Origin of the sequence: Salinimicrobium sp. 3283s, from assembly GCF_039602225.1 — a bacterium.
Classification (GTDB): Bacteria; Bacteroidota; Bacteroidia; order Flavobacteriales; family Flavobacteriaceae; genus Salinimicrobium; species Salinimicrobium profundisediminis.
The window spans coordinates 2824182-3702683 of the sequence record NZ_CP143631.1 but is presented as its reverse complement, the minus strand read 5'-3'; the positions used below and the strand labels follow the sequence as shown (position 1 = coordinate 3702683).

Sequence of the window (878502 nt, the reverse complement as noted above, 5' to 3'; positions counted from 1 at the left end):
AAATTATCTGAAAAAAAAACGTTTGCCTACTTGAAATTTAACAAAAATTTTAGCATACTTCGTTCACTGTGAAAGTACAAAACCGAATCAAATAATTCATTAAAAAAATCATGAAAAGCCACTTCACCTATGTTAAAGTTCGATATGCAGAGACAGACCAAATGGGAGTCGTGTATCACGGCAACTATGCACAATATCTGGAAATTGCACGTATTGACTGGCTTGATGCTCTGGGGATCTCGTATCGAAAAATGGAAGAAGACGGTGTGATGCTGCCCGTGTATGAACTTAACCTCAGGTTTAAGAAATCTGCCAAATTTGATGACAAATTAAAGATCGAAACCCGCCTAAAAAGAAAACCCGGAGTACGTATTGAATTTGAGTACGAAATCTTCAATCAACATGGGGAACTGCTCACCGAAGCTGAAACTACCCTCATCTTTGTTGATATGGAAAAGAACAAACCCATCAGGTGTCCGCAACACATTCTTGAAAAGCTCGGGTTTTAATCTTCCAGTTCTTTAATCGTTACTTTATAGGTAGCGTCAAATTTTTCGTAGATCCTTTCGGCTTCACTTTTTCTAACCGAAATAATGATCTTGCAATCCAGTTCAAGAATTTGGTCAACAACATTTAAATTGTTTTCCTTGATCACCCGCATCACTTTATTCATTTCGGGATAGTCAAAAGAGATCTCAAACTTCAGGTCGATGGTGCGGGTAACGATATTAGATTCCTCCAGCGCCATTTGGGCAGCAGTTTTGTAGGCGTTGATCAATCCTCCAACTCCCAGTTTTACCCCGCCAAAATATCGTACTACCACAATAAGAATATTGGTAACTTCAAAGGATTGGATTTGTCCGTAAATAGGCATTCCGGCCGAATTTGAAGGTTCGCCGTCATCATTGGCCCGGTAGTGAAAATCGCTTTTTCCAAGTTGCCAGGCATAACACCAGTGCCTCGCAGAGTGGTGCTTCTTTTTAACCTCCTCAAGCAATTCCTTTATTTCTTCTTCGGAAGTTACAGGAAAAGCATATCCAAAAAACTTACTGTTCTTATCTTTAAAAAGGACTTCTGCTGAAGGTTTGGTGATGGTTTTATAAGTGTCTTTTACATCCATTCTTCAGAAGTTGCGATTAAAATAATACTGGCAACTGCCAGCAATATCCCAATCCAGTTCTTGGGTAACATCCTTTCCCTGAACAAAAGAATTCCAAGGAAAGTAGAGATCATTACAATAGCGACATTGTTCACCGGAAAAATTGTAGAACTTTCCATGCCCTCTGTACGCAGGGCGAGCACCAGGAAATAAATAGAACCAAAATTCGGGATTCCCAAAGCCACGCCGCCAATGACATTTTTGAAGCTGAAGTTTAATTTTCCACTTATTTTCTGAAAGAGAAGAATAAAAATTCCAATAATTCCCGCAATCGCAAAAATAGTTGAAGAGAACAGGGCAACATCGGCTTCGGCGACATAAGAAGTCTCCAAAAATTTAAGCGTGCTGTCAATAATTCCGCTGCCAAAGAACACCAGGAGCGGAAAAACCAGGTTCCTTTTTTTGATCTTTATTCCCTCTTTCTTTTTGATAGAAGTGAGGTAAACCGCCACCAGGGCGAGTACAATTCCGATGATCTTGGTCAAACCTGTGCTTTCATTATATAAAATGATCCCGAAAAGTACAGGAATGGCGACCGACATTTTGGTAGCGACAGAGACTACCGATAATCCGCTTTTTTGAGTGGTAAGTGCCGCCAGGTAAAACACCGCGATAAACATAAACCCGAGAATAAAGGTTCCTAAAAACCAGGCTTCCGAAACCACTTTTGACACATTTAGGGGTTGCCGGTCTACCAGCATTCCCGCCGAAAAAGCGAAAAAATAATTGAAAATAATGGCTTGTAACGTGTTGATCTTAAAGCGCTCAAAAAGTTTAAAGATTACAAAGATCACACTTGAAGAAAGTACACTTAACAGCAGGTAGATCAAAACAATTCGCTTTTAATGGTGAATAGATCGACCACATCCTCATTTACAGGATCAATATTCCAGGTGTGAATGCCCAGTTTAGCAGCCGCTTCGGTATTTTCTACAGTGTCGTCAATAAAAAGTGTCTCTTCCGGATTAAGATCGTGTTGTTGCAGTACAAAAGTGTAGATTTCAGGATCGGGTTTTCGAAGGTTGATCTCCTGGGAAAGGTAAAATGCATCAAAGCAGTTTTTAAATTCTTCAAAAAACGAAATATTCTGCTTCACCCAGTCAATATGAATATGGTTGGTGTTGCTCAGCAAAATGAGTTTGTATTTCCCCTCTTCTTTTAACTGCTGAAGAAATTCCAGCCGGTGCTTTGGAAAATCAATCAAAATGGAATTCCAGGAATTCACAAATGCTTCTGAAGTCAACAGCGGAAAAGATGCGCAATACCCTGAAATGAATGCTTCCGAAGAGATTAAACCTTTTTCATAGGCCATGTTTTGCTGCAGCATTTCCTCTGAAAAATGGGATATTTCGAACTTCTTTAATTCCCGTGCCGTGGCTGGTTTATCGAGGTTGAGAAACACATCTCCAAAATCAAATATGATGGTTTTAATCATTGAAAATAACTTTTAGGTGGTCCTGATCCACTTTTGTTTCAGAAATAAGCCTGCCGGTCACTTCGGGAGCTTTTATTCCCTCTTTAAAATGTGTTTTTCCGGTGAAAATCCGGGCTTCATCCCATAAACCGGCATCAATAAAGGTCTGCAGGGTTTGCCGGCCGCCTTCAATGATCACCGACTGGATTTCGTGACGGAAAAGTACTTCACAAACCTGTTGCGCAAGGTCTTCCTTGAAATCCAGGGTCTCAAAAATGACATTTTTGGACAAGATTTTTTCTGAAGGATCTTCAGTAAGAACTATAGTCTTCACCGATCCGTCAAAAAGGTGAGAATCTTTCGGAATTCTCAGGTTTCTGTCCAGCACAAGCCTAATCGGGTTATTTCCCTGCCACAGCCGGGTGTTGAGTTGAGGATTATCGGCTACTGCAGTGTTCGTGCCCACCATAATCGCCTGTTCTTCGGCGCGCCATTTGTGAACCAGCTGTTTTGAGTATTTCCCGGTGATCCAAACGGGCTTTCTTTCGGCATTTTTGAGAGGTAAGGGTGCTAAAAATCCGTCGCTGCTTTGAGCCCATTTCAGAATAATATAAGGGCGTTTTTTCGTGTGAAAGGTAAAAAAGCGTTTGTTGAGTTCGCGGCATTCCTGTTCCAGAACACCCACTCTCACCTCGCAATCGGCATCCATGAGCTTCTTAATTCCCTTGCCGGCAACTTCCGAAAATGGATCTACAGTGCCAATCACCACTTTTTTGATTCCGCAGTCAATGATCAGGTTGCTGCAGGGTGGAGTTTTTCCGTAATGGCTGCAGGGTTCCAGGCTCACATAAATAGTAGACTTTGGAAGCAGACTTTTATCTTTTACCGAATTCACTGCATTTACTTCGGCGTGAGGTTCCCCGGCTTTTTGATGCCAGCCTTCGCCAATAATCACCTCATTATGAACAATAACACTGCCCACCACAGGGTTGGGATAGGTCCTTCCCAGTCCGTTTTGCGCCAGCTGAATACAGCGGTTTATGTATTTTTCATGTATCTTCACCGTCACAAAAATAGCATTTAATAGAGATAATGAGCAGTTATGTAATACGGGAAATTAAACCCGAAGATAATGAGCAGGTTAAAAACTTAATAAGGAGTGTGCTGGTAGAAATGGGGGTGCCAAAAGTGGGAACAGCTTACGAAGATGCCGCCCTTGAAGATATGCATGCCGAATACAACGCGCCAAAAAAGGCATATTTTGTTGTTGAAGATAAAGACAGGATCATTGGAGGCGCGGGAATTGCACCTTTGGCTAACTTTGAAGGGGCTATTTGTGAACTTCAAAAAATGTATTTTTTACCTGAAGTGAGAGGAAAGGGTGTAGGTGCTCAAATGATGACTACCTGCCTGGAGTTTGCCAAAGAGCAGGGGTTCCAAAAATGCTATATTGAAACCCTGCCTTATATGAAACAGGCGCAGAAGCTTTACCTTCGTTCAGGTTTTGAGTCTTTGGAAGGTCCGCTGGGCGATACTGGCCACTACAACTGTAATGTTTGGTTGATAAAGGATCTTTGATCCTAAATTCCAAATTCCAAAGATGATTTGAAGATTTGGGAATTTGAAGATTTGGGAATTAAAGTTCTCAATCAGGGGGATTTAGTAGAATCTGCGGAAATCTGCGAAATCTGCGGGAAATCCTTTATAGAAAGTCTTTGCGCTCTTTGCGGAAATATTTGCGCCTTTTGCGAGAAAACAGACCAGTTAAAAAGAATGAAAATAACTGCCTTTAAAAATACCTTTTTTGACACCCTGGAAGGAGAGTATCCTAAGGAGGAAATTGGTTCTTTCTTTAATATCCTGCTTCAGGAGTTTACCGGACTCACCAGGTTGGATCTTGCTTTGGATCCGCAGCGGGAACTTTCGGAAGAAACTGAGGAGAAGCTCAGGGCTGCTTTGCAAAGGCTTCAGCAACATGAACCCCTTCAGTATATTATAGGGACTACAGAATTCTTCGGATTAAATTTTCAGGTAAATTCAAACGTGCTAATTCCGAGGCCGGAGACCGAGGAGCTGGTGCAATGGATGCTCGACGACCTTAATGCTTCCGAAGGAATAAAGATTTTAGATATAGGCACCGGTAGCGGCTGTATCGCAATTTCCCTCGCAAAACATTTACCCAAAGCCGAAATCACAGCCATAGATATTTCTGAAAAAGCCCTGAAAACAGCAAAACTCAATGCCGGTTTAAATGAAGTAGCGGTGAACTTTATTCATAAAGATATTCTTGCTGCTGAAGGGCTGCCTTCAAAGTTTGATGTAGTAGTTTCCAATCCGCCTTATGTGCGGGAGCTCGAAAAAAAAGAGATGCAGCGCAATGTGCTCGAGCATGAACCTGAAACAGCACTTTACGTAAAAGACCACGACCCGTTGATCTTCTACCGAAAAATCACAGAGCTGGCGGCCGATAACCTTGAACCGGGCGGGAAACTTTACTTTGAGATCAACCAGTACCTGGGAAAAGAAACGGAAGCACTTTTAGCAGAAAAAAATTTCGCAACCAGCTTAAAAAAGGATATTTTCGGGGTAGACCGCATGCTAAGAGGAATAAAATCATGAGAATCGAATTTCTGAAACTTTACACTCCAAATGTCCAGGCGCAGTTCCGCTTTTATAGCGAAGTGCTGGGGCTGCCGGTGGAAAAGATTTCCGAAGAAAATTTCCGGGTAAAAATGGGGTTTTCGATCCTCGAATTTGAAGAGGACAAAAACGCCACGCCTTATCATATTGCATTTCATATTCCGGCGCATCAGGAAGAAAAGGCGTTGCACTGGTTAAAGCAGCGGGTGGAAATTCTGCCCGATGATGGCAATGAAATTATTGATTTCCCCGCATGGCAGGCGAGATCGGTTTATTTTTATGACAAAGATTCGAATATCCTCGAATTTATTTCCCGCCGACATATGTATGAATCTGCTTCCGAAGAATTTTCTTCAGCAAGCATCAAAGGCATCAGTGAAATTGGGCTTGCTACCTCGAATGTGGAAAAGCAGTTTAATTTTTTGAATTCTGAATTTGGCCTCACAAAGTTCACCGGAGATTATGAGCATTTTTGTGCCACTGGTGATGATGAAGGGCTTTTCATTATCATAAACAAAGAACAAAAAGACTGGATACCCGTTGGGGATAAAGCCTATCCATCTCCTTTTGAAATAAAAATATCTCTCCAAAATGCCATTTTTGGAGCCTCATTTAAGCACGAAAGACTAAGTCTTCTATGAAACCTGAAGAAAAAATAAAAAAGCTGCGGGAAGAACTTCACCGCCACAACCACCTGTATTACGTACTCGATAAGCCGGAAATATCCGACTATGACTTTGATCAAAAACTAAAGGAGCTACAGGAGCTTGAAGAGAAACATCCCGAATTTTATGACGAGAACTCCCCAACTTTAAGGGTTGGTGGGGCTGTCACTAAGAATTTTGCCACCGTGGTGCATGAGCACAGGATGTATTCACTTGATAATTCTTATTCTAAGGAAGACTTGGAAAACTGGGAGAAAAGAATAGAAAAACAGGTTGATGGAGAGGTGAATTTCACCTGTGAATTGAAGTATGACGGGGCATCAATTAGTCTTACCTATGAAAAAGGGGAATTTAAGCAGGCCGTTACCCGCGGCGACGGGATTCAGGGCGATGATGTAACAAATAATGTACGAACCATAAGGTCTGTTCCTCTAAGACTGAAAGGTGATTTTCCCGAAAAATTTGAGATTAGGGGCGAAATTGTGCTTCCGTACGAAGGTTTCGCCCAGCTTAATGCTGCGCGAGTGGAGGCCGGAGAAGAGCCTTATGCGAATCCGCGAAATACAGCTTCGGGAAGCCTGAAGTTGCAGGACAGTGCCGAAGTGGCCCGGCGGCCTTTAGATTGTCTTTTGTTCAGCTTAACCGGAAACCTTCCGGGGATCAAGTCGCAGTATGAAGGGTTGGAAAAAGCGAGAGAATGGGGCTTTAAAATTCCTGCGGAAGCTAAACTGGCCAAAAGCCTGAAAGAGGTGATGGAGTTTGTGAATTACTGGGATGTGCACCGGCACGATTTGCCTTATGAGACCGATGGGGTAGTGGTGAAAGTTAACAGCCTGCACCAGCAGGAAGAGCTGGGGTACACTGCTAAATCTCCACGTTGGGCCATGGCTTATAAATTCAAGGCCGAGCAGGTTTCCACTAAGTTGAACAAGATCAGTTACCAGGTGGGCCGCACAGGAGCCATAACTCCGGTGGCAAACCTGGAACCCGTACAACTTGGAGGTACAACGGTGAAAAGAGCATCCCTTCATAATGCCGATCAAATTGAGAAACTCGATGTTAGGGAAGGCGATGAGGTTTATGTGGAAAAAGGAGGAGAGATCATTCCGAAGATCGTTGGAGTAGATTTTACTAAAAGAGATCCGGATTCAAATCCCACTCAATATATCACCAATTGCCCGGAATGTGATACTGAGTTGGTGAGAAATGAAGGAGAGGCGCAGCATTATTGTCCTAACTTTAATGGTTGTCCGCCACAGATCATTGGAAGAATCCAGCATTATATTTCCAGGAAAGCGATGGATATTGAAGGTCTGGGAGGGGAAACAGTGGCACTTCTGGTCAATGAAGGCCTCATAGGAAACTACGCCGATCTCTATGAGTTGAAGAAAGAACAGATCCTGCCGCTGGAGCGTATGGCTGAAAAATCGGCTGAAAATTTGATCAATGGGATAGAGAACTCAAAGCAGATCCCATTTGAACGGGTACTTTTCGCCCTGGGAATCCGCTATGTGGGGGAAACTGTAGCCAAAAAGCTGGCGAAGGAGTTTAAAAACATTGATGCTTTGAAAAATGCAAATCAGCAGGAATTAGAAAATGTTGATGAGATAGGGGAGCGAATTGCCGAGAGTGTGGTGGAGTTCTTTGCAGATGAAGAGAACCTGAAAAACGTGGAACGACTGAAAGGTTACGGCTTGCAATTAGAGATTTCTGCCGAGAAACTTGCCGGACAAACGAACAAACTGGAAGGCCAGACCTTTGTGGTTTCTGGAGTATTTGAAATGTCGCGCAATGACCTCAAGAAGCTCATTGAAGACAATGGTGGAAAAGTTTCAGGCTCTATTTCTTCAAAAACAAGTTATGTGGTAGCAGGCGAAAATATGGGCCCCAGCAAACTTGCAAAAGCTGAAAGTCTCCAGATCCCAATCATTGATGAGAAAAAATTTCTCAAAATGATTGAATAACTTAATAACTAGGCGCTGAAAGAAAGTATGGTGGTTAGTATCACTGAAAGAATTACAAAGATGGTGAACATCGATCTCTCCTGAAAATCGAAGTGGTCATAGCTTTTTTGAATTATTCTTTTAATCATGGCAATTTTTTTATTACAATATCATTTTCAACTAAATAAGAGCGGGCAAATTTAAATTTTTATTCAGTTGCAGCTGCTCCAGAATCATATTTTAACCAAATTTTATTCTTCCCTCATCATTTGTTCTTATTAAAGAATGTAATATTCAGGTATAGGTTATTCATTATCAGTAAGTAGGCCTGTATTTGGCGTGCAAAAGTATTATATTTCCTGCAGATTATTTATGATCCAGATCACTTAGTTATTCCAAAAAAAATCATTAAAATTATGAATGATTTAATAAGTGGTATGATAGTGCAGGAATAATCCTATCTGGTTATTTACGAGAATCTTTCAGTGAGGACTGTATGACCTTGAAATAAGGTGAAAACTCGCTAAGATTTTAAATTGATAATTGATATATAAAGTTGGTAAAGACTTATTTAGAGGATAATAGTTAAAATTGAGGTAGCTAATAATGCTGTCTTAAAAAAAGTCTATTTTCGCTAATTAATGTATTTCATCGATAAAATAATGATTTCGTCGAGTATGTCTGAAAATGCAGTTACTAATAATGTTGTTCTTTTTTCCTCTTCAGACAGTTGTTTTGCAGATGTAGCTGACGTGTTAAAGAAAGAAAACCTGAGGATACTTTCAGAGAAAGAAGAGGTTATTGATGCCGTTCATTTTCGAAATAAGAGCCGTCCCAGCCTAGTAGTTGCTGAATATCAGGAGAAGCTGGATGCTGTTTACAGAGATCTCATCAAGAGTATACCAATTCCGCTGGTTCTAATAATAGGTCCTCAAGACGAAGAGAAAGCTATTGATCTTTTAGAGGCAGGAGCTTATGATTACATTTTTCGAGATCGGCTAAAGAGACTTCCCCTGGTTCTAAATAAAATAAAGGTAAGAAACCGAAAATCGGCCGGTAAGTCCAAAATGACCTACCAGTCAATTTTTGAGAATAGTATAGACGCAGTCATTTTTACCGTACCCGGTGGTCGTATATTGGCTGCGAATCCTTCGGCATGTAAGATGTTCCAAAGAACATCTGATGAATTGTCTGGATTAGGGCTTCGGGGAATTATTGAAGAAGAGAATGCCATTTTGAAAGAACTTCTGGAACCCAAAAGTTCAGAAGCCGGTTTTGTGGGGGAAATGATCCTGAAAAGAAAAAATGGCGCTACATTTCCTGCAGATGTTTTTTCCGCAGTATCATTCCACGAAACAGAGAATGCCAGAACCGCAATAGTCATCATCCGCGATATTTCGAGAAGAAAGACAGCAGAGGAAGAGTTACTGCTGTCAAAGAAGAATTATGAACATTTGTTTGAATTCAATCCGCTTCCAAACTGGATATTTGATCTTGAAACCCTCGAAATCCTGGCAGTTAACCGGGCCGCAGTGAAGTATTATGGATATACAAAAGAAGAGTTTTTAAATTTCCATCTCAGTGATCTCCGGCCTCAGGAAGAAATTCCGGTACTTACTGCCAATTTGCAGCGTATAAAGGATGAAAAGGGATTGCTTAATGTGGGTAATTTCATTCATAGGAAAAAAGACGGCTCTTTAATTACTGTTGAAGTGCACGGGTACAGTATTCTCTTTAAAGGCAGGAACTGCCGGCTGGTAACCGCTATTGATATCACCGAGAAAGAGAGGATCATTCAAAAGCTTGAAGATAAGAGCAAGAAACTTCTTTGGGCCGAAGAACTGGCGAAATTTGGTTATTGGCAGGTAGGGGTGAAGGGGGATAACTTTTTTTGGAGTGATGAGGTTTACAGGATTTGGGGGCGAAAAAAAGAGGATTATAACCTAGATTTTGAAGGTTTCCTAAAAACCATACATCCCGATGACCTAGAGACTTTTCTACATGAGCGCGGTGTCGCCCTTTCCGGAAGTAAGGATATGGATTTTGAACACCGGATTGTCCTGCCCGATGGTAGTATCAAATGGGTGCATGAAAAAGGAAAACTGGTTAAAAATAACAGGGGAGAACCGGTAAAGCTGGAAGGTTCTATACAGGATGTGACAGACTATAAGAATGCGATGCTCAAATTGAAGCAAAGTGAAAGCAGGCAACGTGCTATTCTTAAATCACAAACGAACTACCTTACCAGAATAGATCTTCAAGGGAAGTATTCTTACGTGAATGAAAAATTTATTACTGATTTTAACTGGATCTCCCCCAATGGAATTTTAGTGGGTAGAAAAGCTATTGAGACTGTGATGGAGTATGATCACCTCAAAGTAAGCAGTGCCTTTAAAAAATGTTTAGCTAATCCCAATGTTGTTCACCAGGTAGAAATTGATAAGTCACAGGAAGGCGGAAAAGTTAAACCTACCCTCTGGGATTTTATATGCCTCACAGATGCCGAAGGAAAGCCTGTTGAACTACAGGGAGTGGGAATTGATATTACCGACAGGGTAGAGGCAGAGCGCTCCCTCAAGGAAACCAATGCCCGTTATGAACTGGTTTCCAAAGCTACTTCAGATGCTATTTACGATTGGGATATACAAACTGATCATCTCTTTTGGGGAGAAGCATTCTATGTTTTGTTTGGTTATTCTCAGCAAGATTTTTCTCTCTCAATTGATTCCTGGGCAAAAAACATACATCCCGACGAAAGGCTTGTGATTAATGAAAGCCTGTCCCGCACCTTAGAAGGTAGCGAGAATCATTGGGAAGCAGAGTACAGGTTCCAAAATGCAGATGGAAAATACTCTTTTGTAGTAGAAAAAGGTTTTATTCTTAGAGATGAAAATGGAAAAGCACTACGTATGGTTGGCGCTATCCAGGATGTGACAGAAAGAAAGAAACTGGAAGAACTCCTGGATGAAGCTTCAAAGCTTTCACGTATAGGGAGTTTTGAATTTGATTTTGTTCAGGACACCGTGTACTGGTCTCCGGTTACCAAAGAGATCCATGAAGTGGCACCCGATTTTAAGCCCGATCATGAAAAAGGGTTCCTCTTTTGTAAGGAAGGTGAAAACCAGGAGCGAATGAAAGCGGCACTTAAAAATGCTGTTGAAAATAATGTGCCTTACGATCTTGAAGTGCAGATTGTTACTGCAAAAGGCAATGAGTGTTGGGTGAGGAAGATTGGGCGTCCCACTTTTGTTGACGGTAAGTGTATAAGGATCAATGGCAGCGTGCAGGATATTTCTAATATCAAGAATTCAGAATTAAAAGCTTTAAAAGCATCAGAAGAAAAGCAGACCATCCTTGAAAGTATTGGTGATGCGTTCTTTACGGTTGATAATGAATGGGTGGTGACCTACTGGAACCAGCATGCAGAGAAATTACTTGAAAGTAATAAAGACCGCATTCTTGGAAAGAACTTTTGGGAAGTTTTTCCCGATGCCGTTGGTACTAAATTCCATACCTGCTACTACAAGGCTTCAAAAGAGCAGATCATCGTTGATTTTGAGGAATATTTTGAGAGGGTGAACAAATGGTTCGATGTGACTGCATATCCTTCTAAAGGTGGATTATCGGTCTATTTCAGGGATGTGACCGAAAGAAAAGAATCGGAGTTGAAGATCATCGAGCTCAACAAAAACCTGAAAGCCTATACTGAAGAACTTGTTTCGGCAAATAAGGGACTTGAACAGTTTTCGTATATCATTTCTCACAATTTACGCGCTCCTGTAGCAAACATCATGGGGTTGGGAGAACTGCTGAAAGAGGATTACCCTTTGGAAGTAAAAACACAGTTTCAGGAAGAGCTGCTTTCTAACGTCGAAAGATTGGACACTATCATCAAAGACCTGAATAATATACTTCAGGTTAAGGTAGATATGAGTGAAAAGAAGGAGCCTATTGTACTCAGTGAATTGGTTGAAAGTGTGCAATCGGGTATCGGGCAGGTTATTCAGAAGGAAAATGTTCAAATTATCACAAACTTTTCCGAAGTACCTTATATAAATTCTATCAAGACCTATCTACATAGCATTTTTTATAATCTTATCTTTAATAGTATCAAGTACCGCCGACCCGAAGTTTCTCCTGTAATTGAAATTACTTCTGAAGAGAAGTCGGGTAATGTATGTATTACTTTTAAGGATAACGGGATGGGGATTGACCTTTCAAAAAAGGGGAATCAAATCTTTGGCCTTTATAAACGCTTTCATCATCACGTAGAAGGAAAAGGTATGGGGCTTTTTATGGTAAAGACCCAGGTTGAGCTTTTAGGAGGTGAGATTCAGGTGACGAGTGAAGAAAATAAAGGGACACAATTCACTATTGAATTTAAGCATGAAAACAGTAGAAACAAGTTAGAAAATGAAGAAGCCGAGGCAGTATATAATAGTTGATGACGACCGCACAAATAACCTTATTTGTGAGTACGCCGTTAAAGGTTATGATCCCGGTGCTAAAGTGATAAGCTTTACTAACCCTGAAGCTGCCCTCATTCATATTGAAAAGGAACTTAAAGCTGAAGGCCAGGTGCCTACAGTGTTGTTTGTTGATGTTAACATGCCCGCTATGTCGGGTTGGGAATTCCTGGAAGAGCTGGAAAAGTTAGATCACGGAATAAAACAAAAATTCACCATCTACATTTTATCGTCTTCAACTGAAGACTTTAATGAGGAGAGGGAACAATTTCCATACGTTGCCGACTTCCTTTCCAAACCCCTTTCTAAAACCAGCCTGGAACAAATTCAGCCGTAGGTACTCAAAAATGACATTTTTGAGAAGGTTTTTTTGTTGGTCTTAATTACGCTTCTCTGCAGGTGATATTATTCCAAAGATCTCAAAAACAGCTTTTGAGTCTCACATTTAGGATTGGTATCTTTTCTTATTAAAAACTGCTACACAATAATAGCGGCGCCCCCGCCATTCTTCTTTCCTGAAGAATCTAAGTAGAAATCTATCCTGCCAATGTTGACACCGGCCCAGCCAACCTGGTTGATCAATACCTTTTCACCTATTGCATTTAGTGCTACAGTAGGTTTGGGAAGAAAAGTATGGGTGTGTCCTCCTATGATCAAATCTATATCTTTAGTAGCTGCTGCGAGTTTTTGATCACTTACTTTATCGTCCCGGTATTCGTAGCCCAGGTGGGAAAGACAAATAACCAGTTCGCATTTTTCCTCTTCCCGTAGTTGTTTGACAATGGTTTTTGCAGTGTCGATAGGATTATGATACTCGGTCTCTTTATAATGCTTTTTTGCGACCAGGCCTTTAAGCTCTATACCTACACCAAAAACGCCAATTTTTATCCCGTCCCGTACAAAAACCTGGTAAGGCTTGATTCGCCCTTCCAAAACAGTGTTGTCAAAGTTGTAGTTGGCATTTATAAAAGGAAATTTGGCATGTGGCAGTTGTGCCAGCAAACCATCAATTCCATTATCGAAATCATGGTTGCCAATAGTTGCGGCATCATACCTCATTTTACTCATCAGCTTAAATTCGAGTTCGCCGCCATAGTAGTTGAAATAAGGTGTCCCCTGAAAGATATCCCCGGCATCGAGCAATAGGGTATGGGGATTCTCCTGTCTAATTTGATTTATAAGGGTGTACCTGCGGGCAGCTCCGCCCATACCTGGATATTGTGCGTGGCCATTATCAAAAGGTTCAATATGGCTATGCACATCATTGGTGTGTAAAATGGTAATGTGCTTTGGCTTTTTAGCAGCCGTAAACGATAAAAGGCCTAAGCTGCCTATTCCTGCAAGAGCACCTGCAGCGGCTGTACTTTGTATAAACTTCCGTCTTTCCATTACTCTACTTTGATAAAACGTTGATCTCTCACCGGCTTAAGGGTATCCTTTACTTTAAAATAATCAATTAGCAAATTCCTGATCTTATAGTCAAGGTTGGTTGCTTCTTCAGCCTTTAAAAAGAAGTTCATATTGTCACCACCTTCAAGGAGATAATCATTTGTAGCAACATAATAGGTGGCCGAATCCTCTAAAGGTTTCCCCTGAATCAAAACTTTCTTTATGCTGTTGTCTTTTTCAAGTTGCAATTCAATGCCCGCCACAGGATGAGCAGTGCCCGAATCTATAAGGTAATGGATCATTTCTCTCACGGCTCCTCCTTTTAGTGCTGCAACAACTACTTCATTTTCAAAAGGCATTACCTGGAAGGCACTTCTTGTAGTCACATCACCTTTGGCAATAGATGATCTTATTCCGCCATAATTGAGCAGTACAATATCTATGTTCTCTCCTGTACGCTTGTTAAAAATGGGATTTGAGAGTTCTATTAAGGCATCTGCCATAAGGTTGCCTATGGCTGTATTGTACCTCCCGTCAGACTTGCTGAGGTTATAAGGAAGATAAGCTAAGACTTCTTCCATCTCCTTATTTATGTGCTCTTTATATGGGGTGATGAAATTTTCAAGAGAATCGTTAGCCGGTATGTCGGGTGTTATTTCAAGCTGTTTTCCTTCAATGCGGGCCGGTGTGTAATTGTCGTTGAATTTACATGCCCCGGCTGTCAACAGCAAAAAGAGTAGGTATCGCTTCATTTATATTACATAAAAAGACAAAAGTATAAGTTTTAGTAAAAGAAAGGTAAATTATGATTCTTTTTTAAAAGAAGTCTTCTGTGAATTTTTACAAATTGTTTATCTCTTAATCAAAAAAAGTTCTATTTTTCTACTCAATTAGCTGAACTGCTAAACATTGTAATTGCAAAGAGTGAAAACAAGTCAAAAAGTATTTTTCTTATTCATGGTAGTGGGTGTGCTTTTTGTTGTTGGCTCTATTCTTAGGCTTGATATCCTTACTGTTCCTACAACATTCCTTTTAATTCCGGTGCTCATTCTATTTTACAGGGTTAAGGTGAAGAAATGGTTCCTGCCAATGGTCATTGCATTGCTTTTATTTTACGTTCGCGATTTATTGATGCTCGAAGGACTTTCTGAGAACTTAATTCCTATTCTTTGGTGCTTTGGCACTGCCCTGGCCATTCTTTATGTTTTTGCGTTGGCGGGTTTTAGATGGGGCAGGATTCATGTGGTGGAATTTATTTCTCTTTTGATCATGTTTGTTTTCCTCGGATTCCTTTATTATACCATAAACCAGCTTTTGCCCCAGGTGCTTCCTTCTCACCGGGTGGAAGCCTCTCTTTTTATTCTGCTGCTCATCACTCTCCTGGCAATATCTTTTACACAGTATATTCTCAAGTCTCATTATGCCTCTTTGTGGCTTATGCTGGCTTCGGCCTGCCTGGTCTTATCTGAGCTGTCCCTGTTCTTTAAATTATTTATTATCTCAGATATTAGCGTGACTATATTCTACCCTTTATTTCATGTAATTGCCTTCTATGCAATGGTGCAACATGCAGTTCATCGGAGAAAAAGCACCTTTCTTCCGGGTTTTTGATGAAGTATTCTCTTCAGAAGGTATTTTTTAATCCGTTTTTCTTAAAATTTATGACAATAAAATTTATTCTTAGCAAAATTCCTATATTGCACACAATTTTCCTGATGAATGAAAAAAAAGGTTATTCTTTCACTCCTGGCAATCTCTGCTATTTGCGTTAACCTTACGGGTATTTTTAAAGATGACTTTTTTCTTAGAAAGTTAGGAGAGATCCTTTTCTTCTTCCCGCTAATCCTTTATTACCTGCGGAAGATCCCTTTTAAGAACTTCAATTTTCTTATGTTCCTTAGTATGGCAATGGGTGCAACCCTTTTTTCGTGGGGTGGCAGCCTGTGGTATTTTGAACATATTAAGTTGGGAATGTGGCTTATTGGTTACATCTTTTTGGCCCGGGAAGCCATTAAACACACTGAATATGAAAGGGGCAACCGCTTTACCACCCTTTATTTTATTAGCGTAATAGCTATTTATGTTTACCTGTTATGGGTTCATATTATTGAGATTGAACGCAACCTTGGGCATGAGCTCGCCTTCTGGATCTATGTGCTCTACTACCTCAATATTCTCTTTGTTGCCATCACTGCACTTGTATATTATTTAAATTCTTTTTCAAAAAAGTCCGTTTTCTATATCTGTTTTGCTCTTTCCTTTATTTTTTCAGACATTTTGCGCGATATGGAGGTTTTCTACTTTAGAGATCTGAGTGTAGAGATCGTGGCAGCGCTTATAAAGTTTGCCGCAATCAAACTCGTTTTTCTCTTTTTTGTGACCCCCGAAAAAAAACTCAGGCTTTTGCACCTGGTATAGCCTAAAATAGGCGGGTGCGGTTGCGTTTGGTAATAAGAATATCTATAATTTTGCCCGGTGAAAATTCAGGAAATAAAGTTCGCTTTAGCGCGAAAAAAATGGCGGTCTCAGGCAGGTAATTTTGCTGAAAAAAAGAGGTTTCAACTCGGCCTTATTCTTGATGCTGAAGATGAGCAGGCAATTTTGCCATTTTTGAAGCTACAGGATGATCTTTCCCTTCAAAAGCAGCAGGTTTGTTTTGTTTTTTGCCGCGAAAAAGGTTTCAAAAATGACATTTTTGAGTACCCAGTGATCTCTAATGCCGACTTCAGCTGGAATGGCAGGATTTCTGAAGGTGCTTCAGCATTTTTGAACACTCAGTATGAAGTTTTGATTTCTTTTACTGCTGAAGAAAATAAACTGGCAGATTTTCTCGTTTCGGTTAGCCTGGCACAGTTAAAAGTAGGAAGGAAAAGTAATGATGAAAATGCCATTTTTGACCTGAATATTTCCGCAGAACTTTCAGAAGCTGAAGTTTTTGTACATGAACTAAAAAAATATCTGAAAAATATTAAATACAGCAACCTAAATGAATAAATTTATTGGTACGGGTGTTGCCTTAATCACCCCATTTAAAGATGACCTTTCCGTAGATGAGGAAGCGCTAAGAAAGCTGGTGAATTTCCAAATTGATAACGGGATAGATTATATGGTGGTTTTAGGAACTACCGGCGAAAGCGCAACCCTTACTGCCCAGGAAAAACAACTCGTTATTGATACGGTAGTTTCAGAAAACAATGGTCGTATTCCTTTAGTACTGGGAATTGGCGGGAATAATACTGCCAAAGTTTGCGAAGAGGTTTCCAGCACCAATCTTTCTGCTTTTGATGCAGTATTATCGGTTTCTCCTTATTACAACAAACCTTCCCAGGAAGGCATTTTTCAGCATTATAAAGCAGTGGCATCGGCATCGCCAAAACCCATAATTATGTATAATGTGCCGGGTAGAACGGGGTCTAATATGCTGCCCGAGACGGTAAAGCGACTGTCGCAGGTTGAGAATATTATTGGGATCAAAGAAGCTGCGGGAGATATTGTGCAGGCTATGAGGATTATTGATGCGGTACCCGCCAGTTTCCTGGTGATCTCGGGAGATGATATGGTAACATTGCCTATGGTTCTTGCCGGTGGTCATGGGGTGATCTCGGTGATTGGACAGGGTCTTCCGGCCGAGTTCTCTAAAATGGTGCGCCTGGGTCTTGAAAGAAAAGTAGATGAAGCTTACCAGTTACATTATAAAGTGGCACCTTCGATAGATCTTATTTTTGCTGAAGGAAATCCTGTAGGGATAAAGGCGCTGTTGCAGATGAAAGGAATTGGAAAGAACAAGCTAAGGCTACCGCTGGTTTCTTCAACCGACAAACTGAACGAAAAAATCGAAACCTTTTTAGGTAATTTCTAATTCATAAACCGGCAGAAATCCTTTGGTTTAAGGCGAATTTATGCTGGAACTAAAGTTTTTATAATAAAGCAGAAAAGAGTATTTTTGCCAGATGTTAAAATTCAGGATGAAAAAAGTAATCTTATTATTAAGTGTAATTTTCCTCTTTACCTCTTGTGGTGAATACCAAAAAGTTTTAAAGAGTAAGGATACCGGTCTAAAATATTCAACTGCAGAGAATCTGTACAACGAAGCCAAGGCAGGCGAGGGGAACTCCCGAAGAAAATACAGGAAAGCACTCAGGCTGTTTGAGCAATTGGTGCCCGAGTTCAGAGGTAAGCCACAGGGCCAGAAACTTACCTTCATGTTTGCTGATACTTATTACGAACTTAATGATTACTTCCTGGCAGGCTACCAGTTTGAGCGGTTTGTGGAAAGTTATCCTGAAAGTGAAAAGCTCGAAGAGGCTGCTTTTAAAGGAGCAAAAAGTTACTACTTCCTTTCGCCGGCATACTATCTTGATCAAACCGAAACCATAAAGGGGATTAGTAAAATGCAGGAGTTCATTAACCGCTTTCCCGAAAGTGAAAGAATGGATGAAGCTAATAAGCTAGCCACAGAGCTTAGGGTAAAGCTGGAGCGAAAAACATACGAAATTGCCAAACAGTATCACCATACAGAAAGTTACGTAGCGGCAATAACTGCATTTGATAATTTTATTTCTCAATACCCGGGTTCTCCCTTTAGAGAAAAGGCCCTGTATTACAAGTTTGAGTCGGCTTATCTTTACGCCATCAACAGCTACGCTTATGCCATGCCCGAAAGGCTTGCAAATGCACGGGAATATTTTGAAGATTACCAGCGATATTATCCCGAAGGAGAATATATTGAGATGGCCAATACTGCTTTAAAAGACATTGAAACAAAAGAACAACAATTATAAATCTGAGACGAGAATATGATAGATCTAAAGAGAACGGATGCTCCACTAAACACTACGACGCTTGATAAGAACAAGATCGACTCTACTACTAACAATATTTATGAGGCGATCTCTATAATTTCTAAAAGAGCTACGCAAATAAACGGCGAGATCAAGAAAGAACTTCTTGAAAAGCTTGATGAATTTGCTACTTACAACGACAGCCTTGATGAGATCTTTGAAAACAAGGAGCAAATCGAAGTTTCTAAATTCTATGAAAAACTACCTAAGCCACATGCACTTGCGGTTCAGGAGTGGCTGGAAGAGAAAATCTACTATCGCAACACAAAGAGCGAAGAATAAAAAGCTATGTCTGTAATAAGCGGCAAAAAAATACTTCTCGGCGTTACCGCGGGTATAGCCGCTTATAAAACAGCATTTCTGGTACGGCTGTTTGTTAAAGCCGGGGCGCAGGTGAAGGTGATCATGACCCCTGCAGCCAAAGAATTTGTGACCCCTCTTACCTTATCCACCCTTTCCAAAAATGCAGTTATCTCATCTTTTACCAAAGAGGAAGACGATAATGATGAATGGAACAATCACGTGGAAATGGGCCTTTGGGCCGATCTTATGCTAATTGCACCTGCTACTGCCAATACCCTTTCAAAAATGGCACAGGGGCACAGCGATAATTTTTTACTTGCTACCTATCTTTCTGCACGATGCCCGGTTTATTTCGCCCCGGCTATGGATCTTGATATGTATAAGCATCCTTCTACTTTAGAGAACTTTGAAAGTCTCAGGTCATTTGGAGATATTATGATCCCGGCTACTTCGGGGGAGCTGGCCAGTGGTCTAACTGGCGAAGGCCGTATGGCCGAGCCCGAAGATATCGTGAAGTTCATTGCAAATCATCTTGCTGAAAATCTTCCGCTTTACAACAAAAAGGTACTAATTACTGCGGGGCCAACATACGAAGCTATTGATCCTGTACGTTTTATAGGAAACCATTCCAGCGGAAAAATGGGCTTTGAACTCGCTGCGGCTGCACATGCTGCCGGAGCTCAAGTCACCTTGATTTCGGGGCCAACACATTTAGAGAACCCAAATGAAGATATAAAGATTATTAGGGTGCAAAGCGCTGTGGAAATGTACAATGCTGCTACAGATCATTTTTCTGAAGTAGATATTGCCATTGCATCGGCTGCAGTGTCTGATTATCGCCCTAAGATTTCGGCTTCTCAAAAGATCAAGAAGTCGGCAGAGACTATGGAGCTTCAGCTGGTAAAGAATCCTGATATATTAGCCTCTCTTGGAGAATTGAAAAAGCATCAGCTACTGGTCGGGTTTGCTTTGGAAACTGAAAATGAAGAGGAAAATGCAAGTGGGAAGTTAAAGAGGAAGAACCTCGATTTTATTGTTCTCAATTCTTTGAACGATTCGGGTGCAGGCTTTAAGTCTGAAACCAATAAAGTAAAGATCCTCTTTAAGGATGAGAAAGTAAAAGCTTTTCCGCTGAAGTCAAAAAGAGAAGTGGCTCAGGATATCCTGAATGAAATAATCCTGTTAATAGATGAATAGAATAATTCTTTTCTTGTGTGTCTTTTGTTTCAGCCTTGCCGTAGGGGCGCAGGAGCTAAATTGCCAGGTAGTGGTGAATTCTGAACAAACTGGCCAGGCAAATGCATCGATATTTAAGACCCTGCAAAACGCCATTAGTGAGTTTGTGAATCAAACGCGCTGGACAGACAGGGAATTTCTTCCGCAGGAGCGTATCAACTGCAGCATGTTCATCAACATCAGCAGCTATGACGGCAATAAATTTTCAGGAAGCATTCAGGTGCAGTCGTCCCGTCCTGTTTTTGGTTCTACAATGATCACGCCTGTATTCAACTTTAACGATGAGCAGCTGGCTTTTAATTATTCCGAATATGAGCCGCTTGAATTTAGTCCCAATCAATTTGATTCAAACCTGGTTTCGGTAATTGGTTTCTATGTGTATACCATTCTGGGGCTTGATGCCGATACCTTTAGTAAACAGGGAGGAACACCTTATTTTCAAACTGCCAACCAGGTTGTAGGTACTGCACAGCAGAGCTCTTATAGTGGCTGGAAAGGCACAGACGGCAATAGGTCCCGTTACCAGCTCAACGCCAATTTACTGTCAAATACATATTCCGGCTATCGCGATGCGCTTTACACCTATCACCGCAATGGCTTAGATGTAATGCACATGTCTCCTCAAGAAGGGAAGGAAGCCGTGGCCGGGGCAATAATGGATTTGCAGCGAATGAATAGCCGTCGCCCCAACTCACTTTTACTCCGTACTTTTTTTGATGCCAAGGCCGACGAAGTGGAACAAATCTTTAGTGGTGGCCCTCAGGTAAACACCCGGGAGGTGGTAGAAGCCCTCAACAATCTCGCCCCTACTTTTTCTGAAAGGTGGTCTAATATTATATATTAATAGTTTCGGCACGGATTACAAATCCGCGCCAACTGATTGTTGTTCCTTTTAAATTTATATGATCAGTCAGGTCGAGCGGAGTCGAGACCTCTATTTTTGGTTAAAGGTTCGGTACAGATTACAAATCCGCGCCAACATAGCTGCAAAAATTGCCATTTTTGAGAGGATCTTTAAAGTTTTAGCTATAACATAGAAGTTAGAGTTTTTAAACTGTAGCTTTCGCTATTCGAGTCGTTAGCAATAATCTATAAAAGAGTGGTTTAGTATAACTTTAGAATCGAAATGGATATAATATCGTATTTTTGTATAAATTTAGATTACACCAGTAACAATGTATTTATCAATTGATATAGAACAAATGGCTCGTCCTGTTGTTAAAAACGCAGGTAGAACCTCTCTTATATCAAGATTTTTGCACTTTTTTTTAAACAGAAGTTTAAAGAGCTTTTGTCAGGAATTAGATTCCTTTATTCTCTCTTTAGAAGGTTCTTTAAAACATATAGAGAACCTTGATGAAGATGGAGCTATGAAACTCTTACAATCTACAAAAAAGACGATTTCAAAAATGGATGAAATTGGTGAAGAGCTTCAGAAGGTTAGCTATTTCGAAAATCAGAATGTAAAGGAAAAATATATCTACATGCAAAATATCCTTTACAAAATTGAAGGTCGTTTACATCGGATTACTTTTCAAAACAAGAAAAAATTTTCTTCGGAAGATTCTTTAAAGAGGGGAGTGATTAAAATGAATTCGAAATACACCGAAACACTTCTCGTAAAATAAATGGCAGTTTTTAAACGAGGAGACATCATAGAAGTTTTTTTTGATCTTCCTTACAGTAAAGAAACAAAAACGCACCCCGCTATTATTATTTCCAACGAAGATGTATACGACGCTGACGAAATTTATATATGCGTTATGATGACGTCATCGTCCGAAGAGGATCTTTTTACTTTTGAAATTAAACAGGAGATGTTGCAACGGCAAAACAACAAAATCTATAGTCAGGCAAGGTGTCATTTAATTACGTATGTTATGGAAAAGCATATCGTGGGTAATTATGCGAAGAACTCATTGAAGCCTGCTGCTGTGAACAGGCTTATTGCCCGAATTAATGAAGTCTCATTAGAAGATTTTTCATGAGGCCAGGCGCAATAATGGCTATCCAAAATTGCCATTTTTGAGAGGATTGGATTCTTTCAGAAGAAATTCCTTCTTTGTCGGGATGATTTTTTTCTTCGGAAATTAATCTGCCAAATTTGGTGCCTGCCATTTGATTCTTTTAAATTTGCTCCCTGTTAATTGCTTACTGCCCATAGAATTTTGCCTTATCTTTAACCAAAATTTTCATTCTCTTGCTTACAAGCCTTTCTATAAAAAATTACGCTCTAATTGAAGATATCCAAATGGATCTTCAAAGTGGTTTTACAATAATAACAGGAGAAACCGGGGCGGGTAAATCTATTATGCTCGGGGCTCTTTCCCTTCTTTTGGGTAAGCGTGCCGACTACAGTGCAATAAGGGACAAAGAAAAGAAATGTGTTATTGAAGGAAGCTTCAACATTTCCTCTTATGATCTAAAAGCTCTTTTTGCTGAAGAAGACCTCGACTTTGAAACACAAACTATTATAAGGAGGGAAATTCTTCCTTCTGGCAAGAGCAGGGCATTTATAAACGATACTCCTGCAAATCTTTCTTCTCTCCAGGTGCTTGGGGAAAGACTGCTCGATATTCATAGTCAGCACGAGACTTTGAGCCTGGGTGATAACGATTACCAGTTCCTGGTCATCGATTCCCTGGCGGCAAATGCTTCCAGGCTCAAGCAGTATCAGGCCGAAATGCAGCAGCTCAAGGTGCTTCAAAAACAGCTACAGCAGTTGCGGGAAGAACAGGCGCAGGCTACCAAAGAATACGATTACAACCTTTTTCTGCTTACCGAACTGCAGCAGGCAAAGCTGGTAACAGGAATGCAGGAAGAACTTGAAGAGCGCTATGAAGAGCTGAGCAATGTAGAGCAGCTTACCGATCAACTTGGGAGTGCTGTAAATCACATTCAGCAGGAAGAGATTGGTGCCGCCGCCGCTTTAAGGGAAGCAAAGAACAATTTGCAGCGCATTTCGGGTATTTCAGGTAATTACCAGCAGCTTTTTGAGCGGCTGCAAAGTCTGAATATAGAATTAGATGATATAGCTACCGAACTCGAATCGGCTTTAGATAAGGTGGAGGCTAATCCGGCAGAGCTGGAGCAGGTGAATGCAAGGCTTCAGGTGTTGTATAACCTTCAGAAGAAGCACGCAGTTGCAACTGTAGATGAACTAAAACAAATCGAGGAAGAACTCGTAAAGAAAGTAGCAGTTTCAGAAAATGCCGAAGAAGAAATAGCACATTCAGAAAAAGCCATTTCAGACAAGAAAGAAGAACTACATAAAATAGCAACAGATCTACACGCTGCACGAAAAAGTGTGATCCCGAAATTTGTAAAGGAAATCGAGACCATACTTGCCGATCTTGGAATGCCCAACGCTACACTAAAAATTGAGCTGGAGCAGCAAAAAGACTTTTTTCACAACGGGCAGGATAAACTTAACTGGTTGCTGGCAGCCAACAAAGGCGGGAGCTACAATGATATTAAAAAGGCTGCTTCGGGCGGAGAATTGTCGCGAATCATGCTGGCAGTGAAAAGTATACTCGCCACTTACAGCAAGTTACCTACCATTATATTTGATGAGATAGATACAGGGGTTTCGGGCGATATTGCTCAAAAGATGGCTGGTATTCTTCAAAAAATGGGAAAAAACATGCAGGTTATTGCTATTACACACCTTCCGCAAATTGCCGGAAAAGGGGACAGGCACTTCAAAATTTATAAAGAAGATGCCGTTAACAGCACCATTACCAACATTAAGGAACTCAGGGGAGAAGAGCGGGTTGAAGAGCTGGCCATGATGCTGGGTGGCAAAAACATTAGCGATTCTGCCGTCGCCCATGCGAAAGCGCTTCTGAATTAAAAGATGTTTATTATATTTACCCGCTTAATAAAAACTATAAAACCAAACCATGTCATATAATCTACTTAAAGGAAAGAAAGGGATCATCTTTGGAGCCTTAGACGAAAACTCTATTGCCTGGAAAACCGCTTTGCGTGTACATGAAGAAGGAGGAGAATTTGTACTTACCAACGCGCCTATTGCCATGCGAATGGGAAATATTAAAGATCTTGCCGACAAGACAAATTCGCAAATCATCCCTGCAGATGCTACCAGTGTAGAAGACCTGGACAATCTTGTAGATAAAGCCATGGAAATTCTTGGGGGGAAACTCGACTTTGTACTGCATTCAATTGGAATGTCGGTCAATGTTCGAAAAGGGAACCATTACACCGATATGAATTACGATTTCACCACCAAAGGTTGGGACGTATCGGCTGTATCTTTCCATAAAACCATGCAGAGCCTTTATAAAAAGGACGCCATGAACGAGTGGGGAAGCATTATGGCGCTTTCTTATATCGCTGCCCAAAAAGTATTCCCAGATTATAACGATATGGCCGATAACAAGGCATATCTTGAATCTATTGCCCGTAGTTTTGGATATTTCTTCGGAAAAGAGAAAAAAGTAAGGGTAAACACCATTTCCCAGTCGCCCACGCCTACTACTGCAGGTACCGGCGTGAAAGGTTTTGACGGATTTATCGCTTATGCCGATGAAATGTCACCGCTTGGAAACGCAACAGGAATGGATTGTGCAAATTATATTGTGACCCTGTTTTCAGACCTTACAAAAAGAGTTACCCTGCAAAATCTTTTCAACGACGGTGGTTTCTCTAATATGGGAGTGAGCCAGCAGGTGATGGAAGCTTTTGTAAAGGGAAAAGGAGAGTAAGCTAGTTCAAATATCGATAGTAAGAGGTCTTAAAAATGTCATTTTTGAGGCCTCTTATTTTTTGGTGCCTGTCCCACTTTCTTTAATACATTTGTGCTATGAAGCTGTCCTTCTCATTTATTGTTCCCGTTTACAATCGCCCGGCCGAGATCAGGGAGCTGCTGCAAAGCTTGTGTGAACTCGACTACGGCAAAGCCTTTGAAGTGGTGATCGTAGAAGACGGTTCTACAATCTCTTCGGAAGAAGTGGTGCAGCAATATGCCGGAATGCTGAAGATCAGCTACTTTAAAAAGCCGAATTCAGGTCCCGGTGATTCCCGTAACTACGGAATGGCCCGGGCTGCCGGGAACTACTTTTTGATCCTGGATTCTGATGTACTTTTGCCGCCGCATTATCTTACTGAAGTTGAAAAAGAGCTGCAGCAGGATTTTGTTCATTGTTTTGGCGGTCCCGATGCCGCTCATGAAGGTTTTAGTGACCTGCAGAAGGCGATAAATTATACCATGACCTCTTTTTTTACTACCGGCGGAATTAGAGGAGGAAAGAAGATGCTGGGAAAATTTGAACCCCGCAGCTTTAATATGGGATTGTCAAAAGAGGCGTTTCTTGCCAGTGGTGGCTTCGGAAGAATTCACCCCGGCGAAGATCCCGACCTGGCACTTAGGCTCCAAAAAGGGCATTTTTCAAGCCGGTTATTTCCGGAAGCTTTCGTGTACCACAAGCGGCGTATAGACTGGGAGAAGTTTTACCGGCAGGTGAATAAATTTGGGATGGTAAGGCCAATTTTGAATAAGTGGCACCCAGAGTCGGCTAAGATCACGTACTGGTTTCCGACTTTATTTAGTTTTGGGCTTGTGGCAGCTGCGATTTTTGCCTTTTTTGGATGGTATTTGCCTTTGTGGGTCTATGTGGTGTATTTGCTCGTACTGTTCTTTCATTCTTTGGTGCGTAACGGCAGTATTAAAATTGCAGGTTTTTCTATTGTAGCTGCTCTCGTACAATTTCTGGGTTATGGGTTTGGTTTCTGCAAGTCAACCTGCTATCTTAGGATGTTCAACATGGATCCGGAAGAGAGGTTTCCAAAGCTATTTTTTAAACATGCTCAATAGGTTTAAAACGGTTACAAAGGCGCGGTTTAAAAAAACCGACTTCAATTCATTTTTGTTCTTTCTGTTCTTTGCGATCGTGATCTGGATCTTTGTGCAGTTTTCAAAGCAGTATAGTGAAGTGATAGAAATTCCTGTGGAGTATGTGAACGTGCCGCCAGATAAACTGCTGCTCAACAATCCTGAAAGCCTTCAGTTAAGGGTAGAGGAGAATGGTTTTACCGTTGCCTGGTTCTCACTTTTTGCACCCACCATAACTATAGACCTTGCACAGGCCTATGTAGCTGACGGTAACCTGGTGTACGATCTTATTGAAAACAGGGCTCAGCTTCAGTCTCAACTGGAGCTCGATATGGATGATAACCAATTCCTGAAGGAGGTGCTCACCGTGAATTTTGAACAGAAACAGGAAAAAAAGCTGCCGGTGATCTTCCGAAGTAATATTGAGTACGCCGCCGGATATTCGGCTGTAAGTGATCTTCAGTTTACACCCGACTCCATTATGGTGAGCGGCCCAGATAACGTTTTAGATACCCTTTCGAGGCTTCTTACCGAGCCGCTTAGCCTTGCAAAAGTAAAGAACGATAGAGAAGGGGCAGTGTATCTTGATACCACTGCACTTCCAAATGTCACTTTTTACAACAACAAAGTGGAGTATAGCCTGGATGTTGAAAAGTTTACTGAAGGAAAGGTGCAGGTGCCTATTGAAATTATGAATGTGCCGCGAGGGCTTAATGTGGTGATATTTCCGAAGGAAGTGGTTTTGTTCTACCAGGTCAACCTGAAGGAGTTTAATAAAGTAACAGCTTCAGATTTTAGAGTGGTGGTAGATTTCAACGAGGTAAGGGGCGAGCAGGATTTCCTTATTCCCCAGGTGATCAAAAAGCCCGACTTCACCTCAAACCTTCGGCTTAATGAGAAGAGAATTCAGTTTATTATTAAAAAATGAAAGTAGTAGGACTTACGGGAGGTATTGGAAGCGGAAAAACTACTGTTGCGGGTTTCTTTAAAGAACTTGGTATTCCGGTTTTTATCGCCGATGATGAAGCTAAACTATTAATGGTTAGCAACAGTGAGGTAAAATCGGCCGTACAAGCACTTTTTGGAGAACACAGCTATAAAAATGGGCTGCCCGAAAGAAAATATATTGCTTCAAAAGTCTTTGGAGACCGCGAGAAACTTGAACAATTAAATGCTATTATACACCCTGCTGTGGCCCGGCATTTTGAATCCTGGAAAGAAGAGCAGGTGGCGCCCTATGTGATCTATGAAGCAGCCATTCTGTTTGAATCCGGGGGATATAAAAAGTGCGATTTCAATCTCCTTGTCACGGCCCCTTTAGATCGAAGGATTGAAAGGCTCAAAAAACGCGACAAATCTACCCTCGAAGAAATCGAAGCCAGAATGAACAACCAGTGGAGTGATGAAGAAAAGGCGAAACTGGCCGACTTTATCATCGAAAATAAGGAGCTCTCCAGCACCCGTAAAGCAGTGCACGAACTACATGAAACCCTCGTCTAGAGCGCGTAAATACTGGATTTCTTTTGTTAACTTTTGGTTAAAGGGTATTTTGGCTAAATGTTAAAATCATACTTTTGAAGATATGAACAAAAAGATATTTTTTCTTTTGGTGGTTCTCATGAGCCTCTCTCTTATAGGAATTATATTTGTTCAGGGATTTTGGATAAAAAATACAGTTGAGAGCAAAGAAGAGCAGTTCTCTTTTAATGCTAAACAGATACTGCGAAGAGTAGCTAATGAGGTAGAGAATAACGAGCTGGAGAACTACTATTTCGCGATGCAGGAATTGGTAGACAGTTTGGGGGCGCAGGCAGACAGCGCTATTATAAACGAAATATTTGAAGAACAGCAAGAATTCTCAGATGATGTTTACCTATCTTCACAGGGAAGTTTAGAGGAAGATTTTAAGCTTTCTACCGCTTTTCTGGATGCATCTGTTGATACCGTTCAGTTTAAAAAGTTGATTAACCGGAAGGTGTCAAAGCTGGTGGAGAACGACAGTATGAATGAGAATATGCTTTCTACCACTGGCAGGATCAACCGCATCTTTAGGATGAAAGATGTAGAGAAGGAATTTATCCGTTCCACTGTGAGCGAATATACGAGCAGGAAACCTCTGCATGAGCGGGTTTCCAGGTCATACCTTGAAGACTTGATCCAGACGGAGCTAAGCAACAGGGGGATGAATACCTCTTTTGAATACGGTATTTACGGTAATGGTTTGGCTACCAAGGTACAGTCAGATAATTTTGAACTTGATGCTAGGACCACTTACAGGGTGCCTATTTTTACTTCGGGAAATAGCAGTAACAATTACCAATTGTTCGTAAATTTCACTGAAAAGAAACAGGTTGTATTGTCTTCCATTACTTTGATGGCGGCTTTATCAATTATTTTTACACTTATTATTGTGATAGCTTATTCCAGTGCGCTCTCTCAGTTGATAAGGCAAAGACAGATATCCGAGATAAAAACGGATTTTATTAATAACATGACGCATGAGTTCAAAACTCCTATTGCGACAATAAATTTGGCGCTTGATGCTATTAAGAATCCGAAGGTGATGAACAACCCCGAAAAGGTGGCGCATTATCACCGCATGATAAGGGATGAGAATAAACGAATGCATGCCCAGGTAGAAAACGTATTGCGAATTTCCCGGCTCGAAAAGAACGAACTGGACCTTAAAAAAGAAAGACTTGATTTGCATGAGTTGATTGAAGAAGCAATCACCCATGTAGAGCTAATAATAGAAGACAAACAAGGGTATGTGCAAACCCATTTTGGGGCTTTAAGAGCTTCCATTCTGGCAAACCCGACCCATTTTACCAATGTAATAGTGAACCTGCTGGACAATGCAGTAAAATATTCTCCAGATACACCAAAGATTGATATCTATACCGAGAATGTCAAGAACTACATTGTAATGAAGGTACGTGACCAGGGAAGCGGAATGACGAAACCTGTGCAGAAAAAAATATTTGAGAAGTTTTATCGTGAGCATACGGGCGATATCCATAATGTGAAAGGCCACGGCCTGGGTCTTGCCTATGCAAAGCGTATCCTTGATGATCACCACGGACAAATTAGCGTGGAAAGTGAAAAAGGAAAAGGAAGTACATTTATAATTAAACTACCACTAATATCTTAATTTATGGAAACTGAAAATAAGAAGATTTTACTAGTTGAAGACGATCCAAACTTTGGAACGGTATTAAAAGATTACCTGGCCATGAACGATTATGAGGTCACTCATGCCAAGAATGGAATGGAAGGATTTGAAAAGTTTAAAAAAGACGATTTTGATCTTTGCATTCTTGATGTAATGATGCCTTATAAAGATGGTTTCACCCTGGCCAAAGAAATACGGGAAAAGAACGAAGAAGTGCCAATTATCTTTTTAACTGCGAAAGCAATGAAAGAAGATGTGTTGAAAGGTTACAAAGTAGGGGCAGATGACTACCTCAACAAACCTTTTGACAGTGAGGTACTGCTTATGAAGATCAAAGCCATTATGCAGCGTAAAGCTACAGATAGTGTGGCCGATAGCAAGCAGTTTGAATTCCAGATTGGAGATTTTCACCTCAATTCAAAGCTCCGCTTCCTTACGTTTAGGGATGAAGAGCCTTCAAAACTTTCTCCAAAAGAAAATGAATTGCTGCGCCTGCTCGCCTTACATGAGAACGATCTTATGCCAAGAGAGCTTGCACTAACAAAAATTTGGAGAGACGACAACTATTTTACATCCCGAAGTATGGATGTTTATATTGCCAAGCTGCGTAAATACCTTAAAAAGGATGAGAACGTTGAGATCCTTAACATTCATGGGGAAGGATTCAGGCTTGTTATAAGAAATAAAGAAGAAGCACAGAGTTAACATATTAGATTTCAGTTTCTAAGTATTTGGGCCTTGCTGCAGTTAAGCTGCAGCAACGTCCTCATATTTACATGTTAACATTTTCCTGCCCGGGGGTCTTCGTTTACTTACTTATATTTGCGTGTAACCTGCACTAAATGAGGAGACTTCATGCCATCCAAAAATGTCATTTTACTGCCGTACTCCTGCGGCATTTTTTTGGTTGTGGCCGAAATACAAGAGGGCTCAAAAATGCCATTTTTGAAAGGTTATTTCTTCTTTTTTTTCTTCTGAATTGTGGGGCTTTATTACATGCACAGAATGGAGTTAATATTTCCAGTTCTGAAAATAGTCCTACCCAACAAAACCCAATACCAATCAATTTTGAATTTGACCAACCTATAAATGGGTTTGATCTTGGGGATGTAACCAGGTCTGGAGGTTCATTGGATAATTTTTTTGTTGAAACTCCAGAATATATTAAAGAGGACAGTTTAAGTTTACTTCCAAGAGTAGGAGCATCCAATTATGAAGATGCAATTCTCTCTTTAGATTTGAATTCAAAAGGGGAATTTTTTGCATTGACGGTTGGGAACGGGATTATGAAATTTGATGAAAATGGTATTGTGGATCCTAACTTCATCACATATAAAACTTCCTATTCAGGCAAAGAAATCTTGCGACCGTTTGATTTAGTCATAGATAGTAAAGACCAAATCTATATAGCAGATTCGGAAAACTGCCGAATTCTAGTTTTTAATTCAAACGGTAATTTAGATAATATAATAGGAGGTAATTGTAGCACTGCTAATCCTGGCAAGGATGAATTTAGTCGTCCCTTTGGTTTGGCTATTGATGAGGCTGATAATTTATATGTTGCAGATTCAGATGACAATTCTGTACACGTATATTATGCAGATGGACGATATGATAAGTTTCCAAAACCTGGAGATGAAAAATTAGTTAATCCAATTAGATTGGATGTGGATAATAAAGGTAAAATTTATATCACTGATCGAGGGGGAGCAAATGGAAGAGTCATAATTTTTAATTCTTCTTTGCAATATACTGGGAATACTATACCTGGAGGTAATAATGAGTTGAATTCACCCGGTAGTGTGGTTGTCGATGATTATGGATTTATTTACGTTGCAGATCTCGGGGATGTGAATTTTAGTGATTTTTTAGAAGTAGATCCAAATAATTTCGCTGCAATATTTGCTCTAGTATTTCAATTGGCAGGTGGTGATTATTCCATACAAGTTTTTGATTCTTCTTTTATACATCGAACAACAATTGAAAGTGAAATTCAAATTCCATTAGATTTAGCTCTTGATGAATGTGGTTTTCTCTTAATAAATGAAGCCCGTATAGATATTGGACGGCTGAACATTGAATTTGGTTTGGAATATTTTAATCGGCTCCCCGATATCTTCACAGCTGATCTTACTATAGCCGAAGAATGTACACCTGCCACAGTTTCCGTAGAGGCAGGAGTTGGTGTAGATATAGAATGTCAACCTATTCCTGCTCAGGTTTCAAATACTCTTTCTATGGTATGGGATCAAACTGTACCTGTAATAGATTGCACTCCGCCTGAAGTTGTTCTCCCCAGGAACGGACAAGGAAAATACATACTTCCAGATTATAGTAACCGGGTAAGTGACAACTGTGATCCCAATGTAGCTGTAACTCAAACTCCTTCACCAGGAGAAATTACCCAGGGCGGCCAGGTAATTATCTCTGCTGAAGATGCTGCCGGTAATATTTCTTCCTGTTCTTTTACGGTCAAACTTGAAGCAGCTCCTCAAACAACTTTTTCATGTCCCGATCCTAATGATATTCCTGAACTCGAACTGGATGCCAATTGTACATATGAAGAAACAGATTTCAGTTATTTATTATCAGATTTTCAAAACTTCATTAACGAGGAATATCTGGTGCAAACGGAAACCAGACAGGGGAATGTTCTGAAAGTAAATATTAAAGTTTATGATGGCGAGAATGGAAACTTTGTAAATGAATGCATTTTTGATGTGAAACTAATTGACGAGACCCCTCCTACCATAACCTGTCCACCAGATGTGAATGAAACCGTGCCCCTGGGAGTGACAGGTAAAATAGTGAACTATACAGTACCTACCTATGGCGATAATTGTTCAGGAGTCACAATGGAGCAAACAAACGGTCTTCCAACAGGAAGCGAGTTTCCAGTTGGACAAATTATAACAAACACCTTTGTTGTTACAGATGCTTCCGGAGAAACTGCCACCTGTAGTTTCACAGTTACCATAACGGCAAGTAATGATGAGGAAGATCCGGTGATCACATGTCCCACAAATATTGAAGTATTAGCCGATCCCGAAGAATGTGGAGCGGTGGTAGAATACAATTTGCCCACAGCTACCGATAATGACGGGGAACCGGCTATAACTATTTTTAATAGTGGTCCCGTTTCAGGTTCGTTTTTCTCCGTGGGGGACACCTACATTGAATTCGAGGCAAGGGATGCAGCTGGTAATATTGACACCTGTACGTTGACAATTACAGTAAAGGATGAAGAAGCCCCTGTCTTCACCACCTGTCCCCAAGGTACTCAAAGAACTATTACCGCCGTTAACGGTCAATTTCTTGTTCCCGATCTTAGTGGAGAAGTTGTAGCTAGAGATAATTGTACAAGTGATGCCATGATTACTTACATTCAGGAACCGAAAGTGGACGAGGAAATATTTTCGGACACAACATTAAAAATTTATGCTTCCGATGAATATAATAATCAATCTGTTGCGTGTGAGATTCAACTGATTATAGATGATGATGAGGATGAACTGGAAATTACCTGTCCCGGAAATCTTACTCCTTCCTTTGAAGAGAATTGTTCTTTTGAGCTGCCAGATTATACCAGTTCAGCGACTGTAAATTCATCCACAGCCCAAATTACTCAGGATCCTCCTGCAGGTACTCTAATTTACGGCAGAACAGAAATTACACTTACTGCGACTGAAGGCGGCGAGACTGCTGAATGTTCTTTTACAGTTGATCCTGTTGATGACGTCAAACCAATCATTAATTGCCGCGATGACCTAGAAATTCACCTGAACGAAAATGGCTTCGGGGTAATTCCACCCGAAATATTGTTATCCACTATAGAAGACAATTGCGGAATAGACAACATAAGCCTGAACAAAAGCCGTTTTGAGACTTCAGATGTGGGAGAGAATGATATTTTGGTAACTGTAGAAGACGTGAATGGGAATGTCGCAACCTGTGAGGCTACCGTGAACGTGGTGCCTTATGATCCTCTTAAAGATATGGGGTGTGTAGATGCAGTTGAATTGGAACTTGATCAAAATGGATATAGAGAATTAAATCTCACCTATACCGGCGAAGAGGAAGACATTCAGCTCGAATTGAGTAAAATGGATTTTACCTGTGATGATATCGGCTTGCCTCAAATGATCACTGCTACGTATAACGGTCAATACACCGGAAGCTGTGAAGTAGAAGTGACCGTTGTTGATAAATTGGCGCCCCGGGTAAATTGTATTTCCAAAATTGATCTTGTACTGGATGCAAACGGTCAGGGGCAATTATCTGTTGAGGATGTAGACCTCAATTCTACCGATAATTGTAAGATCGAAGATATGTCTTTGAGCAAAAACAATTTTACCACCGAAGATGTGGGTACTCAGACTGTGCGGTTTACAGTAACCGATGCTTCCGGAAACTCCGATTTTTGTGAGGTTGTCGTAAATGTGAGACCATTTATGGGCACGGGCGGTGATCTCAATTGTGTAGAGGAAGTCGTTCTGCAATTAAACAACGACGGAAATGCCATTTTAAAGGCCGAAGATTTGTTTGACGGTGATTCGTCGGATATTGATTTCTATGGGGAAACCACTTATACCTGTGAAGATTTGGGTACCAATTATATTACATTTTCCAAAATAGATGACTCCTCTCAAACTTGCGAGATAAGGGTAGAGGTAGAGGATAATATAGATCCTGTTGCCCATTGTAAGGCAGACTATGTGTTGACCCTGGGTGCAAATGGGACTGCAACCCTTTCTCCCGAAAACTTTGGTGCTGGCTCTACAGATAACTGCGGAATTGCCTCCATGAGCCTTAACCGTACCTCCTTTACCACCGCCGATTTAGGGCAGCAGCAGCTGCTGCTTACCGTGACAGATAATTCAGGAAATGTGGGTACCTGCGAGACACCTATTCTGGTGCAGCCATATGAAGAAAATCCTTCGGGTATTGAGTGTAAGGCACTTTTTGTACTTGCGTTAAATGCGAATGGAAGTGCCCAGCTACAGCCACAAGACCTGTTTACAGGAGGTATGAGCGGCACTTATAGTGTGAGCCAATCTATTTTCACCTGTGAAGACCTGGGAGAAAACGAAGTGGTACTTTCCTATTCTACCGTGAATGGAAGTGGTTCCTGCACAGTAAAAGTGATGGTTGAAGATCCGCAGATTGTGTGTGATTCGTCTCCGGCACCCGAGCGCGATTCTTTGATCATGTACCCCAACCCCGGTGATGGTTTGATAAGCTTCGAACTTTCTCCCGGGCTGCAAATAAACAGGATTGAAATCTTCGATTTTAGAGGCCGGTTCCTTCGCGAGCAGCAATATGACAACAGTCAGCCCATTCCAGATTATCAGCTTGATTTAAGTGCTTACCAGGCAGGAGTATATCCGCTTGTGATCTACACCAATGGGCGAGAGTACTTAAAAAGGGTAATTATAAAGTAATTTTTTTCTGAATAGCAGTGATGATCTCGTTGGGAGGCGTTTCTGCATCAAACCAGTTGATAGTTTCATTTTTCCTAAACCAGGTGAGTTGTCGTTTCGCAAACCTTCTGGTGTTCTTTTTTATTTCACTTACCGCAGTTTCAAGATCCCATCGTTCTTCGAGATATTTGAAAATTTCCTTATATCCCACCGTATTTAATGCATTCAGTTCCCGCTTCATAAAAAGTGCTTTTACTTCCTCCAAAAGGCCCTGTTGCATCATGATATCAACCCGGTGGTTAATGCGGTCATAAATAATTTCGCGTTCCGCAGAGATTCCCACGTATAAGGTGTCAAAAAAGCGGTTTTTTGAGTTCTTTTTTCTGAAGTCTGAATAAGGTTTCCCGGTGCCCCTGCAAATTTCCAGTGCCCGTATTACCCGTTGCGGATTCTGTAGATCAACTTCGGAATAATACTCCGGATCAAGGGTTTTGAGTTCCTCCTGAAGGGTTTCCAGTCCTTTTTGCTCCAAATTCTCCTTCAAATTAAGCCTGATTTTCGGATCTACTTCCGGAAATTCATCAAGACCTTTTACTACCGCATCAATATAAAGTCCGCTGCCGCCAACCATCACCACCACGTCGTGCTTCAAAAATAACTCCTGAAGACGTTGTATGGCATCACGTTCAAAATCTCCTACAGAATAATCTTCTTCCACAGAAATATGCTGAATAAAATGATGCCGTGCAGCTTTTAACTCTGCTTCAGAAGGTACCGCAGTACCTATTTGCATCTCTTTGTAGAACTGCCTTGAATCGGCCGAGATAATTTCAGTATTAAAATGCCGGGCAAGCTCAATTCCCATAGATGTTTTTCCAATGGCTGTAGGGCCTACAACGGCAATGAGGTATTTCTTATTCATTAAGGGGATTTCCGCAGTTATGACAGTATTCTGCCTTATCGAGGTGTTTGGTTTCATTACAATATGGGCAAACCTGCGTGTTCACAGGAATTTCCCTTGCCGAGGCACGGCTGAATTCAGAAGTCACAATTCCGGTGGGAACAGCAATGATACCATAACCGGTAATCATGATCACCGAGGCAATAAACTGCCCCAGGGGAGTCACGGGGTGAATGTCACCAAAGCCCACCGTGGTAAGGGTCACTATACACCAGTAAATGCCTGTAGGGATGCTGGTGTAACCATTTTCGGGCCCTTCAACCAGGTACATCACCGTGCCCATAATGACACATAAAATAACCACTGCATACAGGAAAACCAGGATCTTTGCGCGACTGTTACGCAATGCAAGTAAGAGCCGGTTTGACTCTCCAATATACCTCGTGATTTTTAAAATTCTGAAGATACGCAGCAATCGCAAAGCCCTCACAGCGAATAATAGGTTATGCCCGCCTCCCAGGATCGCCAGATAGGTTGGCAGGGTAGAGAGGAGGTCTACTATGCCGTAAAAACTAAAAATATAGCGGGTTGGCCGGTTAATTACAATAATCCGCAGCATGTATTCTATAGAAAATATGATGGTGATGATCCATTCGGCTGTATAAAACTGCCAGTAGTATTTGTCACTCATGCCGGGGATGCTCTCCAGCATAACCAGTACAATACTCAGTACAATTACCAGGAGCAAACCAATATCAAAAGCTTTTCCCGCAGGCGTATCGGCTTCATAAATAATTTCATGAAGTTTACTTTTCCAGGAAGGTATGTTTGTTTGGGCCACGCAAATTGAATTACAGCCTAAAAATAGGATTTTTCAGGAGAACCTATTTATTTGGAAGGGGAATTGTTTTATAATTAAAGCTTTACAGCTAAAAAAACTTAAGGTTTTTTTACACTTTTTCCCTTACCAGAATTATTGAATGTTCCTGTATGTTAAGTAGTTCAGAGAAAAACTTCTGAAAATAAGGATAGAACCCAGCGCTATAAACAGATTGAGGGAATGATACTCTACAGTGTATAATTGCAGAATGATCATTTACCTTTTGGGTCAGGAATTGTAATGAGCCACCTTTTTCAGGAAGACTTATTCTCCTGTTCTCGGGAAATTCAACGAATTCGTGTGTCTCGGGTATAACAAGGCTGATATTGTAGGTGTAAACATCTTTATACCCAAAATCAATGGGATAGGTTCTTTCCTTTAGTTTAAAGGGATTTTCTTTAAAAAACTTAAAACTGAAAGGATTCATATAGATCAGGTCGTTGATCTTCTGGCTGGAGTTATGAAGATTGAAAGTGATTTTTACCTTGTCCTCTATCTTTTCAGGAACTGCCACAAGACTTCTGGTATGGGAATTTGCATTTGTGAGGGACTGAAAGATCTCTTCGGGTTGGATCTCGTCCAACTTATTCCTGACTGCAAGTGCGTGGTAGCCGGAAAAATTATGAATTGAATTTCCGGTTGTGGTTCCATTACTGTTTAGCTTTATAGAATCCTGAATAGTAATAGTGGAGTAGACTTCTGGTTCTATGTCTACCCAACGGCTACCATTCTCAAAATCCAGTAGTCTTCCATACTTGTTTAGAGTACGAAAAGGGATAACACCAAAGTCTGTATTTTTCTCGGTAGCATCCAGTAGGAAAGTCTTTCCGTCAATATCAAGCTGCACCATGAGGTAATTAAATTCAGAAAGTACCGGGTATAATTTAGTGGGCATTCCATTTTGTCGGGTAGAGCTTAATAGGGGAAGAACATTGAATCCTTCTTCGACATAAAGATTATGTAGCAGGATGTTTATAGCCGAAACATTGCCAGTCTTATCTTCAAGAAGTTCTTTAATACTTACATTTCTGTAAATATTGTATTCCCCGTTCCACTTATAATTACTTTTTACAAACTCGAAGATCTCCCGCGCTTTTTCAAGATTATTTGCTTTACTACTTAAACTTTCCGGAAGAACCTCGCGTACCCATTTGGTCTTTCTAAGCTGTTTTCCCAGGTCATTATCATTTTTGAGCTCGCGATCAACATCCTTCCAGGATTTTGTGAATTTTTTCACCCGGCCGTCAGGGTAAAGAATCTCCTCAAGCTCATATTCTATACGGGAAATAAAATTGAATTTGGAAGTAAGATATTCCTCTTCTTTAAAGGCAGGAATATTTTTCATCACGTATTCAGACCGGCTACAGTCGGCCTGCCCCGGAATTCCTTCTATAGAAAAACAGTCTCTTTTAATCTCATTGTTCTCCACATCAAGCGGCTGCTCTCCTATTTTTTTTATGTGATACCTGTAATTCCCCGGAATATCGGCCAGATAACGACTATATACTTTAGGAATGCTTTCCTGAAACCACCAGGTTTCGAAATTGAAATAATAAGGAGATTCTTTTTGATATGAATATACCAGAACTGCTCCCGGTTGCACCGAGGGGAAAGTAAACTTTACAATATTGTATTCAGGATTTTCTTCAGTATAAATGAGAGCAGGGTCGAGGTGGCGAACCTGTTGCTTCCCGTTTTCCAGGTAATAGGTGGTAGCTTTAAGGTCGTGTAACTCTTCCTCTCCATTATTTCCCTTAAAAAGCTTTATCTGCACACTGGCATGAGGAAAACCTTCTTTGTTGAGGATCTTGATCTTTGCTTTATAGTCGGTAAGAAGGTTGTAATCTCCTGAAGACTGGAAGCGGCTGTAGCCATCTTCATAGATGTAAAAGGCATTTGCAGTAGAGTCTTTACTGTAGACTGTTGCCTTAAGTTCGTTAAAAATTACATCTGGGTTCTGAGTGTTGAAAAAATCCTGGGCAGAAAGTGCTGCTGTAAATAAAATAATTGGGAGCAGTAGATATTTATTCATGCGGATGAAGATGGATGATTTTTAAACGATTGTTCTTCCTCAAATAATTCTGAATGATTTGCTGGGCATCCCGGTCATTTTTCATAGGTGTAATGATCGATTTTATGATCTCCAGATTGTTCAACTGATAGTTGAGGTTAAAGTACCCAATCCCTTTAAATTCACCTTCTTCGACTAATAATGCACTCTTTTCATCAATATCCCTTCCACGGTCAATCACCAGCATATTTTTCTTTTCATAGCTGTAGGCCTCAAGTACCTTTCTTACCCGCTCATTATATTCTGAAGCGCCTTCTTCTCCCGCACAGGCCCCGCGGCATTCTTTCATGTTGTAGTTGAAGCAGCTGCCGGCGCCTTCATAAAAGCCGGTAAAGCTTTGGCACAACTCGTACTCCTTAAGGATCTTTTCTAAAGTAGATTTTGCCTGTTGCAGGTTGGTAAAAGCCGTAATATATTTCTTGCGCCCATCAATTTTACCAATCCTTAAATGAATATAACCTTCATTGTCTTTGGCCTGGTAAAGGGCATGAGAAAAAAGGGAGCGTTTTGTAGATCTATTGTATTTGGGTTTGTTGCGCTTTACTTCTTCATTTTCTTTGAGCAAAGCATTTAATTCATTTCCTGTGGCTTCATAGCTTACAGAAGCAACTTCTTTCTGAATTTCCCGTGATTTCTTGTTATCACTTGTGAAGTGCTGGTTTACCCTTTTCTTGATATTCTTGCTTTTTCCAATAAAGATGATGTCTCCATCTTCATTGTGCAGGTAGTAAACCCCGGTAATTGAAGGTAGTTCGTCCAGCAGCTGTACCAGTTTGGTGTTCATCTTCAGCTTTGGCGCATTGCGAACCGAACTCTTTAAAATCTCTTTTTCTGAATCTTTGGCAAGCAGCATCTTGAAGAGCTTGACCGTGGCCTGGGCATCGCCGGTAGCCCGATGTCTGTCACTTAAGGGAATACCCAACGATCTCACCAGTTTTCCGAGGCTGTATGACGGTAAGCCGGGGATAAGTTTTTGGGAAAGTTCTACAGTACAAAGACTTTGCCTCTCATAATCGAAACCCAACCTGCGGAACTCGGTGCGCAGAATTCGATAATCGAACTTGGCGTTGTGTGCCACCAAAATAGCCCCCTCTGTGATCTCTAGAATGCGCTTTGCAACTTCAAAAAATTTAGGAGCATTCCTGAGCATGTCATTATTAATGCCGGTAAGACCAACAACGAATGGCTGAATGGGTATTTCAGGATTAACTAAGCTAATGAATTGATCAACGATTTGATGACCGTCAAATTTATAGACAGCAATTTCAGTTATTCCCTCTTCATTATATTTCCCACCGGTAGTCTCTATGTCTAAAACTGCGTACAAATGCTATTTCTTCTTAATTGTAATTTCTTTCGCCAAAAATGGCGCTTCCCACTCTTATCATCGTGCTTCCACACTCAATTGCGATCTTATAATCGCCGCTCATGCCCATTGATAAAGTATGCAGGGAGTTATACCTTGACTTAAAGTTATCAAAAGTAGTCTTTAAATAACTAAATTCCTTTTTTATCTTCTCTTCTTTTTCAGTGAGAGTAGCCATTCCCATTAATCCAACCACCTTAACGTGAGTCATCTCGCGGTAGGCTTGTGACTGTAATATGCTGTCTGCTTCATCAACATCTATTCCATATTTAGTGTCTTCTTCGGCAATCTTTATTTGCAGAAGACACTCTATGGTTCGGTCGTACTTTTTTGCCTGCTTCTCAATTTCCTTCAGCAATTTCAGGGAATCTACGGCGTGAATAAGGTTCACATATTCTGCCATATATTTTACCTTGTTGCGCTGCACGTGGCCCAGCATGTGCCATTTGATATCTTTAGGCAGGTTTTCCCATTTTTCGGTCATTTCCTGGATCTTATTTTCACCAAAGATCCTTTGTCCGGCGTTATAGGCTTCTAAAATGTCACTTTCGGGTTTTGTTTTGGAAACAGCAACAAGAGTGACTTCTTCAGGAATTTCTGCTTTAAATGATTTGATGTTCTCTGCAATGTTCATAGCTCTAAAATTCATACACGGTAAGACCGCTTCTTAGTTTTGGCTCAATACAGGTGCTTTTTGGGGGCATGGTTAACCCGGCATCTGCAATTTGCTTTATTTCTTCAATAGTTAATGGCAACATCCCAAAGCCAACGGCAAATTCGCCTTCATCTACAGCCTTTTTCACGTCAAAAGTTTCATTTCTTCCGGGAAGATATGATATTCTATTGTCGTTTTTGAGGTCTGTAATATTCAAAATAGGTCTAAGCACCTTTATAAACAGGATGTAAGGATCGAGGCTGCTTAGAGAATCTGTAAACTCATAGTTTGTTCTTCGCAGGTAAAGCGAATAATATTCTCCATCCAAATACATCGAAAAATGATGTTTTTTGGAAGGTTTATAAAATTGCGTGCCCCTGTTTTCTATGCGAAACCACTCGTCTAGCTCAATTAAGAATTCCTCTTTCCCAAGTCCGTTAAGGTCGCGAACCAGTCTGTTGAACTCATATAGCTGCAGGTTGCTTTCGGCTATCATATAGCTCAAAAAGAAATTATAAGGTTCTTCTCCGGTATGATTGGGGTTCTTTTCTCGCGACTCTTTTGCCAACAGCCATGACGAGGCACTGCGGTGGTGGCCATCGGCGATATAAATCGCTTCCATGCGCTCAAATTCCTTTCTAATTTGTTCCGTTTTATCAGGATCATCTACAATCCACATGTAATGTACATCACGGTTCAAAGAAGAAAACTCATATTCGGGCCGCTCCTGCATTACCGCTGTAGTGATCTCGTTTATCACCGGGCTGTCAGGATAAGTGAGCAACACTGGTTCAGTATTGAAGCCCACCGTCTTCAGGTAATCTTTAAAAAGTTGTTCCCGCTGAGAAATTGTATCCTCGTGCTTTTTGATCACATTATTTTCATAATCCAGTGCACTTGTGGCCGCGATAATTCCGCAGTAAGCCTGGTGCCGGGAAATAGTTTTATAAATATAATATGCCGGCTTTTCATCCTGAATAAAAACTTCTTCTTCTTTAAATTCAAGGTAGCGGTTCTTTACAAGCTGAAACCGCTCACTTCCCGATATTTCCTTCTGAAATTTATATCCCGGATTAATAATATGCAGAAAAGAAAATGGATTGTGCTCCAGCTGAAACCTCACTTCTTCCACCGAATATTCCTGATATGGTCTCGAGGCCACAAGGCCCACCTTATCCCGGGAAGGCCGTACTGCCCTGAAAGGAATTATTTTTGCCAAATGCTGCTGATTAAATAAGTTCGAAAAATACCATTTTTAAGAGGTAAACTGGCCAGAGACTTTTTCGGCTTTCCTGCTTTCAGAATAGTCATAAAAACCTTCTCCCGATTTCACTCCAAGTTTTCCTGCCTGCACCATATTTACCAGGAGAGGACAGGGAGCGTATTTTGGATTCTTAAAGCCGCTGTACATCACCTCGAGAATAGAGAGGCAAACATCAAGCCCAATAAAATCGGCAAGCTGTAGCGGACCCATAGGATGCGCCATGCCCAGTTTCATAACCGTATCAATTTCCTGAACTCCCGCCACCCCGTTGTAAAGGGTTTCAATAGATTCATTGATCATTGGCATAAGAATGCGATTGGCCACAAACCCCGGATAATCATTTACTTCAACAGGTTCTTTTTTCAGCTTTTTTGAAAGCTCCATGATGTTTGAAGTTACCTCGTCACTGGTGTTGTAGCCACGAATGATCTCCACCAACTTCATCACCGGCACCGGATTCATAAAATGCATTCCAATTACCCTTTCAGGATTTGAAACTACCGAGGCAATTTTGGTGATAGAAATTGAAGAAGTGTTCGATGCAAGTACGGTTTCTGAAGAGCAGGTTTCATCCAGCTGTTTGAATATTTTCAGTTTGAGATCTACATTTTCTGTTGCGGCCTCTACAACAAGATCTACATTTTTCACACCTTCTGAAATTTGGGTAAAAGTGGTGATGTTGTTGAGGGTATTGGTTTTATCTTCTTCAGAGATCTTTTCTTTAGAAACCATGCGGTCAAGATTGCCCGAAATGGTTTTCATCCCTTTCTCCAGGCTTTCTTCTGAAATATCTATAAGATTTGTTTTATAACCAAATTGGGCAAAAGTATGGGCAATTCCGTTCCCCATTGTTCCTGCACCAATAACTGCAATATTTTTCATAAAAGATATTAGTTAAATGAGTTAATAATCTGTTTTGCCACACGCAGTGCCTGTGTTCCCTGTTCAAGGCTCACTATTGGCGTGGTGTTGTTCTCAATGGCGGCGGCAAACGAATTTAGTTCTTCTAAAATGGCATTATTCGGGTTCACTTCCGGATTGTCAAAATAGATCTGTTTTTTTAGACCTTCGGCATTTTGAAGAATCATATCAAAATCTCCGGGAACTTCAGGAGCATCTTTCATTTTCACGACCTCGCATTTCTTTTCGAGAAAATCGACCGAGATGTAAGCGTCACGTTGAAAGAAGCGGGATTTACGCATGTTTTTCAGGGAGATCCTGCTGGCTGTTAAGTTTGCAACACAACCGTTCTCAAAAAGAATCCGTGCATTGGCAATATCGGGAGTGTCACTAATAACTGAAACTCCGCTGGCCTGTATTTCCTTAACTTCAGATTTTACCACGCTAAGAATAGCATCTATGTCATGGATCATAAGGTCGAGTACCACCGGCACATCTGTTCCCCGCGGATTAAATTCCGCCAGGCGATGGGCCTCGATGAACATAGGGTTCTCAAACTTATCTGCAACCGCCTGGAAAGCGGGATTAAATCTTTCTACATGACCTACCTGGCCTTTAACATTGTATTCTTTAGCCAGTTTAACCAGCTGTTCGGCCTCTTCTACCGTGTTGGTAATAGGCTTTTCTATGAATAAATGTTTTCCTGCTTTTATGGTCTTTTGGCCCACTTCAAAGTGAGAAAGGGTAGGAGTGACCACATCAACCACGTCTACGGCGGCTATGAGATCGTCTAAATTGTTGAAATATTTATATCCAAACTCTTTCTGAACCTTGCGGCCACTGTTCTCATCTATGTCGTAAAAGCCCACAAGATCATATTTTTCAGATTCCTGGAGCAAACGCAGATGGATTTTTCCTAAGTGTCCTGCACCCAGGACGCCGGCTTTGAGCATAATAAATGGTTTTCAACAAAAATAACATTTCTTGGACTAAAGCCAATGCCAATTAGGAGTGAATAAAAGCGGCAAATCTCAAATTTTCTTTAACCTGAGGTAATCTTTATGTAATTTTGGCCTTCAAAACTTAAAAGGTGCGAAAGGATACGCTCAAACATCAGGGAAAGAGGTTACAACTGGCAAAGGTCGTGGAAGATAAAGGGATCAGGGATGAGAAAGTTCTTGATGCCATTAAAAAGATCCCCCGGCATTTGTTCATGGATAGCAGCTTCGAAGATCATGCGTACCAGGATAAGGCTTTTCCAATTGCTGCCGATCAAACTATTTCCCAGCCTTATACTGTTGCTTTTCAAACTGAAGTGCTGCAGGTAAAAAAAGGAGATGCCGTGTTGGAAATAGGTACTGGAAGTGGTTACCAAACTGCCGTTCTCTGTGAGTTGGGTGCAAAAGTTTACAGCATTGAAAGACAACTTGAATTGTTCAAGCGCACCAAGCTCTTTCTTTCAAAAATAGGATACCGCCCAAGATATCTGGCTTTTGGTGACGGTTATAAAGGGCTGCCCGATTATGCCCCTTTTGACAGGATCATTGTAACAGCTGGTGCTCCTTTTGTGCCGAATCCTTTACTGAGTCAGTTAAAAGTTGGAGGAAGAATGGTCATTCCCGTGGGAAAAGACACTCAAATAATGACACTTTTGGAAAGAAAATCTGAAACAGAATTTGAAAAAACCGAATTCGGAAATTTCAGGTTTGTACCGTTGTTGGAAGACAGGAATTAGTATTCAGTATTTAGTGATCAGTTGGCAGTTTAGAAGAGCCAGGAGCCAAGAATCAAGAATCAAGACTTTTGAATCTGCGGGATCTGCGGGAAATAAAAATTTAGTAGGCAGTGCCCAGTATTCAGTAGGTAGTAGCTTTAGAAAATAACTTGAATCTTAAATCTATTTGGATTTTGGTGCTTGGAATTTGGTGCTTAGAGCTTGGAATTTCAAACTCATAACTTTGAACTCCTAACTCTTAACTTCACCCCTACTTATACTCCTTCTTGATCCTGTCCAGTTTACGTTTGCTTTCCCTGTCTTTGATGGTTTCGCGTTTATCATAAAGTTTTTTACCCTTGGCAAGTGCAATCTGCATTTTTGCGAGTCCGCGGTCATTGATGAAGAGACGGAGGGGAACAATGGTCAATCCGGAATTTTTCACTTCTTTTTCCAGCTTTCTTAACTCCTTGCGGTTAAGCAGAAGTTTACGGGCGTGTTTGGGATCGTGGTTGAAGTAGGTGGCGTGAGAATACTCCTGCACCGTCATATTAATGACAAATAATTCACTGTTGGAGAACTCACAAAAACTCTCGGCTATAGAGGCTTTTCCCTCTCTTATAGCTTTTATCTCGGTACCGGCCAGTTTTATTCCTGCAATATATTTGTCAAGAATTTCGTATTCAAACTTGGCTTTTCGGTTCTTAATGTTGATGTCGTTCTTCATATCAACAAAAATAATAAGCTTTGGCGAATTACCCGTGTTTTTAGGGAAATCTTAAAAGGCGGAGTTTTAATTTCAGTTTGAGCCCCAGATTCGGTATTTTTGTTTCTTTACAATCCCCCGTCATGAAAAAATACTTGGTACTCCTGTTTGTTCTGTCCCTGGCTTCCTGTAATGAACAAGCTCCTCAATCTAAAGCCGATAAGATCATAGCAAAAGCTGTTGAAAATGCCGGAGGAGAGAAGTATAAAAAAGCAAATATTGAATTCCGGTTCCGGAAAAATATTTACACCAGTACCCGCAATGACGGAAAGTTCGAACTCACACGAAGAATTACCGATTCTACGAACACTACCTATGATGACATCTTGAATAACGAAGGTTTTAGGCGCTTTCAGGGAGAAGAGCAGCTCAGTTTATCTGATTCTCTTTCCGAAGCTTATGCCGAAAGTGTCAATGCGGTGCATTATTTCGTACAATTGCCTTTTCGCCTGAATGACGATGCGGTAATTAAAGAACTTGTGGGGCAGGATACCATCAACGGCAAAGTCTACCACGAGATCAAAGTCACTTTTGAGCAGCAGGGTGGAGGAGTAGACCATGAAGATATTTACATGTACTGGATCGAAAAAGATGATTTTACCATAGATTACCTGGCCTATCGCTTCTTTGTGAATGACGGCGGAATTAGATTTAGAAAAGCAGTAAACCCACGAATGGTAAACGGAATCCGGTTTGTGGATTACGAAAATTATAAAACCGATAAGCTATCTACTCCCTTAGAAGAGCTTGATGATATGTTCGAAAAAGGGAAATTAACCACGGTTTCTAAGATTGAAAATGAAATTCTGAAGGTTGAAATTCAGGATTAATTTTTAGACCATCCGAGATTGCTCCTGAAATTTTCGCAATAATCTTTTGTAGCGGGGCCTGTTGTAACGCTGCACGATAATAGGGTAAAGATTCAGCAGTACATTGAGCACGATGAGCCATAGTGCTTCCCTCCAGGTATTTGCTACTATAAATATTACCAGCATTACGATAAGAAATATTATCGCGTGTCCGGCTTCAGAACTGCGGGACCCCTGTTCAGCACGCTTTAAAGCTTCTTCCTTTTTGTTGATCTCAAGGTCTTTGCGGCTTATCTTTTCCCAGCCCGTCCATACCATTAATTTCCTGTACAGATGTACCCCCGAAGAACCTGTAGATGTGTCCTTTTTTCTCAAATTGCAGGGTATTGAAATAAACCGATTTATATTTCCACTTAAAAATAGAATCCAGATAGGTGTACCAGGCCATCAGGATAAAATTGAGTACCCAGGCAAAAGTAAAATCTGTAAAACTGGTTAAAACACCTGTTAGATAGCAGAATTTAATAGAGACTGAAGTTGCTAAAAAATGCTTTAATTCAATAAGCTGCCGTATTCTGATTCATCAAGATCCTGATATTTATTTTCTCCCAGCAGCAGGTTTACAAATGCAGGATTGGTATTGCTGTGCCCCACGACGAGTACCGTTTTTCCTTTTGTCTTCTTCTGAAATTCGGGATCGTTTAATTTTTTGGGATCGTAAATGTCTATCTTCTTCTGTTGCTTATCGGCCACCGCCCTGGCGGTATTCATGGTGCGATGGTAATTGCTGGAATAGATAAGGTCAAACTCAACTTCTTCAAATACTTCAGCCCATTTAGCTGTCCGTTTTATCCCGGCTTCAGAAAGTTGCGGATTCCGGTCTTGCGGATCGGTCATTTCCTTTTCGGCATGACGAATAAAATAATATTGCGTGGTAGCTTCCTGCAAAGGTGGTGCTATAGGATTTTCATAAGTTTCTCCTAAAGATAGAATTGAAAACAAAAAGATGAAAAAAGTACGCATAGATTAGCTTTTTGGAACAAATTCCATGAGAATGACCTGGTTGAGCTGCTGCCCCATGGAGTTGAAGTTATTATCAGAAATAAGGATAAGGCTTTGATTGCCGTTAGGAAGTTTGGGGCCAAAGGTGATGCCCTCAATGTTATCAATGATTTCCTGGCTCAGGTATTTTTTTGCCCATTTAAAATCGTAAAGCAAAGTTTTCTTTGCAGGATTATTAAAGGAGACACGAAGATTATTGATATCTAAAGTATTTGTAGCCAGGCTGGCATCTACATCAAATATTCGCACAGTATTGCCTTTTTGACCATGACCGGCTGCAAAACCTCTTTCCAGGATAAGAAACTTGTTGGGGGCGTACTCTAAAAGATCGGTAACGCCATTTACTGCAAAATAGAGCCAGGGTATTTTTGCTATTCTTTCTAAACGGTAGGGGAATTGCTTTACAGGTTCTCCGGTTTTTTTGTCGAAATAGGTGATGCGTACCGGCGATTTTGTGGGATAAAGCTTAGGTTTTGGTCCATCAGTGACCAAAGGAAGTTCCATGGCCGCCCATATTCCTTTTTGATCAAAGGAAGCGGCAAGTGCTTCAAGCGTTCCGTTATTTCTGGGCTTCTTGATACTTTCAGCTAAAAGATTTGCGGGTACAGCAAAAGAGTCGACGTAATTTCCCTTTTTTGACACCCTAAAGAGCATAGGGTCTTTTTTATTATTGATATTTCCTTCGCTGGAAAGCACAAAATTGTCTTCTTCAGCCTGGAAGAGAATACTTTCTAGATCCAGATGTTGCTCCTTGAGGCTTTCATGTTCTTTATTCAGAAGAATTACATCAGAAATAACTATCGTATCGATCTTTTCTTCGGAAATAGCCATGTTAGCCACATAAATCCGCGGCATAGAAGGCTGGTCGCTTACCATATAAAATTTCCCTTCCTGGTAATCGATGCCCGAAAGGCCGCCAACCTCTGTACCTTTTACAGTAAGGTTGTCGGTAATATTATAATCGTCTAAAAACTTTACCTGTACGTTTGAAGTACTACCTATTCGGGAACTTTTACAGCTAAAGAAGGCTGTGGCTATAAGAACTAAGAAGAATGCTTTTTTCATGCCGATAAAAATAACAAATTCTTAAGAGCAAAATAAGACTTTTTTAGCGGCAGGGCAGCCCTTGTTTAGCTACTTTCGATAAGAACCATTAAAACTTAAGTTATGAATGATGACCAAATTGAAGGAAAGTGGAAACAGATCAAAGGACAGTTTAAGCAAAAGTACGGAGATCTTACCGATGATGATGTAACCTATCGTGAGGGTAGATTTGATGAAATGCTTGGGCGCCTACAGGAAAAGACCGGCCGCAGCAAGGAAGAATTGAAGAAGGAAATTGACAGATGGTAGGATTTTCCTGGAATAAAAAATGGCCCCGATTAATTGGGGCCATTTCTATTATTGGGCGATTTCTTGGTGGTTTCTAAAGACCAGTTCGTCGTCAAAGCAATCGAGCAGCACAATACTATCGGTATGTATTTTACCGCTTAAGATCTCTTTGGAAAGTTTATTAAGTACTTCTTTTTGCAGCGTTCTTTTTACCGGTCTTGCCCCGTATTGAGGATCAAAACCTTTGTTTGCCAGGTTTGCAATGGCTTCTTCGGTTGCATCAAGAGTAATACCTTGTTTCGCAAGCATTTTGGTTACGCCTTTCATTTGGAGACCTACAATTTGCTTGATATCCTTCCTGGTAAGCGGTGCAAACATCACGATATCATCAATCCTGTTTATAAATTCTGGCCGCACGCTCTGTTTTAGCAGGGCCAGCACTTCAACTTTTGCGCTTTCCATCGCAGTTTCAGTATCTTTAACCGTGTCAAATTTTTCCTGGATAATGTGAGAACCCATATTTGATGTCATAATAATAATGGTGTTCTTAAAATCGGCCAGGCGTCCTTTGTTATCAGTAAGCCTTCCTTCATCAAGTACCTGCAAGAGGATATTAAAAGTGTCGGGATGGGCTTTTTCTATCTCATCAAGCAGGATCACCGAATAAGGTTTTCTCCTTACCGCTTCGGTAAGCTGCCCACCTTCATCGTAACCTACATATCCCGGAGGCGCACCAACAAGCCTGCTCACAGCGTGGCGTTCCTGGTACTCACTCATATCAATACGGGTCATCGCACTCTCGTCGTTAAAGAGATAATCGGCAAGAGCTTTGGCCAATTCGGTTTTACCAACTCCGGTAGTACCCAAAAACAGGAAGGAGCCTATAGGTTTCTTTTGGTCCTGTAACCCTGCCCGGCTTCTGCGCACGGCGTCACTTACGGCCTCTATGGCCTCGTCTTGCCCTACCACTCTTTTATGAAGTTCGTCTTCCAGTTTGAGAAGTTTCTCCCGTTCGGTTTGTAACATTTTGGTAACCGGAATGCCTGTCCATTTAGCTACAACTTCAGCAATATCTTCGTTGGTGACTTCTTCTTTGATCAAAGATTTTCCCTGCTGATTCTCTTCCAGTTGCTTCTGAAGTTCGGCCAGCCTTTCCTGTTCTTCCTTGATCTTACCATAGCGCAGTTCGGCTACTTTTCCGTAGTTGCCTTCTCTTTCGGCACGCTCGGCTTCAAGCTTATAATTCTCTATATTCGATTTTGCCGTCTGGATGTTGTCTACAACATCTTTTTCATTCTTCCACTGGGCATGGAGTTCGTTGCGTTCATCTTTGTAATTGGCAAGATCGGCTCTCAAAGCTTTTAGCTTATTCTCGTCATTTTCCCGCTTAATGGCTTCCATCTCTATCTCAAGCTGCATGATCTTTCTGTCGAGCACATCGAGTTCTTCAGGTTTGGAGTTGATCTCCATTCTTAGCCTGGAGGCTGCTTCGTCCATTAAGTCTATGGCCTTATCGGGTAAGAACCTGTTGGTAATGTAACGTTGCGACAACTCAACAGCCGAGATGATTGCCTCATCTTTGATGCGAACTTTATGGTGGGTTTCATACTTTTCTTTGATTCCGCGTAAGATAGATATGGCACTCTCTGTATCGGGCTCATCTACCATTACCTTTTGAAAACGTCTTTCAAGGGCTTTGTCCTTCTCAAAATACTTTTGATACTCATCTAAAGTGGTTGCTCCAATAGCGCGCAATTCCCCTCTTGCCAGGGCAGGTTTTAGAATGTTGGCTGCATCCATGGCGCCCTGGCCACCACCGGCACCTACAAGAGTGTGAATCTCGTCAATGAACAGCACGATGTTCCCTTCGCTGGAAGTTACTTCTCTAATGACTGCTTTTAGTCTTTCTTCAAATTCCCCTTTATATTTTGCACCGGCAATCAAAGCTCCCATATCAAGGGAATAGATTTGTTTATCCTTGAGGTTTTCGGGAATATCACCTGCAACGATACGATGGGCAAGACCTTCGGCAATGGCGGTTTTACCCACACCGGGTTCTCCCACTAACATTGGGTTATTCTTGGTTCTTCGCGACAGGATTTGCAATACCCTGCGTATCTCTTCATCGCGCCCAATTACAGGATCAAGCTTTCCTTCTTCGGCCAGTTTATTGAGGTTATTGGCGTATTTATTCAGGGAGTTATAGGTTTCTTCGGCACTTTGGGAAGTGACTTTTTCTCCTTTTCTAAGTTCTTCAATTGCAGCCTTTAAACCTTTTTCGGTGGCACCCTGGTCTTTCATGATCTGGGCTACTTTACTTGAAGATCCAAAAATGGCTAAAATAAGGTGCTCTACAGAAACATATTCATCTCCCATTTTCTTAGCTACGGAAGATGCATCAGTAAGTGTTTTGGATGCTTCGCGCGAGAGCATAATATCTCCGCCGCTCACCTTCGGAAAATTCTGAAGTGTCTTGTCCAGGATCTGCTGAAAGAGACTCACATTAATATTGAGCTTCTTCAGAAGAAAAGGAGTAACATTCTCATCTACTAAGGTAATTGCTTTGAATATATGTTCGTTCTCTATTTGCTGATGCCCTAACTCCTGCGCCAGTTGCTGGGCCTGCTGAATGGCCTCCTGACTTTTTATTGTAAAATTATTTAAGTTCATAGTTGATCTTTTTGTTTAGTTTTAGCAAAGCATGTACCAGTTCAATAATGCCGACAAAATGGCTGATATTTTGCAGAATCTAATGACTTTTTGTCTCTTATAGAGATGCTAAAGTTAAGGCCCTGTAACCGAATTATCAGATGATTTTACTATTTTACAGAGTTCAATAAACGTGTAACTAAAGCCTTCAAAAATGGGATTATTTGATAAAGTTTTTAAAAGTGAAAGAGATATTGTGAAGAAAGAAATTGTGGAGGTGCCGTGGCACGCTCTTACTGAAGAGAAGCAACTTGAGGAGATCGAAAAAGAATCTGATTCACAACCTGTAGTGATTTTCAAACATTCTACCCGCTGCGGAATCAGCCGAATGGTATTAAACAATTTTGAGCGAAGTTATGATCTGCCAAAAGATGAAGAAGTGAAACTTTACTTTCTTGATCTCTTAGCGAACCGCAACATCTCTAACGCAGTGGCCAGTCGCTTCGGCGTGAGACATGAAAGTCCGCAGATGATCATCCTTAAGAATAGAGAAGTAGTTCATCATTCTTCACATCAATCTATTGAAGTTCAGAATATAAAAGATCAACTGTAGGTTAATTTTTTCTCAATTATGATCAACGCTAAAATCCGGTTAAAGATTTTATAATCAATGTTTTAAGAGGTGGTTTCTAAGTATATTTAAAGGTATTAATCTAAGAACCTTAAAAATAGTAATTATGGAAGAGAGAAGAGAAGATCGCAACCGCGATCACAATGAAGAGCAAAGACGTCACCAACAGGAAGAAGAAAGAAGGAATCCGACGCAACAGGCCGCAGGTGACCGTGACAAGCAAAGGCAGGAAGATGCCGAGAGAGAAAGAGATATAAATCGTGATCAAAACAGAGAAGATCGCAATAGTAGAGAAGAGCGTATATAGCACCCTTTTCCTAAAGAAAAGAGCCGCAAAATATCATGTTTTGCGGCTCTTTTTAATTGGTTGTTGTAGACTTATTTTTTCTTTGGCTCAAAAACAGGAAGCAGTTTTGTGCTTACCTCTCCAAATCCTATCCTGTAGTCATCTTTTTGGCAGAAACCACGCATAGTAACAGTATCGTTGTCTTCAATGAAAGTACGAGTGCTACCGTCAGAAAGTTTTACGGGTTTTTCACCTTTCCATGAAAGTTCAAGCATAGATCCGTATGAGTCGGGCGTGGGGCCCGAAATTGTTCCCGATCCCATCATGTCGCCAGAAAGTACAGGGCAACCGTTCACGGTGTGGTGAGCGAGCTGCTGGCTCATATTCCAGTACATGTGTCTAAAATTAGATTTAGAGACCCGTGTTTCTTCAGCATTCTCGGGCTGTATGAATACTTCAAGTTCTATATCAAAACTCTTTTTACCTGTAGATTGAAGGTAAGGCAACAGTTTCTTTTCAGGTTTTGGGCTTTTTACCCTAAAAGGTTCAAGCGCATCTAAAGTAACGATCCACGGTGAAATGGAAGAAGCAAAATTCTTGGCCAGGAAAGGCCCTAAAGGCACATATTCCCAGGTTTGAATATCGCGCGCACTCCAGTCATTAAAAAGCACAAGTCCAAAAATGTAATCTTCGGCTTCGTCTATAGGAATGGGTTCCCCCAGGTGGTTGGCATCGGTAGTGATAAAAGCCATTTCCAGTTCAAAATCCACTCTTTTTGAAGGTCCAAAAACAGGCTCATCGGCATCCTTTGGTTTGGTTTGTCCCTGTGGGCGGTGAATTGGGATGCCACTGGGAACTATAGAAGAACTTCTCCCGTGGTAACCTACCGGAATATGAAGCCAGTTGGGCAGCAATGCATTATCTGGATCGCGAAACATGGTACCCACATTGGTAGCGTGCTCTTTACTGGAATAAAAATCGGTATAATCGCCTACCTGTACAGGCATTTGCATTTCAATCTCATCCAGGGTAAAGAGAACAACCTGCCGGTGTTCTTCATTATCGCGAAGGCTTTCATTGCTGGTGTCAAAAATTTCAGCAATACGATTCCTTACAAGTCTCCAGGTTTTTTTTCCGTCAGAAATGAAATCGTTCAGGGTATCCTGTAGAAAAATATCGTCAGTAAGGGGGATACCTTCAAAATAACCCAACTGGTGCAGGGCACCCAGGTCTATTGCGGTATCTCCTATACGAGTTCCAATGGTGATGATATCATCTCTTGTAAGAAAAACTCCAAAGGGGATGTTTTGTATGGGAAAATCAGAGTTTTCGGGTACTTCCAGCCAGGTTTTTCGTGTAGGGTCGTTAGCTGTAATGGACATAGTAAATGTTGGTATTTTGTTAAAATCAATTCGAACCAAATATATTATTTTCTTACTAAGAACCGAATGTATTTGCTATTTTTGAGTATTATTTAACGTAAAAAATGCATATGCAACGGGATAACGAATTATTTGATTTAATTGACGCAGAAAAGGAGAGGCAACTTAATGGTTTAGAGTTAATTGCCAGTGAAAATTTTGTAAGTGAACAGGTACTCGAAGCTGCCGGTTCTGTACTTACCAATAAATACGCCGAAGGTTACCCGGGTAAAAGATATTACGGTGGGTGTGATGTGGTAGATGAGGTTGAAAATTTGGCGATCGATAGATTAAAAGAACTCTTTAATGCCGAATATGCGAACGTGCAACCGCATTCTGGATCTCAGGCCAATACTGCTGTTTTTCACGCCTGTATGAAACCCGGTGATAAATTCCTTGGTTTCGACCTTTCTCATGGCGGACATTTAACTCACGGTTCTCCCGTAAATTTCTCCGGAAGACTTTACAATCCTGTATTTTATGGTGTAGATAAAGAAACCGGACTTATAGATTATGACGAAGTTCAAAAAATAGCTGAAAAAGAGAAACCCAAAATGATCATTGCCGGTGCCTCGGCATATTCAAGGGAAATCGACTACAAGCGTTTTAGAGAGATTGCCGACAGTGTGGGCGCCATACTTTTTGCAGATATCGCACACCCGGCAGGTCTTATAGCTAAAGGTTTGCTTAGTGATCCTATTCCTCATTGTCACATCGTTTCCTCAACCACTCATAAGACTTTGCGCGGGCCTCGCGGCGGAATTATCATGATGGGAAAAGATTTTGATAATCCTTTTGGCGAAACTCTTAAGAACGGAAGTCCTAAAAAGATGTCTATGCTGCTTAACAGCGGTGTATTCCCCGGAAATCAGGGTGGGCCTTTAGAGCATATTATTGCAGCCAAGGCTGTGGCTTTTGGTGAAGCCCTTACAGATGAATTCCTTCATTATACGGTACAGGTGAAGAAAAATGCCAAGCGTATGGCTGAAGCATTCATGAAAAAAGATTACCAGGTGATCTCGGGTGGAACAGACAATCACATGATGTTGATTGACTTGCGCAACAAGGACATCTCTGGTAAAGAGGCCGAAGAAGCTCTTGGAAAAGCTGATATTACCGTGAACAAGAACATGGTGCCTTTTGACGATAAATCTCCTTTTGTAACTTCAGGAATACGAATTGGAACTCCGGCGGTCACCACCCGCGGACTCAAAGAAGCCGATATGGATACTATTGTTGACCTTATTGACCGCGTGATCACTAATTATCAGGATGACGAGAAGCTTGAAGCGATTAGACAGGATGTAATTAACCTTATGCAGGGAAGACCTCTCTTTCAGATGTAAGGGAACAAACAATTAAAGTAAATATTAACGCTGCCTTAGGTCTCAAAAATGGGATTTTTGGGCAGCGTTTTTTATTTCTGAAGTTTTATTAATTCTGCGGAAGTGCAGGTTGGGGATAGATAAATATCAGGGCCTCATTTCCTTCCGAAGTTGTCGTGAAAAGCTGAAAATCGACTGTTTTACTCCCTTTTATGGAAAACGTTACGCAGTTCTTCGATGATTTTGGTGGGTTTCTTTGAATGGGCGTCCAGCAGGCACCACATAGATTTTGCCGCAACTAAAACGTCACCGTTTTTGGCACTTTTGATGTTTACAAACCTTTCAGAAGTGACAAAAGTGGTCTCTCCCACATAGGTTTCTATAATAAGGTCATCTCCCAAAAATGCCTGTTTTTTGTAGTCTATTTCGTGGCGAATCACCACCCAGATAAAGTTTTCTTTAAGCTCATCGGTAGCTCGAACTTCCCAGTGCTCTTTTGCGATATCCTGTATCCACTGCACGTAACGTACATTGTTCACGTGGTTGAGGTCATCCAAATCTTCTTCGGAAACCGTTCTTTTATGTGTGTATGTTTCTGCAGGTACTACCATTAGTTCTCTATTATTTTTACTTCAAAAAGTGTATCCCAGTCTTTTCCGGTAACGTAAAGTTTCTTGCTCCCGGGGTCGTATGCAATGCCGTTGAGCACATCGTTTACCGGGTCAAGATCGGCGGTGTTTCCCAGTTGGTCGCGTAAACCAGAGAAGTTGATCACTCCTTCTATAGCGCCATTCTTCGGATTAATTATTGCAACCCCGTCTTTTTGATAGGTGTTGGCGTAGATTTTTCCATCTACCCATTCCAGCTCATTGAGCTGTGTGGCAATGGTGCGATTGGTTACCGTTTGAATATAATCTGTCTCTGGTAGGGTAGGAGAAGCGGGGTCTAAAAACCATATTTTTTCGGTACCATCACTTTTATACAGTATATTACCGTCATTTGCCAGCCCCCAGCCTTCTTTACTTTTTTCATAATTAAACTCTCCGGTCTTCTCGAAAGTCTCTACGTCATAAATAAAACCGACTCCTTCTTTCCAGGTGAGTTGATAGATCTTATTATTGAGTATGGTAATGCCTTCAGCAAAATATTGAGTAGGAATGTCAATTTTTCTTTGAACTTCACCCGTTGTGAGATCTACCAGCCTTAGAGAAGAACTTCCATAGTGGCCGGTACTTTCATAGAGTTTATTTTCAAAGAATTCCAGTCCCTGGGTGTAAGCATCGGCCTGGTGTGGATATTTATTGATGATCTCGTAAGTATAGGTAACAGGGGCAGCGTCATTAAAAAGGGTAATTTCCTGTTGCTTTTCAACCACTTCCCCATTATTATATATACGAGCATTTAGCTGCCACTTGCCCAGTTTTTCTCCATCAAAAGTGTGGTTAAGGGATTCTCCCCCTACAGTTTTTGCTAATCTTTGTTCTCCCAGAAAGTAAATCACAGAATCTTTTTCTCCGTTTACCTGCGCCTGCAGGCTTTCGCCAAGTTTAAATTCCTTCTTGTTTTCTTCTATTTTTAAAGAATAATTGTTTTCTGATTCATTGGAGTCACTTCCGCAGGAATGCAAGATTACACCCAATGCCATCAAAAAGAGAGGATTATATACCTTCATGTTTCACAGTAATTTTTATGGAAGCTAATTTAAAGAATTCAGCTTAAAAATTACTTGCAAAAAACATGAAAGGTTGTATATTTGCCCCGGCAAGTCCCACACAACCAGCTCCTGCTGAATCCCCCAGGGCGGGAACGCAGCAAGGGTAAGCGGTCGTAGCGGTGTGATGTGGGTAGCTTGCCATTTTTTGTTTCCAATAGTCTGGATTTATTGCATCTTTGCAGCATGACAGAAACAGCTTCAAAAGTGGTGCTCGTAACAGGAGCATCTTCAGGAATTGGAAAAGCTATTGCCAATTTTCTTCAATCAAAGAACTATACCGTTTTTGGAACCAGCCGTAATCCGTCGGGGCGGAATTCTGCCTTTCCTCTGGTCGCGCTCGATGTTACCAAACCTGAAACCATCACCGCTGCCGTGGCTGAAGTTATTGCTTCCGCAGGAAAAATTGATGTACTTATCAATAATGCGGGGGTTGGTATTACCGGCCCAATTGAAGAAACGCCCGATGAGGAAATAAAAAAAGCTTTTGATACCAATTATTTTGGGCCCATAAATGTCATTAAGGCTGTATTGCCTCAAATGCGGAAAAACAACAGTGGTCTTATAATTAATGTAACTTCCATCGCCGGATATATGGGATTGCCTTACCGCGGAATTTATTCGGCTTCAAAAGGGGCGCTGGAGATCACTACCGAAGCTTTTAGAATGGAGCTGAAGGATTCAAACATCAAAATGACCAATATAGCCCCGGGAGATTTTGTCACTAACATTGCGGCGGGAAGGTATCACGCGCCGGTAATAGCAGGTTCTCCTTATGAAAAGCCTTACGGCAACACGCTTAAGATTATGAATGAGCATGTAGACCAGGGTAAAGATCCCAATATGATGGCCAAAGTGATCTACGGCATACTTCAGGAAAAAGATCCAAAAATACATTACAAAGTAGGGGAGCCGCTGCAAAAGTTCTCTATTGCTTTAAAGCGCATACTGCCCGATAAATTGTATGAGCGCCTACTCTTAAAACATTATAAGTTGTAGTTTTGCAGAAGGTTGAAAAATGGCATTTTTCAGCAGTATTTAATCATTTATAACAACACACTATGAAATTTTTTATCGACACAGCAAACCTTGACCAGATAAGGGAAGCCCAGGATCTTGGGGTCCTTGACGGAGTGACTACCAACCCTTCTCTTATGGCTAAAGAAGGTATCACCGGGAAAGACAACATCATTGCCCATTACAAGAAAATTTGTGAGATCACTACCGGAGATGTTAGTGCCGAAGTGATTGCGACCGATTTTGAGAATATTGTAAAAGAAGGAGAGGAACTTGCCGCTTTGCATGATCAAATTATTGTGAAAGTGCCTATGATCAAAGACGGTATTAAAGCCATCAAATACTTTAGCGATAAAGGAATTAAAACAAACTGTACTTTGGTATTTTCGGCAGGTCAGGCGCTTTTGGCAGCCAAAGCCGGTGCAACTTATGTTTCTCCTTTTATCGGGAGACTTGATGATATCTCAACAGATGGTTTGAACCTTATCATGGAAATACGCCAAATATATGATAACTACGGGTTTGAAACCGAAATTCTTGCAGCTTCGGTGAGGCACACCATGCACGTAATTGACTGCGCTAAAATAGGTGCCGATGTAATGACCGGTCCACTTTCGGCGATCACAGGTTTATTAAACCACCCACTTACTGATATTGGTCTTGAGAAATTCCTTGCCGATCATAAAAAAGGGAACTAAGGTTCCAAAAATGACATTTTTTAAAGCCTTTTTTCTTCGGAAGAAAGGCTTTTTAATGGAGAGCATTTTGAGGAGCCAGGATTAAAATTTGGATGAAGATAGATTGTTATTTTACGTTTTTACTACTGAAGCATCTATTAAAAAAAAATCTTTAAGCACATATTGCTGAAGGATTTTGAGAGAATACTAACGGGTTGGGAAAATTCAGGTTCCAAAAATGGCATTTTTGACAACTTCTTCTTCGGAAAAATTTTTTTAGTTGAGGAAGGCCAGAAGCCTAGATTCAAATTCGGGTGAAGAGAGGTACACGTCGCCCACTTCTACTACTGAAGCATCGTTCACAAATAACATTTTAGTGAGGAAATACTGAAAAGCTTCCTTGTGGATCCTGGCGGGCGCCAGCTGAAATTCGGTTGCCGGGTCGTAGCCATTTTGTCTTACAGCAACTCTCCAGGCGGGTTCTTCAGAAAGATCGAGATTGATGCCTATAAAATCTACTTCGGGATATTTTTTTCGGTAAAGATCTATTACCTGGTGTTCATTCTGGTAACTTTCATCATAAACAGACCAAAGAAATATCACGGTGGGCCTTCTAATGATATCCTGTGTAGTGACGAGCTCCCCCTCCATATTGAGCAGGGGGACTGCTGCCAGTGAGGTGCCGGGAAGGTAGGCCAGTTGTACCGCGGCCAGGTTTTCCAGTTTTTCAAGATTTTCATCAGGGAAGTTAAGGGCCTCAAGTTCGTCGAGAATCGAAACTATATTCTCCTTGTTTTCTGCCATGATGATACCTCTTACGGCAATTTTTTCCAGTAGCTGTTCCCTTATCTTTGGCACCCTAATAAGTTCGCCGGCTTTGCGAAGGCGGGCTTTTACATTGGCAACATCGGTAAGGCTGTAACAATCGGCCCCGTCTAAATTACTATCGGCACACCAGGCCAGGGAATAGTTAATAAGATAGTTCTCCAGTAGCCTTTTATAACCGGGGCTGCACTGAATATTAACACAGTTAAAATCGATTTCTTCTCTGTAATCGTGAAAATTGGCTGGGAATTGTCGGGAGTAGTCACGATAGTATTTGTTTACGAGATAAGTGTAACGCTCCCTGAGATCATAATTCTCATAATTGATGATCTCCCTTGCCAGCTGGTTGAATTCTTCTGAAAAATTTTTCTTTTCGGAAATTGCGGCCAGGTAATTTATTCGATCCTGCCTTATAGAATCGGCTTTTTCAAGAAAAACAGGGGGGGTGTACTTATGAAAGTTGAGCAGGAGTTGGGAGTTGTTCTCATCTTTTAAGAACATTTCAGCCATAAAATTGTTCTTCGCATTGCCTTTTCCGCTGAAGTGGAGAGATTCATCAAATGCTAAAGTATTGGCTCTTAGCAGCAGGCTGTCTCCCGGAGAAATATAAATATTCTGAGTTTCGGGCTTATGTTGAAGTATATACAGGCCTTCCTTTGCATTCTCGATTTTGTAGTTAAATCTATTGTTTTCATCGAGAGTTACCGTATCAAGAACTTCCCCCTGGTGTTTAACGACCACATACTCTAAGGTAGGATTAATAATCTCCCCTCCAATATAAGCATATGAAGGACTGGTAGTTAAATTGTTACAGCTGGAAATAAAAAAGCTGAGGCCCAGTAAAACCAGTGCTGGTAAGGCATCATGTAAAATATGTAAACTATTGCTTTTCAAAATTTTTGGGGGACAAATAGCGGATAGCAAATGTAGACCCGAAGCAACAACAGCGATGTTAACTCCTCGTTAAATAGAGAATTATAAAAGTTAATGTTTTAAGGGATAAGCTTAAATGGCTACTTTTGCAAAAATTTAGAAAAGACTATATGTTATCAGTTTCAAATTTATCTGTTCAGTTTGGGAAAAGAGTGTTGTTTGATGAAGTGAACACCACCTTTACCCAGGGCAACTGTTATGGAATTATTGGTGCCAATGGTGCCGGAAAATCTACTTTCTTAAATATCCTTAGCGGGAAGTCAGAACCTACTTCGGGCCACGTACACCTGGAGCCGGGAAAAAGAATGTCTGTTCTCGAGCAAAACCATAACCTTTATGACGAATACCCTGTATTGGAAACCGTCATTATGGGAAATAAGCCTCTCTATAACATCAAAAAAGAGATGGACGAGATCTACGCCAAAGAAGATTTTGGGGATGCCGATGGGGAAAGAGTAGGAGTGCTACAGGTTGAATTTGAGGAAATGAATGGCTGGAACGCCGATAGTGAGGCTGCTGCCCTGCTTTCTAACCTTGGTATAAAAGAAGATAGCCACTACACGCTTATGGGCGATCTTGATAACAAACTTAAGGTTAGGGTACTTTTGGCGCAGGCACTTTTTGGTAATCCTGATGTATTGATCATGGATGAGCCAACAAACGACCTGGATTATGAAACAATAAACTGGCTTGAAAACTTTCTTGCCAACTATGAAAATACAGTGATAGTAGTATCTCACGACCGTCACTTCCTGGATTCTGTTTGTACCCACGTTTCTGATATCGACTTCGGAAAGATCAACCATTACAGTGGTAACTATACTTTTTGGTATGAGTCTTCACAGTTGGCAGCACGCCAGCGGTCTCAGCAGAACAAGAAAGCTGAAGAAAAGAAAAAGGAACTTGAAGAATTTATTCGTCGCTTCAGCGCCAACGTGGCAAAATCTAAGCAGGCTACTTCCAGAAAGAAGATGATCGCAAAACTTAATATTGACGATATTAAGCCTTCAAGCCGAAGGTATCCTGCGATTATTTTTGAAAGAGAAAGAGAAGCCGGGGATCAAATTCTAAATGTAGAAGGCCTTGAGGCTTCTATTGAAGGGGAAACGCTATTTAAAGACGTGAATATTAATCTTGCGAAAGGAGATAAAGTAGTGGTGTATTCAAAAGATTCACGAGCTACTACAGCTTTCTACGAGATACTTAATGAAAAGGAAAAAGCCGTATCGGGTAAATTCAGTTGGGGAATTACTACCAACCAGTCTTATCTGCCCTTAGATAACTCCGAATATTTTGACAATGACCTTACTCTGGTTGACTGGTTGCGCCAATGGGCTAAAACCGAAGAGGAAAGGGAAGAAGTTCATATCCGCGGATTCCTTGGCAAGATGATCTTTAGCGGTGAAGAAGCTTTAAAAACAGCCCGGGTGCTCTCTGGAGGTGAAAAAGTGCGTTGTATGTTAAGCCGAATGATGATGATGAGGGCGAACGTACTTATGCTCGATGAGCCTACCAACCACCTAGACCTGGAATCTATTACGGCATTCAACAATTCCCTTAAGAACTTTAAGGGTACTGTGATGTTTACCACTCACGATCATGAATTTGCACAGACAGTTGCAAACAGGGTAATTGAATTAACTCCTAACGGGGCTATAGATCGTTACCTTACTTTTGATGAGTACATGAGCGATCCTAAGATCAAGGAACAAAGGGATAAAATGTATTCTAAGTAATATAAAAAATAAGAGGCTGTCTAAAAAAGCTTTACATCTATGTGATGCTATTCTAAATTGCATCACCCTGCTTAATGAGAAGTAGGATAAATGGTGTGAATTTTTAGACAGTCTTTTTTTATGCTTCTTTGTCTTTCCAGAAGAACTTGTACAGGTCAAAACCTCCAAGAACAATAAAGCCTATGGCAATGATTATCCTGAAGGTGGTATACTCTGCACCTGTAAGAAAGGTGTATATGCGGTAGCCTCCATAGCCCAGGAAAGCAAGACCCACAACCAGGTTGAAATAATTTTTTCGGGGAGCAGCAGTCATTTAATTAATCACTATCAGGAAAGGTTTCATTAGTGATGCGCAGGGCCTTTTCATAATCCTTTGATCTGGCGAAGAGCAAAACCTGTCCGGGTAAACCACCACCAAAGCCGGCTCTTAATCCGGAATCAAAATCATTTCGTACCCGGGTAGCGATCCCTTCTTCTTCAAGTAAGTTCTGCAGGTGTTGCACATTTACTTCACTCCCGGTATAAACTCTTTTGTATTCTTGTTGTTCTTCGTCGCTCATATAATGTTATTTTCCTATAAATTTAAGAATAGGCAAATGACTTCAGGAGTATTTAATTTGAGTTTAACATTTGTATCAGGCATTATAGAATTTGCTGTTCCAGTTTCCCGAACTAAAATTTTTTCCGAGGCTAATTCCGTAGAAAAATATCAGCGCAACCATAGATTTAAAACAGTACATGTAAATAATAAGGAATTGCGAAGTCTCCCTGAACTGAGAGAAGAAAAGTTCCCTGACTCCAAAAGAGAGCAAAAAGCTGGAGAGGAAACAAAAGATCAACAGGTTTTCAAGATTTTTAAGCGGCCACATCAATAGTTTTCTCAAAGGGTGCATATCGGTACCCCATTTGTGGAGAAGATAGTAGTACCCGTTGCCTAATGGCGCAAAGAGCATAGGATCATCGGCATTTTCAAGCCTGAAATATTTGGCAGGGGCAACTATTTTAAAACCTTGCAGAGAAATTCTGTGTTTCTTTTCCACTTCCTTAACTGCGCTTACCGCTTCAGCAGGTAGATCTCCTTTAAAAAATTTGGTGTCGAGAAAGCGGAGCCTAAAATCTACACAGATCTTTTTAATCTGGTTTTCATGAAAGATCTTTTCAGTTTGCAGTAAATCGAATACCAATGGGTTTGAAATTGATTCTTCGGCGCTCCCTTCAGCAATTTTACGCAGGATCTCTTCTTCTGAATTTTCCTCTCTTTTCAGGATCTTCTTTACTTCCTCCAGCACTTCCTGTTCTTTCATCTCCTTCCGGCGCAGCAGCTCCATCTCCCTCTGAAGGTTTGTTCTCTCTAGCAGCATTTTCTTTTCCGTTTAGCAGCTAAAAATAGCGAATAACAGCAAAACATGCAAAAAATCGCATTTTTGGCTATGTTTTAAGGAATCCTACTGTTAAATTTAAGAGGTGATGGTTAAATTCATTTTAAACCTGCAGTTCTATTTATCCATTAGTAATAGATGCGCTAAATTGAGGATAACGAACTTTAAAACCCTCAAAAAATGAAAATTTTTAGACACTTTTTAAGCCTGAGTATCCTGGCAGGAATCCTCCTGGTTGGTTGCGGGCCCAAAGTAGATACCAACAAAAGAACGGCGAAGAGCTTAAACAGTTATGAGAGCTATGCCTTCTTACCCAACCAGGATACTATACAAACTTCTGTTTATGACAATGCGCAGGTGAATGAAATAGTTATAGATGAAATTCGGCAGAATATGCAGGACCTAAATTACAGGCTAGATCGCAATCAACCCGATCTCCTGGTGTATTATCACCTAATGTTAGACGAAGAAATGGCGGTGAATGCAAATCCTGTTTACACCAACTACAGTTATTACCGTCCCGGATTTTACGTAGGGCCATACTATAGAAATTATGCTTATAATAACTATTTCACCGTTCCCAGAATTGCAGGAAATAGTGTACAGCAAGTACCATATAAAGAAGGTACCATAGTGATTGACCTTATTGACCGTCGTACCAATGAGATTGTATGGAGAGGAAAAGCCGAAGATGTTGTTTCTCCCGCCAATCTTAGTGAAGAATTAAGGACTTACGTAAATGCCATTTTTGACAGGTTACCAAAGTAAACCTTGAGTAAACCTGAATGCTGATTGGAAACAGTATTTAAAAAATTGCAAAGAAAAGAGGTCGTCTAAAAAGTAATTTTTAGGTGGCCTTTTTTCATGATAAGATTTTCAAGGAGGGTTTTTCCTTTTTCACGTTGTAGTGAGCATTGAAAAAGTTGGTTATATAGCCCCCTCTAGACTATATTGAACTTCTTTAAATTGTGTGCCATCGCTATTAACCCTATTTCGGTGGTTACTTTCTCCATACCCCGGAGCATAAACCGTTTGAAGCCCATATTTTGTTTAATATTTCCGAAGACGGCCTCTACATCCCAACACCTGCGCTTACGATGAGCTATTCCTTCGTCGCTAAGCAGTAGTTTTTTTGCTTTCTCTTTCAGGCGGATCAGGTTGTGGTTGCGTTCAATGATCCTGTTTCCCTTGGCTTTATAACAGCTACCCCGCAAAGGACATCCCTGACAGTTCTGGGCCTGGTAGCGGGGGATTTGCTGAATAAAACCATTTTTGGTTTTCCCTTCGTAGGTATGAGTTTTTCTCATCGCCTGCCCCATGGGACAGTAATAAGTATCTGTTTCTGGATTGTAAAAGAAGTTGTCGGGATGAAACGGGTTTTCCCTGTACTTTTTATCCCGCTGCTCTTTATGGAAGTAATTGTATTTTACAAAAGCAGTAATGTTCTTGTCTTCTAAGTCTGTATAGTTTTCTTCGCTACCATAGCCCGCATCAGCGGTAAGTGTTTCAGGAGTTTGACCGTAGGATTCGATATGATCTTTAAGGTGCTCTTTTAAAGTAGTAGTATCAGCAGTAGTTTGAGCAAGGGTGTAGTTGGTGATAAACTGGTTGTTGGTAGAGGCTTGTAAATTATATCCCGGCTTTAACTGTCCGTTTTGCATATAATCATCCTTCATGCGCATAAAGGTGGCATCGGGATCTGTTTTACTGTAGCTGTTTCTCTTCCCCAGGATAGCTTCCTGTTCAGTGTACTTCTCCAGGTTTTTCGGCCAGTTTTTTTTGGCATAGTTTAGCTTTTGTCTGACCTTTTTATCTACCTCTTTATCCTGCAAAGCCTGATTGATAGTATCAATGGTCTGTGCTACTTTTTCAGGATCGATCTCTTCAAAGTCGGGCTGGTTAGGAAGCATCTGTTCTTCCGCATAAACCTTCTCAACATAGGCCCAGAGTTCCTTGAGCTGTTTCTTAATTCGCTCTTTACTGGTCTTGATGGATTTGCCCCATACAAAGGTATGGCGATTGGCATTGGCCTCTATTTTGGTGCCATCTACGTAGAGTTCTTTGAGAGATAGCACTCCCTGTTCAGCCAGTAATACAACTACCTGATTGAAGATGTTTTTAAACTTACCCTTTAATCTTTTGCCTCTGAAATCATTGATGGTGTTATGATCTGGCTTGCTTTGTCCGCTAAGCCACATAAAATGAACATTCTCCTGTAGTGCCTGTTCAATTTTTCTTGAGGAATAAATGTTTCTCAGGTAAGAATAGATCACCACCTTTAGAAGCATCCGTGGATGATAGCTGGAGGTGCCTCCTCCTTTATAGCTCTTCGCAAGAGCGCTAATATCTAAATGATCTACAATGGTATTGACAATCCGGACAGGGTGATTTTTCGGAACCAGATCATCATAGCTTGGGGGAATAAGACTTAGTTGGTTCTGATGATAAGTCTTAAAAACTACTTTTCTGCTCATACTTTAAAAATAAGCAGCTCCACCTTTTTATACAAAAAAAGACTGCCTTTTCAGACAGCCTCTTTTTCTTTATCTGGGCTAAAGCCCTGCTTTTATCTAAGCTCTGCACCCAATTGCTTTTCAAGGTTTTGTTGCAGCTTGCCCATTATTTTATCAATTTGTTTATCGGTAAGGGTTTTTCTTTCATCCTGCAGGATAAAACTCACTGCATAACTCTTCTTTCCTTCCGGAAGGTTAGCCCCTTCGTACACGTCAAAAAGATTTACATCCTTAAGAAGATCTTTTTCAGTTTTAAAAGCTATGTCATGAATTTGTTCAAATTTCACAGCGTCATCAAGCAAGAGAGCAAAATCTCTTCTCACCGCCTGAAACTTGGAAATATCCCTGAATTTATTCTGTTGGTCTTTAGAAGTCTCTACCACCATATCCCAGTTGAAATCGGCATAAAGCACTTCCTGATTTATGTCGAAGTTTTTAAGGATCTTTCTTTTGATCACTCCAAATTCTACCAGTCTCACATTATTAAAGCTGAAAGAAATTCCTTCAGAAAAAACGTCATTTTTGACAGGTGAGGTTTTAAGGTCTCTTATGCCCAATCTTTCCAAAACTGAAGTCACTACACCTTTAAGGTAGAAAAATTCCCCTTTTTGAACAGCATGGGTCCAGGTCTCGCTATTCCTGTTCCCCGAAATGAAGATAGAAAGGTGTTTCTTTTCTTCCCGGCCGCTGTTGTAGTTGTGATAGGTCTTTCCGAATTCAAAGAACTTAAGATCGGCTCTTTTGCGGTTCAGGTTGTAGCTCACTGCCTCAAGGCCCGAGAACAATAGCGACTGCCGTAGCACAGAAAGATCCTGGCTAAGCGGGTTAAGCATTTTTACCACATGTTCTTCCTTCAACTGCTCACTAAGGCCCAGGTGGGAAGGAGTAGTAAGTGAATTGGCCATAGTTTCAAAAAATCCCTGCCCTACAAGCTGTCCGGCAATTAAATTCTGAAGTTTGTAATCTTCAAACCTGGTGGAATTGGCGACAGAGGCATTGATCTTATCTCCAAATTCAATGTTGTTGTAACCATAAACCCTTAGGATCTCTTCAATAACATCGGCCTCTCGTTTTACGTCTACACGGTATGGCGGTATGGTAAGGCCCATTCCGGTTTCGGTAACGTTGTTCACTCGTATTTCGAGCGAAGCAAGAATAGATTTGATGGTTTCTTTAGACAGGTTTTGCCCAACAAGAGAATTGATCTTTTCAAAAGTGAGGAAAACAGGGAAGTCTTCAACCTTTTTTGGGTAATAATCGTCAATATCACTTGAAACACTTCCTCCAGCCAGCTCCTGTATGAGCAATACTGCTCGTTTAAGAGCATATTCGGTTATGTTGGGATCAATACCTCTTTCATATCTAAAGGAAGCATCGGTATTTAAACCATGGCGTTTGGCTGTTTTTCGAACAGTTACTGGATTGAAATAGGCGCTCTCAATAAAGAGATTGTTGGTTCCCGATGTTACCCCACTGCTAATTCCGCCAAACACACCGGCTATAGCCAGTGGCTTTTCGGCATCACATATCATAAGGTCTTCTTCATGCAGCTCTCTTTCAACTTCATCTAGCGTAGTGAATTTTGTTCCTGCCTCTAATGTCTGCACAATGATCTCATTTCCTGAGATCCTGTCGGCATCAAAAGCGTGCAGGGGCTGGCCTAGCTCATGCATCACGTAATTGGTCACATCTACAACATTGTTCTTTGGAGCGATTCCAATTGCTTTAAGCCTGTTTTGCAACCATTTTGGGGATTCTGATATTTCTACCCCTGTAATGGTCACTCCGCAATAACGGGGTGCCAGTTCGGGCTTGACAATTTTCACCGGAATCCTTCGGCTGCGGCTGTCAATATGAAAACTACTTACCGAAGGGGTAATTAGCTCCTGGGGTTCTCCCTGTTGTTGTAGCCCCGCTTTAAGATCGCGCGCTACTCCCCAGTGGCTCATAGCGTCGGCACGGTTTGGAGTTAAACCTATTTCGAACACATGGTCGTCTTCAACTTCAAAAAGACTGGCTGCCGGGGTGCCCACTTCAATACTGGAATCGAGTACCATTATGCCGTCATGGCTTTGTCCCAGACCCAGTTCATCTTCGGCACAAATCATCCCGTGACTGCTTTCGCCTCTTATTTTACTTTTCTTGATTTCCCAGGGAGAACCTTTTTCATCGTAAAGGGTAGTGCCTACTGTTGCCACCGGTACTTTTTGTCCTGCTGCTACATTAGGTGCCCCACAAACAATTTGAACCGGTTCGCCATTACCCAAATCTACAGTGGTAACTTTAAGCCTGTCGGCGTTGGGATGGGGTTCGCAGGTAAGTACTTCTCCTACCACTATGCCCCTAAGGCTCCCTTTTACACTTTGAAATTCATGAATACCTTCTACTTCAAGGCCCAGATCTGTGAGCAGTTCTCCTGTTTCTTCAGGATTACGATTAACTTTTATGAATTGTCTAAGCCAGTTATATGAAATCTTCATTGAACAAATTTTTCGAGCTGCAAAGATAGTATTACCATTGATTTTGACATAATAAAAAAGGGAAGAGCAGCAATGTCAACTATAAAAGACTAATTTCTGAAAAACAAAGCTGTTTCAGGATTGCTGTAACGCCCTGAAGTATTCATCTAAAAGAAGATAAATTTATGTTTAACTGATGTAATTCCAGATATTCTTCTCCTTTATAAGCTGAGAGTAGGTGTAATTAACGATCTTATTCTTCTCAAGTTCCAGGCCTGGATCTTCTTTTAGAAGTTGCAATGCGTAATGCCGGGCAGTTTTTAGGATATCATTATCCTTTACAATATCTGCGATCTTTAAGTTGAGCACACCACTTTGCTGGGTTCCCATAAGATCGCCCGGGCCGCGGAGTTTGAGATCTACTTCAGCAATTTCAAATCCGTCGGCAGTGCGTACCATGGTTTCAAGGCGGGTCTTGCTGTCGTTAGAAAGTTTATGACCGGTCATAAGGATACAAAAACTCTGTTCGGCACCACGGCCCACGCGGCCTCTTAGCTGGTGTAGCTGGGAAAGTCCAAACCGCTCTGCACTTTCTATGATCATCACACTGGCATTGGGCACATTTACACCCACTTCAATTACTGTAGTGGCTACCATGATCTGCGTTTCGCCTTTTACAAACCTGTCCATTTCATAATCTTTATCGGCAGGTTTCATTTGCCCGTGTAAAATGGAGATCTGGAACTCGGGCATGGGAAATTCGCGGGCTATACTTTCATAACCGTCCATAAGATCTTTGTAATCCATGGTTTCCGATTCCTGGATGAGCGGATACACAATATAAATTTGTCTTCCTTTTCTAATTTCATCCCGAATAAAAGCAAAAACCTTCAGCCTGTTGCTGTCATAGCGGTGTACAGTCTTGATTTCTTTCCTGCCTGGGGGCAATTCGTCAATTACAGAAATATCAAGGTCTCCATAGAGGCTCATCGCGAGCGTTCGCGGTATTGGGGTGGCGGTCATTACCAGCACGTGGGGCGGCAGGTGGTTCTTTTTCCAGAGCCTTGCTCTTTGTGCAACACCAAACCTATGCTGCTCATCAATAATGGCCAGGCCTAGATTTTGAAATTGAACTTTTTCCTCGAGCAGCGCATGGGTGCCAATAAGTAGATGTAATTCTCCACTTTCTAAAGCGGCATGGATTTCTTTTCTTTCTGAAGTCTTTGTTGAACCGGTGAGTAGTTTAACCTTGATCCCCAGATTAGTAACAAGTTCTGATATCCCGTTAAAATGCTGGGTAGCCAGAATTTCGGTGGGGGCCATTAAGCAGGCCTGGAATCCATTATCCAGTGCCAGCAGCACGCTCATCAAAGCGACAATTGTTTTTCCCGATCCCACATCTCCCTGCAGCAAACGGTTCATTTGGGCACCGGTGCCCAGGTCTTTTCGAATCTCTTTGATTACTCTTTTTTGTGCGTTGGTGAGTTCAAAAGGAAGGTGCTTTTCATAAAACTCGCTGAAATGGGAACCCACTTCTTCAAAAGGAAAACCTTTGATCTTTTTCTTCCTTATCAGGTTCTTGATCAACAGCTGAATTTGTATGTAAAAAAGCTCTTCAAACTTTAAACGGAACTGCGCCTTTGCCAGTAACTCCTGGCTCTTCGGAAAATGAGCATTAAAAAGTGCCTCGGCTTTGGGTAATAAATGAAGTTCCTCTATAATGTCCTGCGGAAGTGGATCAACAAATTTATTGCCGCTCTCCAAAAAAAGTTGCTGTACGCAGCGGCTAAAAACCCTGTTGGTAATGCCCGATTTTCCTAATCTTTCTGTAGAAGGGTACACAGGTTGCATGGCGGTGCGCAGGTTCTTTTTATAATCTTCAACCAGCTCCATCTCGGGGTGTGGCATGCTAAAAAGGCCATTGTACCAGGAAGTTTTCCCAAAGATCACATACGGAGTGTTGAGCTTCAGGTTTTCACGAATCCATTTTTGACCGCGAAACCATACCAGCTCCATCTTTCCGGTATCGTCAACAAAATCGGCTACCAGGCGTTTTCCTTTCTTTTGTTCCACCGTTCGCAGGTGTACTATTTTTCCTACGATCTGCACTTCCGAAGAATTCCTTTCCAGCTGGGCAATCTTGTAAAAGCGGGTTTTATCGAGGTAGCGGTTTGGAAAAAAATTAAGCAAGTCACCGTAAGTGTTCACTCCAATCTCCTTCCGCAGAATTTCGGCCCGGTTTGGGCCTATGCCTTTTAGATAGTCAATGGGAGTATGCAGTAGTGGTGGATTCATGTAAACGAAGATAAAAAAAAGCCTTTTAGGAAGGTAAGTTTTTACAGGTTTGAGCAGGTAGTGTATATTTGAACAATGAAAAGCTCCTTTTTTCTTGTTCTGGCGATAGTAATTAGCACTGCGACCTACGCACAACAGTCGGCGGCTGTAGATTTCAAACATCTAAATGCCGAAATAAGTATTTACCCCTCAAAAAAGGCAGTTTCAGGGAAAATTCTTTTCAAATTTGACATTTTAGAGGCTGTAGATTCTATCTTTATTGATGCCCGAAAAATGGCATTTTCGGATGTGCTTCTGAATGGTAAGAAAGTTAACTTCGGAAGTGATCAAAATAAATTCTGGATCACCGGAAATTTTTCTCCCGCACAAGATCAGCAACTTCAGCTGAAGTATTCGGCTACACCCGGTCAAACCCTTTATTTTATTTCGAAGAAACCCGAAGCAGCAGGGCAGCAGGATTACCAGGTATGGACGCAGGGCCAGGGAAAATACACTTCTAACTGGTTACCAAGCTTTGATGATACTTCAGAAAAACTGGAATTTGACCTCACGTACATCTATCCTTCCGGGAAAATGCTGATCTCTAATGGAAGTTTAGTGGCTTCAGAAAAGATCAATGACACGCTTACGCGCTGGGAATTTGATATGATGAACCCAATGAGCAGCTATCTTGTTGCGATGGCAGCTGGAGATTTTAAAGAGGTGAGGCATATTGAAAATGATATTCCCATGATCTTTTATTATCCCGAAGGCATGGAAGAGAGGGTGGAGCCCACCTACAGGCATACCGGTTTTATGATGGATTTTTTTCAGAGGGAAACCGGCGTGGCATATCCATGGCAGAATTATAAACAGGTTCCTGTCCGTGATTTTTTATACTCCGGAATGGAGAACACCGGTACAACCATTTTTTCAGACATTTTTCTTGTAGATTCTATAGGCTATCACGACCAGAATTATGTGAATGTGAATGCTCATGAGCTGGCCCATCAATGGTTTGGAAATCTTGTAACGGCTGCTTTTCATGAAGATCACTGGCTGCAGGAAGGTTTTGCGACCTATTATGCTTTACTTGCCGAAAAGGAAATTTTTGGGGAAGACTACTATTACCGGAAACTCTTTAAAACCGCTGAAGAGCTAAAGGAATTAAGTGACAGGGGCAAGGGGGAAGCCGTAGCTGCCAAAAATGGCAGTTCTCTTACATATTACCAGAAAGGGGCGTGGGCTTTGCACATTTTGAACGAGAAAATAGGAAAGACTGCTTTTGACACGGGGGTAAAGAATTTTCTTGAAAAGCATAAATATTCAACCGCCACCACTCAAGATCTCATAGATGAAATGGAAGCTGCCAGTGGGCAGGACCTTTCGGGTTTTGTAAATGACTGGCTGAAGCAATCGGCTTTCCAGGGAACACAGGCGCTGGAATCTTTGAGAAAATCTCCTTTTATTCAGAAGTACCTTGCATTGGCTGCGGTCAAACCACTACCTGTTTCAGAAAAAAGGAATTTGTTACTGCAGGTACTCAGTTTTCCGGTAAACGATTATCTGGGGCAGGAAGCGGTACTGCAGCTGGCTCTGGAAGATACTACGCTGGTAAGTGACCTTTATAAAAAGGCATTTTCAAGCGGAAATCTTTATACCAGGCAGGCCATAGCTTTTACATTACAAAACGTGCCACAGCAACTAAAACCGGAATATGAATCTCTGCTGAATGATGCGTCTTACCTCACCCAGGAAATGGCGCTCTACAACCTGTGGATGTCTTTTCCCGAAGACAGAGCGGCTTACCTGCGAAAAATGGCAAATACAGAAGGCTTTCTTGACAAGAACATCAGGACCCTTTGGCTAACGCTGGCCCTCGCTACTCCGGGATTTGAAATGGCTTCTAAAAACAAATATATTGAAGAACTGAGAAGTTATACGGCTCCTCATTCCCGTTTCCAGGTGCGGGAAAGAGCGTTTGGTTTCCTGTACCAGTTAAATGCTTTTGATGAGCAGAGTTTAGCCAACCTCAAAGATGCCACCACTCACCCAAACTACAGGTTCAGGGAATTGGCCAAAGAGCTGCTCAAAACTTTACAGGAAGCAGAAGGTCTGTAGTTTATAGTCTGTAGTTTATAGTCTGTAGTTGGTATTCTGTAGACCTTAAACCTTAAACCTTGAACTAATTTTTTGGCGGAGTGATCATGATATGAGCGCGATGGGTACCGGGATCCATGATCCAGGGCATACCCGGGGCGAATGGTTTTTCGGGTAGTCCTGTAGATTCGGCTGTGGCATAGGGAATATAGATCACATACCTGAAGTGCCCGTCGGTGAGCTCTCCGGTTGCCGCATTGTAGTTTTCTTCACTACCGGTAAGGATCGTGGTCATTGCCGGGGAATCGGTTAAAGACAGGGAACCGGCTTCAGCTTCTCTTTTTCTTGTTTCCCGCTTTTCCATTTCCCCTGTTCCCTGGGCAGCAAGTTCCCTGCCGCGGGCCATAAATGGTTCCAGTTTGTTGGAATAACAAGACACATTAATTCCTTTTTGAGCTGGGTCATCGGCCAGGCATACCAGGTGATTTGTGCCCTCACGTAAAACGATCATTTCTCCCTGTTCATTAAAGCCATAGACCATTGCACCGTCACGAAGTTCTTCGGGTGCTGCAAGCGTTGCAGTCTTTATCTGGATCTCTGCCGGCAGCACTTTTGTCTGCGCATTTAAAATGGATGTGAAAAGCAGGGATAGAATGAACAGGAAAGATTTCATAACTCATGTTTTGAAAATGAAGAACTTAAAGATAACAAAAAGAAGTAAAGCCCCCTGCCAACTTTCGGGAAAAGAGGAATAAGTTACAGTCTTAAAATGCTGTAATAAATAGATTTTTAGTAATCAGGGTATCCTATGAATGAAGATTTCAAAAAAAAATAGATAGTTAAGAAGCAGTTAAAAAAAACTGCTTTAAAATTATTCAAAGAAGTTTTGATAATCTCTGGATCCAGTCTGGAGATTGTTAATTTCTTTAATATTTTTTCTAATCTTCAATCGCTGCTTTCGGTTATTTATCAGTAGGAGGATAAGTAATAAAATAACTATTCCGGCAATACCAGTAAGAAAGTATTCCATAATTGTTTCTAAGTTATGACTGTAAAGCTAACTTAAAAAATGCATAAAGCCTTCATGGAAATTCTTAAAATATTGTTATTCAGCCCTATTAATTCCAGTCCAGCAATCTTTGCTCGCCATCAATTTTTTTAATATCGGTGATATCCTGAGACATTTCAATAACCCCTCGATATGTTTTTTGAGCGTCACGTACCGCAAAGTACCTAATGTAAATTAGCCTGCCTTTAAAGTTTATCCAGAAGGAGGCTTCATTTTTATTCCCTTTTTTAAACTCTTCCAGAATTTTTAATACCGTACCTACACTTTTTGGAGGGTGGCAAAATTTTACTTCCCTGCCTATAATTCCGGCGCTTCGCGGAAATACACGTTCTTCACCACGATTATAAAAGATCACTTTATCATTTTCATCAACATAAGTAAGATCGAGAGGCATGGTCTTTAACAGCAGGTTCACCTGGTCTACGGTCATATAGCCCTCGTCATAATGGGAGGCGTTTTCAGTATCAAAAGAAAGTTCCCTTTTGGTATGGTCCTGTGAGGGGTGAATGTATTCCTCTTCCTCTGTTTCAGGATATTTTGGAGGATGGGAGGGAAGCATCCATCCAATTTCTTCTTCACCTTTCCTCACGTTTTTCCAGTCTTCTTCGGTAAGTAAGCTGAGAGCGTTCGGGAAAAGCACATTTTCTTCAACCAGCAGGAGCCTGAAAATACTGCTTACCAGATACTGCGCATCCCGGGAAACTTCAGCAAATTCCCTGGCTTCAATCTTTTTTCTAAGCAGCCGGAATTGCTCCCGAATGGTATCGTGAAATGACCACATATTTTTGGAAGGGCCTGTCCAGCCTTTTTGCTCAAGTACAGGGAAAAGCTGATTTTCTTTGCGTTCAAAACGACGCTCTATCTGCTGAAGCTGATTAAATATATTGTAGAATTTCTGATCTTCGGCTTCGGAACTTGTGTCCATTAGCTCCTGACCTAACTTCTGTATCAATTCTTTTTCTTCGGAATATATAGTAACGGGATGCCCCTTTGGTAATGCTGAAATTTCTGTGCTTGCGCTCATGATCCATTAATTTTCAGCAAAGAAAACGGATAAAATTGTCCTGATTTATGACCCAGGTCACATGAAGAATTTATTCAGAAGATTTCGTCATGCAGTTCCATGGTTTTAAAGAGTCAGGTAAACATAAGAGGGGTCAAAAATGCCATTTTTGACCCCTCGTATTTTATGCTCTCACGCTAACTGGTTTAAGATTCAAACCCTAAAAAGCAAAGGCTGAGATTAGAGCAATTTTTTGATGTCTTTTTCCAGGCCCGAGGGTTTTGTGGTGGGCGCAAATCTTTTGACAGGTTTGCCATCGCGGTCAATCAGGAATTTTGTGAAGTTCCATTTGATCTTGCTGCCTAAAATGCTTCCGAGTTCTTTCTTGAGGTACTTGAAAAGAGGATGTGCATTGTCGCCGTTCACCTCTATTTTAGAGAACATCGGGAAGGTGACCCCGTAATTCACCACACAGCCTTCAGCAATCGATTTTTCGTCACCCGGTTCCTGTTTTCCGAATTGATTGCAGGGAAAGCCAAGAATTTTGAGCCCTTGGTCCCGGTAATTCTTATAGAGCGCTTCAAGACCTTCAAATTGCGGGGTAAAGCCGCATTCTGAAGCAGTATTTACTATCAGTACCACTTTTCCTTTATACTGTTCCATGAAAACATCATTAGCCTGTAAATCTTTTGCGGTGAAATTGTAAAACTGACTCATAAAAATACCTTTTTGTAAAGGTAAGAGATTTAGCCTTAGCTAAAAAAGACTGTGAAACCCTTTCGTATAAAGATCAACATGTTGTGAATGCGTAAAGCAACAAATCAGGGCATTCTTTAGTAGATTTTGGCAGGAACCTATTGAGTAGAGTAGAAATGATTATAAAAAACGAAACCCGATAGTTTGAATTTCTTCAGGGACAATCGGGAATAAGATAATACAAATATAATCTATATTGTTTTTAACAATTAGGTTATAGTCTCTCCAACAACGCTTCCTATTGATTTAATAGGCAATCAGGTATGCCCGTTCAACTATTTTATGAGATATTATTTCTCCCCGGAATAAGATGACCAGAATCATATTTTCTTTTCAAAAATGACATTTTCTTTGCCACATAATTCTGCCGGGTGGAACAATCTGCTGCGGCTACTATTTATTGGAGAAAGCTCATGAACAAGAATTCAGGAAAAATGGAATTAATGGCACCTGCGGGAAATTTTGAATCCCTTCAGGCTGCTTTAGATAACGGTGCAGATGCTATTTATTTTGGCGTAGATCAACTCAACATGAGGGCCAGGGCTTCTATAAATTTCACCATGGACGATCTACCCGAGATCGTGAAAAGATGTGAAGAGAAAGGCGTGCGCAGCTATCTTACCTTAAATACCATTGTTTATGATCATGACCTTTCCCTGATTAAAAACCTGCTTTCCGCAGCAAAATCGGCGGGAATTACGGCCGTGATTGCCAGTGACCAGGCAGTGATCTCTTCGGCTCGAAGTATGGGTATTGATGTGCATATTTCAACGCAACTCAACATCACTAACATTGAAACTGTTCAGTTTTACAGCCTTTTTGCTGAAACTATGGTGCTTTCGCGGGAACTGAGTTTGAGACAGGTTAAGAAGATCACCGAAGAGATCCAAAAAGAGCAAATTAAAGGCCCTTCCGGGGAACTCGTAAAGGTGGAGATCTTTGGGCATGGTGCATTATGTATGGCTGTTTCGGGGAAGTGTTATTTGAGCCTGCATTCGCATAACTCTTCGGCCAATCGCGGCGCCTGTAAACAAAACTGCCGGAAGAAATACACGGTTATCGATCAGGAATCGGGTTTTGAAGTTGAGATCGATAATGAATATATGATGTCTCCAAAAGACTTGTGTACTATCAACTTTTTGGATGAAGTGAAAGATTCTGGGGTGCAGATTCTCAAGATTGAAGGCCGTGGCCGGGCTCCGGAATATGTGGCTACAGTGACAAAAGCTTATCGTGAAGCCATAGATTCGTTGAATGATAATACTTTTTCCGAAGAAAAGGTGGCAGATTGGATGGAGCGGCTAAGTACTGTGTACAACCGCGGATTTTGGAGCGGGTATTACCTGGGCCAAAAAATGGGGGAATGGAGCAAAACTACAGGTTCACAGGCTACACAAAAGAAAGTGTATGTGGGCAAGGGAGTTCATTACTTTCCAAAAGCCGGAATTGCCGAGTTCAAAATTGAAGCTTACGATATTAAAAAAGGAGACAAAATACTGGTTACGGGGCCAAGTACCGGTGCGCAGGAATTTGAGCTGGAAGAAATGTTTGTGAACGACCTGCTTTCAGAAAAAGCCGGAAAAGGCGACAGCTGTACCATTAAGGTTCCGTTTAGGGTGAGGCTTTCAGATAAGCTCTATAAAATGGTGGAAGCTTAATGGTTATAGTCACCCTGCAACGGAATAAGTGCATTGGCTGCAATTACTGTGTAGAACTTGCGCCGGGGCAATTCCAGATGTCCAAAAAAGATGGAAAAAGCGTCCTGCTGAAGTCGAATGACCGCAAAGGTTTCCATACCCTGAAATCTGCAGATCATTCTATTCAGGAACCTTGCGAGGCAGCTGCAAAAGCCTGCCCGGTAAAGATCATTTCAGTAAAAGAGAGGTAAGAAAAAAGGCTGTCTAAAAAGTCATTTTACGCACCCTTTTATAATTTGGGATGAGGTTCAATAACTTTAGAGACAGCCTTATATGCTTCTTTAGAAGGGAATTACTTCAGAAGAAATCAACCGGTATTTTTCAATCCGCTGGCAAGTGCAGTGGTAATCTGTAACAAATGCGTTACGAGTTTATCATCTTTTGTGCTTCCTTTTGTTTTTCTCCATTCCTCCAGATTCTTTATTTGCAGGCGGTGAAGGGAAATTAAAGCATCATTACGGCGGTTAAGGTTATCTAAGAGGCTTTGTCTTCTTTGTTGCCTGCTTCGGTCAAACATGGCTTCAATCTCCTGCAGGCCATTAGAATGTTCAACCTTAATAGTTTCGGTGAGCTCGGTTCTTACGCGCTCATCTTTTACAAGAGAGGCATAAGCTTCCATCACTTCGGGTTCGGCGTTCATAATGTTAGTTTCTACCTGTATCAATATGTACCTCAGGAAAGGCCACTCCTGTGAAACTTCTCTTAGCTGCCGGTAGTAATCTGGATTTTCAGATTTCAATCTTTGCAGGGCATAGCCAATTCCAAACCAGCCGGTAATATTGAATCTGGACTGGTTCCAGCTAAACACCCACGGGATTGCCCGTAAGTCATTGAGCGTTCTTGTACCGGTACGTCTTGCAGGGCGGGAACCAATTTTGCTCAATTCCAATACATCTATTGGAGTAGCCTCCCCATAAAAATTGAGGAATGCCGGGTGGGCGATAAGCTCCTGATATCTCTCTTTGGAATATTCGGCCAGCTGCCTCAAAGCATCAATTGGATAATTCTTCTTTTTGGCCGGGTACATCCTGTTGCCTGTTTGCAGCGCAGATCCAGACAACAACATTTCAAGGTTGTAGGTTGCTGTAAGCAAATTGGCGAACTGCTGTGCGATGGTTTCTCCCTGTACTGTGAGTTTCATTTCCCCGCTCATACTTCCTGAGGGCATACTTTCAAGGAAACGGTGATATTTTCCGCCACCCCTGCTTATTGTTCCTCCAATACCATGGAAGAACCTTAGTTCTTTACCAAGCCTGTCTGCCGTTTCGGTAAGGGTTTTCTCAGCACGATAAATATTCCATCGGCTGGCAATGATACCTCCGTCTTTGTTACTGTCACTATACCCCAGCATTACTTCCTGCGGACTTTCACTATGGTTAGAATAAGCCGGATGGGTGAGGAAGCTTTCCAAAATTTCTCCGGAAGCTTTAAGGTCATCTATGGTCTCAAATAACGGAACCACCTGGAAGGTCTTCCTGTCGATACCAACTTCCCTAAAGAACAGGTAAACTACCAGAAGGTCGCTCAACTGCCGCGTCATACTTACAATAAAAGAGCCCACGCCGTGCGGCCCGTATTTATCGGTATGTTTCTTCACCACTTTATAGCTGTCCAGCACCTGGTCTGCTTCTGGACCAAAAGACCGTCCTGTAATAGCAAACGGCCGCTCGTGCTGTAGTTCTTCAGAAATGAATTTTATACGTTCTTCTTCAGTCCAGCTGCGGTAATCGGTAAGATTAGGAAATGCCACCCGCAGCATCTGTTCCATTGCCTTATCGTGAAATTCGCTGTTTTGTCTTATATCGAGTCTTGCGAGGTGAAAACCAAAGCATTCTACCATGCGCTGCACGGGGAATAGCAAATCATCAACAATGCGTTTTGCACCAATTTCGAGGAGGCTGGCTTTAAGCAGTTCCAGGTCTTCCATAAGGTCTTCGGGGCGCCTGTAGCTGTTTTTAAGGTCATCATCTACCCTGGTATGCTCCAGCTTTAGAGCAATAAGGCTCACAAATTGCCGCCATGGTTCGTGCGGATTTCGTTCAAGTGCTTTGCTGCCTTCTTCTGCCAGGCTTTGAGCCATTTCTTCAATGGCTTGCTGTAAGGGTTTGGAAGCTTTATTGCTAATCCCTGAGAAACTCATGCCTGCGGCGAGATGCTCCAGTTGCTCGTGCACCAGGAGAAGAGCCGATTTACGGTGTTCTGTCAGGGTAGATTTTGTAACAGAGGCGGTCACATAAGGATGGCCATCACGGTCTCCACCTACCCAGGTTCCAAATTGCAGCCCGGGAAAGCGAAGCGTTTCAGGATTAAAGCCCATGTTGCTCCAGCTTTGCTTAAGCTGAATATCACTCTTTTTTAATACCTGTGGAAAAACTTTGCTGAAGTAGTGCATTACATTACTTCTTTCCATTTCTACAGTGGGCTTTTTGAGGTACACCTCGCCGGTGCGCCACCATCTTTCCAGAAGGGTTTTAATATCCTGGGCTATAATGCTCCTTTCGGTAAAAGAATAGGAAGTGTTTTCCAGTTTTATGAGGTTGAGGTATATTTCCCTGTGCAGCTCAAGAATGGAAATCCTTTTAGTTTCTGTAGGATGTGCCGTAAGAACCGGAATTAATTTCACCTTGGTGATGATCTCCTGCATTTGATGTTCACTAAGGCCCTGGGACTTCCAGCGTTGAAAGGTCTCGCTCCAGGAACCGCGAATAGATTCCATCCCGTTGCTGTCGGTTAGTTTTCGGCGGTATTGTACTGCGGCATTTTCTTCTACCAGGTTCATGAGTTGGAGATAGATGCTAAGCACCTGGATCTGCTTTTCTTCGAGCGCAAGATTACTGGAAAAAGCATCCTTGAGATCCTCATGTCTGGTCAATAAGCTGGCAAGTTCATGCTCTCCCAAATCCTTGAGGACCTGCTGGAAGCAATCGGTAAGAAATTGCATGTCCTGCTCAATTTTAGTAAATACTTTCGTATTAGGGGTATTGTTCATTTTCATAGGGTTTTTGAGTACTCTATTTGAACTCCCAATTTAGGAAATTGTTAACGATTTCTAGCCTTTTTGGCCGACAAAAATTTCCTTTGCTGCCTTTATTTACAGGCTTTTTCAGAATAATGGCCGAATTTATAAGGTGATTGTGATTGCGAAAACGTTATAGGAATTTCTTCAAATTTTGTTACCTTTTAAATAGATAAAAAGAATACTTATGAAGACCGAAACATATCATTTTAAAGATGACGGGGAAATTCCAAATAATCAACTTCCTGTCATTATATATAAAGGTATTTTTTCAGCAAGAGGAGATGAAGCGGCACAATGGCTTGAAAAGAAATTTGCTGAAAACAACTGGATGAATTCGTGGAGAAACGGAGTTTTTGATTATCACCATTACCATAGCAATACTCATGAAGTTCTGGGAGTGTACTCGGGTGAAGCTTTGCTGCAACTGGGTGGTGAAAAAGGGCAAAAACTGAAGGTGTTTGCCGGAGATGTAATTATAATTCCTGCCGGGGTAGCTCATAAGAATCTTGGTAGCGATGGTTTTGCAGTAGTGGGTGCCTATCCCGAAGGAAGGTCGCACGACATGAACCTGGGGAAGAAAGAGGAACGCCCAAAGGCAGATGAAAATATTGCAAAAGTGCCAATTCCGAAGTTTGACCCCATAGAAGGAAGGGAAGGTGCATTAATAAAAATTTGGGACGCACCTAAATAATTCCTTTTTATTGATTCTGAGAGAAATATGACGTGATCTAAAATTCATTTTGACGTATCACACGAATTAATTACAACTAAAACGATTGAAGCAACAATTTTTTAATACTAATTTAACCTTTTGATATGCTGGTACTTAGGGTTTAAGATTTACTTTCGTTCAGATCAAATTACCCAAGTATTTAAGAGCGCTATATATGAATAATTTTCTTTTTGTTGCTTCAGAGAATGATGCCATTGCTAACTGTAAAGTAGGAGGGGTAGGAGATGTTATTCGCGACGTTCCAAAACAGATTTCAGAGCGTGGAGATCGGGTGCACGTTGTGGTTCCATCTTATTCCAGGCTCCACAAAAGTGGAACTTTTAAGGCTTCACTTCAGTTAAATTTACGCGGAATATCTTATACCGCACAACTCTATGAGGTGCCGGCCAAAGAAGAAGATAAGAACATTAGCCACTATGTAATTCACCACCCCGAAATAGAAATGGGAAACCTGGGTGGCATTTACCATCATGATCCCTTTGAGCCATTTTACAGTGACGTTATTAAATATACCATCTTTTGTACAGCGGTAGCCGAAGCAATTAAACAAAAGCACTTCGGAAAGCTTGATATTGTGCACCTGCACGACTGGCATTCCAGTTTGTTGTTGTTTCTTAAAAATTATCATCCGCAGTATTCCTGTCTTAAGAAGAACAGGTTTGTTTACTGTATACACAACCTGGCATTACAGGGAATTCGGCCGTTTGAAAATAATTATTCTTCCCTGCAAAACTGGTTTCCGCAACTCGAAATAGATCGTGAAGCTTTGAAAGATCCAAGATATGCCGATTGTTTTAACCTTATGGCTATTGGAATAAGATATGCCGATGCTGTACATACCGTTTCACCTTCCTACAAGCAGGATGTGCTTTTGCCCAGCGCTGCTCCCGAATTTATTGGAGGTGAAGGGCTAGAAAATGATTTGAGACAGGCCGACCGCGAAGGTCGTTTTCACGGTATTCTCAATGGATCAGATTATCGTCCTGAAACCCTGGTGAAAAAAAACCGGTTGTTCCCCAATATTGCTACTGCCATCTTCAAACAACTTCAGAAGGAACAGGATAGGGAAAAAGCAGCTTTTTTGGCACATACAGGAGAGAAGATCGTTCCTTTTCTGAAGAAAAAACCAAACTTTATAAGTGCCAGTGTGGCGAGGCTTACTGAACAAAAGTTCTATTTCTTTAAGCGCTCTCCCGAAGCTCTTTTGGAAATTCTTGACAGGCTGGAAGAAGTCAATGGCATTTATGTACTTCTTGGTACTGGTGCGGCCGATTATGAGCAGCTGTTGCGGGATATAAGCTATAAAAGAAAGAATTTCATTTTCATCAATGCCCAGTGCGAGCAGGTGGTGAATTCTATCTATAGAGATTCTGATCTTTATTTTATGCCAAGCCTTTTTGAGCCTTGCGGGATCAGCCAAATGCTTGCCATGAGAAACGGGCAGCCCTGCCTGGTGCACCATACCGGCGGACTTAAAGATACGGTACAGCATGTGCACACAGGTTTCGCCTTTGATGGCAAAACCTACGATGAAAAAGTCTATAACATGGTAGAAAGTTTTAAAGAAGCTCTTTATTTCTTTGAAAATGATAAGACTGTGTGGAAACAGATAGGCCTCAACGCGCGTAGAATGCGATTTACCTGGAAGAAATCTGTAGATGAATACTATAAACTTCTTTACACATTCAATCCTGCCGACGTAAGGGTAGCCTGATGAAAATTTCTGGCTAAAAGCCTTTTCTAGTTTAGGGTTTTATAATTTTTCCTGATAATTTCAGAAAAGCAGTTTTCTTTTCCTGAGTTTATCAGGAATTTTTTTATTGCTGTGGAGCAAATTTCAGGTTTTAAAAAAGGATTGTGAAAATGCCATTTTTGGAACCTTAGCATAATTCAGCTTAAACTTTAGGAACTGGTTTTCAGTAGATTTCACTAAAACACGAACTCATATTTTATATTTAGTATTTTTTCCCCTTCCGAAAACCTTATAGGTATTTTAATGCCTCAATCTTTTTCTATTAATTTTTGTTAGTACCCGGAAAAGTATATTTTTGCCGCCTCTTATGACGAGCACAAAACAAATATCCGTTTCACCGGTTACTCCGCCCTGAGATAATTTTCCTTCTCACTTTCCTCCCTTTTTCACATGGGGAGTTACTTTCTATTATTAATTCTTTTGACAATATTTAGATGAAAAAGATCTTCAACCTGTTTGATTTTTCACAAAAAGTAGATTACAAAATTGAAATTCTTGCGGGTCTCACTGTAGCACTCGCGCTTATCCCCGAAGCTGTTGCCTTTGCGATGATAGCCGGACTTTCTCCTTTAACAGGGCTTTACGCAGCTTTTGTTATGGGGCTGGTAACTTCTATTTTGGGTGGTCGCCCCGGAATGATTTCTGGTGCCACAGGAGCAGTTGCCGTTGTAATTGCTGCTCTGGCCGTATCGCACGGTGTAGAATATGTTTTTGCTACCGTAGTCTTAGCCGGAATCCTGCAAATCCTGGCAGGAGTTCTAAAGCTTGGAAAACTCATAAGGATGGTGCCACATTCGGTGATATTCGGGTTTGTGAATGGCCTGGCCATTATCATCTTCACCTCTCAGTTAGACCAGTTCAAGACAGTTAACGAAGCAGGAGAACTTGTTTGGATGACTGGCGAAAGTTTGTACATCTTGCTGGCACTAGTACTGCTTACCATGGTTATCATCTGGGGATTACCTAAACTTACAAAGGTATTTCCATCTTCGCTTGCCGCAATTCTGGCAATTTTTGGTATTGTGGCACTTCTGGGAATTGACACCAAAACCGTGGGAGATATTGCATCGATAAAAGGAGGGTTCCCACCGTTTCACATTCCAATGGTGCCGTTTACATGGGAGGCTATCGTTCTTATTTTTCCTTATGCAGCAATAATGGCTGGGGTAGGACTTATTGAAAGCCTGTTGACCCTTAACATTGTTGATGAGATCACCGAAACCCGCGGCCGTGGAAATAAAGAGTGTGTGGCCCAGGGTACTGCCAATATTTTATCGGGCTTCTTTTCTGGAATGGGAGGTTGCGCCATGATTGGTCAAAGCCTTATCAACGTTTCTTCGGGTGCAAGAGCACGACTTTCAGGAATTATTGCAGCGGTAATGCTCCTTGTTTTTGTGATGTTTGCCGCAGATGTTATTGAACTTCTTCCTATGGCAGCGCTTACCGGCGTAATGATTATGGTTTCGATAGGTACTTTTGAGTGGGCAAGTTTGAGGACTTTCCGCAGAATGCCAAAGAGTGATGTGCTGGTAATGGTGCTGGTAACTTTTGTGACAGTAGTACTTCACAACCTCGCACTGGCAGTGCTGGTGGGAGTAATTATTTCGGCCCTGGTCTTTGCATGGGACAATGCAAAAAGAATCCGTGCCCGTAAATATATGGACGATAAAGGCGTGAAACACTACGAGATTTACGGACCGCTTTTCTTCGGAAGTGTGGCAGCTTTCAATGAGAAATTTGATGTGCTTGGAGATCCTGAGGAAGTGATTATCGATTTTTCTGAAAGCCGGGTGGTAGATATGTCGGGGATTGAAGCTTTAAACAAGCTTACCGAACGTTACCTGAAACAGGGTAAAAAACTGCATCTTAGGTATTTGAGTCGGGACTGCCGGCAACTTCTAAGAAATGCCGATGAGATCATAGAGGTAAATATTCTTGAAGATCCCACCTATAAAGTGGCTGTAGAAAGGTAAAATATTTCGGTTTTTCTATCTCTCTTTTACCTTAATTTAGAGGCGCTTTCATCAATCAATTCAGAAAGTTAACATGCGCAATTTTATATAAGTTTAGAAGCAGGATAGCAGTGTTTATCATACTAATTCCTCTGAGGCTAGCCTCAGAGGAATTAGTATGTAAAGTTCAATTTAAAATCTCATATAAAAATCCACTCTTTCATTAATCAAAACTTGATTTCAGGTTTAATCAAATTTTGAAAATAGACTAATGCTTCCAAAAATTCGTATGATCTAAAGGAGTAAATAATTTCGGCCTGAGCTTATTTTAGGTTCTAAAATGCTTCTTTATTTTACTCTTAGTTGCTCATTTCAGGATTCAGTTTATAGATATAGGACCATCTTTGCTTAATCGTATCAAACCATAAATTCCATAATTCACTTGCTTTTTCTTCTCCTACCGCATCTGTGTAAATTTTTGCCGGACTATCTTTTTTGATGTCAATGTCAGCGTATCCCATATAAGGTTCAACCACCATGAAATTTGGTGTATCGGGTGCTCCTAGTTGAAAATTGAACCAAAGGCCACGGGGCAAACCTTCCTTCTCCTTTATAGCATTAGTCACCTCACTTATAACTTTTTTAAAAGTACTTTCATTATGTACTTTGTAGTAGGTTACCCATATATACTTTATGTTCTCGGGAGTACTTCTGCTAACCTCTGGTAGTGTGCTGGCTACTCTGGTATTTACTTTTTCGATGTGAGGCAGAATATGATTTAACAGGGCTATGTAGCATTCGTTATCTACCTTATCTTTTTTTTCCATTTCCGCCCAACTTGAATTTCTGCCAGTCATGATATAAACCCTTCCTTCTCCCTGCTGCCTGAACCACATACTCCATTTCTCCTTCCCATTATGTTTGAGATAACAATCTTTCCATTTTTTCACCCCTTCTATAAACCGGGAATTGTGTCCCTGTTTAACTGTGATTTCTGTAGTATGCAGAATTTCACTTCCTCCATTCTGTGCAAACAGCACATCCATTCCCATTGTTGCAATAAGAGCTATTGCAATAAAAATTTTAATTGTTCTCATGATTTTTTGTTTAAGGATTAATAATCAGTTTTAATAGCCTTAAGTAACTGATTATCATGGGTAATGGAAATCGATGTAGGACTAAGGCATCAAATTGCTGTCCGAAAAGGGAAGATTAATAAACGAAGGGATTATATGGTTTGTAGCCGCTTAAGCAGCTCCTCTTTTGAAGGTTTACTAACAGGAATAACTTTTCTGCCTATAACTATATGGCTGGTGGCTACTTCCTTGACCTGGGAGATATTGATGATATAGGAGCGGTGAACCCGAAGGAAATGCTTTGAGGGAAGTTTTTTATTCATTTCCTTTAGGGTAATTACCACTAAATACTCTTTGTTTTTTGTAAAGATGCGGCAGTAGTTGCGTTCGGCTTCAATAAAAAGAATGTCCTCAATGCACACTTTAACCATTGAATTCAAATGCCGTACAAAGATGCAATCGCTCAAAACAAAACTTTCATCTCTTTGATATACTGGATTTTTACTTTCTTCACTTTTGCAAATTGTCTGGCTTATAGTCAATTCAATAGCCCGCTGGAGATCCAGCTTCTTAAATGGTTTTGCAATAAAGCCGTAGGGGTGGGTATCTTTAGCACTGTTAAAGTGGGCATCATCAACATTGGCGGTGAGGTAGATCACTGGAATATCCTGCTTCTTTTGTATAAGACGGGCAGTTGCTATGCCGTCTAAATGGCCTTTTAAATTTATGTCCATCAAAATGATATCGGGCGGGTTATCGTTTACATGTATAAGCGCTTCCTCCCCGCGTGGTATAATCCCCATCACCTCATACCCCAGCTCGCTAAGTTGGAGAGAAATATTTGCGGCGATGACCATTTCATCTTCCACGATCAATAATTTGATTTTTTCGCTCATTATGCACTTTTCTGAATACTAAAATCAAACGCTACCCGGGTTCCCAAATCACTATATTCCTGCATTTTGCCATTTAGTTGCCGCGTAAGTAATTGTATTAATTGTGAACCAAATCCGGTGCCTTTAGGAGCAACTCCTGCAGTCTTACCTATCCCGTTATCTCTCACTTCGAGCTTCAAATTATAATTGCTGTCCTTTTCAAGACTAATATTAATAACCCCCCGTTGATCTTGTGGAAAGGCATATTTGAGTGCGTTGGTAAGCAGCTCATTGACAATTAAGCCAATAGGAACGGCAGTATCAACATCCAGTTCGAGGTTGTCCATTGCACATTCAATTTTGATGCGGTCTTCAGCATTAAAGGAATCCAGGATTCCTTCACTCAGGTTTATGAAGTAATCTTTCATTTCAATACTACCAAGATTTGTTCCCTGATATAATTTTTGATGAATGATCCCCATAGACTGCACCCGGTTTTGACTGGCAATCATGGCTTCCTTAGTGGCAGGGTCTTCTATTTGAGCTGACTGCAGGGAGATTAGGCCTTTTACCATTTCCAGATTATTCTTTACGCGATGGTGTATTTCTTTTAGGAGCAGCTCGTTCTCTGCATTACGTTTATCCAACAGTACATTTTTATGGGCCAACTCATCATTTAGTGCTTTTAGCCGCTTATTGCGGCTTTTTTTAAGTCTGAAGTTATGATATAATAGCCCCAGTACTAAAGCCGCAATAAGCAGGATAGTAAGATAAATAGTTTGTTGTTGTTGTTTAGCACTTAGCAGTTCTGCCTGGTCTATAATGTCTTCCTGTAATTCATTCTCACGAAGACTCCTTTCGTTTCTTTCTACTTCAATGATATCATTAGCCTCAGACCATGCGATGTAGTATTCAAGAGCTTTTTTGTAATCGCCCTTCTGTTCATGGGCACTATATAATTTGTTGAGAAAATATGCGGTATTTGCTTTTGTATTAATTGCTATCGATGAATTTCTGGCTTTTTCATAATAGGCAATTGCTTCATTATAATTGCCTTCAGCCATGTATATGTCTCCTATCCGGGAATGTGCAAATTGGTAAACATCAATGGTAGTGAGATTATATTCTTCTAATAACCGGATGGTCTTGTTTAAATAATCTTTTGCTTCTTCATATTTTTCCCTCCTAATGAGGTTGTTGCCCATTGAATAGTAGTACCAGGTGTGATGAAAGGGATTGCCTACCTCAGGCAAGAGCTTTCCCATTTTCTGTACGTAATAGTCACTTGAATCAAGATTGGATTCGGAATAATGGTAGGATAAAAGTTTATAGGCAACAGCAAGGGCCTCATTTCTTTCAGGATAAATTGAGGTTTGATATCCTATCATGCTCTTCCTTAAATATTGAAAAGCTTTTTCCTGCTCTTCTGGTAAACCATATTGAGAAAGGAATCTGCCTTTATCTTTCAATATTTTAAGCTGAATTTCAGGCCGTTTATCATTCTCCAGGAGGTTCAATGCTTTCACGAAAAGCTCCAGTCCCTCTTTTGGTTCTCCTCTTATAATTTTTATTAAGGCCCAATTGATTAACAGGTCATATCCCAGCACTTTATCTTTCTTGCTTTCCGGAATATTTTCATAATAAGACCAACCTATAGGTGCCAGAGAATCTACCACATTAAAATTGTGCGACCTATTAGCTCTGTCTGTAATATCACGATATAAATTAGCCAAACGTTCATATTGTAGAGGTTTGCTGTTCTGGAGTAGTTGCGCGGCCTTATCAAAATAAAAAACCGTACTGTCCCGGTTAAAGTGGGGCATTTGTTTAAACCATAGTGCCTTGTCCTGGTAAGTTCTACTTAATGCAGCAACTTCATTAGGGGAGAGATTTTGGGAAACATTTAATTCAGAAACCCTTTTTTCGCCTTTTGTGGTTTGGAGACTTTGGGGAAGGGCACTCATATACAAGAGCAAAGCAGTAAACCATATATAAGATCTAATAATCAAGTTTATCATTGCTTTGCCTGTTAAATTGATTTATCAATATTCTTAAAGACTTTAATTTAATTGCTTTTGGCAACAAAAACTGAAGCTGTAATAAACCATAATAATTGATATGGTTTATTTTATAAGTAGGCATTGGATAATTTGGGAAAGTAAATTTTAAAGTAACTGGAAATATACAACAATCTTTGATGAAAATAGATGTTTATTTTATATAAGTTGTTGAAATACAGGACTTTTAATTAGTTAGGGCCAGTATTTGATAATAAAACCGGATTCTTAGAAATTGGTTCCCGATAAAACTAAAGTTCACTTCTTTTGCAGGCATTCCAACTTATAGCCCTGGCAAAATCTTAAGAAATTCAGCATCATTTACTTCTATTCTTAAATAAGCTTGTCAAAAATTCACTTTTACCAGATTTAATTCCTAAATTAAAATCAAAAGTAATTTTTGATATGAAATCCAGAGATGTAGAAGATTTAGAGTTCGATCCTCTTCCCTCGATAATGAATAAAGCGCTGCGCGTAAACCTCAATGAAAATATCTACGGCACCTTTGCCGAAATTGGTGCGGGGCAGGAGACTGTGCGTAATTTTTTTAGAGCAGGAGGAGCATCGGGTACCATTGCGAAGACCATGAGTGCCTATGATAAAGATTTTAGCGACGCCATCTACGGTATTGAATCTGATGCGCGCTATGTGACCGAGGCAAGATTAAAAAGCATGCTTAGGTATGAAACCGATCTTCTTGAACAAAGAATTTTGAGGGAAAAACATCCCGATAAACTCTTCTTTAGTTATGCCAATACAGTTGCTACTATAGATTTTGCCAAGAAATATAAAGGCCACGGCTGGTTGGGGATTAGATTTCAGACTAAGCCAGAAGAAGAATTCAGTGAGATCATTATTCATGTTCAGTTTCATGAGAATAATGCCGGGCTGCAGCAAATTACCCTGGGCACTATGGGTACAAATTTGATCTACGGGGCCTTTTATCAGTATGATAACCCCAAAGTGCTTTTGCAACATTTATATGATCATCTCAACAATGATCAGGTAGAGATTGACATGATCAATTTTACAGGGCCTGTTTTTAAAGATGTAGACAACCGCCTTATGAGCCTGCAGCTGGTAAAGAATGGGATGACCCAGGCGGTGATGTTCGCTTCAACCGGAAACAACGTACTTCCGGCCAATGAACTTTACAAAAAGAATATCCTCACCCTTAGAGGTAGTTTCAGGCCTGTTACCAAAGTGAATATGAACATGTTTGAACAATCCCTCAAATTGTTTCTGAATGAAAAAAAGGTGAGTGAGGAAAAGACCGAAGTCATTTTTGAAATCACACTTTCTAATCTTAGGTCTGAAGGAGATATCGATGAAAAGGATTTTCTCGATCGGGCCGATCTGCTGGGATCTTTGGGGCAAATGGTAATGATCTCAAACTTCCAGGAGTACTATAAAGTTGTGGAGTATTTCTCTCAGTACACAGCCGAAAGAATGGGGCTTACCATGGGAATAAATATATTTTTGGCACTGTTTGACGAAAAATACTACCGGCACCTTAGCGGGGGAATTCTGGAGGCCTTCGGAAAATTGTTCTTCCGGGATCTAAAGATCTACCTGCACCCGTTAAAAGATCCCGAAACAGGTGAGATCATCACCAGTAACAACCTTAAAGTGCATCCACGAATGAAGGAGTTGTTCAAGTTCTTCAAAGACAACGGCAGGGTTGTGGATATTACAGACTATGATCCTGAAATCCTCGATATTTATTCGAGGGAAGTACATCAAATGATTGTAGACGGGGAACCGGGCTGGGAAGAGATGTTACCGCCAAAGACCACAGAGATGATCAAGGAAAAACGACTCTTTATGGCGCAGGAGTAAATTCATTACCTGTCGAAAATGTCATTTTTGACAGCCTTTTCTTCAGAAGAAATTTCAGGATCAGCAGAGATGGTTTCAGCTGAAAAGTCCTAAAGTTATCTTATAACTTAGTTTATTGTGTCAGCATATTTCAATTTTTTCTTATTTTTTGGAAAAAGCAGCTATGAAAAAACACAATAGATCTATAGAGAGTTATTTTGAGTCAATAGGTGCCGGAGCCAGTGATGTTGGCCTGAGTAAAGAAGACATAAAAAAGGACTTTTTGCATAAACTTTTCTACCATCTTGGAAGAGTACCTGCCTTAACAACTCCTAACGACCTTTATACTGCTATGGCCCTAACCATACGTGACAGGGCGCTGCGGAAGTTTGTAAGGTCAACCGAAGAGTTCACACAACAAGATGCGCGCGGCGTTGCTTATTTATCGGCCGAATATCTGCCGGGACCTCACCTAGGAAATAACTTACTCAACCTTCAAATCGTAGAGGAAACAAAAGAGGCTTTAGCCGAACTCGATCTTGACCTTGATGAGATCCTGGATCAGGAAGGCGAACCCGGATTGGGTAATGGCGGCCTGGGCAGGCTTGCATCCTGCTTTATGGATTCCCTGGCAACCCTTGCAATACCTTCTATTGGGTACGGCATTAGGTATGAATTCGGAATTTTTAAACAGGAGATCAGGGAAGGCTGGCAAATGGAAACTACAGATAAGTGGCTTCATAGCGGCAATCCCTGGGAAATAGTGCGTCCCGAAATTTCTTATGTAGTAAAATTTGGCGGCAGAACAGAGCACCGTACCAATGGACAGAACCGGTATGAAGTAGACTGGTTACACGACTCTGAGATCAAAGGTACTGCCTACGATACCCCCATTTTAGGATATCAAAGTAACGGTATCATCATGCGTCTTTGGAAGGCTGAAGCTGTAGAATCCTTTGATTTTTCTGTCTACAACATGGGTGATTATTACCGGGCGGTAGAGAAGAAGCTGCGTTCTGAGAATATTACCAAAGTACTTTACCCAAACGATGAAAATCTTTCGGGAAAGGAATTGAGGCTTAAGCAGCAATATTTCTTTGTGTCTTGTTCCTTACAGGATATGATCCACCTTCACACCACCCAGGGTAGGGAATTAAAGAACTTTCACGAGAAGTTCGCGATTCAGCTTAATGATACCCACCCGTCAATTGCGGTGGCCGAGCTTATGCGTTTGTTGGTAGATGAGCATGAGATGGAATGGGATGAGGCCTGGAACATCACCCGGCAAACCTTTGCTTATACAAATCACACCCTGCTGCCCGAGGCTCTTGAAAAGTGGACGGTTTCCCTCCTCGGAAGAATACTGCCACGGCACCTGGAGATCATTTACGAGATCAATAGTCGCTTTTTGGAAGAATTGAGAGATAAGGGTTATAGTGGTGACCAAATTGCCCGTATGTCTCTTATAGATGAGCAGGGAGAGCCTTCAGTGAGAATGGCCCACCTCGCAACAGTAGGAAGTTTTAAAGTGAACGGTGTTTCTGAACTGCACTCCCGGCTTTTAAAGTCACAGGTGCTGAATGATTTTGCCGATTTATGGCCCGGTAAGTTTACTAATGTTACCAATGGGGTGGCACATCGCCGGTTTGTGGCAGTGAGCAATCCAGGTTTAGCCAATCTTATTTCAGAAAAAATCGGCTTCGGGTGGCTAACAAATCTCAGCAGTCTTAGCGAACTGGAGAAATTTGCCAAAGACGAAAAGTTTCAGCAGCGATGGAGAGATGTAAAACTTCAGAATAAAACAGCTTTAACCCGGTTTATTGAAGAGCAAACCGGGGTGAAGGTAGATCCTGATATGCTCTTTGATGTGCAGGTGAAAAGGATCCATGAGTACAAAAGGCAGCACCTCATGGTGTTGCATATCATTGATCTCTACCTGCGGATCAAAGATGGAAAAACAGAAAATATAGCCCCTTCTACTTTTATTTTTGCCGGAAAAGCAGCACCCGGCTACTTTCTTGCAAAACTGATAATACGTCTTATCACAGCTGTGGCTGATCTTGTGAATGACGATGAAGAGGTGAACAAGCTTATTAAAGTGGTATTTCTGCCCAATTTCAATGTCAAACAGGCCCAGAGAGTCTATCCCGCTGCCGATCTTTCGGAACAGATCTCGATGGCAGGTAAAGAAGCTTCGGGTACAGGAAATATGAAGTTTGCGCTTAACGGGGCGTTAACCATAGGAACTCTTGATGGGGCAAATGTAGAGATACGGGAAGAAGTGGGGGATGAGAATTTCTTTTTGTTTGGTCAAACTACCGAAGAGATACAGCAAACCAGGCGTGAAGGTTACCGGCCTTATCAGTATTATGAAGAAAATGAAAAAATAAAAAGGGTTCTGGACTTTTTGGTGTCGGGAGAACTTGCGAATGGCGATAAAGACCTGTTTAAACCTCTTTATCATAATTTACTCCAACAGGATCCTTATCAGCTTTTAAAGGATTTTGATTCGTATTGTGCTAAAAAAGAGGAAGTTTTTAAAGTTTGGAACGATCAGGAAGAATGGACTAAAAAATCTATTCTGAATGTGGCCAGAATGGGTAAATTCTCTTCAGACCGTTCTATTCAGGATTACTGTGATAGAATATGGCAGGTAAAACCAGTTAAGATCCAGGAATAATTTCAGCAGAAAAAGAAGGGGTCGAATTATTATTCAGTCCATAGTTTTCCCACAAAATAAGTCCGTGCTTTCCCTGCGACTTCAACCCTTTCTTTTTTATCTCTGCACAAGAGTTGGCCACCGCGTTCAGACAATTGCATGGCTGTCATTTCATTTTTGCCAAGTACTTCACTCCAGTAGGGGGTGAGGGAACAATGTGCAGAACCCGTCACAGGATCTTCAAATACCGAAGCTCTCGGGGTGAAGAATCGGGAAACAAAATCACACTGGCTGCCTTTTGCAGTGACAATGACGCCACCGGTACCCAACTCGAGTTGATCAAAGTAAGCACGATCAATCTTAATATCTTTTACTTCCTGTTCGCTGTTGTAAACTAAAACGTAATCGCGAGCTTTCAGAATTTCCTGTGGCTGTATGTTAAGGGAATCTTTGAGAAGCTGAGGTAAGGTGGTGGAGGCAGGTTTTCTTGCCGGGAGGTCTAGCACATAAAGATCACCGGTTACCTTTACCGTAAGGGTGCCGTTAGAGGTCTCAAAAATGATACTTTGCCCCGGGTATTTCCTGATTTCTTTTAAGGCATGTGCAGTAGCCAGTGTGGCATGACCACAAAGATCCATTTCCATTTCGGGGGTAAACCATCTAAGGTGGAAGGTATAGCCTAAATCTACGAAAAAAGCCGTTTCGGCAACTGCATTTTCCCTAGCGATTTTCAGAAGGAGATCATCGGGAAGCCACTCAGATAAAGGTACTACACAGGCCGGATTTCCACTAAAAAGTCCGTTTGTAAAAGCATTGATTTGATAAACGTGTAATTGCATGATTAAAAATAACAATTAACCGGCAGGGATTCTGCTTTTCAAATAGTATTTTCTTTACTCCACCGCTATACCTTCCAAAAAGGGCAAAAAATCACAGTGTTTTCATTATTTCAGAAAAGATCTTATACGACTTCAGCCTGTCGTTGTGATCAAAAATGTGAGAAGCGACCATCACTTCGTTTACTCCTGTTTCTTTAAGGAACTTTGAGGTTTGCTCTTTCACTGTTTCTTTACTTCCAATAAAGGCATATTTCAGCATTCTCTGGAAAGCAGGATTTGCGGCGAGGTCTCTCAATTCGCTGTTCATTTTGACCGGAGGCTGCATATAATCTATATTTCCCGTCATTACGCCCAGCATCATTTTGATGAGGGTAGTCGAAATATTTTCGGCTTCTTCATCGGTGTCGGCTGCAATCACATTAATGCAGGCAATAGTGTAAGGCTTATCGAGGTATTTTGAAGGCTGAAACTTGTTATAATAGATATTCAGCGCTTCAAAAAGTTGTGCCGGCGCAAAATGGCTGGCAAAGGCATAAGGCAGGCCTTTTTCTGCGGCCACGTGTGCACTGTCGGTACTCGAACCCAGTACGTAAATAGGAACATCAACTCCTTCGGCCACTGCAGCGCGCACCTGGGATTTGGCGTTCTCTGCTGAAAAATACTGCTGAATCTCGCTTATCTCTTCCGGGAATTTATAAACCGCCTGCATCCGGTCACTCCTTATGGCATGTGCGGTGACCTGATCTGTACCCGGGGCTCTTCCCAGGCCAAGATCAATCCTGTTTGGGTAAAGGGAGCCAAGCGTTCCAAATTGTTCAGAAACTATAAGAGGAGAGTGGTTTGGCAACATGATTCCGCCGCTGCCCACTCTTATTTTTTTGGTGCCTCCGGCGATATGGCCAATAAGCACAGAAGTTGCCGAACTGGCTATACTTACCATGTTGTGGTGTTCTGCCAGCCAAAACCGTGTATAGCCCATGTCTTCAGCTTTTTGGGCAAGATCAAGGCTGTCTTTAAAAGTTTGTTCAATAGAGGAACCGGCACCCACACTGGCGAGTTCTAGTATAGAATATGGAATAGAAGTAGTATTGTGAGACATAGCAAAATTCAGTTTTAATCAAAGATCGGGATAATACGAAGAATAAGAGAGAATGAAAAATAGCTTTTTTTGATGCTTCAATCGAGATTACCTTATTCGGTAAAAAATCAGATACAAGAAGGAGTTCAAAAGCTTTTTCTGAAGTTCTAAAAAAGTGCTTTTTCGATCTTCTTTACCTGAATTACTTCGGAATAAATTCAGTTCATAACAAAATGCGCTAATAGCTTTCCTTCCGAAGCACTTCTAATGGCGGACTTTTAATTACGCTTATGCTGTTGGTGAGCCCAATAAATATAACCAGTAGGGTAATTGCCGGAAAGAGCACCAAAAATGGAAAAATAGAAGGCGTAAAAACACTGTCAAATAACAGCCAGGCGAGCAACTGACTGCTTAACAGGGAAAGCAGGATGCCCGATAATGTTCCCAGCGCTCCTAAATAAAAATATTCCAGGGCAAGAATTTTTAGAATTTGAAAACTCCGGGCGCCAATAGTGCGCAGCAAGACACTTTCTCTTATTCGCTGAAATTTGCTGGTGCGAACGGCCCCAAGAAGCACAATGATGCCGGTAAAAATGCTGAAAAAGGCCATGAAGTTAATGAGCCATGCAATTTTATTCAGAAGATCTTCTACTACCGAAATGATTTGCCTGAGATCGAGAATAGAGATATTAGGAAAAGAACTCACCAGTTGCTGTTGTAAAGCTGCACTTGCATTATCATTTGGAACTTTTGTAGTGATTACGCGGAATTGTGGCGCATCTTCCAAGACTCCCCGCGGGAAGACTATGGTGAAATTTGGTTCCATCTGGCTCCAGTCAACCGCCCTCATACTCTTCACTTCGGTATTCATCATTACTCCCTGTACATTGAAGGAAATTTTATCTCCAACTGCCACCTGTGCATCTTCAGCAAAATTATCACTTATTGAAATAGGGATGAGGTTAGTATCATCAACCTGGCGAATCCATTCTCCGGCGGTAAGGGTTTCAGAATTTTTTAAGGAGTCGGTATAAGTTACCCTGAATTCATGATTAAGCACCCAACGGTTAATCCCCGAGGTAGAATCTTCCCTTATCTGGTTTACGGTTCTTCCTTTAATGCTCTGTATGCGCATAGTAACAATGGGAATATTATTAAGTACCGGGCTCCCGCTATTCTTAATAGTTTGTGCCACCGCCTTTGCCTGCTCCGTCTGTACATCAAGCAAGATCATATTTGGGCTGTTCTTTTGTGCATCTAAAGAAGCCTGTGCAAGTAAAACATCTTTGGTAAAATAGAGTGTGCTAATTAAAAAGGTTCCCACTCCAATAGCCAGTACCAGGGTCAAAGTCTGGTTTTGAGGCCTGAATAGATTCTGAAGGCTCTGCCTTGCCGGAAAACCCCAGGCGGCAGGGAAATTTTTCCTGATTAGCTTCATGAATAGTGTGGCAATGCCCGCAAGTATTGCGAAGGTCACAACAATTCCCAGCACAAAGGCCAAAGAGTATTTCCAGTTTTGCAGCAGCCAGTAAGAGAAAAGAAGGATAAAAAGAAAAATGCCTGCCAATACAGCAAGTTTGGCTTTTCCTTTTTTAGGGTTGCTCTCAGATTGTACTCTTAGGGCCTGTAAAGGGGAGACGTACAGCGTACCAATAAGCGGAATTAAGGCAAACAAAACTGCCATAAACAGCCCCAGCAAAATTCCTAAAATGATGATTTGAGGTTTAAAAGTAACCTGGATGCTTACCGGTAAAAGACCTTCGAGCAGTAAAGGAAATAGCTGCTGTAAAAGCAAGCCTGCTATAGTGCCTATAATTCCACCAAGAACGCCCATAGCTGCAATTTGAAGGAGGTATATCATAAAAGACTGCCTTCTTGTTGCTCCCAGGCATTTTAAGATTGCAACCGATTTCAATTTACCTTTAATGTAAATATTTATTGCACTTGCAATCCCTACGCACCCAAGAAGTAAGGCTATAAAGGCTACGAGGTTGAGAAATTTCCCAAAGTTGTCGTAACGCCTGCCAAGTCTTTCACTGGTAGCGGTGTGGGTGTCAAGATCGGCTTCCAGTTTGTCCAGTTGTGGGCCCAGTATTTCGTCCAGCTGTTCAAGATCTGAATTTGCTGCTGCGGTGAAATAGTAATCATAAGAGATACGGCTCCCGGTTTGAATCAGGCCTGTTTCTTCGATTATATGATGAGGAATAACAACAGGTGGGGCTACAGAGCTAAAGAATGAATTGCTGCCGGGAATGGATGTTAAAGCTCCGGCAATGGGCAGGGTTACTTTTCCTATTTTAATACTGTCGCCTGGGTTTAGTTTGAACTGGCGCATTGCAGTGGCATCAACCAAAGCGCCGCCGGTTTGCTGATAGGTCTTTCCTGCCGTAGCAGGGTGGGTTTCCAGCTCTCCATAAAAAGGGAAATCGCCTTCAATTCCTCTTACCTGCACCAGCCTGGTCGTGCCATTTCGGGGAAAGGCAGCCATCGAGGTAAAACTTATTTCCCTGGCAGGGGCACCTCCTAAAGAATCAATAATAGAAAGTACTTCAGGAGTGGGAGCCTGGTCAAGGTCAATTCTATAATCGGCACCCATCATGGCTTTAGATTGCAGTGCGATATTGTCTTTAAGGCTTTCTCCAAAAGATTGTATAGAAACCACGGCAGCAATCCCCAAAATAATCGAGGCCATGAAAAGGCTCAGTTTGCGGCCACTTGCTTTTCCGTCGCGCCAGACCATTTTTATTAGCCAGTAGAAGCTCCCGGTGTTAGTGCTGCTCATGAGTCTCTACAATTTTTCCACCTTTGAGGTGCAGAATACGCTGTGTCATTTTTGCGAGCTCAAGGTCGTGCGTGACGATGATCAACGTGGTTCCTGCCTGTTTGTTGAGCTCAAACAAGAGTTCAATAATTTTTTCTCCTGTTTCGGCATCGAGATTTCCTGTGGGTTCATCGGCGAAGAGGATGGTGGGCCGGTTCGAAAAAGCCCTGGCTACTGCTACCCGCTGTTGTTCCCCGCCCGAAAGCTGTGAAGGATAATGATCAAATCGGCCGCCCAGGCCAACTTTTTCGAGTAAATCTTTTCCAACTTCCGAAGCATTTCTGGCACCCTGTAGCTCAAGCGGAACAGCAACATTCTCTAAAGCCGTTAAAGTGGGAAGTAATTGAAAATCCTGAAAGACAAAGCCGACCTTTTGATTGCGGAGTACTGCCCGCTCATCTTCTGAAAGCGCAGTCAACCCGGTGCCGCAGAGTTCAATACTGCCGCCATCGGGCTTATCCAGCCCCGCACAAAGCCCCAACAAGGTGGTTTTACCGCTGCCCGAAGGCCCCACAATCGCAAAGGTTTCTTTCTCTTCAACATCAAAACTTATGTCGTGGAGCACGGTAAGCAACCTTGAGCCGCTCGAAAAGCTCTTCTTCAGGTTGTGCACGTTCAATATTTTTGTCATCTTTAGTTCGCTTTCAAAAAAAGCAAAATAAGAAATGATTTTCACTTCAAGCCTGTAGCCATGAGAAACCTGTTGTTTTTGCTATTTTTGACACTGCTGTTATTTTCTTCCTGTAAACAAACCGAAAAAGAAGCGCATGAGGCTGAGGTAAATGTTGCTTCGGAAGTTGAAAATGAAACTGAAGATACTGAAGCTTCCGAAGATATTGAAGACACGGGTACTATTCTGTTTTTTGGAGACAGCCTTACCGCAGCTATGGGTCTTGATCCTGCTGAAGGTTATCCGGCAGAAATTCAGAAGATCATCGATTCCCTGGGGCTTAATTACAGGGTGGTAAATGCCGGACTTAGTGGGGAAACCACCGCGGCCGGAAAAAACAGGATCAACTGGGTGCTTAACCAGGAGGTTGATGTTTTTGTACTGGCTCTGGGCGCTAACGATGGCCTTCGCGGAATTGCAGTAGAGGAGACCCGGAAGAACCTGCAGGCCATTATTGATATGGTGCGGCAAAAAAATCCTGATGTGGAGATCATCCTGGCCGGAATGCAGATTCCGCCGAATTTAGGAACAGAATACACTACAGATTTTAAGGAACTCTTCCCCGAACTGGCCCGGCAAAACAATATTCATCTTATTCCTTTTTTACTGGAAGGAGTGGCAGGTGATCCAGAGCTTAACCAGCAGGATGGGATTCATCCAACAGCCGAAGGTTATGATATTGTAGCTATGAACGTGTGGGAAGTTCTTGAACCTGTAATTACAGAAAAAGATTAGGTGTCAAAAATGGCATTTTTGACAGGTCTTTCACAATGTGTTATTAGTTGTAGTGCTTTTATTTTTCAGTCCCATATTCCCGGGCGGGTAACTTTCATTGCTCTTAAGTACGAAAGAAATTGTCCTGCGTGAACAGATTCATGATAACCTATTCTCAATAAATATTTTCCCAGGATTTTCATTTCTCCATTTCCGGGATGAACAATGTGGGTTTCACTTAATTCGGGATCAGAAAATTTTTGAATACTTTCTAAAAATGCTTTTCTATAGGGTTCGGCAAATTCCAGTTCGTCAGAAACACTAACAAAAGGTCTATTTTCACAGGGTGTTTTATAATTCAACATACTCCCATTGTTGATTATAATATTCCATCCATAATCAGCTTCTAAAACGTGCCTGATCATTTCAATTGCAGTCATTGCTTTTTCGTCAGGTTTCCAATTGTAATAGTTTTTAGGAAGTGCTTTCCAAATCTTTATACTTCTTTGCCTTATTTCTGAAAGATTTAAAATGATAAGTTCCGATTGGGTCATTTTCTTAAATTTTAAAAACTCGAATAACGCAAGTTGCGGCTTGGGAATACAAGTTTATCAGTTAAATACTGTTTTTAAAAGGTAGTCAAAAGTGCCATTTTAAAGAAGTAATCCACAATTTGTGTTATTTACTATAGCCAGTTTTTTCAATAATTTTCTTGATCTCTTTTTTATTTGGTAGCCATAGCCATAGTCCGATAATTCCTGTAAATATTGACATTTTGAAGTTGTCATTATTTTTCTTTTTAGAAACAGGTATATATTTTCGCTCAAAAGATCTGAAACGATATGAATAGATTAACTGGTAAATACTTAGGATAATTCCACCGAAAAATATTGCTGTGAACCAAAGGGTTATTAGGCCACTGTCCGTTATTTGGTTTTTTAGGATAAAAATAAAACCACCTATTAAAATTATTCCGATAAATCCAAGATAAAGTGCAGTTAAAACTATTAATCCGATCCTAAATCTTCTAATATCGGATCTAAATTTGTCTGGATGTAGAACTGCAAAATACACTTAATAAGATTTTACAATAACTTTTTAAATTGCCCACAACGGTCTTGGTTACGGCAAGTGGCGTGGAGTAGGGACGCGTCCTTGTCGGCTTAGTTGGTTTTTAATTGGTCTCTAAAATAGCACTTTTCACTATAATGCCCGCTATTTGCTCGTAACCGATGTTGTGCGCTGGCATTCTTCTAAATTTTTATTCTTTTTCAGTTTCTTTATCGTAAATCGAAAATGAGATTTCTTCCATACAGTTTTGACAATCTATCATTCTTAATTTATAATCTGATAGGTCAATATTAAATAAATGATCTGAGTCCCTGTGGACGGAAATGTTTCTACCATCTAAATTTATAAAGTTCATTTGATCAATTTGATAGAGATTTTTATCTACTTGAATTATTTTTATGAAAATTTGTTTATTATCACTCAAACGGGATACAGAATCGAAAATATTTCTCATACTTGGGATTATTTCCAAGTGAAAATTTAAGGAATCTATTTTTCTAGAATATTTTATTATGTGTTTATTGTCAGATATTTTCATCTGAACTTGGTAGTTTTCATTTTCAGTAAATGAATCATATTTGTCTGATTCTTGATTCTGTGCAGAGGAGTTACTCCAAAAAATCATCCTAAGAAATATAAAGAAAATACTTTTCATCTTTTAGCAGGATTTTTTTTGCTTGCGCACAACTTCCGAATAAAAATAAAAAACTATAAAGAATATTCAGGATTGATGTGACTCAGGATGTTGGCCTTTGTCTATTTTTTCTTCGGCCCATTCTTTTTCTTCTTCATCGGGTTCTTCGGTTTCACCATTGCCATTTTTCTCTACGTTTTCAGGTTGATAGACAAGTTTAATGAACATAGGGAAGTGGTCTGATCCCATTTTTTCCAGTCTTTTTAAGCTGAGCAGCAGAAAATCGCTGCTGTGGAAAACATGGTCCAGAGGCCACCTGAAAACGGGATATTGTGCATGAAATGTATTGTAAAAGCCACGACCAATACGCGGATCAAGTAGTCCGCTTAAACGAAGGAAAAGTTTCGTGGTCCTTGACCAGGCCACGTCATTAAGATCTCCAAACACGAGCGTAGCATTTTTACCATCTATTTCTCTTCCTACCAGCAGTAGCTCTGCATCGCGATTTGTGGAAGTATCATCTTCTGAAGGGCTTGGAGGCTTGGGGTGAAGGCAGTGAATATTTACCTTTTCTCCCGATCTTAGTTTTACCTTACCGTGAATTGAAGGAATTTCTTCTGAAATGATATATTTAACATGAATATCCTCCAGCTCAAGTTTTGAGTAGAGGTGCATTCCGTAGAGGTTTTTAAGCGGAATCTTTACCGTATAGGAATATTCTTCTTCTATGCGACTTAGCTCTTTTTCCCATGTTTCATCACTTTCGAGGGTAAGAACAAGGTCGGGGTTCTCCCGAATTATGAGTTTAACGAGCTTATCGTATTTAGTATTGGTTGTAAGTACATTGCTCACAAGTATTGACACCTGTCTTTCTACCTCCTTTCCCCGGTATACTTTTACCTGTTTTGAAGCCAGGTAAGTGTAGGGATAGATCTTTGTTGCCTGGTAGATAAAGCTTAATCCTACCACCACGGTTATGATCGTCTCCCATATCGAACTAAAGTCGAAAGCTACGGCATTGTAGATCATCACCGCAAGGATAAGAACACTTATCTGCAATCTGGGAAAATCGAAATCTCTAATCCACCACTGGTCAAACCGGCTTATTGAGGCCGCTGTGGGAAACAGGATAATAAAACTGAGGATGTAAGCAGTTACTTCTGCAATATTCATATTCTTGGTTAAGATGGCTGCTTCAAATATACTGTTTTGTGTTTATTTGAAAACCTGCACAGTTCTTTTCTTGCTGAATTCTTTTAAACTCAAGCTGCTAAGGGTGCAGCAGCGGGAAATATTGAAATAAAAAATCTCAAACGTTTTCGTTTTTTTTAGTGAATTACGGTTTTCCGTAATAGAACCTGAATTGTTTGTCTTAATTTTGGGGCAAAGAAAGTCATTAAAGTGGGTTTACCTGTTCAAAGAGCGATGTTTCAAAAGGTACTTGTAGCAGAAGATATTGACAGTATTAACCTGGCAGTTGCCGGATTACTGAATGATCTTGGAATATGCACGGTAGAACATGCCCAATATTGCGATGAAGCCTGGTTGCTTTTTAAAAAGGCAAAAAGGGAAGGGAGTCCATTTGATCTTCTTATTTGCGACCTGTCTTTCAGGCCCGATCATCGTCCTGAGAAATTAAGGTCGGGTAAAGAGTTGATTTCAGCGGTTAAAGAAGAAGACCCCGATTTAAAGGTGTTGGTAAACACTATTGAAGATAATCCACAAACTGTTCGCACCCTTTGGGAATCGGGTAATATTGATGGATATGTCTCTAAAGACCGGCATGGAATGCGCGACCTCAGGGAGGCAATTCAGGCGGTCAACAAAGGTGATAAGTACAATTCTTTGCGCATTGAAAGACTTTTGAGAGACGACACTATTTTAATTCTGGGAGACTGGGAGATGGAACTTTTAAGGTCTATTGCTACAGGCTACACGCAGGATGAAATAGAGGGAGATTTTAAAACAAGGGGAATAACACCAAACAGCAGGAGTTCTATAGAAAAAAGACTAAAAGAGCTTCGCGAAGATTTTGGAGCCAATACAACCCCGCATTTAGTGGGTATATTGAAAGATCTTAAATTGATCTAACTAGATAAAGAAAGGCCGTCATTTTCTGCCATGCTTCCGGGAATGTAGGGTAACCGGAATGCTCGTAGAGAAGGCGGCTTCTTTTTTGACTTGTTTTTGCTCTCAACTCTTATTGAAGTATCTCCATAGGATATGATTTCGTCTGGTTTAGTACAGAAAACAGGCATACTCCCAATCATTGCAACCAATCTTTAAAATCTTTCACGCGTTCCCGGCTTACTATGATCTGTTCCCCATTGTAATCCTTCAGTTTTACTTCAAGCCGCATATTTGAATAGGTGAGTATGTCTTCAATAGCCTCCATTGCGATTATGAATTTTCGACTCACCCTGAAGAATTTTTCAGGATCTAATTCAGGTTCCAGCTTGTCCAGGCTGCCATGCAGCAGGTAGCTTCTGTTTCCGGAAGTATGGAGGTAGCTGGCTTTATTTTCGGAATAAAAACAAACAACTTCTGAAACATCTATGAGTTTTAAATGCTGCCCCACCTGTATGGAGAAGCGCTTCTTAAAACCTGAACCGGGGATGTTTAGCAGAGATTTAAGCTCATTAAAACTTACATTAACATCCCTTTTTTGATGGTTGTTTTGAAACTTTTTAACCGCGGCTGCCAGCTCTTCGTCATCTATAGGCTTCAGGAGGTAGTCTATACTATTTAGCTTGAAAGCCTGTAGTGCATATTCGTCATAGGCAGTGGTGAATATTATTGGACTTTTAATTTCAATATCTTCAAAGATTTCGAAGGAAAGCCCATCGCTCAACTGGATGTCCAAAAAGATTAAATCGGGGTGCTGGTTTTTTAAAAACCAATCGCGGGCTTCCTCAACAGAATGCAGGGTGGTTCTTACTTTTACTCCCAGGCTCTCCAACATGCGCTGCAACCTTCGCGCAGATGGTTTTTCGTCTTCAACAATAACTGCTTGTATCATCTATAAAAATTTATTCCCAGGTGTTTCTTTGTTCTTTATCCATAATTTCCCTGATTTTTCGCTCTTCCCAGTTCTTTCCGAAGAAAACATCGGGACCAAAAACATTACACCAATGAAAAAATAGTCCAATTCCCCAAAAGAAGGCAGTGAAGTAATTACCCAGATCCTGCATGCCTTCAATTAAGCCTCTTCCTCTTGTATTCACTGCAATAATGGCAATATTAATAAACAGGTACACCAGCATGTGCACATAAAATCCTTTAATTTTTTTCACCCTTTTTTTAGCGAGTTGATACTGAAAGGATTTATCATTTGTTTCCATTAGTTCCAGGTTTTTGTGCATTGTTTTTCTTTTTCCATCAATTCCTGTATTTTTCGTTCTTCCCAGTTGGCACCGTAACCAAAGACCGAGAAGCCATGAATTACAAGTCCAAGACCCCAGCCTGCCATTGGAAACCAGAACCACTGGAAGTCCCAATAAGTATAGTAGTTAACTAAAACGAGCCCAGGGATCACGAGACAGTAAGAGATTAAATTGCCGTAGAATTCCTTAATCTCTTTTACTCGTCGCTTAGCTTTAAAATATGCATTGTTTTCTGATATATTTTCTGTTTTCATGATGTTGATTTGTTTGGTGAGTATCGGAATTTTTACTGAAAATTTCTCTGAGTCTTTAATAATCTGGACTTCCCGTCGGGTTACAAGACCATACCGGCTAACGATGTTTTGTAGCCCTACTCCCGCACGTTTTTGTAAAACTTCTTTTTCCTGAAGGTTGTTCTCCAGCACCAGGTAACCGTCTTCTTCAAATATTTTAATGCGCAGAGGTTTGTTTTCACTCACTACGTTGTGTTTTATAGTATTTTCCAGCAACAATTGTAATGATAAAGGAACAACTTTGGCTTCCGGGGTTGAAAGTTGCCCGGGAACCTCAAAATAAATGCTGTTTTCAAACCTCATTTTTAAAAGGTTTATATAGGTCACCGCAAATTTAATTTCCTCCTCAAGGTCTACCAGCTCCTTGTCTTTTTGCTCCAGTACATACCTGTAAATCTTGGAAAGACCGGTAGTGAATTTTTGAGCCTGCTCCGGATTTTCTTCAATAAGGGAAGTAAGTACGTTAAGACTATTGAATAAAAAATGCGGATCAATTTGATTCTTAAGGCTCTCAAATTTCGCTGAAGCATTCCCTGCAATAATTTTTTGTTCTGTAACTCTTTTATCCTGGAGTGCTTTATAAAAATACACCAGATGAAAAATAAGCGATATAAAGGCGGTTAAGAATAAGGGAAAAAGATAATAGCTCAGCTTTTCATTGGCTAAGAAATGCTGTACCGTGAAGCCCTGGAAAAGCGTCTCATCTATAAGCCTGCAAAGAAAAAAGCCTATCATTGTAAGCACAATAGAACCCACAGCTGCCAAAATAATCCTCATTAAATTCGCTCCCTGCCATCCAATCTTCCTGGCAAAAAGGTCGAAATAGGTTGAGTTTAGAGCGGTGAGAACGAAAGAATAAAAAAAGTATGTTCCCCATACACTCCAGTCCATTATGTTTTTCCAACGGTGTGCACCAAAAAGGCTATTTATGAGAACGAGTCCTGCACAAATAATAATTGAGATCTTTATGATTTTGAGAATTTCTTTCACTTTTTTAATATTTGAGATGAGCTAATTTCGGTTCTTTTCCGGTTTTTTAAATATATATTTTTTTTTGGGTACTGTTAAAGACTACTTATTGTTACATGTCTGTTCAATGAGCTTTTTCATTCTTTCTTCTCCCCATGCGGGAGCCACTGTGGGAGCGTGATCTTCTTCTGCAAAGAGCTCAAGCCCTGCTTCTAAAGTAGGACAATATTTAGTGGGATCTTCACCATAGTAGGCTGCAGTGCCCATATCCCATTCAGTTTTTGAGAGAAATAACCGGGGGTTGTCTGGGGCTAATTTAGAAGCTTCAGAATAAATTCCTGAAATCACAGGCGCCAGTTTCATCCCGTAGGTTGAAGGATCAATGGTTAGCCTTGAGGTGTGCAACATGGCCTGTAGGATCATGATCTCTACTTTATCGGCATTACGGTTTTTTGCTTTGTCAAGTAAATTCTGGGCTTCTGTAAGCATTTGTTCTTTTTGGACTCTGTTGGTCACAGGGAAGCTTTCTACGATCTTAATTTGTGATGCATAATAATACGGAAGCCAATTTTCTGCTTCGGCGCCGGCAATACGTTCAAAAAGATTGGCTGCCTCTTCGGGTTTTTGATCTTCCCATAGCTCCAGGGCTCTGGTCATTTCCTGCTCATATTGTGTCTGGGCGTTTAAACCAATAGCAGTAAAAAGGGAGAGGGCGATAGTGATGATAAATGCTTGCATAATGAGGTGGTTTTACGGTTAATATTAAAATCTATTTCGAAATTGCAGTTTTTTTGTTCAAGCCTGAATTCATTTTTACTGAACTGTAATATTTTAATGATGAGCTGAAACCTTTAGAGATTTTCCAGTTGATTTTTGCTTTTATTACTGCTGATGGTCCAGAAGAACCCGACAAAGAAGAACCTATCGGCTGCCGGGGTAATTGCCTGCCTCTCAAAAATGCCATTTTCGTCAGCCGTTTTTGCGTAATCATAGTTAAAGACGTTCCTGCTACCCAAAACATTGGAGACAGAGAAATAAATGATCTTTTGCTGACTAAGTAGATATGCCCAGTTAAAGCTGAGGCTATTGTAGTTTTTCGTTTTCCTATTCATAAATCCTGAAGTATTGAGATCTTCATAAGGCCTTCTCGAAGCGAAGGTATAGGTGAGACCCGCCTGACTCCTTAATTCCTCAATCCAATATTTTGTCACCAGGCTTACTGTGTGGTTGGCGACAAATTGTGGAGTGGTCTTTATCGGGAAATTTCTAAAATCCCGTTGTGAGTCAATGAAACTGTAAGAGATCCAATACTGCAGGTTTTCGAAACTTTTATCATCCCTAAAAAAGAAATCAGCACCACGGGCGTAACCGTATCCTTCATTGGTATAAGCACTATTATAGCCGGGTTCGGGCGTATTGAACTTAATGAGATCATTGTATTCTTTGTGATATGCTTCTGCCCGTAAAATGTAACCGGGGCGCGTCCATTGATAATTTAGAATGTAATGCGTAGCGGTTTCAGGCTCCAGGGTTTGATCAAATTTCAGTAAATCATTTTCAGGCTGTTGCAGGTATTGTCCGTAGGCCAGGGAAAGCTGTCCGTCTTTTCCGGTTTTCATAGCCATTGAAAGTCGGGGTAACCAGTAAAACTGTTTTTTTAAGTCCAGATAAGTACCACGGAAACCCGTTTTAAGCGCAAATTTTTTACTGAATATAAAATCGGCTTCAGCAAATCCTGCTGAAACTTCGGGTTTAATCTGAAGCTCTTCAAGATTTTCAGAAGCAATAAAATCTTCAGAAAAAGTTTTATATATATACTCTCCTCCGAAGTAAAGTTTGATACGATTGCTGAACCTTTTGCTCATTTTCAGTTTTAAATTGGCAGCCAATTCCCGATTTTCAATTTGGGTGAGGTCTATATCAAATTTGTTGCGGCTGTATGAGGCGCTTACTCCGTGGTTAAAACTCCAGCCATTCCCAAGAGCCGATTTATAGGAAAGGTTGGTGTAGAGGTTTTCATTTCTCAGGCTAAAGTTTACCGGCTGGGGTTGGTCAATATCGGGTTGAAGTACTTCGAGGTTGGTAAGCTCATAAGCAGTATACCACTTAAAAATGCCATTTTTGCTATGCTTTCTGTAAACACTTTCACTGCTAAAACTCTGGTATGGTTTTTTAAACTTTGCCTGCTCGTTATTGGGCACTAATTTAAGATAAGGGAAAAGGTTGATGTAACCTGTATTTAAAGAGAGGGAGGATTTTTGCCATTTTTGAGTGTGTCCCAGCCCGACACCTACACTCATGAGCGAAATATTGGTTTCAGTTTGGTCTGGTTCGGCAATGGTATTCGGAGTAAAACCCCTGAAAGTGCCTGTCCATATTCGGCTGAATAACCACCTGTAGAAAAAGTTATTCCGTCGAAAAGAAAAGGGGAGTATCTCCCGCGACTGGGCAGGTTATTAGCAGAAGAAGTATAAGGTTGGAATACCCTGAGCCCATCAATAAAGACTGCGGTTTCTCCGGCTGTACCTCCTCTTACAAAAAGACGGCCATCTTCTCCTACCGGCTGAGTGCCGGGAAGGGTTTGTAAAGCGGCCATAAGATCTCCTGCCACCCCTGCCGTGGTAACTACATCAAGAGGTTTTAACACAGTGACTTTAGAGTTGTCTCCCGCAGAAAATGTGCCTGCGCTAAGAGTAACAGCATCAAGAGCCGTAACATCTTCCCTTAGCTTTATAAACAGGTGCTGCGCAGTGTTTACCTGTATCTTTTTGCGTGCGGTTTCAAAAGAAATGTAGGAGATCACGAGGATTTGTTCCCCCCGGTTTTTAGTAGAAAAAGAGAATTCTCCAAAAGAGTTTGTAGTGGCGCCATCATAGGTTCCTTCCAGGTAAACGTTGGCACCGGCAATTGGCTGCTCGTTCCGGTCGGTTACTTTTCCGGAAATTTGATTCTGGGCCTGCAGCGATAATGTAAGGAACAATCCCACCAATGTAAATACCGACTTCATCTTATTAGTTTTTGTAAAGATGAACAGCTTACAATGTTTGCAGAACTAAATTCTACTGAATGGAAGGATTTTAAAGATGAAGTGTGTTTTCAGAGGAAAGTAGTTTTTCTGGGTAGAGTTAGAGCAAAAACCAGAAGATGAAAATTATAGTTCCAAGACTAATAATTCCGGTGAAGATCAATTGACCTTTTAGAAATAGCCAATCCCAGTTAATTTGCGCAAGATATGCCTCAAGGAAAACTTTTTTGTATAATCGTTTTTCTCTTAATCTCATAATTGTGGTATTTGGTCATAGCTATAGAAGCAATACCAATTCCATTTTGAAGAAGCAAGAAGAATAAATACTATGAAATACCTAAAGCTATATGTGGCGAAGAGGTTTAAATGCCTTATTTACAATAGATTGTGTTTTGTGTAAGTGGTTTCATACAACCCTGTCGATATGTAAATTTCTCCATATAATAATGGCTGAATATGGGGATTTAGCCAATAGATTAACAAAAAATGATGAATTTTTCCACAGAAAGGTGTAGACTAGATAAGAACTAAATTTCTTTGCGTTATTCGTTCATGGGCTTGAACACAAAAAAAGAGGCTCCTTTCGAAGCCTCTTGATTGTCAATCTCTAATTGGATTAGAGAGATTTGAGTTCTTTTAATTCTGGTTATTTTCTTCTGATAATCGCAGGCACCTTATCAAGGTACATTCTCTGGTAGTAAGGTTCAAACATTTCTCCGTCTCCTACAATTTTCAGGGTGCTTTCTGATCTTTTTTGTTGGGCAGAAGCTGCGGCGGCTGGTGAGATTCCCTGTATATGGTTTAAAGCTGCCTGTAAAAATGGTTCATCGGGACTTCCCAGTGTACCAAGATTATTAATGTCTTCCCTCATTTCTACATCAGGCTTCAAGCCGTTAAAGTAATCGGATTTTCCATTGGCGTTGGCCGATTTTAGTACAAGCGGTTGTAGGGCATAGGTATGGTTCTTATTTACTTCGGTATCTTTGGAAAAGTCTTCACTGTCATACAAGGTTACCGAAGCCTGAAATTTACCAGTTGTTGTTTCGCCTATCTGTACTACCTCAATGTAAGGTTCAAGTCCGTTGATGATAAGTTCGCTGGCCGAAGCTGTACTCGCTGTAGTTAAAACATACACTTTTGAAAGGTTAAGACTGTTTATGGTCTCACCGGTTCTTATTTTGCTGTCAAATAGATTCAGCAATCTCTCGGGAGCATTTTCTTCAAAATATTTCTGGTAAGTCTCATTCCACATTTCCTGCATAAATACTTCTCCTTCAAATTGACCGGTGATCATGCTGGCAAGATCTACGGCAGATTCTACATCTCCACCGCCATTGTACCTAAGATCAAGAATGAGTTCATCAACGCCCTGGCTTTTAAGTTCGCCAAAAGCCTGGTTCAATTCGTCATCAAAGTTCCCAATAAAGCTGTTATACATTAGGTATCCCACCTGTATCCCGTCTACTTCAAGAGTTTTCACCACTTGAACCGGGTTTGCAGTGTATGAGGAATGATCAAGAGTAACAGTTTCGTCTGTAAGTACCAGCGTGTTATTTTCCACTTTTCCAATGTTAATGGTAAGGGAGTTTGAATCGAGTAGAGACTCTAGATTGTTTAAGGTGATTTTTTCTCCGTTTATTTCTGTGAAAATAGTTCCGCGGGTAAGACCGGCTTCGGCGGCAGGAGTATTAGGAATAACATACTGAAGAAATCCGAAGAGGTAATTGGTACCGGTAATTCTACCCAAACCAAAATCCATTCCGGCTGTACTGCTGCTTACGCCATTAAATTGATCTTCAAGCGCCTTATAGTCATCTGTAATAAAGCTGAATTTATCGCTGGAAGACTTAAGACTCTCAAAAAGGGATTCCGGAGTGCTGAAGCCAGCGAGATAATCAAGTTTTTCATCTTCAGAATTAAAATAATTATCGGTCAGAACATCAACATCTGCTTTATAAAGGTAGATCTCGTTCATTCCCGAATAGATGAAGTCTTCGACTTCCAGCTCCTGTGCCACCACATTTTCCTCCGGATTCTTCGATGTAGGTTCTTTTTCAAGAACTTCATCGTCTTTAGAACAGGATGTGAAAATGAAGGCAAACGCGGCAAATAGTAAGGTGAAGTTTTTAATCTTCATATAGATGTGAGTTTTAGTAGTTAGGTAGATACTTAAAAAGCTGTGTGTTTACTTTAAAGCAGCAACCGTGCCAGAATAAGTTAAATGGTGTAGGCTAAGATCATTACGGGCTTGAAAGGGCAAATGCTTCTGAAATATTCAGGAGTAATACCTTACAAATTTAGCTAAAGCAGGTAAATTTTTCTTTCCGAATTTAAAATAATTTCTTCCGAAGTAACCAGTGAAAAATTAGGTGTCAAAAATGCCATTTTTGAGAGGTAATTTCAGAAATATTCAGTTTAAATCATTCTTTTTTTGCTCTTCCTGTTCTCTTTTGTGTACCTGCTTTCTAAGCTTGATCACAGTGTACACAGCAACAGCAATTAAAACTACTCCTGAAATAATGGCAAAACCCCATGCGGTACCCGACATAATTATTTTTTTCTAAAATAGTAAAATCATTTTAGATACTATTTCTCACATAAAAATAAATAAGGCCCGTAACTATGGACAGGGAAAAGCTTAGCAGGGTGCCAATAAGTACGTATTCGGTAAGTTTCCTGTCTTTAGCACGGGTAAGGTCGCTAAAACGTAAAATTGATTTGGCTGCAATGAGCCAGCCAATTGCCGGCCATTGCTGGATGACGATAAATGTAAAGACCAGCAGGCGTTCAAGTATTCCAATATATTTACCGGCCTGGGGCAGGGATTCATTTTCTTTGTCTTCAGGCAAAACCCAGCGATTCATTAACAGCCTCATTATGATTGCAGCCACGGGACCAAGAAATACTATGCAGGTAATGAAAAGCAGTACCACAGGCTGAAGGAATTCCCCCGGTTCTATGGTAAATGCGTGGTAGCTGTAGGTTACTGCAGCAATAACCAAAATATGTGCTACCTGATCAAAAATGAACAGTTTTCCTTTGTGGTAATGCTCCTCAAGATGTAGCTTAAGCAGGTCTATAAAATAGTGAGTGACCACAATTATAAGCATGCCCAGCCAATAAGTGAAGTTGAAGCCCAGCAGCGCCAGCATTACAAAGAAGTGAATGGCAATATGAGCGTAGAGTAGAGGAGAACGATGTTTTTTTTGCCTTTTTTGAGCCACCCAGCTGTCAGGTTGTAACAGGAAATCACCCAGGAGGTGAGCCAAAAGCAATTTTAAAGCAAGTGCTGTCATGGGCGATCAAATTTTTTACGATAAAAGTTTTCAAGCTGCATTATTTCGTCAAACCCACCCCGTTTCAAGGCTTCACTTAAACTACTTTGGGATTTGTTTAATTGTTGAGCCAATTCCGTCTGACTCTTTTCCGGGAATTTAAGAAAAACAGTAATGGTTTTGGCTACAGTAGCACTCCAGTTGTTCATAGTGAGCAGGGCCAGGGAAAAGAGCAGGTTGAAAGTTTCGTCTTTTTCCTGATCTCCTGTACGAATTCCCAGATGTTGCTTTTTTAGATTTTCAAAGCATTCTCCCGAACGAATAAATGCTGAGCCGTTAGATTCACTAATTTTCCTGGCCTTATACTCCTGCTCTCCAATTCCAATTGCCATTCTTACATCAAGCCCCGAAAGTTGCTTAATTCCCGCTTTGATCTGGAAAGCAGCATAAAGGGCTTCTTCAGGATCTAAAATAAGTTGGAAACTATCGCCTCTGGTAATTTCCCATTCCTGAGGTTCCTGGCCGTACTGCTCCAGTATTTCCTTAAGAACAGGAAGCCAGTGTGCTGCCGGCTCGGCTCTTGAATTTACAATATCTCCTGTGATTACTGCTTTCATAGTTTAAATATCGGGTTAATATCCGATATATGCAAATATAGGCTTATAACCCGATAATTTATATTATCGGAATTAAAGCCGATAATATTACTGAGAGTTGGAGGCTCAAAAAAAGCTATAGTTTTAAAGATCAGATGATCCATATATCACTTGAATTACTATTTTTAACGAAATTTTATAATTTACACTTGTGAAATCACTTTACGCCTTTTGCCTTCTATTTGTTCTTGCTTTTTTACCTGCTACTTCGCGTCCCATTGACGGGGAATTGGTAATTCGGCTTCAGGAGGATGAAAAATTGACTGGTACTTTTTCAGGAGACATTGATCAGCAGACTTCTGTGCATCTTTTGTTTTTGAAGAACAAGAAAGATGATCATTATATAGTTAAACCTTTTTTTATAGATGCCCACAGAAACATCACTGCATTAGAGACCTCGGTTTTTAAAGAAGAACCTTCTGTAGTTTCCTATCATTTAAAAGATGACATGCTCACGTTACTTCTTCAGCAGGGAAAAAGAAAAGAACAAAATCTGGAGATCCTGGAGTTTAATACTCTTAATGGCGATGTGCAGCAATTTACAGTGGCCAATTTCAAAGAACCTTACCTTCTTTTGAGAACCAAAGAGAAAACCTTTTTGCTGAACAAAGAGGATGACCAGGTTGAAGTAGTCACCATTTTGGGAGCCGGGGAACCACAAAAAACAACATTGAACCTTACTAACGTTTCAAAAGAGACCATAGAAAAATTATTTAAAGAGAAACCGGAAACCATTAATACGGAAGAATTTGTAGAACATGGTTCAATTTTACCCTCAAAACTTTACTATTCGGGTGATAAATTAGTTTTTGATTACAAATCTGAAGAGGAGTATTTCATTTTGACCGTTGACCCAGCCAGTGGAGCACATAATGTTTTTAGTACAGAGTTTAAAGATATTGAAAAGGTTAAGGAAGTGAATTCTTATATCTACCAGAACAAAGCTTTTCTTTTTATAAACAATAGAGAAGATTTGATCCTTAGAACATACGATATTGAAAGTCAGGAGTTATTGGGAGAATTAAAACTGCGGGAGGAATATATGACTAATGACGAACTACAAAAGGTGATTAAGAAGAGTTCCAGGAAGAATTTCAGCCTTACTGCAACTGTAAACGAGGGGTTGGAAAATACCCTGTTGATCAACCTTGATTGTGTAGCTACCTACGAGTATTTTTACCATTATAACTGGTGGTGGCACCACACCATGTTTCAAAATATGATGATGCAGCAAATGCAAATATCAAAACCAAATTTGCCTTTTGGTCCAAATGTAGGGGAAGATAACGACCTGTATTTTTATTATTCTTCCCGGCCTGTACAACTTGTAATGGATCAAAATCTAAAATTTATAAAGACTTCTGCTGGTACACCTGTGCGGCCACAGTTCAACAAGAGCAAGTACCTCGATATTTTCGAGAATAATGATATGGTAAAAGAGGAAACTATTTCTTTTACTTCAGGTTCTGTTAGAACAATATATTTTTCTGAAGTAACAAAAGCAGTACACCTTAAGATCTTTGACTAATATAAAAAGCGTCTGAAGGACACAAACACTTCTTCAGAAAGAAAATAAGAGTATTAAACTCCCTGATAGAAGCCCGGCTATAGTCGGGTTTTTTTATGCACAATTCTTTCGATCTATAGCTGGATTCCCGGGACTGTATGACAAATATCATTATTTAAGCCTTAGAGAGTGAGTATCTTTAATGTGCTGGTTAGTAAATGTTTTAAGCTGAAATGACGGAAACCAGTCACAGCTCTCTTTAGAAAGACCTGGAAGACTAAAAAATTTCAGAGTCTTTATAATAGTAAGTCAGGGAGCCTTCCAATTGCAAGTTCCAGAGGATTAATCCTCTTGATATAAAGCTTTAGTAGTTAATTTCTAAATCTACTGTTATGCAAATCAAAAAGAACCCAAAAGCAGATCTTGGAAGAAGGAGCATGATTTTTTTCCAGGTGGGACTTATAATAATGCTCGGCCTCACTTATTATGGTTTGGAATGGAGATCTTATGGCAGTGAAGATGTTGACCTTCAGGAAGTGCAGGTGACCGATTTTGACCAGGAAGATATTCCAATTACACAACTCAACACCCCTCCACCGCCTCCGCCACCTCCACCCCCGCCAATGCCCGAAGTGATAGAAGTTGTAGAAGACAAAATGGAGGTTGAGGAAACAGAGATACGCTCTACCGAAACCAGCCAGGAAGATAAGATAGAGAAGATCATTGAGGTAGAAGAAGTGGCCTATGAAGAGGAGGAAGAAGAGATTGAAAAAGTGCCTTTTATGGTCGTTCAACAAATACCAACTTACCCGGGTTGTGAAGGTATTAAGAACAAGGATGAGCAGAAAAAGTGTATGTCTCAAAAGATCGATGCCCATGTAAGGAAGCATTTCAATGTACGTATTAGTGAAGAACTGGGGCTCACCGGCATGAACAGGATCTATGTTGTCTTTAAGATCAATGAAAAAGGAGATGTTGCCGATATTAGGGCACGAGGGCCCAATAAGAGGCTGGAAGAGGAAGCAGCACGTGTTGTGAGGTTGTTACCCAAAATGATTCCCGGCAGGCAAAGAGAAAAGCCGGTATCAGTAGAATACTCCCTGCCAATAATGTACGAAGTACGGGACCAAATTTAAATCTAAATAATATGACCAAAAAACCCCTTCAAGGTTCTCACTTTGAAGGGGTTTTATATTAACAGCAATGATTACAGCTAATTTGGCTGAACATCAACGCGAGATTAAAACCTGTTAAATTGCAGCTTTCTTTTCTTCTTTTTTATAGGCATCTGAATGAACATTGGCAACAGCTCTTCCCGATGGATCGTTCATATTCCTGAATGATTCATCCCACTCTAAAGCTGTAGGCGTACTACAGGCTACAGATGGTACCGATGGGACCGAGAGGGCAGCGGCATCACTCGGGAAATGTTCAGTAAAAATTGAGCGGTAAAAGAACTCTTCCTTGCTCTTTGGCGGTTGAACCGGGAACCTGAAATGCGCATTCTTAAGTTGCTCATCACTTACTTGTGTATTCACCATTTCCTTAAGCGTATCTATCCAGCTGTACCCAACTCCGTCAGAGAATTGTTCTTTTTGCCTCCAGGCCACACTTTCGGGAAGATAGTCTTCAAAAGCTTTTCGCAGCACCCATTTTTCCATGCGTTCACCATTGATCATTTTGTCCTGAGGGTTAATGCGCATGGCAACATCCATAAATTCTTTATCCAGGAAGGGTACTCTCCCTTCAATACCCCAGGCACAAAGCGATTTATTGACCCTAAGACAATCGTACTGGTGTAGTTTATCCAGTTTTCTCACGGTTTCTTCATGAAACTCTTTGGCATTGGGAGCCTTGTGAAAATACAGGTAACCCCCAAAAATCTCGTCTGCACCTTCTCCCGAAAGCACCATCTTAATCCCCATGGCTTTGATAGCCCTGGCCATTAGATACATAGGCGTGGAAGCCCTTATCGTGGTCACATCATAAGTTTCCAGTTGATAAACCACGTCTTTAATGGCATCAATACCTTCCTGAATGGTAAATTCTATTTCGTGGTGAACCGTATCCAGGTGCTCTGCTACTTTTTTGGCCGCAGCAAGATCGGGTGAACCTTCAAGACCAATGGCGAAGGAGTGAAGTCGTGGCCACCAGGCAGCATCGGCATCGTCACTCTCAATTCGTTTATCTGAATATTTTTTTGCTAAGGCTGAAGTGATCGATGAATCAAGCCCCCCGGAAAGAAGCACCCCGTAAGGAACATCACTCATCAATTGCCGGTGTACGGCAGCCTCAAGGGCCTTCCGCAGTTCAGCGATGCTGGTTTCGTTGTTCTTTACGTTCTCATAATCCATCCAGTCTCTTTGATACCAGCGTTGAAAACCTTCTTCTTCACTTGATAAATAATGTCCCGGAGGAAATAATTCTATCTTGGTGCAATGGCCTTCCAGCGCCTTTAGTTCTGAAGCCACGTAAAAGGTTCCGTTGGCATCCCAACCTATGTAAAGAGGGATAATCCCCATGTGGTCGCGTGCAATTAAGTACTCATCTCTCTCGGCATCATAAATAGCAAAGCCGAAGATCCCATTCATTTCGTCAAGGAACTTTGCACCTTTATCCCGGTAAAGCGGAAGGATCACTTCACAATCAGATTCTGTCTGGAAATTATAAGTTCCTTCAAACTGCTTACGCAGTTCCCGGTGATTATAAATTTCACCATTGGCAGCAAGCACCAGATTTTGGTCTTCACTTATTAAAGGTTGTTTTCCAGAAGTAGGATCAACTATAGCCAGTCTTTCATGGGCCAAAATAGCTTTTTCGTTACTGTAGATCCCGCTCCAATCGGGCCCGCGGTGACGCAGGCATTTCGCCATACTTAAAAGGCGGGGCCTTAAAGATTCAGAAGATTCTTTTAATTCGAAAGCACATACAATTCCACACACAATAATCTAATTTTAAATTTGTATACGATGAGTCACAAATATCTAATAAAAATTTAGTAAGACTAATATTTAGAACAATAATTTTCTTTGAATTAGTTAAAATTGTTATGGAAAAACCAAATTATTACTGAAGAAAGAAACTCTAAAATGCCATTTTTGAGGGGGCTAACCTGAAGGAGATTAGGTGAATTAAAACCAGGAGTAAATTTGAGTGTTCGGGTAGCCCGAATCTTAAACACAAATTCTGAAAATATATAGAAATATTCATTGTGTTGAAGTTCAGGTGTTAAAGAAATAGTTTTTCAATTTGTGAATATCTATTACTGAATTCTTTTAGGAACACCTGTCTAAAATGATATTTTTGGCACCCTAAAAAAATGAACTATGAGCGTTATTTGGTATGAATGTAAGGTGAAATACAGAAAAACACATGAGACGGGAGAGCAGAAGGTAACAACCGATACTTACCTGCTTGATGCGGTATCTTATACAGAGGCCGAATCTCGAATCACAGAGGAGATGAAAACCTTTACCAACGAAGACTTTAGGATCATGAACATCAAAGTGGCGAATTTTTCGGAAGTTCATCCTTTTGAAAATTCCGACAGATGGTTCAAATCAAAAGTTTCCCTGATAGCACTTGATGAAGAGAGCGGTAAAGAAAGAAAAACGAATATTTACCTGCTTGTCCAGGCCAACGATATTAAAGAGGCTTTTGAGAACACTACTACTGCAATGGCCGATACTATGGGAGATTACACCATTCCCGCAATTACCGAATCTCCCATCTTAGATGTTTTCCCATACTTTACAGGAGAAGAAGAGCAGTTAGAAAAATTTGGCGTTGTTGAGACATCAAATACTTCGGAAGACGATTTTGCCGAAGAAATTTCAGAAGAAGTTTCAGAAGAATCAGAAGCGGTTTAACTTCAGTCATAACAGGCTTCCAAAAATGGCAAAAATACCTCCTCTTTCAGGAGGTATTTTTATTTCAGAAGTAATGTAGCTCAGGGTTAGGATTTTTCAGAAGAAAGAGAAAACGGGTACGCGATAGGATTTTTTCCGTTCTTATGGATTTTTTCCTACAATTTTAAAAATAATTGCTACTTTTACTTTTTTGAAATTCATGAAAGAGCAGTTATTTGCAGTTACTGATGTCGAAACAACAGGAGGCGGGATTAATGGAAACCGCCTTACAGAAATTTGCGTGGTGCTGCTTCGCGGTTCTAAAATTGTCGACAAGTTTACCAGCCTTATCAATCCCGAAAAAGAAATTCCGCGCCACATCACCGGTTTAACCGGAATAGACAATGCTATGGTTGCCGATGCTCCAAAATTTCATGAAGTAGCTAAAAAGATTGAAGAGATTACCCGAGATGCCATTTTTGTAGCGCATAATGTGAATTTTGATTACAATGTACTTCGCAATGAATTTAAGGAGCTGGGATTTGATTACACTCGTAGAAAACTCTGTACTGTTCGCCTTGCCCGCAAACTTATGCCGGGGTTATTTTCCTACAGCCTGGGGAGGTTGTGCGATTCTATTAATATTCCTATTTCCAATCGCCACAGGGCCGAAGGGGATACCGATGCCACAGTGATTCTTTTTCAACGCCTGCTGTCGTTAGATGATGATTATAAGGTGATCAATTCTTTTTTGCATGTACGTTCGCGACAGGCCACTTTACCGCCACATCTTGATGCCGAAGAAATTCACAGTCTTCCCGAAAGTCCGGGGGTCTATTTGTTCAAAGACCGGCAGCAAAAAGTGATCTATGCCGGGAAAGCTATTGACATTAAGAAAAGGGTGATCTCCCATTTCTACGATCGTATGAGCAAGGAATATGAACTGGGGCAGGAAACTTATTCTATTGACTACGAAACTACTGGGAATGAGCTGATGGCTTTGCTGTTGGAAGCAGAATGCATTAGAAAGTATTATCCCAAATTTAACCGGGCGCAAAAAAGGCCGGGGCCGGTATTTCAAATTGTAAGCTATACTAACCAACGCGGTATTTTGCAGCTGGCTATAGAAAAGACCAGCAAGCGTAGGAAATCTATAGGCACTTTTTATAGTCGTAGCCTGGCGCAGGAAAAACTAGAATATTTATGTCGTGAGTTTAAACTCTGCCCAAAGTACTGCAGCCTTCAGGCTAATGTAGAACAGTGTAGGCATTATGAAATAGTGAGTTGTGAAGGTATATGCACCGGGGAAGAGGAGATTGAATCGTACAATAATAAGGTAACGGCAGCTATTGGTTCCCTTACAGAAGAATCTTCCACATTTGTGATAAGGGAAAAAGGAAGGCACTATGAAGAGGAGGCATTTATATTGGTAAAGGCAGGAAAATATTCGGGTTACGGCTTTATAGATGCTGACACGGCAATAAGTGGCCCCGATGATCTTGAGCCTTTTTTGAAGCCACAGCCGGCCACGTATCACACCAACAAGATCCTGAGCAATTACATGCGGAAGCAGGGAAAACCCAACGTGGTATTTTTTAAAACTTCTGAAGAAGCTTCAGAATTTAAACCGGAAGTAAGAACCAGAAAAAATGCCAGGATCATGGCTACTCACGGCACACTTTCGCTTTTTGAATAATGAAATAATCAGTTGAAAATTTGCCATTTTTGACACTCCTGTTGAAGTAAGTCCTTTCAGAAGAGTGTATAAAAAACTAAAAGTTACCGAATTGCTTCAGTAACTTTTAGAACAGGAGGGCTAGATCTTGAATTAAATAATTTAAGCGGCTTGTTTCTTCACCGGTAGTTCACGGGTTAACCAGCCTCTTCTATTAGCTGTGGCCATGGCATAAGGGGTGATCCAGAACAATCCGAAAGTATAAAAGATACTGTACGAATAGGCCCAAAAAGCTTCAGCAATATTGTATTTCTTCGCATAAAAGAAAGCCGGCAGACTGGAGAAAATTAAGATACTTAAGAGGGTAGAACTAATGAACAACACCGGGTGCAGCACCAGTAACACGATCATGATAAAGAATAACGGATAGGCGGTTAACATGTGCATCCATTGGTTAAGAAGTAAAAGTCGGGTACCCAGTTTTGATCCATTCCGGAAAGGTTTAAATGCAAACTTGGTCATCATAAGGTTTTCCCGCACGTTGCTTCGTTCCCAGCGGGTAAACATCTTGTGCAGACTGCTGAATTTTTCAGGAATGTTGGTAAGAACATAAGCGTTTCGCTGGAACAGAACGTGATAACCCTGCTTAAGGATCATGTTTGTCATGGCCCTGTCTTCACCAATATCTGTAGGTTGCCCCATGAACTTTTGGTTGATCCATTCGGGAAGACAGTTCATTACGGCTTTGCTTCTATAGGCTGCAAGAGCACCGGGAGTACATAGTACCGATCCCAAAACACTTTGTGCCGAACGTATAAATTCAAAACTGAAAACAAAACTCACGTTCAGCATACGTGGGATGATGGCTTTTTGATTGTTGAGTACACGAACATTTCCTGCAACTGCCCCGCAGTCTTTATTGATGACGAATGGGGAGACCAGGTTGCGAAGCGTATCTTTTTCAACTATAGAATCACTGTCTACCGTGACAAACACCTCGCCTGTGGCAAGATTAAATCCGCGGTAAAGCGCATGTCTTTTTCCCTGGTTGGTAGGTTGTTGATAGATATCAACGCTCTCTCCCAGCAATTCTTTTGCTTTCTTCATCCATTCCCAGGTGTCGTCTTTACTGCCGTCGTCAATGGCGATTAGCTGTAGTTTTTCTTCGGGATAAAGGCTATTGGTTAAACTCACCAGGGTGTCATACACCTGCCTGCCTTCATTATATGCGGGTACAATAACAGTACAGGCCGGCAATTCTTCATCGGTCACCGAATCAACAGGTTTATACCGAAAGAATAAACTCCCAACGTAAGCAAGGAAACCCATCCTGAAAAGTAACAGGAAACCCGATACAAACAGGAGGATCATACCGCCAATGGTATTCATTCTTCCAAGGTTCATTTGCTCAAACTGCGGCTGAAGCAGATATACAGTTAAGGCTCCTCCAAGTAATAACAGGAATGTACCCGCTAAAGTGAACAGGTGCCTTTTGGTAAAAGATGCCTTTTGGTAATTTTCCGGGACCTGTTGGGTTGCTGTAGCATCTTGCTGCGTAGCTTTAGTAACATCAGGTTTTCTAAAAGAAGCGGATGAAGTTAATTTTAAGTCTCTTGAAATCATATAGAATTATGTACTTATTTCTGTTTAAACTTTCTTGTAAGAGATGGTTTTCTCCGGGAAAGGAAGTACCAATTCACATACCAAATCTAAACAGGTGATAATGAAGGGGGATTTTGCAGTAACTGGGGAAAATAAGTGGGAGCAGGTGAGAAAGTTGTGGATTAAATCCACAATAATCTGTTTTAAAACCCGCAAAGAAAGGTAGGAGTTCAACAATAAATATAGGAATAGTTAGAAATGGGATTTATTGTTGACACAACTTGTACTGCAGTAAAATAAGAAAAAAACCCTCAGCAATTTTGCTAAGGGTTTTTTCTCCATTCTTGTTACGAGTAAAAACCGGTAGATCTAAACAAATGTTCTTTCCCCCCAGAATAACATTTGACAAGCCGAAGTTAATCAACTCTTTCACCTCCCAATCTTAACTCAATAGAATTTCTGATGAAGCTAAGATAAAGAGGAATAATATCTTTTGAAATACCTATTTATAGGTATTTTTTATGCACTTCTTCAGAAGGTGTTGATTGCTTTTTTATAGTAGAGCCTGAACCTATTGAAAGCACTTACAAAATAGTTTTATCAAGACTGATGGCTTCAAAAGTTTACTTCCAAAAATGCTATTTTTGACACCTCTTTTATTTATGTGAGAAAATCTTCAAGAGGAATTCAGAGGTTAGAAATCTTCCTTAAAAATTCATAAAGAATTAAACCTTCGTAAATCAACGTGAGACAAACGCTTCAATTTCAGTAAAATAAACTAGGAAACTTTTTTTGTTTTTTAGTTTATTTTGGCCTTATCTTTGCTTCGCTTTATACGATTAAAGAAATTAAAACAAGAGTGAAATGAAGAAATTACTATTAGGCTTGCTTTTTACTACCGGCTTCGCCTTTGCTCAAGATCCTGTAGAACTGGATCTAAATGAGGCCGTAAGCTACGCCCTGGAGCATAAAGCTGAAGCTGAAAAGGCACGGTTAGACATAAAAAGTGCCGATGCAAAGATTGCCGAGGTGAGAGCCAGTGCGTTGCCAAACCTTTCGGCAAGTGCAAACACCACTTATAATCCCCTTTTACAGGAGAACGTTTTGCCGGGAGAGATCTTTGGGATGCCGGGCGAAGATATCGCGGTAGCTTTTGGAAAGGAATGGACCTCAAATGCCACAGCACAGTTAACACAAACCCTTTTTAATCAGCAGGTATTTACCGGTCTAAAAGCGGCAAAATCTACCAAAGAATTTTATCAGCTTAATGCTCAACTCACCAATGAAGAGATCATTGAGCGGGTAGCAAATGCTTATTACCAGGTATACCAGGCACAGCAAATGCTGGAAAATTTACAAAGTAACCTGGAGCTTACAGAACAGACTGTAGAAATTGTACAGGGTTTATTTGAAAACGGCCTGGCGAAGAAAATTGATTATGATCGTACCAAAGTGGCACTAAATAACCTGATTGCCAACAGGCAACAGGTGCTTAACTCTGTAGCCCTTAGCGAGAATGCTTTGAAGTTCATGATAGGTATGCCTATTGGGCAGGAAATTAGACTTCCGGAGCGGACTTTTGATCCGGTCATTTTGCCTGAAATCAATCCTCAAATGGTTGAACGAACCGAAGTACAGCTTTTAAATAAACAACTGGAACTACTTAACTGGCAGAAGAAAGCCAGTATTGCTGAGTATTATCCTTCTCTGGCATTAGTGGCCAACTACGGATGGCTGGGACAGGGAGATGTTATTCCTGTTGGAAACGGTGAGGATAAAGGTGTTTACTGGTCCGATATGTCGGCTATAGGGGTTAATCTAAGTATCCCCATCTTTAATGGAGGGGCAACCAAAGCAAGAGTAAAACAAAACCAGTTTGAGATTGAAAAAGCCCGTGAAGACCTTGAAGATACCAAACTTGCAATGGAGCTGGCCCATGCCAATGCGGTAGCTCAATTAGAGAACAATTTACTCACTATTCAAACTCAGGAAGATAACGTTGAGCTGGCCCGTGAGGTATTTGAAGATACGCAAAACAACTACGGTCTTGGTCTTGCCAGTCTTAATGACATGCTTGACGCCGAAAGAGATTTAGCTGAAGCGAAGAATAACCTTACCAACGCCCGACTTGATTACAAACTTGCCGAAGTGCAGTTATTGAGATCACAGGGACAATTAGAAACACTTACCAATAATACTTTATAAAATGAAAAAGAAATCCATCATAACAATAGTAGCGCTTGTAGGAGTTGCTGTAGCTTTCTTTCTAATCCTTCAGAATAACAAAAGCAAAAACGAAGCAGAATTAGAGATTGTAGCTCAAAAGAATACTGAAGTTTCAGTAAGAACTGCAAATGTGACAAGTGAAAATATAAGTGGACAGTTCACCGTAAACGGAACTTTTGAGCCTGAAACCCGGGCGAATATTTCCGCAGAAATGGGTGGTCAAATTGTTGAGATCTATGTAGAAGAGGGAAGTGAAGTGAAAAAAGGGCAGGTTGTTGCCAAACTTTCGGGAGATAAGATCAATGTAAACGTCAATAATGCAAAAGCAAATCTTGACAATGCAGAATCTACTTTGAGTAGATATGAAGCAGCTTTTCAAACCGGAGGTGTAACCGCCGTTCAGCTTGACCAGGCACGTTTACAGGTGCAAAATGCAAGAGCACAATATAAATCGGCTCAACTTAGCTCGGGAGATACCAATGTGCGTTCAAAAATAAGCGGTATTGTAAACAAGAAGATGGTAGAAGAGGGAATGGTAGTTGGTGCCGGTACGCCAATCATCGAGGTGGTAAATATCTCTTCGCTTGAACTTAGGGTTGAAGTAGATGAAGCTTTGGTAAGCCGTGTCCAAATTGGTGACACCGTGAATGTGGTGCCAAGTGTAACAAAAGATACCATTAAAGGAAAGATAAGCTTTATAGCTCCTGCTTCAAACGGAGCCTTGAAATTTCCTGTAGAGATCACAGTTGAGAATGAGAATGGGCAAAGAAAAGCAGGGATGTATGCTACTGCGGTTTTCAATGAAACTGGAAATGACAATGTACTTACTATTCCAAGAGAAGCCTTTGTGGGTAGTGTAAGCGATAACAAGATTTTTGTGGTAGAGAACGGAACTGCACAACTCAAGGAGATACAGACAGGGATTAACTACGGAGATAAAGTGCAGGTTACTGCCGGACTTAATGAAGGAGATGTAGTGGTGACCAGCGGACAAATTAACCTTACCGACAATACTGCGGTAAACATTCTAAAATAAGAGAAAATGAAATTAGCAGAAGTTTCTATTAAAAGGCCCAGCCTGGTGATTGTAATGCTTGCATTACTTATCATAGGAGGACTTTTTAGCTATAGTCAGCTCAACTATGAGTTGATCCCAAAATTTGAAGTGAAGGTGGTCACAGTGATGACCGTCTACCCCGGGGCATCGCCGGCCGAGGTGGAGAACACGGTTTCCCGAAAGATAGAAGACGCGGTTTCTTCCCTTGAGAACATCAAGAAGATCCAGACAAAATCTTTTGAAAGCTTGTCGGTAGTTACCATTCAGTTTAACAATGATGCCGATGTTGACTTTCTACTTAATGAAGCCCAGCGTAAGATCAACTCCATTAGGTCTGACCTGCCAGAGGATATTGACGAGCCATCGCTCTCCCAGTTCTCACTTTCAGACTTACCCGTGGTAAGCCTTGGGGTTACAGGTAACCTTTCAGAAAATGAGCTTTATGAGTTGATAGATCAAAAGATTGAGCCTGCTTTTTCAAGACTTTCGGGGGTAGCACAGGTGAACGTTGTTGGTGGCCAGGAAAGAGAGATTAGGGTAAATATTGACCCAAACAAACTTGAAGGTTACGGTCTTACCGTACCACAGGTACAACAAATTATTACAGCTTCCAACCTTGACTTTCCTACAGGAAACCTTACTACCCGTGAAAATACCACGCTTATCAGGCTTTCAGGAAAAATCCAGTCGGTTGATGAGCTTAGAAATCTGGTAATTGCATCTCAGAATGGCCAGAACATTCGGTTAACAGATGTTGCTGAAGTTCAGGATACTCAAAAAGAAACAGAGAAAATTGCCAGGATTAACCGTCAAAGTACCATTTTACTACAGGTTCAGAAGCAAACAGATGCCAATGCGGTAACTGTAAGTGAACTTGTTCAGGAAAAAATGGCCGAATTAGAGCAACAGTATGCAGATCAAGGCATTGAACTTACCATGGCAAATGATACGTCTACCTTTACCCTTGCAGCAGCCGATTCGGTAATCAAAGACCTTTTGATCGCGGTAGGGCTTGTGGCCTTTGTAATGCTTTTCTTCCTGCATAGTTACAGGAATGCGCTTATCGTGATGGTGGCAATTCCAACCTCGCTTATCGCAACATTTATAGGAATGTTATTGCTTGGTTATAGTTTGAACCTCATGAGTTTACTTGCCCTTTCGTTGGTGGTAGGTATCCTGGTAGATGATGCGATTGTGGTGATTGAGAACATTCACCGCCACATGGAGATGGGTAAAAACAAAGTACGTGCGGCTTATGATGGAGCAAAAGAGATTGGGTTTACAGTAACTGCAATTACCCTGGTAATTGTGGTGGTGTTCCTGCCTATTGCCCTTAGTAGCGGACTTGTTGCCAACATTATTGCACAGTTTTGTGTGACGGTAATTATTGCCACCTTGTTGTCGTTACTGGTTTCATTTACCGTGGTGCCATGGCTTTTCTCCAGATATGGAAAACTGGAACTCATTAGTGGCGATTCTTTCTTCGGAAAAATCATTCACCATTTTGAGAAGGGGCTTACGTGGTTTACCGAAGAAGTTACCAAGATCCTTAACTGGTCTCTTGATAATAAAATTAAAACCTTCGTTATAGTGTTTGTGCTGTTTGTGAGCTCTATAACTTTAGTGGGTATGGGTTATATCGGGTCAGATTTCTTCCCGAGGACCGATAGAGGAGAATTCCTTGTACAGCTTGAAATAGACAAGGATGCTTCTATAGAGGAAACCAATTTTATTACCCAAAAAGCAGAAAATTATCTTGCACAGTTGCCCGAAGTTGAGCGTATGATCACTACTGTTGGGCAGTCAAGTAGTGGAGGAATGGGTGGTGCACAGGCTACCAATTACAAATCAGAAATCAACGTTACCCTTGTAGATAAATCTGAAAGAGATGATAAAACAAATGTCTATGCGGCTAAGCTAACCCGCGCCCTGGAGCAGGAATTGGTGGGCGCTAAGGTAACTACCGTACCTGTGGGCATAGTGGGGGCTGAAGAAGCACCATTGCAAATGACCGTTACCGGAAATTCTTTTGAAGATGCCATCACTTATGCTGAAGCTGCTGAAGAAATTCTGCGGAATATAGACGGGGCGACAGAAATTGAACTAAGTGTTGAAGAAGGTAACCCTGAAATTTCGGTAAATGTAGACCGTGATAAAATGGCATCTTTAGGACTTAATGTTGCCGTGGTGGGGCAAACCCTGCGTACTGCCTTCAGTGGAAATACCGATAATAAGTTCCGTACCGGAAGCACCGAGTATGACATTAACATCATTTTTGATGAGGCTTCAAGAAACAATATTGAAGATGTAAGGAATATTCAGTTTATAAACAATCAGGGGCAAAGAATCAACCTGTCTCAGTTTGCCGACATTACTTATGAATCTGGCCCTTCTTTGCTGGAGCGTTATGACCGTTCACCATCTGTGACCGTTAAGGCCCAGACTGTGGGTAAAACTACCGGTGCTGTAGCACAGGAATGGGAAGAGAAACTGGCCAGTGTAGAACAGCCTAAAGGAGTAGACTGGACCTGGGGAGGAAACATGGAAAACCAGAGTGAAGGTTTTGGAACGCTGGGTATTGCCCTTTTAGCTGCAATTATGCTGGTGTACATGATCATGGTGGTGTTGTATGATGACTTTGTGAAACCGTTTATTGTATTGTTCTCCATTCCGCTTTCGTTTATCGGGGCATTATGGGCACTTGCACTCACCAATAACAGTTTGAATATTTTTACCATTCTGGGAATCATTATGCTTATTGGATTGGTTGCCAAAAATGCCATTCTGTTAGTAGATTTTGCCAACCACAGGCTGGCACACGGTGAGAAAATACGCGATGCATTGATCCAGGCGAACCACGCCCGTTTACGCCCTATTTTGATGACTACCATTGCGATGGTCTTCGGGATGTTGCCAATCGCCCTTGCATCGGGTGCAGCGGCCGAGATGAGTAACGGTCTTGCAATTGTGATCATTGGGGGGCTTCTATCCTCTCTTTTCCTCACACTGGTTATTGTGCCGGTTGTGTTCATGATCTTTGTGAGACTGGAAGAGAAGTTCACTAAGAGCGAAAAGAATAATTATGAAGAGTTGATGGTGGCCGATTATGAGCACGTCGATCCTAAACATGAACTGGAGTTCTAAAAATGGCAAAAACTGGCTGCATTTTTTTGCGGTCAGTTTTTCTTTTTTCCTTCTGCTTTAAATTGAGAATTTTAGAAGGAGGAACTCATCAAAAATGAAAAACAGGAAATAATGGAAAAGGATATTGAATTTTTAGAGAAGGTTTCAGAACTTTTTCTGGAAAATGGTGCAAAATCCGTCACCATGGACGATATAGCCAGCGAATTTAAGATATCCAAGAAGACGCTGTATCAAATGTACAGGAACAAAGAAGCCCTTCTTGAAGAAGTGCTGGTCTATAAACTGGAAATTGTTATCTCCAAAATGCGGAATCTCGATGAGACCGTTGAAAATGCAGTAGAAAGAATGTTTTCCAGAGATAAAGGTATGATTAGGGCAGCAAAAACAAATAACTCCCTCATGCTACGGCAGCTTATAAAATACTACCCGCAGATCTTTAATAAGCATATGCTTAATTTTTCTGAAAAGCTTTCAGAAATCCTTATTCACAACATTGAAAGGGGCCGTAAGCAGGGGCTTTACAGAGAAGACTTTGATGCCGATTTATATTCAAAGCTCTTCTTTCAGTTAATTATGACTTATGATAATTCTCCCTTCTTGGATACTACCCATATCTCAAGGGAAAGGTATCACCAGGAAACTTTAAGCCTTTATATGAATGCCATTACAACTGAAAAAGGAAAAGAGGTACTGAAGAAAATGAAAGGCAGCTTCTGTTAAATGGCAAAAAACAAGATCATGCAAAAAATTCTATCTAAGCGACTTCAAATATGTTTTGCAGTCTTCTTCTTTTTGTCCTTTTACAATACTTCTCAGGCGCAACGTGTGACAAGAGAGCAGTTAAAGGATACACTTTTACCTTCATTTTCGGCCTATCGCGATAATTATTTTATTACGGGAGTACCCCTGCAAAATGATATTTCTAAGACCACGGCAGATGCGAAATACCAGATAAGTTTTAAACAATTGGTCACCAGGCACGTGCTTCCATTTCAAACCCAGTTGTTCTTGACCTACACCCAAAAATCTTTTTGGAATATCTATGAATTCTCCAGTCCTTTTCAAGATGTGAATTTTAATCCGGGTATTGGGTTGGCTTCAGGTATTTATAACAGGAACGACGAGTTGACGGGAATTGCCGAATTCAAACTTGAACACGAATCTAACGGCCGCGAAGGTGAAGCCTCAAGGAGTTGGAACAGTATTATCCTCACCTACAACGCCCGCCTTAACAATAAGACTATTTTGACCCTGAGAGGCTGGCTCCCTTTTGGCTACAGTGATAACCGCGACCTCATAGATTATATAGGATATGGCGAAGCCAATTTGTCTTATGACCTGGCTCCAAAATGGAACCTGGAAGTATCTGCCCGAAAAGGTGCCCAGTGGGACTGGAAAGGTAATATAAGGTCAAGGGTCTTCTACAGGATATCAAAAAGTACCAATCAACACCTCATGCTGGAGTGGTATGTAGGTAATGCCGAAAGCTTAATTGATTACCACGAATATGAGAATATGATTAGGATTGGCTATGCCATAAAATCCCCCGACCTAAACTTGCTGAGAGGCAAGAAGACCAAACCGATTTATGAGTAATTCTGAATCCGGACAACAAAATGACTTTTTAGCGCTTTTTTCTTCAGAAAGAAGCAGCATTAACCCCCGAATAAGAATAATATGAATTCATTCCCTAAACTACTCCAATACCAGGAAGTTTTATCAATCTGGGCTGGATCAAAAATAAAGACAAACGAAGACTTTGAAACTTATTGTGACTGTGATTTTGATTTTATTGAAATCCTTCTTCTTTTTGAGAGCAGGTTTTCCTTGAATCTTTTGGAAAGTACGGTTGTACGTCAAGACTTTCAAACGGTCAGTAATTTCTTGGTATGGCTAACACGGCAGCCAGGAGCTGCCGGATCATATATTCCTTTTCAAACCCATGAGCCTGAAATATGGCATGTTTCCGAAGTTTTGTAGGATGGGAGGATTGGATAAGTTCTGCAGGATCTGAAATATATATAATGTTTATCTGAGGAGATATATTTTAGAGAAAACTTGGAGAAAGCCCGGGATCAATTTCCGGGCTTTTTATATTAGTAATGATTTCTGAAGGTGTTGATTTAGCATAGCAGAAACTAAACTTGACAACATTAACCATGCAAATTGAGATTAAATTCTTACTAAGACAAAAAAGTGTGTAATTTTGTTTTTGTGCGCAATGTGGGCAATTTGTAGGCTATATAAAGATCATCACAGTTCCAAGTTATAGCTCAGCCCGCAACAGATGCAGGCACTTTATACTCCATTTAAAAACTACTTCAAGACAGGTAAATGAAGCAATTTTCTTTAATCCTGATACTCTTCTTACTTAGTGTGGCAGCTTCTTCACAGGAAGTAATTGATCGTTACGGTGCGCTAATTCGTTCTAATGTTAGTGAAGCCAATGTTTATTTGATTTTTACAGGACATGAGCATTATGAGGGCTTTGAACATGTGCTGGAGGTGCTGAAAAAGGAGGAAATACAGGCTTCCTTTTTTCTCACCGGAGATTTTATAAGACAGCACCGTGAGCTGGTAAAAGAGATTGCCGCAGCAGGTCATTTTGTGGGGGCGCACTCCAACAGGCATCTTCTATATAACGATTGGACCAAGAGGGATAGCTTACTTTATTCACCTGCTACAATTAAAAAAGACATCATAGATAATCTGAAAGAACTCGAAAGCATAGATATTTATCCTGAAGTTTTTATGCCTCCTTATGAATGGTACAACCAGGAAGTGGTGGAGATCGCTGCGGAAGCAGGCCAGCGCACTATAAATTTTAGCCCCGGAATACGAACCAATGCCGATTATACAAGTCCCGATATGGCCAACTATCTCTCCAGCCAAGAAATTTTGAAGAATCTGTATCATTACGAACAGGAACATGGCTTAAACGGATTTCATATCCTTATTCACCCCGGAACCAGTCCGCTTAGAAAAGATAAACTTTACCTGAACCTCGATTCAATTATCAGTGAATTAAAAGAAAGAGGTTATCATTTCTTCAGGTTTATGTAAGGCAACAAAAAAGGACGTACTGTAAATTCCTTACTTTTCCTAAAACTATACTTCTTTGCAACTGGGTAGAGTAGCAGGATCTTCCCGAAGAAACAGCTGGGAAAAATGTAGTTCCAAAATGCCATTTTTGGAAGGAAAGTTCTACTTTACTTTCTGAAAATCAGTTTTTTAAAACTTGTAGGTAATAGTCTTGATGGTAGACGTATTTCCAGGCTTTACTTTTTTATAAGGTATATTTTATGAATCTGCTCTCTTTCTTTTAACAGTCTTTTTATCAAATTGTAGATAGCTTATTTTAATTTCAGAATTAAACCTAATCAACAAAATTTATGAAAGATAATAAGAAAGAGACTTCAAAAAAAATTGAAGACTTAAAGAAGAACACCTCTAATCCAAAGGGGAAAACAATGACCACCAATCAGGGTTTAAAGGTAAATGACACCAACAATTCTTTAAAAGCTGGAGCACGTGGTGCATCATTATTAGAAGATTTTATTCTAAGGGAGAAAATTACTCATTTTGACCACGAGCGCATTCCCGAGAGAATTGTACATGCCCGCGGAAGTGGCGCTCACGGATATTTTGAGCTTTATGAGAGTCAGGAGAAATATACCAAAGCAGGCATATTTACTGACACTTCAAGAAAAACGCCGGTATTTGTGAGGTTTTCAACGGTTGCCGGTTCTAAAGGATCGGCCGATCTTGCCCGTGACGTGAGGGGTTTTGCTACCAAGTTCTATACCGATGAAGGGGTGTTTGACCTGGTAGGGAACAACATGCCCATCTTTTTTATTCAGGATGCCATGAAGTTTCCCGATTTGATCCATTCGGTGAAACCTGAACCCGACAGGGAAATTCCGCAGGCAGCTTCGGCGCATGACACTTTTTATGATTTCGTTTCTCATACTCCCGAAACCCTGCACAATCAAATCTGGTTGATGAGCGACAGGGCGATCCCGAGAAGTTTCAGGATGATGGAAGGTTTTGGGATTCATACCTTCAGGTTAATAAATGCAGAAGGAAAATCCCATTTTGTGAAGTTCCACTGGAAACCATTACTCGGAGTAAAATCGGTGACCTGGGATGAAGCGGTGAAAATTCACGGTGCCGACTCAGATTTTCACAGGAGAGACCTGTGGGATGCCATAGAAGCCGGCCAGTACCCGGAGTGGGAATTAGGATTTCAAATAGTTCCCGAAGAAGACGAACATAAATTTGATTTTGACCTTTTAGACCCTACAAAACTGATTCCGGAAGAAATGGTACCGGTACAGCGGATTGGGAAAATGACACTTAACCGCAATCCCGATAACTTCTTTGCAGAAACTGAACAGGTGGCATTCCACCCGGGGCATGTAGTGCCGGGAATTGATTTTACAAACGATCCTTTGCTGCAGGGAAGGTTATTTTCTTACACCGATACCCAACTTTCAAGGCTGGGCAGCCCAAATTTTAATGAAATTCCAATTAATCGTCCCGTCAACGAAATTCATAACAATCAGCGGGATGCCCATATGCGTATGACGGTGAATAAGGGTAAGACAGCTTATTTCCCAAATTCAATTGGCGGCGGTTGCCCTCACCTGGCAAAAATAGCCGAAGGTGGGTTTAGCCATTATGAGGAGCGAATTGATGCCAAAAAAGTTAGGGAACGAAGTGAGAGCTTCAATGACCATTTTTCGCAGCCTGCGTTGTTTTACCGCAGTTTAACCCAGCATGAGCAGGAGCATGTGGTACAGGCTTATTCTTTTGAACTGGGCAAATGTACTTATGATCATATTAAGGAGCGAATGCTGTACATACTGGCCCAAATTGATGAAACCCTGGCATCAAAGGTGGCTTCAAATCTGGGAATGGAAATTCCTTCAGAAATTGAACGACCGCTAAACCAGGCTATAGGAGCCGATGCAGATGTTGAAAAACAACAGCCGGGGCCTAAAAAGAACTATCTCGATAAATCTGAAGCTTTGAGTCAGGAGTTTTTGCCTTCCGAAGGAATAGCTACACGAAAAATTGCCGTTTTGGCAGGCGATGGCTTTAGTGAAAGTGACTACAACAAGATGAAGAAACCCCTGGAAGAAGCTGGAGCCATGGTGCAGATTGTGGGCACCCACGGCGGCAGCATTACCTGTGACAAAGGTGATTCTCACAAAGTTGCTCATGCACTTATGACCACAGAAAGTGTGGTGTTTGATGCACTTTACATTCCCGGTGGCAAAAAGAGTATTGATGCCCTCATGAAACAGGCAAAAGCCAAAAAGTTCATCAATGAAACTTTGAAGCACTGCAAGGCTATCGCTTTAGATTCTGAAGCTGAAAAGCTCTTTGATGCAACCTATGGTAAAGATTTTAAAGGTGATGAAGCGGTGATTATAAATGGAAAACCGCAGAAATTTATCGATGCCATTAGCAAACACCGTAACTGGAAGAGGGAAAAAGCAGCCATGGAAATTCCTGCTTAAAATCCTGAACACTTAATCAAAAAAGGGTTTAACTTAAACAGGTTAAACCCTTTTTTGATTAAGTTATTTCCTTTTGCTATTGAGGTATTTTCTTACAGGGATATCATAGGCCACCATGGCAATGTAAGCCACTCCAATCAATAAAATGGTACCTAAAGAGATGATGAGAAAGGTCTGGGTTTCTCCCGGCTGGTAGTTGGTGTAATAGTTCCCAAACATCCAGATGACTGCGTAATGCGTCATGTATAGCGGATAGGAAATATCTCCCGAAAATTTGCAAAATCTTTTTAACCTTCTTGAAAGGCTAGAACCTGCACCAAGCGAAATAAGTAACGGGAAATAGAAAAGCACAATCGCCGTTTCTATCATCCAATTCATTTCAAAGTAAGGCATAACAAAAGCCAGGGATAATAGTAAAGCCAGGAAAATAAAACCAATCTGATTTTTTATCACCCAGTTGTAACGGAAGATTAATAGCCCCATCGAAAAAGAGTAGGAGATTCGCGCACAGCCATCCCAAAAATTCTCTCCCGTCCATCCTCCTAATAAGTTACCTGCGCTATAACTTACATAGCCAAGAGCTATGGCTGCCAGCAGGGTTACTACAAGCAAGTAGCGGCGGCTTAACCTGTAAAGAACCAAAGCGTATACAATATTGGCCACATATTCCCAGAACAAAGACCAGGAAGGGGCATTAAGCCCAAAAAGATTAAACGCCCTGTCTTCCATGACCGGAAGAGGAATAAGAAAAATAGAACATAAAAAGATAAGAATAATCCTTCCGGTGCCATAACCTTGTGCATCAAGGGCAAAAGGATCAAAAAGAAGTGCCAGGAGCCCCAATACCGAACCCAGGATGATTAGAGGGTGCAGGCGGATCAATCTTGACTTGAAAAATTCCCAGGTCCCAATTTTTTGAATGCGGTCATCATAGGCATATCCAATTACAAATCCCGATAAACAGAAAAAGAAATCGACTGCCAGGAAACCATGACCAATAAAATTCTTGCTAAAATCGGGATATACCCATTCCATAAAGTGAAATATTACAACTGCCAGTGCCGCTACACCTCTTAGCCCGTCGAGTATTAAAAAGTGCTTTTTTGATTTAAGATTTTTGGTCGTGGGTGAGGAGAGAGGAGGGGACGAAATTTTAAACATTACTAAACAGGTAGGTTTGGTAGATTACTTTAGAAATTAGATAAAAGTTAAAGTTAGGATAAATTATTTTTATTTTAAGCTTACTTAAATAAATAATTTATGAAAGTCTTAGAAGATAGGATACAAATTGGTTAAATGCAATGAGATGAAAAGTTATTTATTAACGCCTCTAGCAGAATTGGCCAAAAGCTTTAAAGTGCTAATAGTTGGTTCTGGTTTTGTACCACATCGTTCACAAATACAAAAAGGGGTCAAACCAACAGGTTTGATCCCTTTTTTCCTTTAAACTCAATTTCAAATAATTTTTAAACAATGGCAGGGAATGTGAGCAGGGGAGATGGGCTGCATGACTGCATTCTTTTAATCCTGTCCCTTACAATTCCTCTTTTGAAGAGGTTCATATTCCTTTTTTCGGGCATTAGAACAATATCGGGTTCTTCTTTTTCTATGGCTTTGCGAAGAGTATCAAAAACTTCCGAAGAATAGAGTGTTCTGTAGGAAATTTTTGGATAAGGAATTTCCTGTTCCACTTTTTCCTGGAAATCCTGAAGCTTTTGACGTGCCTCATCTTCTTTGCGGTGGGTAATGTGAACAACTTCAATACTGGCCTCTAGAGATTGGGCCATAGGGATCAATTCTTTGAGATAAATAAGTTCCTGATCGTCTAAAGTGCTGGCAAAAAGGATCTTTTGAGGCTGTTTAAAACGGTATTGTGGCGGTACAGCCAACACAGGCAAAGAAGATTTTCCAATCATTTCGCTGGTCGTGGTACCCACGAGCTTATCCTTTAGTTTACTGGCGCCACAAGCCCCCATAACGATCACCCTTACCTGAAGGTCTTTGGTGAATTTCAGGATCTCTTCGGCTATGCTGGAGCCAGAAACCACTGCGGGAGAGATGTTTTGGGGCTGATAATTTTCTTTTAGATGTAGCTTGCAAAAATCCTGAAGCTCTTTTTGGTGGTCTTTTAAAAAATCCCCTTTTGGTCTCTCTACTTCATAAGAAGGATAAACATGAAGAGCAATAAGGTCGTCTCCCATGATTCGGGCGAGTTCAGCTGCATATTTTAGCGCAGCCACAGAGTTGCTCGAAAAATCGGTTGCGTAGATTATCTTTTTCATGATTTTGAATTTACCTGTTTAAAGGTAAGACCATAGATACCAATAAAGTATGATTATTATCAGGTTGTAAAAATATAGTTGCTTTCCAGATTAGGTTCCAAAAATGCCCTTTTTGAAGATCATTTATTTCTGCTGAAAAAACTGAACTTTTTTCTTAATTTCCGAAGCTGTTTGTATGCTGAAACTGACTTAAAAATATTCTTCGGAAGCACTTCTGCTGAAAAAATCTTCTAAAAATGACAAATATTTGCCTTACCGGCCAAGTTCCTGTAAAAACTGAAAGCTCCTTTACACAAATTAACGCTCTACATTCTTCGTTGCCTGAAACTTCCCTTATTTTTGCCTTTTTTCAATAGTAAAGGATATGGATTATTTAAAAATAAAGCTCGTGGTAAGCGACATGGATGGAACTTTGTTGAACAGCAAGCACGAGGTGAGTCCGCAGTTTTTAAGGATTTTTAAAGACCTGCAGGAGCAGGACATTAAATTTGCCGTGGCCAGTGGCAGGCAGTATTATAGTCTTAGGGAGCGAATGGACGAGATTAAAGATGAGCTTATTTACATAGCCGAAAATGGAGCTATTGTAATGCAGCATGAGCAGGAATTACACGTTGTACCTATGCAAAAAGAGGTAGTGCACGAACTTATACAGGAAGTGCGAAAACTTGAAAATAAGTATCTAATTCTCTGCGGAAGGGAACAGGCCTACATTGAAAGTACAGCTCCCGAATTTATGGAGCCGTTTCTTAATCATTATGAGAAATACAAAGTGGTAGATGACCTGATGGAAGTAAAGGACGACCTTTTTCTAAAATTCACTATTTGTGATCTTTCAGGAGCCGAGAAAAATTCCCTGCCTCACCTAAAGCATTTTGAAGATCGTCTGCAGGTAAAACTTTCCGGAGAAATTTGGATAGATTTTAACCATAAGGAAGCTCAAAAAGGAAATGCGCTCATTGCCGTACAGGAGCAGATGAACATTAAGAAAGAAGAAACGGTTGCTTTTGGAGATTATCTAAACGACCTGGAATTATTTGAACATTCGGGCTACAGCTACGCTATGCAAAACGCACATAAAGAAGTGAAAGCCGTGGCTACGCACCACGCCGGCAGCAATGACGAACTGGGAGTGGAAAAGGTACTGGAAGAGCTGCTTGAAGGCTTAAAAGCTGCCAAGGCGCAGTCTTTATAGATACTTGCAGAGTATAAAACCAGAAGATCAGGATTTCAGAAAATAAAAAGTCGCCTCAAAAGCTGTAATTAACACCTGTAACTGTTTCAGGGTGTCAAAAATGGCATTTCAGGCGACCTTTTCAGTTTAATACAACCTATTAGTAAGTTGCAGGTGTTCCCGGTTGTGGTAATGATTTCTGAATAAATTCCCTCACATCATCATTGGCCTTTTTAAGGTCCTCATTCCGAAGGTACATCATATGGCCGCTGCGATATCCTTTAAAGCTTAACCTGTCGCGCATCTTTCCGCTGGGATCCAGCTGCCACATGGTATATTTTGCATCAAAATATGTGGTTGCCCCATCAAAATACCCACTCTGAATAAGCACATCAAGGTTAGGATTCTGAGCCATGGCCTGACGCAGGTTTTCCCCGGTATTATCGCGGCTTCGGTCCCATGGGTGCACGGGCCCAAACATATAATAGGTAAGGTCTGTCTTGAATTTAAGGTCATTCCTAAGATAATGATTGATTGCCGGAGTAAAAGAATGTAGCCATGAGGTGAGTTCAGCATTATAATCGGGGGAATCTCCGGCTTCTTTGCGGTCTAAGCCAACATAGCGGGAATCAAGTCTTCCCACGGTCATACCTTTTTGATCTCTCAGCAAATCTTTCCAAAAATAATTATAGGGTACTTCTAAATTATGCTGAAGAATTTCCTTCTCAGAAATTCCGGAATAGCGGGCCATAGTTGAAGCCACTTCTTCTTTCTTGTCCTGCTCCAGGAATCCTCCTTTGGCAAGAGCAGGAAGTAATTCATTTATTGCGTATTGTTCAACTTCGGGAAGCAACTCTTCCAAATCCCTTTTTTGAAGATCTTGCGGAAGCAGGTTGTGGTACCATGCGGCGGCAGTAAAGTAGGGGAGTCGGTTTGCGACTTCTACAGGGCCTTCACGGTCTATTCCAATATCTGTAGGAGAAACAAGGATTACTCCATTTAAATACATCCACTGTGAATTCTGAAGTTCGAGGGCCAAACCGGAAACCCGGGTAGTTCCATAGCTTTCGCCAATCAAATATTTTGGAGACAGCCAGCGGTCATACCTGGTCACAAAGGTGTTGATCCATTTTGCGAGATAGCTAACATCGGCATTCACACCAAAGAACTGGTCCCGATTCTGTTTTTTCTCACCTTTTGGCTCAATGATCCTTGAAAACCCAGTATTTACAGGGTTAACATAGACAATATCGGCAATATCAAGAATTGAATACGGATTCTCTTTTGTGCCGTAAGGCTGAATAGGGAAACCCTCAGGATCTATCTCCAAAACTCGCGGGCCAGTATAGGCAATGTGCATCCAGACAGATGCAGAACCAGGCCCACCATTAAAGGAAATCACCAATGGCCGGTTCTTTAATTCATTAATACCACTGCGTTTGTAATAGGTATAGAAGAGACTGGCAATGGTTTCACCATCTTCATTCCAAACAGGTTGCATACCTGTGGTTGCCGTATAGTCAATTCTCTGCCCGTTTATGTTCACCCTGTGGGAGGTAACTACAGTAGTGTCAACAGGGATCTGGACGTCCTGTGCCCGGACTTCGGCATGTAAAACAGCAAATAAGATTGCGAGGAAAGTAATTTTTTTCATTTCAGGTTCTTGGTTAAAAAACCTAAAAATAGAAAAAATCAGAAGAACCTGCGCCGTTTTTTAGAAGCTGTAACTAAAGGACAGCCCCTGGAATTCATTTCCCCTTATATCGACTCCCATAGCCGGAGATACCTGAAAATTCTGTTCATCCCTCTTGTGAAGCTCCGGAATAAGAATTCCGCTTGCTGCACCCACAGCATATCCTACTATGTTATCGGTGAGGAAGTGTTTCCCGGCTTCGGCCCTTAAGTAGGCCACCCAGGCAGGAACAATCGCTGCTGCAGTCCACACATACGGTTTCGCTGCCGAATCCGGATAGAAATCATTGTAGATCTTGGCCGCAAAAAAAGTAGCGGAGGCCGTAGCTGCAGTATGTCCTGCAAAAAAGGATCTTTGCGCCCCACTTTCCCTACGATCTTCTTCGGGAACAGAGGTGTTATATGCTAAAGGTCGCGCCCTCTCTACCAAACCTGCAGAAATAGTATATAAAGCTCCTGTTGTAGCCATACTTTCCAGGAACATTACTGAAATTTGTCCGGCGTTTGACCGCATATTGCCATCTGCCACCATCATAATTACAGGAACTGCAAAAGACCCATAAAAAGGATAGTAGCTTATCTTATCGGCCCTGTCACTGTGATTTCCCGCCAGAAAACGGTCTATACCCGGCACATCATCTTTTGATAAATCGTTAAGTTCTTCAATAGTGAGATCATCCTTGTCCTGGATCAATTTAAGACCCAGCACGTTTAAACCTAATCCCACACCCACCCAGGGAGCATCAAGCTTCCAGCTGATCTTGTATGGGGATTGGGAAGTATCGCTATTGGAGGTGGAAAAAGATTGAGAGTAAGTAGAAAAAGTAAAGCAAAAAAGTAAAACTATAACACAAATTGATTTCTTCATCTTTTGGGAGTTTTAATCAAAGCTCGTTTTTTTACTTTTTACAACCTGAAGCATTAACGCAATTATAAGAGTGATAGCAAGGGTTTTCAGAAAATTTTCAGAAAACTAACCTTCTTTCTGAGAGCTTCAATCCATTAGTGAAGAAAACTTTTTGTTTAAGTTTATTTAAAAATATTAAAACAAAACTTACCTTTGGAAAAAGATTGCTATGAAAATATATCAGTTACACACTGTTCAGAAATTACCGATTTCTTTGGAGGAGGCGTGGAAATTTTTTTCCAGTCCTGCAAACCTCAAAGTAATCACACCGCCTTACATGGGTTTCGATATTATATCGGGAGGGGATAGGTCAATGTTTGCCGGACAAATCATTCAATATATAGTTACTCCCGTAGCCGGAATTAAAACAAAATGGGTGACAGAAATCACTCATATCAAAGAACCTTATTATTTTGTAGATGAACAGAGGTTTGGACCTTATGCTCTTTGGCACCATAAACATTTTCTTAGGGAAATAGATGGCGGCGTAGAGATGGAAGATATTATAGATTATAAACTTCCTTTTGGAATAATAGGGCAGGCAGTTCATCCTTTGATGGTCAAACCCAAACTGGAGGAAATCTTCAACTTCAGAAGAAAGAAACTTATTGAATTGTTTGGGAGCTATAAAAAAGAGGCCGTTTAAATTACCCTTTTTGGCACCTCTCTAAAAGAAGCATAAAAGCAATTTAAAAGGCCTGTTTCAGATCTTATCTTAAAATCTTATTCCTGCGAGTTTAGATCTTTTGAGCTGATTTTTGTTTGTAGTGACTAAACAGATCGTGCTCTTTGATCATCGCTGTGGTTTTTTCGGGCAACATATCTTCCCATCCACCTTTACCTTCAGCAATTAATTGTAATACTTCCCTGGAGAAAATATCTAAAATAGCCGGATCGTAATTTGTAATATCCACAACCTTTCCGTTGTATTTGAAGAACTTGTACAGTTCCTTCATTCTTGGATGTACTTTCAGGGTATCACTGGTCGTAATTTCGCCGGTCTCACGATCTTTGAACGGATATAAATAGACCTTAAGATCTTTAAAGAACAACTTTCCGAATGCCTCCAGGATCCCTCCACTCAGGTGCCTGTAGTATTTCTCATCAAATATATCTACCAGGTTGTTTACACCCATTGCAAGCCCCATGCGTTCTTTGGTGTAGCGGGAGAAATATTCTACAACCTTATAGTACTCCTGGAAGTTTGAGATCATCACGGTTTGACCTAGGGAGCATAGTAATTCTGCCCTGTCCATAAAATCCCGTTCATCAATTTCTCCTTCCGCCCGAAGGTTTGAAAGGGTGATCTCAAAGATCACTTCTGTATTTTCTTCAGAAACCCTGTTCTCATTGAGGAAAAGTTCCAAAGAGCGCTTGTACATGTCCATATTCACCTTGGTCACCGGTCTAAAGCTACCGCGCAAGGCCAGAATGTTCTTTTTGTAAAGGATCTTAGCTGGTAAAACGTTATTCCCATCGGGGGCGAACATTACCGCCTCTGTCATTCCGTTTTTAACCAGTTGTAAACTCATCAACCTGTTATCGACCTTTTCAAATCGAGGGCCCGAAAAGTTGATGGTATCAATCTCTATCTGGTCTTTATCTATGTGGTCGTAAAGATAACGGAGTAATTTCTTCGGGTTATCATATTTATAATAAGCTCCGTAGATCAAATTCACTCCCAGGATCCCTAATGTGTTTTGCTGCAAGCGAGCATCGTTTTCGTGGAAGCGCACGTGGAGACTGATCTCATTGTAATCTTCTTCAGGATGCACCTGGTATTTAATTCCTACCCAGCCATGACCTTTATATTTCTTGGCAAAATCAATGGTGGCCACTGTGTTGGCGTAGGTGAAAAATAATTTGTTGGGGTGTTTTTCGCGGGATATCCTTTGCTCAATGAGATTGGTCTCATGTGTGAGCATTTTTTTTAAACGTTCTTCGGTGACATATCTTCGGTCGTCTTCTATCCCGTAAATTGCATCACTAAAGTCTTTATCATAGGCGCTCATGGCCTTTGCAATAGTCCCTGAAGCACCACCGGCTCTAAAGAAGTTACGTACAGTTTCCTGCCCGGCACCTATTTCAGAAAAAGTTCCGTAGATATTTTCATTTAGGTTGATGCGTAAAGCTTTACTCTTTATCGACGGGACATTTTCAAATTCCCGGTCACCCATTATAGTTATTGGCATAGCTATTTTTTTTGTACAAACTTGTTCCTTTGTAGGAACGGCTTAGATCGTAGTCAAAGGTACTAAAATGGAGGGCTAAACAAAAAATAATACTTAGTTTTGTGGTAAAATTAAGAGCATTGAAAGTTACGTTTTTAGGTACAGGAACATCACAAGGAATACCCGTTATAGGTAGTGACCACCCGGTTTGTAAAAGCGAAGACCCCAAAGATAAAAGGTTACGGGTTTCGGTTCTTGTTGAAGTAGACAACCACAATATCCTCATTGACTGTGGACCGGATTTCAGGCAACAAATGCTCACTAATAATGTGCAGCGAATAGATGCTATTTTATACACCCATGAACACAGTGATCATACTATTGGGCTGGATGATATACGGCCTTATTTCTTCAGGCAGGGAGATATTCCGGTTTATGCTCATGAAAGGGTAATGGCTTCTTTACGAAAACGGTTTGAGTACATTTTTGCTTCAGAAAATAAATATCCGGGTGCACCCAGTGTACAGGAACATATTATTGAAAATAAGGCGTTCCCCGTAAAAGGGATAAATATTATTCCCGTAAACGTGATGCATAACCGGGTACAGGTTTTTGGTTTCAGAATTAGAGACTTTGCCTATATCACAGATGCAAAGACCATAGAAGAAGAAGAGGCTGAAAAGCTAAAAGGAGTAGATGTGCTGGTTGTAAATGCGCTGCGGAAAGAACCTCACCATTCCCACTTTAATCTACAGGAAGCCTTAGAGTTTATAGAAAAAATAGGGCCAGACAAAGCCTATCTCACTCACATAAGTCAACATATGGGTTTTCATGAAGCGGTACAGGCCGAACTTCCCAACAATGTGTTTTTGGCCTATGATAACCTTCAAATTGAAATTTAATGCGCAAGAGTTTTTTAATGTACCTGTTTGTTTTTACTGCTTTACTGGCGGTAGTCTTTTATATGAATGGGTCTAAAGTACTGGCATCTAAAGAAAAAGAAATAGAATATCTAAAAAAGGAACTTGAAGAGCAAAGAGCGAATGCTCAACCTGTCGCAGAAAATGCTTCACAGGAAAAATCCTTTTCGTTAGCCTCTAATGAGGAAGCGCTTTCATACCTCGAAGACAGGGGGCTTGATCCTGCCGATGTAATGAACAAGGTAGAGGAAGCTCTTGTAAGCAGAAACGCGGTAGATGCCGATAACGACCTTATTCCTTATGAAGGCATGAATGGCCCTTTCAGAATTAATAAGGTGAAACTGCTAAACCATAAATGGGCCATAGCAAGTTTTACCGATGGTCTTTATTGGGGTGACCTTTTTGTTAGTTTTGAAATTGACGACAATGGCACAGTAGAGATTTTTACTGAAAAAGCCCTGTTGTATCCCCGCAATTAAAGGTGCTCCTTAAGCCATTGTTTGATCTCCATAAGATTTTTTGGCGCAACGCCATGACCTACAGGAAATTCTGAATAAGTATTCTCAATATTTAAAGTATCCAGGAAAGGTGCCGTCTTACGGGCCCATTCCACAGGGATTACCTGATCTACCGTACCGTGGGAACTGTAAACTGAAAGTCCTGAAAAATCATTGTTTTTATATCCTTTTTTTAGGATTTCCTTATTGATATACCCGCTAAGGCCAACCACGTTTTTGATCTTTTCGGGATATGAAAGTGCCACACTAAAGCTGAGGATACATCCCTGGCTGAAGCCAAGTAATGTAACATTGTTGGCATCTACGGGATATTTTTCGGTTACTTCATCAATAAACTGAACGATCTTTTCTCTCGAGATCACTGCCTGATCATCATCACTGAATTTACCGTTGCTGCTGCCATCCCAGTGAATCGCATACCAGGCATTGCCATATGGAGGCAGGGGATAAGGTGCCCTTACAGAAATAATAAAAAGCTCCTCGGGCAACTCGTCTGCAAAAGAAAATAGATCTTCTTCATTGCTTCCGTAGCCATGTAGCATGATGAGCAAAGGGGCCTTTTCTACAGTTTTTTTGGGTTTTCTGACTAAATGATATAGGGTGAATGTTTCTGCTTCCATTAATTTATTGTGCTAAACCAATTTTGAAATTGTTTTCCTAAAATGGGTACTTCGTTCTTTTCTCCCTGTATGGCAGCAAGTAAGCCATAACCCCATAAAATGATGATAAAGAGGTAAAATGGTGCCGAAATAAGCCAGGTATTAAACCACGAAACTATTATTCCCAAAAGGTAAAAGGTGATGTGGATTCCCAGCGCCTGCCGAATGTGAAAAGAAGCAAACGGGTTCTTTGAATCATTGTTGAGAAAGTAAGCAATAATAGTTCCTATAATAGTAAGATAGGCCCAAATTGCTGCAGCTTTCCCCTGGTTGGCTACACTGTCCATAAGAGATAATTTAGGGGTAAATTTACGTAATTCTGCGCTTCCTTACCGGTCTTAAGAAGCTAAATATTCTTCACCTACCAGAATACCGTGTACTTTACCCTTTAATTTTTTTCCAAGGAAGAGGCTGTTTTTTGATGCACTCAAAATATGCTCTTTTTGAAAGGTATATTCTCCTTCAGGATTAAAAAAACTGAAGTTGGCAGGAAGCCCTTCGTCAATGACTCCTTCGCCAAGCCCAAATCTCCATTTGCCCGAAGTAAGCAATTTCACTGTGGTCTTAATTGAAAACAACTGCAGTAAAGCGCCCAAAGCCGATTCCAGCCCCAGGGTTCCAAAAAGGGCATTATCGAACTCCACTTTTTTATGTTCAGAATCCATAGGGATGTGGTCGCAGGTTATCATATCTATAGTTTCATCTTTTACTCCCGCAATAAGTGCCTTGATATCGCTTTTGGTTCTTAAAGGTGGAAGCACTTTGGCATTGGTGTCAAATTCATGCAACATTTCATCTGTAAAAAAGAGGTTATGAATAGCCACACTGCAAGACACATCCAGCCCTCTTTCTTTAGCGTCCCTAATGAGTTCTACAGATTTTGCTGTTGAAATGGTAGGGATGTGAAGTTTACCTCCCGTGTATTCCAGGATATAAAGATCTCTAATGATTTGCAATTCTTCAGCCAGGGCCGGAATTCCCTTCAGGCCAAGTTGGGTACTGTTCTCATGTTCATTTACCTGCCCTTGAAGCGCTATCCTTTCTTCCTGCGGAAATGACATCACCAATCCGTCAAAATTCTGGGAGTACTGCAGGGCAAGCTTCAAAAGATTGGGATTGGAAACAGGTTTTTTAAAATCTCCAAAAGCCACCGCGCCGGCCTGTTGCATATCGTAAAGTTCGGCCATATCACGACCCTCGCTTTTGCGGGTAAGTGCCCCAATTGGCAGCACAGTTACCGGCTGCTTTTCAGCTTTGTTTTTAAGATAAGTTACCGCGCCTGTGTTATCGGTCACCGGGTCATTTCCGGGGTTTAGGGCAATGGCTGTGAATCCGCTTTTAGCTGCTGTTTTTAGTCCGTTTTTCAAAGTTTCCCTTTCTTCAAATCCCGGCTCCCCAAAAGAAACACTACTGTCAAACCATCCCTGCGAAACATGAAGATTATCAAATTTTATTTCAAGATCGGCTTTTTTGACCTTGATTTCTGGTGCTATTTCTGCAATGAGACCATTCTCTACCAGGATGTCCATGACCTTGTTGTTGTACGGACTTTCGTTATCAACTATCCGGGCAGATTTGACGAGTATTTTCATTTGAGGAATTTTAGAATTAGTATTTCAGCAAGTAGGAAAACAAGAGTAAAAATAACAAACCATTTCCAAAAGCTATCGACTTCATTCGCCGATTTTATAAAAGAAAAAGCTTCGGAAATATTTTCGTGCACAAGAAGATCTTCCTGTCCCTGCAACCTGTTGAGTACAGGATCACTTTCACTGCGAGGCACATTAAAACTGAAGGTTCTCAGTAGCTTTTCGTCCTGTAGTACTTTGTAGTGGCCGGGAGTTTTCGGTAAGTCATCCAGGGTAAGCTCTACCTTATTCCTGAAGCTTTGCTGCTGCGGAATAAAAGTGCTTTCAGAAGATGATAATTTAAGGATCTCATCCTTCTGAAGTTCAGCCTGAAGCGAGATTTTTTGTGGTTTGCCAAGTACATTGTAAAGACTTGGTCTTGAAATAGCCAAATTACCAATGTTATAGAAGGTGGGAACAATAAGCGGAGAGTTCTTAAAGTTGGAATTTTCCCGGTTCAATGCTGCCGTAAACACAAAGACATTGTCTTGCTGAAAAAGAAATGGTGCTCCATTTTGATACTCTAAAATACCCGGAACACTCCTGTTTAACAGATATGAGCTTTGAACACCGGGATATTCAAAGTTTGTGACTTTTTCATTAAAAACACTGCTGTAAAGCGGATGCTCAAAACTGATATCTGTAATTAATTTATACTGAATATTTAAATCCTCAAAAAGGGGCAAATTCAGGTTGCGCAGCAATACGTTGTAGTCTTCATTTTTTCCCTGTGTCGGCGGAATAATAACAACCACCGCACGATCTTCAATTACCTGCTGAAGGCTGCTTATCAAAGCAAAAGGTAATTGATTCAGCTCATTCAGAATTACCAGGTTGGCCCGGGAGAGGGCATTGTAATCTGCGTTGTTTTCAGGAAGTATTGTGAGTTCAAACTCATCGGGACCATAGATCCTTTGCAGGTAATCTACTTCGCGGTCGCCAATTGCCACTACCTTCACCGGCGGAATTTCGTTGATACTAAAGTACAGTCGGTTGTCAAATTGCAATCCGTTATCTTCAATCTCGATTCTTCCGTCAGGAATTACATCTGTATCCAGGTTAAATGTGGTATTTCCTTCAGTTCCCTCTTGAAGTTTAACGGTTTTGCGGGCGAGCATCCGGTCGCCGTCATAAATTCCTAGCGCAATTTCTTCCTGCCTGTCTCCAACTGCCGAAAAAGAAACCTGGAGTGCAGTCTGGTTTAGACCTGCATTTGTAACCCATGCCGAATCGATCATTGCATTGTGAACCCGCTCGGAGATCAACTGGACCAGGTGCGTAAAAATGCCATTTTTGAGAGAAATAACAGAATCCTGTAAGTGCTGAAAATCAGAAATTGCTATAAAATTCTTCTGAAGGTTTCCCGCAGAACCAATAAGATTGTTTGCCTTGAGAGCCACAGTTTCCCAGGAAAGTTCTTCGGGAGCAAACTCAATCTCCTGAAGCCTTTCCCGAAGCGTACTTCCCGGGATATTTCTGAATTCTTCGTTGTTGGTGAACAAAGTTACCTCTTCGTCTTCAGCAATATTTTCAAGTAAATCCTGCACACTGCGTTTTAAAAGAATTCCGTTTTTACCCCGCGCCTGCATGCTGTAAGAATTATCGAGATAGATCACTGTTTTGGTCTCCTCAACTGTCCCTGAAGCGGGAGGGAAGTAGGGTTGTGCGAAGGCCAGCACAAGGCATGTGAGCATGAGAAGCCTGGTGCAAAGGACCAAAAATTTCTTTAAGCGCGAACTCTGGCGGGTTTGTAAAACGGCTTTTTTGAGGAACCTTACGTTCGTGAATGGGGTTGTCTTAAACTTTCTTAACTGAAACAAATGCACCAGGATTGGAATCACCAGCACAACAAGGGCGTAAAGCAGTTCAGGATGTTTAAAGTACATGCGCAGGCATTCTTTTGTCAAATATAGAAAAAGGCTTCAGCAAGACCTTTTTATTTAATCTTTAAAACTTCCGAAGTGAACAATATTTCAGTGTTAACTGTCTACTTCAGCTTAATAGTTCTCAAAAACCCCAAGCCCGAACAATGCAAAATCATATTTTACAGGATCTTGCGGGTCTAACTTTCTAAGGTTATTATCCAGCTCCAGCAAAGCTTTGGCGTCATTCTGTTTCCGTTTTAAGAGCCCCAGTTTCCTGGCAACGTTTCCCGAATGTACATCAAGCGGGCAACTGAGTTGCGCCGGAGAAATGCTGTTCCAAATGCCAAGATCTACATTTCTGCTGTCATTTCTTACCATCCATCGCAGGAACATATTGATCCTTTTGGCTGCAGAATTCTTCAGCGGATCGCTCACATGTTTTTCTGTCCTCTTCTCATGAGGCAGCTCAAAAAATACTTTCTTAAACTCATGGATTGCAGGCTGTAAATTATCTTTACCTGAATGTTTACTAAAGATGTTTTCCATGCCATTGTGCTCCCTGTAAATATGCTGAAACGCCTTGATGAAGTAAATAAGATCGCCGCCATTGAAGGTGCGATGCACAAATTTCTCAAGCTTTTCCAGCTCTGCTTCGGAATGATTCTGCACAAAATCATAGGGTGCAAATTCCAGCAGCTCCATCAAATAATTGGCATTCTTTAAAATGCTTTTACGATTGCCCCAGGAAATCGTAGCGGTCAAAAATCCTGAAATTTCCATGTCTTCTTTCCTGCTGAACAAATGCGGGATTTGCACAGGATCTGTTTCAATAAATTCTGAAGTATTGTATTGGTCAACCTTAAAATCGAGGAATTCTTTAAGTTCTGTTGAATTCATTTACCAGGTTTTGGATGTGAGATTTGAGATGTTAGACGTGAGAAATTAGACGTGAGATTTGAGGTTTAAGGATATTGAATCTTTAACTTTAGACCTTAAATTATCTTGCCGTCTACCATAGTCAGCTTTTTGTCGGCCATATTGGCCAGCTCTTCATTATGGGTCACGATTACAAAGGTTTGCCCAAATTCTTCCCGAAGATCAAAAAAGAGCCTGTGCAGATTTTCAGCCGACTCAGAGTCCAGGTTTCCTGAAGGTTCGTCGGCAAAGATCACTCCAGGATTGTTTATAAGCGACCGCGCCACAGCGACACGTTGCTGCTCACCGCCGCTCATTTCGGCCGGTTTGTGATCGCCCCGCTTTGAAAGGCCAAGGAACCCCAGTAATTCTTTAGCTCTTTTTTCTGTCTGGGCTTTATCTTTATTCCCGATATAGGCCGGGATGCATACATTCTCAAGAGCTGTAAACTCGGGCAACAGCTGGTGAAACTGAAATATAAATCCGATATTTTCATTTCTGAATTTCGCCAACTCCTTTGAAGAAAGGGAATAGACATCTACGCCATTTACCTTGAGGACACTGTTGGTATTGCGATCGGGTTTTTCAAGGGTCCCAAGAATTTGAAGCAGGGTGGTCTTCCCGGCCCCCGAAGCTCCTACAATAGAGACAATTTCGCCTTTAGGGATATGCAGGTCTACTCCTTTTAGAACATGCAGGTCATTGTAACTTTTATGGATGTTATGTGCTTCTATCATGGTATGTTGTTACAATATTAAGTTTAAATTATGCTGTTTATGCTGCTGTAATCCAGATAATATACAATTCTTAGCGAAAGATTATGCCTCGCCGGTTGTTTAAAAAGATTTTCTACACTTTCAAAATAAGCCAGTTCACTTTGCTTGTCTACATTGAAAATGGAATTGCGATAAAGCAGGATCATCTCACTGCCGGGAGCAAAACGCCACTGGTAGCTTAGATCGAGATTCCACACATTAAAATTTGCATCGGGATCGTTTGCTTCATCAACCTTGTAGTTATAGGAAACCAGCTCCCCGTTGTCCTGTAGACGACTGAAGCTGTCATAGGCGAAATTTGCTGAAGACCAGAAGTTCCTGAAACTCAAATTAAGGGCCTGCCGATTGGTAAAGTTGTAGCTGCCCTGCAGGGAATTTTCAATGCTCTTCATATCACGGGTGCCAAAAATGACATTTTTGGGCAGCAATGCTACAAAACTCACCCGCTCATTTTCCTCCATAAATTCAAAGGAATAAATAAGCATAAACCTGTTGCTAACCCTAAAACGGGGGCTAAAGCTGAAGTTGAGTTCCCCGTGCGGGCTACCCAGGTACTTGTTGTACCCAAGGCGCGAATCTATCGCAATTCTTTTGCGGTAATCTGAAGAGATCCAGGCTTCAGCTGCTGCATTTTCAGGATATTCGATGAAGGAATTATTCCGGCGGGGCTCAAAAAAGTCCTTGAAAGGTGTACTGTAATTAACATTACCTCCAAAAGCGAACCTTTCGCGGGTCATTCCGAAGAAACTCGACCCAAAGTTGTTGGTAAGTGCAATATCGGGATCATAGCGCCGCTGATGGTCGCCATAGAACTGAATATTGTACTCATTGAAAATTCCGTGGGGCTCAAAAATGCGGTAGGAGGTTTCCCAGTTGAAGTTGCTGTAGTTACTGATGAAATTAAGCCCCAGGTCATTGATGTCATAGGTCTTATTGGCAAATTCATGGGAGATCCCATACCTGAATTTTCCCTTGGTTCTCGCAAAAGCCAGCTGTGAAGCAAATCCTGTCTTGTTACTTTCGGCATAATTGATTCGGCTCATCTTTGCTTCCCCCGAAAAATTAAAGGAACTGCCACGGTTATAAACGTCAAACAAAAAACCGGAAACATTGGCATCCCTGAACTTTCCTTCTCTAATCACATTGGTATTGATGAGAGAAACAGACGATTTTTGATCAAACTGCTGGTCGAGTACAAAAATGTTGTAATTCGCCAGTGGCTCGGTAACAAGCTCTCTTTGTTCGCCCGTCGTTTTGTTGTAGTACCTTGCCTTTTGCCGTTCGGTAATAGCATTAAAAAACCCTATCCCAAGTCCGCTTTTGGTTCTTCCGGAGATCTTTAGCGCGTTTAGAAGGTTGGTGGTTTCTGGATTTTCTATTATTTCCTCGTTTTCGAGTCGGGAATCCTGCGCGTTATTAAAACCCAAAGGCGTATCACCTATACGCCGGGAATAGAACAGGTCACCTTTGGTAAATAGCTCGGTTCCTTCAGTAAAAAAGGCCCTGTTTTCACCAAAAGTCTGTTCGAAAGGCCCAAGATTCAGTTCGACTTCATCATAGGCGGTCTGCCCAAAATCAGGGATTAGCGTGGCATCGAGGGTAAAGGCATCGCTAATTCCGTATTTGAGATCCATTCCAGCATTGAATGCCGTTGTGGTTTCATCGTCAATATAATCTACTTCCCCTGAAACGTATGGGTAAAAACTCAGTCGTACCGGAGCGTCAATATTTTCTATCCCCTCTAAAATGCCATTATAATGGGTGCTTTCCCCAATAGATTTGTCGATGTAATTCCAAACATAAGTTTCATTGAGGTGGCTAATGTGCCTTCCCAGCTGCATGCTCCACAGCTGCTCTTCACCGCCTGGAAATCGCAGGGCAGAGTAGGGGATCTCCATCTCTACGAACCAGCCCTTTTCATTTAAAGAAACCCTTGCTTCCCATACCACATTAAAGGCAAAATCTTCATTGTCCCTTTTCATTTTGGCATCGGCGAGCGTACCCGCGGCGGTGACGTAAAACCGGGTCTGGTTCTCGCCATCATTGTAAGTATTGAGATCAAAAAAGAAATAATCGGCAGTAGGCAGGTTATCGCGCTGCGCAAATTCGCGCCTTATTTTAGAAAGTTCGTTATCGTAAAGATAGGCTGCCACGTAAATAGCTTCATCGGTATAGGCTATTTTTACCTGGCTGGGGTGTGTACTGCGGGAAGGTTTACCATCGCCGGGCTCGTACATTACAAAATTTCTGGCTTCGGGAATAGCTTTCCAGATTTCATCATCCAGAATTCCATCAATCTGTGGTTTATCTTCAATTCTGGTAGCTGTGTAGATCTTTTTCTGCGGAAGTTCATTTTGTTGACCAAACAGGAATCCTGTTATTAAAAGAAAAAAAGGTAACAGCAGATATTTACAGAGCATAGGGTGTTATTAAAGGCGAATTTATCCCGTAATGCAATGTTACGAAATCCTGAAATTTTATAATTGGAAGGTTCGTTGTTTTTGCCTATTTTTTGGAAAAACTAAATATGGAAGAAAAACAAATGGAAAAGGCAACTTTGGCCGGAGGATGTTTTTGGTGTACCGAAGCGGTCTTTCAACGTATAGAAGGTGTGAAACAGGTGACTTCAGGCTTTACCGGGGGCCATATTAAGAATCCGCCTTACCGTGAAGTGGTGACCGGAAGAACCGGGCATGCAGAATCTATAGAGATAAAATTTGATCCCGAAATTGTCACTTTTGAAGAGTTACTGTACATGTTCTTTGCCACGCATGACCCAACAACGCTTAACCGGCAACAAAATGATGTAGGTACGCATTATAGGAGTGCTATATTCTACCATTCTGAAGCTCAAAAAGAAACCGCCGAAAATGTTATAAATAAACTGGAAGAAGAAAAGACATTTAAAGATCCCATAGTTACTGAGATCGCCCCGGCGGGTGAGTTTTATGTAGCCGAGCAGGAACATCACGATTATTACAACCAAAACAGGAATCAGCCATATTGCCGGGTGATCATTGATCCCAAAGTTCAGAAACTGAAACATACGTTTTCAAAGAAGGTAAAAGCTGAATCATAAAAATGGCACTTTTCTTGTATTGATATTAGAAAATAAAAAAATAGATGGAAACCAATAAAAAAAAGTTATTGATCAAAGGCCTGGTTTACGATGCTATTGGTATGGCAAGTGGAGCAGTTCCGTTAGTTGGGGGATTCCTTGATCTTTTGTGGGCTCCTTACGCCGCCAGGAAAATGTCGGTTATGTATCCCGGCAAAAAGGGGAAATTAGCCTCTGTTCTGGTATTTATTGAAGAGATTTTGCCATTTAGTGATATAATTCCAACATTTACTTTAATGTGGCTATACACCTTTGTATGGCAAAGAGAAGATGATTTTGGAGAACTGCGGCCTATTGAAGTTAGAGTGAAGTAGTTGAATTGATATAAAATGAAAAAGCCGGTTGTTTTAAGAACAACCGGCTTTTTTTATGCTGGATTTTAAAATTGAAATCCTACTCCCAAAGATATATTTCTTCCCATGTTGGGTATACCATCAGGTTTTAATCTCGAAAGATGAGAGATGTAGGTTTTATCAAGAAGGTTTGTTCCTGCCAGTTTCACCTGCAGCTCTACAGAATTTAAGGCTATAGAAGTCCCTATTCCCGCATTTAAAAGAGAATAACCAGCAGTTTCAGTCTCGAAAAGTCCGGTTCTGCTCTGATCAAAGACTGACTTTAAGCTAAGGCTTACATAAGCATCTTTAAATATTTCTCCATCAGTAATTTCTGCCCAAATTGTATTTTGAATAGATTGCGCCGGAATAAGAGGAAGATAATCCCCGTTATCCTGTTCTCCAATGACGAGCTCGTAATTACTTTCAAGGTGCAGCCAGTCGAGAGGGTGTGGATGAATATGCAATCCTACTTCTCCACCATAAAGTTTTGCATCTTGCTGCAGGTACTCAAAAACAGGATTTTTATCAATAAATTCTCCTGTGGGATTTAAGAAAATGTAATTATTAATAGCATTGTAGAATCCGTTAGCCGAAACTTCAAAGTGCTGATTCCTGAATTCGAGCGCAAGATCTATCTGATAGTTCTGTTCGTTCACCAAATCTGAATTTCCAATCTCGAACCTGTTGGTGCCGTGATGACTCCCGTAAGAGGTGAGCTCGGCCAGGTTTGGAGCTCTGAATCCGGTGGCTAGGTTGAGCCTGGAGGTAAAATTAGAAGTGATATCCATCTTTACTCCCAAAGCACCATTATAACTGTTGAATTCCCTTTCTAAAGCCGGCACTTCAGTTTCCGTATCATGATTTTCATAAGCTTCAGAAGAAATTTTTCTGAAGTCGTACCGCAAGCCTGCCTGAAAATCTAATTTTTCAAGGTGGTAATGTGTGGTAGCGAGTACGCCGGCATCTGTGGTGCGGGCATCGGGGATTAGGATCTCCTCAGCCATGTTCTCATTAGACTGGAACATCCCCTGCACCCCTACAATGGTCTCAAATTTTCCATGGGCCGGGAAATGGTATTTTACATCATAATTAAGGGTTTCAAGATGCATTTCGAGGGCTGGTTCCCCTTCTGCATGTCCTTCATGTTCCTCATGTTCTTCATGCTCTTCATGTTCATGATCTTCTTCATGCCCGTGCTCTTCATGGTGAGCATCTTCAAACTCTTTTCTGTTGTTAAAGAGGTAACCTATCTTCACATCCAGGCTTGACTCGTCAAAATAAAAAGAGTTGTCAAGGCTTAAAATATGGTTATCTACCTTCTGGTAAGGCAGCATTTTACTTTTTGAAGTGCTTTGAATTCCTATTTCTTCAGGAATTCCCGCAGTGCTGCTGTTGATGTTATAGCGAAGATCACCTTTATAATTTTCATCCCGGTATCCTACACCACCTTTAAGATCGTATTCCGTAAAGCGGGTATTGGTGACTCTTCTGCCGTCTCCTGTTTCATAGTCGCTGTGCGTGGCAAGGTTTCCACGAACCAGGAACTTGAATTTTTCAGCTGATGTTTTCACACCTGAGTTAGCTTCAAAACCTTCGGTATTGGAATAATAAGCGGTTTCAGCATCAAATTCGGTTTCCCCCTGTGGGGCAAAACGTTCAGGATTCAAATACAAAACACCGCCCAGGGCATCGCTTCCGTAGAGAAGGGAAGCAGGGCCTTTAATTACTTCTACGCTTTCAATCCCCGAACTGCTCAAGCCCAGGCCGTGTTCATCTCCAAACTGTTGGTTCTCCAGGCGTACTCCCTGCGCGTAGACCAGCACCCGATTAGAGCTTAAACCGCGAATAACGGGCTTCCCTATAGAAGTGCCTGTAGTAATGGTTTCAACACCTGCAATCTGGCTTATGCCTTCGGTAAGACTGCTGGTGCCTGAACGCTCCAAGCTTTCACGCGTTATGCGTTCTACTTTCATGACATTCTCGCTTTGCAGTTGATGAAAAGGAGTAGAGACAATGATTTCTTCCATCTCTATTGCAGTGGGAAAAAGCTCGATTTTAAGCTCCCCGGCACCCGGAAGTTCAAATTGATAGGTTCGGGTACCATATCCCAGAGAAGAAATAACAAGAGCATAGTTGCCCGCTGTCAAATTATCTAATGTGAATTCTCCGGAAAGGCTGGTAATGGTACTTCGTTCTGGCTTTTGAAGCTTAATGGCAGCTCCTATTACAGGTTGCTCTGTATTTGCATCTATGACAATGCCTTTGGCTGAATATTGACTATAGCCGGTAGTGACTGCTAGTAACAGCAGCCCAAAAATGATATTTTTCATGGGTATTTTAAATACGTTGTTAATTCAAAAAATGCTTCAGTAAATCTTACGCAAGGGCCGGGGGTGCTCTTAACGAGAAATGAAGTTTTTGAAACGTACTTAAATATAGATACTCCTTCTTTAAGTGAAGGCTTTCTACCTGTGGTTCATACAATGACCAGGCGACAGCAGGAGGGAAGGAGAAAGGATTTTGCTGAAAGTGAAATATATCGCAATCTACAGTATCCTGATGTATATGAGATTCGGCGTAATGATTACAGGTGTAATGCTGGTGGCCCGCAAAAATATGCGCAAGGTCTACTGCCGAAGGGAAGAGGATCAACCCGGTGAACAGGACCAGTGATATTTTTTGCCACAGCTTCATGTTACTTCAGGATTCTGCCTAAACCTAATCGGGAAAGCATATTTTTTTCAAATTGCCAGAAAAATCTGAATTGTCCAAAAAGCCAGCCATACAGTACCAGTAAAACCTGGTAAACCGGAAATATCATGAGTATGCGCAAGGCGTAATAGCTAATTGCACCTATAAGATCTGCTGGAAAGCTCATGCGGTTGAGCCCTATGAACTCCAACACCGGTCGCGCTACGAACAGGGATGAGGAACCTGTAAGACCGAAAACGATGAAAATAATTAAAATTTGCCAGTTGGAAGAAATCCCCCAACGTTGCTTCAATTTGTTCATGCGGCAAATATAAAAAAGAATATTAATAAGTGAGGTCCTGGGTGAGGTTTATAGACATCTGGTTCACAATCTTGTAGGTACAGAAAACCGCTGATTGTATTTTTGGGAGAGGTAAACAAAGTAATTATACAGCTTGTAATTCACCTCGTAGCCGTAATTAATATCGGGGTCATAATTGATTTCCATCTCGTAGATATTCGGATTGTAAAGCTGAGGGCTGCGAACCCTATTATTATAATCGGTGACCAGAAATTGGTTCTTGTTTTCGAGATAACTCTGGGAGTGGTAACCTTCGGGCCGTGCCACAGAATTTAGAAAGTAGGAGTAGCCCGGATCAATTATAATGATCTCATACTCCAGGCTATCATTGGCTATTCGCACGGTATCATTTTGAACCCCGGCTTCTTCAGCGCCAAAGTTCCTGTTCTTCGTAGAAGAGCAGCTATAAATGACAAGTCCGGCAAAAAGTATGTACAGCAGGTTTTTCATATTTTATCCTTTAAAGAAATCGCCCAATCCTTTGGACTTATCTTTACTACCAAAGATCTTGCCAGCAACGTCTTTAGCAATTTTTCCGCCTTTATCTGAATCCATAAAAGTCTCGAGCATAGATTGATCGTGTGAAGAATTGGTTCCCAGTACAGAACCTACAAGACTGGCCACACCGCTACTGCTTTCGATATTTTCTTTCCTCTTTTGTTTTCCCAGGATACCCATGATCACAGGTGCAGCCATTTGAAGAAGTTTATTCACTTTAGCCGAATCCATTCCTATTGCTGAACCTACAGCTGAAGCTATTTTTGACTGGCTGCCGCCAAGTACATGCCCCAGAATCCCCGATCCTTCTCCCAACAAACCTGAAAGTCCGCCACTGCCAATCTTATCGAGTACAGAACCGTCATGTTTGTCTTTATTCAATTCCTTATTCAGGTTTTCTGCACCTTCCGAAGAACTTGTATTCTTTTTCAAGGCACCCATGATCATAGGCAGGGCCATACCCAGAGCCGATTTCACCTTATCTGGTGATTCATTCACTTCTTCACTGGATTTATGAATAAATTCCTTTCCTTTTTCAGTGTCTAAAAAATCTAATATTGAAGCCATCTTTTTTCTTTTTAATTTACAAAAAATAAGATGCGCTTTTAAACCGAAGTTGAGTTTTAACCAAAAAAAATGCTTCCTTTAACAGAAGCATTTAAAATATTTATACTTAATAATGAGTTATGTGAGCACCTTTATGATTTCATTGGCCAGTTCAAAACCAATTCTTTCCTGGGCTTCTTTTGTAGCCGCACCAATATGAGGGCTAAGAGAAACGTTGCCATTCATAAGCACTTTAATTGCTGGGCTCGGCTCCTGCTCAAAAGTATCGAGGCCTGCAAAAGCCACTTTTCCGCTTTCTAATGCTTCTATAAGTGCCACTTCGTCTATTACACCACCCCTGGATGCATTTATAATTCCAACCCCATCTTTCATCTGTTCAAACTCTTCTTTTCCCAGAACAGGCTCCTTTTGTGCCGGAACATGAAGGGTTATAAAATCTGAATCCATTATCAGCTGCTCTACTGGCTCGGTCTTAATTGGAATTTTTATTTCCTGATGGTTATAAAACTCCAGTGTGATCTCTGCTTCCCCTTCGGTACTATCACTGGCGATGACCTTCATCCCAATACCCAGAGCGATCTTTGCAACCTCTCTGCCTATTCGGCCAAAGCCAATGATCCCAAGGGTCTTCCCGCGTAATTCGCGACCACCGGCATAGCTTTTCTTGAGTTCCTTAAAACGGGAATCTCCTTCAAGCGGCATATTCCGGTTGGAGTCGTGTAAAAACCGTACTCCGCCGTAAAGGTGTGCAAACACCAACTCGGCTACAGAAGCCGAAGAAGCTGCAGGTGTGTTGAACACATGCACTCCCTTGCTGCGGGCGTATTCAACATCAATGTTATCCATTCCCACGCCTGCACGGCCAATGATCTTCAAATTGGGGCAGGCATTGATGAGCTCTTTGCGCACCTTGGTGGCACTGCGAACTATGAGCCCCGAGATTTCTTTTTCATTAAGGAAATTAGCCAGTTGCTCCTGGGCTACTTTGGTAGTTATAACTTCAAATCCGGCTTCTTCGAGTTGTTTTTTACCCCCCGAAGCAATACCGTCGTTTGCTAAAATTTTCATTTAAAAGATTTATTTTTAAGCTTTTCTTTCCAGTTCGCTCATCACGTCTACCAGCACCTGTACACTTTCAAGCGGAAGAGCATTGTACATTGAGGCGCGGTAACCTCCAACACTGCGATGCCCGTTAAGACCATTAATTCCTGCCTCTTTCCACATAGTGTCAAAAGTTTCCTTAAGGTCGTCGTTTACCAGGTTAAAAGTAGCATTCATATTTGAACGATCTGCCTTCTCTGCATAGCCTTCAAAAAGGGGATTTATATCGATCTCTGAATAGAGAAGATTTGCTTTCTTTTCGTTTTGTTCTTCAACTCCAGCAATACCTCCATTGTTCTTAAGCCATCTTAAGGTGAGCATAGAAACATACACCGCATAAACTGCAGGAGTATTGAACATACTGGCTTTATTGAGGTGTATGCGATAATCCATCATAGAAGGGACTGACCTGTCTACCTTACCAAGAATATCTTCTTTTATCACCACAAGGGTAGTACCTGCAGGCCCCATATTCTTTTGTGCTCCTGCGTAAATGAGGTCAAATTTAGAAAAATCCATTTGCCGTGAGAAAATATCACTGCTCATGTCACACACCATTGGTTTTGGTGTATTCGGAAATTCCTTTATTTGTGTACCATAGATCGTGTTGTTGCTGGTGCAATGAAAATAATCTACATCTGAAGGTATAAAATAACCCCTAGGGATATATTTAAAATCTCTGTCGGCCGATGATGCCACTTCGGCAACCTCTCCAAAGAATTTAGCTTCTTTAATGGCTTTTGTACTCCAGGTACCCGTATTGAGATAAGCTGCTTTTGTTTTCAGCAGGTTATATGGAGTCATAAGAAACTGCAGACTTGCACCGCCCTGGAGAAAAAGGGCTTTGTATCCTTTGCCTTCCAGCCCCAGTAATTCTAAGGCCAGGTTGCGGGCCTCTTCCATTACATCAACGAAGTCTTTACTTCGGTGTGAGATCTCGAGAATTGATAAGCCTGAGTTATTAAAATTTAATATTGCCTGTGATGCCTCCTCAAAAACTTCCTGTGGAAGTATGCAGGGTCCGGCACTATAATTATGTTTTTTCATACTTGTGTTTTAACAGTTACAAATATGAGAAAATCAAAAGCATTTTCCTGTTATTGAAATGATAATTTAGGACAACTTACAGCCGAAGATCGGGCTTTTTAGACTTCTTCGGTTAAAAAGTGGAGGGTGTCTACATTATCTGCATAATCCCAAAGTTGCGGATGCTGGGTATTGCCAAAACTTACTTCATTTTCAACAACTTCTCTTCCAACTACACATTGAATCTCCTCTTTCCTGCTGTCAAGCTCCTTTTGAAGTGCTTCCATATCTTCATAAGTTTCATAGAACAGTGTGGCGATAGGAGAGTTAAGGGATTCGTCTTCTTTAAGAATGAGAAACCCGTTCTCCAGTAACTTGAACTGGCTCATTAAATATACCGCCTTGTTATAATCATAGTTGTTGGCATATTTCGCCTGATTTATAATAGGGTTCCAACTGTATACGGCTTCAAAAAAGGCATTAAAGTCATAGTTTTTTGGAACATATAATTTGGAAACGTTTCTGCAGCCCAAACCGTAATACCTGAAAATATCTTCAGCCAGGGCCGAAAGTTCTTCGGAAGTCTCATTTCCGGTAAGCACAGCTACCGAATTGCGGTTCTTCCTGATGATGGAAGGCTTTCCGGAGAAATAATATTCAAAATAACGTGCAGTGTTATTACTTCCGGTAGCAATAATGGCATCGAAATTTGTCATTTTTGACGCCCCATCGGCAGAGTCGGGGAGAAGTTCAATCTTTTCCTGCCATTCAGGAGCAATTGTTTTGAGATAATCGGCTATTACGGGCAAAAGCAGCTTATCGTTAGAAGATTGTTTCACCAGCACCTTGTGGCCACTCACCAGCACCGAAATAAAATCATGAAATCCCACGAGTGGGATGTTCCCGGCCATGATGATGCCCACGGTTTTTGGTTCAACTTCAGAAAAATCATAGCCAGAAAGCCATTTTTGAAGGTTATCTGAAGTGAGCGCCTTGCTCCATTGTTCCAGGCTAAAAAGCACATTTTCAAGGGTAAACCAGCCGTTGTAATGCACCGCTCTTTCTATTTTTTCCTTCAGCAGTTCAAAATAAGGATCGTTGTGTGGCAGGCTTTCATCTTTCTCAATTCCCTGTCTTTTAAACTGGTTTAAAAAACGTCCCAGGCTTTCCAACTTTTCTCTACGTTGCTCGATTGTCATCTCCTTATTTGTTTAAGAACGGATTTGGCTTTAAATTTGTGCAAATTTAGAACAAAAATAAGCTATGGCAATTATTATAACCGACGAATGCATTAACTGTGGCGCTTGTGAACCTGAATGCCCAAACACGGCTATTTATGAAGGTGCAGATGACTGGAGGTATGCAGACGGAACAGATCTTAACGGAGACGTTGTTTTACCCAGTGGTAAGGCAGCAAACGCCAATGAAGCAAATGAACCGCTTAGCGATGAGATATATTATATAGTACCCGATAAATGTACCGAGTGTGTTGGTTTTCACGATGAACCCCAATGTGCGGCTGTGTGCCCGGTAGATTGTTGTGTGCCCGATCCTGCTAATGAAGAATCACAGGAGCACCTTATGGCAAAGCAAAAATTTATGCACCACGATTAATTTTTAAACAATCGAGAAAGGGTCTGGAAGAAAGACTTTTTAAAAACAAAAAAGCCCGCAATATGCAGGCTTTTTTTATTCTAAGGGGGTAAATACTCCGAGGCTTGCCTCGTTAGTAAATGTTTAAAGTCTGAAAACGTGTTCTCCTATATAATGCTCCGTGGGCTTGCCCCGGAGAAATTTACTTCTAATAGAAAGGTGATTATTTGATCTCTACTACTTCAAGATCAAAGATAAGATCTTTCCCTGCCAGTGGATGGTTTCCATCTACAACAATAGAATTCTCTTTTACTTCCTTCACCACAAGATTCATTTCACGGCCATCAGGACTTTTAGAAACAAGTCCCATTCCTGGTTCCGGCTTAATTTCGTCAGGTAACTGGCTTTTGTCAACTTCCTGAATCAATTCTTCCCTTGGAGCACCATAAGCTTCTTCAGAAGGAATCTCAATTGTTTTCTTTTCACTCACTTTCATGTCGAGCAAACCATTCTCAAACCCGGGAATTAACTGTCCCTGTCCCATAGTAAATTCGATTGGTTCTCTTTCCAAAGAACTGTCGAAAACCTGGCCATCGGTAAGTTTTCCGGTGTAGTGTACTCTTACAGTGTCATTTGCTTTAACCTGACTCATAATAAATGTTTATTTTTTCAATTAAATATTCGGGAAATGGAAATTAAACAGAAAATAAAAAGGAAGTACCTTTACAGTGCTGAGGAATAACTCATTTCAAAAAAACAAAGATACCATTAATAAGATGGACGACCAAAGAAACAGCCTTTTAGTCCTTTTCTTCTGAAAAAAATGTGCAGTAGCTGAAAATAATCAGCAAAAAAATGAGTTTAGATACTTAATTTTAAAATCTCTCTTAAAAGAGGGTTAAGACTGAAGCCTTAAATTGTTTAATGCCTTATTTTTTATTATGTTGGTAACTATGTTCTCTGTAAAGCTTATTTTAAAGTTCTTGTTGCTGCCTGTAACGATGATGGTTGCGCTGGGAAGCTGTGAGGAAATTGAAGATGAAAAGCTGAATTTTGATGACTGGCAGAAAATAAGAGTGACAGCCTCGGCCTATAACTCGTTAGGGAAACAGGGGGAAGGAAATCCTATGATCACTGCATGGGGAGATACGCTAAACCCCGGGGTACAGTCTATAGCTGTGTCAAGAGACCTTATGAAAAAAGGGCTCGATTATAAAACTCCAGTAAAAATTGAAGGTTTTGAAGGGGTATTTATAGTGAACGACAAAATGCACCCAAGATGGAGAAATAAGATTGACATTTATATGGGGGCCAATAAAGAAAAGGCCCTTAAGTGGGGTAGAAGAAAAGTAGAAATCGCTTTTCCCGCCAAAGATGAGCCGGGAGGATAAAAACAACTCTAATGGTACAGGTAACAAAAAAGTACATCAATGAATTTGTTGAATTTTTTAAAAAACATGTTACCAGGAGTAATCCGGATTTTCCATTTTACCTCTTAATTTTTATTGCTTTTCTTATCTTCGTTCTCGGTACAAACCTCTTTGTTGAATTGACCGAAGAAGTGCAGGGTGAAACCATAGATCACTTTGACAGCCGGGTTACAGACTATGTGACTTCCTTTAGAACTCCCGCTTTAAATCAATTTTTTCAATTCGTGACCGACCTCGGTGATGTCTATGCCTATATAGTCGCCACTACCATTGCCGCTATTTTCTTCTTTTTAAAACTCCGGAACAAAAAATTCATATTTCAGCTTTTAGGGGTGCTTATATTATCAGCCCTGGCTAATATTGCTTTAAAGAAAGCTTTTGACCGTGCCCGTCCCACTATTGAGCATATGGTGGTAGTAGAAACCCTTAGCTATCCTAGCGGCCATGCCATGAGTGCAATGGCTTTTTATGGTTTCCTTACGTACCTGGTATTTCAAATTAAAATGAGCAGGATACTTCGGGTATTCCTGGCCGTACTATTCACTTCCCTTGTTTTCCTTATTGGTCTAAGCAGAATATATCTTGGGGTACATTTTCCTTCCGATGTTATTGGAGGTTTTGTAGCCGGACTTATATGGGTGGCTTTTTGTGTTATCCTTTTCAATATTATAGACCTTTTACGCCAAAAAAAGATGCGCAGAAATAAAGCTGAAGAAGAGGAAAATCTTGAAACCGGGTGATTGATTTTTGATTGATTAGGATTATTAATTTCACATCAGTTTTTCTCTCTTTCATCCCATCTCTAAATGAGCCCAAAGATCATATACAATTCTACACCCTACATGGTGGCAGAGTTTATTGTTTTTTACGTCTTTTTTCCCTTCCTGGCCACCGCCTTTCTTGACGGGTGGTACAAGATAATTCCCCTGGTGCTCATCGCGCTACTGTTTCTATTTCTACTACTCAAAGACCCCACTTTTGACAGGAAGGTACTTACAAGATTCAACACAAAATATCTAGGTAAAAGTTTTGGCAGGATGATCATTATCACCATACTTCTGGTGTGGTTTACTTTCTGGATCTTTCCGGAGTTATTTTTAGTATATCCTGTAGAGAATTTCCAGAGCTACGTAATTACCTTCTTTTTATATCCCCTGGCATCAGTTTTTCCGCAGGAGATTATTTACCGGGTGTATTTTTTTCACAGGTATCATGAAGTAGTACCCGAAAAATACCTTTTAATGCTCAGTAATGCCATTGTATTTGGCCTGGCACATTTTATCTACGCCAACTGGGTAGCACCCATCGCGACCTTTTTAGCCGGCTGGATCTTTATCTATAACTACTACCAAACACGAAGCCTGCTTAACGTGAGCCTGGAACATTATTTATATGGGCTAATCATGTTCACCATTGGGTTTGGTTACTTTTTTCAGTAGAAAAAAAGGGCTTAGATCCCAAGGTTTGAAAGGAGCCACCATAAGATAATAAACACTATTATAGTTCCAAAACATCCACATCCGGTCTTTCCTCCCAGTTTTTTTGCTCCCCATCCTGCCAACAGGGCTCTAATGATCTTTCTCATACCAATTCATATTTTAATTAAAAGTAATAGGATACCTACTTTACAATGTCATGTTTAAGAAATTTTTAGCGACCTGCTGTTTAAATGTATAAAAACAAAAATCACTATCTTGAAAAGAAAAAGATGAGACATTTCTTATTATTGTTGCTTCTTTTCGGAATCACCGCGACAGCACAGGAACAGAACAAAACTCCCGAAATTAAACTAACAGGATTCAGCCATCCCGAATCAATAATCTTTGATGAAGGAACGGCATATTTTTATGTTTCGAATATGGCCGACAAAGCAGAAGGTGACGGATTCATTTCAAGGATCTCCAGGAAATGGCAGGAACAGGAACACAATTGGATCACAGGACTAAATGACCCTAAAGGACTTCTTATTAACGGCGACCGACTCTATGTAACCGACGTAACCAATATTGTTGAAATGGATCTGCATACAGGAGAGATCATAAGACGAATCCCTGTGGAAGGCGCAAAATCGCTGAATGATCCAGCAATAGATGAAGAAGGAAATATCTTTTTTTCAGATCTTGTCGGGAACAGCATATATAAGATGAATCAAGCCGGGGAGGTAGAGCAGTGGCTTAACAACACCGACCTGGAGAGACCTAACGGTCTATTTGTAACACCAGATAATATCCTGATTGCTGCCTGGGGCGAAAACCAGAATGGTAATATTTTGAAAGTAGATCGTGGCACTAAAGAGATCAGTAAAATAACTGGAAACGGAATCGGTAATATGGATGGAATACAGTCCGCAGCTACCGGAACATATTATATCTCAGATTGGGCAACGGGCAACATCTATAGTATAGATATGCAAGGAAATCTCACGAAGGAGTTTACTTCCGAAAAAAGCTCGGGAGATATTTTATATCTCAAAAATGACAAAAAAATGTATCTCCCAATGAACCATCAGGATGAAGTGTGGATCTACAACATGAAATGATCAGGTTGTTTTAATCTCGTTCATCAGCAAAAATGCCTGATTTACATATTCCTTCTCAAGGAAAATTGTGAAATAGTTAGACGTAGAAATAATCTCATAGACAGGAATTCCTTCGTAAGCCAGCAGCTTAAAAATGTAAAAATAAAGTCCTACGGTCTTCGTGTTCTTTTCGGGCAGGGCAATGGTGATAGAAGAGAGTTCTTCAGAAATACTCACCAGTTGTTCTTCTTTAAAGATCTTCTCAATCACCGGCTGCAGGCTCGTAGACACCAAAAAATTACTTTCCTGGAAGTTACTTGAGTAGTTTAAAAATATCCCGGTTTGGTCTTTAATAGCGTGTAGCAACTCAGCTTTTCGGGCAATAATGTTTTGAGAGTTCAGGTAGGTGTATTCCGTGATCCCCGAACGCACAATCATGTCACCCAGCTCCCTGAAATTTTTGGTAGTAAATTTGCTCCTTTTGGGGTGGTACCTGCGTAGTGCCATAATTATAGAACCCTGCTTTACCGGTTTTCTCATTTCTTTTTCCACCTGCGGCTGCAAATCGGCAGCCAGAGAACTGAAGTTAATGATGTTACGGGCAAGGGCATCATCCAAAAAAGGCTGATGTTTTATGATGTCATGGACACAGGTACTTATGGTTTTCATTGTTAAATAATATACAATTTGTACAAAGATATGAAAAAGAAGTCATTTTTTTTAATCTGCCTTTTCCATCTATTAATTATGCAGTCTGAAGTTAAGATATGAAAGTATTAAAATTTGGAGGGACTTCTGTCGGCTCTGCGGAAAGCATTCGCAATGTAAAAAATATTATTCAGGGTCAAAAAGGCCGGAAGATTATTGTGGTCTCAGCCATGTCTGGGGTCACCAATATGCTGGTAGAATTATGTGAAACCAGGAAGAACGGTAAGCCTGAACAGGCTGAAGCCATCCTGCTGGAACTTAAACTGAAACACCTGCAGCTTATTGAAGAGCTTATCGTTTCTCATGAAGCAAAACGCATGGCCGAAAATCAATTCCTTGAGTTGTATGAACAACTCGAAGAGGCGCTTCAGCAAAACCCTTTTTCAGATGCTGTTATCGTCACATTTGGGGAAACATTTTTGAGCCTTATTTTCTCGCATTACCTTGAAGAAGAGAGCGTGTTTAATACCCTCCTGGATGCCAAGAACTTCATGCATATCTCAAATGTGGAGAATCCAGAGATTGCCACTGTTCAAAAACTTATAAGGCAGAGCCTGCAAAGGGAAGTTACCAATGAAATTTATGTAACCCAGGGTTTCGTTAGAATTGATCGCAACAGGAACATAAGTACCCTAAACCGGGGAGGAAGTGATTATACGGCGACCATAATTGGAGCTGCTGTAAATGCTACCGAAGTACAGATCTGGACCGATATTGACGGATTTCACAATAATGATCCGCGTTACGTGTCCGAAACTTCGGCACTCACAAACCTTACTTTTGAAGAAGCTGCCGAGCTGGCCTATTTTGGCGCAAAGATCCTTCATCCACAAACGGTTTCTCCGGTAAAGGAAAAAGGCATTCCCATTTACCTGAAGAATACCTTTACACCAGAAGCACCAGGAACCTGTATTTCAGATAAATATCACACTTTAGGACTTAAAGCTATTTCGGCAAAAGACGGTATCACAGCCATCAAGATAAAGTCTAACCGTATGCTTATGGCTCATGGTTTTTTAAGAAAGATCTTTGATGTGTTTGACAAACATGAGACGTCTATAGACATGATCACGACTTCAGAAATCGCGATTTCCCTTACCATCGATAATCCCGTAAACCTGGATAAGATCCTTTCTGAACTCGACGAATACGGCGAGATCACCGTAGATTCAAATCACAGCATTATTTGTGTTGTGGGAGAAGGTGTGATCAATGACCACGAGACTTTCAGGCTGTTTGAAATCCTTAATGATCTTCCTGTGAGGATGATCTCCTACGGCGGTAGCAGCAACAACATTTCGCTGCTTGTAGATACGCAGAACAAAGTCAAGGCATTACAGCTTTTGCACCAGAAACTTTTTGAAGAAAAGCCATTAAAAGTAACCTAGTCGCTCACTTCGAGTTGTTAGTTTATTTGTTTGGAAGGAGTCGCCCGTTTACGGGCGATTCCTATTTTTGGCCTCTATGTATTTTGAAAGATATTTTGTGCTATTCAAAGAATGATGCTGTAACATGAGTCCGGTAAAATTCGAATTTCTATGCTGCTGAAGTCCGCCGTTTAGCTCCTGAAGCCTTTCTTTAAACCTGCTGCGATGTTCTTCTGCTGAAAATTTTTCATTTAAGATCCTGAACCCTTTTTCCTGTGCTTCTTGCCAAATGATCTCGTTTTCATGAAGATTAACAGCCGCATTGGCAAATTCTGAAGGGTCATCGCTTATAAAGCCATTCCAGGGAAGGTCTCCGGCCATGCTTTCAGCTCCAACAGAGGTTGTAACCGTGGGGGTGCCCACCTGCATGGCATCTGTAAATTTCCCTTTTATACCCGCCCCAAACCTGATAGGAGCCAGGAGAACCCGCGCTTTCTGGATTTCTGTCTTTGCTGAAGTTGCCCGCCCATGTACAATAAAACCTTCCTTCTCGTTATGAAATTGCAGGATTTGCTGCGGAATATAGGCCCCAAAAATGTGGATTTTTGCCTCCTTTAATTTATTTCTGATCAGTGGCCATATTTCAGTTTTTAAGCGAACTACAGCATCCCGGTTGGGTTCATGAAGAAAATTCCCGATGCTCACAAAGTCCTGCCGTTCCTGAAATTGATGAAGATCCGCTTTCTTTTCTTCGGAAATCTGTTTCAGCATAAATGGCAAATACAGCAATAGCTGCTGTGGCACTCCAAAAGTATGTTGAAGTAGATCCATCTCTGCTTCTGAAATGATAAGGCTTAGATCACATCTATAGATACTGGCAATTTCCCTTTTTGCCACCTCTGTAAATAACGCTGAAAGAGAGAGGTCTTTTCCGGTTTTTGTGGCTTCCTGCCTTGCCTTGCGTAAAAAGTGCAGATCTTCGGTATCGAGGATCCTTATGGCTTCAGGACATACTTCAGCCACCCTCCAGCCAAATTGTTCTTCCATCATAAACCTGTCAAAAATGACAATTTCAGGAGATATTTTTGAAATAAAGGCGTCGAAGTTCTTGTTGTTGAGCTCAATTTTTTCCGAAGCAATTCCGAAGGAAGAAAGATCGGCCATAAAATCGGTTTTTGCAGCTGTGGTAGCGAAGGTTACAGCATAACCTTCAGCAAGAAAAAATTCCAGCAACTGCATCATTCTGGCGCCCGCAGCCGAGGATTTTGGTTCGGGCCAAACGTAGCCAATGACTAAAAGGTGTTTTTGTGACATGCTCCAAAATTAACAGGTTTTAATAGACTTTTTGAATTGTGCCGCTAATTTGTGACCTTTAAGAAAAACAGAACAATGAGCCGCGGATTTGTAAAAGAAGAAGACCAGGAAGAAGCACCGTTTATACCCCCAAGAGCATCTTTGCCTGCGGGAGTGACCAACTACGTGACGCCACAAGGGCACAAACAGCTCCTGGAAGAGCGGGAATCCCTCGAAAATGAGAGAAAAGGCCTTGATATAAGTAGCGATAAAGAACGGCGCCACGCAAAAGCAGTAATTGACGGTAAATTAAACCTGCTGAACGAGCGGCTTGCTTCTGCAAGAATACTGGAACCAAAAGACCAACCTGAAAATGAGGTGAGATTTAGTGCTACGGTCACTTTTAAGCCACTAACGGGCCCGCTACAGGGAAAAGAGCAGGTTTTTACTGTTGTGGGAGTAGATGAGGCAGATATTAAGCAGCGAAAAATAGCATTTTTGGCACCTCTTGCACGGGCACTGACCGGAAAAAAGGTGGGCGAGAAGGCGCAGGTGCAAATGGGTGGTGCGATGCAGGAACTTGAGATCATCAACATCACTTACACGTAAACTAAATTCTCTTCTGAAAGGCTTATCCAAAACTTTGGTAAAAATTACCTTCCTAAAATGCCATTTTTGATACCATAAGATTCAGCTTTCTGAAAAAATCAATTATTCAGAAGGGGAGAGGATGAATTCCAGCGTATCTTCAATATCGCCGTATTCATCAACTTCGATCTCAAAGTCAATTTTGTCGGGAGCCGCTTTATAGTTGAGGGTTTCGAGCTGTTGTGCATCAATTTCAGCAGTATATTTTCCGGGAGCAAGCCCCAGGTAGCTGAAATATCCGTCACCCTCACTTAATAATTCCGCAGCTTTATTTCCGTTTGCATCGATGATGTTTATAAGTATACGGCCCTGTCCGCGAAGGGAATTGCCGTTTTTGAAGTAGACCATACCACCAACTTCACCCATGACCTGTACCGGCACATAAATCTCTTTGAAGTGGTTGGGCTGCGTCTTCACCAGGATCTTAGGATTTGGGATCTTCCAGGCGATATTGTCGAGACTAAGAGGATCGAGTTCAATCATAAGGTCGATATAAGGCTGCAGCTCGGTGATTCGCAATACCGTTTCATCGTCGTTATAACTCACCCTGCCGCTGCGGTTTTTAAGTTCAAGCCCGGCCACTCCCGGTTCCATAGGATCTTTAATCCCGTTTTGGTTGAAGTCGAGAAAGGGAATGATGCTCACTGCTGCACGAGACATGGCGGTACGGTTACTGGCCGCGATATAGCCGGTATTGTCATCGAGCATGAGGCTACCCCTGGCCGATTGTACGAAAGAAGAATTTCTGTTCCCTATCCGTGAAGTGGCCGAAGTTTGAGCAAAATTAAAAGCATAGCGCAAGCCTACTTCAAAGATATGGGCATCTCTCAAAAAATTGTTTTCGTATGCGAGGTTAAGAAAGCCTTGTTTGAACATAGGCCGTTCCAGTTCAACGATCATGTTATTGAACCTGTCGCGGCTAAAGTCATACTGAAGTTGAGGAGACAACAGGAACTTATAGGGCATGCGATAAGTTTGAGATAAAGAGCTGTAAATAGTAGGCTCCTTCATCCTGTCGTTATACAGGCCATAAGATGTAAAGTTGGTGCTCACGCCAAAAACCGCACCCGATAAAAGGAGCTGTGCAGTGGTGAACTCGGTTGTGGGCATTATGATCTGGTTCACACTAAAACGACTAAACAAAGAAAAATGTTTTGTGCGAATAGGCGTAGAGAAGCTGAGTTTTCTTTCTTCCAGGTAATTGAAATTTACTGCCGTTTGATCTTCGTTGTAATTGATATAATTCAAATCTACCTGGAAGTTGCGCGGAGACTGATAGCTCAATAAAGCCTCTCCTTTTACACCATACATATATTCTCCAGAGAACAGCAGGCCTGAAGCAATTCTTGCTGAAGAGTTGACAAACGGCATTACTTCGCCACTTTCTACTTCCGAAAGATATTCTACCCCGCCGCCAATAGTTATGGCGTTATTTAACCCATAATTGAGGTTAAGGCGGCTAAAGCGGTTCCAGTCGTCACTTTCTACTACCCCGGCGCTAAGGGTATATTCCAGCTCATTTTTAGGTACAAAATTGTAAGGGATGTTAATCACCCGGTCTTCGGTCCTTTCTTCTCCCCACGGGCCATAAAACCGCAGACTCACAGCGGTATTGCCATACATGAGCGGAACTTCAAAACTGTAAAACCCCGAAGCATCGGCTTCTGTAAATGATACGAGCACATTGTTTACATATAATTCAACCGTCCATCGCGGTTCAGTGTAATCACTGAGCAAATAAGTACCAAAAGACCTGCGGTTTTGAAGCGGACTATTGGTGAATTGCACCCCCGAAACCGGGGCAAAAAGGGAAGAAGTGGCCCGGCTAAAGATCCTCCCGGCGGTGACCTGAGACAGGTACTTGTTATCGGTATTTACATAGCGCCACTGGTAAAACTGGTTACGTGATGAAAACGGCAGCCTGCTGGAATAATTGAGCATAAGATTGGTTTCCCCACCAAGAAACATGGTGCCCAACCCCAACGTAAGGCGATTGTCATTCTCAAAGTTGGTTTGCTGAGTAGTCACCACTCCCCAGTCTAAAGTACCGGGTTTAAAAAAGGGATAGCGGGCAGGGATAAGTGTATCTGGAACTACCACGCCCTTTACCCGATCAAGATTCTCTCTCATTTTTTGAAGGCGCATTTCCTTCATCACCGGTAGCTCCTTGTCTGTTTCAAGTTTTAGAGAAAGGCTTCGGAAGGAAAACTGGGTATCGAGGCCAAATATGCTTCCGAAGTAATTTGATTTGAGATACTTTACGGAAGGAGTGATCAAAACGTCATTTTTGGAGAGCCTGAAGCTCTCTCCTTTATATGTGATTTGTGGCTGCTCCCAGTTAATAGTATAGGTAGAATCGGGGTGAATGATGAATCCGCTTAGAATACCTCCATCGATTTCGTGCTTGATGTTTAGAATTTCAAACAGCGTGGTAACCGGCAAAAATGCATCTTCCCCCTTTATCGCGATAGGAATTTCATAGGTGCCCAACCTGGGAATGTTCATTTCTACCGAAAGTTCGTCGTAATCGGGATAATCTTCTTGAGCGAATGCAGTGCCAAGGCTCAGGAATAACATGCGCGTTAGCCACAACTTCAGAACTTCAGAGAGAGAAAGACGAAAAGGAGAAAGCATTGTGGTTGGCGTGCTATTCGTGAATGAAGGTTAGGGTAAAAGTACCGTTGTAATTTCCTGCTGGCCCGGCCTCCCCACTGGGGATATTCAATTTTCCGCCTACAATAACTTCGTGAGGATTGGTGGTGGTAATAAAAGTTTGGCCAGTACTGATATCAAAAAACGGATCAATATTTAAAGTGACGTTGCTGCCCGCGGGCCCCGAAAGTAACACCTTACTTACAGGTTGAATTTGCAGAAGTGTTCCCGGATTGGCATAGACGTCAAAAATGGCATAATGAGGGCTGTTTCCCAGGTTAAGTAAATACACATCGGTATCGGCCGAACGATCGCCGTTTGGAGTGAGGATGACGTTACCACCGGCATTTCCCACAATAAAAGCCCCAAAGTTAAGTCCCTGGGCATTTCTCACCTCTACACTCACGGGAATAGGCGGATGCTCCTGTGCAGCTGCTTTGTGAAAGGGGATAATTAGCAGGCTGAAGCTAATGAATAAGAAGAAGCTTTTTCCCGTCATTTTTTACTCTTTAAAGATTACTTTTTTGGTTTGGCTTTCTTGTTCTGTTTCGAGCGTCACCAGGTAAATTCCGGCTGCCATGCCACTAAAGGTAAGTACATCTTTACCAGAGCCTCTCTTGGTTTGAAGCACCTGGCCTGCCATGCTGCTAAGAATCACTTTTCCTTCAGCATTGTTAGGCAAATTCAGGCGTACCAATACCTGCTCATTTTTGGTGTACACGGTAAAATCTTCCATCGCAAGTTCCATTTGTACAGGCGACAATTTTTCCGAAGCAAACATTAAAATAAATTGGTCGTTATTTTGCCCTTTTTGAGAGGTAAAGGAATAAAGAGGATCCCGGTCCAGATCGCGCAGCACCTTCTTTTTCATGTCTTTGAGATAAACATGAAGGGAAGGGAACAGGTTTCTCGTTTCGGCAAGTTCAATGATCATTTCGCCAGACCTTTCTGCTGAAATCCCTAACGGAATCTCCATAGTTTTTATAGAAGCCCTCGAAATTGCATTTATTGACAGTTTTTCCCTTTTGGAGGTGAGGCTATAGAAACTGGGAACATTTACAGCAGTATTCAGCAGTTTTTGCGCATCCAATTCCTTCTCAAATTGTGGGGTACCACCCTGGCTAAAATAGATCACTGTGGCATCGGCATCCTTTTCCCCCTTGAATCCTGCTGTTAGTCGGATTTGTGGAATTTCAGCTTTATTTCTTGTTTTATAATACTGCTGTTCTGTTTCGTTACCAACTCTATAGCTGTTATTGAATTGCAGGGTGGCTGTTACAGGATGAATTCCGTCAACAGGGTCACTCACCCTCACAAAGAATCCCTGCATCGATGGGATAATATTCGAAGACCGTCCATCTGTTGAAACCCCCTCGACGTAGGAAGTGTAGGTTCCGGTATATCTATCGCCTGCAGTGGCAGTAAAGAAATGAATTCCATTGTCAATACCTTCCATATTGGCGACCATTAAATTCCAGTCAATAGGAGAAGGATAGGGATTTCCTACAAGATTAAAGCCATTGGTATAGGTTCTGTTATTATTTTGAAGAGCGACACTTACCGGTCCGTTATTGACTATCCCGGATAATTCCAGCGTCATAGTACCTGCTTCTCCCAAAGGATTTATAGCATAACCAAACCCTGGTTTAAAGCTTGCAGTTGAATCCAGGTACTTTTGCCAGCCTGTAAGGTCATTTCCTGCTGAATCTTCCCTGTTTTCCAGGTATTCATAAAGGTGAGGAAAACCGGTTTCAGGATTTGTGAGATCAAAATTGGCAGCAAGATCAGCCACAGTTGAATTTTGAAAAGGACTGCTGAAGTATTTGTAACCAAATGCATTTGAAAGGTAACGCTGCATGTGTACCGTATCCAAAACCTGACCATTTCCTCCTCCTTCAATAAAGGCTGTTCTAGTGCTGTTTGAAAGAAGGGTAAGTTTATTACCTGTATAAAATTTTCCTCTTATAACATGAAGAAGACCTTTAATATTAATACTTGCTTCTGAAGTAACATCTATCGCATTCGACAGGTATAAATTTTCGATGAGATCTTTATCAAAAAAACCTTGAGGTATGGTTTGAGACACTTCGGAAGCAAAGATAACCGATCCAAATTCTGCATTAAATACGCCCTGGTTTACTGCCTGGCCTGCAATACCAAAAAGGTTTTGCTGAATATCGACAGAAGCACCACTTTCAATAATTAGGTTTCTTGAAAGCCCTGAATCTCCATCAAGAATTATAGGATAGTTGCCAAGGCCAGAAGGTATGCGCACATCAGTTTCAAGTGTGGGTACTGTGCTACAATTCCAGTTGGCAGGATTGTTCCAGTTGGTGTCTTCAGCTCCCGTCCATAAATTCTCCTGTAGTACGGTTATAGTTACCGTATGATTTTCATTATTGACGCAGCCATTGGCATCTTCAACGGCTGTAATATTTATAGTTGTGGTGACAGTTGGGCTAAATGCATAAGATAAAGAAGAGGAGGAAGTTGGTATCGAAAAAACAGCTCCATTCATGGTTCCCCGCACAGTCCATGGACCCGTTCCTGAAAGACTACCGGTTATATTAATTGTTTCTCCTATACAAATAGTTGTGTCTGTACTGGTGGCAGTTAGTGCGGGTAGGGGATTGACTATAATTTCAACCACATTTGATAAGCTAGGTTCGCACATAGCAGAAGATACACTTCTTCTAAACCAGGTGGTCTGCGATAGTTCGCCGGGATTGTAATCTATAGTGTTGTTAGTTCCTGTGGCAGGATCAAATCCACTTTCGGGGCCAGTTGTACTACTTTCCCATATATAAGAATAAGTGCCACTTCCACCTGTAGGTTGCGAACCCTTGATTTGAGAAGCAATACTGGCTGAACAAATATTACGTGTTTCTCCTGAATAATTAATGCTATTATTAGATATACTTAAAGGTTGTGGATTAATAACAACATTTGCTGTAGCAGAAGACACACATCCACTTGAATTTGTAACGGTATATTTATAGTTACCGGGTAGGAGTCCGGTTATTTTTTTATTAGTACCTGAACCCGAAATTGCTCCCGGATTGATGGTCCATGATCCTGAGGGTAAACCGCTTAATGATACACTACCTGTTGCTGATGTACAGGTGGGTTGTTCAACAAATCCTACTACAGGTGCAGAGGGAGTTGCTGGTTGTGGGTCAATCACAACAGGTTCTGAAGAAAAGGAAGTACAAATTCCATCAATTGAAAATAATTGTGACTGTGGTACAATTTGATTTGCCTGGTTTGCACTAGACCAATAAAGCTGGACTACTGCCTCACCAGTGTTTTCGTAATACTCCAGTTTAATATCATACTTAAAACCAGCAGTAAGACTTATTGTGCCATTATTATAAACGGCTGCGTGGTCGGTCCAATTGTCAATAATAAGACTACCGTTTATCCACAACCTAATTCCATCATCACTTTGTGTGGTAAAAGTATAATTCTCTGTATAACGTGGTTGTATTTGCCCTGTCCATTTTACTGAAAAATTATCGTTGTTAATAGGTGATCCAGGATTTCCACTTCCCCAATTAAAATTAATAGTAGCATCTTTACGTGTAATTGAGGGAGCACCTGAGAGATATCTATTATTGAAATATTCTGCTTTTAAACCAGTTGTAGTATTTGGTACATCAACAGTGTAAGTATAATTTCCGGGGGTAAGACCGGTAATAGTTTTGGTAGTTCCTGATCCTGTAATTCCTCCCGGATTAATCGTCCAATTTCCTGAAGGCAATCCACTTAGGGTTACACTACCTGTGGCTATTGTACAAGTTGGCTGCTTTCTAGACGACACTATTGGTGCAGGAGGGTTAGGAGGTGTATCAATTGTCACATTTTCTGAAGCAGGAGAAGTACAACCAGTTTCATTGGTCACTGTATAATTGTAATTGCCGGATTGAAGTCCAGTAATAATTTTATTAGTTCCTGAACCAGTAAAACCGCCTGGATTAATAGTCCAGTTTCCTGAAGGTAAGCCGCTAATGGCTACACTACCTGTAGCTGTTGTACAAGTGGGCTGTATGATTTGTCCAATAATGGGTGCAGCCGGTACTGTAGGCGGTGGATTAATCACCACATTAGCCGAAGCAGAAGAAATACAGCCATTAGCATTAGTAACCGTAAAAGTATGGGTGCCAGCAGAAAGTCCTGGAAAAGTTGTGCTGGTACCTGTTCCTGTCTTTGTTAGTCCCCCGGGTGATTCGGCTATTGTCCAGCTTCCTGTCGCCGGTAAGCTATTCAATATAACACTCCCTGTTGATGTTGTACATGTTGGTTGTGAAATGCTGCCAATGGCAGGAGATATAGGCCCGGCATAAATAGTGAAAGGATCAGAAGTTACTGAAGGTACGTCAGGATTTGTAGATCGAACACCTATTGTATAACCTGAACCAGGCGGAAATGCAGCAGGAGGAGTAATTTTAGTACTTAAACTAATAGTCCATTCTCCAAATAAACTTGTAGTTTTATCCGATTTAAACAGGGTACTATAAACAATGGTTCCTGACTTTTGTAACTCTATGTAATAATTAGTATTTGAATCGAAATTTCCAAAAATAATGGCTTTTGTAGCATCGAAAGTCACTTCTAATTGATTGCTACACACAGGCGAACCTGACACAATGGGTTTACTAATACTCTGCCCCTGCACAAAATAACTCCCCAACATGAAGATGCAAAGCGAAAGATAACGCATAAGAGAAGGGGGGAGGTTCATTTTAGAAGAAGTAGAGGTTTTTTCTATAGGTTATGGAACATTAAAGATTATAACTTTCTTTCGCAAGTGTTTGTCCCTGCTCTTCGAAATATGAGACTTCTAATTTCCCCTGACTCAAATCAACTTCTCCCGCATTTCGGAGCTCGAAGGAGAAATTTCTTTTATTGTTGGGAGTGTAAACAGAAACACCTTTGACAATTCCTACTTCAGTTTTTTCACCCTTTGGAGAAATATGATCCACTTTTATATTGCCGTAAACCGACATGTTACCCGAGCGATTAAGCACCAAAGATAATTTCGGGTTCTCAGTGTTCCGGTGGAGTTGGATATCTTCTAAATTTAATTGTGTAGTCGATTCCCCCTGCCTGATTATAATAGGAATACTAATCCCAAATACAGTCTTAATATTAATGGAAATTCCGTCGCTTTCTTCCGTTTCTTCTGCTCCGAGTGCGGTTTGATCTTCTACTGCCCTAAAGTACATGTGAGATCTATACTCTCCCTGCTCCAGGTTTCCGGTACGGGTGAGTTGAACTCTAATGGTCTGAGCTTCGTTTGGCGCCAGGGTCACCCTTCGCGGGAAATACCGGAGAAAATCCTGTGCAAATCTCTGGCCTTCTTCTGGAGTGTCTACCTGTTCGAAGCTGCCGTCTTCAGTCATCTTGTAATTGACAAAAGAAACCGCATAAACGGCGGTATCACTTCCGGTATTGGCAAGGTTGATCTCCTGGGATCTTTGAGAGCCATCAAAAACCAGTCTCTTTGGCATGATCATTAGATCACCCTGTGCTAAGGAAATTTCAGGAAGAAATGAAATTAAAATAAGAACGCAAATTGAGAGTATTTTTTTAATCATTTGGGGGCTGAATTCTGTTGAAATTTTACCTGCTACAAATGTAAGTAAAAGAAGACAAGAAAGTTAAGGATTTCCTAAAATTAATTATAGGATACGGTAACATTAAAGCCGGTGGAATTTGTGTAAAAACCGGAAGCCTGATTTGCTTCTAAATTTAATCTTGCACCAATCTTTATTACATCTGAGACTAACCCTTCTTCAGGAAGAACAGTAAAGTCATTTATAATTAGTTGATGATCGGGATTTTCACTGTTGTAGAGAGTGAAAGATTCAGGCAGGCTAATAGCGTAACTATTATTCCCATGGGTAACCACTGCTTCTGCAGGATTTACCGTACCGGGAAAAGAAGAGGAGATTTGTACCCCCTGGGCCACCCTGTTACCTTCGGGAGAGAGGATAACACTTCCCGGGGTATAAGAACTTACTACATTTCCAAAATCCAGGTCTACAGTCTTATCTATCCTAATGGGTTCTATTATTGTCGCCCGACTCGTAACCGTTGCCGAGGCTGATGCCTGGGCAAGGATCTCTGTTGAGAACAACAAGGAAAATAATATGAAAATTATTTTAGCCATTAACAGGATTAGATTTAACCAGAAGGTTTTTAAGAAATTAAATTGATCTACAAGTAAAAAACGCCGCCACAAGGGGCGGCGTTATATATAAATTCTTATAAGGTTTTTTATTCGTAAGTTACGGTAACACTTACTTCACCCGTGTAGGCTCCTTCAGTTTGACCGGCATTCACTGTTAAAGCACCACCCACGTATAATTCGATAGGGGTTGATCCATTCCCTGCATTTCCTGTGGCCTTAAGATTATGATCAAATGCTACAGGCATATCTACAGCACCATCAGCATCGCTTGTAAGTAAATTTGTAGACGAAAGCGCAACACTATATGTGTAATCTGTGGCAGCAATAACATTAAACTTTGCCGCTGTCGCAGTATTCCCAGTTAATGCTAAAACTTCTTCATTAGTAGAGGTTCTAGTTCCAGCAGCTGTTGCTGCAATGGTAACAACACCTCCAGCTTCGTTTCCAATTAATCTACCAAAATCCAGATTGGTAACAGGAGTAATAGAAATAGGACTAACAACTTCAGCATTTACAGTCGCAGAACTAGTAGCTGTAGCGCTATTCTGAGCGAAAGTAGTTCCAGTAATAAGAGCGAATAAAATAAAAGTAATTTTTTTCATGATGTAGGTTTTTTTGGGTATTATAAATTTAATTTGGGGTTTCATTTATTTAACGATGCAAACGTACACCCTAAAGAAAGCTCCTACAAAAAAACTCGATGACAGCGACAGAAACTCGTTGAAATACACTTAATATGATCCTGATCATGTTTAAGATTTAAAGCTTCAAAGCGTCTGTTTAGCGGCTTAAAACACTTTATTATTCTGAAAATCAGAAAATTAATAAGTGTTTTCCACAAAATTTGATATATGAGTTGTATTTGGATGTTTTAGCCCAAATCTGTTTAAAGTTGATTTGCGTAGGTCACATCAATTACCACCTGGACCAGAATTACAGTCACTACTATTATAATGGTATAAAAAACTGTTCTGGCAATGTTCCCGATCGATTGTTTGGATAAATGTTTCACTTTTGGATAGATATACTTAATAATCTCTTTTTCTTTTGACGCAATAGCATAGTTGATCAAGCCAAACCGGCTCAATCTATTTGTAGGGATTATGTAAGTAGGGATTGTGATCTATATACAATAACTATAGATCAATACAAAGATGCAGTAAATTGGAGAGCTATAAAAGAATAATCGGTAGTTGGATAGAATACTCGTTCAACTACGCAACTAAAATATTCCTGGGAAAATTCCTCCTTCATTAGTTAGCAGGCGAGAAAAAAAAGATTAATTGTAGTTAACAGTAACGTTCATAGGAGCCTTACTGTTGTAAACTCCCGGAGTTTGATGAGGATTAACAGCCAGGGTAGCACCCACCATTATAATCTTAGCTCCTCCATCAAAATTTCCGTTTTGAGCTAAACTACTTGTAAAGTCTTTAATGATCATGCTTTCTGTACCATTGGCCAGTACATATTCTCCTTCAGGCAGCGTGAGAGAAAAAGCAAAACCGTTTTCTCCTGTCACTTCAAAAGCAGCAGCAGAGACATTGGCTTCACTGTCTAATGAAACATTTCCGGTGGTAAGCCTGGTGTTGTTGGGCGTAAGGATAACTTCTCCTCCGGTACCAGCATCAAGGTTTGCAAAATTCATGTGTGATGTAGTAGTGATTCCAATAGGCTGGATAATCGTAGCCGAAGCAGTAAATGAGGCAGACGCACTGGCCTGGCCAAATGCTAATGCCCCAAAAAGGGAAAATAATATGAAACTAAATAAACTTTTCACCGCTTTTTTTCTTATTTCAATATTAAGAAAATTTTTTGATTCAACTAGATTAAGTGATCATAAATATCGATGAAATACACAATTAGATTAACTACAACGATGTCGCTGTAAAACAATTATTTATACAGCTTATTGGTGAGTTAACGATCCTGGTTCACCGGGATCTTCAATTTTTTTCATCTCAGATACCGGGAATTTTTAAAAAATTCTTCTAGTTATGACTTCTGAGACCATAAAAAGGAATCACCGCACAAGGCTTGTGATACAGTTTAGAATGAAATATTTACTCTTAAAATCCTGAGGGAAGAAAATGCTCTTGAGTAGAAATGTACTGTACCAGGATCTTTTTGAAATCATCGTATCAGTTTTAATGATATAGAATTTTTATTCCAGCTTTTGGCTGACCAGCTTCCAAAGTAAGATTTGGATCAGTTTTTCTCCTATATATAATAGGGTATAGCGAATACAGCAACTTCTTTATTGGAAAGTATTTTTATTTAAGCACAAAAAAAGAGGCCGTGTGGCCCCTTTTTAATATTAAAAGTTATTTTATTCTTAGTTGTTGGAAGAATCTACCGGCTGTGCAGGGGATTGTTCTGAATCTAAAAGTGCAAGGAATTTATCAAGGTTTGGCAGGATAACAATTCTTGTTCTTCTATTTAGTGCCCTGTCTTCTTTGGTCTCGTTTCCGGCTACAGGTTTGTAGCTGCTGCGTCCTGCTGCAATTAACTTTTCGGGCTCTACATTAAAACGGTCCTGCAATACTCTCACGATCGCAGTAGCACGTCTTACACTCAATTCCCAGTTATCCTGAATGTAGGAATTTTCTACCATTGTTTGAGAATCTGTGTGACCTTCTACCATTACTTCCATAGCTGGTTCAGATTTAATAACTTCTGCAAGCTTTTCTAAAAGGGGATATGCATCTCTGCTTACTCTGTGGCTTCCGCTTCTAAAAAGTAATTTGTCAGATACATTGATCATCACTACTGTTTTGTCTACAGTAATGTCAACATCGTCTGAGCTTCCGCTGCTTATCTGGTTTTCCAGGTTATGAGCCACGGCCAGGTTAATAGAATCTTCTAAAGTCTCGGCTCCGGCAAGTTTTTCGGGATCAACATTTCTTAATGTTTCCCGCATTTTACGCTTATTGGCATTAGACATTGCCGTAAGCTGGTTCATTTCCAGTTTCTGGTCATTCTCTTCTGTGAGTGAGTTGATCTTTGAGTTGTAATCTGCCACTCTTTCTTCGATGGCACTTAATCTTTCTTCAAGTCTTTCTTTTTCTACCTGAGTTTCCTGAAGATTACTTCGGGTGTTGTTATAATCTTCCTCAAGGGCTACGTACTTCTTTTTTGAAACACAAGAAGTCAGCATTGTCGCTGCAAGTACCGTTACGGTAAGAGCTTTTTTCATAATTTTTGGTTTTTGGTTTAAAATTCGAGCTAATGATTTTAAGCTTCGAAACTTCAAACGGGTTATAGCTGCCGAAATTATATAAAAGGCTTTTTCAGGTGTCTGGTTTTAACGAAAGATTATTAGTTACCGGCCGTTGTTGCTAAATTATTCCTAAGAAAATAGCTACTTCAGGAGAAATTTTTATCTTTTTCGCGTAATATTTCCGTAGAAAATCTCTCGTTAAAACGCCATTTTTGGAAGGTGTTGTTTTCCAGAGATTTAATCCAAGGAATTTTTAAGATTTACATTAAAAGGAATAAATTAGAGCAATAGACCGTCAATACTTGGAAACAGACAAAAATAAAAAGGAAAAGAAACCAAAGGGATCAGGGATTAAGTTGTTCTTTAAAATTATTCTTGGCATTTTCATTTTCATTTACCTTCTCATACTTTTCATCCGCAGTCCCTGGGGCCAGGGTATTATTGTAGATAAGCTTGTAAATTATATTGAGAACAAGACAAACACTGCAGTAGAGGTAGATAGGCTCTTCATTACTTTTGGAGGTGATCTTAGCGTAGAAGGGCTCTTTCTTGAAGATGAAAAAGGTGATACCCTTTTATATTCGCGGGAACTCGAAGCCGACATTTCCCTGTTACCCCTTATTAAAGGCAAAGGTTTTTATCTCAACAGCCTGGATTGGAATGGGGGAGTGGCCAATATTGAGCGCACAGATACTATTGAAGGTTTTAACTTCCAGTTTCTTACTGAAGCATTTGCCACGGCCGATACTACTGCTACTACCACGCCCGCCGATACTACTGCCCAGGCTATGGAAATTAAGCTGGGCGATCTCAATCTTCAACACCTGAAACTTAATTACAACGATCAATATTTAGGTATTGATACCAAAATAAGGTTAGGAAAGCTGGTAGTAGAAATGCAGGAATTTAATCTGGACGGTATGGAATTTGCTGCGGGTGACCTTATTTTGGAAAATACCCGTTTTAAATACGCTCAAACTAAACCAGCTCCCGAATCGGAAGAGGAAAATGAAACTCCAATGCCCCGATTTTCTGTGGAGAACCTGGAAATTTTGGACGTGGCCGGTTCATATACATCTGTTCCAGGCGGAATGGTTGCCGATATAGATCTATCTCAACTCTTACTGGAATTGCCAGAAGCCGATCTTGCTAATAATACTGTAGTAGTCGACAGATTTGCCCTCAAAAATTCCAAAATTTACATAAACAATACAGCTTCTTCCACTCCCGCGGCAAAAGATACTACTGCCGTTGCCGTTGCTGAAGAATATCAGCCTTTTGAATGGCCTCAATGGACGGTTAATGCTAAAAATCTAAATCTGAAGAATAATAACTTCAGGTATTGGGTGAATAACAACACCCCCAAAAAAGGCATTTTTAACCCTGAAGCAGTAGGCCTTCGTAATTTGAATCTCGAAATTCCTGAACTGGTATTGGCTAATGAGACTTTAGAGGCCCGCGTAGCAGTTCTGAATTTTGAAGAAGCATCGGGTCTCCTGCTTAACAAAACCCAATTTGCACTTTCGGTCAATGAAGAGAGGGCACTACTGGAAGATCTTCTGCTTCGGCTGAATGGAAATCTCATAGAAGGAAGTTTACTGGTTAATTACAGGTCGCTCGATTCTTTTATAAATAACCCGGAGGGCGCCACGGTAGATTTGAACCTTCCGCAGTTTAACCTTGACCTACAGGATCTCTACAGATTCCAACCCGATTTACGGCAGAACAACTACTTCGCCACACTTGCCAAAAAAGGCATTTCGGGCAGTCTTTCTGCTGAAGGAGAACTTTCCGCAGTAAAAATTGAGCGGGCAAATATTGACTGGGGTGGCAACACCTCTCTTGTGGCTACCGGAACTATTTACAACACCACCGATGTTGACAACCTGAGGTTTGATATTCCGCAGCTAAGGCTTCGGTCTTCACGGGCAGATCTCCATGCTTTTATCGAGGAACAGAACCTGGGAATTGAGCTTCCAAAAACTTTAAATCTGGCAGGTAGCTTCAGTGGTAGTCCTGAAGATATTACTATTGATGCCATTTTGAATTCTTCCGCAGGAAAAGTAAGTGTAGAAGGACGTTTTGTAACCGCTCCAAAAATAGCATTTAGCACAGACCTTAAAGTAACCGAACTGGAAGTTGGCCAATTGCTACAAAATAAGTCACTCGGTGCGGTTAGTCTCGATATACAAGCCAGGGGCAGCGGGGAAGACATTAATTCCCTGGACGCTGTAGTTGATGGTACAATTGGCCGTTTTGAATACAATCAATACGTTTTTAACGATATCAACATTTTTGCTGAATTAGAAGACGGCGAGGGTTTTGCCAAGATGGCCTACAAAGATCAAAACCTGAACATGGAACTCGAGAGCTTTGTGCTACTCGATTCAATAGCGCCTGAAGTGAACCTGACTCTTGATATTATAGGTGCCGATCTACAGGCACTTGGTCTTGCTGCAAAACCTGTGAATGCTGCCATGGAATTAAAAGGGACTTTTGAGGGAAATACCGATAAATTTGATGTCACTGCGACAGTGAACAATGGTGTTTTTGTGTATGACAATGAATCTTACCTTTTAGGAGACCTTGATCTTCTTGCTCATGTAACACCCGATACTACGTCCATGCAAATTGAAAATAGAATTCTGGACCTCAAGCTGTTTTCTAACGCCGGGCCGCAGGATTTTATAAGTGCTCTAAGCCGCCATTACGACAGCTACTTCAGCAACGAACAGATATTAGATACAGTGGGGAACCCGGTAATTATTGACATGGCAGCTACAGTCGCACCATCTCCAATCCTCGAGGAAGTATTTCTTCCGCAGCTGGAAGCTTTTGATACCATTGCCGTGAAGGTTGATTTTAACGAGCGGGAAAAGACACTGGTAGGAAGTGTAGAGATCCCTTACCTAAACTACTTCGGAAGTGAGATTGACAGTCTTGACTTTTTTGTGGATTCAAACCCGGAAGAACTATTTTTCAGCTTCGGACTTCAAAGTCTTGATGCAGGCCCGCTGGCCATTAAAAAAACCAGTCTTGAAGGGGTGTTGGTAGATGAAGAACTCAACCTTGATTTTCTTTCCATTTATCAAGACCAGCCCCTAATGAAAATTCAATCTTCTATAACCAGGAGCAATGATATTGTAAGGGTGAATATAGCTTCAGATAGCCTTATTCTTAATTCCAACAGCTGGCAAATTGATCCTGAAAACGAAATTCTCATTGGCGACAGCGCCTATAATTTCAACAACTTCAGGCTTTCGAGAAATAATCAGGAGTTAAAAGTAACCAATGATCTGGCCCAGGTTCAAAAAGAGCATATTGCAATACAATTTCAGAATTTTAACCTGGCGGCCTTGTTCTCCTACCTCAACCCCGAAGCCGTATTGGCCTCAGGAAATATCAATGGCGACTTTATTATTGAAGAACCCTTTGAAGATACGGGGCTACTTGCCGATCTCACTATAAATGATTTTGGGGTAATGGATGTTCCGCTGGGTGAACTTTCTCTTGACGCCGAAGCGGTTAGCTTTAATAAATATACTTTAGACCTGGCCGTGACTGGAAATGCCAACCTCCAACTTACCGGCTCGTATCTCGCCGATGAACAAGGCGGAAACCTTGATATGTTCCTCGACCTCGAGAGGATCCCTATGGAGGTGGTAGAAGGTTTTTCACTGGAAGAGATCAACAATACCAGCGGTAGTTTATCTGGAGAATTCACGGTAACCGGCGATCCTCTGGCACCTAATTATGACGGTGCGCTTAATTTTAATGATGCACAATTCACGGTGTCTATGTTAGATGCACCTTTCACCCTTAGGGATGAAACGCTGCGCATAGATACCACAGGCGTATACATGGATAATTTTGAAATGAGAGATGTGAATAACAATGCCTTTGTATTGAATGGCGCAGTACTCACCGAATCCCTCCTTAACCCTGAATTCGACTTAAGTTTTACAGCGAATAATTTCACAGCTCTAAGTTCCACCGAAGAAGATTTTGATCTTTTCTACGGAAAATTTGTGTTTGACGCCACAGGTTCTGTCACCGGAAATCTGGAGCTTCCTAACGTTGAAATTGATCTTGAAGTTTTGGAGGAAACAAACATCACTTACGTAATTCCTGAAGCCAGCGTAGAACTCGAAGAAAGAGAAGGCGTGGTTGTGTTTGTAAATAGGGAGAATCCAGACCGCATTCTCACCCGCAGGTCAACAGATGATGAAAATGTGGCCTTTTCGGGCTTCGCGCTCAATTCATATATTTCACTTCAGGAAGGGGCTACTTTTAGTGTTGTGATCAACGAAGAAACCGGAGACCACTTTCAGGCAACCGGAGACGGGGATATTCTTTACGACATCTCTCCCAATGGCCGAACTACAATGACAGGTAGGGTAGAGTTAAATGATGGATATTATGAAATGAGTCTCTATAACCTGGTAACCCGAAGATTTGATATTATGGATGGGAGCACCGTAGTGTGGGCAGGAAACCCGCTTGATGCCGATCTCAATATTACCGCTGTATATGAAGTGGAAGCTGCAGCCGCCGGACTTATGGCTTCACAGCTGCAGGGTGCCGATCTAAGTGACAAGGATCAATACAGGCAGGAACTGGACTTTTTGGTGTATCTAAAAATAGGAGGGGAGATCTCTGCACCAAAACTTTCTTTTGGGCTCGATATGCCCGAAGGAGAACAGGGATCTTTAGGAGGCCAGGTATATGGTAGGGTACAGCAAATAAATCAACAGGAAAACGAACTCAATAAGCAGGTTTTTTCACTCCTGGTACTCAACAGGTTCTTTCCTACAACCGGTAGTGACGGCTCTGGAGGAGGTACTCTTTCCTTTGCCCGCGATAATCTCAATGAAGCCCTTTCTGATCAACTCAACATATTCTCTGACCGCCTGCTGGGAGAAACGGGTGTTGACCTCAATTTTGGCCTTGACACCTTCACCGACTACCAGGGAGAAAATCCGCAAGAAAGGACCCAGCTGGATATCACAGCCCAAAAGAGTTTTATGGATGACAGGTTGGTAGTAAGCGTGGGAAGTGAAGTAGATGTGCAGGGCAGCAGCCCGGTTGAAGAAAGTACGCCGCTCATTGGCAACGTGAGCCTGGAATACCTGCTTACCCCCGAAGGACAATTCAGGTTAATGGCCTTTAGGAGGAGCAGCTATGAGAATGTCATCGACGGGCAATTGATTGTAAGCGGACTTGCTTTGATCTTTACTCAGGAATTCAACAAGTTCAGGGAATTGTGGAATGAAGTGGCCAAAAGCGATAAAAAGGCAAAAGAAAAATCCGGTAAAGACCAAGCAGTAGAAGAAAAACCCGGAAAGGGCAAATTAGAAGAAGAACATTCGGGAGATGGAAAATCTGAAGAAACTCAACCTCAGGAATAAAAAATGAAGTATAGGATAGAAACCATTATCGTCACTCTTTCAATTCTGCTATTCCTGCAAGGGTGTAGTGTGAAAAAATTTATTCCGGAAGATAAACTCTTATATACCGGTGCCGATCTGGAGTTACAGTCTGACGATCCTATTGAGCAGAAAAAGGATCTAAAGAACCAGCTTCAGGCATTGATAAGCCCAGATCCTAACTCAAAGATCCTGGGCTCGCGCATAGGTCTGTACTTCTACTATAAGGGACAGAAGGAAAATCCGGGTTTCATCAACAGGTTTTTGAGCAAAAAGTTAGGACAGGAACCTGTATATCTTTCAGATGTTGACCCGTTTCAAACAGAAAAACTTCTAAAGAACAGGCTGGAGAACAGGGGCTATTTTTACAGCCGTGTAAATCATTCTGTCAACGAAAATGAAGAAGACAAATTAGCTCATATAAAATATACTGCCGTCCTGCCGGAGAACCCTTACATCCTGGAAAATTATCAGATGGATACGGATAGCCTCAAAATTTACAGGGAGATTGAAAACACCTTATCAGAATCTCTTCTACAGTCGGGTGAGAAATTTAATCTTTCGCTCTTAAAAGCCGAACGAGAACGTATTGACGCCGCTCTAAAGCGCCAGGGCTATTACAATTTCAGCTCAAATTTTCTCATTTTTGAAGCCGATACAAATCAGTATGACCGCAAAAAATTCGATCTTTTCTTAAGGCTCAAGGAAGAAGTCCCACCTGCAGGAACAAAACCCTACATCATCAAAGATGTAAATGTATACCCCAATTACGTTATAGGAACAGATTCCCTGGAACGTGACACTACAAGATTTAATGAAAGAAGTTACATACAGGATAAGGTTTTCTTTAAACCCGAAAAGCTGGATCCTTTTATACTCCTTCACGAAGGAGAACTCTATTCTCCCGAACTTTCGGGTAAAACAAGCAGGAGGCTTACTTCTTTAGGCACCTATAAATTTGTAAATATTCAATACGATGAAATAGATTCTATCGCTACAGACAGTGTAGGATATTTAACTGCAAATATTTACCTCTCGCCTATGAACAAAAGGGCTATACGGGCCGAGTTACAGGCAGTGACCAAATCAAATAATTTTGCAGGCCCGCATCTTACTGTTACTTACACCAACAGGAATCTTTTTAAAGGAGGGGAAATATTGAATGTCACCGCAAAAGGAGGTTATGAGTGGCAGCTTTCAAAACAAAACGATATTGGGAACAGCAGTACCGTATTAGGCCTGGAAACAGCCTTAATTAGCCCCAGGATGTTATTCCCTTTTATTAATATCAGGAGTAACTGGTTTGATTACTCTATCCCAAAGACCAAACTTGCCTTTGGGTTTGAATATCTAAACCGCAGTCAGCTTTTCAGCCTGTTTTCGGTGACCGGGAACTTTGGATATGTCTGGAAGGCCAACCGGTTTATTACTCATGAGCTCAATCCCTTATCTGTAAATTATTCCAATCTAAGCAATACCACTAAAGCTTTCGACGACATACTCGGTGAAAACCCCTTTTTGAAGAGTAGTTTTGATCAACAATTTATTGCAGGACTCACTTATTCTTTTACTTACAACGGAATGATCGATGAGCTGGAGACGCATCAGTTCTATCTCAATTCTAATCTTGAAGTAGCAGGAAACCTCCTTGATTTACTTAGCAGTGGAGCCACCCCAAGAAAGTTCCTGGGTATGGAGTTTGCCCAGTTTTCTCGTATTGATGCCGATTTTAGATATCATTTTAATTTCGCCCCGCAGCAGACACTTGCAGCAAGGTTGTATGGCGGAATTGGTATTCCCTACGGAAATTCGGAGGTCATGCCCTTCAGCCGGCAGTTCTATTCAGGTGGGCCTTACAGTGTGAGGGCTTTCCAGATTAGAGGCCTCGGTCCCGGTTCTTATGACCCCGAAGGGGATGGAGTTCCCTATTATGACAGGATGGGAAACCTGCGGTTGGAAGCGAATGTAGAGTATCGTTTTCCTGTTTACCAATTCCTCAAAGGAGCTGTGTTTGTTGACGCCGGAAACGTTTGGAATACTGAAGAAAACTATGTTGAGTTAGATGAAAAACCCACAGAACAGCAAACCTTACTTCTTGAAAAAGGCGTTTTCGGGAAAGATTTTATCAGCGAACTGGGGATAGGTACGGGGATAGGATTGAGAATAGATATTCAGAATTTTGTGATCAGGTTTGACCTTGCCGCACCGTTACATACCCCATGGCTTGCAGAAGGAGAACGCTGGGACTTTAAAATCAGTGAACCCGTATTCAACTTTGCGGTGGGATATCCTTTCTAATGTTGTTTCTTAGATCCAAAGCACAAATCTCCCGCATCACCAAGTCCGGGAACTATGTATCCTTTTTCATCTAGATTTTCGTCAATAGTAGCTACCCATAGATGAGAATTTTCGGGAAAACTTTTTTCTAAATATTCAATTCCTTCCCTTGCAGCTATGACAGATACCAGGTGGATTTGCTTCGGTTTTCCCATTTTTTCAAGTGCCTGCAAGACATTGACAAAAGATCGGCCGGTAGCCAGCATTGGGTCGGCCAGGATCAACGTTTTTCCTTCAAGTGAAGGGGAGGCAAGATATTCTACCAGGATCTCAAATTCTTCATCATCATTAGGATGATGGCGATAAGCTGAAATAAAGGAATTATCTGCAGCATCAAAATAGTTGAGAAGGCCGGTATGAAGTGGCAGGCCAGCTCTAAGAATGGAGCAAATTACCAGCTCTTCCTTGTGCAGGGGCACATTGGCTGTTCCCAGAGGCGTTTGAATTTCCTCTTCCTGAAACTTCAGGTTCTTACTAAGTTCATATCCAAGGATCTCTCCTAATCTTTCAATATTCCTTCTGAAGCGAAGCCTGTCGGTTTGAATATTTACATTCCGAAGTTGAGCAACAAATGTATTGGCGATAGAATTCTTTTCGAGTAGATGATGAACGTGCATAAAATTGGTATCTGTATGAAGGAAGCCAAAGTTATAAATTTTTACACCAAATCCTTTCATTTTATAAGGTTTGAAAAAGGGGATTTTGAGACAGGATTTTTCTGCGGCATTTTCTCTAAAGTCTTTTTTAATAAGCCATTGTGCCTTCTACAGGTTACTGCGTGGTTACCTGATTCAAACAAAGGTTTTTTATTGTATATTTAGATTCATATTCCATTGATTTACAATCATTTTTAATTTAATCGTGTTTAAAATGACTGAAAAAGAAAAATTTTTAAGGGAGGTGAACAACGCCTACGAGAATTGGGATGAACAATTTTTTATGGAGCGTATTACTGACGATATCTATTGGGAAATTGTAGGGGAGAAAGATATTTCGGGTAAAGCTGAATTTAAGGAAGTGCTTGATCGTATGAAAGAAATGCCTCCTGTAGAAATCGATGTTCAAAATGTCTTTTTAGACAACCTACACGGAATTGTTAGGGGAGTGGTAGTGAGTAGGAACAGGCTGGGCCAGAAGAAACACTACGGATTTTGTGATATTTATAAATTTGCTGAAGGTGGGGAAAAACTTCGTCTTTCGGGCATTACCTCTTATGTGATAGATATAAGCCGGCATATCCAGTATAAAGAGAACTGTTAATAGAAAGAGGCTGTCTAAAAAGCTATACTCATAAAGCTGAAATTATTTCAGGTGTTTCTGTATTTCAAAAGAAAATAACAGATCCTGAAATGTCTTCCGAAGCATGGAACAAGAACTTTTTAAACAGCCTTTCAACTTTATTTATCTGAATCGTTCCTGGTTTTTTTTGAAGGATCCTGGTACTTCTCGGCTTTTTCTCCTTTGTACACGGTATCGGTTTGTGATGCTATATTGTCATTTGAGTTGGCCGAATCCTTAGGCTTTCTTTCCTGTTCCACGTCCTGTGGTTTATTTGTTGTGGGGTTGAATTTTCGGTCATCCTCACCAGGAACGTCGAGATCTTCGCCCGCATAGTCTATTGGCTCTTCCCTGTCTTTAAAGTAATCTCCCTTTTTTTGATCCTGGCTCTGGTTGTTAAGCACATTTTTATCTTCGGGGGTAATGTCCGGGTTATAATTACTTCCTTTATCGCGGGTCATATCTTCCCGGTTATTTTTAGGTTGTTCTTCTTTCTTTGTCATAATTATAATTTTATTTTAAATTACAGATAATCTTATTTTTACCCCATCTTTGGCGGTTAAAATGCCGTTAAATTTTAGTGGGCACAATTATAGAAAGTTGATATACTTCTATTTTTGGTTAAGTTTTTGATATTTGAATGCTGAAGAATATACCGGAGATGAAAAAACTATTATTACTTGTTTTCTGTCTGGCCTTTCATGTGAGTCAGGCTCAAATTGATAATCCTACAGCTCCCACAAAAGCTCCGGGAGAACTTATGGCTCCCAAAACCGGAAGTGAATCATCATCTTTAAAAAGATCTTCAGGGAATCACAGCCTTAGCTCAAAAAAGGGAATTTTGGCAACCGAAAGTGAAGCCATGAAACTGGGAAAAAAAGAAGAAAAATCTTTCAACATGAGAACAGATCAAAATGGACTCATGACCTTTAAAGGCAAAGACTTTACTCCCAAAGCGTTTACTAAAGATAAAGAGGCTCTTGAAGAATTCCGAAGAGATCAATATTTGGGAGATTTTAAAACTACAGGAGTTTTTGTGGAATTATACTGCCGTGACCATGAATATGTAGACGGCGACAAGGTAAAGATCTCTGTGAACGGGGTAGTGATTAACAGGAATATGTCTCTTGGCGCAACCTACACTCCAATAATGGTGAAACTGGACAGCGGTCTCAACAATATTGAATTTGAAGCTCTTAATCAGGGTACAAGTGGTCCAAACACCGCCGAACTCCGCGTCTATGACGATCAGGGGAAGGAAGTGATAAGAAAGGAATGGAACCTTCTTACAGGTTCTAAAGCAAACCTGGTGGTGGTAAAGCAATAGGGCTTACTAAAGATTTCCCTGAAATAGGTTGTAAATGTTAAAACCAAACAGTACCAGGATAGAAATAAGGGCTAAGACTGTGGGGATAGGAATATTTTTTACGTTGAATTTTATATAGAACGGGGGTTTTTGATCTTTCTCTTTTCGTTTTTTATGCCTTAGGTTCAATAAGGCAATATTCACCATTGCGAAAACAATAAAAATAAAGATATTGCTAATGCTTGCAACTACCTTAAGGTTTCCAATCAACCCAAATCCTATGGCCACTAAACTAATGGCAATAATTGCATAATTTGGGGCATTCCCAATTCCCGAAATAGTGGTGAACTTTTTGAGCCAGGATTTATCACTGTCTCTGGCCACATCGTAAAGCAGCCTTGACGTGCCCAATATATTACTCAAAATAGTTTTACTGGTAGCAAAGAGCGCTATGATCACCAGAGATGTTGCGGCCCATGCTCCCAGTTTTGCTTCAATAACTGCGGCCAAAGGTCCGTTAGAATTTGATAACTGCTTCCAGTCGAGCACACTTACAGAGCTAATTGCGATCAACACGTAAACCAGGAGTACAATAAGGCCGCTCATGATCACAGCCTTTGGCATATTCTCTTTTGGGTTCTTTGTCTCTTCGGCCATTTTCACAAGGTCTTCAAAACCTATATAACTAAAAAAGATGAGGGCGCCACCGGCAAAAAGGCTGGTCCACCCGCCGCTGTTAGTTTCCAGGAGAGGAGTAGTGCCAAATTCAGGAATACTCACCACGACCACTGCTGCCAATCCTATTAATGTCACTATTGTGGCAAATGCATTAAAATAGGAACTGTACTTTGCACCAATAATGTTGAAAAATCCCATTAAGAGTATAATGCCAATTATCAGGATCCAATTAGGAACATCTACAAGTCGGCTTAAGTAATCTGCAAAACTTATGGCTATGGCTGCAGCAGCTACGATTCCTGTAAACACTATAAAAATAGACATCGAAAAAGCCGTTTTTTTCCCCAGTCCCTGTTTCATGTATTCAAAACTTCCACCAGAATCGGGATATCTACTTACAAATTCGGCGTATGAAAGTCCTGTGAGCAGCGCCACTGTGGCTGCTATTACAAAACTCAGCCACAACATATTGCCACTAAGACCGGCAGCTTTACCTATAATCGCATAGATACCTGCACCTACAATTCCGCCCACGCCAAACATGAGCACATCCCAAAATCCCAGACTTCTTTTTAGTTCTTTTTCTGCCATTGTGTTATTTAAAATTTTTCAGGTAGTAACTAATATAAATTTTCATTTAAACCGGCCTTCAGGTTTAACACGAACTAAACAAAAACCTAACAAACTTTAAGCTGAAGCAGCAATAATACAGGCTATTACAAGGAAATAAGGAACGAAATGAATAGTATTTTTTGTAAATTAGAGAGAAAATCAATTACTATGAAAAAAGTTCTTATTGCGATAGATTATAATCCCGTCTCAGAGAAAGTAGCACAAAAAGGATATGAACTGGCACAAAATCTCAATGCCGAAGTATGTTTATTACATGTACTTGATGATGTAGGTTTCTACGGAACACAGTATCCTACTTTTATGGGGTACGACGGCTATTCAGGCATGGGGCCTGACCTTGATGTAGCGATGGAAATGAAGAACATAGCAGAAGAATTTATGAATAGTGCGAAGAAGCATTTAAACGACCGGCAGGTAAAAACCCATATAGCCGAAGGTCCCACGGCTAAAACTATTCTTAGTTACGCCGAAGAGTGGGGAGCTAGTTTACTGGTTATGGGCACCCACAGCCATTCGGTTCTCGAAAAACTTTTTCTGGGCACAGTAGCCGAAAAGATACTGGAGAAAACAGAGATACCGGTTTATCTGGTACCGGTAAAGGACAAAGCTAATTGAGAAATCTAAGACTTTGAATTATTTCTTATGCTTAAAAAACAAAAAGAAATGATAACTTTGTGTCCTAGTGCGAGTTTTGAAAAATACTGGTAATCTTCTTCTCCAATTTTTCCAATTTTGTTTTTAAACTTCACCTAAAAATTTTATATTCAATTTTAAAATCCAATTAAACCGCTAATGGCAAAATCACAACAGACGTACAACAAGATCGAAAAAGAAAAGAAACGCTTGAAAAAGCGCGAAGAGAAAAAGAAAAAGAAGGAAGAGAGAAAAGCAAGTGGAGATTCTGTCTCTGAATTTGCGTATGTAGATGAATTTGGAAATCTAACGGAGACCCCGCCAGATCCTTCTCAAAAAATCGAAGTTGACGCTGAAAGCATTGAAATTGGAATTCCGAAAAAAGAAGATTCAGACGAAGAAAACGATTTTAGTAAAGAAGGGAAAGTTTCTTTCTTTGATCACTCCAAAGGCTTTGGTTTTATTCTTGACAGCACCACCCAGGAAAAGTATTTTGTACACGTTACAGGTCTTATAGATGAGATCGACGAAAATGACAAAGTAACTTTTGAACTGGAAAAAGGACCAAGAGGAATGAATGCTGTAAGAGTAAAAAAGATTTAAAAAAATCCCTTTTTTGGAAGGTATAAAAGAGCGGCAGTAAATATTTACTGTCGCTCTTTCTGTTTTTATGATTTTAACCAGCTGTGGCGTAACTCCATTTGTTCCCCGTTAGGGTTCATGATCTCTACAAGGCGTTTACCTGTAGACATGGGTTCCACTACTTTGCCTTCGATTTTCAGTTCTTCACCACCTCGTTCCACAACAAATTCTATAGCATCACCAACAGACCATTTTGCAGCATCTCCAATAAGATCATATACGTTTTGAACATTATAGGTCTTCCCGTTGACAGATTTTATCACATCTCCGCCCATAAGATCCAATTCTTCAAAAAAGGTGCTTAATTCCACATCATCACGTAGTACAATCTCTCCATTTTCATTTACTGTAATAAATGGGGTAGAAGGATCTTTTAAGAAATAATCTACAGCAACCTGTCCCTGCCGCATTTCCAGGCCTACTCTTGTAAAGAATTGATCATAGGGAATAGGCGTTGTGCCGCTCACATAAGTGTTCAGGAATTCTCCAATTTCGGGATAAGTAAGTTCAGTAATAACCGGGAATAGTTCTTCATCTTCAAAAGGTTTATCCTTACCATACATTGTGGTAAGTTGCTTCATAAGATCAAGCAGCCCCATTTCTCCATTGCTCAATTCGCGCAACCTTATATCCAGGGCCATTCCAATAAGAGCTCCTTTTTGATAAACGTTATAATAGCTGTCTTTATATTCATCTTCCAGAATATTACGACTCATCTCAGTAAAAGACATACTGTCGTCAAACCTTTGAGATACCGCTATCTTTTCCTGTATCCTATCGTAGAAATCCTGGTTTGAAATAAGCTTCTGCTTTACCTGGAAAAGGTTTGCAAAATATTCGGTAACCCCTTCGTAAAGCCACAGATGCCTTGACATTTGCGGATCGTTGTAATCAAAATAATGAACTTCTTTAGAATGTACTCCCAGCGGGGTCAAAATATGGAAGAATTCATGAGAAACTATATCTTTAAGAGACTCGTCAAGGCTTTCTTTTTCCATTTCTTCAGGCATAACCACAACAGTAGAGGTGTGGTGTTCAAGCGCTCCAAACCTGGCAGCATCGCCATCACCAGGGGTGGCTGAAAGGTAAAGGAGAATCGCATACTTGTTGGTATCATCAATCTCGCCCAGAAAATCTTTTTGTGCCGTGATCATTTTTTCCATTCCAGGTTTAAAATCCTGTGCATTGAACTTCTTTGTAGGCGAGTACACGTGCAACAGCACATCCATTTGATCTACTTTAAAGCTCACAGTATCTGGTGCCGCGTACATGATAGGGTTATCGGTCACTGCAAAATACCGGCTGGCACGAAAGATATCCTTAGTTACTCCCGGCTTAATTTCTGAAGATTGAGCAAGATCAAAAGCACTTCCTGCATAAAGATCGTTTGCTCTAATGATCTCCAGTTGATAAGGTTCTTCGGTAAGATCATTAAAGTACCCTACAAAGCCGTGAAGATTCAGAAGAAAGTTTTTTCCTTCATTGATGTTTGTTCCGGCCATAGAATATATGCCACCTTCCCCTGAAACGTCAAAAGTATCATTCATCCAGTAGGTTACTTTATCAAGCCTGGTGGCGTTTGAAATGCCCCAGCTGTTCTCGTCATAAACCGTTACAGGCAATTCATTTCCTTTGTGATCATAAGCCTTGAGATCTTCGGCATAGGCGCCATAATTGGAAGTAGAGTAGGTGCCGGGCACCATTTTAGGAATGTAGAAAATTATGGTTTCGGTATTTATTTTGCCGGGGTCTACAGTCACCATGACCTTGTCATCTTTTACATTAACCAGGTCTAAAGTGGCAAGAACAGGTTCTTTTTCAGAAATTGTAGATTGTGAAGTTTTGCATCCCAGCGCGAAAGCTGATATCGCCAGAGCATAGACTATTTTTTTCATTAAGTTTTTAATTTATAAATAAGACTTGTCATTTAGTGAAACGTTACAAAGAAGAACGAATTGCTAAAACTACTCAATTATAGGTTCAGGCTTAATAAAGACCATTATTTATGATATTTATCATGTAAAAGCTAAAAAACTCATTTTTTCTGAAAAAATAAGACAGGAAAACAATAAATTTAAAGGAGTAAATTTTAGTATCGAAATCCGGGACAAATGTGTAATCGTCATGCTCTTCTTCAAAATTTTCACCGGAATTCTCTCATTCTCTTTCCTTCTTGTTTCATTAAAATCTTAAAAGATGAAAATTTACGATGAAAAACACATCAAAAATGTAGTTCTTGTTGGCGCTCATAACAGCGGTAAGACTACTTTGGCAGAGACTATGTTATTTGAAGCCGGCTTAATAAACAGGCGGGGTACTGTAGAAGCTAAAAATACAGTATCAGATTATCATGACATTGAACACGAAAAAGAAAACTCGATCTTTGCTACCCCGCTACATACCGAATGGCGTAACTACAAGATCAACATCATAGATACTCCGGGACTTGATGATTATATTGGGGAGATCATTTCTTCCATTAGAGTGGCAGATACCATAGTTACTGTTCTTAACGGCCAGTATGGTGTAGAAGTTGGCACAGAGATTATCTGGAACTACATTAAGGGCTACCACAAGCCAACTGTGTTTGTAATCAATCAGATTGACCATCCGGGGCTTAATTTTGAGAGTAGCTTTAACAGCGTAAAAAGCCTGGTGGGTAATGGGGCAGTTAAAATCCAGTATCCGTTGATAAAAGACGGGGCTCAATGTATTATTGACGTGCTCAAGATGAAAATGTATAAATTTTCTTCGGAAGGAGGAAAACCCGAAAAATTTCCTATTCCTGAAGATCAACAATCCACAGCTCTTGCCCTGCACAATGAATTAGTAGAAAAAGCGGCTGAAAATGACGAGGAATTAATGGAATTATTCTTTGAAAAGGGCACACTTAACGAAGATGAAATGCGAAAAGGAATAAGGGCCGGTATGCTTAATTATGACCTTTTCCCGGTCTTCTGCACCTCTGCATTAAATGATATGGGAAGTGGAAGACTCATGGGCTTTATTGATAATGTGGCCCCCGCAGCAATAGATCTTAAACCCGAAATAAGTGTAGAAGGAAAAGAAATCTCTCCAAAAAGGGCAGATTCCCCTGTGCTTTTTGTTTTTAAAACAGTACATCAACCAAACCTGGGCCAGGTAACCTTTTTTAAAGTAAAAAGGGGGGAAGTGAAAGTAAATGATAAGCTGGTGAACTCCAGAAACGGAGAAACAGAAGTTCTCAACCAGCTTTTTATTATGGATGGTAAAGAAAGAAATCCTATTCAAAAGCTGGTGGTAGGCGATATAGGAGCCACTTTAAAACTGAAGCATACCGAAACAAATGACACTCTTGCTGCTTCGGAAGAAGGAATTACGATAAAGCCGATAAATTATCCGCAACCACGGATAAAGAGGGCTGTAGCGGCAGTAAATACAAAAGATGAGGAAAAGCTGAGCGAGGCATTAAAAAAGATACACAGTCAGGATCCCACCGTAGATATTTCTTTTTCCAATGAATCCAGACAGTTGATACTATCCTGCCAGGGCGAACTTCATCTAGCTACTATAGACTGGCTGCTTAAAAATATTTATGGTGTGGAAGCCAGTTTTGAAAAACCGAAAATTGCTTTTAGAGAGACCATTCAGCGTTCTTCGGCTTCAAACTACAGGCACAAGAAACAATCTGGTGGTTCTGGGCAGTTTGCAGAAGTACATCTAAAGATCGAACCCTGGGAGGAGAATATGCCCGAACCTGAAGGTTTTAACATCAGAGGAAAAGAAGAGATCGATCTTCCGTGGGGTGGAAAACTGGTGTTCTATAACTGCATTGTTGGGGGGGTGATAGATCAACGCTACCTTCCATCGGTAATGAAAGGGATCATTGAAGTAATGGAAGAAGGGCCTTTAACAGGTTCATACATCAGGGATGTACGTGCTATGGTCTATGACGGAAAAATGCACAGTGTAGATTCCAATGATATTTCTTTTAAAATTGCTGGGGCTCATGCCTTTAAAAAGGCATTTTTGGATGCAGATCCCAAACTACTGGAACCTGCTCTTGATCTCACACTGAAGGTGCCCGAAGAAATGGTGGGCAATGTTATGACCGAGTTACAAAGCAGGCGTTCCATTATTCAGGGAATAGAAAGTGCAGACCATTACCAGGTTTTAAAATGCGTGGCGCCCGAAACTGAATTATTTGGATTCTCAACCGAACTTAGATCCCTTACAAAAGGAAGAGCCACCTTTAGTACCAGTTTTAACGGATATCAGCCCGTTCCTGCTAACATTCAGGATCAATTGACCACTAAGGAACTGGTACAATAACAGTTTAAAAAATTAAGAGGTGAAGTATTAAATTCTAAAAACAATTTCTTTTCAACTTTTTATATTTAATTCACCTGAATAACAGGCAACTACCCCATGGTTTTATGTGGCTTTCTGAAAAATATACAAACCTTATTTTCAGAAGAAAAGGGAATAATTAAGGTTGATATTCTATTGAAAATGAGGGCTTATTAAGAGCCTCGGTAATTTTACTTACTTTTAAAAAATATAATGTACAATTAATGAAAGCAGAAGAATTACAGGGGCAATTAGAAGAAATGAAAACCTACATAGCGTTTAAGACTCAGAAAAATCCTGAAATTTCTAAAGCACCGGTAGGCTGGCACCTCGCACATAGTTTAAAAGTGATACATTCTATTCTTAGTTCTCTTGATATATCAGATCCTGCTCAATATAGAAAGACCTTCAGCTGGAAAAAGGAACTGGTTTATCTCACAGGAAAAATTCCCAGGGGGAAAGCCCGGGCCCCAAAAAAGGTAATTCCGGAAGATAATATTTCCGAAGAAGAGCTGCGGGATCAAATATTCAAAGTCAGCCGTAAGATCACCGGGATTTCAAAGCTGCCTAAAAAAGCCTTTTTTGAGCATCCATATTTTGGGCACATCAAAAGGGATGAAACGGCAAAGTTCCTTGTAATCCATACTGAACATCATCTTAAGATCATTCGGGATGTGGTTGGCAGCAAGACAAAATAATTTTCCCGATGTAAGAGGTATGTGAACAAAAAAGCAGCCTCTCAAAAATGGCATTTTTGAGAGGCTGCTTTGGGAATAAATCGTACTTAATCCCTGAACTGTGGTTGCAGTTCCTCATCTTTTAGATGCTTGGCATAAAAGCCCATCATGGCCTCATAAAGGTCAATCCGGTTTTCTTCTTTTCCGAAGCCGTGGCCTTCACCATATTTCACCATGTAGGGAACGTCTACACCTTTAGCCCGAAGCGCTCTCACAATCTGGTCTGACTCATCAATGTTAACCCGCGGATCATTGGCACCCTGTACCACGAACAAAGGCTTCTTGATCTTGTCTATGTGGAACACGGGCGAAACTTCATCCATAATGGCTTTTTCTTCAGGCACATTTTCGTCATACCAGATTTCCCTCAAAATCTTCTCATAAGGCTTCCAGTAAGGAGGAATGGTTTCCATAAAGGTGAAAAGGTTAGAAACCCCAACATAATCCACACCCGCAGCGTAGAGATCGGGAGTTTTGGTAAGACCTCTTAAAACGGCATATCCACCGTGGCTACCGCCATAAATAGCGGCCTTATCGGGATCTACCCAGCCCTGCGCAATGACGTATTTTAATCCATCTTCCACGTCATCCATGGCTTTTCTTCCGATTTGTTTAAAACCTGATTCCATAAATTCACGACCGTAACCACCCGAGATCCTGAAGTTCACCTGCAGGGTTGCGTAGCCACGGCTGGCAAACAATTGCGCCTCGGGATTAAAGCCCCAGGAATCCCTTATTCCCTGCGGACCCCCGTGAGGATTGACAATTACGGGCACCTTTTTACCGTCAACAGCAGCTTTTGGGAGCGTAATGTAACCGTGTATGGTTTTGCCATCCCGGCTTGTAAAGGTAATTGGCCTCATTTCGGCCATATCTTCTGCCTTGAGCTGGGGCATAAGGTTGTACAGCAGTTCAAAATTATCCTGGGCTACATCATAAGACCAATATTCGCCATACAATTTATCACTTTGTAGAAAAACCAGGTATTTTGATTCGTCATCGGTTTTGTCGGCTATTGAGTACTGCTTATCGGGAAATTCGCTGGTGATTCGGTTGTGCAGTTTTTTATAGTAGTCGCTAATGGGAACAATTTCCCGCTTTTCCCCTTCAAAAGTGTAGTAATCGAGTTCATAATTACGGTGACGTGAAAGGGAAACTCCTGAAATATCATAATTGTCGTTTGTAAACAACTTTTTGATCACCTTATCTTCCTTAAGGTCATACAGGTAAACTGTGTTTTTGTCGGTTTCAAGGTTTGAAACCACATAGGCATCATGTGGATAATCTGTGGCGTAATTTAAAGTCGGATTAAAAGTGTCTTTCCAGTTGATTTGCTTAACTATTTCAAACTCCTTACTATCCACATCTTTTTTGTAGTAAAGATCCATATTAACACCTTCACGTAGACGTACAAAGCCTCTCAATGTACCATCTTTATCAAAGAGGTAGTTCATGATAGGATTTGCGATATCATCATTGCTGTAAAGCTTTTCAAGGTCACCTGTCTCGATGTTAACCTTGTAAGGTTCAAAAACCTGCGCATTCTCTTTGTTCATGGAGACGATAACGTAATTTTTGTCATCTTTTAAAAGATCGAGGATTTGGGTTTGAACACCTTCAAAAGGGGTGAGATCCATGGTATTGGAGCCATCTACATCTGCTGCATACAAATGATAATTCTCGTTTCCGCCTTTATCCATCACATAGAGTAACCTGTCTTCATTAGCCCAGCCATAGCCCCGAACCAATTCATCCTCCTCAACAATTGCCCGGGTGATCTCATTTGTTTCCAGGTTTTTTACAAAGACATGGTTCTTCGCATTTTCATCTTTTTCCCGGTACGACATATACTTGCCATCGGGTGAAAATTGAAAAGAACTCGCCTTTGGTTTGGCAAAGTAGTCTTTCACATCATATTTGTAGTTCCCCTGGTCGTAAGCCGACAGCTGCTCCAGTTCTTTTTCTGAAGAAGGCAGGGTAGGGTCCCCGGGAACAGTTTTCTCTACCTTGTTGAGCACCAGTGGAAATTCCTGTCCCGCCTGTTTAAAGGTACCATTTATAGTTTCCCCCTCAAGGGTACCGGTATAAGTAGCCCCAATTTTTGAATAGGAGAGGACCATCTGATTATTTTCGAGCTCAACCTTATCGAGAGGTAAACCAAATGCCCCCTGTAATGGGCTATCCATAGTGCCCGAAAGAGAGTCGTTTTCTTTTGTGATGTCGAATTTAAGCGGTAATTCAGTTCCCTGAACGTTTAATTTTCCTTCCCAGGTTCCTGTAATTTCCTGAGCCTGAATTCCATTAATTCCGGTGACCACAGAAAATATAAGAATAGAAGACATTTTTAATAATTTGTTTTCCATGTTTATACAATATCGGTTAGTGCGGATAAATTAGTTCTTTTTTAGGAACTATAAATAATCCAATGAAGTCATTTTATTCACAAGGGAGTTTTACGGACATTATATTATTTGTCCATGAAGGTATTTGTAATACTTCAATCTTAAAATGATAGCGGAGTTCCCGTTAGCTCTTTGATTGGAGCAATTGCCATTTACTCATCATGATGTGGCGTCGTTTACTAAAGGCCGTTGTACCTGGACAAGGCAGAAATATTTCCAGTTTCCTATAAACTTCCCAGTTATATAATTGCACTATAATTTATATTATGTAAAATAGAATATTTAAGAAATATATTATTTCACCTCTTTTCCCTATTCCTCCCGTTTCTATTAATTATAATTGTGTGCAGTGTTATGCCTTTAAATTTCTTTATTTTAGTCTTACCGACTTAAATAAAAATCATTCAGGATCTTTCTTTACAATCTGGCCGTCGTAACTTATCTGATCCCTTTGTGAAGATGTTACTGATGTGTTCGTATTCCCATTCGAAAAAATAATTATTCTAAAATCCATGTTCTCACTTTCATTATTTCCGCGGAAAAAGATCCGAACCTGATTCTTTCCTGGTTTCTCCTCGATTTCCAAATCTTTTAAAGGCCCATCGTATTCAATTGCTCCTGAAGAACCATAACCACCCCCAAACTGCCTTTCTCCAAAGAAAGGTAAAAATACTTCTACACTATCTTCTTCAAAGGTAATGTGGTTTGGGTTTCCAATAAGATTGACTCTACTATATTTAGCAGGATTTGCCCAATCATTTTCGATCTTAAAATCAAGATTTTGCACCTTCTCCAACATTTGTCTGTATTCAGCCGAAGTTTCACTACTCCTGTTCGAGCTACCACAGGCAACCAATATTAAAGCCAGAAATAGCAATAAAAACCGTCTTTTCATAATTACATTTATTTTTTAAAATTAAAATACAAAATTTTAAAGGTTCATAGCCAATTTTTTGTATTCCTTCTAATCCTTTTGTTGTAAAGTTAAAGTCTTCTCAAATATGCTGAAATTAATATTCTCTTGACAGCATTTAAGAAATATAAACAGGACATTAAGGTCTGTAAACGGGGGCCTTTAGAGGACAAATCGAACTGCTATGAACATTGAAAAATTAACTGTATTTGGGGCCGGAAAGTTTGGAGCACGGTTAGCTTTCCACATTGCCTACCAAAACATTGATGTAACTGTATATGACCGTGATTATGGACTATTGGAAGAAGCCCGAACCCGGTTTCGGGAATTTGCCGATTATTATGAGCAAAACTTCGAGGCCTCAAAAGAAAATGTAGAAGCTGCACTGGCCAATATTGCCTATTCTATGGATATTACAGAAGCGGCTGGTAATGCCCATTTAATCATAGAGGCTGTTGCTGAAGATCTTGCAGCCAAAAGGAACTTTTACAGGGAACTTCAAAAAACAGCTCCCAAAAATGCCATTTTTGTGACTACTTCTAAAGGTTTAGATCCCGAAATGCTGGCCAGGATTTCCGGCCGGCCAAATAAATTCCTAACCCTCCACTTCACCGGAAACTTAAAAGAAATTTTATCCATAGAAGTTATTAGCTTACCCAACACACGCGAAGATATCTTAAGTTCTGTAGTACAATTCTCTGAAGATATTGGTATGGAAGTGCATGTCCGGCATCTTGAACAACAGGATTAAAATATAAGAAGCCCGGTCAACAACCGGGCTTTTCAATTCAGCAATTTCTTTTTTTTACTTTACCTGCTTTCTGGGATTATCGGTAACTGTATTTTCTTTTACGGCGTTCACCTCCCGGTTTTTGAGTTGTTCCTTAAACTCATTAATGATTCCACCTTTAAGCAGCACCTGGATTTGCCTGTCACTCATGCTGTGCCTGGTCTCAATTTCTATATTCTGGCCATTTTTCTTATTGATCACCACCCGAATATTGTTCCTGTTCTTCACGTCTTCACGCAAATTTAAAAGGCTTACTTCATCTCCCTGCTCAATCTTGTCGTAGTCGGCAATATCAATGAATTCTAATGGCAATATTCCGAAGTTCACCAGGTTTTGCCAGGCAATTCGGGCATAAGAATTTGCGATCACCGCGATTTGCCCAAGATATTTTGGTGCAAGTGCCGCATGTTCCCGGCTCGACCCCTGTGCGTAATTGTCCCTGGCAACCACTATATGTCCGCCATGACTTTCTTTTGCTTTTTGCGCCCTGTCGTAAAAAGTATCATCAATTACCGAGTACGAGAACTTGCTTATTTCGGGTAGATTACTTCTAAAAGGAAGTACTTCTGCCCCTGCTCTTAAGATCTCATCGGTAGAGATGTTATCGCCCATTTTCAGCAAAACAGGTACATCACAGGCCTCTCTTAACGGCTCAATATATGGTAAAGACTTAATGTTAGGCCCTTTTTTAAGCTCTACCTGCGATCCATCTTCTGCCGGTGCAACCAGCATCATGGTATTGATAAGCTCTTTTTCGGGAAATTCATATTTGGGATACTTCATACCGTAAAGCTTCTCAAGGTCACGCGGATCTGTGATCTTTCCTGTTAATGCTGAAGCCGCTGCAGTTTCTGGACTACACAAATATACCTGGTCATCTTCAGTTCCCGAACGGCTCGGGAAATTCCGCGGCATGGTTCGTAAACTAATGGTATCTGACGCCGGCGCCTGCCCCATACCTATACAACCCATACAACCCGATTGATGGAATCTCGCTCCTGCTGCAATGAGTTTTTCAAAACCTTTATTGGCAATTAAATTCTGTATTACCTGCCTGGAAGTGGGATTAACATCAAAAGACACTTCTTCCTTTGTAGCCTTACCGTCTACAATAGCTCCTGCCACCCAAAAATCCCGCACTCCGGGATTCGCCGATGATCCTATCACCACCTGCCCTATTTCCATACCTTCTACCTCTCTTACAGGAACAACGTTCCCGGGGCTGGTTGGTTTGGCTATAAGCGGAATTAGATCGTCCAGTACAATTTCGTCTTCCAGGTCGTAAGAGCAACCTTCATCGGCAACCAGTTCGATCCAGTCTTCTTCCCTGCCCTGACTTTTCAGAAATTTCCTGGTCATCTCATCACTTGGGAATACTGTGGTTGTTGCACCCAATTCGGCTCCCATATTGGCAATCACATGCCTGTCCATAGCGCTCAATTCTGCCAGGCCGGGACCATAATATTCTATCACCTTCCCTACTCCACCTTTCACATCATACCGGCGAAGCATCTCCAGGATCACATCTTTAGCACTCACCCAGTCGGGCATTTTTCCGGTGAGCTTTACTCCCATTACCTGTGGCATTTTTACAAAATAAGGTTGGCCCGCAATTGCTGCAGCCACATCAAGGCCGCCTGTTCCTATAGCAAGCATTCCCAGAGATCCGGCTGCGGGCGTGTGGGAATCTGATCCTACCATGGTCTTTCCGGGTTTTCCAAAACGTTCCATATGTACAGGGTGGCTCACTCCATTTCCCGGCCTGCTGTACCAGATGCCGAATTTTTGCGACGCCGATAGCAAGAAAGCGTGATCATCGGCATTTTTAAAGTCGGTTTGTAACAGGTTGTGATCCACGTACTGTACGGCGACTTCAGTCTTTGCGCGATCTAGCCCCATGGCCTCAAGTTCCAGTTGCACCAGGGTTCCTGTAGCATCCTGCAGCAAAGCCTGGTCTATTTTGATTCCTATCTCCTTTCCCGGCGACATTTCGCCCTTCAGAAGATGTTCTTTAATTAGTTTTTGAGTAACGTTAAGCTTAGACATTTTTCGAAGATTTTATTCCTTTTAAATTATCAAATTTCCTACGGAATGGTGGGTGGTTTAACAATATCTTATAGTTCAGGTTCTTAACTTTTATTTTAAAATAGAAAAGGACTACCCGAAAAGCATCTTCCATATACGTTTGCCGGAACTTTTAAGGCTCATTAGATCCTAAAAATTGAAGCCAACGCGAAAATACTTCAGGGAATAGTCCCGTCCTGCAATCAAAAACCGCCACAAGGCTTTTGCAAAAGACCCGTGGCGGCAACTATTTTATTATGTGCTGTTTCCTAGAGGTTTGGGTTGCTTCCGCCTTCCCCGGTATTTCCTAATTTCACTATCAGGTCTTTTTGCTGCCCTTCAGAAAGATTGAATTTTGGTTTTCCTTTGTAAGGAAAGAAGTATCTAAATTCTTTCATGTAAGTCCTCCAGGTCTCGCCCATGCCACGATTCTTGTTCTCACTACCTGTATCGGCTCTCTTAATATCATCACCTTCGGCGTCATAAGGAGTAGCTTCAACAGTATTTCCGGCGAAGATCATTCCTTCATTAATTTCAGAATAGATCACCGCTGTTTCGCCCGTTTTTGAAGGGAAATCTGTGAGGTTTATTGAAAAGTGCTTAAATATGTCATTTTTGGAGTTGATATCGCGCACATTGAAATCGAGGTTTGCATTATTAACCGGATGGCTAAAAATAGGTGCCCCCCCTGCATCTTCAGAAATTTCTTTAAGCGGCGCATAAGTTTTTTGCAGCGCATCTTTATGGGTCACAAGGATCCCTTTGATCTTATAACCTTCTTCTACCAGGTGCCTGATACCTTCTTTGGCTCCCTGCGCCGTAGTATCTATAAGGAGCATATCCTGCCTGTTCAAATGCCTTATAGCGTACCCCTGGGCACCATTTTCCATTTTAATAATAAAAGTATCGGGAATCATTTTATGAAATTTTCCCGCTTCAGCTTGTTGAATAAATTCGGCCGACTGGCTGCTAATAACTTCCTTCTTATCTACACTCTTCATTTAGTTCTGGTTTTTGGATTCAATTAAAGATACAACTGCACCCAAAATCGTCCAAAGCCCTTAAGAGTGTTTAACTGTGGTTTCACAGTTAATTAACGACAGGCTGTAAGCGTAGAATCTGCCGTGCCCGCTCAATGAAAACCGGTTAAAGAAGAAACTGTCATTACCTGTCAAAAAAGGCATTCCAAAGCGGTCTTTAATTAGCTGGACTTCCCGATATTCAAGGGCAAACTCTTCTGAAACTCTTTTTTTAAGCTGCTCTTTTACTTCGGAAGAAGAGGCTTTAAAAATGGCATTTTTGACACCTGAGCCTCTATTTTTTTCTGCGGAAGTTAGGATGTAATCTGAAGTTATTTCTGAAGTAGTGTGGTAAGTATGGTTTTCAATTTCCACTTCGCCTGAAGCAGTTTTTAAAGTGAGTACCGCAATTTCACATTTTTGGGCCAGCCAGTTAAGCTGGCGTGGTAAATCATGCTCCCGTTGATGAGCTTTATATGCGGCTTCTTTCATGCTCCATAAAAGCCATACCTTCTTATCGGGATTTACTGATGTGTGGATAAGCTCCTGCTCTGATGATGAAAAGGCCTTGTTTAAAAAACCTTTCCGGCGCCAGTTACTTTGCCGCGCCGCCAGTTCCAGGTCAACCACATCATTCCCTATCACTTTTCCCGCTGTTTGGTTTTGATGATCTCTACAGCATCATTCACTGTGAGCATATTGTCCATAGAATCATTATCAATGGCGATATTGAATTCATCTTCCACATCAAGCACTATGTCTACAAGGTTAGCCGAATTGATCTCCAGGTCTTTTATAAAATCTGTATCCTTACTAAAATCCTGAAATGCCAAATCATTCTGTACATAAGGTTTCACGATTTTTTTAAGGCAGTAAATAATTTCTTTTGTTTCCATTTCTTATGGTTCAAAGTTTAAAGTTTAATGTTCAAAGTTTTCTGACCACTTTCTTCTATTCTTGGAATTTGGTGCTTGTAATTTTGATCCAGACCTCACAGGTTTCAAAAACCTGTGAGGTCTTTAATTATTCTTTCCTGAGCCCCTTTGGATTTGGTGCTTGTAATTTGAATTTTTAAATCATCTGAATTTACTAAAAATTGCCACGGCATTGACATCTCCAAACCCGAAACTTGCTTTCGCCACGAGATTTACCTCTCTAAAAAGGGATTTCTGCGGAACTTTTTCCCGGCTGGTGATCTCTTCGATTTCCGGATGCAGGTCTTCAGAGTTTTGATTTCCGAAGATAAAATCTTCAGAGATCTGGAGAATACTCGCTACACTTTCCACACTTCCGGCAGCGCTAAGGCAATGGCCTGTCAGGCTTTTTAAACTATTGATATACGGGAAATCTATTCCTTTCAACTCAAGGGCTTCACTCCAGTTTTTCACTTCTGTAGCATCCATTGAGGTTGCGGTGAGGTGACCGTTTATGGCATCCAGTTCGTCACCTCTTACTCCGGCGTCAAAAATGGCATTTTTGATACATCTTTTTACGCCTTCAGAATTCGGGGCCGTCATAGAACCTTTATTCCTTTGTCCGCCACTGTTTATATGACCTCCAAGAATTTCAGCATAGATCTTCGCGCCTCTCTCCAGCGCCGATTCCAGATCTTCAACAACCAAAGCTCCCGCCCCACTCCCGGGAACAAAACCCGCCGCCGATTCGCTCATGGGTCTGGATCCGGCTTCAGGATGGTCATTGTACTGGTGTGGCAGGATCCTCATGGCATCAAAACCGCCCCACACATAAGGGCCGCTGTCGCTACAACTTCCTGCCAGGATACGTTTGGCCTTTCCAGCCCGTATTCTGTCAGCAGCCATTAGAATAGCTTCTGTTCCTGTAGTACAGGCCGAAGAATTCGTGGTGACCTGGTTACCGCAAGCCAGCTTGCTGTTGAGATAGGCACTAATCCCGCTGGCCATGGTTTGGATGACACTTGTACTGCCAAGACTGCGGGTGTTTTTGTCGTCAATTAAATGGATCGCTTCGCGAAATTTATCAACTCCCAGGATCCCGGTTCCAAAAATGATCCCATTATCCCAATCTGTTTCTGCTTCGGGGCCTAGCGGTAAGCCGGCATCTTTCCAGGCATCAACACCCGAGATCACTCCGTAGAGGATGCCGCTGCTGTTAAGCCCCCGAAGCTCCAGATTTGTGAAATATTCCTGCAACATTTCCTCCGGAATTTCAGGCTGCCCGGCAATCTGGCACCTGAACTTCAGGCGCTCCAGTTCCGGCTGAAATCTAATTCCGCTTTTACCGTTCTTGAGCGCTTCAGAAAATGCGGCTAAGCCCACACCATTTGGCGCAGCCACGCCCATACCTGTAATTACTACCCTTCTGTTCATTCAGCTTTTATCATTCCTGAAATTTCCCCTCTGCATACGAGCTTTTCTTCAGCATTAAACATTTGTACTTTACACTTCAACTTATTAAACCTAAAATAGATCTTTTCAGAAACTACAGTCACTTTTTCCCCGGGCTGCACCGGCAAAAAATAATCTATTGATGCATTTGATAAAGCCACACCAAAACTTCCCAACTCTTCATTCTTCAGCAGAAAAATTCCGAGGCAAACTACGCCAATTTGTGCCATACATTCGGTAAGGATCACTCCCGGAGTCACCGGATTATCTTTAAAGTGCCCCCTGTAAAATTCGGCATCTTTCTGAAAAGTATAGGTGCCTAAAATGCCATTTTCAGACACTTCTTTTAGTTCATCAACAAACAGAAAAGGTTCAGAATAAGGAAGTAAATTTATAAGATATTCAAAGTTCAAAATTCAAAGTTAAAAGTTAAAAACTGCCAACTGACAACTGATCACGCCAACTTACTTAAGATGTTCCCCTCCGTTTACCGGAATCACGGTACCGGTGATCCAGCTCGCTTCATCTTTACTCAACAAATAAACTGCATTTGCTACGTCTCCCGGAGTGGTAAGCCGTTTAAAGGGATTCCTTTTTAGCGCATGTTGCCGCAGCGTTTCATAACCCGGAATTAATTCCAGGGAACGCGTAACTGTTACGCCCGCCTGAATACAGTTTGCACGAATACCTTCCGGTGCAAACTCGAGGGCGATGCTGCGGGTTATGGCCTCCAAAGCCACTTTAGCTGCCGACACTGCTGCATAGTCTTTCCAGGCCTTGATGTTCCCTTCGCTGGTAAAAGATAGTATTCTTGCATCTTTTGCAAACAAACCGGCATCATAAATAAGCCTCGTCCAGTCGTACAGGCTAATGGCCATGGCGTCTATGGTCTGTTGAAAATCGTCGTTGCGCAAGGTTGGTTCTTTCCCCAGCATAGACTTCAGGTTTCCTTTAGAAATGCTGTGCAACATGGTGCGGACTTTCCCAGAGTCTCCAAGAATTTCCTGCATTTCCTGCTTTATCTCTTCCCTTCGGTCTTTTCGGGTGGCATCGCGGTTAAAGGAATGCAGCTGCACCCCCAGCTCCCGAATCTCATCAAAAGCCGATTTTATCTCGGGCAGGTCGTCCTTTCTATCGCGGTGCACCACCAGAATGTTCATACCATGCCGGGCAAGTTTTTTGGCCGAAGCAAAGCCAAGACCGCTGCTTCCGCCAAGTACGAGTGCCCAATAATTCTTTCCTTCAAATTCCTTTACCATTCTAAAAGTATTTTTTGAGCCGAAAATCCGGGGCCAAAGCTTAGCATAAGCCCCTGCTCCCCTTTTTCTGTCGGGCAATTTAAAAATCTTTCCAGGACATATAAAACAGTTGCGCTGCTCATATTGCCGTACAGCCGCAACACTTCCTTGGTATCGTCTATATTCTTACCTAATTTACCAAAAAGTTCTTCAACCGTCTGCACAATTTTTTTTCCGCCGGGATGAAAAATCAGGTGATCTATTTTTTCAATGGAAGAATTGTGCTTTTCAAGAAAAGGATGAATGATCTCAGGAAAATGATCGGCGATGGTTTGAGGCACAGCCGGGTCGAGTACCATTTTTAGTCCGGGATCGGTGAGGTCAAAACCCATCAGGTGAGTAGCATCAAAGAAATGGTACATGTCCTCCCCTACTATTTTGGGACCTTTCGCATCTTCTTCCGAAGACATTAGCACGCAGGCAGCGCCGTCACCAAAGATCGCAGCACTCACCATATTTGCCATCGAAAAATCTTCCAGCTGAAAAGTAGCCGTAGGGCTTTCAACTGCAATAACTGCAGCTCTTTTCCCCGGATTTGCTTTCAAAAAATTGTTGGCGTAGATCATTCCCGAAATCCCGGCGGCACACCCCATTTCGGTCACCGGTAGCCTCGTAATATCCTGCTTCATTTGCAGTTCGTTGATAAGAAAAGCATCTAAAGAAGGGATCATGATGCCGGTGCAACTCACAGTGATGATAAAGTCGACAGAATGGGCTTCCCAACCGGCTTGTTCCAGCCCCTTTTTTAGCACAGCAGATCCCAGCTTTTTTACCTCCCTGCTGTAAATGCGGTTCTTATCTTCAAAAGAAGTCGCCGTAAAAACCTCCGACGGCTCCATTATAGAATATCGCTTGTCTACAGCAGCTCCTTCAAAGATCTTGATCACTTTTCTCCTGTATCTTTCCTCCTGCCCATCAAGCCAGGTCTCCACAAAGGGAATTACCTCTGTGGTCTCACGCGAGTAAGGTGGAAGTTGTTTTGCTACTGTCGCTATTCTAACACTCATTCTTTATGATTATTTATATAAGATCCATTGATATCTAAAAGCCCATTTTTCGTTGATCTCCTGCCGACTCACCGCCAGGTCTTTTGCAAATGCCTGCAGCTCTTCTTTTTTGAAACTTCTCAAAATAGAGGTGAGCCCGTCTTTGCGGTTGATCTCCCTTATTCCAAAAGCCGTACAAAAAGCCTGAAAAAGGTAGTATGCTCTTCTGCTTCTTTTAAGATCATTAATAACTATTCCCAGCCCGGCTTTTTGAGTAAAAAGCTTCATTAATTCCTTTATTTGATCATCTGAAAAATGATGCAGTGTCAAGGTACACAAAATTATTTCTGCTTCCTGCCGCGCAAATTCTTCCGAAAAAACATCCATTCCTTTAAAAGAAACTTCAGGATAAGCAGCTAAATTTTTCTCTGCAATCTCCATAGCGTTCTTGTTCGCATCAATTCCCAGCAGTTCAAATTTTTGCCCGGTCTTTCGCCCATACTTTGCTACTTCTTTAAGAATGCTGCCGTTACCACAGCCCACATCAATGATCTTTACCGGTTTTGTGTAAGAGCAACTCTTAAGAAGTTTCTCCACCCCTTTTACCGTAATTTTATTGCCGCCTAACCACTGGTTCACAGTGTCGAGGTCTTGCAGGGTCTTTTCCAGTTCTTCCCCCTGCATCTCAAGATCATCCATGATCTCTTTTTGGCTGGATCTTTCTTTGGTGTTCACCATTACGCTATAGGTTCTCCATGTGTTTGTTTTATGATTTTGGGCAAAAGGAACGGAGCTCTAGAAATTAAAGCCTGAGAAATTTCTGCCAGGTTTTCTCTTAACAGCACCTTTTGAAGCAGCGATGCGGTTTTAAATCTCCTGCTGAATATTTTTTCCCACCGCTGTTTGTAAGCAGTTTCCATTTCCTGCCGATGGCTTCGAGTATCAATATGTTTTATAAATTCTTCGGAAGCTATTTTGGCGCTGTGGATCGCTATGGCCATTCCATTACCGCATAATGGATGTATAAGCCCTGCGGCATCTCCCAGCATAAGTACGTGATCTTTCACTGCTTCTTTTTTGCTGAAGGAGATCTGTGCGATAGTGAGCGGTTTTTCAAATACCGGAACAGCTTCGGCTAAAAACCTATCTAAAAAGGGGTTTTTCCGAAGTACTTTTTCATTGAATTTATCCGGATCTTTGTAATTTTTAAAGCTCTCATAGGTGGCGAGATAACACATATTGATATTTCCATTCTCGGTTCGGGAGAGTCCGCAGTAACCGCCTTTAAAGTTGTGCAAACCTACCAGGTCATCAGGAAAATCCTTCAGCCGATAGTGATTTTTGACTGCGACCCAAGGTGCGGATTCTTTAAAAAAATTCCGTTCCAGGTTCTTATCAAGCAGCGATCTTTTTCCGAAGCTGCCAAAAACATAATCTGCAGTATATTCAGCTTTTGAAGAAACTACCCGAAACTTACCTTCCAAAAATGTCATTTCCAGCACCTTTTCCTGGAGAACTTCCACGCCGTTGGCTTTAGCTGTTTCAAAAAGCAGGTTATCAAGGGCGTAGCGGCTCACGCCAAGCGCACCCATAGGTAAATCAACGTCCATAGCCTTTCCGGAAGGCGTGCTGTAACGCAACCTGTCTATTTTTTTCGGATTTAGATCCCTCCACGGGATTTTTAGCTCATCAAAATAAGGAATCACCTCGCGGGACAGATATTCCCCACACACTTTATGGCGCGGAAAAGTATCTTTCTCAAAAAGAGTGATTTTTTGCCCTTTTTGAGCCAGGTGAATGGTGGCAGTTAAACCTGCGAGTCCGCCCCCTGCGATGATGATTCGGTTGCTCATTTTTCAGATAATATTTGATATAAAAAAACCCGGAAAAACCGGGTTTTTTTACTTTGAACCGGACTCTTAATTACCGGCCTGTCTTCTTGCTTCTTCTTTAAGCTCTTCGTTGGCAACGATTGCAAGCTCAACTCTACGGTTCTTTGAACGTCCTTCTACAGTAGAATTGTCGTACTTAGGTTGAGACTCACCATACCATTTGGTGTCGATCCTTCCGCCAGAAATTCCCTGGCTGGTAAGGAAGTTTGTTACAGCCTGTGCCCTGTTCTTAGAAAGCGTTAGGTTGTAAGCATCACTACCGGTACTGTCTGTGTGCCCTTCAACTAAAATGTTTGTATCGGGGTATTCCTGCAGAATGTTGGCAAGTTTTTGAAGTGCCTCACGAGACTGCCCCTCAATGGCATATTTTTCTGTAGCAAAATAAATACCGCTGGTTTCATCAAAGGTCACGTTAATACCTTCACCAACTCTTTCAACTTCAGCTCCGGGGATCTCCTGTTCAATTTCCTGAGCTTGTTTATCCATTCGGTTACCAATATAAGCTCCGGCAGCACCACCTACAACACCACCAATAATGGCGCCCAGCGCGGTATTCCCGTCTCCTACATTATTACCCACAACCCCGCCAAGTACGGCACCACCTGTGGCACCTATAACGGTTCCTTTTTGTTTGTTATTGGCATTTCTTGTAGCATCACAACCCACGAACATAGTAAGGGCAGCAAATAAAAAAGCAAATAATCTGTTTTGTCTCATTTTCATAGTATTCTCAATTATTTATTAAAGTTCATTTTAATTGTAAACGGTTTGCCTTCAAAAGACACTGTTTGTTCCCAGGTCATTTGACTGCCCGAAAGATGGGTAAGGTTGATCCTGTAACCCGTATTACCGGTAACCGATTTATGATCGGAATTGGTAGGCTTAAACATAAGGTCATAATTACCCATTGCGGCGTTAGACCCGTCAATTGACCAGATAAAGAATTCGGTTTCTGAGGGACAATTAAGCCCTGAAACCACATAAGAACCTGTGTTATTATTCGAAATAAAGTTCCATGTACTGCCTTCCAGACACCTGGCAGGGACATCGTTTAAAAGGGAAACCTGTACATTCTGGCTGTTCCCGGGGTAAGTAATACTGGTTAACTGCCAGTCGCCATTCATGGTTGCCCTGGCTTCATTTGCCACCTTGCTGGAACCGCAGGAGGCAAGAAAAACCACACTTAAAATTAAAAAAACAATCTTTTTCATGCTTCTGTTTTTACTGAGTCAAAAAAAATCCAATGCCAGGGCTAAAAAAAGCCTTTATGACATTGGATGATGCTTTTTACAATTATCTTCTAAAAAGTCTACTTATCAATGCGATTACAAGTAGAACAAGGAAAATGTAAAAGATGATCTGCGCAATATCGGCAGCTCCTTCAGCAATTCCTCCAAATCCAAAGATGGCGGCAATAATTGCAATGATTAAAAAGATAACGATTAATCGTATCATAATTTAAAGTTTTAGTGATTAGTTATCTCTAAATTACGTTGAGACCTTGCGGCAGACAAAAGATTATTACTTATTTAACAAGTTTTTTGTAAAGAAATCCTAACAAAATCAACTTACCGCCAATTCTTTCTTAATACTTCAATAACTCCAGAATTTTCTCCTCAAATCTCTTTTTTGGAAGGTAGCCTTCTTCAAGCGCTTTTGAGAATGGTATTGGGGTTTCAAGGCTACCCACCCGTATTACCGACGCATCGAGAGCTTCAAAACACTCCTGGGCGATCATGGCTGCAATATCAGAACCTATTCCGCCGAAGACACTATCTTCCTGAAGGATAATTACTTTTCCTGTTTTCTTTACTGAAGAAAATATGGCTTCAGTATCCAGCGGCTGCAGGCTCCTTAAGTCAAGAAGATCGGCATCTATATTGGGGTGAGCGTCGAGAGTCTCCAGCGCCCAATGCACCGCCGCGCCAAAGCTTATCACTGTTACATCCCGGCCCTCGCGCAGTAAAGCTGCTTTTCCAAAGGGTAAGGTATAGTAATCTTTAGGCACTTGCTGGCGTATACTGCGATACAGCGCCTTGTGTTCAAAGAAAAGTACAGGATTGGGATCGTTAAAAGCTGTGTTCAATAATCCTTTGGCATCATAAGGAAAAGCTGGATAAATCACTTTTAAACCCGGAGTCTTGGTAAACCAGGCCTCGTTCGTCTGACTGTGGAAAGGGCCGGCTCCTACACCTGCACCACAAGGCATCCTAATCACCACATCGGCCTGCTGGTTCCAGCGGTAATGTACTTTTGCCAGGTAATTCACTACAGGATTGAACCCGGAACTCACAAAATCGGCGAACTGCATCTCCACCATCGCTTTCATTCCTTTGATAGAAAGCCCCATGGCGGTTTCTACTATCCCCGACTCACAAATTGGAGTGTTACGCACCCGTTCGGTCCCAAACTCTTCGACGAAATTTTCGGTTATTTTAAAGACACCGCCATATTCAGCTATATCCTGCCCCATGAGCACGAGGTTTTCATGCCGCTGCATTGATTGCCTTAATCCCTGAGATACAGCATCTATAAACCTAAGCTCTTCTGTTTCTTCGGAATGAGTAAATTCTTCATAATGAAACTCTTGATACACATCATTTAACTCTTCAGTTTCATTGAAATCTATACCGGCTTCGGCATTTGCCTTTTTTAGATCTTCATCTATTTCCTGCTTGATTTCCGCTTTGTATTGGTTGTCCAGATTTTCAGAAAGCATTTTTTCAGCTAATAAAAATTCCCGGAAGTTATCTACAGGATCTTTAATTGCCCACTGCTGCATCAGGTCATTAGGAACATATTTTGTTCCGCTGGCTTCTTCATGACCCCTCATTCTAAAGGTCTTGAACTCCAGTAAAACGGGGCGCGGATCTTTTCGCATACTTTCTGCCAACCTGGAAACCTTTCCGTAGACCTCTAAAATGTTATTTCCGTCAATAATATGAGATTCCATACCATAACCCACAGCACGATCGGCTATATTCTCGCAATTATACTGCTGCGAAGTGGGAGTAGAAAGCCCATAGCCGTTATTTTCTACACAAAACATCACCGGCAGCTGCCATACCGAAGCAATATTTAGGGCTTCGTGAAAATCCCCTTCACTCGTGCCGCCTTCGCCTGTAAAAACTGCAGTGATTTTTTGCTCTTTTTGAAGCCTGTGAGCAAGAGCGATACCATCGGCAACCCCCAATTGAGGCCCCAAATGGGAGATCATTCCCACAATTTTATATTCCTGCGTACCAAAGTGAAAACTGCGATCCCGGCCTTTGGTAAAACCCGAAGCTTTTCCCTGCCATTGGCTAAATAACCTGTACAACGGGATTTCTCTGGCCGTAAAAACCCCCAGGTTACGGTGCATGGGCAGGATGTATTCGTCTTTTTGAAGAGAAAGCGTGACACCAATAGATATAGCCTCCTGGCCAATCCCGCTAAACCATTTTGATATTTTACCCTGGCGTAAAAGCACCAGCATTTTCTCTTCGATGAGCCTGGGCTTAAGCAATTCCCTGTAAAAAGCGAGGAGCTGCCCGTCATTAAAATCTGTTCTGTCGAATTCTATATCAGGTTGAAATGAAGTTTCTTTAATTTTCATAATTAAGCATTGGTTCCTCAAATGTACTTAAAATAGGATTCGTTGTTATTAAGAAAAATTTAAAGCCCACGACACTCTTCTTATTTTATTTAACTTTGTGTGGTATCTAAAAAATGATCCTATGGAGATGAACAATATACCCAGTGTTAACCTGGCCGACTTCCTGTCTGATGACCCAAAGAGAAAGCAAAAATTTGTAAATGAGATTGGTAAGGCTTACGAAGAAATAGGTTTTGTTGCTTTAAAAAACCATTTTTTGAGCGACAATCTTGTGGATGAGCTATATAAAGAAGTGAAGAATTTCTTTGCCCTTCCACTTGAAACCAAACAGAAGTATGAAATTGAGGGGCTTGCAGGGCAACGCGGATATATTTCCTTCGGAAAAGAGCACGCTAAAGGCAAGAAAGAGGGAGATCTTAAAGAATTCTGGCATTTTGGACAGGAGCCTTCAAAAGATGCAAATCTTACTGAAGAATATCCTGAAAACGTGCAGGTAGAAGAGCTCCCCGATTTTAACCACACCGGGATGGAAGCATACAGAATGCTGGAAAAAACAGGGATCTATGTGTTAAGGGCTCTTGCACTATACATTGGCCTGGACGAGTTCTATTTTGACCACTGGGCCAGTAACGGGAACAGCATTTTGAGGCCCATTCACTACCCTCCTATCACCGAAGAGCCTAAAGGTGCCGTAAGAGCCGGAGCTCACGGAGACATCAACCTTATCACGCTTTTAATGGGGGCTTCTACCGGAGGGCTCCAGGTGTTAAGAAAAGACGGGGAATGGATAGATGCTATTCCGCAGGAAGATGAGCTCGTGATCAACGTAGGAGATATGCTGGAGCGGCATACCAATAACAAACTGAGAAGTACGATACACCGGGTGGTGAATCCTCCAAAAGAGCAATGGAGCAATCCGCGTTATTCCATTCCGTTCTTTATGCACCCTCGCAGTGAAATGCCACTAAATTGTCTTGAAGAGTGTATAGATGATGAACACCCAAAAGCTTACCCCGATATTACTGCCGGAGAATTCCTTCATCAAAGACTGGTAGAAATAGGACTCAAAAAATAGTTTTTTATGGCTAAGAAAAAGATGGGGCTGGAAGACCTGGGAGGATTTGTTTTCTCTACAGATAAAGATTTTACTCCTGAAAGCCACAATGAAGAGCAGGAAGAAAGTTTAGCTCCACAAGATCAACTTCTGGAAGCCCATTATAGCTCCAAAGGGCGGGCAGGAAAGAAAGTGACTGTGGTAAAGGGGTATGTTGGCCCGCAAGAAGATCTCGATGCCCTGGGCAAAGACCTGAAAAAGAAATGCGGTGTGGGAGGCTCTGTTAAAGATGGTGAAATTATAATTCAGGGAGATGTTAGAGATAAAGTAATGTCTTACCTTAGAGAGCTTGGTTACAAAGTAAAGCGCATTGGGGGTTAAAGATATTTTATGGAGGAAAAGAAAATACTACATATTACCAACGGGGACGATCTTTCTGAACAAATTACCAATCTTTCAATTCCCGGAGATGTAATCACCTGGAGGGAAATGCTATGTGAAGGCCCTACAACTTTTGATGTGGGAGACGAAGACTTTGTGTTGCGCAGAAAAACTTTTCTTCTTGAGAAGTACAATATTTCTGAAGAGCAGTACCAGGAGGAGTTTCTTAGTGAACTGGTAAAACTGGCAGCCATCAATAATTATGATGAAATAGTGTTATGGTTTGAGTTCGACCTCTTTTCACACATGAACATGCTTGCCCTTATTAGCTTCCTGCTTCAGAATAAGAAAAATGGACCTTTCTCTTTAGTGTGTAGCCGTAAACTAAAAGGCGAAGCAGAAATGACTGCCCTTTCGCAGCTTTCAGATAAAAATCTTAACGAACATTATAAATATAGGATTCCACTTGAAAAGGCCGATATTCAAACCGCACAATTAATTTGGGAGCTGTACTGCAGTAAAAACCCAAAACGGCTTATGTCGGAAATCAAGAAGACCACAAACTTTGAATATTTGTCAAGTTCTATTAGAGCCCATATTGAGCGCTTTCCTAATATAAATACGGGATTGAATTCCCTGGAAATTAACGTCTTAAAACTCATAGAAGAACACGATATTAAATCGCAGCATCATCTTTTAGGCTATGCCCTTCAATATCAGGGTTATTACGGCTATGTAGATGTACAGATGCAGCGGATCCTTGAAAAGCTTAACCCTTTCTATGAAACTTCAGCAGAAAAACTGAAACTGAATGAAGATGGCCTTAAAGCATTAAAAGGCACAAAAAATTATTACCAGAACCTAAAAGATGACGAATGCTACGGCGGTGTAAGAAAGTACGACTTTCTTTATGACCCCGTTTCACACGATCTACTAAAATTATAACATGAATCATTTAGCAGCATCAGAATTAATTCTGAACAAAGACAACAGCATATATCACCTCAATTTAAAACCCGAACATCTTGCCGATACCGTTATTTTGGTGGGAGACCAAAACCGGGTAGATAAGATCACGAAGCACTTTGATAAAGTAGAAATAGCTGTTAAGAAAAGAGAGTTCCACACCCAAACCGGAATTTATAAGGGTAAAAGAATATCGGTGATCTCTACAGGAATTGGTACAGACAATATTGATATTGTACTCAATGAACTTGATGCACTTGTCAATATCGACTTTGAGACCCGCGATATGAAAGCCGAAAAAACCAGCCTTAATATTATTAGAGTTGGAACTTCGGGGTCTATTCAAAAAGATATACCGGTAGACTCTATAGTAGTGAGCGAGATGGCCGTTGGTTTTGATAACCTTCTCCATTTTTACCAGAGCGATGAAGTACAGCTTCAGGATTTTAATGAGGCCATAGAAGCGCACCTTGGCACTTATGAAAGAAACAGTAAACCTTATGTGGTACCGGCCAATGCTTCACTGGTAGAGCAATTTATGAGCGAGCAGGTATTTGCAGGTTTTACAGGTTCAAATTCCGGGTTTTATGCCCCGCAGGGCCGTGTTCTCCGACTTCCCTTGAGAGATGACAACATGAAAGATAAACTGGCAACATTTAGTTTTAAAGGAAAAAAGATCACCAACCTGGAGATGGAAACTTCAGCGATTTTCGGGCTTTCAGCAATGTTGGGCCATAAAGCTTTATCTCTTAATGCCATCATCGCGAACCGGGCAACCGGAAACTTTACCAAAGATGGTGCACAGGCAGTAGAGAATACCATAAAATATGCTCTGGACAGGATAGTATCAGCCTAATTTCATTTAACAGAATATTAAAAGCCCTCGTACCTCATATTCGTATTTTTGACGAAACCCCTCCGTATGTTAAAGCCTGAAGAGAAAATTAAAAGGCACCGCGATTTAAATTGGTTAAGTTTTAATGAGAGAGTGCTGCAGGAAGCACAGGATAAGACCACACCTCTTTACGAGCGGCTAAAGTTCCTGGCTATTTTCTCCATGAACCTCGATGAATATTTTCGGGTTCGCGTTTCCCAGCTAAGGCAAATGAAACGGGTAGAGAAAAGCATCAGGAAAAAGCTGGCCTTAAAGCCGAATAAGACGGTAAAGGAAATACTCAAGGAAGTAAGGGAGCAACAGGAAAAGTTCGGTATGATCTATAGAGAAGAGATCATCCCCGAGCTGGAGACCGCAGGCATACACCTGGTACACAGGGAAGATTACAATGCGCACCAGGAAGAATTTGCACACAGGTATTTTAAGAAAATACGAAAGTGCATCAATGCTACTACAACAAGCGCTTTTGGTGGCGAAGAGCTTTTTTTGGAGAATAACAGCCTCTACTTTATGGTGTGTTTCGGGGATAAATCGGAGTTTGGAATTGTAAATATTCCGACAGATGAATGCGAAAGGTTCATCACTTTTTCTTCGGAAACAGAGGAGTATAAAATATCATTTTTAGATGATATTGTAAAAGTAAACGTACCGAAGTTATTTCCTGATAAAGAAATTACCGGAATTTACGAGATCAAGCTTTCCCGGGATGCGGAGTTGTATATAGATGATGAAGTAGACGGATTGCTGGCCGAGAAGATCTATGAATCTTTAGAACAACGCACCGATGGCCAACCTACGAGATTGCTTTATGACTCCCATATGCCGGAAGAAGATCAAAAAATACTGCGGAAGCGGCTTAAACTTGGAAAAATTGACATGATGCCGGGTGGCAGATATCACAATTTTAGTGACTATTTTTCTTTCCCTGATCCCACAAATAATCCGGCCTTACATTTTGAAGAATGGCCCACGGTAAAACATTCTGTTTTGGAAACTGCTGAAAATTATTTTGAGGTCATTGCAAAAAAAGACCAGTCGGTTCATTTTCCTTACATGTCTTTTGAATATGTAGAACGCTTCATACAGCAAGCCGCACACGACCCACAGGTAAAGGAAATAAAGATTTCCATTTACAGGATTGCCGATGAATCTGTAGTTACTTCTGCCCTTCTCTCGGCACTCAAAAATGGCAAAAAACTCACTGTCTTTATTGAGGCTAAAGCCAGGTTTGACGAAAAGAATAATATCGACTGGGGTAGAAAGTTTGAAGAAGAAGGGGCTAAAGTTATCTATAGTTACCCCAAAATTAAGGTTCATTCCAAGATCCTGCTGGTTTCCAGGGAAGAGAATGGAGAATTAAAAGACTACGCTTATATTGGTACAGGTAATTTTAACAGCAAAACCTCAAAAATTTACTGTGACCATGCAATATTTACCGCACATGAGAAGCTAACAAGCGAACTCTCACGGGTTTTCCTGGTGCTTGAAGGGGAATTAATTATCCCGCGGGCAAAACACCTTCTCATTTCGCCATTTTCGACCAGGAAGTCTTTTGCAGACATGATCAACCGGGAAATTCAGAATAAAAAACTTGGCAAAAAAGCTGGGATCAAGGCTAAAATGAACAGCCTTGAAGATAAGGAGATCATCGACCTTTTATATGACGCCAGTGAAGCAGGTGTAGATATAAGGCTCCTGGTTAGGGGCTTTACATGCCTGGTGGCAGGGGTTGAGAACCTTAGCAGCAACATCTACATGACCAGCATAATTGACCGTTTTTTAGAACACGGCCGCATTTACATCTTCGAAAATGACGGAAAGGAAGAGCTCTTTTTTGGTAGTGCCGACTGGATGACACGAAACCTGGATCGCCGGATAGAAGTGATCGCACCCATTTATGATGAAGATATCGCAAAGGAATTTAAAGATATCCTTGAAATACAATTTAACGATAATGTAAAGGCCAGAATTCAGGATCCCACAGAAAAGAATAATTTTGTAGCGGCCAAACCGGGAGAAAAAGAAATAAGATCACAGTACCAAATATACAAGTACCTCAAAGAAAAACATGCCTCATGAGAAATATAAAAGTTGGAGGAGTACCAGAACATTTCAACCTGCCATGGCACCTTTGTATTGATGACGGAACATTTAATAACAACGGTCTCGATCTTAGCTGGCGCGATTTTCCCGACGGTACCGGGGCTATGTGCAAGGCCTTAAGAAATAAAGAGATTGATGTTGCCGTTATTCTTACTGAAGGTATTATCAAAGATATTTTACACGGAAATGAGGCACTTATTGTACAGGAATACATTGCTTCTCCACTAATTTGGGGAATACACGTAGCTGCTGAATCAAATTTTGAGTCGGTGGAAGACCTGAAAAATCAAAAAGTGGCTATTAGCCGGTATGGGTCGGGTTCACACCTGATGGCGTACGTAAACGCCCGAAATATGGGCTGGGATACCTCAAAACTTGAATTTGAAGTTGTGGGCGACATCAACGGGGCTGTTAAAGCCTTAAAGGAAGGAAGGGCAGGTTATTTTATGTGGGAACACTTTACCACGAAACCTCTCGTAGATCAAGGAGTGTTTAGAAGAGTTGGAGATTGCCCTACCCCCTGGTCCTGCTTTGTAATTGCCGTAAGAAAAGACTTTTTTGAGGCAGACCAGGCAGGAATCCTCACCATGCTCAAGACACTAAATGAGGTCACTAAAAAATTTAAGGAAATCCCAAAAGTCGAGCTCGCACTAGCTAAAAAATACGACCAAAAAGTAGAGGATATTGAGCAATGGCTTAAGATCACTACCTGGAGCCAAAAACAAATTTCTGTGCTTGAGATCCAGAAGGTACAGGAGCAGCTCCTGGAGCTTGACCTTATCCCGGAGACCAAAGACAATTACTATTTTTTACCCCGATAAATGAATATGAAAAAGATCAATTTTTTGACATTTTTGACACTCCTGCTTCTGGCGACACCGGGAATAGCCCAGGAAAGAGCATTTATGCAGGATACTTCTCAAACTGAAACAGAACCTGCATTCCAGGAAGAGATCATCTTCAAAAGGGATACAACCAAAAGCGAGGCACACCTTAATGTGCTTAACCTGTTGGTTTTTGGGGCACTTGATGTGGGGTACGAACGCCTTATTAGCGATCACACTTCTGCCGGAGTCGAGTTCTTCTCAAAAGTCTTCAATAAGAACGAAGGCGAAGATGTAGATCTTTCTGAAGTCTATTCCAAAGATTTTTCAATTACCGGAAAATTTAAATATTTTCTGAAAGATGACCGGGTTGGCCGCGGCTATTATGCCGAAGCCTTTGGGATGTTCTCTAATGGAAATAACGAAAAAGAGGTTGAAATAAGAGATTCAACCACCGGAGAATTAAAGACCATAGAAGCCGACCTGGAATATACCGATATCGCTATTGGAATAGGTGTAGGTGGAAAATTTGTTGCCAAACAGGGCTTTCTAATTGATGTATCTTTTGGAATAGGCAGAAACCTCTTTGATAAAAATTCTCCCGATATCGTCCTGCTCCCCACGGTTAACGTAGGTTACAGGTTCTAATTACCAGGCTATGGGTTCTTTGCCTATAGATTTTAGAAATTCATTGGTTTTGCTAAAATGCCTGTTCCCAAACCAGTAGCCTCTATTCGCTGCTAATGGAGAGGGGTGCCCGCTGGTAAGCACTAAATGTTTTTTGGAATCAATTTTACGGCCTTTCTTTTGTGCAGGGCCACCCCACAGGAGAAATACCAGGTTTTCCCGCTCATTTGACAAAGTGGAGATCACGGCATCTGTAAATTTTTCCCAGCCTTTCCCCTGGTGAGAGCCGGCCTGCCCTGCCCGCACTGTTAGCGTGGCATTTAGCATTAATACCCCCTGCTCTGCCCAGTGTTTCAGGTTGCCATGTCCAGGCAAAGGTGTTCCTAAATCATCGCTAATTTCTTTAAAAATATTTACTAAAGAAGGTGGAACTTTGGTTTCTGGCTGCACAGAAAAACACAAACCATGGGCCTGCCCGTAACCGTGGTATGGATCTTGCCCTATAATTACCACTTTAGTTTCCTCAAAAGAAGAAAGTTCAAAGGCTTTGAATATGTTATCGGGATGAGGAAAACACTGATTCGCCTCATATTCGGCAGACACAAATTTTAGAAGATCCTTAAAATAAGGCTTTTCAAGCTCGTGATTTAACTTTTTTTTCCAATCTGGGGTGAGGTTAAAGGTCATATTATTGGTTAAATTGCAGCTTCCCAAAAATAGGGAATTTTTCTATGATCAAAATTACAGCCAAGACTCTTCAGGACCTTGAATTTCCTACAGTATGCCAGCAAGTTAGCAGGTATACGGTCACAGGTCCCGGTAAGAATAAAGCGCTCGAAATAGCTCCTTTTTCAAGTTACAAAGAAACCATTTTTGCGCTTCGAAAAACTAATGAATATGTGTCTTCGTACCAACAGGAAAGTCGTATTCCCAATCATGGCTTTGATGCTATAGACCAGGAAATAAAATTCCTGGGGATTGAAGAGACCCGGCTGGAGGCTTCGAGTTTCAGGAAGATTGGCTCAATTTCAGAAACATCGAACATCCTCATCAGGTTCTTTGAGAAGTTTGAGGAGATTTATCCCTGTCTTCACGAAACTGCTTCAGAAGTAGAGTATACTCCGCTCATCATTGAGAGAATCAATCAGGTAATTGATCGATTTGGAGAGGTAAAAGATGACGCTTCTCCCCTGCTTCAGGAAACACGCAGAAAGATTGGGCATGTAAAAGGGCAAATTAACTCCAGCTTTGGGAGTGCTCTTACCCACTACAACAACCTTGGTTATCTTGATGACATACGCGAGACCGTAGTAGATAATATAAGAGTGCTTGCAGTCTCTGCCATGCACCGGCGAAAGGTTAAAGGCGGAATTTTAGGGAATTCTAAAACAGGAAGCATTGTATACATTCAGCCCGAAACCACCTATAACTACACCCGCGAACTGAACAACCTGGAGTATGAAGAAAAGGAAGAAATAAAGAAGATCCTGAAGGAGCTAACAAGCTTTGTAAGGCCTTATCGCAGTTTACTGATAGACTACCAGGAATTTCTGAGCAACATAGATGTTATTGCTGCCAAGGCAAAGTACGGGATGGACATGAATGCCGTAATGCCCAAGATTTCGCGCGATAGGGAAATTGAATTAATAGATGCTTATCATCCGCTGCTTTTGCTTACCAACAGGAAGCAGAATAAAAAGACCTATCCGCAGACCATTGAGTTGAGCAGTGATAAACGCATTATCGTAATTTCAGGTCCTAATGCCGGTGGGAAAAGTATTACGCTCAAAACCATGGGGCTTTTACAGCTCATGGTGCAAAGTGGTTTGCTTATTCCGGTACACGAATACAGCAGGATGTGCTTTTTTGACAGGATACTTACAGATATTGGCGATAATCAAAGTATTGAAAACCACCTGAGCACATATAGCTACCGCTTAAAGAACATGAATTACTTTCTGAAGAAAGTAGATGATAAAACACTTTTCCTGATAGATGAATTTGGTACAGGAAGTGACCCGGAACTGGGAGGGGCTTTGGCTGAAACTTTCCTGGAGGTCTTCTATGAAAAAGAAGCTTTTGGAATTCTCACTACCCATTATGCCAACTTAAAGATGCTGGCCAATGAGCTGCCGCATGTTATCAATGCAAACATGTTGTTTGATGCAAGAACCCTGGAACCGCTTTACAAGCTGCATATGGGAGAAGCCGGAAGCTCCTTCACCTTTGAGGTAGCCCAAAAGAACGGAATTCCCTACAGCCTTATCAACCGGTCAAAAAAGAAGGTAGAACGGGGAAAAATTAGGTTTGATAAAAGTATTGCCGACCTTCAGAAGGAACGGTCAAAACTTTCGAAGACAACAACAGCTTTAAAGACCAAAGAACAAAAAACAGAATCTGAAAAGAAAAAGCTGGAAGAAACAAACGCCCGAATTCAGCAGAAACTGGAGAATTTTCAGGAGTTATACGACAGCAATCAGCGGTTAATTTATTTAGGTAACAAGATCAATGAACTGGGTGAAAAATATTTTCAGAATAAAAAGAAAAAAGAGCTTATTGCCGAATTCCTGAAGATCATAGAAGTAGAGAATTCCAAGCGAAAAAAAGTTTCACCTAAAGAAAAAAAGGTGGAAAAAGCGAAGGAAAAGAAGGTGATGCAGGAAGCTGAAAAGAAGGTGGAAGAAATTAGAAAAAAGAAAAAAGAAAAGCAGGAAAAAGAGATTAAAGAAGAAGTTGCAAAGCCAAAACCGGTTTTAAAGGTAGGAGACAGAGTGCGTATGCAAGACGGGAAAGCCGTTGGAAGCATTGACAGTATTGAAAAAGGAAATGCTAAAGTGAATTACGGCATTTTCACTACTTCGGTTTCTGTAGACCAGTTGGAGCTCGTGCAACGAAAAAAATAGAAAAAGAAAAATTATGGTAAATTTCCCTGAAAACAAGAAGATCATCCTTTTTGATGGTGTTTGTAATCTTTGCAACAAAACGGTACAAACCATCATTAAGAATGATGTAAATGATGTATTTCGATTTGCACCCCTTCAAAGTGATGTGGGCCGTCAAATCATTAATGAAAAAGGAATAGATACAGAAAACCTGGATTCGGTGATCCTTATCGAGCCCGGGGTGGCATATTATCACAAATCGACCGCTGCAATCGAGATCGCCCGACATTTAAAAGGCTATTCCTGGCTAAAGTATTTTAAGTCCCTACCCGAAGGTCTTAGAGATGGCGTATATAGCCTTGTTGCTAATAACAGGTACAGCTGGTTTGGAAAGAAGGACACTTGTATGGTGCCCACCCCAGAGCTACAGGCTTTATTCCTGAAATAGACTTTAAAGGTTTAAAGTTTAAAGTTCAAATTTCAAACCTGAATAATGGACTTAGGCCGAAGCGTTGAGTACTATAATTTATTGCAGTATAAAACCCGGAAAAGATCATTAGCCTGAAAAAAGTAACCATCTTCAGGCAAAGTCAGAGGTCAAACTGATCACTGAGCACCGATACTGATCACTTATAACTTATTTAAGGTTGCTTAATAGGAATTTAAGCTTGTCATTAGTGTTCCTGTTCTCCTGAAAAGAATGAGGAAAGTGGGTGTTCTTTTGAGCAAGTTCTTTTTGCTGAAGCTTTTCGATAAGTTCGGCATCTTCAAGAGCCACCTTACCGGTAAGCAGTAGCCCCATGTCTTTTTTAGCAGCATAATAGTCGTAGACCTTTTTAAGGCCGGGCAGGTATTGGTAATCTTTGGTAAATCCGCCGCCGCGGTGTGCTCTTAAGGAAATTAACCAGGAGGTTTCCCGGTCAAGCTTGTACTGGCTGTACAAGAGATCAAAGGTATCGCTAAAGCTGTAGCCTTTTATGAGGCTATCGGCAGCAAGTACCCGGTATGCCAGTTCCTTTACCCTTTTTAGACTTAGACTGTCGCTCATATATTCGCTAAAAATCCCGAGTCCGGCCTGGGTAGGATGATTATTGGCGAAGCCGTGAGAAAAGATCCTCAGGGTTTGGTCTAATCCGTTGAAGGTGGTGAGCATGTTCACAGAGATCTCGTGATTTGAAAGGACTTTGAGGTCATTGTCACTGAATTTCCTGTTTTTCTTGACCACCAGTTCCCCCGAATTTAATGCCATGGCAGCTCCGGTGATACTATTACTCTGTCTTATCCGGAATTTAAAAGGATATCTCTCCCCAAAAGCCTGAAAATAAGCCTGCGCCTGATCGGCATTATAGCGGGGCACCATTTCTTCGGCGTCTTCCTCTTTGTGAAAATGAAGGATGAATTTGGCATTTTTGACATCCTTCTCTGTAGGTGTTCCAAATACCCGAAGCGAATTGTAAAAGAACTTTTTTTCTTTACCCACTGTAGCCACACACTGCACCAAACCAGAATATTCATAAACAGCATCGTAGTACAGTTTATAGATATCTTCATCGGGAATATCTTCGAGCCTTTGGCTGAATAATTCCCGTTGCAGCGTATAGGGATCAAACTTGAGTTTCCTGTATTTGAAAACCGGATCTTCTGAAAATTTAGAGCCAAAAAATCGCTTTTTTTCCTGCTCGATATTCAATGGATTCAAATAATTGAGTACATCGATCTCCCGAACAAGGCGGTCTAGATTCTGGTCAATTTGCAGAAGCGTTTTGTAGTAACTGCGGGTTTTATCGGTCATTACTGAACAAATTCAGGTTAAAAATTAATCCCGCGCAAATACAAGAAATTCCTGTAAGCCTCGCAAGCTTTAAGTGTGAAAAATGACGGATTACATGGATAAAAAATCCTTATTTTTCTTTAGAGATCTTTTCCTTTTTTGGAAGGTAATCATCCCACTTTCTTTCATGTGGTTCTCCCAGTTTATCTACAGATTTTGCTACCATCATAGAAACAGCAGCATCTCCTGTAACATTCACCATAGTACGGCACATATCTAAAGGCCTGTCTACAGCAAAAATGAGAGCAAGACCAGCTTCGGGGATCCCGGCCTGGGCAAGTACAATCACCAGCATCACCATTCCCGCACCCGGTACTGCCGCCGAACCAATAGACGCCAGGGTGGCTGTGGCAATAATTCCCAGTTGCGCACCAATAGAGAGATCCATACCAAAAGCCTGGGCAATAAAAACTGCTGCCACGGCCTGGTATAAGCTGGTACCATCCATATTTATTGTAGCTCCAATTGGCAGAACAAAACTGGTAACCTCTTCGTGCACGCCCAGGTGTTCTTCGGTCCTCTCCATAGTTACGGGGAGGGTCGCCGCACTTGAACTGGTAGAAAAAGCTAAGAGCTGTGCGGGGGCAATTCCGTTTTCAAAGAAAGACGGGGTACGCCCCGTAAAGATCCAGACCAACATCATATAAACCCCAATCATTAGAGCAAGCCCTACAAGCACCGTTACGGCGTACATTGCAAGCGCTGCAAAAAGATCGGAACTGGGAGACTCTACCACCAGAGCAGCCAGAAGAGCAAAAACCCCATACGGCGCAGCCAGCATGATAAGGTCAATTAATTTGAGAATAACTTCGTTAAACCCGTCAAAAAAGGCTTTTACGGGCTTCGCTGTTTCTTCGGGTATTAAGATGAGACCAATGCCAAAGAAGATTGCAAAAAAGATTACCTGTAACATATTCCCGTTATCACTGGCTGCCGCAAATATGTTCCCGGGAACAAGGTCTTCCAGGGCCTGCAACGGCCCGGCTTCTTTTTGCCGCTGTGCATCGGCAATACGCACATTGGCATCACCTTCATAACTCGTAATAAGGTCGTTTCGGGTGTCTTCGGCAATTGCAGCACCCGGCTCAATGACGTTGACCATCACCAGACCAATTGTTACTGCGATCACCGTAGTTGCAACATAAATGAGAATTGTACGGGTTCCCATTTGCGACAACTTCGAGATATCTTTTAAATCGGAGATACCTTTTATCAGGGACGCCAAAATAAGAGGCACTGCAATTAATTTTAAGGCATTGATGAAAATATTTCCGAAAGGTTTGATCCAATCACTAATAAATTCGGCTCCCCAGGAAAAATTGGTCATTAGAAGGGCGAAAATCACCCCAGCGGCCATTCCCAGTAAGATCTGCCAGTGCAGCGCTAATTTTTTCATACTAAAGTATCTCTGAAATTATATTTTTGATGTTTTGTTCAACAAATAAAAATCGGCGAGAACCAGAGCCGCCATTGCTTCTACAATAGGAATTGCCCGCGGCACCACACATGGGTCATGCCTGCCCTTGCCCTGCATTTCTACCTCTTGCCCTTCAGCATTTATGGTCTTTTGTTTTTGCATAAGGGTAGCTACGGGTTTAAAGGCAACCCTAAAAGTAATATCCATACCGTTAGAAATACCTCCCTGGATTCCTCCGCTAAAGTTGGTAATCGTAGAGCCATCGGTTCGAAAATGGTCATTGTGCTCACTGCCTTTCATAGACGCACCTGCAAAGCCGCTTCCATATTCAAATCCTTTAACGGCATTTATGGAAAGCATGGCACCCCCCAAAGCGGCATGAAGTTTATCAAAGACAGGTTCACCAAGCCCAACGGGAACATTAGAAATCACGCACTCCACTACTCCCCCCACAGTATCTCCCTGCGACCGGATTTGCTTAATGAAAGTTTCCATTTCTTTGGCAGTTGCAGGATCGGGACATCGTACCGGATTCTTTTCTATTTCAGAAAGATCCAGCTCCTCAAATTTCTTCTGAAGCTTAATATCTCCTACCGCAGAAGTATAGGCGGTGAATGTAACGTCTTTCAACAATTGTTTTGCGATGGCTCCGGCCGCTACCCTACAGGCAGTCTCACGGGCCGATGATCTACCTCCACCCCTGTAATCCCTGTTGCCATATTTTTGATCGTAAGTATAATCAGCATGAGAAGGGCGGTACACATCTTTAATATGTGAATAGTCATTTGACTTTTGGTTGGCATTTTCTATGATAAAGCCAATAGGCGTACCTGTTGTCTTCCCCTCAAAGATACCCGAAAGGAATTTTACCGTATCGGGTTCTTTGCGCTGGGTTACGATAGAAGATTGCCCGGGTCTACGCCTGGCCAACTCCTGCTGTACCTTTTCGGTGTCAATAGGGAGTCCGGCGGGACATCCGTCAATCACTCCGCCGATAGCCTGGCCATGTGATTCCCCAAAAGTGACAAGTTTAAATAGATTTCCAAAGGAATTTCCGGCCATTGAAGGTGATTTTGAGCAAATGTAATTTTTTAAGCCAAGATTTAAAAATGTTTATTTAAGAGCCGCAGCCATTATCACTACAGGATGAAGGGCCTTTTTACCGGTTCCGTCATAAATTTGATGACGGCAGCTGGTTCCGGGAGCAGCAATAACTGTCTCTGCGGAAGCTTTTCGCACTGCAGGGAACAGCGTTTGTTCGCCAATCTGCATACTTACCTCATAATGCTCTTTTTCATACCCAAAAGAACCTGCCATACCACAACAACCTGAAGGGATCACGGTTACTTCAAAATTCTTCGGAAGGTTGAGCATCACAAAAGTATTCTCTACACCCGCCAAAGCTTTCTGGTGACAATGGCCATGTAATTTGATCCGTTTCTTTTCCGAAGAAAAGGAATCGGCAGTAATATTTCCGGCGATGACTTCTTTCTTAAAAAACTCTTCGAGTAAAAAGGCATTTTTAGATACTTTCATGGCAGCCGCCTTATCATCGGCCAGCCTCAAATATTCATCCCTAAAGCTCAATATTGCTGAAGGTTCCAGCCCGAGCAACGGACGCTCTTCAGAAATAATATCCTTGAAGATTGAAACGTTTTTATTGGCTACTTCTTTGGCTTCCTTTAAAAAGCCTTTTGAAATAAATCCACGCCCACTTTCAGGATGTTCTATAATTTTCACCTCATAATTGAGCCCTTCAAGCAGTTTTATTGCAGCCACACCAACTTCAGAATCAAGGTAATTGGTAAATTCATCGTTGAAGAGATAAACGGTTTTAATAGGCGTGGTAAGCTTTCTCTCATTCTTTTTATAATAAGAAGAAAGGGTTTGCCGGGAAAGAGCAGGCAAACGTCGTTGTGGCGCAATACCCATTGATTTCTTTATAAGCCCCCCCGTAAGCGCATTTGAAAACATAAGGTTCGAAAAAGGGGAAAATCGCCAGGTCTTTTTGTTGAGGGCAGCGTTGAATGCAAAAGCTTTTGAACGCAGCGAACTGCCGTTGGTACTGTTGTATTGATACTGAAATTCTGCTTTATAAGCGGCCATATCAACATTAGAAGGACATTCACTTTTACAACCTTTACAGCTAATGCACAGGTCAAGAACTTCCTTTAACTCTTCATGATCAAACTTATTTTGTTTATCAGAATTTGTCAAAAATTCCCTCAAAGCATTGGCCCGGGCCCTGGTGGTATCTTTTTCATTGCGGGTGGCACGGTAACTGGGGCACATTACGCCACCTGCTTCGGCAGGTTTGCGGCAGTCGCCACTACCATTACAATTTTCAGCCCCTCTTAGAATCCCGAGAGAATCGGAGAAATCCATAATCGTTTCGATTTCGGGCTCTTTTCTACCCGGCACGTACCTTAGGCTCTCGTCCATTGGGGGAGCGTCAATGATTTTCCCCGGATTAAAAATATTATTTGGATCGAAGATGTTTTTTACCCTTTTTAAGAGGTTGTAATTCTCTTCTCCTATCATGAGCTGTATAAACTCGGCCCGTACCCTGCCATCACCGTGCTCCCCACTCATAGAACCCCCGTATTTTTTAACGAGGGCAGCCACTTCTTCAGTAATTTTTCTGAAAAGCACCACATCATCTTCCTTTTTAAGGTTAAGGATAGGTCTTAAGTGCAGTTCCCCTGCGCCGGCATGAGCATAGTACACCGCATCCTGCCTGTAATTGAGCATTAATTGGGAAAATTCTGAAATATATGCAGCAAGATCTTCTACCGCCACAGCTGTATCTTCTATACAAGCCACGGCTTTACGGTCACCTACAATGTTCCCGAGAAGCCCCAAACCTGCTTTTCTTAATTCCAGCGCAAGATCTATGGTTTCATTCCGAAGTACCGGAAGCGCATAGGCAAGTCCGGAATCCGTAAGGGTTTTTAGGAGTTCGGCAGTACGGTTTGTCAATTCTTCTTCTGAAAATGCTCTTATTTCGAGCATGAGGATAGCTGCCGGGTCACCTTCTATGAAAAAACGATTTTCGCGGTATTTAAGACTATTCCGGGTACAATCCAGGATCACCTTATCCATCATCTCACAGGTGAACAGGGAATGCTGCATTGCCGGTACAACCGCCTGCAGGCATTTTTCCAATGACTCAAAATGTGCAGCGATCATTACAGCATTTTCCGGTGGCAGTGCATCGAGCTGCAGGGTAATTTCGGTAGTAAAAGCCAAAGTACCTTCGCTACCAGACAACAGTTTACAAATGTTGATCTTATCTTCATTTCCTCCCAGAACTTCAGCCGGCAGCAGTTCATCTACTGCATAACCTGTGTTGCGGCGGTGGATCTCCGGTTTTGGAAAACCTGCTGTGATTTGGTCACGCACTGCTTCAGGCTTAAGCTCTTCATAAAGCTTCCGGTAGATCTCACCTTCCATGGAATCCAGCTCCATTTTTTTTCGGAATTCTTCCGAAGAAATTTCAGAAAAAACAGCCTCTGAACCATCACTGAGCAGCACTTTCATTTCCACAACCTTTTCGCGCGTGGTGCCATATTTGATAGAAGTGGTTCCGCTGGAATTATTACCAACCATTCCACCTATCATACAACGGTTTGAGGTAGAAGTATTGGGCCCAAAGAACAGCTTGTGAGCCTGCAGGTACCTGTTAAGGTCATCGCGAATCACTCCCGGCTGAACTTTAACTGTTTTCTTATCAGTATCAAGTTCAAGAATGGAAGTGAAATATTTTGAGACATCAACTACAATACCTTCCCCTACACACTGCCCTGCAAGGGAAGTACCGGCTGTACGAGGAATGAGCGACGTATTATTTTTATTGGCAAAAGAAATAAGCTGCTTTATGTCTTCCAGATTTTTTGGATAGGCTACAGCGAGAGGAATAGTGCGATAAACAGAAGCATCTGTTGCGAAAATCCTTCTCCATAGGGCGTCATAGAAGAGTTCACCTTGCAGGTCTTGGTCGAGTTTTTTAAGCTTTTGATTCATAGGGGAGCAGTAACAGGTTATGGCAGCCTGATTTACAGGCTATTATTAACATTAACATTTAATTAGCGGAGGTAAGGGGTAATCGATATATCAGATAGTCTAATTTTGTAGGAACAAATTAAATGAAAAGATATGAAAAAAATCGTTTTACTAACCTTATGTATTTTTGGTTTTAGCCTTTCTTCACAAGCACAAAATATTGCAGATCATGCTTTGGGTTTACGTTTGGGAGACAATGATGGATTTGGAACAGAAATTTCTTATCAACATGGATTGTCAGAAAACAACCGACTTGAACTGGATTTGGGTTGGAGAAGCAGAAATGACCTTGATGCCTTTAGACTAACAGGAATTTACCAGTGGGTTTGGAACCTTGAAGGCGGATTTAACTGGTATGCCGGTGCCGGTGGTGGATTAGGTTCTGTTGATACTGGTGATGACAGTGACTTTTTTGTTCTAATCGCCGGGGATGTGGGTATTGAATATGATTTTGATTTCCCCCTACTCCTATCTCTTGACTTTAGACCTGAAATTGGATTCAGTGATTACAATGATGATCTTGGATTTGATATAGCGCTGGGGATTAGATACCAGTTCTAGACATAACAATTATCATAAAAAAGGCTCCCGGAATTAATTTTTGGGAGCCTTTTCTTTTTGGGTAATATCTAAAGCTTTTTGATAAAGGTTTTCGTAGAGAGGAACAACCGAGTATACATCAAAAATAAATGCCTGTTTACGTGCATTTTCTTTGAACCTTTTAAGGGTGGCATCATCTTGAAGTATATGAATTGCATTGGCTGCCATTTCTGATACCTCTCCCACATCACTTAAATACCCCGAAAAGCCCTGCTTATTAACTTCGGGCAGACCTCCGGTATTTGTTGAAATTACTGGCACCCCATTCACCATAGCCTCAAGGGCGGCAAGCCCAAAGCTTTCTTTTTCTGAAGGCAAAAGAAAAAGATCGGAATAGCTCAATACCTGGTCAATCTCATGAGATTCCCCCAGGAATAACACCTTATCTTCCAGTGCTAACTCTTGCACCAGTTCTTCGGCCATTTCTCTTTCAGGCCCCTGCCCTACCATGATAAGCTTCGATTTGAGGTTTTTCTGAATTTCATAAAAGATCATAATCACATCCCTTACCCGTTTTACCTTTCTAAGATTACTTACGTGGGTAATGATCCTCTCATCACTTTGAGCCAGCATACTTCTTTGGCAGTTGCTAATAGACTGGGTATATTTTGTGGTATCTATAAAATTGGGCACTACATCAATCTCGCGCTTTACGTTAAAAAGACGCAGGGTATCTGCCTTAAGGCTTTGAGATACCGAAGTAACAACATCACTGCTATTAATACTAAAAGTAACTGCCGGTTTATAGAAAGGGTGGTTGCCCACCAGCGTAATATCGGTTCCATGAAGGGTGGTTACCATTGGCAGGTAGATTCCTTCTTCCTCAAGCATTTTTTTTGCCATGTAACCTGCATAGGCATGAGGTATGGCATAATGTACGTGCAGCACCTCAATTTTATGCAATTTCACCATATCTACCAGCTTGCTGCTTAAGGCAAGCTCGTAAGGCTGATAGTGAAACAGAGGGTATTCGGGTACATTAACTTCGTGAAAATGTATATTATGAGAAAGCTGTTCAAGCCTTACCGGCTGCTTATAAGTAATAAAATGTATCTCGTGCCCTCTGCGGGAGAGTGCCATCCCCAATTCGGTAGCTACCACACCACTTCCCCCAAAAGTAGGGTAACAAACAATGCCTATTTTCATGTATTAACGATCTATGGCTTCGTAAATAAGTTCCTGAATATTTGATCTTATGCTCTCCCTTGTCAACTTATTGTTCTGGACAGAGGGATGAATTCGATTTGCTAAAAATACGTAAACTATTTCTTCATCGGGGTCTGCCCAGGTAAAAGTTCCTGTAAAACCGCTATGCCCAAAGCTGGTCATTGAAACACAGCCACAGGTAGGGCCATAATTGCCTAACTGGGGCTTGTCAAAACCAACTCCCCGTCGCACATCGTCATCGCAGTAATAACACGTATTGAACTTGTCTACAGTTTTTTGGTCAAAATAATTTATTCCTCCATACTGGCCACCGTTTAGGTACATCTGCATGATCTTGGCAACATCATTAGCATTAGAATAAAGTCCTGCCTGCCCTCCAATTCCGCCCAAAAGTGCAGCACCTTCATCATGGACGTATCCCTGCAAGAGCTGATTTCTCCACGACCTGTCATTTTCGGTGGGAACAATTCGTTCTTTTGGAAGCTTTTGAAGAGGTAAATAGGTAGTGTTATGAGCTCCCAAAGACCTGTAAAAATGATCTTGAGTAAGATATTCCAGGGAGGTGCCATAGATATCTTCCATATAGAACTTCAGCAAATAAAAAGGAAGATCACTGTATTTATAAGCCTTTCGCCTCTCGAGCGGGCTATCTTTAATAGTTTTAAGCACAGAATCTCTAATGTCATTCCTCACGTACATCTTTTCGGCTATTTGTATGCCGAAGCCCCTATCCTGTTCAGTACGAATAAATTTCACATCGGGCCTTTTTGTCTTTTGATCTATGGTCATGCGATGAAAGGGAATCCAGCTCTTGAGCCTGGCATAATGCGATAACATATCGAGAATGGTGATGTTTTGTTTATTGCTTCCGCGGAAGTACGGCAACATTTCACCCAGTGTTGTATTGAGATCAATCTCATCCTTGTCTACAAGCTCCATGAGAAGCGGAAGCGTAGCAAGTATCTTGGTAAGGGAAGCAAGATCGTAAACGTCTGAAGCTTTCACAGGTATTTCTTTATCGTAAGTATGATATCCTGCATTTCTTTCATAGATAACTTTTCCCTTTCTCGCCACAAGCACCTGTAAGCCGGGGGTCATTTTATCATCTATCGCCTTTTCTATAAGTTCGTCAATCTTTCTTAGCTTATAGGAATTCATTCCTACCTGCTCGGGCAGGCCGTAAGAAAGACGATTAAGAGTGCCCGTTTTATAGCCGGTGCCAACAGGGAAATTATTTCCGGCACTTACCGGCAGTTTCCCTTTAGCCTCTATAGCACCAAAGATCACCTGTGCCGCTTTTTGTTGAGCGAGTTCCGTATTTTGATAAGCCACCTGTATGGCTTCAAAATTACCTGTAGTTCGCAAATCAAGCAAAGCATACGGACTTGTGAAAACATTTAGAATAACCCGATTCTTTCTCGCTACTTCGTACAACCAGGTCTGCTGCTTCTCGTTCATTTTAAATCCGCTCCAGGGGGAAGCCGAAGACTGATGATATCCAATAATCACCTGATTGTACGACTCCAGCTTGTCTAGCAATTCGTTCAGGTTTTCTGCGGAAACCGAATCTACCTGTGCGTAGCGATTTAACTGCTCAAAAAAGGCATTTCCGGGGTCTTCTCCAAAATGAACATAGGCAATTTTGCTGGTTTCCAGATCTTGTAACGGAATGAGAGACCGGTCATTTTTAATGACCGTCATGGCGTTCTCATAAAGCTTATGCGCAAGCACCTCGTTGCGAATACTGTTAAGCTCTTCAACAATATAAGTTGGATCTACAGGTTCATAGTGATCAAGACCAACTTTGTATTTGGCAAAAAGGATCTTTCTTACCGAATGCTTCAGGCGCTCTTCGGTAATTAATCCTTTATTGAAAGCTTCTATGATCATTTCTGAAGCTTTAGGTACATCTTCAGAAAAAAGCAAAATATCGTTTCCTGCCAAAAAAGCCGCCAGTTCTATCTCACCGGGTTCATCAAAATCGGCAACTCCTTTCATATTGAGCGCATCAGTAATGATGAGCCCGTTAAAATCCAGTTCCTCTTTTAGAATTCCCGTGACTATTTTGTGCGATAAACTGGAAGGAAATTGAGCGCGTTCTTCCAGGCTGGGAACATTGAGGTGAGCAACCATGATACTTCCAAGCCCTTCAGAAATCATCTTTCTATAAGGAAACAATTCCTCCCTGAATATCCTGTCGCGGGAAAAATCAATGGTGGGTAAAGTTTTATGAGAATCCCGTTCTGTATCTCCATGTCCCGGAAAATGTTTGGCGCTGCCAAGCACCCCTTCCCTTTGCATGCCTTTTATGAAAGCAATGGATTTACTGGCAACGTTATTCTTATTTTCCCCAAAAGACCTGTTGCCAATAATAGGATTTTTGGGGTTGGTATTAATATCCACTACCGGGGCAAAATTCATATGAACGCCCAGTCTTTTGGAGTGTTTTGCAATACTCGCACCCACTTCGGTAATTAAACTTTCATCTCTTATTGCTCCCAAAGTCATATTCCACGGAAAGGCATAGGTAGAATCAAGACGCATTGCCAGGCCCCACTCGGCGTCCATACCTATAAGCAGCGGAATTTTGGAAAGCTCCTGAAGTTCATTGTGAACCTTTACCTGCCTTTTTGGACCTCCTTTTGAAAAGATGACCCCGCCCACATGCTGCTGGGCCACCAGTTCTTTTGCCTTTTCAATTTTTGATGCAGGGTCTGAAGAAAAAACATCGATCATGAAAAGCTGCCCCACTTTTTCCTGTAGCGACATTGCATTATAAATGCTGTCTACCCATTGCCGCTGCTGCTCTACATCTTCAGCAATTAAAGGCCGGCTTTGAGAATAGGAAATTTGGGTAATAAGGATAAAGGCCAAAAACAGGCCTGAAAGTTTGGGCTTGCAAAAACTCATTAATTAAGAAAGCGCTTGTGCCAGCTCTCAGATGCAGGCACTTCCCAATCTGAAAGGTATTCGGCTTTGTTATTTACCAGGTTATTAAAAACGATCGTTTTTGGAGAAACAGCTTTGTTTTTTGCCATTTTTCTGAAATCGGTCAGAGTTTTATAAGCCACGAATTCTCCCTGCTTATAAGAGACATTCATCTTGTCGAGAAGATCTACATCGTAGTCTTTCTCCAGCTGCTGAATGAACCGTACAGAATCATCTATGGAACATCCGGTAGCTGCATTCATTTTTTGATCGAGCGCCAGGATGATAAATCGTCTGTAACGCATTTCAAAAGAAGCTTGCAGGTTGGCACCGTGGGCAGTCCACTGCTCTATAAAATATTGAATCTTTTCTTTAATTTCAGCTTGCTCTTCCTCTGTAAAAGAGCGATTTGCCTGATAGATCCAAACTCGGGAACTTTCAGGTAGGGTATCAAATGGGACAAACATTATTTGGAAATTTTTAGAGAAACAAAAATAAGAGATTTGGAGTCGGGAATCCAATTTGAGAAGGTTAAAATTCTCCCATTCCCAGATATTTAAAGGAATCCTTTCCCAACGAACTAACACTAAGGTTGTGAGCTGATTTTAATCATAATTTCTCCACGTGCACTCACCTAATTTTGTAAGATGGAAATAAGGGAGAAAGAACTTTTTACGGTAGCCAGAAACCTAGGGTTTTCTTCGGAAGCATATCAGCATCACGAGCTGGCAGCATGGCTTCGCGAAGAAAAGCAAATACATGTGGAAGTTGGTGCCATTTGGGATGAGCTTACTAACTGTGTTGAATCTTATGTATTTACCATTACTGCACCTATAGTAATTTATTACACGCAACCAATCTATACATCGGGAGGAAAAACATACGACGAAATGCTTTTTAGAGGACTCACTGAGGCTGTCTTTCTTTTGCAGCAATACAACCTTCAAAAAGATGTGAAAATACCTGATGACGAGGCGGTGATTGCCTATCTAAAAGGCTACGGAGACAAGGATAAGCAACTTCCTGCCCCAAAATACCGAACCAATCTTGAAAGATACGCTTATTTACAGGGCAAACAGGGGGATTATATTGAAGAAGGATTAACGGAAGATGATATTCTCATTCTAGTGAAGAATATGCGTCCGGAGGAAATACAGCTGCGCCTTGAAAAGGATCTGTAAAAAAATAAGGTGCTAAAAATAACATTTTTAGCACCTTATTTTTAAAACTTAGCTGCACTACAAATCTTCGGCAGAGGCAATCATTTCAGCAATATCCATAACTGCGATATTATCCTCCCTATTCTTGGCCTTAACCCCGTCGGTCATCATTGTGTTACAGAAAGGACAACCTGCAGCAATAACTTCGGGTTTTACATCTATGGCCTGCTCGGTACGGGCAACATTCACATCTTCCTTACCGGGTTCGGGCTCCTTGAACATTTGAGCACCCCCGGCACCACAGCACATGGCGTCTTTTTTACATCTTTTCATCTCTACCAGCTCCACCTCAAGCTTTCTCAACAAATCTCTCGGGGCTTCGTAGATGTCATTTCCACGCCCCAGGTAACACGGGTCGTGAAAAGTGATTCTTTTGCCTTTAAATTTCCCACCTTCAACAGTTAGCCGTCCTTCTTCAAGCAAAGATTTTAAAAAGGTGGTATGGTGCATTACTTCATAATTACCGCCAAGACCGGGATATTCGTTTTTTATAATATTGAAGCAGTGAGGACAGGTGGTTACGATCTTCTTGATCTCATACCCGTTCAAAACTTCAATATTTCCGGCAGCCTGCATTTGGTAAAGGAATTCATTTCCGGCACGTTTCGCAGGGTCTCCAGTACAACTTTCTTCAGTTCCTAAAACAGCAAAATCTACATTTGCTTTACTCAGAAGTCTTACAAAAGCCTTGGTGATTTTCTTAGCCCGGTCGTCAAAGCTTCCGGAGCAACCTACCCAAAAAAGGACTTCGGGTTGTTTTCCTTCGGCCATATACTCTGCCATGGTTGGCACTTTGATATTTTCTGCCATTTTATTTTTTGTTATAGCCTCAAAAAGGCCATTTTATTACTTAATTTTCTGTTGCCCAGTTTAAGCGGTCCATTTGGTTGTAAGGCCAGGGCGCTCCGTTATTTTCAATGTTTCCAAGGGCATTATTTAAATCTGCAGGTCCGGCACTCTGTTCCATCATAAGGTACCTTCTCATTTCAACAATGATAGAAAGTGGATCAATCCCTACGGGGCAGGCCTCTATACACATTTGGCACGTAGTACAGGCCCAGATCTCTTCCCTTTGAATATGATCGTCAAGAAGCTGTTTCCCGTCATCTACAAATTTTCCATTCTTATTGATGTTCTCCCCTACTGCTTCCAAACGATCGCGGGTATCCATCATAATCTTTCTTGGAGAAAGCAATTTACCTGTATTATTAGCGGGACATTGATCTGTACATCGGCCGCATTCGGTACAGGTATAGGCATTCAGCAATTGTACCCTGTTAAGGTCAAAAACATCTGATGCTCCAAATTTTTCGGGTTCTCCTGCTTCTTCCCCTTCCGGTTCTGCGGGTGCAGCAAAAGGATCGGCATCAGGATCCATCATAAGTTGCACTTCTTTAGTAACCGCATCTATATTGTCAAATTCAGCTTTCGGCTTAATTTTAGAATAGTAGACGTTTGGAAAAGCCAATAAAATATGAAGGTGCTTAGAGTAGTATAAGTAATTAAGGAAGAAAAGAATACCAAGTATATGCAACCACCAGGCTGTTCTCTCGATCAAAACAAGGGTGGAATCACTAAAACCATCAAGGAGTGGAAGTAAAAAGCCACTAACGGGAAATGCCCCTGCAATCTCCCCGTTTGCCATAGCGTAATGAGGCGCCAGATTTAACTGCAATTGATAATCGGCCGCATTCATGATTAGGAAGAGCGACATGAGTACCATTTCAAAATAGAGAATGTAGTTAGCGTCATTCTTCGGCCATTTGGTAAGCTCCCTAGCTTTGAACCTGTAGATATTCAGGACATTTCTTCTTATCCAGAAAATAATCACTCCTACCAGTACCAGCAAGGCAAGAATTTCAAAAGCCCCTATAAGAAACCTGTACGGCGTACCGGCAAAAGAAAAGATCCTGTGAGTCCCGAAGATCCCGTCAATGATAATTTCAAGGACTTCGATATTGATAATAATAAAACCTACATACACGATCACGTGAACGATCCCCGACACCGGCCTGCGCACCATTTTGTATTGCCCCAGGGCAATTTTGGCCATTTTCCCCCACCTTTTGGAAGGGTTATCTGTCCTGTCGATCTCCCGACCTACTTTGATATTCCGAATCATCCTCCGGATATTGCGAATAAAAATACCTATCCCTATTGCCAGAGCAAGGATAAAGGCGACTTGTGCAAGGATCTGCATGGTTAGTTATTTTAATGAGTCTTCCGGCGGCGAATAAGGACCGGGGTTTTTACCAAAGATAGAAAAATGTACGTAACGTTTAGGATTCAATTTCACGTCTTGTATCAATTCATCCAATTGGTTGGTCGCTCTTTCAAGATTATTAAAGACCGCAGGATCATTAATTAACTTCCCGGCAGTACCTTCACCCGAATTCAATTTATGGGTAACAATTTCGAAATTACTCACGGCAGATTCAATATCATCTGTTACTTTATTAAAGTCAAATGCCACAAGAGTATCAGAAAAATTACTCAGGTTTGTAGACATATGGTCTAAATTCGTGAAGGTGCGATCTAACTTGGGAGAGTTGGTATTTAAGATACCTTCTACACTCTGGGCCGAATTATTAAGCGAAGCAATAGTAGCATTTAGGTTAGCAATACTATTCTTGAGATTTTCCCGGGTTGTGGGATTCATGACTTCATTAAAAGAATTCACTAAAGAATCTGTGCTCACAATTACCTTTTCAATCTTTTCCTGAAGCGGCGTGAGCCTTTCATTTACCAATTCCAGTAGACCTTCTTCTATCGCACTTTGTAACGTGTCACCAGATTGCGCCATTTCACCTTCTTCATATTTTGGGATAATGGCCAGAGACTTACCTCCTATGAGTCCTCCCCCATAAATTTCGGCTACACTGTTTTCAGAAAAAGGAAAAGAATTATCTACCAGAAAAGTAACTACAAGTTTACCTGAAGTATCCAGGAAACCAATATTAGTCACATTTCCAACTTTAAGCCCATTGATGGTTACAGGAGATGAGGGCGAAAGTCCCTCTACGTCGTTGTAGACAGCATAAAAAGTCCTGCTGGAATCAAACCAGTTTTTGCCTTTTAAAAAACTATACCCAAAAATGAATAGAAGAATGGCTACAATAGCCAAAAGAGCGGTTTTTACCTCTTTAGTATATTTCACAAAGATTGTCCTATTTGATGAGAGACAAATATAAAATTTATATAGTAAAGAAGGTCTATTTCATTTTTGTTTTTAACGCCTCATTAACGCTGATCTTTTCATCTCCCCGAAAGGCAACTATATAACTATCTGGATATCCCGCGCGTTTAGCCTTCGCATGCAGGTCCTGTACCTGTGAATAACTTGACGTGCCTCCATAATAGTATTTAAACAATTTCCCTTCTTTGTTTCTCGAGATCTCCACCAAACCTTTGAAGTTTCTGGGGCTGGGATCCAGCTTTTTACCGGTAGCTGCCAGTTGTACGCGAAAGGTAATACCATCATAAACATCTGAGGGCGCTTTTTCGGGTTCCTGGGTAAGTTCTACGGGAGGGTTAGCTTCCAGATGGTCCAGCATTTCGAGATTCATGGAGCTCTTATAATCTTTTACTGCACGCACAATAGATTCGGCAATAGCTGCCTGGCCCGAAGCGCTATTTAGGTAAGTACCCTCACTTTTATTACTCAGGAAACCTGCTTCAATAAGAACGCTTGGCATATAGGTCTCCCTTAACACAAGGAAACCTGCCTGCTTTACACCTCTGTTCACCCTCTTATTGATGTTGGTGAAATTCTTTTGTACCAAATCGGCCAGGAGAATACTTTGGTCAAGATATTCTTCCTGCATTAAGGTAAGGCCAATATAAGACTCGGGAGAATTAGGGTTGAAGCCATCATAGGTCATTTCGTAATCTTCTTCCAGGAAGATTACCTGGTTCTCTCTCATGGCCACTTCAAGGTTATCCTGGTTACGGTGAAGCCCAAGCACGAAAGTCTCGGTACCCTGGGCCTGAGATTTGTGACCATTCATATGTATAGAGATAAAAAGGTCAGCTTCGGCTTTATTTGCTATCTGTGCCCTTCCGGCAAGAGTTACAAAAACATCCGATTTCCGGGTGTAGATCACCTTGATATCTGGGATTTTTTCAAGCTCGGCACCCACTTTAAGCGCAATGTTCAAAGCAATTCCTTTTTCTTTGAAGCCATTCCAGGAGTTACCGGGATCATGACCCCCATGGCCTGCATCTATAACCACCACAAACTTTTCCCGCGGAGGATCAACTTCTTCCGAAGCAGCTAAAACAGGATTAATGACACTAAGAAATATTAAAATGATAAAGAAATTCGTTTTCATATGGAAATAACGGTTCATTGGGGTGGTTATTATTTTTCGATAACTCAAAAGGTACCTTAAAAAATATATGTAATTTTGAGACTTCAAAAAACGAGCCACACCATACAAAAATAGCATAAGTACCATTGCGAACAAAGATACTTTACATACTTTCCTGCTGTATTTTCACGCTTTCTTTAGCCACGAAATCTGCAGCACAGGAAATCAAGACGAATGAAGGTATCCGCATTCCCGCTGAACGTGAGCCTGTGCAGCCTATAATGGATTCTGTGAGGATTGAAGCACCTGTTCCCGTCATCACGCTTACCCGTAAGGACAGCATTAAACCAAAAAAAGAAATCCTGGCAGACAGAGTGACTTACACTGCCGAAGATTACATGCGCCTTAGCCCGAGGGAAAACAGGATATACCTATATAATAATGCCGAAATAACTTATGGCGACATCAATATAACCGCCGGAAGGATTGTACTCGACAATGAGACCAACGAGGTCTATGCCTACGGAATAATTGATACCGCAGGAGTTTACACGCAAAAACCGGTATTTACCCAGGCACAGAGCGTAGTGCGACCAGATTCTATCAGGTTCAACTTTGATTCGAAAAAAGCTCTCGTCTTTAATTCCCGAACCGAACAGGGGGAATTTAAAGTGCTGGGAGAGATCACAAAACGTGAGAATGACTCGGTGTACTACATGAAAAATGTAAAATTCACCACCTCTCCAAATGAAGAAAATCCCGATTACTATTTCTACGCCAGAAGGATCAAGTTAGTTCCTGATAAAAAAATCGTTTCGGGCCTTGTGAACATGTACATCGCCGATGTACCCACACCACTTGGTTTGCCTTTTGGGTATTTCCCTATGACCGACGAGCAGACTTCCGGATTTATAATTCCATCTTTTGGGGACGATAACAACCGCGGATTTTACCTGCAAAACGGTGGGTATTACTTTGCCATAAGCGATTACGTCGATCTAACCGTGCTGGGTGATTACTATACCAACGGGAGTTACGGGTTAAGAATGGAGTCTTCTTATGCCGTGCGATACAGGTTTAGAGGAAACCTTAGCTTTAGATATGAAAAGCTGATAAACAGTGAAAGAGGTTTTCCCGATTTTTCTGAATCAACCATTTACAACCTTCGGTGGAACCACTCCCAGGATTCAAAGGCTAACCCTTCTTCGAGATTCTCGGCATCTGTAAACCTTGGAAGCAGCGATTACTACCAGGCATCTACCAATCAAATGAACACAGGAAACAGGCTAACCAATACCCTGAGTTCTTCGGTCTCTTATTCAAAGACCTTTAATATTCAGCCGCAAATCAACCTGAGTATTGCTGCCACGCACAGCCAGAACACCAATACTGAAAAGATAAACATGACCCTGCCAACAGTGCAGGCGAGCATGGCCCGGGTCTACCCTTTCGAGCCAAAGGTAGGTGCCAAAAAAGGCATTATTGAGAACATTAATTTTCAGTATAATTTTAGAGGAGAGAACAGGTTTCAAACCACCGATTCCCTTTTCTTCAAACCAGAGATGTTCGAAGATGCCATTTTAGGGGCCCAGCATTCCATTCCTCTTACCACAAACTTTAAATTGTTCAACTATTTAAGTGTTAGTGCCGGAACAAATTATACTGAATCATGGGTTTTCAGAACATATGACCGCTCATATGATGAAGAAGCCCGAAGAGAAATTGTTGATACCGTGAGGGGCTTTGATTCCTTTCGCACCTATAACTTCAACACCAGCATAGGTACCACGATCTACGGAACAAAGAATTTTAGCGGAAAGGGGAAATATCAGGCAATTCGGCACGTAATGCGCCCTTCGATAAGCTATAATATAAATCCTGGGTTTGAGCATTATTACGACGAATATATCATTCCGGAATCTGAAGACCGGGAAGAGCGTGTGGTAGAATATTCAAGGTTCCAGGGCTCTCTGTACGGGCCTCCCGGAAAGCTGTTTTCCAGCTCTATCGGCTTCTCTTTGAGCAACACTTTCGAGGCAAAGGTAAAAGATTCGGCCGATGCCGAACCCAGAAAAGTAAAGCTGCTTAATAACCTGAACATTAGCACTTCATATAATTTAGCAGGAGATTCACTAAAACTCTCTCCTATTAGCGTACGCGGAAGTCTTCCGGTGATTCAAAACAAACTGGACATAAACTTTGGGGCCAACCTGGATGTTTATGCGCTGAATAATGAGAACCGGCGTATTGATAAACTGAACATTCAAAATGGCGGAAGTCTCTTCAGGCTTACCAATGCTAATATGAGCTTTGGATATTCCTTCTCCAGCCGCGATTTTTCAGGAGGAAAAGAGAACGTAAACCGGCTCGAAAATCAGACCTTCAGAAATGGCGGGCGTCCAGATGACCTTTTTGGAAAGGATATGGACATAGATGGTTCTTTTTACGACGAACATGAAGCCGATATGGCCGAAGAAGAAGAGGAAGCAGAAAGCGAGAACAGCTGGTACAACTTCAATATTCCCTGGGACCTGCGCCTTGCATATACCCTTAACTATAGTAACAGTGCCAGGCAGAACGATATTTCCTCTCATTCCCTCATGTTCTCGGGAGACGTTGAACTTTCCCCTAAATGGACGGTAGGTGCCTCCTCGGGTTATGATTTTGTGAATACCGGCTTCACCCATACACAGTTGAGATTTGCGAGGGACCTGGAAAGCTGGAGAATGACCTTTAGCTGGACGCCTTTCGGGGTTTACAAGCAGTGGAACTTTTTCATCGGAATCAAGTCTTCTCTGTTGAGAGATATCAAGTACGAAAAGAGAAGGGAAAGAGACAGAAGATTATAATTTCTTATCTTTAACTTATGAAAACAATTATCAAGACCAAAGATGCTCCCGCACCCATTGGAGCTTACAACCAGGCCGTTTTAAGCGGAAATACGCTGTACATATCGGGCCAAATTGCAATAAACCCTGTAAACGGTGAACTACAGCAGGAGACTATTGAAGACGAAACAGAACAGGTAATGCGCAACCTTAAAGCCATCCTGACTGCAGCCGAAATGGATTTTGAGAATGTAGTAAAGAGCTCCATCTTTATAAGTGACATGAATAACTTTGGCCGCATCAATGCCGTTTACTCCAAATATTTTGATGAAGAAACAGCCCCGGCCCGCGAAACTGTAGAGGTTGCAAACCTTCCGAAGTTTGTGAATGTAGAAATTAGTATGATCGCAACAAAGTAGAACAACAGTTGCAACAACTCAAAAAACAGGCGTCAAAAATGCCATATTTGACGCCTGTTTTTTTTAGAGGTCATCGGCTCCCGGGAATTTGATGTAATCGGGCGCCAGACTTTTTTGTTCCTCTACAGGCCCTTCCATCTCTTCTTCCTTGAGTCCGGAAGTTGATAATTCGGTATCTACTATTTTCCGAAGCAATTCTTTAAAAGTATCAAAATCTACCTGGTAAGACAGCCCTACTCCCTGGGTAAAACCAAGTTCTTCTCCCAGGTACTGAATGTTGTTCTCCCTGTTAAAGATCTTTGCCCGCAGGTTTCCTTCTTCATTTAAAAGAAATTCTATCTCCAGGTTTCCAACAATAACGGTCTCTGTAACGCCGCCTACCGGCACCCCAACCTGCCCATTGATAAGCACTCTTTCACTAATTTGGGTTGAAAGTGTCACCCCAAACCTGTCGGCCATAGATTGTTCGGGGGTGCGAACGCCCTGCTCGTAGTTAAGGCCTACCTGAAAAGTTCCTGATTCATCTGAAAGCAAATTGTTGAAGAAACCCGAAGCGCTCTCAAATAGGTTTCCTGCCCAAAGGCTTCCCGGGCTCCCGGCAAGAACATTTTCAGTATAAAATTGTCCGAGCGTGATTAGTGAAAATGCCTGAATTTCTGTATTTGTGCTGGTTTCAATTTTATATTCAAGCTCTGATCGCACTGCCGAAGCCACGTTTGGATATTCGAGATCAAAGGAGATGTCTGGTTGTAAAAGCTCCCCTTCAAGATTGATCACCACATCTACAGGAATCCTTCGGCTTATACCTGGATTATCCAGAACAATTGCAGGGTTGGCGTGGGCTTCATAAACTGCACTGATATTAAGATCGGCCAGAGCAGGGTTGCCGTTCCAGTTAATGCTTCCCCCCGGCCGCACCTGGAACCTTTTCTGAAGCGCCCCGTAGTTAAAGATATATTCCCCCGTATTGGCAATAAAGTCACCCCACATATTGAATTTTCCGAGGGTATTGATCTCTATCAGCAAAGTTCCGGCTCCTCTTCCACGCAAGATACTTCCGTCGATATCGAGTTCTACCAGGGCATCATTGGTAACATCGAGATCAAAATTGAGTTCCAGCCCTTTCACTTCCTGAAATTCGAGCTCTTCCCCTGCCAATCTTGCCGCTTTTTCCTCGGGACTTAAAAAGTGTATAAAAGAATTGTCGCCAGTGCTTTCTGAATCACTTATGGGGATTTTAAAGACTGTTCCTCTACGTGTAGCCCCCACCACATCAATGGTAAGCTCTGAAGTTGGGCCGTAAATAGATGCATTGCCACCAATGAATCCTGTACCGTAATAAAGGGCTTCTTCATCATATTCGGTATCGAGTACCAAAAGACGGTCTGTAGAAATATTCAGCCCCAAGATCCAGTTGCTAAAGTTGGTATGAGAGATGGTGCCGTCAAGAACACCTTTGGTATCAAACCTGGTATCGGTAATGGTTATCTCATCAAAATCGAATTGTTGCTCGCTCAGGTTTACAACAGCACCTTCTTCAAAAGCATAGTCTACCTCCAGGTAAGGAATTGACAGCCCGGCTTGATTGAGGTATAACCTACCATCAATATCCGGATTCTTATAACTTCCGGTCACATCGGCATCTCCCGACACTTTACCTCTAATATTACTTATCACATCTTTCCCTAAAGGACTAAAAGCTGCCAGGTCGAAATTCTTTAGAGCTACTTCCAGGTCAATTTCAGGGGAATTTCCTTCTACCACAATCTCCCCAATAGCCGATAAAGATTCCAGCCCCTCATTACGTAGCGTGGTATTGATGTTGTAAAAACTCAAATCCCTGTTCCCCATAACGTCAAGGTTGAGCACGCCCAGCATTTGATCATTTATTGAAAGGTCTTTAATGGTAAGGGAAGTATTAGGATAATACGCTCCATCCTGCTGCAATACGTTCAAAGAACCGTTGACGATCCCTCCCATTTCCAGATTATTGATTTCGGGGGTGATCTTATGGAGATCTACCTGATCAAACTCCAGCTGAAAATCTTTGTACGTAGTATCCCGCATTTGACCGGAAAGCCGAATTTCTTCATTTTCATGGCTTAGCACCAAAGAATCTATCCTCACATTATTAAAACCGTTAGAAAAGATGACCCTGTTAGATTTATTTCCCTCTTCGTTGAGATGCCACACGCTTTCCTTAAACTTAACATCAGAGCGCTGCAGCCCAACCACCGAATTATTATTCTCATTGATGGTGTGATACAGGTTGATATTAAACTCATCATTGCTCCTTGGCCCGCCTTTAAATTCAGATCGCATATACAGCGTATCATTAAGCGTAACATTAATAAGGTTAAAATCCTTGATGTTGTAAAAACTGGTGGCGACGCTATCTACCTCAATAAATGTATTGAAAAGCGGGTTGGAATTGTCTACCTGCACATTCACCTTGTCAAAAAGGTTATCAAAAGCTTCAATCCTGGGAGAGCGAAACGCTAAGCGAAATTCAGATTCATCAGACTCCACACTTCCACGGATGAAAGTATTGGGAGCTAAAGTAATTTCAGGATAAAAAACCTCTACTATCTTGTTATAAATATCAAAGTCGAAATTGAGATATTGATTGGTGGTGATCTTGTTGGGGCGATAATTGGTATAAAGGCTACCCACCGCATTTTCTACCATTGCCGGTACTTCGGTGACATCAAAAATACCTTCTATGGTTCCATTGATCACATCGGGAGAATGTATTTCAATCGTCCTTACCGGCCCGTCAAAACTCGAAGCAATGTTTAAATCTTTAAACATGTAGGTATCATTCTCATTTCGGTAGGAAGTATTAAGAAGATAGATCTCCCCCTCAAAGTTGTTGAGGTTAGTCCCTTCCATGTTCATGATCACATCCCCTTTAAAAACCGAGACACTGTCTCTTTTCACCAGGTTCATGGCTGCAAGGTTGGCGTAACCAACAGAAGCTTCAAAATCATAGATGTTAGTCCCGGCCGAGAAATCTGCCAGCCCATTGAACTCCATTAGGAGATTGGGGTCTCGCGAAATGAGATTTCCGTTAAACAGCGGTGCTTTTAATGTCCCTCTAAGCTTGAGGTCTTTATAGGCGTACCCCTTGTAGACAAGTCTGGAAATACTGCCCTGAATCTGCGTATTAAGTGTTTCGGTGGTAAAACCACGCCCGTCAAAAGTGACATTTAGAGAGGTGGTTCCCAGGTCTTTTAAATTGGCCAGCCGCCCAACATCAAATCTCTTAGCAATAAGCTGCCCCTCATAAGAAATAAGCCCCGCGTCCTGGAAACCCCACATTTCAAGATCTACAACAGCGGTACCTAACTGCGAGAACAAATTTGCTTTTGTAGTTAAAGCGTCTTCAGAAACAAATATATCTCCCTCCAGCAGCACATTGCCTAATTCCCGTAGTGCTACAGGCAATTTATCCTGCAATAGACCGGGCAAAAGATGAATAAGATCGTAATAATTGGTAGAAAGATTGGTCAACTCCCCGTCAAGGGAAAACTCATTTTCTTTAGCCGATAATGAATTTCTTATTTCCAGTTCCCCCTCAAGCCTGGTTCGGTCGAGTCCGGCCATTTTAAGGTCCGAGAGGATAAAATCGTTTAAGATACCATCAAGAACGGTAGAGAAATTGATTTTTTGATCGCTGCCAAACTTATCGTAAAAAGGCTGAAGGTCATTTGTAGATATTGTTGACGGTCTAAACACAGCCTTAACCGGAACCTTATTTATAAAACCCGCAAAACCATTGGTAATATCAAAACGAATATCTGAATCAATTTCTGAATACGGAGTCTCTATATGCAGGGCCTCAAGGGCCATTTCTTCGGAAGTATAGCTAAAGTTTGTGCTTAAATGATCAATGCGAATTCCACGGTTTTCAATCCCTGAAAGCCTCTCGATATCTACATAAACATCAGAATTTTCAACCAGGAGATCGCTGACTAAAATATTTAGTTGGTCAATTTCTATTACTTCAGGATAATTCAGGTTTTCATTGATGTAACTGAATCTTCCGTCAACAACTTCAAGCTGATTGATAGCCAGCACAAAGGGAGAACTTTTTTTCTTTTTCTGATTTTTAAGCTTTTTCAGAAAAATATTCAGGTTATCCCGCTCTTCCCCTTCATAGACTTTCATATCCATCACGAGCTCATTAGCCATGGTTGCTCCCAGAGTAGGATTGTTGTTGTAAATACTTCTTAGGCTGGTTGCCGAAGTTTTTATTTTTTCAGAATAAATGAGTGTGTCCTGGTGATGGTCAAGAATAAGCACATCCTGCAACTTAAGCTTGCCGCTGTAGGTAAGCCCCACCCGGCCTATGCTAATATCCACATCTTTAGACTCCTTGAGGGAAGTTGTGATCTTACGGGCAACAAAAGTTTGTACCGAGGGAATAGAAAATACGATCAACAAAATGATGAAAAGCAGCAGCAGCGAGAGCAGCGTTTTACCCAGTATTTTCCAGAATTTTCTGATAGGATTTTTAGTTATAACTTTGCGAGCAATATTAACAATTTTCGGGCCTAAATGCTAAGGATGACAACACAAAATATTTATATACTCGGCATTGAATCTTCCTGTGACGACACTGCTGCGGCCGTATTACACAACGGAAAAATCCTTTCCAATGTTGTAGCCACCCAGGAAGTTCATCAAAAATACGGCGGCGTGGTGCCAGAACTTGCTTCACGTGCCCACCAGCAAAACATTGTTCCGGTTATTCACGAAGCCCTTTCGAGGGCCGGTGTTACCAAAGAAGAGCTATCGGCTGTTGCCTTTACCCGTGGTCCCGGCTTGATGGGTTCCCTCCTTGTGGGCACCTCCTTTGCAAAGTCCTTATCACTGGGGCTGGGCATTCCGCTTCTTGATGTTAACCATATGCAGGCGCACATTCTTGCCCATTTTATCGATGAAGAAGAATTCCAAAAGCCACAGTTTCCTTTTCTGGCCTTGACTATAAGTGGAGGCCATACTCAAATTGTGAAGGTGAGCGATTATTTTGAAATGGAAGTGATTGGAGAAACTTTAGACGATGCAGTAGGCGAAGCCTTTGACAAGAGCGCTAAGATCCTAGGCCTCCCTTATCCCGGCGGCCCACTGGTAGATAAAAAGGCACAAACGGGTAACCCAAAAGCTTTTCCTTTCCCTAAACCAAAAGTTGATGGATTAAACTTCAGCTTCAGTGGTTTAAAAACATCTATCCTTTATTTTATTCAGAAACAACTCAAAGAAGATCCACAGTTCATTGAGAAAAACCTTGAAGATATTTGTGCTTCCATTCAGCATACCATTATCGGGATTTTAATGGACAAGCTCAAAAAAGCCGTAAAACAGACAGGAATAAAAGAAATCGCCATTGCCGGAGGGGTTTCAGCCAACAGCGGCATAAGAAAGACCCTTCATGAGGCGCAGGCAAAATATGGCTGGAAAACTTATATTCCGAAGTTTGAATATACCACAGACAATGCAGCGATGATCGCCATTGCGGGGCATTATAAATTTATTTCTGAAGATTTTGCCCACATGGGGATTACCGCTAAAGCAAGAATAAAAATGTAAACCATGCAGCTATTTTTTCAGCCCGAAGTATCAGAAAATGATAAGGAAGTTCGCTTTTCCAAAGAGGAGAGCCGGCATATTGTGAAGGTGCTGCGAAAGCGTGAAGGAGATCGCCTGCACCTCACCAATGGCAAAGGCTGGATCTTTGAAACCGAAATAACACTCGCAGAAGCAAACAATTGTTCTGCCCGCATTTTACAAAGTGAAAAAGAAGCCCCGCCTGCCTATCATTTGCACCTTGCCGTTGCCCCTACCAAGATGAACGATAGGTACGAGTGGTTTTTGGAAAAGGCTACAGAAATTGGCATACAGGAGATCACTCCTGTAATTTGTGACCACAGTGAGCGAAAAGTTGTAAAACATGAGCGCTTTCAAAGAGTGATACAGAGTGCCTTAAAACAGTCTTTACACACAAGGTTCCCTGTGCTGCATGAACCAGTGAGTTTTAAGGAGTTTTTAGAAAAAGAACATTCAGGCGCAAAGTTCATAGCGCATTGCGAAGACTCACAACCCAGGAAGTTACTCTCTAAAAGTCTCAAAAATGGCATTTCAGCAACGATTCTTATTGGGCCCGAAGGAGATTTTTCAGAAGAAGAGATCAGCAGCGCATTAAAAGCCGGATGGCAGCCTGTAAGCCTTGGCAACAGCAGGTTGAGAACCGAAACTGCCGCAGTAGTTGCCTGCCACACCGCGGCTTTGATCAACGAAGAAGAATAAGCTTCTTTTTTGCTATTTTAGAGACATGAAGAAACTGCTGCTATTTTTTATGCTTTTTACCACCAGCCTTGTGCTGCAGGCGCAACAGGTGGCAGTGTTAAAATACGGCGGCGGGGGTGACTGGTACGGCAACCCCACAGCGCTTCCCAATCTCATTGAGTTTTGTAATCAAAACATCAATACTTCCATTGAGCCTGCGCCACAGCCCGTAGAACCCGGCAGTACAGATATCTTTCAGTATCCGTTTATTCACATGACAGGGCATGGCAATGTGTACTTTACGCCCGAAGATGCCCAGAACCTTCGGAAATATCTCCTGGGAGGAGGTTTTTTGCATATTGATGACAACTACGGCATGAATGAATTTGTTCGCAGGGAGCTTAAAAAGGTATTTCCCGACAAAGAACTGGAAGAACTCCCGGCTTCTCATCCCATTTTTTCTACAGCATTCAACTTCCCCAACGGCTTACCAAAGATCCACGAGCACGACGGACTCCGCCCACAGGCTTTCGGAATTTTTGAAAATGACCGACTCCTTTGCATTTTCACCTTTGAAAGTGATTTGGGCGACGGCTGGGAAGATCAACAGGTACATAATGATCCGCAGGAAGTGCGGCTAAAGGCACTCCAAATGGGTGCCAATATTGTTAAATTTGCTTTTTCAAATTAATGCAGGCAACCCACCACTCCACTTCTTTTAAGAAAAAACAATTTCCGGTGATCCTTGTGCTGGACGGAATATCAAGTCCGGCGAACATAGGCAGCTTTTTCAGGTTAGGCGACGCTTTTGGTATTGAGAAACTTCTCATTTGCGAGAGCACGGTAGACCTTCAAAGCAACAGGTTGAAAAGAACCGCAAGAGCCACAGTTAAAAATGTAGGTTTCGAGGAATGTGAAGATTCTGAAGCAGCTTGCAAACAATTAAAAGAAGCGGGATATAAAATTGTGGCTATTGAAGTAACTTCAGAAAGTATTGCCCTCCAAAAATGTCATTTTAATGCCGAAGATAAAATTGCACTGGTGCTGGGAAATGAACGTTTGGGAGTTAGAAAAGAGATCCTCAATTTAGCCGATAGTATCTTACATATCGACATGTTTGGCGAGAACAGCAGCATGAACGTGACCCATGCCGGTACCATTGCACTTTTTGAAATCACAAAAAGGCTGCAGCCAGTTCCATGAGAAATAATATATTTACCACGTGAACGAAAAAGAGCTTTCCTACGGTATACTTCGTGCTATTGCCATTATTTTGGGAGTGGCTTTTCTGCTTTATTTCCTGTACCTCATTCAATCGGTACTGGTATACATCGCCATTGCGGGTGTCATCTCGCTTGTAGGACGGCCGGTGGTGCTGTTCCTTAAAAACCATCTCAAGCTGCCCAACAAACTCGCCGTGATTATTGTTCTTCTTTTGGTACTACTGAGTTTTATTGGTTTGATCACCATCTTTATCCCTATCGTGGTAGAGCAAAGCAAGAACCTAGGCCAAATAGATATGGATGCCTTTACTCGTGATTTGAACGAACTCAACAACCAGATTAATAACTATTTTGGCGTAGAAGAAATCAATATTATTGAAGGCATCAAACAAACAGAATTTGTAAGAAATTTTGACCTGGCTATTATTCCGGGTTATCTCAATAGTTTCTTCGGGATATTGGGAGCCGGTATTATCGCGGTCTTTTCCATCATTTTTATATCTTTCTTTTTCCTGAAAGACAGTCGGCTTATGCTCAACAGCATTCTTGTATTTGCCAACCGGGGGCATGAAGACAAGTTCCAAAGGATTTTTAACAAGATTAAAGTATTACTGTCCCGTTATTTTGTTGGGCTAACAATGCAAATTACCGTGCTTTTTATATTATATAGTATACTGCTCTCGCTGTTTGAGATCAACAACCCAATTGCCATAGCATTTATTTGTGCTTTTTTAAATATTGTACCTTACCTGGGCCCCATTATCGCCGGAATCTTAGTTTCATTATTTGTGATTTCGAGCAACCTGGGAGCCGATTTTCAAACCATCATCCTGCCACAGCTCATTTACGTGATGTCGGGGTACATGGTTTGTCAATTGATAGACAATTTTATCAATCAGCCGCTTATTTTTGGTGCCAGCGTGCGCTCACATCCTCTTGAAATATTCCTGGTGATCCTCATTGCGGGGCTTACTTCCGGAATTATGGGAATGGTGGTCGCAGTACCATTTTACACCGCGATCAAGGTTATTGCCAAAGAATCTTTAAGCGAATACAAGATCGTAAAACGGCTAACGCGAGATCTCTAATTTGAATCGGGCGCTTCTAAATAGCGAAGTTCAGGAGTTTCTTGAAGAGCAATACAAGACTGAGGTGTCAAAAATGGCATTTCGGGGCAGCCCTTTTGAAGACCTATCCACTCAGGAGCTGCTGGTACAACTTTCGGGCAAGAAAAGAGCTGAGAAGAAGTTACCGTTGTGGTTCAAAACCCGAGGCATTATTTACCCTCCTAATCTTAATTTAGAGCAAACATCTTCCGAAGTTACTGCACAATATAAGGCTTCTCTGGTGGCAGGAACGAGTTTGGCCGATATTACCGGCGGTTTTGGGATAGACAGCCATTATTTTTCAGAAAAAATAGATAAAGTGTGGCATTTTGAGCTAAATCCTGAACTTCAGGAAATCGCTGCACATAATTTTGAAATATTAGGTGCCAAAAATGTCATTTCTGAAGCCCGTGATTCTCTGGATTTCCTGAAAAATACTTCGGAAAAATTCGACTGGCTCTACATTGATCCTTCCCGGCGGGATGAGACCGGCGGAAGAGTATTTTTTCTATCAGATTGTTTACCCAACGTGCCCGAAAACCTCAAATTACTTCAGGAAAGAGCCGGAAGTATACTTATAAAGACGTCTCCCCTGCTCGATTTACAGGCGGGGCTCAATGAACTCCAAAATGTCCGGGAAATACATATTGTGGCGGTAGAAAATGACGTAAAAGAGCTGCTCTGGATCCTGAAGAAGAAAACTTCGGAAAGCATCACGATCAAAACAGTAAATTTTCAGAAGAAAGAGAAACAGGTTTTTACCAGTACGTTTGACAATGATCTTCCTGAAGTTTACAGCCTGCCCGAAGATTACCTTTATGAACCCAATGCAGCGATCATGAAAAGTGGCCTTTTTGGGGCTCTTGGAAATGCATTTGGGCTTGAAAAACTTCATCCCAACACCCAACTCTACACTTCTAAAGAACCTGTATATTTTCCCGGAAGACGATTTAATATTACACGAATACTGCCTTTTAGGAAGAAACAGCTAAAAAAGGATCTTCAACTAAAGAAAGCTAACATTACCACCCGTAATTTTCCTGAAAGCGTCGCAACCCTTCGTAAACTTCTTAAAATAAAGGAAGGCGGAGATGCTTATTTGTTCTTTACCACGCTGCAAAACGAAGAAAAGGTTGTGCTGGTGTGTCAAAAAGGCTAAAAATTTCAACTATTCCAGGGGCATCTTGTTGGAAACTGTTGCTTTAGAACCCTGTACTTTTTTTGATTTCAACTTCCGCAGAAGATCACGCGGTGCTATGTAAAAAACCTTCATAAACACGAACCCTATATTGAGGAGGGTTATTCGTGCCACATCCTGCCATGGCCTAAAATGAGTTACGCGCTCATTGGGATCATAAAGTACTTTTACCGGCAGATTGATCACCTTCACGCCGGCCCAGGCAGCTTTTACAATGACTTCTATTTCAAGTTCAAAACGGGATGTATAAAGGCTCAGGGAATTGACGGCTTTAAGAGGGTACAACCTGTAACCGCACTGTGTATCTGTTAATTTTATACCTGTCTCTACCCAATACCAAAAGCTAGAAAAACGGTTACCAATGCTGCTTTTATCGGGCACCGAGGGATCATCCATTTGACGGGAACCAATAACCAGAAGATCCGGGTTGTTAGGGAGGTGTTCCTCCAGGGCATCAAGAAAAACATGAAGATCATTAGGAAAGTGCTGCCCGTCTGAATCCATAGAAATAGCGTATACATAGCCCAGGCTGAAAGCCTCTTTAAAACCCTGTTTAAGGGCGTTCCCCTTGCCCTTATTCACGGGGACATGAACGACCCTAAGAAAAGGAAAATTTCCCAGGATTTGAGAAGTACCGTCGGTAGATCCATCATTGATCACAATGATATTATTTGTGTACGTATGCACGTCATCAATTACCCTTTGCAGGGTTTTGTGATTGTTGTATGTGGGTATGAGCACGCAACAATGAAGCATATCAAATCTGGATTGGTATAAAGGCGGATTGATCAAAAAATGAGTTTGTTACAAATTTAAAAAACTTCAGGATTGTATTTTACAGGGAGGGCAAAAATAGCAAAAACTGCGGGTTTTCCTGCATTCTGAATTGTCTTCCCTAAAAACTTTGAAACTCCTCAATTACCCTTCAAAAATGCTATTTTTGAGAAGGTATATTTTCTTCTGCTACTGCCGCGAAATATCTTAACCCAAAATATTTCAGACAAAAACTTCCAGTTTTATTTTATTTCAGCATTAATTACTTCGGAAATAACTTCAGTAAAATTGTATAACAGCTGAAGTTGGAGCAATGTAAGTCATTAATAGCAGCTTTCACTCATCTTTAAACAGAATGGTATAGCTAAGATAGATTCCCACAACTGCAGCCAGCAGGAAGAACAGGATGGCAAATCCCGGATACCCGAAGATGATAAAATTTGACGGAACCTGCATTAACATTGCGGCACCAACAATCATTGCTGCAATTATGAGCCCCAGGGTGATTCTATTTGCAACTTTTTGGAAGCCATCGGTCAGTCGCTTTTCATCAATTGCATCGATCTTGAGGCGGAATTCATTTTTGGCCAGGTTATCGGTGATCTTATCAAAACGATCGGGCAGATTTTCTACCAGTTTTTTAGAATCGAGCAAGATCGAAAAAATTTCTTCAGGTTTTAGTTCGTTGAGCATTTTATCCTGAAGCAGCTTATTCATGTAACGCCTTACTGCCTCCCTCAAGTCATATTCGGGTGCTAAAAATGCGATAATCTGGTCCATGTTGAGGAGGATTTTTCCGAGGATATTGACCTCTACCGGAAGATGTATGCCATTCATGGCGGCGCTTCTGTTCATTTGGATCAACAATTTTCCGGTTTGCATATCCTGTGCAGTGCTATGACTACTTTCCTGCACCATGATGCTTATGTGCCGCCTGAATTCTTTTTGCGTGGCATGTTCGGTAATTTCACTCATGTTGAGGAGATTATCGGCAATCTCTTCCCCGTCATTCTTGCTTAACCCCAACAACAAGCGGAGCAGGTGATCTTTCATCTTCCTGGTGAACTGCGCCACCATTCCCAAATCTATAAGGGCGATCTTTTCATTTTCCAAAAGATGCACATTGCCGGGATGAGGATCTGCATGTACAAATCCGTCAGACACTATTTGCTTTAGGTAAGCTTCAATAAATTCATCGACCAGGGTCGTATAATCGTTTTCAGTTTTTTTAAGAGGAGAAATGCTGGTGATCTTCTTCCCTTTTACGTATTCCATTGTGAGAACACGAGAGGTGGTATAATCGGGAATAGGCTGAGGAACTATTAACCTTCTGTACTCTTTAAGATTTATTCCAAGGGTAACCAGGTTGTTTGCTTCTCTCAAGTAGTCAAGTTCATGCAGCATAATACGTCTCAATTCTGCCAGGACATCACTAAAACCGTATTTTTTACCCACCTCGGTATGCTTTACAGCCAAACCTGCCATTTCCTCGAGCGTATTGAGGTCTTCCATAAACTTTTTCCTGATCCCGGGCCTCTGGACTTTTACAGCGACTGTTTTTCCCGACCTGAGTTCGGCCCGATGAACCTGTCCTATGGAAGCACTTGCCAACGGCTCTTCCTCGAAAAAATTAAAGGCTTTTGAAATCTTGTTACCCAGCTCCCCTTCTACAATTTCCCTAACCTCTTCAAAAGGAATAGTGGGAAGATCATCCTGGAGGGAAGCAAGAGCTTCTAAATACCTGTCGGGCAAAAGATCGGGACGTGTAGAGAGCAACTGCCCCAACTTGACGTAGGTTGGTCCCATTTGTTTAAGATCCTCGACCAGCTCTTCGGGAGATTGCTCATAATCTTTAAAAGTGCGGGCCGTTTCTTCTTCCATTGCGTTTGAAGCAGTCTCATTTAAAAGATCGCTGTTCCAATACTTCAACATGAAGCTTAAAAACTTTTGATAACGCTCAAGATTTTCGGGGAGAATAGACATAAAAGCGAATTAATTACAAAAACTATGATGATTCATTCAATTCTTCCTAAAAATAGGATATTAAAAATCGCTTAAGGAGGCTTTTATAATATTTTAACTGTGACAGCCCCCTGTGTGAGTAAGATGGTGGAAAGATTTGAAAAAATGTTGAGGAGGGTGAATTTTTATGGGATCACAACAGGCTGGCAGAAAATCAATTAAGAAAATTCCTTTTTAAAGCGAGTAAAAAAGTTAAAAAAGGTTTGCACACAAGTATCTGAAAACATACATTTGCAACCGCAAAATATTTGCAAGTTCATATACAAAATTAGGAGAGTTGCCAGAGTGGTTAATGGAGCAGTTTGCTAAACTGTCGACGAGCAATTGTCGCGTGAGTTCGAATCTCACACTCTCCGCTGTAAGAATTCAATATTCTTAATTGAAAATTGAATTTTTCGGGGTGTAGCGTAGCCCGGTTATCGCGCCTGCTTTGGGAGCAGGAGGCCGCAGGTTCGAATCCTGCCACCCCGACTTAGTTAAAAAAACCTGCACGAAAGTTCGGGTTTTTTTTTATGGAATCACCGCAGGGTCCCCCGATACTTATAGGAATGCCATTCCCGACGAACATAAAAAGCAGATATAACACACTTTCAATCTATTGATTTTCAGTGTTTTTTTAATATCAAATGAATTCACCCTGTTTAATGAATGATTCGGTGAATACTTCTTTACATTAAATGGCTACAAGTAAATTGTGCTTTATATTTTCCCTGATATTGAAAGCCAAAGCAACTGATAATTTCTATCTCTACAAGCTTTAATAAAACCTGCACCACATCGTTTAAAAACTGTTGTATAGTCTTTTGTGCTTCTGTATAGTTATTAGGATAAAATATTATATATTGTTAATAATTTCACAATATTGATCTTAAATTATCTAAGAAAATATCGAGCAGAATTGGCAAAAAAGAATAAACCTATAATAGAACTAAAGAAATGAGAAAACTTTTAATCGCTTTCTTTTTCCTTAATTTAGGAAATTTACAGGCGCAAAAATCCTATTCTTATAAAGCTACTTACAGTTTAGAATATCAGGAAGATTCCACTGATCAAAGTTCTATAAAATCTGAAACCGTTGTGCTTTATTTAGGAAAAGGCCACTCGCGATATTCAAGTTTGGGTAAAGCGGTTAAGGATTCTTTAAAAGCATATATAGAAGCTTCGAATATAAGTAAATCCGAGTCTTTTGAAATTTTAAACCAAGCTCCGGAAACGGAATTTCACTACAAGATCTTTAAAAATTATCAGGATAATGAACTTATTTTAGCTGAAATTATAACGGTAGATAAATGGAGATATAAATATATACAGAACCTAAACACGATCGATTGGAAAATTCAGCCAGAGAATAAAGATATTTTAGGGTTTAGCGTTCAAAGGGCTACAGGCTCTTTTGCCGGTAGAAACTACGTCGCATGGTTTGCGCCACAATTACCATTTTCAGACGGGCCCTATAAATTCAGCGGTTTGCCGGGACTAATTTTAGAGATTTCAGACCTGGAAAATCATTATCATTTTAGCTTAACGGGATTTGAGGAATTGGCAAATCCGATAGATAAACTATTGGATCTGAATAGTTATAAAGTTCTATCTCAAGAAGAACTAGATCAATTTCGAGATGATCATAACCGTGACCCACTTGCCGCATACCAAAATGCAGGAGTCAGATTCGGTTTTAGAAACAAAGAGGATGAAGCTAAAACAAGGAAAGCACTATACGAAAAATATAAAAAGCACAATAATCCAATTGAGCTACAGCCATAATAAATTAGCATCAATCAAAAACAATCAAGCGATTGGATCATTTTAGAAAGATTTTCTTTTTCCTGATATCAATATTCATCACTTCTATAAGCTGTTCTCAAACTGAAATTTCGGGACAGGTTTTTGGCGATCAGGATGAAAAACTTAGTGGGGCAACGGTAATGGTCAGTAAAGATTCTGTTTCTTCGATCTTAGCTTATGGTATTTCAGATGCGAATGGAAAATTCGAAATAGCCGTCAAAAATGGGAGTAATTCCTTATTTTTAAAGGTCTCGCACATGGGTTTTGGCACTTTTAAAAAAACAATTCAGAATAAAGCCCAGACACTGGAAGTTAAGCTTTCACCTTCTTCAGAATCTTTAAAAGAGGTGATCGTGAAATCTGAAATTTTGCGGCAACATGGCGATACGCTTAGTTTTTCAATAGCTGCCTATAAAGGTAAAAATGACCGGGTAATCGCTGATGTTTTGAGAAAATTACCGGGTATCGATATTCGGCCAAACGGACAGATCTTTTACCAGGATGAGCCTATCCAGAAATATTATATTGAAGGTTTAGATCTATTAGAAGGGCGTTATAATGTGGCGAATAATAACCTTTCTGCCGAGGCGGTTTCCAGAGTCGAGATCCTGGAAAATCATCAGCCGGTTAAAGTGTTGGATAGTTTGGTGTTTTCCGAGCGTGCTTCGCTAAATATCAAGCTTAAAAAAGATGTTACTTTTAGCGGAACAGCCACCGCCGGGATTGGTGCAGCGCCTTTGCTGTGGCAAACAAAGGTAACGCCGATGATCTTCACCAAAAAACAACAGGCGATCGTTACCTATCAAAGTAATAATACCGGGAGCGACGTCTCGGGCGAAATTCGCAATTTTTCGATCAAATATGCCGGGGAAAACTTTGATATCGATAATAATGATTGGCTTTCGATCGAGAATGTTTCAGCGCCTCCATTTTCTACGGAACGCTGGCTGGATAATAATGTACATCTAGGTTCAGCAAACATTTTACATCGTATTAAGGAAGATATCGATCTAAAGCTGAATATTTCTTATCTCAATGATTACCAACAGCAGGATGGAGTTACGCAAACTCGATATTTTACACCTACAGATACGATTGACGTGGTAGAAAACACCAATAATGATATTTTTTTAAGCAAGTTAGAGGGACTACTCACCTTAGAGAACAATGCCAATAAAAATTACCTGAAAAATCAATTAGAATTTAATGGGTCCTGGAATGCCAATCGCGGTTTGATCGATCGTACCGATACACAAATAAAGCAGCAGCTGGAAAATCCTTTCTTCGGAATTAAAAACGATCTACGCCTGCTTCGGACTATAGGAAAACAGCTAATTACTTTTAATTCAAATACAGGATTTACCGAAAATAATCAGGATCTACTGGTACAGCCAGGACAATTTGAAGCTATTTTTAATGAGGGTGGTCCATACGGGAAAATTCAGCAACTGGTTTCTTCAAGAAAAATATATACCGATAATTCGGCGGGATTCACCAAAGCACTCGGCAAATTTACCATGTCGCCAAAATTTGGATTTTCGATCCAGAATCAGCAATTAGATACCGATATCTTGATAGAAGGAGAAGAGGTTTTAGAAGCCGATTTTAAAAACAGAAACGAATTTGTACAAACTTCGGTGTATTTGAAAAACTCTTTCAGATTTAAAAGTAAGGATCAAACCTGGAATTTGCGTTTGAGTACACCGCTTGAATTTAAAAGTTTTCACCTTGAAGATGATAATTTTGAGGATAGCAGAAATCTGGATCGTTTGGTTTTTGAACCTAATTTTTTTGTAAAAAAGAAAATCTCAGCCTTTTGGGAGGCAAATGCTTCAGCAGGATTGCGTTATAATTTTGGAGAACTTCAGCAATTATATTATGGTTTTTTACTCTATGGCTATCGAAATTTAAATCGGTACAACGCCCCAATTTCCGAAGAAATACAGCAAAATTATAGCGGAGGCCTTAACTATCGGAATCCGTTAAAGCAATTGTTTTTAAATGCCTCTTACTCGTATGCGTATTCTGAAAATAACTTGTTGTACAGTTCTAATATTGGGGAAAACGGAACGACAATTTTAGAAGCTGTGGCTCGCAATAATAGTTTCGATAATCATAGCTTTAGAGCCGGCGGAAGTAAATACTTTAGGAAACTAAAAACAACACTTAAGTTGAATGTTTCATATAATTTATCAAAGCGGCAACAGCTTTTAAATAACACGCTGGCCGAGGTGAATACGCAAAGTTTTAACCTACGAGGAAGTGTGGAAGCCGAAATTTTGAGTTGGCTAATTGCGAGTTATTCAGGTAATTTTTCAACGTACACTTCGGGTTTTGAGGCTAACAATTTCCAACAAATAGAAAACCAGCAACATATGCTCGATCTATATTTTTATCCTAAGGATAATCAATATATAAGTGTCAGTGGCGAATATTACGACAATTCATTATCTGAAAAGGGTGATAATTATTTCGTGAACCTGGACTATCAGTTTACTTTTCCAAAATCCAAAATGGATTTGAATATTAGTTGGCGAAATGTTTTGAATATCGATGAATTTATTAATGCTTATAATAATCAGTATTATTATGTAGAAAGCAGTTATAGGTTACGGCCATCACAGGTGTTAGCCACCTTAAAATTTACCCTATAAAATGATTAATTTCACCAAAAATTGTCCTATCGGATTAGCAGGGTTAAACTTTTAAGATCAATTACATTAAAATTTATTAATATTTTGTTTTACAAGTTCCGTCCTTAAATAAGAATGGTGAGTTTCAGAAGTCACATTACAATATTTTTTGCTGCCTTTAACTGCTTTAAACTGGTTGCAATTCAATATATTCTTCCTGCATTTCTTCATCAAAATCAATATTAAATCCGTCGGTTGAAGTCCCTTCCGATTCATTTTTGTGAGATTGATAAAGAGTGTGGAATTGCGTTTCTCACCCAATACTCGCTCTATACTCTAAAGGAGATAAATCTGTCTTACTTTTAAAAAGTTTATGAAAGGATTGTGGGTATTCAAAACCTAACTTAAAGGCAATTTCCGAAACATTCAGGTCTGAAGTGCTGAGTAAGATTTTGGCCTTTTCTACTAATTTTTGTTGGATGTGTTGTTGAGCACTTTGACCGGTGGTACTGCGAAGCATATCGCTTAGATAATTCCTGGATATATTCATTCTTTCGGCAAAATACCCCACACTGGGAATTCCTTCTGATTCTTCAAAATAGGAATTTAAAAGTGTTTCGAAATTTGAAAGTAAGGAGCTATTTGCCTGCTTGCGGGTAAGGAATTGACGGTTATAAAATCTATTGGAATAAGTAAGTAGCAATTCAATTTGTTTGATGATGATGGAGTGCGAAAATGTGTCGATAGAAAATTGACTTTCTTTAGAAATATCAAGTAACAATTGGTTGATGGTGTTTTCTTCGTCTATAGATAAATGTAAAGCTTCGTTAAGATTGTAGGAGAAAAAACCATATTCTTGAATTTCCCTGCTCAACGAAAATCCCTGTAAAAAATCTGGATGTATTGTTAGCCAATAACCTTCCAGTTCCCAGTCATCCCTAATTTCGGTAATGATTACCTGTTTGGGGGCATAAAAGGTCATAATACCTTCATCAAAATCAAAATGTTGTTGCCCATACCGCATTTTACCTTTAAAATTCTTTTTGATGGCAATGCAATAAAAGCCATAAGTCACGGCTTCCAGTTTTTCATCATCGTAGCATTTAATCTTCGAAAAATCGATTAAGCTAATTAACGGATGCTTTGGCTTTGGCAATTCCAAAAGTTGGTGAAGCTCATGGATAGAGCGAATGGCATAGGGTTTAATCGCTGTCAAATTTATTGATTAGGAAATTGAAAAGCCAATAACAATTTAATCAAAATCTGTCGATAAGGTAAGTGATTTCCAGGTTTCAAATTCGGCATCTTCTTCTTTTCTCTTTTGGGTTACCAGTTTATAAGTATCAGGTCCTAACAGTAAATGAAGCGGTGGTTTGGGCATCTCTGAAATTTTCACCAAAATCTTCACCAGTTTTTCCGGATCTCCCGGTTGTTGACCGCTATGTTTACTCCACATTTTTTCTGCTTCATCCACACCATACACGTCAATTCTGTTTTTAACATAATTGATGGAATCCATAAATTGGGTTCTAAATTGCCCTGGTGCTACCACCGTCACTTTAATACCAAAGTTATTTACTTCCTGCGCCAAAGCTTCTGAAATACCGATCATTCCAAACTTGGCCGCATTATAACTTGCGGCTTTTTCAAAACCAACATAACCGGCATTAGATGAAATATTAATAATATGACCACTTTTTTGTTTGCTGAGATAGGGCATCACATTTCGAATGATATTCACCGCTCCAAAGAGATTGACATCCATGGTAGCCCTAAATTCTTCATCGGTCATTTCTTCCATACTTCCCACAAGGCTGTAACCGGCATTGTTCACCACAACGTCAATTTTACCCAGTTTTTTAACAAGTCTGTCAATTGTCAGTTTCACCTCTTTATCGGAAGTGATATCTAATTGTACCGGATACAGGTTTTTCTTATTTTGGTTAATTTCTTTTTCAAGAGCATTGATGTTTCTACTGGTTGCTATTACTGTATGCCCTAATGAGAGTACTAGTTTTGTTAGATCAAGGCCTATTCCTTTAGATGTTCCTGTAATGAGCCATACTTATTGATTTTCTGTATTCATAAGATTATGTTTTATTTCTGAATACAAAGTTGAAAATGATTTGCTACTGAATAGTATCCGTATTACTGAGGGTTGTAGTGTAATTACTGATTACTTCAAATTGCGCCGGCAACTTCTATGTGTTACCTACCTTTAAATTTCCGTGGAATTTTCTCCTGTTTCAAGATGGCTTTTTAGCAAGAAAAAACACTCGAACTGACGGAAGTAGGAAGAAACCCCTCGTCAGTTCGAGTGATTTCTGAAGTCGACAGGCGAAAGAAATTGTATCGAGAATACGAGGAATTAGGAACTTTCAAACCGGTTCTCTATAAATTTTCCCGGAGTCTCCTGGTGATGGAAAATATTTACATAGAAAAATGTAAATAAAACTTGACATTAAAAATATTTACTATCTTTGTCAAGTAAACATGACATAAAGTAAACTTTTAATTACGTTATTATGAGAAAAGAACGAAAAATAAATCTCTACCGGCTAGCCGCCTGGACCTGGAGCTGGGTCGCTACCCTGGCAATTGCCACCTTTGGTCCAAAATACATTTGGGATGATCATACAGTTTTAACGACTCTTGCCGTTTTGGTAAATTTCTCCAACGGTGTTTTAATGATTATAGCAAACAGGAACCTATTTAATAACTTTGATGAACTCGAACGCAAAATCCATTTGGAGTCCCTTGCCATGACACTTGGCTTAGCAGTCGTGGCGGGATTGTCCTATTCTTTACTGGACACTACCAACCTCATAAGTTCTGACGCAGAAATAAGCAACCTGATTTTATTCATTGGGGTCACCTATTTGATCTTCGTTATTATAAATGCAAGAAGATATAAATGAAAAACAGAATAAAAGTATTACGGGCTGAGCGTAATTATACCCAGGAAGACCTAGCCGATATTGTGGGAGTATCCCGCCAAACTATTAATGCTATTGAAAAAGAAAAATTCGACCCCAGTTTGCCCCTGGCTTTCAGAATTTCAAAACTTTTTAAACTGTCAATCGAAGATATATTTTATTTTGAAGATGTATCATAGAGCATTCTAAATACATTCGGTTCCCGATATATCCGCCTCTGTTCTCGATACTATTTCCCCCTCGCTCATGCCCGGTGAAAATCACTCGAACTGACGTGTAGAAGACAGAAATTAAAAATTCCCCATCCCTTAAATAAGGCCATATTCACAAAAAGGGCGTAATATAACAAACTACTATGAGGCAATCTCAAGTTCAAAATTATGTACATCTTATATTCAGCACTTTTAAAGTATCTTTAGGCTATGCAGCATCCAAATGAAAAGCTTATTATGGATTTTTACCAGGCCTTCCAAAACGGGGATCCAAAAGCTATGAACGCCTGTTACCATAAATACATAGTCTTTTATGATCCTGCTTTTGGACATATAAAGGGAGACCGGGTGAGAGCCATGTGGTATATGCTTCTGGAAAAAAGCAGGGGTGATCTAAAGGTAAGCTTTAGCGATATACAGACCAATGATCATTACGCAAGTGCCAAATGGAGCGCCAGCTATTATTTCGGGCCGCAAAAACGCAAGGTGACAAATAAAGGGATTGGAACATTTTACATTCAGAACGGGAAGATCCTGCAACATACAGATCATTTTGACCTTTGGCATTGGTCCCGGCAGGCTCTTGGTTTTAAAGGTTTTTTGTTAGGATGGACCAAATCGATGAAACTTAAGGTCCAACAGGAATCCAGTAAGATGCTCTCCCGCTACCTTCAAAAAATGCAATCTCTGGAAGAGGATGCCACCTAAATTTTCTCAGAATATTCCAGCTCAACTGGATCCAAAAAGAAGACGCCCGCGCCGCCATTCGGTTAGCAGTAAAAAAAGAATTACGTGGCAAAGTGCAATTTTCTGAACTCGATAATTTACTGAGGGAAGTAATTGAGCAGGCAGAGAGGCATTACAGGGACTGGCCGATGGAGGCTTAAAATTAAACAATTACATAAGATTGAAAAAACGTCATATTATACCACTATACCTAAACTCATGAAAAGAATTTTTACATTATTCCTGTTGATCGGCAGCACTTTTGTCGGCTACTCTCAAAATTATAATCCGCCGCAGGGCGTGTCGGAATTTAAGACCATGAGCAGCAAGATCCTCAATACCGAAAGAAGTTATTCGATCTACCTTCCCAAAAGCTATAGCACAGATACAGAAAGAAAATATCCTGTCCTCTACCTCCTGCACGGCTTGTACGGCAGCAACATAGACTGGGTAGAACGAGGACATGTAAAGGACGTAGCCAACCGGCTCATCAATGCTGAAGAAGCGGTAGAAATGATCATAGTAATGCCAGATGCAGGAACAGACTGGTATGGTTATTTCAACATGAATGGGTGGGCCTATGAAGATTACTTCTTTAAGGAGTTGATCCCACATATAGAAAAGACCTACAGAACAATTCCCGATAAAAAGCACCGCGCGATTGCCGGACTCTCCATGGGCGGCGGTGGATCTGTCGTTTATGCACAGAAACACCCGGATATGTTCTCCTCGGTCTATGCCATGAGCGCCTGGCTAGGAATCGAACCCGGCGGCGGAATCCAGGATGCAGATGAAAAAGGCAAAGAATTGAACAGGACCGTCCTTGAAAACCATGCGGTAGAATTTGTCTCCAATGCTGATGCAGAAACACAGAAAGAACTAAAGGATATCAGGTGGTTTATAGATTGTGGGGACGATGACTTCTTACTTCCAATCAACCTCGATTATTACCGCGCGATGCAGAAGGCTGAGATCCCTTCCGAACTAAGGGTAAGAGATGGCGGCCATGACTGGGAATACTGGCATTCTGCGCTTTATCGTGCCCTGCCTTTCGTTTCAACCGGATTTCTGCGTTAGGCTGGTTTAAGGTTTGGGAAGAAAAACCTCCAGCTCGACTAGACCAAGAAAGAAGACGCCAGAGCCGCCATTCGGTTAGCGATCAAAAAGAATTACGCAGCAAAGTACCATTTTTGGCACTGGAATATTTACTGAAGGAAATTATTAAACACTAAGAGGAACAGTACAGGGACTGGCCGATGGAGGCTTAATTTTTAAATTTTTTTTAGCGCCGGTAGCCACTTCGATAATTTTGTTCGTCTTAATTCCCCTGGAGGTTTCAGATTTGATTTTTTCTATGGTGGTCTGGTGACCAGCTCCTATCGGTCCTTTTTGGGCAATAGGCACCTATGCTTTTTTATTAAGTTGTTCCTGAAAATTTTCCAGATACTTTCCCAAATGCAGCCCATCAACAAGCCCATGATGAGCCTCTATTGATACAGGAAGATATTTTTTGTTATCACGAACAGCAAATTTTCCGAAAGTGATTTTAGGCACAGATTCTTTTTTGTCATGGTTACTCGGATGCAAAAGTCCTGTGAAAGAATGCCAGGGAAAGGTAGAATGACGGATAAGGTCTTTCGTGATATCATCATTGTTCAGCCTCAATCCTGTTATAGATTTAACAGCTGCTATTTCCTTTTGCAGGTCTTCATTAAATATCTCAAAGCTTTCGCTGAAAGGTATAAATGCAAAACCAAAGGTGCCATCTTCTCTGCCAATTGTGGTTCCTGCATGTATAGTATCAAAAGCTACTACCTCTTCATTGATTATCCGATATTTTAGCTCGGTTACTGAATTTACCGCAATCATTGATTTATGTAGATAATAGGCGAAGAAGGAAATACCGGCATCTACTGAAAATTTATAAGCCCCGGTACATTCAACCTCTGTTACTATGCCAAACATTGGATTGGCCATTTTTGAGAAGAATTCATAATGTTCCCTCCTGTTCCATTTGTCGATGTCAATAACTCTCACTCTCTACTTTAATTTGGAGCTGCTAAGTTAGGTCATTAATCCGGGATCGGGTTCAGGTCTATTCTTTGAGTAGAAAGCCTGCTTACCGTGTTTCAATAGCTGTCGATCTTAAATAAATTCGGTTTTTTTCAGAAGAGTCTTAAAACAACGAAACCCCTAGTAAAACTAGGGGTTTCAAGTTGTGATCGCGAGAGGATTCGAACCTCTGACCGTCTGCTTAGAAGGCAGATGCTCTATCCAACTGAGCTACGCGACCATTAAAGCGGTGCAAATATAATGAGCTTTTTAAAAAACACAAGCAAAAATATTATTTAATTCTTCCTTTTTATTTAAGTAAAAGAGCTTCAGCATCTTATTTATGAAGGTATTTTTTATTTATTAAGTAATGCGACCATTATTCATTTGAAAGTATCTGTTTTAGCCCTGTAGCTCCTTCTCAGAATATCTAAAAGTACTACTAAATCTTTGCTAAACTTCAGCTAATACAGGGGTGTTTATTCTTCAAAAACTTACGAATCGGTTAAATTTACCTGTAAGGCATTTTTACTGGGAGCACAAGCTAAAACTAATTTCATCCTCCCAAAAAAAGCAAAACCTATTATGGAAGTAAGCACATCTAAAGAAACACAACCATTTGATGAAAACTCCATTCAAAAACTTATAGAGGAACTTCAGGAAAAGTGCGAAATAGAGAAGCACCTGCCGGGAGGTGGCTATCTGCATATGAGCGATGAACTTCCTTATTTAGTGATCTACAGAGATCTTAAAGATAAGGAGGATGAAGAAAAAGACCGGGCAACTGTACGCCTTATTTTAAGTGAAGCCTCTTTTCTAATTATTGGAGATAAAGATTTTGAAGGCTACCAGCGGCTTATGTTCAGCCTGAGTGAAGCCATGTCTTCAAAATTTAAATCATTTCTTCTGCTCGAAGTTTTTGCAGGAGAGTCAGGCAGCCGCGGATTTAAGATCAAGGGGCCTGCACAAAAGCTCTCAACTACAATTAATGTGTTTAAGGAGGAACTGGATGAGATGAATGCCGGCTACAGCGCCTTAAATTTTACTGATACCGAAATAGAGGATTCCCTGGAACGTCAACCCCCGGGACAACCACCTCTTTTAAGCCTGGAACAATTAAAAGACGCCGGATGTCTACTCATTGGCCTTCAGGTACCACCCGTTTACCGCAGCCAGGATGGAGAAGAATACCCCGTTTTCTTTAGAAGCTTTAAAGATAATTTTGTGGTTGCCCTACATAAGACGATTTACGACTTTATAAGGATTCAAACTTCCAGCGGAGTGAAGAGTTACAGAGCCCTGGGGCAAAAGAACCTTCAGGAAAAGGTATTGGAAATTGACCGGGAGTTGGCCGAAATTGAATCTTCCTACCAATTTCTATGGTTGGTTTCCCCTGCCAATATTCGAACTATAAAAGAGACTTTTTTCAAAAGTAACTATGAAAAGGTTCTTAACTATCACTACAGGCTTTTACCATTTGACCCCGATGTTCTCAAAAGAAAACTTTATAACTTAAAGATCGAGGAAGTAGATGACCCTGCACTTTCTTACATTTTTCGGGAAAAACGAGAAGAACTCGATCTCCAGATAAGCATGCTTACCGAAAGAGGTCTTGATAGTTTTTTCTATAACAGTATGATGCTCTATGGAAAAATTAGTAGAGAACTTCAAAGGGAGGCCGAGACAATTCTAAAAGAAGTTCCTGAACAGGAACAGCAGGATTTTGAGAGTATACTCAAAGCTGAAGATTTTGAGGTTCTTGCTCACAAGGAGTTTGAGTACTTCCGCGGGCAGGATGAGAATTTTTCCAGTAAAGTACATGTGCGCGATGATGTCAATATTCTTATGGTCTCTCGTGGAGAACTTTATTTACCAAGTGATTACAAGCTCAATGCGAATGAAACTAAAGCTTTGATCCAGCACGAAATAGGCACACATGTCCTCACTTACTACAATGGAAATAAACAGCCCCTAAGACTACTTTCTATTGGCCTTACCGACTATGACACGCTTCAGGAAGGTCTGGCAGTGTTATCTGAGTACCTCGTAGGCGGACTTACAGGTAACAGGATGAGAACTTTAGCTGGCCGGGTTGTAGCTGCTTCGGCAAGAATGCACGGGGCCGATTTTCAGGAGGTATTCCGTCTGCTTTACAACGACTATAATTTTACAGCGCAAAGGGCATTTAATATTACATCCCGAATTATGCAGGGAGGTGGTTTTACAAAAGACATTTCCTACCTCAAGGGGCTGGTACAACTCAAGAAACACCTTGAAGAAGGTGGGGAATTAAGCCCTCTTCTTACCGGAAAGTTTTCACTTGAGCACATGCAGATAATCAAAGAATTACAGGATAGAAGGGTACTTTCCCCTCAAAAGCTTACTCCTCGCTATTTACATTCAGAAGAGACTAAAGAGAAACTTCAGCAAATAAGAAAGGGGATTCCTCTTTCACAATTGATCAACGCATGAAAATATGTTTTGTAGTAAATAGTGTGGAATCTGAAGGTGCCGGCACCACGGTTTACATGATGCATGAAGCCTGGAAAAGGAATCATGACGTTTACTTAATGGGAGTACAAAATTGAGGTTGAAAATTTCTCGGATGTCATCATTGAGTCCATCGAGAGAAAAATTGAATATAAGAAGCATTATGGCACCGGAATTTCCAACCGCGAACTTGCAACAATGGAATAGAATATTTTAAAAATTTATCAATTTAACCGGGAGCGATCCCCTAAAAGAAATCATTAATGAAAATATGTTTTGTAATCAATAGTGTTGAGACTGAGACCTGTGGTACCACAGTGTACCTTATGCAGGAAGCCCGAAAACGTAAACATGATGTTTATGCCATGGGCGTGGGAGATTTTTTCTTCGAACAGGATAAAGAACTTTGTATAGAATCTACTTACCTGCCCAAAAAGATTGAAGCAAAAACTCCTAAAGAATACCTTGAACTGTTGCAAAGCGATAAAGCCAAAAAAGAGAGAATCACAGCTACAGATCTTGATGTGCTTTTTATAAGGAACAATCCTACCGAAGAAGGTTCTTCCCGTCAATGGGCCGAGCAGGCCGGGGTTGCTTTTGGCCGCATGGTACAACAGGAAGGCGTACTGGTACTCAATGATGCCTATGCCCTGTCTAATGCTTTTATTGATAAATTATATTTTGAGGAGCTTCCGGCAAGCATCAAACCCTACTCTATCATCACCCGGAAAAAAGAAGATGTATTGGAGTTCTTTGAAAACCACAAGAAAAAAATGGTGCTCAAACCTTTAGAAGGCTCGGGAGGAAGAGATGTGTATTTGATCGATAAGAACGAAAAGAACCTGAATCAAATCATAGAAAACCTCTCTAACCAGGGCTACATCATCGCACAGGAATACCTGCCCGCAGCAAAAGAAGGTGACGTGAGAGTTTTACTTCTGAATGGCCGGGTCATGGAAAAGGATGGAAAATACGGAATCATCAAAAGGGTCACCGGAGAAGGAGAATTCCGTAGTAACTTTAATCAGGGAGGTACAGGCGATAAAAGTCCGCTTACAGACGAGATGAAGCGCATCATTGAGATCACTGCTCCTAAATTGATTAGGGACGGATTATTCTTTGTAGGCCTCGATATCGTAAAAGACAAACTTATCGAGATCAATGTGCTTAGTCCCGGCGGAATGGATCACTTTGAAGAAATTGGTCTTCCTGATTTTTCTGATGTGGTTATAGATGCTATCGAAAAGAAAGTAGAATACAAAAAATTGTATAAAGGCCAGATATCCAACCAGGTATTGGCAACAATGGCGTAACAAAAAAGCAAAAAATGAAAGAGAAAACCCGAATCATAGGAGAATATACCAGTAATAAAGAAGGGCCTTTGCTGTTTGTAACTGCCGGGGTTCACGGCAATGAACCCAGTGGTGTAAAGGCTTTAAAAAAGGTATTTTCTGAACTTGAAAAAACAAAACCTGAAATTAAAGGAACAATCGTTGGCGTTATGGGTAATAAAGCAGCGCTTGAAAAAGACCAGCGATACATCGATGAAGACCTTAACCGCACCTGGACCGAAGACAATGTGACAAACCAGGATCCCGAAACCCAGGAACAGCGGGAAATGCACGAGATCATCAACGTTTTGGAGGGCCACCCCGAAAGTCAGTACTCCAAACGCTATTTCCTTGACTGTCACACTACGTCATCAGACAGCCTGCCCTACATATCGGTACAGGATGTGCATGACAATGTTAAGTGGTCTCAAAAGTTTCCCACTTACATCGTGAAAGGCTTCAGCGATATCGTTTATGGCGCTATAGATCATTATATGAGCCGCACCGGCTTAACAGGCTTTGTCTTTGAAGCCGGGCAGCACACGAATGAAGCTTCCGTAGAAAATCACGAGGGAATGATCTGGCTGGCTCTAAAACATGCTAACGGACTTGATGTGGAACAGGTTTCCTGCTATCCCGAATGTGTAGAGCGATTCACCGAAAAGAATGCTCCTTCACAAAAAACCTTTGAAATTGTTTACCGGCACGAGATCAAAAAAGGCGACAGCTTTAAAATGGAACCCGGATTCAAGAATTTTCAGAAGATTAAGAAAGGACAATTGCTCGCCACAAGTAATGGCGGCGAGATAAAGAGCGAGTGGGACGCCTACATCTTTATGCCCCTGTATCAATCTCAGGGCAACGACGGATTCTTTATTATTGAAGAAGTATAAAAAAATTCCCTGTCAAAAATGCCATTTTTGACAGGGGATTAAAAAGATTAAATATTTAAGGAATAAAAGCCTTTAGCGGATCAAAAATTCTAATGAAACCGGGGTTTTTGAAGCTACAGGCTCTCCTTTTTGTTCTAAAGATCCATCCTCTTCAATTTTAAATACTGAAATATCTCCTGAATCCTGATTGGCGGCATATAAAAAGGCTCCATCAGGGGAAATGGCAAAATTTCGGGGGGTTTTACCGAGTGTAGAGGTGAAATTTGGATTGCTCAGTGCTCCTGAAGCAGCATCTACCTCATAAGAAACAATGCTGTTGTGCCCGCGATTAGAAGCGTAAAGGAATTTCCCTGAAGGATGCAAATGAATATCAGCACCCGAATTATTTTCTGAAAAATCTTCGGGAAGGGAAGAAATATTCTGAATAAGCTCAAGTCCCCCATTTTCCAGCACCTTAAAAGCGCTTACACTGCTGTTGAGTTCATTAATTGAATAAGCAAAACTGCCATTTTTGGAAAGTGTAAAATGCCTGGGGCCCGCACCTTCATCCAGGGCTACAAAAGCCTGCTCTCCCGGAACTAATTTGCCTTGGTTTTCATCAAAATCATAGATCCAGATTTTATTATTGCCCAAATCTGCAACGTATGCGTGCTTATTATCAGCGGAAACAGTGACCGAATGAGCATGAGATTCCTCCGGATTTTCAAGATCTATTCTTTGCTGTTTCTTCAGAATACCATTTTCATCCACTTTGAACAACATTACTACTCCGCCAGAATAATTCGCTACAAAAACATATTTACCAGATTCATCAGTAGTTACGTGAGCCGGCGCAAAGCTTTCCGTAGAAAGTTTGGAGAGTTCTTCTAAAGAGTCGTTTTCATTAATCTTGTAAGAATAAATAAAACCCGATTCAGCATCTCCGGGGCCTAATTCGCTCACTGCAAATAGCAGTTTTCCATCTTTTGAATCCTTTACAAATGAAGGATTAATCACTTCAGCAACGGTTTTGCCCTCCGTGAGTTCGCCTGTCTGGCTGTTTTGGTAAAGCGTATAAATACCTTTAGCCTTACCGTCTACATGACCCTCTTTTTTAGTGTATGAACCCACAAAAATTGTATTCATAGTATCAGCTTTTGGATCATTGGGAATAACGTCATTTTGGGATTGGTTTTTTCCCTGATTGCAGGAGGCAAGGCTAGCAATAAGGCCAGCTGCCAGAAATTTGATGGTTGAAATTCTCATAATTAGGTTTATTTAAAAGTAAAACTTTTTGTGAGAATCTTCGGGATTATTTAGGAAATGGCAATAATGAAAAGTCCGGTAAGAATGATGCTAATCCCTATTACCCTGTTCCTGAAGTTCTTTTTTTCATTCAGAAAGAAAAAGGCATAGAGGATAATAAAGACGGCGCTCGACCTTTTAATCGTGACCACGTACGGCACCAGGATAAGCTGCAGGGCAAACATGTGGGCCAGCACACTGGTGGTCCTGAAAAAACCTACCATGAACAGCGGGCCTTTCCGGTTTTTTATTTGTAGCCAGGGTTTCTTTGACTTCCACAGCAAAATGGGAACGAGGTACATCAAGATCGTAAAATCTTTCGTGAACGCCCAAAAAACTGGCGAAGTCTCCTCCACTCCTATCTTGTCAAGGTTGGCCGTAATACTCCAGATGAAAGCCACTGCAAACATATATCTTGCTCCCTGATTCTTCAGCAGGGAAACGAAGGGCGCAAATACCTTTTTTGGATCCTCACTCAAATTGGAAATATAAGTCCCTACCACAATAAGGACAATCCCTATCAACCCTAAAGCGTTAGGAAATTCGCCCACCATAATGGGTGAAGTGATGAGCATAAACAGCGGCGTCAAAGTGATAAGCGGAAGTGTCACCGAAATTTCGGACCTCTTGATAGCTTTAAAATACAGTAAAATCACCATTAGCTGCAGCAAAGAACAGCCAAGTAGCGCCCACAAATAGCGTGTGGAAATAGATTCAAACCCGAAGTAAAAAACCACCGGGATCAAAAGAAGGCTTTGTACCAGGTGCATAGAAAAAGCCGCCGTGTATTCATCTATGTGATGAAGGTTGTGCTTACTGGTGATATCCTTTAAAGCTTCAGAAATAGCGGTTCCAAAAGCCAGTAAAAATCCTAGCATGCTGTCATTTTTTAGTCGGCCGGGAAAGCCATAGTTCCCATGATCGCATTTGCGTTTTGGCCGGTGTCCATTCTGCTGAATTGCACTACCACAGGGATGTTCGAACGGACATAGCAGCCATAATTTCTCTCCAGCGCAACTGCTTCGGGATCTATTAGGTCGTTGATCCTGATCTTTCGGAGGCGTTGCGGCTTTATTTTTACTTCATAAGTGCCCACAGGCGCCTGATTCTCGTAAAATATGAAGATCTCGATATTTGCTTCTTCTTCGGAAGTATTAAGTACCGAAATTTTATCGTGGCTGTTGAACATAGGTTCTTCTCCCGTTGAATCAAACGGAATTCTTCCGCCGGAAAAAGCCCAGTTAAGTTTCCCGATTTTCCTCATTATTCAAAGTTAAAGAGTTCATTCATATAAGGTGTCAAAAAGGTGCTTTTAGGGTCAAATTTTTTCCTTGTCTCCTGAAATCGATTCCAGTGAGGATAAAGCTTTTTTTATAAAGGTTTACAGGATAAACAGGATTTTAGTTATTAAAAAAAAGATAAATTGTCATCTTTCATTAACATCATCTAAAAGAATATGATTTTGGTCATACTCTTCCGGGTATCATAAGGTTAGCTTTGCATCCTAATTCTAAAGATCATGGACAAACCAACACCAATTAAGAGGCACGATGCTTTAAAACCGCTTAGCAGAGACCATCACCACGGATTGTTGTTGTGCTGGAAGATTAGAGAAGGATTAAAGAGAAAGATCGAATTAGACCGGATAAAAAAGTATACCGACTTTTTCTTTACTTCTCAACTAAGGCCGCATTTTAGATTTGAAGAATCTGAAATATTTCCTCTTTTAGGAGATGGTCATTCCATGAGCACAAGAGCTGTTAACGAGCACTCCCGGCTGGAATTTTTGTTTAAAGAGGAAGCCAGTAAAGAGATGTTCCATTCCATAGAAAAAGAACTGAACCGGCACATCAGGTTTGAAGAGCGGGAGCTTTTCAGGGAGTTGCAGGAATCCGTTTCTGAAGAAAAGCTTCAGAAAATAGCAAATAAAGAGGAAGAAATCATCACCCCCGATCCCGATGACTGGAGCGATAAGTTTTGGCAGTAAATCTTAAAACTTAAAGCCACCGCTTTCGTCTAAAATAAAATAGCATCCCTATAATTAAAAAGAACATCGCAATCAATAAAACAGGATAACTGTACCTGTATTCGAGTTCGGGCATATATTCAAAATTCATCCCATAGATCCCGGCAAGAAAAGTAAGGGGAATAAAGATAGAAGCCATAATGGTAAGTACTTTCATGACTTCGTTCATTTTATTGCTTATGGTGGTCATATACATATCCATGAGGCCCCAGGTCATTTCCCGGTAGATCTCAATATTTTCTGAGACCTGCAGCATGTGATCATAAAGATCGCGTATGTAATTGAGGGTTTGCTCCTGTATAAGGTCATGATCTACTTTTTCAATACGGCTTACCACCTCCCGCAAAGGGTTTACGGCACGCCTTATCCTTAACATGGTGCGTTTTAATTCCTGGATCTCAAGTATGGTGTCATCTTTAGGTTGTGCATCAAAAACCCGTTCTTCCATGGCTTCTATTTTATCGCTCATATCGTCTACAACTATAAAATAGTGGTCTACAATAGCGTCTAAAAGGGCAAAAACAAGATAGTCTGCACCCCTGCTTCTTATACGGCCTTTCGCCTGAGAAAGTCTCTCCCGCACCCCATTAAATACATCTCCGCCGGCTTCCTGGAAAGTGAGCACATAATTCCTGCCCAAAACCATGCTTATATGTTCGTTTTCCAGCCGCCCATCTTCCCGAAAGTATAGCATTTTTGCTACTATGAAGAAGTAATCTTTGTATTCATCAATTTTAGGGCGCTGGTTGGTATTCACAATATCTTCAATGATCAAAGGATGCAGGTCATAGTACTTTCCAATCTTTTCAATCTCTTTTGTATTGCTTAGTCCGTCGATATTTATCCAGGTAGTACGGTCTTCTTCCTCAAATTGAAAAGCATCTTCGGGGTTTTTTGAAGTAAACCTTTCATAATTGTCGGCATTGTAATCTATTACTTCGAGTAACGTCTCCACCTGCTCTTTACGCCCCACATAAGTAACGGTCCCGGGGGCCTGGTGAAGTGCCTGGTTCGATTTTGGCCTTTTAGAAAGGTAGCGGGTTCTTTTAACCATAGAAGAATATTTTTTTAAATGTAAGAATTTCCGCGTACCTGTAGGCTGTGAAAAAATGTTGTATTTAACAAGTTCCGGGCATTGGGCTTTGGCTTGCTTTCATTTTATTTGCATCATGGTTGAAGAGGCAAAATTAATAGGCACATTAAAGGAATATTTTGGTTATGACAGTTTCAGGCCACAGCAACGGGAAATCATCAAGGCTGTTTTTGAAGGTCGTGATAACCTGGTGATCATGCCCACAGGTGGCGGAAAATCTATTTGTTTTCAGCTTCCTGCCATTTTGCTTCCGGGTATTACTATTGTGATCTCTCCGCTTATCGCCCTTATGAAAGATCAGGTAGATGGGCTTACCGCTAATGGAATTTCAGCAGCATTCCTCAATAGCAGTCAGAAAGAACAGGAGCAGCAGGAGATCTTCCGGAAGATTGAGAAAAATGAGATCAAACTTCTTTATGTAGCACCCGAAAGTCTTCAATATGTAGACGCTGTTTTTTCTGCGGGCAATATCAGCCTTATTGCTATTGATGAAGCCCATTGTATCTCCAGTTGGGGGCACGATTTCAGGCCGGCATATACTCAGTTGGGATATCTTAAAAACCGCCATCCAGAAACTCCTGTGATCGCTCTCACTGCCACAGCCGATAAAGCCACGCGCCAGGATATTTGCGATCAACTCAATATCCCGCACGCCACACATCACCTCTCTTCTTTTGACAGAAAGAACCTGAGCCTGGAAGTGCGTCCCGGCACCAAAAAATTTGAGCAGATTCTGGCATTTTTGAAAGGTAGAAAATCTGAAAGTGGTATCATTTACTGCTTAAGCCGGAAAAATACTGAAGAACTCGCAACCAAACTCCAAGAAAAAGGTTACAAGGCCGAAGCTTATCACGCCGGATTATCACATAATGAGAGGATACAGATTCAGGAAGATTTCATCAATGACAGCAATGACATCATTTGCGCTACCATCGCTTTTGGGATGGGTATAGACAAGTCTAACGTGCGCTGGGTGATACATTATAATATGCCAAAGAACCTTGAAGGTTACTATCAGGAGATTGGTCGTGCCGGGCGTGACGGATTACCTTCTTCTACCCTGCTCTTCCACAGTTATGCCGATGTGGTGCAGCTACAGAAGTTTGCTGAAGGATCGGGGAATGCCGAGATCCAGTTGGCGAAACTGGAACGCATGAAACAATATTCTGAAGCTCTTAGTTGCCGCCGAAGGATTTTGTTAAGCTACTTTGGAGAAATTATTTCTGAAGATTGTGGCAACTGCGACGTGTGTAAGAATCCGCCCGAATTCTTTGACGGTACCATACTTGCCCAAAAAGCCCTTTCTACAGTTTACCGGCTGAAAGAACAGGAGCCAATTTCTATGGTCATAGATGTGCTGCGGGGAGCCCAAAACGCACAGGTGCTCGAAAAAGGTTATCAGGGCCTCTCAACTTATGGGATCGCCAGCGATGTGTCCTGGCGAGACTGGCAGCAATATATTATCCAATTGATCAATCAGGGTTACCTGGAGATTGCATTTCACGATCAGAACAAGATCAGGCTCACAAGCCTTGCCAAAAATGTGCTTTTTGAGCAGGAAAAAGTTTCTTTAGCCGATGTCACCCAGGCCGAACTCAAGAAACAACCCGTTGTTGCCGAAAAGACTTCAGAAAATACCCTTTTTGAGAGGTTAAGAAAGCTGAGGCTCGAGCTATCCAGGGAAGAAGACATCCCGGCATACCTCATTTTCAATGATGCCACCCTCAAGGAAATGGAGAAAGAACGCCCAATGACCGATGAAGATTTTATGCAGATAAGTGGGGTAGGTCGCCAAAAAATGCAGAATTACGGGTACCGGTTCATCAAGGAGATCATTGCCCACAGCAAAGAAAAACGGGAGAAGAAAACCCGTAAAAAAGGCAATACTTATAAAGAAACACTCAGGTTGTACCAGGAAGGAATGAGTATTGAAGAAATGGCGCAGGCAAGAAACCTGGCTGCCACCACCATTTTTTCCCACCTTTCTAAACTTTATGAAAGTGGTGAGAATGTAGATCTCAAAAAATATATTTCAGAAGCAGATCTTGAAGCAGTTCGCAAGGCACAAAAAGAACTTGATGATCCTGACGCCCTAAAACCCTACTTCGAACATTTTAAAGAAGAAATGGACTACGGAACTATTCGGGTAGCATTGACAATATTGAATAAAGAAAACTGAACTTAGAAGTACGAAGTTAGAAGTACGAAATTAGAAGTGTGAAGTTAGAAGTTAAACCGCGCAACCCGCAACTCGCAACCCGCAACCTGCAACCCAATTTTGCAACCCGCAACTTCATTCAAAATCCACTTTGTTTAAGATGAGTCCGCTGCCGGGGGCGATGTAGTTCATGGGCATTTTTACTTCCGGTGTCAGGCTTCTTTCTATGTCGGCAATAGAAAATTCGCCTCTTCCCAATTGTACCATGGCTCCCATTATTAACCTTATCTGGTTGCGCAAAAATCCCGTTCCGGTAACTTTTAGCAGGTAAGATTTATCGGGAAAGAAACTGGCGGTGATCTTTGTGTTCAGCAAAATTTCGCAGGTATCAATCTCACGTTCTACTACAGTATGCGGGGTGGGTTTGGTGCAGTAATTATGAAACGAATGTTTCCCTTCAAAAAGACGGGCTCCCTGCATCATGAGGTCAACATCGAGAATTTCAGGAAAAGTAGCCATAAGAGGTGCTGCAAAAGGATGGCTCTTTCTTCCGAAGGAAAACAGGTACAGGTATTCCTTTTTCTTTGGGTGTTGGATGATATTGAAAGCGGCATCAACTTCTTTAATACTTAATGCCCGAATATCCGGAGGCAGATTTTGATTGAAAAGCACCAGGAAATCGGCCATATTCTCTAAAGGTTCGTGGTCTATGAATAATTCAAAAGCCGACTCATGTGCAGAGACCATGGCATCGGTTCGGCTAGAGCCCAGGATTTTGAAGTGGAGCTCCCCCAAAACAAATTTGAGGGTCTTTTTAACGAGGCCTTCCACAGTTTTTAAACCCGGCTGTCTTTGCCACCCATGCAGCCTGTACCCCAAATACTGTATTTTAATTAGGTAGTAGTAACGCTGTTGCTTCACAATTTTTGTTTGTACGAATTTAAAGCAAAAACTCCGCATGAGCCCCATGAACAAAAGCTTTGTTCCAAAAGTCTTTAACTTTTACTTAGAATAGATTGGGCTGCTGATTTTGTACCTTCACTTTTATGGAACAATTACGCAACTCTAAGGGGAAACAAATACTTCTTTATGGAACATTAACCATACTCGCTTTATACTTCCTGTTTCAGGGGCTTGCAGATGCAAGTGGTTTTCTCATTCCGTTGACCACAGCCGTGATTCTTTCTCTTCTCATGATACCGCTGTGTAGGAAGATGGAAAAATCATTTTTGAATCGGATGTCCTCTTCCCTGGTAAGCACTTTCATTATTTTCCTGGCTTCCGTAGGTTTTTTCGCCATTATATCAATGCAGGTGAAAACGGTGGTAGACGACTGGCCAAAGATCAAGGAAACAATGGCCCCAAAAATCGAACAGGTGAAGGCTTTTTTACTGGAGCACACCCCGCTGGAGCAGCAGGATATTGAAAGTTCTGAAAAAGGCAGCCCCGTTCCTTATATGAGCGAAACCTCCAATGCAGGTAAAAAAGCTGCTTCTTTTCTCAATAATACCATCAGTTTTTTTGGTGACTATCTTATCACCTTTATATATATCTTCTTTCTGCTAAACTACAGGCACCGGTTTAAGCGTTTTTTGTTACTACTCTTCCCCGACTCCCGAAGGCATGAGGTAAAAGATATTATTGAAAATTCGGCCAAAGTCACCCGAAAATATCTCGTGGGGAAACTTATTCTCATCGGATTTTTAGCAGTTTTATACGCCGTAGGCCTCGGAATTTCGGGCGTTAATAATTTTATTCTAATTAGTATCCTGGCGGCTGTGCTTAGCCTTCTTCCTTACATTGGTAACATTGTAGGGTTTGGGTTGGCCCTGATCTTTGGGTATCTTGTATCTGGAGAAACAGGCGTTCTTATTGGGATTATGATCACATTTGCAGTGGCACAATTTGTAGAAAGTTATATTTTGGAGCCTTATGTGGTAGGCGACCAGGTAGATCTTCACCCTTTCTTTGTTATACTGGCAGTAATCATTGGCAGTATGGTGTGGGGCATCCCGGGTATGGTGTTATCTATACCCATACTCGCTATCATTAATGTGGTGTTTAGTAGTATTTCTCCTCTAAAACCCTTTGGTTTCCTGCTGAGTAAAGACGATGATAAAGATTAAATGGAATTCACTACAGCCCAACAATTTGAAGGATTTTTAAGTACTTCTGAAATCTTTACTGAAAATGCCATTTTTGACTACCCGCTCTACCGCACCACCGGTTTAACTGCGGGCAAAAATCTTCCTGCTGTCCCTGCACCCACGGCAACAGTACTGGGAAAGCGGATGGAGCACTTTTTTGCCTGTTATGTTGCTCATTTTACTTCGGAAGATGTTGTACTTCAAAATCAGCAGATCATTCAGGAGAAAGAAACGCTTGGAGAAATAGATTTTTTGCTGAAGGAAACTACTTCAGAAGAAATTTTTCACGTAGAACTAATCTTTAAGTTCTATATCTACGATCCCGACACTGGTTTTTCAGAAAAAGACCATTTAATAGGCCCTAACAAGCGCGACAGCCTTAACCGAAAGCTGGAAAGGCTTCAAAAAAGGCAATTCCCGTTGCTGTTTAAGGAAGCTACAAAAAATATGCTTCAGGCTTATGAGATAGATCTGCAGCAGGTGGTTCAAAAAATGTGTTTTAAGGCTTCCGTTTTTCTTCCGAAGAAATTGAAGCCTTCAGCTTTAAAAGAAATCAATCCAGATTGCATTGCCGGTTTCTGGATAAGAGCTTCAGAATTCACTTTTGAAGACTATGGAAAAAATGCCTTTTTTAGTCCGAAGAAGAAGTTCTGGCCGGTGCTTCCGGAGCATAACCACACCTGGTACTCATTTGAAGATATTGAAAGACAAATTTCTCCTCTTCTCACCGATAAATTTTCTCCTCTACTCTGGATGAAGACACCTAACGGCAGCTACCAAAGGCTTTTTGTGGTGTGGTGGTAATTTCTTAGCAGAAAATTAACGGCAAACCCCAGGCTAATTAAGGAAAAATTATGACCGGCAGCCCTACGGCTTTTTTGGCATCTTAGTATCTTAAGTACGCAATTATAAATCAAGGAAAAAACCCGATTCTAAAGGTGTTTTTCCGTAAAAACCGACAGATCATGCCAATTTTGACAAAAGAACAATTTGAGGACTTAGCAAAATTTGACAGCAATCCTTGCGTCTCAATTTTTATCCCTACAGTAAGGGCCGGAAAAGACGTTCTCGAAGAAAAGGACAAGATCAATTTAAAAAGTCAATGGAAAAAGGCCGTTGAGGAACTAAAAGCAATGGGATACCCACAGGATAAGATAGAAAAGATGGGGAAGCCGGTGAACGACCTGATGGACGACAGTGATTTTTGGCGACATCAAAGCGACGGACTCGCCCTGTTTCTTGCCGACGGATTTTCAAAACAGTACACCTTACCCATTTATTTTGAGGCTTACACTTATGTTGCAGACCATTTTTATTTAAAGCCGCTGGTGCCAATGTTTAATGGAGATGGAATGTTTTATTTGCTCCACTTACAGTTGGATGAGGTAAAACTCTATGAGGCCACTCCATATTCTATAGGAGAGGTTAAGATCGATGATCTTACGCCCAATCAACTCGAAGACAGGGTTGGGTATGATTATGAAGAGAAGAATAGCAAGCACAAAACCCAACGAAATAGTGTGGGCGCAAACCCACAAGGCACTTCTACCCAACATGGTTATGAAGCCGCAAGCAGGGATCGCAAAAATGAGATTTTACGCTTCTTTAGGGCAGTAGACAAGGGGATTTACGAAATTCTGCACAACGAGAGCGTTCCGCTTATAGTTGCCTGCCAGGATTCTTATTTCCCAATTTACCAGGAGGCCAGCCGATATAAAAATCTGTACCCAAAACCTGTACCCGGAAACCCTGAAGCCGATCATAACAGTATTTTTAGTCTGCATGCAGCGGCACTGGAAACTCTTGAGCCACACTTCAGGAAAGACAGAGAAGATAAAATGAAGCAGTTCAATGACTTGAACCCTTCCCGAACATCATCCCAGGTTTCAGAGATCATTCCGGCTATTTTTGAAGGAAAGGTCGATACGTTGTTCCTTCAGAACCGCGAAGACATTTGGGGAGATTACAATGAAAAAATGGCTTCGGTAGATGTTCATGAGGAGAAAAGAAACGGCAGTGTTTCGTTGATGAACCTTGCCGCTGTAAAAGTACTTCAGCAAAACGGAAAGGCTTATCTCATAGAAAAAGAGTTTATGCCGAATAAGGATTCTAAAGTAAACGCTGTTTACCGATATTAGTAATGATCTGAAGAAGGCATTCTGAATAAAAAAGCTGCCTTAAAAGCTTCCCGCCGATCTTTCTGAAGAATTTAAAGATCATATAGATATAATCTTCAAAAGTAAATAACCTAAAACAGGTTTAGATTGGCGAAAATGGCTTTTAAGGCAGCTTTATATTTATGTATAGTGGGCAATTTTGCCGGTAACTTCTTTGTAGAAATCTTTGATCTTAATAAAATCCTGCTCCTTATCATCTGAGGGATACAAGGGGCCCGAGACTTTTACACTTTTACTTCCAAAGTCGAACGCTACCATAATGATAGGCACTTCGGCTTTTTTAGCGATATAGTAAAATCCGGTTTTCCACTCCCCTACTTTTTTCCTGGTACCTTCGGGAGCAATTGCCAGGCTAAATTCTTCCCTCTCATTGAAAAGGCTTGCAATAGCTTCAACCTTCTTCTGTCCCGGAGTTCTATCTAAAGCGGTACCGCCCATCCATTTGAAGTACCACCCAAAAGGAGGTTTAAATAATTCTTTTTTGGCTACAAATTTAATGTCTACCCCCAGAATCCGTCGGACTAAGAGCCCCAGATAAAAGTCGTGCCAACTGGTGTGCGGCACCACAATAACCACTGCTTTTTTAAGATTGGCGGGCCAGCTTCCGTAGAATTTCCAGCCCATGATCTTAAAGTATATGAATTTAGCCAGCCAGTTCACTCTCCCTATTGCTCTTGGTGATCTCTCCTGCCCTTCTTTTTCTCTCTTCGTAAAGCAATCCTAATTCCCTTCCGGTTTGGCCTTTTACAGAGGTATTTTCTTCGGCCCTTCTTATAAGGTAAGGCACAACTTCCTTTACAGGGCCAAAAGGCACCAGTTTGGCCACGTTATAACCGGCTTCAGCAAGGTTATAGCTAATGTGCTCACTCATTCCGAAGAGCTGGGAAAACCACACCCTGTCGTCATTTTTTTCAATGTTTTTATCTTCCATAACCTGTAAGGCCAGGTAGTTGCTCATCTCATTGTGTGTGCCGATAAATACCGAAATATCTTCTATGTGCGCCAGGCAATAAGTAAGCACCCCGTTATAATTTACATCGGTGGCTTCTTTGTTCTCACAAATAGGCGACAAATATCCCATTTTTGAAGCCCTTTCATTTTCCTTTTCAATATATGCACCGCGCACTATCTTGGCTCCTACAATAAAGCCCTGTTCTTTGGCGCGGCTGTGCAGGTCTTTGAGATACTGCATCCTGTCCCAGCGGTAGCATTGCAGGGTGTTAAAGATTATTGCGCGCTCGCGGTTGTATTTAAACATCATTTCTTCCATAAGCACATCGGCAGCATCCTGCATCCAGCTTTCTTCGGCATCGGCAAGCAACCTTACGCCCTGTTTGTAAGCTTCGTCGCAAATCCTGTTCACACGATTTTTTACGCGCTGCCACTCTTCTTCCTCTTCGAGGGAAAGATTGGCATTTGCAGAGACTTTTTGCCAGAGTTCAAAACGGCCAATCCCCGTGGGTTTAAAAACCGCAAACGGCAGCTCGTCCCGTTTAGAAATAAATTTTACAATATTGGTCTTGCGTTCAATTGCCTTATCAAATTCACTCTCTTTTTCCTTTCCTTCTACGGAATAATCGAGAATGCTATGCAAGTTTTTACTGTACATTTTTTCAATGGTAGGAAGGCAATCTTTTTCGGTTACCCCACCACAGAATTGGTTGAAAATGGTCTTTTTAATAAGCCCCTCTACCGGCAAATGTGCTTTAAGAGCAAGGTTGGTCATTGCAGTACCTGTTTTGACCAATAGTGGCCGGTCAATCATCTCAAAGAGAAAGATGGCACGGTTTAATTCTGAATCAGTTTTTAGTTTAAAAGCTGTCTCAGTATCATTAAATATCTTCTGTGTGATCATTTCTTAAAATTGGGTTTACAAAGATAATTATTGGATGGAGATAGTTAGGATTTTTCTCCTTATTTTCGAAGCCTTTAACGTGTATTTATCAAAAGGATCCATGACTAAAACCTCTACAGCATCTCCCGTACTTTTTAACCAAAAAGGATATGACCATTTCCATGAATTTTTAGGGCAGGAAAACTTTACCAAAATCTTTATTCTGGTAGATTCCAATACCCATGTTCACTGCCTTTCTTCCTTTCTTCAAAAACTCGAAACCCAGCTTGAAGTTGAAGTTTTGGAAATTGAAGTTGGTGAGGAAATCAAAACTATAGAAACCTGTAGTTCTTTATGGGAAGCATTATCAGACCTGGGAGGAGATCGCAAGAGCCTTTTGGTCAACCTTGGCGGAGGTGTGGTGACAGATCTTGGTGGTTTTGTTGCAGCAGCCTTTAAAAGAGGTATTGCCTGCGTTCACTTCCCCACTACCCTGCTCTCTATGGTTGATGCGGCTTTAGGCGGAAAGAACGGAGTGAACCTTGGCGCATTGAAGAACCAGGTGGGTATTATTAGAAAACCGGAAATGGTAGTTATAGATATGACATTTTTGGAAACCTTAGCATCCAGTGAAATGCGCAGTGGGCTCGCCGAAATGCTTAAACACGGATTAATTGCTGATGAAGATTACTGGAACCGTCTAAAATCTTTAAAAGATCTTGACCTTACAGACCTTGAAGACCTGATTAAGGAATCTATAGTGATCAAAGAACAGGTAGTAGCACAGGATCCTTTAGAAAAAGGCTTACGGAAAAGTCTGAATTTTGGACACACCCTGGGTCACGCAATCGAATCTTACTTTCTTGAAAATCCTGCAAAACAAAAATTATTGCATGGGGAAGCCGTTGCGGCAGGAATGGTTTTGGCAGCTTATTTATCGACAGAACTTGAAGGTTTCCCAAAAGAAAAAAGAGATGAGATCAACCATGTGATCCACTCCATTTATGGAAAAACCGATTTTACAGAGGAAGATCAAAAAAAGATCATCAACCTGTTGAAATTTGATAAAAAAAATGAGGGAGGAAAAATAAATTTTGTTCTTTTGCGACAAATTGGAGCACCGGTAATTGACCGGGAAGTACCAAATACATTAATCCATGAGGCTTTCAGGTATTACCTTACTCCTCAGGAAGATGCACAATCAGAGTAAAGAACAGAGTTTAAATTTTTTATTTATTTTAACGGTGGCGGAATTATGAATCATTATTTTCGCTTAGAAGGAGGCCTTAAAACTTACTTATGAAAAGAATCATTGTTGATTACAAAAAGCTTACTCCCGAAATTTTGGGATTATTGGTTGAGAAATATCCTGACGGGTATGATGATGATCAAATCATCTCTTTTAAGAATGCAAAAAACGAAACAGTTGAAGCTGTAGAGGTACGAACCGAAGACAGTATTTATCTTGTAAAAGTTAGTACCCGTCTTGAAAATTCCATGGCGAACTATGATGAAGAAGACTATGATGATTCAGATTTCAATGAACCTATTGTAGATCTTCCGGAAAAGAATGACGATGTGGAAGAAGACATGGATGATATGGATGCTGACGAAGATGATTCCGAAGATATCTAAAAGAATCTAACAAAAGAAAGCCGCCGGTAATTTATACTGGCGGCTTTTTTATTAAAAATATTACCTGCGAATACTAGGCGTGCTGGTCTTCATGCTTACCTTCTTTGATCTCTTCAATAAGTTTTGAATTAAAAGCCGGTAGATCATCAGGATTTCTACTGGTTACAAAACCTTCGTCTACCACTACTTCCTCATCAACCCAATTTGCACCGGCGTTAATTACGTCGTCTTTCATTGAATTGTAAGAGGTCATAGTTCTTCCTTCTACCACTCCTGCACTAATGAGCGTCCAGGGTGCGTGGCATATCGCAGCTACAGGTTTCTTTTGCTTAAAGAAATCGCGTACAAATTGAAGAGCCTCCTCATTTGTTCTTAGATTATCGGGATTCATAACCCCTCCCGGAAGCATAAGTGCATTATAGTCGCTTGCACTCACCTCACTAACGGTTTTATCGACGTTGTATTCTTTAGACCAGTCGGTTTCATTCCAGGCCTTGATTTTGCCTTTTTTGGGACTTACAATGTGAACTTCAAAACCTTCATCTTCCATAGCTTCTTTTGGAGAAGTTAATTCTACCTCTTCAAATCCATCAGTCGCTAAAATAGCTATCTTCTTATTCATTTTTTTAATTTTTATGTTCAACAATTATTTAAGGGAAGATAGGCACTAAGCCTCTTTTTCTGTATTAAGAAGCCTATAAAATCTAGAAGTCTAAGGTTAAATTTTATTAAGAGGAGCTATTTTTTTGCCTCCTCATTCATTTTGCGCTGTTTTTGGCGCTCTTCCTCCTCATCTAGGTGTGACTGCAGGGTATCAAGAATCCTTTTTTCATCTACCAGTTGTCCGCGTTTTTCTTCGAGCCTTTCAAGCTCCTGGTAAATGGCAGGTTCGGCATATTCGTTTGGTTCCACTTTTTCTTTTTTATAAAGGGCATACTGCACGGTAAATTCAGCTCCAAAGAATACAATTAAGCAGGTATAATAAACCCACAGGAGAATAAGAACTACCGAAGAGGCACCCCCATAGACAGAACCCGGATTACTTTGACCAAAATAGAACCCTATGAGGTATTCGGCTACCAGAAAAAGGCAGGTAGTGAGCATGGCCCCCAGGTAAGTAGTCTTCCATCTTAGCTTAACATCGGGTAGCCATTTAAAGATCGCAGCAAAGAGAGACATAATGATGGTGAAGGAAAGGGCAAAATTTAGCACCTCTAGGAGAAAAGTGGTAATTACAGGAGCTATAGAAGCAACATAATCTTTTATAGCTGCCAATACTGCCGAAATGACCAGAGAAACAAGAAGCAGCAACCCCAGGACGAATACCATCCCCAAAGAAATTATGCGGTTAATGATAATCCTCTTCACCGTATTCTTTTTTACTGCAATGTTCCAGATATTATTCATTGCAGCTTTTAACTGGAAAAATACCCCGGTGGCACCAAAGATCAGGAAAGCAAATCCAAAGATAACAGCCCATGTAGAGGTTTGATCAAGTGCGGCGTTCGCTACCATTCCTTCAATGGCCTGGGCCGCTTCCACTCCCACAAATTCGCCTATTTCCCTGGTGATCCTGCCCTGTACGGCTTCTTTTCCAAAGAAATATCCTGCAACCGTAACAACAATAATGAGTAAGGAAGGCAGTGAGAAAAGCGCGTAATACGCTATAGTAGCACTCCTGGCCCATGGATCATTCCTGTTCCAGCTAAAGTAAGATTGCTTTAAAAGCCTCCAGAAGGAGTTTAATTTCCGTTTAATAAAGCCCATAAGCTGAATGTAGTTAAAATGAAAGTAATAAAAAAACCCTCCAAACTAATAGCCTGAAGGGTTTTTAATAAGAATTTAGTACACTATAAGTTCTCAAAAATAGAATGCATAAGCCTTTTCTTATCGTTGATGCTCTCTTCAAGAGAAATCATTGTTTCTGTACGGTAAACACCTTCAATATCATCGAGCTTGAAAATAATATCTTTTGCATGCTGAGTATCTCTTGCCCTAATTTTGCAGAACACATTGAATTTGCCAGTAGTAACGTGAGCTACAGTTACATAAGGAATTTCATTAATGCGCTCTAATACAAATTTGGTTTGGGAAGTGTTTTGTAGAAAAATTCCAACATAGGCTATAAAAGCATAACCCAGCTTCTCGTAATTAAGTGTAAGTGACGAACCAAGAATAATCCCTGCTTCTTCCATTTTCTTTACCCTAACGTGCACTGTTCCCGCTGAAATATTAAGTTTTTTTGCGATATCAGTGAAAGGGGTTCGCGTATTGTCGATCAACATATTGAGTATTTGGTGATCGGTTTCATCTAATCTAAACTTTGCCATATCTAATCTTTTGAAGATTCTCCTTGTTTTTAAACGAAGTACAAAATTAATACAAAATAATTAGATTATAGTCAATATTCATTTAATATGCGGCGGATTTATTGATAACTTCTCTTTATTTAACAAAATTATCTCTACTATATCGTTTTCGATAAGCGGGGTTTCGTCGGATTTTTCTACCTCCTGGCCCTTACAATCAATTTCTAAATGCCCAAAAAAGTTCAAATCATCTTCAATAATATGTACCACGGGTTCAAAAAGTACATCTCCGGCTTTTATTTTTTCTGAATACTGTATCCCCACATCTACTTTTTTCCCTTCCACCAGTGCATTCCGAAGAATGATGTCGAGAAAACTTTTCTTGTTCCCGGGAATTTCAAAATAGTCTTCTTCTTTTTGTTGAATAAAATCTCCGGTTGCAACGGCTTTGACAGCTGTAAGTAATGACAGGGTAAAATACTTCCTGGTTTCTTCCCTTAAATAATCTCCCTGAAAATGTCCGCATTCAAACAAGATTGTTGGCACGTGCTGCGCCTGAAAGTAATCTCCTGTGCAATTAAGATTAAAACTATCATCAAATCTTCCTACCTGCCCCGGAATAACTTTTTGTAGCTCTTTATTCATTGCAGCAATGATTTTCATAGCCTTTATTCGCACTTCAGTAACCGTTCTTGCTTCATCCATTGAAGGAGCAAGAAAAGAGAGCGTAGCAGGTAGATTGAAGTCTCCCGCACCAAAGATGGTCCTTTGATCATGAAGGTTAAAACAGAAATCTGGCTTAAAGTCCTCAAAAGTTTTTCTGAGCACTTTACTTTCAGGTTCATTGATCTCTTTCGCATCGCGGTTGAGATCTACTGTGTTTACGTTTACACGGGTATATCTAGCTGCACCGTCTGGATTGATCATAGGAAGTATTAAAATGGTACAATCCGCAAGTATATTCTTTACCACATCCAGTTCTGCATAAACTTTCAGGAAGTTGAGCAAGTCTACAACTCCTTTTGTGGTGGTACTTTCATTGCCGTGCATCTGCGACCAGACCAAAATCTTCTTTTTACCTGCACCCACAGTTATTCCAAGAATAGGAATATTAAGGAAAGATCTTCCAACTTCGGTTACTTGATAATGCTCTTTTAAAACTTCCAAAGCTTCTTCCAGCTGCATATACGTAATATATCTTCCGTATAATTTTTCAGATTTAAACTCATCATAATTCTCAAGAAATTCTTCTGTTGTCATCATGTTTACAAAAGTAAATAATCCAAAATTTACAATCGTAAACAGGAGGAAATGTTTTTACTGTATACTTATGTAAACATTCAGTTCCCGTCTGTAAATCAGGTGATAGGAATATTTCCTTGTGAAAATTTTATATATAATAATAAGCTGTATTTTAGTTATTTATGTCGTTTTATATAAAGTTATAATACATATGATTATCCCTGTTTAAAGCTGGTGTTGGAGAATCCATTTTAATTGATTACTTTTGTAAACAACCTATTTTTTTACTCCTGTTTACAATGGTGAACACTGAAGAATTTACAATTCGACTTAATAAGGTTATGGAATACTACGACCTTTCGGCTGCTTCATTTGCCGATAAAATAGATGTGGGTCGCTCCTCCATTTCCCATCTTCTATCTGGCAGAAATAAACCGAGCCTGGATTTTGTCATGAAGATCATTAATGCTTTTCCGGAAGTTGAACTTTACTGGCTACTTAATGGAAAAGGAAGTTTTCCGAAGGAAAGTTCACCTTCCAGGAATCGGGAGAAAGAAGATAATCAGAGGAAGGAATCTGAAGTGCAGGATCTATTTTCTACTACTCCCCCCGTGACCGAAAAAGAATTTACTGCTCCTTCCCTCTCTAAAAAGATAAAAAAGGTGGTCATTCTTTATGAAGACGGTACTTTTGATGCCTTTGAAAATTGAGAAGCATCAAAAAAGGTTTTAAATTTGCAGCATGAAAAAAATCTTGTTGGGCATTCTATTTCTTTGCTGCCTTAGCTCCTGTTATCAGGCAGAACGTAACTGTAAAGATTTTAAGACGGGAACCTTTGAATTTGAATCTTATCTTGAAGGGGAACTGGTAAAAACCCGTTTCGTGAGAAGTGATAGTATCGAAATCGATTATTTTAGAGGCCAGGTTGATACTTCTTCTATACGATGGATCAACGACTGTGAATATATACTCTCAAATTTAAACCCTAAAAACAGGGCTGAAGAAAAGCCTATTCACATGAAGATCCTCACCACTAAAAACAATACATACACCTTTGAATACGGATTGGTGGGAGAAACGCAGAAACAGCGTGGAACCGTTGTAAAGGTAGAGTGAAGTAGTCTGTAGACGGTAGACGGCAGTCTGTAGAATCTTAAGATGAAATATATTCCTAGGGCTTGATAACTACCCAATTTACTCCTTAGACATTACTCCTTAGACCTTTCGTGGGGTTTTACTTCTTTTTAAGCAGGTCGTTTTGTTCCTGCATCAATTTATTGAGGTTTGTAAGCAGCTCAATATCTTTTGGCGTGGCTACAGTCTTATCTTTAGGATCTTCGGCTTTTCTTCTAAATCTATTCATCAATTTTACCACCAGGAAAACGGTGAAGCCAATGACCAGAAAATCGATAAATACTTCGATCATGAGTCCGTAACCCACCGCAATTTCCTCTACAGCATCTACTCCCTCGGTTCCGGGGATCGCTTCCCGAAGCACATATTTCCTGTCGGCATAAGTGATCCTTCCGGTTATTAAAGAAAGCGGAGGCATGATGATTTGCTTTACCAGTACATCAACTACGCGGTTAAAAGCAGTACCAATTATGATACCCACCGCCATGTCTATCATGTTGCCTTTTACGGCAAACTCCTTAAATTCTTTGAGTAATCCCACAGCCATTATTCGTCAAAAAGTCTTATTTGAGTTTCATCTCCACCCGGGTTCTCTTTGTGAAGCTTTGTTTCAGAAAAATCAGGTGCTTTAGCCTGTCCTTCCACACGCTCTTCTCCTTCCACTTCCATATCTTCGGGAGCGGTTTCTTCAGGCTCAATAAATGGCTTCGGATCCAGGAGATTCACCTGTTTTACTTTTTCTGAAGTAAGCTGGTTTCCAAGGGCTTTAATACCTTTTATCGAAATGAATTCTTCAAGTTCAACAAGATCGTTGGGTTTCTGATCTTTCCCCCTGATTTTTGTATAAACTACTTCTACCACCGGAAGATAATCGGTAGAAACGATCTCGAGATAAGACTTGGGATGTTCTCCTATGAAGTTTTCTTCTTTTTCTTCATTTTCTATAATAAAGCGTTTCACATAGAACTTCTCCTTTTCTCCTTCCCAATAAATAGCTGAAACCGGCTTTTTTGGAGACCACTTTTCAAGTACTATAATATCTTCATCAAAACGCGTAGTGAGCTCGGGTTTAATAGTTTTGGCTATACCATTTTGAGTAATGATCAAAAGCCTGTCTTCTCCCTTAAACTCGCCCAGCAAATCTCCTCTCTCGTCTACATTGAGCCTTCTCACAGTGTCATCAAACCAGATTCTTCTTGGTTTAAGTGTAGAAACCCCTTCCTCTTTGAGGTCAATTTTTTTGACCGGGTACTTAGTCACTATATTTCCTTTTACCGCCCTGCCTTTAATAGCCATGTCGGCAAAATCTACTTCGAATTTTAATTTCTTGATACTTCCTACCTGCCTTAGGTAGACCATAACTACTTCGGCCTCGCCATTTGGATTTGCAGAAAAATAAAGCACTTCTGAACCTTTCTTGCCCTGGGTAAGATCATACTCCCTGTCGCGGGTTACCGAGGTCACTGCAAACCTTTTGATATAGGAAGCCCCACCTTTACCATCTTTATAGATCATGTTATAGATGGTGCGGCGGTCTTTCTTTTTAAAGATTGCCACGTGAATAATGTCTTTCCCTATAAAGGTCTTGGCGTCTACTCTGGTAACGATCATTTTCCCTTCGGCAGTAAAGCAAATCACATCGTCAATATCTGAACAATCGGTCACATATTCATCTTTTTTGAGGGCTGTGCCCACAAAACCTTCTTTACGGTTTACGAATAGTTTTGTATTTCGTATAACTACTTTAGTTGCTTCAATGTCGTCAAAAAGGCGCAATTCGGTCTTTCTTTCTTTACCTTCACCATATTCTTTCTTTAAGCGGTTAAAATATGCAATAGCATAATCTACCAAATGATCAAGGTGGTGCTTTATCTGCGCAATTTCGCCTTCCAGAGCTTCAATTTTCTGTTGTGCTTTATCAAGATCAAATTTAGAGATACGCTTGATCCTTATTTCGGTAAGCCGCACAATATCTTCTTCGGTCACTGCACGCTTCAGGTGCGTGATAAAGGGCTTTAATCCGCGGTCTATAGCTTCAATCACACCTTGCCAGGTCTCTTCTTCCTCAATATCGCGGTAAATCCTTTTTTCGATAAAAATCCGTTCCAAAGAAGCAAAATGCCATTGCTCCTGGAATTCCTCCAGTTTTACCTCCAGGTCTTGCTTCAGTAAAGCAAGGGTATGATCTGTAGATCTTCTAAGGATTTCTGATACCCCTAAAAAGGCCGGTTTATTTTCAATGATGATGCAGCTCAAAGGTGAAATAGAAACTTCACAGTTTGTAAAAGCATACAGGGCATCTATAGTTTTATCGGGAGACATTCCCGGCGGTAAATGGATAAGGATCTCAACTTCACTCGAAGTATTGTCTTCAATTTTCTTGATCTTGATCTTTCCCTTATCATTTGCCTTAAGGATAGAATCAATTAATGTAGAAGTATTGGTGCTAAAAGGTATCTCCTTTATCACCAGGGTGTGCTTATCAAGTTGAGAGATCTTTGCCCGCACTCTCACACGGCCGCCTCTCATCCCATCATTATAATTGGTGATATCGGCAATACCTCCTGTAGCGAAATCGGGAAATAGTTTGAATTTCTTTCCCTGCAAGTGCTTTATACTTGCCTCAATAAGTTCAATGAAATTGTGAGGCAGGATCTTTGTACTTAAACCCACGGCAATACCTTCGGCACCCTGAGCAAGCAATAACGGGAACATCACCGGTAAATTTACCGGCTCTTTTTTTCTTCCGTCGTAAGAGAGCTGCCACTCGGTGATTTTCGGATTATAGACTACATCAAGGGCAAATTTTGAAAGCCTTGCCTCAATATATCTTGCTGCTGCAGCCCCATCTCCTGTAAGAATGTTACCCCAGTTCCCCTGGGTGTCTATCAAGAGGTCTTTTTGGCCTACCTGTACCATGGCATCACCTATACTGGCATCCCCGTGAGGGTGGTACTGCATGGTATGCCCCACAATGTTTGCAACTTTGTTATAACGTCCGTCATCAAGATCTTTCATAGAATGCATGATACGACGCTGCACGGGTTTAAATCCGTCTTCTAAAGCAGGAACCGCTCTTTCAAGAATTACATAAGAGGCATAATCCAGGAACCAATCTTTGTACATTCCGGTAACTTTGGTAAGCACCTCGTTGTTCTCTGTATTATTCAGCTCTTCGTTTTGCTCGAACTGTTCGTCTTGATGATCGTTTTGATTCTCGTTCTCCATTTAAGCCCTCGCTTTGTTTTTCTCCAGAATTTTGGCAAGTGACATTTCTAAAGCTTTTACTTTCTTGCCCGTTAAAAAGGTGATATTATATTTATAGTGCCTGTACCCTCTACTATTCCTTGAATGAATGTAAATGTGCAGGCGTTTGTAGAAAAAATAATTCTCTATCCTAAAATTCTTCAGTTTTGACTTTGGCACCTCGGTTCTTTGTTCCCTGTAATGCATGAATTGCGACACAAGGGCACCATTGCTTTTGAAGTTGATGGTTTCTCCATCACTGTCAAATTCGAATTTTTTTCCGACTATAAAAATATAGACCGCCACTACAATAGCGATACCATTAGGAATTAAGCTACTGTAATTAAAAGGAACATCATCATATTTAAGTTCAACAGATGCAAATGCATTTGTGATAAAAACCGCCACTACAATGATATAAATTGAAGGGATAATTCCGGTTTCTTTCCTGTTGTTGAACTTCATTCTATTCGTTGATAAGATCCAGTTCCACTTTAAGGTTATCTATAATAAACTCCTGCCTGTCGGGCGTGTTTTTTCCCATATAAAAACTCAGGAGTTCTTCAATACTCATATCCTTATCGAGCATCACCGGATCAAGCCGAATATTATCTCCAATAAAATGCTTGAACTCATCAGGTGAAATTTCCCCAAGTCCCTTAAATCGTGTTATTTCCGGCTTTCCTGAAAGTTTTGCAATAGCATCCTTTCTCTCCTGTTCACTATAACAATAAATAGTCTCTTTTTTATTCCTTACCCTGAAGAGTGGCGTTTGCAGAATATACAAATGGTTCTCTTTGATCACCTCGGGGAAGAATTGTAAAAAGAAAGTGATAAGCAATAACCTGATGTGCATTCCGTCTACATCGGCATCGGTAGCAATCACGATATTGTTATACCTAAGGTCTTCCATAGACTCTTCGATATTCAATGCCGCCTGCAGCAGGTTAAATTCCTCGTTTTCGTATACAATTTTTTTGCTAAGCCCGTAACTGTTCAGCGGCTTACCTTTTAAACTGAAAACAGCCTGAGTATTCACATCTCTTGATTTCGTGATCGATCCACTCGCCGAATCTCCCTCGGTGATGAAAAGTGTACTTTCAAGATATCTTTCTTTTTTGCTGTCTCCCAGGTGAATCCGGCAATCTCTTAATTTTTTATTGTGCAGGCTTGCTTTCTTAGCCCGGTCTTTTGCCAGTTTCCTAATACCCGAAAGTTCCTTTCGCTCCCTTTCGGCCTGCAGGATCTTTCGTTGCAGCAAATCGGCTGTTTCAGGATTTTTGTGCAGGTAATTATCCAGCTGGGTCTTTAAAAAGTCATTGATGTATGTTCTAACAGTGGGAAGGTCTCCACCCATGTCTGTAGAACCAAGTTTGGTTTTGGTCTGGCTTTCAAAAACCGGCTCCATAACCTTTATACTTATTGCTGAAACTATGGACTTCCTAACATCACTGGCCTCAAAATTCTTTCCGTAGAATTCCCGAAGCGTTTTTACCACAGCCTCTCTAAAAGCCGCAAGGTGCGTTCCTCCCTGGGAAGTATGCTGCCCGTTCACAAAAGAATGGTACTCTTCGCTGTACTGGGTTTTACTGTGGGTGATCGCCACTTCAATATCATTACCTCTAAGGTGAATGATGGGATAAAGCCGATCATCTTCATTAATGCTATCAGATAAAAGATCGGCCAGGCCATTTTCTGAATAGAATTTTTCCCCATTGAACACTATTGTCAACCCCGGATTGAGGTAAACGTAGTTCTTCAGCATTTTTTCTATATACTCAGAACGGAATTTGTAGTGCTTAAAAATAAGCTCATCGGGGGTAAAAGATACTTTGGTACCTCTCCTTCTTGAAGTTTCATCCAGCTCCTCTTCATTGATCAGGTTCCCCTGTTCAAATTCGGCCGATTTAGAGCGGCCATCACGGGTAGACTCTACCCTAAAATTGCTGGAAAGGGCATTAACTGCCTTTGTTCCAACCCCGTTGAGTCCTACCGATTTTTTAAAGGCACGGGTGTCATACTTTCCTCCCGTGTTCATTTTAGAAACCACGTCAACCACTTTTCCTAACGGAATTCCACGCCCGTAATCACGTACGATGACCCTTTGGTTCTGTACAGAAATTTCTATGGTTTTCCCTGCGCCCATCACGAATTCATCAATACAGTTGTCTATAACTTCCTTTAAAAGAATATAGATACCGTCATCGGCGCTGGAACCATCCCCGAGTTTCCCAATATACATCCCGGGTCGCATACGAATATGCTCTTTCCAGTCGAGCGAACGTATATTGTCTTCGGTATATTTAGTTTCTTCGATCATAGCTGTTTCCTGCGGTTTCGTGGCTAATATAAGCTTTCCCCAAAAAAGTTGAAACCTTCGGGGTACAAAATAATTAACAATTGTTTCACAACTGTGGGTTCAAGGTTTTAAGTTTAAAGTTCCAGCTCGCAATCCAAAAAAATCCAGGGTGTGAACCCTTCTGAAATATCCTTTTACAAAGTGAAAAATTCAGACTTATTAATTCCAGATTCAGGATTAACGGTCTTCGTAAAACACCTGTCAAAAATGACATTTTTGATAGGTGTTTTTCCTGTAAAATCTTCCATTACTAAAAAGACCTCACAGGTTTCCAAAACCTGTGAGGTCTAATATTTTCTATAGTCTACCGTCTACCGACTATAGACTATCGACTAACTAAACGTTGAACCTAAAATGCATCACGTCCCCGTCTTTTACGATGTATTCCTTCCCTTCTACCCGCATTTTCCCGGCTTCTTTCACTTTTGCTTCGCTGCCAAAACTTACATAGTCATCATAAGCAATAACTTCAGCCCGAATAAAGCCTTTTTCGAAGTCGGTGTGAATCACCCCGGCTGCCTGTGGCGCGGTAGATCCAACAGGTATAGTCCAGGCTCTCACTTCTTTTACACCAGCTGTAAAATAGGTTTGCAAATTCAGAAGTTTATAAGCGCCGCGAATTAACTTGGCCGATCCCGGCTCGTCAAGCCCGATGTCCTGTAAGAACATTTGGCGTTCTTCATAATCTTCAAGTTCGGTAATATCTGCTTCTGTACCCACGGCAAGCACCAGTACTTCGGCACCTTCCCCTTTCACAGCCTCTTTTACCTTATCTACATATTCATTTCCTGAAACCGCATCAGTTTCATTCACATTGCACACGTACATCACGGGTTTATCGGTGATGAACTGCAAAGGCCTTATAAATTCTGCTCTTTCTTCTTCTGTAAGATCTACAGCCCTAACCGATTGCCCGGCTTCCAAAGCATGTTTCACTTTTAAAAGCGCAGCCTCTTCTTTTTGAGCTTCTTTATTTCCGGTTTTAGCCGCACGTTTTACCTTTTCCAGCTTTTTATCGGCTGTTTCAAGATCCTTGAGCTGCAGTTCCATATCAATGGTTTCCTTATCTCTCACCGGATTGATATTACCATCAACGTGAACAATATTTTCGTTATCAAAACAACGCAATACATGAAGAATAGCATCGGTCTCGCGGATATTGCCAAGAAATTGATTTCCTAAGCCTTCTCCTTTGCTCGCTCCTTTTACAAGACCAGCAATATCGACTATTTCAACGGTTGCCGGAAGTACACGCTCCGGATTCACCAGAGATTCAAGTTTCTCCAGGCGCCTGTCTGGCACGTTCACCACCCCAATATTTGGCTCAATGGTACAAAAAGGAAAATTGGCACTCTGGGCTTTGGCATTTGAGAGGCAATTGAATAAAGTTGATTTTCCAACGTTGGGTAGTCCTACAATTCCGGCTTTCATATAATATTGTTTGATGCTCTTTTTGGCGGGTGCAAATATAGGTATATGAAATGGAATTTTAAGCCGCTCAAATCCATCTGATATCTTCGGAAGATTTAAACATCAAAATCCCTTTCAAAAATGGCATTTTTGACACCTTATTTTAAGTTGGTTTTAAAAATTTCTTCGGAAGTTTTTCAGGTATTTCGCCCCACCCGAAGCAGTATTGGAAAATTCACTTCCCCCACTTCCCCAAAACTCTTCTGAAGGTCTTCCTTCACAAGATCTACCGGATTCTGCTGATGCTCCTTTTGATAAGCCTTAACGGCCGACCAGGTGTTGAGATAGCCAATTAACCGCTCAAAACTCCAGTTTTGCTTCATTTCAATCTTAGGCGCTTCAATTTCCTGAAACGGAAACGGTATCGTGCGATACTTTTCTTCCAGGAAACGGCGCTCAGGAGACCAGAATGGTCCAATAACATCATTATAAAAATGCCTGATGATCTCATCAGTTTCGGCGTTACTTCTGAAGAGGGCGTATCCAAAAATGGCAATTACCGCATCCTTTTTTAGCACCCGTTTCACTTCGGAATTGAACTTTTCAAAATCGAACCAATGCACTGCCTGCCCCACCGTCACCAGATCGAAGTGTGCATCGGGAAAAATGGTATTTTCTGCAGCCTGTTTGGTGTAATGAATATTGGGTCTTTGCACCGCCTGAGACAATTGATTGATACTAATATCGGTGGCATAAACCTGTTCAAAAAAAGCAGCCAGCTCTCCCGCCACCTGTCCGTTGCCCGTACCACAATCCCAGGCCCGACCCTTTTCGCGGCAAAGCTTCCGAAGAAAGTTGTAGAGTTCTGCAGGATATCCCGGCCGGTATCGGGAATAATTTTGAGAATGAGAGGAAAAAAGGTCTTTCATAATATCACGAAGAAATAATCATAGGAATATTAAGAAAATTTTAGTAAATATGTAAAGTCATTCAAATTTCTTCCCTACAAGCCTGAGTGACAGTTATTCTTTTTGTATTTCTACTACGAAAAATATAAAAAAGAAAAAGCGACCCGCAAAGGCCGCTTTAAATGTTTTCACAACGGAATAATCCTTATTGTGAATTGCTTCAAAATTGTAAAACGAATATAGAACAAATATTTATATGAAAAAAATATTAGGGTTGGATTTGGGAACAACCTCTATCGGCTGGGCTTTAGTGAATGAAGCAGAAAGTGAAAAAGAAACTTCATCTATAATTAAAACCGGAGTGAGGGTTGTTCCTCTCTCAACCGATGAACAGATCAGCTTTGAAAAAGGACAGAGTATTACTATTAATGCGGATAGGACACTGAAAAGGGGGATGCGCAGAAACCTGGACCGCTATAAAATGCGTAGAAATGCTGTTGTAGATATCCTCAAGGAAATTAGCTTTATATCTGAAACTACAAATCTGGCTGAAGTGAATGAGAATTCAACTTTTTCTACCTATGCGGCCAGAGCCAAAGCACCAAATGAAAAGATTTCCAAAGAGGAATTTGCGAGGGTTCTTTTAATGATCAATAAAAAAAGAGGGTACAAAAGCAGTCGTAAAGCCAATAATGAGGAAGAAGGACAATTAATTGATGGAATGGCTATTGCAAAAAAGCTATATAATGAGAATCTCACCCCGGGACAATTATCTTTCCAACTTTTAAAAGATGGTAAAAAAACCCTTCCAGCTTATTATCGATCTGATTTACAAGCAGAGTTTGACACCATATGGGAATTTCAAAAACAGTATTATCCTGAGAGTTTAACTACAGAGCATCAGGAAAATCTCTATGGAAAAAATAAAGGAGATACGATTAAATACTTCGAAAAGACAATGGGCCTGGAACGTGCTGAAAATAAAGGTGCAGACAAAAAGCTCCAACCATATGAATGGCGGCAAAAAGCCATTAAAGAAAAACTGGAACTTGCTGAAGTTACATTTGTTCTTACTGAGATAAATAATCAAATAAATCAATCCAGTGGTTACCTGGGTGCTATTAGTGACCGTAGCAAAGAATTATTTTTTAACAATCTAACCGTAGGACAGTATTTATACAACCAGCTGAAAGAAGATCCTCATGCTTCTTTAAGAAATCAGGTTTTTTACAGACAGGATTATATTCATGAATTTGATGCTATCTGGAAAGAACAGGCAAAACATTATAAAGAGCTGACAACGGAAATTCGGGAACAATTAAGGGACATTACAATTTTCTACCAGCGGCGATTAAAGTCACAAAAAGGTCTTATTAATATCTGTGAATTTGAAGGAATTGAGCGAATAGTAACTATTGATGGTGAAAAAAAGAAAAAATTAGTAGGGCCAAGAGTTGCTCCAAAATCCTCTCCCGTCTTTCAGCAATTTAAAATCTGGCAGAATATTAATGCTATTCGAGTAAGCAAGCGTAATAATGAAACTGTTGTTTATGAACTTGAAGAGGAAACCAAAAAAGAACTTTTCAAAGAATTGAATTGGCTCAAACAAATGACCGATAAGATATTTCTTGAATGGCTTTTCAAGGATTCGGAGGATAATCCTAAAGAATGGAAACTCAATTTTAAGCATTTGGAGGGAAACAGAACGAATGCAGAGTTACTGGAAGCTTACAATAAGATTTTAGAGAGTGAAGGTTACGAGAAAGTAATTTTCGGTAAACTTCCTGCAGAGGATAACCTTTTAGCATTAAAAGAATGTTTTAAAACCATCGGCATAAATCCTAATATTCTCGATTTTAAAATTGACTTAAAAGGTGATGATTTTGCCCAACAACCATCATATGAATTATGGCATTTGCTGTATTCTTATGAAGATGATAATTCTCCTACTGGAACGGCCAGTTTACTTCAAAAATTACAGGATAAATTTGGTTTTAAAGAAGAACATGCGCGCTTGTTAGCTGGAATATCCTTTCCTAAAGACTACGGCAGTCTTAGTGCTAGGGCAATGCGAAAAATCATTCCCTATTTGCAAGAGGGTTTTACATATGATGAAGCCTGTTCACGTGCTGGATATAATCATTCCAATTCCATAACCAAAGCAGAAAATGAGTACAGGGAGCTGAAAGAAGAACTTGAAATTCTCAAGAAGAATAGTTTAAGAAATCCCGTGGTAGAGAAAATCCTTAACCAGATGATCAATGTGGTTAATGCCATTATTAAAGATCCCGAATTAGGAAGACCGGATGAAATAAGGATTGAATTGGCCAGGGAACTAAAGAAAACAGCTCAACAGCGTAGTGAAATGACCAATCAAATAGCTAAGGTCACAAAAGATTATCAGGAAATTAGAGAGCTTCTTAAAAAGGAATTTGGTTTAACCTATGTTAGTCGAAAGGATTTAATAAAATACAGGCTTTACAAAGAATTAAAAGCAACCGGCTATAAAACACTTTATTCTGGAACTTATATAAAACCTGAAGAACTTTTTACCAATAAATTTGATGTAGAGCATATTATACCGCAATCCCTTCTTTTTGATGATTCCTATTCAAACAAAACCCTTGAATTGCGCGATGTAAATCTTGAAAAAGGAAATGAAACGGCATTGGATTATTGTGAGCGTAAAGGCTGGTTGGAAGATTTCAAAAAACGTGTGGAGGATGTTTATTCCGCTGGAGATATTAAATATATGAACCGTAAGAAGCTTTTAATGACAAAAGCTGAAATTCCCGAAGGTTTCCTAAACCGGGATTTAGGTAATTCTGCATATATCGCCCGCCAATCTGCTCAAATTCTTTTAAATATTACAAGGAAAGTAAATTTAACTTCAGGAACTATAACTTCTAAATTAAGGGAAGACTGGGAACTGGTGGATGTTCTTAAGGAATTGAATTTTGAAAAATACAAAGCTCAGGGACTTACTTATACTGTGGAAAACAGACATGGCAAAGAATTAAACCGAATCACAGATTGGACCAAAAGGAACGATCATCGGCATCATGCTATGGATGCCATAACTGTAGCTTTTACAAAACCAGCCTATATTCAATATCTCAATAATATGAGCGGGAATAGCGATAAAGGTGGTGAGTTTTATGGGATTAAGGAAAAATATACATATCGAGATAAGGAAGGCGGCCGAAAATTCGTAAAACCATTTAATAATATTCGGCAGGAGGCAAAAAAGCATCTGGAATCAATATTAATCTCTCATAAAGCAAAGAATAAAGTCGTCACCAAGAACAAGAATAAGATAAAAGAAAAGGGTAAGGGAAATTTTAAAATCAAAACCGAACTTACACCAAGAGGGCAATTGCATAAAGAAACTATCTACGGAAGTTCCAAAGAATACACCACCAAACTTGAAAAGGTTGGAGGAACATTTGATACGGAGAAAATAAATACCGTTGCCAAAAAGAAGCATCGGGAGGCCCTGTTAAAAAGGTTAAAAGAATTTGATAATGATCCAAAAAAGACATTTACAGGGAAGAATAGCCTAGCTAAGAATCCGGTAAAATTAAATGATAAAGGAGCTACTTTGCCTGAGAAAGTAAATACAGTGAGTTTGTCTAACCGATTTACAATTAGAAAAAATATTACTCCAGATTTGAAAATAAATAAAGTAGTAGATGTTGGAATTAGAAAAATCCTTCAGAAGCGTCTGGAAGGCTTTGGAGGAAAACCCAAAGAAGCTTTTTCCAATTTAGATGATAATCCGATTTGGTTAAATGAGGAAAAAGGCATAACATTAAAAAGAGTTACTGTCACAGGAATAAGGAACGCTCAATCATTACACAACGCCAAAGATCATTTAGGTAAAGAAATATTAGATGAAAATGGAGATACTATTCCTGTGGATTATGTCGAATTGGGAAATAATCATCATATAGCAATTTATGAAGGTCCACAGGGAGAATTAGAAGAAGACGCAGTTTCCTTTTATGAAGCTGTAATAAGAAAGAATCAAGGGGAGGATATAATCAAGTATAATAACCAAAAAGGCTGGAAATTAAAATTCACTTTAAAACAAAATGAAATGTTTGTTTTTCCTTCAGAGGAATTTAATCCAAACGAAATTGATTTTTTTGATATAGAAAATCAAACTATGATTAGTAAAAATTTATTTCGGGTTCAAAGTATAAGCTCTAAGTACTACATATTTGCACATCATTTAGAAACAGAGCCAATAAATGGAGATACTTTCAAAAATAAAAAACAACTATCGGGGATAACTTATCAGTTTATTCGTACTGAAAAAAAATTAAAAGGTATTCAGAAAGTTAGAGTAAACAATTTAGGAAAAATAGTACAGGTAGGGGAATATTAGAATTAGAAAATAGATGATCAAACGCACCCTCTTTTTCGCCAATCCGGCTTACTTAAGCACCAAAAATGAGCAGCTGGTAGTTTCTTTTCCAGAAGAAGGGAAGGAAGAAAAGCGGGTACCCATCGAGGACATTGGAGTGTTGGTCCTGGAAAACCCACAGATCACTTTGACCAATGGCTTAATAACAAAGTTGATCCAGAATAAAGCCGCAGTGGTGAACTGTGACAAGCAACATCTCCCCTGCTCCATTTTACAGCCCCTGGTGGGGCATACAGAACAAACGGAGCGGTTCAGAAACCAGTTAAACGCCAGTTTACCGCTAAAGAAAAATCTCTGGCAGCAAACAGTAAGCGCAAAAATTGGCAATCAGGCTATGCATCTTTTCAGGAGAGGAAAAGAGCATAAAAAACTGGCGCGTTGGGCAACAGAAGTTAAGAGCGGCGATACCGAAAATCATGAAGCCATTGCCGCGGCTTTTTACTGGCAAAACATTTTTGATGTTAAAGGATTTAGCCGATACCAAAAAGGCATTCCCCCTAATAACCTGCTTAATTATGGCTACGCCATTCTGCGTGCTTTAACAGCCAGAGCTTTAATTGGCAGTGGGATGCTTCCGGGCGTGGGGATTTTTCACCGAAACAAATACAATGCATTCTGCCTGGCCGATGATATTATGGAACCCTATCGCATATATGTAGATGAACTGGTATATGAAATAGTGGAAAGCGGGGAAAAATTGGACAAGCTGAATACCTGTTTGAAAGCTGAACTTTTAAAAATACCGGCTATAGATGTCGTAATTGATGATAAGGTGAGTCCGCTCATGGTAGCTATGAGTCGAACCACCAATTCGCTGCAGGAATGTTTTGCGGGTATGAGCCGGAAAATTTTATATCCGGTTTATGAATAGATCCCGACTCAGCTCGATCTGACAATTGTCAGGCTACATTAGAATTGAGCAGAGTTCCATTTTATTAGTTTTAAATATGAAAGACCGTTTTTCACGTTTAAACCAATACAGAAGTATGTGGGTACTTGTATTTTTTGACCTGCCAACAGAAACCCGAACAGAACGAAAGGCTGCCACGCGTTTTCGGAAAAATTTATTGGATGATGGATTTGGCATGTTCCAGTTTTCCATCTATACCAGGTTTTGTCCAAGTCGTGAGAATGCGGAAGTACATATTAAACGTACCAAGAACAATTTGCCAAAAAAAGGGAAGGTTGGAATTATGCAGGTGACCGACAAGCAATTTGGGATGATCGAACTTTTCCATGGCCAAAAGGAGACTGAAACAGAACAACCTGTCCAGCAATTGGAACTATTCTAACAGATTTTACAAATAAAAATATCAGGTCGATCGGAGTCATACCCTCAATTTTATCCGTCATTTTTTAATCCTAATAAAAGACTTAAGGCACAGAATACCAGCTTTTTATAGCGGGTATCCTGTGAATCCTAAGCTAAAAATACAATTCTGAAAGCAATTCACAACCAGTAATAGGGTATTCCTTTGATGGATATTCCTGTGAATCCTAAGCTAAAAATACAATTCTGAAAGCAATTCACAACCGGAGACAGGAACAGCCTCAACTTCTAACCCCTGTGAATCCTAAGCTAAAAATACAATTCTGAAAGCAATTCACAACGGAAAAGTAGGTAATGGTTTTGGTTTTAACCCTGTGAATCCTAAGCTAAAAATACAATTCTGAAAGCAATTCACAACACTGGTTTTGAGATATACGATTACCTAAAACCTGTGAATCCTAAGCTAAAAATACAATTCTGAAAGCAATTCACAACCTAAAAAAAGTAATACTTTATTTGATGATCCTGTGAATCCTAAGCTAAAAATACAATTCTGAAAGCAATTCACAACCTCAAAAGTATTTCCAACCTCAGACGCTATCCTGTGAATCCTAAGCTAAAAATACAATTCTGAAAGCAATTCACAACTATTTAAACGAAAATCTTAAATATTGTGAACCTGTGAATCCTAAGCTAAAAATACAATTCTGAAAGCAATTCACAACGGTGGCATCCTCATTTACATGTTTTGTATCCTGTGAATCCTAAGCTAAAAATACAATTCTGAAAGCAATTCACAACAAAGAAGAGATACAGACTTACATGGATTGGCCTGTGAATCCTAAGCTAAAAATACAATTCTGAAAGCAATTCACAACAGAAACGCTTCCTATTAATCTGAAGGGGTTCCTGTGAATCCTAAGCTAAAAATACAATTCTGAAAGCAATTCACAACCTACGATCGTCTCATATATTCTTTATGCCGCCTGTGAATCCTAAGCTAAAAATACAATTCTGAAAGCAATTCACAACGGGAGTGGAGAAGCGCAAACAGTAAACGGGCCTGTGAATCCTAAGCTAAAAATACAATTCTGAAAGCAATTCACAACACTCCCTTTACTTCTCTGAAGTCTGCCTGGCCTGTGAATCCTAAGCTAAAAATACAATTCTGAAAGCAATTCACAACATGTAAAAAAATCCTTCTAACAACGTGATACCTGTGAATCCTAAGCTAAAAATACAATTCTGAAAGCAATTCACAACACAGGAATACCACTCCCGTTATCGGTTTCGCCTGTGAATCCTAAGCTAAAAATACAATTCTGAAAGCAATTCACAACCCTGTTGGGTACCTCTTATTTGCTTTTCTACCTGTGAATCCTAAGCTAAAAATACAATTCTGAAAGCAATTCACAACAAAAATGACGGACTACAAAAGAGCCTTTGTCCTGTGAATCCTAAGCTAAAAATACAATTCTGAAAGCAATTCACAACGGAGGTATACAAGGCGACACAGGAGACCCACCTGTGAATCCTAAGCTAAAAATACAATTCTGAAAGCAATTCACAACAAGAAGCATCCTATCCATAAAACCGTTTTCCCTGTGAATCCTAAGCTAAAAATACAATTCTGAAAGCAATTCACAACCTGGAACTTCTCTAACTCTTTGTAGTAATTCCTGTGAATCCTAAGCTAAAAATACAATTCTGAAAGCAATTCACAACTTTGGGTTGTTTGATCCCTGGTGAATCGTACCTGTGAATCCTAAGCTAAAAATACAATTCTGAAAGCAATTCACAACAGCAGGATCACTGATATTGAAACCGGGGAACCTGTGAATCCTAAGCTAAAAATACAATTCTGAAAGCAATTCACAACTGCTGTAGTAAGACCATTTTCAAATCCAAACCTGTGAATCCTAAGCTAAAAATACAATTCTGAAAGCAATTCACAACACTGAAGTTTCAAAATTTGTCTATGAATAGCCTGTGAATCCTAAGCTAAAAATACAATTCTGAAAGCAATTCACAACGAAGAACCAACTGAATTGCAAAAACTACAACCTGTGAATCCTAAGCTAAAAATACAATTCTGAAAGCAATTCACAACGGGGCGCACGTTGTCCAGGTTCCAATGAGCCTGTGAATCCTAAGCTAAAAATACAATTCTGAAAGCAATTCACAACATATTAAGAACGTAAAAAAACCCGTTAACGCCTGTGAATCCTAAGCTAAAAATACAATTCTGAAAGCAATTCACAACAAACCAAGTTGATGACCTACACGCCGTGTACCTGTGAATCCTAAGCTAAAAATACAATTCTGAAAGCAATTCACAACAACTACACCACCACCTACACCGTCTTCATCCCTGTGAATCCTAAGCTAAAAATACAATTCTGAAAGCAATTCACAACTAAGGGAGGCTCACAGGCCGGCACCACTTACCTGTGAATCCTAAGCTAAAAATACAATTCTGAAAGCAATTCACAACAAGCTTGGAGTTCGGGTATATGCTTTGAAACCTGTGAATCCTAAGCTAAAAATACAATTCTGAAAGCAATTCACAACGGCTGCAAGGTTATATTTACCAGCTGGCTATTTCGGTTCGAATTGTGCCAGTGATTTCGGTCGGTTAGTGCCAGGTATTTCGGTTTGAATTGTGCCACTTTTTGGCAATACTGAAAGTCATAACGGCTCAAATTGTGCCAGTCGTATCGGTTCGTTTTGTGCCACTTTGAAAGATCAAGTAATATCTTGTTGCAAAACTGTAATAAGATATGGCCAACACCCTTGATCCGATGGACTTAAAACAAATTATTACCTTGAGCCTGGATGGTTTTAGCAATCGTAAGATAGCTACCACTCTAGGCATCTCCCGCAACACGGTCAACAGCTATATGAAATTTTTCACGGCCAGTGACTATTCATTTAAAGAACTACTTTCCTTTGACAATGCACATCTGAGTGCGCTTTTTCCTTCACATACTACTATTGATAATGAGCGGCATGATGAACTGATGCTATATTTTGAGGGGGTCAATAAGGCCCGGAATCATCCTGGGTTTACTTTTCTGTACCATTATCAGGAATATGCGCAGCAGGCTTCCCAGCCGTACAGCTATACGCAGTTTATGGAGCATTATCGGCGTAAATATGCCAAGGTCAAAGGTTCCATGAAACTCGAACATGAAGCCGGTAATGAAATGTACATTGACTATGCGGGTAAAAAATTACATGTCGTTAATAAAGAAACCGGAGAAGTCATTCCTGTAGAGGTATTTATAGCAATTCTTCCCAACAGCTAGTATACTTACGTAGAGGCTAGCTTAAGCCAAAAACGGGAGGATCTTATTACTTCTTGTGGTAATGCATTACAGTTTTATGGAGGTGTTCCAAAAGCCATAGTCTCAGACAACTTAAAATCTGCAGTGACCAGAGCCAGCAAATATGAGCCGGAGATCAATCGGAGCTTTAAAGATTTTGCTCGCCATTATAACTGTGTGATCAATCCCACCCGCAGTTATGCACCGCAGGATAAAGCTCTGGTGGAGAATGCAGTGCATCTTGTTTATCAGCGTATTTACTATCCCCTGCGGGAGATGACCTTCTTCTCTTTACAGGATCTAAACCGGGAGATAAAGCGCTTACTTGTTGGCTATAATAATCTACTGTTCCAGCGAAAGGAAGCCAGCCGTAGAGAACTGTTTCAATCAGTAGAACGTGAGTACTTAAAACCCCTGCCAACATCTGCCTATGAAATCAAAGACTATAAACGGGCAAAGGTGCAAAAGATGGGATATGTATACTTCTCTCCAGATAAAAGCTACTACAGTGTTCCCTACCGCTACATCGGTAAAAAGACCCTGATCCATTATACCAAAACTGTGGTCGAGGTTTATTACAATCACGTTCGAATAGCCCTGCATCATCGAAATCCAAGTAAAGGAAGCTACAATACAAATACAGATCATTTAAGTAGCACCCATAAAGGTTATACCTCCTGGAGTCCTGAATACTTTAAAAACAAAGCCGCTCCTCACGGAGCTCACGTAGTGAATTGTGTAGAAAAGATACTTGCTGACAGTGAGTATCCTGAAACAGGCTATAAGCGGGTGATGGGCCTTATCCAGCTCCATAAGTCTTACGGTTCTAAAAGACTTGATAATGCTTGTAAAAGAGCTTTACAGGCAGATGCGACTTCTTATATGCGTATCAAGAATATCCTAAAGAACAACCTTGACCAAAGCTCTCTTTTTTATCAGGATCTTGAAGAAGATAAAACTCATATCCCATCCCATCAAAACATCAGAGGTGCCGCTGCTTATCAATAAATCATTTTAATCCAGAAATATGAATAACAATCAGACTATTGAAAAATTAAAACAAATGCGACTGGGGGCTATGGCTCAGCTACACCTTCAGCATGTAAAGAACAACCAATTAAACGATATCACTGCCGATGAATATCTGGCACTACTCACAGACCATGAGTGGGAGGATCGCCAGAACCGGAAGATAGATCGTCTTTTTAAACAGGCAAACTTTAGGCAGAAAGCAAGTCTTGCTGAAGTGAACTATTCTTCCAATCGTAACCTCGACAAGAACATGTTTGTTCGTCTGGGATCCCTGGATTTTATAGCTAAAAAGGAAAACCTTATACTGACCGGTGCCTCCGGAGTAGGCAAAAGTTATTTAGCACAGGCCTTAGGTCATCAGGCCTGCATGATGGAATATAAAACCATCTACTCAAACACTGCCCGTCTATTTAAGAAGTTAAAACTCAGTAAAATTGATGGAACCTATCTCAAAGAATTAAATAAACTACTTAAAGCAGATCTGCTCATCCTTGATGATTTTGGACTTCAAGCCTTCGACAATCATGCAAGAGAGACCTTAATGGATATAATCGATGACCGATACAATAAAACATCTACCATATTATCCTCTCAAATACCGGTATCTGCATGGTACGATATTATAGGGGAAGGAACTATTGCTGATGCAATCCTGGACAGGATAGTAAACTCCTCACATAGGATAGATCTCAAAGGAGAATCATTAAGAAAAGGAGTTCTGAAAAACGAGTAACATTAATTTTTTATATAATTGCATGATCTTTTAAAGTGGCACTGTTTGAACCGAAATCAGTGGCACGGTCCTTCCGAAATAGCCACCAGCGAAGTTCCTGTGAATCCTAAGCTAAAAATACAATTCTGAAAGCAATTCACAACGAGGTCAAAGATGGGTTAAGCCAAGAATTACCTGTGAATCCTAAGCTAAAAATACAATTCTGAAAGCAATTCACAACTGGTTTAGAATATACCCACTTACTTTTACCCCTGTGAATCCTAAGCTAAAAATACAATTCTGAAAAAGAATAAATTTAAAATCATAAAAATTCTACTTCAGCTAAAAAGCTTACTCCTTAAAAATAGCATTTTCAGCAGACTTTTTTCCGAAGAAGAAAAAGGGATCAAATGAGCAGCTTCAACTGATTTTCATCAGATTTTCACGACTTTTTAACCCAATGCGCCAAACAAACTTTTTTATATACCTTACTTTTGCACCAGAATTTGAAAACTATGAACAAAGGACTTTATATAGCGACTTTAGAGCCAAACAGTGGAAAATCTTTGATTTCCCTGGGCCTTATGCGGGCCCTGTTAGGGAAAACGGTCAAAGTAGCCTATTTTAGGCCAATAATCAATGAAGAAAAGCCGGGAAAACTCGATAACCACATCGATACCGTCCTTAAATATTTTGATCTTCCCATGTCGTACGAAGATTCTTATGCCTACACCAGGAATGAGGTCATTCAAAAACGCAACGAAGGAAAATCGGGTGAGATTATTGATACCATTATAAGGAAGTACAAAAAACTTGAAGAAACCTTTGATTTTGTGCTGGTAGAAGGCAGTGACTTTTCGGGTGAAGGCAGTGTTTTTGAATTTGACGAGAACGTAAATATCGCCAAAAACCTGGGCCTTCCGGTGATTATAATCGCCAGTGGTCGTGGCAAAACTAAAGAAAGCCTTATGGGAAGCCTGCAAATGGCCTACCAAACGTTCATGAAAAAGGATGTGCAGGTGATCGCTATGGTAAGTAACAAGATTGAACTTGAGAACCTTACTATTGCCACCAACGGCATGAGGGAATTTTTGCCAGATGATGTCGCTGTATTCGCCCTGCCTCTTATAGATATGCTTGCAAATCCAACCCTAAAGGAGATCGTGGAAACCCTTGATGGAAAGGTGCTTTTTGGGGAAGAGTTTCTCGACAACCAGTCGGGAAGCTTTAATGTGGGTGCCATGCAGCTACGGAATTACCTGAAACATCTCAAAAACGAAAGCCTGGTGATCACCCCGGGTGACCGTGCCGATATTATTCTTGGAGCCCTGCAGGCCCATATTTCCAGTAATTATCCGAGAATTTCGGGGATCATCCTCACAGGAGGATTAATTCCTGAAGATTCTATTATTAAATTAATTGAAGGCCTTTCTCAGGTAGTGCCTATTATTTCTGTAGAAGAAGGAACCTTTAGCGTGACCAACCGCGTGGGTGCTATAAATTCAAACATCTATGCCGACAGTACGCAGAAGATAGAGACATCAATCAGCACTTTTGAAAAATACATAAATATAGATCCTCTTATTGAACGTTTCTCGGGCATTCAGGCTAAGGGCCTTACCCCCCGCATGTTCCAGTACAGCCTTGTAAAACGGGCACAGCAGCAACGCAAGCACATCGTATTACCCGAAGGGACAGACGAGCGCATACTTACTGCTGCCTCCCGCCTCATAGCTATGGATATTGTAGATCTTACCATCCTTGGAGATCAGGAAGAGATCAAAAAGATGATCATGAACCTGGCTATTCCTGTAGACCTGGATAAGCTAAATATCATTAACCCTACTACATCTGACTATTTTGACGATTACGTAAACACTTTTTACGAGCTGCGTAAGCACAAAAACATCAATATGGATATTGCCCGCGACCTTATGAGCGATGTTTCCTACTTTGGTACCATGATGATCTACAAGGGGCATGCCGACGGGATGGTTTCGGGAGCGGCTCATACCACCCAACACACCATTCGGCCAGCACTTCAATTCATCAAAACAAAACCTGGGGTATCGGTAGTGTCATCGGTGTTCTTTATGTGTCTAGAAGACCGGGTTTCGGTATTTGGAGATTGCGCAATAAACCCGAATCCTACTGCCGAAGAACTGGCTGAAATATGTATATCTTCTGCAGAAAGCAGTAAAGCCTTCGGAATTGAGCCTAAAATTGCAATGCTCTCCTACTCCTCCGGAAGTTCAGGAAAAGGAGAAGATGTTGACAGGGTTCGCGAAGCCACTGAAATTGTGAAGGTGAAACGACCAGATCTTAAAATAGAAGGCCCAATACAATATGATGCTGCAGTTGACCTTAATGTAGGCCGAAGCAAATTACCGGGATCTGAAGTGGCAGGACAGGCAAGCGTGCTTATCTTCCCTGACCTCAACACCGGGAACAATACCTATAAAGCGGTACAGAGAGAAACAGGCGCATTGGCCATTGGTCCCATGCTACAGGGACTTAACCAGCCGGTAAATGACCTTAGCCGTGGTTGTACTGTAGATGATGTCTTTAACACAGTAATTTTAACAGCAATTCAGGCACAAGGACTTTAAATGTATAAGGTTTAAGGTTTAAAAGATAAAAATTTCAAATTCAGGATTGAGTACTCCACCTACAACAGGTAAAAAAATAAACTCAATTCTCAATACTAAATACTCATTACTAGATAAATGAAAAATATACTGATAATAAACTCCGGAAGTTCTTCTTTAAAGTTCCAATTGATCGAAATGCCTTCAGAGAAAGTGCTGGCTTCTGGATTGGTTGAAAGAATTGGACAGGCTTCAGGTAAAATACATTACAAGTCTGAAGCATTTTCCACTTCCGAAGAGATGGAGATAAAAGATCATTCTGTAGCATTAAAGGAGGTGACAAAACATCTTATGCACAATGACCACGGTGTGATACATGATCCTGCCGATATTCCTGCTATTGGCCACCGTGTGGTTCATGGAGGTGCAAGTTTCTCGGATACTGTGGTCATAGACGAAAAGGTAAAGCAGAAAATAGAACAGCTGTTTTCACTGGCACCACTTCACAACCCTCCAAACCTAAAAGGTATACAGGTAGCTGAAGAGATCTTTCCCCATGCTACCCAGGTGGCGGTATTTGATACAGCTTTTCACCAAACCATTCCAACCTGCGCCAGTAAATATGCCATTCCAAACGAGCTTTTTGAGAAGAAAAAGATCCAGATGTACGGATTTCATGGTACCAGCCATAAGTATGTTTCAGAAAAAGCCAATGAATATCTTCAAAAGGATCATTCCAAGATCATTACCGTGCATTTGGGTAATGGATGCAGCATGACAGCGGTAAAAGATGGAAAAAGTATAGATCATACATTAGGGTTTGGTCCTGTGAACGGCCTTATCATGGGTACGCGCAGTGGGGATATCGACCAGTCGGTGATTTTCTACCTCATTGAACAATTGGGTTACACTGCGAAAGAAGTCAGCGATCTGCTCCATCACAAAAGCGGAATGCTGGGGCTTACCGGCTACAGTGATCTCAGGGATATTGAAGACCAGGCTGAAAAAGGAAATAAGGAGTGCCAGTTAGCTCTTGAAATGAACGCTTACCGCATTAAAAAATATATTGGTGCCTATGCAGCCGCCATGAATGGGCTGGATGCAGTGGTTTTCACGGCCGGTATTGGAGAAAATTCCGACGTAATTAGGAAACTTGTGTGTACCGATATGGATTACCTGGGCCTCTCACTTGATGAAGAGAAGAACAGTGTTCGGTCAAAAGAAATGAGGAATATTGGGAAAGAAGAATCTAAAGTTAAGATCCTGGTTATTCCTACAAACGAAGAACTGGAAATTGCCAAGCAGACCATTTCTTTCGTATAAATACCTTTTAAAAATGACATTTTTGAGCGGTGAGGTTTACACAAATAAGTGTGCCTCCCCGCTTTTTACTTTTGCAGCAAATACACTGATATCTTCTTCTAATTCTTTCCTGAACTTCTGCTTTAGCGGCTGCACAGAAAAATGTACAGGGCAGGGTTGCTCCGAGCTGCATTTCTTTAGCCCCAGCACACAATCATCAAGCCGGTTAGTACCATCAATAATATTAATCACTTCTATCAAAGGAGTTTTCAAAGCTTTTGCGGTAAGGTAAAATCCGCCGGTAGGCCCTTTTGAAGAAGAAATAATATTTTCACGGGACAGGGACTGCAATAATTTAGAGAGAAAAGGCGAGGGCAGCTTTATTGCTTCTGCAATTTCCTTTGCTCTTATCTTTTTTTGTTCATTAGAATGAACGGCCAGGTAGAGCACGGCATTCACGGCATATTTACTGGAGCTGGATAGCATATTTTTGTAAAATTTGTTTCATTAGATCTGAATTTAAAATCAGGGGAAAGCAGCCAAAATTAAATTAATCATCCTACATATCATATTTTCCCGGTCTTAATTAGGAGTTTTTTATCTTTTTACCTTTATATAGCTTTGCTCCTTCCCTTTTCGGCCTAACTTCAAAGGTACTTATTTCTTCATTACAATATTTAAAGGCCTTATTATCTTTTTATCTTATATTGTTATAAATTTATAAGACTTAACCCCATAACCACTATCATTATGAAACTAAAATTCTACTTTTTTTTAGCCTTTTTAGCTCTTTTACTTAATGCCTGTGGTGAAAAAGAACAAAAGGAAAAAATTAAAATAACCGACCAAAGTACTGCAGTACAAAAAGAAGTGGTACAGGAAGCAGCTTCTACCACTGCTGAAGTAGATGATATGCAGAACAAAGGCGTTGGGCCTATAGATAATTTGAACCTTAACGAAACCATAGATGAAGCTATGGCAGTTCGCGGAAAAGAATTGTTTAACAATATGTGTACAGCCTGCCACAAAATGGATCAAAAATCAATTGGCCCTGCTCTTGCAGGAGTGACTGAAAGACGCAGCCCCGAATGGATTATGAACATGATTTTAAGGCCAGAGAAAATGATCAAAGAAGATCCCATTGCCAAAAAATTACTCATAGAATCAAATATGGCCGTTATGGCAAATCAAAATATGAGCGAAGAAGAAAGTAGGGCAATGCTGGAGTATTTTAGAAGTTACGACCAGGAAAATTAGCCTGATATGATATTCTTAGAAGATTTTTTGAGAGCTTTTATATCATCCTGATTGAATATTTCGACATATTTATATAATAGTATAGGTATCTGTTCCAAATCTCTAAAGTGGTGAAAAACATGACTTTTAACCCTTTGTTGAATATTGTTTAACAGCAATTAGGAGCCTGTAGCAGCTCATTTTGGTAACTTGAAGTCAAGATTAAGTTTAACCAAAAACCAATACAATGAGAAATCAGGAATTTTTAAATAAGTTATCAAACTGTATCAACCACTGCAACTATTGTGCAGATGCCTGTCTTGATGAAGACAACCTCAAAAAAATGGTTGATTGTATTAGAAAAGATAAAGTGTGTGCCTCTGCGTGTGCTTCGCTTGCCGATATTTTAGCCATTAAAGGTGCCAACGCCACAGGACTGGTAAAATACTGTGAGCAGGTGTGTAAAGAATGTGCCGAAGAATGTGAACAACACGAAACACAACACTGCCAGGATTGTGCAAAAGCATGTCGAGAATGTGAAGAAGCCTGCAAAAAATATTTAGCAGCGTAAAGATTCGATTATTATTAGTAGAGGCTGTCTCAAATTCGATCAAGATCTTTTGAGACAGCCTTTTTTGTATAAACTATCTTTGTACTTAATTATTCCCAGTTCAATTTTTCCATTCAACTTCAGTAAGATCTGAAATCATTACTGATAGAAAAGCACCGCTATTTTTCCTTTCAAAATTGGCATTTTTGAAGCGTATTTTACTGCGAAATTCTTCCATATAATTCATTTTGTTCGTAAAGTTCTTCTGCCCTTTTATAGGGAATCTCTCCTGAAGTAATTCGCCATGACCAGTTTCCCTGTGTACTACCCGGCGTGTTCATTATGGCTTCGCTGCCCAGCCCAAGAATATCCTGCAACGGCAGGATAGCCACAGCTGCTACCGATTGTAATGCCATTCGGCAAAGCACCTCATGAACATTATTTTCTGTGACTTTTTGGCCTGTATATCGCTCCAAATGCTCCCTCACCTCTTTTCCGCTGTCTGTAAACCAGCCCACGCTAGTGTTGTTATCATGGGTACCTGTATAAACTATACTATTAAAATCGTGATTATACGGGAAGTATGGGTTCTTCCGGTTGGTATCTCCAAAAGAAAACTGCAGCACCTTCATGCCCGGAAAATTAAACTCCTCCAAAAGGTCATACACCGCCTGGTCTAATAATCCCAGATCTTCTGCGATAAAGGGCATGTCAGGGAATTCGGTTTTTACCTGGTTGAAGAAATCAATTCCAGGAGTTTCTGTCCATTTTCCGTTTATCGCGGTCTTCTCCCCTGCCGGCACTTCCCAATAATCGGCAAAGGCCCTAAAATGATCAATTCGCACCACATCAAACAAGAGCAGGTTTTGGCGCAGCCGCTCTTTCCACCAACTGTAGTGGTTTGCTTTGAGCACTTTCCAGTCGTAAACCGGAGTTCCCCATAATTGCCCGGTTTTACTGAACAAATCTGGCGGCACACCCGAAATATGTGTCGGTTGTTTTTGATCATCCAGTTTAAAAATTTCAGGATTCGCCCAACAATCGGCACTATCATGATTTATATAAAATGGTACATCTCCAAAGATCTGGATTCCGTTATTGTGGGCTTCCAGTATTAAACGGGACCATTGCGAGAAGAACAGGAACTGCACAAACTTTTCCCGCTCAATTTGATCTTTTAATTCATTTCGGGCCTTTTCCAGGGCTTCCGGTATCCTGTCCCGCAGTTCAGGTGGCCAGTCGGTCCAGTTTTGCTTGTCGTACTTGTAACGCAGGGCGAGGTAAAGACTGTAATTTTCGAGCCAGTCGGCATGAGTTTCACAAAATTCAGAGAAATCGGGATCTACTGTACCGGCCGACTTAAATTTGCTGTAAGCCGCATCAAAAACTTGGTTTTTGTACGTCACTACGGTGTCAAAAATGACTTTTTTAGCCTGCATTTCGGGAGGTACAGGGAAATCCTCCAGGTTGACATAACCTTCTTCTTCCAGCAACTGCGGACTAATCAACAAAGGATTCCCCGCAAAAGCCGAATGACTGCTGTAGGGGGAATGATGATAAATTCCGTCTGTAGGATTAAGCGGAAGGATTTGCCAGTAGGTATAACCCGATCTTTTCAGGAAATTGAGGAACCTGAAGGCTTCGGGCCCCAGGTCTCCAATCCCAAACCTGCCGGGCAAAGAGGTGATATGTAAAAGAATTCCACTGCTTCTTTTTAGTTTCATATTAATTGTTCTTTTTTAAAAGTGCAACGGGAAAGCTGCTGAAAAGCTTTTGAACTTCAATTTCTTCGGAAGAAAAATCTTCTTCAGAAATGGCATTTTTGAAAGTTCCCTTTAGGTTTTCAGGCAAAATTATTTTCAGCTCCTGTTTCTGGTCTTTAATCTGAAGATCTTCAGTAAAAAGATGGGTGACCATGACCGGCACAATAACCAGAACCGTATTTTTTTCATCCTTCCTGGCAAAAGCCACTACGCTTTCGCGCAATTCCCCTTTAACTTCCAGCGGTATATATTCCCCTTTTTCAAAAGTACTGGGTATTTCCCTACGCGCTTTAAGTGCCCGGTGCAGGCAGTACATCTTGATCTTTCCTGAAGTGTAATCTCGCTTCAGGTTCTCAAGATGCTGCCCGGATGCTTCGGGAGTTACTGAATCAAATTCGGCCAGATATTTTTTCCGAAGTTCATAATCTACAGGCCGGCGGTTATCTGGATCTACATAGCTCAGGTCCCAAAGTTCGGTACCCTGGTAAATATCGGGAATTCCAGGGGCGGTAACTTTCAGCAGAGATTGAGAAAGTGATTTTATTGCTCCGTATGCCGAGATCTTTTTATGAAACTGGGTAAATGATTTCTTGAAAGACAGGTTTTTCAGCAAAGCTTCAAGAAAATCATATACTTTATTTTCATAGTCTTCATTTGGTGCAGCCCATGACGAATTTTCCTTGGCCTCGCGAAGTACCTTTTGCAGGTAGGCTGTAGATCGCTCTAAAAATTCTTCTCCCGGTTCGCCAATATATGGCCAGGCTCCTATGAGCATCTGGAAAATGAAATACTCTTCATTTGCATTGGGAACAGCAGGATCTTTTCTCACATTTTTGGCAATCTCCCTCCAATCGGCTACTTTTTGAAACCACTCTTCTCCCACTTCACTCAATACATCGAGCCGCATGCGGGCATCTTCCCCACGTTTGGTGTCGTGAGTCGCGGTAGCATTGATAGAAAGCGGAAAATCTTCGAGCCGTAACTTCATCCGCTCATGAAAGCCATTTACCGAAAGCCCAAAATTCTCGGGAGAATCTCCTACTTCATTGTGGGAGATCAATTCATTATAAATATAAAAGGTAGTGTCTTCAACGCCTTTGGCCGCCAAAGGTCCCGTGAACTGCTGACACCGCTGCAGGAATTGCAGCATGTTTTCACGGTCTTTTTTTGCCTCTCCCAAGAAAATATCTTTAAACTTTTCCAGCTCATTTTTAAGATCGGGCTTATGTGCGGCAGCAGTTTTAAAAGCTGCATCAATGATCTTTTTTTGCCTCTTTCTCAAGGGAAATTCTTCAGGATAAATGCGATATACAGGAAAGGCAGCCAAAAATGCCCCCAAAGCCTGCTTGTATTTTTCTTCTTTTTCGAGAAGATTGAACTTTAAAGCCAGCTCCCAAAGGTTTTTATATTCGCCCCCCATTCTCTCTTCCAGGATAAACAGCTTTTGCTCATACACCAGGTCATGATAATCTTCCTGCTTTGGGTAAAGTGCCTGGTAAGCGTCAAAAAATTCATTCTCACTCTTAGGGTTGGTAAGCAATTGATTTACAGTCGCTAAAAATCCATATCCACTAGTGCCTTCTACCGGCCAGTGTACAGGTAATTTTTCATCCCATTCCAGGATCTTTTCTATAGTGATGTAAAAATCGGGGCCCAGATTTTCCCGAAGCCTTTCAAGATAGGCCTTTGGATCCAGGAGTCCGTCGATATGATCTATGCGCAGGCCGTGAATTAGATCTTCCTCACACAACTGAAGTATGAACCGGTGATAACTCTCAAAAACCTCTTTGTCTTCCATTCGTAAGCAAATGAGATCATTTATGGTAAAGAATCTGCGGTAATTAATGTTGGTTTCGGTCTCTTTCCAGTGAGCCGGTAAAAAATACTGTTCTTCGAGGATCTTCCTAATTTTTTCTTCGGAAGCATTGATCTCTTCTACTCTATTGTCAATTTTACTTCGGAAGTCCGGATCTTTGTCATACTCCCTCAGGAAATATTCTTTCAATTCTTCCCAATTCTCACTTTCAGCCGAAAAATTCCTGAATTTATCCTGCCATTTTTCACCGAATTCATTTCCGAGGATTTCTGCGTAAGAACGGGCGGAGGCCATATATTCATGATCAAAATACCTGAACAAAAATCCCCTTTTTGACACCCTAAGCTGTAATTCTTTATTCTTAATGACCTCGGGCAGGGGGTTCCCAAGAAACGGGGCCATAACTTTTCCTGATTGTTCCCAATCTATATCGAAGAAATTATAGTGCAAAGATTCGGGGCCAAGTTCAAAGATATCCTGCAACCAGATGTTGTCTCCGTCAAAAGCCATGTGGTTGGGAACGATATCCTGAAGCCATGACATCTTCTTCTGTTTGAGCCTGTTACTTAGATTCCTGAAGGTATCAAGCCTTCCAATAGCTTTATTGAGTTTAAACGGATTGGTAATATCATAGCCGTGGCTGCTCCCCTTGCGCGCCTGAAAAAAAGGTGCCGAATAAATGGTAGAAATTCCAAGTTTCTCAAGGTAGTCGAGAATTTCATTGAGATCTTCAAGCGTGTAATCAGGGGAAAGCTGAATTCTATATGTAGAAACAGGATTTTTCATTCGACAGTGAGGTTAACAGATTCTTCAAGCTCCTGGAAGGCCGGCACCCATTTTACTGCGATTTCATCTCCTTCTTCACTCCGCTCAAGCATGTCCTGATAATGTTCTTCTTTTATGCCAAAAGTGATATTCTGTGCCTGCCATTTTTCGGGAGATAACGGCGTATCTTCCAGCATTTGAAGCAGGGAATTAACTTTTTTCAGCAATTTAAGATCTAACGGATTTTTCTCGAGTTCCAGCATTTTTTCTGTCAGGCGACGGTCAACAAGGAAGTTTAGGGTCACCATGTCAAGGTTAGCCTGTATAGATATTGCTGATTTTATTTGGAGCTCCAGTTTTTTAAAGTTGCAGTCTTTCTTCTTGAGTTCTTTTATAAGCCTGTTGTTAACGGCCATTTCTACAGGTAATTTAAGCCTGGAGGGAACCCGCATGTCAATCTCCTGGAAGGTTTTCAACAAAGGATAGGTGTTATCATACAACTGCTGCATAGCACCCTCGGCCCCTTTCAGGTTGTTTTCCATCACCTGTTTCATAATAAGATGTTGCTCATCCCTGAACAAATGCCAGAAGGAGTAATTGTGATTTCCGAAGTGAGTATCCATCAAATTGAAAATCTCGTAAATATTTCCTTTTTCGAAATAGAAGGACATTTTATTGTGCAATTCTTCAAGGGATTCGGCGTCTATATACTGCCTCACTCCCCCAAAAATATGGTGATCTCCCATGTATAGTACGGCATACGAGATATCAAGCTTTTCCCAGGTAATATCGCTGCGAAACTCTGTACGGGCAATCATTAGTTTTTGTTTTCCGGCCTCATAATAGTGACTGGCTTTGGTAGTAGCAATAAAATTATAAAGCGTCACCTCTTCGGGAAATTCTTCAAAAATAGAAGAGATGGCATAGTGGGCTCCAATCCTTATCATATCGAGCTCCATCGGTTTCACAAAAAGCTCGTAAGCCTTATGCACAGTACCATATTCCGGAATATTACTCGGTATCCTCTTGAGCGATGCTACAAAATCTGGCTCGTAACTGTCGCCACTTACTTCTTCAGCCAGCTGCACAGCCCGTTGTGCATAGAAAATATCCTGCATAGATTCAATGCCGCTCACCTCGTCAAAGAACCAGCCACAACTGGTGTACATCAACATAGTGTGGTACTGCATTTCCAGTAGCTTGAGCAGTTTCACTTCATCTTCTTCGGAAAGCTCGCCTCCAAAATTTTCTGAAAGAAAGTTCTTTACATTACTGTTTTCCCGGTTGAGGATCACCTGTATATATTTATTTCTCACTTCCCAGGGGTTGGAAGTATAGGGTTGCATTTGCTTTTCATAAAGAACTATGAGTTTCTCCCGAACCCCGTCAAAAGCCTCCCGCAGGGGTTTACGCCACTTTTGGTTCCAGTCTTCATTGCCGCCGGTGTTACAACCACAGTCGCTGCGCCAGCGTTCTACGCCATGATAACAGCTCCAGGAGGTATCTTCAATAATTTGTGCTTCATATTCGGGAGGAAACTTTTCCAGGAATTCTCCGTAAATGGTAAGATTTACATCTTCATCCTCTTCCAGCGAATGCAGGCAATAAGAAAGAGCCATTTCCCCCAGCTTATGATGGTGACCGTAGCTTTCGCCATCGGTTGCTATATGCACCAGTTCCATTTTGTCGTGATCGGCAACCTGGCCTTTAAGCCTATCGGCAAAGGCTTCCCCGTTATTGAGCAACCCTTCAAACGCCACTGCCTGTGAAGCCGGGCCGTCGTAAAAGAAAAGGCTTATTTCATTGCCCGAAGGCAGCTTGCAGGTATAGGCACGGCGGGTGTTTACTTTGGCACCTGTGGCGTCTTCCCAGTCTTTTGTGCCAATTTTTCTCACCTGTTTAGCCTGATACGGCGATAAAATGGTGAATTTTATACCGTGTTTTGCCAGCATTTCGAGCACATCGGTATTCACGGCGGTTTCTCCCAGCCACATGCCTTCGGGCATACGGCCGTAGCGGGATTTAAAATCCTCGATTCCCCAAATTACCTGTGTTTCCTGATCCCTCTTATTGGCCAGCGGCATGATAAGATGGTTATAAGCCTGGGCCAGGGCGGCGCCATGACCCGAAAATGTTTCCTGGCTCAGCTTATCGGCTTCCAGGATGGCCTCGTAAGTTTCGGGAGTTTCATTTTGCATCCAGGCCAGTAAAGTAGGCCCAATATTGAAACTCATCCAGGCGTAATTATTCATGATCGCCTGTATTTTTCCCTCCTCATCTAGGATCCTGGAAGCAGAATTTCTCACATAACATTCTGCGTTAATCCTGTGATTCCAGTCGTGGTAAGGGTATGCCGATTCCTGTATCTCTACCTTGTTCAACCAGGGGTTTTCTCTTGGTGGCTGGTAAAAATGCCCGTGCACACATACATATTTCTTGCTCATAATATTTTTTAATTAGTTAGTGATCCCTCCGGGAACTTAGGTTCCAAAAAGGGCATTTTTAAAGGATCTTTTTAAGATTTGTAAATCAAAACAGCCTCAGGGGGCACAGTAATATTTTCTGGATCTACAAGCTCGTCCAACTCCTTGTTTCCACCCCATTTCTTATCTGCAGAACAAATGAGGACCTGTGGATTTACTTTTTCTGAAGTTTTTTCTGAATAAACCGATTTTCCGAAGTTATAGATCCCGATTAAAGCTGAATTTCCTTCCTGTGCAGAAACCTTCAGAAGATTTTTGCCTTCAGAAGCTTCAAAAATGGGATTTTGATGACCAAACATCTCAAAAGCACCGTCTTTCTTCAGTCTTATTAATTCTTTGTAAAAGTTGAAGAGCTGATCTTGTTGCGCATCTTTCTGAAAATCCCAGTTCAGTTTAGAATTTTTGAAAGTAGCTTCGGCCTGCGGATCGGGAAATTCTCCTTCAGAATGAGAGTGAAAGAAGTATTCAAACTCATTTTTCCGACCTTCCTGCACTGCTTTTACAAGATTAGGGTCACCATGACTAATAAAGTACTGAAAGCGGTTCTTTTCCCCAAACTCCTCTCCCATAAAAAGCATAGGAACAAAAGGGGCTGAAAGTAAAGTTGCCGCAGCCAGCTTCTGTTTATCAAAACTGACCAATTCGGCCATTCTTTCTCCCAAAAGCCGATTGCCCACCTGGTCGTGATTCTGGATACATACCACGAAATTTGATGGCTCCATTCCTTCAGGATTGTTGCCTATGCTACGTTTGCGAAAGGGGGAATAAATGCCATCGTAGATAAAAGCCTGTTTAAAGGATTTCGCCAGGTATTCCATTTTTCCGAAGTCGGCATAATAACCTGCGTCTTCACCTGTTAGCACCGTATGCAGGGCATGGTGAAAATCGTCAACCCACTGGCCTTCAAGTCCAAATCCGCCGCTCTCGTAGTCTTTTATTAATTTAGTGTCGTTGAGATCACTTTCGGCAATAAGCGCATAACTTCTTCCTGTTTTTGCCTCCAGCTCATCGGTTTTCTCGCTCAATTCTTTAAGAAAATGCCTCGCTCCCCTGTCTATGATCTCATGAACCGCATCGAGCCGCAATCCGTCAAAATGGAAATCTTCAAGCCACATGAGGGCATTCTGTTTAAAATGATGCCTTACCTGATCGGAATATTCGTCATCAAAATTAAGGGCACTACCCCACGGGGTGTGATATTTATCTGTAAAGTACGGGCCGTATTGGGAGATGTAATTTCCTTCGGGACCAAGGTGGTTGTACACCACGTCGAGGATTACGCTAAAGCCCCGGGCATGACAGGCGTCTATAAGTTTTTTAAGGCCTGCAACGCCCCCGTAGCTATCTTGCGCCGCGAAGGGATAAACCCCATCGTAACCCCAGTTTCTCGTCCCGGGAAATTGCGCAATGGGCATAAGTTCGAGTGTGTTTATGCCCAATTCTTCAAGATGATCGAGCTTATCGATTACCGCCTCAAAAGTACCTGCTTGGGTAAAGGTGCCCACGTGAAGTTCATAGATGATCATTTCTGAAAGCTTCCTGCCCTTCCATAGCTCATCCTGCCATTGATGGGCCTTATGGTCTACTACTTGTGACCAGGAATGAACGCCTTGGGGTTGTGAAAGAGAAGCAGGATCGGGAAATTCATCTTTGTGGTCAATGCGGTATTTATATGTTGCGCCCGGTGTGATATTTTGAACTTCTTTAGACCAGTAGCCTTTTTCGTCCTTTATAAGAGCTTCAAAGTTTCCTGATTTTTCGAAGTGTACTTCAACAGATTCGGCAAAAGGTGCCCATATGCAAAATTCAACTTTTTTATGTCCTATATATACTGCACCGACTTTCTTTCCCATAAATATCTTTCTTCCTGAATTTCAAATACACTCAAAGCTAAGAAGGATAAAATGGAAGATTTAATGTTTAATAGTTTTTTAACTAAGGGTGTGCATATACTTACCTAAATTTAAGTGTTTTAGAATGCAGACAGACCCGAAATCACTGGCATTTCGGGAAATAATCAACCATTTATCCAATAAAATCACCCTATGAAAATTAATGGTCATAAGCGAGTTAGTATTAGAAATGTAAAACCCCAAATTGACTGTGGAAAATACCCTATAAAAAGAGTTGTAGACGAAGACATTAAAATTGAAGCCGACATCTTTGGAGATGGTCATGACAAGGTGGATGCTGTACTTCTTTTTCGCAAGAAAAAGAAAGGCCGGGGTCGTGAGAAAAAATGGCAGGAACAGCCTATGATCTTTGAGGGCAACGACCACTGGAGCTCAACCTTTGCTTTGGGAGAGATCGGAGATTATGAATATACCATAGAATCATGGGTAGATCATTTTTTAACCTGGCAGGATGGCCTTAAGAAAAAAGCCGCCGCCAATCAAAATCTCAAAACTGAGTTACTTATAGGAGCCGAACTTATGGAAGAAGCCCTTCCCCGCGCCTCTTCACCCAATAAAAAGAAGCTGAAAGAATGGATTGAGCTCTTGCGGGATGAAGAGCATGGGCAAAGAGCGGTTTCTGAAGCTTTAAGCGACTCAGCTTCAAAAGCAATGTATGAATCAAGAGATCGCGACAAAGCTTTCCCATACGACAAAACTTTGGAGGTAAGAGTAGAAAGAAAAAAAGCCCTCTTTAGTGCATGGTATGAATTCTTTCCACGATCGGCCTCTCCCGATAAAGGTAAGCACGGAACTTTCAGGGATTGTGAGAACATACTTCCTGAGGTGTCAAAAATGGGATTTGACACTATCTATTTTCCGCCAATCCACCCAATAGGACGCAGCCACCGTAAAGGCATTAATAATGCTACGGAAGCCGAGGAAGGAGATCCCGGCTCACCCTGGGCTATTGGAGCCAAAGAAGGTGGTCATAAAGCCATTCATCCCGAATTGGGAACTATGGAAGATTTTACCCGACTGGTAAAAAAGGCTAAAGATATGGGGATTGAAATAGCACTAGATTTTGCTATACAGTGTTCCCCAGATCATCCTTATGTTAAAGATCATCCACAATGGTTTAAATGGAGGCCTGATGGTACAGTACAATATGCCGAAAATCCGCCGAAGAAATACCAGGATGTACTACCGGTAAATTTCGAAACAGAAGACTGGGAGAACCTTTGGGATGAATTAAAAAGTATTGTAGAATTCTGGATTGATAAAGGGGTTACGGTATTTAGAGTTGATAATCCGCACACCAAGACCTTTCCTTTCTGGGAATGGTGCATAAGCGAAATCAACAAAGACCACGAAGGAATAATTTTTCTTGCCGAAGCTTTTACACGGCCCAGAGTTATGGAAGAGCTGGCAAAAATAGGCTTTAACCAGTCTTATACGTATTTCACCTGGAGAAATACCAAAGAAGAATTTGAGGAATATCTCACCGAACTCACCAAAACGGAAGTGCGGGAATACTACAGGCCTAATTTCTGGCCCAACACACCTGATATTCTTCCTATTTCCCTGGAGCACAAAGAGGAGCCTTCTTTCCTTATAAGATTGATCCTGGCAGCAACAATGTCTTCTAATTACGGTCTCTACGGACCCGTCTTTGAATTCGGACTCAATGAGCCCTACCCCGGAAAAGAAGAATATGTTCATTCCGAAAAGTACCAGATCTACCATTGGGACTGGCACCGGAATACCCGTATCAAGGAGATGATTAGTATCCTGAACAGGATAAGAAATGAGAACGAAGGACTACAAACCACCTGGAATATAGAATTCTGTAAAACAGATAATGATCAATTGATCTCTTATTCAAAGGTTGATAAAGATGGTAACAACAAATTGATCATTGTAGTCAATCTCGACCCTCACCATACACAATCTGGCTGGGTAGAAGTTCCTCTCGAAAGGCTGGAAATTGGCGATCATGACTCCTATTCGGTGAAAGACCTATTAACAGGAGCCAGTTATATATGGCAGGATGCATGGAATTATGTAGAGCTGCACCCAAGGGCCATTCCCGCACATATTTTAAAAGTTGAAACTAAGAAACCAATACAGTAAAAAAGATATAACCAATGATCAAACCACTGCAAGCGAGCGATCAGGAAACCTGGTATAAAGATGCTATTATTTACGAACTGCACATTAAAGCCTTTTTTGATAGCAATGGTGACGGCATAGGAGATTTTGAAGGTCTCCTGCAAAAGCTGGACTACCTGGAAGACCTGGGGGTCACCGCAATATGGCTGTTACCCTTTTATCCTTCCCCCCTTAGGGACGATGGTTATGACATAGCCGATTATTACAGTATCAATCCTTCTTACGGAGATCTTGATACTTTCAAAAAATTGATAGATGAAGCCCATGAACGGGGATTAAAGATCATCACCGAGCTGGTAATTAATCACACCTCAGACCAGCATCCCTGGTTTCAGAAAGCACGCCACGCTCCCGTAGGTTCTCCCGAAAGAGATTATTACGTGTGGACCGATGATCCCACAAAATATAAGGACACCCGAATCATTTTTACAGATACCGAACCTTCAAACTGGACCTGGGACCCTGTTGCACAGCAATATTTCTGGCACCGTTTCTTCAGCCATCAACCAGATTTAAATTTTGACAACCCAAAAGTACAGCAGGAAGTTTTTGATGTGCTCGATTTCTGGTTTGACCTGGGTGTAGATGGCTTCAGGCTTGATGCAGTACCTTATCTTTTTGAAAGAGAAGGCACCAATTGTGAAAACCTGCCCGAGACCCATGAATTTCTTCAGAAGCTAAGGGCACATGTAGATAACAAGTATGAAAATAAACTTCTGCTTGCAGAAGCAAACATGTGGCCCGAAGATTCGGCGGCATATTTTGGAGAAGGAAATGAATGTCATATGAACTATCACTTCCCCATTATGCCCAGGATGTTTATGTCGGTCAAAATGGAAGACAGGTATCCTATTATGGATATCATTGACCAGACACCAGAAATTCCTGAGAACTGCCAGTGGGCCATTTTTCTTCGGAATCACGATGAATTGACCCTGGAGATGGTTACCGATGAAGAAAGAGATTACATGTACAAAGTCTACACTAAAGACCCGCAGGCAAAGATCAACGTGGGGATACGCCACAGGCTGGCTCCCTTGCTTGAGAACAATCGCAACAAGATAGAGTTGATGAATGTACTGCTGTTCTCCCTTCCCGGTACCCCGGTGATCTATTACGGAGACGAGATAGGTATGGGTGATAACTATTACCTGGGAGACCGCGATGGGGTGAGAACACCAATGCAATGGTCGTCTGACCGTAATGCAGGGTTCTCCCACGCCAATCCGCATAAGCTTTACCTTCCGGTTATTATAGATCCGGCATACAAGTATGAGTCTATAAATGTTGAGACCGAACAGATGAACTCTTCTTCACTATTATGGTGGATGAAGCGGATCATTAGTATGAGAAAAAAATATAAGGCCTTTGGCCGTGGTGATATTAATTTTCTTTCGCCAAGTAATGCCAAGATCATAGCTTACACCAGAACCTTTGAAGATGAAGACATTCTGGTATTAGGAAACCTTTCCCGCTTCCCGCAGGCAGCCGAGCTAGACCTGGAAGCTTATGAAGGCTATATTCCCGTAGAGGTCTTTAGTCACAATAAGTTTCCAAGAATCACCGAGCATCCTTACCTGTTTACCATGGCGCCTCACGGTTACTACTGGTTCCAGTTACAAAAAGAGGAAGGCCATGTAGCACAATCGGAAACTCCGGCTTTGAGCATTGATAATTGGGAGCAACTTCTAAATAATAAGACCAAAACCAAATTAGAACAAAATATACTTCCCGGGTACCTCAACACCTGCCGCTGGTTTGGGGGCAAATCAAGAGTCATTCAGAGTATCTCTGTGGTGAACAAGGTAGACATACCCGTAAAAGATATTCCGTCAACTTTAATCACTATTGAAGTGAGTTATAATGACGGACTTCCCGAGGTTTATCAGCTGCCACTCAGTTTTATGAGTGAAACTTTAGAAGATGCATACAAGGATATTCCGGGTAAAGGAATTATTGCAAAACTTAAGATAGACGAGGAAGAAGGTTATCTCTTTGATTCGGTTTACAGCGAGAACTTCAGAAATGTGCTCTTCAGAAATATTAAAAAAGGAAGAAAACTTAATAGCGGGCGTGGTAACCTGGTATTCTATCACAGTGAAGATCAATTTGATGCTGAAGCAGAAAAGGTTCATTCCAAGATCCTTAATGCAGAGCAAAGTAACACCTCGCTTATTTTTGACAACAGGTATTTTTTAAAGTTGTACAGGAAACTTGATAACACCATTAATCCAGACCTGGAGATTACCCGATATCTTACTGAAAAAACAGAATACAAGAATTCCCCCCGATTTGTGGGAGCAATTGAATACAAACCCGACCCCAAGAACATCATCGTGTTGGGTATGATGCAAGATCTGGTACCAAACCAGGGAGATGCATGGGATTATACAAAGGATGCCTTAAACCGTTTTTTTGACAGGGTACTCACCTTGCCAAAAGACCAGGAGTACGAACCAATAGCGCATACGCTGAGCCCGCTCTCCTACCAGGATCTTTCAGAAAACATGAAAGAATTACTGGGGGCTGTTTTTCCCGAAAGAATGTTCCTGCTGGGACAAAGAACCGCCGAGATGCACAAGGCACTGGCAGCAAACCCAATGGAGGTAGATTTTGAGCCGGAACCTTTCTCTTTGCATTACCAGAGATCATTATTCTCTTCTTTGCAATCCCTTACGCGGAATGCTTTCCAAAACCTGCAGAAGAGTATTAAAACCCTTCCGAAGCATATTCAGGAGGAAGCACAGGAAGTATTGGATATGAAAGCAGAAGTGCTTAACACCTTCAAAAAAGTCTATGACCACAAAATTCCTATAATGAAAATCAGGACCCATGGGGATTATCACCTTGGCCAGGTTTTATGGACAGGTAAAGACTTTGTAATAATTGATTTTGAAGGAGAACCGGCCAGGTCCTTTAGTGAAAGAAGATTAAAGCGTTCGCCGCTGCGCGATGTAGCCGGTATGGTTCGCTCCTTTCATTACGCTGCCTATAGCAGTATAATGGAATCTGAAATTGACGATCATAACAAAGAAGGAGAATTAGACACATGGGCCGATAACTGGTATTATGTGGTCACTAAAATTTTCCTGGAAGGTTATTATAAGCATGTAGGGGAAAATGATTTCATACCACCAGACAAGGATGACACCGAGATCCTCATGCAGATCTTCCTGCTTGAAAAAGCAATCTACGAGATGAACTACGAACTAAACAACCGGCCAGACTGGGTCTTGATCCCGCTTAGGGGAATTAAATCATGCATAAAACAATAAATCATGGCTAAAAAAGAAAGTAATAAAAAAGATATAGATAAAAATATTTCAGGCACCGGAAAAGCTCCGAAAGGCCCTGTAGACAAGGGCAAAAAATCTGCTGAAGAATCGGGAGACGTAAAAGGGCCTAAAGGTATAGGTAAAAAGCCTTCGGAAAAAACAGAACCTAAAAAAACCTCTTCAGAAAAGTCGGCTTCAAAAAAAGAAGCGGTTAGTAAAAAGGCATCAGGTAAAGCTGAAGCTTCTGAAAAAAAGTCGACAAAATTGAATACAGGTTTGCCGAAGACAATGATGCCTGATACAGACGCTGCAGCCAATCCGAAGCCAAAAAAACAGGCTGCCAAAAAAACATCAGCAAAGAACAAATCTTCTTCTAAAGAAGGAACTAAATTAAATACAGGTTTGCCAAAAACCAAGATGCCCGATGCAGATGCCGCGGCCAATCCGAAGCCAAAAAAACAGGCTGGAAAAACTTCCGCAGAAAAGAAAAAATCAGGAACTACTTCTAAACCTGCCAAATTCCAGAAGCCTCTAACCGATGAGCAGGTGCCCGATGTTGCCGCCCCTGCAACCAAGGTAACCACTACACCCCAGGAAAATCCCGAGAAAAAGACCGGCACTAAAAAACCAGCTGATAAAAAAACAAATAAGAAAAAAGCGGATTTAAAAACCGGAGAAAAACAGGCAGAAAAGAAACCGGCAAAGAAGATGTCCCGGCAGAAAAAAATTGAGGGAATTAGTGCGGAAGAAAAAATGAAGCTGCCCAACACCTCCCCTTCTGAAGATCTTAAAGACGCAGCAAAAGAAACTGCCGATAATATAAAAAAGAAGGTCACTCCAAAAAAGGGCACCAAAAACGACCTCGAAAAAATGGCTAAAGATCTTCTTCCTGATGCCGAAGATATCGAAAACATGAAAGATGCAGCAGGCAGTTTTGCCGAAAAGCTCATTCCCAAAGCCGAAAAAGCAAAGAAAAAAGTAGAGGAAATCATACCCGATAAGGAGGAAGTGATGGCGGCTGCACAAAAAGCCAAAAAACAAGTAGAAGATCTTACCACGGATAAAAAAAAAGAGCAGAAATCATCTTCAGACAAGCCGGTAGAAGCCACTTTACTTACTGAATTTGATATTCACCTGTTCCGCGAAGGCAAACACTACCATCTTTACAACAAGTTGGGATCGCATCTTATGGAATATATGGGTACCGAAGGAGTTTATTTCGCTGTTTGGGCCCCCAATGCTGAAAAAGTTGCGGTAGTGGGAGATTTTAACAATTGGGACAGGGAATCCCACCCCATGAAAGCCCGTTGGGATGGTTCCGGGATATGGGAAGTGTTTATCCCGGGTGCCAAAAAGGGCAGTTTGTACAAGTATTTTATCAGGTCAAACAACGGTTATGAAGCCGATAAAGGAGACCCTTTTGCTTTTCAATGGGAAACCCCACCAAATACAGCTTCTGTGGTATGGGACCTTGAGAACACCTGGAAAGATAAGGTCTGGATGAAAGACAGGCAGAAAAAAGAAGGCAAGCCACAACCAATGTCGGTTTACGAGTTGCACCTGGGATCCTGGAAACGTGTTCCCGAAGATGGGCTTCGTTCTCTTACATATTTAGAACTGGCCGAGCAACTTCCAAAGTATATCAAAGAAATTGGATTCACACACGTAGAATTCATGCCAGTGATGGAGCATCCTTTCTTTGGTTCGTGGGGCTACCAGATCACCGGCTACTTTGCTCCTTCCAGCCGCTTTGGTACTCCGCAGGAATTTATGCAGCTTATTGACAGTCTTCACCAGGCAGGAATTGGAGTGATACTGGATTGGGTTCCATCCCACTTCCCTTCAGACTTACATGGCCTGCACTATTTTGATGGCACCTATCTATATGAACATGCCGATCCTAAAAAAGGTTTCCATCCAGACTGGCAAAGCTACATCTTCAATTACGGACGTAATGAAGTGCGCTCGTTCCTTATAAGTAACGCAGTATTCTGGCTGGACAAGTTTCATGCCGACGGACTGCGTGTAGATGCCGTGGCCTCTATGTTATATCTGGACTATTCGAGAAAAGAAGGCGAATGGGAACCCAATGAACACGGCGGAAATGAAAATCTGGAAGCGATAAGTTTTCTGAAAGAATTTAATGAAGTAGTTTATAAGGAATTTCCTGATGCCGTGACCATTGCTGAAGAATCTACCGCCTGGCCCATGGTTTCAAAACCTACCTATATTGGAGGCCTTGGCTTCGGAATGAAATGGATGATGGGTTGGATGCACGATACACTGAAGTATTTTAGTGAAGATCCTATCAATAGAAAGTACCACCAAAATACCATCACTTTTAGTTCGAATTACGCTTTTACTGAAAACTTCATGCTACCCCTGTCACATGATGAGGTGGTGTATGGAAAACAGGCTATTCTCAATAAAATGCCGGGAGATGAGTGGAACAAATTTGCGAATCTTCGCACCTTGTATGCGTATATGTACGCCCACCCCGGTACGAAACTCCTGTTTATGGGTGCAGAATTTGGCCAAACCACCGAGTGGGATCACGATTCCAGCCTTGCGTGGCATTTAACCAATGAGAATTATCACCGCCAAATCCAGGAGACCTTTAAAGAACTCAACAAACTGTACAAAAAGGAACCTGCACTCTACGAAAAGGCTTTTTCACATGAAGGGTTTGAATGGGTAGATATTAAAGATGAAGAGAATAGTATTATTAGCTTTTTAAGAAAAGGCAATGATCCTAAAGACAACATTCTCGTTGTGTGTAATTTCACACCATTACCCCGTGAAAATTACCGGATTGGAGTTGAAAAAGCAGGAAAATGGAAAGAGATCTTCAATAGTGATGATAACAGGTTTGGCGGTAGTAACGTGAAGAACGATGGAGAGATAGAAAGTACAGAACTATCAGCCCACGGGCAAGATAATTCTCTATCCCTCACCATACCACCAATGGGTGTTATCTACCTGAAAAAGGCTTAAGAAAGTCTTCATATTCATAAACAAAACTGCCCCGGGAAATCCCGGGGCAGTTTTTTAAGTAGTGATTGATCCTTAGTTAATAACTACTTTTTTAGTAAACTCTTCTTCTCCCCTGTAAAGTTTTACAAAATACTCTCCCGATGGAACTCTTGAGAAATCAAGAGACTTTTGGAAATCCTTACCAGAAGCTTTGACAGTGGCCAGGATCACTCCAGAACCATCTTCAACGGTCATATTCAAAGGCTGCTTGTCGGGGTTTGATATGTAAACATTAAGAACTTCTTCGTGAGTTCGAAAATGTGGCTTCCCTATAGTAGAAGAACTTCCAAGGATTTTTACCCCTTCAGAAGATTTCTGGATCTTCCATGTTTTTGTCGCTAACCTTTTATCCACCTTTAAAAAGTAGATCCCCTGCGGCACCATTTCAAGGTCCAGCCTCTTGTTATACTTTCCACCTCTTACCAGGTCATCCTTGTAAAGCGTTACGCCATATTGATCTTCAAATAAAATAACCGTTCCCAGATTCAAATTAGAAAGGTCTACTAACAAAGTTTGCTCTCCATTTAATCTTACCTCCTCCTCTTTTTCCATATCACCTGCATAAGAATAGGTGGAAAGGAAAAAAACAATTACTGCAATGTTTTTTAGCTTTTTCATAATTTTCATCGTTTTAGTTAATAGATTAGATATTACACAACAAACATAATCACTTATCTCCTTTGCAAATAGATCAAAATTGGCACAAAAGTGTTCAAAATTGATATTAATAAGGCTCACTAAAACGTTATAGGTTAAATATGCACCTATAGCGGGTAATTTTGCAGAAGTAGAGTATTTTCATTCAGATTAAATTTCATTCAAACTTTACTCCTATTTATGAATATTAATGTAAAACCTGAACTGGAAAAAATTGAACCTGCTTTTGGAAGTTCTATTTTGTATAGAACCTATAATAAGAACCACCAAAACAGGAAACATACCTTTTGGCATTATCATCCCGAAATAGAACTGGTTTACGTGAATAGAGGATCAGGAAAAAGACAGATTGGAAGTCACATCTCCTACTATCGTGACGGGGATCTTATGTTAATAGGTTCCAATCTTCCGCACTGTGGCTTTACAGATGGGCTTACAGGTAATGAGAACGAAACCGTGATACAGATGAAACCCGATTTTTTGGGAAATAGTTTTTTCGAACTCCCCGAAATGAAGAACATAAAAGCACTTTTTGAGAAGGCAACCATGGGAATTGTCTATTATGGGGAGTCAAAAAAGGATATTGGAGAGAAAATGGAATCTCTTGAAAATAAACCTCCTTTTCAACGCCTTCTTGGACTTCTTGAAATTTTACACCTAATGGAAAATTCCACGGAATATTCTGTGCTGAATGCAAAGGGGTTCCTTCTGGAAACCGAATTACAGGACAATCACAGGATCAATAATATATTCAATTTTGTAAAAGAAGAATTTCAACGCCCTATTAGCCTTGAAGAGGTTGCCGGTAAGGTGAGCATGACTGTACCGGCTTTCTGCAGGTATTTTAAGAAAATTACAGGGAAAACATTTACCCAATTCGTAAACGAGTACCGGTTGGTGCACGCTGCCAAATTACTTCATGAGAAACAGGTAAGTATAACGGAAGTGTGTTTTGAAAGTGGATTCAATAATTTTAGTCATTTCAATAAGCAGTTCAAAAAGTTTACGGGAAAATCTCCTTCCCATTACAGAAATGAACTTAAGGTAGTTTTAACCTGATTGCAGGCTAATTCTTAGTCAGAAAATTGTATCTTCAAAAATCCTGAAATAGTTATAGAAAAAAATCACTATCGTGGGCCATTTTAACAAAGTAAGTGAAAGAACACAGCAGTAAACATGTTCGCTACTCCTTTGTTACAAATATGAAATCACTTAAAAACCAAACCAAGTATGAAAAGAAAAGCAACAGCCGTATGGAACGGCACGATCAAAGAAGGAAAAGGAAATTTATCTACTCAAAGTCAGGTACTGCAAAAAACTCCCTATTCCTTTCACACCCGGTTTGAAGATGAAAAAGGAACAAATCCTGAAGAGCTTATTGGAGCTGCACATGCCGGCTGTTTTACTATGCAGCTTTCGGCCAATCTTAGTAAAGAGGAATTTAATCCGGTTGAACTTGAAACAAAATGCGAGATCACCTTTGAGGATGGAACCATCAAGAAGTCTCACCTAATTCTCACAGCAAAAGTACCCGGCATCTCGCAGGATAAATTTAATGAGCTGGTGAAGCACGCTAAAGAAAATTGTCCTGTTTCAAAACTGCTTAATACAGAAATCACCCTGGACTCTACCCTCAACGGTTAAGAGGCCAATCATGACATCAATCTGGAAAGCGCTTCAAAAATGACATTTTTGAAGCGCTTTTCCATTTTATTCTTTTGAACAAACTTTTGATTAACCTCCAGCTCAATGCCCAAATATTGCTGCGGAAATTTTTGGCGGAGGTAAGTAGTAAATCCGTCATCAATCCCCAAATAGGGATAATTGAATCTTACCCGGAAATTTTCATTCTGCTGAAGAAGACTTTCTTCAAATCTTTCACAGAATTTCACTTCACTCTTACGGGCGGAATCAAAGAGCAGGCCAATATCAGCATTTCTTACCTCCCCGTTGAGCTCTGGCGTAAAAGTATGAACCGAAATATGTACAATTTCTTTGCTTGCTGAAATAAGATCCCCAATCCTGCTTTCAATATAAGTCCGGTATGGGATATAAAATTCCTCCAGAATCTGCTCTTTTTGAGCCTCCTGAAGTTGGGCTGTAAATTCTGAAAAAAGCTGCGGATGGCCCAGCGAACGGTTAGGTTCCACCAAAAGCCTGCTTATCATATATTCCTGCCTAAAAACTGCCAAAGGTGAAAGCTCCTGGAATAGATCTAATGCTCCGGGATCATATCCCCGGTGCGTTTCCAGCACTTCCTGCGCTTCTGAAAACAGTTGTTCATATTCCTGCGGAATTTCATTTCCGGCGTGTTCACAGGTTAGTATAAGATTCAAAGCTTAGTTTTAGTGGTTAATTTCAGAATAAATTACTGGTAGTTACACCTCGAAGAACCTGTTTTCCTGAAGACAATTCCCCAATTCCTCATAAACTTTTGTGATCTCTGCTTTAGATGGATTCTCACCCAAAGTTTTAAGGATCCTGGTTGAAAGGCTTCCGTGCTGCAGTAAAAACTCGATACTCTTCTGGTGTTTTTCAGAAATATTTTCTTTTACAAGCGAATAGATCCTATTCCATATTTCTTTCACTGTACAACCAGGTAGTAAATCGAAAATGTCAGCAAATTCAGATTTTTGGATAAGGGTTGCTTCAGCATCTACGATCACATCATTAAAGATTCCAAAAAGGGCATTTTCATGCCAATTTTTTTGATCTTCCAGAGACACCAATTCTTCACTAACCAGCAACTTCAGGGCTTCAATGATGAGTACTGCTATGGCAACATCAGCTTTTGGGCATTCCTGCAGGTCTATCACTCTTATTTCGATAGCCCCACGATCAAAGCGGGCAATAGCTCCCCTTGAATTCAGAAAATGATGATCGAGAATATTCTCAGTATCATGCGGTTTTATTGCCTTATTGATAGGTTCAAAAATCCCGCTGTAATAATCCTTTTTTGAAAAGAGTTGTTCGGGAATGACTTTACCGGTCATCTCCGGAATTTCTTTTTGATTGGTTTTATATACATGCATCCGGGCATCTTTAAAGCCGGTAAGTTTTCCCTCAAAAATGGGCGAACTGGCGCTTAATCCAGGAATTACTGGTAGCAGGATCCTTACCGCAGCATGTAACTTCTCAAATTCTACATCTCCCAAAAATGGCAGATTTATATGCATACTTTGAACATTGCTCCAGCCATGCCCCCTACAGTCAAAAATGCGATTGTAGAGTGCGTATATTTTGCTGTAGTTGTGCTGCCACAACTGCATTTCTGTTTCGGGATCCATGAGAGGATGAGCCGCTGTGGGTAGCAGTTTAGCATTAAATTCCTTGAGCAAATCGTTGATTTCGCCAACATTTTCAGCAAAAAGATCATCCAGGGTATCAAGATTGGCGGTAGGCCCATTGGTTTTTAATTCCACTACATGTGCTACAAGCTCATTGCTCCATTCTATCTTACCATTTTCAACATCCGAAGTTAAAGCACCATTCTTTTTGGTCAATAATTTATCTACAACCGGCTTCACTTTCATTGTGGCAGCGTCTACCAACATGTACTCCAGTTCTATCCCGTAAACTCCAAAAAGCTGATAACTCATTCCGATTTCTTTTCAAGGCGATTTTTAAGAGCAGTAATAATTTCGGTATAAATTTTATCACCATAGAAACGATCTTCTACCCCAAAATCTATGTTTGGATTGTCATTGATTTCTATGACCAGAGGTTTTCCATTTACTTCCTTTACATCAATTCCGTAGAGACCTTTTCCCATAAGCCTTGCCGAACGAAGAGCTACATCCATGATCTTCTTTGGAACTTCATCAATAGACATTACGTCTGCATTACCTTCCTGGTCATCTTTTTTGCTGGCATTCCAGTTGTAGATCTGCCAGTGGCCTTTGGCCATATAGTAACGGCAGGCAAAGAGCGGTTTATCATCCAGAATACCTATTCTCCAGTCATAATCTGAAGGCGTATATTCCTGTGCTATTACAAGTTCAGATTTTTTAAGCATCTCCCCCACCAGTTTTTCATATTCTTCGGCAGTAGCAGCTTTTTTCACCCCAAAAGAAAAGGTAGAATCAGGGGATTTCAAAACCAGCGGAAGTCCGGTCTTCTCAATAACGTTATTGCGGTTGTCTTTGTGAACAATGATAGTTTTAGGAGTGGGAATACCTGAATTCTCAAGGGCTTCGGCCATAAAAACTTTATTACAGCACTTAAGGATAGCATCGGGATAATCAACGATGGCTATATCTTCCTGTTGGGCTTTGCGGGCAAAAGCATAGGCTTCATTGTTCACCTCTGTACTTTGCCTGATAAAAAGGGCGTCAAAAGACGACAGCCTTGAAAGATCTTTTGGAGAGACAAACTCTACATAAAAGTTCATTTTTTCGGCAATCTCTACAAATTTCTTTAGAGCTTTAGGATTACTTGGCGGCGCAGGATCGTGATCTTGCACAAGGATTGCCAGGTCGTACTCAAAAGTTTCATTTTTAGGGGTATCATAACGCTTCTTTGCAAAATACTGTATGGCAAACTGCCTCATAGCATCCCGGTGTTCATTTGGGATCTCTACTTCAGATAAAGCTTTAATAGATTTGATATTCCACCTGTTGGTGTAAGAGAACTTTACTCTCAAAAATGGTATTTGAAAGTGCCGGTGAAACATAGCACTCAGTTCCCTGTATTTTTGAGCAACATTCTGCCCAAAATAAATACTAAGCGTAAACTCGGCTGACTTAATTCCCTTTAAACTTTTTTGAATAAGATCATCAAATTCATCTGAGACGATCTTAACAAGCTTTGGTTCCCGTAAATCTACCAGGTTCATCACAGTAGGAATTGCGAGATGCCCACGAGCCTCAGCTAAAAGTGAAACATAATACCCTTTACTTTGGTAAGAATAATCCTTACATAAATTAAAAATACGTGCTTTTTTAAGACGGGCATATTCAGGATTTGTAAGATAGTCCCTGGCCGAAATCACCTCCATATTCTCAAGTGCAAGGTTCCAGTTTTCGGGATTATTTACAACTAAAAATTTCTTCATTAAATGGTTTAAATATATTCAAAGGTATATCAAAATTCTTCTGAAAATTCGGTGCCGGAATTTTTTTTCAAAAAGCTTAACTAAAAGTAAAACTTCCTTTTTGAAGACCTTTAAAATAATGGTTTATAATTTGTTAACCTAATATTTTTATCCGACAAACATTTTGCGGCAGATTGCATTGAGGGTTTGAAAAAACTGAAGGTTTGAAAGAGTTCAATGCCTAAAAGAGCTATATGAACCAGTAAATTTCTCCGGGGCAAGCCCACGGAGCATTTTAGTGGAACACGTTTTCTAACTTTACAACATTTACTAACGAGGCAAGCCTCGGGGTATTTACCCACCTATGAATAAAAAACCTCCCGGCAAGGCCGGAAGGTTCTTATTCAATGGAAGCAAACAGATCTTGCTCTATATTAGCCCCGAAATATTTCCTTCCAAATCTATATTTATATTCTCTGATGCAGGGTGTGCCGGTAATCCGGGCATACGCATCATATCTCCTGTAATAGGGATCAAAAATCCTGCACCGGCGGCGATCTCAATCTCCCGAACTGTTAGCGTAAAACCTGTTGGTCTTCCTATAAGCAAAGGATTGTCTGACAATGATTTTTGGGTTTTAGCAATGCAAACGGGTAAATGATCTAATTCAAGATTGGAAATAGTCTTTAGATCCCGTCTTGCTTTTGCAGCGTATTCAACCCTATCGGCCCCATATATTTTTTTTGCAATGGTCTCTATTTTATTCATAACCGAATCTTCCCAATCATAAAGTGGTGTAAAGTTAGAGCGGCCTTCTTCAATCGCTTCTACCACCTTTTTTGCCAGATCAAGAGCGCCTTCCCCTCCTTTTGCCCAGCCATCAGAAACTGCAACTTTTATATTCAGTTTTTTAGCCATGTCTATGATCACCTGTATCTCTTCATCACTGTCACTGTAGAATTTATTTATGGCTATTACAGGAGTGATATTAAAGAGACGGGCATTTTCCAGATGTTTCTCTAAATTGGGTAATCCTTTTTCTAAAGCCTCTACATTTGGAATAGTGAGAGAAGAAAGAGGTACCCCACCATGGTATTTTAAAGCTCGTATCGTCGCGGTCATTACCACAACCCTGGGAGTAAGGCCTGCGCTTTGACATTTAATATCCAGAAATTTTTCTGCACCAAGGTCAAAACCAAATCCGGCTTCGGTGACTGTATAGTCAGAAAGACTCATCCCCATGCGGGTGGCGATCACAGAATTAGTTCCCTGAGCTATGTTGGCAAACGGACCAAGGTGGATTATAGCAGGGTTCCCTTCTATAGTTTGCACCAGGTTAGGTTTAAGAGCATCTTTTAAAAGCGTAGCCATGGCACCTTCAGCATTGAGATCGCGGGCATAAATAGCTTTCTTATCAAAGGTGTAGCCAATAAATATGTTTCCCAAACGCCCTTTTAGGTCCTCCAGGTTTTCAGCAAGGCACATAATGGCCATAATTTCGGAAGCCGCAGTAATATCAAACCCACTTTCTCTGGGAATTCCTGAACCTGTTCCGCCAAGTCCTATCACGATATTTCGCAGGGAACGGTCATTAACATCCATCACCCGTTTTAGGGAAACCGTCCGCGGATCAATTCCTAAATTATTTGTTTTTGACTGAATATTATTATCTACAAGAGCTGCCAAAAGATTGTGAGCTTTTTCAATAGCCGAAAAATCTCCGGTAAAGTGAAGGTTGATGTCCTCCATGGGCAAAACCTGTGAATATCCTCCTCCGGTAGCGCCGCCTTTTAATCCAAAAACAGGGCCTAATGAAGGTTCTCTCAGCACTACAGTGGTTTTCTTACCAATCCTGTTCATAGCTTCTGAAAGACCTATAGAGACGGTAGTTTTTCCTTCTCCTGCCGGAGTTGGTGAAATAGCCGAAACAAGAATTAAATTGCTTTGTTTTATTTTGTCCTGATCAATATTGTGCAGCGGTATCTTAGCCTTGTATTTCCCGTACATCTCAATATCATCTGGATCAAGGCCAAGTTTCTGTGCTATTTCTGTAATGGGGGTTAATTGAATTTTATGAGCGATATCCAAATCGGTGAGTGGAGAAGTTGTCATCATATTCCTTCAGGCTTTAGATTTACAGGTCAAAAATATGATGAAACTATAGCTCTAATAATGATCACTATCAGGTTTTCGTACTTTTTTCAAACGTTTTCGTCAACTTCAGGTGACCGCTTTATAAAAAGAATCAATATGCTCCTGATCCCCACTCACAAATACAAGGTCTTCTCTTAGTAATTTGACGTTGGGAAATACTGTTTTTATCATTTGCCCTTTTCGGGAAACCGCGAGGATATTGACCCCATAGTTCTTTCTAACATCAACTTCTTCAATAGTCTTTCCTACTACAGCACCACTATCTGCCATCACTCTCACGCAGCTTATCTTAAAATCGGGAATAGTTGAAGATTTGAAAGTCTGCAGTCGTTTGTGGGACTGGAAGACCTGGTAATTATCTGCTCTAACTGAATCTATTAAATTTTCCAATTCATCGAGGGGTACAAGAAAATTGGTTAAAACCCGTGAAAAGATTTCAATTGAAGTTTCAAACTCTTCGGGAATTACTTCATCGGCACCCAGCCCCAGTAGGGTCTCTATCTCTTTCACATACCTTGTTCTTACTACAATATGCACAGAAGGAGAAATATGCCTGATATTGGAAACAATGGCTTTGGTAGCGCGAGGATCAGAAATAGCAACAACCACAATACGCGCTTTATTTACATGTACAGCTTCAAGCATGTGCTCCTGCACTGCATCTCCATAAATTATGGGTTCTCCCCTGGCCTTTTGCTGTCTCACGATCTGCGGATTAAGTTCCAGGATCATATACGGGATATCGGCATACTTAGCTGCTTTTGCAAGGTTAGCGCCATTGATCCCATACCCGATTATAAGCAGGTGATCTTCGGGCTCTTGAGCATCCTGTCGGGAAAGTGAAACTGTCCGATGAGAACCCGGTGCTATTTTCCTCAAAATATAATTCGTGGTCCTCCCCGAAAAAAGAAAAACAAAAGGCGTGAGCAGCATGGTAAACACCGAAACCGAAAGAAAATACTGGTTCATTTCCTCCGAAAGTAGCCCACTTTCTATACCAATCCTGGAAAGGATAAAGGCAAATTCCCCCACCTGGAACAATGCCATTCCTGTCAACAATACGGTTCTTATAGGATAATTAAGGGCTGCTGCGGTAAGGGAAACCACTCCTCCTTTTAATATAAATACCACCACGACCATAAGCATGATCACCGCTGCATTTTTCATAAAGAAGTCCAGGTCAAGCAGCATCCCGATGGAGATAAAGAAAAAACTGATGAACAGCTCCCTAAAGGGAAGAATGGTACTTGTAGCCTGGTGACTATAATCTGACTCCGAAATAATAAGACCTGCCAGGAAAGCTCCAAATGCAAGAGAGAGTCCTGCAGATGCAGTGATAAAAGCCACTGTAAAACAAAGTGCGATGGTAGCCAGTAAAAACAATTCCTTACTTTTAGTCTGGGCAATAAGGTACATGGCCCGCGGCACCAAATATTTTGCTCCAACATAGGTCAAAGCTAATACCAGGGCACTTTTAAGAACAAGAAGAAGCACTTCATTATAGAGATCACCTGTAGTTCCGGCCATCATGGGAGTGATCAACATCATTGGCACCACTATCAAATCCTGAAATATTAAGATTCCAAGAGCCATACGTCCATGAGGTGCAGTGATCTCATTGCGGTCATACAAGATCTTTAGCACAATTGCTGTGCTGGAAAGTGAAAACAGGAAGCCCATGAATACGGCCTCGTTCCAGGAAAAGCCGAGTACAGAAAATATAAATGCAGTTACGATAATACTCAATCCCACCTGAAGCAAACCACCTAAAAAGACAGTTCGTTTCATTGACGCAAGCTGCTTGATTGAAAGTTCCATTCCAATAACAAACATCAACAGGATCACCCCAATTTCGGAAAGGATCTCTATTTGCTCAGGGTTTTCAATAAGCCCGAAGCCAAAAGGACCAATAATGATCCCTGTAACTAAAAATCCCAACACCGATGGTAACCTTAATCGCTGTAGTAAAAGCACAACAACTACAGAGAAACCAAGTAATACCACAATGTCCTGGAGTAATGGAAAATGCATGTTCAATCAAATTTTGTAATGCCTAATTTATTGAATTCTGCCCTAACAAAGGGGATTTATCGGGGATGAATAAGAGATAAATTAAGTTTTAAAAAACCATGATGACAAGTATAATCCTGTGCTTCAGGAATTTTGTATAGGATTTAAGAATCTACGGATTCAAATTTTATAAATTATGATCTCCAAAAAATCTTTAGATGTTTGGCATAAGCGACATTCCAAAATTTCTGCTGGCATTTTTCCTGGTACTGCCCCTTATTTCAATCTTACATGAAGCAGGGCACGTGTTCTTTGCCTGGCTTATGGGCGCAAAGAATATCCGTATTGTAGTGGGAAGTGGAAAACCTGTCTTTAACCACGGAATATTGGAAATTAGACAGTATTACTTCTGGTATGGGTTCTGCACCTTCGAGAATATTGAACGCAAAGAGAAGCTGGCGAATATTTTAATTTTTTCGGGGGGTGCCCTTTTTAACCTTCTTAGTACCATCGCAGTGATACTGTTAGTTGAGAATGATGTTCTAAGTGCCGGAATGCTTACCTATCAATTCACGTATTTCTCCATGTACTATGTTTTCTTTGCTCTCCTGCCCATGCTTTATCCGGGAGGAAATTTTAGTGATGGTAAGGTGATCCTTGAACTTTTAAAGAATAGAGAAAAAATTGTAAAGGAGCGTACATATCGTATACAGTGCAAAGCGGAAAATGAAAAATGGAAGGTCCTCAATCACCGTAATGAATTGATACAAACCTTTGATAAAGAAGAAGATGCACTGGATAAAGCCCGAAAATTGGCTCAGGAGCATCGCCCCAGCCGTATTATCAGGATTAAAGGAGATGATGAAAAAGAAATTCAGAATTATCCCCGAATCCCTTTATAGCGCTATTTTACCACCCACAGTGGCACATTCAGGTTTGCATTGAACAATTCCTCGGTCATGGTACCCACAGCGAAAGGAGAAAAAGTGTTACCTCCTTTATCTGCTACCATAAGGAGGTCTACCGGCGAGTTCCGAAGGTTTGCAAGTATCTTCTGTGCTGCTCCCGATTCTCTTCCCATAAAAATGAGAGGCTCAATGTTTTCGGAATAATTCAGTTTCTTCAGGAATTTATCAAATTTTTCTTTCACATGCTTTTCCACTTTTGGCCCCATTGATTCGGGCGAAACATATGGAGAAAATTGTACGGGCACACTGTAAACATGAACCACCTTCAGCAGTACGTCCCCTCCCTCCTGCAGTTCTTTGGTTCTGCTGAAAACTTTTCGGGAATCCTGTGAAAAATCGGTTCCTGCCCAAATAACCTCTATTTTTTCATGGGCAGATGCAGGAACAGCCAAAAGGTCACATCGCAGCAACCTCAGCAGTTTACTACTCACTACTCCTGTTCCTTTCTCATGCTTCTTGTTACCAACCACAGCCAGATTGATACTGTACTTGTCAACGATGTACTTGAGAAGGGATTCGCTGTAAGGATCTTCAGAAATAAGCACCTCCCAGTTTGCAGAGGCCGAAAAATGTGTTTTTACTTTCTCATTTAATTCATCCCCAATCACCTCATCCAGGTTCACATCCTTCAGGTGTTCTTCAAAAAGCTCAGAGATCTCGTATTTCTTGATATTGTGTACAAAATAAACGTTCTCTGCCTGCAGCTTTTCAGCAATAAAAGACGCATAGGTAATTAGTTTTTCATCTATAGCTGAAAGATCCAGGGCGACAAGAATATTTTTGATCTTTTTCATGACTGATTTTCTTTATGGGTTCCTCCTCTTTTTTTGATAATATCTGAAATTACTTCTTCATAACTTTCTAATTCCTTCTGCGCCTTTTTCTCTTCAGATTTTAAGTATTCATCCCGCACGCCAATATAGAGGGAATAACACATGAAGAGCAGGATAAAAGCAAAAGGCAACCCGGTTACTATTGAGGCTGTTTGCAGCGCCTGCAAACCTCCCCCTATTAATAGTACGGCTGCAATGGCACCTTCGGCTACTGCCCAGAAAATACGTTGCCCTACAGGGGCATCTATTTTTCCTCCCGAGGTTAAACTGTCTACTACCAAAGAACCTGAATCTGACGAGGTGACGAAAAAACCTGCGATTAAAATGACTCCGATAATATTTAATACCACCGAAAAAGGAAAGTCTTCAAGATATACAAAGAGCGCAGTGGCCACATTATCATCAACAGCATTAATGATAGTTTGGTCTCCTAAAAGTGCCTGCTGAATAGAGGTACTCCCAAAGGCTGTGATCCAGAAAAAAGTAAGAAGCGAAGGCACAACCAGCACTCCCAGAATAAACTCTTTTATGCTACGCCCCTTTGAAATTCGGGCGATAAACATCCCTACAAAAGGAGACCAGGCAATCCACCAGCCCCAGTAAAAAACGGTCCATGCGTTTTGCCAGTTATTGCCGGTGTAGCTTTCTGTCCAGGATGATATTTCTAAAAAGCTATAGAAATAACTTCCGGTGTTTTGAACGAAAGACTGAAAAATGAAGATTGTTGGCCCCAGTACTACCACCAGAAGCAATAGCAAGACCGCTATTCTCATATTCCATTCACTCAGGAATTTGACGCCTTTATCTACACCCAGCACAACAGAAATTGTGGCAATAGCCGTAATGATCGCAATAAGGCTTACCTGGGTAATGATACCGCTGTCCAATCCAAAAACATGGGCTAGCCCTGCTGCTATTTGCTGTACACCCAGCCCCAGGGAAGTTGCCAGTCCAAAAAGAGTAGCCAAAACAGCAAATATATCAATGAGATCCCCTCTTTTTCCGTAGATTTTATCGCCTAAAACAGGATAAAAAACTGAGCGTATGGTGAGTGGCAACCCGTGGGAATAAGTGAAATAAGCAAGTGAAAGCCCTACAAGAGCATAGATTCCCCAAGCATGAAAACCCCAGTGTAAAAAAGTGAAATTCATAGCTTCCTGCGCAGCAGCGGGCGTGCCACCCTCTGTTAATGGCGGATTCATAAAATGTGTTACAGGTTCGGCAATACTCCAGAATAATAGCCCAATACCCATCCCTGCACTAAAAAGCATGGCAAACCACGAGAGAGTCTTGAACTCGGGTTTTGCGTCCTTTCCGCCTATTTTAATATTTCCGAATTTACTAAAGGCAAGGTACAGCACAAATATTAAGTAGATGTTGACGCATAAAACAAAGAACCAACCTCCGTTATTGGAAACGAAAGCCTGAATAGCATTAAAATATCCTTCGGCCTGCTCCTCGAAAATAAGGGTGAGTGCTATACTTATAATAATGATAATAGATGAAGTGAAAAACACAGGACCATTGACGTTGAGGCCCATTATAGATTTCCTTTCATCACTTCTTACGATCTTTTTTGCCATGGTCTCTAAATTTTAATTCGTCTCTCCGGACTTAAAAATAATATCCGAAATTAATATTGAACCTCGCTTCCCACTTTGCATCGGGGTTTCCTGCGGCAAAGTCATTCACAAAATTCCCGCCCAGCCAGGAATGGTTATATCCGGCGGCATAATCTATATACGTATACAGGTTACCTGCTGAAATCAATACTCCTGTAACATTCATAAATGAATCTTCAAAAGAAGCCGGCTTTTTCTGCATGTACCCAAAATCATTATAGAACTGTAAATTGGATACCGGCCCCCAACTCACCGGTACGTCGCGGGCAATTGCAAGGGTATAAAGATTGAAATCGGAAGCTACTTCGTAAGGAGCCCCATAAGCCGCCATGGTAATGATCTCTCGTGAAACACCTTCTGCATTATTGGGATTATGAGAAACCAGCATGGCTTCGGTCTTAAGATTCCACTGCTTAAAATCGGCTTCATAATGCGCAGCCAAAGCGTAATGGTCTCCCTTTCTTTTGGTATTGATGTTATAGAGTCCGCCGTATTGGGCTGAAACTCCAAGTCGCGACTTTAAACTGTCTCCCCATTTATAGAGCAGCTTGATATTTCCCTGATGTACTTCCTTATTATTCCCCGCCACATCATAAGAATACCTGCTGGGAGAAACCACTGAAGCATCTCCAAAATTCAACTCCTCGGCATTTTTAAAATAGGCTATCTGGTATTCCCATTTCTCCCCCAGGTTCATATACTTTATTCCCATATCGTGATCGTCCTCCAGTCCCATATAATACCCAAGGTTAAAGAACCAGTTGTGGGAATTGTATTGCTGTATCCCTAATGGAACCTGTGTGAGACCTACCTGCAGCTCCTTAGTTTCATTAAACCGGTAACCAAACCATCCCTGCTTTAACATTCCGCCGCCAAAAGCTTCAGAATAATGACGGAATTCGGCATTCACATAGATCCCACGATATGCAGCTACAGCATTGATCCTGAACATGTCATAACCAAAGTCTCCGCCCCTGCTTTTCTGTTCGGGTTTCCAGGAAGAAAGATTGTAATTGAAACGTAATGCACCCCCTATTTTGACTTCAGGGGATTCCTGCGCCTGCACAAGATTCGAAAAGAAGCAGCCCCACAGGAAAAATAAAAAGATTAAAATTCGTAGAGGTTTTTTCACGGAATAATTTTGAATGAACCTCTAAATTAAGTTGAATAGTATGGAAAGTACCTTTAAAGGCCTATAAAATATTGTTAAGACGCCTGTTCTACGACTTTAAATGTCTGAAAAATGATACAGAATCAATTCTTTTCTGAAAATGTAAAAACTTCCAACACGTCCCAGGTTTTTCCATTGTGTTTAAAGAGAGTTAACGCATCCACCTGAAATTCAGCTGAAAAAATGCCATTTTTGAACTCCTGCCACACTTTTGGAAACTTCTGATAAGTGAGATCCCGCGTGGCTAGAGTAACATGAGGATGCAGCTTCTCCGGATGGTTGGGAGGTAGTAATCCTGATAATTTCTGAAGTAAGTTTTCATGCAGACTGATTACAGGCTCATGGTTTACCACATTGATAAAGATGGTGCGCTGTTTAAAATGCCCAAAATCACTGAGGGCTATAGAAAATGATCTATGATCTTGTGAAACCGATCTAAGACAGGTAATAAATTGTGTTTCCTGGTCTTCTGAAAGCCACACAGGTGGAATAAGAGTGATATGGGCTGGTAATTTGAGTGCATGCGCAACCTGAAACTTTTCTTTGATCTCCAGTTTCATATTCTTCACCTGCTCTTTCACTGCTGTGGGAGGAACGAGGGCTACAAAATAAAGAGCTCTTGAAAATGCCATTTTTGGAAGCTTATACCATGCGGGTCAATAAAGTTTTACCCTTCATTTTTTCCCGCCTGTCACAAGCCGATCCTATCATTACTCCCATTAGCAACCCTCCCAGAGGGCTGTAATATTTAAAACTTGATTCTGTATAGAAGAAAAGCAATAAAAGTAGAATGAAGCCTGCCCCCAGCCCTACACGCATACCTAACAGGGCGCAATAGCCTTCGGGAACCAAACCAAAATCTGTACGTAGAAATTTAACCAGATTTTTAAGGTGAGCCTGCAGTTGCTCATCACCATTATTTCCTTCCAGGTTAATGTCTTTGAACATAATATCCAGCTTGTGTTCAAGTGGTGCCAATTTTTCTGGCGGAAAATTCTTGTATTTCACCTCCTGAAGGATGGTACTAAAACGCTGCCTGATCTTTACCGACTCTGTTGTGCCCGGTGCTGCCGTGTATCGGTCTAACCGTTGAATGGCCTCCTCTATTCTCATTTTTTTGAAAGTATGCGCTTGTTACCTGTTTGACGCATATTTGAGAAGGAAGTTACTCTAAAAACACCTCTTTTATAAAAAAACAGCAATTATTTTTTAAAACCCTGTGTGGCGTTGGCCTCAGAAGTAGTACAATTAAAAAACTATTTATATCCTGCCGCCTGCAGGTTAAACAATTCCGAATACAGCTTATTGTTTTGCATAAGTTCTTCGTGAGTTCCCAGCTCAAGTACAGCCCCATCTTTTAACACCATAATTCTGTCCGCAATTCTCACTGTACTAAAACGATGTGAGATAATCACGGCCGTTTTGCCCCGGGTAAGTTTAATAAACCTGTCAAAAGCTTCAGTTTCGGCACGGGCATCAAGAGCCGAGGTAGGTTCATCGAGGATCAGGACTTCGGCATCTTTCATATAAGCCCTGGCAATGGCAATCTTTTGCCACTGGCCGCCAGATAGGTCTTTTCCCTGCTTGAACCTTTTGCCCAGCTGTTGGTCATATCCAAAAGGCAGTTCACTTACAACCTGGTTTGCTAGGCTTTTTTCGGCTGCCCCTTCTATACGGCCCTGGTCATTAATTTCGGTGATCTCGCCCATGGCAATGTTTTCCCTGAGGGTGAGTTCAAATTTTACAAAATCCTGAAAAATAACACCGAAGTACCTTTGATAAGCCGCCCTGTCAAATTGTTTTACAGGAATGTCATCAAGTAATATTTCACCTTCAGTGGGTTCGTAGAACTGAAGCAGTAATTTTATAAGTGTCGTTTTTCCGGCCCCGTTCTCTCCAACAAACGCAAGTTTCTCCCCGGCTTTCAGCTTAAAATTAATGTTTCTCACCACCCACCTCTCAGATTTCGGATATTTAAATCCTACATTCCTGAATTCAAAGCCCTCTTTAAGTTCCTTCGGAAGCGGAGTTTTACCTCCTGAAGCCGATTCGTGATAGGAAAGGTCAAGAAATTCGAAATAATCCTGAAGGTATAGTGCGGTCTCGGTGATTGCGGTAAAGCGGGTGAAAAATCCCTGCAGCTTTTGCCTTAGCCGGTTAAACGACCCTGAAAGAAAAGTTAGATCCCCCAGGGAAAAAACTCCTGCCACGGTTCTAAAAATGATGAGCACATAGGCCCCATAATAAGCTGTGGTGCCAATAACGTTGAAAAAAGATCCCCAGCCGGCACGCTGCTTCGCCAGTTGTTTACTCTGGGTGTAATAAAGATCAGACAATCCCTTGAACCTGTTGGCAAGATAGTCTGAAAGACCAAAAAGCTTCACCTCTTTGGCGGTCACATCACTGGCCCCCGCGTACCTCAAATAATCGAGCTCCCGCCGTTCCTGCGTCCAGCTTCTGGCCAAAGAATAACTGGTACCGCTAAATTTAACCTCGTTGATCATGGTGGGAACGATAGAAACTACCAGCAGAATAATAAGCCAGGGTTCAAAAACCACCACTCCCGCCAGTAAAGTAGCGATCACTATAATATCTTCGGCCTGGGTAAGAATGTTAGACATCAAGCCAACCCGACCTGTGGTTTGCTGGCGTGCCCTTTCAAGCTTGTCGTAGAATTCTGAATCTTCGAGTTCATCAAGGTTTACTTCGGAAGTTTTCCTGATGATCTTTACTGAAGTATTAATTGAGTACTGGTCTCCTAATAATGCGTCGCTCAGGTTAATACCCCGGCTAAAAAGGTCAGACAACACAGCCAGGGCAAATTCGGCTGCCACCAGTGCCCAGAGGTGATCAAGGTCTTTGACATCTGCCGCTATTTGTACTACCACCTCATCAATAATTAATTTTCCCACCCAAAGCATAAGCACAGGCAATACAGCATTTGTAAGGCGAAGAAAAATATTCAGGTAAAAAAGCCGCGGATTAACTTTCCTGATCTCCCCGAAGAATCGCGGCACAAATTTTAGGGAAGCAAAACTCTCCCGGAATTTAAATTTATTGGGTTCAAGCGATTTTTGGGGTCGTGGCAAATTATTAAAGTATTAGGTTAAGTAACGGCTTAAGCCTGCTCAAAAATAGCATTTTTGAGGCAGATTATACTCCGGGAATACAGGAAGTGAATTCGCGAGAAAGAAAATTTGAAAATGTAGAACTAAAAGCTACTTCGGAAGGATTGTAGTAGCTGGAAAGCTTCAGTTTATCAATATTTAGATTAAATTGTTGCTTCAAAACACCCATTTTTCACTTCCGGAAGCATTCTACTTCAGTAGTTTTTATTTCAGTCTTGAAGGAAAACATTTTCAGAAATAATAAACACAGAAGTTTCAGAAAAGAGCTTTAAAAATGCCATTTTTGAGACCCCAGAAGATCACATCACGGAAAAATTCCGAAGAAATTTCAGAAAAATTATTAGACAAAATACCAGCCGTGACTGCCTGCCACCGCTCCAAAAATGGTGATAAGGCTTAACACCAGTAAAACCCAGTGGGCGCGGTGAATAATCCTAAAAGCCTTTTCGGGGTCTTCTGCAGCGTATTTCCTGAATAGCCTGTGTAAAAAGAAAGGTTCAAGAATAAAAAGGATCACGGTGAAAATGATCCATACCAGGATCATTGCGTGAATCCACCAAAACCGCGGGTCAAGCAGTCTTTCCCAGCCGTAAAGGTGCAGCATATAGAAACCTGTAAGTGCTGTGAGCAGGGTGGTGATTTTTGCCTGTAGCGAAAATCTTCCTTCAATCTTTTCAAAGGTTTCCATCTGTTCTTCCCTGGAACTCATTCTCTTTACCGCCGGAATGATTACGGTAGTGACCATAGAAACTCCACCTATCCACACAACAACTGCCAGGACGTGAAGTACACGGGCCAGGGTTAAATATTCCATAGTGAGAGTGCTCTTTTTAGGAGGTTAATGCTGATAAAATTAGAGGAAACAGCCATGCCTCCTGCCGGGCATAACATACCTCTCAAAAATGTTATTCACCTTTCTTTTTATCACCATTTACAGGCCCGGCTTCGGCAAGGTAAAAATGATCAAGACTGAAAATAAAGGTAGCCCAAATGATAACCAGTACCACCGAAACAGTGATGCTTACAGTGCGGCCCAGGTAATATCCCATAAAAAAATCGGTAAGGATGGGCAGGGCTGCGGCGGGCAAAATTCCCACAACGGCAAGTAAAATTCTCCTGCGGGCATCTACAATTAGTTCTGCACCACAATTTCTACATTCCCAGGGGGAAAACACATTCTGAAAAAAGTGCTTTTTAAGGTGCAGCCAAAAGGAATACTTGTAACCACAGTTAGGACAGGTTCTTGCTTTCATGATGTGTAATTTATTGCGGGAGGCAAAAGTATTGAAGTTTCTTATAAATAAGTTAAAACTTTTAAAAATTATAGACTTAATTGAGCGCTAAAACTTTTCCTAAAAACTTTAGCGCTTAGTTATTTACTTTTTATTTCAATGTTTCTTCAAGCCATTTGAAAAATTCCTTTTGCCATACAATTGCGTTTTGCGGATTTAAGATCCAGTGGTTTTCCATAGGAAAATAGAGCAGTTTACTTTTAATTCCACGTAACTGTGCTGCCTGGAAAGCTTCCAGCCCCTGCCCTATGGGTACGCGAAAATCTTTTCCGCCCTGTACGATCATGATGGGTGTATCCCATTTTTGTACAAAGTTCACCGGATTAAAATCGGTATAGGCTTTGGGAACAGGGTCTTGCCAGTAAGCGCCACCCATATCTTTATTTACGAAGAAAAGTTCTTCGGTAGTACCATACATGCTGCGGGTATTGAAAATTCCGTCGTGAGCAATGAAGCTTTTAAATCGGCCTTCGTGCATTCCGGCAAGAAAAAACACGGAATAACCCCCGTAGCTTGCACCTACTGCACCCAGGCGGTCTTTATCTACATATTCCTCTTCACTTACGGCATCAATAGCCGATAAATAATCCTGAATATTTTGTCCGCCCCAGTCGCCGCTTATTTGTTCATTCCACGCTACGCCATGGCCGGGCATTCCCCTGCGGTTTGGTGCTACCACGATATATCCGTTTGCAGCCATTAACTGGAAGTTCCACCTAAAGGAATAGAACTGAGACAAAGCCGATTGTGGCCCGCCCTGCAGGTAAAGAAGGGTGGGGTACTTTTTATTAGGATCAAAGTCGGGAGGATAGATCACCCAGGTAAGCATCTCCTTCCCATCGGTAGTGGGAACCATCCGCTTTTCAACCCAACTCATTTTTATTCCGTCATAAAACTCATCGTTCACGTGGGTAAGCTGGGTAAGGTCTCCTGTTTTGAGATTAACCGTATAAATTTCGGCTGCATGGTTCATATCGGTCCTGGTGACTACCAGGATATTTCCCGATTGCCCTATCATTCCCGTTAGATCAAACTGACCTTGCGTGATCTGCTTAACTTCAGAAGCTTTTTTGGAGAATGGATCAATTTCAAAAAGCTGCTGGGTGCCTTTTACAGGGGCCAGAAAATAGATCTTTTTGCCATCATTACTCCACGAAAAGCTATTCACTGTTCCGTCCCACTGCTGGGTTAGATTTATTTTGCGGCCGTCTCTCAACACGATAATGTCATTCTTATCGGCTTCATATCCAGGTTCGTCCATTTGCAGCCAGGCCAGAACACCATTTTTGGAAAACGCCGGCTGAGTGTCGTAACCTTTATTTTCTGAAGTAAGATTTTCGGTAGTTCCTGTAGCTATATCATAGACATAGATGTCGGTATTTGTGCTAACGGCATAATCTTTTCCTTTAAGCTTCTTAGACACATAGTACACTTTGGTGCCATCATTGTTCCAGATATAATCTTCGGGCCCTCCAAAAGGTTGCAAAGGAGTATCGTGAGGTTCGCCTTCCATGATATCGATCTCTGCCTGGGTTGAAGTATTATGAAGGAATAAATGGCTGTAATGTCCATCTTCCCAGGTATCCCAATGCCGATAATTGAGGTCGTCATAAATATATACGTCAGATTTTTTGAGATCGGGGTAGAAATCTTCTCCTGTAACAGGCTCCACTTCCACTTGCTTCGGAATGATCTTCCATTCCCCTGTAGGTGAAGTTTTTCCGTCGCTGTAAATGCTATCGATACTTTTGACGGCAACCGGCTCTCCTCCTTTTAGCGGGATTACAAAAGTTTCTGAAGTGCCTTGGTTTTCAACCATATCATAAGATCGGGTCCTGAAAATGACACTTTTGCCATCCTCTGTCAATCCCACGCCCGATACGCGATCAATAGACCACAGCTTCTCGGGGGTCATTACCTGGGCGTTAGCGCTAAAGCCGAAGGCTATAAACAATAGAAGGATAAATAAGTTTTTCATGTTTGAATTTATTAATACCGGTAAATTCCCCCGGGAACTTTATGGGGTAAAAGCCGTTAAATTGATATGTTAAAAATAAGAAAAAAGCCTGATGTAGAGAGGTGAAAAATTCCTTGCAACCAATTACCGAAGGCGAAACAGCAATACCTTTTCCTCTTCTCCTGGAAAGCTTATTTCTTCAGCACACTGCATTCCCAGTTTTTCCAACAGCTTTTGAGAAGCGAAGTTTTGTTTAGAAGTTATACCGGTGATTTTAAATTGAGGGATTTCTGCCTTTGCAAACCTTAAGAGGCACGATGCAGCTTCAAATCCATAGCCCTGTTGCTCATATTGGGGTAAAAAGGCAAAACCTATATCGAGATCACTAAAGCCGTTCCTGACATTGAGGCCGCAAGTACCCAACTTTGCCCCATCGGCTTTGCGAATCACAACGTTATTGGTAAAACCCAATTTTTCGAGCTGCGGCAGCATTTTTTCGACGATGTATTCTTCTGCTTTTGCAATACTGGTAATATTTCGATCTCCAATGTGTTCAAGCCATTTTGGGGTGTTGAGAAGCTCGTAAATAAAAGCGGCATCTTCTCTCCCGGCAGGCCTTAGATAAAGCCTCTCAGTTTCATATAAGGAAACAGGTCTCATGAAAAAACAGAAGGGATTTTTGTCATTTTTGAATAGTTTACTCAGATTTTTCAGCCGGTAGTTTGCTGAAATACTTCAGTAGGCTCGAATTCCGCTTTTGGCGCTATTACATTCAGAAAAAACTTCAGAAATAACTGCTTCCACTTCAGAAGAAATCTTCAGAAGGAAAAAATTTCCGAAGTGATAAAACAACGAATATTACCTAAGATGCGGAGAAACCTTTGGGTTTAGATCTTTCAGAAAAAGATTGAGCTTTTGCAAGGATTCAGTTTCTATGAAATGCTTCTCGATACGCATTGATTCGTTGTGAGTTTCAATTTTATAGCTATCCATATACCGCCTCACCCTTTTGATATCTGATAAAGCAATGCTCTTAGGGATAATAGTATGCCTTATAAGCCGGTCTTCGCGTATGGTGAGGTATTGATATTTTTGGCGGTAATAAGATGTACCTGCCTGAAGGATCCCCAAAAAGATCCATAAATAGCTAAATACTGAACTGCTATTGATGTAAACAGCAAAAAAACCTAACCCAATCATGGTAAGGCCGTACCCGTAGTTGTTCCTGATGACGCTTTTGCAATATCTAATTTTCATGACCTGCACTTTTAAAGTGTTACTTCGGACTCAGTAATTCCTGTTAAATTTTTAACAAGGTATAAATAACAAAATAAATATCCGAATCAATAGGGAAAAACCTGCATCAAGATCTTCAAAACGTTAGAATACAATAACATGGGAATATCGAAGTACAGTACTCTTTCATGTCCTAAAGCTTCCCAAATCACAAGAGAAAATAAATTAGTATTTTGAGCCATTCAAACAAAATCCAAATTTTTATGTTCTCAAAAAAATACCTGCTTGTATTTTTTGCGGCCTTTGCTGCAAGTGCACAATCTACTGATGATGACCTTTTAAAAAAGGCTCAGGAGATCCACCATGAAGTAATTACAATAGACACCCACAACGATATTAATGTAAATAATTTTACTGCCGAAACAAACTACACCCAGGATCTTGACACCCAGGTTAACCTGCCAAAAATGGAAAAAGGAGGGGTTGATGTCACCTGGTTGATTGTCTATACCGGGCAGGAAGAACTCAATGCTGCAGGTTACGAGACGGCGCATAAACAAGCGCTCTCAAAATTTGAGGCCATTCACCGGCTTGTAGAAGATATAGCTCCAGAACAGATGGGCCTGGCCACCACCAGTGCCGAAGTTCGCAAATTGGTTGCACAGGGAAAGAAAGTGGCGATGATTGGCGTAGAAAATGGCTACCCTATTGGGACAGACCTTGACAACGTTGAGAAATTCTATGATCTGGGCGCGCGCTATATGTCTTTATCTCATAACGGGCACAGCCAGCTTTGTGATTCAAACACCGGCGAAGCTAATAATGAGTGGCTACATGGCGGGCTAAGTGATTTGGGGAAAGAAGTTGTAAAGGAGATGAACCGCCTGGGCATGATGATAGACGTTTCACACCCTTCTAAAGAATCTATGCGCCAAATGATCGAGCTGTCTAAAGCTCCAATTATTGCTTCACATTCTTCGGCAAGAGGTTTGTGCAACCACAGCCGAAACCTTGATGATGAGCAGCTGCAGTGGTTAAAAGAGAACGGCGGGGTGATTCAAACAGTAGCTTTTGACGCTTATCTCAATACCGAAAAGAACAATGCTTATGATGCTGCGGTGAATAAAGTTTATGCTGAAGTAGGTAAAAAAGTAGGTTTTGAGCTCCTGCCCCGTACTGAAGTATGGCAAATGGAAGAGGAAAAGCGCAGTGCCTACTATGAAGATTTCAGAAAAGTGAGAAAACTGGCCGAACCAAAAATCAAGAAATTAAAAGAAAAAGTTCCACCGGTAGGCATAGTAGATTTTGTAGACCACGTAGATTACCTGGTTAAGAAAATTGGGATAGACCACGTGGGGATTAGTTCAGATTTTGACGGTGGCGGCGGAATTGAAGGCTGGAGTGATGCCTCTCAATCTTTAAATGTGACTCTGGAGTTAGTCAAAAGAGGCTATACCAAAGAAGATATTGCTAAACTTTGGGGCGAGAACTTACTGCGGGTACTTGATGAAGTACAGGCCGTAGCTCAAAGTCTGCAGACGAAGTAAAAAAATACTACGGAACAAAAACTGCCTGAGATTTGCCCTTTTAAATACCTAAAAGGCTATTTTCAGGCAGTTTTTTATTTAAAAAAGGAATCTCGAAAAGAGAAATATTCAAATATTTCTGAAAACAGGTCTTTTTAAAGCTGACTTCAGCAGAAGAAGGGCTACAGGAAATACTAAAATAACTTCAGAAAAAATTATCTTCAAAAATGCCATTTTTGAGAGGTAAAAAGATCTTAAGCCTTTGACTTTCTCACTTTTTTATCCCAATAAACAAAGGCTATAAAAAGAACAAGACTTATTATAGACGTCCAGATAAGACCCGTTTTGAGACGCTCATAATCTCCTCCCAAATAAGCAATAAAAATAATGAGGGGTGATATACCCAGCATGGTGGCGCCAATGAATTTCCAGTACCCCATTCTTAAGACTCCGCCTACAAAACTAATGGCATCATTAGAGAGGAAAGGACTAAGCCGGACAACAATTACCGTCCAGAAGCCGTAATCATCAATAAAGTCTGATATCTTTTTTTCAGTTTTATGCCCCACCAGTTTCTCCACGATCACAGGCCCAAAGTAGCGACCAATAAAATAACCGATGCTGGAAGCCAGGAAAACAGCTACAAACAAGATTGCAGCTCCTGCCCATGGCCCGTAAGCCAGTACGGTCACTACCATGAGCAAAGGGGTAGGAATTACCAACAGGAACATTTGCAGGACCATGGTAATGATGATTACCACCGGCCCAAACCACCCGAATTGAGAGACCCACTGCCGCGTACGCTGCTTATCGCCACTGGTAAGCACATCCCAGCCGTTATTTAGAAATTCCTGCACCTGCGGTATAAAGAAATAACTTAGTACAAGTGCCACAACAATCGCAAGGGAAATATATAATGGGGCTTTACTCTGCTTTACAGAAGGGGTTTCAATAGGATCGGGCATAAATTATTTAGATGTTATGGTTACACGGTGAATGGTTCCCGGTTCACCTTCACTGGAGATATACAAATTCCCTGAACTGTCAAAAGCAAGACCTTCAGGCTGCGGAAATGCCTTTTGATCGAGCAGGTGGAATTCTTTGGGAGTTCCCGAAGCATCTAAAATTAATAACCTCGGCTCCCGGGCTTCAAGAATAAAAATTTCCCCGGTTTTGGGATGTATTGCAACTTCGGAAGGAAAAAATGATTCCCCACTTTTCTCTTCTCTAATCTCGTTAAAGATCTCCTCCTCAAAAGTCAGGGTGAACACCGGCGTTTCATTCACTTCCATAGAAGGTAACCGGGCGGCATAAATACCTTTTTGATCTTCAGAATTGGGGTCAAGAACTTTTACGGCAAGCAAAAGCCTGTCTTCAGCTTCATCATAAAATAATCCTTCCATATCATTTTCTTCAGTAAAAAACGTATCGAAGGTTTTCACCTGTGCTGTATTCATAAAATCTTCTACCTCGTAAATTTTTCCGTTAGCTTCGAGCACATACGCCGTATTTTCTTTTATCGCTATGCCTTCAAAATCCCCATTTGCTGTAAATTCAATTTCCTTTTCAATCGTTGAGTCATCGAGGTTATAAATAAAGATGCTTCCTTTTTCATCCTGCACACAGGCAATTTTATTTGAACCTAAATATGCAATACCCGAAACTTCAGCCAGTTGAGGTGGCAAATCCCAGGTTTGGTCTATGGTAATATCTTTAGAAATATTGGCCTGGTATTCTTCGACCTCTTTCTCATAAGTGAATATAAAAGCTGCCGATAATAGCAAAAGACCAGTGGTAATAAGGAATACCGTTTTATTATGTCCCATTCTTTTCATAGTTTAAAAGTAGAAAAATTAATACTCGGGCAGAAAGATTTTAATCTTTCCTTGAAAAACATTAGCAGGGTTTTAGGAAATCTCATTTCCTAAAGTTTTTTAAACTTGAGGACTTTTTTTTGTAAGTCTTCGTTTATTTGACAGACATTTAACCTATGATTTTGAAAAACCTGCAATTGACGCCTGTAAAAAAATGGGTGTTAGGGATCTCACTAACATTTATCGCCCTTTTTGGCTTCTTTTTCCTGAGTATTTACTGGGGTTGGTGGGGAAAGTTGCCCGATACTGAAGAACTGCGGAACCTCAACCAGAATGAAGCCACAGAAGTTTTTTCTTCGGAAGGAAAACTACTGGGGAAATATTACATTTTTGACAGGCAGCCGGTGCTCTATGAAGATCTACCTCAACATCTAATAGATGCTCTTATTGCGACCGAAGATGTAAGGTTTTATGAGCATTCGGGAATTGACAATCGCAGCCTTCTGCGTGTATTTTTCAAAACCATTCTCATGGGAGATGAATCTTCGGGAGGCGGTAGTACCATCACTTTACAACTTGCAAAAAACCTTTTTGGCCGAAAAGATTACGGCCACCTTAGCATTGTGGTTAATAAAGTGAGGGAAGCCATCATTGCACAACGGCTGGAAGATATTTATTCAAAAGAGGAGATCATCAAACTTTACTTTAATACGGTTCCCTTTAGTGACAACACCTACGGAATAGAAAGTGCGGCCATGAAATTCTTTAATTCCGGCACAAAAGACCTTACCCTCGATGAAGCTGCAACCCTGGTGGGCACGCTAAAAGCATCACATTATTACAACCCGCGGCTTTTTCCCGAAAGAAGCCTGGAAAGGAGAAATGTGGTGCTGTCTCAAATGAACAAGTATGGTTACCTTCCTTCCGAAGAATATGTGAAAAACCGGGTTAAACCCCTGAAATTGGATTATCAGTACTTCAGTAACAATGATGGGGTGGCTCCTTACTTCAGGTCACAGTTAAAAAAAGAACTCAGTAAGATCCTTGACACTCTTGAAAATGAGAAGGGAGAACCATACAACCTTTACAGGGATGGCCTGCAGATTCACACCACGATAGATTACCAGATGCAGCAGCTGGCAGAAGAAGCCATGAAAGAACACATGACTTCGCTGCAGCAGCAGTTCGAAAAAGCATACGGCAAAAATGCACCCTGGAAAAGAGAGGATATTTTAAACGAAGTACTTCAAAACAGCAAACAATATAAAAACCTTGCTGCTGCCGGCTGGAGCCGGGAGAAAATCATGGATTCCCTGCACCGCAAAACCGAGATGGAATTGTTTGACTGGGGGCAGAAGAAATTGCTTTCAGCCAGTATAGCCGATAGTTTACAGCATTACATGAAATTCTTAAACATGGGAATGATCAACCTGGATCCTTCAACCGGGGCAGTAAAGAGCTGGGTGGGAGGAATAAATCACAAGTATTTCAAATATGATCACGTCTCTCAAAGCAGGCGGCAAATTGGCTCTATTTTTAAGCCAGTGGTCTACACTGCAGCAGTTGAAGCCGGTATAGACCCCTGCACTTATTATTCGGTTAGGGAAGTGACCTATGAGGGTGGCTGGACTCCTTCCAATTCGGGTAGCGAGGAAGAAGATCCTTATACCAAATATCCCATGGCTACAGCTTTAGCGCAATCTGTCAATACTATTGCTGTAAAAGTGCTTTTTGACGTGGGGCTTGGAAATGTGCTTACCCAGGCCAAAAAGATGATGTTCCCAGATGATCTTCCCGCCTACCCTTCTATTGCTCTTGGAACGGCCGAAATGAGTGCCGCCGAACTCGCCGGCTCATTTTCGAGTTATGTGAATCGTGGGAAAGCGGCCAAACCTTATTACCTCACCAAAATTCTGGATAAGTACGGCAATGAAATCGCCACATTTGAACCACAGGTTGCGGCACAACCTGCTTTCTCCAATACCACACGACAGGTGATGATAGAAATGATGAAAGGCACAGTGAATTCGGGAACGGCGTCAAGATTGAGATACAAGTATAATTTACCCAACGATATTGCCGGAAAAACAGGCACTACCCAAAATAACCGTGACGGCTGGTTTGTGGGGATCACACCAAAACTGATCTCTGTAACCTGGGCAGGTACCGATGATGCAAGGATTGGCTTCCCGTCTACCTATTTAGGGCAGGGAGCAAATTCGGCTTTACCGGCTTTTGCCATACTCCTGCAAAAGATGAATGCCAGGCCTGAATTCAGCGACATCACCCAGGCAAAATTTGCAGCACCTTCTTCTACGGTACAAATGATGCTCAATTGTGAACCCGAAAAAAGAGATAACTTCCTGGAAAGACTTTTCACTAAAGGAGACAAGCCTAAAAAGGCCAAAAAAGAAAAAAAAGGCCTGTTTGGTAAGATCAAAGGCCTGTTTAAAAAGAATAATTAAGTGGAATATAAGGTTTGAATTGATCTTTATATTCAAATACTATATTTTGCTGCTAATTAAAGGCCAATCGCTTCCGAAGCATAAAGGACAACTGAAATACCTACGAAAAAAGGGTGTCAAAAATGCTATTTTTGACACCCTTTAAAATTTTAGTTTCAAGAGAAATTTCCTGGAAATATTAAAATGTCGCCTGATTAATTTTTTGCCGCAGCTTCCTCATATAATCTTCCCTAAGCCAGTCGCGGTAATTTTTGGTGCTGTTGCTTATACAGTAAGAGTACTTGCGTATACGGTAGGCTATATCTTCTTCAAGCTCTTTAGCTAAAAGACGGGCATCAAAGACATCTTCACTGTTTTCTACACACATGGTAGTATGCTGGTCTAAAGAACGCTCGAGAACTGTTTTAGATTTAAGTCCTTTTTTAATGATATCGTCGTATTCTTCATCTACATCAAAAGACACATCTTTAGTGTTTGCAAATTTCTTCCGAAGTTCTTTTGGCATTTCATATCTAAAATTCTGCTCAATTTCTTCGTCGCTTACCAGGTTCTCAAGGAAGTAGTCTGGAGATCTAAAAATTTGCTTCCAGTCAATAGGTGCACTCCAAAGGCCAAAGCGTGCAGCATTGTTTCCAAGATCTATAACCGAGAATTCGCTTTTTCCGGGTAGTACACGGGAACCACGACCAATCATCTGGTAGTAAAGAGTAAGAGATTTTGTAGCCCGGTTCAAAATAATCGATTCCACCGAAGGTTCATCAAAACCAGTTGTAAGTATACTCACCGAAGTTAAAATAGCATCGGGTTTTTTCCTGAACCAGCGTAAAATGTCTTTTCTATCCTGTTTGCTGGTGGTATTGTCAAGATGCCTTACATCATAACCTGCATTTCGAAAAGTCTCGTATACCTCTTTTGAAGTGTTTATCCCGTTATTAAAAATAAGAGTCTTCTTGCCCTGAGATTTTTCCATGTATGCATCGAGAAGCTTCTCCTGCATGCTAAAATTAGAATACAGTTCTTCGGAAGATTTCACGGTATAATCACCATTTATACCAACCTTAAGCGTAGACAGGCCTACATCATAGCTATAGGTATTGGCCTTTGCCAGAAATCCTTTAGAAATTAAGCTGCTTATAGAATCGCCCACAATAAGTTCCCGGTAATTATCTTTCATGGGAAGCTTGATATTTGAGCTAAGAGGCGTGGCTGTAACCCCAAGGATAAAACACTTATTAAAGAATTTAAAGAGCTTTCTAAAAGAATTGTAATGAGCCTCGTCAATAATCACCATTCCCAGGTTGTCTAACTCTACTTTGTCGTCGTTAAGGCGATTGTTAAGAGTTTCTACCATGGCGACAAAACACATATATTCATCCTGGTCTGGCAGCTCTTTGATGCTGGAATTAATGATCTTGTTGTGCACCCCAAAACCGGTGAGCATTCGGGAAGTTTGCTTACAAAGCTCTATTCTATGGGTAAGGATAAGCACCTTTTTATTGGTACGCTGAATATATTCCCTTACTATTTGTGAAAATATTACTGTTTTGCCCCCACCAGTAGGAAGCTGGTAAAGAAGGTTGTAGCGTTCGGGATGAGCTTCGAGCACCTTAAATATCTTATCGATATCCTCCTGTTGGTACTCATAAAGTTCCTTGTCCATTTTTTTCTCAACGATCCCGAAAGTGTCCTGCGTCATCTATTTTTTTCTTTCAATTGCAATTTTGCAAAAATAGCTGAAATAAAGGTTCATCCAAAAATTTAGACCAAAAAATCCTGATAAAGAATTTTTTACGTTTAACAATCTTCTCATTTTAAATGAGTTATCTTTACAAATGGATTCTTTTCCTGCCCCAGGTTTTCGTTTTTGTTAAGTCGGGATTATGTATGTGGAGTAAACGAAAACAAATAAAGCTTATAGCGTCTTTACGTGGTAATAAATTACTTAAAGACCTTCCGCAGGAAGACCTTTTGAAGCTTCTTTCTGAAATGGAGGAAGTGGTGTGGCCAAAACATACCTGTAACATCAATAAAGACAGGACCTTCTATTATTTTCACTTTCTGGTATCGGGCAGGTTAAAAGTCTACCAGATTGAGCAGAATACTGGAAGGGAGTTCACCTTTTTTCTTCTGGGAAATACTGATGCCTTTGATATTCTCTGCCTTCTTGACGGATATGAACACAACGTTTATTACGAAGCCATAGACCGGGTTGTGCTTTTATCTCTTCCTATGGAAAGAATGAAAATATGGGTATCAAACCATCCCGGGGTCAACAAAAACCTTCTACCATATATGAGTAATCAAATGAGAATTCTGGAAGAGTACGCCTCAAACGTCACATTAGTTGATATTTCTACCAGGTTAGCCAGGCTTATATTGAGTAACATAAACAAAGAATCGCGTGAACTGGAGTTGATCAATGATCTTTCTAACGAAGAGCTGGCCAATTTAATTGGTTCTACCCGGGCAGTAGTAAACCGACATTTGCAGGAGTTCAAAAATGATGGGATCATAAGCCTTGGCCGGCAAAAAGTTGAGATAAAAGATATAGGTTTGCTTCTCCTGAAGGCTAATAAAAACGGGGCTTCAGCTCCTTAATACTTTAACACGATATGCTACCTGGGTAGTATTTGATCCCATTTGCTCATAGTACTTTTATAAGATATTAATCCAAAATATATGAGCTATGAAAAAATTAATTTTTGGAATGTTCCTGTTTGGTTTTATTGCCACAGGTAATTCACAGATCCTTTTAGAGGAAACAAAGATCGAATACCAACCGGTATCATTGGCACTAGATCAAGAGTCCCACCAGCTTTCGATTGAACTACCCGAAAAATTGTCGGGGGAATTTCAGCAAAACCCATTGGCTTTTATGAAAACCAGGTTTAATGTACAAAAGTTCTTGAAAGATAACGAAGAAACAGATTATGATGCTTTTGAAGTTTTTTTCAAAAGCAAAAAAGGGTATTTAAAAGCCTCTTTTAACAAGACTGGAGACCTTATTTCTTCAAATCAGAAATTTAAAAACATACCCCTGCCCCAGGATGTGCGTTTAGAGGTCTTTAGACTTCACCGGAATGCTATGATAGAAGGTACAAAATATACCGCATTTTCAAAAGGATGGGATATTACTAAAGAGATCTATAGAATAAAAATTAAAGATGGTGACAAGACTCGCAGAGTCCGCATCAATAGGAACAATGACCAATTATCTCTAGCCGGATTCTAAGAATAAAGAACTAAAAAAAGAGACGCCGAAAAGCCATTTTTGACACTTCAGGTTTACTTCTTTTAAAATTTAAACCCGAACGTAGATAATAGTTTTCCGGCAGTCTTTTATTTTTTTTCAAAAAGATCTGAAGACAGGTAGCGATCTCCTCGGTCACAAACAATACTTACCACTACCCCGCTCTCAAGTTCGCTACACAGTTTCACGGCAGCCGCAGCAGCACCTCCGCTGCTCATTCCGGCAAAGATCCCTTCTTCCTCGGCAAGCCTTGCAGTCATAGTTCTGGCTTCCTGTTCATTTACTTCCATAACGCGATCTACCTTGCTTTCATCAAAAATAGAAGGTAAATATTCTTTAGGCCATTTTCTTATTCCGGGAATACGGGCGTCATCACCGGGTTGTACACCTACTATTTGTACATTTTTGTCCTGTTCTTTCAAAAAGGTAGATGTTCCCATTATGGTACCTGTAGTCCCCATAGAAGAGACAAAATGTGTAATCTTATTATTTGTATCCCGCCAAATTTCAGGTCCTGTTGTGGCGTAATGGGCCTGCCAGTTGTCATCGTTTCCAAACTGGTTGAGCATAAAATAATTTCCTTCTTTCATCCTGGCTTCAGCAAAATCCCTCGAACCTTCAATACCTCCTTCGGCGCTTGTAAGAATTACCTTTGCCCCGTAGGCTCTCATGGTCTGTACTCTTTCAGCAGTAGAATTTTCGGGCATTACCAGCTCAATGTTCAGCTGCAGTAAACGGGCCACCATTGCCAGGGCTATTCCGGTATTTCCGCTGGTAGCTTCAATCAGTTTGGTTTCACGGGTAATATTTCCCCTTTCCAGAGCTTTTTTGATCATATTATAGGCGGGCCGGTCTTTCACGCTACCTCCGGGGTTTTGCCCTTCGAGTTTAAAATATAGCTCTACCGCAGGATTCTCAACCAGTTTTTGTGCCCTCACAAGAGGCGTATTTCCTATAAGATCTAATACTGTTCGATTCATTTCTGAAGATTTTTAATTTTTATTACCGGGTCATGGGTGACAAATGAATTGGCCGGAACTGTACGGGTAAGCCAGGCATTCCCCCCAATGATACTATTCGCGCCAATAACCGTCTCCCCACCAAGTATGGTAGCATTGGCATAAATTGTCACGTTGTCTTCAATGGTAGGATGCCGTTTCTTATTGCGCAATTCTCTTTCTACGTACAAAGCCCCCAAAGTAACCCCCTGGTAAATTTTCACATTGTTTTTTATAATGGTTGTCTCCCCAATTACCACACCTGTGGCGTGATCAATAAAAAAGGAATCGCCAATCTGCGCCCCGGGATTAATGTCGGTCCCTGTTAATTTGTGTGCACATTCTGTCATTAATCGCGGCACCAGCGGAAGATTCATTTTATAAAGCTCATGACTAAGGCGGTATACTGCGATAGCAAAAAAACCGGGATAAGAAAGGTATACCTCTTCTACAGAATTCGCTGCCGGATCGTTGTTTGCTATTGCAATAGCATCCAGATTAATCTTTTGAAGCAGGTGGGGCAATTTACTGCAGTACTCTTCCCATATTTCTGAACAGGATTTACCCGGCTCCCAACACACCAAATCCCCCAGCTCCTTAAAATCGGCAGCCAGCTTATCCAGATTATCTTCTACGGGAGTATCCTTGTCAAACAAGGTATAAAATAGATTTTGGGTAAAAGCTTCAGCTTTAGTCTTGATCCTGAACCTTAGGTTTGTATTCTTCTTTTGAGCGGTAATTTGCTTAATTATGTCCTCGTGGTTCATACAATTCAGTTGATTTGTAAAATTACTAAATAGCTGCTCAATGCAGGTAGAGCTTTACTACTGATTTTTCGATAAAAAAATTAACTATAAAAGAAAGGTTAAAAAAATCACATCTTAACACTTTGTATCTCAATGTGTTGTACTTTTAGTAGTGACATTAATCAAAAACTTTTAACCATGGCACAAGATCAAAAAAAACAGAACGAGAAGCAGGACAAAAAGAGTGAAAAGTCTACTCAAAAAACTGAAAGACAGCAAACCAAAAAATAAGCCTGTCTTTTATATTACATGTTTGTATTTTTTTAGGCCACCTCAAAAGGGTGGCTTTATCTTTTCACACCCATGGTTTTTTGAAGCCCTTCACTCATCTCCAATAACCATTTGAGCCTGTCTGTAAGAATATGAACTTCCTGTAATTTCTCACGTACGCCTTCTTTCTCAACGCTTTCATCTTTCTCAAGATCAAGTAGCTCCTGGTATAGATTTTCATAAAATGTGGCAGCCCTGTCAATCTCTTCTGAAAGATCTTCTTTTTGAGCCTCATCATTTTTTACTGAAGCCTGTAAATTAGCTTTGATAGCCGATAAATAGTTGGCAAAATGAGCTGAAGCCTTTGTAGTGGGATGAGATCGTATAAACGTACCCAAAGAAACTGTAGCCGAAAGAAACTCCTGGTTGAGTGATACGATCCTGAAGATTTCCTCAAGATGTTTTTTATCTGTCTTTGGCTCCTGCGCCATGCGTTGAAAAGCGGCATTTAAATCTCCCATCGCCAAAAAAGCTTTTTTTCTTGCGAGGCGATAAGACGCAGGCAAGGCTGACTTATGATTATAAAAAGCTTCTACTTCTTTAAGAAAGGAAAGGTTTGCCTTTATACTTTCTCTTATAAAATTCTGAATAAGTGTATACTCCCATGTAGGCCAAAGAAACTTAGCTCCCAAAAATGCCAGCCCAGCTCCCACTACTGTATCCAGTACCCTAAACTCAATTACTTCAAGAACATTTGGTTTTAAAAGGCTGTAGACAAAAATTACATTAAGCGTAATAAATGCCGCTGCAGTCTTGTAATTGCGCTGTATCATAGAATGGGCAAGCACCAGGCATATTACCGCAAGGATAGCGTAGACGGTTTGATTTCTTATAAAGAAAACCAGAGAAATAGCCACAGCACCGCCAATGAGGGTACCATAAAGCCTGTGTTTAAACCTTTCCTGAGTGAGTGCATAGCCAGGGCGCATAATAACCAGGGTGGTCAATAAGATCCAGTAGGCGTTTTGTACTGCAAAGAATTCCCCAATTACATAACCCAGGGCCATAACAACCGTCAACCGCAGGGAATGTCGAAATATTGGAGACTTGAAGTCTAGATTATCCTGAAGCGTTTTGAAGTTATAATCTGGAGTGGTGAGAAATTTGGCAGCATCTTTCCTTCCAAGCTTTAGCTTTTCATCACCTTTCCACTCTTTCATAAGCCTCATTAAGGAAAGTAATTTTTGATGCTGTTTTTCCTTAAAATTCAGGAAGTTTCGGTAAACGAGTAAAGCTTCAGCATCAGTTGATTTATTGGCCGACGCCTCAAATTCTTTATATGCTTTCCAGGCTTGTCTTCTTTTAATTAATAACTCACCTTCTTCAAGGTTTAGAAATTTGTTTTGAGGTGTCTGTCCAAGAATCCTTAAATGAGCAGCCATTACCAGGCTCCATTCCTGGATGTGCTGGATCTTATCTTCATGAGAAACAAATAAGGCTCTCATTCTGGAAAAATTTACAGGATGTGCCATTCCCAGTTCCAAAATATCAACCAGTTCCATAAAGATGAGCAGCCTTTTTCTCACCATTTCCGATCGTCCAAAATTCTTTCTTCGGGTTATAACAAGTTCCCGAATAATCTCGTGCTTTTCATTAATGGACGTTTGCAATGCAAAAAGCTCTTTTTCAGCCTGCTCCCGCTTTTCATCTGTAACGCTCATAAGATGGGAACGCTTCTCCAGGTATTGAGCTGTAATTTCAAAGACATCCCTTAGAAGCTGGTCTGTTTCCCGTCTCTGCAATAAATAATGGAAGAAAAGCGAAAATAAAAGATACCATACACCACCCATCCCAATCCAAAATGCGTGGAGGAGAATACTTCCTTCCGCAGTGACCTGGGTCATACTTAACACCACTGCAAATAATCCCGAAAAAGCAATGAGCGAAGCCCTGAACCCAAAGACCGAGATCATGGAGTAATGAAAGATCTGCAATACCAGTACAACAATAAAAAAGACAGGATATGCCAGAGAGAGGCCTGTGAGAATGGTGGCAGCTACGGCAATAGCAATAGATAAAGAAACACCTATCACCCGGCGCCTCAAACTTCCCGGCACGTCACTGGGAGAAGTGAGTAGCACCCCAACTGCCATGGCGATCCCTATTTTTATTTCTCCCATTTGAGAGGTGACCAGTAAGGGTACGATAGCTGCAACAGCAAACCGGATTCCTTTAGAGAATTCGCCCGTCTTCAAAAGTGTAAAAAAGGACTGCAGTTGCCTATAAAGATTCAAAAGAAGTGAAGTTTCTGCAAAATTACATGCTTTACCAAAGCAGACGCAGCAAAATTGAATAAAATGATGACCCCATGAAGAATTTAACCTTTAATTAGTATCTCAGCTTTGGCTTTAGCCCCCGTGCGTTGTAATTTTAAGATCCATCAAAAAGGCCGAATTGACAGGCCATTCCAAACTTTAATTAAAAAAAGAACTATGAAGATTTTAATGGTTTTGACTTCTCATGATAAATTGGGAGACACAGGTAAGAAAACAGGATTTTGGGTAGAAGAATTTGCTGCACCTTATTATGTACTTGCAGATGCCGGTGCCGAGATCACCCTTGCATCGCCAAAAGGGGGCCAACCTCCCATTGATCCATCAAGTACTACCGAAGACGCGCAAACCGAAGCCACAAAGCGTTTTGATAAAGACGATGACCTGCAAAAAAAGCTTTCGCTTACAAAAAAACTGGAAGACGTTGACGCTAAAGAATTTGACGCAGTATTTTATCCAGGTGGTCACGGTCCGCTTTGGGACCTTGCAAATGATCTAAAGTCGATTGCACTTATTGAAGCTTTTAACGAGCAAATGAAACCTATGGCTTTTGTTTGTCATGCCCCCGGTGTACTGGCAAATGTTGAAGATCACAAAAACCCTTTAGTAAGAGGTAAAAAAGTTACCGGCTTTGCAAATTCTGAAGAAGATGCAGTGGGCCTTACCAATGTAGTTCCTTTTCTTGTTGAAGATAAAATGAACCAGTTGGGAGCAGACTACAGCAAAGGTGACGACTGGAGTTCTTACGTACTGGTAGACGGCAAACTAATAACCGGACAAAACCCGGCTTCTTCTGAAAAAGCAGCCCGCGAACTCCTGAACATGCTTCAAAAATAAAAGCAGCCTATGGCTCAAAAAGAAAAATCTGTTACCGAAGTAATCAAAGAGCATGAAGCTTCCGGAAAGTATTTTGATGTAGACGGCATAAAAACCTTTGCATTAAAATACGGCCGGGGCGAACCTGTTCTTTGCCTTCACGGAGTTCCTACTTCATCTTTTTTGTATAGAAAGGTACTAAGGTCTCTGGAGAAGAAAGGTTACAAAGGAGTAAGCATAGACATGCCGGGACTGGGATTAACAGACAGACCTGATAATTTTGATTATTCTTTTTCTAACCTGGCCGATTTTCTTTATAAAGCTGCTAAAGTCCTTAAGCTTAAAAAGTTTCATCTCGTAGTTCACGACGTGGGAGGGCCAATAGGTTTTGCACTTGCTGCAAGACATGCCAATCGCATCATGTCCCTCACCATTCTCAATACCTGGGTAGATGTAGTGAACTTCAAGAAACCGGTAGTAATGAGGCCTTTTGAAAAAAGGGTGTTGGGAGAAGCAGAACTTAAAATGATAAGCCATGTCACCTGGCCTGTAATGTTTAAACAAATGGGCGTGGTGAATTCTTCACGCATAAGTACTTCTGAAATAAACGCCTATGTAGATCTTCTAAAAAGGGAGGACAATGGAAAAGCCTTTTTAAAGATCATGAGGAACTTTGATCATTCCAAGGAGTTTCGTGATCTGTGCTACAAAGCTGTTCAGACTAAAGAATATCCTGTACAGGCTATTTGGGGTGCAAAAGATCCGGCGTTGCAGCTGGAAACTTATGGCGAGGAAATCAAAAAAGTGGCGGGGCTAAAAGAGGTCCACACCTTAAGATCCCGGCACTTTCTACAGGAAGAAGCCTGGTTGGGAATTGCTGATAAGGTGATAGACCTGGCACAATCTGCGCAACTTAAGACAGCAAAAAAGGAGGTTTAAACCTCCTTTTTTGATACTTATAGTTTTTATACTTCCCGTTATTTTTTAGGTGGCGTTGTTGGCCTAATCTCTATTTTGCTAGGCAAAGCCCTTTGGTTCATTTTCAACAGGTCTACAACTAACTCTCCAATATCTTCTTTCTGAATTTTCCAGGCATCTTCGTCTCCCGGATTGTGATCATTAAAATGTGTAGCTACAGAACCAGGCATAATGGTAGTTACCTTGATTTCGTAATTCCGAAGATCGAGCATAGCAGCCTGAGTGAATCCTGTTACTCCAAATTTACTTGCATTGTAGGCAGAACCCCCGGCAAAGAAATTTGTACCCGCCAGGCTGGAGATCGTAAAAATGTACCCCTTGCTTTTTTTCAGTTCGGGAATAGAAGCCTTTAAGCTATAAAAGACACCGGTTAAATTTGTATCTATAGTTTGTTGCCACTGCTCGGGTGTGAGATCTTCTATAGAGCCAAAATGCCCGACTCCGGCATTAGCCACCACAACGTCCAGCTGCCCCCATTTGTCGGTTACCTGTTTTATGGCCGCTTGCTGACTCTCAAAGTTTCGCACATCGGCTTCAATTCCAATCACTTCGGCTTTTCCGTTTTTGGTAATTTCTTTTGCGGCCGATTCTGCTTCTTCTTTATGCCTGCTGGTAATCCCTACTCTTACTCCCATAGCAGAAAGAGCAGCTGCAATCCCGTATCCAATTCCTTTACTTCCGCCAGTAACGAAAGCTACTTTATTTTCTAAATTATTCATTTGTATTTAATTTTATTCAGCCTAAAGCTACCAAATATGTGGAGCAAATGAGACCACAAAGCTTTTAAGACTTTGTTAATTCTTCCGAAGAGGGGCAGAAAACCAAATTTTAACTTCTAAGAGAAAAATCTTTAAAATTACTAACACAAATTACACGCAGAATCAATTATCTTTGCCACCTTTCCGAAGAGACCTAAAATAGCGGTTTTTTGGAAATTTAGTTTAATTATTCATAAAATACTGTAATCGTTGGAAAATCCTAAGGCACAAAAACTTCTGAATAAAATACAGCGCGACCTTATGCGCAATGGTATTATTACTAATACTATAGTTGAAGATTTAAAGGAGTTGCGGCCATATGCTGTTGAGGAAAAAAGCCCGCTACTGGCTAAGGTGATAAGGCTTACTTATGAGCACATTGAAGCGCACAACACCTTTGACATTCCAATTCCTGATGACGAACCTGTTGAAGGTTTTGAAGAAGAAACTCCCAGCAGTGAAGGTTTTGATCCTGCCGAGAGCCTGGATTACCTGTTGTCTCTCATGGCAGAAGCCAAGAATAAAATTAACGCTATTGAATTGCGGGAATACAGTAATAGTTTGATTGCCTACGCTGAAGAGAATTAACCTTTCGTTTTGTTGGATTGGCTCAATAATTGAAAAGATTATTAATAAAGAGCCATTTAATGAAGAAGTTGAATATGAAAAAGAAAAATGAGGTTGTCTTGAACAAAAAACCACGCTGGAAATTACTTCACCAATATTACAATTACACAGGATTCTACAAGTTTGTAGGCAATAGTCTCAAAAAGGCCATTTTACCGGTCATACTTTTTCTTGCTGCTCTATTTGCAATTAACGAGTATGTAATCAACATCAACAGCATTCTGGTTACGGTTACCGAGACCTATTCTCCTGTTGGAATACTGGCGGTATTTTTGGCTTCTGAATCTATTTTTCTTGGATTGGTTCCCCCCGAGCTTTTTATCGCATGGTCAGGGAAATCAGCCATGCCCATAACTTATCTTAGCTTGTTGGCCCTGGCTTCTTATTTAGGCGGAATTATTTCTTACTGGATGGGTAAGGCCATTAAAATGATCCCGGCAGTACATGACGCTATGGAGACTAAAATGGCAAAGCACATCAAAAATACTGAAAAATGGGGCGGATTTCTTATTGTAGTAGGAGCTCTTTTACCCATTCCATTTTCTATAACCAGTGTGGCCGCAGGGATTATCAATTACAAATTCAGATATTACTTATTATTTGGCCTCTTGAGATTCATAAGATTCTACGGTTACGCACTTGTGATCTTTAAGATTGTATAAAATATAAGGAGCAACGCTCCAAAATCCTTTTAAAATCCCGTATTTTTGAGAGACAAAACGGGATTTTTTATGGGTCACGATCACCACCACGGATCAAGTAAGAATATAAAATTCGCTTTTTTTCTCAATGCCGCCTTTACAGTTTTTGAACTCATTGGAGGATTTTACGTAAACAGTGTGGCCATTATCTCAGATGCTGTCCACGATCTTGGGGATACCATTTCCCTTGGCAGCTCCTGGTATCTGCAAAACAAATCGAGACAGGGACGAAATAACAGGTTCAGTTTTGGCTATAAGCGCTTTTCACTCTTAGGTGCATTAATTAACAGCCTTGTACTCATTGGGGGTTCAATATATGTAATATCTGAAGCTATTGACCGCCTTATAAATCCTGAATATTCTGATGCTACCGGGATGCTGGTCTTTGCCCTGGTTGGAGTTGCTGTTAATGGCCTTGCAGCCTGGAAACTCTCAAAAGGCTCTTCTATGAATGAGAAAGTGGTTTCCTGGCACCTCATAGAAGATGTGCTGGGGTGGGTAGCAGTTCTTATTGTATCTATAGTACTGCATTTTTACGAAACCCCTTATCTTGATCCTGCCCTATCGCTGCTAATCACCGTTTTTATTCTTTACAATGTTTTTAAGCGACTTAAAGAAACCCTGTTTATCTTTTTACAGGGAGTTCCAAAAGAGATCAATCTTGAGGAAATCGAACATAAAATCCAGGCTATTCCACATATTGCCTCCCTGCACCACATGCATGTATGGTCCCTTGAAGGTACAGATCATGTATTTACCACCCACATAAAGCTAGAAGACATCAGTAAATTCCAGCAGTTACTGGATGTAAAGCGGGCGGTGAAAAATGTACTGCAGGAGTATCATTTTGACCATTACACCATAGAGACCGAACTTGACAAAGAAAGCTGTGATCTTCTCTAATTAGCGAATCTGGGTGAATTTTATATTTAATTCCCTTTCCATCTGGCGCAGCTTTTTAAGTTCATATTGATTAACAAGGGCGAGTGATAACCCGGTATTTCCGGCTCTTGCAGTACGGCCACTTCGGTGAGTGTAGTAATCGGTTTGATCTGGCAGTTGATAGTGCACCACAAAACCAAGATTAGCCACATCAATACCCCTGGCAGCAACATCAGTAGAAACCAATAGCCTCAGGTTTTTTCCCTTAAAAGCTCTCATTACTTTATCCCGGTCTTTCTGAAGCATATCGCCTTCAAGTAATCCAACTTCGTAATTTTTAGCAGCCAATTGTTTTGAGAGCGTTCTTGCCGCGGTTTTTGTTTTCGTGAAAATGATTCCACGCTTTTTCCCCTGACTTTTAAGAAAGTATGCAAGCGTATCAAGTTTACTGTTGTCATCACCGGTCACAAATTGATGTTCTATACCGGTGTTTACAGCATCCTCTTTATCAATGCTCACTTTACGGGCATTCTTTTTGACGTATTTATTAATGATCTCATTAAGATCCTGCGGCATGGTAGCCGAGAAAAGCCATACATTTCTTTCCTGTGAATAGGTACCTTCCAATATTTCGGTAAGATCCTTTTTAAAGCCCATGCTCAGCATTTCATCTGCCTCATCAAGCACCAGGGTCTTTACCTTCCTAATATCAATAGCTTTACGCTTCATAAGGTCAATCAACCTTCCGGGTGTAGCTACTACAATTTGAGTAGGGCGGTTAAGTCTGGAGATCTGTATATCTATTTTCTCACCGCCATAAACAGCTTCAGTAAAAACTTTATCGGTATACTTGGTGAATTTAAAAAGTTGTCTGGCAATTTGCTGCCCCAATTCTCTGGTTGGTGCAAGAATTAAAGCCTGTATTTCATCTTTAGCAGGATCAACCTGTGCGAGAATAGGCAAACCAAAGGCTGCTGTTTTCCCGGTACCTGTCTGTGCCTGCCCCACAAAATCTACCTCTCCTTCGGTTAATATTGGGATTGCAGCTTCCTGAATCTTTGTTGGGTTTATAATCCCCATCTCGTTCAAGCCTTTAATAATGTCTTCTGATACTCCCAGGTCCTTAAATGTCATTGCACTAATTTTTTGCGAAGATAGCCTTTTCCCGATGAACTTTTTAGTTAGGGCTACTGAATGAAGTTAGTAGCTCTTTACTTTTTAAGATCCATTTTATAGAGGTCTTAAGATATTAATTATCTGCATGTTAAATTGAAGCTAAACCAAAAATATGCGGAGAAATTTTAATAATTTATCATTAATTTGGTTGTATAACCAATAAAAAAAGAAACATGCTGACAATCATATTGAATATCCTTTTACCTCCTTTAGCAGTTTATTTAAACCATGGAGTAGGAACAACTCTCTTGATAAGCATTATCCTGACATTAATAGGTTGGTTACCCGGAGTTATTCATGCGTTTATTGTAAACTAACTGAAGCATATAAAACTGTCTAAAATGTAAATCCCTTATGAGCTCAATGTGAGAGATTGGGTTCTAGAACTTTCCTTCAGGAAAGTACACACAAAGTTTGAATTAGCCTTTAAGCTTATATTTTAGACAGTTTACTTTTTCTAATTTTTCTCCTCTAGCTTCTGCTGCCATTTCCAGGCACTTTCCATAGCATCTTCAATATTAAATTCTGCTGTCCAGTTTAGCACTCCGTTGGCTTTGGTAGTATCGGCATAAGCAGCAACAATATCCCCTTCCCTTCTGTCAACAAAGGTATAGGGCAGTTTTTTTCCTGATACCTTTTCAAAAGCCTTTACGGCTTCTAAAACAGAATTTCCTTTTCCGGTCCCTAGATTAAAGACCTCGTAATTTTCGGCCTGCTCATCATCCAGTAGGCGCTCTAAGGCAATTACATGGGCACGAGCTAAATCCATTACATGAATATAATCCCTGATACAGGTACCATCTGGTGTAGGATAATCATTACCAAAAATGGAAAGCTGTTCTCTTTTTCCGGCTGCAGTTTGAGTGATATACGGCACCAGGTTTTGAGGTGTTCCTATAGGCAATTCTCCAATATTTGCAGAATGATGGGCTCCTATGGGATTGAAATATCGCAAAGAAATTGCTTTTAAATGCGGTACCGCACTACAGGTGTCAAAAATGATCTCTTCTCCTATTTGCTTGGTATTTCCGTAAGGCGATTCTGCTTTCTTAACAGGGGCATTTTCAGTAATAGGTAATTCATCTGCCTGGCCATAAACAGTACAGGAAGAACTAAAGATGAATTTTGGCGCCTCCTTTTCCTTTAGCTGTTGTAACAGATAGATAAGAGTATTGAGGTTATTTTCATAGTAGAGCAACGGATTCTGAACACTTTCTCCCACAGCCTTAGAAGCAGCGAAATGTATAACCCCGTCTATATCCTGATATTTTTCAAAAAAATTATTAACTGCCTGTTTGTCCCGCAGATCCAGATTTTCAAATTCCGGAGAAATTCGGGTGATCTTCGTTATGCCACCCAGGACCTCGATTGAGGAGTTTGAAAGATTATCTATAATTACTACATCAAAACCTCTTTCCTGAAGTGCAACCACCGTATGGGATCCTATAAAACCCAATCCACCGGTGACCAGTATTTTTTTTTTCATTTTTACTATTTCTGAGTATCCCGCAAATTAAGAAATTAACCACTAAAATTGAGAGGCCACGACCTAAAATGTTATGTCTTTTACATACTGCTAATATGTGATTAACATTCAAAGAACAAGAGCTTCAGCAGGAGCCATCCGGTAAATAAATTAGGAATTTTCAACCTCAATTTAAGACCTTTTAAGGTATATTTGCAACTTGAAAAAAGCACAGCTATGTCATTAGAATCACAAGTAAAAATATTTAAGTGGATAAGCATTTTTGAAGGGGTTTCCTTTCTGGTCCTTCTACTCATTGCCATGCCTCTAAAGTACATTTGGGAAGCGCCAGAAATGGTGCGTATTGTGGGAATGGCCCACGGTTTATTATTTGTAGCCTATATCTTTGGAGCTTTACTACTATTCAAACCTTTACAGTGGAAGACAAAAACTTTGCTCATTGTTTGTCTTAGTTCTGTGTTGCCCCTGGGCCCTTTTTATGTAGAGAAGAAATATCTCTAGAGGATGAAGGAACAAACAAGAGAACTGGGTAACTTTTTAGCGAACTACTTTATTGAACAGGGAATGGACGTAGATGTCGCTCATTTTCTGAACATGCTTATCAACATTGCCATAGTAGGTGTTCTTTGGTATGTTATGCATTACATCACCAAGAAGCTGGTGCTTACCTCATTTCAAAGATTTACGAATAAGACCGTAACCACCTTTGATGATTATCTTGTAAAAAGCAATTTCCCGCGGTATATAAGCAACATCTTCCCGCTTTTGTTGCTCATACTTACGGTGCCTGTAGTATTTGAAGATTACCCCAAGCTGCTCTCTGTATTCGAAAAGCTGGTAGACATCTATATTATTTTTCTTACTGTATTTATTGGAAGAAGCTTGGTTCGTACCACTACGAATTACATGAAAAGGCATGAGCGTTACCACGACAAGCCTATAGAGAGTTACGCACAGATTCTTATCATATTTTTCTGGTCTATAGGGATCATATTCATGTTCTCGGAACTTACTGGAAAATCTGTTGTCGGTTTTCTTATTTCGTTAGGAGCGGCTTCAGCCATTATCCTGTTTATTTTCAAAGACACCATTCTTGGATTTATCGCCTCCATACAGGTTTCGGTAAACGATATTGTGCGCATTGGAGACTGGATAACCTTCAGTAAATATGGAGCCGATGGTTTTGTGACCGAAATCAACCTCGCCACCGTAAGAGTCCAAAATTGGGACAATACTTACACCACAATTCCTACCTATAACCTGATTTCTGATTCTTTCCACAACTGGCGGGGAATGCAGGAGTCTCCCGGGCGGCGCATCAAACGTTCCCTTAATATTAAACAAAACTCCATACGGTTTATTAATGATGAAGATCTGGCTAGGTTCCAGGAGTTTGATTTGATTGCCTCATACATACACGAAAAGCAGGAAGAGATCAACACTTATAATAGCAAGTTGGGAGTAGATAAAAAGCATCTTATCAATGGAAGACATCAAACCAACCTGGGTGTTTTCAGGCAATACGCCCTCTCTTACTTAAAAGCGCATCCCAAGATACACAAGGAAATGACCATGATGGTAAGGCATCTTCCTCCCACAACTCAGGGAATTCCTATTGAAATTTACTGCTTTAGCGAAGACAAGAGATGGGAATATTATGAAGCTATTACAGCCGATATCTTTGATCACCTTATAGCTGCCATTCCTTATTTTGATTTGCAACTATTCGAATCTCCTTCAGGTGACGATATTCTGAAAGCTCTTAAACCCCTGCAGTCCAAGTAAGCTTTACATTACACTTCTCTTCGGAAGGATTTGTTTAAAAAGTGAGAGTTTAAAAGGCTAAGATAAAAGCAAAAAAAACAGCACCAGCAACAGTTTTAAAAACTCCTGAAGCTTGTGCTGTTTGTAGTTTTATCACCGGTACCGGCTAATCTTTCAGTCGGTCTTTCACGTATTCGATCTTTGTCTTACCGTGAGGTTTTGCCTTTCCGTTTTCATCAAGAGAAACCATTACAATTCGTTCTATAGTAATGATCACTTCGCGGGTCATTTTATTACGGACTTCCGAACGAAGGGTTATGGAAGCATTTCCAAACTTCACCACATCCATTCCTATTTCAATAATATCACCTTCCCTGGCAGAGCTTTTGAAATCTATCTCACTCATAAATTTTGTAACGGTGCGGGAATTCTCCAGCTGTATGATAGCGTAAAGCGCAGCTTCCTCGTCTATCCATTCTAACAAGCGGCCGCCAAAAAGCGTACCATTGGGGTTAAGGTCTTGTGGTTTAATCCATTTTCGGGTGTGAAATCTCATAGGGAACTCATTTTTTTAAGGGCAATAAAGTTAATCATTTTGCCCCAGAAATGCCTCCCGTGCAAGCTCAAGAATTTCGGAATGATCAAAAGCCAATTCGGGTAGATCATTCAGAAAAAACCAGCGTGCATCGGCGGCATCATCGCTTCCCTCAACTTTTTCTTCGGAAGTTACCTCGCCCCAAAACGGAATACTAATCGTCCTGCCCCTGGGATCTCTTCCGGGGGTTCCAAAAGCCTTAAGTTGTTTCAGGTTTTCCACTTTTAGACCTGTCTCTTCTGCAAGCTCTCTTTTGGCACCAATCTCCAGGGGTTCCTCATCTTCAAGAAAGCCTCCCGGAAGCGCCCACTGGTCCTTAAAGGGATCTTTTTTCCGCTTAACCAGCAGTACTTTCGGCTGATTATTATTTCTAAAAAAAATCACACTATCTGTTGTAACTGATATATTCTGCCTTGCCATATTTCTTACTTAAAATACACTGTCTGGATATTTACAAATTCTCTAATACCAAATTTTGATAGTTCCCGGCCATAACCCGATTTTTTGGTACCTCCAAAAGGTAAACGCGGATCACTTTTCACCAGCTCATTGACAAACACTGCCCCATCTTCTATTTTCGGAATAAGATTTTCAGCTTTTTCCCGGCTTTTGGTAAAGAGGGACACGCCCAGGCCAAATTGAGTCGAATTTATAAGTTTTACGGCTTCTTCATCAGATCTAAAAGTGGTAATCCCTATGGCTGGCCCAAAAGTTTCCTCTTTAAAAACCGGCATTTCAGGGGTCACATCTTTCAAAACAGTAGGTGCGTAAAATGCCTTTTTTCGCACCCCACCCGTGAGGATCTTCGCGCCCATTTCAACGGATTCATTTACCTGCTTTTCCAGGTCTTTCGCCAGGTCTTCCCTAGCCTGTACCCCTATAAAAGTATCTTCATCTATAGGATCTCCCGCTTTTAATTCCTTAACCTCTTTCAGGAACATTTCAGTAAACTTTTCAGCAATGTTTTCATGCAACAAGAGGCGTTTTCCGGCTATACAGCTCTGTCCGGTATTTTGAAACCTTGCCTGTACGCAGGTTTTAACGGTTTCTTCCAAATCGGCATCATCAAAGACCACCAGGGCATTGCTCCCGCCCAGTTCAAGTACCGATTTTTTTATTTCTTTACCTGCTGTTGCTGCAACACTGCCTCCGGCACCTTCACTGCCTGTAAGGGTCACTGCTTTTACTCTTTTATCTTTCACCACTTCCTCCACTTTTTTACTTCCAATGGTGAGATTTTGAAAACAACCTTCAGGGAAGCCGGCTCTTATAAATACTTTTTCGATATTCTTCCCGCACATCATCACATTGCTGGCGTGTTTAAGCACCCCAACATTCCCCGCCATTAAAGCCGGAGCCGCGAACCTGAATACCTGCCAAAAAGGGTAATTCCACGGCATAATTGCCATAATCACCCCTAGAGGCGCATAATTGATGTAGCTTTTTTCGGCATCAGTTTCTATAGTTTCAGGAGCAAGTTGTGCTTCGGCATTTTCAGCATAATATTCGCACACCCAGGCGCACTTTTCTACTTCAGCAATAGCCTGTTTAATAGGTTTCCCCATTTCTTTGGTAATAGTTTCGGCATATTCCTGCTTATTTTTTTTAAGTTCTTCGGAAGCTTTCAGCATAAGCTTTGACCGAAATGAGAAAGATGTGGTTTTCCACTCCCGGAATACTGCCGTAGCTTTTTCCAGTGCTTTGTCGATATCTTCATAACTTGATTCTTTATGTTCTTGAAGGGTTTCCCCTGTATATGGGTTTTTTGAAAGGATCATAAAAATGGCTTTTTTTAAAGGTAAGAAGAACGTATCGCCAGAAGAAATTATTAAAAAGACTTTAACTGAAGCGTAATTGTTTACAACAGGTTTATAATTCACAAAGGGCGCCCGGGGAAGCAGTACTTTCTTTCGCTATCTTTAAACAAAACCATAGCGATGAAAGAACGTGATGAACTCCTTCTCCAACTAAGGCCACATATAGAATCGGCAGTCGTAAAAGCTTCAACCCTACCCGATGAGCAATTCCAAAACCTCACTTTGCGCCCGGTGATCTTACTGCAAAATGACCTGCTACTGGAAGCCTTCAGGAATTACGTGCAAAAACACAAGAACGTGTTTTATGATATGAGCATAGAAAAAAGACTGGCGTATATAGAAAATGCTATTCAGAAGGACATGAAATTCCGCAACAGCTTAAAAGGAATGATCATAGGACAATTTACTATTAAAGAATACAGCTACTACATTACCAATTCATCGGCACTTAACAAAAGGATGATGGACTTGGTAAAAAACAGGTTACAAAGCAATATACAGCTGCTCGATAAAATGCCGGCGGTATAAGGGGATTCCGAATAAATTGTAATTATTAAACTTTTGCTAATTGTTCTTTTTTGAATATCACGTTGGCTAATTTTAAACAAAACGAGAAAAAATGAGCATTAACAAAGAAGAATTATTTAATAAATGTCTGGACCAGGTCAATGATAAAATTGACCAGTATAATGAGAAAATGAACACCATTAGCGGCCAGAACGAGCAGCATAAATTTCATCCCGATTTTGACGAATACGGGAATAAAGGAGAGATGCTGACCGAATATGAGAAAAACGCAGTTTATCTTGACCGGGTGCGCAACATGAAAGAAACGCTGGCGAACCTGGACAGGGACCATCGCAGCGAAGTGGTTAGACCCGGTAGTGTGGTGGAAACAGAAAACAACTACTACTTTGTATCTGTCCCTCTTGGAGAGCTGGATATGGAGAGCGGTAGCAAAGTCTACGCAATCTCTACAGATTCCCCTATTTATAAGGAAATGGAAGGTAAAAAAGCAGGAGACTCCTTCAGCTTTAGAGACGGCGAAGTGAATATTGTAAAGGTGTGGTAAAACCTACTCCGGGTACTCTATCCTTAGATGGTAAATATTTTTAAGCTTGCGCTTTAGCACCTTTTTTACCTGCTGAATTTCCATAAAGGTAATATTTGAATTTAGGAACTGGCCATCTTCCATTTGTTTGTTGATGATCCTTTCTACAAACTCATCGATCATATTGGCCGTAGGTTCCTTGATACTTCTGCTGGCAGCTTCAACACTGTCGCACATCATAAGGATAGCAGTCTCTTTACTAAATGGCATTGGCCCGGGATACCTGTAATCGTCTTCATTCACGTGCTGATCATTTTCCATGGCTTTCTTTAAAAAATAATAGACCGTAGTGGTGCCGTGATGGGTTCGAATAAAGTCGATAACCCTGTCTGGAAGGTTCCTTTTTTTGGCAACCTCTATCCCATTAATAACGTGTTCAATGATAATCTCTGCACTTTCTTTAGGGGAAAGTTCATCATGAGAATTTACCGATGTAGTTTGGTTCTCTGTAAAATACGTTGGATTTCGCATTTTCCCAATGTCGTGATATAACGCTCCTACCCTCACCAGCATGGCATTTGCATTGATCTCATTTGCCGCTGCCTCTGCGAGATTAGCCACATTGAGCGAGTGATGAAAAGTACCCGGGGCTTTATCTGAAAGTTCTTTCAGTAATTTAGAATTGGTATCAGACAATTCGAGCAGCGACATATCCGAAATTAATCCGAAGATTTTTTCATAAGCATAGATCAACGGCTGCACAAAAAGCGTTGCCAAACCTCCCAGCAGGAACATGAGGAAAGTTTCGGGTTCTACTTCATAGATTGAACCTTCCTGAATTATGGTAAAGGCAAAATAAGAGACGATATACACGAGGGTAATTTGCCCTACTGTAATAAATAAATTAGCTCTTTTATAAAGTTCTGAAACCGTAAGAATCGTGACAATACCTGCAATTATTTGAAGGAACATGTATTCATAGCTATCCGGAACAATGAACCCCAGTAGCAATACAGTAATAACATGGGTAAACAAGCCAAGCCTTGAATCAAAGAAGCCTTTAATGGTAAGCGGCAGCACACATAAAGGCACCACGTAAACGTACGCTACATTAAACCTTATCACCAATACGGTGAGCAGCACCATGAGTGTGACATTAAAGAAAATGAAAGTCACTTTTATATTGTTCTGAAAGATGTCATAGCGATACTTTCGAATGAACAACATCAACATGAGCAAAGCGAGAAAGACAAGTAGCGTATACCCCACAATCACCCAGTTATAGTTGGCCTCACTCCACACCTGCGATTCATATTCGGCTTTAAGAGAATTGAGTACCTGCAGTTTATCTCCCTCTACCACTTCTCCTTTCGCAACAATGATTGTCCCCCGTTCAACATTCCCGCGGGTATATGAAATCTGGTTGTACCTGCTTTCAAGATCACTTTGCGTTAAGGCTTCATTATAGGTAACGTTAGATTTCACGCTGTCAAAAAACAACCCAATCAACTCCTCCCTATAATTTTGCAGCTGCGCCTTATCTATTTTCCTGTTGAGAAAGTCCCTCAACTGGTTCTGTTTTATAATGCTTTTATAGGTAACCTCGGTGACTTCATTCCCCTCCCGCAGGTAAACCAATTGATCTGGGCTTAGCGGAACAATCTCCTGCAACACCCCGGCATCATAGATCTCTTCAAAAGTATTCTGAATAAAATCCTGAAGTCGCATATTTTCTCTCCGGGTTAGGGTGTCCGGAAATATTCGGACAAACTGCTCATCCAGGCTAGCCTCAACCTGCGAGACAACTTCAGCATTGTAATCGTAGTAAGGAACATGAGTCTTGTTGATCTCCTCTTTTTCTGCAGCAAGTTCATCGGGGGCCTTTAAAATGGCAAAATCGAAAGGGGCATATAGGTTCTCGTACTGCCATGGCTTCCCTTTAGGGATCTCATATTTAAATTTTCCACCTTTTGGAAACATGTACACAATGATGAAGGTGGTAAGTAGAAATAAGAAAACTTTGTAAAAAAGATCCTGATTTTTATAAAGGCTGTTTATAAATGATTTCATTCCGGGCTATCTCTTATCAAAAGTACTAAAAAAAGCTGGCTGTAGAGAACCCGTTGGTTTCTTCCTTATAAAATGATTAAATTCGCAAAAAGTAAAATCTTAATCCGCTAAACCATGAATAAGGAAGTAGTCATAGTGAGCGCCGCACGAACTCCAATAGGTAGTTTTTTGGGTAGCTTATCAACAGTTCCCGCAACCAAACTGGGATCAATAGCCATTAAAGGAGCCTTGGAAAAGATCAACCTGAAACCTGAAATGGTAGACGAAGTCCTCATGGGAAATGTGGTGCAGGCCGGTCTGGGTCAGGCCCCAGCAAGACAGGCTGCTTTAGGCGCCGGTATTCCTCATTCTGTACCATGTACTACGGTAAATAAAGTTTGTGCCAGCGGTATGAAAGCAGTAATGCAGGGGGCACAATCTATAGCCCTGGGAGACGCTGATATCATTGTAGCCGGCGGAATGGAAAATATGAGCATGATCCCTCACTACCTTCACCTTAGAAATGGCCAGAAGTTTGGACCTGCTACTATGATTGACGGGTTGCAAAAAGACGGCCTTATGGATGCTTACAACCAGCTTGCTATGGGAGTTTGTGCCGATAATTGTGCCATTGAACATGAATTTACGAGAGAAGACCAGGATAAATTTGCGGCACAATCTTATCAAAGATCTGCAAAAGCATGGGAAGAAGGCAAGTTTGACAATGAAGTGGTGCCTGTAGAAGTTCCCCAACGAAAAGGAGATCCGGTAGTTGTGAAGGAAGATGAAGAATACAAGAATGTAAAAATGGATAAGCTTGCATCCTTACGCCCTGCATTTTCTAAAGAAGGTACGGTTACAGCTGCAAATGCTTCTACCATAAACGATGGCGCCGGTGCTGTGGTTCTAATGAGCCGTGAGAAAGCCGAAGAACTGGGACTAAAGATCCTTGCCAGCATTAAAGGGTTCGCAGATGCCGCCCAGGACCCGGAGAAGTTCACCACTGCTCCCGCTATAGCTTTGCCTAAAGCTCTTAAAAAAGCCAACATTTCTCAGGAAGAAGTTGACTTTTTCGAGTTCAATGAAGCATTTTCCGTAGTAGGATTGGCCAACATGAAAATATTGGGCTTAACCGATAAAAATACGAATGTAAACGGTGGTGCCGTTTCCTTAGGCCATCCCCTAGGTTGTTCTGGTGTGAGAATCATAATTACGCTGCTAAGTGTTCTGGAGCAAAACAATGCCAGAATAGGTGCTGCGGCCATTTGTAACGGGGGTGGTGGTGCTTCGGCAATAGTCATTGAACGTCCACAATAATTCAGGTTAGAAAGCACCTTTTTGATGCAATATGCCATTTGTATTTTAGGTACGGTTCCGCTAAGAGCAGAACCTGCACACACCGCCGAAATGGTTAGTCAGCTGCTATACGGGGAAACCTTTAAGGTTCTGGAAGAAAGAGGAAAATGGTCAAGAATACGCACTTCTTTTGAAGACCTCGAGGCCTGGATAGATAATAAACAACTGTTAAAGATCTCTCAACCCGATTTCGAAAAACTGGAAGCGGAAGAACTTCAACTTTCAGCAGACCTTATGGAGTTTGTAACAGGCGAAGGACAGCTTGTTCCAATTCCTATTGGCTCTGTTCTCAATGCGGTTACCCTCATGAAACACGAACATTCGGGTGCGGTCACTACAAAAGCACAACCAAAAGAAAAGCTGATAGAAACTGCCTTTTTATACCTGAATGCGCCCTTCCTGTGGGGTGGAAAAAGTCCTATGGGCATTGATGCCAGTGGTTTTACCCAAATGGTATACAAGCTTAACGGCTATAAACTTTCACGAAATGCAGCCCAACAGGCGAAGCAGGGAGAGTCTCTTAGTTTTATAGAAGAGAGTGAACCAGGTGACCTGGCTTTTTTCGACAGCCCCGACGGATCAATTAATCACGTGGGCATTATGATGAGAGACAACTACATTATACATGTAGACGGTAAGGTGCGGCTTGATCGTATAGACCATTCGGGGATCTATAATGCCGAATTACGCCGGCATACCCATAAGCTTAGAGTGATAAAAAAGATCATATAAAAAAAGCCCGTTCAAAAAATGAACGGGCTTTTTTGTCAAACAAATATTCTGTTTACTGCTTTGGAGCCGCTGCGCTTGAAGCTTCAAGCTCTGCGATCTTAGCTTTCATTTCTTCTGCTTTTTCAGTTTCATTTAACTGATAGTAGATATTCATAATCGTTCTGGCAGCTTCAATGTTATCGGCATCTCTGTCCATTACTTTTTGAAGGTGTGGAAGGGCGTCTTTATAAATTTGCTGACGTTCTTCAGCAAGCTCATCATACTTCTTTTGATCTGCCTTACTCATACCAAGACTATTCATCTCTTCTACCAAAGGAGTTTCTTTAGAAAGAATTACAAAAGCAATGTTGATTCTGGCATTGTTCATTTCAGGATCAATTTCAAGAGCTTTTTTGTAATATTCTACAGCACGTTCTTTTTCTCCAAGTTCTGCTGAACTTACTCCCATGTTATAATATAGAGTGGCATCATTTGGATTTTGATTTACAACTTCTTCAAGAATTTCGCGGTATTTTGCCATGTCTCCCATTCGGTAGTACATATCTGCTTCTGCCTGCATAAGGCTTGCATCATTAGGATTTGCCTGTTTGGCTCTTTCCATTGCCGCAACCGCCTTTTCATTGTCACCTTTTTCAATGTAGATTAAGGCAATGTTCTTAGCGATCTCTCCTTCTTTAGATTCCTCTTTCTTATCCTGAGGATTAATGTAATTACCCGATTTTACAAAAAGGTCTCTCTGCTCTTTGGAAGCCATTCTCTCTTCTTCGCCGGTTTCTTTGTTTACTGCGGTATAGATAGTTTCTTCTCCTGTAAAACCAAGATCCTGAAGCTCCTTATAATATCTTAAAGCTTCATCGTAATCTTGTGCATTTACAGCATTAGATGCTGCATAATAAAGATACACGGTGTCACGATTACTCATTCTAAAACTCGCTTCCAGTTTTTTGGAGGCATCTGAAAAATTTTGAGCATTTTGGTCTGTAATAGCTGCATTTACCAGGGCATTACTTACTGCAGCCATTCCCTGCTCTGCCTCATCATGACCAAGTTCCTTAGCTTTTTTCATTGCTTCAGAAGCTGCCATTAAGTCGGCAGTAGCCACATTTTCTCCGTTTCCTACCAATGCATATCCTCTGTAAAGGTAGAAATCAGCTTTTTCATCCTCGTCAGCGCTAGCTAACTGTGCTTCTGCCTGCTGAAGGTAATTCTTAGCTTCCTGATATTCTCCTTTCTCAACCGCTTTACCGGCTCGCTTGATTTCCTTCTTTTGGGCAAATGATACGACAGTAAACATAGCGAATGCTGCCGTTAAAATTCTGGTTTTCATCTTTTTTGGTTTTGATTTAAAATTATTCCTCACTGTCATTCGCAATAGTTGTGCCATCCTGATTTTGATCAGTCGCTTCGGGGGTTGCGTCACCAGCTACATCCTCAACATCTTCTTCTTCATTGATCACTTTAGCCACTGCAGCAATAGAGTCATTATTTTTAAGGTTAATTAACCTAACACCCTGGGTTGCACGTCCCATTACCCGTAGATTTGAAACAGATGTTCTAATAGCAAGTCCAGATTTATTGATGATCATAAGGTCATCAAGATCTGTAACACTTTTAATAGCCACAAGACTACCTGTCTTAGAGGTTATAGAAATGGTTTTAACACCTTTACCTCCACGGTTTGTAATTCTATAAGTTGGTTCTCCATCTTCAGGATCATCTATATAAGTACGTTTTCCGTAACCGTTTTCAGAAACAACCAGTACAGTTTCTTCCATCGGGTTCTCTATAGTGATCATACCTACCACCTCATCGTTATCATCGGCAAGGGTTATACCTCTTACTCCAGAAGCATTCCTACCCATAGGTCGGGTTTTACTCTCGTCGAACCTAATGGCTTTTCCGCTCCTTAAAGCCAGCATCACCTGACTTTCTCCTGTAGTTAGTCTTGCCTCAAGAAGTTCATCGCCCTCGCGAATGGTAATTGCATTAATACCATTTGTTCGGGGTCTTGAATACTGTTCAAGAGAAGTTTTCTTCACCTGCCCTTTCTTGGTAGCCATCATCACATAATGGCTATTGATGTACTGTTCGTCTTTTAAGTCTTTAGTACAAATAAATGCTTTAAGCTTATCATCGGGTTCAAGGTTGATCAAATTCTGAATCGCTCTACCCTTTGAAGTTTTACTTCCTTCAGGAATCTCAAACACCCTCATCCAGAAACACTTACCTTTTTCAGTAAAGAACAACATATACTGGTGGTTAGTACCAATAAACAGGTTCTCAAGGAAGTCTTCAGTTCTTGTTGTAGAACCCTTTTGTCCTACTCCTCCTCTGTTTTGGGTTTTATATTCTGTAAGAGAAGTCCTTTTAATATAGCCTGCGTGAGAAATAGTTATCACTACCTGCTCATCTGGAATCATATCTTCCATGCTAAGGTCTCCACCGGCATACTCAATAACAGAGCGTCTTTCATCTCCGTATTTTTCCTTGACCTCAAGCATTTCATCTTTTATCACCTGCATCCTTCGTTCCTTACGGGCAAGAATATCTTTAAGATCTTCAATGGTCTTCATGATCTCTTCATACTCAGCACGAAGTTTATCTTGCTCAAGACCTGTAAGCTGTCTTAAACGCATCTCAACAATAGCCTTAGCCTGTATCTCGGTTAGTTCGAAGCGCTCAATTAACTTAGTACGAGCTTCATCAGCATTACTCGAAGCTCTTATCAAGGCAATAACCTCGTCAATATTGTCTGAAGCAATAATCAAACCTTCAAGAATATGTGCCCGCTCTTCAGCTTTTCTTAGCTCATACTCTGTTCTGCGTACCACAACTTCATGACGATGCTCCACAAAATGATAGATCATATCCTTCAAATTCAACATTTGAGGACGCCCGTTTACCAGTGCAATGTTATTCACACTAAAGGAACTTTGAAGTGCGGTGTGCTTATAAAGTAAGTTTAGAACAATATTGGGGATAGCATCTCTTTTTAATATATAGACGATGCGCATCCCATTTCGGTCTGACTCATCTCTAATTAAAGAAATACCTTCTATTTTCTTTTCATTAACCAGTTCGGCGGTTTTTTTGATCATTTCAGCCTTATTGACCTGGTAAGGGATCTCAGTCACAATAATAGCCTCTTTGCCTGCAACTTCTTCAGTATAAGCTTTGGCTCTAATAACAACCCTGCCACGCCCTGTTTTAAAGGCTTCACGAACACCGTCATAGCCATAAATGGTTCCGCCTGTAGGAAAATCGGGAGCCTTTACGTGCTCAATCAGTTCGTCTATTTCAATGTCATTATTCTCAATATAGGCTGTTACACCGTCAACAACTTCTGAAAGGTTGTGAGGCGGCATATTTGTCGCCATACCAACAGCAATACCACTGGCACCGTTCACAAGGAGATTGGGAATACGTGTAGGTAAAACTGTAGGCTCGTGGATAGTATCATCAAAGTTAAGCTGCATATCAACAGTTTCCTTGTCAATATCGGCCAACATATCTTCACTTATTTTACGCATCCTGGCTTCGGTATAACGCATGGCAGCCGGGCTATCGCCATCAACTGAACCAAAGTTACCCTGGCCGTCAACTAACATATAACGCAAACTCCACTCCTGGGCCATACGCACCATAGTGTCGTAAACAGAAGAATCCCCATGCGGGTGAAACTTACCAAGTACTTCCCCTACAATTCTTGCAGATTTTTTGTGAGCCCTGTTGGATAGTACCCCCAGTTCATACATTCCATATAATACCCGGCGATGCACCGGTTTCAAACCGTCACGCACGTCTGGCAGTGCACGTGACACAATGACCGACATTGAATAATCAATGTAGGCCGACTTCATTTCATCTTCAATATTGATAGGAATTAACTTTTCTCCTTCAGCCATAAATATCTGTTATTTTGGTTCAAAAATCTAACGTGCCAATTTACGCATTTTGCCCCACCCGGGCGCACTATTCATTGAGGTTTTCTTGTATTTTATTAACAAATTTTTAGTTGTGCTTGGTTAATAAGTTCATTACATTCTGCTTTGTTTTATTGAAGCAAATTCGTCAATTAGCTTTACTTCATAAAAAACGAACAAAAAGAATCGGGTACGGTTTTTGAAACCTGAATAAATATAATCAAGAGAGAAAGGAATTAACATGGATGATAATTTTTCACCAAGAGTAAAAGATGTGATTGCCTACAGCAAGGAAGAAGCCCTAAGGCTTGGTCATGACTTTATAGGTACAGAGCATTTAATGCTGGGTCTTCTAAGGGACGGTGATGGTAAAGCCATTAATATACTTAACGCCCTGGATGTTGACCTCACTCATTTAAGAAGAAAAGTAGAGATTCTTAGCCCGGCTAACCCCGATGTAGCTGTAGAGTCTAACGAGAAGAGAAACCTTCATTTAACCCGCCAGGCAGAAAGAGCCCTTAAAACCACATTTTTGGAAGCCAAGCTTTTTCAAAGCACTTCTATTAATACAGCTCACCTGCTGTTGTGCATTTTGAGAAACGAAAACGATCCTACTACAAAGCTCCTCAATAAGCTTAAAGTAGATTATGACGGAGTTAAAGATCAGTTCAAATATATGATCACCAATGATGATGATTATATGGATGCTCCTACTGCCGAATCATTTTCAGATGAAGACGCAACTTCAGACGACGCCGGAAAGAGCAATCCTTTTGCCGGTACCCCCGGAAAATCAACAAAGAAATCCAAAACTCCCGTTCTGGATAACTTCGGAAGGGATCTAACTGCACTTGCAGAGCTTGATAAACTTGATCCTGTTGTAGGCCGCGAGAAAGAAATTGAACGCGTTTCACAGATCTTGAGCCGAAGAAAAAAGAACAACCCGCTTCTTATTGGAGAACCCGGAGTAGGAAAATCGGCCATTGCTGAAGGTCTTGCCCTTAGAATTGTAAAGAGGAAGGTATCAAGGATCCTTTTTGATAAGCGTGTTGTAACACTTGACCTTGCCAGTTTAGTGGCAGGCACCAAGTACCGCGGCCAGTTTGAGGAAAGGATGAAAGCTGTAATGAACGAGCTGGAGAAGAATGACGATATTATTCTTTTCATTGATGAGATCCATACCATTGTAGGTGCCGGTGGCGCTACAGGAAGTCTCGATGCCAGCAACATGTTCAAACCAGCATTAGCAAGAGGTGAAATTCAATGTATTGGTGCTACTACTCTCGATGAGTACAGGCAGTATATTGAAAAAGATGGTGCTTTAGAACGTCGTTTCCAAAAAGTGATCGTAGAACCTACTACTATTGAAGAAACTATTGAGATCCTTAACAACATCAAGGATAAATACGAAGAACACCATAATGTTACCTATACCGATGAAGCTATTGAAGCTTGCGTAAAGCTAACAAGCAGGTACATGACCGACAGGTTTTTACCAGATAAAGCTATAGATGCGCTAGATGAAGCAGGCTCTCGTGTTCACATCACCAACATTGATGTGCCAAAACAGATCCTTGAACTTGAGCGCAAGCTTGAAGAAGTAAGGGAACTTAAAAATACAGTCGTAAAAAAGCAGAAATACGAAGAAGCTGCAAAATTACGCGATGATGAGAAAAACATAGAGAAAGATCTTGCCCAGGCCCAGGCACGTTGGGAAGAAGAATCTAAACTGCACAGGGAAACCGTAACAGAAGATAATGTTGCCGATGTAGTATCTATGATGACAGGCGTACCGGTAAACAGGATCGCCCAAACCGAGATCAACAAACTGTACAAGTTACCTGAATTAATTAAAGGAAAGGTTATTGGCCAGGATGATGCGGTTGGAAAAGTGGTGAAAGCCATACAGCGTAACCGTGCAGGTCTTAAAGACCCTAACAAACCAATTGGTTCATTTATATTCCTTGGTCAAACAGGGGTAGGTAAAACTCAGTTGGCGAAGATACTTTCGCGTGAGCTGTTCGACAATGAAGATGCGCTGATACGTATCGACATGAGTGAGTACATGGAAAAATTTGCGGTGAGCAGGTTAATTGGTGCACCTCCGGGATATGTAGGATACGAAGAAGGCGGACAGCTTACTGAAAAAGTGAGACGTAAACCTTATGCAGTGATCCTGCTAGACGAGGTGGAAAAAGCTCACCCCGATGTTTTCAACATGTTGCTACAGGTTCTTGATGACGGATATTTAACTGACAGTTTAGGTCGTAAGATCGACTTTAGGAATACCATTATCATCATGACCTCTAACATTGGAGCAAGAAAACTGAAGGATTTTGGTCAGGGAGTCGGATTTGGCACCTCGGCGAAGAAATCTCAGGTAGACGAGAACGCCCGTAGTGTGATTGAAAGTGCACTGAAAAAAGCCTTTGCGCCCGAGTTTCTTAACCGTGTTGATGACGTAGTGATCTTCAATCCTCTTGAGCAGGAAGATATCCACAAGATCATCGATATTGAGCTCGAAAAACTCTTCGGAAGAATTGGAGCTTTAGGTTACAATCTTGAGTTAAGTCCAAAAGCCAAAGACTATATTGCTGAAAAAGGTTTTGATAAGCAATATGGGGCAAGGCCGTTGAATAGAGCTATTCAGAAGTACATTGAAGACGCATTAGCCGAGGAAATAATCACCTCGCACATCTCTGAAGGAGATAAGGTCTTTATGGATCTGGATGAAGAGAAAAATGAATTGACGATCAAGGTCGAAAAGACCAAAAAAGAGAAGAATTCCGAAGACTCTAAATAGAATCCAATGAATAATTAGAATAGCCTGTGATCCACATCACAGGCTATTTTTATTTGCTGTGTCTTGACTTTAGAACTTCAATAACATCATTAAGCTTGTAGCCTTTGGCCTGCAACAGGATCAAATAATGGAACAAGAGATCGGCGCTTTCATTGAGAAACAGGTCATCATTATTATCTTTAGATTCAATTACAACTTCCACTGCCTCCTCTCCAACTTTCTGGGCGATTTTGTTTATGCCGCTTCTGAATAATGAAGCCACATAGCTCTTTTCATTTGCCGGATTTGATCGTCGGTCTGAGATCACTTCTTCCAGGGTATTCAAAAATGTCATTTCTGAAGCATTTTTTTCTCCCCAACAGGTATCGGTTCCATTATGACAGGTGGGGCCTTCAGGATGAACAGAAACCAACAACGTATCGTTGTCGCAGTCAACTTTCATTTCTACCAGATGAAGAAAGTTGCCACTTTCTTCCCCTTTAGTCCAAAGTCGCTGTTTGCTACGACTGTAAAATGTCACTTTTTTGATCTCTTTAGTTTTCTGCAAAGCTTCCTCATTCATATATCCCAGCATGAGCACATTCTTCGTCTCCGCATCCTGAATAATGGCAGGCACTAAACCGTCTTTATCTTTTGAAAAATCTATTTTCATTTTTTTTTAATTTTTATAATCGTGGTGGGTTATCAGGTTAGTAATTAGACCTCACAGGTTTTTAAAACCTGTGAGGTCTAATTACTAAACATTAAATTCTAACTTCAATTCCCTTTTCCTTCATTTCCTGTTTTAAATCTTTGATTTCAATCTCTTTGAAATGAAAAACACTGGCCGCCAAAGCAGCATCGGCTTTTCCTTTTATAAAAGCCTCACAAAAATGCTCTTTATTTCCTGCACCACCAGAAGCAATTACCGGGATACTTACCATTTCTGAGATCTTTGCAAGGGCTTCATTAGCAAATCCTGCCTTAGTACCATCGTGATCCATAGAGGTAAAAAGGATTTCCCCTGCCCCGCGTTCCTCAACTTCTTTAACCCAGTCAAAAAGGTCAATTTCTGTCGGGACTTTTCCACCTACCAGATGTACCAGCCATTTGCCCTGTACCTGCCTGGCATCTATAGCCACAACAATACACTGCCTGCCGAATTTTGCTGCCAGTTCATTTATAAGTTCAGGATTTTTTACTGCGGCAGAATTTATAGATACTTTATCGGCTCCATTTTGCAGCAGCACATCCACATCTTCTACTGAAGATATTCCGCCGCCAACAGTGAACGGAATATTAACGGTAGCAGCCACTTTTCTAACCAGTTCTGCAAGAGTCTTTCTTTTTTCTTCAGTTGCTGAAATATCCAGGAACACAAGCTCATCTGCGCCCGACTTTGAATAAATTTCAGCAAGCTCCACCGGATCTCCAGCATCTCGTAAACTCACAAAATTTACTCCCTTAACGGTCCTTCCATCTTTGATATCCAGGCAGGGAATTATTCTTTTTGTCAACATTTTTATAGTATTGAGTAATTAGAATTGAGTACTGAGTTGAACTCGTGACTCTATTTTTATAATTTTATTCTATCGGCACATTATCCTCTTCACATTTCAAATTTGAAGCCTGGAATTTGAAGCCTGGAATTTGGTGCTTGGAATTTGGAATTTTATCCAATGAATTCTTCCAGTTGCTTTAGACTGATTTTATTTTCATAGATCGCCTTTCCTAAAATAGCACCTTCACACCCAATTTCCTGCAGCTTTGGAAGATCATCAAATTCAGCTATTCCTCCCGAAGCGATCAATTTCACGTCCTGAATTTCACCCAGAATTTTTCGATACAATTCAAAAGAAGGCCCCTGTAACATTCCATCTTTGGCAATGTCGGTACAGATCACATATTGCACTCCATTTTCAGAATACTTCTGAATAAATGGCAGCAAATCTTCTTTCGAGTCTTCCAGCCAACCACTCACGGCCACTTTTTCGTCCTTTGCATCTGCCCCTAAAATGATCTTTTCGCTTCCGTACTTTTCCAACCAGGACAAAAATGTCTCGCGATCCTTTACGGCTATACTTCCACCAGTGATTTGAGAAGCTCCACTATTGAAGGCAATCTCAAGATCTTTATCCGATTTTAGTCCGCCGCCAAAGTCAATCTGAAGATCAGTTCCTGTAGCAATTTGTTCAAGGATTTTATAATTTACGATATGTTTTGATTTGGCACCGTCAAGATCTACGAGGTGCAAATATTTGATCCCGTGACCTTCAAATTGCTTCGCCACCTCCAACGGATTCTCATTATAAATCTTTTTTGAATTGTAATCACCCTGTGAAAGCCTTACGCATTTCCCGTCAATGATGTCTATGGCAGGTATTATTTTCATAGTAGTTAGTATTTAGTAGTGAGTATTGAGAACAAACCTGTGTCACCTCGAGCGCCCGCCTGCTGGCCGGCCGGGAGTCGAGAGGCCCTCATCTTCAAATTTTTAAAAAGTTCTTCAGAATTTTCTCTCCTGCTTCGCTACTTTTTTCCGGGTGAAACTGTACTCCGTAAAAGTTATTTTTTTGTAGTGCAGAAGAATAATTCACTCCGTAGTCGCATTTGGCAATAGTTTCAGAACAAACGGGAGCGTAGAAGCTATGCACCAGATAAACGAACTCCTGTTCTGCTATCCCCTCAAAAATATCACTTTTGAGCTCCTTTATCCGGTTCCAGCCTATGTGCGGCACCTTCAGGGTTTTCTCGAAGTGGATCACATCCACATCAAAAATCCCCAGACCCTCCGTATCACCTTCTTCAGACCAGTTGCACATTAACTGCATTCCCAGGCAAATACCCAGTACCGGTTGTTTTAGCTGCGGAATTAATGTATCCAATCCAGTACTTTTCAGCTTTTTCATGGCTGAACTCGCCTCTCCCACTCCCGGAAAAATGACCTTATCTGCCGACTTTATTTCTTCAGCATCGCTGCTCAACACTCCGGTGTAACCGAGTCTTTCCAAAGCAAACTTTATACTCTGAATATTACCAGCGCCGTAGTCAATGATCACAATTTTTTCTGAAGCCTTACTTTTCTCAATACTCATATCTAAAATCTCAATTCTAATTAAAGCATTCCCTTTGTTGACGGCAGGATCATTTTATCGGGATCTCTTTTTACCGCTACCTTAATTGCTTTGGCAAAAGCCTTAAAAATAGCTTCTATTTTGTGGTGTTCATTAGTGCCCTCAGCTTTGATGTTTAGGTTTGCCTTTGCTCCATCGGTAAAGGATTTGAAAAAATGGTAGAACATTTCTGTGGGCATGGCCCCTATCATTTCTCTTTTAAATTCAGTTTCCCAAACCAGCCAGTTTCTTCCGCCAAAGTCAATCGCAACCTGCGCCAGGCAGTCATCCATGGGCAGTGCAAAACCATAGCGTTCTATTCCCAGCTTGTTACCTAAAGCCTTCGAAAAGACCTCACCCAATGCAATCGCCGTGTCTTCTATGGTGTGGTGCTCATCTACCTCAAGATCACCTTTTACAGTAATTTCCAGATCCATTTGCCCATGTCGCGAAATCTGGTCGAGCATGTGATCAAAGAATTTGATTCCGGTATCTATGTTGCTTTGTCCGGTACCGTCGAGGTTCAGATTGATAAAAATATCGGTTTCATTGGTTTTCCTGCTGATGGAAGCAGTGCGAGCCTCCAGTTTTAAAAACTCATAAATGGCCCTCCATGAATTCGTTTCTAACCGGATATCTTTTTGAAGCTCTTCCTTTTTAACTGAAATTTCTCCGCTCCCCAATTCTTCATGACCTGTTATAAAAATCCCTTTTGCACCCAGGTTTTTTGCCAGTTCCATATCTGTAAGGCGATCTCCAAGAACAAATGAGTTTTTTAGATCGTATTTTTCAGCATCAAAATACGCCTTTAAAAGTCCGGTACCGGGTTTTCTTGTCGGCGCTTTATCTTCAGGAAAAGTGCGGTCAATCACTATTTCTGAAAATTTCACCCCTTCATTCTCAAAAGCCTTCAGAATAAAATTTTGCACCGGCCAAAAAGTATCTTCAGGAAAGGAATCTGTACCCAAACCATCCTGATTCGTCACCATTACCAGCTCATAATCCAGCTCTTTTGCTATTTTTGACAGGTATTGAAATGCTTCGGGATAAAACTCCAGCTTGGCAAAATTGTCCAATTGAAAATCATTGGGTTCTAAAACAATGGTGCCGTCGCGGTCTATAAATAATACTTTTTTCATGCTTCAAGTTGCGTTAATTTCTTAATTAATTCCCTGTTTTCTTCAGGCGTTCCCACCGTAAACCTTAGGGTGTTCTCACATAGTTCCTGGTTACTGCGGTTGCGTACCACCACCCCGGCTTTGAGCAACTGCTCATATTTCCCGGCAGCATCATCTACTCTGGCCAGTAAAAAATTAGCATCTGACGGAAAAATGTCCTTCACAAATGCCATTTTTGAGAGGTTAGTACGCAGCGACTCTCTCTCCTGAAGAATCGCCTCAACCTCCCGGCTCACCTCTTCGGGCCTGGACAATCGATCGTGTGCTCGTTTTTGAGTAAGCTCGTTCACATTATAAGGCGGCTTAATTTTATTTAGTATTCCAATAATTTCTTCGGAAGCATAGCAGATCCCCAACCTTATTCCGGCAAGCCCATAAGCTTTGGATAATGTTTGCGTGATCACCAGGTTCGGAAATTCTTCTAACCGCTGAAGCCAACTTTTTTCGGCTGAAAAATCTATATAAGCTTCATCAATGACCACCAATCCATTAAAATTTTTGAGGATCTTTTCTACGGAAGCTTCCGAAAATGAATTGCCGGTGGGATTGTTCGGAGAGCAAAGGAAAATAAGCTTCGTCTGCCCATCCACTCTTTCAAGAATAGTTTCAACATTGGGCTGAAAGTCGGTTTTAAGAACCACCTCCCTGTCTTCAATTTCATTAAGGCCTGCCAAAACTTTATACATTCCGTAAGTTGGTGGCAGGGTGATCACATTATCTACCTGGGGCTGGCAAAAGGTTCTGAAAATAAGATCCAGCACTTCATCGCTTCCATTCCCTAACAAAATTTTATTCCCAGAAACACCTTTTTGAGAGGCAAGCAGCTGCTTCAGCTTTCCCTGCTGCGGATCGGGATAACGGTTTACGCCATTCTCAAAAGGATTTTCATTGGCATCCAAAAATGTCATTTTTCGGCCGTCAGTTTTGTACTCGTCCCTTGCCGAAGAATAAGGTTTCATTTTCAGGACATTTGCCCGCACCAAACTGTTGAGATCAAAACTATTACTCATTACCCGAAGCTTTTAATTTCTTTAACCTTAGAGTCACAGCATTTTTGTGCGCCTGTAAACCTTCAGCCTCTGCCATTAATTCGATGGAAGGCCCAATCTTCTGGATTCCTTCCGAAGAGATCTTCTGAAAAGTAATGGCTTTGGTGAAACTGTCCAGATTTACGCCACTGTACTGTTTCGCATATCCATTGGTTGGAAGCGTGTGATTTGTGCCCGAAGCATAATCTCCGGCACTTTCGGGCGTATAGTTTCCAATAAATACAGAACCTGCATTATTTATACCTTCCACAAATAAATCGGGATTTGAGGTGCAGATAATCAAATGTTCGGGAGCATACTCATCAATAAGTTCGAGTGCTTTCTCTTCAGAATTCATATAAATAAACCTGGAGTGTGCTATTGCTGCCTGTGCAGTCTCCTTCCGCGGAAGTTCTTCGAGCTGCTTTTCAATTTCAGAAGCTACCTCTTCCAGAAGTGCTTTTGAAAGAGATACAAGCACCACCTGACTATCGGTTCCGTGTTCGGCCTGTGAGAGTAAATCGGAAGCTACAAAAGCTGCATCGGCAGACGCATCGGTTACCACAAGTAATTCCGAAGGGCCGGCAGGCATATCTATCGCCACATTATACTTGGTAGCCATTTGTTTAGCGACGGTAACATACTGGTTTCCCGGGCCAAAGATCTTGTAGACCTTATCAATACTCTGTGTGCCAAAGGTCATGGCTGCAACAGCCTGAATTCCTCCCACTTTATAAATCTTCTTTATCCCGCAAAGTTGTGCGGTGTAAAGGATCGCGGGGTTCACAGAACCATCTTTTGCAGGCGGCGTACAAAGAACCACCTCTTTACAGCCTGCAATTTGCGCAGGTACGGCAAGCATCAATATCGTAGAAAACAAAGGCGCTGTACCACCCGGAATATACAAGCCCACTTTCTGGATAGGCCGTTTCTCCTGCCAGCACGCTACCCCCGAAACCGTTTCAACTGAAACAGGTGATGTTTTCTGAGCGGCATGAAACTTCCGGATATTTTCTTTGGCCAGATCTATAGCGGCTTTAAGTTCTTCGGAAACTGCAGCTGATGCTTTCTTTATTTCTTCAGAAGTAACTTCAAAAGCATCAGATTTATACCCGTCAAAAAGTTCGGAATAATTTTTAACGGCTGCGTCACCTCCGGCTTTTACTTCCCTGAAAATCTGTTCGACAATTTGTTCAATATCTGCGACAGTTTTGGTTGGTCGCTCGAGTATTGCTTCCCATTCCTGTCTTTGCGGATTAAAAAATTTCTTCATTATTTCAGATTTAGAGTACCATTTTTTCGATGGGTGCAACAAGAATTCCCTCGGCACCATTTTGCTTTAGCTCATCTATCACTTCCCAGAACCTTTCTTCTGAAATTACTGTGTGCAGTGAACTCCAGCCCTCTTCGGCTAAAGGCAGTACCGTAGGACTTCTCATTCCCGGAAGCAATTTAACTACAGCGTCAAGTTTGCTATTTGGAACGTTCATAAGAATATACTTCGAACTACGGGCGCGTAAAACAGCTTTGATCCTGAACTGCAACTTTTCAAGAACCTCTTTTCTTTCTGAAGAAATTTCGGGCGAAACTGCCAAAATTGCTTCACTTTTCAGCATTACTTCTACTTCCTTCAAGTTGTTCTTAAAGAGCGTGCTCCCACTGGAAACAATATCACAAATAGCATCGGCCAGGCCAATATTTGGTGCAATCTCTACCGAGCCATTAATAATGTGAAGATCGGCTGTAACTCCCTTTTTTGAGAGGTAATCTCTTACCGTGTTAGGATATGAAGTTGCGATCCTGGCGCCCTGTAGATCTTCTACACCCGAATATTTAGCCGATTTAGGTACGGCAAGGGAAACCCGGCATTTTGAGAAACCAAGTTTTTCGGCCACTATAATATCTTCCCCTTTTTCAACAAGTACATTCTCGCCAATAATGGCAGCGTCAACCACCCCATCCCGTAGATATTGCGGAATGTCTCCATTGCGTAAATAAAACACTTCGAGAGGAAAGTTGCCTGAAGTTGCCTTGAGTTGTTCTCTCCCGTTATCAATAGAAATTCCGGCGTCTTTTAAGAGCTTAAGGGAATCATCGTGTAATCTACCCGACTTTTGTACTGCAATTCTAATTCTGTTCATTTTAGTTGATTTTATGTTCAGGCAGACCAAGGGGAATAAAAAAACCCGTTTGAGCTGCTCAAACGGGTTTTTGAAATATGGATTATACACATATCAATCTCACCTCGCAAGAGCGAATGAATGAGAATGATGATGATGTAGTTGTTGTGCTTTCATTGTGTGATACAAAAATATATTTTTATTTCAATTTCAGGAAGCAATTCTTTAAAAAATTTAGTTATCTCCTAAAATCAATGGCATACCGTCGTCTCCCGAACCAATCACCACTACTTTTGCATTAGGCGATTTAGCCAGTTCTACAGTAGCCTGAATACCTTTTTCACGCAATACTAACGGAGTTAAAGATGCATTAAGAATCTCGTTGGCACGAGCCTTACCTTCGGCATCAATACGCTGTCTTTCGGCTTCCTGCTCGGCTTTTGTCAGACGGAACTCATACTCAAGAGATTCCTGTTCCTGGCGTAGCTTTCGCTCAATTGCCTCTTTAATAGTGGCAGGCAGAGAAACATCACGCACTAATACTTCGTTTACCTGCACATATTGGTCCTTAAGTAGTTTTTGAGTTTCTTCAAAAATTTCCTGTTGTATGGCTTCTCTCTTACTGGCGTAAAGCTGCTCCGGATTATATCTACCCACTACAGCCCGTGCTGCAGATCGCACCGCAGGTTGCAATACCCTTTGAACGTAAGCTTCACCCCGTTCTTTATGCAACAATCCAAGATCTTCATAATCTGGCTCAAACCAAATTGAGGCATCCAGTTTTATTTCGAGACCATTTGAAGAGAGTACCTGCATTTTCTCATCAAGAGATTGTTGACGCACTTCATAAACAAAAACCTTGTTCCAGGGTGCTACAAAGTGAAAACCTTCACCAAGCGGGGGTTCATCTGTTACCACACCACCACCAAAAGTCTGGTAAAGCACTCCTGCTTCTCCCGAATTTATAGTGATTGTAGATTTAGCAATTAGAATAACTAAGATAATTCCTGCAAAGAGAATTGGCAGGCCAATTTTGGGCAATCTGTCCATAACTAATAAATAATAAGAATTTAAATAAGGCCGTAATATTTTCTTAAGAACCACTCAGCACCAAGGGCTAAAACAATGATTCCCAGTAAATATTTCCAGTCAATCAAAGATACGTTCTTTTCACGGCTTTTCTGGACTGTAGCGTAAGAATCGTTGGATAATAAATCGTTCTTGAGCTGCTGAAATTCCTGCAGAAAATAAACCTGCCCCCCTCTTTGATCTGCAATTTGCTGAAGCCCCTCTAAATTTGCTCTTCCAAACTGCTTTTCAACATCAAAATCGAGTATCCTAAAACTGCCCGACCGTGATAAACCTTCACCTGCCGCGCTTACCCTGAAGTTGTAATCTCCTGCTAGCAGGCTGCTTAGATCTACTTTGTAAGAACTGCCATTAAGCAATAAGGGAATTTGCCGCTGTTCTCCTGTTTCCGAATTTTCTACCTGAATCTCAAGCCTTGCACGCCGATCAAAAATGTAACTTTGATCAAAATAATCTGCTGCAATAATAACTTCTTCGGTGCCATTATAAAGCGGTTCATATTGAACCAGTAACCTGTCCTGCCTGCCTTTTGAAGCGAGGAACTGCACCAATTTCCCTATGAGGTCATCGAATTTTTCAAACGATCCTGTTTCTCTAAAAACCACACTCCGCCAGCGCCAAATATCTGCCCCAAACAAAAATGCAACTTTTGAATCTCCTGCTGTGGTCACTCCCATTAAAGGTGTACCGGTATTCACCCCCTGTACTTCCCTGCTAAGTAAAACGTCCAGAGTTTCGGGAGCATTAAAATCTCCGAAGCTTCCTTCAAGTGGCGGGAAATCTGAAAACCCAATATCCTCTGTCTGGAAGGCTTTAAAATTTTCATTCCAAACCGGGAAAAATTCTTCGGACTGATTTGTAAGCTCCTGCTTAAAAAGATCCTGCTGCCGATTAAGAAAATTCCAATCGGTTTTTGGTCCTGTTATGAGGAAATAATTCTGATTTTGTTCCTGAAGTCCATCCATCAACGGTTTAAACCTGTAATCGGGTTGATACAGTATTACAAGCTGATAACCTTTAATGTCTGCAACCTGAGTAATGGGTTGAAGCACTACTTCCCTTTGCTGATTAGCTTCTATGGCATTTTGAAGCGCTCCCAGATCAGGATGTAAAACGGAATAGGCAATAAGCACTTTTGTACGCTCATCAATGACTTCTACCGCAAATTCGCGGGTATTGTTGAGCAGGTTCTTTTCGGTATCAAGTTTTTCGAGGCGCACCAGGTAATTATGAACTCCCACTGCCCCTGCGGGAAGTTCAACCCTTATTACTTCGGAATTATTTTGGGGAGAAAATGAAAGCTGCTCTGAATGTACCACTGATTTGCCTTGTAAAATCTCCAGCTTTGTTTCTACGGAAGAATTCCCTGAATAATTCAGCATGAGCTCCACCGGAAAACGATTGTTCAAAAAGGCATATTTATTAACGTTGATCCTGGAGATATTTAAATCCTGATATTTCACAGTATCCCCCACCACTACCGGAAGTACAGGTTGCCGGTAACGTTCAGCAGCAAAAGTAAACTCTTCCCCTATGGTCTGGTTCCCGTCTGTAATAAGTACTGTAGGTGCCACCTGATCTTCATAGAGGGAAGTAAGACGGTTAAAAACGGCAGGAAGGTTAGTTTGAGGGGCTTGAAAGTCCAGGGAATCATGCTGTTCCAGATCTCTTCCGAAGGAAAACATCTTTATATCAAAATTCTCCTGCAATTGCTGATCCTGACGGATAGCTTCAGCAAAATTTTTAACCTCTTCTCCTGCTCCAAATTCCTCAATAGACGAAGAATTATCTACAGCCAGTACTAAAGCTGGTTTTTCGGTATAATACCGGGTGCTGCTAATTTTGGGATTGATAAGTAATACCAGAAGGGCGAATATTGCCAAAAAACGTAAGCTGCCAAAAATGGCATTTTTAGAACCCCGCCTTTTTGTTTTATAAAAATACTGGAACAACGCCACTATCAAAGCAAGCACAAAAGAGAGGAAAATAAGTAAAAATGTTGAAACCGGCATTTAATAGTTTAGAGAAAGAAAAGTACGCAAATAATGCCAAGAGAAAAAGGCTGCTTAAAAGTTCATTTCCAAAAATGCCCTTTTAAGCAGCCTTAATATTAAATATTAAATAGTCAATATTCAATATAAAATTTAGGTAAGCATACCTCCATCTACGTTGATCACCTGCCCGGTGATGTAAGCACTTAGGTCACTGGCAAGGAAAACGCAGGTATTGGCAATATCTTCGGGCGTACCGCCTCTTTTCAACGGAATTGCCTCTCTCCAGCCTTCAACAGTCTTTTCATCGAGCTTTCCGGTCATTTCGGTTTCGATAAAACCAGGAGCTATAACATTGGTCCTGATGTTACGAGATCCCAATTCCAGGGCCATAGATTTAGAGAAGCCTATCATTCCGGCTTTTGAAGCGGCGTAGTTTGCCTGGCCGGCATTCCCTTTAACGCCAACCACACTACTCATATTGATAATGCTTCCCTGGCGCTGCTTTAGCATGGTTCTTTGCACTGCTTTGGTCATGTTGAATACCGACTTCAGGTTCACCTCAACTACCTTATCAAAATCTTCCTCGCTCATTCGCATAAGGAGATTATCTTTGGTAATACCGGCATTATTGACCAGAATATCTATACTTCCGAAGTCCTGAAGCACATCTTTTACAAGTTCTTCAGCTTCTTTAAAATCGGCAGCATTAGATTTATATCCTTTTGCTTTAATTCCGAGTTCCTGAAGTTCCTTTTCAAGCTGGTTGGCAGCTTCAGCAGACGAGCTGTAGCTAAAGGCAACATTGGCCCCGTGTTTCGCAAAAACTTCGGCTATTCCTTTCCCAATACCTCTACTGGCACCGGTAATGATAGCATTTTTTCCTTCTAGTAATTTCATGATAAAATATCTGTTTTCCTGGTGTGGATTAATTTCTTCCAAATATAATAAAAGAACCGGTCAAGACTGAAAAACCTCCGAAAACTGCCATTTTTGACAAGTCACGGAGGTTCTTACTTTTTTGACCCGGAATATTCATTATCCCAGAACTTCTTTTACTTTTTTACCAATTTCGGCAGGAGAATCAACAACGTGAATTCCGTTCTCCTTTAAAATGGCTTTTTTAGCCTGGGCTGTATCTTCGCTTCCACCAACAATGGCTCCTGCATGACCCATGGTCCTACCTTTTGGTGCAGTTTCACCGGCGATAAATCCAATTACCGGCTTCTTATTACCATTTTCTTTCACCCACTTCGCTGCATCGGCTTCAAGCTGACCTCCAATTTCACCAATCATTACGATACATTCGGTTTCATCGTCGTTCATCAACAATTCAACAGCCTCTTTGGTAGTGGTACCAATAATAGGGTCTCCTCCAATCCCAATGGCAGTAGTAATACCAAGTCCCTGCTTCACAACCTGATCGGCTGCTTCATAGGTAAGGGTTCCGGATTTTGAAACGATCCCAACTTTTCCTTTTTTGAAGACAAAACCTGGCATGATACCCACCTTTGCTTCTCCGGGAGTAATCACTCCAGGACAGTTAGGGCCAACAAGACGACAATCTTTATCTTTAATATAATCGGCAGCTTTAATCATATCGGCAACAGGGATACCTTCAGTAATTGCAATAATCACCTTGATACCTGCGTCTGCTGCTTCCATAATAGCATCGGCTGCAAAAGCCGGTGGTACAAAAATAATTGAAACGTCGGCTCCTGTTTCTTTAACAGCATCAGAAACGGTGTTAAAAACAGGCTTTTCAAGATGTTTTTGTCCTCCTTTACCCGGAGTTACACCACCTACCACATTCGTTCCGTACTCGATCATTTGACCAGCGTGAAAAGTACCTTCACTTCCGGTAAATCCTTGTACAATTATTTTTGAATCTTTATTGACTAAAACGCTCATAGTTGATTTTTTGATTTTTCAGTTGCAAAATTAGGTTTTTATAAAAGAAACCTAAAGGGTTTTATTAATTAATTGGAAGGAAAGAATCCAGATTTTCAGGGCTGTCATCGGCCTGCTGACTTATTTGATGGCCTTTATACATTTTCCCGTCCTTACATTCCCAAATAGATATAAAATGTGCCATGGGCAGCTCTTCATCGGGGTTCTCTACAGTTCTTACATAGTAAGTGAAGCGAATGGTAACTGTATCCCCATCGCTTAACAAATGACTAATATCGGCCCGCAAATGTTCAAAAGACTGAGAAAGTTCTTTAGACATGCCGGCAATTTCTGAATAGCCTAGCTTGTGAAATCCGCCGCTACTGTTCCAAAACAGCTGTGCGTCGGGGTGTAAATAGTCTTTTACAGAATCAGGATTTCGGTAAAAATCTGAAGAGTAGAATTTGGCAACGCAATCTTTAGGTGTTAAGCTCATAATCAACCGTTTATTTTGTCCATCAATTTAGGCAATCGGCGCAAAAGTGCCAACTCTTTAAGCCACTCGCGCGACTCCATTGCCGGATTTCCCGAATATACGGTATTTTCTTTAGTTGATTTTGTAATCCCTGCCTGCCCCATCATTACACCACCTTTCTTCACTACAATCCCGCTTCGGAAACCTACCTGCCCCCATATAGTCACATCATCTTCAATAACCACTGCACCTGCAATACCTACCTGCGAAGCAATAAGACAATTTTCTCCAATGACCGTATCGTGGCCCACCTGGATAAGGTTATCCATTTTAGTACCTTTTCCAATGGTGGTATCACCGGTCACGCCTTTATCTATGGTACAATTAGCACCAATATCTACATTGTCTTTGATCACCACTCTTCCTCCGGAGATCAACTTGTCATAACCTTCGGGGCGTTTCTTGTAGTAAAAGGCATCACCTCCTAAAACTGAACCTGAATGAATGGTAACATTATCTCCAATTATTGTGTTATCGTAAATACTTACGTTAGCATGAATAAGACAATTCTTACCAATTTTTACATTGTTCCCCACAAAAGCGGTTGGTTGCACTACCGTTCCTTCTCCAATTTCTGCGGAAGAAGCCAGATTTGAAGTAGCCTTTTCAAAAGGCTTAAAGTACCTGGTGAGCTTATTGAAATCCCTGAAGGGATCATCTGAAATTAATAAGGCTTTTCCTTCAGGACATTCTACTTCTTTGTTGATAAGAATAATAGTCGCTGCCGAATTCAAAGCCTTGTCATAATACTTCGGATGATCTACAAATACAATATCTCCCGAAGTCACCACATGGATCTCATTCATTCCCAAAACAGGGAAATCGGCCGGACCTACATATTCCGAAGAAATTATTGTAGCGATCTGCTCGAGGGTATGTTGCTGCGGGAACTTCATGTTAAATATGAGATATTAGATGTGAGATTTGAGATTTTCTAATCTCTAATCACTATTCTTTAATTCTTTCCTTGTAAGTACCTTTATCGGTTTCTATCTTGATCTTATCACCTTCGTTGATAAAAAGAGGAACGTTCACTTCGGCCCCTGTTTCTACTGTTGCAGGTTTGGTAGCATTAGTTGCTGTATTCCCTTTAACTCCCGGTTCTGTATGGGTTACCTCAAGAATCACACTTGCAGGCATCTCAACAGATAGCGGCATTTGATCTTCGGTATTAATTAGAATAGTAACCACTTCTCCCTCTTTTAGAAGTCCCGGTGCATCAAGCGCGTTTTCGGTAAGTCTAATCTGGGTATAATCTTCAGTGTTCATGAAGTGGTAAAATTCGCCATCATTATACAGGAACTGGAACTTATGAGTTTCAACCCTTACGTCTTCGATCTTGTGCCCTGCAGAAAAGGTGTTATCAATCACTTTTCCTGTAGTTACACTTTTCAATTTTGTTCTAACGAAAGCAGGACCTTTTCCCGGCTTCACGTGGAGAAATTCTACAACTTTAAATATGTCATGGTTGTATCTTATACACAATCCATTTCTAATATCACTTGTACTTGCCATTTTTGCGCCTTATTAATTTGTACTTAAATATCCTTTCATGATTCCGCGTTGGGAATTCTTGATAAACTCTAAAATATCATCTCTTTCGGAAGTGGCTTCCATTTCAGCTTCAATGATGGCCACAGCCTGTGTGTTGTTGTAGTTCTTCTGATAGAGAATCCTGTAAATATCCTGGATTTCCCTGATCTTATCCGTAGAAAAACCACGACGTCTTAGTCCGATTGAATTCACTCCTACGTAAGACAAAGGCTCCCTTCCGGCTTTTACGAAAGGAGGAACATCTTTACGTACCAAAGAACCACCGGTTACAAAAGCGTGACTCCCAATACTACAAAACTGTTGAATAGCAGCCATACCTGCAAGCACAACATAGTCTCCTACATTAATATGACCTGCCAGAGTACTGTTATTTGAAAAGATACAATTATCACCCACCACACAATCGTGCGCGATGTGACAATAGGCCATGATCCAGCAGTTCTTACCAATTTTGGTCTTCATCCTGTCGGTAGTTCCACGGTTAATGGTCACACATTCCCTAATTGTAGTATTATCCCCAATTTCGGTAAGTGTATCTTCGTCATTAAATTTTTTGTCCTGAGGAACAGCAGAAATAACGGCACCGGGAAAAATATTACAGTTCTTTCCGATCCTCGCCCCTTCCATGATAGTAACATTCGATCCTATCCAGGTGCCTTCTCCAATCACCACATTGTTATGTATAGTGGTAAAGGGTTCAATCACTACATTTTTTGCAATCTTGGCTCCGGGATGAACGTATGCTAAGGGTTGATTCATAGTTTTTATTTTTGTTTTACAATTTGAGCCATTAAAATGGCTTCAGTCACGAGCTTGCCGTTAGCATAAGCATATCCCTGCATTTGGCATATTCCTCTTCTTATTGGCGCCAGTAGCTCCAACTTAAAAATTAGTGTATCCCCGGGCACCACCTGTCTTTTAAACTTGACATTGTCAATCTTCATAAAGAAGGTAAGATAATTTTCGGGGTCGGGCACAGATTTAAGCGCAAGTATACCACCGGTTTGAGCCATAGCTTCTACCTGAAGCACACCCGGCATTACCGGTTTTCCAGGGAAATGTCCTACAAAAAAAGGTTCGTTCATAGTGACATTTTTGACACCCACTACAGTATCACTGGTCAACTCAATGATCTTGTCTACCAAAATAAAAGGAGGCCGGTGAGGCAGAATGTTCATGATCTCATTAACATCCATTAAAGGCTCCTTATCAAGATCATATTTTGGGACATTATTTCGCTTTTCAGCTTTAATGATCTTAGAAAGTTTTTTAGCAAACTGCGTGTTTACATAATGTCCCGGCTTGTTTGCAATTACTTTTCCACGAATGCGGGTTCCTACCAAAGCAAGGTCTCCAATCACATCCAGCAGTTTATGCCTGGCTGCTTCGTTTGGGTAATGTAGCGTGAGGTTATCAAGAATCCCGTTAGGTTTAACTGCAATATTGTCTTTTTTAAAGGCTACCCTGAGTTTATCCATAGTCTCGGGGCTAAGCTCCTTGTCTACATAAACAATAGCATTATTAAGGTCTCCCCCTTTTATGAGACCGTGCTCCAAAAGTGTTTCAATTTCATGTAGGAAACTAAATGTACGCGCATTTGAAATTTCAGTATTAAAATCTGAAATTTTTTGTAGGGATGCATTTTGTGTGCCCAACACCTTTGTACCAAAATCTACCATAGTAGTCACCTGATACTCATCGGCGGGCATCACCAGGATTTCACTGCCCGATTTTTCATCGTGATAGCGAATAACATCTGTTACCACGTATTCTTCCCTGTCACATTCCTGTTCTTCAATACCTGCCTGCTGAAGCGCTTCTACAAAAAACTTTGAAGACCCGTCCATAATAGGAGGTTCAGCAGCATTAAGCTCAATAATTATATTGTCAATTTCAAGACCAACACAGGCTGCAAGTACGTGCTCTGATGTTTGAATAGTAACGCCATCTTTTTCAAGGTTTGTACCTCTTTGGGTGTTGACTACATAGTTAACATCGGCTTCCACCATAGGATTTCCTTCAATATCTGTTCTTACAAAACAGTAACCGGTATTGTTTGGAGCCGGTTTAAATGTAAGAGTGACTTCATTACCGGTGTGAAGCCCCACTCCCTGTAAAGAAACTTCTTTACTTATGGTGCGTTGTTTAGCCATTATCTGATTGTTTTTTTTCTAGTTTGGTTAAGCGGTCTTCTATTTTGGGTAAATTCTTAAAATGTACGTAAGCTTTATTATATTCACTATAGCCAATGGCAGGAGAACCCTGAATCATTTCTCCATCTTTAATATTACGACCTATTCCTGACTGAGCCTGAATTTTCACTCCGTTACCAATGTGAATATGTCCCGCAATACCAACCTGTCCTCCTATAAGGCAGTTTTTACCTATTTTGGATGAGCCGGCAATTCCAGTCTGGGCGGCAATAGCTGTATTCTCTCCTACTTCAACATTATGTGCTATCTGGATTTGATTATCCAGCTTCACTCCTTTTCTTATAATTGTAGATCCAAGAGTAGCCCTGTCTATTGTAGTACCGGCACCAATATCAACATTATCTTCTATAATAACGTTGCCAATTTGTGGTACTTTTGAATACACACCATCGGCATCTGGTGAAAAGCCGAAACCATCGGCACCAATAACTACCCCGCCGTGCAGTACACAATTATTCCCTATTATGGTTTCAGAATAAACTTTAGCGCCCGAAAAGATCGTAACATTATCTCCAATCTGAACATTATCTCCAATATAAGAATTGGGAAATATTTTGACGTTATTTCCAATTTTTACCTGTTCTCCCAGGTATGAGAAGGCGCCCAGATAAAGGTTCTCCCCATAAGAAACCGATTCAGAAATAAAACTTGGCTGCTCTATCCCAGATTTGTTCAGTTTCACCTGATTGTAGTATTCCAAAAGCTTTGAAAACGCCGTATATGGATCTTTTACCTTTATAAGGGTAGTAGACAGATCATCTTCTGCCTGAAAATTTTCACCTACTATAGTAATAGTAGCTTTGGTGGAATATATAAAAGAGGTATATTTAGGATTAGCCAAAAATGTGATGGAACCGGCAGTCCCTTCCTCAATTTTGGCAAGCCTGTCAACCTCGGCCCCGGGATCTCCTACTACCTCTCCCCCGAGTATTCCTGCTATTTGAGTTGCTGTAAACTTCATTCTGGCAAAAGTAAAAAAAATGAGTTAATCTTTTGGTTTTGGATAACAGATATAAAATTTGGTCACCGGTCTGGAAAGTGCTTTGAGATTAAAATGGTCTGAAGCCTTTATTACATCGGTTATTTTCCCACTTTTAAAGAGGATATGAATTTTTTCATCTTCTCTTTTATAGGCGAGGTTACTTATGTCTCCGCTAAACACAAAATATGCTGCTTCTTCCCTGCTTATACCAAACCGCGAGATCACTTTTTGAAGCTGGCGCTCCATTTTTTCTTCTGAAACAGGTTTTTTCTTCAGCTTAATTTTTAAAAGATCCCTGTTAATGATCATTTGACACAAGCTGCTCAACACAAAATCTTCATCATTCGCCCATTCTTTCATTGCTGAAAGAATATCGTAATCATCAAGTCGCGCAAAGATTTGTAAAGTTTCTTCGGAAAAACTTTCGGCCGTAATTTGTTGTTTTAAAAAGTAAGTGAACGCAGTGCTCGCAAATAAAGTGCGCCCAGACTGAACAACTTCTTTGGCACGCTGAAGCACCCTAATTAAAAGCTGCTCTGCCACCACACCGGTTTTGTGCAGGTAAACCTGCCAGTACATGAGGCGGCGGGCAAGCAAAAACTTTTCAATAGAATAGATCCCCTTTTCTTCTACCATCAATTCATTATCTACTACCGTGAGCATACTAATAAGCCTCTCGCTATTGATATTTCCTTCGGCCACCCCGGTATAAAAGCTATCGCGTTTTAAGTAGTCAAGACGATCCATGTCCATTTGACTCGAAATTAACTGGCAAAGAAACTTTCGGGGGTATTTTCCGCGGAAAATTTCTATAGCCATAGTTAATCTTTGGTTAAACTTCCGGTTCATTTCTTCCATAAAAAGGAAAGAAATGGTCTCATGGCTCACCCCTTCAACTATGCTGTGCTCCATAGCATGAGAGAAAGGTCCGTGGCCTACATCGTGAAGCAATATGGCAATTTGAAGGGCCTCCTCCTCTTCCGCAGAAATCTCTACACCTTTAAGCCTCAATACCCTCACGGCTTTTTGCATTAAGTGAAGACAACCCAAAGCGTGGTGAAAACGCGTATGATGCGCACCCGGATAAACCAGGTATGACAAACCCATTTGAGAAATACGCCTTAGTCTTTGAAAGTATTTGTGCTCCATGATATCAAAAAGGAGCTCATTAGGTATAGTAATAAATCCGTAAATTGGATCGTTTAAAATTTTGAGTTTGTTTCCTGGAAGCAAATCTTGTCCTTTAATATTAATCTCAACAAAGATACATATATGAACGATATCAAAATATTATGGGTAGACGACGAGATCGACCTGCTTAAGCCTCACATTCTATTCCTTGAAAGTAAAAATTATAAAGTTTACACCTGCCAAAGCGGGACTGAAGCTTTAGAAGAAATAGAAAAGGAGAATTTTGATATAGTCTTTCTGGATGAGAACATGCCTGGTTTATCTGGACTGGAAACGCTTTCAGAAATCAAGGAAAAACAGGCAAACGTGCCGGTGGTAATGATCACCAAAAGCGAAGAAGAATATATAATGGAGGAAGCTATAGGGTCAAAAATAGCAGATTACCTCATTAAACCTGTGAATCCCAATCAAATTCTTTTGAGTATTAAAAAGAACCTTGATCATTCCCGGCTTATTTCTGAAAAAACCACATCTAGCTACCAACAGGAATTTAGGAAAATCGCGATGGATATGGCCATGATCAATTCTTTTGAAGGATGGGCAGAACTTTATCAAAAGCTTATATATTGGGAGCTGGAACTCGAAAATATTGAAGACACCGGGATGTTTGAGATCCTAGAATCTCAAAAAACGGAAGCGAACTCACAGTTTTGCAAATTCATAGACAAGAATTATCCTGCATGGTTTGAAAAGAATGCCGATGCCCCCACCATGTCACATACTTTGTTCAGGGAAAAAATACTTCCCGAATTAAGCAAAGAACAGCCTACGCTGCTGGTGGTAATAGATAATTTAAGATATGATCAATGGCGGGCATTTGAACCGGTAGTGAACAACTACTATAAGAAGGAGCTCGAAATCCCCTTTTACAGTATCCTGCCTACAGCAACGCAATACGCCAGAAATGCTATTTTCTCGGGACTTATGCCAAGTGATATGGAAAAGCTCCACCCCAACTTATGGAAGAATGACACAGACGAAGGCGGAAAAAACCTTCATGAAGCCGAATTTCTACAGGCACAGCTAAAGAGACTGGGCAGCGATATTAAACACGAGTATCACAAGATAAGTAGTCTCAAAGCCGGTAAAAAACTGGTTGAAAACTTTAAGAGCCAAAAAGAAAATGATCTTACCGTAGTGGTCTACAACTTTGTTGACATGCTTTCTCACTCTAAGACAGAAATGGAAGTGATCAAAGAACTTGCATCTACTAATAAGTCTTACCGGTCCCTTACCCAAAGCTGGTTTAAGAATTCCCCGCTGCTCGAGATTATCCAGCAAGCTCAAAACCTCGGATTCAAACTTATAGTGACTACAGATCACGGAACTATTAATGTAAAGAATCCCTCAAAAGTGATAGGTGATAAACAAACCAGTCTTAACCTGCGTTACAAAACAGGAAAGAGCCTCACTTACGAGGAAAAAGACGTTTTGGCAGCACCTAATCCAAAGACTATACACCTTCCTGCCATTAACATGAGTAGTTCCTTCATTTTTGCAAAAGGAGACCTCTTCTTTGCATACCCTAATAATTACAACCATTATGTTAGCTACTATAGAAATACTTTTCAGCACGGAGGAGTATCAATGGAAGAAATGATCATCCCTTTTAGCGTCTTATCACCTAGGTAACAAGATTTTAACTATCTTTACAGTCCCAAATCATAATACTTTTGAATGGAAGTAACCTACCTTCTATCTGAAATTGAAACTGTTGCCCGGAAACTTCTGGAAAAATCTGGAAGTAAAACCCTATTGTTCTATGGAGAAATGGGAGCGGGTAAAACAACTTTAATAAAGGCCCTCTTAAAGGCCTTAGGTGCCGTAGATACTGGCAGTAGCCCAACTTTTTCCCTTGTAAACGTTTACGAAACTGAAAATGGAACAGTAAATCACTTTGATTTTTACAGAATCAATGATGAATCTGAAGCCTGGGACATGGGTTTTGAAGAATATCTTGAATCTGGCAACTGGAATTTTATTGAATGGCCTCAAAAAATTCAAAATTTTATTGAAGAAGGGGATCAAAAAGTGGAAATTTTAATACTTGAAAATGATTTAAGGAAGTTAAAGTTTTGTTAATTTAGCGCCAAATTTTTAATAGCAAGTTGAAAATTTTCTGTGAGAATTTTCTTTCATATTTTGCATTTTATTAACATATATGTATTATCTCAGGGTCATTAACCGAATTAATAATTATTTTAACTGTATTAATTAAAATATGATATTTTAAAAGTTTAAAAATAATTTCTCCAAAAAGGCGGCAAAAGTACGAATAATGCACTAATTATTAGCGGGTTAGTTTTTTATAGGTTTGTATCAACAAATCGAAATATACACAACCTTAAAAAACTATATCATGAAAATTAAAGCCCTTTTCTTAGCCGTATCTATCTTTGGAGCAACTTTATTTGTAACTTCTAACACAGATAATGACAATAAAAATGAAGTTAAGAAAACAGCCGTCGATAGAAGGCTCATCCGCGTTCCTACTAACGGGTAGTTTAATCGCATTATTTATAGGGTTTTCCCCATATTTATTTTATTTATATGAAATTTTCCCAAGCAGTCCTGTTTGGGAAAATTCATTTTTTACTTATGAGAGTAAGTATTACCAAGATGTATTGACTGCTGCATGGACTTATTTTAGTAAATTAATTCCATTTCTTTTATTGATAATATGGTTTTTCACCTGCAAACATTGGTGGTATCACGTTATATTAGTTCCAGCATTAATGTATCTTTATCAAATGATCTCTGCTTTCTATGAAGATGCTTACTTAGATGTAATTGATCTAGATAGTGGCGATCTAATTTACTTAGCTCCATTTTTTATCCTGATTCTTTCTATTGTTTACCTCATTAGGATTAAAGTATTTGATCGTATCTATGGTATAGATCTCTCCGAAATTGAACGTGAAAACATCTCCCCCTTCTCCCCGTTTTCCGATAAAGAATATAAAGAGATCAAATCGTTTAGAGAAGATACTTCCCGAGATGGGGAAATTCAGGAAGAGTACTACGTTAAACTCTAATTCTTTCACTCCATAAAAATGTCGTAATTTTATCTTTGTGACCAACAGATTATGACAGAGCAGCTATCTCCCTTTACCAGGGAACAATTAATTCCGCAGGAAGAAACCCTGGAAGTCTATAAACATAAAGGCCAGTTATTTATTGGTATCCCTAAAGAAAACGCTTATCAGGAAAAGAGGGTTTGTCTTAGTCCCGATGCGGTAGCTGCCATGACAGCACATGGCCATCGAGTACTTATAGAATCCAATGCCGGGGAAGGCGCCAAATTCAGTGACAAAGATTATTCTGAGGCAGGAGCCGAAATCACTAAAGATACCAGGAAGGTCTTTTCCTGCCCCATGATCCTTAAGGTAGAACCTCCTACCCTCGAGGAACTTGATATGGTGAATCCGCAGACAACCATTATATCAGCACTTCAGCTAAAAACACAAAAGAAAGCCTATTTTCAAAAGCTGGCTTCCAAGAGAATTACGGCCCTGGCTTTTGAATTTATAAAAGATGACGATGGTTCCTACCCGGCGGTTAGGGCTCTTAGTGAGATTGCCGGTACAGCTTCTATACTTATTGCCTCCGAAATTATGAGCAATAATCCTGCTGGGAACGGACTTATGTTTGGAAACATTAGCGGAGTTCCCCCCATTGAAGTCACCATTCTTGGTGCCGGTACAGTAGGTGAATTTGCCGCCCGCTCTGCACTTGGCCTGGGTGCAAATGTCAAGATTTTTGATAATTCCCTTACCAGATTAAGGGCAGTGCAGGCAAATCTTGGAAGGCCCTTACATACATCTACCATTCAGCCAAAGAATCTCATCAAAGCTTTAAAAAGAAGTGATGTGGTCATAGGTGCTGTTCGGGGGAAAAACCGTTCCCCTATCCTCGTTACCGAGACTATGGTAGAACACATGAAGAAAGGTGCTGTGGTTATAGATGTGAGTATAGATATGGGAGGTTGCTTTGAGACCAGTGAGATTACCACTCACGATAAGCCCACGTTTGTTAAGAACGGAGTGGTTCATTATTGCGTTCCTAACATCCCGTCCCGATATGCCAGAACTGCTTCCCTTTCTATAAGCAACATTTTTACACCCTATCTACTACACATCGCAGAACAGGGTGGCCTTGAAAATACCTTAAGATTTGACAGAGGTCTGCGAAATGGTTTGTACTTTTACCACGGAATTTTAACCAACAAATCTATTGCTGAATGGTTTGATCTTTCTTATAGAGATATCAACCTGCTTATTTTTTAATGCTCCATGAAATTTATTCACAGACTCGGCTATTACCTTGGAGGTTTTGCCATAGGATTGGTCATACTTGCGTTTTTTCTTAGCGGAAAAAAAACTTCCTGCGCTTACGGCCCCGATGCACGCGTACTTAAGAATATTAGGATAAAGGAAAGAGCATATTCCCAGGAAGCCATTTCTGAGATTGAGAGGCTGCAAATAGATACAGCCTCTATTACCCGAGTTCTGCATAAAGGAGATGTAGATTTCAGCCGCAGCAATACAGATCCCCATTCCTGTAAAGTTTATATGGTGACAGGAGATTCAGATTCAGGAGAACTGGAAATGCTTTTCGAGAACTGTGATTCTCTTGCCACCCTTCAGAAGATCTGGAAGAAAGAATAACATTCATAATATTATTCCTTATCCATTTAATTTAATCCTTTAAAGGATTTGCCCCGCGTGCTCTTTAGTCTTTACTTTTGAAATCACATCAGCAATTACACCCTGCTCATCAATAACAAAAGTGGTGCGGTGAATTCCGTCGTATTCTTTTCCCATAAATTTCTTTGGACCCCATACCTTAAAGGCATTGATCACTTCTTTGTCTTCATCGGCCAACAATGGAAAAGGCAGGTTATTCTTCTCTTTAAAGTTCTGCTGCCGCTTTGGTGAATCGGCACTTACTCCTAAAATTTCATAACCTTTAGCCTGAAAAGCTTCATAATTGTCTCTCAAATTGCAAGCCTCGGCAGTACAACCTGGAGTACTCGCTTTAGGGTAAAAGAAGATGACTAATTTTTTTCCTTTATAATCTTCCAGAGTATGTTTTTTCCCTTCCTGATCTGTGGCTGAAAAATTGGGCGCTTTATCGCCTGGTTGAAGTGTTGTCATAATTAGTACTTTTGTTTCAAAGTTACACATTAATGACCAAGCAGGAAAAAGTTCAATTTGTCATAGACACTTTAGCAGATATTTACCCAAACGTCCCTATTCCATTAGATCATAAAGATCCTTATACCCTGCTGATTGCCGTGCTGCTTTCAGCGCAAAGTACAGATGTTAGGGTCAATCAAATCACTCCTTTACTCTTCGCGAGAGCAGACAATCCTTATGCGATGGTAAAACTTTCCGAAGAAGAGATCAGGGAGATAATAAAACCTGTAGGCTTATCTCCTATGAAAGCTAAAGGCATCTACGGCCTTTCAAAGATTCTTATTGAAAAATACAACGGCGAGGTACCAGAAGATATTGATGCACTCGAAGAGCTTCCTGCCGTTGGGCATAAAACCGCCAGCGTGGTAATTTCCCAGGCATTCAACATCCCGGCATTTCCTGTAGATACACATATCCACCGGCTCATGTACAGATGGAATCTCTCTAACGGGAAAAATGTGGTACAGACAGAGAAGGACGCAAAACGCCTTTTTCCGAAGGAATTATGGAATGAGCTTCACCTTCAAATCATTTGGTACGGCAGGGAATATTCCCCCGCAAGAGGATGGAACCTGGAGAAGGATATCATCACCAAAACCATAGGCCGCAAAACAATTTTGGAAGAATATCACAAAAAAAAGATCCGCCGTTAGCAGATCTTTTTTTGTTCAATTAGTTTAAAATTGATTCAAATTCCAGCTTCTTGTAAGTGTTTATTCTTAAAGCTTTAGAATAGCTTAAAAGGAAGCTTATGGTTTCCTTTTTTGGGTTCATGGGTTGCAATTTTTTTCGAGAGTAGAGTTTCGCCATTATTGAACTTTTAAAGTTGTAACATAATAACGGCCAGACGCTAATCTTATTGTGCTAATTAGTTAAAACTAAATTGTGCTTTTCAATAACTTTTCGAAGATTGATCAAAGCATACCTCATTCTCCCCAATGCCGTGTTAATACTTACGCCGGTTCTTTCTGAAATTTCTTTAAAACTCATGTCTTTATAGATCCTCATAACCAGCACTTCCAGTTGATCTTCAGGTAATTCTTTAATTAGCTCCTGAACATCTGCCTCAATCTGATCTTTGATGATCTGTTTTTCGGCATTTAAACCTGAATCGCACAACACAGAAAAAATGTTAAAGTCGCCACTGTTCTCAAACTTGGGCATCCTTTTGTTTTTTCTGAAGTGATCTATCACCAGGTTATGAGCAATACGCATCACCCACGGAAGAAACTTCCCTTCTTCGTTGTATTTTCCTCTTTTCAGGGTTTTGATCACTTTAATGAAGGTATCCTGAAAGATATCTTCAGCAACATCTTTATCAAAGACCTTCGAAAAGATAAAACTGTAAATTCGTTGTTGATGACGGTTGATAAGAATAGAAAGTGACTGCTCGTCTCCTTCCATATAGCTCTTTACGAGCAAAGCATCATTTGCCTCGGCGTTATCCATAAGAGTTACTTTTGCAGGCTGTTGGGGTGGCCTGGGGGTTAGTTATTACAAGTTCAAAGTAACTTTATGCAATAGGCAAAAATGATTTTAGATTATATCAGCAAATATAAAAGGAAAAAATTCACTAATGCAAATAAAAGGTTAATGTTTTTAACATGTTAGCACAGAAACAGTTATTATACCACACACCTTACTCAAAAATTTGAAGTTTGAGTACCTTTGCTGTTACAACACAAAATAAAGTATGCAAGTAGATATCTCAGGAGTAGATCCAAAAGAGAACATAATAATAAAAGGAGCACGCCTTCATAACCTAAAGAATATAAACGTAGTAATTCCCCGGAATAAGCTGGTGGTTCTAACCGGGCTTTCGGGATCGGGAAAATCATCTTTGGCTTTCGATACCTTGTACGCCGAAGGCCAACGCCGGTACGTTGAAAGTTTATCATCTTATGCCCGACAGTTCCTGGGAAGGCTGAACAAGCCACAGGTAGACTCTATAAAAGGGATTGCCCCGGCTATTGCAATCGAACAAAAGGTAAATTCCACCAATCCACGTTCAACCGTTGGAACTTCTACGGAAATATACGATTACCTGAAACTCCTTTTTGCCCGAATTGGAAGAACCTACTCCCCTGTTTCGGGAGAGGAAGTGAAAAAAGATACTGTTACCGATGTAGTGAATTATGTACAATCTTTTCCTGAGGGGTCAAAAATGCTACTTTTGGCACCTGTTCATGTAGAACAAAGTCGCACGCCACAGGAAAAACTGAAAGTTTTGCTACAACAGGGATACAGCCGTATAAAGTACAAAGGTGATGTACTGCGGATCGATGAAGCTGACCTTTCAAAAATAGCAGAAAAAGACCTGTTTCTTGTAGTAGACAGGATTGTGGTGAAAGATGATGAAGATTTTTTAAATAGGCTTGGAGATGCTGCTCAAACTGCCTTTTTTGAAGGGAAAGGGGAATTATTCATTGAAAGTTTATCAGACAGTAAGATCAGGCAGTTCAGTAATAAGTTTGAGCTTGACGGCATGACTTTTCTGGAGCCTAACGTGCATTTGTTCAGCTTCAATAATCCTTATGGTGCCTGCCCAAAATGCGAAGGTTATGGAGATGTGATTGGTATTGACGAAGATCTTGTCATTCCCAATACCGGTTTATCGGTGTACGAAAATGCCATTTTTCCGTGGCGTGGTGACAGCATGAGCTGGTACAGGGATCAATTGGTAAATAACAGCCACAAATTCAATTTCCCAATTCACAAGCCTTATTTTGAACTCACACAGGAGCAAAAAGATCTTATCTGGAATGGGAACCAGTATTTTGAAGGATTAAATCAATTCTTTGCTTTCCTGGAATCCAAGGCTTATAAAATTCAGAACCGTGTAATGCTTTCCCGCTATCGCGGAAAAACAAAATGTTCTGTATGTAAAGGAAAAAGGTTGCGCCCCGAAGCTAATTATGTAAAGGTAGGAGGAGCTACAATTACCCAACTGGTAGAAATGCCGGTCAATAAAATAGCCGACTTCTTTACAAACTTAGACTTAAATGAATCAGATGCCGCCATTGCAAAAAGGCTGCTTACCGAAATAAACAACAGGCTTGGATTTCTTTTAAAAGTAGGCCTCAATTATTTGACTTTAAATAGAAAATCGAACACCCTCTCGGGAGGAGAATCTCAGCGAATTAACCTCGCCACCTCCCTCGGCAGTAGCCTTGTGGGTTCTATGTATATTCTTGATGAACCTTCTATTGGATTGCATCCCCGCGATACGTTAAAGCTCATTGAAGTCCTTAAATCTCTTCGTGATCTTGGTAATACTGTAATTGTCGTAGAACATGATGAAGATATCATGAAAGCTGCAGACGAGATTATTGACATTGGTCCTGAAGCCGGCACCAACGGCGGAGAAGTCGTTGCTGCCGGGACCTATGCTGATATTCTTATTTCAGATTCTCTCACCGCACAATACCTCAACAACGTTCTTGAGATCAAAGTTCCTTCTAAAAGACGGGATTATAAATACTTTGTTGACATTATAGGCGCCAGGGAGAACAACCTTAAAAATTTGGATGTAAGATTTCCGCTAGGTGTTTTTACAGCCGTAACGGGGGTTTCAGGAAGTGGAAAAAGTACTCTGATCAAAAAAATACTTTATCCTGCCCTGCGCAAGGAAATTGGTGGCTATGGAGAAAAAGCCGGACAGTTTACCCGAATTGAGGGGAAGTTTGGAAATGTTACCACCATTGAATTTGTAGATCAGAATCCTATTGGCCGTTCTTCACGCTCCAACCCCGTGACCTACATTAAAGCCTATGACGATATTAGGAACCTGTTCTCCAATCAAAAGCTAAGTGATATTCGCGGTTACAAACCCAAGCATTTTTCGTTCAATGTAGATGGCGGGCGTTGTGAAACCTGTAAAGGCGAAGGGGAAGTAACGATTGAAATGCAGTTCATGGCCGATGTTCACCTAATTTGTGAAACCTGTAATGGCAAGCGTTTTAAAAAGGAAGTTTTAGAAGTGAACTTCGCCGGAAAGAATATAGATGACGTGCTTAGCATGACCATTGATGATGCTGTTGCTTTTTTCTCTGAAAATGGGGAAGAAAAAATTACTGCAAAGCTAAAACCACTGCAGGATGTGGGTCTTGGTTATGTCCAGCTCGGGCAAAGCTCTTCTACACTTTCGGGTGGGGAAGCCCAGCGGATCAAATTAGCTTCTTTCCTGGTAAAAGGAAGCTCAAAAGAAAAGGCGTTGTTCATTTTTGATGAACCCACCACAGGTTTACATTTTCACGATATTCAAAAGCTACTCAAATCATTTAATGTACTTTTAGCAAAAGGGCATTCGGTAATTGTAATTGAGCACAATATGGATCTTGTAAAATGTGCCGATCATGTTATTGACCTGGGACCTGAAGGTGGTGACACAGGCGGCCAACTTATTGCTGCGGGAACCCCTGAAGAAGTAGCAAAGAACAAAAAATCCTATACGGCTCCTTTTCTCAAGGAAAAATTATAGAAGCATATATTCCAGCTTAGAATTTAACACTATAAAAGATCAAATTTAGAATCTTGGCACAGCCTTTGAATCAGAATTAATAATTGCAAGAGTAATGTTTACATAATTAGATTGTAATTAATAATTTTTGGTTGGTTAGTTTGGAAACCCCGTTGAGCTTAATGTTCGCGGGGTTTTCTAATTTGTGGCACGTAGTTTGAATATAAGTTAATGTACTTTTTTTAACGAGTACACAGGTCTTAACCTCAAATCCATTTATCATGAAAAAAATTTACCTCTTATTGACAATGATGCTTGTAGGTGTTACCTCCAATGCCTCTCCTGAAGCACAGGAAAATTTTGATCGCAGGGCTTATGAAGAAGCTTTCATTTTTGTGGAAAGAGGGGTTGAATTTGCCGTTTTTCCAGATGGGCAGTTTGATTTCTTCTTTCATCCACAGGCAAATTTCCAGAGGGTTTCTCCTCATATTAATTACAGCTATAATTCCGGTTATAACTACGGTCCCTTTGTACAGTACGACGATTACGGTGCTGTAATTCAAATTGAGAATGTACCGGTTTATTATGATTACTACGGAAGAATTATTCAGGCCGGACGGGTTCAGATAAGGTATAATGCTTTCGGAATGGTGAACAGGGTTGGGAACCTCTTTGTGCATTACGATCCTTACCACAGGTATAGTCATACTTCAGGTTTTATAAACAATAGAAATGTAAATTACATTTATAGGCCATGGCATGATTATTACATGAGGCCTACAAACTTCTCTGTGGTTTACAATCAGCCTTACCGCCTGTATTATGAACCTTACAGAATGAAGTACAACAGCTATAAAAAGTACTATTATAACAATCATTTTGACAGGAATTCTTTTCAGAAGAGCTACTACAAACCGGGCGACAGGGTTACCTCCTATCACCGTGGAAGAAGGACAGAAGCACAGAAGCAGGAAAGAATTGAAAATGCTACTGCTACAAATGCCCCAGTATCTGTGCCGCAGGCAAGAAATAATTACAGGGATTCTCAGCAGATGTTACCTTCAAGAGAAAAAGCAGTACAAAGAACAAGGACTTCAAGAACTGAAACTCCTGCAGTTCAACAACAGGAAGTCCGACAAAGCCGCACAGAAAATCGTTCTGTACGGAATGAACAACGAAGTACAAATAGAAATAGCACTTCAATAAACACTTTTCCGCAAAGAAGCGTACAGGCAGAGAGCAGGACAAGAAGGTCGGCAGAGACGGTTAATCCCGCTACAGAAACCTCAACTCCTGCAAGAGAGACCAGAAGTTCTCGGGGAAGAGATTAAATAATTAGTTTGGTTGGTTAGTTGGTAAATCTCCGGTTGCATAAGCGCCGGAGATTTTTATTTTAATACCCCTGCTGCCTTAAAATCTATCTCTGCGGAAGTCTCAAGGTCTTTACAATGATCTTATTTATCTCGGGAGATAATTTTAGCACATAGATCACCAGGACGTAGAGCATTCCGATGATTCCAGATTTAAGCACTATATTGATCACCGGGTGCCATGAAAATTCCCAGAAGTAAAATCCTAACCCAAATATCAGGATGAGAAGCAGACTGTAAGCTGTCTCTTTTGAAAATGGATGTATTTTAAATTTTCTGAGCACAATGATCAACTTTACTGTATTGTAACAGGCAAAAGCTAAAAAGGTTGCCAGGGCCGCTCCTAAAAGTCCGAGAACGGGAATAAGCAAAATATTGAGAACAAACGCCAGCACAGCCAGAAAAACACCAATGGCCAGCACCAGGCGGTAATAATCTGAATTAAAAAGAATACTATTGTTGTTCCCCAGCAGGTTATCGTAAAGCTTCACAGCACTAATCAAAATTACAATCACATAGCTAATCTGGTATTCGTCGGGAATGAGGGCGTAAAGCTGGGAAATATTAGTAATGATCACTAAAAAGATAAGTCCGCTTATTATCAGTAAATTCAGGGAACTTTTTTCATAGAGCTCTAAAAGTCCTTTTTTATCTTTTTTATTGAGCAGCGTAGCCGTCATTGGATACGTTATTTGGTGCATCGCCCGCGAAGGAACAGCGATTACAGAAGAAATATAAACCGCAATCCCATACACCGCAACCATTTCAATAGGAAGAAACCTTTCAATCATCACTTTATCAAGATCGAGTAAAACCATTGCTACTGAACCTGCTATGAGAATTAAAGCAGAATACTTCAGGATAAAACTTTTATTCTTCGGAAATGAAAAACTAAGTTTCGGAAAGTACAAATTGAAGGCATAAAACATCATTAGAACCAGTCTTAACACAAAAACTGCACCCACGGCATAAACAAATTCTTCCACCGAAAGATATCCGAAGTAAACCGCAAGAAGAAGCAGAGAAATACATCCCCTGTGAAAAACTTCCTTCATAAAATTTCCGAAGACACTTTTATAGGCCACCTTTGCCCACGAAAAGAAAATCTCAAAATATGAAGTCGCCAGGGCAATGACAAAAATGAGCCAGATATAAGGTTTTACAAGCCCCTCCCCGTCTGAAAAATAATCGAGTAGCAAGTCATATGAGAAGTACCCGATCAAACCCAATATCAGGGAAATTCCCAGCGGCAAAAGCAGGATTACACTCAGTAGCCTGTCCTTTTCTTCTTTAGAATCGTAAAAAGTATAAAACTTCACCAGGGTATTGTGCACTCCAAAAGCCATTAACGGCCAAATAAGACTAGCAGCCGATAATAGAAAACCAACGAGCCCATAATACTCGGGCGTAAGAAAATTGGTATAGAGAAATAAAGTATTGATGGCACCGATTCCAAAACCAACATAAGTGGTAGCAAGGTTTTTGGCCGATTGGCTTACAATAATTCCCATTACAACTGCTTTATTAGATTTGCCAATCTTTTTGCAAGGGCACTCCTGCTGTACTGCTGCAAACCAATGGGATACGACCTTAATTCGCCTTTTTTGAAGAGTTCATACTTCTCTAAAATGTAAGCCTTAATTTCCCCTTTTTGAGGGTACAGAAAATAAGACCCTGTATTGGTTTCTCTAATGATCTTTTCAATATCGGCATCTACAGGCCCTACCGCAAGAATGGGACGTTCACTCACCATATACTCAAACAATTTCCCAGGAATTATTCCCTTTGTTTCCTCACTATCTATTTCAATTAGCAGGAGCAACTGCGAACTTTTCTGCAATTGTAAAGCTTCTGAATGAGACACGTAATTCTTTAAAACCAACCACTCTTCCAAATGCCATTTTTGAATACTCTCCAAAACCGGATCTCCCACTGCTCCCACAAGCTTAAGCTGAAAATCTTTTGCAAAATCTTCATTTTCGGTAATTAACTCTGAAATCGCCTGCCATAGATTCTCCGGATTTCTTCCTGAAAGCAACGAGCCTATATGCGAAATACTAAACTTTTCGTCCATCGGAAGTTTTTCTACCTTCTCAACATCATATCCGTTAGTAATTACTTCAACAGGCCTCTTCGTTTTTGAAAGAAATTCCGCTTTAGTGGTAAAACTGGTGGTTATAATTTTTTCGGCGCTCTGCAGCACCTCTTTTTCCAGTTCCTGGTGTTTTTTACGGGAAGCGGGAAGCAGTTTTAACTTGCTGTGGTACCCAATCTGCGTCCAGGGATCGCGAAAATCGGCCAGCCACTTTACACCCATTGTTTTTTTAAGCTCCATACCAATAAGGTGCATACTGTGGGGCGGCCCTGTAGTAATTATCGTATCAATTTCATGCTCCTTCAGGTAGCTTGTAAGATATTTTACTGAAGGTTTTATCCAGAACTTCCGCGCATCGGGAATAAAGAAGTTACCCCGAATGAACAGCATGAACTTCTGCAAAAAGCCCTGCTTTTGTTCCTTCGGAATAATTCCGGAGCTAATCTTTTCCGTATCCTTTTTTGACAGCATTCCGGCGACAGCATAGGGTTCAAAAATGGCATTTTTGAGCACCTTTATTTCTGAAGGAATTTCGTCTTCAAGACTGGTATCTTTCAGAGGGTAATGAGGATTTTCGGGGGTATAAACTATAGGTTCTATTCCATTTTCAGGAAGATATTTTACAAATTTAAGCCACCGTTGCACCCCGGGGCCACCGGCCGGGGGCCAGTAATAAGTAACTATAAGTACTTTTTTCATAGCCCTGCTTAAAATGTCAAATTACTTACGTCGTATCTTCCAGAAAAGACCACCAATCAACAAGAGCCCTAAAACTATAGAACTGGCTAACGCAATTGAACTTCCCGTCTTTACTACTTCTGGCTCAAACCTAAAGGTGATCTCGTGTTCTCCTACAGGCACCATCATTGCCCGCAGCACGTAATTTGCTCTAAAATGCGGAACTTTCTCACCGTCAATATAAGCTTGCCACCCATGCGGGTAATATATTTCAGAAAAAACCGCCATACGATCACTTTCTGCGGAAGCACGGTAGATCAATTCATTCGGCTGATAAGAAACTAATTCAATACTCGCTGTACTATCGGCTTCAAACTGCTTTTTTGGAAGGAATTCAGCAAAATCATCGTCTACAACCGCCACTCTTTTGGTGTTGATACCATCGAGCGCCTGAATAGCTTCATTCGCGTTCTCTACCATTTTCACTTCCTGAATGAACCATGCATTGCCATTAGTTTCAGGATTTGCCTGAGCTACAGCACCCTCTTCCGTAGGAATAATGAAGTATTTGGTGTTGAGCATATTGAGCACCTGCAGATTGTTTTGTGACAAATAAAAGTCATAAAGTTCCTGCATCCTGCCCGGCTTCGCGGCATGATAACCTCCTATAGAATTGTGGAAAAATGATGTGCGGGCCGTATTAAAAGGACTGCCGGTAAGGTCAAAAACCCTGTAGTGGCTCTCATCCCTCATAATCTCCCTATCGGCTTCAGTAGCCTGGAAAGGCCTGTTCACCACACTTGATCTTACAAAATCTTCGCTATCAACGTATCTTTTATCAACGCCAACTAAATCAACAAGAATGAGCAACCCAAGTCCCAAAAATGTCAAATTCCGGTTAAGTTTTTGTTTCACAAAAAACCAGAGTACTGCGGCAGTGAGCAGCACATACACCAGGGAACGAATGGCGTCAGCCGTAAAGACGGCTTTGCGATCTTCCTTTAATGCCCTCACAAACTCGGGCCCCAGCTGCTGAATTAGCACTCCGTCGCTTGCGCCTGTAAAACTGAAAGCTCCCCTAAACAGCAGGAACAATAAGGCAATACCGCCCGTAATTATTGTGGCCCATTTTATTGAATAAACTTTTCTTTCCACACTTTCTTCTTTAAAGAACAACCGGGAAAGCCCGGCGATAGCAAGCACCGGAATACACAATTCTAAAATCACCTGAATTGAAGACACCGCCCTGAATTTGTTGTAAAGCGGCACATATTCAATAAAGAAGCGGGTTATAAATTCAAAAGGATAGTTTTTACCAAATGAGAGTATCAGGGCCAACAGGGAACCTCCAACTACCCACCATTTCAGTTTTCCCCGCACCAGAAAAAGTGCAAAGACAAACAGAAAAAGTACCGTGGCGCCAACATAGGCCGGGGCACCCACAAAAGGTTGATCTCCCCAGTAAGTGGGGGCTGCTTCTGCAAATTGTGCCGCCTGTACCGGGTTAGCGCCCAACTGCAACAACTGCGAATAAACGGCAGAATCTGTCCCCAGGTTTTCTGCGCTCGAACCTCCCATAAAACGCGGTATGAAAAGATTAAAGCTTTCCAGAACTCCATAACTGTATTCGGTGATATAATTGTAATCAAGTCCGCTAGACTTCTCTGGAGTACCTTCGGGGTTAATAGTAAGTCCGGTATCTCCACGAGTACTAAAGTCGGCATATTCCTGGGTGGCCAAAAGATTGGTAGCATTCGTGCCTATTGCCAACACTACTGCAACTACCATCACAGCAAGTGCCTTAAAGAATTCGGGTAACGTCTTTTTCCTGAAGGCTTCGATCAAATACACTATTCCTATTACGATCACCAGCAGGAGTAGGTAAAAAGTCATCTGGAAGTGATTAGCACTTATTTCCAGTGCCATTCCGAAGGCCAGCAGTAAAAATCCTATAATATATTTTTGCCTGAAGCACAGCAAAATACCGCCTATCACCCACGGCATATAGGCAATGGCATGAGCTTTTGCGTTGTGCCCTACTCCAAGTATAATAATGAGATAGGTAGAAAACCCGAAAGCCAGTGCTCCCAAAAAGGCCAGCCTGTAATCAATTTTTAGGACCAGAAGTAAAATATAGATCCCCAGGAAGTACAGAAATAGATAATCGGCTGGGCGGGGTAAAAAACGCAGGGTTCTGTCCAGTTCTTTAATGTAGTTATGAGGATAATTTGCACCCAGTTGGTACGTGGGCATCCCACCAAAAGCAGCATCGGTCCAGTACGGCTCCTCGCCTGTCTCGGCCCTAAAATCATTTTGTTGACGGGACATCCCTATATACTGGGCAATATCACTCTGGTAGATTTCCTTCCCCTGAAGTACAGGATAGAAGTAGGCAAGAGAAATTATAATAAATCCCAGGAAAACAAAAATGTGAGGCAGTACTTTCTTTAGGGAAAAATTCATACGAAGAGAGTTTTGGAGCGGAAATTAGTCAATTTCTTCATAATCGATATACTCTCCCACGTCATTCTTTGATTTGGGGGTGCTTTTAGGCTTTTTTTCAATGCTCACCTCACCCTGTTGGCGTTGTTGACCTCTGCCAGGATCAAACTGGCTAAAACGCTGTTCAAACTTCTTTCCAATCTTCTTTAAGACCCAACGAAGTAGTATGGGGCCAAACCAGCGTATTAATAATTTTAAACCAAAGTAAACAAGAAGGACTATAAGTAACACCCTCAATACCTCGGTCAATGAAGCTTCGTGCATTCTAAAAGTTTTGGTAAAATTACTATTCTACTCAAAGAAAACCATTGCTGCAACCAAAAAAAATGAGAAAAACTCTATATTTGATCATCACCAATCAGCTCTAATATGAGGATCTACCTGACTTTTTTTCTCTTTTGTTTCTTCGGAAGTTTTAATGCCACTGCTCAATATACAGAAACCATTAATTCAAACAGGCCCGGAAATTCCCAGGGGGCTTTTGCTGTAGGGCCCATGGTGCTTCAGGTAGAAACCGGGGCAAAATTAGGGAACGACACTCATGAGCTGCTACAGACGGATACCGATCTTTGGGGAATAGATTACGCCATAAGATTTGGGTTCCTCTTTGAAGAGCTCGAGATCAACCTGATGGGGTCTTACCTCAATCAAACCACCAATTACGTGGTTGGAGCCAACAACGAGGCTTACGAAATATCCAATTTCGATGCTAATGCCATAGGAGTAAAATACCTCGTATACGACCCCAATAAAGATGCAAAAGAGAAGAAACCCAATCTTTACAGCTGGAAGGCCAATCAACGCTTTGACTGGAGTACCCTGGTACCCGCAGTATCTTTGTATGCCGGCGCCAATTTTTCATTCGGTGACAACCCGTTTCTCTATGAGGGGCAGTCAAAATTCTCACCTCGTGCCGCTGTAATTTCTCAAAACAACTGGGGTCCCTGGGTCCTGGTCCTTAACATTATTGCCGACAGGATTGGAGATGATTCTCCAACTTATTCGGGTATAGGTACGCTCACCCACTCTTTCTCAAAGAAGTTTGCAGTGTTTGGAGAATTCCAGACATTGATCAGCGATATCTACAGCGATGAGATTGTTCGTGGCGGTTTTGCTTACCTCTTTCACAAAAACTTCCAGGCAGATATCTCAGGGCTTATCAATTTCAAAGACACACCTTCGAGATGGCAGGTTGCTACCGGAGTTTCTTACAGGTTTGACTGGCACAAGCAAGACCAGTACCTTGAAGCGCAACAAGAACTCTAATTATTCTAAACAGAACATAAATTTAAAGCATCTGGCATGATAGATATAAGCGGTACTTACACAGATCAGTACCAGCTCACAATGGGACAGGTATACTTCAGCAAAGGAGAAGCAGAAGAGACTGCCATTTTCGATTATTTTTTCAGGAAATTACCTTTTGAAGGGGGCTTTGCAATATTCGCCGGGCTCGAAACCCTCCTGGATTACCTTCAGGATTTTAAATTTTCAGATAAAGACCTGGAGTTTCTCAGCACTCAAAACTTCTCTAAAGAATACCTCGACTACCTTAAAGATTTTCGCTTCCGCGGAAAGATCTTCAGCATGAAAGAAGGAGACGTGGTATTTCCCGGTGCTCCCGTGGTGAGAGTAGAGGCAAATATCATTGAAGCTCAGATCATTGAAACCCTACTTTTGAATGTGCTGAATTTCCAGACGCTCATTGCTACAAAAGCAGCAAGAATGGCTATTCAGGCTAAAGGCAGTACGTTGATAGATTTCGGACTTAGAAGAGCACAGGGGTTTGGTGGCTATCACGCGAGCAGGGCAGCTATTATCGGCGGCTTTGAAGCCACAAGTAATACCCGTGCCGGAAGGGATTTTCACTTTCCGGTTTCAGGCACCATGGCGCATTCCTTTATTCAGAGTTATGAAAACGAGCTGGATGCATTCAGGGATTTTGCTGAAATTCATCCCAAAAATGCCATTTTACTGGTAGACACTTACGATACCTTGAAGAGCGGAATTCCTAATGCCATACAGGTTGGTAAAGAGATGGAAAGCCGTGGCGAAAAGCTCAAGGGAATTAGGCTCGATAGCGGTGACCTTGCTTATTTAGCAAGAAAATCTCGTGAGATGTTGGACAAAGCGGGGCTGGATTACGTAAAAATATCAGTTTCCAATCAGCTGGACGAGCATCTTATCAAGAGTTTGCTCGATCAGGAAGCGCCTATAGATATTTTTGGGGTGGGAACAAACCTGGTTACAGGAAAGCCCGATGCCGCCCTGGATGGCGTCTATAAACTATCTCTTTTTAAGAACAAGCCCAGGATCAAACTTTCGGAAACTATTGCTAAAGTAACCCTGCCACATCGCAAGCAAGTGTATAGATTGCTTGATGATTCAGGTAACTTTTTGGGTGCTGACGTGGTTTGTGTGGCAGGTGAAGGAAATCCTGAAATGATGTACCATCCCTACGATCCTTTAAAGTTCCGGTTTGTTGGCGATGTAGAAAAAGAAGAACTTTTGAGCCTGGTCATGGAAGATCAAAAGAGGGTTCACAAAGAGACCAGTATCAAAGAAATAAAGGAATTCAGCAAAAAGAGACTGGAACAACTTCCTACGGAATACAAGAGGTTCTTTAATCCGCATATCTATAAAGTAGGTATAAGTGGAAAACTCAAGGATGAAAGAAATTCCCTGATCGAAGAACACAAAAATAAGAGATCATGAAAACACTCATCATAGTAGATGCCCAAATAGATTTTATGCCGGGCGGTGCACTTGAAGTTAAAGATGGAGACAGGATCATCCCGGTGATCAATCAAATTCTTCCGAAATTTGAACTCGTAATAGCCACCCAGGACTGGCACCCAAAAGAGCATAAAAGCTTTGCCGTAAATCATCCCGGAAAAAACGAGTTTGAGGTAATTGACCTTAATGGACTGGAACAAAAGCTTTGGCCGGTGCACTGTGTGCAGGGCACAAAAGGAGCCGATTTTCATCCCAACCTGGAAACAAAACCCATAGAAGCCATTTTTAGAAAAGGAATGGACCCTGAAATAGACAGTTATAGTGGCTTTTTTGATAACGGCCACAAGAAGATCACTGGGCTTGGCGGATATTTAAAGGAAAGAGGAGCTGTTGAACTCTATTTTTGCGGACTTGCTGCAGATATTTGTGTTTATTTCAGCTTACTTGATGCCCTTAAAGCAGGTTTTAAAGCAACGCTGATCGAAGACGCAGCCGTGCCCCTTCTTCCGGAAGAATTTGATAAAATTAGAGAAGATATTATTAGAAATGGCGGAAGAATAACTCATTCAAAAGAGCTTTGAAAAATGCCATTTTTGACACCCATAGCTCAAAACTCTTACTCATAACTAACGCCGGTGCCACCTTCGGGTAAACCACCATACTGCGGCTTGCAAAAAGCCAGTGAGCACCACAGATCTTATAATGTGCTGCAATGCATGAAGTACCCCAAAAGAATAACCGTCCATAAATTTGTTGGGTAGGTCATATTGGGTCACTAATTTTTGACCCAAATATCCAAGAAAGCCAAAAGCCACCAAAACGAAAGCATAAGTAAAGAAGAAAAAGAAATTCTTTTGCTTGTTCCATTTGAAATACACCGAAGCCACAACCAGCACAAGCCAGCTCACCCAGATGCTTATTTGGTAATTTAATACCGACTCATGAGCCTCCTGCAGCCCAACATCTCCTAAATTTCCAACAGCACTAAACAGTGTGAATAAAGGATAAAACAGAACTACCAGAAAAAGGAATTTTAAGATGTTTTTCTTTTTCATAACGGCTTTTGGTTATAGTCTTAAGTTACAAAAAGATTACTGTTACCAATAAAAAAACTCCCGACTCTTTTAAGAACCGGGAGTTTTTGAAATAAAGGTTTTCTTCTATTATTTGGCGATATTCACCGCACGGGTTTCGCGTATTACGGTAATTTTCACCTGCCCCGGATAGGTCATGTCTGTCTGGATCTTTTGAGAGATCTCAAAAGAAAGATTGGATGCTTTTTCATCGCTAACCTTTTCGCTTTCCACGATCACCCTCAATTCTCTTCCTGCCTGTATTGCATAGGCTTTTTTCACTCCGCCAAAACCAAAAGCGATATCTTCAAGATCTTTCAACCTTTGAATGTAAGAATCCAATACCTGTCTTCTCGCACCCGGCCTGGCTCCGCTTATAGCATCACAAACCTGTATGATTGGAGATAATAGGGACGTCATTTCAATTTCATCGTGGTGGGCTCCAATAGCGTTGCAAACTTCAGGTTTCTCTCCGTATTTTTCAGCCCATTGCATACCAAGGATTGCGTGAGGTACTTCAGTCTCTGCATCTGGCACTTTACCAATATCGTGAAGTAATCCTGCGCGTTTGGCCATTTTTGCATTTAAACCGAGCTCAGCAGCCATAACTCCGCATAACTTCGCAACTTCTCTTGAGTGTTGCAGCAGGTTTTGACCGTAAGAAGAACGATACTTCATTCGCCCTACAATCCGTATCAATTCTGGATGCAATCCGTGTATTCCAAGATCTATCACAGTGCGTTTTCCAACTTCAATGATCTCCTCTTCTATTTGTTTGGTAGTTTTCTTGACCACTTCTTCAATACGTGCCGGGTGAATCCTTCCGTCGGTTACAAGTTTGTGGAGCGACAGGCGGGCTACTTCCCTTCTTACCGAATCAAAACAGGAAAGAATGATTGCTTCCGGGGTATCGTCAACAATGATCTCCACTCCTGTCGCAGCTTCAATAGCGCGAATGTTTCGACCTTCCCTACCAATAATTCGTCCTTTTACATCGTCACTTTCAAGGTTAAATACCGAGACGCAGTTGTCTATGGCTTCTTCGGTACCAATGCGCTGTATAGTGTTTACAATGATTTTTTTCGCCTCCTGCTGCGCAGTAAGTTTAGCCTCCTCAATGGTATCCTGAATAAGGGCCATGGCATCGGCTTTTGCAGTATCCTTTAATGACTCTACAAGTTGTGCCCGGGCATCTTCGGCTGAAAGCCCGGAGATGACCTCCAGTTGCTGAACTTTGCTGGAATGAAGTTTATCTACTTCTTCCTGCTTTTTCTCCAGAACATCGTTTCGGTGATTATAATCGGCAATTTTTTCTTCCAGATCCTTGTTCAGGTTTTTATTCCTGGCAAGTTCGCTGGAAACCTGGGATTCTTTATCCCTTACCCTCTTTTCGGCATCAGCAATTTTCTTGTCCCTCGAAAGAATAACCTTTTCGTGTTCGGACTTTAATTCGATGAATTTTTCTTTAGCCTGTAGGATCTTGTCTTTCTTGATCCCTTCAGCTTCCTGTTTGGCTTCTTTTAAAATCCCGGCTGCCGATTTTTTAGCTCTTTGAATAATTTTGGAAGCGTTCTTCTTCTCCAGGTACTTTGCCAGTCCAAATCCTATTGCCAGTCCCAGGACAAGTGAAATAATAGTGATCGCTATAGTTAGTGTATCCATTAGTTAGTTTTTATGTAAAAAAAAAGCCTGTACTAGTCGTTGATTTGTATAAACTCTCTAAATCAAGTTTAGGGCTAACAAGCTGATCAAGGATCCGCTCAAAGGCGGCTTGCTTTTACAACTTAAACTCACCCTTTTTAAAGAATTGGTGTTGAGTTTATCAAAATAAATTAACTAATACAGGCAGTAACCTTTATTTTCTAATTCAAAGAACAGTTAAACCAAGTGTTTGTCAAGCAGGTCATTGAGCGCTTTCAATTTATCTTCAGCCAAAAGTACTTCACTGCTGCGGTCAATTGATTTTTGCTCGGTTTGGGCAGCAAACTGTAAGGCACACATTGCCAGCACATCCTGCTTATCCCTAACGGCATAACTCTGTTCAAATTGCTTAATCATGAACTCTATTTTTTTTGCAGCCTTTCGAAGCCCCTCTTCCTGCTCAGGAAGAATGGTCATGGGATATACCCTGTCTGCAATAGAGATCTTTATTTTAAGCTGATTCGACATTTTTTTATTCTTCTATTCAGAGAGATGAACAATACATTGATCTATTTCCCTGATCAAGCTATTTATTTTAAGCTTGGTTTCTTTTTTATAATCATTACTGCCCAGCAAGGCGTTGGCAGCTTTAAGAGTTTTTACCCTGTTTTCTGAAGACTCCAGGCTTTCCTGTAATCTTTGTTTTTCGGATCTTAAAGAAGTTAATTCCTCCTGAAGGCTTTGTTGTTTCTGCTCCAGTTTTTTATAATTCTGAAGCAACTTCTCAACCCTACCTTCAAGAATATCAATTATTTCTGTTAAATCACTCATTAAAGCTAAACCTGCTGCTTACCCTCACAAAGTTAATATACCTGCCGAAATATCCCAATATTTTGAACTCTATTTTGAGTTGTGCTTTAAAATAATTTTAACTTCCTCAAAAATAAGGGTTTAATTTTATGCCCGGGTTTTGGTATCTTTATCCCGCTATTAAAAAGTAAAAATTCCCTTACATGAAAAGAATACTTGCCCCTCTCCTATTCTTAACCGGTTTTGTTGTGTCGGCACAGGTTTCCAATGTTCCCACAAGCTATTTTGATGATCCGCTTCAGGTACCCCTGGCTCTTGCCGGCACGTTTGGAGAATTGCGATCCAATCATTTTCACAGTGGGCTCGATATTAAGACACAGCAACGGGAAGGGTTACCGGTGTATGCTTCTGCTGAAGGTTATGTAAGCCGAATAAATGTTTCTCACTATGGTTACGGAAAAGCACTTTACATTCAGCACCCCAATGGATACACTACAGTATACGGCCACCTGAAGAACTTTTCTCCAGAGATTGAAGCCTATATTAAGAAGCTGCAATATCAAAATGAAAGCTATGAGGTAGAAGTTTATCCAACTGCTTCCGAAATTTCTGTAGAAAGAGGGGAACTTATTGCCAATAGCGGAAATACCGGTGGCAGCGGCGGCCCGCACCTGCACTTCGAGATAAGGGATGGCGAGCAGCGCCCAATGAACCCGCTCATGTTTGGAATAGAACTCGAAGACACCCGCGCGCCAATCGTGTCGGCCTTGTTTGTTTACCCGGCGGGAGAAGAAGCACATGTAAATGGTTCGGCCACTAGACAGAAACTTAGGCTTATACCACAGCAGGATGGTTCTTTTAGAGCTGAAAAAATTGATGCCTGCGGGGAGATAGGTTTTGGGATTACTGCAGTAGATCAACTTAATGCAGCCCCAAATCAAAACGGCGTTTATAAAATTGAAAGCAGTGCTAATGGCGAAAAACTCCTGCAGGTCAATTTTGAAAAATTCTCATTTGCAGAAACCCGCCACCTCAACCAGTTGATAGATTACGGATATTATACCCAGAACAATAGCAGGATCCAGAAGCTTTTCGTAGAACCTTCCAATCCATTAAGCATTTACAGTGACGTGAAAAATGAAGGCTATCTTAATGTGCAGGACAGCCTTTCGTATAACTATACGATAAAAGTAAGTGATTTTGCAGGCAATGAGCGTATAGTTCACGTGCCTATAGAAGGAAAACATCGCAATGACATTAAAGAAGACCCTTCCAAAATCACCGATTTTTTTGTCCCTGCAAGTACAGGAGCTCAGTTTGAAAGCAATGGTATAGACATTTATATTCCCGAAAACAGTCTCTATCAGGATGCTTACCTTGATGTTAGCTTTGAAGATGAAAAGGTAAGCCTGCACGAAGACGTAATTCCCATTCATTCGAACATCAGCATAGGCTTTGATGTTAGCAAGTATACCCCTGAAGACAGGGAGCAAATGTTTATTGCCAGACTCAACAAATGGGGAAATCCTCAATATTCAGGCACTACCAAAGACGGGGAAAGATTTACCACCAAAACCCGCACTTTTGGCACCTACACTTTAGGCAGGGACGTGAAAGCGCCTACCGTAACACCTATTAATTTTAGGGACGGACAGTGGATCTCAGGCAATAAAGACCTGAAAATTAAGATCTCCGATGATCTTTCGGGCATTAAAAGCTACCGGGCAACAGTGAATGGAAAGTTTATCCTGATGGAATATGAATACAAAAGGAATTTACTCACTCACGATTTTGCTGACGGAGTAGTCACTGACACCGAAAATCACCTGAAACTGGAAGTAATTGATAACGTAGGAAATACAACTGTTTTTGAAAGCACGTTCTTTAGAAAATAGGTTTTAAGCTGAAGTATTTATCCAGCTTTTCCTGCATTAGCGGCCTTTAGCAGAAATTTAAAGCTAACGGTTAGACCTGTTGGTTCCAAAAATGTCATTTTTGAAGTTCCTTTAAAATTCTGAAAAGAACTTTTTTCAATCCAAAATTGCAAAAATGAATGGAAGAATCAGGTGCAAATTAATTATCATCCAGACGAAGCAGGTCTTTCAGTAGGAAATTTTAGTGCAACTAATATCAGTGCGAATTTAATCCTGCTCGAAAGAAAAGTTGTAAATATTATTTCTGAAGCGAAAAGCGTCAAAAATTATGGCAAGTGCCGATAATTTCCGAATTGTCGGCACTATATGAAACCCTAAAACTGAAAGTCGAATAAATATTCTCTTCCTATTTTTCCATGAATTCTTTCAGCACATTTACCACGTATTCAATGTCGTCTTTAGTATTGTACCTGGAAAAAGAAAACCGCAAAGAAGGCTTTTTCAGATCTTCGGCAGGCAAAAAGGCGTTTAGCACGTGGCTTCCCTGATCGCTTCCGCTTTGGCAGGCACTACCTTTAGAGCACGCAATCCCATGAAGGTCAAGCTGGAACAACAGCATTAGCGCTTTTTCCTGGGACATGGGCAGGCATACGTTGATAAGCGTGTAAGTACTATTCTCAAAGTCACCGCAGTCGCCGTTGAATTTTACTCCGGGAATTTCCTTTTTTAAGAGGTCTGTAAAATGCCTTTTTAGAGAGGTAATATATTCCCTCTCTTCGTGTAAATTTTGGTAAGCTAACTTCAGTGCTTCCTCCAGCCCTACAATATTATGGACAGCTTCGGTCCCGGCGCGGAATCCCCGCTCCTGCTCGCCTCCAAAAATAAGTGGCTGCAAGCCGCTGTTTTTTCGGATATAAGCAAAACCAACACCTTTGGGTCCGTGGAATTTATGGGCACTTACAGCGGTAAAGTCAACTTTCACCTGAGAAAGGTCAAGTTCGTAGTGCCCAATGGACTGGACGGTATCTGAATGAAACAAAGCTTTGTGAGCACTACACAACTCCCCAACTTTTGCAATATCCAGTAAATTACCTACTTCGTTATTCACATGCATCAGGCTCACCAGTGTCTTTTCATCTGAAGATTTCAGGATTTCTTCCAGGTGCTTTAGGTCAACCCTTCCGCAGTCATCAAGGTTCACGTAAATAATTTCGGTCCCAAAAACATCGTGAAGCTTATCAATGGTATGAAGCACGGCATGGTGTTCAATTTTTGAAGTAATAATGCGCTTCACGCCCAGGTCCCGAACGGCCGAATTGAGGATAAGATTATCGGCTTCTGTACCGCCCGAGGTGAAAATAATTTCTGAGGCAGCAACATTAAGGATCTTTGCCACTGTTTTGCGAGCCTGTTCTATTAGAGTTTTTGCACTGCGGCCAAAGGTGTGATTTGAGGAAGGATTTCCATATACATCACGCATCACCTGGGCCATTCGCTCTACCACTTCTTCGCGAATCTGCGTAGTTGCGGCATTATCAAAGTAGACTTTTTTCATGGTCTACAAAAATAACAGATTTAAAATAATTTAAGCTTGTCTCGGTTAAATTATATATTACTTTTAATTTTGCCGAAAACCCGTCTTATGAAAAAAGTGTTTAGTTTATTTTTTGCAGCCGCGCTGCTTACCGCATGCAATGACGGGGAAATTATTGTGACCGATTTTAATTTTGAAGACCCCGATCTTAGCTGGTGTGGAGATAACCAGTCACAAGTATTGTATAAAATAAACAATACCGATGTAAACGAGGCAATTGCGTTTCGTTTTAACCTCGATACTGAAAACGAAAAGCTTTTCCTTTCGGAAGAAGGCCGCCTCAGCATTGCTTTGAACGGCACCACTAATGAAATTGTGTATCGGGTTTTTGACGGGGAAGTAACCGGCAACTATTTTTGTAATGAAATTCCGCCCGTTTCCCCAAAAGTGGTGCGGGAATTTAAAAGTACCACGGGAGGTGAGGTCATCATCACTTCTACTATTGCTAATGCGACAGATCATGACGGTGACGGAATACCTTCAGCCAGTGAAGGAATGGATGCTAATTTAGATACCGACGGAGACGGAATTCCCAATTACCTCGATATTGATGATGATGGGGATAACATCCTTACCCGAATTGAAAGACAGGTAGAAGCTGAAAATTCAGTGAACTCCTATCCAGATTCCGACAATGACGGGATCCCGGACTATCTCGATGCCGATGATGATAACGACGGTGTACCTACCAGGAATGAAGACTGGAACCTAAATTTGAATCCCGCCGATGACCAGGATGAGGATGGGCTGCCTTATTATTTAAACCCGGATATCATAGATTCTTTTGAAGTTGAAGGTTCGAGAGAAAATACTATTTCAAGAAGCTATAGATACCTCCTTACAGTTAATAACCTGACACTGGTTAACCAGGGAGGAGACGGGGAACAAATTCGCCTTGAGAACTATGAATTAGGCGTTATCACCTCACCTTCCCAAAATATCACAATTCAGCCTACAAACGGTGAAGATGAGAACGGCGAAGAGGAAGGAGAAGATCAGTAATTCTGAAAAATATAAACTTCGGTAGCTCCCAGCCCATACTTTTGATAATCGGCATCATAAAATTTGATGTTATCATACCTGTGAAAGAGGGTTTCGAGTTCAGCTCTTAATACGCCCTCTCCTACTCCATGAATAAATACAATTTTTTGGATGCGTTTACTTATGGCAAATTCGAGTTGCCGCCGGGCAGTATCCATTTGAATGTTGAGAATTTCATAATTTGAGAGTCCGCCGGTCTTAGGCACAAGTTTTCCTATATGCAGGTCAACCTCCATGGGCGGCTGATTTCGCTCTTTTGGTTTCACTCTTGAAGATCTACGCTTTTTTGAAGATTCTTTTTCTTTAATTACTTCGGAAAAATTTTCAACTTCAGGAGGAAGTATATCGGGTAATACATCTTCAACTTTAACTAAATCCCGGACATTAAAGGATAAGAGAAAACCTTCAGAAGTTTCTATATCCACCTCAGCGCCGCTAATTGAAAGAACCCTACCTTCCAAATCTTCGTCAAGTACAGCTACTTTATCTCCCGGTTTCAGCATCACTAAAGAGAATTATTATTTTCACCTTCTTCATCTTTTTTATGGTCGTCTTTAGTCTCAACCCAATAATTGGTAGCTCTGTATAGCCCAAACATCAACATCACCAGCCCAATAATCATCACATACACATTTCTCTCTTCTCCCGAAATTTCAAAAATGAGAAGCACGCCACCTATTATTATAACCGCAGAATTGATAAACTGAGAAGAAGGCTTTTTCATAATTATTTGTTTGCCAGTTGATTAAAATCAAAAAAGAGTAGTAACTTGAATCGTCAAAGCTACAAATTTCGGGAAAATGAGAAGATTTCTACTGGTTACGGCATTTTTATTTGCTTTTCACCCAATTTTCGGCCAGTTGAACATCGCTCCTTCCGGCAATGGACAAAACAGAAATTACGTTTATGTAGAAAAATCTTTCCTGTTTATTGAGAATGATATCAGGTTAGTGAAAAACCCTTCCGCAGTAAATGAAGCTTCACTATACCTGCGCAATAATGCCGAACTACTACAGGGAGAGCAACAAAATAAAGAAAATTCCGGAACCGGGAGCATCTCAGTTTTTGCTGAAGGAACCACCAATGCTTACGACTATAATTACTGGAGTTCTCCCATAATATCTCCTGAAAATGGCCTTTTTGGCATCTCACTTTTACAGGTTCCCGTTTCAACCATTGTAAGCCGGCAACCCCAACTCACCACTGCCCCAAACGGCACCGCAAACCCGCTCGCTATCTCTACCCGCTGGATCTACACCTACCAGGGCAACGGGTACTCCAGCTGGAAATTTGTTGGCGGCAACACGGTAATCCCGCCAGGTTATGGTTTTACCATGAAGGGCACAGAGGGAAAAGATTTGGTGGTTGTTAACGGAAGAGCAAATAACCCGGGAAATTCACAGCGGTACGACTTTCGTGGAAAACCGGTCTCCGGCACTTTAGATATTCCGATAACGCCAGATGCTTTTGTGCTGGTAGGTAATCCATACCCATCAACTTTCAACCTGAGTCTTTTCCTGCTCGAAAATTCTGGCAGCGGCACTTTGAGCACAAATTGCTACGAAAGCATCCAACGCCAAAATATTACTACCGGTGTCGCCTACTTTTGGGATTCTAAAGAGAATGGTTCCTCACATAATCTCGAAGATTATATGGGCGGCTACGGAGTTTTTAGTCCGGTAGATCCCTGCACTGATGGAATTTATGAACCTCCGGTTTTCAAAACGGTAAAAAATGTTGAAGACGGCAGCACAGGCAAACCTTCTCAAAAGAAATTCCTACCTGTAGGCCAGGGTTTTATGGTGAAAGGTGCCCAGGCAGGCAACATTACTTTTAAAAATTCTCACAGAACGCCATCAAAAAATGCATCGGAAACAAATACCCCGGCACCCGAAGCAGTTAAAAAAGATCACCAACACACCTCTGAAAAGAACAGCCTTGCCAGGGTACAACTTAAGGTTACAGTGAACGACCTTTACGAAAGAAGCCTGAGCCTGGCCTTTTGGCCCGCTGCAACACCAAAAATTGACGCAGGTATGGATGCCAGGGCTTTTGAACTTGCGCCTACCGATGTGGGCTGGCTCCAGGGTGAAGAAAGTTATATAATTGATGTACGCCCTTTTGATATTTCTGAAGAAATCCCGCTGTTTATAAAAGTTGAAACCGGGCATCAAAAAATGACATTTTCACAGGGAATTATTGAAAATGCCGCAATTCATGAACTTTTTATTCTAGATACTCTTACAGATGAATATTTTTCTATTAAAAAAGAACCCTTAACTTTAGAGCTGCAACCGGGAATTTATCACGGGCGTTACAAGCTTGCTTTTGCTGAAAAAGTAGCTAAAGAAGACCTGCCACAGGTGATTTTTGAGGAAGAGGCGTATTTAAAATTCAGCATACATCAAAATAACCGTCTGGGAGAACTGCAAATAATAAGCAACGATCTTTTCCCGGTAAAGGCTGTAGAAGTTTTTGACCTACAGGGAAAAAGGATGTGGTACCGCAGCAACTTTGACAACCGAAGGTCTGTAGAAATTTCAACCCGGCCGTGGGGAAACGGCGTTTATATTGTAAAGGTGATTGATATGAATAATCAAAAAACAGTCAAAAAAATATCAGTTTACAACAATTGACCTATATGGAAGAATTCATGCTCCCTTGTTTAAACAAACAGTTGTTTGGCATAGATTGCTTGGGTTGCGGTGCACAACGGGCACTGGTACTGGTACTTCAGGGAGAATTTAGCGCAGCTTTTAAGATGTTTCCCGCAATTTACCCTATCCTCATCCTGTTACTTTTTCTTGTCACCAACTTATTCTACAAGTTTAAAGGTGACTGGTATATTAAAGCCGGCCTTATTGTAGTGAGTGCCGCCGTGATAATAGGCGCTTATATTTATAAAATGAGTTTTTTGATCAACTAACCAATAATAATTATGGAAAAACAAACTTTACCAAACTCAACACTTATCCTGGTTTTCGGAATCCTTTCTATCGTCACTTGCTGCTGCTATGGGATCCTCGGCCTTATCTTCGGAATTGTCGCCCTGGTATTAACAAAGACTGCTAAACAAACCTACATGGCACAACCGGATATTTACGAAGGCTATAACAATGTAAAAACCGGAAGAATTCTTGCTATTATAGGAGTTATACTTTCGGCACTTTACCTGCTTCTAAATATTGTACTTGTGGCTATCTACGGATGGGACGGAATGCAGGAAATGTTCATGGAATCTATGGAAGTTTACCAAAACCAGTAAATCCCGATAGGTCACGCGCAGTAGTGCCTGACACTGCTGAAAAGCGGACAAACAAGGTTCAAAAAAGAAGGGCGAAAAATGTCATTTTTCGCCCTTCTTTTTTTTTACTTCCTAAATTACTTTTCGAATTCCTGAAGTGTTTTGGTTATAATACCTACACAATCCATGAGTTGTTCTTCGTTCATCACCAACGGTGGAGCAAATCGTATGATATTACCGTGAGTTGGCTTAGCCAGAAGTCCGTTTTCCTTCAGTTTCATGCAAATATCCCAGGCTGTAGAGCTGTCTTCAGAATCATTGATCACAATGGCATTTAGTAGACCTTTACCTCTCACCAGGTTTACAATGTTAGATTTTCGAATGTAGTCATCGAGCTTTCTTCGGAAAAGGTTCCCGAGTTTTTCAGCATTTTCAGCAAGATTTTCATCTTTAATCACATCAAGGGCAGCCATTGCTACGGCACAGGCTACGGGATTCCCACCAAAAGTGGAACCGTGTTGTCCCGGTTTAATGACATTCATAACCTCGTCATTAGCCAGTACTGCCGAAACTGGATATACCCCCCCAGAAATGGCCTTTCCAAGGATCAATACATCAGGCTTAACGTTCTCATGCTCTACCGCTAAAAGTTTCCCGGTACGTGCAATTCCCGTCTGCACTTCATCAGCAATAAAAAGTACATTATGCTGCTCGCACAATTCTTTAGCTCGAGCCAGGTAACCTTCAGAAGGTACGTATACCCCGGCTTCTCCCTGAATTGGTTCTACAAGGAATCCAGCAATATTACTGTTATTTTTTAAAGCTTCTTCAAGAGCTTCAGTATCGTTGTATGGTATTTTGACAAATCCCGGAGTGTAGGGGCCAAAATTCTTTCGGGCACCTTCATCATTAGAAAAAGAAATGATCGTGGTAGTTCTTCCGTGGAAGTTATTCTCACAAACAATGATTTGAGCTTCAGTCTCCTCTACTCCTTTTTTCTCATATGCCCATTTTCGTGCAATTTTTATTGCAGTCTCAACAGCCTCGGCACCCGTATTCATTGGCAACAGCTTGTCAAAACCAAAATATTCTGTTGCATACTTCTCATACCTTCCTAAAATGTCATTATGGAAAGCCCTTGAGGTAAGGGTTAGTTTTTGAGCCTGTTCTGTCATGGCTCCCACAATTCTTGGGTGACAATGCCCCTGGTTTACTGCGGAATAAGCCGAAAGGAAATCGTAATATTTCTTACCTTCAACATCCCAAACGTGAACACCTTCTCCTTTTTCAAGCACAACCGGAAGCGGGTGATAATTATGAGCCCCATATCTATCTTCAAGTTGAATAGCCTCCTGGGAAGAAATTTTTTCTGAAATCTTCATTTTCATTTTTGTTTTCAATTACTAAATAAGCAATTCCTACTTTCCGGAAATACCAACAAAGACGGTATTTTGAGGAGAGAAATCATCCTGAATTCAGAAGTCGCAAATTACTAAATGTTTCCTGATTTTTTAAGGCCTGCGCCCAATAATTCTTGGCATTTATCCTATTTTTGCCACATGGCGAGAAAGAATAAAAACAAAGAATTTAAAAACCTCGAAGTCATTGATGCCGGGGCAAAAGGGAAAAGTATAGCCAAAGCCCCCGATGGCAAAGTGATTTTTATTGGAAATGCAGTACCCGGTGACGTGGTAGATGTGCAGACTACTAAAAAGAAACGTGCTTTTTACGAGGGTACAGCAACCAGGATACACGAATTTTCAGATAAACGGGTAGAGCCACCCTGCATACATTTTAGCGTTTGCGGGGGCTGCAAGTGGCAGTTCATGGGCTATGAACACCAGTTGTTTTACAAGCAAAAAGAAGTAACGAATAATCTTACTCGCCTTGGCAAAATTGAATTGCCCGAGGTCACTCCTATTCTGGGCAGTAAGGAAATTTACTTTTACCGTAATAAAATGGAGTTCTCCTTTAGTGACAGCCGTTGGCTGACCCAGGAGGAAATTCAGAGCGGCAAAGACATTGAAGACCGGGATGCACTTGGTTTCCATATTCCGGGCATGTGGGACAAGATCCTGGACATTAAGGAGTGCCACCTTCAGCAGGCACCCAGTAATGGAATTAGGAATGGCATAAAACAATTTGCCATTAAAAATAATATTCCTTTTTTCAATACAAGAGATCAAAAAGGAATGCTGCGCACGTTGATGATAAGAACTTCTTCTACAGGAGAGATCATGGTGCTGCTTCAGTTCTTTGAAGACAATAAAGCGCAACGGGAATTACTTCTGAATTTTGTTGCTGAAGAATTTCCGGAGATAACAAGCCTTCAGTATGTGATCAATTCAAAAGGTAATGACACCATTTATGATCAGGAAGTAGTTTGTTACAAAGGCCAGGATCACATTTTTGAAGAAATGGAAGGCCTGAAGTTTAAGATCAATGCCAAATCTTTTTATCAAACCAATTCGGCCCAGGCTTACGAACTGTATAAAATTACGCGCGACTTTGCCGGTTTAACCGGAGATGAAGTGGTTTATGACCTGTACACCGGCACCGGAACAATTGCCCAATTTGTGGCTGCCAAAGCTAAAAAGGTCATAGGCGTTGAAGCGGTACCCGAAGCTATTGAAGACGCCAAACAAAATGCTGAAAACAACAATATCACGAATACCGAATTTTACGTTGGAGACATGAAAAAGGTGTTTACCAGTAAGTTTGTCAAAACTCATGGGGAGCCCGATGTTCTCATTACCGATCCTCCACGAGATGGAATGCACAAGGATGTGGTTGCGCAAATAATTGGTATCTTGCCACAGAGAATTGTGTATGTTAGTTGTAATTCGGCAACCCAGGCAAGAGATCTTGCACTACTCGACGAGCACTACAAAGTAACAAGAACACAGGCGGTTGACATGTTTCCACAAACGTTTCACGTAGAAAATGTTGTTTGTTTAGAACGAAGACAATGAACAGGTTCCAAAAATGGCTTTTTTTAGCAGGTTTTATTATCCTCACCCTTGGGTGCCAGCGAGACGATATTTGTCCCGAAGGAACTGAGACCACTTCCCTACTGGTGATCGAATTTTATGATCTGCTTAATCCTACGCGCTTAAAGGCAGTACCAAACCTTACGGTTCGCGCTAGTGGCAAAGAAGAAATTTTGATGGGGCCAACCACTGTAAATACTGTTAGCCTGCCGCTTAGAACTGATGAAAACTTCACAGAATATATTTTCACTATCAATTCTGGCAGCGAGGAGGAAAATACAGATACAGTAACTTTTACTTATTCTCCAAATCTTGAATATCTCAATCGTGCGTGTGGCTACAAAGTAAACTACAACAGCCTGGATATTGCAATTCATGAAGATGAGAATAACTGGATACTTTCAGAAACTATTATACAAGAAAGCGTTGAAAATGAAACAGAGGCTCATATTTATTTTACTCACTAGTTTTTGGTTTCATTCTTCAGAAGTCTTTGCCCAGGAAGCGGTAACAGACACTGTTGATGTACGTGAAAAATATGGGCTGCGCGTCGGGATCGACCTGTCAAAGCCTATAAAGATGCTTATTGAAGAAGATTATCAGGGCCTGGAGGTCAAAGCCGATTACGGGTTGTATGAAAACATATACCTGGCCGGAGAAATTGGAAATGAACAGAACGTGATTTCGCAGCCAAATGTGACGGCTTCTGCAAAAGGAAGCTACGTTAAACTTGGGGGAGATTACAATTTTTACCATAACTGGACCGGGATGCAAAACCTTATTTACGTCGGATTGCGTTACGGTTTCGCCTCATTTTCTACCGAACTGGAGGAATATTCCATATATGACCGGAACCCTTATTTTGAACCGGATATTAGAGCTGAAGGCCGTGAATTCAACAACCTTACTGCAGGATGGCTGGAAGTAAAATTAGGTACAAAAGTAGAAGTCTTGAACAACCTGTATCTTGGAGTGCATGTAGAGCTCAAGAAAAAGATCAATGAGACTAAACCGGGGAATTTTGACAATCTCTATATCCCCGGCTTTAACAGAACCTACGACGGGAGTAGCCTTGGAGTTGGCTACGGCTACTCAATTTCTTATTTAATACCTCTTTACAGGCAGTAGCCTAATTATCCTGTTTTTTAGCTTTTTTGGAACCTTCGTAAATCTCGTATTTAAGCAGCTTTGATTCCAGGGCTCCATTAAATAATTTGATTTTGCGGGAAGGCCTTAAACCTACATGTTTAATAGCTTCAAGATTAGAAGTAATAAACCAGGCATGGGTGCCCGGATAACTCTGCTTAAGCGTGTCGCCAATAGATTTGTAGAATACAGGCATATCTATACTAAGACGTTCTCCATAAGGTGGATTGAACACCATATGCAAATGTCTTTCTGTTTGCTTTTCAGTCTTGAAAAAATCTTCGTGTTCTACCGAAATAAATTCCGCAAGATTAGCATTATCAACATTATCTTTAGCTTTATGAACAGCTGAAGGTGCTTTGTCGTAGCCTTTGATGGTGAAATGAAAATCCCGCATTTTCTTTAATACCGACTCCTGAATCTTTTCAAAAAGATCTTCATCCCAATCTTTCCACTTTTCAAAGCCAAACTCCTTTCTATTCAAATTGGGGGGAATATTACAGGCTATCATGGCAGCTTCTATAAGAATAGTACCACTACCACACATGGGGTCAATAAAATCACATTGCCCATCCCAGCCTGAATGTAAAAGCATTCCCGCTGCTAAAACTTCATTTATTGGTGCAATATTGGTAGACGATTTATAGCCACGTTTGTGCAACGATTGTCCCGAACTATCGAGTGAAATTGTGCAATTCTCTTTCTCAATGTGAATGTTGATGCGCAAGGAAGGGTAATCAAGGTCAATCCCAGGACGTTCTCCGGTTCTGTCCCTAAATCTATCAACAATAGCATCTTTTGATTTAAGAGCTACATATTTAGAATGAGTGAATTTTTCGGAATGTACAGTAGCATCAATTGCCAGGGTCTGATTTGAATCCAGGTATTTTTCCCACGCAATTTTGTTGACCTCATTGTAAAGGTCATCTTCAGAAAAAATCCTGAAGGTCGCAATTGGTTTGAGCACTTTTATAGCCGTACGCAGGGAAAGGTTGGCTTTATACATGAAACCTTTGTCCCCATAAAATGAAACAGATCGCACTCCCTCACGTACATCTATAGCTCCCAGGTTTCTCAATTCTTTGGCAAGTAATGGTTCAAAACCAAAAAGCGTTTTGGCAACCATTTGATAATTATTTCCCATTTGTTATTTTCTGTGAGAGACAAAAATACACTAATTTTGCAGGATATGGAATTAGCAGCAAATAGATGGTTTTCTTCGTGGTTTGACACTCCATACTACCATATTTTATATAAGAATCGGGGTGATGAAGAGGCACAGCAGTTCATGCAGAACCTCATTACCTTTTTAAAACTTCCCCAAGGAGCAAGTATACTTGACCTTGCCTGCGGTAAAGGAAGACATTCTGTGTATCTCAACAAGCTCGGGTTTGATGTTACTGGGGTAGATCTCTCTATAAACAGCATTGCGTACGCCAAACAGTTTGAAAATGAAAATTTGCACTTTCATACCCACTGCATGTGCAAACCTATGAACGAGCAATATGATGCTGTTTTCAACCTATTTACCAGCCTTGGTTATTTTGAAGATGAAAAAGAAAACCGGGAAAGTATTTTATCTATAAAAAAGGAGCTCAAAGAAGGTGGCTGGGGAGTCATTGATTTTATGAACGTAGTTAAAGTGATCGATAACCTCGTGCCTTCTGAAGTAAAAACAGTGCAGGGAATTACTTTTAATATTACCCGAAAGGTTGAAAACGGATATATTGTTAAAGATATAGAATTTGAAGACGAGGGAGAAGAATATGCCTATTCAGAAAAGGTGAAAGCTTTTACTTTGGAAAATTTCCTTTACTACTTTGAAAAAGACGGAATTGAACTGGTTCACACATTTGGGAACTACAACCTACAGCCATACGATAAAATTAAATCTGACCGATTAATACTTGTATTTAAATAATGCTGTATATACTGCCATTAATAGCGGTGGTAATAGGGTATTTAATATCTCTATTTTTAAAACCGTCCTCCTCCACCGGCTTTCAGCTATTACTTTCTTTTAGCGGTGCTTTTCTCCTTTCAGTAACAGTATTCGAAATGTTACCCGAAGTCTACAGCTCCGGATTTGATAAGGTTGGATTGTTCATCATGGCCGGACTCCTCTTACAGATTTTCCTGGAATTTCTCTCTAAAGGTGTAGAACATGGGCACATGCACCACAGCGGGAATTCCGTAAAATTTCCTTACCTCTTACTCCTGAGTCTATCACTTCATGCCCTTCTTGAAGGTTTTCCATTGAATCAAAGCAGCGATTTACTTCATGGGGTAGTGATCCATAAGATTCCAGTCGCCGCAATACTGGCTGCTTTTTTATTCCATTCAAAAATAGCAAAATACAAAGCCTTTCTTTTTCTCGCGGTCTTCGGATTAATGACGCCACTGGGCAGCTGGATGCATGCGAATTTTATGATTTCTGAAGAATATTCGGCTTACATCAATGCAATGGTCATAGGGATTTTTCTTCACGTTTCTACAACCATACTCTTTGAAGCCTCAAAAAACCATAGTTTTAATGCTACAAAACTGGCTGTGGTCATTTCCGGAATTTTATTGGCTTATTTTCTATAGTATATGTACAGTCGTGCTGAAAGTAAAAAGATTCGCCAGGAATTCTGGACCAGCTTCGGAAAAAATCACCCCCGAAAGTGGCTTTTATACAACACCAGAATTAAAGACCTGTCTTTAAAATTCACCTTTACCCGCGATACTGCTGAAGTTTCTATAGATCTCGATGCTAATGATGAGATCATGAGACTTTATTATTTTGAGAAATTCGAAAGCCTGAAGGTGATTCTTAAAGATGAATTTTTACCTGAAGCAGTTTTTGACAAATCATATCAGCTTGAAGACGGAAAAATAATTTCCCGCATCTACGTCACAATACCAGGTGTTGATATCCACAATAAAAAAGGCTGGCCAAAGGTTCAGTTATGGCTCGATAAAAACATGGATGCCATGGAGCGCTTTTTCCTGGAGTACAGGGATTTTATTGAGCAGTAGAAATCCGCGCCAACGGTTTCCAAAATAGTATTTTTTACAAAATCTACCCTCCTCTCTGTGTGGGGTGGCTGCAGGCCGTGCATATTTCCAGGAAGTTGTTGTGGAACCCGGCACGGATTGCAAATCCGCGCCAGCGGGATAAACTCGGATCATTCCTCCACTCTTCTTTGAGGAGGGGGGGCTGGCCACAGGCCATGCTGATTTTAGGGCATAAAAAAACCCTTCATCAAATAAATGATGAAGGGTTTAAAAGAAAGGCGGCGACATACTCTCCCACAAATAGCAGTACCATCTGCGCTAACGGGCTTAACTTCTCTGTTCGGAATGGGAAGAGGTGAGCCCCGTTGCTATAACCACCTTAAATCGTTAGTATGCAGTGTTCAGTGATCAGTTGGCAGTAGCCATGATTACTTACTAGATATCATACCTAATAACTTTGACATAGTTGGAAAATAATAATATAAGAAAACACTTTGAGCAGTATATTAAGCTTTAGGTTATCCTCCCCGGCCCTTGCAGGCCGGGAAGCGCACTAAGCTATACGGATTATTAGTATCACTCGGCTATGACATTACTGCCTTTACACCTGTGACCTATCAACGTGGTAGTCTCCCACGATCCTTTAAAGAAATCTCATCTTGTGGTGGGTTTCGCGCTTATATGCTTTCAGCGCTTATCCCTTCCCAACGTAGCTACCCAGCAGTGCTCCTGGCGGAACAACTGGTACACCAGAGGTTGGTCCAACTCGGTCCTCTCGTACTAGAGTCAGATCCACTCAAATTTCTAACGCCCACTGTAGATAGAGACCGAACTGTCTCACGACGTTCTGAACCCAGCTCGCGTGCCACTTTAATGGGCGAACAGCCCAACCCTTGGGACCTTCTCCAGCCCCAGGATGTGACGAGCCGACATCGAGGTGCCAAACCCCCCCGTCGATGTGAGCTCTTGGGGGAGATCAGCCTGTTATCCCCGGAGTACCTTTTATCCTTTGAGCGATGGCCCTTCCATGCGGAACCACCGGATCACTATGCTCTACTTTCGTACCTGATCGACCTGTATGTCTCTCAGTCAAGCTCCCTTATGCCATTGCACTCTACGCACGGTTACCAAGCGTGCTGAGGGAACCTTTAGAAGCCTCCGTTACTCTTTTGGAGGCGACCACCCCAGTCAAACTACCCACCAAGCACTGTCCTTCCAATGGAAGTTAGGCTTCAAACAAGTAAAGGGTGGTATTTCAACAATGACTCCACGATACCTGGCGATACCGCTTCAATGTCTCCCACCTATCCTACACATCACTTGTCCAAAGTCAATACTAAGCTATAGTAAAGGTTCACGGGGTCTTTTCGTCCCACAGCGGGTAATCGGCATCTTCACCGATACTACAATTTCACCGAGCTCATGGCTGAGACAGTGTCCAGATCGTTGCACCATTCGTGCAGGTCGGAACTTACCCGACAAGGAATTTCGCTACCTTAGGACCGTTATAGTTACGGCCGCCGTTTACTGGGGCTTCAATTCAATGCTTCGCCGAAGCTAACATCTCCTCTTAACCTTCCAGCACCGGGCAGGTGTCAGACCCTATACATCATCTTTCGATTTAGCAGAGTCCTGTGTTTTTGATAAACAGTCGCCTGGACCTTTTCACTGCGGCCCCACCGGAGTGGGGCGACCTTTCTCCCGAAGTTACAGGTCAATTTTGCCTAGTTCCTTAGCCATGAATCTCTCGAGCACCTTAGAATTCTCATCCCAACTACCTGTGTCGGTTTGCGGTACGGGCTGCTTTTGCTCGCTTTTCTTGGAAGTCGATATTCAGGATTATCACCGCCGCCGAAGCTTGGGTGTACTATCGGGGTGTTACCACTCCCTTCAACGCACTATTCCGTCAGTGCGCACCTAATTCTCGCCTCCGTCACTTTTAACGCAAAGCAGGTACCAGAATATTAACTGGTTGTCCATCGACTACCCCTTTCGGGTTCGCCTTAGGCCCCGACTAACCCTCAGCTGATTAGCATAGCTGAGGAAACCTTAGTCTTTCGGTGTGCGGGTTTCTCGCCCGCATTATCGTTACTTATGCCTACATTTTCTTTTGTAACCGCTCCAGCATACCTCGCAGTACACCTTCTACGCTGTTACAATGCTCCCCTACCACTCTATACTAATGTATAGAATCCATAGCTTCGGTAGTATGTTTATGCCCGATTATTATCCATGCCGAACCGCTCGACTAGTGAGCTGTTACGCACTCTTTAAATGAATGGCTGCTTCCAAGCCAACATCCTAGCTGTCTAAGCAGTTCAACCGCGTTTTTTCAACTTAACATACATTTGGGGACCTTAGCTGATGGTCTGGGTTCTTTCCCTCTCGGACATGGACCTTAGCACCCATGCCCTCACTGATTAACATCATTTTATAGCATTCGGAGTTTGTCAGGAATTGGTAGGCGGTGAAGCCCCCGCATCCAATCAGTAGCTCTACCTCTATAAAACTAATTAATCGCTGCACCTAAATGCATTTCGGGGAGTACGAGCTATTTCCGAGTTTGATTGGCCTTTCACCCCTACCCTCAGGTCATCCCAAGACTTTTCAACGTCAACGGGTTCGGTCCTCCACTATGTGTTACCACAGCTTCAACCTGCCCAAGGGTAGATCACACGGTTTCGCGTCTAACACTACCAACTAAAGCGCCCTATTCAGACTCGCTTTCGCTACGGCTCCAGGGCTTAACCCCTTAACCTCGCTGGCAACGTTAACTCGTAGGCTCATTATGCAAAAGGCACGCCGTCACCCCCTAAAGGGCTCCGACCGCTTGTAAGCGTATGGTTTCAGGATCTATTTCACTCCGTTATTCACGGTTCTTTTCACCTTTCCCTCACGGTACTGGTTCACTATCGGTCTCTCAGGAGTATTTAGCCTTAGCGGATGGTCCCGCCAAATTCATACAGGGTTTCTCGTGCCCCGCACTACTCAGGATACCACTATGGTTTATGTTCATTACTTATACCGGGCTATCACCGTCTATGGCCACTCTTTCCAAAGTGTTCTAATTCTGTTCACAACCAATGTCGTGGTCCTACAACCCCGGTAAGTCCGTAAACTTACCGGTTTGGGCTAATGCGCGTTCGCTCGCCACTACTAGCGCAATCACTATTGTTTTCTTCTCCTCCGGGTACTTAGATGTTTCAGTTCTCCGGGTTCGCCTCCTTTCGGATAACATACCTTCAGTATGCTGGGTTGCCCCATTCGGATATCTGCGGATCAACCTGTATGTGCCAGTCCCCGCAGCTTTTCGCAGCTTATCACGTCCTTCATCGCCTCTGAGAGCCTAGGCATTCCCCATACGCCCTTATTTAGCTTATGTGCTTTTACCTAATATGCTCTTTTAAAAGTTATGAGTTAAGAGTTCAGAATTATAAATAACTCCTATTCTTACTTCAACACTCTTATTTAATATAATTTGCTCTATCTATAATCTTACAACTATAGAAATTTTTATGTTTCTCGTATTCTTATTTTCCAATATGTCAATGAACTTTCTACAATTATCAATTAGCAATCAACAATCACCAGTTTAAAACTGATCATTGATCATTGTTTATTGATCATTGTGTGGTGGAGAATATCGGAGTCGAACCGATGACCTCCTGCGTGCAAGGCAGGCGCTCTAGCCAGCTGAGCTAATCCCCCGTTTTTTTAGTTGGCAGTGGTCAGTATTCAGTATTCAGTTCTCACTGTACTGCGTACTGCTTAACTGCGTACTGTAAACTGGTTGCCCAACTTCTAAAATTTCCTTCAGTATTTCTCAATGAACTTCTTAACTCTGACCATTGTTTATTGATCATTGTTAATTGTATTTCGTAGTCTCAGGCAGACTCGAACTGCCGACCTCTACATTATCAGTGTAGCGCTCTAACCAGCTGAGCTATGAGACTGCAATTAGTAGTGAGTAGTTAGTAATTAGTAGTGAGATAGCTTTTCGCCTCATCTCAATACTCAATACTCATATCTCAATACTATATATTATTAAATTGACAGTGAATTAAGACCAAAAGAAGCTTATCACTTTATTTGTAAAAAGGCTCCTTATGTCGTAATTGCGTTTTGCCTTATAAGAGGCAAAATCTCTAGAAAGGAGGTGTTCCAGCCGCACCTTCCGGTACGGCTACCTTGTTACGACTTAGCCCCAGTTACCAGTTTTACCCTAGGCGGCTCCTTGCGGTGACCGACTTCAGGTACCCCCAGCTTCCATGGCTTGACGGGCGGTGTGTACAAGGCCCGGGAACGTATTCACCGCATCATGGCTGATATGCGATTACTAGCGATTCCAGCTTCACGGAGTCGAGTTGCAGACTCCGATCCGAACTGTGATAGGGTTTATAGATTCGCTCCTGGTCGCCCAGTGGCTGCTCTCTGTCCCTACCATTGTAGCACGTGTGTGGCCCAGGACGTAAGGGCCGTGATGATTTGACGTCATCCCCACCTTCCTCACGGTTTGCACCGGCAGTCTGATTAGAGTTCCCGACATTACTCGCTGGCAACTAATCACAGGGGTTGCGCTCGTTATAGGACTTAACCTGACACCTCACGGCACGAGCTGACGACAACCATGCAGCACCTTGTAACTTGCCCGAAGGAAAAGGTGTTTCCACCCCTGTCAAGCTACATTTAAGCCCTGGTAAGGTTCCTCGCGTATCATCGAATTAAACCACATGCTCCACCGCTTGTGCGGGCCCCCGTCAATTCCTTTGAGTTTCATTCTTGCGAACGTACTCCCCAGGTGGGTTACTTATCACTTTCGCTTAGCCACTCAGCTCTCAATCGAGCCAAACAGCTAGTAACCATCGTTTACGGCGTAGACTACCAGGGTATCTAATCCTGTTCGCTACCTACGCTTTCGTCCATCAGCGTCAGTAAATTATTAGTGATCTGCCTTCGCAATCGGTATTCTATGTAATATCTATGCATTTCACCGCTACACTACATATTCTAACCACTTCATAATTACTCAAGGTATGCAGTATCAATGGCAGTTCTACAGTTGAGCTGCAGACTTTCACCACTGACTTACAAACCCGCCTACGGACCCTTTAAACCCAATGATTCCGGATAACGCTTGGATCCTCCGTATTACCGCGGCTGCTGGCACGGAGTTAGCCGATCCTTATTCATACGGTACCGTCAAGCCCCTTCACGAAGGGGTGTTTCTTCCCGTATAAAAGCAGTTTACAACCCATAGGGCAGTCTTCCTGCACGCGGCATGGCTGGATCAGGCTCTCGCCCATTGTCCAATATTCCTCACTGCTGCCTCCCGTAGGAGTCTGGTCCGTGTCTCAGTACCAGTGTGGGGGATCTCCCTCTCAGGACCCCTACCTATCGTAGCCATGGTAAGCCGTTACCTTACCATCTAGCTAATAGGACGCATACTCATCTTTTACCGCCGAAGCTTTAATTATCAAACGATGCCATTTAATAATACCATGGGATATTAATCCGGGTTTCCCCGGGCTATGCCCCTGTAAAAGGTAGATTGTATACGCGTTACGCACCCGTGCGCCGGTCGCCACCATCCGAAGACGTGCTGCCCCTCGACTTGCATGTGTTAAGCCTGCCGCTAGCGTTCATCCTGAGCCAGGATCAAACTCTTCATCGTTAAATCTTATATACTTTAACAACTACTAAAGGAATTCCTCTTCTTCATCCCGTTTAACCGGGAATCAAAGCTCAAAACGTTCTTCTAGTCTTAATTCTTATTTGCATTTGTTGCTAATTAAAGCAACATACGCGCTGTCAATTCAATATGTCAATGAACTCAAACCCCCTCCGCCTTCGGCACCTCCCCTTTATAAGGGGAGGATCATTCCGTATTACTGGAAGGATCGTCTTGTTGAAATTAAAGGAGTCGAACCTTATTCTATCTCACCCAACCCGGGATTTCTTTTCAGCATGTTTTTATGAACTTTCGCTCTCTCTCAAAGCGGCTGCAAATGTATAACCTTTTTTGAAACTGACAATAAAAAAATTTTATTTTTTTTCAGCCACTCTCGAAGCTAATCCCGTAAAAGCGGATGCAAACTTACAACCTTTATTACTTAACTTCAAAATGTTTTTTAGAGAACTTTTTCAACCCTAAAAGAACACTTACCGTGCCTCTCAAAGCGGATGCAAAGATAAAACCAATTTCCTTTACAATCCAAGATAAAATTCAAAAAAATTTCAGAGAACTTATTCGCTTTAAAGGCTTGCTACATATAGGCTCAGACACCGTCTCTCCTACCCCCGTCACTCCCTCTCAAAGCGGCTGCAAATATACAACTGAATTCTAATCCCACAAGCCTCCAACAAAAATATTTTAAGGTTTTTTTGACATTTTTCTAAACCCCAAAACTAAGGTGCTGAAAATGAAATTTTTGAAGAGAGATTTTTTCTACACTTTTTTATCCTGAAATTAAAAGTAGAGGATGTATGGTTACAAGGATGGGCATTTTTCGATGGTGCGACCCCGCCGGGGTCGTGTGGGGCGTGATCTCTTGGTTATAAATATTGGACCCCGTCGGGGTCACAGTTCCCTCCACTCCTGCTATAAGCATGTAATTCCTTCGAAATTATGAGTACATGATATCTCTTATATATACTATGTAGATCCATTACCAGCAGGAGGTGCAATTTTGTGAAAGTACTACTATTATATGGCTCCTTCGGACCCTGAGACATACCTTATGAGATAAGAGGTGCCGAAAATGGCATTTTTGAGAGGTGACATTCACAAAGGTGCGACCCCGTCGGCGTCGAAGGTGTGACTGCCTCTTAGTTACAAACATATGACCCCTTCGGGGTCGTGGAGTCGAGGGCTTCAGGGGTTATGAAACATAAGACCCCTCCAGGGTCTGGGTTCGTGACCTGTTCTTAATATATAGTATGTGGTAAGAATCACACCAGCAGGAGGTACAATTTTGTGAAAGCCCTATAATTATATGGCTCCTTCCGGCTTTTAAAACATCGTTTATCAGGTAAGAGGTTCCAATAATGGCATTTTTGAGAGTTGGCGTTTCGGAAGGTACGACCCCTTCGGGGTCGGGGTCATCACGGTATCCAGGTTAAAAACATGTGACCCCTTCAGGGACGCGGTTTGTAACCTGTTCCTGTAATTAAAATAATAAGACCCATTGTGTCTTGGGCTCGTGACTTATTACGTTACAAAGACCTGTTAGGGTTTAACCATCCGGATCCAAAGGATCGGTATTTGTATTATTCTTCAGCAGGGATGACCCCGAAGGGGTCAAATGTTTATAGCTGATAAACGAAATATCCATCGAATTACATTAATAGGAATCAAAACAATCAATTCAATCCGATTATTTCAATGCCAATCGAAAACGAAAAACCCCAATCCCATTACATTATTATGAATCGAAGACGTGTACCCGCGTTAGGGATAGCAGCGGAAATCCTTTTTGCAAGGCACGAGCAAAAAGATTGGAGCGGATAGCCCGACCCGCATGAGCGGTAGCGAAGGCGGGGAACGCCCAAATGATTAAAATTATCAGGATTTGCGGTCTCCTTTTGCAGCAGGGGAAGACCATTTATCTGTAAGTTCCAGGAAATTATAGTCGAGCGCAGAGGGTTGTCTTTCCAGCTGTCTCCCCTGAAAAGCCCTTTGTAAAATATCTTCAATATAATAGTCTTCCTGATTTTTTGCTGGATCGAATTCTTCTTTCAGCGAAATATCAAAGAAACTGGCCGTGGTGTTATACCAAAAAGCCCTCCAGCCACTCTTGAGATCTTTTACAAGATCAAAAGCCGTAATCCCGGTTTGCCTGTGAATCAATTTTACAAGGATCTGCCCCTCGGTGCGGGTCAATTTCTTTAATTCGGCCGAGAATTGATTTTCAATATAATTCTGGACTATTTTTGTGTAGCGTTTTTGATCCCTCCTGGATTTTATTTGATCAAGCCTGCTATTGAGCTCTACCAACCGTTCTGAAGCCAGTTTGGCATAAGGGTAAACTTTTATCGTCTTGCGGCGAAGAATAAGATATTTACGCCTTTCAAGATCATTATCAAATTTTAGGCGGCTCAAAATAAGTACCTCGCCCAGGTCTATATGTGAACGTGCAATGGTATCTCCCTCGATGATGTAATATTCATATTCCACACTATCCTGCACGGGCTCTTTAATCTGAGCAAATGCAGCAGCCGGGATCAAACACAGAAAAATGAATAAAATCTGCTTCAAAATATTCGTTTTCAACATGGGAGCTAAAATCATTCCAAAATTACATTATCTATAAATTGTCAGCTCTTCAAATCTTCCTAAATTCGTGCAAAAGAATAAAATAATGAGTCAGGAAAAAATTCTTACTGAAAAGTCGATAGATTTCTTAGAAAAATATTTAAATAACGCAGCGCCTACAGGCTACGAATGGGAAGGCCAAAAGCTGTGGATGAATTACATAGAACCTTATGTTGATGAGTTCATTACAGATACTTACGGTACCGCTGTAGGAGTGATAAACCCAAAAGCAAAATATAAGGTAGTAATAGAAGGTCACGCCGATGAGATCTCGTGGTATGTTAATTACATTACCGATGATGGTTTGATCTACGTAATTCGCAATGGCGGTAGTGATCATCAAATCGCCGCTTCCAAAAGAGTAAACATTCACACCAGGAACGGGATTGTAAAAGGGGTTTTTGGATGGCCGGCTATTCACACCCGCGATAAGGAGAAGGAACAGGCTCCAAAACTTGACAATATTTCTATAGATGTTGGCTGCTCTTCTAAAGAGGAAGTTGAAGCCCTGGGCGTACACGTGGGCTGTGTGATCACCTATCCCGATGAGTTCTTTATTCTGAACAAAGACAAATTCGTGAGCAGGGCTTTAGATAATCGCATTGGAGGTTTTATGATTGCTGAAGTTGCCCGTCTGCTGAAGGAGAATAAGAAAAAATTCCCTTTCGGACTTTACATTACAAACTCGGTACAGGAAGAAATTGGCCTAAGAGGTGCCGAAATGATCACCCAGCGCATTAAACCTAATGTTGCCATAGTGACCGATGTTACGCACGACACTACTACTCCAATGATCGAGAAAAAGACCAACGGCCTTACCAAAATTGGAGATGGCCCGGTAATCTCGTATGCACCGGCCGTTCAAAACAAACTTCGCAATCTTCTTATCCAAACTGCTGAAGACAAACAGATCCCGTTCCAGCGTATGGCTTCTTCAAGAATGACAGGGACAGATACTGATGCTTTTGCCTACAGCAACGGCGGGGTGGCATCGGCTTTGATCTCCCTTCCCCTACGCTACATGCACACCACTGTTGAAATGGTGCACCGCAACGATGTGGAAAACGTGATAAGGTTGATCTATGAAAGTTTACTGCAACTAAAGGATGGGGATACCTTTAGCTACTTTGAATAAATAGCATCCAAAAATGTCATTTTTGAGCCTCCTTTTTTTAGGAGGCTTTATTTTTTCTGAAGTTTTCACATTTCTTTACATAGAAGAGATATCGATGAAAACTATATTTAAGAAAAAAAATTCATGGTGCTTTCCTCTGATGAAGTAAATTCACTCATCTCTAACCCAGACCTGGCCGCCGAAAAGGCAAATCTTCAATATACTTCTGAAGACGACCTGTGCATAGAACGCCGCAAAAGAGGAAAAGGATATCAATACCTGCACGAGGGAGAGCCTTTAAAAGATGAAGAGGCCCTGGCAAGGATCAAAAAACTGGTAATCCCACCCGCGTGGGAAAAAGTGCGAATCTGCCCCCACTCCAACGGGCACTTACAGGTTGTGGGGCTGGATGCCAAGCAACGAAAGCAGTACATGTACCACCCCGACTGGACAAAACTCAGAAATCTTACAAAGTTTTACAAAATGATCTCCTTCGGAAAAGTTTTACCTAAAATTCGGACGCAGGTAGATGAAGATCTCGATAAAAAGGGCATGCCGCAGGAAAAAGTACTGGCCCTGATTATAAGACTCATGGAGGAAACCCATATTCGCATTGGTAATGAGACTTACGCCAAACAAAATAAATCTTACGGACTCTCCACGCTTAGGAGTCGGCATGTGAAGATCTCAAAAGGGGAAATGCAATTCAACTTTTTTGGGAAACGCGGAATTGAAAATACCGTTTCTATCCGCGATAAGAAGCTCATTAAGCTGGTGAACCAATGTGAGGAAATTCCCGGGTGGGAGGTCTTCAAATACATTGGGGAAGACGGAAAAAAGCACAGCATTGATAGCGGGATGGTCAACGAGTACATACAGGATTTGAGCGGCGCACTTTTTTCGGCTAAAGATTTCAGGACCTGGAGCGCAACCAAGATATTTTTTGAGAAACTTCGGGAAATAGGTTTTACTGAAGAAGAAAAGCAGAATAAAAAGAACATTCTTGAAGCTTATGATGCCGCCGCCGAAGCTTTGAACAACACGCGTAGTGTATGCCGCAGTTATTACGTACACCCACACGTGGTCAAGCTTTATGAAACCGGGGATATTGTTACTTATTTCAAAAAGGTGGAAAGAAAACGCACTTCCAAGCCTAATCTTTCACAGACTGAAGAAGTACTTCTTGAATTACTCAAGGATTTTGAAATAGAACTGGAAGAAAAAGAAGCTATATCTTAATTTGCCTTTCATTTTCTGCTAAAAAAAATCCTTCTGAAATTTCTTAAAAAAGGCTTCAGCATAGAATATTCCAAATATTTCTTTTGCCTAAATTAGCTGTATGAAAAACACCATAGCAGCCAGGATAGCCGATTTTCTGAAGAATTTTCCGCCGTTTGACCTGCTTCAGCAAGAACAACTTTACACCCTTGCCAGCGAAGTGAAAGTGGTTTATGTTGAAAAAGGAAGAAGCATTTTTAAAGCCGGAGAAGAACAGCATCAGTACTTTTACGTGGTCAATAAGGGAGCGGTTTCAGTATTAAAGCCCCAAAATGACATTTTTGAGACCATAGATAAATGTGATGAAGGCGATATTTTTGGGTTGCGGCCATTGTTTGCGAAAGAAAATTACCTGCTGGAAACCCTGGCCGTCGAAGAGTCAATATTATATGGGATTCCTATTGATATCTTTAAACCCATTGCAGAAAATCATCCGAGGGTAAGAGAATTTTTATTGCAGAGTTTTGCTTCAAATACCCGAAACCCTTATGCTTCGGGAGACAAAGGAAAACTTCTCACCTCAACTCCCCCCGTAGTTGCAGCGCAAAATCTTTTTGAATTACAACCGGCACCCATTACCCGTAAAGTAATTACCATTTCTCCTGCCACCACTGTTCAAAAAGCAGCACAGAAAATGAAATCCAGAATGGTAGGTTCTCTGGTTGTTGTAGAAGACAATATTCCGGTGGGTATAGTTACCGATGAAAATTTTAGAGACCTTGTTGCTAACGGAATGGCTCTTGAAGCAGTTCCTGTTTCAGAAATCATGAGTTCTCCTGTGATTTGTTATTCAAAAGGCATTACTATTTCGCAGGCGCAACTCACTATGATGAAACACGGGATTGACCATATTTGTATTACTGAAGATGGCACTCCAAATTCACAGGTCATCGGGATTCTTTCTGCTCATAACATCATGCTGTCTGAAGGGAATAACCCTTCGATACTTATGAAAGCTATTCAGCGGTCTAACAGCACCAATGAACTGAAGAAGATTCGGAATAAAATCACTTTGTTGCTAAGAGGTTATCTTGAAAGTAATATTCCTCTAAACCTTATCTCAAAGATCATTTTTGAGCTTAATGATGCCTCTATAAAAAGGATCGTAGAAAGATGTATTAAAAAAATGCCTGCTCCTCCCCCAGCCGAATTTGCCTGGCTGTCTTTAGGGAGCCAGGGCCGGAAAGAGCAACTGCTGCAAACCGACCAGGACAATGCCATAATTTTTGCAGATGTTGCCCCTGAACATCATGCTGCCACCAAAGCTTATTTTCTTGAACTGGCAAAAAAGGTAAATAAACGCCTGAGTATAATAGGTTATGAATATTGCCCGGTAAATACTATGGCTAAAAATGAGCAATGGTGTAAAAGTCTTTCGGAATGGAAAGAACAGGTGGCACTATGGATCACTAACGCAGGTAATGATGAATTGCTGCTAAGTTCAATTTTCTTTGATTTTGATATCTCTTACGGAAATGTAAAATTATCTAACGCACTATCTGACCACATTTTTGAATTAACCCGCAACAACAAAAGGTTCACTTCTGCCCTGGCTGCAGTTACATTGAGAAATCCGCCGCCTCTTGGATTTTTCCGGCAATTCGTAGTAGAACACGATGGGGAAAACAAAGACACTTTTGATATTAAAAAGAGAGCCATAACTCCCCTCACAGATGCAGGAAGGCTTTTGATCCTCTCCCACGAGGTTAAAAATTTGAGCAATACTTCCGAAAGATTTGATAAACTGACACAACTGGAGCCATCAAACAGGGAACTTTACCTCGCCTGTTCATTTGCATCTAAAGCTCTTCTGAAATTTCGAACAAAACAAGGTATTAAAGAACGTAATAACGGCAGGTTCATCAAACTCGAAGAACTAAGTAAGGAGGAAAAAATGAAGTTAAAACGGTGCTTTAGAAGCTTAAAAGAAGTGCAGGATCTTGTAAAGATTAGATTCGAAATTTCGGGATATCATGTTTAATTTTTTTAGAAAAGAAAGTCCAGATTACCCAGAATTCTGGAACGCTTACGAAGCGAAATTTCAGGAGGAGCTACCTGCATTTGTTTCGCAAACAACTTTTGTTGTTTTAGACACAGAGACCACAGGATTTGATTATAAAAACGACCGAATCCTGAGTATTGGCGCTGTGAAAGTAAGGTCTAATGAATTAGATGTTTCTCAAACTTTCGAACATTATTTACAGCAGGAAAGATTTAATCCCGAATCGGTGAAAATTCACGGTATACTTAAAGAGGAAAAAACTGAAAGCCTTACAGAAGAAGAAGCTATCCGCAAATTTTTAAAGTACATAGGGAATGCTGTCCTGGTTGCCCATCACGCGGTTTTTGATATTAAAATGATCAATTCAGCTTTGAAAAGAAGGGGATTGCCAAAATTGAAGAACCCGGTTTTGGATACGGGATATTTGTACAGGAAGACGTTATTAAACTCCAACCTCATAGACAGGGAGAAAAATTATTCCCTAGATGAAATTGCCGAAGCTTTTATTATTGATGTTAAAGACAGGCATACCGCAATTGGCGATGCATTCATTACTGCAATAGCTTTCCTAAAGATCCTCGGAAAAATCGACAAGAAAAAGGAGATGAAATTTAAGGAACTATTAAAGCTTTAATCCTAAAAATTCATCTCCCTGTAAATTAATTATTTTTTCTACGCCAATTTAATCATGCTTAGCCTCGGCCAAGATTTCATCCACTATTTCAGGGTTGAGCAGCGTTGAAGTGTCCCCAAGATTATCGGTATCATTAGAGGCGATCTTCCTTAGAATCCTCCTCATAATTTTACCGCTTCGCGTTTTTGGAAGTCCGCTAACAAACTGGATCTTTTCAGGTTTTGCAATTGGGCCCAGGGTTTGAGAAACAATATCTTTGATTTCTTTTTCCAATTCTTCCGAAGGTTCCACTTTATCGTAGAGAATAACGTAAGCATAAAGTGCATTCCCTTTAACTTCGTGTGGAAAACCTACTACCGCACTCTCTACTACGTTTTCATGTTCATCAATAGCATTTTCTATGGCAGCAGTTCCCAGGTTGTGACCAGATACAATAACTATATCATCAACCCTTCCTGTAATTCGATAGTTACCTGTGGCATCGCGATATGCCCCGTCACCTGTAAAATATTTGTTTTCAAAAGTAGAAAAATAGACTTCTTTATAACGTTGATGGTCACCGTAAATAGTACGCGCAATAGATGGCCAGGGGAACTTAATGGCCAGCCTACCTTCAACAGGTTCGGTGGTATTGGGGATCTCCTCTCCTTCATTATCCATTAGCACAGGCTGTACACCCGGCAGTGGCAGGGTGGCAAAAGTTGGCCTGGTAGGGGTGATCCCGGCAAGCGGTGAAATCATGATAGCGCCGGTTTCGGTTTGCCACCACGTATCAACCACAGGGCAATTTCCTTTCCCAACATTATCATTATACCAGTGCCAGGCTTCCTCATTAATTGGTTCTCCCACACTTCCGAGGGCTTTGAGAGAAGACAGGTCATGATTCTCTACAAAACTCAGGGGTTGTTTAGCAAGTGATCTTATTGCTGTAGGAGCAGTATAAAAATGGGTGACCTTTAATTTATCTACAATATCCCAGAACCTTCCGTAGTCGGGATAACTGGGAATTCCTTCAAACATCACGGTAGTGGCACCCGAGGCCAGCGGACCGTAAATAATATAGGAGTGACCGGTAATCCAGCCTATATCGGCAGTACACCAGTACACATCATCTTTTTCGAGCTGAAACACGTTTTGAAAGGAGTAAGTAGTACCCACAAGATAACCTCCCACTGTATGCACCATGCCCTTAGGTTTTCCTGTTGAGCCTGAAGTATAAAGTATAAACAACATATCTTCGGCATCCATAACTTCTGGAGGGCATTCTTTTTCGGCTTTTTGAAGTTCATCAAACCAGAACTTATCCCGCCCCTCTTTCATAGGTGTTGGTTCTACTGTACGGCGATAAACAATTACTGTTTCCACCCCGGGAGTTTGCTCCAGGGCCTTATCACACATCTCCTTTAAATTCACCTTTTTGGAACCTCTGTAAACTTCATTTGCCGTGATGAGCATCTTACAATCTGAATCATTAATCCGCTTTGCAATGGCAGAGCTGGAAAATCCGGCAAACACAATAGAGTGAACAGCGCCAATACGGGCGCAGGCAAGCATTGCAATGGCCAGTTCGGGGATCATGGGCATATAAAGACAAACCCTGTCCCCCTTTTTGATACCATTATTCTTAAGCACATTCGCAAAATGGGAAACTTTTACAAAAAGCTGCCTATAAGTAATGTAGCGGGATTCCTCATCAGGGTCGTTAGGTTCCCAAATTATGGCAGTTTTATTTCCCAGGGTGTCCAGGTGACGGTCAAGGCAGTTTTCTGTGATATTCAACTTTCCGCCCTGAAACCATTTTACTTCTGGTTTTTTAAAATCCCACTCCAGGGTTTTATCCCACTTTTTCTGCCAGGTAAAAGTAGATGCTACTTCATCCCAAAAAGCTTCAGGATCTTTTATGCTTTTTTTGTAAGCCTTCTTATAATCGGCAAAGGTGCGTAATTGTAGATTTTCCATTTTTTAAAATTAGGAAAAGCTTCTTCAAAAACAAATAAATTTTCAGGGGGTACTCAAAAATGACATTTTTGAGAGGTATTTTTCCGAAGGAATAAATGTTACCCACGTTCGTTATTTTTTCTGAAATATGTATCTTTAAGTAAGTACAGGATTTTTTAAACTTCAGAAAAACCTATGGAATTTATCGACTATTACAAGGTTTTAGAGCTGGATAAGAATGCTACTAAAAGTGATATAAAGAAGGCTTACCGAAAGCTGGCCCGAAAATACCACCCCGACCTCAACCCCAATGACACCGCTGCCCAAAAAAAATTTCAGCAGATCAATGAGGCTCATGAAGTGCTCATAGATCCCGAAAAGCGGAAAAAATACGACCAGTACGGCAAAGACTGGCAACATGCCGAAGAATTTGAAAAAGCAAAAGCCCAGCAACAGTATCAGCGGCAGTCTGGTAGCGGTTTTGGGGGAAGAACCGGAGGATTTGGCGGTGCAGAAAGTTTTAGCAGCGGCGGATTTGAAGGGGGGGATTTTTCAGACTTTTTTGAATCTATGTTTGGAGGAGCTGCTGGCGGAAGGCAGAGAACCACCCGTTTTAGAGGGCAGGATTACAACGCCGAACTGCATCTTAACCTCACCGATGTTTACAGAACCCACAAACAAACCCTTACCGTAAACGGAAAGAACATAAGGCTCACCATTCCTGCAGGAGTGGAAAACGGGCAAACCATTAGAATTAAAGGCTATGGTGGCGAAGGAATGAACGGCGGGCCCAGCGGAGATTTGCTCCTCACTTTCGCCATTAACAACAACAGCACGTTTAAACGCGAAGGGCAGCATCTTTATAAAGACGTGGAGCTGGATATTTTTACGGCTATATTGGGCGGCGAACTCATGGTGGATACTTTTGACGGAAAGGTAAAACTTACCGTAAAGCCCGAAACTCAAAATGGCACTACAGTAAAGCTTAAAGGAAAAGGCTTTCCGGTGTATAAAAAAGATGGCAAATTTGGTGATCTATTTATAACTTATACCCTAAAGATCCCAACCCATCTGAATGCTCGTGAAAAGGAACTTTTACAGGAACTGAAAAAACTGCGGAAAAATGGATGATCAATATATCTCAATCGTAGAATTTTGTCACTGCCACAAACTGGAGTATTCGTTTATACAGTCGCTCACCGAACACGGCCTGATACAGACAGTGATTATTGAAGAAAATGAATACATAGAACAGGAGCAAATAAGGGAGCTGGAACGCTTGATGCGCCTGCATTATGACCTGGATATAAACCTGGAAGGCATAGAGGCTATAAATCATTTACTTGACCGGGTTTCCCACTTACAGAATGAAGTAAGGCAGCTGCAAAATCGGCTTAAATTATATGAAGACTAACCATTAAAATTACTTATGAAATTAGCACTTATTATTTTTACAGGAGTTACTTTACTATTATCACTACAAACCTGCAATAACAGCCAGGCTCAGCAAGATCATCCCACTTCGGCTGAAGCAAATGAGACAACCATGGAATTGACCGGCATCATTCGGGAACAGGGAATAACCTCTTACCAATACGGCACCCATACCATTACTACTGCAGACGACAAGTTCTATGCTCTCAAAAGTGATGCAGTAGACCTGGATGATTATGTAGAGGAAAAGGTAACTTTAGTTGCCGAAAAAATTGAAGGCTACCCTCTTTCAGGAGGCCCCGAATATCTTTTGGTGTTAGAGGTTAAGTGAAGGTAGATTTACGAAGGTAGAAATACGAATTTCAGTTGGCAGTGCGCAGGCTTAAGTAGGCAGTGGTTAAAAAGTAAGACTATGATTTTTTTAGATAGTTGCTGGGTGTTGCCCCAATAGGTTTAAAAAAATTTCAGGCTGACATAATAGGCGCTTATCTGGAACACAGGTTGGGCTAAAGCCCTGTTGAACTGGATTTCATTAGCCCCCGACTTGAAAGTCGGGGCAATTTATCTTTTGGGAGACATTGTTCAAATAGCGGTTTCGAACATTTTTTTCACGCCCTACCGATCATGAAAAAAGCTCAGCCTTGCAATCTGTTAAACTGTCTTCTAACTTCGTATTTCTAAAATCTAACTTCTTCAATCCTAACTACTAAGAAACTCCAGCACATTTTTCTCAATCCGCTCTTCGATCCTTGAGATGTCGGCTTTTATGAATTGTTCGCCGGTAATTTGTTCGTAAAGTTCAATATAACGTTCGGAAACTGAATTGATGTACTCCTCGCTCATCTCCGGAATTTGCTGACCTTCTTTTCCCTGGAAGCCATTCTGAATAAGCCATTGCCTCACAAATTCTTTGGAAAGTTGCTTTTGTGGTTCCTCATTGGCTAATCTCTCCTGGTAACCTTCAGCATAAAAATAGCGGGAAGAATCGGGCGTGTGGATCTCATCTATGAGTACAATCTCGCCATTTTTAGTTTTGCCAAATTCATATTTGGTATCTACAAGGATGAGCCCGTTTTTCTTAGCGAGTTGTGTTCCACGAAGAAAAAGCTGTCGGGTATAGATTTCGAGAGTGTTGTAATCTGCTTCAGAAACAATTCCTTTTTTGAGGATCTCTTCGCGCGAAATATCCATATCATGCTCGCCTGAATCTGCCTTGGTGGTGGGCGTAATGATAGGTGCTGCAAAAGCTTCATTTTCCTTCATACCTTCAGGCAAATGTACCCCGCACAAACTTCGTTTTCCGCTGGCATATTCTCTGGCAGCATGGCCGGTGAGATATCCTCTTATCACCATCTCGACCTTAAAGGGCTCGCAGCTTTCCCCTACTGCCACATTAGGATCGGGCGTGGCCTGCAGCCAGTTGGGCACGATATCTTCTGTAGCTTTCATCATTTTTGTAGCCAGTTGGTTGAGGATTTGTCCTTTATAAGGAATTCCTTTTGGCATTACAACATCAAAGGCCGATAGCCTGTCGGTCACGATCATGACCAGCCGGTTATCTTCAAGGGTGTAAACATCCCGAACTTTTCCTTTATAAACTTCTTTCTGTCCCGGAAAATTAAAATTGGTAGCGGTAATAGTGTTCATCAAAACATGAGGTTATATGAAAAGATCCCACGGGTGCGGGATCTCAAAAATGACATTTTTATTCGGCGTTTTCTATTCTTTTATAAGCAGCAATAATTTTCTTGACCAGTTTATGGCGAATCACATCTTTATCATCAAGATGAATAATTCCCACCCCATCAACATCCTGCAAGACAAGAATTGCTTCTTTAAGCCCTGAAATTACCCTTTTTGGAAGGTCAATTTGGCCGGGATCACCCGTTACCATGAACTTTGCGCTCTTTCCCATCCGGGTTAAAAACATTTTCATTTGGGCATGGGTGGTATTTTGTGCTTCATCGAGAATTACAAAAGCATGGTCTAGTGTACGGCCACGCATAAAAGCAAGGGGAGCTATTTGTATCACCCCTTTTTCGATGTAGCTTTCCAGCTTTTCGTGTGGGATCATATCGCGCAGCGCATCATAGAGCGGCTGCATGTATGGATCGAGCTTTTCTTTAAGGTCACCGGGTAGGAAACCGAGGTTTTCACCTGCTTCTACGGCAGGCCGGGTAAGAATGATCCTTTTTACCTGCTTTTCCTTTAGCGCTTTCACTGCCAAAGCCACTCCCGTATATGTTTTTCCAGTACCGGCAGGACCAATGGCAAAAACCATATCATTCTTCTTCATCAACTCTACCAGGCGACGCTGATTGGCCGTTTGGGCACGAATCATCCTGCCACTCACGCCGTGAACCAGCACTTCCCCGCTTTCATTAGAAGTTTCATAATCTTCTTTACTCTCACTGGTAAGCACCCGTTCTATGGAGTTTTCATCCAGACGATTGAATTTTCCGTAGTGGTCTATAAGCATATTGAACCTTCTGTCAAATTCTTCGAGCATTTCTTCGTCACCGTAAATGCGAAGTTTATTGCCTCTTGCCACAATTTTGAGCTTTGGAAAATATTTCTTCAAAAGCTCAATATGTGAATTTTGTTCCCCAAAAAAATCTCTGGGACTTATTTCAGAAAGTTCAATGATAAGTTCGTTCAAAAGCGACCGGATTAAATTTAAAAAATGAGTTAATTATCTTTAGATTTGCATTACAAACTTAGCTAAATAAAGGTTTAAGTTAGGAAAAATATTATTAGAAATTGCCCATGGCCATAATTACCTTAACGACAGATTTTGGGGAAAAAGATCATTTTGCAGGGGCAGTTAAAGGAGCGATTTACACCGAGGTACCTTCGGCAAAGATTGTAGACATCTCCCACTCCATCGCCCCGTTTCACATTACTGAAGCCTCTTACATCATTAAAAACGCCTACAGAAGCTTTCCTGAAGGCAGTATTCATATTATTGGGGTAGACTCTGAACTTACGCCTGAAAATAAACATATTGCATTAAAACTTGACGGGCATTACTTTATTTGTGCCAACAACGGTATACTCTCTTTAATTGCTTCGGAATATGTACCCGAAAAGATTGTAGAGATCAATATACACGATAAGGTACAGAGTAATTTTCCGGTTCTGGATGTATTTGTGAAAGTAGCCGGTCACCTGTCAAGAGGTGGCACCCTGGAAGTTATCGGAAAATCCATTCCCGGAATAAAGCAGCTAAAGGAAATGGAACCCCTTATCAATCCTGAAATGAACCAGATCAAAGGAAATGTAATTTACATTGACAATTACGGCAATGTGGTGACAAATATTCCGAAGAAGCTGTTTGAGAAAATTGGCAAAGGCCGAAAGTTTAGTATGCGTGCAAGGACCGCTACTTTTACCGACATCTATAACACCTACAGCGAAGCCATCAATTTTGACACCGACATGATCAACCGGGAAGATGGTAAAAAACTGGCCATCTTTAATTCGGGAGGATATATTGAACTGGCGATCTACAAGAGCAACCCCAGTACGGTAGGCAGTGCCTCTACCCTCTTCGGACTCGAGTACAGGGATACGGTAACGGTGGATTTTGTTTAGCGCAAAGGAGGTTTTCAGTTTTCGGTTCTCAGTTGTCCGTGTTTGTTACTGGTTAATTAGGTATAGTGAATAGTTGATTAGAATTAATCTACTCTCGTTTTACTGTCCTCTTTTTATTTGATGAAAATTTTTAAATATAAGTTGAAAATAATATGTTGATCCGGATCGTAAAAATGACTTTTGAAGCTTCAGAAACTGAAGATTTTCAGGAGCTATTTCAGCAGAATAAAGAAAAGATCAGAGGCTTTGAAGGCTGTGAATTTTTAGAACTCTATCGAGATAAGAACAATAAAAATATCTTTTTTACGTACAGTTACTGGCAAAATGAAGAGGCCCTGGAAAATTATCGCGGTTCTTTCCTTTTTAAAGAAGTTTGGAGCGAGACCAGGAAAATGTTTGCCGCTAAACCTGAAGCGTGGAGCGTGGATAAAATATGGACCTCAGGTTCAGTAGGCAGTGCCAGTTTTAAGTAGGCAGTAGGTTTCGCGTTCAGGGTTTAAAATAGATTGGAATTTGGAATTTGGGATTTGGATTTTTTTTACCTTAAACAATATTCAATATACATTATACATTAAAAAGTGTTAGCAGTTTTAAAGAAAGAAATTAACGCATTTTTCGCCTCTCCCACAGGCTATCTGGTCATAGGGTTATTTCTCGTGGTGAACGGACTTTTTCTTTGGGTCTTTAAAGGTGAGTATAATATCCTGGACAGCGGGTTTGCCAATCTGGAGCCCTTTTTTACGCTTGCACCATGGGTGTTTTTATTTCTTATTCCGGCAATTACCATGAAGAGTTTTTCAGAAGAAATAAAACAGGGTACATTAGAATTGCTAATTACCAAACCTTTAACAACTGTAGAACTGGTACTGGGCAAATACCTGGGTGCAATTGTTTTAATACTTCTTGCCATTTTACCAACGCTGCTGTACATTGTGGCTATCTGGTATTTAATGAGTCCGGGCGGAAACCTGGACAGCGGCGTCATCCTTGGGTCCTATTTTGGTCTCGTCTTTCTTGGCGCCTGCTATGCCGCCATCGGGATTTTTGCTTCAATACTTTCCCCAAACCAAATAGTATCCTTTATACTTGCCATTTTTCTTTGCTTCATCGCTTATTTTGCTTTTGAAGCCCTGGCAACCCTGAATATATTTGGCAGTGGAACATTTGGAGTGGAAGAACTGGGTCTCAATGCACATTATGAGAGCATTAGCCGGGGGATTATTGACACCCGGGATGTCATCTATTTTTTAAGTTTCATCTTTCTTTTCCTGGCGCTCACCAGCTTTATTCTTAACAAAAAAAAACAATCCTGAAATGAAGTCTCAAAAATCGCATTTTTGGAAGGTATTTTTGTTATTGCTCGCAATCATCGGGATTAACGTGCTTTCCTATAATTTCTTCGGAAGGTTTGACCTCACTGCCGATAAACGCTATACTTTATCTGAAGCTTCAGAAGAAATCATTTCCAAAGCCGAAGCGCCTGTAATTATCGATATTTTTCTGGAAGGAGAATTTCCACCCGAATTTAGGAGGTTACAGGTAGAGACCAGGCAGCTGCTCGAAGAATTTGCCGCTGTAAACCCTCAAATCAAATACCGGTTTACCAACCCCCTTGAAGAAGGTGGCAATGCTAATGATATTGCCACACAATTCTATGAAATGGGGATGACCCCCGCACGTATCAATGTGGTGGAAAACGGCCGAACAAGCGAAGCCATAGTGTTTCCCTGGGCCATGGCCAACTTCGGAAATAAATCGGTTGCCATTCCTTTACTGAAAAATCAGTTGGGAGCAACCACCGAAGATCGTGTGGCAGCATCGGTACAACAACTGGAATATGCTTTTGCTGATGCTTTCTCAAAACTACTGGAGCCAAAGCGTAAAAAAGTGGCGGTAATGCGAGGTAACGGTGAGCTTGAAGACAGGTATATAGCCGACTTTATCAGGAAAATTCAGGAATATTATTACATAGCACCCTTTACTTTAGATTCTGTAACTGTAGATCCTCAGGGAACCCTGGCACAGCTTAAGGAGTATGATTTGGTGATAGAAGCTAAACCCACTGAACCTTACACAGAAGCCGAAAAATTGGTTTTAGACCAATATCTCATGAACGGCGGAAAACAATTATGGCTGATAGAACATGCTGCGATGGAAACCGACAGCCTTTTCACGCCTGCAGCAACAGCCTTTGCCCTACCCCGCGACCTAAACTTAGGAGATTATTTCTTTAAGTACGGCTTAAGAATTAACCCGGCACTGGTCAAAGATCTTTACTCGGCTCCTATAGTTTTGGCTACTGGCTCGGGCAACAACGCCCAGTTCAATCCTTATCCCTGGTTTTATTTTCCGATTTCTTCCTCCCCTTCAACTCATCCTGTGGTGAACAACCTGGAGGCAGTAAAGTTTGAATACGCCAGCCCCATCGACACCCTCAAAAATAACATTGATAAAACGGTACTCTTAGCTACTTCTCCCCGATCTGCAGTTGTGGGTCTTCCAAGAGAAATAAGTTTGGAAGAGATCACCGCAAAGCCCGACCCATCCGAATTTACTTCAGGTGAACTGCCTTTAGCCGTTCTTTTTGAAGGAAATTTCAGTTCAGTTTATGACAACCGAATTTTGCCATTTGTGCTTAATAACTTCCGAAGTAAAAGTGAAGAAACAAAAATGCTGGTGATAAGCGATGGTGATGTCATTAAAAATCAGTTACAACGAGGGGAGCCGCTTGAGTTGGGTTATGATCGTTATACGGGTACAACCTACGGCAACAGGGAATTTTTACTCAATGCAGTCAATTATCTCCTGGATGACCGCGGACTCATCAACATTCGGAGTAAAGAGGTGAAAATAGCATTTCTCGACCCCGAAAAAGTGGAAGAGGAAAGAACCTTTTGGCAAATGATGAATATTGCACTCCCAATTGGCCTGCTGGCACTGTTTGCAGCATTGTTTAGGGCAATAAGGAGAAATAAATACGTAAAGTAGAAGCACTTCTTCAGGAAAGCCTTTGTTTATTAACAATTTCAGAATATAAAAAACATAAGATGCTGAAAATGACATTTTTGAAAGGTATTTTAGAGGATTTACTGTTAATAAAAAATGACTCCTGCTTTCATGCCTTTTGAAGGATTAGGATATATTTGTATCAAGATTAACTTATTACGAAGCCAATGAAATTTATTGTATCGAGCACATATTTGCTAAAACAGCTACAAATACTGGGGGGTGTGATTAACAATAACAACACTCTGCCTATTCTGGATAACTTCCTTTTTGAATTAAATCAAGACGAACTTACCGTTTCTGCATCAGATTTGGAGACTACCATGTCAGCCAAACTTTCTGTAGAATCTGATTCTGAAGGAAAAATTGCAGTGCCTGCCCGCCTGTTACTGGAAACTTTAAAGACCTTTCCGGAACAGCCGCTGACTTTTGTAGTGGAAGATAACAATACCATTGAGCTAAGTTCTAACCACGGGAAGTATGCCCTGGCTTATGCCGGCGGTGAAGAATTTCCAAAAGCTGTGAGCCTTGAAGAGCCAAGCAGTACTGCTATTGTGGGAGATATTTTGGCAACGGCCATTAGCAAAACCATTTTTGCTTCGGGAAATGACGACCTGAGACCTGTAATGAGTGGGGTATTTTTCCAGTTCACCCAGGACAGCCTTACTTTTGTAGCTACAGATGCTCATAAACTGGTAAAATATTCTCGAAATGATATTGCGGCTTCTCAAACGGCAGAATTTATTATGCCGAAAAAACCCCTGAACCTGTTAAAAGGAATTCTTTCGGGTTCAGATTCTGAAGTTATTATTGAATACAACGAGTCAAACGCACGTTTTACTTTTGAAGACACCACTTTGGTTTGCCGACTTATTGACGGGAAATATCCGAATTATGAAGCGGTAATCCCTAAGGAAAATCCGAATAAACTGGTCATTGACCGCGGGCAATTCCTTAGCTCAGTAAAAAGGGTCTCTATTTTCTCTAATAAAACAACACACCAGGTTCGCCTGAAGATTGCAGGTGCTGAACTAAATATTTCTGCGGAAGATGTAGATTACAGCAACAAGGCCGAGGAACGGCTTACCTGTTCTTACCAGGGAGACGATATGCAAATTGGATTTAATTCCCGTTTTCTTACCGAAATGCTTTCTAACCTTAATGCTAATGAAGTGCAGCTTGAAATGAGCCTTCCAAACCGCGCCGGAATACTTACTCCTGTAGACGGATTAGATGATGGAGAGCAGGTAACAATGCTTGTGATGCCGGTAATGTTGAACAATTAAATCGCTGCGCTGTTAGATTTTAGATTTTAGATTTTAGATTTTAGATTTTAGATTTTAGATTTTAGATTTTAGATTTTAGATTTTAGATTTTAGATTTTAGATTGCCTCCTTCGGAGGCTGTTAGATAAAAAAATACCCTCTGAAAAATGACATTTTTCAGAGGGTATTTTACTTTATATCTTTCTCTTCTTTGGAAGAAGATTTATTTTGACCAGAATGGGAAACTCACTACGCTTGACAATACTTCAGAAAAAAACCTACAGAGTGAAAAATCACCTTGCAGGTTCGTTTTATTTAATTGTGCTTCTAATTTTATTAGTGTTACCTCAAGCGGAAACTTCTCTTTAAACGCCCAAAGCCTATTATTTTAAAATATTTATGCTCATTGGATAAGACGGAATTTCTCCATTGTTGACTTTTATTGCATTAAGTATCGGAAAAACTATAGCAATAATACCGATACCAATGAGGATAAGAATTCCCAGTCCGAACAGAAAGATGAGCGGTATAGCAATAATAGAATAGATAAAAAGGGAGATCTGGAAATTCAGGATCATTTTCCCATGGGCGTCCATCCCCAGAACCTTTTCTTTTTGCGTAAGCCAAATGACCAGCGGAACTAGAAATCCGCCAATCCCCGTTACCAGGCCCAGTAACTGACTCAGGTGCGTAAGCATTAATAACTGTCTGTCTTCTCTCATGATTGTTGCATTTGAATATTCCATTTTTGATTTGATTGATGATTATACTTCAAATATACGATTTAATATAGTACTATGTTATAAAAGATAGTGTTTTTTTATTCTAACTTGCAACCTCCATTCTTCGCAATACCCAATATTAAGAGAATAGGAAAAATAAGTTTGGAAGTAAGTTCTCTTATTCCGGAACTTTTTCTTTTTCTCTTCATAAATGTCAAAATCAGAATTGCCTGGTTAAACGACCAGATACATTCCTTATTTACAACATTTAAGTACTTCTAACTTTTAACTTCATTTCGCTACTTTTGCATCATGAAATTGAACGACAACATCGTAGCACTTGCCACTCCTTCGGGTGCCGGAGCTATAGCAGTGATAAGAGTTTCAGGGCCCGATGCAGTGAAGCTGGTAGCTCCCATTTTTAGAGCAAAAAGCAAAAAGGACCTTTTAGATCAACCTTCGCACACGCTACACCTTGGAAATATTATTGATGGAGAAAGAATTATCGACGAGGTACTGATTTCAGTTTTTCATGGACCAAAATCTTATACCGGAGAAAATACTATCGAGGTTTCCTGTCACGGTAGCCCCTATATACAGCAGGAGATCATTCAGTTGTTGATTAGAAGAGGCTGTCGTTCTGCCGAAGCCGGCGAATTTACCTTACGTGCCTTCCTCAATGGAAAAATGGACCTAAGCCAGGCAGAAGCTGTGGCCGATCTTATTTCTTCGGAAAATGCTGCCAGCCATCAAATGGCGATGCAGCAAATGCGCGGGGGATTTTCAAACGAAATTCAGAAACTACGACAGGAACTTCTTGATTTTGCTTCCTTAATAGAATTAGAACTCGATTTTGCTGAAGAAGATGTGGAATTTGCCAATCGCGATGAATTCAAACAACTGGTAAGCCGCATTCAAAATGTACTTAAAAAGCTTATCGATTCCTTCGCTGTAGGGAATGTTTTAAAGAATGGAATACCCGTAGCAATTGTAGGCGAACCTAACGTTGGGAAATCGACACTTCTAAATGCCCTTTTAAACGAGGAAAGAGCAATAGTTTCTGAAATTGCCGGTACCACGCGTGATACCATTGAAGATGAGATCTCCATTGGGGGAATTGGCTTCAGGTTTATTGACACTGCCGGAATTCGTGAAACCGAAGATGTAGTGGAAAGCATTGGGATCAAAAGAACCTTTGAAAAGATAAGTCAGGCGCAGGTAGTAATTTTTCTGCTTGACGCCGAAAAGTTCAAGGTACAAGGTTCAAGGTTCAGGGTGGAGATTGAAAAAATAAAGAATCAATTTCCGCAGAAGCCTTTAATCATTGTTGCCAATAAGATAGATCAATCATCTGAATCTGAAATTGCAGAACTTAATGTCACCCTGAACTCCGTAGAAGGCTCTCACTATTTGCCAATTTCCGCTAAAAGTGGAACAGGCGTGGAAGAACTCCAACAAAAACTTCTGCAGTTTGTGAACACCGGCGAGCTGCGTAACAATAATACCATTGTAACCAACAGTCGACATTACAATGCCCTGCTTTCAGCCCTGGAAGAGATTAACAAGGTTCAGGATGGGCTAAACCACAATCTTTCTGGCGACCTGCTGGCGATCGATATTCGGGAAGCCCTGCACTATTTTGGAGAGATCACCGGCGAGATCACCAATGATGACCTGCTTGGGAATATTTTTGCTAATTTTTGTATTGGCAAATAGAAAATCAAACCAACAAAAACAAAAACAAACTAAATCTCACACTATTACAGGGTTTAGGAACAAAAGTTATTTTGTTGTCTTTTGTTAAAAGGTACATTTTTTTTAATATATGTACCTTTTATAATAAAATTTATATTTAGATTTGGCTTATGAATGTCTCTTATTTACCTCAAAAACCACCAAAAATGAATATGAAAATTGTGTCCCAAAAATTTGGAGAGATTACGACTCCTATATCCTTCTATAGCATCTTAAATACTCAAGCGAAATGTCCCTTAGAGATATCTAATCGAGCATATCAACATTAAAATTGGCCTATGAGCTCTAATATTAGAATCAAGAAAAAGTGCCAGCTCTGCAACAGCGAATTCATTGCAAAAACTACTGTTACCAAATTCTGCGGAGATACCTGTGCCAAGATCGCCTACAAGGCCAGAAAACGAGCTGAAAAAATTCAAAAGGCTGATAAACCACAAAAGGTAAAAGTTGATCACAAGGAAAAGGTTCAGGATTTACAACTGAAAGAATTCCTCAGCGTAAAAGAAGCGGCCATTCTACTCGGTTGTTCAGTAAAGACTATTTATCGTCTCATAGACAATGAACAATTAAAAGCAGTAAATCTGGGACAGAGACTTACCCGTATTAAGAGAACAGAAGTAGATTATATTTTTAACCAACAAAACTAACCCATGGCAAACGTTACCTTAAGATCAAAACCTCTAAAAGGTGGGATGCTTAGTCTTTATCTTGACTACTACCCTCCTGTCATTATCCCTAAAACAGGCAAACTTTCTCGAAGAGAATTTTTAAAACTCAAGATTTATGAGTTTCCTGGTAATGCCCAGGAAGAAAGGTTTAATGAATCACAACTTGAAATAGCTGAGGAAATAAGAGCCACCCGATTTCTGCAACTGAAGAACAAAGAATTCGGATTAGTAGATAATATTGTGATGGATATCAAATTCAGCCAGTATTTTCAAGAAGTAGTAGATGAATACTATAACACCGGAAGCAAAGGAAACTACCATTCCTGGAAATCTTCCCTGACTTACTGGAAAGCTTTTATGGGAGAGGATTTAACTACCCAAAGCTTGACTGAATGGCATGTAAATCATTATCGAAACTTTCTCCTAACCACTAAAAATCTTAGAACCAACAAAAAAAAGTTGGCGATAAATACAGCCTCTACCTATTATAAAAATTTTATCATGGTCCTGAAGAGGGCTTATAAGGATAAGCTTTTGAGTAAAAACCTTGCTGAGAATGCCAGATATATTAGAGAACAGGAGACGCATAGAGAATATTTATCTGAAAAGGAACTATCAAAGCTCTGGAAAACTCCTATTGATAACGTAAAAGTGAAGCATATGGCCGTTTTTTCAGCTTTAACTGGGCTTCGATTTTCAGACGTTATTAACCTGAAGTGGGAAGATGTGTATGAGGACTCCCACCAGGGCTATTACATTCAGTTTAGGGAGCAAAAAACAGGAAACATTAAGAACCACCCTATCTCCAAATCAGCTGTAAATATTCTCACTGAGCAAGAAACGAAGGAGGGACAAATTTTTACTGATATCAAATATTCTCAAATTTCCAGACCTCTTAAAAAATGGCTCCTCGAGGCAGGTATTCACAAGAAAATCACTTTTCACAATTTTAGGCACAGTTATGCCACCCTTCAGTTGGCTAATGGAACCGATATCTATACGGTTTCAAAGCTATTAGGCCATAAAAATGTATCCACAACTCAGATATATACCAAGGTTATGGATGAGAACAAAGTAAAAGCAGCTAATAGAATAAATTTAGACTTAGATGGACTATAGCGAATTATTTGAAGAGAAATATCAGGAAGTTTTTCAGCAATTAGAAAAGTTCGTCAACAGTGAATTTAGAAGCTCAAAGGAAGACGATGAGGATGAGCGGGATTTTCTGGAGACATACAATGAAGTAAAACTTAATCTTGAAGAATGGCGAAACCAACATTTTGAAAAATCTTCGCTCAAATCTGATTTTGAGATTTATCAATACTTTACCTCCCGTAACAATAAAGCGAATTTTCCTGAACATCTATTTCCCGGGGTTCTGGAGAGAAAGACAAAGACGTTATTTCTAGAGAAACGTTCTGAAGCAGAGTACCCAGCTTTTATAGAAGATTTAGCAGAAAATAAGGCCTTTAAAGATATCATAGATATAGCTAACAACTATTATAAATATTTTGATTTGGTTTATAAGGACAAGAAGTGGAAACCAATAGATCTCACAAAGTTCGACCATAACTACGAATCAGCTGAATATTTCTTAAAGCTCCACAGAAAAATTTACACCCAGCGAAAGGTTATAGGAAGCACAACAAAAAAGGACTACACCAAGGAAATTGCCCAAACCAAACAATTATTAAGTTCATTTGAGGAGGAAGAGAAAATTTTTCTTCTCAAGGTATTTCATGATAGAATACTTACAGCAAGAAAAGGCATGGATAAAACAGAGCTAATCCGCTTTTCTCATGTTCTTTCCGGCATTAAAGATTTAAGTATTTTCTATAAAGTAGCTGGAGATGCCCAAACCTACACCTTATTTCACAAAAAATATCCTCATTTTGTAAATCTGCAAAATGGAAAATTCTACCAGACTCTTATAAATAGATTAGACGCCTCAAAGTTGTATTCTTTAAAAGCTGAAGTAAAACTAATAGAAAGTGAAGTTCTAAAAGAAATCAACAAGGCAGGCAAAAAATAAGTAAATCAAACTTAAAAAAGAAAACCAGCTACCCATATTAGCTGGTTTTTTTGTTTTAGTTCCTGATGTTTATATAACGTAGGAATCTCACTAACAGCATTTTGCAAAAACCCACGACTTACCGACGGGTCACCCACCAATAAAGGCTAGCCTGCGAATTCTCTCTACACTTACATCCTGTAACAATAACACATTTAAAAACAGGATTATGAAAGACCTTAATTTGATCACAGGCGAGGATCTTAAAAAGCTCGCTACAGAACTTTACCAGCTATCCAAGCAGGAAGCTGAAGAAAACAACCAGGAAGACATCCTAAACGCTAAACAGGCTGCCAAGCTTCTGGATTTAAGTCCGGCTACCATTTACGGCAAAACCCACCGTAATGAAATTCCCTTCTTTAAACAGGGAAAAAAGTTGCTCTTCTCTCGAGCTGCTTTATTAGAATGGCTAAGGAAAGGCGAAAATCCAGTAGCAACCATTTCATCAACTACGGCAAAATCAAAAGCGGCCGAATATTTACACCAAAACAGAAGATTTTAATCAAAACCTACAAAAACTACATCATGAAAGAATATAAAAAGAAATGTGTTCACTGCTCAGAGGCTTTTAGGACAACAAATAAAAACCTGGAATACTGCTACCGCAGAACTTGTGACGAGACAGCTAAATTATTAGAAATAGAACAGGCTATTGATCGTCTGATAAGAGTTATTACCTCTAATACCATAACTAGTAAAACTGGACAAAAGCACCTAAAAAGTAAAACTAATTTCTTGATCAACAGAAACAAGAATCGATATCACACTATTAAAAATTTACCAAAAGGCCAAAACGGAGTAACCGCTAAATATGACATAGTGACTGGGGAAATCGTATATCGCTCCTTTGATGACCTATTAAAAACACCGTTAATCTAACGTTACTTTAATTTATAATCATGGACAAATACTTATATACGTGCGACTACTGCGCCAAAACATATGTACCCAAAAGGAGATATAAGCAAAGATTCTGCAGCAACAGCTGCAGAGTCAACTCCCACAAACGTAAAAACAGACTATCTCCAGCAAAACCTGATGTGGGGTTAAAAGCACCTTCGGACAAGCCTCATAAAGAAGGAATCTCCATGGCAGGAATCGGTAACGCGGCTATAGCGAATGTTGTTACTGAAGTGGGGAAATCAATATTCATTAAGGAAGAAAATAAGCCAGCAACTAAGGGCGACCTCCAAAATTTAGCAAGTAGGATTACCGAAAGGTACATCTTAATAAAGAACATGGATGTACGTGCTGATGGAGCTCCGGCCTATTTCGATACTACCTTAAAAGAGATCGTTCACCTTAAGTTTTTGCCGCCATGGAAATAGGAAGTTTAAAGGACATTGAGGAGGCAATAATCGAAAACAGCTCAAGCTTGGAAGATAAGGCTGTAAGACAACTTCATCAAATTATAGCAATTATGCCTCCATACATCCGAACACTCATAAATGAAGCTTTTGAACATAAAAGAATACCCAAAGAGTACCTATTGACAGCTATACTTTTTGCCTTCAGTAATACTGCAGGTCTAGCAATTCGGCTGGATGCCATGGGATATTCTAACTATGGCAATATCTATGCGGCTATTATAGGTAGCAGGGGAGACGTAAAATCCCCTGCTATGGATTTAGCCACTGAACCATTGAAGAAGTATGATGATTTACAGTATCAGGAATTTCGAGAAAGATCTTTGCAGGACGGACATGAGGAGCCAAAAGGGAGGAAACAATTGTTTATCCAGGATGCCACCATTGAAGCAGCTTATTTTAAGCATTTTCATAATCCTTTTTCCCTTGGAATTTTGATGGATGAACTATATCACTTAATTGAAAAAATGAGTAATCCTTCAAGCAAGGATGGCCCAGGCTGGCGGACACTTTTGTTGCAAGGAAACACCAACAAATTTGTCGACATAGCAAGAAAAACAACCGAAAGCTTCCGATTATCGAAATCTTATCCTGTCCTTATGGGTTCCATACAGCAAGAATTTATACCGAAAATCTTTTCAGGAGGTAATTTAGAAAGCGGATTGACAGATCGCCTCTTTTTCACGCCTAAATTAACGCACAATTCAAAGCTTTCCAGGTTTCCTATTGGACAAGGCTGTTTAAATAGGTATTCGGATAACCTGCTAAGAATGATGGAATATCGAAAGCTTGTTGAGGATTCAGAAACAAAAGATCCGCTGATTCTAACCTGCACATCAGAAGCAGAAGACAGGATATTTCAATACACCCAAGACCTGATTCATCTGCAGGAAAAATCGAAAGAAATAGAGAAAGGTTATTTGGCTAAAGCCCAAATAAACATCCACAAGCTCGTTATCCTAACACATCTGATGAAAGAGTCAGCTACTCCTGAATTTCGTCTAAAGATAGACTTGGAGACCGTGGAGGAAGCCATAATGATCATGAATTTTTACTTTACCAATTTCCAGATCATTATTGATAAACTCGACCACAATACCGCGGATATTGATTTGGATGATGTCGTAAGGCTTGGAGTAAAAAATAAAGCTACGCAGCAAGAAATTGCCTCAGTGATAGGAAAGAACAAGTCATCGGTCTGCAGAAAAATAAAAAAATTGAAAAAATAGATGCAATCTGCAACTTGCATTTCACTTCAACACTCCTAATAACGAGTTGATATATAGTTTTTTACAACCAAATTAAAGAGTGTTTGCAAGTTGCACGTTGCACAACAATGTACCCTATGCTTAGCAAAATTGAAAGATTATTAAAATTTGACAATAGGCGGAATTACCAACTCATTACACCCTGCTGTGGCAAGCGGAATACAGATGGGAAATTTGTCAATTATAAAGGTTTTCCACTAATCTATGGTTACTGTCATTCCTGCGGAAAAGCCACTACCCCACCCGCTTTATACAAGGATGAAAAAGGGCAAGAGTACCAATGGAATGAAATTACCAACTCCTGGGACACGGATGTGGTGATCTCCCCTACTCCAAGTCTTTCAGAAAATTTTAGCTCTACAAGCAATAATCCAGATCAGCGATTTATATCTGAATCGCTGATCTGGAAATATTATGAGGTAACACCGGAAAATAATCTGCTGCAGTATCTAAGAAGGACTTATCCTAAAGAAGGTGTTGAACGTGTTAAGGAAGAATATGTATTGGGATCTACAAAAGACGGAGGTACTATTTTTTGGCTAATCAATGAAGATCTCCAGGTCCAGAAAAATAAAATTTGTTATTATCAAGAAAACGGGAAGAGGACCAATCGCTTTAAAGCACCTTATAAAAATGATGATGGCTACTATTCTTGCTTATTTGGTGCTCATCTCCTTAAGCCAATTAGAAAAGGAACAGATCTCGTTATCCTGGTGGAAAGTGAGAAAACAGCTGTTGTAGGAGCAATTCTACTACCGCAATTTACCTGGCTGTCATTCGGTGGTTTAAATGGACTGACAGAGCCTAAAGTAGCTTGCTTAAAAGGCCATAAGGTTTTATTGATACCCGACATTAGCGAAAAGGCAACGGCAATATCTTATGACAGAATTTCTTTTCTCAAGGCCATAGGTGTAAATGCAACAATTTGGGATATGACAGAAGGCAAAGGAGATGACGAATTAAAAGCACTCAAACTATATAATATGGATTTAGAAGACTTTTTTCGTGTTATCAGATAAGATCAACCGCTCAGCAACTGCACCGGTTGAAAAACTGCAACTGCAAAACCAACTGTAACATAATTTGCTATTGCAACAGCATTATGTAGGATTTATCTCTTAAATAATCTCTAATTTTTAAGATAATTTTATAGATTTACTGAAACCAATTCTGCAGCCCCTACTTCCCTACTCCAGGTGTCAGAATTTAACCTATAACCATCTCATACAGCATGGCCTTATTTCAGGTTTCAGTACTCAAGAATTATCTCAAGCTTCAGGAGGAGCAGCTCGTGGACAAAGCCTATAAAAAGTTCACCTCCTATTTTCAGCATCCCGAAATTCAGGAAAACATCAGGAAGTCGAAAGAAGAAGAATTTCAAGCTATATTTCTGAATGAACTCTTTGTAAAGATCCTTGGTTATACACTTAAACCGAATCCCGGTTATGATCTTTCCACCGAATTCAAGAACGAGTCCAACAACCGCAAGGCTGACGGTGCGATCCTGAAGGACGGGAACGCCATTGGAGTAATAGAACTTAAAGGCACCAACACCAAACACCTGGAAGGGATACGGCAGCAGGCTTTTGACTATAAAGCGAATCAAAAGCATTGTGTTTATGTAATCACTTCAAATTTTGAAAAGCTAAGATTTTATATACAGGATGCCACAGAATTCCTTGAATTTGATCTTTTTGAGCTGAACCGGGAGGATTTCGGACTACTATGGCTTTGCCTGAGTAAGGAGAATATTCTCAACGGTCTTCCGCTGAAGATCAAGGAAGCTTCCCTTGGGGAGGAAGAAGAGATCACCAAAGAATTTTATAAGGATTATTCCCTTTTTAAGAGGGAACTTTTCCGGGATCTGGTACAGCGGAATGTAGAGAGATTGAAAGACCGACCTTCGGGTTATGAATCCGACGCTCACGTTTCTGAAACCGAAGCTGAAAAGGAAGTCAAACTCAACCTGTTCAAAAAGTCCCAAAAACTAATAGATCGTTTCCTCTTTATCTTTTTTGCTGAAGATCGTGGTCTCCTGCCTCCCAATGCCGTTGTCAATATACTTTCGGAATGGAATCAATTAAAGGTCTTGGACGCTGAGATCCCGCTTTACGAGCGCTTCAAACAATATTTCGGATATCTCAACCACGGCCGTCCTGCGACTGATACCCGCCCAGAGATTTACGCCTACAACGGCGGACTCTTTAAACCTGATGAACATCTGGACGGGCTGGAGATCGATGATCATTTGCTTTACAAACATACTTCAAAACTTGCGAAATATGATTTTGAAAGCCAGGTAGACGTGAACATCCTGGGGCATATATTTGAAAATTCCCTAAATGAGATAGAAAGTGTAAGTGCTGAGATTGAAGGTGGCAAATTTGACAAACAAAAGAGTAAGCGGAAAAAAGATGGGGTATTTTATACTCCGAAATATATTACAAAATATATAGTTGAGAATACCATTGGCAGACTGTGCGAGGAAAAGAAGAGCGACCTCGGCTTTAGAGAAGAAGAATACTTTAAGGGAAGAAAGCGCCGCCAAAAAGACACTTTAGAGGGCCTAGTAAAGATCCTCGATGACTACCGTCACTGGCTGTTGCAACTCACCATTTGTGATCCCGCCTGCGGGAGTGGTGCTTTCCTTAACCAGGCCCTGGATTTTCTCATTAAGGAGCATCGGTATATCGATGAAATGAAGTCAAAGCTGCTCGGCGGCAGCATCATATTAAGCGACATTGAAAATACGATTTTAGAGAGGAATATCTACGGAGTGGATATCAATGAAGAAAGCGTGGAGATCGCCAAACTCAGCCTCTGGCTTCGCACCGCCCAACCCAGCCGAAAATTAAACGACCTTAGCGGCAACATCAAATGCGGCAACTCCCTTATTGACGATGAAGCAGTAGCCGGCAATAAAGCATTTAAATGGGAAGATGAATTTCCTGAGGTGTTTGATCCGTCGTCAGGCTCCGGACGTGGATTTGATGTGGTGATTGGCAATCCGCCTTATGTGAGGCAGGAGTTATTTGGAGAAATAAAGTCATTTTTGGAGAGCTCCTATAATGTATTTGAGGGAACTTCCGATCTATTCGCTTACTTCTACGAAAAAGCATTTTTGATCCTAAATTCAAACGGATTATTCGGCTTTATCTCCAACACCTTCGATAAAACAAAAGCTGCAAATACACTAAGAAGTTATTTGCAAAAGAATGTTTGTTTTATTGATTATGTTGATTTTACGGAAGTTCAAATTTTCGAGGGAGCAACTACTTATCCAGTAATTATTATAGCAACAAACAGAACGCCACAAAAAAATGAATTCAATTATACTAAGATTCCAAAAAGTGCACAGGCCAATATTATAAATATCGAGAATCAGCAAAACTATCGAGTATTGCAGGAATTTTTGGATTACAAGAACTGGAGTTTTCTACCTGTTGAGAAAGCTCAACTTCTTAAAAAGCTTTCAAAACTTGAGAGGGTCAAAAATCTTTACCCAAAAACTTATCGAGGTATAGTAACAGGATTCAATGATGCCTTCATTATAGATAAAACCACAAAGGAGAATCTAGAAAGTGAACATCCAAGTTCAAAAGAGATCATCAAACCATTTTACGAGGGGAAGGATCTTACCAAATGGATTTCTGAAGATATAGAAAAGTTCATCATATTTACTCGCAGAGGAACAGATATCGAAAATTATCCTGCTATAAAAAATTATTTATTACAGTTTAAAGCCAAGTTGACTCCACGGAACAGCCCAGATATGAAGATTGGAAGGAAATCTGGTGCATATCAGTGGTTTGAAATTCAAGACTCCATAGATTATTACAAGATATTTGAAGGTGAAAAAATAATCTGGCCCAATTTACAATCCTCCAGTAAGTTTTCACTAGATGTTAATGGTTATTATATAAATGCACCTTCAGTAATTTTACCCGTAGCTGATAAAGCATTGCTATGTATTCTTAATTCCAAGGTTGTTTGGGAGTTTTTGAAATCTATATGTGTCGTGAGGAGTGGTGGTTATATTGAAATTAAACCACAATATTTCGAGCAAATTCCATTACCAATCATAGAAAGGCGCCAGGATTTAGAATTACTGGTTGAAAAAATACTGAATCTTGTTTCAGACTATCAAAATATCAAGAACAAATTTTCCAATTACTTTTCTTCCTCTTATAAACTCCAAAAGACATCCAGAAAACTCCAGTCATGGCACGAGTTGGAATTCGACGAGTTCATAAAGGAGCTAAACAAAGCGATTAAGGCAACTAATAAAGTCCGCGTCAAAGAAGGCCTCTCCCCTGTGCCGGGACTCACCAAAAAAGATGAATTTGAATGGATGGACCTGTTTGAGGAGAACAAACAAAAAGCTATGGAGCTGCAACGGGTGATCGAAAAGACAGATAAAGAAATCGACCGGATGGTGTATGAGCTTTATGGGTTGACTGAGGAGGAGATTGAGATAGTTGAATCTAGTGTAATTAAATAATCGAGTGTGGTGTAAAAATAACTCCACTCTCTGTAACCAATATGGATATATATAAAATAGAAATCGAAAACTACCGACTATTGAAGAATTTCTCGATAGACATTGAAAATGAACTATCATTGGTTATCGGGAAAAACAATACAGGAAAGACCTCTCTTTTATCCGTTCTTGATAAATTTCTAAATGAAAAGAACGCTTTTTCCTATGATGACCTTAATATTGATTTTAAAGACGAACTGGAATCACTTATTAAATCTCCTGATATTCCCGAAGAACTTCCTCCAAAAGGAATTAAGATTAAAATTTACATACAATACGATGAAAAAGATGATTTATCTAATGTGAGTAGAGTCCTGATGGATTTAGATCCGGAAAATAATAAAATTGTATTGGGTTTTGAATATACTTTAAATCATATTGATTTTCTAAGGATTAGAAGAGATTATGAATCTTTTGAGGAAAAAGAAAAGGCTAGAGTAGCTGAAAAAAAGAAAACTTCTCCGAGAGGTTTAAAAGATTTTTTAAAACAGGAAATTAACGGGTATTTCAATATTCAAAAGAAGTCTTTCGGTTATAACACTATTACGAATAGCGTAAATGAAGATCACCAAATAGACCTTTTAGAAGAAAAAATACGAATAAATGATATAATTAATTTCAAGTATATCAGTGCGAGAAGGGATGTAACAAATACCGAAAAAGAAAATACCCTATCTAGACAAACTTCTAGCCTTTATAACAAGCAGGAAAATAACAGTGATAAGACTGAAGCAACAGAAGATTTTAAGGATCAGCTTTCTGAAACTGATGTTAAATTGAGCGGCATTTACCAAGGATTATTTCAAGATGTTATCAAAAAGGTTCAGGAATTTGGAGGCATAAAAATTAACGACACCGAGATATCCATTATTTCTAGTTTGCAGCATAGAAATCTACTTGAAGGAAATACTACTGTAGTTTATGCACAGGAAGACCATAAACTTCCGGAGCACTACAACGGGTTAGGCTATATGAACCTAATAAGTATGATTTTTGAAATAGAAATTCTAGTACAGGAATTTAAAAGAAATAAAGACACGAAACCAGCTGATATTAATTTACTAGTTATTGAAGAACCTGAGGCGCACACCCATCCACAAATGCAGTATATCTTTATTAAAAATATCAAGCAATTATTAGCGGATGGAATTAAAAGAGACGACGGGATAAATCGACCCCTTCAATATATCATAACAACCCATTCCTCTCATATTGTTGCAGACAGCGATTTTAGTGATATAAAATATCTTAAATCATTAGCCAAGAATGACGTAACTGCCAAAAATCTTTCTGATTTAGGGCAGCAGTATGATGCTGATCCAAAACAATATAAGTTCTTAAGGCAATATTTAACGATAAGTCGAGCGGAAATTTTTTTTGCTGATAAAGCTGTTTTAATTGAGGGAGATACTGAAAGAATTTTGATTCCCACTTTTATGCGGAAAGTCGATTTAGAAGAAAAAGAACGTCTGCAATCAGAGGGTAAAGAAGATACTTTTCTTCCACTACTATCACAGAATATATCTGTTATAGAAGTTGGAGCCTATTCTCAAATTTTCGAAAAGTTCATTGAATTCTTAGGAATTAAATCATTAATACTTACAGATATTGATTCTATAGATGATAATGATGTTGCTTGTCCCGTTGTTGAAGGAAAAAAAACAAGTAATTCGGCACTTAAGCATTTTTTAAAAGATGTTAACTGGGATAAGTTGAAGGCATTACCAATTAGCAATAGAACAATCACAGTTGGAAGTTCTACACTATGTGTATGTTACCAGCAGGAAGAAGAGTCTTATCACGCCAGAAGCTTTGAAGATGCCTTTATTCATCTGAATAGAGAATTTGTCAAAGAAAACAAGTCTACTTTTCAGGGAGTAAAGAATCATTCCAATTTCGATGATGATAAAAAAAGTTCATATCAATTAGCAGAGTCTTGTATAAAAAAGAAAACTCACTTTGCTTTAGATATTTTATACCACAGTGATGAAAATTTTAGTAATTGGAAAATTCCAGCATACATTAAAGATGGTCTACTATGGCTGAAGGAAGACTGAATTTAGAGCCTGAAGTACAGGAAATCTTCAAGACCATTGGTGAAGGTAGAAACTTTCTCTTAAGCGGTGGTGCAGGAAGTGGCAAGACCTATTCACTCGTAAGTGTGATCCGCCAGGTAATAGCCGAAAATCCAACTGCTCAAGTGGCTTGTATGACATATACCAATGCCGCAGTCAAGGAGATCGAAGAAAGAGTAAACCACAAAAATCTAAGCGTTTCTACTATTCACGACTTCTTATGGGACAATATAAAACATTTCCAAAAAGAACTTAAAGAGGCTATTATATCTCTAGCAAATAGAGAAGATATTACAAAAATTTCGATCGATGACGCCAAACCTGTTCCTGAAAACTATTTCGACTCCCTAATTGACGGAATACAATACAAAGAATTTTTAAGATTGCGGGAAGGAATAATTTCACACGACGAACTACTTATAGTTGCTAATTATGTTTTTGGGAAATATCCGAAACTTAGTAGTATCGTAAAGGATAAATACAAGTTTATTTTTATTGATGAGTATCAAGATACCAATCAGGCGGTTGTGGATATCTTTCTTACTCACTTCAAAAAAAGCGAGAGAAAAAATATTATTGGCTTCTTTGGTGATGCTATGCAGACTATTTACCCTGATGGAATCGGCAATTTAGATCTGTACAAGGGAGATGAAGAAAATAAAGTAAAAGAAATAACAAAAAAACAGAACAGAAGAAACCCTCAGCTTATAATAAATCTGGCGAATAAACTTCGGACCGACGGTATTACGCAAGAGCCTTCTACGGATCCTACTGCTCCAAATATGGTTAATGGAGTAGTGAAACACGGCACATTATTGTTTGTACATTCTAAGGATGACGACATTAGAAGCGTTGAGAAATTCCTAGAGGTTAACTATGGATGGAATTTCAAAAATTCAACAGCCACAAAAGAACTTAATCTAACGCACAATTTAATAGCAGATAAGGCCAATTTCAGGACCTTAATGGATATATATGATCGAGATCTAATATTAAGTTTTAGGGATAGAATTAAAAAGTACATTAAAGATAAAAATGTATTCAACAATTTTTCGGAAAAGACATTCGGAGAAGTTGTTCAATTTTTACAGAAAGATAAAAGTGGTAAGGAATTGACCGCCGTTAGCCCCACTAAGGCCATGCAAACTTTCATTGACAGTAATATAGAATTGTACAATTATGCATCATCCTTGAGATATTCTGATTTTTCTAAAATGTACATCTCAAAGGACCAGATGCTTGACGACAAAAAACAAGATCAAGAAGACCGAAATAAAAAAGGTTCCAAAAGAGACAATTTGATTAAGCACCTTTTTAAAATTCAAAATAATATTTCACTCTACAATAGGAAGAAATACAATGATTTTTTAAGAGCGACTGATTATCGTTTCCAAATGACGAGTATTGCAAAGAAAAAGGAGTTAAAAGAAAATATTGAAGGTCTAATAAATGTTGGAAATAAAACGATTGAAGATGTAATCAACGATGCCAATGAAAAAGGTATCGCATTAATAGATGACCGGCTTACGGCTTTTAAAAAGAAGAACTCGTACTTATACAACCGTGTTAAGGATGTCAGATTTAGTGAATTTCAAAATCTGTACGCCTATTTGGAAGGCCAAACACCATTTTCAACCCAGCATAAAACAAAAGGTACTGAATTTGACAATGTTTTAGTTATACTTGACAATGGAGGCTGGAATAACTACAACTTTGAAAAGATGTTCCTGGGAACAGCTTCCCCCACTGTTTTAGATAGAACTCAGAAAATTTTCTATGTCTGTTGCACGCGCGCAAAAGAAAACTTAGCAGTGTTTTATTACAATCCAGACGAGAAGGTTATAAAAAAGGCTCAAGAATGGTTCGGTGAAAACGTGATTAAAATTGATTAAAACTGCTCTCAACTAAAATGAGATGGTTCAAGGGCAAGAAAATCAAGTCCAAAAAATACAATTTTTGGAGGAAAGATTTTATTCCAGAATCACCTATAGGATTTAACTTTTTTACCTCCAAAGTTTTGATGAAACTCTAACTATGTTTTGGGGAAGTAAAAAAATGTATTGTTAAAATAGATACATGAAAACCTCTTTGAAGTTAACCTTTTATAGATAGTCAAAAAATGATATTTTAGAAGAGAAGCCTATTATTGCTCTTATATGAACCGCTGTTAAAAGCTGGTTTTTATTATTGCAATCAATTATCTCTTTCTTTCATTGTTTTTCTTACTTCATCATATCTAAATGTTATATGATGTTTTTCGACATTTAATATGGTATTATTTTTCTCATCAATTTTTCCATAAACAAAAGCATACAATCCGTAATCTGGTTTAATATTATCTTCTTGAAAATCTATAAAAGCTTTTTTAAATAATTCATTATACTTGTTTTTTAGCTTTGATAAAAGCGTTCTACTCATACTATTTTTATTAACTTTTATTGAATAATTTTCATATTGTCCAGATATTTCATCTTTCTTTTGAAATCCTAATAAAGTTAAATAAACACTTTCGTTATACTTGTCAAAAGCATCTTGATTTTTATTTGATAGCATTATCCTGCCGTAAAATATTCTTTCATTGTGTAGTTGCGATGAATGGGTATTCTGTTTGATTTTTTTGAAAAAATATTGATATTCAATTCTATTTCCCTTTATTTCTATTTCGACATCTCTGTTGTAAGGAAAACCAAGATACCAGTCTACAATTCTATCTATACTTTGAACTTTATTTCTTCTATCAAACTTAATGTTTTCACTATCAAATTCATATAATCTTGCTATTTCTCCACGGCCCGTTATTCCTTCATCAATATTATCATTCTTTTCTATATGAGCTTCATTTTCATCATATTCAAACTTTTCTTTAATGTGAAAAACTGAAGGATAACCAATTTTATTAATTTGAATATTTGTTAATTTTTGATCTTTTCCTTTTTGATACAGATCATTTAAAACAGCATATTCACAATTATCAATGTGTTCTTGATTTCGATACTTTTTAAAATGAGGTCTTCTTTTGCTACTTTTCTTTATACAAGCCGGGGCCATTCTAATCGAACATTTGTTATCTACACATACAAATACAAGCTCTTTATAATTAGGAAATAACTTGGGTAATTCTTCTGCTAATACTATTTCATCAGTATTTTTAATTCTAGCTTTATTCATTATAATACAATATTATATAATCTTAAAGTTTCCAGTTAAGAAAATTTACAGGTAACCTCCAGTATAAACCAAACCACACACTATTATAGGGATTATAAGCACAAGTTATTTTGTTGTCTTTTGTTAAAAGTTGCTTATAATCCTTTTTTATAATGTGAGAGTAAGACTCATACAAATTATTTATGAACCCACTCCTTTTTGGAGCATTTATTAACCATGTTCTTTTAAAAAATTTTTATATTCTTTTCACTTGATCCAATGTTTTTCCTTCTTTACTTCTCCAGGAAGTCCAGCCATTGGACGTTCTTCCTTTAACTGTTGAAGCAGCTGCACTTGGTGAACTGAATATGTAATCTTCCTGAAATACTAAATAGTTATCTTCTTCTTTAAGCACAGATTGGTCCACTAACTTTTTTCTCAAGCTTTTTACCCATCCGGGTGCGCGTAGTGTTTCTTCCAACAAACATTTCCCACCCTTAAATACTACATAGCCATCATCCACCAATTCCCCTTGGGCAAAGGTTTCCTTACCTTGACAGGTAAAGACTTCGTTCTCCGATTCTGCTTTACGTTTTTCCTCAAAAAGCGGATATCCCAAAGTAGCCAACAATATTTTTGCGGCTTCAAAATTGTCAAGCAAATCATACTCCCTGCTCTCTGTAATAGAAGTCTTTCTTGAACCTGTATCATTGTCAAGTTCATATCTTCCCACTTGTTTAGCTACAGCAATGCAATGATGTTCTAAATATTTTCCATCTGTTTTGGTGTATTCATTTGTCTTTGTTGTAAGAACAATGCAATGAGTCCAGAAATCTTTATTCCTATTATGTGAAAGGATTCGATCATAGCAACATTCACCTTCTCCTATGTAAACTATGGGTTTTGCTATATCCTCTTTAGTTCCAAATAGGAAGTATACACCAGTGTAATTCACGAACTCTCTTTTTGATACTTCGGCAAGTTTATTTCGAGGAAAGAGAACAGCCTTCACCAGTCCTTTTGTTATTTCTGCTTCTCGAATACTGGTCGGTGAACCATCGGGTAAAAATATCTGTATAGTTTGAGGTCTTTGCATTTTTTGAAAATGAGGTTATAAGGACTTGTAACAAGAATAGCAGACAGGTTTTATCATTGTTGAATAATTATCTTTGCCACATTTATGGCAATTGTATTCCTCATAATCTGGATTTTCAAATTGAGACCATGTTTGAAAGCAACTTCCACAATATGGACGATCAGTATCAAATGGAATTGAATCACCACATCTTATGCAGTGACCAAAATTCGATTTTGACTGGAAGAAGGATTGGGTTCTTTTAAAGGAAAAATTTTGGTTCTTTTTTTCACTCCCCTTGCTGCCTTTACGTGTTCCATTGAGTGGTTTCAACTGTGCTGCATTCATAATCGAAATGGATTCCCTTACTGCCTCCTCATACAACTCCCCATCGTCTCTCTTGGTTAAACATATACCCATTTCCCGATTATTCTCTTCCGAAAAACTATACATATTCATAGAAGTTATTACCAGCTCTGATTCATTGTAAAAACATTTTGCATGTAAATTTTCCAGAAAATATAGATTTAACTTCTTTAACTGAGACAACTGATCTGCTTCACTAGCTTTTAAATCGTTTTTCCCATAAATGATGGTAATATTTACCTTGTGTAATTCCGCTTCCTTGAGCCGTTCTAAAAATGTGGGGGAAAGTTGCAAAAAAGGAGAAACGAGAACTACCTCGCGTTTAGCATTACGAATTATATTTTCTATTTTATAAGAGACTCCTTTAGTGGTTAAAAATTCTGCCATTACTATTTTTATTATTAATAAAAAATTCTTGTAAAACTAATGTTCTTATTGAAATGGCGGTAGGGACGCTCAGCATAAGGTTTTATAAGTAGTAAATATAGAAATTTCTTATAGAAATGTTAATTGAAAGACACTTTAGAACAGAATGATTTTAATATTCTCGGTGAGAAGGTGAGGGAAGGATAGACACGTACCTTATATTTCATACAATCAAACATTGCGACATTTCATGAAAGTCGTTTCAACTTCGAAAAAATATGTTAAATTAGGTCCCAACTGTTTTTAACCATTCCCGTGTATGTCCATACCATCAAATATTTCAAGAGAACATCTTTTAAAAGCCATTGATAAAATTGACGCTGAAGGTCTGCCGCCTAGGGGTGACTCTCAATATTATGATGTAGACCATGACAATAGAAAATATCCTCCAAAATTGGTCATCTCCTACGCCAATCTCTTTGCGAACGGCAGCGAACTGGACAGGAACAACTTTACCGGCGGACTGGGTACACCTGCATTTGAACTTCTGAAAAAAGAGGGTTTTAAAATAGTAGACAAAGAAGAAAATAGTCTCAAGAAAAATAAGGAAGAGAGCTTTTATCCGGAACTGATAAAATTTCTAGAGCAGGCAAAAACTGACAATCTCAAATCCAAACATTTTACAAGATCGTATCAAGGTTTAAAAGTTAAGGTTAGTTTTGGTCAAGGGAACCAGGCCATCATTCCTTGGATTTCCTTCTTAAAGAAGCCGCATACCACAAGTAAGGGGATTTATCCTGTCTATCTTTATTATAAAAACATTGAAACTCTCTTTCTTGCTTATGGGATAAGCGAGACCAATACTCCTCCAGCGAAATGGAACCTTCAACACCCGAAGACCATTAATGAATACTTCGAGGAGAATAATATTGAAAAACTAAAGAAGTATGGGAATTCTTTTGTCTTTCAGGTTTATGACGTAGAAAATCTACCAGCCCCTGAAAAGATTGACGAGGACCTTGCGGAAATAATAAAACAGTATAAAACCGATACATCGGCAACTAATGTGCCTCCTGAATCTAAGGAGAAACAAGAAAAACCAGCTTATGATTTATTTAAAACAAATGTCTCCGAACCTTCAAAAATCAAACAGGAGCCGATGAATCTCGACTCCTTCAGACAGGCTCTTTATGATGCTGGATTAATCTATTCCAACAAACTGGTCACTCGATTCGTCTCCTCTCTGCTTACAAAACCTTTTGTAATCCTTACCGGATTATCAGGTTCCGGAAAAACTAAACTGGCGCAGGCATTTACCCAATGGATTTGCCAAAATGAACAGCAATACTGTATAGTTCCTGTAGGTGCCGACTGGACCAACAGAGAGCCCCTTTTAGGCTATCCAAACGCGCTGAAGCCTGAGGAGTATGTGAAACCGGATAACGGCGTCCTGGATCTTATAATGCAAGCAAATGAAGAACCGGAGCTTCCCTTCTTCCTAATCCTGGATGAAATGAACTTAAGTCACGTGGAGCGGTATTTTGCAGACTTCCTAAGCGTGATGGAATCTAAAGGTGAGATTCCCTTATTCGCAGAGGGTACGGTCAACAATGGGGTGCCGGCAAATCTGAAACTACCTTCTAATCTGTTCATAATAGGAACCGTAAATATTGATGAGACCACAAATATGTTCAGCCCAAAGGTACTTGACCGTGCTAACACTATTGAGTTCAGAGTTACTAAAGATGAGATTGCCGGATTCCTGAACAGTAACAGAGATATTAACATGTCTGCTCTAACCGCAAGGGGAACCTCTATGGCTGAAAATTTCTTGGAGATGTCAGAAAACAGAATTTTTGAAAATCAAGATCTCACAGAAATCAATAAAACATTAGTTGACTTTTTTGAACAGCTCAAAAAGACAGGTGCAGAATTTGGGTACAGAAGTGCAACAGAAATTCTACGGTTGATTAATCAACTCACAATTTTAGACAATACACTTAACAAAAATGATAAGTTAGACATTGCCATAATGCAAAAGCTACTTCCTAAACTCCATGGTTCGCGAAGGAAATTGGGGCCTGTACTAGTGACCCTTGGAGAATTTTGTGTAACCGATCAAATCAAAAACATCGAAAAGGATGTATATCAAAAAGATGGATTTGATTTTGAAGACTCGGTAACAGTGAAGTTTCCTTTATCTCTGGAGAAGATTGCGCGAATGCACAAAGGAGCTATCGATAATGGCTTTGCCAGTTTTGCCGAGGCATAAGCATGGTTAAAGACGGATCCATAACAATAGAACTAAATAGTATAAGGGAAGGCTTATGTCTGTTCATCGACGAACGTCGAACTGGAAGCCTCTATGAACTGGAAGACGCCGCTGAACATAATGAAGCGCGATTTCAGCTCGTGGAAGGCTGTTTTTATGACTACACCTTCAGTGAGAAAGAGTTCTACTTTTTAAAGGACAATCAGCAGATAGTCCAGCCTCATTCCAGAAACAAACATACCGGCACCCTCTCGCCGAATATTTACGTAGGCACCCTTTCTTTGCCTTTTTACCACGAGAGCAAGGAGGTGGGAACTATTGAGCTCGAAATCCAGTCCATCAAAGCGGGTTATCGTGATGATTATCGAGATATGTTGGAGCTGATCACTGAGAAATGTACAGATCTACTCATGCAGGCGAATGCTCCTGTATCTCACCATTTTGAAACCGATTACACCAAGGACAGTCAGACCTTATATCAAAAGTTCGCATTCATTAGTTCCATAATAGGGACCGATGAATTTGCAGAATCTGTACACCGCATTGCTTCAGCACCTGTTACCACCTGGAAGGAAACAAATGAGAGCAGAGATGTTCGGCAGGCAAGGCGCTTCTCAAATGCAAACCTTCGAGAGATAATAAAGGGAAGCAATCGCACAGCACTTCCACAAAATCACCACCTAAGATCATATAGTCTTGATTCTTTGCCCGGGAAAATCTCCTTTCTACGAAAAACTGATTCGGTAGATACACCGGAAAACAGGTTTATCAAACATGCACTGCAAGTCTTTCTGAAGTTCTGCACCGATATCAAAAAAGCCTCTAACCCGGGAACTAAACTTTTCAAAGAATCAGATAATCTAATCAAGGAATTAGAATCTTATTTACATCATAATATATTCCATGAAATTTCACGTCCTGTATCTCTCGGAATAAACAGTCCGGTGCTCCAGAGAAAAGAAGGTTATCGTGAGATTCTAAGGGTATGGTTAATGTTTGATCTTGCTGCAAAACTGATATGGACCGGCGGAGACGACATTTATAAAGGGGGAAAGAAGGACATCGCTGTACTCTATGAATATTGGCTATTCTTTAGCCTCTTAGATCTTTTTCAGACGATATTCGATATTGAACCAAAGGAAGTTTCTGAATTGATAAAGGAAACAGAAGATGGTTTAAACCTTCAAATAAAGCAGGGGAAGCGTACTGCCTTAAGCGGAGTCTATAATACCGGCTCAAGAAAAATGAACATTCGATTCTGTTACAACCGATCTTTTAGTGGGAAAAAAGAATATCCCAGGTCAGGTAGCTGGACAACCACCATGCGCCCAGATTACACGCTGTCATTCTGGCCTCAAGGAATAATCGAAGCTGAAGCTGAAAAACAAGAACTCATCGTCCATGTTCATTTCGATGCCAAATACAAAATTGCAAACCTGGCAGAACTTCTAAAAGAAGAAGATCAGGAAGATGAATTGGATGAGGAAAAAACCCGGAATAGAAAGGGAATCTATAAAAACGCCGATTTGATAAAAATGCACGCCTATAAAGACGCAATTCGCAGGACAGGTGGGGCTTATGTTCTATATCCCGGGGAAACATCCGTTGTTGCAAGCGGCTTTCATGAAATCATTCCGGGACTAGGTGCTTTCCCGGTGCGTCCTTCCAAATCGAATAGCGGAATTGGGGATTTAAAGGCATTTATTCTTGAAGTTATAGAACATTTCATCAACCGTGCCTCGCAGAGAGAGAAAATGGCATATAAAGTCTATGAAATCCATAAGAAGAAGCCGAACGAATTAAAAGAAGCCTTACCGGAAACAGTGGGAGAAAACCGGAACTTGATTCCGGATGACACACATGTATTAGTGGCCTTCTATAAAAAACAAAATTGGGACTGGATTATCAAAAGCGGACTGTATAATGCCAGAGCAAACAACAATCGCGGCTCTCTTCGTTTAGGTCTCGGAGAAGCCGGTGCAAAATATCTCTTGCTGCATTCAGAGAAAGAGACTGTAACCAACCAACTATTTAAAATAATCGAGACAGGGCCCAGAGTCTTCTCGAAACAAACATTGATTGACAAAGGATATCCTTCCACTCCATCACAAGAATATTATTTGGTTTATAAAGTGAAACAGGTTAAGGAAAAGGAGTTTTTGAATCAGTCATGGGATATTGCAAAGCTCGAGGGCTATAGGCAAGGCAGAGGATCGGCATTGCCCTTTTCAGTGACCTTAACCGAATTAATGAACGCTGTTAACCAATAGAGTTTAGAGAGCCTGGGTATGGAGAAAGTATAGGTGTTCTTTAGTTACTATTATATCCTAAGGGACGGGTCAAAAGTGTGTTTTTCCAACAAAATTCAATTTTAATAATATTCTCATCGTCAATTGTAGATTTAATGATTTAGGCAGGAAAACCTACTAAAAAATATTCGCGAATATTAAAAAAAAATCAAAATCGGAAAAGTACCACATTAATAGTCCGGGTCTGTAAATTAAACTCTGTCCGATCTTTCAATTTCTCTGGGATCAACTTCTGGAGTTCATTTTTCTTATTGGGGATAAAATTTCCAGGTTTATGCTAGTAGCGGAGTTAAGCAAACGAATTAGCGAATAAATAGTATATCCAAGGGAAGTCAAAAAGGTTTTAGGAGCGGTTCTCTGCAGTTTCCCGTTTCAGTGAGTTATTTCATGTTATTCTTCTCAAATTCTAATTTATATGACTTTAATTGATTTTCGATTTTGTCGTTTTCCGGAAATAATATTTCATTCGGCATAGGTTGGAAGTATTTATCCCAGAACTTCCCATTAGTATTGTCAAGCTTAAACTTCGCAACCATTCTATTTGATAGGTCATCACCAACTGTTTTAGTTTCAGAAAATGGAAATTTTCCAACTAAATAACCTTCCTGATATCTTGGTCTAATAGCTTCTACTGATACAATATTTTGAAGTTTAAGTAGTATAATCCCGAGATCTGTGAAATATGAAATACTCTGGTTTGGGAACGGAAGACCAAAAACGTATAAATAACCACAATTTTCTTTTTGTAAGGCAAATGTCGCAGCTACTCTTAAAGACTGTGTAATATCAATTAAAGGTGTAGAAGAAATTTCATAATGTTGGAATAAAGACATATAATATTCATCTGGCAGTCGCGTTTTTCTTTTCCTATTTATGAAATTAATTAAATCGTATAATTTTTTATAACGTTCTTTAATTGCTTTTTTTCTAATGGAATATTTTAAAGTTCCATCGGACTTCTTTTCTGGACGACATATAGCAGGATAAATAATTGATTTCTTTTTCCGGTCACTATAAATAATTGCCTGGTTGTTTAAATAATCTTTTGATTGACCACGATAAAACATTTCGAAAGCTTTATTATTTATGGTTACAACAGCTACCTCATCTATCAATTCTTTGAATGAATCGACCTTGTAACCTTCACTAGCCCTAATCCTATTTACTGAAGCGCCGAATCTATTCCATTCTTTTTCAGTTTTGCCTTTGAAACCATTTTTGAAAGGGTCGCTATTGAATGTATAAACATCCTTCTGATAGTGGGAAAATAATTCTCCTTCTATTTTCTTCATTGAATCATTTCTAAACGCACCGATTACTAACAATTTCCGTAGTAGGAACGTGCCTTTGTTCGCCTAAATCAGGTTTGTTGGTCACAATTAATTATTTTCCATTTAAGGGTGCCGGCTATTGGCGGTGAAAAATTGTTAGGCGCCGTTAACCATAAACTTACTTTTTATCGTGAGCATGATATCAGTATTAACTTGCGCTATCAAATCTTCTCTGCTTGTAAAAGGCTTATATAAAACTTTATCCATTATTTGTAATTTGAATTTTTTTAGTTTTTTCCAATCATCCAACATTGATTCAAAATCTTCAGATTCAAATGAGGCTGATGGAGGAGTTGAATAAAAGTAGGTCATTCCTAAAGGTTTATTTTTAATCTGATTATCAAGAGTTTGAAATAATTCTTCAGCTGTTCCTGAAGGAGCTCGTCTTTCCCCAGTTTTAGTATCTTTTGTTGGAGTGCCTAATTTGTGCTTAAAAATCGCAACTACAATATCAGCTTTTTGAATTAAATCCCTATTTATAACATCTTGTGCGTATCCATTTTGTGAAGGCAAATCTTCCCAACCATTTACACAAAGTCGATAAGTAGTTAATTCTTCATGACCATCTAAACGAAATTTCCTTTCCAATTTATTTAATAGATACTCTCTTTCATCCACAACATCGCCTGGAGAAGCAATAACAATATTTATTATTCCATCTTCTTTAGGTTTTCTCTTGACTGGACTATCGATCTGTTGTTCCTCATCCTTTTCTAGGATACTTTTATTCCATTTTGATGACTTGGATAAAATGGACGTGAAATTTTCTAGTTCATATAATATCTTTTGCTCTTCGTCTGAAAGCTTCCTTTTTTGTAATTCATCTAGGCAATCCTTACAAAAAGATGCTTGCCTCATAGCCTTGTCTACACCCCTTTTGTCTCCCAAGAAGTCATAAATACAGCCTGTGTTATCTTCATGTCTATGGGTTGTATTTTCCAGCATTCTGGCTAAATAAAAAATGATAAAAAATAAAATACCATTTTCAATTGGAAGATTTGTCAAAGACTTCCATTTAAATAAAGATAACAGTACTAAATTTTCATATCCTTCAAAAAAGTAATTATTGATATATGGAATATCAGTAATTACAAAATTTAAAAAATCTTCTTTTTCTTCATCTGATAGTTGTTTATATAATGTAGATTGTGTTGATGGAGATACTATAAAACCATCTTCTATATCTATATTATTTATGAAGATTTCAAATTCTATATAGTTTGCATTATTATTTAATAACCTTTTTAAATGTTCGGTTTCAGTTTCAATATTTTTATCAATTATCAAATTAATTTTCATGAATTCTGTTGGTTATTTACGTCTAACGGTCTCATTCTTGCCTGTTGGAGGCGCAAGGCTACCGCATTTGTCGGCTTAATATTTGTTTATTGATTAAGTTAAATTTTCTTTCTATCGGTACCGTCTATTGGCAATTAACCGTTGGTGGCTGTAGTACTTATGGATTGTATTTTCTAAATTGTTTTGTGTAACCATTATTTTCTCCAATAGTAATACTATTTGAACTAAACCTAAAGGTAGCTTCAAGAAACCTTTCGATCACTATTCACTACCTTTAAGTATCTAATAATAAACATTGAAAGTTATGAAAAAAAAGTAGCACTCTCATTGATAGGGCCTGTAATTCTGTACCTGAGTTTAATGAATTGTACCGCAAATTAAAACGGTCTGTTGAACTGGCCGGTAAAAGTCAAAGTACCCTTACCAACTATTCCCGCTGCCTTGCGCACCTAACCCTTCATTTTAAGTGCAGTCCTCTTGATCTTGATGAGGAACAAATTCTGGATTACCTGCACGTTTTAAAATCACAGCATAAAACACCATCCGACAGTTTCTTTAAACATACCATTTACGGCCTTAGGTATGCTTATCGTATGTGTGGAATGCAAGAGATGCAGGTGATTCTTCCGTCCATCGAACGACCCAACAAGCTTCCGGTGGTACTGAGCCGTAGTGAGGTAAAGCAACTTCTAAAAGCACCAAAACTTCTTAAACACCGCCTGGTCCTTGCTATGCTTTATGGCTGTGGCCTTCGTTGTTTCGAACTGCGCAACCTTCAGCTCAGGGATCTGGATTTTGACCGAAAAATGCTCCACATCCGTCAGGGCAAAGGACGTAAAGACCGATATGTCCCTCTATCAAAGCTGCAGATCCGTGGCCTGAAAAAGTACATTACAGCAGAGAATCCTTCGACCTGGTGCTTCAATGGCTATGACAGGGAAAATAATCCCACTGCCTTGTCCACACGAGGAGTTCAATGGATCGTACGGGAGGCACGCAAACATAGCGGTATCCAAAAAGAGATCACCACTCACAGCCTTCGTCATAGCTATGCGACACACCTATTGGAAATGGGACTGGATATCATGAGCGTAAAGGATCTTTTGGGGCATGCAGATATCCAAACCACCTTAACCTATCTTCACGTGGCACAATTGGGTAGGCAAAAGCCGTTCAGTCCGCTAGACAGGCTGTACAACAAATAGTAATGGCATCTGCTACTTACGAAGTAGCTCAGGTGTTAGAGCGTAACCAGGAGGTCTTAGCTGATCATTGTGCCAACAGCTGGCAGCTCAGAACCCTGCATGCGGTGCGAAAATGCCGTACTGCTGCTCTGGGTGGTCACATCGACCGCTGTCTCAATCCTTTCTGCCAACGTTTACACCTTAGCTACAACAGTTGCCGCAACCGGCATTGTCCAAAGTGCCAGGGGCACAAAAGGGAAGAATGGATCAGGGCACGGGAAGAAGAGCTCCTCAAAGTGCCTTACTTCCACGTGGTCTTTACCCTTCCCTGTGAGCTTAACCACTTATGCCTGTATGAGCCAAAACAGATGTATAGCCTGTTGTTCAAAACAGCCTGGCAGGTAATCAAAGGCTTTGCATCAAACCCAAAGTTCCTTGGAGCCAATCCTGGGATGATCGCAATCCTGCACACCTGGGGACAAAACCTCTCCCTGCACCCCCATCTGCATTGTATTATACCCGGTGGAGGGATTACAAAATCAGGCAAATGGAAACCGGCCAGGAACAATGGCAAATATCTGTTCCCGGTGAAGGCTATGAGTAAAGTCTTCAGGGCTCGCTTTGTGGCTGCCCTTCGGAAGGAACTGGAACCCCAATCCACAAGCTTCTATGAAAGCCTGTTCAAGCACAAATGGGTAGTCTACTGCAAGCGTCCTTTCCTGGGGCCTCCCCAGGTAGTGGAGTATCTGGGGCGTTACACTCATAAGATAGCCATTAGCAATCACCGTATAAAACAGCTACAGGACAATAAGGTCACTTTTACTGTCAAGGATTATCGACACGGCGGAAAAAAGTCAATGCTCCAGTTGCCAGATGCAGAGTTCATCAGGCGTTTTGCTCTACACGTTCTTCCAAAAGGCTTTGTTCGGATCCGCCATTACGGAATCTTAAGCTCCTATCACAAAAGGAACAGCCTTCCGGAATTACAGGAAACTTTAGGCCCTGCCCATTTAAAGAAAAAAGAACCCTTACAACACCGGGTTTGCCCGACCTGTAAAAAAGGAAATCTCATTACGCTTACCACTTTTACTGCACGCGGACCTCCGGTTCAATGGCTGAAAAAAATTAAAACACAGAAGAAATAGCCCTCCCGATCAACGCTGCTTTAAGGTGTAACAGGAGATCTATTGTCAAAAGGGAACAAAACAACTGAAAAAATCGAATCAACCAGAATAGAAAACATAATTGGAGAGTAAATCTCCATTTACTTCTCAAATTTACCGGGACAGAAAAATAGCTCAACCTTCCACCTTCCCAAATCACACCTTTAAAAAATAGACTAAACCCCATATAGGACAACCAGCAAAGAACCGGTTCAGTCAACAGGGCGTTCATGTTGGGCCGTACCGGCCACACGAACGCTTAGTTAGTATGTCAAGTTTTATAAAAAATTTCCTACCCTTATCATCAGTATAAAATTGAGTATAAGTGGAGAGCACTTCTTCTTTGTATTTTTTAATAGTTTCGTCATCCCATTTTAAATTGAAATGTTTTGATAATCTTTTCAGAATTACTTGGACTTTTTCTTCAGAATGTAATTTAGATTCATAATTGGATAAAGTTTCCATTACGTCTCTTATAAATTCAGTTCTACTCTGTTTATTTTCAAAAGCTTTTTTTATTTCTTTCCTTAATTTCCCTGGAATATCAATTGGTTTTTTTTTGTTTTCAATTTTTATCGGTCTATCAGAATTAATCGGAATTCTAATTTTCACTTTTTGTCTTTTTCCATCTACAGGGAAATTTGTTTCCTTATCTATGTGAACATCATTTTCCGGATTATCAAAATTTTTTATTTCACGACTTCCTCTTTTGTGGTCGTCAATTATAATTATTTGATCGGTAATTAAATTTTTTAGTGACATATTAGTGTAATACAGCCAACGTTTCCAGTTAACGAAAGTGGCGGGTTATTAAAACCTCATTTTCCGGCGCAACGGTTTTTATTTTATGGAAATAAATGTAGGAAATTATCTTTCTAAAAAGCCATTTTTGTTAACCCTTGTTGGCGCCATTTTTTTCGAGACCAGGGAGGTCCAGCAAATCCGATGCAAGTCTTTTCTTTTATTTCATATCCCTCTATTTCCCAAATTTTGACAGTCTCACACTTCTCTTGAAAAGCTGCTGATATAACTAATAGAAAGAGATACCAACCTGCAATTCCTACAAGAGTTAGACTTACCATCCAAAGTAATGCCTTCCATTTTTTTCGAACTATAAACCAGGTAATGAAATTAGAATAGATATTATTATGAAGTAGAGTAATATCATTTTTCAAATTAGTGCCAACTCGTTATATTAAAACGAATGTAAGAATTCAAAAGCTACAGCTACAGGTGAACAGCAGGAAAGGGAGCTAAATGGTGAATTTAATACTGAAAATTTTAGAAAATATTCATAGCTAAATCCCCTGTGAATTTAATGTATCTTTTTGTACCTTCAAAAGTCACACCGCATGTACCGGGGAAAGTAAAATAATGTATTGGGGGAGTAGAATTTGTTAATTCGTAGAATCTGAAAACAATTAATAACATTCTAAATAATAAACCTGCAGTTAAAATCACATTATATTGTGATTTTACCCCCACTTTTTTACTAAGCAGGTATTAATACTCGAAATTTCACATTTAAGTGGGGATTTTAGTGTACTTTTGCTATTATTCATAAATTTGCTGCTTCATTCCACAATACAATGTGGATTTAGAGCTAAAGATCATTAAATGGAAGCAATAGAGAAAATAGGCCAAATGATTCAACAGCGCCGGGATCATTTGCGCATTACTCAAAGACAATTAGCCGATATGGCTGATATTGGGATCAATACTTTATATAAGATAGAAACCGGACAGGCTAATCCCACACTCCACTCACTACAGAAAATTACAGATATCCTGGGAATGGAAATCACCTTGCAAATTAAAAACGTAAGTTCTGAATGAGACAAGCTACTATATTCTATAAAGGAGAGGAAGCAGGTATATTAGAACAGCATGACGACGGAAGTTTTACCTTCCGCTATCTGGAAGCCTGGCTGGCTGATCCGACAAAGCCATCTATTAGTCTTACCCTGGGCAGAGATCAACCTGAATATCACGCTGAATACCTATTCCCCTTTTTTTACAATATGCTTCCAGAAGGAACCAATCGGCAAAGTGTGTGTAAGGCAAATCGGCTGGATTCCAATGACTACTTTGGGATTCTTATGGCTACCGCCCGATATGATACGATAGGAGCTGTTACAGTCAAAAAAATATAAAACTTCATGAAAGTAGATCATTGCCCCGGAACATTGGCGGAAGGATTCAGTACGTATAGCAGAACATGCCTAAAACATGTTTTTGTTGGTCGTAAAGTTTCTCATGTGCTGCCTTATGATGCACCGAACTCCAACCGACAAACAGATAAACTTTTTGAAGACAATCAACAGCGTATTTCAATATCCGGAGTACAGGAAAAATTCTCAGTACTCCTGGAAAAAAACAAGCTACGTCTCATTAAAGAAGGAGAGCAAGGCACTCATATTCTGAAACCTATTCCACATTTTGGCAGGAAACGCGATCAAATGCCCGCTAATGAACATTTAACCATGCAGATTGCCCGCCAGGTATTCAATATTGAAACGGCAGAAAATGCACTAATCTTTTTTCAAAATGAAGCTCCCGCCTATATTACCAAACGGTTTGATCTAAAACCTGATGGCTCGAAGAAAGCCAAAGAAGATTTTGCCACTCTTGCCGGCAAAACTCCTCAAACCCATGGCGAACATTACAAATATGAAGGTAATTATCTCGATTTATTTGAACTGATGAAAAAGTTTCTTCCGGCTTATCGCATTGAAACGCCGAAATTATTTAAACTATTGGTATTTAATTATCTGTTTTCCAACGGTGACGCTCATTTAAAAAATTTCGCTATTCTCGAAACTCCTATGGGGGATCACCGGTTAAGCCCTGCTTATGATCTACTCAATACTCGAATTCATGTAGATGATAGCAATTTTGCCCTGGAGGACGGCTTGTTGCCTAAAAGCATGGCACAAACCACTATTGCCGGACAGTTTAAAATTTTGGCAGAACAGGTGGAAATCAAACCAAAGCAGTTCGATACAATCATGGCAAGCATGATGGAAAATTCGAAAGAAGTCGTCCAATTGAGTAGTGCATCCTTTTTGGAAAAATCTACCCAGCGGAATTATATCCAGGATTATCAATATCGTCTGAAGCAACTGCAAAAAATTAAGTCATAAATGATTATCCTAATTAGTAGCCGAAAACTATTTGCCCTTCTTCTTTTAAAATAGTTCAAAAGTCAACTTGGCACATTTAGAAAGACCATAAAGCTGAAAATTTAATCATCAATAACATGGGAGAGAATTAGCGAGAATACCATTAAAATTTCACCAGTTTTTAAGTGTGAATTCCTTTGTCAATTTAATGTACCTTCTTGTACCTTCGAATGTCACCCCGCATGTATAGGGGAAAGTAAAAAAATGTATTGGAAAGTAAATAAATCAGAATAAATTTTTCTTCAATATTCTTATCGGGTGACTTCAAAAATATGTGGTGAGATTATTAAAAGAAGTTTTTTGTAACCCTCAATCCTATTCCGGCGTTAGATGATTCAGAGGAGTGAAGATCGGCTCCAATCTGTACGTTCACATCTACATATCTCTGCCAAACATTTGCGTCAAGGTACATAGATATAATTCGTTCGATGGGTTTGGAGGTACCACTTTTAGCACCATAATTTCCACGATAACTGGCCAAAAATTTATAAGGATATTCATAAAACGCCGTACCAGTTAACCCTATGTGATGTGCAACAATATTATTATGTGCCACTCTGAATCTATCTTCGTCGAGCATTATGAAAGGTAGCCCTATAATTCTATTTTCATATGTCCATCCAGAACGGTACAGGTGATTATTAAAATAATTATCTTTCCCGTCTACAGTAGGATAATTTTTACTTTGATTTCGGGTAAAATAATACTCGTACATAAAAGCCTGCACCCATTTTCCTGGTTCCCGATCGGAAATATAAATACCGTAGCGGCCATCTGGTGTATTACGCAATTTTATACCAGAAAAATCTTCAAAAATAGTATTATAGATCAATGAAATATCGAAATGTGAAAATGTGGTATTTAACTGGATTTCATATCCTCCCAGGTGATTTCCCAGTCCGTTAATTTCCTGTTCACCTACAAAGCCACCAACTCCTGTGAGGCTACCGCCTGTTATGACTTTTATGTAGTCGTTAAGTCCTGCAGGTAAATCACCATATTCTGAGGACTTTCCACCCCATTGAACGTAATGATGTCCACCTGCTATTAATTCTACATTATCAATCCCTGTATATATTAAATGAAAACTTTTATGATGGATTCGGGGCATTTGAATAAACCTGTCACGTTCTTCCGAAAAAAATTCTTCCCAGGAAGCCTTTACTCCAATTCCGGCACGTTTAAAAAGCATTAAAGGCTTCACCTTAACACTAAAACCTGGAACTGGTCGTGAATTTAAAGACCATAACACACTTTCATTAGTAGCACTAATTCCTCTAAAAAATTCATCTCTTTGTTTTCTTCCTGCATATGCTTCAATCCATTTGTTTTCGTAGTTTATAAAAAACTCGTCTAGTTTCATTTCGTCCGAATAACCATCACTGTAAAGAAGTCCAATACCTGCAGAAAGAACTCCGTCATTTCGAAACTTGTAGGTTCCTATACCGGTTAACCATGAACTTAAATTAGTTTTTTCATCGATCCTTCCACGTTGATTGGAATGTAGCCAGAAAGGACTTTCTTCACCCGAATAGACAAGACCTTGAGCAGTACCTCTAACTGAGTAATTTATTTCCTGTGAAAAAGCTGCCGAAGCAGACAGCAGTATCAAAAAGGTGAGCTTTCTTATCACATTTTTATTTTGTGTCGTAAAAGTAGTATTCTTCTGCTAAAGCCCAATAGACTATGAAATAAAAACATTAATTTTAATCTATAAAATAATTAAATGTTTAGTTTCTTTCAGAAAAAAATATTCCTCAAAGATTACCTTGACGGTTTTATTGATATCCACAACCACGTTTTGCCAGGAATTGACGACGGCGCATCAGATGTAGATACTTCTATTCATCTTTTATATGACTATCAAAAACTGGGAATTCAAAAAATAATTGCCACTCCCCACGTCATGAATGATTACTACGCTAATACTCCTGAAAGTATTAACAAAGCTCACAAACTACTTATGACAGAGTTAAATAAACTTAATGATTTGAAAGTGGAGATAAAGGCTGCAGCTGAGTATATGATGGATCAAGATTTTATGGCCCTTATAGAGAAAAAAGAATTACTTTGTTTAAAAGAAAATATGGTTCTGGTAGAAATGTCTTATTTTCAGCCACCAATAAATCTTAATGAAATTCTATTTCAACTTCAAACTTTACAATACAAACCGATACTGGCTCACCCGGAGCGCTATGCTTTTCTACATTCCAACTCTCTTAGTAATTACAAAGAACTTAAAGACAGGGGATGCCTCTTTCAGTTAAATGCCCTTAGTCTCATCGGCCATTACGGAAAAAATATGAAAGATATAGCTTTCCGGCTTCTGGAAGAAGAGATGATCGACTTTATAGGTACTGATACACATCAGAAAAGACATTTAGAAAAACTTTCAACAGCCAGCATCTCTTCAAAAAAAGTAGAGATGCTGCGTTCTATAATAGACAATACAAAAAAAACGTTTAAATTTTAACTTCTTCCGAAGAAACGTTTAATTGAACCGACAAGACCTTTACTGTCGTCATCAGCACCATATCCATAACCGTATCCATAGGAATAACCGTACTTAGCTCCATAAGAAAATTTGGAGTAATCAACATCATTAAGAACAATAGCCAAACCTTTAAGTTTACCTTGTTGTTTTAGATCTTTAGGAAAATCAAGTAATTTCTTTTCGGTGTAACCTGCTCTTACCACATAAAGGGTAGTATCGGCAAGTTGGCTAATAAGAAGGGTATCAGTAACTATCATCGTTGGTGCTGTATCTACAATGATAAAATCATAATTCTCTTTCTGACTTTTCAGTAGTTCTTCCATTCGGTCATTCATCAGCAGTTCTGCAGGGTTTGGAGGTATTGCTCCTGAGAAAATAACATCTACAGGTATATTATCCTGTTTCATTGGCTGAATAACATTTTCAGCTCTAATGTCCATATCATACAAAAAATCCGAAAGACCTTTTGTATCTAAAGGATTACCTGCAAATTTGTGTAACCTTGGGTTACGCACATCTGCTCCAATCAAAAGAATCTTTTTGCCTGTACTGGCTAAAGTGCGTGCAAGATTAAAGGAAATAAAAGTTTTCCCTTCCCCCTTTATTGTTGAAGTAACAAAAAGCACTTCTGCTTTATCTTTATTTCTTGACTGAACCAGATAAGCAAGATTGGTTCTGAGAATCCTAAACGATTCTGCTAATGGGGAACGGTCATTTAATTGTATTAATTCTGCTTCATCTTTCGAGATCTTTGGAATTTCTCCCAAAAATGGAACATGCTTATTCAGATATTGTAAATCACCTTTATGGTGAACTTTGGTGTCAAGAAAATTAATTACAAAAATAATTAGAAGTGGAATTAACAGACCAATTATCCCTCCACCCGTAAGGACCAACCATGGCTTAGGATCTACTGGTTGATTATAGGTAAAAGCCGGATCAATAACTTTAGCTACCGGAGAGGTAGCTGCAAAAGAAATAGCAGATTCTTCACGCCTCTGCAGGAGAAAAAGATAAAGCTGTTCTTTTATTGTCTGTTGACGTTCAATACTTCTTATCCCTTTTTCAAGTCCCGGAAATGAACTAAACTGTCCTTCTGCTCTCTGATCTAACTGATTTAATTCCCTCAATTGAATACGAATAGAACTACGTGTCTGCTCAATGTTATTTAAAATATTTTCCCTTAAGGTATCCAATTGATCACTAAGAGTCTGCACAACGGGATTCTGGGTAGTACCAGTTTTTAAATACGCATTCCTCTGAAGCACTAGCTCGTTGTACTGTCCTATGGCAGATCCCATCCCCCCTTGTTCCAATCCGATTCCTTCAGGTAAAAGCTGATAAGGTTTAGTGGAACTAAGCGTGCTTTCAATTCCTTCCAAAATCATGAGTTGGGTTTCCAAAGTGAAAATTTCTTGTTCAGCCATAGTAGATTTGGCCATATACTCACCTGCACTACTTCCCACATCCATAAAGCGATTTTCACTTTTAAAATCTGCTATTCCCCCCTCAACAGAATCAAGCTCCTGGGAAATCAGTTCCAATCGCTGTCTTATAAACTCAGCTGTATTTTCGGCTACCTGCCTTTTATCAGCTACTCCATCGGCATTAAAATGAACCATAAGAGTATTAAGAAAATCTCTGGATTTTTCGGGCACTTCTCCTGTGATGCTAAGTGACAGAATGTCTTTAGCTTTTCCTTGTGGTGTTACGATCATCTTTGAGATATACTCATTGGCTATCGTACGTATGGGACGAACAACAATATTTACAGTATTATTAGCCCCTAAAGAAATTTGATTTGGAGCAATAAGAAAACGAAGCCCTCCCATTTCAAGTGGCTCACCAAATTCATAAATTCCAGAAGAACCATTTTCGGTTTCTAATCGAAAAGTCGTAGCCGACTGGGGTGTAACTAATATATTTAGCGAAGATTCATGAACAACTTTTACATCAGTTAAGAACTCAATTGAAATGGGATTATTTTTATAAGCTTCTACAGCAATAACCTTTCCTTCTATAAAATAGGCAACATTGAAATTTAAATCATCAATCACCTTTTCAACCAAACGTTTGGATTTGAGTGTGACTATCTGATTATCCAGCGAGTTATCATTAATAGCTAAAATTGAAGTACCACCAGAGGGAAGGGCCCCTACCATTCCATTTTTTTCATCACTTAGAATCATCATTGACGCCTCTGTAGTATAGGCAGGAATGGTATAACGGTTATAAAGATACGCGATGAATAGGCCGAGTAAACAACCGAACACTAGCCATTTCCAGTGTTTCAGATATTTAAATATCTCTGCCTTAAGATCGAAATTGGATTCTTCTTTCTCTGAAAATTCCTGTAATTCTTCCATTAAATGTTATTGAATAATACAAATAAACTAAATGCTGTGGTAACAATAGAGACCAATCCCTGCCAGCTTGTTATAAATCCTGCAGATTTCACTTTGCGATATGTTGGCTCCACATACACAATATCATTTTGTTTCAAATAATAAAAAGGATTTTGAAAAATATCTACGCTGGTGAGATCCAGAATTTCATATTTCAACTCTTCGTTTTCCTGCCTAATGACTAAAATTTTATCCCTCTTACCGTCATAGCTAATGTCCCCTGACATCGCAATAGCCTGAGGAACTGAAATACGCTCATCTGTAACATCAATAACCTGACTTCCCGTTTCTCCCATCACAGTCACTTTAAAGTTCACAATACGAACTCTAACTACTGCATCTTTCAAATATTTTTCACGAAGCTCAGTACTCAATTCTTCCTGAAGTTCTTCCCTGCTCTTCCCCGCAACATGGAGTTCTCCTAATACAGGAAAATTTATATTCCCATCGGAATCAACTAAATACCCTGTTAATGCAGCGTTATTACTTCCACCTCCACTACTTTGACTATTAATATTAAGCTGAAAAGGTGCCGCCAATTCTTCATTCATTGAAGAAACATCAATACGTAAAATATCATTAATTTCAATTTCAGCCTGAAAATCATCAGGGGCAGCCATATTAGGAAGTCTTTCATAATCCTGAAAATATACCACATCTTTCCTGCTAGAACATGAAGAAATTAATAAAACTCCTAATAATACTATTAGGTAATTAAACGAAGTGCATTTTATGGAAAGAAAATTATAAGATTTAGATATTACCATTGTTTAATTGGATTTTTCTTGCGAAGGATGTTTTACTGGTCCTTTATCTAACTTTTCAAAAGTGGAATTATTGCTCTTAAATTCAGGAACTAAAGCTTTTAGCTCAGCAACAACCTTATCACTTTTAAATTTTGCGGCCACCCTAATAATAGTTTCTACCGAAAAATTTATTTCTTCAAAATTCCCGGGTTGATCAATTGCAATCATGATCTTCTTGTGATGAGTGGCTAAAGTCTTACTTTTATTGCTCAGTAGCTCTTCAAACAACTTCTCTCCTGGTCTAAGACCAGTAATTTTTATACCAATTTGTTTATTGGGAATAAAACCTGCTAATTTAATCATCTTCACTGCAAGATCCATGATTTTTACCGGCTCGCCCATGTCAAAAATAAAAATCTCTCCACCATTTCCCATAGCACCCGCTTCAAGAACTAACTGACAGGCTTCTGGAATAGTCATGAAATAGCGAATTATATCGGGATGTGTTATAGTTACAGGCCCTCCTTTTTCTATTTGCTTTCTAAATAGTGGAACCACAGAACCATTTGATCCCAAAACATTTCCAAACCTGGTTGTTATAAATTTAGTTTGCCCTGGTTCTTTACATGCCGAATGATAAAGAGCCTGCACATACATTTCAGCTGCTCGTTTAGAAGCACCCATAACATTAGTTGGATTTACTGCCTTATCTGTAGATACCATTACAAAATGTCCCACATTATGTTCCACAGCAAGATCTGCAAGGTTTTTTGTGCCCTGAATATTTACAAAAACAGCCTCATGAGGATTCTCTTCCATTAAAGGAACATGCTTGTATGCTGCCGCATGATAAATCACATCTATTGATCTTCTTTTAAAAAGAAGATCAAGCCTTTTACGATTTCCAACATCGCAGATTATACATTTAAAATTTAGATGGGGAAACTTAGACTGAATTTCTAGTTGTAAATTATGAAGAGGGGTCTCAGCCTGATCTAAAATGAGAAGCAACTTTGGCCCATATTCCGCAACCTGCCTAACTATTTCACTCCCAATTGAACCCGCACCACCAGTCACTAATATTACTTTCTCTGTTAGTTGCTGGCGCTTATTTTCCTTGTTTAGCAAAATAGGCTCACGATCTAAAAGATCTTCTATCTGCAAAGATTTAACTTTGTAAGAAACAGACCGCTCATCTTCATAATCGGCCACAATAGGAGCATTAAAAACTTTAATATTGTTTTCCAAACAATCTTCTACGACCGCGAATTTTTCTTCAGCGGTTAAAGTATTTTCAGAAAGAATTAGAGCTGAAGCTTCTAATTTTTGCGCCTCTTCACTTATCTTTAGACCATTATATATAACGGGTTTACCTAAAATCCTGATGTTTCGCCTGGTATTATCATTTGTAATAAACCCTCTTATATCAAAACGCTTTGGATGCTCAATTTCCAAAGCACCTGCTATAGAAATGGCGTTTTCATCGGCTCCAAATACTATAGCTTTCTGCAAACTTTGGCTTCTTTGAGTCCTTTTAAAATATTCATAAACCTGTTTTACTGAAAGTCGAAAAAGAAACAGGAGAATAAAAGACACAAGAAAATAAAAAATAAGACCAGCTACCAGATAAATTTTTTCTCCAATAAGAAAAAAAGTAAAATAATTTATAAACAATAGCGTAATAAACGTGCTAAAGCAAGCGAGCATAATCTTTAGTGCATCCAGATACGAGGAGTGTCTTATCAATCCGGCGTAAGTTCTAAAAACAAAGAAGAAGAAAATATTAACCCCTATTGCAAGAAGCATTCGCTGGGAAAGAGATAGAAAATTATAAAAATGAGAAGTGAGATCCTGTAAAGCTACGACAGTTAAAACATCAGCCATTACAATTATGGCAATATCAATCCCCAAAATAGCCCATCTGGGCAGATATTTAATATTTCTAATATCCAGCCGATTTTCAGAGGCCAAGATTTGCTCAAGGGCTTTATTTAACTTCTTACCCATAACTTTTATTTAGAGCATCTTTGTTTTCAAGAAATTTAAAATAGCATCACTAATCCGTTTTTTTTCTTCTTGACTTAAATTTGAACCGGAAGGGAGACACAAACCATTTTTAAAAGCTGATTCAGCTACTCCATTACCGTAAAACGGAGCATCTTTAAAAACTGGCTGCAGGTGCATGGGTTTCCATAAAGGTCTGCTTTCGATATTTTCATTTTCTAAAAACAATCTCAAATCCTCAGTTTTAAAAACTCCATTTTCTTCTGATTTGATAACTGTGAGCCAATGATTGCTAAAATACGTATTTTCGGGCTCACTAAATACTTTTACTCCCTTAACTGTGCCAAACAACCCTTCATAAAATTGATTCATCTCTCTTCGTTTTGATACATGTTCCTCCAAAACCTCCATCTGTCCTCTTCCAATCCCCGCAGCTATATTACTAAGTCTATAATTATAGCCTATATGACTGTGTTGATAGTGAGGAGCCTCATCTCTTGCCTGTGTCGCCAAAAACACGGCCTTTCGTTTCAATTCTTCGCTTTTAGTGACCAGTGCCCCACCTCCTGAAGTGGTTATTATCTTGTTCCCATTGAAGGAAAGAACAGCAAAATCTCCAAACGTGCCACATTTTTGTCCTTTATAGGAGCTGCCAAGTGCTTCTGCACTGTCTTCAATTACAGGAATACCATAGCGAAGAGCAACTTCATGCACCTCATCAACTTTATAAGGCATCCCGTAGAGGTGAACGGCAATGAGAGCTTTAGGTTTTTTACCTTTTGATATTCGATCTTGAATGGCTTTTTCCAGAAAAACAGGAGAAATATTAAGTGTTTCCTCTTCACTGTCTATAAAGACAGGAGTTGCCCCCTGATATACTATGGGATTTGCCGAAGCGGCAAAAGTAAGACTTTGACAAAGCACCTCATCCCCTCTTTCAACACCTGCTAAAATCAGGGCCAGGTGAAGTGAAGCTGTTCCTGAACTCAAAGCAGCTACATGGATGTTCTCCTCCTTTAAATAAGTCTGTAAATCCTTTTCAAATCCATTAACATTGGGTCCAAGGGGAGCTATCCAATTCTGATCAAAAGCCTCACTAATATATTTTTGCTCGCTACCTCCCATATGAGGTGAAGAAAGCCATATTTTTTTTTCACTCATCTTCTTTATTCAATATTTTAATAATCCTACCTGGGTTACCTACCACCGTAGCATTATCTGGCACATCTCCAATTATTACAGCACCAGCACCAATAGTACACCATTTTCCTATTTTTATTCCTGGAATAACAAGGGCACCAATACCTATATGGGTTCCTTCTCCTATTCTAGCACCCCCAGCCAAAATTGCCCCTGGAGAAACGTGTACAAAATCTTCCAAAAGACAATCATGCTCAACCACACATCCTGTATTTAAAATACAATGTTCCCCTAAAATAGCATCAGCATTAATGGTAGCACTAGCCATTATAACTGTTCCTACACCCATCTCAACAGTTTCATCAACCACTGCCTCTGCATGACTTACACCACGATAAAAATTCCCCTTGAGCATTGATGAGATTTTCTTTCGTACCCTATTATTCCCAACAGCGATTATAGTTTTTCTTTTTAAAATTTCCGGAGTTACTTCATGAACTACAGGGTAATCGTAAATCCCTGTTATAGAAGCATTATCATCAATAATATTATGTATTTCTAACAATCTAGAATGTATTAAATTTATGATAACCTTTGCATGACCGCTAGCTCCGTAGATATTCATATCAGTTATTTCCGTTAAATGGTTCTGTTGTTGCCATATTCGCTGTGTTTACACCTTCAGATTTAACTACTTTTAGAAGTGTCCTCCACAAAATTTTTATATCTAAAAAAAAAGAAAGGTTTTCAACGTACCATACATCCAGATCCAGTTTCTTTGTCCATGAAATTGCATTCCTCCCGTTCACCTGTGCCCAACCAGTTATACCCGGTTTTACTAAATGCCTTTTATGTTGCCTTGAGGTATAGAGTTCTAAATATTCAGGCAATAGAGGGCGTGGGCCCACCAGACTCATATCTCCCTTTAAAACATTAATTAGTTGCGGAATTTCATCAAGTGATGTTTTTCTTACAAGCGAACCAATCACGGTAAGACGCTGCGCATCAGGCAGCAACTCTCCATTCCCTCCTCTTTTATCATTCATTGTTTTGAACTTAATAATCCTGAACAATTTTCCTTCTTTACCAGGTCGCAATTGAAGAAAAAAAGGATTACCCTCATTTGCCAGGATCAATAAAAAAGTTAATAATAAGAATACCGGAAAAAGAAAAAAACAAGCTAAAATCGCAACAGAAAAATCAAGAAATTTTTTAAAAAATATTATGTACACAAAATTTTTTTTTAGGGACAAACTAAAGGATTTATAGCTTTAATTAATTGCAAAGATATGTTAAAATGATCTTTTAAGGTTACGGAAATACGTAATTGTCGTAAAATCGTTAATTCGTTAATTCGAGATTTGCAATTCATTAACTGGTTAATTTGGTATGTTAATTTAGGAAACTTTCATCTGATTACTGAATCATCCTCTCCCCCGTCCTCTCCCAAGGAGAGGGAGCTTAATGAATTCAGAAAATTTACTTCTTTAAAGTTCCCCGGTCTCCTCGTCTCCCCATCACCCAGTCAATATTTCGAATTTGGTGCTTGAGTACACGAGGGGTCGTCACGGATTATAAATCCGCGCCATCGATATTTCCCTTAGTCCCTAGTCCCTCGGTCTCCTCGCCCCCCAGTCTCAAGTCCTGCTTCCTTCATCTGTAACTTATATTCTTCCAGAAGCAAATCCCAAAAAACTTTTCTTTCATATTTAGTGGTAATAACAGCACGGGAATTTGCGGCGAGCTTTTTACGCAGCTCGGTATCGGTTGCCAATTTCTTCAGAGCAAACAGAAGAGCCTCCTGATTTTTGACCGGTATTATTAGTCCGTTTTCTTCGTTCCGGATGATCTCATTACAGCCATTAATGTCGGTCACAATTGAAGGCAGCCCCATTGCTCCGGCCTGCATCACCACATTCGGAAATCCTTCCCGGTAGCTTGGAAATACAAGAACATCTGCAACTGTAAAATAAGGGCGGACATTAACCTGATAGCCGGTAGTGACAATTTTGGGATGCTTCTTTATAATCTCAAAATTTTCTTCTGTAACAGGATCCAGTTCCTGTTCAAACGGCCCGACCAGCAATAAACTGATGTTTTCATTTTCTGAGGCTAATTCCTTAAAAGCCTGCACCAGTTCATTGATTCCTTTATCTTTAACCAGTCTGCCGACGAAGATAAAGATCAGGTCATCTGTAGGAATGTTTAAAGACCGACGTATTTCCCTCTTTTGTTCCGTACTGAAATCTGCCGGGTTGAAATACGCTGTATCTATACCATTAGAGCTGCCCTCTCCTAAAACTTGAAGTTTACCGGGTTTCGTAAAATTGTGCTTCAGAATGACCTTTTTGAGACCTTCAGAATTTGGATATATTTTGGTGGCCATACTGTAAGTAAGCCGCTCCACTTGCTCCAGAATCTTTCTTTTAGTCCCCGTAGTTTCCATTAACGGCATGCCAGCGACAGTGTGTAAACGGACAGGTACTCCAGCCATTTTAGCTGCCATCATACCTACAATTCCGGCTTTGGGAGTGTGGGTATGGACGATTTTAGGCTTGATCTTTTTAAGGTGCCTATAAAGGCTAAATAATGCTTTCAAATCTTTCCCCGGAGTCATCTCCCTGGTCATTTCCAGGTGAAAGGTGTCCACCCCATTATCGCGGCCATACTTTTCGAGACGTTCTTTTTCTGCAGCAATTGCCGTTACATCAAAATCCTCATTCATGAATGTCAGCTGCCCTTCAAGAAGTTTTTCCAAAGAAAGAGGGACCGTTGTGATGCGAATGAGTTTAGGTTGGTTGTTCATTTTACCTAAGTATCGAATTCATATTTTCAGACCTGAAACCATATGTTAGCTTAAGCTTTTTGAATTCTTCAAGAATAATTCTTAAATCTTTCAGATTCCTTTCCGGATTTTCACCAAAATTATGCGGATGCCACCATAAATGATAAATTTCTTTTCTTTTGGCTGCGGTGGTCATTTCAGATTTAATTCTTTTTAATTTCAAATCGTTAAGGAATTTATTCGATGAATAGGGCCGCAATAGCCTGCTCGCTTTTTGGGAGAAGGGTTTTCCTTCTTCGACCTTCAATTCATTTAACCTGTACGATTTATTCTTCGGTCCTAAATAAGCATCAGCGGTCCTGAAGATCTTATTTTTCAAGGAATCATTTTGGGTGTCTTTCCAATACCAATTGGTTGGATTGGAACGAACATTCTCAATACCCAGATCATAACAAACTTTTAAATAACTCTCATTGAACTGATTTCTTGGGAATACCAGGGTTTTAAGCTCTATTCCCATTTTTTCTGCCAATTCGATGGCTTTTTCCAGATCGGCTCTAAATGAAGCTAAAGCCTGACCTTCTTCCAGGCAATAGTAATGAGAATAGGTATGGGTGCCAATTTCCTGATTAGGTGTGTTTTGTATTTTACGAATTAATTCTTTGGAAAAACACAAAAATTCGGTTTCAAAAGAAGGAATGGAATTTCCATAATCATAAGCTGAAAGATTTCTATTTTTATATTGCGGTAAAATTTCGGGTATATTTTCTTTCCAATCCTCCCAATTTTCATTAAACAACATTCCCACAGTTGCCCAGGTACAATGAATCTCATACTCTGAAAACAGGTTTAAAATTCCGGGAATAACTTGTCGTGTGTTTTTGAAGTAAGTTGTTTTTTCCTTATGATCTACCTTATCAAAAACCCCCCAAAGCAATTCGAAATCCAGAGATATTACTAAAGTTCCGTTATTGTTCATTAAATCGTTAATTGGTTTATTATTTATTGGGGATTGTTAATAATTTAGTTAGAGAATTAGTGAAATCCAATATTATAAACCTGGGAGTAATTTTATTCAATTTGTCTCTCCTCCTCTTCCCAAAATTGTCCCGTTCTATCAAACCGCCACCTCCATATCTTTAATCCTTCTTGCCTTTAATTTGCGCAATTTTAAAATCCTATCATACTTCTTCTGCGCCAGATAATAATAGATCACAAAAAAGGCGAAATACATCACCATGGATTTTTGTCTCATTATGATCCCTAAATTAGACATTACAAATGTCATGGCGAATGAGGAAAGTAAGAATACCACCAGACTCATCTTTACAACTACTGTTGAATTTTTTATAAACGTAATGAAGTCTTTCTTTATAATTTTTACAAATAACAAAAGATACATAAGATTTTCCACCGAAGTAATAAGCCCAAGAATTCCCGGGGCGTCAAAAAACAAAGGCCGGAACCAGAAAGTGAAAAGTTTTAAAGGCAAGGGATAAGAGGCCATTGCAACTCCGGAACCAGAAGTACTTAATGATCCCGATCTATCTGCAGAAAAATCCTCGAAACCTTCAACCAAATCTTCAGAACCATCCAATCCTGCCACTCCCAGGATTGTATCCTGAACTAAAACCAATCCTCCTATCAAAGAAATATAAATGAATATTTTCTTGCCAAATGAGATTTTTTCCTTTCCGCTCATATAACCCAAAACGGTCCCTACCGCCACAAACATAAAGACGTGCGGACGGATAAAATAAATAAGCAGAGAACCCAAAAGTAAAGTGACAAGTCTTGATTTTGGATTTTTTATTGCATAAGCGAACATCATTAAACCCAGGAAAATAGGAGCTCCTTTTCCTAAAGAGGCAGTCCAAAAGTGCATATTGGGAAAAAACAAAATAAGGGTAAGTAGATCAAAATTTCTAAAAACGGTGATCTTAACCGGAATGTTCTCCCTAAAAAAAAGATAAGCATAAACAAACCCCAGATATCCAAGCCAGGCGAATAGCACCATCATCATTTCGTAATTGAACCCTAAAAAATTTATGAAGGGAAACGAAAGAAAATCTATAAAAGTTGTACTTGTGCCAAAGTGATCCCACCATTCTCTTCCGCTTAATAGAGGCCTCGAAAAATACATTTTTGAATCTGAACGATTAAATATAGTGTAGGTATAATAGATTCCCCAAAAAACCAAATGATAACCAAAAAGTTGATTCATCAATTTCTTAGAAAAAAAGGCATGTTTTTTCGAAAGGGAGCTAAATAGTCCCTGAGTAATGAGAAATAATATTAGTATTAAAAAAATTGCTCCCGGCATATTAAAATAGTTCCAAATCCCCCAAGGTGTAGGACCAATTGTTAAGCTGCAATAACTCCTGTTTTAAATTTGAACTCAAATTCACATCTCTCAGGGTTAATACGGGACCATAATTTCCGTAAAAACCTATTCCTGAATTTAATCTGACAGAAGTTGTAATAAGCTGCACCCCAAATCTTTTACTTATTTCCTTTACTGCTTTATTTATTTTCTGAAGACCAGAGTCTTCGGAATAAACATGTTCTGTTATTCGCAGTTCTTTAAAATATTTGTATTGTTTCACATAGCCTGCCAGATAAAAATCTTGGTCTGACTTCACCTCATATTTTTGTAAAGGATTATTTTCATAACGCCAGGAGAGATATTTCACAGATTTTAAAGTAAATAATTTATTTTCCCCAACTTTTAAATTATTGAAATTTGATATCAATCCCTCCATTTGGGCATCGGAACAATTATTATTTATCCCATAATGCCCGGTTTGTTTCACATTAAACCAATTTAGCGGATTAGTAAGATTTACCTGTACCTTTATTTTATCCAGTTCCTCCCAACCCATTTTCAGGTAACCCGGTAGACTTTGAGAATTGGGGGTGTTAAAAATAAAATGATCATTTTTTTTCCCGGCTATCTCTATAGCCTCTAAAGTAAGTCTTTTAAAAACTCCTTTCCCCTGATGATCAGGGTGAGTGGCAGTATCTACCGCTCTGTAAGCAAAAAAAACCCGATCCCCTAATTGCCATTGCCAACGCATAAAAGCACGAACGCCAATAATTTCATCATTTTCAACAGCCACTAAAACCAGGGATTTCCCAAAGGGATTGTCCACGTGCTTATATCTCCATACCGCTTCAGTCTTTTTGGAAGAAGTTTCACCAAGACTGGCTTTTAATACTTCAACAATTTGCGGAATATCTCCCGGTTCAGATTCTCTTATCTCCATAACATTCATTCCTTAATTTCTCAGCATTCTTTACTTCATTATTTTAAAAAAGTTCTAAATCCCCTAATGCATAAGACCAATTAATTAGATTTCTTACTTTTTTATGAGAAGCCACATCCAAATTGAGGTTCCTACATACCATAACTGGACCAAGTTTAGCTGAAAACTGGAAGGATGATAAATTCAAACCGGGGGAGTATGCAATTAAGTCAGCTCTAAAAATTTTATTCATTTCTGAAATTGCTTTTTTAATTTTATCTAATCCAACTCGATCATGATAAATGTGTTCTGTAATCCGTAGTTCTGCAAAGTGCTTATGAGATTTGAGATAAGCAGCTAAATAAAAATCCTTGTCTGCGAAAATCTGATATTCCTGTAAGGGATTTCGTTCATAGCGCCACTTTAGGTATGCAGGAGACTTTGGTGTAAATATTTTGCCTCTTTGGCTTTGTAAATTATTATAAATATCAAGTAATTCCTGAAGCTCTAAAGGGGTTAAATTTATTGATCTCTCATAATGAATATCATTTTTAAAAATCTGAGTTCTAAAATTACCGGGGATAAAAGCAATCTTTAATTTGTCGATCTTATTCCATCCCATTTTTAAATTCGCGGGCAAACTTTTAGAATTTGGGGTATTAAATATAAAATGTTCACCCCGGTCTTTAACCATTCCCATCCCAAATGAATTCAGTTCTTTAAAAATGCCTTTCCCTTGGTATTCAGGAAGCACCCCTGTATCCACTGCCCTCAATGCTGACAACTGAGTTCCATTCAAATTCCATTCCCATTTCATAAATGCCCTCACTCCTATAATTCTACCCGATACCCCAGCCAATAGTACGATCGAGGTACCAAAAGGGTTATCAAAATGCTTATACCTCCAGATTTCCTCTGTTTTTGGTAATTTTGATTCTCCAATACTGGCACATAAAACACTTATTATTTCCGGAATATCAGCAGATGTAGCTTCTCTTATTAGCATTTAGAGGTTCTGTTGTTGATTCTTTGATTCGAGATTCAAAATTTATTTTTCTTTTATTTTCCTTCGGGTTGGGCAGCTAGATCCTCATATATCATTTCCAATTCATCAACCATTTTTCTTATACTAAAATTGCTGACTACCCGCTTCCGGGCTGCTTTTTTAAATTTGCTTAATTTATCAGGATTGTTAATTAATACCTGACACAAAACGGAAAGTTTCGTCCATTCCTCAACCTTGCAAATTAAACCATCTTCTTCATTTCTTATAACTTCTTTAATCCCTCCTGCATCCGTAGCCACTACAGCACATTCCATACTCATAGCCTCAAGCAATGCTATTGGTAAACCTTCAAAAGAACTGCTCATCATAAAAATATCCATTGCAGAAAAATAGGGTTTTACATCTGTTTGTAAACCCGGAAAAGAAACTTTCTCCTCCAAATTTAATCTTTTAACTTCAGTGGCTACTTCTTCCTCCAACGGTCCAAAGCCCACTATAATTCCATAAGCAGAAGAATTTTTTTCTTCGATTTTTTTAAATTCCTGCAGCCATTCCACAAGGCGTTTTTGAAAACGAAAAACCGCTACGTTCCCAAAAACAATTGCACCTGCGGGTATGCTAAGTTTTTTTCTTGTTTCTCTTCCTGCTTCCGGGTCTCTCCGGAATGAATTTGTGTTTACCCCATTTAATAAGGTTTCTATGGGAATTTTTGGTTTTATAAAGGTATTTATAGACTTGGTAACATCATCAGAAACTCCAAGCGCTAAACTCTGTAAATTATAGGTAAACTTATTCAGGGTTTTTGTAATTATATGATACCTATCCTGCATATTATGCTCGGTATATACCGTAGGTATTTTAGTTTTGAAAAACACCAAGCGTCCTAAAAAACCTGCCCATGGAAGGTGACAGTGGATCACATCAATTCTCTGCTCCTTGCAATAATTAATTACTTTCGGAAATTGCTGTAAGAGTTTTATATTATTAGAAGATGGGAAACAGCTTACTTTCCCGCCTGCCTCCATAATCGGATTTACCATCTCGTCTTTCCAGAATAAGAAATATATCACATGAAATTCAAATCGGGATTGATCATGAAATTTGATAGTTTCAGGGATAAGCATTTCTGCTCCTCCCCGCCCCAAAGATTTTATAATGTGTAGGACCTTTATTTTTTGCATTTAATTGAAAAGCTTGAATGACTAATTTGATAATATATAGCCAAAAATTTAAATAAACTTATAAGTGTAAAATTTAAGTTTTGTCTGTCATTTATTGCTTTTAAGAAAGAACCTTTAAATAAAGATTTATTCCTTCAGGTTCAGGTTCGATAGGAAAAATGTGACCTAAGATTTTTGCACGTCTGAATAACAGGATAAAAAACGCTTGGCAATTGAGGGATTTAAAAATTTTCCGGTTATCATATTTTTGGCATTTCTTACTCTCACTTGTAAATCCCCATTGGAGGATAAAATTTCATTTACTTTTTCGCAAAAGTAGTTTTCTTCATTTTTCTTTATGAGCCATCCTGTTTCCCCATTCGTAACTACCTCTCCTATTCCACCTACATTATAGGCTACAACCGGGGTTTCAGCATACATAGCCTCTAAAATAACAGCCGGTAATCCTTCAATTAAACTCGGCAAAACAAAAGCTTGTGAATGATGTAAGATCTCCAAAACATCATTCCTGTAACCCAGGAAATGCACGTTTTCTTTAATTTGCATTTTTTCAACTTTTGACTTAATCTCCTCTTCCAGCCTTCCTTTCCCCATTAAAAAGAGTTGGCTTTCGGGATAATTCATTAAAATATTCTTAAAGATTCTCAACAAGCCTTTGTGATTTTTTTCAGGCACAAAACCTCCAATATGAGATAAAACAGGACCTTTTTTAAAAATTTCCCTAAGATCTTCCGGGATTTCACCAATCTCTTTTTCTTCAACTCCTATTTCGACCGTACTTATTTTGGCCTGCGGATAAGAAAAAGTCTCAATGAAATCTTTTTCACATTCTTTGCTCACAGAAATGACATAGGCCAATTTAGACAAATAGAAATTATTAAGGTGCCATTTTAGCTTAGAGGAAATAAAATCACCCATTTTGTTGGCATTACGGTAAATCAGAGGCTGGTTCCAGGAAAATAGCATTTTAGAACTCGCGGCAAACTTTAAGGTATCAGAAGCATTAGCCTGTATAATATCAGGCTTAAAATCCTTAATAATTTTGCTAAATCTTCTCCAGCCTCCATAATCAAAAAATCGATTAGATAGTTTCCGATTAAGATGCTGAATCCGGCCAATAAAAGGTAATTCCGCATCCCCCTTATAAATAGTAACTACCAACACTTCATGACCTATTTTTTCAAGATGACTGGAAAGCTGACATGCAAAAATTTCGGCACCCCGTAGTTGAGGCTTTTGGATTAATTGGATTATTCTCATTAATTCTTTAATATGGTAACAACATATACAGTATTTCAAGCCAACTATATGGCGAGAATAAGTAACTGAAAGTTAATACTTAGTGTCCTTCCGTGAATTGTGCAACCTTCACCTATGTATTTCGAAATAGTCTTCTATCATTCGAATTTGCGTTGAGATACCCATCGCTGTTAATGCATAATTTCTTGCTTTGGAGCCTGCTGAATCTATTGCTGCTCGATCCATTGCGATCCTCTCGATCATCTCGGCTATAGAGTTCTTTGAACCCGGTGGCACTAACCAGCCCCCCTTACTCTCTTCAATCACTAATTTAACATCCCCAACGGCAGAAGCAATTACTGGTACACCGGCAGCAAAGAATTCACGGAGTTTTAACGGTGAATAATGAAATCCTTCATTCGATTGAGACGGCAATACTGCCACATCAAAACTACTTATATAATCGGGAACTTCATTGTGGGGTACATTCCCTGAGAATATCACTCGTTCACTTAATTCTAAATCACTTATTTTTTCTTGCAAGCGAGTACGCTCAGGTCCATCACCAACCAATAATAGTTTTGCTTGTGGGATAGAAGTAGAAATGTCCCTGAATGCTTCAACTAATAGATCAAGGCTGTGAAATTTACGAAAACTACCAACCCATCCAATAACAAAATTACTGGTTAATCCCAGAGACTTGCGCACTTCATTGCCTTTTGCCCGGTCAAATATTTTGTGCGATACAGTGCAAGGAGTAATAAGAACGCGATTTTCGTCAACTCCTAAATCCAAAACTGCACGTTTTACTTCATCACTTACTACCAAAATCAAGTCGGCTTTTCGGCACGGATGTGAATCCCCCCACCGCTTTGCAAACCCTTCCCAACCAAAACGATGGACTCCCCATTTCTTGGATTCCCAGACATAGGGAGCGTCAACAAACAGGACGGAAGGTATGCCTAATTTTTTAGCTAGCTTTAATCCTCTGGTTTGAAAAAGATCGTGGTGTTGCCATACAAATGGTGCATTCTTGAACCTCTCTGAATCAATAGAAAAAGATTTTTGTTCTTCATAAAACCAACGCAAATCCTTAACAAACATCTCAAAAAGCTTAGCAATATATGATTGTCGAAATTTACTTGGATTGCGCTTTTTTTCTGTCTCTGACGATCGAGGAAAACACCTCGCCCTGATTTCAGCTGCTGAATATCCAGTTTCACCCGCAATCACCTCGGCTTTACCATATCGATCTTCTAAACCTTCTGCCCAATTTGCTATAGTCACCCACACGGCATCTGCACGTAATCGATTAAAACCAGGAGCCAAAAGGGGGACGGACACGAATTTATTCATCCTTACTTCTTTTTTTCACAAGCTCTAATGCTTTAGAAACTTTAGCTTCAACATTCAACTTATCATCACCAACATAAAAAATAGCTTCTTGGGTTGATTCAAAACAATCTATATAATTTCCTATTTTCCTATAATGATTATCAAATAACACCTGCGGTTTTCCTAAAAGAGTTGAAACAATGTGCCCGTGCAGTCTATCGGTTAGAACTATTTTGCCCCTGCATAATATTCGAGTACCTCGTTGAAATCTTCTCTGGGCAAGTAAATCGAAAGATGCGGCGTTTAATCTCCAAAAATGATCTCGAAATAATTTAGATTTCCGGAAGATGCTTTGAACTAATCCCCTTACCCGGACTGTAAATTTCGGACTAAATTTAGAATAGAATCTACCAGGTTCACCTGCAAGCCAATCTAGTTTTTCGGTTTTGAAACTGAAATTTTCTCCTTTATTACCAGCTGTTTCGTGATCCGTTCTTTTTAACCACACAATATCTACTACTGATTTATTCTTTTGAGGTACTGGTCCCATGGCAAATGCCATATCAGGACAAAGTCGCACCCTTAAACCAAGATCCTTTAAAGTATTAAAACTGGAATGGTCTCGTAAAAGAAAATAACAATCCTTATGTGCCTTGGCTATTCGGCCAAATTCCATTTTTCGATTGTCATCATCAAAATGAACGCTCTGTGGCAATTGAATAATTCTCATTTCAGGGAATAACCCGATAATTTTTTCTCGGAAATTTTGATGTGCCGGCCAAACAGAGCCCAAATTTCCCCCACCATGAAGCAAAATCACGCCTTTATTATCTAGCCGCTTGCGAAGTGCTTTTTCGGAAAAACTATAAATATCGCATTGATACACAACCTCTACTCCCATTTTTTTTAAAGCAGCTTTTTCTCCCAACCAAATCGCGTTATCACCCACATTGTTATGGTTTGGAAAATCAAGTAAGGCAACTTTAGTACCTTTATTTATTAACTGCCCAAGGGAGCCAAATATTAATTTTTGCTGTTCCTTAATTGAATTAATAAAAATATTTGTTTTATTCATACAACTGCTTATTTAACGTTGAAAGAGTATAGATTACCTATACAATATTATATCCCGAATTAGGATACTTTTTAATAATTGAAATTTAAAATATTGAATTACAACAACTCTACAATTCATATTTGCCAAAGAAAGTATTATCTGGTCATTTTCCTATAAATATTGGCCAAATTTCAGGTTCAATTTAGTTTATTGATAGTCTTAGATTAGACAGGATACAATTAAGCAAAAATGCAATTTACTATTTTTGAATTTTGTTTACTTTTTGTACTAATTCTGGTGAATCGTAATTTAATATATCATAAAGTTTTTCATCTACAAGGATGTTTTTGTTAGGAGTTTCCCGTAATAGCTTAAGAAAATTGTCGTATTCCAAATCAGGATTGTGAAAACCCTGGTTAAGTATATGGTTTTTATTGGCATTAATATCCTTTATATTATCCCTGTACCCATCGGCATAGGGCGTTTTAAAGAAGGTGAAACCGGTAATAAAAACCTCTTCGCATTGAGCCGTGAGCGCGGAATAAAGCACATAGAAACCTCTCGTAGGATGATAGACATCAAACAATTTGGATATTTTTTGATAGTTGTGATAGGGAAGTATATATATAATATTATGCGTGTTTAAGTACTTTTTAAAGTAGTTGAACATCCACTGCCAACCGTGTTTATCCAAGCGAGGCTGAATGATGTACTTAACACCAAATTTCTTGAACAGCTTCCAGTCTAACGGGCCTCCTCCCCCAGAATCCATATTTTCATGAAAGTTATGAACTAAGATATCGGTTCTGGTACCCAAATATTTCTCATTATTCGGATCCCAGGTAATTAAGGCTTTATTCATTCGAATAACAAAATCATAACTATCAATAATGTGTCCATTCTCGTGATCAAATGCCGAATCTGCCGGACCTACAATCGCTACACGTTTATTATAAAATACTTTCTTCGGCCGAAAAAACCGAATTCTAAATGGCATGATCAATAATCCCAAAAATGCTTTAATAATTTTCATAATGCGCTGAAAGAAGTAATATAAGATTTTCCCTTATTCTGAAGAGCAAGGCAATTATAGCCCATAAAATCTATTTGATTAATATTTGACGCTTCATAATCGTTTATAGAATCTCCTATTAACACACAACTTTCCTTAGCATAGTCATGCTGAATCAAGAGCTGATTAACCAGCTCAGTTTTAGCTATGGGGGAACCGTGAATAGATAAAAAATATGGGGCAATACCTAATTCATTACATAAAAATCTTAGCTCAGATTGGTCAGAGCCGGAAACAATATGCATTTTAAAATTCAGGTAGTTTTGTTTAATAAAATTAAGGCTATCGGTAATCAGTAAAGACTCATCTAACAATAGTTTTTTCATTATGATAGAGAATTCAGTGGCCAACTCTTTAATCTTTTGTTCTGAAACACTCTCTTTCCTGATTTCCTCAAAGAAATACCTGAACTTTACATAGCGGGATAAGCCTCCATTTTTTAGATGGAACTCCATTAAATCCTGAACCTGTTCCTTAGGATAATCCTTTAAAACCAATTCAAAACCTTTATTTCTCACGGGCATGGAATCCATAATCACCCCGTCAAAATCCCAAAATATATTTTTCTTATTCTTTAAATTTATCATATACTGCTTCTGCAATTTTAAAATCCTCTTCCCAATCTACATCTAAAGAAGTTAGTTTATTCATCTCAAATAAATACGGCTTCTCACCCACCCTGTCCCCTTTTGATTTATATATTTCTTTAGGAGTAATAAAAACAGCGCTATTAATTTCATATAACATTTCCAGGTCCTGGGTTTTTGGCCAGCGTTCTTTTCCTATTCTGTTAATAATGTCGTTGAGTTCCTTTTTCCACAAAAAATTCTGAAAAGCCGTTACTGACATTAAGGAATCAAATCCATTTTCAAGTCCTTCGTTAAAACTCATGATGCATTCCTCATAAATTTCAGTATCCACCATAGGTGAAGTCACATGGGTCCAAAGAATATTGTCACACCTGGTTATTGTCGGAACATAAGCAATTAGATCATTTAAACTGGTAGTGCCTAAAGCCAAGGCATCGGGACGAGCATCAATTCTTAATTTAGGAAAATCAACTTCTATTTTTTTTGCAACGGAAATTGATGCCTCGTCATTCGTTGAAAGTATTACCTCGTCCACCTTCTCTAACTTAGCCAGTTGCTTTAACTTTAACTCTAACAGCCCTCCTTCGAAATCAGAAAATTGTCGGGTGTTTTTGTTTTTAACTCGCTCACTGCCCTTGCGGGTGGGTAAAAATACTGATATAGACATAGCTCTAAATTAAAGCGAATACAGATTGAGGCTCCAGACCTTCGTATAAGGTAGGAGTTATAGAAACCGGTGTATAGTTACCTTTTCCCCTTAAACGCTCAAATATATATTCATTTTCATTGAACAATTCCAGTTCCTGGGCTTTAATTTCCCCTGAATAACCATCATACCCGGCAAAATAGAATTTCTCCACCCCAAGTTTAAGGGCAGTTTCTATAGCCAGGGAGGTAACAGATTCATGAAACTTGTCGGTAAATTTTATTTCCTGGAGTTGAAAAGCAACATCTTCAAGTTTTTCTGGTATATAAGTGCCCATTGTTCTTGGGTAAGGTGGAAGTACTACCAGTTTATCTTTCGTACTCATTTCGCTATAACTATCTTCTAAACGATGCCCTTCATTTCCTGCCAGACAATGTATTTGTAAGGTAAGAATATCTTTAAATTCCTGGGAATTTTTTGAACTGGAATGGATAAGGCAAATACCTTCCTGCCCCTTTATAAATTCATTAATCGCCTTAGAGTGTTTTTTACCACTGGGACCTCCTCCAATTATTAATGCCGATTTATATTTTTCACCTTCCTTTAAGTTCTTTAAATCGATATTATCCTCAATTCCCCTGGATTGGTTAGAAAGTGCTCTTATAATACTGTTTAAAGAGTAGAAACGTTTCGTTACCCAAGACATCACTTCTTTTTGCGGAAGTGAATTAGCCCCGGAAACCATATAAGGTAGATTAGTCCCCCATTCATAGTCTTTTTGCATTTCAGCAAAAGGATCTACTACCTTGCTTAAAGCATTAAAATCAAGATCTAGTCCTTCTTTGGCGTTTAAGGCAGTTAACAACAATTCTGTTTGTAGATTACCAGCCCCTCTTCCCATACCGGTTACTGTAGCGTCAACAATGCTGGCGCCACAATCAATAGCCGTCAGGGTATTAATTAAGGCCAGTTGTAAATTATTATGCCCGTGGAAACCTATATCAACATTAGTCTGGCCCCTAACGATATCAAAGGTCTTTTTAACATCTTCCGGATAAACACCTCCAAAAGAATCTACCATATAAAAATAATCTGCAATACCATCAACCTCCTTAATTTGGCCGAGAAATTTTTTTTCATTTTCCCAGTTAGACATATACATTACATTAAACCCAACTTCAAATCCAAGTTTTTTAACGGCTTCTGCTAAACTTAAGGCTCTTTTAAAGTATTTGGGATCTATGGCAATACGCACCATAGTTATATAACCTACACAAGGTTCCAGTAAATTCGGAACATGTTCTGGCCTCACATCCTTTTCATTTAATATAATAACCAATTTTTTGGAACTGTTTTCCTTAGCTTCTTCCAGAACATATTGGGGACAGTAAAAATACTCTCCCAGATAAGAATTCATTGGATTTGAACGGTATCCAATCTCAAGGTAATCTATCGGTAGTTTATCGAAAGATTCAAAATATCTTTTCACCAAGTCTTTATCAAAATCCCAGTTGGTATAGTAACCACCGTCACGAAGCGTACAATCTAATATTTTAAAATCCATATTATTTTTCATTCAAATTTTGTTTTTTCTCTAAACTCATTCCCTGAAGGGATATCATTTCTTTAAAAAGTATTGAGTTCTGAGCTAATTGCTCGAAATTACCAATTGCGTTAATTTTTCCATCTTTCAACAGCACAATTTTATCCGCATTCTTTATTGTAGCTAACCTATGGGCAATAATTATGATAGTATACTGCCCCTTTAACTTATCAATATTAGATTGAATTGCAGCCTCGGTTTCTCCATCCAGCGCAGAGGTAGCTTCATCCATAAAAAGAAAATCGACATCTTTATAAAGTTCTCGTGCTATTGACAATCGCTGTTTTTGCCCCCCACTTATATTTATCCCATTGTTTCCAAGCAATTCGTTTTCCCGGTCTTTTAAAGAATAGACAAAATCATACAAAGCAGCTTTCTTTATGGCTTCATTAAATTTCTCCATATTCTTTTCATTCTTTTCTGCCCAAAAAGTTATATTATTAAATACACTATCATTAAAAACAGGGGCCTCTTGCGCAATGTAACCTATCTTATTCCTGTAGGAAATTAGATCTAAATGATTTAGAGACTTGCCATCTATTAAAACTTCCCCCTTCTCGGGTAGTAAAAGACCAGATAAAATATTCATTAAAGTGGATTTCCCGGAACCACTTTCCCCTACTATAGCAATAGTTTCATTTTTATTTATCTCCAAATTTAAGCCGGATATTATTGGGGTGTTGTCAAATTTAAAATGAATGTTGTTAATTTTAATTTTTTCCTGAAAGCCTTCAAAATTAATGTTTCCGTTCCTATCCTTGTTTCTTTTTAATTCCTTAGTAAAACTGGTCATATTCTCCATGGAACCGGAAACACCAAGGAATTTATTCCAATGTTCCTGAAGCGCCATTAAAAAGGTTAGTGCTCTATAAAGGAATAACAAGCTTAGAATAATTAAACCAATATCGGAATTAAAGTAACTTACCTGGATCAAAATCGCTATAACTACTACCAGTATGGTAAGAGGCTCTCTAAGCGCCCTCAAGGTAGAGTCTACTATGCCCAGGTTTTTTTGAACTCCTTCTAATTCGGTGATATTTTCCTTTAATTTAGCTCCATATCTAAAATTTAAACCCGAAGCTTTTAGGTATTTAAAGTTAGCGACATGCTGAATTAGTAAACTTTGGAAACGATGCGCACTTTTGGTGTATTTTTTAGATAAGCTTTTCGTTTTTTTGAACAACCATTTAAATAAAAAATTAGTCAACATACCACCTATAGCAACAATAATTGCAAAACGGGTATTGGCTGCAAAGGCAAAAGTCACATAAACTAACACTAAAACCCCGTATTCTATAGCCTTGAAATAACTGTTATATGCTAAATTCACTCTTCCTACTTCCCCACTAAAGGTGTTTTGGATTTTACCTACATCAGATTTCACAAATTCACTAAACTTATATGTGTTTAATAATTGGATGTTAGTTAGTCTTATCTCCCGCATAAACAATTGCTGATAAGTTACGCGTGCAAACCCTTCCAGGAAAGCCACAATTCCTTTAAAACAAAAAAATGAAAGAATTATTAGCAGTGTACTTTTTATATTAAGAGTAATTCCAATACTGTTTAAAAATTCGGGTAAAAAACTTAGATTACCTAAGCCTTCATTTTCCATGTCTTCTGAGCCGCCAGTAGACATTTTTAACAACGGAATAAACATGGCTAACCCAAATCCATCCAAAACACCTTTAAAAAAACTTAAGCCAAAGGCTATAAAGATCCTATATCGAAGATATGAGTAGAAATAGAAAAAATATTGAAAGTAATCTTTTAATGTTTTTTTTATATTCATTAGTGCCTATTCGTTTAGGGTTTTTGCAATCAAATTAACACTATCTATGCCGGTATTCCAGGAATAATCATATTCCTGAATTACATCATCGTTATACTCAAATTGTAACTCCTTATTGTACTTAGCTAACATGCCTATAGTACCAATAAAAGGACATAAACCATTTTTTATAAAACTATAATTATCCTGAAAACTATTAGAAAAGGGTAAAATGTAACTTGGCGTTTTTAAAAGAATAGCCTCAAGTATTATATTGGAGTCCCCTGATAAAAGGAATTCAATACTCTCAATAAAATCTATGGAACTTTGATACCGGTTTTCTGAAAGGCTTACCCTATCTGATGGACCTTTCAATTTATAATCTACACCCGGATGCGGCCTTAATCTTATTCTATACTCCCTAAAAATATTATTTGAAAGAATCTCATCGACAAATTGCTCAACTTTATTAATAGAATCTAATTTATTAAATGCGATTCCAATAATTTTTTCGGGGTAAATTCCTAGCCTTGCCAACCGCCTTGAATTTATTTTTATGTTACCACTGTAAATTAATTCAGTTCTAAGTGGTAAATTAAATTTCTTGTTTATGCCCATATATTTCATCTTCATGTCTCTACCTTCCATAAATGCTATATCTGTTTCAAGGGGAGGAAATTTCTGAGAAACTGAAGCATGGGGTATATAAACTGTTTTTACTTTACATTTTTTGGCTGCATACATTAAGGCCCGATTTTTATACGTATGATCGGTAAAGATCACTACATAACTGATTTTATTATCCTTAAAAAACCTTAGATAATTTTCATAAAGTAAGATCCCATAAATAGAAAGTGACAAATTACTTTTAAAAATTTTTGAATCTTTAGAAAGCTCCTCTTTAAAAAATTTTGGAAAATACTTGATTAAGTACTTATAATTAAAGTATATATTCTTAGTTAAATTAACTCGTTTTCCAAAAGGAAGATCCTGTTTGGTATTATTATGATATAGTAAATTATCCAATTGCTCTGAGATTACTTTCGCTTGATCATAATGTCGACTATTATCGATGAATAGCAAACCTCCGTGGTATTTCTTAGACTTCTTTTTTCTTAAAAAAAAAGATCTAATAATCTGTCCTATTATTTTAAAGTACGTTAATACTCTTGAATTCTTGCTATCTTTTAATGGCCAAATATGAGTTCTCCCAAAAAAAAGCCAGTCCAAGTTATTATCCTTTAATCCCTCTATCACCTTTTAGTCCTATTAAAAATCATTTAATGACAGTGGAGTACCTTTGTCTAACTTCCTTTTCACGTTTTTTCCCAGAACTTTACTAAAATACTTTGGGTGCAAACCAAAACCAGGCCTAATAGATCTCACATTTTTTTCAGTTATTACTTCTCCCTGTTTTATATCTTCAACTACATAAAGCGAGCGGGAAAATTCCCTTCCTTTTTTCTGCTTCTCAGTTAAGCTGTAATCTACTTTTCCAATCGCTTTTTCTGCCTCTCTTACCGCCTTTACCATTTCGGTAAATTCATGTTCATCCATAGAAAATGAAGCATCCGGACCGCCAATTGATTTATCCAGAATAAAATGTTTTTCAATAATCTTAGCCCCCATTGCGGTAGCTACAATCGGTACCGTGCTACCCATGGTATGATCTGATAGACCTGAAATCACCTTATACCGCTCAGCGAGGTCTTTAACCATAATCATATTAGCATCTTCAATTGGTGCAGGGTACTGGGAAGTGCATTTTAGTAATGCTATATCATTATTCCCCATTCGTTTGCACGCGTCCAAAGCGAGCTCGATATCTTCCGTCCCGGCTATCCCGGTTGAAATAATTACCGGTTTTCCTTTGGAAGCAACATGTTCGATCAATGGAATATCTGTAATCTCAAAAGAAGCTATTTTATAGGCTGGTGTATCCAAGTCTTCCAGGAGATCTACAGCAGTTCTATCAAATGGTGAAGAAAAACAAATTAGGCCTTCTTCCGCGGCAGCCTCAAAAAGAGCTTTGTGCCATTCCCAGGGGGTATAAGCTTCTTCATAAAGATTATACAAATTTTTACCTTCCCAAATAGTCCCTTTCAGCTGAAAGTTATCATTATCACTATTAATCGTCATGGTATCTGCAGTATAGGTTTGTAATTTAATACAATCTGCACCCGCCCTTTTTGCTGCCTTTATTGTAGCCAAAGCAGTATCCAGGCTTCCATTATGATTTGCTGATAACTCTGCAATAATGAACACCGCTTCCTCACCCCCTATATTCCTATTTCCTATTTTCATATAATGATTTTTCAAATTTTAATTCTGTTTCACTCTCGGTAACTTTTATAAAGGATAATTTTTCAAATATTCTAATAGATGCGAAATTCTCTTTTAAAACAAAGCCATAAACTTTTTGAATAAATGGCTTATTTTCTTTTAGGAATTTCAAACCCTTTTTAAGTAAAAACGTACCAAACCCTTTGCCGGTATAATTCGGATCTAATAAGTAATTTATTTTTACTATTTGATGTTTTTCTATATCAAAACGTATTGATCCGGCAGAATTTCCGTTAACCTCTAAAATATAATATTCACAATTAGAACTCTCTAGTTTTGAAAAATACCAGGATAAATGTTCTTTAAGTGAAATTTCATCTTTATTAAAAGAAAAAGCTCTTACACTAGGAGTATTAGCCCATTTATGAGTTAAATAAAAATCCGAAAGTTCCGCTTCTCTTAACTCAGGTTTTTTATTAAACTTAGAATGTATTTTTACATCTATAAATTTTCCTGAAAAATAAGAATGCTCCTTTAAAACCGCATCCTCGGCAAATCCTGCTTTTTCCAAAGCCGGATAGAGTGCTGGTCTTAAGTCAAAAGCAAAGGTGTAAATTTTATGCAGGTTCAATTCTGCCCAGGCAAGCTTTTCTAATAAAGCCAAAAAATTAGTCCAATGATATTCAAAACTTTGATTTTCTATTTTTGTATCACATAGAAAAGAAATTTCAGCATTCTTATCTTTCCAATTGATATGTACAAGTCCTCCATATCCTATACACTTTTCACCCTCCAAATAGGAAAATAAAATTTGTTCGGGTTGGTCCTGCTCGAAAAGTTGAGCGATTACAGTATCAAAATAAGCATCCTGTTTTTCTTTGGTTAAAACTTCGTTTTGCCTCAAATGATACATCTGCTCGTTACGCCAGTTCATAATAGTATAACGATCCTCAATTCGTATAGGAACTATAGAAAAATTCTTATATTCATAGGTTTGCATCGTTAAAACTTTATATTTATTCATAAAGTCTTCTTTTATAATTCTTTATTTATGGTATTTCCCCAAGGAATTACTTAAGGCAGTTTCTTTAAAGCTTGAATGCATAATTTATTAAAATCTAAAATCTGATCTTCTAGATTCAAGAATTTTGAGAAATTTGAGTTTCTATCTTCCTCAATAAGAGCTAAAAGTTGATTAACAGGATTAACGGAAACAAAAAAGTTTTTTTCAAATTCTTTATCTAAGAGATGCCTTAATAAATTTTTAATTGTGATAGGAATTTTATAATAAGTATAATTAGCCACTGATATTTTTTTATTTATAGTAAGACCGTAATCACAACCTCTTCCATCCTGCTCCAGTAAATAACTTGGAATTCTTCTTTTTAATGAGGATACATGGGCGTGAACTCTATAGCCAACATGCAAATCAATATCGTCATAAGTATCTAATCCATTATCTTTATCGAGATATATTTTTTTAACAGTTAAATTCTCCTTTTTACAATATTTTTCTAATTCAGCATTTAAACCATGTAACATAAAAATTAATTTAGCCTTAGGATAAAGTTTTCCTAAACCACGAACTAACTTATCTACTGATTTAAGATAAATACTAGATTTATGAGGATCTGATATTGCAATAGTTTTAATATTATTCACAGGCTTAAAAATTCTATTCGAAAACCGATTATCAAAAAAGGCTATATCGCCAGAAAAAGTAACCTTATCCAACTGATGATAGCGACAAAATGACTGAGTGAGATAACCTCTAGTTGTAAAAAATAAGGCATTATCATTTAACTTTTTTAGATACTCTAAAGAAGTCTTAGGAAAATCAGTAAAAATGTTTTTATCATTATTAAATATATCAACAGCCGTGCCTGAGGCAATAACCCCTAAAGGAATATTAGTGTTTAATAATTGCTCAAAATATGGGTAAGTATAAATTTCCATATTTTTACGAATGGCCAGACATGCAAAAATTATAGCGTCTGATTTTAAAATTTTTTCCTTAACCTCTTCCCATCTAGCTCCTCGCCAAACAATTTGAATATCGTTGTTTTCTCCTTTTACAGTTTTAATTGCATCAATAGTTGTTGCAGTAATAAGACCGTCTCCAATATTCTTTGACCCCTCTTCGGGATATGTCGATATTATAGTATATATCATCGTCTACTTTTTAATTTATATTTAATTTCAGCTAAAACCCAGTCGGATTCAGAATCAATATCCTGCGCTTCTAATTCACTTATGATAATTCCTCCGGTTTGTTTTCCAAAAAAACTTTTGTTCCTTTCAAAATCAATAATCTTTAAAAAATAAAATTGCCCCACATCATGGTAGGCCTTTTCTAAATCTTGGGATCGGGAATTTTCATGCTCGGGACTAAAAAATTTAAGCCTCGTATTTTCAAATTTAAGCGCCCTTTGAATGGGGTAACTGAATGGAATCACAGGAAATACAGCATCGAGATTTTCAGCGGATAATTTCTCGAAAGCTTCTGTTAATTTTACTTCAGTGATAAAAGGTGCTGTAGGATATATACAGCAAATATTTTCAAATGTCTTTCCTAACTTTTTATAATCTTCCAAAACTTCCAGTAAAACATCAGCTGTTGTCGCATAATCATCGGCATTTTTATTAGAGCGCATAAAAGGTACATGAGCCCCATAGTTCTCCCCCACCTCAGCAATTTCCTCATCATCAGTGGAGACCATAACTTCATCAAAAAGTTTACTTTCTAATGCGGCTTCAATCGAATAGGCAATTATAGGCTTTCCAAGAAAATCCTTAATATTCTTTCTGGGAATACGTTTACTCCCTCCACGGGCCGGGATAATGCACAAATTTTTACTCATCAAAAAACTCTTTAATTTTTGCTATTACAAAGTCCTGTTCTTCTACCTGTAAGGTCGGATACATAGGTAAACTAATACAGTGCCTGTAATATTTTTCAGCTTCCGGCATATCGTTTTCTTTCCAACCGAGATCCCGGTAATAAGGCATTAAATGACAGGGGATATAATGAATTTGTGCAAAGACTTTATTTCCTCTTAAATAATTATACAAGCCTAATCTATCTTCTACTTCTATAACATACAAATGATATGCATGTCCTTCAATTACCCCTGATTGGCCTTTTACAAATTCTTTATTTTTAAATGCTTCCTGATATTTTTCAGCCAGGGCTCTTCGTGTCTCCAGCCCAACATTAGCCCTTTTTAATTGACTGTTTCCCAATGCCGCCTGGAAATCGGTTAACCTATAATTATATCCCAGTTCCTGCATTTCCATATACCATCCTGGATAGGTCTCGACTCCGCTCGACCTGACAGTAGTGCCATTGGCAAATTCCGGGGAGTTTTTATACTTACTTTCATCCTTTACGATTCCATGTGTTCTGAGCTGAAGTAATTTTTCATAAAGTTCCTTATCGTTGGTGGTGATCATTCCACCTTCCCCACTGGCAATATGTTTTACGGGGTGAAATGAAAAAATGGCCAAATCGGCAAATTTACCGTTACCGCATAATTGTTTTTGTTCTTTTGAATCAATAAAATACCCACCCGGTGCGTGGCAGGCATCTTCAATGATCCAAAGATCAAATTTTTCAGCAAGCTGTCTGAATTCTTCCAGGTTAACCGCTCTTCCGGCAAAATCTACGGGAATAATTCCTTTATAGGTTCCTTTAGGAGAGCTCTCAAGTAATTGTTTAACTTTATTGATATCCATCAAATAAGTTTCAGGATCTATATCGGCAAAGACCACTTCCCCTCCACAATAACGAACACAATTAGCTGAAGCTGCAAAGGTTATAGGGGTAGTTATTACTTTATCCCCGGGCTTAACATTGAGAGCCATGGTGCAGAGATGTAGCGCTGCAGTTCCGCTAGATACCGCTACTGCATATTCGCTGCCTACATAAGAAGCAAATGCTTCTTCAAATTCTGCAATTCGTGGGCCTTGAGTAAGATAATCAGATTTGAGGGTACTTACAACGGCCTCTATATCTTCTTCCGTAATATTTTGTCGTCCGTATGGAATGGGGATATTCATAGCTTAAACTTCAAATGTTGGATCAACGTGTTCTTTAATTAAATTCCTCAAATCATCTATAGATTCCCACTCCTCATTTTCGGCAGAGTTATACTGAAAGCCAGGTTTTACCTTTTTCGCTTTAAATTTCTCTATAAATTCTTCCAGTTTCCATTTATGTGTTGACGGAAGAATGGTGTAATATTTTCCCAGGTCATAAGTATAGTATGAATCTGAATCAGTAATCATTTCTTCGTGGATTTTTTCACCGGGGCGAATTCCCACAATCGGTTTTTCACATTCCGGACCTATAGCTTCTGCGACGTCCGTAATTTTATAAGAAGGTATTTTGGGCACAAAAATCTCTCCACCCCAAGCATGCTCCAATGCATGCATAACCATATCAACTCCTCCCTGAAGGGAGATATTAAACCTGGTCATGGTTGGATCTGTAATAGGCAGTACCCCTTCTTTTTTCTTTTTAAGAAAAAAGGGTATTACAGAACCATTGGATCCCATTACATTCCCGTAGCGCACCACTGAAAATTTAATCGGATTCCAACCGGTAATATTGTTAGCCGCAACAAATAATTTATCTGAAGCCAATTTCGTAGCACCATACAGATTAATTGGGGCGGCTGCTTTATCCGTAGAAAGAGCAACCACTCTTTCTACACTAGTTTCTAGACAGGCGTTAATAATATTTTCTGCTCCCATTATATTGGTTTTTACACATTCCATAGGATTATACTCTGCGATAGGAACATGTTTCATCGCGGCTGCATGAATGACATAATCTATTCCTTTTAAAGCCCTTTTAACCCTCGCTTCATCTCTAACATCTCCTATAAAAAAACGTATCTGGGGATAGTCCTTGACAGGATAGTCTTGAGCCATTTCAAACTGTTTTTGCTCATCCCTAGAAAAAATGACTAGTTTTTTAACTTTAGAAAAATTACTCAATATGTGTGAAGTAAGAGCCTTTCCTAACGAGCCAGTTCCGCCGGTAATTAATATTGATTTGTTGTCTAACATTTTATAAATTTATACTACTTTATTTTACAATTTGACACTGTAATACTTAAGTGTCCTTTTAAAAACTCTAGTTATTCTTCAAAAGAAGTAAAGGAAATTTAAACACGAAATATTTATCATCACTTTTACAAACCAAAACAGGTTAATCGCCGATAATTTCCAGCTGTGAAGTTAGCCAAACAAATACAAGGAGAAAAGATATAAAAGCCGTCGAACATCTTAAGCTTAATATTGCGTAAAATGAAATTATGATCATTATTCTGACAACTCTTGTTGATTGTTAGTATGAACCGAATAAGGTTGGATTTTTTCATAGAAAATTTGAATTTAATTCGTGTTTTTCATTAGGCCCTTTAGTTAGCGATCCATCGTTATTATTCAGAGGAAATAACATTGTATTTCTCTCTAAATTCGTCATCAGGATGAAAAGAATAATCATATCCCACCTTCTTCATAACAGGATTTTGATAATTATTTAAAATGTATAAATATCTAATTGGTCCTGAAAGAAAAACCTTAGACCCCACCGGATATTCAATTCGATGTTTTTCTGCAATTTCGAACTGGTTCTCATAAACGTCTTTATATCTAAAAATCCTTAAAAACAACAAGAGACAAATAATCAAAATCATCAGGTTTGAAGCACTTACAAATTTTTTATTATCATTTTTATAATTTCGCGCCATTAAAATAAAAATATAGGGGAAGGTCAGTATAAAATAATGAGGGAAAACTTGAATAAGAATAGGAATCAAATTAACTATTACCCCCAAAATCAAAATACCATTGACCCTGTCCTTAAAAGGTCTAAGGTTGAGAAAGAATAAAGGTATAAGTAATAAAATGAAAACTTTAGATCCCACTAGCCATGTAAACAAGGACCTGGACCTTGAAATATTTTTTTGCCCGTAACCTCTTCCACTTAGTTGATCTATTAGATCTAGAAAAGGAATATTATTTATAACGACAAAGTATAACAAAAATAAGATAACAGGGAGAGAAGCACCTGCCGCAAATTTTAAAAGTTGATTTTTTTTATAGCCATGATAAAAAATCACAAGAAAGAAAAAGGGTATAAAATTAAAAATACCATATTGTTTAGCGAAAACACTTAAAGATAAAAAAATTCCAACTAAAAAAAATTGTTTTTTTATTAAGAACCAAAAGGAAAGCATTACACATACAAAGACATAAACTTCGAGGTTTATATAAATACCATCAGAACTTAATACAGATAAAAACAAGAATAAACTTAAAAATATTGAGCTCTGTTGATCCAAATTTAATTTTTTACCTAAAAGATATAACAGGCCCGCAGAGAAAAATATTATTAAATATTGGAAGATCAGAAAATATTTATATTGAGGATCTTCAGTAAAAACATATAGAAGAGAATTTAAATACATCATTAAGGGAGCATATAAACTACTTATGTCTTTATATGGAACGAAGCCATTTGAAATATCTCTGGCAATTGCCAGGTAATATGGGGCATCAAAACTTACATAAGCATAGAACAGACTTAAACCTATTAACAAAAAAAGCACAAAACCCCAAAATCTATTAGAAATATTCAGTAACCCCATTCTCTTTATCTTAGCTCTGTAATAAATAATTTACTTTTTTTTGATTATAAAACCTGGACGATCCTTGACCTCTTCGTAGATTCTCCATATATATTCTGCAATTACTCCCAGAGAGAATAGGATCAATCCGCTGAAAAAAGAGACAATGACAATTGTAGAAGTCCAACCCGGCATAGTCGCTCCCCAGAATTCCGGATTTCCGAAAAGTTTTATATAGGTGTAAAAAATTATGATGCCTATAGCAAAAAGAGAAAAAATTAATCCAAGGTTAGTTATTATCCTAATTGGCCAGGTGGAGGAAGAAAAGAAAGTATCTTTAAACATTTTAAATTTTTTCCTAAATGTCCACCTGCTTTTTTGATTTATTCCCTTTACTCTCTCATATGGGTAGTATACGGGTGAGAAACCCAGCCGAAGTACCTCTATGATACTAGTTGTGTTTCTATGATGAATACGGTTATTAATAATGTCAACAACTTCTCTATCGATAAAAAAGAGATCTGCACCTCCTGGAGGAAATTGCACGTCTGAAAAACTATTAATAATCGTATAATAGGTATTTGAAAACAGATCATTCAGAAATCCATCATTCCTTTTTATACGATTCGGAATAATGACTTTTGCACCTTTTTCCCAAAGACGATACATTCCAACAATACTGGAATAAGGTTGCTGTTCATCATCTGGTATTGGCATGGCACAATCACCTTTACAAATGCTTAAACCAGCGAAAATAGCATAGTTGGAGGTATAATTCCTACTTAACTGAAAGGCCTTCACATTTGAGAATTTTTTTTCAAGTTGTTGAGCAATTTCAAAAGAATGATCGTTTGAGCCGTCATCAATGACAACAAATTCAAATTCGATGTTCTCCTTCTTTAAGAGCTCTGAAATTTTTTCATAAGCTATTGTAATTCTTTCTCCACTGTAATAGGAAAGTAATATAAGACTTAACATGAACGCTTGTTATTAAAAAGTTTATATACTAAAATAAAATTCCAGAGCATAGTAATGGGAAGAACCAAATATGCCAGAATATACTTATCAAAAGGTAAGGTCACTTCAAATATCCATAATACTATAATACCCAATATCATCCCGCTTACATAAATTGAAAAATACCGGACAGCTTTATGTCGAGCAAGTGGGGATTTAAAAACCAGGAAAGAATTAAGAAAATAGGATAACAGGATAGTCAGGAAATAAATAATGGCATAGGTAGATATTAATGGAGTTTGCAAAACTTCTATAAACAAATAAATAGCTCCCAGAGATAAAAGAGTCGTAAATACCCCAACTCCTGAAAAACCAGCAAATAAAGAAATTAATTTCCGACTAAATAGAAAATTCATTAAGACAGTTTATTATTTTGGACACTTCAGAATTATCAAGAGTTGGTCCAAGGGGCAAACTCAAATTTGTTTCATGCATTTTTTCAGTAACCGGAAAATTTAAATGATTCCATTCCCTAAAAGCTAATTGTTTGTGGGGTGGTATAGGGTAATGAACCAAAGTTTGAATCCCTCTTTTTTCCAGATAATGTTGTAAATAATCTCTTTTTTGAGTTTGAATAACAAATAAATGCCATACATGTTCTTGATCGTCCTGAGGTGATGAAGGCAAAACTATATGAGGATTTTCTATTTGTTCAAGATATTGCTTAACCACTCCTCTTCGATATTCATTTTCAAAATCCAGATATTTTAACTTAACGGCTAAAAAGGCGGCTTGAATTTCATCCAAACGGCTATTGATCCCTTTGTAAATATTTTCATATTTGCGATGAGATCCATAATTTGCCATGGCCCTAACTGTCTCAGCCAGGGACTCATCCTTAGTAGCAACTGCCCCTGCATCCCCTAAGGCTCCCAGGTTTTTCCCAGGGTAGAAGCTAAAACCTGCTGCATCACCCAATGCACCAGTTTTAGTTCCTTTCCAGCTCGCACCAACTGCCTGCGCATTATCCTCGATGATTTTTAAGTTGTTCTTCTGTGCAATTCTACCTAATTCTTCTGACCAACAAACGCACCCAAATAAGTGAACAACCATTATTGCTTTGGTACGGGGTCCTATGACGTCCTCAATTTTATTTAAATCCAGGTTGTTAGAGTGCTGTTCTGGCTCAACAAGAACAGGAACTAATTTATTCTCAGTTATTGAAAGTATAGAAGCAATATATGTATTAGCAGGAACAATTATTTCGTCCCCCTCTTTCATTACTCCCATTTCAATATAACCTCTTAAAATCAGACGCAAAGCATCCAACCCGTTAGCAACACCTATAACATGATCTACTTTGATATAGGAAGCCAAACTATTTTCAAACTTCTGTACTTTTTTACCCAATATGTACCACCCCGAATCAATGACTTCTGAAGCCACCTTTTTAAGGTCATCAGAATACTGTTGATTGATTTCCTGGATATCTAAAAATTTAATCATAATTTAATTGGTTCATTATCTTGTCCAAGTTTATACATATGGCCAAACGTATCTTGTAGTCTTACGCTTAATATAGTTCCATCTTTTGTTATGTAGCCTTTGTTGACAGCGGGGTTGCCATACCAAACAGTAAAAGGAGGAATATTTTTAGTAATTACACTGCCGGCTCCTATTAAAGAATATTTTCCTATTGTTTTACCCGCAACCACAGTGGCATTAGCACCAATCGACACCCCTTCTTCAATTATGGTTTTTTCCAGTGTCGATTTATACATCTTTGATCTAGGCACCAAATCATTTGTAAAGGTAGCATTAGGACCAATAAAAACCTTATCGGATATCCTTAATCCATCCCACAACTGTACACCTGATTTAACAGTTACGTCATTTCCAACAACGACATCGTTTTCAATAAAAACGTTGCAGTTGATATTACAATTTCTGCCAATCCTGGCTCCCTCGAGAATAACACAAAACTGCCAGACATAAGTGCCGTCTCCTATGTTCTTCGTTTGAACTTCCGCCTTAGGATGTATCATTTCTTTAATTGTTGAAAATCATGATATTCGCGTATATAATCTTTCTCATCGTACTTCGAGGAAGCCATTACCATACAAACTGCTCCAGATGTAAAGTCCATAAGCTCTCTCCAAATTCCGGGCACAATCATTAATCCAAAATCAGGACGGCTCAACCTAACAACCTTTTTGTTCCTACCATCATCTAGAAGAATGTCAAACCCACCTCCTACAGCTACGATTATTTGATACAACTCCTTATGAGCATGACCTCCTCTACTTTCACCTCCCGGAATATCATATAAATAGTAAACTCGTTGTATATCAAATGGTATATTATTATGCACCTCAGTTATAGTGATATTCCCTGCACGACTATGAATCTTATTCAAGGGAATAACAGGGCAATCATAAACAGAATTCTTCCCTATCATCTTCCTTTAAACTTAGAATAATCTCTGATATAATCCTCTTCAGAAAATTTTGTGGAACTTAATACCATTGCGACCGAATTCGTAGAGAAATTCTCCATTTGTCGCCAAATACCTTTACTTATATAAAGACCATAAAAGGAGCGGTTTAAAGAAAAAGTTTTTTTTGTTTTTCCATTATCTACTATCACATCAAAGCTTCCGGACAGAGCTACTATAAATTCCTCCTGTTCCTTAAAAGCATGCCCCCCCCTTATTTGCCCCCCGGGGACATCATATATCCAATATATCCTCTCAATCTTAAAAGGTATATGATTTTCTTCTTCTATAAAGGATAAATTTCCCCTGGGATCTTCGAATTTCGGAAGGTCTATTATCTTAACGTTCATATGGCTAATAAAGATTGAAGATACTGTCCATATTTACTTTTCCCGTATTTTTGTACAGCCAATTCAATCTCATTTCTATTAATGAATTTATGTAAATACGCTACTTCTTCCACACAACCAATCATTTCACTTTGTCTGTTTTGTAAAACCCTAATAAATTCCGTGGCATCATCTAAAGACTCAACAGTTCCTGTATCGAACCAACTCATACCGCGAGTCATCACTCCTACCTCCAACTTCCCCTCGTCAAGATACATTTGGTTAATGGTAGATATTTCTTTTTCACCTCGGGCAGAAGGTTTGACGCTCTTAGCAAAATTTACCACTCTATTGTCATAAAAATACAGACCCGGAACTGCGTATTTTGATTTTGGGTTTTGAGGCTTTTCTTCAATACTTATTGCTTTGTTCTCCTTATTAAATTCAACAACACCATATCGCTGTGGATCTTTAACAGGAAAAGCGAAAATTGAAGCTCCATCTATATTGATCTTACCTCTTAATAGACTCCCCAGACCGTTTCCGTGAAAAATATTATCTCCAAGAGCCAGGGCAACTCTATCATCTCCAATAAAATCTTCTCCTATAATGAAAGCTTCCGCGAGACCGTTGGGCTCTTTTTGCACTGCATATGTAAACCTGCACCCCAAATGAGAACCATCTCCTAAAAGTTTCTTAAAAGCTTCCTGGTCATGAGGGGTGGTGATAAAGAGTATATCTTTTATTCCCGCCAACATTAGAACTGACAACGGGTAATAGATCATTGGCTTATCATACACCGGCAATAGTTGTTTGCTAACGGCTATGGTAATTGGAAAAAGTCTTGTTCCCGACCCTCCAGCTAGAATAATTCCTTTCATATTAAATAAAATTTCACTGATTTCAATTAATTATTTTGAATATTGTAATTTATGATATTCATAATAAGTTACAACTGGTCACATTTTTTTTCAACCATTTATATCAAATACCGGTCTAAAGCCCTCTTCCAAAGTTACAGTAGGTTTCCACTCTAAATCTTAATTCCTCAAAAAGACTGCCAATACATCCAGATTAAATTTCTGGCTCTTAAAAAGGTTATAATTTTCATTAAACTCAAATCCCTTAAATTATCAAGTCACCCGTATAGATCAAGCGTGCAGATTACCAATTTTTAATATGATTTATTCAAAATATGAGAGGTTAAAGCTTTACCTAAAGAGCCGGAAACCCCGGTTATTAATAAAGGATTTATAATCTAACATTTTTAACGAAATTGTTACATTTAGAAAATTAACTTATTAATATTTTATTATTTAAAAAAGGAAAATCAAGATACATTTAGACCCTTTGAAATTTAAAAAAGATTAAAAATAGGATGAAAGAAATCCTCCTTTTGAAAACAAACGCGAAAATAAGGATTTTGTGCTGTTTAAAATTGTAAATAATCCTTAAAGCTTAATAAAAGTTATATTTTTGGGGTGGAGAATTCCCCCATTTCTCTATTTTATTAATTATTTATACAGTACCTACACAATTCAATAAGAATTTCAATTGGCCAAAAAAACCTTTGTTTATATAAAAATCTTAAAAATTAAAATGGTTTTTTATAATAAATTTATTATGCATCATAAAAATGAAGGGAGTCATTAATAAAAATCAAGTTTTTGTAATTATGATATGGGATGTTTCGTAATCTTAGATATTCTGTTAACCTTTCAGTATTACTGTAACTAATACTATTATGAAGGGGGGAATGCAGAACAATCAGTTTACTCTCTGATTCCAGAATAAAGGTTAAAATCTCTTCAAAGGATTCCCACTGATCCTTATTATATTTCCATTGTTGGTTAAGTTTTTCATGAATCTCAATGCGTTCCACATCACGTTCCACAAAACCACCGGAAATATATTTATTTACTCCTTTTGTTAACTCCTCCCTTTCTTCGAGTGATTTAAAAAAGTATTCTTTGTATATTGCATATATCCAGGTGTTTAAAACCTTTATATTTTTTAATGAAATTGCTAGTTTTAATGTATCCCAACTATTATAATCATTTGAAATTAAATCCAAAGAGGATTCTGAACCATCGGAAGAAAACGCACCCGGATAGACATCCAGAATAACATATTTTGGATTAAGGGTCTCAAGATATCTTTTTACAAGTATTTCCGTTTGCAAAAATGTTTGAGAACTACTTCCCATATTAAAACTGGAATATCCCGCTTTTTCGAAGGTTCGGGGGTCGTAATGTCGATAAGCTCTCGAAGAACCCAGGAATAAGGTATCCACGTTGTCTATTTCGTTGACTTCTTTAAATCTTGTATTTGAAAATCCATAGGCAAACTTTTCATAAAAGATATTATATTGGAATTTTTGGGGCAAAAACTCCCCATATACAATTACTCCTATTATATAAAATAAAAAGGCAAAAAGAACAAACCCTATACTTCTCTTAATAAAAAGGCCTATTTCCATAAATTAAAATTGAAAATAAATAAAATCAGTTTCAGTAGTATACATATACATCCCAATTAAAAAAACTAGTCCTCCATAAAACAACCAGTTTAATTTGTGTTTCCTATTTATAGATAAATCTTCCAATGCAAATTTATCTCTTCTACCAAACCATTCTATTACGAAAAATAAAAATATTACAGGAATTACCTTTAGAGAATAACCAATTCCTTCATAGTAAGGAATACTAAGTAAAGACTTAGAGAACATCCCTCCCAAATAACTCATGGCATGCCCAATATTCTCTGCTCTAAAGAATACCCAAGCGATCACGGTCAACCCAAAAGTCAGTGCCATTTGCCCAAGCTCTTTCAGGGAAGGCAAATAAGAATTCTCGGCGACAACTTCCATATTCTGCCGATTCCTTTTAGTCAGAAGTAAGGGTAAAAAATACAATGCATTTAAAGCCCCCCAACAATAAAAGTCCAATTGGCTCCATGCCAAAATCCACTTACAACAAATATGATAAAAGTATTCCTCACTTTCATCCAGGTGCCCCCCCTACTCCCTCCAAGAGGAATATACAAATAATCCCTAAACCAAGTAGATAAAGAAATATGCCAGCGCCTCCAAAATTCAGCTATATCCAGGGAGAAATATGGATAAGCAAAATTTTGCATCAAATTAAATCCAAAAAGTCGGGCGGTTCCTATGGCGATATCGGAATACCCGGAGAAATCCCCATAGATCTGAAATGTAAAAAATATCGCACCCAAAAGCAGAGTGCTCCCGGACATATCCGTAGAGTTCTCAAAAATATGATTTGCATATACTGCACAGTTATCTGCAATTACTACCTTCTTGAACAAGCCCCAAAGAACCTGTCGCATGCCATCTACAGCTTGGCTATATTCAAATTTCCTCGATTTATAAAATTGAGGTAATAAATTTGAGGCTCTCTCAATAGGCCCCGCAACTAATTGAGGAAAGAAACTCACAAATGCAGCAAACGAAATAAAGTTTTTGGTTGGTTCAAGACGCTTTTTATAAACATCTATGGTATAGCTCATTGTCTGAAAAGTGTAGAAGCTAATCCCGACCGGAAGTATAATATTAAGGGAATTTGCATTCAAGTCATAACCCGCGACACTGAAAGCAGACTTAAAATTATCAAGGAAAAAGTTATAATACTTAAAGAAACCAAGGAAACCTAAATTTACTAATATGCTGACCCAAAGCAAAACCTTTCTCTTTGAAGGCGTTTCGGTTTTGCCTAAACTTACTCCTACAAAATAATCTACGAGGGTGCTAAAGAGTATTAGTGATAAAAACCGCCAATCCCACCAGCCGTAGAAAAAATAACTTGCAGCAGCAACAAGTAGGTTTTGTCCTTTTAAACTTTTATTGAAAACAAACCAGTAAAGGATAAAGACGATCGGTAAAAAAATCGCAAAGTCCAGGGAATTAAAAAGCATTGATAAAATTTAGAGCGGTAGCAAATATATTAAAAATTGATTACACGGATTAAAGAGAATTACGCGGATTCTAAAGGGATTTCACAGATTAGACGATCATCCCAGCCGCAACAGTTTCATTAGTTGACTCGTCTATAAGGATAATACTTCCGGTATTTCTGTTCTCTCTGTAAGAATCCAGCATTAGGGGTCGGGTACATCTTATTTTCACTCTTGAAATATCATTCATTTTCAATTCCTTGTCCTCACCCAGGCGCTCATAAGAATTGATATCCACCTTGTAGATGACTTCTTTGATCATTGCCCTTTGTTCATTACTCGTATGCATGAGTGTATATTTTGCGCGTGGCTTAGCCGCGTCATCACCTAACCAACAAAGCATAACATCGAATTCCTGAGAGGCTTCAGGTTGATTATTCTTCCTTACGATCATATCTCCCCTACTCACGTCAATATCATCTTCAAGAGTCATGGCTATGGACATTGGAGCATAGGCTTCCTGAACTTCAGTATCACCTGCATTAAGGGATTTGATCCTTGAGGTAAAGCCCGATGGCAGCACCGCCACTTCATCTCCCACTCTGTAAATCCCGCTGGCTACTCTACCTGCGTATCCCCTGTAATCCCGATGCTCCTCACTCTGTGGCCTTAGAACCGTCTGTACCGCGAACCGGGCATCGATCTTATTAATATCACTGCTAATGTATAGGGTCTCCAGAATATTGAGTAAAGTTCCTCCCTGGTACCAATTCATGTTCTCAGAACGATTAACCACATTATCTCCATCCAATGCACTAATAGGAATAAAACGAACATCTTTCATAAGTAGTTTTGAAGAAAATTCTTCAAACTGTCCTATAATCTCATTGAACCTCTCTTCAGAATAATCAACCAGGTCCATTTTATTGATACATACGATAAGGTGTGGGATATTCAGCAAAGAAGCTATAAAGGAATGTCTTTTGGTCTGCTCGATCACCCCGTGGCGGGTATCTATTAAAATTACAGCTGCATTAGCCGTAGATGCTCCGGTAACCATGTTACGGGTATACTGAATATGACCCGGCGTATCTGCAATTATAAATTTCCTTTTTGGTGTAGTAAAATACCTGTAGGCTACATCGATAGTTATCCCCTGCTCTCTTTCATCCCTTAGTCCATCGGTAAATAAAGCCAGGTCGACTCCCTTATGACCTTTTTTTGCACTTGTAGCGCTCACTGATTCCAGTTGATCTTCAAATATGGACTTGGAATCATATAAAAGTCGGCCTATGAGGGTGGATTTACCGTCATCGACAGAGCCGGCGGTGGTGAAACGTAATAGTTGGTTATTATCTATCATACGGATTTACGCGAATTTCTTCCGAATTATCGCGAATTTTTTGAGTTAACTATTCTTTTATAGGTTAGCGAGGGTTCACCAAAGTTGATGAGAATCCCCAGTTCCTTTTTTGTTGCAGCCAAATAATTTTTAAGCTGCGCATGAAAGGCAATAGGAACGAATTTCACTGTTTTTATTTCTAAGATAATTTTATCGTAGCAGATAAAATCGGCCTTATAAAATTTATTTAGTTGTTGTTCTTCGTAAAATATGTTCAACTTGACCTGACGGTTAAAAGGAATATTTTCTTTCGCAAATTCTTTAGCTAAGGCTTCCTCATATACAGCCTCTAAAAAACCATTTCCGAGAATTCTATGAACCTTCATGCAAATTCCAATTATCTTATAACTTTCTTCTTTATATAAGATTTTATCCTCCATTCAATTCGCGTTAATCCGCCTTAATTCGCGACAATTGGTGTTCAAAAATAACCTTGCTTCTTCCTATCTTCCATCGCCGTCTCACTCCTTTTATCATCAGAACGGTCTCCTCTTTCGGTCTTACGCATTGCTGAAACTTCCTGAACAATCTTTTCCAACGTATCGGCTTCAGATTCTATTCCTCCAGTAATAGTAATATCACCAAGTGTTCTAAACCGAATCTTTTTAGTTTCAGTTTTTTCATCTGGTCCCAACTTAAGAAATTCAGAAACAGGAATCCAGGAATTACTCCTCCACACTACTTCCCTATCGTGAGCAATATAAAGAGATGGAATACTTATATTTTCTCTTTTTATGTAATTCCACACGTCCATTTCAGTCCAGTTACTTATAGGAAAAGCCCTAAAGTGTTCTCCTTCGAAGTGTTTTCCATTCAAAAGGTTCCATAGTTCCGGGCGTTGGTTTTTGGGATCCCACTCCCCAAAATCGTTGCGGTGAGAAAAGAAGCGTTCTTTTGCTCTAGCTTTTTCCTCATCTCTCCTACCCCCGCCAATAGCGCAGTCAATCTTATGTTCTTCAATAGTGTCCAAAAGGGTGGTGATCTGTAATGCATTTCGGGTGGCATTCTTTCCTCTTTCTTCAGCTACTCTTCCGTTATTGATCGACTCCTGAACAGAACCTACAATAAGTTTCACCCCCAGCTCTTTCACCAGATCATCCCTGAACTGAATAGTTTCAGGAAAGTTATGTCCAGTATCCACGTGAAGCAATGCAAATGGAATTTTGGCTGGAAAAAAGGCTTTTTTGGCAAGATGTGTAACAAGGATTGAGTCTTTTCCGCCAGAAAACAAGATCACAGGATTTTCAAACTGCGCCCAAACCTCCCTTAGAATAAAAATGGCTTCAGACTCTAATTCGTCGAGATAGTTTAAATAATATTTACTCATTTAATTTTCAATTTTTGTTGCAGAAAATGATAAAGCCTTTCAATGGCTTCTTCTGCAGATTCCTCCACTGTTTTTATTTCAATATCCGGATTATCTGGAGCTTCATAAGGAGCACTTATTCCTGTAAAATTCTTTATTTCCCCCTGCCTGGCTTTTTTGTAAAAACCTTTAACATCCCTTTCTTCACAAACTTCCAGCGGGGTATTTACATACACCTCAACAAAATTTTCCTTTCCAATAATGTCCCTTGCCTGAATCCTATCCACTTTTAGCGGCGAAATGAAAGCGGCTATAGTTACTATTCCTGCGTCAACAAACAGTTTAGCGACTTCTGCTATTCGCCGGTTATTTTCATGACGGTCTTCCCTGCTAAAACTTAAACCTTTACTCAATCCGCTGCGGATGTTATCCCCGTCAAGAGAATAAGTAGATATTCCCTCTTTAAAAAGGCGTTTTTCGAGACTGTTTGCAATAGTTGATTTTCCTGAACCTGAAAGCCCTGTAAACCAAATAACCATAGATTGGTGCTTATGCTTTTTGGTTCGATCTTCCCTCGAAACACTATAGTTATGTTCAACAATATTCTTTTTCATGCTATCACAGCTTCCTATTTATTAGATGTAAGAATATTCATCTTAGACTCTTTTGATTTCCTTTTGTGGGCTACCCCATAATCAATCCTGTACCATGCTCTTTCGTGAAAATAGTACAGCAACATTTTTGTCACTACCTCAGCCAGTCCTATTTTTAATCCCGTAACAGGATTTCCTGTGATTATCCAGGCAAGCAGCATAGTATCTACTGTTCCTACAATTCTCCAGGAAATGGTCTTGGCAAAATGCCTTTTTCTACTACTCCATTTTCCTGAGGATGCCAAAAACTCCCCTTTAAACCATAATCTTTCATGAAAATAGTATAGCGTCATTTTTGTTATTACCTCAGCCAAACCAATTTTAAGACCTGCAAAGGGATCTCCGGAAATCATCCAGGCCAGGAAAAAAGTATCCATGGTTCCAACGATTCTCCACGTAATTGTTTTAGCTAAATGCCTTTTATAAGATCTATCCTTCATAAACAACAGAAAAATGGTCGTTTTTAAGGTTTTCCCTGTTATAGGTGATACGCTCTCCTGAAGCTGCCCATCTGCAGGTAAAGCCAACGGCTTCACAAATAGCCTGTCCGGCAGCGGTATCCCACTCCATGGTTGGACCGAATCTCGGATAAACATGGGCTGCGCCCTCGGCAAGTAAACAAAACTTAAGAGAACTTCCTTTGGATAGTATTTCCACTTCTTTCCCTTCTTCTTTGAGCTTTTCAATAAAATCAAGGGTTGCCTGGCTCATATGCGACCTACTACCCACAACTTTTATCTCGGATCCTGCCTGTTGAGGAAAGATCTGGGTTGAATTAGTAAGAATCAGATCCAGATCCAAATCTTCATTTTCTAAGGTAATCTGATAAGCCTTAGATTCAGATACATCAGCAAAATATAGCGACTTTAGAGCAGGAGCATAAATTACTCCCAGCACAGGATACCCTTCAAATACCAAAGCAATATTGACGGTAAACTCCCCATTTCTTTTTATAAATTCCTTGGTTCCATCTAACGGATCTACAATCCAACATCTTTGCCAGCTTTTTCTTTCTTCAAAAGATAGTTGGATATTCTCTTCACTTATTACAGGTATTCCGGAAGGAATTAGAAATTCATTAATAATATCATTCGCTCGTCGATCGGCAATGGTTAGAGGAGAGTCGTCTTCCTTCAGTTCAACCTGAAGATCCTTCTGCTCATAAATTTTCATGATCTCCCTGCCGGCTGCGATGGAAGCCTCTATAGCTGTTCTTAAGTGATTTTTCATAGAGGGGCTAAATATACCGAAACCTGTAGAAACAGAGAAAGAGAATCATAAAAAAGATAGATCTATCTCTTTAATAGGTTTTATGATCCTCTTTCCCTTTCTTAATTCCCAATGGCATAGAATTCAAACCCAATCTCTTTCTTGGTTTTAGGCTCTAAAAGTCTTCTCCCATCGAACAAAAATGCAGGTTTAAGCATTTGATCATAAATCTTTTTCCAATCAAGTTGTTTGAATTCATCCCATTCTGTAAGTACAGCTATGGCATGTGCATTATCACAGGCTTCATAAGACGATTTCACTACAGTAACCCCTTTCCGGTTGGCATCTCCACTTCGGCTTCCGAGGTAATCAAGATCTGAGTAGATCTGTTCTTCTGTCACTTTTGGATCATAAACCACTATCTCGGCCTGTTCATTCAGAAGATAATCTGCGACATAAATAGCTGCAGATTCACGGGTATCATTAGTGTCTTCTTTGAAAGCCCAACCTAAGATAGCAATCTTTTTCCCGGCCACTGTATTATACATAGTCTGGACCATATTGGCTGCAAAACGCCTTTTTTGATGATCGTTCATGATGATCACCTGCTCCCAGTAGTCAGCCACTTCTTGCAGGTTATAGGTTCTGGCGATATAAACAAGGTTTAGAATATCCTTTTGAAAACATGATCCTCCAAAACCTACAGAGGCTTTAAGAAATTTAGGACCTACCCGACTGTCCATTCCCACAGCTTTAGCCACTTCATTAACATCGGCTCCTGTTTTTTCACAAAGCTCTGAAATGGCATTTATTGAGGAAACTCTCTGTGCAAGAAAGGCATTTGCAGTTAATTTTGAAAGTTCAGAAGACCAGACATTGGTAGTTAGAATTTTCTCCCTTGGCACCCATGATTCATAAATATTGACCAGGGCTTCCATGGCTTCCCGACCTTCTTCAGTATCCACATCCCCACCAATTAATACCCTATCCGGATTTCTTAAATCCTGAACCGCAGTGCCTTCTGCAAGAAATTCAGGATTAGACAGGATCTGATATTTTACACCATTTCCTGTATTATCCAGTATATTTTTTAAAGCCGCTGCAGTTCTTACAGGCAAAGTAGATTTTTCTATTACAATCTTGTCACTCTTAGCCACTGCAGCAATTTGTCGGGCGCAAAGTTCAATATACTTAAGATCGGCCGCCATACCTTTCCCTATTCCGTAAGTCTTGGTAGGAGTGTTGACGGAGATAAATATCATATCTGCTTCATCTATAGCTTTATCAACATCAGTGGAAAAAAATAAATTTCGCCCTCTCGTTTCCTTTACAATTTCTGAAAGGCCGGGTTCATAAATTGGAATTTTTTGAACATCGGGATCATTCCATTGCTTTATTCTCTTTTCATTAATATCTACAACGGTAACTTTAACGTTGGAACATTTCTGAGCGATTACTGCCATTGTAGGTCCTCCTACATAACCGGCGCCGATGCAGCATATGTTTTTTATTTTCATGATTTTGATTTCACAGATTTTAACGGATTTCGCGGATTTTGGATAAAATTGATCGAAATTCCGGTCCCCTAGAAAATTAGATTTTAAATAATTAGTACATAACTCCCCCTCCGGGGGTAGGGGGGCTACAATTTCTTATCACACCTATCCCCCAACACTCCCTTCACATCATAAATAACCGTCTGTCCATTTTTGAACTGATCTAAGTCAAGATCAAGGAATTCTTTATGCGCCACGGTTAAAACTACTGCTTCAAATTTTCCCTGAGGAAGAACTTTTGTGGTAGTAAGTCCATATTCATGCTGCACTTCCTCAGGATCGGCCAAAGGATCATAAATGGTAACGTTGGTGCCGTATTCCTTAAGGTTTTTGATTACGTCAACAACTTTAGTATTGCGTACATCCGGACAGTTTTCCTTAAAAGTAATACCAAGGACAATGATATTTGCACCCTTCACTTTTTGGTCATTCTGAAGCATCAACTTGATCACTTCAGAAGCTACATAACTTCCCATAGAGTCATTCATACGTCTACCCGCCAAAATAATCTCAGGATGATAGCCTATTTCCTGAGCTTTTTGTGCCAGGTAATATGGATCTACACCAATACAATGACCACCAACCAGTCCCGGTTTAAAAGGAAGGAAATTCCATTTTGTCCCCGCTGCTTCTAAAACATCCTGGGTATCAATATCCATCATATTGAAGATCTTCGCCAGCTCATTTACAAAAGCAATATTTATATCCCGCTGAGAATTTTCGATTACCTTAGCTGCCTCTGCCACCTTAATAGTTGGTGCCAAATGAGTACCGGCAGTAATGACTGATGCATATAATTCGTCTACTTTTTTCCCTACTTCGGGAGTGGACCCTGCGGTAACTTTTAAGATCTTTTCAACAGTGTGCTCCTTATCTCCGGGATTGATCCTCTCCGGTGAATAGCCCACAAAGAAATCTTCATTGAACTTCATGCCACTGGTTTTTTCAAGCACCGGAACACATTCGTCTTCTGTAGCCCCGGGAAACACTGTAGACTCATATATTACAATATCTCCTTTTTTAAGCACTTTTCCTACAGACTCACTACTCTTGTAAAGTGGAGTAAGATCTGGCCGGTTATTTTTATCAACTGGTGTGGGCACAGTAATTATATAATAACTACAATCCTTAACGTCTTTCAAATCTGTGGTACAAAAAAGTCCGATACCGGTCTGCAATGCTTCTTTACGAACTAAAGCTGACTGCAGCACCTCATCTTCCACTTCCAAAGTAGAATCGTGCCCGGTCATTAATTCTCTGACCCTTTCCTGACTTATATCAAATCCAACCACAGCATATTTTGTAGCAAAAAGTCTAGCTAAAGGTAATCCAACATATCCAAGACCAATAATGGCTATTTTATTATTCATTTATTAAAATTTATTTTTTCCAAAGGTGATATACATATTCAGGCTCCTGGGGTATCAATCCAAATCTCTGATAAACCTTAAGAGCTTTTACATTTAATTTCTGTGTACCTCCAACAGCAATTGGACAGTTTTCTTCTTTTAAAATTGTTTCGGCGGCTCGCATAAGGGCAAATGAAATACCTTTGCCTTCAAAAGCCCTATTTACAGCAAAAAGTGGGGTATAACCTTTATCTTCGCGAATATCAATGGTGGCAAAACCTACAATTTCACCTTCTACCCGATAGGTGAGAATATGGCTTGCCATTTTTTTATTAACTGAGTTGACAATATAACTTTCGAATATTTTATCACAGAGTTCCAAAGGAATATTCGGATCCTGACCGAATCTGCCCTGTCTTCCTGCCAATTGAGCTAATTTAATTAGAGAGGGATCTACTGTTCTCTCCTCATACAAATTAATATTGGGATGGATTGGATACACCTTTTCCACTTTTTTCTGAAGCGGAATTCTTTTTACAATATATTTAATCTCATAGAGATTCTGAGAAGCATTGAAAAGCTCTGAGGAATTAATGGAATAGGCAAGTTTTACTTTTTGGCTATCAAGAGTTTCAAATAATTTAGGGGTATCAGGATTTTTAAGCAATAGATCTTTCTTAACCTTTGCAACATTAAATCCAAAAAATTGACTATCCCATTCTAATATTTCAAACTCTTTCTCCATTGTTTTTATCTCAAATTTTTCCAATACCAATCTACAGCCTCTTTTAAGCCTGCTTCGATCTTGTATTGAGGATCATAATTTAAAAGTTTTTTTGCCTTATTTACGGAAGCCAGGGAGTGCGGAATATCTCCCGCACGATTAGGTCCATGCTTTACTGCCACTTCGGAAATTCCAGGGTCATATTCTGAAAGATATTTTTTTAAAAGATGAGTAAGCTTCTTAAGATTCGTTCTGTCCCCTACCGCAGTATTATAAACCTGATTCAGAGCTTCTTTATTATTCGTAGTTAAGGCCAGTAAATTCATCTGGATCACATTATCTATATATGTGAAATCCCTGGAGTAATTTCCGTCGCCGTTAATCACGGGACTTTCATGATTCATAAACTGAATTACAAATTTGGGAATTACCGCCGCATATGCTCCATGCGGGTCTTGTTTTCTTCCAAAGACATTAAAATATCTAAGGCCTATGGTATCAAACCCATAAGTTGTATGGAAAATATCTGCATATAGTTCATTAACATACTTTGTAATGGCATATGGAGATAAAGGTTTTCCTATATTATCCTCTACCTTCGGAAGTGCTTCAGAATCACCATAGGTAGAAGAACTTGCGGCATAAACAAATCTTTTTACCCCGGCATCTCGTGATGCTACCAACATATTCAGAAACCCGGAAATATTGACATCGTTAGTTGTTATGGGATCATTAATAGATCGCGGAACAGATCCAAGGGCGGCCTCATGCAAGACAAAATCCACACCGGCGACTGCTTTTTTACAGTCCTCCAGGTTTCTAATATCACCTTCTATCAAAGTAAAATTTTCATGATCAATTATTGCTGCAAGATTTTCCCTTTTCCCCGTTGCAAAATTATCAAGACAAATTACTTTGGCATTGAGACCTAAAAGAGTTTCGCAAAGATTAGATCCAATAAAACCGGCACCGCCGGTTACTAATACTTTAGAAGAACTTAGCAATTCAAATTGTTTGCTGTTCATTAAATAAAATTTGGGTTATTTTTAAATTACCGGCCAAAGGTAAAATTTTCAAAAAAGGTATTTATTAATTTCCTCTTAAAGAAGCATCTTTTTCGGGGAATTGTGTAGATTCATAATGTACGACCTCTGTGGCAATGAGTATCTTTTCTTTTGGACCCGTATTTTTTTTATTGATTCGGTTGATAAGGATATCCATCGCCTTTGCTCCAATCTTGTCGGGAGATTGATCTACAAAGCTCACAGAGGGCGTGAGATATTTTGCAAGCCCCCCACGAATAAATCCAATTATTTTAAGGTCTTCTGGTATTCTTAGGCCATTCTCAAACGCCAGTCTATAGGTAAGCATAGTACTGTCAAAATCACTACATAAAACCGCTTCCACCCTATCTTCCAATAGCATTTTGAGAGTCTTTTCTTTCAAACTTTGCAAGTTGGCTGAATTTGCTAAATAAAAGGTATCATCTTCCCTTAAAGCATTCTTATAACCTTCTATTCGGGCTTTACCCACCCCCATATGATGTACAGAGGTAGCCAAACCTATCTTTTTCAATCCTTTATTTTGAAGATCCCGTGTGGCATCATAAAATACCTTTACATCATCTATTCCTACTTTATCTACAGGCATATCAAAATCGATGCGGTCGTAAAGCACAACCGGAATATCATATTGAATGATATTTTTAATATGTTCAAAATCCTTTTTTCTTTGTGTTTCTTCGGCTATAGCTATTAGAACACCATCTACAAAACCGGCAGTTAGCATCTCAGATATTTGCTTTTCCCGATCATGTGATTCATTTGAAATATAAGTAATCACCTGTAAACCCTCTCGTTGTGCACGCGCCTCCATTCCTGAAAGCACTTTAGCAAAAAAAGAATTTGCAATATTTGGAATCAGCACACCAATAGTTCCGCTTTTACTGCTTTTTAAATTGACCGCAGTTGGATTAGGACGGTATTTATGAAGGGCAGCAAGTTCTTTTACCCTTTCAATTGTTTTCGGACTGATCTCGGGACTGTCATTTAAAGCTTTCGAAACTGTCGAAACAGAAACGTTCAGTAATTTGGCCAATTCCTTGAGGGTAATTCTGGTTTTCATTTAAAAAGCATATAGGGGTTAGTTACAAATTTAATAAAGCCGGGTGAAATTCTGCATTTTTTGTTTCAAACTTAAGGGCTTTTTTATAAATTACAGTAAAGTTGCGTAAAAAATGAAGTTTTTCAGAAGTGATTGGTTATATGTTATTGCTGCTCTCATCACCATCTTTGGCATCATTACGGGGTGGTATTTCTTTTTCTTTTTAGCCATACCTCTTGGACTATGGGATTTCAGGAATAAAGATGGCAGGAAGTAGCTGCGTTAAATTATTACTAATCCAGCGCATATCTTTGCAAACACCAAATTAGGAGCGTAATTTAATCCTGAACCAAAATAAGCGCATAATGAAACAAAAAGGAACCCTATCACAGACCCTCAACATGCTTCGCACCGAAGAAGGATATGAAGAAGATTTCAACCTTCTCGATGAGGAACTAAAATCTCCTGAAGAAAGAGAAAAATTTCTGTCTCAGGATTTTGTTGTAGATGAGGTCTATCGGTTTGAAGGCCCTTCAAATCCCGGTGATGAAGCTACTTTATATGCCATCACAACTTCTTCGGGAAGAAAAGGAGTGCTACTTGATGGGTACAACTATTCTTCAGGACAAATTTCAGAAGAATTACTTAAAAAACTGGACCTCAAGAGCAACCGTCCTACTTCAGAATAAGCTTGTATTTACAGCATAATTATCGTATATTTGAATAGTAAATAACAAAACCATAAATAAAAACTATGAGTTACTTAGGTTTAGACGCCAAAGAGACGTCAAATACAGTTCAGGAACTTAATGTTCTTTTAGCCGATTATCATTTATATTATCAAAAACTTCGCAATTACCACTGGAATGTAATTGGTAAGAATTTCTTTGACCTTCATGAAAAATTTGAAGAGCTGTACGATGACGCTAAAATAAAAATTGATGAGATCGCAGAGCGCATACTTACTTTAAGGTACCAACCCACCAGCAATTTAAGTGAATATCTAAAGAAATCTAATCTAAAAGAATCAGAGTCAGATCTTTCCGATTCAAAGATGATTGAGAACCTGCTTAAGGACCATGGCACAATCTTAAAACAGATGCGACAGGTAGTACAGGTAGCCGAAAAAGGAGGTGATGAAGGTACTATAGACCTTATTGGTGCTTACATTAGGGAGCTTGAGAAGACCAGCTGGATGTTAGATGCCTGGAAAATGAAAACTGCAGAACAACATAAGCCGGTATAAAATTAAATGTCGCAAGAAGAATTTGACATACAAAATTCCGTAGAAGGAATTTGGACGAAATTAGGCGAATGGCTGGATTCTATAATCCTGGGTTTGCCTAATTTCATTTTGGCCGTTCTGGTCTTTATTCTTTTTGTCCTGGCTGCAAAATACCTGGGAAAACTTCTCGATAAGCTTCTCAGGTATAAAGTAAGACAGGCCTCTATACGGGAGATCACCATTAAGATCCTCAAAGTAGTGGTCATTGCCATAGGTTTCTTTGTTGCCCTTGGGCTACTCAATCTAAATACTATTCTCACTTCTGTACTGGCTGGTGCCGGGGTCGTGGGTTTAGCTGTAGGTTTGGCACTGCAGGGCACTCTAAATAATACCTTTTCAGGAATCCTGCTGAGTTTTCTTCCGGAGTTACAAATTGGCGACTGGATTGAAAACAATGGTTATGCCGGAAGAGTCGTGGAAATCAACCTGAGAAGTATCGTCATTAGGGAAGCCGATAATAATTATGTTGTTATTCCTAATTCCCAGGTCATAGACGCACCATTTAAGAATTTTTCCCGTACCTCACGTTCCAGGATCACTGTGAGTTGTGGCGTGGCTTACAATTCTGATCTTGAACTTGTAAAAACCATTACACTAAATACAATCTCAGAACTTTTTCCTCAAAAGAAGGGAGAAGAAGTAGAGTTTATGTACAATGAATTTGGCGACAGCTCAATCAATTTTGTAGTGAGATTCTGGAGTGCTGCAACCAACAACAGGGACATTCTTTTTGCCAGGAGTAGTGCCATTATTGCCATTAAGAAGGTGTATGACCAACACGATATTAATATTCCTTTCCCAATTCGTACACTCGAATTCAACAACAGACTCAATATTCAAAAACCTTCTGCGGAAGGAGATGCATAATTTAGCATTTCAAATGATTTACCCATCTCGCCCTTCAAAAAGGGCAAAAACACAAGGCATTTTTGAAAGTTGCTAATGAAAAGCTATTTTCATGCTCAAACACGTAACGGGAACACTATCCAGATACGTTTTTCAGCCTAAAATTGATGAGGCTTCGAATGATCAAGAACCTCACCTTTCAAAAATGGCAAAAACGTAAAACATTTTTGGAAGTTAACTGGTAAGAAGATATTTATTGGGAAACCAACATTAAGAGATTAATTACGCCTGTTTTCCAGCCTAAAAATGATGTCGCTTCGAATAATCTGGAATTTCCCCTTTAAAAGTGACAAAAAACCAAGGCATTTTTGGAAGTTGCTAATGAAAAGCTATTTTCATGCTCAAACACATCACGGGAACATTATCCAGATACGTTCTTCAGCCTAAAAATGATGAGGCTTCGAATGATCAAGAACCTCACCTTTCAAAAATGGCAAAACAAAACACATTTTTGGAAGTTGCTATTGAAAAGCTATTTTCATGCTCAAATACGTCACGGGAACATTATCCAGAAAAGTTTTTCAGCCTAAAGATCTGAACAGCTGTAATGATCAAGAACTTTCCCTTCAAAAATGACAAAAACTGGGAGCCTTTCAGGAGTATTTTAATATACTTTTCAACCCGCATTTTATTCTTTAAAAATGCAGGTTGAAAAGCTATTTTTAGGAGTCCAGTCAATTATTTACACCCTTCAATTTTTATTTTGATAGCTGAAGCTATCCTGCATAATCAGGAGCAAATTTCATATTTTTCAGAATCTATTTTACTTCCGTAGAAATTAAAAGCTCATACCCACACTAAAACTGAAACGCAGTTTTTCACCTCCCGAAAAGAGGTTCAATTTAGCCGAAACAGCCTCTGCCCCTGTCACCCACAATCCGCCGCCATAGCTATCATGCCACAGGTTGCTATCTTCGCCATCAAGCCATACTCTACCAAGATCGTAACCTGCAAAAACACCTATTTGAAAAGGCACAAACGAGGTCTTAAACTCGTCAAAACTATACCTGAAATCGTTACCCCAAACAAAAGCACTTTCACCAGAAAATCTTTCTTCTCTGAAACCTCTCAAGCTTTCGGCTCCACCTATCGTCGCAGCCTGGTAGAATTCAAAGTCGTCACCAAACAGAACTTCAGCATTTACGCGAGAATTTATTACCCATTTATCATTACGGCTCACGGCTTTGTAGAATTCGAGATATGGCGCAACATATCCATAAATATTGTCAGTTTCTCCTGTATTTATTTTTCCGCCGCCTATAAATTCGAATTTCATACCATTAGTAGGGTTAAGGATGTCATCATAACTTTCGTATCGAAAAACCCCTTCAAGACCGGCAAAATACTGGCGGTCAAAAAAGTTGGTGTCCTTCATATATGATTCAGAAAGAAAACGATTTGTACTTTCCTCTATCTGTACCCCTTCAAAAGATGCAGTAAACTGGTAGTAACGACCAAAAGGAGTATTTTTCACAATACCGGCTTCTCCACCTATCCTGCTAATGCGTACACGGTTGAATTCTTTCCCTAATTCTTCTTCAAAATTCTCTGTCTCATTTCCCATTCCGAAGAAGTTGCGGGTGTAGCTGGGGTTCGTAAAATGTGCTTTTAATAAGAAGTTATACCCTCCAAAAACATGAGCAAATTCACCCCGGTACCTTAAATCAAAACTTTGAGTGGCAAAGTAATACCCGGCCCTAAACTTATGCTGAGCCGTAAAAGGATTCCTGCGGAAGCCAAATTTACTAAAAGTAGCGCTTAGGCCTACCTGGAAGCCATCATCTGGATTGTATCCCACGGCGGGAAGCACAGAACTTGATGAATAAACCTTTCGATCTTTATCGAAGACATTCACTTCATAGTCATCGGTAAAGGTAATATTTGCACCATCGTTGATTTCTACTGTATTAGGAAGGGACTCATGATCATAGACCTTAACTTTTTTGCCATTTTTGATCCTGTAAATATCGTTGTTTTGACCGCCGATGATCCTCACCAGAATTTTTGCAGATGCATCTCCAGAAACCTCAAATATATCATCATCATCAAGACCATAGACCCATAGTTCACGCGTGACATTGGGATCATAAATCCTATTGCTCACAACATCGTCCTTTTTACCGTCTTTGATCCTGTAAATTGTTACCCGGGTTTCTCCTTCAGGAAGACGTTCAATTTCTATATGATCATCTTTATCTGTTGCAGTGATCATAGCAAACTTTGCAAAATAGTTATAGTACCTTTCAGCAATGTCAACAATATTGTTTCTTCTTGCCTTCAGGTTTTTGATAATCCGCTGAGTGGCTTCTCCCTGTGTTTCCTTCGGAAGTTCTTCAAAGGCCTCTTCAATTACTTTATCTGTAATATGCTCCTGAAGGTATTTTGCCTGTTGCAGCCACTCTTCCTTTGGAGAATTCTGGATTAGGCTCCTGTCCAAACCAACCGCAGCCGAATTGAACCACTCAATATTGCTGATGTCTTCATCATAAACAGCAAATTGATTTGCAAAACCGGTCAAACCTCTTAAGGTGTTAAAGAAGGCTCCGTCAAAATTTGAAAAAACTTGATCTCTATCGCGGGGAATTGGCTTGAAGAGATGATTCCCTTCTTCGTCTTCAATTTCGGCCCATCGCCATTGATCTTCGTGCCTGTCCCAATCGCCCACCAGCATATCAAAAATTCTTGCTCTTATATATGCAGTTTCGTCCAAAGTATATTTTTCATCACGTCGCAATCGCTCAAACACACCCGATGTACTTTCTATATCGTGGTTGGGGCTGCCAAAAGATTCATATCCAACCCAGCCCTCTTCCGGACGCTCCACGATCATATAAAGCTCATCTCCATATTCGCTGTTGAAATCTCCCAAAGCTTTTTGCTTTGGGACGTAAAATATTTGTGGATTGGTATGATAAATTCCGGCTGCATCTGATAATTTTGGAATAGCCAGGAAGGCATAAGGATGGGCAGAAGTATAAAAGTCTTTAATTACATCTTCTGCAAGGGTATTTTCAAACTTTGTCTCAACAGGCGTGTCTTTATAGGCCACCGTCTGGATAAATTGCACGGCGCTTTTCTCAAGAGCTCTCAGGTTATAATCTCTGCCCTGGGCATCTTTTAATCTAAGAGATCGGGTTTGATGCCCTCCCCCGGCACGTTCTACTGTGAGTCCGCCATACAAAGTATCGAGAATGGCAACAGGAACTTCTACCTGGGTTCCATAAAGATCCCTGTACCTGTCCCCCCAAATACTTTCATAAGCCGCTGACACAGCAGTATCTGCAGGTTTATATACCGAGGCGTGTATTGTTTGTGGAAAAGAAATTGATAATGTGTCGGTACTAAAAGGTTGTGGCGCAGCGATGACTTCTTTTTGATATAAAAGCTTAGGTTTCTTTTCTTCACTGCCATAGACGCTTACCCACGAAGAACCATCTTTAAAAATATCGAGAGCGGCAAAGCCCTGGCCTGAATAGGCGAATAACCCATCGCTCCCCAGCCCCACATAAGAAGCCTTGGATGCTGAGCCCGAAACAATCTGCTTTACCTTGTCGTGTTCAATATATTGTAATGAATGATCATGCCCCGAAACAAATACTACATTACCCCACCGGGATGCAATAGTTTCTATGCGTTTTCTCATTCCTTTATATCTCTCATTTTGAAGATCGGTGCTGGTAACACCTCCCGTAGTTCTAATAAAATTTGCCAGAGTACCAAGTATGGGCAGCGGCAGTTTTCGTTGGGTAGGATATAAATGGTTGGTTAAACTGAAGTTTCCGCCGTGTAGTCCATTAGTGTATAAAGGATGATGAATTACAAAAACCACCGTCTTTGTCTGATTTTTCTTTAACTCGCTATCAATCTCCTGAAAAAAGGCTTCCCGGGTCTTTATTTCGTCACAATCATCGTTGATCTTAGGATGTTTATCCCAATCTTCGAGAAACCACTGGGAATCGGCCACCAGTACCTGAATATTCTCTGTAACCTCAATAGAAGTCAAGCCACAACCGGCTTCAGGAAAGAACACATCCTCTCTCTCCAGCTTCTCCCGAAGATAATCGGCCTGACGTTCCAGCCCAACTAATCCCTGTGCATACCAGTCGTGGTTGCCGGGCACAAAGAAGAGGTTGCCTTCATAGTTTTCTACAGCATCTATTTGAGCATCAATGCGGTATTCCATGAGCTCTCTCTCGGGATGATCTTCGGAAACCAGACCGGCGGGATATACGTTATCACCAAGAAAAATAGTGTAGTTACCCTTCTGCTTTACAGAATCTATATAGGTTTTAAAAGCAAGTAAAGCTTCTGAAGAACCTCCCGGAGGTGAGTAACCTCCATCTCCTAATAAATAAAAAGATTTTTCGATCTTCTTTTCCTGGGGATAACCAAAATCTTCTGAAGGTTCATCTTCGGCAAAGTAAAGCTGATTAATTTGTGGTGAACAGCCTGTAATTGCAATAAACAGGGCCAATGTTAGAAATATGTTATTTTTTCTCATACAAAATTATTGGGGGAATTTTTTTGTAATTTGGTGGAAATCTAACCACAACTGAATGACAACTCTTACTGGTAAAGCTGAAAAATTCGTACAGGATCTATTCAGTAAAAAACTACCCAATACATTCATTTATCATAACTTTAAACACACTCAGAGGGTAGTTAAAAGTACTAAAGAATTAATTGAAAAATCTCAAATTCATGTTAAACAGGAAGAGCCCCTGATCCTCGCTGCATGGTTACATGACACGGGTTACACTGAGAAGTATGCCGGGCATGAAGAAGAAAGTGTTGAAATAGCCAAAAGATGGCTGCAAGAGCAGAATGCAGACCAGGAACTTATTGACACTGTCTCTAAGCTCATTATGGCAACAAGAATGCAAGCCGAACCCAAAGACCTTACTGAAAAGATCATTAAAGATGCCGACACTTCGCATTTAGCGAAAGATTACTTCGAAGAGACCAGTGAATTTCTTCGACAGGAGCTCAAACTACAGAAAATAAAAAACTACTCACACCAGGAATGGATTGAGAAAAACATTGAGCTCTTTACAGAGAGACATGAATTCTACACTACCTACGCAAGAGAAAACTGGAAAGAGCAAAAAGATAAAAATCTTTACGACCTGCTCAATAAAGAAAGAAAAGCAACAAAGAAACTAGCCAAAGAGGAAACCAAAGCCCGCCTTAAAGTAAAATATAAAGATAAGAGCGCAGACAGGGGAATTCAAACCCTTTTTCGAGTAACCATGCGCAACCACCTAAAATTAAGCGATATAGCTGATGCCAAAGCAAACATTCTACTGTCGGTCAATGCCATTATTATTTCCCTGGCCATTGCCAACTTAATTCCAGATCTTGCCAGCCCCGCGACTTCCAGTCCGGCAATCATGATCCCTATCTTTATTCTTATGATCTTTAGTGTAGCATCAATAATAGGAGCTATAATGTCTACAAGACCTAATGTGACATCGGGGGAATTTACCCGGGAGCAAATTAAAAATGGGGAGGTAAACGTGCTGTTCTTTGGGAACTTTCATCGTATGCCTTACGAGCAGTTTGAATGGGCGATGCACGAAATACTTGAAAACCAAAGCGATGTTTACGAATCTCTAATGAAAGATCTTTATATGCTGGGAGTGGTACTCAATCGAAAGTATTATTTATTGCGAATTACTTATACCATTTTCATGGTAGGAATCATTCTTTCGGTGCTCAGCTTTATCGCCACTTACTACCTTGCCTAGAACTTTTTCAAGATCTTCATATGTAAAAACCTGCTCTTCGTGTTGTTCACTTTCCAGGTGGTATAAAACTTCCACTCTTAGTGCCTTGAGCCCTATCACACCCTGAACATCTTCGAGTTCAAGCTTTTCTACTTTGTCTCCCAGGTATTTCTTGGACTGGAGATATTTAATGTAGCGCAAGTACTCTCTTTCATCTTTTCGGTTAGAATAAACAATGGCTATTTTACCTTTTTGCGTCACCCTTTCCTCCGTTCCTTTAACATTAGCCTTATCAATTCGTTTTTTGATGATTTCATACCTCGCATTGTAAGTGCCATCAACATCAAATTGCTTCTCATCCATTCTATATCTTATAGAAAGAGTGGTATTGTACACAAGGATTAGAGAAGCAGCCTGCAGTTTTAGCGGCATTCTTTCCTGGATCTGGTAGAACCTATTTTCCATTTCACACATGGTGGTTAATTGCCATAACCGCAGATTAAAAAGATATACCTCGTCAAAGGGTTTAATTTTCTTATTTGAAAGAGACGCCCCTATGTAAATATTATGTTCAACCCCATCAGTTTTATATCTCTCAAAGTAGTGCGGGTAAATCTCCTGCGCGTCTATTTGCCTACGGTCAATATATCGGGACATTGTGCGGTTTATTTGCTGCACCGCCTCGTCATAATTTTTACGATGATTATAGATTATACCGGTTTCGGAGTTGATATTTTTCCGGTATATTTTCACCTGTTCTTCTAAATTTGGCGTCTGCTTTTCTATATGATCCATTACAGGGTTGATCTCCCGTTGTAATAAATTGAATACCTTCTGTTCACTGGAAGTGCTTAGGCTGCCGGCCAAATCATCTTTAAATTCTTTAATCCGGAATTTCACCTGCTCATAGATATCCAGCTTTTCAGTTTTTTCGGCTTCACATACAATCTTTTCGATAGATTCAAGTTGATCAAGCAGGTCTTTCTGAATAGCTTCATTCCTGGCTTCCGAAGAAGCCACGATATCTATCTCTCCATATAAAGGGTAAACATCTTCAAAAGTGATATCTTTAAAAGATGCAAGCCCATCTTCATCAAGATCTCTTATGAATTTTCGAGCTTCCATTTCAAAGATCCAGAGTACGCTGGGGTGAATTGACGTACATTCACTTTGTATAACGGCTTTCACCCGGTTTTCAAATTCAGATTTACTTCGTTCTACCGCTGTTACGATATATGGCAAAATATCTTCCAGCTTTGTCGCATTTATACTGTTGAGTTCGTTCTTTTCAAAAGACACCAATTCCAGCAGCCCCAGCAAAACATTGTTTTTGGCAATGGGTGCTATAATGGCACTTTTGACACCTGCATCAACAAGAGAGCTTATAAGAAGGTTTTCTGAAGATTTATCTGAATATTTTTCAACATTAGGAATGCTAAAGTACCTATGTTCATCCACCAGGCTATTATAAGCTTCCTCCCCGAGTACCTTTTTGCAGTTTAATATTTTTTTCTCCTGAAGCAAAAAACTGGGAGAACGATTCCCTATGATTCGTTCAAATACAGAATCCTGTTCGTTGTACATGGTAAACCCTATCCGAAGATTCGGAATCTTGTAGATAGACTTAAAGATCTCTTCAAACTTTTCCATCTCTTCCTTACCGGAGGTATTCCTATGCAACAGCGTAGTCTTAAGGTCAGAAATTGCATCATCTACAGTCACATCGGTAAGGGAGATAATTGTAAAGCCTTTAAAAGTCCAGCTGTTGGGTGGAAATTTTTCTTTCCACAAGGCAACGTTTTCAATATTCTGAATTAACTCATCAACATCTTCCTTAGTAATTTCCCTGGCGTTTTTACCAGGTTCAAGCTCCATAAAATTAGAATCGAGCTCAATTCTATAGTGCCTTAAAATGCCATTTTCATCGGGTATATCGTAATAAAAAGGCCTTGAAAAATCTATATCGTACCCATAATATTTGTTTAGAATAAGAATACAGGCATAGATATAGTCAAGATCATGATTGAGATTCCTCATATTTAAGGTGAAGTCTTTACCTGCACCTGCCAAAATATTTCGGAAATTTTGCGTAGAGTTAAAAATCAGGTTATGAAATGGCACCGAAATGGCTTTGATCTGTGTATCAGACAGAATTTCAGGAAAAAGATCTTTCATTAGAATCCTTATAGGATCTTTGTACCTGTTGAGATCTTCAGAATTTAATATTCCTTCTTCCAAAGCAGGAAAAGTGGAAATGTACTCCAGCATATTTTCGAGATAATCTTTAGATATCTTACTCGACTCATTTTGGAGCTGATGACGATATTCCTGTATGATCTTGTGGAAACTTATCTTTATTTCCAGTGGAAATTCCTTTTGATGCTTCATGTTTTAAAATTAAAGGATTTTCCCCCCTGCCCTGAAAGACTTCTTCATATTAACATTAATTTATCGCTTTCGATCCTTTCTCTCCCCTATCTTCCTTATTTTTGTCGAAAATGTAACAAATTATGCGTAAAATATTATTAGCCGGACTCGTGATTCTCATGGCTGCTTGCGAAAGTGAAAATGAAGGATACCAGATTAGCGGAACAGTCCAAAATGCCCCAGACGGGCAAAAGCTCATCATTTCTGAATTGAATGACAGCAACACCCAGGTAGTACATATTGATACTATAGAAATAAAGGAGGGAAAGTTTGAACTTGACTTACCTGAAAAAGAGCAACCTACTATTAGCTTCCTTACTGTGGAAGGAACTCGTGGAAATGTGGTTTACATAGCAGACAATACTCCTATTGAATTCAAAGTCTATCCAGATAGTATTTATTCTTCTGAAATATCGGGCGGAGCAGATAACGAAGTGCTTTCTACTTATCTTGAAAGTGTAAAAGGAGTAAGCAAGAAAATGGGAGAACAACGCAAAGCCGCCCAGGAAGCCATGATGAACAAGGATTCTGTTGCCCTGCAAAACCTTCAGGCATTCCAGGAACAATTATTTGAAGAAGACAAGCAAACAAAAGCAAGTCTAGTTGAGTCAAATCCCAATTCTATAGTATCGGTAATGATCCTCCAGGATATGCTAAACACTTCGGCCTATTCTTCTGCTGAATTAAAAGGGTTTTACGAGCAGTTAAGCCCTGAAGTAAAGGGACTTCCTCTGGCAAAAATCGTAAAGACAAGGCTTGACAAAATGAGCAAGACCGCTGTAGGAAGCAAGGCGCCAGAATTTAGTGCCCCTACACCTGAAGGAAATGAACTTGCACTTAACGACGCTCTTGGAAAAGTTACTCTGGTAGATTTTTGGGCCTCATGGTGCAAACCCTGTAGAGTTGAAAATCCCAATATTGTAGAAGTCTATAAAAAATATCACGATCAGGGGTTTAATATTATCCAGGTCTCTCTGGATCGTCCCGGACAAAAAGACAAATGGATCCAGGCTATTGAAGATGATAATCTTGGAGCATGGAACCATGTTTCTAACCTGATGTTCTGGCAGGATCCTGTTGCAGTTGATTATGATATTCGTGCCATACCTGCTGCATTTTTACTTGATGAAAATGGTAAGATCATTGCCAAAGATCTAAGAGGTGATGCCCTGGGTCAAAAGGTTGGAGAAGTTCTAAACAACAGCTCTTCCTCTAATTAACAAGGTGCATAAAAAAGAAAAAGAGGCTGTCTGAAAAGGCAGCCTCTTTTTGGTTTAATATTTTCAGTTTAATCGAGCTGAAATTCAACATTCACCTTTACGGTAACTTCCATTTCACCCGGAGCAATAGTTTGCTGCCCAGAACTGTCAGATTTCATTTCCATCACACGATAAACGGGCTGGTAATGATCTGTTTGTACTTCATTGATATGAACTGCTTTCCCGGCACGCTGACCTAAAGCAGAGGCATATTCTTCAGCTTTCATTTTCGCATTTAAAACTGCCTTTTTTCGCGCCTCAGATTGTAACTGCTCTTTTTCAGAGGTCATAAATTCAATCCCGTCAATTCTGTTGAGCCCCGATTCTAATAAACCAGACATAATTTTCTCATAAGACTTCAGGTTCACCAATTCAATAGAAATAGCCTGGTTAGCCGAATACATGGTGTCTTTTGTATTGTAATTAACCTCTTTATTTAATCTCAAGTATTCCGTTTGAATATATTTTGACGCTACCCCCTGAGATTTTAAATACTTAATTACCTGATCGACTACTTTATCATTTTCACGCTTTACCTCGGCAGCAGTTTTCCCGGTATGTTCAATCCTGGAGTTAATAAGAACTTTATCGGGTACTACATTCACAGTTCCGGTACCTAAAACGGAAACAGAGGGAAATGGCTTGTCTTGTGCAAAGCCTACAGAGTAGCCAAAAATGGCAATTAGAAGAAGTAACTTTTTCATAATATTTATGGTTTTACAAGAGGTTTTCAAATTCAGTGCCAATGTCAGAATTTGCCGGTCTTTTGTAGGAAAAATAACAGAACAATAGGAATAGCCAGTAGAATCACCATAAACAAACTTGTGGCAAACAATTGCGGAACAAGAACCAGAGTGAGGATATAACCTCCCACAGCACCACCAAAATGGGCATCATGCCCTATATTACCTATCCTGTTTTTCATCCCGTAGATTGAATACAGCATATAGCCAATCCCGAAAACATACGCAGGAATGGGTATGGGAATAAAAAACATGTACAGGCTCATATCGGGATATAATAAAATAGCGGCGTAGATTATACCCGAAACAGCACCGCTTGCTCCCACCGCATTATATTGATATTCATCTTTATGAAAATAGTAGGACAAAAGGTTTCCCAGCAAAAGACTGGCAACATAGATCAATAAGAAGCTAAAACTACCCAGGGAGCCAATGACTACATCGGCAAAGAAATAGAGGGTAAGCATATTTAGAAAAAGATGCGCAGTATCTACATGCAAAAACCCTGATGTGAGCACCCTTATCTTCTCACCCCTTTTTACTGCTGCCGAATTGAACTTGTACTTTTCAAAAAAAGCATGATCATTAAAACCTTTAAAAGAAAAAATAATATTTGCTGCTATGACTACAATGGTAATCAAGTCGAAATCTCCCATTAATGCAAAAATTTAGTTCCAAATATACCATATATTTGCCTAAATGACTTTTGCATGCAGCGTTTAGTTTTCTGGTTGGTTTACCCTTTTTTATGGCTAATTTCAATTTTACCTTTTAGCCTTTTTTATCTCTTTTCTGATTTTGTATACCTAATTGTATACTACATAGTCCGATATAGAAGAAAGACAGTAAATGAAAACCTGAGGCTGGTATTTCCTGACAAATCTGACAAAGAAATCAAGAAGATCAGAAAACAATTTTACCACCATATGGTAGATATGTTCCTGGAGATGATAAAAAGCTTATCTATTACAGACGAAGAACTGAAAAAGCGGTTTTGCTTTACAAATCCTGAAGAAATTGATAAGATAAGGGCTATGGATAAGAGTATTCTGCTCGCCTGCGGCCACTACGCAAGCTATGAATGGATGAACGCCCTCGAACTCTATGATCTAAAACATGAGAGCTTCGGGATATATAAAAAAATAAAGAATCGCTATTTTGATCAACTTGTTAAAGACATAAGGGGGCGTTATAATACAGAACTCATTCCTTCAAGTAAAGCCACAAAGACTATTACTGATAATGAGCACAATGGTGTTTGCGGCATCTATGCTTTGATTGCAGATCAATCTCCCAAACTTTCGCGCACCCGGGCATGGATCAGTTTTATGGGTATAAAGTCGCCCGTTTTCATGGGATTGGAAAAACTATCACACACTTTAGACATGGCTGTAGTTTACCTGCACGTGGAAAAAGTAAAAAGAGGCCATTATGTAGCCTCTTTTAAAACTATTTCATACGAACCGACTAAAGAGCCCGATTATTTTATAACACGCAAATATATTGAGCTTCTTGAAGAACAGATAAGAGAAGAACCCCGTTATTACCTCTGGACCCACAAAAGATGGAAACACAGGAATGCTTCAATACCCAATGATGCTGTAATTATTAAAGATTAGCAATTTTCTTTATCTCAGCAATCATTTCTTCAGCCACCTCATCGGCTTTTTCCTGAGTTTTAGCTTCAGTATATATCCTGATGATGGGTTCTGTATTTGATTTTCTCAAATGCACCCAATGTTCAGAAAAATCTATTTTTACACCGTCTACTGTACTTACCTGTTCAGCAGAGTATTTTTGGGCTACCAGCTTAAGAATGTTGTCTACATCAAGTTCAGGCGTGAGCGCTATTTTATTTTTGCTCATAAAATACGAAGGATACGAGTTTCGTATTTCTGAAACCTTCATTTTCTTTTCGGCCAAAAAAGTTAGAAAGAGACCAACACCTACAAGGCTGTCCCTTCCGTAGTGCAATTCAGGATAAATAATTCCGCCGTTACCTTCACCTCCAATAACAGCATCATTCTGCTTCATTAACTCCACCACATTTACTTCACCCACTGCACTGGCTTCGTAATTACCTCCATGCTTTTGGGTAACATCGCGCAGGGCACGTGATGAAGATAGGTTACTCACCGTATTGCCCGGGGTTTTACTCAAAACATAATCTGCGCAAGCCACCAGGGTGTACTCTTCCCCAAACATCTCACCTTCCTCTGTAATAAATGCCAGCCTGTCAACATCGGGATCAACTACAATTCCCAGGTCTGCCTTGCTCTTTTTTACTAGATCACATATTTCTGAAAGATGTTCTTTTAAAGGTTCGGGGTTATGCGGAAAATCTCCCGTGGGCTCACAGTAAAGTTCAACTACCTCTACTCCCAACCTCTTCAAAAGTTTAGGAATGGCAATTCCTCCTGTAGAATTCACTGCATCAACGGCAACAGTGAATCCTGCTTCGGCAATTTTCTTAGCATCAACCAATGGGAGCATTACCACCTCTTCAATATGAGTATCAATGTAATGGTCTACCCGGGTTATTTTGCCGAGCTCATCGACTTCAGCAAAAGAGAAGTCAGCTTTTTCAGCAATTTCAAGAATTTCAGCACCGTCGTCTCCACTTAAAAATTCTCCTTTCTCATTCAGAAGTTTTAAGGCGTTCCATTGTTTGGGGTTATGGCTGGCAGTAAGTATAATTCCTCCATTTGCCTTTTCTAGAGGAACTGCAATCTCTACAGTAGGAGTCGTAGAAAGGTCAAGATCAATAACATCAATACCAAGCCCCGTAAGTGTATTCATTACAAGTTGCTGAATCATAGGGCCCGAAATTCTCGCGTCACGTCCCACTACCACCGTAGTATTTTTGTCCTGATGCCTTTGTTTAAGCCAGCTACCATAAGCAGCAGCAAACTTCACCGCATCAATAGGCGTTAAATTTTCTGAAGGTTTACCCCCAATAGTTCCCCGAATTCCAGATATAGATTTTATTAAAGTCATAAATATTTTTCAAATGGTTGTCAAAAATGTCATTTTCTTCACCTCTTTTTCTGCGGAAGTTATAAAATGCCGTACAAAGATACTCTCCTTCTGAAGCCTTCCCAAACCTTAACAAAATTTAAACATCAAGATTAATTACCTTAGCCCGAATGAATTTTCTTGCCCATATATACCTCTCGGGAGATAATGAAGATCTCATCCTGGGAAACTTTATAGCCGATTCTATTAAAGGAAAAAAGTACCTTCGGTACCCGCATGGAGTTCAAAAAGGTATCCTCCTTCACCGGGAAATTGATTCGTACACCGATTCTCATCCCCTCGTAAAAAGAAGTACTGCAAAACTACACAAGAATTACAGTCATTATAGCGGAGTAATTGTAGATATATTTTACGATCACTTTCTCGCATCCCGCTGGGAAGATTATTCTTCGGTTCCTCTGGAAAACTTTGTGTCTAATTTTTATAAGCTCCTGCAGCAGAGATTTGATTTACTACCGGCTCCTATTCAAAACTTCCTCCCTTACATGGTTTCAGAAAATTGGCTTTTAAGTTATGCCAGTATTGATGGGATAGCAAGAATCCTTTACCAAATGAACATTAGGACAAAAAATATCGTTCAAATGGATAAAGCAGTGAACGATTTAAAGGAACATTACCATGATTTCTCTAACGACTTTCAAGAATTTTTTCCTGAGCTTCAAAAATTTTCTGAAGCTAAAATAGCCAGTCTGTAAAAGCTGAAAAATAGCATTTTAGATACTTCTTCAGCGTCTAGGCCACACAAGCTCCATCAGCAAAAGTTAATTACTTTAAGAAGTTTATTTTTCTATAAACTGAGAAAAGCCGCTATAAAAGCGGCTTTTAATTAAATATTAATAAATCATCTTGTTCTAAAGACTATACCCAAGGCTTTGAAGTGCTGAAACAATCAGACCTTCATAGTATGCTGGAGAATCTCCGGGGTTTACATCATAAACATAGCCAATTTCAGATTTATCAGAAAGGCCATAGGCTCCTGCGTAGTTTCCGGTTCCATTCTCTACATAAGAAACGAATTTCGCAAAATTCTCTGCATCAGGTGAATTTGGTGTTGCTACCTGGAATATAATACCATTATAGGAATTGGAAGGCCAGGTTGCCAATCTACCTCTTAAGGCGGTAATATCTGCATCGTAAGTCGCTGTACGTGTCGAGTTTTCACCCCATGTATTCACCCAATCTGTATAACTGTAAACAGCCTCATCCTGAAAAATCAAAGCGATTGAATTCCCGCTGGGAGATTCCCCTCTCAAGTTGAGGAAATGCATTGTTCTTTCACTAGGATCAGAAATTACCTGTACTTTTTCGTCGTAAAGTGCATCATCATTATTATACAATCCAATTAAAGCAGCTCTAAGAAGCGTATTTCTCATTTCTTGCAACGGATATAAAGTAGTGTTCATAGATCCAGAAGAATCAAAATAGATATAGATATTGGTGTCAGCTGTAATAACAGGAGTAGAAGACTCATCCTCACATCCCATTCTAATGTGGTGGTAAGCGGGTTCTTCCGCTGCCAATGCCGTGATACTCGCCTGGGTAATTTCGAAATCATAGTAATCTCCTGCATCTGCAGAATAATCGAGATCTTCATGGTCCATAACGGTTACTCTGGCATAATAGGTATCATCTCCAAGGTCTGGTAATGCAAAACAAAGCACAGAAGCTGAAGGCCATTCACCTTCCATAGTGATGGTATTTGTGTCGCTACTTAGTTCCACCTCATCAGTCATTGCTGCATCGGTATAAACGTCAATGTTAAAATAAGCAGGATATTCTCTTCCTGTTTCATCATCACAGTAGTTAATGAATACACAGTAGCTGTTTTCAACTTCAATAACATCAAAATCAAAGAAAGGATAACCATAAGCTGCTTCTTCCCTGGCATAATAGCAGAGAACATCTACATCAATGTAAGGTTTTGTACCTGCTGCCAATTCAATGGTCATTGGAAGAGCATCACTCACTTCGGGTTCAAAAGCTCCGCCTTCCCGTGGGGCGACCCAAAGAACCTGGTCACCGGCATCATATACCGCAAAATGTTGTAAATAATAAGTGCCTGCAGGTACAGCCAACTCTTCAGAGTAGGTAGTCTCCCATGAGCCTCCGTTATTCACGAGTCCTACTTCAACTAAATCGTAATCGCTTTCTTCTGCATCTTCAGCAGTTGACCAGCCGAGCATCACATAAGCAGGTTCAACTTCTCTACACTCCATATCAGATTGCTTATTCTGTTGATTAAAAGAGTTAAGTAAGGACCTGAATGTTAATTGAACTGTTTCTAGATCTGTAGAAGACACCTCTGCTTCATCTTTTGAACAGGAGGTAAAAATCATTGCGAAAATTGCCACACAGGCAACTGAAAGTTTAAAATTTCTCATAATAATATAGTGGTATTGGTTAATAAATAAATTTAATTACTGCTGGTTATGCCTTCAGGGAGGAACTCCGGTACGAAAAGAAATGTAGGGACGTACCCGATCTATTGAGAAGAGAAAATTATCTTTAATTCTGATGTATATATTACAATCCATATCAACTGAAGGTTAGGGTACAATTAACTATTCAACTATGGAGGAATGTGGAGGAAATACAGTTGCCTGAGGGATTAGCAACTAACAATGTAAATATATAAATATATGATAATCAAAAGAATAAGGGTAAACCCTACTTCTTGTAATTTTTAAAACTTAATCCTGTTCTTTTGAAGAAGAATAAAAAAGACAGTCCTGATAAGTAGAATTTTTCTACACTTATTAAAAAAATATGTGGAAAAAATCTACAGCCACTTTTATAGGTCTAAACCGTTCTAACTTCCCTGGAAACGAATAACATAAAAAAACCCGGCTGATTAGCCGGGTTTTAAATTCTATTTATTGGAGTTTATGATTTATAGTACCAGTATCCTCCTCTTGAAAATACTTCTTTCCATCCATAGATTCTGGAATAGTAAAACCAAGTGTCATTTTTTCTAAGAAGATAGACCCCGTAAACAGTGTAATATTCACCATTAACATAAGTCTCTTCTTTGGTACTACCGGTAGTTTCTTCTTTACCAGATGTAGATGTATAAGGATACATATTATTTATACCCGTCTTATCACCTGAAGACAAAGCAGATCTTTGTACATTATAAGTGTTACCGCTTTTAGTTGTAATAGTAGGTTTTCCATTACTTGAAAAAGAATATGGACCATACATCATAATAGAACCAAAATCAAGAGCACCGGTGAACTCATCTCCATCCATACCTTGCTCAGCGTAAGTCTGAAAATTATATTCTCTTCCGCTTTGAATATTGTCGTAATGCACTGTAATATAGCTATTCCTATCTACGCGACTCTGTTCGTGCCAAAGCCCTATGGCATGACCAATCTCGTGAATTGTATTTCCGGTTGAGCAAGCTGTAGACAAAGTAATATTTTGTCTACCCCCTATCATACCCACGTAAGATGAACAACCAGAACCGGTTACGAAATTAATATAATTAGATTGGGTAGTTCTCTCGACAAAGTCAATATTAGTATTGGCTTCCCAGTGCTTTATAGCATCATAAACACGGTTTTTATTATCGAGTGAACTCTCTATAGCATAGTAAACAGTATTATTTGGCCATCTGCCCGAGGTACGCCCCACACTTTTTGTTTCCGGAACAACTTCACCTTCTTCAAAAACCACCTTCACTTCCTGGTGGCTTATTAAAGACGGGGGTAAAAGGATATCTCCTTCATAGATATAATCTCCATTGAAATGTTCAACGGCAAATTTTTGCCCTGCATAATAAACATCTGTTGAAGCGCCGGGATTAGGATTAGCAAATTCCGTCATGATTTCTTGACTCTCGGTGAGATCAGTACTTCCAACATTGTCAAGTTCTTCTGGGTTATCTTTACTACAGGAAATTAGGGAGGCTAATGCTGGTAGTAATACAGCGAATTTCAAATTTTTCATAAGTAGGGTTTCGTGATTTTTAGGTGCTGTAGATTTGGGATTTACAGGACCAATTGTTTTAACTGATTTTTTAATGACGTTCATTTTTAGTTAATTAAAAGCATTTTAAAAACAAAAAAGAATCTTAATATTCTTCACTTGCATCAAGAGTTGTAATAATTGTGCCAAAAAATAATTTAATACTTCTTTAACAAAAAAATACGTCGGAGTCGGAGATTGAATTGAGCTTTCTGTTTCGTGAAATTTGATTTTAAAAGGTTGCACATATAAAAAAATTTAACATGAGCAAAATTATAAATTATAATTTCATTAAGAAGTGTTTAATAAAATTTAACATACTGAAAATCAATATATTCATTATAAATAATATTGAAATTTAGTGAAGAAAATGCTAAAAGGCTACAAATGTTTTGTAGGGATTATGAAGAAAACTGCGAAGAGAACAAAAATTTTGTAGGGGATTGCAGCAAATTAAGGGTTTCTAATTTCTGAAATATATTCCAATTACCTGGTTAGAAGGATATATTTCCCAGATACTCTAACCGGATTTTTGGTCAATAGAGTAATCCTGAAGATAAAGGAGGGTCAAAAATGTCATTTGAGGACTCTCTTATTGTGAAATCAAACAAATAAATAGTTACCTGGAGCAGGTTTAATAGATTCTTATATAAGCCTTTGTATAAAGATATATTGTAAATCTCAATAGTAACCAAAAAATAAGGCTGCTTTAAAAGCTTATTCCCGTTCCGATATACCTTCTCCTGGTTCTCGAATTCTGAATTAAATCAGAACAAACGGTTAATCGCTTTTAAAACAGCCTCTTGTTACTTCCAGATAGATTATAAATTAATCCAGAAGGTTCACATTAAAGCAGTTAATGGTTTCTATTCTCACGTAAAATGGATAATTATAAGTAAAGCCATTAAAAGTATTGGCAATAGCACCATCTTCTCCCTCTATATTAGCACAATAATTTTCCCAACAAGTAGTACTCATCGTTCCACCGCTTGCCGGCCGCACCTCAATTGCATAAGCTGCAATACGGTCGCTGTCGTCAAATGGTGTATCAAGGATTATTTGTACTTCATTATTTATCAAAGAAATATTGGCTGTACCTAAAGCTGTAAGTTCTTCCGAACCTAGATCGGCTAAGAGTTGCAAATCTTCATCACTGTTGATTTGAACCCAACCTTCAGGATTAGCACCTTCAAGCAGAGTGAACTCGCAATTAGGAGAGAGTTCATTTCTCAAATTTAACTTACAACGTACATCTGTATCACAAGTTGGATCTCCCGGATTATTATTATTGTCACAGTTAATCCTTACATGATGATATGCAGGTATAAAAATCTCCTGAGCCTCAATACTGGCCTGTGTAATTTCAAATTGAAAAGTATCAGACGCATCTGCAGTGTAATCCAGGTCGTCATGATTTAAAACAGTTACACGAGCATAGAAAGTTTGGTCTCCAAGATCGGGAAGAGCAACACACAACACCGAAGCAGATGGCCACTCCCCTTCCATAGTAATGGTATTTGTATTATTGCTTAATGGGTAAGGAGTTCCGTCATAAGAATCGGTCCAAACTTCCAGAGAAAAATAAGCAGGATACTCTCTTCCAGTTGCATCGTCACAATAGTTTATAAATACACAGTAACTATTTTCTACTTCAATAAGATCAAAATCAAAGAATGGATAGCCATAGGCTTCTTCATTTCGAGCATAGAAACATAAAACTTCCAAACTGATATAAGGTTTGGTACCAGAAATAAGTTCGATTTCCTGTGGCAGAGGATTATCTACATATTCAGAAAAAGTTCCTTCTAATCTGGGCGCTACCCATAGAACATTGTCATTAGTATCATAAACAATAAAATGTTGCAGATTGTAATCTCCAGGAGGTAATGCCAATTCTTCAGAATATAAAGTTTCCCATGTATCAAGGCTGCTATTATATTTTAATTCAACCCTTATAAGATTCATTTCGGTACTTCCCCCATCTTCTCCAATGTAATTGCCCATGGCATCTGTGATTCCTATCATCACGTAGCCGGGATCATTATCGCTGCAGACTACCGGATCTTTTTGTTGCTGATCCATTTCTGCAAGAACAGTCTTAAAAGTTAACTGTACCTTTTGTTCATCTTCATTTACTGGGTGTGGATCTTCTGTAGAACAGGAAGCACCTACAACCAGAAGAAGAAATAAAAGGGTGACTTTATGTAATTTATTTTTCATAGTAGTTTTTTTAGAAGCAGGATAGTATGGGTAAAATTGGTCTCAGAAAAGACTTTTTTGAGTGATTCTCCCCTGTTCATATAGAGGATTACACTGTGGGCATTTTTAAGAGTAAAAAATTAACCACCTATTGTTAAACAGGTGGTTAATCTCTAACATATATTAGTTCTCAAGTGGTATAGAACAGAAAATCGCATCTATTTTAATATAGAAAGGATAAGAGTAATCGAAACCATCAAAAGATTCTGACACTTCCCCATATTGATCTTCACCTACCACATTGGCACATTCAGATTCCCAACAGGTCGAATTCATAGCTCCCCCTTCAACAGAAGGTCTAACTTCAATGGCGTAACCAGTGATTCTATCTTGATCAGCAAAAGGTGTATCAAGACTAACAGAAAGATTTCCATTATCCATTACTATAGACACATCAACAACTTCAATTAGACCATCTATTGGAAAATCAACCCAAAGGTTCAGGTCTTCCAGATCCTGAGCATCGTCTATCCGTAACCAGTTATCATCACTTCCTTCAAGTACAGTAAAGTAACAGAAGGCATCTAACTCACCGTCAATTTCAAGTTCGCAAGCTGCATCGATATCACACACTTCGTCTTCACCTCCACCGTTTGGATCTTCATCACAATTAAGTCTTATGTGGTGGTATGCAGGAACTTGTTCTGCCAATGCATTTATACTTCCCTGGGTAATTTCAAAGTCATAGTAATCAGTTGCATCTGCAGTGTAATCAAGATCATCATGATTCATAACAGTTACTCTGGCGTAATATGTATCATCTCCAAGATCTGGCAATGCAAAACATAGAACAGAAGCAGCTGGCCAAGCACCTTCCATGGTAATTGTATTAGTATCTACACTAAGCGTAACTTCATCTGTCATTGCAGCATCGGTAAATACGTCAATGCTAAAGTAAGCCGGGTATTCTCTTCCTGTTTCATCATCACAGTAGTTTACGAAAACACAGTAACTGTTTTCTACTTCTATCACGTCAAAATCAAAGAAAGGATAACCGTAAGCCGCTTCTTCCCTTGCATAGTAACATAGAACATCTACATCAATATAAGGTTTTGTTCCGGCCACAAGTTCAATTTCCATTGGAAGTGCGTCACCAACTTCATCGGCAAAGGCACCTCCTTCACGTGGTGCAACCCAAAGCACCTGGTCATTAGAATCATAAACGGCGAAATATTGCAAATAATAAGTACCGGCAGGAAGGGCTAAATCTTCAGAGTATGTAGTTTCCCATGATCCATTGTTGTTTTTTAAACCTACTTCGAATAGTTCATAGCTACCCCATTCAGCGTCTTCAGAGGTAGTACCTCCCAAAACAACATATGCAGGATCAATTCCATCTCTACATTCAACTTCAGACTGTCTGTTTTGTTGATTGAAGGAATTTAATAAGGCCCCAAAGGTCAATTGTACCGTTTCAGGATCATCTGAAACAGCACCTGCTTCTTCCTTACTACAGGAAGTAAAAACTAATGCCAACATTGCCAGCCAGGCAATTGAAGTTTTAAAATTTTTCATAATAAATTGTGTTTGATTAATAAAAATTAGAATGGTTAATAAAAATTATAAAGAAATTCCTCCGGACCGGTTGATCCGGAGGAATCTTATTCTTTCTAGAAGTCTTCGTGACACACGTCCCCGGCATGTACGATTAAAGTATATGGACCTTCGCCATCTACAGGGAAACTATAGCTTAAAAGTTCAGAACCCTTATGAAGATCGAATTGCCCTGGAGCGCGCTTCTCCGGCCACTCGTTATCATCATTAAACCAGAAGTGAGTATCTCCAACAGTAACACCGTCATACAAATCAATAGTCACATGAATTTGCTCTCCATCATCATCAAGTTCAATAATGACATCACCGGCCCTCCAGGCCTTGCTAGTATCATTTTGACCTGCACCTGCCCAAAAAGGAATTACCCAATTATCATTCTCTTCATCATAATATTCGGCATCTACACCAACACCATCAATGAGAAGTCCCCATCCCCAGTTGTTGCTATTGTAATGATCTGATAGAATATAGTCTCCGTACATGTAAGCAGTATCTCCACATCCACCTGAATTACAGGTATTTGTATCTCTACAATCTACAACACAGTCACCATTTGTATCTCCTGGCACCACGCATTCATCTGGCTCACAGGAATCTGTATCTCTACAGTCAACAATACAGTCACCGTTGGTATCTCCAAGTACTGTTCCCGGTTCACAAGTTGGCTCTCCATATGGCGGTGCACAATTGAACCTTACGTGCTCATATGCAGGTACCGCAAGTTCCTGGGCCTCAATATCAGCCTGAGTGAAAGTAAATTCAAAGTAATCAGCATCTGGATCTGAAACATATGGAAGAAGATTATGATTCAGCACTGTTACACGTGCATAATAAGTATCATCTCCAAGATCGGGTAAAGCAAGACATAGTACAGAAGCAGCTGGATTATTTCCCTGCATAGTTACTGTATTCATATTACTGCTTAACACTACCTCTGTTCCGTCAAACTCATCTGACCATACTTCTACAGAGAAATGTGCAGGATATTCTCGTCCTGTTGCGTCATCACAGTAATTTACAAAGATGCAATAGCTGTTCTCTACCTCAACCAACTCAAAATCAAAGAATGGATAGCCATAAGCTTCCTCTTCTCTTGGAATAAAGCATAGAACTTCAACAGCAATATAAGGTTTAGTACCTCCAATTAGTTCTATTGTTTGAGGCAAAGCATCACTAACTTCACTGGCAAAAGCCCCACCCTCTCTGGGAGCTACCCAAAGCACCTGATCATTCGTATCATAGACAGCAAAGTGCTGTAAGTAATAGGTGTCTTCAGGAAGTTCTAAATCTGCTGAATAAGTTGTTTCCCAGGAACCATTATTATTGGTTAAGCCAATTTCAATAAGGTTCTCTGCATTACCTCCATCAATGTAGGTGGTCCCCTCCTCATCTGTAGATATTCCAACCATTACATAAGCAGGTATAGCATTTTCTCTACATTCTACTGGTGTTGCCTGTTTATTCTGACTGTTAAAAGCCCCAAGCATGGCACCAAAAGTTAATTGCACTGTGTCTTTGTCATTAATAACATCAGTTTCCTCCTTACTACATGAAGTGAATACTAATGCTAATAGCGCAAACCAGGCCATGGATAATTTGAAGTGTTTCATAATTAAATGGTTTTAGATTAAAAAATTTAGAATGGTTATTAATATTTAAACAATAAATGCTGTTTCAAATCGCACTGGCGAAAGATCAAATGGGGGAGTAAATGGGTGGGGGGAACTAAGGAAATTCTTTGTTAAATGTAGGATTTATCTTAACCTCTAACAATGGGGGAAAACCCTCCTTTTCCTCAAACTTTTATCATATTATGGTTAAGAGCATATACTATACTCTCCAGAATGGTACCTGAATGTGTGCGGCGTATGATATTAGCCCTATGCTTCTCAATAGTCTTAGCTGAAATGCATAAAGTTTCTGAGATCTCTCTGGTTTTATATCCTTTACACAATAGTGAAATGATCTCCTTTTCTCTCTTAGTAAAATACTGCTCTTCCTCCTTGCAGTAGTCGGAAAAATACTTTTCAATTTCTACCGAATTGCTACCTACTTCTTCCTTAAGAGGAAAATCATTCCCGGTGAAGTTTATCATCATGATCATTTGACCAGAAAGTTGCTTGTCAAGTTTCGAAAATGTTATTCTCGCTTCCCTAATCTTTTCATTCATAATAAGAGAAGTTTTGGTTACAGCTTTCATGTGCTTGCCCCTAACGAACTTTTTAAGGGTTTCACTCACCTTAAGCTTGTTCCTGCCGACCACCAGATCTGTAAGTTTGATTTGTTGTCTTCCAGTAATAAAAAAGTCATTCCTAAAAGCATCGTTCATTGCAACAATCTTTTCATCCTGTAAAAGGATTACCGGATACTCCAATAAGTTAAACAATCCCATAAAGGAATCTTTCCAGTATTGCGTAAGACAACCCTGTGTTGCTATCAATTCTTCAATCTCTTCTACAATAGAACGGTAGCATCCCCTATCGTAAATGATCCCGTCTACGGCATCTTTAAAATTATTATCGAGAATCTTCTTGTTCTCAAGATCACCAAAGAGAAAAAGTAAACTTTTGTTAAGGAAATGAGTAGATTTAAAACTGGATAAATTCTTTAGGCTTTCAAGACCAAGAGAAGAATAATCTATGAGAATCACATCTGGCAATAAATTAAGAGCCATGGAGTAACCGGAATGAACACTGCTAACTTCGGCAGTGGTGAAATTGTGATTTACTTCTTTTTCAATATTATTAGCTAAATCCCGGTTTTTTGTAATGAGTAGTAATATTTTCTTTTCCATCCCCCTACTTTTTAATTTAATGACATTTTTTAGATCGAATTATTTGTCATCTTCAGTAGTAAAGATATATAAGCTACTTTAAAATAAATCCTAAACTTGTGTAGTAAATAACTGACGGTCAATAAATTAAAATGACAACAGTGATAGACAAATGAACCATTTTAACTTAAATTTTTACGGTAAAAAGCTCTTTTTATGATACTTTTAATCGGAATAATTTTATAGTTTAAATCCCCTGTAAGAAAAAAGTGATTAAATGTAAAACCTCACTTTTAGACTTCTGAAAATGCCAAATCTTTGTTTTGTCTCAATCAGTCATCAACTTTCCATTATACCTTAATTTGGCTCATTATATCTACCACACACAAATATCTAACTCTTCTTAAGACCATTATGCAGGCTATGACTCAGACAATAATATTAATCCCACAAATTCCTAAAAAATTTGCAACAGCTCTTAGCAATTAATTAAGAATATGATATAGGTAAGGCTCAACAGAATAGAAAATTTGTAGGAATAACTTTAACATAATAGGCGAGTTTGTCCTTATCCGGCACTTCTTTACTCTTTTCTCAATAGCTACAGTTTCAGTACCTTTGCAGCCTTGCAAAAAACTCTCATGGCAGTTACAGAAGAATACATAGATATACTTGGGGCACGGGTACACAACTTAAAAAATGTAGATCTCAAGATCCCAAGGGAAAAACTGGTTGTAATTACCGGGCTTTCTGGTTCGGGAAAATCTTCTCTCGCATTTGATACCATTTATGCTGAAGGGCAACGTAGGTACATCGAGACCTTCTCTGCCTATGCCCGGCAATTTCTCGGCGGCCTGGAAAGACCAGATGTAGATAAAATTGAAGGCCTTTCACCCGTTATAGCGATTGAGCAAAAAACAACCAGCAAAAGTCCCAGAAGTACAGTAGGAACAATTACCGAAATTTACGACTTCTTAAGGTTGCTATTTGCCAGAGCCAGTGATGCCTACAGTTATCAAACTGGCGAAAAGATGGTGAGTTATAATGACGAGCAAATCGCCAGCTTGATTCTCCAGAATTTTGAAGGAAAAAGAGTGAATATACTAGCTCCTATAATAAGGTCCCGAAAAGGGCATTACAGAGAGCTCTTTGAGCAAATAGCAAAACAGGGTTTTGTTAAAGTGAGGGTAGATGGAGAAGTTCGGGATATTGTAAAGGGAATGAAGCTGGATCGCTACAAGATCCATGATATTGAAATTGTGGTTGATCGCTTAAAAATTTCTTCAAATGACGACTTAAACAAAAGGTTATTTGAAAGTATTAAAACCGCAATGTATCATGGTGATGATGTCTTAATGGTGATGGACCAGGACAATGGCGACATAAAGTACTTCAGTCGAAATTTAATGTGCCCTTCTTCCGGGATTTCGTACCCAAACCCTGAACCTAATAACTTCTCATTTAACTCCCCTAAAGGAGCCTGTCCTGTTTGTAATGGCATAGGTACACTTCATAAAGTAAATGAAAAAAAGATCATTCCAGATCCTTCAATAAGCATAAAAAACGGAGCCCTTGCCCCTCATGGCCCTCAAAAAAAGAACTGGATCTTCAACCAACTTCAGTTAATAGCTGAAAGGTTTGACTTTAGCCTTTCAGACTCCGTGGACAAAATTCCCAAAGATGCATTAAACATGATCCTGCATGGGGGAAAGGAAAAGTTTACTAAAGAATCTAAGACCCTTGGAATAACACGTGAGTATAAGATAGATTTTGAAGGCGTTGCCACTTTTATTGAAGAGACTTACGAAAAAAACGAGTCTTCTTCACTCCGCCGCTGGGCAAAGGATTATATGGACAAAATAACATGCCCCGAATGTGAAGGTACCCGCTTAAAAAAAGAATCTCTCTACTTCAGGGTCAATGGAAAAAATATTGCAGAACTGGCTCAAATAGATATTGTAGATCTTGCCGACTGGTTTAATGATCTTAATGCACACCTTTCAGAAAAACAACAAAAGATCGCTGCTGAGGTTATTAAGGAAATTAGCGTTCGTCTCCAATTTTTAATTGATGTTGGCCTTAATTACCTTTCCCTGAACCGCGGTTCCAAAACCCTTTCGGGAGGAGAAGCTCAAAGAATAAGGTTGGCCACTCAAATTGGCTCCCAACTGGTAGGCGTACTATATATCCTGGACGAACCGAGTATAGGATTACATCAACGGGACAATGAAAAACTAATTAATTCTCTTACCTCCCTTCGTGATCTTGGGAACTCGGTTATTGTGGTTGAACATGATAAGGATATGATTGAACGCGCCGATTATGTTATAGACATTGGTCCACAGGCTGGCAGGCATGGCGGTGAAATTATAAGCCAGGGCACACCCGACGAGATTAAAAAACACAATACCATCACGGCAAACTACCTCAATGGAAGCATGAAAATCGAGGTTCCTAAAGTGAGAAGGGAAGGTAATGGTAAAAAGATCGATCTTAAAGGTGCAACCGGAAATAATCTTCAAAATGTCTCGGTTAGTTTTCCTTTAGGAAAAATGATTGCTGTAACAGGGGTTTCTGGAAGCGGGAAATCAACTTTGATCAACGAAACCCTTTACCCCATCATGAACGCTCACTATTTCAATGGAGTAAAAAAACCCAAGCCATACAAAAGCATTAAAGGGCTGGAGCATATTGATAAAGTTATAGATATTAACCAAACGCCCATTGGTCGCACCCCACGATCTAATCCGGCAACGTACACAGGTGTATTTTCGGAAATCAGAAACATCTTTGCTAAAACACCAGAAGCCCTCATTAGGGGATATAAACCGGGACGTTTTAGCTTCAATGTTAAAGGAGGTAGATGTGAGACCTGTAAAGGTGGAGGCCTGCGGGTCATTGAAATGAATTTCTTACCCGATGTTTACGTAGAGTGCGAAACATGCCAGGGCAAGCGCTTTAATCGCGAGACTCTGGAAATTAGATACAAGGGGAAATCGATAGCAGATGTGCTCGAAATGACCATTAATGAAGCTGTGGTTTTCTTTGAAAATATTCCGAAGATCTATCGTAAAGTAAAAACTATAAAAGATGTTGGGCTAGGTTATATTACTTTAGGGCAACAAAGCACTACCCTATCGGGAGGAGAGGCACAACGCATAAAACTGGCTACCGAACTTTCTAAAAGAGACACCGGAAACACCTTTTACATATTGGACGAACCCACCACAGGTTTGCATTTTGAAGATATCAGGGTCTTGATGGAAGTGTTGAACAGGCTGGTAAACAAAGGAAATACCGTACTCATTATTGAGCATAACCTCGATGTAATAAAAATGGCCGACTACATCATCGACATTGGTTATGAAGGTGGAAGAAACGGCGGAAAAGTAGTAGCAAAGGGAACACCTGAAGAAGTTGCCAAAAACAAAAAAAGCTACACCGCAGCCTTTCTTCAAAAAGAACTAAATTAGTCCGCAATTTGAATTTTTTATGAGAACAGAGACAAGAAATAAAAGCTGGAATGAAATAAAAACAAATGACTCCTGGGCCATTTTTAAGATCATGGGAGAATTTGTCAACGGATACGAAAAATTAAGCCAAATAGGCCCCTGTGTTTCAATTTTTGGATCGGCACGTACAAAGCCAGAGCACAAGTTTTATAAACTTACTGAAGAGGTAGCTAAAAAAATCGTAGAACATGGTTATGGGATAATTACAGGAGGTGGCCCGGGAGTAATGGAAGCCGGAAACAAAGGCGCTCATCTTGCCGGAGGAACTTCTGTAGGGCTCAACATCCATCTGCCATTTGAACAACACGACAATCCTTATATTGATAATGATAAGAATATCAACTTTGATTACTTCTTTGTAAGAAAAGTGATGTTTGTAAAGTATTCTCAGGGCTTTGTGGTAATGCCGGGAGGATTTGGAACCTTAGATGAACTATTTGAAGCAATTACCCTTATTCAGACAAACAAAATTGACAAATTCCCAATTATATTGGTGGGAAGAGATTTTTGGGGTGGCTTAATCGACTGGGTAAGAAGCACGCTATTAGATAATTTTCAAAACATAAGCAGCGGTGATATTGATATCATCCAGGTGGTAGATACTGCCGATGAAGTCATAGAGATTTTAGATAAATTCTATGAGGAATACAACCTAAGCCCTAATTTCTAGGATTTTAAAATAAATGTGATCTTAAAACAGCCTTTTTGACAAGGCTGTTTTTATATTCTCCTGTCAGCTTCTTTTATAATTTTGTTTTTTTTTAACTCAGGAAATCTTCCCATAGGTATAGGTTTTACTTCCTGAAATAATATATTGCAGCTCATCTCGTTAATGATTTTTAACCTTATTGTTTACAATAAAAATTTGAATAAAAAACTTCCACTCTTTTTTCTGTTTGCCCTCCTCTCATTAGCTCTTTTTGGGCAACATAATGTAATCGTTAAAGCAGAACTCAATGATTCTCTGAGGTCTCTGAACATCCAGCAAACCCTGGAGTACAGGAATACCAGCAATGATACACTTCGAGAGGTTTATATGAGTGACTGGATGAACGCGTTTTCAGATACCCGAACTCCCCTGGCTCGCAGGTTCTTTGAAGATTACGATCGTAACTTCCATTTTGCCCGTGAAGATAGAAGAGGAGGAACTACTATAAATTCCATTACAGGAAGTACTTCTAATATCCTAACGTGGGAACGTCCTGAAGAACATCCAGACATCATTAAAATTATTCCTGAAAAACCCATAGCTCCACACGAGAAATACGTTATAAATCTAGACTACGTTATTAAAATTCCCCACAATGAATTTACGCGTTACGGCTACGGAAATAAAGGCAATTATCAACTAAAATATTGGTTCATTGCTCCGGCAATGTACAAGGACAACTGGAAGGTGTACAGTCATAAAAACATGAACGACCTGTACCTTCCAAAGCTCGATTTTGAAGTTGAGCTTACCCTTCCTTCTAACCTGGCTCTTATTTCTGCTTTAAAAAGGGAAAAAATTGTTCCCCACGAAGATAAGAAAACAGTTTTTCTATCAGGCCAGGAAAGGTTTGATGCAGAGTTACACCTCACTACAGAGGTCATTTTTGATGATATCAAAGTAGATAGCCTTCACGTGCTAACAAACATTACAGCCAGTGGTGCCAATCCAGGGATGAAATCCATGTATGTAAACAGGATAGTAGATTTTCTCCAGACAAATCTAGGCTCCTACCCTCATCCTATTATACTGTCTACCCAGCAGGATTATGCTTCAAACCCGGTATACGGTCTCAATCAATTACCTAAATTCTTAAGACCATTTCCCGACGGATTTGGTTATGAACTCAAGCAATTAAAAACCCTTACCGAGAATTATCTCGAAAATTCACTGCTGTTAAACCCCAGGGAAGACAAATGGATCTTTGATGGTATTCAAATATACCTCATGATGGAGTATATGGATCAATATTATCCAGACCTAAAATTATTGGGTAGTTTGAGTGATGTTATTGGCATTCGTTGGTTTCATGCCTCAACTCTTGATTTCAATGATCAATTCATTCTTATGTACCTGTTCGCTGCGAGAAAGCACATGGACCAGCCCCTAAACGCTCCGCAAGATTCTTTAACAAAGTTCAATAAAAACATTGCAAATCCTTTCAAAGCGGGAGTGGGCTTTAGCCTTCTGGATGAATTTCTTGAAGATAATACCGTACAATATTCCATTAAAGAGTTCTTTGAACAATATAAACTGAGAGCAGTTGATGATGAAGATTTTCAGCGCATTCTTACAGAAAATGCTGGTAAAGACATAAAATGGTTCTTTGATGACTACGTCTCTACCAAAAATAAGATAGATTTTAAAATACGAAGTCTTTCCAAAGAGGGTGACTCACTGCGAATTACTTTACGCAACAAAACAGAGACAGACGTTCCTATTCAGGTTTATGGACTTAACAATAATGAAGTTGTCTACAAAACCTGGGTAGAACATTCTCCCGGGGTTCGCACTGTACACATTCCGGCATCAAGAGTAAAACAGGTCGCTGTTAATCATGAAGGGATTGTACCCGAAATAAACAGGAGAAATAATTACCGAACAGTGGGAGGCATAATGAATCGTCCTCTCCAATTCCGGCTTTTAAAAGATGTTGAAGACCCAAGATACCAGCAGGTATTCTTTATGCCACAGTTCCAGTACAACCTGTATGACGGGCTCGCTTTAGGTGTAAAGTTGTATAATAAAACTATTTTAGATCGAAATTTTGAATATAACCTATCTCCTCTATATGCCTCCAGAAGTAAAACATTTGTAGGTAGCGCTGGTCTTTCCCACAAAATTTTCTTTGATGAAGATTTATATATGATCAACTACGGGATATCAGGAAGCAGGTTCTCGTATGGCTACGATCTCATGTACCAAAGGCTCAATCCATACCTATCCCTGCATTTTAGGGATTCCTATATGAGGCAAAGCCCTAAGGAGAGAATTCTTATCCGTAATGTAAACGTTTATCGGGATGAAAATGACCTTACAGATCTTGAAGTGCCCGATTATAGTGTATTCAATATAAACTACCTGTACAGTAACCCGGGCTTGGTTACTCATTTCTCAGGTTCAGTAGATTTCCAGGTCGCACAGCAGTTTAGTAAATCTTCTTTAACTGTAGAATACCGAAAACTTTTGAAAAATGACCGACAGGTAAATCTTCGTTTCTTTGGAGGAGCCTTTCTTTACAACGATATGCCAAACAGTGATTATTTCAGTTTTGCACTAGATCGTCCTACAGATTACCTCTTTGATTACAGTTACTACGGAAGAAGTGAAACATCAGGTATTTTTAGTCAGCAAATTATCATGGCCGAAGGAGGCTTTAAATCTACCCTTGAGCCACAGTTTGCAAACCAATGGATTACTACAGTAAACGGAAGCACCACCATTTGGAAGTGGATTTACGCCTATAGTGATGTTGGTGTAATAAAAAACAAAAATCAATCGGCAAAACTCTTGTACGATTCAGGAATAAGACTTAGCCTGGTGCAAAATTATTTTGAAATCTTCTTACCTGTACATTCCAGTGAAGGCTGGGAATTTAATGAAGGTAATTATGATCAAAAAATCAGGTTCATTGCAACTCTCGATATAAAAACTCTGGGAAGGCTTATCACGAGAAAATGGTTCTAAATGATTAGGATTTTCTTAGTGAATCTCTTTATTTTAACGTTTACCTAAAAATATGATAATCAGAAGCCGCTTATTTTATTAAAAAACAATTTTTACTGATTTTTTTTGAATTGTAATTAATCATTGTTTTCGTTACATTTGTGGTAATTTTAAAAACGTGTTATGCAGAGTGAAACTTCCTCAAAAAGTGAAATTTCTTTTGAAGATTTTAGGGCGCAGGTGGTAAGTGATTACAAGTTGGCGGTAACCAGCCGGGAGTGCAGTCTCCTCGGAAGACGAGAAGTGCTTACGGGTAAAGCTAAATTTGGAATTTTTGGTGATGGGAAGGAAGTACCACAATTGGCCTGGGCTAAGGTATTCCAAAATGGCGATTTTAGATCAGGTTACTATCGTGACCAAACTTTTATGATGGCTATTGGGGCTCTTAATATTCAGCAGTTCTTTGCAAGCCTTTACGCCACTACAAATATTGAACACGAACCCAATTCTGCAGGTAGACAAATGGGAGGGCACTTTGCTACCCACAGTCTTGAAGAAGACGGGACATGGAAGAACCTTACCCAACAGAAGAATTCAAGCGCAGACATCTCTCCTACTGCAGGCCAAATGCCAAGGCTTTTAGGTCTTGCACAGGCTTCTAAAATTTACAGAAATGTGACAGGTATTGATGCCGATAAATTTTCCAGAAACGGAAATGAAATTGCCTGGGGAACTATTGGTAATGCAAGTACCAGTGAAGGCCTGTTTTGGGAGACCATCAATGCGGCAGGTGTACTTCAGGTACCTATGGTAATGAATGTATGGGATGATGAATATGGAATTTCGGTACATGCGAGACATCAAACTACCAAGCAGAATATTTCGGAAGTACTTAAAGGTTTTCAACGAGACAAAGGAGAAAACAATGGGTACGAGATCTTCGCAGTAAATGGTTGGGACTATCCGGCGCTCATAGAAACATACGAGAATGCCAGTCGAATTGCACGTGAAGAACACACACCTGTACTAATCCACGTTCAGCAGCTTACCCAGCCTCAGGGGCATTCTACTTCAGGGTCTCACGAACGCTACAAAAGTGAAGCAAGGCTTCAGTGGGAACGGAAGCATGACTGTAATGTGAAGATGAGGGAATGGATGATTGCCACAAACATAGCAACAGATCAGGAACTTCAAGAAATAGAAAAAGACATCAAGAAACAGGTGCGTGACGGGAAGAAAGCCGCCTGGGAAGCGCATATGGCTCCTGTAAAGAATAAAGTTAAAGATGTACTCCCTGTACTCCAAAGAGCAGCCGAAAGCAGCCAGAATAAAAGCTTTATTCTTCAGTTAAAGAAGGAACTTCAGGAGAACAGGGAAGCCTTGAAAAAAGATATTCTAGTTGCATCCCGTAAGGCCTTAAGATATATGAGAGGAGAGAGTTCTCCCGCAAAACAGGAATTGATTCAGTTTATTGACAAGTACACAGAGGAGGTGCGGCCGCAATACAGCAGCCACTTACACAGTACTTCAAAATATAATGCTCTTAACGTACAGCCCGTCGCAGCTTCTTATGGAGAAGATTCTAAAGAAGTAGACGGAAGGCTGGTCTTAAGAGAAAATTTTGACAGCATTTTCAATAAGTATCCTGAAGCCCTCATCTTTGGAGAAGACACAGGAGAAATTGGCGATGTTAACCAGGGACTGGAAGGTCTTCAGGAAAAGTACGGGAAACTGCGTGTTGCCGATACAGGTATTCGTGAAGCAACAATTTTGGGACAGGGAATTGGGATGGCCATGAGAGGCTTACGCCCTATTGCTGAGATCCAGTATCTCGATTACCTGCTTTACGCACTCCAAATAATGAGTGATGACCTAGCTACCCTTCAATATAGAACGCGTGGTAAACAAAAAGCACCGTTAATTATCAGGACCAGGGGACATCGCCTGGAAGGTATCTGGCACAGTGGTTCCCCTATGGGCGGAATCTTAAATCTTATTCGTGGTATACACGTCCTGGTGCCCCGCAATATGACCAAAGCAGCTGGTTTCTACAACACCTTACTCGAGAGTGATGAGCCTGCACTCATTGTGGAATCACTTAATGGCTATCGTTTAAAGGAAAAAATGCCCGTTAATTTAGGTGAGTTCAAAACACCGCTGGGCGTAGTTGAAACCATGAGGGAAGGTACAGACATTACCCTTGTTTCTTATGGTTCTACGTTAAGACTGGTAGAACAGGCAGCAAAAGAACTACAGGAAGTGGGTATTGATGCTGAAGTTATTGATGTGCAGTCTTTGCTCCCTTTTGACCTCAATCAAGATATAGTGAAAAGTGTGGCCAAAACAAACCGGTTACTGGTTATAGACGAAGACGTGCCAGGAGGAGCTTCAGCGTTTATCGTTCAAAAAGTTATGGAAGAACAAAACGCTTGGAGACATCTCGACAGCAAGCCGCAAACGCTCACTGCAAAAGATCATCGCCCTGCATATGGAACTGACGGTGATTATTTTTCAAAGCCTTCTGTAGAAGACATTTTTGAGAAGGTATATGAGATCATGAATGAAGTAGATCCTGCACAGTTTCCACAGTTAAAGTAAAATATAATCATACTTAAATAAGAAGCCACGACTGCAATGCACTCGTGGCTTTTTACATTGATTACTTCCAGTTAAATTCTGAAATTTTTATTCCTCTGAAACAATCATCCTGGCAACCTACAGGCATATATCCGCAAAGCATCATGACCCCGTCATCATTGGTGTCAAAAAAGATTTTATTGGTCTCGTGATCAACAGTTAGATATTTTGAAAGACAGGTTGTGTAAAGATGATCAATAGTATATGGCGGCGCCCCTGAAGCGTGGCTTCCAAGTTCTTTTTTGGTGTTTTCCTCATAAATTTCGGTAACAGTTCTCGAACCATCTTCTTCTGAAATTATAAAAGCCACATAATACCGCTTTTTAACCTTTCCTTCCTCTACTTCAATGGTAGTTTCACTCCCATACCCTGTCCAGGATTGTACGAGGATAGTATAAGTATAGGAATTTTCCTGCTCCCGTTTTAAATCTTTCCAGGCTGCTCTACTTTCCCGGAAGTCATATCCATGTTCGCCCTCTACATCAAGTTTACTCTGCATAGTATCTAAGCTGCAGGAATTCAACACAAAGGTGACCGATAGTACAAAAATCAAGTATAGCTTTTTCATAGGCAAAAGTTTTACCTGAAAGTTAAATCATACCAACCAGAAAACACAAATAATTAAACAATTAATTTTCAACTCATTACACCGACAAATAACTGAGAAAATGATAATTTTTTGATATCCAGAACTTTGGAAATTGAATACTTCAAAAAGAAATTCAGAAAATTTTACATCCAGGCTTTTTCGGTCACCTCGATCTTGTAAATCAAATAGTTAAGAATAGGCTGCACCTCCTCCTTTTTCACCATGGGAAAATCAACATCTCCACCTGCAGAATGGAAAGTAAGGTTTACCAAACCTCTCTTTTTGTACCATAAAGGTTGTGAAACTGAAACTGCCTGTAACCTAAAAACTTCAAGGTATTCTTCCTTCTGCACCCAAACTCCCGAATATCTTATTAAAAACTCTTCTGAAATTCCCAGCTGTAGCCTTCTAAAGTAGTAGAAGTTATAAATACAAAGGAGCACAACATATGCTGAAGCTATACCCACAACCCAGCTAAGCATAACAAGTTGGGCATAAAAAAATAAAAATCCCGATAGAATGACCAAAGGAATTAATCCACGGGAGATCCTTCTAATCAATAAATATTTACTCGGTTTAACTCTAAAATTCTCCCGTATTTCAGTCTGGTAAAAATAATTTTTGACCTGCTGCACCACTTTAGGCGGCAAACCGGCGATTTTCACCTGATTCTTTTCAAGATCATTCTCACTACTGGCAAGAGAGATCTTTACCTGAAACAGATCCATTTTCTTCTGAATAGGATTTGTGAGCACTTGCAGCAATTGAATTCTGCTGGCCTTTAAATTAACCTTTGTATTGTTACGCAGCCCCATTTCAACCTGTAGGGTGTCCTTATACTTCTGCAAATGAAGTCCAAAATATTTTACAACTGTCTCCCCAACCGTTAACAGCATCCCCACCAGCAATAGAAAAATAATGAAGAGGTATTTACCCTGAGAAAAATACACCTGCGGTTCCTGAAGCTGCGCCGCAAGTTCATCGTTAAACATGAATTGCTCCCTTAGAGTAAAATAAAAAGCCACTATGATACCAACCCCACGAAGATAGTTGGAGGTAAGCCCTAATTTTACAAGCGTCCATAATTGAACTTTATGCTCCCATTGAGGTACAGCCTTTGCTGTAGTTGCAGGTATTTTTTCAGGGTCTTCTTCAACTTCTACGGAAGTTTCAGCACGTTCCTCTTCGGCACGTGCCATGAGTTTTTCGGCCAGGAGATTAGCTTTCTCTTCAGATAGTGCTTTAATCTCGACCTCCTTGTCCTGGCTTCCTGCTGTTTCTACAACCACACTGTACACGCCAATGATGCGTTGCAGAATATTCCTTCGGAAATTTACCTGCTGAATCTTCTCAAAGGGAATATTAATAACGTCAGATGAAAAAACCCCTTTTTGAAGCACAAACTCCTGATTCTTCTCGTCAAGATGAAACTTAAAATTCAGGAAATAAAGGATGCTGTAGCCAAGACTTAGCAACAGCACCAGCATAAGTGCCGCACCGCCAAAAAACAGCATTCGCTGATCTACTTCTTTAAAGGCAAAATAAAAAACCAGCACCCACAAGTTTCTCCCTATATGGTAAAGAGAGGTCGCAAAGATCAATACCAGCCCCACGCCAGATTGCCGTTGTGGCTCCGAAAAATAATAATCAGGCATGGTTATAAATTCTTCCTGAAATTTCCTCTTTTAGAGAGGTAGCTGTTTCAGGTTTTATTCCGGGAACACTCACATCGCTACCCGATCCTCCGGCGGTGAATACTTTTAAAGAAGAAATATTCAGAATCTTATCAAGAAAAGACCGCTCTACAGTCACATGCTGAATTCTATTAAAAGGAACTACTGTGGTTTTTTCAAACAAAAAGCCGCGTTTAAAAATTATATCCTGTTCCCGCAAGGCATAACCGCTCTTCTTAACATACATCACGTTGTTAAAAATAGACCATCCAAAAAGGAGGACCAGCAGGATTGCGGCCCAGAAAAGATAAGTATGAAATTGAGCAGATAAAAAAGTATACCCCAGGAACAATCCCACAGCAAAGAACATAAAGGAGATGCTGGTACCCACCTGCAACTTCACAAGATATTTTTTTGAAATGGGATGCAGCTTCACCTCCTCAACTCTGGGAAGGGAAGCTACTTCCAACTCAAAATTTGAAAATTCTGAAGAGGCTACGGGATCCATTTTTTATCAAAATTAGGTTTTCTTTTTTCCAGAAAAGCGTTTCTACCTTCTTTGGCCTCATCGGTCATATAAGCAAGACGGGTAGCTTCTCCGGCAAACACCTGTTGCCCTACCATGCCATCGTCGGTAAGGTTCATGGCAAACTTCAGCATCTTTATTGAGGTAGGAGATTTAGCCAGGATCTCCTGTGCCCATTCATAAGCCGTATCTTCCAGTTCTTCATGCGGAATAACTGCATTCACCATTCCCATTTCATAAGCCTCCTGTGCCGAATAATTCCTTCCTAAAAAGAAGATTTCGCGTGCCTTCTTTTGTCCAACCATTTTGGCAAGGTATGCAGAACCATATCCGCCATCAAAACTTGTAACATCGGCATCGGTTTGCTTAAAGATCGCGTGCTCCTTACTTGCAAGGGTAAGGTCACAAACTACGTGCAGGCTGTGCCCTCCTCCCACGGCCCAACCCGGCACAACCGCAATCACAGCTTTTGGCATAAACCGAATTAACCTTTGTACTTCAAGAATATTCAGACGGTGCATTCCATCTTCTCCCACATATCCCTGATGTCCACGGGCTTTTTGATCTCCCCCGCTGCAAAAGCTGTAAACGCCATCTTTTGGGGAAGGCCCTTCCGCAGAAAGCAGCACCACTCCTATTGAAGTATCTTCCTGGGCATCATAAAAAGCATCATAGAGCTCACTGGTAGTTTTAGGACGAAAGGCATTGCGAACCTCGGGACGGTTAAACGCAATACGTGCCACGCCGTTGCACTTTTGGTAGGTGATATCTTCGTATTCCTTTGCTGTTTTATAATCTGGTTTGGTCATAGTGATCTAATTTTACTCAAAAATAAGGCTTTTATATTTTCCTTGGGGAATAAAACCTGCCGCAAGAAAAGCTTTATCTTTCGGAACAATGAAAAATTTGTACGATTTTTGCTTAGTTAGTATCAAATAGGTAACATGAATAAAATCCTAACCCTTCTTACTTTGATCATTTTTGGTGTAAGTGGCTATTCCCAGGAATTGAATTCTTCAGGTACAAATCCTTTTCCCCAATTTGATCAGGCTAATTTCCCTGCGCCTGAAGAAGTATTTATCAACTACACCAGAATACAGCCAGGGCTTTCTGTTCCTGTAAACCATTTCCCCGAAAATCGATTTTCATTAAAAGAAATCAGTTTTGATAAAAAAGTACAGAAGAGGCAGGTGAACCTTATTTCTATGATGGAAAAAGAACGCTATGCAAAAGAAGCGGCTTTAGTTGAAATGGAATCCCCGGCACCTACCATAAGCCAGGGTGAAAAGGCTCTTATAGAAGTTACCAATGACATCAGGGTACACGACCGAAGTTCTAATTATGACATTTTTAGCGGACAAAAGAAAATACCGGCTTATGAAGAAATGCGGTCGCCAATATTACAAAGCCCTTACCGCTCCCGTTCAGGCGTAAGAGCTTATGTCTCTCCTTATTACTCTCCTTTTTTAAGATAGATCCCGTTGTCTTTAATATCAACCTTCCTTTGCTTGTAAAGATTACCAAGGGCACGTTTAAAGCTTTTTTTGCTCATTTGCACCTCTTTTTCAATCTCTGTGGGCGAAGATTTATCGGTCAAGGCTAAAAAACCACCTTTTATTTCAATAAGGTTTAGCAGTTCCTGCGCATTAGGTTCAATACTGCGGTAGCCGGGACGCTGCAAAGTAATATCTATCTTTCCGTCGGGCCGGGTCTTTTTCACATATCCATTAAGCCTGTCGCCAACGTGCAATTTTTGAAAAACTTCATCTTTATACAGCAAGCCCTTGTGTATCTCGTTCACAATCACATTCCATCCCAATTCAGTAGGATTAGCGATAATGAGCTCTACCTCTTCAAAAGGTTTAATTGTGAGTTCAGAATTATCAAGAAAGGCATCCAGTTTACTCGACCCAGCCAATCTTTCGGTAAGCTCATCAAGATAGCAGAAAATGAGATAGCGCTCACCCTGCCGCATTTTAACTGCCTGCTCTTTAAAAGGCACAAAAAGGTGTTTTTCGAGGCCCCAATCCATAAAAGCTCCAATCTCGCTCACCTCCACACATTTTAACAACCCGAATTCATCAAGCTTCACAAAAGGTTTAAGCGTAGTTGCCACCGGTCTTTCTTCATGATCCAGATAGACAAAAACGGTGATTTCATCTCCTATTTCAAAAGTTTCTGGTTTGTATTTGTTAGGCAACAGTACCTCGTTCCCTTCATCATCCTTTAAAAAAAGGCCAGGTTCCGTATCGCGATCTATCTTAAGGGTGTGGTATTCTCCAATGGCAAGCATAAAATAATTTTTGGCAAAGTTACTTATAATAAACGGCTATTTCACGAAGCTAAAATATTCCAGCAACACTTCGTCATTAACCTTTCGAGGCGTGAAAATTTCCAGGACCTTCGGCTGGTCTGAGGTGTCAAAAAAGGCATTTAAGCGCTCCTTTATTTCTTCGGAAGTTTGGGCTTGTGAATATTCAAATCCGTAGAGGTCACAAATAGGTTTCGCATTGAGTTGATGAACGGTTTCAAAATATTTTTCGAAGGTCTCAGTATTCTTATCTCCCGGAAGTATCCTGAAGATCCCGCCCCCACCGTTATTTAAGATGATTATCCTAAAGTTCTTCGGAATATAATTGTTCCACAGCGCATTGCTGTCATAAAAAAAGCTGAGGTCTCCTGTGATCATCAAAACCGGTGCTTCTGAAACTATTGCAGCTCCCACCGCAGTTGAAGTACTGCCGTCAATCCCGCTGGTCCCGCGGTTACAGTATATTTTTAGGCTCTCTTTCCACCTGAAGAGCTGTGCATACCTGATTGTAGAGCTGTTTGCCAGCTGTACAATGCTATTTTCGGGCACGGCAGGGCAAATAAGCTGCATGGCCTTAAGATCAGAATATGGGATCCTGCCCATATAATCTTCATGTTTTACCTTTCTTCTGCTTCGCACCTCCTGCCAGTATTCGGCATAATTGCTTTCAAAAATTTCAGTGAGCGGAAAAAACTGGTTAAAAAATGAATTTACTGAAGTCTCGAAATGCTTGTTCAGGCAAAAGAAGGTATTATATGCCTTTTTTGGATCTACATGCCAGTGATGTTTCGGCTGATAGTTCCGTAGAAAAGCCTTGATCTTTTTTGAGACGATCATTCCGCCGAAAGTGAGCAGGATTTCGGGTTGCAGGTTGTCAAAGAGCTGTTCCCTGTCTTCATCTTTTTCAATGGGGCCGATAATGGTATCAATGCGAGTAAAGAATTTCTCCTGCTGCACATTTGAAGTGGTTTCAGTAAATACAATTACTGAAGGATCATTTGCCAGCCTATCGAGAAATTGCTGCTCTACTAGATTTGGGGAAGACACTCCAACAATGACCATCTTTCTCGCTGCCTTGTTCCAAAGGTCGGCATAAGCCTGCAACTGGTTTTGAGAGTAAGTTCTTTCAATGATCTCCGGTAGAATTTGGATGGGATCCACCTCTACGTCTTCTACCGTCTCATAAAGCGGCTCATAAAATGGAACGTTGATATGCACCGGACCTTTTTCTTCTATGGCTTTATTCAGTGCCAGGTTGATCTCCCGCTCGTTGTGCTTCCGACTCTCAAACTGCTTCTGCTGAAGTTTCTTGTCTTTCGCCTCATTTTCCAGCACTAATTCTGAATATAAATTAGCCGAATATAAAATATGGTTCTCGAAAACGTTCTTTTGGCGAATTGTTTGTCCGTCGCCAATGTCAATGCGCTCTACAGGCCTGTCGGCAGAGATCACCACCAATGGAATGTCGCTGTAAAAAGCCTCTGCCACCGCCGGATAATAATTGAGCAAAGCCGAACCCGAGGTGCAAACCACAGCAACAGGTTTTTGCAGCTGCTGGGCCATGCCAACAGCTACAAAAGCAGCACAGCGCTCATCTACCACGCTATAAGTCTTTATGTTTGGGTGATGGGCAAAGCCCGTGGTAAGCGGCGCATTTCTAGAGCCGGGAGAGATCACCACATGATGGATTCCTTTGGCTTCGCAAAGGGCAACAATTGATCTTGCAACAGGTATTTTGGGGTATTTCATTTATCTTGTTTTCCTCCACGACCCAATTTAGACCTCACAGGTTTTTAAAACCTGTGAGGTCTGGTGAGGAGATAGGTTCCTTTTATTTCAACAACACTTTCTTCATGGTCTCTGCCTTATTCACCGTTTCCTGCCATTCATCTTCGGGCACAGAGTCTTTGGTTATGCCACCACCAATAAAAAGTACAGCTTTATTATCTTCTATTTTCATGCAACGCAAATTCACAAAGAGATTAGTTTCTTTCTTCACGGCGCGATAGGCCAGGTTCTCCACATTCCTTCTGGTTCTACTTCGCTGCATATTTTTCTGCAAATTCAGCTCTCCAAGGAATCCGGTATAGAATTCCCGATCGTAATTTTCTTCTGAAAGGATAAAAGATTTAGCCTTTTCCTTTGGAAGACCACAAACCGCCGGGGTGGGATGCAGGGCAGAGATAACCCTGGAAACACCTACTATGGGGCCACCCCATGGGGAGGTCTTACTGTCCAACACTCCGTTAATGTCTGTCCGTAGATGCAATACATTTCCTGCCCGGGCAGTATAGGTATCAGATCTTTCCAGATCTTCTACACCCGAAGCCTTTAGGTTTTCAATGATCGAATCGGTAACAAATTGCTGCTCCTGCTTTTCCTTTTCGCCCCATTCCACATCTGTTATCCCCTGATATTTCTGAGTTCCTGCGAGGGCCATTGTTTTAAACCGGCGACCTTCAACTTTTAACAGTGTTTCGGGCGTTGCCCCAAGCCAGAAGCCTACTTTTGGATGATACCAGCAGTAGACAAAGGCTGTAGGGTAAGTTTTAAGAAGTTCTTTGAATAGCTGCTGCCTGTTTTGCTCCTTCAGCTCTACTTCTTCCCTTCGTGACAGCACAACTTTATCCATTTCTCCTGCCCTCAATACAGAAACTGCTTTCCTCACCAGCTCAATATGTCCTGACTTTTTTTCTTCTGAAATTTGCCCTTTTTGAGAGGTTAGTACAGCTGTACCTTCTTCAGAAACCACCTGCTCAAAATGGAGTTTTTCCGAAATATTTTCAGCAAAAAGAATTGCTTTTTCTGAAGTGTCAAAAGGGGCAAAAACAAAGCCGCTTTCGGTGAAATTTTCGGTGTAATTCAACTCGTCATCCTGCTGCAAAAAAGCAGTGACAGTTGCCCTGTCACCAGTTAGTATCGGCTTTCGATAAGCTACAAATGGTAATGCGCTCTCGAATTGCTCCTCCAGCTTTTGAAAAAATTCAGCTTCAGGCATTACTTTTCTTTTTCGGGAGGGTGATGGTGGTCAGTTTCACTACAGAAATGAGATTTTCAGCTTCATCTGTGATCCTTATATTCCAAAGTTGCGTGGTGCGGCCTTTATGCAGGTAAGTCGCTTTGGCAAAAACGTAACCTTCAGAAACGCTTTTTAGGTGATTGGCAGAGATCTCTATACCGCGAACAATAAAATCGTTAGTATCTAAAAAAACATAACTTGCAAGGCTGCCCACGCTTTCGGCCAGGGCAACAGAGGCACCACCGTGCAGCACCCCGTCGATCTGGTGAACCTTTGAAGTAACGGGCATTCGGGCAATGAGGTAGTCTTCTCCTACTTCAGTGAATTCTATATCAAGGGTTTCCATGAGCGTATTTTTCGAAACTTTTTTCGATAGCTCCAGAATTTCCTCATTGGTCATAACAAATAGATTGGTTTCTTTGTAAAAGTACAAAACCACCGGAAAATGATGAACGAAAAGCAAGTTTCTTACCAAACGGTCAATACCTACAGCACCCTGAATGAACAAACCAAAAAAACAGAAAATGTTTGGATGGTCTTCCACGGCATTGGGTACCTAAGTAAATATTTCCTGAAGTATTTTAGGCATCTCAACCAGGAAAAGAACTACATCATTGCTCCACAGGCACCGTCAAAATATTACCTCAACGGCAAATATGAACACGTTGGCACCTCCTGGGCCACGCGGGAAAACACGCAGCAGGAGATTCAAAATGCGCTCGCATACCTGGATGAAGTTTATGAAAATGAAGGTCTCAAAAATGCCAAAAATCTCGTGTTCTTCGGCTACTCCCAGGGCGTCTCCATCGTTACCCGCTGGATGGCCCAAAGACAAATAAAGCCCTCTATGCTTATTCTGAATTCCGGCAGGATCCCTTCGGAATTAAAGCCCTCCGATTTTGCCTTTTTTGAGGGGCAGGTGAAATTTGTTTATGGAACTGAAGATCCTTTTATAGACAAAGACTTTTTAGCTTCGGAAGAAATGCGGATAAAAGAATTATTCCCGAAAAATTTAAAGTTCGTTCCTTTTAACGGCGGACATGAAGTGAACCAGCAGGTGATAATTAAACTTGCAGGGGAATAAGTTTTAGAGAGACAAGACCGCTGCGCTGCTAGAGGCTAGAGCCAAGACTTTTGAAAATAGCCGTTATCCTGAATTCATTTCAGGATCCAGAAAAAAGCTGAAACTCCCGATGCTTCACGACAACCTGACGTAATTATGAAGAGGGCTATTTCACCTCGGGCGGATTCGAGAAGTAGCGATAGGGCAGGATTAAAGAAAACCAGAAGGTTATGACTTTGCTCAACCAGGCAATGATCTTCTACAATGATTTGCAAAAACAAGAAGCTGTTTCATTCATTTGAGGCAGTCAATTTTTTTGTCGTTTTAGGCTTCTCATCCTTTTAATTCAGAAGTGTTTTATCGAATTTAAATACTGATTATCAGTTAAATGAGCTTTGAATTTAAAGTCTACAACTTACTGCTGATACCGGAAAAAGTAGAATTAGAGTTTAGATTACATGCCCTGGTACAAAATATTAGAAAGAAGGGTGCTTAAAGATCACTCTCCTTTTTTTTTTACAAAGAAAAATTCCAAAACCTGACTTAAAACTATTGCAAAACAAAAACCGTCTCATTCTGGTAAATGAGACGATTTCTTTACTTTTTAAAGTAATTCCAAAAGTTATTTTGTACTTACTTCTTCATTACTCTCTACTGTAGCAAGATATCTTTCGGCATCAAGTGCAGCCATACATCCTGTACCTGCAGCAGTAATTGCCTGGCGGTATTCTTTATCCTGCACGTCGCCCGATGCGAATACACCCGGTATATTTGTTTTAGTACTTTTCCCGCTGGTAATCAGGTACCCGGTACTGTCCATATCCAGTTGTCCCTTAAATATTTCGGTGTTTGGTTTGTGCCCAATAGCGATAAAAAGTCCGGTGATCTTGATCTCCTCTTTTTCACCTGTTTTATTATTTACTATTCGAAGGCCTTCAACCACCTGCTCTCCCAGTACCTCATCAACTTCAGAATTGAATTTTACCTCCAGGTTTTTGGTATTGAAAACCCTGTGCTGCATAGCTTTTGAAGCACGAAGTTCGTCCTTTCTTACCAGCATAGTCACTTTGGTGCAAATATTGGCAAGATAAGTAGCTTCTTCGGCTGCAGTATCTCCTCCTCCAACAATTGCAACTTCCTGGTTTTTGTAAAAGAATCCGTCACAAACAGCACAAGCCGATACACCGCCGCCTCTTAAACGCTGCTCACTTGGAAGCCCTAAGTACTTTGCCGTAGCCCCTGTTGAAATAATCACAGTCTCTGCTTCAACCCAGGTTGAATTGTCAACACACACCTGGTGCACTCCACCTTTTTCTTTACTAAACTGCACTTCGGTCACCATCCCTATGCGCACCTGGGTACCAAACCTTTCGGCTTGTTTCTGGAGGTCTATCATCATCGCAGGACCGTCAATCCCCTCGGGGTAGCCAGGAAAATTATCAACTTCGGTAGTGGTAGTTAACTGCCCGCCGGGTTCCATCCCTGTGTACATTACGGGGTGAAGATCTGCCCTCGCAGCATATATGGCCGCGGTATAACCCGCAGGACCCGAGCCTATTATAAGACATTTGATTCTCTCTCTGGTTTCATTCATGATATAAAAATTTCTTGATGTAAAAGTAGTAACTTTAAAAGAAACCTGGAATTTTAAACATACAGATTTGTTATACAGCAATAACTTATGCCATTGATAAGCCGTTTTAGAAGCTCCCGCTATTACCATACCTTTGTGGTATGATCGAACTGTCCTTCTTTAATATCCTGGACCTTTTAGGAACTGTTGCCTTCGCAATCTCGGGTGCACTTTCGGCAATGAACCGCCGGCTTGATCTCTTCGGAATTTTTATCATCGCATTTGTAACGGCTATTGGTGGAGGTACCATAAGAGACATCCTTATAGGCAGCACCCCGGTTACCTGGATGGAAAATACGATCTACATCTACCTTATAGGTTTAGTAACCATACTGGCTATAATCTTCAGAAAAAAACTGGACCACCTCAAAAAATCTCTTTTCCTCTTTGATTCTATAGGCTTGGGAATCTTTACAATAACAGGAGTTGAATTGGGTATACAAAATGACCTCAACCCCATTATCTCCATTACCCTGGGAACAATGACAGGAACTTTTGGTGGCGTTGTAAGAGACATTTTATGTAACGAGATCCCGGTGATCTTTAGAAAAGAGATCTACGCTACCGCCTGTATTGTAGGAGGCCTCGCTTTTATCTTTTTCTATGAATTGGGAATGGCGCAAGATGTGATTTACATCATTACTTCGGTCACCGTGATAGTAATAAGGCTGCTGGCGGTAAAGTTTCATATCTCCCTTCCTTCGTTTTACCTGTCCCAGGAAAATACCCTTCAAAAATAGCATTTTTGACACCTCATTTTTAACAGGAAAAGATTTACAGGAATTACCTGTATTTTATGTAACGATTTCATTTTCAGAAAGTCTTTAAAGTAAACATCAAAATCCCCCGAAGAAATTTGATTACTAACTTTAAAGATATGTGCTATGAAACGTTTTAAATTATTACTGCTGACTTTAATAATTAGTGTAAGCACTGTTATTTATGCTGAAGGATCTAAAAAGATCTACGACCTCAACAGCCTTTCTGCCGAAATTGAGCATATACTTCGGGATGCCAATCAAAATCTTGAAGAAGGACATTCTATTACTGTCTTCTTTTCTGTTTCTGAAGACAAAAGCATTCAATATGTTAGTGTTGCAGTCGAAAAGCCTGAAATTTGCAATTTACTTCGGAAAAAACTGCAATTTAAGAAGCTTGACGGTATAAAATGGCGCGAAGGCATGATCTACGAGCTTTCTATTTCCGGAAGATCACCTGTTGCCTGCCTCAACTATTAATGCGGCAGCTTCTTCCGAAGTAATCCGTAAAGAAAAGCGCCCCCCAAGGCGCCAAGAAGCACCACAATGACTGAGACATAACCTGCACCTATAAGCGTGTAGATGGGCCCGGGACAGGCACCGGCCAAAGCCCAGCCAAGTCCAAAAATAATACCTCCAAAAAAGTACTTTTTGAAGCCTCTTTCTTTAGAGGCTATTTTTATGGGATCTCCAAAAAACGATCTTAGGTTGTTCCTTTTGATAATTTGTACTCCAATAATTCCTAAAATTAATGCCGAACCAATGATGCCGTACATGTGAAATGAATCAAACCTGAACATTTCATAGATACGAAACCAGGAAGCAGCTTCAGATTTGTACATCACAATCCCAAAAAAGATCCCTATCAATATATATCCTACTGTTCTTCTCATCTTAGAAAATTATTGGGAATAATAAATGAACCATTACAAGGCCACCAATAAAAAAACCAATTACGGCAATCAATGAAGGCAGCTGCAGGTTGCTTAAACCAGAAATAGCATGACCCGAAGTGCAACCGGCGGCATAACGGGCTCCAAAACCTATCAATACTCCACCCACTAACAGGATCATAATTGACTGAAAATTACCCAGAGCTTCAAGGCTAAAAAGCCTCTCCGGGAGATAAGCTTCCCCGGAACTCATAAAACCTAGTTCTTGCAGATTTAATACGGTTTCTTCAGAAATATTCACCGCATTGCCGTTTGACAGCAAATGCGCCCCTATAAACCCTCCAATTGCTGCTCCCACGATTACCAGCAGGTTCCAGCGGCTGGCTTTCCAGTCTACATTGAAATAATCTGACTTCTTACCTGCCCCGCAAATGGTACACATGGTTTCAAGATTGGAAGACATTCCAAATTTCTTACCCATAAAAATAAGCAGGAACATTACTAACGCTATTAAAGGCCCCGCTACATACCACGGCCAGGGTTCAAGGATCATTTCCATATAAAAAATTTTAGGCAAAGATAAGGCTTCCCATACTCACCCCTTTGAGCAAATCATTAGAAAACCTGATACCGGGATTACTTCAGGAAATCTTTTACATTTTGCAGCACTTTTTCTGAAAGCCTTCTTTGGGTTTCGGCAGCCCATCCCGCACTTTTATCTGTCGTTATTACCCGCGGCAGCCCTTCAGTTTCTTCTGAAAGTTCCTTCTTCCCATCCCCGTCAAAAATGGCAAAATTCCGTTCCCTTTTTATCCAGTCCTGAAATGCTGATTCTTCAAAAGGGAGACCAAGAGAAGTGTTGATGAGGATCTTTCGGGTGCCAAAAATGTCAAATTCGGCGCTGCTTAGAAGTACCGTATTTCGCGGAAGGTGAAAGGAAATAACATCTACCGTTTGTAACAACTCCTGCAAGGGCAGGTAACTTATTCCATTTTCGAGATCTTTTTTGCGGGTACGGCTGTAATAATAAAGTTTTGGCTCAAAGGGTTTGAGACATTTGGCCAACAGTTGCCCCGTCACACCAAATCCAATAATCCCGATTTTTTTACCGGTCAATTCCACAGGCATTTCCTGCCATTGATGTTTACCAAGGCCGTGAAATAACCTTATCAGTTCCGAAACTATGAATTCGGCCACACCGGGATCTCCGTAATCTTTTATCCCGGTAACGGTTACCCCTTTACTGTGGGCAAAATTCACTGCGACATTAGCCGATTCGTCATCGTACAAACTACAGGCCATGCCGATATATTTCAGGTTTGGCGATTGCCTGATAACTGCCTCCGGAATTTCAGTTTTCCAGGAAACAACAACAGCATCGGCATCTCCAATCCGCTGCAGAAGTTCTTCATTAGAATCGGGAACATTATTGTATACTCCAATCTTCTCTTCACTCAATTCCTGAAGCTCTTCCATGGCCCAGGGTTCAAGTTTAGTATAATCGACACAAACGATCTTTTCAAATTTCATATTGAATATTGACTATTGTATATTGAAAAACTAGAGCGGGATATTGCCATGTTTACGGTCTATGCGCAGCACTTCCTTATTTTCGAGCATACTAAAAGCCTTCAGTAATTTTCTACGCGTGTCTTTTGGCTTGATAACTTCATCAATAAATCCGCGTTGAGCCGCTTTAAAAGGATTTGCAAATTTCTCTGCATATTCCTTTTCTTTTTCTGAAAGTTTTAGTTCGGGGTCTTCCGCAGCTTTAATCTCTTTTCTAAAGATGATCTCACTGGCACCTTTTGCGCCCATCACGGCAATTTCGGCGGTAGGCCAGGCAAAATTAAGATCGGCCCCAATATGCTTGGAGTTCATCACATCATAAGCGCCACCGTAGGCTTTTCGGGTAATTACAGTTACTCTTGGAACAGTAGCCTCACTTAAAGCGTAAAGCAGTTTTGCGCCGTGAAGAATGATCCCGTTCCACTCCTGGTCTGTTCCCGGCAGAAAGCCCGGCACATCAACAAGAACGAGTAAAGGAATATTAAAGCAGTCGCAGAAACGTGTAAACCTCGCCGCTTTCCTGGAAGACTCCACATCCAGGACACCAGCAAGGCTCATTGGCTGATTGGCAACAATCCCAATGCTCCTGCCTCCCAGTCTTGCAAAGCCCACAATGATATTGTCGGCATAATCTTTATGGATCTCAAAAAAGGTATTTTCATCTATTATTCCCTGAATCACCTCATGCATATCATAAGGCTTATTCGAGCTATCGGGCACTATAGATTCGAGCTCTTCACGCACCTCATCACCAAATTCATAAGGCAGTTTTTCAGGGCAATCCTTATTATTTTGAGGCATATAACTCAGCAGCTTTTTTATGTCTTCCAAACAGCTAATATCATTTGCCGCAGTACGGTGTGTCACCCCGCTTTTAGTAGAATGCGTACTCGCGCCTCCCAATTCTTCGGAAGTCACTTCTTCATTGGTTACCGTCTTCACCACATTGGGCCCGGTAACGAACATATAACTGGTATCCTGAACCATCAGCGTAAAATCGGTCATGGCAGGGGAATAAACTGCACCGCCAGCACAGGGACCCATAATTGCCGAAATTTGCGGAATAACTCCTGAAGCCTGTACGTTTCTGTAAAAGATATCTGCATAACCTCCCAAAGATTTCACACCTTCCTGAATCCTCGCCCCACCGGAATCGTTAAGGCCAATAACAGGAGCCCCCACTTTCATCGCGTGGTCCATAACTTTACAGATCTTTTCGGCGTGGGTTTCAGACAGGGACCCTCCAAACACGGTAAAATCCTGTGCAAAAACATAGACAAGCCTGCCGTTTATAGTTCCGTAACCGGTCACCACCCCGTCGCCGTAATACTGCTGCTCCTCCATCCCAAAATCGGTAGTACGATGTGTTACCAGGATACCAATTTCTTCAAAGGAACCTTCATCAAGTAAATAATCTACACGCTCACGGGCTGTAAGTTTTTTTTGTTCATGTTGTTTTGCTATTCTTTTCTCGCCACCGCCCTTAAGAGCTTCGGCCATTTTCTCTTCCAGCTTTTTTGTATTGTCGCTCATAAAATTCTGCTTCTGGTTTTACTTGTTGGGTAATCTCAATTTCTCCCTGTCCTGTAAATACTGTTTTAATGCAACTAATGCAGCCAATTCGGCTTCGTTACGGGTCTGGGATTCCAGCTTTTCTGCGGAATAATATTTCTTTACAAAATGAGTATCAAAATTTCCACTTCGGAAGGCTTCGTGCTCAAACACAAATTTTCCGAAGGGAAGCGTAGTACTCACTCCTCTTACTTCATAGTTGTTTATCGCCTGAAGCATTCGCTCAATAGCTTCCTCACGGGTCTTTCCGTAGGTAATAAGTTTTGCCAGCATAGGATCGTAATAAATAGGCACTTCCATACCTTCTTCAAAACCATCATCAAGCCTCACTCCCTCTCCAGACGGGGTCTTGTATTTCTCGAGCACCCCCACACTGGGCATGAAATCTTCGAGCGGATCTTCAGCATAGACCCGCAGCTCTAAAGCATGACCCGAAATTTTTAGATCCTGTTGGGAAAAAGCCAAAGCTTCTCCCCGGGCAATCTTAATTTGCTGCTCAACCAGATCTATCCCGGTGATCAATTCGGTTACAGGATGTTCTACCTGCAGGCGGGTATTCATTTCCAGGAAATAAAAATTTCTGTTCTCATCCATGAGGAATTCTACTGTCCCCGCACCTACATAATCACAGGCTTTAGCCACTTTGACTGCAGCTTCTCCCATTTTTTGACGCAAATCTTCATCAAGGATAACTGAAGGAGCTTCCTCTACCACTTTTTGATGGCGTCTTTGAATACTGCATTCGCGTTCAAACAGGTGCAGAAAATTTCCATGAGTATCGGAGAGGATCTGTATCTCGATGTGCCGCGGACTACCCACATATTTCTCAATAAAAACAGAACCATCTCCAAAAGCCGATTCTGCCTCACTTATTGCCCGCTTCATCTGGTCTTCAAGATCTTTCTCTTCCTCCACCACGCGCATACCTTTTCCGCCACCTCCGGCCGAAGCTTTGATCAAGATTGGAAATCCAATTTCAGCGGCAATTTTTTTGGCTTTTTCGGGGTCTGTGATGGCTTTATCGATACCCGGAACCATGGGAATACCGTAATCTTTTACGGCATCTTTTGCAGCCAGTTTGCTGCCCATAACCCTGATTGCTTTAGAACCCGGGCCAATCCATGTAAGGTCATTTTGCTCCACTTTTTCGGCAAAACCGGCATTCTCACTTAAAAAGCCGTAGCCGGGATGGATCCCGTCAACCCCAAGATCTTTTGCGACTTCAATAATTTTATCCCCACGCAGGTAAGATTCATTTGAAGAAGCTTCCCCTATACATACTGCCTCATCTGCAAATTTTACGTGAGGTGCGTTACGGTCAACCGTAGAGAATACTGCGACAGTTTTTATTCCCATTTTTCGGGCCGTCTTCATAATTCTAAGGGCAATTTCGCCCCTATTGGCTATAAGTATCTTTTTCATTCTGATTTTTTAATTTGGAAATTGGTGCTTGAAAACCGGAACTTATGTTTTACTCCATTTCAATAAGCAACTGGTTTTTATCTACCGTTTGCCCTTTTTCGACCGTAACTGTTTTTACCACTCCGTCGCGTGGCGCAGTCAGGGTATTTTCCATTTTCATAGCTTCAAGAACTAAAAGGTAATCTCCTTCCTTTACCTCATCCCCTGCCTTTACCTGTACATCCAGGATCATTCCGGGCATAGGTGCTTTAATATCATTGATTACCTGTGCGGCGGCCAGGCTCAATCCCATATCTTCAATGAGCAGATCGAGTTCATTGAAAATTTTCACCTCGTAGGGTGAAGAATTGACTTTGACAGTGTAAGAACGATCTAAAAAATCGGATTTTTGAAGACCGGTTGTGAATGATCGATGGTTGTGGAGCACGTGGCCAGGCCCGTCATTATTCTCCTGTAGATCAAGAGCTTCTATTTGTTCCCGGGTAAACTCGAATTCCATGCTCCCGTTTACCTTTACTTTATATTTTTCTTCCATTTATGCGTTTTTTATGCGCTTTTTGGTAAATATAAAAAATAATAATCCGGGAATTTTAGGAAATTTTGAATTATAGGCAAAAAAAAAAGCCACACAAAGGTGACTTTTTCCACTCAATATTTCAAGCCTCATTACCTGAAAAGTTCCTGAATATCCTGTGGCACTGGCATGGGCTGTAAAGGGGGGACATTAGCTCCTCCCGTATTTCCCAAAGGAATTTTACCCACAAAAGATTTTACACCTCCAATAAGCAGCCGGGGCAATTGTCCCAGTACTTCTTTAGCATCTTTTATACCTATACCAAACTTTAGCATAAGCCAATGTGCATAAGAATGTTCCCAGGGATAAGCCTGCCCAATGATATGCGCCCGCTCAAGATGGTGCCATGCATGGATAAAATCCCCCTGCCGCAAAGCCTGTTTATACTGAACAAGTTCGCGCAGGTAGAAATATTTAATCCGCTTCGGAATTTTAGTATAAAACTTCATCTTTGAAGATTAACTGAATTTCTTAATGTCTTCACTTAGGTCAAAAACCCTGGTCTTCGGAAAATGGTTCTCAATAATACTGCTCCCTGCCGAAGATCTATACCCACCGGCACAGTGCACTACTATAGGCTTATCTGCAGGAATTTCATTAGAACGCTCCCTTAGTTCATTAAGAGGAATGCTAATAGCACTTTTAAAGATCTTTCCCTGGGCTACCTCACTATCATTCCGGATATCTACAATGTTGTATTTTTCCTGATTATTTTTGAAATCTTCCAAATCGAAACTATCTGAACTTTCCAATAAATTACGTGAAAGGCTTACCACGCCTCTCACCTGCTTTTCATAGCCTATTTTAGCAGTTCGCTCCAGGATTTCGCCTACCTGTTCAACGCTGTCTACCACAAGGTAAAAAGGTTCTTCCGGTTTAACGATAGCCCCCAGCCAGGTTTCAAACTTGTCATTTTCACTACGGGCCATAATATTAATGCTGTTCGGTAAATGCCCTTTTTTAAAGGTGTCGGCATCGCGTACATCAACAACAGTGATCCCTTCTTCCACTTTATCTACCAAAAGCTGAAGCTTAACAGCGGCCTTTGTCTGCTGTACATTTTCGGCTCCGGTTTTGTTTACATCTACATTAAATCCGAAGTAATGCGGAATAAATGGCTGATCCTGCAAAATGGTTTCCACGAACTTTTCTTCTGTTTGCTCCTGAAATGCCCAGTTGTACTTACGTTCGTTTTCAAGGGTACTGCTGGAATCTGTGCTCATATTCTTTCCGCAGAGCGATCCTGCGCCATGAGCGGGATAAACCAATGCCTCGCCCGGCAGATCATTGTATTTGTTTTGAATAGTGTGGTACATGGCCTTTGCAAGCTCTACCCTTTTCGCAGTCATGTTTCCCACTTTTTCCCTAAGATCGGGCCTGCCAACATCACCTATAAACAAGGTATCACCAGTAAATAAAGCAGTTTTCTCATTAGCTTCAGCAACAATAGTGATACTATCGGGGGAATGTCCCGGGGTATTTATTGCTTTAAAAGTTACCTGCCCCATTTGAAGCGACTCTCCTTCATCAAAAGCTTTATGTTCATAATCGGCACCAAGAAGTTTACTTACATAAATAGTAGCACCTGTTTGTTCGTGGATCTGGCAATGACTACTAACAAAATCGGCATGGGGGTGGGTTTCAAAAACTGCCACAATTTGTGCATTTTCCTCTTCAGCATATCGATAATACTGTAAAGGATTTCTACTGGGATCAACCAACGCCATCTTCCCATCACTTACTATGGCATAGGAGTAGTGTGCAAGGGGACTATCTTTAAATTGTTTGATTTTCATGATGTATATTTTAAATTCTTCAGCTACGGGTATACCCCATAAAAAGCCAGGACAAAAATACCCTTTTTTGGCAGGATGATACGTAACAAGGGTTACAGAAGATATTTTTCGAAATTTACAGCTGTTATTCTATTCAAATTCAGCACAGTTGCCTGAGGGAACATAAACCCCTGCAGCCTGTTGATAAACCAAAGTAGCACCAAGGTGTCCGGTATAAGTAAGGGTACCGGTGCCGGTAGCCAGCAAGAGGATCAGGATTATTCTGAATAATATATTATTAAAAATAGGATATTTAAGCTGCCTTAAAAGATCTACTCCCAGGCCAGCAGTAAAAAGCCAGGCAGTAGTCCAGGCCATATTTTCATGATCTTTTAAAACAGTAGGATCACAAATTTTTCTTGAAACTATACCATCTGCAAGGTCTCCGGTAAAAATAGCGATCCACACTGTAATAACCCCGGCAATAAGTAAAACAGTTCCTCCCCGCTCCCATAGGTCGCGGGAGTATCTTAACGCTATTACCTTAAACAAGAAAGCCACCACCAGCAAGGCGATGGGGAAATGGACAGACAGAGGATGAAAAACCTCTGTCCGCCAAAAATCGGGTATTTCTTCCATATTTATTCGAGGACCCTAACCGCCAATGGATTAAGTCTTTTCCCTTCTTTTTCTACCTCAACTTCCACTTTCATGCCCTCTTTCAAAGTAGAGAATTCAACGCTGTTCCCATCACGGGTAAGGCTTGTACTATCGCTAAAATAGAGTTCGAGGATTTGGTTCTCATCAGTTTCAACATAGATCTCTGTCTTTGAGGGTTCTACTTCCTGAATTGTTCCCTGGTAAGTTCCCGATTCCACTACATCTGTGCTTTCACCACAGGCAAAAAACAAGAAAATTGCAGAAAATAACAGAGAATTGACAAATTTGGTTTTCATAAGTTTTAATTTAGTTTACGGTTGTTTCGAACCTCTAATTTACCTAAAATGCTGTTCTTCCCAAAACCCTATGAAACTTATGTAACAAATGTGACACATATTTTTCAGATCAATTATTACTTTTGCTCCTCATGGGTTTTAAAAACTACATAGCGGCATTTTTGGTCCTTCTTTTCTTTGGAAAGATGGTCTCAATAGATGCAAAACTCTTAGGGATCATTTTAAATGCTTCTGAAGTTACCCTGGTAAATAAAATGTGTCCTAAACAGCAACTGGACAAGGATTCTCCAGATGAATTTGCACAGGCAGATTTAGAATCTCATTTTGAATTTGACTACCTATGCCAGGTGGCTTTTGACTTTAAGCCGGACGAGGAGGTCAATATTGTTACCCACGACAACTTCAAAAAACACAGTTACCGGGCGCCGGGGATTTTTTCTATTTCCCGGAACAAATTCTATCCGCCCCCCAGGGTTTAATTTCAATTCCTGAAAATTATTCCGGCTGAAAATCTGGCTCTCTGCAGATTATCACAGCCATTATACATTCATTTTATTAATTACTACAATGACCACTACAACCTTAGTGAGCCGTCGTTCGGTACAAATTTTCCGAATGATGTTAAGCGGGATATTTCTTGTAGCGAGTTCAAGCCATTTATTCAAAGTGGAAAAAACGCTGCAACGAATAGAGCAGGCCAGTTTTAAAGGTATAGCCTATTTTTTTGGAGAACCGCGTGTAATGGTGATCGCCTCCGGAATTGTGATGCTCCTGGCAGGAATAAGTTTATTAATTGGGTTCAGGACCCGATGGGCAGCAGTAGTTTTACTTGCCGTTCTTATTCCGATTACTCTGACCATTCAGGTAGGACAGATCACGACCCTTGGCCCTTTATTTAAAAACATCGCTATTATGGGCGGGCTTGTTTTCTTCATATTAAACGATTTCGATAAACCTCAAAATACAAATCATGAAAAAGATATTTTATAGCAGCATATTAATCATGTTCGCATTATTTACAGTTAATACTCAGGCGCAAACACAGCCTTCAGAAAACACGAATTACGTAGTTCTTACCAGAAAAGTCCCCCAGTTAAAACCTATTCTTTTGGCGGCACAGGAACTTGCTAAACAAGACGGACATCATTTTGGAGATTTCCAGGTAGTAGTTTGTGGTAAGGCTGTTCAAAACCTCACCAATGAAGAAATGATGAAGGATTTCATCTCGCAGGCCGGGCAGGCAAATGTTACCATAAATGCATGTGGTTTCTCCCTGAAAAAGTTTGGAGTGGATCGCGAAAAACTGCACCAGAGCTTAAATGTGGTAGAAAACGGTATTCTCTACAACTTTGAATTACAAAAGAAGGGTTATTTAAGTATTGAATTATAATATCAACAAAAAACGAATTTATCATGAATAAGAAACTGAAAAAGAATTTAATAGAATACGGAATTATAGGAGCAGTCCTGATTGGCCTTTTTGTCACCGGCCTGCACACAGAGGTGTTTGGATTTCTGCAACGTGGAATTTTAGCCACCGGAATTATGGACCCAAAAATTGAAGAAAAAGCTGATATAGCTGCGGTAACTCCGGCCAAAGGTGCAGTCCTGGACCTTAACCTGGTCAATTCCAAAGGTGAAAAAGTTAATATGGAGCAGTTTCGCGGAAAAGTTATTTTTCTAAACTTCTGGGCCACCTGGTGTCCTCCCTGTATCGCTGAGATGCCAGGAATTAATAAGCTTTACCAGGATGTGAAAGACGACAATGTCGAATTTATAATGCTCTCTGTAGATCAAAACTTTGAGAAAGCTAAAAAGTTTAAGGATAGAAAAGGTTACGGTTTTGAGATCTATAAAGCTGCAGGACCAATACCCCAAATGTATTCTACCCGCAGTATTCCCACTACCTATGTGATAGATGCCGATGGTAATCTTGCACTTACCCATCTTGGAATGGGGGATTTTGACACAAAAGATTTCAAACAGTTTCTAACCGAGCTTCAATAGAGAAATGGCTACCCTAACCCGGTAGCCTTTCCTTTAATCAAAAAGAATTCATGAAAACAAAATTTTTGAGCCTCCTGCTGGCATTATTCTCATTTCTTCCTCACGTAGCACAGGTGCAGGAAGCACCGGAATGGCAGGTAAAGGCAGATAATAATGATGCTGTACCGGGAGATGAGGTTATCATAACATTTACTGCCGATATACCTCAGGACTGGTACATGTACTCTAGTGATTTTGATCCCAACCTGGGGCCAATGCTTACAGAATTCAATTTTGATCCTTCCGAAAAATTTGAACTTTTGGGAGAGATCATACCGGTAGAGCCCAAAGAAAAATATGAAGAAATCTGGGAAGGAGATGTTACCTACTTTATCGAAAAAGCGATTTTTGAGCATAAGATCAAACTCATTGGGGAAAAACCGGTGATCTCGGGAAGTGTTACCTACCAGATCTGTTCAGATGTGACCGGACAATGTATTCCCTACGAATCGGAGTTCTCTATTGACCTTTCAGGGGAAAAAGCAGGTGCAGCAGCAAATACTGTAAATCCTTCTAACACTTCAAGTCAACCACCTCTTACAGAATTGGAGCCGTTTACCAACACCTTCGAGCCTGTGGAAGAAGAAAAAGGATGGATGGGATTAATGACCTTCTTCCTCATCTCATTTGGTGCAGGACTGGCAGCCTTGCTTACTCCCTGTGTTTTTCCCATGATCCCCATGACCGTTACATTCTTTACAAAATCCAGCGGTAGCCGCTCAAGGGGAATTTTGAATGCGGTTATCTATGGTGTTTCAATCATAGCTATATATACCCTCGTAGGAACGGTTTTCGCTTTAATATTTGGAGCTGGTTTTGCTAATTTTTTAAGCACACACTGGCTTCCCAATCTTTTGTTCTTTGCGATTTTTGTATTATTCGCTCTCTCCTTCTTTGGATTGTTTGAAATAAGATTGCCGAATAAACTGGTGAATAATATTGACACGCAGGCCAATAAAGGTGGTTTATCAGGTATATTTTTTATGGCTTTTACACTTGTACTTGTTGGCTTTAGCTGTACAGGTCCCATCGCAGGAACTATTTTACTGGAAGCCGCCAGTGGACAGGCAATTAAACCTTTAATAGGAATGTTAGGTTTTTCTACTGCCTTTGCAATTCCATTCACGCTCTTTGCGATCTTCCCGGGATGGCTTAGTTCCCTGCCTAAAAGTGGCGGCTGGCTCAATACTGTAAAGGTTGTTCTAGGGTTTCTGGAACTCGCGCTCGCGCTTAAATTTCTTAGTATGGTAGACCAGGTTTATCACTGGAACCTCCTTGACCGGGAAATTTATTTGGCCCTGTGGATCGTAATTTTCACTCTGCTCGGATTTTATCTTTTAGGAAAGATCATTTTTCCACATGAACAGAAATCTGAAAGCACTTCTATATCACGATTGCTCAGCGCAATCTTGGTGTTTAGTTTTGTGGTCTATCTTATCCCCGGACTCTTTGGTGCACCTTTAAAAGCACTCGCAGGTTACCTACCGCCAATGAGTACCCATGATTTTCAACTCCTGAATACAGATGTATCTTCGGAACAGGACGCACTTGCCGCAGAATGTGAACAGCCGAAGTACGACGATTTCCTCGAACTGCCCCATGGCATCAAAGGATATTTTGATTACGAACAGGCGCTTGCCTGCTCAAAAAAGCAAAATAAACCCATTTTTATAGACTTTACCGGCCACGGCTGTGTGAATTGTCGGGAAATGGAAGCCGCTGTATGGAGTGATCCTGCAGTCTTGAAAAGGTTAAAAGAAGATTACATAGTGGTCGCCATGTATGTGGATGAAAAAACAGAACTCCCCAGGGAAGAATGGTACACTTCTGTTTACGATAATAAAATAAAAAAGACCATTGGCAAACAGAACATGGATTTCATGATCCAGAAGCTTAATGCCAACGCGCAGCCTTACTACACCCTGGTTGGAGACAATGAAGAGTTACTTTCTCCTCCAAGAGCATATGATCTTGACGTACAGGAATTCGTAGAGTTTCTGGATGCCGGAAAAGCCAAATATGAAGAAAGCTTAGACAATTCGGAACCTCCATTTTTAGGGCAGGCAGGAAATTAAGATCACTTTTTAAAAATTAAATACCCGCAGTTGAGTCGATTTTACTGCGGGTTATAATTACTTCTTCTGGGCTACAAAGCGTATCACTGCTCCCAGGCCGTCATGCCCATTCCCTTCTTTTAAATCTACTTCGGTTTCATACAATTCCAGGAATTTGAGACTTCCAAAATCCTGTTTTATCTCCTCCATAGAAAATAATAAAGCTTCATCTTTTGGACCTCCAACTGCCGGATTTTTCTCCTGATAGATCTTATGCTTTTTGCTGAAGCCTTCAAAGAATATCAACCCGTCCCTTCGCAAATAAGAGATCAATAACTCGTGATAATTTTTTCTAACTTCTACAGGAAAATGAGCATAAACCAAACTTACGGCATCAAAATCCCCTTTTTCAAACCCCAGGTCTGGCAGTTCCCCCACCCGGTAATCCAACCCGACCTCATGTTTCTTAGCAAGTTTTTCAGCTTTCTTTTTGGCTTCTGCACTTATATCAAAAGCAGTTACTTTCCAGTCACATTTAGCTGCGAAAACGGCATTTCTGCCTTCTCCTTCAGCAGCAAATAATATTTCCCCGGGATCGAACTGAGTAAACCGCGAGTGAAAATATTCATTAGGCACCTCTCCATATATGTATTCTTCACTATTGTACCTATCGTTCCAAAATTCTTTCATCTCTTTTCTAATTTATTTTTTCTTCTGAAAACTGCAAAAAGTAAAATTTTGTGTTCCGCCTGAAGGTGTTTGATGATCTACATTCTTTCCGTTCAACATGCTGAATTCCTTCTCAAAGAATTGGCATATGTCATTCACAGAATATCTCTGTACTGCAAGTCCGCTGCACTTTTCGGGTCCTTTATCCGAAAAAGTTCCCATAATAACATAACCACCGGGTTTTACTGCCTTTTGTACCCTTTCCAAATAATCCTTTTTTTGATCATCACCGGTAAGAAAATGAAACGCAGCCCTATCGTGCCACAGGTCGTAATTCCTTTCCGGTTCAAACTTGGAAGCATCGACAATGATCCATTTTACTTCATCGGCTTTTTCGCACATCCGCTCTTTTGCCCGCTCTATAGCTTTTGAAGAGATATCTACTACTGTCACATCTGTATATCCTAAAGAAACCAGAAATTCGGCAAGGAAGCTATCTCCTCCCCCAATATCTATTATTGCTGCGTCTTTAGAAATTCCGCAGCTTCTTATAAGCTCAAGGGATATTTGTGGCATAGGCTCATACCAACTCACCTCGGTTGGTGCTTTTTCTGAATATACCTTATCCCAATGTTGCTGACTCTCGTTCATATTTTTCATCTTTATTATCAAATAGCCACCAGGCTTCCTGTTGGTAAACTGAAGTAAAATCTACAGGTTCTCCATTTCGTGGAGAAATGAAGTTGAGGTTTGCCTTTTTTGCCGCTGTTACAAACCTTTGTATCGGCTCATTCCATGGATGGTAAGAAAGCACAAATTTTCCCCAATGCACGGGAACCACTGTTTTTGCCTGCAGGTCTAGTGCTGCCTGTACGGTTTGCTCCGGGAACATATGTATTTGGGGCCAGTATTCGCCGTACTGTCCACATTCCAGCAACGCAAGATCAAAGGGGCCATGTTTTTCTCCTATTTTCTTAAAACTCCTGTCATATCCCGAATCTCCGCCAATAAAAATTTTTAAACCGAAGATCTCAAGCACAAAAGAAGACCACAAGGTTTGGGCCCGCTTAATACCGCGGCCTGAAAAATGCCTGGATGGGGTGGCACTAACCCGAACATCAGTCTGTATCTCCCTTGACTCCCACCAATCAAGCTCATCAATTTTGCCATTTTTGACACCCCAGTTTTCCAGGTGTTCTCCTACGCCCAAAGAGGTTACAATCCTCCCGATCTTTGGCTCCAATTTTTTTATACTAGGGTAATCTAAATGATCGTAATGATCATGAGTAATAATAAGCAGGTCTATTTTCGGCATATCTTCAGCATTAAAAGCATCTGCGCCCTCAAAAGCTTTTCCGAAGAAGCGAAAAGGGGAAGCATTGCCGCTAAAAACCGGATCTACCAGCACAGTATAGCCATTAATTTGAAGCAAGTAAGAAGAATGCCCAAACCACACGAGCTGTGGCTTTTCGGGATCGAGATTTTTAAGGTCGGTTTTTAAATGTGGCAACTCTCCTGCAGGTTTTACAGAAGAAGGTCGCAAAATCATCTTTTTGAGGATGGTGAACATTGAAGCATCATCCGGATTTACCGAAGTTACCTCAACATTCTTAAAACTGCCTTCCCGGTAGTGCCGGGAGTTTTTTATCCGCTGCAGGCGATGCCCCGTCGGAGTTTTTCCAAATCTCTTCATCATAGCTAATCAAATTCTTCCTTTAAATTTAGGAAAAAATCTCCCGGTATTCCTCCTGTACATGGCATATTCAGGAAAGACCTTTAAAAGCAGCTTTTCTTCATACCTGCTTTTTAAATAGAAGAAAATATACAACAGTAAACTGATTACCAACTTATAACCCGAGCCAAACCACACCGAAAGCCCTAAAGCCATAAAAATCACACCTGAATAAATGGGATGTCGCGCAAAGGCAAAGGCGCTACCTGTAACGAGTTTTGCAGATTTACGGGGGCTGGGAAAAGGAGATAGACTGGTTTTCATCTGAAAAAAAGCAACCAACACCAGTACAAAACCCACCACAGCACCAGCTAAGCCCAGGCCTTGAAGGTTTTCTGACAATTCAAAATTCCATGCTTCTACAGGTATGATCCATACGAGCAACAGCAAAATTTGAAGTGCGACAAGAATTTTATCTTTTTGTGGGACAGCCATACTTCTGAATAATATTTTAATTCGGTTTGCTCATCTTCCGGAAGGTAACAAGAGAAAAATTAAATTCCAGTATCTATTGTCCAACTTCATCTTCTCCTGTTCTAAAAATCTTGATCATCCCGAAAGATTTCATTAAATGGAAAAGTCCGGGGAGAATTACCCCTCCTCCAATCAACAACATCACACCGAGATTTTGGATCACGCTGTGAGGAGGCAGCCCCTCCAGTAAACTTAATTCCTTCCCCGCAGTAATAATGATATAGGGAAAATGGGCATAAAGGGCAGCGAATAACACGAAAACCACCTGTAAGCCTGCAAGATACCTGCTGGCGATCCTGTTCTGCCTTTTGATGGCTCTCCATAGCGGTATCAATAAGAGGGCCGACATACCAACGGCACCCAAAGAAACAGGATTATGAATGAAATCCTGAATAAACAGCACCTCCTGCACATAGCCGTAAATGATCAAAATAAAGCCCAGTAAAACCAGGGCAATAGTAAAATAAGCCGATTTGCGGCTGAAGATTTTTCTCACCTCTCCCTCAGTTTCTCCAATCAACAATGTGGAGGCAAGAAAAGCACAGAGGGCAGCATAAAAGAGCCCAACAAGCAAGGTGAATACATTGAACCAGGGTAGCATGTAAAGATCATAAAAGCTGTAACTGGAGAAATCTTCAGCAAGAATGATCTTTCCGCCTATTAAAGCTCCAAAAGACATTCCCAGAAAAACCGGTGTAATAAGGCTGGAAATTCTAAACATCCAGTTGTACCACACCTGAGATTCGTCTACAATGGCATCGTAATGACGGAATATAAACGCCACCCCTCTCATGGTAATACCCAGCAGCACCAGCACAAAAGGCACGTGCAAATAGATCACGATCACATTAAAGTAAGCAGGAAATGCAACCCATAAGATCACTAACAGGATAATGAGCCAGATGTGATTGGCTTCCCAAACGGGCCCCATGACCCTGTAAATGGTATCACGGGTGGTTCTTTTATTTCGTGGGGAAGAAAATAATTCTACTATCCCTGCGCCAAAATCTGCACCCCCAAGCAACACGTAAAGCAACAGGGAAAACAACAGGAAGAAAAGGACAACATACAGCATAATTAATCTTTTACAGCATTAAGAACTTTGATTTGTCTTCTCATTAACCAGGTAACGGTGAGGGCAAGAACAAGGTATACTACCACATACATGTAAAAACTGAATTCCATTCCTGGCATTGGGGTCACAGCTTCACTGGTTTTCATAAAGCCATAGATGACCCAGGGTTGCCGGCCCACTTCGGTCACCACCCAGCCTGCTTCTACCGCTATAAAACCTAAAGGTGCCAGGAAAACAAAAAGCAGCCAGTACCATTTCCGCTTTAAAAGCGATTTGTACTTCAGGCTAATAAAATAGAGCAATCCGGCTATCATAAGCAGGGTTCCAATTCCCACCATGACCTGGAAAGCGTAATGCACCACGGCCACCGGCGGGAGCTCGTCTTCCGGAAAATCCTTTAGCCCCACCACCTCGGCATCAAAATCGCCAAAAGCCAAAAACGAAAGCGCCCCCGGAATTTCTATTTTATGAGAGACTGTTTGCTGTTCTTCATCTACAATTCCTCCAATATAAAGCGGCACATTGGTATCAGTTTCGTAATGAGCTTCCATGGCAGCTAATTTCACCGGCTGCCGTTCTGCTATATCTTTTGCTGAAAGATCTCCGCTCAAAGGCTGTAGAAAAGCAGCTACAGCACCAAACACCACAGCAATCTTAAAAGCTTTTTTGTGAAGTTCTGGCCTTTTATTGCGGTAGACCTGAAAAGCATGTACTCCTGCCACGGCAAAACTGGTTGCTACAAAAGCCGCTAAGGTCATATGCAGGGCCTGGGTGAACCACGCCGGATTCAGTAACGCCTGCACCGGATCTATATTGATATATTCACCATTCACATAATCAAATCCTGTGGGCGCATTCATCCAGCCATTGGCCGATACCACCAAAATTCCTGATGCAACCCCCGATATCCCGATAATGATGCCCGTAAACCAATGGAATTTCTCAGGTAGTTTGTTCCACCCATAGAGATAGAAACCCAGGGCAATGGCTTCTACAAAAAAAGCTGCCCCTTCAAGCGAGAAAGGCATTCCTATAATAGGCCCGGCATGTTTCATAAATTCCGGCCACAGCATTCCAAGTTCAAAAGAAAGCGCCGTTCCTGAAACTGCTCCTGTAACAAAGAAAATAGCCACGCCTTTCTGCCAGGCTTTGGTCAGTTCTAAATATAACGGATTCCGGGTGTTGAGCCATTTCTTATGGGAGACGACCATAAAAAAAGGCATTACCATCCCTATACAGGCAAAGATGATATGAAACCCGAGGGTGAAGGCCATCTGCAAACGTGCAAAATCAAGATTTTCCATTAACCGTGAATTTATATTAAACAAAAGTTCCCGGAAAATGTCATTTTCGGGGATCCTTTAAAAAATTTCTTTCCAAAAAATATACAGCCCCATCACCAGCACAAACCAGCCAAATCCTTTCTTCAGCTTTTTTCCATCAATAAACTTATTGAGCCAAATCCCTACATAGATCCCTGCAATAGAAATCACAGTAAAAACAAGAAGAAAGCCCCAGTTGATTTCGAGATTTTGAATATCTCCAATAAACCCTATCAAAGATTTTACGGCAATGATCACCAGCGACGTGGCAACAGCCCTCTTCATAGGCAGTTTGGCCATAAGCACCAATGCAGGAATGATCAAAAATCCGCCACCGGCACCCACAATTCCTGTAAGCACTCCCACAATCGCTCCTTCCAGGGTGATGAACAAATAGTTATACTTCACCTGTTTTGGTTTGGCATCTTTTTCTGAAGGCTCCAAAATCATAGAAACCGAAGCTATCATCATAATAAGCGCAAAGAACAACATGATCCCAATATTCTTGGTGACAGTGAGGTCTCCAATCGTAATGATCGTTTGGGGTATGGCAGGTATGAGAAATTTTCTTGTAAGGTAAACAGCTATAAAAGCGGGAATGGAAAAAACTACAGCAGTTTTAAGATCTACTCTTTTCTTTTGAAAGTTCCTGATAGATCCAAACAAAGAAGTTGCGCCCACCACAAACAGCGAGTATGCCGTTGCCGTCACAGGATTTATAGAAAGCAGGTATACCAACACAGGTACAGTTAAAATTGAACCACCACCGCCAATAAGGCCCAGCACCACTCCAATTATTAAAGCTCCAAAATACCCGAGAATTTCTGTTATACCCATTATGAAAATTTTCAGCCCAAAATTAGCTTTTCATAGCTGCAGAGTCTGTAACAAAGGTCACACTTAAAGATCATGAACCATAATACTGTTGCGTTGCAGCCCAATTTTCCCATCCAGTTCAAGTTTTTTAAGAAGGCGTGAAACTACCACCCTCGAGGTGTGAAGGTCATAAGCAATCTCCTGGTGCGTCACCTGTATCTGTTCGGTTTTATTGATCTTGGCCTTGTCCTGCAGGTATTTCATAAGGCGCTCATCCATATGAAGAAACGCAATGGTATCAATGGTATCGAGCATCTCGGTCAACCGGCTGTGGTAACTTTCAAAGACAAAATTCCGCCAGCTCTTAAACCGGGAGGTCCATTCTTCCATTTTTTCTATGGGAATCATCACCAGGCTCGTGTCCTTTTCGGCAACGGCCCGTATTTCACTTTTTGTCTGCCCCAGGCAACACGAAAGGGTCATGGCACAGGTATCGCCACGTTCCAAAAAGTACAGTAAAAGTTCATCGCCATCTTTGTCTTCCCGCAAAATCTTAATTGCGCCTTCAAGCAATAACGGCATCTGCTTTACGTAATCTCCAATATCAATAATGATCCCGCCCGATTTTACTTCTTTAAGGCTCCCAAACTTCAGCATTTCCTGCAGCAGTTCTTCCTCAAATATAAAATGGTAGGCGTCTCTAAGTTCTTCTTCGAGCATAGCTGTGCGTTTGCTTTGGTAAATTTAGGGTATTTCACACATTTTTGCCCTACAAATCCCTTAGTTTCCGGAGGATGTTTTGTTTACAAAATTCTATCTAAGTATCGCCCCTATTACTTCGGAAGGAATTCTGAAATAAGTAAAATAAATATTTCAGATTTTTGGGAGGTACAAACCACCTAATTGCACGGCAACTGATCGTTATTTCTGAACCGTAGCTCTCCTGTTTTTCGGCTTTTTCCGAAGTTAAGATCCCCGAAAAACTGCAAACATCAGTTCTTTACCCTGTTTGAAGATTCCTTATCTTTAAGCCGAACTAAAAAGGTAAATTTTGAAAGGTTTTTCTTCTGTATCCCGACTTCTGTTTATCATGATCTCCTTCCTGCTGCTCTCCTGCCAGGAAAAGGAAAAAGTCACCGAAATGGATCTTCTGTTCTCTTCCCTGCATGCCGATCAGGCTAAATGGTGGCGATATCACAAAACCAATATAGATTTGTCTTCAGATTTTCTTCCGCTGGGGGAAGATGGTGACAGCATCTCAAAAAAGGCATTTTTTGAAGCCCTTTTGACAGGGGAATTTATCGCCATAGAAAAGAAATCAAATGCAGCGCGAGATCAATATCAGCTGTTTAAGCTCACAAAAGAATCTGATGGGGATATAAGCTACACCATCTCGGCCGACAGTTACCGCGAGTACAAACATTTTATGATGGAAGGCCAGCAATTTCCCGATTTTAAACTCACTGCTCTCGATGGGAAAACGTATTCAAAAGAGGCACTTTTAGGCAAAACCCTGGCGGTAAAGACCTGGTTTCTTAACTGCAAACCCTGTATAGAAGAAATGCCGCAGCTCAACCAACTGGTCGAAGAATACCGAGAAAATGAAGATGTGGTTTTTCTAAGTCTTTCCTTAGATACCAAAGCCGAATTGCAAAAATTCCTTGCTGAAAGGGAATTCAAATACGCTGTTGTACCTCAACAAAAGGCATTTATTGAAGATACTTTGGGGTTTTCAATTTATCCTACCCACATTATTGTTGAGCCTTCAGGAAAGATTAAAAAAGTGGTGAACACTGCTCCCGAAATGATCGCAGCCCTAAAATCTATGAATAAAGGATAAGGGCTAATTGTTTGTGATTAGAACCGGGGACAAAAAACACCCTCCAAAAATGACATTTTTGGAGGGTAATATACTTACCTGCTTTCCAGGCCGGCTTTGATTTCGAGCACTGCTGCCTCCCATCTGTTCAACCCTTGTTCAAAAGCTTCTTTCTTTTTAATAAGCTCCTGCTCAGCAAGTTTTCTATAATGAGAAACCCCTTCGAGCAAATTATTGCAGAAACCCGTCCACCCCTTAATATCTCTGGGCACAGGATTAAAAGTGTTCTTGATTTCCTCTTTTAGATACTCCACGTAAAGCTGAAGTTCTTTTACAAACATATGTGGCCGTTGAGGATCTACAGGCAGCTCCTGCCTACCATAAATGTGATCGCTCATCTCCTGCAAGCTTGCTTGTTTACTGTAATTTACAATGTTTGGCCCGGGGCAAATAGTCACGGCATCCAGCTTTTCTACAATAGGAACCTTGTAATTAATTCCGGCAGAACTACTAAGGCCAATGCAAAGACATTCCTTGCTAAGCAAATCCTCTACCTGCAATTGGTATTCTTCTTCAGGCAAACCTGCATTTTCCAGCTGTTCCAGCTTTAGCTTCTGGTACTTTCTCGAAGCCGTACATATAGGTTCTTTAGTAAATTCGGTATTTGAAACCAGGTACTTTTCGGTACAGGGGCTTCCGGGTTTCCCGCGGTCAATTCTTTGCTGCCTTTCTACATTGGCACTGGTATTCTTCAGGTAATTGAAGCGCACTCCCAGCGGTGAGACTTTGCTAAGTACCACATCATTCTCCTTACTTTTCCGCAGCAATTCGAGTGTACCCGCATCTACAGTTGTAGCTTCGGGGCATAGCAAAAATGGTGTTCCCCAGCCGGTGCCGTTAACGCCGTAATATCCGTAAAGCAACTGTTGCTCGGCTGCAGTTCCAATTCCGCCCTGTACCGTAATATTAACAGGGTGTGGCTTGTCAAAACCTGCTTCTCCCCTAGCCTGTATCGCCGGATTGTAAAGGCTGGAAAGTGCCTGTTCCAGTTCTTCTTTTTTACTTCGGAATTCTTCCAGAATTGGTCCCAGTAAATATCCCTGGGTTGCAAAAGCATGTCCGCCACAATTCAATCCCGATTCAATCCTGAATTCGCTCACCCAAATGCCCTTTTTGGCAAGGTACTTTCCCTGGATAAGTGCCGAACGGTAATCGCTCACCTTGATGATCACTTTCTTTTTGAACCTGCCCCATGCCGAAGCATCAAATTCCCTGAAGTTTTCGAGGTAGTTGAACAATCTCGGATTCATCCCGGCAGAAAAAATCACGGCTGAATTTTCGAGTTCACTTTCGGCATAAGCTTTTAGTGCTCCCAAAGCGTCAGAACCATCGGGAAGGATCTCTCCGTTTTTTCCGGTGTTGTTCTTATCTACTTTGGTCATGATGTTCACTTCAATCCCACCGGGACTAATATGCTTCCGAAGAAAACTTTCCAGCTCTGCTTTGGCTTCGCCATGAGATTGTAAAAACTGCTCGTATTTTTCTTTGAGGCCACTTTCTTCGGGCAGCATCTCAAAATACTTCACAATTTCTGATCCCTTTTCAAAAGCCGAGGCTTTGAGTTTTTCGAATTTAGATTGCACATTTCGGTTGACCAGGTTAAGATAGTCGGTGATGCGTCGCACGCGGTAATTTTCCTCGTGCTTTTCAATGGGCACATAGATCTCATTGTTTTCCTGGTAATAATGCTTTCTCATCATCTCAATGAGATTGTCTTCAATGATAGACAATGCAGAGGTAATACCATAGTGGGCAACCTTTATAGGCGTGTCTATGGTAAAAGCCAGGCCCAATACCGGAATATGGAACCGGTGGGGCGTTAAATTATATGTCATTTATTAAGGGTTTTAGAGGCAAAACCCCAAAGATGCAGAATCCATCACAGCCAAAACATGATTGTAATCATGTTTCACCTGTTAGCCCTTAATCAACAGACGAGTTGAATATAGTGTATTGAATATGTACTATTCACTATTGTTAACTGTCAATAGTTTATTGATCATTGATATTTAGTAAAGCACTCTAAACCTGATAGTTCCATCAATTCCCCGCATCTCATCAACCACTTCTTCGTTGTAGGCTTTATTGATATCGGTGATCACGTATCCTATAGATTCGTTGGTTTTAAGATACTGCCCTACAATATTACAGTCGTGCTGAGACAAGACGTTGTTGATATGTGCAATAATGCCAGGCCTGTTGTGGTGAATATGAATTAAACGATGGGCATTTTCAAGTATAGGCAACTGTAAATTAGGGAAATTAACGCTGTTGGTAGTACTTCCAGTATTGATGTACTCAATGATCTTATTGGGAACAAAATTTCCGATATTCACCTGGGCTTCTTCGGTACTTCCCCCAATATGAGGCGTTAAAATGACATTTTTGACACCCCGTAATTCCGATTCAAATTGCTCTGCATTCGTCTTGGGTTCTTTCGGAAAAACATCTACTCCGGCGCCACTTATTTTGCCGCTTTCCAGATGTTTTTTCAAAGCTTCCAAATCAACTACATGCCCCCTGCTAAGATTGAGAAACACTGATCCTTCTTTCATAAGCTCAAGTTCCTTCTCCCCAATAAGGTTATGGTTTTCTTTGCGGCCATCAACGTGCAGGGTAACAACATCAGCTATTTGAAGCAATTCTTCAAGGCTGCTGCACTTGGTAGCATTTCCCAAAGCCAGTTTCTCCATTAAATCGTAGTAATAGACATCAAAACCTATAGCTTCGGCAACTACCGATAGCTGTGCGCCTATGTTTCCGTAGCCAACAATCCCCAGCTTTTTTCCGCGGACTTCCCTGCTCCCGTTAGCCGATTTGTTCCAGTTACCGGCATGCATCTCCGCCAGCCTGTCGGGCAGGCCTCTCATCAAAAATATGATTTCGCCTATGGCAAGCTCAACTACAGAGCGCGTATTGCTAAATGGTGCATTGAAAACTGCAATCCCTTTTTTGAGGCAGGCTTCAAGATCTATCTGGTTGGTACCAATACAAAACGCACCTACAGAAATAAGCCTGTTGGCATTTTTCAGCACCTTTTCGGTCACATGGGTTTTTGATCGTATCCCTAACACCGACACATCTTTGATCTTTTCGGCGAGTTCCTCTTCATCTAGTGCACCTGCAATTGTAGTTACGTTGTAGCCTTCATTTTTCATGATCTTTACAGCGTCCTCGTGTACATTTTCGAGCAGCAGCACTTTAATTCGATTTTTAGGATAAGAGATAGCTTTATTCATTTTGTGCAGGTATAGAAATTCGTCAAGACTCGGTGTGATATGATCGGCTTTTTCCAAAACATTGCCGCGTTCAACATTTTCAGTAAAAGCATAAAATTTATTGGCAAGACCGGCGGCTTTGATCTCGTAATCCGTATAGCCATCCCCAATTACGTAAACATCGCCCTGCAGGTCTAACCGCTTGAGCATTTCTACCTTTCCGTTATTGGATGAGAGGACATTATCGGTATCAAAATTGGTAAGCTTTCCTTCAGCATCAGGGCGAAAAGTATTGGCGAAAACATTCTCTTCCCTTACGCCAAACTCTTTCACTATAGGCACAATAAACTCTTTAAAACCATTTGAAATGATATAAATATTCTCGTGGTTTTCTTCAAAGAATTCCCTGTTTCTAATAAAACTCGTTGAAACCTTACTTTTTAAGCGATCAACAAGCTTTGGCAAATGTTGCTCTTCGGCATTGAGCAGGGCCAGCCGCTGTTCCAGGGATTCCCTAAAGGAGAGATCACCGGCCATCCCGCTGTTGGTAAGATCTACAAGCCGTTGAAGCCGCTCCTCTTTTTCCTTGTGGTTCTCCAGCGAGATTTCGCCTAAAATATCAAGAGCTTCCACCTGGGTGAACGTACTGTCAAAATCAATTACAAAATGCCTGTTATTCTTCATGCCGAAATTAATTCAAATCTCCCCAAAACTAAGCTTTTTCAGGCACACACGGAAGATTTAGCGCTAAAGTTGAAGACATTTATCACTTCCTAAATTGCAGCTCAAAAAATTAAATTTTTATAGATGAATTCGGGTTTTAACTGAATTTTTTCAAAAAACATTCCTGGTTTAGCTCCTAAGATTTGTAACAACCTGTTACAGGCTGCTACTAATTTCTATAGCTAAACCCATTCCTAACCCGAAAGATCAAATGAAAAGCTTCAAAATCCTTCCTTTACTAACAGTTTTAATCTTATTTACCTCCTGCGTAGAGAAAATCACAAGAGTAGTCCACCAGGATACCATTCCTCCCGAATATACTGTAGCGCAGGAAACTTTGAAAAGCAGGATTTCGGCAGTTATTCCTGCTGAAAATATTTCTATTGGCTCCTCAAAAACCGAAAAGACAGGAGATGCAGAATACAATACTCTTACAGTTGAAATTCAACCAGAAACTTTACCGGGAAACGTTGTTTCTTTCTTTAAAATGACAGGTGAAATCAAGAATGCTGTAGAAAGCGGCATTGGCAATATGGAAGATTATCAAAAACTGGAGATCGTGGTTCGCAAAACCACTAATGAAAATGGCGTGGAAAAAACTCAATCTTATAAAAAAGAGATTGACCTGTAGCAGAATTCCCTTTCTTCAGTAAGTTTTAGGAATTTCTTAAGCTACAGCCTGCCTCAAAAAAATGGGAAATTAGTTATCTTCGGAAAAACCAAAAATCAGAGCTTCTTCGGAAGTTCTTTTTTTGCACATAAAATCCGAAAAATGACAAACTTCAGGGAAGTAACCACTCAGGAACTTATTGACAGACAAAATAAAGGAGCATTAGTTATTGACGTGCGCCCGGTTGACGCCTATAACGGCTGGAAATTAAAAAATGAACCTCGTGGCGGACATATAAAAGGTGCAAAATCGCTTCCGGCGAAATGGACAGGCTACATGGACTGGATTGAGATTGTGCGGCATAAGGAAATTCATCCTTCCCGGGAAATTATCATTTACGGATACAATCGCGATGAAGCCCAAAAGGTAGCCGAAAGCTTTGAAAAAGCAGGGTATTCAAAAATGGCACTTTTCAACCACTTTCTGGACGAATGGACTACCGACGATACTTTACCCATGAGCTATCTACCAAAATACAGGCAGCTGGTATCGGCACAATGGGTGAATAAACTTATATCTGGAGAAAAACCTGCAGAATATGACAACGATAAATATGTGGTGGTACATGCGCATTATCGCAATAGGGACGCTTATTTAACCGGCCACATCCCCGGAGCAATAGACATGGACACCAACGCCCTGGAATCTCCTGAAACCTGGAACCGCCGCAGCCCCGAAGAACTAAAAAAGGCCCTGGAAGAACACGGCATCACAGCCGATACTACCGTAATTCTCTACGGAAAATTCATGTTCCCCGATAACGATGATGAGTTTCCCGGAAGTGCTGCCGGAGATATTGGCGCCATAAGAAATGCCTTCATCATGATGTACGCCGGTGTAAAAGACGTAAGAATACTCAATGGCGGCTTCCAATCCTGGGAAGACGCCGGTTTTGAAGTGAGTAAAGACGATGTGAAAAAGAAACCTGTAGAAGATTTTGGTGTAAAAATTCCGGCTCACCCCGAATTGGCCGTAGACGTGCCCCAAGCCAAAGAAATTATTGCTTCGACCGATGCCGAGCTGGTTTGCGTGCGCAGCTACCCCGAATATATTGGTGAGGTAAGTGGCTACAATTACATTGAAGCCAAAGGGCGTATTCCCGGAGCCATTTTTGCCGATTGTGGTAGTGACGCTTACCACATGGAAAACTACCGGAATGTAGACCATACTACCCGCGAATTCCACGAGATCATAGAGAACTGGGAACAAAATGGAATTACCCCCAATAAACACCTCGCATTCTACTGCGGTACAGGGTGGCGCGGCAGCGAAGCCTGGTTTAATGCCTGGCTGCTGGGATGGCCAAATGTTTCGGTTTATGACGGTGGCTGGTTTGAATGGAGCAATGATCCGTCCAATCCTTACGAAACAGGAGTACCCGAAAAGGTGTAGTGAATTTTCAGCATAAAATAAACAAGATCATATAAAGCTCATGAAAACAGAAAAGCAAAAAATGTTGACAGGTGAGCCTTATAAAGCATTTAACCCTGAATTAAATGCAGATAGACAAAAAGCTAAAGAACTTATCTTCAGCTTTAATAACCTACCTCCTTCCGAAGGAAAAAAACGGAAGGAGATCCTTCAGCAGCTATTGGGAAAAACCGGGAGCAGTTACTATTTTGAACCCCCTTTCCGCTGTGATTATGGTTACAATATTGAAATAGGCGAGAATTTTTATTCAAATTATAACCTCACGATTCTGGACTGCGCCAAAGTAACTATTGGAAACCATGTGCTTATTGGCCCCAATGTTGGAATTTTTACTGCCGGACATCCTATGCATCACGAAAACAGATTACAGGAATGGGAACATGCCTATCCTGTAAAAATTGGAAATCACGTGTGGATTGGCGGACACGTAGTGATCAATCCGCGGGTGACCATAGGTGATAATTCTGTTATAGGTTCAGGAAGCGTGGTGACAAGAGATATTCCCCCAAACGTATTTGCCGCAGGTAATCCCTGTAAAGTGATAAGAACCATTACCGAAGAAGACAAAAAATCTTACCTGTCAACTTTATCCGGGTAGAAAAACTTCAGGAATTTCGCTCACTTCTATTCCCCAGATAACAGGCAGAAGAAAGTAGATGACGAGGCTAATGATAAGAATAGACAACAGGTTCATCCAAATACCTGCTCTCGTCATATCTTTAATTTTCAAGTATCCCGCACCAAAGACCACGGCATTAGGTGGCGTAGCTACCGGTAACATAAATGCACAGGATGCCGCCAGGGTGGCCGCCACCAGCAAGAAATAAGGATGAATATGCATGGCGAGTGCCATAGGGGCTAAAATAGGCAGCAACATTGCTGTAGTAGCAAGGTTTGAGGTGACTTCAGTAAGAAAATTAACCGCAGTCACCAACACAAGTACCAGCAGAATAAGAGGTAAATTCTCAAGACTACTAAGCTGCTGCCCAATCCAAACAGCAAGGCCGGTTTCCTCAAAAGCCTTTGCCAAAGCCATACCTCCCCCAAAAAGTATAATGATCCCCCACGGAATCTTCACTGCATCATCCCAAACAAGAATTCGGCCATGTTCCTTCCCCGATGGCAACAGGAAAAGTGTAATCCCTGCAAAAATTGCTATTACTGTATCATCTAAGAAAGGAAGCACAGGCTGTAGCAAAAAAGATCGGGTGATCCAGCCAAGTGCTGTAAGTATAAATACGGTAAGAACTATCTTTTCCTGTTTAGTCATAGCGCCAAGTTCGTGAAGCAGCCTGGCGATTTCGGCCTTACCTCCGGGGAGTCTCATGCCTTTAAGGTCAAAGGCAAAGGTGGTGAGATACTTCCAGCTAATTGCCAGCAAAACCAGAGAGATAGGCAGGCCCAGTTTAAGCCATTGGTAAAAGGTGATTTCAATGCCATAAAATTTTTGCACCACTCCTGCCAGCACAAGGTTAGGCGGTGTTCCAATTAAAGTGGCTATCCCTCCTATTGAAGCGCTGTAAGCTATAGACAGCATGAGCGCCTTTCCAAAAATGGCTTTTTCGTCCCGCTCTGTTTTTGTGTCATCCAATAATTGATTAATAATTGCCGCTCCTATTGGCAGCATCATTACCGAGGTTGCTGTATTGGAGATCCACATAGACAGGAAAGCCGTGGCTATCATAAACCCGAGGATGATCAACTTTAAATTGTTGCCAATAAGCCTTATGATGCTAAGCGCAATTCGCCGGTGTAGCTCCCATTTTTCTATTGCAATGGCTAAAAGAAAACCACCCAGGTAAAGAAAGACGAATTTATCGCCATAGGCTGCGGTGGTTGCTTCAATAGATAAAGCCCCGGTAAGCGGGAACAGCACAATAGGAAGCAAAGCTGTAACAGCAATGGGTACAACTTCACTCACCCACCAAATAGCCATCCAGATGGTAACACACAATACATCCCAGGCCAAAATTGGCATAGACTGGGGATGTTCTACTGCCTGCAGGGCAAAATAAACCATCGGCCCAAGAAAAATCATGATCTTTTTAGGAGAGATCTTCATTTCGCACAACTTTAAAAGTACAACCCCAAAGAAAAGGCCACATAAAATGATCAAAAACTAACCTCCACTCCCCCAGCAATCGCTCTTTAAATTTAAGAATTTAAAGCAAAACAACCCTTCATAAAACATTTATATTTAAGCAATTACCCCTAATTTAATTTCTAAAAAATATTGCTTGATTCATGCTTCGGAAATCTGAAAAAACGGTATTTCCCCTATTTTGAAAACTATAACTTCAAAAGCATGAAAAGTGGCAGTTCCTGACAGAGGTCATAAAAAAGAGACTTTACTGTCCTTATTTTTGTTTTATAAACTGAAATTACCAACCATGTTTTCAAAAGCCTGCGAGTATGCCATAAGAGCCACTATCTTTATTGCTTCAGAATCTGAAAAAGGGAGAAGGTCAAGCCTGAAAGACATTGCAAGGGAGATTGACTCTCCCGAAGCATTTACGGCTAAAACCCTTCAGAAGTTATCAAAAAACGGCATCATAGTTTCTACAAAAGGAGCTCATGGCGGATTTCAGGTTGAAAAAGAAAGACTTTCAGACATTAAGGTGTCCCAAATCGTTCTGGCCATTGATGGAGACAAGGTCTATACCCGATGTAGCCTTGGCCTGCATAACTGTAGTGAAGATCACCCATGCCCTTTCCATTCCCGTTTTAAGCCTGTGCGAAACAGCCTGAAAGAAATTGTGGAAAGAACAAGCTTAATGGATCTAACTTCGGGCCTTATTTCAGGAGACACATTTTTAAAAATTTGAATCACTACAGGATTATTTATGACAGTATCTGCACCGCAACCAACTACTTTACAAGAAGAACTGGCACAATTAAAAAAGGATAAAAATGCAGTGATCCTGGCCCACTATTATCAGGAACCCGAAATACAGGAAGTTGCCGATTTCATTGGCGACTCGCTCGAACTGGCGAAAAAGGCTTCTGAAACTTCAGCAGAGATCATTGTATTTGCCGGGGTACATTTTATGGCCGAAACCGCCAAGATCCTTAACCCCTCAAAAAGGGTATTTTTACCCGACCTTAATGCCGGGTGTTCCCTGGCCGACAGTTGCCCCCCTGAAGCCTTTAGAAAACTAAAAGAACAATATCCAGATCATGTGGTGGTCACCTACATTAATTGCTCTGCCGAAATTAAAACCCTTAGCGATGTAGTTTGTACCTCTTCAAATGCCGAAAAAGTCATCAATTCTATTCCGCCGGAAAAGCAAATCATATTTGCACCAGATAAAAACCTTGGAAAATATCTGATGCAAAAGACCGGCAGGAAAATGCTGCTGTGGGATGGTGCCTGCATAGTTCACGAAGCTTTTTCGCTTGATAAGATGCTGGAGTTGTATAAGCAGCATCCTTCAGCAAAGATCATAGCGCATCCCGAATCTGAAACCCATATTCTAAAAATAGCCAATTATATTGGCTCCACTTCGGGAATGCTCAATTATGTGAAGAGTAGTGAGCACAACACTTTTATTGTTGCGACCGAGGCCGGTATCTTGCATCAAATGCAAAAGGATGTACCTCAAAAGACGCTTATACCCGCCCCTGCCAAAGAAGACAACACCTGTTCCTGTAGTGAATGTGCGTTTATGAAAATGAATACCCTGAAAAAACTCTATGACTGCCTCGCAAAAGAAACCCCCGAAATAAAACTTTCTGAAGATCTTATGAAAAAGGCCTTGGTGCCCATTAAACGCATGTTACAACTTTCTTAGAATGAAAACAGATGTACTGGTAATAGGATCTGGCGTAGCTGGCCTCACCTTTGCCATAAAGATTGCCGAAGCCCGTCCCGATGTAAATGTTACTGTCATTACAAAGGAAAAAATGGAGATTTCAAACACCGCCCAGGCTCAGGGTGGAATTGCCGTGGTGCTTGACAAGGTGCAGGACAGCTTTGAGTTGCACGTAAAAGACACTATTGAAGCCGGACGTGGAATAAATGATGCTGAAGTGGTTAAAATGGTGGTTTCACAGGCTCCCGAACGACTGTTAGAGCTAGTGGCTTGGGGAACTTCTTTTGACTCCGGAAAGAATGGAATCCTCGAATTGGGACTTGAAGGCGGGCACTCACGGCGTCGGATTGTCCACCACCGTGACCTAACAGGGTTTGAAATTCAGCAAAAGCTGATCTTACATGCAAAGTCACTTCCCAACATACATTTTTACGATCACTATTTTGTAATCGATCTCATACTCAACGCCAAAAAAGACAGGTGTATTGGGATACATGTTCTTAACAAGACCAATTCACAAAGAACAAGCATCACCTCCAAAATCACATTTTTGGCAAGTGGCGGTTGTGGGATGGTCTTTGGCAACACCACCAACCCTACGGTAGCCACTGGCGATGGCGTGGCCATGGCCTGGAGGGCCGGGGCGGCGGTAAAAAACATGAATTACATACAGTTTCACCCCACAGCGTTATATGAAGCGGGAAAACATCCGCTTTTTCTTATTTCTGAAGCTGTTCGTGGCTATGGAGCTTATGTGGTAAACCACCAGGGCAAACGCTTCCTGTATAAATCTGATCCCAGGGGGGAGCTGGCAACCCGTGATATCGTATCTGAAGCTATTGTCAAAGAACTAAAAAGCTCGGGAGAAAAACATGCCTTTTTAGATTGCCGTCACCTGGATATTGAACAATTCACTGCCAAATTTCCCACTATTGTTGCCTACTGTAGTGCAATAGGCATTAATGTGGCGACAGATCTTATTCCTGTGGTACCCGCAGCTCATTACCAGTGCGGGGGCATTGATGTAGACCGGCATGCAAGAACCTCGGTGAAGCAGCTGTACGCATCGGGAGAATGCGTGCACACCGGCCTTCACGGTGCCAATCGCCTGGCATCCAATTCCCTTCTTGAAGCCATAGTTTATTCGCACGAAGCTTCAAAAGCCGTTTTGCAGGAGTTGGATCATCTTCCCTACCCCAGCACCCGTAACCAGCAAGAGGTTTTGAATAATTTCAATACCGATGTTGATGAAAAGATCATCGCCAGTCTAAGGCAGCGTCTCAATGAGATCATGGATTATGACCTGTTACATTCGGCTCCAAAAATGGCAAAAACAGAAGCCCTTGTAAAGCTGTGGAATATGCACGACTTAATGGAAAGTTATCCGCCGTTCAATAGTGGTTCGGTTGCATTCTACGAACTAAAAAATATGGTTGAGATCGCCTTGTTAATCCTGAAAGATGCTATAGATCATTACCATCCAAAAATGGGGATTAATGAAGTAGTTTTTTAAGACAGGAACTTCAGCTGAAGCATATTTTAGTATACTTGTAGAAATTCACAACTCTCGATGCCTTTTGTAAAACGAAAAGCTGCTTCCTACATTAGAAAAGCACACCGCTACCTGGGGATCTTCCTCGGAATTCAATTTTTAATGTGGACTATTAGCGGAATGTACTTCAGCTGGACCGATATTGACGAGATTCACGGTGACCACTTCAGAAAAAATCATGTGCACCCCACTACTTTTTCAAATCTTCCAGGTATTTCTGAAGTAGCTCCCCAAATGCAGATCAATTCCCTTCAGCTAAAAGATATAGCAGGAGAACCGTATTACTGGGTGAACAATGAAAAATTGGTACACGCCCGAAGTGGTGAACAAAAGCAGGAAATTTCAGAAGACGAAGCGGTAAAAATTGCAAAAAAACACATGCTAGACAGCATGAAAGTCACCGGAGTTGAAAAGATTACCGAAACCGGCGATCACCATGAATACCGCGGCGGCCCTTTACCGGCCTATGTTATTTCTTATGCCGGGCAGGAAAAACCCAAAGCATATATCTCGGCTGTTGACGGAACTTTTAAATCTGTACGACACAGAGACTGGAGGTGGTTTGATTTCCTGTGGATGACCCATACTATGGATTATGATACGCGTGATGATTTTAACACCTCAATTTTAAGAGCTTTTTCCCTGCTGGGCCTTATTACCGTGCTAAGCGGATTCGTATTGTGGTTTATTTCTTCTCCTACAATGATGGGTGTATTCGGGAAGAAAGGAAAAAGAAAGAAAAGATAGAAGAGAAGTTTTAAAGCTATAAAACCCCTATTTTCAAGCCTTTTCGAACATTTTTTTAAAAACCGGGAATAACTCCTGAAGCTCACTTAACGGTAAAATATTTTCGGATATGTCTTCTCACATATAGAAATCTTGCAATCCCTATGAGCAGGATTACAGGTGCAACCACCAGGAGAAAAATTCCCAGATCGTACATTTCCTGGAGCACCTCTACTCTAATAATCGCCACTCCCGAACTTAATACCACAATAAACGTCCTCAAATAAGCGAGAAAAGTCCTTTCATTGGCCATGCGGGTGCGGTCTATTGCCAGCCAGTCACGCGTGATGAGATCTTCTTTGATTTGGAAATTTTTTCGTGACAGTTTCATTTTTATCAAACTTTGGGATCACAAATATGTGAACCGGAAGATTATATTTTCCAGATTTTTTATTTTGAAAACAGCAACAAATTAAGAGCTGAATTTAACTTCTATGTATAAAGGTAAAAATTACGGCCCTCTAAAATTATAAATTCAACTTAATTTAAGGGAGCACGTGGAGATAAATAGCCATAAAATGACAGAAACTTCCCAGTAAAACACACAAATGAAAGATTGCATGATTGTATTTTATTTTGCTAATGCTGTAGAGAATCGCCCCAATGGTATAAGCAAGTCCGCCACCTAAAAGCCACCACAGGCCCTGGCTGGAAAGGTTCTCCATAAGAGGTTCTATGGCAAAGACAATCACCCAGCCCATACCCACATAAAGCAAGGTGGAAAAAATCTTGAAACGGCCGGTAAAGAACAGCTTTAAAAAAGTGCCTAAAAGGGCAATGGTCCACACCACCCCAAGAATGATCCAGCCCGTACGCCCCTGCAGGGTTACAAGAGCAAAAGGAGTGTAGGTGCCGGCGATAAGGACAAAAATCGCAATGTGATCAAAAACCTTAAAAGTAAATCTCTTTCTCAGGTTTTTAGTACTATGGTAAAGCGTAGAAGCTGAATAAAGAAAAATAAGAGAGGCGCCAAAAATGGCAAAACTGAGGAGTATCTTGGTGTTATTTAGTTCCAGGGCTTTAAAGATCAACAAAAAAAGCCCCAGCACACTCAAACCAAGACCGGCTCCATGGCTTAATACGTTTAAATATTCCTCACGGGGAGCGTAAAATTTAATCTTTACAGGCTTTTTCATCACGACAATTCTAATGTAAAAATACATCTATCTGCGGGCTTTATCAAAAAACCTAAACTACTAATTGAAAGAATTTTCTTTCAATAATTTATCTCCTACAATACATTTTTAGATGAAAAGCATTCTATATCGGTTAACTATCTTAAAATGAGGTAAAAAACTTGTAGATTTAAAATATTACATTAATTTAGCCCCTCATTCTCAGTGTACTTAGCCCCTATGGATCTAATAACCGCCCTGATTGCTTTAGAAATTATTGCCAGTAAATTTCTACTTTCTTACATTTCTTCTTACAGACCGGCTAGTCCTTACGAAGAAAACAACCCGCTTCTTCGCCTGGTTTTTAAAAAGCTTAAGATGCAGGATGACGAATGGGTTTCTTTCTTTTTCACTGTTCTTTTAACCGGAATTTGCTTGTACCTCCTCAGTTCGGTTTATACAGCGCCGGCTTTTGCAGCCATGTTTGTTCTTGCTGGTTTTTACACCACAGCATTGAACCTTGGTGCAGCTCACAGTAGCTATTTTCAGCGAAACAACTTTATTACCCGTAGACTACTCAGATAACTTCGGAAAGTTTTTATTTCTGCGGAATAAGAGTCCACGAATATTTCAGCTGAAGCTCCAAACTTCAGAAATACGGGGTGTCAAAAATGGCATTTTTGGAAGGGATTTTTTCCGAAGAGAAAAGCTTAAAAAAGCTGAAGTATTCTTATTTCAGAAGTTCTAAATCTGCTTTCCCAAAGCCTTAGGATCTGAAAAATTTAAGACTCAAGCTTAAGAGATCCAGAATTTGTCTTTCCAGTCTTCTTCAGAAAAAACAATGTTATCGTGGTGCTTTTCCAGCATCTCAAGATCTTGCGGATTGAGATTTTGGGCAAGTTCTTTGTACAAAACCCGTTCTTCAAACCGGATGTAAGTTGCCAGTTCTTCTTCGAGTAGATTAAGTACTTTTTCATCGTCACAATCACAGGTCATCAATTTGTTGATTCTCCTGTGATTGGCCAAAGCCTTCTTAACGCGAACATTGTTGCCTAAAAGGGGAAAAATGTGCTGCTCTTCCAGCGCAAAATGCGGATCAAGAAACTCCGATTTAAACCAGTTGGTATAGGTTCTTATCCGCTCTTTTTGAATATTGTTACGCAGCCCAATCCTGATGTTTTCACAGAGATGTAGTACCTGCCGGTGTTCTATAGACAAAGGTTCTAAAAGAGTTGATTTTGCTGTCATACTAAGTTTATTTCTTTTGGTTCCAAAAATGATCCTGCCAGGCGTCGTCTGAAAAAGGCAGGGCATGATGCTTTTTCTCTATCGCTGCAAACTCACTTGGAGTAGCTATTTTCTGGAATTTCATTACCTAATGCTTCGGAAGTAGTTTCAATATTTTTCTGATTTATTTCAGCAATAAATAACCGGAATTAATTAAGACAAATATGTCCAATTCAATACAGCTCACTTATGACGTGAGTCATATTAAAATAATTAGCTGTAAAGCTGAAGTATTCTTAAGTCAGAAGTGAAGTTAGTTGGCTTAGATCCCCAACTTTTCCAGGAATGGTTTCTTTTGTGCCTTGCTGGTATGAAGGAGTCGGCCATCGGCCATTTTTGCATCTATTTCCCCATATTCAGAATGTACCAGTTCCTTCACATGATCCAGGTTCACAATAGCAGAACGATGAATCCTGAAAAACAGGTTGGGATCGAGTATTTCATCAAGGGCACACAGAGATTCCCTAAGCAAATACTTGTGGTTGTTAGTATAGATTTCGGCATAACAACCCGACGAGGTGATGTACAAGATATCACGCGGATCGAGCAGAATCGTAGTGTTGCCCTGTTTCACCGGAATTTTAAATATAGTTCCGGTTGAGCGGTTCGTGTAAAATCCCAGCAGATTCTGAATCTTTTCGTCAATATCGAGCTCTTTGGGCAGGCCGATATTTATTATTTTTGAGACAGTTTTGTAGAAACGTTCTTCTTTAAATGGCTTTAAGAGCAGGTCACAGGCATTAACGTCAAAAGCTTTACAGGCATCGGGAGTGTGAGCGGCCAGAAGAACGACGATTGGCCTGGGAACGACTTTTATTTTTTCGAGAACGCTGAAGCCGTCCATATCTTTCATCTCTAAATCGAGAAAGATCACCTGGGGTTTTAAAGAATTGATTTGTTCAATGGCAAGTTTGCCACTAGAACATTCTCCCAAAATTTCAATTTCCGGAACCTTGTTAAGAAGGTTAATAACCCGCTTTCTGGCGAGGGCTTCATCGTCTATTATTAAAGCTTTCAAGGGCGAAGCTTTTTACCTGATTAGTTCTTCAAATTTACAGTTTTTAAGCCTAAAAATGAAGCAATGAAGCACAAAAAAGGATGATAATACCATCCTTTTTTGTGGAATAAAAATTAGGTTCTATTACCAGAAAATATAGATCTATAAAAATAGAATAAGACTGTCAAAAAAGCCATTCATCACCCCTTCATCCCTGCTATTGCAGAGATCCTGCACCTTAACCGGTGCAAAATGAATTTCTTCTTTGGCAGTCTTTCATCGAGCTTCAACTATCAACTTTACATGCTCGCAACTTCTATGGGTTCTATTTCGTTTGCAGATATTTTAAGGTTTTGTACCTCATCTCCTTTTTCTAAACGAATCTTGTAATAATCTTCACTAACAATTCCTTTTTTACCTTTGGCAATATGAACGTTTTGGGTCATATTCCAGCCTTTATACTGACGGTACACTTCTTTTTGCAGCTCTAAAGGAAGCAGTACATCTTTTAACTGGTAAGAAATTCTGAGCAGGTTTCCCTGTTGACAGTACTTGGCTTTTAATTTGCCTTTGGTACTTTTTATCTGTAACTGGTAGTGGCGGTTTTTTTCATTTTTCACAAGATCCAGAAAAGCCTCTATGTTGCAATGTTCATTGAGAAAGGCAACCGGGTCTTTTTCAAATTCTCCGGCGTATTTTTCTTCAACTTTAAATATGTAGTTGGCCCCGTCAACGGTAACTTCGGGTAACAAAGGGTCAAATCCAACACGGGCTTCATCGAGTTCAGTAAATTGTGCATTAACGATTCCTGCCCACATTAAAATGACAAGGGAAATAAAAAATCTTTTCATGACAACAGCTTTAAATGGTTACTTATATAACGTTTTCGCTCTTTAGCTTTTAACGTTAGAATTCCCTGCAAATTTACAGCAGAAAACAGCCTTTTTGGGAGGTTATGATACCAATAGCCCCAAAGTGATAACCAGTAGCCACAAAGAGTACATAGACCAAAACGGGAGAAAATAGAGATTACTGGGCGGACGAATACGAAATGAATTTACCTGAAAAATTCGGGTAGAAACGAAAGTTAACTTATTAATTAAATGATTTCTAAGGGGATCTTTGAAATCAGCAACCATTTAGTACTTAATGAACATTCTGATTCCTAAAGGTGAGGCAAAAGGTGGAACCTGCATTTACTTCACTGGTTACATTAATAGTGCCTCCTACACTATTCATGTAATTTTTTACCAGGTAAAGACCAACACCATTACTGTTGCTTTGATCGGTAAAGACCTGGTTCAGAGTAAATATTTTACTCCCGTTTTTCCCCATGTCAAAACCTATTCCGTTATCTGTAAAAAGCAACCTGGAGGTATCCTTATCTTTTTGAGAACTAATTCTAATTATGGGAGGAATACCCGGTATTGCATATTTAATGGAGTTGGTGATAAGGTTCAAAAAGATACTGTGTAGATAAAAGCTATTCCCTAACAAAAAATCCACTTGCGAAAAATCGATCTCAAATTTGGCCTCTGAACTATCAATTAAACTGCGAATTGAATCTGTGGTGGCCTGGAACACCTCTTTCAGGGGGATCAATTCCATGGTGGATTTGAGTAAAAGGGTTTCTTTTAAATGTTCCATCTGGTCATCCAGAGTGTCCTTTAACTCGAGTACAGATTTCTCCAGTAGGTCAAGGTATTGCAAACTTTCTTCATCTTGTATTTGTGAAAGATCAAGTAAACTGAAGATCGACATCATATTACTCACAGGAGACCGCAGATCATGAGAAATAGTATAAGTGAGCTGTTTGAGTCCTGTATTTATGGCTGTAAGATCCTTTATTAGCAGTTGTCTATCCTCTTCCAGTTTTTTCTTATGGGTAATATTTTTAGAGACGCCATATATAAGTTCTTTAGAATGATCTGGTATGGAAGTCCAGGAGAGCCATACAATCTCACCAGTTTTCGTGATGTAGCGGTTCTCAAAATTCAGCAGGGGTTTGTCCTTCATGATCAAGGAACGGGTCTCGGCTGTTATTTCTTTATCCTCGGGGTGAACAAAAGAACTTATGGGTACAGCAAACAATTCTTCTTCACTATAACCCAAAAGCTTTATAAAGGCGGGATTAATCTTTCTAATGTAGCCATCATACCCGGCAATACAGAGATTATCGTGGGATAAACGAAAAAATGCTTCCAGATCTGGCTGATTAATGGGAGTAGGGCTGGTCATAATGGATACCGATTTGGGAATCGTGCGAAATTTAGTAAATAGATCTCACACATTCATTTAAACCAAAGAACATTTCACAGAACAGGGAGAGAAAAAATAAACCAGAATTGTAACCCATAGAAACGGAAATAATCAACTTTGAAATTTGCAGTCTGAAAAATTGAAATTTATTCGCATGGGTTCATTTCCATCATTGGAAATACAAAAATTCTATAGGTAAAAATCCTGAAAGGCAGATTTTGTTTTTGCAGAACTTAATTCTAATATAAACATCTAATTTTAAGTGACTGGAATCGATATGCACACCAGAAATTTAAAAAGTCCTGTCATAATCACATATATCTGCTATTTTAGCACCTCATTTTAAATTTTATAATCATGAAAGACCTAATTGAAAACATCCAAAGTACTTTTGAATCCTTTCAAACAGATGCCAACACGCAATTAAACGATGGAAATAAAAGTGCTGGAACCAGAGCAAGAAAATCATCTTTGGAATTAGAAAAACTTTTAAAAGAGTTCCGTAAAGTTTCTATAGCGGAATCTAAGAAGTAAATTCATTTTTTTTTATCCAGCCCCTAATGAAGTATTCAACTTCGTAGGGGCTATCTAAGAGAGTTTATCAAATTATAATCCCATACGAAGCGAAAAATATTTTCGAATAAAACGTACTATTTCCCGTATTTTAAGCATTTGACAAAAGTTATATTTTGAACCTATTTTAAATGAGTTTGATCCAATGTCTTCAAATAAATATCTAAAGCAACCAGAAATTGAACCAATTTTAAAAATTCTAAGATCCCGCTTTGAAATCCATAAAGAAAGGTTTGAAGAATTGAACTGGTCTGATATCCAAACTAAACTTGAACATAATTTAAATAAATTATGGTCACTTAATGAAATGGAAAAGACAGGTGGTGAGCCAAATCTTCTAGAATTCGATAGTGATACTAAAGAATATGTTTTTTGTGATTTTTCAAAAGAAAGTCCTTCAAAAAGAAGGAGTCTTTGTTATGACAGAGAAGCTTTAGAATCAAGAAAAAAACATAAACCTGTTAATAGTGTCATAGATTTTGCTTCAGAAATTGGAATTGAGCTTTTAAATGAAAATCAATACAGAAAATTACAATCAATAAGTGAGTTCGACACTAAAACTTCAAGCTGGTTAAAAACACCTGATAATATTCGAAAATTAGGGGGAGCTATTTTTGGGGATTTCCGTTATGGACAAGTCTTTATCTATCACAATGGTGCAGATTCCTACTATGCAGCAAGAGGATTTCGTGGAATATTAAAAATTTAAAAAACTTAATAAGCGGGTCCATAATTTTATTTGGGCTATTGCTTCTGACTTTTCTCTCGGAAAGTCCTTGCAAATATACTATCTTCGGTTTGCGGCGGAAAATTCTTGCGAATTTTCATTCAACAATACCATAGCCAAACACGTTCTAAACAATAGTTTCTAGTAATTAGTTTTTCGAATATATTTTAAACCAGACAAATATCCGCCGAAACTAATAAGCTAAGTTAAGATTGGATAAGCAACCCACATTTCGATTCCACCACTTCCTAAAATTCGAATAAAAAGTTCTGCTCCAAACAGAAAAATCCAAGAGGAAAATGGCGGACTTTTGAGCCCGCCATTAAATAAAAGATCATCTTTTTAAAATTTGTACCCCAACCCAATGGTTAGAGAATTAACTCTTGACTTTACATCACTGGGCATCCCCTCTACATCCCCAATCCGATTTGTAAGCTCCAGGGAGTAACGCGCCTGCAACTGGAAGTCTTCTGTAATATCGAATCCAGCACCAAATGTCACATCCAGACCAAAAGCATTTATTTCATCCCCTGTTTCCTCCAAAATAATACTGGCTTGTGGTCCTGCCAGGAGATTAAATGCAGAGTCGCCAACATAATACTTAGCCAAAACAGGAATGAACAAGATACCTTCAGAATCTTGAACTTTCCCATAATTTACACCCGGTTGCAGAGAAATATTGGACGATAAATCAAAATCAGCAAAGGCTCCAAGGTAAAAACCAGATTCGCTGACCGAAGCATTGAATCCTTCATAACTTGAAGAAACATTTAGGTTTAAATAACCAGCAGTCAATCCAAAGTCAGCAGACTGAGAAAAAGCCTGGGCGGACATAAAAATTCCGCAGCATAAAAGAATAATTTTTTTCATAAGGTTGATTAGAATGTAGTGTGAATGTAATAATTTCCTGTTAAAAAATTGACTCAACAAGAATAATTAAAAAAGACTTTGAAAAAGTCCTCTTCATTCTTTGTAATGATAGCAAAAAGATATTTCTCCTGATACGAATTCTACCTAAATTTCGGTGTCTATAGAACGATTTATTTTTTGGCGTAAAATCATCATGTCTTTACTCACTTTCTGTTCAACCACCTGGGCGTAGATCTGGGTCGTTTTTAATTCGGCGTGCCCTAATAATTTAGAAATTGTTTCGAGTGAAACTCCGTGGCTAAGAGTCACGGTTGTTGCAAAGGTGTGGCGCGCCATATCAAAGGTTAGTTTCTTCGTGATCCCTGTTAGTCCTGCTATTTCTTTTAGGTATTGATATAGCCGAATAAAAACGATTAATTGATTTGGTGTTTTTTTCCAATTATTATATCCAATTTACTTATGTCTGAACTTAGCTTATTTTCCAGTACTCTTGCATATATTTGAGTGGTAGAAAGTTTAGTATGCCCTAGTAGTTTTGAAACAGTTTCAATTGGGACACCATTGGAAAGAGTCACTACCGTAGCAAAGGTATGCCTGGCAGAGTGGAAGGTGATTTTCTTTCGGATCCCGATAGATTCCATAACTTCTTTCAAATATTTATTGGTCTTCTGGTTGGATATAACTGGAAAAACTTCGTTTGCTCCTTTTGCCGGATGTTCCCTATATTTTTGGATAATTTCCTTGGCAGGATTTAGCAGCGGAACTTTTACAGACTGCTGCGTTTTTTCTCGTTTGGTATAAATCCAGTCTTTGCCATCCATTCCTTTTACAAGTTTATCTATTGTCAGCTCTTTGAGTTCAATATATGCCAAGCCAGAATAGCAAGAAAATAAGAACATGTCCTTGACCCGCTCAAGGGAAGTGTTGGTAAAGAAGGTTTCTTCCAGCTTATGCAGTTCTCTCTCGGTCAAAAATTGTCTGTCACTTTTCTCAAACTTTAAGCTATAATTCCTGAAAGGGTTCTTTTCAAGCCACTCTAGTTTTACAGCCAGATTAAGTAATTTTTGTAAACGTTCTAAATGTTTCATAGCACCATTATTACCACAGGCTTTTTGTCCTTTTTCTGGTTTACCACTTCTAAGAAACATTTCGAATTCTGTGATGAACTGGTAATTGATATGTTTAAGAAATACATTATCTGTTTTCTTCTCCTTTCGTAAAAATTTTTCCAGGTACTTAGCTGTAGTGTAGTAATTCTTAAGTGTTCCCCATTTCAGAACATTCTTCATTTTATTATTATGATAATGAACAATATCCGTCAGTGTCTTATGATCCTCGTCAAGTCCCAAATAAGAGGCTTTAATTTTTGCAGCTGTAATAAGATTATCTTTATCCAGAAGCTTCTTTTGAATATCCAATAGTTGAGAATACACCTGGTCAAGATAGCTATTCAGTTTTCTAATTCTAGGTGTGAACCCTTTAAGTCTTCCTTTTGAACTATCCCATTCATTCACTAAAGTTTTTCTTTTGAGGCTCATTTCAGCACATCTTCCATTTACGGTAATTCTGGCGTAAATGGAGAGATCCTTTGAATTTTTGTTTAGTTTTCTTGTAAAGAAAAGTACGGAGAATGTAGTAAAATCAGTCATTTCAGGCGTCTTAGAGTGATACAAAAGTTTGTAAAGACGAAAGTCAAATCAACCGTTATGTTCTTCTAAGATAGCGAATTGAAGGAAAGAAAGTATTCACCGAACCATTCACTAAAAGGTATGAATTCGTTTGATACAATATGATACCAATAAAATAAAAAACACTGAAAATCAACAGATTAACAGTGTTTTTATACCCGTTTAAAAACGGTTCGTCGGGATGACAGGATTTGAACCTGCGACCCTACGCCCCCCAGACGTATACGCTACCGGACTGCGCCACATCCCGAATTGAAAGTGCAAATTAAGCAGCTTATTTCTAATTTTCAAAGGGAAATTCCGCTTTTTCCGGTGTTTATTTTCTCCCTGTAGCTTATTTACCGCAAAAGAACAGAGAATGAGGAGAATACTTCAGGCAGGGTTTTGAACTGTTTTTATTTAGCTATTTATTATTTTGCCTTAGTTTAGCCTCCTGGTCGTGAAAAATCTCAATACATGAAGAAATACTTTGTCTTTTTCCTACTGATTATTCTTCAGCAGTCCTGCAAAATTCCGAAAGAACCTCAAGAGTTTTCTGCTCCGGCAGAACGCGGGTTAACAGCAGAGCACGCAATGGTGGTCTCGGCCCGTAAAGAAGCTTCAGAAATAGGCCTGGAGATCATAAAGCAGGGCGGTAATGCCTTTGATGCCATGGTAGCTACCGAAATGGCTTTGGCAGTGGTTTATCCATACGCCGGGAATTTGGGCGGGGGTGGCTTTATGGTGTACAGGCTCAAAAATGGCGAAACCGGTGCCCTTGATTTTCGGGAAAAAGCCCCCTTGGGTGCAGACCGCAATATGTATCTGGACAGTCTTGGTAATGTAGATCCTCAAAAAAGCCGTTTTGGCGGACTGGCCGTTGGAGTCCCCGGAACCGTAGCCGGAATTTTTGCCGTACATGAAAAGTTTGGTAGCATGCCTGTAGAACAGATTCTGGCCCCGGTAATTGCGCTGGCTCAGCAGGGTTTTGTGGTAACTGCCAAACAGGCTGCTGCCCTGGCATACCACAGGAACTCTATCATTAAAGCCAATCATGAGAACGTGCTCTTTGCCAGAGCTCATGAAGCAGGAGACACCCTTAAAAATCCTGCGCTGGCTGCAACCCTTCAAAGACTTGCTACAAAAGGCAGTGAAGAATTTTATTCGGGTGAAACGGCACAAGGACTGGTACAATTTCTTCAGGAAAAAGGCGGAATTATCAACATGGATGATCTTGCTGCCTACCAGGTGAAATGGCGGGATCCCGTAACTTTCACCTATGATGATCTCAGGGTGATCTCAATGTCTCCTCCATCAAGTGGCGGCATTGTGATGGGACAAATTATGAAGATGATTCGCCCCTACCCTCTTCACGAGTATGGTCATAACTCGGTAGAGGCCATACAGGTGATCACAGAGGCTGAAAGAAGAGCCTATGCCGATCGTGGCTTTTATCTTGGTGATCCCGATTTTGTTGATATTCCTTCGGAAATGCTGCTGAACGAAGATTATCTCCAGGAGCGTATGAGTAGTTTCAGCTTTCAAAAAGCTACTCCTTCTACCTCAATTGGCCATGGAAATATCCCGGTTGCCGAAAGTCTCGAAACCACCCACTACTCTATCGTTGATGCTGAAGGAAACGCAGTTTCAGTGACTACTACCTTAAATGGTGCTTATGGATCAAAGCTCTACATAGAAGAACTGGGCTTCTTCCTGAACAATGAAATGGACGACTTTAGTGCTAAACCGGGAGTGCCCAATATGTTTGGGCTGGTAGGAGCCGAAGCCAATTCAATAGCGCCCCAAAAGAGAATGCTAAGCTCTATGACACCAACAATTGTAGAGAAAGAAGGAGAACTTTATATGGTACTTGGTTCACCGGGAGGCTCTACGATCATTACCTCTGTCATGCAAACCATTCTTAACGTGAATGAATTTGGGATGGGAATGCAACAGGCGGTAAATGCACCACGTTTCCACCATCAATGGCTACCGGACGAAGTGCGTTTTGAACCGAATGGTTTTTCTAAAACTACATTGAATACGCTACAGCAAAAAGGCTATAACATTCAAGTGGGAGAATCTACCATTATTGGAAAAGTAGATGCCATTCTTGTATTGCCTAATGGAAAGCTGGAAGCTGGTGCAGATCCACGCGGAGATGACGCTGCAGCAGGATTTTAATTGGTATTAAACACAAAAGCAACTCTGAGGAGTTAATATTTAAATAAATTGGCTTTACATGGAACCACATACCATTCGCAACAGCGGCTTTACATTCACGGCCTGCTTTGATTAATTGAAAATTATCTGTGTAAAAGCTAATTTGAATAATGAGGAACTGTAAATGAGTTATGATAAAACACAACTACCTGCAGGTTTTAGAAAAAATCTTAAATTGATTTAAAATTAAATGTTTCTTATGAAAAATCAGCATTCAAGGGGAAATTCTACTTCAGTAAGAGAAAAAGTACCGGCTGTACTTTTCAGAAAAAACAACAGCTTATATCAGCAAAATGAATAAAATTCAGGTTGGTTTTTTAATGTCTTATGATTACCGGTTACTCAAAACCTCCCTCCCATTGGTGTACAGCGAAGCGGATTCTATCATCATTGCGCTCGACAAAGATCTAAGAACGTGGACGGGCAGCAAGTTTCAGGTTGAGGAGCAATTTTTTGACTGGCTTGAGACTTTCGACACAGAAAATAAGATCAGTATTTACAGAGATGACTTTTTTCATCCTAATCTCTCCCCTATGGAAAATGAGGTAAGGGAAAGAAAAATGCTGGCTTCAAAAATGGGTATAGGAAACTGGCTGATACAGGTAGACAGTGATGAATACTTTATAGATTTTAAAGCTTTTGCCGAGGCCCTGAGATCGCGCAACAAGTATCTCGAAAACCCCGAAAATAACCGAATCCAGATTGCAGGTTATTATATTAACCTTTATAAATATACCAGGAATGGTATTTTGTACGTATCAAAACCCCGCAATCAAAAATTTGCCACCAACTATCCCGATTATGTCACAGGGAGAAACACCAAACAAAGGGTAATCTACGTTCCGCATATTGTTATACATGAATGTTTATCGAGAAGTGAAGACGAAATAAAGACAAAGTTCTCCAACTGGGGGCATTCGCAACAGGTGAACAGGGAGATCTTTCTGGACAAGTGGAGGCAGATCGATGAAACGAATTACAAGCAATTCCAAGATCTCTTTTATCTAGAGCCCGAAAAGTGGAAAAGACTTGATTATGTGCAGGGCAAGTCAATGAATCAAATTATAGAAAATCTAAAATCCCGGGAGTTAAAGCCTTCAAAAACTCACCTTTTAAGCAAGAATTTTGGGCAGTGGTTCAAATTTTTGTTCAAATAAATTTTTACTCTTCAACTCAAAAATATGACTTTTAAGAAACCGTTTATTGCAATACTTACCTTGACGATTTTAAGTTGCCTTTCACCAAAAAAAGAACCAACAGAAGAACATGCTGCAGTGAATATTATTGGAGCCATGAGAAATGTAATGCTTAAAGGAGACCTGCAAGACAGGCTCTCCCTCGACACCATTGCAAATAAAACAGGTCTTTACGGTTTGGGGCCCTTAAGCCATCTTCAGGGCGAACTTCTTATCAACGATGGGAAAAATTATATTTCAAGAGTAACAACAAACGGAAGTTTAGAAGTAAAGAAAAGCTATGATGCATCGGCACCTTTCTTTGTGTATTCAAATGTAGATAAATGGGAAGAAATTGTATTACCGGACAGTATTGCAACTATTCAGGATGTGGAAAAATATATTGGAGAAAGAACTTCTAAAATCAGCAGTCCCTTTGCTTTTAAACTGAAAGGAACTGTAGCCCATGGAAAAATCCATGTGTTAAACCTGCCGGAAGGAGCAAAAGTTTCATCCCCGGCTGAAGCACATGAGAATCAGGTTGATTATGACATTAAAAATGAAAAAGCAGAAATCATCGGATTTTATTCTACAGAACACAAAGGAGTTTTTACGCATCACGATTCCAACACACACATGCATCTTATCACTGCCGATGAACTCAAGATGGGACATTTAGATGAGCTGCAAATCGAAAATATGAGCTTGTACCTCCCGGAAGGTCACTCACAGCAATAATCTTTACCCAGGTAATAGCATTAAAAGGAAACCTTTCAAAAATGGCATTTTTGAAGGGTTGTTTTTCTTATTTACCGTAAGTAGAAAAACAACTATCGGTAGCCCAGTAAGCAGTCGGTTTTGAATCAGGGTAAAATCCGTGGGCGCCAACCTCCTCAAGAGGATCGAGAATACGGGACTGGCTTCCGCCCCCCTTAGCACTTACGGCAGGCTCTTCCCTATCAGTTTTAGAACAAAAAAGTGAACAAAATACAGTTGTGATCACAGCAACAATTACCTTTTCCATCAGTCTGGAATTTGGAGTTAACACTTGTTTGCCGTAGGGAAGCAGAGCCAAATGTAGCAATTAACTTTTTATTAGGAAAACAAATTTTTACATAAAGTGTCAAAAATGAGCTTTTTAGGAACTATTTTTCTGGCTATAGTACTCTGAATATATGGGGAATTTATATTTTTAAGAAATTCAGCCGCTTTGAATTAGTAAGGGATTTCGAAGCATGAAATAGAATTTTGCTTTCCCTTCTTCTGCTGAAAAGTGCTGCTGGCATTGAGCAAGACAATACAAAACCCAGATCGGTCTTAATATCTATTTTTAATTTCCGAAGAAAAAATCCGCAGTATTTTCTCATCTGAAGTATTTATCGTAATATTACAATGAGTATAAAAACTGTTATTCCAAAACTTTAAAATATGAACAGGGATCAGGAACTTAAGAATTCGGTAAAGGAGCGATATGCAAAAATTGCCGAACAGGGAAAAGCAGAGAACGCTGCTTCCTGCTGTGGTGCAACAACACCTTCAAATAAAGTGTACAACATCATGATGGATGATTACACGGGAACCGGTGGTTACGTTGAAGAGGCCGATTTGGGCCTTGGCTGCGGACTACCTACTCAATATGCAGGTATTAAAAAGGGCGATACCGTAATAGATCTTGGATCGGGTGCCGGAAACGACTGCTTTGTAGCCCGACACGAAACAGGGCCGGAAGGTAAGGTGATTGGTATAGATTTTACTCCTGCCATGATCGCAAAAGCCCGTATTAATGCCGAAAAACTTGGTTTTAACAACGTAGAATTCCGCGAAGGAGATATTGACGAAATGCCGGTGAATGAAGATAGCGCCGATGTGATTGTGAGTAACTGCGTACTTAACCTGGTACCCGATAAGCCGAAAGTAATTAAAGAGATCTACAGGGTTTTAAAACCTGGCGGGCATTTTAGTATTTCGGATACTGTCTTAGTGGGGGAATTGCCTGAAGCTTTACGTGAAGACGCAGAAATGTATGCGGGATGTGTGGCCGGAGCCATCCAAAAAGAGGATTACCTGCAGCACATTAAAGATGCAGGTTTCAAAAATGTAACTCTTCAAAAGGAAAAACCTATTACCATCCCCGATGATATTCTGAAGAAATATCTTTCTAAGGAAGATATGACCGCCTTTAAGCAAGGAGCAACCGGGATCTTTAGTATTACGGTTTATGCAGAAAAACCGGGCGCTGTAAAAGATAAACCGAAATTAAAAATGGTAGACCTCCAATCGCAGGGTGCATGCTGTACTCCCGATTCTGGTTGCTGCTAAACGCTAAACCCGCGCAAAGTGTAAAAATCCTTGCGCAGGTTTTATTTTCTCCTAAGAACCTTCAGCTACACCTTTCACCCTCTCGGCAGTATCAGATTTTGACAGCGTGAGCCGCACTATACTATCCTCTTCGGCCTTGAGATCGTGAGGTATATCGCCCTCCAATGAAAGTAAATCTCCTTTGTTGATGGTGTGCACTTCGCCGTTTACCCCAAAATTTATGGCACCCTCAAAAAGTTCCACCACAATAGGATAAGGAGTTTTATGTTCTTTCATGACCTGGCCTTTTTTCATAGCTATTCTTATTTCCCTGCTGCTATCGGTATCTAACAGCACTTTAACTGCAGGTTTTTGATCATTATATTCGAGATCTTTAAGTAAAGAAGCAGTTTTCATAATCTATTATTTGATTTAAATTATAAAGTACAAAAACTTCAGGAGAACACTGTAACTTAAACAGAATGCTAACATTTATTTCTGATTTCAATACTTCAGAAGAAGGTATTTCCCTGTGAATTCATTCCGCTTCAGTATAACTGAAATTAAAAAAGCCCAATCAGGTTTTTTCAGAAACAGCAATAAAAAAAACCGCTTAAAAATGACATTTTAAGCGGTTCTTCAGAAGATTTTATTTCTACTACAGTTTTCTAAGGCCTCTGGTTTCAGATTTATCTGCTTCCATGATGCTGATGGCATAACCACCTCCCGAAGCCGATCTTTGTTTTAATTTTGATTTATTGTTCACCACAACTTTCCTGATCTCATATGCCTGCGGATTATCTTTGTAATGCGCATCTTTAGCATCTGAATATATCGTGGCGATATAGGTTTTGTCGCCGTCAAGGAATTCAAATTTAATCTTTGAAGTTCTTGGCGTTTCACCATTCACATTTCCTACAAACCAGTCGTTGGTTCCTTTTTCTTTCCTGGCAATGGTAATGTAATCCCCCGGTTCAGCTTCAAGGTAAACACTCTTCTCCCAATCCATTCCTACATCTTTAATAAACTGGAATGCATCCATAAAGCGCTCGTAATTTTCAGGAAAATCGGCTGCCATTTGAAGTGGAGAATACATGGTTACATACAAAGCCAATTGATTGGCGATTGTACTGTTTACCCACGAATCATTGTCGGGATTTGCTTTGCTAATGTCCATCTCAAAGATCCCCGGAGTGTAATCCATAGGTCCGCCAATTAGCCTTGTAAAAGGAAGTACCGTCACGTGGTTTGGCTTTGAACCACCAAAAGCCTGATACTCGGTACCGCGAGCCGATTCGTTTCCAATGAGGTTTGGCCAGGTGCGGGCAATTCCTGTAGGTCTTACCGCCTCGTGAGCGTTCACCATGATCTCATAATCGGCGGCTTTTTCAATGGCATATTGATAGTGATCTACCAGCCACTGGCTGTAGTGGTTCTCCCCTCTTGGCAGGATATCACCCACATATCCACTTTTTACAGCATTGTAGCCGTGGTCTTTCATGAACTGGTATGCAGAATCGAGGTGACGCTCATAATTTCTTACCGAAGAAGAGGTCTCGTGGTGCATGATCATCTCAACACCTTTGCTTTTTGCATAATCCCTTACTTCCTCCAGATCGAAGTCTGGATACGGAGTCATAAAGTCGAAAACATAATCTTTAGAATTCCCAAACCAGTCTTCCCATCCAATATTCCAGCCTTCTACAAGCACTCCGTCAAAGCCGTGTTTCGCAGCAAAGTCAATATACCGCTTTACATTTTTTGTGGTTGCCCCGTGGGTATCATTGGGAGTGGCATTCTCATAATCGGTCTCCCCCAGTTTTACAGCAGGAAAGTCGTTGGTGTAATGCCAGGAACTTTTCCCGGTGATCATTTCCCACCATACGCCTACATATTTTACCGGTTTTATCCATGAAGTATCGTCAATAGCTACAGGATCGTTAAGGTTGTAGGTCATTCTTGAAGCCAGAATATCACGGGCATCATCGCTCACAATAATCGTTCTCCAGGGAGTTTTTCCCGGCGCGATCATGTAAGCTTTATTTCCGGTTACATCGGGGGTAAGCCATGATTCAAAGATCATGTTCTCATCATCCAGCTCCAGGTGCATTGCAGAATAATCAAGCAAAGCAGCTTCATGCAGATTGATGTAAAGTCCTTCATCTGTTTTCATCAAGAGTGAAGTTTGCACGCCGGTATCCGAAAATGAGGTTTGGGAAAGGTTATCTGTAATAGAACCTTCCATTTCTCCTCTAATTTCAGAAAGTTTTGATTCAATATAATCATATTCCTGGGTGTCGTAATCTCCCGGGATCCAAAACGCTGTATGATCTCCTGTCATGGCAAACTGGGTTTTTTCATCTTCTACGATAAAGTGCCCCAGGTTTTGCTGCTGCGGAAATTCATACCTAAAACCAAGTCCGTCATTGAACACCCGAAACCGGATGATCATCTCACGATTGGTAGATTTTTGGTTGAGTACTACCGCGAGTTCGTTGTATTTATTCAAAATCTCGCTCTCTTCTCCCCAAACAGGCTCCCAGGTCTCGTCAAACTGAGATTCTTCCCGTTCAATTACTTCAAAATCATTAAGTAGGGAATGTTCATCATCTTTTATTTTAAAGCCCAGGGTACTGGTTTTAACCACAGGTTTCCCTTTGTAAGAAAGGCTATATGCAGGAGTACCGTCTTCAAGCAACTCAAATTGCATTTGCACTTCCCCATTGGGAGACGCAACTTTTTGAGCTACTGCCGGTGCGGTAAAACCTAACCAAAGGCAGGTAATCATTAGTAACTGCTTCATCTTCAATTTTCTCATTTTGTAATATTAATCGTTGATTTGAAAGACAAATATAATGCTTCTTATATAGAAGAAATGCACACTTCTCACAACTTAATAAATTTAAAAAAGCTGTCTAAAAAGCTGTTCAGTAGTGGTTATGAAAATGAATCAGAAGGCAACAAACATTACTTTTTAGACAGCTTTTAATGCTGAAATATTATTTCTTAAATTAAATACCTGCGTCGGGATTTTGGGTTTTAGTAAAACTGAAAATCTTCGGACTAAAATTCAGCATTACCCAAGCCCAGTTTTGTGCCTGCCCACTGTCACCACCTTTTAGGATCTCCAGCGAATCACTTCCAAACATTTGAGAATATCCGAAGTTTATACCAAAGTCCTTTCTGAATTTGTATCCGGCAGAAAGGTCGATCTCGGTACCCAGGTAGCTGTCCTGTTCATTTCCAGCGACATCTACTATTTTTGCTGCTGAAGAAAAGACATGTGGTACCACCGAAAATTCAAATTTAGAAGTGACATAGGATAACTTTCCGTAGAGGTCCAGCAAACCGACTGAATTCTGGTGGTTGCCCACGTAAAAATAGTCCATATGCCCGTTAAAGGCATGGTTGGTTCCAAAAAGCGGAGTGAAAGACTTATTTTCTCCCGAAGCATCGTCCATATCGGTTCCTGAGAGGTACTCTCCTCCCAGGCCTGCTTTCCAGTTTTTGTTCAATTTATAATTGAGGTTAAGCCCGGCATACAAGGCAGAAACATCTTTGTCATTGCGGCTTCCGGCCTGGCCGTAAACCCCTAAATCTCCAAAAAATTTCCCTGAGACAAAATTGTGAAAAGCCCCAAAAGTCTGGATGTAATCTACCTCCCTATCCTGTTGTACGGTGTCAAATTCATAACCTGTATTCATCAGCAAAAAGCTAAAACCAACATTATTCAAATCCATGTGGTACCAGGCCATTTGCAGGTTTTGATAAGAATTCACGAGGTAAGGCGCGTCAATAATGGTCTCGGCTTGGGCGTTGTAAGCCGCGGCCACATCGAGCCTGTGATTTAAAGCAAGTTTCCATGAAAGCAAGGCTGCATCATGACTTTGCCCCTGCTGGGCCCAGTTCACCTCTCCAAGAATCCGTTGATTGTCGTAAGAAAGTACCTGCCGCCCAACCCGAAACAGGAAATTTGGACTCGCCTGATACTGCCCGTAGGCTTCAAAAAGTGAAAAAGTATTGTTATCTTCAAGACGCATGGTTGGTGCATCTCCCCATACGCCAACACTCTGTCCCGAAAATTTTACCAGAAGTTCTTCATCCTGGTAACCCAGGGTCAAACGGCTGCGTTGGGAAACCTGTGCAGCAGGATCTGCGGTTTCAGATAAAAGGGTTTTGTATCCGTTTCGATATTCAAAACGTGGCCGAATTTGCAGATCGGCTTCAAAAGTTTGTGCAGTAGTAGAAAAAAAGGTCAAAAGTGCTGTAAAAAGCAGGAGGCTGCGTTTCATGAGAATATAATTTTATTGCACAAAAGAAGACAAAAATATCCTTATTCAATATGATCTCGCTCATACTGCTGCTTTTGCACCTCCAGCCAATAAAAATGAACCCTCCACATCATTTACCTCTCAAAAAGGGTATAAAACGTATCCATTTTCTTCGGAAGTTATAAATAATAACTCAGCTCAATTGAAATTCTTCAGAAGCAGAATACAACAAGAATCAAGAAACGGAACGCGAAAGCTTCCGTAGAAATTACCTGCCAAAAATGCCATTTTTGAGGCTGTACAGAAGTGTGTACAATATTAATTCTTCTGAAAAACACACCCATACTCAGTTCGCTACAAGCTTCGTAAGAAATTGGGCGGAGCAATCTTTGTTTATTTCAGAAGATTACGAAAAATTCATTTTAAGGTGTCAAAAATGTGAAAAATCCTTTTCGATTTTCCACCCTGATCTCTTCCTCCCGGTAGTCTTCAATAATCTCATCATCAATATGTACATCTTTACCTTTCCACTTGAGGCGAAGCGACTTCACCTTGAGTAGATCGGCAAAATCTTCCAGTTTTTTAGCTGTATTCCTTTCATTAAGATGATCTTGTATATATAATTTTAGTTCCTCTCTTCTTTCCTCCCGCACTGTTATCAGTTCAAAATATCCGTCTCCGGTCTCGGCGTTGGGAGCGAGTTCAATATTGGACCCAATATACCTGATATTCATAAGCTCTATGAGAAGGAATTTCCCTGTGATCTCTTTATCATCGGCAATAATAATTGCTTCGCGGGCTTCGTAAGAATCTATGACCTTCACCAATGTTTCGCGGGACTTCTTTATCTCATCCTGTTTTTCATCATCATCAAGAGCTTTCATTTCGCGAACCAGTTTTGGAAAAATACCACAACCTATACCCTCAATAAAAAAACCGGCCTCTTCAACTCCCTCCACTATGCCAATATCAAAGCCTGTTTTCGTATTTTGTGTTGTAATTCCTTCTTCCGGAACTTTTATACCGAGCGTTGTAGCTATATTATTGGCGGTACCATAAGGCAGCACCTGCACGGGCACCTGCTTTATACCCTCTTTGGCTTCGAGCATGAACTCAGCAAACTTTTGCACCGTACCATCACCCCCTGCTACAAAAATCACATTGGCTTGCTTGTGGGTAAATCGCTTCATAAAAGGATCATTGGTTGAGAAATAAGACACTTCAAAACCGGCTTTTTCTACCTGCTTAACAAGATTTTCTTTATCATGATTCCCACTACCGGCTGTTGGATTATGAACGAGAATAGCTTTTTTCATGACGCGAGTTTACTTCAAATATAAGATGCTGACAGGAGTTAAAAAGGCTCGTTAACACAGACTTATAATTCTCTCGTTTCATGTTTTGCTAAAGTTTTGTAATTTCAGGAATAAGACCAAAAACAATTGCATTATGAAAATACTGGTAACCAATGACGACGGAATATATAGTCCCGGCCTTTCGTGCCTGGCCAAATGTGCTTCAAAATACGGCGAGGTAATCGTTATGGCACCCGATGTTGAACAGTCATCTATGGGGCAGGCAATAACTTCGGCACGGCCCATTACTTATAAGAAATCCCCCATTCACTTTGAAGGAATGGAAGCATACAGGGTGAGTGGGACCCCGGCCGATTGTGTAGCGCTGGGCGTTCATTTGTTTGATGATATTGACATTGTACTTTCGGGGATCAATATTGGTGCTAACCTTGGGAATTCGGCGTGGCATTCGGGGACACTTTCTGCTGCCCGGCAGGCGGTGCTTTTTGGGATCCGCGGAATTGCGCTGAGTGTCTCCGTCGGCGAAAACGAACCCGATTTCGACAATTTAGAGCCCCATGTTGTAGCTTCGCTGAAAGAAGTGATGAATGAATCTTCTATGGAATTGCTCAACATCAATTTCCCGAGAAATCCTGAAGGCGAAATAGTCTGGACCTGCCAGTCGGTACGCCATTATGACGGCAAGGTTGTACAGCAGGAAGACCCTATGGGCCGCGAACACTACTGGTTTACAGTTTTCCCAATTGAAGAAGTGGAAGAAGGCACCGACAGATGGGCCGTAAAACACGGCAAAACCAGCATTACCCCAATGATCCTCGACCTTACCGATAAAAAGATCTACGATGCGAAAAATGGGAAAGGATAATACCTTCTTCGGAAATAGTTTTTTAAAATACCTTTCAAAAATGACATTTTTGAAAGGTATTTTGTTACTAAACCACTCTGCACTGAAAGTGCAGAGGTTTTTCTAACTGGGGACTGAAAGTCCCCAAGTTTATTCCAATATGAAATTGGAATTATCAGAACTGTCTCGGCGATGGTGCTCCAAATAGTCATTGACCATCTTGTCAGTGACATTGCCCGTGCTCCAAACTCTATATCCGCTTGCCCAAAAGTGTTGCCCCCAATACCGCTCTTTTAGCTGTGGAAATTCTTGTTGCAGCTTGCGTGAAGATCTGCCTTTCAATTGTTTCACTATGTAACTAACATTTGTCTTGGGAGCATATTCTACGTGCATATGAACATGATCAGAACTGACCACTCCTTTAAGAATCTCTATTCCTTCAGCTTCACATATTTGAATCAGAAGCTCCCTACAACGCTTTTGAATATCGCCTTGCAAAACCTTATATCTGTACTTTGTAACCCAAACAAGATGACAGGTTAATCTGCTCACTGTATGAGATCCTTTTCTCTGAGTGCTACTCATTTTACGAAATTATAGATTTTTTCGCACTACTAAAGTTCTGCAATAAAATTGCAGGGTTTAAGACCCTAACCTGAGACCAATAAATTTCTCCGGGGCAAGCCCACGGAGCATTATATAGGAGAACACGTTTTCAGACTTTAAACATTTACTAACGAGGCAAGCCTCGGAGTATTTACCCCCTTAGAATAAAGTAAACTGAAGCAGATAGTTTCTTTTGTCAGTAAAAAATGCAATGATTAAAAATACTTTTTCCGAAGAAAAAGGCTTCAGATAAACCAGATCTTAAAAGGCTGAATCTTCTTTCTTATCAGTTTCAGCTGAAAGATTCTCTTTCAGAAAAAAGATCTTCAGAAATGACATTTTAGAGACTTTATAAAAAATAGCAGCCACCTATGAGAGGCAGCTGCTATGTAAAAAAACTGGAAGGTAAAAAGTTATTTTCCTATGATGTGTTTTCTATAGTAATCAAGAATTCCATCTATTGGCCGCTGTACAAAATTACCCGCCTCAAGCCTGTATGGCTGTAAAGAATCTTTGATAATATCCTGGGAAAAATAAGCGATTGAACCTACAAAATGTATTGGCACATTTTGAGCTTCTTTGAAGCAAAGCACTCTATGTTCAATAAAGTTTTGCATCCCTTCGGCTATTAGCTGATAGAAATATCCATTTCTTTCATTTTTAAAGATGAATTCAGCAAAATGAGCAAGATATGTATTGGGATTATCCTTTTTGTAAATGTTCTCTTTTATGGCATCTGAAGAAAGATCGTACTCTTTTTCGAAGATCTCGGCGAGTTTCTTCGGCATTTTCTTATAGTAGTAATCTCTGATAAGCCTTTTTCCGAAGTAATTTCCGCTAGCTTCATCCATTAGAATAAAACCGAGAGAATCTGCGGCTGTTCTTATAGATTTCCCGTCGTAATAACAACTGTTGGAACCGGTTCCAAGTATACATACTATGCCCGGCTTATCGGTAACTGCATATACAGCAGCCACCATATCTTCCTGTACCTTTACTTCAGTGGCACCCGAGAAGAATGAACTAAGAATAGATTGCAGTAAGGCTGTAGGTTTAGGGGTACCACATCCTGCACCGTAGAAATGTACCATTTGTACTTTTTCTTTTACCTGGCTTAAGTCAATATTTTCCTCCAGTCTTGCCTGAAGTACTTCGGTTTTGAACACTGCAGGATTAAGTCCTTTGGTGCGCGTTTTCATGATTTGCTCCCCTTTCGAATCTAGTAAGATCCAGTCACACTTTGTGGAGCCTCCGTCTGCTATTAAAATCATAGTAGGAAAGTATCAAAAAGCCCTGAAAGAAAATATCAGGGCTTTTTCTAATTAATTACTTAAGTGAAGCTACGTGAGCAGACAGGTCTACTAATTTAGCTGAATATCCATACTCATTGTCATACCATGCTACCAACTTAAAGAAGTTGTCATTCAAGGCGATACCTGCACCTGCATCAAAGTTACAAACGTGAGGGTTAGACACATAGTCTTGAGATACTACTTGTTCTTCGGTATAAGAAAGAATTCCTTTGTAAGGACCTTCGGCAGCTTTTTTGAAGGCTGCTTTGATATCTTCGTAAGAGGCAGCTTTCTCAGTTCTCACTGTAAGGTCAACTACAGAAACATCGGCTGTAGGAACTCTAAAAGCCATACCAGTTAGTTTCCCGTCAAGTTTTGGAATTACTTTTCCAACTGCTTTAGCTGCTCCGGTAGACGATGGGATAATGTTGATCAAAGCACTTCTACCACCTCTCCAGTCTTTTCTGGAAGGACCATCTACTGTCATTTGTGTAGCTGTAGTAGCGTGAATTGTAGTCATAAGACCTTCTACAAGACCAAACTCATCGTCAACGATCTTAGCCAATGGCGCAAGACAGTTGGTTGTACATGACGCATTTGAAACAACTTTATCATCTGCTGTGATATCCTGATGGTTAACCCCCATCACGAACATTGGAGCATCTTTTGAAGGAGCTGAGATCACCACTTTTTTAGCACCTGCAGTAAGGTGTTTTGCTGCAGTATCTTTAGTAGTGAAAATACCAGTACAATCCATCACGATCTCGGCACCAACTTCGTCCCATTTAAGATCTTCAGGATTTTTTTCGGCAGTAATGCGCACGGTTTTCCCGTTCACAACAAGATTACCACCATCAATTTCCACAGTACCATTAAAGTTTCCGTGAACTGAGTCATATTTTAAAAGATATGCAAGATGGTCTACATCCAGCAGGTCGTTAATTCCCACAACTTCTACATCTTCTCTTTCGCTGGCAATTCTAAAAGCGATTCTTCCAATTCGACCAAATCCGTTTATTCCTATTTTAGTACTCATAATATTTGAATTTAATTTAAATTATACGGTGGTGATATTCAACACCCTTCTCAATTCTTTATCTAGTGGCCTTCGGCCTTTAATGGCAACCTCAAAGTCCACCGACGTTACAATTTTATTGGTTATTCCTACCATGACGCCACTTTCTCCCCTAAGGATGGCTTCAACGGCACCTACGCCCAGTTTACTTGCAAGCACCCTGTCATAGCAACTTGGCGCACCACCTCTTTGCATGTGGCCCAACACCGAAACCCGAATATCATAGCCTGTGAGGTTTTCGCCAATAAATTCGGCAAGTTCAAAAATGTTCTTTCCGCTTTTTTCACCTTCGGCTACTACAATAATGCTGGAGGTTTTACCAGATTTCCGGCTTTTCATGAGAGATTCCATCATTCTGTCAATTCCCATGTCTTCTTCGGGAATAAGGATCTCTTCGGCCCCGGCTCCTATCCCACTGTTTAAAGCTATGTCGCCGGCATCGCGGCCCATCACTTCAACAAGGAAAAGGCGGTCATGAGAACTGGCGGTATCGCGTATTTTGTCAATAGCGTCAACCACCGTATTCAAAGCAGTATCGTAACCAATGGTATAATCGGTCCCGTTAATATCGTTATCAATAGTTCCGGGAATTCCTACAATGGGGATATTGTGTTCTTGCTGCAGGTGTATGGCCCCGGTAAAAGTACCGTCCCCGCCAATAACCACAAGCGCATCAATACCGACTTCCTGCAGTTTCTCAAAAGCTTTTGCACGACCTTCTTTGGTCCTGAATTCCTGGGACCGGGCCGATTTGAGAAAGGTTCCGCCTTTATTAATGACATTTCTTACAGAACGGGCAGTGAGCACCTCAAACTCCCCTTCAATAAGACCTTGAAAGCCTCTGTAAATTCCTATACACTCTATATCGTAGTAAGCACAGCTTCGGGTCACAGCTCTAATTGCTGCATTCATTCCGGGAGCATCGCCTCCCGAAGTTAAAACCCCGATTTTTTTAATATTCTCTAACATCCATGTAAAGCTATTTCAATTATATAAGATAACCTAATGTATTAAACTTCTCAAACGTTTTCGGTTAATAAAAAAGAAAAAAGCCCCATTTTTGAGACTTTTTTCTATTTTTTTTGGGGTATTTATTAATTATCTGCTAATATTACATATTCCCAAGGGCCGAAATGATATTGGTCATTTTTCTGCGTTTTAAAATCTTTTTTACCAAGATAAGCTTGCAGTTCACTTTCCATCTCAACGGTAAAATCGACCGGTTTATCTGAAAGGTTTGCTATATAGATAAGCTTCTCTCCATTATTTTCACGTTCAAAAGCCAAAACCTGCTTGTCAGCCGAAGTTTGTAGTCTATTATAACCTGCTGCCTCTTTTGCACCGTGAAGCGCCTCATTTGTAGCTTTAAGCTGTCCCAGTTTTTCGAGTAGTGGCCACATAGTTCCTTTGGTTTTAGGAATGGTGTCTTTTTCAAAGAACCTTAATCTCTTGTCCATATCATATTCCTGCCCGCTGTAGATCAAAGGCATACCAGGAAGTGTGTAAGTGAGGGCAACCATAGCTTCGGAAGCATCTCCCATTCTTTCGCGAACTGTACCGTTCCAGGAATTCTCATCGTGGTTGGTCACAAAGTTCATGAGGTAATCATCCTGTTGATATGTAGTATCTATCTTTTTCATATACGCATCCCATGCCTCAACAGTTACTTCTCCCTGGGCCATTTGGTTCATTAAATGATGACCTTCCCAGTTGTACCCCATGTCAAACGCATTGTGGAACAAATCTTTATCTTCAGACTCTGCCAACATGAAAACCGGTTTTGTTTCCTGAAGCCTGGGCACTGCCTGATCCCAGAATTCGGTAGGTACTTCCCCGGCAACATCGGCCCTAAAACCGTCAATATTGTGCTCATCTACCCAGTACTTCATTTCGGCGGTCATAGCCTCCCAAAGTTCCTTATTGTCATAGTTAAGATCGGCTACGTCTGTCCATCCCCATGATTCTCCCGTTTCAGGATTTAAAGGGTCTACAGGCTCTCCCTTGTCATTTTGAGTGTAGAAATCTGGATGCTCTTCAAGCCATGAGTGGTCCCATCCTGTGTGGTTTGCCACCCAGTCAAGAATAACATACATACCGTTCTCATGTGCAGTTTTCACCAGCTCATCAAAGTCTTCTTTAGTTCCAAATTCAGGATTTACCTCGGTATAATCGGCAATAGCGTAGTAGCTTCCGAGGTATTTCTTTCTTTCTTCAGGATCTTCAATATCCTCGATACTCAAATCGCCGGTAGCTTTTCTTCGCACTTCAGAAATTGGGTAAACTGGCATTAACCAAATAACTTTCACTCCTAAATCTTTTAGCTGCGGAATGTCTTGTGTAAAAGCATCAAAAGTACCTTCGGGAGAATATTGCCGTATGTTGGCTTCGTAAATCACTGCCGACTCCAAAGTCTCGTTGTCAACAGGCGCAATGCTCTGCTCCTCCTGAACTTCGGTTGCACCCTGCTCCGGCTCATTTTTACAGGAAGCCAGGGTTAATATGCCCAGTAATAAAATTGAAATTTTTTTCATGTGAAAAAGGTTTAATTAATAAATGTAAGGGTTGTATTATTTTCTTTTAAAGCTACGGGTAATACAGCCCGTTGCTCGTTTGCATGGTATTCGAAAGGAATTTTTTTCCCGCGTACCAGGATTTCTTTTGGCTTGCGCTGCAAATTATGAATAATGAGATCTATTTCTTTGAATTCTGAAGATCTCCCCTCTTTGCCGGCCTTCTTTGAAATGCTAAGCTGTAGTTTATTGTCTTCTTTTCGGCTTTTTAGATAAAGAAGCTCGTAATCCCCGGTCGCAAAAGTTTCGGGAGTTTTACCGTCATCATGATAAAGGATGTCTTCAGTTTCACCGGCTTCCCTGTCATAAAAGTAATGTAGCTCTGCATCTTCTGCGGAAAAATTCTGCGTGGTTTGCATAGGTTTTGCCATGGGAACAAAGGCGCCGCCTCTTACAAAAGTTGGTATATATTCTTCTTGCAGCTGAATTGTAGCCGTACTGCCCCCCGAATATTTTTTTCCTGAATAAAAGTCGAACCAGTTAGATCCCTTCGGAAAATACACCTCCTGTTCCTTAATATTCTCCTGAAGTACAGGCGAAATCAAGAAGTTCTTACCCCACAGGTAAGTACCTGCCACCGAGTAAAGCCTGAAGTTATCCGGTTCTTCAAAAAACAGTGGTCGCATAAGCGGCAATCCTTCGGTAGAATTCCTGAAAGCCAGGGTGTAATTGTAAGGCAGGAGTTTGTAACGGAGTTCGATCGCTTTTTTAGCCAGTTCTTTGGTACGTTGTTCTCTAAAAACAGGTTCTGAAGGCACTTCTTCCTGGGCGTGTGGCCGGTAAATAGGCTGAAATACCCCATATTGCAACCATCTTACATACAATTCGTTATTCAGGTTATCACCTGCAAATCCGCCGAGATCGGAGTGCATATAGGCGAGCCCCTGTAATCCCATTTGTAGTGAAATTTCTGGCTGTGGTTTTAAGCCGCCCCAGCTCCTGTTCACATCGCCAGACCACGGCATTAAGCCAAACCGCTGTGACCCTGCAGCCCCGGCGCGCATTAATATGAACGGCCGCTGGTCTAAAAAGGCATTTTCATAACCTTCATGTATTAATTTGGCCCAGTAATGCCCATAAATATTGTGCATTTCATTTGCAGTGCCCGTCGCGTGTATAAGATCTTCAGGATGAACTTCGGGTTCTCCCAGGTCGCCCCACCAGCCGCCAACACCCATTTGGGTGAGCTCTTTATAAATATTCCAGAACCACTTTTGTGCCCCGGGCTCAAAAATGTCAATTAAGCCGGTGTTTCCGAAGTAAAAGTCATAGGTAAAAGGCTTTCCGAGGGAATCTTTTGCTAAAACATCATTTTGCACGGCTTCTTCCCAACGGTTTGAGGTGGTGAGAATAAAAGGTTCGGTCACCAGCACGGTTTTCACCCCGTCCTGCGCCAGATTGTGCATCATTTCTTCAGGATTGGGAAAAGAATCTGTTACAAATTCGAGATTTCCCATAGTCCCGGTAATTTCATGCCCAAACCAGAAGAGATCAATGATCACGGCATCTACCGGAATTTCTTCTTCCCTGAATTTCTCAATGGTTTCCTCCACTTCCCTGCGGGAATGATAGCCAAAACGGCTTGAAAAATTCCCCAGCGCCCAACGCGGCGGCAAAGGCTGCCTTCCGGTTAATAAAGTGTAATTACCAACAATATTTTCCCAGGTTTTTCCCACCACCAGCTGGTAAGTCTTTCTCCCGCCAATAGTCTCATAGCTCAAAGTATTGCTAAAACTGCTGTCCAGGTCAAGAAAGCCGATTGGTGCATTATCAAAGTGCAAAAGATACTTTTCTGAAGACAGCACCACGGGCAATGTAAAGTTGAGCAGTTCACTTTTGGTCTCGTAGCCGTAATGTGCCCTGTTGTATAGCTCCAGCCGGTTCCCACGCCTGTTCATTCCCAGGGCACGGGCGCCACCGCCCATCAACACTTCGGCTTCAGTAAGGTTGAAATCTATCTTTTCAAGCTCCTCCCCTTTTGAATAACCAGTTTTTTCTGAAATCACCTTTTCCCCTTCAAAAAAATAGGTTACCTGAAATGGCATTTTTGACACCACAATATCAAGACCTTCAGAATCAATAATGACGGTATCATTTTCTTCGGAAACAGTAAAATTAACCGCCTGTGGCTCAAGCACCACGGCGTGCGATTTCTCCATATATTCTTCTCCCGAAGGAATAAAAGCAGTCTCAACGACCTCGGGCGTAAAATACCTGAAGATATATTTACCGTCGCTTGTTGAAACCTCAACGCCCGATTCGGTTTTCGCTACTTCCCGGAAAATTCTTTCCGGGTTTTGAGCGAATAAAGAGAAAGACATCAAAAGAAGGACATTCAAAAATGCCATTTTAGAGAGGTCTTTCAGCAGGAAGTTTATCATGATTATTTTAGTTCAAGTACGAGCGGGGATTTCCCTGAAACTTCAAGATTTTGATCAAGAGAGATCTGTTCTCCCGAAATAATATCTTTTCCTGAAGTTGCGCCAGCCAAACCTTCAGCAAAACGAGTAAGATCAAGGGGTTGAGCTTCAGGGTTATTGTTGATCACCACCATTACCCTGTCATTTTCATTATACCTGAAGTAAACGTAAACATTCTCAAGCGGAGCGTACTGCAACAACTTTCCGGTATGAATTACCTCGTTGTTCTTACGGTAATTCAGCAGTTTTTTGGTGAACGAATGGTATTCATTCTGTTGTTGGGTTCTTCCGGCTTCAGTAAAAGCGTTTTGCTCATCTCCAGCCCAGCCTCCGGGGAAATCCCTGCGAATATCGGCATCTCCTTTTGCAGGTTTGTCGCCGCGCATGCCAATCTCATCTCCATAATATAACTGCGGAATGCCACGAGTGGTTAAAATAAGCGTCATGGCGAGTTTGTATTTATCAACATCGCCATCAAACTCTTCATTAATACGGTTGGTATCGTGGTTTGCCGCAAACACTAAAAGGTTGTAAATATCATTGTAGAGAAAGTCGTTGGCAAAATTGTCATAAGCCCTTACCATACCATCTGCCCAGCTTTGTTCATCTTCATTGAACATCACCATGATAGCATCGTGAAGCGTGAAGTCCATTACTGATGGCAGGTAGGAATTATAGCTTTGAATAGCTCCAACAGGAGAATCTTTTTGCCAGTATGAAATTTGCGCCTGATCGTGCATCCAGACCTCTCCTACAATGTTGAAATTTGGATATTCATCCATTACTGCTTTAGTCCATTTAGAAATGCCTTCCTTCTCATTATAAGAATATGTATCTACCCTAAAACCATCCAGACCTGAATATTCTATCCACCAAATGGCATTTTGGATAAGGTAATTCAGCACCAACGGGTTGCTCTGGTTAAGATCGGGCATTGTAGATGTAAACCAGCCGTTCTCATTTAATTCTGTATCCACTTTAGAGCTGTGGGTATCGAATTGCGTGGTCATGCGGTAGTTTGAATTCTTATAGCCAGGAAACTGGTGCACCCAGTCATAAGTCGGCAAATCTTTGATCATCCAGTGCTCTGCGCCCCAGTGATTGGTCACATAATCCATGATCAACTTCATATCGCGCTTTTCCATCTCGGTAGCCAGGCGACGGTAATCTTCATTAGTGCCATAACGCGGATCAATTTTATACACATCACTTTGTGCATAGGTGTGATAAGAGTAAGCAGGATCATCATCTTCAAGCAAAGGCGTACTCCAAAGGGCAGTAACTCCAAGATCTTCTAAATAATCAAGGTTTTGTATGATACCTTCTATATCGCCACCATGCCTGCCCCCGGGATTGCTCCTGTCGGCTTTTTCCTGAAGTTGAGGATGCGAATCATTAGAAGGATTGGCATTGGCAAACCTGTCGGGCATGATAAGGTAAATAGCATCTGACGCATCAAAACCTTCCCTGAGAGCCGATCCCGGTTCGCGCTGCTTCAGCTCGAAGGGATAAGACATGCTTTTTTTGCCCTTTTTGGATAACCTGATGTTGTAAGTAGCAGGCTTAAGACCTTCAGTCTGCACAGTTACAAAAAGGTAATTTGGGTTTTCGGTCTTTCTAATATTACTCACTATCATTTCTGAAGGAGTAGAAACTGAATATTCAGCAATATTATTTCCGTAGAACATTAACTGAATTTCTGATCGGTTCATGCCGCTCCACCAAAAAGGCGGTTCTACCCTCTCTATCTGGGCATTTACAGATACCCCAAACAGGAAGAAGAAGAGGAAAATATAGTTTTTCATAATTGCCATTTTAGACGGTGACGGGCACACTGGGTTCAACTTTGACCGGTTTCCCTTTTACCAGGATCTCCAGAGGTTTATCACCTTCAAGTGAGAAACTTGTTTTACCCGGTGCCACATTAATTTTTAAGATTTGATTTCTGAAGTTGAGCTTGAACGAGAAGCTTTCCCAGCCTTCAGGAATTTGCGGATTAAAAGACAGAGTTCCGTTGAGCACGCGCATTCCGCCGAAACCTTCAACAATACTCATCCAGGTACCAGCCATACTTGTAATATGACAGCCTTCTTTCACCTCGTTGTTATAGTCGTCTAGATCTAGCCTTGAGGTTCTAAGGTAGAATTCGTAAGCCTGCTCCATTCTGCCCAAAGCCGCGGCCTGTATGCTGTGCACGCAGGGCGAAAGGGAAGATTCATGAATAGTAAGGGGCTCATAGAAATCAAAATGCTTTTCAAGCTCTTCTTTTGAAAACTGATCTTCAAAGAAGTAGAATCCCTGCAGCACATCGGCCTGTTTGATATAACAGGAACGCAAAATCCTGTCCCAGCTCCACTTCTGGTTAATAGGCCGCTGAGATTTAGGTAATTCGGATACCGGGATGATCTCCTTATCGAGGAAATTATCCTGTTGCAGGAATACTTTATACTCTTCGGAATAAGGGAAATACATCTTTTCTGAAACTTCTTTCCATTCGGCTAACTCTTCAGCAGAAAGGGCGGTCTTAGCCATTAGCCTTTCATAATCTGAAGCATATTCAGATTTAACCTTTTCAAGACTTTCCATACAATAATCTATACACCATTTAGCCAGGTAATTGGTATACCAGTTATTGTTTACGTTGTTCTCATATTCATTAGGGCCGGTGACACCAAGTATCACATATTTATCTCTTTTTGTGCTGTAGTTTGCGCGCTGTTGCCAGAACCTTGCAATAGCGATCATTACTTCAAGTCCTTTTTCGGGAATATAGCTAAAGTCACCTGTGTAGTCTACATACCTTTTAATGGCCACGACCATAGCACCATTCCTGTGAATTTCTTCAAAAGTGATCTCCCATTCGTTGTGGCTCTCTTCCCCATTCATCGTTACCATTGGGTACAGTGCCGCTCCATTGGAAAAGCCCAGTTTTTCGGCATTTTCAATGGCCTTGTTGAGATGGTTATATCTATAGGTAAGCAGGTTTCTTGCAACCGACTGGTTTTTTGTAGCCATATAAAAAGGAATACAATAGGCTTCGGTATCCCAATAAGTACTACCGCCGTATTTTTCGCCGGTAAAACCTTTAGGCCCAATATTGAGGCGGGCATCTTCGCCAAGGTAAGTTTGGTTAAGCTGGAAAATATTGAACCTGATGCCCTGCTGTGCTTTCACATCACCCTGAATAGCGATATCGGCAGTTTCCCAGATTGAAGCCCAGGCTTCTTTTTGTTCGTTGAGCAGGTTTTCAAATCCGGCATCAACAGCAGCATCAAGAACTGAAGTAGCAGCCTGTACAAGCTGGTCTCGCTTGTGGTTCATATCGGTCACATACCCAGCGAACTTGTGAAGGGCAATTTTTTCACCCTTTTTGGCTTCGGTGGTGTACCTGAAGATCACCTTTTCATCAAAGCTCACTTCGGAAGCTTCAACATTTTGCTTACTGCCGTTCCTGTATAGCCCGGACTGCATGAAGGCGGTGGCGTGAAATTCGGTTTTTAGCGTCTTGGCAGTGATGAAGCCTTTGTCTTCATTGGTTTTTACCTCGAGGGTTTTCCAGAATTTTTCTTCCCAGTTTGCATCTTCATTGGTGATACCGCTGTCAAGGTAAGGTTCAAAAACTATAGTTGCGTCGCTGTTAGTAACCTCGACTTCATAATTTATCACTCCCAGTTCATTCCGTTTTAGGGAAAGGAATCTTATTACCTTAACTGAAACCTCAAGCTCGTTTGGCATTACAGCGGTAAAGCTACGCTCATACCAGCCTTCTTTCATGTTAAGTTCCCTTCTGAAATTCTTTACTTCCTTACAGGTAGCAAGATCTAAGGCTTCCCCATTGATAAAAACATTGATCCCTATCCAGTTTGGAGCATTTAGAACTTTGGCGAAATATTCGGGGTACCCGTTTTTCCACCAGCCCACTTTGGTTTTATCGGGGTAGTAAACTCCTGCTATGTAGCTTCCCTGAAAAGTGCTTCCGGAGTAATATTCTTCGAAGTTTGCTCTTTGTCCCATAGCACCGTTCCCTATGCTAAAAAGACTTTCTGAAGACTCTACTCTCTCTGCATCAAATCCCTCTTCCAGAATTGACCAGTTATTCGGTTTTATATAATCCTGATTCATTTCTTTACTTTCTAAGTATTTTTTCTATAAAATCAATATCTATTTCGGTAAAATCTGCGAAATTATAATCCGCTTGTTTTAATATTTCACTATCTCCTATTCCTATGCTTATCATTCCGGCCACGTTAGCTGCCTCAACACCTGCAACAGAATCTTCAAAGACAATGCAGTCTTCGGGTGCCATTCCGAGTTTTTCAGCAGCAATTAAAAAGACTTCGGGATTGGGTTTGGCTTTAGTCACATCATTTCCATCTACAATAGCCGTAAACCTTTTTTCAATATCCAACCCTTTTAATATAGGACGGGCATTTTTACTCGCCGAGCCCAGTGCAAACGGTATATTGTTTTCGGTTAAATAATCCAGTACTTTTTTTACTCCCGGTAAGAGATCGGCCTCATCCATGTGGTCGATCCTTGCGAGGTAATCTTCATTTTTGGAGGTCATGAGGCGTTCAAATTCACTCTCGCTTACCGTTTTATTCCCCCAGCCCAATATTTGCTCAAGCGAATGCACTCTACTCACTCCTTTTAACTGTTCATTTTGTTCAAGTGTAATATCAAAACCCAGATCATTGGCCATCTTTCTCCACGCCAGGTAATGAAACTTTGCGGTATCAACTATTACTCCGTCCAGGTCGAATATTATTCCTTTTGATTTCTTCATCATTTTTTAAACTTTTTTTACTACTACCGGTTCATCCACATCGTGAATCCTCACACATAATGCGGCGGCTATAAGAAAGGCTACACCACTGGTCACCAGGGCATAAATAGGATCTCCATCATAAAGGTATTTTACCATGGGGCCTCCTATTATGGCATTAATAATTTGGGGAATAACAATAAAGAAGTTAAAGATCCCCATATAAACTCCCATTTTTCTCGGCGGAATTGATCCTGCCAGAATTGCGTAAGGCATTGCAAGAATACTTGCCCAGCCAATTCCAACCCCTACCATAGAAAGCAACAACCAATATTCGTTAGGAGCTATATATATAGACAGTAACCCCAGCCCTCCCAGAACAAGAGAGAACATGTGGGTGGTTTTTCTTCCGAGTTTTAGTGCGATCACCGGGAGGAAAAAAGCGAATACTGCCGAGACGGCGTTGTATACACCAAACAGCACTCCCACCCAGTCTCCGGCATCCTGGTAAGTTTCACTGCTGTTATCTGAAAGAGGCAAACCATACACGTGATGTGCTATTGCCGGAGTGGAGAATACCCACATTCCAAAAAGACCAAACCATGAAAAGAACTGTACCCAGGCAAGCTGGCGCATAGTGAATGGCATGTTTTTGAAATCGGTAAAAATATCGAGGAGGCTGGATTTCTTTTCGGTTTCCACTTCATCTTCGGAAACGTGGTCATCCATTTTTTCAAGTTCTTCGGGAGAGTATTCTTTGGTGGTGAAGACTGTAACAAGAATACTTATTACCAGGATCGCAGCACCTATAACAAAGGAGAGTAAAAGGTGCAATGGTACTTCCCCGGCCACAGCACGATTGCTAATGTTAAACCAGTTAGCAAGAACGTAAGGCAACCAGGAACCTACTACAGCTCCTATCCCAATTAAAACAGTTTGAACACTAAAGCCCAGTGTACGCTGGTCTGATGGAAGATTATCGGCCACTAAAGCCCTAAAGGGTTCCATGGCAATGTTGAAGGATGCATCCATTACAAAGAGCATCCCGGCGCCAATCCAAAGAGATGGAAGAATGGCGATAAAAAGATCGGCATTAGGCATTAAAATCAAACCTGCTGCTGCCATTAAGGCTCCGGTAAGAAAGAAAGGCCGCCTTCGTCCTAATTTTGTCCAGGTTCGGTCACTGTAATAACCAATAATGGGTTGGATTATAAGGCCGGTTATAGGTGCCACAAGCCAGAACCATGACAGTTCATGAACATCGGCTCCAAAAATTTGCAGGATTCTACTTGCATTGGCATTTTGAAGGGCAAAACCAAGCTGGATGCCCAGAAATCCAAAACTCATGTTCCAGATTTCCCAAAAACTCAGGGTACGTTTTTGCATTATCGTATTGTTTGATTACGATAAGCTGTTTAGACTTATCAAAACTTATTAAAGGAAAGTAGAAATATAAGTTCTGATATAAAATCCCGGCAAAGATAATAAAAATATTAAACCGCCGGCATTTTTCTGTTTTGTGTAGATTCCCGTTCTATAAGACTGGTTTTTACTATGGTGGTTTGGAATTTTTCTTCTGTAGTATCATTTTCGATCCTGTCAAGAAGTAAATCGGCGGCTTTTGCACCCATTTCGGCCCCATGTTGGTTTACGGTACTCAAAGTGGGAATAAACCTGCGCGAGAGTTCTCCGTCAGAAAAGCTGAAGACCAGAACATCATCTGGTACAGACCGTCCCTGACTTATTATTGCTTTTACCGCACTTGTAGCAAATTGTTCATTTACCGCAAAAATTCCGTCTACCTCTCTTTCAGAAAGGAATTGGGCAATTTCTTCATGGCTGTTTTCCACATCTTCAATCTTAAGGATGAGATCTTCTTCAACTTCCAGGTCATTATTCCGGAGTGCCCGTAGATATCCTTCCGTTCTTAGTTTTCCCACACTTATATAATCAACTGTGGTAATAATTGCTATTTTTCGGCACCCGTTATCTATAAGTTGCTGAACGGCATCCCGTGCGCCATCACTGTCGTCTATGATCACCTTATCACATATAATATCATTCACCACCCTGTCTACCATCACAACCGGCATACCCTGGCTTATTACTTCTTCGAGGTGATGATAATCTCCCTTTTGCTGCGTTTCTTTGGCTACAGAAAGTATAAAACCATCTATACTCCCATTGGCCAGCATTTCGAGGTTGATCACCTCCCTGTCAAAGGAATTGTTTGATAAACAGATGAGAACGTTATAACCACGTTTGTTTGCCACTTCCTCCACCCCGCTAATAACGGTAGCAAAAAAATCATGTACTATTTCGGGCAGCACCAAACCAATGGTCTTTGTCCTGCGGTTTTTAAGACTCAGGGCAATATTGTTGGGTTTGTAATTATAGAGCTTGGCAAAAGCCTGTATTTTTTGACGGGTATCGTCACTAATTTCAGGACTGTCGCGTAAGGCTTTTGAAACTGTTGAGACTGAGACATCAAGCTCTCGTGCTATCTGCTTAAGGGTAAGTTTTGGCTTCATTGTAAGGGGATTAAGATGGAGACCGGTTAAAAATGGTAAATCTATAATATTTTACTGTTAAATTAAGATTATGATAAAGTTTTCAACACGAAATCGATTTCGAGGGGTTTAGTGTTTTATTTAATACCTGTAGATCCTTTTAGAATAGCTACTTTTATTCCCGGAAAGTAGAAATATAAGGTTAAAATAAGTAAAACCTAACAAAGCAAATTTATGAGAACATTTATTAAAAGCACATTGCTCATGTTATTGATGCCAATGAGCTTTTTTGCTCAATCCACTGTTAGCGGTATAATTACCGAAAGGGATACCGGGATGCCCATTCCGGGTGCTAACATAGTAATTAGAGGTACCACGACCGGTACCACTACAAATTTTGACGGGGAATACACACTTGACGGGGTGAATCTTGATGACGTGATAGTGATATCATATATTGGATTTACTCCCCAGCAAATTCCTTTTACCGGGCAGGAAACAATCAACGTACAACTTGCCCCCGATACAGCTATACTTGAAGAAGTAGTTCTAATTGGATACGGTTCTACGCGAAGACAGGATGCTACCGGTGCCGTTCAACAAATTTCCACTGAAGACTTTAACCAGGGAGCCATTGTCTCTCCTGAACAGTTGATTCAGGGTAAATCGGCCGGGGTTCAAATTACCTCTGGTAGTGGTGCACCCGGTGGTGGCACCGAGATAAGAATTCGTGGTGGTTCCTCTTTATCAGCCAACAACTCACCACTTATAGTGGTTGACGGTGTACCTTTAGATCAAAGAGGTGTACAGGGTGTAAGAAACCAGTTGAACGCTATTAACCCTAATGAGATCCAGGATTTCGTAGTACTTAAAGATGCTTCGGCAACTGCCATCTACGGTTCACGGGCCTCTAACGGTGTAATTCTTATCACTACTAAAAAAGGTAAAAAGAACTCAGACCTCAAGTTTGAGTATGACCTAAAAGCTTCTGTTGGAGAGGTAGTAGAAACAGTTGATGTTCTAAACGCTGAGCAGTTTAGAAACCTCATTGAAACTACTCCAGGTACCGATGTTGGTCTTTTAGGTGATGCCAGTACAGATTGGCAGGATGAGATTTACCAGACTTCGGTAGGTGCAATTCACAACCTTACAGTTTCACAGGGTCTTGAGAATTTTTACTACAGAGTAAACTTTAACCACACTTCTCAAACCGGGGTCTTAAGAACAGATGCTTATGAGAGAAATGCGTTGAACACTGCTTTCAATTACGATCTTTTAGACAACGATCTTAAACTTACCCTTACTGCCAAGGGAAGTATTGACCGTAACGACTTTGCTGATGAAGGGGCTATTGGTGCTGCAGTAAACTTTGACCCTACCAAGCCTGTTTATGATGAAAACAGCCGTTATGGAGGATTCTATGAGTGGACGAACAACAAAGGAGTTGCTTTACAACAGGCTACCCGAAATCCTGTAGCACTTTTACTGCAACGGGAAGATGAAGGGAAAACCAAACGTTTGATCACAAACTTCAACATAGATTATAGAATCCCATTAATTGACGATCTTAAGTTCAATTTAAATGCAGGAGTTGATTATTCTGAAAATGATGGTTTTAACATACGCCCTACAACTTCTGCAGTTGTACTTCAGGATATCGCCGATGAAGAGATTTACTGGGGAATGAACAGAAACCAGTTACTGGATTTCTATTTCAACTATAAGCCTTATGTTGAATCTTTAAGCACTGCTTTTGATTTTACAGTAGGACATTCTTACCAGGAGTTCTTTATCTCCAGCCAGCAGAGATATACCGATGCTGCCGTAGAAGGAAACTGGGTGCTAAATCCAATCACAATTGACAGAAATGCCCTTGAATCTTACTTTGCAAGAGCAAGTTTTGACATTGACGACAAGTACCTGATTTCTGGTAGTTACCGTATGGATGGCTCCTCAAGGTTTAGTGAAGATAATAGATGGAGCTCCTTCCCTGCTGTCTCTCTAGGTTGGAAAGTTAACAATGAAGATTTCCTTAAAGATTCAGGCGTACTTTCAGAATTAAAATTAAGAGCAGGATATGGGGTAACAGGTAACCAGGAGATTGGTCCTAACTATGGCTATATGGGTATCTATACACCGAGTGAAAGAGGTGCCAGCTACCAGTTTGGTGATCGTTTCTATCAAACCCTTAGACCAGAAGAATATGACAAAGATCTTCAATGGGAAGAATTACAAACCTATAACGTAGGTATTGACTTCGGACTCTTTAATGATCGTTTATCAGGTAGTGTAGATGCCTACCACAGAACTACCGAGAACCTGTTGGCGGAAGTACCAGTTCCTGCCGGTGCTAACCTTTCTGACAGATTGATCACTAACGTAGGAGAAACTGTGAGTAAAGGTCTTGAAATTGGTCTGAACGGAGATTTGATAAGGTCAGACAAGATGAACTGGTCTGTTAACTACAACATCACCTTCCAGGATCTTGAAATTACTAAACTATCATTGGGAGAAGATCCAAACTTCTTTATACCACAAGGAGAAATAAGCGGTGGTGTTGGTAACATGATCCAGATCTGGAAAAAAGGCATTGACCCAACTACTTTCTTTGTATACAGACAGGTTTATGATCCAAATGGAGAACCTATTGAAGGAGCTTATGTTGATGTGAACGGAGACAACACCATTACTGAAATTGACCGTCAACCATACAAAAAAGGATCCCCAGACTTCTACATGGGCTTAAGCAGTAACTTCAACTATAAGGATTTCGATTTCAGTTTTACCTGGAGAGGAAGCTTTGGAGGTTACATGTACAACAACATGCAGTCTGCTACCGGATTTAGAGGAGCGGGAACTGTTACTCCACAGCCTTACTATTCAAACTTTAACTCAAACGTTCTGGAGTCAGACTTCAATGAAAGTCAGTTCTTCTCAGATTACTATGTTCAAAGTGCAGATTTTGTGAAGCTTGACAATGTATCTATTGGATACTTAATTGCAGGTGAAAAAGTAGACTTTCGTGCTTCTTTAACCGCAACAAATGTATTGACCATTACAGACTATGACGGTCTAGACCCTGAGATCTCTGGCGGAATAGATAACAACTTCTATCCAAGACCAAGAACGTACACTTTAGGGCTTAATCTTACTTTTTAGAGAATTAAAAACTATGAATATGAACAATAAAATAAAATCATTCTTTCTCCTCTTCCTCAGCGTTACTATTCTGGGGTCTTGTGAGAGCGAATTAGATCTTCAGCCTGAAGACAACAGGGAAGTACCGGGTCAATTGCTAAATGATTCGGCTGCTTATAAACAGTTCTTGGCTAAACTTTATGCCGGTCTTGCTGTAAGTGGGCAGGAAGGCCCTGCAGGAAATCCCGACCTTTTAGGGCTAGACGAAGGATTTTCACAATACCTCCGTCTCTACTGGATGCTCCAGGAATTACCTACAGATGAAGCCCTAATAGGCTGGAATGACGGTACTATTGCCGACTTACATGGACAAAACTGGACTTCAGGTAACGAATTTATTCGTACCATGTACTCCAGGATTATGTATCAAATTGCACAGGCTAATGAATACATCCGCCAGTCAAGTGATGCAAATTTAAGCGCCAATGGAATTGATGAATCTCAATTCACCGAAGTTCAACAATTTAGAGCAGAGGCAAGATTCCTTAGAGCTTTGAGTTATTACCATGCCATGGATCTTTATGGAAATCCTCCTTTTATCAATGAAGACAGTCCTGTAGGGGCTTTCCTTCCGGAGCAAATCCAGAGAGCAGATCTTTTCAACTACATTGAGAGTGAACTACTCGACATTGAAGGTAAAGTAGTAGCCGCAGGCCAAAATGAATATGGTCGTGCAGACCAGGCTGCTGTCTGGACCCTCCTTGCCAAACTTTACCTTAATGCAGAAGTTTATACTGGTACCCCAAGATACAGTGAAGTACTCACCTATACCCAAAAAGTTATAGATGCAGGGTACACACTTGTAGACGATTATGAAAAGCTCTTCCTTGCCGATAATGATGTTAACGGTGCGCAAAACGAGATCATCTTCCCTATCAGGTTTGATGGTCTTAACACTAACTCTTACGGCGGACTAACCTTTGTTATCCACGCATCTATTGGTGGTGATATGGATCCTGAAGAATTTGGAGTAAACTCCGGATGGGCAGGTCTAAGAACTACTCCCGAATTTGTGAGCCTGTTTCCTGATGGAGCCGATTCTGCCGATGGAAGAGAAATGTTCTACACCGAAGGTCAAAATCTTGAAGTGAATACCATAAGCAACTTCGCAGATGGTTATGCCGTAGGTAAATTTAAGAACGTAGATGTTAATGGAAATCAGGGTAGCGATGCTACCGGAGAGCATGTAGATACCGATTTCCCTTTGTTTAGACTGGGAGACGTTTACCTCATGTATGCCGAAGCTGCTTTTAGAAGCAACACAAACATGGCCCAGGCGGTAGATTACATCAACGAATTAAGAGAAAGAGCTTATGGAGAAGGTAACGGTCTTATTACTGCAAGTGCAATCAACAACAACTTCCTTATCAACGAACGTGGAAGGGAATTATATTGGGAAGCACATAGAAGAACAGACCTTATCCGTTTCAACCGTTTTACCGAGAATGCAGTTTGGGCATGGAAAGGCGATGTTCCGCAAGGGACAACAACTGCCGCCTACAGGAACCTGTTCCCTATTCCGGCTTCCGATCTGGGAGTAAACACCAACTTAACACAAAATCCAGGATACTAACCTTATTTATAAAATGAGAACAATGAAAAAATTATCAATAGTACTATTAGCTTTTGTCGCTCTTGTAGGATTTAACGCCTGTACGAGTGATGATGATGTGGTATTCATCGCAAATCCCGATGCTGAGGGAATCCACTTTACAAATACTTTTGCTTCCACTTACGATCTTACAGAAATGGAGCCAGGAGATGTTGTAGATAGATTTGTGTGGAATGAAGTAGATTTTGAAGTTTCTACCAATATTAACTATGAGGTACAGGGAGCACTTACCGAAGGTTTTGAAAACCCTGAAACCTTAGGTAGTACTTCTATTAATAATCTGGACATCACAGCACAGCAACTTATTAAACTTGTTGCAGAAACTGAACTGGATGAAAATGATATGACCACAGTCTACGTAAGAGTAGTGGCTTCTCCTGGAACTGCAGGTGAAATGGCTCACATTTCTGAAGTTGAGTCTTTCACTATTGTTGTACCTACAGAACCTGAGTACATTAACCTATATATGGTTGGTGACGCTACTGCTGCAGGATGGAACCCAGACAATAACAATACTCCTCTATTCCGTGATGCAGAGAATGCTAATATTTACTACTACACTGGTAAATTGAAAGCCGGAGGACTAAAATTTGTAGAAACAACGGGGTGGGCACCACAGTATGGCTCATCTGAAGAAGGAGTTTTAACATACCGCAAAACAGAAGCTGATCCAGATCCTGCCGGAATTACAATTCCTGCAGAAGGATATTACACAGTTGTGGTTAATACAAAAGATCTTACTTACACTTTAGAGCCAGCTCCAGATGCTGCCGATAAAAAGACTTATGAAATGATAGGTTTGGTGGGAGCAGGAACTACAGTTGGATGGCCTGGTGATGACAATCCAACTCCAGACATTATGCTTACCAAGTCAGCCTTTAATCCTCACATTTGGTTCACAGAAGATGTGGTACTCTCTGAAGCTGGAATAAAATTCAGAGCTAACCAGGATTGGAGTGTTAGCTGGGGTGGCGGAGTAAACTTCCCAAGTGGTTTGGCTACAGGTGATGATATCATTGTCTCTAAAGCCGGAACCTACAATGTGTGGTTTAACGATGTTACCGGACGCTACATTTTTATTGAGCAGGAAGCAGCCGAATAGGAATAGAAACCCAAAAAAAGGCTGCCTGGCGCAGCCTTTTTTTTTAATTCCACAAATATGAAAAACAAATTTTTGTATCCTTTTCTCTTTTCACTCCTCATGTTGGGCGCATGTTCCTCAGACGATGATTCGGGAGAGCCAGATCCGGGAAAAGAACCGGTAAACCCGCCTCCTGTTGAGGCGCAGCCAATAAACCTGGCAGATTATGACAACGGTACCGGAGTTATGATGCAGGCCTTTTATTGGGATGTAGAGCCAAGACATGAATGGTGGAATCTTTTAACTGAAAAAGTTGACGATTGGGCCAATGCAGGGATAGACCGTATTTGGCTTCCGCCTGCTTCAAAAGGTCAGTCTGGTGGCTATTCTATGGGTTATGACCCTTCAGATTATTATGATCTGGGAGAATACTTTCAGCATGAAACCACAGAAACCCGTTTTGGTTCCAGAGAAGAACTTGACAATCTAATTGCCGCGGCTCACAGCAACGGAATTGAAGTGATTGCCGATATCGTTCTTAACCATAACTCGGGAGGGGGTAAAGAATGGAACCCTTACGTTCAGGATTCTACTTACACGCTTTTTGATGAAGCCCACGGCAATGCCTCAGGTATGTTTAACCGCACCTGGGAAGATTTTCATCCCAACAACACCAGCGAGTATGACAGCGGGTATTTTCTTGGTCAGGATCTTGATCACGATGTACAACATGTACAGGATTGGCTGTGGCTGAATGACAATTCGGTAGCCAAATACTACAAGAACAACGTTGGTTTTGACGGTTGGCGCTTTGATTTTGTCAAAGGCTTTTCCCCATGGGTGGTGAAAGACTGGATGGAATCTGTAGGCGGATTTGGAGTTGCCGAACTGTGGGATGGAAATCCTGCTGTACTTGAAAAATATATTGAAGAAACAGGTATATCGGTCTTCGATTTTTCCACCTTTTACAAACTCGAAGAAGCTCTTGATCGTTATGACGATCTCACTTACCTGACGCGCGATATGGTGTGGCAAAATTATCCCGATAAAGCGGTAACATTTACTGCGAATCACGATACCGAAAAAGATACACATGAAGATAACAGGATTGCGGCTGAAAATAAGATGATGGCCTATGCTTTTATACTTACGCACCCCGGTTATCCTACCATCTTCTACTCAGATTATGAGAATGAACAATTTCAGGAAAAGCTGAACCAGTTGATCCTTATCAACAATACTATTGCAACCGGAGAAGTAGAAGTACTTTTTGCAGATAACGATGAATACATCATGCATCGTAAAGGAACCGATGGCAACCCCGGGCTTCTTCTTTATCTCTCTACGAATGGCCGAAAATCCCACACGGTAGAGACTACCTGGAGTTCTAAAAGAGTAATGGATTATACGGGCAATACCGAATATACCGCACTAACCACCGAAAGTGGCGTTGTAACTATTCAGGCGCCCGAAGAAGGTTACGCAGTTTACTCGATCATGAAATAATTTCTTCGGAAAGAAAATTAGAAAGGCCGGTCAAATTTGACCGGCCTTTTTTATATAAAGTGATTTCTACTTCTGGAGGAGCGACATATAATCCAACTTCCCCACCCCGACCTGCGGCCACCCCTCCGCTGGAGGGGATATATTTCGAGGATGATTTGTGGTAGAGACAATTGATATCTTTCCCTAATTAACGTTCTGGCGAAACTTTATTGGATCCCGATTTTAAAACTTGGTCGCTGGAATCTCCCGCTTCTGTTTCTGGAAATTATATTTTAGCTCCAGGGAATGGTATAGTAATAGCTCTAAACATAATAAAAGAATGAGCTCCGCAGGAGCGACATATCTTTAACCCCACCCCGACCTGCGGCCACCCCTCCGCTGGAGGGGATATATTTCGAGGATGATTTGTGGTAGAGACTATTGATATCTTTCCCTAATTAACGTTCTGGCGAAACTTTATTTAGTCCCGATTCTAATACCTGGTCGCTGGAATCTCCCGCTTCTGTTTCTGGAAATTATAGTTTAGCTCCAGGGAACGGTATAGTAATAGCTCTAAACATAATAAAAGAATGAGCTCCGGAGGAGCGGCATATTTATAGGAGAGAAATGTCAAGATGCCTATGAGCTCCAGAGAAGCGGCATATCTTTAACCCCACCCCGACCTGCGGCCACCCCTCCAAAGGAGGGGATATATTTCGAGGATGATTTATGGTAGAAATTATTGATATATTTCCTTAATCAATTTGCTGGCGAAACTTTATTTAGTCCCGATTCTAATGCCTGGTCGCTGGAATCTCCCGCTTCTGTTTCTGGAAATTATAGTTTAGCTCCAGAGGAACGGTATAGTAATAGCTCAAAACGTGATAAAAGAATGAGCTCCGCAGGAGCGGCATATTTATAGGAGAGAAATGTAAAGATGCCTATGAGCTCCAGAGGAGCGACATATCATAAAACCCACCCCGACCTGCGGCCACCCCTCCAAAGGAGGGGATTAAAAATTGGAATTTGATGCTTGTATTTTGGTGCTTCCTTCTGACTACGAACTATTGACTACTAATCTACTCCAGCCTCACCGAAACAATCCCCACGCCATGCTGTTCCTGCTGTTCAGACTCTGAAAGACCGGGACCTATTGAAAACTGCAGACTTTCAGCGTCTTCTAATTTTAACGGTTCCTGGATATCATGTTCAAAATACAATGGTAAAAATGATGGATATGGTCGCGGCAGAGTAACTGTTTTCACCGGCTGCAATTCTGAAAGACCTATTTCATATTCCTCAATTTCAGGCTGAAGTTCTATAACTTTTCCAAAACTTCTTCCATTATCCATCACCAGCGCCACCTGTAGTTTTAATGGCTTATCATTAAGAGAGCGGGCTTTGATCACCAGCTTTACTTTATCCTCCAAAGCCTCTTCCCTACCCGCTACTTTCCTGTTAAAATTGTACCGGAAAGAATAGTCGTAAACTGGTTTTGCTTCGGTGTTTTCAGGATCTACTTCAAAAAGCTTTTCAACATTCACCCTAAATTCAGCCTCTCCGGGATGCGCAGCAGGCACGGTGTTGAGCGTTGGCAGCCATCGCGCCACGATATTCTCACTGTCTTCCGAAGCATTAAAAAGGTAAACCGGAAACTTAGTTTCTACCACACGAATTTTGTAAGGCTCATCAGGATCAAAATCCCATTCCCCCGGATCCCCATTCTGTCTTCCCGGAAAAGTATTGGTTCCTTCAGGAGTTGTAACGATGATACGGTACTCTAACATGCCATTTTTGAGCAACGTTTCTGGAACTGCCGCACCATAATCATATGCATCTTTATGCTGAAGTTGCACACTTTCATATGTATTTCCGTTTTTAAACCAGGTTTCAACCTTTTCTACAGGTTTACTTGAAACAATTTCAGCTGAAATTTCATGTTTTTCACCCTCAGTAAGCGTAGGAACAGCCTCGTGGACCAGATAAGTCCTGTCTACCGTGGTTTTAGGTGCTACAAAAGCAGTCAAATCTCTTTCGCTCCAGCCTTTGTAGGAAGACCTGCTTTTTTTGCCATTTTTGACAAGTATGTAAGTACCGGGCTTTACAGAAAATCCGTTTTCAGTAGCATTTTCAGAAACTTCATTTCCGGAATTAAGTCCGGTAATCAAAAAATCAGCTCCAAGGTCGGGAAGTGTGACCTTCATCTCCCATTCCGCATGATTTATAACTGCCAGGGTTTTGTCCAGGCTGTTATTTCCGAAGGGATTTTTAACCACAATAGCATCGGGCATTAGCTCAAGCCTCCACACGCCTTTTTCGAGCTTATCAAGAAAATAAGCTCCTTTGCCCTCATATTTTACTACAGGAGAACTTCCAACTCCTGCTATTTGCTTCAGTTTTTTGAGATTTTTCGGCTGACTTTCGGTGGTATTGGTATAAATAAATTTTTCTTCGGAATTCATTTCAGCAAGATCCTTTTCATAGCTAATCCTGAAATTTCCGAAGTTAAGATTTGCAGGATATTTGCCCAGATCTTCATTCATTGGCAACTCGTGAAAAATCTCACCGCTAATCATCAATGCCAAGGCTTTTGAGGGCGTGTAGGCGAGGTTCATGTAGTGAGTATCATATTCGGTGTTATAGGGCGCCATGAAGGTAGGATCGTAAGCGAAATGAGTGCCAATCTGTATGCCGGCCTGCCTGAAGCTACGTGCCATAGCCGGATACATATAAGATTTCATCACATCGGCCGCATCAAACTCATAGACCAGTTTTGCCAGTCCGTGTTCCTCCCAAACCTCATCAAACGGAATCTCATAATTATTCACGTTGGGCAGGAGATTGCCCTCGAGTTCTTTTCCAAAGCCCAACCCGGTGGGATACCACTGGAAAGTCCCGCCGTCTATCCCGGCTTTTGCGTAAGTTTCGGCCAACTGGATGCTATGGGTCACGTTATAGAAAATAGGCTTTTTTGTGCCGGTAGATTTCATGGAGACGATCATCCTTTCAATAAATTCCTGCACTTTCTCCGGGCTCTCCCGGTGGTGCGGCTCATTACTGACTTCAAAAGCTATCACATTAGGCTCGTCTTTGTAAGCAATCCCGGTGTAAGGATTAACATGTTTAAGAAACTGGGCCAGGTAATTCTCCTGGGCTTTAATGGCATCGGGATGAGTGAGGCTGCCCTCTTTTCCGTATTTGTGAGAAAAACCGGGAGTTTCTGTATCGGGTTCCGGCCAGCCACCGCCCCAGTAAGCAATGGGCGTGAGTACGAAATTGATTCGGCGTTGCTTAAGTTCGTTTATAAGGAAATCAAAATGGTCAAGATGCTCGTTTTTTAGAAGATTGCCCTCTGCGTCACTTATTTCGGTATCCCAGATGTGAATGCGATAAAGATCAAAGCCAAGACGCGAAAAATGGTAAACATCATTTTGCATCTCCTTTTTAAGATCCACTCCCATCTTCTTACCAGACCGAAAAGCATGGGCAAAAGGCACAGAATAATTCACCCCAAAACCTTTCACCTCCTCTTTATTATGCCCCCAGCGCATCACGCCGCTATCATCTACAAAAACATCTGCTTTTTTGCCATTTTTGACAGCCTGCGCCACAACCGGATTCACAACTGCGATACTCAGGGCCAGGAAAATTATAAATCTAAAATTCTTCATGATTGTTTATTTCAAAATGCTTACAGCCTCTAAATGCTTGAAGTGGCCAGAAGTTGTAAAATTGTTGCTGTGTAATAACCTGGTGAAAATTCCAGCTTTGACATAAACGGAATCTTCATCAATAATTTTGTTGTTTTCTGCGGAAGTTAGCTCATAGGCTACCGGAAAAGGACTATTGTTTACCAATTTCCTTTTTTCATGTAAAAGTTTGGAAGATATGGAAACTACACCTGAAGTTTTTGGGGCGATATCTTTTGCTGAAACACCTGCTGAAAATGCCATTTTTGACACCTCTGCCAAAGTTAGAGTCAGCCGGGCCGCAACTTTTTTTGCACCAATCAACTCCAGGTCTTTCAATTTCCTCTGAAACAATTCAGTAATAAAAAAAGCACCAAATGGATGGTACATTTCATTTGAAAATGAAGGGGTTTCCGGTTTCTTTTTCTCTACCCGATTTGCTGTAAGATAAAAAGGCACTTCTTTTGTATTGCTGTAGAAGGTAATATCTATAGTAAAATTGGGCTGCCAGTAATTGGCCAAATAAAACATTACGACTTGTTAGGCTCCTGTAAAAATAAGAAAATTAAAGCGCCCTAGGGTTTACTGCGCCTTAATTACTTCAATATTTTTCTTTTTTAAGGCTTCCTCCATTTCGGGTTCAATCCCTGCATCGGTCACTATTTTATCAATTTTATCGAAGCCACAAATAAATGCAAGTCCAGATTTTTTAAACTTGGAAGAATCGGCCACTACAATTACTTCTTCGGCCACCTCAATCATGATTTGGTTGAGATAGGCTTCCTCCATATAATGTGTGTAAATTCCTGAATTTTCCTTTATGCCATCTACTCCAAGAAAGAGTTTATTACAATATAACTGCCTGAAGTTTCGCTCGGCCATGGGCCCCACTAAAGACATGCTAAATTCTTTTAAATAGCCGCCAGGCATAAAGACCTCCAGATTCTTGTATTGGGATAAATTATTTACAATGTCAAGGGCATTGCTAATTACAGTGAGGTTCTTAAAATCTTTCAGGTTTGTTGACAATTCGAAAGTTGTAGTTCCCGAATCTAAAATTATACTCTCGTCTTCATTGATGAGACTCACTGCTTTTTTCCCGATAAGACGTTTGTAATCGAGGTTTATTTTTTTCTTTTCCGAAACATTTAAAGCAATATTATTTGCTTTAAAAGCACCGCCATGAGCTCTTATTAAGAGTTTATTTTTTTCTAGCTTATCAAGATCATTGCGAATAGTAACTTCACTCACGTTGAGCAACTGACTTAATTCGGTAACATTCACCTGGCCTGCATCATCTAGCTTTTCTAAAATAAGAGATCTGCGATACGCTGTTTTATTCATAACTTTTACGATTGATTCTTTAAGAACGAAAGGATTTTGCAAAAATAATAAATTCCTACACTAATTTTAAGTTTCGGTAATTTACTGTCAATCTAGTAAATAAAGTTCTTCTTTCGAACAACTTTATTTAAATTTTGCTGAATTTTTTTAAAAGATAAAATTAATCCTCTCTTTCTTATGTAAGAAAACCGTAAGTTTTGATGGCATTATCACGAAAAATCTTTTCCAGAACTTCAGATGGTAACGCAAGGCCCTTAAAACTTCCGTCGAATTCGGGCGCAGTGAGCTCTTTAGAAGTGGCAAAAAAATCCCAGTGGGCCTGCCATAATCCTTCAAACCTATTTTTAACTTCTTCATCAGTCATAGAACCATCTTCAATAACATCTGTACCATATATTATCCGGTTCTGATATTTGATGAAAAATTCTCTCACTTTATCATGATCTTCCATAGCCTGTAATTGTACATGACAAATACGTTCGGCTAAATCGGTCTTAGAATTAGGGAATTTTTCAAGCCTTTTGGCAACTTCGTCAAGGCTATATTCCATGCTAAAAAGGTGTAATCCCACATATTTTAAACCGGGGTGCTTGATCAACACATTATCCCTTGCCTGCATTTGTGCCTGATAGGAAGGATAGTCGGGATTCTTAAACATATGATATTCGGGATGACCGGCAAAATAATCGCGGTCGCTGTTAACCGTCATTTCTTCTAAGGGCAACCAGCAATTACGGGGTTCTCCCTGATGCCCAATAAGCAAAATGTCATTTTTAGCAAGATATTCGTAAATGGGATCAAATCTTTTATCATCAACCATAACAAATTTCCCATCCTTATCTTTCACCGACTTATCCATCCCGATGTTCTTCCAAATTTTCACACCTGCAGCACCATTAGCCAAACCAATCTTTATTTGCTGCATGGCATGAGGCAACCAGTCTTCAGTATTCCAGAATTTTGTATCAAAACTTGTGATGAATTTTATTCCCTGCGGATATTCTTTTTGAAGATCGTGAATAACTGCCTCCTGCTCCTCTATACTTTCAAAAAACGGAATATCAGTATTAATAGATAAGAACCTTGCATTCCATTTTTTTGCTGTATCGAGCTTAGCAGTAGAACGTGTATTTAAATGAACATGAGCATCTATAAAATTGTCTAACATAATGATATTTTTTACTGATCACTTAAGGATTCTCTTCACGTTAAGCCATCGGTTAATTCAGGTTTTGATTTTGACACATCTTTTCTTATCTTCTGAAGTAGGGCTTAAACGTTCTTTACCATTTCCAGTTTTTCAGAAACTAATTGAGTTATAGCCTGTGTTGCTATAGGAAATACTTTTCTAAGATCAATTTCTTCATTGGTAGCCAATCTTTCTTTTAAAGTATTCATAAATATATTCTTGATCTCGGTGGCCAGGTTGATCTTACAAATTCCGTTAGAAATAGCTTTCTGCACCTGTTGATGTGGCACACCAGAACTACCATGTAACACTAATGTAGCCGTGGTACTTTTTGCTATTTTTGAAAGTAAATCAATATCTAAATTAGGTTCTTCTTTATAAAACCCGTGGGCAGTCCCAATAGCAATAGCAAGGGCATCGACACCGGTAGCTTCTACAAATTCTTTTGCTTCCCCGGGTTGGGTAAAGCCCTGTTGCCCGTGTTCCTGGCCAAGCTTGGCAACAAAACCGAGCTCTGCCTCTACATGTGCCCCGTAACTTTTAGCCTTTTCAACAACTTCACGAGTAATTTTTATATTTTCTTCAAATGGAAGTTCGCTTCCGTCTATCATTACAGAATCAAAACCTGCATCAAGGCAACGTTGCACCAGCGCTACAGAACCACCATGGTCAAGGTGAATCCAACCTTCAACGCCAAATTGCTTCAAGCCCGCCCTACCAAGTTTCACGGCAGTATCTAAACCCATATAATCTATAGAGCTTTGGGTAAGCTGAAGTATTATTGGCTCCCCAACATTTGCAGCGGCCTGCAGCACCCCGTGCAGCGTTTCAAGATTGTAAAAATTGGTAGCCAGTAAACCTCTTTTTTGAGTGGTAAATTCCTGTAATTTTTCCTTTAGGTTCATACTTAAAGTTCTTTATTCTCGATTTGTTGTTTTTTTAATGCTATTTCTGAAGCGGTAGTAAATGCCGTGGTACCTCCTGCACAGGTTGTATTTAAAGACCCCATAAGGTTGCCATTTTTTAAACAGGCTTTCCAGGAAGAGCCTTTGAGATATTCATGAATGAACCCGGCATTGAAAGAATCACCTGCACCTATGGCGTCTTTAAAATACCGATTGATAAAGGGAGGTTCAATTATTCGCTCGTCTCCAGAGATCAAAAGTGATCCTTCAGTCCCCATTTTAATAGCTACAGTATTTACTTCAGGTTTTAAGGCTAAAATTGCCTCCTCCAGGTTGTCTTTTTTGGTAAGATTGAGCAATTCAGACTGGTTTGGAAAAAAGATATCTACATAGGGCAGGACTTTTTTATAGTCAAAATCCCATTTATCTTCGGGGTCTACCTGCAAGTCAAGAGATGTAGTAAGCCCGGCGGCTTTAGCTTTTTTGAAAATTTCTAAAATGTCTGGTTTAATACCTTTCTGAAGGTAAAAATTGGAAAGGTGAAAGTGATCGAATTCATCTAATGCCCCCCACGGAATGTCACTAATTGTAAAATCTTCCATCGCCCCACAATAAGTTACATTTGCCCTGTCCTGGTCGTAGTTCATAACTATGGTAATTCCGGTTTTGTGGGTATCAGATTTCCTAATATAGCCGGTATCTACATTCTTCTTCTGAAGTTCAGTAAGCACAAATTCTCCAAACCTGTCTGCTCCAATTTTTCCGCAGAAAGAAGTGAGAGTCCCCATAGTTGCCACATTGGAAGCCATTATAGCTGAAGAACTACCAAGTGTAAAATCCATTTCTTCAGCAACAATTTCATCGCCTATTTTGGGAAATCCGTTGATGTTGTTTAAGATCAAATCAATATTCAACTCCCCTACCACCAATAATTTTTTACGCCTCATGTATTATTTCCTTTATATCAACTCTTTGCAAAAGACTTTTTACATCATTTATTCTTAACTGGCCCAGGTCTTCAAAAAGGCAATTTGCAGCGCCACATGCTACTCCATATGCAGCTGTTTCTTCGATACTTAAATTCCTGGAAATGGCATGTGCCAGTCCGGCTGTAAGACAATCGCCACTGCCTACCGTGCTTACCACTTTGTCTATTTTTACATTTGCCGATAGAACCCTGTTTTGATATGCAAGCACCAGCCCGTCTTTTCCCCTGGTTAAAGCCACCATCTCTACCTTACCACTCAGAAATTTCATTACATCTTGGATATCCTCACTCCCGCATAAATTTTTGGCTTCCTCCTGGTTTAAATGAAGCCCAAAAAACCCTTTTTTAAGTGCCTCCTTCAGTTGAATCCCAGTACAATCAAGTATCACGGGAACATTTTGTTTATTTGCTGCTTCAATAAGCTGCGCATAAGCATCTACGGGGGCATTTTCAGGCCAGGAACCCGCCATGCAAATTATCCTGGTATTACCAATTGCATCCTGGAAAAACTCTTTAAAAAAATGCCATTTTTGAGAGGTGAATTCAGGTCCAGGTTCAAGCAGTTCAGAATTATTTATCTCACTTTTACCCGACCGAAACGTGTAACACTTTCTATTGTTACCTTCCAGCTCAATGCCTAAAGCAGCTACATTCTTCTGCGCACATTGGTCTTTAATCCAATTACCTGCACCTCCTGCCCATGCACCTATTAGGCTTGATGTATTACCTAACTCGGCAAGGGCAAGGGCCACGTGCACTCCCTTGCCTCCCGGAAATTCCTCCACCCGCTCTATGCGATTTACCCCACCTGCTTTAAAGGTGTCGATCCATGCATAAGTGTCTACAGAAGGATTTGGACAAACACTTAAGATCATGCTTTTGTACTATTTGGATAGTCATAAATCACCACACCCTCTACGACCCTGCTTATGGCACCAGATTTTGAGGGATTATCGGGGTCCAGGCCAAGCTCCAGGGAGGTGTATAATCCTAACAACTGCCCAACCAGGGCCACTGTTACTATATAAAGTTCTTTTCCTTTTTCAAAATTAAGATCGATATTAAGAAGCGGATTTAATTCAACCTCCTGCTCCCTACCTATAGTAACACAAGCTATATTTCGCTCATCGCCGGCTATAGATTTAGCAAGATCTAATTCATATTGATATGCGTGGTCGTTTGATGAGAATAAGTAAACCATCAAAGTTTTTTCGTTGGTAACCGCCCTGGGGCCATGTCTAAATCCAAGAAAAGAATCGTGTTTGCAAATAACTATCCCATCAGAAAGCTCCTGAAGTTTAAGAGCACATTCGCGCGCAATTCCTAATAAAGGTCCAGATCCTAAAAAAACTACCCGCTCGTATTTTGCTGTAGCTATTTCTTTTAAATCTTTCTTTTTCGCAAGTATATTTTGAGCCTGTCGCACAAGAGAGGCTATTTCGCCTTTCTTTTCTTCTACATTTTCTTTACTAAAGATCAATAAAACACTAAGCAACATAGAAGAAAAACTTCCAGTCATAGCCAGACTCTTATCATTGGCACCTTCAGGCAATAAAAAAGCAAAGGCTGTTTTTGGATGAGCCAAAGCGTACTGAGCCAAGTCACCATCTTTATTACAAGTAATCACCAAATGATAAGCCTCCTCACAGAACTGATTGACTAACTTCAGCGTTTCCAAACTTTCTGGACTATTCCCAGAACGGGCAAAAGACACTAGCAAAGTAGGGCGATTTACACACAAGAAATTTTCAGGATGAGTCACAACATCGGTCGTAGCTATAGCTCTTGTATCACGATTTGTTTGTTTTTGAATAATACCCTGGGCTGCCTCGCCTATAAAAGCAGAAGACCCGGCACCAGCCAGAAGGATCTGCAATTCCTTTTTTGCCAAAATAGGCTGTAAATATTCATTTATTTCCTTCGATCTCTGCCGAATCAACTCAAAGGTTAACCGCCATATTTCGGGCTGCCCTGTAATCTCCTGTTGCGTGTATATATTCACAAATTTTATTTTTAAGATGGGTGATAAAGTTGACAATTTAACTGTTCAAGTAAAACTACAAAAAAATTTGTCTTTACAAAAGAAATGAAATATTTCGGAAATTAAAAATATTCGTTTGCCTATTATTTAGCTAATTAATACTTCCGCATTTAAATTAATTTATATACACCTCCAATTTTACAATTTTTAAAATTTATTCAGAATAGAGGCGAAACCCTTATATTATAAGGCATTCATTACAGAAAATACATCCATAAACAGTAAAACACTCATAATTCCATAAATAATTATTAATATTTTGTTTGGAATTAATACGCAAAAACATAACTTAGCAGAAGTTATCGAAGAATAAATTCTTTCGATTACTGTTTAATTTCTGTTCAACTTCTTAAAACTAACCAAAAAAACAACTCTAACAGACTTATGAAACAAATCGTATTAACCACTTATTTTCTACTCTTCTCCATCATTATGTTGGGACAAACTACAGTAGAAGTAAGCGGAAAAGTCGTAGACAATGATACAGGAATCCCTATTCCAGGTGTCAACATCATTGAAAAAGGCACTACTAATGGCACCATGACCGATTTTGACGGGAATTTTGTACTTGAGGCTCCCGCCAACGCAACTTTAGTTATTTCATACTTAGGCTACACCACTCAGGAAATTAATATTAACAACAGGAGCGAAATCGATATCGCGCTCCAGCAAGGTGCTGCTGCTTTAGATGAAGTTGTAGTAGTGGGTTATGGCACCCAGAAAAGAGAAAGTCTTACTGGAGCTTTAGAAACTGTTGGAGGCACAGAATTGAGAGATATTACATCCCCTTCTGTGGAAAATATGCTTAATGGAAAAGCTCCAGGAGTCTATGTGGCTCCAGGATCCGGGCAGCCAGGTTCAAGAGGAGGTGTGGTAATTCGTGGGCAGGCAACTTTAAGCGGAACGACCAGCCCTCTTTGGGTAGTAGATGGAGTTATAATAGGATCTGATGCAGGAGAAATGGACCCGGACGATATTGAATCTATAACAATTCTAAAGGATGCAGCCTCTACCGCCATATATGGTTCACAGGGAGCCAATGGTGTGATTGTAGTAACAACTAAAAGGGCTAAAATGGGAGAAACAACAGTAAGTCTGTCCTCCAACATTGGCTTTAATGAGTTAACTAATGGAAATTTGGAAATGATGAATGGAACAGAGCTTTATGACTATTATGCTTCATTTTCTAATTCTGACCAGATATCGTTTCCTCGCTGGAATTCTGATTTACGGAATAGTAACTTTGATTGGTGGAATTTGGCAACAAGAAATGGTTTTACGCAGGATATTAATGTCTCTGTTCAAGGAGGTAGTGAGACTCTTCGTTCTTATTTGTCCCTGGGTTTATATGATGAACAAGGAGCAGTAAAAGGCTACGATTACACACGTTACAACTTCAGATTAAATACCGAGTACAGACCAACTGAATGGCTTACAATTAAACCATCTTTGACGGGTTCCCTGCGCGATGTTGAGGATCGTCAATATTCTACAACAGCTATGTACTCCAACCTGCCATGGGATAGTCCTTATGATGATGAGGGAAACCTTGTATCTCACCGATCCAGCAGTTGGGTGAATAGTGCGAGTACAAATTATTTATATGATCTCCAATGGAATCACTCGTCAAATAAAAACTACCAGTTCATGGGTAATATGGATTTTGACATCAAACTGACCAATTGGTTAACTTTCTCTTCTGTCAACAGCTATCGCTACACTCATTATAAAGCTAATGGCTATACCGATCCGCGTTCAAATGGTGGTGAAAGTGTAGGTGGAAGAATAACAGATTACCGATCGGAAAGTACCCGCCGATATACTAACCAAATTTTAAGGTTCGATCAAACATGGAGTAAGCACGATCTACAAGGCTTAATAGCTTATGAGTTTAATGATTATCTAGGTGCATCTCTCGACGCTTACGGCACAGGTTTTATTCCAGGATTTGAGGTTTTGGATGTCGTGGCCAAACCTGAACGTACTAAAGGAGGTATTAGTGAATGGGCCGTTCAATCAGTTCTTTTTAATACTAATTATGCTTATGACCGTAAATATTTAGCTCAGATCTCTTTTCGAAGAGATGGGGCTTCTAATTTTGGGGAGAATGCCAAATATGGCAATTTCTTTTCCGTCAGTGGAGGATGGAATATTCATACAGAAAAATGGTTCCGGGCAAAGCAAATAGATGCCTTAAAATTGCGCGCAGCATATGGCTCAGTAGGAAATAGACCAACATCTCTTTATCCCCAGTACGATTTATACTCTGTTTCTAGTGGTGCTAGTTATAATGAACAGCCAGGAGCTCTTATTAGCCAAATAGGAAATAATGACCTCACCTGGGAAAAAACTTATACAAGCGGAATTGGAGTAGACGCAACTGCCTTTAAAAATCGTTTGAGATTTACTTTTGATTATTACATTAAAAACACAGAAAATATTCTCTATCGGGTTCCCATTACTGGATTGACGGGTGTAACCAGTATATGGCAAAATATTGGTGAAATGCAAAACAAAGGATTTGAGTTTGGTCTTGGAGGAGATGTCATCCAAAATGAAAATTTAATCTGGAGCTTAGATCTCAACTTGGGTCATAATACCAATGAATTAACCCAACTGTACAAAACAAAAGATGCTAATGGAAATTACATAGTCAGACCTATAATTATAAGTGATGGACTCGGCATTGCAGGTTCTGCACAACGCATGTTAGAACCAGGTCGCCCTGTTGACACTTATTACCTCAAGGAATGGGCCGGTGTAAATTCGGAAAATGGATTACCCTTGTGGTATCAGGTGGAGAGAGATGATGAAGGAAACGAACTATCCAGAACTACTACCAGCAATTACTCAGAAGCTACCTATGAAAAAACAGGAAAGGTGTCTCCTGATCTTTTTGGTGGTTTTTCAACTGCTATAAATTACAAACAATTTGACCTCAGCGCCATGTTCGGGTTTGCCATAGGAGGTAAAATCTATAACTACTCCCGACAAGAATATGATTCCGACGGAACATACACAGACAGAAATCAAATGAAATTGAGACCAGATTGGAGTCGTTGGGAAAAACCAGGCGACATAGCCACACATCCCATTGCTAGATATAATAATCAAGACAAAGCAAATGCACCTTCTACACGTTTTTTAGAAGATGGTGATTTTTTGAAGCTACGATCTCTAACGCTAGGATATAATGTTCCTACCAGCATATTATCAATAGACAATTTGCGTGTTTCTTTATCTGGAGAAAATCTTTTTGTAATTACAGATTACTCCGGAGTAGATCCTGAAATCCCAGCAGGTAGCGGAGGAGCTATTATGGGATCAACTGGTCCAGGTGTATATCCCTCCACTCGTAAATATATGTTTGGACTTAACGTATCATTTTAAATAGGAATATCATGAAAAAAATATTTACAACTTTCTTGGCCGCAATATTATTTCTAGCCTGTGAAATTGACCGCTTACCTCATGGTAGTATGGATTCTGGAACAATTGTAGATGATCCTGATGCTGCGCTTGAGGCATTGCTAAATGGAACCTATGCACAGTTAAAAGCATGGTCGGATCCCATGCACAGGATGGGAGAATATGCAGGAGACAATATGATGATACGTGGATCATCTACAGATGCTTTTTATGAATTTATCTCCTATGCCCGCACTCCCAACAACTATAGACTCACCCAGTTCTGGGATTCTGGTTACAAAGCTATTGCTCAAGCTTCTAATGTCATAGCTATGATTGACGAGGGGCAGAGTACAGAAATAGACAACAGTATAGGTGAGGCATACTACATTCGTGGAATGATGTATTTTTATCTTACCCGGGCTTTTGGCCGTCCATACTATCAAAATCCAGAAACAAACCTGGGAGTTCCTATTGTTAATGGCACTCCTGAAGATGTTATCAACCTCGAATTACCCGATCGCGCTACAGTAGCAGAGAGCTACCTGCAAGCCATTAAAGACCTGAAAAAAGCAGAGGAACTTTTAACTCTAGATAAAGAACCAATCTATGCTACAAAAGAAGCAGCTCAAGCCATGTTATCGCGTATATATTTGTACATGAGCGGTACTTATGAATCTCCAAACACAGAATTCGCTCAACTATCAATAGAGTACTCTGACAAAGTGATCAATTCTGGCAAGTTTTCTCTATTGCCAAGAGAACAGTTCATGAAATATAACACCTATATTCCTGAAAACAATCCAGAAACAATATTTGCAATTAAACGTGTAGCTTCAGAATTCTCGGGTTATGATCACTATTATGGTGTAGGGGGAATGTATGCCAATATAGGCGGAATGGGCTGGGGAGAAATGTATGCCAGTGCCAGACACCTCGAATTATTAAGTGAAACAGGACGAAATGACTGGCGTCCTGAAAGCTATCACATGAAAGATGCACGTGCAGCTTTCATCCGCCCTACTTATGCAACAAATGCTGAGACAGGAGAATACACCGAAGTTTTTCGTTTTATTAAGGAAGATGGCGAAGTTTTAAATTATGTACAGGCAGAGATTACCCGAAACGGCGGTAACCTTACTGCAACAGAAGGCTCTAACGATTATTCACTCACTCCCATTGACAGTGAACAGGGTATTTATTCTATTCAATATGGAAATAAATCTTATACGGGAGTTATAGACAACTATATAACACTCAACCGGGTTTACCCTCAATTTTACATTACCAAAGCCTCACTTGAAGGAGAGGAATCGCATTTGCACTCCCCTGTTATAAGCCGTTTAGGAGAGATCTATCTCAATAGAGCAGAAGCCTATGCGAAATTAGGAAATTATGGTGCTGCTTTGGCAGATTTAAATACTGTTAGAGAACGTTCTATTGTAAACGGAGGATATAATGAAATAAGCGATACAAACGCCAGCACATTAATTGATAAGGAGCGCCAATTGGAACTTGCTTTCCAGGCAGAACGAAGTTACGATGTTTTTAGGAATGGGAAAACTCTAAAACGGGAGTATCCAGGTCCCCACAACCAGCGTGAGGATATTTCAGCCACTGATTATAGAGTGATATTCTTCATTCCACAAGATGCAATCAATTCATACCCCGGAACTTTAACTCAGAACCCCACTCAATAATTACTGAATTTCTAAAATAATAGGCATAAGACTTCCTTAATTATAATTACCCTCTACTGTAAAAGCCCTGCTGAAATTTCAGCAGGGCTTTTACTATATTTTTGTTTCTGTTGCTCATATCCTGTATTAGGCTGTAGCTAATTGTATAACCCCTCTCCCAATTTTCATGAAAAATTAACTCTAATCTTTATTGTTGCATTAGTCCACTTCTGTGCTCTTGCCCAACATTCCATAAATATCGTCCCTGCACCCCAACAGTGGAATCCCACGGGAAGTCAAATACATTTTAAAGCAATACATGTAAAATTCCCTTCTGATATTAATAATAAAGAACAACTACTGTTACATAGATTTAAACTTGAACTGATAGATCTTGAGATTCCGCTTGTTGATGCTCCGGGAGATTCTGTTCTCAACCTGGAATTTGACACAGCGTATTTAAACATTAAAGCTCAAGAGGATGCCTACCAGATAGAACTGGGTATGAATACCGCTATAAAAGCCGACTCATACACTGGCCTGGTTCACGCTACCAGAACATTGCTGCAGTTATTCTCTCAGGCTAACCAAAATGGTAAACTTTCAGCCTGCACAATTATCGACTCCCCACAGTACGAAAAACCCATACTAATGATTGATATGGCCCGAAAGTTTTTTACTGTAGATGAATTGAAGAATTTTATAAGGATTATGGCCTGGGTAAAGATGAATGAAGTTCATTTACATCTTAGTGATAATTCCTGGGGAGGTTACAGTTTATACCGCCTGGAAAGCGAAAAATATCCCGAACTCACAGCAAAAGATGGCTATTATAGCTGGGAAGATACTTTAAAAATCACTTTTGCTTAATCCCTTTATAGTCTTCTAAGGTAGTTTTGAACTTTTTTCTGAAGCATATAAAAGGTTAAAACTCCTTTTGATCTATTTAATTCCTACCGACTTCTTTAATTGCTTTTTTAATTTCCTTTTCTTCCCACGGTTCTTAAAGAACGTGTCTACTAAAGACCACATCTTTTCAAAAACTTCGTTTTTCGGCCTATTGATTAATTTAGCATACTCATCCGCCATTACTTCCACCTGTTTTTTGTTTGGAGTAAGACGTTCAAAATTCTTCATTCGTTCATTGAAATTAAGCGATTTAAAATTCATCCTGTTAAGATCCACGAGATAAAATTTGTAGTCGTTTTCGTTAATTTGAATAAGCGTATTACCGGGGGAATGATCCAGGAATTCAATCCCTTCTTCATGCAATTTGAAAGTAAATCTGGTAAAGGCGCGTAGAATTTCTTCATGCCCCTTTTTGTCGAGGTCAATATCCCTAAAAGTTAAATCGTACTCCAGCTGTTCGCTAACATAATAACTTTTTAAAAAAGAAAAAGAAGTAGTTTCTTCAGCATAAGCCACAGGAGCCGGAGTATTAATTCCTCTTTTTAAAAGTTCACTGGCATATATAAAAGATCTTTCGGCTTTTGATTTTCTAAAAAACCTGTAAGCAATTTTATTTACAACGTTAGGGATCTTAAAAGCTTTAATGTTAAGCTCTTTCTTCTTTATGACTACTGCTTTTAAAACATTTCTTTTTCCCGGACCGATTTTTCGACCTTCCTTTTCAAAATTATTTAAAGCATTAATAATCTCTTTTTTATAAGATGAATATGCTGCACTTACAACTACCTTCATATTTTCTCAACCTTTTTGCAAAGTTAGCTATTTGAGTTTGCATTAACTTTAAACTTCAGAATTTATAAGCCTCATCACCTCCACAGCATCCTTAGAAATACCTGTTTCCAGATTCTTCCCTGCCTGCCTTGAATAGATTTATTATAAATTCGCAATACCAGGCTTTGAAAAGACCTATACAGAAAAAATATATGAATATCCTTCATTTATCGGCAGTAAGAAATTGGGGCGGCGGTGAAAAACATATTGAAAACTTGTCCCTGGAGATGTCTGAACACCATCCGGAAGTATCCAATATTATACTGTGCAGAAAAGGAAGCCTTTTTGAGCAAAGCCTTAAAAATCTAGAATTAAGGCATTATACTGCTCCCGTTTTTACGAGTTTCGACTTCAGGTATGTCAAAAAAATCATTCAGGTCTCAAAAAGGGAAAAAATTGACCTCATCCATATTCATGATCCCAATGCACTATCACTGGCCGTATTAGCCGATCATTTTTTTGACCTGCCTCCCTTTATTTTCAGTAAAAAGACCAGTTTCCCCATCAGGGCACGCCGCCAAACCCTTTTTAAATACAATTACCCCAAGATTAAACGCATTTTATGTGTTTCAGAAGAAACAAAACGCGTGAGCTTGGAGACTCTGAGTGATCCTGACAGGTTTGAAGTAATTTATCACGGCACAAGCCTGAAAAATAAAGATCAAAAATGCCCTTTTTGGATAGGTAGCGAATATAAGCTTCCGGAGCATTCAAAAATTATTGGCAACATTGGGAATCATATTGATGCAAAGAACCTTGAGTCTTTTGTTCGCACCGCAGATTTTCTCGTAAACAAGAAGAACCTGAAGGACCTCTACTTTTTTCAGATGGGTAACTTCAGCGAGCTAACCCCTGCTCTTAAAGACCTTGTGCAGGAATACAATCTCGAAAATCATCTGTTTTTTTCAAGTTATATTCCGGATGCTTCAGCTTTTATTCCACAGTTTGACATGCTGCTCCACACTTCCAAAAGTGAGGGCATCCCCCAGGTGATCTACGAATCTTTTTATTACAAAGTTCCTGTAGTAAGCACCAATGTAGGCGGAATCCCCGAAGTTATTGAAGATAAAATCAACGGCCTATTGAGCGATCCTTATGACTTTAAAGGGCTGGGCGAAAACCTGCTGTTTTTACTTGAAAATCCGCAGGTAATCCCGAACTTTGCAAAAATATCCAGGAACAAACTATTTGAATCCTTCACCAGTCAGATTATGGCCGGGAAGACCCTGGAAGCATATAAAAACGCACTAAATGGGAGATTACACTGAAGAACTCAACAATGCTTTTAACGTCCTTAAAAGAGGCGGAATAATTCTATATCCTACCGATACGGTGTGGGGAATTGGCTGTGATGCCACCAATCCTGAGGCTATAGACAAGATCTTTGCCCTTAAAAGAAGAAGTGAGGAAAAGGCATTGATCTGTTTGGTTTCTGATTTTAAAATGCTCAACCAGTTTATTGAAGAAGTACCCGAAGTGGCTTACGACATTCTGAAATATGCTGCCAAACCCACCACTATAATTTACGACAAACCTATAAGAGTGGCCGAAAACCTGGTAGGAGAAGACAATACGCTGGGTATACGGGTGACCAAAGACAAATTTTGCGAGCAGCTTATAAGAAAACTTAAGCGACCCCTGGTATCTACTTCTGCAAACCTAAGCGGCCAACCCACTCCAAATTCTTTTAGCGAAATAAGCAAGGAGATTATAGATGGCGTAGACTACGTGGTAAATTTACAGCAGGCAATTAAAACCCCTAAACCTTCGGCTATAATCAAGCTGAGTAATGACGGGAAAGTAAAGGTGATTAGAAAATAATAAAACCAAAGGAGCCACGAATACACGAATATTTCCTGGCTCTTACTCAAATAGTACGAATCTTTAAATTTATGACCGATATTATATACAAAAATGAGAGTTATGCCATTGTAGGCGCCCTTTTTGAGGTATATAATAATTTAGGTAGCGGGTTTTCAGAAATAGTATACAAGGATGCGCTGGAATATGAACTTAAAAACAGAAAAATTCCATTCACTCGCGAAAAAAAATATTCTGTATCTTATAAAGACATTGTTCTGTCACATAAATTTTATGCTGATTTTGTAATACAGGATAAAATAATTCTGGAAATAAAGGCAGTAGAGGATATCAATGATAAATTTATTTCTCAATGCATAAATTACCTAAAAGTGTCTAATTGCCGATTAGCAATATTGGCTAATTTTCATAAAGACCTGCTGGATCATCGACGAATTGTTTTATAAAGATTATTCGTGAATTCGTGGCAAAAAAAAAGTAGCATTTTTAATGAGCCCATTTGAGATTCATAGCAGAAAAAAAGAATAATAAAAGTGAACAACTATAAACAGGCCCTAACCAATAATATTTTCAAAGTAATTTCTCTTGCAACCACAGAGCTGGAACTGGAAAGTTACGTTATAGGCGGCTTTGTAAGGGATTATATCCTGCAACGTGGCGAGCACAAAGATATTGATATAGTAGCTGTGGGCAGCGGAATTGAACTGGCGCAGAAAGTTTCTGAGTTGCTTCCGCATAAACCTAAAGTACAAATCTTTAAAAACTACGGAACTGCCATGCTCAGGGCTTATGACATGGAAGTAGAATTTGTAGGCGCCCGCAAGGAAAGTTATTCCGAAGAAAGCAGAAATCCCGACGTTAAAAGCGGAAGTCTTGAAGATGACCAGAACCGCAGGGATTTCACCATCAACGCCCTGGCGCTTAGCCTTAATGAAGACACTTACGGAAACCTGCTGGACCCATTTAATGGGCTTCAGGACCTAAGTTCAGGCGTTATTCGCACGCCGTTAGATCCCGATATCACCTATTCTGATGATCCTCTCAGAATGTTAAGGGCAGTGCGTTTTGCTTCTCAATTGCAATTCAGGATTGAAAAGGAGTCGCTACAGGCAATTATTCGAAACAGGGGGCGACTCAAGATCATTTCGAGGGAAAGGATTGTAGATGAACTTCACAAGATCCTGCTTTCCCCGAAACCTTCAGTAGGATTTGGCTTACTTCATAAAACCGGGCTATTACCCATTATTCTTCCTGAACTCACGGCTTTGGAAGGGATTGATGAAATTGAAGGGCAGCGCCACAAAGACAATTTTTGGCACACGCTTGAAGTTGTAGATAATATTTCAGAAAACACAGATGACCTCTGGTTGCGTTGGGCTGCATTACTACATGACATTGGGAAAGCTCCCACCAAGAAGTTTGATGAAAAACTGGGCTGGACCTTCCACGGTCATGAATTTGTGGGCTCAAAAATGGTGTTTAAGCTCTTCAAGCGACTGCGCATGCCCCTCAACGAAAAGATGAAGTTTGTACAAAAAATGGTGTACATGAGCTCCCGCCCTATCGTGTTGTCACAAGATGTGACCGATTCGGCTGTACGCCGACTCATCTTTGATGCCGGTGAAGACATTGAAGACCTGATGACGCTTTGTGAAGCCGATATTACCACAAAGAACCCGAGACGGTACAGAAAGTACCACAACAACTTTAAGCTTGTAAGGCAAAAAATTAAAGAAGTTGAAGAACGCGACCATGTACGTAACTTCCAGCCGCCGGTTTCGGGAGAAGAGATCATGGATACTTTTAGTTTGAAACCATCACGCGAGATTGGGATCATCAAAGATGCCATTAAAGAAGCCATTTTAGAAGGGGTGATCCCCAACGATTATGACGCTGCAAAAGCTTATATGCTTCAAAAAGGAAAGGAAATAGGTTTATCTCCAAAATAAGACATGCTTTACCTTCACATTTATCCCCATGAAAGACAATAAAAAAGTAGTTTACTGGCTGTACACCGGCTGTTTCTTAATTTTTGTAATGGTAGTGGTTGGTGGAATCACCCGCCTTACCAACTCCGGGTTATCAATATCCGATTATAAACTCATTACCGGCACTATCCCGCCTCTTACAGAAGAGCAATGGGTTGAGGAATTTGAATTCTACCAACAGTTTCCCGAATACCAGAAACTGCATTACCATTTCACTCTCGAAGATTTTAAAGGCATTTACTTCTGGGAATGGCTCCACAGGCTTATTGGGCGCTTAATAGGAGTGGTTTTCATTATCCCTTTCCTCTATTTTCTTATCACCAAACAACTTACAAAACCCACTATTTACAAATCTCTCGTACTGCTCTTTTTAGGTGGTTTCCAGGGATTTTTAGGCTGGTATATGGTTAAGAGCGGCCTGGTAGATATGCCGGCCGTGAGTCATTACAGGCTTGCTGCCCATTTAACCACGGCATTCCTCACTTTTGCCTACTGCTTTTGGGTGGCTATGGATTTGGTTTATCCTAAGAAAAAAGACATCAACAAAAGCTTCAGGAACCTGGTTTGGGTGGGAATGGTCGTCCTGCTTTTACAGATCATCTGGGGCGCATTTGTAGCCGGCCTCGACGCCGGATGGATCCACAATTTCTGGCCAAAAATGACCGGTGGCGAATGGATACATGAGACCGTTTACATAGAGCAAAAACCCTTGTGGCGTAATTTCATTGAAGGTAAAAGTGGCGTTCAGTTTGTACATCGCTATCTGGCGTACGGCGTGGTAGCCATTATTCTCTTCATATGGTATAAATCAAGAAATTTACAGCTTACCCTTCCGCAGCAAAAAGGGATCAACTGGCTGGTAGGCCTTGTCTTTCTGCAATTCCTGCTGGGGGTACTCACTTTGATATATGCCGTGCCTTTATGGCTGGGTGTAGCCCACCAGGTAGGAGCATTTTTCCTGCTAACGGCTATGACTTTTACCCTGCATAGATTTAGTCGCTAGCTGAAATTTGTCATCTAAAAATGTATCTTTGCAATCCAATTTTTTGAATTATGCTGTATAGATTTAGAATTATCCTCGATGCCGAAGAAGACGTATTTCGTGACATAGAAATTATGGCCGACAATACGCTTGAAGATTTACATAATACCATTTTACAATCCTTCGGGTTTGATGGCACCGAGATGGCTTCTTTCTACATTAGTGATGATGATTGGAACCAGGGCGAAGAGATTTCCCAGTTTGATGTGACCGAAGGTACAGGTTCTGTAAGGGTTATGAATGAGACTACCCTTGATGATGTGGTTTCTGAACAACAGACCAAACTCATCTATGTCTACGATTTTCTTAGCATGTGGACTTTTCTTGTAGAGTTGGCCGAAATCGCAGAACCCGACCCACAAATGGATTATCCAAACCTGCTTTTTGTTCACGGGCAGCTCCCGGTGAGCGCACCCGAGAAAGATTTCCAGGCCGAAGATGACGACCTTGGTCTCGACTATGATGACGATTTTGACGTAGACGACTACGACGATCTTTCTTTTGACGAAAACTGGAACTAGTCCAGATTTTCCTATTTTTCAGCTTTTATTAATCCGGTAATTTAACCGCACTTTTCAATATGATCAATTTATATAACGCTCACATTGACTCCCTGTCTATTCATAGGGTTGGCAATAAGAGCAGAAATGAGAACATCTTTCTTTCTGCCCAGCCTTTTCATCTTAATGACGAGATCACCCCGCTCATAAAGGAATATTTTTTAAAGCCTTTTAGAGATAAGGAAGAAAACTATTTCCAGTTCACAAATGAAGTAGATGTAGAGTTCAATCCGTTGTACGACATTGCCTGCAAAATCTTTGATTCACCTCAAACCATTCATGAGCAGTCAAAAAAGATCACTACCCTGCTCTTTGAACAATCGGCACACCCGCATATTAAAAGTGGGGAGGTTTATGTTGTGTTTTTTGACAATATGATGCTTGACAATGAAAAGACCACTGCTATTGGTATTTTTAAGTCTGAATTAAAGCACGATTTCCTGCAGTTCCAGGAAAAGGAAAGCATTCTGGAGATGATCATTCAGCAGGGAATCAACCTGAACAAGCTTGACAAAGGAGCAATTATTTTCAACAAAAATCGGGAGGAAGGTTTCAAGATCCTTTCAGTCGATTCTAATAAATACGATACTAAATACTGGCTGGAGAATTTCCTCGGAGTTGATGTTTTGGCCGATGAGAATTTCCACACCAAAAAGTACCTGAAGTTCTGCCAGAATTTCGCTAAAGACGTGGTACTTCCTGCGGAAGATAAAAAGGAAGAAGTGATGTTTATGAACCGAAGTGTAGATTACTTCGCCAAGAACGATGAATTTGAAGAGACTGCTTTCCTGAATTCAGTGATAGACAACCCGGCTCTCGTTCCTGAATTTCAGAATTACAAGACCGAAAAAGCTCCAAAATACAAGATTGAAGATCTCACCAGCTTCCCAATCTCTAACACAGCCGTAACAGCTGCGAGAAAATCGATTAAAAACACCATCAATCTAGACACCAATATCCAGATCAAGATGGACTTTATCAATCCCGAATCTGCTGAGAAATTTGTGGAAAAAGGATGGGATGAAGAACGACAAATGTATTATTACCTGGTATATTTTAATAAAGAGAATAAGAGTTAAGTCCACTTCTTTTCTTGTACCAGCACTAATAAAAAGAGGTCTCCAAAATGTCATTTTTGAGACCTCTTTTTTTATTATTATTCCTTATTCATTAAACATTAAACTTTTAAATGAGTCTTTTCATATTCACATCTTCATAATTCCTCTTCACAAAATCAAGTGCCGTTCTCAAGATTTGTCCCATTGAACGGGCTCTTTTAAATTTCATGTCATTAGAAAACTCGTAGAGCTCTTTTCGTAGTTGCTTTACATTGGGCTCATTAGAAATTTGATCATTGAGAATACAGCGCATCAACTCCTTATAGCGCGATTGTGCATTAATGATCCTTTTAGCCAGTAAAGATCGTTCTTCCCTCCTGTACTGCTCTATGGAAGATTCCTGCAGCTTTTCACTAACCAACTGTACCATTTTGAAGTTTTCCTTAAAAAACTGCGGACGATAGACCTTCAGATTACCTTCAAAACACTGCTGATCAAAATCAATTGCCCTGATCTGGTACTCTACATGGTCAAAATCGTGAGTGGGAATGATCACGTAATTATAAGAACGCATATCACCCAACAACCTGATGGTGCACCGCTCATTAAATTTTACAAATTGTTTCGCAATTTGTGTTTTTGCACGGTCATCGCACAACGGCAGTTCATCTTCAATAAAAACGTCTCCGGGAATTCCGGCAATATGCTCTTCAATCAAAGTGTCCCGGTACACAAGAAAATTGATCCTGTGCGGCGAGAGTATATGTTCAAACTCCAATCCGTAAATACGGGAAGCATCCGCTTTCTTGACATAAAAATACGTGAAACTGTCATTCAGAATATTCCTGACCTTTATACGGAAGGGTTTTGAATTTCCGAAGGTACAGTAGTCGATCGCATCAACATTGAGGAACTCTAGAGAATCGTCACTTCCATCTGAATGCAGGATGGTATAAACCTGCTTAAGACTATTGTCAATATCGTCCCGTTCATAATCGGGATAATAGCAACGCACCCAAAAAGTATCTTCATCGTGCTGATCATAGACTACGATAGACCCCGAAAACCTCAGCAGATCATCATAAAAGACCGGAATTTTGGTGTTTCGATTGTACTTTGCGAGATATTTATGGAACCGGTCGCTAACCGGAAAGCTTGGTTTCTTTTTTGACATTAATTTTTCCCGCATACGCTGAATTTCCTCAAAAATAAGACTTCTTTTTATTTCGCCGTGTAACAAAACGTTAACTTAGACGTCGAATGTTAAAACGGTTTACTTTGAAGACAATCCTTCGCCTTAATAATCTCACTAAAAAATTTGGTCCCGTCACGGCGGTTAAAGACCTCTCATTCACCATTGAAAAAGGTAACGTATATGGTATTTTAGGGCCCAATGGAAGCGGAAAATCCACCACCCTGGGAATCATCCTGAATGTTGTAAATAAGACGAACGGAGATTTTCAATGGTTTGATGGTTCGCAGAGTACACATGAAGCCCTTAAAAAAGTGGGGGCCATCATTGAACGTCCCAATTTCTACCCTTACATGACCGCTGCACAAAACCTGGAGCTGGTGTGTAAGATCAAGAATGTTTCAGCAAAAAATATAGATGAAAAGCTGGAAATGGTGGGCTTACTGGACAGAAGGAACAGTAAATTCCGAACATTTTCTTTGGGGATGAAACAAAGGCTGGCAATTGCTTCAGCTTTGCTCAACGACCCGGAGATCCTTATTCTTGATGAACCCACAAACGGACTAGATCCGCAGGGGATTCACCAGATAAGGGAGATCATTACCAGGATTGCTGCTACCGGAACGACTATTCTCTTAGCCTCTCACCTGCTGGATGAAGTAGAGAAGGTTTGCACCCACGTGGTAATTATCCGCAAAGGGGAAAAACTTTACAGTGGGCCTGTAGACCAGATGAACGCCAGCTTTGGTTTCTTCGAACTCAAGGCTACAAATGATGAAAAATTAATGTCCCTGCTCAACTCCCATCCTGCTTTTGGCAAGGTGGTTCAAAAAGGGGAAATCATAACGGCATTTTTGGAAGAGCCGCTGGAAGCCGAAGCCCTAAACACTTACCTCTTCGAGAACGGCCTTAGCCTCTCCCAGCTCGTAAAACGAAAAGAGAGCTTAGAAGAACAATTCTTATTGTTAACCAACCAAATTTCTGCCTAATGCTACGTTTACTCAATATAGAATATCACAAACTTAGGTTTAGTAAATCTTCAAGGGGTCTAATCACCACCTATTTTATACTCATTACATTTATTGCGCTTATCGCTTCCATAGAATTCAATTTTGGGAATGTAAATTTCAGGCTGGCCGATCAGGGGATTTTTAATTTTCCGTACATCTGGCATTTTAACAGCTACATCGCTGCCACTTTAAAGCTGTTCCTGGCCATTGTGATCGTATCCATGATGTCTAACGAATACAGCAACCGCACAATTAAACAGAACCTCATTGACGGGTTGAGCAAAAAGGAATTCGTGCTCTCTAAATTCCTAACGGTGGTTTCTTTTGCCCTTTTATCAACTATTTTCCTGTTTGTAGTTTCGCTTATTTTAGGCCTTTCTTTTTCAGATTACACCGAGATTTCCATCATCTTTTCAGACATGGAATACCTACTGGCCTACTTCATTAAACTCACAGGATTTTTCGCCTTCTGTATGTTCCTCGGGATTTTGGTAAAAAGATCGGCTTTTGCGCTGGGTTTCCTGTTCATTTGGTGGATCATGGAAAGTATTGTGAGAGGCGTGATGGAATATAAGATCTTCAGGGATTCTAATATTGCTGAAAACATTGCACAGTTCTTTCCTTTAGAATCTATGGCTTTGTTGGTTAGGGAACCTTTCTCCAGGCTCAACGCAGTACAATCGGCAGCCACGCAACTGGGTTCAGAGATCACAAAAGACTATTCCATTCACTGGTACCAGCTTCTCATAGTGATGTTGTGGATTGTGATTTTCGTTTATCTGTCTTATTTACTTCTGAAGAAAAGGGATCTTTAATTAACCTGATTTTAAACTTTTTAGAAACCGGCAATATTTGTTGGTAGCTTCAAATTGGCTATTTTTGCAGGTCAGCAAAAAAGTCTATGAAATTCAAAGTAAAGTCCGATTTTAAACCTACAGGAGATCAGCCGCAGGCTATAAAGCAGCTGGTAAGCGGTATAAACAATAAGGAAAGATACCAAACCCTGTTGGGGGTCACAGGATCTGGAAAAACTTTTACGGTTGCTAATGTGATCGAAGAAGTGCAAAAACCCACTTTGGTTCTTGCCCACAATAAGACGCTTGCAGCCCAGCTCTATTCAGAATTTAAGCAATTTTTCCCCGAGAATGCGGTGGAATATTTTGTGAGTTACTATGATTATTACCAGCCTGAAGCTTTTATCCCTTCCTCGGGTACTTACATAGAGAAAGATCTTTCTATTAACGAAGAGATTGAAAAATTGCGGCTCAGCACCACTTCTTCCCTCCTCTCCGGAAGAAGGGACGTTATTGTTGTGGCTTCAGTTTCCTGTCTCTACGGAATCGGGAATCCTGTGGAATTCAAGAAAAACGTGGTTTCCATAGAAAAAGACATGGTAATTTCACGTACAAAGTTGCTTCATAAGTTGGTACAAAGTTTATATTCAAGGACTGAAGCAGAGTTCACCCACGGAAATTTCCGCATTAAAGGCGACACCGTGGATATCTTCCCGAGCTATGCTGATAACGCCTTCAGAATTCACTTTTTTGGAGATGAGATTGAAGAAATAGAGGCTTTTGATCCCGCTACCAACGATGTGATCGAAAAGTACGACCGACTCAATATTTACCCGGCAAACATGTTTGTTACCTCCCCTGATGTTTTACAGGGCGCCATAAAAGATATACAGGACGACCTGGTAAAGCAGGTTGGTTATTTCCAGGAGATTGGAAAGCATCTTGAAGCAAAGAGGCTGGATGAACGCACCAATTTTGATCTTGAGATGATCAGGGAACTTGGGTATTGCTCGGGTATTGAGAATTACTCCAGGTATCTTGACGGAAGACCTCCGGGAACACGACCTTTCTGCCTCCTGGATTATTTTCCCGATGATTACCTTATGGTTGTTGACGAGAGCCACGTGACCATTCCGCAGGTTCATGCCATGTATGGCGGTGACCGCTCAAGAAAGGAAACGCTTGTAGATTACGGCTTCAGGCTTCCGGCAGCTATGGATAACCGCCCCTTAAAGTTTGAGGAATTTGAAGTTCTTCAAAATCAGGTGATCTACGTAAGTGCTACCCCGGCCGATTATGAGCTTCAGAAGACAGAGGGAATGTACATTGAGCAGGTGATTAGGCCCACCGGCTTACTGGATCCGGTAATTGAAGTGCGTCCCAGTCTTAACCAGATCGATGATCTTATTGAAGAAATGCAGTTAAGGATTGACAAAGACCAGCGGATTCTTGTTACTACCCTTACCAAGCGCATGGCCGAAGAACTAACCAAATATTTAACCAGGATTAATATCCGTTGCCGTTACATTCATAGCGATGTTGACACTTTAGAACGAGTAGAAATTATGCAGGACCTTAGAAAAGGCCTTTTTGACGTACTTGTGGGAGTGAACCTGCTACGGGAAGGGCTCGACCTTCCGGAAGTTTCACTTGTTGCCATCCTCGATGCTGATAAAGAAGGATTTTTACGCAGCAACAGGTCGCTTACCCAAACTATTGGTCGTGCCGCACGCCACCTCGAAGGAAAAGCCATCATGTATGCCGATAAGATCACAGACAGTATGCAAAAAACTATTGACCAGACGGAATACAGGCGAGAAAAGCAGCTGCAGTACAACGAGAAGAACAACATCACCCCCACCGCATTAAAGAAATCGTTCGAAAATATGCTGGTGCAAAAAAAACCTGAACCTTATATATATGAAGTCGCTCCAGATCTAAAAGCTGCTGAAGCAGAAACAGAATACTTCAGCAAACCTCAATTAGAAAAGCGCATCAGGGAAAAAAGAAAGGCTATGGAAGCTGCGGCCAAAGAACTCGATTTTATGACTGCTGCAAAACTTAGGGATGAAATAAAAATGCTTCAGGAGAAAGTCAAAGAAGCTTCTTAGATGTTAAATTTCACACCTAACTCATAATATGTGAGATAATTAACTATCTTCATTTACATTAGTGTCTCCCCGATTTAAAATTTCAACTTGTGTACAAGCTTCTAATTTCGGGGATTTTCCTGATGCTATTCTGTGGAAAAATAACAGCCCAGGTGGGGATCAACACGTATGAGCCAAAAGCTCAGCTCGACATCTACACCGAAAATCCGAATTCCCCCGAACCTACCGACGGTATTCTTATCCCCCGCATCTTAAATTTCCCTGCGACCAATCCCACCGCCGAGCAGCACGGGATGCTCGTATTTCTCAGCTCTCAAAAAGGGCAATTTTCACCCGGATTTTACTGGTGGAATGCGGACATAGGAGAGTGGGCAGGTCTTGGAGGTAAAGCAACTTCAGATTTTTACAAAATAGGGACAATCTCTCCTTCCACCAGCCCTGACGATGCAGTATTTAGAAAAGGAAATGTAAGTATAGGCGGCTCTTCCCAAAATGTGAAGCTAAAAGTAATGATAGATAACCAGGAAGATCACAGCATTCGCACCCCGCTGGAAGTAGAAAATGCCAGCTCTACCACAAAGAACGTCACTTATGGCATTTTAAGTAGCAATAACACAGCAACCCAGGATAAGAAATACGGAATAAAAAACTCGGTGAGTGCTGCCGGAATTGGAATTCACTATGGGATATTTAACGAGGTGAACCAAAATACCAATGAAGAAATCTACGGAATTTATAATGATGTAGGGAAGACTTTTGGATCTACTAAAAACCACTACGGGATCTACAATGAAATTGGTACCGAACAAGGCAACGGCTTTGTCTTCGGCATTTATAGCACGGCTTTTGGCAATGATCCAAAAAAGGTATTTGCAGGCTACTTTGCCGGAAGAGTAGGCATAGGATCTACCGGGAATGACTACATTCTCCCCGATTCAAGAGGATCCCAGGATCAAGTACTTATGACAGATGCTAACGGGTTGGTGACATGGAAGTATCCAAATTCAGGAATTTACTCTTCTACAGCCACCAGCACCGGGGCTTTTCAAATTCCGCCTGAAACTTATAGTTTGCGTATCAATAATCAGGTGAGCAGCATTGTCGTACCCGATGCAGCTACTAATAAAGGCCGTCTCATCTACCTGCTCAACTGGACGGGAAACACTATTAAAACCCTTGAATTTCTTGGCAGTAACGATCTTTTTGATATTACTACAAACACTACGGTCAATACTATTGCACCGGGGCAGAAGTACCTCATTCAAAGTGCCGGGAACCGATGGATTTTGCTGGACAAATAAAAAAGCGCCTCAAAGGACGCTTTTTTGAAGATTCTTAAACTCTGACTAAGATTTACCCAATCTCAATCATGCGTTTTGCCTGTACTTTTGCGTCTTCACGTTTAGGAAGGTTGATCATCAAGACCCCTTCTTTATATTTGGCCGAAATTTTATCGGCTTCTACGCTATCGGGAAGACTAAAAGCTCTTTTAAAGCTGGTATAACTAAACTCGCGGCGGGTAAACTTACCATCATTGTCTTTTTTCTCATCCTCTTTCTTTTCTTCTGCAGAAATTGTGAGTACGCCATTGTCCAGTTCAAGATTGAAATCCTTTTTGGTCATGCCTGGTGCTGCAAGTTCCAGTATAAAAGCATCATCATTTTCAGAAATATTGACAGCAGGAACGCTGGTACCAATGCGGTTCATTCCTGAATTTCCATTGTCCATCCAGTCGCTTTTAAACATATCATCAAAAATGGATGGAAGCCAGTTGTCGGTGTTTCTTTTAATAAGGTTCATAACATTAATATTTTATGAGGTTAAACTTTATTTTTGATTTTCATACCGTGTAAGGCAAACTAAGTACCATTCCTAAAATAAAGACATTATGTCATAAAAATCCAGATTATTAGCGACATTTTGTCGTTAAAAAAGAATTACAACGATCGTATACAATTCAGTTTCTCCCCGCAAGCTTCCTTATTTCATTCTCATTGCGTATTTTTACTGCTCAAAATTTACACTATGCCTTTATCTAATAATGATATCTTCAAAAAGCTGAGAGTTGCTCTTAAACTACGCGATGAAGATATTGTTCATATTTGCTCGCTTGTTGATTTCAAGGTTACAAAAAGTGAGATTGGTGCCATCTTTAGAAATGAAGAGCACCCCAAATACATGGAGTGTGGAGACCAGTTTCTTCGGAATTTTTTAAATGGACTGGTAATCTACAAACGTGGACCCATGCCTAAAAAAGAAGACAAAAAATAGCCAATGGAAATTGTTGCAGAAAAAAGAATTGTTACGGCTGCCGAAGTTGACAATCTGAATCTAAAATACCGAAAGCTCGACCTTCACGAAAGGATCGAAGAACTATATAACGATTTTAACCTTGCCGAAGTTATGCTTACCAGCTCTTTTGCTGCTACTTCGGCTTTCCTTTTAAAATTATTTTCAGACGTTAACCGCGACCAGCTGGTTTATTTTATTGATACTGGATACCATTTCGAGGAAACCTTGAAATATAGGCAAAAACTTACCGATCTCTACGGACTCAACGTAAAATCTGTAAGTGCCCTAAAAGAAGAACACGAGTTTACACAAAAAGATAGAACCTGGGAAAAAGACCCTGATTTTTGTTGCCACATCAATAAGGTAAAACCTCTTGATCTCATTAAAGCCAAATATACCGTTTGGGTAAGCGGTCTCATGGAGTGGCAAAGTGAACATCGTGCTAGCCTCAATATCTTCGAGAACCGCGGAGATATCCTGAAGTTTTATCCGCTACTGGACGTTACTAAAGAGGAGCGGGATGAATTCATTCAAGAACACGAGTTACCTTTTCACCCACTGGTGAACAAGGGATACCATTCTATTGGATGTTCCCATTGCACGTCGCCGGGAGTAGAAAGATCGGGCCGCTGGAACAACAATCCAAAAACAGAATGCGGTTTACACCTTTAAAAGTAAAAACCCGGAGTGATTACTTCCGGGTTTTTACTTTTAAAGCTATGGGTCCTGACTTAACTCATGCGCTTCACTACAGTAAGTTCATAAATCTTGCCTTTTACCCAGGCTTCTACAGGCAATTGCTCATTAGACAATTGCTTTTGAATGTAAGAATTCACCTCCTCATTGGAAGAAGAAACCTGTAGACTCTGGATCTTATGATCTTCAGAAACAGAAAAGAAAATTGTGATTTCAAGTGGCTCACATTGATTGGCTAATTCCAGGTTCTCAAGCATTCTTTCAACTTCAACAGAGACAGAATCGGGATTTGCGAGATTTCTGATTTCCTTTGCTGAAACAGATGAAGAAAGAATTATTACACACATTACAAGCAACAGTTTTAAATTTTTCATGATGTTCGTTTTTAGATTAATTGATGTGATTTGATGATTGATGATTTACTATAAAGACTTTTAGAAATACTGATTGTTACATGGTTTCATATTTTTAACGAAAGTTTCACACATTTTGATGTAAGGTTTTTTAATTCCTGAAGCAACCTTCCGGTTGTTATCATTAGTGAATATGGGGATTGGAGGCCAAAAACTGTTTGCAGGTTCTTTCCAATATTGATATTATTACCTGATAAATTCAGTGATATTAAACCTTCACAATGATTTCACCTTCATAATTTTTTGCCTTACTTATCGGAATAAAATTATTTCAATTCCTACTTCTGAAGAAAGAAAGCGGGTTATGAAAATGTTGCAGAATGTTTATCAAATCTGCCCCATGAAAGTTTGAAGAAAATTATTTCTAAAGATATTATAAACGAAAAAACCCCGGAGATTCCGGGGTTTTTTGATTTAAATGTAAGCTTTATTAAGCCAGCACTTCCTGAACTTTATCTGCTGCTTCCTGGAATTCGACAGCACTGTACACATCAAGTCCGCTGTTGTCTATCAATTCTTTGGCAATGTCGGCATTGGTTCCCTGTAGGCGAACAATGATAGGCACATTGATAGTATCACCCATATTTTTGTAAGCATCTACAATTCCCTGTGCCACACGGTCACATCTTACAATTCCTCCAAAGATGTTCACCAAAATTGCTTTTACTTTCTCATCCTTCAGGATAAGTCTAAAAGCTTCTTCAACTCTCTTTGCATCGGCGGTACCACCTACATCAAGGAAGTTTGCAGGCTCTCCCCCGGCTTGTTTAATAAGATCCATGGTCGCCATTGCCAATCCGGCGCCGTTAACCATACATCCTACGTTTCCGTCAAGGTCTACGTAGTTAAGCCCAACTTCGCGTGCTTCCACTTCAACAGGGCTTTCTTCCCTGATATCGCGCATCTCTGCGTAATCTTTATGACGAAAAAGTGCGTTATCATCAAGAGTCACCTTGGCATCAACAGCCATGATCTTATCATCACTCGTCTTAAGCACCGGGTTGATCTCGAAAAGAGAACTATCTGACTTTGTAAAGGCTTCGTAAAGCGACATTACAAATTTTGTCATTTCTTTAAAAGCATTTCCACTTAACCCAAGGTTGAAAGCAATCCTTCTTGCCTGGAAAGGCAGCAATCCTGTTGCAGGATCAATCTCTTCATTAAATATCAGGTGAGGAGTTTCTTCGGCCACTGTTTCAATGTCCATACCTCCTTCTGTAGAATACATAATCATATTCTTACCTGTAGCGCGATTTAGAAGAACAGACATATAGTATTCCTCTGGCTCGCTGTCGCCGGGATAGTAAACATCTTCGGCCACCAAAACCTGGTGTACTTTTTTACCTTCAGCAGAAGTTTGTGGAGTAACAAGGTTCATCCCAATGATTTGCCCTGCAATATCTTCCACTTCCTGTAGGTTCTTGGCAAGTTTTACTCCCCCGCCTTTTCCACGTCCACCTGCGTGCACCTGGGCTTTAATGACATGCCATCCAGTACCGGTTTGTTCGGTAAGTTTTTTTGCAGCCTCAACTGCCTCTTTTGCGTCCTGGGCAACAATGCCGCGCTGAGTGCGGACACCAAAGCTGCTCAAGATTTCTTTTCCCTGATATTCGTGTATGTTCATAATAAGGTGTTTCTTCAGTGTTCGTTAAGGTGCACAAAAGTAACAAATGTTAGAGGAATCTGCCAATCTTTTTAATTTCCACATAAAAGAGATTGATTTTCTCTAATTTTTTGTCCGTAGTCTGAATTCCTGAAAATCGAGAGGATCGTAATTTCTGAAGTGCCCGTTGAGTTCTATCACCTGTTTTGCCCGGTTCATTTCCTGTAAAATAGGGATGGTAATGGTGAGATGGTTAATGAGGAATTCCTGTCTTTCTTTTTCTGAAGTTAACTTTAGTAAGGTATATTCCTGCTGAAGGGGAAGACCTATTTTGTGAGCCAGTGTGTAACTCTTGAAATTGGGGATATCTATTTTTGGCCGGGGTACTTCCAGATGTACATAGAGCTCAAAAATGAGGTTTAGTAACTGCTCTTTTAAGGTCTGGGAAGCATCATCCTTATCTGGTAAAAATTCCACATCACCACCCGCATACATCTTTCCAGCTTCATTATGCGCAAATTCCAAAACCCTGAAAACCCTGGTCCCTTTGCAAATTACATCTCTGGCACCAGATTCGTAACGCCGCACCGTTTCAATAAGTTCCATTTCGGTGCCGTACTCCAGGTTATTTTCTATGTAAGTGGGAATTCCAAACTTAATGCCGGTACTTTCGCAATCGTCTATAAGTTCCTTATAACGTGGCTCAAAAATATGCAGGGGTAAGACCTCTCCCGGAAACACTATACTCTGTAATGGAAAAAGGGCCAGCCTGGACTTCATAGATACCTGATTAACAACTTGAAATTACAAAAATTCTTTTATCTACCCCGACTGGGAACTGCTAAATTTGTAGCTTTCCTCCCTGTTATAAATAACATTTTGTTAGAATTGGTTAATTTTAGACAGGCTGTAGGCAAAAGCCAAAAATCCATTTTACTTTTGTGACCGTAATAATGAACTTATGAACAACCAGGACCTTTTAGAAATATCAGAAAAATTTGGCAGCCCCGTATACGTATATGATGCCGAAAAGATCATCTCCCAATACAATAGACTCACCAGTGCTTTTAGCGGGGTAAAGAACCTTAGAATACACTACGCTGTTAAGGCACTTTCCAATATTTCGGTGCTTGGGTTGTTTCAGCAATTGGGCGCCGGGCTTGACACCGTTTCTATACAGGAAGTGAAATTAGGGCTTGAAGCAGGCGTAGATCCGGCTAATATTATTTATACTCCAAACGGCGTTTCTCTTGAAGAAATAGAAGCAGTTGCCGCCCTTGGGGTACAAATCAATATTGATAACCTTTCTATCCTCGAGCAGTTTGGAACGCGAAATCCAGATGTTCCGGTTTGTATCAGGATAAATCCGCATGTTATGGCCGGCGGAAATACGAACATTTCTGTGGGCCATATCGATTCAAAATTTGGAGTTTCCATTCACCAGATACCGCATCTTCTGCGTATTGTTGAAAACACCGGCATGCACATTAACGGCATACACATGCACACCGGGAGTGACATTCTTGATATAGAAGTGTTCCTGTATGCTTCGGAAATTCTTTTTGAAACCGCCCGAAATTTCAAAGATCTTGAATTCATGGACTTTGGCAGTGGCTTTAAAGTACCTTATAAAGAAGGTGATATTGAGACCAATATTGAAGAACTGGGAGGAAAACTCACTGCAAAATTCAAGTCTTTTTGTAAAGAATATGGCCGCGATCTCACTCTCGCTTTTGAACCAGGTAAGTACCTGGTGAGTGAAGCCGGGAAATTTGTGGCCCGTGTGAATGTGATTAAACAAACCACCTCTACTGTTTTCGCAGGTGTAGACAGCGGTTTTAACCACCTTATTCGCCCCATGTTCTACGGCTCAAGACATGAAATTCACAACCTTTCAAATCCCGAAGGCAAAGAAAGGTTCTACTCGGTAGTAGGGTATATTTGCGAAACCGACACTTTTGCGAGCAACCGCCGAATCCCTGAGATCAAAGAAGGGGATCTTCTTGCTTTTAGCAATGCCGGCGCTTACTGCTACTCAATGGCCAGCAACTTCAATTCCCGCTACCGCCCGCCCGAAGTGCTATGGTACAATGGAGAAGCCCATTTGATTAGAAAAAGAGAAACTTTTGAAGATATTTTGCGCGGACAGGTAAAACTTGATCTATCAGCACTAAAAGAAACCGTTTAAGGAGAAACCAGAAAAAAGGAGTCGGTTTTTGCTATTTTTGAGAAGAAATAGGTACTTTTCTTTCGATTTACGCTAAAATTCAGTCTTTTTTTGCCTTTTTGAATCATTAACTTTAGGTTTGTGCTAAACCTAATAGAAAAAATATGATTTTAAGTAAAATGAAGATCTTTAGCCTCTTATTTTTCATGATGATAGGCACCTCTACATTAATGGCACAATCGGATGTTACTGATAAAGAAATTGAACAATTTTCGGTGACCTTTCAAAAGATGCGCATGATAAACCAGGAAGCCCAGAAGGATCTAAGCGAAATTATAACCAGGGAAGGTATGGAAATAGCCAGGTTCAACACCATCCACCAGGCGCAAATGAACCCTCAGGCAGAAGCCGATCTTACTAAAGAAGAAGAAAAGCAATATGACGCCATTATCAAGGCGCTCAATGAAATGCAATTAGAATTCCGCAAGGAAATGGAAAGCATGATCACAGAAAGCGGACTTTCAGTTAAGCGGTATGAAGAAATTGCAAATCAATTGCAACAAGATGCCCAACTCCAGGAGAGAGTAAAGCAGGAACTTACCAACTAAGCTTCCTAAGCTCAAAAAAAAGGCTGCTCAAAAATGCCATTTTTGAGCAGCCTTTTTTTATTCCTACTCTTCATCCTTCAGCTTATATACTTCTTTCCAGTTCCAACCGGCATATTTAAGACTTGAAGAAAACTGCTTGTCAACAGCCAAATCATTTTTGAAATAATATCCGTGATTCATCCAATGACTTCTGTAAGTTTTTAACTCCTCTTCATTATGACTGGCTGCATTGGCATCTTCAAGCCCCAGCTCCAGGTACTTTTTAATACCATTAATGATCGCACTTAACTTCTTATATTGAACAGTTTCCTCACTCCAGTCGAGCCGAATGATCATGATTACTTCATAAAGCCGGGCCAGCTGTAAAATAAGAGCCGACTCATGATTCTTGGAAAGAAAATAATTAGCCATGGGGAAAGCCAGGTAACTACTGGCATTTTTTAAAATTTGCTGTCTAACATCTCCTGCATTCGAGATCAAATTTTCTAGATCGTCCTGTTGTTTATAGAAAATAAAGATCTCTTCAATATCATTTCCCATAGTAGAAATAAGAAAGGAAAGTTGCTTTTTGGCCAGTACGGCATTGATAACACTTAAAAGATAAGTTAACCCCGTAGTGATAAGAATGAACCCCGAAAAAGACAATATTCCGGTAAGTATCCTGCTGGTATCTGTTCCCGGAACGAAATCTCCAATCCCCAGTGTTGATAGCACATATCCGGTATAGTAGAATCTTTCGGGATGTGTGGCTGGCAGGCCTGTAGTGCTATTCACCACCATTTCTTCTCCGGCACTAAAAACAATGTATGTTCCAATGAATAACAACAACATCCAAAGAAATGTCGTTATTAAAAGATGGGTTATTCCGGAGAATTTAAAAATAGTACGGGTCCGGTTTTGAATCATGATCCTATTCAGGATCTGGTTTACTATTCTTGAGAAAATACCAAACCCGTTTCCGGAAAGGGTGGTGTGAAAAAAATCCAGATAGGTAAATAGAATAATAGCGAGACCAATTACAATTTGAGCTGTTTGCATAATTTCTAAATTAATCAAAAGGCCCTTAAAAAGAATTAATTCCAACTTAAACTTTTCTAAAGACACACCTTATCTCTTCCATTAAGGCTTCAGATTTTGTACATTATATTCTATAAAAACCACTGATATGCAACTGGATAAGGAAAAAGAAAAAGGATATATCAAACCTCTGGAGCATGCAGAAGACCTGGATCCGCTTCTGGAGAAAATAGGAGATTCAAAATATGTGCTGCTTGGGGAAGCCAGTCATGGCACACACGAATATTATACGTGGCGAGCTGAAATTTCTAAACGGCTTATAAAAGAGAAAGGCTTTTCATTTGTGGCTGTGGAAGGTGACTGGCCAGATTGTTTTGAGATCAATCGCTGGGTGAAAGATCTTCCCGGCACCCCTGCAAACATTGCCGATGTGCTCAAAAATTTTAAGCGCTGGCCAACATGGATGTGGGCGAATTGGGAAGTTGCCGCTTTCGCCGAATGGATGAAGGGCTACAATAAAGACCTGGATACAAAGAATAAAATAGGATTTTACGGGCTTGATGTGTACAGCCTCTGGGAATCTATGGAGATCATAGTGAACTACCTTGAAAAAGAAGATCCTGAAGTAGCCGCGCTGGCAAAGCGCACCGCCGATTGTTTTGAACCTTACCGGCAAAACGATTCTTATGTTACAGCTTACAGCGACCTCAAACAAAAGTGCCGCAACAAAGTGGTACAGCTGTTAAAGGAAGTGAGGCAAAAGACTTCTCAATATGAAAATGAACCGGAAGCAGGGCTCAATGCCGAACTAAATTCCCTGGTACTCAAAAATGCCGAAAAATACTACGAGGCCATGGCTCAGTTTGACCACTCTTCATGGAACGTACGCGACAGCCATATGGTAGAAACGCTCAACACGCTTACAGATTATCATGGAGAAAACACCAAAGTAATCGTTTGGGAACACAATACCCATATAGGCGACGCCAGGGCAACAGATATGGCAGCACAGGGCCTGCATAATGTGGGGCAACTGGTGAGACAACAGCACAGCGATGACGGGGTCTACCTGGTGGGCTTTGGCTCGTATGAAGGTTCTGTGATCGCAGGAGATTTTTGGGCCGCACCCATGAAAAAAATGGACTTGCCAAAAGGTATTGAAGGAAGTATTGAAAGAAAACTGCATACCGTTGGCGCCGAAAATAAACTATTGCTTTTTGAAGAAGGTACCGACTTGTACAAAAAACTACAGGACAGGATAGGTCACCGGGCGGTTGGTGTGGTTTACGATCCACACAGGGAGCGTGGCAATTATGTATCTTCAAAAATGTCAAAAAGATACGATGCCTTTTTATATATTGATAAGACCAAAGGTCTTCACCCATTACACCTGCAACCTGACGGCAGCAAAACTCCTGAAACTTATCCCTTCGGAATTTAAAATAAAATATGAAGATAAAGATCCTGGGCACCCGCGGAAAAATAGAACCCAAAGCTGAAGATCACGTTAATCACACCGGATTTTTAATAGATGATAAGATCCTGGTTGATGTAGGGGAAGAAAAATATATGGATAAACAACCAAAAGCTGTGGTCTTTACCCACTTTCATCCAGATCACGCTTTTTTTGTTCCGAATAAAGAAAAATTCATACCCAAAATTCCCCTTTTTGGGCCCGAAACCCATGACCTCATTCCGCAGCTCAAGGTGATTGCAGGAAAATTTGAAGTAGAAGGATATACCTTTACTCCTATTCCTGTTATTCATGCCCTAAGATTAAAATCCCTTGGCTATATCATCGAAAAAGCCGGAAAAAGGATCTTTATTACAGGAGATGTGGCATGGATAGAAAAAGCGAACCTTGCCGATTTACCGCCATTAGATCTCGTGATCACCGAAGCTACCTTTATAAAGAAAGGCGGACGAATTAACCGAAAGAAAGACAGGATCTTTGGCCACACCGGTGTTCCCAATCTCATTCGCCTCTTATCTCCGCTCACCAAAAAAATTATCTTTTGTCACTATGGCGAGTGGTTCTTTGAAGACACTCCGCATAACAGCAAACAAAAGATCAAAGCACTTGAAGAAGAAATCCCGCTGGTAGTGGCACACGACGGGATGGAGATTGAGGTTTAATTAGTCTGCCCAAAAAGCTCTTTTAGCTGCTTTGCATTTTTGGGGGCGTGAGCATGTATGTCATTATTGAAATAAATATAGATTTCCTTGAGCCCACTATCCATGATCTTTTTATGCCATTCCTTTAATTCATCTTTAGAATAAAGGTAATCATACCAGTCTTTACCTGTGCCGTGAAACCGGAGGTAGCCTGTTTTGCCGGTAGTAATTAATTCTTCAGGAAATTCGGGACTTGAAATTGAGCTGAAGATGATGTTGTGCTCCTTCAGGATATCAAATACTCCTTCATCATACCATGAATCATGACGAAATTCAAGCACATTTTTTAATGTTGGATCAAGCGTTTTACAAAACTCCCTGAGCTTCTCATCATTCCGGTGCAGGTTTGGCGGCAACTGCCATAAAATGCAGCCAAGGTTCTGCTTTAAAAGCCTTGCAAGACTTTCAAAATCCTTCACGCTTTGAGTAACATCCTTTAGCTTTTTGCGGTGGGTGATGTACCGGTGCCCTTTTAAAGTAAACTGGAAATTCTTCCCTACAGTCGCTTTCCATGTATGCAATCCTTTTTCCCGTGGAAACCTGTAAAATGTATTGTTGATCTCTACGGTGTCAAAAATGGCAGAATAATGCTCCAGCCACTTGCGCTGCGCCATTTTTTGCGGGTAAAAAGCTCCCCGCCAGTCTTTATAATTATATCCCGAACAACCTATATGCACCTTCATTTTTGCTCTTTTTGACAGGATGGGCAGAAATAAGTGCTACGGCCTGAGACCTTGATCTGTTTGATCTTTCCTTCACAAGCAGGGCAGTCATCACCTTCTTTTCGATGTTTAATGAGATAAGAATCGGGGAAATCCTTTCGTACTCCTTCCTTTTTTATAGCCATTTCAAGCACTTTCCGCATCTTCCTGAACAGCTGCTTCTTGTCTTTTTCTGAAATTAGATTCGTCTTTGTCTTCGGATGTATCTTGCACTGGTACAGCATTTCATCGGAATACAAATTGCCAATTCCTGCCAGCACATGTTGATCTGTCAACACTCCTTTGATGCTTCCTGTTTTAGATTCAAGCAGTTCAAGGAATTCATCTTCCGAAAGATCTAGCGCATCATGGCCCAACTCTTTTCGCTGCCTGAATTCTTCCAGGCTTTCAGCAATAAAAAGTTTGCCCAGTTTCCTTCTGCACACAAAAGCCAGGTGATCGTTATCCTCAAAAGAGAAAACCACTCCGGAATACTTCGGCGGATCCTGATTCTTGTAATACTCCAGCTTTCCTGTCATTCCAAAATGCAAGACCAAAGCCTTTTCTCCCGAGGTCTCGATAAAAAGATATTTCCCCAACCTACGGCTGCCTGTAAATTTATTTCCTTCAAAAGCTTTAATAAACGCTTCTTTTGGTGCCTGTAATCCGCTGGTATTCAAAAAATTTATAGAGGTGATTTTTTTATCCAGTGCAGTAGCATCGAGATATTCTTTATACAGCGTAATTTCGGGTAGTTCTGGCATAGTGGTTGATTTTTCTGTTCTCCCTTCAAATTACCTAAAATCAGCCGAAGACCCTATTTTTTAAGAAATATTTCAAAGAATTTGGAGTTGGAAACTATATCTTATCTGGGCAGGATTAAAAAAATTTAATGCATAGATCCCTCAAAAAAATGTTCGCGATACTATTCCTGCTGCCGTTGCTGGGAGGACACTGGAGCTGTGCTGCAAAAAAAGACATGGAAGAAAAAAAAATCGTTTACCAGGGCAATAAATTCATTCCCGAAAGTCTACTACACGAGGCCAAAGTGGCTCTCTCCTACTACCCCGAACTCAAGGATGTAGAAATTGATTTTAAGTACAAGAAAGACATCAAGAAATCTTTCATGCAGGCCCAGCCCAACAAATCGAATTTGTTCAAGGGCAAAAATGACCGTACTTATAACATTCTCATCAGCAGTAGATTTTTGATTGAAAAAGAAGAATTTACAATGTCCGATGTACCTTCAGAAGTTCTAATAGGCTGGCTGGGCCATGAGCTGGGGCATGTTATGGACTACCGGGACAAATCGGCTATGGGCCTTATTATATTTGGATTCAGGTATATCACTTCAGAAAATTACATCAAACGGGCCGAACGTGCTGCCGATACCTACGCTGTAAATGCCGGAATGAGTGAATATATACTCGCCACCAAGAATTTTATCCTGAACAACTCCCATTTATCTGATACTTATAAGGAAAGAATCGCCCGCCTCTACCTCTCGCCCGAAGAAATCCTGGTGTTGGTAAATAAACTGGAAGAAGAACCGGAAGAAACACAGGAAGAACTCTTAAAGGAGTAAGGATTATTGTTTATTGTTTATTGAATATTGTTTCACGACGAACTCTTCCCACTCTGCAAACTTTTCTTCATTCATTACCTTTTCCATTTTCACCTGTCCGCCTTTCTTTTTATTGGCTGCGCTCCACGAGGTAAACATCTCGGGAGAGGTTTTCACGACCTCCACCCCTTTTAAAGCTTTACTGCGGGCCACCCCATAGTTTTTATTGGCTTCCTGGAGGGCTTTATCCAGGGCTGCTGCCAGTTCTTCGTTATTGATTTCAGCTTCGGTACCCAGGTACCATTTATGGATGTATTCCCTGTCTTTTTTAATCGCGGCCACAGTAAACTCGGGGATGGTAATATTGAATTTTTGTTCCATTTCTTTAATGGCATCATTCATTTTATTAACCGATAGCTGAGAACCCACCACATTCAGAAAAAATTTTGTTCTCCCCGTGATCCTTATCTCCAGCCGGTCTACGTCGGTGAATTTTACGGTATCACCAATGACATATCTCCAGGCTCCCGAAACCGTACTAATTAACAGTACGTAATCTTTTTCGGGCTCTACCTTTTCCAGTGGCAGCACGGGGGCATCGGGGGTTACAGCGCCGTTTTCTCCAATATATTCAGGCTTAAAAGGCACAAATTCGAAATATATCCCATTGTCAACAACCAGCTGCATTGATCGGGTTTCGGGCCGTGACTGAAAAGCCATAAATCCCTCGGAAGCCAGGTAAGTATCTATCACCACCAGCGGATGGGAAACAAGTTTATCAAAAGCTTTTTCATACGGTTCAAAGGCAACTCCACCCGTTGAATATACCATAAGATTTGGCCAGATTTCATGAATATTGGAAGCATTGTGATATTCAATGATCTTTTTGAGCATAAGCTCTGTCCATGACGGGATTCCGGTGAGGGCGCCTATATCCCAGTTTTTGGCCTCTTTTGCGATTTGCAGTACCCGCTCATCCCAATCTTCAATTTGGGAAATCTCTACCCCGGGTTTGTAAAAATTACGGAACCAAAAAGGGATATTGCTGGCACTAATCCCGCTTATCTCTCCTTCTTCGTGGTCTTCAACCTGCTTAAGATCGGTGGAACTGCCCAGCATCATGATCTCCTTCTGAAAAAAATCGGAAGGCAGGTCGTAATTCGCCAAAGAAGCCACCTGTTTGATCCCGGTTTGGCGAATTGCCTCTACCATATCATCGGTAACGGGAATTCTCTTGCTCGATTTACCCGTAGTACCCGAACTCAGCGCAAAATAAGGAGGTTTGCCGGGCCAGGTAACATTTTCTTCCCCCTCGTGCATTTTGCTCCACCACTCTTCATTGATCTTATTGTAGTCAAAAATGGGAATTTGGCGGGCAAATTCTGCCTTTATGTCATCTGCTTCTAAAAGTTCTTCAAAATTGTAATGTAGACCAAAAGCAGTATTTTTTGCCTTTTTAAGCAGGTTTTTCAAGACTTCGGCCTGCGCTTCATGGGGTTTGGGTTCCGAAGAAACTGCATCGGTTACCTGGATTAGTCCTTTTATTATTGATCCTATTACTGCCATTGATTCCTTTTTGGCTGAAATTACTCAAAAGCTCATTATTTACCAGAAAACCCTGGCGGAATTACCAAGATTTTAACCTTTCAAAAGATCTGGTGCCAGGCTGAAATTCTTCAGAAATACTTCGGAAAAAATCCTTCTCAATTTTGCCATTTTTGAGACCTTAGCGGCATGGATCTTAAACCAGATTACAAAGCCCTTCTCGATCTCGCTCATGCGAAGATGCATTTTGGCAAATACAAAGGCCGATATCTTTCAGAACTACCGGAATTCTATCTGGTCTGGTTTAGGCAACAGGGATTTCCGAAGGGAAAAACCGGAGATCAACTACAGCAGGTGCTGGATCTTAAAGTGAACGGCATGGAAGATATCCTGCGGACTATTAGAAGAAAATACCCGAGATAGCGCAGTTTTGCCGGTATTTTACTAAGATTTCATTCCTTAAAGTTTTGCTAACATATTCTCCTGCAAATGGTTTCTTTTTCTTTTCTTCTTTGTAATTTAGCGCCCTGAATAAAAAGACGCACAAACATCTCTCTACAATGGCTGAAACCAAGTATATCTTTGTCACCGGCGGCGTTTCCTCTTCGCTTGGAAAAGGCATAATTGCTGCTTCCCTGGCAAAATTACTGCAAGCGCGTGGATACAAGACCACTATTCAGAAACTGGATCCTTACATCAACGTTGACCCCGGTACGTTAAACCCTTATGAGCACGGCGAATGCTACGTCACCGAAGACGGGGCAGAAACCGATCTCGACCTGGGGCATTATGAACGTTTTCTAAACGTGAACACCTCCCAGGCCAATAATGTTACCACCGGCCGCATCTACCAAAGCGTAATTGAAAAAGAGCGCCGCGGGGAATTTTTGGGGAAAACCGTACAGGTTATTCCGCACATCACCAATGAGATTAAGGAGCGGGTACAGTTACTTGGCAACAACCACGAGTATGATATCGTGATCACCGAGATTGGCGGAACTGTGGGGGATATTGAATCCCTGCCGTACATTGAGGCTGTGAGGCAGTTAAAGTGGGAATTAGGAGATGACAATGCGCTGGTAATTCACCTTACGCTGGTTCCCTTTCTCTCGGCAGCTGGCGAACTTAAGACGAAACCTACCCAACACAGCGTGAAGACGCTCATGGAAAGCGGACTTAGGGCCGATATCCTGGTATGCCGTACCGAACACGAACTCTCTGACGACATAAGACGTAAACTGGCACTTTTTTGCAACGTAAAACAGGAAGCTGTTATACAATCTATAGATGCTTCTACCATTTATGACGTGCCAAATATGATGCTGCAGGAAGGCCTGGATACGGTGACTTTGAAGAAGCTTAACCTTCCCGATGACACCACCCCAAACCTTACACAGTGGAATGAATTTTTAAAGCGTCACAAGAATCCAAAACATGAAGTGACCATTGGCCTGATAGGTAAATATGTAGAACTTCAGGATTCTTATAAATCTATTCTGGAAGCTTTTATTCACGCCGGTGCTGCAAATGAAGTGAAGGTAAAAGTAGAAAGCATTCATTCTGAATTTATCAACCAAAGCACTATACAGAACAAGATCTCTCACCTTGACGGAATTTTAGTTGCCCCCGGATTTGGGGAGCGTGGAGTTGAAGGAAAGATTGATGCCGTGCGTTTTGCAAGAGAGCACAAATTGCCCTTTTTGGGTATTTGTCTTGGGATGCAAATGGCAGTAATTGAGTTTGCCCGAAATGTACTGCAACTTAAAAAGGCAAATTCTACAGAGATGGATCCCAACACACCTCACCCGGTGATTGACCTTATGAAGGAGCAAAAGGAAATTACCCACCTTGGTGGTACCATGAGGTTAGGCTCGTGGGAATGTACCGTAAAAGATGATTCTACTGCCAAAGAAGTTTACGGCACCAACCAGATCTTTGAAAGACACCGCCACCGCTACGAATACAACAATCAATACACCACCCAAATGGAATCTCACGGCCTTAAAAGCACCGGAGTAAATCCTAAAACGAACCTGGTAGAGATTGTAGAAATAGAAGACCACCCGTGGTTTGTTGGGGTGCAATATCACCCCGAATATAAAAGTACGGTTGCGAACCCGCACCCTCTTTTTATAGCTTTTATTAAAGCTGCAAAAGAATACTCACAGAAAAAAAATAATGCCAGCCTGGCACAATAGTCTTTTTTGGTCACAATTTTGACTGGCAATGACAGCGGAAAGATCCGCGTTTATTAATTTTTATAATGGAAGAAAAAAAATTAGATATTAATTCTTTAATAGGATTCCTTCTCATTGGGGGAATCCTGTTATGGATGTTGTACATGAATCCTTCGGCTCCCGAAGTCGTGGAAGAACCGGCAAATGATGAAGTTGTAGTCACTCCCGATGCGCAGGAAGAAGTGCCGCAGTACGATGCAGTACAGGAGACAGATTCGGCAGCGGTAGCCCGGGCAGCAGCCAGGTTGGGTGCATTTGGATATTCGGCTACTTTACCTTCAGCTTCAGAGAATACCACTTCAGTTGAAAACGATGTTCTTGCTTTGAATTTTTCAAACAAAGGCGGATACCTTTCCGAAGCAAGGATGAAGAATTACAAGACCTTTGATTCTATTCCTGTATACCTTATAAAAGATGATAATGCATCTTTTAACCTCAGTTTTTCAACTGTAGATGGCCGGGTACTCAATACAAAGGATCTTTATTTTGAGCCGACTGTAACCAAAAATGGAGACAACACCATTGTTTCGATGAAACTTAAGGTTTCTCCTGAAGAATTTCTTGAATATCGTTACGTGCTGAAGCCTGGCGAGTACATGATAGACTTTACGGTTAGATCACAAGGTTTAAATGACGTTCTAAATTCTTCGGCACCTATAGTTCTGGATTGGAAACTTAAAGGCTACAGGCATGCAAAAAGTATCACTTATGAAAACCGGTACACCAAACTTGTATATGAGTATGATGGCGGTAACGATGATGAAGTGAACGACGGGGAAGATGAAGAAAAGGACATTTCTTATGTCGCTTATAAACAGCATTTCTTTACATCTATACTACTTACTGACACTCCTTTTGAAACCGGAACATTTGAGGCAGAAAACCTTGTGGAAGATGAAGAAGTAGATACATTATACACCAAGGCCTTTGCTTCTACCATGCCGCTACAGCTTAACGGCGGGGAGCTTAATTACAACATGAACTGGTACTATGGCCCCAGTGATTACAAGATCCTTAATGATTACGACAGGAACCTTGACGAAATAATGCCCCTTGGATGGGGAATCTTTGGCTGGATCAACAGGTATTTATTCATTCCTTTCTTTGCCTTTATTACCAATTACATGGGGTATGGGATAGCCATTATTGTAATGACTATTGCAATTAAACTTGTGCTCTCCCCTGTTCAATACAAGCAGTACCTCTCACAGGCAAAGATGAAGGTTTTAAGACCTGAGATCAACGAGCTCAACGAGAAGTACAAGGACAACCCAATGAAAAAGCAGCAGGAAACTATGAAGCTGTACAGTAAAGCCGGCGCCAGCCCTATGAGTGGTTGTCTTCCTGCCTTAATGCAGCTGCCGGTATTCTATGCGCTCTTCATGTTCTTCCCCAGTGCTTTCCAGTTAAGGCAAAAAGGCTTCCTTTGGGCAGATGATCTTTCAAGTTATGATAAGATTGCAGAGCTTCCTTTTTATATACCTTTCTACGGAGATCACGTGAGTTTGTTTCCAATTCTCGCCTCTATTGCCATCTTTATCTATATGATGATGACCACCGGGCAAACGATGCAGAATACGCAACAGCCGGGAATGCCTAACATGAAGTTCATCATGTACCTTTCCCCGCTCTTTATGTTGATCTTCTTCAACAACTACGCAAGTGGACTTTCACTGTACTATTTGACTTCAAACCTTATTACTATTGGAATCATGCTGGTGATCAAAAACTTCATTATTGATGAAGATAAGATTCACGCACAAATCCAGGAGAACAAGAAGAAGCCTAAGAAACAGGGGAAATTTGCCCGCAAGATGCAGGAGATGATGGAGCAGGCAGAACAACAAAAGAAAGGAAAGAAATAACAGCTTTTATTTACCAGTAAAAAAGAAGAGCCCGGGAATTTCCCGGGCTCTTCTACATTTAACCAACCACCAAAACAATCAATTACATAGCAGGTAACAAAACAGTATCAAGAACATGAACAACACCGTTATTGGCCTGTACATCTACAACTATAATATTTGCTGTTCTTCCACTGGCATCAGTGATCACTGCCCCATTATCAAGGTCTATAGTGAATGACTGCCCCAGCAGCGTAGAAACTTCCATATCATCTGTAAGGGCCGATGATCTTACGTTTGCCCCGGCCACTACGTGATAGCTCAATACCGACGCCAAAACATCTTCAGGGATATCATTTAAAGAGTTCAATTCCAGCTCTCCAAGCAAAGCAGCAAAAGCTTCATTTGTAGGCGCAAATACTGTAAATGGCGCGGGTGAACCGGTTTCCATAAGAGTAGATACGAAAGTAAAATCATCTTCCCTGGTAAGTGCTGCCACTAAACTATTAAAAGTAGGATCGGCAAGTGCAAAAGTAACAACGCTTGGTAAGCCAATCACTTCATCTACTGCATGTATAATTCCGTTATCTACCTCAATGTCGGCTGCAGTCACAGTGGCTACTCCGTTGATCATCACCCCATTTTCTGTACTTATATACATAGAAAGGTTTTCTTCGGAAGCACTTCCGGTAGCCATACTTTCAATATAACCTGTAGAAAGATCGGCTGCCATAATTTCCCCCATTTGTACATGGTTGAGCAATACCTGGGTAAGCAGGTCTACAGGAACATCAGCAAGGGTAGAAAACCCGTTATCAGAGAGAAAAGCAGCGAATGCATCATTATCGGGTGCAAATACCGTATAATTTTGTGTTCCATCTAGCGTTGCAGTAAGACCGGCAACTTCGAGTGCCGCAGCAAGAGAAGAATAATTGTCATTTGACGCAACAAAGTCGGCTATAGTGTTAGTCTCCACAACCGGAACGGCAGTGTCATCGTCATCATCGCTACAGGCTGTAAAAGCCAATACAAAAAATAGGCCCGCCGCTATTTTTTTTAAGTTTAATAAATCTTTCATTTGTAGTTTATTTTAAGTTACAATTCAAATCTAAAGTAAAAGAACAAACAACAATGTTTAAGTTTAGTTAATTTTTTTTAAACAAAAATATGTCAGCAACATTTAAAACATTCAGCGCCTTATACTTAATACTTTTATTGACCTCCCCTGCTATGGCTCAAACCTCGCTCAACGCCTATGATAACAGAGGAGAGAAGCATGGAGACTGGATAGAATATTATGACAATAACCAGTCCCAACCAAAATTTGAGGGCAGATACGAACATGGAAAAAGAATCGGATTGTTTAAATTTTACCAGGAAGGACTTAAACATCCTGTTGCCGTAATGAATTTTGACCCCAATTCTGAAAAGGTAGCAGCAAAATACCTGGCGCAGGATGGAAGTACAATAAGTGAGGGCGAATTTACAGGTCAACAACGCACCGGTACCTGGACCTACTACCACCAAGATTCTGATGATGTGATGATGACAGAACAATATGTGAACGGGGAATTACACGGGCAGAAGAAAATCTATTACGATAATGGTCAACTTGCCGAAGAAGCCACATATAATAAAGGACACCTGGATGGCCCCCGAAAACTATATTCTGTTAAAGGCGTTGTTCTTGAAGACCTGCTCTATAAAGCCGGTAAACTTCACGGCCCTGCAAAGATCTATAACGGCAAAGGTGAGCTTGTAAGCAAGGGGATTTATGAAAACGACAAACACCACGGCACCTGGAAATACTACGAAAACGGAAAACTTAAAGAAGAAAAAGAATTTTAAGCAATCCTCAACATTTATAGATTTAATATATTTACCAAAACCCTAAAAAATGAACCTTATGAAAAAGTTTTTAATCTTATTCTTATCGCTTGGAATTTTCAGCTTCACTTCATGTAGTGATGACGATGATGCAGCACCAACCCAAACCAGTATTGTAGACACCTGGGTACTTACCGCTGTAAGCCCACCGGTAATTGACCTGCAATGCCCTCAACCTTCTACTATCACTTTTACAGCTAATGGAACAGCAAGCTGGGAACTTTATGCAGCCAACAATGACTGTGTTCTGGAAGACAGCGAAGGTGCCTGGGAAAAAAAGTCTGATAACAATTACACCATCTACATTCCGAATCTTCAGGCAGTAAATGGCACTATTGACTTTGATGGTTCTGATAGCTTCACCTTTACTACCAACATATCTGGGGTGAATGCTGTCTTATCCTTTGACAGGCAGCTATAGACGGCCTCCAGCCAAAACAACATAAAAAGCAGCCCTGCCCGTTCTTCCAGTTCGGTCAGGGCTGCTCTCTTTCTACTCTCCAAAAGTGGCAAATTTTCTGTATTTTTGCAGCTTAATTCAAGACCTTTAAAAAGGGGAAAGAAAGATTATGAAAAGAGTAGTTGTAGGTTTATCTGGCGGTGTAGATTCAAGTGTTGCAGCCTATCTGTTAAAAGAGCAGGGCTATGAAGTTATTGGCTTGTTCATGAAGAACTGGCATGATGAAGGGGTAACAATTTCCAAGGAATGCCCGTGGCTGGACGATTCAAATGATGCCATGCTGGTAGCCGATAAACTCGGAATTCCGTTTCAAACCGTAGACCTTAGCGCCGAATACAAAGAACGTATCGTAGATTACATGTTCAACGAATATGAACGTGGCCGCACGCCAAACCCCGATGTACTTTGTAATAGAGAAATCAAATTTGACGTCTTCATGAAGATCGCCCTTTCTCTGGGTGCCGATTATGTTGCAACAGGTCATTATTGCCGCAAGGGAGAAACACAGGTTGATGGTAAAACGGCTTTTCAACTGCTTGCGGGAAAAGATAAGAATAAAGATCAGTCATATTTTCTTTGTCAGCTTTCACAGGAGCAACTTGCAAAAACACTGTTCCCTATAGGTGAACTTCAAAAAAGCGAAGTGAGAAAAATTGCTGCGGAACAGGATCTTGTTACTGCTGAAAAAAAGGACTCACAAGGACTTTGTTTTATCGGGAAAGTGAGACTTCCGGAGTTCCTTCAGCAGAAGTTGCAACCTAAAGAAGGTGACATCGTAGAAATTCCTGCTTCAGAAGAAAAATTTCAGTCTGAAACCAAAGAATTTCAGAATAAACTGGAAGAGCTACAATTCATGTCCCGTAAATATTCATATCAGCCTTCCGAAGGTAAAAAAGTGGGGCGTCACCAGGGGGCTCATTATTTTACCAAGGGGCAACGAAAAGGTCTTGCCGTGGGTGGTACCCCCGAACCTCTTTTCGTAATTGAAACCGATGTGAAAGAAAACGTGATTTACACCGGACAGGGAAAAGACCACCCCGGAATTTACCGTCGTGGCCTCTTTATTTCTCCCGATGAGATACACTGGGTGCGGCCCGATTTAAAGCTAGAGACAGATGAAGAAATGCCCATAAAAGCCAGAATTCGTTACCGGCAGGAACTTCAGGAGGCAAGGCTTTACCAAACAGAGCACGGCCTCTATATTATATTTGACAAAGCACAACCTTCTATTACCGAAGGCCAGTTTGTGGCCTGGTACCGGGAAGATGAATTAATAGGTTCAGGAGTAATTTCTTAACTTCGCAAAAGAACTTTTTAACCCTGTCGTGGTTTCACGACAGGGTCTATACCCGCCAATTATGACCAACAACAGGATCACCCAACTCTTTGACATAAAATACCCCATAATACAGGCCGGCATGATTTGGGCCAGCGGCTGGAAACTTGCCAGCGCCGTGAGCAATGAAGGAGGACTGGGAATTATTGGTGCAGGCTCTATGTATCCTGAAGTTCTTAGGGAACACATCCAAAAATGTCAAAAAGCCACCTCCTTTCCTTTTGCCGTGAATGTCCCTATGCTCTACCCTAACCTGGAAAAGATCATGGAGATCATCATTGAAGAAGGAGTAAAAATCGTCTTTACCTCTGCCGGAAACCCGAAAACATGGACTCCCTATCTACAGCAAAAAGGAATCAAAGTGGTTCATGTGGTAAGCAGCGTGAAATTTGCCCTTAAAGCTGAAGCCGCCGGTGTAGATGCAGTGGTAGCTGAAGGTTTTGAAGCCGGAGGCCACAACGGAAGGGATGAGACCACAACTTTTACCTTAATTCCCATGGTTAGGGAACAAATCAAAATTCCGCTTATAGCCGCAGGAGGTATTGCCACCGGCCGCGGAATGCTGGCTGCGATGGTTCTGGGAGCCGATGCCGTGCAGGTGGGTAGCAGGTTTGTTGCCTGCAATGAAGCTTCGTCTCATCCAAACTTCAAGGAAATAGTGGTACAGGCCAAAGAAGGAGATACTGTGCTTACTCTCAAAGAACTCGCTCCTGTAAGGCTATTGAAAAACCGCTTTTTTGAGCAGGTAACCGAGCTGTATGCTACAAGCCCTACAAAAGATCAACTCATTGAACTGCTGGGACGTGCAAGAGCTAAAAAAGGCATGTTTGAAGGAGATCTAGAGGAAGGAGAACTGGAAATAGGGCAGATTTCGGGATTGATCCACGACATCAAACCTGCAGCCGAAATTATTCAGGATATGCTCAAAGAATTTGAAGCAGCCAAAGCCGAAGTCGCCAGCTTTTAAGAAGAGAATTCCTCCAGCTTTTTCAGTTCTTCATTAACCAATATTTGCCACTTGAGCTGGGCTTCTTTATTCATACTATGCCCTGTCTCTCTGTCAAATTTTTGCTGCATGAGTGCCCGCTCCTTTTCAACATTTTTATAGATCTCCTGCAAAGAAGATTTTACCTCCCTGCTCTTTTTGAAATCAAATTCCACCATCGCTTTCCGAAGCTTTCGTGCGTGTAATTCTGTGATATCAAAGTGCAGCTGCTCATGAGCCAGCAGGTGGACAGAATTACTGTCTTTCACCCACGATCTCTGCGGGTTGAAAAAAGATTCTACTTCAAATTGATATTCTTTACCTAATATAGATGTTTTAAGCGACCAGGAGTATGAGATGCCCGAACTGGTATTTGCAGAAAAAGGGCTGTTAGGATCTGGTGCGGCCTGAAAATTCTCCCAGGTGAGAGCGTTTTCCTCCCATCCTATCTTTTCTTCCGGCACCTGGGCCTGCGCTCCAAAAGAGGCTAACAGAATTAAAAGGCTACTTAGAAATGGTATTTTCATAGTGAAAACTAATGTCCAGAACGATATCGGGATGCAGGCTGTACAGCACCGGACATGTCTTTGCTGCGCGCTCCAGGATCTTCCTGTTTTTCTCATCATAGGAAGCCGGAAAGTTAAGTTCAACTTTTATGCCTGAAATCCTTCTTGGATCTGCAGCCATAGTTTTTGTGATTCCGGCAGTGGTTCCTTCCACATTAATACCCATATCTCTGGCCTTAATACCAATAATGGTCATCATACAGCTTCCCAGGGCTGTGGCGACCGTATCGGTGGGAGAAAAAGCCTCTCCCCTTCCCTCATTGTCTACGGGCGCATCTGTAATAAAGGTATTACTGCTTTGTAAATGTTCACACTGGGTTCTTAGATCGCCCAGATAAGTCACTTTTGAAGTCATTATCTAACTACTTTTAAATTGAGGTCCCTTCCGTAGGATAAGATATAAACCGAGTTATTGATATAGCCACCATCGGGACGTATTCCGTAACTGAATTTATTTTCTACATACTGGGTAGTGCTGTCTGTCTTTAACGACTCATAGAGATTTTCTGCCGAAGCCAGCCTCAACAGCACATCATAAGTCACATCAAAACCTCTTACTGCAGCAGCATTTGGCACTACGCCATACTTTTCGACATATTTCTCAATAAAATTCCGGTTCTTTTCAGGATCAAAATTACGATCAACAGAAGGGTAATGGAAATTGAGTTTCCCCAAATGACTATTGGAAATATTATCACTTTCAAAAGACTTATTCCTGTCGGTTGTCAACAGCGTGATCTTGTATGCATCGGCAATAGAATTAAGGTATGAAGTGGCATTGCTCAATACTCCAATCTTGCTCGACTCCAGGATGATCCAGTTAGGACGGGTTTTATCCAGAGCACCTGCAACCTGCGCCTGATTGATGGAACCACCTTCTGAGGGCGTTACCAACCTGGCAGCGGGAAAAGCAGCAGAAAGCCGTCTCCTGTTCTCGGCTGCGCTCCCGTCGGCAATGATCACAAGGTTCTTACCTGCAGAATTTTCTGAAATAAATGAGATCATCGCTTCACGCAGCATCTCGTCTGTAGGACGGGTTTGCAGATAATTATCGAGAGCGGTAATTTGATTTTTTGAAAGAGGGGAAACCACAGGAATATTCCTACGTTCCAGGCCTCTTGCGGCAGTTTCTACGGTAGACTGTAAAAGTGGCCCAATCACAGCATCAACGTTATCAAAATTTTGGGTGTTGAGCAGCAAATTAACCTTTCCGGGATTTTGCTCGGTATCCAATACAGTAAGATCTGTAGAGATTCCCAAAGTCTTAGCTGAATCTACTGCCATTAAAATTCCGGTGTAGAAATCGAGAGACAATTGCATTACCTGGTCTTTCTTGATCCTTTCGGCATAATTATCAGATGTGTCGGTAACTACAAGTTTATTCTTGTTGAACGGCAACATCACCACCAGGTTCTTTGTTTTATAATTATTGATCTTACGCTCCAGGTTTACGTATTCTTCAGCCTCATATTCACCTACACCTTCAGCAAGCTCAATATTTGGAATTTTAAGCACCATACCCGATTTTAATCCGTCGGCAAGTGCCGGGTTTAGAGACACCAATGAATCACGACTTATTCCGAAGCGACGGGTAAGACTAAAAATGGTCTCCTGCGGCTGTACCTGGTAGTACTTGAAAAGTTTACCGTCTACATCAACCACCTTCTCCACATTGCCGTTCCTCACCGTGATCACCATCCCCGGTTGCAGGTTCTGCATGTTTGGATTAAGCCTTTGCAAATCGGCAATGGTAATGTTGTATTTCCTGGAAATGCCGTAAAGGGTTTCCTGCGGAAGCACCACATGCTCCTTCACGCTTAGATCAAGAATATTTGACGGTGAAGGTGAAGTATTAGGATTGTTGGCTACTGCGGCAGGTTTACTTTTAGGGATCCTGATCTTTTCTCCCCTGCGAAGTTCTTCGGAATAAAGATGTTTATTGAATCTTTTTATGTCTTCAATACTCACATTATACTCCTGTGAAAGACTAAAAAGTGTCTCTTTCCGCTTCACGCGATGAGTCACAAATTTTTGATCTTCCTGTGCTGAAGTCTGTATATCTTCATCCCTACCGCTATTAAGAGGCACTACCAGTTTTCCATCGGGCTGTATCCCGCGACGGGCATCGGGGTTGTACCTAAAGAGCGTTTCTTCAGAAATATTGTATTGCCTTGCAATTTCCGCTGTTGTTTCCCCTCTCTTTACAATGTGGTATTTATACTCTTGTGCAAAAGCCTGAACAGCGAACATTTGCAAAAAGAGAAAAAGAACTGCAATTTTTTTCATAGATCATTGTTTATTCCCACTCAATAGTGGCAGGCGGTTTAGAACTTATGTCGTACACTACCCTATTAACGCCTTTAACTCTGTTAATTATTGTATTGGAAGTTTTTTGCAAAAAATCATACGGTAGATTCACCCAGTCGGCCGTCATCCCATCGGTAGATTCAACTGCACGCAGGGCAACTACTTTTTCATAGGTTCTTTCATCTCCCATTACACCTACCGAGTTCACTGGCAAAAGAATTGCTCCTGCCTGCCAAACCTTGTCATATAACTCCCATTCTTTTAATCCATTCACAAAAATGGCATCAACCTCCTGTAAAATACGAACTTTTTCGGGAGTGATGTCGCCAAGAATCCTAATCGCCAGTCCGGGTCCGGGAAAAGGATGTCTTCCCAATAGTTCCTTATCTATCTCCAGCTCTGCTCCTACTCTTCTCACCTCATCCTTGAACAACATTCTCAACGGCTCCACTACCTTAAGCTTCATATAAGCAGGTAAACCGCCCACATTGTGGTGAGACTTGATGGTCACCGAAGGCCCGTTCACCGAGACAGATTCAATAACATCGGGATAAATGGTTCCCTGTGCCAGGTACTTCACATCTTTTATGCGGTGAGCCTCATCGTCAAATACATCAATAAAGGTCTTGCCTATCGCCTTCCGCTTCCCTTCAGGGTCTGAGATTCCTGCCAGAGCATCCAAAAAACGTGCCGAAGCATCAACCCCTTTTACGTTAAGGCCCATGTGCTTGTACTGGTCAAGCACGCTTTCAAATTCATTCTTTCTTAGCAGGCCGTTATTTACGAAGATGCAGTAAAGGTTCTTACCAATGGCTTTATGAAGAAGTACGGCGGCAACGGTAGAATCCACGCCTCCGCTTAACCCTAACACTACTTTATCATCGCCTATTTGTTTCTTAAGGTCGGCTACCGTCATGTCTACAAAAGCTTCCGGAGTCCATTCCTGCTCAACTTTTGCAATGTTTACAAGGAAGTTTTCCAAAAGTTGTTTTCCATCTGTTGAGTGGTAAACTTCGGGGTGGAACTGGATGGCATAAGTATCTTCTCCGTCTATGCGGTAAGCGGCATTCAGTACATCTGGTGTACTTGCCAACCTCACCCCATTCTCGGGTAATTCTTTAATAGTATCACTGTGGCTCATCCATACCTGTGAGTTTTCAGTAATATCGGCAAACAAGGCTTCATCATCTTTGATCACCGAAAGATTAGCGCGGCCGTATTCTCTTATTTCTGAAGCTTCTACCTTTCCGCCGTTAAAATGCGCGAGATATTGCGCTCCATAACAAACGGCCAGAACCGGAAGCTGCTTCCTAATCTTCGAAAGATCAGGGTGTGGCGCATCTTCTGCTCTAACAGAAAAAGGACTTCCCGAAAGTATTACAGCTTTAAAACCGGAAAGATCAGTTGGAATTTTGTTGTAAGGGTGAATCTCGCAGTAAATATTGAGTTCTCGAACCCGGCGGGCAATCAATTGTGTGTATTGAGAGCCAAAATCTAAGATAAGGACGTTGTTGTGCATGCGCAAAAATAGGAATTTGAGGTAAAATTAACCCCTGTGCCGACTTATTTTATATCTTTAAACTTAAAATCGTTCAGTTTACCCCCTATGAAATACATTGCTCCCATCTTCGTATCGGTCGCCATAGTACTGGCCGCCTACATTGCCGGTAATTTTTATCTCAAAAGAGCCACTCCCCCCGGAGTCATTGCAGTAACGGGATCGGGAAGTGAAGATTTCACTTCAGACCTTATTGTGTGGGAAGGGACGTTTTCTCAAACCAGCATGGAGCTACAGGCTGCTTTTGAAAGACTCAATGCAGACAAAGAAACCGTAAGACAATACCTCATTTCAAAAGGTATAGACGAAAAGAATATCGTCTTCAATTCGGTAAAGACTACCGAACTTAGAGAGGCACAATACCAGAATGGCAATTATGTAGGAGAAATCTTTAAGGGCTACCAACTCCAGCAAACCGTAAAAATTGAGTCTACAGATGTGCCTATGGTCGAAAAAGTATCACGGGAGATCACCGAACTTCTCCAAAAAGGGGTGCAGTTCAATTCTACTCCTCCCCGCTACTACTACACAAAATTAAGTGACCTCAAGATCCAGATGATCTCGGCCGCCACAGAAGATGCTCGTATAAGGGCCGAAAAAATTGCCCAAAACAGCGGTAGCGAACTGGGATCTTTACGCAGTGCCGATCTTGGCGTTTTCCAGATCATTGGCCAGAACAGTGGCGAAAGCTTCACCTGGGGCGGCGCCTACAACACTGCCGATAAGAAGAAAACAGCCTCGGTGACCATGAGGCTGGAGTTTGAAATAGACTAAGAAAATATCATCTTTAACTGGTAAAAATACCTTCTGAAAATGTCATTTTTGGAAGGTATTTTTGTTTAATCTTCAGCTCTTTTCTGAAAGTTTTATGCTGAAGGATTTACCTTTCCAGAAATTCTAAATTTTTCCCAAACTGACTAATTTCCTCTCATCCTTTCGATATTTTTGGGTAAAACCCATTAGTACAAACCATGAAACTGCATATTTCTTCTGAATTTAGGAAGGTTGCCCTTATAAAATACGCTATTCCTGCTGAAGTAGTGGAGAAATACCTGCCAAAGCACACAAAACCCGACCTCTACAACGGATTATGCATGATAAGCCTTGTGGGTTTCCAGGTAAAAAAGCTAAAAGTAGCCGACGTGAAATTGCCATTTTTGAAGGATTTTGAAGAGATTGATCTTCAGATCTACGTCAGGCGTTTTGATGGTGCAAAATGGCAAAAAGGAGTGGTGGTTATACACCGCATCTTAGAGCAACCGGGCTCTGCCATATTGGCAAATACCATATTTAAAACCAACTATATAGCCCTTCCCACAAGTAGTGCTGTAGAGGAAACACAGGACGATATCAAAGCGAATTATTCCTGGCAATACAAAGGTATACAGCAAAATTTTTGGGTAAAAAGTAACCGCCTCCCTGCACCATATGATAAGGACAGCAAAGTGGCATTTTTTCTAGATCGCTCTTTTGGATACATCAAAGCCCGGGAAAAGACCTACGATATGCGCTCAATCACGTAGACTGGCATCTTTACACTGTAGAAGAATATGCCGTTGACGTCGATTTCTCCCGGCAGTTCGACCCTGCGTTTAATATCCTCAATTCCCAAACACCGCATTCTGTTATCTTTACAGAAGGTTCAACAGTTGAGATTGGGGAGAATGTGGAGGTTACTTCTTGAGATGTGAGATAAAATTTCTCGCAGAGAGCGCAAAGAACTTTCGCAGAGGCCGCTAAATCACCCAAAATATTCAAATTCCAGAATTGGAATATTTCATTTTCCCGCAGATCACGCAGATTTCCGCAGAGAAAAAAAGACATCCGTGAGTATCCGTGGCTTTAAATTAAATATCCCCACATCTTCAAATTAACATATCATCAAATTTTCAAATCAATTTTTCCCGCAGATTTCACAGATTCCCGCAGATTAAACTACAGGATCTAATTTCACACGAAGAGCACAAAGAGATTGCGTAAAGAACTCTATCCATAGAACATCTGTGTATCTGTGGCTTTTAAATTCACGATCCCAAAAATCTTCAAATTCTCAAATCAACAAATCTTCAAATTAATTTTTCCCGCAGATTTCCGCAGATTAAACTACAGGATGCAATTTCACACGAAGAGCACGAAAGTTTAAATAAGCTCACAAAGAGATTACGTAAAGAACTCTAAAAATAGAAAATCTGTGTATCTGTGGCTTTTAAATTCACGATCCTAAAAATCTTCAAATCAACACATCTTCAAATTTTCAAATCAATTTTCCCCGCAGATTTCCGCAGATTAAAAAGACACTACTGTATCCGTGGTAATTAAACTACAGGATCTAATTTCACACTAAGAGCACGAAGGTTCAAATAAGCTCACAAAGAGATTCTGTAAAGAACTCTAAAAATAGAATATCTGTGTATCTCTGGCTTTTAAAACACGGTTCCCAACCTCTCGACTCCGCTCGAGGTGACATGACCGCTCGACTCCGCTCGAGGTGACCTGGTTTCCACTTGAATCTAATCCCGAATCCTGAACTTTAAATCTTGAATTTTGAATCTCAAATTTAGAATTATTTCATCGTTTCCAAAATAGCATCAATATCGGCTTCGGTGGTTTCGGGATTGATGAAACAGAAACGCGAAATAGTTTCTCCCTTCCACTTCGTGGGCGTTACTAAAGCCATACCTGATTTGTGATTTCTATAGGTCCAGTCGCGGTACTCGTCGGGAGTCCAGCCTTTTCTTCGGAATAAAACTACCGATAAACTCGACGGCCTTACCAGTTCAAGGTTGTCATCCTGCTCAATCTTTTCAGCAGCAATCCTTGCCAGCTCAATTCCTTTTTCAATGGCAGTGGTATACTTATCGGTTCCGTGCATTGCCAGGGAAAACCACAAAGGCATTCCGCGGACCCTTCGGGTAAGCTGAATCTGATAATCGGAAGGGTTAAAACCATCTGCACCTCCATCTTTAAAGATCTCGAGGTAAGCCCCTTTTTGTGAATGGGCTTCGGCGGCCAGGCTCATATCCTTATAAAGAATAGCCCCACAATCGTAAGGTGAAAAAAGCCATTTATGAGGATCGATCGTAATACTGTCGGCCCTTTCAATTCCGTTGAAAAGGTGGCGTACAGAAGGTGCGGCAAGTGCGCCGCCACCATAAGCAGCATCTACATGAAACCAGATCCCTTCTTTTTCACAAACATCGGCAATAGAATCCAGCTCATCTATGATTCCGGCATTGGTAGTTCCGCCGGTAGCTGCCACTGCAAAAAGCCTTTTTCGGTCCTTCTCTTCGAGCTCATCAATAGCCGATTGTAACGCATGCCCTCGCAGGTTTTCATCGGGACAATCGATCATCACCACATCGGCATCCATCACTTTAGCCATTGCCTGTATTGAGGAATGGGCGCCATTTGAAGTGAGCAACAAAGCCCGCACCCCAATATTGGCCGCATCTTTCTTTCTCCAGGCTTCGCGCGCAGTAACAAGCCCCGAAAGATTTGCAGCCGTACCACCACTGGTAAATACTCCAAAAGAGTCTTTTGGAAGCCCGGTAAGGGAAACCAGCCACTTCATGGCCTGATTCTCACAAAAGATCCCGCCGGCACCTTCCATCCAGTAAGCGCCGTGAATACTGGAAGCCGATGTCACCAGGTCAAACATAATGGCCGCACGGGTAGGCGCAGCCGGCACAAAGGCTAAATGGCGAGGGTGATCTATAGGCACAGTAGCCTTCACCAAAATATCCCGGAACATCTTAAAAGCAACTTCCCCTCCAATACCTTTTGGCGTGACAGTTTCTCCAATCTTTTCAAACAGCTCCTCTTCTCTTTGGGGAGAACCCAGCTCGGGCGTAACATTTGAGATACGGTCAACAGTATATTTCATTACATCGAGCGTCATTTCGACCAGGTCGATGTCTATCTTATGCATTTTCGTCATAGCGAAATAATATCAAATTTTAATTCAAGTGGTTTTAGGCTGTCCAGCAAGGTTGGGATGAGCGCATCTCCATACTCCAGGTAAAATTCTGAAAAGTTATGATGTCTTTCCTGAAGCCCTTTGCCGGGAAATAATTCATTTTGCAGGCTTGCAATTCTTGAAACCTCATCTTCAAGCTTTCTTTTCTGGGCTTTTAGCAGTCGTTTTTCAAGGTGATCAAGGCCTTTAAGCTGTTTCACCTCCTGTGCTTTTACAGCGTTCAGGAAAGATTTATCGGTCTGTTCGGCCAGGCTGTACATTTCCTGAAATTGCTTCACCAAATGCTCTTTTTGAGAGGAAAAGTCAATGTCTATATTAGAAATCCTTCTTACTTTCCGGTTGATCAATTCATGGGATTTCAGGAAAAGTTCGGGTAAAGAGATGTTCAGTTTTTGCCTTTTTTGATCCTGCTTTTCTGTTTGAAGCAAGGCCGAATTACGAATCAAAAGTATTGGAAAGGTAACCTCTGCCTGCTCAAAAAGCTGTTTTAGCTGAAACCAGTACGCCAGTTCACCTCCGCCGCCAATGTAAGACAGATTTGGCAAAATAACTTCCTGATACAATGGGCGAAGCAGAACGTTGGGACTGAATTTTTCAGGATGTTCTTCAATAACCTGCTCTAATTCTTGACGGGTCCAGGAAATCTCGTGGTCATGGACAAAGAACTTTCCATTCTTCTCAATAATGCGTTCACGCAAACCTTCCTGCATGTAAAACAGGTTGAGCTCCCGCGGATTCACCTGTACTTTATATCCTTCTTTCTCTAAAGCTTCAGTCTGTTGCTGCACACTATTAAAAGAAACCTGCTCAAAAAGCTCATTTTTGACAAGCGGTATATACAATCTCTTGAGCTCTGGCTCATGTGCGTCAAGGATGACGAGCCCCTGCTCTTTAAAAAGTTCATTGGCCAGGTAACGGGTGGCATCGGCAAGATTATCGTGCTCCAAATATGCCTTTTTAAACCATTCTTTGAGCTGCTGTGCATTTTTGCTACTCCCAATTTCAGCTGAAAAAAGTTCAAAGACATCTTCAAGACCATCGGTAGGCATTTCTCCCACAGGTCCGCCGGTCTTCTTTGATTTTGGAGGATTCCACTGAAATTTCTTTCCGTGGAGATGGAAAAAACTGATCTCCTCAAAGTCATGATCTTCGGTCGCCATCCAGTACACCGGCACAAAATTGTACTCGGGATACTCTTTTTTGAGATCGGTCGCAAGATTTATTGCGGAGACGATCTTGTAAAGAAAATAAAGCGGACCGGTAAAAAGGTTGAGCTGATGCCCTGTTGTCACGGTAAAAGTGGTGTCTTTCTCCAAAAGGTCAATGTTCGAAAGACTTGCTTTAGAAGCATTTATATTTTGATATTGCCGCTTCAGGGTTTTGACAAGAACGGCACGTTTTTCGCTTCCGCCGTGGCTGCTGAAGTTCTCTTTTTTTGAAAGGATCTGCTTTCCGAAGTTATTGAGGTCAGGGAAAAGCTCGTAAAACTGCTTAACATTCTCTTTTTGATCCAGATAATCGGTTACTAATGAAGTAAAGTAGTTCGTTTCCCGATACGAAAGAGAATTTTTCTGCATTGAAATGAATTTTCGCAAATATACAATTAAGAGCGTTGGCGGTAAAATCAATAAAAAGATATTGAGAACGATAAAGTTTTATATTTACCTCTAATTTGAAAAATGAGATTTTCCCCTATGAACAAAATTACGGTTTTATTCACAGCACTTTTACTGAGTTTTCAGTTAGCTTTTGCGCAACAATCTCCCGAAGAATTTCTAGGTTATCCACTGGGCACCAGTTTCACGCCCCACCACAAAGTGGTTGAATATTTTGAACACGTGGCAGAAAATTCGCCACTTGTGCAGTTCCAAAAATATGGGGAAACCTATGAAGGCAGGCCTCTTACCTATGCCATTATTTCTACGGAAGAAAACCTGCAAAACCTGGAGCAGATACGCCAAAGCCACCTGCAGAATGCCGGTTTAACTGAAGGTACTTCTTCTTCAGCTGCCAAAAAAGGCATTGTATGGCTTAGTTATAATGTTCACGGAAATGAAGCTTCGAGTACAGAAGCGGCCATGAAGACCATATATGAACTGGCAACCAAAAGGCAGGACTGGTTACAGGATTTGGTGGTGATCATGGATCCTGTTGTGAATCCCGATGGCCGGGACCGTTATGTGAACTGGTACAAGCAGGTAAAGGCCACACCATCTAATACTTCGCCCATGGCTGTAGAGCACAATGAGCCCTGGCCGGGAGGACGCCCCAATCATTATCTTTTTGACCTGAACCGTGACTGGGCCTGGGCTACTCAAACAGAGACAAGGCAACGTCTGGAAATTTACAACAAATGGATGCCTCACATTCACGTAGATTTTCATGAACAGTACAAAAATGCGCCCTATTATTTCGCACCTGCCGCCGAACCGCTACACGATGTGATCACAACTTTTCAGAAGGAATTTCAGAAAGAAATAGGATTGAATCACGCCCGCTATTTTGATAAAGAAGGCTGGCTCTATTTTACAAAAGAAAGCTTTGATCTCCTCTATCCCAGCTATGGGGACACCTACCCTACTTATATGGGAGCTATAGGAATGACCTATGAACAGGCAGGGCATGCCGGGCTTGCTGTTGAGACCGATCACGGATATATACTTACGCTTGTAGACCGGGTACAGCATCACCACACCACCGGAATTTCTACAGTAGAAATTGCCGCGAAAAGTGTTGACCGGCTTAATGCTGAATTTTCAAAGTTTTACGACAACAGCGGAAAAAGTGCAGTGAATTATGTCTTAACCGGGCACCAGGATAAGCTGGACCTGCTAAAGGAATTACTTGACCGCCATGAGATTGAATATGCAATGACGCAACCCGGAAAAGTAAAAGGATTTAATGCTCTTGAACAAAAGAAGAGAACTTTTGATGTTGATCAAAATTCACTGGTAGTAAGTACAGCCCAACCAAAAGGCAAGATGGTACGTGTGCTTATGGAACCTTCTACCAACCTGGCCGATTCCCTTACTTACGATATCACTGCATGGAGCCTGCCGTATGCTTATGGCCTGGATATTTTGAGTACCCAATCTTCAGTTTCAAGCCTTGAGGCTAAGGATGCCACCGCAATAAATAACACACCTGCACCAGCAGCGGCGGCTTACATCTCTGGCTGGAACAGCATGAAAGACGCAAGATTCCTCACAGCGCTTCTTGAAGCGGGAATCATGGTGAGATTTACTGAGACAGCTTTGGAGACTTCCGGAAAAAAATTCGCTCCGGGTAGTCTTATTATCACTAAAAGCGACAACAGGAACAAACAGGATTTTGATGAACTTCTTGCCCGTCTTGCCAACGAACACGGAAGAGAACTTACTGTAGCCAACACCGGATTTTCAACCTCAGGGCCAGATTTTGGCTCTTCACAGGTAAAGATCATAAACACCCCCAGAATTGGCATTTTAAGAGGGGAAGGAACCTCTTCTCTCAATTATGGAGAGTTGTGGTATTTCTTTGAACGGGAACTCAATTATCCTGTCACCTCTATTGATACGGGATATTTTGGGAACGTTGACCTTATAAAGCTCGATGTCATTATACTTCCCATAGGCAGTTACAGTGATCTTTTTGATGAAAAAGGATTAGCAAAACTTACAGATTGGGTGAAGAACGGCGGAAAAGTGATTGCCATTGGTAACGCTTTAAAAACCTTCGCCGGAAATGAGGATTTTGCCCTGAAGCAGAATGAGAAAAAAGAAACCGACAGTATTTCAAAACCAAACCTGGTGCCTTATGCTCAAAGGGAAAGAAATGAGATTAAGGATCTTATAACAGGAAGCATCATAAAAACCCAGATGGACGAAACCCATCCCATGGCTTTTGGATATGAAGACACCTACCTCAGCTTAAAATTAAGTAGTGATAGTTACAATCTTTTAAGTGACGGCTACAATGTAGGTTACCTGGGGGAATCCCCCGAGATCGTTGCCGGATTTGTGGGAAGTGAGGCAAAAGATAAGATCAGGAATTCGCTGACCTTTGGAGTAGAACCTATGGGCGAGGGAAGTTTTATATACCTGGTTGACAATCCGTTGTTCCGGGCCTTCTGGCAAAATGGAAAACTTCTTTTCGTGAACTCCATCTTCCTGGTTGACAATAGTGAAATAACTAACTAATAAAATAAATATTCATGCTAATAGATATTCTTCTTTTACTGGTAGGCTTTGTAGCCCTTATCTACGGAGCGAACTTTTTGGTTGATTCCGCTTCAAGCCTTGCAGCTCGATGGGGGGTTCCAAGTATCGTGATTGGGCTTACCATTGTTGCTTTTGGAACCTCGGCCCCAGAGCTCGTGGTGAACGTTTTTGCGGCGACCACAGGGAGTACAGATATGGTGCTGGGCAACGTGCTGGGAAGTAACATTTTTAACGTGCTTGGAATCCTGGGGATCTCTGCCCTAATTTATCCGCTAACGGTAAAGAGCAATACGACCTGGATCGAAATTCCATTGAGTTTACTGGCGGCAATTTGTGTATTTGTTGTAGCCTCAGACGTTGTTCTTGACGGCGCAACCACAAATCTTATCTCCCGAAGTGAAGGAATTGTACTCCTGCTGTTCTTTCTCATCTTTCTCGTTTACAACCTTATGGTTGCAAAAAGTGGTGGCGCCGATGAGGAGATGGAAACCAAAGATTATTCGGTAGGAAAAGCCGTGTTATTCATCGCTCTCGGCCTCGCCGGGCTCATCATTGGGGGGCGCCTTATTGTTACCAGTGCGGTAAGTATTGCTGAAGTTATTGGCCTTTCAGAAAGAGTAATTGGTTTAACCGTCGTTTCTATTGGAACTTCCCTGCCCGAACTTGCAACTTCTATAATTGCAGTGAGAAAAAAGAATGTAGACATTGCCATTGGAAACGTGGTAGGTTCCAACATTTTTAACATCTTCCTCATCCTGGGAATTTCGGGGACTATTGTTCCTCTTGGAATAAACCATGATTCCTTTTTTGATATTATGGTGAACATGGTTACCGGATTGCTGCTCTTTATTTTTGTATTTACAGGAAAAGGCCGCAGCATCGAGCGCTGGGAAGGCGCTGTGTTTGTAATCGGCTATATTGCCTATGTCACCTATCTCGTAATTTAATTCTGAACAAGTTCTAATGAAGTCATCACTTAAGTCTTTTTTATTCGCGTTCCTGCTGGTTGTGCTAACAGGAAATGCACGGGCTCAGCAAACTGCTGAAGCTCCCGGTTTTGAAGTAGAGTTCGAAACCTTTACCCTTGATAACGGGTTGAAAGTTATTTTCCATGTAGACCGGTCAGATCCTGTAGTGGCGGTTGCGCTTACCAGTCACGTAGGTTCGGCACGAGAAAAGCAGGGACGTACCGGATTTGCGCACCTTTTTGAGCACCTTCTTTTCCTGGAATCGGAGAACCTTGGAAAGGGCGGACTCGATAAGCTAAGTGCCCGCATTGGTGGCAGCGGCGCAAACGGTTCTACAAGCCGCGACCGTACCAATTATTTTCAGACAGTGCCAAATGATGCGCTCGAAAAGATGATTTGGGCAGAAGCCGACAAGCTAGGTTATTTTATTAATACGGTTACCGAACCTGTACTTGCCAAAGAAAAGCAGGTAGTGAAAAACGAAAAAAGACAGCGGGTAGATAACCAGCCATACGGTAACACCATGTATGTTATTGACAAAAATCTCTATCCCGAAAACCATCCTTACAACTGGCAGGTAATTGGTTCTTTGGAAGACCTTCAAAATGCCACGCTTGAAGATGTGAAAGAATTCTTCAATCAATGGTACGTGCCCAACAATGTGGTACTCACTATTGCCGGTGACTTTGATACAGCACAGGCAAAACAATGGGTAGAGAAATATTTTGGAGAGATCAAAAGAGGTCCTGAAATTAAGGATCTTGAGAAGAGACCCGCAAATTTGCAGCAGACAAAAAAGCTGTACTATGAAGATAATTTTGCGCAACTACCCGAATTGACCATGGCCTGGCCATCGGTCCCTTCTTACCACAAAGATTCTTATGCTCTTGAAGTTTTGGCCAATTATCTTTCTGAAGGAAAAAATGCTCCTTTTTATAAGGAACTGGTGGCAAACAAGAAGTTGACCCCCAATGTACAGATGTTCAATTACACCTCTGAACTTGCCGGTCAATTCATGCTGCAAGTGAGAGCTTATGACGGCACAGACCTTGACAAAGTACTGTCGGCTGTAGAAGAAACTTTCCGAAAATTTGAAAAAGAAGGGATTTCAGAAAAAGATCTAAAACGCATAAAAGCGGGGCAGGAAACGGCATTTTATAACAGCCTTTCGAGCGTATTGGGAAAAGGTTTTCAGCTGGCACAATATGAAATATTTGCCAATGATCCCGGCATGATCAATAAGGAGATCAACTATATTCTCGCAGTGACTCCGCAAGATGTGATGAGGGTTTATAAGAAATACATTCAGAATAAACCCTTTGTAGCTACCAGTTTTGTTCCGGAAGGACAAAAGGAACTGGCGCTGGAAAATTCTGTTCCGGCCGAAGTTGAAGAGGAGGAAATAGTAATGGGTGCCGAGCAGGAATTCAACCTGGAAGAAGAAGTTACTTACAACAGAACCCCTTCCAATTTCGACCGTACTGTAGAACCTCCTTACGGAAATTCACCACAAGTCAAAGTTCCCGCAATCTGGGAAGAAAAGTTGGATACAGGATTAGAGATCTACGGAATAACAAATTCTGAAGTTCCGCTTGTACAGTTCATGCTCGAGATCAAAGGAGGTATGCTCTTAGAAGATTCTTCCAAAATTGGAGTTTCAAATCTCCTGGCAGACCTCCTCACCAAAGGCACTAAAAACCGTACCCCACAGCAACTGGAGGAAGCCATTGAATTGCTGGGTGCCAGTATTAGGGTGAATGCTACAGATGAGAAAATGATCATTAGCGGAAGTACGCTCACAAAGAATTTTGATGAAACAATAGATCTTGTGAAGGAGATTCTTTTGGAGCCACGTTGGGATGAGGAAGAATTCTCCCTGGTAAAACAACAGGTAATAAGCCGAATTCAGCAAGAAAAAGCAAATCCGAATAACATAGCTTCGAATGAATTCCGAAAACTAGTTTACGGCGAGGATCACATCCTGTCACACAATAATATTGGAACAGAGAATACAGTCGAAAAAATAACTCTTCAGGATTTAAAGACTTATTACAACAATTATCTTTCTCCTCACCTGGCTTCTTTCCTTGTGGTGGGAGATATTGAGAAAGCGCAGGCAGTAAGCGGTGTCAAAAAAATCACCGGGAACTGGGGTGTCAAAAATGTCATTTTTAAAAGCCTTCCTGAAGTGACTGCCCCGGCAGAATCCAAGGTTTACTTTTACGATATTCCGGGTGCAAAACAATCTGTTCTACATATCGGATATCCTGCTTTGGCAGAGACCGATGAAGATTTCTTTCCGGCCACGGTGATGAATTACCGCCTTGGTGGCGGAAGTTTTGCTTCCCAGCTCACCCAGGAACTTAGGGAAGGCAAGGGTTACACCTATGGCATACGCTCCGGGTTCAACGGCAGCACTTTTACCGGTCCTTTTCTTATTTCGAGCGGGGTACGCTCAAATATTACCTTTGAAGCCGTTGACCTTGTGAAGCAAATACTTCGGAATTATCCCGAAAACTTCAATGAACAGGATCTGGAGGTAACCAAAGGCTTTATGATAAAAAGCAACGCCCGAAAGTTTGAAACTATGGGATCAAAACTTCAAATGCTTCAGGAAATAAGCAACTATGATAAACCTATGGACTACGCTCTGCAACAGGAAGAGATCGTGAGAAACATCACTGTTCCGGAAATTAAGGCTCTGGCCCAAAAATATATCAATCCCGATAAGATGTATTACCTCATCGTGGGAGATGCGGCTACCCAGCTCGATCGTCTGGAAGATCTGGGTTTTGGAGAACCGGTACTTTTAAATCCTTCTGAAAAATAGCATTTTGGAACCTCCTGAAATGTCATTTTTGAAACCTCTTGAAAATGTCATTTTTGAAACCTCTTGAAAATGTCATTTTTGAAACCTCTTGAAAATGTCATTTTTGAAACCTCTTGAAAATGTCATTTTTGAAACCTCTTGAAAATGTCATTTTTGAAACCTCTTGAAAATGTCATTTTTGAAACCTCTTGAAAATGTCATTTTTGAAACCTCTTGAAAATGTCATTTTTGAAACCTCTTGAAAATGTCATTTTTGAAACCTCTTGAAAATGTCATTTTTGAAACCTCTTGAAAATGTCATTTTTGAAACCTCTTGAAAAAAATGCCCGGGAAATTTCCCGGGCATTTTTTTGCAATTTCTCCAAATTTTGAACGATTCACAGATGTTAATGATATTGGTCGGGGTTGATTCGGCTTCTACCTATATTTCGTCCCTACGGGACTTTCGGTTATTGTGGTTCTCTGCTCCTACCGATATCATGTCCCTACGGCACACTGAAGAAATTCTTTTTGTTTGGTACGGATTTTAAAAACTTAAAACCACCTTTCTATACCTTTAAAGGGCTATATTATTAATGTATTCGTGGCCTTAGCTCCTATCTAATTATTTAATGGGACAATACTGAATTAGGTATTAAAAGGCTGCTTGAAAATTTGGAATTTGATTCTAAGAATCTTTCTTTTTTCCGCCTTTTTTCTTCCGGTGCTTCAATACTTCAGCTTCCCTGAAAAAGATGATCTCTTCAGCAATATTCGTAATAAGATCTCCTATTCTTTCCACCTTTTTAATCACCGAAAACAACAGCATCACCTGATCGATCACTTCAGGATTTGCCTTAACTTCTTCAGAAATTATAGCGAAAGATCTCATATTGATATCATTAAGGATCTTGTCCTTTTTAAAGACCTTTCGGGCTACTTTGGTATCTACTTCGGTATAGGCCAGGGTGATATCATCGAGCATGGACAATGCAGTGGTAAACATTTCTTCTACCCGCATTCTTTCTAAAAGTCGGGGTTCAATCTGGGTATCGATCTTTACAATATAATGCGAGATCCCGTAGGCGTGATCGCCCACCCGTTCCAGGTCAAAATTGATCTTTCTAAGGGCCAGCACAAAACGAAGATCACTGGCTACGGGGTTGTGCAAGGCGATGAAGCGTTCACAGTCACGGTCAATCTTGAGATCGAGGGCGTTCACCCTATTCTCTGTGTGCATCACTTCTTCGGCAAGATCGCCATCGTGGTTAAAAAATGCTTCCTGGGCATTTTCCAGTTGTTTGATGCAAAGCTCCAGCATTTCAAGTCCGGCTTGATTTAATGCATCTCTATGTTGGTCTAAACTGATCATAATCCTGTGGTTTATCCGAATCTACCGGTGATATAATTCTCGGTCTGTTGTTTCTCGGGATTGGTAAATAGCTTCTTTGATTTATCGTATTCAATGAGTTCGCCCATGTAGAAAAATGCGGTGTAATCACTAATTCTCCCGGCCTGCTGCATGTTGTGGGTCACAATCACTATGGTATACTTCTCTTTAAGCTGATAAATAAGTTCCTCGATCTTGGCCGTTGAAATAGGATCTAAAGCAGATGTTGGCTCATCCATAAGGATAATAGACGGTTCTACAGCCAGGGTACGGGCGATGCACAACCTTTGTTGCTGCCCACCAGACAGCGCCAAAGCCGATTTATTGATATCTTCCTTCACTTCATTCCACAAGCCAACCTGTTTAAGGGATTCTTCTACTTTATCCTTAAGAAATGCCTTGTCTTTAATTCCCTGGATCTTTAATCCGTAGGCAACGTTCTCATAGATGGATTTCGGAAAAGGGTTGGGCTTTTGAAAGACCATCCCCACCTGCTTCCGAAGTTGTTCTACATTTACTTTTTTCTTGTAGATGTTCTCGCCGTCAATAAGGATCTCTCCCTCCATTCTAAAGCCGTCAACATAATCGTTCATGCGGTTAAAAAGCCGCAGGAAAGTAGATTTTCCACAACCTGAAGGTCCAATAAACGCAGTGATCTTATTTGCCCTAATGTTCATGTCTATACCTTTGATGGCCATGAAATCATCATAAAAAACCTTCACATCTTTTGCCTGAAGCTTGTGTTTCCTCTTTAAGGTCTTATCTAATATATCTTTATTTTCTTTCATTCTATTTTAATTTACTTTGCCACCTGTTCCTGAAATACACTGCAATTCCATTTAAAATAAAGGTAATTAACAGAAGGACAATAATGGCTGCGGCTGCATTAACTTCGAAACCATGTTTTGGGCGCGAGATCCAGTTAAAGATCTGAATGGGTAGTACCGAAAATTCATCCATAGGAGATTCGGGCGCGAAAGGGACATAAGCCAGAGCGCCAATTACAATAAGAGGAGCTGTCTCTCCCACCGCCCGCGAGAGCGCCAGAATAACCCCGGTAAGTATGCCTCCAAAAGATGCCGGCAGCAGCTGTTGGGAAACCGTTTGCCACTTGGAAGCTCCAAGAGCGAAAGAAGCATCCCGAATGGATTTTGGCACTGCCTTTAAGCTCTCTCTTGTGGCAACAATCACAATAGGCAGAATTAAAAGGGCAAGGGTAAAACTTCCCGCCAAAACACTGGCTCCCATTTCCATGATTCGCACAAAGACTTCCAGACCAAGTAACCCGTAAATGATAGAAGGCACCCCCGCAAGGTTAGAAATATTAATTTCCAGCAAAGAAGAAAGCCTGCTTTCTTTGGCATATTCTTCCAGATAAATAGCAGCTGCAATTCCTAATGGCAGGGCGATTATTGTAGTAAAGACCAGGATCCAGACGCTGCCCATAAGCGCAGTATATATTCCGGCTCTCTCTGCTTTTCTCGACGGAAGGCTGGTGATAAAATCCCAATCAATCCTTTGCAGACCATCTATAAGAATGGAACCTATAAAAATGGTGAGCAAAATGAGCCCCAGAAAGGTACAGGCAATCCCCCAGAATTTGAAAGCCTGATCTTTTAACCGATTTGTTCTAATGTTATTCATATTTCTCCCTGAATTTTTTCCTTATCCTGTAGCTTATCGTATTCAGAAGGAAGGTGAAGATAAAAAGAGTGATCCCGGCTGCAAATATGGTACGGTACTCCAAAGAACCATGCTGTACATCACCCAGGCTCACCTGTACGATGTAGGCGGTAATAGTTTCTACGGGCACTGTAGGATCCATAGTTAATCGTGGTTGCTGCCCTGCTGCAATGGCAACAATCATGGTTTCTCCAATCGCACGGGATATCGCCAGGATGATAGAGACTATAATCCCCGAGGAAGCTGCAGGTACCAGGACACGAAAAGCATTTTGCAGCTTTGTTGATCCCATTCCATAAGCTGCTTCCCGCAGAGAATTGGGTACGGCGTGCAATGCATCCTCACTTAAAGAAGAAATGAAAGGAATGATCATAATTCCCATTACCAGGCCGGCAGACAAAGAGTTGAAACCTGAAAGCCCCGGGATAAACGATTGTAAAAATGGCGTCACCACGGTAAGAGCAAAAAATCCGTAGACCACCGTTGGTACGGCAGCAAGCAGTTCTAATGCAGGTTTGATCGTTTTTCTGAAACTTCGGGGTGCGTATTCGCTAATGTAAATACTGATAGACAACCCAACGGGAACAGCAAAAATGATGGCAATAAAAGAAGTCAACAGTGTACCGGACAATAACGGGAGGATCCCAAAATGTTTTTCGGTGTACAGTGGTGTCCATTGCGTATCTGTCAGAAAATCTACAATGGAGACTTCTTCAAAGAACCTTACGGCTTCAATAGAAAGCACCAGTATTATTCCTACAGTAACTGCAATTGTCACCAGGGCACTGCCCAGGAGGCCCTTTTCTATTACCGTTTCTTTTAATTTTCGCATGGAAAAAGTAAAGTAATCCGGAGCATTCAGGTGCCCCGGAAATTTTTATTATTCAGCTGAATTTTCTTTTACGAATGCTGCAAATTTCTCCCTCTCGGCCTGGTATTCTTCCGAAGTAAGGGGAATGTATCCAACATCCTGTAGTAACTGTGGCGCTTCATCAAGATAGAATTCCACAAAATCGATCACCGCAGGATTCTCCAGAGAAGCACTGTTCACATAAATATAGAGAGGACGGGAAAGCGGGGCATAGGTGCCGTTGCTAACAGTTTCTTTTGAAGGCTCTACACAGCCTTCACCGCCATTTACCGGCACCATTTTAAGCTTATCTGAATTTTCCTGGTAATATGCGAGTCCGAAGAAACCCAGACCGAATTTATCACCTGAAACTCCCTGTACAAGCACATTATCGTCTTCACTGGCAGTATAATCTCCCCTGCTACTTCCGCTTTTACCTACGATAGCTTCAGTAAAATAATCGAATGTACCTGAAGCTACTCCGGGTCCAAAAAGGTGAATTTCTTCATCTGGCCATGAAGGATCAATTTGATTCCATCGCTTGATAGTTCCCTGGGCTGCCGGCTCCCATATTTTCTTCAACTGTTCCACCGTAAAGCAGGTTACCCAGTCATTTTCGGGATGTACAACCACAGCGAGACCATCATAAGCCACTTCAAGCTCTACAAAAGAAATGCCGTTAGATTCGGCAATTGCCTTTTCATCTTCTTTGATAGGCCTGGAAGCATTGGTGATTGCAACTTCGCCCCTGCCAAATTTTTGGAAACCACCACCGGTACCCGAAACTCCTATGGTTACATCAACATCTGGAGCTTCTGCCCTGTATTCTTCAGCAATAGCTTCAGTTACAGGATAAACTGTACTGGAACCATCAATAGAAATGGCATTTTTGGTATCATCTTTTTTGTTGTTTCCGCAGGAAGCCAGGGAAACAGTTATTGCAGTTAATAAAAGAAATCTTTTCATAATTTGTTTTTATAAATGAAGTTCGAATTGTAGTCTATAAGTAAGATTGTCGTCAAGACCAAGATTAAGGTCGGTGTAATTAATATCTGTCTGCACCTTTAGTTTATGTTTTACGATGTACTTTGAAAGCCCCAGCGTATACTGGTCTTCTACCAGCTGGGTCACCTGGTCATCAAGATCAATGGTGGTATATCTACCCAGTAATTGAATGTTGTTCTTAAACAGGTAACCTGCCTGTACATTAAACCCACTTCCAATGTTTACAGCATCTCCGGTTAAAGTGCCATCAGCATTTCTGGCGAAAGCTTCGTCTGCGGCACGATGTGCATATTCAGCCATGGCCGAAATTCCGCGGTATTTGAAAATAGCATCCACAAAAAAGGTGGTAATATCTGTCTCAAAAAATCCGTCATCGGTAAGCATATAGGTACCCGAGTTAGATCTCGTTCTCACCGCATTATTGTTATAATCATAGGATATTCCCAGCGCAAGTTTGGGTGTTGTTTCCCTGGCAAAATCGGCCCCGGTATAGTCGGCAAAGTCTCCAAAAGGCAATAATTCGAGCCTTCCGGTATATTGCAATCCTCCAATATTTCCTGCTGTAACATTTCTTCCTTCTCCCTGGGCTATAGAAATGGCTTCTCTAATGATGAAATTCCCTCCGGGATAAATTTCATGGTGCAACTGTATTCCCATATCCCGGTCTATATTGAACCTGCTGTTCACCAGAGAACGATCTACAGTTTCAAGGCTTCCGGAAGAAATAATTCGCTCCCTGTTGCCGGGAAGTTTGGTTTGCCCTGCCCAAAGTTCAAAGTTTTCGTAGAAATTCCATTTAACCACTGCATCCAGTATGTACCTGGGGGTATCTCCATTATAGACTGATGCTCCGGAAATATCACGATTGGATAATCCCAGCTCCAGTTTGTAAGTAAGTTTTGGGGTGTAAGCAAACCCCTGAAATTTTAAGCGGGCTCTTCTAACCAGGAAATTAGCTTCTACATCTCCAAAGCCATCATCTTCAGAAATATTCCAGGCAGAAGTAAACAGGGATTGCATTCTTAAAGAGAAATTTGCACTGTAAGAGCTGTCTTTTGCCACTACATTAACAAGACCCTTTCCAAAAGTATTCTCTGTAAGATCCTGTCCCTGCACATGCAATGAAATTAAAAAGGCTAAAACCGAAAATAGGCCGGTAGTAATTTTCATTATTTCTTAGTTTTTGTCGGCAACAAAGAACAGGATTGAATGTTAAGAGAACGTTATCAGCAGATTACTAATAAGTAAAAAGGTTGCCCCCTAAAGAGCAACCTTACCTCATACATCTAAATCGACAAAAACTAAGATTATATGATTGTGGTTCAAAAATGCGACGTTTTTACCTATTGCGTGTTAAATAAAGATGAAGTAAAGTTTAATTTTTCCCTTGTAAGACGTTAGAATAATATTAATTACCGCGGAGGCTGTTCAAAAAGTAATTAATTTGTAGGTCCATTTAAAACCTGATTTGAGTAAAAACTTTATAAAAAAATACCTGTCCTTTATTCTTAGCGGAAGTATCCTCCTTTTCCTGGTCATTCTGTATTTTACACATCCCCCTTTCCAGGACACAGTAAAAGAAGCCTGGGATGTATTATTGAGTGAAGACAGGGAAAGGATAAAAGATTACGTAAAGCAGTTTGGCGTTTGGGGGCCATTGGCCATTATCGTGTTCATTGTACTTCAAATGTTCCTGATCATTTTTCCTTCCTGGCTCCCAATTATTGTGGGGGTACTGGCATACGGTTTCTGGTGGGGAGTTTTGATCAATCTTATAGGCGTGGGGATAGCTTCTAGCCTGGGATATTATATAGGAAAGCGATTTGAACTTATTAGTGAAAAAAAACAGAAAAAATGGAAATACTGGATCACGCATTACAGCTCAGGAACTGTAGTACTCTTTCGCATCTCCCCGTTTTTCTCAAATGATGCCATAGCTTTTATTGCGGGTATCTTTAAAATGGATTACAAAAAATTCATGATAGCCACTTACGCCGGAATGATCCCTCTTTCCCTGGCTGTAGGATATTTTTCGACCGATATTGATAAACTTGAGAACGGGCTTTATTGGGTTGGTGGCGTAGGCGCCATTCTTTACGCCATTTACATTTATATAGACCATAAAAGAAGAAGAAAACATGCCAAATAAAAAGTTTCGTATAGATGAGGTACGGTCGCAGTTCCGGGCTTTGAATTTCAGGAATAAAGAACAGGTATTCCCCATTTATTTTGACGGCCCCGGCGGCACGCAAATGGTACAGGCCTGCATTGACCGTATGCTGGAATATATTGAAACCGGAATGGCTAACCTGCACGGCACTTTTGCTACCAGTATAAAGACAGATGCCCTTTTAGAGGAAGCTAAACAAGCTGTGGGTGATCTACTGAATTGTTCTGCTGAAGAAGTCGCTTTTGGTCAGAACATGACCAGCCTGGCTTTCCAGGTTTCCCACAGCCTTAGGCCTCTGCTGAAGCAAGGAGATGAAATTGTTGTCACTCAACTTGATCACAGGGCCAATGTAGATCCCTGGATCCACCTGGCAAAAGAAACCGGCGCAACCGTAAAATTCATTCCTGTTGATAAACAAAGTCTCACCCACGATCTTTCAAACCTGGATACAATTATCAATGAAAAAACCAGGATTGTAGCCATAGGGCTTTCTTCCAACCTTACCGGCACCATTAGTGATGCGAAGAAAATTTTTAAGGTGGCAAAAAAGGTAAATGCCATCACCATTGCCGATGCTGTACACGCAGTACCGCATTTTCTGGTTGACAAGCAGGATCTCGAGAGCGATATTCTTTTCTGTTCGGTATATAAGTTCTTCGGTCCACACCTGGGAATAGCGGCTATCAAAAAAGCCATTTTTGAGACCCTGGAAATTCCAAAGTTACAACCGGCTCCCAATCAAATTCCGTATAAGCTGGAAACCGGAACTCAAAACCATGAAGCCATTGCCGGCCTCTGCGGTGCCATTGGTTTTCTCGAAAGTTTAGGAACCGGCGATACCCGGAGACAGCGATTAAAAGCAGGAATGGAAGCAATAGAATCTCATGAACAGGAATTGATGGATTCCCTGGAGGAATTCCTGAAATCTATTCCTGAAGTAACGCTTTACCGCGCTTCTTCGGAAGTTATAAAAACACCGACTTTCGCTTTCAGGATCGACGGAATTCACTCCCGCGAAGCCACGCAATTCTTTGCTGAAAAATTCAACCTCTTTATAGGCGACGGGCATTTCTATGCTTCTACCATGGCCGAAGTTTTTCCGGTAATGGAAACAGGAGGATGGATACGTATAGGATTTGCGCCCTACAATACCCTCGATGAAATAGAAATTTTCAAAACAGCATTAAAGGAACTGCTGCAAAGAAAAATATGAAGATCCTGGAGAGGATCATAAAGTTTTTTGCCAAAGGGCTGCTCGCCTTTTTATTGCTCATGCTGCTTTACTTTGTATCGGCCGTTATAGGTTCGGTGATCCCGGTCAATAAAGATCAGCCGCAGGGAGGAGATATCACCATCTACCTTCGCACCAACGGAGCACATACCGATTTTATTTTTCCGGTTCAAAATCAAATAATGGATTGGGAAACCTTGGTTTCTCCCCAACATATCCCCTCAAAAAGGGCAAATTTTGAATACATTTCTTTTGGCTGGGGCGATCTCGAATTCTACCAGACCACCCCGCAATGGAGCGACCTCAGCTTTCCAACAGCCATGAAAGCGGTCTTCCTGCCCACTCCTTCGGCTATGCATGTCACTTTTGAGCCAATGCCAAGATTCACTCAGCCTGTTATTTCCGTAGATATTTCTGAAGAACAATATCGCGACCTGGTAAGTTATGTGGCTAAGAGCTTTGAAATTAACGCTGCAGGTGGGGTGATTCCCGTAAGAGATCTTCATTACAATCAAAATGATGCTTTCTTTCATGCAAAAAGATCTCTAAATTCTTTCTACACCTGCAATACCTGGATCAATAACGGTCTCAAAAATGCCGATTTAAGGGCCTGCCTCTGGACGCCTTTTGACGACGGAATTTTTTACCAGTATCGCTGAATTTATACATATTTTAAGAAGCGCCAGCAAAGCCTTCTTCCTTAAAAATCTTAACTTCAGACTCATAGCCAATAAAAACCTTCTAATTATGAGTTATATCGATAAGATCACAGAAATTTTGGGAGATGATGCTTCAAATTTACTGGAGCATACCAGTAAAAAGATCCCAAAAGAGAGATTGACAGTTCCAGGACCTAATAGTGTCGAAAATTTTGCTGAAAGTGACCGTAGTCCGCAGGTGTTGAAAAGTCTGGCGCAGTTGTACAATCACGGTGCCCTTGGTGGTACAGGATACCTCAACATTCTTCCTGTAGACCAGGGAATTGAACACAGTGCTGCAGCCTCTTTTTACAAGAACAAGGATTATTTTGATCCCGAAAACATCGTCAAACTTGCTATTGAGGCGGGTTGTAACGGGGTTGCCTCCACTTTTGGCGGCCTGGCTTTACACGCACGTAAATACGCCCATAAAATTCCCTTTGTGGTAAAGATCAACCACAACGAACTACTCACCTATCCCAATAAATACGATCAAATTCCCTTCGGAAACGTGAAAGGGGCTTGGGACATGGGCGCGACGGCGATTGGCGCTACTATTTACTTCGGAAGTGAGGAAAGCACAAGGCAAATTCAGGAAGTAGCTGCAGCTTTTGAAGAAGCCCATCAACTGGGAATGGCCACAATTTTATGGTGCTACACCCGAAATTCAGCCTTCAAAAAGGACGGAAAGGATTACCATTCTGCCGCCGATCTTACAGGGCAGGCAAACCATATTGGCGTTACTATCAAGGCTGATGTTATCAAACAAAAATTACCTACCACCAATTTCGGATTTCAGGACATCAACTTTGCCAAGCATTCCGAAGAAATGTATGAAAGTCTTTCTACAGATCATCCCATTGACCTGTGCCGCCTGCAGGTGGCGAACTGCTACATGGGCAAAATCGGACTAATTAACTCTGGCGGTGGCTCAGAGGGCGACTCAGATTTTAAGTCAGCAGTAAAAACAGCTGTGATCAACAAACGCGCCGGCGGCAGCGGATTAATTATGGGCCGAAAGGCATTTCAGCGGCCGTTGAAAGATGGCGTTGAGATCCTGCAAAGTGTGCAGGAGGTGTATTTGACAGATGAGATCACTATTGCATAGTATTGAGAAGTGAGTATTGAGTACTGAGATGTTTTAAGACCTGCAAGGTTTTGAAAACCTTGCAGGTCTTACGGGAACTTTTAAATACTATTAAACACCACAAACCTAACAGGTCTTTGAGACCTGTTAGGTTTTATCCGTTGATGTTGAAATAGTTAAGCGTGACGCCTGAAAAATCCCAGTCAACCTGAATTTATTTCAGGATCTCTTTGAACGGTATCCTCATAAAAAATTACGCTGAAATCTTTTGATTAGGAAACCGGGATTTTAGCAGATCAAGATCACTCTCACTATAGCCTGTAAGTTCCATTGTTTCTCCGGGAGTCTCTGAATTGGTATGGAGAATAAAATAGCTATTAGTAATTGTGATTCTGCTAATCTGGGTTCTGGAATAGGTTACCGGTTTAAGTTGCAATTTGCTCAGGATCACCTGCTCCTCATTCCAGGCAATAAATTCCTGATTGCGATCTCTCTGATAAAAATGAATTGCCAGGTATGCTAATCCTATTAGCAGGTTAAAAACAGATAAAATATTAAAACCCTTAGTCCCCTCGACCAAATAATAAGCAATTCCAATACTGAGCCACAGTAAACCCAGGATCAGGTTATAATGTTGCCTGAAGAAATGTCGCTTTCTTATAATTTTGATCATAGGCAAGAGCTAAACTTCTATACAATAATAACTCTTTTTCGTTTAGAACCTCCCGTATAAAAAAAACCTCACAGGTTTTGAAACCTGTGAGGTTTAGACTTTTCAAGAAAACATCCGTGCATCCGTGGTCTTTTCCTGACTGCCTACTTAAAAACTGCGAACTGTTTACTGATTAAAAAGCACCTTCCGCTTAGGCTTCTCGATATTCACATTCACCGGTTCTCCAAAAAGGTCAAAATCGGCGGCATCTGTGATCTTTACTTCGTAGAACTCTCCTGTCTTCAGGTATATTTTGGTAGCATCGATCAGCACTTCATTATCAACATCGGGGGAATCATGTTCGGTTCTTCCCACGTAGTTTTCGCCTTCTTTGCGGTCGATAACAACGTTGAAGGTCTGCCCTATTTTCTGCTGATTCAGTTCCCAGGAGATCTGCGACTGAATTTCCATGATCTCGTTAGCTCTCTCCTGCTTTACTTCCTGCGGCACATCATCTTCAAGATTGTAAGCGTGCGTATTTTCTTCGTGCGAATAGGTGAAACAGCCCAGGCGCTCAAAACGCATGTCTTTCACCCACTGCTTCAGTTCTTCAAAATGAGCTTCAGTTTCTCCGGGATATCCAACAATAAGAGTCGTTCTAATTGCCATTTCTGGCACCTTAGCACGGAATTCCTTCAGTAAATTCGTTGTTTTTTCATGGGTGGTTCCGCGGCGCATAGACTTCAGCAAATCATCAGAAACATGCTGCAACGGAATATCCAGATAATTACAAACCTTAGGCTCCCGCTTCATCACCTCCAGTACATCCATAGGAAAACCTGTTGGGAAAGCGTAGTGCAACCTGATCCAATCAATTCCCTCCACCTTCACCAGGTTTTCAAGAAGTTCGGCCAGGTTTCGTTTTTTATAAAGATCAAGTCCGTAATATGTAAGATCCTGCGCAATAAGAATAAGCTCTTTCACACCCTGAGCGGCGAGTTTTTTAGCTTCTGCCACCAAATTTTCAATGGGAGTGGATTTATGTTTCCCGCGCATAAGCGGAATCGCACAAAAAGAACAGGGACGATCACAACCTTCGGCGATCTTGAGGTAAGCGTAATTCTTTGGAGTCGTGGTTAAACGTTCCCCAATAAGTTCGTGCTTGTAATCGGCTTCAAGAGCAGCAAGCAGTTCAGGAAGTTCGGTGGTTCCGAAATACTGGTCAACATCAGGAATCTCTTTTACAAGATCGGGTTTGTAGCGCTCGCTAAGGCATCCGGTAACAAAAACCTTATCAACTTCTCCCTGCTCCTTCAGCTCTACATACTCTAAAATGGTGTTTACAGACTGCTCTTTTGCATTGTCAATAAAGCCACAGGTGTTGATCACCACGATATTCCCCTCCTGCTCATGCACCACATCTTTGTTGTTCGCCTTCAGCTGGCCCATAAGCACCTCGCTGTCGTAGACGTTCTTACTGCAGCCAAGGGTGACCACGTTGATCCTGTTCTTTTTTAATGACTTTGTTCTCATACTTCAATTTTTCATCGTCAAACCTCCCAGGTTTCCAAAACCTGGGAGGTTTTGAAAAAAGAGGTTCTTCAAAGCGGCTGCAAAGATACGATCAAAAATGAGAAATATATCATGTTACAACTTAAGCTTTTGAAATTCGAATCATCTGCATTTTTCTGAATTACTGAAGATTAAGATCTTATGGACTACAACTCTTTTTTATCTTAACTACTTCCCGAAGATTTCCTCAGAAACAGAACAGAGCCGATGCGGATTTGTAATCCGTGACGAGTAAACTTCTAAAGACTCAATTTCAGTAAAATTGCTTCGGAAGATATTCCCGCTGAATGCGCAGACTTCCGCAGAAACAAAACAGAGCCGGCGCAGATTTATAATCCGTGCCCGTTATTAACCAAAAACACCTTCCAAAAATGTCATTTTTGGAAGGTGTTTTTCATTAGAAAATTAATTTAAGGAACTATCAGTCAGATTTTAAAAGCTCCTTTTGAAATGCCTGTAAACTTTTTCCAGGCTCAATTTGATGTCCTGATTCCATTAATGCGCGTTCTAACGCACCTAAGACAGCAAGCAAATCATTTGCTGAAACTGATCCCATATGACCAATCCTGAAATATTTGGTTTTTATCTCTGGCAAAAGTCCACCCGCCAGTACCACCTCGCTTTGAGCAATTTTTGAAAGCAAAGCCGCGCCTTCAATTCCCGATGGATAGTAAGCTGCCGTAAGGGTATTAGCGGCTACTTCATCGCTTTTGGGCAATATTTCGAGATTTAAGGAAGAAATACCTGCCCGGAAGGCTTTTGCCAGGTTGAAATGCCGGTTTACCCTTTTTTCGATGCCTTCTGCAGCTATTATTTTCAAGCTGGTTTCTAAGGCAACAATTAAATTCACTGCCGGCGTTCCAAAGTATGAAGGCCTTCTTTCTTCGTAAGCTTTCATTATGGGCAACCAGTTATTCCAGTCGGCATAATAATTGGCTACCGGCGATTTCCTGTTTTTCCAGACATCCATAGCTTTCGGGGAGGCTACCAGAAGCGCCAGCCCCGGCGGTACACCAATGGCCTTTTGAGATCCTGTCAAAACCACATCAAGCCCCCATTCCTCCTGATTGATCTTTTCTCCTGCAACCGAGCAAACGCCATCTAAGATACTTAGCGTATTGTACTTTTGGGCTAGTTTTGCAATGGGTTCAGGATCTACAAGTACTCCGGTAGAAGTATCTACATGAGTAATGGTCAAAGCTTTATACTGTTGGTTTTTAAGCTCTTTTTCTATTGCTTCCAGGCTTACCACTTCGCCTAATGGCATTTCCAGAATGGTGGTCTTTGCGCCATAACGATCCATAATATCCCTGAAGCGTTGGCCAAAGTATCCTGTAGAAATTACCAGCACACGATCTCCCTGTTCAATTAGATTGGCAGCGGCCATATCCATAGCCAGGGTGCCCGTCCCGGCAACGATAAAAGGTTGCCCGGTGGGAGATTTCCATACCTCCCGCATTAGCTCCAGGCTATTCCCGAAAGTCTCAATAAAGTCTGGCGCTACATGACTGTTAGTAGGCATTCCCATGGCCTGTAACACTTCAGGTTCAAATTCTATAGGGCCGGGAATCATAAGTAATTTTCTGCCTTTCATTCTTCTTTTTTCTGAGGTTAATCTTCTGTATAAGCTGTTCTAAAATAATAAATGCGATCTCCTTAAATATCGCATTTATTATTTTAAGTATTATTTGTCCAAAACGGGTTCGCGCTCTGTAACAGATTCCTGTTCTTTAAACTGGTTACTGGTGTTCTTTTCACCCCCTGCTTTCAGGGCTTTTTCTCCTGAAAAGAAGGTTTTATGATCATCTCCCAGATCTGATCCTGCCATGCGTTGATGTTTTACACAGGAAACCCCTTTACGAATTTCCTGTCTTTGAACTCCGCTCACATAGGCTAGCATACCTTCTTCAGAAAAATACCCTGCGGTAAGATCATGCATGTGAAGCGCAGTAGTATGATAGGTTGGCAGGGTAATCAAATGATGGAAAATTCCCGCTTCTCTTGCACCATCAACCTGGAACTTCTTAATCTTCCTGTCTGCCCTAAAACATAGTTCGGTACCATCATATGCTGCATCCATAAGATTATTTCTATCATACCCGGTCATATTTTCACCTTCTGCAAGCATTTCATCATAAGCCTGATGGCGGAAGTTCAGGGTCCAGTTAAAAGATGGCGAGTTATTATAAACCAACTTGGCATTTGGCACCACTTCTCTTATTCTGTTCACCATGTGAGCGATCTGTTTCACATTAGGGGTGGGCGTTTCTATCCATAAAAGATCTGCGCCATTTTGAAGACTCGTAATACAATCTAAAACAACCCTGTCTATGTTTGAACCTTCTTTAAATTTGTACAATCCATTGGCCAGTCTTACGGGGCGCATTAGTTTACCATCTCTTTTAAGGAGCACATCATCTTCTTTGGCTTCATTGATATCGATAGTTTCGGCTTCTATAAAAGCCAGATACTTAGAAGCCAAATCTCCCGGCTCCTGACTCACCGGAAGTTTTTGAGTGAGGCCGGCACCTTCAGAATCTGTTCTGGCTACAATAATTCCGTCTTCTACCCCCAGTTCAATAAAAGCGTACCTGATGGCATTTAGTTTAGCAATAAAATCTTCGTGAGGTACAGTGACCTTCCCATCCTGATGCCCGCATTGTTTGGCATCAGAAACCTGATTTTCAATTTGAATAGCGCAAGCTCCTGCCTGGATCATTTTTTTTGCCAGTAAATAGGTCGCTTCCTCGTTTCCAAATCCGGCGTCGATATCAGCAATAATAGGCACTACATGAGTTTCAAAATTGTCAATTTTATCCTGCACATCTTCTCCTTTCTCAAGTCTTTTAAAAAGGTCGTTTAGCTCAACCGCATCGGCCTGTCGCAAGAAATCATATATTTCATTTATCAATGAAGGGACAGCCGTTTTCTCGTGCATGGATTGATCTGGTAGTGGCCCAAATTCTGAACGCAGGGCAGCAACCATCCAGCCAGAAAGATACAGGTATTTTTTACTGGTGCTTTTGTGGTGCTTTTTAACAGCTATCATGTTTTGCTGCGCCACAAATCCATGCCAGCTACCTAGAGACTGTGTGTATTGAGAAGGATCTGCGTCATACTCCTCCATATCTTTTCTCATAATTGCTGCGGTATACCTGGCGATGTCCAAACCGGTTCTAAACCTGTTTTGAGTAATCATCCTGGCTGCACTTTCGGGATTGATGGAATTCCATGTTTCCCCATACTTTTCCTTAAGTTTTTTCACAGCTTCTAATGCAGAACGGTAGTTTGTTTGTGGTTGAATTTTCATAATTTTGTTAGATGTTATTTATTATTAATAATTAGATCCTGCTGATTGTTGCCGCAATCGCAGGATTGCTTTTTTAGATGTATTTGTAAGCGGGAAGCGTTAAGAACTCTTCAAATTTTTCTGATAATACCAGCTTATCAAAAAGCTCAATAGCAAGTTTGTAGCGGTTGTTTTCATTAAAATACTCTCCCGAACCAGATAATATCTTTTCGGCTTCATCATTTAACAGATCGATGTATAACTCCGTATTGAATTTACGTCCGTCTTCCAGCACTACTTCATGCTTTAGCCATTGCCATAATTGCGTTCTTGAAATTTCGGCAGTAGCGGCATCTTCCATTAAGTTGTAAAGGGCCACGGCACCATAACCTCTCAGCCAGGCTTCAGTATAAAGAATTCCGACGTTGATATTCTTTCTTATTCCGGCTTCTGTAACAGTACCCTTTGGTATTTCTACCAGGTCTTCTTCAGAAATATTCACGTCGTCACGAGTCACGTGCAATTGATTTGGATTTGGCATATGTTTGTCAAACTCTGCCATAGCTACTTCTACCAGGGCAGGGTGTGCAACCCAGGTACCATCGTGTCCATTTTTAACTTCACGCTCTTTGTCTTTCCTAACTTTTTCCAGTGCTGCTGCGTTGGCCTCTTCATCATTTTTAATAGGGATTTGAGCAGCCATACCGCCAATGGCATGGATACCGCGTTTATGGCAACGCTGAATTACGAGTTTGGAATACGCCTCCATAAAAGGAGTGGTCATAGTAACCTGATCCCGGTTTGGCACCACAAAGTCCGGATGGTTCCTGAATTTCTTGATGTATGAAAAAATGTAATCCCAGCGACCACAGTTAAGACCCACAATGTGATCTTTAAGTTCATATATGATCTCGTCTAACTGGAAACTTGCAGTAATGGTTTCAATAAGAACAGTCGCCTTAAAAGTACCTTTTGGAACTTCCAGATAATCCTGTGAAAAATTAAATACGTCATTCCACCAGCGCGCTTCTTTATAGTTTTCTAATTTTGGAAGATAAAAGTAAGGTGCAGTATTATGCTCCAGCATTGTTCTTGTATTATGGAAAACATACAAACCGAAGTCTACCAGGCTACCCGAAGTTTCCTCTCCATTGATTAGCACGTGCTTCTCGTTTAAATGCAGGCCTCTGGGCCTAACCAATAAAACAGCTGTTTCCGGGTTAAGGCTGTAAGATTTGTTTCTTTCTGAATCTACCAGTGAGATGGTCTTGTTATTGGCATCAATCAGGTTTTGCTGACCTTCAATTACATTTTGCCAGGTGGGCGAAGTACTGTCTTCAAGGTCGGCCATAAATGTTTTGGCACCTGAATTTAAAGCATTGATCACCATTTTTCTATCTACAGGCCCTGTAATTTCTACCCGCCTGTCCTGTAGGTCTTCCGGAATATTGCCTGCCTTCCATTCTCCTTCCCGAATAGATCTGGTCTCCAGCGGAAATTCAGGTAACTTACCTTCATCAAAAACCTTTTGCTGGTTTACCCGGTTTTTTAAAAGAGAAAGTCTTTCCCCATTAAATTTTTCATGAAGCGCTGCTATAAAATTTAGAGCGTCATTTGTCAGGATTTCCGGATAGTAGTTTTTTACATCATTTGAGAATTCCAAATTTGATGTTTTTAAGGTTTTGGTTTTCATAGTTTTAGCGTTTTACATGACAATATTACTGGAAAGTTTTTTAAAAAACAAGCGAACGTTCGCTAAAACAAGATATTCGCAATTTATTAAGATTCGCAAAAAGGCTTATATTTGATCTATGGAAGAAGACTATATCAAACTCATATTTGGGCTGAAGCTAAAGCAGATAAGGACTGACAAAAATTTGTCTCTATTTGGATTGTCTAAACTTTCGGGATTATCAAAATCATATCTTAACGAAATTGAAAACGGAAAAAAATATCCAAAACCCGATAAAATAGCACTGCTCTCAGATAAGCTGGAAGTTCCATATGACCAAATGGTCTCTTTAAGGCTGGATAAAAATTTAGCACCAATTGGTGAATTACTACAGTCGAAGATTCTAAAAGAAATTCCGCTGGAACTTTTTGGCATTAAAGAAAGTAACCTGATAGATATAGTCGCCAACGCACCTACAAAAGTAACTGCGTTTATAAGTACCATAATTGAAATTGCACATCATTACAGCTTTAGCAAGGAAAGCTTTTTCCTGGCTGCCGTACGTTCATTTCAGGAAGCTAATAATAACTACTTTGATGATTTAGAGCAGCAGGTTCTCAATTTTTCAAAAGCCTATCAGGTAGATCTTACGAGCTCTCTTACTTCAAAAGTTTTAGAAGAGATCCTGACCGAAGAATATGGGTATGTGATTAACGACAACGAATTGAGCAAAAATGAGGCTTTAGGCAATCTACGCTCCGTTTTTGTACCTCAAACCAAAACGCTTTTACTCGCTACCGGGATTGACGAAGCCCAACGCACTTTTATATTCGCCAAAGAAATTGCTTACAACTACCTGGATATAAAAGACAGGCTGCACACTTTTCCGTGGATTAAATTTCAGAGGTTTGATCAGGTACTCAATAACTTTTATGCCTCTTATTTTGCCGGTGCACTCATTATTCCAAAAGATAACCTGACCTCGCAGCTAGAAAGCTTTTTCGAAAAAAAAATATTTGATGAAGCTCACTTCCTGCAAATGCTTGAAGCCCTCAATGCTTCCCCGGAATCTTTTTATCAGCGGTTAACCAACATCCTGCCCAAAGCTTTTAATATAAAAAACTTGTTCTTCCTCAGGTTCACTCATAAACAAGGAACCGAAAAATTTATCTTAAATAAGGAACTCCATTTAACGCATCATCATTCTCCGCGGGCCAATGAGACAAATGAACATTATTGCAGAAGGTGGGTCTCTTTAAAAGGTTTGAAAGAGATAAGTAAAAGCGGAAATGATCATGAATTCGGGGTGCAGATTTCCAATTATCCAAGTCATGGAACCACCTATTTAGTAATCTCATCTGCAACTAAAGATCCTTTTAAAAACAATCAGTATAGAAGTGTAAGTATCGGGTTACTCATTAATAAGCAACTGGAGCGAAAAGTGAACTTTTTAGGAGATAAGGCTATCCCGTGGCGGGAGGTTGGCGTAACCTGTGAACGCTGCGGAATTATAGATTGCAAGGTAAGGCAGGCACCCGCGATTATCCTGGACAGGGAAGCTAAAAACAAAAAAATAGAAAATATAGTTGAGGAATTGAACTTCAGGTTCCAGTCTTGATTGTGCTATAACTAACCCGGATTTATTTTCTTCTTTCACATTATGAACGGTGATGGGTCAACATGCGACCCCTTCGGGGTCGTAATAAATTCCCTAAACATTTGGGCTATAAACATCTGACCCCTTCGGGGTCATTATACCGAATATTAATCCCGAAGTGATTACATGTTTATAACCTCACCCGTAGGAAGACTTTCGACTTTGAAGGGGTCGTACCTTTTATCCCCTGGTTTTTTTGCTAACATCGGATCGTTACATTGGGGACAATATACCAAATTAATTAATCCTGAAGGGATTAAACGTTTATAACCCTCACTCATAGGCAGACCTTCGACCCTGAAGGGGTCGTACCTTTTATCCCCTGGTTTTTTGTCAACATCTGACCCCGTTGCGTTGGGGTCATTTATACCGAATTATTAATAATCCCGAAGATATTACATGTTTATAATCCTCACTCATAGGAGGCTTTCGACCCTGAAGGGGTCGTACCTTTTATCCCCTGGTTTTTTGTCAACATCGGACCCCGTTGGTTTGGGATCATTTATACCGACTATTAATTAATCCCAAAGGGATTACATCTTTATAACCCTCACTCATAGGAAGCCTTAGACCCTGAAGGGGTCGTACTTTTATCCCATGGTTTTTTGTCAACATCGGACCCCATTGCGTTGGGATCATTTATACCGACTATCAATTAATCCCGAAGGGATTACACGTTTATAACCTCAACCGTAGGCAGATCTTCGACCCTGAAGGGGTCGTACCTTTTATCCCCTGGTTTTTTGTCAACATCAGACCATTGCGTTGAGATCATTTATACCGATTATTAATTAATCCCGAAGGGATTACACGTTTATAACCTCAACCGTAAGTTAGCAAACCTTCGACCCTGAAGGGGTCGTACCTTTATCCCATAATTTTTGCCAACATCTGGCCCCGTTGCGTTGGGGTCATTATATCGACTATCTTACATGTTTATAACCTCACCCGTAGGCAGACTTTCGACTTTGAAGGGGTCGTATATGGCCTTTTGGTTAACACTATACTGGTACTCGTGGAATTAGTGTCTTTGTTCTTGCCTGGGTAGCGGACCTACTCGATCCAATCGAAAAGATATTCATCTTTGTGTTCGACCTGATATTTGTCCAGGAAATCTTTGTATTCATGCTTAAAAGTTCGTTTTCGGTGGTGCTCTTTCTGATTATGAATATACCTCACCACATTATCTACTGAAGAATAGGAATACGAAAAGGCTCCGAAGCCTTCCTGCCATTCAAATTTTGATCTGGTGAATCTATTCTTGTTTATAAATTCATTAGATGCCTTCTTGATCTCCCTGACCAAATCAGACAGGCAACAGGAGGGTTTCATGCCTATAAAGATGTGAAGGTGGTCGGGCATTCCGTTTATGGCAAGCAACTTCTGATTCTTGTTGGTAACTATGCCGGTGATGTATTTGTAAAGCTCTTCTTCCCACTGCTCCGAGATCAGGCTTTGTCGGCCTTTTACCGCAAATACGATTTGAATATAGATCTGTGAGAAGGTTCCAGGCATATTTAATTTTTAAATATGATTTTAATTTTAGAGGGGGATTAGAAATGATAGACCAACGTAACCCATTGTTATATAATTTACTACGTAAATTGTAATTCTAAAAATCATTGACTAAAAATCTTATGAATACGGATCTTTTTGATGCGTGGTTGTGCGACCCCTTCGGGGTCGTATCTATTCCTACATTGCAAATGCTATAAACATCTGACGTGCTATAAACATCTGACCCCTTCGGGGTCATTAACAGTTTCATCCCGAAGGGATTATATGTTTATAACAGGAAACGATCATGCGACCCCGAAGGGGTCGTACGGCCAATCATGACAAAAGCCTTCTGTTTGCACAGAAGGCTTTTTATGTAAAGATGTATCACAACCTTTAAGATAGCTGTTGGGAGGTACGTTAGAAGCTTACCTTCCGAAGGGATCTATACCGAACCCTCGGGATGGGTGCCATTTCTTTTGGAAACAGGCTTCCTGTAAAGACTCCTAATAGGCCATTTTTATGATCTCTTCTACATTGGCGGGGGTGAGGGATTGGTGTTCTCCCAGGCCTGTCCAGCCTCTGTCGGTGAATCGTTTGTTGATCTCTTCGGCGGTACCGTGGTAATCTTCGGTATAGGCTGACAATTTGGTGTCGATGCCCATCTGGTTAAAGAATTCTTCGGTCCTGTCTATAGCGGCCGAGGCTTTGTGATCTACAGAACTTTCGGTGATGTTCCAGACCCTTTCGGCATACTGCGCCAGTTTCTCTTTCTTAGTCTCAAAGTTGAACCTGTAATGACTCGGTGCAATTATTGCCAGGGTGCGGGCATGGTCAATCCCATAAAGCGCAGTGAGTTCGTGGCCCATCGCATGCACAGCCCAGTCTGTAGGCACTCCTTTTTGAATGAGTCCGTTGAGGGCCATGGTACAGCTCCACATGAAATTTGACGCCGCAGTATAATCTGAAGGATCGTTCAAAACCTGTGGCCCAACCTCAATAAGCGTCTGCATAATGCTTTCAGCAAACCTGTCCTGCAAAAATGCGCCGCTGGGATAGGTCATGTATTGTTCGAGCACGTGGGTAAACGCATCGGTGATGCCATTAACGAGTTGCCGCGATGGGATAGACTTTATTACTTCCGGATCGAGAATAGAGAACACCGGAAACAATCCCGGGCCACCCATACCCAGCTTCTCTTTGGTTTCCTCGCGGGTAATTACGGCACCCGAATTCATTTCTGAACCCGTGGCAGGCAACGTAAGCACCGTACCAAAAGGCATTGCTTTTGTAGTTGGCACTTTCTGCGTTAGGATTTCCCATGGTTCTTCTCCTTCATACAAAGCTGCAGAGGCCAAAAATTTTGTTCCGTCTATGACCGATCCTCCTCCCACTGCCAGCAGGAACGTGATATTCTCTTCCTTGATCACCTTCAGGGCTTTCATCAAAACCTCGTATTCGGGGTTGGCAGGAATACCACCAAACTCGACTACTTCAAAGCCCGAAATTGCTTCCTTTACCTGCTCGTAAATTCCGTTGCGCTTAATACTTCCGCCGCCATAAAGCATGAGGATTTTGGCATTTTCGGGAAGTTCTTCCTTCAGTTTTGCTATCTGCCCTTTTCCGAAGATAATTTTCGTAGGGTTCTTAAAATCAAAATTTCTCATAAATAGTTTTTCAGGATTAGTCAAGAACTGTGATCAAATCTTCTTTGGGTTTGCGCACCTTTACCAAACCGGCAAGCCAGTCATTATCGGTGTCGCGATAGCCAAGCGGCAGGATCACACAGCTCTTAAGCCCTTTTTCGCGCAGGTTGAGGATCTCATCAAGAGCGGCCTCATCAAAACCTTCCATTGGTGTGCTGTCTACCCCTTCAAAAGCAGCGGCAGTAATAGCCTGTGAAAAGGCGATGTATGCCTGGCGGGCAGCGTGATTAAAGTTTTCGGCAGCTTCCCGTTGCGGATAATGGCCAAGCAACTTCTGACGATAATTCTCAAAACCTTCATTTTTGAAGCCACGTACCTCGTTGGTATGGTCAAAAACCTTGTTGATACGGTCTTCGGTATAGGTATCCCAGGCCGCAAAAACGAGCAGATGTGAACAATCGGTCACTACCGACTGGTCCCAGGCGATAGCCCTTATCTTTTTCTTCAGCTCGGGATTTGTGATCACCAGGATCTCGAAAGGCTGCAACCCGCTGGAAGTTGGGGCCAGCGAAGCCGCTTCTAAAATAGCATCGATCTTTTCCTGTGGCACTTTCTCGCCGTTCATTGCTTTGGTGGCGTAGCGCCAGTTGAGTTTATCTAATAATTCCATAGTTTTGATTATATATTAATGAATGTTCATTCTTTTTTTGTCGGAAAAAATTTTCCTGCTTCTTGCTTCTGAAAAATTAAAGTTTAATAGCGTCCCAGGCTGCGGAATAAGCTCTTTCAAGCGCCGGCTTATCTACTTTGCACCAGCCTTTCATTTCGGTGTTGAGCAGAAAGCTGATAGGATAAACGGTAAAAGCATATAAAATAAAAGGCGAATAAGGTTTCACAAGGCCTTCCTCTTTACCACGCTCCCACAGCGCAATAAGCGGTTGCAGGTGCTTAAGGCCTTCCTGCCTGCTCTCTTCATCTATCATGGGCGTGTTATCGCATTGGGAAAGGAACATGGCATGGTCAACCTCTTTTAGTTTAAAAGTGGCAATATTCATCCAGATCTTTTTAAACCCCTCTTCTACCCCCATATTGGGTTCATAATCTTTAAAAGCGCAATTGCTGAAAGAACTTTTCACCTCTATATATGCCTGATTTGCCAAATCCTGCTTATTCTTAAAATACAGGTAAATGGTGGCCGGGGAAACATTGGCCATTTTGGCAATTTTAGACATGGGAGTTGCGTGGAAACCGTTATTGTTTACCAGGCATATTGTTGCTTTTAGCAAAGCATCGCGCTTTATCTGACTTTTTGAAACTGCTTTCATCACTTTATTGAAGTGCAAATATACAAAAAAAGAATGAACGTTCATTTTTTAATAATTTAATCTGAATCTCTGCTTTAATACTGCGGAAGAATTGAAGAAAACGGAGATTTAAATCTCTTCTGAAGCAGTTAAGAGGAGAATTCAATTTCAGCGGAAGTAGATATTAATTTACCAATTACTGAAGCATCTCAACTGCCCCGGAAATAAGAGGTGTCAAAAATGGCATTTTTGGGACCCTATCTTGAATATTACCCCAATGAGTGGTAACAATTTACACAACAACAACCACTTATTATCCACCGTCTATAAGGGATAATCATAAACCTGCTGCTCCTTTAGTAAAGCTATTAAATTTTTGTTAAAGAAGCTTACGGGAATCCGTAAAAACAGTGCTCATTATCAACCGATTTGGGAAGAAAGCTGATAAGTTCTTTCCAAAAATGGAATTTTTGAGAGGTATTTCCGGGTAAGGTGGAAATTTCAGCCTTTCCTCCTCAACTTCAGGGAATTCATAATTTCTTCTTAAAAAGAATGTCGGGCCCCGTTATGAAGAGCTTTCGGAAGACAGGAAGATTTCAGCAAAAGCAATAAGCAAGATTAAGGAGAGAAAGCATCAGCTTCACTTCCGGTAGATGGGAATACTTCAGCAGGGATTGACACCAATAAAAAAGCATGAGACTTCCGCAGAAATGCTAGCTTCAGGAATTATTAAGGTATCAAAAATGGCATTTCAGAAGAGGATTTTTCCGAAGTAATAAAAATCTAATTCACTATTTGCTGCTGCACCCATACGCTGAAAGAGGTTTCGTAAGCCCGGATGATGATGATCACTGCTGCGCCTATACCTACCAGCCACCACGAATAGTTATTGCGTTTGATTTGCAGCCCGGCAATGGCACCAAAAATGAGAAACGGAAGCATTAAAAGCAGGTTGGGCACGAGCCAGGAGCCGCCAAAAATGATGACTGCTTTCATGACTATAAAAAAGATGCTGTAGATGAGGATGATCTTGGTGAGGATCTCCAGGTTGCGTTGTGACATATTACCTGTAATTCTTTGGGGGCTTTCGGGCATAGCTGAGCTGCTCAAAAGCATAACCCATGTTTAAAAGCTTTTGTTCTTCAAAAGGCCTGGCGATAAGCGTAATGCTCTTAGGCTCTCCCGAGGCCTCAAACCCCGCAGGAATGGCCAGCGCCGGATATTTAGCCACGGCTGCATGGGCCGCGTGATAATTGTTTATTGACGCCACGGCATCAAGATTGTGCTTTTGCATGGGCACATCAAAAAAGCTTCTTCCTTTATCGCGCAGCTGTGCAGAGATATTTTTAAGACTGGCAGCGCTGGTAGTATCGGCCACAATAGCCTCAAAAAGCTGCTGCCCGTAAGGCGCCCTTAGCAGGCTGTCTTCTTTATTATAGGCCACGATCTCATCTACACTCCTAAATTGCACCTGTTCTCCCGCAGCGGTACTTAAATAGGCAGAAAGATCTTTCTTCATATCGGCGTTTAGCAGGGTGAGGAAGTTATCGAGCGGCACTTCTTCGGCTTCAAATTCCACTATCACAGCCCCGCCTTCTTTCATGGCTTGCACGGCCTTGTTGTAAATGGAATCCTGCATCAGGGATCTCATCACGCCAATCCTTTTTCCGTTTAAAGCATCGCGGGAAAGACTCTGTGCGTAATCTTCATTTGCCGCGACTGATGCTGCGTCTTTTGGATCTTTTCCGGTAAGGGCATTGAGCAAAATGGCATTGTCTATAACATATTTTGTCATGGGGCCGGGCGTATCGAGCGTTTCCGAAATTGGAATAATACCACTGCGGCTCAGTAACCCGACGGTCGGTTTTAAACCTACCACCGAATTCTTGGACGCGGGAGACAGGATAGAACCTGCAGTTTCGGTACCCACGGCAGCCACAGCATAATTTGCGGCAACGGCAACACCACTTCCGGAGCTGGAGCCGCCGGTTTCAAATTGTTTCCTTCCGTAGGGATTCAGAGTTTGTCCACCCACAGCACTATAACCCAAAGGGCAGCCATCACAAAAATAATAAGCCCATTCACTGAGGTTTGCCTTTCCTAAAATGAGCGCATTATGCTGCTCTAAACGATCTATAATAAAGGCATTTTTGGCAGGTATATTTTCGGCCAGGGCAATGGCTCCGCCGGTAGTCGCGAGATTGGCGGTGTTGATATTGTCTTTTATAAGCACGGGCATGCCATAAATGGAGTTCTCACTGCCGGGCGGAATGTCTCTTTTATCGAGTTCCCTCGCCTGGTTAACTACATTTGGATTCAAAGCGATCACCGCATTTAAGGAAAGATCATTATTGCTCTCCAGTTCCCTGATGCGGTAAATGTAGAACAGCGTAAGATCCTCATAGCTAAGGCGGCCATCCTTTACCGCGCTTTGCAGCTCGGGGATGCTTCTTTCGAAAATAAGCTGCTTTAAAGATTCGTACTTCCTGGCTGAGAAACCGGCAAGATCTTTCTCAAAAGGCTTCCAGATATCATTCTTGTCCAGGTATTTTGAATTGATGAGCTTAAACCTCATTCTTTCTATCTCATGAGAGGCCTGCTCTTCAAGCCGGGCAGTCTCATCTATCGGCTGCCACACCACAGGTTGTTTAACCGCGGTGTCTTCGGACTTTTTTACGCCACATGACAAAAGAGTCAGCGGGAGCAAACAAAGAAAGAGGATCTGCTTCATAAGCGCAGTTTTATTTTTTAAAGAAAGAATCTACAAACTCAAATTTATTGAAAACCTGCAGGTCTTCTATGCCCTCTCCCACCCCGATATACTTCACCGGAATTTGAAACTGGTCGCTAATACCTATCACCACACCACCTTTTGCGGTACCGTCAAGTTTGGTTACCGCCAGCGAGGTCACTTCGGTAGCTGCAGTAAATTGTTTGGCCTGCTCAAAGGCGTTTTGCCCGGTAGAGCCATCGAGTACCAACAGCACTTCATGCGGTGCATTGTCTACCACCTTTTGCATTACCCTTTTCACCTTTGTGAGTTCGTTCATGAGGTTTACCTTATTGTGAAGACGGCCTGCAGTATCAATGATCACCACATCGGCCTGTTGTTTTACGGCGCTCTGCACCGAATCGAACGCCACCGAAGCCGGGTCACTGCCCATACTTTGCTTTACAATAGGCACCCCTACCCTGTCGGCCCACACCTGTAACTGGTCTATAGCGGCAGCACGGAAGGTATCGGCTGCACCAAGCACCACTTTTTTTCCTTCTTTTTGAAACTGGTAGGCAAGTTTCCCGATAGTGGTAGTCTTACCCACGCCATTGACGCCAACCACCATGATCACATAAGGTTTGGTATTGGCAGGTACGTGAAAGTTGGTAGCTTCTCCCGAATTGGTTTCAGATAATAGCGCTGCGATCTCTTCCCGTAGTATCCTGTTAAGCTCTTCGGTACCCAGAAACCTGTCACGGGCCACTCTTTCTTCTATACGCTTAATGATCTTTACGGTAGTACCTACCCCAACGTCACTGCTCACCAATACATCTTCGAGGTCATCGAGTACCTCGTCATCAACTTTAGATTTACCGGCCACAGCTTTACCCAGCTTGGAAAAGAAATCATTTTTTGATTTTTCGAGTCCTTTATCAAGGGTTTCTTTCTTCTCCCGGGAGAACATTTTCTTAAATAAACTCATTGTATGGTCTAATCTTTATTTGAACAATTGGCTCTACTTATAAAAAGGTAGCCGTGGTAAATATACACAAAAACAAAAAGCCGTCCCGATAGCTACCGGGACGGCTTTTGTATATTTTGAAAATAACTTATTTCTTGTTCAGGAAGTCATTTACCATTTCAGGAGCCATAATAGCTTCCACAAATGTATAGGAACCGCTCTTTGGAGACTTTACCATTTTAATGGCTTTAGTTAATCTCTTTGAACCCGTTTGTAATGTTGCTACTGATTTCTTTGCCATGACTTACTTATTTTATTTCTTTATGAACCGTCATCTTCTTTAGGATAGGGTTGAATTTCTTCAACTCCATTCTATCTGGCGTGTTCTTTTTATTTTTTGTTGTAATATATCTTGAGGTTCCTGGTTTTCCAGAAGCTTTATGCTCTGTACACTCTAATATAACCTGAACTCTGTTACCTTTCTTTGCCATTTTACTGCGTCTTAAATGTTAAGGATTACTTGTTTAAAAAACCCTTTTCCCTTGCTTCTTTGATTACAGCCGAAATTCCCTTCTTATTAATATTTTTAATAGCAGAAGTAGACACCTTTAAAGTGATCCATTTATCTTCTTCAGGGATAAAAAAACGTTTTTTAACCAAATTGGCGTCAAATTTACGTTTTGTCTTGTTCATCGCGTGGGAAACATTGTTTCCTACCATTGCTTTCTTACCTGTAAGTTCACAAACTCTTGACATTGCTCTATACTTTAACTCGTTATTTCAAAACAGGCTGCAAATTAACGATTTTTTTACCTAATAGCCAATAGCAGATAAAAATATTTTTTCTGAAGTTTCATTTTTACGTCAACTCCCGAAATATCTGTCAAAAATGCCATTTTTAGAACTTCTGTCAAAGATCTGTTTTACTTTCTTCGGAAGACCTCCTGCTGAAGACCTCCTGCTGAAGACCTCCTGCTGAAGAACTCCCTAAGCCAGAAATTTACCTCCAAACTTATTGAAAATGATCTTTCCCCGACGCGGACGGCGCGGATTTGTAATCCGTGCCGAATTCTTGCATCTGTGACAGCTCATTTAATTAACAATGAGCAGGAAGGGTGGGGTCGGAAATGGTGCGAAGGGTATAGAATGTAGTCACAGCACCTATATTTCGTCCCTAACGGGACGATGCTTCCATTCTACTTTCTTTTTACCCATATGTTGTCCCTAGCGGGACATTTTGTTTTGCACAGAATTAAGATAGGAACTCGCAGAGTAAAAGAAATCATCTGTGCATCTGTGGCAATTTTTCAATTATCAATCAGCAATAAAGAGAAAAAGCATTGGGACAGAGTGAAAAGGAAACTGATAAAAACTATTCGTGTATTAGTGGTCAAAAAATAAGAACATCGGTGGCTATTAAAATGATAAACAAGAACCTGCACCAGAACTTCATTAATCTAAAAGTTGTAAATTTGGAATATGGATGCAGAAATTCAAAATAAAAAAATAGAACTTATCCAATGGCTGTCTACTTTAGATGATGAATTGATCATTGAAAAAATCATGAAGCTGAGAAAAAAGGAAAAAACAGACTGGTGGAATGAAGTTTCTAAAGAAGAAAAAGCATCTGTTCAAAAAGGAATAGAAGATGCTGATTCGGGAAACTTAGAATCTCAATCGGAAGCAAGAAAGTTATATGAAAAGTGGCTATAGCATTCAATGGACCAGCCATGCCCTTTCTGAATTAGCAGAGACTATTGATTATCTTCAAAAAAACTGGACAGATAGAGAATTAAAAAGCTTTTCCCAGGAACTGGACAATACACTCCAACTAATTTCTAAAAACCCCGAACTCTTTCCGGCTTCTAAATCCAGGAAAAGTATACGAAGAGTAGTTGTTGCTAAATACAATAGTCTATACTACCGCATAAATAAAGACTCCGTTGAAATTCTATCTTTCTTCTCCAATCGGCAGGATCCCGGTAAAATAAAGATCTGAGATTTTTTTAGAAAGTCACAGCACCTATATTTTGTCCCTCACGGGACGATTAGCTCTTTCCACTTTCTTTTTACCCATATTTTGTCCCTAACGGGACATTTTGTTGTGTATAAAATTAAGATGGGAACTCGCAAAGTAAAAGAAAAATATTTGTGTATTCGTGGCAGCTTTAGAATTACGATGGCGCGGATTTGTAATCCGTGACGAGCAAATGTGACAAAAAAATCTTAGAGCACTAAAAAATATAATTTCATTAAAAAACCTACAAGGTCAAAAAAGACCTTGCAGGTTAGCATCATTTTTAATTCAGAAAAAAAGAAATATTCGTGTATTCGTGGCAGCTTTAGAATTACGATGGCGCGGATTTGTAATCCGTGCTGATAAAAATTATTGCATCTGTGACAGCTCATTTAATTAACAATGAACAGGAAGGGTTGGGTCGGAAATGGTGCGCAGCGCGCTGGATGTAGTTACAGCTTCTATATTTCGTCCCTAACGGGACAATGCTTCCATTCTACTTTCTTTTTACCCATATGTTGTCCCTAGCGGGACATTTTGTTGTGTACAAAATTAAGATGGGAATTCGCAGAGTAAAAGAAATCATCTGTGCATCTGTGGCAATTTTTCAATTATCAATGAGCAATTTAGCAGGAAGAGGATAGAAAATTAAGAGAAAATATTCGTATTCGTGGCAGCTTTAGAATCACGATGGCGCGGATTTGTAATCCGTGACGAGCAACTGTGACAAAAAAATCTTAGAGCACTAAAAGATATAATTTCTTAAAAAACCCTACAAGGTCAAAAAAGACCTTGCAGGTTAGCATCATTTTTAATCCAGAAGAAAAAGAAACTATTCGTGTATTCGTGGCAGCTTTAGAATCACGATGGCGCGGATTTGCAATCCGTGACGAATTTAAATCAACTGTGATCAAAATAGTCTAGAAAGTTTAAGGAGCTAACTACTGAAAAAACCTACAAGGTCAAAAAAGACTTTGCAGGTTAGCATCGTTTTTTTATCCAGAAAAAGAAACTATTTGTGTATTCGTGACCAAAAAAAGACCATCTGCGGTTTTCTAAACCCGTACTTCGTAAATCAACATTCTAATTTCTAACTTCTCCAGTAATTTCCTTCAGGATCATTTCATACGCCTTTTGCACGGTTTGCTTTACCACCTGATCTCTACTGTTCCCGAAAATGAACTTTTTGGAATACACTTTTTCGGGGGTTGCGAGACCTATATAAACAGTACCCACTTCGGCATCACTGTCTCCTTTGGTAGGTCCGGCATTTCCGGTGGTAGAAATGGCGTAATCGGTCTTGAACATCTTTTTGGCGTTCCTGGCCATAGCCTCAGCCACCTCGGCACTCACCACGCTATATTTCTCGATAAGTTCCCCGCGGACGTGTAGCACCTCACTCTTTGCCTGTGTAGCATAAGAGACTATACCGCCTTTAAAACAGGACGACGCGCCGGGATGGGTGGTGAATTCGGCTGCAAGGGCACCCCCTGTACAACTTTCGGCTGCCGACAGGAATTTCTTTTTATCAGTAAGCAGTTTACTTATTTGAACCGCGATCTTTTCATCCTCTTCCTGCTCGTCGGCAATAATATCGCCCAGCAGCTCATAAAGGCCTTCCACTTCTTTTTCTACGGAATGGATCAGCTCTTCTTCATGATCTCCCTTGCCTGAAAGCCTGAGCCGCACACTGCCAAGATCGGGCAGGTAAGCCAGCTTGATATGCTTTGGTAGGCGATCTTCCCAGGCTGCAAGTTTATTTGCTATAGCGCTTTCGCCCTCTCCCCTGGTAAGTATGGTTTTGTGATAAATAAAAGGACGGTGAAATTTTTCTCTTAAGCGCGGAATCACCTCAACCTCCATAAGGTTTTTCATCTCGTAGGGCACCCCGGGAAGAGAGATATAGACTATTTTATCCTTTTCCATCCACATGCCTGCTGCCGTGCCGTACTTGTTGTGCAGGGCAATACTTTTGGAAGGCAGTAATGCCTGCTCCCGGTTAAGATCGGAAATAGGAGTTTTCTTGTACTTTGAAAAAAGTTCTTCGATATGGGCAAGTACTTTTTCATTGAGTACCAGCTCATCATCAAAATAATTTGCAAAAGTGTACTTGGTAACATCATCTTTGGTAGGCCCCAGCCCACCGGTAAGGATCACCACATTTGCCCTTTTTGAAGCATCTTGCAGGGCAGCAAGTATATGCTCCTGCTCATCCTGCACAGAGGTGATCTGGCACACCGAAATCCCGATAAGATTGAGTTCCCGGGCTATAAAAGCGGAATTGGAATCCACAATTTGCCCAATAAGGATCTCATCTCCTATAGTGATAATCTCTGCAGTCATTAAAAATCAAAATCTTCCTTGAGTTCTGCTTCGGCTTTTTTGTATTTGGCTGTGATGATACGGGCAGCCTCATGCACCTCCTCCTTGTTCTCACCGGCTTTTGCCCAGCTCTCCAAAATCTTGATCTGCGGCATTAAGCCAAGCCCGAACATCTGGAAGTTTGGTTTCATCTTGTGTGCGTACTGATAAGCCTGCTGCGGATTATCTTGCGTCACCGCCTGATTCATCCCTTCAAGATCTGGCGGAATTTCTTCCAGAAAAGTCTGCACAACCACCTTGACGAAATCCTGGTCGCCATCGGCCATTTCTTCTACACTCTCTAAATTGTAGTTCCTCATTTTACCTGTATTGAGAATATTTGTTGGTCTTCAATAAATCCGCTCAACTCATCATTAATTTCTACCCGTCCTACCCCTGCAGGAGTTCCGGTAAAGATCACATCGCCTATCTTGAGCGTAAAATACTGTGAAATATATTCAATTATTTCGTCAATTTTCCACAACATATGGGAAGTTCTTCCCTGTTGTACGATTTCGCCGTTTTTCTGAAGCCCAAAACCTACATCATCAATATTCTCAAAATGGGACTTCGGAATCCATTTCTCCCCTATAACTGCCGATCCGTCAAAGCCTTTGGCCTTTTCCCACGGCAATCCTTTTTCCTTTAATTTCTTCTGAAGATCTCTGGCTGTAAAATCTATACCCAGCCCAACTTCATCATAATATTTGTGGGCAAATTTCTTCTGAATATGCTTTCCGATCTTATTTATTCTCACCAGCAGCTCCACTTCGTAATGGATATCATCTGAAAACGGCGGAATAAAAAATGGCTGCTTTTTAAGAAGCACAGCCGAATCGGGTTTTAGAAAGATTACCGGTTCAGTAGGCCTTTCATTCTGAAGTTCGGCAATATGATCGGTATAATTTCGGCCTATACAGATGATCTTCATAAGACTAAAGAATTACTTAAGCTTGGTATTTAGTTTTCGCAATTTGATTGCAGTAAGTACTTTCTTGGTGTACAACGGGAAATCGGCATTTTGAAACCACCCGAAATAGCCCGGTTCCTGGTCAAGAATATCTTCAACAGACTTTCCTTTGTGCTTTCCGAAGCTAAACACCTCGCGGCCTTTCTTGTCAAAAACAATGAGGCCGGCAATATCTGCACACTCTTTTCTGGAGGTGAACGATGAAAGCCACTTTACATCATTCTGCAATTCATCCTCATATTTATCAAGCTGAGATTTAAGGACTTCATAGGTCGCCATGGTATCAACTTCGGCCCCGTGAGCGCCTTCAAGCTCTTTTCCGCAGTAAAATTTATAGGCAGCAGAGAGGGTGCGTTGTTCCATTTTATGAAAGATGGTCTGCACGTCTACAGAAAGGGCGTTCTTCATATCAAAATCAACCCCGGCGCGCAGCATTTCTTCAGCCAAAAGCGGGATATCGTAACGGTTTGAGTTGTAACCTGCAAGGTCACAGCCTTTAATCATCTCATAAACAACGGGGGCAAGTTCTTTAAAAGTCGGCTCGTTGGCCACTTTCTCATTAGTAATACCGTGCACGGCCACCACATCTTTTGAGATTGGTACAGTGGGGTTTACCAGCCAGGTTTTGCTTTCGCGGTTTCCGTTTGGAAAGATCTTTAAAATTGAAATTTCCACAATCCTGTCTTTGGCAACATTGGTACCCGTGGCTTCAAGATCAAAAAAACACAGAGGCTTATTCAGCTTCAACTCCATAGTTTGTAGTTTTGGTAAAGATAATATTTCCCGAAACTTTAGCGGGAAACAATAAAAAAAAGAAAGCCACAACCCGAAAGGCTATGGCTTTTTATCATTTTAGACACCTGTGTTACAGGTCTCTGTTCTTGTCAAATTTTTCAAGGTACTGGGCCACTCTTTGTACAAACTGGCCACCCAAAGCCCCGTTCACCACGCGGTGGTCGTAACTGTGTGAAAGGAACATCTTGTAACGAATCCCAATAAAATCTCCTTCGGGGGTTTCTATCACTGCCGGTACTTTTCTAATAGCCCCCAGTGCGAGGATAGCCACCTGCGGCTGATTAATAATTGGAGTACCCATTACACTTCCAAAGGTACCCACGTTTGTTACGGTATAAGTACCTCCCTGGATATCATCTGGCTTCAGTTTGTTAAGACGGGCACGGTTAGCAAGGTCATTTACGGTCCTGGCCATTCCCACCAGGTTAAGCTGATCGGCATTTTTGATCACCGGCACAATCAGGTTACCATCGGGAAGTGCTGCTGCCATCCCCAGGTTGATATTTTTGCGTTTAATGATCTTGTCTCCGTCAACAGATATATTGATCAACGGGAAATCCTTAATCGCTTTGGCTACGGCTTCCATAAAAATTGGGGTAAAGGTGAGTTTCTCGCCTTCCCTCTTTTCAAAAGCATCTTTATTTTTCTTTCTCCAGTTCCAGATGTTGGTCACATCTACCTCAATAAAAGACTGCACGTGAGCAGAAGTCTGCACACTTTCTACCATGTGGTGCGCAATCATTTTACCCATACGTGACATCTCGATGATCTCGTCTTCACCATTCACGCTCACCGGAGTTTTGGCCGGTTGCGGCGCAGCTGCCTGCTGTGGTTTTTGCTGCCCTTGCTGCGGTTGTGCAGCGGGTTGGGAAGAACGATTTTCAAGGTAGTCTAAAATGTCATTTTTAGTGACCCTTCCTTCTTTACCGCTTCCTGGAATTTTTTCCAGTTCGTCAAAAGAGATCCCTTCTTCTTTCGCAATATTCTTTACCAGCGGAGAGTAGAACCTGTTACTATCGGCATAATCTGAAGTAGTAATATTTTTTGCCTCTTCCACTCTGCCTTCGGCTTCGGCAACGGCTTCTTCAATCTCGGGTGAAGGCACTTCCTGGTCAGCCACCGGGGTGGTCTCTGCCGCTTCTTCTCCTTCAGTCTCAATAATAGCAATGGTTTGCCCTACCTGTACCACATCATCTTCGTTGAATAACTTTTCAACCAACACGCCGTCTACTTCACTCGGCACCTCACTATCAACCTTATCTGTGGCAATTTCCAGAACCGCCTCATCGGCTTCAATGGTCTCTCCAACTTCTTTTAACCAATTCGTAATGGTTGCTTCCGCAACACTCTCCCCCATCTTGGGTAATTTTAGTTCAAATTTTGCCATATTCTTATCTCGAAGATATTTTACTTAAAATTGACTGCGAAATTACTAAAAATTTACCTCAATTAATAATAATTATTCAGCAGCGAGAATTTACAGGCTTCTTTTTGCTTCTGAAAAATGGCCTGTTTCCTCAGTAAAATTACAATTTTCACTACTTAGTTTCGAAAAAGATACGCTTGTTTTTTAAAGTAGTCTAAACCGGAAGTTTCAGAAGTAAGAAAAAATCTGCCAGGCTGAAGGTTCCAAAAATGGCAAAATCAAACCTCTTTTTTGAAAGAAAATCCGCACAGAGTAAGACATAAGCCACGCTACCTTCACTTTTTATTGGGTACATTTTAGGTTTTTCTTATTAACTTCTTCCCTTTCAAATCTCTACTTTAAATAAAAAGTATAGCAATGAGCGTAAACAGAGAAGAATTAAGAGGAAAAACAATAGTGATCACCGGCGTTTCAAGCGGATTTGGTCGCGGTGCAGCCATAGAATTGGCAAAATTAGGCGCCAATGTTGTAGGAGCGGCAAGAAGAACCGAAGTTCTGAAAAGCCTTGAAGAAGAGGTTATGAACGAGGGCGGAAAACTCAAGACCGTTACCTGTGATGTTAGTAATGTAAACGATATTAAGAAGCTACGTGATACTGCCCTCGAGAAATCTGGCAGTATTGATATCTGGATAAATAATGTAGGAGTAGGTGCGCTGGGTTATTTTTGGGACATCCCGATAGAAGATCACGCCCGGCTGATAGATGTCAACCTCAAAGGCCTGGTGTACGGCGCCCATGCAGCCATGAAACATTTTGTGGAACGGGACCGGGGGATTCTCATCAATGTAGGATCTATAGACAGTGAGGTGCCACTGGCGCTTCAAAATACCTACGCCGCAACAAAATCGGCTGTACTTAGCCTTGGCCGCTCCCTTACAGAAGAACTTAATTTAAGCGACAGGAAAAATATTAAAATTGCCACTATAATGCCCTGGGCTGTAGATACGCCGTGGTGGAAACACGCCGCGAACTACACCGGACACAAACCCCGAATGGCTGCAATGGATGAACCTCAACCTGTGATAGATAAAATTATTGAAGCCTGTGTGAATCCTAAAATAAAAATGCCTGTAGGGCCTATTGCCGGCGCTTCAAATTTCTTTCACCAGATCTTTCCTCAATGGACGGAACGGGCTTCGGCTAAAATTGGTCAATACGAAGTTAAAAAAGCTGCTCCTATGCCTCCCACTACAGGAAGTATTTACGAACCTATGAAAGAAGGCACGACGGTGGAAGGCAACATTAAAGAACGAATGAAAAAAGAAGACAGCTAAATGCCATTTTTGAAACTCCTGTAATTTTAGCAGGGCATTGAGAAGCCGATAAATAGCTCATAGAAATTATTGCTTCAGGGAATTTTCGAACGGAATGCGGTTGGTGATACTGCGCCCCAGGGTGACCTCATCGGCGTATTCCAGTTCATCTCCCACCGAAATTCCGCGGGCAATAGTGCTCGTTTGGATTTCCAGCCCTTCAAGCTGTTTAAAAATGTAAAAATTGGTAGTATCTCCCTCAAGAGTACTGCTAAGGGCAAAGATCACTTCTTTAATTTCCCCTTTCCTGGCTTTCTCCACTAAAGATTTTATGGTGAGCTGTGAAGGTCCAACTCCTTCCATCGGATTAATTTTACCACCCAAAACATGGTAGAGTCCGCGATACTGGCTGGTGTTCTCAATCGCCATTACATCCCTAATATCTTCTACCACACAAACCACCTCACGCTGGCGGCTCTTGTTTGCACAAATCTCACAGAGTTCGGTATCGCTAATATTATGGCAGTTTGCGCAAAATTTTACTTCAGTCTTAAGGTCTACCAGTGCCTTGCTCAACGCAACCGTTTGAGATTCGGGTTGTTTAAGAAGGTGCAATACGAGCCGCAGGGCCGTACGCCTGCCAATGCCGGGAAGCTGAGACATTTCATTCACAGCCCCTTCCAGTAATTTTGAAGAAAATTCCATGTTGCAAAACTACAATTTTTGAGGAGAGAAGTTTAAACAATTTTTATAGTTTAGCAGACATTAATAAGGCTAACATAATTGCTCCGAATCAAATCCTGAATGGAACCTATCACAATCCTATTGGTAATCGCCGCATATTTTGGGGTACTGCTTCTTATTTCCTACTTCACCGGAAAAAACGCAACTAACGAAACCTTTTTCAAGGCCAACAAAGAATCCCCCTGGTATATAGTAGCTTTTGGGATGGTGGGTGCGTCACTTTCGGGCGTCACTTTTATTTCGGTGCCGGGCTGGGTGCGCGATTCGCAGTTTAGTTACATGCAGGTGGTGCTGGGATATCTTGCCGGTTACCTTGTCATCACATTTATCCTTTTGCCCATATATTACAGGCTCAATGTTACTTCTATTTATCAATACCTCCAACAGCGTTTTGGAAATGTAAGTTATCGCACAGGAGCTTTTTTCTTCTTTATATCAAGGGTTTTAGGAGCTTCTTTCAGGTTGTTTTTAGTGGCTACAGTACTTCAGTATTTTGTTTTTGATGCCTGGGATGTACCGTTCTTTGTCACGGTTACCCTCTCAATCTTACTGATCTGGCTCTACACCGCACGCGCAGGAATAAAAACCATTGTGTGGACAGACACCCTGCAAACTTTTTTTATGCTTGGCTCTGTAGCTGTAGCTATTTATTTTGTTTCTGAAGAACTCAACTGGCAGTTTGCCGATTTCTTTACTGCCCCCAGACTGGAGCCTTACACCAAAACCTTTTTCTTTGAAAGTATCCTGGACCGGAACTACTTCTGGAAAGCCTTTTTTGGAGGAATGTTCATCACTATTTGTATGACGGGACTTGACCAGGACATGATGCAGAAAAACCTCACCTGCCGGAATTTAAGGGATGCACAAAAGAACATGCTTTCGTACAGTTTTGTGTTTGTTCCGGTTAACCTGCTATTCCTCTTTCTTGGTGCTTTGCTCTTTATCTATGCGGGAGAAAACAATATTGCCGTACCCGTAATGGACGGCAGCGCAAAAACCGATTTACTTTTTCCTGAAATTGCCCTTAGCGGCAGTATGGGAATGGCCCTGCCCGTAATCTTTATCCTGGGGCTTATTGCCGCGGCATATTCGAGCGCCGACAGTGCCCTCACCTCTCTCACCACCAGTTTTTGCGTAGATTTTCTCGATATTGAAAAGAAAGAACTTTCTAAGCAAAAGGGATTGCGCCAGTGGGTACATGTAGGTATTAGCGCTTTAATGATTGCAGTGATCATTGCCTTTAAATATTTACTTGACAGCAATGTTATTGACCTGCTGCTTACAGCTGCAACCTATACCTATGGCCCCTTATTAGGACTTTTCACCTTCGGAATTTTTACAAAAATGCAGGTGAAAGACCAATGGGTATGGCTCGTGTCCATTCTCTCGGTGGTCATCACTTTTATTATTGGCAATCTACCTTCAGAATATTTGGGCGGCTATGTGTTCAATTATGAACTCCTTATTGTGAATGGGGCCTTTACATTCCTGGGGTTAGTACTGCTTCGTAGAAAGTAAAATAAGGGTACAGGCCACTTCTACTTCAATGCCGTTCTTTTGAAGAATTTTGAAGAACTCCGGGTTTTCGGTGCCGGGATTAAAGATCACCCTTTCAGGCTGAAGCGAAACGATATATTCGTAATACTCTTCCTGCCTTGGCGGGCCCAGGTATAAAGTAACAGTATGTATATCTTCAAAAGGTACTTTTTCAGTTTCAATAGGCACTCCGGCCACCGTTCCCTGCCGCAATCCAATGGCTACAGTGGGAACCTGATTCTGCGTGAGCCTGTTAATTGCAATATTGGCATACCTCGCCGGGTTGGTGGTTGCACCAAGTACAAGCGTTTTCTTTTTCATGTTTTCATTCTATTTTTTACTGTAACAATACTAAAATTTAGTAGTCTTTAAAGTAAGAAATATTTCCCGCATTGAAGGCATTTATAAAACATTGATGGTTAGTGTCTAAATGCCCCGGTGCCAAGCCCATGCATTTTTTTTATGCATGGGCTTTTTCATTTTCAGCAAAAGCTTCAGAAAAAAAATTCAGCAGTCTTTGTAACAAACCGTTTTTTGAGCAGTCTTTATAATAGAGCCGAATACTTTTTCAGGAAAACATTTGTCTTTCCATTATGTTATACAAGGTATTAGGTTAAATAATAACCATCATCAAATCAATCAAACAATGAAACAGTTAATCGCTATTTTAATTTTTAGCTTCGGAAGCCTTTCCGCAGAAGCAAGCTCCGATCCTACAGACCTTGGCACCATCATTGGTCAGGTAATGGACCAGGAATTTAAAGAACCCATCCCTTATGCTACCATTAGTGTGACCACGCCCGAAGGAGTAATGGTTACCGGCGCAGTGACTTCTACCGATGGAACTTTTGAAATTGAAAAGCTGAAAGACGGCACTTATCTCTTCAAGATCCAGTATATGGGTTTTAAAGCCTTTAGCCGCGAGGTGAACGTGAACAGCGGGAAGCGGCAATTTAACCTCGGAACCATTTACCTGGAACCCGAAGTTGCCCAACTCGACTCTGTAGAAGTGGTGGCTGAAAGGTCTACTATTGAACAGCGCATAGACCGCAAGGTGGTAAATGTTGGAAAAGACCTCACCACAGCAGGAGCTTCGGCCAGCGAGATCATGAACAACATTCCCAGTCTTGCTGTAGACCAGGACGGGAATATCTCTATGCGTGGCAACGATAATGTAAAGATACTTGTTGACGGAAAACCCACTAACATTCCCGCCGCACAGCTTTTAAAACAAATACCCAGTACCTCTATCAAAAGCATTGAGTTGATCACCAACCCTTCAGCAAAATATAATCCTGAAGGCATGAGTGGGATCATCAATATCATTCTGCATAAAAATTCCAATCTCGGATTTAACGGAAACCTCAACACCGGCATCACCCAGGGCGAGTACACCCGCTATACAGGTTCGCTCAACATGAACTACCGCACCGGGAAAGTAAATTTTTTCACCAATCTTGGTACCAATGGCGGCGAAAGCCAGAACAACGGAAGACTGGAAAATTTCACCCAGAATTATACCGAAAATATTAGCTTTTTGAACGACAGGGAATCCTATCTCATCAAATTTGGGATGGATTATTACATGGATGACCGCAATACTTTTTCTGTGTACACCAACCAGAATATCTACAACGGCTCTCCTGTAGGTACCGTGAGGTTAGATTATGGGTTAAACGATGAAAGGAACCTGTTGCAGGAATTTCTTTTTGACGGGGAAAACCACACCCAGACCTACAATTTTGTGTTTAACCATGATTTTAATGCTGAAGGCCATAAGCTCATCCTGGAAGCCGATCACAGCATCACCGATGAAACTGATATTGCCAAATATATGTACAGTGGTACAGGAGCAGGTGATTTTGACTCTTACCGGGACAACACCGAGGAAGAGCTGTCTAATTCAACTTTTAACCTGGATTATGAGAATCCGTTTTCAGAGACCTCAAAAATTGAACTTGGAGCTGAAGCAAGGTTTAGAAGGACCAGGAATGATTATCGCACTACCAGCCCTAATCTTGAGAACACACTGTACGATTACGACAACAACATACTCTCTACTTACGCCACCTTTGGCCAAACCTTCAAAAAATGGTCTTACCAGTTGGGAGCAAGGCTGGAACAGTATGAAGTAGAAGCGGTACTCAACGGCGATTTGATCTACAAAACCGATTATTTGACCCTGTACCCTTCAGCATTTGCCTCTTATAATTTTGACGAGATGAAAACGCTGCAGCTTAGTTATTCAAGACGTGTAGACAGACCTGGGCTTAATCAGGTAAACCCGGTGAGGGAATTTGCCACACCAAGGCTCTCGCAGGTTGGAAACCCCGAGCTTGACCCGCAGTTCACAAATTCCGTAGAAATGAATTATACCCACAACTTCAAAAAAGGGAGTTTAACTGCAGGAGTTTTTTACCGGCTTATTGAAGATGAGATCAACCAGGCACTGTTAATTGATCCGCAAGACCCCTCGCGATTACTGCTCACCTATCAAAACTGGGAAGACAACACTGCCTACGGTTTTGAACTTAGCGGCAGGTACAAACCCTTTAACTGGTGGAGCATTAACCCCAGCTTTGAACTGTACAGCAGTACCGAAAAAGGCGTTGTGGGAACCGATTACAGGGAGATAAAAAGCAGCATGTACAGCCTGCGCATAAGCCAGAGCTTTGATGTTACCAAAAAGCTGAGCCTGCAAACCTTCGGAATGTACCGCAGCAGCACCGAATTGCTACAAATAAACCCCAAAGAATTCTGGTTTGTAAACGCCGGCGCCCGATATAATGTTTTAAACGATAAAGGCACTATAAGCCTTAACATAAATGACATTTTTGACACCCAGGAATTCGGTTTTCAATCTGATGTGCCTTACTCTCAGGAAGGAACTTTCTGGAATGATTCTCAAACGGTATACTTAGGCTTTTCGTACCGGTTTGGAGGTGGAAAAAACAAAGCCCTTGACAGAAAACAAAGAGACGACAACACCAGCAGTGGTGGTGGAATTTTTTAATGTCTTGTTTAATTAGCCAAAAAAAATCCGCACCTGAAAAGCTGCGGATTTTTGACATTTTTGGCACCCGTAAAAATTTAACCTGACTTTCGACCTGACTCTTCAGTCTTATTTCCTGGTTTTGCCTCTTGGTTCTTCAGTCTTACCACTTGATCACTGCACTGGCCCAGGTAAATCCACTACCAAAAGCGGCAAGCACAACAGTATCACCTTCTTTAATTTTTCCTTCTTCCCAGGCTTCGGTCAAAGCAATAGGTATAGATGCAGCCGTGGTATTTCCGTAGCGTTGAATGTTGTTGTGTACCTGCTCATCGCTAAGCTTAAACTTCTGCTGAACGAATTGCGAAATACGCAAATTAGCCTGGTGCGGAATAAGCATGTCTATATCTTTAACCTCAAGGCCATTTGCCTGCAATCCTTCCTGAATTACTTCAGAAAAACGCACTACAGCATTTTTGAAAACAAACTGCCCATTCATGTAAGGATAGTAAATGATATCATCGCCCTGCGGATTCTCTTCAATGATCTGCGGAACCCAATGCATGGTACTTGGCCCTTTCAAAGAAAGTTCGAGGGCGTGTTTACCTTCAGAATGTAAATGCGTAGACAGCACTCCCTGGCCGTTATGGTCGCTTCGGGTAAGCACTGCGGCTCCTGCCCCATCGCCAAATATCACCGATACGCCACGCCCGCGGGTAGAAAAATCGAGCCCGCCACTGTGGTTCTCACTCCCTATAAGCAGTACATTTTTGTACATCCCGGTTTTGATGTATTGATCGGCTACTGAAAGTCCGTAGATGAATCCGCTACACTGGTTTCTCACATCCAGGGCCGGGCAGGTGTCTATATCCAACATTTCCTGGATTTGCACCCCACCACCTGGAAAATAATAATCTGGACTTAGGGTAGCAAACACGATGAGCTCAATGTCATCTTTTGAGATCCCGGAACGTTCTATGGCAATTTTGGCAGCTTTGGCTCCCATCACGGCAGTAGAATTGCCATCCCCTTTCTTTATATGCCGCCGCTCTTTAATCCCCGTACGCTCCTGTATCCACTCATCATTGGTGTCCATCATTTTGGACAAATCATCGTTAGTTACCACATTTTCGGGCACATAGAATCCAAGACCCGCTATTTTAGACTGATACATGTATATATTTTTAGGCTTTGATAATTTATTTCTATTAAATTTAGCAATTAATAAAAAGTTGCTGCGCAATATAAGAAAGATTAACATTATGACAGTGCAGTGATCTTCAACCTAAATTCAATTTATTACATGAAAAGTTTTATTTTGAACTTCATTGCCATCATTTGCTTTACGGGAGCAACCTTTGCGCAAGAGCACCTCACCTATCAAAAACCACCACAGGAGATCCTGGAACTTGTAGATGTACCACTGGCTCCTTCTACCCTCATAGACAGTGAGGCTAAAAGAATTGTATTCCTTTATCGCGACCAATTTAAATCTATAGCCGAGCTTAGTGAAGAAGAAATGCGCCTTGGTGGGATCAATGGCTTGAAAAATATGTAAAAAACAAAGACCAACTGGAAGGGAAGATTGAGCAGCAATCTCCTGTTTTACAGAATTAATTCCCGGGAATTAACACCATAAAAAGGCTGTCTTGAAATCCTGATTGTCCTCCTGAACAAATTCAGAGGGGTCAAAAAGGGGATTTTCAGACAGCCTTTTTCTGTTTATTATTTTATGACATTATCTTCTATTGAAGGCGTCATAATCGTTGAATTCGGTTTCATCTACAAATCCGTCATCATTGACATCCCAATCGTCAAAAGAAGAAATGTTCCACTCATCATTATCTATCAGCTCATCTTCATTTGTGTCATAACTCTCAAACCAGGTGTTATTGTTCATCCCTTCATTCCACTCATCGGCATCAAGCATTCCGTCTCTATTTGTATCGAAAACTTCATAATCATCTTCTCCAAAAGATGCTCCTATTCCGGTATTGAGACTTTCATCCCATTCATTCTCATCAATAAAATCATCGCTATTGAGATCAAAACTCTGGTAAGCCCTTTCAGAAAATTCGGTGTCGTCAATGCTGCCATCCATGTTGGCATCCCAATCATTGTAAGTTTCACTGCTTCGTTCTGTAAATTCGGTTTGATTTATCCTTCCATCGTAATCTGCATCAAAAGAACTAAAATCCTGGGCGTAAACTGCTGTTCCAAAAATGGTGCACATTGCTAAAAGAATTCCTTTTATCGTCTTCATATTCATTGTTTTAAATTAAACTTCTTTTTCTTTTAAAGCTCAATTTAAGGTGCAAACCAACTGATTTAAAGCACTTTAATCTTTTTAACAGAGAAATGAAGGAATTTAAATTAACAATAACAGGAAAATAAAAAAGCCGGAAACTTTAGGTTTCCGGCCAGTAAAAAGAATATTATTTAATCAGGAGTATTTTTTGAAGTTGTTAATGCTAACCGTTGCTCCCAAATCGTGTAATAAATTGTAGAGCCCAAAAAATGTGCGGTTGATATACAGGAAATGCTTGCTCCCTCTATTACCATTCATTTTTCTTAATTCCTGATCTTTACTGTATTTCTCGCTTAGGCTGGTTACTGATGTCCAGAATCCTTCATCGGAAAAATCAAATTCTTCCTTCTGAAAAGGTGCGGTAAAAAGGCTTAACATCTGGTAGAATAAATCTGAAAAGAACTCAATTTCGCGGGAAGAATCTTCTTTCCGAAGAATTTCCAACTCAAAAAGCTTAGCGTTGAAGAATTCAGGATCATTGATCTTCTGCTTATCGGCAAGTTCAAAATACGGTTTGTAGAAATCTTCGGGCACCCGCTTAATGCAACCAAAATCGATCGCAATGAGATTATTTTCTTTATCCACCAGGAAATTCCCGGGGTGAGGATCGGCATGTACGGCTTTTAAGATATGCATCTGGTACATATAGAAATCCCAAAGGGCCTGCCCCAGTTTATTTGCTGTTTCCTTATTGGTGTTCTGTTTAGCAAATTCGCTTAAATGCATCCCATTCATCCAGTCCATCGTAATGATCTTCTCACTGGAAAGGTCTTCATAATACTTTGGAAACCTGAGGTGAGGGATGTTCTTACAGGCTTCAGACATTTCGATGCTCTGTTGCACTTCCAAAACATAATCTGTCTCCTCAAGCAGTTTCTCTTCCACCTCTTTAAAATACCTTTCTGAGCCCCTGCCCTGCAGGTTAAACATCTTTGTAGCTATGGGCTTTACCAGCGCCAGGTCTGAACTTATACTCTCGGCCACGCCGGGATACTGGATTTTTACGGCCAGGTCTTTCCCGTCTTTTGTGGCCCTGTGCACCTGCCCAATACTGGCGGCATTGACCGATTCAAGAGAAAAAGTATCAAAAAGCTCATCAGGGTACTGCCCGTGATATTTTTTGAAGGTCTTTCTCACCAGTGGTGCCGAAAGTGGTGGCACACTAAACTGGGCAAGGCTAAACTTTTCTACATAAGCATTGGGAAGAAGGCTCTTTTCCATAGAGAGCATTTGGGCAACCTTAAGGGCGCTACCCTTCAGGCTCTTTAGCCCATCGTAAATATCCTCGGCATTGCTTTGGTCGAGCTGATCTCGGGAAAGGTCAGCGTTTAATGCCTTTTTTGAGTAGTATTTAAGGTAATTTCCACCCAGCTTAATACCGGTTTGTACCATCTTACCGGTACGACTTATCTTTCCGGTGGGAATTTTATCTATTGTTTTCATATATCTATATTAAAAACCCAACGACAGGCATAGTAGGGTTATCCCTGCCGAGGGTAAACGCCCAATGAACTCTTATGCTCATCGTGACATTTTTTCTTTCCAAAGAAATTTTCCGAAGTCAAGCGCTCTTTCCAGAGGAGTGTTCTCAAACAGGTCAAATGCTGTATTAACCGATTTTTCAATAGCTACATCGGTGCTTTCAAATTGAGGTGAGTTGTCATCCATCCAAAACTTCAGCAGAAATACAAGCTGTACCCAGGCAGCTTCAGAAAAAACAGCTTCCGATCTTTTCAAAATTCCGGAACGCTGTTCCTGGTTGCCTTCGCGAATTAGTTCAGCTGTATAATTTTTCAGCTCCCGCCGCAAACCTTTAAGTTGTCCGGCATTCTTGAGGATTGAATCTTCATGTTTTAAAGTGAAAAGCACATAGCTGCGGTTTGCAGTGAGCATTTCAAAAAATGTATAATAGAGGGTTAGCATTTTTTCCCTGTTACTAAAGGAGTCATACTCCCGGCTCTTTTGCATCACCTGGAGGGTATGCTCAAAAAAGCGCTTCCAAATTCCCTTTTTTAAACCCTCAAAGCTTCCGAAGAAATTATAGAATTCTGCTTCAGAGATTTCATGATCTTTAGAGAACTTATAAACTGTATCAGGCTCTTTTCCATTTTCGAGCACGTAGTTCATATACCATTCAATAATACGGTCTTGAGTTACTGCTTTTTCCTGTTCTTTTATTTGTTTTGTCTTTGCCATCTTTCGCTAATTAACTTATTCAAAAGTAGTTATTCTGTTTAAATTTAATATGTTTTTTTTAAACAAAAATCTGTTAAATCTATTTTTCTGAATTATACTGACGTAATTTTAGTCGAAAAACAAGTGGAAAAATTACTCTGCTGCCAGTTTGTCAGCGAAGTTGAGTTGGGTACTTTTTTTGACCTCTCTGGGGGAATCTAAAAATTAAATAAACCAAAATATATGGCAACCGGAAACATTAATGTATCTGTAGAAAACATCTTTCCTTTAATTAAGAAGTTTCTATACAGTGATCATGAGATCTTTTTACGCGAATTGATCTCTAACGCCACAGATGCCACTCTCAAATTAAAGCATCTTACTACTATTGGAGAAGCTAAAGTTGAATATGGCAACCCTGTTATTGAAGTAAAGATAGACAAGGAAAAAAAGCAACTCATTATTAGCGACCAGGGAGTTGGGATGACCAAAGAAGAGGTTGAAAAATACATCAACCAGGTAGCTTTTTCAGGTGCCGAAGAATTCCTTGAAAAATATAAGGACAGCGCAAAAGACAGTGGGATCATTGGTCACTTTGGGCTTGGGTTCTATTCGGCCTTTATGGTGGCCAACAAGGTAGAAATCATTACCAAATCTTACAAAGATGAGCCTGCAGCGCACTGGGTATGCGAAGGTACTACCGAGTTCACCCTCGAAGAAACCGAAAAGAAAGAACACGGTACAGATATTATTCTTCATATCAATGAAGATGACAAAGAGTTTCTTGAGAAGAACAGGATTGAAGAGCTGCTTGTGAAGTACAACAAGTTCATGCCAATCCCAATTAAATTTGGAACCCGCGAAGAAACGCTTGATCTTCCTGAAGATGCGCCCGAAGATGCAAAACCCGAAACCAGGACAGTAGATAATATTATCAATAATACTAATCCTGCCTGGACCAAGCAGCCAACAGATCTTGAGGATAAAGACTACAAAGATTTTTACCGCGAACTGTATCCTATGCAGTTTGAGGAGCCTTTGTTCCATATTCACCTCAATGTTGATTACCCTTTCAACCTTACCGGAATTCTGTATTTCCCAAAAATGTCACAAGACATGAACATACAGAAGGACAAAATTCAGCTTTACCAAAACCAGGTATTTGTAACCGATAATGTTGAAGGTATTGTTCCTGAATTCCTGACAATGCTTCGCGGGGTTATTGATTCTCCTGATATTCCACTGAACGTTTCCCGTTCATACTTACAGGCAGATGGTGCCGTTAAGAAGATCTCCAGCTACATTACCCGTAAGGTGGCAGATAAGCTGAAGTCTCTGTTCAACAACAATAGAGAAGATTTTGAGAAAAAATGGAATGATATCAAGATCGTCATTGAATACGGAATGCTTTCAGAAGATAAATTCTTTGAAAAAGCCAAAGATTTTGCTCTTTACCCAACTGTAGACGACAAATATTTCACTTTTGAAGAATTCATTGAGAAGATTAAAGACAACCAAACCGACAAGGATGGTAACAAGGTAATTCTCTATGCTTCAAACCAGGATGCACAGCACAGTTACATTGAGACAGCCAAAGAGAAAGGTTACGAGGTATTGTTGTTAGATTCTCCAATTGTATCTCACCTGCTACAAAAGCTGGAAATGGGAGATGAAAAAGTATCTTTTGTTCGTGTAGATTCCGATCATATTGACAACCTCATCAAAAAAGATGAAGAGAAGATCTCCAAATTAAACGAAGAAGAAAAAGAAAAGCTAAAAGCCGATTTTGAGAAGGTAGTTCCAAAAGAGAAGTACACGGTACAACTTGAGGCCCTAGACAGCAATGCAGCTCCGCTTATCATCACCCAGCCGGAATTTATGCGACGCATGAAAGAAATGCAGCAAACAGGTGGCGGCGGAATGTTTGGAATGGGAAATATGCCCGAGATGTATAATCTCGTGGTAAACACCAACCACTCTCTTATTGGAGAAATTTTGAATACTAAAACTGAGAAAAAACAAGAGCGATTGATCAAACAATCCCTTGATTTGGCCAGGCTTTCACAAAACCTCCTGAAAGGGGAAGAATTGACTTCCTTTATTAAGCGCAGCTTTGATATGATCAAATAAAGCCAGTAAGCTTACAAATCAAAAACCGCTTTCCTGATGACAGGGAAGCGGTTTTTTTATTTAGTACCAGCACCAAAAATGTTACTCAAAAATGACATTTTTGAGACTCCGGGATAATAGATTATTAATTATTCCTCATCAGCGTTTACTGCAACCTTCAGGTTTCTATAGATTGTACTGAAGAATGTAGGAATGTCATAAGGCTTTACAATAATGTCGCTCATTCCGGAAGTAAGGATTTCTTCCCGCATCTCCTGTATTTCTACCGCTGTTAAAGCAATAACAGGAACCTCGGGATTAAATTTCCGAATAAGCCGGGTGGTTTCCATCCCGCTTAGGCCCGGCATATTGACATCCATCAAGACCAGTCCAAAATCTTCTTGCTTTAAAAGTGCTATTGCCTCATAACCATCTCCGGCAACTTTACATTCAAAATCCCGTTTTTCAAGGATCCTCCTGGTAACTACCTGATTAATGCGGTTATCATCTACAATAAGTGCCTTTTTTAGCACACTTTCTTCAGATATTTCCAAATCGCCAGATTGCGTAACAGCTTCCTCTGTATCAGATTTTTCAAAAAGAATCTCAAAACTAAAGACAGAGCCTTTACCTTCCTCACTTTTAAGGTGAATCTCAGAATTGAACAATTTCAGCAAATTTCTTACAATAGGAAGCCCCAGCCCTGTACCCTGATAGTTATAGTTATTTGCTTTTAATTGTGAGAATTCTTCAAATATTTCCTGTTGCTTATTTTCAGGAATTCCCATTCCTGTATCACCAACTTCAAAATAAATAAGACATTTTCCATTCTCACAGCTTATGCAGTTGGCTTTTATCCAAACCTTTCCGCGTTCCGTAAATTTAACTGCATTGCCAACAAGGTTCATGATGATTTGAGAAAGACGCACCGAGTCACCAATTAGCGTACGCGGAATATTATCACTAATCTGTAATTCTACAGTATTGGAATTCTGATGCCGCGTAAACTCAAAGGATTTCACAATCCCCTTCATCAAACCATGAATGTTGAAAGGCGTATTCTCCAGGGAAACCAGGCGGGATTCCATCTTGTTCATCTGCAAGACATCATTAATTAATGCCAGCAGGTAATCGGCAGAAAATTTGAGAGACTTAAGGTCACCCTCGAGTTTTTTATTGTTGTTATCTTCCAGTAAGAGAGATGTTAGGCCCACCACTCCATAAAGTGGCGTTCTAAGTTCATGGCTCACAGTAGAGAAAAACCTGCTTTTTAAATGGGATAAATGTTCAGCCTTTTCTTTTGCTGAAAGCAGTTCTTTATTGTTTTCTTTTAGCTGATGAATCAGCTTCTTCCTTGACTTGTTATTTCTGATAAGGAGTAGAATAAACAGAAGCATTAGGGTAAGGGAAATGAGCATAATTGCAGAAATCTGTTCAGATTTCTCAATTACCTGATCCTTGTAGAGCTGTTCTCTTTCAGCAGTTTCCAGGTTCTCGCGGTACTGCTGAGTTTCAAAACGAGCCTGGGAGGCTTCCATTTGCTTCAGTTTTTCCTTTTCGTACAGCAATGCATCATATTCCACATATTTTTCGAGTGCCCTGTAAGCCTCTTCATATTCGCCATTTTTGAAGAGAACTTTGGCGTACCCGTCATAAGCAGTAACAGCATCAAGAATAAGAGAGTCTTTCTCGGCGATCTTTATAGCCTCCTCGAAGTACTTTCTCGATTTTTCATAATTATTTTTACCGGAATGGTAAATACCAAAAAGTGAGGCTAATTGTGTATGAATGAAAGGGTCTTTAAAATCTTTAATGATCTTTTCTACCTTCAACAGGTACGGGTATGCCTCGTCATACCTCTTAAGGTCGAGATACGTCCATCCCTTGTTGAGTAAAGGCGTAGCCCTGCTATCGGGGTCATTGAGGTGTGAAGCGGCTTCTATGGCTTTATCATAATAGGCAAACCCCTGCTCGATCGTTTCCTTATTGGAAGTGAAAATATTACCCAGGTTATTATAAGCCCACCATAAAAGAGTATCGTTATTAACGAGCTCGGCATACCCTAAAGCTTTTTCATAGCTCTTGCGGGCCCGTATGGTGTCCAGCAACTCATCATAAGTGATCCCGAGGTTGTTGTAACCGTGATAAAGGTTGTAATAGTCTTCTTTTTTCTCTGCCAGCTGTATTAAACGAAGAGAGTAATCAATGGCTTTGCTATACTCGTATTCATACATAGCCCCGGTAGACATATCCAGTAATTTCCGGATACTGTCACCCGAAATCTCTTCTTCAGTTTGAGCAAGGCTTAAGGCCGACACCCATACTGCGAAACAAAGAGAAACGAATTTTGAGTTCAATGCTGCGACATGTTAAGTTCTATAAAATGGGGAAAGCCAAATTATTTATTTTTAGCATCTTATGCAATAAATTTTAAAGTTTTATTAAAACTTATAAAAATATTGTTAATGCTTCTCAAAAGTAAATACTGATAATCAAAAAAAACTGCCTTAAAAGCCAACTTCTTTCAACGTCTGTAACGTGTTCACATCAGCATTTATCGAGTTTTTAAACTCAGAATGATCCTGATGCATCGAAATAGCTTTTAAGGCAGTTTCCTTTTACGGTGGCAAAGTATTATTTATATATCTCGTTCAGGATTGCGGCAAGTCTAATTCCGCCTTTTTGAACCTGATCATGAACTACAGGGAACCACTCATACATATACTTATATCCAAGTTTTTCGCCTACTTCAACCGAGTCGTAAACTCTATTGGCAAGTTGTTTTGATTCATACATCCAGTCAAGTACAGAACCTTTTTGGATTTTTTGGATTTCTTCTTTTGAGAGCTTATCTGTATTGTGGGCAAGTTCGGTATAGCTCATATCAAAGTCGTTGATCATTTCACTATCCCACACCCGGTGAAGGTTTGAACCACTTCCAAACCATCTTACCTGTATATCGTTTCCACCTTTATCTTCACCACGCCCGGCATGCATAGGCTGGTGTAAATCTCCTAACCAATGCACGAGCAACTTCAGGTGGAGTTCCTTTTCTTCCTTAGAGGCATTCTTATCTTTTAAAACTGAAATAGCAGTATTTATTCCATGTACCAGGTCACCATCAGGATTCGCTTTCTCTTCAGAATATGCTGTCTCACCGGGTTCAAGATTTACATAATGCCACGGACTGTATTTACGGTAAGCCGGATCACTCTTAATATCATCTCCAAAAGTAGATACAAAAGCCAGGTTCATACCATCAAGGAGCTCCCGCACCTTAGCCTTCGCTTTTTTGGATAAATGTTGTTCGGCTACTTCACCCGTAGCTCTATGCCCCGTTCTACCCCAATCACTATCTGACGCAAAAGTAAAGCTGGTAAAAAGAAAGGCTGTAACAAGTAAATAAATTTTCATATAAAGTTGAATTTTTGGGTGCGTAAATATAGAAAAAGGCAACCATTATTTGGAGCATCTTCAAAAATCCTGCCTCGATTTGCCATTTTTGAACAGGCTTGTAAAGAAAAGCCCGAAATGCTACCTTTACGGAAGATACATCTTTGGCTTTATGCCCCTCTTTCAATCTACAAAATGAAGTATAAAATTATATTTTCAGATATTGACGGTACGCTTCTAAATAAAGACCGGCAACTATCACAGCTCACCTTAGAAGTCTTTGGTCAACTCCCTAAAGAGCTGCCCGTGGTGCTTATTTCTTCCAGAATGCCCCAGGCAATGACACACCTTCAGGAAGAGCTAAATATTTCTCACCAACCGCTTATTTGCTATAACGGCGCTTTGATGTATATAGAAGGGCAACCTGTGCAGTCTAAAGAAATTCCGTGGAGCATTATAGATGACCTACATTACTTCAACAGCAGTTTAAATTGTCATCTCAGCCTCTACAATGACAAAGACTGGTATGTACCTCAAATGGATGAATGGGCCAAAAGAGAAGAAAACAATACCCGCGTAACTCCGCAGGTTAAACCCACACACGAGGTACTTCAAGATTGGAAACCCAGCGAAACAGGGGCTCATAAAATTATGTGTATGGGCACAGCAGAAAAAATAAATGCTGTTGAAAAGCACCTTTTTGAGAGGTATAAGAATCAATTACACCTGTACCGTTCTAAAGACACTTATCTGGAAGTGACAAACAAGGAAGTTTCTAAACTTACGGCTGTAAAATATCTGCTGAAGCATCATTTTAATTACGAAATGGAAGAAACCATCGCTTTTGGTGATAATTATAATGATTTTGACATGCTTGAGGCTGCAGGAATGGGAATTGCAGTAGGAAATGCAAGGCCCGAAATTTTAAAAATTGCCAGGCAGGTAACTCACCACAATACCGAAGATGGGGTAGCCAAAAGTTTACAACAGCTCTTTAAGCTTAACTAATTTTTAAGACACTTCTAAATGTCGTATTTTGCCGCTTTTTAAAGGCAATTTATGGACAATCTTCCCCTTTTTACCAATGATGCTATTGTATTAGGACTACTAATGCTGGCCCTGGGTTTCGTATTCTTCACTTCTTCCAAAAAAGAAGGTTTCTGGTATAAATTCTACAAAGTAGTACCGGCGCTGTTGATGTGTTACCTCATTCCGGCAATCCTAAACTCCCTGAACATAATTTCTGATGAGACTTCAAACCTGTACTTTGTAGCCAGTCGTTATTTGCTACCGGCATCGCTGGTATTAATGACCTTGAGTATAGACCTTAAAGCCATATTCAACCTGGGGCCAAAAGCGCTCATCATGTTTTTCACAGGAACCATTGGAATCATTATTGGCGGACCTATTGCTATTCTTATCATCTCTACCTTCTCGCCCGAAACTGTGGGAGGTGTTGGCCCCGATGCAGTTTGGAGAGGCCTCTCAACCCTTGCAGGAAGCTGGATTGGTGGTGGTGCCAACCAGGCTGCCATGCTTGAGATCTTTGAGTACAACCCCGATCTTTACGGCGGAATGGTGCTGGTAGACATCGTAGTTGCCAATCTATGGATGGCGATTCTCCTCATGGGAATTGGCAAAAGTGACAGGATTGATGAATGGCTTCGTGCAGATAATTCGGCTATACAAGACCTGAAGAAAAAAGTTACCGCTTATGCCGAAAGTGTTAACCGCAATCCTTCCCTTGCAGATCTTATGATCATGCTCGCCCTTGCTTTTGGTGCTGTTGGCTTTGCTCACTGGAGTGCCGATGGTATTTCGGCTTTCCTTTCTTCTAATTTTGAAGCTTTCCGGGATAATAAATCAGCATTATCTTCTTTTGCATCTTCCTTTTTCTGGATGATCTCTATTGCAACTGCAGTAGGAATCTTTCTTTCTTTTACAAGGGCGAAAGAATATGAAGGTGCCGGGGCCAGTAAGCTGGGAAGTGTTTTTATATATTTTCTCGTGGCTACTATTGGTATGAAAATGGACCTCACCATGGTCTTTGATAACCCGGGACTTATTGGAATAGGACTTATCTGGATGGGGATTCATGCCGGTTTACTTATTCTTGTGGCCAAACTCATTAAAGCCCCCTACTTCTTCCTTGCTGTGGGAAGCCAGGCAAACGTGGGCGGGGCGGCATCTGCACCGGTTGTTGCTGCAGCCTTTCATCCTTCACTGGCCACTGTTGGGGTATTGCTGGCTGTGTTTGGATATGTAGTGGGAACTTACGGCGCTATTTTGAGTACAATTTTAATGCAGATTGCTGCCGGAAGCTAAGATTAAAAAGATTTTTTTAGGATATTTACGCACACTTTTTTACACATAATTTAAATGAAAAAAACGGCATTATTAGTGCTTGCCACCCTTTTATTGGCGGCTTGTTCTTCTGAAGAAAAAAACCTAAAGATTACAGGAAAAGTTCAGGGACTTAAGAAAGGAACCCTCTATTTACAAAAAGTTGAAGACACCAGTCTTGTAAACATTGACTCTGTAGTTGTAAAGGGAAATGAGACCTTCTCTTTTGAAGCCTCTATTGAGAGTCCGCAAATCCTATACCTGTACCTCAACAAAAAAGACAATAATATTTATGATGACCGGGTGATGTTTTTTGCTGAACCAGGAGAAATGATCATCAACACTACTCTTAAGAAATTTGAAAACGATGCCATAGTAGAAGGGTCAGAGAATCAAAAGAAACTTATGGAGTACCAATCTATGATGAACAGGTTCAACACGCGCAACCTTGAACTTATCCAGCAAAGTATAACAGCCCAACAGGAAGAGAACGCCCAGTCACTCGACTCGGCCAATGCTGAATATGACAAACTTTTAAGAAGGAGATATCTTTTTACTGTAAACTTTGCCCTAAATAATAAAGACCTTGAAATAGCACCTTATCTTGCTATTTCTGAAGTCTATGATGCCAACATAAAATACCTGGACACTATTTACAAATCCCTTACTCCTGAAGTAAAAAGTTCCCTCTACGGAAAGAGTCTGGAGGAATTCCTGGAAGAACGTAAAGCACAGGAAAAAGCTGCCAGTGAAGACACGGCCTCGCAGGCATAGTAATTCTTAATCAATATATAAGGCTGTCTTAAGACACTATTTTTGTTAAGCTGAATCTCATTCACAATAACATTGCGTAGTTCTTAAGACAGCTTTTTTGTTCCTGCCACTTTCAGATTAGTTTATTTCAGCACCTCCTGAAGGCCCCTGTTTATCCAAAAAATGATTTCCACCATCTAGTTCCAAAATACCATTGAAAAATGACATTTTTGGAAAGTGAGAGCTAATCTCTATTAAACTACAACACAACTATTTTTGCCTCTTCGTTTCATGCGTCCTACTAAGCAAGCTCTTCCATGCCCCTCCATTTTAAGGACGAAGAACAAGGAGCAATTGATGAGTTTATTGTAACAAAAAAGGTCCTGCGCAACTGCGCAAGACCTTCTTTAATTAATTCCTTAAGGGAACTATTTTGTTTCCTTCACCGGTTCGTTTAACTTCTGGCTCATTTCCATTGAAATGGAAGATCTGTCAAAAGTGATTTTTCCGGCTCCGGTTTCTATAATTACTGCATTGAGTTTATCGCTAAAATCAACTATTTTACCGTGCATTCCGCTTTTTGTAACAACCCTGTCGCCTCTTTTAATTTCTGAGGAGAATTGTTTTTCTTTCTTGGCACGGTTCATTTGAGGGCGTATCATAAAAAAATACACCACGATAAACATTAAAATAATTGGGGCAAACTGGGCTAATTGATCCATAGGGTGGTATTGTTGCTTTTTTTATGCTTAAGACTGGGCCTTAGGCTCTACAAAAGCTTTAATTTTAATTTGCTCTTTCCCGGTTTCGGTATTAGCTGTAATATTTACTGTTTTGGTCACCTGGTTTTGTCCGCTACCGTTGAACTTCACTACCATTTCTCCTGTTTCTCCCGGAGCAATAGGCTCTTTTGTCCAGGTAGGCACTGTACATCCACAAGAGCTGGAAGCATTAGTGATAACAAGTGGGGCTTTCCCGGTGTTGGTAAATGTAAAGGTATGCTCAACATTGGTACCCTGTGCAATAGTTCCAAAATCGTGTTCTGTATTTTCGAAACTAAGTTGAGGATAGACTACATCCTGTGAATCACGTAGTGCTGCTTCTTCTACGTTCTCTGCCTGTACCTTTTCGGCTGCATTGTCTTTACAGGAAGTAAAATTAAACGCAGCAATCAATGCCAGTAATAAAATTCCTTTTTTCATGATTTACAATTTATGGTTAAAGTGGATAAAATTAAGAAAATTTGAAAGACTACATAAGGCCTCTCCCCATTTTATTAAGCTTGTTATTATCACTGTACTCTTTAGAGAGTTTGTCAAGTACCCCGTTAATAAAAATACTACTTTTAGGGGTACTGTATTCTTTGGCAACTTCTAAATATTCGTTAATAGTAACCTTAACAGGAATAGATGGAAATTTCAAAAATTCACAGATAGCCATTTTGATGAGAATTGTATCTAAATCTGCAATCCTTTCCTTGTCCCAGTTCGGGGTTTTCCCCTCCATTTCCTGAGCCAGGCTGCTATCATTAAGCAAAGTTTTTCTAAAAAGCTCTACGGCATAGTCCTTATCATCTGAACTTTTAAAAAGTCTGGTTAAAGCCTGGTCTTTACCTTGTGATGACTTCTGTAACATCTTTACAATGGCTGTGTTCACCAGTGGCAAATCATCTACCCACGTGATCTTCTTATCTTCAAGGTAATCGTAAAGTTTTTCGTTGGGAGCAATGATCTCTCTAAAGATGGCAATTACAAATTCTTTGTCTTCCTTGAAACTTGAAGTACGGGTAGTCATGTAATCTCTGTAGCGATCACTGTTTCTAATCTCGACCCACAGGATTTCTACGTACTCGTTATCATTCTTCCAGTTATTGAGCTTGCGGGTTTCCAGCTCTATGTTCAGCGACCTGTGTTGCTTAAGCTGCGCGATCAACTCATTGTTGACAAACTTGCGGTTGGGATCTACATCTTCTTCAGAAGGCAAATGTTTTTGCTGGGATTTTTCAAGGTAATCCTCGGCATGATCTTTAATTTCGACGATTAAATCTAGCAGTAAAAGATATAGATCATACATCTCATCCATACTCTTGAGCAGGAATTTCTCCTCTGCCTTCAGGTTATCATTTTCACTCTGGGAATAGGCGTACAGAGACTGCATTACTTTAACCCTGATATGTCTTCTGGTCAACATAGCTGTAAAAGAACTTTAAAAAATTAGGGCGAAAGGTTTTTCCCTTTCGCCCGGCAAAAATACTATTAAATTAAAAAATCCCGTGGCTTATTTGAGATTTTTTCTGTCGGTGATTCTTTGTTGTGCCACCTTAAGAGCAGCTTCATGGGTAGATATTCCTTCAGCTTCAGCCGCATTAAGGATCTCAAGCGTGGTATTGTAGATGTTCTGCGTCTTCTCCATGATCTCTTTTCTTCCGTAGCCTTCCAGTTCAGCATAAACATTTATGATACCACCGGCATTGATAAGAAAATCGGGCGCATATACAATCCCTTTTTCCCTAAGAATATGCCCGTGCTTTACATCACTGGCCAATTGGTTATTAGCAGCTCCTGCAATAATTGAGGCTTTGAACCTGTCAATAGTCTGGTCATTTATTGTAGCTCCCAGGGCACAGGGGGCGTAGATATCAACGTCTGCACCATACACATCATCACCACCATAGATGGTTGCATTATAGCGATCCCGAACTTCAGTTAATTTTTGCTGATTAATATCACTTATAACCACATTTGCACCTTCTTTAGCCAGATAATCAACCAAGGCTTCACCTACATGGCCTATCCCCTGTACAAGAACAGATCTTCCCTGTAAATCATCGCTTCCATATCTAAACTTTGCCGCGGCTTTCATCCCCATGTAAACGCCATAAGCTGTTACAGGAGAAGGATTACCTGCACCACCTTTAGCTTCAGAAATACCTGTAACATAAGGGGTCACCTCGCGTACGGTATCCATGTCGGCAGTTTCCATACCCACATCTTCGGCAGTGATGTATTTTCCGCCTAAAGAATTTACAAACTCTCCAAACTTCCGCATCAACTCGGGAGTTTTCTCTGTTTTAGCATCTCCAATAATCACAGCTTTACCGCCACCAAGGTTTAACCCGGTAACCGCACTCTTAAAGGTCATGCCTCGTGAAAGACGAAGTACATCATTAAGAGCTTCCCATTCACTGCTGTAATTCCACATACGGGTACCACCAAGGGCAGGACCCAAAACTGTATTGTGAATTCCAATTATTGCCTTTAAACCTGTATCTTTGTCGTTGCAAAAAACCACTTGTTCATGGTCATCAAAGGAAAGCTGCCCAAAGACCGGAGCGGCTTTTTTAAGTTCATTTGCCTTTAGAACATCCACTTTCATTAGTTTAGTAATTTAGAATGAATTTCATTATTCGAAATATTTCGCAGCAAAAATAAATAATATTTCATTTTAGTAACCTTGTTCTTCAACAAAAATGTAAAAATGAAAATTCAGCCGGTGCAGCCCTATGAAAGAACTTAAACATTTAAATAAATACTTTTACAAATACAAATGGCACCTCATCGTTGGGATCTTTATCACCATCCTGGCGCGTGTCTTTGCCATTCTCACCCCCCGCTTTATTGGGGAATCTACTACTGCCATTGAAGAATATGTGAATGGCGATATTACTTCGGAAGCTGTATTGCGTACCGAGCTCATGAACAACATTCTTCTTATTCTGGGGGCAACCTTAATGGCAGCGCTGTTCACTTTTCTTATGAGGCAGGCCATTATTGTGGTTTCCAGGCATATTGAATACGACCTGAAGAATGAAGTGTACAGAAAGTACCAGGACCTTTCCCTTAATTTTTACAAAAAGAATCGCACAGGAGACCTAATGAACAGGATAAGTGAAGACGTCTCCAAGGTGAGAATGTATGCCGGCCCTGCATTTATGTACAGCGTGCAAACCGGGATCCTTTTTATTGTGGTGATCCCGTACATGTTCCTACAGGCCCCAGAGCTTACCCTTTACGTGATCACTCCCCTGCCCATACTTTCTTTTGCCATCTATAAGCTAAGTGTTGCCATTAACAAACGCAGCACCATTGTACAGCAGTATTTATCAAAGCTCAACACCTTTACGCAGGAAAGTTTCAGCGGAATTTCAGTAATAAAATCCTACGGACTCGAACCTCAAACCAACAGCTCATTTGTCACCCTCTCAAATGAGAATAAAGAAAAGAATATTGACCTGGTAAAAGTGCAGGCCTTCTTCTTTCCCCTCATGGTTCTTCTTATAGGCGCCAGTAATATCCTGGTGATCTATATAGGTGGGAAAAAATTCATCAATGGTGAAATTGAAGAGCTGGGAGTGATCGTAGAATTTCTGCTTTACGTGAATATGCTTACCTGGCCCGTTGCCACCGTAGGGTGGGTCACCTCTATTGTGCAACAGGCCGCAGCTTCTCAAAAAAGGATCAACGAGTTCTTGAACGAGGAACCACAAATACAAAACCCGTCTCATGAACCCGAAGACGTGCAGGGTGCCATTGCCTTTAAAAATGTCACTTTCACCTATGAAGACACCAACATCACAGCCCTCAAAAATGTCACTTTTGAGGTGGAAAGTGGAGAAACCCTGGCCATTATAGGAAAAACAGGATCGGGTAAATCTACCATCCTGGAGCTTATTGGTCGGCTTTATGACGTAGAGAAAGGCGAGATCACCATAGACGGAAAAAACATACAGAACATGAACCTCAGGGAACTGCGAAAAAGCATTGGTTATGTGCCGCAGGATGCCTTTTTGTTCAGTGATTCGATAAGGAGCAACATCAAATTTGGTAAGGCCGATGCTACTGAAGAAGAGATCATAGCAGCTGCTAAAAATGCCGCGGTTCACAAGAATATTGAAGGCTTCAGCAAAGGCTACGACACCGTATTGGGAGAACGCGGAATCACCCTTTCTGGAGGACAAAAGCAGCGCGTTTCTATCGCCCGGGCTATTGTTCACGATCCAAAAATCCTTCTTTTTGACGATTCCCTTTCCGCAGTAGACACAGAGACAGAAGAAGAAATTCTCAATAACCTTTTTAAAATCAGTAAAAACAAGACCACTATAATCGTAAGCCATAGAATCTCATCGGTCAAAAATGCCGATAAGATCATCATCCTCGAAGACGGCGAGATCACCCAACGCGGTTCTCACCAGCAACTCATTGAGGCTGAAGGTTATTATCGTGAGCTCTATTTAAAACAACTGAGTGAAAAAGAAATGTAAAAATTTGTTGCGGAATGTTAATTTTTTTTAGATTTTTGAACCTATGATTTACAAACCGTAAAAGATATTTTGATTATGAGCGACAATGGAACGATTGAAAAAGAAGAGATTTTTTCCAAGGTCTTGAGAGCCGGAAGACGCACCTATTTCTTTGATGTTAGGGCGACTAAGGCAAACGATTACTACCTGACGATTACCGAGAGCAAAAAATTCACCAATGAAGACGGATCTTTCCACTACAAAAAGCACAAGATCTACCTTTACAAAGAAGATTTCGCCGGTTTTAATGAGATCCTGCAAGAGATGACCGACTTTATTCTTGATGAAAAAGGGGAAGAAGTGATTAGCGAACGCCATCAAAAGAACTTTAAGAAAGAATACGAAGAAGATGAGCAAAAGAAGGTTGAAACAGCCGGTGCTCCATCTGCCGCTGCTTTTACTGATATAAGTTTCGACGATATTTAGTTAAAAATACACGCATTTTAAAACCGTCCAGGCAAACCCTGGGCGGTTTTTTTATATTGTAGTGTCAAAAATGTCATTTATGAGAACCTTTATTGTTGCCCTTTTATTTTTATTGAATTTACAGCTCTCTGCACAGGAAGAACTGGATCTCTCATACTACCTGCCACAAGATGTTACTTATAACCCTGCTATTCCCACACCACAGGACGTGCTCGATTTCGTTCCCGGCGAATGGCATGCCAGCCATGACCAGGTTTTGATCTACATGCATTTTCTGGCACAAACTTCACCCCGAATTAGTATTGAAAACAGGGGCTTTACCTATGAAAAAAGGCCTTTGGTGCTGCTCACAATTACTTCGGAAGAAAATCGTGACAAGCTCGAGGAAATTCGTCAACAACATGTGGCGTTGACAGAACCTGGTTCAGAAAATATCAATACTTCTGAAATGCCCGTGATCGTGAATCAGGGGTTTTCCATCCACGGAAATGAAGCCAGTGGTGCAAACGCCGCAATTTTGGCCGCATATTACCTGGCCGCTGCCGAAGGACCCGAAATTGAAGAATTACTGAAGAATACCGTCATCCTTTTCGATCCGGTATTTAACCCAGATGGGCTGCAAAGATTTGCGTCGTGGGTAAATACCAATAAAAGTGCAAACATCAACCCCGATCCGCAAGACAGGGAATACGATGAAACCTGGCCCGGCGGCCGCACCAACCACTACTGGTTTGACATGAACCGCGACTGGCTGCCGGTGCAACTCCCCGAAAGCAGGGCGAGAATAGAAACCTTCCACAACTGGTACCCCAACGTTCTTACAGATCATCACGAAATGGGATCAAATTCTTCTTTCTTTTTCCAGCCGGGAATTCCTTCCAGGACCCATCCGCTTACGCCAAACCTCAACCAGGAGCTCACAAAAGAAATTGGCACCTACCACGCTGCAGCCCTTGACAATATTGGCTCCCTTTATTATACCGAAGAGAATTACGACGATTTCTACTATGGTAAAGGCTCTACTTTCCCGGATATCCAGGGAAGCGTCGGGATCCTATTTGAACAGGGAAGTTCGCGCGGACATGCGCAGGAAACCGATAACGGGATCCTTACTTTTCCCTTTACCATCCGCAACCAGTTCACTGCTGCGCTTTCCACATTAAAAGCTGCCAAAGAGATGCGGGTAAAGCTACTTGATTACCAACGCAACTTTTACCAGAACGCACGCAGGGAAGCCGAAAAAGGAGCGTATGTCTTCGGAAACAGCAAAGATGCCTCTTCAGCCTATCATTTAGCCGAAATCCTGAAGCGCCACAAAGTAGAAGTGCATAAACTGCAGGAAGAATTCAGCAAAGACGGGAACATTTTCAACCCCCAGAGCAGTTATGTGGTGCCAAAAAAGCAGAAACAGCAAAGGCTTTTAAAAGCCATGTTTGAACGAAGAACTACATTTGAAGACAGCCTTTTCTATGATATATCGGCCTGGTCTTTCCCGCTGGCATTTAACCTCGACTTCACAGATGAAGCCAAAATAAATGTTGCAGGCTCAAAAATAGACAGCCTTACAAGACCTTCAGTAGACCTTCCTGAGAAAAGTGACTACGCTTACCTCATGGAATGGCACGCTTATGAAGCTCCAAAAGCCCTCAATCAAATATTGAATAAAGGATTACGCGCAAAAGTGGCCATGCAGCCTTTTCAGCTGGGCACCAAAAATTATGATTACGGCACTATCATGGTTCCGGCTCAAAACCAGGAAATGGATGCCAATGAGATCTACGATTTCCTGGTAAAAGTAGCTAAAGATGCTCATGTTGACATTTCTGCGGCCAATACCGGCCTCACTGGAGGAATAAACCTTGGGAGCAACCAGTTTAGAGCCCTTGAGCCACAAAAGGTTGCTTTATTAGTTGGCGAAGGCATTACCCCCTACGATGCAGGGGAGGTCTGGCACCTTTTTGATCAGCGGTATGACATGAAGATCACCAAACTCGATCTTAAAAATTTCTCACGCACCAACCTCAGCCGCTATACCGATATCATACTTTCCAACTCCTGGGGCAGTGCCCTGGATCAGGAAGATGCTGAAAAGCTGAAAGAATGGGTCCGTAATGGCGGGACTTTGATAGGTTACAAAAATGCAGCTACCTGGTTCGATAAAAATGAATTCCTTGATCTGGAATTCAAAGAGAATGAAGTGCAGGCCAAAAATGTCACTTTTGAGCAGCGACAGGATTTTAGAGGCGCGCAAGGTATTGGCGGCGCTATTTTTGAAGCAAAACAGGATCGCTCCCACCCAATCAACTTTGGTTATAAAGATGATAAAATCGCACTTTTTAGAGATACCACCCTGTTTGTAGAAGCCGATTCCACTTCTTACAAAAATCCGATCATCTACACCCAAAAGCCCCTGTTAAGCGGATATATTAGTGAGGAAAACCTGGAACTTCTACCGGGAACTGTTCCCTTTAAGCATAAGTCACTGGGAAGAGGAAATGTTATTTTGTTTACAGACAACACTAACTTCCGGGCCTTTTGGTATGGAACCAATAAACTGTTGATGAATGCGGTGTTCTTTGGGGATGAAATGTAAATTAGTATTGAGTAGTTAGTACTGAGTATTGAGATAATAAATAAACACAGGGTTGCAAAAATGGCATTTTTGCAACCCTGTGTTTTTGGGCTAAAGCCCTTAGCGGCCTCAATTTTTACCTCCGGCTAAAGCCGGAGGCTATTTATGGATAGACTATCTTAATCAAAATTTGGAATTGCCACTGAGTTTATAAAATTCCAATGAGCAAGGGCTTTAGCCCAAGATTGCCAGAGACTAACTACTCAATTCTCTGTACTCAATACTACTAACAACAATCACTACTACAACTCAAACTCTTCGATTTTGCATTTTCAAAGGCTTCCTTTCCTTCTTTCCAGGCATACCAGGCAATACCAAGACTTCCCAGGGCATCGACATAGGGAATCTGCCACAGCTCGTAAAGAAGGCTAGAGGCAAGCAGAATGAAAGAAAGGTAAAAACAGGTTTTTGTGCATTTAGCGTCTGAAATGATTGGCTGACTCTCCAGCTCCTCTCCTACTTTTATTTTTTCACGGTACAAAAAATACATAGTAAGTATAGAAAGCACGGCAACAATGATCCCGGCAAGAGTGGTTTCGGGTTCAGATTTGTTGATGACGGCCAGTACAGCGCCCACTACGAGTCCGGCGGCAAGAATGTACAAGGCAGTGCCGGTAATTTTTAATGCTGTCACTTCAAAACCGTCACGTTCTGTCACAGGATTCCTTTTCATTCTGTAGATCATGTGGGCGATTCCCACTCCCGAAAGTACCTCTACAAAGCTGTCCAGACCAAATCCGAACAGTGCGAGGGTTTCATCACTGGCTCCAAAAAAGGTAGACACCCCACCTTCGACTAAATTATAGCCAATGGTGATCATGCTTAGAATATAAGCGTAATGCAGTCTTTTTTCGAATCTATCGTTTTCCATAACAGCAAAATTAAAAGTACGATTTTAGAAGGGCGAAGATAATCCTCAAAATATTTAATTTTAGATTTGAACACACTATCCAACCAGGCCTGCGGCCACCCTTCGGTTGAGGGGATGTTACGAGGAAAGTTTAATGGAGGCAAGGTTTAAAGTTCAAAAGTTCAAAGTCTACATTTAAATAAAAACCCGTATCCCGAATCCCGCAACTCGCAACCCGCAACAGGCAACAATTAGAGGCTAATTTTTATCCCACCGTTGATCACAAATCCGTCTACAGGGGCATAGATGTCCCGGAACTGTGGATCGGAAATTGATCCGGTGTAGATGTCATCAAAGCGGGTTTGCCGGGTATCGGTGAAATTCTCAAAATTGAGGAACAGAGAGAAGTTCTCCCATTTCTTTTCGGTCATTAACCCGAAGATCCAGTAGTCCTGCCCGGTTATTCCGCCTTCCAGCTTTTGTCTTCCGAAGTAATATCCTTCCAGACCTATTACCAGTTTCTCATGGATTTCATAAACAAGAACATTGTTCAGCCGGTGTTGTGCAACGAGTGGCGCCTCATAGGTCTCTCCAAAATAATGCTCATTCACATCGGCAAGGGTGTAACCTGTGAAGAGCTTAAAATTCCCATATTTGAATCTAAAATTCGCTTCCATTCCCTGGGTGTCGAGGTAACCATCAGGCTGTGTATAAACATAATGCTGATTAATTCCGTTAGAAAATGCAGCCGATAACATAATTGGATCATTAACACGGGTATAGAAGAACAATGTGTTAAGGCTGAAATCTATTACTTCGAAAAGTTTTGTGCGATAGTTGATATCAAAATTTGCCCCAATGGAACGTTCGGCTTCAGTTTCAGAAACATTTATAGGCCTTACATTTCGAAACTGGATCCTTTCAGCATCTTCAGTAAAGATGGTGGGGGTTTTATAACCGAGTCCGCCGCCCAGCCTCATGGTCCAGGCATCCGAAAATTCGAGGAGGGCCGAAAGTCGTGGCAGCACAAACCAGCCATACTCGTTCTGGTAATCTGTCCGCAATCCGCTTTCGAGGCTGAACATATTCGAGATGCGCCAGTTATTTTGAAGAAATACGCCATAAGTGATGTGGTTGTAATCTACTACTTCGGAAGTCTCTAAAGGATCCTGAGTGAATTTATCTGAAACTAAATTTAATCCTGCTACCCATTCAAGATGGGTGCTTCCGAAGTTATAAGCCACTTCACTGAAAGAGGCCAGCTGGTCTCCCGAAAAAGTAAAATCGGGTATTTCTATCTTCCGCTCAAAAAAGCTGAAGCTGTTTTTGACCATCAGGGAATTGCCGTTGTTATATAGTTGTGTATAGCCGGCGCGGGTGGTGACCCTTTCGGTGTTGTTCCTTTCAAAATAAGGATCTGCAACATCGTCACCTTCCAAAAATGCCATATTCCCACCTGTTCTTTCCTCGATAACCGTGTTCACTCCCAGCTCTAAAGTGGCATTTTTGGAAGGATAGTAAAACAGCTTGGGGTTTATGGTCACACGATTCACTTCAGGAATTGCAGTAAGGCCAATATCGGCAGGATCGTAAGGGTCGCTGTAGTTGTAAGAAGCAAATACGGTAGTTCCAAATTTTCCGAAGGTATCGGAGTAAAATCCGCTAACATCTAGGCCGAGAGCAGAAGTTCCGTTAAGCAGGAAGTTGATCTCCCGCTCCTCTCCCGGCGTTTCGGACACCAGGTTTACAAGCCCCGCAATCGCTCCCCCTCCATATAAAGTTGAAGAAGCACCTTTCACCACTTCCACCTGTTGCAGGTCTAGCGGCACGATTTGCAGCAGACTTAATCCGCCGGAAAACCCGGAATATAAAGGATAGCCATCTTTTAGCAACTGCGTGTACTTTCCGTCGAGCCCCTGGATGCGAATACTGGAATTATAGGAAGTAGCCGATGTTTGCTGCGTTTGTATCCCGGTGGTTTCATTCAGCAGCATTCTGATATCCCCCGGTTTCATATTTCCTTTTTCACCGAGTTCCTCGCCCGAGATCACCTCAACACGGGTTGGAAGATCGGCAATGGTGCGGCGGGAGCGGGTGGCAGAGATAATCACCTCTTCCATGTGTTCGCCTTCAGGAGCAAGCTCAATGCGAATAAATTTTTCTTCAGCAAGAGGAAATTCCAAACTGAGTTCCTGAGTGGCAAAACCAACGTAACTGATTTTTATTATCTGGATACCATTAGGGATATTCTCTAAAGTGATGACCCCTTCTTCATTTGCCGTGGCACCAATAGTAGTACCAGCTATCGAAGCATTGGCGCCATAGAGCGGCTGATCTGTTTCGGCATCAATAACTTTTATTTTGAGCACGTTCTGTGCGTTTGCTGTAAGGCCAATAAAAACGAGGCCCAACAGCAGAAAAATCTTTTGAATCATTGTGAAATTTTAATATTGAAAAATAGCTTTGGGAAGAATTCCCTGAGAAGTTGTTCAGCTATTCTTTGGGGGCTGCCAGATGCGGAAAGTAATTTCTGAAATCAATGCTTCTTCTGCCTCAACATACGCTCTCCCTAACACAGGTTCCAAAAAAGGTATTTTTGAGGGCTCTTCCTGAAGTATTACTACTGCATTACAGGCACCGCAACTCAAAAAGGGAGAACAAAGTTCATTGCTGTGCGAATCACGCTCCTCTTGTTCATGAGCAATATCGTCCCGGCAATCATCTGCACAACACGGTATGCCGTTTAAGACGAGTACTACGAGAGAAAAGAAGACAGCTAAGGTTTTCACGCTGCAAAGTTAAAAAACCAGAATGAAATCAGCCTACTCTTAGCCCGTTTTCAACTTTGGCTCCGGGCTGTAGCAGGACAATGTCATTTTTGGCACCTACAGACCCCAGCACCAGGCATTCACTCATGAAGTTGGCGATCTGTTTCTTCGGAAAATTGACTACGGCAATGATCTGTCTATCCTGCAACTCTTCTTTAGAATAGCGTTTGGTGATTTGAGCTGAAGATTTCCTGATCCCTATTTCAGGTCCAAAATCGATCTTGAGTTGGTACGCCGGATTTCGGGCTTCAGGAAAATCTGAAACTTCAATAATAGTTCCAACCCGCATTTCTACTTTTTCAAAATCCTTCCAGGAGAGGTGGTTCATTGTTTGTGGTTTGTGGTTTGTGGTTCATTTCTGCTTTCATCCGCATCGCGGATTTTAAATACGCGTCATCGGGGGCAAGATTCAAAATTCCGGTTCAGAAACTTCTAACGTCGTACTTCTAAATTTTAACTTCAATTACCCAAATATTTTCCTGATCACCCATGCGGGGCCTATGAGCAAAAACTGAAGGTCTTTCAAAAAAGAAGGTTTTTTGCCCTCCACTTTATGTCCATAGAACTGCCCTATCCAGGCCACTACAAAAATAATTAACGAGACCAGCCATAAGGACGCCACAAGAGATATGTAGTAGTTGCCTGCAATGCACAATGCCGCGAAGGCAAGGACTTTAAACCCCATACTTAGTGACAACCTAAAGTAGAATATCAGGACCAGGATCAAAATCACCACTGCCCAGTTTTCTAAGAATGGAATATACATGGGGAATATTCCGGTAAGAGGTCCCGGCGGAATACTCATCACCAGGCCCACTATTGAAAAGAAAATTGCGGGCACACAAACATAATGGATAAGCTGATTGGTCTTATTCTGGTGGCTTACGGCATATTCGTCAAACCATTGATCTAAAGTGCGCATAAAATCTTATTGAAGTAGAACCAAGATAGGAATTTTAAGAATATGTAGCCAAAAATTTGTATTTTCAGCAGATAAATGCACCTAAACAAATGGCCGAAACTGCTTCAAATATTTTACCACTGGGCACACAGATCATAGATTTTGAACTGCCCGATGCTGTCACGGCAAACCTGTATTCTCTTGTTGATGTGGAGGGAGAAAGAGGCACTGTGATCATGTTTTTATGCAACCACTGCCCTTACGTGAAGCATGTGGTAGACGAAATTGTGAGGGTGGCGAATGATTACAGGGTTCTTGGCTTCGGGTTTGTAGCCATAAACAGCAACGACGTAGACCAATATCCTGAAGATCATCCCGACCTTATGTGGCAGTTCGCCCGAAAACACAATTTTACTTTCCCTTACCTCTACGACCGAACACAGGAGGTAGCGCGGAATTACAAAGCAGAATGCACTCCCGATTTTTACCTTTTTGACGGGGAACAAAAACTGGCCTATCACGGGCAACTGGACAGCTCCCGACCCGGCAACGGACATTCTTTAAACGGCAGGGAACTGCGGGAAGCTCTGGATGCACTTTTAGGCAGCCGCCCCATACCCGGACCTCAGAAACCCAGTGTTGGCTGCTCCATCAAATGGAAATACGCTCCAAAGGAATAAAGAATTTATTATTGAATATTGAATATTTGTTGAGAAAATTCTCAGGTCTCAAATCTGAGATCTGATATCTAAAAGCTAAAAGATTAACTCAGTTTTAACGGCGATAGAATAATAGAAGATCAATATTCCTTAATTTTACTCTTCTTTTATTCACATAAAATTCAGTTGAAAATGAGCACATTAAGACTTGGTGACAAAGCCCCTAACTTCGATGCAGAAACTTCGGAAGGCAAGATCAACTTTTATGATTTTCTTGGTGACAGCTGGGGAATTCTGTTTTCTCATCCTGCCGATTATACGCCTGTTTGTACTACCGAACTGGGAGCAGCCGCAAAATATAAAGACGAATTTGAAAAACGGAATGTAAAGGTGATGGCCCTTAGTGTAGACGGTGTGGAGTCTCACAAAGATTGGATCAAAGATATCAATGAGACCCAAAACACCTCTGTGAACTTCCCGATTATTGCTGATGAAGACCGAAAGGTGGCCGATCTTTATGATATGATCCATCCCAACGCCGATAATACGCTTACCGTACGGTCAGTCTATGTCATCGCACCAGACAAGACCATAAAGTTGATGATCACTTACCCTGCCAGCACCGGAAGGAATTTTGAGGAACTACTACGGGTAATTGATTCGCTACAGCTAACGGCTTATAAAAAAGTTGCTACCCCGGCCAACTGGAAGTCGGGTGAAGATGTGGTTATTAGTCCGTCTGTAACCAACGAGGAAGCTGAAAAGTTATTCCCTAAAGGTTTTAAAGAAGTAAAACCTTACCTGAGGATGACACCGCAACCGGAATAATAAAATTGTATATTGAATAATCTGCTAACGTCTAACGTCTAACGTCTAAAATTAAAAAACCTCAGCTTCCATAGGGATACTGAGGTTTCTTTATTATATAATTGTAAATATTTACTTCACTTTTACAAGCTCTACATCAAAGATTAGGGTAGCGTTTGGAGGAATTACTCCGCCGGCACCACGTGAACCGTAAGCCAGGTTTGAAGGGATTACAAATCTTGCCTGGTCGCCTTCTTTCAGTAATTGGATTCCTTCGTCCCAACCTTCAATAACATGTCCTTTTCCTAATGGAAATTCGATAGGTTGTTTTCTTTTGTATGAGGAATCGAAAACTGTTCCGTCAGGTAACATTCCTTTATAATGAACTGAAACTGTTTTTCCTTTTTCAGCATGTTTACCGTTACCTGTGGCAATCATCTTGTAACGTAATCCGCTACCGGTTTTTTCGAATCCCTGGGCCAACTCTCCCATTAGTTCTTCCTGCTGCTTTTTAGCTGCCGCTTCTCTTTCGGCTTTTGCACCGTTGAACAAACGGAAAGATTCTACTGCATTAAAATTCTCAGCCGATTCCCCTTCCCTGACGATCTCTACCTTATCTATAATGTCACCTTGTTTAATAGCATCAACAACATCCTGCCCTTCAACTACATGACCAAAAACAGTATGTTTCCCGTCAAGCCACGGAGTTGGAACGTGAGTAATAAAAAACTGGCTGCCGTTAGTACCGGGACCTGCATTGGCCATGGAAAGTATTCCGGGGCGGTCATGTTTTAGATCGGGATGGGTCTCATCTTCAAACTGATAACCCGGCCCACCAGATCCAGTACCTTTTGGGTCACCCCCCTGCACCATAAAATCGGGGATCACACGGTGAAATTTAAGTCCGTCGTAATAAGGTGTTCCCTGTGGTTTAGCTTCATTTTCAAGTTTTCCCTCAGCCAGGGCTACAAAGTTCCCAACCGTTCCCGGTGTTTTCTCGTGCTCCAGCTTTATAGTTATTTCTCCTCTTGTGGTGTGGAGTTTTGCATATAATCCGTCGTTCATGTCTTGGTTTTAAGTTAAAGTGCAAAGATAAAGAAATGAATAAGGTTTAATGATTAATGAATAACAAAAGGAAGGAAAATTGGGAGAATGTTAAGGAATGGAATATAATGTCTCCCGGGGATTTTTGCAGATGATTAAAAAAATTGTGGATTCGCGGCTCATATAGAGGAACAAAAAAAGCCGGAACTTTCGCTCCGGCTGTTATTCATTATTCCTTAGACCTTTATCCTTTAATTGGCTACTTCGCTGATAAATTTAATCCTGTAGAGACGCAATTCTTCTTCATCGTAATCTCCATCAAATTCATCAAGTGCTTCTTCAATTTTATCGGTTTGAGCATCTAGGAAATATTCGTGTATTTCTTCCTGCTGGTCTTCGTCAAGGATCTCATCGATCCAGTAATTGATATTCAGTTTGGTACCGCTATAGACTATCGCCTCCATTTCTTTAATGAAATCGTTCATCTCCATGCCTTTTGCTGCTGCAATGTCATCAAGAGGAAGCTTACGGTCTACGTTTTGAATAATGTATAATTTTAATCCGCTGTTTTGCCCTGTGGTTTTTACCACCAGGTCATCGGGGCGGGTAATGTCGTTTTCTTCAACGTAACGGGCAATAAGGTCTACAAACTTTTTACTGTATGGTTTGGATTTTTTCCCTTCTCCTACTCCGTGAATATTCCCCAGCTCTTCAACCGATACCGGATATTTTAAAGCCATATCTTCCAAAGAAGGATCCTGGAAAATTAAATGTGTAGCAAGCCCCAGGTCTTTGGCAATCTTCTTCCTTAAATCTTTAAGTATTTTGAGCAGCTCTTCATCTGTTCCTCCGCCCGATTTTGCTGCGGAAACTATTCCGTCATTACCGGCCACTTCATAGATGTGGTCTTCGGTCATCATAAAGGAATCGGGGGTTTTCAGGAATTTCTCCCCTTTTTTAGTCAGTTTTACAACTCCGTAGGTTTCGATATCCTTCCGAAGAAATCCGCCAACAAGAACCTGGCGTAACAAAGCCATCCAGTATTTATCGTCTTTCCCGGCACCTTTTCCGAAGAGTTCGTGTTCATCGGTGCGATGTGACTTGATAACGGCATTAGATTTTCCCACCAGGGTATTTACAACCTCTTTAGATTTGTACAGCTGTTTTGTCTCCTTCACCGTGCGCAAAAGAAGTTCTACTTCATTCTTTGCTTCATGCTGCTTTTTGGGATTGCGAACGTTGTCATCCATATCGGCTCCCTCGCCGGTCTTTTCATCAAAATCTTCTCCAAAGTAGTGAAGGATAAATTTTCTTCTGGAAACAGAGGTTTCAGCAAATGCGACAACTTCCTGTAAAAGGGCCTGTCCTATTTCCTGCTCGGCAACCGGTTTCCCGCTCATAAACTTCTCCAGCTTCTCTATATCTTTATAAGAATAGAAAGCAAGACAGTGACCTTCTCCTCCATCTCTTCCGGCACGGCCAGTTTCCTGATAGTAACTTTCTATACTCTTGGGTATGTCATGGTGGATAACGAAACGAACATCGGGCTTGTCAATCCCCATTCCAAAGGCAATGGTAGCCACCACCACATCAACTTCTTCCATTAAGAACATATCCTGGTGCCTTGACCGGGTTTTGGCATCGAGACCTGCATGGTATGGAACAGCCGATATGCCGTTCACCTGCAGGGTTTGTGCCAGTTCTTCTACCCGCTTACGGCTAAGACAGTAAATGATCCCCGATTTTCCCTGGTTCTGTTTTATGAACCTGATGATATCGGCATCTACATTCTTTGTTTTAGGGCGTATCTCGTAATAAAGATTAGGACGATTAAATGAAGCCTTAAAAGTATTGGCATCTGTAATGGCAAGGTTCTTTAGAATATCTTCCTGCACCTTAGGCGTAGCTGTAGCCGTTAGACCTATAATAGGAATATCGTCTCCAATTCGCTTTACAATATGTCTTAAATTTCTATACTCGGGTCTAAAATCATGACCCCACTCACTAATACAATGCGCTTCATCAATGGCCAAAAATGAGATTTGTACGCTGCGTAGAAATTCGACATTTTCTTCTTTGGTGAGAGATTCGGGTGCTACATAAAGTAATTTAGTCACACCGTTAGTGATATCCTCTTTCACCTGCTTAACTTCGGTTTTGTTAAGGCTCGAGTTTAGAACGTGGGCAATTCCATTTTCCGAAGAAATTCCGCGAATGGCATCTACCTGGTTCTTCATCAAAGCGATAAGGGGAGAAACGACAATTGCAGTACCTTCCTTTATAAGTGCCGGCAACTGGTAACATAAAGATTTACCACCTCCGGTAGGCATCACCACAAAGGTGTTATGGTCATGGACTATACTTTTTATAACCTCCTCCTGGAGGCCCTTAAACTGGCTAAAACCAAAGTATTTCTTAAGTTGTTCGTGTAAATTGATTTCCTGCGAAGTCATTCAATTGTGTTACAATTTTACATACATTTGCATCAAATAAAGATACGTTTTTCTTTACTCCATACAATTTCTAACTCTACAAATTTGACACCTCAAGAAAAAATACTCTCTGTTGCCAGAGAAACCATTTTAACTGAAGCCAAAGCTATAGCAAATTTAGAGCAATTATTAGACCAAAATTTTGCTAAAGCTGTGCAGGCAGTATATAAATCAAAAGGAAGGGTAGTAATTACCGGAATAGGAAAAAGTGCCGCTATTGCCACAAAGATCGTTGCTACCTTAAATTCTACTGGCACGCCGGCAGTTTTTATGCATGCTGCCGATGCCATTCACGGCGATTTAGGGTCTATACTTCAGGACGATGTGGTTATTTGCATCTCAAAAAGTGGAAACACTCCCGAAATAAAAGTACTCGTCCCGCTCATAAAAAACTTTGGAAACCCCCTGATAGCAATAACAGGGAGTATCGACTCATTTTTGGGAAAACAAGCAGACTATATTCTCAATTCTTTTGTTGAAAAGGAAGCCTGCCCCAACAATCTTGCACCTACTACCAGCACCACTGCTCAGCTTGTAATTGGCGATGCTCTTGCCGTTTGCCTGCTGAACCTCAGAGGGTTCTCAAGTCAGGATTTCGCAAAATACCACCCGGGAGGTTCTTTAGGAAAACGACTTTACCTAAGGGTGAGCGATATTGCCGATCAGAATCAAAAGCCCGCAGTTACTCCCAACACGCCCGTGCCACAGGTGATCATTGAAATTTCTGAAAAAATGCTTGGTGTCACTGCTGTTCTTCAGGATGACAAAATTACCGGAATAGTAACTGACGGTGACATAAGACGTATGCTTCAAAAGAGTACAGACATCTCTAAACTAACCGCAGGAGACATTATGAGCGCCAATCCAAAGACCATCGAGAGTGATTCTATGGCTGTAGATGCGCTAGACGTGCTCGAAGACAACAAAATATCCCAGCTCCTGGCTGTAAAAGACGGAAAATATTACGGGGTAGTGCACTTGCACAACTTAATAAGGGAAGGAATTATTTAGAATGGCAAAAGTAAAAAAACCTGCCGATGAAATGTCATTTTTGGATCACCTGGAGGACCTGCGCTGGCACCTCATCAGGGCGTCTTTGGCAGTGGTAATTGCGGGCACGGCAGCTTTCCTGGCCAAAGGATTCATTTTTGACACCTTACTCTTTGGCCCTACTAGTGCCGATTTCCTTACTTATGACATTCTTTGTCGCCTCTCTACGTTTGTAGGACTCGAAGGCGGATTTTGTTTTGAAGATATGCCCTTCACCATACAATCGAGAACCATGGGCGGACAGTTCTCTGCCCACGTATGGACCTCGATCACTGCGGGATTTATTATCGCTTTTCCATACATTATATATGAGTTCTGGAAATTTATCTCTCCAGCCATGTATGCCAATGAAAGAAATACAGCAAGAGGCTTTATTTTCATCTCTTCGGTATTGTTCTTTATGGGAGTGCTTTTTGGCTATTATCTTGTTACGCCGCTTTCCATCAATTTCCTCGGAAAATACCAGGTAAGTGAGGTAGTACTCAATGAGTTTGACATTGGAAGTTACATAAGCCTGGTACGCTCTTCGGTGGTTGCCTGTGGGATCATTTTTGAACTACCCATAATCATCTACTTCCTCACAAAAATAGGATTGGTTACTCCCCAATTTCTTCGAAAGTATCGCAAGTTTGCACTGGTAATTGTGTTGATCCTTTCAGCAATAATTACCCCGCCAGATATTTTGAGTCAGATCATTGTTGCAATTCCGGTGTTGGTACTGTATGAAGTAAGTATTTTTATTTCCCGGATTGTAACCCGAAATGAAGCACGAAAATTAAAAAAACAACAGCCATGAAAAATCAGGTAGAAGAATTCAATGAATATCGCCAAAAAATGAATGACAAAATTCTTGGCGACAACAATAAAATAATTAAGCGTATTTTTAATCTTGACACCAACGCCTATGCCCCGGGTGCTTTAGATGTAAAGACTAAAGAACTCCTGGGTTTGGTGGCATCGGCCGTTTTACGTTGTGATGATTGTATCAAATACCACCTTGAAACCAGCTATAAAGAAGGTTTGTCAAAAGAAGAAGTAATGGAAGCCCTTAGCATTGCCACCCTTGTGGGAGGAACCATCGTGATCCCACACTTGAGAAGAGCGTATGAGTTTTGGGAGGAGTTAGAAGCCCCGAAGGGGGAGTGATTTCTGCCCCCCAACCTCCAAAGGGGGAGTGAATTCCGGACAATTTTTATCTTTATGAAAAATTGCACGGTATTTGAAAGTCTCAATACTCAATACTCAATACTCAATTCTAACATCTAATGAAGTTATACGCCGAAAGTCTTGTAAAATCCTATAAGGGTCGTGAAGTTGTGAAAGGAATTTCCCTGGAAGTGAACCAAGGGGAGATTGTTGGGCTTTTGGGCCCAAATGGAGCGGGTAAAACCACCTCTTTCTATATGATCGTAGGATTGATAAAGCCAAATGGCGGAAGGATCTTTCTGGACCGGGAGAACATCACCAAATTTCCCATGTATAAACGGGCCCAATACGGGATTGGTTACCTGGCACAAGAAGCCTCGGTATTTCGCAAACTGAGTATTGAAGATAATATCATGAGTGTTCTTGAGCTTACCAAGCTTTCTAAAAAGGAGCGGCAAATGAAAATGGAGTCTTTGATCGAGGAGTTTGGATTAGGACATATCCGCAAGAGCCGCGGAGATCTATTGAGTGGAGGGGAAAGACGGCGTACCGAAATAGCCCGCGCCCTGGCTACAGATCCCAATTTTATTCTCCTGGATGAACCATTTGCCGGAGTAGATCCGGTAGCTGTAGAAGACATTCAGCGTATTGTAGCCCAATTGAAAAATAAAAACATAGGCATTCTTATTACCGACCATAACGTGCAGGAAACCCTGGCGATTACAGATCGTACTTATCTTATGTTTGAAGGACGTATCCTTAAAGCAGGAATACCCGAAGAACTTGCCGAAGATGAAATGGTGCGCAAGGTATATCTGGGACAGAACTTCGAACTCCGGAAAAAGAAAATTTTTCAATAATCGTCGGTTACTAGGAGTTGAGGATGATTATAATAGGTACGGATTGCAAATCCGCGCCAGCTGCATTTACGATTATTACCGATTCTCCATTTAATTCTTCCTATCTCTAAATTATAAGCAGGTGTCAAAAAGGGCATTCTTGAGAGGAAATATTATGAGAGTTTTAATCAGCATTCCCCGGAACGGATTGCAAATCCGCGCCAGCTTTCAATTCATAATCTTAGATTCAAGAATCAGAGGTTCGAAATCCGCGCTAATTTTTCCCTCTATGCACTTTCTTTAATGAAGTGTCTAAAATGGCATTTTGGAAAGGAAATATTTTGAGGGTTTCAATCAGGATTTCCTGGCACGGATTACAAATCCGCGCCAGCTTTCAATTCATAATCTTAGATTCAAGAATCAGAGGTTCGAAATCCGCGCTAATTTTCCCTCTATGCACTTTCTCTAATGAAGTGTCTAAAATGGCATTTTGGAAAGGAAATATTTTGAGTGATTCAATCAGAATTTCCCGGCACGGATTGCAAATCCGCGCAAGCTTTCAATTCATAATTTTAGATTCAAGAATCTGAGATTCGAAATCCGAGCCAGCTTTTCTCTCTTTGAACTTTCTCTAATGAAGTGTCTAAAATGGCATTTTTGAGAGGAAATATTTTGAGTGATTCAATCAGAATTTCCCGGCACGGATTGCAAATCCGCGCAAGCTTTCAATTCATAATTTTAGATTCAAGAATCAGAAGTTCGAAATCCGAGCTAACTTTTCCCTCTATGCACTTTCTCTAATAAAGTGTCAAAAAGGGCATTTTGAAGAGGAAATATTTTGAGCATTCCTAAACAGCATTCCCCGGCACGGATTATAAATCCGCGCCAGCTTTTCCCTCAATTTACACTCTCTAAAGGTGTCTAAAAGGGCATTTTGGAGAGGAAAAATTTTGATATTTATAGTTAAATCCAGGTCCCGTAGGGACCAACTATAGGTAAAAGTTTCTCCCATGATAAAATGTCACGTAGGGACAAAATGTGAGTTTACAATATAATTTAAAAAAAATCGGTAATCAAAATTTACCTCAAGGCATTATCTCATATGCCGTCCCTACAGGACGTAAATTTCATAATGATATTTGAAGCTACCTATAGAACGTCCCTACGGGACCTCTACTTCTACTCGTAAGTTAAATCCAGGTCCCGTAGGGACCAACTTATAGGTAAAAGGTTCTCCCACGAATAAAATGTCCCGTAGGGACGAAAGGTGGGTTATTCCAGAGCAGGAGAAATTTCTGAAAAATATTTGTCCTTCTTTCCTTCGTGAAAAATCTGCTAATTGGCATATGCTCCCCTACAGTCTCTAGGCTACAGTCTGAAAAAACACGCCCCACAACCTAAGTTCTTTCCACCAGCCTCTCATCATCATTTTTATTAGTGATCATTGAGATCACCACATAACTGATAATGATTAAAGGAATCGCTGCAAACTGCAAGAAAATGAGCAGGACCACACAAAAGATCAGGAACAGGTAACGGACTTTATTTTCAGCAAAGCCCCAGCTACTGAATTTTAAGGCAAATAAAGGAACCTCGGCATTCAGCATAAAACAGCTGAACAAGGTCAGGGCACCAAGAAACCACGGATTTAAAATTATATCTACCAAAACGGGCTGTGGCTGAAAAATAAGGATCAGCGGCAGACTCAATATCAGTAAGGCATTTGCGGGTGTGGGTAGGCCAATAAAAGAATCGGTTTGCCGCTCATCAATATTGAACTTTGCCAATCTATAGCCAGACGCGAGGGTAACAAGCAACCCTAGCAAAGCGAGAGCCGGAAAATTCCATTCCATCAGGTCGTGCCCGGCTGTCCAGTCGGTAGATTGTGCCGCTGCTCCGGGCAGGGCCTGTCTAAACAGCTGAAACATTACAATTCCCGGCACCAATCCGCTGGTAACCATATCGGCAAGGGAATCGAGTTGCAGCCCGAGTTCCGATTTTACATCGAGGAGTCTTGCAGCCAGTCCGTCAAAAAAATCAAAAAATATACCCAGGGCCACAAAGATTGCAGCCATCACCAGGTCGCCCTGCACAGCAAATATGGCTGCAATGCTACCGCTAAAAAGATTGACCAATGTAATGGCGTTGGGAATGTGTCTGGTTAGGCTCATAGGGTTTGTTTTCTGTAAAAATAGGAAAAAAAGAATGTAGCACTGCCAGAAACAGGAAACAAGATAAAAGAGGCTGAAATTTCATTTTAAAAATAGTACCGGCTGCAAATCTGCGCCAGCAGGGAATTAAAAAACAGGGAGTAAATCTTACTGATTTCCTTATGTTAATTGATCATTGCTAATTCTTCATTGATTATAGGTAATTGCTTAAATTTGTTTCCACACTTCACTATGAAAAACTTCCTGTACGCCTTATTTTCCGGAATTTTACTGGCCCTGGCCTGGCCTACTTATGGTTTTCCCCTGCTGTTGTTCTTCGCTTTTGTGCCTTTGCTTTACGCAGAACACAGCATCAGGATCAAGCAGGCACATAACAGGAAATGGAAGATCTTTGGCCTTTCCTATCTCAGCTTCATTATCTGGAATTTAGTTACTACCTACTGGCTCTACTTTTCCACTCCTTTTGGAGGCATTTTTGCCATCACAGTGAACTCCCTACTCATGTCGCTGGTGTTCCTGCTGTTCCATATAGTGGCAAAAAGGGTAAATTTCAAGGCCTCTTCTTCTTTTCTTATAAGTATCTGGATATGTTTTGAGTACCTGCACCTCAACTGGGAATTTTCATGGCCGTGGCTCAATCTTGGTAATGCCTTTTCTGAATTTCCTCACTGGATACAGTGGTATGAATTCACAGGCACTTTTGGAGGAACACTGTGGGTGTGGCTCACAAATATTGCGCTTCTGAAGATGTTGCTGCTTTACAAAGAGCACAAAGCCAAAGAAATCCTTTATCGCGGACTGTTCAAAAACGGACTTCTTATTCTTCTTCCAATTTTGATCTCGTATGTGATCTTATGGAATTATGAAGAGAGTGAAGAAACTATTGAAGCTGTTGTTTTACAACCCAACATCAACCCTTATACAGAGAAATATTTTACTTCAGATGTCCGCATAGGACAGTTACTTACCGATCTTGCTGAAGAGGCAGTCACTCCCGAAACCAAAATAGTCATAGCACCTGAAACTGTTTTCGCCTACGGAACGGTTTTGAGCCGCTTTGAAGATTCTGAAGCCAATTTCTTCACAAGCCAGTTTATAAATGAGCATCCAAAAATGTCATTTTTGAGTGGTATTTCCATGTACGAGAGGTTCAATGATCCGGGAAGGGTACGGGAGCAAACCAACCAGTTAGGACCAAATGACTGGTATGACGATTATAATTCGGCATTTATGATCTCTGCGAATGATTCAGTTCATTTTTATCACAAATCGAAACTTGTGGTAGGCGTAGAGAATTTCCCGTATCAGGAGGTTTTAAGGCCTCTCCTCGGAAATGTTATGATAGACCTGGGTGGTACAGTTGCTATGAAAACCACGCAGGAGAAAAGGGCCACTTTTGAAATTCCTACTTCTGAAGAAGTGGGGCCAATTATTTGCTATGAGTCAGTTTATGGAGATTTTGTGACCGGCTACGTTAGAGAAGGGGCCGACTTTTTAGCTATTATCACTAATGATGCATGGTGGGGCAATACCCAGGGACACAAACAACACCTTAGTTATGCCCGGTTGCGAGCTATTGAAAACAGGAGAGCCATTGCCAGAAGTGCCAACACAGGAATTTCAGCTTTTATCAACGAAAAAGGCGAAATCACTTCAACTTTAGGGTATGAAGAACAGGGAGCTCTTCGCGGGGAAGTAACTCTCAATGGCCGACTCACCTTTTACAGCCGCTTTGGAGACTACATTGCCAGAGTCTCCCTGTTCCTTGCATTATTTATTTTTCTGTTTGCAGTTATACCCTGGAAGAGATCACGCAAATAAACACCTGCAGTAGAATTAATACTTCCGGCATGCAGGAATCTTTTATTACAAATAATTTATTTCTCGCCGGGAAAGTTTTCTTCAGAGGTAACGAGAGCATTCTTCCTGCTTTTTTTAATCTTCAACTGTAGGAGAACAAGCATTGCAAACAGGCTTCCTGTAAAGATCAGGAGCAACATAAAGATTTCATGGGAGATGGAGGATATTCCGCCGCCGTAAAAAGCCACCTTCCGGAAGCCATTCAGAAAATGAGTAACGGGAATAATTTCAGCAAAAGCAGTTATTGCAGGGGGCATTGCCAAAGAAGGCCAGGTAAAGCCGCTTAAAATAAATGCAGGTGTAGAGATCACCATAAGAAGCTCTGTAGCCTTCAACTGGTTAGGAAATACCATTGAGAACAACATTCCAATTCCCATTGAAGCCAGTGTCAATAAGGTGGTTAAGATTAGCATGGGGATACTAAAGATCTCCGCCTCTATCCTGAAGTAAGGCAGAAACCGGCTTACCACAGCCCACATAAAAGGAATCAGGATCAGGAAAGGAACAGCCTTTAGAACAATATGATAAAATGCCCATTTATGCCTGCCGGCAAGTTCACGAAAATATCCATCTTCAAAATCTCTTGCAAAAACAAGGGCTAAAGCTAAAAATATTACTTGCTGCATAATGGCCGCCAACAGTCCCGGGAGCATAAAAGTGAGATAATTCCCGGTAGCATTGTACATCTTATTAAAGTTGATGCTGAAGCTCTCATAGGCTTCAAGCGCCAGAGCGGGTGGCATACCCTGTTTTTTCAAACCCTCAATCTCTATACCTGCATTCATGGTCATTAGAACCGCCTGAATATTCTTACTTGCGGTATTGGCATTAAGGATATTCACCATATTGAGATCTACCCTAACTTCAGGATGCCTTTTTTGCAGGATTGCAGCTTCAAAGCCTTTTGGGATATTCACTACAGCAATATATTCATTTAAAGGCATTTCACTTTGAATCTTTCCGGGGGTATATCTTACATCGCTCACCTTTATGGCCTCATTATCTTCAAAAGCATCTATGAGCCTATCACTAACCGGGGAATGATCTTCATCTACTATGATAATGGGAAGGTTGATCACCTTAGCCTGGCTGTAAACATAACCGAGTAAAAACCCGTACAGCACAGGAGCTCCAAAAAAGATGGCAAGCAGCACTTTGTTTGAAAATATGCGCCGGAATTCTATTTTTAGCAATCTCTTAAAATCCTTCATTTTAGTGTTTTAATATGATGGTGCTGTTCATAAAATAGTTTGCGGCCGCAGTACTTTCAGGAACCAGTTTTAATTCATATACCGGTTCCGAAAGTTGATACATTGGTGCTGTACTGGAAATATCTGAGTAGTGTGCAAGCTGTTTCACCGCAACAAGGCGTGAAGATATTTCTTCTTTGGTGTATGGGTTGACTACCGTTAAAACGTCTCCCACTTTAAAGTCGTAGACCTGGGATTCGGGGATACTAAACCTGAAGTACATACTGTTTTTTTCGTACCCGTTGAATAATGGATAGCCGGGAGTAAGTAATTCTCCTTCACTTAAACTCACAGTTTCAATGGTCATATCTTTGGGTGCAATGAGGTATTGCTCCATAGATGCACTCATCACCTCTTCTTTTGATCCCAATGCCCTGTCTAACTGTCCCTGTGCCTGGTTGATTTGTTCTGTGCGGGCACCTTTTTCTACTTCCTGCTGTTTTGCCTGCAGGGCATCTACCTGTGCCCGGGCCATTCCCAGCTTCATTTTCACTTCATCATATTGTTGCCGGCTTACCAGAGAATCCTGGTACATGGCCTCAATCCTTTTAAAAGATTCCTTTGCAAAATCAAATTGTGCCTTCCCTGCATTGAGCTGTCCTTTAATTTGCTCAAGCTGCTCTAAAGTCGCTCCATTAAACGCCATGTCCAGTTGACCACGGGCTGCTGTAACAGCACCTTCGGCTTGCTTTATCTTTGCATTCACTTCAGGAATATCAATGAATGCCAGGGTATCTCCTTTTTTTACTTCCTGGCCTTCTTCCACAGAAATTTCTATGATCCTGCCGGGAAGTTTACCGCTAACAGCAATGGTTTCAAATTTCACTTTCCCTCTAAGAGCCGGGATTTTCTCATCATTGTTACAGGAACCAAGGCTGATAACAGCGATAATGCTCACAATAATTCTACTATATAAGTTCATCGTTTCTTTTTTATTTTTTTAGTATTCCAACTGACCTTTGGCGTGACGGAGATCAATCATTGCCCTTCGCTCCTTAAAAATAGATTCCTGTAAGTGGAATCCTGCCTGTTCAAGGTCTCTGAGGGCATCAAGTACATCGCTAACCGATGCAAGATCATTGCGGTACTGCTTGTTCACCATTTCATAAGTTTCTGCGGCAAGGTCGATCTCCTTTTGTACGATTTGCGTGTTCTGCCGGGCAGCTGCAAGGTTGAGTTCTGCTTTAGTAATAGAGAGAGCAATCATTTCTTCAGCCTCCTTCAGCTTTTCCCTGTATTTAAGAGCTTCAAATTTTGACTGCTTACTTTTAAGGTTAGCCTGGTTCCCGTCGAAAAGATTCCACTTCACCCCTACCCCTACGTACCATCGTGGATCTAGAAGAGAAAGGTCATCTTCCAATAACTCATAATGTCCTTTTAAAGCTAACTTGGGAATGAAATTATTTCTTTCCATTTTCGCTTTGCTAAGGCTGGCTTTTTCAGCTTCTTCCAGGGCTTTAACTTCATCCCGTTTTTCTACAGGTTCTTCTTTCACCACATTAAAGGGCACAAGTTGTGGAGTAAGCATTTCTAATTGTTCTGTATCCACCCCTGTAAGCTGCTGCAAGACCTCCAGAAGCAAAGTGCGGTTTTGTTCAAATTCCAGCTGTTTACCTATAAGCTGTTGTTTTGCGAGTTCGATCTTCTTGCGTTCTATAGGGGTGGCCAGACCATTCTCAATAGCTTTGTTAACATACAGGTTTTGTTGTGCAAGATATTCTTCGGAAGTCTTTAAAACTTTTTCTGAAGCGTTCACCAACGCCAGTTGATCATAGGTCTCAATGATTTTAAGAGCTATTTTATCCTGAAGGGCTGAGCCTGCAAAATTTATGGATGCTTCCTTATGTTTACTGGCTTTAAGTGCGCCTGAAGCCTGAAAGCCGCTGAATAAGACCCAGTCGACATCTACTGAGGATTTTAAAATGTTCTTCTGCTGAATAGCCGGGACATCCTTTACCGGAAGTCCCTCAGGAAAACCAGCATTAAACGGTAGCCCCACGGCTTCTTTTATAAGCAACTTTTGAGTTCCCAGGAGCAAAGTTTCGGTATCGCTGTCAAACCTGAGGTCATCATCAAGTCTGGTGTAATTTCCATTCACAGTGATCTTGGGAAGAAATACCGATCTGGCAAGTTTTTGATCAATTACGGCCTGTTGGGCCTCTATCTCATTTTGATTAAGTTCATGGTTTTTGTTCAGGCCTTTTTCAATGAGTTCCATCAGCTGTGGTTCCAATTGTTGGGCACTACCTGGAGTGGGAAGTAACCCCATGAGGAATATAAAAAAGGCACTTACACCTATCCATTTTCTTTGCATTCTTAGTTCTTTAAATTAGGGTGCAAAGATCCGGTTGAATAGCGGTCTTTCTTTTGACCTAAATCAAAAAGCGGATAGCATAAGTAAAGGCTATAACTTTTTTTTCCTGATGCGGCTTAAGGTTTCCTGGGACATTCCAAGGTAAGAAGCAATAAGTCCCAGCGGCACACGGTAAGTAATATCGGGGTATTCTGAAAGCATGAAGTCATACCTTTCCCGGGCGGACTGGAACTGTATGGCATTGATTTTATGAACTACTTTAGTAAGCATTTCAGTAGCCAAAAGCCGCCCCAGCCTTTCCATTTTATGGTACCTGTCAAAAAGGAGGTCCAACTGCTCTTTGGTGATAGACAGGATTACAGAATCTTCGAGAATTTCAAGATAATAGGTACTGGGGCTCTCCTGGAAAAAGCTCTCCAGGCTTGACATGAACCTGCCTTCTCCAAAGAACAACTGCGTGATCTCTTTGCCGTCGCTATTGAGATAATAATTTCTGGCGATTCCTTTTTCAACGAAATATAAATTTCGGCATATTTTGCCCTGTTCCACCAGTATCTCATTCTTTGACACCTCTTTCCTCTCAAAATGAGACAGGATATCTTCAAGTTCCTCTTCAGAAAAATCGACCAGAGTATGTAGGAATTCAGCTAATTTCATAAACTATTGTGCGCTATTCAAATTTGCTCTCAATTCAATATTTTAAGAAGATCATTGTCCTCTGAAAAATATAACCGTACTGAGCGTTTTAGTAAGAATGGTAATATCGAGAAAGATATTACGGTGCTTGATATAATAAAGATCATACTGCAGCTTTTCCAGGCTATCGGCGTGGCTGTCGGCATAATCGGTCATCACCTGTGCCCAACCGGTGAGACCAGGTTTGATGAAATGGCGGGTATCGTAAAAGGGGATTAATTCAGATAATTCTTTTACAAATACAGGTCTTTCAGGTCGGGGACCAATAAGGCTCATTTCCCCTTTCAAAATATTGTAAAACTGCGGAAATTCATCCAGTCTTGAACGACGAAGAAATTTTCCGAAGCGGGTGATACGCACATCATTCTTAGTGGCCCACACGGCCCCATCAGGTTCAGCATTATAGCGCATTGTACGAAACTTCAGTATTTTGAACGTTTCACCACTCCTGCCAATCCTTTCCTGCTGGTAAAACAATGAGCCTTTATTTGCTATCATATTTCCGAAGTAAATAAAAGGCAACAAAAGGGCGCCTATAATAATCCCAATGATAGAAACAAGGATATCAAAAAGCCTGTGAAAAAACAGGTAAAATTTGTTATCGTTACTGCGGCTTAGAGGAAAGAACTGGTAAAAATTACGTTCAATATGCTGCACCGGAATGCGGTGAGTTTTATCTTCATACACCTCATTAAAATCTTTCACCGGAAAGCCATTTTTGAGAAGAATAAGAACCTGACTATAAAAACCTTCAGCCGTAGAATTGACATCAGAAATGAGGATCTCATCGATATTCTGCTCCCGTACAACTTCTGAGAGGTTTGTTCCTGAAAAATCTTCTAAGCCCAATTTTTCAGAATTAATCACATCACCACCACCGGGATTCACCAGGCCCACAATATTGTAATTGGGATCGGATCGCTGCAGGTGCAGGGCTACGAGTTCAACTTCCAATGGTTCCCCAATAATTAAAACCCTTCGATAAAACCTGGGCGTAGAAATAAGTGCAATGTAGGAGAACCGCCACAGCAGTAGGGTAAAACAAATTGTAAGAAAAAAATATAGAATTTGTAAGCGGTTGTCGGGTAGTACGGGTGTAAAAACGGGGGTCATCAAATAGAACAATACTACGGCCCAGGTCGCTAAAACCACATTTTTAAGTACTCTATAGTAGCTACTGGCCTTTTGCAGATCATAGAGTTCAAAAATGCCGCAGAACAGGTTCAAGTAGATTGCCAGCACTATAGCCCAATGCCAGGAACTCTGCTCAATATTGAAGTATTCTACCCGAAAAAGAATTCCTACAACGTATAATGCCAAAAGCACCCAGAGAATATCGAAGATACGCAGAAAGATTTTGCGCTCGGAGATCTCGAAATGCATTTTGTTTTTATGTGGCATGCAGGGATTTTTAGGGTGTAAATATAAGGAAGAGTTCGGCTTACAAGGGATTTCCCCGGCACCTTTTTGCAGGTGGCTATTTCGGTTCGAATTGTGCCAGTGATTTCGGTCGGTTAGTGCCAGGTATTTCGGTTTGAATTGTGCCACTTTTTGGCAATACTGAAAGTCATAACGGCTCAAATTGTGCCAGTCGTATCGGTTCGTTTTGTGCCACTTTGAAAGATCAAGTAATATCTTGTTGCAAAACTGTAATAAGATATGGCCAACACCCTTGATCCGATGGACTTAAAACAAATTATTACCTTGAGCCTGGATGGTTTTAGCAATCGTAAGATAGCTACCACTCTAGGCATCTCCCGCAACACGGTCAACAGCTATATGAAATTTTTCACGGCCAGTGACTATTCATTTAAAGAACTACTTTCCTTTGACAATGCACATCTGAGTGCGCTTTTTCCTTCACATACTACTATTGATAATGAGCGGCATGATGAACTGATGCTATATTTTGAGGGGGTCAATAAGGCCCGGAATCATCCTGGGTTTACTTTTCTGTACCATTATCAGGAATATGCGCAGCAGGCTTCCCAGCCGTACAGCTATACGCAGTTTATGGAGCATTATCGGCGTAAATATGCCAAGGTCAAAGGTTCCATGAAACTCGAACATGAAGCCGGTAATGAAATGTACATTGACTATGCGGGTAAAAAATTACATGTCGTTAATAAAGAAACCGGAGAAGTCATTCCTGTAGAGGTATTTATAGCAATTCTTCCCAACAGCCAGTATACTTACGTAGAGGCTAGCTTAAGCCAAAAACGGGAGGATCTTATTACTTCTTGTGGTAATGCATTACAGTTTTATGGAGGTGTTCCAAAAGCCATAGTCTCAGACAACTTAAAATCTGCAGTGACCAGAGCCAGCAAATATGAGCCGGAGATCAATCGGAGCTTTAAAGATTTTGCTCGCCATTATAACTGTGTGATCAATCCCACCCGCAGTTATGCACCGCAGGATAAAGCTCTGGTGGAGAATGCAGTGCATCTTGTTTATCAGCGTATTTACTATCCCCTGCGGGAGATGACCTTCTTCTCTTTACAGGATCTAAACCGGGAGATAAAGCGCTTACTTGTTGGCTATAATAATCTACTGTTCCAGCGAAAGGAAGCCAGCCGTAGAGAACTGTTTCAATCAGTAGAACGTGAGTACTTAAAACCCCTGCCAACATCTGCCTATGAAATCAAAGACTATAAACGGGCAAAGGTGCAAAAGATGGGATATGTATACTTCTCTCCAGATAAAAGCTACTACAGTGTTCCCTACCGCTACATCGGTAAAAAGACCCTGATCCATTATACCAAAACTGTGGTCGAGGTTTATTACAATCACGTTCGAATAGCCCTGCATCATCGAAATCCAAGTAAAGGAAGCTACAATACAAATACAGATCATTTAAGTAGCACCCATAAAGGTTATACCTCCTGGAGTCCTGAATACTTTAAAAACAAAGCCGCTCCTCACGGAGCTCACGTAGTGAATTGTGTAGAAAAGATACTTGCTGACAGTGAGTATCCTGAAACAGGCTATAAGCGGGTGATGGGCCTTATCCAGCTCCATAAGTCTTACGGTTCTAAAAGACTTGATAATGCTTGTAAAAGAGCTTTACAGGCAGATGCGACTTCTTATATGCGTATCAAGAATATCCTAAAGAACAACCTTGACCAAAGCTCTCTTTTTTATCAGGATCTTGAAGAAGATAAAACTCATATCCCATCCCATCAAAACATCAGAGGTGCCGCTGCTTATCAATAAATCATTTTAATCCAGAAATATGAATAACAATCAGACTATTGAAAAATTAAAACAAATGCGACTGGGGGCTATGGCTCAGCTACACCTTCAGCATGTAAAGAACAACCAATTAAACGATATCACTGCCGATGAATATCTGGCACTACTCACAGACCATGAGTGGGAGGATCGCCAGAACCGGAAGATAGATCGTCTTTTTAAACAGGCAAACTTTAGGCAGAAAGCAAGTCTTGCTGAAGTGAACTATTCTTCCAATCGTAACCTCGACAAGAACATGTTTGTTCGTCTGGGATCCCTGGATTTTATAGCTAAAAAGGAAAACCTTATACTGACCGGTGCCTCCGGAGTAGGCAAAAGTTATTTAGCACAGGCCTTAGGTCATCAGGCCTGCATGATGGAATATAAAACCATCTACTCAAACACTGCCCGTCTATTTAAGAAGTTAAAACTCAGTAAAATTGATGGAACCTATCTCAAAGAATTAAATAAACTACTTAAAGCAGATCTGCTCATCCTTGATGATTTTGGACTTCAAGCCTTCGACAATCATGCAAGAGAGACCTTAATGGATATAATCGATGACCGATACAATAAAACATCTACCATATTATCCTCTCAAATACCGGTATCTGCATGGTACGATATTATAGGGGAAGGAACTATTGCTGATGCAATCCTGGACAGGATAGTAAACTCCTCACATAGGATAGATCTCAAAGGAGAATCATTAAGAAAAGGAGTTCTGAAAAACGAGTAACATTAATTTTTTATATAATTGCATGATCTTTTAAAGTGGCACTGTTTGAACCGAAATCAGTGGCACGGTCCTTCCGAAATAGCCAGCAGGAACTTTATCTTTGTAAAAATTCAAAACAGGGTTCTAAAAATGACATTTTTGGAGTGTTAGCAAGGCTTCTTCGGAAGAAATATAGAAAGAAAAACCGGCACGGATTGCAAATCTGCGCCAACTGGATTTAAGATTGAGGATTTAAAATTCAAATTTCTTTGAAAATCTTCAAGCCCATATTGGTAACCCAAAAGCAGGTATTGAAAACGCATTGTTCGAAAAACTTCCTGGAATAGTAACAAGGGTAATTTGGCACGGATTGTAAATCTACGCTATCGGAGAGCTTAACCTGACTGTAGTTCTGCCAAAATCCCGCAGATCAAAGGATACTAATTTAGGCTGGGAGATAATAACTGACAATTGATATGTCCTGGTTCTTGGCTTCAAACTTAATTCATAACGCTATAACTCATAACTTTTGCCTTTTGCAATCTTACCTGGCTAACACTTCTTTCCACAATATTCTCACCCTCTCCCAATCAAAAGCTACCACCTTTTGCCGGGCTACTTTGGTTCTTTCGAGTGATCTTTCCGAGTTCTGGAGTATATTTTTCACTGCAGCAGCCATTCGTTCAGGATCATTTGGTGGCACCAGAATTCCATCTATATCGGCAGAAATGAGGTATGGGAGTCCGCCGACATTGGTGGAAACTACGGGTAAACCCAGGGCCATGGCTTCTATGACACTTACAGGGGTATTATCTATGTTGGTAGTGTTTAAAAAAATATCGTATGCTTTAGATAATGCAATCCATTCTTCTTTGGGTAACCTTCCCATGAAACGAACCGGCAGGCTGTGCAGCCTGGAGTAGCGAATACAATTCTGCCAGGAATCATCTTTTACCGGACCTACCATACAAAGTTCGGCATCAGGATAATCAGGCAACAGCAGCTCCAGAACCTTTACTGCCTGCAGCGGGTTATAAATCTCAGCAAATGCTCTTACCCACAGTAACCTGGGACGAAGTTGATTTCTTTCTTTAAAAGGATAATTTTCGAGGTGGATACTGTTGGGAATATATTGAACATTAAAAAACCCTTTTTGCTGAAAAACAGTGTTTAGGTACAGTGACGGAGCCACATTTAAAAATGCCTTCTCAAATACCTTTTTTGACACCTTAGGAGAATTTTCGAGTCGGGTGGGAAGTTCACCTCCGTGGAGGATGGGAATGTATTTAAGATGCAACTTTTGGCAGAGGCTGGCAACTGCATAAGCATACCAGAAATTTTGCGTGCTGTAGGTATCTATGAGGACGAAGCGGGTAGTTCTTTTGTTCCTGTACACTAACAGAAGCATTTCTATCAGGCGAAGGAGTTTGTTCTTTTTAGCCGAAGCTGTTTTTACATCAAAACCTTCTTCTCTTAATAAAGGGGTCAGCGTGTCTATTGAGGTGGGAGTGCCGCCCCGGGTTGATAGTTGGTTACCTATGTAGATTAGATTTTTCAGGAGTTGTCGGTTGTCGGTTGTCGGTTGTCGGTTATCAATTTCCATGACGTTACTAATCAGCTTTTCCAATTTTTTTCCACATACTGGATGAAAGAAAATATCTTACCTCCTAATAGATCATATTTACTGCGTAATTCTTTTATTTCTGAGATTTCATAAAGTTCATCGATCATTTCTAACTGGGACAGACATTCCAGAAGAGAGGCGTGACTGTAGGTAAGGAATCTAATAAAATCCTGTTTATAAGTTCTTCTACCATATCCCTCTACAATATTATCCTTCACACTCTTCGAAGATCTCCTCACTTGACTCCCCTGTTCGTACAGTTCGAACTTTGGCAATTTCAGCGAAACTTTATGTACTTCAATAGCATAGGCAAAAGCCAAATTGTAAATGTCGAGATCCTTGTAGCTTTTCATGTCTTTCGGTTGTCGGTTATCGGTTATCGGTTGTCAGTTTTAGAAAACCTTGAATTAAAGTTAAGAAAACTGAGCGAAGCGAAGTTTTTCAACTGAGAACTCACAACTGAGAACTCACAACTGAGAACTCACAACTGAGAACTCACAACTGAGAACTCACAACTGAGAACTCACAACTGAGAACTCACAACTGAGAACTCACAACTGAGAACTCACAACTGAGAACTCACAACTGAGAACTCACAACTGAGAACTCACAACTGAGAACTCACAACTGAGAACTCACAACTGAGAACTCACAACTGAGAACTCACAACTGAGAACTCACAACTGAGAACTCACAACTGAGAACTCACAACTGAGAACTCACAACTGAGAACTCACAACTGAGAACTCACAACTGAGAACTCACAACTGAGAACTCACAACTGAGAACTCACAACTGAGAACTCACAACTGAGAACTCACAACTGAGAACTCACAACTGAGAACTCACAACTGAGAACTCACAACTGAGAACTCACAACTGAGAACTCACAACTGAGAACTCACAACTGAGAACTCACAACTGAGAACTCACAACTGAGAACTCACAACTGAGAACTCACAACTGAGAACTCAAAACTGAGAACTCAAAACTGGGCCCGGTTTTCTTTCTTTTATTACATTTCTCCCTACAGCTCTCTTATCTTCAACTATATACAGTAATGCCAGCCCGTATACAAACGCCGGAAGGGCAATTCTCATGGCAGAATGGTTTACCGTAAGGAACCAGAATAACATAAAACAAAGAAAGAAGTAATTATTTTTAAACTTCAGCCAGAAGAGCATAGGTACAACAACTAAGATTGTTACCCCCAGGAGACCTAAAAGGCCGTGTTCTGAAAGAAGTCTACTCACTTCGCTATGAGTAGCAATTTCTTCTCCCAACTCTTTTTCTCTATAAGATTTGGCTTTTCCCACCCCAACACCGACTACCGGATTATGATAGAAGGCTTCAAGTTCAGTCGACAAAAGATCTACTCTTCCCGTAGTCAAATCTTCCTTCTCTCTACCCCTTGCGTCTTTCCCCGTCCATCGGTTCACTATTAACCCGGAACTTCCGGCAGCCGATAAAGCCCATGAAGCAAAAAGAACTCCTACTAAAAAAATAATTTTAATTTGCAGTTGTTTCTGCTCCCTACGACCCTTCTTGTAGTATAGCAGAAATATAAAAGCCGCCGCACATATTAAAGCAGTTACTATTCCTCCTCTCGAAAATGTAATTATTGCTCTATAACTCATCATACCTAATAAACCAAGGTCAATGAGATTGACCCATTTACCCTTTACATCGAAAAGTCGAATGACCAACAATAAACTTCCCATTCCCATAATAGTGGCTATCTGGTTGGGCCCATAGCCTCCAGTGGCTGCATAGTTGGCTCCAATATTTATAACCATTTCCTGTAGACTTGGAGTATAGAAAAACAAATAGAACATGTTTGTTATTATAGGCAGCAGTAACATTAAAAGTACTTTTTGAAAATTTTTTTTAGAAATTTTCTTATAATAACAATATAAGGCAGAAACCCCCAGGCATACAGGCCCACTCAAGTTAAATGCCACAGCTTTCCTAAATACCTCATCATAGTCGGGGTTCAGAGAAGCAATCACAATACCGGGTACCAGGATCAATAGATAGAGCCAAAAAGGCGTGGTCTTCGCCGAAGTTCCTTTAAAAAGCATTCCTATTAGCAGAAAAACAATAACTGCATATTTACCGGTTTCATAAAAAACGACCCCTCCCGTCATTCTCCAGAATATCTCAACGCCGGCAATGTAAGCAGCGGCCATTAAAGCTTCGTTATTCTTATTTTTTTTCTGTAGGATAGTAAAGATAGAGTAAGCAAAAACTGATAGTGAATAGAGCATAGAGAGAGGCTCGTATAAATAAATAGCAAAAGCTATTGCCAAATGTAGCAACACCAATTTGATATACTCCACCTGTAAAAGGTTTTGCACTACTCTGGATGGTCTCTTATATCTCACTTTGTCTTTTTAACCTGCAACCTATTTTTCATTCCGAATGATCTGATCACAAATCTCTCATGAAGCTCAAAAGCTGTTTTAATACCTGCTTTTCTGAATAAGTTTCAAAAACCCTTTTTTGGAAAGCTACGGAATCTTTCCTTCTTTCAACTTCATTTTCCACATATGATTTAAGAGCCAAAAATAGGGCTTCCGGATCATTCGGGGGAACTAATACCCCCGCTGTTCCGACTACAGACTCACATTCTCCCACTTTTGTACAAACCACAGGTAAACCTGCAAAACCATACTCCAGGAGGGCAACGGGTAAGCCTTCCGAGGAAGAAGATAGCACCCCAAGATCAGCCTGTTGCAAAAGATTCATTATCTCTTCCCTTTCACCGTAAAAATAGATTTTATCTTCAAGACCATTTTCTTTAATAAACTTTCTTAATTCCTGGGAATAAAAATTATTCTCCTCTTTCCCTATTAAATGAAGGCTTACTGATGTATTGACCTGTGATAACTTCCCGAAAGCCTTCAAAAGATTCAGGTGGTCTTTGGGTGGTTTTAAATTAGCCAGATGAATAATTTTAAAACCTTCTCTAATTTGAAGATTATTATCCTTAGGCTCTCTTCCTCCAAAGGAAGCAAAATTAGGTATAAAAGCAATTTTATTACAATGAAGGTTTCTCTCTGCCCACTCCTTAAGTTGTAGGTTCACACTAATAATTCCGTCGAAATACTCGGAAAATATGGATAATAACCCCGGTCTCAGATCTTTCTCTGCCCTTGCCCCATAATGATCATGCCACACCAGCTTTAATTTCGGAAGAGATATTTTTAGAAGTACCCCCATGAACCATGAGCTACCATGGGCCTGTATGATATCTACCTTATTTTCTTTTACAAATTTCTTCAACTTCAGGAAAGCTCTAAGGTCAAAGGTTCCGGTTTTATTAAGGAATAAATAACCTACTTCGGGGGCTAATTGCTTTTTCAGCAGACCCTCCATTCGGGTGCAACACAGAAAAGATGCATCTATCTGGGTCGCCAAAGCGTTTGCGTAGGTTACAGACATTTTTTCGGCGCCGCCGGGCCTTAGGCTGTCGATTAGCTGTAATACTCGCATTTTTCTGTTTACTGTTTACTGATTACCGTTTTTCTTACGAATGTCACACTGAGCTCCCCGACTGAAGGAGGGGATGGTCGAAGTGCTTTTTCACTAATGCTTCATTCTTATTCTTCCCTCTTTCCCCGTTTTACCCCGTCCCTAAAGGGAGCCGGGGAAAGCTTCCCTTTAGAAATACTTACCTCCTCATTAGGATGTAAAAGCACTTTCTTTATCGCCTCCTCAAACCTCTCCAACGTATAATGCTGACTCCATTTTTTTGACTCCTCAGACATTTTCTCCATTTCTTCCTGATCAGCTAATAATTGTGCAATTTTCAGGACATCCTGTCCTCTGTCCTCTGCCCTCTGTACACTCTTATTTAACTTTTGGCCGTTAGCTGTTAGCCTTTGGCTTAGATCCTCTAATAATACTCCCCTACTACCGTAGTCGAGCATCCACGGCACACAACTAACGGGAGTGGCAATTGGAATGCAGCCAAAGAACATACCTTCAGAAATGGCTTTGGGCCAACCTTCAGATCTTGAGGGCAGGATTACAAAATGTGCTTTTTGATAAGCTTCTTTTAAATCTTCTAAAAGCCTGTTTCCCCTGAAACTAATAAAGTTCTCTAAAAGGTTCTCTCTGACGTAAGTTTCCAGCTTCTTCCTTTCCGGGCCATCGCCATAAAGTTCCAGTTTAATCCTAACGTGGCTGGCGCGGATCTCCTGATCCGTGCCTTCTCTTACTCTATAATTTAATTCTTCAACGAGTTTAATTGCCTCCAGTGGCCGCTTTCCCTCCACCAGGTTGCCTACAAACAAGAAAATAAAAGGTTCCGAAAATACCTTTTTTGGCACCTCAGCTTTTTCCTGCTCAGAAAACGAAGCTGTGAAAAAAGGAACAACATTTTTTGACTGCCCCGGCCATTCCCCATATACCAGCACCTGCATATTCCGGGTCAAAAATGTATTGCTTAAAAGCCATTTTTGAAACCTGTAGCTAAAGGGTTGTTTCGCCTCCGGATCCCAGTTTCCGGCATACTTGGCAGATTTTGGTTTAGATGGAAAAAAAATCTGGCAAATACACGCAAGAAGTCCAATATTCCCGGGACAGCGCAAGTGCAAATGATCTGCCCTCTTCATTGCTCCCAATATCTTGTAGAGTATATATGGAATTTTTAAAATAGCCTTTACTGCACCTATCAGGTTCAAAAAATGAAATGAGGATATTCTGGTAAGAGTAAAGTTTTTATGCCTATACAATTCTTTCCCTGTGAACTCCCCCTTCGGGGACCGGGGGGCTGGCCCAACAACTTCCACCTCTTCCACATGCTTCAGCCAGATATTCATCTCCCGCACGTAAGGGGCGTAAGCATAATATCTCCCCTCCCGCTCAATATGTTCCACATGAGAAAAGATCGAAAACCTCATCTAATCCTTTTTTGCATCAGCATGCTCAAATGCATACAGCTGAACATATATTCATCATCTCTTGCCGAACGCTCCCAATCTTCACGATGCCATAGGGTTGCTTTCTTTATTTTTTTCTCTTCAGGCACCGGCAGAACATTGAGCAAGGTCGTCCACTTGGTCTTTCCCAGAACCGCCCTTCTTTCGACGATTTGAAATTCCTTTGCAAAACTGTAGTAAGTTTTTCTATTAAAAGGCCATTCCCAGGCCCGGTCACTTTGGAAAGGACGATAAATCCTGCGGATTGTCTTAATAGGTAAACTTGTTTCCAGAGGATCATGACTTACAATTATTCCGTTTTGATTAAGCTTTTCCTTTAGTTTCAGGATAAGTTGATCTACATCTTTAAAATGGTGCAACACACCATAAGCATAAATAAGATCAAAATCCTTTTCTTCAAAAGCTTCAGAAAGAAAATCCATTACTTCTGCCCGGGCGCCTGGAATATTCTTAAGGCGCCTGTCCAGGTTCCCGATCCCTTTGGGACTAAGATCTATGGCCAGATAACTTTTCGAATTTTCAGCCAGGTAAAAACTAAGGGAATTCCCCGCATAACAACCCAGGTCCAGTACTTTCTTTTCGGAGAGATCTCCAAACCACGATTTATGCAGCTTATAAATATCGGCTTCGATACCTACCTTCTTCTTGATACGGTTAAGAGCTCCATTCCTCAGGTAAGACCACAGCCGAGTGGGTAAATTTTTCTTCTTGGAATCATAAAATTCCCGCTGTAATTGATTTACTGTTGGCCTCTTCTTCTGTTTCATAATCTTAGTTCCAATTAAGAACTTTTTCCAATTAAAACTGCAAGTAATTGTATAGATCCACAAGGTTCCATTTTACAGATCTTTTCCACTGAAGTTCCCTGTCATCTCCAATGCTCATATCACCATCATAAACCATATAGTAACCCCCTTCAGGCATTTGCTGCACATCCAGGTGGTGCATTCCTCTCTTAAACCAATTAATTTCTTTCTGGGGTTTCAGGAGTAGTTCATTTACCAATTCAAATTTATAGTCTTCCGAAGTAATAAGCAGTTTATATAATGAGATTCCGGTACCGTAGCCTTCTGTATGGTTTTGAAGAGGAAGATACCAGTCTTTATCAATTGAAACAAATCTTCCACCCGGCCGGCTTTCATTCCCCCAGCGAGGTTCAAATTCCTTTACTTCATTCCACTTTCCAAAAAGGGAGTCTGCCCTGAACATTACCTGCTTTAGATCGTCATCTACTGCCACCAGGAGGTTAAGTTCATCACTTAAAAGAATGGAAGCATCCTTTAAAGCCCTATCTTTAATTAATGTATCCTCAACTTGCCAGGAATAGGGGAATTTTTCAGCTTTATAGAGAAGCACCTGGTTTGAGCCTTTGGTTTCAGGCAACATGTAATAATTCTCCTCATGACGGAAGACCTGAGGATAAGAAAGGTGAAAACTTTCATCCAGAACAATTCCTGCATAGCTATAATCTACTCCATCTTTAGAAGTGAAAAGGGCAATATTTGCATTGTCTATCCCTTTGATCTCGACATAAAGGTAAAATGTGTCCTGATTTCTTATAAAAAAAGGATCGGCTATATAGGCTGTTTCTTCTTCGGTTAGCCTGTTCACCTCCTGGTGGGTAATTATATTAATGGGCCTAAAATTAAAACCGGAAATCTGAGAGGCTTCCTGATATCCTACCGACCAGTTTCCTCCCCGGGCAACCATAAAAGGATATCTGTAGTTCATTATTAGAATGATTATCAGCAAAATTCCTAAGAATCCCAGGAAAAACAGCCTTCCTCTCTTCATTTTCTCTCCGGATTTAAAGCCTAACCCTTAACATTCCCCTGAAAATTAGAGAAATTCATTGTCTCAACTTTACTCTTATATAGTTTATCAAGGAACACTCCCACAAGTTCCCTGTTTTTTTGGGACTTCACACTGCGCCCCAGGGGAGAATCTTTATTAAAATATTTATTCCCACCAATGCCCATGTCAAGACCATATACTTCCAGGGGTTTATTTTCAAGATGTGCCATTAAAGCAGCAAACACAAGGGTATTAAAACCTGAATTTACCCTGTAGTGCCTGTAATCAAAAACTTCCTGTAGTAGCGATTCCACCTGGCCATAAACAGGTTGTAAATCCTCCCCGGCCTTATTGGTAATTAAAAACTCCCTTTTTTTCCTGGAATAGTAATTTAAATATTTACGGGTAAGCCTGTAGATCTTGTGGGAGTGAGGGTTGTTGTAGTTATACCAGAAGATACTCCCTTTCCAGCCACTTCCGCCTTCATTTGTCTTTAAATACCTGGTAAGGTAAAACATGTCGTAAAGCATATACACATGAGGAAGATCCTGCACCAGTCTTAGAGAATCATTACAAGCAAAATAGAGGTTCTCCTGGTCATAGTTTATTTTCGAGGCAGAAGGGCCACTGGCCACAACCACGATCTTTTTATAACTTTTTATCTCAAGATATTCAATTAGGTCATTTAGATCCTCAAAACCTGAGTAGTCAAGCGCTTCTTTTTTTACTGAAGCAGGAAAGGGTTTTATCCTGTGATAGAAATGCTGATAATTCCGTGATCTGAAGAGTGATTTTAAATCCATGCCTATTCTACGGAATTTTTAAATTTTGTACCCGGCCGCTCCAGCAATAAACTCCACCATCCTGCGATCCTGCCGAGACTTTCTGTCAAAGCTTCTTTTTTTTTCGAGGTATTAAAAACGTTCCCAAGGCGCACCAAAGTAAGCAAAAAAGAGGTGCCGTGCCACTTCAGTATGGCTTTTGAGGAAGGCTTTGCATGCCTTAGCCTCCATACATACCAGCCATTTCTAAGAACCATTTTCCCATACCTGAATTTGTCAGGCCTACCCGCTTCATCGTGATAATGCTCCAGTTTTGCTGCTGTATTCACATAAAGTTTCCCTTTCCTGGAGACTCTAAGAGAAAAATCGGCGTCTTCATAAAGACCGTATCCTTCAAAGAAAGGTGAAAACCGGAATTCTGAAAAAACCTGTTTCCGGTAAGAAGCAATACCTCCCATTAGCATTTCTACTTCATAAGTTTTTCCCGAGGGAGGTAGAAAGCCGGCAGAATAACCATGAGAAAATTCGGGCATATAACCAGGTGGTTCATCGGGTTGAAGCCCGAACTTACGACGCAACAAAAACCTGCTGCCTTCTTTTCGCACCCATCCGTCAAACATAAATTCCCCGGAAGTTGGTTTGTAATTTTCCTCCACTGCTTTCCATTCAGTTTCGTTTATGGTATAACCTGAAACCCCCAATGCCTCAGGAAAATTTTTATAAGTACCCAGGATCTCCTCAAAATATTTTGAGCTTATGATCACATCATCATCCAGGAAAAAGACTATTTCAATTTCCGGACTTAATTTAGAGATCCCAAAATTCCGCTGTCTCGTTAAACCTCTATTCTCTTTACCCACTTTAAAATACTCCAGCCTGGAAAATTCCTGCTGCTGCAATACATTTTCAGTTCGATCATCCAGGGAACCATCTATAACCAAAATTTGATCGGGATAACGGGTTTGCTCCCTAACGGAAAGCAGCAATTTTATTATCGCCTCCGGTCGCTGATAGGTACAAATGATCAACCCAGATTTCATACTGCTCTCTGATTAAAGGTTCCTTCCAGCAGCAACAATTTCTTTGCCCACCTTTTACTCTTCTTCCAGCTTTCTCGCATTTCCCTGTTATACCTAAAAGGATTTTTGACAGATTGTTTATTGTAGTATTTGAGAAGCAGAGAAGTCCTGAACCCCATTAGCTGCTCTTTTGAATAGTATTTTAGCGCATAAGCCATTAGAGTGGGGGAAGGTTTTGGTTTAATATGCTCCATTTCCCAATCCATATTGGTTTTTTCCCGAAAGCCTCCGGTCTCTGCCTTAAGATGATGAATAATAAGACCGGGATGATATATGATATCGCAACCAAGGTTGCGCAACTGCATTCCGTAATCCATATCTTCTCCATACCCATGCTCGAATGCAGGGGAGAATTTTACCTTTCGGGCGAATTCTCCAAGTACCACACTATTTCCGGCACCAAAAGTACCCCATTGTTTTGGTACCGTAAAATTCTTTTTTTCTCCGGATTGCAAATAACTGGTAGTTAAACCATCAACTCCGAATTTTTTAATTTCCTTAAAAATACTTTCCAGTAAATCTTTTTCAAATCGCTGGTCATCGTCAGAAAAGAATACCCAATCGGCGGCAGTCTCAGCCAGAGCCAGGTTACGAGCGTTACATGCCCCTGTGCGGTGAATGAAATGGTGAAGGATCTCAAATGGCCACTTTTCCTTTTCCAGGTAATCAAGATCAGAACCAGAATTTAAATCAGGATTTTGTTCTACGATGATAAGTTTTCGTGGAAGTAGCGTTTGTTCTGAAAAATCTTTTAGCACATTGTACAAATGCTCCCGCCTACCCATGGTGGGAATGATCACATCTATTGCCTCTGAAACTTCTGAAAATCTGCAGGAAGAGATAGGAATTTCCGAGAGATCCACTTTTTTCTGAAAATATTTCTCTGTTTTAACTCCCTTAAGGAAGGATTTAACGGGAAACTTTCTCTCATATTTATAAATGCACCAAATAAGGATCAGCAACCATACAGAGTTATAATGCTGATAAACAAAACTGAAAAGTTGTTGTCGGGAAGCGGTATGTATTACAGGTTTAGCCGGAGGTTCCTTTACCAGGCCGGGAGCACTGTAGCAGAAAAGAGAATTCTGCTGCCCAAGTTTTGCAACGGAATTTAAGAGGTATTCAAAATCTTTGACCTGGTTCATTAAAGGCTTAAACCGCAGCAATACCTTTCCATATATCCCTCCTACATCCCTGCTCATTCTCCAGGTGCCATAAAGTACCTCACGATTAAGATTGGCGAATGGCAGCTGCTCTACGTAACCTATACTCTCAGGTAAAAAAGTAGAGTCCACCGCATAGGATGCCATGATCAAATTGTGGTGAAAAATATCATTCCATTTTGTAAGATCCAGTTGCTGCGAATAAGCCTCCTCGCACCAGCCGATAAGTTCATGAGGGAAACGGCCGGCGAGTTCCCATAAAGCAGCAGTACATGTGGTGCTTTCCAGGACTGTCTCTTCCCCGTTAGAAGAAATAACTTTGACAGGAACTTGTGCTCTTTTATGAACGAGGATCTTCAAATTGAGGGGCTTTATAACAAATTAACACTTTCAATATTTACTTAATCTGTATAAGTTTTTAACCTTGGTAGAGATTTTCTCCTTATAACACCATAAATATTGATGTACTGTAGGCTCTATAAATATAATTTTTAATCCGCTCTGCCAGTGCTGAACAGGAAAAGGACTGTAACTTTTATTCTTTTCTTTACTTATTGTGTGAACAGTTAAGTGACCGGGAAAAAGATCCTGTAATAATTTTTGCTGTATCGAACGGTCCCCTTCAATAGCAATAACTCCGTGTTTTGAAATAAGGGATCTAATTTTAACAAGATTGGTATCAGTCCCATCTATGATTATGAGATCATAAAGATATTTGTCAGGTACAGAATTTAGGTCGGGGTAAATAGAAAGTCTTTTGTACTCAGCTTCCAAATTAGCAGGCAATGAAGTCAGGCAAAAGGCATTATTTTCAATTCCTTCATATCGATTTATTTCATCTGCCTTTGTTGCTTTTAATATACTGCCTGCTATGCTCCCAATTCCCAATCCTACTTCAAGGACGTTCTTAACCTTGAATGCTTTAATAATTTCAGCCAGTTTTAAAATCGCATATTCACCGGCAATATGTTGATTCCCTTCGGCATGACAAAAAGTTTCATAAATCGCTTTAATTTTTTTGGTCTGATTCATACTTGTATACAAAAAACAATATTTTTCAGATCCTCATTTATCCTAAAAGAATAATTGTGGTCCCGATAATTAAAAAGGATTTCTTTAAGAACCATGTCATTAACTTCCTTCATAGAAATATAGGGCTGGGTTTGTTTTCCCAGCAATTTTTTAATCCTGTGTTTTAGGGAGGAATAATAAACAGCTTCAAAAAATTCAATCCTAATTACCTTATTTTGAAGGGAAGGTAATTCTTCTCGTAAAAGATGTTCTACGTGAGCCAAAACATTAGGAGTTTTGACTATTAGATCAGGTCTCTTTAACTTACGGGAAAGAACAGGATTTATTATCTCTCCCATTCCAATTTGACGCAACGGTTTTACAACACCTTTTTCCCTGTTTTGTAAAAAATGCCGTTGGTTGATTCTCTTAATATTCTTGACTCGAGGATTTCCGGTAAGCAATTTATCTTCTGAACCGGAAAAACTTTGATGCCATTGATGAATAAAATATGACTTTTCGCAATGTTCTCTCTTTAGTCCTATATTTTCCAGGCGGGCAAAAAGATCTTCATCCTCTGCTCCGTAGAAGTGAAAGAATTCATCCAATCCGTCTATTTTAAAAAGGCTTTCCCGAGAAGTTAGTATCATACCGTTAACTCCGCCAAAACTTTTTGCCTTTAATACTTCAAATTTATAGCCTTCTGAAAGTGTTTTTGATTCTCCTTTACCTAAATATCCAAGTTTAAATAATTGAAATTTGGCAGGAGATTTTATTTGCTCAAGAAGTTTAGTAGTTTCCGGATGAAAAACTAAGTCTATATCCGCAATAAAAATATAATCACCGCTTGCCTTTTTAATTCCATAGTTAAGCCCCTTACTTTTATTCCATAACAGCTGTGACACAGGCAAATGAAAAAATTTCACAAAATCGAATTGACCTGATAAAGTTTCCAAATCTTTAACCAGATGGCGTTCGCTCCCATAATCCACAAAGATTACTTCAAAATTCTGAAGTTTTTGTTGTTGCAAAGATTTGAAAGATACTTCTATTCTTTTGGTATCCCGGTTTCGATGGGCGTATACTATAGTAATCATGTTAGATTAATTAAATTGTTCCATTAGTTTTCTTAGCAAACAACCAACTATCTAAAATTTCATTTCCAGTACTTTTTTGAAAAACCGTAAAACTGTGGGCAATTAAAAAACTTTTCACTTTTTCTATAATCTCATATCGATTATTTTTTAAGAGAAAATCATGACAGGAAATTGCAATATTTTCGATAATATCTATTGAATCCTTCATCCCTTCAATCATCTGAAATTCAGCACCCTCAATGTTTACTTTTAGGAAATCAACATATGTTATACTATTATCCGCGATAAATTGGTCCAGGGAATAACAAGGTATCTTTATTCCTTTCGCATTATTATTAATCTTGTTTTTCAGATAATCTGGACCCTCTTCAATCCATATTTCCCCGTTGCTATTCGAGATTGCACAGTTGAAATTGCGGCATTGTAAATAATTATTTTTTCGACATAAAATTTCTAGCTTGCTAAAACTAGAAGGGCTAGCCTCAATGTTATATATCCTTCCTTTTTTCTCGATTTTTTTTTGAAAAAAATACAGTTCTTCCCCAATCCCTGCCCCAACGTTTATAATCACATCTCCTTTTTTCGGAATATACTTTGGACAGAAGATTTCTAATACTCTTCGTTCAATAATTTTTTCATTAAAATCAAAATAAGGTTTCTCTACCGGTAGCAAATATTTTTTACCGTTCTTCAGCCAAAAGAGCTTATTAGTGGGATCATACTCGATATTATTGTTCCAGTCAATGAAAAACTTCGTGTTTACATTAAGTAACGCTAATCGAATTTTTTCACTTTTGGTAAGATGGTAAACCTTTGCAATAATTCTATTGACTAATTTTCTTTGCTTCCCTGTCATTTTCGTTTAAATACTTGTATAAATTAAGGTCTAAAGGATCTACTTTATTTCACTTTCAATTAATTTATACTTTTTAAGAACTTTATTTTTCAATTCTTCTCTTTTCAATCTGGGTTTAACATTTATTAAATTCCATGTGATGGCTTTCTCTCTTAAACTTTGATTTTTTATAGCCTCTAATAATAAATTAGATATTTCGTTGATATTCTCCCAATTTGTTATTATTAATCCGTTTTTTTTATGTTCAATTATCTCTGCAGTGGCACCACCGGGATTAGATTGTATAGGAAATATGCCCATCACAATAGCTTCTAGCAGGGTATTGGGTATTCCGTCAGAACTGCTATTCCCTATATAGATCAAGGACTGTCCCATTAATTCTATAAGTTTCTGCTGCGGTATTTTCCCATATACTTGCAGATTTGTAAAATCTTTTAAAGAACGAGTCTCTACATATTCAAAAACCTCCTGTGGTGCTCCGAAAACTACGATGCTGTAACTTTTCAAATATTTTTCTAATTTTTGAACAGCTTCTAAAACAGATATACATTTACCGTGCAGCCCCTGGTATCCTTTTATTAAAATTATATTCCTGCTCTCCTGCCTCTTAATATAAGAATCAAACACTTTAGAATCAAAACCACCACCACCGGGAAAAACTCCCATAAATTTTCCTTTAAAACCATGGCTTTTTGCAAGATTATAATCGCGCTGGCAATCGGCAAACATATAGTCCATGTAAGGTAATGTTTTTCTCATTCCTTCTAGGTGTTCCGGTTGTCTTTGATAGTAGTACATATCACTTCCCCAGGAAGAATAAACCCATTTAATATGTGGAAATTTCTTCATCACCGGCAAAGCAGGCACGCCAGACAGGTACATGACAAAACTGTGGATCACATCAGGTTCGATTTTCTCTATTTGCTTTTCTAAATGCTTTTGGAAATCGCGTTCATTAAATATATTGATGAACCCGGTCAAGGCCGGAGCATTTTTTTTAAGGCGGTATCTACAAGGATAATTCCATTTATAACGCCAGCCGATGATCTGTTCTACAAAATCAATCTGCTCTACCCTAGTGTTGGAATCAAAAATATCGAACCAATATACTTCATATCCGGAATCTTTCAGCTGTTCAGTCCAGTTGAAAAAATGAGGAGCGAAAATGGAAAGCATCAGGATTTTCATGTACTTTAAAAAAATTTGATCTGTTCAATTTAGGCCCTGCCCTTTTACCAAAGGCTGGATTGTGTTTCGTGATTTATATTGAAAGAACCTAAAAGCATTAAAGCTTTAAAAGAAACTTAAATTTTGTATCTCCTTTGCCTAATTTTTTAAATAGGAAAAAGAAAAATGAGACCTTCAGAAGGTTCAGCTTTTTACCAGGTGATAACTTATTCAAGTGTGACAAACAAAAATATAAGCAGATTCTGGCATCGTGATATCTTCTAACAGCCATATTCCATCTCATTGCCCATAACACGGTGTTAACAGTATAATGGATAATTTTTTTATTATGAGGTGTGCGTTCAATTATTCTTCTTTTTACTTCCAGAAAAGAATTTACCTTTATATCTGTTGTTTTGTTTTGAGTCGAAATAGAATCGTTATTACGTCTCACGTATATTAAAGTTTCATTAATGATCCCAACACTCTTGTTCTTAAAAATTATTCTGGAGTAAAAATCAAGATCCTGTAATTGAAATATTTTTTCGTCGTAAAGTTCCTCAGAATTAAAAATTTTCCTTCTCCACATAGGTGTCACATTCAAAATGGAAATTTTTCCTAGTACGTAATCCTCATATAAGTCCTTAGAAATTTTTAAATCTTCTTGTTTCAAATAGGTTACTTCTTTCCCGTTGATAACTTCAAAATTGGCCACTTTGCAAATACAGTAATCACAGTTCATATTGCTATTTAAATACAAAACCTTTTTATCCAAATTGTATTTATCCATCAAATCGTCACTATCAAACCAGTGGATATATTCACCTCTACTCATTTTGAAACCATAATTCCTAGCTGCATTTCCACCTCTTAACAGATCCACAGGTTTGGAATAATAGTGAATTCGTTTATCTGCGCAAACATATTTTTTCATAACCTCTTCTGTAGTATCTGTGCTGCCATCATCAATTACTAGACATTCCCAGTTTTGAAAAGTTTGATCTATTATTGAGTTCAGGGTTTCTTCTATAAGGCTTGCTCGATTATATGTGGGAATTATTATAGATACTAGAGGCTTGTTAAGATAAGTTTCCATTAATAATTTTGTGCTCTGATTTATATGTTGTTCATTTTAATATTTAACAGATTAAGTTAAGTTCAATTTAGCTTTCTCTTTTACAACTTTCGATATGCACCCCTTTAATCCAATAATCTGGAACATGTAGAACTGTTATTACAATTGCTAATCTAGCTCCCTCCGAGTGTAAATGGTTAAAAGCCTTTCAATTGTTTCCTTTAAATGCTTTGCAGACAAATAATGCTCTAAATCTGGCCTTTTCAACCTAAGTTCCGCGGGGTTTTCTCTCCACTGCAAATATAGGCTTGAAATTATATCAGAGATTTTATCCACATCATCAATTTCACTCCAATAAGGATAATCGATTCCTAACAAGCGTTTGCATTCGCTGTAGTAAGGTCCCAATAAAAAAATAGGCTTTCCTGCCATTATACAATGGGGGAATTTTCCGGGTAAAAAAGGGCTTATCGAGCTTTTTGCTTCTAAAATTAAATTCACAGAAGTAAATTGCTGCAAAGCCAAAACAGTAGAATAAGGCACATAACCATCACTGGAATATAATTGCGGAATAATCTTTTTAAACTCTGAGAATTGCGAAATATAATTGGATTGTTCACCAATAAAAAAAAGTTGGCTGTTTTCTTTTGCTTCTGGAAATTTTTCTAGAAACTTTTGAAAAGCAGTGATTAAAAAAAATGGATTCCTTGCGCCCAATAAGGCTCCTGCATGTAGAATAGTAAATGCTTTTTTGTTAAAGAAATCAGGCAAATCATCGTTTCTAATCTCGTGATTTAATTGATGTGGTATAATTACAGATTTACCCTTTAAAAGGGGAAAATAACTTTCCATCCATTCTGCTAACATTTTGCTGGGATAAGCAACGTAACCTGCTTTCTCTGCAACTTTTAAAAAGAAATTTCTCTTTTGTTGATGTCCGGGTTCTACATAATCATATGGTCGGGGGTAAGAATGCCTGGGATATGGATCATGTATATAGGCCATCCATTTTGGATGATATTGAGGTAGTTGTAGCAAGGCGTGATGCGGCCTAAAACTCGCACCCTTGCTTAATGTTATTACCAAATCTGGATTAAAATCCTGGATCTTTCCCAATCCAGAAGCTATACTGTTTTTATCATTTAAATATGTAAATGAAAAACCAAAAAGCTTCTCTATATAAATATTGAGACTAATTTTTGACGTATAGCGAATATAACGTTCCAAACGACTTAGGAAGAATAACAGACTCTTACGGTTTTCTTTTAATGCTATACATCTAATCCCCTCCAAATGAATATCCTTATGGGTATAATGATATACCACTACCTTAAAGCCAGCTTTACATATATTCTTTATTAGAGCAACATTTGCCTTGGAGCCACTGCTGTCTTCAACATCTATAGATTCTACTACAATAAGAATTTTTCTTTTCCTTCTAGACATCCTTCTATCCTAAAAAATTAATTATTCTCTTTGAAGCAAAACCATCTCCAAATGGATTTGTTCTATCTACATATAGCGAAGGAAAGTCTAAATGGTGATAAGCCTCTTTTATAATTTTATGTTGATTAGTTCCACATAAAATGGAAAAACCAGCTTCAACCCCTTCAGGCCTTTCAGTAGTATCACGAGTAACCAGGACAGTTTTTTTAAGACTGGGAGCTTCTTCCTGAATTCCCCCGGAATCTGAGATGATTAGATCTGCCCACATCATCAACCAAATAAATGCAGGATAATTTACCGGGGCAACCAGATGAATATTTCTTCTTGAACCTAGCAATTTATGTACCGGTTTCATTACTCTTGGATTTAAGTGTACAGGGAAGATGATCTGCACATTTTCCCTTCTTTCAATTTTGAGAAGTGCTTGGCAAACCTCTTCTAGGCCTTTGCCGAAATTTTCTCTTCGGTGGCCGGTAACAAGGATAAGTTTTTTATTCTTTCGAATAAAGGCATGAAGGTTATTTATTTCTTCATTCCTAAATCCTTCTTCCAGCCTGGACTTACCTATTTTGAGAGCATCTACTACCGTATTACCGGTAACCAATATTTTATCCTCAGGGATAGATTCCCTTAAAAGATTATTCCTGACAGAGAGCGTAGGGGCAAAATGATAATTGGCTATTCTACTAATTAATTGTCTATTGCCCTCTTCCGGGAAAGGCGATTGTAAATTTCCTGTTCTCAACCCCGCTTCAATATGACCTATCTTTACTCCCCTGTTATATGCAGCGAGAGAAGCCATTAATGCTGTGGTGGTATCCCCCTGCACTAAAAGAATATCCGGTTCATATTGCTCTATTACTTTATCTATATTCTTTAAAATAAGAGCACTCAAGGAATTAAGATTTTGGTCCGGCTGCATTAAATTCAGATCATAATCCGGCTCAATCCCAAAGAAATTCAATACCTGATCCAGCATCTCCCGGTGTTGTGCCGTAACACAAACTTTGAAACCCAGGTTTTGTTTTTTGAGCTCAAGGATAACTGGAGCCATTTTAATAGCTTCAGGACGGGTTCCAAAACAAAGCAGGATTTTCATTTTTAAAGGCGGGTTTGAAAGTAGGTTCTATCTGGTTATACAAACATATGAAACGGGAAGATTTAATTATGGTTTACATCCTCCAATATTTGCTCTAGTCGACTTTTAAAGTTTCTCTCATTGAAATACCCTTTAAAAGGATCTTCCTTAAATTCCTTTTTTTGCAACACTGAGGTAATGAGATGATCCAGTTTCTGCAAAATTTCTTCCCGGTCGTCACAGGTGGCCACAAAAGCAGGTTCATGAAGCAGCCTTCGCAACTCACTTATTTTCGGAGAAAGACAGAGAAAAGGTTTCTTAAGAGAAGCAATAACGGGAACTTTGCCGGGCAAAATATTGCTGCGTCCGGTACAATTTTCCAGGATTACAGAAATGTCTGTTTCATATTTCATTTCCCTTAAAGATTCTGGAAAAGAAATCTGCTCAAGAAAAAGGAGATTAGGATGTTGTTGATATTTCTGAATTACTTCATTCCTATAAGGCCCAGTGATTCTGAGTAAAAATTGAGTGCTTTCGCGGTAAGACCTTTCTTTTTCTAGTAAAGCCAGATAGGCATCCAAAAGTATATTTAAATTCCTTCCCAGTTGTACTGCTCCATGGTAAGAGATCACGAGCTTTTTCTTTCTTTCTGAATTCTTTCCTGAAGGCAGAATATCAAACACTGCCGAATCAAACTGATGAGGCAAAGTGTAAAACTTTTTCCTGGAGCCATAAAAAAATTCAAGGTCTTCAGACAGGGATTGAGAAGGCGTAATGCAGATTTTTGCCTGCTGCACAACTTCTCCCATCCTTTTTTGCAAATTTAATTCCAGGGACGTAGGGACATGATCACAAGCAGGATCTGAAAATTGAGGATAAGGATCATGAAAATTTATTATAGCATTTTTTAATATAGGCAGGTTCAAACAGGCCAGTATTGTCTCAAAATTATTTCCTGCACTTCGAATAAAAATATGATCATATTCAGTCCAATTAATTCTCTTTATATGGTGTCGATATTGACTTACCAGAAACTGGTTATTAAGGGAACTTTTAAAGACCCTCCAGTAAATCCTGTTCAATGCTTTGATATACTTTGGAGGAGATCTTTTTACACCCAAATTTTCAATGGAATCCACAGGCAATAATTCCAGCTGATCTTCACTTTCAATGTTCCTGAGGTAAATAACCCTTATAATTGCTTCGGGATAAGTCTTTCTTAATTTTCCGAGAAAAGAACGCGAAACGATCCCTTCGCTAGTTCCGGAAGTTTTTAAATCCTGAGCAATTACAAGAACCTTCATCTTCCCACTCTTTTTTTTAGATCATTAATAAAGTTAAAATACTTCTTTAACAAGGGGTAAAAGGCAAAACCCAGCCTGTATTTGGATTTTTCAATGGTAGAAGAGTCAACTGTTTCCAGGGTATATTGAATAATAGAATAATCCTTAAAAAAGAATCCCATCCTGATAAAGTACTGTTTTAATTCGGCTGAGAGTAGATCATTTCTCCTTAGATTATCCAATACCAGTTTAACTGCACGACTGTATGAGTTCCTTCTCACTGGATCATTACTGTAAAATTCTCCTGTATTGGAATCCGGGTGCTTCCGGTTATAATACAATACTTGATTAATACTTACTCCTTGAAATCCGGATGTCAAGATTCTGGAATAACATTCCCATTCCTCCGCATACATCAAATCTTCATTAAACCTTATTTTCCCAAAACATTCTCTTTTCCACAAAACACAACAGGAGGCAAAACTAATTTTATTCATGATAATATCCTGTAACTGTGCTAAACCTATGGAAGAAATTTCTGGTTTTGCTATTACATCAATATAATCAGAATTCCATTGTTCTTTAAAAGGTTTCTTTTGATAATGACAAAAATCTCTAGAATAATGTTCAATCGATCTTAAATTTACTTCTAGATTCCTGGGATGAACTATATCATCATCATCGAAAAAGATAATATAGTTTCCTTTAGCTTTATCTAAACCATAGTTGCGACAGCCTGGAAGCCCCGTTGTATAATTACCTGGTCTTATTAAATATTTTATTCTTTCATCATTTTCTTCAATGGATGCGACCACCTCCACGGTTTCATCTGTAGAACCATCATCTATTACCAGGCATTCCCAGTCTTTAAAAGACTGATTAATAATGGATGTCAGGCTTTCTCGAATGAAATGAGCCCGGTTATAAGTTGCCATTATAATTGAAACCTGAACTTCCATCTTATCTACTAATCAAACATTTGTAAATCAACCTAAAGGTTTCTTTATTACTGTAATGAGGTTGAAATAAAATTTTTCTATTTTTTAGAATGATTTGAATTAAGGTAGAAATATTTTTTTCACTATCATTAGACTGGAGCTGGGATCGTAGAATTGAAGACAGAGCAGCTATCGTTTTATTCAAATCGAGAAATTTTCCACAATATTTTTTCAAATCCCTTCCAATTACTCCTTTATTATCAAAGTATAAGCTAAGAGAAAAATTTTTATTTAAAAGAAAACATGTTATAAGCTCTTTGGTTTCATAACTCCAGTTTAAGTATTCTGCAGTTGCTTTTATAATTTGATATCTTCCGTTCTCATGTTCTTTTTCTCTAGCAGGATTGTTATGAATCTCGTAGGTTAAACTGCGAGCCTGCAAACGGTACGAGTATAGAACCTTCGACACATGAATAAATTTAAAATTCAAAGAGGCGCGCAGCCAAAAATCAAAATCTTCAACTAAAAACAGGTTAGGATTATATCCTTTTAAAGCATGGAAAACTTCCTTCTTATATAGAAAAGAAGGACCTATTGAATTACCAAATAATAAAGACTCGACTGGACCGGAAGAATGTCGACGTTTTATGGTACCATCTTCATATATCACCAAATAATCGGAAAAAGTAATATCGGAGCCAAAATTAATTAAACCATTCAACAGTTCTTCTAGACAATCAGGCTGCAAGAGATTATCGTGGCTCGTCCAGGTTAAAAAATCTCCCTTTGCAGCATTGTGGCCAATATTTAAACTCTTCGGAAGCTTCTTATTGGTCTCATTTTCGATAATTACTATTCTACTATCACTGCTGGCGAAACTCTTTGCAATTTCCAGGGAATTATCAGTTGAACCATCATCAACAATAATTAATTCCAAATTTGTCAAGGTCTGGTTGAGGCAGCTTTCTATTGCTTCCCCCAAAAATTTCTCTCCATTAAAACAGGGAAGAATTATTGAAACCAGAGGTTGTTTATCTAGTACAATCATTTATTTTCCAAACTATCCTTGACATTCTTTACCGCTTCCAGCCATTGCATTCCGTACCTTGTATCAGGCTCCAGATAATTACCCTCTGCCCACTCATTCCATGATTTAATAAAAATAAAGGGAGGATTCCCGGGATTTTTCACAAGCTCATCAACCGCCACTTGTAAATGCTCCTGCCAGGCATTGGGATTGGAATTCTTAAAGATCAGGGATTTTTTTCCACTCCGCGGAGAATTATCCCAGTTAGGGAAAACACAGGAAATATACTTCTTGTGCGGGAATTCCACATTTAATTTAGATACCCCTTTCTTATAATCAAAAATAAGCGGCTTTTGTCTTTCCCCGATTTTATTGGTATGACCGATTTTTTTCTTTATTTTCCTTTCCAGTTTTAGAAGGAATTTGTTTTTCGGAAAGAGAAGATCCTGGTTATACCGCATGCGGTGGAAGATATCAAGGCCCACCTGTCCATAAATATCCTCTCTTGCTACAATTTTGTCTACATCTGCAACTATGGTAGAAATAATATAAATTCCCTTAAAACCATTTTTTCTTGCCTCTTCATTAAATATTTTGGAAAAATTATCAAAATCGGGGATATTCTCTACTCTGTAGATATGGAACATGGGTTTACTATCTACTTTGATGTACCTGGAATCTTTAAAAAAAGGTAGTAAATAGGCAAAATATTGTCTGTAATCATCTTCTCCGTTATAAGTCTGCTTTATCAACACCTCCGGGTTATCTACCCCGTGCCATATTCCTTTCCAGGTCTCATTGGCCCAGCAGAAACAAAAAGGGAAATCCGGCTCCCTGTCACGCAACATTTCCTCGGCAGGTCTCTCAAGTAACATTTTACCATTGCCAAACCAGTATTGATAATAAATAAATCCGTCTATTCCGTTCTCCTTTGCTAATTTGGTCTGAGCAGCTCTTGCTTCTGCTAACCGAAGATCATAAAACCCAAGACTAGACGGCAACTTAGGCTGTTCATGCCCTTTAAAGAGAGGTTTCGCTTTTACTACATTTGTCCACTCTGTAAAACCTTTCCCCCACCACTTGTCATTCTCGGGAATAGGATGATACTGTGGAAGGTAGTAAGCCAGAAATTCAATCTTCCTATTTGACATTTCTCTTCTTCTCTTGCAAATTTTTAATACTGTCTAACCTGCCAAAAATGGTAAATCCAAAGAACCTTTTGCAAAAGAGGTCGACAACAAATTTTTCACTTTTTAATTGCAAATCCACTTCTTTCCTATAGTTGAGCATATTCCTTTCCATTTCTATGAAAGATCCGTACTGTCCAACAAAAAAATCCGGATGTTTTACCGTCATGTATTCATACATATCGATTATCCCATTCTTTTCTACCAGGGCAGTGCGGGAATTATTTCTAATTCTATAATAGAAACCGGTAAAATTGAGCTGTTTTACCATTCCTCCATGCTTAAGAAGGGCTATCCAGAATTCCCAGTCTTCTATTCCTGTTGACATATTTATATCATAACCGCAAACTCTTTCCCAATCCTTCTTTTTATATAAAGCAGAACAAAAAATAACATTTTTCCTGCTCATAGTATGTAAGGAAAATGGAGCTAAATTCCATTTTCCTGATTCCTCATCGAATTTTTCGGCCTCACAATATACTAGGGTTAGGTCCGGTGAAATAAGAAAAGCCTCTACAGCTTTCTCAATGTATTCCGGCGCAATTCTATCATCTGCATCAAGTGGCAATATATACTCACCTTTCGAATGAGCTATACCGGTATTTCGCGCACTGCTTACACCAGAATTCTCCTGATACAAATAATTAAACCTTTTATCTTTCTTAAGCCATGCTGCAGCCACTTGTTCTGTGTTATCGGAGCTTCCGTCATTGACTACAATGCATTCCCAGTTGTGGTAGGTTTGATCCAATACAGATTGCAGAGCCTCAGGGAGAAATTGCCCTTGCCTAAAACATGGAACTACTACAGAAACTAAAGGATCATTCATGGCCCCAAGGTATAGGAAATTTTATTTTTTTTGGTCAGGTTTCATAAGACTCTTGAGACTTCTCTTTAAAAATGTTTTGAAAGACCGGCTTTCATAGTTTTTTAAATAAATAAAAAGTAAGAGTAACCTCTCTCTAAACGTATTCTTATCATTCTTTTCAAGGAAATTTTCATAACTCCTGATAAGAGTAAAAGCCTGCTCCCGGGTAAAGACCGATAACTTTTTTAGGATGAGGTATTCCAAAAATTCTTTGGTTGCCTGGGCCTTTTGATGAACATTGTCAATTTTCCCCGAGATACTCGCAGGAGAAAACCTAATTAAAACAGTGGCTTCATTAATTGTATAAATAGGCAAATTACCGGCAAAATCCAGCCATGCCCTGTCATCACTATGCCAGGCCATTGGGAAATCATAGAATCCACGCTTTTGAAAAGCTTCTTTTGAAAAAATATACTCGGGGAGAGAACTACGGGTTATATTCTGGTGTTTTCTAAAATAAGCATCGGGAGCGGTTTCCCAGGTGGGGTGATAAAAATTACCGGAGAGCTCTTCACCTGTCTCTGAAATTAATTTGGAAGAGAAGCGGACCAGGTTCGTCCTGAAAATAAACAGGTCCAGATGATCATACCAGGAAGAAATAACATTATCCTGCAAAACATCATCATCCCCCAGGATCATGATCCATTCCTCCTCCCCTGTCATCTCAATACAACGTTCCCAGTGGGCCGAAAGAGAAGTACCACCTAAATTATGCCGGAATTTTTTATAAGTTATATCAAGATCCTTTCTGAAGGAGTCAATCATTTCCTCAGGGTTCTCAGGGGAATTATCGTTTCCAATATAAATATGGAAATCCTTTTGCTTTTGATTTTTCAGGGAGCGCAAAGTATGCTCAAAAAAGGTGATTTTATAATATGGAATTACAATAGCGACCATATTACAATTCTTACAATTAAATTAATCAAATTGATAATTTTATTTTAATAGTTTTTTAATAGAATTTCTCATTCTAGCTTCATCTGATCTTAACTTGTTTCTTCCTTTGAGTCCATTAATATAAACATTAGATAAATGATGTATTAAATTTTGATCAAAATCTGTAATACAGATTATTTTTTTCTTACCCCCATATTTAAAAATATCTGTATTAACTCTACATTTTTTACTATAGATTTCAGAATATAAGGTTGTTCTTTTTATTTTAATCCCTAATTTTTGACTGATCTTTCTTTTTGTCAATTCTATATAACCAGAAAACGAGTCTGTATAAAGTTGATTGAATTTTATTTTTTTACCAAGGTCCTGTAATTGTTCTTTAGTTAATATGAATGTCGCTTGATGAAGATTTGTGAAATGCGCAAATTTTTTACCACCGTATATTTCAACTGAATTAAAATCCCATTCAAAATTGGCGTGATAATCTGGATAGTATTTACCGTCAGCATCCTCTTCATATCGAAGCAAACCAGCTATTCGATTTTTTGGTAAAAAACTTGAATAAATCAGATGATTATCTATATGCTTTTCCTCAAATAAAAGATCATTTTCTCCATAGAGAAAAATGTCATAGAACTGTTTGTTATTCCAAATGGTATTTCTACACGTTAAAGGCAACAGCTGATAATCATCCAGCTTAAAAATTTCTACTTTATCAATGCCTTTAATATTTAAATCAATATTAGAATTTACAATAACAGTTACGTCATATTTGCTGAAACTCTTAAGCTCCTTAATCACTTGCTCTAAATATTGGATCTGTTCCGTGCCGTAATTCACTAATACTGCTAAAATCTTAGGTTTTTTCTTGTTCATAAAATTTTTAATATGCGTGAATGTATTCGCTAGTTAGTAAGTCAAATGGCAGGGCATTTGTAAAAAAGGAGAATGCCAGCCTTTGGGCATTTAAGTAACAATATTATAAGTAAAACAACATTTAAATCTTTAAATAGATGTCAAGAAGCGATACTTAGGAGAAGTCAGCACCCAAACTTCTTTAAGCCCGGAATATACTTGGGTATATGTTTTAATTTTTTTTCTTTGAAATAGAGCACAAAGAGCTCGACAGGTTTCCTTTTCACCAACCCGATCGAAATCATCAATTACTATAATAAAGTCATCCGAAGATGAAAGCCTTTCTGCCATGAATGTAATATCATATCGTGAATAATGAGGACTTCCAAAGGGACCATCTATTAAATAAAAGTCAAAAGTACCTCGTAAAACATCAGTCAATCCTTTATAACAATTCACGTCATAATTGTTAATCTTTTTTATTACCAAAGGACAAATTAAAATTTTGGAAATTTCACTCAATTTAAATTTATTAGTGAATGCATTGGCCCAATTTATATCATGCTCAATTATTTGATGTGTTCTGGAAGACAAATCTTGCTGTAAGTAAGAGGAAATAAATTTAGAAGACTCACCTAGTCCAAATTCTAAAATATGTTGGGGCTTAGCATCGGACATAATTCGGTTTAACAAGTAAAAAAATGGATAATTACCTGCCCATCTACCAATATTTAAAGGTAAATTCTCTAAATAAGCTTTACCCCGTATACTGTCATGATATACATGTGCCCATTCTAACTCTTTATTTTGACGAATAATAAAAGCTTGATTTTCTCTATTTTCGCTAATTAAAGCTTTAAGTTTTTTAATCACTGATATTTGACTTTAAAATCCATTAAAGTTTTACCCTGTTGGGTAGATATTTTTTTACCAAAACCATAATAATCGCCTTCAGTTACCTCAAAGGAAAAGGCATCTTGAATCCAATCACTTACTTCGTTATTTACACTAATAAAAATAGTCGCAAGGTAAAAACCATGATTTAAATTTAACTTAGGAAGAATGAATTCTACTTTTTGGACAATTTGTGATACCTTATCTGGCACCAAACTATTACTCATCCATGTAATACGGTGCCCTGCGTAGTCATTGATACGAATATCAAATTGGATTTGGTCGCTGTGAATGCCTGTAGGGTTTTTTAATGAAAATTCAATATGCAATGGCTCTCCCGTTTGTGGCAAGGTATGAGGGACATTTCCATATACTGCAACATCTTTTATCCGAATAACCCCAGAACCTTCCCTCTCCTTAATTTGTCCTATTTCGCTTTTTAATGTACCTTCCTTAAGATAAAACTGAATTGCATTCTCCACATTTCCATTGAAAGTGGTACGGCCATTATCAATAACTATGGCACGCGTACATAAGTGCTTTATAGAATCCATATTATGACTCACAAAAAGCACAGTTCTTCCTTCCCCAGTGGAGAGATCTTGCATTTTACCTATGGCTTTTTTTTGAAATTCAGCATCCCCTACTGCAAGCACCTCGTCTACCACCAGTATTTCCGGCTCCAGGTGTGCAGCAACGGCAAAGCCTAAACGCACAGTCATCCCGCTGCTATAACGTTTAACGGGAGTATCTATATACATCTCACAACCGGAAAAAGCTATAATCTCATCCAGTTTAGCTTTAATTTCTGCTTTAGTCATCCCTAATACTGCACCATTCATAAAAATGTTTTCACGGCCGGTGAGTTCGGGATGAAAACCGGTACCTATTTCCAACAGTGAAGCGATTCGTCCTTTAGTTTTTATGCTGCCGGTAGTGGGGGCTGTTACCCTTGAAAGCAGTTTTAGCAAGGTAGATTTTCCTGCTCCGTTCTTACCGATAATGCCTAGGACTTCGCCCCGTTGTACCTCAAAATTAATATCCCGTAGCGCCCACACATAATCTTCAACAGCCTTTGCACTCCGGTCATTAACACCACCAATCTTTAAATAGGGATCTTCCTTACCCCTAATTGTATGCCACCATCTGTTTAAGTCGTGACTTAAAGTTCCCGACCCCACGGTTCCCAGGCGGTATTGTTTTGAAATATTCTCAGCTTCAAGGATCACACTCATGTTCAGGAGACAGTATTAAGCAAGGAGTTTGCAGTCTTTTTTTAAGGAGGGAAAAATAAGAAAAATTCGCGGGTTATTCATTCTGGTGATCTTCAATTTCAGTATACTATCTTAACTTCTCATCACTTCCAAATAATAGAGATCCCTGGAACATTTCCAGTTTAAGAATTAAATAGTAACAAATATCGACTTGTAATCAAAGACTATAGCTTAACCTAAACTGTATCAATAAAATTCTTTTCAGTACGATTAAAAATAATGAGCCCGAGAAGAAATAGAATCACAGAAAATCCCAGGGTATAGAAAAAAGCCCTCCAGCTAAAGATACCGGTATCCAATACCATATACCTAAAACCTTCTATAATTTGCGCCATTGGATTGTATTTTATCAACCATGCAAGTTGAGGGACCTTTTCAGAAACCTCCCTTAAAGGGAAGGGAACTGCAGAAATATACATTAAAAGTGAAGTGGCAAATCCTACCAGCACCGTTAGATCCCGATATTTCGTGGTAAAGGCAGAAATGATCATTCCCGCTCCCAAACCTAATAGAGCCATCATCATTACATAAACTGGAAATAACAACAAATTGAAATTAGGATTTAATTCAAATCCCTGATAAAAGAAATAAAAGTAAAAAATTATCAGAATAATTAATTGGATTCCAAATTTAAACAAGCCAGATATCACTGTTTTTAAAGGCATTATAACCCGGGGGAAGTACACTTTCCCAAATATTCCCGCATTGGCTGTAAACGTATTGGAGGTTTGAGTAAGGCTTTGATTAAAATAATTCCAGGCAGTTATTCCTGTGAGGTTAAATAGAAATGGAGGGACATTTCCTGTTGGGATATTTGCAATGTTATTGAACACCAAAGTAAATATAACTGCGGTAAACAGGGGTTGGATAAAATACCACAAGGGGCCTAAAATTGTTTGCTTATAAACCGTAACTATGTCACGTTTAACGAACAAGAACAGTAAATCCCTGTAGCGCCATACCTCCTGTAGTTTTAGATCCAGTAGTTTTCGATCGGGAGTGATCTCATAAAGCCATTCTTCGTCGTTATGTGCTTTCAAAGTGATATGGGTTTATCTGGGGCAACTCACAAAATAAATCATTTATTATTTGCAGCCTGTTTAAAGCTCCGAAAATAGCAATTAAAGTTGAGGGTGAATTAAAAAGAATTTCTTACCTAAAGTTAATTAAGGGTCGTTTAAAACGATTAATTATCCTCAATTAATACTAATTAAATTTCTTTTAAAGAATATCAATTGGTTTTAGATATTTTAAAGCTCCTATACATTCTTACTATCTATAACCTCTACTTTCCTTATTACGATGTTATTCGACTATTCAATTTTTATTAGTTTAATATTTTTGTTGTTTTTCTTATTGATCATTTGCATATAACATTCATTGATCCAGTGTCGAGGTTTCTTAGTAATATCTTCCCAATCCATTATTGCAGTTCCGTGAATTCGGTCTAGAACTAACTCGGCATTATCTGAAGATTTTAAAAATGCTTCTCTTTTTTCCGTTTCACGTTTAAATCTTGTAAGATCCCTCTCCTCAAAATCTGCTCTTAAGTTCTTATAATTTGGATTTAATAACACCACTCCAATAAGAAAAGCACCAAATACAACAACAATCCAGCTTCCCGACACATAAATCTTATCAACTGCTTTTCGTTTAACATACAATGAGGTATTTATAACATTGATAAATAAAATAATCAATGTCACAATATGAACCATATTGCCGATTCTTCCATCGTTAACTCTAAGATACCCCGTGGCGTATAGGGGAACAAAATTAACACTAACAAGGCATAAAAAGGAGAGGAGAGAAAATATAACTGGACTGAAAAAGTGATTTACCTGATTTTGGGCTTTTTTAGAAGAATAAAAAACTAACAAAAAGATTCCTGCATAAAAAAGCACATAAGGAAACTCGATCAGACTTTTTATTAAAAACATCCCTGTAGATAACACAGCCGCCTGTAAAGAGTCAAAAAACTCACCTCCTTCTGCATAATGCAACTGTCGGGAAATATTGCCGGGAGCAAAAATCGCAGCAAAACTAGATATCCAGCTAACGAGATTTAATATGAATGACTGAATCCTTAATTTTCCTTTGTAAATAACCTGCCACATTAGAATGACCAATAAAAAAAGATTAGTGAACGGAATAAGCATTTCATTGTTCCCATTAACAAGAACTACCAGCAAAGCTGAAAGCCATACGAATTTTTTTCCCTTTTCAAGTTTAGAAATGATAGCGAGAAAAAGAAGAAAAAAGATTATACTATACAAGTAAGCCGTGGTACCCGCATACCAGTAGAAAAATTCATAAACCGAAGGCAATTGACTTATCAAAACATTATACAGTAAAACCGAAAGGGCAAAGCTCTGCACCTTAGGTAGAGCTATACCAAAAAATTTAAAACACGCTTCCACAAAAAGATAAATAGACCAACCCAATAAAGCTATAGATACGGCCAAAACAGATTTGTAAGCCGGTAGACTATACACGGGCAGTAAACTTAGGATCGCATTTATATACCTGCCATTATGGTGCTGGTACCAGTTCAAAAAGTTTTCGGAGAAATTTGAAAATTCCATTGTCGCCCTACAAAAATCATCTGTTGACAATACGGCAAATCTGGCTATATACAAGAAAGGGACAATGAATATTATTACCAGAAATACAGCTATGGTATATAGAAGAATTTTTTTAGACTTCATCCTATCGATAATGCTTATTGATCTGGTACAATTGCCTAAATATTTTAAAATTTTCAACAATTTTGAAACCAGACTTACCTGATTTTTCTAAATCCCTTAATGGTACTTCGCATATCTTCTCCCGGGATTTGGGATCATCCTTTTTAATCCTTAGGAATAGTTCAATATCAAAAAGCCATTCAGAAATAAATGGATCTTTAAAACAAATATCTAGAAGCTCGCTTTTAAAAAGTTTACATCCACATTGGGTATCTTTTAATTCTGGTTTAAATTGGATGATATGATTGGCTATAAACACCATAGCAACACTGCTAAGAGAACGAAAGCGAGATATTTTGATTGAACGATAAAGATCTCTACTACTTATTGCCATTAAATATGGACTTGGAATTAAGTTATTGTACAACTTTAATATCTGTTCCAGGGGAATATCCATATCCGCATCAATAAAACCGTATGTATGATATTCTTTGTCTTTAATTGAAATTATTCCTTCTCTTAAAGCATTTCCCTTACCTAAATTCTTGTTTAACTGTATTAAAAAAACTGTCTTTTCATCAACCAGATTATCATTAATTCTCTTTCCTGTATTGTCCAAACTCCCATCATTAATAAAGTAAAAGTCGATTTGCCCTTTATTGGCTTTAATGAATTTTTGGAAAGGAGCGATTTTTAGCCTGTTCTCCTCATTATAACAGGGAATAAAAAGAGCTATTTTTTTCAATTATAAGATAAAAATTTCAAAGTCGGTTAATTAAATGGCTAGTTAGCAAAAAACGATAATTTTTTTGTCAAAATTTAATTATCTATGCTTTTTATTTAACCCCAAATTTTACATAAATAGTGCTTGCACCGGCTCTACACATTTTTAAGGAAAATAATCCCGATTCATTAGATTAGAAGTAAACAATTTCAATATTGAATTGAAATTAATACTTTTAAAATTTAAATAATTCCCATGCTCATAGTCGCCAATTATCATTACATCCGCGAAGATTTTTCCGCAGCTTACCCAAGTATTTTTGGTCTGACTTCACAGCAATTCCAAAAGCAACTGGAACAGCTTTCAAAGTTTGGGAGCTTTATTTCACAGGAGGATTTAGTATCCTATCCAACAAGGGCATCTGAGAAGAACTTTTTTCTCATCACTTTTGATGATGGTTTAAAAGAACAGTATGAACTTGCAAAACCTGTGCTGGAGGAGATGGGAATTCCTTACATTTCTTTTATCAACACCTCCAACTTCAGTGACAACAAAGTTTCTTTGGTACATAAGATTCACTTACTACGGTCGCACATAGCACCCGGAGAGCTGCTGCAGCAGTTGGTTTTAGAAACACTTTCAGAAAAGGAGATAATGGCTGCTGTAAAACATTACAATTATGACAGCAAAGAGAACGCCCTGTTGAAATATCTACTTAATTTTAAACTTAGCATCCAGCAGCAAGAGAGTTTTGTGGAACCTTTGTTCGCTGAAATCTTTGAGGAAGAGAAAGTTGCAGAAGAACTTTACTTTACAGAAGAAATGCTTCAAGAATTGCATAAAAAAGGTGTTTTGGGATCCCATTCGCACCGGCACTTACCCTTGGGGCGGCTGCAGCCTTCCGAAGTAAAAAAAGAAATGCACAAGACGCAGGCTTTCTTCCTAGCTCGATTTGGGAAAAAGGCAAGTACCATAAGTTATCCATATGGCTCCCGGGATTCCTGTGAAGGGATTCAGGAAATAGTTCAAAAGGCAGGATTTGAGTTAGGCTTTAGCATGGAAAGGGCAGCTAATGCCTCTCTGGATGAAGATAGTTTGCTTTTGGCCAGGTACGACTGTAACGATCTGCCCGGTGGGAAAAACAATTTGTTTGGAAATGAAGATCCTTTTAAACTTGCAGCTCTAAGGCAATGGCATATATGAGAACAGTTTTACTTACAAGCAATAGCCTGCGGCATAAATATATTGCTCACTGCCTGGCTTCCAAACTCGACCTTGCACTAATTGTTACTGAAAAAAAATCATCAAGCATAACCGAAACCGGAGCTTATGACGAGAACGATGCCTTATTCATCAGGCAACATTTTATAGCCAGAGAAAATTCAGAAAGGAAATATTTTGGAGAGTACAGCGAACTTCCTTCTAATATACCTTTAGTAAAAGTTGAGCATGGAGAAATCAATAGTTCGCAGTTAGTTAAAACTATAGAAAACGCAAAAGCAGATTACATTATCCTCTTTGGAACCTCTATAATCAAGGAAAAGTTACTAGAAAAATATTTCAGGAGAATCATCAATTTGCATCTTGGGCTTTCTCCTTACTATCGCGGTTCAGCCACTAATTTATTTCCATATTTCTTTGGAGAACCCGAATGTATTGGTGGCACTATCCATCTAGCTACTACAGAGGTGGATAAGGGAGAAATTTTGCACCAGTTTCGCCCGGAAATTAGTTACAATGATGACCTTCATGATTTTGGAAACAAAGTTATCTTAAAAGGTGGCGAAATCCTTCCTGAAATACTGAAGGATTACGAGGCGGAGAAAATATTACCCAAAGTACAAGAAGGTTCGGGAAAAATCTGCAGGAATAAGGATCTTAGTCCGGAAGTGTTGAAGATAATTTACAGGAGTTTTGATGCAGGTTTAATTGAGGAATATTTGGCAGATAAGAGAAGAAGGGATGAGGCTAAACCCATAATCTCAAATTACGAGAATTAATGAGAATTTCAGATTAAGTACAAATACCAAATTCCAAAGTGTAACCTTTCACTTAGAAGTCTATAACAGAGATATTCGTGAATTCCTGGCTCTTTTATATTTGCAATTATAAATTACCAAATAACCAATCTAGAATTTAACCACTCACCATTCCCCATTCCCAAAAAACCCTATATTTGATTCAACCTAATCAGCAGCCGACTTGACAGCTAGAAAGAAAATTTTTATCCTGCTTCCCGATGGAGTAGGCCTGAGGAATTTTGCCTTTACCTCTTTTGTGGCAATAGGAGAAAAACTAGGTTGGGAGGTCGTCTTTTGGAATCATACTCCATTTGATCTTTCCCCATTCAATTTTAGCCAAATTAAACTTCAGGGAAGAATCCGTTCCAAAACAGACCTGCTGAAAAGGGCAAAAATAGAAGCAGAACTAGACCATTTTTTCAGAAAGTTTGAGGATTCTGTTTATCAAACCTATAAATTTCCAACTTCTAATAAAGGAGTAAAAGATTTGATTAAGAATAGCATAGTCAGCTCATTAACTGATAAGCACCCGGGAGAAGAAGGATTGCAGAAGCTGCGAAAAAAATTAAAAGCTTCAGAGAGAAAAGGCTCCTTTTATGAACATTGCAAAACAATCCTGCAAAAAGAAAAACCGGATTTTATTTTTTGTACTAATCAGAGACCTGCAGCTGCTATCGCCCCTCTCACTGCCGCCCTGGATTTGAACATTCCAACGGGTACGTTTATTTTTTCCTGGGACAACCTGCCAAAGGCTACCATGGTGGTGGAAACAGATTACTATTTTGTTTGGAGTGACTACATGAAGATGGAACTTCTGAAGTATTATCCTCATATTAAACCGGAACAGGCTTTAGTGACGGGGAGTCCGCAGTTTGAGCCCCATTTTGACCTGACTTTGAGACAGAGTCGCCAAGATTTTTTCCGGGAACATAATCTTGATCTTTCTAAAGAATATATTTGTTTTAGTGGAGATGATAAAACTACCTGCCCCGATGATCCTCAGTATCTGGATGACATTGCCGATTCAGTAAAAAAGCTCAATAGCGAAGGTTCCAATTTGGGAATAATATTCAGGAGATGTCCGGTGGACTTTTCAGATCGTTATGAGGAAGTATTAACAAGGCACAAGGATCATATCACTCCCATTGCTCCCCTATGGAAAAAAGTAGGTGAAAACTGGAATACTATTTTACCCACAAAAAAGGATCTTGCTCTTCAAATAAACACTATAATTCACACAGAAGCTGTGGTAAATCTCGCTTCTTCCATGGTATTCGACTACGGAATCTTTAATAAACCCAGTTTGTACCTGAATTATGAAGTTGAAAATAAAGAGGACAAATCCTGGACTCCCCAAAAGGTTTACAACTTTGTTCACTTCAGATCTATGCCTTCCAATAAGGCCGTTTTCTGGCTAAATTCCAAAGAGGAAATTTCTGAAAAGTTGAAATATGCACTTTCGGCAACTACGGAAGATCTTGAGGAAACTAAAAAGTGGTTTCAGAAAATAAATGTACATCCACCCCAGGAAGCTTCTGAAAGGATATGGAAAGAAATTGAGAACATAGTCGTGAAATAATTAATCAGAACCCGGACTTTGCTCTTTAATTCTCTTGCTTTCCTTGTTTTCCTTCCTGTAACCTTTATTCTTTATTGGTCTTTTCGGGGATCTAAAAGAATTCAAAACATAATTATTCTTATTTCCAGCTATATCTTTTATGGATGGTGGGATTATAGATTCCTCGGTCTTCTGGCTTTTAGTACTCTTGCCGATTTTTTCATAGGCTTAGCTCTCGAAAAGAAAAAGACAGAAGGAGTTAGAAAAAAACTTTTAATTCTAAGCCTTTTCCTTAATCTTGGGATTCTTGGGTTTTTTAAGTACTACAACTTCTTCCTGGAAAGTTGGATAGAAGCCTGGGAAGGTTTGGGAGTAAATTTTAATATTTCCAGCCTTAATATTATCCTCCCTATAGGAATTTCCTTCTATACCTTCCAGACCTTAAGTTATACCATTGATATCTATAAAGAAAAAATAAAAGCTTCTAAAAACCTGATCAATTTTGCCGCCTTTGTCTCATTCTTTCCCCAGTTGGTGGCAGGGCCTATAGAGAGGGCAGCAAATCTTTTACCCCAGTTTGGCAGGAAGAAAACTTTTAATCCGGAGCAGGCAATTCAGGGGATAAACCTCATTTTATGGGGGCTTTTCAAAAAAATGGTGATTGCAGATACTTGTGCTATTTACGCAGATTCTATTTTTAACAATTATGAAAGCTATAATTCGGGGACACTGATTTTAGGAGCTGTTTATTTCTCCTTCCAGATCTACGCAGATTTTTCGGGTTATACAGATATAGCCATAGGTGTTGCAAAGCTGTTCGGGTTTGACCTAATGAGAAATTTTAACTATCCATATTTTTCAAGGAATATTGGAGAATTCTGGAGGAGATGGCACATCTCACTTTCTACCTGGTTTAGGGACTATGTTTATATCCCTCTGGGTGGATCACGGGGAAGCCAATGGTACCGAATTAGGAATGTAGCAATTGTTTTCCTTTTAAGCGGTTTCTGGCACGGGGCAAACTGGACCTTCATTATTTGGGGTGCAATCCATGCCCTTCTTTTTATACCTCTTTTAATTACAAAAACAAACAGGAAGTATTTGCAAACGGAAGGCGATAATAAGGTTTTTCCTTCTTTGAGAGATTTTTCAAAAATACTGGGAACTTTTTCTCTCGTAACTTTTACCTGGATATTCTTTAGATCTGAAAGTGTTTCTGCTGCACTTGAGTACATCAACAGGATTTTTGTTTCACCAAAGTTTGATGTTGAATATCTTCCCGTAGAAAGGTTCAGTATTGAATTACTAATCCTTCTGGCTATTTTTACAGGCGTGGAATGGTTTCACCGAAACTATGAACATCCTTTTAGAGGAAAATTTAGATGGCTGAAGATAACTGCTGTTATAATCGCGTTACTTACATTAGGAGTGTATTCTGACTATCAGGAATTTATTTATTTTCAGTTCTAATGAAAGGTTTTATCCTCTACATTTTAAAGATTCTTGGGGTATTTGTTATCGGGGTTGTTTTGCTGGAGCAGGTTTATGATTATGTCTTTAAAAAAGGTATAGTACGTAATAAACTTCAAAAAGTGCTATCCCTTGAAGAAGGAGATCATTATGAGTTTGTTTTTTTAGGCTCTTCCCGTACCGAGAATACTATTGATTGTGAAATTATTGAAAAAATCACAGGGAAATCCTGTATCAATCTGGGAGTCGCCGGCAGTTCTCTTAAGGATTCCTATGTCCTGCTTAAGCTTTTACTTGAAAAAGGGATAGTTGCAGACCATGTTTTTCTTCAGGTAGATTATTCCTATAACGAGAAAAGTGCTGACCTTACTCCTGCTTTTAAAGCCACATTAATACCCTTTAGAAGTCATCCTGCTATCCGTGAAGAATTGGAGATTGAAGACGATGGTTCATATATCTTGAATTTTCCATTTTATGCATATCTCAAATACGAAAAAATTGTAGGTTTTAGGGAAATTTTAAATCAAACCATCCACAATGACCCAGGAAAAGATTATGAAAATGGATTTTATCCTTTAACGGGTACAGGAAAACAACTCTACGGCTCCCTGCCTGCCAAAATAGCTGATACCAACAGGGTCCTGTCCAATATGGAAAAAATGGTTTCGGGAAATAGAACAAAGCTTCACTATTTTTTTGCTCCCTATTGCCAGCAAGTTGAAAACAGGGACTATGCCATGAAACTGCAGGATAAGCTATCAGAAATTTATAATTATATTGACATTTTTGACAGGAAAGAAAATTTATTCGCTGACTGCGGACATTTAAATTTAAGCGGGGCTCAAGAATTTACAAAGATCCTGATAACAGACTTCCTTCACAGGGAAGCAATGGATGAAAATGACAGGAATGGCGGAAACGAGTGACGGATTGCTTCGCTCCACCTGTCTGCCGATACTGGCAGGCTCTCAATGACAGGAATGGCGGAAACGAGTGACGGATTGCTTCGCTGCGCCTGTCTGCCGACAGGCAAGCTCGCAATGACAACATAACAAACAATTAAAAATGCATATAGCTTTTTTAACTCCCGAATACCCTCATCCCCGGACCGGTCCTGCCGCAGGACTCGGTACAAGTATAAAAAATATGGCGACTGCCCTTGCAGACAAAGGAGTGAAAATTTCGGTTTTCATATTTGACCAGCAGGAGGATGATATCTTTACCGAAAATGGAATAAGATTTCATTTCATAAAACATAGAAGCTTCAAAATACTTGGCTGGTACCTGCACCGGAAATTCCTTCAGAATTACCTCAACAAACATATTGCGGTAGATAAAATAGACGCCATAGAAGCACCGGACTGGACTGGAATTACCGCTTTTATGAAACTGCGTTGCCCTTTGGTAATAAGAATGAACGGCAGTGATGCGTATTTCTGTAAACTGGAAAACAGAAAACAGAAACAAAAGAATTTCTGGTTTGAGAAACTGGCACTGCAGGGAGCAGACCATTTATTATCTGTAAGCAACTTTACGGCAGAAGAAACCCGGAAGATCTTTCAACTTAAAAAGAAAATTATAACAATTCCCAATTCCATAGATGTAAAACGTTTTCTACCGCAGCATGAAAAAAAAGAAAAAGAGGTAATTCTTTACTTCGGAAGCCTTATTAGAAAAAAAGGGTTGCTGGAACTGCCCGATATCTTTAACAGGATCGTGGAGCAAATGCCTGCAGCAAAGTTTCGACTGGCAGGGAAGGATGTGCGGGATATCAGGACCGGAAGGTCGACCAGGGAATTAATGGAGGAACAATTTAGTCCGGTAGCGGCAAAAAAGGTAGAATGGCTGGGAAATTTACCCTACGACAATATTCTGGAGGAGATCGCTAAAGCCCAGGTAGTAGTTCTTCCCTCCTTCGCAGAAGCCCTGCCCATGACCTGGATTGAAGCCATGGCTATGGAAAAAGCATTGGTGACTTCAGATATTGGTTGGGCACAAGAGGTGATGATTAACGGAGAAACGGGTTATACTGTAGGTCCAAAAGATCATGGCTTATATGCTGAAAAAGTTCTTGAAATTTTAAATAATCCGGGACTTGCGAAGCAGGTAGGCAAAGCTGCCAGGGAAAGGGTTTTAGAGAAGTTTTCTACAGAAGTGGTGGTGGAGGAGAATATTGCTTTTTATGAGGGAGTGGTAAGGAAGACCTAACCAGCATTGGGGTTACCTGCGGCGGATTGCCACGGGCGCTTCGCTTTCCTCTCAATGACGTTTCCCGATGCGAACCGTCATTGCGAGTCCGACGCAGGAGGACGTGGCAATCGGTTGAGGCTACTGCGCCCTTCATCATGGCTACACTACTAC

758 protein-coding genes, 6 tRNA genes, 3 rRNA genes, 2 other RNA genes, 1 pseudogene and 1 CRISPR repeat array (1 of these 771 cut by a window edge) are annotated in these 878502 nt (G+C 40.5%); of the genes and pseudogenes, 316 read left to right on the top strand and 454 right to left on the bottom strand.

Features of this window, described 5'->3' with window-relative positions:
• The first annotated feature begins 110 nt into the window (after positions 1-110).
• Positions 111-509 (top strand): thioesterase family protein, encoded by a 399-nt coding sequence (locus tag VS868_RS16405; protein ID WP_345598753.1) that lies wholly within the window; start codon positions 111-113, stop codon positions 507-509.
• On the opposite strand, the gene VS868_RS16400 is transcribed toward VS868_RS16405, so the two are convergent.
• The 4 genes from VS868_RS16400 to ribD are packed head-to-tail and all read right to left on the bottom strand — an operon-like array spanning position 506 to position 3636.
• Entirely contained in the window at positions 506-1120 is a 615-nt protein-coding gene (locus VS868_RS16400) for a YigZ family protein (RefSeq protein ID WP_345598752.1), read from the bottom strand. The two genes, VS868_RS16405 and VS868_RS16400, sit on opposite strands and share 4 nt — an antisense overlap.
• A complete protein-coding gene (locus VS868_RS16395) occupies positions 1111-1989 on the bottom strand; it encodes an EamA family transporter (protein WP_345598751.1) in 879 nt (292 codons plus the stop codon). The genes VS868_RS16400 and VS868_RS16395 overlap by 10 nt, the downstream gene beginning before the upstream one ends.
• Entirely contained in the window at positions 1986-2594 is a 609-nt protein-coding gene (locus VS868_RS16390; protein WP_345598750.1) for an HAD family phosphatase, read from the bottom strand. The genes VS868_RS16395 and VS868_RS16390 overlap by 4 nt, the downstream gene beginning before the upstream one ends.
• Entirely contained in the window at positions 2587-3636 is a 1050-nt protein-coding gene (gene ribD / locus VS868_RS16385) for a bifunctional diaminohydroxyphosphoribosylaminopyrimidine deaminase/5-amino-6-(5-phosphoribosylamino)uracil reductase RibD (protein WP_345599853.1), read from the bottom strand. The genes VS868_RS16390 and ribD overlap by 8 nt, the downstream gene beginning before the upstream one ends.
• Before the next feature lie 29 nt (positions 3637-3665).
• On the opposite strand from ribD, the gene VS868_RS16380 reads away from it, so the two are divergent.
• The 6 genes from VS868_RS16380 (at position 3666) to VS868_RS16355 (ending at position 12624) form a co-directional block, all read left to right on the top strand.
• Entirely contained in the window at positions 3666-4151 is a 486-nt protein-coding gene (locus VS868_RS16380) for a GNAT family N-acetyltransferase (protein ID WP_345598749.1), read from the top strand.
• A gap of 195 nt (positions 4152-4346) precedes the next feature.
• Positions 4347-5192 carry a peptide chain release factor N(5)-glutamine methyltransferase gene (gene prmC / locus VS868_RS16375; RefSeq protein WP_345598748.1) on the top strand — a complete coding sequence of 282 codons (846 nt, stop codon included), beginning with the start codon at positions 4347-4349 and terminating at the stop codon, positions 5190-5192.
• On the top strand, positions 5189-5854 hold the full coding sequence (locus tag VS868_RS16370) for a VOC family protein (protein WP_345598747.1): 666 nt from the start codon (positions 5189-5191) through the stop codon (positions 5852-5854). The genes prmC and VS868_RS16370 overlap by 4 nt, the downstream gene beginning before the upstream one ends.
• Complete coding sequence (gene ligA / locus VS868_RS16365; RefSeq protein ID WP_345598746.1) at positions 5851-7842, top strand: NAD-dependent DNA ligase LigA; 1992 nt, start codon at positions 5851-5853, stop codon at positions 7840-7842. The genes VS868_RS16370 and ligA overlap by 4 nt, the downstream gene beginning before the upstream one ends.
• A 656-nt stretch (positions 7843-8498) precedes the next feature.
• Entirely contained in the window at positions 8499-12266 is a 3768-nt protein-coding gene (locus VS868_RS16360) for a PAS domain S-box protein (protein WP_345598745.1), read from the top strand.
• A complete protein-coding gene (locus tag VS868_RS16355) occupies positions 12235-12624 on the top strand; it encodes a response regulator (RefSeq protein ID WP_266068855.1) in 390 nt (129 codons plus the stop codon). Before VS868_RS16360 ends, VS868_RS16355 begins: the two co-directional genes overlap by 32 nt.
• Positions 12625-12764: 140 nt before the next feature.
• Here the strand turns inward: VS868_RS16355 and VS868_RS16350 are convergent, their stop codons facing one another.
• Both VS868_RS16350 and VS868_RS16345 read right to left on the bottom strand, forming a co-directional pair.
• On the bottom strand, positions 12765-13676 hold the full coding sequence (locus VS868_RS16350; RefSeq protein ID WP_266068856.1) for a metallophosphatase: 912 nt from the start codon (positions 13674-13676) through the stop codon (positions 12765-12767).
• The gene (locus tag VS868_RS16345) at positions 13676-14428 is read right to left on the bottom strand and encodes a 5'-nucleotidase (protein WP_345598744.1); all 753 of its coding nucleotides are present in this window, start codon (positions 14426-14428) and stop codon (positions 13676-13678) included. The genes VS868_RS16350 and VS868_RS16345 overlap by 1 nt, the downstream gene beginning before the upstream one ends.
• A gap of 172 nt (positions 14429-14600) precedes the next feature.
• On the opposite strand from VS868_RS16345, the gene VS868_RS16340 reads away from it, so the two are divergent.
• The 18 genes from VS868_RS16340 (at position 14601) to VS868_RS16255 (ending at position 34523) form a co-directional block, all read left to right on the top strand.
• A complete protein-coding gene (locus tag VS868_RS16340; protein ID WP_345598743.1) occupies positions 14601-15287 on the top strand; it encodes a hypothetical protein in 687 nt (228 codons plus the stop codon).
• Positions 15288-15395: 108 nt separating this feature from the next.
• A complete protein-coding gene (locus tag VS868_RS16335; protein WP_266068859.1) occupies positions 15396-16094 on the top strand; it encodes a hypothetical protein in 699 nt (232 codons plus the stop codon).
• A gap of 57 nt (positions 16095-16151) precedes the next feature.
• The gene (locus VS868_RS16330; RefSeq protein WP_345598742.1) at positions 16152-16670 is read left to right on the top strand and encodes a hypothetical protein; all 519 of its coding nucleotides are present in this window, start codon (positions 16152-16154) and stop codon (positions 16668-16670) included.
• Positions 16663-17535: a 4-hydroxy-tetrahydrodipicolinate synthase gene (gene dapA, locus VS868_RS16325; RefSeq protein WP_345598741.1), complete on the top strand. Its 873-nt coding sequence runs from the start codon at positions 16663-16665 to the stop codon at positions 17533-17535. Before VS868_RS16330 ends, dapA begins: the two co-directional genes overlap by 8 nt.
• Before the next feature lie 106 nt (positions 17536-17641).
• On the top strand, positions 17642-18457 hold the full coding sequence (gene bamD / locus VS868_RS16320) for an outer membrane protein assembly factor BamD (protein ID WP_266068862.1): 816 nt from the start codon (positions 17642-17644) through the stop codon (positions 18455-18457).
• 18 nt (positions 18458-18475) lie between these two features.
• Entirely contained in the window at positions 18476-18799 is a 324-nt protein-coding gene (locus VS868_RS16315) for a DNA-directed RNA polymerase subunit omega (RefSeq protein WP_266068943.1), read from the top strand.
• Positions 18800-18805: 6 nt separating this feature from the next.
• Positions 18806-20017, top strand: coding sequence for a bifunctional phosphopantothenoylcysteine decarboxylase/phosphopantothenate--cysteine ligase CoaBC (coaBC, locus tag VS868_RS16310; RefSeq protein WP_345598740.1), 1212 nt, complete (start codon positions 18806-18808; stop codon positions 20015-20017).
• Positions 20010-20900 (top strand): DUF4835 family protein, encoded by an 891-nt coding sequence (locus VS868_RS16305; RefSeq protein WP_345598739.1) that lies wholly within the window; start codon positions 20010-20012, stop codon positions 20898-20900. The genes coaBC and VS868_RS16305 overlap by 8 nt, the downstream gene beginning before the upstream one ends.
• Before the next feature lie 331 nt (positions 20901-21231).
• The gene (locus VS868_RS16300) at positions 21232-21684 is read left to right on the top strand and encodes a hypothetical protein (RefSeq protein ID WP_266068865.1); all 453 of its coding nucleotides are present in this window, start codon (positions 21232-21234) and stop codon (positions 21682-21684) included.
• Positions 21685-22044 (top strand): type II toxin-antitoxin system PemK/MazF family toxin, encoded by a 360-nt coding sequence (locus tag VS868_RS16295; RefSeq protein WP_266068866.1) that lies wholly within the window; start codon positions 21685-21687, stop codon positions 22042-22044. It abuts the gene before it with no gap.
• A gap of 212 nt (positions 22045-22256) precedes the next feature.
• A complete protein-coding gene (gene recN / locus VS868_RS16290; RefSeq protein WP_345598738.1) occupies positions 22257-23909 on the top strand; it encodes a DNA repair protein RecN in 1653 nt (550 codons plus the stop codon).
• Positions 23910-23958: 49 nt separating this feature from the next.
• Positions 23959-24783, top strand: coding sequence for an SDR family oxidoreductase (locus tag VS868_RS16285; RefSeq protein ID WP_345598737.1), 825 nt, complete (start codon positions 23959-23961; stop codon positions 24781-24783).
• 98 nt (positions 24784-24881) lie between these two features.
• On the top strand, positions 24882-25892 hold the full coding sequence (locus tag VS868_RS16280) for a glycosyltransferase (RefSeq protein WP_345598736.1): 1011 nt from the start codon (positions 24882-24884) through the stop codon (positions 25890-25892).
• Positions 25882-26838: a YbbR-like domain-containing protein gene (locus VS868_RS16275; RefSeq protein ID WP_345598734.1), complete on the top strand. Its 957-nt coding sequence runs from the start codon at positions 25882-25884 to the stop codon at positions 26836-26838. Before VS868_RS16280 ends, VS868_RS16275 begins: the two co-directional genes overlap by 11 nt.
• Positions 26835-27410, top strand: a complete 576-nt coding sequence (gene coaE / locus VS868_RS16270) for a dephospho-CoA kinase (protein WP_266068872.1) — start codon at positions 26835-26837, stop codon at positions 27408-27410. The genes VS868_RS16275 and coaE overlap by 4 nt, the downstream gene beginning before the upstream one ends.
• A gap of 82 nt (positions 27411-27492) precedes the next feature.
• Complete coding sequence (locus VS868_RS16265) at positions 27493-29061, top strand: HAMP domain-containing sensor histidine kinase (protein ID WP_345598733.1); 1569 nt, start codon at positions 27493-27495, stop codon at positions 29059-29061.
• A 3-nt stretch (positions 29062-29064) separates the two neighbouring features.
• Positions 29065-29787 (top strand): response regulator transcription factor, encoded by a 723-nt coding sequence (locus tag VS868_RS16260; RefSeq protein WP_266068874.1) that lies wholly within the window; start codon positions 29065-29067, stop codon positions 29785-29787.
• Between the two features lie 137 nt (positions 29788-29924).
• Entirely contained in the window at positions 29925-34523 is a 4599-nt protein-coding gene (locus VS868_RS16255; RefSeq protein ID WP_345598732.1) for an HYR domain-containing protein, read from the top strand.
• On the opposite strand, the gene miaA is transcribed toward VS868_RS16255, so the two are convergent.
• The 8 genes from miaA to VS868_RS16215 all read right to left on the bottom strand — a co-directional run bounded on the left by miaA (position 34513) and on the right by VS868_RS16215 (position 43492).
• Positions 34513-35424 carry a tRNA (adenosine(37)-N6)-dimethylallyltransferase MiaA gene (gene miaA, locus VS868_RS16250; protein ID WP_345598731.1) on the bottom strand — a complete coding sequence of 304 codons (912 nt, stop codon included), beginning with the start codon at positions 35422-35424 and terminating at the stop codon, positions 34513-34515. The two genes, VS868_RS16255 and miaA, sit on opposite strands and share 11 nt — an antisense overlap.
• Positions 35417-36244: an ion transporter gene (locus VS868_RS16245; protein ID WP_345598730.1), complete on the bottom strand. Its 828-nt coding sequence runs from the start codon at positions 36242-36244 to the stop codon at positions 35417-35419. Before VS868_RS16245 ends, miaA begins: the two co-directional genes overlap by 8 nt.
• A 109-nt stretch (positions 36245-36353) precedes the next feature.
• A complete protein-coding gene (locus tag VS868_RS16240) occupies positions 36354-38315 on the bottom strand; it encodes a hypothetical protein (RefSeq protein WP_345598729.1) in 1962 nt (653 codons plus the stop codon).
• Positions 38308-39681 (bottom strand): exonuclease domain-containing protein, encoded by a 1374-nt coding sequence (locus tag VS868_RS16235; RefSeq protein ID WP_345598728.1) that lies wholly within the window; start codon positions 39679-39681, stop codon positions 38308-38310. Before VS868_RS16235 ends, VS868_RS16240 begins: the two co-directional genes overlap by 8 nt.
• 13 nt (positions 39682-39694) lie before the next feature.
• Entirely contained in the window at positions 39695-40354 is a 660-nt protein-coding gene (locus VS868_RS16230; RefSeq protein ID WP_266068880.1) for a YggS family pyridoxal phosphate-dependent enzyme, read from the bottom strand.
• A gap of 4 nt (positions 40355-40358) precedes the next feature.
• Positions 40359-41594: a DUF1015 domain-containing protein gene (locus tag VS868_RS16225; protein WP_345598727.1), complete on the bottom strand. Its 1236-nt coding sequence runs from the start codon at positions 41592-41594 to the stop codon at positions 40359-40361.
• Positions 41595-41630: 36 nt separating this feature from the next.
• Positions 41631-42521 carry a 3-hydroxybutyryl-CoA dehydrogenase gene (locus VS868_RS16220; protein ID WP_345598726.1) on the bottom strand — a complete coding sequence of 297 codons (891 nt, stop codon included), beginning with the start codon at positions 42519-42521 and terminating at the stop codon, positions 41631-41633.
• Positions 42522-42529: 8 nt separating this feature from the next.
• Positions 42530-43492, bottom strand: coding sequence for a Gfo/Idh/MocA family oxidoreductase (locus VS868_RS16215; RefSeq protein WP_345598725.1), 963 nt, complete (start codon positions 43490-43492; stop codon positions 42530-42532).
• A gap of 137 nt (positions 43493-43629) precedes the next feature.
• Here VS868_RS16215 and VS868_RS16210 point away from each other — a divergent pair, with 137 nt between their 5' ends.
• Complete coding sequence (locus tag VS868_RS16210; RefSeq protein ID WP_345598724.1) at positions 43630-44274, top strand: protein-L-isoaspartate(D-aspartate) O-methyltransferase; 645 nt, start codon at positions 43630-43632, stop codon at positions 44272-44274.
• A 250-nt stretch (positions 44275-44524) separates the two neighbouring features.
• On the opposite strand, the gene smpB is transcribed toward VS868_RS16210, so the two are convergent.
• Positions 44525-44980: an SsrA-binding protein SmpB gene (gene smpB / locus VS868_RS16205; RefSeq protein ID WP_345598723.1), complete on the bottom strand. Its 456-nt coding sequence runs from the start codon at positions 44978-44980 to the stop codon at positions 44525-44527.
• A gap of 122 nt (positions 44981-45102) precedes the next feature.
• On the opposite strand from smpB, the gene VS868_RS16200 reads away from it, so the two are divergent.
• Positions 45103-45849, top strand: coding sequence for a DUF6503 family protein (locus VS868_RS16200; RefSeq protein ID WP_345598722.1), 747 nt, complete (start codon positions 45103-45105; stop codon positions 45847-45849).
• Between the two features lie 3 nt (positions 45850-45852).
• Here VS868_RS16200 and VS868_RS16195 read toward each other — a convergent pair whose 3' ends face one another.
• From VS868_RS16195 to VS868_RS16185, 3 genes are all read right to left on the bottom strand, one after another.
• Positions 45853-46203, bottom strand: a complete 351-nt coding sequence (locus tag VS868_RS16195) for a hypothetical protein (protein ID WP_345598721.1) — start codon at positions 46201-46203, stop codon at positions 45853-45855.
• Between the two features lie 177 nt (positions 46204-46380).
• Complete coding sequence (locus VS868_RS16190) at positions 46381-46851, bottom strand: phosphoglycerate mutase family protein (RefSeq protein ID WP_345598720.1); 471 nt, start codon at positions 46849-46851, stop codon at positions 46381-46383.
• A 3-nt stretch (positions 46852-46854) separates the two neighbouring features.
• Positions 46855-47955, bottom strand: coding sequence for an esterase-like activity of phytase family protein (locus VS868_RS16185; RefSeq protein ID WP_345598719.1), 1101 nt, complete (start codon positions 47953-47955; stop codon positions 46855-46857).
• A gap of 102 nt (positions 47956-48057) precedes the next feature.
• Here VS868_RS16185 and VS868_RS16180 point away from each other — a divergent pair, with 102 nt between their 5' ends.
• Entirely contained in the window at positions 48058-48243 is a 186-nt protein-coding gene (locus tag VS868_RS16180) for a CsbD family protein (RefSeq protein WP_266068891.1), read from the top strand.
• 48 nt (positions 48244-48291) lie between these two features.
• Here VS868_RS16180 and clpB read toward each other — a convergent pair whose 3' ends face one another.
• Positions 48292-50892 (bottom strand): ATP-dependent chaperone ClpB, encoded by a 2601-nt coding sequence (gene clpB, locus VS868_RS16175; protein WP_345598718.1) that lies wholly within the window; start codon positions 50890-50892, stop codon positions 48292-48294.
• A 193-nt stretch (positions 50893-51085) separates the two neighbouring features.
• On the opposite strand from clpB, the gene ytxJ reads away from it, so the two are divergent.
• Entirely contained in the window at positions 51086-51484 is a 399-nt protein-coding gene (ytxJ, locus tag VS868_RS16170; protein ID WP_345598717.1) for a bacillithiol system redox-active protein YtxJ, read from the top strand.
• 124 nt (positions 51485-51608) lie between these two features.
• On the top strand, positions 51609-51809 hold the full coding sequence (locus tag VS868_RS16165; RefSeq protein ID WP_345598716.1) for a hypothetical protein: 201 nt from the start codon (positions 51609-51611) through the stop codon (positions 51807-51809).
• 71 nt (positions 51810-51880) lie between these two features.
• Here the strand turns inward: VS868_RS16165 and fahA are convergent, their stop codons facing one another.
• A complete protein-coding gene (gene fahA / locus VS868_RS16160; RefSeq protein WP_345598715.1) occupies positions 51881-53170 on the bottom strand; it encodes a fumarylacetoacetase in 1290 nt (429 codons plus the stop codon).
• A gap of 110 nt (positions 53171-53280) precedes the next feature.
• Between fahA and glyA the strand changes: the two genes are divergently transcribed.
• Complete coding sequence (gene glyA, locus VS868_RS16155) at positions 53281-54555, top strand: serine hydroxymethyltransferase (RefSeq protein WP_345599851.1); 1275 nt, start codon at positions 53281-53283, stop codon at positions 54553-54555.
• 179 nt (positions 54556-54734) lie between these two features.
• Here glyA and VS868_RS16150 read toward each other — a convergent pair whose 3' ends face one another.
• Both VS868_RS16150 and VS868_RS16145 read right to left on the bottom strand, forming a co-directional pair.
• Positions 54735-55145 carry an acyl-CoA thioesterase gene (locus VS868_RS16150; RefSeq protein WP_345598714.1) on the bottom strand — a complete coding sequence of 137 codons (411 nt, stop codon included), beginning with the start codon at positions 55143-55145 and terminating at the stop codon, positions 54735-54737.
• Positions 55145-56206, bottom strand: a complete 1062-nt coding sequence (locus VS868_RS16145; protein WP_345598713.1) for a glutaminyl-peptide cyclotransferase — start codon at positions 56204-56206, stop codon at positions 55145-55147. The genes VS868_RS16150 and VS868_RS16145 overlap by 1 nt, the downstream gene beginning before the upstream one ends.
• Positions 56207-56293: 87 nt before the next feature.
• Between VS868_RS16145 and ffs the strand changes: the two genes are divergently transcribed.
• The 3 genes from ffs to fsa all read left to right on the top strand — a co-directional run bounded on the left by ffs (position 56294) and on the right by fsa (position 57960).
• Positions 56294-56392: signal recognition particle sRNA small type (gene ffs / locus VS868_RS16140), an RNA gene on the top strand.
• Positions 56393-56431: 39 nt separating this feature from the next.
• Entirely contained in the window at positions 56432-57244 is an 813-nt protein-coding gene (locus VS868_RS16135; protein WP_345598712.1) for an SDR family oxidoreductase, read from the top strand.
• Between the two features lie 62 nt (positions 57245-57306).
• Positions 57307-57960, top strand: coding sequence for a fructose-6-phosphate aldolase (fsa, locus tag VS868_RS16130; protein WP_266068900.1), 654 nt, complete (start codon positions 57307-57309; stop codon positions 57958-57960).
• 255 nt (positions 57961-58215) lie between these two features.
• Here the strand turns inward: fsa and VS868_RS16125 are convergent, their stop codons facing one another.
• The gene (locus VS868_RS16125) at positions 58216-59658 is read right to left on the bottom strand and encodes a hypothetical protein (protein WP_345598711.1); all 1443 of its coding nucleotides are present in this window, start codon (positions 59656-59658) and stop codon (positions 58216-58218) included.
• Between the two features lie 149 nt (positions 59659-59807).
• On the opposite strand from VS868_RS16125, the gene VS868_RS16120 reads away from it, so the two are divergent.
• Positions 59808-61433 (top strand): ATP-binding cassette domain-containing protein, encoded by a 1626-nt coding sequence (locus VS868_RS16120; protein WP_266068944.1) that lies wholly within the window; start codon positions 59808-59810, stop codon positions 61431-61433.
• A 118-nt stretch (positions 61434-61551) separates the two neighbouring features.
• Here VS868_RS16120 and VS868_RS16115 read toward each other — a convergent pair whose 3' ends face one another.
• From VS868_RS16115 to VS868_RS16105, 3 genes are all read right to left on the bottom strand, one after another.
• Entirely contained in the window at positions 61552-61746 is a 195-nt protein-coding gene (locus VS868_RS16115) for a hypothetical protein (protein WP_266068902.1), read from the bottom strand.
• A gap of 4 nt (positions 61747-61750) precedes the next feature.
• Positions 61751-61993 (bottom strand): DUF2007 domain-containing protein, encoded by a 243-nt coding sequence (locus VS868_RS16110; RefSeq protein ID WP_266068903.1) that lies wholly within the window; start codon positions 61991-61993, stop codon positions 61751-61753.
• Between the two features lie 75 nt (positions 61994-62068).
• The gene (locus VS868_RS16105) at positions 62069-62794 is read right to left on the bottom strand and encodes a hypothetical protein (protein WP_266068904.1); all 726 of its coding nucleotides are present in this window, start codon (positions 62792-62794) and stop codon (positions 62069-62071) included.
• 198 nt (positions 62795-62992) lie between these two features.
• Between VS868_RS16105 and VS868_RS16100 the strand changes: the two genes are divergently transcribed.
• Positions 62993-63580 carry a DUF4136 domain-containing protein gene (locus VS868_RS16100; protein ID WP_266068905.1) on the top strand — a complete coding sequence of 196 codons (588 nt, stop codon included), beginning with the start codon at positions 62993-62995 and terminating at the stop codon, positions 63578-63580.
• A 173-nt stretch (positions 63581-63753) separates the two neighbouring features.
• On the opposite strand, the gene VS868_RS16095 is transcribed toward VS868_RS16100, so the two are convergent.
• The 3 genes from VS868_RS16095 to recG all read right to left on the bottom strand — a co-directional run bounded on the left by VS868_RS16095 (position 63754) and on the right by recG (position 70079).
• Complete coding sequence (locus tag VS868_RS16095; protein WP_345596777.1) at positions 63754-65286, bottom strand: IS1182 family transposase; 1533 nt, start codon at positions 65284-65286, stop codon at positions 63754-63756.
• 92 nt (positions 65287-65378) lie between these two features.
• Positions 65379-67805, bottom strand: a complete 2427-nt coding sequence (gene pheT, locus VS868_RS16090; protein ID WP_345598710.1) for a phenylalanine--tRNA ligase subunit beta — start codon at positions 67803-67805, stop codon at positions 65379-65381.
• 168 nt (positions 67806-67973) lie between these two features.
• The gene (recG, locus tag VS868_RS16085; RefSeq protein ID WP_345598709.1) at positions 67974-70079 is read right to left on the bottom strand and encodes an ATP-dependent DNA helicase RecG; all 2106 of its coding nucleotides are present in this window, start codon (positions 70077-70079) and stop codon (positions 67974-67976) included.
• Between the two features lie 75 nt (positions 70080-70154).
• Here recG and VS868_RS16080 point away from each other — a divergent pair, with 75 nt between their 5' ends.
• Positions 70155-72179, top strand: a complete 2025-nt coding sequence (locus VS868_RS16080) for a M1 family metallopeptidase (RefSeq protein WP_345598708.1) — start codon at positions 70155-70157, stop codon at positions 72177-72179.
• A gap of 64 nt (positions 72180-72243) precedes the next feature.
• Here VS868_RS16080 and VS868_RS16075 read toward each other — a convergent pair whose 3' ends face one another.
• From VS868_RS16075 to VS868_RS16065, 3 genes are all read right to left on the bottom strand, one after another.
• On the bottom strand, positions 72244-72831 hold the full coding sequence (locus VS868_RS16075; protein WP_345598707.1) for a hypothetical protein: 588 nt from the start codon (positions 72829-72831) through the stop codon (positions 72244-72246).
• Between the two features lie 445 nt (positions 72832-73276).
• Positions 73277-74251 (bottom strand): PAS domain-containing protein, encoded by a 975-nt coding sequence (locus VS868_RS16070; protein WP_345598706.1) that lies wholly within the window; start codon positions 74249-74251, stop codon positions 73277-73279.
• Positions 74252-74470: 219 nt separating this feature from the next.
• Positions 74471-74947: a glutathione peroxidase gene (locus VS868_RS16065; RefSeq protein WP_345598705.1), complete on the bottom strand. Its 477-nt coding sequence runs from the start codon at positions 74945-74947 to the stop codon at positions 74471-74473.
• 452 nt (positions 74948-75399) lie between these two features.
• Between VS868_RS16065 and VS868_RS16060 the strand changes: the two genes are divergently transcribed.
• Positions 75400-76644, top strand: coding sequence for a peptidase U32 family protein (locus VS868_RS16060; RefSeq protein ID WP_345599850.1), 1245 nt, complete (start codon positions 75400-75402; stop codon positions 76642-76644).
• The gene (locus VS868_RS16055; protein WP_266068912.1) at positions 76644-76874 is read left to right on the top strand and encodes a ferredoxin; all 231 of its coding nucleotides are present in this window, start codon (positions 76644-76646) and stop codon (positions 76872-76874) included. The genes VS868_RS16060 and VS868_RS16055 overlap by 1 nt, the downstream gene beginning before the upstream one ends.
• Before the next feature lie 116 nt (positions 76875-76990).
• On the opposite strand, the gene VS868_RS16050 is transcribed toward VS868_RS16055, so the two are convergent.
• On the bottom strand, positions 76991-79672 hold the full coding sequence (locus VS868_RS16050; protein ID WP_345598704.1) for a phosphoenolpyruvate carboxylase: 2682 nt from the start codon (positions 79670-79672) through the stop codon (positions 76991-76993).
• 214 nt (positions 79673-79886) lie between these two features.
• Between VS868_RS16050 and VS868_RS16045 the strand changes: the two genes are divergently transcribed.
• From VS868_RS16045 to VS868_RS16035, 3 genes are all read left to right on the top strand, one after another.
• Positions 79887-80393 (top strand): cupin domain-containing protein, encoded by a 507-nt coding sequence (locus tag VS868_RS16045; protein WP_345598703.1) that lies wholly within the window; start codon positions 79887-79889, stop codon positions 80391-80393.
• 196 nt (positions 80394-80589) lie between these two features.
• A complete protein-coding gene (locus VS868_RS16040; RefSeq protein WP_345598702.1) occupies positions 80590-82149 on the top strand; it encodes a glycogen/starch synthase in 1560 nt (519 codons plus the stop codon).
• A gap of 473 nt (positions 82150-82622) precedes the next feature.
• Complete coding sequence (locus VS868_RS16035) at positions 82623-84161, top strand: SulP family inorganic anion transporter (protein WP_345598701.1); 1539 nt, start codon at positions 82623-82625, stop codon at positions 84159-84161.
• Between the two features lie 338 nt (positions 84162-84499).
• Here VS868_RS16035 and VS868_RS16030 read toward each other — a convergent pair whose 3' ends face one another.
• The 3 genes from VS868_RS16030 to VS868_RS16020 form a co-directional block, all read right to left on the bottom strand.
• Positions 84500-85237, bottom strand: a complete 738-nt coding sequence (locus tag VS868_RS16030) for a hypothetical protein (RefSeq protein WP_345598700.1) — start codon at positions 85235-85237, stop codon at positions 84500-84502.
• Positions 85238-85368: 131 nt separating this feature from the next.
• Positions 85369-86112 carry a LytTR family transcriptional regulator DNA-binding domain-containing protein gene (locus VS868_RS16025; protein WP_345598699.1) on the bottom strand — a complete coding sequence of 248 codons (744 nt, stop codon included), beginning with the start codon at positions 86110-86112 and terminating at the stop codon, positions 85369-85371.
• Positions 86112-88109 carry a histidine kinase dimerization/phosphoacceptor domain -containing protein gene (locus tag VS868_RS16020; RefSeq protein ID WP_345598698.1) on the bottom strand — a complete coding sequence of 666 codons (1998 nt, stop codon included), beginning with the start codon at positions 88107-88109 and terminating at the stop codon, positions 86112-86114. The genes VS868_RS16025 and VS868_RS16020 overlap by 1 nt, the downstream gene beginning before the upstream one ends.
• 444 nt (positions 88110-88553) lie before the next feature.
• On the opposite strand from VS868_RS16020, the gene VS868_RS16015 reads away from it, so the two are divergent.
• Both VS868_RS16015 and VS868_RS16010 read left to right on the top strand, forming a co-directional pair.
• Positions 88554-89987, top strand: a complete 1434-nt coding sequence (locus tag VS868_RS16015) for a TonB-dependent receptor (protein ID WP_345598697.1) — start codon at positions 88554-88556, stop codon at positions 89985-89987.
• Between the two features lie 163 nt (positions 89988-90150).
• The gene (locus VS868_RS16010; protein WP_345598696.1) at positions 90151-92646 is read left to right on the top strand and encodes a glycogen/starch/alpha-glucan phosphorylase; all 2496 of its coding nucleotides are present in this window, start codon (positions 90151-90153) and stop codon (positions 92644-92646) included.
• A gap of 29 nt (positions 92647-92675) precedes the next feature.
• Here VS868_RS16010 and VS868_RS16005 read toward each other — a convergent pair whose 3' ends face one another.
• From VS868_RS16005 to VS868_RS15990, 4 genes are all read right to left on the bottom strand, one after another.
• Positions 92676-93464: a PhzF family phenazine biosynthesis protein gene (locus tag VS868_RS16005; RefSeq protein WP_266068922.1), complete on the bottom strand. Its 789-nt coding sequence runs from the start codon at positions 93462-93464 to the stop codon at positions 92676-92678.
• 91 nt (positions 93465-93555) lie between these two features.
• Positions 93556-94563 (bottom strand): LLM class flavin-dependent oxidoreductase, encoded by a 1008-nt coding sequence (locus tag VS868_RS16000; protein WP_266068923.1) that lies wholly within the window; start codon positions 94561-94563, stop codon positions 93556-93558.
• 217 nt (positions 94564-94780) lie between these two features.
• The gene (locus tag VS868_RS15995) at positions 94781-97324 is read right to left on the bottom strand and encodes an FtsX-like permease family protein (RefSeq protein WP_345598695.1); all 2544 of its coding nucleotides are present in this window, start codon (positions 97322-97324) and stop codon (positions 94781-94783) included.
• Complete coding sequence (locus VS868_RS15990) at positions 97311-97994, bottom strand: ABC transporter ATP-binding protein (RefSeq protein WP_345598694.1); 684 nt, start codon at positions 97992-97994, stop codon at positions 97311-97313. Before VS868_RS15990 ends, VS868_RS15995 begins: the two co-directional genes overlap by 14 nt.
• A 60-nt stretch (positions 97995-98054) precedes the next feature.
• Here VS868_RS15990 and VS868_RS15985 point away from each other — a divergent pair, with 60 nt between their 5' ends.
• Entirely contained in the window at positions 98055-98768 is a 714-nt protein-coding gene (locus VS868_RS15985) for an arylesterase (RefSeq protein ID WP_345598693.1), read from the top strand.
• A 65-nt stretch (positions 98769-98833) separates the two neighbouring features.
• Here the strand turns inward: VS868_RS15985 and VS868_RS15980 are convergent, their stop codons facing one another.
• From VS868_RS15980 to VS868_RS15965, 4 genes are all read right to left on the bottom strand, one after another.
• A complete protein-coding gene (locus tag VS868_RS15980) occupies positions 98834-99301 on the bottom strand; it encodes a DinB family protein (RefSeq protein WP_266068927.1) in 468 nt (155 codons plus the stop codon).
• Positions 99302-99425: 124 nt separating this feature from the next.
• On the bottom strand, positions 99426-99821 hold the full coding sequence (locus VS868_RS15975; protein WP_266068928.1) for a hypothetical protein: 396 nt from the start codon (positions 99819-99821) through the stop codon (positions 99426-99428).
• Positions 99822-100008: 187 nt separating this feature from the next.
• Positions 100009-100473 carry a hypothetical protein gene (locus tag VS868_RS15970; protein ID WP_266068929.1) on the bottom strand — a complete coding sequence of 155 codons (465 nt, stop codon included), beginning with the start codon at positions 100471-100473 and terminating at the stop codon, positions 100009-100011.
• 66 nt (positions 100474-100539) lie between these two features.
• Complete coding sequence (locus VS868_RS15965) at positions 100540-101625, bottom strand: endonuclease/exonuclease/phosphatase family protein (RefSeq protein ID WP_266068930.1); 1086 nt, start codon at positions 101623-101625, stop codon at positions 100540-100542.
• A gap of 252 nt (positions 101626-101877) precedes the next feature.
• Between VS868_RS15965 and VS868_RS15960 the strand changes: the two genes are divergently transcribed.
• The gene (locus VS868_RS15960; RefSeq protein WP_266068931.1) at positions 101878-102543 is read left to right on the top strand and encodes a response regulator; all 666 of its coding nucleotides are present in this window, start codon (positions 101878-101880) and stop codon (positions 102541-102543) included.
• Between the two features lie 175 nt (positions 102544-102718).
• Here the strand turns inward: VS868_RS15960 and VS868_RS15955 are convergent, their stop codons facing one another.
• From VS868_RS15955 to VS868_RS15910, 10 genes are all read right to left on the bottom strand, one after another.
• On the bottom strand, positions 102719-103468 hold the full coding sequence (locus tag VS868_RS15955) for a LytTR family DNA-binding domain-containing protein (RefSeq protein WP_345599849.1): 750 nt from the start codon (positions 103466-103468) through the stop codon (positions 102719-102721).
• A gap of 13 nt (positions 103469-103481) precedes the next feature.
• Entirely contained in the window at positions 103482-103793 is a 312-nt protein-coding gene (locus tag VS868_RS15950) for a 2TM domain-containing protein (RefSeq protein ID WP_266068932.1), read from the bottom strand.
• On the bottom strand, positions 103793-105118 hold the full coding sequence (locus VS868_RS15945) for a 2TM domain-containing protein (RefSeq protein ID WP_345598692.1): 1326 nt from the start codon (positions 105116-105118) through the stop codon (positions 103793-103795). The genes VS868_RS15950 and VS868_RS15945 overlap by 1 nt, the downstream gene beginning before the upstream one ends.
• Positions 105119-105199: 81 nt before the next feature.
• On the bottom strand, positions 105200-105835 hold the full coding sequence (locus tag VS868_RS15940) for a hypothetical protein (RefSeq protein WP_345598690.1): 636 nt from the start codon (positions 105833-105835) through the stop codon (positions 105200-105202).
• A 113-nt stretch (positions 105836-105948) separates the two neighbouring features.
• On the bottom strand, positions 105949-107397 hold the full coding sequence (locus VS868_RS15935; protein ID WP_345598689.1) for a TonB-dependent receptor: 1449 nt from the start codon (positions 107395-107397) through the stop codon (positions 105949-105951).
• Entirely contained in the window at positions 107394-108104 is a 711-nt protein-coding gene (locus VS868_RS15930; RefSeq protein ID WP_345598688.1) for a TonB-dependent receptor, read from the bottom strand. Before VS868_RS15930 ends, VS868_RS15935 begins: the two co-directional genes overlap by 4 nt.
• Before the next feature lie 664 nt (positions 108105-108768).
• Positions 108769-110259 (bottom strand): S41 family peptidase, encoded by a 1491-nt coding sequence (locus tag VS868_RS15925; protein ID WP_345598687.1) that lies wholly within the window; start codon positions 110257-110259, stop codon positions 108769-108771.
• Positions 110260-110532: 273 nt separating this feature from the next.
• Positions 110533-110670, bottom strand: coding sequence for a hypothetical protein (locus VS868_RS15920; protein ID WP_345598686.1), 138 nt, complete (start codon positions 110668-110670; stop codon positions 110533-110535).
• A gap of 31 nt (positions 110671-110701) precedes the next feature.
• Positions 110702-111418 (bottom strand): DUF3307 domain-containing protein, encoded by a 717-nt coding sequence (locus VS868_RS15915; RefSeq protein WP_266068937.1) that lies wholly within the window; start codon positions 111416-111418, stop codon positions 110702-110704.
• Positions 111415-112014, bottom strand: coding sequence for a SatD family protein (locus VS868_RS15910; RefSeq protein ID WP_266068938.1), 600 nt, complete (start codon positions 112012-112014; stop codon positions 111415-111417). The genes VS868_RS15915 and VS868_RS15910 overlap by 4 nt, the downstream gene beginning before the upstream one ends.
• A gap of 190 nt (positions 112015-112204) precedes the next feature.
• Between VS868_RS15910 and VS868_RS15905 the strand changes: the two genes are divergently transcribed.
• The gene (locus tag VS868_RS15905; protein WP_345598685.1) at positions 112205-113581 is read left to right on the top strand and encodes a hypothetical protein; all 1377 of its coding nucleotides are present in this window, start codon (positions 112205-112207) and stop codon (positions 113579-113581) included.
• A 371-nt stretch (positions 113582-113952) separates the two neighbouring features.
• Entirely contained in the window at positions 113953-114696 is a 744-nt protein-coding gene (locus tag VS868_RS15900; protein ID WP_345598683.1) for an energy transducer TonB, read from the top strand.
• A 114-nt stretch (positions 114697-114810) separates the two neighbouring features.
• On the opposite strand, the gene asnB is transcribed toward VS868_RS15900, so the two are convergent.
• Entirely contained in the window at positions 114811-116502 is a 1692-nt protein-coding gene (asnB, locus tag VS868_RS15895) for an asparagine synthase B (protein ID WP_345598682.1), read from the bottom strand.
• Between the two features lie 384 nt (positions 116503-116886).
• Here asnB and VS868_RS15890 point away from each other — a divergent pair, with 384 nt between their 5' ends.
• Entirely contained in the window at positions 116887-117429 is a 543-nt protein-coding gene (locus tag VS868_RS15890) for a DUF4494 domain-containing protein (RefSeq protein ID WP_345598681.1), read from the top strand.
• Between the two features lie 199 nt (positions 117430-117628).
• Positions 117629-119104, top strand: a complete 1476-nt coding sequence (locus tag VS868_RS15885) for an exonuclease domain-containing protein (protein WP_345598680.1) — start codon at positions 117629-117631, stop codon at positions 119102-119104.
• Positions 119105-119245: 141 nt separating this feature from the next.
• Here the strand turns inward: VS868_RS15885 and VS868_RS15880 are convergent, their stop codons facing one another.
• A complete protein-coding gene (locus VS868_RS15880) occupies positions 119246-120706 on the bottom strand; it encodes a glycosyltransferase (protein ID WP_345598679.1) in 1461 nt (486 codons plus the stop codon).
• An 843-nt stretch (positions 120707-121549) separates the two neighbouring features.
• On the opposite strand from VS868_RS15880, the gene VS868_RS15875 reads away from it, so the two are divergent.
• From VS868_RS15875 to VS868_RS15845, 7 genes are all read left to right on the top strand, one after another.
• Positions 121550-122890, top strand: a complete 1341-nt coding sequence (locus VS868_RS15875; protein ID WP_345598678.1) for a TolC family protein — start codon at positions 121550-121552, stop codon at positions 122888-122890.
• A 1-nt stretch (position 122891) separates the two neighbouring features.
• Positions 122892-123947, top strand: coding sequence for an efflux RND transporter periplasmic adaptor subunit (locus tag VS868_RS15870; protein WP_345598677.1), 1056 nt, complete (start codon positions 122892-122894; stop codon positions 123945-123947).
• A 6-nt stretch (positions 123948-123953) separates the two neighbouring features.
• A complete protein-coding gene (locus VS868_RS15865) occupies positions 123954-127112 on the top strand; it encodes an efflux RND transporter permease subunit (RefSeq protein WP_345598676.1) in 3159 nt (1052 codons plus the stop codon).
• Positions 127113-127223: 111 nt separating this feature from the next.
• A complete protein-coding gene (locus tag VS868_RS15860) occupies positions 127224-127832 on the top strand; it encodes a TetR/AcrR family transcriptional regulator (RefSeq protein ID WP_345598675.1) in 609 nt (202 codons plus the stop codon).
• A gap of 18 nt (positions 127833-127850) precedes the next feature.
• A complete protein-coding gene (locus VS868_RS15855) occupies positions 127851-128708 on the top strand; it encodes a phospholipase A (protein ID WP_345598674.1) in 858 nt (285 codons plus the stop codon).
• Between the two features lie 738 nt (positions 128709-129446).
• Positions 129447-130175, top strand: a complete 729-nt coding sequence (locus VS868_RS15850) for a polysaccharide deacetylase family protein (RefSeq protein ID WP_345598673.1) — start codon at positions 129447-129449, stop codon at positions 130173-130175.
• A 329-nt stretch (positions 130176-130504) separates the two neighbouring features.
• A complete protein-coding gene (locus tag VS868_RS15845; protein WP_345598672.1) occupies positions 130505-132637 on the top strand; it encodes a catalase in 2133 nt (710 codons plus the stop codon).
• Between the two features lie 63 nt (positions 132638-132700).
• Here VS868_RS15845 and VS868_RS15840 read toward each other — a convergent pair whose 3' ends face one another.
• Entirely contained in the window at positions 132701-133798 is a 1098-nt protein-coding gene (locus VS868_RS15840) for an acyltransferase (RefSeq protein WP_345598671.1), read from the bottom strand.
• 145 nt (positions 133799-133943) lie between these two features.
• Between VS868_RS15840 and VS868_RS15835 the strand changes: the two genes are divergently transcribed.
• Positions 133944-134084, top strand: coding sequence for a hypothetical protein (locus tag VS868_RS15835; RefSeq protein ID WP_345598670.1), 141 nt, complete (start codon positions 133944-133946; stop codon positions 134082-134084).
• Between the two features lie 19 nt (positions 134085-134103).
• Here the strand turns inward: VS868_RS15835 and VS868_RS15830 are convergent, their stop codons facing one another.
• Positions 134104-134919, bottom strand: coding sequence for a universal stress protein (locus VS868_RS15830; protein WP_345598668.1), 816 nt, complete (start codon positions 134917-134919; stop codon positions 134104-134106).
• A 364-nt stretch (positions 134920-135283) separates the two neighbouring features.
• On the opposite strand from VS868_RS15830, the gene VS868_RS15825 reads away from it, so the two are divergent.
• Positions 135284-136111, top strand: a complete 828-nt coding sequence (locus tag VS868_RS15825) for an HAD family hydrolase (RefSeq protein WP_345598666.1) — start codon at positions 135284-135286, stop codon at positions 136109-136111.
• Positions 136112-136250: 139 nt separating this feature from the next.
• Here VS868_RS15825 and VS868_RS15820 read toward each other — a convergent pair whose 3' ends face one another.
• Together VS868_RS15820 and VS868_RS15815 are read right to left on the bottom strand one after the other, a co-directional pair.
• Positions 136251-137744 carry a carboxypeptidase gene (locus tag VS868_RS15820; protein WP_345598664.1) on the bottom strand — a complete coding sequence of 498 codons (1494 nt, stop codon included), beginning with the start codon at positions 137742-137744 and terminating at the stop codon, positions 136251-136253.
• Positions 137745-137804: 60 nt separating this feature from the next.
• A complete protein-coding gene (locus VS868_RS15815; protein ID WP_345598663.1) occupies positions 137805-138650 on the bottom strand; it encodes a phosphatase PAP2 family protein in 846 nt (281 codons plus the stop codon).
• Positions 138651-138858: 208 nt separating this feature from the next.
• Between VS868_RS15815 and VS868_RS15810 the strand changes: the two genes are divergently transcribed.
• Positions 138859-139335, top strand: coding sequence for an SRPBCC family protein (locus VS868_RS15810; RefSeq protein WP_266068193.1), 477 nt, complete (start codon positions 138859-138861; stop codon positions 139333-139335).
• Between the two features lie 91 nt (positions 139336-139426).
• Here the strand turns inward: VS868_RS15810 and VS868_RS15805 are convergent, their stop codons facing one another.
• Positions 139427-140881 (bottom strand): TonB-dependent receptor, encoded by a 1455-nt coding sequence (locus tag VS868_RS15805; RefSeq protein ID WP_266068195.1) that lies wholly within the window; start codon positions 140879-140881, stop codon positions 139427-139429.
• Positions 140882-141000: 119 nt separating this feature from the next.
• Between VS868_RS15805 and VS868_RS15800 the strand changes: the two genes are divergently transcribed.
• Positions 141001-141762, top strand: coding sequence for an MBL fold metallo-hydrolase (locus VS868_RS15800; protein ID WP_345598662.1), 762 nt, complete (start codon positions 141001-141003; stop codon positions 141760-141762).
• Positions 141762-142259: a hypothetical protein gene (locus VS868_RS15795; RefSeq protein ID WP_266068197.1), complete on the top strand. Its 498-nt coding sequence runs from the start codon at positions 141762-141764 to the stop codon at positions 142257-142259. Before VS868_RS15800 ends, VS868_RS15795 begins: the two co-directional genes overlap by 1 nt.
• Here the strand turns inward: VS868_RS15795 and VS868_RS15790 are convergent.
• The 7 genes from VS868_RS15790 to VS868_RS15760 all read right to left on the bottom strand — a co-directional run bounded on the left by VS868_RS15790 (position 142256) and on the right by VS868_RS15760 (position 150561).
• On the bottom strand, positions 142256-142918 hold the full coding sequence (locus VS868_RS15790; protein WP_345598661.1) for an alpha/beta fold hydrolase: 663 nt from the start codon (positions 142916-142918) through the stop codon (positions 142256-142258). The two genes, VS868_RS15795 and VS868_RS15790, sit on opposite strands and share 4 nt — an antisense overlap.
• The gene (locus VS868_RS15785; protein WP_266068199.1) at positions 142918-143244 is read right to left on the bottom strand and encodes a hypothetical protein; all 327 of its coding nucleotides are present in this window, start codon (positions 143242-143244) and stop codon (positions 142918-142920) included. Before VS868_RS15785 ends, VS868_RS15790 begins: the two co-directional genes overlap by 1 nt.
• A 51-nt stretch (positions 143245-143295) precedes the next feature.
• Entirely contained in the window at positions 143296-144549 is a 1254-nt protein-coding gene (locus VS868_RS15780) for a dihydroorotase (protein WP_345598660.1), read from the bottom strand.
• The gene (locus tag VS868_RS15775) at positions 144546-146471 is read right to left on the bottom strand and encodes a BatA domain-containing protein (RefSeq protein ID WP_345598659.1); all 1926 of its coding nucleotides are present in this window, start codon (positions 146469-146471) and stop codon (positions 144546-144548) included. Before VS868_RS15775 ends, VS868_RS15780 begins: the two co-directional genes overlap by 4 nt.
• A 111-nt stretch (positions 146472-146582) precedes the next feature.
• Positions 146583-147347, bottom strand: coding sequence for a TIGR02757 family protein (locus tag VS868_RS15770; RefSeq protein WP_345598658.1), 765 nt, complete (start codon positions 147345-147347; stop codon positions 146583-146585).
• Positions 147348-147442: 95 nt separating this feature from the next.
• The gene (locus VS868_RS15765) at positions 147443-148102 is read right to left on the bottom strand and encodes an ABC transporter ATP-binding protein (protein ID WP_266068203.1); all 660 of its coding nucleotides are present in this window, start codon (positions 148100-148102) and stop codon (positions 147443-147445) included.
• 23 nt (positions 148103-148125) lie between these two features.
• Complete coding sequence (locus VS868_RS15760; RefSeq protein WP_345598657.1) at positions 148126-150561, bottom strand: DUF5916 domain-containing protein; 2436 nt, start codon at positions 150559-150561, stop codon at positions 148126-148128.
• Positions 150562-150668: 107 nt separating this feature from the next.
• Between VS868_RS15760 and msrA the strand changes: the two genes are divergently transcribed.
• Both msrA and VS868_RS15750 read left to right on the top strand, forming a co-directional pair.
• The gene (msrA, locus tag VS868_RS15755) at positions 150669-151220 is read left to right on the top strand and encodes a peptide-methionine (S)-S-oxide reductase MsrA (RefSeq protein WP_345598656.1); all 552 of its coding nucleotides are present in this window, start codon (positions 150669-150671) and stop codon (positions 151218-151220) included.
• Positions 151221-151264: 44 nt separating this feature from the next.
• Positions 151265-151573, top strand: a complete 309-nt coding sequence (locus tag VS868_RS15750; RefSeq protein ID WP_345598655.1) for a hypothetical protein — start codon at positions 151265-151267, stop codon at positions 151571-151573.
• A 65-nt stretch (positions 151574-151638) separates the two neighbouring features.
• On the opposite strand, the gene VS868_RS15745 is transcribed toward VS868_RS15750, so the two are convergent.
• The 8 genes from VS868_RS15745 to VS868_RS15710 form a co-directional block, all read right to left on the bottom strand.
• Positions 151639-153924, bottom strand: coding sequence for a TonB-dependent receptor (locus tag VS868_RS15745; protein WP_345598654.1), 2286 nt, complete (start codon positions 153922-153924; stop codon positions 151639-151641).
• A 46-nt stretch (positions 153925-153970) separates the two neighbouring features.
• Positions 153971-154288, bottom strand: a complete 318-nt coding sequence (locus VS868_RS15740) for a hypothetical protein (protein ID WP_266068208.1) — start codon at positions 154286-154288, stop codon at positions 153971-153973.
• A gap of 1 nt (position 154289) precedes the next feature.
• Positions 154290-154607 (bottom strand): DUF6787 family protein, encoded by a 318-nt coding sequence (locus VS868_RS15735; protein ID WP_345598653.1) that lies wholly within the window; start codon positions 154605-154607, stop codon positions 154290-154292.
• A 63-nt stretch (positions 154608-154670) separates the two neighbouring features.
• Positions 154671-155096, bottom strand: a complete 426-nt coding sequence (locus VS868_RS15730; protein ID WP_345598652.1) for a DUF6146 family protein — start codon at positions 155094-155096, stop codon at positions 154671-154673.
• A 3-nt stretch (positions 155097-155099) separates the two neighbouring features.
• A complete protein-coding gene (locus VS868_RS15725) occupies positions 155100-155711 on the bottom strand; it encodes a DUF937 domain-containing protein (protein WP_345598651.1) in 612 nt (203 codons plus the stop codon).
• Positions 155712-155828: 117 nt separating this feature from the next.
• Positions 155829-156779 (bottom strand): D-2-hydroxyacid dehydrogenase, encoded by a 951-nt coding sequence (locus VS868_RS15720; protein WP_345598650.1) that lies wholly within the window; start codon positions 156777-156779, stop codon positions 155829-155831.
• Between the two features lie 15 nt (positions 156780-156794).
• On the bottom strand, positions 156795-157859 hold the full coding sequence (serC, locus tag VS868_RS15715) for a 3-phosphoserine/phosphohydroxythreonine transaminase (protein WP_345598649.1): 1065 nt from the start codon (positions 157857-157859) through the stop codon (positions 156795-156797).
• 98 nt (positions 157860-157957) lie between these two features.
• Positions 157958-159037: an acyl-CoA reductase gene (locus VS868_RS15710; RefSeq protein ID WP_345598647.1), complete on the bottom strand. Its 1080-nt coding sequence runs from the start codon at positions 159035-159037 to the stop codon at positions 157958-157960.
• A 64-nt stretch (positions 159038-159101) separates the two neighbouring features.
• Between VS868_RS15710 and VS868_RS15705 the strand changes: the two genes are divergently transcribed.
• Entirely contained in the window at positions 159102-159452 is a 351-nt protein-coding gene (locus VS868_RS15705; RefSeq protein WP_266068215.1) for a 4Fe-4S dicluster domain-containing protein, read from the top strand.
• A 202-nt stretch (positions 159453-159654) separates the two neighbouring features.
• Here VS868_RS15705 and VS868_RS15700 read toward each other — a convergent pair whose 3' ends face one another.
• Positions 159655-160083, bottom strand: a complete 429-nt coding sequence (locus VS868_RS15700; protein WP_266068216.1) for a peptidylprolyl isomerase — start codon at positions 160081-160083, stop codon at positions 159655-159657.
• 301 nt (positions 160084-160384) lie between these two features.
• Here VS868_RS15700 and VS868_RS15695 point away from each other — a divergent pair, with 301 nt between their 5' ends.
• The 3 genes from VS868_RS15695 to VS868_RS15685 all read left to right on the top strand — a co-directional run bounded on the left by VS868_RS15695 (position 160385) and on the right by VS868_RS15685 (position 162300).
• Positions 160385-160822, top strand: a complete 438-nt coding sequence (locus tag VS868_RS15695; RefSeq protein ID WP_345598646.1) for a hypothetical protein — start codon at positions 160385-160387, stop codon at positions 160820-160822.
• Between the two features lie 11 nt (positions 160823-160833).
• A complete protein-coding gene (locus tag VS868_RS15690; protein WP_345598645.1) occupies positions 160834-161601 on the top strand; it encodes a phosphatase PAP2 family protein in 768 nt (255 codons plus the stop codon).
• 66 nt (positions 161602-161667) lie between these two features.
• Complete coding sequence (locus VS868_RS15685; protein WP_266068219.1) at positions 161668-162300, top strand: CPBP family intramembrane glutamic endopeptidase; 633 nt, start codon at positions 161668-161670, stop codon at positions 162298-162300.
• An 11-nt stretch (positions 162301-162311) separates the two neighbouring features.
• Here the strand turns inward: VS868_RS15685 and VS868_RS15680 are convergent, their stop codons facing one another.
• The gene (locus VS868_RS15680; protein ID WP_255702456.1) at positions 162312-162446 is read right to left on the bottom strand and encodes a hypothetical protein; all 135 of its coding nucleotides are present in this window, start codon (positions 162444-162446) and stop codon (positions 162312-162314) included.
• Between the two features lie 123 nt (positions 162447-162569).
• On the opposite strand from VS868_RS15680, the gene VS868_RS15675 reads away from it, so the two are divergent.
• Positions 162570-163400: an SMP-30/gluconolactonase/LRE family protein gene (locus VS868_RS15675; RefSeq protein WP_345598644.1), complete on the top strand. Its 831-nt coding sequence runs from the start codon at positions 162570-162572 to the stop codon at positions 163398-163400.
• Here the strand turns inward: VS868_RS15675 and VS868_RS15670 are convergent, their stop codons facing one another.
• Positions 163401-164048 (bottom strand): hypothetical protein, encoded by a 648-nt coding sequence (locus VS868_RS15670; protein ID WP_345598643.1) that lies wholly within the window; start codon positions 164046-164048, stop codon positions 163401-163403.
• Between the two features lie 98 nt (positions 164049-164146).
• Between VS868_RS15670 and VS868_RS15665 the strand changes: the two genes are divergently transcribed.
• On the top strand, positions 164147-165475 hold the full coding sequence (locus VS868_RS15665; RefSeq protein WP_345598642.1) for an aspartate kinase: 1329 nt from the start codon (positions 164147-164149) through the stop codon (positions 165473-165475).
• 48 nt (positions 165476-165523) lie between these two features.
• On the opposite strand, the gene VS868_RS15660 is transcribed toward VS868_RS15665, so the two are convergent.
• Positions 165524-166768: a glycosyltransferase gene (locus VS868_RS15660; RefSeq protein WP_345598641.1), complete on the bottom strand. Its 1245-nt coding sequence runs from the start codon at positions 166766-166768 to the stop codon at positions 165524-165526.
• A gap of 75 nt (positions 166769-166843) precedes the next feature.
• On the opposite strand from VS868_RS15660, the gene VS868_RS15655 reads away from it, so the two are divergent.
• On the top strand, positions 166844-167356 hold the full coding sequence (locus VS868_RS15655; protein ID WP_345598640.1) for a GreA/GreB family elongation factor: 513 nt from the start codon (positions 166844-166846) through the stop codon (positions 167354-167356).
• A 102-nt stretch (positions 167357-167458) separates the two neighbouring features.
• On the opposite strand, the gene VS868_RS15650 is transcribed toward VS868_RS15655, so the two are convergent.
• From VS868_RS15650 to VS868_RS15635, 4 genes are read right to left on the bottom strand one after another with little or no spacing between them, the layout of a single operon-like run.
• Entirely contained in the window at positions 167459-170029 is a 2571-nt protein-coding gene (locus tag VS868_RS15650) for a hypothetical protein (RefSeq protein ID WP_345598639.1), read from the bottom strand.
• 13 nt (positions 170030-170042) lie between these two features.
• On the bottom strand, positions 170043-170546 hold the full coding sequence (locus VS868_RS15645; protein WP_345598638.1) for a DUF4402 domain-containing protein: 504 nt from the start codon (positions 170544-170546) through the stop codon (positions 170043-170045).
• A gap of 3 nt (positions 170547-170549) precedes the next feature.
• A complete protein-coding gene (locus VS868_RS15640; protein WP_345598637.1) occupies positions 170550-174788 on the bottom strand; it encodes a PA14 domain-containing protein in 4239 nt (1412 codons plus the stop codon).
• Between the two features lie 40 nt (positions 174789-174828).
• Positions 174829-175557 (bottom strand): molecular chaperone, encoded by a 729-nt coding sequence (locus VS868_RS15635; RefSeq protein ID WP_345598636.1) that lies wholly within the window; start codon positions 175555-175557, stop codon positions 174829-174831.
• Here VS868_RS15635 and VS868_RS15630 point away from each other — a divergent pair.
• Positions 175556-175711: a hypothetical protein gene (locus VS868_RS15630; RefSeq protein ID WP_345598635.1), complete on the top strand. Its 156-nt coding sequence runs from the start codon at positions 175556-175558 to the stop codon at positions 175709-175711. The two genes, VS868_RS15635 and VS868_RS15630, sit on opposite strands and share 2 nt — an antisense overlap.
• 13 nt (positions 175712-175724) lie before the next feature.
• On the opposite strand, the gene VS868_RS15625 is transcribed toward VS868_RS15630, so the two are convergent.
• The 5 genes from VS868_RS15625 to VS868_RS15605 form a co-directional block, all read right to left on the bottom strand.
• Positions 175725-176219 (bottom strand): DUF4402 domain-containing protein, encoded by a 495-nt coding sequence (locus tag VS868_RS15625; RefSeq protein ID WP_345598634.1) that lies wholly within the window; start codon positions 176217-176219, stop codon positions 175725-175727.
• A 107-nt stretch (positions 176220-176326) separates the two neighbouring features.
• Positions 176327-176842 (bottom strand): DUF4402 domain-containing protein, encoded by a 516-nt coding sequence (locus VS868_RS15620; protein WP_345598633.1) that lies wholly within the window; start codon positions 176840-176842, stop codon positions 176327-176329.
• 284 nt (positions 176843-177126) lie between these two features.
• Complete coding sequence (locus tag VS868_RS15615; protein ID WP_266068231.1) at positions 177127-177312, bottom strand: hypothetical protein; 186 nt, start codon at positions 177310-177312, stop codon at positions 177127-177129.
• Positions 177313-177519: 207 nt separating this feature from the next.
• Positions 177520-178017 carry a DUF4402 domain-containing protein gene (locus VS868_RS15610; RefSeq protein WP_345598632.1) on the bottom strand — a complete coding sequence of 166 codons (498 nt, stop codon included), beginning with the start codon at positions 178015-178017 and terminating at the stop codon, positions 177520-177522.
• Positions 178018-178572: 555 nt separating this feature from the next.
• A complete protein-coding gene (locus tag VS868_RS15605; RefSeq protein ID WP_345598630.1) occupies positions 178573-179433 on the bottom strand; it encodes an OmpA family protein in 861 nt (286 codons plus the stop codon).
• Between the two features lie 326 nt (positions 179434-179759).
• Between VS868_RS15605 and VS868_RS15600 the strand changes: the two genes are divergently transcribed.
• Positions 179760-184865, top strand: a complete 5106-nt coding sequence (locus tag VS868_RS15600; RefSeq protein WP_345598629.1) for a translocation/assembly module TamB domain-containing protein — start codon at positions 179760-179762, stop codon at positions 184863-184865.
• A 3-nt stretch (positions 184866-184868) separates the two neighbouring features.
• Positions 184869-187181, top strand: coding sequence for a BamA/TamA family outer membrane protein (locus VS868_RS15595; protein WP_345598628.1), 2313 nt, complete (start codon positions 184869-184871; stop codon positions 187179-187181).
• Here VS868_RS15595 and upp read toward each other — a convergent pair.
• Positions 187178-187837: a uracil phosphoribosyltransferase gene (gene upp / locus VS868_RS15590; RefSeq protein WP_266068326.1), complete on the bottom strand. Its 660-nt coding sequence runs from the start codon at positions 187835-187837 to the stop codon at positions 187178-187180. The genes VS868_RS15595 and upp overlap by 4 nt on opposite strands.
• Before the next feature lie 253 nt (positions 187838-188090).
• Between upp and VS868_RS15585 the strand changes: the two genes are divergently transcribed.
• Positions 188091-188480 (top strand): nuclear transport factor 2 family protein, encoded by a 390-nt coding sequence (locus tag VS868_RS15585; RefSeq protein WP_266068236.1) that lies wholly within the window; start codon positions 188091-188093, stop codon positions 188478-188480.
• A 137-nt stretch (positions 188481-188617) separates the two neighbouring features.
• Here the strand turns inward: VS868_RS15585 and VS868_RS15580 are convergent, their stop codons facing one another.
• Positions 188618-189001 (bottom strand): hypothetical protein, encoded by a 384-nt coding sequence (locus VS868_RS15580; protein ID WP_345598627.1) that lies wholly within the window; start codon positions 188999-189001, stop codon positions 188618-188620.
• A gap of 158 nt (positions 189002-189159) precedes the next feature.
• Here VS868_RS15580 and VS868_RS15575 point away from each other — a divergent pair, with 158 nt between their 5' ends.
• A complete protein-coding gene (locus tag VS868_RS15575) occupies positions 189160-189825 on the top strand; it encodes a hypothetical protein (RefSeq protein WP_345598626.1) in 666 nt (221 codons plus the stop codon).
• 6 nt (positions 189826-189831) lie between these two features.
• Here VS868_RS15575 and VS868_RS15570 read toward each other — a convergent pair whose 3' ends face one another.
• Complete coding sequence (locus VS868_RS15570; protein WP_345598625.1) at positions 189832-191073, bottom strand: APC family permease; 1242 nt, start codon at positions 191071-191073, stop codon at positions 189832-189834.
• A 189-nt stretch (positions 191074-191262) separates the two neighbouring features.
• On the opposite strand from VS868_RS15570, the gene VS868_RS15565 reads away from it, so the two are divergent.
• Both VS868_RS15565 and VS868_RS15560 read left to right on the top strand, forming a co-directional pair.
• Entirely contained in the window at positions 191263-191730 is a 468-nt protein-coding gene (locus tag VS868_RS15565) for a universal stress protein (protein ID WP_266068240.1), read from the top strand.
• A 177-nt stretch (positions 191731-191907) separates the two neighbouring features.
• The gene (locus tag VS868_RS15560; RefSeq protein WP_266068241.1) at positions 191908-192351 is read left to right on the top strand and encodes a cold shock domain-containing protein; all 444 of its coding nucleotides are present in this window, start codon (positions 191908-191910) and stop codon (positions 192349-192351) included.
• Between the two features lie 65 nt (positions 192352-192416).
• On the opposite strand, the gene VS868_RS15555 is transcribed toward VS868_RS15560, so the two are convergent.
• Positions 192417-194285 (bottom strand): peptidase M61, encoded by a 1869-nt coding sequence (locus tag VS868_RS15555; protein WP_345598623.1) that lies wholly within the window; start codon positions 194283-194285, stop codon positions 192417-192419.
• 301 nt (positions 194286-194586) lie between these two features.
• Between VS868_RS15555 and VS868_RS15550 the strand changes: the two genes are divergently transcribed.
• Both VS868_RS15550 and VS868_RS15545 read left to right on the top strand, forming a co-directional pair.
• On the top strand, positions 194587-196701 hold the full coding sequence (locus tag VS868_RS15550) for an elongation factor G (protein WP_345598622.1): 2115 nt from the start codon (positions 194587-194589) through the stop codon (positions 196699-196701).
• 242 nt (positions 196702-196943) lie between these two features.
• Complete coding sequence (locus VS868_RS15545; protein WP_266068244.1) at positions 196944-197417, top strand: DUF1569 domain-containing protein; 474 nt, start codon at positions 196944-196946, stop codon at positions 197415-197417.
• Between the two features lie 86 nt (positions 197418-197503).
• Here VS868_RS15545 and VS868_RS15540 read toward each other — a convergent pair whose 3' ends face one another.
• Together VS868_RS15540 and VS868_RS15535 are read right to left on the bottom strand one after the other, a co-directional pair.
• Positions 197504-199819 (bottom strand): S9 family peptidase, encoded by a 2316-nt coding sequence (locus tag VS868_RS15540; protein ID WP_345598621.1) that lies wholly within the window; start codon positions 199817-199819, stop codon positions 197504-197506.
• A 439-nt stretch (positions 199820-200258) separates the two neighbouring features.
• Positions 200259-200753, bottom strand: a complete 495-nt coding sequence (locus tag VS868_RS15535) for a DUF4251 domain-containing protein (RefSeq protein WP_345598620.1) — start codon at positions 200751-200753, stop codon at positions 200259-200261.
• A gap of 202 nt (positions 200754-200955) precedes the next feature.
• On the opposite strand from VS868_RS15535, the gene VS868_RS15530 reads away from it, so the two are divergent.
• Complete coding sequence (locus tag VS868_RS15530; protein ID WP_345598619.1) at positions 200956-201522, top strand: 3-hydroxyacyl-CoA dehydrogenase NAD-binding domain-containing protein; 567 nt, start codon at positions 200956-200958, stop codon at positions 201520-201522.
• A gap of 54 nt (positions 201523-201576) precedes the next feature.
• Here the strand turns inward: VS868_RS15530 and VS868_RS15525 are convergent, their stop codons facing one another.
• From VS868_RS15525 to VS868_RS15460, 14 genes are all read right to left on the bottom strand, one after another.
• Positions 201577-203607, bottom strand: a complete 2031-nt coding sequence (locus tag VS868_RS15525; RefSeq protein ID WP_345598618.1) for an aconitate hydratase — start codon at positions 203605-203607, stop codon at positions 201577-201579.
• 287 nt (positions 203608-203894) lie between these two features.
• The gene (locus VS868_RS15520) at positions 203895-204626 is read right to left on the bottom strand and encodes a hypothetical protein (protein ID WP_345598617.1); all 732 of its coding nucleotides are present in this window, start codon (positions 204624-204626) and stop codon (positions 203895-203897) included.
• Between the two features lie 60 nt (positions 204627-204686).
• Entirely contained in the window at positions 204687-205289 is a 603-nt protein-coding gene (locus VS868_RS15515; protein ID WP_345598616.1) for a 4'-phosphopantetheinyl transferase superfamily protein, read from the bottom strand.
• Positions 205286-205540: a phosphopantetheine-binding protein gene (locus VS868_RS15510; protein ID WP_345598615.1), complete on the bottom strand. Its 255-nt coding sequence runs from the start codon at positions 205538-205540 to the stop codon at positions 205286-205288. The genes VS868_RS15515 and VS868_RS15510 overlap by 4 nt, the downstream gene beginning before the upstream one ends.
• 180 nt (positions 205541-205720) lie before the next feature.
• Positions 205721-206992 (bottom strand): beta-ketoacyl-[acyl-carrier-protein] synthase family protein, encoded by a 1272-nt coding sequence (locus VS868_RS15505; protein ID WP_345598614.1) that lies wholly within the window; start codon positions 206990-206992, stop codon positions 205721-205723.
• Complete coding sequence (locus VS868_RS15500) at positions 206989-207423, bottom strand: FabA/FabZ family ACP-dehydratase (RefSeq protein ID WP_345598613.1); 435 nt, start codon at positions 207421-207423, stop codon at positions 206989-206991. Before VS868_RS15500 ends, VS868_RS15505 begins: the two co-directional genes overlap by 4 nt.
• Before the next feature lie 51 nt (positions 207424-207474).
• On the bottom strand, positions 207475-208269 hold the full coding sequence (locus tag VS868_RS15495; RefSeq protein WP_345598612.1) for an SDR family oxidoreductase: 795 nt from the start codon (positions 208267-208269) through the stop codon (positions 207475-207477).
• Complete coding sequence (locus VS868_RS15490) at positions 208263-209315, bottom strand: type III polyketide synthase (protein ID WP_345598611.1); 1053 nt, start codon at positions 209313-209315, stop codon at positions 208263-208265. The genes VS868_RS15495 and VS868_RS15490 overlap by 7 nt, the downstream gene beginning before the upstream one ends.
• 9 nt (positions 209316-209324) lie before the next feature.
• On the bottom strand, positions 209325-210032 hold the full coding sequence (locus tag VS868_RS15485) for a methyltransferase domain-containing protein (protein ID WP_345598610.1): 708 nt from the start codon (positions 210030-210032) through the stop codon (positions 209325-209327).
• On the bottom strand, positions 210032-211147 hold the full coding sequence (locus VS868_RS15480; protein ID WP_345598608.1) for an NAD(P)/FAD-dependent oxidoreductase: 1116 nt from the start codon (positions 211145-211147) through the stop codon (positions 210032-210034). Before VS868_RS15480 ends, VS868_RS15485 begins: the two co-directional genes overlap by 1 nt.
• A 66-nt stretch (positions 211148-211213) precedes the next feature.
• Positions 211214-211909 carry an OmpA family protein gene (locus VS868_RS15475; protein WP_345598607.1) on the bottom strand — a complete coding sequence of 232 codons (696 nt, stop codon included), beginning with the start codon at positions 211907-211909 and terminating at the stop codon, positions 211214-211216.
• Positions 211910-211920: 11 nt separating this feature from the next.
• The gene (locus VS868_RS15470; RefSeq protein WP_345598606.1) at positions 211921-212397 is read right to left on the bottom strand and encodes a lipocalin family protein; all 477 of its coding nucleotides are present in this window, start codon (positions 212395-212397) and stop codon (positions 211921-211923) included.
• An 82-nt stretch (positions 212398-212479) separates the two neighbouring features.
• Positions 212480-212641, bottom strand: a complete 162-nt coding sequence (locus tag VS868_RS15465) for a DUF1328 family protein (protein ID WP_029033028.1) — start codon at positions 212639-212641, stop codon at positions 212480-212482.
• A 130-nt stretch (positions 212642-212771) separates the two neighbouring features.
• A complete protein-coding gene (locus tag VS868_RS15460; protein WP_345598605.1) occupies positions 212772-214781 on the bottom strand; it encodes a dehydrogenase E1 component subunit alpha/beta in 2010 nt (669 codons plus the stop codon).
• 127 nt (positions 214782-214908) lie between these two features.
• Here VS868_RS15460 and VS868_RS15455 point away from each other — a divergent pair, with 127 nt between their 5' ends.
• The 7 genes from VS868_RS15455 (at position 214909) to VS868_RS15425 (ending at position 221652) form a co-directional block, all read left to right on the top strand.
• Entirely contained in the window at positions 214909-215856 is a 948-nt protein-coding gene (locus VS868_RS15455; RefSeq protein WP_266068264.1) for a 2-oxoglutarate and iron-dependent oxygenase domain-containing protein, read from the top strand.
• 6 nt (positions 215857-215862) lie between these two features.
• Positions 215863-216216 (top strand): translation initiation factor, encoded by a 354-nt coding sequence (locus tag VS868_RS15450; protein ID WP_266068265.1) that lies wholly within the window; start codon positions 215863-215865, stop codon positions 216214-216216.
• A gap of 9 nt (positions 216217-216225) precedes the next feature.
• Positions 216226-217161: a DUF1835 domain-containing protein gene (locus VS868_RS15445; protein ID WP_266068266.1), complete on the top strand. Its 936-nt coding sequence runs from the start codon at positions 216226-216228 to the stop codon at positions 217159-217161.
• A gap of 1 nt (position 217162) precedes the next feature.
• Entirely contained in the window at positions 217163-218038 is an 876-nt protein-coding gene (locus tag VS868_RS15440) for a nucleoside phosphorylase (protein ID WP_345598604.1), read from the top strand.
• A gap of 66 nt (positions 218039-218104) precedes the next feature.
• Positions 218105-220156 carry a polyphosphate kinase 1 gene (gene ppk1 / locus VS868_RS15435; RefSeq protein ID WP_345598603.1) on the top strand — a complete coding sequence of 684 codons (2052 nt, stop codon included), beginning with the start codon at positions 218105-218107 and terminating at the stop codon, positions 220154-220156.
• Complete coding sequence (locus VS868_RS15430; protein ID WP_345598602.1) at positions 220153-221001, top strand: substrate-binding domain-containing protein; 849 nt, start codon at positions 220153-220155, stop codon at positions 220999-221001. The genes ppk1 and VS868_RS15430 overlap by 4 nt, the downstream gene beginning before the upstream one ends.
• A 6-nt stretch (positions 221002-221007) precedes the next feature.
• On the top strand, positions 221008-221652 hold the full coding sequence (locus VS868_RS15425; protein WP_345598601.1) for a hypothetical protein: 645 nt from the start codon (positions 221008-221010) through the stop codon (positions 221650-221652).
• Here the strand turns inward: VS868_RS15425 and VS868_RS15420 are convergent, their stop codons facing one another.
• On the bottom strand, positions 221653-222318 hold the full coding sequence (locus VS868_RS15420; protein WP_345598600.1) for a uracil-DNA glycosylase: 666 nt from the start codon (positions 222316-222318) through the stop codon (positions 221653-221655). It lies immediately after the preceding gene.
• Between the two features lie 44 nt (positions 222319-222362).
• Here VS868_RS15420 and VS868_RS15415 point away from each other — a divergent pair, with 44 nt between their 5' ends.
• Positions 222363-224534: a DNA mismatch repair protein MutS gene (locus VS868_RS15415; RefSeq protein ID WP_345598599.1), complete on the top strand. Its 2172-nt coding sequence runs from the start codon at positions 222363-222365 to the stop codon at positions 224532-224534.
• A gap of 13 nt (positions 224535-224547) precedes the next feature.
• Positions 224548-224961 (top strand): DUF393 domain-containing protein, encoded by a 414-nt coding sequence (locus tag VS868_RS15410; protein ID WP_345598598.1) that lies wholly within the window; start codon positions 224548-224550, stop codon positions 224959-224961.
• A gap of 189 nt (positions 224962-225150) precedes the next feature.
• Here the strand turns inward: VS868_RS15410 and VS868_RS15405 are convergent, their stop codons facing one another.
• From VS868_RS15405 to VS868_RS15390, 4 genes are all read right to left on the bottom strand, one after another.
• On the bottom strand, positions 225151-226305 hold the full coding sequence (locus VS868_RS15405) for a tyrosine/phenylalanine carboxypeptidase domain-containing protein (protein WP_345598597.1): 1155 nt from the start codon (positions 226303-226305) through the stop codon (positions 225151-225153).
• Positions 226306-226414: 109 nt separating this feature from the next.
• Positions 226415-227740, bottom strand: coding sequence for a dicarboxylate/amino acid:cation symporter (locus tag VS868_RS15400; protein WP_345598596.1), 1326 nt, complete (start codon positions 227738-227740; stop codon positions 226415-226417).
• A gap of 18 nt (positions 227741-227758) precedes the next feature.
• Positions 227759-228823 carry a chorismate synthase gene (aroC, locus tag VS868_RS15395; protein ID WP_266068276.1) on the bottom strand — a complete coding sequence of 355 codons (1065 nt, stop codon included), beginning with the start codon at positions 228821-228823 and terminating at the stop codon, positions 227759-227761.
• Positions 228824-228874: 51 nt separating this feature from the next.
• Positions 228875-231784: an FAD-linked oxidase C-terminal domain-containing protein gene (locus tag VS868_RS15390; protein WP_345598594.1), complete on the bottom strand. Its 2910-nt coding sequence runs from the start codon at positions 231782-231784 to the stop codon at positions 228875-228877.
• Between the two features lie 132 nt (positions 231785-231916).
• On the opposite strand from VS868_RS15390, the gene VS868_RS15385 reads away from it, so the two are divergent.
• Entirely contained in the window at positions 231917-232384 is a 468-nt protein-coding gene (locus tag VS868_RS15385; RefSeq protein ID WP_266068279.1) for a hypothetical protein, read from the top strand.
• Positions 232385-232417: 33 nt separating this feature from the next.
• Here VS868_RS15385 and bshA read toward each other — a convergent pair whose 3' ends face one another.
• The 3 genes from bshA to VS868_RS15370 are packed head-to-tail and all read right to left on the bottom strand — an operon-like array spanning position 232418 to position 236985.
• Positions 232418-233569, bottom strand: a complete 1152-nt coding sequence (gene bshA, locus VS868_RS15380) for an N-acetyl-alpha-D-glucosaminyl L-malate synthase BshA (protein ID WP_345598592.1) — start codon at positions 233567-233569, stop codon at positions 232418-232420.
• A 3-nt stretch (positions 233570-233572) separates the two neighbouring features.
• Positions 233573-236500, bottom strand: a complete 2928-nt coding sequence (locus VS868_RS15375) for a glycoside hydrolase family 3 N-terminal domain-containing protein (RefSeq protein ID WP_345598591.1) — start codon at positions 236498-236500, stop codon at positions 233573-233575.
• The gene (locus tag VS868_RS15370) at positions 236500-236985 is read right to left on the bottom strand and encodes an ABC transporter ATPase (RefSeq protein WP_345598590.1); all 486 of its coding nucleotides are present in this window, start codon (positions 236983-236985) and stop codon (positions 236500-236502) included. Before VS868_RS15370 ends, VS868_RS15375 begins: the two co-directional genes overlap by 1 nt.
• 180 nt (positions 236986-237165) lie before the next feature.
• Here VS868_RS15370 and VS868_RS15365 point away from each other — a divergent pair, with 180 nt between their 5' ends.
• The gene (locus VS868_RS15365) at positions 237166-237699 is read left to right on the top strand and encodes a hypothetical protein (RefSeq protein WP_345598589.1); all 534 of its coding nucleotides are present in this window, start codon (positions 237166-237168) and stop codon (positions 237697-237699) included.
• Between the two features lie 57 nt (positions 237700-237756).
• On the opposite strand, the gene VS868_RS15360 is transcribed toward VS868_RS15365, so the two are convergent.
• Genes VS868_RS15360 through VS868_RS15345 form a run of 4 tightly spaced genes read right to left on the bottom strand, consistent with a single transcriptional unit; the run spans position 237757 to position 242069 of the window.
• A complete protein-coding gene (locus VS868_RS15360) occupies positions 237757-238548 on the bottom strand; it encodes a (Fe-S)-binding protein (protein WP_345598588.1) in 792 nt (263 codons plus the stop codon).
• Between the two features lie 40 nt (positions 238549-238588).
• Positions 238589-239938 carry a (Fe-S)-binding protein gene (locus VS868_RS15355; protein WP_266068286.1) on the bottom strand — a complete coding sequence of 450 codons (1350 nt, stop codon included), beginning with the start codon at positions 239936-239938 and terminating at the stop codon, positions 238589-238591.
• Positions 239939-239944: 6 nt separating this feature from the next.
• On the bottom strand, positions 239945-240895 hold the full coding sequence (locus VS868_RS15350; protein WP_345598587.1) for an MlaD family protein: 951 nt from the start codon (positions 240893-240895) through the stop codon (positions 239945-239947).
• Positions 240896-240950: 55 nt separating this feature from the next.
• On the bottom strand, positions 240951-242069 hold the full coding sequence (locus tag VS868_RS15345) for an N-acetylmuramoyl-L-alanine amidase (protein ID WP_345598586.1): 1119 nt from the start codon (positions 242067-242069) through the stop codon (positions 240951-240953).
• 125 nt (positions 242070-242194) lie between these two features.
• Between VS868_RS15345 and VS868_RS15340 the strand changes: the two genes are divergently transcribed.
• Together VS868_RS15340 and VS868_RS15335 are read left to right on the top strand one after the other, a co-directional pair.
• Positions 242195-244897: a putative LPS assembly protein LptD gene (locus VS868_RS15340; protein WP_345598585.1), complete on the top strand. Its 2703-nt coding sequence runs from the start codon at positions 242195-242197 to the stop codon at positions 244895-244897.
• Positions 244898-244914: 17 nt separating this feature from the next.
• The gene (locus VS868_RS15335) at positions 244915-245295 is read left to right on the top strand and encodes a Rid family detoxifying hydrolase (RefSeq protein WP_345598584.1); all 381 of its coding nucleotides are present in this window, start codon (positions 244915-244917) and stop codon (positions 245293-245295) included.
• A 63-nt stretch (positions 245296-245358) separates the two neighbouring features.
• On the opposite strand, the gene VS868_RS15330 is transcribed toward VS868_RS15335, so the two are convergent.
• Positions 245359-249738 carry a translocation/assembly module TamB domain-containing protein gene (locus VS868_RS15330; protein ID WP_345598583.1) on the bottom strand — a complete coding sequence of 1460 codons (4380 nt, stop codon included), beginning with the start codon at positions 249736-249738 and terminating at the stop codon, positions 245359-245361.
• Between the two features lie 126 nt (positions 249739-249864).
• On the opposite strand from VS868_RS15330, the gene tsaD reads away from it, so the two are divergent.
• The 6 genes from tsaD (at position 249865) to VS868_RS15300 (ending at position 255071) form a co-directional block, all read left to right on the top strand.
• Entirely contained in the window at positions 249865-250887 is a 1023-nt protein-coding gene (gene tsaD, locus VS868_RS15325; protein WP_345598582.1) for a tRNA (adenosine(37)-N6)-threonylcarbamoyltransferase complex transferase subunit TsaD, read from the top strand.
• A gap of 3 nt (positions 250888-250890) precedes the next feature.
• A complete protein-coding gene (locus tag VS868_RS15320) occupies positions 250891-251604 on the top strand; it encodes a 16S rRNA (uracil(1498)-N(3))-methyltransferase (RefSeq protein ID WP_345598581.1) in 714 nt (237 codons plus the stop codon).
• Positions 251605-251629: 25 nt separating this feature from the next.
• Positions 251630-252274 carry a DUF4159 domain-containing protein gene (locus tag VS868_RS15315; protein ID WP_345598580.1) on the top strand — a complete coding sequence of 215 codons (645 nt, stop codon included), beginning with the start codon at positions 251630-251632 and terminating at the stop codon, positions 252272-252274.
• Positions 252274-252786 (top strand): TrmH family RNA methyltransferase, encoded by a 513-nt coding sequence (locus tag VS868_RS15310; RefSeq protein ID WP_345598579.1) that lies wholly within the window; start codon positions 252274-252276, stop codon positions 252784-252786. The genes VS868_RS15315 and VS868_RS15310 overlap by 1 nt, the downstream gene beginning before the upstream one ends.
• 19 nt (positions 252787-252805) lie before the next feature.
• The gene (locus VS868_RS15305; protein ID WP_345598578.1) at positions 252806-253894 is read left to right on the top strand and encodes an AI-2E family transporter; all 1089 of its coding nucleotides are present in this window, start codon (positions 252806-252808) and stop codon (positions 253892-253894) included.
• A 73-nt stretch (positions 253895-253967) separates the two neighbouring features.
• Positions 253968-255071 carry a class I SAM-dependent methyltransferase gene (locus VS868_RS15300; protein WP_345598577.1) on the top strand — a complete coding sequence of 368 codons (1104 nt, stop codon included), beginning with the start codon at positions 253968-253970 and terminating at the stop codon, positions 255069-255071.
• A 9-nt stretch (positions 255072-255080) separates the two neighbouring features.
• Here VS868_RS15300 and VS868_RS15295 read toward each other — a convergent pair whose 3' ends face one another.
• On the bottom strand, positions 255081-255866 hold the full coding sequence (locus tag VS868_RS15295) for a glycosyltransferase family 2 protein (protein ID WP_345598576.1): 786 nt from the start codon (positions 255864-255866) through the stop codon (positions 255081-255083).
• 354 nt (positions 255867-256220) lie between these two features.
• Positions 256221-257867, bottom strand: coding sequence for an AarF/UbiB family protein (locus VS868_RS15290; protein ID WP_345598575.1), 1647 nt, complete (start codon positions 257865-257867; stop codon positions 256221-256223).
• Between the two features lie 310 nt (positions 257868-258177).
• Between VS868_RS15290 and VS868_RS15285 the strand changes: the two genes are divergently transcribed.
• The 4 genes from VS868_RS15285 (at position 258178) to VS868_RS15270 (ending at position 262345) form a co-directional block, all read left to right on the top strand.
• A tRNA-Ser gene (locus tag VS868_RS15285) sits at positions 258178-258262 on the top strand.
• Between the two features lie 40 nt (positions 258263-258302).
• A tRNA-Pro gene (locus VS868_RS15280) sits at positions 258303-258377 on the top strand.
• Between the two features lie 465 nt (positions 258378-258842).
• Positions 258843-259670 (top strand): GLPGLI family protein, encoded by an 828-nt coding sequence (locus VS868_RS15275; protein WP_345598574.1) that lies wholly within the window; start codon positions 258843-258845, stop codon positions 259668-259670.
• Between the two features lie 32 nt (positions 259671-259702).
• Positions 259703-262345 (top strand): carboxypeptidase-like regulatory domain-containing protein, encoded by a 2643-nt coding sequence (locus VS868_RS15270; RefSeq protein WP_345598573.1) that lies wholly within the window; start codon positions 259703-259705, stop codon positions 262343-262345.
• Positions 262346-262637: 292 nt separating this feature from the next.
• Here the strand turns inward: VS868_RS15270 and VS868_RS15265 are convergent, their stop codons facing one another.
• Complete coding sequence (locus VS868_RS15265) at positions 262638-263540, bottom strand: helix-turn-helix transcriptional regulator (RefSeq protein WP_345598572.1); 903 nt, start codon at positions 263538-263540, stop codon at positions 262638-262640.
• A gap of 36 nt (positions 263541-263576) precedes the next feature.
• Complete coding sequence (locus VS868_RS15260; RefSeq protein ID WP_345599848.1) at positions 263577-264380, bottom strand: SDR family NAD(P)-dependent oxidoreductase; 804 nt, start codon at positions 264378-264380, stop codon at positions 263577-263579.
• Positions 264381-264849: 469 nt separating this feature from the next.
• Between VS868_RS15260 and VS868_RS15255 the strand changes: the two genes are divergently transcribed.
• The 5 genes from VS868_RS15255 to VS868_RS15235 all read left to right on the top strand — a co-directional run bounded on the left by VS868_RS15255 (position 264850) and on the right by VS868_RS15235 (position 267275).
• On the top strand, positions 264850-265242 hold the full coding sequence (locus VS868_RS15255) for a hypothetical protein (protein WP_345598571.1): 393 nt from the start codon (positions 264850-264852) through the stop codon (positions 265240-265242).
• A complete protein-coding gene (locus VS868_RS15250; RefSeq protein WP_345598570.1) occupies positions 265239-265439 on the top strand; it encodes a helix-turn-helix transcriptional regulator in 201 nt (66 codons plus the stop codon). Before VS868_RS15255 ends, VS868_RS15250 begins: the two co-directional genes overlap by 4 nt.
• 243 nt (positions 265440-265682) lie before the next feature.
• Positions 265683-266180 (top strand): nuclear transport factor 2 family protein, encoded by a 498-nt coding sequence (locus VS868_RS15245; protein WP_266068304.1) that lies wholly within the window; start codon positions 265683-265685, stop codon positions 266178-266180.
• Positions 266156-266359 (top strand): type I restriction enzyme endonuclease domain-containing protein, encoded by a 204-nt coding sequence (locus tag VS868_RS15240; RefSeq protein ID WP_345599847.1) that lies wholly within the window; start codon positions 266156-266158, stop codon positions 266357-266359. Before VS868_RS15245 ends, VS868_RS15240 begins: the two co-directional genes overlap by 25 nt.
• 58 nt (positions 266360-266417) lie before the next feature.
• Positions 266418-267275, top strand: a complete 858-nt coding sequence (locus VS868_RS15235; RefSeq protein WP_345598569.1) for an alpha/beta hydrolase family protein — start codon at positions 266418-266420, stop codon at positions 267273-267275.
• A 327-nt stretch (positions 267276-267602) separates the two neighbouring features.
• Here the strand turns inward: VS868_RS15235 and VS868_RS15230 are convergent, their stop codons facing one another.
• Both VS868_RS15230 and VS868_RS15225 read right to left on the bottom strand, forming a co-directional pair.
• Positions 267603-268235 carry a chloramphenicol acetyltransferase gene (locus VS868_RS15230; protein WP_345598568.1) on the bottom strand — a complete coding sequence of 211 codons (633 nt, stop codon included), beginning with the start codon at positions 268233-268235 and terminating at the stop codon, positions 267603-267605.
• Positions 268236-268417: 182 nt separating this feature from the next.
• Positions 268418-268491: transfer RNA gene (locus VS868_RS15225), tRNA-Arg, on the bottom strand.
• A gap of 344 nt (positions 268492-268835) precedes the next feature.
• Between VS868_RS15225 and VS868_RS15220 the strand changes: the two genes are divergently transcribed.
• The 3 genes from VS868_RS15220 (at position 268836) to VS868_RS15210 (ending at position 272964) form a co-directional block, all read left to right on the top strand.
• On the top strand, positions 268836-270722 hold the full coding sequence (locus VS868_RS15220; protein WP_345598567.1) for a tyrosine/phenylalanine carboxypeptidase domain-containing protein: 1887 nt from the start codon (positions 268836-268838) through the stop codon (positions 270720-270722).
• Positions 270723-271003: 281 nt separating this feature from the next.
• On the top strand, positions 271004-272053 hold the full coding sequence (locus VS868_RS15215) for a glutathione synthetase (protein WP_345598566.1): 1050 nt from the start codon (positions 271004-271006) through the stop codon (positions 272051-272053).
• 14 nt (positions 272054-272067) lie between these two features.
• Positions 272068-272964 (top strand): succinylglutamate desuccinylase/aspartoacylase family protein, encoded by an 897-nt coding sequence (locus VS868_RS15210; protein ID WP_345598565.1) that lies wholly within the window; start codon positions 272068-272070, stop codon positions 272962-272964.
• A gap of 72 nt (positions 272965-273036) precedes the next feature.
• On the opposite strand, the gene VS868_RS15205 is transcribed toward VS868_RS15210, so the two are convergent.
• Genes VS868_RS15205 through VS868_RS15195 form a run of 3 tightly spaced genes read right to left on the bottom strand, consistent with a single transcriptional unit; the run spans position 273037 to position 275512 of the window.
• Positions 273037-274209 (bottom strand): lactonase family protein, encoded by a 1173-nt coding sequence (locus tag VS868_RS15205; RefSeq protein ID WP_345598564.1) that lies wholly within the window; start codon positions 274207-274209, stop codon positions 273037-273039.
• A 50-nt stretch (positions 274210-274259) separates the two neighbouring features.
• Positions 274260-275126: an EamA family transporter gene (locus tag VS868_RS15200; RefSeq protein WP_345598563.1), complete on the bottom strand. Its 867-nt coding sequence runs from the start codon at positions 275124-275126 to the stop codon at positions 274260-274262.
• A gap of 11 nt (positions 275127-275137) precedes the next feature.
• Positions 275138-275512 (bottom strand): sensory rhodopsin transducer, encoded by a 375-nt coding sequence (locus tag VS868_RS15195; protein WP_345598562.1) that lies wholly within the window; start codon positions 275510-275512, stop codon positions 275138-275140.
• Positions 275513-275767: 255 nt separating this feature from the next.
• Between VS868_RS15195 and VS868_RS15190 the strand changes: the two genes are divergently transcribed.
• Positions 275768-276235 carry a hemerythrin domain-containing protein gene (locus VS868_RS15190; protein WP_345598561.1) on the top strand — a complete coding sequence of 156 codons (468 nt, stop codon included), beginning with the start codon at positions 275768-275770 and terminating at the stop codon, positions 276233-276235.
• Positions 276236-276245: 10 nt separating this feature from the next.
• Here the strand turns inward: VS868_RS15190 and corA are convergent, their stop codons facing one another.
• On the bottom strand, positions 276246-277328 hold the full coding sequence (gene corA, locus VS868_RS15185; RefSeq protein ID WP_345598560.1) for a magnesium/cobalt transporter CorA: 1083 nt from the start codon (positions 277326-277328) through the stop codon (positions 276246-276248).
• 115 nt (positions 277329-277443) lie between these two features.
• Between corA and recQ the strand changes: the two genes are divergently transcribed.
• The gene (recQ, locus tag VS868_RS15180) at positions 277444-279546 is read left to right on the top strand and encodes a DNA helicase RecQ (protein ID WP_345599846.1); all 2103 of its coding nucleotides are present in this window, start codon (positions 277444-277446) and stop codon (positions 279544-279546) included.
• 114 nt (positions 279547-279660) lie between these two features.
• Here the strand turns inward: recQ and VS868_RS15175 are convergent, their stop codons facing one another.
• The gene (locus tag VS868_RS15175) at positions 279661-280446 is read right to left on the bottom strand and encodes a tRNA pseudouridine(38-40) synthase TruA (protein ID WP_345598559.1); all 786 of its coding nucleotides are present in this window, start codon (positions 280444-280446) and stop codon (positions 279661-279663) included.
• A 125-nt stretch (positions 280447-280571) separates the two neighbouring features.
• On the opposite strand from VS868_RS15175, the gene VS868_RS15170 reads away from it, so the two are divergent.
• The 3 genes from VS868_RS15170 to VS868_RS15160 all read left to right on the top strand — a co-directional run bounded on the left by VS868_RS15170 (position 280572) and on the right by VS868_RS15160 (position 283810).
• A complete protein-coding gene (locus tag VS868_RS15170; protein ID WP_345598558.1) occupies positions 280572-281651 on the top strand; it encodes an AI-2E family transporter in 1080 nt (359 codons plus the stop codon).
• Complete coding sequence (locus tag VS868_RS15165; protein WP_345598557.1) at positions 281652-282476, top strand: DUF1853 family protein; 825 nt, start codon at positions 281652-281654, stop codon at positions 282474-282476.
• Between the two features lie 161 nt (positions 282477-282637).
• A complete protein-coding gene (locus tag VS868_RS15160; RefSeq protein WP_345598556.1) occupies positions 282638-283810 on the top strand; it encodes a hypothetical protein in 1173 nt (390 codons plus the stop codon).
• A gap of 159 nt (positions 283811-283969) precedes the next feature.
• On the opposite strand, the gene VS868_RS15155 is transcribed toward VS868_RS15160, so the two are convergent.
• Positions 283970-284473, bottom strand: coding sequence for a 1-acyl-sn-glycerol-3-phosphate acyltransferase (locus tag VS868_RS15155; protein ID WP_345598555.1), 504 nt, complete (start codon positions 284471-284473; stop codon positions 283970-283972).
• A gap of 19 nt (positions 284474-284492) precedes the next feature.
• On the bottom strand, positions 284493-285704 hold the full coding sequence (locus tag VS868_RS15150) for a proline dehydrogenase family protein (protein WP_266068648.1): 1212 nt from the start codon (positions 285702-285704) through the stop codon (positions 284493-284495).
• Positions 285705-285804: 100 nt separating this feature from the next.
• On the opposite strand from VS868_RS15150, the gene aroB reads away from it, so the two are divergent.
• Together aroB and VS868_RS15140 are read left to right on the top strand one after the other, a co-directional pair.
• Positions 285805-286893, top strand: coding sequence for a 3-dehydroquinate synthase (gene aroB / locus VS868_RS15145; protein WP_266068647.1), 1089 nt, complete (start codon positions 285805-285807; stop codon positions 286891-286893).
• Positions 286894-286982: 89 nt separating this feature from the next.
• Positions 286983-287318, top strand: coding sequence for a hypothetical protein (locus VS868_RS15140; RefSeq protein ID WP_266068646.1), 336 nt, complete (start codon positions 286983-286985; stop codon positions 287316-287318).
• Between the two features lie 73 nt (positions 287319-287391).
• Here the strand turns inward: VS868_RS15140 and VS868_RS15135 are convergent, their stop codons facing one another.
• The 4 genes from VS868_RS15135 to VS868_RS15120 form a co-directional block, all read right to left on the bottom strand.
• The gene (locus VS868_RS15135) at positions 287392-287940 is read right to left on the bottom strand and encodes a type 1 glutamine amidotransferase domain-containing protein (RefSeq protein ID WP_266068645.1); all 549 of its coding nucleotides are present in this window, start codon (positions 287938-287940) and stop codon (positions 287392-287394) included.
• 116 nt (positions 287941-288056) lie between these two features.
• The gene (locus VS868_RS15130; protein ID WP_266068644.1) at positions 288057-289085 is read right to left on the bottom strand and encodes a YihY/virulence factor BrkB family protein; all 1029 of its coding nucleotides are present in this window, start codon (positions 289083-289085) and stop codon (positions 288057-288059) included.
• 83 nt (positions 289086-289168) lie between these two features.
• Positions 289169-289648, bottom strand: coding sequence for a winged helix-turn-helix transcriptional regulator (locus VS868_RS15125; protein ID WP_266068643.1), 480 nt, complete (start codon positions 289646-289648; stop codon positions 289169-289171).
• A 78-nt stretch (positions 289649-289726) separates the two neighbouring features.
• Positions 289727-290890, bottom strand: coding sequence for a M14 family zinc carboxypeptidase (locus VS868_RS15120; RefSeq protein WP_345598554.1), 1164 nt, complete (start codon positions 290888-290890; stop codon positions 289727-289729).
• A 320-nt stretch (positions 290891-291210) separates the two neighbouring features.
• Here VS868_RS15120 and VS868_RS15115 point away from each other — a divergent pair, with 320 nt between their 5' ends.
• Both VS868_RS15115 and VS868_RS15110 read left to right on the top strand, forming a co-directional pair.
• Entirely contained in the window at positions 291211-291579 is a 369-nt protein-coding gene (locus VS868_RS15115; RefSeq protein WP_306419739.1) for a helix-turn-helix domain-containing protein, read from the top strand.
• 31 nt (positions 291580-291610) lie between these two features.
• Entirely contained in the window at positions 291611-291985 is a 375-nt protein-coding gene (locus VS868_RS15110; protein ID WP_345598552.1) for a DNA topoisomerase IV, read from the top strand.
• A 118-nt stretch (positions 291986-292103) separates the two neighbouring features.
• Here VS868_RS15110 and mscL read toward each other — a convergent pair whose 3' ends face one another.
• From mscL to VS868_RS15080, 6 genes are all read right to left on the bottom strand, one after another.
• Positions 292104-292550 (bottom strand): large conductance mechanosensitive channel protein MscL, encoded by a 447-nt coding sequence (gene mscL / locus VS868_RS15105; RefSeq protein ID WP_345598551.1) that lies wholly within the window; start codon positions 292548-292550, stop codon positions 292104-292106.
• A complete protein-coding gene (locus VS868_RS15100; protein WP_345598550.1) occupies positions 292550-295231 on the bottom strand; it encodes a DNA gyrase/topoisomerase IV subunit A in 2682 nt (893 codons plus the stop codon). The genes mscL and VS868_RS15100 overlap by 1 nt, the downstream gene beginning before the upstream one ends.
• The gene (locus VS868_RS15095; RefSeq protein ID WP_266068635.1) at positions 295232-295714 is read right to left on the bottom strand and encodes a hypothetical protein; all 483 of its coding nucleotides are present in this window, start codon (positions 295712-295714) and stop codon (positions 295232-295234) included. It abuts the gene before it with no gap.
• Between the two features lies 1 nt (position 295715).
• Positions 295716-297569 carry a DNA topoisomerase IV subunit B gene (locus VS868_RS15090; protein WP_266068634.1) on the bottom strand — a complete coding sequence of 618 codons (1854 nt, stop codon included), beginning with the start codon at positions 297567-297569 and terminating at the stop codon, positions 295716-295718.
• Positions 297570-297944: 375 nt separating this feature from the next.
• On the bottom strand, positions 297945-299039 hold the full coding sequence (ychF, locus tag VS868_RS15085) for a redox-regulated ATPase YchF (protein WP_266068633.1): 1095 nt from the start codon (positions 299037-299039) through the stop codon (positions 297945-297947).
• A gap of 176 nt (positions 299040-299215) precedes the next feature.
• Positions 299216-299947: a class I SAM-dependent methyltransferase gene (locus tag VS868_RS15080; protein WP_345598549.1), complete on the bottom strand. Its 732-nt coding sequence runs from the start codon at positions 299945-299947 to the stop codon at positions 299216-299218.
• A 235-nt stretch (positions 299948-300182) separates the two neighbouring features.
• On the opposite strand from VS868_RS15080, the gene cas9 reads away from it, so the two are divergent.
• From cas9 to VS868_RS15040, 8 genes are all read left to right on the top strand, one after another.
• Positions 300183-304316: a type II CRISPR RNA-guided endonuclease Cas9 gene (cas9, locus tag VS868_RS15075; protein ID WP_345598548.1), complete on the top strand. Its 4134-nt coding sequence runs from the start codon at positions 300183-300185 to the stop codon at positions 304314-304316.
• Positions 304317-304329: 13 nt separating this feature from the next.
• Positions 304330-305226 carry a type II CRISPR-associated endonuclease Cas1 gene (cas1, locus tag VS868_RS15070; RefSeq protein WP_345598547.1) on the top strand — a complete coding sequence of 299 codons (897 nt, stop codon included), beginning with the start codon at positions 304330-304332 and terminating at the stop codon, positions 305224-305226.
• 76 nt (positions 305227-305302) lie between these two features.
• Positions 305303-305647, top strand: coding sequence for a CRISPR-associated endonuclease Cas2 (gene cas2 / locus VS868_RS15065; RefSeq protein WP_345598546.1), 345 nt, complete (start codon positions 305303-305305; stop codon positions 305645-305647).
• 118 nt (positions 305648-305765) lie between these two features.
• Positions 305766-308196: a CRISPR direct-repeat array (repeat unit 47 nt; unit sequence CCTGTGAATCCTAAGCTAAAAATACAATTCTGAAAGCAATTCACAAC).
• Between the two features lie 209 nt (positions 308197-308405).
• Positions 308406-308933, top strand: coding sequence for a sigma factor-like helix-turn-helix DNA-binding protein (locus tag VS868_RS15060; RefSeq protein WP_345598545.1), 528 nt, complete (start codon positions 308406-308408; stop codon positions 308931-308933).
• A 123-nt stretch (positions 308934-309056) separates the two neighbouring features.
• Positions 309057-309959, top strand: a complete 903-nt coding sequence (locus tag VS868_RS15055; protein ID WP_345598544.1) for a hypothetical protein — start codon at positions 309057-309059, stop codon at positions 309957-309959.
• 19 nt (positions 309960-309978) lie between these two features.
• Positions 309979-310716: an IS21-like element helper ATPase IstB gene (gene istB, locus VS868_RS15050; protein ID WP_345597689.1), complete on the top strand. Its 738-nt coding sequence runs from the start codon at positions 309979-309981 to the stop codon at positions 310714-310716.
• A gap of 494 nt (positions 310717-311210) precedes the next feature.
• Positions 311211-313304 (top strand): phosphate acetyltransferase, encoded by a 2094-nt coding sequence (gene pta / locus VS868_RS15045; RefSeq protein ID WP_345598543.1) that lies wholly within the window; start codon positions 311211-311213, stop codon positions 313302-313304.
• 117 nt (positions 313305-313421) lie between these two features.
• Positions 313422-314606: an acetate kinase gene (locus VS868_RS15040; RefSeq protein WP_266068627.1), complete on the top strand. Its 1185-nt coding sequence runs from the start codon at positions 313422-313424 to the stop codon at positions 314604-314606.
• Between the two features lie 36 nt (positions 314607-314642).
• On the opposite strand, the gene VS868_RS15035 is transcribed toward VS868_RS15040, so the two are convergent.
• Positions 314643-315071: an Rrf2 family transcriptional regulator gene (locus tag VS868_RS15035; RefSeq protein WP_266068626.1), complete on the bottom strand. Its 429-nt coding sequence runs from the start codon at positions 315069-315071 to the stop codon at positions 314643-314645.
• A 264-nt stretch (positions 315072-315335) separates the two neighbouring features.
• Here VS868_RS15035 and VS868_RS15030 point away from each other — a divergent pair, with 264 nt between their 5' ends.
• Positions 315336-315842, top strand: a complete 507-nt coding sequence (locus VS868_RS15030; RefSeq protein WP_266068625.1) for a cytochrome c — start codon at positions 315336-315338, stop codon at positions 315840-315842.
• A gap of 226 nt (positions 315843-316068) precedes the next feature.
• Positions 316069-316392, top strand: coding sequence for a four-helix bundle copper-binding protein (locus VS868_RS15025; protein ID WP_345598541.1), 324 nt, complete (start codon positions 316069-316071; stop codon positions 316390-316392).
• Between the two features lie 197 nt (positions 316393-316589).
• On the opposite strand, the gene malQ is transcribed toward VS868_RS15025, so the two are convergent.
• From malQ to treZ, 4 genes are all read right to left on the bottom strand, one after another.
• Positions 316590-318095 carry a 4-alpha-glucanotransferase gene (gene malQ, locus VS868_RS15020; protein ID WP_345598540.1) on the bottom strand — a complete coding sequence of 502 codons (1506 nt, stop codon included), beginning with the start codon at positions 318093-318095 and terminating at the stop codon, positions 316590-316592.
• 1 nt (position 318096) lies between these two features.
• Positions 318097-320736 (bottom strand): malto-oligosyltrehalose synthase, encoded by a 2640-nt coding sequence (gene treY, locus VS868_RS15015; RefSeq protein ID WP_345598539.1) that lies wholly within the window; start codon positions 320734-320736, stop codon positions 318097-318099.
• Positions 320733-323159: a DUF3536 domain-containing protein gene (locus VS868_RS15010; RefSeq protein ID WP_345598538.1), complete on the bottom strand. Its 2427-nt coding sequence runs from the start codon at positions 323157-323159 to the stop codon at positions 320733-320735. Before VS868_RS15010 ends, treY begins: the two co-directional genes overlap by 4 nt.
• Before the next feature lie 71 nt (positions 323160-323230).
• Complete coding sequence (gene treZ / locus VS868_RS15005; protein ID WP_345598537.1) at positions 323231-325051, bottom strand: malto-oligosyltrehalose trehalohydrolase; 1821 nt, start codon at positions 325049-325051, stop codon at positions 323231-323233.
• A gap of 192 nt (positions 325052-325243) precedes the next feature.
• On the opposite strand from treZ, the gene VS868_RS15000 reads away from it, so the two are divergent.
• The 3 genes from VS868_RS15000 (at position 325244) to glgB (ending at position 333531) form a co-directional block, all read left to right on the top strand.
• Positions 325244-327223: an alpha-1,4-glucan--maltose-1-phosphate maltosyltransferase gene (locus tag VS868_RS15000; protein ID WP_345598536.1), complete on the top strand. Its 1980-nt coding sequence runs from the start codon at positions 325244-325246 to the stop codon at positions 327221-327223.
• A 14-nt stretch (positions 327224-327237) separates the two neighbouring features.
• Positions 327238-330537, top strand: a complete 3300-nt coding sequence (treS, locus tag VS868_RS14995; RefSeq protein ID WP_345598535.1) for a maltose alpha-D-glucosyltransferase — start codon at positions 327238-327240, stop codon at positions 330535-330537.
• Positions 330538-331548: 1011 nt separating this feature from the next.
• Positions 331549-333531, top strand: a complete 1983-nt coding sequence (glgB, locus tag VS868_RS14990; RefSeq protein WP_345599845.1) for a 1,4-alpha-glucan branching protein GlgB — start codon at positions 331549-331551, stop codon at positions 333529-333531.
• Between the two features lie 72 nt (positions 333532-333603).
• On the opposite strand, the gene VS868_RS14985 is transcribed toward glgB, so the two are convergent.
• Positions 333604-334188, bottom strand: a complete 585-nt coding sequence (locus tag VS868_RS14985; RefSeq protein WP_345598534.1) for a T9SS type A sorting domain-containing protein — start codon at positions 334186-334188, stop codon at positions 333604-333606.
• A gap of 219 nt (positions 334189-334407) precedes the next feature.
• On the opposite strand from VS868_RS14985, the gene VS868_RS14980 reads away from it, so the two are divergent.
• Both VS868_RS14980 and VS868_RS14975 read left to right on the top strand, forming a co-directional pair.
• Entirely contained in the window at positions 334408-335286 is an 879-nt protein-coding gene (locus VS868_RS14980) for an AraC family transcriptional regulator (protein WP_345598533.1), read from the top strand.
• A 171-nt stretch (positions 335287-335457) separates the two neighbouring features.
• A complete protein-coding gene (locus tag VS868_RS14975) occupies positions 335458-335871 on the top strand; it encodes an OsmC family protein (protein WP_345598532.1) in 414 nt (137 codons plus the stop codon).
• Between the two features lie 8 nt (positions 335872-335879).
• On the opposite strand, the gene VS868_RS14970 is transcribed toward VS868_RS14975, so the two are convergent.
• The 5 genes from VS868_RS14970 to VS868_RS14950 all read right to left on the bottom strand — a co-directional run bounded on the left by VS868_RS14970 (position 335880) and on the right by VS868_RS14950 (position 343444).
• Positions 335880-336563, bottom strand: a complete 684-nt coding sequence (locus VS868_RS14970; protein WP_345598531.1) for an N-formylglutamate amidohydrolase — start codon at positions 336561-336563, stop codon at positions 335880-335882.
• Between the two features lie 42 nt (positions 336564-336605).
• Positions 336606-337826: a glutamate-cysteine ligase family protein gene (locus tag VS868_RS14965; RefSeq protein ID WP_345598530.1), complete on the bottom strand. Its 1221-nt coding sequence runs from the start codon at positions 337824-337826 to the stop codon at positions 336606-336608.
• A complete protein-coding gene (locus VS868_RS14960) occupies positions 337823-339280 on the bottom strand; it encodes a RimK family protein (protein ID WP_266068608.1) in 1458 nt (485 codons plus the stop codon). Before VS868_RS14960 ends, VS868_RS14965 begins: the two co-directional genes overlap by 4 nt.
• Before the next feature lie 408 nt (positions 339281-339688).
• Positions 339689-341374 (bottom strand): formate--tetrahydrofolate ligase, encoded by a 1686-nt coding sequence (locus VS868_RS14955; protein WP_345598529.1) that lies wholly within the window; start codon positions 341372-341374, stop codon positions 339689-339691.
• 105 nt (positions 341375-341479) lie between these two features.
• Positions 341480-343444, bottom strand: coding sequence for a monovalent cation:proton antiporter-2 (CPA2) family protein (locus VS868_RS14950; RefSeq protein WP_345598528.1), 1965 nt, complete (start codon positions 343442-343444; stop codon positions 341480-341482).
• A gap of 197 nt (positions 343445-343641) precedes the next feature.
• Between VS868_RS14950 and VS868_RS14945 the strand changes: the two genes are divergently transcribed.
• Positions 343642-344325, top strand: a complete 684-nt coding sequence (locus VS868_RS14945; protein WP_345598527.1) for a site-2 protease family protein — start codon at positions 343642-343644, stop codon at positions 344323-344325.
• A gap of 2 nt (positions 344326-344327) precedes the next feature.
• Here the strand turns inward: VS868_RS14945 and VS868_RS14940 are convergent, their stop codons facing one another.
• The 12 genes from VS868_RS14940 to VS868_RS14885 all read right to left on the bottom strand — a co-directional run bounded on the left by VS868_RS14940 (position 344328) and on the right by VS868_RS14885 (position 355651).
• Entirely contained in the window at positions 344328-345185 is an 858-nt protein-coding gene (locus tag VS868_RS14940; RefSeq protein ID WP_266068603.1) for a universal stress protein, read from the bottom strand.
• Complete coding sequence (locus VS868_RS14935; protein ID WP_266068602.1) at positions 345182-346807, bottom strand: BCCT family transporter; 1626 nt, start codon at positions 346805-346807, stop codon at positions 345182-345184. Before VS868_RS14935 ends, VS868_RS14940 begins: the two co-directional genes overlap by 4 nt.
• Positions 346808-346838: 31 nt before the next feature.
• Entirely contained in the window at positions 346839-347954 is a 1116-nt protein-coding gene (locus VS868_RS14930; protein ID WP_345599844.1) for a hypothetical protein, read from the bottom strand.
• A gap of 146 nt (positions 347955-348100) precedes the next feature.
• Entirely contained in the window at positions 348101-348649 is a 549-nt protein-coding gene (locus VS868_RS14925; RefSeq protein WP_345598526.1) for a 2'-5' RNA ligase family protein, read from the bottom strand.
• 10 nt (positions 348650-348659) lie between these two features.
• Positions 348660-349130 (bottom strand): hypothetical protein, encoded by a 471-nt coding sequence (locus VS868_RS14920; protein ID WP_345598525.1) that lies wholly within the window; start codon positions 349128-349130, stop codon positions 348660-348662.
• Between the two features lie 143 nt (positions 349131-349273).
• Positions 349274-351106, bottom strand: coding sequence for an ABC transporter ATP-binding protein (locus VS868_RS14915; protein ID WP_345598524.1), 1833 nt, complete (start codon positions 351104-351106; stop codon positions 349274-349276).
• A 64-nt stretch (positions 351107-351170) separates the two neighbouring features.
• On the bottom strand, positions 351171-351305 hold the full coding sequence (locus VS868_RS14910) for a hypothetical protein (protein ID WP_345598523.1): 135 nt from the start codon (positions 351303-351305) through the stop codon (positions 351171-351173).
• A 180-nt stretch (positions 351306-351485) separates the two neighbouring features.
• Positions 351486-351959 (bottom strand): hypothetical protein, encoded by a 474-nt coding sequence (locus VS868_RS14905; RefSeq protein ID WP_345598522.1) that lies wholly within the window; start codon positions 351957-351959, stop codon positions 351486-351488.
• 91 nt (positions 351960-352050) lie between these two features.
• Positions 352051-352398 (bottom strand): hypothetical protein, encoded by a 348-nt coding sequence (locus tag VS868_RS14900; protein WP_266068596.1) that lies wholly within the window; start codon positions 352396-352398, stop codon positions 352051-352053.
• 130 nt (positions 352399-352528) lie between these two features.
• Entirely contained in the window at positions 352529-354415 is a 1887-nt protein-coding gene (locus VS868_RS14895; RefSeq protein ID WP_345598521.1) for a S9 family peptidase, read from the bottom strand.
• A gap of 123 nt (positions 354416-354538) precedes the next feature.
• Positions 354539-355054, bottom strand: coding sequence for a GNAT family N-acetyltransferase (locus VS868_RS14890; RefSeq protein WP_345598520.1), 516 nt, complete (start codon positions 355052-355054; stop codon positions 354539-354541).
• A gap of 198 nt (positions 355055-355252) precedes the next feature.
• Positions 355253-355651, bottom strand: coding sequence for a hypothetical protein (locus tag VS868_RS14885; RefSeq protein WP_266068593.1), 399 nt, complete (start codon positions 355649-355651; stop codon positions 355253-355255).
• A 242-nt stretch (positions 355652-355893) separates the two neighbouring features.
• On the opposite strand from VS868_RS14885, the gene VS868_RS14880 reads away from it, so the two are divergent.
• Entirely contained in the window at positions 355894-357177 is a 1284-nt protein-coding gene (locus VS868_RS14880; protein ID WP_345598519.1) for a dipeptidase, read from the top strand.
• A 233-nt stretch (positions 357178-357410) separates the two neighbouring features.
• Here VS868_RS14880 and VS868_RS14875 read toward each other — a convergent pair whose 3' ends face one another.
• Both VS868_RS14875 and VS868_RS14870 read right to left on the bottom strand, forming a co-directional pair.
• Positions 357411-358121, bottom strand: a complete 711-nt coding sequence (locus VS868_RS14875) for a TVP38/TMEM64 family protein (RefSeq protein ID WP_345598518.1) — start codon at positions 358119-358121, stop codon at positions 357411-357413.
• Positions 358122-358124: 3 nt separating this feature from the next.
• On the bottom strand, positions 358125-358982 hold the full coding sequence (locus VS868_RS14870) for an SdiA-regulated domain-containing protein (RefSeq protein WP_345598517.1): 858 nt from the start codon (positions 358980-358982) through the stop codon (positions 358125-358127).
• A 164-nt stretch (positions 358983-359146) separates the two neighbouring features.
• On the opposite strand from VS868_RS14870, the gene VS868_RS14865 reads away from it, so the two are divergent.
• Complete coding sequence (locus tag VS868_RS14865; protein ID WP_345598516.1) at positions 359147-361435, top strand: transglycosylase domain-containing protein; 2289 nt, start codon at positions 359147-359149, stop codon at positions 361433-361435.
• Positions 361436-361613: 178 nt separating this feature from the next.
• On the opposite strand, the gene VS868_RS14860 is transcribed toward VS868_RS14865, so the two are convergent.
• Positions 361614-363131 carry a DEAD/DEAH box helicase gene (locus tag VS868_RS14860; protein ID WP_345598515.1) on the bottom strand — a complete coding sequence of 506 codons (1518 nt, stop codon included), beginning with the start codon at positions 363129-363131 and terminating at the stop codon, positions 361614-361616.
• Positions 363132-363250: 119 nt separating this feature from the next.
• Here VS868_RS14860 and VS868_RS14855 point away from each other — a divergent pair, with 119 nt between their 5' ends.
• On the top strand, positions 363251-364033 hold the full coding sequence (locus VS868_RS14855; RefSeq protein ID WP_345598514.1) for a Crp/Fnr family transcriptional regulator: 783 nt from the start codon (positions 363251-363253) through the stop codon (positions 364031-364033).
• An 88-nt stretch (positions 364034-364121) separates the two neighbouring features.
• Complete coding sequence (locus VS868_RS14850) at positions 364122-364667, top strand: hypothetical protein (protein ID WP_345598513.1); 546 nt, start codon at positions 364122-364124, stop codon at positions 364665-364667.
• A gap of 107 nt (positions 364668-364774) precedes the next feature.
• Here the strand turns inward: VS868_RS14850 and cysM are convergent, their stop codons facing one another.
• From cysM to VS868_RS14835, 3 genes are all read right to left on the bottom strand, one after another.
• Positions 364775-365665, bottom strand: coding sequence for a cysteine synthase CysM (gene cysM, locus VS868_RS14845; RefSeq protein WP_266068585.1), 891 nt, complete (start codon positions 365663-365665; stop codon positions 364775-364777).
• Positions 365662-366450: a serine O-acetyltransferase EpsC gene (epsC, locus tag VS868_RS14840; protein WP_266068584.1), complete on the bottom strand. Its 789-nt coding sequence runs from the start codon at positions 366448-366450 to the stop codon at positions 365662-365664. Before epsC ends, cysM begins: the two co-directional genes overlap by 4 nt.
• 326 nt (positions 366451-366776) lie before the next feature.
• Positions 366777-368993, bottom strand: coding sequence for an FUSC family membrane protein (locus VS868_RS14835; protein ID WP_345598512.1), 2217 nt, complete (start codon positions 368991-368993; stop codon positions 366777-366779).
• A 198-nt stretch (positions 368994-369191) separates the two neighbouring features.
• On the opposite strand from VS868_RS14835, the gene VS868_RS14830 reads away from it, so the two are divergent.
• Positions 369192-369869, top strand: a complete 678-nt coding sequence (locus VS868_RS14830) for a type 1 glutamine amidotransferase domain-containing protein (protein ID WP_266068582.1) — start codon at positions 369192-369194, stop codon at positions 369867-369869.
• A gap of 9 nt (positions 369870-369878) precedes the next feature.
• Positions 369879-370787 (top strand): alpha/beta hydrolase, encoded by a 909-nt coding sequence (locus VS868_RS14825; RefSeq protein ID WP_266068581.1) that lies wholly within the window; start codon positions 369879-369881, stop codon positions 370785-370787.
• Between the two features lie 38 nt (positions 370788-370825).
• On the opposite strand, the gene VS868_RS14820 is transcribed toward VS868_RS14825, so the two are convergent.
• The gene (locus tag VS868_RS14820) at positions 370826-371545 is read right to left on the bottom strand and encodes an SDR family oxidoreductase (protein WP_266068580.1); all 720 of its coding nucleotides are present in this window, start codon (positions 371543-371545) and stop codon (positions 370826-370828) included.
• A gap of 249 nt (positions 371546-371794) precedes the next feature.
• On the opposite strand from VS868_RS14820, the gene VS868_RS14815 reads away from it, so the two are divergent.
• The 3 genes from VS868_RS14815 (at position 371795) to VS868_RS14805 (ending at position 373815) form a co-directional block, all read left to right on the top strand.
• Positions 371795-372172: a hypothetical protein gene (locus tag VS868_RS14815; protein ID WP_266068579.1), complete on the top strand. Its 378-nt coding sequence runs from the start codon at positions 371795-371797 to the stop codon at positions 372170-372172.
• A 59-nt stretch (positions 372173-372231) separates the two neighbouring features.
• On the top strand, positions 372232-372873 hold the full coding sequence (locus VS868_RS14810) for a VTT domain-containing protein (protein WP_345598510.1): 642 nt from the start codon (positions 372232-372234) through the stop codon (positions 372871-372873).
• Positions 372874-372942: 69 nt separating this feature from the next.
• A complete protein-coding gene (locus VS868_RS14805) occupies positions 372943-373815 on the top strand; it encodes a cation diffusion facilitator family transporter (protein ID WP_266068651.1) in 873 nt (290 codons plus the stop codon).
• Here the strand turns inward: VS868_RS14805 and VS868_RS14800 are convergent, their stop codons facing one another.
• The gene (locus tag VS868_RS14800) at positions 373816-374928 is read right to left on the bottom strand and encodes a DEAD/DEAH box helicase (protein ID WP_266068577.1); all 1113 of its coding nucleotides are present in this window, start codon (positions 374926-374928) and stop codon (positions 373816-373818) included.
• 215 nt (positions 374929-375143) lie between these two features.
• Between VS868_RS14800 and VS868_RS14795 the strand changes: the two genes are divergently transcribed.
• Positions 375144-375287 carry a YqaE/Pmp3 family membrane protein gene (locus VS868_RS14795; RefSeq protein WP_093112854.1) on the top strand — a complete coding sequence of 48 codons (144 nt, stop codon included), beginning with the start codon at positions 375144-375146 and terminating at the stop codon, positions 375285-375287.
• A gap of 140 nt (positions 375288-375427) precedes the next feature.
• On the opposite strand, the gene galE is transcribed toward VS868_RS14795, so the two are convergent.
• Positions 375428-376456, bottom strand: a complete 1029-nt coding sequence (gene galE, locus VS868_RS14790) for a UDP-glucose 4-epimerase GalE (RefSeq protein ID WP_345598509.1) — start codon at positions 376454-376456, stop codon at positions 375428-375430.
• A 216-nt stretch (positions 376457-376672) separates the two neighbouring features.
• Between galE and VS868_RS14785 the strand changes: the two genes are divergently transcribed.
• Together VS868_RS14785 and VS868_RS14780 are read left to right on the top strand one after the other, a co-directional pair.
• On the top strand, positions 376673-376957 hold the full coding sequence (locus tag VS868_RS14785; RefSeq protein ID WP_266068575.1) for a DUF3817 domain-containing protein: 285 nt from the start codon (positions 376673-376675) through the stop codon (positions 376955-376957).
• A 3-nt stretch (positions 376958-376960) separates the two neighbouring features.
• Positions 376961-378241: a mechanosensitive ion channel domain-containing protein gene (locus tag VS868_RS14780; RefSeq protein ID WP_345598508.1), complete on the top strand. Its 1281-nt coding sequence runs from the start codon at positions 376961-376963 to the stop codon at positions 378239-378241.
• A gap of 145 nt (positions 378242-378386) precedes the next feature.
• Here VS868_RS14780 and VS868_RS14775 read toward each other — a convergent pair whose 3' ends face one another.
• Genes VS868_RS14775 through VS868_RS14765 form a run of 3 tightly spaced genes read right to left on the bottom strand, consistent with a single transcriptional unit; the run spans position 378387 to position 380593 of the window.
• Positions 378387-378776, bottom strand: coding sequence for a hotdog domain-containing protein (locus tag VS868_RS14775; protein WP_345598507.1), 390 nt, complete (start codon positions 378774-378776; stop codon positions 378387-378389).
• Between the two features lie 30 nt (positions 378777-378806).
• The gene (locus VS868_RS14770; protein WP_345598506.1) at positions 378807-379235 is read right to left on the bottom strand and encodes an NUDIX hydrolase; all 429 of its coding nucleotides are present in this window, start codon (positions 379233-379235) and stop codon (positions 378807-378809) included.
• A gap of 5 nt (positions 379236-379240) precedes the next feature.
• Positions 379241-380593 (bottom strand): NAD-dependent succinate-semialdehyde dehydrogenase, encoded by a 1353-nt coding sequence (locus tag VS868_RS14765; protein WP_345598505.1) that lies wholly within the window; start codon positions 380591-380593, stop codon positions 379241-379243.
• A 159-nt stretch (positions 380594-380752) separates the two neighbouring features.
• Between VS868_RS14765 and VS868_RS14760 the strand changes: the two genes are divergently transcribed.
• Together VS868_RS14760 and VS868_RS14755 are read left to right on the top strand one after the other, a co-directional pair.
• Complete coding sequence (locus VS868_RS14760) at positions 380753-381160, top strand: glyoxalase (protein WP_345598504.1); 408 nt, start codon at positions 380753-380755, stop codon at positions 381158-381160.
• Between the two features lie 91 nt (positions 381161-381251).
• Positions 381252-381704: a transcription elongation factor gene (locus VS868_RS14755; RefSeq protein ID WP_266068570.1), complete on the top strand. Its 453-nt coding sequence runs from the start codon at positions 381252-381254 to the stop codon at positions 381702-381704.
• A 3-nt stretch (positions 381705-381707) separates the two neighbouring features.
• On the opposite strand, the gene VS868_RS14750 is transcribed toward VS868_RS14755, so the two are convergent.
• A complete protein-coding gene (locus tag VS868_RS14750) occupies positions 381708-383753 on the bottom strand; it encodes an HDIG domain-containing metalloprotein (protein ID WP_266068569.1) in 2046 nt (681 codons plus the stop codon).
• A 114-nt stretch (positions 383754-383867) separates the two neighbouring features.
• Between VS868_RS14750 and VS868_RS14745 the strand changes: the two genes are divergently transcribed.
• Positions 383868-385049, top strand: coding sequence for an acetyl-CoA C-acyltransferase (locus VS868_RS14745; RefSeq protein ID WP_345598503.1), 1182 nt, complete (start codon positions 383868-383870; stop codon positions 385047-385049).
• 24 nt (positions 385050-385073) lie between these two features.
• On the top strand, positions 385074-385820 hold the full coding sequence (locus VS868_RS14740; RefSeq protein WP_266068567.1) for a C40 family peptidase: 747 nt from the start codon (positions 385074-385076) through the stop codon (positions 385818-385820).
• Positions 385821-385872: 52 nt separating this feature from the next.
• On the opposite strand, the gene VS868_RS14735 is transcribed toward VS868_RS14740, so the two are convergent.
• Positions 385873-387147 (bottom strand): tetratricopeptide repeat protein, encoded by a 1275-nt coding sequence (locus tag VS868_RS14735; RefSeq protein ID WP_345598502.1) that lies wholly within the window; start codon positions 387145-387147, stop codon positions 385873-385875.
• 22 nt (positions 387148-387169) lie between these two features.
• Positions 387170-389725: a DNA gyrase subunit A gene (gene gyrA / locus VS868_RS14730; protein WP_345598501.1), complete on the bottom strand. Its 2556-nt coding sequence runs from the start codon at positions 389723-389725 to the stop codon at positions 387170-387172.
• 259 nt (positions 389726-389984) lie between these two features.
• On the opposite strand from gyrA, the gene VS868_RS14725 reads away from it, so the two are divergent.
• Complete coding sequence (locus tag VS868_RS14725) at positions 389985-392546, top strand: ATP-dependent Clp protease ATP-binding subunit (RefSeq protein WP_266068564.1); 2562 nt, start codon at positions 389985-389987, stop codon at positions 392544-392546.
• A gap of 49 nt (positions 392547-392595) precedes the next feature.
• On the opposite strand, the gene hisIE is transcribed toward VS868_RS14725, so the two are convergent.
• The 19 genes from hisIE to VS868_RS14630 all read right to left on the bottom strand — a co-directional run bounded on the left by hisIE (position 392596) and on the right by VS868_RS14630 (position 411451).
• A complete protein-coding gene (hisIE, locus tag VS868_RS14720; protein ID WP_345598500.1) occupies positions 392596-393198 on the bottom strand; it encodes a bifunctional phosphoribosyl-AMP cyclohydrolase/phosphoribosyl-ATP diphosphatase HisIE in 603 nt (200 codons plus the stop codon).
• A 91-nt stretch (positions 393199-393289) separates the two neighbouring features.
• Positions 393290-394045 carry an imidazole glycerol phosphate synthase subunit HisF gene (gene hisF / locus VS868_RS14715; RefSeq protein WP_345598499.1) on the bottom strand — a complete coding sequence of 252 codons (756 nt, stop codon included), beginning with the start codon at positions 394043-394045 and terminating at the stop codon, positions 393290-393292.
• Between the two features lie 152 nt (positions 394046-394197).
• Positions 394198-394917 (bottom strand): 1-(5-phosphoribosyl)-5-[(5-phosphoribosylamino)methylideneamino]imidazole-4-carboxamide isomerase, encoded by a 720-nt coding sequence (gene hisA, locus VS868_RS14710; protein ID WP_345598498.1) that lies wholly within the window; start codon positions 394915-394917, stop codon positions 394198-394200.
• 94 nt (positions 394918-395011) lie between these two features.
• Complete coding sequence (hisH, locus tag VS868_RS14705) at positions 395012-395620, bottom strand: imidazole glycerol phosphate synthase subunit HisH (protein WP_266068560.1); 609 nt, start codon at positions 395618-395620, stop codon at positions 395012-395014.
• Between the two features lie 20 nt (positions 395621-395640).
• On the bottom strand, positions 395641-396777 hold the full coding sequence (gene hisB / locus VS868_RS14700) for a bifunctional histidinol-phosphatase/imidazoleglycerol-phosphate dehydratase HisB (protein WP_345598497.1): 1137 nt from the start codon (positions 396775-396777) through the stop codon (positions 395641-395643).
• A complete protein-coding gene (gene hisC, locus VS868_RS14695) occupies positions 396774-397826 on the bottom strand; it encodes a histidinol-phosphate transaminase (protein WP_345598496.1) in 1053 nt (350 codons plus the stop codon). Before hisC ends, hisB begins: the two co-directional genes overlap by 4 nt.
• Complete coding sequence (gene hisD, locus VS868_RS14690) at positions 397819-399117, bottom strand: histidinol dehydrogenase (RefSeq protein WP_345598495.1); 1299 nt, start codon at positions 399115-399117, stop codon at positions 397819-397821. The genes hisC and hisD overlap by 8 nt, the downstream gene beginning before the upstream one ends.
• Before the next feature lie 10 nt (positions 399118-399127).
• The gene (gene hisG / locus VS868_RS14685; protein WP_345598493.1) at positions 399128-399985 is read right to left on the bottom strand and encodes an ATP phosphoribosyltransferase; all 858 of its coding nucleotides are present in this window, start codon (positions 399983-399985) and stop codon (positions 399128-399130) included.
• Positions 399986-400198: 213 nt separating this feature from the next.
• Entirely contained in the window at positions 400199-401014 is an 816-nt protein-coding gene (locus VS868_RS14680) for a prohibitin family protein (protein ID WP_266068555.1), read from the bottom strand.
• 20 nt (positions 401015-401034) lie between these two features.
• Positions 401035-403065: a VWA domain-containing protein gene (locus VS868_RS14675; RefSeq protein ID WP_345598492.1), complete on the bottom strand. Its 2031-nt coding sequence runs from the start codon at positions 403063-403065 to the stop codon at positions 401035-401037.
• A gap of 132 nt (positions 403066-403197) precedes the next feature.
• On the bottom strand, positions 403198-403944 hold the full coding sequence (gene fabG / locus VS868_RS14670; protein ID WP_345598491.1) for a 3-oxoacyl-[acyl-carrier-protein] reductase: 747 nt from the start codon (positions 403942-403944) through the stop codon (positions 403198-403200).
• A gap of 138 nt (positions 403945-404082) precedes the next feature.
• Complete coding sequence (gene sucD, locus VS868_RS14665; protein ID WP_266068552.1) at positions 404083-404955, bottom strand: succinate--CoA ligase subunit alpha; 873 nt, start codon at positions 404953-404955, stop codon at positions 404083-404085.
• A 64-nt stretch (positions 404956-405019) separates the two neighbouring features.
• A complete protein-coding gene (locus tag VS868_RS14660; protein WP_266068551.1) occupies positions 405020-405430 on the bottom strand; it encodes a nuclear transport factor 2 family protein in 411 nt (136 codons plus the stop codon).
• Between the two features lie 2 nt (positions 405431-405432).
• Positions 405433-406365, bottom strand: coding sequence for a UDP-3-O-(3-hydroxymyristoyl)glucosamine N-acyltransferase (locus tag VS868_RS14655; protein WP_345598490.1), 933 nt, complete (start codon positions 406363-406365; stop codon positions 405433-405435).
• Positions 406366-406417: 52 nt separating this feature from the next.
• A complete protein-coding gene (gene efp, locus VS868_RS14650) occupies positions 406418-406984 on the bottom strand; it encodes an elongation factor P (RefSeq protein ID WP_266068549.1) in 567 nt (188 codons plus the stop codon).
• A 12-nt stretch (positions 406985-406996) separates the two neighbouring features.
• Complete coding sequence (lpxA, locus tag VS868_RS14645; protein ID WP_266068548.1) at positions 406997-407782, bottom strand: acyl-ACP--UDP-N-acetylglucosamine O-acyltransferase; 786 nt, start codon at positions 407780-407782, stop codon at positions 406997-406999.
• A 5-nt stretch (positions 407783-407787) separates the two neighbouring features.
• The gene (locus tag VS868_RS14640; RefSeq protein WP_345598489.1) at positions 407788-409176 is read right to left on the bottom strand and encodes a bifunctional UDP-3-O-[3-hydroxymyristoyl] N-acetylglucosamine deacetylase/3-hydroxyacyl-ACP dehydratase; all 1389 of its coding nucleotides are present in this window, start codon (positions 409174-409176) and stop codon (positions 407788-407790) included.
• Positions 409169-410197 carry a UDP-3-O-(3-hydroxymyristoyl)glucosamine N-acyltransferase gene (gene lpxD, locus VS868_RS14635; RefSeq protein WP_266068546.1) on the bottom strand — a complete coding sequence of 343 codons (1029 nt, stop codon included), beginning with the start codon at positions 410195-410197 and terminating at the stop codon, positions 409169-409171. Before lpxD ends, VS868_RS14640 begins: the two co-directional genes overlap by 8 nt.
• 24 nt (positions 410198-410221) lie before the next feature.
• Entirely contained in the window at positions 410222-411451 is a 1230-nt protein-coding gene (locus VS868_RS14630) for an HD domain-containing protein (RefSeq protein ID WP_345598488.1), read from the bottom strand.
• A 39-nt stretch (positions 411452-411490) separates the two neighbouring features.
• On the opposite strand from VS868_RS14630, the gene VS868_RS14625 reads away from it, so the two are divergent.
• The 6 genes from VS868_RS14625 to VS868_RS14600 all read left to right on the top strand — a co-directional run bounded on the left by VS868_RS14625 (position 411491) and on the right by VS868_RS14600 (position 416076).
• Entirely contained in the window at positions 411491-413041 is a 1551-nt protein-coding gene (locus VS868_RS14625; protein WP_345598487.1) for a bifunctional response regulator/alkaline phosphatase family protein, read from the top strand.
• Between the two features lie 45 nt (positions 413042-413086).
• A complete protein-coding gene (gene tsaE, locus VS868_RS14620; protein WP_266068543.1) occupies positions 413087-413491 on the top strand; it encodes a tRNA (adenosine(37)-N6)-threonylcarbamoyltransferase complex ATPase subunit type 1 TsaE in 405 nt (134 codons plus the stop codon).
• A 277-nt stretch (positions 413492-413768) separates the two neighbouring features.
• The gene (locus VS868_RS14615; RefSeq protein ID WP_266068542.1) at positions 413769-413912 is read left to right on the top strand and encodes a hypothetical protein; all 144 of its coding nucleotides are present in this window, start codon (positions 413769-413771) and stop codon (positions 413910-413912) included.
• Between the two features lie 232 nt (positions 413913-414144).
• Entirely contained in the window at positions 414145-414444 is a 300-nt protein-coding gene (locus VS868_RS14610; protein ID WP_266068541.1) for a hypothetical protein, read from the top strand.
• Positions 414445-414495: 51 nt separating this feature from the next.
• Positions 414496-415695: an alanine dehydrogenase gene (locus VS868_RS14605; RefSeq protein ID WP_266068540.1), complete on the top strand. Its 1200-nt coding sequence runs from the start codon at positions 414496-414498 to the stop codon at positions 415693-415695.
• Between the two features lie 6 nt (positions 415696-415701).
• Entirely contained in the window at positions 415702-416076 is a 375-nt protein-coding gene (locus VS868_RS14600) for a hypothetical protein (RefSeq protein ID WP_345598486.1), read from the top strand.
• A 39-nt stretch (positions 416077-416115) separates the two neighbouring features.
• Here the strand turns inward: VS868_RS14600 and bcp are convergent, their stop codons facing one another.
• Positions 416116-416565: a thioredoxin-dependent thiol peroxidase gene (gene bcp, locus VS868_RS14595; protein WP_345598485.1), complete on the bottom strand. Its 450-nt coding sequence runs from the start codon at positions 416563-416565 to the stop codon at positions 416116-416118.
• 32 nt (positions 416566-416597) lie between these two features.
• Between bcp and nth the strand changes: the two genes are divergently transcribed.
• Positions 416598-417260 (top strand): endonuclease III, encoded by a 663-nt coding sequence (nth, locus tag VS868_RS14590; protein ID WP_345598484.1) that lies wholly within the window; start codon positions 416598-416600, stop codon positions 417258-417260.
• A gap of 211 nt (positions 417261-417471) precedes the next feature.
• Here the strand turns inward: nth and VS868_RS14585 are convergent, their stop codons facing one another.
• On the bottom strand, positions 417472-418056 hold the full coding sequence (locus tag VS868_RS14585) for a sigma-70 family RNA polymerase sigma factor (RefSeq protein WP_266068534.1): 585 nt from the start codon (positions 418054-418056) through the stop codon (positions 417472-417474).
• Between the two features lie 244 nt (positions 418057-418300).
• Between VS868_RS14585 and uvrA (VS868_RS14580) the strand changes: the two genes are divergently transcribed.
• Entirely contained in the window at positions 418301-421087 is a 2787-nt protein-coding gene (uvrA, locus tag VS868_RS14580) for an excinuclease ABC subunit UvrA (protein ID WP_345598483.1), read from the top strand.
• Between the two features lie 260 nt (positions 421088-421347).
• On the top strand, positions 421348-422397 hold the full coding sequence (locus VS868_RS14575; protein ID WP_345598482.1) for a hypothetical protein: 1050 nt from the start codon (positions 421348-421350) through the stop codon (positions 422395-422397).
• Positions 422398-422483: 86 nt separating this feature from the next.
• Here the strand turns inward: VS868_RS14575 and VS868_RS14570 are convergent, their stop codons facing one another.
• From VS868_RS14570 to VS868_RS14555, 4 genes are read right to left on the bottom strand one after another with little or no spacing between them, the layout of a single operon-like run.
• Entirely contained in the window at positions 422484-423947 is a 1464-nt protein-coding gene (locus VS868_RS14570) for a polysaccharide biosynthesis C-terminal domain-containing protein (RefSeq protein WP_345598481.1), read from the bottom strand.
• Positions 423947-425230, bottom strand: coding sequence for a glycosyl transferase family 1 (locus VS868_RS14565; RefSeq protein WP_345598480.1), 1284 nt, complete (start codon positions 425228-425230; stop codon positions 423947-423949). The genes VS868_RS14570 and VS868_RS14565 overlap by 1 nt, the downstream gene beginning before the upstream one ends.
• A gap of 21 nt (positions 425231-425251) precedes the next feature.
• The gene (locus VS868_RS14560; protein WP_345598479.1) at positions 425252-427672 is read right to left on the bottom strand and encodes a YfhO family protein; all 2421 of its coding nucleotides are present in this window, start codon (positions 427670-427672) and stop codon (positions 425252-425254) included.
• Positions 427673-427696: 24 nt separating this feature from the next.
• Complete coding sequence (locus VS868_RS14555; protein WP_266068526.1) at positions 427697-427975, bottom strand: DUF4834 domain-containing protein; 279 nt, start codon at positions 427973-427975, stop codon at positions 427697-427699.
• Positions 427976-428080: 105 nt separating this feature from the next.
• Between VS868_RS14555 and VS868_RS14550 the strand changes: the two genes are divergently transcribed.
• The 3 genes from VS868_RS14550 to pncA are packed head-to-tail and all read left to right on the top strand — an operon-like array spanning position 428081 to position 431028.
• Positions 428081-428977 carry a transporter gene (locus tag VS868_RS14550; RefSeq protein WP_266068524.1) on the top strand — a complete coding sequence of 299 codons (897 nt, stop codon included), beginning with the start codon at positions 428081-428083 and terminating at the stop codon, positions 428975-428977.
• Positions 428978-429013: 36 nt separating this feature from the next.
• A complete protein-coding gene (locus VS868_RS14545) occupies positions 429014-430426 on the top strand; it encodes a nicotinate phosphoribosyltransferase (protein ID WP_266068522.1) in 1413 nt (470 codons plus the stop codon).
• Complete coding sequence (gene pncA / locus VS868_RS14540) at positions 430423-431028, top strand: bifunctional nicotinamidase/pyrazinamidase (RefSeq protein ID WP_266068521.1); 606 nt, start codon at positions 430423-430425, stop codon at positions 431026-431028. Before VS868_RS14545 ends, pncA begins: the two co-directional genes overlap by 4 nt.
• A 45-nt stretch (positions 431029-431073) precedes the next feature.
• Here pncA and VS868_RS14535 read toward each other — a convergent pair whose 3' ends face one another.
• From VS868_RS14535 to VS868_RS14515, 5 genes are all read right to left on the bottom strand, one after another.
• The gene (locus VS868_RS14535) at positions 431074-431502 is read right to left on the bottom strand and encodes a hypothetical protein (protein ID WP_345598478.1); all 429 of its coding nucleotides are present in this window, start codon (positions 431500-431502) and stop codon (positions 431074-431076) included.
• A 108-nt stretch (positions 431503-431610) separates the two neighbouring features.
• Positions 431611-433182 (bottom strand): ribonuclease Y, encoded by a 1572-nt coding sequence (gene rny, locus VS868_RS14530; RefSeq protein ID WP_266068519.1) that lies wholly within the window; start codon positions 433180-433182, stop codon positions 431611-431613.
• 50 nt (positions 433183-433232) lie between these two features.
• A non-coding RNA gene (gene ssrS / locus VS868_RS14525) (6S RNA) lies at positions 433233-433339 on the bottom strand.
• A 59-nt stretch (positions 433340-433398) separates the two neighbouring features.
• Positions 433399-433689: a cell division protein ZapA gene (locus VS868_RS14520; RefSeq protein WP_265163332.1), complete on the bottom strand. Its 291-nt coding sequence runs from the start codon at positions 433687-433689 to the stop codon at positions 433399-433401.
• Between the two features lie 12 nt (positions 433690-433701).
• On the bottom strand, positions 433702-433992 hold the full coding sequence (locus tag VS868_RS14515) for a hypothetical protein (RefSeq protein ID WP_266068518.1): 291 nt from the start codon (positions 433990-433992) through the stop codon (positions 433702-433704).
• 182 nt (positions 433993-434174) lie between these two features.
• Here VS868_RS14515 and VS868_RS14510 point away from each other — a divergent pair, with 182 nt between their 5' ends.
• Positions 434175-435866 carry a M23 family metallopeptidase gene (locus VS868_RS14510; RefSeq protein WP_345598477.1) on the top strand — a complete coding sequence of 564 codons (1692 nt, stop codon included), beginning with the start codon at positions 434175-434177 and terminating at the stop codon, positions 435864-435866.
• A 385-nt stretch (positions 435867-436251) separates the two neighbouring features.
• On the opposite strand, the gene VS868_RS14505 is transcribed toward VS868_RS14510, so the two are convergent.
• On the bottom strand, positions 436252-437400 hold the full coding sequence (locus VS868_RS14505; RefSeq protein WP_345598476.1) for a cysteine desulfurase family protein: 1149 nt from the start codon (positions 437398-437400) through the stop codon (positions 436252-436254).
• A gap of 87 nt (positions 437401-437487) precedes the next feature.
• On the opposite strand from VS868_RS14505, the gene VS868_RS14500 reads away from it, so the two are divergent.
• The gene (locus VS868_RS14500) at positions 437488-438441 is read left to right on the top strand and encodes a hypothetical protein (RefSeq protein WP_345598475.1); all 954 of its coding nucleotides are present in this window, start codon (positions 437488-437490) and stop codon (positions 438439-438441) included.
• Here the strand turns inward: VS868_RS14500 and VS868_RS14495 are convergent.
• Both VS868_RS14495 and VS868_RS14490 read right to left on the bottom strand, forming a co-directional pair.
• Positions 438435-438983, bottom strand: a complete 549-nt coding sequence (locus VS868_RS14495; protein WP_345599843.1) for a Smr/MutS family protein — start codon at positions 438981-438983, stop codon at positions 438435-438437. The two genes, VS868_RS14500 and VS868_RS14495, sit on opposite strands and share 7 nt — an antisense overlap.
• A 2-nt stretch (positions 438984-438985) precedes the next feature.
• The gene (locus VS868_RS14490) at positions 438986-439204 is read right to left on the bottom strand and encodes a hypothetical protein (RefSeq protein WP_266068511.1); all 219 of its coding nucleotides are present in this window, start codon (positions 439202-439204) and stop codon (positions 438986-438988) included.
• A gap of 76 nt (positions 439205-439280) precedes the next feature.
• Between VS868_RS14490 and VS868_RS14485 the strand changes: the two genes are divergently transcribed.
• From VS868_RS14485 to VS868_RS14475, 3 genes are read left to right on the top strand one after another with little or no spacing between them, the layout of a single operon-like run.
• Complete coding sequence (locus tag VS868_RS14485; RefSeq protein WP_345598474.1) at positions 439281-441116, top strand: T9SS type A sorting domain-containing protein; 1836 nt, start codon at positions 439281-439283, stop codon at positions 441114-441116.
• Between the two features lie 5 nt (positions 441117-441121).
• Positions 441122-441406 carry a DUF2752 domain-containing protein gene (locus VS868_RS14480; protein WP_266068508.1) on the top strand — a complete coding sequence of 95 codons (285 nt, stop codon included), beginning with the start codon at positions 441122-441124 and terminating at the stop codon, positions 441404-441406.
• 12 nt (positions 441407-441418) lie between these two features.
• The gene (locus VS868_RS14475; protein WP_345598473.1) at positions 441419-441745 is read left to right on the top strand and encodes a CCC motif membrane protein; all 327 of its coding nucleotides are present in this window, start codon (positions 441419-441421) and stop codon (positions 441743-441745) included.
• Between the two features lie 116 nt (positions 441746-441861).
• On the opposite strand, the gene rocD is transcribed toward VS868_RS14475, so the two are convergent.
• Positions 441862-443106: an ornithine--oxo-acid transaminase gene (rocD, locus tag VS868_RS14470; RefSeq protein WP_345598472.1), complete on the bottom strand. Its 1245-nt coding sequence runs from the start codon at positions 443104-443106 to the stop codon at positions 441862-441864.
• Positions 443107-443283: 177 nt separating this feature from the next.
• Here rocD and rlmD point away from each other — a divergent pair, with 177 nt between their 5' ends.
• Genes rlmD through VS868_RS14455 form a run of 3 tightly spaced genes read left to right on the top strand, consistent with a single transcriptional unit; the run spans position 443284 to position 445842 of the window.
• A complete protein-coding gene (rlmD, locus tag VS868_RS14465; protein WP_345598471.1) occupies positions 443284-444696 on the top strand; it encodes a 23S rRNA (uracil(1939)-C(5))-methyltransferase RlmD in 1413 nt (470 codons plus the stop codon).
• Positions 444693-445181, top strand: a complete 489-nt coding sequence (locus tag VS868_RS14460; protein WP_345598470.1) for a DUF6452 family protein — start codon at positions 444693-444695, stop codon at positions 445179-445181. The genes rlmD and VS868_RS14460 overlap by 4 nt, the downstream gene beginning before the upstream one ends.
• The gene (locus tag VS868_RS14455) at positions 445147-445842 is read left to right on the top strand and encodes a DUF6048 family protein (protein WP_345598469.1); all 696 of its coding nucleotides are present in this window, start codon (positions 445147-445149) and stop codon (positions 445840-445842) included. Before VS868_RS14460 ends, VS868_RS14455 begins: the two co-directional genes overlap by 35 nt.
• Position 445843: 1 nt before the next feature.
• Here the strand turns inward: VS868_RS14455 and VS868_RS14450 are convergent, their stop codons facing one another.
• Entirely contained in the window at positions 445844-447004 is a 1161-nt protein-coding gene (locus VS868_RS14450; protein ID WP_345598468.1) for a THUMP domain-containing protein, read from the bottom strand.
• Between the two features lie 45 nt (positions 447005-447049).
• Here VS868_RS14450 and VS868_RS14445 point away from each other — a divergent pair, with 45 nt between their 5' ends.
• From VS868_RS14445 to VS868_RS14435, 3 genes are all read left to right on the top strand, one after another.
• Positions 447050-447781 carry a methyltransferase domain-containing protein gene (locus tag VS868_RS14445; protein WP_345598467.1) on the top strand — a complete coding sequence of 244 codons (732 nt, stop codon included), beginning with the start codon at positions 447050-447052 and terminating at the stop codon, positions 447779-447781.
• Positions 447782-447918: 137 nt separating this feature from the next.
• A complete protein-coding gene (locus VS868_RS14440; protein WP_345598466.1) occupies positions 447919-448449 on the top strand; it encodes a ZIP family metal transporter in 531 nt (176 codons plus the stop codon).
• A gap of 3 nt (positions 448450-448452) precedes the next feature.
• On the top strand, positions 448453-448881 hold the full coding sequence (locus VS868_RS14435; RefSeq protein WP_345598465.1) for a DUF4268 domain-containing protein: 429 nt from the start codon (positions 448453-448455) through the stop codon (positions 448879-448881).
• A 252-nt stretch (positions 448882-449133) separates the two neighbouring features.
• On the opposite strand, the gene rrf is transcribed toward VS868_RS14435, so the two are convergent.
• From rrf to VS868_RS14405, 6 genes are all read right to left on the bottom strand, one after another.
• Positions 449134-449242, bottom strand: a 5S ribosomal RNA gene (rrf, locus tag VS868_RS14430).
• A 167-nt stretch (positions 449243-449409) separates the two neighbouring features.
• Positions 449410-452243, bottom strand: a 23S ribosomal RNA gene (locus VS868_RS14425).
• A 248-nt stretch (positions 452244-452491) separates the two neighbouring features.
• Positions 452492-452568, bottom strand: a tRNA-Ala gene (locus VS868_RS14420).
• 171 nt (positions 452569-452739) lie between these two features.
• Positions 452740-452813: transfer RNA gene (locus VS868_RS14415), tRNA-Ile, on the bottom strand.
• A 196-nt stretch (positions 452814-453009) separates the two neighbouring features.
• Positions 453010-454531 (bottom strand): 16S ribosomal RNA (locus VS868_RS14410).
• Together the 16S, 23S and 5S rRNA genes with 2 tRNA genes alongside form the textbook arrangement of a ribosomal RNA operon.
• Before the next feature lie 1890 nt (positions 454532-456421).
• A complete protein-coding gene (locus VS868_RS14405) occupies positions 456422-457132 on the bottom strand; it encodes a DUF4294 domain-containing protein (protein ID WP_345598464.1) in 711 nt (236 codons plus the stop codon).
• Positions 457133-457217: 85 nt separating this feature from the next.
• On the opposite strand from VS868_RS14405, the gene VS868_RS14400 reads away from it, so the two are divergent.
• The 4 genes from VS868_RS14400 (at position 457218) to VS868_RS14385 (ending at position 462199) form a co-directional block, all read left to right on the top strand.
• A complete protein-coding gene (locus tag VS868_RS14400; protein ID WP_345598462.1) occupies positions 457218-458306 on the top strand; it encodes a M42 family metallopeptidase in 1089 nt (362 codons plus the stop codon).
• Between the two features lie 123 nt (positions 458307-458429).
• A complete protein-coding gene (locus VS868_RS14395; protein ID WP_345598461.1) occupies positions 458430-459524 on the top strand; it encodes a DNA topoisomerase IB in 1095 nt (364 codons plus the stop codon).
• A 100-nt stretch (positions 459525-459624) separates the two neighbouring features.
• The gene (locus VS868_RS14390) at positions 459625-461544 is read left to right on the top strand and encodes a DUF294 nucleotidyltransferase-like domain-containing protein (protein WP_345598460.1); all 1920 of its coding nucleotides are present in this window, start codon (positions 459625-459627) and stop codon (positions 461542-461544) included.
• Positions 461537-462199 carry a 3'-5' exonuclease gene (locus tag VS868_RS14385; protein WP_345598459.1) on the top strand — a complete coding sequence of 221 codons (663 nt, stop codon included), beginning with the start codon at positions 461537-461539 and terminating at the stop codon, positions 462197-462199. The genes VS868_RS14390 and VS868_RS14385 overlap by 8 nt, the downstream gene beginning before the upstream one ends.
• A 48-nt stretch (positions 462200-462247) precedes the next feature.
• Here the strand turns inward: VS868_RS14385 and acs are convergent, their stop codons facing one another.
• Positions 462248-464158, bottom strand: a complete 1911-nt coding sequence (gene acs, locus VS868_RS14380) for an acetate--CoA ligase (RefSeq protein WP_345598458.1) — start codon at positions 464156-464158, stop codon at positions 462248-462250.
• A gap of 174 nt (positions 464159-464332) precedes the next feature.
• Between acs and VS868_RS14375 the strand changes: the two genes are divergently transcribed.
• Genes VS868_RS14375 through VS868_RS14365 form a run of 3 tightly spaced genes read left to right on the top strand, consistent with a single transcriptional unit; the run spans position 464333 to position 465902 of the window.
• Positions 464333-465268, top strand: a complete 936-nt coding sequence (locus VS868_RS14375) for a J domain-containing protein (RefSeq protein ID WP_345598457.1) — start codon at positions 464333-464335, stop codon at positions 465266-465268.
• A complete protein-coding gene (locus VS868_RS14370) occupies positions 465261-465551 on the top strand; it encodes a chaperone modulator CbpM (protein ID WP_345598456.1) in 291 nt (96 codons plus the stop codon). The genes VS868_RS14375 and VS868_RS14370 overlap by 8 nt, the downstream gene beginning before the upstream one ends.
• A gap of 15 nt (positions 465552-465566) precedes the next feature.
• Positions 465567-465902, top strand: a complete 336-nt coding sequence (locus VS868_RS14365; RefSeq protein WP_345598455.1) for a hypothetical protein — start codon at positions 465567-465569, stop codon at positions 465900-465902.
• Between the two features lie 368 nt (positions 465903-466270).
• Here VS868_RS14365 and VS868_RS14360 read toward each other — a convergent pair whose 3' ends face one another.
• Both VS868_RS14360 and VS868_RS14355 read right to left on the bottom strand, forming a co-directional pair.
• Complete coding sequence (locus VS868_RS14360; RefSeq protein ID WP_345598454.1) at positions 466271-467218, bottom strand: phosphoribosylaminoimidazolesuccinocarboxamide synthase; 948 nt, start codon at positions 467216-467218, stop codon at positions 466271-466273.
• A gap of 58 nt (positions 467219-467276) precedes the next feature.
• On the bottom strand, positions 467277-468230 hold the full coding sequence (locus VS868_RS14355) for a PhoH family protein (protein ID WP_265163848.1): 954 nt from the start codon (positions 468228-468230) through the stop codon (positions 467277-467279).
• A 107-nt stretch (positions 468231-468337) separates the two neighbouring features.
• Between VS868_RS14355 and VS868_RS14350 the strand changes: the two genes are divergently transcribed.
• The 5 genes from VS868_RS14350 to dnaN all read left to right on the top strand — a co-directional run bounded on the left by VS868_RS14350 (position 468338) and on the right by dnaN (position 473457).
• The gene (locus tag VS868_RS14350; protein ID WP_266069085.1) at positions 468338-469165 is read left to right on the top strand and encodes an SAM-dependent chlorinase/fluorinase; all 828 of its coding nucleotides are present in this window, start codon (positions 468338-468340) and stop codon (positions 469163-469165) included.
• A gap of 152 nt (positions 469166-469317) precedes the next feature.
• Positions 469318-469638, top strand: coding sequence for an antibiotic biosynthesis monooxygenase (locus tag VS868_RS14345; protein ID WP_345598453.1), 321 nt, complete (start codon positions 469318-469320; stop codon positions 469636-469638).
• Between the two features lie 105 nt (positions 469639-469743).
• Positions 469744-470478, top strand: coding sequence for a gliding motility-associated ABC transporter permease subunit GldF (gldF, locus tag VS868_RS14340; RefSeq protein ID WP_345598452.1), 735 nt, complete (start codon positions 469744-469746; stop codon positions 470476-470478).
• A 1-nt stretch (position 470479) separates the two neighbouring features.
• Complete coding sequence (gene gldG / locus VS868_RS14335; RefSeq protein ID WP_345598451.1) at positions 470480-472153, top strand: gliding motility-associated ABC transporter substrate-binding protein GldG; 1674 nt, start codon at positions 470480-470482, stop codon at positions 472151-472153.
• A 185-nt stretch (positions 472154-472338) separates the two neighbouring features.
• The gene (gene dnaN, locus VS868_RS14330; RefSeq protein ID WP_266069089.1) at positions 472339-473457 is read left to right on the top strand and encodes a DNA polymerase III subunit beta; all 1119 of its coding nucleotides are present in this window, start codon (positions 472339-472341) and stop codon (positions 473455-473457) included.
• A 362-nt stretch (positions 473458-473819) separates the two neighbouring features.
• Here the strand turns inward: dnaN and VS868_RS14325 are convergent, their stop codons facing one another.
• Complete coding sequence (locus tag VS868_RS14325) at positions 473820-474158, bottom strand: DUF4870 domain-containing protein (protein ID WP_345598449.1); 339 nt, start codon at positions 474156-474158, stop codon at positions 473820-473822.
• Between the two features lie 312 nt (positions 474159-474470).
• Here VS868_RS14325 and mnmE point away from each other — a divergent pair, with 312 nt between their 5' ends.
• The 12 genes from mnmE (at position 474471) to VS868_RS14265 (ending at position 489794) form a co-directional block, all read left to right on the top strand.
• Entirely contained in the window at positions 474471-475874 is a 1404-nt protein-coding gene (mnmE, locus tag VS868_RS14320; protein ID WP_345598448.1) for a tRNA uridine-5-carboxymethylaminomethyl(34) synthesis GTPase MnmE, read from the top strand.
• A gap of 317 nt (positions 475875-476191) precedes the next feature.
• The gene (locus tag VS868_RS14315) at positions 476192-476560 is read left to right on the top strand and encodes a helix-turn-helix domain-containing protein (protein ID WP_345598447.1); all 369 of its coding nucleotides are present in this window, start codon (positions 476192-476194) and stop codon (positions 476558-476560) included.
• 3 nt (positions 476561-476563) lie between these two features.
• On the top strand, positions 476564-477700 hold the full coding sequence (locus VS868_RS14310) for a site-specific integrase (protein WP_345598446.1): 1137 nt from the start codon (positions 476564-476566) through the stop codon (positions 477698-477700).
• Complete coding sequence (locus VS868_RS14305; protein WP_345598445.1) at positions 477690-478613, top strand: hypothetical protein; 924 nt, start codon at positions 477690-477692, stop codon at positions 478611-478613. The genes VS868_RS14310 and VS868_RS14305 overlap by 11 nt, the downstream gene beginning before the upstream one ends.
• 208 nt (positions 478614-478821) lie before the next feature.
• Entirely contained in the window at positions 478822-479154 is a 333-nt protein-coding gene (locus tag VS868_RS14300) for a helix-turn-helix domain-containing protein (protein WP_345598444.1), read from the top strand.
• A 23-nt stretch (positions 479155-479177) separates the two neighbouring features.
• The gene (locus VS868_RS14295) at positions 479178-479531 is read left to right on the top strand and encodes a hypothetical protein (protein WP_345598443.1); all 354 of its coding nucleotides are present in this window, start codon (positions 479178-479180) and stop codon (positions 479529-479531) included.
• Positions 479532-479551: 20 nt separating this feature from the next.
• Positions 479552-479980, top strand: a complete 429-nt coding sequence (locus tag VS868_RS14290; RefSeq protein WP_345598442.1) for a hypothetical protein — start codon at positions 479552-479554, stop codon at positions 479978-479980.
• A complete protein-coding gene (locus VS868_RS14285) occupies positions 479971-481248 on the top strand; it encodes a DUF3987 domain-containing protein (protein ID WP_345598441.1) in 1278 nt (425 codons plus the stop codon). The genes VS868_RS14290 and VS868_RS14285 overlap by 10 nt, the downstream gene beginning before the upstream one ends.
• 116 nt (positions 481249-481364) lie before the next feature.
• Entirely contained in the window at positions 481365-482306 is a 942-nt protein-coding gene (locus tag VS868_RS14280) for a DUF6371 domain-containing protein (RefSeq protein WP_345598440.1), read from the top strand.
• A gap of 212 nt (positions 482307-482518) precedes the next feature.
• On the top strand, positions 482519-485788 hold the full coding sequence (locus VS868_RS14275; RefSeq protein ID WP_345598439.1) for a DNA methyltransferase: 3270 nt from the start codon (positions 482519-482521) through the stop codon (positions 485786-485788).
• Between the two features lie 41 nt (positions 485789-485829).
• A complete protein-coding gene (locus VS868_RS14270) occupies positions 485830-487884 on the top strand; it encodes an ATP-dependent endonuclease (RefSeq protein WP_345598438.1) in 2055 nt (684 codons plus the stop codon).
• Positions 487866-489794: a UvrD-helicase domain-containing protein gene (locus VS868_RS14265; protein WP_345598437.1), complete on the top strand. Its 1929-nt coding sequence runs from the start codon at positions 487866-487868 to the stop codon at positions 489792-489794. Before VS868_RS14270 ends, VS868_RS14265 begins: the two co-directional genes overlap by 19 nt.
• Positions 489795-490095: 301 nt before the next feature.
• Here the strand turns inward: VS868_RS14265 and VS868_RS14260 are convergent, their stop codons facing one another.
• The 3 genes from VS868_RS14260 to VS868_RS14250 form a co-directional block, all read right to left on the bottom strand.
• On the bottom strand, positions 490096-491070 hold the full coding sequence (locus VS868_RS14260; protein WP_345598436.1) for a hypothetical protein: 975 nt from the start codon (positions 491068-491070) through the stop codon (positions 490096-490098).
• 235 nt (positions 491071-491305) lie between these two features.
• Positions 491306-492145, bottom strand: coding sequence for a GIY-YIG nuclease family protein (locus tag VS868_RS14255; protein ID WP_345598435.1), 840 nt, complete (start codon positions 492143-492145; stop codon positions 491306-491308).
• A gap of 15 nt (positions 492146-492160) precedes the next feature.
• Positions 492161-492877: a phospholipase D family protein gene (locus VS868_RS14250; protein WP_345598434.1), complete on the bottom strand. Its 717-nt coding sequence runs from the start codon at positions 492875-492877 to the stop codon at positions 492161-492163.
• 298 nt (positions 492878-493175) lie between these two features.
• Here VS868_RS14250 and VS868_RS14245 point away from each other — a divergent pair, with 298 nt between their 5' ends.
• On the top strand, positions 493176-495128 hold the full coding sequence (locus VS868_RS14245) for a DUF3578 domain-containing protein (protein WP_345598433.1): 1953 nt from the start codon (positions 493176-493178) through the stop codon (positions 495126-495128).
• 2 nt (positions 495129-495130) lie between these two features.
• Positions 495131-497398: a DUF2357 domain-containing protein gene (locus VS868_RS14240; protein ID WP_345598432.1), complete on the top strand. Its 2268-nt coding sequence runs from the start codon at positions 495131-495133 to the stop codon at positions 497396-497398.
• A 419-nt stretch (positions 497399-497817) separates the two neighbouring features.
• On the opposite strand, the gene VS868_RS14235 is transcribed toward VS868_RS14240, so the two are convergent.
• Together VS868_RS14235 and VS868_RS14230 are read right to left on the bottom strand one after the other, a co-directional pair.
• The gene (locus VS868_RS14235; protein ID WP_345598431.1) at positions 497818-498729 is read right to left on the bottom strand and encodes an FRG domain-containing protein; all 912 of its coding nucleotides are present in this window, start codon (positions 498727-498729) and stop codon (positions 497818-497820) included.
• A 135-nt stretch (positions 498730-498864) separates the two neighbouring features.
• Positions 498865-500067, bottom strand: a complete 1203-nt coding sequence (locus tag VS868_RS14230; RefSeq protein WP_345598430.1) for a hypothetical protein — start codon at positions 500065-500067, stop codon at positions 498865-498867.
• Between the two features lie 365 nt (positions 500068-500432).
• Between VS868_RS14230 and VS868_RS14225 the strand changes: the two genes are divergently transcribed.
• Together VS868_RS14225 and VS868_RS14220 are read left to right on the top strand one after the other, a co-directional pair.
• On the top strand, positions 500433-501272 hold the full coding sequence (locus tag VS868_RS14225) for a tyrosine-type recombinase/integrase (RefSeq protein WP_345598429.1): 840 nt from the start codon (positions 500433-500435) through the stop codon (positions 501270-501272).
• 2 nt (positions 501273-501274) lie between these two features.
• Complete coding sequence (locus VS868_RS14220) at positions 501275-502396, top strand: IS91 family transposase (protein ID WP_345598428.1); 1122 nt, start codon at positions 501275-501277, stop codon at positions 502394-502396.
• Positions 502397-502642: 246 nt separating this feature from the next.
• Here the strand turns inward: VS868_RS14220 and VS868_RS14215 are convergent, their stop codons facing one another.
• A complete protein-coding gene (locus tag VS868_RS14215; RefSeq protein WP_345598427.1) occupies positions 502643-503176 on the bottom strand; it encodes a hypothetical protein in 534 nt (177 codons plus the stop codon).
• Between the two features lie 855 nt (positions 503177-504031).
• On the opposite strand from VS868_RS14215, the gene VS868_RS14210 reads away from it, so the two are divergent.
• The 3 genes from VS868_RS14210 to VS868_RS14200 are packed head-to-tail and all read left to right on the top strand — an operon-like array spanning position 504032 to position 505557.
• The gene (locus VS868_RS14210; protein WP_345598426.1) at positions 504032-504250 is read left to right on the top strand and encodes a helix-turn-helix transcriptional regulator; all 219 of its coding nucleotides are present in this window, start codon (positions 504032-504034) and stop codon (positions 504248-504250) included.
• Positions 504247-504567, top strand: a complete 321-nt coding sequence (locus tag VS868_RS14205; protein WP_345598425.1) for a HipA N-terminal domain-containing protein — start codon at positions 504247-504249, stop codon at positions 504565-504567. The genes VS868_RS14210 and VS868_RS14205 overlap by 4 nt, the downstream gene beginning before the upstream one ends.
• Before the next feature lie 6 nt (positions 504568-504573).
• Complete coding sequence (locus tag VS868_RS14200) at positions 504574-505557, top strand: HipA domain-containing protein (RefSeq protein ID WP_345598424.1); 984 nt, start codon at positions 504574-504576, stop codon at positions 505555-505557.
• A 325-nt stretch (positions 505558-505882) separates the two neighbouring features.
• On the opposite strand, the gene VS868_RS14195 is transcribed toward VS868_RS14200, so the two are convergent.
• Positions 505883-507229, bottom strand: coding sequence for a capsule assembly Wzi family protein (locus tag VS868_RS14195; protein WP_345598423.1), 1347 nt, complete (start codon positions 507227-507229; stop codon positions 505883-505885).
• A gap of 93 nt (positions 507230-507322) precedes the next feature.
• On the opposite strand from VS868_RS14195, the gene VS868_RS14190 reads away from it, so the two are divergent.
• Positions 507323-508069, top strand: coding sequence for a CpsB/CapC family capsule biosynthesis tyrosine phosphatase (locus tag VS868_RS14190; RefSeq protein WP_345598421.1), 747 nt, complete (start codon positions 507323-507325; stop codon positions 508067-508069).
• Here VS868_RS14190 and VS868_RS14185 read toward each other — a convergent pair.
• From VS868_RS14185 to VS868_RS13955, 47 genes and pseudogenes are all read right to left on the bottom strand, one after another.
• Complete coding sequence (locus VS868_RS14185) at positions 508066-510456, bottom strand: polysaccharide biosynthesis tyrosine autokinase (RefSeq protein ID WP_345598420.1); 2391 nt, start codon at positions 510454-510456, stop codon at positions 508066-508068. The two genes, VS868_RS14190 and VS868_RS14185, sit on opposite strands and share 4 nt — an antisense overlap.
• On the bottom strand, positions 510456-511115 hold the full coding sequence (locus VS868_RS14180; protein ID WP_345598418.1) for a polysaccharide biosynthesis/export family protein: 660 nt from the start codon (positions 511113-511115) through the stop codon (positions 510456-510458). Before VS868_RS14180 ends, VS868_RS14185 begins: the two co-directional genes overlap by 1 nt.
• A 150-nt stretch (positions 511116-511265) precedes the next feature.
• Positions 511266-513248, bottom strand: a complete 1983-nt coding sequence (locus VS868_RS14175; protein ID WP_345598417.1) for a nucleoside-diphosphate sugar epimerase/dehydratase — start codon at positions 513246-513248, stop codon at positions 511266-511268.
• Positions 513249-513257: 9 nt separating this feature from the next.
• Positions 513258-514406 carry a DegT/DnrJ/EryC1/StrS family aminotransferase gene (locus tag VS868_RS14170; RefSeq protein ID WP_345598416.1) on the bottom strand — a complete coding sequence of 383 codons (1149 nt, stop codon included), beginning with the start codon at positions 514404-514406 and terminating at the stop codon, positions 513258-513260.
• On the bottom strand, positions 514399-515010 hold the full coding sequence (locus VS868_RS14165) for an acetyltransferase (protein WP_345598415.1): 612 nt from the start codon (positions 515008-515010) through the stop codon (positions 514399-514401). The genes VS868_RS14170 and VS868_RS14165 overlap by 8 nt, the downstream gene beginning before the upstream one ends.
• Before the next feature lies 1 nt (position 515011).
• Positions 515012-515617 (bottom strand): sugar transferase, encoded by a 606-nt coding sequence (locus tag VS868_RS14160; protein WP_345598414.1) that lies wholly within the window; start codon positions 515615-515617, stop codon positions 515012-515014.
• Positions 515618-515985: 368 nt separating this feature from the next.
• Positions 515986-517191 carry a glycosyltransferase family 4 protein gene (locus VS868_RS14155; RefSeq protein WP_345598413.1) on the bottom strand — a complete coding sequence of 402 codons (1206 nt, stop codon included), beginning with the start codon at positions 517189-517191 and terminating at the stop codon, positions 515986-515988.
• 1 nt (position 517192) lies between these two features.
• Positions 517193-518149, bottom strand: coding sequence for a polysaccharide deacetylase family protein (locus VS868_RS14150; RefSeq protein WP_345598412.1), 957 nt, complete (start codon positions 518147-518149; stop codon positions 517193-517195).
• A 138-nt stretch (positions 518150-518287) separates the two neighbouring features.
• Positions 518288-519394 (bottom strand): hypothetical protein, encoded by a 1107-nt coding sequence (locus VS868_RS14145; protein WP_345598411.1) that lies wholly within the window; start codon positions 519392-519394, stop codon positions 518288-518290.
• A 100-nt stretch (positions 519395-519494) separates the two neighbouring features.
• On the bottom strand, positions 519495-520436 hold the full coding sequence (locus VS868_RS14140; RefSeq protein WP_345598410.1) for a GNAT family N-acetyltransferase: 942 nt from the start codon (positions 520434-520436) through the stop codon (positions 519495-519497).
• 43 nt (positions 520437-520479) lie between these two features.
• Positions 520480-521421 carry a GNAT family N-acetyltransferase gene (locus VS868_RS14135; protein ID WP_345598409.1) on the bottom strand — a complete coding sequence of 314 codons (942 nt, stop codon included), beginning with the start codon at positions 521419-521421 and terminating at the stop codon, positions 520480-520482.
• Positions 521422-521474: 53 nt separating this feature from the next.
• Positions 521475-522602 (bottom strand): glycosyltransferase, encoded by a 1128-nt coding sequence (locus VS868_RS14130; protein WP_345598408.1) that lies wholly within the window; start codon positions 522600-522602, stop codon positions 521475-521477.
• A 165-nt stretch (positions 522603-522767) separates the two neighbouring features.
• Complete coding sequence (locus tag VS868_RS14125; RefSeq protein ID WP_345598407.1) at positions 522768-523862, bottom strand: glycosyltransferase; 1095 nt, start codon at positions 523860-523862, stop codon at positions 522768-522770.
• Positions 523863-523970: 108 nt separating this feature from the next.
• Positions 523971-525197, bottom strand: coding sequence for a glycosyltransferase family 4 protein (locus tag VS868_RS14120; RefSeq protein WP_345598406.1), 1227 nt, complete (start codon positions 525195-525197; stop codon positions 523971-523973).
• Entirely contained in the window at positions 525190-526251 is a 1062-nt protein-coding gene (locus VS868_RS14115; RefSeq protein ID WP_345598405.1) for a polysaccharide pyruvyl transferase family protein, read from the bottom strand. Before VS868_RS14115 ends, VS868_RS14120 begins: the two co-directional genes overlap by 8 nt.
• 241 nt (positions 526252-526492) lie before the next feature.
• On the bottom strand, positions 526493-527230 hold the full coding sequence (locus VS868_RS14110) for a glycosyltransferase family 29 protein (protein WP_345598404.1): 738 nt from the start codon (positions 527228-527230) through the stop codon (positions 526493-526495).
• 32 nt (positions 527231-527262) lie between these two features.
• Positions 527263-527892: an HAD hydrolase-like protein gene (locus VS868_RS14105; RefSeq protein ID WP_345598403.1), complete on the bottom strand. Its 630-nt coding sequence runs from the start codon at positions 527890-527892 to the stop codon at positions 527263-527265.
• Positions 527873-528562: a hypothetical protein gene (locus VS868_RS14100; RefSeq protein ID WP_345598402.1), complete on the bottom strand. Its 690-nt coding sequence runs from the start codon at positions 528560-528562 to the stop codon at positions 527873-527875. The genes VS868_RS14105 and VS868_RS14100 overlap by 20 nt, the downstream gene beginning before the upstream one ends.
• A gap of 4 nt (positions 528563-528566) precedes the next feature.
• Positions 528567-530117: an aldolase catalytic domain-containing protein gene (locus VS868_RS14095; RefSeq protein WP_345598401.1), complete on the bottom strand. Its 1551-nt coding sequence runs from the start codon at positions 530115-530117 to the stop codon at positions 528567-528569.
• Positions 530107-531936, bottom strand: a complete 1830-nt coding sequence (locus VS868_RS14090; RefSeq protein ID WP_345598400.1) for an ABC transporter ATP-binding protein — start codon at positions 531934-531936, stop codon at positions 530107-530109. The genes VS868_RS14095 and VS868_RS14090 overlap by 11 nt, the downstream gene beginning before the upstream one ends.
• A gap of 6 nt (positions 531937-531942) precedes the next feature.
• Complete coding sequence (locus VS868_RS14085) at positions 531943-533172, bottom strand: hypothetical protein (RefSeq protein ID WP_345598399.1); 1230 nt, start codon at positions 533170-533172, stop codon at positions 531943-531945.
• A 12-nt stretch (positions 533173-533184) separates the two neighbouring features.
• Positions 533185-534219: a pseudaminic acid synthase gene (gene pseI, locus VS868_RS14080; RefSeq protein WP_345598398.1), complete on the bottom strand. Its 1035-nt coding sequence runs from the start codon at positions 534217-534219 to the stop codon at positions 533185-533187.
• On the bottom strand, positions 534203-535222 hold the full coding sequence (locus tag VS868_RS14075; protein WP_345598397.1) for a GNAT family protein: 1020 nt from the start codon (positions 535220-535222) through the stop codon (positions 534203-534205). Before VS868_RS14075 ends, pseI begins: the two co-directional genes overlap by 17 nt.
• A gap of 50 nt (positions 535223-535272) precedes the next feature.
• The gene (locus VS868_RS14070; RefSeq protein ID WP_345598396.1) at positions 535273-536370 is read right to left on the bottom strand and encodes a polysaccharide pyruvyl transferase family protein; all 1098 of its coding nucleotides are present in this window, start codon (positions 536368-536370) and stop codon (positions 535273-535275) included.
• Positions 536367-537059 (bottom strand): pseudaminic acid cytidylyltransferase, encoded by a 693-nt coding sequence (gene pseF / locus VS868_RS14065; protein WP_345598395.1) that lies wholly within the window; start codon positions 537057-537059, stop codon positions 536367-536369. Before pseF ends, VS868_RS14070 begins: the two co-directional genes overlap by 4 nt.
• Positions 537052-538257: a UDP-4-amino-4,6-dideoxy-N-acetyl-beta-L-altrosamine transaminase gene (gene pseC / locus VS868_RS14060; protein ID WP_345598394.1), complete on the bottom strand. Its 1206-nt coding sequence runs from the start codon at positions 538255-538257 to the stop codon at positions 537052-537054. Before pseC ends, pseF begins: the two co-directional genes overlap by 8 nt.
• A gap of 3 nt (positions 538258-538260) precedes the next feature.
• Positions 538261-539271, bottom strand: coding sequence for a UDP-N-acetylglucosamine 4,6-dehydratase (inverting) (gene pseB, locus VS868_RS14055; RefSeq protein WP_345598393.1), 1011 nt, complete (start codon positions 539269-539271; stop codon positions 538261-538263).
• A gap of 374 nt (positions 539272-539645) precedes the next feature.
• Positions 539646-540857, bottom strand: a complete 1212-nt coding sequence (locus VS868_RS14050) for a hypothetical protein (RefSeq protein WP_345598392.1) — start codon at positions 540855-540857, stop codon at positions 539646-539648.
• A 30-nt stretch (positions 540858-540887) separates the two neighbouring features.
• Complete coding sequence (locus VS868_RS14045; protein WP_345598391.1) at positions 540888-541814, bottom strand: glycosyltransferase; 927 nt, start codon at positions 541812-541814, stop codon at positions 540888-540890.
• 378 nt (positions 541815-542192) lie between these two features.
• A complete protein-coding gene (locus tag VS868_RS14040; protein WP_345598390.1) occupies positions 542193-543299 on the bottom strand; it encodes a DegT/DnrJ/EryC1/StrS family aminotransferase in 1107 nt (368 codons plus the stop codon).
• Positions 543296-543838: an acyltransferase gene (locus VS868_RS14035; RefSeq protein WP_345598389.1), complete on the bottom strand. Its 543-nt coding sequence runs from the start codon at positions 543836-543838 to the stop codon at positions 543296-543298. Before VS868_RS14035 ends, VS868_RS14040 begins: the two co-directional genes overlap by 4 nt.
• Positions 543835-544251: an FdtA/QdtA family cupin domain-containing protein gene (locus VS868_RS14030; RefSeq protein WP_345598388.1), complete on the bottom strand. Its 417-nt coding sequence runs from the start codon at positions 544249-544251 to the stop codon at positions 543835-543837. The genes VS868_RS14035 and VS868_RS14030 overlap by 4 nt, the downstream gene beginning before the upstream one ends.
• Complete coding sequence (locus tag VS868_RS14025) at positions 544248-544637, bottom strand: FdtA/QdtA family cupin domain-containing protein (protein WP_345598387.1); 390 nt, start codon at positions 544635-544637, stop codon at positions 544248-544250. Before VS868_RS14025 ends, VS868_RS14030 begins: the two co-directional genes overlap by 4 nt.
• Positions 544634-545497 (bottom strand): glucose-1-phosphate thymidylyltransferase RfbA, encoded by an 864-nt coding sequence (gene rfbA / locus VS868_RS14020; protein WP_345598386.1) that lies wholly within the window; start codon positions 545495-545497, stop codon positions 544634-544636. Before rfbA ends, VS868_RS14025 begins: the two co-directional genes overlap by 4 nt.
• A 740-nt stretch (positions 545498-546237) precedes the next feature.
• The gene (locus VS868_RS14015) at positions 546238-547095 is read right to left on the bottom strand and encodes a hypothetical protein (protein ID WP_345598385.1); all 858 of its coding nucleotides are present in this window, start codon (positions 547093-547095) and stop codon (positions 546238-546240) included.
• 3 nt (positions 547096-547098) lie between these two features.
• A pseudogene (locus tag VS868_RS14010) lies at positions 547099-548549 on the bottom strand (MBOAT family O-acyltransferase).
• A gap of 88 nt (positions 548550-548637) precedes the next feature.
• Positions 548638-549891 carry a GTP-binding protein gene (locus tag VS868_RS14005; protein ID WP_345598383.1) on the bottom strand — a complete coding sequence of 418 codons (1254 nt, stop codon included), beginning with the start codon at positions 549889-549891 and terminating at the stop codon, positions 548638-548640.
• 26 nt (positions 549892-549917) lie between these two features.
• The gene (locus VS868_RS14000) at positions 549918-550310 is read right to left on the bottom strand and encodes a GxxExxY protein (protein ID WP_345598382.1); all 393 of its coding nucleotides are present in this window, start codon (positions 550308-550310) and stop codon (positions 549918-549920) included.
• Between the two features lie 41 nt (positions 550311-550351).
• The gene (gene cysD, locus VS868_RS13995) at positions 550352-551257 is read right to left on the bottom strand and encodes a sulfate adenylyltransferase subunit CysD (protein ID WP_345598381.1); all 906 of its coding nucleotides are present in this window, start codon (positions 551255-551257) and stop codon (positions 550352-550354) included.
• Positions 551254-551850 carry an adenylyl-sulfate kinase gene (gene cysC / locus VS868_RS13990; RefSeq protein ID WP_345598380.1) on the bottom strand — a complete coding sequence of 199 codons (597 nt, stop codon included), beginning with the start codon at positions 551848-551850 and terminating at the stop codon, positions 551254-551256. Before cysC ends, cysD begins: the two co-directional genes overlap by 4 nt.
• Positions 551851-551864: 14 nt before the next feature.
• Positions 551865-552329, bottom strand: a complete 465-nt coding sequence (locus VS868_RS13985; protein WP_345598379.1) for a DUF2061 domain-containing protein — start codon at positions 552327-552329, stop codon at positions 551865-551867.
• Positions 552319-553119 carry a 3'(2'),5'-bisphosphate nucleotidase CysQ gene (cysQ, locus tag VS868_RS13980; protein ID WP_345598378.1) on the bottom strand — a complete coding sequence of 267 codons (801 nt, stop codon included), beginning with the start codon at positions 553117-553119 and terminating at the stop codon, positions 552319-552321. The genes VS868_RS13985 and cysQ overlap by 11 nt, the downstream gene beginning before the upstream one ends.
• Positions 553120-553220: 101 nt before the next feature.
• Positions 553221-554615: a UDP-glucose 6-dehydrogenase gene (locus VS868_RS13975; RefSeq protein WP_345598377.1), complete on the bottom strand. Its 1395-nt coding sequence runs from the start codon at positions 554613-554615 to the stop codon at positions 553221-553223.
• 125 nt (positions 554616-554740) lie between these two features.
• The gene (locus VS868_RS13970) at positions 554741-556024 is read right to left on the bottom strand and encodes a nucleotide sugar dehydrogenase (RefSeq protein ID WP_345598375.1); all 1284 of its coding nucleotides are present in this window, start codon (positions 556022-556024) and stop codon (positions 554741-554743) included.
• Between the two features lie 10 nt (positions 556025-556034).
• Positions 556035-556748, bottom strand: a complete 714-nt coding sequence (locus tag VS868_RS13965) for a GNAT family N-acetyltransferase (RefSeq protein ID WP_345598374.1) — start codon at positions 556746-556748, stop codon at positions 556035-556037.
• A gap of 5 nt (positions 556749-556753) precedes the next feature.
• Positions 556754-557752 (bottom strand): SDR family oxidoreductase, encoded by a 999-nt coding sequence (locus VS868_RS13960; RefSeq protein ID WP_345598373.1) that lies wholly within the window; start codon positions 557750-557752, stop codon positions 556754-556756.
• Positions 557753-557816: 64 nt separating this feature from the next.
• Entirely contained in the window at positions 557817-558851 is a 1035-nt protein-coding gene (locus VS868_RS13955; RefSeq protein WP_345598372.1) for a LacI family DNA-binding transcriptional regulator, read from the bottom strand.
• A gap of 112 nt (positions 558852-558963) precedes the next feature.
• Between VS868_RS13955 and VS868_RS13950 the strand changes: the two genes are divergently transcribed.
• The 4 genes from VS868_RS13950 (at position 558964) to VS868_RS13935 (ending at position 560982) form a co-directional block, all read left to right on the top strand.
• Positions 558964-559107, top strand: coding sequence for a hypothetical protein (locus tag VS868_RS13950; protein ID WP_266069185.1), 144 nt, complete (start codon positions 558964-558966; stop codon positions 559105-559107).
• A gap of 88 nt (positions 559108-559195) precedes the next feature.
• Entirely contained in the window at positions 559196-559519 is a 324-nt protein-coding gene (locus tag VS868_RS13945) for a phosphoribosylpyrophosphate synthetase (RefSeq protein WP_266069186.1), read from the top strand.
• 65 nt (positions 559520-559584) lie between these two features.
• On the top strand, positions 559585-560076 hold the full coding sequence (locus tag VS868_RS13940) for a DNA starvation/stationary phase protection protein (RefSeq protein WP_266069187.1): 492 nt from the start codon (positions 559585-559587) through the stop codon (positions 560074-560076).
• A 6-nt stretch (positions 560077-560082) separates the two neighbouring features.
• Positions 560083-560982: a mechanosensitive ion channel family protein gene (locus VS868_RS13935; RefSeq protein ID WP_345598371.1), complete on the top strand. Its 900-nt coding sequence runs from the start codon at positions 560083-560085 to the stop codon at positions 560980-560982.
• Positions 560983-561799: 817 nt separating this feature from the next.
• Here VS868_RS13935 and VS868_RS13930 read toward each other — a convergent pair.
• Positions 561800-565522, bottom strand: coding sequence for a metallophosphoesterase (locus VS868_RS13930; protein WP_345598370.1), 3723 nt, complete (start codon positions 565520-565522; stop codon positions 561800-561802).
• A gap of 55 nt (positions 565523-565577) precedes the next feature.
• On the opposite strand from VS868_RS13930, the gene VS868_RS13925 reads away from it, so the two are divergent.
• Positions 565578-566768 (top strand): Pycsar system effector family protein, encoded by a 1191-nt coding sequence (locus tag VS868_RS13925; protein WP_345598369.1) that lies wholly within the window; start codon positions 565578-565580, stop codon positions 566766-566768.
• Here the strand turns inward: VS868_RS13925 and VS868_RS13920 are convergent.
• Positions 566685-569135, bottom strand: a complete 2451-nt coding sequence (locus VS868_RS13920; RefSeq protein ID WP_345598368.1) for a GAF domain-containing protein — start codon at positions 569133-569135, stop codon at positions 566685-566687. The two genes, VS868_RS13925 and VS868_RS13920, sit on opposite strands and share 84 nt — an antisense overlap.
• 122 nt (positions 569136-569257) lie before the next feature.
• Here VS868_RS13920 and VS868_RS13915 point away from each other — a divergent pair, with 122 nt between their 5' ends.
• A complete protein-coding gene (locus VS868_RS13915; protein ID WP_345598367.1) occupies positions 569258-570394 on the top strand; it encodes a TlpA disulfide reductase family protein in 1137 nt (378 codons plus the stop codon).
• Positions 570395-570462: 68 nt separating this feature from the next.
• Here VS868_RS13915 and VS868_RS13910 read toward each other — a convergent pair whose 3' ends face one another.
• Complete coding sequence (locus VS868_RS13910) at positions 570463-571137, bottom strand: SIMPL domain-containing protein (protein WP_345598366.1); 675 nt, start codon at positions 571135-571137, stop codon at positions 570463-570465.
• A gap of 44 nt (positions 571138-571181) precedes the next feature.
• The gene (locus VS868_RS13905; protein ID WP_345598365.1) at positions 571182-571832 is read right to left on the bottom strand and encodes a rhomboid family intramembrane serine protease; all 651 of its coding nucleotides are present in this window, start codon (positions 571830-571832) and stop codon (positions 571182-571184) included.
• Positions 571833-571886: 54 nt separating this feature from the next.
• On the opposite strand from VS868_RS13905, the gene VS868_RS13900 reads away from it, so the two are divergent.
• On the top strand, positions 571887-572795 hold the full coding sequence (locus VS868_RS13900; RefSeq protein WP_266070606.1) for a lipid A biosynthesis acyltransferase: 909 nt from the start codon (positions 571887-571889) through the stop codon (positions 572793-572795).
• Here VS868_RS13900 and glmM read toward each other — a convergent pair.
• Entirely contained in the window at positions 572785-574173 is a 1389-nt protein-coding gene (glmM, locus tag VS868_RS13895; protein ID WP_345598364.1) for a phosphoglucosamine mutase, read from the bottom strand. The genes VS868_RS13900 and glmM overlap by 11 nt on opposite strands.
• Positions 574174-574322: 149 nt before the next feature.
• Between glmM and VS868_RS13890 the strand changes: the two genes are divergently transcribed.
• Entirely contained in the window at positions 574323-574907 is a 585-nt protein-coding gene (locus VS868_RS13890) for an acyl carrier protein phosphodiesterase (RefSeq protein WP_345598363.1), read from the top strand.
• A 156-nt stretch (positions 574908-575063) separates the two neighbouring features.
• On the opposite strand, the gene VS868_RS13885 is transcribed toward VS868_RS13890, so the two are convergent.
• The 6 genes from VS868_RS13885 to VS868_RS13860 all read right to left on the bottom strand — a co-directional run bounded on the left by VS868_RS13885 (position 575064) and on the right by VS868_RS13860 (position 584788).
• Positions 575064-576593, bottom strand: coding sequence for a hypothetical protein (locus VS868_RS13885; RefSeq protein WP_345598362.1), 1530 nt, complete (start codon positions 576591-576593; stop codon positions 575064-575066).
• Between the two features lie 502 nt (positions 576594-577095).
• Positions 577096-578040 carry a M12 family metallopeptidase gene (locus tag VS868_RS13880; RefSeq protein WP_345598361.1) on the bottom strand — a complete coding sequence of 315 codons (945 nt, stop codon included), beginning with the start codon at positions 578038-578040 and terminating at the stop codon, positions 577096-577098.
• 969 nt (positions 578041-579009) lie between these two features.
• Positions 579010-580401 carry a hypothetical protein gene (locus VS868_RS13875; protein ID WP_266070600.1) on the bottom strand — a complete coding sequence of 464 codons (1392 nt, stop codon included), beginning with the start codon at positions 580399-580401 and terminating at the stop codon, positions 579010-579012.
• Between the two features lie 162 nt (positions 580402-580563).
• A complete protein-coding gene (locus VS868_RS13870; protein ID WP_345598360.1) occupies positions 580564-581955 on the bottom strand; it encodes a hypothetical protein in 1392 nt (463 codons plus the stop codon).
• Between the two features lie 95 nt (positions 581956-582050).
• Positions 582051-583604: a hypothetical protein gene (locus tag VS868_RS13865; protein WP_266070598.1), complete on the bottom strand. Its 1554-nt coding sequence runs from the start codon at positions 583602-583604 to the stop codon at positions 582051-582053.
• Positions 583605-583789: 185 nt separating this feature from the next.
• A complete protein-coding gene (locus VS868_RS13860) occupies positions 583790-584788 on the bottom strand; it encodes a helix-turn-helix transcriptional regulator (RefSeq protein WP_266070597.1) in 999 nt (332 codons plus the stop codon).
• A 620-nt stretch (positions 584789-585408) separates the two neighbouring features.
• Here VS868_RS13860 and uvrA (VS868_RS13855) point away from each other — a divergent pair.
• The 4 genes from uvrA (VS868_RS13855) (at position 585409) to VS868_RS13840 (ending at position 594532) form a co-directional block, all read left to right on the top strand.
• Positions 585409-588240, top strand: a complete 2832-nt coding sequence (gene uvrA, locus VS868_RS13855; protein WP_345598359.1) for an excinuclease ABC subunit UvrA — start codon at positions 585409-585411, stop codon at positions 588238-588240.
• Positions 588241-588259: 19 nt separating this feature from the next.
• Complete coding sequence (locus VS868_RS13850; RefSeq protein ID WP_266070595.1) at positions 588260-588949, top strand: TIGR00730 family Rossman fold protein; 690 nt, start codon at positions 588260-588262, stop codon at positions 588947-588949.
• Between the two features lie 195 nt (positions 588950-589144).
• Positions 589145-591955 carry a metalloprotease gene (locus VS868_RS13845; protein WP_345598358.1) on the top strand — a complete coding sequence of 937 codons (2811 nt, stop codon included), beginning with the start codon at positions 589145-589147 and terminating at the stop codon, positions 591953-591955.
• A gap of 162 nt (positions 591956-592117) precedes the next feature.
• The gene (locus VS868_RS13840) at positions 592118-594532 is read left to right on the top strand and encodes a thiamine pyrophosphate-dependent enzyme (protein WP_345598357.1); all 2415 of its coding nucleotides are present in this window, start codon (positions 592118-592120) and stop codon (positions 594530-594532) included.
• 61 nt (positions 594533-594593) lie between these two features.
• Here VS868_RS13840 and VS868_RS13835 read toward each other — a convergent pair whose 3' ends face one another.
• The 4 genes from VS868_RS13835 to VS868_RS13820 form a co-directional block, all read right to left on the bottom strand.
• The gene (locus VS868_RS13835) at positions 594594-595139 is read right to left on the bottom strand and encodes a hypothetical protein (RefSeq protein ID WP_345598356.1); all 546 of its coding nucleotides are present in this window, start codon (positions 595137-595139) and stop codon (positions 594594-594596) included.
• 164 nt (positions 595140-595303) lie between these two features.
• Positions 595304-596815 (bottom strand): PH domain-containing protein, encoded by a 1512-nt coding sequence (locus tag VS868_RS13830; protein WP_266070590.1) that lies wholly within the window; start codon positions 596813-596815, stop codon positions 595304-595306.
• Positions 596808-597341: a PH domain-containing protein gene (locus tag VS868_RS13825; RefSeq protein WP_266070589.1), complete on the bottom strand. Its 534-nt coding sequence runs from the start codon at positions 597339-597341 to the stop codon at positions 596808-596810. The genes VS868_RS13830 and VS868_RS13825 overlap by 8 nt, the downstream gene beginning before the upstream one ends.
• The gene (locus VS868_RS13820; RefSeq protein WP_266070588.1) at positions 597329-598168 is read right to left on the bottom strand and encodes a 1,4-dihydroxy-2-naphthoyl-CoA synthase; all 840 of its coding nucleotides are present in this window, start codon (positions 598166-598168) and stop codon (positions 597329-597331) included. The genes VS868_RS13825 and VS868_RS13820 overlap by 13 nt, the downstream gene beginning before the upstream one ends.
• Before the next feature lie 135 nt (positions 598169-598303).
• Here VS868_RS13820 and VS868_RS13815 point away from each other — a divergent pair, with 135 nt between their 5' ends.
• The gene (locus VS868_RS13815; protein ID WP_345598355.1) at positions 598304-598834 is read left to right on the top strand and encodes a hypothetical protein; all 531 of its coding nucleotides are present in this window, start codon (positions 598304-598306) and stop codon (positions 598832-598834) included.
• Here the strand turns inward: VS868_RS13815 and VS868_RS13810 are convergent.
• The 4 genes from VS868_RS13810 to VS868_RS13795 all read right to left on the bottom strand — a co-directional run bounded on the left by VS868_RS13810 (position 598813) and on the right by VS868_RS13795 (position 603089).
• A complete protein-coding gene (locus VS868_RS13810; protein ID WP_266070586.1) occupies positions 598813-599652 on the bottom strand; it encodes a S1-like domain-containing RNA-binding protein in 840 nt (279 codons plus the stop codon). The genes VS868_RS13815 and VS868_RS13810 overlap by 22 nt on opposite strands.
• A 36-nt stretch (positions 599653-599688) precedes the next feature.
• Complete coding sequence (menD, locus tag VS868_RS13805; RefSeq protein WP_345598354.1) at positions 599689-601419, bottom strand: 2-succinyl-5-enolpyruvyl-6-hydroxy-3-cyclohexene-1-carboxylic-acid synthase; 1731 nt, start codon at positions 601417-601419, stop codon at positions 599689-599691.
• A gap of 82 nt (positions 601420-601501) precedes the next feature.
• On the bottom strand, positions 601502-602668 hold the full coding sequence (locus VS868_RS13800; protein ID WP_345598353.1) for a chorismate-binding protein: 1167 nt from the start codon (positions 602666-602668) through the stop codon (positions 601502-601504).
• Positions 602661-603089: a hotdog fold thioesterase gene (locus VS868_RS13795; RefSeq protein WP_345598352.1), complete on the bottom strand. Its 429-nt coding sequence runs from the start codon at positions 603087-603089 to the stop codon at positions 602661-602663. The genes VS868_RS13800 and VS868_RS13795 overlap by 8 nt, the downstream gene beginning before the upstream one ends.
• Before the next feature lie 45 nt (positions 603090-603134).
• Between VS868_RS13795 and VS868_RS13790 the strand changes: the two genes are divergently transcribed.
• On the top strand, positions 603135-603773 hold the full coding sequence (locus VS868_RS13790; RefSeq protein WP_345598351.1) for an esterase: 639 nt from the start codon (positions 603135-603137) through the stop codon (positions 603771-603773).
• A 601-nt stretch (positions 603774-604374) separates the two neighbouring features.
• Here VS868_RS13790 and trxB read toward each other — a convergent pair.
• Positions 604375-605346: a thioredoxin-disulfide reductase gene (trxB, locus tag VS868_RS13785; protein WP_266070581.1), complete on the bottom strand. Its 972-nt coding sequence runs from the start codon at positions 605344-605346 to the stop codon at positions 604375-604377.
• 140 nt (positions 605347-605486) lie between these two features.
• On the opposite strand from trxB, the gene VS868_RS13780 reads away from it, so the two are divergent.
• Positions 605487-606125: a trimeric intracellular cation channel family protein gene (locus VS868_RS13780; RefSeq protein WP_345598350.1), complete on the top strand. Its 639-nt coding sequence runs from the start codon at positions 605487-605489 to the stop codon at positions 606123-606125.
• 144 nt (positions 606126-606269) lie between these two features.
• Positions 606270-606623, top strand: coding sequence for a hypothetical protein (locus VS868_RS13775; protein ID WP_266070579.1), 354 nt, complete (start codon positions 606270-606272; stop codon positions 606621-606623).
• Here VS868_RS13775 and VS868_RS13770 read toward each other — a convergent pair.
• From VS868_RS13770 to VS868_RS13725, 10 genes are all read right to left on the bottom strand, one after another.
• Complete coding sequence (locus VS868_RS13770) at positions 606620-607036, bottom strand: DUF6691 family protein (protein ID WP_345598349.1); 417 nt, start codon at positions 607034-607036, stop codon at positions 606620-606622. The two genes, VS868_RS13775 and VS868_RS13770, sit on opposite strands and share 4 nt — an antisense overlap.
• A gap of 1 nt (position 607037) precedes the next feature.
• Positions 607038-607595 (bottom strand): YeeE/YedE thiosulfate transporter family protein, encoded by a 558-nt coding sequence (locus VS868_RS13765; RefSeq protein ID WP_266070576.1) that lies wholly within the window; start codon positions 607593-607595, stop codon positions 607038-607040.
• A gap of 77 nt (positions 607596-607672) precedes the next feature.
• Positions 607673-608566 (bottom strand): NAD(P)-dependent oxidoreductase, encoded by an 894-nt coding sequence (locus tag VS868_RS13760; RefSeq protein ID WP_345598348.1) that lies wholly within the window; start codon positions 608564-608566, stop codon positions 607673-607675.
• 30 nt (positions 608567-608596) lie between these two features.
• Positions 608597-610138 (bottom strand): acyl-CoA carboxylase subunit beta, encoded by a 1542-nt coding sequence (locus VS868_RS13755; protein WP_266070574.1) that lies wholly within the window; start codon positions 610136-610138, stop codon positions 608597-608599.
• Positions 610139-610156: 18 nt separating this feature from the next.
• Positions 610157-611599 (bottom strand): acetyl-CoA carboxylase biotin carboxylase subunit, encoded by a 1443-nt coding sequence (gene accC / locus VS868_RS13750; protein ID WP_266070573.1) that lies wholly within the window; start codon positions 611597-611599, stop codon positions 610157-610159.
• A gap of 49 nt (positions 611600-611648) precedes the next feature.
• On the bottom strand, positions 611649-612134 hold the full coding sequence (locus VS868_RS13745; protein ID WP_266070572.1) for an acetyl-CoA carboxylase biotin carboxyl carrier protein subunit: 486 nt from the start codon (positions 612132-612134) through the stop codon (positions 611649-611651).
• A gap of 131 nt (positions 612135-612265) precedes the next feature.
• Positions 612266-612622: a DUF3703 domain-containing protein gene (locus tag VS868_RS13740; RefSeq protein ID WP_266070571.1), complete on the bottom strand. Its 357-nt coding sequence runs from the start codon at positions 612620-612622 to the stop codon at positions 612266-612268.
• A gap of 9 nt (positions 612623-612631) precedes the next feature.
• Positions 612632-613969 (bottom strand): rhodanese-like domain-containing protein, encoded by a 1338-nt coding sequence (locus VS868_RS13735; protein WP_266070569.1) that lies wholly within the window; start codon positions 613967-613969, stop codon positions 612632-612634.
• Positions 613970-614098: 129 nt separating this feature from the next.
• The gene (locus VS868_RS13730; RefSeq protein ID WP_266070567.1) at positions 614099-614587 is read right to left on the bottom strand and encodes a DUF2231 domain-containing protein; all 489 of its coding nucleotides are present in this window, start codon (positions 614585-614587) and stop codon (positions 614099-614101) included.
• A gap of 2 nt (positions 614588-614589) precedes the next feature.
• A complete protein-coding gene (locus tag VS868_RS13725; protein WP_266070564.1) occupies positions 614590-614904 on the bottom strand; it encodes a hypothetical protein in 315 nt (104 codons plus the stop codon).
• 131 nt (positions 614905-615035) lie between these two features.
• On the opposite strand from VS868_RS13725, the gene VS868_RS13720 reads away from it, so the two are divergent.
• The 5 genes from VS868_RS13720 to VS868_RS13700 all read left to right on the top strand — a co-directional run bounded on the left by VS868_RS13720 (position 615036) and on the right by VS868_RS13700 (position 619025).
• Positions 615036-615383, top strand: a complete 348-nt coding sequence (locus tag VS868_RS13720; RefSeq protein WP_266070562.1) for a hypothetical protein — start codon at positions 615036-615038, stop codon at positions 615381-615383.
• A gap of 88 nt (positions 615384-615471) precedes the next feature.
• On the top strand, positions 615472-615894 hold the full coding sequence (locus tag VS868_RS13715; protein WP_266070560.1) for a DoxX family protein: 423 nt from the start codon (positions 615472-615474) through the stop codon (positions 615892-615894).
• The gene (locus VS868_RS13710; RefSeq protein ID WP_266070558.1) at positions 615875-616294 is read left to right on the top strand and encodes a sulfur reduction protein DsrE; all 420 of its coding nucleotides are present in this window, start codon (positions 615875-615877) and stop codon (positions 616292-616294) included. Before VS868_RS13715 ends, VS868_RS13710 begins: the two co-directional genes overlap by 20 nt.
• Before the next feature lie 23 nt (positions 616295-616317).
• Complete coding sequence (locus VS868_RS13705) at positions 616318-616911, top strand: TlpA disulfide reductase family protein (protein ID WP_266070556.1); 594 nt, start codon at positions 616318-616320, stop codon at positions 616909-616911.
• Between the two features lie 50 nt (positions 616912-616961).
• The gene (locus VS868_RS13700) at positions 616962-619025 is read left to right on the top strand and encodes a cytochrome c biogenesis protein CcdA (RefSeq protein ID WP_266070555.1); all 2064 of its coding nucleotides are present in this window, start codon (positions 616962-616964) and stop codon (positions 619023-619025) included.
• A 57-nt stretch (positions 619026-619082) separates the two neighbouring features.
• On the opposite strand, the gene VS868_RS13695 is transcribed toward VS868_RS13700, so the two are convergent.
• The 8 genes from VS868_RS13695 to VS868_RS13660 form a co-directional block, all read right to left on the bottom strand.
• The gene (locus VS868_RS13695; protein WP_266070553.1) at positions 619083-619694 is read right to left on the bottom strand and encodes a class I SAM-dependent methyltransferase; all 612 of its coding nucleotides are present in this window, start codon (positions 619692-619694) and stop codon (positions 619083-619085) included.
• Positions 619695-619706: 12 nt separating this feature from the next.
• The gene (locus VS868_RS13690) at positions 619707-620324 is read right to left on the bottom strand and encodes a class I SAM-dependent methyltransferase (RefSeq protein WP_266070551.1); all 618 of its coding nucleotides are present in this window, start codon (positions 620322-620324) and stop codon (positions 619707-619709) included.
• A complete protein-coding gene (locus tag VS868_RS13685; protein ID WP_345598347.1) occupies positions 620296-621369 on the bottom strand; it encodes an MBL fold metallo-hydrolase in 1074 nt (357 codons plus the stop codon). The genes VS868_RS13690 and VS868_RS13685 overlap by 29 nt, the downstream gene beginning before the upstream one ends.
• A gap of 6 nt (positions 621370-621375) precedes the next feature.
• Positions 621376-621840 (bottom strand): isoprenylcysteine carboxylmethyltransferase family protein, encoded by a 465-nt coding sequence (locus VS868_RS13680; protein ID WP_266070547.1) that lies wholly within the window; start codon positions 621838-621840, stop codon positions 621376-621378.
• Positions 621841-621913: 73 nt separating this feature from the next.
• A complete protein-coding gene (locus VS868_RS13675) occupies positions 621914-622954 on the bottom strand; it encodes a cytochrome d ubiquinol oxidase subunit II (protein ID WP_266070545.1) in 1041 nt (346 codons plus the stop codon).
• 2 nt (positions 622955-622956) lie between these two features.
• Positions 622957-624258: a cytochrome ubiquinol oxidase subunit I gene (locus tag VS868_RS13670; RefSeq protein ID WP_266070543.1), complete on the bottom strand. Its 1302-nt coding sequence runs from the start codon at positions 624256-624258 to the stop codon at positions 622957-622959.
• Positions 624259-624315: 57 nt separating this feature from the next.
• Complete coding sequence (locus VS868_RS13665; RefSeq protein ID WP_266070541.1) at positions 624316-625113, bottom strand: sulfite exporter TauE/SafE family protein; 798 nt, start codon at positions 625111-625113, stop codon at positions 624316-624318.
• 63 nt (positions 625114-625176) lie between these two features.
• Positions 625177-625812, bottom strand: a complete 636-nt coding sequence (locus VS868_RS13660; protein ID WP_266070538.1) for a Crp/Fnr family transcriptional regulator — start codon at positions 625810-625812, stop codon at positions 625177-625179.
• A gap of 331 nt (positions 625813-626143) precedes the next feature.
• Between VS868_RS13660 and VS868_RS13655 the strand changes: the two genes are divergently transcribed.
• Entirely contained in the window at positions 626144-626932 is a 789-nt protein-coding gene (locus VS868_RS13655) for a redoxin domain-containing protein (protein ID WP_266070537.1), read from the top strand.
• A 74-nt stretch (positions 626933-627006) separates the two neighbouring features.
• Here VS868_RS13655 and VS868_RS13650 read toward each other — a convergent pair whose 3' ends face one another.
• A complete protein-coding gene (locus VS868_RS13650) occupies positions 627007-628806 on the bottom strand; it encodes a hypothetical protein (protein ID WP_345598340.1) in 1800 nt (599 codons plus the stop codon).
• Positions 628807-628980: 174 nt separating this feature from the next.
• Entirely contained in the window at positions 628981-630873 is a 1893-nt protein-coding gene (gene serA / locus VS868_RS13645; protein ID WP_345598338.1) for a phosphoglycerate dehydrogenase, read from the bottom strand.
• Between the two features lie 250 nt (positions 630874-631123).
• Here serA and VS868_RS13640 point away from each other — a divergent pair, with 250 nt between their 5' ends.
• From VS868_RS13640 to VS868_RS13630, 3 genes are all read left to right on the top strand, one after another.
• Positions 631124-631543, top strand: a complete 420-nt coding sequence (locus VS868_RS13640; RefSeq protein WP_345598336.1) for a hypothetical protein — start codon at positions 631124-631126, stop codon at positions 631541-631543.
• 141 nt (positions 631544-631684) lie between these two features.
• On the top strand, positions 631685-632974 hold the full coding sequence (locus VS868_RS13635) for a rhodanese-like domain-containing protein (protein WP_345598334.1): 1290 nt from the start codon (positions 631685-631687) through the stop codon (positions 632972-632974).
• Positions 632975-633014: 40 nt separating this feature from the next.
• The gene (locus tag VS868_RS13630) at positions 633015-633611 is read left to right on the top strand and encodes a sugar O-acetyltransferase (RefSeq protein WP_345598332.1); all 597 of its coding nucleotides are present in this window, start codon (positions 633015-633017) and stop codon (positions 633609-633611) included.
• On the opposite strand, the gene VS868_RS13625 is transcribed toward VS868_RS13630, so the two are convergent.
• The gene (locus VS868_RS13625) at positions 633600-635075 is read right to left on the bottom strand and encodes a DASS family sodium-coupled anion symporter (RefSeq protein ID WP_345598331.1); all 1476 of its coding nucleotides are present in this window, start codon (positions 635073-635075) and stop codon (positions 633600-633602) included. The genes VS868_RS13630 and VS868_RS13625 overlap by 12 nt on opposite strands.
• Positions 635076-635403: 328 nt before the next feature.
• Here VS868_RS13625 and VS868_RS13620 point away from each other — a divergent pair, with 328 nt between their 5' ends.
• Genes VS868_RS13620 through VS868_RS13605 form a run of 4 tightly spaced genes read left to right on the top strand, consistent with a single transcriptional unit; the run spans position 635404 to position 639124 of the window.
• Positions 635404-635838, top strand: a complete 435-nt coding sequence (locus VS868_RS13620; protein ID WP_345598328.1) for an Rrf2 family transcriptional regulator — start codon at positions 635404-635406, stop codon at positions 635836-635838.
• A gap of 18 nt (positions 635839-635856) precedes the next feature.
• Complete coding sequence (gene nadA, locus VS868_RS13615; RefSeq protein ID WP_345598326.1) at positions 635857-636804, top strand: quinolinate synthase NadA; 948 nt, start codon at positions 635857-635859, stop codon at positions 636802-636804.
• 1 nt (position 636805) lies between these two features.
• Positions 636806-638338 (top strand): L-aspartate oxidase, encoded by a 1533-nt coding sequence (gene nadB / locus VS868_RS13610; protein WP_266070526.1) that lies wholly within the window; start codon positions 636806-636808, stop codon positions 638336-638338.
• 57 nt (positions 638339-638395) lie between these two features.
• A complete protein-coding gene (locus tag VS868_RS13605; protein WP_345598323.1) occupies positions 638396-639124 on the top strand; it encodes a PepSY domain-containing protein in 729 nt (242 codons plus the stop codon).
• An 82-nt stretch (positions 639125-639206) separates the two neighbouring features.
• Here VS868_RS13605 and VS868_RS13600 read toward each other — a convergent pair whose 3' ends face one another.
• The gene (locus tag VS868_RS13600; RefSeq protein WP_345598321.1) at positions 639207-639494 is read right to left on the bottom strand and encodes a DUF202 domain-containing protein; all 288 of its coding nucleotides are present in this window, start codon (positions 639492-639494) and stop codon (positions 639207-639209) included.
• Positions 639495-639648: 154 nt separating this feature from the next.
• Entirely contained in the window at positions 639649-640299 is a 651-nt protein-coding gene (locus tag VS868_RS13595; RefSeq protein WP_345598319.1) for a hemolysin III family protein, read from the bottom strand.
• A 219-nt stretch (positions 640300-640518) separates the two neighbouring features.
• Here VS868_RS13595 and VS868_RS13590 point away from each other — a divergent pair, with 219 nt between their 5' ends.
• A complete protein-coding gene (locus VS868_RS13590) occupies positions 640519-640863 on the top strand; it encodes a hypothetical protein (RefSeq protein WP_345598317.1) in 345 nt (114 codons plus the stop codon).
• 210 nt (positions 640864-641073) lie between these two features.
• Here the strand turns inward: VS868_RS13590 and VS868_RS13585 are convergent, their stop codons facing one another.
• The 4 genes from VS868_RS13585 to VS868_RS13570 form a co-directional block, all read right to left on the bottom strand.
• Complete coding sequence (locus VS868_RS13585) at positions 641074-641526, bottom strand: hemerythrin domain-containing protein (RefSeq protein ID WP_345598315.1); 453 nt, start codon at positions 641524-641526, stop codon at positions 641074-641076.
• A 301-nt stretch (positions 641527-641827) separates the two neighbouring features.
• A complete protein-coding gene (locus VS868_RS13580; RefSeq protein WP_345598313.1) occupies positions 641828-642583 on the bottom strand; it encodes a LytTR family DNA-binding domain-containing protein in 756 nt (251 codons plus the stop codon).
• Between the two features lie 278 nt (positions 642584-642861).
• Entirely contained in the window at positions 642862-643413 is a 552-nt protein-coding gene (locus VS868_RS13575; RefSeq protein ID WP_266070518.1) for a hypothetical protein, read from the bottom strand.
• A 295-nt stretch (positions 643414-643708) separates the two neighbouring features.
• Positions 643709-644800, bottom strand: a complete 1092-nt coding sequence (locus tag VS868_RS13570; protein WP_345598310.1) for a PAS domain-containing sensor histidine kinase — start codon at positions 644798-644800, stop codon at positions 643709-643711.
• 378 nt (positions 644801-645178) lie between these two features.
• Between VS868_RS13570 and VS868_RS13565 the strand changes: the two genes are divergently transcribed.
• Positions 645179-645355, top strand: a complete 177-nt coding sequence (locus VS868_RS13565) for a histone H1 (RefSeq protein WP_266070516.1) — start codon at positions 645179-645181, stop codon at positions 645353-645355.
• Positions 645356-645539: 184 nt separating this feature from the next.
• Positions 645540-646103 carry a DUF4256 domain-containing protein gene (locus VS868_RS13560; protein ID WP_345598305.1) on the top strand — a complete coding sequence of 188 codons (564 nt, stop codon included), beginning with the start codon at positions 645540-645542 and terminating at the stop codon, positions 646101-646103.
• A gap of 360 nt (positions 646104-646463) precedes the next feature.
• Here the strand turns inward: VS868_RS13560 and VS868_RS13555 are convergent, their stop codons facing one another.
• The 4 genes from VS868_RS13555 to VS868_RS13540 all read right to left on the bottom strand — a co-directional run bounded on the left by VS868_RS13555 (position 646464) and on the right by VS868_RS13540 (position 648929).
• Positions 646464-646991: a porin family protein gene (locus VS868_RS13555; RefSeq protein ID WP_345598303.1), complete on the bottom strand. Its 528-nt coding sequence runs from the start codon at positions 646989-646991 to the stop codon at positions 646464-646466.
• A 144-nt stretch (positions 646992-647135) separates the two neighbouring features.
• The gene (locus tag VS868_RS13550) at positions 647136-647396 is read right to left on the bottom strand and encodes a tyrosine-type recombinase/integrase (RefSeq protein ID WP_345599842.1); all 261 of its coding nucleotides are present in this window, start codon (positions 647394-647396) and stop codon (positions 647136-647138) included.
• An 8-nt stretch (positions 647397-647404) separates the two neighbouring features.
• Positions 647405-648640 (bottom strand): site-specific integrase, encoded by a 1236-nt coding sequence (locus tag VS868_RS13545; RefSeq protein ID WP_345598301.1) that lies wholly within the window; start codon positions 648638-648640, stop codon positions 647405-647407.
• Between the two features lie 215 nt (positions 648641-648855).
• Positions 648856-648929, bottom strand: a tRNA-Pro gene (locus VS868_RS13540).
• A gap of 206 nt (positions 648930-649135) precedes the next feature.
• On the opposite strand from VS868_RS13540, the gene ggt reads away from it, so the two are divergent.
• The 3 genes from ggt (at position 649136) to VS868_RS13525 (ending at position 652794) form a co-directional block, all read left to right on the top strand.
• Positions 649136-650842 carry a gamma-glutamyltransferase gene (gene ggt, locus VS868_RS13535; RefSeq protein WP_345598299.1) on the top strand — a complete coding sequence of 569 codons (1707 nt, stop codon included), beginning with the start codon at positions 649136-649138 and terminating at the stop codon, positions 650840-650842.
• Between the two features lie 332 nt (positions 650843-651174).
• Complete coding sequence (locus VS868_RS13530; RefSeq protein ID WP_345598297.1) at positions 651175-652038, top strand: hypothetical protein; 864 nt, start codon at positions 651175-651177, stop codon at positions 652036-652038.
• A 24-nt stretch (positions 652039-652062) separates the two neighbouring features.
• Positions 652063-652794 (top strand): acetolactate decarboxylase, encoded by a 732-nt coding sequence (locus VS868_RS13525; RefSeq protein ID WP_345598295.1) that lies wholly within the window; start codon positions 652063-652065, stop codon positions 652792-652794.
• A gap of 67 nt (positions 652795-652861) precedes the next feature.
• Here the strand turns inward: VS868_RS13525 and VS868_RS13520 are convergent, their stop codons facing one another.
• Positions 652862-653080 carry a hypothetical protein gene (locus tag VS868_RS13520; RefSeq protein WP_266071016.1) on the bottom strand — a complete coding sequence of 73 codons (219 nt, stop codon included), beginning with the start codon at positions 653078-653080 and terminating at the stop codon, positions 652862-652864.
• 404 nt (positions 653081-653484) lie between these two features.
• Between VS868_RS13520 and VS868_RS13515 the strand changes: the two genes are divergently transcribed.
• Positions 653485-654375, top strand: coding sequence for an arsenite methyltransferase (locus VS868_RS13515; RefSeq protein ID WP_345598290.1), 891 nt, complete (start codon positions 653485-653487; stop codon positions 654373-654375).
• A 51-nt stretch (positions 654376-654426) separates the two neighbouring features.
• Here the strand turns inward: VS868_RS13515 and VS868_RS13510 are convergent, their stop codons facing one another.
• The 4 genes from VS868_RS13510 to VS868_RS13495 all read right to left on the bottom strand — a co-directional run bounded on the left by VS868_RS13510 (position 654427) and on the right by VS868_RS13495 (position 659941).
• Positions 654427-654771 carry a cupin domain-containing protein gene (locus VS868_RS13510; protein ID WP_345598288.1) on the bottom strand — a complete coding sequence of 115 codons (345 nt, stop codon included), beginning with the start codon at positions 654769-654771 and terminating at the stop codon, positions 654427-654429.
• A gap of 241 nt (positions 654772-655012) precedes the next feature.
• Positions 655013-657157 carry a glycoside hydrolase family 97 protein gene (locus VS868_RS13505; RefSeq protein WP_345599840.1) on the bottom strand — a complete coding sequence of 715 codons (2145 nt, stop codon included), beginning with the start codon at positions 657155-657157 and terminating at the stop codon, positions 655013-655015.
• A gap of 208 nt (positions 657158-657365) precedes the next feature.
• On the bottom strand, positions 657366-658646 hold the full coding sequence (locus tag VS868_RS13500) for an alginate export family protein (RefSeq protein ID WP_345598286.1): 1281 nt from the start codon (positions 658644-658646) through the stop codon (positions 657366-657368).
• Between the two features lie 401 nt (positions 658647-659047).
• Positions 659048-659941, bottom strand: coding sequence for a diacylglycerol kinase family protein (locus tag VS868_RS13495; protein ID WP_345598284.1), 894 nt, complete (start codon positions 659939-659941; stop codon positions 659048-659050).
• A gap of 133 nt (positions 659942-660074) precedes the next feature.
• Between VS868_RS13495 and surE the strand changes: the two genes are divergently transcribed.
• On the top strand, positions 660075-660806 hold the full coding sequence (surE, locus tag VS868_RS13490; protein ID WP_345598282.1) for a 5'/3'-nucleotidase SurE: 732 nt from the start codon (positions 660075-660077) through the stop codon (positions 660804-660806).
• A gap of 129 nt (positions 660807-660935) precedes the next feature.
• On the opposite strand, the gene tnpA (VS868_RS13485) is transcribed toward surE, so the two are convergent.
• The 11 genes from tnpA (VS868_RS13485) to VS868_RS13435 form a co-directional block, all read right to left on the bottom strand.
• Entirely contained in the window at positions 660936-661370 is a 435-nt protein-coding gene (tnpA, locus tag VS868_RS13485; protein ID WP_345598280.1) for an IS200/IS605 family transposase, read from the bottom strand.
• 434 nt (positions 661371-661804) lie between these two features.
• Complete coding sequence (locus tag VS868_RS13480) at positions 661805-662662, bottom strand: BadF/BadG/BcrA/BcrD ATPase family protein (protein ID WP_345598278.1); 858 nt, start codon at positions 662660-662662, stop codon at positions 661805-661807.
• 55 nt (positions 662663-662717) lie between these two features.
• Positions 662718-663719, bottom strand: coding sequence for a type I glyceraldehyde-3-phosphate dehydrogenase (gap, locus tag VS868_RS13475; protein WP_345598276.1), 1002 nt, complete (start codon positions 663717-663719; stop codon positions 662718-662720).
• 21 nt (positions 663720-663740) lie between these two features.
• Positions 663741-664727: a 6-phosphofructokinase gene (gene pfkA / locus VS868_RS13470; RefSeq protein ID WP_266071033.1), complete on the bottom strand. Its 987-nt coding sequence runs from the start codon at positions 664725-664727 to the stop codon at positions 663741-663743.
• A gap of 125 nt (positions 664728-664852) precedes the next feature.
• Entirely contained in the window at positions 664853-666289 is a 1437-nt protein-coding gene (locus tag VS868_RS13465) for an alpha-amylase family glycosyl hydrolase (RefSeq protein WP_345598273.1), read from the bottom strand.
• Between the two features lie 11 nt (positions 666290-666300).
• Positions 666301-668709, bottom strand: a complete 2409-nt coding sequence (locus VS868_RS13460) for a TIM-barrel domain-containing protein (RefSeq protein WP_345598271.1) — start codon at positions 668707-668709, stop codon at positions 666301-666303.
• 2 nt (positions 668710-668711) lie between these two features.
• A complete protein-coding gene (locus VS868_RS13455) occupies positions 668712-670553 on the bottom strand; it encodes a glycoside hydrolase family 13 protein (RefSeq protein ID WP_345598269.1) in 1842 nt (613 codons plus the stop codon).
• 10 nt (positions 670554-670563) lie between these two features.
• Entirely contained in the window at positions 670564-672870 is a 2307-nt protein-coding gene (locus VS868_RS13450; RefSeq protein ID WP_345598267.1) for a glycoside hydrolase family 65 protein, read from the bottom strand.
• 4 nt (positions 672871-672874) lie between these two features.
• Positions 672875-673534: a beta-phosphoglucomutase gene (gene pgmB / locus VS868_RS13445; RefSeq protein WP_345599839.1), complete on the bottom strand. Its 660-nt coding sequence runs from the start codon at positions 673532-673534 to the stop codon at positions 672875-672877.
• 6 nt (positions 673535-673540) lie between these two features.
• Positions 673541-674899: an MFS transporter gene (locus VS868_RS13440; protein WP_266071038.1), complete on the bottom strand. Its 1359-nt coding sequence runs from the start codon at positions 674897-674899 to the stop codon at positions 673541-673543.
• A 107-nt stretch (positions 674900-675006) separates the two neighbouring features.
• Positions 675007-676044 (bottom strand): LacI family DNA-binding transcriptional regulator, encoded by a 1038-nt coding sequence (locus VS868_RS13435; protein WP_266071039.1) that lies wholly within the window; start codon positions 676042-676044, stop codon positions 675007-675009.
• Positions 676045-676257: 213 nt separating this feature from the next.
• Here VS868_RS13435 and VS868_RS13430 point away from each other — a divergent pair, with 213 nt between their 5' ends.
• The 4 genes from VS868_RS13430 to VS868_RS13415 are packed head-to-tail and all read left to right on the top strand — an operon-like array spanning position 676258 to position 683420.
• Positions 676258-679182, top strand: a complete 2925-nt coding sequence (locus VS868_RS13430) for a SusC/RagA family TonB-linked outer membrane protein (protein ID WP_345598264.1) — start codon at positions 676258-676260, stop codon at positions 679180-679182.
• Between the two features lie 19 nt (positions 679183-679201).
• Positions 679202-680794 carry a RagB/SusD family nutrient uptake outer membrane protein gene (locus VS868_RS13425; protein WP_345598262.1) on the top strand — a complete coding sequence of 531 codons (1593 nt, stop codon included), beginning with the start codon at positions 679202-679204 and terminating at the stop codon, positions 680792-680794.
• A 22-nt stretch (positions 680795-680816) separates the two neighbouring features.
• On the top strand, positions 680817-681935 hold the full coding sequence (locus VS868_RS13420; RefSeq protein ID WP_345598260.1) for a SusF/SusE family outer membrane protein: 1119 nt from the start codon (positions 680817-680819) through the stop codon (positions 681933-681935).
• 57 nt (positions 681936-681992) lie between these two features.
• A complete protein-coding gene (locus VS868_RS13415; protein ID WP_345598258.1) occupies positions 681993-683420 on the top strand; it encodes an alpha-amylase in 1428 nt (475 codons plus the stop codon).
• A 1058-nt stretch (positions 683421-684478) separates the two neighbouring features.
• Here VS868_RS13415 and VS868_RS13410 read toward each other — a convergent pair.
• From VS868_RS13410 to VS868_RS13375, 8 genes are all read right to left on the bottom strand, one after another.
• On the bottom strand, positions 684479-687070 hold the full coding sequence (locus VS868_RS13410) for a hypothetical protein (RefSeq protein ID WP_345598256.1): 2592 nt from the start codon (positions 687068-687070) through the stop codon (positions 684479-684481).
• A gap of 6 nt (positions 687071-687076) precedes the next feature.
• The gene (locus VS868_RS13405; RefSeq protein WP_345598254.1) at positions 687077-687619 is read right to left on the bottom strand and encodes a hypothetical protein; all 543 of its coding nucleotides are present in this window, start codon (positions 687617-687619) and stop codon (positions 687077-687079) included.
• A gap of 51 nt (positions 687620-687670) precedes the next feature.
• Positions 687671-688432 carry a transcriptional repressor AgaR gene (gene agaR, locus VS868_RS13400; protein WP_266070277.1) on the bottom strand — a complete coding sequence of 254 codons (762 nt, stop codon included), beginning with the start codon at positions 688430-688432 and terminating at the stop codon, positions 687671-687673.
• Between the two features lie 175 nt (positions 688433-688607).
• Positions 688608-689600, bottom strand: coding sequence for an amidohydrolase family protein (locus VS868_RS13395; RefSeq protein ID WP_345598251.1), 993 nt, complete (start codon positions 689598-689600; stop codon positions 688608-688610).
• Between the two features lie 104 nt (positions 689601-689704).
• Entirely contained in the window at positions 689705-690526 is an 822-nt protein-coding gene (locus VS868_RS13390; RefSeq protein WP_345598248.1) for a class II fructose-bisphosphate aldolase, read from the bottom strand.
• Between the two features lie 2 nt (positions 690527-690528).
• A complete protein-coding gene (locus VS868_RS13385; protein ID WP_345598246.1) occupies positions 690529-691473 on the bottom strand; it encodes a carbohydrate kinase family protein in 945 nt (314 codons plus the stop codon).
• Positions 691463-692389, bottom strand: a complete 927-nt coding sequence (locus tag VS868_RS13380; RefSeq protein WP_345598244.1) for a PfkB family carbohydrate kinase — start codon at positions 692387-692389, stop codon at positions 691463-691465. The genes VS868_RS13385 and VS868_RS13380 overlap by 11 nt, the downstream gene beginning before the upstream one ends.
• Positions 692386-693516, bottom strand: a complete 1131-nt coding sequence (locus tag VS868_RS13375; protein ID WP_266070283.1) for an SIS domain-containing protein — start codon at positions 693514-693516, stop codon at positions 692386-692388. The genes VS868_RS13380 and VS868_RS13375 overlap by 4 nt, the downstream gene beginning before the upstream one ends.
• Before the next feature lie 423 nt (positions 693517-693939).
• Here VS868_RS13375 and VS868_RS13370 point away from each other — a divergent pair, with 423 nt between their 5' ends.
• The 3 genes from VS868_RS13370 to VS868_RS13360 all read left to right on the top strand — a co-directional run bounded on the left by VS868_RS13370 (position 693940) and on the right by VS868_RS13360 (position 699512).
• Positions 693940-696945 (top strand): TonB-dependent receptor, encoded by a 3006-nt coding sequence (locus VS868_RS13370; RefSeq protein ID WP_345598241.1) that lies wholly within the window; start codon positions 693940-693942, stop codon positions 696943-696945.
• Positions 696946-696956: 11 nt separating this feature from the next.
• Positions 696957-698663: a RagB/SusD family nutrient uptake outer membrane protein gene (locus VS868_RS13365; protein ID WP_266070285.1), complete on the top strand. Its 1707-nt coding sequence runs from the start codon at positions 696957-696959 to the stop codon at positions 698661-698663.
• Between the two features lie 141 nt (positions 698664-698804).
• Positions 698805-699512 carry a family 20 glycosylhydrolase gene (locus VS868_RS13360; RefSeq protein WP_345598238.1) on the top strand — a complete coding sequence of 236 codons (708 nt, stop codon included), beginning with the start codon at positions 698805-698807 and terminating at the stop codon, positions 699510-699512.
• Between the two features lie 72 nt (positions 699513-699584).
• Here VS868_RS13360 and VS868_RS13355 read toward each other — a convergent pair whose 3' ends face one another.
• Positions 699585-700343 (bottom strand): lipopolysaccharide kinase InaA family protein, encoded by a 759-nt coding sequence (locus VS868_RS13355; RefSeq protein ID WP_266070288.1) that lies wholly within the window; start codon positions 700341-700343, stop codon positions 699585-699587.
• 191 nt (positions 700344-700534) lie between these two features.
• On the opposite strand from VS868_RS13355, the gene VS868_RS13350 reads away from it, so the two are divergent.
• The 7 genes from VS868_RS13350 to VS868_RS13320 all read left to right on the top strand — a co-directional run bounded on the left by VS868_RS13350 (position 700535) and on the right by VS868_RS13320 (position 706872).
• Complete coding sequence (locus VS868_RS13350; protein ID WP_345598235.1) at positions 700535-701650, top strand: glycosyltransferase family 4 protein; 1116 nt, start codon at positions 700535-700537, stop codon at positions 701648-701650.
• Complete coding sequence (locus VS868_RS13345) at positions 701634-702203, top strand: L-threonylcarbamoyladenylate synthase (RefSeq protein WP_266070290.1); 570 nt, start codon at positions 701634-701636, stop codon at positions 702201-702203. The genes VS868_RS13350 and VS868_RS13345 overlap by 17 nt, the downstream gene beginning before the upstream one ends.
• A 71-nt stretch (positions 702204-702274) precedes the next feature.
• Positions 702275-702649, top strand: a complete 375-nt coding sequence (locus tag VS868_RS13340; protein WP_345598232.1) for a GxxExxY protein — start codon at positions 702275-702277, stop codon at positions 702647-702649.
• Between the two features lie 78 nt (positions 702650-702727).
• Positions 702728-704152 (top strand): HD domain-containing protein, encoded by a 1425-nt coding sequence (locus tag VS868_RS13335; protein WP_345599838.1) that lies wholly within the window; start codon positions 702728-702730, stop codon positions 704150-704152.
• A gap of 28 nt (positions 704153-704180) precedes the next feature.
• A complete protein-coding gene (locus VS868_RS13330) occupies positions 704181-705194 on the top strand; it encodes a COX15/CtaA family protein (protein ID WP_266070293.1) in 1014 nt (337 codons plus the stop codon).
• Between the two features lie 50 nt (positions 705195-705244).
• Positions 705245-705754 (top strand): hypothetical protein, encoded by a 510-nt coding sequence (locus tag VS868_RS13325; protein ID WP_266070294.1) that lies wholly within the window; start codon positions 705245-705247, stop codon positions 705752-705754.
• A 59-nt stretch (positions 705755-705813) separates the two neighbouring features.
• Complete coding sequence (locus VS868_RS13320; RefSeq protein WP_345598229.1) at positions 705814-706872, top strand: nucleoid-associated protein; 1059 nt, start codon at positions 705814-705816, stop codon at positions 706870-706872.
• Between the two features lie 106 nt (positions 706873-706978).
• On the opposite strand, the gene VS868_RS13315 is transcribed toward VS868_RS13320, so the two are convergent.
• Entirely contained in the window at positions 706979-708040 is a 1062-nt protein-coding gene (locus VS868_RS13315) for a hypothetical protein (protein WP_266070296.1), read from the bottom strand.
• Positions 708041-708129: 89 nt separating this feature from the next.
• On the opposite strand from VS868_RS13315, the gene VS868_RS13310 reads away from it, so the two are divergent.
• From VS868_RS13310 to VS868_RS13295, 4 genes are all read left to right on the top strand, one after another.
• Positions 708130-709032, top strand: a complete 903-nt coding sequence (locus VS868_RS13310) for an ATP-binding cassette domain-containing protein (protein ID WP_345598226.1) — start codon at positions 708130-708132, stop codon at positions 709030-709032.
• A complete protein-coding gene (locus VS868_RS13305; RefSeq protein ID WP_345598224.1) occupies positions 709032-709868 on the top strand; it encodes an ABC transporter permease in 837 nt (278 codons plus the stop codon). Before VS868_RS13310 ends, VS868_RS13305 begins: the two co-directional genes overlap by 1 nt.
• 86 nt (positions 709869-709954) lie before the next feature.
• A complete protein-coding gene (gene uvrB, locus VS868_RS13300; protein ID WP_345598222.1) occupies positions 709955-711958 on the top strand; it encodes an excinuclease ABC subunit UvrB in 2004 nt (667 codons plus the stop codon).
• An 89-nt stretch (positions 711959-712047) separates the two neighbouring features.
• Positions 712048-713259: a hypothetical protein gene (locus tag VS868_RS13295; RefSeq protein WP_345598220.1), complete on the top strand. Its 1212-nt coding sequence runs from the start codon at positions 712048-712050 to the stop codon at positions 713257-713259.
• 52 nt (positions 713260-713311) lie between these two features.
• On the opposite strand, the gene VS868_RS13290 is transcribed toward VS868_RS13295, so the two are convergent.
• The gene (locus VS868_RS13290) at positions 713312-713758 is read right to left on the bottom strand and encodes an Hsp20/alpha crystallin family protein (protein WP_345598218.1); all 447 of its coding nucleotides are present in this window, start codon (positions 713756-713758) and stop codon (positions 713312-713314) included.
• A 225-nt stretch (positions 713759-713983) separates the two neighbouring features.
• Here VS868_RS13290 and VS868_RS13285 point away from each other — a divergent pair, with 225 nt between their 5' ends.
• Positions 713984-714229: a DUF1456 family protein gene (locus VS868_RS13285; protein ID WP_345598216.1), complete on the top strand. Its 246-nt coding sequence runs from the start codon at positions 713984-713986 to the stop codon at positions 714227-714229.
• Positions 714230-714232: 3 nt separating this feature from the next.
• Positions 714233-714922: a phosphoadenylyl-sulfate reductase gene (locus tag VS868_RS13280; protein WP_345598214.1), complete on the top strand. Its 690-nt coding sequence runs from the start codon at positions 714233-714235 to the stop codon at positions 714920-714922.
• 59 nt (positions 714923-714981) lie between these two features.
• Here VS868_RS13280 and VS868_RS13275 read toward each other — a convergent pair whose 3' ends face one another.
• The 3 genes from VS868_RS13275 to VS868_RS13265 form a co-directional block, all read right to left on the bottom strand.
• Entirely contained in the window at positions 714982-715320 is a 339-nt protein-coding gene (locus tag VS868_RS13275; RefSeq protein WP_345598212.1) for a hypothetical protein, read from the bottom strand.
• 469 nt (positions 715321-715789) lie between these two features.
• Complete coding sequence (sucC, locus tag VS868_RS13270; RefSeq protein ID WP_266070307.1) at positions 715790-716983, bottom strand: ADP-forming succinate--CoA ligase subunit beta; 1194 nt, start codon at positions 716981-716983, stop codon at positions 715790-715792.
• Between the two features lie 102 nt (positions 716984-717085).
• Positions 717086-717742: an LON peptidase substrate-binding domain-containing protein gene (locus tag VS868_RS13265; protein ID WP_345598209.1), complete on the bottom strand. Its 657-nt coding sequence runs from the start codon at positions 717740-717742 to the stop codon at positions 717086-717088.
• 181 nt (positions 717743-717923) lie between these two features.
• Here VS868_RS13265 and lysA point away from each other — a divergent pair, with 181 nt between their 5' ends.
• Together lysA and VS868_RS13255 are read left to right on the top strand one after the other, a co-directional pair.
• Positions 717924-719150, top strand: a complete 1227-nt coding sequence (gene lysA / locus VS868_RS13260) for a diaminopimelate decarboxylase (protein WP_266070309.1) — start codon at positions 717924-717926, stop codon at positions 719148-719150.
• A 143-nt stretch (positions 719151-719293) separates the two neighbouring features.
• Positions 719294-719737: a DUF4168 domain-containing protein gene (locus tag VS868_RS13255; RefSeq protein ID WP_266070310.1), complete on the top strand. Its 444-nt coding sequence runs from the start codon at positions 719294-719296 to the stop codon at positions 719735-719737.
• Positions 719738-719800: 63 nt separating this feature from the next.
• Here VS868_RS13255 and VS868_RS13250 read toward each other — a convergent pair whose 3' ends face one another.
• Entirely contained in the window at positions 719801-720775 is a 975-nt protein-coding gene (locus tag VS868_RS13250; protein WP_345598206.1) for a potassium channel family protein, read from the bottom strand.
• A 127-nt stretch (positions 720776-720902) separates the two neighbouring features.
• On the opposite strand from VS868_RS13250, the gene VS868_RS13245 reads away from it, so the two are divergent.
• Entirely contained in the window at positions 720903-722195 is a 1293-nt protein-coding gene (locus VS868_RS13245) for an erythromycin esterase family protein (protein WP_345598204.1), read from the top strand.
• Positions 722196-722203: 8 nt separating this feature from the next.
• Positions 722204-722890, top strand: a complete 687-nt coding sequence (locus VS868_RS13240; RefSeq protein ID WP_345598202.1) for an MBL fold metallo-hydrolase — start codon at positions 722204-722206, stop codon at positions 722888-722890.
• Here VS868_RS13240 and VS868_RS13235 read toward each other — a convergent pair.
• Together VS868_RS13235 and VS868_RS13230 are read right to left on the bottom strand one after the other, a co-directional pair.
• Positions 722887-723612 carry a DUF72 domain-containing protein gene (locus VS868_RS13235; RefSeq protein ID WP_345598199.1) on the bottom strand — a complete coding sequence of 242 codons (726 nt, stop codon included), beginning with the start codon at positions 723610-723612 and terminating at the stop codon, positions 722887-722889. The genes VS868_RS13240 and VS868_RS13235 overlap by 4 nt on opposite strands.
• Complete coding sequence (locus VS868_RS13230; RefSeq protein WP_345598197.1) at positions 723609-724394, bottom strand: DNA-formamidopyrimidine glycosylase family protein; 786 nt, start codon at positions 724392-724394, stop codon at positions 723609-723611. The genes VS868_RS13235 and VS868_RS13230 overlap by 4 nt, the downstream gene beginning before the upstream one ends.
• 128 nt (positions 724395-724522) lie before the next feature.
• Here VS868_RS13230 and VS868_RS13225 point away from each other — a divergent pair, with 128 nt between their 5' ends.
• Positions 724523-725215 carry a hypothetical protein gene (locus VS868_RS13225; protein WP_345598195.1) on the top strand — a complete coding sequence of 231 codons (693 nt, stop codon included), beginning with the start codon at positions 724523-724525 and terminating at the stop codon, positions 725213-725215.
• Between the two features lie 3 nt (positions 725216-725218).
• Here the strand turns inward: VS868_RS13225 and VS868_RS13220 are convergent, their stop codons facing one another.
• Positions 725219-726760: a GH3 auxin-responsive promoter family protein gene (locus VS868_RS13220; protein ID WP_266070318.1), complete on the bottom strand. Its 1542-nt coding sequence runs from the start codon at positions 726758-726760 to the stop codon at positions 725219-725221.
• Between the two features lie 168 nt (positions 726761-726928).
• Here VS868_RS13220 and VS868_RS13215 point away from each other — a divergent pair, with 168 nt between their 5' ends.
• The 3 genes from VS868_RS13215 to yidC all read left to right on the top strand — a co-directional run bounded on the left by VS868_RS13215 (position 726929) and on the right by yidC (position 730841).
• Positions 726929-727162, top strand: a complete 234-nt coding sequence (locus tag VS868_RS13215) for a DUF3820 family protein (RefSeq protein ID WP_266070319.1) — start codon at positions 726929-726931, stop codon at positions 727160-727162.
• Positions 727163-727299: 137 nt separating this feature from the next.
• Positions 727300-728937, top strand: a complete 1638-nt coding sequence (locus VS868_RS13210) for a CTP synthase (protein ID WP_345598192.1) — start codon at positions 727300-727302, stop codon at positions 728935-728937.
• Positions 728938-729002: 65 nt separating this feature from the next.
• Entirely contained in the window at positions 729003-730841 is a 1839-nt protein-coding gene (gene yidC / locus VS868_RS13205) for a membrane protein insertase YidC (RefSeq protein WP_266070321.1), read from the top strand.
• Between the two features lie 82 nt (positions 730842-730923).
• Here the strand turns inward: yidC and VS868_RS13200 are convergent, their stop codons facing one another.
• The gene (locus tag VS868_RS13200) at positions 730924-731898 is read right to left on the bottom strand and encodes a fasciclin domain-containing protein (protein WP_266070322.1); all 975 of its coding nucleotides are present in this window, start codon (positions 731896-731898) and stop codon (positions 730924-730926) included.
• Positions 731899-731987: 89 nt separating this feature from the next.
• Between VS868_RS13200 and VS868_RS13195 the strand changes: the two genes are divergently transcribed.
• The 4 genes from VS868_RS13195 (at position 731988) to VS868_RS13180 (ending at position 735470) form a co-directional block, all read left to right on the top strand.
• Positions 731988-732668, top strand: a complete 681-nt coding sequence (locus VS868_RS13195; RefSeq protein ID WP_345598188.1) for a hypothetical protein — start codon at positions 731988-731990, stop codon at positions 732666-732668.
• A gap of 58 nt (positions 732669-732726) precedes the next feature.
• The gene (locus VS868_RS13190; RefSeq protein ID WP_345598186.1) at positions 732727-733128 is read left to right on the top strand and encodes a hypothetical protein; all 402 of its coding nucleotides are present in this window, start codon (positions 732727-732729) and stop codon (positions 733126-733128) included.
• Between the two features lie 148 nt (positions 733129-733276).
• Positions 733277-734464 carry a tRNA 2-thiouridine(34) synthase MnmA gene (gene mnmA, locus VS868_RS13185; RefSeq protein ID WP_345598184.1) on the top strand — a complete coding sequence of 396 codons (1188 nt, stop codon included), beginning with the start codon at positions 733277-733279 and terminating at the stop codon, positions 734462-734464.
• 61 nt (positions 734465-734525) lie between these two features.
• Positions 734526-735470, top strand: coding sequence for a nitronate monooxygenase (locus tag VS868_RS13180; protein ID WP_345598182.1), 945 nt, complete (start codon positions 734526-734528; stop codon positions 735468-735470).
• On the opposite strand, the gene VS868_RS13175 is transcribed toward VS868_RS13180, so the two are convergent.
• From VS868_RS13175 to guaA, 4 genes are read right to left on the bottom strand one after another with little or no spacing between them, the layout of a single operon-like run.
• On the bottom strand, positions 735467-736015 hold the full coding sequence (locus VS868_RS13175) for a DUF922 domain-containing protein (RefSeq protein WP_345598180.1): 549 nt from the start codon (positions 736013-736015) through the stop codon (positions 735467-735469). The genes VS868_RS13180 and VS868_RS13175 overlap by 4 nt on opposite strands.
• Complete coding sequence (locus VS868_RS13170) at positions 735993-736409, bottom strand: OsmC family protein (protein ID WP_345598178.1); 417 nt, start codon at positions 736407-736409, stop codon at positions 735993-735995. The genes VS868_RS13175 and VS868_RS13170 overlap by 23 nt, the downstream gene beginning before the upstream one ends.
• Positions 736409-738340 (bottom strand): LysM peptidoglycan-binding domain-containing protein, encoded by a 1932-nt coding sequence (locus VS868_RS13165; protein WP_345598176.1) that lies wholly within the window; start codon positions 738338-738340, stop codon positions 736409-736411. The genes VS868_RS13170 and VS868_RS13165 overlap by 1 nt, the downstream gene beginning before the upstream one ends.
• A gap of 10 nt (positions 738341-738350) precedes the next feature.
• On the bottom strand, positions 738351-739880 hold the full coding sequence (gene guaA, locus VS868_RS13160; protein WP_345598174.1) for a glutamine-hydrolyzing GMP synthase: 1530 nt from the start codon (positions 739878-739880) through the stop codon (positions 738351-738353).
• A gap of 87 nt (positions 739881-739967) precedes the next feature.
• On the opposite strand from guaA, the gene VS868_RS13155 reads away from it, so the two are divergent.
• Positions 739968-740693: an SIMPL domain-containing protein gene (locus VS868_RS13155; protein WP_266070332.1), complete on the top strand. Its 726-nt coding sequence runs from the start codon at positions 739968-739970 to the stop codon at positions 740691-740693.
• A gap of 197 nt (positions 740694-740890) precedes the next feature.
• Positions 740891-741442 carry a DUF2071 domain-containing protein gene (locus tag VS868_RS13150; protein ID WP_345598171.1) on the top strand — a complete coding sequence of 184 codons (552 nt, stop codon included), beginning with the start codon at positions 740891-740893 and terminating at the stop codon, positions 741440-741442.
• Positions 741443-742482: 1040 nt separating this feature from the next.
• Here VS868_RS13150 and VS868_RS13145 read toward each other — a convergent pair.
• On the bottom strand, positions 742483-743847 hold the full coding sequence (locus tag VS868_RS13145) for an aminotransferase class V-fold PLP-dependent enzyme (RefSeq protein ID WP_345599837.1): 1365 nt from the start codon (positions 743845-743847) through the stop codon (positions 742483-742485).
• 5 nt (positions 743848-743852) lie between these two features.
• On the bottom strand, positions 743853-745472 hold the full coding sequence (gene bshC / locus VS868_RS13140; protein ID WP_345598169.1) for a bacillithiol biosynthesis cysteine-adding enzyme BshC: 1620 nt from the start codon (positions 745470-745472) through the stop codon (positions 743853-743855).
• A 117-nt stretch (positions 745473-745589) separates the two neighbouring features.
• Between bshC and VS868_RS13135 the strand changes: the two genes are divergently transcribed.
• From VS868_RS13135 to VS868_RS13125, 3 genes are read left to right on the top strand one after another with little or no spacing between them, the layout of a single operon-like run.
• A complete protein-coding gene (locus VS868_RS13135; protein WP_345598167.1) occupies positions 745590-748073 on the top strand; it encodes a M14 family metallopeptidase in 2484 nt (827 codons plus the stop codon).
• A gap of 14 nt (positions 748074-748087) precedes the next feature.
• Entirely contained in the window at positions 748088-749041 is a 954-nt protein-coding gene (locus VS868_RS13130) for a calcium/sodium antiporter (protein ID WP_345598165.1), read from the top strand.
• A 16-nt stretch (positions 749042-749057) separates the two neighbouring features.
• Positions 749058-751892 carry a pitrilysin family protein gene (locus tag VS868_RS13125; RefSeq protein WP_345598163.1) on the top strand — a complete coding sequence of 945 codons (2835 nt, stop codon included), beginning with the start codon at positions 749058-749060 and terminating at the stop codon, positions 751890-751892.
• A 667-nt stretch (positions 751893-752559) separates the two neighbouring features.
• Here the strand turns inward: VS868_RS13125 and phoU are convergent.
• Genes phoU through VS868_RS13095 form a run of 6 tightly spaced genes read right to left on the bottom strand, consistent with a single transcriptional unit; the run spans position 752560 to position 757969 of the window.
• The gene (gene phoU, locus VS868_RS13120) at positions 752560-753243 is read right to left on the bottom strand and encodes a phosphate signaling complex protein PhoU (protein ID WP_266070340.1); all 684 of its coding nucleotides are present in this window, start codon (positions 753241-753243) and stop codon (positions 752560-752562) included.
• An 11-nt stretch (positions 753244-753254) separates the two neighbouring features.
• Positions 753255-754049, bottom strand: a complete 795-nt coding sequence (pstB, locus tag VS868_RS13115; protein ID WP_266070341.1) for a phosphate ABC transporter ATP-binding protein PstB — start codon at positions 754047-754049, stop codon at positions 753255-753257.
• A gap of 1 nt (position 754050) precedes the next feature.
• The gene (pstA, locus tag VS868_RS13110) at positions 754051-754905 is read right to left on the bottom strand and encodes a phosphate ABC transporter permease PstA (protein ID WP_266070342.1); all 855 of its coding nucleotides are present in this window, start codon (positions 754903-754905) and stop codon (positions 754051-754053) included.
• On the bottom strand, positions 754898-755776 hold the full coding sequence (gene pstC / locus VS868_RS13105; RefSeq protein WP_266070343.1) for a phosphate ABC transporter permease subunit PstC: 879 nt from the start codon (positions 755774-755776) through the stop codon (positions 754898-754900). Before pstC ends, pstA begins: the two co-directional genes overlap by 8 nt.
• Positions 755777-755824: 48 nt before the next feature.
• Entirely contained in the window at positions 755825-756760 is a 936-nt protein-coding gene (locus tag VS868_RS13100) for a PstS family phosphate ABC transporter substrate-binding protein (protein ID WP_345598159.1), read from the bottom strand.
• Between the two features lie 9 nt (positions 756761-756769).
• Complete coding sequence (locus tag VS868_RS13095) at positions 756770-757969, bottom strand: porin (RefSeq protein WP_345598156.1); 1200 nt, start codon at positions 757967-757969, stop codon at positions 756770-756772.
• Between the two features lie 298 nt (positions 757970-758267).
• Here VS868_RS13095 and VS868_RS13090 point away from each other — a divergent pair, with 298 nt between their 5' ends.
• The 4 genes from VS868_RS13090 (at position 758268) to VS868_RS13075 (ending at position 762006) form a co-directional block, all read left to right on the top strand.
• The gene (locus VS868_RS13090; RefSeq protein ID WP_266070348.1) at positions 758268-758948 is read left to right on the top strand and encodes a VTT domain-containing protein; all 681 of its coding nucleotides are present in this window, start codon (positions 758268-758270) and stop codon (positions 758946-758948) included.
• Entirely contained in the window at positions 758938-760182 is a 1245-nt protein-coding gene (locus VS868_RS13085; RefSeq protein ID WP_345598153.1) for a cysteine desulfurase-like protein, read from the top strand. Before VS868_RS13090 ends, VS868_RS13085 begins: the two co-directional genes overlap by 11 nt.
• Positions 760179-760859, top strand: a complete 681-nt coding sequence (locus tag VS868_RS13080) for a TIGR02117 family protein (RefSeq protein WP_266070352.1) — start codon at positions 760179-760181, stop codon at positions 760857-760859. The genes VS868_RS13085 and VS868_RS13080 overlap by 4 nt, the downstream gene beginning before the upstream one ends.
• A gap of 88 nt (positions 760860-760947) precedes the next feature.
• A complete protein-coding gene (locus VS868_RS13075) occupies positions 760948-762006 on the top strand; it encodes a class I fructose-bisphosphate aldolase (protein WP_345598151.1) in 1059 nt (352 codons plus the stop codon).
• A 232-nt stretch (positions 762007-762238) separates the two neighbouring features.
• Here VS868_RS13075 and VS868_RS13070 read toward each other — a convergent pair whose 3' ends face one another.
• The 5 genes from VS868_RS13070 to aceB form a co-directional block, all read right to left on the bottom strand.
• Positions 762239-762658, bottom strand: a complete 420-nt coding sequence (locus VS868_RS13070) for a hypothetical protein (protein WP_266070355.1) — start codon at positions 762656-762658, stop codon at positions 762239-762241.
• Between the two features lie 165 nt (positions 762659-762823).
• Positions 762824-764170 carry a 30S ribosomal protein S12 methylthiotransferase RimO gene (gene rimO / locus VS868_RS13065; RefSeq protein WP_345598148.1) on the bottom strand — a complete coding sequence of 449 codons (1347 nt, stop codon included), beginning with the start codon at positions 764168-764170 and terminating at the stop codon, positions 762824-762826.
• Positions 764171-764630: 460 nt separating this feature from the next.
• The gene (locus tag VS868_RS13060) at positions 764631-765803 is read right to left on the bottom strand and encodes an alanine--glyoxylate aminotransferase family protein (protein ID WP_345598146.1); all 1173 of its coding nucleotides are present in this window, start codon (positions 765801-765803) and stop codon (positions 764631-764633) included.
• A 90-nt stretch (positions 765804-765893) separates the two neighbouring features.
• Positions 765894-767519, bottom strand: coding sequence for an isocitrate lyase (locus tag VS868_RS13055; protein ID WP_345598144.1), 1626 nt, complete (start codon positions 767517-767519; stop codon positions 765894-765896).
• A gap of 73 nt (positions 767520-767592) precedes the next feature.
• Complete coding sequence (gene aceB, locus VS868_RS13050) at positions 767593-769191, bottom strand: malate synthase A (protein ID WP_345598142.1); 1599 nt, start codon at positions 769189-769191, stop codon at positions 767593-767595.
• Between the two features lie 118 nt (positions 769192-769309).
• Here aceB and VS868_RS13045 point away from each other — a divergent pair, with 118 nt between their 5' ends.
• Complete coding sequence (locus VS868_RS13045; protein ID WP_266070360.1) at positions 769310-770788, top strand: helix-turn-helix transcriptional regulator; 1479 nt, start codon at positions 769310-769312, stop codon at positions 770786-770788.
• Positions 770789-771880: 1092 nt separating this feature from the next.
• Here the strand turns inward: VS868_RS13045 and tnpA (VS868_RS13040) are convergent.
• The 10 genes from tnpA (VS868_RS13040) to rpmB all read right to left on the bottom strand — a co-directional run bounded on the left by tnpA (VS868_RS13040) (position 771881) and on the right by rpmB (position 779707).
• The gene (gene tnpA, locus VS868_RS13040; protein ID WP_266070362.1) at positions 771881-772342 is read right to left on the bottom strand and encodes an IS200/IS605 family transposase; all 462 of its coding nucleotides are present in this window, start codon (positions 772340-772342) and stop codon (positions 771881-771883) included.
• Between the two features lie 488 nt (positions 772343-772830).
• Positions 772831-773991, bottom strand: a complete 1161-nt coding sequence (locus VS868_RS13035) for an iron-containing alcohol dehydrogenase (protein ID WP_345598136.1) — start codon at positions 773989-773991, stop codon at positions 772831-772833.
• 16 nt (positions 773992-774007) lie between these two features.
• A complete protein-coding gene (locus tag VS868_RS13030; protein ID WP_345598134.1) occupies positions 774008-774640 on the bottom strand; it encodes an NAD(P)H-dependent oxidoreductase in 633 nt (210 codons plus the stop codon).
• A 76-nt stretch (positions 774641-774716) separates the two neighbouring features.
• Positions 774717-775340, bottom strand: a complete 624-nt coding sequence (locus VS868_RS13025) for a TetR/AcrR family transcriptional regulator (RefSeq protein WP_345598132.1) — start codon at positions 775338-775340, stop codon at positions 774717-774719.
• A 717-nt stretch (positions 775341-776057) separates the two neighbouring features.
• Positions 776058-776336 carry a hypothetical protein gene (locus tag VS868_RS13020; RefSeq protein ID WP_345598130.1) on the bottom strand — a complete coding sequence of 93 codons (279 nt, stop codon included), beginning with the start codon at positions 776334-776336 and terminating at the stop codon, positions 776058-776060.
• A 1-nt stretch (position 776337) separates the two neighbouring features.
• Entirely contained in the window at positions 776338-778005 is a 1668-nt protein-coding gene (locus tag VS868_RS13015) for an amidase family protein (RefSeq protein ID WP_345598128.1), read from the bottom strand.
• A gap of 10 nt (positions 778006-778015) precedes the next feature.
• Positions 778016-778972: a signal recognition particle-docking protein FtsY gene (gene ftsY / locus VS868_RS13010; protein WP_345598126.1), complete on the bottom strand. Its 957-nt coding sequence runs from the start codon at positions 778970-778972 to the stop codon at positions 778016-778018.
• 127 nt (positions 778973-779099) lie between these two features.
• A complete protein-coding gene (locus tag VS868_RS13005) occupies positions 779100-779252 on the bottom strand; it encodes a DUF4295 domain-containing protein (protein WP_266068792.1) in 153 nt (50 codons plus the stop codon).
• A 7-nt stretch (positions 779253-779259) separates the two neighbouring features.
• Positions 779260-779442: a 50S ribosomal protein L33 gene (gene rpmG / locus VS868_RS13000; protein WP_093113661.1), complete on the bottom strand. Its 183-nt coding sequence runs from the start codon at positions 779440-779442 to the stop codon at positions 779260-779262.
• Between the two features lie 25 nt (positions 779443-779467).
• Positions 779468-779707, bottom strand: a complete 240-nt coding sequence (rpmB, locus tag VS868_RS12995; RefSeq protein ID WP_265163121.1) for a 50S ribosomal protein L28 — start codon at positions 779705-779707, stop codon at positions 779468-779470.
• Positions 779708-780430: 723 nt separating this feature from the next.
• Here rpmB and VS868_RS12990 point away from each other — a divergent pair.
• Positions 780431-780664 carry a hypothetical protein gene (locus VS868_RS12990; RefSeq protein WP_345598118.1) on the top strand — a complete coding sequence of 78 codons (234 nt, stop codon included), beginning with the start codon at positions 780431-780433 and terminating at the stop codon, positions 780662-780664.
• Positions 780648-780950: a type II toxin-antitoxin system RelE/ParE family toxin gene (locus tag VS868_RS12985; RefSeq protein WP_345598116.1), complete on the top strand. Its 303-nt coding sequence runs from the start codon at positions 780648-780650 to the stop codon at positions 780948-780950. Before VS868_RS12990 ends, VS868_RS12985 begins: the two co-directional genes overlap by 17 nt.
• A 1101-nt stretch (positions 780951-782051) precedes the next feature.
• Here the strand turns inward: VS868_RS12985 and VS868_RS12980 are convergent.
• The 5 genes from VS868_RS12980 to VS868_RS12960 form a co-directional block, all read right to left on the bottom strand.
• Positions 782052-783311, bottom strand: coding sequence for a competence/damage-inducible protein A (locus tag VS868_RS12980; RefSeq protein ID WP_345598113.1), 1260 nt, complete (start codon positions 783309-783311; stop codon positions 782052-782054).
• A complete protein-coding gene (locus VS868_RS12975; protein WP_266068790.1) occupies positions 783311-783649 on the bottom strand; it encodes an Hpt domain-containing protein in 339 nt (112 codons plus the stop codon). Before VS868_RS12975 ends, VS868_RS12980 begins: the two co-directional genes overlap by 1 nt.
• A complete protein-coding gene (locus VS868_RS12970) occupies positions 783646-784260 on the bottom strand; it encodes a fumarylacetoacetate hydrolase family protein (RefSeq protein WP_266068789.1) in 615 nt (204 codons plus the stop codon). Before VS868_RS12970 ends, VS868_RS12975 begins: the two co-directional genes overlap by 4 nt.
• A 12-nt stretch (positions 784261-784272) precedes the next feature.
• Positions 784273-785052 (bottom strand): 3'-5' exonuclease, encoded by a 780-nt coding sequence (locus VS868_RS12965; protein WP_266068788.1) that lies wholly within the window; start codon positions 785050-785052, stop codon positions 784273-784275.
• 112 nt (positions 785053-785164) lie between these two features.
• Positions 785165-786481 carry a dihydrolipoamide acetyltransferase family protein gene (locus tag VS868_RS12960; protein ID WP_266068787.1) on the bottom strand — a complete coding sequence of 439 codons (1317 nt, stop codon included), beginning with the start codon at positions 786479-786481 and terminating at the stop codon, positions 785165-785167.
• A 396-nt stretch (positions 786482-786877) separates the two neighbouring features.
• On the opposite strand from VS868_RS12960, the gene VS868_RS12955 reads away from it, so the two are divergent.
• Positions 786878-787795, top strand: coding sequence for an SDR family NAD(P)-dependent oxidoreductase (locus tag VS868_RS12955; protein WP_345598111.1), 918 nt, complete (start codon positions 786878-786880; stop codon positions 787793-787795).
• Positions 787796-787861: 66 nt separating this feature from the next.
• Here the strand turns inward: VS868_RS12955 and recR are convergent, their stop codons facing one another.
• Positions 787862-788479 (bottom strand): recombination mediator RecR, encoded by a 618-nt coding sequence (recR, locus tag VS868_RS12950; RefSeq protein WP_266068784.1) that lies wholly within the window; start codon positions 788477-788479, stop codon positions 787862-787864.
• A gap of 99 nt (positions 788480-788578) precedes the next feature.
• Here recR and VS868_RS12945 point away from each other — a divergent pair, with 99 nt between their 5' ends.
• Positions 788579-790036 (top strand): sodium:solute symporter, encoded by a 1458-nt coding sequence (locus VS868_RS12945; RefSeq protein WP_345598108.1) that lies wholly within the window; start codon positions 788579-788581, stop codon positions 790034-790036.
• On the opposite strand, the gene VS868_RS12940 is transcribed toward VS868_RS12945, so the two are convergent.
• The gene (locus VS868_RS12940) at positions 790013-790375 is read right to left on the bottom strand and encodes a CoA-binding protein (RefSeq protein ID WP_345598106.1); all 363 of its coding nucleotides are present in this window, start codon (positions 790373-790375) and stop codon (positions 790013-790015) included. The genes VS868_RS12945 and VS868_RS12940 overlap by 24 nt on opposite strands.
• A 325-nt stretch (positions 790376-790700) precedes the next feature.
• Between VS868_RS12940 and VS868_RS12935 the strand changes: the two genes are divergently transcribed.
• Positions 790701-793067 carry an outer membrane beta-barrel family protein gene (locus tag VS868_RS12935; protein WP_345598104.1) on the top strand — a complete coding sequence of 789 codons (2367 nt, stop codon included), beginning with the start codon at positions 790701-790703 and terminating at the stop codon, positions 793065-793067.
• A 142-nt stretch (positions 793068-793209) separates the two neighbouring features.
• Here the strand turns inward: VS868_RS12935 and VS868_RS12930 are convergent, their stop codons facing one another.
• On the bottom strand, positions 793210-794220 hold the full coding sequence (locus VS868_RS12930; protein WP_266068779.1) for a beta-ketoacyl-ACP synthase III: 1011 nt from the start codon (positions 794218-794220) through the stop codon (positions 793210-793212).
• Positions 794221-794349: 129 nt separating this feature from the next.
• Between VS868_RS12930 and VS868_RS12925 the strand changes: the two genes are divergently transcribed.
• The gene (locus tag VS868_RS12925) at positions 794350-794604 is read left to right on the top strand and encodes a hypothetical protein (RefSeq protein WP_345598101.1); all 255 of its coding nucleotides are present in this window, start codon (positions 794350-794352) and stop codon (positions 794602-794604) included.
• 180 nt (positions 794605-794784) lie between these two features.
• Here VS868_RS12925 and VS868_RS12920 read toward each other — a convergent pair whose 3' ends face one another.
• The 3 genes from VS868_RS12920 to VS868_RS12910 all read right to left on the bottom strand — a co-directional run bounded on the left by VS868_RS12920 (position 794785) and on the right by VS868_RS12910 (position 797550).
• The gene (locus VS868_RS12920; protein WP_345598099.1) at positions 794785-795309 is read right to left on the bottom strand and encodes a hypothetical protein; all 525 of its coding nucleotides are present in this window, start codon (positions 795307-795309) and stop codon (positions 794785-794787) included.
• 180 nt (positions 795310-795489) lie between these two features.
• Complete coding sequence (locus VS868_RS12915) at positions 795490-796797, bottom strand: AarF/UbiB family protein (RefSeq protein WP_345598097.1); 1308 nt, start codon at positions 796795-796797, stop codon at positions 795490-795492.
• A gap of 78 nt (positions 796798-796875) precedes the next feature.
• Positions 796876-797550 carry a TetR family transcriptional regulator C-terminal domain-containing protein gene (locus VS868_RS12910; RefSeq protein ID WP_345598095.1) on the bottom strand — a complete coding sequence of 225 codons (675 nt, stop codon included), beginning with the start codon at positions 797548-797550 and terminating at the stop codon, positions 796876-796878.
• Between the two features lie 222 nt (positions 797551-797772).
• Between VS868_RS12910 and htpG the strand changes: the two genes are divergently transcribed.
• Positions 797773-799659 carry a molecular chaperone HtpG gene (gene htpG, locus VS868_RS12905; RefSeq protein ID WP_345598093.1) on the top strand — a complete coding sequence of 629 codons (1887 nt, stop codon included), beginning with the start codon at positions 797773-797775 and terminating at the stop codon, positions 799657-799659.
• Positions 799660-799787: 128 nt separating this feature from the next.
• On the opposite strand, the gene VS868_RS12900 is transcribed toward htpG, so the two are convergent.
• Together VS868_RS12900 and VS868_RS12895 are read right to left on the bottom strand one after the other, a co-directional pair.
• Positions 799788-801995, bottom strand: coding sequence for a response regulator (locus VS868_RS12900; protein WP_345598091.1), 2208 nt, complete (start codon positions 801993-801995; stop codon positions 799788-799790).
• A gap of 277 nt (positions 801996-802272) precedes the next feature.
• Positions 802273-803052 carry a S1/P1 nuclease gene (locus VS868_RS12895; RefSeq protein WP_345598089.1) on the bottom strand — a complete coding sequence of 260 codons (780 nt, stop codon included), beginning with the start codon at positions 803050-803052 and terminating at the stop codon, positions 802273-802275.
• 174 nt (positions 803053-803226) lie between these two features.
• On the opposite strand from VS868_RS12895, the gene VS868_RS12890 reads away from it, so the two are divergent.
• The 3 genes from VS868_RS12890 to VS868_RS12880 are packed head-to-tail and all read left to right on the top strand — an operon-like array spanning position 803227 to position 806148.
• Positions 803227-804039 carry an HAD family hydrolase gene (locus VS868_RS12890; protein WP_345598087.1) on the top strand — a complete coding sequence of 271 codons (813 nt, stop codon included), beginning with the start codon at positions 803227-803229 and terminating at the stop codon, positions 804037-804039.
• A 51-nt stretch (positions 804040-804090) separates the two neighbouring features.
• Positions 804091-805356, top strand: a complete 1266-nt coding sequence (locus VS868_RS12885) for a DUF819 family protein (protein ID WP_345598084.1) — start codon at positions 804091-804093, stop codon at positions 805354-805356.
• Positions 805357-805410: 54 nt separating this feature from the next.
• Positions 805411-806148, top strand: a complete 738-nt coding sequence (locus tag VS868_RS12880; RefSeq protein ID WP_345598082.1) for a DUF4369 domain-containing protein — start codon at positions 805411-805413, stop codon at positions 806146-806148.
• Positions 806149-806555: 407 nt separating this feature from the next.
• Here VS868_RS12880 and yajC read toward each other — a convergent pair whose 3' ends face one another.
• From yajC to VS868_RS12860, 4 genes are all read right to left on the bottom strand, one after another.
• A complete protein-coding gene (gene yajC / locus VS868_RS12875; protein WP_345598080.1) occupies positions 806556-806849 on the bottom strand; it encodes a preprotein translocase subunit YajC in 294 nt (97 codons plus the stop codon).
• Positions 806850-806876: 27 nt separating this feature from the next.
• On the bottom strand, positions 806877-807329 hold the full coding sequence (locus tag VS868_RS12870) for a DUF1573 domain-containing protein (protein WP_345598078.1): 453 nt from the start codon (positions 807327-807329) through the stop codon (positions 806877-806879).
• A gap of 49 nt (positions 807330-807378) precedes the next feature.
• Complete coding sequence (locus tag VS868_RS12865; protein ID WP_345598076.1) at positions 807379-808317, bottom strand: transcription antitermination protein NusB; 939 nt, start codon at positions 808315-808317, stop codon at positions 807379-807381.
• A gap of 87 nt (positions 808318-808404) precedes the next feature.
• The gene (locus VS868_RS12860; RefSeq protein WP_345598074.1) at positions 808405-809502 is read right to left on the bottom strand and encodes a Glu/Leu/Phe/Val dehydrogenase; all 1098 of its coding nucleotides are present in this window, start codon (positions 809500-809502) and stop codon (positions 808405-808407) included.
• Between the two features lie 127 nt (positions 809503-809629).
• Between VS868_RS12860 and VS868_RS12855 the strand changes: the two genes are divergently transcribed.
• The 3 genes from VS868_RS12855 to VS868_RS12845 all read left to right on the top strand — a co-directional run bounded on the left by VS868_RS12855 (position 809630) and on the right by VS868_RS12845 (position 814445).
• The gene (locus tag VS868_RS12855) at positions 809630-811387 is read left to right on the top strand and encodes an ABC transporter ATP-binding protein (RefSeq protein ID WP_266068764.1); all 1758 of its coding nucleotides are present in this window, start codon (positions 809630-809632) and stop codon (positions 811385-811387) included.
• A 75-nt stretch (positions 811388-811462) separates the two neighbouring features.
• The gene (locus VS868_RS12850) at positions 811463-811852 is read left to right on the top strand and encodes a PUR family DNA/RNA-binding protein (RefSeq protein ID WP_266068763.1); all 390 of its coding nucleotides are present in this window, start codon (positions 811463-811465) and stop codon (positions 811850-811852) included.
• A gap of 79 nt (positions 811853-811931) precedes the next feature.
• Positions 811932-814445, top strand: a complete 2514-nt coding sequence (locus VS868_RS12845) for a M14 family zinc carboxypeptidase (RefSeq protein WP_345598071.1) — start codon at positions 811932-811934, stop codon at positions 814443-814445.
• 265 nt (positions 814446-814710) lie between these two features.
• Here VS868_RS12845 and VS868_RS12840 read toward each other — a convergent pair whose 3' ends face one another.
• From VS868_RS12840 to VS868_RS12825, 4 genes are all read right to left on the bottom strand, one after another.
• Positions 814711-815355 carry a cation transporter gene (locus tag VS868_RS12840; protein ID WP_345598069.1) on the bottom strand — a complete coding sequence of 215 codons (645 nt, stop codon included), beginning with the start codon at positions 815353-815355 and terminating at the stop codon, positions 814711-814713.
• Positions 815356-815585: 230 nt separating this feature from the next.
• On the bottom strand, positions 815586-817769 hold the full coding sequence (locus VS868_RS12835) for a TonB-dependent receptor (protein ID WP_345598067.1): 2184 nt from the start codon (positions 817767-817769) through the stop codon (positions 815586-815588).
• A 382-nt stretch (positions 817770-818151) separates the two neighbouring features.
• A complete protein-coding gene (locus VS868_RS12830; RefSeq protein ID WP_345598065.1) occupies positions 818152-818490 on the bottom strand; it encodes a tRNA-binding protein in 339 nt (112 codons plus the stop codon).
• 135 nt (positions 818491-818625) lie between these two features.
• Positions 818626-819084 carry an Mpo1-like protein gene (locus tag VS868_RS12825; RefSeq protein WP_266068757.1) on the bottom strand — a complete coding sequence of 153 codons (459 nt, stop codon included), beginning with the start codon at positions 819082-819084 and terminating at the stop codon, positions 818626-818628.
• 89 nt (positions 819085-819173) lie between these two features.
• Between VS868_RS12825 and VS868_RS12820 the strand changes: the two genes are divergently transcribed.
• A complete protein-coding gene (locus VS868_RS12820) occupies positions 819174-819743 on the top strand; it encodes a thioredoxin family protein (RefSeq protein WP_345599836.1) in 570 nt (189 codons plus the stop codon).
• A gap of 171 nt (positions 819744-819914) precedes the next feature.
• Positions 819915-820550, top strand: a complete 636-nt coding sequence (locus tag VS868_RS12815) for a peroxiredoxin (protein ID WP_266068755.1) — start codon at positions 819915-819917, stop codon at positions 820548-820550.
• Between the two features lie 111 nt (positions 820551-820661).
• On the opposite strand, the gene VS868_RS12810 is transcribed toward VS868_RS12815, so the two are convergent.
• Both VS868_RS12810 and VS868_RS12805 read right to left on the bottom strand, forming a co-directional pair.
• A complete protein-coding gene (locus VS868_RS12810; protein WP_345598062.1) occupies positions 820662-821594 on the bottom strand; it encodes a peptidylprolyl isomerase in 933 nt (310 codons plus the stop codon).
• 230 nt (positions 821595-821824) lie between these two features.
• On the bottom strand, positions 821825-824026 hold the full coding sequence (locus VS868_RS12805; protein ID WP_266068753.1) for an ATP-dependent DNA helicase RecQ: 2202 nt from the start codon (positions 824024-824026) through the stop codon (positions 821825-821827).
• A gap of 84 nt (positions 824027-824110) precedes the next feature.
• On the opposite strand from VS868_RS12805, the gene VS868_RS12800 reads away from it, so the two are divergent.
• The 4 genes from VS868_RS12800 to lptB all read left to right on the top strand — a co-directional run bounded on the left by VS868_RS12800 (position 824111) and on the right by lptB (position 827121).
• Complete coding sequence (locus tag VS868_RS12800) at positions 824111-825076, top strand: KpsF/GutQ family sugar-phosphate isomerase (RefSeq protein WP_345598058.1); 966 nt, start codon at positions 824111-824113, stop codon at positions 825074-825076.
• A 1-nt stretch (position 825077) separates the two neighbouring features.
• Positions 825078-825911, top strand: a complete 834-nt coding sequence (gene tatC, locus VS868_RS12795; RefSeq protein WP_345598056.1) for a twin-arginine translocase subunit TatC — start codon at positions 825078-825080, stop codon at positions 825909-825911.
• Positions 825908-826261 (top strand): carboxymuconolactone decarboxylase family protein, encoded by a 354-nt coding sequence (locus VS868_RS12790; RefSeq protein ID WP_266068750.1) that lies wholly within the window; start codon positions 825908-825910, stop codon positions 826259-826261. The genes tatC and VS868_RS12790 overlap by 4 nt, the downstream gene beginning before the upstream one ends.
• A 119-nt stretch (positions 826262-826380) precedes the next feature.
• Complete coding sequence (gene lptB, locus VS868_RS12785; RefSeq protein WP_266068749.1) at positions 826381-827121, top strand: LPS export ABC transporter ATP-binding protein; 741 nt, start codon at positions 826381-826383, stop codon at positions 827119-827121.
• Positions 827122-828497: 1376 nt separating this feature from the next.
• Here lptB and VS868_RS12780 read toward each other — a convergent pair.
• Complete coding sequence (locus VS868_RS12780) at positions 828498-829271, bottom strand: CDP-alcohol phosphatidyltransferase family protein (RefSeq protein ID WP_266068748.1); 774 nt, start codon at positions 829269-829271, stop codon at positions 828498-828500.
• Between the two features lie 231 nt (positions 829272-829502).
• On the opposite strand from VS868_RS12780, the gene lnt reads away from it, so the two are divergent.
• Positions 829503-831092, top strand: coding sequence for an apolipoprotein N-acyltransferase (lnt, locus tag VS868_RS12775; protein WP_345598051.1), 1590 nt, complete (start codon positions 829503-829505; stop codon positions 831090-831092).
• A gap of 56 nt (positions 831093-831148) precedes the next feature.
• Here lnt and VS868_RS12770 read toward each other — a convergent pair whose 3' ends face one another.
• From VS868_RS12770 to VS868_RS12750, 5 genes are all read right to left on the bottom strand, one after another.
• Positions 831149-832342, bottom strand: coding sequence for an ABC transporter permease (locus tag VS868_RS12770; RefSeq protein ID WP_345598049.1), 1194 nt, complete (start codon positions 832340-832342; stop codon positions 831149-831151).
• Position 832343: 1 nt separating this feature from the next.
• Positions 832344-833303, bottom strand: a complete 960-nt coding sequence (locus tag VS868_RS12765; protein ID WP_266068745.1) for a biotin/lipoyl-binding protein — start codon at positions 833301-833303, stop codon at positions 832344-832346.
• An 18-nt stretch (positions 833304-833321) separates the two neighbouring features.
• Positions 833322-834695 carry a TolC family protein gene (locus VS868_RS12760; protein ID WP_345598047.1) on the bottom strand — a complete coding sequence of 458 codons (1374 nt, stop codon included), beginning with the start codon at positions 834693-834695 and terminating at the stop codon, positions 833322-833324.
• 90 nt (positions 834696-834785) lie between these two features.
• On the bottom strand, positions 834786-835352 hold the full coding sequence (locus tag VS868_RS12755) for a Crp/Fnr family transcriptional regulator (RefSeq protein ID WP_266068743.1): 567 nt from the start codon (positions 835350-835352) through the stop codon (positions 834786-834788).
• 51 nt (positions 835353-835403) lie between these two features.
• Positions 835404-836792: an exopolysaccharide biosynthesis polyprenyl glycosylphosphotransferase gene (locus VS868_RS12750; RefSeq protein WP_266068741.1), complete on the bottom strand. Its 1389-nt coding sequence runs from the start codon at positions 836790-836792 to the stop codon at positions 835404-835406.
• Positions 836793-837050: 258 nt separating this feature from the next.
• Here VS868_RS12750 and istA point away from each other — a divergent pair, with 258 nt between their 5' ends.
• On the top strand, positions 837051-838604 hold the full coding sequence (istA, locus tag VS868_RS12745; RefSeq protein WP_345597691.1) for an IS21 family transposase: 1554 nt from the start codon (positions 837051-837053) through the stop codon (positions 838602-838604).
• A gap of 19 nt (positions 838605-838623) precedes the next feature.
• A complete protein-coding gene (gene istB / locus VS868_RS12740) occupies positions 838624-839361 on the top strand; it encodes an IS21-like element helper ATPase IstB (protein WP_345597689.1) in 738 nt (245 codons plus the stop codon).
• Between the two features lie 523 nt (positions 839362-839884).
• Here istB (VS868_RS12740) and VS868_RS12735 read toward each other — a convergent pair.
• The 29 genes from VS868_RS12735 to VS868_RS12595 all read right to left on the bottom strand — a co-directional run bounded on the left by VS868_RS12735 (position 839885) and on the right by VS868_RS12595 (position 871113).
• A complete protein-coding gene (locus VS868_RS12735) occupies positions 839885-840967 on the bottom strand; it encodes a glycosyltransferase family 4 protein (protein WP_345598043.1) in 1083 nt (360 codons plus the stop codon).
• Positions 840955-841317: a four helix bundle protein gene (locus tag VS868_RS12730; RefSeq protein WP_266068739.1), complete on the bottom strand. Its 363-nt coding sequence runs from the start codon at positions 841315-841317 to the stop codon at positions 840955-840957. Before VS868_RS12730 ends, VS868_RS12735 begins: the two co-directional genes overlap by 13 nt.
• A 618-nt stretch (positions 841318-841935) precedes the next feature.
• Entirely contained in the window at positions 841936-843348 is a 1413-nt protein-coding gene (locus tag VS868_RS12725; protein WP_345598039.1) for an O-antigen ligase family protein, read from the bottom strand.
• Between the two features lie 46 nt (positions 843349-843394).
• Positions 843395-844459: a glycosyltransferase gene (locus tag VS868_RS12720; protein ID WP_345598037.1), complete on the bottom strand. Its 1065-nt coding sequence runs from the start codon at positions 844457-844459 to the stop codon at positions 843395-843397.
• Between the two features lie 107 nt (positions 844460-844566).
• Positions 844567-845871 (bottom strand): glycosyltransferase, encoded by a 1305-nt coding sequence (locus VS868_RS12715; RefSeq protein WP_345598035.1) that lies wholly within the window; start codon positions 845869-845871, stop codon positions 844567-844569.
• Positions 845868-846677, bottom strand: coding sequence for a class I SAM-dependent methyltransferase (locus tag VS868_RS12710; protein ID WP_345598033.1), 810 nt, complete (start codon positions 846675-846677; stop codon positions 845868-845870). The genes VS868_RS12715 and VS868_RS12710 overlap by 4 nt, the downstream gene beginning before the upstream one ends.
• A gap of 31 nt (positions 846678-846708) precedes the next feature.
• Positions 846709-847641, bottom strand: coding sequence for a hypothetical protein (locus VS868_RS12705; RefSeq protein WP_345598031.1), 933 nt, complete (start codon positions 847639-847641; stop codon positions 846709-846711).
• 83 nt (positions 847642-847724) lie between these two features.
• Positions 847725-848507, bottom strand: a complete 783-nt coding sequence (locus VS868_RS12700; RefSeq protein ID WP_345598029.1) for a hypothetical protein — start codon at positions 848505-848507, stop codon at positions 847725-847727.
• Positions 848508-848509: 2 nt separating this feature from the next.
• Positions 848510-849526, bottom strand: a complete 1017-nt coding sequence (locus tag VS868_RS12695) for a glycosyltransferase family A protein (RefSeq protein ID WP_345598027.1) — start codon at positions 849524-849526, stop codon at positions 848510-848512.
• Complete coding sequence (locus tag VS868_RS12690; RefSeq protein ID WP_345598025.1) at positions 849523-851088, bottom strand: glycosyltransferase family A protein; 1566 nt, start codon at positions 851086-851088, stop codon at positions 849523-849525. Before VS868_RS12690 ends, VS868_RS12695 begins: the two co-directional genes overlap by 4 nt.
• 30 nt (positions 851089-851118) lie before the next feature.
• Positions 851119-851760: a hypothetical protein gene (locus VS868_RS12685; protein ID WP_345598022.1), complete on the bottom strand. Its 642-nt coding sequence runs from the start codon at positions 851758-851760 to the stop codon at positions 851119-851121.
• Positions 851757-852836: a glycosyltransferase family 2 protein gene (locus tag VS868_RS12680; RefSeq protein ID WP_345598020.1), complete on the bottom strand. Its 1080-nt coding sequence runs from the start codon at positions 852834-852836 to the stop codon at positions 851757-851759. The genes VS868_RS12685 and VS868_RS12680 overlap by 4 nt, the downstream gene beginning before the upstream one ends.
• A gap of 10 nt (positions 852837-852846) precedes the next feature.
• Entirely contained in the window at positions 852847-853692 is an 846-nt protein-coding gene (locus VS868_RS12675) for an FkbM family methyltransferase (RefSeq protein ID WP_345598018.1), read from the bottom strand.
• 39 nt (positions 853693-853731) lie between these two features.
• A complete protein-coding gene (locus VS868_RS12670; RefSeq protein WP_345598016.1) occupies positions 853732-854880 on the bottom strand; it encodes a glycosyltransferase family 4 protein in 1149 nt (382 codons plus the stop codon).
• Positions 854881-854977: 97 nt separating this feature from the next.
• The gene (locus VS868_RS12665; RefSeq protein ID WP_345598014.1) at positions 854978-855955 is read right to left on the bottom strand and encodes a glycosyltransferase family A protein; all 978 of its coding nucleotides are present in this window, start codon (positions 855953-855955) and stop codon (positions 854978-854980) included.
• Between the two features lie 147 nt (positions 855956-856102).
• Complete coding sequence (locus VS868_RS12660; RefSeq protein WP_345598012.1) at positions 856103-857380, bottom strand: UDP-glycosyltransferase; 1278 nt, start codon at positions 857378-857380, stop codon at positions 856103-856105.
• A 4-nt stretch (positions 857381-857384) separates the two neighbouring features.
• Entirely contained in the window at positions 857385-858479 is a 1095-nt protein-coding gene (gene wecB, locus VS868_RS12655; protein WP_345598010.1) for a UDP-N-acetylglucosamine 2-epimerase (non-hydrolyzing), read from the bottom strand.
• A gap of 62 nt (positions 858480-858541) precedes the next feature.
• On the bottom strand, positions 858542-859762 hold the full coding sequence (locus VS868_RS12650) for a hypothetical protein (RefSeq protein WP_345598008.1): 1221 nt from the start codon (positions 859760-859762) through the stop codon (positions 858542-858544).
• Entirely contained in the window at positions 859759-860700 is a 942-nt protein-coding gene (locus tag VS868_RS12645; protein ID WP_345598006.1) for a glycosyltransferase, read from the bottom strand. Before VS868_RS12645 ends, VS868_RS12650 begins: the two co-directional genes overlap by 4 nt.
• Before the next feature lies 1 nt (position 860701).
• The gene (locus tag VS868_RS12640; protein WP_345598005.1) at positions 860702-861727 is read right to left on the bottom strand and encodes a glycosyltransferase; all 1026 of its coding nucleotides are present in this window, start codon (positions 861725-861727) and stop codon (positions 860702-860704) included.
• Positions 861724-862857 carry a glycoside hydrolase family 99-like domain-containing protein gene (locus VS868_RS12635; RefSeq protein WP_345598004.1) on the bottom strand — a complete coding sequence of 378 codons (1134 nt, stop codon included), beginning with the start codon at positions 862855-862857 and terminating at the stop codon, positions 861724-861726. The genes VS868_RS12640 and VS868_RS12635 overlap by 4 nt, the downstream gene beginning before the upstream one ends.
• On the bottom strand, positions 862847-863722 hold the full coding sequence (locus VS868_RS12630; RefSeq protein ID WP_345598002.1) for a glycosyltransferase family A protein: 876 nt from the start codon (positions 863720-863722) through the stop codon (positions 862847-862849). Before VS868_RS12630 ends, VS868_RS12635 begins: the two co-directional genes overlap by 11 nt.
• 21 nt (positions 863723-863743) lie before the next feature.
• The gene (locus VS868_RS12625) at positions 863744-864658 is read right to left on the bottom strand and encodes a glycosyltransferase family 2 protein (RefSeq protein ID WP_345598000.1); all 915 of its coding nucleotides are present in this window, start codon (positions 864656-864658) and stop codon (positions 863744-863746) included.
• A gap of 39 nt (positions 864659-864697) precedes the next feature.
• Complete coding sequence (locus tag VS868_RS12620; protein ID WP_345597998.1) at positions 864698-865534, bottom strand: hypothetical protein; 837 nt, start codon at positions 865532-865534, stop codon at positions 864698-864700.
• Positions 865535-865663: 129 nt separating this feature from the next.
• On the bottom strand, positions 865664-866386 hold the full coding sequence (locus VS868_RS12615; RefSeq protein ID WP_345597996.1) for a hypothetical protein: 723 nt from the start codon (positions 866384-866386) through the stop codon (positions 865664-865666).
• Positions 866383-867642, bottom strand: a complete 1260-nt coding sequence (locus tag VS868_RS12610; RefSeq protein ID WP_345597994.1) for an ABC transporter ATP-binding protein — start codon at positions 867640-867642, stop codon at positions 866383-866385. The genes VS868_RS12615 and VS868_RS12610 overlap by 4 nt, the downstream gene beginning before the upstream one ends.
• A 215-nt stretch (positions 867643-867857) precedes the next feature.
• Positions 867858-868721 (bottom strand): ABC transporter permease, encoded by an 864-nt coding sequence (locus tag VS868_RS12605; protein WP_345597992.1) that lies wholly within the window; start codon positions 868719-868721, stop codon positions 867858-867860.
• 273 nt (positions 868722-868994) lie between these two features.
• Entirely contained in the window at positions 868995-870146 is a 1152-nt protein-coding gene (locus tag VS868_RS12600; protein WP_345597990.1) for a DUF6056 family protein, read from the bottom strand.
• A gap of 244 nt (positions 870147-870390) precedes the next feature.
• Complete coding sequence (locus VS868_RS12595) at positions 870391-871113, bottom strand: glycosyltransferase (protein ID WP_345597988.1); 723 nt, start codon at positions 871111-871113, stop codon at positions 870391-870393.
• A 234-nt stretch (positions 871114-871347) separates the two neighbouring features.
• On the opposite strand from VS868_RS12595, the gene VS868_RS12590 reads away from it, so the two are divergent.
• From VS868_RS12590 to VS868_RS12565, 6 genes are all read left to right on the top strand, one after another.
• Positions 871348-872295 (top strand): polysaccharide deacetylase family protein, encoded by a 948-nt coding sequence (locus VS868_RS12590; RefSeq protein ID WP_345597986.1) that lies wholly within the window; start codon positions 871348-871350, stop codon positions 872293-872295.
• The gene (locus tag VS868_RS12585; RefSeq protein WP_345597984.1) at positions 872292-873092 is read left to right on the top strand and encodes a formyltransferase family protein; all 801 of its coding nucleotides are present in this window, start codon (positions 872292-872294) and stop codon (positions 873090-873092) included. The genes VS868_RS12590 and VS868_RS12585 overlap by 4 nt, the downstream gene beginning before the upstream one ends.
• 202 nt (positions 873093-873294) lie before the next feature.
• The gene (locus VS868_RS12580) at positions 873295-874692 is read left to right on the top strand and encodes a UDP-glycosyltransferase (RefSeq protein ID WP_345597982.1); all 1398 of its coding nucleotides are present in this window, start codon (positions 873295-873297) and stop codon (positions 874690-874692) included.
• Positions 874693-874710: 18 nt separating this feature from the next.
• Positions 874711-876141, top strand: a complete 1431-nt coding sequence (locus VS868_RS12575; protein ID WP_345597980.1) for an MBOAT family O-acyltransferase — start codon at positions 874711-874713, stop codon at positions 876139-876141.
• Positions 876141-877067: a hypothetical protein gene (locus tag VS868_RS12570; RefSeq protein ID WP_345597978.1), complete on the top strand. Its 927-nt coding sequence runs from the start codon at positions 876141-876143 to the stop codon at positions 877065-877067. Before VS868_RS12575 ends, VS868_RS12570 begins: the two co-directional genes overlap by 1 nt.
• A 139-nt stretch (positions 877068-877206) precedes the next feature.
• The gene (locus tag VS868_RS12565; protein WP_345597976.1) at positions 877207-878349 is read left to right on the top strand and encodes a glycosyltransferase family 4 protein; all 1143 of its coding nucleotides are present in this window, start codon (positions 877207-877209) and stop codon (positions 878347-878349) included.
• 149 nt (positions 878350-878498) lie between these two features.
• Here the strand turns inward: VS868_RS12565 and VS868_RS12560 are convergent, their stop codons facing one another.
• Positions 878499-878502 carry the final stretch of a class I SAM-dependent methyltransferase gene (locus tag VS868_RS12560; RefSeq protein WP_345597974.1) on the bottom strand. The gene runs 839 nt beyond the window's last position, so only the last 4 of its 843 coding nucleotides appear in the window; its start codon lies off the right edge, out of view; it ends in the stop codon at positions 878499-878501.

Excerpts from the sequence above, each read along its gene's own strand:
- glgB (WP_345599845.1), top strand. The coding sequence starts at position 331,549 with ATGGCGGCTGCACAAAAAGCCAAAAAACAAGTAGAAGATCTTACCACG.
- VS868_RS13775 (WP_266070579.1), top strand. The coding sequence starts at position 606,270 with ATGAAACGTTTTAAATTATTACTGCTGACTTTAATAATTAGTGTAAGC.
- VS868_RS15545 (WP_266068244.1), top strand. The coding sequence starts at position 196,944 with ATGAAAGCAGAAGAATTACAGGGGCAATTAGAAGAAATGAAAACCTAC.
- cysD (WP_345598381.1), bottom strand. The coding sequence starts at position 551,257 with ATGAGTAAATATTATTTAAACTATCTCGACGAATTAGAGTCTGAAGCC.
- VS868_RS15690 (WP_345598645.1), top strand. The coding sequence starts at position 160,834 with ATGGTACAGGTAACAAAAAAGTACATCAATGAATTTGTTGAATTTTTT.
- VS868_RS15155 (WP_345598555.1), bottom strand. The coding sequence starts at position 284,473 with ATGGGCTGGAAATTCTACGGAAGCTGGCCCGCCAATCTTAAAAAAGCA.
- VS868_RS13015 (WP_345598128.1), bottom strand. The coding sequence starts at position 778,005 with ATGAAGCAGATCCTCTTTCTTTGTTTGCTCCCGCTGACTCTTTTGTCA.
- VS868_RS14740 (WP_266068567.1), top strand. The coding sequence starts at position 385,074 with ATGCAATATGCCATTTGTATTTTAGGTACGGTTCCGCTAAGAGCAGAA.
- VS868_RS12990 (WP_345598118.1), top strand. The coding sequence starts at position 780,431 with ATGGATGCAGAAATTCAAAATAAAAAAATAGAACTTATCCAATGGCTG.
- VS868_RS15825 (WP_345598666.1), top strand. The coding sequence starts at position 135,284 with ATGGATTATTTAAAAATAAAGCTCGTGGTAAGCGACATGGATGGAACT.
- VS868_RS13225 (WP_345598195.1), top strand. The coding sequence starts at position 724,523 with ATGCATAGATCCCTCAAAAAAATGTTCGCGATACTATTCCTGCTGCCG.
- VS868_RS15780 (WP_345598660.1), bottom strand. The coding sequence starts at position 144,549 with ATGAAAATACTCGTCAAATCTGCCCGGATAGTTGATAACGAAAGTCCG.
- VS868_RS14935 (WP_266068602.1), bottom strand. The coding sequence starts at position 346,807 with ATGGCAAAAAAGATCGTAAGAAGTGATGAAAGGAAATCTATAATGGGC.
- VS868_RS15695 (WP_345598646.1), top strand. The coding sequence starts at position 160,385 with ATGTTCTCTGTAAAGCTTATTTTAAAGTTCTTGTTGCTGCCTGTAACG.
- VS868_RS14745 (WP_345598503.1), top strand. The coding sequence starts at position 383,868 with ATGAATAAGGAAGTAGTCATAGTGAGCGCCGCACGAACTCCAATAGGT.
- rpmB (WP_265163121.1), bottom strand. The coding sequence starts at position 779,707 with ATGTCAAGAGTTTGTGAACTTACAGGTAAGAAAGCAATGGTAGGAAAC.
- VS868_RS15580 (WP_345598627.1), bottom strand. The coding sequence starts at position 189,001 with ATGACAAAGAAAGAAGAACAACCTAAAAATAACCGGGAAGATATGACC.
- VS868_RS13340 (WP_345598232.1), top strand. The coding sequence starts at position 702,275 with ATGACCGATATTATATACAAAAATGAGAGTTATGCCATTGTAGGCGCC.
- VS868_RS13585 (WP_345598315.1), bottom strand. The coding sequence starts at position 641,526 with ATGACAGCAAAATCAACTCTTTTAGAACCTTTGTCTATAGAACACCGG.
- yajC (WP_345598080.1), bottom strand. The coding sequence starts at position 806,849 with ATGGATCAATTAGCCCAGTTTGCCCCAATTATTTTAATGTTTATCGTG.
- VS868_RS15625 (WP_345598634.1), bottom strand. The coding sequence starts at position 176,219 with ATGGCTAAAATAATTTTCATATTATTTTCCTTGTTGTTCTCAACAGAG.
- VS868_RS15915 (WP_266068937.1), bottom strand. The coding sequence starts at position 111,418 with ATGACAGCACTTGCTTTAAAATTGCTTTTGGCTCACCTCCTGGGTGAT.
- lysA (WP_266070309.1), top strand. The coding sequence starts at position 717,924 with ATGAACAACCAGGACCTTTTAGAAATATCAGAAAAATTTGGCAGCCCC.
- VS868_RS13595 (WP_345598319.1), bottom strand. The coding sequence starts at position 640,299 with ATGAAAAAGCCTGTAAAGATTAAATTTTACGCTCCCCGTGAGGAATAT.
- gldG (WP_345598451.1), top strand. The coding sequence starts at position 470,480 with ATGAAGTCTCAAAAATCGCATTTTTGGAAGGTATTTTTGTTATTGCTC.
- VS868_RS15770 (WP_345598658.1), bottom strand. The coding sequence starts at position 147,347 with ATGAATTCAACAGAACTTAAAGAATTCCTCGATTTTAAGGTTGACCAA.
- VS868_RS16230 (WP_266068880.1), bottom strand. The coding sequence starts at position 40,354 with ATGAACATTGCAGAGAACATCAAATCATTTAAAGCAGAAATTCCTGAA.
- VS868_RS13505 (WP_345599840.1), bottom strand. The coding sequence starts at position 657,157 with ATGAAGCAGTTACTAATGATTACCTGCCTTTGGTTAGGTTTTACCGCA.
- VS868_RS14185 (WP_345598420.1), bottom strand. The coding sequence starts at position 510,456 with ATGGAAGAATTACAGGAATTTTCAGAGAAAGAAGAATCCAATTTCGAT.
- VS868_RS15980 (WP_266068927.1), bottom strand. The coding sequence starts at position 99,301 with ATGACCCAATCGGAACTTATCATTTTAAATCTTTCAGAAATAAGGCAA.
- VS868_RS14805 (WP_266068651.1), top strand. The coding sequence starts at position 372,943 with ATGGGTCACGATCACCACCACGGATCAAGTAAGAATATAAAATTCGCT.
- VS868_RS13565 (WP_266070516.1), top strand. The coding sequence starts at position 645,179 with ATGAAAGACCTAATTGAAAACATCCAAAGTACTTTTGAATCCTTTCAA.
- VS868_RS15645 (WP_345598638.1), bottom strand. The coding sequence starts at position 170,546 with ATGACGGGAAAAAGCTTCTTCTTATTCATTAGCTTCAGCCTGCTAATT.
- VS868_RS15670 (WP_345598643.1), bottom strand. The coding sequence starts at position 164,048 with ATGAAAACCATAAGTACCTGTGTCCATGACATCATAAAACATCAGCCT.
- VS868_RS14770 (WP_345598506.1), bottom strand. The coding sequence starts at position 379,235 with ATGGCAAGGCAGAATATATCAGTTACAACAGATAGTGTGATTTTTTTT.
- VS868_RS16370 (WP_345598747.1), top strand. The coding sequence starts at position 5,189 with ATGAGAATCGAATTTCTGAAACTTTACACTCCAAATGTCCAGGCGCAG.
- VS868_RS12630 (WP_345598002.1), bottom strand. The coding sequence starts at position 863,722 with ATGAATGATCCTTTAGTTTCTGTAGTAGTTCCATGTTTTAGGCAAGGG.
- VS868_RS15375 (WP_345598591.1), bottom strand. The coding sequence starts at position 236,500 with ATGAGTTTTTGCAAGCCCAAACTTTCAGGCCTGTTTTTGGCCTTTATC.
- VS868_RS15735 (WP_345598653.1), bottom strand. The coding sequence starts at position 154,607 with ATGAACAAATTGAAGCAACGTTGGGGGATTTCTTCCAACTGGCAAATT.
- VS868_RS15830 (WP_345598668.1), bottom strand. The coding sequence starts at position 134,919 with ATGAAAAAGATAATCTACGCAACCGATTTTTCGAGCAACTCTGTGGCT.
- VS868_RS13075 (WP_345598151.1), top strand. The coding sequence starts at position 760,948 with ATGAGTTATATCGATAAGATCACAGAAATTTTGGGAGATGATGCTTCA.
- VS868_RS14250 (WP_345598434.1), bottom strand. The coding sequence starts at position 492,877 with ATGGCAGAATTTTTAACCACTAAAGGAGTCTCTTATAAAATAGAAAAT.
- VS868_RS13825 (WP_266070589.1), bottom strand. The coding sequence starts at position 597,341 with ATGGATCCCGTAGCCTCTTCAGAATTTTCAAATTTTGAGTTGGAAGTA.
- VS868_RS13175 (WP_345598180.1), bottom strand. The coding sequence starts at position 736,015 with ATGAAAATACCATTTCTAAGTAGCCTTTTAATTCTGTTAGCCTCTTTT.
- rocD (WP_345598472.1), bottom strand. The coding sequence starts at position 443,106 with ATGAAGATTTCAGAAAAAATTTCTTCCCAGGAGGCTATTCAACTTGAA.
- VS868_RS15855 (WP_345598674.1), top strand. The coding sequence starts at position 127,851 with ATGCAAAAAATTCTATCTAAGCGACTTCAAATATGTTTTGCAGTCTTC.
- VS868_RS12870 (WP_345598078.1), bottom strand. The coding sequence starts at position 807,329 with ATGAAAAAAGGAATTTTATTACTGGCATTGATTGCTGCGTTTAATTTT.
- VS868_RS12820 (WP_345599836.1), top strand. The coding sequence starts at position 819,174 with ATGGCCGAAACTGCTTCAAATATTTTACCACTGGGCACACAGATCATA.
- VS868_RS13930 (WP_345598370.1), bottom strand. The coding sequence starts at position 565,522 with ATGAGAAAAAATAACATATTTCTAACATTGGCCCTGTTTATTGCAATT.
- VS868_RS12645 (WP_345598006.1), bottom strand. The coding sequence starts at position 860,700 with ATGGAAGTTCAGGTTTCAATTATAATGGCAACTTATAACCGGGCTCAT.
- VS868_RS12960 (WP_266068787.1), bottom strand. The coding sequence starts at position 786,481 with ATGGCAAAATTTGAACTAAAATTACCCAAGATGGGGGAGAGTGTTGCG.
- VS868_RS13135 (WP_345598167.1), top strand. The coding sequence starts at position 745,590 with ATGAACAAAATTACGGTTTTATTCACAGCACTTTTACTGAGTTTTCAG.
- VS868_RS15220 (WP_345598567.1), top strand. The coding sequence starts at position 268,836 with ATGGAAGTAAGCACATCTAAAGAAACACAACCATTTGATGAAAACTCC.
- VS868_RS15195 (WP_345598562.1), bottom strand. The coding sequence starts at position 275,512 with ATGAGGAAAATCGGGAAACTTAACTGGGCTTTTTCCGGCGGAAGAATT.
- cas2 (WP_345598546.1), top strand. The coding sequence starts at position 305,303 with ATGAAAGACCGTTTTTCACGTTTAAACCAATACAGAAGTATGTGGGTA.
- VS868_RS14120 (WP_345598406.1), bottom strand. The coding sequence starts at position 525,197 with ATGAATAAATTCGTGTCCGTCCCCCTTTTGGCTCCTGGTTTTAATCGA.
- VS868_RS14405 (WP_345598464.1), bottom strand. The coding sequence starts at position 457,132 with ATGTTGAAAACGAATATTTTGAAGCAGATTTTATTCATTTTTCTGTGT.
- VS868_RS13430 (WP_345598264.1), top strand. The coding sequence starts at position 676,258 with ATGAGAACATTTATTAAAAGCACATTGCTCATGTTATTGATGCCAATG.
- VS868_RS13625 (WP_345598331.1), bottom strand. The coding sequence starts at position 635,075 with ATGAAGATCTCTCCTAAAAAGATCATGATTTTTCTTGGGCCGATGGTT.
- VS868_RS13935 (WP_345598371.1), top strand. The coding sequence starts at position 560,083 with ATGTCGCAAGAAGAATTTGACATACAAAATTCCGTAGAAGGAATTTGG.
- VS868_RS13500 (WP_345598286.1), bottom strand. The coding sequence starts at position 658,646 with ATGAAACGCAGCCTCCTGCTTTTTACAGCACTTTTGACCTTTTTTTCT.
- VS868_RS13675 (WP_266070545.1), bottom strand. The coding sequence starts at position 622,954 with ATGCTGTATGTTGTCCTTTTCTTCCTGTTGTTTTCCCTGTTGCTTTAC.
- VS868_RS14115 (WP_345598405.1), bottom strand. The coding sequence starts at position 526,251 with ATGAATAAAACAAATATTTTTATTAATTCAATTAAGGAACAGCAAAAA.
- VS868_RS15115 (WP_306419739.1), top strand. The coding sequence starts at position 291,211 with ATGGAATACTACGACCTTTCGGCTGCTTCATTTGCCGATAAAATAGAT.
- VS868_RS13840 (WP_345598357.1), top strand. The coding sequence starts at position 592,118 with ATGCAGAGTGAAACTTCCTCAAAAAGTGAAATTTCTTTTGAAGATTTT.
- VS868_RS14215 (WP_345598427.1), bottom strand. The coding sequence starts at position 503,176 with ATGTCACTAAAAAATTTAATTACCGATCAAATAATTATAATTGACGAC.
- VS868_RS15900 (WP_345598683.1), top strand. The coding sequence starts at position 113,953 with ATGCAAATCAAAAAGAACCCAAAAGCAGATCTTGGAAGAAGGAGCATG.
- VS868_RS13575 (WP_266070518.1), bottom strand. The coding sequence starts at position 643,413 with ATGAAAAGATTTTTTATTTCCCTTGTCATTTTAATGTGGGCAGGAATC.
- miaA (WP_345598731.1), bottom strand. The coding sequence starts at position 35,424 with ATGAATAAGAAATACCTCATTGCCGTTGTAGGCCCTACAGCCATTGGA.
- VS868_RS13315 (WP_266070296.1), bottom strand. The coding sequence starts at position 708,040 with ATGCGGGAAAAATTAATGTCAAAAAAGAAACCAAGCTTTCCGGTTAGC.
- VS868_RS14980 (WP_345598533.1), top strand. The coding sequence starts at position 334,408 with ATGAATATTAATGTAAAACCTGAACTGGAAAAAATTGAACCTGCTTTT.
- VS868_RS15865 (WP_345598676.1), top strand. The coding sequence starts at position 123,954 with ATGAAATTAGCAGAAGTTTCTATTAAAAGGCCCAGCCTGGTGATTGTA.
- VS868_RS14610 (WP_266068541.1), top strand. The coding sequence starts at position 414,145 with ATGTATCTTTATCAAATGATCTCTGCTTTCTATGAAGATGCTTACTTA.
- VS868_RS15805 (WP_266068195.1), bottom strand. The coding sequence starts at position 140,881 with ATGCCAATAACTATAATGGGTGACCGGGAATTTGAAAATGTCCCGTCG.
- VS868_RS16135 (WP_345598712.1), top strand. The coding sequence starts at position 56,432 with ATGACAGAAACAGCTTCAAAAGTGGTGCTCGTAACAGGAGCATCTTCA.
- VS868_RS13390 (WP_345598248.1), bottom strand. The coding sequence starts at position 690,526 with ATGAACCTAAAGGAAAAATTACAGGAATTTACCACTCAAAAAAGAGGT.
- VS868_RS13150 (WP_345598171.1), top strand. The coding sequence starts at position 740,891 with ATGAAACTGCATATTTCTTCTGAATTTAGGAAGGTTGCCCTTATAAAA.
- VS868_RS12585 (WP_345597984.1), top strand. The coding sequence starts at position 872,292 with ATGAGAACAGTTTTACTTACAAGCAATAGCCTGCGGCATAAATATATT.
- VS868_RS13635 (WP_345598334.1), top strand. The coding sequence starts at position 631,685 with ATGACAAACTTCAGGGAAGTAACCACTCAGGAACTTATTGACAGACAA.
- serC (WP_345598649.1), bottom strand. The coding sequence starts at position 157,859 with ATGAAAAAACATAATTATAGTGCCGGACCCTGCATACTTCCACAGGAA.
- VS868_RS15320 (WP_345598581.1), top strand. The coding sequence starts at position 250,891 with ATGCAGCTATTTTTTCAGCCCGAAGTATCAGAAAATGATAAGGAAGTT.
- rny (WP_266068519.1), bottom strand. The coding sequence starts at position 433,182 with ATGGATACACTAACTATAGCGATCACTATTATTTCACTTGTCCTGGGA.
- VS868_RS16040 (WP_345598702.1), top strand. The coding sequence starts at position 80,590 with ATGAATAATTTTCTTTTTGTTGCTTCAGAGAATGATGCCATTGCTAAC.
- VS868_RS15650 (WP_345598639.1), bottom strand. The coding sequence starts at position 170,029 with ATGCTTTCTCCTTTTCGTCTTTCTCTCTCTGAAGTTCTGAAGTTGTGG.
- VS868_RS13905 (WP_345598365.1), bottom strand. The coding sequence starts at position 571,832 with ATGGGAGATTTCGACTTGATTACCATTGTAGTCATAGCAGCAAATATT.
- VS868_RS14885 (WP_266068593.1), bottom strand. The coding sequence starts at position 355,651 with ATGAAAATTAGATATTGCAAAAGCGTCATCAGGAACAACTACGGGTAC.
- istA (WP_345597691.1), top strand. The coding sequence starts at position 837,051 with ATGGCCAACACCCTTGATCCGATGGACTTAAAACAAATTATTACCTTG.
- VS868_RS15470 (WP_345598606.1), bottom strand. The coding sequence starts at position 212,397 with ATGAAAAAGATTGTTTTTTTAATTTTAAGTGTGGTTTTTCTTGCCTCC.
- agaR (WP_266070277.1), bottom strand. The coding sequence starts at position 688,432 with ATGAATAAAACAGCGTATCGCAGATCTCTTATTTTAGAAAAGCTAGAT.
- VS868_RS13880 (WP_345598361.1), bottom strand. The coding sequence starts at position 578,040 with ATGACGGAATTTGCTAATCCTAATCCCGGCGCTTCAACAGATGTTTAT.
- VS868_RS13425 (WP_345598262.1), top strand. The coding sequence starts at position 679,202 with ATGAACAATAAAATAAAATCATTCTTTCTCCTCTTCCTCAGCGTTACT.
- VS868_RS15095 (WP_266068635.1), bottom strand. The coding sequence starts at position 295,714 with ATGAAGTTCAACAACAGGAAAGAAACCGGAATTATCCCTTCAATTTAT.
- VS868_RS14300 (WP_345598444.1), top strand. The coding sequence starts at position 478,822 with ATGAAAGACCTTAATTTGATCACAGGCGAGGATCTTAAAAAGCTCGCT.
- VS868_RS12750 (WP_266068741.1), bottom strand. The coding sequence starts at position 836,792 with ATGCCACATAAAAACAAAATGCATTTCGAGATCTCCGAGCGCAAAATC.
- coaBC (WP_345598740.1), top strand. The coding sequence starts at position 18,806 with ATGTCTGTAATAAGCGGCAAAAAAATACTTCTCGGCGTTACCGCGGGT.
- VS868_RS15090 (WP_266068634.1), bottom strand. The coding sequence starts at position 297,569 with ATGATCGAAGAAACTAAATATACCGAAGACAATATACGTTCGCTCGAC.
- VS868_RS15705 (WP_266068215.1), top strand. The coding sequence starts at position 159,102 with ATGGCAATTATTATAACCGACGAATGCATTAACTGTGGCGCTTGTGAA.
- VS868_RS12620 (WP_345597998.1), bottom strand. The coding sequence starts at position 865,534 with ATGAACAAGAAAAAACCTAAGATTTTAGCAGTATTAGTGAATTACGGC.
- VS868_RS14180 (WP_345598418.1), bottom strand. The coding sequence starts at position 511,115 with ATGGCTGCCCCTGATGATTTTCAGGCTGAAATTGAAATTAATGATATT.
- VS868_RS14075 (WP_345598397.1), bottom strand. The coding sequence starts at position 535,222 with ATGAATAAATATAAAGTTTTAACGATGCAAACCTATGAATATAAGAAT.
- VS868_RS16050 (WP_345598704.1), bottom strand. The coding sequence starts at position 79,672 with ATGAACAATACCCCTAATACGAAAGTATTTACTAAAATTGAGCAGGAC.
- VS868_RS13720 (WP_266070562.1), top strand. The coding sequence starts at position 615,036 with ATGGGTTTTAAAAACTACATAGCGGCATTTTTGGTCCTTCTTTTCTTT.
- VS868_RS16100 (WP_266068905.1), top strand. The coding sequence starts at position 62,993 with ATGAAAATTTTTAGACACTTTTTAAGCCTGAGTATCCTGGCAGGAATC.
- VS868_RS15730 (WP_345598652.1), bottom strand. The coding sequence starts at position 155,096 with ATGAAAAACCTGCTGTACATACTTTTTGCCGGACTTGTCATTTATAGC.
- VS868_RS14550 (WP_266068524.1), top strand. The coding sequence starts at position 428,081 with ATGAGGATCTACCTGACTTTTTTTCTCTTTTGTTTCTTCGGAAGTTTT.
- ftsY (WP_345598126.1), bottom strand. The coding sequence starts at position 778,972 with ATGAGTTTATTTAAGAAAATGTTCTCCCGGGAGAAGAAAGAAACCCTT.
- VS868_RS13830 (WP_266070590.1), bottom strand. The coding sequence starts at position 596,815 with ATGCCTGATTATTATTTTTCGGAGCCACAACGGCAATCTGGCGTGGGG.
- VS868_RS12730 (WP_266068739.1), bottom strand. The coding sequence starts at position 841,317 with ATGAAAAGCTACAAGGATCTCGACATTTACAATTTGGCTTTTGCCTAT.
- VS868_RS12660 (WP_345598012.1), bottom strand. The coding sequence starts at position 857,380 with ATGTCTAGAAGGAAAAGAAAAATTCTTATTGTAGTAGAATCTATAGAT.
- dnaN (WP_266069089.1), top strand. The coding sequence starts at position 472,339 with ATGAAATTTATTGTATCGAGCACATATTTGCTAAAACAGCTACAAATA.
- VS868_RS13285 (WP_345598216.1), top strand. The coding sequence starts at position 713,984 with ATGCCTTTATCTAATAATGATATCTTCAAAAAGCTGAGAGTTGCTCTT.
- VS868_RS13735 (WP_266070569.1), bottom strand. The coding sequence starts at position 613,969 with ATGAAAATCAAACAATTTAAAGATAGTCCCCTTGCACACTACTCCTAT.
- VS868_RS14375 (WP_345598457.1), top strand. The coding sequence starts at position 464,333 with ATGGAATTTATCGACTATTACAAGGTTTTAGAGCTGGATAAGAATGCT.
- VS868_RS14775 (WP_345598507.1), bottom strand. The coding sequence starts at position 378,776 with ATGAGATTTCACACCCGAAAATGGATTAAACCACAAGACCTTAACCCC.
- VS868_RS13405 (WP_345598254.1), bottom strand. The coding sequence starts at position 687,619 with ATGTTTTATTTGGCCAATTACTGGCAGCCCAATTTTACTATAGATATT.
- VS868_RS15765 (WP_266068203.1), bottom strand. The coding sequence starts at position 148,102 with ATGATAGAAGCACATAACATCCATAAAAGTTACAATGACCTGCATGTT.
- VS868_RS15525 (WP_345598618.1), bottom strand. The coding sequence starts at position 203,607 with ATGTCTAAGCTTAACGTTACTCAAAAACTAATTAAAGAACATCTTCTG.
- VS868_RS14755 (WP_266068570.1), top strand. The coding sequence starts at position 381,252 with ATGAGCATTAACAAAGAAGAATTATTTAATAAATGTCTGGACCAGGTC.
- VS868_RS13605 (WP_345598323.1), top strand. The coding sequence starts at position 638,396 with ATGCCTTTTGTAAAACGAAAAGCTGCTTCCTACATTAGAAAAGCACAC.
- VS868_RS15570 (WP_345598625.1), bottom strand. The coding sequence starts at position 191,073 with ATGGCAGAAAAAGAACTAAAAAGAAGTCTGGGATTTTGGGATGTGCTC.
- VS868_RS14265 (WP_345598437.1), top strand. The coding sequence starts at position 487,866 with ATGGCTGAAGGAAGACTGAATTTAGAGCCTGAAGTACAGGAAATCTTC.
- VS868_RS15605 (WP_345598630.1), bottom strand. The coding sequence starts at position 179,433 with ATGAAAAAAGCTCTTACCGTAACGGTACTTGCAGCGACAATGCTGACT.
- VS868_RS13835 (WP_345598356.1), bottom strand. The coding sequence starts at position 595,139 with ATGAAAAAGCTATACTTGATTTTTGTACTATCGGTCACCTTTGTGTTG.
- VS868_RS13600 (WP_345598321.1), bottom strand. The coding sequence starts at position 639,494 with ATGAAACTGTCACGAAAAAATTTCCAAATCAAAGAAGATCTCATCACG.
- VS868_RS14455 (WP_345598469.1), top strand. The coding sequence starts at position 445,147 with ATGAAACAGAGGCTCATATTTATTTTACTCACTAGTTTTTGGTTTCAT.
- VS868_RS16200 (WP_345598722.1), top strand. The coding sequence starts at position 45,103 with ATGAAAAAATACTTGGTACTCCTGTTTGTTCTGTCCCTGGCTTCCTGT.
- VS868_RS12825 (WP_266068757.1), bottom strand. The coding sequence starts at position 819,084 with ATGCGCACTTTAGATCAATGGTTTGACGAATATGCCGTAAGCCACCAG.
- VS868_RS15465 (WP_029033028.1), bottom strand. The coding sequence starts at position 212,641 with ATGATACGATTAATCGTTATCTTTTTAATCATTGCAATTATTGCCGCC.
- pta (WP_345598543.1), top strand. The coding sequence starts at position 311,211 with ATGAACAAAGGACTTTATATAGCGACTTTAGAGCCAAACAGTGGAAAA.
- istB (WP_345597689.1), top strand. The coding sequence starts at position 838,624 with ATGAATAACAATCAGACTATTGAAAAATTAAAACAAATGCGACTGGGG.
- VS868_RS15060 (WP_345598545.1), top strand. The coding sequence starts at position 308,406 with ATGGCCAACACCCTTGATCCGATGGACTTAAAACAAATTATTACCTTG.
- VS868_RS14400 (WP_345598462.1), top strand. The coding sequence starts at position 457,218 with ATGAGTCAGGAAAAAATTCTTACTGAAAAGTCGATAGATTTCTTAGAA.
- trxB (WP_266070581.1), bottom strand. The coding sequence starts at position 605,346 with ATGAATGAAACCAGAGAGAGAATCAAATGTCTTATAATAGGCTCGGGT.
- VS868_RS13035 (WP_345598136.1), bottom strand. The coding sequence starts at position 773,991 with ATGAGAAATTTTGATTTTAAGAACCCTACGAAAATTATCTTCGGAAAA.
- VS868_RS15495 (WP_345598612.1), bottom strand. The coding sequence starts at position 208,269 with ATGGTAAAGGAATTTGAAGGAAAGAATTATTGGGCACTCGTACTTGGC.
- gap (WP_345598276.1), bottom strand. The coding sequence starts at position 663,719 with ATGAGTACTAAAATAGGAATAAACGGATTTGGTCGAATTGGAAGAATC.
- VS868_RS14660 (WP_266068551.1), bottom strand. The coding sequence starts at position 405,430 with ATGAGCTTAACACCTAAAGATTGCGTTGCCAAATTCTACTCTTCAGAT.
- fabG (WP_345598491.1), bottom strand. The coding sequence starts at position 403,944 with ATGAAATTACTAGAAGGAAAAAATGCTATCATTACCGGTGCCAGTAGA.
- VS868_RS14545 (WP_266068522.1), top strand. The coding sequence starts at position 429,014 with ATGATAGATATAAGCGGTACTTACACAGATCAGTACCAGCTCACAATG.
- VS868_RS16400 (WP_345598752.1), bottom strand. The coding sequence starts at position 1,120 with ATGGATGTAAAAGACACTTATAAAACCATCACCAAACCTTCAGCAGAA.
- VS868_RS14860 (WP_345598515.1), bottom strand. The coding sequence starts at position 363,131 with ATGACGCAGGACACTTTCGGGATCGTTGAGAAAAAAATGGACAAGGAA.
- VS868_RS12915 (WP_345598097.1), bottom strand. The coding sequence starts at position 796,797 with ATGAAAACAATAGATAAAATTCCCACCGGAAAGATAAGTCGTACCGGT.
- VS868_RS15630 (WP_345598635.1), top strand. The coding sequence starts at position 175,556 with ATGATCATTAGATCACCCTGTGCTAAGGAAATTTCAGGAAGAAATGAA.
- VS868_RS13770 (WP_345598349.1), bottom strand. The coding sequence starts at position 607,036 with ATGAGAAGAACAGTAGGATATATATTGATAGGGATCTTTTTTGGGATT.
- VS868_RS13230 (WP_345598197.1), bottom strand. The coding sequence starts at position 724,394 with ATGCCAGAACTACCCGAAATTACGCTGTATAAAGAATATCTCGATGCT.
- VS868_RS12765 (WP_266068745.1), bottom strand. The coding sequence starts at position 833,303 with ATGAACTTATATAGTAGAATTATTGTGAGCATTATCGCTGTTATCAGC.
- VS868_RS15505 (WP_345598614.1), bottom strand. The coding sequence starts at position 206,992 with ATGAACAGAAGGGTAGTAATTACAGGTATGGGCGTGGCTGCGCCAAAT.
- VS868_RS15990 (WP_345598694.1), bottom strand. The coding sequence starts at position 97,994 with ATGACAAAAATATTGAACGTGCACAACCTGAAGAAGAGCTTTTCGAGC.
- VS868_RS13045 (WP_266070360.1), top strand. The coding sequence starts at position 769,310 with ATGGAAGAAGACTATATCAAACTCATATTTGGGCTGAAGCTAAAGCAG.
- VS868_RS14155 (WP_345598413.1), bottom strand. The coding sequence starts at position 517,191 with ATGAACAACCAACCTAAACTCATTCGCATCACAACGGTCCCTCTTTCT.
- VS868_RS16165 (WP_345598716.1), top strand. The coding sequence starts at position 51,609 with ATGGAAGAGAGAAGAGAAGATCGCAACCGCGATCACAATGAAGAGCAA.
- VS868_RS13450 (WP_345598267.1), bottom strand. The coding sequence starts at position 672,870 with ATGAATCAGGATTATATAAAACCGAATAACTGGTCAATTCTGGAAGAG.
- VS868_RS16185 (WP_345598719.1), bottom strand. The coding sequence starts at position 47,955 with ATGAAAAAAGCATTCTTCTTAGTTCTTATAGCCACAGCCTTCTTTAGC.
- VS868_RS13235 (WP_345598199.1), bottom strand. The coding sequence starts at position 723,612 with ATGAAGGTGCATATAGGTTGTTCGGGATATAATTATAAAGACTGGCGG.
- VS868_RS14675 (WP_345598492.1), bottom strand. The coding sequence starts at position 403,065 with ATGCCGGTTTCAACATTTTTACTTATTTTCCTCTCTTTTGTGCTTGCT.
- accC (WP_266070573.1), bottom strand. The coding sequence starts at position 611,599 with ATGAAAAAGATACTTATAGCCAATAGGGGCGAAATTGCCCTTAGAATT.
- VS868_RS15490 (WP_345598611.1), bottom strand. The coding sequence starts at position 209,315 with ATGAGTGTTAGAATAGCGACAGTAGCAAAACAACTTCCACCTTACTCG.
- VS868_RS13365 (WP_266070285.1), top strand. The coding sequence starts at position 696,957 with ATGAAAAAAATATTTACAACTTTCTTGGCCGCAATATTATTTCTAGCC.
- VS868_RS13305 (WP_345598224.1), top strand. The coding sequence starts at position 709,032 with ATGCTACGTTTACTCAATATAGAATATCACAAACTTAGGTTTAGTAAA.
- nadB (WP_266070526.1), top strand. The coding sequence starts at position 636,806 with ATGAAAACAGATGTACTGGTAATAGGATCTGGCGTAGCTGGCCTCACC.
- VS868_RS13170 (WP_345598178.1), bottom strand. The coding sequence starts at position 736,409 with ATGACTTCAAAAGTGACTTATCTGGGCGATCTAAGAACCCAGTGTGAA.
- VS868_RS14475 (WP_345598473.1), top strand. The coding sequence starts at position 441,419 with ATGGAAAAACAAACTTTACCAAACTCAACACTTATCCTGGTTTTCGGA.
- VS868_RS16350 (WP_266068856.1), bottom strand. The coding sequence starts at position 13,676 with ATGGAAAGACGGAAGTTTATACAAAGTACAGCCGCTGCAGGTGCTCTT.
- VS868_RS14315 (WP_345598447.1), top strand. The coding sequence starts at position 476,192 with ATGAGCTCTAATATTAGAATCAAGAAAAAGTGCCAGCTCTGCAACAGC.
- VS868_RS14500 (WP_345598475.1), top strand. The coding sequence starts at position 437,488 with ATGAAAAAAGTGTTTAGTTTATTTTTTGCAGCCGCGCTGCTTACCGCA.
- VS868_RS14865 (WP_345598516.1), top strand. The coding sequence starts at position 359,147 with ATGATTTTGAAAAACCTGCAATTGACGCCTGTAAAAAAATGGGTGTTA.
- VS868_RS15345 (WP_345598586.1), bottom strand. The coding sequence starts at position 242,069 with ATGAAAACGAATTTCTTTATCATTTTAATATTTCTTAGTGTCATTAAT.
- VS868_RS15750 (WP_345598655.1), top strand. The coding sequence starts at position 151,265 with ATGGAAACCAATAAAAAAAAGTTATTGATCAAAGGCCTGGTTTACGAT.
- VS868_RS15025 (WP_345598541.1), top strand. The coding sequence starts at position 316,069 with ATGAGAAATCAGGAATTTTTAAATAAGTTATCAAACTGTATCAACCAC.
- VS868_RS15355 (WP_266068286.1), bottom strand. The coding sequence starts at position 239,938 with ATGCAGATCCTTGCACAAGTCGCCTTTATCCTTGCTCTGGCAATAGGG.
- VS868_RS14505 (WP_345598476.1), bottom strand. The coding sequence starts at position 437,400 with ATGAAAAAAGTCTACTTTGATAATGCCGCAACTACGCAGATTCGCGAA.
- VS868_RS13350 (WP_345598235.1), top strand. The coding sequence starts at position 700,535 with ATGAATATCCTTCATTTATCGGCAGTAAGAAATTGGGGCGGCGGTGAA.
- treZ (WP_345598537.1), bottom strand. The coding sequence starts at position 325,051 with ATGGGAAAGAAAGTCGGTGCAGTATATATAGGACATAAAAAAGTTGAA.
- VS868_RS14175 (WP_345598417.1), bottom strand. The coding sequence starts at position 513,248 with ATGGGTAAGAAGTTAAATAAAGCCCTTGAGCAAATCTTGGCCTCTGAA.
- VS868_RS13320 (WP_345598229.1), top strand. The coding sequence starts at position 705,814 with ATGATCAATTTATATAACGCTCACATTGACTCCCTGTCTATTCATAGG.
- VS868_RS15100 (WP_345598550.1), bottom strand. The coding sequence starts at position 295,231 with ATGGAGAACGAGAATCAAAACGATCATCAAGACGAACAGTTCGAGCAA.
- VS868_RS13455 (WP_345598269.1), bottom strand. The coding sequence starts at position 670,553 with ATGAAAAACTATATTTTCCTCTTCTTCTTCCTGTTTGGGGTATCTGTA.
- hisC (WP_345598496.1), bottom strand. The coding sequence starts at position 397,826 with ATGAGTAATAGTTTTGATCTCAACAGTTTGGTGCGGGCAAATGTCCTG.
- tsaE (WP_266068543.1), top strand. The coding sequence starts at position 413,087 with ATGGAAGTAACCTACCTTCTATCTGAAATTGAAACTGTTGCCCGGAAA.
- VS868_RS15550 (WP_345598622.1), top strand. The coding sequence starts at position 194,587 with ATGAAAATTTACGATGAAAAACACATCAAAAATGTAGTTCTTGTTGGC.
- VS868_RS14875 (WP_345598518.1), bottom strand. The coding sequence starts at position 358,121 with ATGCCCGATCCTATTGAAACCCCTTCTGTAAAGCAGAGTAAAGCCCCA.
- VS868_RS13190 (WP_345598186.1), top strand. The coding sequence starts at position 732,727 with ATGAAAAAGTTTTTAATCTTATTCTTATCGCTTGGAATTTTCAGCTTC.
- VS868_RS12965 (WP_266068788.1), bottom strand. The coding sequence starts at position 785,052 with ATGGAGTTGAAGCTGAATAAGCCTCTGTGTTTTTTTGATCTTGAAGCC.
- VS868_RS14940 (WP_266068603.1), bottom strand. The coding sequence starts at position 345,185 with ATGAAAAAGATCAAAAATATTCTTGTCGCCCTGGATCTTTCAGCTATA.
- VS868_RS15190 (WP_345598561.1), top strand. The coding sequence starts at position 275,768 with ATGGACAAACCAACACCAATTAAGAGGCACGATGCTTTAAAACCGCTT.
- VS868_RS14975 (WP_345598532.1), top strand. The coding sequence starts at position 335,458 with ATGAAAAGAAAAGCAACAGCCGTATGGAACGGCACGATCAAAGAAGGA.
- VS868_RS14365 (WP_345598455.1), top strand. The coding sequence starts at position 465,567 with ATGAAATTAGCACTTATTATTTTTACAGGAGTTACTTTACTATTATCA.
- istB (WP_345597689.1), top strand. The coding sequence starts at position 309,979 with ATGAATAACAATCAGACTATTGAAAAATTAAAACAAATGCGACTGGGG.
- VS868_RS13685 (WP_345598347.1), bottom strand. The coding sequence starts at position 621,369 with ATGATGAAGAGATTTGGAAAAACTCCGACGGGGCATCGCCTGCAGCGG.
- VS868_RS14100 (WP_345598402.1), bottom strand. The coding sequence starts at position 528,562 with ATGTCTATATCAGTATTTTTACCCACCCGCAAGGGCAGTGAGCGAGTT.
- VS868_RS12845 (WP_345598071.1), top strand. The coding sequence starts at position 811,932 with ATGAGAACCTTTATTGTTGCCCTTTTATTTTTATTGAATTTACAGCTC.
- VS868_RS14555 (WP_266068526.1), bottom strand. The coding sequence starts at position 427,975 with ATGCACGAAGCTTCATTGACCGAGGTATTGAGGGTGTTACTTATAGTC.
- VS868_RS12650 (WP_345598008.1), bottom strand. The coding sequence starts at position 859,762 with ATGAAGGTTCTTGTAATTGCTCAGGATTTAAAAACTTCCGGAACTAGC.
- VS868_RS12860 (WP_345598074.1), bottom strand. The coding sequence starts at position 809,502 with ATGAAAGTGGATGTTCTAAAGGCAAATGAACTTAAAAAAGCCGCTCCG.
- VS868_RS14985 (WP_345598534.1), bottom strand. The coding sequence starts at position 334,188 with ATGAAAAAGCTAAAAAACATTGCAGTAATTGTTTTTTTCCTTTCCACC.
- VS868_RS15475 (WP_345598607.1), bottom strand. The coding sequence starts at position 211,909 with ATGAAAATGAGACAAAACAGATTATTTGCTTTTTTATTTGCTGCCCTT.
- VS868_RS13165 (WP_345598176.1), bottom strand. The coding sequence starts at position 738,340 with ATGAAAAAAATTGCAGTTCTTTTTCTCTTTTTGCAAATGTTCGCTGTT.
- recR (WP_266068784.1), bottom strand. The coding sequence starts at position 788,479 with ATGGAATTTTCTTCAAAATTACTGGAAGGGGCTGTGAATGAAATGTCT.
- ggt (WP_345598299.1), top strand. The coding sequence starts at position 649,136 with ATGAAGAAATACTTTGTCTTTTTCCTACTGATTATTCTTCAGCAGTCC.
- VS868_RS12625 (WP_345598000.1), bottom strand. The coding sequence starts at position 864,658 with ATGGTCGCTATTGTAATTCCATATTATAAAATCACCTTTTTTGAGCAT.
- VS868_RS14230 (WP_345598430.1), bottom strand. The coding sequence starts at position 500,067 with ATGAAAATTAATTTGATAATTGATAAAAATATTGAAACTGAAACCGAA.
- VS868_RS14125 (WP_345598407.1), bottom strand. The coding sequence starts at position 523,862 with ATGAGAATAATCCAATTAATCCAAAAGCCTCAACTACGGGGTGCCGAA.
- VS868_RS15560 (WP_266068241.1), top strand. The coding sequence starts at position 191,908 with ATGGCAAAATCACAACAGACGTACAACAAGATCGAAAAAGAAAAGAAA.
- VS868_RS13920 (WP_345598368.1), bottom strand. The coding sequence starts at position 569,135 with ATGAAGCATCAAAAGGAATTTCCACTGGAAATAAAGATAAGTTTCCAC.
- VS868_RS13680 (WP_266070547.1), bottom strand. The coding sequence starts at position 621,840 with ATGGCTGTCCCACAAAAAGATAAAATTCTTGTCGCACTTCAAATTTTG.
- VS868_RS14450 (WP_345598468.1), bottom strand. The coding sequence starts at position 447,004 with ATGGGAAATAATTATCAAATGGTTGCCAAAACGCTTTTTGGTTTTGAA.
- VS868_RS14725 (WP_266068564.1), top strand. The coding sequence starts at position 389,985 with ATGGATGATAATTTTTCACCAAGAGTAAAAGATGTGATTGCCTACAGC.
- VS868_RS14585 (WP_266068534.1), bottom strand. The coding sequence starts at position 418,056 with ATGGATAACGCCGAGGCAAATGATGCTTTGCTCGTAAAGAGCTATATG.
- VS868_RS13220 (WP_266070318.1), bottom strand. The coding sequence starts at position 726,760 with ATGGCAGTAATAGGATCAATAATAAAAGGACTAATCCAGGTAACCGAT.
- VS868_RS13925 (WP_345598369.1), top strand. The coding sequence starts at position 565,578 with ATGACAACTCTTACTGGTAAAGCTGAAAAATTCGTACAGGATCTATTC.
- VS868_RS15245 (WP_266068304.1), top strand. The coding sequence starts at position 265,683 with ATGCAGCATCCAAATGAAAAGCTTATTATGGATTTTTACCAGGCCTTC.
- VS868_RS12770 (WP_345598049.1), bottom strand. The coding sequence starts at position 832,342 with ATGAAGGATTTTAAGAGATTGCTAAAAATAGAATTCCGGCGCATATTT.
- VS868_RS15910 (WP_266068938.1), bottom strand. The coding sequence starts at position 112,014 with ATGAAAGCAGTAATCACAGGAGATATTGTAAATTCAAGAGCCGAGCCG.
- VS868_RS16305 (WP_345598739.1), top strand. The coding sequence starts at position 20,010 with ATGAATAGAATAATTCTTTTCTTGTGTGTCTTTTGTTTCAGCCTTGCC.
- VS868_RS13760 (WP_345598348.1), bottom strand. The coding sequence starts at position 608,566 with ATGAAATTTGAAAAGATCGTTTGTGTCGATTATACTAAACTTGAACCC.
- gyrA (WP_345598501.1), bottom strand. The coding sequence starts at position 389,725 with ATGGCTGAAGGAGAAAAGTTAATTCCTATCAATATTGAAGATGAAATG.
- VS868_RS13290 (WP_345598218.1), bottom strand. The coding sequence starts at position 713,758 with ATGAACCTTATTAAAAGAAACACCGACAACTGGCTTCCATCCATTTTT.
- VS868_RS16335 (WP_266068859.1), top strand. The coding sequence starts at position 15,396 with ATGAAAAAAAAGGTTATTCTTTCACTCCTGGCAATCTCTGCTATTTGC.
- ytxJ (WP_345598717.1), top strand. The coding sequence starts at position 51,086 with ATGGGATTATTTGATAAAGTTTTTAAAAGTGAAAGAGATATTGTGAAG.
- VS868_RS13780 (WP_345598350.1), top strand. The coding sequence starts at position 605,487 with ATGATCGAACTGTCCTTCTTTAATATCCTGGACCTTTTAGGAACTGTT.
- VS868_RS15460 (WP_345598605.1), bottom strand. The coding sequence starts at position 214,781 with ATGAAAATTAAAGAAACTTCATTTCAACCTGATATAGAATTCGACAGA.
- VS868_RS14900 (WP_266068596.1), bottom strand. The coding sequence starts at position 352,398 with ATGAAAGCAAGAACCTGTCCTAACTGTGGTTACAAGTATTCCTTTTGG.
- VS868_RS12590 (WP_345597986.1), top strand. The coding sequence starts at position 871,348 with ATGCTCATAGTCGCCAATTATCATTACATCCGCGAAGATTTTTCCGCA.
- VS868_RS12830 (WP_345598065.1), bottom strand. The coding sequence starts at position 818,490 with ATGAACCACCTCTCCTGGAAGGATTTTGAAAAAGTAGAAATGCGGGTT.
- VS868_RS12970 (WP_266068789.1), bottom strand. The coding sequence starts at position 784,260 with ATGAAGATCATCTGTATAGGCCGAAATTATACCGATCATATTGCCGAA.
- VS868_RS12815 (WP_266068755.1), top strand. The coding sequence starts at position 819,915 with ATGAGCACATTAAGACTTGGTGACAAAGCCCCTAACTTCGATGCAGAA.
- VS868_RS12880 (WP_345598082.1), top strand. The coding sequence starts at position 805,411 with ATGAAAAAAACGGCATTATTAGTGCTTGCCACCCTTTTATTGGCGGCT.
- VS868_RS12670 (WP_345598016.1), bottom strand. The coding sequence starts at position 854,880 with ATGAAAATCCTGATGCTTTCCATTTTCGCTCCTCATTTTTTCAACTGG.
- pncA (WP_266068521.1), top strand. The coding sequence starts at position 430,423 with ATGAAAACACTCATCATAGTAGATGCCCAAATAGATTTTATGCCGGGC.
- VS868_RS14170 (WP_345598416.1), bottom strand. The coding sequence starts at position 514,406 with ATGAGTGAAAAAAAAATATGGCTTTCTTCACCTCATATGGGAGGTAGC.
- VS868_RS13670 (WP_266070543.1), bottom strand. The coding sequence starts at position 624,258 with ATGGAAAATCTTGATTTTGCACGTTTGCAGATGGCCTTCACCCTCGGG.
- VS868_RS15535 (WP_345598620.1), bottom strand. The coding sequence starts at position 200,753 with ATGAAAAGACGGTTTTTATTGCTATTTCTGGCTTTAATATTGGTTGCC.
- VS868_RS13410 (WP_345598256.1), bottom strand. The coding sequence starts at position 687,070 with ATGAAGAATTTTAGATTTATAATTTTCCTGGCCCTGAGTATCGCAGTT.
- VS868_RS14305 (WP_345598445.1), top strand. The coding sequence starts at position 477,690 with ATGGACTATAGCGAATTATTTGAAGAGAAATATCAGGAAGTTTTTCAG.
- VS868_RS14515 (WP_266068518.1), bottom strand. The coding sequence starts at position 433,992 with ATGAGTGATTTAACAGAAATAATTGATATTCTTGAAGGTAGGGTTGAG.
- VS868_RS13965 (WP_345598374.1), bottom strand. The coding sequence starts at position 556,748 with ATGGAGAAAGAGTTTGAAATATTAGAATGGGATAGTCAATTTTTTGGA.
- VS868_RS15965 (WP_266068930.1), bottom strand. The coding sequence starts at position 101,625 with ATGAATATTGCAGAAGTAACTGCTTACATCCTCAGTTTTATTATCCTG.
- VS868_RS14655 (WP_345598490.1), bottom strand. The coding sequence starts at position 406,365 with ATGAAGTTCCCGCAGCAACATACCCTCGAGCAGATCGCTACAATAATT.
- VS868_RS12635 (WP_345598004.1), bottom strand. The coding sequence starts at position 862,857 with ATGTCAAATAGGAAGATTGAATTTCTGGCTTACTACCTTCCACAGTAT.
- VS868_RS15565 (WP_266068240.1), top strand. The coding sequence starts at position 191,263 with ATGAAAAAAGTTCTTATTGCGATAGATTATAATCCCGTCTCAGAGAAA.
- VS868_RS13070 (WP_266070355.1), bottom strand. The coding sequence starts at position 762,658 with ATGATCAAAATTATAAGAAAGCGACATTTCTTCAGGCAACATTATAAC.
- VS868_RS14895 (WP_345598521.1), bottom strand. The coding sequence starts at position 354,415 with ATGAAAAACTTATTTATCCTTCTATTGTTTATAGCCTTCGGCTTTAGC.
- VS868_RS13560 (WP_345598305.1), top strand. The coding sequence starts at position 645,540 with ATGTCTTCAAATAAATATCTAAAGCAACCAGAAATTGAACCAATTTTA.
- VS868_RS16020 (WP_345598698.1), bottom strand. The coding sequence starts at position 88,109 with ATGATAAACTTGATTATTAGATCTTATATATGGTTTACTGCTTTGCTC.
- VS868_RS14255 (WP_345598435.1), bottom strand. The coding sequence starts at position 492,145 with ATGCAAAGACCTCAAACTATACAGATATTTTTACCCGATGGTTCACCG.
- VS868_RS15315 (WP_345598580.1), top strand. The coding sequence starts at position 251,630 with ATGAAGAAACTGCTGCTATTTTTTATGCTTTTTACCACCAGCCTTGTG.
- VS868_RS14025 (WP_345598387.1), bottom strand. The coding sequence starts at position 544,637 with ATGAACGTTAAGATAATAGACCTTCCGAAATTCGAAGATCCCAGGGGA.
- VS868_RS12610 (WP_345597994.1), bottom strand. The coding sequence starts at position 867,642 with ATGAGTGTGATCCTTGAAGCTGAGAATATTTCAAAACAATACCGCCTG.
- VS868_RS15850 (WP_345598673.1), top strand. The coding sequence starts at position 129,447 with ATGAAGCAATTTTCTTTAATCCTGATACTCTTCTTACTTAGTGTGGCA.
- coaE (WP_266068872.1), top strand. The coding sequence starts at position 26,835 with ATGAAAGTAGTAGGACTTACGGGAGGTATTGGAAGCGGAAAAACTACT.
- VS868_RS15040 (WP_266068627.1), top strand. The coding sequence starts at position 313,422 with ATGAAAAATATACTGATAATAAACTCCGGAAGTTCTTCTTTAAAGTTC.
- VS868_RS16110 (WP_266068903.1), bottom strand. The coding sequence starts at position 61,993 with ATGAGCGACGAAGAACAACAAGAATACAAAAGAGTTTATACCGGGAGT.
- VS868_RS14780 (WP_345598508.1), top strand. The coding sequence starts at position 376,961 with ATGAAGGAACAAACAAGAGAACTGGGTAACTTTTTAGCGAACTACTTT.
- pgmB (WP_345599839.1), bottom strand. The coding sequence starts at position 673,534 with ATGAAGAAATCAAAAGGAATAATATTCGACCTGGACGGAGTAATAGTT.
- VS868_RS13265 (WP_345598209.1), bottom strand. The coding sequence starts at position 717,742 with ATGAAGTCCAGGCTGGCCCTTTTTCCATTACAGAGTATAGTGTTTCCG.
- VS868_RS12680 (WP_345598020.1), bottom strand. The coding sequence starts at position 852,836 with ATGATTACTATAGTATACGCCCATCGAAACCGGGATACCAAAAGAATA.
- VS868_RS13810 (WP_266070586.1), bottom strand. The coding sequence starts at position 599,652 with ATGCTTGCCATTGGAGAATACCACACCCTTAAGATAGATCGCGATACG.
- VS868_RS12865 (WP_345598076.1), bottom strand. The coding sequence starts at position 808,317 with ATGTTGACCAGAAGACATATCAGGGTTAAAGTAATGCAGTCTCTGTAC.
- VS868_RS12805 (WP_266068753.1), bottom strand. The coding sequence starts at position 824,026 with ATGACTTCGCAGGAAATCAATTTACACGAACAACTTAAGAAATACTTT.
- VS868_RS15925 (WP_345598687.1), bottom strand. The coding sequence starts at position 110,259 with ATGAAGATTAAAAACTTCACCTTACTATTTGCCGCGTTTGCCTTCATT.
- VS868_RS13280 (WP_345598214.1), top strand. The coding sequence starts at position 714,233 with ATGGAAATTGTTGCAGAAAAAAGAATTGTTACGGCTGCCGAAGTTGAC.
- tsaD (WP_345598582.1), top strand. The coding sequence starts at position 249,865 with ATGACAACACAAAATATTTATATACTCGGCATTGAATCTTCCTGTGAC.
- VS868_RS15135 (WP_266068645.1), bottom strand. The coding sequence starts at position 287,940 with ATGAATAAGAAGATAGCTATTTTAGCGACTGATGGATTTGAAGAGGTA.
- VS868_RS14830 (WP_266068582.1), top strand. The coding sequence starts at position 369,192 with ATGAAGATTTTAATGGTTTTGACTTCTCATGATAAATTGGGAGACACA.
- VS868_RS16115 (WP_266068902.1), bottom strand. The coding sequence starts at position 61,746 with ATGACTGCTGCTCCCCGAAAAAATTATTTCAACCTGGTTGTGGGTCTT.
- ppk1 (WP_345598603.1), top strand. The coding sequence starts at position 218,105 with ATGTTAAAGCCTGAAGAGAAAATTAAAAGGCACCGCGATTTAAATTGG.
- pstB (WP_266070341.1), bottom strand. The coding sequence starts at position 754,049 with ATGAAAGAAAATAAAGATATATTAGATAAGACCTTAAAGAGGAAACAC.
- treY (WP_345598539.1), bottom strand. The coding sequence starts at position 320,736 with ATGAAAAATCCTGTTTCTACATATAGAATTCAGCTTTCCCCTGATTAC.
- serA (WP_345598338.1), bottom strand. The coding sequence starts at position 630,873 with ATGAAGAATAACAGGCATTTTGTAATTGATTTTGACAGTACGTTCACC.
- VS868_RS13650 (WP_345598340.1), bottom strand. The coding sequence starts at position 628,806 with ATGACATATAATTTAACGCCCCACCGGTTCCATATTCCGGTATTGGGC.
- VS868_RS13900 (WP_266070606.1), top strand. The coding sequence starts at position 571,887 with ATGCAGCGTTTAGTTTTCTGGTTGGTTTACCCTTTTTTATGGCTAATT.
- VS868_RS14735 (WP_345598502.1), bottom strand. The coding sequence starts at position 387,147 with ATGAAAACCAGAATTTTAACGGCAGCATTCGCTATGTTTACTGTCGTA.
- VS868_RS13940 (WP_266069187.1), top strand. The coding sequence starts at position 559,585 with ATGAGTTACTTAGGTTTAGACGCCAAAGAGACGTCAAATACAGTTCAG.
- uvrA (WP_345598359.1), top strand. The coding sequence starts at position 585,409 with ATGGCAGTTACAGAAGAATACATAGATATACTTGGGGCACGGGTACAC.
- VS868_RS16065 (WP_345598705.1), bottom strand. The coding sequence starts at position 74,947 with ATGAGTCAGTTTTACAATTTCACCGCAAAAGATTTACAGGCTAATGAT.
- VS868_RS15555 (WP_345598623.1), bottom strand. The coding sequence starts at position 194,285 with ATGAAAAAAATAGTCTATGCTCTGGCGATATCAGCTTTCGCGCTGGGA.
- VS868_RS13790 (WP_345598351.1), top strand. The coding sequence starts at position 603,135 with ATGATGAACGAAAAGCAAGTTTCTTACCAAACGGTCAATACCTACAGC.
- pseF (WP_345598395.1), bottom strand. The coding sequence starts at position 537,059 with ATGAGTAAAAATTTGTGCATTATCCCGGCCCGTGGAGGGAGTAAACGT.
- uvrB (WP_345598222.1), top strand. The coding sequence starts at position 709,955 with ATGAAATTCAAAGTAAAGTCCGATTTTAAACCTACAGGAGATCAGCCG.
- VS868_RS15160 (WP_345598556.1), top strand. The coding sequence starts at position 282,638 with ATGCCAATTTTGACAAAAGAACAATTTGAGGACTTAGCAAAATTTGAC.
- VS868_RS15680 (WP_255702456.1), bottom strand. The coding sequence starts at position 162,446 with ATGAGAAAGATCATTAGAGCCCTGTTGGCAGGATGGGGAGCAAAAAAA.
- VS868_RS13085 (WP_345598153.1), top strand. The coding sequence starts at position 758,938 with ATGCCAAATAAAAAGTTTCGTATAGATGAGGTACGGTCGCAGTTCCGG.
- VS868_RS12910 (WP_345598095.1), bottom strand. The coding sequence starts at position 797,550 with ATGGCAAAGACAAAACAAATAAAAGAACAGGAAAAAGCAGTAACTCAA.
- VS868_RS15010 (WP_345598538.1), bottom strand. The coding sequence starts at position 323,159 with ATGAGCAAGAAATATGTATGTGTGCACGGGCATTTTTACCAGCCACCA.
- VS868_RS13665 (WP_266070541.1), bottom strand. The coding sequence starts at position 625,113 with ATGGGTATAACAGAAATTCTCGGGTATTTTGGAGCTTTAATAATTGGA.
- VS868_RS12760 (WP_345598047.1), bottom strand. The coding sequence starts at position 834,695 with ATGCAAAGAAAATGGATAGGTGTAAGTGCCTTTTTTATATTCCTCATG.
- VS868_RS13800 (WP_345598353.1), bottom strand. The coding sequence starts at position 602,668 with ATGCCTGAAGCTGAATTTTTTCAAAAGCTGGAGGAGCAATTCGAGAGC.
- VS868_RS14925 (WP_345598526.1), bottom strand. The coding sequence starts at position 348,649 with ATGGCATTTTCAAGAGCTCTTTATTTTGTAGCCCTCGTTCCTCCCACA.
- VS868_RS15410 (WP_345598598.1), top strand. The coding sequence starts at position 224,548 with ATGGTAAATTTCCCTGAAAACAAGAAGATCATCCTTTTTGATGGTGTT.
- VS868_RS13370 (WP_345598241.1), top strand. The coding sequence starts at position 693,940 with ATGAAACAAATCGTATTAACCACTTATTTTCTACTCTTCTCCATCATT.
- VS868_RS13275 (WP_345598212.1), bottom strand. The coding sequence starts at position 715,320 with ATGAAAAATTTAAAACTGTTGCTTGTAATGTGTGTAATAATTCTTTCT.
- VS868_RS14480 (WP_266068508.1), top strand. The coding sequence starts at position 441,122 with ATGGAAGAATTCATGCTCCCTTGTTTAAACAAACAGTTGTTTGGCATA.
- VS868_RS15450 (WP_266068265.1), top strand. The coding sequence starts at position 215,863 with ATGGCTAAGAAAAAGATGGGGCTGGAAGACCTGGGAGGATTTGTTTTC.
- VS868_RS14310 (WP_345598446.1), top strand. The coding sequence starts at position 476,564 with ATGGCAAACGTTACCTTAAGATCAAAACCTCTAAAAGGTGGGATGCTT.
- VS868_RS15970 (WP_266068929.1), bottom strand. The coding sequence starts at position 100,473 with ATGAAAAGTATTTTCTTTATATTTCTTAGGATGATTTTTTGGAGTAAC.
- VS868_RS16150 (WP_345598714.1), bottom strand. The coding sequence starts at position 55,145 with ATGGTAGTACCTGCAGAAACATACACACATAAAAGAACGGTTTCCGAA.
- lptB (WP_266068749.1), top strand. The coding sequence starts at position 826,381 with ATGAAGTTATACGCCGAAAGTCTTGTAAAATCCTATAAGGGTCGTGAA.
- VS868_RS14030 (WP_345598388.1), bottom strand. The coding sequence starts at position 544,251 with ATGATAGGGAAGAATTCTGTTTATGATTGCCCTGTTATTCCCTTGAAT.
- VS868_RS16295 (WP_266068866.1), top strand. The coding sequence starts at position 21,685 with ATGGCAGTTTTTAAACGAGGAGACATCATAGAAGTTTTTTTTGATCTT.
- VS868_RS13820 (WP_266070588.1), bottom strand. The coding sequence starts at position 598,168 with ATGACCAAACCAGATTATAAAACAGCAAAGGAATACGAAGATATCACC.
- VS868_RS14110 (WP_345598404.1), bottom strand. The coding sequence starts at position 527,230 with ATGCCATTTAGAATTCGGTTTTTTCGGCCGAAGAAAGTATTTTATAAT.
- smpB (WP_345598723.1), bottom strand. The coding sequence starts at position 44,980 with ATGAAGAACGACATCAACATTAAGAACCGAAAAGCCAAGTTTGAATAC.
- VS868_RS13715 (WP_266070560.1), top strand. The coding sequence starts at position 615,472 with ATGACCACTACAACCTTAGTGAGCCGTCGTTCGGTACAAATTTTCCGA.
- VS868_RS16010 (WP_345598696.1), top strand. The coding sequence starts at position 90,151 with ATGAAAAAACACAATAGATCTATAGAGAGTTATTTTGAGTCAATAGGT.
- VS868_RS13985 (WP_345598379.1), bottom strand. The coding sequence starts at position 552,329 with ATGAAGGATAGATCTTATAAAAGGCATTTAGCTAAAACAATTACGTGG.
- VS868_RS12705 (WP_345598031.1), bottom strand. The coding sequence starts at position 847,641 with ATGAACTACAGATATCCTTTTATGGTTGCCCGGGGAGGAAACTGGTCG.
- VS868_RS14235 (WP_345598431.1), bottom strand. The coding sequence starts at position 498,729 with ATGAAGAAAATAGAAGGAGAATTATTTTCCCACTATCAGAAGGATGTT.
- VS868_RS12935 (WP_345598104.1), top strand. The coding sequence starts at position 790,701 with ATGAAACAGTTAATCGCTATTTTAATTTTTAGCTTCGGAAGCCTTTCC.
- VS868_RS16240 (WP_345598729.1), bottom strand. The coding sequence starts at position 38,315 with ATGAATAAATATCTACTGCTCCCAATTATTTTATTTACAGCAGCACTT.
- VS868_RS15140 (WP_266068646.1), top strand. The coding sequence starts at position 286,983 with ATGAAAAGAATCATTGTTGATTACAAAAAGCTTACTCCCGAAATTTTG.
- VS868_RS13435 (WP_266071039.1), bottom strand. The coding sequence starts at position 676,044 with ATGAAGCCAAAACTTACCCTTAAGCAGATAGCACGAGAGCTTGATGTC.
- VS868_RS13640 (WP_345598336.1), top strand. The coding sequence starts at position 631,124 with ATGAAAAGCTTCAAAATCCTTCCTTTACTAACAGTTTTAATCTTATTT.
- VS868_RS15640 (WP_345598637.1), bottom strand. The coding sequence starts at position 174,788 with ATGAACCTCCCCCCTTCTCTTATGCGTTATCTTTCGCTTTGCATCTTC.
- sucD (WP_266068552.1), bottom strand. The coding sequence starts at position 404,955 with ATGAGCGTTTTAGTCAATAAAGATTCAAAAATAATTGTACAAGGATTT.
- VS868_RS13690 (WP_266070551.1), bottom strand. The coding sequence starts at position 620,324 with ATGAACGAGAGTCAGCAACATTGGGATAAGGTATATTCAGAAAAAGCA.
- VS868_RS15710 (WP_345598647.1), bottom strand. The coding sequence starts at position 159,037 with ATGACAATCGAGCAACGTAGAGAAAAGTTGGAAAGCCTGGGACGTTTT.
- VS868_RS14825 (WP_266068581.1), top strand. The coding sequence starts at position 369,879 with ATGGCTCAAAAAGAAAAATCTGTTACCGAAGTAATCAAAGAGCATGAA.
- VS868_RS14245 (WP_345598433.1), top strand. The coding sequence starts at position 493,176 with ATGTCCATACCATCAAATATTTCAAGAGAACATCTTTTAAAAGCCATT.
- VS868_RS13970 (WP_345598375.1), bottom strand. The coding sequence starts at position 556,024 with ATGAATAATAAAATAGCCATTATTGGTCTTGGATATGTTGGATTACCT.
- cas1 (WP_345598547.1), top strand. The coding sequence starts at position 304,330 with ATGATCAAACGCACCCTCTTTTTCGCCAATCCGGCTTACTTAAGCACC.
- VS868_RS15845 (WP_345598672.1), top strand. The coding sequence starts at position 130,505 with ATGAAAGATAATAAGAAAGAGACTTCAAAAAAAATTGAAGACTTAAAG.
- VS868_RS14520 (WP_265163332.1), bottom strand. The coding sequence starts at position 433,689 with ATGTCGAATCAGCTTAAAATAAAGATCTCTATTGCAGACAGGGTATAT.
- VS868_RS14490 (WP_266068511.1), bottom strand. The coding sequence starts at position 439,204 with ATGAAAAAGCCTTCTTCTCAGTTTATCAATTCTGCGGTTATAATAATA.
- glmM (WP_345598364.1), bottom strand. The coding sequence starts at position 574,173 with ATGACTTTAATAAAATCTATATCTGGAATTCGGGGAACTATTGGGGGT.
- VS868_RS16070 (WP_345598706.1), bottom strand. The coding sequence starts at position 74,251 with ATGAGCGCAAGCACAGAAATTTCAGCATTACCAAAGGGGCATCCCGTT.
- mscL (WP_345598551.1), bottom strand. The coding sequence starts at position 292,550 with ATGGCTGTGGGATTACTCAAAGAATTTAAGGAGTTTGCCGTAAAAGGC.
- VS868_RS16380 (WP_345598749.1), top strand. The coding sequence starts at position 3,666 with ATGAGCAGTTATGTAATACGGGAAATTAAACCCGAAGATAATGAGCAG.
- VS868_RS13755 (WP_266070574.1), bottom strand. The coding sequence starts at position 610,138 with ATGAGCGACAATACAAAAAAGCTGGAAGAGAAAATGGCCGAAGCTCTT.
- VS868_RS13215 (WP_266070319.1), top strand. The coding sequence starts at position 726,929 with ATGGATCTTAAACCAGATTACAAAGCCCTTCTCGATCTCGCTCATGCG.
- VS868_RS16190 (WP_345598720.1), bottom strand. The coding sequence starts at position 46,851 with ATGCGTACTTTTTTCATCTTTTTGTTTTCAATTCTATCTTTAGGAGAA.
- ychF (WP_266068633.1), bottom strand. The coding sequence starts at position 299,039 with ATGAAAGCCGGAATTGTAGGACTACCCAACGTTGGAAAATCAACTTTA.
- glyA (WP_345599851.1), top strand. The coding sequence starts at position 53,281 with ATGCAACGGGATAACGAATTATTTGATTTAATTGACGCAGAAAAGGAG.
- epsC (WP_266068584.1), bottom strand. The coding sequence starts at position 366,450 with ATGAACCACGAGGACATAATTAAGCAAATTACCGCTCAAAAGAAGAAT.
- VS868_RS14880 (WP_345598519.1), top strand. The coding sequence starts at position 355,894 with ATGTTCTCAAAAAAATACCTGCTTGTATTTTTTGCGGCCTTTGCTGCA.
- recQ (WP_345599846.1), top strand. The coding sequence starts at position 277,444 with ATGGTTGAAGAGGCAAAATTAATAGGCACATTAAAGGAATATTTTGGT.
- VS868_RS13910 (WP_345598366.1), bottom strand. The coding sequence starts at position 571,137 with ATGAAAAAGTTACTTCTTCTAATTGCCATTTTTGGCTACTCTGTAGGC.
- VS868_RS15030 (WP_266068625.1), top strand. The coding sequence starts at position 315,336 with ATGAAACTAAAATTCTACTTTTTTTTAGCCTTTTTAGCTCTTTTACTT.
- VS868_RS12790 (WP_266068750.1), top strand. The coding sequence starts at position 825,908 with ATGAAAAATCAGGTAGAAGAATTCAATGAATATCGCCAAAAAATGAAT.
- VS868_RS15660 (WP_345598641.1), bottom strand. The coding sequence starts at position 166,768 with ATGTCACAAAAACACCTTTTAGTCATTGGCTACGTTTGGCCCGAACCA.
- VS868_RS14220 (WP_345598428.1), top strand. The coding sequence starts at position 501,275 with ATGGCATCTGCTACTTACGAAGTAGCTCAGGTGTTAGAGCGTAACCAG.
- VS868_RS12895 (WP_345598089.1), bottom strand. The coding sequence starts at position 803,052 with ATGAAAATTTATTTACTTGTTACAGCCTTTCTTTTTACCAGCTTTACT.
- VS868_RS12980 (WP_345598113.1), bottom strand. The coding sequence starts at position 783,311 with ATGACTGCAGAGATTATCACTATAGGAGATGAGATCCTTATTGGGCAA.
- hisG (WP_345598493.1), bottom strand. The coding sequence starts at position 399,985 with ATGAACAGAATTAGAATTGCAGTACAAAAGTCGGGTAGATTACACGAT.
- surE (WP_345598282.1), top strand. The coding sequence starts at position 660,075 with ATGAAAATACTGGTAACCAATGACGACGGAATATATAGTCCCGGCCTT.
- VS868_RS13945 (WP_266069186.1), top strand. The coding sequence starts at position 559,196 with ATGAAACAAAAAGGAACCCTATCACAGACCCTCAACATGCTTCGCACC.
- VS868_RS13130 (WP_345598165.1), top strand. The coding sequence starts at position 748,088 with ATGCTAATAGATATTCTTCTTTTACTGGTAGGCTTTGTAGCCCTTATC.
- menD (WP_345598354.1), bottom strand. The coding sequence starts at position 601,419 with ATGAAATACCCCAAAATACCTGTTGCAAGATCAATTGTTGCCCTTTGC.
- VS868_RS13100 (WP_345598159.1), bottom strand. The coding sequence starts at position 756,760 with ATGAAAAGATTTCTTTTATTAACTGCAATAACTGTTTCCCTGGCTTCC.
- VS868_RS13710 (WP_266070558.1), top strand. The coding sequence starts at position 615,875 with ATGAAAAAGATATTTTATAGCAGCATATTAATCATGTTCGCATTATTT.
- efp (WP_266068549.1), bottom strand. The coding sequence starts at position 406,984 with ATGGCAAGTACAAGTGATATTAGAAATGGATTGTGTATAAGATACAAC.
- VS868_RS13480 (WP_345598278.1), bottom strand. The coding sequence starts at position 662,662 with ATGATTTTAATAGCAGACGGAGGCTCCACAAAGTGTGACTGGATCTTA.
- VS868_RS15255 (WP_345598571.1), top strand. The coding sequence starts at position 264,850 with ATGAGAAAAGAACGAAAAATAAATCTCTACCGGCTAGCCGCCTGGACC.
- VS868_RS12570 (WP_345597978.1), top strand. The coding sequence starts at position 876,141 with ATGAAAGGTTTTATCCTCTACATTTTAAAGATTCTTGGGGTATTTGTT.
- VS868_RS15675 (WP_345598644.1), top strand. The coding sequence starts at position 162,570 with ATGAGACATTTCTTATTATTGTTGCTTCTTTTCGGAATCACCGCGACA.
- VS868_RS15635 (WP_345598636.1), bottom strand. The coding sequence starts at position 175,557 with ATGCCAAAGAGACTGGTTTTTGATGGCTCTCAAAGATCCCAGGAGATC.
- lpxD (WP_266068546.1), bottom strand. The coding sequence starts at position 410,197 with ATGAAGTTTACAGCAACTCAAATAGCAGGAATACTCGGGGGAGAGGTA.
- VS868_RS14680 (WP_266068555.1), bottom strand. The coding sequence starts at position 401,014 with ATGGACAGATTGCCCAAAATTGGCCTGCCAATTCTCTTTGCAGGAATT.
- VS868_RS14565 (WP_345598480.1), bottom strand. The coding sequence starts at position 425,230 with ATGAAAAAAGTACTTATAGTTACTTATTACTGGCCCCCGGCCGGTGGC.
- VS868_RS13395 (WP_345598251.1), bottom strand. The coding sequence starts at position 689,600 with ATGTTAGACAATTTTATAGATGCTCATGTTCATTTAAATACACGTTCT.
- VS868_RS15310 (WP_345598579.1), top strand. The coding sequence starts at position 252,274 with ATGCAGGCAACCCACCACTCCACTTCTTTTAAGAAAAAACAATTTCCG.
- malQ (WP_345598540.1), bottom strand. The coding sequence starts at position 318,095 with ATGAAACTAAAAAGAAGCAGTGGAATTCTTTTACATATCACCTCTTTG.
- VS868_RS16405 (WP_345598753.1), top strand. The coding sequence starts at position 111 with ATGAAAAGCCACTTCACCTATGTTAAAGTTCGATATGCAGAGACAGAC.
- VS868_RS14105 (WP_345598403.1), bottom strand. The coding sequence starts at position 527,892 with ATGATAAATTTAAAGAATAAGAAAAATATATTTTGGGATTTTGACGGG.
- VS868_RS13695 (WP_266070553.1), bottom strand. The coding sequence starts at position 619,694 with ATGAAAGAATTTTGGAACGATAGGTACAATAGTGAAGAATACATATAT.
- VS868_RS16280 (WP_345598736.1), top strand. The coding sequence starts at position 24,882 with ATGAAGCTGTCCTTCTCATTTATTGTTCCCGTTTACAATCGCCCGGCC.
- VS868_RS13060 (WP_345598146.1), bottom strand. The coding sequence starts at position 765,803 with ATGAAAGGCAGAAAATTACTTATGATTCCCGGCCCTATAGAATTTGAA.
- VS868_RS13200 (WP_266070322.1), bottom strand. The coding sequence starts at position 731,898 with ATGAAAGATTTATTAAACTTAAAAAAAATAGCGGCGGGCCTATTTTTT.
- VS868_RS16345 (WP_345598744.1), bottom strand. The coding sequence starts at position 14,428 with ATGAAGCGATACCTACTCTTTTTGCTGTTGACAGCCGGGGCATGTAAA.
- VS868_RS13530 (WP_345598297.1), top strand. The coding sequence starts at position 651,175 with ATGAATAAAATTCAGGTTGGTTTTTTAATGTCTTATGATTACCGGTTA.
- VS868_RS15290 (WP_345598575.1), bottom strand. The coding sequence starts at position 257,867 with ATGTCTATTCTCCCCGAAAATCTTGAGCGTTATCAAAAGTTTTTAAGC.
- VS868_RS13860 (WP_266070597.1), bottom strand. The coding sequence starts at position 584,788 with ATGGAAAAGAAAATATTACTACTCATTACAAAAAACCGGGATTTAGCT.
- VS868_RS13155 (WP_266070332.1), top strand. The coding sequence starts at position 739,968 with ATGAAATACATTGCTCCCATCTTCGTATCGGTCGCCATAGTACTGGCC.
- VS868_RS14460 (WP_345598470.1), top strand. The coding sequence starts at position 444,693 with ATGAACAGGTTCCAAAAATGGCTTTTTTTAGCAGGTTTTATTATCCTC.
- tatC (WP_345598056.1), top strand. The coding sequence starts at position 825,078 with ATGGCAAAAGTAAAAAAACCTGCCGATGAAATGTCATTTTTGGATCAC.
- VS868_RS14765 (WP_345598505.1), bottom strand. The coding sequence starts at position 380,593 with ATGATCCTTTCAAAAAACCCATATACAGGGGAAACCCTTCAAGAACAT.
- VS868_RS13630 (WP_345598332.1), top strand. The coding sequence starts at position 633,015 with ATGAAAACAGAAAAGCAAAAAATGTTGACAGGTGAGCCTTATAAAGCA.
- VS868_RS15035 (WP_266068626.1), bottom strand. The coding sequence starts at position 315,071 with ATGCTATCCAGCTCCAGTAAATATGCCGTGAATGCCGTGCTCTACCTG.
- lnt (WP_345598051.1), top strand. The coding sequence starts at position 829,503 with ATGAAAAACTTCCTGTACGCCTTATTTTCCGGAATTTTACTGGCCCTG.
- VS868_RS15860 (WP_345598675.1), top strand. The coding sequence starts at position 127,224 with ATGGAAAAGGATATTGAATTTTTAGAGAAGGTTTCAGAACTTTTTCTG.
- VS868_RS14625 (WP_345598487.1), top strand. The coding sequence starts at position 411,491 with ATGAACGATATCAAAATATTATGGGTAGACGACGAGATCGACCTGCTT.
- VS868_RS13030 (WP_345598134.1), bottom strand. The coding sequence starts at position 774,640 with ATGGAATTATTAGATAAACTCAACTGGCGCTACGCCACCAAAGCAATG.
- VS868_RS13380 (WP_345598244.1), bottom strand. The coding sequence starts at position 692,389 with ATGATCTTAAGTGTTTGTCCAAATCCTTCTGTAGACACTTATGCATGG.
- VS868_RS12675 (WP_345598018.1), bottom strand. The coding sequence starts at position 853,692 with ATGACAGGGAAGCAAAGAAAATTAGTCAATAGAATTATTGCAAAGGTT.
- VS868_RS14005 (WP_345598383.1), bottom strand. The coding sequence starts at position 549,891 with ATGATAGATAATAACCAACTATTACGTTTCACCACCGCCGGCTCTGTC.
- VS868_RS13385 (WP_345598246.1), bottom strand. The coding sequence starts at position 691,473 with ATGAGGCGTAAAAAATTATTGGTGGTAGGGGAGTTGAATATTGATTTG.
- VS868_RS15760 (WP_345598657.1), bottom strand. The coding sequence starts at position 150,561 with ATGCTCTGTAAATATCTGCTGTTACCTTTTTTTCTTTTAATAACAGGA.
- VS868_RS16300 (WP_266068865.1), top strand. The coding sequence starts at position 21,232 with ATGTATTTATCAATTGATATAGAACAAATGGCTCGTCCTGTTGTTAAA.
- VS868_RS16035 (WP_345598701.1), top strand. The coding sequence starts at position 82,623 with ATGAAAAAGATCTTCAACCTGTTTGATTTTTCACAAAAAGTAGATTAC.
- uvrA (WP_345598483.1), top strand. The coding sequence starts at position 418,301 with ATGCAAGTAGATATCTCAGGAGTAGATCCAAAAGAGAACATAATAATA.
- VS868_RS15110 (WP_345598552.1), top strand. The coding sequence starts at position 291,611 with ATGAAAAAAATCTTGTTGGGCATTCTATTTCTTTGCTGCCTTAGCTCC.
- VS868_RS16045 (WP_345598703.1), top strand. The coding sequence starts at position 79,887 with ATGAAGACCGAAACATATCATTTTAAAGATGACGGGGAAATTCCAAAT.
- VS868_RS13725 (WP_266070564.1), bottom strand. The coding sequence starts at position 614,904 with ATGAAAACCAAATTTGTCAATTCTCTGTTATTTTCTGCAATTTTCTTG.
- VS868_RS16260 (WP_266068874.1), top strand. The coding sequence starts at position 29,065 with ATGGAAACTGAAAATAAGAAGATTTTACTAGTTGAAGACGATCCAAAC.
- VS868_RS15885 (WP_345598680.1), top strand. The coding sequence starts at position 117,629 with ATGAAAGAGCAGTTATTTGCAGTTACTGATGTCGAAACAACAGGAGGC.
- VS868_RS13815 (WP_345598355.1), top strand. The coding sequence starts at position 598,304 with ATGAATAAAATCCTAACCCTTCTTACTTTGATCATTTTTGGTGTAAGT.
- VS868_RS14240 (WP_345598432.1), top strand. The coding sequence starts at position 495,131 with ATGGTTAAAGACGGATCCATAACAATAGAACTAAATAGTATAAGGGAA.
- VS868_RS14955 (WP_345598529.1), bottom strand. The coding sequence starts at position 341,374 with ATGATGACAACTTCTCCACTCACCGATTTGGATATCGCTCATAAAATT.
- VS868_RS15420 (WP_345598600.1), bottom strand. The coding sequence starts at position 222,318 with ATGACCTTTAACCTCACCCCAGATTGGAAAAAAAAGTTAAATCACGAG.
- VS868_RS14960 (WP_266068608.1), bottom strand. The coding sequence starts at position 339,280 with ATGAAGAAATTTTTAGTTGTAAATAATCCCGAAAACTGGAACCTTGCA.
- tnpA (WP_345598280.1), bottom strand. The coding sequence starts at position 661,370 with ATGAGTAGCACTCAGAGAAAAGGATCTCATACAGTGAGCAGATTAACC.
- VS868_RS14570 (WP_345598481.1), bottom strand. The coding sequence starts at position 423,947 with ATGGGAATTATTGTAAGCCAATCGGCCAAAAACCTTGCTACCACTTAT.
- VS868_RS15080 (WP_345598549.1), bottom strand. The coding sequence starts at position 299,947 with ATGAAAGACCTTTTTTCCTCTCATTCTCAAAATTATTCCCGATACCGG.
- VS868_RS13180 (WP_345598182.1), top strand. The coding sequence starts at position 734,526 with ATGACCAACAACAGGATCACCCAACTCTTTGACATAAAATACCCCATA.
- VS868_RS12940 (WP_345598106.1), bottom strand. The coding sequence starts at position 790,375 with ATGAAAAAGAAAACGCTTGTACTTGGTGCAACCACCAACCCGGCGAGG.
- VS868_RS15540 (WP_345598621.1), bottom strand. The coding sequence starts at position 199,819 with ATGGAAAACAAATTATTAAAAATGTCTTCTATTCTTATATTTTCTGTG.
- VS868_RS14285 (WP_345598441.1), top strand. The coding sequence starts at position 479,971 with ATGGAAATAGGAAGTTTAAAGGACATTGAGGAGGCAATAATCGAAAAC.
- VS868_RS15415 (WP_345598599.1), top strand. The coding sequence starts at position 222,363 with ATGATCAAAATTACAGCCAAGACTCTTCAGGACCTTGAATTTCCTACA.
- VS868_RS14130 (WP_345598408.1), bottom strand. The coding sequence starts at position 522,602 with ATGCAAAAAATAAAGGTCCTACACATTATAAAATCTTTGGGGCGGGGA.
- VS868_RS14810 (WP_345598510.1), top strand. The coding sequence starts at position 372,232 with ATGAAGAAGTTGAATATGAAAAAGAAAAATGAGGTTGTCTTGAACAAA.
- VS868_RS13420 (WP_345598260.1), top strand. The coding sequence starts at position 680,817 with ATGAAAAAATTATCAATAGTACTATTAGCTTTTGTCGCTCTTGTAGGA.
- VS868_RS15390 (WP_345598594.1), bottom strand. The coding sequence starts at position 231,784 with ATGAATCAAAAGCTTAAAAAACTCGACCAAGACCTGCAAGGTGAACTC.
- VS868_RS15820 (WP_345598664.1), bottom strand. The coding sequence starts at position 137,744 with ATGAAAAAAATTACTTTCCTCGCAATCTTATTTGCTGTTTTACATGCC.
- VS868_RS16105 (WP_266068904.1), bottom strand. The coding sequence starts at position 62,794 with ATGCTGCTAGAGAGAACAAACCTTCAGAGGGAGATGGAGCTGCTGCGC.
- VS868_RS14385 (WP_345598459.1), top strand. The coding sequence starts at position 461,537 with ATGTTTAATTTTTTTAGAAAAGAAAGTCCAGATTACCCAGAATTCTGG.
- VS868_RS13795 (WP_345598352.1), bottom strand. The coding sequence starts at position 603,089 with ATGACCAATGAGGAAATTCTGGAGCTATCGAAAAAAGTTTCGAAAAAT.
- VS868_RS15930 (WP_345598688.1), bottom strand. The coding sequence starts at position 108,104 with ATGAAGTCGGTATTTACATTGGTGGGATTGTTCCTTACATTATCGCTG.
- VS868_RS14295 (WP_345598443.1), top strand. The coding sequence starts at position 479,178 with ATGAAAGAATATAAAAAGAAATGTGTTCACTGCTCAGAGGCTTTTAGG.
- VS868_RS13465 (WP_345598273.1), bottom strand. The coding sequence starts at position 666,289 with ATGAAAAAAATTTCAATTTTATTACTGGGCATATTAACCCTGGCTTCC.
- VS868_RS15480 (WP_345598608.1), bottom strand. The coding sequence starts at position 211,147 with ATGAGCAACCGAATCATCATCGCAGGGGGCGGACTCGCAGGTTTAACT.
- aroC (WP_266068276.1), bottom strand. The coding sequence starts at position 228,823 with ATGGCCGGAAATTCCTTTGGAAATCTATTTAAACTTGTCACTTTTGGG.
- VS868_RS15795 (WP_266068197.1), top strand. The coding sequence starts at position 141,762 with ATGCGCAAGAGTTTTTTAATGTACCTGTTTGTTTTTACTGCTTTACTG.
- recG (WP_345598709.1), bottom strand. The coding sequence starts at position 70,079 with ATGAATCCACCACTACTGCATACTCCCATTGACTATCTAAAAGGCATA.
- VS868_RS15880 (WP_345598679.1), bottom strand. The coding sequence starts at position 120,706 with ATGATTTCAAGAGACTTAAAATTAACTTCATCCGCTTCTTTTAGAAAA.
- VS868_RS16390 (WP_345598750.1), bottom strand. The coding sequence starts at position 2,594 with ATGATTAAAACCATCATATTTGATTTTGGAGATGTGTTTCTCAACCTC.
- nth (WP_345598484.1), top strand. The coding sequence starts at position 416,598 with ATGACCAAGCAGGAAAAAGTTCAATTTGTCATAGACACTTTAGCAGAT.
- VS868_RS13765 (WP_266070576.1), bottom strand. The coding sequence starts at position 607,595 with ATGGAAATGATCCTTGAACCCTGGCCGTGGTATGTAGCGGGGCCTTTA.
- VS868_RS12930 (WP_266068779.1), bottom strand. The coding sequence starts at position 794,220 with ATGTATCAGTCTAAAATAGCGGGTCTTGGATTCTATGTGCCCGAAAAT.
- VS868_RS15360 (WP_345598588.1), bottom strand. The coding sequence starts at position 238,548 with ATGGCAGAAAATATCAAAGTGCCAACCATGGCAGAGTATATGGCCGAA.
- treS (WP_345598535.1), top strand. The coding sequence starts at position 327,238 with ATGATCAAACCACTGCAAGCGAGCGATCAGGAAACCTGGTATAAAGAT.
- aceB (WP_345598142.1), bottom strand. The coding sequence starts at position 769,191 with ATGAAAACCAAAACCTTAAAAACATCAAATTTGGAATTCTCAAATGAT.
- VS868_RS15125 (WP_266068643.1), bottom strand. The coding sequence starts at position 289,648 with ATGGCAAAGTTTAGATTAGATGAAACCGATCACCAAATACTCAATATG.
- VS868_RS12925 (WP_345598101.1), top strand. The coding sequence starts at position 794,350 with ATGAAAAGTTTTATTTTGAACTTCATTGCCATCATTTGCTTTACGGGA.
- VS868_RS12715 (WP_345598035.1), bottom strand. The coding sequence starts at position 845,871 with ATGAGGTTTTCGATCTTTTCTCATGTGGAACATATTGAGCGGGAGGGG.
- VS868_RS15920 (WP_345598686.1), bottom strand. The coding sequence starts at position 110,670 with ATGTCGGGTACCGCATGGGGTTTTGCCATTATTTCAGGAGTAGTTTTA.
- VS868_RS15405 (WP_345598597.1), bottom strand. The coding sequence starts at position 226,305 with ATGACCGATAAAACCCGCAGTTACTACAAAACGCTTCTGCAAATTGAC.
- VS868_RS15165 (WP_345598557.1), top strand. The coding sequence starts at position 281,652 with ATGGAATTCACTACAGCCCAACAATTTGAAGGATTTTTAAGTACTTCT.
- fsa (WP_266068900.1), top strand. The coding sequence starts at position 57,307 with ATGAAATTTTTTATCGACACAGCAAACCTTGACCAGATAAGGGAAGCC.
- VS868_RS15575 (WP_345598626.1), top strand. The coding sequence starts at position 189,160 with ATGAAAAAACTATTATTACTTGTTTTCTGTCTGGCCTTTCATGTGAGT.
- VS868_RS12720 (WP_345598037.1), bottom strand. The coding sequence starts at position 844,459 with ATGCGAGTATTACAGCTAATCGACAGCCTAAGGCCCGGCGGCGCCGAA.
- VS868_RS15995 (WP_345598695.1), bottom strand. The coding sequence starts at position 97,324 with ATGAGCAGCACTAACACCGGGAGCTTCTACTGGCTAATAAAAATGGTC.
- VS868_RS15530 (WP_345598619.1), top strand. The coding sequence starts at position 200,956 with ATGAACATTGAAAAATTAACTGTATTTGGGGCCGGAAAGTTTGGAGCA.
- VS868_RS14435 (WP_345598465.1), top strand. The coding sequence starts at position 448,453 with ATGTACAGTCGTGCTGAAAGTAAAAAGATTCGCCAGGAATTCTGGACC.
- VS868_RS15370 (WP_345598590.1), bottom strand. The coding sequence starts at position 236,985 with ATGTTTGTCCCATTTGATACCCTACCTGAAAGTTCCCGAGTTTGGATC.
- VS868_RS15685 (WP_266068219.1), top strand. The coding sequence starts at position 161,668 with ATGAGCCCAAAGATCATATACAATTCTACACCCTACATGGTGGCAGAG.
- VS868_RS15720 (WP_345598650.1), bottom strand. The coding sequence starts at position 156,779 with ATGAAAATTTTAGCAAACGACGGTATTGCTTCGGGGGGTAAAAAACAA.
- VS868_RS12695 (WP_345598027.1), bottom strand. The coding sequence starts at position 849,526 with ATGAAATCTGGGTTGATCATTTGTACCTATCAGCGACCGGAGGCGATA.
- VS868_RS14905 (WP_345598522.1), bottom strand. The coding sequence starts at position 351,959 with ATGGAATATTTAACCCTGGCCCGTGTACTTCACGTCCTGGCAGTTGTT.
- VS868_RS13570 (WP_345598310.1), bottom strand. The coding sequence starts at position 644,800 with ATGACCAGCCCTACTCCCATTAATCAGCCAGATCTGGAAGCATTTTTT.
- VS868_RS15235 (WP_345598569.1), top strand. The coding sequence starts at position 266,418 with ATGAAAAGAATTTTTACATTATTCCTGTTGATCGGCAGCACTTTTGTC.
- yidC (WP_266070321.1), top strand. The coding sequence starts at position 729,003 with ATGGAAGAAAAAAAATTAGATATTAATTCTTTAATAGGATTCCTTCTC.
- VS868_RS15445 (WP_266068266.1), top strand. The coding sequence starts at position 216,226 with ATGGAGGAAAAGAAAATACTACATATTACCAACGGGGACGATCTTTCT.
- VS868_RS14145 (WP_345598411.1), bottom strand. The coding sequence starts at position 519,394 with ATGAATCAACTTTTTGGTTATCATTTGGTTTTTTGGGGAATCTATTAT.
- VS868_RS14920 (WP_345598525.1), bottom strand. The coding sequence starts at position 349,130 with ATGAGAATAGAGGAGGCCATTCAACGGTTAGACCGATACACGGCAGCA.
- VS868_RS12920 (WP_345598099.1), bottom strand. The coding sequence starts at position 795,309 with ATGAAGACGATAAAAGGAATTCTTTTAGCAATGTGCACCATTTTTGGA.
- VS868_RS15210 (WP_345598565.1), top strand. The coding sequence starts at position 272,068 with ATGAAAGAGAAAACCCGAATCATAGGAGAATATACCAGTAATAAAGAA.
- VS868_RS16025 (WP_345598699.1), bottom strand. The coding sequence starts at position 86,112 with ATGAGCGAAAAAATCAAATTATTGATCGTGGAAGATGAAATGGTCATC.
- mnmA (WP_345598184.1), top strand. The coding sequence starts at position 733,277 with ATGAAAAGAGTAGTTGTAGGTTTATCTGGCGGTGTAGATTCAAGTGTT.
- VS868_RS13460 (WP_345598271.1), bottom strand. The coding sequence starts at position 668,709 with ATGATAAACTTCCTGCTGAAAGACCTCTCTAAAATGGCATTTTTGAAT.
- phoU (WP_266070340.1), bottom strand. The coding sequence starts at position 753,243 with ATGATCAGTTTAGACCAACATAGAGATGCATTAAATCAAGCCGGACTT.
- VS868_RS15790 (WP_345598661.1), bottom strand. The coding sequence starts at position 142,918 with ATGGAAGCAGAAACATTCACCCTATATCATTTAGTCAGAAAACCCAAA.
- prmC (WP_345598748.1), top strand. The coding sequence starts at position 4,347 with ATGAAAATAACTGCCTTTAAAAATACCTTTTTTGACACCCTGGAAGGA.
- VS868_RS13240 (WP_345598202.1), top strand. The coding sequence starts at position 722,204 with ATGAAGATAAAGATCCTGGGCACCCGCGGAAAAATAGAACCCAAAGCT.
- VS868_RS13740 (WP_266070571.1), bottom strand. The coding sequence starts at position 612,622 with ATGAAGTTTTATACTAAAATTCCGAAGCGGATTAAATATTTCTACCTG.
- guaA (WP_345598174.1), bottom strand. The coding sequence starts at position 739,880 with ATGCACAACAACGTCCTTATCTTAGATTTTGGCTCTCAATACACACAA.
- VS868_RS14000 (WP_345598382.1), bottom strand. The coding sequence starts at position 550,310 with ATGGAGGATAAAATCTTATATAAAGAAGAAAGTTATAAGATAATTGGA.
- VS868_RS13055 (WP_345598144.1), bottom strand. The coding sequence starts at position 767,519 with ATGAAAATTCAACCACAAACAAACTACCGTTCTGCATTAGAAGCTGTG.
- VS868_RS14165 (WP_345598415.1), bottom strand. The coding sequence starts at position 515,010 with ATGAATATCTACGGAGCTAGCGGTCATGCAAAGGTTATCATAAATTTA.
- VS868_RS14260 (WP_345598436.1), bottom strand. The coding sequence starts at position 491,070 with ATGAATAAAGCTAGAATTAAAAATACTGATGAAATAGTATTAGCAGAA.
- VS868_RS15250 (WP_345598570.1), top strand. The coding sequence starts at position 265,239 with ATGAAAAACAGAATAAAAGTATTACGGGCTGAGCGTAATTATACCCAG.
- VS868_RS15620 (WP_345598633.1), bottom strand. The coding sequence starts at position 176,842 with ATGAAAAAAATTACTTTTATTTTATTCGCTCTTATTACTGGAACTACT.
- VS868_RS13250 (WP_345598206.1), bottom strand. The coding sequence starts at position 720,775 with ATGCAAACAGCTCAAATTGTAATTGGTCTCGCTATTATTCTATTTACC.
- htpG (WP_345598093.1), top strand. The coding sequence starts at position 797,773 with ATGGCAACCGGAAACATTAATGTATCTGTAGAAAACATCTTTCCTTTA.
- VS868_RS15835 (WP_345598670.1), top strand. The coding sequence starts at position 133,944 with ATGAAAAGTTATTTATTAACGCCTCTAGCAGAATTGGCCAAAAGCTTT.
- cysM (WP_266068585.1), bottom strand. The coding sequence starts at position 365,665 with ATGAATCGAACAGTATTAGATCTTATAGGAAATACGCCTCTTGTGAGG.
- VS868_RS14370 (WP_345598456.1), top strand. The coding sequence starts at position 465,261 with ATGGATGATCAATATATCTCAATCGTAGAATTTTGTCACTGCCACAAA.
- VS868_RS14205 (WP_345598425.1), top strand. The coding sequence starts at position 504,247 with ATGAGACAAGCTACTATATTCTATAAAGGAGAGGAAGCAGGTATATTA.
- VS868_RS13745 (WP_266070572.1), bottom strand. The coding sequence starts at position 612,134 with ATGGAAGAAAAATATAAAGTAAAGGTAAACGGGAGCATGGAATTCGAG.
- VS868_RS13495 (WP_345598284.1), bottom strand. The coding sequence starts at position 659,941 with ATGAAAAAAGCTATTCTCGTTCATAATCCAACAGCCGGTAGTGGGAAT.
- VS868_RS12565 (WP_345597976.1), top strand. The coding sequence starts at position 877,207 with ATGCATATAGCTTTTTTAACTCCCGAATACCCTCATCCCCGGACCGGT.
- VS868_RS14850 (WP_345598513.1), top strand. The coding sequence starts at position 364,122 with ATGAAAAAATTAATTTTTGGAATGTTCCTGTTTGGTTTTATTGCCACA.
- hisH (WP_266068560.1), bottom strand. The coding sequence starts at position 395,620 with ATGAGTATTGAGAAAAGTAAGGCTTCAGAAAAAATTGTGATCATTGAC.
- bcp (WP_345598485.1), bottom strand. The coding sequence starts at position 416,565 with ATGACAACACTTCAACCAGGCGATAAAGCGCCCAATTTTTCAGCCACA.
- hisB (WP_345598497.1), bottom strand. The coding sequence starts at position 396,777 with ATGAAAAAAGTATTATTTATAGACCGCGACGGCACCATTGTTTTAGAA.
- pseI (WP_345598398.1), bottom strand. The coding sequence starts at position 534,219 with ATGAAAATAGGAAATAGGAATATAGGGGGTGAGGAAGCGGTGTTCATT.
- VS868_RS14135 (WP_345598409.1), bottom strand. The coding sequence starts at position 521,421 with ATGCTAATAAGAGAAGCTACATCTGCTGATATTCCGGAAATAATAAGT.
- VS868_RS16180 (WP_266068891.1), top strand. The coding sequence starts at position 48,058 with ATGAATGATGACCAAATTGAAGGAAAGTGGAAACAGATCAAAGGACAG.
- VS868_RS15335 (WP_345598584.1), top strand. The coding sequence starts at position 244,915 with ATGAAAACAATTATCAAGACCAAAGATGCTCCCGCACCCATTGGAGCT.
- VS868_RS16095 (WP_345596777.1), bottom strand. The coding sequence starts at position 65,286 with ATGAGCAGAAAAGTAGTTTTTAAGACTTATCATCAGAACCAACTAAGT.
- rpmG (WP_093113661.1), bottom strand. The coding sequence starts at position 779,442 with ATGGCAAAGAAAGGTAACAGAGTTCAGGTTATATTAGAGTGTACAGAG.
- VS868_RS12640 (WP_345598005.1), bottom strand. The coding sequence starts at position 861,727 with ATGATTGTACTAGATAAACAACCTCTGGTTTCAATAATTCTTCCCTGT.
- VS868_RS14280 (WP_345598440.1), top strand. The coding sequence starts at position 481,365 with ATGCTTAGCAAAATTGAAAGATTATTAAAATTTGACAATAGGCGGAAT.
- VS868_RS14485 (WP_345598474.1), top strand. The coding sequence starts at position 439,281 with ATGAGAAGATTTCTACTGGTTACGGCATTTTTATTTGCTTTTCACCCA.
- VS868_RS13590 (WP_345598317.1), top strand. The coding sequence starts at position 640,519 with ATGGATCTAATAACCGCCCTGATTGCTTTAGAAATTATTGCCAGTAAA.
- VS868_RS12755 (WP_266068743.1), bottom strand. The coding sequence starts at position 835,352 with ATGAAATTAGCTGAATTCCTACATACTCTGGTCGATTTTTCTGAAGAG.
- VS868_RS15440 (WP_345598604.1), top strand. The coding sequence starts at position 217,163 with ATGAATCATTTAGCAGCATCAGAATTAATTCTGAACAAAGACAACAGC.
- VS868_RS14820 (WP_266068580.1), bottom strand. The coding sequence starts at position 371,545 with ATGAATAATTTAGAAAATAAAGTAGCTTTCGTTACTGGCGGAAGTAAA.
- VS868_RS13960 (WP_345598373.1), bottom strand. The coding sequence starts at position 557,752 with ATGAACAGCAAACAATTTGAATTGCTAAGTTCTTCTAAAGTATTAGTA.
- VS868_RS13025 (WP_345598132.1), bottom strand. The coding sequence starts at position 775,340 with ATGAACGTTCATTCTTTTTTTGTATATTTGCACTTCAATAAAGTGATG.
- VS868_RS16275 (WP_345598734.1), top strand. The coding sequence starts at position 25,882 with ATGCTCAATAGGTTTAAAACGGTTACAAAGGCGCGGTTTAAAAAAACC.
- VS868_RS13885 (WP_345598362.1), bottom strand. The coding sequence starts at position 576,593 with ATGAGAAATTTTAAACTTTCAGTTGCCTGTGTGGCAATTTTCGCAATG.
- VS868_RS15940 (WP_345598690.1), bottom strand. The coding sequence starts at position 105,835 with ATGCAAGCATTTATCATCACTATCGCCCTCTCCCTTTTTACTGCTATT.
- VS868_RS12975 (WP_266068790.1), bottom strand. The coding sequence starts at position 783,649 with ATGAGGAACTACAATTTAGAGAGTGTAGAAGAAATGGCCGATGGCGAC.
- VS868_RS14750 (WP_266068569.1), bottom strand. The coding sequence starts at position 383,753 with ATGAAATCATTTATAAACAGCCTTTATAAAAATCAGGATCTTTTTTAC.
- VS868_RS15295 (WP_345598576.1), bottom strand. The coding sequence starts at position 255,866 with ATGCTTCATTGTTGCGTGCTCATACCCACATACAACAATCACAAAACC.
- VS868_RS13210 (WP_345598192.1), top strand. The coding sequence starts at position 727,300 with ATGGCTGAAACCAAGTATATCTTTGTCACCGGCGGCGTTTCCTCTTCG.
- pseC (WP_345598394.1), bottom strand. The coding sequence starts at position 538,257 with ATGAATATCCCCATTCCATACGGACGACAAAATATTACGGAAGAAGAT.
- VS868_RS13890 (WP_345598363.1), top strand. The coding sequence starts at position 574,323 with ATGAATTTTCTTGCCCATATATACCTCTCGGGAGATAATGAAGATCTC.
- VS868_RS14440 (WP_345598466.1), top strand. The coding sequence starts at position 447,919 with ATGTTACCCGAAGTCTACAGCTCCGGATTTGATAAGGTTGGATTGTTC.
- VS868_RS15275 (WP_345598574.1), top strand. The coding sequence starts at position 258,843 with ATGAGAAAACTTTTAATCGCTTTCTTTTTCCTTAATTTAGGAAATTTA.
- VS868_RS16120 (WP_266068944.1), top strand. The coding sequence starts at position 59,808 with ATGTTATCAGTTTCAAATTTATCTGTTCAGTTTGGGAAAAGAGTGTTG.
- VS868_RS15745 (WP_345598654.1), bottom strand. The coding sequence starts at position 153,924 with ATGAAAAATATCATTTTTGGGCTGCTGTTACTAGCAGTCACTACCGGC.
- VS868_RS13620 (WP_345598328.1), top strand. The coding sequence starts at position 635,404 with ATGTTTTCAAAAGCCTGCGAGTATGCCATAAGAGCCACTATCTTTATT.
- msrA (WP_345598656.1), top strand. The coding sequence starts at position 150,669 with ATGGAAGAAAAACAAATGGAAAAGGCAACTTTGGCCGGAGGATGTTTT.
- fahA (WP_345598715.1), bottom strand. The coding sequence starts at position 53,170 with ATGTCCATTACAGCTAACGACCCTACACGAAAAACCTGGCTGGAAGTA.
- VS868_RS12835 (WP_345598067.1), bottom strand. The coding sequence starts at position 817,769 with ATGATTCAAAAGATTTTTCTGCTGTTGGGCCTCGTTTTTATTGGCCTT.
- VS868_RS15725 (WP_345598651.1), bottom strand. The coding sequence starts at position 155,711 with ATGGCTTCAATATTAGATTTTTTAGACACTGAAAAAGGAAAGGAATTT.
- VS868_RS13955 (WP_345598372.1), bottom strand. The coding sequence starts at position 558,851 with ATGAAAACCAGAATTACCCTCAAGGAATTGGCCAAATTACTGAACGTT.
- VS868_RS14800 (WP_266068577.1), bottom strand. The coding sequence starts at position 374,928 with ATGACATTTAAGGACCTGGGAGTATCAGAAGACATTATTAAAGGCTTG.
- VS868_RS14345 (WP_345598453.1), top strand. The coding sequence starts at position 469,318 with ATGTTGATCCGGATCGTAAAAATGACTTTTGAAGCTTCAGAAACTGAA.
- VS868_RS14760 (WP_345598504.1), top strand. The coding sequence starts at position 380,753 with ATGAAAGAACGTGATGAACTCCTTCTCCAACTAAGGCCACATATAGAA.
- VS868_RS13700 (WP_266070555.1), top strand. The coding sequence starts at position 616,962 with ATGAAAACAAAATTTTTGAGCCTCCTGCTGGCATTATTCTCATTTCTT.
- VS868_RS15815 (WP_345598663.1), bottom strand. The coding sequence starts at position 138,650 with ATGAAGAAATCAATTTGTGTTATAGTTTTACTTTTTTGCTTTACTTTT.
- VS868_RS14015 (WP_345598385.1), bottom strand. The coding sequence starts at position 547,095 with ATGGAAATAGGCCTTTTTATTAAGAGAAGTATAGGGTTTGTTCTTTTT.
- VS868_RS14395 (WP_345598461.1), top strand. The coding sequence starts at position 458,430 with ATGGTGCTTTCCTCTGATGAAGTAAATTCACTCATCTCTAACCCAGAC.
- VS868_RS15170 (WP_345598558.1), top strand. The coding sequence starts at position 280,572 with ATGGAACAATTACGCAACTCTAAGGGGAAACAAATACTTCTTTATGGA.
- rlmD (WP_345598471.1), top strand. The coding sequence starts at position 443,284 with ATGGCGAGAAAGAATAAAAACAAAGAATTTAAAAACCTCGAAGTCATT.
- pheT (WP_345598710.1), bottom strand. The coding sequence starts at position 67,805 with ATGAAGATTTCATATAACTGGCTTAGACAATTCATAAAAGTTAATCGT.
- ligA (WP_345598746.1), top strand. The coding sequence starts at position 5,851 with ATGAAACCTGAAGAAAAAATAAAAAAGCTGCGGGAAGAACTTCACCGC.
- VS868_RS15520 (WP_345598617.1), bottom strand. The coding sequence starts at position 204,626 with ATGAAGAGTGTAGATAAGAAGGAAGTTATTAGCAGCCAGTCGGCCGAA.
- VS868_RS14855 (WP_345598514.1), top strand. The coding sequence starts at position 363,251 with ATGAGTTATCTTTACAAATGGATTCTTTTCCTGCCCCAGGTTTTCGTT.
- VS868_RS12890 (WP_345598087.1), top strand. The coding sequence starts at position 803,227 with ATGAAGTATAAAATTATATTTTCAGATATTGACGGTACGCTTCTAAAT.
- VS868_RS12850 (WP_266068763.1), top strand. The coding sequence starts at position 811,463 with ATGAGCGACAATGGAACGATTGAAAAAGAAGAGATTTTTTCCAAGGTC.
- VS868_RS13875 (WP_266070600.1), bottom strand. The coding sequence starts at position 580,401 with ATGAAAAATAAATTACATAAAGTCACCCTTTTATTTCTTCTTCTGGTT.
- VS868_RS15655 (WP_345598640.1), top strand. The coding sequence starts at position 166,844 with ATGAGCCGCGGATTTGTAAAAGAAGAAGACCAGGAAGAAGCACCGTTT.
- VS868_RS15425 (WP_345598601.1), top strand. The coding sequence starts at position 221,008 with ATGAAAAAGATCAATTTTTTGACATTTTTGACACTCCTGCTTCTGGCG.
- VS868_RS12780 (WP_266068748.1), bottom strand. The coding sequence starts at position 829,271 with ATGAGCCTAACCAGACACATTCCCAACGCCATTACATTGGTCAATCTT.
- VS868_RS13125 (WP_345598163.1), top strand. The coding sequence starts at position 749,058 with ATGAAGTCATCACTTAAGTCTTTTTTATTCGCGTTCCTGCTGGTTGTG.
- VS868_RS14535 (WP_345598478.1), bottom strand. The coding sequence starts at position 431,502 with ATGAAAAAGAAAAACATCTTAAAATTCCTTTTTCTGGTAGTTCTGTTT.
- VS868_RS14290 (WP_345598442.1), top strand. The coding sequence starts at position 479,552 with ATGGACAAATACTTATATACGTGCGACTACTGCGCCAAAACATATGTA.
- VS868_RS13255 (WP_266070310.1), top strand. The coding sequence starts at position 719,294 with ATGATTTTAAGTAAAATGAAGATCTTTAGCCTCTTATTTTTCATGATG.
- VS868_RS12700 (WP_345598029.1), bottom strand. The coding sequence starts at position 848,507 with ATGGATTTAAAATCACTCTTCAGATCACGGAATTATCAGCATTTCTAT.
- VS868_RS14945 (WP_345598527.1), top strand. The coding sequence starts at position 343,642 with ATGTTTGGCATAAGCGACATTCCAAAATTTCTGCTGGCATTTTTCCTG.
- VS868_RS15595 (WP_345598628.1), top strand. The coding sequence starts at position 184,869 with ATGAAGTATAGGATAGAAACCATTATCGTCACTCTTTCAATTCTGCTA.
- VS868_RS13020 (WP_345598130.1), bottom strand. The coding sequence starts at position 776,336 with ATGTCACAACGCAACCTGGAGATCCTCACCAAGATCATCCTCATCTAC.
- VS868_RS16080 (WP_345598708.1), top strand. The coding sequence starts at position 70,155 with ATGAAAAGCTCCTTTTTTCTTGTTCTGGCGATAGTAATTAGCACTGCG.
- VS868_RS14095 (WP_345598401.1), bottom strand. The coding sequence starts at position 530,117 with ATGAAAAATAATATGGATTTTAAAATATTAGATTGTACGCTTCGTGAC.
- rimO (WP_345598148.1), bottom strand. The coding sequence starts at position 764,170 with ATGAGAACAAAGTCATTAAAAAAGAACAGGATCAACGTGGTCACCCTT.
- VS868_RS14275 (WP_345598439.1), top strand. The coding sequence starts at position 482,519 with ATGGCCTTATTTCAGGTTTCAGTACTCAAGAATTATCTCAAGCTTCAG.
- hisA (WP_345598498.1), bottom strand. The coding sequence starts at position 394,917 with ATGAAAATAATACCTGCCATAGACATCATTGACGGGAAATGCGTAAGG.
- VS868_RS15200 (WP_345598563.1), bottom strand. The coding sequence starts at position 275,126 with ATGCTAGGATTTTTACTGGCTTTTGGAACCGCTATTTCTGAAGCTTTA.
- VS868_RS14040 (WP_345598390.1), bottom strand. The coding sequence starts at position 543,299 with ATGATTAAATTTTTAGATATCCAGGAAATCAATCAACAGTATTCTGAT.
- VS868_RS14575 (WP_345598482.1), top strand. The coding sequence starts at position 421,348 with ATGAAAAAAATTTACCTCTTATTGACAATGATGCTTGTAGGTGTTACC.
- VS868_RS15960 (WP_266068931.1), top strand. The coding sequence starts at position 101,878 with ATGTTTCAAAAGGTACTTGTAGCAGAAGATATTGACAGTATTAACCTG.
- galE (WP_345598509.1), bottom strand. The coding sequence starts at position 376,456 with ATGAAAAAAAAAATACTGGTCACCGGTGGATTGGGTTTTATAGGATCC.
- bshC (WP_345598169.1), bottom strand. The coding sequence starts at position 745,472 with ATGCAGAAAAATTCTCTTTCGTATCGGGAAACGAACTACTTTACTTCA.
- VS868_RS13520 (WP_266071016.1), bottom strand. The coding sequence starts at position 653,080 with ATGGAAAAGGTAATTGTTGCTGTGATCACAACTGTATTTTGTTCACTT.
- VS868_RS12855 (WP_266068764.1), top strand. The coding sequence starts at position 809,630 with ATGAAAGAACTTAAACATTTAAATAAATACTTTTACAAATACAAATGG.
- VS868_RS12810 (WP_345598062.1), bottom strand. The coding sequence starts at position 821,594 with ATGAACGACGGATTATATGCAAAACTCCACACCACAAGAGGAGAAATA.
- VS868_RS13345 (WP_266070290.1), top strand. The coding sequence starts at position 701,634 with ATGGGAGATTACACTGAAGAACTCAACAATGCTTTTAACGTCCTTAAA.
- VS868_RS13730 (WP_266070567.1), bottom strand. The coding sequence starts at position 614,587 with ATGGAAGAAATACCCGATTTTTGGCGGACAGAGGTTTTTCATCCTCTG.
- nadA (WP_345598326.1), top strand. The coding sequence starts at position 635,857 with ATGACAGTATCTGCACCGCAACCAACTACTTTACAAGAAGAACTGGCA.
- VS868_RS13950 (WP_266069185.1), top strand. The coding sequence starts at position 558,964 with ATGAAGTTTTTCAGAAGTGATTGGTTATATGTTATTGCTGCTCTCATC.
- VS868_RS13510 (WP_345598288.1), bottom strand. The coding sequence starts at position 654,771 with ATGAAAACTGCTTCTTTACTTAAAGATCTCGAATATAATGATCAAAAA.
- clpB (WP_345598718.1), bottom strand. The coding sequence starts at position 50,892 with ATGAACTTAAATAATTTTACAATAAAAAGTCAGGAGGCCATTCAGCAG.
- VS868_RS15585 (WP_266068236.1), top strand. The coding sequence starts at position 188,091 with ATGACTGAAAAAGAAAAATTTTTAAGGGAGGTGAACAACGCCTACGAG.
- cysC (WP_345598380.1), bottom strand. The coding sequence starts at position 551,850 with ATGAAAAAGAATATTGTTGAACATAACTATAGTGTTTCGAGGGAAGAT.
- VS868_RS13245 (WP_345598204.1), top strand. The coding sequence starts at position 720,903 with ATGCAACTGGATAAGGAAAAAGAAAAAGGATATATCAAACCTCTGGAG.
- VS868_RS14045 (WP_345598391.1), bottom strand. The coding sequence starts at position 541,814 with ATGTTAAGTCTTATATTACTTTCCTATTACAGTGGAGAAAGAATTACA.
- VS868_RS14600 (WP_345598486.1), top strand. The coding sequence starts at position 415,702 with ATGAAATTTATTCACAGACTCGGCTATTACCTTGGAGGTTTTGCCATA.
- VS868_RS13555 (WP_345598303.1), bottom strand. The coding sequence starts at position 646,991 with ATGAAAAAAATTATTCTTTTATGCTGCGGAATTTTTATGTCCGCCCAG.
- VS868_RS15875 (WP_345598678.1), top strand. The coding sequence starts at position 121,550 with ATGAAGAAATTACTATTAGGCTTGCTTTTTACTACCGGCTTCGCCTTT.
- pfkA (WP_266071033.1), bottom strand. The coding sequence starts at position 664,727 with ATGTTAGAGAATATTAAAAAAATCGGGGTTTTAACTTCGGGAGGCGAT.
- VS868_RS14190 (WP_345598421.1), top strand. The coding sequence starts at position 507,323 with ATGTTTAGTTTCTTTCAGAAAAAAATATTCCTCAAAGATTACCTTGAC.
- VS868_RS14560 (WP_345598479.1), bottom strand. The coding sequence starts at position 427,672 with ATGAATTTTTCCCTAAAGAAAGTACTGCCTCACATTTTTGTTTTCCTG.
- cysQ (WP_345598378.1), bottom strand. The coding sequence starts at position 553,119 with ATGAAAAATCACTTAAGAACAGCTATAGAGGCTTCCATCGCAGCCGGC.
- VS868_RS13195 (WP_345598188.1), top strand. The coding sequence starts at position 731,988 with ATGTCAGCAACATTTAAAACATTCAGCGCCTTATACTTAATACTTTTA.
- VS868_RS16015 (WP_345598697.1), top strand. The coding sequence starts at position 88,554 with ATGAAATCCAGAGATGTAGAAGATTTAGAGTTCGATCCTCTTCCCTCG.
- VS868_RS15120 (WP_345598554.1), bottom strand. The coding sequence starts at position 290,890 with ATGATGACAACAGAAGAATTTCTTGAGAATTATGATGAGTTTAAATCT.
- VS868_RS13975 (WP_345598377.1), bottom strand. The coding sequence starts at position 554,615 with ATGAAAATAAAAAACATATGCTGCATCGGCGCCGGTTATGTAGGAGGA.
- VS868_RS14200 (WP_345598424.1), top strand. The coding sequence starts at position 504,574 with ATGAAAGTAGATCATTGCCCCGGAACATTGGCGGAAGGATTCAGTACG.
- VS868_RS15935 (WP_345598689.1), bottom strand. The coding sequence starts at position 107,397 with ATGAGTGTAGGTGTCGGGCTGGGACACACTCAAAAATGGCAAAAATCC.
- VS868_RS14445 (WP_345598467.1), top strand. The coding sequence starts at position 447,050 with ATGGAATTAGCAGCAAATAGATGGTTTTCTTCGTGGTTTGACACTCCA.
- VS868_RS16145 (WP_345598713.1), bottom strand. The coding sequence starts at position 56,206 with ATGAAGGTATATAATCCTCTCTTTTTGATGGCATTGGGTGTAATCTTG.
- VS868_RS15455 (WP_266068264.1), top strand. The coding sequence starts at position 214,909 with ATGAACAATATACCCAGTGTTAACCTGGCCGACTTCCTGTCTGATGAC.
- VS868_RS14140 (WP_345598410.1), bottom strand. The coding sequence starts at position 520,436 with ATGGAGATAAGAGAATCTGAACCGGGAGATATTCCGCAAATTGTTGAA.
- VS868_RS13330 (WP_266070293.1), top strand. The coding sequence starts at position 704,181 with ATGAAAGACAATAAAAAAGTAGTTTACTGGCTGTACACCGGCTGTTTC.
- VS868_RS13915 (WP_345598367.1), top strand. The coding sequence starts at position 569,258 with ATGCGTAAAATATTATTAGCCGGACTCGTGATTCTCATGGCTGCTTGC.
- VS868_RS14950 (WP_345598528.1), bottom strand. The coding sequence starts at position 343,444 with ATGCATTTTCCATTACTCCAGGACATTGTGGTATTACTTGGTTTCTCT.
- VS868_RS14090 (WP_345598400.1), bottom strand. The coding sequence starts at position 531,936 with ATGAATATAAAAAAAACATTAAAAGATTACTTTCAATATTTTTTCTAT.
- VS868_RS12840 (WP_345598069.1), bottom strand. The coding sequence starts at position 815,355 with ATGGAAAACGATAGATTCGAAAAAAGACTGCATTACGCTTATATTCTA.
- VS868_RS15700 (WP_266068216.1), bottom strand. The coding sequence starts at position 160,083 with ATGAGTCAGGTTAAAGCAAATGACACTGTAAGAGTACACTACACCGGA.
- VS868_RS13545 (WP_345598301.1), bottom strand. The coding sequence starts at position 648,640 with ATGACTGATTTTACTACATTCTCCGTACTTTTCTTTACAAGAAAACTA.
- VS868_RS14870 (WP_345598517.1), bottom strand. The coding sequence starts at position 358,982 with ATGGGACATAATAAAACGGTATTCCTTATTACCACTGGTCTTTTGCTA.
- VS868_RS14390 (WP_345598460.1), top strand. The coding sequence starts at position 459,625 with ATGAAAAACACCATAGCAGCCAGGATAGCCGATTTTCTGAAGAATTTT.
- VS868_RS15365 (WP_345598589.1), top strand. The coding sequence starts at position 237,166 with ATGGAAATAAGGGAGAAAGAACTTTTTACGGTAGCCAGAAACCTAGGG.
- VS868_RS13850 (WP_266070595.1), top strand. The coding sequence starts at position 588,260 with ATGAGAACAGAGACAAGAAATAAAAGCTGGAATGAAATAAAAACAAAT.
- VS868_RS15870 (WP_345598677.1), top strand. The coding sequence starts at position 122,892 with ATGAAAAAGAAATCCATCATAACAATAGTAGCGCTTGTAGGAGTTGCT.
- VS868_RS16055 (WP_266068912.1), top strand. The coding sequence starts at position 76,644 with ATGGTTATAGTCACCCTGCAACGGAATAAGTGCATTGGCTGCAATTAC.
- VS868_RS14640 (WP_345598489.1), bottom strand. The coding sequence starts at position 409,176 with ATGGCTAAACAACGCACCATAAGTAAAGAAGTTTCTTTACAGGGAGTG.
- sucC (WP_266070307.1), bottom strand. The coding sequence starts at position 716,983 with ATGAACATACACGAATATCAGGGAAAAGAAATCTTGAGCAGCTTTGGT.
- VS868_RS16255 (WP_345598732.1), top strand. The coding sequence starts at position 29,925 with ATGAGGAGACTTCATGCCATCCAAAAATGTCATTTTACTGCCGTACTC.
- bshA (WP_345598592.1), bottom strand. The coding sequence starts at position 233,569 with ATGAAAATAGGCATTGTTTGTTACCCTACTTTTGGGGGAAGTGGTGTG.
- VS868_RS15000 (WP_345598536.1), top strand. The coding sequence starts at position 325,244 with ATGAAAATTAATGGTCATAAGCGAGTTAGTATTAGAAATGTAAAACCC.
- VS868_RS13415 (WP_345598258.1), top strand. The coding sequence starts at position 681,993 with ATGAAAAACAAATTTTTGTATCCTTTTCTCTTTTCACTCCTCATGTTG.
- pstC (WP_266070343.1), bottom strand. The coding sequence starts at position 755,776 with ATGCGAAAATTAAAAGAAACGGTAATAGAAAAGGGCCTCCTGGGCAGT.
- rfbA (WP_345598386.1), bottom strand. The coding sequence starts at position 545,497 with ATGAAAGGAATTATTCTAGCTGGAGGGTCGGGAACAAGACTTTTTCCA.
- VS868_RS15890 (WP_345598681.1), top strand. The coding sequence starts at position 116,887 with ATGAGCGTTATTTGGTATGAATGTAAGGTGAAATACAGAAAAACACAT.
- tnpA (WP_266070362.1), bottom strand. The coding sequence starts at position 772,342 with ATGCCTGGAACCTTCTCACAGATCTATATTCAAATCGTATTTGCGGTA.
- VS868_RS15985 (WP_345598693.1), top strand. The coding sequence starts at position 98,055 with ATGAGAAACCTGTTGTTTTTGCTATTTTTGACACTGCTGTTATTTTCT.
- VS868_RS15300 (WP_345598577.1), top strand. The coding sequence starts at position 253,968 with ATGGCATTTCGGGGCAGCCCTTTTGAAGACCTATCCACTCAGGAGCTG.
- VS868_RS14070 (WP_345598396.1), bottom strand. The coding sequence starts at position 536,370 with ATGATATATACTATAATATCGACATATCCCGAAGAGGGGTCAAAGAAT.
- VS868_RS16265 (WP_345598733.1), top strand. The coding sequence starts at position 27,493 with ATGAACAAAAAGATATTTTTTCTTTTGGTGGTTCTCATGAGCCTCTCT.
- VS868_RS14615 (WP_266068542.1), top strand. The coding sequence starts at position 413,769 with ATGAAAATTAAAGCCCTTTTCTTAGCCGTATCTATCTTTGGAGCAACT.
- wecB (WP_345598010.1), bottom strand. The coding sequence starts at position 858,479 with ATGAAAATCCTGCTTTGTTTTGGAACCCGTCCTGAAGCTATTAAAATG.
- VS868_RS13865 (WP_266070598.1), bottom strand. The coding sequence starts at position 583,604 with ATGAAACACTTCAAATTATCCATGGCCTGGTTTGCGCTATTAGCATTA.
- VS868_RS15130 (WP_266068644.1), bottom strand. The coding sequence starts at position 289,085 with ATGGGCTTTATTAAACGGAAATTAAACTCCTTCTGGAGGCTTTTAAAG.
- VS868_RS13870 (WP_345598360.1), bottom strand. The coding sequence starts at position 581,955 with ATGAAAAATTTTAAAACTTCAATTGCCTGGCTGGCAATGTTGGCATTA.
- VS868_RS16075 (WP_345598707.1), bottom strand. The coding sequence starts at position 72,831 with ATGAAATCTTTCCTGTTCATTCTATCCCTGCTTTTCACATCCATTTTA.
- VS868_RS14325 (WP_345598449.1), bottom strand. The coding sequence starts at position 474,158 with ATGAGAGAAGACAGACAGTTATTAATGCTTACGCACCTGAGTCAGTTA.
- VS868_RS13440 (WP_266071038.1), bottom strand. The coding sequence starts at position 674,899 with ATGCAAAAACGTACCCTGAGTTTTTGGGAAATCTGGAACATGAGTTTT.
- VS868_RS15950 (WP_266068932.1), bottom strand. The coding sequence starts at position 103,793 with ATGGAAACAAATGATAAATCCTTTCAGTATCAACTCGCTAAAAAAAGG.
- VS868_RS14495 (WP_345599843.1), bottom strand. The coding sequence starts at position 438,983 with ATGCTGAAACCGGGAGATAAAGTAGCTGTACTTGACGAAGATTTGGAA.
- VS868_RS16030 (WP_345598700.1), bottom strand. The coding sequence starts at position 85,237 with ATGAGAACAATTAAAATTTTTATTGCAATAGCTCTTATTGCAACAATG.
- VS868_RS13515 (WP_345598290.1), top strand. The coding sequence starts at position 653,485 with ATGAACAGGGATCAGGAACTTAAGAATTCGGTAAAGGAGCGATATGCA.
- VS868_RS15775 (WP_345598659.1), bottom strand. The coding sequence starts at position 146,471 with ATGTACTTTAAACATCCTGAACTGCTTTACGCCCTTGTTGTGCTGGTG.
- dapA (WP_345598741.1), top strand. The coding sequence starts at position 16,663 with ATGAATAAATTTATTGGTACGGGTGTTGCCTTAATCACCCCATTTAAA.
- VS868_RS13355 (WP_266070288.1), bottom strand. The coding sequence starts at position 700,343 with ATGAAGGTAGTTGTAAGTGCAGCATATTCATCTTATAAAAAAGAGATT.
- VS868_RS14035 (WP_345598389.1), bottom strand. The coding sequence starts at position 543,838 with ATGATACATCCTAAGGCGGAAGTTCAAACGAAGAACATAGGAGACGGC.
- VS868_RS14965 (WP_345598530.1), bottom strand. The coding sequence starts at position 337,826 with ATGAGTTATCAGCTTTTTGGAGTTTACGGGATAGAACTGGAGTACATG.
- VS868_RS15785 (WP_266068199.1), bottom strand. The coding sequence starts at position 143,244 with ATGGACAGTGTAGCCAACCAGGGGAAAGCTGCAGCAATTTGGGCCTAT.
- pseB (WP_345598393.1), bottom strand. The coding sequence starts at position 539,271 with ATGTTAGACAACAAATCAATATTAATTACCGGCGGAACTGGCTCGTTA.
- upp (WP_266068326.1), bottom strand. The coding sequence starts at position 187,837 with ATGCACGTTCATCATCTACTCGAAAAGAATTCTATCGCCAATACATTT.
- VS868_RS15385 (WP_266068279.1), top strand. The coding sequence starts at position 231,917 with ATGAAAAAAATCGTTTTACTAACCTTATGTATTTTTGGTTTTAGCCTT.
- VS868_RS13525 (WP_345598295.1), top strand. The coding sequence starts at position 652,063 with ATGACTTTTAAGAAACCGTTTATTGCAATACTTACCTTGACGATTTTA.
- hisIE (WP_345598500.1), bottom strand. The coding sequence starts at position 393,198 with ATGAAAATAGATTTTTCAAAAGATAAAGACGGTTTAGTGCCTGCCATT.
- VS868_RS14605 (WP_266068540.1), top strand. The coding sequence starts at position 414,496 with ATGACAGAGCAGCTATCTCCCTTTACCAGGGAACAATTAATTCCGCAG.
- bamD (WP_266068862.1), top strand. The coding sequence starts at position 17,642 with ATGAAAAAAGTAATCTTATTATTAAGTGTAATTTTCCTCTTTACCTCT.
- VS868_RS15810 (WP_266068193.1), top strand. The coding sequence starts at position 138,859 with ATGAAAATATATCAGTTACACACTGTTCAGAAATTACCGATTTCTTTG.
- VS868_RS16215 (WP_345598725.1), bottom strand. The coding sequence starts at position 43,492 with ATGCTCAAAGCCGGCGTCCTGGGTGCAGGACACTTAGGAAAAATCCAT.
- VS868_RS14360 (WP_345598454.1), bottom strand. The coding sequence starts at position 467,218 with ATGAACACTATTACCGCTACCAATTTTAATTTTCCGGGACAGAAAGAA.
- hisD (WP_345598495.1), bottom strand. The coding sequence starts at position 399,117 with ATGAAGAAATTTTTTAATCCGCAAAGACAGGAATGGGAAGCAATACTC.
- VS868_RS15430 (WP_345598602.1), top strand. The coding sequence starts at position 220,153 with ATGAGAAATATAAAAGTTGGAGGAGTACCAGAACATTTCAACCTGCCA.
- corA (WP_345598560.1), bottom strand. The coding sequence starts at position 277,328 with ATGGTTAAAAGAACCCGCTACCTTTCTAAAAGGCCAAAATCGAACCAG.
- VS868_RS13095 (WP_345598156.1), bottom strand. The coding sequence starts at position 757,969 with ATGAAAATTACTACCGGCCTATTTTCGGTTTTAGCCTTTTTAATTTCA.
- VS868_RS12885 (WP_345598084.1), top strand. The coding sequence starts at position 804,091 with ATGGACAATCTTCCCCTTTTTACCAATGATGCTATTGTATTAGGACTA.
- VS868_RS12985 (WP_345598116.1), top strand. The coding sequence starts at position 780,648 with ATGAAAAGTGGCTATAGCATTCAATGGACCAGCCATGCCCTTTCTGAA.
- VS868_RS14510 (WP_345598477.1), top strand. The coding sequence starts at position 434,175 with ATGAAAAGAATACTTGCCCCTCTCCTATTCTTAACCGGTTTTGTTGTG.
- VS868_RS12945 (WP_345598108.1), top strand. The coding sequence starts at position 788,579 with ATGGAACCTATCACAATCCTATTGGTAATCGCCGCATATTTTGGGGTA.
- VS868_RS16220 (WP_345598726.1), bottom strand. The coding sequence starts at position 42,521 with ATGAAAAATATTGCAGTTATTGGTGCAGGAACAATGGGGAACGGAATT.
- mnmE (WP_345598448.1), top strand. The coding sequence starts at position 474,471 with ATGAAATTGAACGACAACATCGTAGCACTTGCCACTCCTTCGGGTGCC.
- VS868_RS16005 (WP_266068922.1), bottom strand. The coding sequence starts at position 93,464 with ATGCAATTACACGTTTATCAAATCAATGCTTTTACAAACGGACTTTTT.
- VS868_RS12665 (WP_345598014.1), bottom strand. The coding sequence starts at position 855,955 with ATGGAAACTTATCTTAACAAGCCTCTAGTATCTATAATAATTCCCACA.
- hisF (WP_345598499.1), bottom strand. The coding sequence starts at position 394,045 with ATGTTGACAAAAAGAATAATTCCCTGCCTGGATATCAAAGATGGAAGG.
- VS868_RS15740 (WP_266068208.1), bottom strand. The coding sequence starts at position 154,288 with ATGAAGCTGTGGCAAAAAATATCACTGGTCCTGTTCACCGGGTTGATC.
- VS868_RS15215 (WP_345598566.1), top strand. The coding sequence starts at position 271,004 with ATGAAAATATGTTTTGTAATCAATAGTGTTGAGACTGAGACCTGTGGT.
- VS868_RS14150 (WP_345598412.1), bottom strand. The coding sequence starts at position 518,149 with ATGAACAATAACGGAACTTTAGTAATATCTCTGGATTTCGAATTGCTT.
- VS868_RS16000 (WP_266068923.1), bottom strand. The coding sequence starts at position 94,563 with ATGTCTCACAATACTACTTCTATTCCATATTCTATACTAGAACTCGCC.
- VS868_RS13325 (WP_266070294.1), top strand. The coding sequence starts at position 705,245 with ATGCTGTATAGATTTAGAATTATCCTCGATGCCGAAGAAGACGTATTT.
- VS868_RS12710 (WP_345598033.1), bottom strand. The coding sequence starts at position 846,677 with ATGAAACAGAAGAAGAGGCCAACAGTAAATCAATTACAGCGGGAATTT.
- VS868_RS13660 (WP_266070538.1), bottom strand. The coding sequence starts at position 625,812 with ATGCTCGAAGAAGAACTTAGAGACGCCTACCATTTTATATTTGAGGAA.
- VS868_RS13145 (WP_345599837.1), bottom strand. The coding sequence starts at position 743,847 with ATGCATAAGATAGACATCGACCTGGTCGAAATGACGCTCGATGTAATG.
- VS868_RS14785 (WP_266068575.1), top strand. The coding sequence starts at position 376,673 with ATGTCATTAGAATCACAAGTAAAAATATTTAAGTGGATAAGCATTTTT.
- VS868_RS16360 (WP_345598745.1), top strand. The coding sequence starts at position 8,499 with ATGTCTGAAAATGCAGTTACTAATAATGTTGTTCTTTTTTCCTCTTCA.
- VS868_RS13705 (WP_266070556.1), top strand. The coding sequence starts at position 616,318 with ATGAATAAGAAACTGAAAAAGAATTTAATAGAATACGGAATTATAGGA.
- VS868_RS15205 (WP_345598564.1), bottom strand. The coding sequence starts at position 274,209 with ATGAGAATTTCAACCATCAAATTTCTGGCAGCTGGCCTTATTGCTAGC.
- VS868_RS14890 (WP_345598520.1), bottom strand. The coding sequence starts at position 355,054 with ATGAGACCTGTTTCCTTATATGAAACTGAGAGGCTTTATCTAAGGCCT.
- VS868_RS15510 (WP_345598615.1), bottom strand. The coding sequence starts at position 205,540 with ATGGAAACAAAAGAAATTATTTACTGCCTTAAAAAAATCGTGAAACCT.
- VS868_RS16355 (WP_266068855.1), top strand. The coding sequence starts at position 12,235 with ATGAAGAAGCCGAGGCAGTATATAATAGTTGATGACGACCGCACAAAT.
- VS868_RS13080 (WP_266070352.1), top strand. The coding sequence starts at position 760,179 with ATGAAGATCCTGGAGAGGATCATAAAGTTTTTTGCCAAAGGGCTGCTC.
- VS868_RS14050 (WP_345598392.1), bottom strand. The coding sequence starts at position 540,857 with ATGGGGTTACTGAATATTTCTAATAGATTTTGGGGTTTTGTGCTTTTT.
- aroB (WP_266068647.1), top strand. The coding sequence starts at position 285,805 with ATGACTAAAACCTCTACAGCATCTCCCGTACTTTTTAACCAAAAAGGA.
- VS868_RS15665 (WP_345598642.1), top strand. The coding sequence starts at position 164,147 with ATGAAAGTATTAAAATTTGGAGGGACTTCTGTCGGCTCTGCGGAAAGC.
- lpxA (WP_266068548.1), bottom strand. The coding sequence starts at position 407,782 with ATGAATCAACCCTTAGCATACGTTCATCCCGGAGCCAAGATTGCAAAA.
- VS868_RS14795 (WP_093112854.1), top strand. The coding sequence starts at position 375,144 with ATGCTGACAATCATATTGAATATCCTTTTACCTCCTTTAGCAGTTTAT.
- acs (WP_345598458.1), bottom strand. The coding sequence starts at position 464,158 with ATGGAAAATCTACAATTACGCACCTTTGCCGATTATAAGAAGGCTTAC.
- VS868_RS15400 (WP_345598596.1), bottom strand. The coding sequence starts at position 227,740 with ATGAAAAAATTAGCGCTGCACTGGCAGATCTTACTGGGAATGGCCGCT.
- cas9 (WP_345598548.1), top strand. The coding sequence starts at position 300,183 with ATGAAAAAAATATTAGGGTTGGATTTGGGAACAACCTCTATCGGCTGG.
- VS868_RS14270 (WP_345598438.1), top strand. The coding sequence starts at position 485,830 with ATGGATATATATAAAATAGAAATCGAAAACTACCGACTATTGAAGAAT.
- VS868_RS12955 (WP_345598111.1), top strand. The coding sequence starts at position 786,878 with ATGAGCGTAAACAGAGAAGAATTAAGAGGAAAAACAATAGTGATCACC.
- VS868_RS15485 (WP_345598610.1), bottom strand. The coding sequence starts at position 210,032 with ATGGTGAACACCAAAGAAAGATCCAGCCAAAAAGAGATCATGGATGAT.
- VS868_RS14350 (WP_266069085.1), top strand. The coding sequence starts at position 468,338 with ATGGCCATAATTACCTTAACGACAGATTTTGGGGAAAAAGATCATTTT.
- VS868_RS15840 (WP_345598671.1), bottom strand. The coding sequence starts at position 133,798 with ATGTTTAAAATTTCGTCCCCTCCTCTCTCCTCACCCACGACCAAAAAT.
- VS868_RS13005 (WP_266068792.1), bottom strand. The coding sequence starts at position 779,252 with ATGGCAAAGAAATCAGTAGCAACATTACAAACGGGTTCAAAGAGATTA.
- VS868_RS14210 (WP_345598426.1), top strand. The coding sequence starts at position 504,032 with ATGGAAGCAATAGAGAAAATAGGCCAAATGATTCAACAGCGCCGGGAT.
- VS868_RS16285 (WP_345598737.1), top strand. The coding sequence starts at position 23,959 with ATGTCATATAATCTACTTAAAGGAAAGAAAGGGATCATCTTTGGAGCC.
- VS868_RS15150 (WP_266068648.1), bottom strand. The coding sequence starts at position 285,704 with ATGATCACACAGAAGATATTTAATGATACTGAGACAGCTTTTAAACTA.
- VS868_RS12685 (WP_345598022.1), bottom strand. The coding sequence starts at position 851,760 with ATGAATCAGACCAAAAAAATTAAAGCGATTTATGAAACTTTTTGTCAT.
- VS868_RS16060 (WP_345599850.1), top strand. The coding sequence starts at position 75,400 with ATGAACAAGAATTCAGGAAAAATGGAATTAATGGCACCTGCGGGAAAT.
- pstA (WP_266070342.1), bottom strand. The coding sequence starts at position 754,905 with ATGAATAACATTAGAACAAATCGGTTAAAAGATCAGGCTTTCAAATTC.